The sequence below is a fragment of the Planococcus circulans genome, assembly GCF_020023385.1.
GTDB lineage: Bacteria > Bacillota > Bacilli > Bacillales_A > Planococcaceae > Planococcus.
In genome coordinates this window covers 111,964-909,933 of the sequence record NZ_JAIQCL010000001.1, presented here as the reverse complement: position 1 = coordinate 909,933, position 797,970 = coordinate 111,964, and the positions used below count along the sequence as shown (strand labels likewise).

Annotated in this window: 725 protein-coding genes, 1 tRNA gene, 1 other RNA gene, 2 riboswitches and 2 other annotated features (1 of these 731 only partly in view); of the genes, 587 read left to right on the top strand and 140 right to left on the bottom strand. The window is 45.8% G+C overall.

Annotated features, from left to right (window positions below; translation table 11 throughout):
• The first annotated feature begins 157 nt into the window (after positions 1-157).
• The 8 genes from atpD to K8U60_RS04230 all read left to right on the top strand — a co-directional run bounded on the left by atpD (position 158) and on the right by K8U60_RS04230 (position 7,056).
• A complete protein-coding gene (gene atpD / locus K8U60_RS04265; protein WP_223634832.1) occupies positions 158-1,573 on the top strand; it encodes a F0F1 ATP synthase subunit beta in 1,416 nt (471 codons plus the stop codon).
• A gap of 24 nt (positions 1,574-1,597) precedes the next feature.
• Positions 1,598-2,002, top strand: coding sequence for a F0F1 ATP synthase subunit epsilon (locus tag K8U60_RS04260; protein ID WP_223634829.1), 405 nt, complete (start codon positions 1,598-1,600; stop codon positions 2,000-2,002).
• Between the two features lie 559 nt (positions 2,003-2,561).
• The gene (locus K8U60_RS04255; RefSeq protein ID WP_223634826.1) at positions 2,562-2,795 is read left to right on the top strand and encodes a DUF1146 family protein; all 234 of its coding nucleotides are present in this window, start codon (positions 2,562-2,564) and stop codon (positions 2,793-2,795) included.
• A gap of 363 nt (positions 2,796-3,158) precedes the next feature.
• Positions 3,159-4,457, top strand: coding sequence for a UDP-N-acetylglucosamine 1-carboxyvinyltransferase (gene murA / locus K8U60_RS04250; RefSeq protein ID WP_223634899.1), 1,299 nt, complete (start codon positions 3,159-3,161; stop codon positions 4,455-4,457).
• Between the two features lie 230 nt (positions 4,458-4,687).
• Positions 4,688-5,722: a rod shape-determining protein gene (gene mreB / locus K8U60_RS04245; protein WP_223634823.1), complete on the top strand. Its 1,035-nt coding sequence runs from the start codon at positions 4,688-4,690 to the stop codon at positions 5,720-5,722.
• Between the two features lie 129 nt (positions 5,723-5,851).
• Positions 5,852-6,115, top strand: coding sequence for a DNA-directed RNA polymerase subunit beta (locus K8U60_RS04240; RefSeq protein ID WP_223634820.1), 264 nt, complete (start codon positions 5,852-5,854; stop codon positions 6,113-6,115).
• A 42-nt stretch (positions 6,116-6,157) separates the two neighbouring features.
• A complete protein-coding gene (gene fabZ / locus K8U60_RS04235; RefSeq protein WP_223634818.1) occupies positions 6,158-6,598 on the top strand; it encodes a 3-hydroxyacyl-ACP dehydratase FabZ in 441 nt (146 codons plus the stop codon).
• 68 nt (positions 6,599-6,666) lie between these two features.
• Positions 6,667-7,056 carry a hypothetical protein gene (locus K8U60_RS04230; protein WP_223634816.1) on the top strand — a complete coding sequence of 130 codons (390 nt, stop codon included), beginning with the start codon at positions 6,667-6,669 and terminating at the stop codon, positions 7,054-7,056.
• 128 nt (positions 7,057-7,184) lie between these two features.
• Here K8U60_RS04230 and K8U60_RS04225 read toward each other — a convergent pair whose 3' ends face one another.
• Positions 7,185-7,622 carry a YwpF-like family protein gene (locus K8U60_RS04225; RefSeq protein WP_223634814.1) on the bottom strand — a complete coding sequence of 146 codons (438 nt, stop codon included), beginning with the start codon at positions 7,620-7,622 and terminating at the stop codon, positions 7,185-7,187.
• Between the two features lie 293 nt (positions 7,623-7,915).
• Here K8U60_RS04225 and K8U60_RS04220 point away from each other — a divergent pair, with 293 nt between their 5' ends.
• Together K8U60_RS04220 and K8U60_RS04215 are read left to right on the top strand one after the other, a co-directional pair.
• Entirely contained in the window at positions 7,916-8,326 is a 411-nt protein-coding gene (locus tag K8U60_RS04220) for a single-stranded DNA-binding protein (protein ID WP_223634812.1), read from the top strand.
• A 28-nt stretch (positions 8,327-8,354) separates the two neighbouring features.
• A complete protein-coding gene (locus K8U60_RS04215; protein WP_169314366.1) occupies positions 8,355-8,498 on the top strand; it encodes a hypothetical protein in 144 nt (47 codons plus the stop codon).
• Positions 8,499-8,868: 370 nt separating this feature from the next.
• Here K8U60_RS04215 and K8U60_RS04210 read toward each other — a convergent pair whose 3' ends face one another.
• Together K8U60_RS04210 and K8U60_RS04205 are read right to left on the bottom strand one after the other, a co-directional pair.
• On the bottom strand, positions 8,869-11,592 hold the full coding sequence (locus K8U60_RS04210) for a DEAD/DEAH box helicase (protein WP_223634810.1): 2,724 nt from the start codon (positions 11,590-11,592) through the stop codon (positions 8,869-8,871).
• The gene (locus tag K8U60_RS04205; RefSeq protein WP_223634808.1) at positions 11,589-13,121 is read right to left on the bottom strand and encodes a hypothetical protein; all 1,533 of its coding nucleotides are present in this window, start codon (positions 13,119-13,121) and stop codon (positions 11,589-11,591) included. The genes K8U60_RS04210 and K8U60_RS04205 overlap by 4 nt, the downstream gene beginning before the upstream one ends.
• Before the next feature lie 198 nt (positions 13,122-13,319).
• On the opposite strand from K8U60_RS04205, the gene K8U60_RS04200 reads away from it, so the two are divergent.
• The 20 genes from K8U60_RS04200 (at position 13,320) to K8U60_RS04105 (ending at position 42,037) form a co-directional block, all read left to right on the top strand.
• On the top strand, positions 13,320-13,691 hold the full coding sequence (locus tag K8U60_RS04200) for a hypothetical protein (protein ID WP_223634805.1): 372 nt from the start codon (positions 13,320-13,322) through the stop codon (positions 13,689-13,691).
• A 601-nt stretch (positions 13,692-14,292) separates the two neighbouring features.
• Entirely contained in the window at positions 14,293-14,763 is a 471-nt protein-coding gene (locus K8U60_RS04195) for a transcriptional regulator (protein ID WP_223634802.1), read from the top strand.
• A 525-nt stretch (positions 14,764-15,288) separates the two neighbouring features.
• Complete coding sequence (locus tag K8U60_RS04190; RefSeq protein WP_223634799.1) at positions 15,289-16,113, top strand: M55 family metallopeptidase; 825 nt, start codon at positions 15,289-15,291, stop codon at positions 16,111-16,113.
• 80 nt (positions 16,114-16,193) lie between these two features.
• Positions 16,194-17,117 (top strand): S66 peptidase family protein, encoded by a 924-nt coding sequence (locus K8U60_RS04185; protein WP_223634796.1) that lies wholly within the window; start codon positions 16,194-16,196, stop codon positions 17,115-17,117.
• Between the two features lie 72 nt (positions 17,118-17,189).
• Positions 17,190-18,137 (top strand): C40 family peptidase, encoded by a 948-nt coding sequence (locus K8U60_RS04180; protein ID WP_317851901.1) that lies wholly within the window; start codon positions 17,190-17,192, stop codon positions 18,135-18,137.
• Positions 18,138-18,287: 150 nt separating this feature from the next.
• Positions 18,288-18,518 (top strand): DUF2187 family protein, encoded by a 231-nt coding sequence (locus K8U60_RS04175; protein WP_223634790.1) that lies wholly within the window; start codon positions 18,288-18,290, stop codon positions 18,516-18,518.
• A gap of 2,119 nt (positions 18,519-20,637) precedes the next feature.
• Positions 20,638-21,330, top strand: coding sequence for a hypothetical protein (locus K8U60_RS04170; RefSeq protein ID WP_223634787.1), 693 nt, complete (start codon positions 20,638-20,640; stop codon positions 21,328-21,330).
• Positions 21,323-22,621 (top strand): efflux RND transporter periplasmic adaptor subunit, encoded by a 1,299-nt coding sequence (locus K8U60_RS04165; RefSeq protein WP_223634784.1) that lies wholly within the window; start codon positions 21,323-21,325, stop codon positions 22,619-22,621. The genes K8U60_RS04170 and K8U60_RS04165 overlap by 8 nt, the downstream gene beginning before the upstream one ends.
• A 178-nt stretch (positions 22,622-22,799) precedes the next feature.
• Positions 22,800-23,069, top strand: coding sequence for a YhdT family protein (locus K8U60_RS04160; protein WP_223634782.1), 270 nt, complete (start codon positions 22,800-22,802; stop codon positions 23,067-23,069).
• Positions 23,066-24,517 carry a sodium/pantothenate symporter gene (panF, locus tag K8U60_RS04155; protein ID WP_223634779.1) on the top strand — a complete coding sequence of 484 codons (1,452 nt, stop codon included), beginning with the start codon at positions 23,066-23,068 and terminating at the stop codon, positions 24,515-24,517. The genes K8U60_RS04160 and panF overlap by 4 nt, the downstream gene beginning before the upstream one ends.
• A 335-nt stretch (positions 24,518-24,852) precedes the next feature.
• On the top strand, positions 24,853-25,767 hold the full coding sequence (locus K8U60_RS04150; RefSeq protein WP_223634777.1) for a DMT family transporter: 915 nt from the start codon (positions 24,853-24,855) through the stop codon (positions 25,765-25,767).
• Between the two features lie 142 nt (positions 25,768-25,909).
• Positions 25,910-27,523, top strand: a complete 1,614-nt coding sequence (locus tag K8U60_RS04145; RefSeq protein WP_223634775.1) for a M20/M25/M40 family metallo-hydrolase — start codon at positions 25,910-25,912, stop codon at positions 27,521-27,523.
• Positions 27,524-28,049: 526 nt separating this feature from the next.
• The gene (locus K8U60_RS04140; protein WP_223634773.1) at positions 28,050-29,006 is read left to right on the top strand and encodes a nuclease-related domain-containing protein; all 957 of its coding nucleotides are present in this window, start codon (positions 28,050-28,052) and stop codon (positions 29,004-29,006) included.
• A 944-nt stretch (positions 29,007-29,950) separates the two neighbouring features.
• Positions 29,951-31,039: an amidohydrolase gene (locus K8U60_RS04135; protein WP_223634771.1), complete on the top strand. Its 1,089-nt coding sequence runs from the start codon at positions 29,951-29,953 to the stop codon at positions 31,037-31,039.
• Positions 31,040-31,162: 123 nt separating this feature from the next.
• Entirely contained in the window at positions 31,163-32,200 is a 1,038-nt protein-coding gene (locus K8U60_RS04130; protein WP_223634768.1) for a CAP and S-layer homology domain-containing protein, read from the top strand.
• Between the two features lie 380 nt (positions 32,201-32,580).
• Positions 32,581-33,999: an alanine/glycine:cation symporter family protein gene (locus K8U60_RS04125; RefSeq protein ID WP_223634765.1), complete on the top strand. Its 1,419-nt coding sequence runs from the start codon at positions 32,581-32,583 to the stop codon at positions 33,997-33,999.
• A 309-nt stretch (positions 34,000-34,308) separates the two neighbouring features.
• Complete coding sequence (locus K8U60_RS04120; protein ID WP_223634762.1) at positions 34,309-36,486, top strand: 5'-nucleotidase C-terminal domain-containing protein; 2,178 nt, start codon at positions 34,309-34,311, stop codon at positions 36,484-36,486.
• Positions 36,487-36,879: 393 nt separating this feature from the next.
• Complete coding sequence (locus tag K8U60_RS04115) at positions 36,880-38,343, top strand: N-acetylmuramoyl-L-alanine amidase (protein WP_223634759.1); 1,464 nt, start codon at positions 36,880-36,882, stop codon at positions 38,341-38,343.
• A 350-nt stretch (positions 38,344-38,693) separates the two neighbouring features.
• A complete protein-coding gene (locus K8U60_RS04110) occupies positions 38,694-39,740 on the top strand; it encodes a C40 family peptidase (protein ID WP_223634757.1) in 1,047 nt (348 codons plus the stop codon).
• A 293-nt stretch (positions 39,741-40,033) separates the two neighbouring features.
• Complete coding sequence (locus K8U60_RS04105; protein WP_223634754.1) at positions 40,034-42,037, top strand: S-layer homology domain-containing protein; 2,004 nt, start codon at positions 40,034-40,036, stop codon at positions 42,035-42,037.
• A 1,487-nt stretch (positions 42,038-43,524) separates the two neighbouring features.
• On the opposite strand, the gene K8U60_RS04100 is transcribed toward K8U60_RS04105, so the two are convergent.
• The 4 genes from K8U60_RS04100 to csaB form a co-directional block, all read right to left on the bottom strand.
• Positions 43,525-45,096, bottom strand: a complete 1,572-nt coding sequence (locus K8U60_RS04100) for a hypothetical protein (RefSeq protein WP_223634751.1) — start codon at positions 45,094-45,096, stop codon at positions 43,525-43,527.
• Positions 45,097-45,100: 4 nt separating this feature from the next.
• The gene (murJ, locus tag K8U60_RS04095; protein ID WP_223634749.1) at positions 45,101-46,621 is read right to left on the bottom strand and encodes a murein biosynthesis integral membrane protein MurJ; all 1,521 of its coding nucleotides are present in this window, start codon (positions 46,619-46,621) and stop codon (positions 45,101-45,103) included.
• 70 nt (positions 46,622-46,691) lie between these two features.
• Positions 46,692-47,867 carry a glycosyltransferase family 4 protein gene (locus tag K8U60_RS04090; protein ID WP_223634746.1) on the bottom strand — a complete coding sequence of 392 codons (1,176 nt, stop codon included), beginning with the start codon at positions 47,865-47,867 and terminating at the stop codon, positions 46,692-46,694.
• Positions 47,868-47,890: 23 nt separating this feature from the next.
• Positions 47,891-49,000, bottom strand: coding sequence for a polysaccharide pyruvyl transferase CsaB (gene csaB / locus K8U60_RS04085; RefSeq protein ID WP_223634743.1), 1,110 nt, complete (start codon positions 48,998-49,000; stop codon positions 47,891-47,893).
• A gap of 133 nt (positions 49,001-49,133) precedes the next feature.
• Here csaB and K8U60_RS04080 point away from each other — a divergent pair, with 133 nt between their 5' ends.
• From K8U60_RS04080 to K8U60_RS04045, 8 genes are all read left to right on the top strand, one after another.
• The gene (locus K8U60_RS04080; protein ID WP_223634740.1) at positions 49,134-49,850 is read left to right on the top strand and encodes a WecB/TagA/CpsF family glycosyltransferase; all 717 of its coding nucleotides are present in this window, start codon (positions 49,134-49,136) and stop codon (positions 49,848-49,850) included.
• A 16-nt stretch (positions 49,851-49,866) separates the two neighbouring features.
• On the top strand, positions 49,867-51,138 hold the full coding sequence (locus tag K8U60_RS04075; RefSeq protein ID WP_223634737.1) for a nucleotide sugar dehydrogenase: 1,272 nt from the start codon (positions 49,867-49,869) through the stop codon (positions 51,136-51,138).
• A gap of 388 nt (positions 51,139-51,526) precedes the next feature.
• Complete coding sequence (gene galU / locus K8U60_RS04070) at positions 51,527-52,399, top strand: UTP--glucose-1-phosphate uridylyltransferase GalU (protein ID WP_223634735.1); 873 nt, start codon at positions 51,527-51,529, stop codon at positions 52,397-52,399.
• 22 nt (positions 52,400-52,421) lie between these two features.
• Positions 52,422-53,537 (top strand): glycosyltransferase family 4 protein, encoded by a 1,116-nt coding sequence (locus tag K8U60_RS04065; protein ID WP_223634733.1) that lies wholly within the window; start codon positions 52,422-52,424, stop codon positions 53,535-53,537.
• A 14-nt stretch (positions 53,538-53,551) separates the two neighbouring features.
• Complete coding sequence (locus K8U60_RS04060) at positions 53,552-54,952, top strand: O-antigen ligase family protein (protein ID WP_223634730.1); 1,401 nt, start codon at positions 53,552-53,554, stop codon at positions 54,950-54,952.
• Positions 54,953-55,701: 749 nt separating this feature from the next.
• On the top strand, positions 55,702-58,167 hold the full coding sequence (locus K8U60_RS04055) for an S-layer homology domain-containing protein (RefSeq protein WP_223634728.1): 2,466 nt from the start codon (positions 55,702-55,704) through the stop codon (positions 58,165-58,167).
• Between the two features lie 127 nt (positions 58,168-58,294).
• On the top strand, positions 58,295-59,569 hold the full coding sequence (locus K8U60_RS04050; RefSeq protein ID WP_223634726.1) for an S-layer homology domain-containing protein: 1,275 nt from the start codon (positions 58,295-58,297) through the stop codon (positions 59,567-59,569).
• Between the two features lie 284 nt (positions 59,570-59,853).
• Complete coding sequence (locus tag K8U60_RS04045) at positions 59,854-60,129, top strand: excalibur calcium-binding domain-containing protein (protein ID WP_223634725.1); 276 nt, start codon at positions 59,854-59,856, stop codon at positions 60,127-60,129.
• 185 nt (positions 60,130-60,314) lie between these two features.
• Here the strand turns inward: K8U60_RS04045 and K8U60_RS04040 are convergent, their stop codons facing one another.
• Entirely contained in the window at positions 60,315-62,177 is a 1,863-nt protein-coding gene (locus K8U60_RS04040) for an LTA synthase family protein (protein WP_223634724.1), read from the bottom strand.
• Between the two features lie 1,395 nt (positions 62,178-63,572).
• On the opposite strand from K8U60_RS04040, the gene K8U60_RS19095 reads away from it, so the two are divergent.
• The 4 genes from K8U60_RS19095 to K8U60_RS04015 all read left to right on the top strand — a co-directional run bounded on the left by K8U60_RS19095 (position 63,573) and on the right by K8U60_RS04015 (position 74,478).
• Positions 63,573-67,235: a S8 family serine peptidase gene (locus K8U60_RS19095; RefSeq protein ID WP_317851900.1), complete on the top strand. Its 3,663-nt coding sequence runs from the start codon at positions 63,573-63,575 to the stop codon at positions 67,233-67,235.
• A 271-nt stretch (positions 67,236-67,506) separates the two neighbouring features.
• On the top strand, positions 67,507-68,094 hold the full coding sequence (locus K8U60_RS04025; RefSeq protein ID WP_223634723.1) for a transposase: 588 nt from the start codon (positions 67,507-67,509) through the stop codon (positions 68,092-68,094).
• 121 nt (positions 68,095-68,215) lie between these two features.
• Positions 68,216-71,728 (top strand): DUF6359 domain-containing protein, encoded by a 3,513-nt coding sequence (locus K8U60_RS04020; RefSeq protein ID WP_317851899.1) that lies wholly within the window; start codon positions 68,216-68,218, stop codon positions 71,726-71,728.
• Positions 71,729-73,311: 1,583 nt separating this feature from the next.
• Positions 73,312-74,478: a S1C family serine protease gene (locus K8U60_RS04015; RefSeq protein ID WP_223634721.1), complete on the top strand. Its 1,167-nt coding sequence runs from the start codon at positions 73,312-73,314 to the stop codon at positions 74,476-74,478.
• Positions 74,479-76,056: 1,578 nt separating this feature from the next.
• Here K8U60_RS04015 and K8U60_RS04010 read toward each other — a convergent pair.
• Positions 76,057-76,797: a C40 family peptidase gene (locus tag K8U60_RS04010; RefSeq protein ID WP_223634719.1), complete on the bottom strand. Its 741-nt coding sequence runs from the start codon at positions 76,795-76,797 to the stop codon at positions 76,057-76,059.
• 527 nt (positions 76,798-77,324) lie between these two features.
• Between K8U60_RS04010 and K8U60_RS04005 the strand changes: the two genes are divergently transcribed.
• The 3 genes from K8U60_RS04005 to K8U60_RS03995 all read left to right on the top strand — a co-directional run bounded on the left by K8U60_RS04005 (position 77,325) and on the right by K8U60_RS03995 (position 80,546).
• On the top strand, positions 77,325-78,287 hold the full coding sequence (locus tag K8U60_RS04005) for a patatin-like phospholipase family protein (RefSeq protein WP_223634717.1): 963 nt from the start codon (positions 77,325-77,327) through the stop codon (positions 78,285-78,287).
• 268 nt (positions 78,288-78,555) lie between these two features.
• The gene (locus K8U60_RS04000) at positions 78,556-79,581 is read left to right on the top strand and encodes an acyltransferase (protein WP_223634715.1); all 1,026 of its coding nucleotides are present in this window, start codon (positions 78,556-78,558) and stop codon (positions 79,579-79,581) included.
• Between the two features lie 548 nt (positions 79,582-80,129).
• Entirely contained in the window at positions 80,130-80,546 is a 417-nt protein-coding gene (locus K8U60_RS03995; protein ID WP_223634711.1) for a hypothetical protein, read from the top strand.
• A 138-nt stretch (positions 80,547-80,684) separates the two neighbouring features.
• Here K8U60_RS03995 and K8U60_RS03990 read toward each other — a convergent pair whose 3' ends face one another.
• The gene (locus tag K8U60_RS03990) at positions 80,685-80,834 is read right to left on the bottom strand and encodes a hypothetical protein (RefSeq protein ID WP_223634708.1); all 150 of its coding nucleotides are present in this window, start codon (positions 80,832-80,834) and stop codon (positions 80,685-80,687) included.
• A gap of 1,519 nt (positions 80,835-82,353) precedes the next feature.
• On the opposite strand from K8U60_RS03990, the gene K8U60_RS03985 reads away from it, so the two are divergent.
• Together K8U60_RS03985 and K8U60_RS03980 are read left to right on the top strand one after the other, a co-directional pair.
• The gene (locus K8U60_RS03985; protein ID WP_223634705.1) at positions 82,354-84,264 is read left to right on the top strand and encodes a S8 family serine peptidase; all 1,911 of its coding nucleotides are present in this window, start codon (positions 82,354-82,356) and stop codon (positions 84,262-84,264) included.
• Positions 84,265-84,497: 233 nt separating this feature from the next.
• Entirely contained in the window at positions 84,498-88,304 is a 3,807-nt protein-coding gene (locus K8U60_RS03980) for a S8 family serine peptidase (protein WP_223634703.1), read from the top strand.
• A gap of 165 nt (positions 88,305-88,469) precedes the next feature.
• On the opposite strand, the gene K8U60_RS03975 is transcribed toward K8U60_RS03980, so the two are convergent.
• Positions 88,470-89,555 carry an S-layer homology domain-containing protein gene (locus tag K8U60_RS03975; protein ID WP_223634701.1) on the bottom strand — a complete coding sequence of 362 codons (1,086 nt, stop codon included), beginning with the start codon at positions 89,553-89,555 and terminating at the stop codon, positions 88,470-88,472.
• Between the two features lie 334 nt (positions 89,556-89,889).
• Positions 89,890-90,945, bottom strand: a complete 1,056-nt coding sequence (locus K8U60_RS03970) for an S-layer homology domain-containing protein (protein WP_223634699.1) — start codon at positions 90,943-90,945, stop codon at positions 89,890-89,892.
• A 430-nt stretch (positions 90,946-91,375) separates the two neighbouring features.
• Here K8U60_RS03970 and K8U60_RS03965 point away from each other — a divergent pair, with 430 nt between their 5' ends.
• Positions 91,376-93,736 (top strand): bifunctional 2',3'-cyclic-nucleotide 2'-phosphodiesterase/3'-nucleotidase, encoded by a 2,361-nt coding sequence (locus K8U60_RS03965; protein WP_223634697.1) that lies wholly within the window; start codon positions 91,376-91,378, stop codon positions 93,734-93,736.
• A gap of 1,665 nt (positions 93,737-95,401) precedes the next feature.
• On the opposite strand, the gene K8U60_RS03960 is transcribed toward K8U60_RS03965, so the two are convergent.
• Positions 95,402-96,445, bottom strand: coding sequence for a hypothetical protein (locus tag K8U60_RS03960; protein ID WP_223634695.1), 1,044 nt, complete (start codon positions 96,443-96,445; stop codon positions 95,402-95,404).
• Positions 96,446-96,456: 11 nt separating this feature from the next.
• Positions 96,457-97,899, bottom strand: a complete 1,443-nt coding sequence (locus K8U60_RS03955; protein ID WP_223634692.1) for an MBOAT family O-acyltransferase — start codon at positions 97,897-97,899, stop codon at positions 96,457-96,459.
• Positions 97,900-100,416: 2,517 nt separating this feature from the next.
• Here K8U60_RS03955 and K8U60_RS03950 point away from each other — a divergent pair.
• The 7 genes from K8U60_RS03950 (at position 100,417) to K8U60_RS03920 (ending at position 107,294) form a co-directional block, all read left to right on the top strand.
• The gene (locus K8U60_RS03950; RefSeq protein ID WP_223634689.1) at positions 100,417-101,358 is read left to right on the top strand and encodes a glycosyltransferase family 2 protein; all 942 of its coding nucleotides are present in this window, start codon (positions 100,417-100,419) and stop codon (positions 101,356-101,358) included.
• Positions 101,355-103,094: a DUF6020 family protein gene (locus tag K8U60_RS03945; protein WP_223634686.1), complete on the top strand. Its 1,740-nt coding sequence runs from the start codon at positions 101,355-101,357 to the stop codon at positions 103,092-103,094. Before K8U60_RS03950 ends, K8U60_RS03945 begins: the two co-directional genes overlap by 4 nt.
• On the top strand, positions 103,087-103,425 hold the full coding sequence (locus K8U60_RS03940; protein WP_223634683.1) for an EamA/RhaT family transporter: 339 nt from the start codon (positions 103,087-103,089) through the stop codon (positions 103,423-103,425). Before K8U60_RS03945 ends, K8U60_RS03940 begins: the two co-directional genes overlap by 8 nt.
• Positions 103,412-103,756, top strand: coding sequence for an EamA family transporter (locus K8U60_RS03935; RefSeq protein ID WP_223634680.1), 345 nt, complete (start codon positions 103,412-103,414; stop codon positions 103,754-103,756). Before K8U60_RS03940 ends, K8U60_RS03935 begins: the two co-directional genes overlap by 14 nt.
• A gap of 934 nt (positions 103,757-104,690) precedes the next feature.
• Positions 104,691-105,665: a GDP-mannose 4,6-dehydratase gene (locus K8U60_RS03930; RefSeq protein ID WP_223634678.1), complete on the top strand. Its 975-nt coding sequence runs from the start codon at positions 104,691-104,693 to the stop codon at positions 105,663-105,665.
• A gap of 28 nt (positions 105,666-105,693) precedes the next feature.
• Complete coding sequence (locus tag K8U60_RS03925) at positions 105,694-106,854, top strand: glycosyltransferase (protein ID WP_223634675.1); 1,161 nt, start codon at positions 105,694-105,696, stop codon at positions 106,852-106,854.
• Between the two features lie 200 nt (positions 106,855-107,054).
• Complete coding sequence (locus K8U60_RS03920; protein ID WP_223634673.1) at positions 107,055-107,294, top strand: hypothetical protein; 240 nt, start codon at positions 107,055-107,057, stop codon at positions 107,292-107,294.
• Between the two features lie 809 nt (positions 107,295-108,103).
• Here the strand turns inward: K8U60_RS03920 and tagU are convergent.
• Both tagU and K8U60_RS03910 read right to left on the bottom strand, forming a co-directional pair.
• Positions 108,104-109,027, bottom strand: a complete 924-nt coding sequence (gene tagU / locus K8U60_RS03915; protein WP_223634671.1) for a polyisoprenyl-teichoic acid--peptidoglycan teichoic acid transferase TagU — start codon at positions 109,025-109,027, stop codon at positions 108,104-108,106.
• 15 nt (positions 109,028-109,042) lie between these two features.
• Entirely contained in the window at positions 109,043-109,828 is a 786-nt protein-coding gene (locus K8U60_RS03910; RefSeq protein WP_223634669.1) for an SGNH/GDSL hydrolase family protein, read from the bottom strand.
• Positions 109,829-110,007: 179 nt separating this feature from the next.
• Here K8U60_RS03910 and K8U60_RS03905 point away from each other — a divergent pair, with 179 nt between their 5' ends.
• From K8U60_RS03905 to K8U60_RS03780, 26 genes are all read left to right on the top strand, one after another.
• On the top strand, positions 110,008-110,733 hold the full coding sequence (locus tag K8U60_RS03905; protein WP_223634667.1) for a YveK family protein: 726 nt from the start codon (positions 110,008-110,010) through the stop codon (positions 110,731-110,733).
• 4 nt (positions 110,734-110,737) lie between these two features.
• Positions 110,738-111,439: a CpsD/CapB family tyrosine-protein kinase gene (locus K8U60_RS03900; protein WP_223634665.1), complete on the top strand. Its 702-nt coding sequence runs from the start codon at positions 110,738-110,740 to the stop codon at positions 111,437-111,439.
• Positions 111,440-111,489: 50 nt separating this feature from the next.
• A complete protein-coding gene (locus K8U60_RS03895) occupies positions 111,490-112,257 on the top strand; it encodes a tyrosine-protein phosphatase (RefSeq protein WP_223634663.1) in 768 nt (255 codons plus the stop codon).
• 126 nt (positions 112,258-112,383) lie between these two features.
• Positions 112,384-114,219, top strand: a complete 1,836-nt coding sequence (locus K8U60_RS03890; protein WP_317851898.1) for a polysaccharide biosynthesis protein — start codon at positions 112,384-112,386, stop codon at positions 114,217-114,219.
• 218 nt (positions 114,220-114,437) lie between these two features.
• Positions 114,438-115,670: a lipopolysaccharide biosynthesis protein gene (locus tag K8U60_RS03885; protein WP_223634660.1), complete on the top strand. Its 1,233-nt coding sequence runs from the start codon at positions 114,438-114,440 to the stop codon at positions 115,668-115,670.
• Entirely contained in the window at positions 115,663-116,214 is a 552-nt protein-coding gene (locus tag K8U60_RS03880; RefSeq protein WP_223634657.1) for an acyltransferase, read from the top strand. Before K8U60_RS03885 ends, K8U60_RS03880 begins: the two co-directional genes overlap by 8 nt.
• Positions 116,215-116,432: 218 nt before the next feature.
• Positions 116,433-117,683 carry a hypothetical protein gene (locus tag K8U60_RS03875; protein ID WP_223634656.1) on the top strand — a complete coding sequence of 417 codons (1,251 nt, stop codon included), beginning with the start codon at positions 116,433-116,435 and terminating at the stop codon, positions 117,681-117,683.
• Positions 117,684-117,711: 28 nt separating this feature from the next.
• Positions 117,712-118,722: an NAD-dependent epimerase gene (locus K8U60_RS03870; protein WP_223634653.1), complete on the top strand. Its 1,011-nt coding sequence runs from the start codon at positions 117,712-117,714 to the stop codon at positions 118,720-118,722.
• Positions 118,722-120,002 carry a nucleotide sugar dehydrogenase gene (locus tag K8U60_RS03865; protein WP_223634650.1) on the top strand — a complete coding sequence of 427 codons (1,281 nt, stop codon included), beginning with the start codon at positions 118,722-118,724 and terminating at the stop codon, positions 120,000-120,002. The genes K8U60_RS03870 and K8U60_RS03865 overlap by 1 nt, the downstream gene beginning before the upstream one ends.
• Positions 119,990-121,159, top strand: a complete 1,170-nt coding sequence (locus K8U60_RS03860; protein ID WP_223634646.1) for a glycosyltransferase family 4 protein — start codon at positions 119,990-119,992, stop codon at positions 121,157-121,159. Before K8U60_RS03865 ends, K8U60_RS03860 begins: the two co-directional genes overlap by 13 nt.
• Positions 121,160-121,162: 3 nt before the next feature.
• Complete coding sequence (locus K8U60_RS03855) at positions 121,163-121,768, top strand: sugar transferase (RefSeq protein WP_223634644.1); 606 nt, start codon at positions 121,163-121,165, stop codon at positions 121,766-121,768.
• A gap of 1 nt (position 121,769) precedes the next feature.
• Positions 121,770-122,402, top strand: coding sequence for an acetyltransferase (locus tag K8U60_RS03850; protein WP_223634642.1), 633 nt, complete (start codon positions 121,770-121,772; stop codon positions 122,400-122,402).
• A 37-nt stretch (positions 122,403-122,439) separates the two neighbouring features.
• Positions 122,440-123,594: an aminotransferase class I/II-fold pyridoxal phosphate-dependent enzyme gene (locus tag K8U60_RS03845; RefSeq protein ID WP_223634640.1), complete on the top strand. Its 1,155-nt coding sequence runs from the start codon at positions 122,440-122,442 to the stop codon at positions 123,592-123,594.
• 176 nt (positions 123,595-123,770) lie between these two features.
• Positions 123,771-125,465 (top strand): S-layer homology domain-containing protein, encoded by a 1,695-nt coding sequence (locus K8U60_RS03840; RefSeq protein WP_223634638.1) that lies wholly within the window; start codon positions 123,771-123,773, stop codon positions 125,463-125,465.
• Between the two features lie 361 nt (positions 125,466-125,826).
• Positions 125,827-126,660, top strand: a complete 834-nt coding sequence (locus K8U60_RS03835) for a sugar phosphate isomerase/epimerase family protein (protein ID WP_223634637.1) — start codon at positions 125,827-125,829, stop codon at positions 126,658-126,660.
• Positions 126,653-127,552, top strand: coding sequence for a sugar phosphate isomerase/epimerase family protein (locus K8U60_RS03830; protein ID WP_223634635.1), 900 nt, complete (start codon positions 126,653-126,655; stop codon positions 127,550-127,552). Before K8U60_RS03835 ends, K8U60_RS03830 begins: the two co-directional genes overlap by 8 nt.
• 94 nt (positions 127,553-127,646) lie before the next feature.
• Positions 127,647-128,447, top strand: a complete 801-nt coding sequence (locus tag K8U60_RS03825) for an IclR family transcriptional regulator (protein WP_223634633.1) — start codon at positions 127,647-127,649, stop codon at positions 128,445-128,447.
• Positions 128,448-128,565: 118 nt separating this feature from the next.
• Positions 128,566-129,213 carry a bifunctional 4-hydroxy-2-oxoglutarate aldolase/2-dehydro-3-deoxy-phosphogluconate aldolase gene (locus K8U60_RS03820; protein WP_223634629.1) on the top strand — a complete coding sequence of 216 codons (648 nt, stop codon included), beginning with the start codon at positions 128,566-128,568 and terminating at the stop codon, positions 129,211-129,213.
• A gap of 16 nt (positions 129,214-129,229) precedes the next feature.
• Positions 129,230-130,252 carry a 2-dehydro-3-deoxygalactonokinase gene (locus K8U60_RS03815; RefSeq protein ID WP_223634626.1) on the top strand — a complete coding sequence of 341 codons (1,023 nt, stop codon included), beginning with the start codon at positions 129,230-129,232 and terminating at the stop codon, positions 130,250-130,252.
• Positions 130,253-130,270: 18 nt separating this feature from the next.
• Complete coding sequence (locus K8U60_RS03810; protein ID WP_223634622.1) at positions 130,271-131,254, top strand: Bug family tripartite tricarboxylate transporter substrate binding protein; 984 nt, start codon at positions 130,271-130,273, stop codon at positions 131,252-131,254.
• Positions 131,255-131,352: 98 nt separating this feature from the next.
• A complete protein-coding gene (locus K8U60_RS03805) occupies positions 131,353-131,796 on the top strand; it encodes a tripartite tricarboxylate transporter TctB family protein (protein WP_223634619.1) in 444 nt (147 codons plus the stop codon).
• Positions 131,797-131,811: 15 nt separating this feature from the next.
• Positions 131,812-133,302, top strand: coding sequence for a tripartite tricarboxylate transporter permease (locus K8U60_RS03800; RefSeq protein ID WP_223634616.1), 1,491 nt, complete (start codon positions 131,812-131,814; stop codon positions 133,300-133,302).
• A complete protein-coding gene (gene dgoD, locus K8U60_RS03795) occupies positions 133,303-134,451 on the top strand; it encodes a galactonate dehydratase (RefSeq protein WP_223634614.1) in 1,149 nt (382 codons plus the stop codon). It begins immediately after the preceding gene.
• Between the two features lie 11 nt (positions 134,452-134,462).
• Complete coding sequence (locus K8U60_RS03790) at positions 134,463-135,446, top strand: 2-hydroxyacid dehydrogenase (RefSeq protein ID WP_223634612.1); 984 nt, start codon at positions 134,463-134,465, stop codon at positions 135,444-135,446.
• A gap of 30 nt (positions 135,447-135,476) precedes the next feature.
• Positions 135,477-136,307 carry an aldo/keto reductase gene (locus tag K8U60_RS03785; protein WP_223634610.1) on the top strand — a complete coding sequence of 277 codons (831 nt, stop codon included), beginning with the start codon at positions 135,477-135,479 and terminating at the stop codon, positions 136,305-136,307.
• A 370-nt stretch (positions 136,308-136,677) separates the two neighbouring features.
• Complete coding sequence (locus K8U60_RS03780; protein ID WP_223634608.1) at positions 136,678-137,295, top strand: HAD family hydrolase; 618 nt, start codon at positions 136,678-136,680, stop codon at positions 137,293-137,295.
• A 910-nt stretch (positions 137,296-138,205) separates the two neighbouring features.
• On the opposite strand, the gene K8U60_RS03775 is transcribed toward K8U60_RS03780, so the two are convergent.
• Together K8U60_RS03775 and K8U60_RS03770 are read right to left on the bottom strand one after the other, a co-directional pair.
• Complete coding sequence (locus tag K8U60_RS03775; RefSeq protein ID WP_223634606.1) at positions 138,206-138,439, bottom strand: S-layer homology domain-containing protein; 234 nt, start codon at positions 138,437-138,439, stop codon at positions 138,206-138,208.
• 131 nt (positions 138,440-138,570) lie between these two features.
• On the bottom strand, positions 138,571-139,275 hold the full coding sequence (locus tag K8U60_RS03770; protein WP_223634604.1) for an S-layer homology domain-containing protein: 705 nt from the start codon (positions 139,273-139,275) through the stop codon (positions 138,571-138,573).
• 613 nt (positions 139,276-139,888) lie between these two features.
• On the opposite strand from K8U60_RS03770, the gene K8U60_RS03765 reads away from it, so the two are divergent.
• Positions 139,889-141,307 (top strand): alanine/glycine:cation symporter family protein, encoded by a 1,419-nt coding sequence (locus K8U60_RS03765; RefSeq protein ID WP_223634602.1) that lies wholly within the window; start codon positions 139,889-139,891, stop codon positions 141,305-141,307.
• Between the two features lie 217 nt (positions 141,308-141,524).
• On the opposite strand, the gene K8U60_RS03760 is transcribed toward K8U60_RS03765, so the two are convergent.
• A complete protein-coding gene (locus K8U60_RS03760) occupies positions 141,525-142,145 on the bottom strand; it encodes a hypothetical protein (RefSeq protein ID WP_223634599.1) in 621 nt (206 codons plus the stop codon).
• Positions 142,146-142,439: 294 nt separating this feature from the next.
• On the opposite strand from K8U60_RS03760, the gene galE (K8U60_RS03755) reads away from it, so the two are divergent.
• A complete protein-coding gene (gene galE / locus K8U60_RS03755; protein WP_223634596.1) occupies positions 142,440-143,438 on the top strand; it encodes a UDP-glucose 4-epimerase GalE in 999 nt (332 codons plus the stop codon).
• A 109-nt stretch (positions 143,439-143,547) separates the two neighbouring features.
• On the opposite strand, the gene K8U60_RS03750 is transcribed toward galE (K8U60_RS03755), so the two are convergent.
• The 4 genes from K8U60_RS03750 to K8U60_RS03740 all read right to left on the bottom strand — a co-directional run bounded on the left by K8U60_RS03750 (position 143,548) and on the right by K8U60_RS03740 (position 146,933).
• Complete coding sequence (locus K8U60_RS03750) at positions 143,548-144,420, bottom strand: CPBP family intramembrane glutamic endopeptidase (protein WP_223634593.1); 873 nt, start codon at positions 144,418-144,420, stop codon at positions 143,548-143,550.
• A gap of 183 nt (positions 144,421-144,603) precedes the next feature.
• On the bottom strand, positions 144,604-145,350 hold the full coding sequence (locus K8U60_RS03745; RefSeq protein WP_223634590.1) for a ketopantoate reductase family protein: 747 nt from the start codon (positions 145,348-145,350) through the stop codon (positions 144,604-144,606).
• A gap of 81 nt (positions 145,351-145,431) precedes the next feature.
• The gene (locus K8U60_RS19140) at positions 145,432-145,545 is read right to left on the bottom strand and encodes a 2-dehydropantoate 2-reductase N-terminal domain-containing protein (protein ID WP_411730342.1); all 114 of its coding nucleotides are present in this window, start codon (positions 145,543-145,545) and stop codon (positions 145,432-145,434) included.
• 296 nt (positions 145,546-145,841) lie between these two features.
• Positions 145,842-146,933, bottom strand: a complete 1,092-nt coding sequence (locus tag K8U60_RS03740; RefSeq protein WP_223634585.1) for an S-layer homology domain-containing protein — start codon at positions 146,931-146,933, stop codon at positions 145,842-145,844.
• Between the two features lie 315 nt (positions 146,934-147,248).
• Here K8U60_RS03740 and K8U60_RS03735 point away from each other — a divergent pair, with 315 nt between their 5' ends.
• The 3 genes from K8U60_RS03735 to K8U60_RS03725 all read left to right on the top strand — a co-directional run bounded on the left by K8U60_RS03735 (position 147,249) and on the right by K8U60_RS03725 (position 150,619).
• Positions 147,249-148,307, top strand: coding sequence for an LLM class flavin-dependent oxidoreductase (locus tag K8U60_RS03735; protein WP_223634582.1), 1,059 nt, complete (start codon positions 147,249-147,251; stop codon positions 148,305-148,307).
• Between the two features lie 12 nt (positions 148,308-148,319).
• Positions 148,320-148,886, top strand: a complete 567-nt coding sequence (locus K8U60_RS03730; protein ID WP_223634579.1) for an NADPH-dependent FMN reductase — start codon at positions 148,320-148,322, stop codon at positions 148,884-148,886.
• 140 nt (positions 148,887-149,026) lie between these two features.
• On the top strand, positions 149,027-150,619 hold the full coding sequence (locus K8U60_RS03725; protein WP_223634575.1) for an amidohydrolase: 1,593 nt from the start codon (positions 149,027-149,029) through the stop codon (positions 150,617-150,619).
• A 1,397-nt stretch (positions 150,620-152,016) separates the two neighbouring features.
• Here K8U60_RS03725 and K8U60_RS03720 read toward each other — a convergent pair.
• A complete protein-coding gene (locus K8U60_RS03720) occupies positions 152,017-153,390 on the bottom strand; it encodes an LA2681 family HEPN domain-containing protein (RefSeq protein ID WP_223634572.1) in 1,374 nt (457 codons plus the stop codon).
• 261 nt (positions 153,391-153,651) lie between these two features.
• Between K8U60_RS03720 and K8U60_RS03715 the strand changes: the two genes are divergently transcribed.
• From K8U60_RS03715 to K8U60_RS03700, 4 genes are all read left to right on the top strand, one after another.
• The gene (locus tag K8U60_RS03715; protein WP_223634569.1) at positions 153,652-154,713 is read left to right on the top strand and encodes an S-layer homology domain-containing protein; all 1,062 of its coding nucleotides are present in this window, start codon (positions 153,652-153,654) and stop codon (positions 154,711-154,713) included.
• A 254-nt stretch (positions 154,714-154,967) separates the two neighbouring features.
• Positions 154,968-155,606 (top strand): nitroreductase family protein, encoded by a 639-nt coding sequence (locus tag K8U60_RS03710; protein WP_223634566.1) that lies wholly within the window; start codon positions 154,968-154,970, stop codon positions 155,604-155,606.
• A gap of 111 nt (positions 155,607-155,717) precedes the next feature.
• Positions 155,718-156,146, top strand: coding sequence for a MarR family winged helix-turn-helix transcriptional regulator (locus tag K8U60_RS03705; protein ID WP_223634562.1), 429 nt, complete (start codon positions 155,718-155,720; stop codon positions 156,144-156,146).
• 36 nt (positions 156,147-156,182) lie between these two features.
• Complete coding sequence (locus tag K8U60_RS03700) at positions 156,183-156,479, top strand: putative quinol monooxygenase (protein WP_223634559.1); 297 nt, start codon at positions 156,183-156,185, stop codon at positions 156,477-156,479.
• Between the two features lie 214 nt (positions 156,480-156,693).
• Here K8U60_RS03700 and K8U60_RS03695 read toward each other — a convergent pair whose 3' ends face one another.
• Positions 156,694-157,443, bottom strand: a complete 750-nt coding sequence (locus K8U60_RS03695; RefSeq protein ID WP_223634557.1) for an SDR family NAD(P)-dependent oxidoreductase — start codon at positions 157,441-157,443, stop codon at positions 156,694-156,696.
• Between the two features lie 396 nt (positions 157,444-157,839).
• Here K8U60_RS03695 and K8U60_RS03690 point away from each other — a divergent pair, with 396 nt between their 5' ends.
• The 7 genes from K8U60_RS03690 (at position 157,840) to nagB (ending at position 165,325) form a co-directional block, all read left to right on the top strand.
• On the top strand, positions 157,840-158,541 hold the full coding sequence (locus K8U60_RS03690) for an N-acetylmannosamine-6-phosphate 2-epimerase (RefSeq protein WP_223634554.1): 702 nt from the start codon (positions 157,840-157,842) through the stop codon (positions 158,539-158,541).
• Entirely contained in the window at positions 158,538-159,404 is an 867-nt protein-coding gene (locus K8U60_RS03685) for an N-acetylneuraminate lyase (RefSeq protein ID WP_223634551.1), read from the top strand. Before K8U60_RS03690 ends, K8U60_RS03685 begins: the two co-directional genes overlap by 4 nt.
• 24 nt (positions 159,405-159,428) lie before the next feature.
• The gene (locus K8U60_RS03680; protein ID WP_223634548.1) at positions 159,429-160,937 is read left to right on the top strand and encodes a sodium:solute symporter family protein; all 1,509 of its coding nucleotides are present in this window, start codon (positions 159,429-159,431) and stop codon (positions 160,935-160,937) included.
• 21 nt (positions 160,938-160,958) lie between these two features.
• Positions 160,959-162,662 carry an FAD-binding protein gene (locus K8U60_RS03675; RefSeq protein ID WP_223634545.1) on the top strand — a complete coding sequence of 568 codons (1,704 nt, stop codon included), beginning with the start codon at positions 160,959-160,961 and terminating at the stop codon, positions 162,660-162,662.
• An 81-nt stretch (positions 162,663-162,743) separates the two neighbouring features.
• A complete protein-coding gene (locus tag K8U60_RS03670) occupies positions 162,744-163,640 on the top strand; it encodes an ROK family protein (protein WP_223634542.1) in 897 nt (298 codons plus the stop codon).
• A gap of 17 nt (positions 163,641-163,657) precedes the next feature.
• Positions 163,658-164,497, top strand: coding sequence for a MurR/RpiR family transcriptional regulator (locus K8U60_RS03665; RefSeq protein ID WP_223634538.1), 840 nt, complete (start codon positions 163,658-163,660; stop codon positions 164,495-164,497).
• Positions 164,498-164,542: 45 nt separating this feature from the next.
• Positions 164,543-165,325: a glucosamine-6-phosphate deaminase gene (gene nagB / locus K8U60_RS03660; RefSeq protein ID WP_223634535.1), complete on the top strand. Its 783-nt coding sequence runs from the start codon at positions 164,543-164,545 to the stop codon at positions 165,323-165,325.
• Between the two features lie 109 nt (positions 165,326-165,434).
• On the opposite strand, the gene K8U60_RS03655 is transcribed toward nagB, so the two are convergent.
• Positions 165,435-166,382 (bottom strand): LysR family transcriptional regulator, encoded by a 948-nt coding sequence (locus K8U60_RS03655; protein WP_223634532.1) that lies wholly within the window; start codon positions 166,380-166,382, stop codon positions 165,435-165,437.
• 136 nt (positions 166,383-166,518) lie between these two features.
• Here K8U60_RS03655 and K8U60_RS03650 point away from each other — a divergent pair, with 136 nt between their 5' ends.
• From K8U60_RS03650 to K8U60_RS03620, 7 genes are all read left to right on the top strand, one after another.
• The gene (locus tag K8U60_RS03650) at positions 166,519-168,081 is read left to right on the top strand and encodes an AMP-binding protein (protein ID WP_223634529.1); all 1,563 of its coding nucleotides are present in this window, start codon (positions 166,519-166,521) and stop codon (positions 168,079-168,081) included.
• 25 nt (positions 168,082-168,106) lie between these two features.
• Positions 168,107-168,922: an enoyl-CoA hydratase/isomerase family protein gene (locus tag K8U60_RS03645; RefSeq protein ID WP_223634527.1), complete on the top strand. Its 816-nt coding sequence runs from the start codon at positions 168,107-168,109 to the stop codon at positions 168,920-168,922.
• 24 nt (positions 168,923-168,946) lie between these two features.
• Entirely contained in the window at positions 168,947-170,008 is a 1,062-nt protein-coding gene (dctP, locus tag K8U60_RS03640; RefSeq protein WP_223634524.1) for a TRAP transporter substrate-binding protein DctP, read from the top strand.
• Positions 170,009-170,033: 25 nt separating this feature from the next.
• Complete coding sequence (locus tag K8U60_RS03635; RefSeq protein ID WP_223634522.1) at positions 170,034-170,519, top strand: TRAP transporter small permease; 486 nt, start codon at positions 170,034-170,036, stop codon at positions 170,517-170,519.
• 15 nt (positions 170,520-170,534) lie between these two features.
• A complete protein-coding gene (locus K8U60_RS03630; protein ID WP_223634520.1) occupies positions 170,535-171,842 on the top strand; it encodes a TRAP transporter large permease in 1,308 nt (435 codons plus the stop codon).
• Positions 171,843-171,872: 30 nt separating this feature from the next.
• Positions 171,873-172,541 (top strand): carboxymuconolactone decarboxylase family protein, encoded by a 669-nt coding sequence (locus tag K8U60_RS03625; protein ID WP_223634518.1) that lies wholly within the window; start codon positions 171,873-171,875, stop codon positions 172,539-172,541.
• 181 nt (positions 172,542-172,722) lie between these two features.
• The gene (locus K8U60_RS03620; protein ID WP_223634516.1) at positions 172,723-173,199 is read left to right on the top strand and encodes a VanZ family protein; all 477 of its coding nucleotides are present in this window, start codon (positions 172,723-172,725) and stop codon (positions 173,197-173,199) included.
• Positions 173,200-173,264: 65 nt separating this feature from the next.
• Here K8U60_RS03620 and K8U60_RS03615 read toward each other — a convergent pair whose 3' ends face one another.
• On the bottom strand, positions 173,265-174,314 hold the full coding sequence (locus K8U60_RS03615) for a 2,3-butanediol dehydrogenase (protein ID WP_223634514.1): 1,050 nt from the start codon (positions 174,312-174,314) through the stop codon (positions 173,265-173,267).
• Between the two features lie 352 nt (positions 174,315-174,666).
• Here K8U60_RS03615 and K8U60_RS03610 point away from each other — a divergent pair, with 352 nt between their 5' ends.
• Positions 174,667-175,176 carry a DUF6241 domain-containing protein gene (locus K8U60_RS03610; protein ID WP_223634512.1) on the top strand — a complete coding sequence of 170 codons (510 nt, stop codon included), beginning with the start codon at positions 174,667-174,669 and terminating at the stop codon, positions 175,174-175,176.
• A gap of 137 nt (positions 175,177-175,313) precedes the next feature.
• On the opposite strand, the gene K8U60_RS03605 is transcribed toward K8U60_RS03610, so the two are convergent.
• On the bottom strand, positions 175,314-175,715 hold the full coding sequence (locus tag K8U60_RS03605; protein ID WP_223634510.1) for a DUF2512 family protein: 402 nt from the start codon (positions 175,713-175,715) through the stop codon (positions 175,314-175,316).
• A 126-nt stretch (positions 175,716-175,841) separates the two neighbouring features.
• Positions 175,842-176,666, bottom strand: a complete 825-nt coding sequence (locus tag K8U60_RS03600) for an aldo/keto reductase (protein ID WP_223634507.1) — start codon at positions 176,664-176,666, stop codon at positions 175,842-175,844.
• Between the two features lie 129 nt (positions 176,667-176,795).
• Here K8U60_RS03600 and K8U60_RS03595 point away from each other — a divergent pair, with 129 nt between their 5' ends.
• The 10 genes from K8U60_RS03595 (at position 176,796) to K8U60_RS03550 (ending at position 187,087) form a co-directional block, all read left to right on the top strand.
• Positions 176,796-177,131 carry a hypothetical protein gene (locus K8U60_RS03595; protein WP_223634504.1) on the top strand — a complete coding sequence of 112 codons (336 nt, stop codon included), beginning with the start codon at positions 176,796-176,798 and terminating at the stop codon, positions 177,129-177,131.
• 436 nt (positions 177,132-177,567) lie between these two features.
• Positions 177,568-177,852: a hypothetical protein gene (locus K8U60_RS03590; protein ID WP_223634501.1), complete on the top strand. Its 285-nt coding sequence runs from the start codon at positions 177,568-177,570 to the stop codon at positions 177,850-177,852.
• Positions 177,853-177,995: 143 nt separating this feature from the next.
• Entirely contained in the window at positions 177,996-179,732 is a 1,737-nt protein-coding gene (locus tag K8U60_RS03585) for a DNA/RNA non-specific endonuclease (protein WP_223634498.1), read from the top strand.
• Complete coding sequence (locus K8U60_RS03580) at positions 179,729-180,529, top strand: ABC transporter ATP-binding protein (protein WP_223634495.1); 801 nt, start codon at positions 179,729-179,731, stop codon at positions 180,527-180,529. The genes K8U60_RS03585 and K8U60_RS03580 overlap by 4 nt, the downstream gene beginning before the upstream one ends.
• Before the next feature lie 422 nt (positions 180,530-180,951).
• A complete protein-coding gene (locus K8U60_RS03575; protein WP_223634492.1) occupies positions 180,952-181,131 on the top strand; it encodes a hypothetical protein in 180 nt (59 codons plus the stop codon).
• On the top strand, positions 181,128-182,546 hold the full coding sequence (locus tag K8U60_RS03570) for an amidase (RefSeq protein ID WP_223634489.1): 1,419 nt from the start codon (positions 181,128-181,130) through the stop codon (positions 182,544-182,546). Before K8U60_RS03575 ends, K8U60_RS03570 begins: the two co-directional genes overlap by 4 nt.
• Positions 182,547-182,878: 332 nt before the next feature.
• Positions 182,879-183,820, top strand: a complete 942-nt coding sequence (locus K8U60_RS03565) for an acetamidase/formamidase family protein (RefSeq protein ID WP_223634486.1) — start codon at positions 182,879-182,881, stop codon at positions 183,818-183,820.
• Positions 183,821-184,166: 346 nt separating this feature from the next.
• Positions 184,167-185,129 carry a hypothetical protein gene (locus tag K8U60_RS03560; RefSeq protein ID WP_223634483.1) on the top strand — a complete coding sequence of 321 codons (963 nt, stop codon included), beginning with the start codon at positions 184,167-184,169 and terminating at the stop codon, positions 185,127-185,129.
• A gap of 140 nt (positions 185,130-185,269) precedes the next feature.
• Complete coding sequence (locus K8U60_RS03555; RefSeq protein WP_223634893.1) at positions 185,270-185,653, top strand: VOC family protein; 384 nt, start codon at positions 185,270-185,272, stop codon at positions 185,651-185,653.
• Positions 185,654-186,112: 459 nt separating this feature from the next.
• The gene (locus tag K8U60_RS03550) at positions 186,113-187,087 is read left to right on the top strand and encodes a N(5)-(carboxyethyl)ornithine synthase (protein WP_223634480.1); all 975 of its coding nucleotides are present in this window, start codon (positions 186,113-186,115) and stop codon (positions 187,085-187,087) included.
• A gap of 66 nt (positions 187,088-187,153) precedes the next feature.
• Here K8U60_RS03550 and K8U60_RS03545 read toward each other — a convergent pair whose 3' ends face one another.
• A complete protein-coding gene (locus K8U60_RS03545) occupies positions 187,154-187,936 on the bottom strand; it encodes an SGNH/GDSL hydrolase family protein (protein WP_223634476.1) in 783 nt (260 codons plus the stop codon).
• Between the two features lie 194 nt (positions 187,937-188,130).
• Here K8U60_RS03545 and K8U60_RS03540 point away from each other — a divergent pair, with 194 nt between their 5' ends.
• Together K8U60_RS03540 and K8U60_RS03535 are read left to right on the top strand one after the other, a co-directional pair.
• Positions 188,131-188,505 carry a helix-turn-helix domain-containing protein gene (locus K8U60_RS03540; RefSeq protein WP_223634473.1) on the top strand — a complete coding sequence of 125 codons (375 nt, stop codon included), beginning with the start codon at positions 188,131-188,133 and terminating at the stop codon, positions 188,503-188,505.
• Positions 188,506-188,724: 219 nt separating this feature from the next.
• Complete coding sequence (locus K8U60_RS03535; protein ID WP_223634470.1) at positions 188,725-189,921, top strand: cation:proton antiporter; 1,197 nt, start codon at positions 188,725-188,727, stop codon at positions 189,919-189,921.
• Between the two features lie 45 nt (positions 189,922-189,966).
• Here the strand turns inward: K8U60_RS03535 and K8U60_RS03530 are convergent, their stop codons facing one another.
• Positions 189,967-192,351 carry an EAL domain-containing protein gene (locus K8U60_RS03530; protein ID WP_223634468.1) on the bottom strand — a complete coding sequence of 795 codons (2,385 nt, stop codon included), beginning with the start codon at positions 192,349-192,351 and terminating at the stop codon, positions 189,967-189,969.
• A 302-nt stretch (positions 192,352-192,653) separates the two neighbouring features.
• On the opposite strand from K8U60_RS03530, the gene galU (K8U60_RS03525) reads away from it, so the two are divergent.
• The 8 genes from galU (K8U60_RS03525) to K8U60_RS03490 all read left to right on the top strand — a co-directional run bounded on the left by galU (K8U60_RS03525) (position 192,654) and on the right by K8U60_RS03490 (position 201,196).
• Positions 192,654-193,538, top strand: coding sequence for a UTP--glucose-1-phosphate uridylyltransferase GalU (gene galU / locus K8U60_RS03525; protein WP_223634465.1), 885 nt, complete (start codon positions 192,654-192,656; stop codon positions 193,536-193,538).
• A gap of 260 nt (positions 193,539-193,798) precedes the next feature.
• Entirely contained in the window at positions 193,799-194,818 is a 1,020-nt protein-coding gene (locus tag K8U60_RS03520; RefSeq protein WP_223634463.1) for a GNAT family N-acetyltransferase, read from the top strand.
• 128 nt (positions 194,819-194,946) lie between these two features.
• On the top strand, positions 194,947-195,435 hold the full coding sequence (locus K8U60_RS03515) for a VanZ family protein (RefSeq protein ID WP_223634461.1): 489 nt from the start codon (positions 194,947-194,949) through the stop codon (positions 195,433-195,435).
• 179 nt (positions 195,436-195,614) lie between these two features.
• Positions 195,615-195,860 carry a hypothetical protein gene (locus tag K8U60_RS03510; protein ID WP_223634459.1) on the top strand — a complete coding sequence of 82 codons (246 nt, stop codon included), beginning with the start codon at positions 195,615-195,617 and terminating at the stop codon, positions 195,858-195,860.
• A 133-nt stretch (positions 195,861-195,993) separates the two neighbouring features.
• Entirely contained in the window at positions 195,994-197,118 is a 1,125-nt protein-coding gene (locus K8U60_RS03505; protein ID WP_223634457.1) for a right-handed parallel beta-helix repeat-containing protein, read from the top strand.
• Between the two features lie 290 nt (positions 197,119-197,408).
• A complete protein-coding gene (gene galE / locus K8U60_RS03500) occupies positions 197,409-198,374 on the top strand; it encodes a UDP-glucose 4-epimerase GalE (RefSeq protein ID WP_223634455.1) in 966 nt (321 codons plus the stop codon).
• 344 nt (positions 198,375-198,718) lie between these two features.
• On the top strand, positions 198,719-199,684 hold the full coding sequence (locus K8U60_RS03495; RefSeq protein WP_223634453.1) for a glycosyltransferase family 2 protein: 966 nt from the start codon (positions 198,719-198,721) through the stop codon (positions 199,682-199,684).
• 45 nt (positions 199,685-199,729) lie between these two features.
• Positions 199,730-201,196 carry a lipopolysaccharide biosynthesis protein gene (locus tag K8U60_RS03490; RefSeq protein WP_223634451.1) on the top strand — a complete coding sequence of 489 codons (1,467 nt, stop codon included), beginning with the start codon at positions 199,730-199,732 and terminating at the stop codon, positions 201,194-201,196.
• 15 nt (positions 201,197-201,211) lie between these two features.
• Here K8U60_RS03490 and K8U60_RS03485 read toward each other — a convergent pair whose 3' ends face one another.
• Positions 201,212-202,240, bottom strand: a complete 1,029-nt coding sequence (locus tag K8U60_RS03485) for a peptidoglycan bridge formation glycyltransferase FemA/FemB family protein (protein ID WP_223634448.1) — start codon at positions 202,238-202,240, stop codon at positions 201,212-201,214.
• 364 nt (positions 202,241-202,604) lie between these two features.
• Here K8U60_RS03485 and K8U60_RS03480 point away from each other — a divergent pair, with 364 nt between their 5' ends.
• From K8U60_RS03480 to K8U60_RS03380, 21 genes are all read left to right on the top strand, one after another.
• On the top strand, positions 202,605-203,729 hold the full coding sequence (locus tag K8U60_RS03480; RefSeq protein WP_223634445.1) for a right-handed parallel beta-helix repeat-containing protein: 1,125 nt from the start codon (positions 202,605-202,607) through the stop codon (positions 203,727-203,729).
• A gap of 198 nt (positions 203,730-203,927) precedes the next feature.
• Entirely contained in the window at positions 203,928-204,839 is a 912-nt protein-coding gene (locus K8U60_RS03475; RefSeq protein ID WP_223634442.1) for a glycosyltransferase family 2 protein, read from the top strand.
• 634 nt (positions 204,840-205,473) lie between these two features.
• Positions 205,474-206,952 carry a lipopolysaccharide biosynthesis protein gene (locus K8U60_RS03470; protein WP_223634439.1) on the top strand — a complete coding sequence of 493 codons (1,479 nt, stop codon included), beginning with the start codon at positions 205,474-205,476 and terminating at the stop codon, positions 206,950-206,952.
• Positions 206,953-206,990: 38 nt separating this feature from the next.
• The gene (locus K8U60_RS03465; RefSeq protein ID WP_223634436.1) at positions 206,991-208,142 is read left to right on the top strand and encodes a DegT/DnrJ/EryC1/StrS family aminotransferase; all 1,152 of its coding nucleotides are present in this window, start codon (positions 206,991-206,993) and stop codon (positions 208,140-208,142) included.
• Between the two features lie 17 nt (positions 208,143-208,159).
• Positions 208,160-209,050 (top strand): glucose-1-phosphate thymidylyltransferase RfbA, encoded by an 891-nt coding sequence (gene rfbA, locus K8U60_RS03460; RefSeq protein ID WP_223634891.1) that lies wholly within the window; start codon positions 208,160-208,162, stop codon positions 209,048-209,050.
• Positions 209,051-209,063: 13 nt separating this feature from the next.
• Positions 209,064-210,080: a dTDP-glucose 4,6-dehydratase gene (rfbB, locus tag K8U60_RS03455; protein ID WP_223634433.1), complete on the top strand. Its 1,017-nt coding sequence runs from the start codon at positions 209,064-209,066 to the stop codon at positions 210,078-210,080.
• Positions 210,081-210,125: 45 nt separating this feature from the next.
• A complete protein-coding gene (locus K8U60_RS03450; protein WP_223634430.1) occupies positions 210,126-212,243 on the top strand; it encodes a hypothetical protein in 2,118 nt (705 codons plus the stop codon).
• 21 nt (positions 212,244-212,264) lie between these two features.
• Positions 212,265-213,740 (top strand): MOP flippase family protein, encoded by a 1,476-nt coding sequence (locus tag K8U60_RS03445; protein ID WP_223634427.1) that lies wholly within the window; start codon positions 212,265-212,267, stop codon positions 213,738-213,740.
• A gap of 254 nt (positions 213,741-213,994) precedes the next feature.
• The gene (fcl, locus tag K8U60_RS03440) at positions 213,995-214,945 is read left to right on the top strand and encodes a GDP-L-fucose synthase (RefSeq protein ID WP_223634425.1); all 951 of its coding nucleotides are present in this window, start codon (positions 213,995-213,997) and stop codon (positions 214,943-214,945) included.
• 11 nt (positions 214,946-214,956) lie between these two features.
• Positions 214,957-216,021 carry a GDP-mannose 4,6-dehydratase gene (gene gmd, locus K8U60_RS03435; RefSeq protein WP_223634423.1) on the top strand — a complete coding sequence of 355 codons (1,065 nt, stop codon included), beginning with the start codon at positions 214,957-214,959 and terminating at the stop codon, positions 216,019-216,021.
• A gap of 39 nt (positions 216,022-216,060) precedes the next feature.
• On the top strand, positions 216,061-217,032 hold the full coding sequence (locus K8U60_RS03430; RefSeq protein WP_223634421.1) for a glycosyltransferase family 2 protein: 972 nt from the start codon (positions 216,061-216,063) through the stop codon (positions 217,030-217,032).
• 71 nt (positions 217,033-217,103) lie between these two features.
• The gene (locus K8U60_RS03425; protein WP_223634419.1) at positions 217,104-218,480 is read left to right on the top strand and encodes a hypothetical protein; all 1,377 of its coding nucleotides are present in this window, start codon (positions 217,104-217,106) and stop codon (positions 218,478-218,480) included.
• A gap of 79 nt (positions 218,481-218,559) precedes the next feature.
• Positions 218,560-219,669: a glycosyltransferase family 4 protein gene (locus tag K8U60_RS03420; RefSeq protein WP_223634417.1), complete on the top strand. Its 1,110-nt coding sequence runs from the start codon at positions 218,560-218,562 to the stop codon at positions 219,667-219,669.
• Positions 219,670-219,718: 49 nt separating this feature from the next.
• On the top strand, positions 219,719-221,011 hold the full coding sequence (locus tag K8U60_RS03415; RefSeq protein WP_223634415.1) for a glycosyltransferase family 4 protein: 1,293 nt from the start codon (positions 219,719-219,721) through the stop codon (positions 221,009-221,011).
• 444 nt (positions 221,012-221,455) lie between these two features.
• Positions 221,456-222,841: a sugar phosphate nucleotidyltransferase gene (locus K8U60_RS03410; RefSeq protein ID WP_223634413.1), complete on the top strand. Its 1,386-nt coding sequence runs from the start codon at positions 221,456-221,458 to the stop codon at positions 222,839-222,841.
• A 64-nt stretch (positions 222,842-222,905) separates the two neighbouring features.
• A complete protein-coding gene (gene manA / locus K8U60_RS03405; RefSeq protein WP_223634411.1) occupies positions 222,906-223,859 on the top strand; it encodes a mannose-6-phosphate isomerase, class I in 954 nt (317 codons plus the stop codon).
• A 271-nt stretch (positions 223,860-224,130) separates the two neighbouring features.
• Positions 224,131-225,021: a UTP--glucose-1-phosphate uridylyltransferase GalU gene (gene galU, locus K8U60_RS03400; protein ID WP_223634408.1), complete on the top strand. Its 891-nt coding sequence runs from the start codon at positions 224,131-224,133 to the stop codon at positions 225,019-225,021.
• 15 nt (positions 225,022-225,036) lie between these two features.
• The gene (locus K8U60_RS03395) at positions 225,037-226,362 is read left to right on the top strand and encodes a UDP-glucose dehydrogenase family protein (RefSeq protein ID WP_223634405.1); all 1,326 of its coding nucleotides are present in this window, start codon (positions 225,037-225,039) and stop codon (positions 226,360-226,362) included.
• Between the two features lie 19 nt (positions 226,363-226,381).
• Positions 226,382-227,095: a sugar transferase gene (locus tag K8U60_RS03390; protein ID WP_223634402.1), complete on the top strand. Its 714-nt coding sequence runs from the start codon at positions 226,382-226,384 to the stop codon at positions 227,093-227,095.
• Between the two features lie 276 nt (positions 227,096-227,371).
• Complete coding sequence (locus K8U60_RS03385) at positions 227,372-228,097, top strand: YveK family protein (RefSeq protein WP_223634399.1); 726 nt, start codon at positions 227,372-227,374, stop codon at positions 228,095-228,097.
• Between the two features lie 4 nt (positions 228,098-228,101).
• Positions 228,102-228,806 carry a CpsD/CapB family tyrosine-protein kinase gene (locus tag K8U60_RS03380; protein WP_223634396.1) on the top strand — a complete coding sequence of 235 codons (705 nt, stop codon included), beginning with the start codon at positions 228,102-228,104 and terminating at the stop codon, positions 228,804-228,806.
• A gap of 62 nt (positions 228,807-228,868) precedes the next feature.
• On the opposite strand, the gene K8U60_RS03375 is transcribed toward K8U60_RS03380, so the two are convergent.
• Both K8U60_RS03375 and K8U60_RS03370 read right to left on the bottom strand, forming a co-directional pair.
• Positions 228,869-229,315 carry a GDYXXLXY domain-containing protein gene (locus tag K8U60_RS03375; RefSeq protein WP_223634393.1) on the bottom strand — a complete coding sequence of 149 codons (447 nt, stop codon included), beginning with the start codon at positions 229,313-229,315 and terminating at the stop codon, positions 228,869-228,871.
• Positions 229,312-230,487, bottom strand: a complete 1,176-nt coding sequence (locus K8U60_RS03370; protein ID WP_223634391.1) for a DUF2157 domain-containing protein — start codon at positions 230,485-230,487, stop codon at positions 229,312-229,314. Before K8U60_RS03370 ends, K8U60_RS03375 begins: the two co-directional genes overlap by 4 nt.
• 211 nt (positions 230,488-230,698) lie before the next feature.
• Here K8U60_RS03370 and K8U60_RS03365 point away from each other — a divergent pair, with 211 nt between their 5' ends.
• Entirely contained in the window at positions 230,699-231,343 is a 645-nt protein-coding gene (locus K8U60_RS03365; RefSeq protein WP_223634388.1) for a flavin reductase family protein, read from the top strand.
• A 71-nt stretch (positions 231,344-231,414) separates the two neighbouring features.
• Positions 231,415-231,960, top strand: a complete 546-nt coding sequence (locus K8U60_RS03360) for a GNAT family N-acetyltransferase (protein WP_223634385.1) — start codon at positions 231,415-231,417, stop codon at positions 231,958-231,960.
• Between the two features lie 63 nt (positions 231,961-232,023).
• Here the strand turns inward: K8U60_RS03360 and K8U60_RS03355 are convergent, their stop codons facing one another.
• Positions 232,024-232,731, bottom strand: coding sequence for an MBL fold metallo-hydrolase (locus K8U60_RS03355; RefSeq protein ID WP_223634382.1), 708 nt, complete (start codon positions 232,729-232,731; stop codon positions 232,024-232,026).
• Between the two features lie 392 nt (positions 232,732-233,123).
• Here K8U60_RS03355 and K8U60_RS03350 point away from each other — a divergent pair, with 392 nt between their 5' ends.
• The 7 genes from K8U60_RS03350 to K8U60_RS03320 all read left to right on the top strand — a co-directional run bounded on the left by K8U60_RS03350 (position 233,124) and on the right by K8U60_RS03320 (position 240,588).
• Positions 233,124-233,399 (top strand): YciI family protein, encoded by a 276-nt coding sequence (locus tag K8U60_RS03350; RefSeq protein ID WP_223634379.1) that lies wholly within the window; start codon positions 233,124-233,126, stop codon positions 233,397-233,399.
• A gap of 32 nt (positions 233,400-233,431) precedes the next feature.
• Positions 233,432-233,977 (top strand): glycerol-3-phosphate responsive antiterminator, encoded by a 546-nt coding sequence (locus K8U60_RS03345; RefSeq protein WP_223634377.1) that lies wholly within the window; start codon positions 233,432-233,434, stop codon positions 233,975-233,977.
• A 182-nt stretch (positions 233,978-234,159) separates the two neighbouring features.
• A complete protein-coding gene (locus K8U60_RS03340; protein ID WP_223634375.1) occupies positions 234,160-234,993 on the top strand; it encodes an MIP/aquaporin family protein in 834 nt (277 codons plus the stop codon).
• Between the two features lie 18 nt (positions 234,994-235,011).
• Entirely contained in the window at positions 235,012-236,514 is a 1,503-nt protein-coding gene (gene glpK / locus K8U60_RS03335; RefSeq protein ID WP_223634373.1) for a glycerol kinase GlpK, read from the top strand.
• A gap of 256 nt (positions 236,515-236,770) precedes the next feature.
• Positions 236,771-238,453 (top strand): glycerol-3-phosphate dehydrogenase/oxidase, encoded by a 1,683-nt coding sequence (locus K8U60_RS03330; RefSeq protein ID WP_223634370.1) that lies wholly within the window; start codon positions 236,771-236,773, stop codon positions 238,451-238,453.
• Positions 238,454-238,588: 135 nt separating this feature from the next.
• Positions 238,589-239,731 carry a S8 family peptidase gene (locus tag K8U60_RS03325; protein WP_223634368.1) on the top strand — a complete coding sequence of 381 codons (1,143 nt, stop codon included), beginning with the start codon at positions 238,589-238,591 and terminating at the stop codon, positions 239,729-239,731.
• Between the two features lie 122 nt (positions 239,732-239,853).
• A complete protein-coding gene (locus K8U60_RS03320) occupies positions 239,854-240,588 on the top strand; it encodes a DUF998 domain-containing protein (RefSeq protein ID WP_223634366.1) in 735 nt (244 codons plus the stop codon).
• 41 nt (positions 240,589-240,629) lie between these two features.
• On the opposite strand, the gene K8U60_RS03315 is transcribed toward K8U60_RS03320, so the two are convergent.
• Complete coding sequence (locus tag K8U60_RS03315) at positions 240,630-241,067, bottom strand: GtrA family protein (protein ID WP_223634364.1); 438 nt, start codon at positions 241,065-241,067, stop codon at positions 240,630-240,632.
• Positions 241,068-241,343: 276 nt separating this feature from the next.
• Between K8U60_RS03315 and K8U60_RS03310 the strand changes: the two genes are divergently transcribed.
• On the top strand, positions 241,344-241,895 hold the full coding sequence (locus K8U60_RS03310) for a divergent PAP2 family protein (RefSeq protein WP_223634362.1): 552 nt from the start codon (positions 241,344-241,346) through the stop codon (positions 241,893-241,895).
• 217 nt (positions 241,896-242,112) lie between these two features.
• Here the strand turns inward: K8U60_RS03310 and nadA are convergent, their stop codons facing one another.
• The 3 genes from nadA to nadB are packed head-to-tail and all read right to left on the bottom strand — an operon-like array spanning position 242,113 to position 245,593.
• Positions 242,113-243,207 carry a quinolinate synthase NadA gene (nadA, locus tag K8U60_RS03305; RefSeq protein WP_223634360.1) on the bottom strand — a complete coding sequence of 365 codons (1,095 nt, stop codon included), beginning with the start codon at positions 243,205-243,207 and terminating at the stop codon, positions 242,113-242,115.
• Entirely contained in the window at positions 243,204-244,058 is an 855-nt protein-coding gene (gene nadC, locus K8U60_RS03300; RefSeq protein WP_223634358.1) for a carboxylating nicotinate-nucleotide diphosphorylase, read from the bottom strand. Before nadC ends, nadA begins: the two co-directional genes overlap by 4 nt.
• Complete coding sequence (nadB, locus tag K8U60_RS03295; protein WP_223634356.1) at positions 244,055-245,593, bottom strand: L-aspartate oxidase; 1,539 nt, start codon at positions 245,591-245,593, stop codon at positions 244,055-244,057. Before nadB ends, nadC begins: the two co-directional genes overlap by 4 nt.
• Positions 245,594-245,695: 102 nt before the next feature.
• Here nadB and K8U60_RS03290 point away from each other — a divergent pair, with 102 nt between their 5' ends.
• The gene (locus K8U60_RS03290) at positions 245,696-246,820 is read left to right on the top strand and encodes an IscS subfamily cysteine desulfurase (protein WP_223634889.1); all 1,125 of its coding nucleotides are present in this window, start codon (positions 245,696-245,698) and stop codon (positions 246,818-246,820) included.
• A 105-nt stretch (positions 246,821-246,925) separates the two neighbouring features.
• On the opposite strand, the gene K8U60_RS03285 is transcribed toward K8U60_RS03290, so the two are convergent.
• Entirely contained in the window at positions 246,926-247,822 is an 897-nt protein-coding gene (locus tag K8U60_RS03285) for an accessory Sec system S-layer assembly protein (RefSeq protein ID WP_223634354.1), read from the bottom strand.
• Entirely contained in the window at positions 247,819-250,185 is a 2,367-nt protein-coding gene (secA2, locus tag K8U60_RS03280) for an accessory Sec system translocase SecA2 (protein WP_223634352.1), read from the bottom strand. Before secA2 ends, K8U60_RS03285 begins: the two co-directional genes overlap by 4 nt.
• Before the next feature lie 320 nt (positions 250,186-250,505).
• Between secA2 and K8U60_RS03275 the strand changes: the two genes are divergently transcribed.
• Both K8U60_RS03275 and K8U60_RS03270 read left to right on the top strand, forming a co-directional pair.
• Complete coding sequence (locus K8U60_RS03275) at positions 250,506-250,913, top strand: hypothetical protein (RefSeq protein WP_223634350.1); 408 nt, start codon at positions 250,506-250,508, stop codon at positions 250,911-250,913.
• A gap of 357 nt (positions 250,914-251,270) precedes the next feature.
• The gene (locus K8U60_RS03270) at positions 251,271-252,707 is read left to right on the top strand and encodes a trypsin-like peptidase domain-containing protein (RefSeq protein WP_223634348.1); all 1,437 of its coding nucleotides are present in this window, start codon (positions 251,271-251,273) and stop codon (positions 252,705-252,707) included.
• Between the two features lie 55 nt (positions 252,708-252,762).
• On the opposite strand, the gene K8U60_RS03265 is transcribed toward K8U60_RS03270, so the two are convergent.
• Together K8U60_RS03265 and K8U60_RS03260 are read right to left on the bottom strand one after the other, a co-directional pair.
• A complete protein-coding gene (locus tag K8U60_RS03265) occupies positions 252,763-253,425 on the bottom strand; it encodes a class D sortase (protein ID WP_411730341.1) in 663 nt (220 codons plus the stop codon).
• 2 nt (positions 253,426-253,427) lie between these two features.
• Positions 253,428-254,606 (bottom strand): processed acidic surface protein, encoded by a 1,179-nt coding sequence (locus tag K8U60_RS03260; protein WP_223634342.1) that lies wholly within the window; start codon positions 254,604-254,606, stop codon positions 253,428-253,430.
• Between the two features lie 211 nt (positions 254,607-254,817).
• Between K8U60_RS03260 and K8U60_RS03255 the strand changes: the two genes are divergently transcribed.
• A complete protein-coding gene (locus tag K8U60_RS03255) occupies positions 254,818-255,375 on the top strand; it encodes a DUF4126 domain-containing protein (RefSeq protein WP_223634339.1) in 558 nt (185 codons plus the stop codon).
• A 71-nt stretch (positions 255,376-255,446) separates the two neighbouring features.
• On the opposite strand, the gene K8U60_RS03250 is transcribed toward K8U60_RS03255, so the two are convergent.
• Positions 255,447-256,640 (bottom strand): LysM peptidoglycan-binding domain-containing protein, encoded by a 1,194-nt coding sequence (locus tag K8U60_RS03250; RefSeq protein ID WP_223634336.1) that lies wholly within the window; start codon positions 256,638-256,640, stop codon positions 255,447-255,449.
• A gap of 284 nt (positions 256,641-256,924) precedes the next feature.
• Here K8U60_RS03250 and K8U60_RS03245 point away from each other — a divergent pair, with 284 nt between their 5' ends.
• Positions 256,925-257,800 (top strand): DUF1028 domain-containing protein, encoded by an 876-nt coding sequence (locus K8U60_RS03245; protein WP_223634334.1) that lies wholly within the window; start codon positions 256,925-256,927, stop codon positions 257,798-257,800.
• A 223-nt stretch (positions 257,801-258,023) separates the two neighbouring features.
• Here the strand turns inward: K8U60_RS03245 and K8U60_RS03240 are convergent, their stop codons facing one another.
• Both K8U60_RS03240 and K8U60_RS03235 read right to left on the bottom strand, forming a co-directional pair.
• Entirely contained in the window at positions 258,024-261,218 is a 3,195-nt protein-coding gene (locus tag K8U60_RS03240; protein WP_223634331.1) for an efflux RND transporter permease subunit, read from the bottom strand.
• 18 nt (positions 261,219-261,236) lie between these two features.
• A complete protein-coding gene (locus K8U60_RS03235) occupies positions 261,237-262,055 on the bottom strand; it encodes a TetR/AcrR family transcriptional regulator (protein WP_223634329.1) in 819 nt (272 codons plus the stop codon).
• Positions 262,056-262,332: 277 nt separating this feature from the next.
• On the opposite strand from K8U60_RS03235, the gene K8U60_RS03230 reads away from it, so the two are divergent.
• On the top strand, positions 262,333-262,854 hold the full coding sequence (locus tag K8U60_RS03230) for a GyrI-like domain-containing protein (RefSeq protein WP_223634328.1): 522 nt from the start codon (positions 262,333-262,335) through the stop codon (positions 262,852-262,854).
• A gap of 940 nt (positions 262,855-263,794) precedes the next feature.
• On the opposite strand, the gene K8U60_RS03225 is transcribed toward K8U60_RS03230, so the two are convergent.
• A complete protein-coding gene (locus K8U60_RS03225; protein WP_223634325.1) occupies positions 263,795-264,265 on the bottom strand; it encodes a competence protein ComK in 471 nt (156 codons plus the stop codon).
• A 239-nt stretch (positions 264,266-264,504) separates the two neighbouring features.
• Here K8U60_RS03225 and K8U60_RS03220 point away from each other — a divergent pair, with 239 nt between their 5' ends.
• Entirely contained in the window at positions 264,505-264,987 is a 483-nt protein-coding gene (locus K8U60_RS03220; RefSeq protein ID WP_223634322.1) for a sigma-70 family RNA polymerase sigma factor, read from the top strand.
• Between the two features lie 104 nt (positions 264,988-265,091).
• A complete protein-coding gene (locus tag K8U60_RS03215; protein WP_223634319.1) occupies positions 265,092-266,369 on the top strand; it encodes a sensor histidine kinase in 1,278 nt (425 codons plus the stop codon).
• Between the two features lie 28 nt (positions 266,370-266,397).
• Here K8U60_RS03215 and uvsE read toward each other — a convergent pair whose 3' ends face one another.
• Entirely contained in the window at positions 266,398-267,270 is an 873-nt protein-coding gene (uvsE, locus tag K8U60_RS03210) for a UV DNA damage repair endonuclease UvsE (protein WP_223634316.1), read from the bottom strand.
• 100 nt (positions 267,271-267,370) lie between these two features.
• Here uvsE and K8U60_RS03205 point away from each other — a divergent pair, with 100 nt between their 5' ends.
• Positions 267,371-267,856, top strand: coding sequence for an SRPBCC family protein (locus tag K8U60_RS03205; protein WP_223634313.1), 486 nt, complete (start codon positions 267,371-267,373; stop codon positions 267,854-267,856).
• 199 nt (positions 267,857-268,055) lie between these two features.
• Positions 268,056-268,919 (top strand): AraC family transcriptional regulator, encoded by an 864-nt coding sequence (locus K8U60_RS03200; RefSeq protein WP_223634310.1) that lies wholly within the window; start codon positions 268,056-268,058, stop codon positions 268,917-268,919.
• 71 nt (positions 268,920-268,990) lie between these two features.
• On the opposite strand, the gene K8U60_RS03195 is transcribed toward K8U60_RS03200, so the two are convergent.
• The gene (locus tag K8U60_RS03195) at positions 268,991-269,290 is read right to left on the bottom strand and encodes a hypothetical protein (protein WP_223634307.1); all 300 of its coding nucleotides are present in this window, start codon (positions 269,288-269,290) and stop codon (positions 268,991-268,993) included.
• 324 nt (positions 269,291-269,614) lie between these two features.
• Between K8U60_RS03195 and K8U60_RS03190 the strand changes: the two genes are divergently transcribed.
• The gene (locus K8U60_RS03190) at positions 269,615-270,583 is read left to right on the top strand and encodes an SMP-30/gluconolactonase/LRE family protein (protein WP_223634304.1); all 969 of its coding nucleotides are present in this window, start codon (positions 269,615-269,617) and stop codon (positions 270,581-270,583) included.
• Positions 270,584-270,722: 139 nt separating this feature from the next.
• Here K8U60_RS03190 and K8U60_RS03185 read toward each other — a convergent pair whose 3' ends face one another.
• The gene (locus K8U60_RS03185) at positions 270,723-271,499 is read right to left on the bottom strand and encodes an NRDE family protein (protein WP_223634301.1); all 777 of its coding nucleotides are present in this window, start codon (positions 271,497-271,499) and stop codon (positions 270,723-270,725) included.
• 317 nt (positions 271,500-271,816) lie between these two features.
• On the opposite strand from K8U60_RS03185, the gene K8U60_RS03180 reads away from it, so the two are divergent.
• The 17 genes from K8U60_RS03180 to ystJ all read left to right on the top strand — a co-directional run bounded on the left by K8U60_RS03180 (position 271,817) and on the right by ystJ (position 292,154).
• Positions 271,817-273,490 (top strand): sensor domain-containing protein, encoded by a 1,674-nt coding sequence (locus tag K8U60_RS03180; protein WP_223634292.1) that lies wholly within the window; start codon positions 271,817-271,819, stop codon positions 273,488-273,490.
• A 156-nt stretch (positions 273,491-273,646) separates the two neighbouring features.
• Positions 273,647-274,717 carry an alpha/beta fold hydrolase gene (locus tag K8U60_RS03175; RefSeq protein ID WP_223634283.1) on the top strand — a complete coding sequence of 357 codons (1,071 nt, stop codon included), beginning with the start codon at positions 273,647-273,649 and terminating at the stop codon, positions 274,715-274,717.
• Between the two features lie 496 nt (positions 274,718-275,213).
• Complete coding sequence (locus tag K8U60_RS03170; protein WP_223634280.1) at positions 275,214-278,360, top strand: ATP-binding protein; 3,147 nt, start codon at positions 275,214-275,216, stop codon at positions 278,358-278,360.
• Positions 278,361-278,374: 14 nt separating this feature from the next.
• A complete protein-coding gene (locus K8U60_RS03165; RefSeq protein ID WP_223634277.1) occupies positions 278,375-279,067 on the top strand; it encodes a response regulator transcription factor in 693 nt (230 codons plus the stop codon).
• A gap of 160 nt (positions 279,068-279,227) precedes the next feature.
• Positions 279,228-280,016: a YveK family protein gene (locus tag K8U60_RS03160; RefSeq protein ID WP_223634274.1), complete on the top strand. Its 789-nt coding sequence runs from the start codon at positions 279,228-279,230 to the stop codon at positions 280,014-280,016.
• A complete protein-coding gene (locus K8U60_RS03155; protein ID WP_317851897.1) occupies positions 279,958-280,653 on the top strand; it encodes a CpsD/CapB family tyrosine-protein kinase in 696 nt (231 codons plus the stop codon). Before K8U60_RS03160 ends, K8U60_RS03155 begins: the two co-directional genes overlap by 59 nt.
• A 33-nt stretch (positions 280,654-280,686) precedes the next feature.
• Positions 280,687-281,622, top strand: coding sequence for a polysaccharide biosynthesis protein (locus tag K8U60_RS03150; protein ID WP_223634268.1), 936 nt, complete (start codon positions 280,687-280,689; stop codon positions 281,620-281,622).
• A gap of 20 nt (positions 281,623-281,642) precedes the next feature.
• Positions 281,643-282,155, top strand: coding sequence for a sugar-transfer associated ATP-grasp domain-containing protein (locus tag K8U60_RS03145; protein WP_223634265.1), 513 nt, complete (start codon positions 281,643-281,645; stop codon positions 282,153-282,155).
• A 252-nt stretch (positions 282,156-282,407) separates the two neighbouring features.
• Complete coding sequence (locus tag K8U60_RS03140; protein WP_223634263.1) at positions 282,408-283,694, top strand: nucleotide sugar dehydrogenase; 1,287 nt, start codon at positions 282,408-282,410, stop codon at positions 283,692-283,694.
• Positions 283,695-283,923: 229 nt separating this feature from the next.
• Complete coding sequence (locus tag K8U60_RS03135; protein ID WP_223634261.1) at positions 283,924-284,253, top strand: hypothetical protein; 330 nt, start codon at positions 283,924-283,926, stop codon at positions 284,251-284,253.
• Positions 284,254-284,310: 57 nt separating this feature from the next.
• Positions 284,311-285,003 carry a hypothetical protein gene (locus tag K8U60_RS03130; RefSeq protein WP_223634259.1) on the top strand — a complete coding sequence of 231 codons (693 nt, stop codon included), beginning with the start codon at positions 284,311-284,313 and terminating at the stop codon, positions 285,001-285,003.
• Positions 285,004-285,119: 116 nt separating this feature from the next.
• On the top strand, positions 285,120-286,106 hold the full coding sequence (locus tag K8U60_RS03125; RefSeq protein WP_223634257.1) for a LacI family DNA-binding transcriptional regulator: 987 nt from the start codon (positions 285,120-285,122) through the stop codon (positions 286,104-286,106).
• Positions 286,107-286,196: 90 nt separating this feature from the next.
• Entirely contained in the window at positions 286,197-287,474 is a 1,278-nt protein-coding gene (gene hisD, locus K8U60_RS03120; protein ID WP_223634255.1) for a histidinol dehydrogenase, read from the top strand.
• A 125-nt stretch (positions 287,475-287,599) separates the two neighbouring features.
• The gene (locus K8U60_RS03115) at positions 287,600-288,916 is read left to right on the top strand and encodes a GntP family permease (RefSeq protein WP_223634252.1); all 1,317 of its coding nucleotides are present in this window, start codon (positions 287,600-287,602) and stop codon (positions 288,914-288,916) included.
• 79 nt (positions 288,917-288,995) lie between these two features.
• Positions 288,996-289,943, top strand: coding sequence for a 3-hydroxyacyl-CoA dehydrogenase family protein (locus K8U60_RS03110; protein ID WP_317851896.1), 948 nt, complete (start codon positions 288,996-288,998; stop codon positions 289,941-289,943).
• The gene (locus K8U60_RS03105) at positions 289,940-290,704 is read left to right on the top strand and encodes an SDR family NAD(P)-dependent oxidoreductase (RefSeq protein WP_223634249.1); all 765 of its coding nucleotides are present in this window, start codon (positions 289,940-289,942) and stop codon (positions 290,702-290,704) included. Before K8U60_RS03110 ends, K8U60_RS03105 begins: the two co-directional genes overlap by 4 nt.
• Before the next feature lie 211 nt (positions 290,705-290,915).
• A complete protein-coding gene (gene ystJ / locus K8U60_RS03100; protein WP_223634246.1) occupies positions 290,916-292,154 on the top strand; it encodes an NADP-dependent malic enzyme in 1,239 nt (412 codons plus the stop codon).
• A 222-nt stretch (positions 292,155-292,376) separates the two neighbouring features.
• Here the strand turns inward: ystJ and K8U60_RS03095 are convergent, their stop codons facing one another.
• The 6 genes from K8U60_RS03095 to K8U60_RS03070 all read right to left on the bottom strand — a co-directional run bounded on the left by K8U60_RS03095 (position 292,377) and on the right by K8U60_RS03070 (position 299,670).
• Complete coding sequence (locus tag K8U60_RS03095) at positions 292,377-293,120, bottom strand: ABC transporter ATP-binding protein (protein ID WP_223634243.1); 744 nt, start codon at positions 293,118-293,120, stop codon at positions 292,377-292,379.
• Position 293,121: 1 nt separating this feature from the next.
• Positions 293,122-294,753, bottom strand: a complete 1,632-nt coding sequence (locus K8U60_RS03090) for an ABC transporter permease (protein ID WP_223634240.1) — start codon at positions 294,751-294,753, stop codon at positions 293,122-293,124.
• A gap of 73 nt (positions 294,754-294,826) precedes the next feature.
• Positions 294,827-295,894 (bottom strand): Fe(3+) ABC transporter substrate-binding protein, encoded by a 1,068-nt coding sequence (locus K8U60_RS03085; RefSeq protein WP_223634238.1) that lies wholly within the window; start codon positions 295,892-295,894, stop codon positions 294,827-294,829.
• 344 nt (positions 295,895-296,238) lie between these two features.
• Positions 296,239-297,345 carry a 5-methyltetrahydropteroyltriglutamate--homocysteine S-methyltransferase gene (locus tag K8U60_RS03080; protein WP_223634236.1) on the bottom strand — a complete coding sequence of 369 codons (1,107 nt, stop codon included), beginning with the start codon at positions 297,343-297,345 and terminating at the stop codon, positions 296,239-296,241.
• A 35-nt stretch (positions 297,346-297,380) separates the two neighbouring features.
• Positions 297,381-298,553, bottom strand: a complete 1,173-nt coding sequence (gene metC / locus K8U60_RS03075) for a cystathionine beta-lyase (RefSeq protein ID WP_223634234.1) — start codon at positions 298,551-298,553, stop codon at positions 297,381-297,383.
• Positions 298,546-299,670 carry a methionine biosynthesis PLP-dependent protein gene (locus K8U60_RS03070; RefSeq protein ID WP_223634231.1) on the bottom strand — a complete coding sequence of 375 codons (1,125 nt, stop codon included), beginning with the start codon at positions 299,668-299,670 and terminating at the stop codon, positions 298,546-298,548. Before K8U60_RS03070 ends, metC begins: the two co-directional genes overlap by 8 nt.
• A 75-nt stretch (positions 299,671-299,745) precedes the next feature.
• A riboswitch (SAM riboswitch) is annotated at positions 299,746-299,849 on the bottom strand.
• Positions 299,850-300,101: 252 nt separating this feature from the next.
• On the opposite strand from K8U60_RS03070, the gene K8U60_RS03065 reads away from it, so the two are divergent.
• The 5 genes from K8U60_RS03065 (at position 300,102) to K8U60_RS03045 (ending at position 303,334) form a co-directional block, all read left to right on the top strand.
• Positions 300,102-300,407: an antibiotic biosynthesis monooxygenase family protein gene (locus K8U60_RS03065; protein WP_223634228.1), complete on the top strand. Its 306-nt coding sequence runs from the start codon at positions 300,102-300,104 to the stop codon at positions 300,405-300,407.
• Positions 300,404-300,757, top strand: a complete 354-nt coding sequence (locus tag K8U60_RS03060; protein WP_223634224.1) for a hypothetical protein — start codon at positions 300,404-300,406, stop codon at positions 300,755-300,757. The genes K8U60_RS03065 and K8U60_RS03060 overlap by 4 nt, the downstream gene beginning before the upstream one ends.
• Before the next feature lie 16 nt (positions 300,758-300,773).
• Positions 300,774-301,430, top strand: a complete 657-nt coding sequence (locus K8U60_RS03055) for a cobalamin B12-binding domain-containing protein (RefSeq protein ID WP_223634221.1) — start codon at positions 300,774-300,776, stop codon at positions 301,428-301,430.
• Positions 301,408-302,175 carry an STAS domain-containing protein gene (locus K8U60_RS03050; RefSeq protein ID WP_223634216.1) on the top strand — a complete coding sequence of 256 codons (768 nt, stop codon included), beginning with the start codon at positions 301,408-301,410 and terminating at the stop codon, positions 302,173-302,175. The genes K8U60_RS03055 and K8U60_RS03050 overlap by 23 nt, the downstream gene beginning before the upstream one ends.
• A 151-nt stretch (positions 302,176-302,326) precedes the next feature.
• A complete protein-coding gene (locus K8U60_RS03045; protein WP_223634213.1) occupies positions 302,327-303,334 on the top strand; it encodes an LLM class flavin-dependent oxidoreductase in 1,008 nt (335 codons plus the stop codon).
• A gap of 80 nt (positions 303,335-303,414) precedes the next feature.
• Here the strand turns inward: K8U60_RS03045 and K8U60_RS03040 are convergent, their stop codons facing one another.
• From K8U60_RS03040 to K8U60_RS03020, 5 genes are all read right to left on the bottom strand, one after another.
• Complete coding sequence (locus K8U60_RS03040) at positions 303,415-303,585, bottom strand: hypothetical protein (protein ID WP_223634211.1); 171 nt, start codon at positions 303,583-303,585, stop codon at positions 303,415-303,417.
• A 237-nt stretch (positions 303,586-303,822) separates the two neighbouring features.
• A complete protein-coding gene (locus K8U60_RS03035) occupies positions 303,823-304,665 on the bottom strand; it encodes a hypothetical protein (RefSeq protein WP_223634208.1) in 843 nt (280 codons plus the stop codon).
• 193 nt (positions 304,666-304,858) lie between these two features.
• Positions 304,859-305,581, bottom strand: coding sequence for an amino acid ABC transporter ATP-binding protein (locus K8U60_RS03030; protein WP_223634205.1), 723 nt, complete (start codon positions 305,579-305,581; stop codon positions 304,859-304,861).
• Positions 305,574-306,233 carry an amino acid ABC transporter permease gene (locus K8U60_RS03025; protein ID WP_223634203.1) on the bottom strand — a complete coding sequence of 220 codons (660 nt, stop codon included), beginning with the start codon at positions 306,231-306,233 and terminating at the stop codon, positions 305,574-305,576. The genes K8U60_RS03030 and K8U60_RS03025 overlap by 8 nt, the downstream gene beginning before the upstream one ends.
• 28 nt (positions 306,234-306,261) lie before the next feature.
• A complete protein-coding gene (locus tag K8U60_RS03020; RefSeq protein ID WP_223634200.1) occupies positions 306,262-307,038 on the bottom strand; it encodes an ABC transporter substrate-binding protein in 777 nt (258 codons plus the stop codon).
• A 199-nt stretch (positions 307,039-307,237) separates the two neighbouring features.
• Between K8U60_RS03020 and K8U60_RS03015 the strand changes: the two genes are divergently transcribed.
• Complete coding sequence (locus K8U60_RS03015) at positions 307,238-307,846, top strand: pyroglutamyl-peptidase I (protein ID WP_223634197.1); 609 nt, start codon at positions 307,238-307,240, stop codon at positions 307,844-307,846.
• A 415-nt stretch (positions 307,847-308,261) separates the two neighbouring features.
• On the opposite strand, the gene K8U60_RS03010 is transcribed toward K8U60_RS03015, so the two are convergent.
• The gene (locus K8U60_RS03010) at positions 308,262-308,921 is read right to left on the bottom strand and encodes an HAD family hydrolase (RefSeq protein WP_223634194.1); all 660 of its coding nucleotides are present in this window, start codon (positions 308,919-308,921) and stop codon (positions 308,262-308,264) included.
• A 154-nt stretch (positions 308,922-309,075) separates the two neighbouring features.
• Between K8U60_RS03010 and K8U60_RS03005 the strand changes: the two genes are divergently transcribed.
• The gene (locus K8U60_RS03005) at positions 309,076-309,369 is read left to right on the top strand and encodes a hypothetical protein (RefSeq protein WP_223634191.1); all 294 of its coding nucleotides are present in this window, start codon (positions 309,076-309,078) and stop codon (positions 309,367-309,369) included.
• A gap of 167 nt (positions 309,370-309,536) precedes the next feature.
• On the opposite strand, the gene K8U60_RS03000 is transcribed toward K8U60_RS03005, so the two are convergent.
• Positions 309,537-309,668, bottom strand: coding sequence for a YhfH family protein (locus K8U60_RS03000; RefSeq protein ID WP_223634188.1), 132 nt, complete (start codon positions 309,666-309,668; stop codon positions 309,537-309,539).
• 16 nt (positions 309,669-309,684) lie between these two features.
• Complete coding sequence (aceB, locus tag K8U60_RS02995; RefSeq protein ID WP_223634180.1) at positions 309,685-311,286, bottom strand: malate synthase A; 1,602 nt, start codon at positions 311,284-311,286, stop codon at positions 309,685-309,687.
• A gap of 211 nt (positions 311,287-311,497) precedes the next feature.
• Between aceB and K8U60_RS02990 the strand changes: the two genes are divergently transcribed.
• Positions 311,498-312,148 (top strand): LytTR family DNA-binding domain-containing protein, encoded by a 651-nt coding sequence (locus tag K8U60_RS02990; protein WP_223634177.1) that lies wholly within the window; start codon positions 311,498-311,500, stop codon positions 312,146-312,148.
• A gap of 54 nt (positions 312,149-312,202) precedes the next feature.
• Here the strand turns inward: K8U60_RS02990 and K8U60_RS02985 are convergent, their stop codons facing one another.
• Complete coding sequence (locus tag K8U60_RS02985; protein ID WP_223634173.1) at positions 312,203-313,567, bottom strand: FAD-binding oxidoreductase; 1,365 nt, start codon at positions 313,565-313,567, stop codon at positions 312,203-312,205.
• A gap of 101 nt (positions 313,568-313,668) precedes the next feature.
• On the opposite strand from K8U60_RS02985, the gene K8U60_RS02980 reads away from it, so the two are divergent.
• The 7 genes from K8U60_RS02980 to K8U60_RS02950 all read left to right on the top strand — a co-directional run bounded on the left by K8U60_RS02980 (position 313,669) and on the right by K8U60_RS02950 (position 320,253).
• Entirely contained in the window at positions 313,669-314,691 is a 1,023-nt protein-coding gene (locus tag K8U60_RS02980) for a TRAP transporter substrate-binding protein (RefSeq protein WP_223634171.1), read from the top strand.
• Between the two features lie 204 nt (positions 314,692-314,895).
• Positions 314,896-315,561 carry a GntR family transcriptional regulator gene (locus tag K8U60_RS02975; RefSeq protein ID WP_223634168.1) on the top strand — a complete coding sequence of 222 codons (666 nt, stop codon included), beginning with the start codon at positions 314,896-314,898 and terminating at the stop codon, positions 315,559-315,561.
• A complete protein-coding gene (locus K8U60_RS02970) occupies positions 315,558-316,586 on the top strand; it encodes a TRAP transporter substrate-binding protein (protein ID WP_223634165.1) in 1,029 nt (342 codons plus the stop codon). Before K8U60_RS02975 ends, K8U60_RS02970 begins: the two co-directional genes overlap by 4 nt.
• A 128-nt stretch (positions 316,587-316,714) precedes the next feature.
• Positions 316,715-317,209 (top strand): TRAP transporter small permease, encoded by a 495-nt coding sequence (locus tag K8U60_RS02965; RefSeq protein ID WP_223634163.1) that lies wholly within the window; start codon positions 316,715-316,717, stop codon positions 317,207-317,209.
• Positions 317,206-318,495: a TRAP transporter large permease gene (locus K8U60_RS02960; protein WP_223634161.1), complete on the top strand. Its 1,290-nt coding sequence runs from the start codon at positions 317,206-317,208 to the stop codon at positions 318,493-318,495. The genes K8U60_RS02965 and K8U60_RS02960 overlap by 4 nt, the downstream gene beginning before the upstream one ends.
• Before the next feature lie 33 nt (positions 318,496-318,528).
• On the top strand, positions 318,529-319,686 hold the full coding sequence (locus K8U60_RS02955) for an aminotransferase class I/II-fold pyridoxal phosphate-dependent enzyme (protein ID WP_223634159.1): 1,158 nt from the start codon (positions 318,529-318,531) through the stop codon (positions 319,684-319,686).
• A gap of 72 nt (positions 319,687-319,758) precedes the next feature.
• Complete coding sequence (locus K8U60_RS02950; protein ID WP_223634157.1) at positions 319,759-320,253, top strand: cupin domain-containing protein; 495 nt, start codon at positions 319,759-319,761, stop codon at positions 320,251-320,253.
• An 84-nt stretch (positions 320,254-320,337) separates the two neighbouring features.
• Here K8U60_RS02950 and ahlS read toward each other — a convergent pair whose 3' ends face one another.
• Together ahlS and K8U60_RS02940 are read right to left on the bottom strand one after the other, a co-directional pair.
• Positions 320,338-321,186, bottom strand: a complete 849-nt coding sequence (gene ahlS, locus K8U60_RS02945; RefSeq protein WP_223634155.1) for an AhlS family quorum-quenching N-acyl homoserine lactonase — start codon at positions 321,184-321,186, stop codon at positions 320,338-320,340.
• Positions 321,187-321,303: 117 nt separating this feature from the next.
• Positions 321,304-322,668, bottom strand: coding sequence for an aspartate kinase (locus tag K8U60_RS02940; RefSeq protein WP_223634153.1), 1,365 nt, complete (start codon positions 322,666-322,668; stop codon positions 321,304-321,306).
• A gap of 127 nt (positions 322,669-322,795) precedes the next feature.
• On the opposite strand from K8U60_RS02940, the gene K8U60_RS02935 reads away from it, so the two are divergent.
• The 3 genes from K8U60_RS02935 to thrB are packed head-to-tail and all read left to right on the top strand — an operon-like array spanning position 322,796 to position 326,048.
• On the top strand, positions 322,796-324,088 hold the full coding sequence (locus tag K8U60_RS02935) for a homoserine dehydrogenase (protein WP_223634150.1): 1,293 nt from the start codon (positions 322,796-322,798) through the stop codon (positions 324,086-324,088).
• Entirely contained in the window at positions 324,085-325,146 is a 1,062-nt protein-coding gene (gene thrC / locus K8U60_RS02930; protein ID WP_223634147.1) for a threonine synthase, read from the top strand. Before K8U60_RS02935 ends, thrC begins: the two co-directional genes overlap by 4 nt.
• Complete coding sequence (gene thrB, locus K8U60_RS02925) at positions 325,143-326,048, top strand: homoserine kinase (RefSeq protein ID WP_223634144.1); 906 nt, start codon at positions 325,143-325,145, stop codon at positions 326,046-326,048. Before thrC ends, thrB begins: the two co-directional genes overlap by 4 nt.
• A gap of 65 nt (positions 326,049-326,113) precedes the next feature.
• Here thrB and K8U60_RS02920 read toward each other — a convergent pair whose 3' ends face one another.
• Positions 326,114-327,538, bottom strand: a complete 1,425-nt coding sequence (locus K8U60_RS02920; RefSeq protein WP_223634141.1) for an NAD-dependent succinate-semialdehyde dehydrogenase — start codon at positions 327,536-327,538, stop codon at positions 326,114-326,116.
• A gap of 329 nt (positions 327,539-327,867) precedes the next feature.
• Here K8U60_RS02920 and K8U60_RS02915 point away from each other — a divergent pair, with 329 nt between their 5' ends.
• The 9 genes from K8U60_RS02915 (at position 327,868) to K8U60_RS02875 (ending at position 336,066) form a co-directional block, all read left to right on the top strand.
• Complete coding sequence (locus K8U60_RS02915; RefSeq protein ID WP_223634138.1) at positions 327,868-329,064, top strand: hypothetical protein; 1,197 nt, start codon at positions 327,868-327,870, stop codon at positions 329,062-329,064.
• Between the two features lie 18 nt (positions 329,065-329,082).
• Positions 329,083-330,261, top strand: a complete 1,179-nt coding sequence (locus K8U60_RS02910) for an amidohydrolase (protein WP_223634135.1) — start codon at positions 329,083-329,085, stop codon at positions 330,259-330,261.
• Between the two features lie 32 nt (positions 330,262-330,293).
• The gene (locus K8U60_RS02905) at positions 330,294-331,595 is read left to right on the top strand and encodes a M20 family metallo-hydrolase (protein WP_223634883.1); all 1,302 of its coding nucleotides are present in this window, start codon (positions 330,294-330,296) and stop codon (positions 331,593-331,595) included.
• A 252-nt stretch (positions 331,596-331,847) separates the two neighbouring features.
• Entirely contained in the window at positions 331,848-332,147 is a 300-nt protein-coding gene (locus K8U60_RS02900; RefSeq protein ID WP_223634132.1) for a replication/maintenance protein RepL, read from the top strand.
• Between the two features lie 397 nt (positions 332,148-332,544).
• The gene (locus K8U60_RS02895) at positions 332,545-333,213 is read left to right on the top strand and encodes a YveK family protein (RefSeq protein ID WP_223634130.1); all 669 of its coding nucleotides are present in this window, start codon (positions 332,545-332,547) and stop codon (positions 333,211-333,213) included.
• A gap of 28 nt (positions 333,214-333,241) precedes the next feature.
• Complete coding sequence (locus tag K8U60_RS02890) at positions 333,242-334,252, top strand: GNAT family N-acetyltransferase (RefSeq protein ID WP_223634126.1); 1,011 nt, start codon at positions 333,242-333,244, stop codon at positions 334,250-334,252.
• A 53-nt stretch (positions 334,253-334,305) separates the two neighbouring features.
• Entirely contained in the window at positions 334,306-334,782 is a 477-nt protein-coding gene (locus K8U60_RS02885; RefSeq protein ID WP_223634123.1) for a hypothetical protein, read from the top strand.
• A 28-nt stretch (positions 334,783-334,810) separates the two neighbouring features.
• Positions 334,811-335,134 (top strand): MGMT family protein, encoded by a 324-nt coding sequence (locus K8U60_RS02880; protein WP_223634120.1) that lies wholly within the window; start codon positions 334,811-334,813, stop codon positions 335,132-335,134.
• Positions 335,135-335,331: 197 nt separating this feature from the next.
• Positions 335,332-336,066, top strand: coding sequence for a gamma-glutamyl-gamma-aminobutyrate hydrolase family protein (locus K8U60_RS02875; protein WP_223634116.1), 735 nt, complete (start codon positions 335,332-335,334; stop codon positions 336,064-336,066).
• Positions 336,067-336,102: 36 nt separating this feature from the next.
• On the opposite strand, the gene K8U60_RS02870 is transcribed toward K8U60_RS02875, so the two are convergent.
• The 3 genes from K8U60_RS02870 to K8U60_RS02860 form a co-directional block, all read right to left on the bottom strand.
• Complete coding sequence (locus K8U60_RS02870) at positions 336,103-336,696, bottom strand: DUF3267 domain-containing protein (RefSeq protein ID WP_223634115.1); 594 nt, start codon at positions 336,694-336,696, stop codon at positions 336,103-336,105.
• Between the two features lie 84 nt (positions 336,697-336,780).
• Positions 336,781-337,113 (bottom strand): hypothetical protein, encoded by a 333-nt coding sequence (locus K8U60_RS02865; protein WP_223634113.1) that lies wholly within the window; start codon positions 337,111-337,113, stop codon positions 336,781-336,783.
• Between the two features lie 12 nt (positions 337,114-337,125).
• Positions 337,126-338,547 (bottom strand): helix-turn-helix domain-containing protein, encoded by a 1,422-nt coding sequence (locus K8U60_RS02860; protein WP_223634111.1) that lies wholly within the window; start codon positions 338,545-338,547, stop codon positions 337,126-337,128.
• Between the two features lie 367 nt (positions 338,548-338,914).
• Between K8U60_RS02860 and K8U60_RS02855 the strand changes: the two genes are divergently transcribed.
• Positions 338,915-339,508 (top strand): general stress protein, encoded by a 594-nt coding sequence (locus tag K8U60_RS02855; protein ID WP_223634108.1) that lies wholly within the window; start codon positions 338,915-338,917, stop codon positions 339,506-339,508.
• Between the two features lie 149 nt (positions 339,509-339,657).
• Positions 339,658-340,530, top strand: a complete 873-nt coding sequence (locus tag K8U60_RS02850; protein WP_223634105.1) for a YflT domain-containing protein — start codon at positions 339,658-339,660, stop codon at positions 340,528-340,530.
• Positions 340,531-340,566: 36 nt separating this feature from the next.
• Here the strand turns inward: K8U60_RS02850 and brnQ are convergent, their stop codons facing one another.
• The 3 genes from brnQ to K8U60_RS02835 all read right to left on the bottom strand — a co-directional run bounded on the left by brnQ (position 340,567) and on the right by K8U60_RS02835 (position 342,562).
• Entirely contained in the window at positions 340,567-341,892 is a 1,326-nt protein-coding gene (brnQ, locus tag K8U60_RS02845) for a branched-chain amino acid transport system II carrier protein (RefSeq protein ID WP_223634102.1), read from the bottom strand.
• Between the two features lie 118 nt (positions 341,893-342,010).
• Positions 342,011-342,196, bottom strand: a complete 186-nt coding sequence (locus K8U60_RS02840) for a CsbD family protein (protein ID WP_223634099.1) — start codon at positions 342,194-342,196, stop codon at positions 342,011-342,013.
• A 72-nt stretch (positions 342,197-342,268) separates the two neighbouring features.
• Positions 342,269-342,562, bottom strand: coding sequence for a hypothetical protein (locus K8U60_RS02835; protein WP_223634096.1), 294 nt, complete (start codon positions 342,560-342,562; stop codon positions 342,269-342,271).
• A 101-nt stretch (positions 342,563-342,663) separates the two neighbouring features.
• Between K8U60_RS02835 and K8U60_RS02830 the strand changes: the two genes are divergently transcribed.
• A complete protein-coding gene (locus K8U60_RS02830) occupies positions 342,664-343,626 on the top strand; it encodes an NAD-dependent epimerase/dehydratase family protein (protein ID WP_223634091.1) in 963 nt (320 codons plus the stop codon).
• Between the two features lie 206 nt (positions 343,627-343,832).
• Positions 343,833-344,909, top strand: a complete 1,077-nt coding sequence (locus K8U60_RS02825) for a glycosyltransferase family 4 protein (protein WP_223634087.1) — start codon at positions 343,833-343,835, stop codon at positions 344,907-344,909.
• 117 nt (positions 344,910-345,026) lie between these two features.
• Here K8U60_RS02825 and K8U60_RS02820 read toward each other — a convergent pair whose 3' ends face one another.
• The gene (locus K8U60_RS02820) at positions 345,027-346,076 is read right to left on the bottom strand and encodes an LCP family protein (RefSeq protein WP_223634070.1); all 1,050 of its coding nucleotides are present in this window, start codon (positions 346,074-346,076) and stop codon (positions 345,027-345,029) included.
• 164 nt (positions 346,077-346,240) lie between these two features.
• A complete protein-coding gene (locus K8U60_RS02815; RefSeq protein ID WP_223634067.1) occupies positions 346,241-346,876 on the bottom strand; it encodes a YigZ family protein in 636 nt (211 codons plus the stop codon).
• A 155-nt stretch (positions 346,877-347,031) separates the two neighbouring features.
• Here K8U60_RS02815 and K8U60_RS02810 point away from each other — a divergent pair, with 155 nt between their 5' ends.
• Both K8U60_RS02810 and K8U60_RS02805 read left to right on the top strand, forming a co-directional pair.
• Complete coding sequence (locus tag K8U60_RS02810; RefSeq protein ID WP_223634064.1) at positions 347,032-348,177, top strand: sensor histidine kinase; 1,146 nt, start codon at positions 347,032-347,034, stop codon at positions 348,175-348,177.
• Positions 348,178-348,204: 27 nt separating this feature from the next.
• Entirely contained in the window at positions 348,205-348,879 is a 675-nt protein-coding gene (locus K8U60_RS02805; RefSeq protein ID WP_223634061.1) for a response regulator transcription factor, read from the top strand.
• Positions 348,880-349,653: 774 nt separating this feature from the next.
• Here K8U60_RS02805 and K8U60_RS02800 read toward each other — a convergent pair.
• Entirely contained in the window at positions 349,654-350,262 is a 609-nt protein-coding gene (locus K8U60_RS02800) for a 3'-5' exonuclease (RefSeq protein WP_223634058.1), read from the bottom strand.
• Between the two features lie 131 nt (positions 350,263-350,393).
• Here K8U60_RS02800 and K8U60_RS02795 point away from each other — a divergent pair, with 131 nt between their 5' ends.
• From K8U60_RS02795 to K8U60_RS02775, 5 genes are all read left to right on the top strand, one after another.
• Positions 350,394-350,963, top strand: coding sequence for a DUF4440 domain-containing protein (locus K8U60_RS02795; protein WP_223634055.1), 570 nt, complete (start codon positions 350,394-350,396; stop codon positions 350,961-350,963).
• A 102-nt stretch (positions 350,964-351,065) separates the two neighbouring features.
• Positions 351,066-351,899: a DegV family protein gene (locus K8U60_RS02790; RefSeq protein ID WP_223634052.1), complete on the top strand. Its 834-nt coding sequence runs from the start codon at positions 351,066-351,068 to the stop codon at positions 351,897-351,899.
• Between the two features lie 39 nt (positions 351,900-351,938).
• Positions 351,939-353,267 (top strand): DEAD/DEAH box helicase, encoded by a 1,329-nt coding sequence (locus K8U60_RS02785; RefSeq protein WP_223634035.1) that lies wholly within the window; start codon positions 351,939-351,941, stop codon positions 353,265-353,267.
• Positions 353,264-353,920, top strand: a complete 657-nt coding sequence (locus tag K8U60_RS02780) for a ComF family protein (RefSeq protein ID WP_223634033.1) — start codon at positions 353,264-353,266, stop codon at positions 353,918-353,920. Before K8U60_RS02785 ends, K8U60_RS02780 begins: the two co-directional genes overlap by 4 nt.
• A gap of 41 nt (positions 353,921-353,961) precedes the next feature.
• Complete coding sequence (locus K8U60_RS02775; RefSeq protein ID WP_223634030.1) at positions 353,962-354,321, top strand: PilZ domain-containing protein; 360 nt, start codon at positions 353,962-353,964, stop codon at positions 354,319-354,321.
• Positions 354,322-354,831: 510 nt separating this feature from the next.
• On the opposite strand, the gene K8U60_RS02770 is transcribed toward K8U60_RS02775, so the two are convergent.
• Positions 354,832-355,539 carry an SDR family NAD(P)-dependent oxidoreductase gene (locus tag K8U60_RS02770; protein ID WP_223634027.1) on the bottom strand — a complete coding sequence of 236 codons (708 nt, stop codon included), beginning with the start codon at positions 355,537-355,539 and terminating at the stop codon, positions 354,832-354,834.
• A 126-nt stretch (positions 355,540-355,665) separates the two neighbouring features.
• Between K8U60_RS02770 and hpf the strand changes: the two genes are divergently transcribed.
• The 12 genes from hpf to K8U60_RS02710 all read left to right on the top strand — a co-directional run bounded on the left by hpf (position 355,666) and on the right by K8U60_RS02710 (position 368,557).
• On the top strand, positions 355,666-356,235 hold the full coding sequence (gene hpf / locus K8U60_RS02765; protein WP_298826876.1) for a ribosome hibernation-promoting factor, HPF/YfiA family: 570 nt from the start codon (positions 355,666-355,668) through the stop codon (positions 356,233-356,235).
• Between the two features lie 338 nt (positions 356,236-356,573).
• Positions 356,574-359,090 (top strand): preprotein translocase subunit SecA, encoded by a 2,517-nt coding sequence (gene secA, locus K8U60_RS02760; RefSeq protein WP_223634020.1) that lies wholly within the window; start codon positions 356,574-356,576, stop codon positions 359,088-359,090.
• A 64-nt stretch (positions 359,091-359,154) separates the two neighbouring features.
• Positions 359,155-360,256 (top strand): peptide chain release factor 2 gene (prfB, locus tag K8U60_RS02755; protein WP_223634879.1). Its coding sequence is split into 2 segments (ribosomal slippage): positions 359,155-359,226 and positions 359,228-360,256, totalling 1,101 coding nucleotides; the frame shifts between segments, so codons are not numbered across the junction.
• 291 nt (positions 360,257-360,547) lie between these two features.
• Positions 360,548-361,420, top strand: coding sequence for a YitT family protein (locus tag K8U60_RS02750; RefSeq protein WP_223634018.1), 873 nt, complete (start codon positions 360,548-360,550; stop codon positions 361,418-361,420).
• 49 nt (positions 361,421-361,469) lie between these two features.
• The gene (gene cccB, locus K8U60_RS02745; protein ID WP_223634009.1) at positions 361,470-361,820 is read left to right on the top strand and encodes a cytochrome c551; all 351 of its coding nucleotides are present in this window, start codon (positions 361,470-361,472) and stop codon (positions 361,818-361,820) included.
• A 269-nt stretch (positions 361,821-362,089) separates the two neighbouring features.
• Positions 362,090-362,776 (top strand): cell division ATP-binding protein FtsE, encoded by a 687-nt coding sequence (ftsE, locus tag K8U60_RS02740; RefSeq protein WP_223634007.1) that lies wholly within the window; start codon positions 362,090-362,092, stop codon positions 362,774-362,776.
• Positions 362,766-363,650: a permease-like cell division protein FtsX gene (gene ftsX, locus K8U60_RS02735; RefSeq protein ID WP_223634004.1), complete on the top strand. Its 885-nt coding sequence runs from the start codon at positions 362,766-362,768 to the stop codon at positions 363,648-363,650. The genes ftsE and ftsX overlap by 11 nt, the downstream gene beginning before the upstream one ends.
• Positions 363,651-363,767: 117 nt before the next feature.
• The gene (locus K8U60_RS02730) at positions 363,768-365,216 is read left to right on the top strand and encodes a murein hydrolase activator EnvC family protein (RefSeq protein ID WP_223634001.1); all 1,449 of its coding nucleotides are present in this window, start codon (positions 363,768-363,770) and stop codon (positions 365,214-365,216) included.
• Between the two features lie 132 nt (positions 365,217-365,348).
• A complete protein-coding gene (locus K8U60_RS02725) occupies positions 365,349-365,927 on the top strand; it encodes a peroxiredoxin family protein (RefSeq protein ID WP_223633998.1) in 579 nt (192 codons plus the stop codon).
• 11 nt (positions 365,928-365,938) lie between these two features.
• Positions 365,939-367,045, top strand: coding sequence for a trans-sulfuration enzyme family protein (locus K8U60_RS02720; RefSeq protein ID WP_223633995.1), 1,107 nt, complete (start codon positions 365,939-365,941; stop codon positions 367,043-367,045).
• Between the two features lie 90 nt (positions 367,046-367,135).
• Positions 367,136-368,287: a PDZ domain-containing protein gene (locus K8U60_RS02715; protein WP_223634877.1), complete on the top strand. Its 1,152-nt coding sequence runs from the start codon at positions 367,136-367,138 to the stop codon at positions 368,285-368,287.
• A gap of 12 nt (positions 368,288-368,299) precedes the next feature.
• Entirely contained in the window at positions 368,300-368,557 is a 258-nt protein-coding gene (locus K8U60_RS02710) for a CsbA family protein (RefSeq protein WP_223633991.1), read from the top strand.
• Positions 368,558-368,576: 19 nt separating this feature from the next.
• Here K8U60_RS02710 and K8U60_RS02705 read toward each other — a convergent pair whose 3' ends face one another.
• Together K8U60_RS02705 and K8U60_RS02700 are read right to left on the bottom strand one after the other, a co-directional pair.
• Positions 368,577-368,882 (bottom strand): AzlD domain-containing protein, encoded by a 306-nt coding sequence (locus K8U60_RS02705; RefSeq protein ID WP_223633988.1) that lies wholly within the window; start codon positions 368,880-368,882, stop codon positions 368,577-368,579.
• Positions 368,882-369,574: an AzlC family ABC transporter permease gene (locus K8U60_RS02700; RefSeq protein ID WP_223633985.1), complete on the bottom strand. Its 693-nt coding sequence runs from the start codon at positions 369,572-369,574 to the stop codon at positions 368,882-368,884. Before K8U60_RS02700 ends, K8U60_RS02705 begins: the two co-directional genes overlap by 1 nt.
• A gap of 138 nt (positions 369,575-369,712) precedes the next feature.
• Between K8U60_RS02700 and K8U60_RS02695 the strand changes: the two genes are divergently transcribed.
• The 7 genes from K8U60_RS02695 to K8U60_RS02665 all read left to right on the top strand — a co-directional run bounded on the left by K8U60_RS02695 (position 369,713) and on the right by K8U60_RS02665 (position 382,450).
• Positions 369,713-370,342, top strand: a complete 630-nt coding sequence (locus K8U60_RS02695; protein WP_223633982.1) for a TVP38/TMEM64 family protein — start codon at positions 369,713-369,715, stop codon at positions 370,340-370,342.
• A gap of 76 nt (positions 370,343-370,418) precedes the next feature.
• A complete protein-coding gene (gene addB, locus K8U60_RS02690) occupies positions 370,419-373,895 on the top strand; it encodes a helicase-exonuclease AddAB subunit AddB (RefSeq protein WP_223633979.1) in 3,477 nt (1,158 codons plus the stop codon).
• Positions 373,873-377,481, top strand: coding sequence for a helicase-exonuclease AddAB subunit AddA (gene addA / locus K8U60_RS02685; RefSeq protein ID WP_223633977.1), 3,609 nt, complete (start codon positions 373,873-373,875; stop codon positions 377,479-377,481). The genes addB and addA overlap by 23 nt, the downstream gene beginning before the upstream one ends.
• A 10-nt stretch (positions 377,482-377,491) precedes the next feature.
• Positions 377,492-378,670 carry a DUF418 domain-containing protein gene (locus K8U60_RS02680; protein ID WP_223633974.1) on the top strand — a complete coding sequence of 393 codons (1,179 nt, stop codon included), beginning with the start codon at positions 377,492-377,494 and terminating at the stop codon, positions 378,668-378,670.
• Positions 378,671-378,713: 43 nt separating this feature from the next.
• Positions 378,714-379,613, top strand: a complete 900-nt coding sequence (locus tag K8U60_RS02675; RefSeq protein WP_223633971.1) for a fumarylacetoacetate hydrolase family protein — start codon at positions 378,714-378,716, stop codon at positions 379,611-379,613.
• Positions 379,614-379,681: 68 nt separating this feature from the next.
• Complete coding sequence (locus K8U60_RS02670) at positions 379,682-380,053, top strand: YisL family protein (protein ID WP_223633969.1); 372 nt, start codon at positions 379,682-379,684, stop codon at positions 380,051-380,053.
• A 933-nt stretch (positions 380,054-380,986) separates the two neighbouring features.
• Positions 380,987-382,450, top strand: a complete 1,464-nt coding sequence (locus K8U60_RS02665) for an alpha-amylase family glycosyl hydrolase (RefSeq protein WP_223633967.1) — start codon at positions 380,987-380,989, stop codon at positions 382,448-382,450.
• 65 nt (positions 382,451-382,515) lie between these two features.
• Here K8U60_RS02665 and K8U60_RS02660 read toward each other — a convergent pair whose 3' ends face one another.
• From K8U60_RS02660 to K8U60_RS02650, 3 genes are read right to left on the bottom strand one after another with little or no spacing between them, the layout of a single operon-like run.
• On the bottom strand, positions 382,516-383,850 hold the full coding sequence (locus tag K8U60_RS02660) for a CoA-disulfide reductase (protein WP_223633964.1): 1,335 nt from the start codon (positions 383,848-383,850) through the stop codon (positions 382,516-382,518).
• A gap of 14 nt (positions 383,851-383,864) precedes the next feature.
• Positions 383,865-384,716 carry a DegV family protein gene (locus K8U60_RS02655; RefSeq protein WP_223633961.1) on the bottom strand — a complete coding sequence of 284 codons (852 nt, stop codon included), beginning with the start codon at positions 384,714-384,716 and terminating at the stop codon, positions 383,865-383,867.
• 19 nt (positions 384,717-384,735) lie between these two features.
• Positions 384,736-385,542: a Cof-type HAD-IIB family hydrolase gene (locus K8U60_RS02650; RefSeq protein ID WP_223633958.1), complete on the bottom strand. Its 807-nt coding sequence runs from the start codon at positions 385,540-385,542 to the stop codon at positions 384,736-384,738.
• A 219-nt stretch (positions 385,543-385,761) separates the two neighbouring features.
• On the opposite strand from K8U60_RS02650, the gene K8U60_RS02645 reads away from it, so the two are divergent.
• From K8U60_RS02645 to K8U60_RS02635, 3 genes are all read left to right on the top strand, one after another.
• Positions 385,762-386,529 carry a prolyl oligopeptidase family serine peptidase gene (locus K8U60_RS02645; protein WP_223633955.1) on the top strand — a complete coding sequence of 256 codons (768 nt, stop codon included), beginning with the start codon at positions 385,762-385,764 and terminating at the stop codon, positions 386,527-386,529.
• A gap of 67 nt (positions 386,530-386,596) precedes the next feature.
• A complete protein-coding gene (locus K8U60_RS02640) occupies positions 386,597-386,905 on the top strand; it encodes a metal-sulfur cluster assembly factor (protein WP_223633952.1) in 309 nt (102 codons plus the stop codon).
• A gap of 157 nt (positions 386,906-387,062) precedes the next feature.
• Positions 387,063-389,204: an ATP-dependent Clp protease ATP-binding subunit gene (locus tag K8U60_RS02635; protein WP_223633949.1), complete on the top strand. Its 2,142-nt coding sequence runs from the start codon at positions 387,063-387,065 to the stop codon at positions 389,202-389,204.
• A 32-nt stretch (positions 389,205-389,236) separates the two neighbouring features.
• Here K8U60_RS02635 and K8U60_RS02630 read toward each other — a convergent pair whose 3' ends face one another.
• Positions 389,237-389,422, bottom strand: a complete 186-nt coding sequence (locus tag K8U60_RS02630) for a YjzD family protein (protein ID WP_223633946.1) — start codon at positions 389,420-389,422, stop codon at positions 389,237-389,239.
• Positions 389,423-389,608: 186 nt separating this feature from the next.
• Here K8U60_RS02630 and K8U60_RS02625 point away from each other — a divergent pair, with 186 nt between their 5' ends.
• The 8 genes from K8U60_RS02625 to K8U60_RS02590 all read left to right on the top strand — a co-directional run bounded on the left by K8U60_RS02625 (position 389,609) and on the right by K8U60_RS02590 (position 400,139).
• On the top strand, positions 389,609-390,547 hold the full coding sequence (locus tag K8U60_RS02625; protein WP_223633944.1) for a beta-ketoacyl-ACP synthase III: 939 nt from the start codon (positions 389,609-389,611) through the stop codon (positions 390,545-390,547).
• Positions 390,548-390,574: 27 nt separating this feature from the next.
• Positions 390,575-391,810, top strand: a complete 1,236-nt coding sequence (fabF, locus tag K8U60_RS02620; protein WP_223633942.1) for a beta-ketoacyl-ACP synthase II — start codon at positions 390,575-390,577, stop codon at positions 391,808-391,810.
• 564 nt (positions 391,811-392,374) lie between these two features.
• On the top strand, positions 392,375-393,391 hold the full coding sequence (locus tag K8U60_RS02615; RefSeq protein ID WP_223633940.1) for an ABC transporter ATP-binding protein: 1,017 nt from the start codon (positions 392,375-392,377) through the stop codon (positions 393,389-393,391).
• Positions 393,378-394,313: an ABC transporter ATP-binding protein gene (locus K8U60_RS02610; protein WP_263298529.1), complete on the top strand. Its 936-nt coding sequence runs from the start codon at positions 393,378-393,380 to the stop codon at positions 394,311-394,313. Before K8U60_RS02615 ends, K8U60_RS02610 begins: the two co-directional genes overlap by 14 nt.
• A 5-nt stretch (positions 394,314-394,318) precedes the next feature.
• The gene (gene opp4B / locus K8U60_RS02605; protein WP_223633938.1) at positions 394,319-395,281 is read left to right on the top strand and encodes an oligopeptide ABC transporter permease; all 963 of its coding nucleotides are present in this window, start codon (positions 394,319-394,321) and stop codon (positions 395,279-395,281) included.
• A 25-nt stretch (positions 395,282-395,306) separates the two neighbouring features.
• Positions 395,307-396,218 (top strand): ABC transporter permease, encoded by a 912-nt coding sequence (locus K8U60_RS02600; protein ID WP_223633936.1) that lies wholly within the window; start codon positions 395,307-395,309, stop codon positions 396,216-396,218.
• A gap of 118 nt (positions 396,219-396,336) precedes the next feature.
• Complete coding sequence (gene opp4A / locus K8U60_RS02595) at positions 396,337-398,160, top strand: oligopeptide ABC transporter substrate-binding protein (RefSeq protein WP_223633934.1); 1,824 nt, start codon at positions 396,337-396,339, stop codon at positions 398,158-398,160.
• A gap of 248 nt (positions 398,161-398,408) precedes the next feature.
• Positions 398,409-400,139: a peptide ABC transporter substrate-binding protein gene (locus K8U60_RS02590; RefSeq protein WP_223633931.1), complete on the top strand. Its 1,731-nt coding sequence runs from the start codon at positions 398,409-398,411 to the stop codon at positions 400,137-400,139.
• A gap of 36 nt (positions 400,140-400,175) precedes the next feature.
• On the opposite strand, the gene trpS is transcribed toward K8U60_RS02590, so the two are convergent.
• Both trpS and K8U60_RS02580 read right to left on the bottom strand, forming a co-directional pair.
• Entirely contained in the window at positions 400,176-401,165 is a 990-nt protein-coding gene (gene trpS, locus K8U60_RS02585; RefSeq protein WP_223633929.1) for a tryptophan--tRNA ligase, read from the bottom strand.
• Positions 401,166-401,210: 45 nt separating this feature from the next.
• Positions 401,211-401,424, bottom strand: a binding site (T-box leader).
• A 43-nt stretch (positions 401,425-401,467) separates the two neighbouring features.
• Entirely contained in the window at positions 401,468-401,818 is a 351-nt protein-coding gene (locus K8U60_RS02580; RefSeq protein WP_223633926.1) for a DUF3899 domain-containing protein, read from the bottom strand.
• 234 nt (positions 401,819-402,052) lie between these two features.
• Between K8U60_RS02580 and K8U60_RS02575 the strand changes: the two genes are divergently transcribed.
• The 10 genes from K8U60_RS02575 to pepF all read left to right on the top strand — a co-directional run bounded on the left by K8U60_RS02575 (position 402,053) and on the right by pepF (position 414,190).
• Entirely contained in the window at positions 402,053-403,756 is a 1,704-nt protein-coding gene (locus tag K8U60_RS02575; protein WP_223633924.1) for a peptide ABC transporter substrate-binding protein, read from the top strand.
• A 186-nt stretch (positions 403,757-403,942) separates the two neighbouring features.
• Positions 403,943-404,878, top strand: a complete 936-nt coding sequence (gene opp3b / locus K8U60_RS02570; protein ID WP_223633922.1) for an oligopeptide ABC transporter permease — start codon at positions 403,943-403,945, stop codon at positions 404,876-404,878.
• Entirely contained in the window at positions 404,878-405,906 is a 1,029-nt protein-coding gene (opp3C, locus tag K8U60_RS02565; RefSeq protein ID WP_223633920.1) for an oligopeptide ABC transporter permease, read from the top strand. The genes opp3b and opp3C overlap by 1 nt, the downstream gene beginning before the upstream one ends.
• A 15-nt stretch (positions 405,907-405,921) precedes the next feature.
• Positions 405,922-406,977 carry an ABC transporter ATP-binding protein gene (locus K8U60_RS02560; RefSeq protein ID WP_223633918.1) on the top strand — a complete coding sequence of 352 codons (1,056 nt, stop codon included), beginning with the start codon at positions 405,922-405,924 and terminating at the stop codon, positions 406,975-406,977.
• A complete protein-coding gene (locus K8U60_RS02555; protein WP_223633916.1) occupies positions 406,977-407,915 on the top strand; it encodes an ABC transporter ATP-binding protein in 939 nt (312 codons plus the stop codon). Before K8U60_RS02560 ends, K8U60_RS02555 begins: the two co-directional genes overlap by 1 nt.
• 311 nt (positions 407,916-408,226) lie before the next feature.
• Positions 408,227-409,435: a putative glycoside hydrolase gene (locus K8U60_RS02550; RefSeq protein WP_223633914.1), complete on the top strand. Its 1,209-nt coding sequence runs from the start codon at positions 408,227-408,229 to the stop codon at positions 409,433-409,435.
• 425 nt (positions 409,436-409,860) lie between these two features.
• Positions 409,861-410,256, top strand: coding sequence for a transcriptional regulator SpxA (spxA, locus tag K8U60_RS02545; protein WP_006829729.1), 396 nt, complete (start codon positions 409,861-409,863; stop codon positions 410,254-410,256).
• A 245-nt stretch (positions 410,257-410,501) separates the two neighbouring features.
• On the top strand, positions 410,502-411,158 hold the full coding sequence (gene mecA, locus K8U60_RS02540; RefSeq protein WP_223633912.1) for an adaptor protein MecA: 657 nt from the start codon (positions 410,502-410,504) through the stop codon (positions 411,156-411,158).
• 71 nt (positions 411,159-411,229) lie between these two features.
• The gene (locus tag K8U60_RS02535) at positions 411,230-412,336 is read left to right on the top strand and encodes a competence protein CoiA (protein ID WP_223633909.1); all 1,107 of its coding nucleotides are present in this window, start codon (positions 411,230-411,232) and stop codon (positions 412,334-412,336) included.
• Between the two features lie 45 nt (positions 412,337-412,381).
• Entirely contained in the window at positions 412,382-414,190 is a 1,809-nt protein-coding gene (gene pepF, locus K8U60_RS02530) for an oligoendopeptidase F (RefSeq protein ID WP_223633906.1), read from the top strand.
• A gap of 596 nt (positions 414,191-414,786) precedes the next feature.
• Here the strand turns inward: pepF and K8U60_RS02525 are convergent.
• The 3 genes from K8U60_RS02525 to K8U60_RS02515 all read right to left on the bottom strand — a co-directional run bounded on the left by K8U60_RS02525 (position 414,787) and on the right by K8U60_RS02515 (position 416,672).
• Positions 414,787-415,584 (bottom strand): ClpXP adapter SpxH family protein, encoded by a 798-nt coding sequence (locus tag K8U60_RS02525; protein ID WP_223633903.1) that lies wholly within the window; start codon positions 415,582-415,584, stop codon positions 414,787-414,789.
• Positions 415,581-415,979: a globin domain-containing protein gene (locus K8U60_RS02520; RefSeq protein WP_223633900.1), complete on the bottom strand. Its 399-nt coding sequence runs from the start codon at positions 415,977-415,979 to the stop codon at positions 415,581-415,583. Before K8U60_RS02520 ends, K8U60_RS02525 begins: the two co-directional genes overlap by 4 nt.
• 102 nt (positions 415,980-416,081) lie before the next feature.
• A complete protein-coding gene (locus K8U60_RS02515) occupies positions 416,082-416,672 on the bottom strand; it encodes a CYTH domain-containing protein (RefSeq protein ID WP_223633897.1) in 591 nt (196 codons plus the stop codon).
• 111 nt (positions 416,673-416,783) lie between these two features.
• On the opposite strand from K8U60_RS02515, the gene K8U60_RS02510 reads away from it, so the two are divergent.
• The 4 genes from K8U60_RS02510 to K8U60_RS02495 are packed head-to-tail and all read left to right on the top strand — an operon-like array spanning position 416,784 to position 419,556.
• Positions 416,784-417,173, top strand: a complete 390-nt coding sequence (locus K8U60_RS02510) for a UPF0738 family protein (RefSeq protein WP_223633894.1) — start codon at positions 416,784-416,786, stop codon at positions 417,171-417,173.
• 21 nt (positions 417,174-417,194) lie between these two features.
• Positions 417,195-417,872 (top strand): GTP pyrophosphokinase, encoded by a 678-nt coding sequence (locus tag K8U60_RS02505; RefSeq protein ID WP_223633893.1) that lies wholly within the window; start codon positions 417,195-417,197, stop codon positions 417,870-417,872.
• Positions 417,869-418,675 carry an NAD kinase gene (locus K8U60_RS02500; protein WP_223633891.1) on the top strand — a complete coding sequence of 269 codons (807 nt, stop codon included), beginning with the start codon at positions 417,869-417,871 and terminating at the stop codon, positions 418,673-418,675. The genes K8U60_RS02505 and K8U60_RS02500 overlap by 4 nt, the downstream gene beginning before the upstream one ends.
• Before the next feature lie 5 nt (positions 418,676-418,680).
• A complete protein-coding gene (locus K8U60_RS02495) occupies positions 418,681-419,556 on the top strand; it encodes an RluA family pseudouridine synthase (RefSeq protein WP_223633888.1) in 876 nt (291 codons plus the stop codon).
• Here the strand turns inward: K8U60_RS02495 and prpE are convergent.
• Positions 419,553-420,290 (bottom strand): bis(5'-nucleosyl)-tetraphosphatase PrpE, encoded by a 738-nt coding sequence (gene prpE / locus K8U60_RS02490; RefSeq protein ID WP_223633885.1) that lies wholly within the window; start codon positions 420,288-420,290, stop codon positions 419,553-419,555. The two genes, K8U60_RS02495 and prpE, sit on opposite strands and share 4 nt — an antisense overlap.
• Positions 420,291-420,391: 101 nt before the next feature.
• On the opposite strand from prpE, the gene mgtE reads away from it, so the two are divergent.
• Entirely contained in the window at positions 420,392-421,762 is a 1,371-nt protein-coding gene (mgtE, locus tag K8U60_RS02485; RefSeq protein ID WP_223633882.1) for a magnesium transporter, read from the top strand.
• 79 nt (positions 421,763-421,841) lie between these two features.
• Complete coding sequence (gene fabI / locus K8U60_RS02480; protein ID WP_223633880.1) at positions 421,842-422,612, top strand: enoyl-ACP reductase FabI; 771 nt, start codon at positions 421,842-421,844, stop codon at positions 422,610-422,612.
• A 58-nt stretch (positions 422,613-422,670) separates the two neighbouring features.
• On the opposite strand, the gene K8U60_RS02475 is transcribed toward fabI, so the two are convergent.
• The 3 genes from K8U60_RS02475 to K8U60_RS02465 form a co-directional block, all read right to left on the bottom strand.
• On the bottom strand, positions 422,671-423,105 hold the full coding sequence (locus K8U60_RS02475; protein WP_223633877.1) for a GNAT family N-acetyltransferase: 435 nt from the start codon (positions 423,103-423,105) through the stop codon (positions 422,671-422,673).
• The gene (locus K8U60_RS02470) at positions 423,106-423,624 is read right to left on the bottom strand and encodes a YjcG family protein (protein ID WP_223633875.1); all 519 of its coding nucleotides are present in this window, start codon (positions 423,622-423,624) and stop codon (positions 423,106-423,108) included. It abuts the gene before it with no gap.
• A 72-nt stretch (positions 423,625-423,696) separates the two neighbouring features.
• Positions 423,697-424,419 (bottom strand): alpha/beta hydrolase, encoded by a 723-nt coding sequence (locus K8U60_RS02465; protein WP_223633873.1) that lies wholly within the window; start codon positions 424,417-424,419, stop codon positions 423,697-423,699.
• A 104-nt stretch (positions 424,420-424,523) separates the two neighbouring features.
• Between K8U60_RS02465 and K8U60_RS02460 the strand changes: the two genes are divergently transcribed.
• From K8U60_RS02460 to K8U60_RS02435, 6 genes are all read left to right on the top strand, one after another.
• Positions 424,524-425,108 (top strand): phosphatidylglycerophosphatase A family protein, encoded by a 585-nt coding sequence (locus K8U60_RS02460; RefSeq protein ID WP_223633871.1) that lies wholly within the window; start codon positions 424,524-424,526, stop codon positions 425,106-425,108.
• A 125-nt stretch (positions 425,109-425,233) separates the two neighbouring features.
• Positions 425,234-426,220 carry a TAXI family TRAP transporter solute-binding subunit gene (locus tag K8U60_RS02455; RefSeq protein ID WP_223633869.1) on the top strand — a complete coding sequence of 329 codons (987 nt, stop codon included), beginning with the start codon at positions 425,234-425,236 and terminating at the stop codon, positions 426,218-426,220.
• A gap of 78 nt (positions 426,221-426,298) precedes the next feature.
• Positions 426,299-426,823 (top strand): DUF1850 domain-containing protein, encoded by a 525-nt coding sequence (locus K8U60_RS02450; protein ID WP_223633866.1) that lies wholly within the window; start codon positions 426,299-426,301, stop codon positions 426,821-426,823.
• On the top strand, positions 426,813-428,846 hold the full coding sequence (locus K8U60_RS02445) for a TRAP transporter permease (RefSeq protein ID WP_223633864.1): 2,034 nt from the start codon (positions 426,813-426,815) through the stop codon (positions 428,844-428,846). The genes K8U60_RS02450 and K8U60_RS02445 overlap by 11 nt, the downstream gene beginning before the upstream one ends.
• A 501-nt stretch (positions 428,847-429,347) precedes the next feature.
• Positions 429,348-430,607: a Y-family DNA polymerase gene (locus K8U60_RS02440; RefSeq protein WP_223634872.1), complete on the top strand. Its 1,260-nt coding sequence runs from the start codon at positions 429,348-429,350 to the stop codon at positions 430,605-430,607.
• 13 nt (positions 430,608-430,620) lie between these two features.
• Entirely contained in the window at positions 430,621-430,983 is a 363-nt protein-coding gene (locus K8U60_RS02435; RefSeq protein ID WP_223633862.1) for a YolD-like family protein, read from the top strand.
• 264 nt (positions 430,984-431,247) lie between these two features.
• On the opposite strand, the gene K8U60_RS02430 is transcribed toward K8U60_RS02435, so the two are convergent.
• The 3 genes from K8U60_RS02430 to K8U60_RS02420 form a co-directional block, all read right to left on the bottom strand.
• Positions 431,248-431,320 (bottom strand) — tRNA-Val (locus tag K8U60_RS02430).
• A gap of 128 nt (positions 431,321-431,448) precedes the next feature.
• Positions 431,449-432,180 (bottom strand): thermonuclease family protein, encoded by a 732-nt coding sequence (locus tag K8U60_RS02425; RefSeq protein ID WP_223633859.1) that lies wholly within the window; start codon positions 432,178-432,180, stop codon positions 431,449-431,451.
• Between the two features lie 194 nt (positions 432,181-432,374).
• The gene (locus K8U60_RS02420) at positions 432,375-432,518 is read right to left on the bottom strand and encodes a hypothetical protein (protein WP_223633856.1); all 144 of its coding nucleotides are present in this window, start codon (positions 432,516-432,518) and stop codon (positions 432,375-432,377) included.
• 116 nt (positions 432,519-432,634) lie between these two features.
• On the opposite strand from K8U60_RS02420, the gene K8U60_RS02415 reads away from it, so the two are divergent.
• The 6 genes from K8U60_RS02415 to K8U60_RS02390 all read left to right on the top strand — a co-directional run bounded on the left by K8U60_RS02415 (position 432,635) and on the right by K8U60_RS02390 (position 439,240).
• Positions 432,635-433,558, top strand: a complete 924-nt coding sequence (locus K8U60_RS02415) for a Gfo/Idh/MocA family protein (protein WP_223633854.1) — start codon at positions 432,635-432,637, stop codon at positions 433,556-433,558.
• A 64-nt stretch (positions 433,559-433,622) separates the two neighbouring features.
• Entirely contained in the window at positions 433,623-435,011 is a 1,389-nt protein-coding gene (locus K8U60_RS02410) for an aldehyde dehydrogenase (protein ID WP_223633841.1), read from the top strand.
• Positions 435,012-435,731: 720 nt separating this feature from the next.
• Positions 435,732-436,430 carry a response regulator transcription factor gene (locus tag K8U60_RS02405; protein WP_223633839.1) on the top strand — a complete coding sequence of 233 codons (699 nt, stop codon included), beginning with the start codon at positions 435,732-435,734 and terminating at the stop codon, positions 436,428-436,430.
• Positions 436,414-437,781 carry a sensor histidine kinase gene (locus K8U60_RS02400; RefSeq protein WP_223633836.1) on the top strand — a complete coding sequence of 456 codons (1,368 nt, stop codon included), beginning with the start codon at positions 436,414-436,416 and terminating at the stop codon, positions 437,779-437,781. The genes K8U60_RS02405 and K8U60_RS02400 overlap by 17 nt, the downstream gene beginning before the upstream one ends.
• Positions 437,781-438,476: a PepSY domain-containing protein gene (locus K8U60_RS02395; RefSeq protein WP_223633833.1), complete on the top strand. Its 696-nt coding sequence runs from the start codon at positions 437,781-437,783 to the stop codon at positions 438,474-438,476. The genes K8U60_RS02400 and K8U60_RS02395 overlap by 1 nt, the downstream gene beginning before the upstream one ends.
• Positions 438,477-438,586: 110 nt before the next feature.
• The gene (locus K8U60_RS02390) at positions 438,587-439,240 is read left to right on the top strand and encodes a PepSY domain-containing protein (protein ID WP_223633830.1); all 654 of its coding nucleotides are present in this window, start codon (positions 438,587-438,589) and stop codon (positions 439,238-439,240) included.
• 74 nt (positions 439,241-439,314) lie between these two features.
• Here the strand turns inward: K8U60_RS02390 and K8U60_RS02385 are convergent, their stop codons facing one another.
• Entirely contained in the window at positions 439,315-440,886 is a 1,572-nt protein-coding gene (locus tag K8U60_RS02385; protein ID WP_223633826.1) for a PAS domain S-box protein, read from the bottom strand.
• A gap of 218 nt (positions 440,887-441,104) precedes the next feature.
• On the opposite strand from K8U60_RS02385, the gene K8U60_RS02380 reads away from it, so the two are divergent.
• From K8U60_RS02380 to K8U60_RS02335, 10 genes are all read left to right on the top strand, one after another.
• A complete protein-coding gene (locus tag K8U60_RS02380) occupies positions 441,105-442,157 on the top strand; it encodes a M42 family metallopeptidase (RefSeq protein ID WP_223633823.1) in 1,053 nt (350 codons plus the stop codon).
• 19 nt (positions 442,158-442,176) lie between these two features.
• Complete coding sequence (locus tag K8U60_RS02375; RefSeq protein ID WP_223633820.1) at positions 442,177-443,637, top strand: UDP-N-acetylmuramoyl-L-alanyl-D-glutamate--2,6-diaminopimelate ligase; 1,461 nt, start codon at positions 442,177-442,179, stop codon at positions 443,635-443,637.
• A gap of 622 nt (positions 443,638-444,259) precedes the next feature.
• Positions 444,260-445,828, top strand: coding sequence for a peptide chain release factor 3 (locus tag K8U60_RS02370; protein WP_223633819.1), 1,569 nt, complete (start codon positions 444,260-444,262; stop codon positions 445,826-445,828).
• Positions 445,829-445,964: 136 nt separating this feature from the next.
• On the top strand, positions 445,965-449,024 hold the full coding sequence (locus tag K8U60_RS02365) for an efflux RND transporter permease subunit (RefSeq protein WP_223633817.1): 3,060 nt from the start codon (positions 445,965-445,967) through the stop codon (positions 449,022-449,024).
• A 75-nt stretch (positions 449,025-449,099) separates the two neighbouring features.
• Positions 449,100-450,179: an SDR family oxidoreductase gene (locus K8U60_RS02360; RefSeq protein WP_223633815.1), complete on the top strand. Its 1,080-nt coding sequence runs from the start codon at positions 449,100-449,102 to the stop codon at positions 450,177-450,179.
• A 221-nt stretch (positions 450,180-450,400) separates the two neighbouring features.
• On the top strand, positions 450,401-451,198 hold the full coding sequence (locus K8U60_RS02355; RefSeq protein ID WP_223633814.1) for a TerC family protein: 798 nt from the start codon (positions 450,401-450,403) through the stop codon (positions 451,196-451,198).
• Between the two features lie 214 nt (positions 451,199-451,412).
• Complete coding sequence (sigI, locus tag K8U60_RS02350; protein ID WP_223633811.1) at positions 451,413-452,159, top strand: RNA polymerase sigma-I factor; 747 nt, start codon at positions 451,413-451,415, stop codon at positions 452,157-452,159.
• A complete protein-coding gene (locus K8U60_RS02345; protein ID WP_431466065.1) occupies positions 452,159-453,442 on the top strand; it encodes an anti-sigma-I factor RsgI family protein in 1,284 nt (427 codons plus the stop codon). The genes sigI and K8U60_RS02345 overlap by 1 nt, the downstream gene beginning before the upstream one ends.
• A 258-nt stretch (positions 453,443-453,700) precedes the next feature.
• Positions 453,701-455,050 (top strand): TrkH family potassium uptake protein, encoded by a 1,350-nt coding sequence (locus K8U60_RS02340; RefSeq protein ID WP_223633805.1) that lies wholly within the window; start codon positions 453,701-453,703, stop codon positions 455,048-455,050.
• 78 nt (positions 455,051-455,128) lie between these two features.
• Positions 455,129-455,572 carry a MarR family winged helix-turn-helix transcriptional regulator gene (locus tag K8U60_RS02335; RefSeq protein WP_223633802.1) on the top strand — a complete coding sequence of 148 codons (444 nt, stop codon included), beginning with the start codon at positions 455,129-455,131 and terminating at the stop codon, positions 455,570-455,572.
• Positions 455,573-455,637: 65 nt separating this feature from the next.
• On the opposite strand, the gene K8U60_RS02330 is transcribed toward K8U60_RS02335, so the two are convergent.
• Complete coding sequence (locus tag K8U60_RS02330; RefSeq protein ID WP_223633799.1) at positions 455,638-456,300, bottom strand: hypothetical protein; 663 nt, start codon at positions 456,298-456,300, stop codon at positions 455,638-455,640.
• 59 nt (positions 456,301-456,359) lie between these two features.
• Positions 456,360-456,974 (bottom strand): CPBP family intramembrane glutamic endopeptidase, encoded by a 615-nt coding sequence (locus K8U60_RS02325; RefSeq protein WP_223633796.1) that lies wholly within the window; start codon positions 456,972-456,974, stop codon positions 456,360-456,362.
• A 221-nt stretch (positions 456,975-457,195) separates the two neighbouring features.
• On the opposite strand from K8U60_RS02325, the gene K8U60_RS02320 reads away from it, so the two are divergent.
• The 5 genes from K8U60_RS02320 (at position 457,196) to K8U60_RS02300 (ending at position 462,027) form a co-directional block, all read left to right on the top strand.
• Positions 457,196-457,384: a hypothetical protein gene (locus tag K8U60_RS02320; RefSeq protein WP_223633793.1), complete on the top strand. Its 189-nt coding sequence runs from the start codon at positions 457,196-457,198 to the stop codon at positions 457,382-457,384.
• Between the two features lie 29 nt (positions 457,385-457,413).
• Complete coding sequence (locus tag K8U60_RS02315) at positions 457,414-458,349, top strand: AAA family ATPase (protein WP_223633791.1); 936 nt, start codon at positions 457,414-457,416, stop codon at positions 458,347-458,349.
• Positions 458,350-459,504: a DUF58 domain-containing protein gene (locus tag K8U60_RS02310; protein WP_223633786.1), complete on the top strand. Its 1,155-nt coding sequence runs from the start codon at positions 458,350-458,352 to the stop codon at positions 459,502-459,504.
• On the top strand, positions 459,501-460,724 hold the full coding sequence (locus K8U60_RS02305; protein WP_223633783.1) for a hypothetical protein: 1,224 nt from the start codon (positions 459,501-459,503) through the stop codon (positions 460,722-460,724). The genes K8U60_RS02310 and K8U60_RS02305 overlap by 4 nt, the downstream gene beginning before the upstream one ends.
• A 442-nt stretch (positions 460,725-461,166) precedes the next feature.
• The gene (locus K8U60_RS02300) at positions 461,167-462,027 is read left to right on the top strand and encodes an NAD(P)-dependent oxidoreductase (protein WP_223633781.1); all 861 of its coding nucleotides are present in this window, start codon (positions 461,167-461,169) and stop codon (positions 462,025-462,027) included.
• A gap of 43 nt (positions 462,028-462,070) precedes the next feature.
• Here K8U60_RS02300 and K8U60_RS02295 read toward each other — a convergent pair whose 3' ends face one another.
• Entirely contained in the window at positions 462,071-462,532 is a 462-nt protein-coding gene (locus tag K8U60_RS02295; protein WP_223633778.1) for a YkyB family protein, read from the bottom strand.
• 270 nt (positions 462,533-462,802) lie between these two features.
• Between K8U60_RS02295 and fadH the strand changes: the two genes are divergently transcribed.
• The 14 genes from fadH to K8U60_RS02225 all read left to right on the top strand — a co-directional run bounded on the left by fadH (position 462,803) and on the right by K8U60_RS02225 (position 480,609).
• Entirely contained in the window at positions 462,803-463,570 is a 768-nt protein-coding gene (fadH, locus tag K8U60_RS02290; RefSeq protein WP_223633774.1) for a 2,4-dienoyl-CoA reductase, read from the top strand.
• 102 nt (positions 463,571-463,672) lie between these two features.
• Positions 463,673-464,116 carry a cyclic-di-AMP-binding protein CbpB gene (cbpB, locus tag K8U60_RS02285; RefSeq protein WP_223633772.1) on the top strand — a complete coding sequence of 148 codons (444 nt, stop codon included), beginning with the start codon at positions 463,673-463,675 and terminating at the stop codon, positions 464,114-464,116.
• Positions 464,117-464,296: 180 nt separating this feature from the next.
• Entirely contained in the window at positions 464,297-465,775 is a 1,479-nt protein-coding gene (locus K8U60_RS02280; protein ID WP_223633769.1) for an MDR family MFS transporter, read from the top strand.
• Entirely contained in the window at positions 465,765-466,640 is an 876-nt protein-coding gene (locus K8U60_RS02275) for a LysR family transcriptional regulator (protein WP_223633766.1), read from the top strand. The genes K8U60_RS02280 and K8U60_RS02275 overlap by 11 nt, the downstream gene beginning before the upstream one ends.
• A 67-nt stretch (positions 466,641-466,707) precedes the next feature.
• Positions 466,708-467,421 (top strand): 2,3,4,5-tetrahydropyridine-2,6-dicarboxylate N-acetyltransferase, encoded by a 714-nt coding sequence (gene dapD / locus K8U60_RS02270; RefSeq protein ID WP_223633763.1) that lies wholly within the window; start codon positions 466,708-466,710, stop codon positions 467,419-467,421.
• Positions 467,422-467,433: 12 nt separating this feature from the next.
• Positions 467,434-468,549: an N-acetyldiaminopimelate deacetylase gene (locus K8U60_RS02265; protein ID WP_223633760.1), complete on the top strand. Its 1,116-nt coding sequence runs from the start codon at positions 467,434-467,436 to the stop codon at positions 468,547-468,549.
• Between the two features lie 136 nt (positions 468,550-468,685).
• The gene (locus K8U60_RS02260) at positions 468,686-471,043 is read left to right on the top strand and encodes a hypothetical protein (RefSeq protein ID WP_223633757.1); all 2,358 of its coding nucleotides are present in this window, start codon (positions 468,686-468,688) and stop codon (positions 471,041-471,043) included.
• Positions 471,040-471,975, top strand: coding sequence for an ABC transporter ATP-binding protein (locus K8U60_RS02255; protein WP_223633754.1), 936 nt, complete (start codon positions 471,040-471,042; stop codon positions 471,973-471,975). Before K8U60_RS02260 ends, K8U60_RS02255 begins: the two co-directional genes overlap by 4 nt.
• Positions 471,972-472,814, top strand: a complete 843-nt coding sequence (locus K8U60_RS02250) for an ABC transporter permease (RefSeq protein WP_223633751.1) — start codon at positions 471,972-471,974, stop codon at positions 472,812-472,814. The genes K8U60_RS02255 and K8U60_RS02250 overlap by 4 nt, the downstream gene beginning before the upstream one ends.
• Before the next feature lie 12 nt (positions 472,815-472,826).
• Complete coding sequence (locus K8U60_RS02245) at positions 472,827-474,446, top strand: hypothetical protein (RefSeq protein WP_223633747.1); 1,620 nt, start codon at positions 472,827-472,829, stop codon at positions 474,444-474,446.
• 14 nt (positions 474,447-474,460) lie between these two features.
• Positions 474,461-475,453 carry an AAA family ATPase gene (locus tag K8U60_RS02240; protein WP_223633736.1) on the top strand — a complete coding sequence of 331 codons (993 nt, stop codon included), beginning with the start codon at positions 474,461-474,463 and terminating at the stop codon, positions 475,451-475,453.
• The gene (locus K8U60_RS02235) at positions 475,450-476,310 is read left to right on the top strand and encodes a DUF58 domain-containing protein (RefSeq protein ID WP_223633733.1); all 861 of its coding nucleotides are present in this window, start codon (positions 475,450-475,452) and stop codon (positions 476,308-476,310) included. Before K8U60_RS02240 ends, K8U60_RS02235 begins: the two co-directional genes overlap by 4 nt.
• Before the next feature lie 11 nt (positions 476,311-476,321).
• Positions 476,322-478,055: a vWA domain-containing protein gene (locus tag K8U60_RS02230; protein ID WP_223633730.1), complete on the top strand. Its 1,734-nt coding sequence runs from the start codon at positions 476,322-476,324 to the stop codon at positions 478,053-478,055.
• Complete coding sequence (locus tag K8U60_RS02225; protein ID WP_223633727.1) at positions 478,036-480,609, top strand: VWA domain-containing protein; 2,574 nt, start codon at positions 478,036-478,038, stop codon at positions 480,607-480,609. Before K8U60_RS02230 ends, K8U60_RS02225 begins: the two co-directional genes overlap by 20 nt.
• Positions 480,610-480,701: 92 nt before the next feature.
• Here K8U60_RS02225 and K8U60_RS02220 read toward each other — a convergent pair whose 3' ends face one another.
• The 6 genes from K8U60_RS02220 to K8U60_RS02195 form a co-directional block, all read right to left on the bottom strand.
• Positions 480,702-481,892 carry an MFS transporter gene (locus K8U60_RS02220; protein ID WP_223633723.1) on the bottom strand — a complete coding sequence of 397 codons (1,191 nt, stop codon included), beginning with the start codon at positions 481,890-481,892 and terminating at the stop codon, positions 480,702-480,704.
• A gap of 106 nt (positions 481,893-481,998) precedes the next feature.
• Positions 481,999-483,075: an ABC transporter substrate-binding protein gene (locus tag K8U60_RS02215; protein WP_223633720.1), complete on the bottom strand. Its 1,077-nt coding sequence runs from the start codon at positions 483,073-483,075 to the stop codon at positions 481,999-482,001.
• On the bottom strand, positions 483,072-483,878 hold the full coding sequence (locus K8U60_RS02210; RefSeq protein WP_223633717.1) for an ABC transporter permease: 807 nt from the start codon (positions 483,876-483,878) through the stop codon (positions 483,072-483,074). The genes K8U60_RS02215 and K8U60_RS02210 overlap by 4 nt, the downstream gene beginning before the upstream one ends.
• On the bottom strand, positions 483,862-484,686 hold the full coding sequence (locus K8U60_RS02205) for an ABC transporter permease (protein ID WP_223633714.1): 825 nt from the start codon (positions 484,684-484,686) through the stop codon (positions 483,862-483,864). The genes K8U60_RS02210 and K8U60_RS02205 overlap by 17 nt, the downstream gene beginning before the upstream one ends.
• Positions 484,676-485,782 (bottom strand): ABC transporter ATP-binding protein, encoded by a 1,107-nt coding sequence (locus K8U60_RS02200; RefSeq protein WP_223633711.1) that lies wholly within the window; start codon positions 485,780-485,782, stop codon positions 484,676-484,678. Before K8U60_RS02200 ends, K8U60_RS02205 begins: the two co-directional genes overlap by 11 nt.
• A gap of 16 nt (positions 485,783-485,798) precedes the next feature.
• A complete protein-coding gene (locus K8U60_RS02195; protein WP_223633695.1) occupies positions 485,799-486,338 on the bottom strand; it encodes a helix-turn-helix domain-containing protein in 540 nt (179 codons plus the stop codon).
• Positions 486,339-486,717: 379 nt separating this feature from the next.
• Here K8U60_RS02195 and K8U60_RS02190 point away from each other — a divergent pair, with 379 nt between their 5' ends.
• Both K8U60_RS02190 and K8U60_RS02185 read left to right on the top strand, forming a co-directional pair.
• Positions 486,718-487,014 carry a hypothetical protein gene (locus tag K8U60_RS02190; protein WP_223633691.1) on the top strand — a complete coding sequence of 99 codons (297 nt, stop codon included), beginning with the start codon at positions 486,718-486,720 and terminating at the stop codon, positions 487,012-487,014.
• A gap of 98 nt (positions 487,015-487,112) precedes the next feature.
• A complete protein-coding gene (locus K8U60_RS02185) occupies positions 487,113-487,772 on the top strand; it encodes a potassium channel family protein (RefSeq protein WP_223633688.1) in 660 nt (219 codons plus the stop codon).
• Between the two features lie 277 nt (positions 487,773-488,049).
• On the opposite strand, the gene rnjA is transcribed toward K8U60_RS02185, so the two are convergent.
• Positions 488,050-489,717 (bottom strand): ribonuclease J1, encoded by a 1,668-nt coding sequence (gene rnjA, locus K8U60_RS02180; RefSeq protein ID WP_223633685.1) that lies wholly within the window; start codon positions 489,715-489,717, stop codon positions 488,050-488,052.
• Positions 489,718-489,719: 2 nt separating this feature from the next.
• Positions 489,720-489,932 carry a DNA-dependent RNA polymerase subunit epsilon gene (locus K8U60_RS02175; protein ID WP_223633682.1) on the bottom strand — a complete coding sequence of 71 codons (213 nt, stop codon included), beginning with the start codon at positions 489,930-489,932 and terminating at the stop codon, positions 489,720-489,722.
• Between the two features lie 285 nt (positions 489,933-490,217).
• Between K8U60_RS02175 and K8U60_RS02170 the strand changes: the two genes are divergently transcribed.
• Positions 490,218-490,988: a Cof-type HAD-IIB family hydrolase gene (locus tag K8U60_RS02170; protein ID WP_223633679.1), complete on the top strand. Its 771-nt coding sequence runs from the start codon at positions 490,218-490,220 to the stop codon at positions 490,986-490,988.
• Between the two features lie 566 nt (positions 490,989-491,554).
• Here the strand turns inward: K8U60_RS02170 and def (K8U60_RS02165) are convergent.
• Positions 491,555-492,121, bottom strand: coding sequence for a peptide deformylase (gene def / locus K8U60_RS02165; protein ID WP_223633676.1), 567 nt, complete (start codon positions 492,119-492,121; stop codon positions 491,555-491,557).
• 146 nt (positions 492,122-492,267) lie between these two features.
• On the opposite strand from def (K8U60_RS02165), the gene K8U60_RS02160 reads away from it, so the two are divergent.
• The 6 genes from K8U60_RS02160 (at position 492,268) to K8U60_RS02135 (ending at position 499,018) form a co-directional block, all read left to right on the top strand.
• The gene (locus K8U60_RS02160) at positions 492,268-492,912 is read left to right on the top strand and encodes a YkyA family protein (protein WP_223633673.1); all 645 of its coding nucleotides are present in this window, start codon (positions 492,268-492,270) and stop codon (positions 492,910-492,912) included.
• A 252-nt stretch (positions 492,913-493,164) separates the two neighbouring features.
• Positions 493,165-494,277: a pyruvate dehydrogenase (acetyl-transferring) E1 component subunit alpha gene (pdhA, locus tag K8U60_RS02155; protein ID WP_223633670.1), complete on the top strand. Its 1,113-nt coding sequence runs from the start codon at positions 493,165-493,167 to the stop codon at positions 494,275-494,277.
• Positions 494,278-494,280: 3 nt separating this feature from the next.
• Positions 494,281-495,258: an alpha-ketoacid dehydrogenase subunit beta gene (locus tag K8U60_RS02150; protein WP_223633667.1), complete on the top strand. Its 978-nt coding sequence runs from the start codon at positions 494,281-494,283 to the stop codon at positions 495,256-495,258.
• 28 nt (positions 495,259-495,286) lie between these two features.
• The gene (locus tag K8U60_RS02145) at positions 495,287-496,678 is read left to right on the top strand and encodes a dihydrolipoamide acetyltransferase family protein (RefSeq protein ID WP_223633664.1); all 1,392 of its coding nucleotides are present in this window, start codon (positions 495,287-495,289) and stop codon (positions 496,676-496,678) included.
• 5 nt (positions 496,679-496,683) lie between these two features.
• A complete protein-coding gene (gene lpdA / locus K8U60_RS02140; protein ID WP_223633662.1) occupies positions 496,684-498,093 on the top strand; it encodes a dihydrolipoyl dehydrogenase in 1,410 nt (469 codons plus the stop codon).
• Positions 498,094-498,181: 88 nt separating this feature from the next.
• Entirely contained in the window at positions 498,182-499,018 is an 837-nt protein-coding gene (locus K8U60_RS02135) for a polysaccharide deacetylase family protein (protein WP_223633658.1), read from the top strand.
• A 42-nt stretch (positions 499,019-499,060) separates the two neighbouring features.
• On the opposite strand, the gene K8U60_RS02130 is transcribed toward K8U60_RS02135, so the two are convergent.
• A complete protein-coding gene (locus K8U60_RS02130; protein ID WP_223633655.1) occupies positions 499,061-500,530 on the bottom strand; it encodes an aminotransferase class I/II-fold pyridoxal phosphate-dependent enzyme in 1,470 nt (489 codons plus the stop codon).
• 135 nt (positions 500,531-500,665) lie between these two features.
• On the opposite strand from K8U60_RS02130, the gene K8U60_RS02125 reads away from it, so the two are divergent.
• Entirely contained in the window at positions 500,666-501,631 is a 966-nt protein-coding gene (locus K8U60_RS02125; protein ID WP_223633652.1) for an NAD(P)H-dependent flavin oxidoreductase, read from the top strand.
• A 16-nt stretch (positions 501,632-501,647) separates the two neighbouring features.
• Positions 501,648-501,926 carry a UPF0223 family protein gene (locus K8U60_RS02120; RefSeq protein ID WP_223633649.1) on the top strand — a complete coding sequence of 93 codons (279 nt, stop codon included), beginning with the start codon at positions 501,648-501,650 and terminating at the stop codon, positions 501,924-501,926.
• 20 nt (positions 501,927-501,946) lie between these two features.
• Here K8U60_RS02120 and K8U60_RS02115 read toward each other — a convergent pair whose 3' ends face one another.
• The gene (locus K8U60_RS02115) at positions 501,947-502,588 is read right to left on the bottom strand and encodes a YktB family protein (RefSeq protein WP_223633631.1); all 642 of its coding nucleotides are present in this window, start codon (positions 502,586-502,588) and stop codon (positions 501,947-501,949) included.
• A 171-nt stretch (positions 502,589-502,759) separates the two neighbouring features.
• Here K8U60_RS02115 and K8U60_RS02110 point away from each other — a divergent pair, with 171 nt between their 5' ends.
• Together K8U60_RS02110 and K8U60_RS02105 are read left to right on the top strand one after the other, a co-directional pair.
• Positions 502,760-502,954: a hypothetical protein gene (locus K8U60_RS02110; protein ID WP_223633629.1), complete on the top strand. Its 195-nt coding sequence runs from the start codon at positions 502,760-502,762 to the stop codon at positions 502,952-502,954.
• Between the two features lie 86 nt (positions 502,955-503,040).
• On the top strand, positions 503,041-503,832 hold the full coding sequence (locus K8U60_RS02105) for an inositol monophosphatase family protein (RefSeq protein ID WP_223633626.1): 792 nt from the start codon (positions 503,041-503,043) through the stop codon (positions 503,830-503,832).
• A gap of 34 nt (positions 503,833-503,866) precedes the next feature.
• Here the strand turns inward: K8U60_RS02105 and K8U60_RS02100 are convergent, their stop codons facing one another.
• Positions 503,867-504,064, bottom strand: a complete 198-nt coding sequence (locus K8U60_RS02100; protein ID WP_223633623.1) for a YlaF family protein — start codon at positions 504,062-504,064, stop codon at positions 503,867-503,869.
• A gap of 111 nt (positions 504,065-504,175) precedes the next feature.
• Here K8U60_RS02100 and typA point away from each other — a divergent pair, with 111 nt between their 5' ends.
• Complete coding sequence (gene typA / locus K8U60_RS02095) at positions 504,176-506,023, top strand: translational GTPase TypA (RefSeq protein WP_223633619.1); 1,848 nt, start codon at positions 504,176-504,178, stop codon at positions 506,021-506,023.
• A 24-nt stretch (positions 506,024-506,047) separates the two neighbouring features.
• Positions 506,048-506,377 (top strand): YlaH-like family protein, encoded by a 330-nt coding sequence (locus tag K8U60_RS02090; RefSeq protein WP_223633616.1) that lies wholly within the window; start codon positions 506,048-506,050, stop codon positions 506,375-506,377.
• On the opposite strand, the gene K8U60_RS02085 is transcribed toward K8U60_RS02090, so the two are convergent.
• The 3 genes from K8U60_RS02085 to K8U60_RS02075 are packed head-to-tail and all read right to left on the bottom strand — an operon-like array spanning position 506,371 to position 507,542.
• A complete protein-coding gene (locus K8U60_RS02085; RefSeq protein WP_223633611.1) occupies positions 506,371-506,820 on the bottom strand; it encodes a hypothetical protein in 450 nt (149 codons plus the stop codon). The two genes, K8U60_RS02090 and K8U60_RS02085, sit on opposite strands and share 7 nt — an antisense overlap.
• On the bottom strand, positions 506,820-507,023 hold the full coding sequence (locus tag K8U60_RS02080; RefSeq protein ID WP_223633595.1) for a YlaI family protein: 204 nt from the start codon (positions 507,021-507,023) through the stop codon (positions 506,820-506,822). Before K8U60_RS02080 ends, K8U60_RS02085 begins: the two co-directional genes overlap by 1 nt.
• Positions 507,024-507,035: 12 nt before the next feature.
• Positions 507,036-507,542 carry a peptidyl-prolyl cis-trans isomerase gene (locus tag K8U60_RS02075; RefSeq protein ID WP_223633592.1) on the bottom strand — a complete coding sequence of 169 codons (507 nt, stop codon included), beginning with the start codon at positions 507,540-507,542 and terminating at the stop codon, positions 507,036-507,038.
• A 167-nt stretch (positions 507,543-507,709) separates the two neighbouring features.
• Here K8U60_RS02075 and K8U60_RS02070 point away from each other — a divergent pair, with 167 nt between their 5' ends.
• The 3 genes from K8U60_RS02070 (at position 507,710) to pyc (ending at position 512,687) form a co-directional block, all read left to right on the top strand.
• Positions 507,710-507,991 (top strand): Fpa/YlaN family protein, encoded by a 282-nt coding sequence (locus K8U60_RS02070; protein ID WP_058384833.1) that lies wholly within the window; start codon positions 507,710-507,712, stop codon positions 507,989-507,991.
• Positions 507,992-508,064: 73 nt separating this feature from the next.
• Positions 508,065-509,231 carry an FtsW/RodA/SpoVE family cell cycle protein gene (locus K8U60_RS02065; RefSeq protein ID WP_223633589.1) on the top strand — a complete coding sequence of 389 codons (1,167 nt, stop codon included), beginning with the start codon at positions 508,065-508,067 and terminating at the stop codon, positions 509,229-509,231.
• A 15-nt stretch (positions 509,232-509,246) separates the two neighbouring features.
• Positions 509,247-512,687 (top strand): pyruvate carboxylase, encoded by a 3,441-nt coding sequence (gene pyc / locus K8U60_RS02060; RefSeq protein ID WP_223633586.1) that lies wholly within the window; start codon positions 509,247-509,249, stop codon positions 512,685-512,687.
• A gap of 34 nt (positions 512,688-512,721) precedes the next feature.
• Here the strand turns inward: pyc and K8U60_RS02055 are convergent, their stop codons facing one another.
• Positions 512,722-513,639: a COX15/CtaA family protein gene (locus K8U60_RS02055; protein WP_317851895.1), complete on the bottom strand. Its 918-nt coding sequence runs from the start codon at positions 513,637-513,639 to the stop codon at positions 512,722-512,724.
• Positions 513,640-513,985: 346 nt separating this feature from the next.
• On the opposite strand from K8U60_RS02055, the gene cyoE reads away from it, so the two are divergent.
• The 7 genes from cyoE (at position 513,986) to K8U60_RS02020 (ending at position 520,553) form a co-directional block, all read left to right on the top strand.
• Positions 513,986-514,903: a heme o synthase gene (gene cyoE / locus K8U60_RS02050; protein ID WP_223633581.1), complete on the top strand. Its 918-nt coding sequence runs from the start codon at positions 513,986-513,988 to the stop codon at positions 514,901-514,903.
• A 49-nt stretch (positions 514,904-514,952) separates the two neighbouring features.
• Positions 514,953-516,035, top strand: coding sequence for a cytochrome c oxidase subunit II (gene coxB / locus K8U60_RS02045; RefSeq protein WP_223633579.1), 1,083 nt, complete (start codon positions 514,953-514,955; stop codon positions 516,033-516,035).
• Between the two features lie 30 nt (positions 516,036-516,065).
• Complete coding sequence (locus tag K8U60_RS02040) at positions 516,066-517,949, top strand: cytochrome c oxidase subunit I (RefSeq protein ID WP_223633576.1); 1,884 nt, start codon at positions 516,066-516,068, stop codon at positions 517,947-517,949.
• Positions 517,939-518,565 (top strand): cytochrome (ubi)quinol oxidase subunit III, encoded by a 627-nt coding sequence (locus K8U60_RS02035; protein ID WP_146556494.1) that lies wholly within the window; start codon positions 517,939-517,941, stop codon positions 518,563-518,565. Before K8U60_RS02040 ends, K8U60_RS02035 begins: the two co-directional genes overlap by 11 nt.
• Positions 518,565-518,897, top strand: a complete 333-nt coding sequence (gene ctaF, locus K8U60_RS02030) for a cytochrome c oxidase subunit IVB (RefSeq protein WP_223633573.1) — start codon at positions 518,565-518,567, stop codon at positions 518,895-518,897. Before K8U60_RS02035 ends, ctaF begins: the two co-directional genes overlap by 1 nt.
• Positions 518,898-519,142: 245 nt before the next feature.
• Positions 519,143-520,066, top strand: a complete 924-nt coding sequence (ctaG, locus tag K8U60_RS02025; protein WP_223633570.1) for a cytochrome c oxidase assembly factor CtaG — start codon at positions 519,143-519,145, stop codon at positions 520,064-520,066.
• A gap of 25 nt (positions 520,067-520,091) precedes the next feature.
• A complete protein-coding gene (locus K8U60_RS02020; protein ID WP_223633567.1) occupies positions 520,092-520,553 on the top strand; it encodes a DUF420 domain-containing protein in 462 nt (153 codons plus the stop codon).
• A gap of 28 nt (positions 520,554-520,581) precedes the next feature.
• Here the strand turns inward: K8U60_RS02020 and ytvI are convergent, their stop codons facing one another.
• Positions 520,582-521,637 carry a sporulation integral membrane protein YtvI gene (ytvI, locus tag K8U60_RS02015; protein ID WP_223633563.1) on the bottom strand — a complete coding sequence of 352 codons (1,056 nt, stop codon included), beginning with the start codon at positions 521,635-521,637 and terminating at the stop codon, positions 520,582-520,584.
• Positions 521,638-521,719: 82 nt separating this feature from the next.
• A complete protein-coding gene (locus K8U60_RS02010; RefSeq protein WP_223633560.1) occupies positions 521,720-522,085 on the bottom strand; it encodes a YugN family protein in 366 nt (121 codons plus the stop codon).
• A gap of 144 nt (positions 522,086-522,229) precedes the next feature.
• On the opposite strand from K8U60_RS02010, the gene K8U60_RS02005 reads away from it, so the two are divergent.
• The gene (locus K8U60_RS02005) at positions 522,230-523,294 is read left to right on the top strand and encodes a CAP domain-containing protein (protein WP_223633557.1); all 1,065 of its coding nucleotides are present in this window, start codon (positions 522,230-522,232) and stop codon (positions 523,292-523,294) included.
• Here K8U60_RS02005 and K8U60_RS02000 read toward each other — a convergent pair.
• Complete coding sequence (locus K8U60_RS02000; protein ID WP_223633554.1) at positions 523,275-523,784, bottom strand: PaaI family thioesterase; 510 nt, start codon at positions 523,782-523,784, stop codon at positions 523,275-523,277. The two genes, K8U60_RS02005 and K8U60_RS02000, sit on opposite strands and share 20 nt — an antisense overlap.
• A gap of 76 nt (positions 523,785-523,860) precedes the next feature.
• Here K8U60_RS02000 and K8U60_RS01995 point away from each other — a divergent pair, with 76 nt between their 5' ends.
• Complete coding sequence (locus K8U60_RS01995) at positions 523,861-524,307, top strand: YlbF/YmcA family competence regulator (RefSeq protein WP_223633552.1); 447 nt, start codon at positions 523,861-523,863, stop codon at positions 524,305-524,307.
• A gap of 62 nt (positions 524,308-524,369) precedes the next feature.
• On the opposite strand, the gene K8U60_RS01990 is transcribed toward K8U60_RS01995, so the two are convergent.
• The gene (locus K8U60_RS01990; RefSeq protein WP_223633532.1) at positions 524,370-525,281 is read right to left on the bottom strand and encodes a glycerophosphodiester phosphodiesterase; all 912 of its coding nucleotides are present in this window, start codon (positions 525,279-525,281) and stop codon (positions 524,370-524,372) included.
• Between the two features lie 249 nt (positions 525,282-525,530).
• Between K8U60_RS01990 and K8U60_RS01985 the strand changes: the two genes are divergently transcribed.
• Complete coding sequence (locus K8U60_RS01985) at positions 525,531-525,803, top strand: YlbG family protein (RefSeq protein ID WP_223633528.1); 273 nt, start codon at positions 525,531-525,533, stop codon at positions 525,801-525,803.
• Here the strand turns inward: K8U60_RS01985 and K8U60_RS01980 are convergent, their stop codons facing one another.
• Entirely contained in the window at positions 525,804-526,184 is a 381-nt protein-coding gene (locus K8U60_RS01980) for a DUF7147 family protein (RefSeq protein WP_223633525.1), read from the bottom strand. It lies immediately after the preceding gene.
• Positions 526,185-526,267: 83 nt separating this feature from the next.
• Between K8U60_RS01980 and rsmD the strand changes: the two genes are divergently transcribed.
• From rsmD to K8U60_RS01965, 3 genes are all read left to right on the top strand, one after another.
• Positions 526,268-526,843: a 16S rRNA (guanine(966)-N(2))-methyltransferase RsmD gene (gene rsmD / locus K8U60_RS01975; RefSeq protein WP_223633522.1), complete on the top strand. Its 576-nt coding sequence runs from the start codon at positions 526,268-526,270 to the stop codon at positions 526,841-526,843.
• Positions 526,836-527,315 (top strand): pantetheine-phosphate adenylyltransferase, encoded by a 480-nt coding sequence (gene coaD, locus K8U60_RS01970; protein ID WP_223633509.1) that lies wholly within the window; start codon positions 526,836-526,838, stop codon positions 527,313-527,315. The genes rsmD and coaD overlap by 8 nt, the downstream gene beginning before the upstream one ends.
• Before the next feature lie 75 nt (positions 527,316-527,390).
• Complete coding sequence (locus tag K8U60_RS01965; RefSeq protein WP_223633506.1) at positions 527,391-528,416, top strand: SepM family pheromone-processing serine protease; 1,026 nt, start codon at positions 527,391-527,393, stop codon at positions 528,414-528,416.
• Here K8U60_RS01965 and K8U60_RS01960 read toward each other — a convergent pair.
• Complete coding sequence (locus tag K8U60_RS01960) at positions 528,404-529,603, bottom strand: nucleotidyltransferase (RefSeq protein ID WP_223633503.1); 1,200 nt, start codon at positions 529,601-529,603, stop codon at positions 528,404-528,406. The genes K8U60_RS01965 and K8U60_RS01960 overlap by 13 nt on opposite strands.
• Positions 529,604-529,729: 126 nt before the next feature.
• On the opposite strand from K8U60_RS01960, the gene K8U60_RS01955 reads away from it, so the two are divergent.
• From K8U60_RS01955 to K8U60_RS01735, 45 genes are all read left to right on the top strand, one after another.
• On the top strand, positions 529,730-530,263 hold the full coding sequence (locus tag K8U60_RS01955) for a YceD family protein (protein ID WP_223633500.1): 534 nt from the start codon (positions 529,730-529,732) through the stop codon (positions 530,261-530,263).
• A 24-nt stretch (positions 530,264-530,287) separates the two neighbouring features.
• On the top strand, positions 530,288-530,464 hold the full coding sequence (gene rpmF / locus K8U60_RS01950) for a 50S ribosomal protein L32 (RefSeq protein WP_006828847.1): 177 nt from the start codon (positions 530,288-530,290) through the stop codon (positions 530,462-530,464).
• 121 nt (positions 530,465-530,585) lie between these two features.
• Positions 530,586-531,338, top strand: coding sequence for an enoyl-CoA hydratase/isomerase family protein (locus tag K8U60_RS01945; RefSeq protein ID WP_223633498.1), 753 nt, complete (start codon positions 530,586-530,588; stop codon positions 531,336-531,338).
• A 148-nt stretch (positions 531,339-531,486) separates the two neighbouring features.
• Entirely contained in the window at positions 531,487-532,836 is a 1,350-nt protein-coding gene (locus K8U60_RS01940) for an acetyl-CoA carboxylase biotin carboxylase subunit (RefSeq protein ID WP_223633495.1), read from the top strand.
• Positions 532,833-533,048: a biotin/lipoyl-containing protein gene (locus tag K8U60_RS01935; RefSeq protein ID WP_223633493.1), complete on the top strand. Its 216-nt coding sequence runs from the start codon at positions 532,833-532,835 to the stop codon at positions 533,046-533,048. Before K8U60_RS01940 ends, K8U60_RS01935 begins: the two co-directional genes overlap by 4 nt.
• A gap of 27 nt (positions 533,049-533,075) precedes the next feature.
• Positions 533,076-534,626, top strand: coding sequence for an acyl-CoA carboxylase subunit beta (locus tag K8U60_RS01930; protein WP_223633484.1), 1,551 nt, complete (start codon positions 533,076-533,078; stop codon positions 534,624-534,626).
• An 82-nt stretch (positions 534,627-534,708) separates the two neighbouring features.
• Positions 534,709-535,572, top strand: a complete 864-nt coding sequence (locus tag K8U60_RS19090) for a ketopantoate reductase family protein (RefSeq protein ID WP_223633481.1) — start codon at positions 534,709-534,711, stop codon at positions 535,570-535,572.
• Positions 535,569-535,946 carry a DUF3397 family protein gene (locus K8U60_RS01920; RefSeq protein WP_223633476.1) on the top strand — a complete coding sequence of 126 codons (378 nt, stop codon included), beginning with the start codon at positions 535,569-535,571 and terminating at the stop codon, positions 535,944-535,946. The genes K8U60_RS19090 and K8U60_RS01920 overlap by 4 nt, the downstream gene beginning before the upstream one ends.
• A gap of 78 nt (positions 535,947-536,024) precedes the next feature.
• Positions 536,025-537,644 carry a bacillithiol biosynthesis cysteine-adding enzyme BshC gene (gene bshC / locus K8U60_RS01915; protein ID WP_223633473.1) on the top strand — a complete coding sequence of 540 codons (1,620 nt, stop codon included), beginning with the start codon at positions 536,025-536,027 and terminating at the stop codon, positions 537,642-537,644.
• A 146-nt stretch (positions 537,645-537,790) separates the two neighbouring features.
• The gene (mraZ, locus tag K8U60_RS01910; protein ID WP_146556518.1) at positions 537,791-538,222 is read left to right on the top strand and encodes a division/cell wall cluster transcriptional repressor MraZ; all 432 of its coding nucleotides are present in this window, start codon (positions 537,791-537,793) and stop codon (positions 538,220-538,222) included.
• A 20-nt stretch (positions 538,223-538,242) separates the two neighbouring features.
• Complete coding sequence (rsmH, locus tag K8U60_RS01905) at positions 538,243-539,181, top strand: 16S rRNA (cytosine(1402)-N(4))-methyltransferase RsmH (RefSeq protein ID WP_223633471.1); 939 nt, start codon at positions 538,243-538,245, stop codon at positions 539,179-539,181.
• A 12-nt stretch (positions 539,182-539,193) separates the two neighbouring features.
• Positions 539,194-539,553: a cell division protein FtsL gene (gene ftsL / locus K8U60_RS01900; RefSeq protein WP_223633469.1), complete on the top strand. Its 360-nt coding sequence runs from the start codon at positions 539,194-539,196 to the stop codon at positions 539,551-539,553.
• Positions 539,550-541,898: a penicillin-binding protein gene (locus tag K8U60_RS01895; protein ID WP_223633458.1), complete on the top strand. Its 2,349-nt coding sequence runs from the start codon at positions 539,550-539,552 to the stop codon at positions 541,896-541,898. Before ftsL ends, K8U60_RS01895 begins: the two co-directional genes overlap by 4 nt.
• Positions 541,899-541,923: 25 nt before the next feature.
• Positions 541,924-542,892: a phospho-N-acetylmuramoyl-pentapeptide-transferase gene (gene mraY, locus K8U60_RS01890; RefSeq protein ID WP_223633454.1), complete on the top strand. Its 969-nt coding sequence runs from the start codon at positions 541,924-541,926 to the stop codon at positions 542,890-542,892.
• Positions 542,893-544,257 (top strand): UDP-N-acetylmuramoyl-L-alanine--D-glutamate ligase, encoded by a 1,365-nt coding sequence (murD, locus tag K8U60_RS01885; protein ID WP_223633451.1) that lies wholly within the window; start codon positions 542,893-542,895, stop codon positions 544,255-544,257. It abuts the gene before it with no gap.
• Positions 544,258-544,276: 19 nt separating this feature from the next.
• Entirely contained in the window at positions 544,277-545,062 is a 786-nt protein-coding gene (locus K8U60_RS01880; RefSeq protein ID WP_223633448.1) for a cell division protein FtsQ/DivIB, read from the top strand.
• Positions 545,040-545,765 (top strand): DUF881 domain-containing protein, encoded by a 726-nt coding sequence (locus K8U60_RS01875; protein WP_223633447.1) that lies wholly within the window; start codon positions 545,040-545,042, stop codon positions 545,763-545,765. Before K8U60_RS01880 ends, K8U60_RS01875 begins: the two co-directional genes overlap by 23 nt.
• A gap of 16 nt (positions 545,766-545,781) precedes the next feature.
• Positions 545,782-546,498 (top strand): DUF881 domain-containing protein, encoded by a 717-nt coding sequence (locus K8U60_RS01870; protein ID WP_223633445.1) that lies wholly within the window; start codon positions 545,782-545,784, stop codon positions 546,496-546,498.
• A gap of 2 nt (positions 546,499-546,500) precedes the next feature.
• Complete coding sequence (locus K8U60_RS01865; RefSeq protein ID WP_146556527.1) at positions 546,501-546,863, top strand: small basic family protein; 363 nt, start codon at positions 546,501-546,503, stop codon at positions 546,861-546,863.
• 102 nt (positions 546,864-546,965) lie between these two features.
• Positions 546,966-548,249 carry a cell division protein FtsA gene (gene ftsA / locus K8U60_RS01860; protein WP_223633443.1) on the top strand — a complete coding sequence of 428 codons (1,284 nt, stop codon included), beginning with the start codon at positions 546,966-546,968 and terminating at the stop codon, positions 548,247-548,249.
• A gap of 59 nt (positions 548,250-548,308) precedes the next feature.
• Positions 548,309-549,502, top strand: coding sequence for a cell division protein FtsZ (ftsZ, locus tag K8U60_RS01855; RefSeq protein ID WP_223633441.1), 1,194 nt, complete (start codon positions 548,309-548,311; stop codon positions 549,500-549,502).
• A 119-nt stretch (positions 549,503-549,621) separates the two neighbouring features.
• A complete protein-coding gene (locus tag K8U60_RS01850) occupies positions 549,622-550,293 on the top strand; it encodes a YggS family pyridoxal phosphate-dependent enzyme (protein WP_223634869.1) in 672 nt (223 codons plus the stop codon).
• Positions 550,290-550,769: a cell division protein SepF gene (locus K8U60_RS01845; protein ID WP_223633439.1), complete on the top strand. Its 480-nt coding sequence runs from the start codon at positions 550,290-550,292 to the stop codon at positions 550,767-550,769. Before K8U60_RS01850 ends, K8U60_RS01845 begins: the two co-directional genes overlap by 4 nt.
• A 20-nt stretch (positions 550,770-550,789) precedes the next feature.
• The gene (locus K8U60_RS01840; RefSeq protein WP_142826624.1) at positions 550,790-551,053 is read left to right on the top strand and encodes a YggT family protein; all 264 of its coding nucleotides are present in this window, start codon (positions 550,790-550,792) and stop codon (positions 551,051-551,053) included.
• 66 nt (positions 551,054-551,119) lie between these two features.
• Entirely contained in the window at positions 551,120-551,905 is a 786-nt protein-coding gene (locus tag K8U60_RS01835; RefSeq protein ID WP_223633437.1) for a YlmH family RNA-binding protein, read from the top strand.
• Between the two features lie 94 nt (positions 551,906-551,999).
• Positions 552,000-552,521, top strand: coding sequence for a DivIVA domain-containing protein (locus tag K8U60_RS01830; RefSeq protein WP_223633435.1), 522 nt, complete (start codon positions 552,000-552,002; stop codon positions 552,519-552,521).
• A gap of 37 nt (positions 552,522-552,558) precedes the next feature.
• Positions 552,559-552,773 (top strand) — a binding site (T-box leader).
• A gap of 42 nt (positions 552,774-552,815) precedes the next feature.
• Entirely contained in the window at positions 552,816-555,578 is a 2,763-nt protein-coding gene (gene ileS, locus K8U60_RS01825) for an isoleucine--tRNA ligase (protein ID WP_223633433.1), read from the top strand.
• Between the two features lie 127 nt (positions 555,579-555,705).
• Complete coding sequence (gene lspA / locus K8U60_RS01820; protein ID WP_223633431.1) at positions 555,706-556,182, top strand: signal peptidase II; 477 nt, start codon at positions 555,706-555,708, stop codon at positions 556,180-556,182.
• Positions 556,182-557,093, top strand: coding sequence for an RluA family pseudouridine synthase (locus tag K8U60_RS01815; RefSeq protein ID WP_223633429.1), 912 nt, complete (start codon positions 556,182-556,184; stop codon positions 557,091-557,093). Before lspA ends, K8U60_RS01815 begins: the two co-directional genes overlap by 1 nt.
• Positions 557,094-557,287: 194 nt before the next feature.
• A complete protein-coding gene (gene pyrR, locus K8U60_RS01810) occupies positions 557,288-557,824 on the top strand; it encodes a bifunctional pyr operon transcriptional regulator/uracil phosphoribosyltransferase PyrR (RefSeq protein WP_317851903.1) in 537 nt (178 codons plus the stop codon).
• Positions 557,825-557,851: 27 nt separating this feature from the next.
• Positions 557,852-559,138, top strand: a complete 1,287-nt coding sequence (locus K8U60_RS01805; RefSeq protein WP_223633419.1) for a solute carrier family 23 protein — start codon at positions 557,852-557,854, stop codon at positions 559,136-559,138.
• Between the two features lie 134 nt (positions 559,139-559,272).
• A complete protein-coding gene (locus tag K8U60_RS01800) occupies positions 559,273-560,142 on the top strand; it encodes an aspartate carbamoyltransferase catalytic subunit (protein WP_223633417.1) in 870 nt (289 codons plus the stop codon).
• A 1-nt stretch (position 560,143) separates the two neighbouring features.
• Entirely contained in the window at positions 560,144-561,421 is a 1,278-nt protein-coding gene (locus K8U60_RS01795; RefSeq protein WP_223633409.1) for a dihydroorotase, read from the top strand.
• A complete protein-coding gene (locus tag K8U60_RS01790) occupies positions 561,418-562,515 on the top strand; it encodes a carbamoyl phosphate synthase small subunit (protein WP_223633406.1) in 1,098 nt (365 codons plus the stop codon). Before K8U60_RS01795 ends, K8U60_RS01790 begins: the two co-directional genes overlap by 4 nt.
• Positions 562,508-565,696, top strand: a complete 3,189-nt coding sequence (carB, locus tag K8U60_RS01785) for a carbamoyl-phosphate synthase large subunit (protein ID WP_223633403.1) — start codon at positions 562,508-562,510, stop codon at positions 565,694-565,696. The genes K8U60_RS01790 and carB overlap by 8 nt, the downstream gene beginning before the upstream one ends.
• Positions 565,693-566,460, top strand: a complete 768-nt coding sequence (locus K8U60_RS01780) for a dihydroorotate dehydrogenase electron transfer subunit (RefSeq protein WP_223633394.1) — start codon at positions 565,693-565,695, stop codon at positions 566,458-566,460. Before carB ends, K8U60_RS01780 begins: the two co-directional genes overlap by 4 nt.
• The gene (locus K8U60_RS01775; RefSeq protein WP_223633391.1) at positions 566,457-567,371 is read left to right on the top strand and encodes a dihydroorotate dehydrogenase; all 915 of its coding nucleotides are present in this window, start codon (positions 566,457-566,459) and stop codon (positions 567,369-567,371) included. Before K8U60_RS01780 ends, K8U60_RS01775 begins: the two co-directional genes overlap by 4 nt.
• Complete coding sequence (pyrF, locus tag K8U60_RS01770) at positions 567,368-568,057, top strand: orotidine-5'-phosphate decarboxylase (RefSeq protein WP_223633388.1); 690 nt, start codon at positions 567,368-567,370, stop codon at positions 568,055-568,057. The genes K8U60_RS01775 and pyrF overlap by 4 nt, the downstream gene beginning before the upstream one ends.
• On the top strand, positions 568,054-568,677 hold the full coding sequence (pyrE, locus tag K8U60_RS01765; RefSeq protein ID WP_223633386.1) for an orotate phosphoribosyltransferase: 624 nt from the start codon (positions 568,054-568,056) through the stop codon (positions 568,675-568,677). Before pyrF ends, pyrE begins: the two co-directional genes overlap by 4 nt.
• A 164-nt stretch (positions 568,678-568,841) precedes the next feature.
• Complete coding sequence (locus K8U60_RS01760; protein WP_223633383.1) at positions 568,842-569,186, top strand: PadR family transcriptional regulator; 345 nt, start codon at positions 568,842-568,844, stop codon at positions 569,184-569,186.
• Positions 569,170-569,844, top strand: a complete 675-nt coding sequence (locus K8U60_RS01755; protein WP_223633380.1) for a DUF1129 family protein — start codon at positions 569,170-569,172, stop codon at positions 569,842-569,844. Before K8U60_RS01760 ends, K8U60_RS01755 begins: the two co-directional genes overlap by 17 nt.
• Positions 569,845-569,929: 85 nt before the next feature.
• Positions 569,930-571,270 (top strand): D-serine ammonia-lyase, encoded by a 1,341-nt coding sequence (locus K8U60_RS01750; protein WP_223634865.1) that lies wholly within the window; start codon positions 569,930-569,932, stop codon positions 571,268-571,270.
• Positions 571,271-571,567: a hypothetical protein gene (locus tag K8U60_RS01745; protein WP_223633377.1), complete on the top strand. Its 297-nt coding sequence runs from the start codon at positions 571,271-571,273 to the stop codon at positions 571,565-571,567.
• Positions 571,567-571,848: a TIGR04104 family putative zinc finger protein gene (locus K8U60_RS01740; protein ID WP_223633356.1), complete on the top strand. Its 282-nt coding sequence runs from the start codon at positions 571,567-571,569 to the stop codon at positions 571,846-571,848. The genes K8U60_RS01745 and K8U60_RS01740 overlap by 1 nt, the downstream gene beginning before the upstream one ends.
• A 98-nt stretch (positions 571,849-571,946) precedes the next feature.
• On the top strand, positions 571,947-572,357 hold the full coding sequence (locus tag K8U60_RS01735; RefSeq protein ID WP_223633354.1) for a VOC family protein: 411 nt from the start codon (positions 571,947-571,949) through the stop codon (positions 572,355-572,357).
• 45 nt (positions 572,358-572,402) lie between these two features.
• Here the strand turns inward: K8U60_RS01735 and K8U60_RS01730 are convergent, their stop codons facing one another.
• The 3 genes from K8U60_RS01730 to K8U60_RS01720 form a co-directional block, all read right to left on the bottom strand.
• Complete coding sequence (locus K8U60_RS01730; RefSeq protein ID WP_223634862.1) at positions 572,403-573,083, bottom strand: amino acid ABC transporter permease; 681 nt, start codon at positions 573,081-573,083, stop codon at positions 572,403-572,405.
• Between the two features lie 12 nt (positions 573,084-573,095).
• A complete protein-coding gene (locus K8U60_RS01725; RefSeq protein ID WP_223634860.1) occupies positions 573,096-573,917 on the bottom strand; it encodes a transporter substrate-binding domain-containing protein in 822 nt (273 codons plus the stop codon).
• A gap of 236 nt (positions 573,918-574,153) precedes the next feature.
• Complete coding sequence (locus K8U60_RS01720) at positions 574,154-575,818, bottom strand: Rqc2 family fibronectin-binding protein (RefSeq protein WP_223633351.1); 1,665 nt, start codon at positions 575,816-575,818, stop codon at positions 574,154-574,156.
• A 122-nt stretch (positions 575,819-575,940) separates the two neighbouring features.
• Here K8U60_RS01720 and K8U60_RS01715 point away from each other — a divergent pair, with 122 nt between their 5' ends.
• From K8U60_RS01715 to K8U60_RS01655, 13 genes are all read left to right on the top strand, one after another.
• Positions 575,941-576,210, top strand: a complete 270-nt coding sequence (locus K8U60_RS01715; RefSeq protein ID WP_223633350.1) for an extracellular matrix/biofilm biosynthesis regulator RemA family protein — start codon at positions 575,941-575,943, stop codon at positions 576,208-576,210.
• 1 nt (position 576,211) lies between these two features.
• On the top strand, positions 576,212-576,832 hold the full coding sequence (gene gmk, locus K8U60_RS01710; RefSeq protein ID WP_223633348.1) for a guanylate kinase: 621 nt from the start codon (positions 576,212-576,214) through the stop codon (positions 576,830-576,832).
• Complete coding sequence (rpoZ, locus tag K8U60_RS01705) at positions 576,832-577,056, top strand: DNA-directed RNA polymerase subunit omega (RefSeq protein ID WP_223633335.1); 225 nt, start codon at positions 576,832-576,834, stop codon at positions 577,054-577,056. The genes gmk and rpoZ overlap by 1 nt, the downstream gene beginning before the upstream one ends.
• Before the next feature lie 74 nt (positions 577,057-577,130).
• Complete coding sequence (gene coaBC / locus K8U60_RS01700) at positions 577,131-578,336, top strand: bifunctional phosphopantothenoylcysteine decarboxylase/phosphopantothenate--cysteine ligase CoaBC (RefSeq protein ID WP_223633332.1); 1,206 nt, start codon at positions 577,131-577,133, stop codon at positions 578,334-578,336.
• Positions 578,326-580,722 (top strand): primosomal protein N', encoded by a 2,397-nt coding sequence (priA, locus tag K8U60_RS01695; RefSeq protein ID WP_223633329.1) that lies wholly within the window; start codon positions 578,326-578,328, stop codon positions 580,720-580,722. The genes coaBC and priA overlap by 11 nt, the downstream gene beginning before the upstream one ends.
• A 19-nt stretch (positions 580,723-580,741) precedes the next feature.
• On the top strand, positions 580,742-581,251 hold the full coding sequence (gene def / locus K8U60_RS01690) for a peptide deformylase (RefSeq protein WP_223633325.1): 510 nt from the start codon (positions 580,742-580,744) through the stop codon (positions 581,249-581,251).
• Positions 581,248-582,180, top strand: coding sequence for a methionyl-tRNA formyltransferase (fmt, locus tag K8U60_RS01685; RefSeq protein WP_223633322.1), 933 nt, complete (start codon positions 581,248-581,250; stop codon positions 582,178-582,180). The genes def (K8U60_RS01690) and fmt overlap by 4 nt, the downstream gene beginning before the upstream one ends.
• Positions 582,177-583,529, top strand: coding sequence for a 16S rRNA (cytosine(967)-C(5))-methyltransferase RsmB (gene rsmB / locus K8U60_RS01680; RefSeq protein ID WP_223633320.1), 1,353 nt, complete (start codon positions 582,177-582,179; stop codon positions 583,527-583,529). Before fmt ends, rsmB begins: the two co-directional genes overlap by 4 nt.
• 33 nt (positions 583,530-583,562) lie before the next feature.
• Entirely contained in the window at positions 583,563-584,312 is a 750-nt protein-coding gene (locus K8U60_RS01675) for a Stp1/IreP family PP2C-type Ser/Thr phosphatase (RefSeq protein ID WP_223633318.1), read from the top strand.
• Positions 584,313-584,314: 2 nt separating this feature from the next.
• On the top strand, positions 584,315-586,288 hold the full coding sequence (pknB, locus tag K8U60_RS01670; RefSeq protein WP_223633315.1) for a Stk1 family PASTA domain-containing Ser/Thr kinase: 1,974 nt from the start codon (positions 584,315-584,317) through the stop codon (positions 586,286-586,288).
• 25 nt (positions 586,289-586,313) lie between these two features.
• The gene (gene rsgA, locus K8U60_RS01665; RefSeq protein ID WP_223633311.1) at positions 586,314-587,210 is read left to right on the top strand and encodes a ribosome small subunit-dependent GTPase A; all 897 of its coding nucleotides are present in this window, start codon (positions 586,314-586,316) and stop codon (positions 587,208-587,210) included.
• A complete protein-coding gene (rpe, locus tag K8U60_RS01660; RefSeq protein ID WP_223633308.1) occupies positions 587,203-587,868 on the top strand; it encodes a ribulose-phosphate 3-epimerase in 666 nt (221 codons plus the stop codon). The genes rsgA and rpe overlap by 8 nt, the downstream gene beginning before the upstream one ends.
• Positions 587,865-588,518 carry a thiamine diphosphokinase gene (locus K8U60_RS01655; protein ID WP_223633305.1) on the top strand — a complete coding sequence of 218 codons (654 nt, stop codon included), beginning with the start codon at positions 587,865-587,867 and terminating at the stop codon, positions 588,516-588,518. Before rpe ends, K8U60_RS01655 begins: the two co-directional genes overlap by 4 nt.
• A 142-nt stretch (positions 588,519-588,660) precedes the next feature.
• On the opposite strand, the gene rpmB is transcribed toward K8U60_RS01655, so the two are convergent.
• Positions 588,661-588,849 (bottom strand): 50S ribosomal protein L28, encoded by a 189-nt coding sequence (rpmB, locus tag K8U60_RS01650; protein WP_049693306.1) that lies wholly within the window; start codon positions 588,847-588,849, stop codon positions 588,661-588,663.
• A 220-nt stretch (positions 588,850-589,069) separates the two neighbouring features.
• On the opposite strand from rpmB, the gene K8U60_RS01645 reads away from it, so the two are divergent.
• From K8U60_RS01645 to K8U60_RS01255, 79 genes are all read left to right on the top strand, one after another.
• Complete coding sequence (locus K8U60_RS01645; protein ID WP_223633303.1) at positions 589,070-589,432, top strand: Asp23/Gls24 family envelope stress response protein; 363 nt, start codon at positions 589,070-589,072, stop codon at positions 589,430-589,432.
• A gap of 18 nt (positions 589,433-589,450) precedes the next feature.
• Complete coding sequence (locus K8U60_RS01640) at positions 589,451-591,103, top strand: DAK2 domain-containing protein (protein WP_223633301.1); 1,653 nt, start codon at positions 589,451-589,453, stop codon at positions 591,101-591,103.
• A gap of 134 nt (positions 591,104-591,237) precedes the next feature.
• Positions 591,238-591,900, top strand: coding sequence for an L-serine ammonia-lyase, iron-sulfur-dependent subunit beta (sdaAB, locus tag K8U60_RS01635; protein WP_223633299.1), 663 nt, complete (start codon positions 591,238-591,240; stop codon positions 591,898-591,900).
• 17 nt (positions 591,901-591,917) lie between these two features.
• Positions 591,918-592,817 (top strand): L-serine ammonia-lyase, iron-sulfur-dependent, subunit alpha, encoded by a 900-nt coding sequence (gene sdaAA, locus K8U60_RS01630; protein ID WP_223633297.1) that lies wholly within the window; start codon positions 591,918-591,920, stop codon positions 592,815-592,817.
• A complete protein-coding gene (gene recG, locus K8U60_RS01625; RefSeq protein WP_223633295.1) occupies positions 592,807-594,849 on the top strand; it encodes an ATP-dependent DNA helicase RecG in 2,043 nt (680 codons plus the stop codon). Before sdaAA ends, recG begins: the two co-directional genes overlap by 11 nt.
• A gap of 90 nt (positions 594,850-594,939) precedes the next feature.
• Positions 594,940-595,524, top strand: a complete 585-nt coding sequence (gene fapR, locus K8U60_RS01620) for a transcription factor FapR (RefSeq protein WP_223633293.1) — start codon at positions 594,940-594,942, stop codon at positions 595,522-595,524.
• Positions 595,521-596,519, top strand: coding sequence for a phosphate acyltransferase PlsX (gene plsX / locus K8U60_RS01615; RefSeq protein ID WP_223633292.1), 999 nt, complete (start codon positions 595,521-595,523; stop codon positions 596,517-596,519). The genes fapR and plsX overlap by 4 nt, the downstream gene beginning before the upstream one ends.
• Positions 596,509-597,447 (top strand): ACP S-malonyltransferase, encoded by a 939-nt coding sequence (gene fabD, locus K8U60_RS01610; protein WP_223633290.1) that lies wholly within the window; start codon positions 596,509-596,511, stop codon positions 597,445-597,447. The genes plsX and fabD overlap by 11 nt, the downstream gene beginning before the upstream one ends.
• Complete coding sequence (gene fabG / locus K8U60_RS01605) at positions 597,444-598,190, top strand: 3-oxoacyl-[acyl-carrier-protein] reductase (RefSeq protein WP_223633287.1); 747 nt, start codon at positions 597,444-597,446, stop codon at positions 598,188-598,190. Before fabD ends, fabG begins: the two co-directional genes overlap by 4 nt.
• 40 nt (positions 598,191-598,230) lie before the next feature.
• Positions 598,231-598,467: an acyl carrier protein gene (locus tag K8U60_RS01600; protein ID WP_223633286.1), complete on the top strand. Its 237-nt coding sequence runs from the start codon at positions 598,231-598,233 to the stop codon at positions 598,465-598,467.
• Positions 598,468-598,763: 296 nt separating this feature from the next.
• Positions 598,764-599,519, top strand: a complete 756-nt coding sequence (gene rnc / locus K8U60_RS01595) for a ribonuclease III (protein ID WP_298828523.1) — start codon at positions 598,764-598,766, stop codon at positions 599,517-599,519.
• A gap of 2 nt (positions 599,520-599,521) precedes the next feature.
• On the top strand, positions 599,522-603,070 hold the full coding sequence (smc, locus tag K8U60_RS01590) for a chromosome segregation protein SMC (RefSeq protein WP_223633283.1): 3,549 nt from the start codon (positions 599,522-599,524) through the stop codon (positions 603,068-603,070).
• Between the two features lie 15 nt (positions 603,071-603,085).
• Positions 603,086-604,102, top strand: coding sequence for a signal recognition particle-docking protein FtsY (gene ftsY / locus K8U60_RS01585; RefSeq protein WP_223633280.1), 1,017 nt, complete (start codon positions 603,086-603,088; stop codon positions 604,100-604,102).
• Between the two features lie 67 nt (positions 604,103-604,169).
• Entirely contained in the window at positions 604,170-604,493 is a 324-nt protein-coding gene (locus tag K8U60_RS01580) for a putative DNA-binding protein (RefSeq protein ID WP_006828274.1), read from the top strand.
• Between the two features lie 12 nt (positions 604,494-604,505).
• Positions 604,506-605,864 carry a signal recognition particle protein gene (gene ffh, locus K8U60_RS01575; protein ID WP_223633277.1) on the top strand — a complete coding sequence of 453 codons (1,359 nt, stop codon included), beginning with the start codon at positions 604,506-604,508 and terminating at the stop codon, positions 605,862-605,864.
• A 93-nt stretch (positions 605,865-605,957) separates the two neighbouring features.
• The gene (gene rpsP / locus K8U60_RS01570) at positions 605,958-606,230 is read left to right on the top strand and encodes a 30S ribosomal protein S16 (protein WP_191714046.1); all 273 of its coding nucleotides are present in this window, start codon (positions 605,958-605,960) and stop codon (positions 606,228-606,230) included.
• Positions 606,231-606,243: 13 nt separating this feature from the next.
• On the top strand, positions 606,244-606,477 hold the full coding sequence (locus K8U60_RS01565; protein WP_142826576.1) for a KH domain-containing protein: 234 nt from the start codon (positions 606,244-606,246) through the stop codon (positions 606,475-606,477).
• A 67-nt stretch (positions 606,478-606,544) separates the two neighbouring features.
• A complete protein-coding gene (rimM, locus tag K8U60_RS01560; RefSeq protein WP_223633274.1) occupies positions 606,545-607,060 on the top strand; it encodes a ribosome maturation factor RimM in 516 nt (171 codons plus the stop codon).
• On the top strand, positions 607,060-607,785 hold the full coding sequence (gene trmD, locus K8U60_RS01555; protein WP_223634853.1) for a tRNA (guanosine(37)-N1)-methyltransferase TrmD: 726 nt from the start codon (positions 607,060-607,062) through the stop codon (positions 607,783-607,785). The genes rimM and trmD overlap by 1 nt, the downstream gene beginning before the upstream one ends.
• A gap of 137 nt (positions 607,786-607,922) precedes the next feature.
• Entirely contained in the window at positions 607,923-608,267 is a 345-nt protein-coding gene (gene rplS, locus K8U60_RS01550) for a 50S ribosomal protein L19 (protein ID WP_223633270.1), read from the top strand.
• 99 nt (positions 608,268-608,366) lie between these two features.
• A complete protein-coding gene (gene lepB, locus K8U60_RS01545) occupies positions 608,367-608,927 on the top strand; it encodes a signal peptidase I (protein WP_223633267.1) in 561 nt (186 codons plus the stop codon).
• An 11-nt stretch (positions 608,928-608,938) separates the two neighbouring features.
• Positions 608,939-609,802, top strand: a complete 864-nt coding sequence (gene ylqF / locus K8U60_RS01540; protein ID WP_223633265.1) for a ribosome biogenesis GTPase YlqF — start codon at positions 608,939-608,941, stop codon at positions 609,800-609,802.
• Positions 609,803-609,936: 134 nt separating this feature from the next.
• The gene (locus tag K8U60_RS01535; protein ID WP_223633263.1) at positions 609,937-610,716 is read left to right on the top strand and encodes a ribonuclease HII; all 780 of its coding nucleotides are present in this window, start codon (positions 609,937-609,939) and stop codon (positions 610,714-610,716) included.
• Between the two features lie 111 nt (positions 610,717-610,827).
• A complete protein-coding gene (gene sucC, locus K8U60_RS01530; protein ID WP_223633260.1) occupies positions 610,828-611,988 on the top strand; it encodes an ADP-forming succinate--CoA ligase subunit beta in 1,161 nt (386 codons plus the stop codon).
• 18 nt (positions 611,989-612,006) lie between these two features.
• The gene (gene sucD, locus K8U60_RS01525; protein ID WP_223633257.1) at positions 612,007-612,909 is read left to right on the top strand and encodes a succinate--CoA ligase subunit alpha; all 903 of its coding nucleotides are present in this window, start codon (positions 612,007-612,009) and stop codon (positions 612,907-612,909) included.
• 525 nt (positions 612,910-613,434) lie between these two features.
• On the top strand, positions 613,435-614,331 hold the full coding sequence (gene dprA / locus K8U60_RS01520; RefSeq protein WP_223633254.1) for a DNA-processing protein DprA: 897 nt from the start codon (positions 613,435-613,437) through the stop codon (positions 614,329-614,331).
• A gap of 102 nt (positions 614,332-614,433) precedes the next feature.
• The gene (topA, locus tag K8U60_RS01515) at positions 614,434-616,503 is read left to right on the top strand and encodes a type I DNA topoisomerase (protein ID WP_223633250.1); all 2,070 of its coding nucleotides are present in this window, start codon (positions 614,434-614,436) and stop codon (positions 616,501-616,503) included.
• A gap of 20 nt (positions 616,504-616,523) precedes the next feature.
• A complete protein-coding gene (gene trmFO, locus K8U60_RS01510) occupies positions 616,524-617,834 on the top strand; it encodes an FADH(2)-oxidizing methylenetetrahydrofolate--tRNA-(uracil(54)-C(5))-methyltransferase TrmFO (RefSeq protein ID WP_223633247.1) in 1,311 nt (436 codons plus the stop codon).
• Between the two features lie 67 nt (positions 617,835-617,901).
• Positions 617,902-618,795, top strand: a complete 894-nt coding sequence (gene xerC / locus K8U60_RS01505; RefSeq protein ID WP_223633243.1) for a tyrosine recombinase XerC — start codon at positions 617,902-617,904, stop codon at positions 618,793-618,795.
• Positions 618,796-618,811: 16 nt separating this feature from the next.
• Positions 618,812-619,357, top strand: coding sequence for an ATP-dependent protease subunit HslV (hslV, locus tag K8U60_RS01500; protein WP_223633240.1), 546 nt, complete (start codon positions 618,812-618,814; stop codon positions 619,355-619,357).
• Positions 619,357-620,754 carry an HslU--HslV peptidase ATPase subunit gene (gene hslU, locus K8U60_RS01495; RefSeq protein WP_223633237.1) on the top strand — a complete coding sequence of 466 codons (1,398 nt, stop codon included), beginning with the start codon at positions 619,357-619,359 and terminating at the stop codon, positions 620,752-620,754. The genes hslV and hslU overlap by 1 nt, the downstream gene beginning before the upstream one ends.
• 86 nt (positions 620,755-620,840) lie before the next feature.
• Positions 620,841-621,620 (top strand): GTP-sensing pleiotropic transcriptional regulator CodY, encoded by a 780-nt coding sequence (gene codY / locus K8U60_RS01490; RefSeq protein ID WP_223633234.1) that lies wholly within the window; start codon positions 620,841-620,843, stop codon positions 621,618-621,620.
• A gap of 376 nt (positions 621,621-621,996) precedes the next feature.
• Complete coding sequence (rpsB, locus tag K8U60_RS01485; RefSeq protein WP_215099839.1) at positions 621,997-622,716, top strand: 30S ribosomal protein S2; 720 nt, start codon at positions 621,997-621,999, stop codon at positions 622,714-622,716.
• 91 nt (positions 622,717-622,807) lie between these two features.
• Positions 622,808-623,692 (top strand): translation elongation factor Ts, encoded by an 885-nt coding sequence (gene tsf / locus K8U60_RS01480; RefSeq protein WP_223633231.1) that lies wholly within the window; start codon positions 622,808-622,810, stop codon positions 623,690-623,692.
• 81 nt (positions 623,693-623,773) lie between these two features.
• Positions 623,774-624,499 (top strand): UMP kinase, encoded by a 726-nt coding sequence (gene pyrH, locus K8U60_RS01475; RefSeq protein ID WP_223633229.1) that lies wholly within the window; start codon positions 623,774-623,776, stop codon positions 624,497-624,499.
• Positions 624,499-625,056, top strand: a complete 558-nt coding sequence (gene frr / locus K8U60_RS01470) for a ribosome recycling factor (protein WP_223633227.1) — start codon at positions 624,499-624,501, stop codon at positions 625,054-625,056. The genes pyrH and frr overlap by 1 nt, the downstream gene beginning before the upstream one ends.
• Positions 625,057-625,208: 152 nt before the next feature.
• Complete coding sequence (locus K8U60_RS01465; RefSeq protein ID WP_223633225.1) at positions 625,209-626,000, top strand: isoprenyl transferase; 792 nt, start codon at positions 625,209-625,211, stop codon at positions 625,998-626,000.
• On the top strand, positions 625,997-626,788 hold the full coding sequence (locus K8U60_RS01460) for a phosphatidate cytidylyltransferase (protein ID WP_223633223.1): 792 nt from the start codon (positions 625,997-625,999) through the stop codon (positions 626,786-626,788). Before K8U60_RS01465 ends, K8U60_RS01460 begins: the two co-directional genes overlap by 4 nt.
• Positions 626,789-626,804: 16 nt before the next feature.
• Complete coding sequence (gene dxr, locus K8U60_RS01455) at positions 626,805-627,950, top strand: 1-deoxy-D-xylulose-5-phosphate reductoisomerase (protein ID WP_223633221.1); 1,146 nt, start codon at positions 626,805-626,807, stop codon at positions 627,948-627,950.
• A gap of 42 nt (positions 627,951-627,992) precedes the next feature.
• Positions 627,993-629,252, top strand: a complete 1,260-nt coding sequence (gene rseP, locus K8U60_RS01450; RefSeq protein ID WP_223633219.1) for an RIP metalloprotease RseP — start codon at positions 627,993-627,995, stop codon at positions 629,250-629,252.
• A gap of 100 nt (positions 629,253-629,352) precedes the next feature.
• Positions 629,353-631,056: a proline--tRNA ligase gene (locus tag K8U60_RS01445; RefSeq protein ID WP_223633217.1), complete on the top strand. Its 1,704-nt coding sequence runs from the start codon at positions 629,353-629,355 to the stop codon at positions 631,054-631,056.
• Between the two features lie 135 nt (positions 631,057-631,191).
• Positions 631,192-635,499: a PolC-type DNA polymerase III gene (locus tag K8U60_RS01440; RefSeq protein ID WP_223633215.1), complete on the top strand. Its 4,308-nt coding sequence runs from the start codon at positions 631,192-631,194 to the stop codon at positions 635,497-635,499.
• Between the two features lie 125 nt (positions 635,500-635,624).
• On the top strand, positions 635,625-636,110 hold the full coding sequence (gene rimP, locus K8U60_RS01435; protein WP_223633212.1) for a ribosome maturation factor RimP: 486 nt from the start codon (positions 635,625-635,627) through the stop codon (positions 636,108-636,110).
• A 20-nt stretch (positions 636,111-636,130) separates the two neighbouring features.
• Positions 636,131-637,258, top strand: a complete 1,128-nt coding sequence (nusA, locus tag K8U60_RS01430; protein WP_223633209.1) for a transcription termination factor NusA — start codon at positions 636,131-636,133, stop codon at positions 637,256-637,258.
• A 20-nt stretch (positions 637,259-637,278) separates the two neighbouring features.
• A complete protein-coding gene (gene rnpM, locus K8U60_RS01425) occupies positions 637,279-637,557 on the top strand; it encodes an RNase P modulator RnpM (protein WP_223633206.1) in 279 nt (92 codons plus the stop codon).
• Positions 637,557-637,901: a YlxQ family RNA-binding protein gene (locus K8U60_RS01420; protein WP_223633191.1), complete on the top strand. Its 345-nt coding sequence runs from the start codon at positions 637,557-637,559 to the stop codon at positions 637,899-637,901. The genes rnpM and K8U60_RS01420 overlap by 1 nt, the downstream gene beginning before the upstream one ends.
• Positions 637,879-640,230: a translation initiation factor IF-2 gene (gene infB / locus K8U60_RS01415; RefSeq protein WP_223633188.1), complete on the top strand. Its 2,352-nt coding sequence runs from the start codon at positions 637,879-637,881 to the stop codon at positions 640,228-640,230. The genes K8U60_RS01420 and infB overlap by 23 nt, the downstream gene beginning before the upstream one ends.
• Positions 640,227-640,505, top strand: coding sequence for a DUF503 domain-containing protein (locus K8U60_RS01410; protein WP_223633185.1), 279 nt, complete (start codon positions 640,227-640,229; stop codon positions 640,503-640,505). Before infB ends, K8U60_RS01410 begins: the two co-directional genes overlap by 4 nt.
• An 18-nt stretch (positions 640,506-640,523) precedes the next feature.
• Positions 640,524-640,874 carry a 30S ribosome-binding factor RbfA gene (gene rbfA, locus K8U60_RS01405; protein ID WP_215099824.1) on the top strand — a complete coding sequence of 117 codons (351 nt, stop codon included), beginning with the start codon at positions 640,524-640,526 and terminating at the stop codon, positions 640,872-640,874.
• A 65-nt stretch (positions 640,875-640,939) separates the two neighbouring features.
• On the top strand, positions 640,940-641,869 hold the full coding sequence (truB, locus tag K8U60_RS01400; RefSeq protein WP_317851894.1) for a tRNA pseudouridine(55) synthase TruB: 930 nt from the start codon (positions 640,940-640,942) through the stop codon (positions 641,867-641,869).
• Between the two features lies 1 nt (position 641,870).
• Positions 641,871-642,821, top strand: coding sequence for a riboflavin biosynthesis protein RibF (gene ribF, locus K8U60_RS01395; RefSeq protein ID WP_223633182.1), 951 nt, complete (start codon positions 641,871-641,873; stop codon positions 642,819-642,821).
• A 135-nt stretch (positions 642,822-642,956) separates the two neighbouring features.
• Positions 642,957-643,226: a 30S ribosomal protein S15 gene (gene rpsO / locus K8U60_RS01390; protein ID WP_142826542.1), complete on the top strand. Its 270-nt coding sequence runs from the start codon at positions 642,957-642,959 to the stop codon at positions 643,224-643,226.
• 149 nt (positions 643,227-643,375) lie between these two features.
• Complete coding sequence (gene pnp, locus K8U60_RS01385; RefSeq protein ID WP_223633178.1) at positions 643,376-645,493, top strand: polyribonucleotide nucleotidyltransferase; 2,118 nt, start codon at positions 643,376-643,378, stop codon at positions 645,491-645,493.
• A 60-nt stretch (positions 645,494-645,553) separates the two neighbouring features.
• Positions 645,554-646,780, top strand: coding sequence for a M16 family metallopeptidase (locus K8U60_RS01380; protein WP_223633175.1), 1,227 nt, complete (start codon positions 645,554-645,556; stop codon positions 646,778-646,780).
• Positions 646,781-647,334: 554 nt separating this feature from the next.
• Positions 647,335-648,372 (top strand): aspartate-semialdehyde dehydrogenase, encoded by a 1,038-nt coding sequence (locus K8U60_RS01375; RefSeq protein ID WP_223634849.1) that lies wholly within the window; start codon positions 647,335-647,337, stop codon positions 648,370-648,372.
• A 128-nt stretch (positions 648,373-648,500) separates the two neighbouring features.
• Entirely contained in the window at positions 648,501-650,168 is a 1,668-nt protein-coding gene (locus K8U60_RS01370) for a ribonuclease J (protein ID WP_223633158.1), read from the top strand.
• Between the two features lie 78 nt (positions 650,169-650,246).
• Entirely contained in the window at positions 650,247-652,577 is a 2,331-nt protein-coding gene (locus tag K8U60_RS01365; protein ID WP_223633156.1) for an FtsK/SpoIIIE family DNA translocase, read from the top strand.
• Between the two features lie 175 nt (positions 652,578-652,752).
• The gene (locus K8U60_RS01360; RefSeq protein WP_223633153.1) at positions 652,753-653,481 is read left to right on the top strand and encodes a GntR family transcriptional regulator; all 729 of its coding nucleotides are present in this window, start codon (positions 652,753-652,755) and stop codon (positions 653,479-653,481) included.
• A gap of 47 nt (positions 653,482-653,528) precedes the next feature.
• Positions 653,529-654,602, top strand: a complete 1,074-nt coding sequence (locus tag K8U60_RS01355; protein ID WP_223633150.1) for a BMP family lipoprotein — start codon at positions 653,529-653,531, stop codon at positions 654,600-654,602.
• Positions 654,603-654,766: 164 nt separating this feature from the next.
• The gene (locus tag K8U60_RS01350; protein WP_223633147.1) at positions 654,767-656,326 is read left to right on the top strand and encodes an ABC transporter ATP-binding protein; all 1,560 of its coding nucleotides are present in this window, start codon (positions 654,767-654,769) and stop codon (positions 656,324-656,326) included.
• Entirely contained in the window at positions 656,316-657,365 is a 1,050-nt protein-coding gene (locus tag K8U60_RS01345) for an ABC transporter permease (protein ID WP_223633144.1), read from the top strand. The genes K8U60_RS01350 and K8U60_RS01345 overlap by 11 nt, the downstream gene beginning before the upstream one ends.
• A gap of 1 nt (position 657,366) precedes the next feature.
• A complete protein-coding gene (locus tag K8U60_RS01340) occupies positions 657,367-658,326 on the top strand; it encodes an ABC transporter permease (RefSeq protein ID WP_223633141.1) in 960 nt (319 codons plus the stop codon).
• 1,125 nt (positions 658,327-659,451) lie between these two features.
• Entirely contained in the window at positions 659,452-660,726 is a 1,275-nt protein-coding gene (yfmF, locus tag K8U60_RS01335; protein ID WP_223633138.1) for an EF-P 5-aminopentanol modification-associated protein YfmF, read from the top strand.
• The gene (gene yfmH / locus K8U60_RS01330; protein ID WP_223633134.1) at positions 660,719-662,020 is read left to right on the top strand and encodes an EF-P 5-aminopentanol modification-associated protein YfmH; all 1,302 of its coding nucleotides are present in this window, start codon (positions 660,719-660,721) and stop codon (positions 662,018-662,020) included. The genes yfmF and yfmH overlap by 8 nt, the downstream gene beginning before the upstream one ends.
• On the top strand, positions 662,017-662,736 hold the full coding sequence (ymfI, locus tag K8U60_RS01325) for an elongation factor P 5-aminopentanone reductase (protein WP_223633131.1): 720 nt from the start codon (positions 662,017-662,019) through the stop codon (positions 662,734-662,736). The genes yfmH and ymfI overlap by 4 nt, the downstream gene beginning before the upstream one ends.
• A 117-nt stretch (positions 662,737-662,853) precedes the next feature.
• On the top strand, positions 662,854-663,654 hold the full coding sequence (locus tag K8U60_RS01320) for a YmfK family protein (protein ID WP_142826530.1): 801 nt from the start codon (positions 662,854-662,856) through the stop codon (positions 663,652-663,654).
• A 17-nt stretch (positions 663,655-663,671) separates the two neighbouring features.
• Positions 663,672-664,541, top strand: a complete 870-nt coding sequence (locus K8U60_RS01315) for a helix-turn-helix domain-containing protein (protein ID WP_223633128.1) — start codon at positions 663,672-663,674, stop codon at positions 664,539-664,541.
• A 49-nt stretch (positions 664,542-664,590) separates the two neighbouring features.
• On the top strand, positions 664,591-665,169 hold the full coding sequence (gene pgsA / locus K8U60_RS01310) for a CDP-diacylglycerol--glycerol-3-phosphate 3-phosphatidyltransferase (RefSeq protein WP_223633125.1): 579 nt from the start codon (positions 664,591-664,593) through the stop codon (positions 665,167-665,169).
• Between the two features lie 24 nt (positions 665,170-665,193).
• The gene (locus K8U60_RS01305) at positions 665,194-666,447 is read left to right on the top strand and encodes a competence/damage-inducible protein A (RefSeq protein ID WP_223633122.1); all 1,254 of its coding nucleotides are present in this window, start codon (positions 665,194-665,196) and stop codon (positions 666,445-666,447) included.
• 175 nt (positions 666,448-666,622) lie between these two features.
• Positions 666,623-667,684, top strand: a complete 1,062-nt coding sequence (gene recA / locus K8U60_RS01300; protein ID WP_223633119.1) for a recombinase RecA — start codon at positions 666,623-666,625, stop codon at positions 667,682-667,684.
• 417 nt (positions 667,685-668,101) lie between these two features.
• Positions 668,102-669,661: a ribonuclease Y gene (gene rny / locus K8U60_RS01295; RefSeq protein WP_223633105.1), complete on the top strand. Its 1,560-nt coding sequence runs from the start codon at positions 668,102-668,104 to the stop codon at positions 669,659-669,661.
• Positions 669,662-669,726: 65 nt separating this feature from the next.
• A complete protein-coding gene (locus tag K8U60_RS01290) occupies positions 669,727-670,524 on the top strand; it encodes a TIGR00282 family metallophosphoesterase (RefSeq protein ID WP_223633098.1) in 798 nt (265 codons plus the stop codon).
• A gap of 444 nt (positions 670,525-670,968) precedes the next feature.
• Entirely contained in the window at positions 670,969-671,397 is a 429-nt protein-coding gene (locus tag K8U60_RS01285; RefSeq protein WP_223633090.1) for a YlbF/YmcA family competence regulator, read from the top strand.
• A 292-nt stretch (positions 671,398-671,689) separates the two neighbouring features.
• Positions 671,690-674,215, top strand: coding sequence for a DNA mismatch repair protein MutS (mutS, locus tag K8U60_RS01280; RefSeq protein WP_223633088.1), 2,526 nt, complete (start codon positions 671,690-671,692; stop codon positions 674,213-674,215).
• Positions 674,216-674,219: 4 nt separating this feature from the next.
• Entirely contained in the window at positions 674,220-676,025 is a 1,806-nt protein-coding gene (gene mutL / locus K8U60_RS01275) for a DNA mismatch repair endonuclease MutL (protein WP_223633085.1), read from the top strand.
• 80 nt (positions 676,026-676,105) lie between these two features.
• Positions 676,106-677,026, top strand: coding sequence for an alpha/beta hydrolase (locus K8U60_RS01270; RefSeq protein WP_223633083.1), 921 nt, complete (start codon positions 676,106-676,108; stop codon positions 677,024-677,026).
• A complete protein-coding gene (miaA, locus tag K8U60_RS01265; protein ID WP_223633081.1) occupies positions 677,019-677,975 on the top strand; it encodes a tRNA (adenosine(37)-N6)-dimethylallyltransferase MiaA in 957 nt (318 codons plus the stop codon). The genes K8U60_RS01270 and miaA overlap by 8 nt, the downstream gene beginning before the upstream one ends.
• 10 nt (positions 677,976-677,985) lie before the next feature.
• Complete coding sequence (hfq, locus tag K8U60_RS01260) at positions 677,986-678,210, top strand: RNA chaperone Hfq (protein ID WP_146556690.1); 225 nt, start codon at positions 677,986-677,988, stop codon at positions 678,208-678,210.
• Between the two features lie 357 nt (positions 678,211-678,567).
• Positions 678,568-678,867 (top strand): rhodanese-like domain-containing protein, encoded by a 300-nt coding sequence (locus K8U60_RS01255; protein ID WP_223633079.1) that lies wholly within the window; start codon positions 678,568-678,570, stop codon positions 678,865-678,867.
• Between the two features lie 116 nt (positions 678,868-678,983).
• Here K8U60_RS01255 and K8U60_RS01250 read toward each other — a convergent pair whose 3' ends face one another.
• The gene (locus K8U60_RS01250) at positions 678,984-679,589 is read right to left on the bottom strand and encodes a trimeric intracellular cation channel family protein (RefSeq protein ID WP_223633069.1); all 606 of its coding nucleotides are present in this window, start codon (positions 679,587-679,589) and stop codon (positions 678,984-678,986) included.
• A gap of 109 nt (positions 679,590-679,698) precedes the next feature.
• Between K8U60_RS01250 and K8U60_RS01245 the strand changes: the two genes are divergently transcribed.
• The 9 genes from K8U60_RS01245 (at position 679,699) to K8U60_RS01210 (ending at position 686,284) form a co-directional block, all read left to right on the top strand.
• Positions 679,699-680,925: a methionine gamma-lyase family protein gene (locus tag K8U60_RS01245; protein WP_223633067.1), complete on the top strand. Its 1,227-nt coding sequence runs from the start codon at positions 679,699-679,701 to the stop codon at positions 680,923-680,925.
• Positions 680,926-681,052: 127 nt separating this feature from the next.
• Positions 681,053-681,439 (top strand): MerR family transcriptional regulator, encoded by a 387-nt coding sequence (locus K8U60_RS01240; protein ID WP_223633065.1) that lies wholly within the window; start codon positions 681,053-681,055, stop codon positions 681,437-681,439.
• Between the two features lie 41 nt (positions 681,440-681,480).
• The gene (gene glnA, locus K8U60_RS01235; RefSeq protein ID WP_223633063.1) at positions 681,481-682,815 is read left to right on the top strand and encodes a type I glutamate--ammonia ligase; all 1,335 of its coding nucleotides are present in this window, start codon (positions 681,481-681,483) and stop codon (positions 682,813-682,815) included.
• A gap of 304 nt (positions 682,816-683,119) precedes the next feature.
• Complete coding sequence (locus K8U60_RS18985; RefSeq protein ID WP_263298521.1) at positions 683,120-683,248, top strand: hypothetical protein; 129 nt, start codon at positions 683,120-683,122, stop codon at positions 683,246-683,248.
• A 182-nt stretch (positions 683,249-683,430) separates the two neighbouring features.
• Positions 683,431-684,126: a Na-translocating system protein MpsC family protein gene (locus tag K8U60_RS01230; protein ID WP_223633060.1), complete on the top strand. Its 696-nt coding sequence runs from the start codon at positions 683,431-683,433 to the stop codon at positions 684,124-684,126.
• A 297-nt stretch (positions 684,127-684,423) separates the two neighbouring features.
• Positions 684,424-684,612 (top strand): hypothetical protein, encoded by a 189-nt coding sequence (locus tag K8U60_RS01225; protein ID WP_223633058.1) that lies wholly within the window; start codon positions 684,424-684,426, stop codon positions 684,610-684,612.
• Positions 684,613-684,762: 150 nt separating this feature from the next.
• Positions 684,763-685,194, top strand: coding sequence for a hypothetical protein (locus K8U60_RS01220; RefSeq protein WP_223633052.1), 432 nt, complete (start codon positions 684,763-684,765; stop codon positions 685,192-685,194).
• A gap of 63 nt (positions 685,195-685,257) precedes the next feature.
• Positions 685,258-685,452, top strand: coding sequence for a hypothetical protein (locus K8U60_RS01215; RefSeq protein WP_223633050.1), 195 nt, complete (start codon positions 685,258-685,260; stop codon positions 685,450-685,452).
• Positions 685,453-685,549: 97 nt separating this feature from the next.
• A complete protein-coding gene (locus tag K8U60_RS01210; RefSeq protein WP_223633047.1) occupies positions 685,550-686,284 on the top strand; it encodes a class I SAM-dependent DNA methyltransferase in 735 nt (244 codons plus the stop codon).
• Positions 686,285-686,353: 69 nt separating this feature from the next.
• Here K8U60_RS01210 and lexA read toward each other — a convergent pair whose 3' ends face one another.
• Positions 686,354-686,974 carry a transcriptional repressor LexA gene (gene lexA / locus K8U60_RS01205; protein ID WP_223633044.1) on the bottom strand — a complete coding sequence of 207 codons (621 nt, stop codon included), beginning with the start codon at positions 686,972-686,974 and terminating at the stop codon, positions 686,354-686,356.
• A gap of 165 nt (positions 686,975-687,139) precedes the next feature.
• Between lexA and yneA the strand changes: the two genes are divergently transcribed.
• The 6 genes from yneA (at position 687,140) to K8U60_RS01175 (ending at position 691,331) form a co-directional block, all read left to right on the top strand.
• A complete protein-coding gene (yneA, locus tag K8U60_RS01200; protein WP_223633041.1) occupies positions 687,140-687,457 on the top strand; it encodes a cell division suppressor protein YneA in 318 nt (105 codons plus the stop codon).
• On the top strand, positions 687,454-688,107 hold the full coding sequence (locus tag K8U60_RS01195) for a YneB family resolvase-like protein (RefSeq protein WP_223633038.1): 654 nt from the start codon (positions 687,454-687,456) through the stop codon (positions 688,105-688,107). Before yneA ends, K8U60_RS01195 begins: the two co-directional genes overlap by 4 nt.
• A 58-nt stretch (positions 688,108-688,165) precedes the next feature.
• On the top strand, positions 688,166-688,399 hold the full coding sequence (locus K8U60_RS01190) for a DUF896 domain-containing protein (protein WP_223633034.1): 234 nt from the start codon (positions 688,166-688,168) through the stop codon (positions 688,397-688,399).
• Positions 688,400-688,487: 88 nt separating this feature from the next.
• On the top strand, positions 688,488-690,488 hold the full coding sequence (gene tkt, locus K8U60_RS01185; RefSeq protein ID WP_223633031.1) for a transketolase: 2,001 nt from the start codon (positions 688,488-688,490) through the stop codon (positions 690,486-690,488).
• Positions 690,489-690,676: 188 nt separating this feature from the next.
• Positions 690,677-690,919: a YneF family protein gene (locus tag K8U60_RS01180; protein WP_058384996.1), complete on the top strand. Its 243-nt coding sequence runs from the start codon at positions 690,677-690,679 to the stop codon at positions 690,917-690,919.
• Positions 690,920-691,049: 130 nt separating this feature from the next.
• A complete protein-coding gene (locus tag K8U60_RS01175; RefSeq protein ID WP_223633029.1) occupies positions 691,050-691,331 on the top strand; it encodes a hypothetical protein in 282 nt (93 codons plus the stop codon).
• A gap of 24 nt (positions 691,332-691,355) precedes the next feature.
• On the opposite strand, the gene K8U60_RS01170 is transcribed toward K8U60_RS01175, so the two are convergent.
• Both K8U60_RS01170 and K8U60_RS01165 read right to left on the bottom strand, forming a co-directional pair.
• On the bottom strand, positions 691,356-692,336 hold the full coding sequence (locus tag K8U60_RS01170) for an alpha/beta hydrolase (protein ID WP_223633026.1): 981 nt from the start codon (positions 692,334-692,336) through the stop codon (positions 691,356-691,358).
• Positions 692,337-692,348: 12 nt separating this feature from the next.
• Complete coding sequence (locus tag K8U60_RS01165; RefSeq protein ID WP_223633024.1) at positions 692,349-693,248, bottom strand: hydroxymethylglutaryl-CoA lyase; 900 nt, start codon at positions 693,246-693,248, stop codon at positions 692,349-692,351.
• Between the two features lie 81 nt (positions 693,249-693,329).
• Here K8U60_RS01165 and K8U60_RS01160 point away from each other — a divergent pair, with 81 nt between their 5' ends.
• Both K8U60_RS01160 and K8U60_RS01155 read left to right on the top strand, forming a co-directional pair.
• Positions 693,330-694,514 carry an acetyl-CoA C-acetyltransferase gene (locus K8U60_RS01160; RefSeq protein WP_223633022.1) on the top strand — a complete coding sequence of 395 codons (1,185 nt, stop codon included), beginning with the start codon at positions 693,330-693,332 and terminating at the stop codon, positions 694,512-694,514.
• Between the two features lie 13 nt (positions 694,515-694,527).
• Positions 694,528-694,737, top strand: coding sequence for a DUF3886 domain-containing protein (locus tag K8U60_RS01155; RefSeq protein ID WP_223633020.1), 210 nt, complete (start codon positions 694,528-694,530; stop codon positions 694,735-694,737).
• Positions 694,738-694,775: 38 nt separating this feature from the next.
• Here the strand turns inward: K8U60_RS01155 and K8U60_RS01150 are convergent, their stop codons facing one another.
• Both K8U60_RS01150 and K8U60_RS01145 read right to left on the bottom strand, forming a co-directional pair.
• Positions 694,776-695,984, bottom strand: a complete 1,209-nt coding sequence (locus K8U60_RS01150; protein ID WP_223633012.1) for an MFS transporter — start codon at positions 695,982-695,984, stop codon at positions 694,776-694,778.
• Between the two features lie 207 nt (positions 695,985-696,191).
• A complete protein-coding gene (locus K8U60_RS01145) occupies positions 696,192-698,600 on the bottom strand; it encodes an S-layer homology domain-containing protein (protein WP_223633010.1) in 2,409 nt (802 codons plus the stop codon).
• Between the two features lie 368 nt (positions 698,601-698,968).
• On the opposite strand from K8U60_RS01145, the gene K8U60_RS01140 reads away from it, so the two are divergent.
• Both K8U60_RS01140 and K8U60_RS01135 read left to right on the top strand, forming a co-directional pair.
• On the top strand, positions 698,969-700,006 hold the full coding sequence (locus tag K8U60_RS01140) for a zinc-binding alcohol dehydrogenase family protein (RefSeq protein ID WP_223633006.1): 1,038 nt from the start codon (positions 698,969-698,971) through the stop codon (positions 700,004-700,006).
• Positions 700,007-700,141: 135 nt separating this feature from the next.
• The gene (locus tag K8U60_RS01135) at positions 700,142-700,384 is read left to right on the top strand and encodes a hypothetical protein (RefSeq protein WP_223633003.1); all 243 of its coding nucleotides are present in this window, start codon (positions 700,142-700,144) and stop codon (positions 700,382-700,384) included.
• 85 nt (positions 700,385-700,469) lie between these two features.
• Here the strand turns inward: K8U60_RS01135 and K8U60_RS01130 are convergent, their stop codons facing one another.
• Positions 700,470-702,314 (bottom strand): tetratricopeptide repeat protein, encoded by a 1,845-nt coding sequence (locus tag K8U60_RS01130; RefSeq protein WP_223632999.1) that lies wholly within the window; start codon positions 702,312-702,314, stop codon positions 700,470-700,472.
• Complete coding sequence (locus tag K8U60_RS01125) at positions 702,311-702,736, bottom strand: hemerythrin domain-containing protein (RefSeq protein ID WP_223634847.1); 426 nt, start codon at positions 702,734-702,736, stop codon at positions 702,311-702,313. Before K8U60_RS01125 ends, K8U60_RS01130 begins: the two co-directional genes overlap by 4 nt.
• 463 nt (positions 702,737-703,199) lie before the next feature.
• Between K8U60_RS01125 and K8U60_RS01120 the strand changes: the two genes are divergently transcribed.
• The 11 genes from K8U60_RS01120 to K8U60_RS01070 all read left to right on the top strand — a co-directional run bounded on the left by K8U60_RS01120 (position 703,200) and on the right by K8U60_RS01070 (position 716,929).
• Positions 703,200-706,874: a nitrate reductase subunit alpha gene (locus K8U60_RS01120; protein WP_223632996.1), complete on the top strand. Its 3,675-nt coding sequence runs from the start codon at positions 703,200-703,202 to the stop codon at positions 706,872-706,874.
• Entirely contained in the window at positions 706,864-708,450 is a 1,587-nt protein-coding gene (gene narH, locus K8U60_RS01115; protein WP_223632994.1) for a nitrate reductase subunit beta, read from the top strand. The genes K8U60_RS01120 and narH overlap by 11 nt, the downstream gene beginning before the upstream one ends.
• Entirely contained in the window at positions 708,443-709,021 is a 579-nt protein-coding gene (gene narJ, locus K8U60_RS01110) for a nitrate reductase molybdenum cofactor assembly chaperone (RefSeq protein ID WP_223632993.1), read from the top strand. Before narH ends, narJ begins: the two co-directional genes overlap by 8 nt.
• A complete protein-coding gene (gene narI / locus K8U60_RS01105; RefSeq protein ID WP_223632991.1) occupies positions 709,005-709,694 on the top strand; it encodes a respiratory nitrate reductase subunit gamma in 690 nt (229 codons plus the stop codon). The genes narJ and narI overlap by 17 nt, the downstream gene beginning before the upstream one ends.
• 38 nt (positions 709,695-709,732) lie before the next feature.
• Positions 709,733-710,191 (top strand): GAF domain-containing protein, encoded by a 459-nt coding sequence (locus K8U60_RS01100; protein WP_223632989.1) that lies wholly within the window; start codon positions 709,733-709,735, stop codon positions 710,189-710,191.
• 32 nt (positions 710,192-710,223) lie between these two features.
• Entirely contained in the window at positions 710,224-711,258 is a 1,035-nt protein-coding gene (locus K8U60_RS01095; RefSeq protein WP_223634845.1) for a sensor histidine kinase, read from the top strand.
• Positions 711,255-711,902, top strand: a complete 648-nt coding sequence (locus K8U60_RS01090; protein WP_223632988.1) for a response regulator transcription factor — start codon at positions 711,255-711,257, stop codon at positions 711,900-711,902. Before K8U60_RS01095 ends, K8U60_RS01090 begins: the two co-directional genes overlap by 4 nt.
• Positions 711,903-711,927: 25 nt before the next feature.
• Positions 711,928-712,455, top strand: coding sequence for a hemerythrin domain-containing protein (locus K8U60_RS01085; RefSeq protein ID WP_191714193.1), 528 nt, complete (start codon positions 711,928-711,930; stop codon positions 712,453-712,455).
• A gap of 1,112 nt (positions 712,456-713,567) precedes the next feature.
• Positions 713,568-715,097: a nitrate/nitrite transporter gene (locus tag K8U60_RS01080; RefSeq protein ID WP_223632986.1), complete on the top strand. Its 1,530-nt coding sequence runs from the start codon at positions 713,568-713,570 to the stop codon at positions 715,095-715,097.
• Positions 715,098-715,157: 60 nt separating this feature from the next.
• Positions 715,158-716,171, top strand: coding sequence for a GTP 3',8-cyclase MoaA (gene moaA / locus K8U60_RS01075; protein WP_223632984.1), 1,014 nt, complete (start codon positions 715,158-715,160; stop codon positions 716,169-716,171).
• Between the two features lie 59 nt (positions 716,172-716,230).
• Positions 716,231-716,929, top strand: coding sequence for a Crp/Fnr family transcriptional regulator (locus K8U60_RS01070; RefSeq protein ID WP_223632977.1), 699 nt, complete (start codon positions 716,231-716,233; stop codon positions 716,927-716,929).
• Positions 716,930-716,994: 65 nt separating this feature from the next.
• Here K8U60_RS01070 and K8U60_RS01065 read toward each other — a convergent pair whose 3' ends face one another.
• Positions 716,995-717,897, bottom strand: coding sequence for an aldo/keto reductase (locus K8U60_RS01065; protein ID WP_223632973.1), 903 nt, complete (start codon positions 717,895-717,897; stop codon positions 716,995-716,997).
• 79 nt (positions 717,898-717,976) lie between these two features.
• On the opposite strand from K8U60_RS01065, the gene K8U60_RS01060 reads away from it, so the two are divergent.
• The 7 genes from K8U60_RS01060 to K8U60_RS01030 all read left to right on the top strand — a co-directional run bounded on the left by K8U60_RS01060 (position 717,977) and on the right by K8U60_RS01030 (position 724,726).
• A complete protein-coding gene (locus tag K8U60_RS01060) occupies positions 717,977-718,528 on the top strand; it encodes an NUDIX domain-containing protein (RefSeq protein ID WP_223632966.1) in 552 nt (183 codons plus the stop codon).
• 104 nt (positions 718,529-718,632) lie between these two features.
• Positions 718,633-719,094 carry a ferric iron uptake transcriptional regulator gene (gene fur, locus K8U60_RS01055; RefSeq protein WP_006829823.1) on the top strand — a complete coding sequence of 154 codons (462 nt, stop codon included), beginning with the start codon at positions 718,633-718,635 and terminating at the stop codon, positions 719,092-719,094.
• 113 nt (positions 719,095-719,207) lie between these two features.
• The gene (gene xerD, locus K8U60_RS01050) at positions 719,208-720,110 is read left to right on the top strand and encodes a site-specific tyrosine recombinase XerD (protein WP_223632963.1); all 903 of its coding nucleotides are present in this window, start codon (positions 719,208-719,210) and stop codon (positions 720,108-720,110) included.
• Positions 720,111-720,178: 68 nt separating this feature from the next.
• Positions 720,179-721,366 (top strand): phosphopentomutase, encoded by a 1,188-nt coding sequence (gene deoB / locus K8U60_RS01045; protein WP_223632960.1) that lies wholly within the window; start codon positions 720,179-720,181, stop codon positions 721,364-721,366.
• A gap of 123 nt (positions 721,367-721,489) precedes the next feature.
• Positions 721,490-722,794: a pyrimidine-nucleoside phosphorylase gene (locus K8U60_RS01040; protein WP_223632957.1), complete on the top strand. Its 1,305-nt coding sequence runs from the start codon at positions 721,490-721,492 to the stop codon at positions 722,792-722,794.
• 69 nt (positions 722,795-722,863) lie between these two features.
• On the top strand, positions 722,864-724,186 hold the full coding sequence (lysA, locus tag K8U60_RS01035) for a diaminopimelate decarboxylase (RefSeq protein ID WP_223632954.1): 1,323 nt from the start codon (positions 722,864-722,866) through the stop codon (positions 724,184-724,186).
• A gap of 180 nt (positions 724,187-724,366) precedes the next feature.
• Positions 724,367-724,726, top strand: coding sequence for a GNAT family N-acetyltransferase (locus K8U60_RS01030; protein ID WP_223632952.1), 360 nt, complete (start codon positions 724,367-724,369; stop codon positions 724,724-724,726).
• A 1-nt stretch (position 724,727) separates the two neighbouring features.
• Here the strand turns inward: K8U60_RS01030 and K8U60_RS01025 are convergent, their stop codons facing one another.
• Complete coding sequence (locus tag K8U60_RS01025; RefSeq protein WP_223632949.1) at positions 724,728-725,228, bottom strand: DUF309 domain-containing protein; 501 nt, start codon at positions 725,226-725,228, stop codon at positions 724,728-724,730.
• Positions 725,229-725,311: 83 nt separating this feature from the next.
• Here K8U60_RS01025 and K8U60_RS01020 point away from each other — a divergent pair, with 83 nt between their 5' ends.
• The 11 genes from K8U60_RS01020 (at position 725,312) to K8U60_RS00970 (ending at position 736,518) form a co-directional block, all read left to right on the top strand.
• Complete coding sequence (locus K8U60_RS01020) at positions 725,312-726,085, top strand: segregation/condensation protein A (protein WP_223632946.1); 774 nt, start codon at positions 725,312-725,314, stop codon at positions 726,083-726,085.
• Positions 726,063-726,653, top strand: coding sequence for an SMC-Scp complex subunit ScpB (scpB, locus tag K8U60_RS01015; RefSeq protein ID WP_223632944.1), 591 nt, complete (start codon positions 726,063-726,065; stop codon positions 726,651-726,653). The genes K8U60_RS01020 and scpB overlap by 23 nt, the downstream gene beginning before the upstream one ends.
• A 257-nt stretch (positions 726,654-726,910) precedes the next feature.
• Complete coding sequence (locus tag K8U60_RS01010) at positions 726,911-727,642, top strand: pseudouridine synthase (protein WP_223632941.1); 732 nt, start codon at positions 726,911-726,913, stop codon at positions 727,640-727,642.
• Positions 727,643-727,733: 91 nt separating this feature from the next.
• Positions 727,734-728,294 carry a thiol-disulfide oxidoreductase ResA gene (gene resA / locus K8U60_RS01005; RefSeq protein WP_223632938.1) on the top strand — a complete coding sequence of 187 codons (561 nt, stop codon included), beginning with the start codon at positions 727,734-727,736 and terminating at the stop codon, positions 728,292-728,294.
• A 13-nt stretch (positions 728,295-728,307) separates the two neighbouring features.
• Positions 728,308-729,966, top strand: coding sequence for a cytochrome c biogenesis protein ResB (locus tag K8U60_RS01000; RefSeq protein WP_223632935.1), 1,659 nt, complete (start codon positions 728,308-728,310; stop codon positions 729,964-729,966).
• Complete coding sequence (gene ccsB, locus K8U60_RS00995) at positions 729,963-731,147, top strand: c-type cytochrome biogenesis protein CcsB (RefSeq protein ID WP_223632919.1); 1,185 nt, start codon at positions 729,963-729,965, stop codon at positions 731,145-731,147. Before K8U60_RS01000 ends, ccsB begins: the two co-directional genes overlap by 4 nt.
• Before the next feature lie 160 nt (positions 731,148-731,307).
• The gene (locus tag K8U60_RS00990; protein WP_223632916.1) at positions 731,308-732,024 is read left to right on the top strand and encodes a response regulator transcription factor; all 717 of its coding nucleotides are present in this window, start codon (positions 731,308-731,310) and stop codon (positions 732,022-732,024) included.
• Entirely contained in the window at positions 732,017-733,798 is a 1,782-nt protein-coding gene (locus K8U60_RS00985; RefSeq protein ID WP_223632912.1) for an ATP-binding protein, read from the top strand. The genes K8U60_RS00990 and K8U60_RS00985 overlap by 8 nt, the downstream gene beginning before the upstream one ends.
• A gap of 46 nt (positions 733,799-733,844) precedes the next feature.
• Entirely contained in the window at positions 733,845-734,378 is a 534-nt protein-coding gene (sigX, locus tag K8U60_RS00980; protein ID WP_223632908.1) for an RNA polymerase sigma factor SigX, read from the top strand.
• Entirely contained in the window at positions 734,368-735,570 is a 1,203-nt protein-coding gene (locus tag K8U60_RS00975) for a hypothetical protein (protein ID WP_223632905.1), read from the top strand. Before sigX ends, K8U60_RS00975 begins: the two co-directional genes overlap by 11 nt.
• A gap of 73 nt (positions 735,571-735,643) precedes the next feature.
• Positions 735,644-735,776, top strand: a riboswitch (FMN riboswitch).
• A gap of 145 nt (positions 735,777-735,921) precedes the next feature.
• On the top strand, positions 735,922-736,518 hold the full coding sequence (locus tag K8U60_RS00970; RefSeq protein ID WP_223632902.1) for an ECF transporter S component: 597 nt from the start codon (positions 735,922-735,924) through the stop codon (positions 736,516-736,518).
• Positions 736,519-736,702: 184 nt separating this feature from the next.
• Here K8U60_RS00970 and K8U60_RS00965 read toward each other — a convergent pair whose 3' ends face one another.
• Positions 736,703-736,954, bottom strand: coding sequence for a ferredoxin (locus tag K8U60_RS00965; protein WP_142826477.1), 252 nt, complete (start codon positions 736,952-736,954; stop codon positions 736,703-736,705).
• 106 nt (positions 736,955-737,060) lie between these two features.
• Here K8U60_RS00965 and K8U60_RS00960 point away from each other — a divergent pair, with 106 nt between their 5' ends.
• The 36 genes from K8U60_RS00960 (at position 737,061) to K8U60_RS00785 (ending at position 767,849) form a co-directional block, all read left to right on the top strand.
• Entirely contained in the window at positions 737,061-738,086 is a 1,026-nt protein-coding gene (locus tag K8U60_RS00960; protein WP_223632899.1) for a YpbB family protein, read from the top strand.
• Positions 738,083-739,510: a RecQ family ATP-dependent DNA helicase gene (locus K8U60_RS00955; protein ID WP_223632896.1), complete on the top strand. Its 1,428-nt coding sequence runs from the start codon at positions 738,083-738,085 to the stop codon at positions 739,508-739,510. Before K8U60_RS00960 ends, K8U60_RS00955 begins: the two co-directional genes overlap by 4 nt.
• A gap of 79 nt (positions 739,511-739,589) precedes the next feature.
• Positions 739,590-740,372, top strand: a complete 783-nt coding sequence (locus tag K8U60_RS00950) for a LysM peptidoglycan-binding domain-containing protein (RefSeq protein WP_223632893.1) — start codon at positions 739,590-739,592, stop codon at positions 740,370-740,372.
• A 67-nt stretch (positions 740,373-740,439) separates the two neighbouring features.
• Positions 740,440-741,069, top strand: a complete 630-nt coding sequence (locus K8U60_RS00945) for a CBS domain-containing protein (protein WP_223632890.1) — start codon at positions 740,440-740,442, stop codon at positions 741,067-741,069.
• 68 nt (positions 741,070-741,137) lie between these two features.
• Entirely contained in the window at positions 741,138-741,899 is a 762-nt protein-coding gene (locus K8U60_RS00940; RefSeq protein ID WP_223632883.1) for a metallophosphoesterase, read from the top strand.
• 67 nt (positions 741,900-741,966) lie between these two features.
• Positions 741,967-742,935 (top strand): YpdA family putative bacillithiol disulfide reductase, encoded by a 969-nt coding sequence (locus K8U60_RS00935; protein ID WP_223632879.1) that lies wholly within the window; start codon positions 741,967-741,969, stop codon positions 742,933-742,935.
• 68 nt (positions 742,936-743,003) lie between these two features.
• Positions 743,004-743,972: an asparaginase gene (locus K8U60_RS00930; protein WP_223632876.1), complete on the top strand. Its 969-nt coding sequence runs from the start codon at positions 743,004-743,006 to the stop codon at positions 743,970-743,972.
• A gap of 87 nt (positions 743,973-744,059) precedes the next feature.
• Positions 744,060-744,755 carry a glutamic-type intramembrane protease PrsW gene (gene prsW / locus K8U60_RS00925; RefSeq protein WP_223632873.1) on the top strand — a complete coding sequence of 232 codons (696 nt, stop codon included), beginning with the start codon at positions 744,060-744,062 and terminating at the stop codon, positions 744,753-744,755.
• Between the two features lie 81 nt (positions 744,756-744,836).
• Complete coding sequence (gene cmk / locus K8U60_RS00920; protein WP_223632858.1) at positions 744,837-745,511, top strand: (d)CMP kinase; 675 nt, start codon at positions 744,837-744,839, stop codon at positions 745,509-745,511.
• A 1-nt stretch (position 745,512) separates the two neighbouring features.
• The gene (locus tag K8U60_RS00915; RefSeq protein WP_223632856.1) at positions 745,513-746,103 is read left to right on the top strand and encodes a lysophospholipid acyltransferase family protein; all 591 of its coding nucleotides are present in this window, start codon (positions 745,513-745,515) and stop codon (positions 746,101-746,103) included.
• Between the two features lie 68 nt (positions 746,104-746,171).
• Complete coding sequence (rpsA, locus tag K8U60_RS00910; RefSeq protein ID WP_223632854.1) at positions 746,172-747,317, top strand: 30S ribosomal protein S1; 1,146 nt, start codon at positions 746,172-746,174, stop codon at positions 747,315-747,317.
• A gap of 22 nt (positions 747,318-747,339) precedes the next feature.
• Positions 747,340-748,374, top strand: a complete 1,035-nt coding sequence (fni, locus tag K8U60_RS00905) for a type 2 isopentenyl-diphosphate Delta-isomerase (RefSeq protein WP_317851893.1) — start codon at positions 747,340-747,342, stop codon at positions 748,372-748,374.
• A gap of 93 nt (positions 748,375-748,467) precedes the next feature.
• On the top strand, positions 748,468-749,778 hold the full coding sequence (gene der / locus K8U60_RS00900) for a ribosome biogenesis GTPase Der (RefSeq protein WP_223632848.1): 1,311 nt from the start codon (positions 748,468-748,470) through the stop codon (positions 749,776-749,778).
• A gap of 21 nt (positions 749,779-749,799) precedes the next feature.
• Complete coding sequence (locus K8U60_RS00895) at positions 749,800-750,819, top strand: NAD(P)H-dependent glycerol-3-phosphate dehydrogenase (protein ID WP_223632845.1); 1,020 nt, start codon at positions 749,800-749,802, stop codon at positions 750,817-750,819.
• Positions 750,820-750,906: 87 nt separating this feature from the next.
• Positions 750,907-751,110 (top strand): DUF2768 domain-containing protein, encoded by a 204-nt coding sequence (locus tag K8U60_RS00890; RefSeq protein ID WP_223632841.1) that lies wholly within the window; start codon positions 750,907-750,909, stop codon positions 751,108-751,110.
• 10 nt (positions 751,111-751,120) lie between these two features.
• A complete protein-coding gene (locus K8U60_RS00885) occupies positions 751,121-751,831 on the top strand; it encodes a hypothetical protein (protein ID WP_223632838.1) in 711 nt (236 codons plus the stop codon).
• 172 nt (positions 751,832-752,003) lie between these two features.
• A complete protein-coding gene (locus K8U60_RS00880) occupies positions 752,004-752,276 on the top strand; it encodes an HU family DNA-binding protein (protein ID WP_006829858.1) in 273 nt (90 codons plus the stop codon).
• A 472-nt stretch (positions 752,277-752,748) separates the two neighbouring features.
• The gene (folE, locus tag K8U60_RS00875; RefSeq protein WP_223632835.1) at positions 752,749-753,333 is read left to right on the top strand and encodes a GTP cyclohydrolase I FolE; all 585 of its coding nucleotides are present in this window, start codon (positions 752,749-752,751) and stop codon (positions 753,331-753,333) included.
• Between the two features lie 21 nt (positions 753,334-753,354).
• Positions 753,355-753,576, top strand: a complete 222-nt coding sequence (gene mtrB / locus K8U60_RS00870; RefSeq protein ID WP_006829861.1) for a trp RNA-binding attenuation protein MtrB — start codon at positions 753,355-753,357, stop codon at positions 753,574-753,576.
• Positions 753,577-753,653: 77 nt separating this feature from the next.
• Positions 753,654-754,430: a heptaprenyl diphosphate synthase component 1 gene (locus tag K8U60_RS00865; protein ID WP_223632832.1), complete on the top strand. Its 777-nt coding sequence runs from the start codon at positions 753,654-753,656 to the stop codon at positions 754,428-754,430.
• 5 nt (positions 754,431-754,435) lie between these two features.
• Positions 754,436-755,134 (top strand): demethylmenaquinone methyltransferase, encoded by a 699-nt coding sequence (locus tag K8U60_RS00860; protein ID WP_223632829.1) that lies wholly within the window; start codon positions 754,436-754,438, stop codon positions 755,132-755,134.
• Between the two features lie 31 nt (positions 755,135-755,165).
• Entirely contained in the window at positions 755,166-756,131 is a 966-nt protein-coding gene (gene hepT / locus K8U60_RS00855; RefSeq protein WP_263298539.1) for a heptaprenyl diphosphate synthase component II, read from the top strand.
• Between the two features lie 85 nt (positions 756,132-756,216).
• Entirely contained in the window at positions 756,217-756,663 is a 447-nt protein-coding gene (ndk, locus tag K8U60_RS00850; RefSeq protein ID WP_223632824.1) for a nucleoside-diphosphate kinase, read from the top strand.
• Positions 756,664-756,888: 225 nt separating this feature from the next.
• Positions 756,889-758,061 (top strand): chorismate synthase, encoded by a 1,173-nt coding sequence (gene aroC / locus K8U60_RS00845; RefSeq protein WP_223632822.1) that lies wholly within the window; start codon positions 756,889-756,891, stop codon positions 758,059-758,061.
• A gap of 2 nt (positions 758,062-758,063) precedes the next feature.
• A complete protein-coding gene (gene aroB / locus K8U60_RS00840) occupies positions 758,064-759,137 on the top strand; it encodes a 3-dehydroquinate synthase (protein ID WP_223632820.1) in 1,074 nt (357 codons plus the stop codon).
• Positions 759,137-759,520, top strand: coding sequence for a chorismate mutase (gene aroH / locus K8U60_RS00835; RefSeq protein ID WP_223632817.1), 384 nt, complete (start codon positions 759,137-759,139; stop codon positions 759,518-759,520). Before aroB ends, aroH begins: the two co-directional genes overlap by 1 nt.
• The gene (locus K8U60_RS00830) at positions 759,517-760,605 is read left to right on the top strand and encodes a prephenate dehydrogenase (protein WP_223632814.1); all 1,089 of its coding nucleotides are present in this window, start codon (positions 759,517-759,519) and stop codon (positions 760,603-760,605) included. Before aroH ends, K8U60_RS00830 begins: the two co-directional genes overlap by 4 nt.
• Before the next feature lie 16 nt (positions 760,606-760,621).
• Entirely contained in the window at positions 760,622-761,905 is a 1,284-nt protein-coding gene (aroA, locus tag K8U60_RS00825) for a 3-phosphoshikimate 1-carboxyvinyltransferase (protein ID WP_223632811.1), read from the top strand.
• 86 nt (positions 761,906-761,991) lie between these two features.
• On the top strand, positions 761,992-763,245 hold the full coding sequence (locus tag K8U60_RS00820) for a tetratricopeptide repeat protein (RefSeq protein ID WP_223632808.1): 1,254 nt from the start codon (positions 761,992-761,994) through the stop codon (positions 763,243-763,245).
• A 14-nt stretch (positions 763,246-763,259) separates the two neighbouring features.
• Entirely contained in the window at positions 763,260-763,820 is a 561-nt protein-coding gene (locus K8U60_RS00815; protein WP_223632805.1) for a ReoY family proteolytic degradation factor, read from the top strand.
• A gap of 9 nt (positions 763,821-763,829) precedes the next feature.
• On the top strand, positions 763,830-764,282 hold the full coding sequence (locus K8U60_RS00810; protein ID WP_223632802.1) for a DUF2487 family protein: 453 nt from the start codon (positions 763,830-763,832) through the stop codon (positions 764,280-764,282).
• A gap of 140 nt (positions 764,283-764,422) precedes the next feature.
• Complete coding sequence (locus K8U60_RS00805) at positions 764,423-764,926, top strand: ubiquinol-cytochrome c reductase iron-sulfur subunit (protein WP_223632800.1); 504 nt, start codon at positions 764,423-764,425, stop codon at positions 764,924-764,926.
• Between the two features lie 21 nt (positions 764,927-764,947).
• Complete coding sequence (gene qcrB, locus K8U60_RS00800; protein WP_223632797.1) at positions 764,948-765,622, top strand: menaquinol-cytochrome c reductase cytochrome b subunit; 675 nt, start codon at positions 764,948-764,950, stop codon at positions 765,620-765,622.
• Positions 765,623-765,660: 38 nt separating this feature from the next.
• Positions 765,661-766,443, top strand: coding sequence for a menaquinol-cytochrome c reductase cytochrome b/c subunit (locus K8U60_RS00795; RefSeq protein ID WP_223632794.1), 783 nt, complete (start codon positions 765,661-765,663; stop codon positions 766,441-766,443).
• Positions 766,444-766,505: 62 nt separating this feature from the next.
• Complete coding sequence (lhaT, locus tag K8U60_RS00790; RefSeq protein WP_223632791.1) at positions 766,506-767,117, top strand: lipoprotein heptaprenylglyceryl N-acetyltransferase LhaT; 612 nt, start codon at positions 766,506-766,508, stop codon at positions 767,115-767,117.
• A 54-nt stretch (positions 767,118-767,171) separates the two neighbouring features.
• Entirely contained in the window at positions 767,172-767,849 is a 678-nt protein-coding gene (locus K8U60_RS00785; protein WP_223632788.1) for a zinc metallopeptidase, read from the top strand.
• A 41-nt stretch (positions 767,850-767,890) separates the two neighbouring features.
• Here the strand turns inward: K8U60_RS00785 and K8U60_RS00780 are convergent, their stop codons facing one another.
• Entirely contained in the window at positions 767,891-768,757 is an 867-nt protein-coding gene (locus tag K8U60_RS00780; protein WP_223632785.1) for a YitT family protein, read from the bottom strand.
• Positions 768,758-768,864: 107 nt separating this feature from the next.
• On the opposite strand from K8U60_RS00780, the gene K8U60_RS00775 reads away from it, so the two are divergent.
• The 16 genes from K8U60_RS00775 to K8U60_RS00700 all read left to right on the top strand — a co-directional run bounded on the left by K8U60_RS00775 (position 768,865) and on the right by K8U60_RS00700 (position 783,112).
• Entirely contained in the window at positions 768,865-769,203 is a 339-nt protein-coding gene (locus tag K8U60_RS00775; protein ID WP_223632783.1) for a nucleotide pyrophosphohydrolase, read from the top strand.
• Positions 769,200-770,000, top strand: coding sequence for a 4-hydroxy-tetrahydrodipicolinate reductase (gene dapB, locus K8U60_RS00770; RefSeq protein WP_223632779.1), 801 nt, complete (start codon positions 769,200-769,202; stop codon positions 769,998-770,000). Before K8U60_RS00775 ends, dapB begins: the two co-directional genes overlap by 4 nt.
• A 12-nt stretch (positions 770,001-770,012) precedes the next feature.
• Positions 770,013-770,417 carry a methylglyoxal synthase gene (gene mgsA, locus K8U60_RS00765; protein WP_223632776.1) on the top strand — a complete coding sequence of 135 codons (405 nt, stop codon included), beginning with the start codon at positions 770,013-770,015 and terminating at the stop codon, positions 770,415-770,417.
• 11 nt (positions 770,418-770,428) lie between these two features.
• A complete protein-coding gene (gene bshA / locus K8U60_RS00760) occupies positions 770,429-771,571 on the top strand; it encodes an N-acetyl-alpha-D-glucosaminyl L-malate synthase BshA (RefSeq protein ID WP_223632774.1) in 1,143 nt (380 codons plus the stop codon).
• Entirely contained in the window at positions 771,568-772,701 is a 1,134-nt protein-coding gene (locus K8U60_RS00755) for a CCA tRNA nucleotidyltransferase (protein WP_223632772.1), read from the top strand. Before bshA ends, K8U60_RS00755 begins: the two co-directional genes overlap by 4 nt.
• On the top strand, positions 772,679-773,662 hold the full coding sequence (locus K8U60_RS00750) for a biotin--[acetyl-CoA-carboxylase] ligase (RefSeq protein ID WP_223632770.1): 984 nt from the start codon (positions 772,679-772,681) through the stop codon (positions 773,660-773,662). Before K8U60_RS00755 ends, K8U60_RS00750 begins: the two co-directional genes overlap by 23 nt.
• Positions 773,663-774,021: 359 nt before the next feature.
• A complete protein-coding gene (gene panC / locus K8U60_RS00745) occupies positions 774,022-774,858 on the top strand; it encodes a pantoate--beta-alanine ligase (RefSeq protein WP_223632768.1) in 837 nt (278 codons plus the stop codon).
• 3 nt (positions 774,859-774,861) lie between these two features.
• Positions 774,862-775,245, top strand: coding sequence for an aspartate 1-decarboxylase (gene panD, locus K8U60_RS00740; protein WP_223632766.1), 384 nt, complete (start codon positions 774,862-774,864; stop codon positions 775,243-775,245).
• Between the two features lie 153 nt (positions 775,246-775,398).
• Positions 775,399-778,161: an ATP-dependent DNA helicase DinG gene (dinG, locus tag K8U60_RS00735; RefSeq protein ID WP_223632764.1), complete on the top strand. Its 2,763-nt coding sequence runs from the start codon at positions 775,399-775,401 to the stop codon at positions 778,159-778,161.
• A gap of 24 nt (positions 778,162-778,185) precedes the next feature.
• On the top strand, positions 778,186-778,356 hold the full coding sequence (locus tag K8U60_RS00730) for a YpmA family protein (protein ID WP_191714259.1): 171 nt from the start codon (positions 778,186-778,188) through the stop codon (positions 778,354-778,356).
• A gap of 8 nt (positions 778,357-778,364) precedes the next feature.
• A complete protein-coding gene (locus tag K8U60_RS00725; RefSeq protein WP_223632762.1) occupies positions 778,365-778,841 on the top strand; it encodes a cell wall elongation regulator TseB-like domain-containing protein in 477 nt (158 codons plus the stop codon).
• A gap of 15 nt (positions 778,842-778,856) precedes the next feature.
• On the top strand, positions 778,857-780,047 hold the full coding sequence (locus tag K8U60_RS00720) for a pyridoxal phosphate-dependent aminotransferase (RefSeq protein ID WP_263298520.1): 1,191 nt from the start codon (positions 778,857-778,859) through the stop codon (positions 780,045-780,047).
• Positions 780,048-780,078: 31 nt separating this feature from the next.
• Complete coding sequence (gene asnS, locus K8U60_RS00715; protein WP_223632759.1) at positions 780,079-781,374, top strand: asparagine--tRNA ligase; 1,296 nt, start codon at positions 780,079-780,081, stop codon at positions 781,372-781,374.
• A gap of 30 nt (positions 781,375-781,404) precedes the next feature.
• The gene (locus tag K8U60_RS00710) at positions 781,405-782,106 is read left to right on the top strand and encodes a DnaD domain-containing protein (RefSeq protein WP_223632756.1); all 702 of its coding nucleotides are present in this window, start codon (positions 781,405-781,407) and stop codon (positions 782,104-782,106) included.
• Positions 782,107-782,118: 12 nt separating this feature from the next.
• Positions 782,119-782,799: an endonuclease III gene (gene nth, locus K8U60_RS00705; RefSeq protein ID WP_223632754.1), complete on the top strand. Its 681-nt coding sequence runs from the start codon at positions 782,119-782,121 to the stop codon at positions 782,797-782,799.
• The gene (locus K8U60_RS00700; RefSeq protein ID WP_223632751.1) at positions 782,774-783,112 is read left to right on the top strand and encodes a YpoC family protein; all 339 of its coding nucleotides are present in this window, start codon (positions 782,774-782,776) and stop codon (positions 783,110-783,112) included. Before nth ends, K8U60_RS00700 begins: the two co-directional genes overlap by 26 nt.
• Before the next feature lie 47 nt (positions 783,113-783,159).
• Here K8U60_RS00700 and K8U60_RS00695 read toward each other — a convergent pair whose 3' ends face one another.
• On the bottom strand, positions 783,160-785,868 hold the full coding sequence (locus K8U60_RS00695; protein WP_223632748.1) for a penicillin-binding protein 1A: 2,709 nt from the start codon (positions 785,866-785,868) through the stop codon (positions 783,160-783,162).
• Positions 785,869-785,902: 34 nt separating this feature from the next.
• The gene (gene recU / locus K8U60_RS00690) at positions 785,903-786,514 is read right to left on the bottom strand and encodes a Holliday junction resolvase RecU (protein WP_223632745.1); all 612 of its coding nucleotides are present in this window, start codon (positions 786,512-786,514) and stop codon (positions 785,903-785,905) included.
• 356 nt (positions 786,515-786,870) lie between these two features.
• Between recU and K8U60_RS00685 the strand changes: the two genes are divergently transcribed.
• The 10 genes from K8U60_RS00685 to K8U60_RS00640 all read left to right on the top strand — a co-directional run.
• Positions 786,871-787,239, top strand: coding sequence for a YppE family protein (locus tag K8U60_RS00685; RefSeq protein ID WP_223632742.1), 369 nt, complete (start codon positions 786,871-786,873; stop codon positions 787,237-787,239).
• Complete coding sequence (locus K8U60_RS00680; protein ID WP_263298519.1) at positions 787,232-789,502, top strand: DEAD/DEAH box helicase; 2,271 nt, start codon at positions 787,232-787,234, stop codon at positions 789,500-789,502. The genes K8U60_RS00685 and K8U60_RS00680 overlap by 8 nt, the downstream gene beginning before the upstream one ends.
• A 6-nt stretch (positions 789,503-789,508) precedes the next feature.
• Positions 789,509-790,756, top strand: a complete 1,248-nt coding sequence (locus tag K8U60_RS00675; protein ID WP_223632739.1) for a ribonuclease H-like domain-containing protein — start codon at positions 789,509-789,511, stop codon at positions 790,754-790,756.
• Positions 790,757-790,820: 64 nt separating this feature from the next.
• Complete coding sequence (gene gpsB, locus K8U60_RS00670) at positions 790,821-791,114, top strand: cell division regulator GpsB (protein WP_223632736.1); 294 nt, start codon at positions 790,821-790,823, stop codon at positions 791,112-791,114.
• A gap of 48 nt (positions 791,115-791,162) precedes the next feature.
• An RNA gene (gene rnpB / locus K8U60_RS00665) (RNase P RNA component class B) lies at positions 791,163-791,542 on the top strand.
• A 559-nt stretch (positions 791,543-792,101) separates the two neighbouring features.
• The gene (locus tag K8U60_RS00660; RefSeq protein ID WP_223632733.1) at positions 792,102-793,235 is read left to right on the top strand and encodes a THUMP domain-containing class I SAM-dependent RNA methyltransferase; all 1,134 of its coding nucleotides are present in this window, start codon (positions 792,102-792,104) and stop codon (positions 793,233-793,235) included.
• A 53-nt stretch (positions 793,236-793,288) separates the two neighbouring features.
• Positions 793,289-795,196, top strand: a complete 1,908-nt coding sequence (locus K8U60_RS00655) for an ATP-dependent DNA helicase (RefSeq protein ID WP_223632730.1) — start codon at positions 793,289-793,291, stop codon at positions 795,194-795,196.
• Between the two features lie 53 nt (positions 795,197-795,249).
• Positions 795,250-796,755 (top strand): carboxypeptidase M32, encoded by a 1,506-nt coding sequence (locus tag K8U60_RS00650; protein WP_223632727.1) that lies wholly within the window; start codon positions 795,250-795,252, stop codon positions 796,753-796,755.
• Between the two features lie 93 nt (positions 796,756-796,848).
• Complete coding sequence (locus K8U60_RS00645; RefSeq protein WP_223632724.1) at positions 796,849-797,607, top strand: SDR family NAD(P)-dependent oxidoreductase; 759 nt, start codon at positions 796,849-796,851, stop codon at positions 797,605-797,607.
• Between the two features lie 97 nt (positions 797,608-797,704).
• Positions 797,705-797,970: the start of a dynamin family protein gene (locus tag K8U60_RS00640; protein ID WP_223632721.1), read on the top strand. Its footprint extends 3,316 nt past the window's final position; the window shows 266 of its 3,582 coding nt (coding positions 1-266); it begins with the start codon at positions 797,705-797,707; its stop codon lies off the right edge, out of view.

Genomic DNA, 797,970 nt, shown 5'->3' with positions numbered 1-797,970 from the left:
TGGCGTTCTTTGCCGCACAGCTGGGTCGACTTATGACCCGAAGAGCTGGGCTGCTGGAGTCTGGACAATAACGAAAAAACATTAAAGCGAAGACGGCCGATTAGGCCGTTGAGACTTGCAATAAAGTTTTAATAAAAGTAAGACAGGAGGGAACAGCATGAACACAGGACACGTTCTTCAAGTTATGGGACCGGTTGTAGATGTCAAGTTCGCTAACGGCCAACTTCCAGCTATCTACAATGCCCTAACTGTAAATATTGATCGTCCCGGACAAGCTCAAGTCGTTTTGACGCTTGAAGTGGCTCTTCACCTTGGTGACGATTCAGTCCGTACAATTGCGATGGAATCCACTGATGGATTGCAACGCGGATCGGTTGTAACCGATTTGGGCAGCGCTATTACTGTTCCAGTTGGAGAAGCAACATTGGGCCGCGTATTCAACGTACTTGGTGAAATTATCGATTTAGGGGAAGAGATTCCTGCTACAGAGCGCCGTGATCCGATTCACCGCTTAGCGCCTACATTCGAACACCTTTCCACAGAAGTAGAAATTCTTGAAACAGGTATCAAAGTTGTCGACTTGCTTGCCCCTTACATCAAAGGTGGTAAAATCGGTCTCTTCGGTGGTGCCGGTGTAGGTAAAACAGTTCTTATCCAGGAATTGATCAACAACATCGCTCAAGAGCACGGCGGTCTTTCTGTATTCGCCGGTGTTGGTGAGCGTACACGTGAAGGAAACGACTTATTCCACGAAATGAGCGATTCTGGCGTAATCAAGAAAACGGCAATGGTCTTCGGCCAAATGAACGAGCCGCCGGGCGCACGTATGCGTGTTGCTTTGTCTGCTTTGACAATGGCTGAATATTTCCGTGACGAACAAGGCGCGGATGTACTCCTATTCATCGATAATATCTATCGTTATACGCAAGCAGGTTCTGAGGTATCAGCGCTTCTTGGCCGCATGCCATCTGCCGTTGGTTACCAGCCGACACTTGCGACTGAAATGGGTCAATTACAGGAACGGATCACGACAACAAGCACAGGTTCAGTAACGTCTATTCAAGCGATCTACGTACCAGCCGATGACTATACGGATCCGGCTCCGGCTACAACTTTCGCTCACTTGGATGCGACAACAAACCTTGAGCGTAAACTTTCTGAGATGGGTATCTACCCAGCAGTAGATCCTTTGGCTTCAACTTCACGTGCATTGTCACCTGAAATCGTTGGCGCCGAACATTACAACATCTCACGTGAAGTTCAAGAAACGCTTCAACGCTACAAAGAATTACAAGATATCATTGCAATCCTTGGTATGGATGAGTTAAGCGACGAAGACAAGCTGACGGTTAACCGTGCACGCCGTGTCCAAAACTTCCTTTCTCAGAACTTCCACGTGGCTGAACAGTTCACTGGCCAAAAAGGCTCTTATGTTCCTGTTCAAGAAACGATCAAAGGATTTAGAGAAATTCTTGATGGAAAATATGACCACTTGCCAGAAGATGCTTTCCGTTTGGTCGGACGCATTGAAGATGTTATTGCAAAAGCAAAAGGCATGGGCGTAGAAGTCTAAAACCAGGGACCAGGAGGGAAAAAAATGAAGACCATTACAGTCAATATTGTCACTCCCGACGGCCCGGTATACGATTCAGAAGTATCTATGGTTATTGCAGTTACAGCAACAGGCGAAATGGGCGTCCTGCCCGGCCACATTCCGACAGTCGCTCCTCTTGGAATCGGTGCAGTCCGATTGAAGAAAGAGAACTCGACAGAATTGGTAGCTGTAAACGGCGGATTTCTTGAAATCCGCCCTGAAAAAGTGACAATTCTTGCACAATCGGCTGAACTCGCTACAGAAATTGATTTGGCGCGTGCTCAGGAATCCGCTAAACGTGCAGAAGCACTTTTACAGGCAAATAAAGATGAAATCGACTTTAAACGTGCAGAATTGGCGTTAAAGCGTGCAATGAATCGTATCAACGTTTATGAGGGTAACATTTAAAGAAAAGCGTAAGCGCCCGTGTAGATTCGACGGGCATAAGAAAAACCAGCCGTGTGGCTTACTTTGCCACGCAGCTGGGTTGGATTATGACCCACGAATCTGGGCGCTGATGCTGGACAATAAGAAAAGCGTAAGCGCCCGTGTAGAGTCGACGGGCATAAGAAAAACCAGCAGTCTGGCGTACTTTGCCACGCAGCTGGGTTGGCTTATGACCCAAGAATCTGGGCGCTGAAGCTGGACAATAAGAAAAGCGTAAGCGCCCGTGTAGATTCGACGGGCATAAGAAAAACCAGCAGTGTGGCGTACATTGCCACGCAGCTGGGTTGGCTTATGACCCAAGAATCTGGGCGCTGAAGCTGGACAATAAGAAAAGCGTACGCGCCCGTGTAGATTCGACGGGCATAAGAAAAACCAGCAGTATGGCGTACTTTGCCACGCAGCTGGGTTGGCTTATGACCTAAGAATCTGGGCGCTGAAGCTGGATAGTAACAAAAGAAAAAGCGGGCAGAAGGGCAAGTGACTTTTGCCCGCTTTTACTATTCTGGAAAGGATGGATAAGATGGAAACCATGATTGGCCAAACCGCTTTAATTTCAATCTTCAGCCATATTTTCTTTTCGGGCGTTGCTTTTTACGCAATGCGCGCCGTAATGTTTGAAAAGTGGATCCATAAGCATCATGTGCTGCAAGCGCAAATTCTCTATATTTTTATCAGCATAGCACTCGGGACCATGGTATCTACTTTTTTCCTAAATATTTCATCTTGGTCAAGGCAATTGCCTTATCTGTTTTAAAATTGCCGTTTTGCCATGGCTCTGAAACTCATGGCTATGGCAAAACGGCAAAAGTTTTATTACCCGGGAAATAATCTTGCGTATAAGGTTTAAGCACAAGACAGAGGGGAAAAGGTCTATTAAGACTGGTAATAAAACGTGACTTTTCTCCCTAACGGACATAAAATGGAAGTATCTTTCGAATAACTTAACGTAATGAATAATTTTGATTAAAATAACTGCGCAAAATGAGAGTAAAGTTGCTTGTTTTTTACTAAAGAAGCAGGTAATATGAGTAAGGTTTTGTTTCTAAATAATGACATTGGACTTTAAACGTATATGGGATACATATAGATGACTATTAAACACATGGAGGGCATATTAGTGGATCAAATTATTGTAAAAGGCGGCCAAAAATTAAAAGGGAAAGTACGTGTGGAGGGTGCTAAAAATGCAGTTCTTCCGGTATTAGCCGGAGCGTTATTGGCTTCAAAAGGCAAGAGCATCATCAAAGAAGTGCCAAATTTGGCGGATGTCTACACCATTCAGGAAGTTTTGAAAAGCTTGAATGTTTCTGTTGAATACTTCCCGGAAAAAAATGAAATGCTGATCGATTCTTCAGCAACATTATCAAGCGAAGCGCAGTTTGAATATGTGCGTAAAATGCGCGCCTCGATTCTGGTAATGGGACCAGTTCTTGCACGTAATGGATTTGCTCGTGTAGCTTTGCCGGGTGGATGCGCTATAGGCTCACGTCCAATCGATCAACACCTTAAAGGGTTTGAAGCGATGGGTGCGAAAATCACTTTTGGCAACGGTTTTGTTGAAGCAAAAACAACAGGACGTTTACGCGGGGCTAAAATCTATTTGGATTTCCCAAGTGTCGGCGCAACTGAAAACATTATGATGGCTGCCGCTTTGGCAGAAGGTACAACATTGATCGAAAACGCTGCAAAAGAGCCTGAAATCGTCGATGTTGCAAATTACATCAATGAAATGGGTGGCCGCGTAATCGGAGCCGGTACAGATACTATGCGTATCGAAGGTGTGGAAGAACTGCATGGTGCTGAGCATTACATCATTCCGGATCGTGTTGAAGCTGGAACGTTCATGGTCGCTGCTGCAATCACTGAAGGCGACGTCATCATCGAGAACGCTGTTCCTGAACATATGGCAGCTTTGATCTCGAAGATGGGTGAAATGGGTGTTGATATTCAGGAAACGCAAGAAGGGCTGCGCATCCGTGCAAGCCGACCACTTCGTTCAATCGATATCAAAACCATGCCTCATCCGGGATTCCCGACGGACATGCAATCTCAGATGATGTCCTTGATGCTGACTGCTACGGGCAACGGCATTTTAACGGAAACTGTCTTTGAAAATCGCTTCATGCATGTGGAAGAGTTCCGCCGTATGAATGCTTCGGTCAAAATCGAAGGCCGCTCTGTAATCATGGAAGGTCCTTCAGCTCTACAAGGAGCGGAAGTGGCAGCTACAGATTTAAGAGCTGCGGCTGCATTGATTCTGGCTGGACTCGCTGCAGACGGAATCACACGTGTTAACGAACTTTATCATTTAGATCGCGGATATGTAGATTTTCATTTGAAACTGGCAGCTCTAGGCGCTGATATTGAGCGTGTAAGTGTTGAACAGGCTGAAACGAAAGTTGAGCAATTGGTCTAATTCTTTCATAAGGGGCTTGCAGCGCTAAATCTTAGCGTTGCAGGCTCTTTTTATGAATTCAGGTGGATCAACGAATTTTTGTCATTGCGTTCCTCACTATGATAAAATATTCAATTAAGAGAGTCTTTTTTTTAGCGATATGTAGGAATGGTGAACAACTTCAATCAGGAGGGCTACTTTTCCTTCGGTTGCAGAAATGGGATAAATGGGTTAGAAGGAGTGCGGGCTTGATGTTTTCAAAGGATATCGGAATCGATCTTGGAACAGCGAATGTATTGATCTACGTTAAAGGCAAAGGAATCATCCTGAACGAGCCTTCCGTAGTGGCCATGGACCAAAAAACCAATGAAGTGCTGGCTGTCGGAAAAGACGCGCACAAAATGATGGGCAGAACGCCGAAGCATATTGTGGCGGTCCGTCCGTTGAAAGACGGCGTAATCCACGATTTTGATGTTACGGAAGCCATGCTCAAGCATTTCATTCACATCCTGAAATTGAAAGGTTTCATGACCAAGCCGCGCATCCTGATTTGCTGTCCCACGAATGTCACGAGCATTGAACAGAATGCAATCCGTGAAGTGGCGGAAAAAGCAGGCGGCAAGAAAGTTTATGTGGAAGTGGAACCGAAAGTTGCGGCAATCGGTGCCGGCCTGGATATCTATCAACCGAATGCCAGTATGGTTATCGATATCGGAGGCGGAACAACAGATGTCGCGGTTTTGTCTATGGGTGATATCGTTACAAGTGAAACAATTAAAATAGCGGGAGATCGATTTGACCAGCAGATAATGAAGTATGTCAAACAACACCACAAGCTGCTGATCGGTGAAAAAACTGCTGAAAAAATCAAGCAGGAGATCGGTACGGCAGTGAAGCACGCTGAAGAGAAAGTAATGGAAATCAGGGGCCGTGATATTTTGACCGGCTACCCGAAAACATTGATCATCACTTCAAAAGAGGTTGAGTCTGCGCTTAAGGAATCGGTGGAATCCATTGTTGAGGCTACCCGTCTGGTGCTGGAGAAAACACCGCCGGAACTGGCTTCGGATATCATTGAAAGCGGAGCAATCCTGACAGGCGGAGGCGCCTTGCTGGAAGGCCTCGATCAGCTGTTGGCAGAGAAATTGGGAATTCCGGTCTCCATCGCAGAAAATCCAATGGAATGCGTAGCGCTGGGCACAGGATTGATGCTAGAAGCAAAAGAAAATATCTTCCGCCAGAGTAAACAGAGCCAAATAGCAGGTGGCAAAAACAGAGTATTCTAGTATAATGACTAGAGTTTAGACAAAAGGGAAACTTCCCTCGGCAGAAGAGCGTCTTCACTGAGGGAAAGCAGGACGAATGGATTTGCCCGAAATTCGGGAATTCAGTAGATGGAAAGGTTGACGGAGTGAATGGCTGAGCTGAAAAAAAACTTTTCTCTTCGGAAAAAAGCTGAAAAAGATGAGGTAAAAACTGAAGAGCCGAAAAAGACATGGTGGGTCCAAATCCGCCTGTTTCCCATTTGGCTCCGCATCATCATTGTAATTGCCTTGGTTGCTCTGGCTGCTGTTCTAGGCGCAATGGTGGGCTTTGGCGTTGTCGGAGACGGCGAACCGGCCGATGCGTTGAAATGGGAAACTTGGCAGCACATATTTGATATTATGAGTGGAAAATAGGCTTTAGCGATTGCTGAAGAAAAATAGAAGGAGTTGAATCGATTGTTGACAACTGAACAAATTCAAGCGATTTTACCGCATCGATATCCATTTTTGATGGTGGATCGGATAGTAGAAATTGAAGCCGGAAAGAAAGCGGTCGGCTTAAAGAATGTATCTGCGAATGAAGAATTTTTTAACGGACATTTTCCAGGATACCCGGTGATGCCAGGTGTCTTGATTGTTGAAGCGCTGGCACAGGTTGGCGCGGCAGCTGTCCTGCAATTGGATGCCAATAAAGGCCGTCTGGCGTTCTTCACAGGCATTGATAACTGCCGCTTTAAACGGCAGGTTATACCAGGTGATCAATTGCGACTGGAAGTTGAGTTGACGAAACTGCGCGGTTCTATGGGCAAAGGCCATGCAATTGCCACCGTGGACGGAGAAATAGCATGCGAATGCGATATTCTCTTTGCGTTGGGACCTGTTTCTGAAGCTAAGTGAATAAGCTTTCTTGAGACAGCAAACCTTACCAGCAAAGGCTTCTCGTTTTAGAAATGGAGGTTACTTAGATGTATAAATCATTATCACCGAGTGTGAAAAGCAGTATAACAAAATCAATCTCAAAGAATTTCGAAAAATACATGGCGCAGATCGAGTGGAAAGAGGAGCGTTTTCAGTTAACGGATTTTATGGATACATGGAAAGCCTATATTGAAAATGAAGCAAAGTGGTACAAGCAAGTACCTGAAGAGGTAAAGGCTGCCCCTGAGTTCCATGAAAGCATTGCTGAAAAGATCAACCAGACAATCGATCGCATTTTAAAGGAACCTCCTTCAGAAGAGCAGGTAGCCCGTATAGAAATCACACAAGAAACTTTACATACCTCCTACGATTACGCTTGCAGAGCAGAAGCGGACTTTGTAGAACGCAAACTCAATTCGACAAAATCAAACTACTAAGCTGTCACTAAACCATCGCTGCATGCCGGTGGTTTTTTATCTGCACAAAAATCCGAGCAGATTTACTTCATAGAAAGTAAATCTGCTCGGATTTCTTATTTGTCTGCCTATAATTTAAAGCTGGACCGTTATGATTTTGCCTCATCTTTTCGCAGGCCTGGACGTGTGCGCATATCCGTTTCGAAGCGCTCAAGCAATTCTTGTCCTTCAAGTCCATCTTCAAGCAACTCCGACAGCAGCGTTTCTGCATATTTTCGGCGAGCCCGCTTCAAGGTGCCTTTCATAAGGACAGAAATATGATCCCCCATGACCTTTACTGCACACACCACTACTTCAAATGGGGCCGGTTCGTTTCCAGGATAGGAAATGACGACTTGGACCGCTATTGTTTCTTCAATGTTCTTTAAGTGTTCAAACGTTTCCTGGTGGGTCAAGTCGATCAGCATTTCCAGGATCCACGAGCGTTCAGTGTTCTCCTGGTTGATGATGATGCCATCATGTACCGGATAATCGGTCACTTGATCCTCTATTTCAATACCCAGTGACAGCATTTTGAATGTTTTCATGCAGCAATGCCTCCAATACACTAACTTTGTTTCAGTATAGCATATTGAAGATTTGGGTGGCGAACGGAAAAGGGCATGTAAAAAAATGTGAGCTATCCCAAAAGACATTTTTGATTTGGCAGATCCTTTAGCTGGAACTCAATCATTTCAACTAAACAATACGTAAAGAAATTCAGGGGATCTTCCAAAAATGAGATATGAAGGCGCAAAAACCCGCAAAAAATAATTTTTTCGTTTTTGCAAAGAATTCAATCTTCTTAGTATGCTTCAAGTAAGCGAAAGGAGGTGAGAAAATGAATCAAGTCGGAATTGTAGGACGTTTAACAAAAGATCCAGCCATGCGGGTCATGAATGAAGGGCGGATACATACTTCCTTCATCGTAGCGGTCTCCCGAAACTATAAAAATCAGAAAGGAGAAACGGAAACAGATTATGTCCTTTGTTCCACTTGGGGCAAGCCTGCCCACAATGTCTCGAAATACTGCGTCAAAGGATCACTGGTCGCTGTTACCGGCCGCCTGCAGTCACGCTCTTACGATAAAGAAGACGGGACGCGCATCTATGTGACGGAAGTACTTGGCGATCAGATCCGGTTCCTCGACAGAAGAAAACCACAAGAAGAAACCGCCCCTCAGCCGGAAGCATCGCAGTCAGATGAAGACTTCGATTTCCAACCACCAGGGACGGAGCAAGTAAATGCATAAGCAATTTTAAAAAAGGAGGCACTTAGCGATGCCGAAAGATGTACAGCTGCAACTGGAAGTGCATATGGAGCAATTGATCAAACTAACCGCTTTGCTCCATCAGCGATTGGCAGAGGCGGAGCGGGAACTAAGTGAACTGAAATCGATCTTCCGTTCCGTTCAAAAAGGGTGAATATTCACGTCTAAAAGGGGAATCCGGCCAGGTGGGGACCTGGCCGGATTATTTGAAATCAAATTAAGTTATATTAGTTGAACTAAAGAAATTACCTTTTCAATTCAAATTAGTGTGANAGGGGAATCCGGCCAGGTGGGGACCTGGCCGGATTATTTGAAATCAAATTAAGTTATATTAGTTGAACTAAAGAAATTACCTTTTCAATTCAAATTAGTGTGAAGAAACGAAGAAAGCGCTCCAGGCGGATGCTTTCCGCGGACGAAGCGCTGAGCCTCCTCGTCGCAAGCCCGTAGGAAAGCGGAGCTGGTTTGTGGAATATCCATAATTAAATCATTTCTGTTATGGCATATTTGTTCAACTTATATAGTTAAAGTGAATACGTGAACAATTCCTTCAAGTCATTATCCGATAGGTCGGTCATCCACTGACTGGATTGGATGAATTCTTCGGACATCGATTGCTTTTGCACCAGCAGGGCATCGATTTTCTCCTCGATCGTCCCGATCGTTACAAATTTATGGACATGGACAAATTGCGTCTGTCCGATGCGGTAGGCGCGGTCAGTCGCCTGGTTTTCGACAGCCGGATTCCACCATCTGTCCGCATGAAGAACGTGAGTTGCAGCGGTCAAATTAAGGCCGGTGCCACCTGCTTTCAAGGATAGGATGAAAATTGGGAATTTACCAGCCTGGAAAGAAGCCACAAGTGAATCACGCTGCTGTTTCGGCATGCTGCCGGTCAAGAATGGCACTTCATGGCCATACAGCTCATTTATGGCCTGTTGCAGCAAATGCCCCATTCCGATGTATTGCGTAAAGATCAAACATTGTTCCCCGCGTTCTGCAATTTCCCCGGCCAAGGTCACAATGCGCTCCAGTTTTTGAGAACGGGGCATGATTTCAGCAGCGCTCGTATACGGCTCTTTCAAGTACAGAGACGGATGATTACATAGCTGCTTCAATTTGCTCAGCATTTTCAATACCAGCCCTTTTTTCTCAAAACCTGTGAGCGTCTCCATTTTCTGCACCGTATCCTGTACCAACCCTTCGTAAAGAGCGGCCTGTTCGGGCGTCAGAGGACAATACTCCAACTGTTCCAGCTTTTCGGGCAGGTTCAATTGCAGGTCCGGATCTTTCTTCGTCCGGCGCAAAAGGAAAGGCTGAATCCGTTGACGCAATTTTTCCTTATGTTCTTCAGAATTGTCGCGTTCGATTGGAATCATGAAGTTTTCCTGGAACTGCTTGATGCGGTACAGGTAGCCTTTATTGATAAAGTCGAAGATCGACCACAACTCAGACAGGCGGTTTTCAATCGGTGTTCCCGTCAAGGCGATATGGTGGTCACCTTTGAACTTGCGGATCGTCCGCGATTGTTTGGTGTACATATTCTTGATGTTCTGTGCTTCATCCAGCGTAATGCTCGACCAATGCAGGCTCTGCATTTCTTCGCCGTCAGAAGACGCAATGCCGTAAGTCGACAACACGACATCCGGTTTTTCTTCCGCTAAAAAGGCATTGAATTCTTCGCCTTTCGGACGGATGCTGCCGTAATGGGTGACAACCTTCAAAGCAGGCGCAAAACGTTCCAATTCCTTCTGCCAGTTGCCGAGCACAGAAGTCGGACAGACAATCAGTGAGGGCTGATCCGGATTCTTTCCATGCACATGCAAGAGGTACGTAATCAGCTGAACGGTCTTTCCGAGCCCCATATCATCCGCTAAGCAAAGCCCAAAGCCTTCTTCGCGCATAAACACCAAATAATCGAAACCGATCTTCTGGTAAGGGCGCAGCTCCGTCAACAGGTTCTGCGGCAAGGCGGTTTCCGGCAGGTCGCGTTTGTCCAGCAGCTTATCCAGCAAGGTTTTCAGAGAACGGTTCAAATGGAATTCAACCAGCGGATCTTCTTCGTCCGCTGTCTCCTCCAACATGATTTCGGGAACGTTCTGGAACAGCATATCTTTGATTGTCCAGTCTGCATCTTCCGCTTCTTCAATCATTTTCCGCAATTGCATCAACAGGTTTGAATCGACACGCACCCATTCATTGCCGATGCGGATAAATTCTTTGTTTTCGGAAACGAGGCGTTGGAAATCCTGCATGCTCAATTCATGGCCATTCAGCGAAAACTGCCAGTCAAAATTGACGATCTGGTCAAGCCCGACAACCGATGCTTTCTTGATCGGTGAGTTGACGTTGGCTTTGACACGGATCTTCGACTCCTGGACGGCCTTCAACCATGAAGGAATCGACACTTCAACACCGAAGGCCTGGAGGATTTCTGCATCATTGCGGAGAAACTCGAGAATTTCTCCATCTGTCCACTCAGCGTGGTAAAAACGGTCTTCATCAAACCGCTCAACAGAAGGGCATAAACTCAACAGCAGCGCTTGGCGCTCTTTGATATCTTCGGTAAACGCGCGCCACTTCTCAGGCAAGGCCTTATCGATCGGTTCATCGGCACGGCGTTTGGAAGGCGACCAGTAGACACTGCCACGTTTCGAGCGCATTACGACTTTAAAAGACCAAAACTCATCCGCATCCGGTTCGCTCAGTTGTACGGCGACGACATAGTCATCTGCATCCGCCATTCCCTGCCACCCTGCTTTTTGGACAAAACCTTGAATATAAGGCAGCTGAGCAACCGATAAGCCTTTCTGGCGCAATTGATGATGGATCGTATCGCTGAGGAATGTCCGGATTTCCTGATCTCCGTACTTATCACTGATGACAATGTCTCCGTCTTCAACCGAAACATGGTCCCATAATATTGGATCGCTTAAAGAATCGGCGACTTTTCCAGCAAGTTTCAACCAGCCTTCATCTTCTGCACGCTGTCCGGCGAATGTCACGTAATGGTGAGGTTCGCTTTGAAATAGACGTACAAAATCAGCGGGAGTCAACACCAGGTCCAAACCATCTGTCTGAGCTGTCAAACCGAAAAAGCTGTCCTTGTCCAAAAAATACAAATACGGTTTCCAGATTTCCGGAGGAATCCGGTTGCCGGCTTCATTGGTAGCCTGAATACGGAAAAGCTCTCCACGATTAATGGTTAGATAGTAGAGGCGGCTTCCTTCAGTTTGGAATTGATTCATATCAGATTTCCTTTCTCGATCTCTTCCTGGAGTGCACGCAGGCGTTTATTCTGCGTACGGATTTCATTGATGTATGCAGTCCAGAACTCCATTTGACCGCTTTTCTTGCAGGCGGCCTTCATCTTTTTCCAGATACGGACCGCTTGTTTATAGCTCGGGCGATTGCGCTCTTCAAGGTGAGCCAGCGCATACCTGTGGAACAGCGGGAGTACATAATCTGGTGCTGCCGTCTGGACTTCCTTGAGTCCGCATTCCTCTGCAAAATACAAAGGCGAATTATGGAGATGATGCAATTCTGCCCATTGTTTGTATAATTGTTTTTCGACTAAGTAAGCAGAGTAGGCGGGCAGCCCGTAATGGCCGAATTGCTTGAACAGATCCTCCCAGTCGTACTCGCTCAATTCGATTTGTGAAAATAAGCGGCTGAGCGTACGTACGTATTGATGGCGATATTGTGTATAAAGCCCTTCAAAAAGGAAGGTCTTTACATGTGGTTTGATTGCCAGCAAAATAGTCGTCAATGCCTGCGGATGATTTTCCCCTTCGGCAAGAACCGCCAGTTCTACCCAATCATGCGTTTCGTTCGGTGATATTTTTTTGATATCCAAATCTTTCTTTAAAATGACAGCGAAAAACGCCTTCAATCGTTCATCCGGATTTTTCAATGCGGCCAGTTCTTCTTCACGAAGTCTGCTGGTGGTGAACAAATTGGTCCAAAACAGCTGGTAAAGTGAGAAACGCTGTGAAAACGAACTGTCCTTCACTTCCATAAATTCACGAATCAAGGTTTTCAAGTATTCAAAAAAAGCATCCGCTTCAAATGTTCGGTGTTGAACACGCAATTGAGCGAGCAAATCACGTAATTCATGCAGTTCATCGTCAAACCATGTTTTGAAGAATGAGTGATGGACTTCCTGAGTGCCGGCGATGAAGGTAGCCCACACTTCCGTCAAGGAAATAAAATGCGCATAGGCGCGGTACAGCACTTTCCACTCCCGCTCTAAAGGCACATAGGATAAGGCGTTTTTCAGACGTCCATCGTACATCTGTTCAAAATAGAAGTAATTCCGGGTGGTGTAATCTGGAATCGCATCACGCCAGATGCTGCGGATCAGCTTTGTCCATTGTTCAGGAGAGCGTTTTTCAGACAACAAAGCCAATTGTTTGCTTTCAGGCTCACGCCATGACGCTACCCATTCGGAAAGAGAACCGATTTTTTGATATAGCGCAAAAATGACCGCCAATCGGTGACGGCACATCGTCTCCTGCGGACAAGCGCATATTGCCGTGAGCTTATCGAAATTGAGAATGACTTTAACTGCATGTGCATCTTTGACAATTGCCTCGAGTAAAAGCCGTTCCTCATTGAACGACTGAATCTGTACGCCGTCATGGCGCACTAAAAAGACTGCTTTTCGAACCATTTCTTCATCCGAAGCACGCGTCGGTAGAAGTGATTTGTCGATAGCAGCCATATAATTGTGAATCGTATCTTCGAATCTTTTCGCCAGGGATTGAACCGTAGCCATATGCATCGCCCCAAAATAAAACTTTCCTTCTATTATACGTCTTTCTGACTGCTCCGTAAACGATGAAGAATACTTTGCTCTTCCATCTCCCGGAAAGCCGCTGGTTTATTTTTCGGTAGTCCTTGTTTTATGTAAAGTAAATGGTACTATAGTAGTAATAAAGTTCTAAATAATTTAATGGAGATAGGAGAATGATCGTTGCTCAATTCGTTTGTTTTGGAAATCCCCGACTTGCGTTCTGTGTTGCATCCAAAGGACGTTGTGGCTTGGGAAGTAATCTATGCGAAAGCTGAATTGGTATTTGGTAAGATCAGCTGGCAAATTTCGTCAGATGGTGATTGTTACAGTATCCAAAACCCGCGGCTGTTTCCGGATTACCTGGAACAGATACAGGTCGATTTCAAAATGAACCGAATCATTTTTTACAAACGGCAAATGTCAGATGAAGAGTTCCATAGCCTGGTGACTTATATTATGGATAAAGTTTCGATTTACATCAATCCGGATGAAATGCATTTCATGGTCAGTCCTCCGCGGCATCGCCACCAGCGGACACGCAGCAAGAAATAAGGAAGCTCTATATGAAAAGCCTGTACGCCAATCCGAGTTTTGGGATGGTGGACAGGCTTTTTCTGTTGGGGTAGTTTTAGAACGGTTTTATAAATCGCTTCGTCCTTTAGAGAGGATTAGGTTTGTGTGATTCTGTAAGTGGTTTAAGTGGCAGTATTCTTTACGGGTTCTGTAAATCGCTTCGGCGCTTTGGAGAGGACTCCCGCCATAAGCCGGGCACCGCTCCGCTTGCCAGTCTTATGGCTTCGTCCCCTCCGATGGAGCGCCGGCGCTTGGTGTATTTTAATACGCAGCCAGCATTTTTTGGGTGGGTGGTAAGGAAAGTAAGGTTCTGAAAACGCTTGGCAGCGGTGGTGCACGCGCCTTCGGTTGGGAATGGTGGCATATTTTTCTGGTTCTTCTAAAAAGGTTTGAAGAAGACGCAATAATTTTGTCTTGTATTTATTAAAAATTGCTAATATTATGTCAAATTTGTAACAAAATCGTAGCCTGATACGTCTATTGTATAAGACTGTTCTTATGCAATTCTATGTTCGAAAAGCGGTTTTTATGGTATGATATATGTAATCAGAATATTACAAAAAAGATGGGGGTGAGTCAGATGTTGCATGTGAAGCTCATGAAGCCGTTCTATACAAAGAAAGAAGGGCATTTGGTGAAGTTCGTGTTTGCTTATCAGTACTTCTCTATCATGAAAGACGACGAGCTGTTCCATTTCATTCCTGTGGAAGGCAAAGAGATCATCGTCAACCTCAACACATTCCAGGTTGAAAATCTCTCGGAAGTCTTCGTCTTCCAGAAAGGCAATCGCTTTATTCGCTTACCTCTATACCAATTGTTGCTCGTGTCGGATATTCACAGACATCTTCAAGCGATCCTGCAGGAAGAGCGAGCTGAATTGATCGAGGTCAACGAACAGTCGAGAAAAGAAGCGGCGGACGCCATCTATTTTCTGGAGCAGGAAAACTACAGCCGCATGATTGATGAAGCATTGAGTGCAGGAGACCGAGCGATGTTCGATGAATTATTGGCCCAACAGCGGGAATCACAACAACTACATGGAGGTTTGTAAAGTGAAATCAGCAGCCTATGGATAAAGAACGCCTTTCCGGATCATTAAGGGGAGGCGTTTTTGAATGGGATTAAATGGAACAGCAAAAGCTCTTTTCCGCTTGAAAGGGAAAAGAGCTTTTAGGTTTCTTCACTATTCATAAGTCACCCCTTACATCAAAGTGTAAAAATTGATAAACAACATGACTGCCGTCGAACCAGCCACACCGATTGCAAGATCTCCCCAGCCGAGCTCAAGTACTTTGTCAAAATTCATCATAATCCGCTCCTTTTCGATTGGGTTTTGTTGATGGAAGATCTTACAGGCAAGTTACCGTATTCGCTAACTTGTTTTTTAGTATAAATAAATGATTCTTAATAAACATCATACAAAATAACTAAAAATTCTAAAAATAAACTAAAAAATTGTTAAGTCGTCCCGACTTTGAAGCAGCAAGGGATCAGAGCTGGATTGAACTATGGAGCGGGTATTGGTACATTGAGTCATATGGACCGTAACGAAGACACAGAAGGGGGAGTATTCATTATGAAATTCTATTTATCGATGGATATGGAAGGTGTTACAGCTTTGCCGGATTATACATATGTGGATTCGAAAGAAAACAATTACGAGCGGGGACGCCGCCTGATGACGGCGGATGCCAATGCCATCGTCCGTGGCTCATTTGATGCGGGAGCCGAAGAATTTCTGATCAACGACAGCCATTCAAAAATGAATAACCTGATTGCAGAAGAGTTGCATGAAGAAGCGGACTTGATTACCGGAGGGGTAAAGGCATTTTCGATGGTTGAGGGCTTGGACAGCAGTTACACGGGTGCTTTTTTTGCCGGCTACCATGCACGGGCAGGCCAAAAGGGGGTTATGGCCCATTCCATGATTTTTGCGGTCCGGACCATGTGGATCAATGACGTGGAAGTAGGGGAACTTGGCTTTAATGCATATGTTTCCGGCTATCACGGGGTACCGGTTTTAATGGTCGCTGGAGACGATTGTGCATGCCGGGAAGCAGAAGCCTTGATCCCGAACATCACGACAGCGGCAGTCAAACAATCGCTGACGCGTTCAGCCGTTCGAACCCTGCATCCGAAAAAAGCGCAAAAGCTTTTGCGCGAACAAACCATCCGCGCCATTGAAAACCGGGCGAATGTCCAGCCGCTGGTGCCGCCCGAGACACCGCTGTTGAAAATCGAGTTCACGAATTACGGAGAAGCAGAACTTGCCGCTATGATGCCGGGTTGTGAGTTGGAGGAAGGCACGACCATCGTGCATTTCCAGGCGAAAGATATTCTGGAAGCTTACCGGGCCATGCTGGTGATGAGTGAACTTGCCATGCAGGCGAAGTTCTGCTGAATCGCGGGTTGATTAACTAAAGCGGATTTCAGGTTATAATGAAAAAAGCCTGAAATACAGAAAAAGAGGAGTAGATCATTTTGCGGAAATTGCCGAAACGACTGAAAAAAGGGGACACCGTTGGCATCATTGCGCCTTCGAGTCCGCCCAATCAAGAAAACCTGCAGAAAGCACTGCCGTTTCTGGAAGAACTGGGTTTAAAAATCAAGCTTGGCAAATCGGTTGATGCTGCCCATGGCTATTTAGCGGGAACAGATGAAGAACGTCTGGCCGATCTTCATGCCATGTTCGAAGACCCGGAAGTGTCCGGCATCATTTGCGCGGGCGGTGGATATGGTGCTGCGCGTTATGCAGATAAGATCGATTACGCCATGATCATGGAAAACCCGAAAGTGTTCTGGGGCTATTCAGACATCACCTTTTTACATACAGCGATCGGCGATTACGCCGAGATGGTGACATTCCACGGACCGATGCTGGCATCTGATGTCGGCAAGCCGGAATTCCATGAACGCAGCGGCCGCATGTTCGGCCAATTGTTCGAACCATTTGAGCTGCATTATACAGAAGAAGTCGCACCGCTCGAAACACTGGTCGGTGGAGTCGCACAGGGTGAACTGGTCGGCGGAAACCTGTCGCTGATCCGCAGTGCAATCGGCACCAAGTTCGACTTGGATGTCAAAGGCAAAATTTTATTGATTGAAGACATTGATGAAGAGCCATACGAAGTGGACGAAATGCTCAACCAATTGCGGATGGCGCGCAAATTCGATGAAGCGGCAGGCATTGTCGTCGGCGACTTCAAAAATGCCAGCCCGAAAAAACGCAAGCCGTCACTGACGTTGGACCAGGTATTCAACGATTACTTCAACGACTTGAAAATTCCAGTCGTCAAAGGCTTTAAAATCGGCCATTGCGAACCGCATTTCTCGGTACCGCTGGGGGCGCTTGCACGGCTGGATGGAGACGCGAAAACCTTGACCATCCTTCCAGGAGTCGAATAAAGAGAAACTTCAATCAGTGGGGGGGCATCCCACACTGCCTGTTAAAGCGGGATAATCCGAAAAAGAAATGGAGTGGAGAATTTGCTGCAGACAGAATCTACGGCGTGGGTATGTAGTGTGCCGGTCGCAACCGTTTGGACAGCGCCGGAAAAAGCGCGTCCCGTCGATGCGGAAGGCATTTCAGAAAATCCGAACATCAATAAATGGCTGCAGGAAATGAGCCGTGCGGACAATAAAGACCTGACGGACAGTGGGCGCATCCAGACGCAGCTTCTCTATGGCGAGCCTGTATTGGTCGAGGAAGTAGTGGATGGCTGGGCGAAAATCATCGCGCTTTGGCAGCCATGCCACAAAGATGAGCGGGGCTACCCGGGATGGGTGCCAAAGGATCAATTGAAGGAAGTCGAAGCCCTAACTGAGCTCGGATATGCCCGTGTAACGGCCAACAAAGCCCAGCTCTGGACAGAAGAATTCAAGCCTTTGAAAGCGGTATCCTTCAATACGTTATTGCCGGTCAAGGAACTTGGCGATTTCGTCCGCCTGCAAACACCGGATGGCGATGCGCTGGTCATGGCGGATGCTGTGGAAATAGTTGCCGCCTATAACCAAAGTCCGCAGGGGAGCGGCCTGGACATCGCCAAGCTGGGAGCAGGATTCTTAGACCTGCCTTATCTATGGGGCGGCATGTCGAGCTACGGTTATGATTGTTCGGGGTTCACTTATAATTTAATGAAAGCAAACGGCATCATCATTTCACGCGATGCCGTCGATCAAGCGATGGAAGGCAGCGAAATTGATCAGCATGACCAGAATTCCTGGCATATCGGTGATTTGCTGTTCTTTGCCTATGAAGAAGGAAAAGGCAATCTTCACCATGTGGGGGTCTATTATGGCAACGGCTTGATGCTGCATTCCCCGACTCCCGGAAAGTCAGTGGAAATCATTGAACTGGCCGGCACCAAACACGAAACGGAGTTATGCACCGTTCGCCGATTTGTGGAAACTGAAGAACAGGACTAAAGGGGATACTTCCTCTCTGTATTTTCCAAACAGCCCGCTATCAACAGCTTTGTGAATAAAATCATTTAGCTGGAGCGTTTGCTTAGAGATGAAATGGGCAGCGAAATGTGTTATAATAAACAGATAGTGTTTAAAAAGAGAGGCGTGGTAATGATGGCATTCCAACCCCATGAAAAAGAAGTATCAGAATTCGTAGCAGCGCGCTACATCGGTGAATGGATTTCCTTCACTCGCAACGGCGTCGATGTGAACGGCACCATCTTTAAAATTATGGACAACTCGGTAATTGTTGAGATTTCACCAGAAGACGCAAAAGAAATCGGTGCGCCATCCAACATGACCGTAATTTCACATAAGAAATACCGCATCGTCGAAGCATAATTCCATTAGAAAGAAGGCTGTCTGCCAAAGGTAGCCTTCTTTTTTTGTACTTTTTTATAAGAAGCTTCTTAGTTAGCGGGAGTATTTTTTACCGTGTTCTGCAAGCCGCTTCGGTGCTTTGGAAAGACGCGCTTTCGCTTAGTGAGTGGAGTAAATTGGAATGATTCTGTAAGCGGTTTGGTGAGCAGTAGTATTTTTTACTGTGTTCTGAAAGTCGCTTCGGCGCTTTGGAGAGGACTCCCGCCATAAGCCGGGCACCGCTTCGCTTGCCAGTCTTATGGCTCCGTCCCCTCCGGTGCCGCGCCTTAGCTGGGTGTGGGGCTTGTACGCAGCAGCCTGATTTTTTGTTTGGTGGTAGGGGGAGTGGGGTTCTGGAAACGCTCGGCAGCGGTGGTGCACGCGCCTTCGCTTGGATAGGGAGAGGAGCTTTTGGCTAGTGGTAGTAGTTTGAGCTGGGGTCTGCAAGCCGCTTCGGCGCGTTGGAGAGGACTCCCGCCATAAGCCGGGCACCGCTTCGCTTGCCAGTCCTATGGCTCCGTCCCCTCCGGTGCCGCGCCTTAGCTGGGTGTGGGGCTTGTACGCAGCAGCCTGATTTTTTGGTTGGTGGTAGGGGGAGTGGGGGTCTGGAAACGCTCGGCAGCGGTGGTGCACGCGCCTTCGCTTGGATAGGGAGAGGAGCTTTTGGCTAGTGGTAGTAGTTTGAGCTGGGGTCTGCAAGCCGCTTCGGCGCTTTGGAGAGGACTCCCGCCATAAGCCGGACAGCGCTCCGCTTGCCAGTCTTATGGCTCCGTCCCCTCCGGCGGCGCGCCTCAGCTGGGTGTTGTTTTGTAGGAAGCCAACGTTCTTTTTTTGTGGATGGTATATTGTGTAGGGTTCTGAAAACGCTCGGCAGCGGTCGTGCACGCGCCTTCGCTTGGCTAGGGAGAGGAGCGTTTGGCGAGTGGTAGTAGTTTGAGCTGGGGTCTGCAAGCCGCTTCGGCGCTTTGGAGAGGACTCCCGCCATAAGCCGGACAGCGCTCCGCTTGCCAGTCTTATGGCTCCGTCCCCTCCGGCGGCGCGCCTCAGCTGGGTGTTGTTTTGTAGGAAGCCAACTTTCTTTTTTTGTGGATGGTATATTTTGTAGGGTTCTGAAAACGCTCGGCAGCGGTAGTGCACGCGCCTTCGCTTGTAATGTTGATCGGAGACATATTCTACATGAAGTTTTCGAGTGGCTAGCTGAGAGTTTTGTACTTATACTGGAACAAGTGGCATTTTTATCTCATCCTTTTGGATCCATACATGAATTCCGTGAAAATGTACTGACAAATCATGTGTTGAGTGGGGGAATCCATCACTGGGTGTGAGCTAAGTCAGGATAGAGAGTGTCGCTTCCTATGATGGGCTGTTCGCCCCGCGAACAGCTTCCATTTAGGGGCTTGAACTTATTGGAATAGGTGGAATTCAGGTAAGGAAGGGAAATATGCAGATAAAGGAGCAACAGGTTCATGTATAGAGGGGAAGCGGTCATGTAGCCGTTCACAAAAATTAGGTAGAACCATAAAAAGTTTATGTAGAAGTATACAACCTCTCACTCACAACTACCCACAAACTTAAAACCAAAAGCGATCCGCTTCGCTCCTCCAACATGCCCGCTTTTTCTCACGCGAAAAGCATAAGGGCAAATCATTTCTTTCTCTCTTCAAATGAAGACAACAGAGATGCTTACCCCCTCACTTTCTATCAATTTGAAGAAACCTAGGAGAAAGAGCGGAAGGAGGCGACTCCTTGGGGAGCAGCGAAGTGCCGAAATCCACTCGGGCCATAGCCCGAGTTAGTTCGGCGCAAGCCCCCTGGAAAGCGTCCTTCTGGAGCGATTTCTTTACCCCTATATGAATGCTCCTACAATCGCTGCGCTAGCTTCGTCGCAAAGCCACTGTCCGAACTCCCTTCGGCCAATGTCTTGTCCGCCTGGAGCAAATTCTTCCACCTTCTCAATCTCTCCTCAACCATTCTTCTAAGCCTTTTGGCTCAAACCTTTTAAATATTGGAAAATGTGGCAGCTAATGCGTTCCAAAGGGGAAGGTTTTTTGGTAAAGTAAAGTGAAGCAGAACGTCAATTGCCTTGAAAGGACATACGCGCATGATATCAGACTTCAGATTCTGGCACTTCTTCCCAAGACAAGGGCAACTTATACATAATATCCAAAATACCGAAATGCGCAACGTCAATAAACGCATTGCCTGCATCATCGCCATCGGCTTGCTGGTCTTTGCCATCAGTGAAATCTGGGGCATGAACACCGATTCCCTGACGCCGCTATTAGCAGCGGGCATGTGGGACGCTTATACATTGGCACGTTGGACATCGCTTGTCGGAACACTGCTATGGGCAGGCTTCTATTTGGCTTTCCATCTTTATGGCGCCGCTTTTCTATTCAGCAAAATTCTCAGAATGCCATGGCGGGCAGCAATTATTATGCAGACCTATGTCACTGCATTGCTGGTCATCGAAAAGGGCTTGGTTTTCGCATTGTTTTCTGTGACCGGTTTTACGATGCCCGTATCAATCTTTTCGTTTGGACCGATTGCCGCGACATTCCTGGATAACCACTTCCTGATTTATTTCTTTAACCAACTGACTTTATTCACTTCGCTGATTATTGCGGTGCAGTACCGATTTATCCGCAGCTTTACGAAAATCAACCCGAAGCTGATTTTATTCGGCTTGATCATGCTCCATATCTTTGCTGCCCTGATTGTGGCATCGTTTGGCCTGATTCCAGTGGACGATATGCTGAGCGGGTTCATGGAAGGGGGCAATTCGGTTGAATAGATTCTTTTTTGTAGGCTTATCAGTTGCGGTCATCGCCTTTCTGACAGCCAACTCCCTTTTGATGTTCGGCGAAAAAAGCATCCTTTCGAAAAGCGTTTATGTCAGTGACTATGAACAGGCCTATACGCATACATACGAGACCCAGATGTTCAAAGAAGCATTGACGGCGCCGCAGGGAACCGTGAAAATCTATGTACAGGACCATGAAGCGCTTCAGCAATGGATGGTGGGTGAAGGCGACAGCGTTACAGCAGGATCCGAACTTGCTACATTGAACGAAGCGGAAACCGAAGAGCAGCGTGCGGTTTGGGAAACACAGAAAACCGCTTTGGAAGGGCAACGGACAGAAGTAAGAAGTTCACTTGCCACACTTCAGCAGGCGAGAGCTGCCCAAGGCGGACCGGTCTCACAGGACGCGACCGATAATTCCGAAATCACCAATGACGAGGATGAGACCATTCAGTTTGATGTCAATGTTTCGGTCGGTGTAGCAGTTCCTCAGGACGGTTCCTACGCCGCAGGCATTGCGCAGGCCGAACAACAGCTGGCTTCGATTGAATCGCAATTGGCAGTGCTCGAGGCGCAATTATCGCAAAGCCTGTCGAATCCATCGGTCATCAGCCCAGTGGATGGAACAGTCGCTAAGATCAACCGGGACACAGAACCGTTGAGCATCGAACTCTATTCAAATGAAAAAGTATTCCTCAGCTATGTGCTGGAGGATGAATGGCCGCTGGTTGAAGTGGCGGATCTGGTTAAAATTGAAGGTGAAGGCATAGACGGCATCGCGACTGGAACGGTCCAAAGTGTTTCCAAGATGCCGGCTGAAGAATCGAAATGGCTGGAAGCCTATCATCAGTTAGATCCGAAAGAACAGAACAACCCGCTCGCCTATTACGAAGTGCGGATTGTTGCGGATACGCCGATTGAAAATACCATGCCTTATGGCAGCAACGTCAATACATCCATTACCTTGGAAACCGCAGAAGACGCGGTAGCTCTTCCGACCACCTGGCTTTTCAACTATGACGGTACGGAAGGCAAAACCCATACCTTGAACATCAATGGCCGGCCGAAGACTCTGGCAGTGGCAACCAATTTTGAAGACGGTGCGAGAGCCGTGCTGTCTGAGGGCCCTGAAGCCGGAACGGTTGTCATCCATGAGGAAAAACTGGAGAACTTCGTTTCGCCTCCAAAGGTCTTCATGCCGTTCCCAAGCCACCAGCCTGATTTCGAATACGCCAAAAATACGTATTGGCGTGCCTACGTCGAATACCTGCTGGCTCGTTAACCATTCATTAGACCGACCCGGAAGCAACAGCTTTCGGGTTTTTGATTGTTCAAAAGAGCATGGGGGTTAATCTGCAGGGTGCAATAGTGTACGATGGATTGAGATAAAACTGCTCAGTGGAGATCTTGAACCACTGCTGACATGAAATGAAAATAGCGAGTGAACGGAGTGAACAGAAATGGAAGAAACAGATTGGCGATTTAAGATAGCACACCGGGAAGCACGGATCGGCGTGGGCTTGGCGCTGTTCAACTTTGTCTGGTGGTTTGGATTTGCATATGGCATGGGTTCACGGCCGGTAGAGGAATACAGCTATGTCTTCGGTTTGCCGGATTGGTTTTTCTATAGCTGCGTCGTCGGCTTTTTGGTGATTGCGGTGCTGGTGATCGTCATCGTGAAATTCTTCTTTGTAGAAGTCCCATTTGAGGAAGAGGAGGATTCCCAATGAATTACGCTGTATTAGTACCGATGATCGTCTTTTTGTTGATCATCTTCTTTATCGGCTATTGGGCAAGCCGTAAATTATCGGCGTCCTCCAATTTCATCAGCGATTATTTCCTGGGCGGCCGTGAACTCGGCGGATTTGTCCTGGCCATGACCATGGTGGCAACCTACGGCAGTGCGTCGAGTTTCTTGGGCGGACCCGGAACTGCCTATACGATGGGCTTCGGTTGGGTCTTGCTTGCGATGTCGCAAGTGGTCACCGGCTATTTCGTCCTGATGATCCTCGGCAAGAAATACGCCATCATGGCCCGCCGCTACAAAGCCGTCACCATGATCGATTTCCTGAAATCGCGCTATGACAGTACAGCCGTCGTGCTGTTGTCGGCACTCAGCATCATCATCTTCCTTTTCTCTGCCATGGCGGCGCAGTGGATCGGCGGCGCTCGCCTCGTGGAATCACTGACGGGCTTATCGTATAATTCGGCTTTATTTTTATTTGCCGCCAGTGTCCTTGTTTACGTCACCATCGGCGGGTTCCGTGCAGTTGCATTGACCGATGCCGTACAGGGTGCAGTTATGCTGATCGGAACATTGGTCCTGCTGATCGCGGTCATCATCGCAGGGGGAGGCATTCCGAACATCGTCAATGATCTCATCAATGAAAACCCGAATCTGGTCACGCCATACGGAGCAAGCGGTGATTTAAGTGCCGCTTACGTGTCGTCATTCTGGATCCTGGTCGGTGTCGGCGTCGTCGGCCTGCCGCAGATTGCCGTGCGGGCGATGTCCTACAAGAATTCACGTTCGATGCACAGAGCTTTGATCATCGGGACGATCGTCACCGGCTTCATCATGCTCAATATGCATTTGATCGGCGTTTTTGCACGTCCTGTACTTCCGGGAATTGAAATCGGCGACAAAGTCATCCCGCTCATTGCGCTGGAAACTTTGCCGCCGTGGGTAGCCGGCATCGTTCTCGCCGCTCCGATGGCTGCCATCATGTCGACCGTCGATTCCTTATTGCTGCTGGTCAGCTCGTCGATCGTCAAAGACGTCTACTTGAATTACATAAAACCGGACGCCACCATCAAAACCATCAAGCGCGTATCATTCGGTGTCACCGGAATCTTGGGAATCATTGTCTTTTTGCTCGCCTTGGATCCGCCCGACTTGCTGATCTTCCTGAACCTGTTCGCCTTTGGAGGCTTGGAAGCAGCTTTCATCTGGCCGATCGTTTTGGGTCTGTATTGGAAATGGGGCAATAAATACGGCGCAATCGCATCGATGGCGACCGGAATCCTCAGCTATATCGGGCTGCATTTCTACAACCTGGAAAACGGCAACCTGTTCGGCGTCCATACCGTGACGCTGCCGGTGCTCTTGTCGCTCGTCGCTTTCATTGCCTTTAGTTTGTTGATCGGCAGGAAGGCTTATAATTATAATGTACGTTGATGGAATAGGGGATTGAGGAGATTGCTTTGCCTAGCCTGTAGACACACCGGCGCTGGAGAACTCTCACAGCACAGAGATGGAACAAAACAGCGCAGGCGCCCAGGGGGCGAAGCGAAGTGCTGAGATCCACTCGGGCGACTAGCTCAGCGGGAGCCCCAGGCAAGCAAGCTGATTTGCGGAATATCGGTCATTAAAAATTATTAGTTCAACTCATATAGTTCAATTTAAGTAATTACAAAAAACCAACCACAAGTGAATTTTTGTCCGTTTACAGATGCCGGAAACAGGCGTAAAATGAATGCTTATATTCGGATAGCGAAAGAAGGTCTTTGCAATTGACTCAGTGGAAAATTTACGGCATCCTGACAGCAGTGATGATTGTCTGGGGCTTTAACTTAGCCTCTGTTAAATACATGGTGGCATTTGTGGATCCGGTGACCTTGACGGCATTCCGTATTTTATTGGCGGGATTGTCGGTGATCGGAATTCTGGCTGCCTTCAGAATGCTGCGTTGGCCGGCTAAAAGCGACTGGAAGTTCATCTTCCTCGGTTCGCTGCTCAATGTCGTTGCGCATCATTATTTCCTGTCGAACGGCCTGTCCTTGACCACCGGCTCAAATGCCGGATTGATCCTTGGTACAGGACCGATGTTGACGGCGGTATTGGTATCGCTCATTATGCGCAATTTCCCGTCCAAACTGCAATGGCTCGGGGTAGTGGTCGGCTTTGCAGGCGTCGCTGCTACAGTATTGGTGGGCAACGGTGCGGCCACGGGATTGAACGTCGGTGACATTTTCGTCTTCATCTCGATCCTTGCGCAGGTGCTGAGCTACATCGTCATCGCCAATGCCGCGCGCTCACTGGATCCGCGTCTATTGACGGGCTATATGTTCGTGGTGGGCGCAACCGTCCTATTCATCATTTCGCTCATTCAGGAGCCAGGGGAAATCCGGGCTTTCGCCACGGTACCCGTATCGTTCTGGATTGCTTTTCTGTTCTCGGCGATGCTGGGGACAGCGGTCGGCCATATGCTCTATAATTATTCGATCGGGCAGGCAGGACCGACAAAAGCTGCCATCTTCATGAACCTGAACACCTTATTTTCCCTTGTGGGTGCCAGCGTCATTTTGAATGAAAAGATCACACCCGGCCATATCTACGGCTTGGTGCTGATTGTCATCGGCGTGCTGTTCGGTTCTGGGGCTGCCGAAGATCTCTTGAAGAAACGAAAAAAACGGCTCTCGCATTGAACTGGTTTTATTGTTGGAAAAGCCGAAATTGCAATGCAGGGTGGCTGCTTTTCTTTTTTTGCGCCCTCTTTTTATTTACAGGGAAGTTCACTATAATAGAAGAAAGTTAGACAGCCAAGAACAATCAGAGGAGTGAAAAGCCATGGCCACATTATGGGGAACGCCAGAGAAATTAGAAGAGTTATTGTGTGAACTTGTCGGTTGGAAAAGCCTGACATTGACCGATGGAGAAGTGGAGTTTGCCTTTAAGCTGAAAGACAAACTGATGGAGCTTCCCTATTTCCAGGAACATCCGGAATATATCGGATTGGGTGAAGTGAATTGGGAGCGGCAAAATGTGACGGCTCTCTATAAACACCCGGAAGCGGTCGACACGATTGTCCTGCTCAGCCATTTCGACACGGTGCACACAGGAGAATACGGAGATCTGGAACCTTTGGCATGCAGTCCCTATAAATTGGCGGAGGCCTTCAAGCTGATCCGTGACGAATTCGACGCGGACACGTTAAGCGACCTCGATTCAGGCGAATACCTCTTCGGACGCGGAACGATGGATATGAAAGCTGGCCTTGCCCTGCATATGGCATTGATTGAAAAAGCCTCTATCGAAGAATGGCCGATCAATCTGCTGCTGATGACGGTGCCGGACGAGGAAGTCAACTCGGCAGGCATGCGCTATGGCGTAGCCAAGCTGCTCGACCTTGAGCGCGAACACGGGCTTGAATTCATCCTGTTCCTTAACGGCGAACCCGTATTTGCGATGAAACCTGGCGATAAGACTCACTATCTGTATACTGGCTCAATCGGGAAAATCATGCCATCGGCGTTGTTTTACGGCAAAGAGACTCATGTCGGCGAACCGTTGTCAGGCATCACATCAAGCTATATTTCGACCTATCTGACCCATCGGATGGAATGGAATCCAAGTTTCAAGGAAGTCGTCTATGGGGAGACGACACCGCTGCCGGTCACTCTGATGCAGCGTGATATGAAGTTGTCCTATTCGGCACAGACTCCGTACCGTACGTCGGCCATGTACAATGTCTTCATGATGGAACGCAACGCGGAAGAAGTCTTCGAGATTTTTGAAAACGTCGCGAAAGAGGCAGCTGCCCATTGCGAGCGCGATTACCGCGCCATGTGCGAACGCGAAAACATCGAACCGTTCGGCAGCATCAATGTCATGCGCTACGAAAAACTGATGGAATACGCGCTCAATAAATTCGGTCACGACTATATCACCGATTTGTTGCGCGACACGCTGATGCATCCCGAATGGGACGTCCGCGAAAAGTCCATGCATGTCACAGACATCCTGCTCATCAATTGCCAGGAACTGACTCCTGCCATGGTCCTGATGTACGCACCGCCTTATTATCCGCCCGTCAATTCATCAGAAAACGAGCTGATCAAATTATGCGTCGAACAAGTCACAACCAATGCCAAAGAAAAGTTCAACTTGGACATCGAACAAGTTCATTATTTCAACGGCATCTCTGATCTGAGCTACGTCAATTACACGGATCAAAACGGGGGCTGGATCACCTATGAAAACAACACGCCCGTCTATGGCGATCCCTACAGCATCCCGTTCGAAGCCATGAAACAATTGACCGCTCCTGTTTTGAACGTTGGACCCTACGGCAAAGACGCCCACAAACGCACCGAGCGTCTGCACATCAAAAACACATTCGAAGAAATGCCCATTCTCTTAGAAGAAATGATTCTATCCATACCCGTGAAAAGCCGCCATTGAGGCGGCTTTTTTTGGTTGGCGTTTAGGTCGAGAGGGTGAGCAGGATGCTTTAGTGGGGTCAGTTCAAGATCGAGAGTGTTTTGGGGTTGGACATCTGAGTGTTTTGGGGGAGAGATAGTTTAGGATCCGGTGGATTTAGGTAGAGGTGGTGAATATTCAGGTAGGAGTGAAGTTGGTTGATGTATGGAGAGGGAGAGTTCATGTAGAGGGCGGGAAATGTGAGATAGACGGCATTGATTCATATAGAAGCTTGAAAACTTGAGGTAGGAGCGTAGTTTAGTGATATATGGAGATGAAAGATTCTTGTAAAAGTTCGAATACGTAAGATAGAAAGAAACACTATATACAGAGAAGAAGAAATGTCAGGTAGAAAACTGAGACTTTCACGTAAAACTCGCAAATTATCGCATAAACTTATACTCAAAAATCATTTTTGAAAGCTATAGTAGGTTCAAAAATTAGATTTGGATATAAATGGTAACTCCCTATTTTATCTGTTAAACTAATGAGAAAAAGGAGAGATTTTATGATCATTAAACATCGCGAAAAGCCGAAAAAAATTGCGGGGTATGAAGCTTTATTAAAAAGGCTGCCGCCAACTCATCCAAAACGGATGGCTGTGAAAACTAGTTTAAATAATGCCAACGCGGGCTACGGAGGGGAAGAACGCTTGGATGAAGCGCTGGAATTTTTTGACCCGCCTTATCCTCACCTGATTATCCAGGATTTTTCATTGGGAGAGTCGTTTAAAGTTCAAGTGGATACGGTGGTGCTCACCCAGAGCTGTGTGTTTTTACTGGAAATAAAAAATATCGCGGGAAAGCTTCAATTCAAGCAAAATCCGAGTGCGCTGCATTCGATATTGACAAATGGAGAGATTAAAAGCTATAAGAGTCCCATCACGCAAATGAATGAAACTGCTATACGCATGAACAAATTTTTGAAAACCCTCGGTTGTCCACTGTCGGTGGCGACTATTATTGTCATCGCGCATCCTTCGCAAATTGTTGAAGACGCGCCGCCTAATGCTCTTATTTTAGCTTCGGGCGAGCTCAATTTTCACTTATCGAAAATGAAATTGCCGAAACCGATTATTTCTATAGAAGAACTTCATCAGCTTGGGCAAAGTTTAGTGGATATTCATCGGGAGTATCACCCTTTCCCTCTGGCTCCTAAATTTCAAATCGAACAGTCTGAAATCGAAGCTGGAGTCTTTTGTCCACGCTGCGTATTTGGAAAGATGGCAAGAACAAAGCGTATCTGGGAATGTGAAACGTGCCGACTGACCAGCCAAGATGCCCCTGTTGATGCGTTGCTGGACTGGTTCATGCTAATAAAACCTACAATCAATACAGCTGAATGCCTCGATTTTATTGGTCTAGAAAAACTCGATACAGCCAAGCGATTTCTGGTCCGAAACGGTTGCCAACCAATAGGCGGCAGGCGATACCGCGAATATACCCGTCCGTTGAAGGGAAAATAAACAAACTTTCACCGGAAATATAATAGAATTCTTGTAAAGTCATGTAGAGAACCGGATGCTTCATGTAGAGATTGCAATTGATCATGTAGCCGACAAAAAGCTTCACGTAAGAATCAGAAAGTCATGTAAAGAGTTAGATACTTCATGTAAAGACCTCGATTAATCATGTAGAAAACAAAAAGCTTCACGTAAGAATCAGAAAGTCATGTAGAGAGTTAGATACTTCATGTAGAGACCGCAATTGATCATGTAGAAAACAAAAATTTTCATGTAAGAATCAGAAAGTCATGTAAAGAGTCGAAAACTTCATGTAGAGATCGCAATTGGTCATGTAGAAAACAAAAAGCTTCATGTAAGAATCAGAAAGTCATGTAGAGAGTTAGATACTTCATGTAGAGACCGCAATTGATCATGTAGAAAACAAAAATTTTCATGTAAGAATCAGAAAGTCATGTAAAGAGTCGAAAACTTCATGTAGAGATCGCAATTGGTCATGTAGAAAACAAAAAGCTTCATGTAAGAATCAGAAAGTCATGTAGAGAGTTAGATACTTCATGTAGAGACCGCAATTGATCATGTAGAAAACAAAAATTTTCATGTAAGAATCAGAAAGTCATGTAAAGAGTCGAAAACTTCATGTAGAGATCGCAATTGGTCATGTAGAAAACAAAAAGCTTCATGTAAGAATCAGAAAGTCATGTAGAGAGTTAGATACTTCATGTAGAGATCGCAATTGATCATGTAGAAAACAAAAATCTTCACGTAGGAATCAAGAAGTCATGTATAGAGTCGAAAACTTCATGTAGGGACTTCATCTATTCATGTAGCCAAAAAATAACTTCATCTTGAAACCCCACACCCAAACTATTTCTTCACAAATCCCCCCATTCCTCGTGTACAATCAAACTATTAAAGTGAATTTCTCATACAAAGGAGACAATTGCATGGATATCGAACAGCAAATACGTGAATACTTCAATCATTTCCATACGCATCCTGAAGTCAGCTGGAAAGAGGTGGAGACCACCAAGAAACTGGCGGCGATCATGACTGAGCTGGGTGTAGGATACCATACGTTTCCGGATGTCACAGGGTTGATTGCGGAAATCGGCAACGGGCCGGAAGTGGTGGCGATTCGAGCGGATATTGACGCGCTTTGGCAGGAAGTGGACGGCAAACTCCAGGCCAATCATTCTTGCGGACACGATGCCAATATGGCGATGGTGCTTGGGGCACTTCTGCACTTGAAAGACGAAACCTTGACGAAGCGGGTCCGTTTTATTTTTCAGCCGGCGGAAGAACTCGGAAATGGTTCGCTGTCGATGATCGAGCGGGGTGCAATCGACGGGGTCTCACATTTATACGGCGTACATTTGCGGCCGATCGAGGAATTGCCGTTTGGCCAAGTGGCGCCTGCGCTTCATCATGGATCCGGCATCTTCTTGAGAGGGAAAATCACCGGTGTGGATGCACACGGCGCTCGACCACATCAAGGCAAGAATGCCATCGATGTCCTTGCAGCGATTCATCAATTTGTGAAATCGATTTATTTTTCACCGTTTGAATCGTACTCGGCGAAACTCACGCATATCCAGACGGGCGGCGACAGTTTGAACATCATTCCGGGAAGCGCTCATTTTGCCATGGATGTCCGCTCCCAATCGAATGGACTCATGAAAGAACTTCAGCAAAAAATCGCTGACGGTTTGGAGGCGATCGCTAAGCTGCACGATGTCGGGATTTCCTATGAGTGGACAGATTACACGCCAGCTGCGGAAGTTTCCGAAACAGCGATGCAGATTGCAGACGCTGCCATTCGGCAAACCTTGGGGGACGAAGCGACAGCTCCACCGGTCCATACGACAGGTGCGGACGATTTTCATTTCTACACCATCAAAAAGTCGGAACTGCATGCAGCCATGATCGGCATCGGAGCGGATCTCACACCTGGGCTCCACCATCCGGATATGCGCTTTAACCACGAAGCCCTTGCAATTGGCGCACGTGTTTTGGCAAATATAGTAAGGCAATAAACCGAAGTAAAACAAAAGTAGTAGTTTTTTTAAAATAAAGGATAGAAAAGGGGTGAAAAAGGGTATAGGTAAAAATATAGTGAAAAAATGTATTTGAGAGTTCTCGAATAGGGAGGAGGGCATATGAAAAAGCCGATTATTTCTGCACTTATCGTATTATTATTTTTATTTTCGACATCACCGGTTCAAGCCCATCATTTCCCGGACTTATCTAAATACCATTTTGCCTATTACTCGATCCATAACTTATCCAAGGCTGGAATTTTAAACGGTTACAGCAATGGCAAATTTGGTCCTAATGACAATGTAACGAGAGCGCAGGCAGCCTTGATCCTCGCGAAAACGCTGAAACTGGATTTGGATACCGCATTCAAGCCGAAGTTCACGGATGTTCCAACCAACCACTATGCTTATAAGGAAATTGCGGCCTTAACTGAGAAAGGTGTATTCGCGGACGTCAAAAAGTTCAATCCGGCGAGTCCTTTGCCAAGATCGCAGATGGCAAAAATCATCATCGAAGGTTTCGATATTGTCGTAGACAATAACCATGAAATCAATTTCAAGGATGTCCCTTCAACTTATTGGGCACATTCCTATATCGTGACGATGGCCGAAGTCAATATTACAAGAGGCGTGACGACCTCTACTTTTCAGCCGGAGACATTGGTGACGCGTGCTCAGCTGGCAGCATTTATCGAACGTTCCATGCAATTTGCAGAACGGGTAAAAACAAAAACTGTCACATATGACAGTGGCAGTAAAATCTATTCGGGAGTAACTTCAGTAGCCTATGACACCATCGCCTTAGTCAACGAAAAAAGACAGGCGGCAGGTGTAGGAAAAGTTCTGGAAGATCCTGAACTGTCGAAAATTGCACAGTTGAAGGCGGAAGATATGGCTCGAAATAATTATTTTGACCATACCTCACCTACGTATGGGCTTCCATGGGAAATGGCTGTCGATTTAGGTTATCCGACAAACCAGGTAGGGGAAAACCTAGCGAGCGGGTATATAACCGCGGACGAAACAGTTATGGCCTGGATGGAATCCCCAGGACATAAAGACAACCTATTGTTGAAATCGTATACGGTGATCGGCGTTGGTTATATGGAAGATTCAGATGGATTTCCTTATTGGGTGCATATGTACGCCATTCGATAACCAAAGAAATGCATGTTTCCAAAGAATTTCCCGGGAAATAACTTAAAATACTAACAATTCTACTATAGGCCAAACACATGCTATCATTAAGTTGAGCCGATATCCGAGACCCTCTTTTACTAGAGGGTCTCATTTTTATATGGCTTGAACGGCCAATAGAGGTTGCGCTTACCTAAGCGGAAAATCGACCGCCTGCAACTGCACGTTTAGACTGGGCAGGCAGGATACCGGATACATAGGCGCTTTTTACCTATGTTCTGCCTTTTCTCAGTGGAATATCCCGCTGAGCGAAGCTTTTCTTTATATCCATTGAAAAGAACGTTTCTTTCCAATGGATACAGGGTATTGTAGATAAGTTTACTAAAAAGGGGAGAAATTGAATGGATGCTTTTTTAGATGGGGTTACGTGGTTCGTCGATAACGTCAACACGTTGCTCTGGACATACATATTAATTGCACTTTTGATGGGCCTTGGCCTGTACTTTACTATTCGCACCAAATTCGTCCAAGTTCGCTTGTTCGGCGAAATGTTCCGCGTCATCACGGAGAAGAAGGACGGCGATAGCGGCGTATCCGCTTTCCAGGCATTCACGATCTCAACCGCATCACGTGTCGGAACCGGCAATATCACAGGTGTCGCATTAGCAATCGCCATCGGTGGTCCGGGAGCAGTCTTTTGGATGTGGATGGTGGCTATCATCGGCATGGCTACCGCTTTCATTGAAAGCACATTGGCGCAGGTCTATAAAGTCCGTGACGGCGAGCAATTCCGCGGCGGTCCGGCCTATTACATGGAAAAAGCGCTGGGCAACCGTAAACTTGGTATTGTCTTCGCGATTCTATTGACACTCGCGTTCGGCTTTATCTTCAATTCTGTCCAATCCAATACCATTGCGCAATCGTTCGAGGATGTTTTCAATATTCCTGATTGGTCGGTTGGTCTTGGGCTGGTACTATTAACAGCTGTCATCATATTCGGCGGTGTTAAACGCATCGCACGTGTTACGCAAGTCGTCGTACCGATTATGGCAACGATCTACATTTTTGTTGCATTGTATATCGTCATCATAAACTTTACGGAAATTCCTGCCGTTTTCACCCTGATCATCCAAAGTGCATTCGGTTTGGAAGAAGCGGTAGGCGGCGGTATTGGTGCCGCCATTATGCAAGGTGTCCGCCGGGGCTTGTTCTCCAACGAAGCGGGTATGGGTTCTGTACCGAACGCAGCAGCTTCTGCTAACGTTTCGCATCCTGCGAAGCAGGGGCTTGTGCAGAGTTTGGGCGTTTTCTTTGACACCATTGTCATCTGTTCGGCAACTGCTTTCATCATTATCTTGGCAGACCTGTATTCAAACGGCGAACAGGAAGGGATCCTGCTGACGCAGGCATCATTGAATGTTCACTTAGGCAGCTGGGCGCCTTATTTCCTGGCGATTGCCATCCTGTTCTTTGCGTTCAGTTCGATCATCGGTAACTACTACTACGGTGAAACGAACATCGAATTCATCAACGCCCACAGCGGTTGGCTGACTGCTTACCGTTTCGGCGTATTGGCGATGGTGATGTTCGGTGCATTGGCACAGGTTCAATTGGTCTGGAACATGGCCGATCTGTTCATGGGCTTCATGGCTGTACTCAACCTCGTAGTCATCGCCTTGCTCGGAAAAATCGCCTTCAAGGTGCTGGATGATTACACAGGCCAGCGCAAAGCCGGAAAGAATCCGGAGTTCTTTGCAAAAAATATCCCTGGCCTGAAGAACACTGAATGCTGGGGCGACGAAGAAAGCCGCCACGAATAAGGTATCCACCCCCTTTTGCTTAGCGGCAAAAGGGTTTTTTTATGTTCATTTCTTGAGTCGCACCAATTTCTAAAAAAAATGAAGACTCTCTTCTCCAGCAATCTTACTTCATCAGTTGGAGAAGAGGAGAATGAGTGGGTTTGAGCGTTATTTCCGCTGTTTAATGGGAAAGAAACAGATGAACTATTCAGCACAGAAATACATTGTAAGAATAATGCGTTTTTTGTGTAAATTGTATGGAAGGACCAGGTTTAATTTGGTAAAGTAAAGGAGCAATGAGAAACATAATCCTTAAGGAGGAAAGAGCACATGACAAATGTCCTGCAAAACAAGAAATTCATCGCTTCGGCAATCGCTGTAACTATGGTGGCTTCCGCAGTTTCAACCGTATCTGCTGATGCGGCGAAATTTGAAGATGTTTCCGACCGTTACGTGAAAGCGGTTAATTTTTTGGTTGAAAACGGCATTACGAATGGTATTTCTGAAACACATTACGGTACGGCTGACAATATTAAGAGACAGGATGCAGCTGTGATGATTGCCCGCGCAATAGGATTCAATTCAAGCCAGGATTTTAAAGATTCAGGATTCACTGATGTTCCGGCTTCCGCTAAATGGGCTGTAGATGCTTTGGTACAGGCTGGAATTGTCCACGGCAAGACGGAGAAACGTTTCGGTGCCACTGATTTACTGACACGGAATGAGCTTTCCAAACTTTTGGCAAGTGCGGCCAAATATGATATAGACGACAAAGTGACAAAAACACAGTTTACAGATGTGAATGCGAAATTCGCAAAATATGTAGACGCGTTGCTTAAAAATGGCATTACAGTCGGGAAGACGGAAAAACAATTTGGTGCTGAACAAAACCTGACACGTGGAGAAATGGCTTTATTCATTTTCCGTGCTAAAGACGATTTGAAGAATGAGTTGTTCTCGATGTCATTGATGCATACAAATGATACGCATGCGCGCCTGGATTCAGCTCCTAAAAGAGTGACGGCAGTAAAAGAGTTCCGTGAAAAAAATCCGGATGCTTTATTGCTGGATGCAGGTGATGTATTCTCGGGAACATTGTATTTCAACGAATTTACTGGAGAACCAGACGTGAAAATGATGAATTTGATGAAGTACGATGCGATGACCTTCGGAAATCACGAATTTGATCTGGGTTCTTCTGAAGAAGGGCATCAGGCGCTGAAAGAATTTGTCCAAGCGGCAGAATTCCCGTTTGTAGCTGCGAACGTTGATTTCTCAAACGATCCGCTATTTGACGGGTTGTTCCAGACGAAGATTCCGGCAGAGGCTGCCTCAGGCAATATCTACTCAGGAATCGTGAAGGAAATCGATGGCGAGAAAGTTGGGATTTTCGGACTCACAACGAAGGATACTGCAGACATTTCCAGTCCTGGAGAAATCACGTTTTCTGATTATATTGCAGAAGCGAAGCAAATGGTCGCTGAATTTGAAGGAATGGGAATCGATAAAGTCATAGCCCTTACCCATATCGGCTTTGATGATAATGCTGCAATCGATAACGATCAGGAATTGGCGAAAGCGGTTGAAGGCATCGACGTTATCGTGGGTGGCCACACGCATACAGAACTTTCTGATCCAGTTTTGGTAAATGAGTTTGACGCCCCGACCATCATTGTCCAAACAGGACAGTATGGCGATAACCTGGGAACATTGAATGTGGAATTCGATGATCAAGGGGAAGTCTACGCATACGCGGGTGAGCTGGTCGAAATTGATGCGCAAGCCGAAGATGCAGAAGCTGTAGAAATTCTGGAGCCTTATGCAACAAGAGTGAAGGAAATTGAAGAAGAAGAGACAACAGCTGTTGCTGTGGAGCCGCTTTTAAATCCGCGTACAGGTGATACAGGCAACACAACTGGAGTGAGTGTTCGCAAAAATGAAACCCCATTAGGCAATATCATCACAGATGGCATGCTTGCAAAAGCAAGAGACTATAGCCCGGAAACAGTGATGGCTTTCCAAAATGGCGGCGGAATCCGTTCAGCTATTGATGCGGGGCCAATCACAGTGGGAGAAATCATTGCTGTTTTGCCGTTTGGCAACACATTGGCGACTATGGACTTGACTGGTACTGAAATTAAACAGGCATTTGAAATCAGTGTCGGCCAATATCCAAACGAAAATGGCGGTTTCCTGCACGTCTCTGGAGCTGAAATTCAATTTGATGCTACAAAACCTGCAGGCTCGCGAATTGTATCCATTACATTTGTAGATGAAGCTGGAACTGAAACGCCTCTAGTAGAATCAGAGACATATAAAGTGGCAACAAATGCTTTTACCGCTAAAGGCGGAGACGGTTATGATGTTCTGGCTCAGGCATACGCTGAAGGCCGTGCCATTGATTTGGGAATTTCGGATTGGATCAATTTCCAGGAAGAACTGGAGCGGATCGGCCAAGTGACACCGGAAGTTGAAGGGCGCATCGTTGAAGTGAACACGCCTCAATAACTTCACAGCTTCATAAATTTAAAAAAAGCTCCGCCCTCTTTTGGGGGCGGAGCTTTTTTGCGTGGGTCTTTATGTGGAGAAAGAAATCTTGAGATCTTATAGAACATGCGCTTATTGCTGCACAGATGGGGTGTTTAGCAGGGGGCGGTTTTCCTTAAAATATAAGCGAAATACCTAGTTTTTACATTAATTTGTAAAGAAAAAATCCATGAAAAAATATTAACAAAATCCAAAACACTAACGTATAGTGAAGAAAAAACGGAAGACTTTAGACTCATTACTATAGAAAAATCTGATTCCAAATAATCACAAATAGGTTAAAAGTTACATAGAATTTACTGAAGGTATGGTTTAAAGTATGGATTAACAATAATATTTAGGGGGCAAATAAGTTTGAAAAAGTGGATAATATTACTATGTATAGCATTGATTTCTTCAGTGATAGTTCCTATGAGCCATGTGAATGCAAATACCAGTTTTAAGGATGTCGGTGCCAGTCACCGAGCCGCAGCGGAAATTGCTTATCTAGTGAACAAGAACATCATCAATGGGGTTACGTCCACCCAGTTTGTTCCTGATAGAGAAGTGACAAGAGGAGAAGCTGCTGCCATGCTGGGCAGATCATTGGGGTTGAATGGCGAAAAACGCGCAACTAGCTTCAAAGATGTTGCAGCTGGAAATATGGCTTCAGGCTATATAGTAGAACTTGTCAATAAGAAAGTCATCAGCGGATATGGAGACGGTACGTTCCGTCCTAACGCAAAACTAGATCGTGGCGAAATGGCCATTTTGATCAACCGTGCTTATAACTTAGGGGGTACGAATTCTTCAGACTCTGCTAAAATTCTGATGGATAAAGGCATTGCACAAGGGATGGCTGATGGAAGCTTCGGAGGCAATGTAACGATTATCCGTTCTGATTTCGCCGTATTCCTGGCTAGAACCATCAATGCTGATTTTCGTGTCAAAACCGGAGATACATCCATCTTTAAAACAACGCAATATGTAAGCGTAGGTTCAAGTACATTGAACATCCGCTCAAAACCGCAAGTCGTCAATTCGCCTTCTAACGTCATCGGCAAGCTTAGCCACGGCCAAATGGTCAGTGTTGCAAGCTACACGGGCAACTGGGCATACATTAAAGCCGGAAACTTGATCGGCTATGTCGATAAATCCTATTTGAAATCTGCAAAACCGGCGGCAGTACTGCCAGCTCCACCTCCAGCTGCCGGAAAAGATCTTACAATCATCATTGATCCAGGACATGGCGGAACAGATCCAGGAGCCAGTGGTTTTGGGTTCCTTGAAAAAAATGTCGCTTTAAATGTCAGTAATCACATGAAGTCTTATTTTGATAAGACGCCGATTCAAGTCGTAATGACGCGTACTGGAGACACTTATCCAAGCTTGACGCAACGTGCGGAATTTGCGAAAAAATATGGTGGTGACATATTTGTCAGTGTTCATACCAATGCGTTCAACAAATCGGCCAATGGCCAAGAGTCATTCTATTATGGTTCAACTTCTGCGACCAATCCTTATGTAACTCAATCAAAAGTGTTGTCCATCTATATGCAAGCACGTATGCAGGAAGCTTGGCCACTTGTTAATCGTGGAGTGAAACAAGGAAACCTGGCAGTTCTTCGCCAAAACACTGTACCTGCAACGCTTATTGAAATGGGCTTTATCGACAGCGATGTCGATATTAAGTACATCCGTTCTGATGCGCATCGCAAGAATATGGGAAGAGCCCTTTACCTGGCAAGCCTTGACTTCTACTATCATTACCATGGCCGCACTGATTTGGGCCAGTATTACAGCGTAGCTGATTCTTCACCAAGTAAACGACTGCATTAATCGTCCAGATCCATCCGTGCAGCTCGATCTTTCCTTGCCAAAAACTCCACTGCCCAATGTGGCGCGGTGGAGTTTTTGTTTTCAAAGCAAAATAAAACCTAAACTCGATAAATTTACTTCAAAAAATTTACTGCAAAATGATTAGTAAGACGGGGTTCTAAAAGACCTTATATATCCTCTTATTGGTATAAATAAACAAAAAAATGAAACTTGTTACATAAATGTAATGCAAATGTAACAATAACTGTTAGAATTGTCTGCTAAAATCAAAAATAGATTAAGAATACAAAAAAACATGATTCAGTGCCTGATCAGCATTTTGGGTCCAAAAAACAATAAGAGGTGACAAATTGAAGAATCGCATATTGCTCATAATGATGATGGTACTATTATTCTCAGTAATCAGTCCTTTTACAGCCACTGAAACTAAGGCAGCAGCACCAGACGACATTGCCAGTTATGCTCTTAAATTTAAAGGCACACCTTACAAATTTGGTGGAACCACTACAGCAGGATTTGATTGTTCAGGCTACATCCTACACGTATTCAAGAACTTCGATATTTCATTGCCAAGAACGTCAGCCGAACAATTTAATGTCGGGACCAGCGTTTCGAAAAGCAATCTTCAAAAAGGTGATTTAGTATTCTTTGCCGATACATATAAGCCAGGAATTTCCCATACAGGAATTTACTTGGGGGATGGCGATGTGATCTCAGCGGAAAGTAAAGGTGTGGCAATTTCAAACATCAACACCAATCCTTACTGGGGCCCGAAATACGCAGGAGCTAAACGGTTAAGTGGAGTTAAAAGTGTTACTGCACCAATTCAAGCCTCACTGCCTCCGGTCACAAATGGCAACTTCGTAGATGTGGCTTCATCACATCCAGCATATGAAGCGATTAAATCGTTGAATGTTTCAGGAATCATCAACGGTTTCGAAAAACAGGATTTCCGTCCAAACGAATCCATCACTCGCGGACAAGCGGCTGCAATGGTCAACCGCGTACTGGAGCTGCAACCATCAGGTGCTGTCAACTTCAGTGATGTATCCACATCACATCGATTCGCTAAAGACATAGCGGCGATGAATGAATCCGGTATTATTCTCGGATACACAAACGGTGCATACGGAGTAGACGATACTTTAACAAAAACACAATTAGCTGTCATTCTCGAGCGGGCATTTAAAATGTCTGAGTCGACTCAAGCGCAAGCTAAAACTTCATCTGTTAAATACCTGGATATTCCATCAACATTCTGGGCGCACAAACACATCGTTACGTTAAAGGCGATTGATCAGACAACAGTCTTCCAAACATCAAGATATTACGAAACGAAAAATGCAAATCGTTCAGAATTTGCAGCAGCTTTATACAGTTCAATGATGGTTAAATAAATATCAAGAAGAACAGGGCCTTCCGGTATCATATGGGAGGTCCTTTTTTGATGCAATACGTAGGTATAAAGTTATGGTTTGAAAGTCTATTTTTAAATGCGGTTACAAAGAATTAGGCACAAGGAGCGTATTTTAAAGTATTCCCATATTTACCTTCTTTAAAACATATTTTTACTATAAACTGTTTATAAAAGAGTATTTTATTGGTAACTAATGAACTTTTAGGCTGATAAAGAGAAGAAAGAATACCTATATTGCACAAGCCAATCAATCAGAACTTACAGGGGGCCCACATGAAGACAATCACTCGGTTAGCAGTTATCATTTTATTAATTTCCGGAATTTTCGGTTTTGCATCAACCAGCCAGGCGACCGATATCGTACCCGGCAGCGCGTTGGAAAAAGAAATGAAAGAAATGGTGGAAAGAGGGATTTTATCGGGTTACAAGGATGGCTCGTATAAACCGACAGCCAGTGTGACACGCGAGCAATTCGCTGCATTCATCAACCGTGCATTGAATTTGCCGGCGGGGATCCATCCGTTTAAGGACGTACCAAAAAACTCCAGCCTTTCAAATGAAATCGGTGCTGCCTACAGTGCCGGACTAATGGTCGGAGTTACAGAAAGTACATTCCGTCCGACTGCCAATATCACACGTGAGCAAATGGCCCAAACCTTGAAAAATGTGTTGGCGTACCAAGAGATGGAATTAGTGGAAGAGCGCATTGAATTTTCGGATGCTGATAACTTTGTTTCTTCTGGTGGAATTCGTGCCGTATTCAATATCGTCCACTACGGCATTACGGAAGGGATTCCGGATGGCAAAGGCGGATTGAAATACGGACCGAAAGACATCGCCAGCCGTGAACAGGCAGCAGCTTTCATCTATCGCTTCCTTCTGGCTCATGAAGAAGCCAGTGCACCACCGATTCTCCCGGATGTACCGAATGACGGATCAGCCTATTACCTAGGCTATGTCGACAATGGCGTACTGGTGAAACAGCAATACGGCCACAAGGAGTATCAGTTGGCTGCAGAATCATTCAAGAATGTTCCGACTGCCCAAGCGATCTTTAAAGGGGATGAAATTATCCGGATTAAGAGCGGACTCGCTTATGGAAATCGTGTCTCAGGAAGCGGCGTAAAAGAAGTAACGACCATCTATTATGATTCCCAGTTCACCAAACAAGCCACATACATCGAGCATGGCAGAGAGCTCCGCTATATCGATGCCAATGCGGAATTTGTCAAAGTACAAGTGGGCGGAACAATCGGCTTTGCCAAACACAGCGAAGTGGATTTTGTTCCTTCTGAATTGATCACGAGCCGTGATTATTACTTGAAAAATCAGTGGGGCACTTTAGAGCATCATCAATACAATTACGTCACCAAAACCCGTGCCAGCCATTCAATCGGGCCAGCACCGTCAGAAATGGCGACGGGAGTGAAATACTATAGTAAAGATGGCGTCCATTTTGCAAACGAAGCGGGAGTCACCCAGTTTGTCCATTACCCTTATTTCCAGTATCAATCGGTTCGGACCAAAACCAATTATACGGCTGCTCAACTGGATCAATTCGTCATGAACAGATTAAAAGGGGTGACCACCTCATCCGGAACATACAAAGATGCTGTAACGAGATCAAAACTGATCGGCAAAGGCAAATACTTCATCGAAATGCAGAACAAATATAATATCAATGCCCTGTTCATGTTAGCGGCAGCAATGCACGAAAGTGCTTATGGCATGAGCGCCAATGCACAAACCAAAAATAATCTTTTTGGAATCCGAGTCTTTGATGGATCGCCTCACGAAGGCACCGTCTATTCGCAGCCTGAAGGCAGCATTGATGCTTTCGCCCGTGAATACATGAACCGCAATTATGCGAATCCACTTGGCGGATACGCAAATGGCGCAAGTCCAGGCAACAAGACCACTGGGTTTAATGTCAGTTATGCATCAGATCCGACATGGGGCGCTAAAGTAGCCGGGCACATGTTCCGCGCTGACTTGGAGTTAGGCAAAAAAGACATCGGCCAGCATAAATTGGGAATCACCAATACCGCTTCCACCAATGTCAGAAACGCACCAAACGGCCCAACCGTGCTGTATCAATTCAAACGCTCGGAACTTGGCGTCAACAACGCCTTCGGTTACCCGGTCGTCATCTTAGGCTCTCAACAAGCAAGCGACGGCTACATCTGGTACCAGGTCATCTCCGACTTGAACCCGGACACTGACACCAATAAAGGCGTCGGATGGATCCGTTCAGATCTGGTTGATGAAATCAATTAATAACGAATAGCAAGAAAACAAAAGACGTTTCGGAGCTTATCCGAAACGTCTTTTTTTAGCTTGTTTAGATATAGAAGGGGGGAAGAAATCGCTTCAGAAGGACGCTTTCCTGCGGGCTTGCGCCGAACTAACTCGTGCTAAACGCCCGAGTGGATTTCGGCACTTCGCTGTCCCGCTGGAGTCGCCGTCTTCCGCGTTTTCTTCTAGACGTCTTCTTGTAGTAGGGAGTGTGAAGTGTTTGGAGTAGGTTTCTACAAGGAGGAGAGGGGTGAGAGTGGGCAATATTATTCTTATGCTTTCCATGTAAAAAAGTAGGCATCCTGGATGAGGGGAGCAGAATGTTCACTTTTTTGAACTATCCATTGTTGTTCGCTATCTATTAAGTACATAATAGATAGCGAACATAGCAGCAGGTGGAAGCTTGCCTGCTGTCTATCCTAGTAACTTTCAAATGTTGGATTCTTAGCTAAATAGTTAAGGCGGCTACCTAAACTTTTCACGCCCCTACCTGAACTTCTCATTCTCTATCTGCATTCACGAATTTCTCAAAGTGCACCCATCCGAATGGAAGCGGTTCGCAGGCGAACCGCCACTGAAAAGAATTTACACAAAGAAAAAAAAGGGCTCACGTAGAAACGTGAACCCTTCTGCTTATAACTTTGCTTACTTACATAGAAGCATTTCATAATTCAAGATTACAAAGCGAAGGCGCGTGCACCACCGCTGCCGAGCGTTTCCAGACCCCCACTCCACCTACCACCAACCAGAAAAGTAGGCTGCTGCGTATGAAAAAACACCCAGCGCCGGCGCGTCACAGGAGGGGACGGAGCGATAAGACTGGCAAGCGAAGCGCTAGCCTGGCTTATCGCGGGAGTCCTCTCCCAAGCGTCCGAAGCGACTCTAGAATCATTGGAAACTTTCATCAATCACCAAGTGAAGGCGCGTGCACCACCGCTGCTGAGCGTTTCCAGAACCTCACTCCACCTACCATCAAACAAAAAGCAGGTTGCTGCGTATGAAGAAAAACCAAGCGCCGGCGCGTCACAGGAGGGGACGGAGCCATAAGACTGGCAAGCGAAGCGATGCCCGGCTTATGGCGGGAGTCCTCTCCCAAGCGTCCGAAGCGATTGATAGAGTCCACTAAAAAACACCACTCACAGAATCATTCAGATCTATTCCATTCACCAAGCGAAGGCGCGTGCCCCACCGCTGCCGAGCGTTTCCGGAACCCCACTCCACCTACCACCAAACAAAAAGTAGGTTGCTTCGTATGAAGAAACACCCAGCGCCGGCGCGTCACAGGAGGGGACGGAGCCATAAGACTGGCAAGCAAAGCGCTGCCCGGCTTATGGCGGGAGTCCTCTCCAAAGCGTCCGAAGCGACTGATAGAACCCACAAAAAACATCAGCACTCTCAGAATCATTCACCACTGCTCCGCTCTCAAAGCGTCCGAAGCGACTTCTAGAACTACTATAAAACCACAAAACCTATTCCATCAAACTAGTAACCTTCTCAATCAGCTCAATATTTTCATTCTCCAAATACCCAAGCTTCGACTCGATCATTTCATCAAAATAAACATTCCGTTCCATGCCAAGCTCCTCCAGCAGCAACTGCGTCTCCAGCAGATCCAACAACGTCAGTTGAGGATAATCGTCACCGCTGAACGTTCCATCAGGGCGCGCCTGGTACCACAAGTCTCCAGTTTCCCGGATCCAGCCGCCTTCTTCCTGATTAAACTCTTCAATGCCCACAGTCACTTGCTCAGCTGCCTCCAGATACTCGGCATCGCCAGTATCGCCGTAAGCCTGAAGCAAAATCTTCAGCCCGCCCAGCTCATGGTTCAAAGAAGCGTGGGTCAGCGGCGTACCGTCATCTTCATCAAAATAATCAACGATCAAATAACCGTTAGCTGTTGGAAGGATTTGCTCCTCTTCTACCTGGCTCAACAAATAATCAGCATAGGTTTCCACAGCCAGCCCATCCTGCTCAATTTCGTCATCATAAAGCCGGGCAGTTTCATCCAGGTAAAAAGCGACATATTCGTTATAACGGGTATCGACATAAGGCGCAGTCACTTCATAAGCGTTTTTGAGCCAGGTGCTGGTGTATTCGGTAGGCCAACGGGAACCGTCAAACTCAGCCAGGTAATACAGCAGGTTGACGCGTGAATTCAAAATCATCGTTTCGTGAAAAGCGGAAGGGTCTTTCTCATTCCAGCGCATAGCCTCGTCATCTTCAAAACGGCCGATGGCACGGCCATACCCCATTTTCGTGCTGGGTTCGATGGAGAACGGCAATTTCGTGAAAGGACCATCCGTCGTCAACCAATTCAATTGGACGGTTTGATTGTGCAGGGAATGATCGATCCATTCCTCTTCCGATTCCGTTGACGAAAAAAGCGGGCTTTCCGAAATCATCGCCCATGATTCGGCAAGATGGACCGGCCGCAGCCAAAATTCTTTCACAATAGAGTTTTCTGTAACCTCCAGGTTAGTCACTTCCTTGGAAAGTTCCCGGAGGTGGCTGCTTGTGCCGTCTTCATAGGAAGCTTGCATTTTCTTTGAAAGATAGACATTGCTTTGAAGAAGCTCAAACTCAGCGCCTTTCAATGTACCGAACGGATTGACCGTGGCGTCGACGCCGAATACGTCATGGTATTCGTGTTCCACGACAGTCGGATTCCAGCTGGTGAATTCGTGGTCTTCTAGGCCAATCATGGTCACAGTAGCAGGGAAGAACAGCCAGCTGCTATTTTCCAATCGTTCGAAAAGGAATTTAGAACCATTGCCCAAAGTCCGTTCGGTTATTTCAATAAAACCGATGGTCAAACCGAATAATTCGATGTCTGCGCGGTAGCTGACGTCCTGGGTGTTTTCCAGGGCCCGTTCGGTTTGCTCAGGAGCAGTGACGGTCAATAATGCCGGCAATTCGATGAACACATCAAATTCGTCGCCTTGGTAGATCATATAGTCTTCTTTCATCAGGATAAAAGCGGTAAATAACAGCAGCGCGGCCAGCAAAAAGATGCCGACTCCCCAAATGGCTTTCTTTAACACATCATCACCCTTTCTTTTTGCGTTTGATCAATCCGATAAAGCGCCGGAATCCAGCTGGGTGCATAAATCGCAGCAATACACCGTAAACGATAACGCCAACTGGGACAAGGACGGCAAGTTGGACAAGTGCGGGCCATTCCGTAGCTGAAAAGGCCGTTTTCACTCCCCAAACCGCAAATCCCATCGCGGCAGCAGGAACGATGACGCGAACCGCCATCGATAAAAAACGTTTGAATTCCTGCATGCCCAAATCCTTGTACACCACGATCGTCGATAAGGTGAAATAGTAAACGGAGACGACGGATGCAGCAAAGGCCAAAGCCAAGTAGCCATAATCATCCACCAGGAACCAGTTCAACAGGAAGTTCAATGCGACGGTGGTGACAGAGATACGGAACACGACAGCGGTTTTTCCGCGCGCATACATCGATTTCGACAGCATTAGCTGCATGCCTTGGAAAATGATGATCGGCAAGTAGAACAGCAAGGCCATATAAGTATAGTCTGCATCTTGGGCCGTAAAGGCGCCGCCTTCATAGATAAAGGAAATGAGGGCGTCTCCGATCACCAGCAAGCCGACGGAAATCGGCACAAGCGTCACGAACGAAATTTCCATGCCCAAGAACAAGGTATCCTTAAATTTCGCTTGATCCGTTGCCTGTTCCGACATCAACGTGAAAATGATGGCGGCTAAAGTGGCTGCGTAAATCGCGTTGGGAATACTGATGATCAAGGAAGCGTTATTCAAATAAGTGACAGCGGCTTCGATGGTTCCCGAAGCGAAGGCTTTGTTGACGAATAAATTCACTTGCCCGACCACAGAGTTCAAGAGGGAAGGGATGATCAGGATGATGAAGGCTTTCCGGAAATCAGATTCCATCTTCAACGTCGGTTCCCATTTGTAATTAGATTTCACTAAATAATACAGCTGGATAATGGCACCGATAATGGTCCCGACCACAAACCCGTAGGCAAGTGCATAGATGCCCCAAATGTCACTGAACAGCAGGGCGAACACAGCGGACATGAACGTCGCGAGCAGTTTGGAAACAAGTGTCGGGACGAAAATGCGGCGTGATTGCAGATAGGATTCCAACAGCCCCGCAAGTGCGATAAAGGTCATGAAGATGAAGAAGACTTCAGTCATCTCGATGGCAATCAGTTCAGTTGCCGGCAGCATATTGCCGTAAATGAACGGCACAAGCCAGCCCGCAGTGGACCAGCCTACGACTGAAACACCGATAAACAGCAGCATCGTCCAATTTAAAAGGGCGTTGGCGTTGCCATCGGTGAGGTCCATCTTGTTCTGGCGCCGCTTGATGTAGAGCGGCAGGAAGACATTATTGAAGCCGGTGGCGATCATGGCCACCACTAAAGTGATAAAAGAAAAAGCCAGGAAATAAGCATCTGTTTCAGCAGAAGCCCCAAATTCACGGGCGACAATCGATTCGCGCAGCAAACCCGATAATTTCAATAAGAGGGCCAGACCCGTGGTCCAGATGGCTGCTTTTTTAAGACTGGACATGAATTCACTTCTTTCTCAACAAAAAGCGGCTGGCTCAAAATAGAGAGCCGGCCACTTTTTCTTTGGATACTCAGTTTTTTGTCAGCGCTTCTTGGTAAATCTTTTCGTATTTTTCGGCAGCTGCAAAATGGGAATACTGCTCGATGATTTTTGTGCGTGCTGCTTTGGCCAGCTTTGCGCCTTCTTCAGGGTTTGCCAATAAATAGATCATGGCATCTGACAGCTGTTCGACATTTTTCTCTTCAACTAAGAGGCCGTCTTTGTTGTGGTCGACGATTTCCTTCAGTCCGCCTACTGCACAGGCGATCAGCGGAATGCCTGATCCCATAGCTTCCAGAGCGGAAATGGATGTCGCTTCTTCAACGCCGGCAGAATAGATGGAAGGAACCAGTGCAATGTCGCTTAATGCGTAATACTGGATCATGTCCTTATGATCCACGGCTCCAAGCATAGTGACATTCTTGTCGATGCCCAGCTCTTTTGCTTTTGCCTTCATCTGATCCATCATTTCGCCGGTTCCCGCAAATACCAGCCGGGCATTCGGGTATTTCTCCAATACTGGAGGGAAGGAGAGGATCGGATAGATGACGCCGTTTTTCTTCGTCAATCGGCGGGGGATGAAGAAAATCAATTCATCCTGTGCGATGCCGTATTTATTGCGGAATTCTTCGCGGCGTTCAAGTTCCGGTTTGAAATCCTCCACATCGATGAAGTTTTTGATCATCGACGCTTCGACGCCGGCTTCGCGCTTGATGTATTCTTTGATGCGCGTATCGACGGTAATGACGGCGCGCGTTTTTTTGTACATGCTGTTTTCCACATCCAGCAGTTTCTGCGCATGCTTACTGCCTTCAGCTACGGAGCCTTTGGAAATGCCTTCGTAAGTCAAATAGCCGTGGGTCGTTGTGACCGTCGGCAAACCGACATTAAGTGAAGCGCGTGTCGCGAATACATCCTGGCCATTGATGATGTCGAAGGATTTGTATTTGTCGTCCTTCAAAATCTGTTCCAGGAATTCCTGGCGGCGATTCAAGGTCCAAACATAGCCGGCTCCAAGCGAAGCTTTATTTAATAAGAACGAAGGGCCGCGGGCTATAAAGTCACGGCGCCATTTCGGCACGTCGGAAAAAGAAAGGGTTTCGACTGTATGCCCTAAGTTTTCAAGGCCCGTCTTCAACGTCGTCATATGGGTAGAAAGTCCACCAAGATGGGGGTAATCGTAAGTTGTTGCCAATAGAATTTTCATTTTACAGTTCCTTCCTGAAAAGCTTATTTCACAAAATTTTCCTGCAACAATTCGATATTGCGCATCGCTTCAGCGTGAAGCTTCGCTACGTTCGGTTTCATAACCTGCTGCGCCTGTGCTTTGTTGTCCAATAGGTATAACGCGTTGGCCAATAGTTTAGTTTCATCGATCTCCCCTAAACGGAAAGAATAATCCCACATGCCCGAACGTTTCAGGAAGCTTTCCACTTTCTTGTCGTAGCTGAACCCGAGATGGGGCACATTTGACAAGGCCGAGAAAATCAGTGCGTGAAGGCGCAGGCCAACTGTCAATTCTGCATGGCGAATGAAATTCAAGAACTCATTCGGCGTGAAATCAGAACCCAGCAAATGGGTCTTGTCTGCGTGCTTCATCTTGGACATGACATCTTTTGAAGCAGGAACGTCATATTTACCTTCCATTGGAACGAAGACAGGGGTAACGCCGCGCTGTTCGATCAATTGATCCAGCAAATGGGCGGTTTTTTCAATATAATCCGGATGGCTGAACCACGGACGGACCGTAACGGCGACAATCTTCTCGTCTCCAGTCAACGGCAGGGATTGGTAAGCGCGATCTTCTTCGTCCGCTTTAAAAGCGAAGACGATGTCCGCGGTCACGACCGTTTCCGGACGGGTCACGCCGAGCTTCTTCAAGTAATCTTTCGAATACTGATCGCGTACGGTGATGAAATCTGCGCGGTTCGCAAACAGCTTCATGAGGATCTTGCCCCATGTCGATGTTACAGGGCCGATTCCTTGGGAAAAGAACATCACTTTTGTGCCGCACATTTTAGCCAGCATGACAATCAGTAAATAATAGGGAAGGGGACCAAATAAGAATTTCGTAGGGTATGTATCCTGCAGCAAGCCGCCGCCTCCGGAAATCATCAAATCCGCATCCCGCAAAGCTTTCACTTTTTCTTTGTTTTCACGTCTCCATGCCCGGTACACCGATTTGACACCATATTCTTTCGCTGTCTGGTCGGGCGATAAAGAAAATACAGTAATATCTGGGTCGGTCAATTCTGCTCTCAAATTATCAATAATCGCTTTCAGGATGGCTTCATCGCCTGTATTGCCCAATCCATAAAAGCCGGATAGTACTATTTTCACACTGTTTCCTCCTCAAACTAAAGCTCGCAAGCCTTGTCCTTGCTAAATTCTATCACTTGTTAAACAGCCTATGCAACTACTGTTAGAATCTGCTATACTAATAAAATTGAAAGCTAGTGAATAGAGGGTTCGAATGATGAAAGAAAGCTATTTAGGGGTGAATGTTTCACCTCTCTCATATGAAGGTATAATAGAAGATTTAAGAAAAAGAATTTCGAATGGCGATCAGTCCACCATCATAGCGGTGAATCCGGAAAAAGTCATCGCCGCTGAACGTGATCCGAAAGTCAAAGAGCTGATCAACTCATCAACGTACCAGATCGCTGACGGCATCGGAATCCTGCTCGCTGCAAAAATAAAAGGCGGCCAGATCACGTCACGCGTCACAGGTGTGGATATGATGGCGAAGCTTTTGGAGTTTGCCACAGATGAAGGACACCCTGTGTATTTCTACGGTGCAAAAGAAGAAGTCGTCACAAAAGCAATCAGCAGCATCGAGCAGACCCATCCGGAAATAATCATTGCAGGCTATACCAACGGCTATGAAAAAGATGAAGATGCTTTGATTGAACGCATCAACCGCAGTGGAACAAAAGTTATTTTTGTGGCACTCGGCAGCCCCAAGCAGGAATTGTGGATTCAACGCAACATGGGACGCCTCAAAAACGTCCAAGTATTCCAGGGGGTCGGCGGAAGCTTTGATGTCTTTTCAGGAACCGTCAAGCGGGCACCTGCACTTTTCCGCAAACTCGGAATCGAGTGGCTGTACCGGCTGATCTCCAGCCCATCCCGCATCAAACGGCAGATGAACTTGCCGATCTTTTTAATGAAAGTATTGCGATCACGCTAAAGGAGCTAATGTAAAAATGAAGAAGTCTATCTGTGTTGTCGGTCTGGGCTATATCGGTTTGCCGACAGCGGTTATGTTTGCCAATCACGGACATCAGGTCCATGGTGTGGATATCAATGAAAAAGCAGTTCAAATGATTGGAAATAAAGAACTTCATATAGAAGAGAACGGATTATTGGAACGTCTGGAAACAGCAATCGACAAAGGTGCAATGACAGTCGGCACCAAACCGGTGGCAGCGGATGTCTTCATCATTGCCGTTCCGTCTCCGATCAATCCGGATAAAACAGCGGAGCTTGAATATGTCCGCCAAGCGACAGCTTCCGTTGTTCCTTTTTTGAAAAAAGGAGATCTGGTTGTGCTCGAATCGACAGTTCCCCCAAAAACGGTCGAAAATGTCATGCTTCCGGAATTGATCCAATCCGGTCTGGAAATCGGAACGGAATTATTCGTTTCCCATTCACCTGAACGCGTCATTCCAGGCAAAGTTTTCGCGGAATTGGTTTCGAATGACCGCATTATCGGCGGCATTAACGAAGAATCAGCCCGCGTCACATCGGATCTGTATCGCTCGTTTGTAGAAGGTGCTATGCACGAAACCGACACGACGACTGCTGAACTTGTAAAAGTCATGGAAAACACATACAGAGATGTCAACATCGCGTTCGCCAATGAATTGGCGATGATTGCGCAAAACATCGGCGTGAACATTTGGGAAGCCATCAAATTGGCGAATTTCCACCCGCGCGTCAATATCCATACGCCAGGCCCGGGAGTCGGCGGACATTGCATCGCCGTCGATCCATGGTTCCTTGTTGAACTGGATCCCGAGAAATCAAAAATCATCCACCTGGCGCGCAAGACAAATGATGGCATGCCATCGTATACGGCTCAGCTGACTGCTAGTATCCTTGAAGCCAAAGGCATCACTAATTCGAAAATCGCCATTTTTGGCCTTGCCTTCAAGGGCAATATCGACGACATGCGCGAAAGCCCGTCACTGGAAGTGGTCGAGCAGTTCACTCACCGGAACTTTAACGTAACGGCGTACGACCCGCATATCAAAGTCAACAACATCGCCGAACAGACGCAAAATGCGGAAGAAGCTTTAAAAGACGCATCCGCTTTGGTCATTTTGACAGAACACCAAGTGTTCAAAGATCTCGATCCAACGACGTTGACATCAATGAAAAACAAAATTGTCGTCGATACCAAAAACTGTGTAGACCGCGCCAAATGGGAAGCAGCCGGTTTTGACGTATATGTACTTGGGGATTCGAAGAACTGAGATAGAGGGTGGAAGAAATCGCTCTAGGCGGACAAGACATTGGCCGAAGGGAGTTCGGACAGTGTCTTTGCGACGAAGCAGCGAAGCGATGCAGGAGCAGAGCTACTGCAAGATGCCCCTTTCGCAGGAGCCGCCGGTTTTCCGCCGCCTTCCGCTCATTCTTCTAAGAGTCATTCACATAGTAGTATATGCAAAGTATAGATTTTATAAAAACTTAAAAAAATTACGCCCGCTTCGATTTCAACAAATCACTTAGCGCCGGCGCGTCCACGGGCTGGGCGAAGCAAGAAGACAGGCGTCCTTTGCCTGGCTTTTTGCGGGAGCCTTGCCCTAAGCGTCCGAAGCGGTGGGTAAACTAAAAACTTCAACTAAACTAGGAGGCAAGCCTATGAAAAAGGTAAGGAAAGCGATTATTCCCGCTGCTGGATTAGGTACACGGTTTCTCCCTGCAACGAAAGCGATGCCAAAAGAAATGCTGCCGATTCTCGACAAGCCGACCATTCAATACATCGTGGAAGAAGCGGTCGCTTCCGGAATCGAAGACATCATCATCGTCACCGGGAAAGACAAACGTGCGATTGAAGATCATTTTGATTCTGCCCATTTGCTTGAATCCCGTCTTGCAGAATCCGAAAAGTTTGAGTTGTTGAATGCAGTTCAGTTATCGAGTAAAGTGGATATTCATTATATTCGCCAAAAATCTCCACTCGGTCTGGGCCATGCGGTATGGACGGCGCGGAAATTCATCGGCGATGAGCCGTTTGCTGTTTTGCTCGGCGACGATATCATTCAGTCGGAAGTGCCTGGCCTCGAGCAGTTGATGGGCCAATACGATAAAACACAATCATCCATCATCGGTGTCATGGAAGTGCCGGAAGAAGAAACCTATAGATATGGCATCATGGATCCATCTACAAAAGATGGCCGGCTTTATAAAGCCAATAAATTCGTTGAAAAGCCAAGAGCGGGGACAGCTCCCTCAAATTTGGCGATTATCGGCCGTTACATCTTCACGCCGGAAATCTTCGGGTTTTTGGATAATATGAAAGTCGGTGCCAATGGAGAAATCCAATTGACCGATGCCATTGAAGAGTTGAATGCTGTGCAAAGCGTTTACGGGTATGCTTTCGAAGGAAAACGTTACGATGTAGGCGAAAAGCGTGGATTTGTGGAGACAACTTTGGATTTTGCCTTGGCGCGTCCGGAGCTCCGTGAAGACTTGTTGGATTTTATGAGGTTAAAATTAGAAGAATACAAGTAAAGTTCGAAAGGAAGGCCTGTCTTTGAAAATTTTGCTCGTATCGAATATGTACCCTTCAGAGCAATTTCCAAGCTTCGGTGTTTTTGTGAAAAACACCGAAGCCATTTTAACAGCTGAAGGTTTCACTGTAGATAAAGCTGTCGTTCAGAAAACAGTCAGCAAGTCCAAAAAATTATCTGCTTATATGGGCCATTATGCCAATGTGGTCCGGAAAGGCATGACGGGCAAGTATGATGCCATCTATGTGCACTATGCTGCCCATAATGCGTTTCCACTCCTGCTCCTGAAAAAACTGAAGCCTTCTGTCCGGATTGTCACCAATGTCCATGGCAGTGACGTGGTTCCCGAAGTGGCATCCCAGGAAAAGTTCCAGCCCTATGTCAAAAAGCTATTGCAGCAATCCACTTTGATTATCACTCCTTCAAATTATTATAAACAGCTTGTCCATGAAAAATACGGCGTCACGACACCGATTGAAATCTTTCCTTCAGGTGGTGTGAACTCGTCTGTATTTTATCCGAATCCAGAGGAGCGGGAACTTCAGCTGGAACAATTAGGCTTGAATTCCGATATGCGCTATTTTGGGTATGTTGGACGGATGGACGTCGGCAAAGGGTGGGATCATCTATTAAAAGGCTTTTCCGCTTTTCTTGAACGAAATCCCGCCGAAAAAGACAAAACGCATTTAATCATGGTCGGCTCTGGAAAAGACGAAGCCGCATTTTTTAAAATGAAGTCCGATCTTGGACTCGATGACGTTGTCCATCACTTTCCATTAATGAAACATCAAGACTTAGCGGCCATCTACAACATCATTGAACTTTTCATATTCCCGACCACCCGAAAAGGCGAAAGCCTTGGATTGGTGGGTCTTGAAGCAATGGCTTGCGGAACACCGATTTTGGCGAGCCGCATCGGCGGCATCTTGGATTATGTCCAAGATGGCACCAATAGTTGGTTGTTTGAAGCCGGTGAATGGGAAGATTTGGTTAAGCAGTTGGAACTGTATAACCGATTAACAATGGAAGAAAAGCAACAAATCGCTGAAGCTGCCTATGAAACTGCACAAAATTATGATCAGGGAAAGATTCAATCGAAGCTTTCTGCTATATTTCATGAACTTGAGCTAATTAAATGAAAGAGGATTTTACTATGGACTCTAAAAAAATTCTAATACTTTTCATCGCCTTTATTGCGATTCAGCCGATCATTGATGTCTTGACGACGGCTTCCATCTTCATGGTGGAAACCAGTTTGACGGTGGGTGTCCTTTTACGGACAGCTTATATGGCATTGGCACTGGTATTTTTGCTATGGATGGCGAGAACCAGCAAAAACAGTCGGCTTTTCACTGTTTACTTGATCGGTTTGGCATTGCTGATCGGCATCAATATCGTCAGCAATCTGCAGATCAAAGATCCGTACTATCTGTTCCAGGAGCTTAAGTTCTTCAATAAGGCGATCTATTTCCATATTGTGTTGTTTGGTTTCCTGGTGGTTTATCGCCAGCTGAAAGACAAAAACTACAATATTGCCAGCCAAACAACAAAATACTTATGGATATCGGGTTTATTCATCGGAATTATCTTTATCATTGCCCAGTTGACGGGAACAAGCCTTTCCAATTACTCGCATACGAAAGTCGGTTTTACAGGATGGTTTTATGCCGGTAACGAAGTCGGGGCAATTATGGCGATCGTTTTGCCGATTATGGCTCTCTATGCCATTGAAAAAACCGATTCCTGGAAAAAATCCTGGTCATGGATTCCGTTCATCCTGCTGTCGATCGGCATGCTCGCACTTGGTACGAAGGTCGGCTATGGCGGAATCATCATCGTTTTATTATCGGTAGTATTCGGCAGTTTGATCATGCTGCTGATGAAGAAACGGTCAGCAACGATCAAAATCAATTTGCTGATTTCCACCTTCCTGACTGTCGTCTTGATTGCGATCACACCTGTAACTCCAGTATTCGGCAATATGTTTGCCCACATCGATTCGCTTGGCATCAACTTTGGGGATGCCGTCGAGCGTCCCGGAGATGAAGTATTAGTCGAAGGGGACGAAGGCTTCGAGGAGCAGCAGCAAGAAGAAGAAGATTCCGGAATCACAAGTGCGCAAGTGCAGAACCTGGTGTTCAGCTCTCGCGAAACCTATGCGCAGTTCATGAAAGAGGACTTCCAGAACTCGCCGATCCTTCAGCAATTATTCGGAATGGGCTTTGCGGGGAATTATGAAATTCCCGAACCCGGCAAGTCACCAACGATGATCGAAATGGACTTTCACGATTGGTTCTATTCGTTCGGATGGATCACTTTCATTTACATGATGATTCCATTTGTTTGGTTCACCGGTAAATTCCTGATTCACTTTGTCGTCAATATCAAAACCCATTTTACGTACTTCTATATTTTATATGGCGTTGCTTTCCTTTTAGGGATTGGAATTGCCTATACCGCAGGCCACGTCTTGACAGCTCCAGCCGTTTCCATCTATGTGGCAGCTATCCTCGCGATGCTGACGGTAAACGAAGATCTGCTCAAATCAAAATAAAATAGAATCCAGTAAATCTAGCCCCGAAAGACAGCGTTGCAATTCTGCTGCCTTTCGGGGTTTTTTTCTGTTTGGGAAGATTAAGGCCACGTAAATTCTAAAAAATGGGGAGAGTAATAATCAGTTGAATCGGCTATTACTGGAGAAGAAAATCTGGAGTACAGGAAGCAAATTCAGTGTTCAGAGATAGGGGACTAAAGACTAAGGGCGTTTTAAAAACTATTTATTTAAACAAATATAGAAAAAGTAGTATAAGTAAATTGACATGATTTTACTGGCTTAAAAGGCCAATATTTTTAGTTAAAAATATTAATAAAATAAAAAAATGATATTCTTGCTAATGGTTGAAGAAAATAAATTACTATAAAATGTAAAAAAACTTCATTTACTGTGAAATAGGATAAAAAAGGAAGTAAAATATAGGGATAATATACCATAAGTTGTTCGAAAAAATCAGAAATCGGTATTAAATGTAATTCTTCTGCATTATTTTTGTAAGTATTAGTAAATTTTTTGATATATTATTACATTAGTGGTTGATTTAACGTAATTCTTTGGTAAACTAAGTAAGAGTTTAGTTATCTGATAAAATCTTTCGTTCGACCTATAACAAGTGGGACTCTAGTATCGTTCATAAGACGTACTTAATCTACAGAAGGTGGAAACGATTAGGGAGAAGCGGGTAACTGAATTGAGTTATATGACTCAATATATTTATAGCACCACCAAACCAAGGAGGAATTATATTAATGGCTTACCAACCAAAAAATTACAAAAAATTTGTAGCAACTGCAGCAACGGCTACTTTAGTAGCATCAGCAATCGCTCCAGCGGCATTCGCAGACCAAGCTTCAACTTCAGCATTCACTGATGTGGGTGATCGTTATACAAACGCAGTTGATTACGTAGTAACTAACGGAATTGCAATCGGTATCAACGAAACACAATTCGGTGTAGGCGCTTCAATCACTCGTGGTGACGCAGCGATCATGATCGCTACTGCTGCTGGTTTAATGGACGAAACAGCTCCAGCTTCAGGTTTCTCTGACGTTCCTAAACGTGGTGCTATTGCAGTCAACTCTCTTAAAGAAGCAGGAATCATTAACGGCGTTTCAGATACTAAGTTCGGCTGGGATCAGTCAATCACTCGTGGCCAGGCAGCATTCATGCTTGCACAAGCGTATGAGTTAGAAGACGGCGACGTTTCTAAACTTAAATTCACTGATGTTGGGTCTAAGCACCGTTTCGCAACAGAAGTTGCATCATTAGTTGAAAACAAAATCACTGATGGAGAAACTCCAACTAAATTTGGAATCGAATCTTCTATCAAACGTGGAGATTTCGCAATCTTCCTTCATAGATTATATGAATTGACTCAAGTTAAAGATGAAGCAACTGTTTCATCTGTTACTGGCCTTAACACTAACCAGGTTCAAGTTAACTTCAACACAACTTTGAATGCTGATACAGATGTACTTAAAGATGCAACTGAAGTTGCTAACTACAAATTAGGCACAGCAACTCCAGCTAAAGCTGAATTGTCAGCTGACAAGCGCTCAGTCGTCTTGACTTTTGCTGCATCAGTTGAAGGAAAAGATCAAGTCCTTGTAGTTGAACCGATTGCTACTAATGCAAAAGATAAAGATGGCAACTGGGTAAACACTGAGAAGGCTTCTAAAGTATTTACTTATGCTGATACTGTTAAACCAGTAATCACTAACACTTCATACGACAACGGCAAAATCACACTTACTTTCTCTGAAGATCTAGGGACAGCTCCTACTGTAATCCGTGTAAACGGTGAGCCAGTTACTGCTTTCACAACTTCAGGCAACAAAGTAGTAATCGACAAATCATTGAACGCTAGCCAAACTGCTTCGCTTTACATTGCAGGAGCTACAGACAAATCTGCAGCTAAAAACGAAATGGTTATCTACAATGGTTCTGTAACTGCTCCATCAGCAGATATGGAAAAACCACGTGTGACTAGTGTACAAGTAGTCAACCAAAGTACTGCTAAAGTTACATTGAGCGAAGATATTGTTGAAGACAGCGTATCTGTTAAATTGCAACAGGGTGGAACGCAAACTACTGCTACTCTAGATCGCGATACTACTGACACAACTGGCAAAACTTACTTGTTGAATGTAGGGGAATTATTCCCAGCAGGTTCTACAGCAACTTCACAAACTTTCACTTTGTACGCTGAAGCTAAAGTTATGACAGATCTTGCTGGAAACAAAAACGAATTCTACAGCACTTCAGTAACGTTCGTTAAAGACGTAACTGCACCAACACTTTCTTCTACACGTGTTTCTGCTGGAAACGAGAAATTGGAATTCACTTTCAATGAAAAACTTGTAGTTGCAGGATCTGATAGCGAAATCACTATCCGTAACTCACAAGGCGTTAATTTCTCAGCAGTTGATGCAGAATCTATGTTGAAAACTGATGACGCTTCTACTTACTTAGTAGACTTCAAAGCAACTACAGCAGCATTGGATGCTGGAACGTACACAGTTACTTTCCCAGCTGGATTCTTCACTGATGCATACGGCAACAAATCTGCTGCAGTATCATCAACAATCACTGTTCCTGGAACTCCATCAGCAGTTGATAACGTGAAACCAACAGCTTCAGTAGTTACTACTAACACAAACGAATTCACTGTTTCATACAGCGAAGAAGTTGCTGCTAACGGAATCAGCCTTTCAAGCTACCGTCTAGACGGACAAGCTTTACCTGCTGGAACTGACATCTACTTCACAGATGCTGACAAAGATACAGTAGTTATCAAATTGCCTGCAGGATCAGTTAACATCGGTAATCAAACAACTGGTACTCCAGCTGTATTGACAGTATTGAACACGACTGACAAAGCAGGGAATGTAGTTGAAACATTCAACTCAGCAGTAACAATCAAAGATAATACTCCTGCTAAAATTACATCTGTACAAGTTGCCGGTAACGTTGTAGTAGTAACATTCAACGAAGCACTAACTCCGACTACAGTTGACGCTAACAACGTATTTAACGTAGATATTGCGGGTGGTACTGAAGTAGAAGAAGCAACGGCTGGTAATTTAGAAGCAGTCGCAGGAAACGCTAACCAAATTAAGTTCTCATTTGGTGAAGTTCCAAGTGGTGCAGTAAGTGCTACTGTTAAGTCTAATCAAACTGAATTGACTGACAAAAATGGCGTTTATGTAAAATAATTGAACTTCTCTTGAGTACCTTGTACTCATAAAATCAAAAGCGATGCCGGGATTGTTCCCGGTATCGCTTTTTTGATATTTGGTGCCTGGCACCCACACAATTCATTTTGTTTAAAGGAGTGACAACATGCACAAAAAGAAACGTAGTACGTCTCTTACTATCATCGCATTCCTTGCCATTGTCCTATTCTTATCAAGTGGCCAGCCCAGTCTGGCAGCGAATTTGACTGATGTGGATGAGAGCCACTGGGCTTATGGGGATGTCCAGTCGCTGATGGAGAAGAACGTTTTGAATGGCTATTCGAATGGAACGTTCAAGCCGGATGAATCCGTGACCCGTGCACAGGCGGCGAAAGTTATTTCGCTGGCAGCGGACATTAAGCCGGTGAAACCGGAGAAAGCGAGTTATCCGGATGTTGCGCCGGATTATTGGGCTTTCGAGTATATTGAAGCTTTGAAAAAAGCTGGCGTTATTCATGGGAAAGGGAATGGCATGTACGGTCCTAGTGAGGTGCTGACGCGCGGGCAAATGGCGAAGATCCTGGCGGAAAGTTTTGGCCTTGTTGGGCGCTCGACTAATTATTTCGAAGATGTAAAACCGGCAGATTGGATGTTCACCTATGTTTTAGCGCTGCGTGATAGTGGCATCACAGTGGGATATTCACAGGATAATACTTACCGGCCGGATGGGATTGTCACCAGAGCTCAAATGGCTGCATTTGCCAACCGGGCCATGGAGTGGAAGGGTGAACAGGTGCCTTCGGGTGAAATCATCGCGTTTGGCGACAGCAACACGTCGGGTTCGTATTTGCCGAAAGAGTTTTCAGCGTACCCGGACCATAACTGGCCGAAACTAGCAGGAATCACGAACGCAGGCGTCAGCGGCAATACCACAGCGAGCGCCTTGAAACGCTTTGAAACCGATGTGTTGGACCGGAACCCGTCTGCTGTAGTCATGATGTTCGGTTTGAACGATGCCTTGATCCGACCGGATACGAAGGAACCGCAAGTCAGCAAAGTCCAGTTTGAAGAGAATATTTCATATATGACCGCGCAGTTGAAGGCAAAGGATATCGAAGTCGTATGGATGACCAATTTGCCGGTCATCGAAAGCATTTATTACCAATCGCAAGCGGCACAAAATCCGGATATTCAAAAGCTGTATGCGGGTAAAGGCGGACTTCGGGCATGGGAAGACAGCTATAACGAAATTATCCGCAAAGTTGCGAAGCAGCAAAATGTCGGGCTGATCGATAATTATGCGAATGCTGTACAAAAAGCAGGAAGCGCGACAGATGCAGACCTAAAGAAGAGCGGTTTGATTGATCCCCTGCTCGGCTTCCATTGGACCCCGAGAGGTCATATGATGGTGGAGTATTCGGTAAGCCGGTATTTGGAATAGTGGGGGTGCCAGGCACCTGCGCAATTCTTATACAATTCATCAACATTAATTGCGCCCCGTACAGCTTCTTCAAAGAGCGCATGGTAGTAACTCTCTGTAAATTGGATTTCCTAATTAAAGGGAAAAGTATAGGATTTATTTTCCAAATATATAGGATTAAAAGAAAAACGCTGCTATAATATGGAAGCTACTAATAATTGGATGATGTGCAATTAGATGCCTGACTTATTAATAGCGTTAACATATTGTTGCAATAGGGAAAATTAATGAGGGGGGGACTCAAAGTGAAGAAACTTAGTTATGCACTATTGTCATTAATGGTGGCTCTTAGCTTTACGTTCAGTGCAGCACCATTACCGGCAGATGCTGCGGCAACTAAAGCGAAGACGTACGCTAACTGTAAAGAAATCAACAAAGTTTATGCAGGCGGTATTGCCCGCTCTTCAAAGGTAAAAAACAAAGGCGGGAAAACGAAGTACAAGCCATTTGTTTCTCAAGCATTGTATGATGCCAATAAAAAAAGTGACCGTGATAAAGATCTGATTGCTTGTGAACGATAAGTTCAATGTAATACCTTAACTGGAAAGGAAGCTTCGTCGAGAGAAATCTCTGCGGGGCTTTTTTGCCTGAAAAGCTGAAACGATATAGAAGGGAATTGTGTGGGTGCCAGGCACCCGCACAATTCCCACACAATTCAAAACCCCCATGAACCGGCGATCCGGTTCATGGGGGTTTGTGTTTTTGTTTACTTTTGTTTCCCGAACAACTTCTCCAGCGAATACTGTTCTCCGAAGAGCAGATCGTATTGGATCAGTTCGTATTCACGCTTAGTTGGTTCGACTTTGTCCGGTGTAACTTTGTAGAGTTCGCCGTTTGCATCGATTTTCACGTCGTTCGTGTAGCCAGGCATTTCGGCTTGAAAGTTTTCCAGCACGGAATGGTACAAAGGCTGTTCGATTCCTGCCAGGTCAAAGACGGTCGGTGCCAGGAACGAGGGGCTGATGGTTCCGAGATCCGGAACTTCAGTGCCGTAGTTATTCCAGATGGCCAGTGGCGTAGCATGCATTTTCAACTGATCCTCGAGGCTCCAGTTGATGTCTCCGGCTCCGCGTGGCACGTATTCAGCCTGCTTATAGAATTTATAATCGTTGCCGAGGCCCGGCAAATGGTCTCCAAAAAAGACGACGATGGTGGGTTCATCGGATGTTTCGTAGTAATCGATGAGGCTCTTGAACGCTGCGTCGGCATCCGCGATTCCCTGTGTGTAGGACCGCAACAATAAGTTGAAGACCGGATCCACTCCAGGCGGCGTTTGCGTTTCGACACTGAATTCAGGGTATTTATCAACATTATAGCTGGTATGGTTCTGCATGGTGATGGCATAGATGAACGTCGGATCTTCATTCGCTTCCGTCTGTTCGATGATCGTATCAGTCACCTGCTGGTCCGAAACATAGGGCCCTTTATAATCCGGATCGGTGAATCCGTCGATATCGATGAACTTTTCGAATCCGACATGCTGATAGACTTCTTCTCTGTTCCAGAACCATTTCGGATATGGGTGGATCGCAGTGGTCTGATATCCCTGATCCGCCAAATAATTAGGCATCGCCGGAATTTCATTTTTTATATACTGCTGGTACGGCACAGAACCGGGTGGCAGGAACATATTGGTGAAGCCGGTCAATGCCTCGAATTCCACATTGCTGGTGCCTCCGCCGAAAGTAGGTGCCAAAATCTGGCCGTTCTGCTGTTCTCTAACGGTCGGCATCGGGTCTTCGTTATACGATGTGCCTTCTACAGAAGTCGGATCCCAGAAAGATTCACTCATGATGAAGATGATATTCGGATCTTTTGGCGCAGTCGAGTTGGATTGCGGTTCGACTCTATTCAACCCATCAACGATATCCAGAATGTTTTCTTCATTATAGCCACTTGGCTGCAGCACAATGGCACTTTGCATGTTCAAGAGGAACGTCAGCAGGAAGCCGTTGGTTTTGTAATTACGGCTCTGGTCAAAAACTAAATTGGTGACTCCCGCATCTTCCAAAGTCGATTCCACATCCGGGATCGACCGGTAAAAGATAAAGATGCTCAAATACGCAGCACCCGCAATGACGAAGAACAGTCGCACCCATGGGTTCAAGCGGATCCAGCGCTTCGGCTTCTTGATGAATAAAAAAGCGGAAAAGGCAGAAAGGACCGCAATGATCAATCCGAAAATGACAATGACTTGCGTTAAATTGACGGTTTCATACAGGTTCGGCAATAAATTCAGCACATTATTATAAAGCATCAAATCCCAAGGATATAAAAATTCCCCTAAAAAGCTGAATTTATAAAAGCTGAAAACCGCCAATAGCACTACAATCGCGTTGGTGAGGATAAAACTGATAAAATAGCGGTTGAAAATCCCTAAAAAGACAATGAACAAACTCAAGGCAATCATGTAATTGAAGAAAAAAGCCTCTTTGTTTTCCCCGCGCCAGACAGCACGTTCCGAATAGCTTCCATTTAAATATGTTTCAATTCCATTTATAAGCAAAAAGAAGTAAAACATGGTGGCTAGCATAACCAAAACAGGTTTGTAGCTCCATTTGACTTTCATTAAAAATCACCTCAAAAAGATTTATCACATCAGGCGCATCGATCGCCAGAAAGAGACGGAAAATGTGGACTACCCTTAAGTATAGAGGAAGCATGAGATGCAAGCAAATGCAGATATTTGGAAATTAAACAGACGTCTTAAACTATAGGCACCTCTTCACGCCAAACCAGAGCACATGGACGTCCCTATTTCTACCTGAACTTTAGGAACGGCTACATGAACTAGTTAACCCTCTACATGCATTTCCTCCACTTCTGCTTCTAACCAAGTTCAAGCCTTTGATTGGAAGCTATTCGCGCCACGAACAGCTTGGCATAAGGAGCGATACTTTCTAACGAGGCATGGCTCACACCCAGCGTTGAAGCTTTTACCCACTGAGCACATAATTTCGTCTCACCTTTTCTCGGAATTCATGTAAGAACACAGAAACTTCATGTAGAAATGCAAGCCGGTCAGGTAGCATCCGAACTTTCTCCTGTAGAAACTTGAAAGGGTGAGGTAGAGACACCAGCTCTTCCTTTAGAACCCAAAAATCCACATGTAGCCACGTCACCACCCCAAGCGAAGGCGCGTGCACCATCGCTGCCGAGTGATTCCAGAACCACACGCTACCATCCACCACATCCAACAAGTTCGTTGCGTATTCCCCGACACCCAGCGGCAGGTGCGTCACCGGAGTGGACGGAGCGATAAGACTGGCAAGCGAAGCGCTGCCCGGCTTATCGTGGGAGTCCACTCCAGAGCACCAGAGCGATTTATAGATCCCCTTTAAAACTACTGCTTTAACTCTTTATTCTTAGCGACTTGAAGGATCCCAGCTAGGGAACACGTCCCTGCGTCGCCCACAAATTGGAGGACATTTGAGTCCGACACAGGGACGGGAAACGAGTGAGCCGCAAATTGAAAAACATTTGTGTCTCACCCCAGTAACCCGGATTATTTTCTTCTCTCTCAGCGAAGGCACATGCACCATCGCTGCCGAGTGATTCCAGAACTACACGCTAACTTCCTATCACATCCAACAAGTTCGTTGCATATCCCCCCAACACCCAAGCGCCGGCGCGTCCCCGGAGTGGGTGGAGCAATAAGACGGGCAGCGTACTCCAGCTGCCTGGCTTATTGTGGGAACCCACTCCAAAGCGTCCGAAGCGACTGATAGAACCATTTAAAAACTATTCCCGTAATCTCACACTCAGCGAAAACTCATCCAACTAAAACCTAAAAAAAGGAAAAAAGAAGAGCCCACCAAAACCCGAAATACCTAAATAATTCGAAGAAAACTAACAAATAAGATAGCTTTGGAACCATAGACTTTTGATAGCTGAACTGGAAAAATGAAGTTGACTCAATTATTTGATTATTTAGACAAGGATTTCAGAAAGAGGAGGAAAATACATGAAGAAAGTATTAGCAATACTCGCAATTTTACTATTAACCATCAGCAGTCTGGGTGGTTTCAACAGCCCAGAGGTACAGGCCGCGCCTGATCCAGAAGTGAAATTGGCGAAAACCCTGTTGAAGCCGGAATCGCCGAAAGAGAAAGTCCGTGTCATCATCGAGCTGTTGGAAGAGCCGACGATTGAAACGGCGAGCAAACAAGGCGTTCTCTATAAAGAATTGCCCGATAGCCAGAAAGAACGCATCGAAAAGGCAGCGATAGCCAAGCAGGAAACCGCTCAGACGGCGATTGCCGATATCGCGCCGAATATCGATTACCTGCAAACCTTTACAGCCGTCTTTAATGGCTTCTCAGCGGAAGTCGAGGCAGGACAGGTAGCGAAAATCGCTGAGTTGCCGAACGTCAAGGCAGTCTATGAAGCGACGGAATACAAACGTCCCGAAGTGGAACCGACGATGAAATATTCCAAAGAGCTGGTCCAGGCGCAGCAGGCTTGGAGTGACTACGGCTTTAAAGGGGAAGGCATGATTGTCGGCGTCATCGATACGGGCATCGACCCGGGCCACCAGGACATGGTGCTGACGAATAACACAACAGCTGCGCTGACGCAGGCAGAAGTCGAAGCGTTCGTCGCCGACAGCTCGATCGAAAAAGGCGAGTATTTTACGCCGAAAGTGCCATTCGGCTATAACTACATGGATGCCAATACGGAAATCCGGGACATCGCCCCAGGCGCGTCGATGCACGGCATGCACGTCGCAGGAACCGTCGGCGCCAATGGCAATGAAGAAAATGGCGGCATCAAAGGTGTTGCCCCCGAAACGCAGTTGCTGGCACTGAAAGTATTCGGCAACGATGCTTATTATGCGTCGACTTTCGGGGATATCTACATCAAGGCGATCGACGACTCCATTAAACTGGGGGCGGACGTCATCAATATGTCGCTCGGCGCAACAGCCGGGTTTGTGGATACGTCAAGTCCTGAACAGCAAGCCGTAGAACGTGCAACGAATAACGGTATTTTAGTCGCCATTTCAGCGGGGAATTCAGACTTGCGTGGTTCCGGTTTCCTGGCACCGTTTGCGGAAAACCAGGATTACGGTCTGATCGGTTCGCCTGGACTGGCAATTGATTCACTCGGTGTGGCCTCGTTTGAAAACAGCATGATCACCACGGACAGTTTCGTCTATCAGGTAAACGGCGCCCAGGCAGGACGCGCACTTTACCTGTTGGCGAATGATGTGGAGCCGGAAAGTCTGCCTGCCGATTCTTATGAAGTGGTGGAAGTCGGACTCGGACTGCCGGCGGATTTTGAAGGAAAAGATGTCAACGGCAAATTCGCTTTGATTGCACGCGGTGAGATTCCATTCACTGAAAAAGCCTTTGCGGCAGAAGCGGCGGGAGCGGCGGGTGTGATCATCTACAACAACACCACCGGACCGATCAATATGGAATCCGATCCGTTCATCACCATTCCGTTCCTGTCGACGCTTCAGGCGGACGGACTGGCGATGAAAGCGGCACTCGATGCAGGAAGCCAGGTGACGGTCGTCTTTGACGGAGAGAAGCTGGAGACGCCGAATCCGAATGCCGGCAAGATGAGCGACTTCACCTCTTGGGGACCGACGCCGAACCTGGACTTCAAGCCGGAAATCACGGCACCGGGCGGCAATATCTTCTCGACATTAAACGGCAATGACTATGGGTTGATGAGCGGAACGTCGATGGCGGCACCGCATGTGGCAGGCGGTACGGCTTTGGTGTTCCAGCGGATCGAAGAACTTGGCCTAGAGGGCCGGGATCGCGTGGAATTTGCGAAAAACCTGATGATGAACACGGCCAACCCGGTTGAATTGGTGGCGGGCCAATATGTTTCGCCGCGTCGACAAGGGGCAGGCCTGATGCAATTGCATGACGCGCTGTCGACAGATGTTATGCTGACGGATCAGAACAGCGGCGATGCCAAAGTAACCTTGAAGGAAATCGACAATTACCAGATGACCATGACGCTGACGGCTGAGAACTTCTCAGATGCGGCCGCGACCTACGCGGTGGGCGTCAACGTCCAAACCGACTACATCACCAAGGATCCGAACCGGAAGATCGACATCACTGATCCGAATCGCGCCGGATCCAATGTCGTGACGGATCTCGTCAACATCACCGCACCCGACACAGTGACAGTGCCGGCGAATGGGACGGCGGATATCCAAGTGACGATTGATGCTTCCACTTTGCAGGGACGTCCGGAATTTGCGGCATTCACCAACGGCTATTTCATTGACGGGTTTATTACCTTGACCGACAGCAATGAAGAAGTGACTGGCAACACGCCGCTTGCCGTGCCGTATTTCGGCTTTAACGGCGAATGGGACGATGCACCGATTTTTGATGATGTGGCATGGGATCCCGGCACGGTTTTCGCTTCGACATTCCTGACCGATGATTTCGGAATGATCATCAACGGCGGCAGCCACCAGCAAGGCTTTGTTCCGGAGCGCTTTGCCTTTTCACCGAATGGCGATGGTGCACGGGAATCGATTATTCCAGTGTTTTCGCTGCTGCGGAACGCCAAGCAGCTGGAAGTGAACGTGCTGGATGCAGCGGGCAAAAAATTGCGGACCTTACAGACCGCAGAAAATCTGGTGAAGAATTTCTCTACCCAGTTCTCCTATTATTACAATCCGCTGAATGAGTGGAACGGGGAAGTGCTCGGCAAAATGGTCGAAGACGGCCAGTACCAGATTCAGATGCGCGCGGTCATTGATTATCCCGATGCTGAGTGGCAGTCACTGACTATGCCGATTCTAGTCGATACGGTATCACCGACGGCAAACGCTGCCTTAAATGCGGAAACCCAGACCGTAACGGTGACGAATTTCGAAGATAACACAGGAGGCGGCGGTGCAGACCGCTGGGAAGTATTCCTCAACAATGTGGAGCTGACCGAGAATCAGGAGACTTTTGAAGACGAGTCGCTGGCGCCGAGCACCACCAGCTATGTCGTGCCTGTCGACATTAAAGACGGCGACGTGCTGAAAGCGGTATTCCACGATACGGCCGGCAATAAAACCGAAGTTCCGTTGACCGGTGCAGTAGAAGACACGGAAAAACCAGCTGTTTCCATCATCGCACCCGGGCTTTTTGAAGTATTGAGCACGAAGCGGGTGGATGTATTCGGTACGGTAGAAGACAAATCACGCATCGTCTCTGTAACGGTCAATGGCGAAAAAGCGGATCGCTTTGACGGCGTCTTCTTCCAGCATAGGCTGACATTGGAAGACGGGCGTAACGACATTTTCGCCAAAGCCATTGACGAAGCCGGCAATGAACTCGAAGTGCGCAGCCAAGTGCTGATCGACACCCAACCGGCTGTCCTTGAACTGCTGAATGTGCCGGAGACGGTGGAAGCCGGCCAGGATAGCGCCGAAGTGACGTTCAATGTCACAGACAATATGGACGCCATCAAAGTCTACCTGACCGACAGTGAAGTCTACAGCAACGACATGAGTGAGCCATACGGGGAAGGTAACTTCAACGAAGACATCACCATCACAGTCCCTGTCGGCAATCCAGGCGAAAACGAATTCACCTTGAAAGTCGTTGACGCTGCCGGACATATTACAGAAGAAAGCTTTGTCATCACAAAAGAACAGTAAAGCATGGTGAAAAGCCGGGAGCGGGCGCTCCCGGCTTTTTTTGTTGTGTGGGAATTGTGTGAGAATTGTTTGCGTGCCTGGCACCCAAACAATTCAAAAAAATATTTTGGAGCTGAATAGTCAAACTGTTCAATGACTTTCAAGATGAAAAACCATTTTTGAGCTTCTGCGCGCCGGCAAATGTAAGTTATTCACTTTTTGAGACAATTGACGGAACTCCACCTTCTTTCTACGATAGAAAGAAAGTTCTTAGAAGAAGAGAGTGAGCAGGATGGGGAGAAGCCGACGCATCTGGAATCCGGATGCCTATGAACATGTGGTGATGAGGGGAAATAACCGGCAGCCGATTTTTCAGGAGGAATCGGATATGGATGCTTTTATGAGGGTGTTGGCGTATGCCCATGAAAAATATCCATTCACGATTCTGGCTTATTGCTTGATGACCAATCATTATCATTTATTGATCCGGTCCCCTGAAGTGCCATTAGGGAAATTGATGGCCCTCATCAACAAGCGCTATAGTGATTACGCTAAAAAGAAATACCACTACAGTGGTTATTTCTACGAAAGCCGGTATTATGCCGGCAAAGCGATTACCCACAAAAGCATCCTCGCAGTCAGCCGCTATATCCACCGAAACCCGATCAACACCCTGAATCCGATGGTGGCGGAAATGAAAGAGTATCCGCACAGCTCTTACCATTTCTATGCAAATGCTTCCTGTTCGCCTTATGAATTTCTCGACTTGGGTTATATGCCAACAATCTTGCCAAGACCCTATTCCAAGTGTGTAGCGGGGTATCTGATGTACTGCGAAGAGCCGGATCATCCAGAAATCGAGTCCCTCGGAGTGAATTGAGCGAGAATTGTGCGGGTGCCAGGCACGAAACAAGAAAAAATTTGCATTATTTACGAAATTTTAATAAAACGCTTACAATTTTCTTGTATACTTATTTCGTAACTCATAATATTTTAGGGGAGTGGAGCTTTTGACGAGAAACACGTTCATGAAGATCTTATTGAGCTTAGTACTGGCCTTATCCGCGATGCTGCCATATTTGGCAACTCCGGCAAACGCCGCAGAACCGATTACGGTTGCTGATGCGATCGCGAACAACACAGGTACTGCCACTGTGAAAGGCTTTGTGGTGGGAACTGCCATAAGTGGTACCAACTACGACCAGGAAGCGCCATTTACATCGGCAACAAATTTGGGTCTTGCCGATTCTCCGGATGAAACCGATCCGGCGAAAATCCTTCCGGTGCAATTGCCGACAGGATCGATTCGCGCAGGCTTGAACTTGGTCGACAACCCGGCCAATTTTAAAGCGGAAGTTACCATTACGGGAACTTTAGGCGCTTATTTCTCAGTGCCTGGCCTACGCTCAGCGTCTGCTTACACCATCATTTCTGAAGGCGAAGCACCACCTGAGCCGACTGCTGTCGATACATTGGCAGAAGCACGCACAATGCCAGGTGAACTGATTCAGGTTGACGCAATCGTGACAACCGAAACAGGCTTCTGGGGCGGCAATGCATTCTACGTCCAGGATGAGACAGCCGGAATCTACGTCTACACATCGAGCGCAACTGTGGCGCCGGGCGATGCGGTCCGTTTGACGGGAACCGTTTCCGAATACAGCGGCGAACTGCAGCTGCAGCCCACTACCATAGAAATTCTTTCTTCCGGCAATGAGTTGCCGGCAGTGCAGACCGTTACGCCAGCCGGTGTCGCTGAAGACACGCAAAGCGAACGCATCGAACTGCAGAACGTTACCATCACAGGATTAAAATCCGTAAACGAGTACGGTACGTTCGAGTTTTCAGCAGTTGCTGAAAACGGCGAAGCGGTGACCATCCGCAACGATAACCGCAACGGACTGGCTTTTGAACAATTTACGCAACAATATAAAGAAGGCGATTTGATCCACGTCACTGGAATCGCTTCGAAATACAATGATACCTACCAGGTGAAGACGCTTGGTTTTGAAAGCTTTGACCTAGTCAACAAACCGGCAGTATACGCTGATGTTTTCCCAGGTGTCGTTTCTGAAGGCACTGAAATCACATTGGCTTCGGGCTGGGAAAATGCAACTATTTATTATACGCTTGACGGCTCAGCTCCAACTGCCGACAGCACCGAATACACAGCACCCATCGTTTTGACAAAAGACACAGCGATCAAGGCCATTGCGATTGCTGACGAAACGTCTGAGGTATTTACATTCGACTACACGGTCCTGAAAACCACAGACCTGAAAATCCGCGACATCCAAAGCGGAAACCATTACTCCGAGTATGACGGCGCAGTGGTGAATGAAATCACAGGCGTCATCACACATTTCTACAATGGAGCGAACTTTGTCATCCAAGATCCGAACGGAGACGATGACTGGACGACTTCAGAAGCAATTATGGTCAATAGAGCAAGCGCCAGCAGTTCTTTCCAAGTTGGCGATGTCGTCACAGTAGCCGGAACGGTTGAAGAACATTTCTATAAAGGCTATTCCGACATGAGAGATAACGACCTTCCGGTGACACGCATCCGCTCAACGGACGTGGTAAAGGACGGAACAGCTGAACTTCCTGAAGCTTTGATTATCGGTGAAGATGTCTACCCACCGACCCAGAACATCGACGATGATGGATTGACTCAATTCAATCCAGAAGAAGATGGCATTGACTTCTGGGAATCGCTTGAACTTATGCGTGTTGAGGTAGCTGACGCACAAATCGTCGGTCCGCAGGATTACGGCGAAGTGTTTGTCGTATCGAAAAAGGCCACCAACAACGAGTTCCACAAACAAGGCGGGATCTTGCTTGCGGAAGACGATTACAACCCTGAACGCATCACCGTTACCACAGGTGAAAACATCGTTGCCAAAGCAGGCGACACATTTGCAGAAAATCCAGTTGGCGTTCTGGGCTACGGCTTCGGCAACTACCAGATCTGGACGGAGGAAAGCGAGCTTCCAGCAATCGTGGATGGCGGCACCACTCCGGAAGAAACGTGGATTGAAAACAAAGAAGACGAACTGACCGTAGCGGCTTATAATGTAGAGAACTTCTCTGCAGATCCAAGCCACACATCTGATGCAAAAGCACAGCGCATCGCAGAGTCGTTCGTGAATGACCTGAACTCACCGGACGTCATCGTCATGGTGGAAGTACAGGACAGTGACGGCCCGATCGCATCAAACAACAGCGACGCAACGGCAAGTTACGAACGTTTGATCAATGATATCGAAACAGCAGGCGGCCCGACCTATGCCTGGACAGACATCGCACCTGAATACAACCAGGACGGCGGACAGCCAGGCGGGAATATCCGCGTCGGCTACCTGTACAATCCTGAACGCGTTACACTTTCTGAAGGAACAAAAGGCACGGCAACGGAAGACAACTCATGGGTGGACGGCGAACTTGCCTTGAACCCTGGACGCGTCCAGCCGATCCCGATGCCGAATACACGCAAACCGATCGCTGCACAATTCGAATTCCAAGGTGAGCAAGTCGTGGTCATCGGCGCCCATCTGAACTCAAAAGGCGGAGACCAGCCGTTATTCGGCCAGAACCAGCCGCCATTCCTTGGCTCTGTAGAAGAGCGCATCGAACTCGCAGCAGCCATCAACGGCTTTATCCAGGAAGGTCTGGAACAAGATCCGGACTTGAACGTCATCGTTGCAGGCGATATGAACGATTTTGAGTTCACACCGGCAATGGACGCATTGAAAGGCGATATTCTGACGAATAAAGTCGAAGATGTGCCGCTTGAAGATCGATTCTCTTATTACTACCAGGGCAACTCACAGGTCCTGGATCACCTATTGGTCACCAATAATTTGGCAGACCGCACTGAATTGGACATGGTCCACATCAACGCCATGTTCATGGAAGAGCACGGCCGCGCATCGGATCACGATCCATTGCTGGCACAGATTGCATTTGAAGAAGAAGCAGCACCAGTACCAGGTGAGCAACAGGCAGATCCTGATTTATCCGGAGACCAGGCAGTCATCACAGCCGGCGAACCAGATGAAAACGGTGAACTTGCCATCACGTTCTCAGAAGGCACGGTAGCTGAATTGCTGGAAAGCGGAAAAGACCTGCTGATCGATATGCCGACAGCGGACTTGACGCTATCAGCCGAAAACCTTCAGCAACTTGCAGCAGCGGCAGGCGAAGGATTTGTGTTGGAAGTGGCAGTTGACGACGCACCAGAAGTCGACAAACGCCCAACCTTGACCGATCAAATCGACCTGACCCTGACTGACGCAGCGGGCAACGAGCTGCCATTGAACTTCACCTCACCGGTCACACTGGCATTCGATACAACGAACGACATCAAAGTCCAGTTCGGTGCGCGTGAAGACGCCAAAGGCAAATGGAAAATCATCCAGGGCCAACTCGGCGACAATGTATTCACCCTCAGCATCAACGAACTGGGGAACTACACGGTCGTGACGAATAAAGGCCAAGCGAAGAAAAAATAATCTCTACAGAAGCAGCCAAACTCAAGTAATTGGGTTTGGCTGCTTTTTTTGTGTAGTGGTGATTTAGTCGGTTCTATAAATCGCTCTGGTGCTCTGGAGAAGACTCCCACGATAAGCCGGGCCACGCTTCGCTTGCCAGTCTTATCGCTCCGTCCACTCCGGTGGCGCACCTGCCGCTTGGGTGTTGGGGGAATATCTTTAGTAGAATTCTATAAGTCGCTTCGGACGCTTTGGAGTGGGTTCCCACAATAAGCCAGGCAGCTGGAGTGCGCTGCCCGTCTTATTGCTCCACCCACTCCTTGGACGCGCCTCAGCTGGGTGTTGGGGGATACTGAGCAAACTTATTTTGTGTGTGGGGAGGGAAGGGAGTGTGTGGTTCTGGAATCGCTCGGCAGTGGTGGGGCGCGCGCTTTCGCTCGGTCACGGCCAGCTTTAGTAGGGTTCTAAAAGTCGCTTCGGTCGCTAGAGAGTAGTGACGTAGTAGATTTTATTGGTTTTTACAGGTCGCTCTGGTGCTCTGGAGAGGACTCCCACGATAAGCCGGGCCGCGCGTCGCTTGCCAGTCTTATCGCTCCGTCCACTCCGGTGGCGCACCTACCGCTTGGGTGTTGGGGGATACGGAGCAAACTTGTTTTGTATGTGGGGCGGGAAGGGAGTGTGTGGTTCTGGAATCGCTCGGCAGTGGTGGTGCGCGCGCTTTCGCTCGGTCAAGGCCAGCTTTAGTAGGGTTCTAAAAGTCGCTTCGGTCGCTTGAGAGTAGTGACGTAGTAGATTTTATTGGTTTTTACAGGTCGCTCTGGTGCTCTGGAGAGGACTCCCACGATAAGCCGGGCCGCGCTTCGCTTGCCAGTCTTATCGCTCCGTCCACTCCGGTGGCGCACCTACCGCGTGGGTGTTGGGGGATACGGAGCACACTTGTGTTGTATGTGGGGCGGGACGGGAGTGTGTGGTTCTGGAATCGCTCGGCAGTGGTGGTGCGCGCGCCTTCGCTTGGAGTAGTAGCTAGTGGCGTGGCTATATGAGGGTTTTGGGCTCTATAGCAAAAGTCGGCGTCTCTATCTCACCATTTCAAGTTTCTACTATAGAAAGTAAGCATCCTATCTTATCTTCTAGCTTCTCTACATGAAGTTTATGTACTCTTACATGAATTACTTGGAAATATGAGGTGAAATAGTGTGTTCAATGAGTAATAGATCCATCGCTGGTTGTAAGGGGGGCGGGAATAGTTTCCGTTTGGTTCTGTAAGTCGCTTCGGACGCTTGGGAGTGGGTTCCCACAATAAGCCAGGCAGCTGGAGTGCGCTGCTAGTATTGCTCCACCCACTCCGGGGACGCGCCTCAGCTGGGTGTTGTGGAATACGTAGCAAACTTATTTTGTATGGGGAGGGAAGGGAGTGTGTGGTTCTGGAATCGCTCGGCAGCGGTGGTGCACGCGCCTTCGCTGGGAAGGGTTAAATTGTTTGGGAATTGTTTGGGTGCCTGGCACGCACACAATTTCTTTTTGCCGACAAGACCTTTTCGACACAAGTTGTTATAATGAACACAAATCAACTGCGAAGAAAAAAACAGGAGTGGGTGAAACAGATGAACAGACGTGACAACGATGGAAAGCAAAGCTTCTATAAAGGGATCATGCAGATGCTGCTTGTTATTGCCGTACTGCTTTTTGGAGTGGGTGCCTGCCAGTCCTCAGGTTCAGACGACCCGCCTGCAGAAGAGGAAATCGAGCCCGCTGCGGAAGACAACAAAACAGGTGCCGTGGAGGATGAACAAAGCCAGGCATCGATGATCGCCAACGCCAAAACCCATGTCTACACCCTGTATACCGACCTCGAGCAAGGTTCAGGCTTTCTGATCAACACTGAAGGCGACATCCTGACCAATGCCCACGTTGTGCTGGATGCGTCTTATATCACTGTTAAAAACAGCGACGGCCAGGAATTCAACGGCAACATCATCGGCATGTCCGAAACCCAGGATCTGGCCATCGTCCGTGTCGACGAGCTGGCCGGCAAAGAGCCCTTGGAAATTGAAATGGAGCCGGTGGACATCGGTACACCCGTTGTCGCCATCGGCAGCCCCAATGACGAAAGCAACACAGCGACCACCGGTGAAATCACCGCAACCGATCTCGACTTTCTGGACCAATATGAATACACGGGCCTCTACGAGATGACTGCAGAAATCACCCAGGGCTCCAGCGGCGGACCGCTGATCGCGGCCGACACCGGCAAAATCCTTGGCATCAACTCGATCATCCTTGAGGAAAAACAGGGTACCGGCTACACCATCCCGCTCTACTCCGTCTGGGATCAGCTGACCGAATGGGTCGAAAACCCGATTCTTCCTGAGGAAGAGGAAGTCGTGCTGCAGGATGTCAAAGATGCCTATTTTGCTGATGAACTGTTGGAAGACTTTATTGCCGCTTATTATGAATTGATTCCGTATTCGCTGAATGATGCCGAATCTTCCTACTACCTGTCCTATATCCTGCCAGACAGCGAAGCGGAACAGGAAGCGACAGAGCTGGTTGAGGAGTTTGGCGAATCGGGTCGTATTTATGATACCGTCCAGCCGACTATCACCAGCATTGATATCAATGAAGACAATGCCATCGTGGAGGCCGAAGCCGACTTCGCCTACCACGAAATAGAGAGCGGCGAATCGTCGACTGTGTCCCACGAAGGCGTCTATTCGGTGGTGATCGACGAGTACGGCGATTACCAGATCGAGGATATTGTGAATGAATAAAGAGTAGACTCAGATGTGAGTCTGCTTTTTTATGTGATGATTTTTCAGGGTTCTGTAAGCCGCTCCGGTGCTCTGGAATGGACTCCCGCGCTAAGCCAAGCAGCTGAAGTGCGCTGCTCGTCTTATCGCTCCGTCCACTCCTGGACGCACCTGCCGCTGGGTGTCGGAGAATACGGAGCAAACTTATTGATGTGTGGGGGTGGAAAGTTAGCATGTGGTTCTGGAATCACTCGGCAGCGGTGGTGCACGCGCCTTCGCTGAGTGTGAGATTACGGGAATAGTTTTTAAAAGGTTCTACAAGTCGCTTCGGACGCTTTGGAGTGGGTTCCCACAATAAGCCAGGCAGCTGGAGAACGCTGCCAGTCTTATTGCTCCACCCACTCCGGGGACGCGCCTCAGCTGGGTGTAGGAATGGGATCCTATCTTCTGGTTCTTGTTGAGAAGGTAGATGGAGAGTGGTTCTGAAATCACTCGGCAGCGGTGGTGCACGCGCCTTCGCTGAGTGTGAGATTACGGGAATAGTTTTTAAAAGGCTCTACAAGTCGCTTCGGACGCTTTGGAGTGGGTTCCCACAATAAGCCAGGCAGCTGGAGAACGCTGCCAGTCTTATTGCTCCACCCACTCCGGGGACGCGCCTCAGCTGGGTGTAGGAATGGGATCCTATCTTCTGGTTCTTGTTGAGAAGGTAGATGGAGAGTGGTTCTGAAATCACTCGGCAGCGGTGGTGCACGCGCCTTCGCTTTGAAAATCACCTTTTCAGGAGTTCTACAAGACCTATCGAGGTTTCTACCTCACCAGTATGCTTCTCTACATGAAATTTTCAACTCCTTACACAATTTTCACAAGAAAGATCATATCTTGTGTGTGAAGGAAGCCATATCAAAAAAGTCACTCCCTATTCCCGGCTGTACGCGACGCGAACAGCTTCCATCCAGTGGCTTGAACTTTGTAGAAAACGTGGAGTTGAGGTAAGTATGGAGATTGTTCAGATAAAGGAGCAAAAAGTTTAGGTATAGATATGAAAATTTCATGTAGCTGCTTCAATCATTCATGTAGAAGCCTTAAACATTCACCTAGGACTCAAGCCGACTCCCCAAGCTTCATTCCCACAACCAGCTACCATAAAACCTATACCCCAGTTCAAACCACAAAATGATGCAGAAACAAACGTTTCTGCGAAAGCCCTCTATAGTCAGTCCGTTGCTTATACTTTTCGCACTCCTCCGATAAAGAGTGACGCTAATTCCTTATCTCTCAAAAAATAGAAGAAAGAGCGGAAGGTGGCGAAGGGCAAAGATATGCTCCTGCATCGCTGCGCTAGCTTCGTCGCAAAGGTATTGACCGAACTACCTTCGGCCAATACCTTTCCTGGGGGAGCAGCGAAGCGACGAAGTGCCCAAATCCACTCGGGCGTTAAGCCCGAGTTAGTTCGGCGCGAGCCCCCCGGAAAGCGTCCACCTGGAGCGAATTCTTCCCCTCCAATCAAAGTCACTTCATAAATCCCCAAATTAAAAAGGGGACCGGCGAAGGCCTGCTATTAGCAGGTCTTCGGGTCACCCTTTGGAAATACCTATTTGATTAGAAGCGCTTGTAGCTATGGAATTTCTTGCCCCAGTATGGGTCATTCATGCTCTTGACTTCTGCTTTCGCTCCGCCAGAATGGATGAACTGGTTGTTGCCGATGTAAATCCCAACGTGTGAGATCCCAGCGCGGTACGTGTTAGCAAAGAATACCAAATCGCCTGGTTGCGGGCTGCTGACTGCATAAGTCTCAGCGTATTGTGAAAGTGTCGTGCGTGATACGTTTTTGCCTGCTTTTTTGTAAGCGTATTGAACAAATCCACTGCAATCGAATCCAGAAGGTGTCGTGCCGCCAAATTTGTAAGGGATGCCTTTAAGTGACAATGCTGCTGAAACGACTGATGAAGATGAAGTTGAAACGGAAGCTTTCTTGACAGTAGTGGAAGAAAGCAATGTGCTCAATACCCATCCTGATTTACCGTTGACTTTCACTTTGTACCAAGTCGATTTGCCGACTTTCTTTTGGTGAGTAGCTGTAGCGATTGACCCTTTTTTAGCGACTGTAACCACTTTGTATTTTGTTCCTGCATCTGCGCGAACATTTGTGTTGTATTTCATTTTGAATGTACCTGATTTAGCAGTTGCTTTGCTTGCGGCAACTTGCTCCACTGTAGATTCAGAAGTTTCATATGATGAAGTAGCGACATTTTGTGTAGTTGTTGCTGCTTGTACGTCCGTGGTTGAGTTAGCAAATAGCAATGATCCAGCTGCGAGTAAAGTAAAGACTAGTTTTTTCATGTTAGGTGGTTCCTCCAATAAGTTTTTTTATTATCCAAGAATATGAATTAATAATATTTTGCTCTGCCATTTACTATATAGAGAGAACAACGTAAAAACAACGTCAATTCAATTGCAGTTATATTACAGTTGTATAACAAAAAGAATTCGGCCTTCAAAACCCTTTGAGGGAAGGCTTTTGGAGGTCAATAAAATACGGAGAAAAGGTTTATTTCTTTAGAAAACGGGTTTCAAATCTTTAAAATAGTGTATTTGTTACAAATAATCTCCTAATAAATACAAAATTAAAAATCCTGCCAGCTGTATTTTAGCTATGCAAAGTGAAAAAATGACAAATTGATGATAGACTGCTTCTTGAAAAAATGTATAAGGTAAACACACTCATTTTTTTATTAAAAAAATAATATACTATCTAAATTATGTGAAAACTTTGATTGCAATAACATCTGTTCGTCCAATTTTGACAGAAAACCGTAAACTTCTTACAATTAAATAAATTAGAAAATTCTGAAATGAGGGGGAAGCCGATGAAAAAAATCCTTTCCATCGACGGTGGAGGTGTCCGCGGCATCATTCCGGCAATGGTGCTGGCAGAAATCGAAGAACAGACCGGAAAACCGATTGCGGAGCTGTTTGACTTGGTGGTTGGCGCGTCGACCGGAGGGATTTTGGCACTTGGACTGGTTGCGCCGGACAGGTTGGCTCCCACAAAGCCACGCTATTCAGCCGAGCAGTTTCTCGGATTTTATTTAGAGGAATCCCATGCCATTTTCGATAAATCACTGTTCTACAAAATCACCCGTGGCCTTTTCGCACGGCGCTACCATGCCCGTGCGCTTGAGAAGGCATTGAAGACATACTTTGGTCCGACCATGCTTTCTGAAGCCATAAAAGCTGTCGTTGTGCCCAGCTATGAAATCCATGGGCGCTTTACGGCTTTTTTCAAGAGCCGGGACGTAACCGAAAAGAAAATCGAAAGGGATGTATTGATGCGGGATGTCGCACGCGCCGGCTCAGCAGCACCGACGTATTTTGTGCCGAAAAAGATCAAAGCCTATCCGGACGCGACGTTTATCGACGGCGGCGTCTTCGCCAACAACCCAGCCATGTGCGCCTATGCGGAAGCAAAGGAAATCTTTCCGGATGACGAGGATTTGCTGATTGTTTCCCTTGGTACAGGGAATCCGCAGCTGACCATCGAATTCGGCGACTTCCGAAACTGGGGCCTGCTCGGTTGGGCGCGTCCGCTCTGGTATATCCTGATGGACGGCAGCTCCGACGTGGTGCATCACCAGCTGAATTACGTCCTGCCGGAAAGGGAAGAGGCGAAACGCTATTACCGTTTCCAAATCGAGTTGGAAGAACCAGGTACGGAGAAACTGGACGATGGCTCGGAAGAGAACCTCAACGCCTTGGTCGAGCTCGGCCAGGAGCTGCTCAATACGAACCGCGATGACATCCGCAAATTATGCCAGCAATTATTGGAATAAAACCTTTGTCATATAGATGTAATGAATTCGTAGTGGTTCAAATCGGTGGGACAGGCTAAAATGATAGAGGGATTTAAAGTAAGGATGTTTAAAAGCGGAGTGGGGGAAGAAATCGCTCCAGGTGGACAAGACATTGGCCGAAGAGAGTTCGGCCAATGTCTTTGCGACTCTTATACTTAGAACATCTGCCGCCTTCCGCTCTTTCTTCTATAACAATAATTATTCATCTTCAACAAAACATCATACATACATAGAAGGAGTTGCCCACATGGCCAGAAGATATGACTATATGGATTGGCTGCGGGTCTTGTCGATTTTCGTAGTCGTCGGCATTCATGTAGTTTCAAAAATCATCAACAGCACCACCACGGACGACTGGATCTGGCATTTCGCCAATGTTTTCGATGCCGGTCTGCGCTGGTGTGTGCCGATTTTCTTCATGCTCAGCGGCGCTTTGCTGCTGACGCGTGATAAAGAGGAAAGCGTCTGGCAATTTCTGCAGAAGCGGCTGTCGAAAGTCGTCATTCCGCTGATTTTCTGGAGCTTCGTCTACACGCTGTACAATATTTACGAGCTGGGCGAGTCGTATACCGCCTATGAAATCCTCGTACAGTTCCTGACTGACGACATCTATTACCACTTGTGGTTTCTCTACACCATCACCGGCCTCTACATCATGGCGCCTTTTCTGAAACTGCTGGTAGCTTACATGGACAAGAAAACCTTCCAGGCTTTTCTGTTGTTTTGGATCGTCTTTGCCAGCTTCCTGCCGTTTCTGCCGAAGTTCCTCGGCTTCGAAATTGCCTTGGATGCCGGATTGTTCCAACCGTATATCGGCTATTTCCTGCTCGGCGCCTATCTCGTGCTCTACCCGGTTCCGAAAAAATACCTGATGCCACTGGGCGTACTCGCTGTCATCAGCTATTTTGCGACGCTTTGGGGCACCTATTACTTGAACAACGGTTTGCCGGCGGGAGAGTTCGATGAGTTCTTCTACGAGCATTACCGCCCGAACAACTTGCTGATTACATTGTTCATCTTCATCGGATTCCAGCACATGGCGAACAAGATCAAGCCGAATGCCCTGATCACACGGATCAGCACCGCCACTTTTGGCATCTATGTCATCCATCCGCTCATCCAGATTTATTTGAATAAATTCTTCGGGCTCAACGAAACCACTTTTAACCCGATCCTCAGCGTTCCGCTCGTCTGGATTCTCATATTCACTCTCTCATTCGCCATCATCCTGGCCATGCAGAAGCTGCCGGTGATCAACCGATTGGTGCCATAGAAAATGGACAGTCTTCTTATAGAGAAGGCTGTTTTTATTTGGGTATACAGATCGCTCTAGTGCCGGGCAGCGCTGGTTTGAATTGTGCGAGAATTGTGCGGGTGCCTGGCACCCGAACAATTCCCGCACAATTTTGGGTTTCTATAAGTCACTCTGGTGCTCTGTGCTCTGGAATGGACTCCCGGGATAAGTCGAGCAGTGCTTTGCTGGGCGTACTTAGTTTGAGCGGTTTCTAAAAGTCGCTTCCGACGCTTTGGAGTGGGTTCCCACAATAAGCCAGGCAGCTGTAGTGCGCTGCCCGTCTTATTGCTTCACCCACTCCGGGGACGCGCCTCAGCTGGGTATTGGGGAATACACAGCAAGCCATGTTGGATGTGGTGGGGAAAGTGGGCGAGTGGTTCTGGAAACGCTCGGCGTGATGGTGCACACACCTTCGCTTGAATTGTTTGGGTGCCTGGCACCCAAACAATTATAATTACTAACAAAGTGGAAACTACTGGAAACGTATCTCTTTATTCAACGTCTAATGAAACAAAGGAGGGAATTTCTTGGAAAGCCGTTTTCTTACATTCATCATACTCATTCTCATGCTTTTAGTTGCTGGTTGTGATTCAAGTCAGAAGAAAACAGAACCTCAAAAATTTGAAGATCTTTATCCTGGAGAGCTTGCAGAAGTAACTCAGATTCAACTATTGAACGGCAGTGATGGATCTCGCGTAACTGTGACCGATCAGGAAGCCATCCACTCTTTTATTGAAAAGATAAAAGAGGCTACGTTTATTCCGGATGAAAATCAGGAGGAAAGGGAAGGTTACAGGTATGCCATAACCTTAATGGAAGAAGATGTGGAGCCTTTTACGTTTGGGGTGCGAAGTGTTGGAGATACTTACTATTACACGGAGCCAGATATCCTTCCATTTGTTGATGAACTCTTTCTGAAGTTTGACGAAGAACCGAGTGAGTAGAAAAAGAAATTGTGTGGGTGCCAGGCACCCACACAATTCTCGCACAATTAGTAGAGAAAGCACAAAAAGCCTTCCGTCGCGGAAGGCTTTTGCTGATTAAACTTCAAGATCGGCTTATTAGTGTAGATCTTTCGGAGCTTAAAAGTAATAAAAGTTGATGAACAGTACGAAGGCGATGATGGCCACTAATAAAACCGTCGAGGCCACAATCCATTTCTCGCTTTTTTTATTAATTCCATAAACGATGCCAGCAATTGCCACCAGTGCAAGAAGAATACTTAGAATCATGCCAAGCCCCCCTTAATATGTGTACAACTTTAAAATTAGTATACCATCGAAAGCCGGAACTTCTTTAGATTGGTAGAATAGTTTCAGAGAGTTCAATAACTCGCTTTGGTGCTCTGGAATGGACTCCCGCAATAAGCCAAGTAGCTGAAGTACGCTACTAGTCTTATCGCTCCGTCCACTCCTGGACGCATCTACCGCTGAATGTCAGTGAAGATGCAGCAAATTTGTGGTTCTGCACACGCTCTCGCTTGGAGTGAGGTTGCGGGAATATCTTTAATAGGATTCTATAAATCGCTTCGGACGCTTTGGAGCGGGTTCCCACAATAAGCCAGGCAGCTGGAGAACGCTGCCCGTCTTATTGCTCCACCCACTCCTGGACGCGCCTCAGCTGGATGTGGGAATGACATTCTATCTTCTGGTTCTTGTCGAGAAGATAGATGGAGAGGGGTTCTGCAATCGCTCGGCAGCGATGGTGCACGCGCCTTCACTTGGGGTGGGTAAAGTCTATAAATGGATTTGTGTTTCTAGAGGAAGAGTGGGGCATCTCTACCTAACAATTTTAAGTTTCTACTATAAGAAAGTGAGGATGCTATCTCACTTATTAACTTCTCTACATGAAAGATTTCCTTTCCTACACGAATTTCATGAGGGAAATTACATCCTGTGTGTGGACAATACCTGATCAGAAAATGTCACTCCCTATCCCCGGCTGTTCGCCACGCGAGCAGCTTCCATTCAGGGGCTTGAACTTTGTAAAAAACATCGAATTGAGGTAAGGATGAAGATTGTTCATGTAAAGGAGCAAAAATTTCAGTTATAGATATGAAAATTTCAAGTAGCCGCTCCAATCGTTCATGTAGAAGCCCCGAACATTCAGGTAGAACCCCAAGCAGCCACCAATAAAGAAATCTCAAGTTCACCACACAAAATGATGCAGAAACAAACGTTTCTGCGAAAGTCCCACACCTGTTCGTGATCAGCTCGATGCCTATGCTTTCCGCATTCCTCCGATAAAGAGTGACGCCTCACTCCTTATCTCCCAAAAAACTAGAAGAAAGAGCGGAAGGTGGCGACTCCTGGGGGAACCAGTGAAGTGCCGAAATCCACTCGGGCGCTAAGCCCGAGTTAGTTCGGCGCGAGCCCCCCGGAAAGCGTCCACCTGAAGCGACTTCTTCCCCCTAAATCCATTGCACTCTACTGTTCTCATCCTTGTCTTGCTTTTCAAACTCGCTGCGCTGTCCTGCTTAAGCTTTTGTCCAGCCTTCACTGTTATGGCCATCCCCCAGATATTAGTATAAATTACTCTTTTCTAGTATAAATTTAAGCGAAAGCCCTTTTCATCTCAACTGGAAGTGAGTACAATACAAGTAATCAAACAATGGACACAATTGGCTTTGACGCTTCTTTCTACATCTTATATACTGATATTGGTAATAGAACTTATATGTCTGTTAAATATTTCTTATATTTTTGGAAAATTCTACTAAAATAATTCGGAATAGCAAAGGGGTTTTTTTTATTGAAAATACTGTATAGCACGTTGAGCGCTTTACTTCTGGTTACGGGTCTGGGGCAATTAACGGCTTCAGCGGATGACAATCCGGAAAAACGGATGATTATCGTCTACGAGGAAGAGCAAAAGAGCTTTTCAATCGCTGAAAAGACCGAAGATTTCGGCGGCTCTGAGGTAGAGGCCTATGAGGAAGTATCGATTGTATCTGCGGAAATGACAGAAGCGGAAGCTGCGAAGCTTTTGGCCGATCCTTCCGTCAAAGCGATTGAAGAAGATATCGTCTTTTCTCTTAGTGCTCAATCGGAAGGCTGGGGAATTCCGCAGATCAAAGCAGCTGCGGCTTGGAATTCCGGATTTACAGGAAAAGGCGTGAAAGTCGCCGTCATCGATTCGGGGATCACCAGACATGAAGATTTGGTCATCGCCGGTGGCTATTCCGCTATCGATGGCATGACTTCCTATGCGGACGATCAAGGGCATGGAACGCATGTCGCCGGAATCATCGGTGCCAAAAATAACAGCATCGGCTTAAAAGGTGTGGCACACGAAGCGAGCCTGTACGCCGTCAAAGCATTTGACAGCAAAGGCGACGCCTATTTATCCGATTTGATTGAAAGCGTCAACTGGGCGATCACCAATAATATGGACATCATCAACTTGAGTGGCGGTTCGCCGGAAGATTCCACCGTCTTTAAGGAAGTTTTCGACAAAGCTTATGCCAGAGGAATATTGATCGTAGCAGCAGCCGGCAATGTCGGCACCAATACGGGGATAGGCGATAATGTCGAGTATCCGGCACGCTATCCATCCGTCATTGCGGTGGGTGCATTAGGGCAAAACTTGCTTCGCGCACCATTTTCATCGACAGGACCTGCGGTTGAAGTGGTGGCCCCTGGGCTGAACATCTACAGCACATTGCCAAGTAACCGCTACAGCCTGATGTCCGGTACCTCTATGGCGACGCCGTACGTCGCTGGGCAATTGGCTTTGATGAAGCAGGCGTACCCAAAATTGACGAACAAGGAATTGCGGGCCGTGATGGCACAGGAAGCGAAAGACTTGGGCAAAGCTGGCAGAGATCCCCTCTACGGCCATGGATTGATTCAGATTTCTTCCTATAAAGCACCGCGAATTTCTGAAGTGGGCAATCCACTTCTGACACTGGCTTTCGATAAAGCGTCGATCACCAGCGCAGTCGGCAAATCGGTTCAACTGGCTGTGACGGCGAGCTATACGAACGGCGAAGCCATCGATGCGGCCCAAACCGCACAATGGGTTTCATCAAATCCGGCAGTAGCCACCGTCTCTAAAGGAAAAGTGACGATGAAAGCAGTTGGGAGCACCACCGTCACTGCAACTTTAGGAAATAAAACCGCTTCATTGAAAATAACAGTTCCACAAACTGCGGATCTTTTCACAGATGTCTCTGCTGCCTATTTTCCTTCAGTCGAATACCTGGTGAAAAGAGGGGTCACCAATGGTGAAAGCTCCACACGGTTTGGCGTTCAAAACGACATCCTTCGTGTAGACGCCGCCATCTGGCTGGCAAAAGAACTCAATTTGGACCTGGCCGCTGCGCCAGCATCCGGATTCACCGATGTCCCGGCCCGTGCCGTGCCGTCAGTGAACGCATTAAAACATGCGGGCTATATCAGCGGCAAGACGAAAACGACCTTCGGGGCAACCCAAAAGCTGACGCGGGGCGAAATCGCCTTGATTCTGAAAAACGGTTATAAGCTTCAGCCGAACGGTGAGAAATTGCCGTTTACCGACGTATCCTCCCGCTACGAAGAAGCGGTCAATGCGCTGGCCGCCAATAAAATCACCAACGGCATCAGCGCTACACAATTCGGCGTCGTCAACAATGTAAAACGCGGCGAATTGGCCATCTTCATCTATCGACTGGCTTCGATGTAAAGCGCGGACTGTCTTCATTTTCATTTCCATAAAACTGCATACCCCTTTCGAAACCCGTCTGCCTCTGGCATGACGGGTTTTCTCATCGATTCAATATGTATCATTTTGTAATAAACGTAACATAAACGTAATATTATTTTGATTAGCGTTTGGTCGCTTAAGCCGTGAATTATGGTAAATTTAAACTGTCTTTTAGTTTGAAAATTCCATTATTTTGACGAGGGGGAGAAAGATTGGGGAAGATACGTTCAATTTTATTGATGGCATTGGTGTTTCTGGTAGCTTTTGGAACTGTTTCGGCAGGCTTGCCAGGCGTTTCAGCTGCGCCGAATAAAGCAGCTGGGGCTGGCCAGGAGCTGCAGCTGAAAAAGCCGGCAGTGAAGATTCCGGAAACGCTTGAAAATCCGAAAGATCCGAACAAACAAGTGCGGATCATCGTGGAACTCGCAAGCGAACCGGCAATCGAAAACGCGACACGCAAAGGCGTGCTCTACAAAAATCTGCCAGCGTCCCAGAAAGAAACCTTGGAAGCGGCAGTCAGTTCTGAACAAAATTCAGTTCAGTCATCCATCTCGAAACTGGCACCCGGCATTACATACCTAGAAAATTTCACGACGGTCTTCAATGGCTTCTCGGCTGAAGTGGAAGCCGGAAAAGTCAAAGACATCGCTTCTCAAAGCGGCGTCAAAGCTGTCTACGAATCAACCGAATACCAACGTCCGGAAATCAAACCGGAAATGAAATACTCCAAAGAACTTGTCCAGGCGCAACAAGTCTGGAACGATTACGACTATAAAGGCGAAGGGATGGTCGTCGGCGTCATCGATACCGGCATCGACCCGAGCCACAAAGACATGGTCTTGAGCGATGACGTTTCAGGTGACATCACCAAAGCCGATGTCGGCGCGCTATTGGGCGATGGCTCAGTGGAAAATGGCCAGTATTTCACGCCTAAAGTGCCGTTCGGCTACAATTACATGGACGGCAACAATGAAATCCTGGACCTCGGACCGGAAGCTTCGATGCATGGCATGCACGTAGCCGGCACAGTGGGAGCCAACGGCAATGAAGAAAACGGCGGTATCAAGGGCGTAGCTCCGGAAGCGCAATTGCTTGCGCTGAAAGTGTTCGGCAATGATCCGTTGTATCCATCGACTTACGGCGATATCTACATTAAAGCCATCGATGATTCCATCAAATTGGGGGCGGATGTCATCAATATGTCATTGGGCTCCGTTTCCGGATTTGTGGATTCCTCGAACCCTGAACAACAGGCGGTTGAACGCGCCACAAACAGTGGCATCCTGGTATCCATTTCAGCCGGAAACTCGGATATGCTGGGATCGGGTTATTTTTATCCCTATGCTGAAAACCAGGATTACGGCTTGACCGGCTCGCCAAGTGTTTCATTCGACTCGTTTGGTGTCGCATCTTTTGAAAACGACATGATCACGGCCATGAGCTTTGCGTACCAGGCGGACGGGGAAGAAGCCGGGCGCGCCATGTACCTATTGGCGAACGACAAAGATCCACGCGATTTGCCGGAAGCTTCCTATGAAGTGGCGGATGCGGGACTGGGTATGGCCGCTGACTTTGCAGGAAAAGATTTCACCGGTAAATTCGCACTGATTTCACGCGGTGGCAATCCGTTCGTGGAAAAAGCGATCAACGCACAAACTGCAGGAGCGACCGGTGTCATCATCTACAACAACACGTCAGGCACCATCAATATGGCGTCCAATCCATCCATCACGATTCCTTATATGTCAGCCCTTCAGGCGGACGGTGTGGCTATGAAAGCGTTGATCGACGCCGGCCAGAGGGTGACGGTTTTGTTTGACGGGGAATACCTGGAAACCCAAAGTCCGACAGCTGGACAGATGAGTGATTTCACTTCATGGGGACCAACGCCGAACCTGGATTTCAAACCGGAAATCACAGCACCGGGCGGCAATATCTTCTCGACATTGAACAACGATGAGTACGGCTTGATGAGCGGAACGTCGATGGCAGCACCGCATGTTTCAGGCGGTACGGCTTTGATTTTCCAACGCATCGAGGAATTGGGGCTCGACGGCAAGGAACGTGTTCAATTCGCCAAAAACCTAATGATGAATACAGCGAATCCCGTAGAATTGATCGCTGGGGAATTCGTTTCACCGCGCCGCCAGGGAGCAGGCTTGATGCAATTGCATGATGCCTTGTCGACTGACGTGACGGTGACTGAACAAGCGACAGGCGAAGGGAAAGTGGCATTAAAAGAAATCAAAGACAACAAATTCACGTTCACAGTGACGGCACAGAATTTCTCGGATGAGCCGGCAAATTATAACGTAGCTGTCAATGTCCAGACGGATAAAGCCTTAACGGCGAGCGGCGTCCAGGTGACGGCACCGAACATCGCAGGATCAAATGTCGTCACGGAACAAGTGGCGATTGATGTGCCGAAAACAGTGACGGTTCCGGCTAACGGCAGCCAGGACATTACCGTCGCAGTCGATGTGTCCGCACTGGAAAACGATGCGGCTTATCAAGCATTCACCAACGGCTTTTTCGTAGACGGCTTCCTGACCTTGACGGATGCCAACGAAGAAGTGACGGGCAATACGGAATTGGTCGTTCCATACTTCGGCTTTAACGGCGGATGGGATGATGCGAATATCTTCGATTACTTCGCATGGGATCCAGCCACGTATTACGGAATGACCTTCCTGGTGGATGAAAACGGCGAGACCATCACAGGCGGAACGCATCAGCCGGACTTTGTGCCGGAACGATTCGCGTTTTCCCCGAATGGCGATGGCCTGAAAGACCAGGTAATTCCAGTGTATTCATTGCTGCGAAATGCCAAGAACTTTGAAGTGAACGTGCTGGACGCAGCGGGCAACACCTTGCGGACCATCCGGACAGAAGACGAATTGGTGAAGAACTATTCAGCCGATGAGTCGTATAACTTCAATCCGGCCAATGGCTGGGATGGAAAAGTACTTGAAAAAGCCGTAGCGGACGGCGATTACCAAATTCAATTGCGCGCAGTGATCGATTATGAAAATGCGGAATGGCAGACAATTGAATTCCCAGTGAAAGTCGATACCGTAGCACCCGTTGCAGCAGCAAGCTTCAACGCAGCGGCCAAGCTGGTGGAAGTGGCAAGCTTCAACGACAACCCAGAAGGCTCTGGCCCGGATCGCTGGGAAGTCTTCCTGAATGACAAAGAACTGACGGAAAATGCGGCGACGCCTGCAGACGAGTCATTGGCACCGACAGTCACGAGCTTTGCGGTAACGGAAGAGCTGAAAGCAGGCGACAAACTGACAGCGGTATTCTACGATACGGCCGGCAACCAACAAGTGGTCGACCTATCGACGGCAACACCTGAAACCGTCAAACCGGTCATCTACATCGACAAGCCGGATGTCCTGTCGGTGCACAAAACCAAAGAAGTGGCCGTCGCTGGACGCGTGGAAGACGATTCGAAAATCATTTCCCTGACAGTCAACGGCGAGCCGGCAACTGAATTTGACGGCAAGACCTTCAGCCACAAGCTGACCTTAGCGGATGGCTCCCATTACGTCAAAGTCAAAGCCATCGACGAATTCGGCAACGAGATGGAAATTCGCCGCCAAGTGCTGGTCGACACCACTCCAGCGGTCATCACCTTGACAGACGTGCCGAAAACAATCGGCCTTGACCAGGACGAAGTGGAAATCACTTTCAACGTCAAAGACAATTTCGACGAAATCCGCGCGTATTACTTTGACAGCGAAATTTTCGCCCAAGACCTGACAGCCCCTTACCACCTGAAGAATTTCGACCAGGACATCACCACCACTGTGCCGGTGCCGGCCGATGGAGCAAACGAAATCAAGCTGAAAGTCATCGATTTGGGTGGCCACGTAACAGAGGCCGTCTTCACCATCACGAAGGCAGCTCCAACCAAGCCAGGAAAACCGGACAAGCCAGGCAAGGGCAAACCCGACAAGCCTGAGAAACCAGGAAAAGGCAAACCCGATAAGCCTGGTAAGCCTGTTAAACACTGAGTAGGAATGGAGTAAGAGCAGATCAAGAGCAGATCAAGAACAGATCAAGAACAGATCAAGAACAGATCTAGAGCGTGAGAATATCTCAATAGAAAAAGCCGGAAGCAGCTGCTTCCGGCTTTTTCTATTGAATTGTGTGGGAATTGTGCGGGTGCCAGGCACCGATTACTGTACTTTTATCAATTCTGACGAAATTTTACCATCGAGGCCGACGGTTTTAACCGTGCCGAACCCTTCGACCATATAATATTTATAGCCCGTATCGTGGTTAACGGAAGAATCATATGGAACTGTAACTTCGACTGCATTGGTAAAGGTTTTATAAGGTGTTTTGACAGTGACGTTGACTCCGGTAATTTTACTTACTGGTGCAAAAGGGTTGTCGATATTAAACACTTTTCCTTTTTTGATCGGATAAACCAATTCGGTTATATATTCAGAGAAAGGGAAGCCGATATTATACATATCGTAGGTTTCGTCTTCCGTATAGAAAATATCTTCTACGTCTTCATTATAGTTTTCCCAAAGGAAACCGAGTGGTTCGCCATTAAGGTGTGAATCGTCCGTATATCGCGCATTCAGTACTATACCGTCAGCTGAGCGGTAGGAATAAACCTTTGTTTTATCACGCAAATAAGAATTTTCCATGTGGGTATCGTTCTTGAATACAGGTTCCAATCCGCGGGCAAGGAATGCCGAGAACTGGCCGCGGGTCACGTTGGTTAACGGACGATAGGTTCTGTCGGGATAACCGGCGGTGATATTGTAGGAAACCAGTTGGTTAATCGGCTCGAATGCTTTCATATTCGCAGAGACATCCTTAAAGTCAGTGGCACCCCAAAGAGGCATCGTGAAAATATTCGACAGCAGGATTGCCATGTCTCCGCGGGTAATGGGTGCATCCGGACGGAAGGTCTTATCGGGATAACCATTCAAATAACCGGCTTCTTGTGCAGCAGCAATATAGCCGCTCGCTTTACTGGATTTACTGACGTCTTTAAAGCCAGTCGCTCTCTGCGTGCCATCCAAATCCTTCAATTGGCCGATCATGATTGCAGCTTCTGCGCGGGTGACGGTTTTGTCAGGACGGAACGTGCCATCCTCATATCCGGTAATGACTTTCTTGTCGACAAGATAATCGATCTCGTCATAGAAACGGTGGTTCTCAGGCAAGTCGGAAGCAGCCAAAGCAGGCGTGCCCATTAAACTGAACGCCAGTACAGCACTACTCAGAATCAGTGTCTTTTTCAAAGTTATCCATCCTCTCGGGTATCTGAAACTTTCTACATGTACAGTATACCCTAAGAGTTACAAAAATGGGATAATTACCAATATTATTTTTGGAATTGTGTGAGAATTGCGTGGGTGCCTGGCACCCACACAATTCTCATACTATTTATCCCGATTAAGTTAAGGCGCGTCACCGGAGTGGGTGGAGCAATAAGACGGGCAGCGCTCTCCAGCTGCCTGGCTTATTGTGGGAACCTACTCCAAAGCGTCCGAAGCGGCTTATAGAAACCTATTAAAGATTTTATTGCTCAAATTGTATAGGTACTAGAAATCCACCCAAAACCCACACAATTCCTCATTCCATCCCAATCAGTTGATTTACTGTATCCCCTTGAGGATTATCCACGCGGATTCGCGCATGCCCTTCCGCGTAATAATGCTTGTAGCCATTGACCGTGACTTCCACAACATCCTCAAATGTTCCGTAATCGGTGGTGACCGTTTGGCCGACAGCTGTGACCGTGAAGACTTGATTGTTTTCATCTGTGAAGGAATCACCCAGCCGCACCGGATACTGAAGATCCAGCACATAAATATCCTGCGGGATGAATTGAAGGCCAAACGTGCGATGCGTTTCAATTTCCCCGTACAAAGCTTCGCCGGTGCCAATGTCCGAAACGACGGACCACATGAACCCGTACTCGCGGCCGCTCCGGTCAGGCACATAAGCATAGCTGTGGCGTTCGATTCCTTCAGGCGTCTGGTAGATATAGGTTTTTGTCTTGTCTTTCATAAATGAAACCGGAATCGCTGCTTTATTCTTGAAAGCAGGCTCAAGCCCGCGCCCTAAAAATGCTGCAAACTGTCCGCGCGTCACGGATGCAGACGGACGGTAAGTATTGTCCGGATATCCGATGGTGATGTTGCCGGCCAAAATACGCGAAATGGCTTCATAAGCTCTCATATTTTGCGACACATCTGTGAAATCTACTTGTGCAGTGAGGCCAAGGCTGAAGAGGCGGTCGACGATGATGGCCATATCTCCGCGCGTAATCGCAGCATACGGACGGAAAGTGCCATCCGTAAAGCCGGAAACATAGCCGGCTTCTTCAGCCGAAGCAATATAGCCGCTTGCCCGCTGGTTGGCCGTTACATCCGGAAACTTCGTCTCGCGTTGAGTGCCATCCAAATCCTTCAGGCGGCCAATCATAATCGCCGCTTCGGCACGGGTGACAACAGCATCCGGCCGGACCGTGCCATCCGGATAGCCGGTGATCACATCACGCTCCATCAGATAATTGATCTCTTCATAAAACGAATGCTGCTCAGACAAATCAGGAGCGGCCAAAGCAGGTGGCACAATCAGCAGAAGTGCCAAAAAGAACATCGCGACTTTTCCCATTTTCTTCATAGCTCTCATCCTTTCTAAAACTTTTTTTCGTATCCTTACCTGCATTTTAACAGGGGAGGAAGCCGATAACCATAAATAATACTGATTATTCTGATTAATTGGAGGCATTTGGATGGGGAATGCTGGGATACTTTACGTCCGAGAAACCTAAAGAGAATTGTGTGCGTGCCAGGCACCCACACAATTCCCACACAATTTAACCGGATCAAGCGAAGGCGCGTACCCGGAGTGTGGAGCAATAAGACTGGCAGTGTTTAGCTGCCTGACTTCTTGTGGGAACCCACTCCAAAGCGTCCGAAGCGACTTAGAGAACCCTAAGAAAGCCGCAACTCCACTCTATTTTCTTTTTGTAAATATCTTTTAATATTTCGGTTGTCGTATATAATTTAGTTGTTAGACTATTTAGTCAAAAAGAAGAGGAGATGAAAAGATGGCGATCAGTAGAAAAATTTCCATGATTCTCGCAGCGGTTGTCCTTGTTCTCAGCGGATTGTTTACAGCCGTTCCAACACAGGCGGCAGCCGACGAAGTGACGAGAGGCGAGTTCATCAAGCATTTGGTGACGTCCCTGAAACTGGATTTAGGGGACGGCTCGACCATCAGCTTCAAGGACGTCGATAAGGAGCTGGCTCCATATGTTGAAGCGGCTTACAACCTGAAGTTGACGAGCGGAAAGTCCAAGACGGTCTTTGCGCCGGATGAAAAACTGTCACGTGAGCAGGCATTTTCAATCGCTTCACGCGCAGTCATGACGGACAAAGTCTATTCGACAGGCTTATTGAGAAATTTTAAAGATAACCGTTACTTAAGCAAAAGCCTGTTGAAGGACCTGGCCAAAGGAGTCGGCATCGGCCTGCTCAAAGGCTATGGTGACGGCACCGTAAAACCATCGAAGCCGGTTTCTCCAGGCGAGATGCGGGCGATTGTCCAGCGCTTGCTGAAAGAATATCAGCCGGTCGGCGGCAAGAATGTCACCTTGCGCATTCTGGGGACCTCCGACCTCCACACCAACTTCGTCAATTACGATTACTACCAGGACAAAGTATCGAACAGCCTGGGCTTAGCGAAAACAGGGGTGCTGATCGAACAGGCGCGCCAAGAAAACAGCAACTCGCTCCTATTCGATAACGGCGACCTGATTCAGGGAACGCCATTCGGCGGCTATAAAGCAACCGTCGATCCGATCGAAGAAGGCGAGCTGCATCCGGCCTATGCCGCACTTGATTCACTAAATTTCGATGCATCGACTTTAGGCAACCATGAATTCAACTTCGGCTTGGATTATTTGGACGAAGCGCTGGACGATGCACCGTTCCCAGTGCTGAACGCCAATGTCTACGACGCTGAAACAAATGAAAACCGCTACGAACCCTACACGATCATCGACAAGGAAGTGGTCGATGGCAAAGGCAAGAAGCACACGATCCAAGTAGGTGTCATCGGAGTCGTCGCTCCGCACATCATGAAATGGGACCGTGCGCATCTTGAAGGAAAAGTGACCGCCGAAGACGCAGTCGAATCGGTTGAGAAATTCCTTCCGGAAGTGGAAAAAGCGGGAGCGGACGTAGTCGTCGTCCTATCCCACTCAGGAATGGGTGACGAAACCCATGAAATCGGCGAAGAAGACATCACCTACCAGCTTTCTGAAGTGGAAGGCGTCGACGCCATCATCACCGGCCACAACCACGATGTCTTCCCGGGCTCTTACGGCGACTTGAAAAATGTCGACCAACAGCAGGGGACCATCAACGGCACACCCGTCGTTATGCCGGGCAATTTCGGCAGCCACTTAGGCATCATTGATTTGCAGCTATCGCAAAAAGGCAAGGAATGGAACGTTGAATCGGGCAAAGCGCAATTGCGTGAAATCGATGCCGAATCCGACGTCGTCGCACAGCAAGTCATTGACGCTGTCAAAGAAACACACGAAGCGACCATCGAATACGTACGCAGCCCAGTCGGTGAAACCACAGCACCGATCAACAGCTACTTCTCACTGGTTCAGGACGATCCATCTGTCCAGATCGTCAACAACGCACAAACCTGGTATGTCGAGCAGCAGGTAGCGGGTACAGCCAATGCCGACTTGCCGATCCTATCTGCAGCAGCACCGTTTAAAGCGGGCGGCCGTAATGGAGGAAACTATTACACAGACATCGCAACCGGTGAAATCGCCATCAAAAACGTCGCCGACCTTTACGTCTTCGACAACACGGTATTCGCCTTGAAACTGACAGGCAAAGACGTCAAGGAGTGGCTCGAGATGTCCGCAGGGCAATTCCAGCAAATCAACCCGACAGCGACAGGCGAACAGCCATTGATCAACAACGATTTCCGCACCTATAACTTTGACGTATTGGACGGCGTCACTTACGAAATCGACGTCACCGTCCCTGCCAAATACGACGCGGAAGGCGTGCTGGCGAATCCAGCTTCCAACCGCATCAAAAATCTTTCATACGAAGGTGCACCGGTAACCGATGCCCAGGAATTCCTGGTCGCAACGAATAACTACCGCGCAACCGGCAACTTCCCAGGCGTCACCGATGCCGTGGAAGTCATCGATTACGCTTATGAAAATCGCCAGGTCATCATCGACTACCTGCTGGAAATCGGAACCATCGACCCTTCAGCAGACGCCAACTGGAAATTCGCACCGATTGCGGGCGACCAGAACATCGTCTTTGAAACCTCGGCCAACGCACAAAGCCTGATCCCAGAAGGCAGCGGCATCACTTACGTAGCCCCAGCTGCCAACGATTTCGCCAAGTACCGAATCGTGATCGAATAACACAAAGAAAGCTTTCCGCTCGTTGCGGAAAGCTTTTTTTTATTAATTGTGCGGGTGCCTGGCACCCACACAATTTGGGCATGATTCCATAAGTCGCTTCAGCTTAGAGTGTTGCGGGAATACGCAACAAATTTCTTTTGTGTGGGAGGGAGAAGTAGGCGTGGAGTGAATTGTGTGAGAGTTGTGCGGGGGCCTGGCACCCACACAATTTGGGCATGACTCCATAAGTCGCTTCAGCTTAGAGTGGTGCGGGAATACGCAACAAATTTCATTGGTGTGGGAGGGAGAAGTCGGCGTGGAGTGAATTGTGTGAGAGTTGTGCGGGTGCCTGGCACCCACACAATTTGGACAGGGTTCCATAAATCGCTTCAGCGCTTAGGAGAGGGTTCCCGCAAGAAGCCGGGCAGCGCTCCGCTTGCCAGTCTTCTTGCTCCACCCCCTCCATTGACGCGCCTCAGCTTAGAGTATTGCTGGAATATGCAACAAACTACTTTTGTGAGAGGGAGATAGTGGGCATGGGGTTCTAAAATCGCTCGGCAGCGGTAATGCACGCGCCTTCGCTGGGCTTGGACAAGCCGTGACGGGTTCTACAGGTGTTTTTTCTCTCTAGATGAAGAGGTGACGTTTCTATCGCACCTTTTGATGTCTTTACCTGAACCGTTCTCCTTCTTACATGAATTTCATGAAAAAATCATATTTTCTATATGGGCAAAGCCCGGCAACAGAGCGGCATTCCCTATTCCCGGCTGTTCGCCACGCGAACAGCTTCCATTCAGGGGCTTGAACTCCATAAAACCAGTGAGATCCATGTAGAAATGGAGTAAGTTCAGGTAAGAAGTGGGATGCTTCAGGTAGCCACTCTACAGATTGAGATAGGAACCCTGAAGATGAAGGTACAGCCGCACAACGTTCATGTAAATCAATCAACGCGTCACTTACTCGATCCAGTTCACTTTCCATGATGCCGGCTTTTCGTAAACGAAAAGCAAACGTACAGGAAACATCCCTCACAGCCGCTCTCTTTGGTACAACAGGGAAATTGTTTGAGAATTGTTTGGGTGCCTGGCACCCAAACAATTCCCAAACAATTCACTCCACCCAAGCGAAGGCGCGTGCACCACCGCTGCCGAGCGACTCCAGAACCCCTCACTCACTTCCCACACCACACAACCCAGTAGACAGGTTGCGTATCCCCACAACACCAAGCTGAGGCGCGTCCACGGGCTGGGCGGAGCTATGAGACGAGGGTTCTTCTCGGCTCATGGCGTGAGCCATGCCCTAAGCGACCGAAGCGACTGATAGAATCCTACTAAAGCTAAATTATTGCCCAAGCGAAGGCGCGTGCACCACCGCTGCCGAGCGATTCCAAAACCACTCACTCACTAATCCCGCAACACCCAGTAGACAGGTTGCGTATCCCCCAACACCCAGCTGAGGCGCGTCCACGGGCTGGGCGGAGCGATAAGACGAGGGTTCTTCTCGGCTCATGGCGTGAGCCATGCCCTAAGCGACCGAAGCTGCTTATAGAACCCACATAATCTCACTCCACCCAAGCGAAGGCGCATGTACCACCGATGCCCGGCTTATCGCGGGAGTCCTCTCCAGAGCACCGGAGCGACTTAAAAAACCAAAAAAATTGTGTGGGTGCCAGGCACCCACACAATTTCACTCAAACTCCGCAGCCAAACCTCTGACCATCTCCAGATGCGCTTCGATATTCTCTTCCGTCACCAGCACACCAAAATCCTCCGGCACATCCGCATCCGCACCTTGCTCCATACGCTTGGAAATCAATGCGCCGATCTCCGGATAGAAATGGTGGCCATCATAATAATTCGTAATTTCGTTCGTCACACTATTCGGGTACATGAAATTCCACACACTGCCGTTGACCTCCACCAAATCGCGGAGCCACGTTTCGTATTCATCCAACAGGCCGGTCCCGACCAGCGACTTGAACAACTCCGTAGAAATCGGAGTCGTGTAGATGATCTTTTCCGCTTCCGGATGGCTGTCGCGAACCTTCTGCATGATTTCCTTATACTTGGGATAATAAACATAATTGTCGCCGTAGAACGTTTCTTCAAAACGCGTAATCTTAGCGGCAGTATCTTCTTTGATTTCTTCTTCCGACAGCCTCTTCGCAAACGCATCGCCGTTGCGGTTGTACAACCGGTCCGCAGTGACCTTGTCCGTTGCAGACAACTCCAGGTTATCGGCGGCATAGCCTAAGACATCGAAAGACAATAAGTTCTTGGCGCGGTAGAAAGGCGCCTGGACTTTCGTTTCATAGCCAGTGATGGCGCGGGCATTTTTTGCCTGTTCCTCACTGGATTTGAAGAAATCAACGCCGATCAACACCCGTTCGTAATCGGGATTCTGATCAAACGCATACAGCAGCATCGTGTAATATTCACGCATCGATAAATTGGCCACTGCGTAATTATAGACATCCCATTCCGTGAATCCCGCCGGCTGCACATAGGTGCTGCGGCTGCTGCCGAGCAGGAGGGTATCTGCATGGGTCGGGTGGTAAAGCTGCTGTGCCGTCTTTTGTTCGCGCTCATCGGCGACAATCTGCACATCGTTGAGTCCATGGGCGTGGCTGTAATGCCACAACGGATCCATCCAAAAATTAAAAGCGGCAACAGTTAAAGTCAATACAGCGAAAATCGCCATAACGGTAATGCTGAATTTTTTATCGTTCATGGGATCATCTCCTAGAAATTAAAGTACAGGAATTCACTGACTTGCTGCAGTTGCATGACACTATAGAAAAGCAGGACCGATACAAAAATCGCCGTGCGTGTATTGTTCTGTTTCTGCTCCATGATTTCAATGGAATTCTTCGCAAAGAACACTAATGCTAAACCGACTGCCATCGTCAAAGCGATTTCCCAGGACGACGTGGTGAATGGCAAGGTCAACAACCAGTTCTCATCTATAGAAGGGAAGAGCTGGATAAACCCGCTTGGCAAATAGAATCCGTTAAAACCGAACATCGCTTTCAGGACAATCACCGCATCCGACAGCGTCAACGCACGGAAGAACACCCAGGATAGGTGGACGAATAAAAACGTCAGCATCCAGGCCGAGACTTTATTCATACGATAGCCGGCGCGTTTCCACCAGCGGCAGATGACACTCGCAAAGCCATGCATCGCGCCCCAGATCAGGAACGTCCAACCGGCACCGTGCCAAACCCCGCTGATGAAGAAGATGATCAGGATATGGAGATAGGTGCGGACGGCGCCTTTTCGGTTGCCGCCGAGCGGAATGTAGATATAATTCGTCAGGAAATGGGATAACGTAATGTGCCAGCGTCTCCAGAAATCCTGGATATCGAGTGCCTTATAAGGCGAATTGAAATTGAGCGGCAGGCGGATATTGAACAGTAATGCCAGTCCAATCGCCATGTCTGAATAGCCGCTGAAATCGAAATACAATTGCAGCGTATAGGCCATCGTCGTAAACCAGCTGTCGACGAAAGTCAGCGACTCGACATTGCCATAGCCTTGATTGGCCCATTCTGCAAACGTATCCGCAATCGCCACTTTCTTGAACAGGCCGACCGCAAAAATCAGCAGTCCTTTGGAAATATTCTCATAGACGATGCGGTATGATTCCTTCGCCGAAAACTGCGACATCACTTGGCGGTGATGGACAATCGGCCCCGCGATCAATTGCGGGAAAAACGATACGAACAAACCGTAGTTCAGGAAATTGTATTCTTTCGTCTCCAATCGGTACGAATCCACCAAATACGCAATTTGCTGGAACGTGTAGAAACTGATCGCGAGTGGCAATAAAATATTCTTCAGGACCAGGTCTTCACCGAAAACCACATTGATGTTTTCAACAAAAAAGTCATAATACTTATAATAGCCGAGCAGCAGCACATTAAAGAGAATGCCGACAGTCAAAATGCCTTTTCGGAAAGCTCCTCCGCGGTTACGCCCCAGAAACACCCCGATGGCATAATTGAGCAGCATCGAAATCAAAATCAGCGGCAGATAGGCAGGGTTCCAATAGCCATAAAAAAACAAGGAAGCCACTAGCAACCAAGTTTTCGCAAACGGAATATGGATGCGCCCAAGAACGTAATAGAGAACCCAAACAATTGGCAGGAATAAAAAGATAAATTCAAAAGAATTGAAAATCATGTTCGGACACCTTCACTATACTAGTATTAATCGCTTGAAAAATCAGTTGCTTACAAAATCTCACCAAAAACATCCAACCAAATCAACAGGAAAGCGATCATCATTCCATATCAACCAAGTAAAGTTTCATAACCCATTTATTATAACTTGCGCCCCATAAGTTGTCATGAAAATTTTAGTGGTCTATAAGACTCAAAAAGCATTAATTTCCAAAGGGGAATGCAAAGAGTTTCTTCTATAATAGTGAATTGTGTGAGAGTTGTGCGGGTGCCTGGCACCCACACAATTTGGTCAGGGTTCATAAGTCGCTTCGGCGCTTAGGAGAGGGTTCCCGCAAGAAGCCGGGCAGCGCTCCGCTTGCCAGTCTTCTTGCTCCACCCACTCCATTGACGCGCTTCAGCTCAGAGTGTTGCTGGAATACGCGACAAATTTCTTTTGTGTGGGAGGGGGGAGTGAGCGTGGAGTGAATTGTGTGGGAGTTGTGCGGGTGCCTGGCACCTACACAATTTGGACAGAGTTCTATAAGTCGCTTCAGCGCTTAGGAGAGGGTTCCCGCAAGAAGCCGGGCAGCGCTCCGCTTGCCAGTCTTCTTGCTCCACCCCCTCCATTGACGCGCCTCAGCTTAACGTGTTGCTGGAATATGCAACAAATTTCTTTTGTGAGAGGGAGATAGTGAGCATGGAGTAAATTGTGTGGGAGTTGTGCGGGTGCCTGGCACCCACACAATTTGAGCAGGGTTCATAAGTCGCTTCAGCGCTTAGGAGAGGGTTCCCGCAAGAAGCCGGGCCGCGCTCCGCTTGCCAGTCTTCTTGCTCCACCCCCTCCATTGAAGCGCCTCAGCTAAACGTGTTGCTGGAATATGCAACAAATTTCTTTTGTGAGAGGGAGATAGTGAGCATGGAGTAAATTGTGTGGGAGTTGTGCGGGTGCCTGGCACCCACACAATTTGAGCAGGGTTCATAAGTCGCTTCAGCGCTTAGGAGAGGGTTCCCGCAAGAAGCCGGNCTTCTTGCTCCACCCACTCCATTGACGCGCTTCAGCTCAGAGTGTTGCTGGAATACGCGACAAATTTCTTTTGTGTGGGAGGGGGGAGTGAGCGTGGAGTGAATTGTGTGGGAGTTGTGCGGGTGCCTGGCACCTACACAATTTGGACAGAGTTCTATAAGTCGCTTCAGCGCTTAGGAGAGGGTTCCCGCAAGAAGCCGGGCAGCGCTCCGCTTGCCAGTCTTCTTGCTCCACCCCCTCCATTGACGCGCTTCAGCTTAGAGTGTTGCTGGAATATGCAACAAATTTCTTTTGTGAGAGGGAGAAGTAGGCGTGGAGTGAATTGTGTGAGAGTTGTGCGGGTGCCTGGCACCCACACAATTTGGACAGAATTCTAGAAGTCGCCTCGGCGCTTAGGAGAGGATTCCCACAAGAAGCCGGGCAGCGCTCCGCTTGCCAGTCTCCTTGCTCCACCCCCTCCATTGACGCGCCTCAGCTTAGCGTGTTGCGGGAATATGCAACAAACTATATTTTTGAGAGGAGGTAGTGGGGATGGGGTTCAAGAAACGCTCGGCAGCGATAATGCACGCGCCTTCGCTGGGCTTGGACAAGTAGTGACGGGTTCTACAGGTGGTTTTTCTCTCTCTAGATGAAGAGGTGACGTTTCTATCTCACCTTTTGATGTCTTTACCTGAACCGTTCTCCTTCTTACATGAATTTCATGAAAAAATCATATTTTCTATGTGGGCAAAGCCCGGCAACAGAGCGGCATTCCCTATTCCCGGCTGTTCGCCACGCGAACAGCTTCCATTCAAGGGCTTGAACTCCTTAGAACCAGTGAGATCCATGTAGAAATGGAGTAAGTTCAGGTAGCCGCTCTAAAGATTGAGATAGGAACCCCGAAGATGAAGGTACAGCCGTACAACATTCATGTAAATCATTCAACGCGTCACTACATCGATCCAGTTCACGTTCCATGATGCCGGCTTTTCGTAAACGAAAAGCAAAAGTACAGGAAGCATCCCTCACTACCACTCTCATGGGTACAACAGGGGAATTGTGTGGGTGCCAGGCACCCACACAATTCCCGAACAATTCCCTCCACCCAAGCGAAGGCGCGTGTACCATCGCTGCCGAGCGACTCCAGAACCGCTCACTATCTTCCGCCCACAAAAAGAAGTTCGCTAAGTATCCCCACAACACCCAGCTGAGGCGCGTCCACGGGCTAGGCGGAGCTATGAGACGAGTGTTCTTCTCGGCTCATGGCGTGAGCCATGCCCTAAGCGACCGAAGCGGCTTATAGAACCCGGATGAATTGTGTGCGTGCCAGGCACCCAAACAATTCCCGAACAATTCCCTCCACCCAAGCGAAGGCGCGTGCACCATCGCGGGAGTCCATTCCAGAGCACCAACGCGACTTATCGAACCCTCAAAAACTCTCACACACCCCCAACCCAAAACCAATTTCACTAAATCCTGTAATCATGATATGATAGTTTAGTTAATGCTTAAGAATAAAAGGAGAACATGTCTATGAAAATTGCGGTATTATTGCCTTGCTACAACGAAGAAATGACGATCGGCAAAGTGATCGACGACTTTAAACGAGAACTTCCAGAATCGACAATATACGTCTACGACAACAACTCGAAAGACAAAACCACCGAAGTGGCTTTGGCCCACGGTGCAGTCGTGCGCCAGGAACCGCGCCAAGGAAAAGGGAACGTCGTGCGTTCGATGTTCCGTGAAATCGATGCGGACGTCTACGTCATGGCCGACGGCGACGATACATACCCGGCGGAATTCGTCCATAACATCATCAAGCCCGTGATCGATGGGGAAGCCAATCTGGTCATCGGTGACCGCCTGTCCAACGGCACGTATTTCAATGAAAACAAACGGAAATTCCACGGGTTCGGCAACACCCTTGTCAAAAACCTGATCAACCGTCTGTACAAGAGCAACATCAACGACATCATGACCGGCTATCGCGCGTTTGACCGCTTGTTCGTCAAATCGCTTCCGGTCACAAGCCCGGGCTTTGAAATCGAAACCGAGATGAGCATCCATGCGCTGGACAATAAATTCCTCATCAAGGAAGTCGCCATCGATTACCGCGACCGCCCGGAAGGCAGCGAATCAAAACTCAACACCATCCAAGACGGCATCAAAGTGTTGCGCATGATCTTCACGCTTTTCAAAGACTACAAGCCTTTATTGTTTTTCTCATGCTGGGCAGTCCTGTTCTTTATCCTGGGTCTCGCTGCAGGAATTCCTGTCATCGTTGAATACATTCAAATCGACTTTGTAACGCGCATCCCATCCGCCATCCTGGCAGTCGGCTTAATGATGCTGTCCACTTTGGCATTTGCCTGCGGACTTATCCTCGACACAGTCGCCGGCACGCACCGGAAACAATTTGAACTTGAATTGATCCGCATCAGTGACCGGATAAAAGGTGATAAAACTCTATGAAAAAAACGTACCTACTGGGTGCTGCATATTTTGTTGCAGCACTTTTCCTTGCATTTACAGCCATTTTTTATTTCCAACCGATCCGAAACGCGCATCCGGTACTGATCGGTGCCGTGACGCTCGTGCTGTTCGGACTGCTTTTTTACAGCCGTTCGTTCGTCCAAACCGTCAAAAATTGGCCGCGCGGCAAAAAAATCAGCCTGGCTATTTTCATGCCGTTGTTCACCGTTCTCGCAGGGCTCAGTCTGCTCGGCAACCAGGAATACCTGGCCGATAACCATTGGCTGATCAAAGTCTCCGTGTATATCGGCTTATTCCTGACCATCGCACTGATCGTCATTTCCATCATCAAACTCCTGCTCAGCATCCGGATGCCGGAAGGCGAACAGAAAGTGTCGCCGCTCTACGTGCTGCTTTACATGCTGCCGATGCTCGGCGCTTCGCTTGTAATGTTCATCGCTTTCTATCCTGCCGCGATGACGCCGGATTCCCTGTCGCAATGGGAACAATCCGAAACCCGAGAGTTCACCAACTGGCATCCCGTGATGTTCACGTGGCTCATCATGTTCCTGAGACAAATCTGGGACAGCCCGGGCATCATCGCTTTATTCCAAATCTTCGCCTTAGCGTTGACGATGGGGTATATGGGCTACCTGATGAAACGTTTCAAGGTCAATTCGTGGATCATTTGGGCCGTGCTGCTTGCCGCCGCCATCGTTCCGGTCAATTCGATCATGTCGATCATCATCTGGAAAGACGTTCTCTACAGCGTTTCTTTATTATTTTTCTCATTATTGATCTTACTGCTCGTCAAAACAAAAGGACTGGAGACAAAGAAAGTTTCCTTCGTTCTGTTATTCCTTTTAGGGTCGTTCATGCTGGTATTCTTCCGGCACAACGGTTTCCCGGTATTCGTCATCACCATGATTGCGGCGCTCATCATGTACCGCCGCATGTGGAAGCAGCTGCTTCCGATGACGCTCGGCATCATCATCATCCATCAAATCATCACCGGTCCGGTGTATACGTCGCTCGACGTCGTGCCGTCCGATCCGCAGGAAGCACTCAGCATTCCGACCCAGCAGATCGCCAACATCGTCACCAAAGACGGCGACATGACCGAGGAGCAGCGGGAATACATCAACCGCCTGATGCCGCTCGAGCTGTGGCCGGAGAAATACAATCCGTCCAGCGTCGATCCGATCAAGTTTTCATGGGGCGAATATGACCGCTTTGTGATCTACGACGATCCGAAGCTCTACGCCAAGCATTGGGCGCAGCTGGTCATGCAAAATCCCGGCCTTGCCATCGAAGCCTTTCTCGATGAAACTTCCTTGGTCTGGCAGATGCGCCTGGAAGAAGACGGCCACATGAACCGTTTCGTCACCAACATCTACCATGGCAATGAATTCAAATTGCTCAATACCGTCATTTATCCAAAAGTCACGTACGGCGCCCAGCTTTATTTGAAAGTCGATACGGAAGCGGAGGAATTCCTCTGGCGTCCGGCTGTCTACCTGTTCCTGATCACACTGTTCATCTATGTCGCTTATCTGCGCAATAACTGGCGCATCTGGCTGATCCTTCTGCCGATCGCCTTGAACACGGCAGCGGTCATGGCTACGATGCCGGCCCAGGATTTCCGTTACTTGTTCAACACATCGCTGTTCATGTATGCGGCTTTCCTGATCAGCCTCATCAATTTCGGTCCAAAAGGTGGACATCTTCGTGAATAAGCCAGAAAAAACGGCACCCATCGGCATCCTGCTGATGATCCTTGCCGCCGTTTCGACGGCGACCGGCCAATTGCTGTGGAAAATGTCCGACGCCATCCTGGATTTGCACATGCTCGGCGGCTTCATGCTGTACGGTATGGGCGCAGTCCTGATGACCGCGGCTTTCCGTTTCGGCAAACTGTCCGTGCTGCATCCCTTGCTCAGCCTGGGCTACGTCATCGCCATCTTTTACGGAGCCTTGTTTCTGAATGAAGCCATCACGTTCAATATCTCGATCGGCACCTTGCTGATTTTGATCGGCGTCATCGTTATAGGGGGTGACAGCGATTAACATTCTCTTGATTTTATTGCTGGTCATCATGACCTGGGTAGGCGCATTCGGCGGCTACTTCCTGAAAAAAGCATCATCCTTCAATATCAACATGGAACGCAAAGCTTTCATGCTGCGCCTGCTGTTCGGGGTGTTCCTCTACGGCGTCAGCGCCATCCTGAACATCGTCGCGTTGAAGTTCCTGCCCTATACGGTCGTCTTCCCATTGACGGCGATCACGTATATCTGGACCATGCTCATATCGTATTTCCTATTAAAAGAACGCATCGGCACCCGCAAAGTCGTGGGCGTCCTGCTGATCGTCACCGGCGCATTTGTGCTGGTCGGCTAATAAGCAAAAGCTGCAGAAAGACTCGGATTGACGAGCTTTCTGCAGCTTTTTTTGAATTGTGCGGGTGCCTGGCACCGCACAACTTACAACTTATTCGGGTTCTAGAAGTCGCATTGGTGCTCTGGAATGGACTCCCGCGCTAAGCCGAGCAGCTGAAGTGCGCTCTACCAGTCTTACCGCTCCGTCCACTCCGGAACGCACCTGCCGCTGGGTGTCGGGGAATATAACAGCAAACTTACTGATGCGTGGTGTAGGAAGAAGGTGAGTGGTTCTGCAATCGCCTTCGCTTAGAGAGAAAAAATGATTCGGGTTGTCTAAGTGGAGCACGGTGAATTGAGGTAAGGATGGGGATTGTTCATGTAAAGGAGCAAAAGATTCAGCTATACCTATGAAGAGTTCAGGTAGCCGCTCTAAGCGTTCAGCTAAAAGTCTCAAATATTCAGTTAGAACTCCCGAAAGCGCAGCTGCTTTGCGGAGTATCGGTTCATATAAAATACTTCTTCAACTTCATGCAACCATGACTCGTTTCCTTCAAATACCCCACTTAATTTATCTCCACTATCCTCCATCTTACCCCCAGAAGAAACACATGCACAACGAACCACTCCTCAGGACCTAAAGAATCATACAAGCTTTCAGAAATAAACGTAAAAGAACAAAAAAATATAAAATATTTTCCATTTAACTATATACTCACTACTAGTTAGACAAAAAATATATCTAAAGACTGGTAAATATTAAGATTTATGATGCAAAATATCCAATAACATTGTATACTAATTAAATATTTAGAAAATAACGTCTTTTAACCTACATTTAACTTTAAGATTCTAATATAGAAGCAATAACTGGTACAAAAGACGTGTCGAGTAGGTAGATAAAACCACTCAGCTCGTCCCGGAATCACCTAATCGAGCAAGGGAGGCGGACAGCTATGAGCGCCAAAACTATATTGATCACCGGTGGCCACGGATTTATCGGTTCCAATATGATCCACTACTACTTAAATAAGTACCCGGATTATCAAATCGTTAATATCGATTATAACACCGAAGCCGCTAATCCGGGAAACATGCATTGCCCGAATCAGAAAAACCGCTATGCCTTTCACCGCGTCGATATCCGAAATGTCTATGCCATCAATCATTTGTTCGAGCATTACGACATCACCGATATCATCCATTTCGCAGCGGAAACGCGCAGCAGGGAAAACGTCGGAGAAATTCGACTCTACGAGCAGACCAATGTGCTTGGCACGATGAACCTGTTGTACGCCGCACAAAGTGCGTGGATGGACGCTGCGCATCAGCCGAAGCCAGCCTATAAAACCGCGCGTTTCCATCACATTTCCTTGATGGACTCGGGACATAACACGCTGTATACCCTGAGTAAAACCAACGCCGATGAGATGATCCAAAGCTTCCATGAAAAATACGGGTTGAACGTCGTTACGACCGCAAGTCCGGAAATCTTCGGGCCGATGCAGCAGGATGATGCACTCGTTCCTCTTTCAATCCAGCAAGCGCTGGACGGCAAGCTGGAAATCCTGGAAACGGATGGGAAAGAGCGGGACTGGCTGTTTGTCAGCGATTTATGCGAGGCAATCGACACCGTCTTCCATTTAGGCGACGCGGGGAAACGATACGAAACAGGCTCCATTGCACGCTTATCGGACAAGGCGATTGTCCAGCAGGTCAATGCCTTATCGAATGGAGATTTCCCGGGAAATAGCCTGGATACAGCAGGTGTCGGACAAACGGATGTGCCTATCCAATCCACAACAGCTTCCACCCATCAAAGCCAGATCCCAGGATTTGAACCAGCTATTCCGTTTCAAACCGGGTTGTCGATTACGCGTGACTGGTACACCGAAAAATACAAATATGCAGACTTGGCCAAAAAACAATAGTAGACATTCCATCAGATGAGGTGTTTTCATGATTACATTCAGCAGCGACAATTTCTTCAACTTTGAAAGACGGACACAGCCGATCCAATCGATTGCGCTCATCCATAAGAACATGAAAGTAGGGGGCGTGGAAATGCTGGTGGTCCGCATGGTCAAATGGCTCAGCGCCCGCGGCTATCATGTGACGCTTTTCCTGTTCAGCAGCGGGGGGCCTCTGCTGCGAGAGCTCGAGTCAGTCAAAGGCGTGACCATCGTCGTTGATGAAGATCCGAAAGATCCTTCAGTCAATCTTTGGCTACTTACCAAAATGCTGAGTATGCGCCTCGACAAACAATTCGACCTGGTTTATTCGTTTGGGCCGATGTCGTTCCTATTGTCATATCTATTGCCTGCGACAAAGCGGATGTCCGGCGTCTACCATCCGGAAAGCTACAAGCAGGAGCGCATGGGGGGAGTCGTCAAAACTTTGAAATTGATCGATCCGAACTTCTATAAAAAACTACTGTTTATGAATCCTTCCATTAAAAAAATGACAGAAGAAGCCATTGGTGCGCCATTGGACAATGCAATCTTTCCGATGCCGCTCGATTTTTGCGGTCCAACCAAAAGCTTATGCAACTTCAACTCGCGGCGCATCGTCTCTATAGGGCAACTGGCGCATTTCCGCACTTATAATTATTATATGGTCGACATCATGGAAAAGCTGATCAAGATCGATCCGGAATTTACCTATCACATCTACGGAACAGGGCAAGGCGAAGACGACCTGCGCAATAAAATCGCCGAATCTCCTGCACGCGACCATATTTTCATGCATGGGGCGTTCACCTATGCGGACAAAAAACGGGCTTTGCAGGATACGTTTTGTTTTGTCGGCATGGGGGTTCCGTTGATTGAAGCATCAGGCTGCGGCATTCCGGGCATTACAGCCAAGATCAACGATTGGGACGGAGTAACAGAAGGCTTTCTCCATCAATTGCCGCCATACGAAAGCGGCGATTCGTTCTCGAAAAACAGCGAGTTGTTCAGTGTCCAGGCGCAAATCGAGAAATTGCTGTCGAGTGAAAAAGAGTACCAGAAAATCTCCAAATGGGATCGCATCAAAGCGCGTGAATTTGAAAGCGATCACGTGATGGAGAACTTCATCAAAGAAGCGGAGACCAAGCGGTATACGTTCCGGTTGCATTGAGAAAGACATCGCAACCTTGAAGTCTGAGTTGACTGAAAGTTTAAACGATAAAAGTAAGTAGTTCAAATATCAAGAATTTACAAACGAAAACATGACATATAGACTAGTAATGAAGACCTGGAAGCCTTATAATGTAAATATAAGAAGAGAAAAGATGCGCAAGACCTATATAAACCAGTGGGAAGTGAGGTGAAGGGCTTATGACGAAGTATGACGCTTATAGAGAAGAAATAGAGCAGCGGCATAACAAAGCCTTGGTGGAAGTCATGAAGGACCTCTATATCAAGGACAATGTGGGCCCCTCTGTTGGTGCCAAACAGCTTGGCATGCCGAGACAGGCCTTTGTGTATTTTGTTCGTGAATACGATCTAAAGAAACTCAAGTTCGGCGATTCTAAAAAAAAAATGATGATTTTGCCGATGCGCCAGATGATCCAGTAAACTGAATCTTCAACTCTTGCCCGCTCCTGAACGACAGGAGCGGGCTTTTGTGTGGGAAAAAGCAGAGAGGTGGAAAGAAATCGCTACAGGTGGACGCTTTCGGGCCCGCAGGATGCGGGTCATGCAGCTGGCGCGACAGGACGTCGCGGTGCCAGCTGCCGGGGGTGAAGCAGGAGTCGCCACCTTCCGCTCCTTCTTTAGGTTTCTTCTCTTGATAAGAGGGGAGAAGGTTAGTGTCCTTGTTCTCTTTGAGGCATGGAGACAGTATGACATCGGGTTGATCAATCGATACTACGGGGGCTTTCGCAGAAACCGAAGTTTCTGCATCATTTCTGTGTTTTAAACTAGAGAGGAGGGTGATGCTCCTTATTGGTAGCTACTTGAAGAATCTTAGCTTGGGAGCACTTCCCTGTATCGGCTGCAAATTGAGGAGCATTTGAGTCCGGCACAGGGACGGAAACGGGTGAACGAGTCACTTGTCACCCTACCTAAGCGAAGGCGTGTGCACCATCACGCCGAGCGATTGCAGAATCACACGCTAACTTTCCACACTCAAAACCAGACAAGTTTGCTGCGAGTCTCACAAAACCAAGCAGCAGGTGCGTCCAGGAGTGGACGGAGCGATAAGACGAGTAGCGTACTTCAGCTACTTGGCTTAGCGCGGGAGTCCATTCCAGAGCACCGAAGCGACTTACAGAAACCCGCCAAAAGCTACCACCAAAGCGACTTATAGAAAATCTCAAAAAATTCTCTACCAAAAGAAAAAGAGCGCCACCCCGAAACGGGGTTGCACTCCTCACTCACCAAAATTACATATTCAAATGCTCTTTCAACGTCGACTGGATCTCCGCCAACTCGGCTTCGTCCATCATGTAATACCAGATGCCATTGATCGTCTCTCCGTAACCATCCTCCACCATTAGCTGATCAACCGTGCCGATCGCGTCGCGGTAGTTCGACTGCACATCCATCATCTCGTCAAACGTCATATTCGTGCGGACATTATCTCCGAGGGCAGTAAAGATGTCCTTATAGTTCAGTAAGCTATTCACAGACGCCCCTTTTTTCATGATGCCCTGGATCACTTGCTTCTGGCGATTCTGTCGGCCAAAGTCGCCTTCCGGATCCTGTTTGCGCATTCTCACATAAGCCAACGCTTCTTCGCCGTTCAACTCGAGCGTTCCTTCGGAAAACTCATCAAACGCCATCGTGTTATTCACTTCAACCCCATCAACTGCATCAACAATGTCCTTAAAGCCTTCCATATTCACTTGCATGACATAATCTATCGGAATGTCCAACAGGTTTTCTACAGTCGCCATCGACATTTCGATGCCGCCGAATGCATACGCGTGGTTGATCTTATCCATCGTGCCGCGTCCCACAATCTCCGTGTACGTGTCACGCGGGATCGACACCATCTTCGTCGATTGTTCCGCTGGATTAACCGTCATCACAACTACCGTATCCGAACGGCCGCGGTCGTCTTCCCGCTCATCGACACCCAGCAGCAAGACTGAAAACGGATCTTCCTGACTCAGGTCGACTGCCTGGTCCGTCGTGCGTTTTTCCGAGGCTTCGCGTTCAATCGGCTCGTGGATTTCTTCCAGTGTGTTCGTGAACGTGCTATATACCGTAAACAGGTAAATCCCGAGGCCGATGACGATCAGTCCAAGAATCCCCACGATCCACGGCCATTTTTTCTTCTTGTTTTTTTTGTCTCTTCTGCTCATCAAGCTTTGCCCCTTTTAGTTGGCGATAAAATACGCCTGTAATTCTTCTGCCCATACCTGTGCGCCTTTGTTGTTCGGTAATCCGTCTTCCGCCAAATATTCCTTCAGCAACTCATCATCTGTATCTGGCCACGCGGACCAGTGATCAATATAAGCATAACCGTTTGTCGACGCAAATTCATTCAATGCGGTCACTTGCGATAAATAATAGCCGGCGCCGTAAATCGGCTGCGGGGGATGGAGGACCACTAGCGCGTCTTCCTTCTCAGCAGTCAGTGCAGCGTCAAACTCTTTGATGTGCTCGCGTTCTTGTTCGATGGCGATGCGGTCGTTGTTCATCAACGTCATCGGCTCAAGCAGAACCACGTCATAGCCTGCCGAAAGATCGACATTCGCCAGGGATTCAGACGTTCCTTCTATAGAAACGATATCCGCCTCGATAAAGTTGCCATACGCTTCCGCTAAAGACGCTTCCAACTGCTCCGCGTAGCCGGGTACACCCGATGCCAACGCTGCAGAACCCGCAATCAGCAGTTTCACGCTTTCATCTTCGCTATTTCGCGCTTCAAAAATCGCCTGAACCTGTAGATCCATATTAGCGGTCAATCCTTCAATGTTCACAGAATCGTCATTTGTTTCGGCTTCCGTTTCTTCTTCTGCTTTATCAGCAGACTGGGCACGCGCTTCCTCCGGTTTATCCAATACATTTTCAAGTTTATCCTGCCAGGTCAAATAGCTGAATACTAATGCAACGACACACACAAATACAGCCAAAACGGCGCCAATTTTATACAATTTCATCGAATACTCCTTTCAAAAAAAATCCATACTTACAAATAAAGATAGCATAAATCATTCTAATAGCCTATAAAACATTTTAAATTTGGAAGTTCTTTCGACTCTTTCCTATGCTATACTATTTTAAGTTGTTTATAAAAGAGACTGGCAAGAATATGCTAATTAAAGGAGATACTTACTACATGGAAGAAACCATCAGCTTACAAGACCTGTTCAAAACCCTAAAAAAACGGGCCGGGTTAATAACACTCATGACGATACTAGCCATCACCATCGCAGGCGTTGTTTCTTTTCTAGTCCTGACCCCGATGTATGAGACATCGACACAGATCCTGGTCAACCAGGAACAGACAGAAGCCAGCCAATTGACGAACCAAAACATCCAAACCGATCTTCAATTGATCAATACATATTCAGTCATCATCAAAAGCCCGGCGATATTAGATGAAGTATCAAGCCAGTTAGGCCTTGATATGTCCGTCGAGCAGCTGAACGAAAAAATCACCGTCGCGACCGCTGAAAACTCGCAAGTGGTCAACGTTACGGTACAAGACGAAGACCCGGCAAAGGCAGTGGAAATCGCCAATAAAACCGCAGAAGTCTTTGAAGGCGAAATCATGGAATTGATGAATGTCGACAACGTGTCGATCTTGTCACCAGCTGTACTGAAAGAAAATCCATCACCGGTCGCACCGAACCCGATGTTGAATATGGCGATTGCCGCAGTAATCGGCTTGATGCTTGGCGTGGGAATCGCGTTCCTGCTTGAATACTTGGATACGTCCATTAAAACGCAACAGGATATAGAAGACATCTTAGGCATTCCGATGCTCGGCATCATTTCTCCTATTAAAGAAGAAGCCAAGTTGGATCAACCAACTGCATCATCTAGAAGAAGGGCGGTGTAACGCTATGGCAAGAAAGAAAAAAGTCCTGCAGGAAACTGCACGTAAACTCATCGCATTCACCACACCCCGCTCGTTCGTAGCGGAACAATTCCGTACCTTGCGCACCAACATCAACTTTTCATCACCGGATGCAGAAATCCGTACGCTTGTCGTCACGTCTGCAGCTCCGTCAGAAGGAAAGTCGACAACGTCGGCCAACCTGGCAGTCGTCTTCGCACAGGAAGGAAAGAAAGTCTTGCTGGTGGACGGCGATATGCGCAAACCGACGACGCATTACACATTCCGTATGGGGAACACGGTTGGATTGTCGAGTGTATTGACGCGCCAAAATTCCATCCAGGAAGTCATCCGCCCAACAGCGGTTGAACGCCTGGATTTGATGACATGCGGTCCGATTCCGCCGAACCCGGCAGAACTGCTCGCTTCCAAGTCAATGACAACATTGATCGAACAACTGAAAGAAATGTATGACCTGATCATCTTCGATGCACCGCCTGTTCTTTCCGTAACCGATGGACAGATTTTGGCGAACAAATGCGAAGGCACGATTCTGGTCGTCAGCTCGGGCAATACCGAAAAAGAAATGGCGCTGAAAGCCAAAGAAGCCATCGAGTCATCCAACAGCCGTCTGATTGGCGCGGTACTGAATAATTACGCTCTGGCAAAAGACAGCTATTATTATCAATATTACGGGAATGCAGAGTAAAAAGGATTTTCCTTTTTACTTTTTTTTAAGCGCACAAGGAGGAACATGAAATGATCGATACGCATGCTCATATCCTGCCCGGTCTAGATGACGGAGCGGAAACGATGGAACAGACAAAACGGATGTTGGAAAAAGCTGTTGACGAACAGCTGACCGGCATCATCGCCACACCACACGCCTTTCACCCGAACTTCCAAACAAACCTCGCAGCATTAAAAAAGCAATTGGAGCTGGTCAATAGCTATATCGCACAAGAACAGCTGCCGATTAAAATCTACAGCGGCCAGGAATGCCGCCTGAGCGAAAAGCTGCCGGAAAAGCTGCTGGCAAAAGAAGCGTTGACGATGGCAGGATCTCGTTATGTTCTGCTCGAGCTTCCGTCATCCGGCATACCAGCTTACACCGTACCGATCATCCAGCAATTGATCACCAATAATTACGTGCCGATCATCGCCCACGCTGAGCGCAACCAAGGCATCATCGAAAAGCCGGAACGTTTAAAGAAACTCTTACTCCACGGAGCAATGGCGCAAGTCACTGCGGGATCCGTTGCCGGAAGTTTCGGCAAAGCCATTCAGCGTACTGCCATGACCCTGATCGACGCCAACTTGATCCATGTCTATGGATCGGATGTCCACAGCCTGGACAAACGGCCATTCCTGTTCAATGAAGGCCTCGATTACCTGGAGAAAAAGAAGCAGCATGACATGGTCGATATTTTTCTGGAAAACAACGAACGCATCCTGTTGGATAATCATCTGCATGTGCTGGAACCTGATGACATTCAAAAAGGGAAATGGTGGAATATATTTGCTTAATAAATAATAAAAAAGTATTAATTTGTTTTAAAAATCCTATCATTTCCATTTCAACCTATGTTAGAGTTAGATAAGATTTTTACAAAGCTATGTATATAGTACTGGGTATTGAAAGGATTGACTGCTTTGTCGTTGAAAAACCGTGTGTCTTTATTACTGATTGTTGACTCATTAATTGTATTTTTCTCTATATTCGTTGGTTATTATGTGCTTTACCCTTATGAAGCTGTTCTTCAGAACCAATTCCTGATGGCGAGTGCGCTGACGATTTTCGTCGCCCACCATGCGTTGGCGATGTATTACGGCTTGTATCGCAAAGTTTGGGAGTACGCTTCGATCGGAGAACTGACTTCCATTTTCAAAGCGGTCAGCTGGTCCATCGTCGTGATTGGTCTAGTCCAATACATGTACAGAGGCGATGTGCTCTTCCGCGCTCTAGCGATTACGTGGATGCTGCATCTTATCTTAATCGGCGGATCGCGCTTGTCATGGCGGCTGTTCCGAGACAACAAGATGAAACCCAAAAGTTCAGAACTGAAACGAACTTTAGTAGTAGGTGCCGGGAAAGCAGGCAGCTTAGTGGCTCGCCAATTGCTGGCTAATCCCGAAAACGGCCTGTTGCCGGTATTATATGTCGATGACGATAAGAACAAACAAGGCCTTGATATTTACGGTGTCCGGGTCGTCCACGGCAACACGAAAGACGTTGCGGAAATCGCTAAGGATAATCTGATCGATACCATCATCATCGCCATTCCTTCACTCGGTAAGCAGGAAACCGCCGAACTGATCAAGACTTGTATGGACTCCGGAGTTCGGACACAGACGATTCCGCTCATTGAAGACATCATGACAGGGAAAGTGTCCGTGACGGATATCCAGGACGTGAAGATCGAAGACCTGTTGGGTCGTGATGAAGTGAAGCTCGATATGAACAAGATTGCGAACCAGTTGACCAGTAAAACGATTTTGGTAACAGGGGCAGGTGGTTCGATCGGCTCTGAAATTTCACGCCAAATTGCGCGTTTTGGTCCGAAGAAGCTCCTGCTTTTAGGCCACGGCGAAAATTCGATTTACTTGATCGACATGGAGCTTCGTCAAAAACTCTCACCTGATACAGAAATTATCCCGATTATCGCAGACGTCCAAGACCGCGAACGCATCTTGGAAATCATGAAGACCTATAAACCAGATGTTGTCTACCATGCAGCGGCGCATAAGCATGTACCGTTGATGGAAGGGAACCCGATGGAAGCGGTCAAGAACAATGTCTATGGTACGAAGAACGTTGCAGAAGCTGCGCATTTGAGCGGAGTAGGCAATTTCGTTATGGTCTCGACCGATAAAGCGGTGAACCCGCCGAACATCATGGGGGCGACGAAACGTTTTGCGGAAATGATCGTCCAAAACTTGGCGAAGCGCAGCGACACAAAATTCGCGGCTGTTCGCTTTGGTAACGTACTCGGTTCCCGGGGGTCGGTTATTCCACTGTTCAAGAAACAAATCGCGGCTGGTGGTCCGGTTACGGTGACTGATCCACGAATGACTCGTTATTTCATGACGATTCCAGAAGCATCACGTCTTGTTATTCAGGCAGGAACATTGGCTGAAGGTGGAGAAGTATTCGTTTTGGATATGGGAGAGCCTGTGAAGATTGTCGATTTGGCACAGAACCTGATCCGCTTGTCCGGTTATTCAGAAGGCGAGATTGGCATCAATTTTTCTGGAATTCGTCCTGGGGAGAAGTTGTTTGAAGAGTTATTGAATGATAATGAGATCCAAACCGAGCAGGTTTTTCCGAAGATTTATATCGGGAAGGCGAACCCGATTAGTGAGGGTGAGTTGATTTATCTTTTGGATAAGCTGCCTGATATGCGGGATGATGAGGTTAAGGATGTTTTGATAGAGTTAGCTAATCGAAAGAATGCAGTTATTTCAAATGTTAAAGTAGGGAATAAATAATTGCTTTGAAAGACAAATCATAATATATAAAGAAACTGGTTTAAAGACAAAAATTGTATGGAAGTTATTTTCTTGCTAAATGACAATTTTAGATTTTGATGAGAAAATATGAGGTTTCAAACTGCCAGCAAGGAAGTACCGAAAACGGCAAGCAAAGCTGTTAAGAGTGAAATGTCGTACTTAAATTGACAAACTGTCATATATAAAGAGGATAAATTATGAAAAAAAAATTCAGTACGTATTTAATTGGTAATATATTTTTCGGATTATCTCAATGGATTACAGTTATAATTTTAGCGAAAACAGTCTCGATTAGTGATGTAGGATTATATTCATTAGCTTTAGCTTATTCCGGTCCTATATTGATGTTATTTAGTTGGGGATTAAAGACGATATATATTACGAATGAAAATTCAAAAAGAGAAACATTTTTATTGAATAGATTAATAATGATATTTTGTTTCATGATATTAATAATGATTATTCTATTAATTAAAGAATTTAATCATTCAGAGTTTTATTTGATACTTACCATTGCTTTTATAAAAGGCGTAGAATCGCTACAAGAAATTTTATTTGCATTTCGTCAAAAAAAAATGGAACATCAGATTATTGGAAGAATAAAGATTTTCCAATCAATAGGTTCAATCTTAATAGTTAGTTTGTTGTTCATTAAAGTTTTCAACCCCCTTTTTATTTTTCTTTTAGTGCTAGTTTTTACAATTATATTAGCACTGAAAGAATTACTGAGTCTTGGTTTGATTAAACTAAAATTGTATAAAGGAATAAAAATTACTTCTATATTCTCACTTTCACTGGCTGGTATATCTTTGGGTATCACACTTGCAATTTCTTCTATGAATACTAACATACCCAGATTTTACTTAGAAATAACAAATGGTATTCAAGAGCTTGGCTTCTTTTCTTCTCTGATGTTTTTTTATTCTGCTGGAAACACGATTTTGTTTTCAATAAGCGGTTTTCTATTGCCTATAGTAGTTAAAAATATGAAGAATTTAAAATATATAAAAAAAATTTATTTGAAAATTAGTATAGTATTTTGGATTACAGCAATTTTCGGTTGGATTCTTTTATTGCTTTTTGGAGATGTAATTCTTAGCAAAGTTTATACTTCTGAATTCGTTTCTTATCACATGGAGTTTTTAATAATTATGGGAGGAGCTATATTAACTTATTATGTGATACTGATAGACGTTATATTTAGTGCTTGGAAGAAATTTAACAATCTTCTATATATTCAAATCGGCACTATTACCATCATTAGTATAGCAAGTTATGTTTTGATTCCTAATTTTAGTACATTAGGCGCTGCTATATCATTTTTGATAGGAATTGTTTTTCAGTTTGTAATTAAATGTTCATTTTTAATAAAGTTGATGAATTATGTTCAGTACAATAATTTAAAGAATAGTGGTGGAGAGAATGTTTAAAAAGTATAGAAAAGTAATTTTATTATTTAGTTATATATTTAAGCCTTTACCAAATTTTTTTTTAAAAATTTTGTGGGACTCCTCGGGAAATTATAGTGGGAATTTGAGTGTGGCACTACGATACTGCGTACTCAAGAATTTGGCCAAAGAATGTGGAGGTAATGTTTATATTGGAAAATATGTTACAATAAAAAATTTCGAAAAGTTAATAATAGGTGAAAATGTTAGTATTCATGATTTTTCATATATTGAAGCTAAAGGTGGTTTAACGATAGGGGATAACGTTTCAATCGCTCATAATTCAAGTATATTAACATCTTCTCACACGTGGGATAATACAGGACTTCCTATTAAATACAATGTAGTTACATCTTCTCCCGTTATAATACATGAAGATGTTTGGATTGGTTGTGGAGTTCGGATTTTAAATGGAGTCACTATAAATAGTCGATCAGTTGTAGCGGCAGGATCAATAGTAAATAAAAACATTGAAGCAAATTCGTTAGTTGCAGGAGTTCCAATAAAAAAAATAAAAGATATTTAATTTGTACTTGTCTTATGTCAAAAAAAAAAAACGTAGTTTAAATTCATAATAATTCTAATGCAATTTTGAGAATATTTATCCTTGAAATATTTGCTATATGAATTGTTTTTTATATAGGCTAAAAATTTTACTATAAAATTAAAAGGAGTTAATTAGATTGCGGAATATATTTAACTTATGATTAAAACTTTCCCTATTAGAAGGAGTGCTTTATTAAGATGTTATTGATTTTCATAGTAGTTATTTTTCAAGCGCTCATAACGTTTATCATTAAGAATTTTATTATTATTAATGATATATATAGTCTTTTATTAGTTGCGATACTTTTTTTTACAGTATCGGTTTATTTGCTAAAAAATTATTCGGGAAAGTGGATTTTTCTGATTTATATAGGATTTTGTTTGAGAATAGTTATTCTTTTAATAGATATTTATGTTCCATTTATACCTATATTTGGAAGTGGAGCTGACACTGAATATTTCCATACAGCTTCCTTAAAAATTGCTAATGGAGAAATGTCATTATCTGAAGGTAGAACTTTTTATGTGACTCTATTGTCGGGTTTCTATTATTTTTTTGGAGATCAACGCATTTTAGCTCAATTTCTAAATATTGTTCTTTGGATTTTCTCAGCTATTTATTTATTAAAAACCTTACGGATTTTTAACGTAAATGAAACGCTTATTTTTTGGTCATTAGTAATCTTTACTTTTGCTCCAAATTTAATGTTTATGACAAGTATTCTTTTGAGAGAATCAATAATTATATTTTTTCTTATGTTATCTTTGTATAATTTCTTTACATGGATGAATAAAAAGAACTTTTTGAGTTTCTTGTTTGCAATAATATTTATTTTATTTTCCATGCTTTTTCATGCTGGGATGATTGGTGTGTTATTGTCCTATTTAGTCATATTGATTTTCTTGCAATCTAAAAAGGGTATAAAAAATAAAAAACTCTATTTATTTTTCTTTATTATTATTTTTTTGTTTTTGTTATTAAATGATGATTTATTTTTATCAAAATTTCTTAGCCTTCAAGAGGATGGGGTAGAAAATTTAGACGTTACGAATAGCGGAGGATCGGCTTACTTACAAAGCTTTAATCATTTAAATGGTTGGCTTGTATTCCTCTTAACTCCTCTCAAGATGATATTTTTCCTTTTTTCTCCACTTCCCTTTAACTGGCGTGGCATGAGTGATTTAATAAGTTTTGGCTTTGATTCCGTCATATATATTTTCTTAGCAATAATGATATTAACTTATATAAAGAAAAGTTCCTTAGAAAAGAAAGTTAAAGTTTCACTAGTAATACTATTATTCATCAGTATATTTGTATTTTCATATGGAACAGGCAATGCAGGAACTGCTATGAGACATAGAACAAAGTTAATACCATTATTTATTGTTGCTTGGGCTATGCTTTCCCATAGAACATATTCTAAACGAAATAAGAAGACTTCTTTATAATTTAGTTTACATCCTTGGAGGGAAAAATATGAAAATACTAATAACTGGAGCCGCTGGCTTCATAGGGTCGACCCTAGCAAAAAAACTTTTAAAACAAAACTACTCCATTATAGGAATTGATAATCTAAATGATTATTATTCGGTCTCTCTAAAAGAAGCACGTTTAAGTTTATTAGAAAACTCGAACTTTATATTTCATAAAACAGATTTAGAAGACAGTAAAGAAATTGCTAGCATTTTTGAAAAAGAAAAACCTGATGTAGTAGTAAACTTAGCTGCTCAAGCTGGAGTTCGCTATAGCATCGAAAACCCACGTGCTTATATTGATTCTAATATTGTAGGCTTCATGAATATACTTGAAGCTAGTCGCCATAACGAGATTAAACACCTAATATATGCTTCATCAAGCTCAGTATACGGGGCAAATACTTCTTTGCCATTCTCAGTTCATGACAATATTGATCATCCACTTAGCCTATATGCAGCAACTAAGAAAGCCAATGAATTAATGGCTCATACATATAGTAGTCTATATGACATTCCAACAACTGGTTTAAGGTTCTTTACTGTATATGGTCCATGGGGACGTCCTGATATGGCCTTGTTTATGTTCACAAAAAATATCCTTGAAGGCAAGGCAATCAATGTCTTTAACAATGGCGAGATGATGAGAGACTTTACGTATGTTGATGATATTGTAGAAGCTATTACGCGTCTGGTCGAAAAACCAGCTCAGCCGAACCCTGAGTGGACGGGAGAAAATCCTGATCCAGGTACGAGTTATGCACCTTATAAAATCTATAACATTGGAAATAACAGCCCTGTCCGTTTAATGGACTTTATTGAAGCTATCGAAGAGAAAACTGGCAAGAAAGCGATTAAGAACTTTATGCCGCTCCAAGCAGGAGATGTTCCAGCTACTTATGCAAATGTAGAAGACCTCTACAGGGACATTGATTTTCAACCAGAAACAAATATTAAAGATGGCGTAGGAAAATTCGTTGACTGGTATGTCAGTTATTATGGAGTGAAATTATAATGAATAGAAAAATTGGCGTTGTAGGATTAGGGTACGTAGGGTTACCGGTAGCAGTAGCATTTGGACATGAACATCATATTATAGGATTTGATATCAATGCAAATCGGATTTCTAGTTTAATAGGTGGAACAGATTACACAAATGAAGTAACGGATGAAGAACTGAAAGAAGTAAACATCGACTTTACGTCGGATGCTTCAAAATTGAAAGATACAGATTTTATCATTGTGGCTGTACCAACGCCGATTAATGAACATAATCAACCAGATTTAACACCTCTTCTTAAAGCATCAGAAACTGTTGGTAAAAACTTAAGTAAAGGAACGATTGTGGTATTTGAATCTACAGTCTATCCTGGAGCAACTGAAGAAGACTGTGTACCAGTACTTGAAAAGTTTTCTGGATTGAAATGCGGTACGGACTTTTTTGTAGGTTATTCGCCAGAACGCATTAACCCAGGTGACAAAGAACATACGTTTACAACAATCACTAAGGTGGTTTCAGGCCAAACTCCTGAAGTGCTTGAAATAGTTGCTGATACATATTGCAGTGTCGTGAAAGCTGGAGTACACAAAGCGAGCTCAATTAAAGTTGCAGAAGCTGCAAAAGTTATTGAAAACACTCAGCGTGATGTAAACATTGCTTTAATGAATGAATTGGCATTAATCTTCGACCTTCTTGACATTGATACCGCTGAAGTATTGGCAGCTGCAGGAACTAAATGGAACTTCCTTAACTTTTCACCAGGTTTAGTGGGCGGGCATTGTATTGGGGTAGACCCTTACTATCTTACTCACAAAGCTCAAGCTGTTGGCTATCAACCAGATGTTATTTTAGCAGGTCGGAGAATAAATGATGATCTTGGGAAATACATCGCAAGAACTCTAGTGAAAAAATTAATTAAACAGGGTGTAGGAGTTCAAGGTGCAAAAGTTACCGTGTTAGGACTTACATTTAAAGAAAATGTTCCAGATCTGCGCAACTCAAAAGTTATTGATGTTATTCGCGAACTTCAGGAATATGATATTGATGTACAGGTGACGGATGCTGAAGCTGGTTCACAAGAAGCAGAGCGAGAGTATGGCGTAACATTAATTCCATATGATGAGCTGAAAAAAGCTGATGCCGTAGTTCTTGCTGTTCCTCATAGAGAATATGTGCAAAAAAGCTGGAGCACGATCCAATCTTTATTAAGAAATGAAAAAGGAATACTTGTCGATGTGAAAAGCATTTTACCACAAAATGAAAAACCTGAAGAGATTGAACTATGGAGATTGTAATCCCTAAAAAACCGAAAATTCTTCAAGTATGCGCTATAGATTTTACTGTTGATCGGCTATTGAAACCTCTTATTAAGGAAAGCATGAAGCAAGGATACGAAGTACATAATGCCTGTACAGATACGGGCCTATTTGCTGAATTAGAAAAAGATGGTCTTCATATGATAGATATCAGCATAGATCGAAAGATTTCTCCTCTCTCCAATTTAAAGACTATTCGAGCCTTCGTATCTTTAATGCGAAAAGAAAAATATGATATAGTCCATGTCCATACACCTGTAGCTGCTCTTCTAGCAAGAGTAGCTGCTAAAATGGCGGGACAAAAAAATGTAATCTATACTGCCCATGGATTTTATTTTCATGATGAAATGAGCCCATCAACGTATAAAGTTTTCTATTCTATTGAAAAATACGCTGCTAAATGGACAACGGACTGGCTTCTTCTGCAAAGTATTGAAGACTATGATTTAGCTGTTCAAGACAAGTTTATATCTTTAGATAAAACTCTTCATTTAAGTAACGGAGTAGATATTTGGAATCGGTTTAATGTCGGTAAATATAGTGATTTAGAAGATATGAGACCTAAGTTAGGTTTAATTAGTGAAGATGTAGTTTTTACTTTTATTGGTAGATTAGTAAGGGAAAAGGGCATATTCGAATTGCTTCAAGCTTTCAATATCTTGCACAAGGAATATCCAGAAGCAAAACTAGTCCTTATTGGTGGTTTGCTTGATAGTGAACGTGATCAGGAAAGTTATCAGGAATTGCAGGAATTGCTAAAATCTCCTGGAGTACATCATCTAGGATTTCGAAATGATATACCGGAGTTACTTATAACTAGCGATGTTTTTGTACTTCCATCACATCGTGAAGGACTTCCTAGATCAATCATTGAAGCAATGGGAATGAAGTTACCCATTATTGCTTCAAACATTAGAGGCTGCAGAGAAGAAGTTTTCCCAAATGAAAATGGGTTTTTATTTGAAAAAGAAAATGTTGACGAACTTTATGATTCAATGAAAAAGCTAGTTGCTGAACCCCAGCTTAGACATGAATTTTCATTAAAGAGTCGTGAAATAGTAGAAGAATCATTTGATGAACAAAAAGTGTTGGCCAAACAAATTAAATTGTTCAATAAACTAACTAAAGAAGTGTGAGTTATGAAAAGAATATTTGATATAGCAGTAAGCTTAATCGCATTAGTTTTGCTATCACCTGTTATCGCCATTACGGCTTTTCTGATTAAGGTGAAAATCGGAACACCAGTAATTTTTACTCAAGTACGGCCAGGATTGAACGGCAAACCTTTTAAAGTTTATAAATTTAGATCTATGACTGATGAAAAAGATAGTAATGGAGAACTGCTCCCTGATGACGTTCGCTTAACTTCGTTTGGTAAAATTATAAGGAAGTTAAGTTTAGATGAGCTTCCGCAGCTTTGGAATGTGCTTAAAGGGGATATGAGCTTCGTAGGGCCACGGCCTTTGTTAATGGAATACATGAATTTGTATAATCAAACACAGTTAAAACGTCATGATGTCAGGCCGGGTATTACTGGGTGGGCTCAGGTCAATGGTCGAAATACTATCAAATGGGAAAAAAAGTTTGAATTTGATGTGTGGTATGTAGAAAATCGGACGTTTTGGTTGGATATGAAAATATTAATCCTGACTGTTATGAAAGTCTTTAAATCAGAAGGTATTTCACAAGACGGACAGGCTACGATGACTAAATTCCAAGGAAATTCCAAATCCAGGAGGCCTTAAAATGAATATTATTTTAATAGGTGACAGTGGACATGGAAAAGTGATTACCGACATAGTTAAATCAAATGGCGATGATGTAGTTGCAAAATTGGATGATAAGTATAGTGAGATTTTTATTGAGGACGGATGTTTATACGGACCCCTCTCACACGTGAAGGAATTAATAGAAGAAAAGCGAGCTAAAGTTATCGTGTCAATTGGATCGAATCCCATCAGAAGAAAAGTTGTCGAGCGGTTGAACCTTTTAGATAAGCAGTATGCAACCTGTATCCATAAACAAACGATTATAAGTCCCAGTGCTAAAATTGGTCTGGGATCAGTTATTATGCCAGGAGCTATTGTAAATGCAGATGCACATATTGGAATCCACTCAATAGTAAATTCCAATTCAGTAATAGAACATGAATGTATTATTGAAGACTTTGCTCACCTCTCTCCCGGTTCTATTATGGCCGGAGGAGTTGAGCTTTGCGAGGGTGTTCATATAGGGGCAGGAGCAACAATAATACCATTGAAAAAAGTAGGACAGTGGAGTGTTATTGGTGCCGGTTCTGTTGTAATAGCTGATATAAAAGAATTTTCAACAGCGGTGGGTATTCCTGCTAAAGTGATTAAAACAAATGAAGTTAATTGAGAAATACTAACTAAATAACATAGGAGCGATTGCTATCATGACTGAAAGAATATTTCTTTCTTCTCCGCATATGAGTGGAAAAGAACAACATTATATCAATCAAGCCTTTGAGACAAATTGGATTGCCCCGTTGGGTCCGAACGTAGATGCTTTTGAACGTGAAATCGCTGACTATGTAAAAATGACAGATGCAGCAGCTACAAGTTCAGGTACTGCAGCCATTCACTTAGCTCTTGAATTATTGGGAGTTGGTAAAGAGGATGTAGTATTTTGCTCAAGTTTAACTTTTATTGCGAGTGCAAACCCTATTCTTTATTCTGGTGCCACTCCGGTGTTTATTGATTCAGAAGTGACAACCTGGAATATGTCTCCTGTTGCTTTAGAAAAAGCCTTAAAAGATGCAAAAGAAAAAGGGGAACTTCCAAGAGCCATTATTATTGTTAATCTATATGGACAAGTAGCCATGATGGACGAATTAGTGAAATTAAGTGAAGAGTATGGAGTACCGATTGTAGAAGATGCAGCAGAGTCTTTGGGAGCATTGTATAAAGGACAGCCAAGCGGATCATTTGGTAGGTTTGGTATCTTTTCTTTTAATGGAAACAAAATTATTACAACTTCTGGCGGGGGAATGTTGGTCTCAAATGATGCTCAAGCTCTAAAGAAAGCTAGATTTTTAGCTACTCAAGCAAGAGATCCAGCAATCCATTATCAACATAGCGTAGTCGGCTATAACTATCGGTTAAGCAATATCCTCGCAGGGGTAGGACGCGCGCAATTACAAGTTCTAGATGAACGTGTAAATACTCGTAGAGCTATTTTTAATCGATATGTTGAAGCTTTAGGTGAGATTGAGGGATTAAAATTTATGCCTGAACTAGAAGATACCTATGGCAACCGCTGGTTAACAACGTTCACACTAGATCCTAAAAAAGTGAAGGTAACACCCCATGAGTTGATTGAAGAACTTGGCAAAGAAAATATTGAAGCTCGTCCAGTTTGGAAACCATTACACCTACAACCTCTGTTTGAAGGATGTGAGTTTTATGCTCATGGAACAGATGATATAGTAAGTGAATGGTTATTTGAAACTGGAGTTTGTTTGCCTAGCGGGTCGAATATGACCATAGAACAACAAAATAAGGTTATAAAAAAAATAAAAAAAGTACTTATTTTAAAAATGGAGAATTAGTTATTAACTAATTCTCCATTTTTTTTTGTATTATTTGAACATAAAAACGTTTCAAACTGCCTTATTGAAAAGAAAATTTAAAACAGGTATAAAAAATCATTTTTTCCCATATTTAATATATTTACTTTTCACTCTCTTTTTATGTGATATAAGTAGGTAAAAAGAGGAGGGGTAAAATGAAATTTATCGAAAAAAACTTAACTGTTTGGGTAATAAGTTTCGCATTTCTTTCTTTTATATTTTTTTCTTATTCGGTAGCTGTATTTGCCGAAGAGAAAGTAAGCATTATTTCATTCGGAGCAAATAACGATGGGAAAACAAATCAGACGGGGTTTATTCAAGAAGCAATCAACTCTCAAAGTGAGCAAGGAGGAGGGAGAGTTTTTTTCCCTAAAGGAACATATCTAATAGATGCAGTTAAATCTATTGTATTGAAAGATAATATCACTTTAGAATTCGAAAAAGGTGCAGTTTTAAAAGCTTTACCAAATAGTGAAGAACATTATCAAATACTCAGAATCCATGACGTAAACAATGTGAATATAGTAGGCGCCGCTGAAATAGTAGGAGAAAGGCAAGAACATCAAGGTAAGGCGGGTGAATGGGGTTTTGGTATAAGTATTAAAGGGTCTAATAATATAGTTATTGAGAACGTTAAAGTTTCTAATTGTTGGGGTGATGGAATTTACATTGGAAGTACTGCGAACCAACGGTTTAATGAAAATATAAAAATAACGAATCCAGTATTAAACAATAATCGTAGACAAGGAATTTCCGTTATTTCAGCTATTAATCTATATATTTCAAATGCTGTAATAACAAATACAAACGGTACACCACCTCAAAGTGGTATAGATATAGAGCCAAATTCTTCAATTGAGCAAATAAAAAATATTAATATTTCTAATTTATCTACAGAGAACAATAACGGTTACGGCTTGATTGTATCTTTGAAACAATTAAAAGGAAGTGCTGAGCCTGTATCTATTTACGTTGATACAATAAAAAACGTTAAAGATCGATACGTTGTTGCTGGTATAGAAGGATTAAAGGGAGAAATAAATATTGGGGGATACTATTACTTAACAGATAAAGAGATTGTATCAAAGCCTAAAGTAAATGTAATAACAGCTACTTCTACTAATTTGATAGGAACAGCGCCCAGTGGATCTACTGTAGGTGTTAAATCAGGTAAGACCTTAGTAGCAACAGGTGTAACTAAAAGTACAGGAGAATTTACTGTAGTGATTCCAAAGCAAAAGGCTGGAACTGTTTTATCTGTCACTGCTACTGATAAAGCAGGGAATATAAGCAAAGAAACACAAGTAACAGTTAAAGCTGAAACGTTTTCAGATGTTCAAACTAGCCATTGGTTTTATGATGAAGTTCTCTATCTTTCCGAAAAAAAAATAGTGGCAGGATTTCTGAATGGCACTTTCCAGCCAAATAAAAAAACAACTCGTGCTGAAGCAGCAAAAATGCTAGCTATTGCATTAAATATTTCCTCATCAACTAAAAAGACTGAATATTCGGATATAAATAGTGATCATTGGGCGGAAAATGATATTGCTGCCGTGACAGAAGCTGGTTTGTTTAACGGGTATGCGAATGGATCCTTTAAACCAGACAAAAATATAACCCGTGCTGAAATGGCGCAAGTATTGGCATTAGCGTATAAGTTCGAAGCGAATAATACTCAAGTTTTTAAAGATGTACCCACTTCTCATTGGGCATCCAAACCAATTTCAGGACTGGTTCAAAATAAAATCACCTACGGTTACTCAGATAAAACTTTCCGTCCTGGTCAAGCTATTACTAGAGCAGAGTTTTCAGTTTTTCTAGCAAGAGCATTAAATAAAGACTTCCGATAGCCACAGCTTAGTTGAGTATTGAAAGATGAAAAAGCCACTTGTGTAGAGTTTCAAAGTAAGCGTCCAATAATGAGTACCTATTTACTTAGAAAAGAAAACGCCGCATCGAGAGCCTAACGGTTTCGAGGTGCGGCCTTGCTACGTTTATCGAGATTCTTAATAGATATAATTGCGTTACACAAAGTACTTGAAGTTACTACTCAGGGACAGGGATCTGCTCCATTTACACTCAATTTCCTAAGAAATTCTACGAGCTGAAATTGACAACGCTTTCTTTTTTGCTTACAATTGACGAAAGATTCATTTGATGAAACGATGTTCCTTATAAAGGAACATAGAAGTTTGCTAAGGAGGCAGGGATATGGATATTAAATATGGGTGTCACGGCTCGACCTGGGAATTGGATTACGATAAAGAATCAGATTATTTTCCACAGATTGCCGATACGGTAGAACGTACTGGCTTTCGAGGTGTAGACATACAAGTGTCTTTACTAGGAAGATTTAAAGAAGATCCACTGGCCTTGAAACGTGAATTAGACCAGCGCAATCTGCAGTTGGCTGCATTGACGATTCCGTTCAGTTGGCTGAATTCTGAAGAAACGGCAGAAGAAAAAGCATTTGCAGACTATTATATCGACTATGTAAAACATTTTCCAGATGCTTTATTGAATGTTGCGCCGAGAACTGGAAACCAGCGGGTAGATCTTGAAAACCGTCAGCACAACATTATCAAGTGTGCCAATCAATTGGCTGAAAGAGCGGCTGCTCAAGGTGTCCTTTGCTCATTCCATCCGAATTCACCAGCAGGATCCGTGTTCCGTCTTGAAGAAGACTATGAAGTTTTATTCAATGGCTTAGACTTCAATTATATAAGTTATACGCCTGATGCAGGGCACATCGCTTTTGGAGGAATGGATGTACTGAAGATTTTCAAGAAATATATGCCATACATTAAGCATGTTCATTTTAAAGATGCTTCCAACGACTATGAGTGGAAAAAGATGGGCACCGGCGATATTGACTTCCCAGAAATCATCCGATTGTTGATGAATTCAGGATACAACGGCTGGATTATGGTGGAAGAAGAAACAGAAGAATCCACTGCTAATCCAACACAAGCCATACTGGATATCAGTAAGTATGTAGACTCAAATTTAAAACCGATTAGTCAAGGAGGCCAAAAATTTGGCTAAACAATTGACCTTTCTACCAACTATCCTAATGCCGGAGATTTATCGCCCTTTCATCGAAAATGAAAGCTTTTTTGTATCGAAAATCGAGGGAATTGCAGAAGAAGGCTTTTATAAAGGCATCGAAATTGCCGGTATCCATGATAAAGCCAATCGACAAAAAATTAGCGAAATTACTTCTTCTGCTGGATTAATTGTGACTCAATGGATGACGGCTGTTATTACGGAAAAAGGGTTAGATCTATCAGCTGTAAACCAGAAATCAAGGCAGTATGCAGTTTCAGAAATCATTAAAAATATTGCACTGGCTAAAGAAACTGGAGCATCGACCATCGCATTAATTACAGGCCCAGATCCAGGAGAAGGCCAGCGTGAAAAAGCTGCAGAAAGTCTTGTCCAAAGTCTGAAGGAAATCTGTACTGAAGCAAGAGCATGCGGATTGGAAGTAATCGTGGAACCATTGGATCGCCATGTCCATAAAAAGATGTTTTTAGGACCAAGCGCTGAAACAGCCAGTATCCTATCAGAAGTCAAGGAATCTCATCCGAACATTGGGTTTGCTTTCGATACTGCCCATGCTGCTTTAAATGGAGAGCAGATGGAAGAGGCTTTGGAAATCGCTTCTTCCCTTATAAGCCAGCTGCATTTATCAAATGCCGTATTGGATAACCGCCATCCAATTTATGGAGATTATCATATTCCTTTAGGCGAGCCAGGGTTCCTAACCTATCCAAAGGCTGTAGGCATTGTGAAAAAAGCTGAATCGTTGGGGATATTTACGGGGAAATCGTTCCGGATATCAGTGGAAGTCCGGACAAATGAAAACGAAGATGCACATTATACGGAGCGAGTTGCTAAAGAGTTTTTAAAAAAATTATTGGCGGAAGAGATGTAAACCAGTTAATTGTATGAAACAGAGAGCATTTCCTATAGTATTTAAATAGAAACTCTTTAAAGGAGAACTTGCTTTATTGCTAGGAGGAAAAAATATGAAAAAAGAGGCCATTACCGTTCAATCGGTTGACCGAGCTTTGCACATCATAGAAATTTTGCAGCAAATTCCGCAAGGGTTGGGAGTTACGGAATTGTCGAATCGATTGGACGTATCAAAAAGTACAGCACACCGCCTGTTAATGTCGCTATATAATAAAGGATTTGTCCAGCAGGACATTCAAACTGAAAAATATATGCTCGGTTTAAAATTTATTGAAGTCGGTCAAGTAGTCTCAGATAATTTGGATATTAGAAAAATTGCTTCACCTTATTTGCATCGATTAACGGAAATTACAGGAGAGACTGCTCATTTAGCGATTATGGACAAGCATGAAATAGTCTATATTGACAAACTGGAAAGTAACGCGACAATCCGTATGTTTTCGAATGTTGGAAAAAGAGCGGCACTACATTGTACTGGAATCGGTAAATCCATATTTGCTTTCTTGCCAGATGAAAAAATTGAAGAGATCATCGCGGAAACAGGGCTTAAAAAATACACCGAAAAAACTCTGACGACGAAAGAAGCAATGTGGGAAAACATTCAACTTATTCGCAAAAGAGGGTATTCGATTGACGATGAAGAACATGAAAGTGGAATTAAATGTGCTGCAGCACCAATTTTTAACCATCACCATGAAGTTATTGCAGGAATTAGTGTAGCAGGACCTATTATGAGAGTAACTGAAGAAAAGCTAGAAATGATGGCGAAAGAGGTTCTGGAGGCCTCCAATGAACTTTCCAACTTATTGGGACGTAAAGAAAATTCAAAAAATTCATTGACAGCGCTTTCCTAATTAAATATACTTTAAAAAAGAGTGGTAAACAAAACGTCGTTCCTTATAAAGGAACGACTAAAAAATAACCACTAAAAGAAACGGCGTTCCTTAATAAGGAACTAAAAGGAGGGGTTAAATGCTTCATGTTATTGAACAAGTGAATAAGCATAAAATTGTTGCAATCATACGAACAGATTCCATCGATGAATTAGAACAAACGGTTGAAAGTTTATACAAAGGCGGTATCCGTATCGTTGAAATAACATTGAACACTCCTGGTGCCTTGGAGGGGATATCTTCTCTTCAAAATAAGTACCCGGACCTCATCATCGGGGCAGGAACGGTATTGGATCCGGAAAGTGCACGACAGTCAATATTGGCTGGAGCATCGTTCCTCTTGGCACCAACTTTAAAAGAAAGCACAATTACTATGGCTAATCGTTACAATACTTTTGTGGTGCCGGGTGTTTTGACACCTACTGAAGCTTTAGCAGCTTATGAATATGGTGCACGAATGATTAAAATTTTTCCAGCTAGGTCAGTTGGCTCTAAATACATCTCTGATCTTAAAGGACCGTTATCCCAAATCGATATTATGGCTGTAGGAGGCATTTCCCTAACTAACGCAGAGGAATTTTTGAAAGCAGGAAGTTCTGCTTTAGGAATCGGCAGCTCTTTGGTTGATAACAAATTGGTGAAACAAGGCGAGTTTGGAGAGATAGAAAAACGTGCTAGAGATTTTGTCGAATTAGTCAATCGATATAATTTATCTAAGAATTTATAAAAAAGTGGTGGATTGGATGAAGACGATTTTAATAGATTCAGGTACAACGAACTCTAGGCTCCGTCTGGTAAATGGAAACGAAAGCAAAGTAATCGATCAGTTGAAAATCAATGTGGGTGTTAGGAATACAGCAATAGACGGCCATAACGAACAGCTGAAGAAAAGTTTGAAACAAGCTCTAGAAGAGATTCTCGAAAAAAATTCATTGACTGCAAAAGACATCAGCTATCTAGTTGCTTCCGGAATGATTACTTCGGATTTGGGGGTGCATGAAGTTCCACATATTACAAGTCCTGCGGGATTCGGGGATTTTGCGCAAAATTCATTAGTCATTGAGCTTGAGGAATTTCTTCTTATTCCGTGTATTTTTGTTCCAGGGATGAAGAATAACACCTTGAACTTTAGCAATCCACTCGAATCGATTAATGAATTTGATGTGATGCGAGGGGAAGAGGTGGAAACGATTGGCTTGTTAAAGCAAATTGATGTTGAAGGAAATGGCATTATGGTTCTTCCAGGTTCTCATACGAAATATGTAGCAGTCGATGGACAAAAGAACTTGCAGGCTTGCCTTTCCACTTTAGGGGGGGAGATACTTCACGCTATACAAAAAGAGACTATCTTATCCAAATCTCTATCTCCAGAGCTTGTCGAAACAATTGATGTGGAAATGTTGGAAAAAGGTTATGAAGCTTCAAAGAAGCATGGCTTTACAAGAAGTTTTTATCATATTCGCTTATTGCAAATGTTTTCAGAGCTGGATGATAACCAAAGGGCAAATTATTTTGTAGGAGCGGTTATCTGTGACGATATTCAAGCATTGATGCAGACAACGGAACACAATCAGGTTGATTGGGTCATCGTTGGGGGATCGGATCCATTAAGAAAAGCATTTGTGCATTTATTAAAGTATCTAGGCAACGGCTGGCGGATTATTGAAGCCAGTGACCAACAAGTTGCAGCTTCCATGGTTTTTGGAGCACAGGAAGTTGCATCGATTTATCTGGCAGACAATCAGTTGAATGTAAGCGATTACTAAAAAACAGGGGGTTCTAGTATGAAAAAATTTCTATGGGCAGCTACATTATCAGCATTGGCATTAACACTTGGAGGTTGCGGAGAAGAAGGATCTGGTGCAAGTTCTGAAGGAGACTCCAATTTTCCGGAAAAATCGATTGAAATTATCGTTCCATCTGCTGCAGGCGGCGGAACAGACGCAACAGCGCGCGCTTTGGCAAATGAAGCAGAAGATGTTTTTGGACAATCTATCAGTGTCTCGAATAAGACAGGCGGAAGCGGGTCAGTCGGGATGTCCGAAGGAGCAAATGCTGAACCTGATGGTTATACAGTTTCGATGGTTTTCGTAGAGTTGACGATGTTCAAACATTTAGGCTTATCTCCTCTTACTTATGATCAGTTCAAGCCAGTTGGCATGATTAACTTTGACCCAGCTGCTTTGACAGTAGCGGCAGATGCTCCATACGATACACTCGAAGAATTCGTTGCATATGCCAAAGAGAATCCGGGCGAAGTCAGTGTCGGTAACTCAGGAACAGGATCGATCTGGCACATTGCAGCAGCAAGCCTTGAAAAAGCAGCAGACATTGAATTGAACCATGTTCCTCATGAAGGCGCTGCCCCTGCTGTTACAGCTTTAGTAGGCGGACATATCGATGCAGTTACAGTTAGTCCTGCAGAAGTTAAAACGCAGCTAGAGGCGGGAAATGTAAAAACCTTAGCTGTCATGTCTGATAACCGATCAGATATCATTCCGGATGTTCCAACTTTTGAAGAGGCTGGAGTGGAGAACAACCCTATCGGTACTTGGAGAGGATTGACTGTGCCGAAAGATACTCCGGATGAGGTTGTAGCAACTCTTGAAGAAGGTTTCATGGAAGCTGCGCAAGATGAAGATTTCCAGGGATTTATGGAAACGAACGGTTTAGGTGTTGAACTGAAAAGTTCTGAAGAATTTGAAGAATACATGAAACAAAATGAAGAAGACTTTGGTGAAATCATTGGGGAATTAGGAGTTAATTAAGAAATGACAGCAGGTACAATTCAAAAACAGTTAACCCAGATGAGTGTCATGAAAGGGGCTTGGCATTTGTCAGGCCTCTTCTTTAAGGAGTGAAATGCATGAAGAAACCAAATTATATTAGTGGATTAATCATAATTATTATTGCCGGATTTTTTTATTCGCAAACTTTTGACTTTCCCCAATTGGATAGTCAATTGATCGGCGCTGATTTTATGCCTCGCGTTTATTGCATTATGTTGATCCTTTTAGGATGTATTCTTCTCATTCAAACTTATCGTGATAAAGAAGAGGCTGATGAGCAAGAAAATACCATGAAATATTCAATAGGTGCTATGTTTTTCGTCATCTTGTATGTGATTGTGATTCCGTATATTGGTTTTTATATATCGACATTTTTGTTGGTATTGGGTTTATTACTGTTTTCTAAGGTTAAGAATAAGATTCTTCTTATTGCTATACCGGTGGGAACAAGTCTCTTCATCTATGTTTTCTTCCAGATTTTACTGAAAGTATCCATACCTATGGGTACGTTGTTTTCATGATTAGGGGTGAATAGTTTGGAATTATTATTAGAAGGCTTAACGGGAGTATTTCAAATAAGTGTATTGTTCATTCTCTTGATGGGTATTATCGCTGGCATTACGATTGGATCGCTTCCAGGCCTTACCGCTACAATGGGTGTCGCATTGATTTTGCCAGTTACTTTCGGAATGGAGCCTGTAACAGGGATTCTCCTGTTGATTGGTGTATATTTTGGTGCGGTTTATGGTGGTTCACTTACGGCAATCTTGATCAATACTCCAGGAACTCCGGCTTCAGCAGCAACTGCAATCGATGGATATGCGCTGTCAAAGAAAGGATTGGCGCATAAGGCTTTGACTGTTTCCACCATTTCTTCATCGATAGGCGGTATCTTTAGTGTTATTGTCTTAATCTTGATTGCACCTCAATTGGCTGTTTTTGCACTGAAATTCAGTGCGCCAGAAACATTTGCACTTGCGGTTTTCGGGATATCCATTATTTCCAGTATTGCAGGGAAGTCTATGGTAAAGGGTCTGATTGCCGGTTTTATTGGGTTATTGATAGCAACTGTCGGAATTGATCCGATTGGCGGTTTCCCGCGTTTCACGTTTGATAATACTAATCTTTCGAGTGGCATCAACTTAATTCCTGTAATGATCGGGTTATTCGCTGCATCAGAGGCTTTTCGTGCGATGGGAAATATCTTCTCTACAAGAAAGTTAACAATCGTTGTAGAGAAGGTGAAATTAAAGTGGATTGAATTCAAAATCCTTATTGGTACAATCCTACGGTCAGGTGCAATCGGTACCTTTATCGGAATGATTCCCGGGGCTGGCGGAGACATTGCCGCATTTGTAGCGTATAACGAAGCAAAACGTTTCTCGAAAAACAAGGAAGACTTTGGCAAAGGAGAAATGAAAGGCATCGCTGCTCCTGAAGCAGCAAATAACGGCGTCACTGGAGGAGCAATGATTCCTTTGTTGACATTGGGGATTCCTGGTGATGCTGTTACTGCGGTTCTCTTAGGGGCATTAATGGTACAGGGTATTCAACCTGGACCGATGCTTTTCGAGAATAACGGACCAATTGTTTACACCTTATTCGTCGGGATGCTTGTTGCTAACTTTATGATTTTGATTGTTGGACTGTTTGGGATTCGGCTTTTCACCAAAATCCTGTTGGTGCCGACTACCGTATTAACACCGATTATTCTAGTTTTTTGTGTTGTAGGATCTTATTCATTAGGAAACAATTATTTTGATGTACTTGTTATGTTGATTGCCGGAATTGTTGGCTATTTCTTAATGCGGTATGGCTTCCCGGCTTCTCCTATTATACTTGGCATTATCTTGGGACCATTGATGGAAAGTAATTTTAGACGAGCATTGGTGATGTCACAAGGAAATTTTGACATTTTCTTTACTCGGCCGATTACAGTAGTGCTATTAGTGTTGGCAGTTCTCACTCTGTTCTCACCACTTCTTACAAAAAAAGTGAAAAAACCGAAAGTAGAAGGTGACGTATAAATGAAAATTATCAGCTATGAGCTTTTTCAAGTTCCGCCGCGTTGGTTATTCTTAAAGATTGAGACAGACGAAGGGATTATTGGTTGGGGAGAACCTGTTATCGAAGGACGGGCTTCAACAGTAAAAGCGTGTGTTAACGAACTAATGGAATATTTGATCGGAAAAGACCCTCTAAGAATCGAAGATCATTGGAATATGCTGTACCGTTCTGGATTTTATCGCGGCGGCCCCATATTAATGAGTGCAATTGCCGGAATTGACCAAGCCTTATGGGATATTAAAGGAAAGTACTTCGATACACCTGTATACCAACTTTTAGGTGGAGCTTGCCGTGATTCCATCAAAGTCTATTCATGGATTGGTGGAGATCGGCCCGCTGAAGTAGGTATGGCTGCTAAAAAAGTAGTGGATGCTGGATTCACTGCTATCAAAATGAATGGTACAGAAGAACTTCAATACATTGATTCTTATGAAAAAATTGATCAGACTCTTGAACGAGTTGCAGCAGTACGAGAATCAGTAGGACCTTATATTGGCATTGGAATCGACTTCCATGGGCGTGTGCATAAACCAATGGCCAAAATTTTAGCAAAAGAGCTTGAGCAATTCCGTCCGATGTTTATCGAGGAACCGGTACTTGCAGAAAATAATGAGGCTTTAAAGGAAATTGCCAAACATACCACGATTCCGATCGCTACAGGTGAGCGGATGTTCTCACGCTGGGATTTCAAACAAATTCTTACAGAAGGTTATGTAGATATTATCCAGCCTGATGTATCGCATGCAGGCGGGATTACGGAATGTAAAAAGATAGCTACGATGGCAGAAGCCTTTGATGTTGCGCTTGCACCACATTGTCCGCTGGGCCCGATTGCATTGGCAGCTTGCCTACAAGTGGATGCCACCGCTCATAACGCTTTTATACAAGAACAAAGTTTGGGTATTCACTATAATCAAGGGAATGATCTCTTGGATTATATTAAAGACCCATCAGTTTTCGAATATACTGAGGGCTATGTAAAAATTCCACAAGGTCCAGGACTTGGAATTGAAATAAATGAAGATTATGTCAGACAACAAAGCAAGTTAGGACACAACTGGAAGAATCCGGTTTGGCGCCATAAAGATGGCAGTATTGCAGAGTGGTAGGAGGTAACAGAATGAAGCCGAAAGTATTTATAGCAAAACCGATCCCGAAAGAAGTTGAAGAATACATTGCGGAATCATGTGATTATAAGATTTGGGACAAAAAAGAACCGATTCCGCAAGATGTTCTTTATAAAGAAATAGCTGATGTCGACGGGTTGATGATTTCTAAATGGAAAGTATCAGAAGAGTTTTTGAACCAAGCACCCGAATTAAAAATTCTCAGCAATGTAGCTACTGGCTATGAGAACTTCGATTACGAACTTATGAAAGAAAGAAACGTACTAGGCACTAATACACCTTACGTTTTAGACGATAGTGTCGCAGATTTAGCCATGGGCTTAATCCTGATGGCAGCGAGAAAATTGGGCAGGCTGAATCAGTATGTCAAAGATGGCAGTTGGTCCCGATTGGATGATGAAGATTTCTTGGGTCAAGATGTGCATCACGCTACACTTGGTATTTTAGGAATGGGGAAAATTGGCGAAAAAATTGCGAAAAGAGCAGCTTTAGGTTTCGACATGAAAGTCCTTTACAATAATCGCTCAAGAAATATAGAAGCAGAAGAGAAGTATGGGGCTATCTATACTGAAATGGATGATTTGTTAAGAACAGCCGATTTTGTTTTAGTCATGCTTCCTTTAACTAAAGATACAGAAGGGTCAATCGGGGAAAGAGAATTCAATTTGATGAAACCGACTGCTTTCTTTTTCAATGGATCGAGAGGGAAAATTGTCAGAGAAGCCGAGTTGATCAAAGCGCTTCAAAATGGGACTATCAAAGGTGCTGGCCTTGATGTTTATGAAACTGAACCAGTCCACAAAGACAATCCGCTATTAAAAATGGATAATGTGGTGACGATGCCACATATGGGTTCTGCTACAGAAGAAACCAGATTTAAAATGGCTATGACTGCAGCAAAAAATTTAGTAGCAGGAGTAACAGGGCAAATACCGCCAAATTTAGTTAAAGAATTAAAGGATATGGTAGAAAAGTAAAGTAACGATCATACGGATGGAGGAAAAATGATGTATAGCAGCTTACAGGATACAGTTACTCTTAATAATGGTGTTAAAATGCCTGTCATGGGTCTAGGAGTATTTAAAGTAGAGGATGGAAATGTAGTAACTCAGGCGGTTAAAGACGCTATAAAAAATGGCTACCGGAGTATTGATACAGCTTCTTTTTATGATAATGAAGCAGGAGTAGGACTTGGAATCAAAGAATCAGGTATACCTCGAGAAGAGCTATTTGTCACAACGAAAGTATGGAACGGTGATCATGGCTATGAAAATACATTAAATGCGTTTGAAATAAGCCTGGAAAAACTAGGCTTGGAGTATCTGGATTTATATCTTATCCATTGGCCGGTTAGAGGAAAGTATACAGATACATGGAAAGCATTAGAAAAACTTTACCATGACGGGAAAGTGAGAGCGATTGGGGTCAGCAACTTTAATATTCATCATTTGGAGGATATCCTAAATGAAGGAAAAGTGAAACCCGTTATTAACCAAGTAGAGTATCATCCTCATTTGACGCAAGTAGAGTTGCGGGAATTTTGTGTTCGTGAAGGAATACAAATGGAAGCATGGTCACCATTAAAAAAAGGTGAATTATTAACCGATCCAGTTATTCAGAAACTTGCCGAAAAACATCAAAAAACACCAGCTCAAATTATTTTGCGATGGGATATACAAAACAATGTAATAACAATTCCAAAATCGATAAAAGAACACCGGATCGTTGAGAATGCTGATATCTTTGATTTTTCATTAACGGAAGAAGATATGCAAGAAATCAATGGATTGAATATTAATAGCCGGAGCGGCGCCGATCCTGAAACGTTTAATTTTTAAGTTTATTATTCAATGGAGAAGCTGTACCAGCCTAAAAATAAAAAGCGACTCATCGAATCAAATCGATTCGGCGAGCCGCTTTTTTGTTTCTGTAATTCTTCTCGAATCTAATCGCGAAGTCCAATACCTTTCTGTATAAAGGCCATGTTTCTTATAACCCTATCAGTCCATTTATACACTCAAGGTTTCCTCATGAAATTGCGTCTCTAGAATAATCGTTGAAGAGGTTTGAAGGTAAGAGAGACCGTTGGGATAGAAAAATAAGCAAGAAAATCAAAGGCATGGATGAAAGAGGAGCAGCTTTTAAATGCTCCTCTTTTCTATATATAATAGAAGGTAGCTAATTGGTTGGAAAGGATAAGGTGAATCCATGGATAGCATTATTTTTGATTTGGATGGAACGCTTTGGGATTCTACGGCTGTCGTCGGAGAAGCGTGGAATAGTGTATTAAAGTCGGAGAAAGTTCAGAAGGAATTAACGAAAGAAGACGTGAGAGGGGTCATGGGTCTCCAGCAAAAGGAAATCGGACAAACATTATTTCCGGACTTGTCAGGAGAAGAACAGCAAGCTTTGTTGAAGCAGTTTTCAAAAGTTGAATGCGAGTACTTAAGCATCCGGGGCGGTCAATTATATGAGGGGGTTGAAGAAGTATTAAAAGGATTGAATAAGAAATACAATTTGTACATCGTCAGTAACTGTCAGGAAGGGTATATCGAGAGTTTTTATGCCTATCATAAATTGAACAAATACTTCCTCGATTTCGAAAATCCTGGAAGAACCGGCCTTAGCAAAGGTGAGAACATAAAACTGATTATGGAAAGAAACGGTTTGGAACGTCCGATATATATCGGCGATACGGAAGGGGATCACAAAGCTGCGAAATTCGCAGAAATTCCTTTTGTGTATGCAGCTTATGGCTTTGGGGAAGTTAGTGGGTATGATTATTCGGTAGGCAGGTTTGAGGAACTGGTGAAGTTGTTTCGTTAAAAAAAGCGAAGAGCTGGCGTTTCTGAAAAAAAAAACAGTTGTTGTCCGATTCGAGGTATGGCTTTGGGATAGAGTAAGAAGTTTTCTTTAGTTAACTAAAAAAACGACGAAATAAACCGTTTTTTCAGGAGAGTGGTTTAGTTGAAATGCTCGTAACCGATGACGAAAAAATCTTGGTGGTGTGGAATTGGAGGGGGAAAGCATGGCCATCCCATTCGAAGCGCCAAGACTTGAATATGCAAGTTTAAATCTATACCCCCTTCCTCTTTTTGAAGAGAGGAAAGGGGTATAGATTTTTCTAATCATGCCACGAAATTTAACGCATTCTGAAACCACTCAAAATGCGCACAAAGTGAAGCAATGAGCTTAACATATTAATCCCTCCTCCTATATTGCATAGACTCAGATACTTTTTGGTAGTTTAATCACGTGTATGTACTAAATTGAAAAATTATGTATATCATTTAATTATTATTAATGATAAATAAGTATTAATACCATTATGCATTTTCTATTGGAAGAATCAATTACATCTTGTATAAAAGTGAAAACTTTTGCTTTTTGATATTTTGTAAGTTTATCCAAAGTAGATGCGGTTTTGGCATGTTTAGGAGAAGTGCTACATTAGTCATATCCTCACTTCTAAAGTTTTCAAGAAAACATCTGGCAGAGTCGACTTGGAATTTCGACGCTCCTTCATGGCAGTGCTTGCAATTTCCAGTATACGTATGGACTCCATTATCGCTCCTCTTTTTTTCAAATGGAAAAACGGGATGAAGAAAAGCCACACCCAAAGGTATGGCTCGCAGGGCTATTTAGAAGGGCAGTGTGCTATCCCGTGGAACGATCTCTTCACCACTGTCATCAATTGGTGCATCGTCACCTGGTTCCTTATGCGCCATATAGAAAGTCATGGCTTTTTCGACAACTGTGCTTTCGTTACAGCATCGTCCGAACGGAAGGATTTCGCTGTGAATTCCGTGATGATTTCGCGTTCTGTCAGGTACTTGATCGAGTCTTCGGCTTTATGCGTTGCGTATACATCTTTATATGTACCGGCGGCCGAGAAGCTGTATGCGTATATATTAACAAGCAAACCAGTTGCCGGAAATGCTTTCGTCTTCAGTGTACTCGTCTTCTTCAAAGATGTTACCTTCCTATTTGTAGGGGGAATTGGTCTATCTTTATTGTAATAAATTGTACTCTTTAGTCTAGCTTATAAAGGGGAATCCGCTATCACCTGACGAAGAGTATAGATTGTGTAGATGTGACTTATCAGTTGGGAAGACTTCCGTCCCATGGGACAATTTCTTCGTCTCGGTCGTCCATGATTGCGCCGTTATCAAGCATGGCTTCTGCAATATAGTCGGATACTTCGGCGCGAGTCATCTTGTGATTCGGTTTGAATTGCGTGCCTTGGTCTGTGATGACGCCAGCCGCGAACAAGTTCTTGACGGCTTGTTCGTACCATCCGTTGATCTTCACATCAGTGTATTTGAGTTTTACATTAGTGGCATTTTCCATCTGGAAAGCATCTGAGATCATTCGAGCAAGTTGTGCTTTGGTGACTGTATCGCCTGGACGGAACGATTTGTTCGGGAACCCATTGATGAGGCGGTTTTCATACATGCTTTGGATAGGCTTGCTGTACCAATGCTCGGTTTTGAGGTCAGTAAACTTAATCATAGGTCGTTTGTTTTTCGCAGGGTATTTGATGCCCAATGCGTCAGCGCCGCCAACGATAATGCGGGATGCTTCTGCGCGTGTTACAGGTGTTTCAGGTCTGAATGTGTTATCCGTGAATCCCGAAATGATGCCGTGCCGTGTCAGAAAGTTAATGTTCGGCTCTGATTTGTGTGTCTTTGGTACGTCTGGGTAGGCTTGTGATGCATCTGCGTTTCCTGCATTTCCTACTGTCAGGCTGACCAGCAATACAGCTGCCAGAAACCCTTTTATCATCAGCTTACTCGTCTTCTTCATAATTGATTCACTCCTATTCTATTTGCTATGTGGGTGATTATTTGTTCCTTTGTTCACTATGTAATGAATAAAATGGCGTACAGTCCCGTGTACTTTTATAAATATGATAGATAAGTCTTTTTTAGTATGAACATTAAATAGGTATAAAGCAATGTTTTAACTATAAATAATTCTTCCTTATCTTATAGTTAATTCAGTTCAAATGAAGAATCGCACATATGAAAATCTAATAAATTCAGGGAGGCATCGAAGAATGGAAAGAATAGCCGGTACCGCTTGAAAAGCTTGTTGAACTTATGGAATTGGCTACCATCTTCGAAACTCATACTGAGGATGGTGGGACCTTTCTTTGGCTCGACCGAGTATGAGGATTATGATTATGGGGAGCTCAGGTATACGGTTTCCCAGTTAAACAACAGATGAAGATAGAAACCTTCACTTTTCATAAAATAATTATCGTAATATTCTAAAATATTTATCCGGTGTGCGACCTCGGAAGCATTCCTCGGTAAGAATTTCTCCTATTTACTTTAATAAGTTTCTTAAATTCCGTTTGAAATTAATGGAACTAGGGAATTAATTGATATCTTGAGATAACATAGGAGGAACACAGGTGGAACGTTTTTTGCAGGGTGTTGCTGATTTTTCAGCTTGGTTATGGGGGATTCCGCTCATCACCATGCTGCTGGTATCGGGTCTTTATATGACCGTTAAACTTGGATTTTTTCAATTTCGTTATTTTGGCTATATTGTCGGACAGACGTTCGGCAGCGTATTTAAAAAACCGAAAGGCGAAGGGACCGTCACTCCGTTTCAGGCGCTGACGTCTGCTTTGTCTTCCACCATCGGAGCAGCGAACATTGTCGGTGTGCCGGCGGCGATTATGTTCGGTGGGCCGGGAGCGATTTTTTGGATGTGGGTCATTGCGCTGATCGGCATGGCGCTCAAATTCGCTGAAAGCGTACTTGCGGTTGAGTACCGCGAGAAAAATAGCAGGGGCGAGTTTGTCGGTGGTCCCATGTACTACATGACGAAAGGCTTGAACATGAAGTGGCTGGGCATTTGGTTTTCATTTGCCTTGATGATTGAGTTGATCCCAAGCATCATGGTCCAAGGGAATTCCATCGCGACGACCGTAGAAGCGACCTTCAACATTCCGTTGTTGTGGACGGGGATTGCGACCGCTTTCCTTGTCTCCATCGTTGTTTTCGGTGGCATCAAGCGAATTGGCAAGGTCACAGAAATTTTCGTTCCCTTTATGGCATTGATTTATGTCGGTGGCGCGATCGTGATTTTGTTGCTGAATGTCCGTGCCGTGCCCGAATTCTTTATGCTGATTTTCAGCAATGCCTTTTCGCCTGCTCCTGTGATGGGCGGTTTTGCCGGGGCAGCGATTGTGGAAGTGATCCGGTGGGGATTTGCCCGCGGTCTGTATTCAAACGAAGCTGGACTCGGTACAGCCCCGATTGCCCATGCAGCTGCCATGACAGATCATCCTGTTCGCCAGGGGTTCTGGGCAGTCATTGGCGTGGTCGTCGATACACTGATTGTCTGCACGGCAACAGCTTTTGTTATTTTGTCTTCGGGTGTTTGGACGGAAGATGGGGCCATGGAGAATTCCTCTGCTTTGACGAGCCTGGCATTTGAATCTTATTTCGGCCAATTTGGTGCAGTTCTCGTGACCATTTCATTGATTTTCTTTGTCCTCTCCACGATTTTGGTTGTTATTTTCTACGGCGCCAAGCAGGCTGAGTTCCTGTTTGGCACGAAAGCGTCTTACGGCATGCAAGTGGTGTATATCCTTGCGGTTGTTCTGGGCGCGGTCGGAGCAGCAGAAGTGATTTGGGGATTCCTCGATATCATGCTGGCAGCTATCCTCATTCCGAACGTCATCGCCATCTTGCTGTTGAGCAAAAAAGTAAAAGCTTTGACTACCGAGTTTTTCACGTCGGATCAGTATTACATAAAAGACCAAAAAGAGAAAAAACGAAACAAAGCGAAAAAAGCAGCGAGCGCGGGTTACGATTCGTAACATAAGTAAGCTTCGCGTCAAAAGCCTTGGATTCCCAGGAAGGGGAGTTCGGGGCTTTTTTGCTGGATTGCCCTTCGGAGAGAGGGGATGACTATCGTTAGGCTGCTAAGTTTGCAGAGAAAGCTGTTGTAATACGCATGTACAAAAGACCTGGCTGTGCAAGGGGCACCATCTGTTCGCATCGAGGATTATACGAAAGGCGCACCGGAAATTTTGATCATAAGGTTTGTCTTTTCCTTTCTAAACGGTTAGACATGGCGATGGTGACGGCAGCCAGCAGAAGGACTGTGGCATTTTGCCACGACAGGAGCGGGGCGGATAGGCTTGAAATCAGCAGCTCCAATGCGAACAGCAAGACCAGCAATAACCCGGTCGGCACATCAGCGCGTTTGGCAAGCAGCCGGATTGCCAGGATGCTCACCACAATCAGCAAGCTGTGAAGTGTGGCTTCCACCCAATTGTTTTCAAGGCTTTGCAGGAGGATTTGATACGACAGGAAAAACAGGAGCCAGGAAACAGGTGCTTGCCTCGTTAGGTCGGGATGCTTTTTCTGTGCCAAAACCAGATAACCGGTGACGAACGCGATACCGAGCAGATGTCCGTATAAACCGCCATTAAAATATAGAATGGATAAGGGCATATCGAGAAAATAGTCGAAATTAAAAAGAATGTAGCTGAACTTCCAGACGAGGATGTACAGCATCACGGCATTCCCGTACCATTCGCCGGGTTTATCTCCCAGTACAATTCGCATGATCAGGCTTGCCGCTAAGGCTCCCAACAGGACAGCAACCCATACAGCGGGCACGGTCAAGTGAAAGATCGGTACATAGCTCACAGTCGCATCTCCAATCGGTTTCTATTCATTAAGAAGGTCCCTCCAGTCGTCTCGGAAATCTAGTGCTTAACGTTTTCCATTATAGCTGAAGGTGCTATGTTTTATTGATACGAAGATCCATATTCTTAGTGTACAAAATAGCTAGTAAGCCGATCCGTTTCTTTAGGGGATTTGCATGGACTGGATTTACCGGTCTTTAGTAAGCTGAAAATTGGTTAAGTAACTGGGATGGAAAATGGTAAACTTTATGCATACTAAACAGAATTACTGAACCTGAGAAGGGGTGAAAATCTGATGGATATACTGGTAACAGGCGGAGCCGGCTATATCGGTTCTCATACTTCCATTGCTTTGCTTGAAGCCGGACATTCGGTGATTATTGCGGATAATTTCTGTAACAGCAAGCGTGAGACGGTTGAAAGCATTCGGCGGATTGCGGGCAAAGACGTGACTCTTTATGAGGTCGATGTAACGGATGCGCAAGCGGTTGAAGCGATTTTTATTCAGCATAAGATTGATGCCGTCATTCATTTTGCTGGGCTTAAGGCGGTGGGGGAATCCATCCAACGGCCACTCGACTATTATTACAACAATGTGGTCAGTACCCTGGTGCTTGTTCGCTCCTGCCTCCGCCACGATGTGAAAAAGTTCGTCTTCAGCTCATCGGCGACGGTGTATGGGGATCCCGATTCGGTGCCGTTTATGGAAACGATGGATCGGTTGGTGACGGCGAATCCATACGGAGAGACGAAAGCGATGAGTGAGCGGATTTTGACGGATGTTGCGAAAATCAATCCGAATTTCTCTGTCTCCCTCTTGAGGTACTTTAATCCGGTAGGCGCACACGAGAGCGGATGGATCGGTGAAGCTCCTACCGGGACGCCATCCAATCTCATGCCTTATATTACGCAAGTGGCAAAAGGGAAACTGAAGGAATTGAAAGTTTTCGGCAATGATTATTCGACTGCGGACGGTACAGGGGTGCGTGATTATATTCACGTGATGGACTTGGCTGATGGCCACATCGCGGCCTTGGAAAATCTCTCGGCAGGCGCTCATGTCTATAATTTGGGGACGGGCAAAGGGACGAGTGTGATGGAGTTGGTGAAAGCTTTTGAAGAAGCAAGTGGCATTGAGATCCCTTATGAGGTGATCGAACGGAGGCCGGGAGACATTGCGCTATGCTACGCAGATGTGTCGAAAGCCAAGCGGGAATTGGATTGGACGGCCACACGCGACGTTCTGGCGATGTGTCAGGATGCCTGGAGATTCGAAAAGAATTTTGAGGGGTGAGAGTGGGCGATTTACACTTGAGTATGGAAGAGGACAGTGGAAAAGCATCAGGCTCCTGGGTGAATGGAGCTGATGCTTTTTTGTTTTAGATCCGATTTCTTTTATTCCGTCAACCTGTTTGCGTACTCAAGGTTTCCTTGCCGTATTTCTTCACCAAATAATTGGCCACCAGCCATGCGCCAATTGCCACAGCGATCGGCGTCAGCATCGGCGCCGGTGAAGCAGCGAGCAAATAGGCAGATGCCGTATTGGCCCAGGCATGAAGGACAACGCACAGCCAGACGTTTCGGGTGCTGTTGTAAAGCCAGCCGATGACGTATGCCTGCGGAATGGTCAGCATGGTGAAACCGAAAAGCGTCAGCAGGATCACGAAAGTTCCTTGCGGAATATTCATGTACACAATTATGGGGTAATGCCAAATGCTCCACAACAGGCCGACGCGGAAACAGGCTTTTTCAGCTGTCATACGGGTTTGCAGCAGGGGCTGCAAATAGCCCCGCCACCCGAATTCCTCCACTCCGCTGGTCAGGCATTGAAACAAAAAGAAAACAGGGATAAACCACAAAGGAAGTGCCGGCCAAGTGAAAGTTGCGCTGAATCCTGTGGCAATCCACGTCACCAAGAGCGCGGCTGAAAACAGGACGATGGGGTAGAGAAAAATGAACAACGCCCAACGGCTGACTTTTGGTTGGTGGATCTTTTCTTTAGGTTGCCCAGTGATGTCTCCTGTATGGTTTTTCACCAGCATCGCGACAACAACTACCCCGAACAGCGGACCATAGGCGGCCGCGGTAAATAGGAGGAACACGAGCAATTGCTGCAGGTTTCCCGCACCTGTTGTCAACACGTCATAAAAGCCTTCATTGTACAAAATGTCCACACCCGTCAGTTGGGAATAAACAATAGTTCCAATCCAGAAACTCCAAGAAAACAGAATGGCGCCACTGTAATAAATGGTGGTTTTTTTCGTTACGCTGTCCATCTCCATCCCCTTCAGTCGATGAAGTCGTGCGGCTTAGCACTGCCCCTGGCGATTGTGTTGCTGTTGCTTTTTCATCCTCTTCACGAAGACAGCGGCTGCTGCGATTGCGATAGCGGGACCGATCACTCCTCCCCACCGAAGCGGAATTTCTTTCGCGCCGAAAGGCAAGGGTTCTTTTCGGCCTTAGTTATAAGGCGTCAGTTGGTCGATGGTCGGCGTCGACGTGTCACCAGATTGGATCATGGCATAGAATTCATCGGTCAAATGCTCGATTTCATCCACTGCCGTGTTTAGATGCCCCAGGACATTTTCAAATGTGGGAGTCCTGGCGAATTTGGAAAGCAGCCGTACAAAAACCGGTTCTGGAATCCGGTCGATGGCGCTAAGAGCTGGAGGTGTAATGCGTATGCCCGCATTTCGGGTTGCCTGCAGCGCTTCATGAAGTGCGCGCTTTATCAGCACGTGGGCGTCCCGTGTGGCGGCGAAATGTTGCTGATCAATGTTGCATGCGTAAACAGCCGGTGCCAGCGTTGGAACGAGCAGGGCTACATGTGTCTTCAGCCAATCGTCCATGTCTTTGCGGATTTCCGCCCGGTAGCCGCGCATCGAATTCAGCACTCCTGCCACGTCGTGGGTTCTGGCCGTTACAGGTCCATCCACTTCACCCATCGGCAGCGCCACCGGTTTCGTTTCTTCCACCGGCATCATGTACATGACTCGTCCTTTCTTGAAGCCGCCGGGAAGCGGAAAACCGGCCATCACCCGCTCTTTGCCGACGGCGTCGATGAATGCCTGCTGTCCTGCCGCGTTGTTCATCATGAATAGGTAGGTTGGAATCTTTTTGTTGGCCGCGAGTGCGGGCAAAATGTCAGCAACCCGATTTTTGCGCATCGGCACAATGGCCAAATCGTAGTAATCATCTTCTGACAAACGGTCGACAACGGGAAGGCGAGTAACCGTTTGTTTTCCAGTTTCCGTGTTTTCAATGACAACCCCATAGGTTTTCAGCTCCTACTGCCGTTCACCATGATCGAGCAGGAAAACAGAGTGGCCAGCTTCTGCAAGGCGTTCGGCAAACAAACTCCCAAATGGCCCTACCCCATAAATCAAAATTTTCTTCTTCATGATTCTCTCTCCTTTGACGTTGATGCTGAAGAAGCCAGGTAGTGCTTCCAACATTTAGGGGTGCGTTAGAAATCTGACACCTTTTATATCCGTCGGCTTCTTCAGAAAGATTGCAAGACAGGTTACCGAGCTCCTTGTTTGCTGAAGTCTGGTAGCGTTGTTGAGTATGTAGGGAAGAAGGGTGATCATGTGAAGCACGTTCTAATTTCGGGTGAAAACCGGCGCAACAAAAGAACACCCGGCTTTTAAGAGCCGGGTGTTCTGGAAAGGTTGGTATAGATAAGCGTATCCTTCATTTATTCCACATCAATCAATTCAAAAACCGTTCCATTGTCATTTACGGTTTTAACCTTGGCGAAGCCTTCGACAAAGTATTCTTTATAACCGAACTCCACCGTCACTTCGACGGCGTTGGTGAAGGTGCGGTAAGGCGTTTCCACCGTTACGCCAACAGCTGTGATGGTATGCGTGACGTCGCTTGGAGTGAGCGGCTGGCCCTCAGCGGATGGATAGATGCTGTGGGTGGTGCCGACTTTAATCGGATAAGCGAGCAGCGGCGGGTCGAATCGATCGACCACGGGATACGCATGGATCAGATTTTTTCTGGTTTCCACTTCTCCATAGATGTAAGTTTCATTGATCGCCGGCACATGGCGTGCCCAGCTAAAGCCGATCGGTTCATCAGCCGGACTTTTTGTATATTGGTAGGTATGCGTTTCGATGCCGTGCGTACCGGTGTTATACGTATAGGTTTTCGTCTTATCTTTCATGTACGAGTGGGGAATCCGTGCATCGTTCTTGAACTCGGGTTCGAGCCCGCGTGCCAGGAATGCGGAAAATTGTCCGCGCGTCACATGCGCGGTTGGCTGGAACGTATGATCTGAATAACCGATGGTGATGTTGACTGACAGGATTTCCGAAATCGCTTCATAAGCCTTCATGTTCGGCGACACATCCGTAAAGTCAGCGGTCACTGAGAATGGTGTCGGGAACACCTGGGCTAAAATGATCGCCATATCGCCGCGCGTAATCGGAGCGTCCGGACGGAAGGTGCCATCGGGATAGCCGTTGATGTAACCGGCTTCCTGAGCTTCCGCTATGAAGCCGCTCGCTTTTTGGCCTTTCTTCACATCTGAAAATGGGGTATCGCGCTGCGTGCCATCCAGATCCTCCATGTGTCCGATCATGATCGCCGCTTCTCCGCGTGTCACAATCGCATCCGGACGGACCGTGCCATCGGGATAGCCGTTCAAAATTTCTTGTTCCATTAAGTATGAAATTTCCTCATAAAAACCATGGCCTTTCGTTAAATCCGTTGCCGCCGCTGCAGGAGATCCCGCCACGCCGATAAGCAAAACCAATACAATGCCCATCATTAACTTTTTCAACCCATCACCCCTTCACGTAAATTGTCTTGTTTTTTCCTGATATACCCATTTATGTAATGTATAAAACTTCTGAGAATTGTGTGAGAATTGTGTGCGTGCCAGGCACCCACACAATTCTCACACAATTCATCTCGATCCCCAGAGATGCCTTTTTTGGGTTTTTATAGTATCTTTTTGTATACTATGCCACTTTAAAGTGCGTACTTATAATAGGGGAGATAGTTGCTTATACTGGGAGTAGAGACTTCAAAGCGTGGGGGTTTTTGTTCCCCGCTTCCCGCAACTGCGGGAGAAAAAGAAAGGTGGATTTACTTTATGGAAAAATATCGGATCAATCCAGACAATGGCATCGAGTTTGGCATCTATACACTAGGCGATCATCTTCCGAACCCTGCGACAGGCGAACGGATTTCGGTGCAGGAGCGGATTCATGACATCATCGATTACGCGGTGCTTGCAGAGCAGGCAGGTGTGGACTTTTTCAGTGTGGGCGAAAGCCATCAGGAATACTTTGCGACGCAAGCGCACGCCGTGGTGCTTTCGGCGATTGCGCAGGCGACGAAGAAGATTAAAATCGCCAGCTCTTCTACCATCATCAGCACATCCGATCCGGTTCGGGTCTATGAAAACTTCGCGACGCTTGATTTGATTTCTGATGGACGCGCGGAAATTGTGGCAGGGCGCGCTTCCCGTGTCGGACTTTTCGACTTGCTTGGGTACGATCTCCATAATTACGAAGAATTATTTGAAGAGAAGTTCGAGCTGCTGCGTCTGATCAATGACAACGAAATCGTTAATTGGAGCGGCGAATTCCGTGCGCCTCTGCGCAATGCGCAAGTCCTCCCGCGTCCGGTCAACGGCTCGATGCCGATTTGGCGGGCAGTGGGCGGTACGCCTGCGAGTGCGATGAAAGCGGGATACGCAGGTGTGCCAATGTTCATGGCTCACTTAGGTGGTGCCACTTCCCAGTTTAAACGGACGGTGGACAGTTACCGTGAAGCAGCGCGTGCAGGCGGACATGATCCTGCCCAGTTGCCGATCGCAACTGCAGGCTTTTTCTACGCAGCTGAGAATTCCCAACAGGCACTGAAAGAGCTATACCCTCATATCAATGAAGGCATGAAGCGCACCAATGGCGGCGGGTTTCCGAAGCAGCTTTTCGCGCAGGGCGTGGATCCGCACAACATCATGAACATCGGCAGCCCGCAACAGATCATCGAGAAAATCCTGCATCAGCATGAAGTGTTCGGGCATCAGCGTTATATCGCCCAAATCGATTTTGGCGGCATGCCGATGGACAATATCAAGAAAAACCTGGAGTTGATCGGTACGGAAATTTTGCCGGCGATCAAAAAATACACAGCTAAGAAATAAGGAGGAATTGGAATGAAGATTGTTGGTTTATCCGGTTCCCAAATCGGTTCAAAAACAAGAATCGCCATTGACGCAACGCTCAAGGTCATGGCCGAAAAATATCCGGAAGTGGAAACGACGTCGATCGATTTGGCTGATTACCAGATGGAGTTCAGCGACGGCCGCAATTACTTGGATTACACGGGCGACACGGGCTACGTGACGAAGACCCTCATGGAAGCGGACGCCATCGTCATCGGCACGCCGATTTTTCAGGCATCGATTCCGGCTGCCTTAAAGAATATCTTTGATCTGCTGCCGGTCAATGCGTTCCGCGACAAAGTCGTCAGTATGCTGGTGACGGCAGGGTCCGCCAAGCATTATTTAGTGGTGGACACGCAGTTGAAGCCGATCCTCGCGTATATGAAAGCGCAGATGGTCCAAACTTTTGTGTTTATTGAAGAAGTGGATTTCCATCAAAAGGAAATCATCAACCACGATGTGCTGTTCCGCCTGGAACGTCTGGCGGAAGACACGGTGGTGTTGACGGAAACTTTCACGAAGATCCGTGCAGAAAAAGAAGCGGAGTATGATTTTTAATAGAGTTGTGAGGAGTCGCTGCGGATGCAGGGGCTTCTTTTTTTGTGATTTTATTTTCTGCCTCGCGGTGTATTATTGCGGATAGACAAAGGGTATGGATAAGAAAAAGCGGCAAGCGGAGTGCAGGAAGGAGTGGGAGCATGGGGACGACCAAAGTATTCATGAATGGAAAGATCTTCACTTCGAATCCTGAGCAAGCTGCCGCATCGTCGATGGCCGTAAGGGACGGGCGCATTGAGTGGATCGGGGATGATGTGGAGGCTGTGTCAATAGAAGGGACTCGGATCGACTTGCTGGGCAGACGGGTGTTGCCAGGATTTATCGACGCGCATCTGCATCCGTTATTCCTCGCAAATATCGCGAGGCAAGTAGCATGCACCGCTCCGCGCGTCCATTCGATTGCTGGCATGATCGACGAATTGAAAAAGCGGCAGGAAGCGCAAACGCCAGGCGACTGGATCGAGGGCTGGGGCTACGATGAAGGAAAGCTCGAAGAACGGCGGACGCCGAACCGCAGCGACCTCGACCAGGTCAGCACGGATTCGCCGATTGTCGTGACCCGCACCTGCGGCCATACCGTCTCCGTCAACACCAAAGCGCTGGAACTTGCCGGGGTAGATAAAGAGACAGAAGATCCCGCGGGCGGCAAAATCGACCGGGACGCTGGGGGCGAACCAACAGGCATCTTGCGTGAAACCGCCCGTTTCCTGGTGCTGGACGTGTTGCCGAAACAGACCATGGATGAGCAGGCGCAACGGATTGCGGGCTTGACTGACGAGCTGTTCAGCTACGGCATTACCGGCATTACCGATCTGATGGCGCTGACGCGTCCGGTTGATTATGTGGAATTGTACAAGCTGGCCCGCCGGAAAGGGTTGAAGCAGCGGACCGCTCTTTATACGATTTGGTCGGATGCGAGAGCTGATGATGTCTTGACGAATGAAACGACGGACACCGCGCAGCCGGTCTTTATCAGCGGCATCAAATTGTTTGCGGACGGCAGCGTGTCCGGCAGAACAGCATGGGTCGATCCGGCATACAACGGGACAGACGATGAATATGGGATTTCGACGATGGAAACCGATGAACTTTTGGAAGCGGGGGAAGCCGCGAAGCAGCACGGCATCCAAATGGCCGTCCACGCAATGGGGGAGCAGGCAATTTCGCAGGTGGTTGACGCATTTCATGGGCAACAGGCGTGGCTAGAGGATGCGCCGTCCGTCCGCATCGAACACGCGGCGATGCCGACAGCGGATGCAATCCGGAAATCGGCGGATGCGAAGATCGCCTTCGTGCCGCAGCCGGTTTTCCTGTTCGCCGAAATCGAGAGCTATTTGCATAACCTCGGCGCCGAGCGTACCAAAACCACTTACCCGATTCAAAAGATGATCGGCGCGGGCATTCCGGTTGCCTTTTCATCCGATGCGCCGGTGAACGGCTGGACCGAACCGCTCAATCCGTTTGTCGGCATCCAGGCCGCCGTGACCCGGATCGCTTACGACGGCACCGATACCGGGCAGGACGAGCGCATCGGGGTCGAAAAAGCCATCGAGCTCTACACGAAAAGCGCGCAGGAACTTACGCGAATCAAAGATGTCGGGCAACTGAAACCCGGCTTCCATGCGGATTTTATTGTCATGGACGAAGATGTTTTGGAGATGGATGAGCTGGAGATCGGGAAGGCGCGTGTGCTGGAAACGTATATGGCAGGGGAGCGCGTGTATGGCCGGTAGATGAGCGCTTATCTTCTTGAGCGATTTGAAAATCTGGAGCAGAAGGGGAAATGGAGGGATGAAACGACTGGAATTGCTGGTGATATTGCTTGTGTTGATTGCTATCGGCTTGGTGATTTTCTGGCTGGTTGTTGGGGAAAGTGGGGTTGTGGGTTAGGAAGGGGGAGAGCTGGGTTGGCAGAGTGAACACACGGGTTAGCAGAGCGAACACCCAGATTAGGAAGAAGAAACTTGGTTAGCATAGCGAACACCGGGGGTGAAAAAGAAAACACCAGGGTTAGTGCAACGAACACCCGGGTTGAGAAGAAGAAACCGGGTTAGCAGGGCGAACACACGGGTTGAAAAGAATGTTTGTTATGAAGGAAGGAGAGCATTCAGGTAGAGAAGGTGTCGTTAGGTGGAAAAGGCGAATTTTCATGTAGAAGAGAAAAGTGTTCATGTAGAGAAGAAAAATATTCATGTGGAAGTAGGGAATATTCAGGTAGAGAAGGAATTTTCATGTAGAAGAGATGAAAGTTCATGTAGAGAAGAGGATTACTCATGTAGAAGATGAAGATATTCATGTAAGGAAGGTCTCGTCATGTAGAAAAGGCGAATTTTCATGTAGAAGAGATGATAGTTCATGTAGAGAAGAGGATTACTCAAGTAGAAGATGAAGATATTCATGTAAGGAAGGTCTCGTCATGTAGAAAAGGCGAATTTTCATGTAGAAGAGATGAATATTCATGTAGAGAAGAAGAATACTCATGTAGAAGATGAAGATATTCATGTAAAGAAGGTCTCGTCATGTAGAAAAGGCGAATTTTCATGTAGAAGAGATGAATATTCATGTAGAGAAGAAGAATACTCATGTAGAAGATGAAGAGATTCATGTAAAGAAGGTCTCGTCATGTAGAAAAGGCGAATTTTCATGTAGAAGAGATGAATATTCATGTAGAGAAGAAGAATACTCATGTAGAAGATGAAGAGATTCATGTAAAGAAGGTCTCGTCATGTAGAAAAGGCGAATTTTCAGGTAGAAGAGATGAGTATTCATGTAGAGAAGAGGATTACTCATGTAGAAGATGAAGATATTCATGTAAAGAAGGTCTCGTCATGTAGAAAAGGCGAATTTTCAGGTAGAAGAGATGAGTATTCATGTAGAGAAGAGGAATACTCATGTAGAAGATGAAGATATTCATGTAAAGAAGGTCTCGTCATGTAGAAAAGGCGAATTTTCATGTAGAAGAGATGAGTATTCATGTAGAGAAGAAGAATACTCATGTAGAAGACAAAAACTTTCAGATTGAAAATTAATGCGGCTATCATCATAGCCCTTTCACAGGAGTACGGTTAATAATCAACAAAAAAGCGTCCCCAGAATCAATAAGATTCCCGGAGACGCTTATTTAATTCCTCTATTTCTTCTCCAACCCAACCGCAAAGCCCAGATACATCAAGGCGTTGCGGGCTTTAAAGGCGGTGGTCATCGCCAGGCGTTCGAGCTCGATCTGTGTCATCTGATGTTTGCGGAGCTCGCCGGTTTGGGCGATTTCTTCCTGTTTGGTGATGACTTGGACAAAACTGCGCTCCATCTGGTCGCGCAGCAGCAGTGCACGGACGGTGGCGATGTTCTGTGTTTTGGATTGTTCGTAGCCGAAGAGTTCTTTGGAATGCCAGAACAGGGCTTTGAGTGCGCCGTTTTTGGTGTCGCGGATAAACGGCTTGAGCGGATTCGTCGGCTTTTCGTCCTCGAACCAGATGCGCTGCATGCCGGCACGCGGGTCTTTCATATCGAGCTGGTAGTAGTGGCTGACGAATTGGGCAACTTTTGGAAACAAGGAAAAGGACTGGCGGTAGACAGTCTTTAATTGCTCGTTGCGCTCAGGGCTTGGTTCTTTTTCGAGTGCTTCGAATAGGGTCCAGCGCAGCGCGGTGAATTCTGAAACCATGGATTCCATGAAGGTTTCGAGGAATACGCCGCGTTCTTTGTCATCCGCTTCTTTGTGGCGGTAGTTCAGTGTATCGATTCTCATGGTGCCGGAGGGATCGACTTCGTTGTTGTCGTTCAATAGGAGCCGGTGCTTGGCGCACCAGTCGCGGTATTCCCACTCGCGGCCTTCGAAAAAGTTTGGCTTGTAGTTTCCGGTAATGTCGACCGGCCCGATTTCCTCCAGCATTTTTACGGCCAGCTTCAGACGGTCTGCGTACAAGGCGCGGCCGTTGGTGTTGCTGATGTTTGCGGCGCCTTTGTCAAGCAGGTCGCGGGAAAGATGGAGTGCTTCGGCTTTTTCTTCCTTGCCGCGCAGGAACGTGGAATAGAACAACAATCCCCATCCGCGTTCAGCGTCTTTGCGCTCGTAGGACGGATCCTTTTCGCCTTCGGTCATCTGCTCCAGCACATCGAGCCCATCGATGGAGCGGCCGACGTAAATCAACGCTTCTGCGTAATTCAGGCAGATTTGATTCCATATCGTGGGCGGGACTTTCCCGCGGAATTGGGCGTGCAGGCTTTCGAACAGGAAGAGCTGGCGCTGCTTCATCGGGCTGTTCCATTCTTTTTGCAGCTGATGCTGGATGCCGAGTTGGCTGCTCTCGAGCAAAATGGCGAGCGGATAAGCGGCTTGGCCTTCCAGGCGTTTTTTTAAATGGCTGATGATCTCGGTGAGCTTTTCCGGCTCGATGCGGGTTTTCTGAAATTGCTGCAACAGGTGCTGTGCAGCCTGGTAAACTTCCTTCAATTCAAACTGCCCGTAATCGTCTGATTGGGCAATATCATGTAATGTCGACATGGGAACCCTCCTTGGATAGGTGCTTCTCTTATTATTGTATCGAAGAGCGGCGGATGGGTCACGCTTGTTGTCGGAATTTTATGGGATTGGGAGAGGTTTGTTCGGGATCTAGCTTGAAAAGGAATAAAAAAGGGAGATAACCTAAAGTTTTTTCTGCCTTTATTATTTTCAGAATTTTTAGTATTTTTAAGATGTATTCATAGAATTTTGCTGGTAAACTAAGCTCAACAAAGTAAATCATTACGCGAAGGAGTGAGGATTGTGAAGAAGCTGACGGGTGTGCTGGTCGTTGTGCTGTCTCTGTTTTTGGTGCTGCCTGTTGCCGCTGCTGCCCCGGATTTGCCGGAAAGTCATTCGTTTTATGAGGAAATCACCTATTTGATGGAGAAAGGCGTGATCACCGGTTATGCGGATGGCAAGGTTCGGCCGGACGCAGAAGTGACCCGCGCCCAGGCGGCTGTGATGATCGGACGTCTGCAGGGCTTGGATGGCACGAAAAAAGCGACACCATTCCGAGACGTGCCGGCGGGTCATTACGCGAGCGGCTATATCGCTGAAGTGGCGGAAGCGGGCTACTTTAAAGGCTACGGTAATGGAACTTTCCGACCGGAAGCGCCGATCATTCGCGGGGATATGGCATTGATTGTTGAACGGGTCTTCAATCTGGCCTTTACGTTCAACCAGTCGTTTACGGATGTGCCGAGAAATGCCTATTACGCGGAAGCCATCAGTAAAATTCTGGCGGCAAACATCACCATCGGGTATCCGGATAACACGTTCCGGCCCCAACAGGAGGTGACGCGCGGACAGTTTTCCGCTTTCCTGGCACGCGCGTTGGAGCCGAAATTCAAAAATGATGCAACCATTGCGCGTTCCTATCAGAAAGACAAGACCAAAACCTATACCTACCGCATGTCGGATGGCACGACAGCCGTCCACCGTTTCGTGGATGTGCCGGACCGGGACGGCTTGACCTTCGGCTTCATGTGGACCGCCGAAGTGGACAGCGACACTTACGAATACATGGAGTTTGAAAGCCATCAGCTCTTTGCGTTCGGCTACCCGTATTCGGAGTACGATGTCGCACTCGTCTATCCGGTGCGGGTCGGTAAAACCTTTGATACCGGGCTGGGCGACGAAACCATCATCCACACGATCACCGGTGTCAATAAAACTGTCAAGACTCCCTACAAGACATTCACCAATGCTACGGAAGTGACGGTGCAGGATGGCTTCAAGTATTACATGGCGGAAGGTTTCGCGACCATCAAATCCATTAGCGCGCAGGGACGGGTGGAGAGTGAATTGGTGCGTGTGGAGTAGGATGGTTTTAGTGGGTATTGTGGATTTGTGGTGAGTTTTTGAGAAAAGGTGCCTGGCACGCAGAAGAAACCAGCCAGCTTCTTGCCGAAGCTGGCTGTTTGGTTTGGGTAGAAAAACAGTGTCAGACACGCACAGGATTCTTAGAGTTGCATAATTCCTGAAATCGGTTTATATTAAATGAGGCATCAAACGTTGAGGGGTCAATTGAATGTTCCTCTTGATAAATAGAAGAAGAAAAAGGAGAAATTCCAGCTATGCAAACACTACAAAAGACAAATAATTTCAATGAAATCGTCAACGGACGCCGTTCGATTAAGCAATACGATCCGACAGTTAAAATCAGCCGGGAGGAGATGAGTGAAATCCTCGCTCAAGCTTCGAAAGCCCCATCCTCCATCAATATGCAGCCGTGGCGCTTTCTGGTGATCGACACCGTTGAAGGGAAAGAAAAGCTTGCGCCTCTTGCTTCGTTCAATCTGGAAAAAGTCATGAGCGCATCTGCGGTAATCGCTGTTTTTGGGGATCGCCAAAACTTTGACTACGCTGAGGAAATCTACGGCAAAGCAGTTGAACACGGCTATATGCCCGAAGAAGTGAAGGAATTCCAGTTGAATTACTTTAAACCTTTGTATGAAGGGATTTCAGATGAGCAAATGAAGGACATCGTCATGCTGGATTCTGGTCTTGTGGCTATGCAGCTGATGCTGGTGGCCCGTGCGTTTGGATACGACACGAATCCGATCGGCGGCTATGAGAAGGAAAAAATTGCTGAAGCTTTCGGCATGGAAAAAGACCGGTATATTCCGGTGATGCTCATTTCCATCGGCAAAGCGCTCAATGAAGGTTTCCAGTCGTATCGCCTTCCTGTCGATACGATTACGACTTGGAGCTGAGTGTAGGTCCAGAAGATTGAGTATTGGCCGGTTATGTATTATATTTGACTGGTCAATGAATAGTGGACAACGCTATCAATTGGCTGTAACGAGTAGGTAGGAGGTCAATTTATGTCGTGTTCATTTTCAAAGCAGGAACAAGTGCTGCAGCTGTTTAAAGGACTGACGAATCAAATTAGCCCAAAGTTCGAACGGTGTACAGGCATTAGTGCGTCGCGCTATGAACTGCTGTCCCAGCTTTATAATACAGACGAAATCAATCAGTCGACGCTTCAAAAAGCGGTGAATATCGACGGAGCGGCCATTACCCGCCACCTCAAGCAATTAGAGGCCAATGGCATGGTCACAAGGCGCAGAAATCCGGCTGATAACCGGGTCATCTTTGTCAGCCTGACTGAGGAAGGCCGTAAGCAGATCGTTGAATACCGAAAAGAAAACATGGGTTTTGTGAAACAGATGCTGCATGATTTCACACCGGAAGAGGTAGATTCCTTGTCCGACATGTTGACGCGTATGCAAACGAATATTAGTGAATACTGATAATCAAAATACAGGTAATAGGATGGGTGATGTTTTATGATGATTATTCACGCACACTTGCAGGTAAAACCAGATCAGCAACAGGCTTTTTTGGACGAATGCAAAATTCTTGTCCAAGCTTCAAGAGAAGAAGCGGGCAACATCAGCTACGATTTGATGAAATCCACTGAACAGGATGGCCACTTTACCATGGTGGAAGTTTGGAAGGATCCCGAAGCGATTGCCGCTCATAACACGAGTGAGCATTTCACTGCTTTTGGCCAAAAAGCGCCTGCTTTCATGGCTGCGCCTATGAAGCTCGACGTATTCAGCGGAGAGTCTGTTCAATTATAATTACTTTTTGTCGCCGCTCTGCTTTTCGCAGGACGGCGATTTTTTTGTCATTGAGGCGTGAAAGGATCAAAGTAGGCACGTTGCAATCGAATACGCACGTTCAGCAGAATTTATGCACGCTCAATAAAAGGTCGTCACCTATTCCAGAAAAACAGAAAACAGCCAGCTTCGGCAAGAAGCGGGCTGTTTCTTTTGACGAGTCAACTGATTCTGTTTAAACCGCACCCATGCCGCCATCGACCCGGTACTGGACACCGGTGATGAACGTACTTTCATCAGATGCCAGGAACAGCACGAGGTTCGAGATGTCTTCCGACTCGCCGTAACGGCCGAGCGGAATGCTTTTCGCCATCGTGGCTTGGTCCACTTCCAGGCCGGTCTCGAGAGAACGCATCATGCGCGTGTTGACAGGAGATGGGTGGATTGAATTAACGCGGATGTTATGTGGTGCGTTTTCAACCGCCGCAGCTTTCGTCAAGCCGACGACCGCATGTTTCGATGTGATATACGGCGATACGTTCGGCGATCCGCCAAGTCCTGCAACGGACGAGGTGTTGATGATGCTGCCGGATTTCTGTTTGATCATGACCGGCAGAACCTTTTGAAGACCCAGGAATACGCCGCGTACATTGACGGCGATGACCTTATCAAAGTCCTCCACTTTTTGTTCGGTGATCGGTGCCACTTTTCCTTCGATGCCGGCGTTATTGAAGAAGATATCGATTTTGCCGAATTGCTCTACGGTTTTGTCGACATACTTTTGCACATCTTCTTCCTTGGAAACATCGGCCTGAACCGTCAGGACATTGTCGCCCAACTCTTTCTTCGCATCAGCGAGTGCATCTTCGAACAAGTCGACCAGTACGACAGAAGCCCCTTCATCCAAGAAGCGCTTTGCTGTAACTTTGCCGATTCCTCCGGCTCCCCCAGTAATTACCGCTACTTTATCCTGCAATCTTTCCATAGACGATCTCTCCTTCTATTGACTGAATTGATAGAAAATTAAAACACTACACTATTCATTCTACTCCTCTTGTTTTTGGAATCAACAGAAAGGATTATAGAGCGGCAATCCATTGCCTGTTATTACTTATTTCATTTTATTTGCAGCAAACCAATCGCCGCATTTTGATGCTTTTAGTACTTCCATAATAAGGATTGGATATATGGTGCCTGGCACCCACACAATTCCTCACCTTATGATAACAAATAATCAAAAATTAAATTTATGTTGAAAGTTAGTTGTCAAAGTGATATAGTTCGATTAATAAAATATTTCGACAACGAACAGGGGGACAGCAGGTACAATCACGTGAACAATGAAAACATGTAGTGACCATAAAAGATAGGGAGTTTTCAAATGACGGTTTTAAAGCAGATCCAGCACAAATTAATCGTTTCCTGTCAGGCATTGGAAAGTGAGCCGCTTCATGATCCGTACATAATGGGGAAGATGGCTTTAGCGGCAAAGATGGGCGGTGCTGAAGGAATCCGTGCCAATACGGTGAAAGATATTCAGGCGATCAAGAAAGAAGTCGATTTGCCGATCATCGGCATCATCAAACAGGATTACCCGGGCAACAATGTCTACATCACTTCCACGATAAAGGAAATTGATGAACTGTATCAGGAAGGCGTGGACATCATCGCAATGGATGCAACCAAGCAGGAAAGACCGGATGGCCGAAGTTTCGAGGAATTCTTTTCCGAAGTGAAGCTGAAGTATCCCGACCAGTTGTTCATGGCAGATGTCTCGACCATCGAAGAAGCGCTCATGGCTGAGAAAGCCGGCGTGGATATTGCAGCACCGACACTTGCTGGTTATACACCTTATTCAATCGGGACCGTTCCGTTGGAATTGGTGAAACAAATGGCGGATCAACTGTCGATTCCGGTGATAGCGGAAGGGAATTTCGATACACCCGAGAAAGCACAATCGGCACTTCTCGCCGGGGCTCATTGTGTAGTTGTTGGAAGCGCTATCACACGTCCGCAGCTGATTACAGAAAAATTTGCAAAAGCGATAGAAGAAAAAACAGAAAAGGGACAGGTGATGAAATGAAGGGCTTATATACAGCATTGATGTGCTCATTTGATGAACAAGGAAACGTGAACGAAAAAGGATTACGGGAAATTGTCCGTTACAATATCGAAGTTTCGGAAGTGGACGGTCTATACGTCAACGGCAGTACCGGAGAAAACTTCCTCATTTCCACTGAACAGAAAAAGCAGATTTTCGAAATCGTCAAAGACGAAGTTGGGGACAAAGTGAAACTGATTGCGCAAGTCGGGTCCTTGAATATCGAAGAAGCATCGGATCTGGCTCATTTCGTTACGGACCTAGGGTATGACGCAATTTCGGCAGTGACGCCGTTCTACTATAAATTCGATTTCGAGGAAATCAAAGACTATTACAATACGATTCTGGAAGGCGTCGATACACAGCTCATCATTTATTCCATTCCGGCTTTAACGGGCGTCAACATGAACTTGGAACAGTTCGGGGAACTGTTTGAAAATGAAAAAATCATCGGCGTGAAATTCACTGCACCGGATTTCTTCCTGCTTGAGCGCTTGCGCCATGCATTCCCGGACAAGCTGATCTATTCCGGATTCGATGAAATGCTGCTGTCTGCAAGTGTCTTGAATGTGGATGGGGCGATCGGCAGCACATTCAATGTCAACGGCAAAAGAGCCAAACAGATTTTCACTCTGGCACAGAGCGGGAAAATCGATGAAGCTCGCGAAATCCAGAAAGTGACCAATGACCTGATTGAAGAGATCCTGAAGAATGGCCTTTACCAGACCATCAAGGAAATGCTCGAAACACAAGGGGTCAACGCTGGATTTGTCAGAAAGCCGATGAAACAGCTGACTGAAGAAAAAGCAGTCAAAGCACGCGAACTCGCTAAAAAATATCTGTAAGGACTAACGGGGGGAATGGGATAGATGAATGGAACATTTGCGGTTATCGATTATGTGATTTTGTTTGCGTATTTATTGTTTATCTTGTATGTCGGAATTGCCTTTGCCAAAAAGGAAATGAAAGGCAAGGAATTCTTTAAAGGGGACGGTTCGATTCCATGGTGGGTGACTTCGGTCAGTTTGTTCGCGACTTTGCTGAGCCCGATTTCGTTCTTATCGCTTGCCGGCAACTCCTATTCAGGGACGTGGGAACTGTGGTTTGCTCAACTGGGGCTGCTGATCGCAGTGCCTGTAGCCATTTACTTTTTCCTGCCGGTTTATCGCAAACTGGATTTGGACACAGCTTATGAATATTTGGAACGCCGATTCGATAAGCGGATGCGGATTTTGGGAAGCCTGCTCTTCATCGTCTACCAGATTGGGCGCATGTCGATCATCATGTATCTCCCTGCGATTGCATTAGCGACCGTAACCGGTATCAATGTAATTGTCATCATCCTGTTTATGGGTGTCATCGCCACCATCTATTCGGCTTTCGGTGGACTGAAATCCGTGCTTTGGACAGATTTCATCCAAGGCGTTGTCTTGATCGGCGGCGGTATATTCGCCTTGATCATTCTGTTGTTCTCCATTAACGGAGGGCTTGGGGAAGTCATCAATGTGGGGACAAGCAACGAGAAATTCTTTGGAAATGTAGCCTTATTTGATCCGAACCTGATCAATAACAGCATTTTAATCATCATTTTGGGGGCTGGCTTATCGACGACGTTTTCGTATATTTCCAGCCAGGATATGGTGCAGCGCTATTTGACGACGAAAGATTTGAAGGAAATGAACAAAATGACGTATTTGAACGGCGCTTTGTCGCTCGGTACAGCTACATTGTTCTTCCTGATCGGAACATCACTATACACCTTCTACTCGCAGCAAACCGCTGCGATGCCGACAGGGAAATCGGATTTGATCTTTGCGAATTTCATCGTCAGTGAGTTGCCTGTGGGTGTTTCTGGATTATTGATCGCCGGACTGTTCGCGGCTGGCCAATCGACGCTTTCAACAGGGCTCAATTCCGTAGCGACAAGCTGGACGCTCGATATCCAGCAGGTGTTGAGAAAAGACATGAGTGATGAAAAGAGTACGCGGATGGCCCGTATCGTATCGACGATCGTCGGCATCTTTTCGATTGCCTTCGCTATCATCCTTGCCTACTCCAGCGTCGGTTCTGCCTATTCATGGTTTAATGGCTTGATGGGCTTAGCGCTGGGAATCATCGGCGGTACCTTCACATTGGGTGTATTGACGAAGCGTGCAAACGCAAACGGGGCATTGTTCGGATTTATCGCTACAACTTTCCTGGCTATTTATATCTCATACTTCACGGACATTACTTTATGGGCGTATTCAATCATCAACTTGGTCGCTTCGATTGTCTTTGGCTACGGTTTCAGTTTGCTGTTCGCCAAGAAAGAAGAAAAAGACGACGAGGAAGGTGTCACATTCTTCGATTACAATAAAGTGCTAAAAGAAAAATAAGTTTTAGATTTAGGTGGGAGCATGGTGGAAATCTCTCGAAAGATCCAAACGGACGTATTAGTGGTGGGCAGCGGCCTGGCAGGGATTAAAGCTGCAAAAGAATTAGCTGACCACGGACATGAAGTCTTGATGGCGACAAAAATGAAGTTGGCTTCCGGGTCAAGTTTCTATCCGTTAAAAGCTTCGCTCGGCACACAAGTTACGAGCGGGGAGTCCGATAAAAAGGTCTTCTTGGCGGATATCGCAGCATCCAGCAGGGGAATGCACCGCCAGGACTTGGCGGAAGTCTATGTGGATGAAATTCCGGACCGCGTCGCAGAATACAGCGGCATCGGTGTCGTGTCCAAAAAGCTCGAAGGTTTACGGAAAGCTTGTTTTGCCGAACACCCCAGAGATATTTACTTGCTGAGTGATTGGGACCAGATCAGGGAAAACGTCTCCAGTATTTTCGGACGCTATGAGAACTTGACGGTGATGGAGCGGACAGTGGTCATTTCACTGATAAAAAAAGATCAGCGGATTGCCGGTGCGCTGATGCTGGATCAGCACAATCAAGTGGTGCTGGTGGAATGCAAAGCTGCCGTGCTCGCCACTGGCGGATTCGGCAGCATCTATAAGCACAACCTGAATCCGAATGATGTCGATGGGTCGGGCCACATCCTGGCTCTTGAAGCGGGAGCGAGTCTGGTCAATATGGAGTTCATCCAATTCATCCCAGGCATTACGTCTCCGCGCTACAAGACCTTATTCGGTGAACATACGTTGGCCTATTGCCAAGACATCGTGAAGGAGGATGGAGAGAGCCTGTTGGATGCAGCACTTCCGGAAGGGCTTTCGAAAAAAGAATGCCTGGATATCCGCAGTACGCATGGACCATTTACAGACTCGCTGGAATCCAAGTATGTGGATATTGCGATGATGAAGGAAATCATCTCGACGAAAAATGAAAAAGGCTTTGCATTAGTTTTCCACAAAGAACTATACGAAAACAAAGAAGAGTTTTATACCGTATACTTGAATTGGCTGAAAACAAAAGGAATCGATATGCTGAAGGATGAGGTCCGGATTGCTCCGTTTGCCCATGCCAGCAATGGCGGCGTCTATATCGATCCCCACGGGCGTTCCGGCGTTCCGGGATTGTACGTCATCGGTGAACTGTCCTGTAATATCGAAGGCGCCAATAGGCTGGGCGGCAATTCGACTGGCGCCTGCATGGTGTTCGGAAAGCGGGCGGCTGCAGATTGCGGAGCCTATTTAAAAGAAGCCAGTGTTTCTTTCGTCAGTGACGAGGAAGCCGAACTTCAGTTGAAAGCGGTCTTCGGCAACTCAGTCGGCAACGGCAATGGTTCGGACGAATCAGCTGAATCCGATAAGGAACAACTTCATCAGACCGTAGAGAAGATCAGGGAGCTCATGTGGTATGCAGGCAATGTCGTGCGTTCAGAAAAGCAAATGATGGATGCATTGGAACAGCTCCAATCGCTTCAGGCTGAATTGGCTATCAGCCGTTTGTTTGAACGGCAGGAAAACCGTAAAATGGTCATTAAAGCGAAAAACTTCATGAAGCTTTCCCGACTCCTGCTTCAAGTGATGCTCGAGCGAAAAGAAAGTCGTGGCGCGCATTACCGCGAGGATTATCCGACGGAAGATCCGGCATTCTCCAGACGCCTGTTTGTTTCAGAGACGTCTGATGGACTGCTGTCGCTAACATTCAGGGATGCGTGAATGAATAATACCTGTAATGAAAAGAGAAAAGCCTGATTGCGGTTTTTCTCTTTTTGTTCATTTAGAAAAGAGGGACGAAAAATGCAGCTTGGTGTCATTGATATTGGCGGAACGTTCATCAAATATGCAGTCGTCGACCAGGAAGGCCTGTTTCTGTCCCATGATTCAGTTCCGACAGATGCCCCCAGTGGCAGTAAGAAACTGATCGCCAAAATACTGGGTCTCTGCGACCAAATGATGGCGGATTTTGAAATCGGCGGCATCGCCATCAGCTCGGCCGGACAGATTGATGCGTTGCGGGGAGTAGTGGTCTTTGCGACAGATAATCTGCCGGGCTATACTGGAACAAGACTGGCCGAGCTGGTGTCCGGCCATACAGGTCTGCCGGTGAGGGTCGAAAATGATGTCAATTGCACGGCGCTCGGCGAATCCTGGAAAGGCGCCGCCCGTGGAGTGGAGAACTTCCTGTGTGTGACGATTGGAACCGGAGTAGGCGGCGCACTGTTTTTAAATGGAAAACTGTATACTGGTGCCGGATTTTCTGCCGGGGAAATCGGCCATCTGGTCCTTTACCCAGGCGGGAAAGCCTGTACATGCGGAAGCCGCGGCTGCTATGAGCAATATGCTTCGAGCTCGGCGCTTCAGCAGCTGATCTCAGAGGAATTCAGTGAGTGGATGGACGTAAAAGCGTTTTTCGAACGCGTGAAAGCGGAGGATTCGAAAGCACTTCTTCTGTTCGATGATTGGATTGACGACTTGACGACCGGCCTGCAATCACTCGTGCATCTGTTCAACCCCGAATTGATCGTCATCGGGGGCGGCATTTCCGCTCAAGGGGAATTTTTGCGGCAGGCAATTGAATCTTCCCTGAACAAGAAGATCATGCCGAACCACAAAAAACATCTGCAGATCAAAATGGCCGAGCATGACAATAAATCAAATTTACTGGGAGCGGCGAAGAACTTCTTCAGGAATTGAAAGGGGATGCTGATACGATGGAATCGAAAACAATTACAGGGCCGAAACCCTCCCTATTAATGGAGCAGCATAAGCATACCTTTACAAAATCCGAAAACAAAATATATGACTACATCCTGGCGCATCCGGATAAGGTTCTCTATCATTCATTGACAGAGCTGTCCGAATTGAGTGGAGTGGCGGAAGCGACGGTGCTGCGTTTTTTCCGGAAACTTGGATTCAAAGGTTTCCAGGATTTCAAGTTCCTGTTCGCTCAGGAAGTACCGCCTGCAAACCATTCCGTACAAGACGAGTCATTCGTTCATCGGATCCGCAACAGCATCGTGCAGGCCATTGAAGATTCATCGGAAGTCGTGGATATGGATACCTTGGAGAAATCCATCCAGGCGATCGATGCTGCACAGGACGTGGTGATCTTCGGCATCGGCTCTTCCGGAATTGCCGGACTCGACATGCAAAACCGCCTGATGCGGATCGGCAAGCACGTCAGCGCCATAACCGACTCGCATTTCCAAATTATGAGAGCCTCTTCGCTGACTGAAAAATCAGTGGTGATCGCCATCAGTTTGACGGGGAGCACGAAAGACATTGTCGATGCAGTCAAATTGGCGAAAGAAAAAAATGCGACAGTCATCGCCCTGACAAATTATGTGAAATCGCCATTGACCAGATACGCCGATTTTGTTTTGCTGTCATCTGCAAAAGAAAGTCCGTTAGACAGCGGCTCGCTGGTCTCGAAAATTGCCCAGTTGTATTTGATTGATTTGATATGTACTGGATTGACCATGAACAACGTTAAGGACGCAGAAAGTGTGAAAAGGGAAATTACCGAACATATTGCCGGCAAGCTGTATTAAAGCTGAAAAGCATTTACTGATTGGCTGCCGTTACGAGGTGAAAGTATGCAGATTCTGAAAGCGAAAAACTACGAAGAAATGAGCCGGATCGCCTGTAACTTGCTCGTGGAGCATATTCAACAGAACGAATCTCCGGTACTCGGACTGGCTACAGGCTCGACGCCTGAAGGGCTTTACAGGTGCTTGATTGAGGAATACAAGAAAGAGAAGGTTTCATTCCAAAACATGTCGACATTCAATTTGGATGAGTACGTCGGCCTGGGAGTAGAAGATGCCAACAGCTATCAATGGTATATGACCGACAAACTCTTTGCCCACATCGATGTGCCGACCAGACAAATCCACTTGCCGAACGGCAAATCACAAGAGGTGGAACAGGATTGCCTGGACTACGAAAGGCAGATCCAAGAAGCTGGCGGAATCGATATTCAAGTATTGGGACTCGGATTGAACGGCCATATCGGCTTCAATGAACCGGGAACACCGTTTTCGAGCAGAACCCACGCGGTTGAATTGGCCCAGTCCACGCGCCGCGCCAATGCCCGTTTCTTTTCGGGAATTGAAGAAGTGCCGACCCAGGCCATCAGCATGGGGATCGCCTCCATTATGGAAAGCAAAAAGATCCTGCTGCTGGTATCCGGAAAAGAAAAAGCGGAAGCTTTGTACCAGATGATGAACAGTGAGGTGTCGGAGAGCTTCCCAGCTTCGATTCTGCAGACACATCCGGATGTCACCGTCATCGCTGATGAATTGGCGTTGTCCAAAGTGCTTGAGTTTTATGGGGAAGATGGGGGCATTCCGGAGGTGGAAGAAGGCAAGGCTAGATAATTTCATATTCAGCAGTACGGAATTGAGCCTCAAATGGAAGACACGTCAACGTGCCGCCATTTGAGGCTTTTTTGTTTGAATAGAGAAAATACTGGACTTAAGTGCAGCATCAGACAAAAGAAATGTCTTCACCTGAAGGTTTAGCCTTAAGAGGAAAAGATTTTTTCATCGTTTGGACGAACATTTTCGTCAGTGGACTTTCAGTCGTATGGTTCCATGCGATGTATAGGTCCATTTGTCGTGTATTGCCTTTGATCTGGCGGTAGACGACGCCGCGTTTCGGATATTCCTGTTGGGCGGATTCAGTGACCAGAGTTACACCGATGCCGGCAGAAACGAGCGATAGAATATGAGTGACGCCTTCTGCTTCCTGATGGATGACAGGACTCATCTTTCCGGAAAGGCAAATGGAAATGATCGTATCATAGTAGCCCGGCTCCAGGCGTCGGGGTGCCATGATGAATGGTTCATCTTTCAGTTCTTTGATTGCGATGGGTCCGGGGACAGCCGCCAGTGGATGATTGGCAGGCAGAGCCACGACAAACGGTGAGCTGTAGATATGCTGGAAGCTGATTGCCGGGTCAGTGATCGGCGGGCAGATAAATCCGATATGGATATCGTTTTCCGTGAGCGCCCTCAACTGGTCGGTGCTGGACATTGGGTGCAGTGTAACTTTGATATCCGGATAGGCGGTCCGGTGCAGATGGACAAGCCGGATCAAGCTGACATTTAAAGCACCAGTAAATGCCAGCTTCAGTATACCCGCTTCACCGGCATGGATTTTCCGGGTGTCTTCCATGGTGGTTTTCACTTTTGCGAGGATCTCATACGTCTCCTTCAAAAAATGCTTTCCTGCTGGTGTCAGTTCAACGAAACGGCTGTGCCGGTTAAAAAGCTTGACCTCCAATTCTTTTTCAAGTTGGATGATTTGCTGGCTGAGTGGAGGCTGGCTGATATTCAAGCGTTCGGCGGCCTTGCCGAAATGAAGTTCTTCGGCCACCGCCACAAAATAATGCAGATGTCTGAGTTCTATGATGACCCCTCCAATGGCGATCAAGTCGTAAAACGTCTTAATCGACTTTTTATATATATTAGACGAAAAACGGGAACGTTGATAGTATTTTTTAAATAATTACATTTATTTAAATAGTCAATCAAGTACTGGTGATCATGGTTTTTAAGGAGGAAAAAGTATGGAAGCGACATCACTTGTCCTGAACGAATTAGCGAAAAGAAGTTTAGTGAACCATGCAGGAAAAACGGCCCTGCACGTGGATGGCGCGAGTTTTACCTATAAAGAGCTGCATCTGGCGGCCAACCGCACAGCGCAGGCTTTCAAGGGATATGGAGTGGGCCATCAGTCGCGTGTCGGCCTGTTGTTGCCGAATTGCTACGAGTATGTTGTCAGTGAAGCAGCAATTTATCTGGCAGGTGCCACAAAGATTGCCTTGAACAGCATGGTCAGCAAAAATGATGTAAATTACATTCTAGCGGATGCAGAAGTGGAATTGTTGATTGTGCACGAATTTTATCTGCCGGTGGTAGAGCAGTTGCGGAGCAGACTGCCGAAGCTGCATACAATCATAGTGGTTGGAACAAAAAACACCAAAAAAGAGCTGGTGTCCTGGGAAGATTTCCAGGCGGCAGGATCTGATGAAGAGCTGACGGTCAAAACAAGCTCTTCCGATTTCTCTTTTATTCTTTATACCGGCGGGACTACCGGCAAGCCGAAAGGTGTTGTCCATACGTATGAAACCACAAGCTTGACGTTCACTTCCATCATTATTGAAGCGAATATCCAAAGTGATGAAAAAATCCTCGTAACGACGCCTTTGCCGCATGCGGCCGGATTATACACGTGGGCGGGATTGATCAGAGGTGCGGAAATCTTCATTGAAGATAAGTTCGAGGTGGAGACTGTGCTCCGGCATATTGAAAAAAACCGCATCACTTATTTGAGCCTTGTACCGACCATCCTTTACCGGCTGCTCGATTCGCTCGAAGGCAGGCAGATTGATGTTTCCTCCATCCGGACCATCCAATACGGGACAGCGCCGATCACTGCCGAACGTCTGAAACAGGGTCTTGAAGTTTTCGGCCAGGTATTCCTGCAGATCTATGGGTTGACGGAGACACAAAGTGCGGCCACTTGGCTGAAGAAAGAGTTCCATAGTGCAGAAGCTGAATACAGCCATCTATTGAAAAGTTGCGGAAGATCCACGATTTTCTCACAAGTGAAAGTGGTGGATGAAACGGGAGAAGAAGTTGCCAGCGGCGATGAAGGCGAAGTGGTGGTGAAGGCATTTACGAATATGGCCGGATACCTGAATCAACCTGAGAAGACGGCGGAAACGCTGAAAGATGGCTGGCTCCATACGGGAGACGTCGGAAAGATGGACGAACAGGGTTTCCTGTATCTGCTCGACCGGGCGAAAGACATGATGATCAGCGGGGGCATGAACGTCTATTCTTCCGAAGTGGAGAATGTCATCCAGGAACATCCGGACGTAGCGCAAGCAGCCGTGATCGGTGTGCCGGACGCAGACTGGGGAGAAGCCGTGACGGCTTTCGTCACAGCCAAAAATGGAAGCTTGGACATTGATGAAGTGATGGCCATCTGCAAAGCCCAGCTTTCAAAATACAAAAGTCCGAAAACCATCCATCTTGTCGATGCATTGCCGCTGACGTCGTACGGAAAAATCGATAAGAAAAAACTGCGGGAACCTTATTGGGAACTGGCGGATCGACGCATATGACCGTTGAATGGAAGGAGTGGAGAGCATGAAAACTTACGAAACATTGAAGGTGGAAGACCGTTCACCGGTTCTCTATGTCACATTCAATCGACCGGAAAAAGCGAACGCGATGAACAGGCAAATGGATGAGGAATTGTCCGATTTGGTGTCAGCGGTCGGCAGTGACCGAAATTACCGTTTCATCGTTTTTACTGGGGCGGGAAAAGTTTTTTCAGCAGGTGCAGATATCAAAGAAGTAAAGAAGAACATTGAAGAAAATCCGACTGATCCTTCCTGGATCCGGAAAGATCAAATCAACCGCCAGGAGTTCTTACGGAAATTTGACGCGCTGGATCAAATCACGATTGCGGCGATCAACGGTCCGGCATTCGGTGCAGGGATGGCGCTTGCCATGGCTTGTGATTTCCGCGTGATGGCGGAAGAAGCGGCGCTGAGTTTGCCGGAAGTGGAGCGCGGCATGTTTTTCTCAGGAGGCGGAACACCTCGGCTCGTCAATTTGATCGGCGCTGCAAGAGCCAAGGAATTGATCATGCTGGGGGATGTGGTTTCTGCACAGGAAGCAAAGGAGATCGGCCTGATCACAAAAGCCGTTCCGGGTGATGGACTCGCTGACTCAGTGGAGGAAATGCTTTTGAAGCTGCAGCAAAAGCCGTTCGATCCGCTGCGCATCACCAAGAAAATCGTCAATGCTTCAGTGCCTAGGTTTGAGAACCTGCTTTATTATGAAGCAGAACTGCAGCAGCAGATGCTGCAGCACGGAGAGACGCTGGATCAGATCAATGACTTTGTCGGACAGCCGAAAAAGGACGGAATCCATCCGCGTTGTAGAAAAGCCTTTTAAAATAAGCGGGAAGGAGATGAATAGATGAAGTATGCGAAAAGAGTGAAGTTGGTTTTTGTCATCGCGCTTGTGTTCTTGCTGTCAGCGTGCGGAGTGGGGAGAGCAGCGAACCACAACGGCATCTACGAGCTGAGTTTCAATATCCAGGTGCCATCGACGCACCAATTCCATACCGAAGCCATTGAACCGTGGGCTGAGCTTGTAGAAGAAAAAACAGAAGGCAGAGTAAAAGTGAATATCTATAATAGCGGAGCTCTTGGCACCTTAAGTACCGCATACGATGACATCCAAGGCGCTGTTTATGATATCGGCTATGTCAGCCCGAGTCTCCATCCCGATACGGAACTGTTCCCCTTGTCGATCGGTGATTTGCCTTTCGGCTTATCGGATCCTTTCGACAGCACGGAAGTGTTGACGCCGTTTATAGAAAAATACATGGCAGATACACTTGAAGATGTCGTGCCGCTTGGCGTTTCCGCAACCGATTCGTATCAGCTGTACAGCAAAGAGCCGGTGGAAACGGTGGAAGACGTCAAGAATCAGAAAATCATCGCTTCCGGTTATCAGCGGGTGCAATTGCTCGGCTTGTGGGATGCGGTTCCAGTCACGCTGGGATTGGAAGAAATTTATACCTCGCTTGACCGCAATACCGTCAACCAGGCTACATACACTTCGATTGGAGCGGTGGGGCTGAAGCTGAACGAAGTGGCACCGTATATGACCAAAATTGATATGGGCAATACCACGCTATTCTTTTTGATGAATGAACGGACACTGGAAGGTCTTCCTGAAGATATTCAGACGCTTTTTGAAGAAGAATTGGCACCGGCGCTCGAAAAGCTGAACAGCGAACTGTACGGCGGTGCATCGGCTGAAGCCATTAGCGTCTATGGCGAAAGTGTAGCAGAAAAAGGCGGACGTGTGATCCAGCCGGATGAAGAAGTGCTGGCCGAGTTCAAGAAACCGGCAAAAGCAGTATGGGAAGACTGGGCGCATATGGCCGACGAAAAAGGTTTTGACGGCAACGAAATGCTCCAGTTCTATAAAGATTCTTTAGTGGAGGCTGGCCTGAGTGTGCCCTATTAACGATTAAGTGAAAGCGGGTGGGAGGATGAACTACGTGAAATCTCTGGTTTCATTTATAACCAATCTGGCAAAATGGATTTCGTTTTCGATGTTGATTGTGATGGTTCCGCTGGTCACGTATTTCTCGATTTCCCGAAGTCTGGGATATCCGGTCATTGGGGATATTGAAATCGTCCAATTCAGCATGGTCGTACTGATTATGGGGTCTTTAGCGTATACGGAAGCGGCCGGGGCTCACATTTCAATCGGTGTCATCGCCGATCGATTCCCGGAAAAAGTCCAATTGGCACTGGATTTTTTGGCTCAAGTATTGACGATTCTATTTTGCTTTATCGTCTGCTGGGCATTTATCGTGAAGATCAATTTCGACCAGACTTCCGATTTATTGAACCTGTCGTTCGTGCCTTTTAAAGTGTTTCTGGTGATTTGCTTTATCGGCTGGGCACTTGAAGCGGCGATGAAATTCATCCGGAATGTCGGAGATTACAACGCATCTAGTAAGAGCAAGTAGGAAGGGGGGAAGGCCATGTCGACAGAAACAGTTGGTGTATTAGTGGTAGCTGCGGTTTTCGTCTTGATGTTTTTGCGCGTACCGATCGCCATCGCAATGGTCATTCCCGCGAGTTTTGCGATTATTTTCCTGCGGGGTTGGGATACGTTAGCATCGGTGATCCACAGTGTGGTATGGACTCAAAGCTATCATTACACGTTGAGCACCATCCCGTTATTCGTGCTGATGGGACAATTGCTGTTCGCTTCTGGAGTGACCGATGATTTGTTCAAAACTTTCAAGAATTGGTTCGGTAATCTGAAAGGTGGACTCGGAATGGCGACGATTGGAGCTTCAGCGATGTTCGCGACAGCTTCCGGCTCCAGCGTGGCAACTACCGGAACCATGGGAGTCATTGCGACAAAAGAGATGCTGAAAGGCGGCTACAGCAAAAGCTTGGCGGGCGGTTCGATTGTCGCCGGTGGTGCCCTCGGCATTCTGATTCCGCCGAGTACAACGTTTATCGTCTACGGGATGCTTACGGAACAGTCTGTTGGAAAACTGTTGACGGCGGGCATCTTTCCCGGTATTTTGCTGACCTTGTTTTTCATGCTGACCATTTACATTTGCGTGTTGATCAAGCCTTCCATGATTACAGCTGCAGTTCCTGAATACGTCAGCTGGAAAGAGCGCTTTTCATCACTAAGTTCGAATATCTGGATTCTTCTGTTGTTCGTACTGGTGATGGGGGGCATTTACTTCGGCTATTTCACAGCTACGGAGTCGGCGGGAGTCGGTGCATTCGGTGCATTCCTGATCGGGGTCATCCGCCGCCGATTGAATCTGAAGAGTTTTACGGAAGCGTTGCTCGGTACATTGCGGACGACCGGTTTTTTGTTCGCCATCATTCTTGGTGCGTTCATCCTCAACTATATCCTTGTACTGACACGAGTTCCGAATTTGTTGGCAGAGTTCCTGCTGACAGCCGATTTATCCGCTACCATGATTTTTGTATTGATCATCTGCCTGTTCATCCTTCTTGGCGCAATTATGGATTCGTTGGCGATGATGGTGGTGACGATTCCGATTTTGATGCCGATCCTCGAAATCCTGAATTTCGACTTGATCTGGTTTGGCGTCATGATTGTCCTGGTCGTGGAAATCGCTTTGATTTCACCACCGATCGGCATGAACGTCTTTGTTCTGAAAGGGGTTACCAAGGATCTGGAAATCATCGATATCTTCAAAGGGGCGACGATATTCATCGTCCCGATTCTGGCAGTGGTGATCCTGTTATATATTTTCCCGGATATCGCCTTGTTCCTGCCAAATACAATGGATTAACAACTAACCAATAGAATGGAGAAGATTTTAATGAACTTGACTGGAAGCAAAAACTTATATGAAAAAAAGAATTTCGCCCGCCTGCCTGAATTCGGCAAACTGGCACCGGAAGCGTTTAAAGCTTTTGTACAATTTGACACAGCGGCCTTGCAGGAAAACGAGCTGTCTGCGAAACTGAAAGAATTGATTGCTGTGGCAGTCGCACATGTGACAGGTTGCCCTTACTGCATCGACCTCCATGTCAAAAACGCGAAAAACCTTCATATGTCCAAAGAAGAAATGGCGGAAACAATTTTGGTCGCGACAGCTTTAAAAGCGGGTTCTGCGATGGCACACGGCGTCAACGCGCTGAATGCCTATGATGAAAATCCGGATGAAGAACTGTATAAAGAAGTATACTTCAGCCGCTTAGCGGAATTCTCAAAATTGAACGGTGATGCGTTCAGTGCATTTGTCAATTTCGATACAGCTTCCCTGAAAGCGGGCTTATTGACTGTGAAAGAAAAAGAATTGATTGCTGTGGCAGTCGCCCATACAACCGGTTGTCCTTACTGCATTTCCCTGCACGTAAAAGGCGCTAAGAAACAAGGAGCAACGAAAGAAGAAGTGGCAGAATCCATTTTTGTCGCCACCGCATTGAAAGCCGGATCGGCATTGGCCCACGGTGTAAATGCATTAAATGCTTACGACGAAGAGTAACATCCTGGGCTGATGCATATGCTGGACCAGAAATCCCAATTGGAAGACACGTCAACGTGTCACTAGTTGGGATTTTTTATATGACGGGAAGTACGGGCTAGTCAAATAGAATCAGAAACCATATAATATAGAGAAATCAATTAGGCGCTTCATATAGAAGAAACCTGAAGGGACGAGTGTTTTGAAAGCTAAGTACATACCGGTGATCTTCTGGGCGCTGTGCATCCTGCTGGCCACCAACAACTATAATTTTCAGTCGCTGCTGTTCGCTCAGGAAATCGGCTTCCATATTCGCCTGTTCCCGAATCTGTCGGATTTGTTCATCACAAGCGATATCCATTTGGAAAGCGGGACCTATGTGTTCCAAAAAATCGGCCATGCCCTATCCTTCGGCATCCTGTTCCTGTTGTTGGCGAAGACCCTTGGGAACAACCGGAAAGCAATCGTTCTGGCCAGTTTGTTTGCCTTCTTCACGGAATTCCTGCAGCTGTTTTTCGAAAGAAGCGGAAGGTTGAGCGATGTCCTGATCGATGTCGGGGGCATTTACCTGGCTTACCGCTTGAGCGCCTATGTGAAATCACAGGGAGGCATAAGTCCGGCTTTCTGGAACACAGTACAGAAGATTGCCGGTGCATTTGCGGACGAAAAGCCGCGCTGACTGGCAGGAAATAAAATCACCGCCTCTTCGATGATTGAAGGGGCGGTGATTTTTTACAGTTTATTTTAGTTTGGACTGACCAATATCTTCGCCTGGCTCTTGTCAACTGTCAAAAGTTCCAAGCCGTCCTTGACTAGATCATTCAGCTTGATTTGCTTGGTGATGACTTTCTTGACGTCGAGCTTGCCTTCAGAAATGGCTTTGATGACAGGAGGGAAGTCGTTGGCATAGGCCAGCGTGAATTCGATTTTTGCTTCCTTGAACAACAAGGCGTTCGGATCGAAAGTCAGTTCCTGCGAAAAGCCGGCCACGACCAGCAGCGTCCCTTTCCTTTTCAATGCGGACAGGGCTGTTGAGAAGGTAGGTTGTGCACCTGCTGCTTCAAATGCTACTTGGACACCATTGCCGGTGATTGCCATGATTTTCCCGGCGGCGTCTTCATCTTTCGGATTGATGGTATAGGTGGCACCGAGCTCCTTGGCTTTATCCAGACGTTCCTGGGATATGTCGACGACAAAGGTTTCGGCAGCACCAGCCGCCTGTGCACAAAGCAGCAGCAACAGGCCGATTGGTCCAGCTCCGAAAATCGCCGTGGAATCACCGAACTTCAACCCGCTTTTCAGGACGGCATGGTAAGCGACTGCAGTCGGCTCCACCAACGCCCCTTCTTCAAGAGATACGTTATCCGGAAGTTTGTGGAAATACTTCGAGTCGGCAACGGCATACTCCGCAAACCCGCCATCTGAAGCCAGTCCCAAAAAGCCGACATTTGACACTTCACAAAGGTTGTAATCGCCTTTGCGGCAAAACTCACAGCTGCCGCAGTACAATACCGGCTCGATTGCGACCCGGTCGCCGACTGCAACATTCGTCACACCTTCTCCAATTTCTTCGACTGTGCCTGCAAATTCATGGCCGAGCACCAAAGGCACCTGGCGTCCTGAAATCGCATGTTTTTCATAGGCGATGCCCAATCCATGGTGATAGGCATGCAGGTCGCTTCCGCAAATTCCGGTCCACGCCACTTTTACTTTCACTTTCCCTTCGGTCACTTCCGCCACTTTGAAATCTTCGATCCGCACGTCTTTCTCTCCGTAAATGACTGCTGCTTTCATTTCCCGACACGTCCTTTCTGGATTTGCATTGCTTGTGTTCTGCCTCTCCAACTACCTGCTTTTTGTCCAAGTTGAATAGATGATCTTTAACTCCGCCGAGAGCAGAGTGTCAGGGAATTCAACTCACAAAATCATATAACTTAGGAGGGCATACGCTCTCATTGTATTTATAATTGAATATTCAGTCAAATAAAGTTTTTTTTATGTACTAAAGGATAGCGATCTCCACTGGGACTTGCTCCATCTGATGATTTCTGGATAGTGAAGAAATAGGTTGTATCACAGTCCCGATTTCTTCATAATTAGATAGGAATATAGTCATGAACCAATGAAATCGAGGAGTGGCAGGGAAATGAAAAAAAGGATAAAGGCGTCAGGAATTATTTTGGGAGTAGGAGCACTGCTCATGGCAGCGGGTTATTATTTCATCGTGCAGAATTCCTCAGGGGCAGGGGAAATCTCGGAAGTGGCCGATAAAATCGAGGAACGCGAAGGACAAGAAGTGGAGGCCGAAAAGCCTGAAACTGGAGAAGACGAAGCTGATATGAAGGAAGTCAGGCTGCAAATCAATCTGCATCAGATGACGCACCAGAAAATCATCGCTGACAAGAAGAAAGGCGCCATCGAGATGACGCCTGACAATATCGATGACCTCCTGACAATCGTCGAGGCCAACAAGGACCATTACGAGCACAGTGATTTTTACGAAACGACTTTAACCGCGTGGAAACAAAGCGACTTCTCCAATGCAGTCCATGTCCACAACACCATTTGGGATTGGCACGGGGGCACTGTCGGAAGAGCCACTGGCTTGATGACCGCTGAGCAGGAGCGGGCTTTTGTGGAAAAGCATTATAGGTGAGTAAGAGTTGTCAAAGTCTGCGGAAAACGATTTGCAGGCAGTGTGAAAAAGAGGTTGAATCCCATTGAAAATGATGGAATTCAACCTCTTTTGAGTGGAAATCTGCTATTTGGTGCCTGGCACCCACACAATTCAATTCACCCTCTAGCCGACTTGTAATTATTGTACTCTGGCACCACGGAGCGGTCCACATACAGATGGAAGAACCATTCACCGGCTGAAATGACCAATGCAGCAACCAGAGCCGGCGTCACCATTTCAAAATTCTGTCCCGTCAACAGCCAGCCGATCAGCCAAATGACCAGGAACGCCGTGACGAAATCAACAAAAGTCGCTACGGTATTGCGCGTCGACTGATTTTCCGGACTGCCGGCGTTCAGGAAAATCATGATGTCGCCCATCGCATAGGACAACGCCGTCAGCGCCAGGCTGATCAGCAACGTATCAACGAACGGAACATCGAACATCCACGTGAGAACAAGTAAAAGGACAATGGCCACCATCACAAATTTGATTGCAAGTGCAAGAAGATGTCTCAACGGCTTTCCCTCCTCCAATAAATTCTAGTTATCAAGAATTTACCCGTTTTCACAGGGAGTATGCCAAAATGTGAAAATAACAGAGAAAGCCGCCTCTTCGGTTGGAAGAGGCGGCTTCTGATTTTATTACCGTACATTCATTTCATTCGGATGGGCGCCTTTGCGGCGGTCCTTGTTGAGCTCGTCGATTTCATTCATCTCGGATTCCGTCAAATCGAAATCGAAAACATTGAAGTTCTCCTCGATGCGTGACGGCGTCACCGATTTCGGAATCACAATCGTACCGTTCTGCAGATGCCAGCGCAGCACAACCTGAGCCGGCGATTTGCCTTTGGCATCAGCGATTTTCTGGATGTTCTCATCCTTCAGCACATCGCCGCCTTGGTCAAGCGGACTCCAAGCTTCTAGGAATATGTCATGCTTGGCGCAGAATTCCTTCAATTCATTTTGTGCAAGGTAGGGATGGCATTCGACCTGGTTCAGGACCGGGGGAATGTCGCATTCCGCAAGCAAACGCTCCAAATGCTCGACTTCGAAATTGCAGACGCCGATCGCTTTGACGCGGCCGTCTTTATACAATTGCTCCAACGCTTTATAGGTATCGATATAATTATCGAATTCCGGAGTCGGCCAGTGGATCAGGTACAGATCGACGTAATCGAGGCCAAGGCGCTCGAGGCTTTCCTCAAAAGCGCGCAAGGTATTGCCATAGCCCTGGTCGCTGTTCCACACCTTGGTCGTGATGAACAGCTCTTCACGCGGCACGGAAGTTTCCTTCAGCGCTTTGCCGACACCTTTTTCGTTTTGGTAGATCATTGCGGTATCAATCGATTTATAGCCCGTCTCGAGCGCTTTCGCCACAGCAGCCGTCGCCTGATCGTCTTCAACCTGCCAGACACCAAAGCCCAGCTGCGGCATTTTTATTCCGTTGTTCAGTGTAATAAAATCCATTATGCATTTCTCCTTTTGTGTTGTTCTGTTTAGAGTAAATGTTTACCCAGTACTTCGCAACTCTAAGCATTTAGTTGAAGGAATCTGTGGAAGGCCGTCGAAATAGGGGTAAGAGAGGAGATGAAAGCCATGAGTATGCAAAAAATTGTCGAAGCGGATTTGGTGCGCGACGAGTACGGCAACTATTACAAAGTGGTCGGCACCCATATGGAAGAGGACAAGCTGACAGGCATCGAAGTGTCGAACCTGTATTTCGAAAAATCCTTCGAGTCCGGCGTCGATAGCCTCGACGACACATATAAGGACAAGCCGTTTGGCGTCTACATCCAGGATCAGGTGAATGCCTATATCGAAACCATCCAGGAAAACGAACGCCCAATCTACGGCATCCGCGACTTGATGGTCAACCGCATCAACGTATTCGCGGTCGACATCACCCAGCCGCATCCAAAGCGCAATTTATAATAGAAGTAATTAAAACCATCGCCAAGCTCTTATATGCTTGGCGATGGCTTTTTTGTGGATTGGAAAGTATTTATGGACGATTGGAAAGTATTCTGCCAAAAACAGAAAGTATTTATGCCTAATTAGAAAGTATCCGAGTCAAATCAGAAAGTATAACCATTTAATTGGAATAAATCATCGCAACCAACAACTATCTCATGGAGATACAAGCTAACATGCACAATATACAGTCCAACTGGCATCAAATACAGTCCAACCGAAGTATAATACTGTCCAAACTCCCAAAATACAAGCCGCAAACCAATACGGACGCCTCAAGAGCGGAAAGCGCAGGCTTGCGCTTTCCCATGGCTTCGCCATCCAGCGCTCTTCAGGGATGATTATTTCCACCGGCAGCGGGTAAAGTATAGCAACAACAGTTCAGGAGGGATCCATCATGAGTAGAGGCGATGAACACAAACGAAATCCAGAACATAGCGGGGACCACGATGAGTCGACGCTCGATAAAGTCGTCAAGAAGACAAGCGAGATGTTGAGCGGCAGCGATGAAGGCTGGGAATCTGCCGGCAAAGGCGACGTACGTGAAACTGCAGGTGACGACTTCCAGAACGCACCCGACGAAGGTGCAGGGGATGTCCCGACCGATGACAAAATCATCCGCGATCCAAAAACCGGCGAAGAGACATTTGTGAAGAATGACAATAAAAAATGGTCACGTTAAGCGGCACAACTCCCAGCCCATTCCATCACTTGGAATGGGTTTTCTGCGCGCAATTGTGATAAACTTTTTCTAAAGGAAATTAATAGAATATTAAATTTTTAATTGAAAAATATAGTTTATTTAGTGGAAGGGGATGGCCGGGCATGGTCAATCAATTGGAGCGGATTCAGCAGGAAGCATTAGCGCGGTATTTGGCATTCGAGGAGGAGCGCAGAGTGGCAAAACAGGCGGCGACTTCGAAGGAACGAATGATGACGCGGTCGAGCATCATCAATCACCATGACAACTTGGCGATGGAACGGATCATCAATCAAAGTGATCTGTTTCCGATTGCGCATCTGCAGGCGGGCCTCGATGTTAGCAAAGCCGTTTGCCGCATCGCAATCCGCAGCCGTTCAGGCCAGCTGCAGAGCTACGGCACCGGATTTCTGGTGGCGCCGAACCTGCTGCTGACGAATAATCATGTGCTGGAAACGCCGGAAGCGGCGATGTACGCGGTGGCGGAGTTCAATTACGAGGATGATGTCCAGTTCATGCCGCTTGATATCATCAGCTTCCGCCTGGATCCGGAAGCGCTTTTCATCACCGACGAGGCGCTGGACTTTACGCTTGTGGCGGTGGAAGAAAACAATCAGCACGACATTCCGTTGACCGATTTCGGCTATTTACCGCTGTTGCCGAAGCCCGGGAAAATCCTCGAAGGCGAATACGTGACCATCATCCAACATCCGAACGGTGGTCCGAAAGCAATCACCATCCGTGAAAATGAAGTTAAGTTCATCTCTTCCGATTTTGTCCAGTACGTCAGCGATACGGAACCGGGTTCGTCTGGCTCGCCAGTCTTCAATGACCAATGGGTGGTCGTCGCCCTGCATCATGCGGGCGTTCCGGACCCGAAAGACAATCGTCTTTGGATTGCCAATGAAGGCATCCGGATCAGTTCGATCATCCATCATCTCAGTGAAGCGCGCAGTAGTTTGGAAGACGACCGTTCACGTAAACTGCTGGATCAATTGCTGGCCGTCGTCATGCCGGGTTCAGTAGCCGAGCCGATGGAAGTGGGGATTCTGGAAGAGGATTGGTACGCCGATGCTTCCGGCTACGACCCTGCATTTCTGGGCGCCGGGTTCGAAGTGCCATTGCCGGTTCTGGGAACTGCCTTAATGGACGACGCTGCACAGACGAGCGACGGCAAAACCGTCCTGGATTATACCCATTTTTCGATTGCCATGAGCAAGTCGCGCCGGCTTGCGTTCTACACGGCGGTCAATATCGACGGCAATCAGCTGGTCGATGTCAAGCGCGGCAACGACCGCTGGTATTTTGATCCGCGGATTGACGAAGCCTGCCAGATCGGACCGGAATTTTATCAATCAAATGATATCGACCGCGGCCATTTGGTGCGCCGCCGCGATCCGAATTGGGGCATCGATGCGGTGAAGGCCAACGAGCATACTTTCCATTTCACTAATTGCTCGCCGCAGCATAAGAATTTCAACCAGAAAGCGTGGTTGGATCTGGAGGATTATGTATTGGACAATGCACGCGAATCCGGCTTGAAGATTTCGGTGTTCACAGGTCCGGTGTTCCGGGACGACGACACGAGTTACCGTGATGCGCAGATTCCGGACCAGTTCTGGAAAGTGGCGGTGATGGTGAAAGACGGAACTTCCCTGTCGGCTACTGCCTATCTGCAGACGCAGGAAGATTTGATTGGCGGGAATCTGGAATTCGTCTACGGGCAATTCGGGACGTATCAGGTGCCGATTTCACAGATTGAAAAACTGGCCGGCCTTGATTTCGGCAACCTTCGTGAGGCGGATCCGCTCGCAGAAGGACAAGTCGCGCGTGTCCAGCGAAAAGAGGATATCCGGCTATGAAGACGATTCTGGAACTGGAAGGAGTCACGCGGCGAAGAGACGACAAGTTGTTGTTGGAGGACGTCAATTGGCAGATCCGTAAAGGAGAGCACTGGGTGCTGTATGGCTTGAACGGTGCCGGCAAAACGTCGCTCCTGGATTTGATCAATGCGTATTTTTTCCCGACGGAAGGAAAAGTCACCGTGCTCGGCCTGGAGTTCGGCAAGACCTACCTGGCGGAAAAGCTGCGCAGCCAGATCGGCTTTGTGTCGGCGTCAGTCCAGCAGAAGTTGCCCACTTATGACAATGCCTATGAAGTGGTCCTGAGCGGAGCGTTCGCTTCACTCGGCCTGTATCAGGAAACGACCGAAGCGATCGACCGAAAAGGCGTCGAGATCCTTCGGGAACTGGGCTGCCTCGAGTACGCCAACCGGAATTACCATACCCTGTCGCAAGGCGAAAAGCAGCGCGTGCTGATCGGCCGTGCCTTGATGGCCGACCCGGAGCTGCTGATTCTGGATGAGCCGACGGCCGGACTCGATTTCATCGCCCGCGAAGAACTGCTCGAATCGATCGCCGCCATTGCCCAAAAGCCGGACGGTCCGACCATCATCTACGTCACCCATCATATAGAAGAAATCTTGCCGGAGTTCAATAAAACCCTGCTCTTGAAAGCGGGCCACGTCTTCGCTTCCGGCGACACAGGCGAGCTGATCACCAGCGAGCATCTTTCTAATTTCTTCGACATGCCGGTAAACGTCGTCTGGAGCAACGGGCGTCCGCTGCTGTCGAAGGTTCGGAAAACAGTAGATGGCTAAGTGCGGGGACCCAAGCGAAAACCGCTTCGGTCCGAAAGTACGCAGCGGAAAGCGCAGGCTTGCGCTTTCCCGGGCTTGGGCATTTAAGGGGTTTTCGGGCTCCGGACAGTAGTATGCTCCGGTTGGACAGTATTCAGGCTGAATGGACAGTATTTGCAGCCGGTTGGACTGTATATTGTCCAATTCGGCTTGTATATCCAATTAACTGGAAAAAAGTAGCGGCAATACGACAAAATGACGAGGCAACACGCCACATCTTCCCCTAAAACCCTGGCCGGCAAGACATCTTCTTGCCGGACAGGGTTTTATTCTGCTGAAAATCGCCTTTAAACTATCTGAACAGTCTGTCGATTGTGATAAACTGGCGGTAGACAACTCAGATTCTCACACCTTACCAAACTATTCGAATGGGAGGAATTGCGATGGCAGAGGGAATTCACAGGATTTTAAAGGCACGGGGGATTCAGGTGCCGGAGGCGCACCAGGAAATGCTGGCGCAGCAGATGCAGGCGGTGCAGCAATTGCGCGACACGGTGGACAATTCGCAGCTGAAGGATTTCGATATGGCGCTGACGCATGTGCCGGGAGGTGAGCGGCTATGAATGAAGAATTAGCGGCACAATCGATCGGGGAACTGGCGCCGAAGCTGCGCGACAAGCAGGTGTCACCCGTTGAACTGACTGAAGCGGTGTTGGCGAATGTCGATGCCTACAACAGCGACGTCAATGCATTTATTCGCGTGCAGAAAGAACAGGCGCTGGAATCGGCGAGGCAGGCGGAGCAGGAGATCCAAAGCGGCAATTACCGCGGCTTCCTGCACGGCATTCCGATGGCGCTGAAGGATATCTTGTATTTCAAAGATGAGCCGACGACGATGGGCTCGAAAATCCACGAAGGGTTTATTGCCGACTTTGACGCGACAGTCGTCTCGAAGCTGAAGCTGTCAGGCGTGACCTTCCACGGCAAGCTCAATATGCACGAGTATGCCTGGGGTGCGACGACCACCAATCCGCATTACGGCGCCTGTAAGAATCCGTGGGACCTGAGCAAGATTCCAGGCGGCTCGAGCGGCGGGTCGGGTGCGGCAGTGGCGGCGAACATGTCGATCGCTTCGCTCGGTACGGATACTGGGGGTTCGATCCGGATTCCGGCGTCGAGCTGCGGCATCATCGGCCTGAAGCCAACGCTTGGCCGTATCAGCAAATATGGCTGTTTTCCGCTGTCGTGGAGCCTCGACCATATCGGCCCGATGACGAAAACCGTTTTTGATGCAGCGCTGCTTTTGGAAGTGCTCGGCGGCTATGATCCGAAAGATCCGACTTCTGTCGACCGGCCGACGCAAAATTATTCCGGAGAGTTGAATGAAGACGTCAAAGGCCTAGTCATCGGCATCGAGGAAGGCTATTTCTTCAAGAATGTCGATAACCGTGTCAATGAAGCCGTGCAAAATGCGCTGCAACAACTGGAGAAGCTGGGTGCGCGAATTGAGCCGATCCGGATTCCGTCGCTTGCCATGGCCGAATTTGCGGAGCTCGTCACCATCACAACTGAAGCGAGCGCCGTCCACCACGATAATTTGGTGAAGCAGCCGGAGAAATTCGGAGAAGATGTCCGCTTTTTACTGGAGGTGGGCGAGTTGATGTCGGGCGTCGATTACGTGCAGGCTCAGCAGATCCGCCGTAAGCTGGATCTCGATTTTGCAGCGGCATTTGAAAAAGTGGACGTGCTCATTTCCCCGACCTTGCCGTTCCTGTCACCGCCGATCGGCGACAGCACCGTCGACATCAACGGCCAGGCCCTGAGCTTTTTGGACGAAGTCATCCGCTTTACCGGACCTGGAAATCTCACCGGCCTGCCCGCACTCAGCATCCCGTGCGGCGTCCGCGATGGATTGCCGGTCGGTCTGCAGATCATGGGTCCTGCGTTCCAGGAGGAAAAAGTCCTCAACGTCGCCTATGCGATCGAAAAGCTCGAACTGATGAAAGGCCAGAAGCCAAGTTTGAAAGTGCTTGGCTAGTACGACTCATTGCGCATGGAATACGATCCACTGCGCGCCAAATACGATCCATAAGGGCTGGAATGCGATTCACTACGAATAAAATGCGTTCCGCAGCACAAAAAATACGATTTTGAAGCGGAAAGCGCGGGTTTGTGCTTTCCTGGACTTGGGCGGCTAAGGGTTTATTTGTTTTGGAAAGCAATTTACTCCCAATAGAAAGTATTTAGGCTGGATCAGAAAGTAACTGCAGCAAAAGGGAAAGTATTTAACCGAATATAGAAAGTATATCCATCTAACTGGAAAAATAACGTTATTTCTACTCTAAAAACAAGAGAAAAAGGTGATGACAAGTGGCCAACACACATAAATTCCCCGAAGACCGCGTCCATTACACGTGGGACAAGAATCCGCAGCCGGTGCTGACGATCGACAGCGGGGACCAGGTGGATTTCTCCACCCGGGAAGTGGCGGATAATCAATTCACTAAGGATTCCACGACCGACGACATCGCCACGCTCGACTGGGGGAAAGTCTATCCGCTCGCAGGACCGGTGGAAATCCGGGGAGCGGACCCGGGCGACACGCTGGAAGTGGAAATTCTCGATTTGACGCCGGGAAGCTGGGGGTGGATGGCGATTTTGCCGGGACTGGGCTTGCTGCCCGAAGAGTTTCCGGATGCTTACTTGAGGACTTTCGATTTAAGTGACGGCGAATTTATCCATTTCAGCGACAACATCAAAGTGCCGATCACGCCGTTTCTTGGCACGATGGGTGTTGGTCCGTCTAACGCCGAAGGGCAGGCCATCATGCCGCCTGGAACGTTCGGCGGCAATATGGATACGCGGCAATTGACCGTCGGCACGAAGCTGTATTTGCCGGTGCAGGTGGCGGGTGCCATGTTCAGCTGTGGAGATGCCCATGCCGCACAAGGCGACGGCGAAGTTTGCGTGACCGCACTCGAATGCCCGATGCAGGCATCGTTGAGATTCCGCCTCCTCAAAGGCATGACGATTCCAGCGCCGCAGTTCCAGACAGCCGGCGCACTGACGCCGAAAGTCGACCATAAAGGCTTTTACGGAACGACCGGTGTCGGCCCTGACTTGATGGAAGCCGCCCGCGATTCCATCCGCGCGATGGTGGACCACATCTCCGGGAATTACGGGATCGAACCTAAAGATGCTTATCTGTTATGCAGCCTGTGCGTTGATCTCAAAATCTCCGAAATCGTCGATGCGGGCCAGTATATTGTGAGTGCAGTTTTGCCGCTTGCCGTGTTCCAGGAAGATGTTTAGATGAAGAGACGCTGCCGAATCGGGCGGCGTTTTTATTTTTGTCCACTCTTAATATAAATTATCTCAATTGTCTGTATTCTTTGTGGGTAGAATGATAAAATAGCATCAGGTTCGCAAGCAGTAAAAAACGCTACTGAATCAGAAAGCCTTTGGATGAAAGTTTGGCGTTCTAAGAAAGAGGATGAGTGTCCTATTTTCTCCGGAAATTTCACTGAACCGGCATTCCGCGGTTATTTTTCATTTTGCAGGGATAAATTGTTTTTTTATGACGAGGTGCGGTTGCCCCCATTTGAGGTGCGTTCACGCCCTCCCCACTTAAAATTTGATGGTTGAAAGGAGATCCGAGATGAAGGAAATCGGCGGATATTTTGGAATGGAAGAATTGGCTCATAAAGAATTTCACAGCGATTTGATCGCCCTCAATACGGGCAGAAATGCTTTGCTGTATCTGCTGAAGGCACGCCGCATAACGAAGTTGTACATTCCCTATTACTTGTGCGACTCAGTCAGCCAATTGCTGGAAAAGCATGGCTATGAATTCGAGTATTATCATGTGGATCAAGAGTTTCAGCCGATTCTCGATGTAAAGCTGAAGCCGGGGGAATATTTGTACATAGTTAATTTTTACGGACAAATCACAGAGGAAAAAACGCGTGCGCTGAAGCAGCATTATGGCCAGGTGATTCTGGATCATAGTCAGGCTTTTTTCCAGAAGCCGCTGCCTGGCATCGACACAATCTACTCTTGCCGCAAGTTTTTTGGTGTGCCGGATGGGGCGTATTTGGCGACCGATGCCATTTTGCACGAAGAACTCGAACAGGACCTATCCCAAGGGCGCATGAAGCATATACTCGGCCGTTACGAAAGGACGGGCAGTGAGCATTATACCGATTTTCAGGATAATGATGACGTCCTCGGGGAAACGCCTCTTCGGGCAATGTCCAAAGTGACGCACAATTTGATGGGCGCCATCGACTACGACCGGAGCTGCCGGATCCGGAATGAAAACTATGCCTATCTGGAAAACCAGCTGGATGGAGAGAATTCCCTGAAACTCGTCATGCCGGATGGCGCTTTCGCCTACCCGTTGCTGGTGGAAGACGGCATACCAATCAGAAACCGGCTGGCGGAGCATAAAATCTACATTCCGCTCTTATGGCCAAACGTCCTCGACGACTGTCCGGAAGACAGCATCGAATACCAGTACGCGGCGAATATCCTGCCTTTGCCCTGTGACCAGCGTTATGGGGTGGGGGATATGGCCTATTTGGTGGAAATGGTTAAAAAACAATTGAGTTATAACAGTTAGAGAGAAGAAGCGAAAAGGTTTCTTCTCTTTTTAATGTCAGCTGGAGCCGGACCATATCTCTTTATTCATTGGAATTTAAAGGATTTTGAAATCGTTGTGGCGAATGATTCCGGATAGAAAATAAAAAGGGAGTGTTTTCAATGGCAGAAGAAAACAAGATTCAGCCCGGTTCCATCATTTCCTCAGATCTGACTGTCCATCATGCAGAGGGGGTCCGCGATTTCTACAAAGCGGTCGTCGGCTGGCAGCACAGTGATTTTCCGATGGGCGAATATGCCGACTACATGATGAACACACCTGATGGCAACCCGGCAGCCGGCATTTGCCATCAGGCCGGAGTCAACGAAGGCTTACCGCCGCTGTGGATCGTCTATTTCGCCGTCGCCGATTTGAAGCAAAGCATCGAAATGTGCCAGGATCGCGGCGGCATCGTACACCGCCAACCGGACGGCGCCATCACGTCCGGCAGCTACGCCATCATCGAATACCCGGCAGGCGCTTTCTGCGGCTTGAGCCAAATCTGAGATAGATGGACAAAAGAAAAAACGGAAAGCGCAAGCCTGCGCTTTCCAATCTTTTGGGCATCCAACGATTTTCGGGCTTTACGGAGAGAGGCGCTGATCCAATCGAAATAAGCACTCCTGTCTTGAGTGGTTTTTCCTATAGCACCAGCATTCATCTCCAAGCCAGCAAATTTCGTTCATCAACAGCATTTTCAAGCTTGCAGAGCCCACAGGTTCATCATGGTCAAGAATCGATTCCCTGAATGTGAACGTTCATTATCTTTATTTAAATTTCGTATTACAAAGTACTTATAATTTTTCCGGTTTATGGTATGATGCAGAATAGATCAGCTATACGGAAACGATATGAATATATTAATTCACTCGACAATTTTTGAGGGTTGTCCGGTCGATTCTGTACGAAATGTCTATTATCAGCCGATCAGGATCTAACAACATTCATCAATTGGAGGTTTTATTATGTACACAATAGGATTTGTCATCAGTCATAAAAACAATGAAAAAAGAAGAGCGCTTCTGCCGAAGGATATGCCGAACATCAAGAACATCAAGCAGTTGTTCTTTGAAGTCGGCTATGGTGAGGCCCTTGGTTTTTCCGATGCCGAATATGAGGTTTCCGGCGCTCAATTCGTCTCGCGCGAAAGAGTATTGCAATGTGACGCCATTGTCGATGTAAAATTGGGCAATGCGGATTATTTCGATCAATTGGCGCCTGGAAAACTCTTGATTGGTTGGGCTCATGCAGTTCAGGATATCGCGTTCACAGACTCGGTGCTTGCAGGAGACCACACTGTGGTTGCCTGGGAGGAAATGTTTGAAGACGGCCGTTACATCTTCTACCGCAACCGTGAAGTTGCCGGGGAAGCGGCGATTCTGCAAGCTTATCAATATTGCGGCAAAATGCCATACGAAACGAAAGTGGCGGTTCTTGGAAATGGCCACACGACCAAAGGCGTATTGCGCATCCTTCACGGCTTAGGTGCTGATGTGGATGTCTATGGACGCAAGCTGGAATCGCTGTTCATCAAGAATATGGGCAATTATGACGTTCTCGTCAACTGCGTCATGTGGGACACGACACGCACCGACCGCATCATCTACAAAGAAGATTTGAAACGCCTGAAAAAAGGCGCGATGATCGTCGATGTCAGCTGCGACCCGAACATGGAGATCGAAACGTCCCGTCCGTCGACCATCGATGATCCCGTCTATACAGTGGATGGCATCATCCATTACACAGTGGACAACACGCCGGCGATGTTCCCGCACACGGTCACGAAAGTGCTGAGCGAAGGATTCTCGCCGATGGTCGATAATTTTGTCGAAGGCAATTGGACCGACCTGATCCGCGATTCTGTGGTCATTGAAAACGGGCACATCATCGATCACCACATCAAGGAATTCAGAGAAGCCAGAAACCTATTGGTGAAATAATCAACTAAAGAGCCTCCTCCGACGAAATCATTGATTTCACTGGGGGAGGCTCTTTTTAGTGGATGCTTACTGCTTAATCAGTTCCATCGCCAAATAGACTTTAAACTTATCGAACAGGTAAGCTTGCCCTTTTGTATTGGGGTGCATTTCGTTCTGCATCAAATGGGTCTGAGCGATGTTCTTGGCGTGGACATCTCCAGCCATCACTTCGTAGAAGTCGAAAAGATGAACATTATCTGCAGCTGCCAATTTGCGGGTTTCCTGAATATACTTCATCATTTCTCTATTTTTAATGTAGGAAAGTGTCGGATTCGGTGTCCGGATCAGCACCTCCGTTTCGCCGGAAGCGGTAATTTCTTCGACGATTCCTTGATAGTCTTTCGCATACTCCTCGACAGGAATCTTCCAGCCGCCAAGCGCGTCATTCAATCCGGCGGAAATCACCACCAAATCAGGGGAGTGGTTCAGGACGTCGCTGGCCACCCGGTCCTTCATATGAGAAATGGTATTGGCGTTCATGCCTGAATTGATGACCGTCACCTGGTCCGGGTACTTATTGTCGAACCAGTCACTCAGCAAGGACACGTGATTGGGATTGCCATCTGGCAACGAATCGGGGGACGTAACATAGTCGCCAAGAAAGACAATGGTTACCGGAGTGCCCGCTGCGAGTTTTTCAGAAAAGTTGGCAGGTGCAGGTTCATCGGCAGCTTCTGCCCGAGAGCTCTCGGTTCCAGGCAGCAAGGCCGTTTCTTCCGACAGTTCAATCGTTTCAAAGTTCTTTTCGCCCATGATGATAATCAGGATAAGTGCTACAAATAATATGTAGATCAGTTTCTTCAGCATCATACTACCTACCTTTCATTTTAAAAGTAATTACATTTTACCACAAAGAAAAGCTAATTTATCTAAAATTTCAGAATTTCAATGAGTATTCAGACTCAAATTTAAAATGGAGCTAGTTATCCGGTTTCACCGTGGTAACATAGGGGAATAATATAATGATTGTATAACGGCCAATGGAAATAGAGGGGGCGCCCGAAATGAAGAGAATAGGAGAGAAATTGAAGAGTCTGAGGGAAGAAAAACACTTGAGTGTAGATGAGTTGGCCTTGGAATTAGGCTTTGCGAAAACGGTGATTTGGGGGTACGAAAGCGGCAAAAAGCAAGTAAGCATTTCTCATTTGGAGTTGCTGGCCGATTATTATAAAGTATCTATAGACTTTTTGCTGGAGCGTGATCAGATCTCCAACAAACTCGATCTTCAGCAAGTTGCCGATTTGTCGTCCATCAATCTGGTGGTGGATGACCAGCTGGTAAACCAAGAGGAGTTGGCAGAATTGACATCCTATCTGCAGGTCAAACGCCGCCTGAAAGAAGAGGAAGAAGAACAGCTAAAGAAGCGGACCGCTAAATAAGAGCAGGCCCACCGGCACGTTTTCATTTCCAGCTGAACGGTGAACTGAATAAACGAGCAGCGGGCAGCCCAGTAAACCACTGGGCTGCCTGTTTTTTATGACGTTTCAGAAACGAAGCTCCATCTTGGCTGCTGGACCTAACACCCGAGCTCTGTTTAAAAGACCCTGTTTAAGGGAAATTCTTGACTTTATGGAAGTCAATTGTTGGAGGGGATCGGCATGTCGGCAGCAATCGTGACGATTTTGTTGTGCATCGGATATTTGGTATTCACGATTGATAAAAAGCAAGAGAATTTTCCTGTACCGGTCGTTCTTGTCCTGATCGGCATCGGGTTATCGTTCATTCCATCTTTTAATGATATTGAAGTGACGGAGACATTGATCTACGATGTCTTTCTGCCTGGCTTATTGTTTGTTTCTGCGTATCAGTTTTCGACGGATGCTTTGCGCAGGAATTCCGCCATCATTGGCTTGCTGAGTACGGTCGGGCTAGGACTGGCGGTTGTGCTTGTCGGACTGGCCGTCTATTGGATCGGCGGCTGGTTCTTTTCTGTTTCCCTGGCAGGGGCGCTGGTGATTGCGGCGATTTTGGCGCCGACCGATCCGGCTTCGGTCGTCTCGATTTTAAAGAAATCCTCACCTGACAAAAGCATTGCTGATATCGTTGATGGGGAATCCATGATCAATGACGGAACCAGCATCGTCCTGTTCACTGTTTTGGCAGGCATGTACCTTGATTCGCATTCACTTGATGTACTTTCCATTTTAGGGGAGTTCGTCTATGTCTCAGCAGGTGGCGTGATACTGGGGCTTGCGGTCGGATGGCTATTGAGCAAGGCTGTCCATATCACCCATCACCGGGATTACCAGGTCATGCTCAGCATCGTCCTGGCATACGGTGCCTTTCAGCTGGCTGAAAGCCTCGGCTTTTCGGGTGTTCTGGCGACCGTATCGGCGGGAGTTATGCTATCCTGGGAATTTTCCCATACCAATAAAGAAGACCATTACCGTGAGTCGCTGTCCGGATTCTGGAGCGTCGTTGAACCTTCGCTGCTGGCATTGCTGTTTTTGCTGATTGGCATTGAAGCAACGGAACATCTGGCATGGGGAAATTGGGGTCTGGCACTCGCCGTTTTATTCGCCAGCATCGCCATCCGGTTCCTCATTGTCGGAGGCACGTTCAAATTGGTGGCTAGAGGAAGGCAGTCTGAGGACGTATGGAAAAAGTCGCTGCTCATCGCCTGGTCCGGTATCCGCGGGTCGATGTCCGTGTTCCTGTTGCTGCAGCTGGGAGCGATGGCGAAGGAAGGAGCGGCTGATGAACTGATTTCGCTGAGCTTTTCCGTGGTCATCCTGTCACTCATCATTCAAAGTCTCGGAATCCATCCTTTGTCGAAACTGCTGGACAGCAACTAAAACAGCCCTTGCCTGGAAGTCATACTTCAGGCAAGGGCTGTTAGGCTATACTTTCAAGTATAGTTGTTCGATCATTTCAGGGAGCAGGGGCTTCTGGAAATAATACCCCTGAGCCTGGTTGCAATCTTTGGTTTTCAGGAATGCCAGCTGTTCGCTGGTTTCTACACCTTCAGCAATTACATTCAACTTCAGATTGTGGGCCATTTGAATGATGGTGTCGACCAGTGCTGCATCTTTCGGGTCGTTATGGATATTGCGCGTAAAATGCTGATCGATTTTCAGCGTATCAACAGGAAACAGTTTCAAGTAGCTCAGTGAAGAATAGCCAGTGCCGAAATCATCGATGGATAGATGGATGCCCATAGCCTTCAATTCCTGCATTTTTGAAATTGCGGATTTCGCACCTTGAATGATGCTTTCGGTCAATTCCAGCTCAAGAAATTCAGGAGCCAGACCTGCATCGTCCAATGCGGAAGTCACTACTGCTGCGATATTGCCGTGTGAAAATTGCTTGGCCGAAATGTTGACAGCGACCCGGAACGGATCCAATCCAGCGTCCTGCCAGTCTTTGTTCTGCTGACAGGCAGTCCGGAGAACAAATTCGCCGATATAAAGAATCATGCCATTCTCTTCTGCGATGGGAATGAATTCAGCAGGGGAGATCTGACCGAATGTGGGGTGATACCACCGGACCAGCGCTTCAACCCCAATGATTTTTTCGGTTTTGATATCGATCTGCGGCTGGTAATGAACCGTAAATTCACCAAGCTCCAAGCCTTTGCGAATGCTCATGGCGATTTTTGACTTCCTGGAAATCAAGTCGTTCATTTCGGAAGTGAAAAACTGGAAATTGTTTTTGCCTTCTTCTTTGACGCGGTACATAGCGATGTCGGCATTTTTTACCAGCGCTTCCGGGTCTTTGCCGTCTGCCGGGAAAAGACTCGCACCGATTGATGGGGTAGTGAAAACGGTTTCGTTATTCAATAGGAAAGGTTCGTTTAAGACTTTCAGTATTTTCTGTGCGGTAGCTTGCGCCTGTGTATAGTCAGCGTTTGGCAGCAGCACAATGAATTCATCGCCGCCAAGACGGGCTAAGGTATCCGCTTTGTGGAGGCAGGAATTGATGCGTTCCGCCACTTCCACCAACAGCTGATCGCCGGTTTGATGGCCATATGTATCATTGACCAGCTTGAACTGGTCAAGGTCCAGATAAAGGACTGTCAGAACAGCAGCGTTTTCTGATGCCTGAGCAATTGAAGATTCAAGCCGGTCGTTGAACAAGCGCCGGTTTGGAAGCCCTGTCAGCGAATCGAGGTAAACGAGGTTGCTGATTTTTTCTTCAGTTGCTTTGCGGTCAGTAATGTCACGGATGATGAGGCTGTAATATTCGCCTTTAGCCGTATGCCATGTTCCTGTCGATAGTTCAACGGGAAACGGATTTCCATTCTTTTTCAAGCCGGTCAGCTCAATGGTTTTGCCAACTGTGTCAATGTGTTCGTGTTGCCGTGCGTCTTGATGGGGCCTTGGGAAAATCAGGCGCACATCCTGTTGGATAATGTCATCTTTGGTATAGCCGAAAAGATGATGTGCGCCATTATTCCATTGCATGACAATCCCTTTGGCATCGGTGACCACGATTCCATCTTTAGCGGATTCGATGACCGACAGAAACTGGCGGCCGTATTCATCAGACAGGGATTTCACTTTCGTTTCGCTGCGGATGCTGAGGATGGCAATCATCAGCATCAGGACCATGCCGATGCCGACATTATAAGCGATATAATTATTGTTCATCGAATTGGCAGCCACTGGCATATGGTGGGCGGCAGGTTCAAAACGTGCAGCAGCCATGCCGATGTAATGCATACCGGCTACACCAGTAGCAATCAATGCCGCACTGACAATCTTTAACCCAAACAAACCATGGCGGTTCCGTGAATAAAACAGCAAGAACATGGCCAAAAGAGAAGAAGCTAAAGCGACAACCACGGATAAGATCCACAACAAGGAATCGTATTGGACAGTGGCCTGCAGCTGCATGGCCGCCATCCCGATATAATGCATGGCGATAATGCCTGTCGTAATGAGCACGGCACCAGCCAGAACTTCGGTTTTTAGGACCTGTGGCTTGCTGATGATGGCGAAAGCAATTCCGCTCGCAAATAAGGCAGGCAGTATCGAAGCGATGACAAGCGGGGTATTATAACTTACTTCCATAGATAAATGAGAAGCGAGCATCCCGATAAAATGCATCGACCAAATACCGAGCCCCATGATGAGGGCGCCGAGCATAATCCACTTGGCCCGTGCGATTCCGACTGTGGTAAACAGCATGCCGCTGATGTTTAAAGCAATGTAAGCCGAAATGAAAACCACTGCAATAGAAAGGAAGATTAAAGCGGGATCATAGGATAATGGTATGGCATTCATCTGGTTCACACTTCCTTTCGATAATCTATTGGAAATAGGGAATTATACATGATAATTAGAAAATATTTAATATAATTACGGACCAATGGTACATATATTTTAGCATCTTAATAGAAGTTTGTTTGTAATTTTAAATTTCTGATAATAAATCTGAATCCAGCCTCTTGTCCTACTATTTCATTGCTTACGTCCGGTAATTTTTGAATATGAAAGAGAAATTTTTTCAAATATTAGCTTTACCCTGGAAAAATGTTATTATTAAACAATACGTGATCAGAAAATATGAATGAGAAGGTGAAGGAATGCAAGTCAAAAAAGCAATCATTCCGGCTGCAGGACTTGGCACAAGGTTTCTACCTGCCACCAAAGCCATGCCAAAAGAAATGCTGCCGATTGTCGATAAGCCAACGATCCAATACATAGTAGAGGAAGCAATCGCTTCTGGAATTGAAGACATCATCATCGTCACCGGAAAAGGCAAACGTGCCATCGAAGATCATTTCGATCATGCCTTTGAACTCGAAGAAACCCTTATGAGAAAAGGGAAAATCGATATGCTGGATTCTGTCCTGGAAACCTCAAATGTGGAGATCCACTACATCCGCCAAAAAGAACCGCTGGGCCTTGGCCATGCGATTTGGTCGGCGCGCCGATTTATCGGCAACGAACCGTTCGCGGTCCTGCTCGGTGATGACATCGTGGAAAATGACGAACCATGCCTGGCTCAATTGATGAAGCAAAACGAGTTGACCGGCAAAAGTGTCATCGGTGTCCAGCAGGTACCTGAAGATGAAACCCATCGCTACGGCATCATCAATCCGGTTTCCATCGACGGCAAATTGATCAAAGTCGATAACTTTGTCGAAAAGCCGGAGGCGGGAACAGCGCCGTCAAATTACGCCATTATGGGCCGCTACATCCTGACGCCTGAAATTTTCGAGTTTTTGGGTCAACATCAGCTTGGTGCAGGTGGAGAAATCCAATTGACGGACGCCATCCAGATGCTCAACGAAGTCCAGTCCGTTTATGCCTATGAATTTGATGGACACCGCTTCGATGTCGGCGAAAAATATGGATTTATTGAAACGACCATTGAATTTGCGTTGAAGCGTCCTGAACTGAGAGATCAATTATTGGAGTTGTTCGAAAGAAAACTGCAGGAATCTTATACGAAAGAAAATAAATAATCGACTTTTAAAACCCGTATTCAGCTAAGCATTCTGCAGCTGAATACGGGTTTTTGCATAAAAAATTACAGAAGCTAGGTCTTTTAATAGATGTGATATAATCCAAATAATCTAAAAAATCTGTTTTTAGGGTGGATAATTCGTAGGAGTGTGATAAACTATCTAAATAAAGAATAGAAATTGTAAACAGATGGAAATTAGCGTGTAATAAGTCTACCTTTGCTTTCAGAAAAGCTTCGGTACAAGGAGGCCTCTTCAGAGTGGATGATATTTATTTTGAACAGAATTACGGGCGGTTGTATGAACAAATCGAACAAGGTACGTGCGAGGTATTTAAATTCGAACATCCCTTGGGGAAAGTAAGTCATTTGTTCATCAAGCGGCTTATTTCCGTGTGCATCAACGAAGAAACCTATTACGATATCAGCACGCCGTATGGGTATGGGGGACCTTGCATCACCGATTGTGAAGAAGTACATAAATGTCAGGTGGTTCAAGCTTTCAATGATGCTTTTAAAGAATTTTGCCATAAAGAGAACATTGTCTGCGAGTTTGTCCGGTTCCACCCTTTATTCACCAATGCCCAGGATTTCAGCAGCTGCTATGACTTGACGTTCCGTCGCCATACGACCGGTACCAATTTGAAGGATTACGACAACCCTGTGAAGTCCGAATTCTCCAAGTCGAAGCAAAAAAGCATCCGTAAAGCGTTGGAGGCCGGGGTAGAGTACCGTGTCACCGTAAACCCTCCCGATCTGGAGGAATTCAAGGAAATCTACTATTCGACCATGAAAAGAAAAAATGCAGCTACCGTGTATTATTTTAACGATGAATATTTCGAGAATCTTCTCAATTACTTTGGCGAACAGATCGTGCTGACGGAAGTGCTTTATGAAGGGAAGATCATTGCGATGGGGCTTAACTTGGTCTCGGGAAAAACCATCCATATCCATTTGTCGGGCACGCTGGAAGAGTACCACCATTTATCTGCAGCTTTCGTTATGCGTTATGCGCTGGTGATGTGGGGGAAAGAACAAGGCATGGAGCTGATCCACGAAGGTGGAGGTGTGACAGGGGAAGCCGATGATCCCTTGTACCTTTTTAAAAAGCAATTTGGCAAAAATACAGAATTCACCTTCCATGTCAGCTACAAAATCTGGAACCAGGAAATTTACGATCTGCTATGCAAAACTGTAGGGTCAAAAATGGAAGACGGCTCATTCCCGGCCTATCGCTCGAAAACTGCAGCCCGTGAACAGGTGGGCATCAACGTTCGCTGATTTAGATGGAAGAAAGTCTGCTGTTTTTTGGCAGGCTTTTTTTATTCGGCTAAAAGTCAGCTTCCGATTTCGGTGACGGATGCTATAATAGGGATAAACATCGATTTTAACAGTAAAGGATTTGTCATATGACACCCTATAAATGTACTTCCTGGATCGCGGCCATTTCCTGGATGGCCGTTATTTTTTATCTTTCCCATCAACCGGGTTCTGCTTCAAGCGATTTAAGTTCAGGCGTCGTAGCTGCATTGTTGAGTTTTATTGATCAAATGGCGCCGAATTTAGAGTTTGATAGTGAAAATTTCCATACTTTTGTTCGGAAAAATGCGCATTTTATCGCCTATTTCCTATTGAGCCTGTTAAGCCTGAACGCCTGGAGAAGCAGTGGTTTCTACGGGATGAAGCAATTGGTGCTGGGATTTGGCATGTGTGTCCTTTTCGCGGTGACAGATGAAATCCATCAATTGTTCATCGAAGGACGGAGCGGCGAAGTGAGAGATGTATTGATTGACAGTGCCGGTGCAGGCTTGGGTGCCGTGTTTTATGCCCTTGGCGATAAATTGTGGCGGCTGCAAAAGAAAAAGAGCAAGAACGAGCAGATTAAAACAGAAACCTGATAAACAATTCTACCAGTATTGAATCGATAGGCAGGTATGGTTTCAATTTTCTGGTACAAATGAATCTAGTAAATTCCAGAAATTTAGCGTAAGATGGTATAAATCGAAAGAATTATTGAAACGGTAAGGAGTAGAACGTAAATGACAGCAACCGGGTTACGCAAAAAGAGGTGGATTGTATGTGGACGTTGATTACCGGCGGCTTTCTGTTTGTGATGGCCGTTGTTTTCTCTTTGGGAAAAGCTAGTTCGAAGAGGGAAGATGCCACATACAATCATCGAGAAGAATTGCTGGCGCGCAGTAAAGGCAGTGACACTGAACCTGCCCTATCGGAAGAACCGGACTTAGAACCGATCGAACAGCCGGAAAACAATAAAGAAAATAATGCAGAACGCAATACACCGCATCCTTCAGAGCAACTCTGAGTGTGGTGTTTTTTAGTGCTTATTACCCTTTTAATGACAGCTTATTGAATTTTCAGATATCAAACTGTTATTTTCAGCCTATATTATGTATGATAGGTAATGAGAGCATTATGCACCAAAGGAGGTGATTGGCATGAAAGCAAAAACATTTGGATTTGTCCTGCTGGTGCTTTTGGGTATCGCCGGATTCAGTTATTTCTTTTTGATGATTGAAAAGTTTACGCAGAACGAAGAAGCGAAAAATGGGCAAGAAAGTTACAGTGCCAATCTGGATGAGGCAACAGACAAAACGGCGGAAATTCAGGCCGCTATTGACGAAACACCTGCTGGAGGAACGCTGGAAATCACTCCGGGCGTCTACAAACTCAGCAAAAACCCTGATCTTAAAGCCGTTACAGGATATGGTGACAGCTATTTTGCTTTGAAGATTTCAAAGCCGATTACGATTTTGATGGAAGAGGTTATTTTCCAGACGGATACGGATGATGATTATGGTGTGTTTTGGGTCAATGAAACAGAAGATGTCCATTTAAAAGGCGGCGTTCTGATGGGTGAGCGTTTGCCAAAAGACGGTTCATTAACTTCCCATATTGCCATTCTGTTTCTCTATACAAACAATAGCTCCATTGAAGACACTTACATGAAAAACTTTTCCCAGGGTGTCCATCTTAATCATTCGGATCATAATATTGTCAGGAAAGTAACTTCGGAGTTTAACTATGGGTCCGGGATTATCAGTTTTGATTCTGACCAAAACCTCATCGATTCCTGTGTGGTGCGAAATTCCGGTGACGGCCATTTATCTTTGTATGGAGGTGGCGAAGATAATCATGTGGTGAATTGCATGGTTACTGAAGACCGCCCGGGTTATACCGATCAGCAGGGAATCACGGTGGAAAGTGAAATTGGCAGTTTGATCGAAAAAAATACGGTCAGTGGATTCTACTACGGCATCGATGTCAAAAATGCTTCGGAATCGAATATTATCGAGTCAAATATCGTGTTCGACAATGAATACAATATCGCTGTACGCGGCGGCGACGGTGGTGAAAACCTTCAATTGCCGAGCTACGATACGCAAATTCTGAACAATATGGCCGTGGACCCGCGGGATAATTCCCACTATGGAATTTATGTCGGGGCAGGAGAAGGTCATGTCGTCATCGGCAATACCCTGAATACCGGCCACTTGGCCATTCCGGAAGAAGATATGGAAATTTACGAAGATCAAAATCATTACGTGCCTGAAGAAGACTGAACACGTTTCCTGCTGAAGCCGGCAACGGCTTCGCGGAAACGTGTTTTTAGTGTGAATTTTATGGCATCGGAAGCGTGAGGTGCGGAAAAGGGTGGTTGAGGTGCGGAAATCATCCTTCGAGGTGCGGACTTTCGGGTATGGGGTGCGGTTCATGCCGTTTGAAGTGCGGTTTTGGGCAAACGAGGTGCGGTCGACCTCTTTCTCAAAATAAACCCTCATGTAAATTTTCCGCTAATGGTACAATTGGTCATATTAGGATTTTCTAGAAGAAAAAAGGGGGAATAGGATTCATGGCAATTTTAGTTTGCGGCGGTGCGGGGTATATCGGCAGCCATACAGTGAAGGAATTGGTGGATACATACGAAGTAGTGGTGCTGGACAATTTGACGACAGGCTTTGAGCATCTGGTTGATGAACGGGCGACTTTCATCAAAGGGGATTTGGGCGACCGAGCGGTTCTGGATGAACTCTTCACGACACACAGCATTGACGCTGTGTTCCATTTTGCCGCCAATAGCCTGGTCGGCGAGTCAGTGGAAAATCCCTTAAAATATTACCGCAACAACGTCAACGCCACATTGGTACTGCTCGAGAAAATGGTTGAGCATGGCGTCAAACGCTTCATCTTTTCATCGACGGCCGCGACCTATGGCATTCCCGATACAGAGATGATCACGGAAGAAACGGCAACCAACCCGATCAATCCTTATGGGCGGTCGAAATTGATGGTCGAGCAGATTTTAGCAGATATCGCGCATGTCCATGATTTCCAGTATGTCGTGCTGCGTTATTTCAACGCTGCGGGTGCGCATGTGTCAGGCGAAATCGGTGAAAGCCATGACCCGGAATCCCATTTGATCCCCATCGTGCTGCAGCATCTTCTTGGACAGCGCGACAAAATTTCCGTATTCGGCACGGATTACGATACAGCTGACGGAACGTGTGTCCGGGATTATATCCACGTCACGGATTTGGCCCGGGCGCACATCCTTTCCTATGAAGGAATGGTTGCTGGAAAAGTTGCCAATGAAACCTATAACCTCGGCAATGGAGCAGGTTATTCAGTCAATGAAATCATCAGCTCCTGCCAGCAGATTTCAGGCAAACAGGCAAGCATCGAATATGCACCGCGGCGTGCCGGAGATCCGGCTACATTGATCGCATCATCCGATAAAATCAAAGCTGCATTAGGCTGGACACCCGCATATGATTTGAGGACCATCATTTCCAGTGCCTGGACATGGCATTCGAAATAATACTATCACCTAAATCTCCTTGAGCAGCTCGACAGCTCAAGGAGATTTTTTAATCCTGTCAAAAACAGCTTCCAGCAGAGAAGAGTGCTCCCTTTTTATTAGGGAATTATTGGGAATGTAAAAATACTATTAAATAATTGTAAAGTATATGTTATTTTCGAAATAATACGAATTAACTATATTTATCGATTTGTTATGTGTTAAGATGAAAAAAAGATGGTGATAGTGGGCATAAAGTATCGGTTATGATGCTATTCATCATTTTTTCCCTTTTGGTCATTTTGCCTTCCCCTTATTCGGCCTCAGTGATGTGTATTGCTTAAAACCTAAAGGAGTGAGAATTTATGACAACAAAACCGCTGGTCAGTATAGTTTGTACAAGCTACAATCACGGAGATTACCTTGCCGAAGCAATCGAAAGTTTCCTCATGCAAAAGACGGATTTTGACGTTGAAATCCTGATTTATGATGACGCCTCTACCGATCATGGCCCTCAAGTGATTAAATACTATGAAAACAAGTATCCCTCTTTGATCAAACCGATCTACCAAACCCAGAACCAATATTCAAAAGGAGTCCGTGTTGAATTATTCAACCACAACCGGGCAAAAGGAAAATACATTGCCGTCTGCGAAGGTGATGATTACTGGACAGATCCCTGCAAATTGCAGAAGCAGGTTGATTACATGGAAGAGCATCCGGCATGCAGCATGACTGTCCATGCAGCTGATCGTGTGTTGTCCGATAAGAAAAAAATCCTTTCCACTGTGCGGCCGGAACAGGGAAATGCCATTTTTTCCGTTGAACGCGTGATTGAAGGAGGCGGCGACCTGGTTGCCACGAATTCCATGGTCTATTCAAAAGAAAAAGTTTTGGAACTGGCTCCTTTCTACTTGAATGCAGTAGTAGGTGATTACCCGTTGGTCATTTTAGCCGCGCTTCATGGAACGGTGGATTATCTGGATGCCAATATGTCAGCTTACCGGGTGGGGGTCAAGGGATCCTGGACAGAACGTGAACTGGCTACCGCTATGAAACGGATCAATCATTATTATGATATGGAAAGAATGCTGGATGAGATCAATAAGTATACCCACTTCAACTACAACGACTCCCTCATGAAAGCAAAGCGGGGTTACCAGTTTTCCCTCCTATTGGAACAGGGAAATTTTAAGGCTGCAAAACGCGGCGAATTCCGGAAAATCTACCTGGATTTAGGTGCCAAAAAGCGCATGTTGCTGCAGTTGAAACGCTTTTTCCCCAATGTGGCAGACAGCGTCCGCAAAGCAAAATGGAAATTAATCCAGTAAATGCAGTTGCATAGGTGACGGGACTGGGGGATAGGAGATCATCAAATGGAACCACAACCTTCATTGAAAAAGAAGACGATCGGCGGTTTGGCATGGAGCTTCGGTGACCTGGTCGGCAATCAAGGCATCCAGTTCCTGATTCAGATCATTTTAGCGCGTATGCTGCTGCCCGAACATTTCGGACTGATTGGCATGATCCTGGTATTTATCGCGCTGTGCAATTCACTGGTCGACAGCGGCTTTACGCAGGCGTTGATCCGTGAACGCAATGCCAGCCAGGCGGATTATTCAACGGTCTTTTATTTTAATCTGCTTATTTCTGTGATGATTTATGGAATCCTTTATGCTGCAGCTCCCGTCATCAGCAGCTTTTTCGGCGAACCGCAGCTGGTCTCCCTGGTGCGGGTATTATCCATCGGGATTGTCATCAACTCATTAGCGATCATTCCGAAGGCGATGTTCGCGAAAGAAGTGAATTTCAAAGCCCAGGCAGCGATAAATTTGAGTGCCAGTATCATATCCGGAGTCATCGCGATTGGGCTGGCGATAGCAGGATACGGTGTTTGGAGTCTGGTGCTGCGTCAATTATCGTTGAACGCCATCCAGTCTTTGCTTTTTGTCTTCACGAAAAAATGGATTCCTTCCTTGGTTTTTAGTGTCGCTTCGTTCAAGCGGTTATTCGGTTTTGGCTGGAAGCTTCTTGTATCAGGGTTGATCGATACCTTTTACACGAATGTCTATTTTCTGATTATCGGCAGGCAGTATTCTGCTGCACAACTGGGTTTTTATACAAATGCTTCGCGTTTCAGTGAAATCGTTTCGCAAAATTTGGCAGCTACCATACTGCGGGTGACCTATCCGGTGCTGAGCAGCATACAGAATGAACACGAACGGTTAAAACAGTCTTATAAAAACATCACCAAACTTGCGGCTTTTCTCATTTTTCCGATGATGGTGGGAATGGCCGCTGTCGGGGAACCTCTTGTATTACTGGTGTTCGGTGAAAAATGGCTGCCGATGGTCCCTTATTTTCAATTGCTGTCCATTGCCGGGATGCTGTATCCGATATTGGCGCTCGATTTGAGCATTCTTCAGGTAAAAGGCCGATCCGACTTGTATCTGCAGTTGGAAATCATCAATAAAATCTCATTGACGATTCTACTGGCTCTGGCGGTTTGGCTGGAATTGGGCGTGATCGGATTGATTGCAGCCGCCATTTTGAACACCTATCTGGAATTCTTCGTCAATAGCCATTTCTCGAAACGGGAAGTGGCTTATCCGGCCACGGAAAAAGTGAAGGATCTGCTGCCGGTTTACCTGATGTCCTTTGTAATGGGGACTGTGGTGTGGGCGCTTGGTGCACTGTTGGAGACAGGCATACTGATCCAATTGCTGCTGCAGGTTGCTGCTGGAATCATGTTATACATCGCCGCTTGCTGGATTGCAAAGGTCGCCGAACTGAAGACGGTTTATGGGCTGCTCCTGCCCATTCTCAAAAAAATAAAACCATAAAAACGGTAAGCAGGATTATCTGCTTACCGTTTTTATTGCTGCTTCTTCAATTTGTTTTTGTGGCCACCGATAGGCCGGGAAGAGTTCGTTTTCCAGATTGGAATTTGTCGCATGGACCAATTGTTGATAAATTTTTTCGTTCCAAATTTTGTTGCCGACATAGTAATCAAATTCAGTATTTTTGCCGAATCTTTTTTTGAATTTGTACAGCGAGTCATCGGGGCCGGGATTGACTCCGCCGCCTGAATGGATAAATTCCACACCGTGTTCTTTTGCCCAGAGCACAATGGCGTAGGTCATGACATAAACGGGCGACAGGTGATTGAAGCCATCAATGGTTCCTGACAGGTGGGTATGGATGACGGGACCCGAGTGGAAATGGAGCTCTGCACCAATCACTTGGGAGTCGTAAATAGCCTCAACCAATATTAGCTGATCGCCTAAATTATCAAGCATCTTTTGGAAGTACGCGTCGTCGAAGAAATAGAAGTCTTCCGCGCCGACCCGTTCCATCGTTTTGAGATAGATTTCCTGAAACAGATCCAGGTCAGGTGGATCTATTGTGAGCCGATAAGTTACGCCGTCCTTTAACGCCTTCCGGATTCTCTTGCGGGTTGAACCGGAAAATTCCTCCTGTACTGGATCTTCGAATCCTTTCAGCGTGACGCCAGTCGTATGGCGCCTGAAGAGGACGTGGTAGCAGGACTTGAAATCCACGGCGTTGCCGGCTAGCGGATGGAAGCGGACAAATTCACTGACGATATTTTGCTCTTGGCAATAAGCATGAAAAGCCTGGCAGAAATAGGTCACCAGTTCATCCTTTCGCGTCTTGTCCTTCAGTTCAGTGATGACTGGGCCTCCATAGCCGTAAGGCGTGAGAAGGTCGAAATAAGGACCCCCCTCCAATTGGACAGGAATTGCTCGTTTGATGAATTGATGATAGACCGATCCTAGGGGATGTTCAAATTCGAAAACTTCACAGTTCCCTCCGTCAATCTCCTCGTATAGCTCGGCATAATCTTTTTTAAAAAATACATCCCTCAAAATAAAACCTCATTCCTTGTTATTTTTTAGGAGAATTTAACAATCTATTCTTTCTCCAATGTTCCGCCCTACAGCTTTCTTTTTCTTGTTTTAAATGACTAAATTTTCAATTAAATAAGCCGTTATAGTGAGTATAGCGAATATTATAGGTAAATGCGAGGGTAAATGTCGTTTTTATATACAGAAAAATGGAGATATCTTTAGGACATAGGATAGAATAACGGAGTATATGGGTAATATTTTTAAAAATATAGTATTCGGAAAAGTGTGCATTTAAAGAAAAGTTGCCTTATACTAGAAGTAATCAGTATTTAATTAGGCTATGGCCTTTCAATAAAGCGATTAGGTTGAAGGAGAGACATCGATGATCAACAAGAAAACCATTTACTTGCTTCTTTGCATACTGGGGATTTCTGGATTGGGGACTGTTTTTGTTATGGGTCAAAGTACGTTCTTTGCGGAAGAGAAGATTAATGCTAAAACACAATTTGGAGCAGAAGGTGATGGAGTGGCTGACGATACACAGGCAATTCAGCGGGCAATTGATGAAACGCCAATAGGTGGGAAGATGCACATTCCGCCAGGTATTTACAAATTGACCCAAAATCCTGATTTGAAGGCCAGTACTGGATATGGAGACAGTTATTTTGCCTTGAGAATTTCCAAGCCGATCACCATCATCATGGACCAGGCGATTTTGAAGACGGAATCGGCGGACGAATATGGCGTGTTTTGGATTACCGGCACAGCAGATGTCCATTTGAAAGGTGGATTTTTGATGGGGGATCAACTGCCTGAGAATGGATCGCTGATTTCTAATATTGCTATTTTACTTCAGGACAGCCAGGAAAGCTCAATTGAAAATATTTATACGAAAAACTTTTCCCAAGGCATTCACTTGCACCATTCCAACGATAATATCATCCGAAATGTGACGAGTGAATCGAATTATGGTTCCGGCATCATCAATTTTGCATCGGATTACAACACAATTGAATCCTGCGTCGTCAGAAACTCAGGGGATGGCCATCTTTCCTTATTCGGCGGCGGCAAACACAACCTGGTAAAAGGCTGCGTAGTGACTGAAAATCGCCCGGGCTACACAGATCAGCAAGGCATTACTGTGGAAAGTGAAAAAAACAGTACAGTTGAAGGGAATATGGTCAGCGGTTTTTATTATGGCATCGATGTTAAAAACGGGGCAGAGTCCAATGTCATCAAAGGCAATCTGGTCTACGACAATGAATACAATATAGCGGTTCGGCCAGGTGATGGAGGAAACAACCTGATGACGCCGAGCAATAATATCAGCATCCTCAATAACCTGGCGATCAATCCGAGGGAAAACTCGGAGCGGGGAATCTATATCAATGTGGGAGAAGGGCATGTCATACGGGGGAATACAGTGGAAGAAAACAACTTGATCCTGCGAGATGAAGAGTTGAAAGAAATGTATGGAAAAGAAAATTTTATAGCGAAAGATGAGTGAACGGATGTATTTTACAAAGATGTAAATTTGGTGTTAAGTTATCTGAATAATCCGTTTATAGTTTTTTTCTATGCTAAAATACGATGTGTATACAAGATTTGTTGGAATTCTGTTCAGCTGAACCTGACAGTGGAGGCTTGGCCCGAGTCATTATAGCTGATAACAAAACTTACTTAACTGTAGAGGGGTCTGTAATTTATGGCAAATGAGATAATGGTGAGTATTGAGTGCAACAGTTATAATCACGAGAATTTTATAGCGGAGGCATTGGACAGCATGTTGATGCAGAAAACGGATTTCGCCTATGAAATTTTAGTCCATGATGATGCATCCACTGACCGGACAGCTGAAATCATCAGAAGCTATGAACAAAAGTATCCGGATATCATCAAGCCGATCTACCAGACTGAGAACCAGTATTCGAAAGATGTCCCTTTTGAGTTGTTCAATGGTGCACGTGCATTAGGAAAGTATACGGCGGTTTGTGAAGGTGATGATTACTGGACCGACCCGGAAAAACTGCAGCGGCAAGTGGACTATATGGAGGCCCACCCCGAATGCAGCATGTGCGTCCATGCTGCCCAGAAGGTCTCAGCAGTGACTAAGAAAACCGTCGCTGCCATACGTCCGAGCCATAAAGACAAAATTTATTCCGTAGAAGAAGTGATTGAAGGTGGTGGGGAACTGTTTGCCACCAATTCGATCATGTATTCCCGTGAGAAAATTCCCGAAATGCCGGAATATTATTTGAATGCCCCGATTGGGGATTACCCACTGGTCATTTGCGGTGCGTTAAATGGGACGGTTTATTACATGGACCGGAATATGTCTGCCTATCGTGTGGAAGTCAAAGGTTCCTGGACGGATGTACAGCTCACCGACAATTCTGCTAAGCAAAAACACCTGCAGGAAGTCGCGGCATTACTCGATGAAATAAATGCATTCACGAATTTCAAATACGATAAAGCCATCAACCGCACCAAAAGGCGGGATCGCTTCTACATCCTGTTGAAGCAGCTGGAAATCAAAGAGACTTTGAAAAAAGGCTACCGGCAGTTCTATATGAAGCCGGAATTCTTCAAGCGGATCTTTAAACGAATCACCATCTGAACAAAATTTGTGACCACGACATAAAGAAAAGGTGGTTTCGGATAGCGGACAACAACGCTATCCGAAACCGCCTTTTTATCTGCCATTTTGACACAGTGGAATCTGGAAAGGATAGGTGCGTCCAAAATCGTTGGAAAAGTGTTGGGTGGGGTTAGCGTCTGGCATCTCAACCGAATAGAACAGGAGGTGGAATAAATTGGAAACCGCCTCTTTTTTTGCGTGGTTGTGAAACGGTCAAATTGACCTACGAACAGACAAACAATCTCCTCGATATGATATTTCCGGAAAATAGGAAGTATCTAACAGTAAAATGAAGAATCTTACTTAAGATTCCGGTTAACAACCTAGTGATTTTTCGATTTGATAAAAGAGAGTGGAATAATTTACATAATAAAAATAAAAAATAATCTAAATTATCTGTTATTTATGACTTATGGTATGTTAGAATGATATTTAAGAAATATAAATAAGCACAAAGTAGCGTATCCGAAATGGAGGTCAATAAATTAAAGGTGGATTATATGTCATTTGCCTATTTAATATGATTAAATAATGATAGAATTGAAATTTCAGAACATTGAGGTATTTGTTCTGCCCAATTTGCATTGGAGTTTTCTTTGATAGGAGCCGGCAGATGAAACAGGAAAAGTCATTGAAGAAAAAGACGGTCAGCGGTCTCCTGTGGAGCTTCGGGGATATGATAGGCAATCAGGGAATTCAATTCATTATCCAGATCATCTTGGCAAGGTTGTTGTTGCCTGAAGATTTCGGGATTATCGGAATGATCCTAGTGTTTGTCGCTCTTTCCAATTCATTAGTCGACAGTGGCTTCACCCAAGCGTTGATCCGAGATCAAAAAGCCAATCAAACTGATTATTCAACCGTTTTTTATTTTAACTTGGGCATTTCTATTTTAATTTATGGCGTGCTGTTCTTATCGGCGCCGTTGATCAGCAACTTTTTTGAGGAACAGCAATTGACGGCTCTTGTCAGGGTGTTGGGATTGGGCGTGATCATCAATGCATTCTCGATTATCCCAAGGGCGATGTTCACCAAGGAAGTGGATTTCAAAGTTCAGGCGAAAGTCAATATGGCGGCAAGTGTGTCGTCGGGGATTATTGCGGTGGCGATGGCGCTGCTGGGCTTTGGAGTCTGGAGTTTAGTCGTCCGTATGTTGGCATTGAACGGGGTTCAGGCGCTGTTGCTGATTTTTTATAGAAGGTGGCTGCCTTCCTTGGTTTTCAGTACGGCATCATTCAAGCGGTTGTTTGGATTCGGCTGGAAGCTGCTTGTTTCGGGATTAATCGATACCGCCTATGACAATATTTACTACTTGATCATCGGAAAGCAATATTCGGCGACCTCCCTGGGTTATTACACGAATGCCGCAAAATTCAGCGATGTGGCGACACAAACATTGACGGCGACGATCCAGCGGGTGACTTACCCGGTATTGAGTGGGATCCAGGACCAAGAAGAGCGGCTGAAGCAAAGCTTCAAGAAAGTCATCAAGCTTTCAGGGTTTCTGATTTTTCCAATCATGATCGGTGTAGCGGCAGTGGCGGAACCGTTGATTCTCCTGATCTTCGGTGAGAAATGGGCAACCATGATTCCTTATTTCCAGCTCCTGTGCATCGCCGGCATGCTGTATCCGATTCATGCACTGAATTTGAATGTTCTGCAAGTCAAAGGACGTTCAGATCTATTTCTCTATCTGGAGATCATTAAGACCATCATACCGACGATATTGATAGTGGTTGTCATCTGGATGGACTGGGGGATCACCATTTTAGTGGTCACGATTGTCCTTGATTCGTATATTTCCCTGTTCATCAATATTTACTTTTCAGGACGGGAGATTTCATACGGCGCAAAAGAACAAATCTGGGATCTGTTGCCGATTTATGCAATTTCAGTCGGGATGGGAGCGGTTGTTTATGGGGTTGGGAAGCTCTTGCCTTTTTCGGAACTGCTAACGCTCATTCTGCAGATCGGCTTGGGCGTCGTGCTTTACATTTTGATTAGCAAGCTGTTGAAAATAAAGGAATTTGATACAGTTTACGATTTGCTGGTACCGATGATAAAAAAGATAAAACCCGCTAAGACGGGATGAACGAAAGAAAATAGATTCATACCTCGGGAGGGAATGTAATGGCTAAAGCTTTTGAACAACCGATTTATGTCACGCGACCTTTATTGCCGGACATCACTGGTGTTACGGAACGCTTGAAACAAGTGTGGGACAGCAAGCAGCTGACGAACTTCGGTGCGCAACATGACGAATTGAGCCGCGAACTGAAGGAATACCTGGAGACCGACCATATCTCCATGTTTTCCAACGGAACGATGGCTTTGCTGCTGGGCTTGAAAGCATTAAAGCTGACAGGCGAAGTCATCACGACGCCATTTACATTTCCTGCCACTGTGCAGGCTTTAGATTGGAATAATTTGACTCCTGTATTTTGCGATATCGATCCAGCGACATACAATATCGATGCCGATAAAATCGAAGCATTGATTACCGAAAAAACAACTGCCATCCTGGGTGTCCATGTTTTCGGCAACCCATGTGATGTGGAAAAGATACAGGCGATCGCCGATAAGCATGGGCTGAAAGTGATTTATGATGGGGCGCATGCCTTTGGTTCTAAAATTGACGGTGTTCCGATCAGCAGCTTCGGTGATATGACGATGTTCAGCTTCCATGCCACGAAGCTGTTTAATACGATTGAAGGCGGGGCATTGGCCTACAGCGACCCAGCGCTTTGCGCACAACTGAAGCTGTTGAGGAACTTTGGAATCGCTAATGCGGAAGAAGTGGTGTTGTCCGGACTGAACGCCAAGATGAATGAAGTCCAGGCGGGTGTCGGGATCGAAGTGTTGAAGGTGATAGGGGAAGAACGCAGAAAGCGCCACGCGATCAAACGAGCCTACCAAGAAAATCTGGTGGACATTGACGGCGTCCGGGTTTTGACAACGCTGGAGGATGAATCCAGCAGTTATCAGTATTTTGTGATTGAAATAGAAGAAGCGGCGTTTGGCCATTCGAGAGACAACTTGCATAAGGTGCTTCAGCAATACAATGTCTTTGCAAGAAAGTATTTCTATCCTTTATGCAGCGATTTTGAATGGTACCGCGAATTGCCGTCAGCGCGGCCAGAAAACCTGCCACATGCAAAGCAGGCGGTCCAACAGGTGTTGGCGATGCCTTATTACGGAGACCTGCCGATTGAATCCGTCGAAGCCATCTGCGGAATCATCCGGGAACTGCATATCACCCAGAAAAGCCTATCTCAAATCTAAGAAATGAGGGATCTATGATGAAAGGAATTATATTAGCTGGCGGAACAGGGACGCGCCTTTACCCGTTGACCAAGTCGATTTCAAAGCAAATGCTGCCTGTATACGATAAACCGATGATCTACTATCCGCTGTCAGTCCTGATGCTTGCGGGAATCAAGGAAATCCTGATCATTTCTACGCCGCGGGACATCTCCGGATTTTTGAGCCTGCTCGGCAATGGCCAAAAGCTGGGCATTAAACTGGAATATGCCATCCAGGAAGAACCTAATGGATTGGCCGAAGCCTTTACGATCGGCGAAAGCTTTATTGGCGACTCACCTGTTGCGCTGGTGCTGGGCGATAATGTTTTTTATGGATCGGATTTCGGTAGTTGGCTGCAGGAATCGGCGGAGCTGACAAAAGGCAGCATCATTTTCGGCTGTCATGTTGCGGATCCGAGAGCTTATGGTGTTGTGGAAGTGGATGAAGAAATGAACATCCTTTCCATTGAAGAAAAGCCGGAGCAGCCGAAGTCGTCCTATGCGATTCCCGGTCTTTATTTCTTCGACAATCAAGTGGTTGAAATTGCTAAAGGCGTGACCCCTTCAAAGCGCGGAGAAAAAGAGATTACTTCCATTGTTGAGGAATACAGGAATAGAGGGGAATTGCAGGTCAATATCATGGGGCGTGGCTTGGCGTGGCTGGATACAGGGACGCATGAAGCTTTGCTGGAAGCCTCCAATTTCGTGGAAGCTATCCAAAAAAGACAAGGCCTGTATGTAGCCTGCCTTGAGGAAATCGCTTACCGGAGAGGTTATATCAGCCAAGCGCAGTTGATTGAATTGGCGCAGCCTTTGAAGAAAACGGATTATGGCCAGTATCTATTGGATATTGCTTCTGAAAAAACCTTATTACACTATAAATCATAAAAGGGGCGCCTCTATGGAAAAGCTACTCGTAACTGGCGGAGCAGGGTTTATTGGAGGGAATTTTGTCCAATACATGGCTGAAAAATATCCGCTTTACCATATCTACAATCTGGATCTGTTGACGTATGCTGGGGATCTGACAAAGCATCAGAAAATCGAAACCAATGAGAATTACAGCTTTGTCCATATCGATATTGCTGACCGCCTGGCGGTCAGTGAATTGTTTGAGCAGGTGGATTTCGATTATGTCGTTCATTTTGCAGCGGAAAGCCATGTCGACCGGTCGATTACGGATCCGGAGATTTTTATCCGGACCAATGTTCTGGGGACGCAAGTGTTGCTGGATGCAGCTAAAGGAGCGAACATCAAGAAATTTGTCCATGTCTCAACCGACGAAGTCTATGGCGAGCTGGATTTTGACCCGGCAAGCTTCTTTACGGAAGAAACGCCGCTGCAGCCGAACAGCCCATATAGCGCCAGCAAGGCCTCTTCCGATCTTTTGGTCAGGGCCTATTACGAAACTTACGGTCTGCCGGTCAATATCACGCGCTGCTCCAATAATTATGGACCCTACCATTTTCCGGAGAAGCTGATCCCCCTGACGATTTCGCGTGTCTTGAATGACCAGAAGGTGCCGGTTTACGGAGATGGCAAAAACGTCCGTGATTGGCTGCATGTCCTGGATCATTGTTCGGCGATCGATCTGGTGATGCACAGCGGCGAAATCGGTGCCGTCTACAATATCGGCGGCCATCACGAACGGACCAATCTCCAAGTAGTGCGCACCATTATTGAGGCTTTAGGCAAATCTGAAGACTTGATCGAGTTTGTTGCAGATCGCCTTGGCCATGACAAGCGGTACGCCATCGATCCGACAAAAATCGAAAGGCTTGGCTGGCGGCCGGTCTATGATTTTGAAACCGGCATCGCCCAGACAGTCGACTGGTTTTTGGAAAACAAGGAATGGTGGGAACAAATCATCAGCGGCGAATATCAGCAGTATTTTGACAGGCAATATGCGCGGAAATAAGAAAGTGCGCCCTGTCTTTTACACAAGTGGATAAGGGGGAATAGGATGATGGCAAATCAGCCGACAATCAGTGGATATATAAAAGGTTCATATCCTGGGAACCAAACAGTGAAAATATTGGAATACAATGCTGAAACCAGCAGTCTGAAAAAACAGTTGGCAGCTTTGGGTTATACAAATTTCCTTGGGATCTGTACAGAGGAGCCAAAAAGTGGCCGGGATGCTGATCTGTATTACGTAAATGAAAAGACATTGACCTATAAAAACAATGCAGAAGTGCTGATCATCAATAAAGCCGACTTTCTGGATTTGAAAAATGCTTTCCATTCTTCAGCGGATTTGATTCTGTTCATCCCGTCTAGAATCATTGATCGCGCCAGTTTCCTGCCGCTGTGGGCATATAAACTGGCCAGGAAGAAAAAATGGGCTTTCCATTTTGAAACGTTTTCCGACGTTTCCGGGAAAGCTCGGACTGGCATCGTCTTCAAACGGGATCACCAAAAAGAAAAGGCGGCGCGCCAATACCTGTCGCCCGAGCTTGGCCTCGAAAACTTTTTCGAGCTTCTCAACGAACGGAAACTCGATTATGTGATTCTGCGCTGGTTTGATGAACTGCCTTTCCTTGATCTGGACGAAGACGTGGATCTGTTGATTTCAGACGAACATATTGAAAAAGTGCGGGATTTATTGAATGAGAGGGTCGGCATCTTGCCGTTTGATATTTATAGCGTAGGCGGTCTGCCAGGCAGCAACTTTAAGAATATCGCCTATTATCCACCGTATATTGCTGAAACGATAGTGGACCGACGGGAATTGTGGAACAGCAAGTACTTTGTTCCGTCTAAACGCCATTATTTTCTTAGCCTGATGTACCACGCGGTTTACCACAAAGGTGAAAAATCCGGAATCCCGGCAAAAACAGGAGGCATCGTCAAAAAGATTCCGCAAGACCATGATTACCCCGGAGTCCTTCAACAGCTGGCTGATGAAACCGGTACTGCACTCGAAGAAATCAGCCTGGAATCCCTCCATCAGGTTCTGGAAGAGGAAGGATGGGCGCCTTCGACGGACACTATCCGGAAATTGATCGGCGTCAGCGGCAATTGGTTGGAATCCATCATCAAATCGAATGAACACAATTTCGAAAAAGACGGAGAATTGATGGTGTTTGTCGTTCGGGAATGGGCAGAGGAGCGTCAGCTGACTCCGAAAATCATCGACTGGTTCGAACGGAATGGCTTATGCCTTATCCAGGCGGTCCGGCTTGATGAGGAGCAGAAACGAAACGCCGCCCAAAGCATGCGGGGTGGGAATTGGGGTCAGGGTCCATGGCCGGTGAGTGGCGGAAAACCATCCACTTTGCTGGTCATGTATGATTATCACCCGAAACCGCTGAACGCAAAAATGAAGAAAAAATACCCGCATGTCTCGAATGAACATTATTTATTGAAAGAGCAACTGCGGTCAGAAATTAATTTCAGCTTGTCGAAAGAAGAACGGGCCAATCCGCTGCACAGTGCCGATGACGAAATCGAAGCTTTGGATTACATTTCCGCTGTCGCTCCAGATCTCCTGCAGGAAGTTCGAAGCATCGTCACTGAATGGGACAATGCTTACCGGACGCATGAAAAAGTCATTGCGGATGTATCCGAGAAAAAGCGGCGCGCCAAAGTTGAAGTCATTGAATACCAAGGGAAAAAAGCGGTGAAAAAAACCTATAAGGCAGGAAAGCAACGGTTTTTGGAACGTGAGAAGTTCGTTTACGGGGAGCTGAGCAAGGAATGCGAATTCATTCCCAAACTAATCGACAGCGGTGAAAATTACATCATTGTTCCTTACCTCAAGACCAATAAAGTGACGGAAAGTTGGCACATCAAAAAGCAGATTCTAAAACGGAAGCATAAACAGGAGATTTTCAGCATCAATGAATTCTTCTATAACAAAGGGTATGCGCTGATCGATTTCCATCCGGGGAATATCCTGCTGACATCTGAAGGACTGAAGGTCATTGATTTCGAGTTCCTTTATCAATACAAGGAGCGGCCGCCGAATGTCCGTGATTCGTTTGATTTGAACGGATTTCCGGAAGATTTTACAGAAGACAGGCCGTACGGAATATTTCCCAAGCAGCGACGGAATATGTGGAAAAAGATTCTATATTAAACGCGATTAGAGGAATGGCCTATGGCATCTTTGAAAAATCAAGCAGTGAGCAGTGTGAAACTCACTTCAATATCAATGCTCGTTACCAGCATCCTGCAGATCGGCCAATTGCTGATTTTGGGCAGGGTTCTGGGACCAGCAGTTTTTGGGCTGATCGCCATGGTACAGATCGTCATCCAGTTTTCGCAGCTGTTCCTGGAAATGGGCATCACGGACGCCATCATCCAAAAAGAGAAAATCACCAAACTTGAGCTCTCCAGCCTGTACTGGTTTTCTATTTTCGTCGGAGTGGTGTTGTTTCTTATTCTTTTGGGGGCTGCTCCTGTGATTGCGCTGTTGTTTGATGAAGCCAGTCTGACACCGATGATTCAAGTGGTCGGCATCAGCTTTCTGATCCTGCCGTTCGGGCTGCAGTTTCAGACACTCGCCACGAAAAAGTTGGAATTCGCCCAAATCACTAAAAATGAAATTCTGGCGACGACAATCGGTGTGCTGTTGACCATTTACCTGGCAGCCTTCACGGATCTCGGTGCCTGGTCGCTTGTATATGGACATATCGCCATGTCGCTGTTCAGAAGTGTTCCCTGGGTAATCGGCGGCTACCGGAATCCGGAAACCAGACCGCAGCTCGTTTTCTCATGGAGAGCCATTAAAGGCTTCGTATCATTTGGCATGTACCGGCTTGGCTCCACGAGCATCAATTATTTCACCACGAAAATTGATCAAGTGATCATTGGGATCACTTTGGGCTCTGTGGCGCTCGGCTATTACAGTATGGCTATGAATCTTATTATGCAGCCGGTCCAAAAACTGAATTCCATGATCAACCGGGTAGCTTTTCCGGTATTCTCGAAAATCCAGCTGGACAGTGCCAAATTGCGCAGAGCATATCTGCTGATCACCAACATGCTGACCAGCTTCAACGCACCGCTGCTCGCGGGAGTAATTGTACTGGCTCCGTATGCTGTGCCGCTTATGCTGGGGACGGATTGGTCGGAGAGCATCATCATCATCCAAATCCTCTGTCTCTATGGTTTGTTCAAGGCATTGGGGAATCCAAGCGGCAGCTTATTCATTGCTGTCGGGAAGGTGAGATGGAGCTTCTACTGGCAATTGGTTCAACTGGCTATCATTCCGGTCGTCGTTTTTCTGGCCAGTTTATCGGGGGAAATCGTCGTCGTAGCATTAGCGGTCGGACTCTTGAGGATGGTACTTTTCTATGTCAGCTATTTTGTACGGATCCGCCATATCATCGGAAACAGTTTAGGTGAATTGACGTTATCGATCGCCAAGCCGATGATCCACTCAGCGATCATGTTGGCTCCTTTGTATATCATCAATGCCCAGTTAACAGGGGTTGGACCAGTTGGAATCATTGTCATCGACACCAGTATCGGCATGTTAGTTTACGGGGTGCTGATGATTCTGAACCAACGGGAACTGGTAGCGGAAATGAAAGGTTTTTTTCAAAAAAGAACAGCAGTTAAAGAAGGATAAAGTGATGCAGAAAAGTTGGGTTTAAACGGGGGATACCTCAGAATCACATTAATTATCGAATAATCAAAATAATATGAAATATTTAGACTATTCTATGGTAGAATGGAAAAATAAAATCGGATAATAAGCATATAGTCTTGGGTACATTGACGATTTTTCGGTTTTATATTTATCTTATCTGTACATGGGCATGAAAAAGACACCAGCATCCATGGATTTATACATGGCAGACGCTGAAAAAAGGTGGGGTATTTATGAAGTTGGATTCAAAAATTTACGTTGCTGGCCATCGCGGGCTGGTAGGATCGGCAATTATGAGGAATTTACAGGAAAACGGTTATACGGACCTTGTATTTCGGACCAGTAAACAGCTTGACCTGACGATGCGGGATCAGGTGGATGCGTTTTTTGAACAAGAGCAGCCAGATTATGTGTTTCTGGCAGCTGCTAAAGTGGGGGGGATCGTGGCGAACAACGATTACCCGGCAGATTTCATCCGGGACAATTTGATGATTCAGACAAATGTCATTGACGCCGCTCACCAGTACAACGTCAAAAAATTGCTGTTCCTGGGGAGTACATGCATCTATCCAAAATTGGCGGCGCAGCCAATGAGAGAGGATTCCTTATTGACGGGCGAACTCGAGCCAACAAACGAAGCTTACGCAATTGCAAAAATTGCCGGCATTAAAATGTGCCAGGCCTATAACCGGCAGCATGGAACGAATTTCATTTCCATCATGCCGACCAATTTATATGGGCCACACGATAATTTCGATTTAAACAGTTCACATGTTCTGCCGGCATTGATCCGGAAATTCCATGAAGCTAAATTGAACAATGCGCCTACTGTGGAGGTTTGGGGTACTGGAACGCCGAAGCGTGAATTTCTGTACTCCGATGATTTGGCGGATGCCGCGATTTATTTGATGAACACATACAGTGGAAGTGATTTGGTCAATATTGGGATGGGCAGAGATATTTCCATCAAAGAGTTGGCTGAGAAAATCGGGAAAACGATTGGGTATGATGGGGAAATCGTCTTCAACACGTCAAAACCTGATGGAGCTCCCCGTAAATTGGTCGATGTCAGCCGTCTGAAAAGCCTCGGCTGGGAAGCGAAGATCCCATTGGATGACGGATTGAAAATGGCCTATACATGGTTTGTGGAACACATAGAGAACAATACATTGTTGACGAATTGAGGGGGAAGGTTATGAAGAAGGCATTGATTACTGGCGTTAACGGACAGGACGGTTCGTTTCTATCGGATTTCTTATTGGAAAAAGGCTACGAAGTGCACGGCATCATTCGCCGAAGTTCGAGCTTCAATACCGGGCGTATTGAGCATCTGTATATTGAGGAATTAAAGTCGAGCGAGAATTTCTATATCCATTATGGGGATATGACCGATACCTCTAATATCATCCGCTTGATCAGCGAAATCAAACCGGATGAAATCTATAATCTGGCGGCGATGTCCCATGTGAAGGTATCGTTCGAGACTCCTGAATATACAGCGGATGTGGATGGCATCGGAACTTTGCGCATTCTGGAAGCGGTCCGTATTCTGGGATTGGAGAAAAAGACGCGCATTTACCAGGCATCCACATCGGAACTTTATGGCAAAGTCCAGGAAGTTCCGCAAAGGGAGACAACGCCATTCTATCCGCGTTCGCCTTATGGCGTAGCAAAATTATACGGTTACTGGATTACGAAAAACTACCGTGAATCCTATGATATGTTTGCGGTCAACGGCATCCTGTTCAACCACGAATCAGAGCGCCGCGGAGAAACTTTCGTCACGCGTAAAATTACGATGGCGGTCGCACGAATCGCCAATGGCAAGCAGGATAAAATTCTCTTGGGGAATTTGGATGCCAAGCGGGATTGGGGATATGCCAAAGATTACGTGGAGTGCATGTGGCTGATTCTGCAGCATGAAACACCGGAGGATTTCGTCATTGCGACTGGGGAGATGCATACTGTCCGCGAATTTGCGACATTGGCTTTCAAACATGCCGGAATCGAAGTGGAATGGCAAGGTGAGGGGATTGACGAAAAAGGCATCAATGCGAAAACGGGGGAAGTCGTGGTGGAAGTGAATCCAGAATTTTTCCGCTTGGCAGAAGTCGAGCAATTATTAGGCGATCCTACAAAAGCGAAAAATCTGCTTGGATGGAATCCTACTTCCACTTCGTTTGAAGAACTTGTACAAATAATGGTTGCGCATGATTGTCATCTATTGAAAGAAGAAAAGAGCGCCATCACTGAGTATTAATCAAAGCGGGTTCCTTATTGGGTGGGGGGATAAAATCTTATGGTGACCTTAAATGATAAAGTCAGCGTTATTATTCCGACGTATAATCGATCGGAGTTGCTGAAAAAAGCAGTGGAAAGTCTGAAAAACCAAAGTCATCAAAACTTCGAAATCATCATCATCGATGACTTTTCGACAGATGATACGGCGACAGTCGTCAAAGAAATGGAAGATGATCGGATCATCTATCTCAAGCATGACATCAATAAAGGCGGTTCGGAAGCCAGAAATACCGGAATCAAACGGGCTACGGGGAATTTTATCGGCTTTTTGGATTCGGATGACCAATGGCTTCCGCAAAAGTTGGAAAAGCAGCTCGGGCGATTCGAAGAACAGCCCGACGTGGGAGTGGTCTATACGGGAGTGCAGGTGGTCAATGAAAACAATCAGCCTACCCGTAAAATCGTTCCTGAATACCGGGGCGACATACTGCCGAAACTGTTCGAGTCCAATTGCATCGACACGACATCATCCGTATTGGTGAGAAAAGAAGTGTTGGACCAGGTGCAAGGTTTTGATGCCGGGTTGCCAAGTTGCCAGGATTGGGATTTGTACATACGGCTGGCGCAAGTGACGAAATTCGATTTTGTCAAAGATAATATGGTGTTGTTTTATCACCATAGTGGGGAACGTATTACCACCAATAAAAAATCAGTGCTCAATGGACATCTGAGTATTTTTGAAAAGTACAAAGCCCTGGCGGTAAAGCAACAGAAATCGACTTTTCACCGTTTTGTTCTAACGATTTGGAAAGTCGTTTTCCGGACTGGGATTATCGGGCAAAACAAAGAAACGATTCGATTATCCAGAAAAGTGCTTACGGAAGGCTTTAGGGATGATCGGCTGTCAGTGAAGTTTGTGTTCTATTACCTATGCACTTTTTTGAATAGGAGGGCATTATTATACCTCTATACACAGTCCAAAAAAAATAACAGGAAATCCCACCTGTTATCTGTGACTACCCCATCCTGAAATTGGAAGTCGCCGGTTAGGCAAGCTTTTGCTTGTCGGGGGAAGGAAATTATAAATAAAGGAATGAGACGATGGAAAAGCATATTGAGGCCGATGATCGATTTGAAAAAGTCCTGTATATCATCGTCAATTTATTAACTGGGATTTCAGTAATCTATTATTTACTTCGGGCGGGCCAGATTTTCAATACCGAAGATCCATGGAACCTATTCATTTTAATTATTTTTTCCTTTAAATTCATTATGGACCTCTACATCTTTAAGGTGGGTTTTGCCGCTTTTTCACTGGTGCTGCTATTTTTGCCGGTCATCAGTATACTGGGCTTCGGTCCGATCGGAGAAGTTCAGCCCTTATTCAATGATCGCACGCACCTGATTGAAAAGCATTTCTATACCTTAGCATTCGGCGCATTGTTTTTCTATTACGTCTGGTCGACTTTGCTGTGGATGACCAATAAAACCTATCGAAATTATGATGCTAAAATTTTGGTTTTCTATTCAGGGACGGTTCAAAGTTTATTGGCCACTTGGTTTTTCAGTGCTTTAGCGATTGTCTCTTCCATTATCTATTTGCCGGATCTTCCGGGAAAATCCTATCATGACCTGTCCCCGAGCCTATTGCCTGGAAACGCTTGGAACTCGGTGGTCGTCATTTCTTATTTCTTCGTGCTGATGGGTGTCAAAAACAGTGCAATTCGAAAATTTGCGCTCTTGTTTGTACCTTTCTGGCTCCTGTCCCATTATGCCAGAGTTGATATTTTAGGTCTGCTGTTGATTTTGTATCTGCTTTTGACCGCTTCAAAAGGAGCAGGTGTCATCAAGTCGAAATTTTCGTTTAGAAATGTCGCATTGATTGCTGTTGGACTATTGCTATTTTCGTATTTAGGGTTGGTTCGGCATTCGGGGTTGGTCTTTAATGTAGAGGCAATTTTGGACTCCGTATCCATTCTCGTCAACTACCCCACAGTCCAGGATCTTGTCTATTCCACAGCTGCTGCGATGGAAGTGACGCACTCCTACGGCAATTACTACACGCTCATCGACTATATACCGCAGCTGATTCCATCTTTCTTTGGGATAGAGTCCCAAAGCCCGGAAGCGGCGCATCTCGTTGCATCGCTTATCCATACTAATTATGGATTGTTCGTCTATGGTGAATATTATTTGAACTTCGAAATCATCGGGCTGATAGTGGCTCCGTTTGTGACCTATGCGGTCCTATTTGTCCCTGCTTACTTGTTGAAGAAATTCTTCGGCAATTTGGGGATTGCCCTCGGTTATTATTGGATCGTTTTGACCATTGCCAGGGTGTTCTGGTACGGCTATATCTATTACATCAAGCCGTTGGTCATCATCATGCCGATTTTCATCATCCTCTATCTTGTCATTGCATCTTTTGAAAAAGAGTTAGTGGACAAGCCGGCATTGAAATCCACTGATCCCCATTGACGGGACAGTTCACATAAGTGCTTGCTCCTTGCCAGGAAAGTTCTTGGGCAAGACGTCAATTAATGAGAGGTGAGTCCGCGTGGCTGGAACAAAAAAAGGCAATTTGATTTTTGTCGGGCCTTTGCCTCCTCCTATATTAGGAGAAAGCATCGCTCTTCAATCCTTATATAAATCAGAGAAACTTCACCAGCGGTACAAGGTGAAGAAAATCAATTTGAGCCGAAAGGATTTTGAACATCCCGGTGCTCTTTCTTTCGATAAACTTTTTACGGATTCCTTTGCCATTCTTTACTCCGGATTCCTGTCGTTGGCTATGAAAAATCCGATTTTGTACATTTCCATCTCCCAGACAAAAATGGGGCTGTTGCGGGATTGCATGATGATTCAAGCCTGTAAAGTGCTGGGACGCGGCAAAGTGGTCACTCATTTGCATGGCAATAATCTTGGTGGAACCATTGACGCAACTTCTGGAATCGCGCAGAAATTCATCGTCAATGCCTTAAGGAAAATCGATGTCGGCATTGTGCTGGGCGGAAAACTAGCTCCCAATTACCGTGGTCATGTGAAACGCGTGGAAGTGGTATCCAATGGCATACCTGCAGATTTCATTCTCAAGAGTGAAGTAGGTCAAGGCAAGAAAAAAAGGGGGATTTCCCTTCTGTATTTGAGCAACTTGATGTTTGAAAAAGGCTACGTGGAGCTGATCAAAGCAACTACTGCGCTGATTCAGGAAGGGCACGATCTCCGTCTTGATCTGGTTGGTGGCATCCAAAATGAAAGTGAATTCCAGGAAGTGAAGCGTTACATTGCAGTGAATGAAGTGGATCAGCGCATCCAATACCATGGCCTTAAACAGGGAGAAGAGAAAAAACGTTTTTTCCTGGAATCGGATATGATGGCGCTGCCGACCAAATACAAGGTCGAAGGCCAACCGATGTCCATTATTGAAGGGATGGCCGCAGGTCTGCCGATTATTTCCTCTGACCGGGGAATTATCGCGGAGTTGATCAAAGACTGCGGTGTCGTCATCGATCCCACAGTGGAAGGCGTCAAAGAGGCCATTAAAAACTTGGTGATCGATGATGCCGAACGTATGCGCCTGGGAAGAATGAGTCGGGAAACGTTCGAAGAGTATTATACGGAGGATAAATATACTGATTCTTTGATAGCCATTTTCGACGAACTTTAAAAGGAAATGGCGCATTTTTCTGCGCCTTTTCCGGGAAAGGAAGGCTCATATGCTACGCAAAAAAAAGATTACGTTTGTCATAAACTACTTTTATCCAGATCTTGCGGCGACCAGCCAGTTAATGACTGAACTGACTGGGCGCCTTCAAAATGATTTCGATATTACAGTCATTGCAGCACAGCCGGGATATGCCGGTGAAAACTACAACGGCAAGAAGCTTTTTGAAGAAGGTTATTTGGAAAGCATCAAAGTGGTTCGGATCAAACTGCCTGAGGTGGATAAAAACTCCAAAGTCAGCCGGATTAAATACATCTCGTCTTATTTTATATTGGCGAATATCGCGTTGTTGAAAGAAAAAGGGACGGATGTCATTTTTACGATTTCCCAGCCGCCAGTATTGGGCGGATTGATCGGAACTATCGGCAAGCTACTGAAACGTTCACGGCATATCTACAGCGTCCATGACTTTAATCCTGAACAAGCGCAGGCTGTGGCATATACAAATAATCAGGCCGTCTTCAAGATCGCTAAAGCTGTCGACAAACTAAATTGCAGCTACGCCGACCAGGTATTGCTGGTTGGCGAAGACATGGCTGAAACTTTAAAGGGGCGTTATGTGGATAAAAAAGTGCCGAGCCACACCGTCATCAGCAATTGGACAGATGAGCATGCCATTGTTCCGCTTGAAAAAGATGAACCCGCCATCCGTGAATTTCTGGAAACTCATGGGCTTCAGGACAAGTTCATCGTTATGTATTCAGGAAATCTAGGGCTCTATTACGACTTGGAAAACTTGATTCAAGTGTCTAAGGAATTTGCTGACCAGCCTGACATTGTCTTCCTGTTTATTGGGGAAGGTGCGGTCAAGCAGCGGATCGAGGCATATGCAGAAGAAAACAATCTGGAGAACGTTATGTTCCTTCCGTATCAGCCAAAAGAATTTCTTAAGTATTCCTTGAATGCTGCGGATGTTCATTTGGTCGTCAACCAAAAAGGCATCAAAGGCGTTTCTGTGCCGAGTAAAATCTATGGTGTCATGGCGGCCGGCAAACCAGTTCTCGGTGTCCTCGAGCAGGGCAGTGAAGTACAGCGTTTGATTTTTGAGAGTGGAGCGGGAGTGGTCATCGAACCTCAAGATTATCGGGGCGTTGTCCATGCGATCAATTACTTGCGGACTTTGGATCCGGAGGAACTGAAAGCGATGGGTTTGAAAGGGCGTGCTTATCTCGAAGAGAATTTGACAAGAGATACCTCCATCAACAAATACCGAGATGTGCTGCAGTCGGTTGCCGGCAGCACGCCGCAGCTGGAGACAAGCTATCAGGCTGAGAGCCGCCCGTAAAGTAATTTCATAGAAAAACAGAACGCTTCCGTGGAATCAATTGATTCCATGGAAGCGTTTTTTTGTGCGCGAATTTTCTAGTAAACTTTCAAAAGAAAATAGGAGAAGCAACTCTAAAAGCGTCAGAAATGATTTGTCTTTAATTTCTGAAAAATAAGAATAATAAAATAACTAATAACCCTTGATTTAATCCTTTAAGGGATATAGAATAGGTAAATATATCTGATATTTCTAATTAATTAGAAAATAATATTGAATTATTAGGTATTTATATATATAATACGGTTATACCTTTCTCAATTAATATGAAAATATGATTACTTAATTTTTATAACAGATATAAATTACCTATATGATTTGTATGTATTTACTCTGTTTTTAAAAATGGTGAGCATAAGTAACTAATGTTCGATTAGAGCAGCAGATAGAGAAGGAGGGCTTACGATGAGATTAGTATTATTATCTGGTGGATCAGGGAAACGCCTATGGCCGCTTTCCAATGACGCACGATCAAAGCAATTTCTAAAAGTATTGAGTGATGAGGATGGCAATAAAGTTTCCATGGTTCAGCGAGTCTGGAAACAGATTGAAGAAACAGGGATGGCTGAGAATTCCATCATTGCCACCAGTGGTTCACAGGTGGATATGATTAAATCGCAATTGGGACAGGATGTGCATGTGGTCACTGAGCCGGAAAGGAGAGATACATTCCCGGCTATTGCACTGGCTGCAGTATATCTTTATTCTGTTCAGAAATGCGGATTGGATGAAGTGGTGGGCATGTTGCCGGTGGATCCTTACGTTGAGAACCGGTTTTTCGGACGTGTGCAGGATTTGGAGAATGCTTTGATTGACTCAGGAGCCGATTTGGCTTTGATGGGCGTTAAACCAACTTATCCTTCTGCGAAATATGGTTATATTATTCCAGACAATAAATCGGGTGATGCATATTTGACAGTTGATTATTTCAAAGAGAAGCCAACGGAACAGCAGGCGGAAGAATTGATTAATCAAAATGCTCTGTGGAATTGCGGGGTCTTTGCTTTCAGGTTGGGCTACATCATCGACCTCTTGAAGGAAAGAGGGATGCCGGTCGAATATTCCCAGTTGCTGAGAAACTACCATCGCATGCCTAAAAATAGCTTCGATTATGAAGTGGTCGAGCGCGCATCGCATATCATCTCCTTGCCATACGACGGATATTGGAAGGATTTAGGGACTTGGAATACACTGACAGAAGAAATGGCGGTTCAAGTAACTGGGAAAGGGATTATCGGTAAGGGTGTGGAAAATTCCCATATCGTCAATGAACTTGGTATTCCGATAACTTTGCTCGGTTTGGATAATGTGGTCGTGGCGGCGAGCCCGGATGGGATTTTGGTGACGGATAAGGATGCCAGCACGAAAGTGAAGGAGTATGTCGAAGGTTTCAATAGCCGACCGATGTACGAAGAGCGCAGATGGGGCTGGTACCGAGTGTTGGAATATACGCGATACGCAGAAGGAAATGAGGTTCTGATCAAACGCCTTGGTATAAATGCTGGTAAAAATCTCAGCTATCAGATGCATTACAAACGCAGTGAAGTTTGGACCATTGTCAAAGGGGAAGGGATCTTTGTTTTCAATGATCAATTGAGTCATGTCAGAACGGGTGACGTCATCCATATTCCGCTGGGAGCGAAGCACACCTTGAAAGCGACGACCAATATGGAAATCATCGAAGTTCAAACCGGCAGTGAGTTGATCGAAGAAGACATTTACCGCACTTCAAATGAATGGGATGAAATCGAAGCAATCTGCAAAGTCAGATTGAACGCTCGACACGGATAAGATGACGGAAAATAAGATGTGTCTGAAATAACAGATTGTCATTTCTAAGGTGGGAGGGAAGTTCATGTACAGGGAGCCCGTTTTTTTAAAGCCGGTTTTTCAAGAACGAATTTGGGGAGGAGGAAAACTTCAGGAATTATTTGATTACGATATTCCTTCTCAAACGACAGGGGAAGCGTGGGTCATCTCCGCGCATGAAAATGGACCGTCCATCGTCATGAATGGTGAACTGCGGGGGAAAAGCTTATTGGAGGTTTGGCGGAATTATCCTCAACTATTCGGTTCTGAATCAACCGACAGCGATTTTCCGTTGCTGGTGAAGATTCTGGATGCGAATGATCAGTTGTCAGTCCAAGTGCATCCGGATGACCGTTACGCTAAAGAGCTTGCGCACAAACCGTACGGCAAGACAGAGTGTTGGTATATTCTGGATTGTGAAGAAGACGCTGAAATCATTATCGGACACCAAGCGCAGTCGCGTGAAGAATTTCAGCAGCTGGTAAGCGAGGGGCAATGGCAAAAGTTGTTCCAAAGTATAAAAGTGAAAAAAGGTGATTTTGTTTATGTTCCGAGCGGGACACTGCATTCCATCGGAAAAGGCATTGTGATTTTGGAAACCCAGCAAAGCTCTGATATTACATTCCGGCTTTACGATTACGACCGTGTTGACCCAGAAGGCAGGAAACGTGAATTGCATTTGGAAGAGGCGATGACGGTTATGACCTGTCCACATCAGCAAGTCGCGCAGGATAATCTGAAGGAGCAGTTGAATAATCTGGAGTCAACCCGCTTGGTGGAAGGAGAGTACTTCACAGTCTACCACTGGATGCTCGGTGGAAAAGTGGAAGTGCCGTTAACGACTGGTTTCCTATTGGTCAGTGTCATTAATGGAACGGGGCAGATCGTGACGGAGGAAAGTGTGTCGTCTGTGAAAAAAGGGGATAATTTCATTGTTCCTGCGACAATCGGGAATTATTTTATTGATGGAGAATTAGAGATGATCGTTTCACATACGTAAGCAGGTTCTGAATTATCAGAATATTAAAATATATAAAAGTGGGGATTCAGTCTTTTTGGAGGAATTAAAGTAGTCATTTAAGACTATTTATTCCGTTAAATTCAAAAATTCTCAATAATTAAACTATATTTTGAGGACTATCGATGTTACAATGGGACAATATTTAACGAGTTAAGTACAAAAGAACCTTTTTTTTAATAAAAAACAGGTTTGAACCCATTAAAAGGATAGGAATCGATGACCCGAAAAAAATAAAAGGCGGGTGGATTAAATGGCAAAAAAAGTGACGAAGGCAATTATTCCGGCAGCTGGCCTGGGTACCCGATTTCTTCCAGTGACAAAAGCTATGCCGAAAGAAATGCTGCCAATTGTAGACAAACCGACCATTCAATACATTGTGGAAGAAGCGATTGCTTCAGGCATCGAAGATATCATCATTGTTACCGGTAAAGGAAAGCGGGCTATTGAAGATCATTTCGATAAGAATTTCGAGCTGGAGGACAACCTGTTCAAAAAGGGCAAGTTCGAACTTCTGGAAAAGGTACAGCATACCTCTAATGTGGAAATCCATTATATCCGCCAAAAAGAGCCGAAGGGTTTGGGACATGCAGTATGGAGCGCGCGCAAGTTTATCGGCAACGAACCATTTGCGGTGCTGTTGGGGGATGACATCGTAAAAGCTGAGAAACCTTGTTTAAAGCAATTGATTGACCAATACGACAAAATGCAATCATCCATAATAGGCGTTCAGCAGGTTCCCGATCATGAAACACATCGGTATGGAATCATTGACCCGAGTGCGGTTGATGGGCGCTGTTACCAGGTCAGCAATTTTGTAGAAAAGCCGAAACCCGGAACTGCTCCTTCGAATCTGGCGATTATGGGACGCTATATTCTGGATCCTGAAATTTTTGATTTCCTTGGTACTCAAAGTGCCGGAGCCGGTGGAGAAATCCAGTTGACGGATGCCATTCAAAAGCTTAATGAGATACAGAGTGTCTACGCCTACGATTTTGAAGGCAAACGCTATGATGTAGGAGAAATGCTTGGATTCTTGCGGACAACCATCGAATTCGCTTTGGACAGTCCTGAATTTGGCAAAGATGTAGAAAGCATTATAAAGGAACTGATGGCTGAAAAATCAGCTGCACAACTACTTTAATTTGGAGGCATCCGTATGAATATAGCAGTAATCGGAACTGGATATGTCGGGTTGGTAACGGGTGTGAGTTTGTCTGAAATTGGACATCAGGTAATCTGTATTGATGTCGATCAGGACAAAGTCACTAAAATGCAGCAGGGTCTCTCACCCATCTATGAGCCAGGATTAAGTGAATTGATGACAAAAAATATCCATGAACAGCGCTTAAGCTTCACTACCGTTCACCGGGAAGGGCTCCAGCGGGCAGATGTCATCTATATCGCTGTGGGGACGCCGGAAAATAAGGATGGATCTGCAGATCTATCCTATGTAGCCCAGGCAGCCAAAGACATTGCAAAAAATGTCGAGGGCAATGTCATTGTTGTCACAAAAAGCACGGTCCCCGTTGGTACAAATGACTTGATCAAAGAAATTATACAAACCCATTTAAAGCAGGGCCTGCAAGTTGAGGTCGTCTCGAATCCTGAATTCCTGAAAGAAGGCTCCGCAATCCATGATTCGTTTCATGGAGACCGGATTGTCATCGGTGCTGAAAGCGAACATGCCTTTCGTGTGATTGAACAGATCAACGAGCCATTCGGGATACCCATCTTTAAAACGGATATCAAAAGTGCTGAGATGATTAAGTATGCGTCCAATGCGTTTTTAGCGACTAAAATCAGCTTTATCAATGAAATTTCCAATATTTGCGAATTACTAGGTGCCAATATAGAGAATGTATCAACAGGCATGGGACTCGATCAACGAATCGGCAGCCAGTTTCTGAAAGCGGGAATCGGCTACGGTGGATCTTGTTTTCCAAAAGACACAAAAGCCTTGATACAAATTGCGGGGAATGTTAAATATGAGTTTGAATTGCTGAAAGGCGTGGTCAATGTCAATAAAAAACAGCAAGGGATATTGATCGGCAAATTGAACAGCTGTCTTCCTGATATTTCCGGTAAAAAAATTGCTGTGTTGGGCCTTGCTTTTAAACCGAATACAGATGATATGCGGGAATCCGCTTCTATACTGGTTACCGAAGAATTGATCAAGCAGGGAGCAGATGTTATTGCTTATGATCCGGTTGCGATGAACAATGCAAAATCCATGCTGAATCCACTGGTTCGTTATGCTGACTCTATTGATGAAGCGATAGAAGGAAGTGATGCTGCGTTGATCTTAACCGATTGGGATGAAATCAAGAATGTTGAGCTGACAGTGTTCAGTAAAATGGCGAAACCACTTGTTATTGACGGAAGAAATTGTTTCACGTTAGAAGCGATGGAAAACAATGGGGTCGAATATCATTCAATCGGCAGGCCTGCTGCAGCCAAATTGATTGAGGCAACGTCCATTTGATCAATAATAGGAATTTTAGATGAAAGTGGTGATTCAAATGTCAGTGTCCGCTCCTGAAAAAGAAAAGATGAATATCAATACAAGGTACAGCGAAATGGTGTTTGAAAGCGTAAAAACCAATACCAGCAATGGTTATTTGTATACGAAACGCTTTCTGGATATCGCCGGTTCGTTAGTGGGGCTGATTCTGTTAATTCCGCTGTTCCTGATTGTCGGCCTGATGATTAAAATGGAGGATCCTCAGGGTCCAGTATTCTTCAAGCAGAAACGAGTCGGCAAACATGGCAGATCCTTTGATATGTATAAGTTCCGATCCATGGTCTGCAATGCGGAAGATCTGAAAGCCTCTTTGCTGCAGCAGAATGAAGCATCAGGACCGGTGTTCAAAATCAAAAGCGACCCAAGGATTACAAAAATTGGGAAGTTCATCAGAAAAACAAGCATCGATGAATTGCCTCAATTGGTCAATGTGCTAAAGGGGGACATGAGCATAGTCGGACCAAGACCCGCTTTGCCTGACGAAGTGGCCCAGTACACGAATTATGAAAAGCAGCGAATCAGCGTAACTCCAGGATTAACTTGTTTTTGGCAAGTTAACGGAAGAAGCAATATCAGTTTTCAGGAATGGGTCGAGATGGATTTGGATTACATCCGCAATCGAAATACAATGATGGACATTAAACTGATATTCAAAACGATTCTGGTGCTGTTCGGTTCAAAAGACGCCTATTGAAGGAAAGTGAGAAATCGGTAAGATAGATCGGTTGTGACTTGATCATTCATTGGTTGATCCATGGGCATTCGGCACATGGAACTTATATATATTGATCGCCAATGACAGTGGGCTATAGGCTCAAAACATGGGACATCAATCACTCAAATTGATGTCCCATAGCTGAGTGGATAGAGAAATGTAAGCTAGATCAATCGCAGAAAATAATCAATTTCCGATTAGGTGCGGCCGCTTAAAGACGGTAATGCATATTTAATTGAAAGGAGGGATGGCGAAATGATAGAAACCATCAGCCTACGTGAAGTTTATCTTATTTTAAAAAATCGGATTCGCTTGATCCTGGCTATTACTATCGCATTCATGATCATCACGGCATTGATATCGTATTACCTGATTACGCCCATCTATCAAACATCTGCACAACTTCTGATCAGTCAGCAGCAGAATGAAGCGGGGCTGAACACGCAAAGTATAGAAACCGATTTGCAATTGGTCGGTACATACAGCGAAATCATAACGAGTCCGGTGATACTTGAACAAGTAATCAGCCGAATGGGCTTGGATATGTCTTATGAAGAGTTGCAGAATAAAGTGACCGTCGAATTTGCGGAAAGCTCACAGCTGCTCAATATCATAGCAGAGGATGTAGACCCTGCAGTAGCTGTTGAAATCGCAAACCAAACCGCGCAAATTTTCGAAGTGGAAATTATGGAATTGATGAACGTCGACAATGTTTCAATTTTGTCACCGGCTGTAGTTATGGAAAATCAAACACCGGTATCGCCAAATCCTCCACTGAATATTTTGCTGGGCGCAATTGTCGGTCTTCTGATCGGTGCAGCCATCGCAATGATTTTGCAGTATCTGGATACGACACTCAGAGGCGAAAAGGACATTCAGGATGTTTTGGGGATTCCTGTACTAGGTGCAATCTCACCAATGAACGAAGAAGAAGACATTCCGGCCAATGAGCCGATTGCCTTTAAACGCAGGGAGGCATAAGTGGATGGTTAAAAAGAAGAGTAAACCTGAAGTGAAAAACAGGAAATTGATCGCATTCACCAATCCAAGATCGCGTGTATCGGAACAGTTCAGAACTTTGCGGACGAATATCCACTTTTCTTCTCCTGATGGAGATATCCGGTCGCTGGCCATCACCTCCGCTTCTCACTCGGAAGGCAAGTCGACCACCGCTTCGAATTTAGCGATTGTGTTTGCCCAGGAAGGTAAACGTGTTCTGTTCATCGATGCGGATATGAGAAAACCCACGATGCATCATACGTTCAAAATTACTAATACACGTGGGTTATCCAATGTATTGGCCCGTCAAATTGCTTTGAAAGTGGCAATCCAATCCGCTGAAATTGAAAATCTCGATCTTTTGCCCTGCGGACCCATTCCGCCAAATCCGGCAGAACTGCTGAGCTCCCATAACATGGACATTCTTTTTGAGCAGGCGTTGGATGTTTATGATTTACTGATCTTTGATACGCCTCCGGTTTTATCTGTCGCCGATAGCGTGATTTTAGCAAACAAATGCGAAGGTACCATTCTAGTGGTAGATTCGGGCAGGACAGAAAAAGAGCACGCAATCAAAGCGAAAGAAGCGATTAACGCTTCCACTAAAGCCCGATTGCTTGGAGCGGTGATCAATAATGTCAACGTGCAAAAAGATGCGGCTTATGCACAGTATTATGGAGCGGAAGGCTAATAGAATTTGACAAGTGAATAAAAAAGTTCAATCAGCTTTCTGATTGAACTTTTTTTATGGCCTTACTCTGAGCGCTCCCGCAGATCGACTGGGCGAATGGTGCCCCAGCTGGAAACGTCGATAGTCACCTCAAGGTTGCGCGCTGATTCGAGGTCCGGTCCTAAGCCTTGTTCTACATAGAATTGCTCCAATTGGGGAGCCGTGACGCTGCCACCAAAAACAGATCCTTTAATAGCTCCGAAAAAGGGTTCAGTTTCAAGGCGGTCGATGACAGCATAGCCGTCAGTTGATTCCTTTAGAGTAAAGTAAACCGAATCATCATCTGTAACAGTTGTCGATATCAAGTCGGGATACTGCAGCATTACATACTCTCCATAAAATGGATCGAACGGGTCATAAGGTTCGGCCCTTAAGACATACTGCTCGCCGAACCAGGAGGCTGCGTAATAACTGATGAGTAAGATTACGACTACTGCTGTTTGGAGAATCGGGAAGAGCCAGGATTTCATGGTGTGGCACCTTCTTTCCTGCGATTGACCCACCAGGCTACCGCTGACAGAAGGAATAACAGCAAAGCACCGATGAGGAAGAAGACGGACATGTCGAGCCGTTCCCACGCGTAAATGATGTAGATGACGAATTGGACGATGATGAAATAGACAAAGCCCAATCCTAAGGGTTCATTTTGCCGCTGCGCAATGATCAAGTAAGCAAGGGCGGACAATTCAGCAGCCACTGCCAGACCGATGGCGGTTTCGTCAAAGAGCAGCAATCCGATGACGCCGGGAACGGCTACCCACATGAGGGAACGGAATTTGAAGAAGCTGAGAAGAAGCACGCCGATTCCGACAACTGCTAAAGCGATAGCTTCTCCTAATTGGCTTTCATCGATCAAGCCGATGAAGGTTTGTCCGCGAACCGCTAAGTACACCACAATCAGCATGCCGGCTGCAATCAGATAAAGCGGCCTGATCATTCGCTGTTTGGTTTCAGGAACTATAAGAAGGAGCAGGACGAGTGCGAACAACGTCCAAATCGGCCATAAGACGCTGTCGTAGTCGACCAATCCCCATAGCATGAATCCGGAAGCGAACAACAGGATCCAGCTAAAAACAACAGGTGCAAATTCTTTGCTGAAATAAAACCACGCTACTGCAACGGCGATAAAAAGGATCCATTCCAGCCATCCGATGTCGGGCATGAACGATAGCAGGACAAGAGCGCCGAAGAAAAATCCGATGACGGAATAGATCAGATGCCGCCAGTAAAAATAATGGGCGAGCGTTGCCAGAAACATCGCCCAAGGCAAAACGGAATTCGCCAGTGGGAAGTGGAACGTCTGGGCAGCCGTCAGCAGCGCAGCGCCGAACATCGCAAGACCGATGACCCTGAAAAGAAGGGGCGAGCCGAATACTTTCTTCTCAGAGAAATGGGCAATTGTGTAGAAAAGCCACATCAAAGCCAGCATCAGCAGTACTTTTGCCAAGTCCGGGATCGCCTGCCAATTCGCTGCAACAAAGCTGAAGATCGCCAAGGATAGAAAAACCAAACCGATCATCAAAAGCAGCGGCAGCTTTTTGGGGGCGGGCTGACGCTTCTCAAACGCCAAAATCCGTTCTGCAGTCTCTTTCTCCAACAATCCAGCCTGTTGCCATTGTTTCAGTTTGTGCTCCGTGTCCATAAGGTGTACCTCCTTTGCCTTTAACCAAATTATAGTCCCAGAACAGATGAAATGACAGGTGGGAAGTATCGGTAAAAAAATGTTTTATTGGGCAAAGTGAAGAGATGGATTTGTTGGATTCACCGGGAACTGATGGTGAGTAGAGCTGATTTAAAATCCACCAGAAGGGGAAAAGAAGGATAAGTGAGAAAGACGAAGGGATGGCTGTAAAATGATCATTGATCCGTTGAATATGACAGCAAAACAGAATTACAAACTCTTGATTGGCAGTGTCGTGCCTCGGCCGATCGCCTGGGTGTCCACCATGTCTTCCGATGGCATCGCAAATTTAGCTCCCTTCAGTTTTTTTACGGTTGTATCGCGGAATCCACCGATGCTGGCGTTCTCTGTTGGAGAAGGTGTAGAGGAGCGTACCGGTACTGTGAAGGATACGCTGCAGAATATCCGTGAAAATGGGGAATTTGTCATTAACATTGTGACAGCTCCGCTGGCCAATGAAATGGCCAAAAGCGGTGAACATTTATCCCGGGAAATTGATGAATTCGAATATGCAGGTTTAACGGCTGCCGAATCGATTGAAATTTCTGTGCCGCGTGTGCTGGAAGCGCCCGTCAATATGGAATGCCAATTGCACGACATCATCCAATTGGGAGACGACTACCTGGTGATCGGCAGACTGGTTAAATTCCATATTAAAGATGAGCTTTATCAAAATGGCCGCATCAATTTGGAAAAGCTGGCACCGATTGGCCGCCTGGCAGGAAATTACTCACCGGTTGAGACGATTTTTTCATTGCCGATTGAACATCTGGACGAAATCCTGAAAGTACCTGTGGATAAATCGGACAAACAATAGGCTTTTATTTATTCAGTGGAATAAGAGGAATGACTTTCCGATCTGTAACAAAATAAGGAAGGGGTGTTTTGATGGGCTTGGATATAGGGAAAATCAGCTTCCGGCGATTGCGGCGGGAACATTTGCCGCAACTTTATGAATGGATCACTAAAGAGCCGCCGACGACCCGGTTTTGGGGCTATGCGCAAGGGGGGACATACGGGCAATTTGTGCAGGAATTCACAGACAGCATCAAGGGCAAAGATCCGACAAAGCCCTATATCATCTATTATGAAGAAACACCAATCGGGTATATCCAGACCTACCAGTGGAGTGACTACCCCGGCTGCGAAAAATACGAAGAGCTGCAAAAAGCCGCTGGTCTGGATGTGCTGATCGGTGCCAAAACCTATCGCAATAAAGGCCTGGGTTCCAAAGTGCTCCAGAAATTCCTGAAAGAAGTCATCTTTGCGGATTCAAAAATCCAATTCTGTGTTACTGATCCGGACGTCCGGAATACAGTGGCCATCCGGGCTTATGAAAAAACCGGATTCCGCAAGACGCGGCAAGTCGACGAAGTGTTGGATGAGCCAAGACCCGTCATGCTGATGCGCGTTGGCCGCAAAGAGGTGAAATAGCAAAACCGTTTGCCGGGAAGACTCTTCTGGCAAACGGTTTTTTCGTGCATGATGAATGTAATTCTATTGAACATTTTTTTCGCTTTCAAAGACGGCAAAATCGATGGCATCCATCGGTTTATCAATCATTCCACCATGCCCGACCGCCAGCAGCTGTGGGTTCAGATTCCGGATTTTTCGGGCGCTTTCGAGGGCAATTCGCTTGTTCCAGGTGGCAAAAGCCGGAAAAGGAAACAGCACCTTGAATGTTCCGGACACGGCAATGCCGCCGCGTGTCTGAAAAGCATCACCGGCCAGCAGGAATTGGTTTCGTGTGTCCAGCAACGAAATGGAACCGGGGGTGTGGCCAGGCGTATTGACCACTTTTAGGGATCCGACCTGATCACCCTCCTCGAGCAACCGATCCGGCTGTGTTTCGATGTTCTTGGGAACCCCGCCTTTGATTGGCGAATCGGGTTCGCCGGGAAGCAAGCTGGCGTCGCCGGCCAAAAGCCGTGCATCACGTGAAGACATGCTGACGCTGGCGTCCGGCCATTCGCGTTTGACCGCATCCAGCGCACCGATATGGTCGCTATGTGCATGGGTGATGATGATTTGGGTCAACGGCTTTTTCATGACTTTGATCGTCAATAAAATCTGTTTCGCGTTAAAGCTTAAGGCAGCATCCACTAAAGTCAATTCGTTTCCTTCATCGATTACATAGCAATTCACAGGGAAAAAACGAGGCATGAACGTCAGTTGATAGACAGGTCCTTTTTTGGTCATCTGCACAGCCAATCAGCTCCTTATGGATGATGTATGGTAGTTTCAGTTTACCCTGTTTGCAAAGCTTGAAATCGGTGTTTTGGAAAAAAATGAGATGACATAGATTGGAGTTTATTTGTAGATTGAATGTATTTTTTGGCTTCGAAAGTATTTTTGTGAGATTGGACAGTATTTGTCACGTTTGGACTGTACCTAAGGAGGAATGGACTGTATATACAAAAAATGGGGAAGTGAGGCTGGAGAGACTGGGTATTTTCACAAAGTGGTTCTATAAAACGAAGTGAAACGTCACATTCATCTTAATAGGCCAATTGAATCTTCTTGGAAAAGTGTTTTTTATTGTCATGAAAAGACTTTTTCGGTTCAGCTCCTTATAATAAAGAAAAGGGGGCGTTGTCGTGAAATATTTTGCAGTATTATTGCCGATGAAAGACGCTGATAAAAGCCAAAAATTTCGGCCGCAGCATCTGGCATTTCTGGAGAACATGCGCAACAGTGGACAAGTGGCAGTCAACGGCAAGTTTGCGGATGGCTCCGGCGGGCTGGTCATTTATAAAGCTGAATCGTTCCAAGACTGCGAAGCATTGGTGAAGACGGATCCTTACGTGGCAGAAGGCGCAAGGGAATACGAAATCTTTGAGTGGGAAGCGGTTTGGGCGGATAATGTTACATAAAGCTTTGGGAAATTAGTTGAGGAGGAAACTCGGTGCATGAGTTAAAAGGCGTTTTGCCGGTTTTGCGCAATATGAAGGAATTTGAACGCTTGCTGGACAGCAACCACGAATACATCATCTTTTTGGAAATCCGCTTGGCACAGCTGAAACAATTGGTGCAGGCAGCAAAAAAAGCCAAGAAGAAAGTCATCCTGCATGTGGATTTGATTCAGGGACTGAAGACGGATGCCTATGGTTTTGAATATCTTGTAAGGGAAGTGAAACCGGACGGCATTGTTTCGACGCGCAGCAATGTCATCGCGTTGGCGAAGAAAAATAATCTGCTGACGATTCAGCGCTTATTCCTGCTGGATAGCCAGGCGCTTGAACACAATATTAAGCTGATCAATCAAGTAAAGCCGGACTATATTGAAATTTTGCCGGGAATCATCCCGTCGGTCATCAAGGAAGTGTTTGATAAAACAGGCATCCCAGTAATAGCAGGCGGGTTGATCCGCACAAAAGAAGACATCCAATTAGCCTACGATGGTGGGGCAAAAGCGATTTCGACATCGCAGCCTGAACTTTGGGAGTTATAAAACGTTGACAGCGTTTTCACAAACTGGTAACTTTGTATTTACAAGTTAAGAACTGTGTCGGAGAAATGGAGACCCACACTGAAATGAGCGCTTCTCAATAGAGAAGTGGCTCGGTTCAGCGTGGGTCTTTTTGTATTTTCCGGAAAATGGTTCTCGACCGAAAAACAAAGGGGTGCGAAAAAATGACGGAATTTTTAGCAGAACTGATCGGCACGATGATTTTGATTATTTTTGGTGCCGGCGTTGTAGCAGGAGTAGTATTAAAGGATTCGAAAGCTGAAAACGGCGGCTGGATCGTTGTTACCATTGCCTGGGGGTTAGCAGTCACAATGGGCGTTTATGCAGTAGGAAGTTTTTCGGGAGCACATCTAAATCCTGCAGTGACGCTTGGATTTGCCGCTGTCGGCGATTTTCCTTGGGCTAAAGTGCCGGTTTACATAGTAGCGCAAATTCTGGGCGCCATCATTGGAGGCGTAATCGTCTTCTTCAATTACTTGCCGCACTGGGAACGGACTAAGGAAGCGGAAACGAAGCTTGCCGTATTTGCGACCATTCCTGCAATCCGCCGGCCATTCTCCAATCTAGTTAGTGAAATCATCGGAACCGCTGTATTGGTCATGGGCCTCTTGTTTATCGGAGCCAATGAATTCACGGAAGGCCTGAATCCACTGATTGTCGGGGCGTTGATCGTTGCGATCGGGATGTCGCTTGGCGGCACAACCGGCTACGCCATCAATCCTGCGCGTGACCTCGGTCCCCGCATTGCGCACGCCTTGCTGCCAATTCCAGGCAAAGGCAAATCAGACTGGTCCTATGCTTGGGTACCGGTTGTGGGCCCAGTATTCGGTGGTGTTTACGGAGCTTTGTTCTATAAAGCAATGTTTACTGGCGCCTACGGACTGCCGTTTTGGATCATGAGTGTCGCCTTGTTCCTGGTTTTATTCGGTGCAGCAAGTGTAGAATTGAAAAAAGAGCGGACAACCGCTGATCAATTAGAAGAGAAAATCGTTTCATAACCATTGGAGGAGATTGTTTTGACGAAAGATTATATTTTATCCATAGACCAGGGCACAACCAGTTCACGTGCCGTATTACTGAACCATAAAGGTGAAATCTTCGAGACGGCTCAGCAGGAGTTTCAGCAGTTTTTCCCGAAACCGGGCTGGGTGGAGCATGATGCCAATGAAATTTGGACATCTGTCCTGGCATGTGTCGCAGAAGTGCTGCGCAAATCGGATATCGATCCAAGCCAGATCGCCGGCATCGGCATCACCAACCAACGTGAAACGACAGTTGTCTGGGACCGCCATACAGGTAAGCCAATCTACAAAGCCATCGTCTGGCAGTCACGCCAGACAGACGGCATCTGCAACGAGTTGAAAGAGCAGGGACTGAACGAATTGTTCCGCAAGAAAACAGGCTTGCTGATCGACGCTTATTTTTCTGGAACCAAAGTAAAATGGATTCTGGACAATGTCGAAGGCGCGCGCGAAAAAGCGGACAACGGCGATTTGATGTTCGGAACGATCGATTCGTGGCTGGTCTATAAACTGTCCGGCGGAAAAACGCACGTCACGGATTACAGCAACGCATCCCGCACCTTGATGTACAATATCTATGACCTTGAATGGGATCAGGAGCTATTGGACATCCTGACCGTGCCGAAAAGCATGCTGCCGGAAGTACGTCAGTCATCTGAAGTCTACGCCAACACCATCGATTATCATTTCTTCGGCCACGAAGTGCCGATTGCCGGCATGGCCGGGGATCAACAGGCCGCCCTTTTCGGCCAGGCGTGCTTTGAAAAAGGCATGGCGAAGAACACATACGGTACAGGCTGCTTCATGTTGATGAACACCGGTGAGGAAGGCGTTGTATCCGAGCACGGGTTATTGACGACGCTTGCTTGGGGCGTTGACGGAAAAGTCGAATATGCGCTTGAAGGCAGCATCTTCGTCGCCGGTTCAGCGATCCAGTGGCTGCGCGACGGATTGCAGATCATTGAAAGTGCACCGGAAAGTGAAGATTACGCGATGCAAGTCGAATCGACAGAAGGCGTCTATATGGTACCGGCCTTTGTGGGTCTTGGAACGCCTTATTGGGATACGGATGCACGAGGCGCTGTTTTTGGCCTGACACGCGGCACGACGAAAGCCCATTTCATCCGCGCAACGCTCGAAGCGCTCGCATACCAGACAAAAGACGTCGTTGATGTTATGATAGAAGATGCAGGGATCGAATTGAAGACCTTGCGCGTTGATGGCGGAGCGGTCGGCAATGATTTGCTGATGCAGTTCCAAAGCGACATTCTAGATGTTCCGGTGGAACGCCCGATGATCCAGGAAACGACAGCACTAGGCGCAGCTTATTTAGCCGGTCTCGCAGTCGGATTCTGGAAAGACAAAGAAGAGATCGCCCAACAATGGCAGATCGACAAGACCTTTACACGCGACATGCCGGCTGAAAAAAGCGAAGAGCTTTACGAAGGCTGGAAAAACGCGGTAACGGCAACACGATCATTCAAACCAACGAAATAACCTACAAGTTAATAATGAGAGATACACGGCCGGAGACTATGAGAGACCAAGCCAGTTTTGCAGAAGTAATTCTGCAGCTGTGCCTTGTTCTCTCTTTTTATATGTAGAAATAGCGACACAGGTTGATTCGAACTAGATTTAAAGAAGAAGAGTGTGAATTTCTATAGGACAGGGAAGTAAAGTAGAAGCGCTGTATGCTTCTATTACGTATTTACTCATTCTTTAACTCATACACAAAAAAGGAGCAGATCAATTTATGAAATTCTCAAGCTTGAACAGAAATGAACGTTATGAACAGATGAAACAGACGCAACTGGATGTATTGGTGATTGGCGGCGGCATCACAGGCGCCGGAATCGCGCTGGATGCAGCTGTGCGCGGCATGGATGCAGCGGTTGTGGAGATGCAGGATTTCGCGGCGGGTACAAGCAGCCGCTCTACTAAATTGGTTCATGGCGGTTTGCGCTACTTGAAGCAATTTGAAGTGAAGATGGTCGCGGAAGTCGGCAAAGAACGCGAAATCGTTTATGAAAATGGACCGCATGTCACGACTCCTGAGTGGATGTTATTGCCGTTCTACAAAGGCGGCACATTTGGACCACTCAGCACCAACGTCGGCCTGCGCGTCTATGACTTTTTGGCAGGCGTCAAAAAGGGCGAACGCCGCAAAATGCTGAGCAAGGAAGAAACCTTGCGACGCGAGCCGTTATTGAAGAAAAAAGGCATCAAAGGCGGCGGGTATTATGTAGAATACAAAACCGACGATGCACGTCTGACATTGGAAGTCATGAAAAAAGCTGTCGAAAAAGGTGCGATGGCAATGAACTACGCGAAAGTGAAAAGCTTCATCTATGACAACGGCAAAACTGTCGGCATTCAAGTGGAAGACCAGATCGATGGTACGATCCATGAATTGTTTGCAAAAAAAATCGTCAATGCGGCAGGGCCATGGGTCGATACCTTGCGCGACAAGGACCACTCGAAATTCGGGAAGACATTGCAGCTGACTAAAGGAATCCACCTGGTCTTTGATGGCCGCCGCTTCCCGCTGAAACAGGCAATCTATTTCGATATGCCGGATGGCCGCATGGCGTTTGCGATTCCGCGCCAGGGCAAAGTCTATGTGGGTACGACAGATACGGTCTACAAGCAGGACATTGCCCATCCGACGATGACGCTCGAGGACCGCACCTATGTCTTGAAGGCGATTGATTTCATGTTCCCGGAAGTGGCGATTACAGAAGCGGATATCGAATCCAGCTGGGCTGGATTGCGGCCGTTGATCCATGAAGAAGGCAAAGACCCATCCGAGATTTCACGGAAAGATGAAATCTTCGTATCGGATTCCGGATTGATTTCGATTGCAGGCGGAAAATTGACCGGCTACCGTAAAATGGGCGAAAGCATCATCAATTTGGTGGCAGAACAATTGCAGAAAGAAGAAGGAGCCAAGTATCCGAAGAGTTCGACCAAACGCCTGCCGATTTCCGGAGGCGAAGTGGGCGGTTCGAAAGGTTTTGAAACCTTTATGGCCGACCGCATCCATCAGGCAGCAAGTATGGGATTGACACATGACGCGATGCGTATGCTCGTCAACCGCTACGGGGCGAATGTCGATAAAGTTCTGCGCTTCTATACAACCGGACTGGAAGAAGCGGCACGCGCCGGACTTGATCCTTTAGTCTATGCGATGCTCCGTTATTCACTGGAATACGAAGCAGCCTTCAAGCCGATCGATTTCTTTATTCGCCGTACTGGTGCCTTGTACTTTGATATCCACTGGGTGCATGCACATAAAGAAGCGGTCATCACCTATCTGACTAGCCTGCTTGGCTGGACTGCTGAACAAACAGCGGAGTACCGTGCTGAATTGGAAGGCTTATTGTATGAAGCAGTCCATCCCGTTGAAGTTTCCTCCCAAAGCTTAAGTTTGAAATAAATCTGTCCCGTCCGTAATCATTTAGTTGATTGCGGACGTTTTTTTTTGAAATGGACTAGGAAAATAGTTCCTCCTGCATTATAATTGATAAAAAAATAATATTTTGATAAAAATAAAGAGAGTGGGAGCGTAATCATGAAAAAAATGAGGTGTCTATTTGTTATTTTACTAATGTTCACCGCATTTGCAGTCAACGGAAATGCTGCTTTTGCAAAAGCTGATCCACAGCAGGTGATTGTGAAGTTTAAAGAGGAGAACCAAACAGCTATTGGTGCAGCGGATACTTCTGCAGTCAGCCGAAAGGGGCAGACGGCTATGACGGCTTTGGAAGTACCGGCAGGCAAAACTGCTGAAGCTTTCATGGATGAGTTGAAAGAGCGGGGGAATGTTGAATTTGTTGAACCGGATTACCGGATCGAGTTGGCCTATACGCCGAATGACCCGGACTTTTCCGGCCTTCAGTACCATCATCAACGGATTGAAACGGCTCCTGCATGGGACCAGACCCGAGGGTCAGCCGACGTGGTTGTAGCAGTGATTGACGATGGGATGGATGTCGCACATCCTGAATTGGCAAAGCAGTTTATAGCGCCGTATGATGCGCTAACAAAACAGGCAGGAACCATTAGCCCAAGCCTCCATGGCACACATGTTGCAGGTTTGATTGCAGGTTCTGCTGACAACGGGATTTGGGGTACAGGTGTTGCCCCGCACACGAAGATTCTGCCGATAGATGTGTTCGACGATGAAGGGTACGCCTATACCTCCGATTTGATTCACGGGATTGAGCATGCAATGGCGGCAAATGTCGATATCATCAACATGAGTTTAGGATCCTATAATTACAGCAAGGCGATGGATCAAGCGATACAGAAAGCGCATAAGCAGGGCATCGTCATTGTGGCTGCCGCAGGAAATGATGGAACGCGCAATGCGCATTATCCATCTTCCTTGGCCAATGTTATTTCAGTAGGAGCTGTAACCAGCAATGACACCAGCTCCTTATTTTCAAATAAAGGCCCTACTATTGACGTTACAGCTCCTGGAACAGATGTCTATTCCTCGTTGCCTGGCAATCTTTTCGGTCCCTTGAGTGGAACTTCGATGGCAGCCCCTATTGTTTCGGGAGTAGCAGCATTAATAAAAGCGGATCAGCCGTCCCTTAGCAATAAAGAGATCGAAGACCGGATTTTTTCTTCGGCAGATGATCTAGGGAAAATCGGGCGGGACGATGTATATGGGAATGGGCGGGTCAACGCCAAAAAAGCGCTGGAATAATCTGAAGAAGAAATCAAGTAGCTGTGGACCTTCCTTACTATATGGCACCACAGCTTTTTCTTGTAGTAGTTTGAAACCATACTTCAGTAATGTAGAAGTTTATTCTTACAAAGGTTATAATAATGAAATATTCAGAAAAATTAAAGGCTGGTGAACATATGAAGCGGGCGCGGCAAAAAAGTTTCTGGCAGGTAGTGGCGTTAAGCGGCGCGGTCGGCGCGATCCTTTACATCACTCATGTCATTATGGGTGGCATCCTGTGGGATGGCTATAGCCATGTGCGGCAGACAATCAGTGAACTGACCGGCAACGGGGCACCGGATGCAGAAATGCTGAGGATCTTTACGCTGGGGTATGGCATTCTTGCTGTCCTGTTTTCAATAGCTGTTTATGTCCTTTTCCGCAAATACAAAATTGTTGGCATTGCCCGATTCGGCGCAATCCTGCTGATCATCATGAATACGGCTTCACTGATCGGCTATACGTTGTTTCCGTTGGAGCAGGGAGGAGCCGTGCTGACTTTCGGCAATTTTATGCATTTGGCAATTACAGCCATTGTGGTGATTGCAACAGTCGGTGCGTTGTTTGCCATCGGTTATGGTTTGTGGCTGACCAAAGATTTCAGGGGAATCGGTTTGATTACACTTATATGTGCGGTCATCATCGTGCTGGCAGGAGTGGCGACGCCGATTGTATTGAATAATGAGTTGCCTTATGCCGGATTAGTGGAGCGGATCACGATTTTCACCCTGCAGCTCTGGATGTTCGTGCTGTCTGTTTATCTCTATAGGCTGCCGAGGATCATAAATATGGATGTTAAGCGGGTCGGTCTCATGGAAGTCTATAAGGAACGCTGAAAAAGCCGGACCAGGGAAACCACTCCTGTCCAGCTTTTTTTTTATTGTTGTGCTTTTTCAGCGATTGGAGCATTGCGGTCTTTGAAAATGAATTTCTTGCTGAAGATGTAATTAGCGACCAGCACAATGACATTGGCCAGAATTTTAGAGACTGTGCCGTTGATGCTCAGTAATCCGACCAATACCATCATGGTGCCCAAATCCATGAAGAAGGACAGGACACGGAACCCAAAAAATGAACTCATTTCTGCAAAACGGTCGCGCCAATTGGTGGTGACGCTTTTGAAGACATAGCGTTTATTGACAAGGTAAGCGAAGACGACGGCGAACAGCCAGGCAATGGTTGTTGATATGCGGTAATCCAGATTGAACTGTACTTCGCAGATCCAATAGACCACAATATTGACGACAGTGGTCAAGCCGCCCATGATCAGGTACATGAGAATGCTGCGCCAGTCTTTTGTTAAAATCTTTTTCATGAAATTCCCCGTTCTTTTATATCCGATGACTATGAATAGAGTAGTTTGGGTATGCTGCTGGATACTTTGGAAACTGCTTAGAGTATCCAGTCGCTTCCGATTTACAGTTTACCGCACTTCAGTTGGCATCGAAAGTAAATTAGGGACGACTTTATGTATTTTACGAAAAATATTGCTATTTTTAGTTGATTTCACATATTCTCCAGCCATAATGGGTAAAGAAGTATATTGAACGGCAACTGGATAGTTGCCAAGCTGAAACTGGAGGATGAGCAGATGAGAAAAATGAACCGGGGAATGATTACCTCTTTAAGTGCAATCGGAGTGGCGCAAGCGTTAAAGATTGTCACGCATAAAACGGTGACAGGGGAGTGGGATTGGAAGCAGGCCTTTACGACGGGCGGCATGCCAAGTTCCCACTCAGCAGGTGTGTCGGCACTGGCTTCATACGTAGCGGCCAATAAAGGCGCGCGTCATACAGAAACAGCGTTGGCCATCGTATTCGGGGTCATCGTCATGTACGATGCACAGGGCATACGCCGCCATACGGGTGAAATCGCGCGGCTGGTCAATGATCTGGAAGACAGCTTTGTGAAGTTTTCCGGAGAATTTCCTAGCTTTGAATTTGTCCAACGCGAAAAGGAATTGAAGGAGTTGCTCGGCCATCAGCCAGTTGAAGTGGTTGCGGGTGCAGCTTTCGGCACCATCCTCGGATTGGTTTCAGCTGCGATTGAAAATCGCGTGCGTGAAATCGAAGAAAAAGAAGGACGCTCCAGAGCACAATTGCCATACGACGGCCGCAGCCGCCGATTGACACGAGCCCATTAAAAAACAGCCATCCCTTTCGCGGGATGGCTGTTTTTTTGTCTGGATTGTGCAGTGCGAAAAGCGCGACCGCCCCTCAAACGGCAAAGACCGCACCTCGCGCAGGCATAACCGCACCTCAAACGGCAAAGACCGCGCCTCGCACCACGATAACCGCACCTAAAGCGCCCAAGACCGCACCTCGCCAAATAAAAAAGGAAGGCGCGCAGCCTTCCTCCAATCACATCATCTTTTCCAACGCCAGTTTAGCTTCGATGGACGTTTGTGGGTCAACCTGGATGCGGTTGATGACGCGCCCTTCCAGCAACTCTTCCATCGCCCATGTCAAATGCGGCAAATCGATGCGGTTCATCGTCAGGCACGGGCACATATACGGATTGAGCGATACGATGTCGAGATCGGGATGATCGGCAATCAAGCGGTTCACCAGATTCATCTCGGTGCCGATTGCCCATTTCGTGCCGGCCTCAGCCGCTTCGATCATGTCGATGATGTACTTCGTCGAGCCGGCGAAATCCGATTGGCTGACCACTTCATAAGTGCATTCCGGATGGACTAGGATGCGGCGATCGGGTTCATTCATCCGAAGATTGTCGATATGCTTTGGCAGGAAATTCATATGGACGGAACAATGGCCTTTCCATAGAATGACACGCACATCTTCAACCGGACATTGCGCTTCGAGCTTTTGCTTGATCGGATCCCAAATGGCCATCTGCTCGAGCGGAATGCCGAGTTTGACCGCCGTGTTCCGGCCAAGATGCTGATCCGGCAAAAACAGCATGCGCTCTTTTTGCGTCAAGGCCCAGCGCACCATCGGCTCGGCATTGGAAGAGGTGACCGTTGCGCCGCCATTGCGTCCGACAAACGCTTTGATGGCCGCGGTGGAATTGACGTAAGTCAACGGGACGATGGTATCACCGAACAGTTCCTGCAACTGTGTCCAGGCGCGTTCGGTCTGGTCGATATTGGCCATATCCGCCATCGAGCAGCCGGCGCGCATGTCCGGGAGGATGACCGCCTGCTCTCTTTCTGTTAGGATATCCGCGGTTTCCGCCATGAAATGAACACCGCAGAAGATGATGTAATCGGCCTTTTGCTGCCCCGCGATCTGCGACAATTGGAGCGAGTCGCCGGTAACGTCAGCGTAGCGGATGACTTCGTCTTTCTGGTAATGGTGGCCGAGTATGTATAAGCGGTCGCCGAGTTCAGCGCGTGCGCGTTTCGCGCGTTCATGCAGCTCTTCAGTCGTCGCTTTCAAGTAGGATTCAGGCATTGCGTCCGTCTGCTGTAATTCATTCAGGAATAAAGTCATTGGTGAATTGCCTCCTTCTGTGAAATGGTCAGGTTCATACTGATGTCCAGGTTGTGCACGCTATGGGTCAAAGCGCCGATGGAAATCACATCGACCCCGGTATGGCGGTAAGCCGCCAGATTGTTCAAGTCGATGCCGCCGGAAGCTTCCGTACGGATCGGTTCCGGAACGAGCTGTATCCAGGCTTTCATGGTATCAGGTGTTTGATTGTCGAACATGATGACGTCCGGGCGTGCCGCAATTGCTTCCTGCAACTCTGCCAGGCTCTCGACTTCGACTTCGATCATGGTCATATGCCCCAGTGCGGCACGGACCTTTTGCACCGCCTGCGTGATGGAACCGGCGGCTGCGATATGATTGTCTTTCAGCATAACCGCATCGTACAGACCGTTCCGATGGTTGAATCCACCGCCGACACGAACTGCGTATTTCTCGAACATCCGCAACCCTGGCGTGGTCTTCCGGGTGTCGACGATGCGGGTATGTGTTGAACCCAGGGCTTCAACGCATTGAGCGGTCAAGGTCGCAATGGCGCTCATGCGCTGCACCAGATTCAACAGCACGCGTTCACCCGCAAGCAACGCCGCAACGGGCCCCTGAATCCGGACAATCGCTTCTCCGGACTCCGCGGAATCTCCATCTTTTTTCAAGGATTCCACTGTGATATTTGGATTGAGCAAGTGATAGCCCCATTTAAAACAATCAAGCCCAGCCACAACGCCGTCCTGTTTCAAGCGAACGACCGCTTCGCCTCGATCTTCTTCGGTGAATAACACAGAAGACACATCACGGTCTCCGATATCTTCCAGTAAAAAACTTTTGATGGCATCTTCCGCTTTTAAGCGATTCATGAAATCGCCTCCTTTTGCTGTAGTTGACGTTCTCCAATTTTTATTCCATTTACCGACAATCCTACCGTTTTTCCGGTCCAGTCCACGGATGGCTTTGGTACATCGTGGCGGTAATGTGCGCCGCGGCTTTCATTTCGGAACAGCGCAGCTTCAGCAATCAGGCTGCTGGCTGTATAACGGTGGATCATTTTGATTTGCTGTGCTGGATACTGCTGCAGCTCGAATCGCAATAACGGAAAATCTGCAGTGAAATTCTTTAATTCGCCTGCTTCTCGTAAAATGCCCACTTGCTGGGTCATGCGCAACTGCAGATCAGCGGGAAGGGAGAATTGCTTCGTCGGTTCCGCCAACTGGAAAGCCGTTTCTTTATGGCTAAAGCCGCAAGTCTGTATGTTGTCCGCCAGGCGTTTTGCGAATACCAGCCCTTCCAGCAAGGAATTGCTGGCGAGCCGGTTTGCGCCGTGTACACCGGTAGACGCGACTTCGCCGATGGCATAAAGACGGGAAATCGTTGTTTCTCCCCATTCGTTTGTCCTGACACCTCCCATATGAAAATGGGCGCCAGGCCGAACAGGTATGGGGTGGATCTCAGGATTTATCTGGTGGTTCATACAATTCCTATAGATAGAAGGGAATTTTACTTTAAATTGCTGAATGTGGCTGGCATTAAGAAATACCGGGCCAATCTGTTGCCAATGGCGCTCGGTGGCACGGGCGACAATATCCCGCGGCGCCAATTCCATAAGAGGATGGAGGCCTGCCATGATGCGCTGTCCGGCTGAATCGACGAGCCAGGCGCCTTCTCCGCGAACGGCCTCGGAAATCAACCCGCATGATTGGCCATTGAGCGTGAAAACGGTGGGATGGAACTGGACGAATTCCAAATCCTCCAGCACGGCACCTGCGTGAAAAGCGAGAGACAGTCCATCTCCCGTGGCGACAGTGGAATTGGAGGTCTGGCTGTAAAGCTGGCCGATGCCGCCGGTCGCCAGTACGGTATGCTGTGCCTGAATGACCGTGCGTTTGCCGAAGGCATCTTCTATGCAGACACCTGTACATTCACCGTCGTTCATCAACAGTTCCAGCACGGAGCTGTATGGAACGCGCTCGACCTGGTTTTCAGTCTGAACCAGTAAATGCTGCAGCAGCATTTTGCCGGTCTGGTCGCCGCCTGCATGAAGAATTCTTCTGGTGGAATGGGCGGCTTCCTGTCCCAGCAAGGGGAGGCCATCGGTATCGGCATCGAAAGGCAAGCCTTGGGACATCAGTTTTTCGATCAGGCGCTGGCCTTCCTGCACCATGATCTCGACCCTTTCTGCATCGGCATGGTTCGCGGAAGCGGAAAGCGTATCAGCTGCGTGGGACGCCGAATAATCACTGAGCCCGATGCTTGCGGCAATGCCTCCTTGGGCAAGAGCTGTATTGCTTGAAAATGGATTTTCTTTCGTGAGGACAGTGACAGAAAGGGAAGCTGGAAGCGAATGTGCAAGCATCAGGCCAGCAGCGCCTCCGCCAATGATACAAACATCAACCATAAGTTTACACTACCTTTACAAGTGTCTTGACACTATTAATGACATAAAGATAAAGTAATTACAAGATTTAAATCTTCTTTGTGAAGGAATTGATGATAATTGATGATTTATTTGGACAATGCAGCAACTGCTCCGATGCGCCAAACAGCAATCGATGCTTATGCAGAGACTGCCAAACAGGTTTTTGGAAATACCCAAAGTTTGCACGATGCGGGTTCGGCAGCTGACAATCTGCTGGAGGCATGCCGAAAAATGTGGGGAGGATTGCTGAATGTCCGGAGCGAGGGCGTGTATTTTACGGGCAATGCCTCCGAGGGCAACCAATTGGCGATCCGCTCGCTGCTGCGGGGAAGGGGCGAAGGCAAACGGGAAATCGTGACAACGGCACTCGAGCATGCTTCTGTTCTGACAGCTTTTCATGAACTGGAGAAGGAAGGATACCGGATCCGTTATGTGCCGGTCGGTGCGGAAGGTATCCTCGATTTCGAACAGTACCGGAAACTGATCACAGACCAAACGGCCTTAATCGTCATTCAGCTTGTCAATTCGGAAATGGGAGCCATCCAGCCGGTAGCAGACTGCGCTGCCTATGCAAAAGAAAAAGAGGTGCCGCTGCATTGTGATATTGTCCAGGCTGTAGGGAAAATTCCAGTGGATCTGGAGCAGCTGGGTGTCACTTCCGCTGTTTGTTCGGGCCATAAAATCGGCGGACCGAAAGGAGTGGGGATCGTTTGGGCGGATCCCGGCGTCCACTGGGAATCGGTTTATGAAGGAACGGTGCATCAAGAGGGATTCCGCGCAGGAACTGTGGATGTGCCGGGAATCACATCTGCGACGATTGCGGGGAAGGAAGCGGTAGCCGAGCAGCGGGAAGCGGCGTTGCATGCTGAAGAGCTGCAGCGTCATTTGATGGACAGGCTTCCGAAAGAAGTTTTATTGACCGGAAATCCAGCGAAGAAATCGCCTTTTATCCAAGGACTGCTCCTGCCGCATGTTGAAGGACAGTGGATGATGCTCGAATGCAATCGCCAGCAAATTGCGATTTCAACGGGAACCGCCTGCAAAATCGGCGCCGGGGAGGCGATGTCCGCTATGAGCGCCATTGGGATTGAACAGGATGCCGCGCGGAAATTCATCCGGATTTCATTTTCAACAAGCACTACTAAAGAGCATATTGATGCTTTTTTGCAGGTGCTCGGTACGTCAATGGCGAAAGCGGTGTTTTGATGAGTCTGCAGAAAAGCAGCACTTGATAACTAAAAAAAAGTGGGTCCTGTCGAATAAACAGGATCCACTTTCTTTAGGTAGAGAAGAATTATGAAAAACTCCCTCTTATTGCGGTATTCGGGCAGTCCATCGTGACAAATCAGGATCACTCACCTGCAGTGTTTCTTTCGGGAAAATAAATGTCCAAGGTTTTGTGGTATTGGCCTTCACTACAAGCGGAGCCAAGTTGAATGAACCTTTCACAATCGATGATCCGGTTGCATCCAAAATCTCCAGTGGCAATTTTTCCAATTCAATCTGTTTGGAATAGCCATTGCGGATAAAGACAGAAACCGCTAAATTGCCGTCTTCTGAAAATCTCGTCTGAAAGCCAGTGATGTTCAATTCTTGAGGCTTCAGTTCAGGCAATTTTTTCACAAGTTCGGCTAAGCCTGATTTTTGTTTGTCTGTCAATGCTTCTTCCCAAGATGCGTCTAAATCCACCGCATGGGGAACAAGGGATTGGACATTGAACGCCAGTGACCAACCAGCTGCAGGGATCTCGGAAACTTGAAGGGCGTCCTTCTTGAATTTAAAGATCCAAGGGCGGTTTGAAAGCGGCGGAATGGAACCTAATTCCGATAAATCGAATTCCTGTGAAGCAATGGTTTCTTTGTCGGCATCCTGTAAAACCAACTCCGCTTTTTCCATCGTGATCGGACGATCAAGGGAGGAACGGAAAAATGCCTGGACGTTCCAATCATCCGTGTACGGGTCCGCTTCAATGTCGATGCCTGCAAGAGATAATTGATTTGGCTGCAGAGGCGGCAAATCATTCGACAGGAATTTCAGTACGTATTCTTGTTCCTTGCTGATTTCCCAACTTTCGGAAATGGATAAAGCAGGTGTGACATCTTCTGCTTCTGAAGGATTCGTGTCAGAAACCTCGCCCAGTTCTGTAGAGGAGACGATTGAATCCTTTCCGGTTTTATCGGTTTTATTGAAAAAAGAAAAAATACTCAATTTTTCTGCTCCTTTTCACGACGATTCAAGTTCCGCAAAAATCCCAATACTTCCGACGCGATTGAATAGCGCAGGTTCTGGAAATTTGCAGCGAATAATTCAAGACCTTCTTTTTGATAGATTCTCATCGGATCTTCCTGCTGATAAGAGCGCAGTCCAATGCCTTCTTTGAGGTGAGCCATCGATTCCAGGTGCTTCACCCACATCGCATCAATTTGCGTTTGCATGACAAGCTGGATGGTTCTGAGGACTTTTTCATCGTCCTGGCTAGCCAGGATAAATGCTGAAATGCTTTCAAGATATGGTTCGACCGCAACATCGATGTCTTTCCGTTTATTGGCCTTTTCCGGCACAGAAATGGGCTCGCCCAGCAAATGCTGTAAGTCTTGTTTTATGGACACCAGATGGACCAGTTGAATATCATCGTCTTCCGGAAGTGTTTCAGAGATTACATAATCTGCGGCATCGCGAACCATGCCCTGCACCAATTCCAAATTCTCTTGGCCCGTCAACACACGGTTTCGCAGTCCATAGACGATTTTGCGCTGTTCGTTGATCACATCATCCAGCTTGAGGTTGTACTCCCGCATGGAGAAGTGGGAGCCTTCCACAATCCGTTGAGTACGATCCGTCAGTTCGTGGATTTCTTTATTGGTGATTTCTCCGAGTTTATCGGTTTTCATCTTTTTCTCGAACTTCTCGACATCTTCTTTTGCGAAGCGTTTAAACATATCATCTTCAAGAGAAAGGATGAATTGAGATGAACCTGGATCGCCTTGACGGCCGGAACGACCGCGCAATTGATTGTCGATTCTGCGGTTTTCATGTTTTTCGGTACCGATTACATGCAGCCCGCCAAGTTCTGCAACTCCGTCACCAAGGACGATGTCTGTTCCGCGGCCAGCCATATTGGTGGCCACTGTAATCTGGTTCAACTGTCCTGCCTGCGAAATCAGATGGACTTCCTGTTCCATGCTTTTCGCATTGAGCAGTTGGAAAACCAGGTTTTTCTCTTTCAGGTAAGCAGCCACAGCTTCGGATTGCAGAATGGAAGTTGTTCCAATAAGAACGGGCTGTCCGGTTTGATGGCGTTCAGCAGCTTCTTCCGCTACTATTTTGTATTTATGGTCCATCGTTTGGAATACCCGGTCCAGTAAATCGATGCGGGCTCTTGGGTGATTGGTCGGCACTTCTACTACGTCCATGCCATAGACCTCACGAAATTCCTTCTGTTGTGTTTTTGCGGTACCGGTCATCCCTGAGAGATGAGGATACATGCGGAAAAAATTCTGTATAGTGATTTGCGCCTGCGCCTTATTTTCTTCAGTGATTTCGACTTTTTCCTTCGCTTCGATGGCTTGATGCAAACCGTCTGATAAGGTTCTGCCTTCAAGCGTACGCCCTGTGAACATATCGACCAAGAGGATCTTATTATCTTTTACGATATAGTCAACATCCCGGATAAACATGACACGGGCACGAAGCGCCATAATGACGTAATGGTAAAGCGTCTGGTGTTCAAGCTCATACAGATTGTCGACACCAAAGGCTTTTTCCACTTTTTCGATGCCTTTATCGGTTAACGAAGTTGCTTTTGTTTCGTCATCGTATTCAAAATCCTCGTCTTCGATAAAGCGAAGCGCAAGCAACGAAGCGATATGATGAAGTTCGGCACTTGCTTTCATTTTGCCGGCGACGATGAGCGGTGTTTTTGCTTCATCAATCAATACACTGTCAACTTCATCGATGATTGCGTAATGATAAGGACGCTGTACCTTGTCCTGTAAGGTTGGCGCCATATTGTCGCGCAAGTAATCAAAGCCGAATTCTGTGCCGACCCCGTAGGTGATATCAGCTTGATAAGCTTCCTGCTTTTCGTCGCTGAGCATTTCCGGAAGATTTAATCCGACGGACAAACCCAGAAAGCGGTGGATCTGTCCGATCTGGTCATAATCCCGCTTCGCCAAATACTCGTTGACGGTAATGATGTGGACGCCTTTTCCTTCCAATGCTCTCGTATAAGCGGAAAGGGAAGATACCAGCGTCTTTCCTTCGCCTGTTGGCATCTCGGCGATATTGCCTTCGGCTAACACAAGTCCGCCGATCAGCTGAACATCGAAATGGCGCATATTCAGCACCCGTTTAGAAGCTTCGCGAACAACTGCAAAAGCATCCGGAATAATTTTGTCTATTTTGGTTCCTTTGTTTACTTGATCTTTGAAAATGGCAGTCATTTGCTGAAGTTCCTCATCGGACATGGCCTGGTACTTTGTTTCAAGTGCATTGATGGCTGCTACGATCCGATTGTACTTTTTCAACTGTCTTGTATTCGTTTTAGTTGATCGCTTAAATAACGTTACCATGAATAATAATCTCCTTTTTCTATGCCGCTGCTACTTGCTTATTTTATCAAACTTTCCCAGTAAACTCCACATTACTTTAGATTGGCAAGTCTTGTCTCCAGCTGGTTATCCGCTTCGGATAAGCGGTTGCATACACGATTCAGGTTAGGGCTCTGGATGATAATATTTTGATTATATAAGAACTTGGCGATTGAGGATAGTGTACGCTTTGTAAAGCCAGGATTAAGAAATTCTAAAGACTCCTGCAAAAGGGATTACGGCGTTCGGAAGATGGGATAAGCTGAATGCAAGGCCTAATCATTTTAAAGGAGGAAGATCATTTGAAAACTTCGCTTTTGAAAATGTCTGTTCCTGTTCTCGCCCTTGGATTTGTTTTGACGACGCAAGTGGATACACAAGCCTACATGGCACTGACAGCTCCGGCACCTGAAGAACAAAAGCCATCTTATCAACCGGGAGCGGGAGTTCTGGAAAGATTAGGCCCCTACGAGAAGCAATTAGCCGAACTGGAAGAGGATCTTCAAGTTCTGATTCAGGAACTGGATGGTGAAGAAACCATCAGCTTCGAACAGTACCAGCAGTATCAGTCCACATTGGACGGGCTGATTCAGGAACTGAACACGGTGTCGCAGGAAATAGAAGCAGAGTCGCCGGCCGTAGCCGATCACTTTAGGAATCTGTTGACGGTTCAGGAGAAAATGGTCGGAATTGATGTGGAACAGCAATAAAATGTAACAGAATGCAAAACTAGCAGGGGATGCCGAATAGGCATTCCCTGTTTTTATGCGCTTTTTGCACGGCAAGAAATTAAGTTTGGAGATTACCAAAATATAGAATTTAACTGCGTCAATTATAGTGAATAAAAAATAGAAATTTCACTGCCTAATTAATAAAATTTTACATTTGGAGGGTTTTATTGATTGTAAATCTGCTATCTATGATAAAATTACCTTCTGAATAGATAGATTTATTACAAATGCGAAGACTTCGTTACATCTTGCAACCCTGAGTAGTTGTTTGACGTTATAAGGTTTATAATGGAAGAAATTAATGGGATTTATGCTAGTCCATCAGGAGGTACAGCCATGACGTGTAATAAATGTGGAAAAGAAAATGAGGAAGGCGCAAAATTCTGTAAGGATTGCGGGCATTCGTTGATGCAAACAAGAAGCAAGAAAAAGAAAAAAAGGAATTTCATCTACGCCATCGTGCTGGTATTGACTTTGCTCGGAGTCGGAATCGGATCTGCTCAATTTATGGGAGAGGAAGCAGAGCCTGTAGAGCCGCCTGAAGAAGAACAGGCAGCTGAAAAAGAGCCCGAGCCAGAAACGCCTGAAGTGAAAGAAGAACCGGAAACAGAAGAAGGCCAAGTGGAAAAAGTTGAAGAACCTGAAGAAACGGTTCCAGCTGATGCACCAGTGGAAGGCACTGTAACCAAAGTGGAAAACGTCGTGCCGCCTTCCGAACAGCCGGAAAAAGTAGAGCCTAAGAAGAAAGAAAAAACAGCTATCATCAAGGAGTCGCAGCAAAAAGTTTACACCATATTGACTGAGGGCGGACAAGGGTCCGGTTTCCTGTTCTCTGATACGGGAATGGTGGTAACCAACGCCCATGCTGTAGCCGGATTTACAGATGTAGTCGTCCGCAACATCAACGGGCAGGATCACCCGGGGACAGTCGTCGGTATTTCCGATGAATCCGATATTGCATTGATCCATGTGGAAGCTTTTGAAGGCATCACACCATTGGAAGTTGAAATGGAAGCAACGGATGTAGGAACTGAAGTCATCGCGCTGGGCAGTCCGGCAGGTATGGAAAATACGGCAACAATCGGCTATTTGACAGGGATTGACCGGGACTTCTATCAGGAATTCACTTACGAAAATATTTACCAGATCGATGCAAAAATTGCTCCGGGCAGTAGTGGGGGACCATTGGTGGACGCAGCGACCGGTAAAGTCATCGGCATCAATTCGCTGGTGATTGAAGAAGGCGATTCAATCGGCTTTTCAATTCCGATGTATTCGATGTATGAGCAATTATCCCAATGGGTTACTGCTCCGATGTCAGCAGAAGAAGTTGCAGCTTTGTTCAAGGTTTATGACGACTTCAGCGGTTATGAAGATGAAGACTATGAGTACGACATCGACTTGGAAATGAAATTCGATGAAGCGAACTTAAGTGAGTTTATCGGCGATTTCCGATATTATTATGAAACATCGCTTGAAGAAGAAGATTTTTTCTATGTACAGAATCTGCTCGTTTATCAAAGCGAAATCTACAATGGGATTGCTGAATATATTGCAGATATTTCAGGCAAAAACATGGAATACAATTTCACGAAACTGGATATCATGGATATCGAAATCTATGAAGATTACGCTCTGGTCCATACAGAAGAAGCTTTTGACATGATGAACGAAGCGGGTATCTGGTCTGTGGAAGAACGCAGCAAAATGTACACGATCGTCATGGATGAATATGGCTTCTATTATGTTTCGGATATCGTCAATAAAGAATAGCCTACCAGAATGAATAGAGAAAAAAAGGAATTCCCGTTGAATGGGAATTCCTTTTTTACTTGCTCGAAATCAAATCAGCCACCAGTATATACCTGTCGGGAGCGTATCCCACGTAATCGAATGGATAGCAGGTAGACACGGTCAAGATGGCTTTTGGTTTTGGAACAATCACAGTGCGGTCATCTTCGTCGACAATCCGTACTTGCCGAACTTTATAAGTGAAGGTTCCTGCGTACGTTTTAACAATCAGGAGATCGCCTTTTCCGACTTTGCCGAGTTCACGGAATACCGTATCCCGATGTCCCGATAAAACGGAGTTGTCATTTTCTCCGGGCAATACGCTTTCAGCAAAATGGCCGACGCCTTTTTCCAGTTCATCTTCGTCGGTGCCATGGATAATCGGCAACGCAGCATCCAGTTTTGGAATGATCAGTTCTCCCATCAGCTCTCCGATTTCCGGAGTTTCCGGATATTCGGGATTGGGACCTGATCCGCTGCTTTCCTGTTCTTTAGGCTCTTCCGGAAGTTCGATTGGCTGTGTTGCAGGCTCGCTGCTGACCACCGTGGCTTCGGCATTCCCTGTTTTATAAAGCAGATAGCCTTTTACAAATGTCGCGGTGCTGGTGGTGCTGAACCATAAGCCGGACACAATAAGGACAAGGGGCAGAAAAAGAAGTAGCGGTTTTTTGCTTGTTCTTTTTTGTGATCTGTCAACCATCATTAAATTCCTTGGGCTCTATAGCGACGGAATAAACCAATGCCAGCTAAAATCAAAGCCAGTCCCAGCAATGAATTTACAGCGAAATCTGAAGCTGTTGCAGGAAGTTTTCCGCCTTTTATAGTTTGAGTGGCAGGTGCAACCGGTTTTTGTACCGCGGGTGGAGTTGCAATGGCATTTTCCACTGTGATTAAATCTTTTCCTGTTTCGTTGATCAACTCAGAACCGAACATATCGGCAGTCAGCAGAATATCCGCCAGGAATACATCTTTCAGGTTAAAGATTTCAATCAAAAGGTCAGCACCTTCAGTTGACTGCAGCGTGAGCAGCGTCGCTAAGGATACCGGTGCCTTCTGGCCGTCTTTACTGAAATATAGATCGGTTCTTATTTCGAACAAATCCGTCATGTCGCTGTAGATATCCAGAATTTCAGCCAATTGTTCTGCTGTCAGTTCATCAGCACTTTCAAAATTGTCGACCGCTACCATACGGTCGCTCAATTGCTCCAATTTGCTTTCAAAGTCTGGATCTTCGTAATCCAAGGTTTCCAGATGTGCGATCAGTTTTTCCACTTCTTCTTCCGTCAAGCCGAGTTCAGTGAAGAGAAATTCAGTATCGAATCCGTACTCGCCCATTTCGGAATAGTAGAGAAGCGAAGACTCCAAGTCTTCGATATACTCATAGTTTGCCAGTGAATCAGAATAATCCTGAAGATATTCTTCCAGCTCGGTTTCCGAAGTGAATCCGTATCTCTCCATCAGCTCCTGTAGATTTACCGCATTGATCGGAGTTCCTGTGTACTCTTCCAAATAAAATTCAACAAAGAATTTTACATCTTCTATGAAAATCAAATAAGTTCCCTCTAAAACATCTTGTCCGTATTCGAGATCTCCATATTCATAAAGCAGCTCGTTCAGTTCAGTGCGGGTCATCTCCAATTCACCGAGCAGTGCCTGAATGCCTGCTTCCGTTAAAGGAGTTCCCAATTCATCTGCAGATTCAAATTCCTCTAAAGACCAGTCTTTGCCGGTTAAATAGTCGAGGTAGTCTTGCTTTTTCCAATCGATGTCAGTCAAGTGACGGTCAAATTGTGCATCATCAGCTTTGATGGCAAACGCTGATAGCGGCATCGTACTGACCCCAACTGCTAATACTAATAAAAATAAGGCTAAACGCTTCATTTTCTTCCTCCTACGCGTAATAAATGGAATATCTAGAATATTATAGTCTTAGATAATAGGGAATAGAATGGGTATATATAACTATATGAAAGGAATGCCGTAAAGATAGCACTTCCACATAAAGGCGGTGATTTCGGAAAACGGTGAGCATGCCGGCAGAACTCTGGGTCGTGTATACTAGAAGAAAACAAGAATGATGGAGGTTGATGTAATGGAAACCATTCTTGCAATAGCCATCGGTCTGGCATTAAGCGCAACCGTGGGTTTTAGAATTTTTACACCTTTATTGATAACCGGGATATTTGTCCATGTGGACTGGCTGACGCTTTCAGAAGGATTCAGTTGGATCGGCAGCACGCCGGCGATCATTGCATTTGCTGTCGCCACCCTTTTTGAAGTCGCGGTCAATTATATTCCGGCTGTGGGTTCATTCATGAAGATGATTGCAACTCCAATTGCCGCTTTGGCAGGAATCCTGCTGACCGCTTCTTTTATCGGGGACATGAGCCCGTTTTTGGAATGGAGCATCGCCATCATCGGGGGTGGAGGGGTAGCCACTGCTTCCCATGCAACGATTACAGCGGTTAAAGGTGTCAGTGAAACAGCGATGATGAGTCCTGCTGTCTCTGCAGCAGAAGATGCGACGGCAACGTTTGTCCCCATTCTGATATTCATCGCACCGATCCTGGCGATTGTCTTCCTGCTAGCAATGGTATTGATGATCTATAAGTTATATCGCAGATTTCTATACAAACCGAAAGCTATATAAAAAGGAGTCGGAAATTTTCTTCCGGCTCCTTTTTGCTATCGGTTAAGGTGATGCTGTTTTTCAGCCTGCAGTTATCTCGGAATTACCAGCACTTGCCCCACACGAATTGAATTGACATTGGTGATTTTATTGGCCGCCGCAATTTTCGAGACGGTGGTATTGTAGGTGCGTGCAATGCTGTAAAGTGTGTCGCCAGCTTTGACCGTGTGTTTTACGGTCGTGGCAGGAGGTGCAGTGGTTTTGCCCGGAATCGTCAACACCTGTCCAACACGGATCAGGTTGTAATTGGTGATATTGTTGGCTTTAGCCAATGCCGCTACCGTGACATTGTATTTCTTCGCAATGCTGTAAAGTGTGTCGCCAGCTTTGACCGTGTATTTTACGGATGTAGCGGGAGGCGTAGTGGTTTTTCCTGGAATGGTCAACACCTGTCCGACACGGATCAGATTGTAATTGGTGATATTGTTGGCTTTAGCCAATGCCGACACCGTGACATTGTATTTCTTCGCAATGCTATAGAGTGTGTCTCCGGCCTTCACTGTATACTTGGTGCCGCTCACTGGAGCGGAAGACAGGTTCAATATTTCCGAGACGGTGACGAATTTATACCCTTGGGCTTTCAATTTGCTGATCATGCCCGGCAATGCACCAGGAGTTCCGGATGCTCCGGCTCCGGTGTGCATTAAAACGATGGATCCTGGCACGATATTGTTCATGACCTTATTGGTGATTTGGGTGGATGAAACACCTTTCCAGTCAACGGTGTCGATATTCCATTGAATGGTATGGGTATACCCGGCATCGCCCACTGCCTTAAGAACAGAGGCGTTGGATGCGCCGAATGGAGCTCTGAAAATTGGCTTGGTCGTTTTTCCGGTTATTCCTTTAATGGTCGTTTCCGTACTAGCAAGTTCACTTTTTATCTTAGCAGCGGAGAGTTTCGTAAAATCAGGATGCGAATAGGAGTGGTTTCCGAGCTGGTGGCCTTTGGCTGAAATGTTCTTGATCCAGGAAGGGTGATTTTTGGCACCGGATCCTGTAAGAAAGAACGTCGCTTTGACATTATTGGCAGACAGGACATCCAAGATTTTGTTGATGTTCGTGCCGTCTGAACCGTCATCAAAAGTGAGGGCGACCACTTTGCTGGCAGTGTTGCCTTTGGTGACATAGGTGGAGCTAGCTGCTTGTGACTGGCTGGAGAAAGACAATACGGTAAATAGGATCAGTAACATGGCTGCTGCGACTTTAATCCATTTAGAGAGCATCTTTTTCACCCCTTCATTTAGTGCGCTGAAGTATGTTCCAGCGTATGTATGAGGGACTCGATTAGAGATTAAACCAAGGGGTGGAGAGTGGGGTTTTACTCGATTTTTATAATCCTATTATACCATGTGTGTGTGTAAAAAGTATCATTTAAATCTGAAAAAATAGTTTATATGATTTCTGGGATTATTGGATTTGATTACATAACCAAGTTCGTTTAGTCACAAAGTTCAAGGATTTAACTATCTGTACGTTTTGATTAAACTAGAGAAAAGGGGGATGTTAAATGAAGAACAGCATACATGAAGATAAGTTAGTCGCGACATTTTCAATTGTCGCCGCCGATCCGGAAACAGGTGAAGTTGGAGTGGCGGTCCAATCGAAGTTTTTGGCAGTCGGGTCAGTCGTACCATGGGCGAAAGTGGATGTAGGAGCGGTTGCGACTCAGTCCTGGGCGAACACTGCTTTTGGGCCCGAAGGCTTGAAACTGTTGGAGAAAGGCTTGACGCCTGAGGAAGTGATCGACAAACTCGTCGCCGACGATCCCGGCAGAAGCTTGCGTCAGGTTGCTGTCATCAACTCGGATGGTGAAGCGAGTGCGTATACAGGACATGAATGCTACGACTGGGCAGGGCACAAAGTAGGGAAGCACCACTCCTGCCAAGGAAACATCCTCGTCAGCGAGAAAACCGTCAGCGAAATGAGCAGAGCTTTTGAAGAATCGGAGGGTCCGCTTGCCGAACGCATGCTGGCAGCTATAGCCGCAGCTCAACACGCAGGAGGGGATAGCCGAGGCAAGCAGTCGGCTGCTGTTTATGTGCTGCAAAAAGGCGCGGGGTATGGCGGCTATAATGATGTCAAAGTCGATTTGCGCGTTGATGACCATCCGGAGCCGATTGAAGAATTGCAGCGGCTGTACGAGCTGCATAAAATGTATGCTGCGCCATCAGAAGAAAAGCTGGCTATCGAAGGAGATGTGTTCGAAGCAGTCGTAGAGCAATTGGGTAAAATCGGTCTATTGGAGCCGGCTGCCCACAACAGCTATGATGCGAACGTGAAAGAAGCGTTAAAAACTTTTATGCTGCGCGAGAACTTCGATGATCATTGGTCGGAAGATGCCTTTATTGATGAAGCGGTACTTGAATATTTGAAAAAGCAATAATGGCAAAGGCCGGTTCAATTAGACCGGCCTATTTTTATGCGAGGTGCGGTTAAGAGGCGACGAGGTGCGGAGTTTAGCGTTTGGGGTGCGGTTATGGGGCGTCGAGGTGCGGAATTCACCATTTGAGGTGCGGTTACGGCCGAATAAGGTGCGGACAGCCCAAAAATACATAAAAAAACAGGCAGCTCACGAATGAGCTGCCTGAATTTCTTTCACAACAAATTTAGTTGACTTGTTTCTTGCGGAATTTTGACACGACTTCATAAACGATCGGTACGATGACCAAGGTCAATAAAGTAGAGCTGATCAATCCACCGATCACTGTGATGCCGAGGCCTTGGGAAATCAATCCGCCGCCTCCGCCTTCAACGCCGATGGCAAGCGGAATCAACGCACCGATTGTAGCCAAAGCGGTCATCAGGATCGGGCGCAGACGTGTAACGCCGCCTTCAAGAAGGGCTTCACGTGTCGTCAATCCCGCTTTCTCCATGTGGATGACCCGGTCAATCAAGACGATAGCATTGGTGACAACGATTCCGATCAGCATCAAGACGCCGATCAATGCGTTGACACTCAAGGCTTCTCCTGTGATCCATAAGGCTACCAGAACACCGATTACAGTGAATGGCAACGAGAACAGGATGGAGAACGGAGCGAGTGCGCCGCCGAAAGTGACAACCAGTACAAAGTAAACGATCGCTATGGCTGCAAGCATGGCCAGGCCAAGCTGTGTAAATGATTCATTGATCTGTTCAGTCACGCCGCCATGGTCAGTTGATACACCAGCCGGCAGGTCAAGTTCTGCAACCTGCTCATCGATATCAGTCGTGATTTCAGCAGCATTGTTGCCGAGGACGTCTGAAGTCAGGGAAGCATACATCTGCCCATCTCTGCGGTTGATGGTATCCGGCGATTTGCCTTCTTCCACTTCCATGACTTCACCAACGGTAACCGTCGTTCCAAGTGCGGTCGGGATTTCTACATCCGTTACATCATCAATCCCGGCATACTCGGTTTCTTCTGTTTCGATATAGACATTAAGCTCTTCGCCTTCATTCGTGACAGTGGTTAACACCGGTGCTTCACCGACTCCACTTAACGCCATGCCGATTTGAGCTGCGGTCAAGCCGCTTTCGCTCAAGCTTTCCTGACTGGCCACTAATGTGAATTGGTCATAAGCTTCAGTCAAACTGGATTCTGTATTTTCCAGGCCATCGTTATCTTCCATGAATGGCTGGATTTCATCGATTGCGGTTTGGATATCTTCCACGTTGTCTCCGTAGACGAACATTTCCAGGCCACTTGCTCCCATAGCAGCAAAGTCCAGGCTTGCCCATTCTCCAGATTCAGTGGAGTCGTTCAATTCTTCAATCAGTTTTTTGCTTTCGTCACTGAATGCTTCAAATTCATCATCATACTCAATATAGAATAACGCGGAATTATCTCCGCCTCCGCCCATTGCCGCCATCGGATTTCCTCCGCCAAGCGAATATTGGTATGAGGTAACGCCTTCGCGTCCGTCAATGGAAGATTCTGCATCAAGTGCAACGGCTTCAACATCTTCGCGTGTCTGACCAGGTTCCGGGCTGTAGGTAGCCATGACCATTTTCTGTTCTTCTTCAGGCAGGAAGCTGACACCGATCACCGGGATCAGGAACAAACTTGCCGCAAGGACTACGGAAGCTCCACCGAACGTAACGATTTTGTGGTTTAATGACCATTCCAAAATGCGTTTATAGCCGGCTGCCATTTTACCTGGCTTATGCTCTCTTTGTGTGGATTTAGGAGTGCCCAGATTCTGCAATTGCTTGCGGTACATCAAATGCGCCATCATTGGAACGATGGTAACAGCGACCAATAACGAAGCTGATAAGGCAAAGACGACTGCCAAAGCGAACGGCAGGAATAATTCACCGATTTGTCCGCTAACCAGTGCAAGCGGCAGGAATACCGCGATCGTGACAACCGTAGATGAAAAAATCGGCAGGAACATTTCACGTGTTGCTTCACGGATCAATTCTTTGCCGCGCAATTTCTCACCCGGTAAGGCCATACGGCGGTAAATGTTTTCAATAACGACGATTGAGTCATCGATTACGCGCCCGATGGCGACCGTTAACGCACCGAGTGTCATGATATTCAAGGTGATATCCATCTGGTTCAATAGAAAAATCGCCATCAATAACGACAAGGGGATGGAAATGATCGAAATCAATGTCGTTTTAAAGCTGCGCAGGAACATCAAAATGATGACGACAGCGAATAAAATACCGAACAGCGCTTTGCTGAGCATCGTTTCCACCGATTTCTCAATGGGTTCACCCTGGTCAAAAGTAGAGGCAACGGTCAAACCGTATTCTTCCTCGACATCTGCGACGATGTCTTTGACCTCATTAACCACTTCAACGGTATTGGCATCAGGCGATTTGACAATCGAGATTCCGATTGATTCTTCACCGTTTGTACGTGAAATTGATTCCGCTTCGCTGACTACTTCAATCTCCGCCAATTCGCTTAATGCGACGGTAGGAATGGCAGTAGGAACAGCAGCAGGTGCCTGAGCAGAAGGGGGCTGTGCGCCCGCAGCGGCATCAGGTGCAGCCGGAGCTTGAGCAACAGGATCCTCGGCACCCGCAGCAGCAGGTACTTCGCCTGGAGCAGCAGCTGCTGCTTGAGGGATCGCTGGAATCTGCAGGTTTTTCAAATCATCGACAGATGTGATATCGCCATCGATGACCAGGTTTTTAAGTTCTCCATCGAATTCCGTCAATCCCAGTGGGAAGGTCAGCTTCGAACCTTGGATCAATTGTTGGATCGTTTCTTCAGTCAAGCCATATTGTGCAAGAGCTTCCTGATCAAAGGCCATGGTGACTTTCTGCACGCGCTGGCCGGAAACCTGTGCATCGGACAAACCGGATACCCCTTCAAGGGCGGGCAGCACATTGTCTTCAACAGTGGCTGTCAACTCTTCAAGTGAACTACCCGAATTGCTGATGCTCAATGTCAGGATAGGAAAGGCATCCAAACTGAGGCGGGAAACCTGTGGCTCATTGGCTGCTTCGGGAATCGAAATTTGGGATAAAGCATCTTCCAATTCGCGGGTCGCTTCGTCCATATCGACATCAAAATCGTATTGGACTTGAATGGTGGAGGCATTTGCCATCGATGTGGATGTCATCAGCTCGACGCCGTTCATATTTTGAATGCGCTGTTCCATCGGAATGGTGACTTCTTCCATGATTTCGTCAGGTGCAGCACCCGGGTAGGTAGTGACGACAGTTACAGCAGGCAAAGTGATGCTTGGAATGGATTCCTGTTTCATCGTCAATCCTGCATATAGGCCGGCAACAACGACCATAATGGTCAAAATCCATATCGCAAATTTATTATTTAGGGAAAAATCAATGATTTTCTTCAAGTTCTTGGCTCCTTTAAGTTAAATAAAATTCTCCAGGTAAATGACTTCATTCTTAATGGTAGGATGTTGTTTCAGATAGACCAGCAAAGCTTCAATCAGAAAATCCTGCGGCTCTTCTTTACCGACTTGCTCTTTCAGCAAATCTAGTGAAGCCAGCAATTTTTCCGGATCTGCTTCAGAGGCTTTTATCTTTTCAGCAACTTGTTGAAAGCTTTCTTCCATCGTCGCGGCCGGAGAACGCGCCTCGGTCAATACTGGTTCCATCGTTTCTAATTTGTCGACTACTGCATCAATGGTAGCTGTGATGAAATTGACGAGTCTTGAAATCTGTACATGCTTTTTCTCGATCACCAGCGTAATGATGTACTGCTGCATCAATCCTTCAAGTACCGTCACCAAATCGGGCAGAAACGGTTCAATATCCGTTCCATAAGTATCCAACAAGATGGTTTTGTGCAGGGTGATGGTCGACTGCCGCAGTTCTCCGAACAAAGAACTCAACTTTTCGCTGTCACTGAGCGGTAAATCCTTGAATACCATCATGAAAAATTCCTGATTGGAGAGGGTCCGTTCAATCTCAATCTCAAGTTTCTTTTTGAAGACATCTTTGGAGTCGGAACCGGGGACCTGCTGGAAATTGGCAATTTCTGTCGAGATTTCATCATGATACTGCTTTAAAATTTCGACAAACATATTTTCCTTCGAATCGAAATGCTTATAGAAAGCACCTTTGGAAATACCGACGGCTTGCGCTACTTCCTGAACAGATGTTTGATGGAAGCCTTTCAAAGAAAACAAGTGCACAGCCTGCTTCATTATTTCAATTCTTTTGTCCATTAGAGCCCTCCTAAACCAATTGGTCACGTATAGTGACCGATCAGTCACTTGTTACAGATTATAGTTTAGCTTAGGCAAAGTCAATTTGAAGAGCTTCAGAATTTGTGTCAATTTCATGGCTGGCTTTCAACTCCATCGAATGTTGCAGCTGATAAAAGAAGAAGCCTTTAAGGATTGGAGCTTCCCGAAATTTCCAGAGACGATTTAAAGGAATGTCTCGGCGGGTATAGAATACTAGTTAGTAGTAGCTTGATTCGGATACAGAGGAGTGGGATGGATGGTGCAGAAATATATCAGTGAACCATTTGTTGAGGAACGGACAGAACAACCCTACGTCGGAATTCCGATTTTGGCGGGGCTGTCGGACTGGGAAGAAGTCAACGGGCTCGTGGGAGAGTTGTTTGACTGGCTGAAAGCGAAAGGGATTAAACCCGCAGGAGCTCCATTTTTCCGTTATTGGTGCATGGGCGATTCAGAAGGAAAGTACAAGATGGAAGTCGGGGTACCCGTGAAACGGATGGTGACAGGGGATCAACGTGTGATGGCAAGCTATATACCCGGCGGTTCCTATTTATCCGCTTTGCACAAAGGGCACCCCGACAACCTGGATAAATCCCTTGATGCACTGGAGCAATGGGCGGTACAGGAAGGTTTGGACATCGATAAACGGTGGGAAGGGGAAGATGAAATCTGGAACGGCCGTTTTGAATTTTATGTATCCGAGCCGGAGATAGAAGCTGATTTAAACAATTGGGCCATCGAAATCGCTTTTTTGTTGATGAGGGATGATGCTGCTTGAAAGAAAAGCGAAGGCAGCCATGTAGCTCCGACAAGCGCTGGAAGCCTTCCTGGTAATGGCGTTCTTTGCCATTGCTGGGAAGGGTGACGCGACTCGAGGGGCTGACTGCCGGAGTCTGGACTTAAAGAAAAGCGAAGGCAGCCATGTAGCTCCGACAAGCGCTGGAAGCCTTCCTGGTCATGGCGTTCTTTGCCATTGCTGGGAAGGGTGAAGCGACTCGAGGAGCTGACTGCCGGAGTCTGGACATAAAGAAAAGCGAAGGCAGCCATGTAGCTCCGACACGCGCTGGAAGCCTTCCTGGTAATGGCTTTTTTTGCCATTGCTGGGATGGGTTAAGCGACTCGAGGAGCTGACTGCCGGTGTCTGGACATACAGAAACGCGAAGGCAGCCATGTAGCTCCGACACGCGCTGGAAGCCTTCCTGGTAATGGCGGTCTTTGCCATTGCTGGGAAGGGTGAAGCGACTCGAGGGGCTGGCTGCCGGAGTCTGGACATAAAGAAAAGCGAAGGCAGCCGTTCAGCTCCGAAAGGAATAAGACGATCAGGCGAAGCAGCGTGTTTTCAGCCGCACAGCACGAAAAGTAGAAGTGCCTGTTTAGCTCTGACAGGCAAGAGAAGGCTCAAAGATAGTTTGAGCCTTCTCTTTGCGACGAAGCACAGAGTGCTGCAGGAGCAATAAGGTTTTAGGAAGCCGGGCGAAGTGGCGTTTTTTACCACACAGCTGGGTTGACTTATGAGACCCGAAGAGCTAGGCGCTGAACTAGACACCAGAGTGGCTTATAACCCGAGGAATTGGCCGTTGAAGCTAGGCAATAAGAAAAGCGCAGACAGCCATCTAGCCGCAACAAACACCCCCGCATAGTTAAAACACATAAAAAAGACACCTTTCTCTGCATTGGCCTTCAAGCCAGTGCAGAGAGAGGTGTCTTAACTTGTGGCGTCAGTACCTATTTCTTTCGCGGACGTCTGAGTAATAATACATCATTTCATACATTCGGCTTCGCTGTTTTTGCAGGATGCCAATAGAGACATTGACCTCTGTCGAAACATTGAATTCGTCAAACAGGATACGCGTCCTGTTTGGGGCTATTGCTTCCAGCCGGTAATGATGGTTGAAGATCCAGACGCAGTCAGGTTTATCAGGAGACTTGGTGGGATAGGCGGCCAATCCATCTTCCGAGATGAGAAGTGTTGTTTTTTGATGCTGCTTGAGATTATGCCGCGTGGCTTTCACTCGGCCTTCGTATGTCGACGCAAACATCATACATGCCTTATCGATTAAGGTTAGAACCGAGTCTTGGGAATACAAAACGCCATCCTTTGTTACAATTTTGGACTTTCGCTCCGTTTCAAAATAATTTTCAACAAACAACACCGAACGATCAATTAAATTCTCATGATACTTCTTCACTGTCACGAGCTCCCCTTTCTCAACACATGAAAATTCTACCATTCGCAAGTTTGTGAAGCAATCTATATTTCTGAAAATAGATACTGTTTTGACAATTAACTATGTCATACAAACTGTGCGTCAGCTTTGTATTCAGTTTTTATAACGACAAATGACCTATTGAGCAAGTGGATACAAGTCTCTTCTTATCTTAATCTGAACGTACCCGGGAATAAACGAACGTTCAGAAGGATACGATCATGAAAGACTTTGAAGAAGTGGCTGTAAAATATGCACCGATGATTTCTGCGGTTATCCGCAAGCTTCATATTTACCGTGATTACGATACCTTTCGTCAAATCGGCACTATCGCGCTATGGCAGGCGTGGGAGCGTTTTGAAGATGAAAAAGGAAATTTCACCCCTTTTGCGTACCGCAGTATCCAAGGAGCAATGCTTGATGAGTTGAAGCGCGAAACCAAAAGGAATGATCAGCTACCCCACAAAGGCACTGGGGCCCAGGAGGAAGACAGGGAAGAAATGGTGGATGGTCTGCCTGAGTGGCTGGAAGTGAGTAAATTGAATGGGCAGGAAAAACGGCTGTTGGAAGCACTGTATGTAAAAGGCTGCAGCCTTCCGGAACTGGCCATTATGGAAAATATTTCACTTGCAGGCATGAAGAAAAGACGTGAGCGGCTGTTGAAGAAGCTGAAAGATACGACTGTCCATCCGTTTAAGGAATAAGAAGTCAAACCAATTGCACGGAAGAGAATAGAGAAAAAGGTGGTAGTGAATAAATTCGGATTGTATAATGAATGACGCAGTGGAAAGAAATGAGGGTGACATCTATGGAAGCAATGATGACAGGCATGATCAATAATATCTTTTTCATCATATTTCCAATCATCGTCTATCAGATGCTGGCGACAGCGGGCCAACGAAATTTTTTCGTCAGCCATCGCGTTACAATGACTGTTCTTTTTTCGATTTCAATTATTTTATGTATGCTGTTTCCCTATCAATTTTTGACAGACCAATATATTTTCGACCTGCGTCAAGTACCCATGATCGTCGGAGCTCTCTACGGCGGTCCGATTGTTTCGGCCATGCTTTTTCTTGTATCCTCTATTGGCCGGATTTTTATCGGCGGGGATGGGATGTACATCGCGATCCTCAATCAATTTGTCATCGCTGCCGGGGTGCCATTTCTGCGGCCTTTGTATATGCGCATCAACCGGCTGGGGAAAATCGCGCTGGTATTTTGCATTTCGATAGTCTCGCTGTTGTTCAATATGTTTGCAGGTGCTTTCTTCTTTGGGGATCCCCTTCACGACATCATCGGAATTTGGGTGATGCTGATGATCAACCAGGGAACAATCATCGTTTTGACGGCTTTGCTGATCGAACATATGCAAAGACAGGAATATATGTATAACTCTCTGCTGAAGCATGAAAAAATGGAGACAGTCAGCCATTTTGCTGCAGCGGTCTCGCATGAACTGCGAAATCCCTTGCAGAGCATTAAAGGTTTTATTCAGCTGATGAAAGAATACGAATACAGCCGTGAAAAACAAGTGGAGTTTCATGACCTGATTTTAAGGGAAATCAATGCTGCAGAAGATTTGATCGATGATTATCTTGTCTATGCCAAGCCGACTTATGGGCAGCTTGAGCCAACTGCTGTCGCTCCTGAAGTTCGTCATGTCCTCAAAATCATGGCACCATATGCCACGGGAAAAGATGTGGAAGTGCATTTTGCTGAAATGGATGAAACGGTTGAAATCCTGGTTGATCGCCATAAGTTTCAGCAGGCATTGGTCAACATCATCCGGAATGGCATAGAAGCGATGCCAGATGGAGGGACACTTTCAATTTCAGTGAAGTCATCTCCTGCCAAAGTTTGGGTAGAAGTGACGGATAAAGGTGTCGGTATGACGAAAGAAGAAGTGCAGCGCTTAGGAGAACCTTATTTTTCAAATAAAATCAAAGGCACCGGACTTGGATTGATGGTCACTTACAGCATCGTCAGCCAAATGAATGGCCAAGTCCTGGTTGACTCGGAAAAAGGAAAAGGTACGGAATTCACCTTGGAATTCCCAAATCTTGCGAACTCAGAAAACAAATAAAACAGCAGTCTCCGCGGAGACTGCTGTTTTATTTACGCAATAATTGGCGTACAAAAGGAAGCACAGACTGCTCCTTCAGTTTGGCTTCGAACATGATGTCCGCATCCGTGTCGCCGAGTAGGAGCAATAATTCATTGAAGTCCGTTTCAGAAACAAGGTCATGATGGCGAAGATCTGTAAAACCTTCTTTGCCTGTACTGATATGGATTTTGGGTGTGCCGTAGCCTTCCCAGGTTTTCAGGATTTCTGCATAATCGACCGGTGTGCCGTCGTTATTGCAGTTGTGATGATGGATGTCAAAGCAGACAGGCACTCCGCATACAGCGTGGACGTCCAGAACATCTCTGACAGTAAAGGTCTTATCATCATTTTCCAATCGAAGCCGCTGGCGTATGGTTGGGGACAATGCCAGGTAAGCTTCCGCAAAACGCTGTTTGGCTGCTTCTTTATCACCATATGCGCCACCGGTATGGAGGATGATATCCGAGCCGCCTAGCAGCTGAATCAGTTTGTCGTGATATTCAAGGTCTTCAATCGATTTTCGTACCACTTCCGGTTTTGGTGAATTAAGTACAGTGTATTGGCCAGGATGTACAGATACCCTCATCTCATGTGTTTCGACAATTGAGCGGATTTCGTCTGTGATAGCCCGTACTTCTGGATCTTCCCACCAGATCCAGTCATTTATCGGATGGGTGGATAGTGGGACGATCGAGCTGGATGCACGGTAGAAATAAATATCGTTTTCCAGGTTCCAACGGAGGATTTCGAGTGTGGTCTCGAAATTCTTCATCGTCAATTCCTTTATCTTTCCAGTTCCTTCCGCTTCTGCCGTCGCTACACGCAAGGTTCTGAAGATCGTTTTCAATTCAGTGTTCATGCAGGCATAACCTAATCTCATGTTGCTTCAACTCCTCGCTCTTATTATACCCATCTCGAACGGATTGCATTCCTCCTGTTCGGGTATAAGTATAGTAATAATCCAATAAGGAGGAATTCCAATGATTGCAGAGGTCACCCGAACTCAACAAGGATATACAGCGGTATTTGATCGGAAACTGGCTCATGAACCGGAACAGGTTTGGCAGATGCTGACAGACAATCAGAAGATTCATCGGTGGTTTGCAGGATTGCAGATAGAGCAATCTGGCAAAGATGGCTACCTGACATTTGACATGGGGCATGGCAATTTCGAGAAAATGGCCATCACGGATTATGAGGAAAGAGAACGTTTGGGGTTTGAATGGGGCGAAGATCATGTCCTGTTCGAACTTACACCGGAAGAAGGCGGAACCCGGCTCAAGCTGGTGGAAACGATCCAGACACTCACCGACCATACGCCGAAAGATGTAGCGGGTTGGCATGTCTGCCTGGATGTCCTTCAAGCCCTTCTTGACAAAAAAGGAATTGAGCGGACATTGGAATGGGAACATTGGTATCCGGAATACAAGCGACTTTTTGAAAGCATGCGGGTTTCGTTTGAATAAGCTGCAATGTGGATTCTAAAATGTTTGCCTTTAATTCAACAAAAGTCAATTCATTGGTAAATTGTGAACGTTTGTACAGTGCTTAGATGCACTTACAAACGTTTTTTACTGTCTGGGGTTTTATGCTGTCTGCAGTCAGCACAAAAAGACAGGACGAGCAGCGCTTTGCTTGGTAAAATCAGCTAAAGGAGTGAGGGCTATGGGATGGGTGGAATCGCTGCAGCATGCCATTGATTACATGGAAGAGCATATGGAAGACGCGCTGACGATTGATCAAATTGCCGAACAGGCAAACGCTTCTGTTTTTCATTTTCAACGGACCTTTGCAATATTGACGGATTGTTCAGTTGCTGAATATTTGCGTAGAAGGAGGCTGACCTTGGCGGCGCAGGAGCTGTCGGCAACGAATCGGAAAATCATTGATATCGCCTACAAATATGGCTATGACACGCCCGAAGCTTTTTCAAAAGCGTTTCGGCGGCAGCATGGTGTCACGCCAAGTGAAGCCAGAAAAAACTTAGGGGAATTGCAAGCTTTTAACCGACTGGTGATCCAAGTAAATTTGAAAGGGGCAGATCCAATGAAGTATCGCATTGTAGAGAAGCAAAGTTTTCAAGCAATCGGGATAAAACGCCAGTTCTCTTTGACAGGTGGAGAGAATATGGCAGGGATTCCGAAAATGTGGAAGGAGCTGAATCAGCATGGCACGAGCAGCACAATCGCCAGTTTGAATGATGGGGAAATCAAGGGATTGTTGGGCATTTGTGCCGACTATCAGGACGGCCAAACCATGGATTATTGGATTGCTGCCGAAAGCACTCAAAGCGTGCCTGAAGGATTTTCTCAGTTGGAAGTACCGGCATCAACATGGGGGATCTTTGAAGTGCACGGTGCGATGCCGGATGCTATGCCAAAAGTGTGGAAGCAGATTTTTTCGGAGTGGTTTCCATCCAATCAGTATGAGAATGCCGGAACCGCTGAACTGGAGGTTTACCCGGAGGGAGATCCTTACCAGGAAGAGTACGTGTCCGAAATATGGATTCCACTAAAAAGTAAGCGGTAATTGCAGAGAAAAGGAGATGGAATGGCAGAAAACTCTGCCTTCCATCTCCTTTTTTATGTGTTTTTCAGTAGCTATTTGCTGTCCTTTTCAAAAAAACTTTCCAAAGCTGTATTGATTTTTCTCATCACTTCAATCTGTGTAGCGTCGGAATTTACCTTATGGATCCAAAGATAAGCCTCGGATTCTTTAGCTGGCAAATGTTCAAGAAGTAAAACTTCCCGACAAAAGTCTGGAGTGTTTTTTCCGGAAATCAGTTTTATTGTATACAAAGAGCTGGTTTTGATCACCTTATCTATCTGATACGTCTCCTCAAATTCCTCGAAGTCTGTAATCTGTATAAATTCGTTGTCTTTCTCTATTGATGGCGCCACTTAAAACACTCCTTTTACAAGATTGTTAATCCTCTATTTTGTAGATGATACAGGTTGGGGCTGTTTTCCTCAAACGCCATGTAATCCTTTAGTTTAGCAAATAAAAACTTAATAAAACAGATAAATAGTTACTGAGTATTTATTGTTCTCTACCAATTATTCTGGTTGTTTAAGGGGAAGCACCCCTGTATATTCTGTAAGAGCAGTTTCATATCTCGGCGACAGCAGCTGGATTCAGATGATTGATAAAACATGATCGCTTTATTGAAAAGACCATTTTAAGTGTGAAATGAATTTGTTCATTAACAAAAGGGGGACCTGGATATGAAGAAAAAAGGATTGGCAATCGCATTATTGATGGTTTTTCTGCTGGCAGCAGCGACGTTTGTGGGAGCCAAATCAACTTATGAAAAAGAGCCTGTGCCAAAAGGGGATCGGCATGACATTTCGGAAATCATCCCATCCAAAGCCAAATGGGAAAAGGTGGTCGCTGGAAAAGAAGGGTTCATGGAGGGCATCAACTTCGACCGTGAGGGCAATATATGGATGGTGAGCCCGATGTCAGGGGAACTTCTGAAAGTGGAAGATGGCGAGGTCAAGCATGTGAAAGAATATCCGGGTCCGGTAGGCGCGAAGTTTCATAAAGACGGCCGCCTTTTCATTACGGATATATCCGGAGTGATTCATGCGTATGATCCGGAAACAGGAGACAGTGAAATTGCAGTAAGCACTTATAAAGGCAAACCATTAAATGGATTGAATGACTTGATATTCGACGAAGAAGGCGGATTGTATTTCACGGAACCGATGGGCTCGAGTGCAACCAATCCCGTGGGACGCGTCTTCTATCTCCCGGCAGGCAGTACGGAGCCTGAACTGTTCGCAGAAAAGATCGCCTATCCGAATGGAGTTGCGATTTCCGCTGATGGACAACGTGTTTATATCTCAGAATTTGCGAAAAACAGCGTTCTGTCTGTTCCAGCTAAGAATGCACCACCCTCACCTGAAACACCGTTTGTCTTCGGATATTACGAAGGGGGCATCGGGCCCGATGGTTTGGCAGTCGATGAAAAAGGCAATTTGTACGTAGCCCATTTCCAGGCGGGTGAAATTGTTGTTCAGGATGCAAATGGATTCAGTTATGGAACTATTCGTCTGCCTGAAGATGCGGGTACTTTTACGACCAATCTGACATTCCACGACGGTTACCTGTATATCACCGAATCCTCGAAAAATGAAGTCTGGCGCATCCAAGTGAAAGAAGATGGAGTGCCGCTCTACGGACTGCAATAGCTGATTAATTGCAGATACTCAAATCCTTCTGCCGAAGTGAAGCTGCTGAACAAGTTCGAAACTCAAGCGTGTAGACATAAATAGTTTGGTGAAAAAGAAGAAGCTCGGCATTTCCTCAGGAAAATTGCCGGGCTTCTTCTTATTCTGCGGTATTCTCTTGCTCAATTTTGAATTCGAAAACATGGTCTTCTTTGAATTCACCTTTTTCGTAGTTTCTTTCGGCAAAGGTGAGGGTGCCGTCATGTGCAATCAGGACCACGGTTGCTGATCGTGTGCCATAATCCGGCGTTTTGATGAACATGGGAGACAACATACGCTCTAAATCCAATCCAACTCCAGTATCGGGCAGATGGGTATCGGGTGCTTGTTCAGCGTCCGCCAGTATCGTGAAGAGTATTTCGATATCGGGCTGGTCGGTCTGTGCCATATAGGAAGCAAGCCGCTCTTTTCCTTTTGTCACTTTTGGCCAGGGCGTATTCAGGAAATGGTTGCTCAGTCCATGGGTACCGGGTGGAATATCATAGGATTCGTCTTGGATATTATTGTAGTAAACCAGTTTCCTTGCATCCCCCATGATGATATTGAAGCCGGCATAGTGTGTCGGATCAATCGACTGCAAATAGTCTGCTGGAGAATCTGTACCTGCCAAAAAATCCTTGACGACTGCACCTCTGGATAACCGGCCTGCTTCCAGATTGGTGGGATCCCGAAAGTTTGTCAAAGCGGCAATCCGTCCGTGCTTAGTCACGCCCAACCAGGTGCCCATCCCCGTCAAGTCACGGCCAGCCAAAATATGGGGTTCATCATCCCAAAAATGAGCGGGCGCAGCAGGCCGTCCGTAGAATTCGTCCCGATTGGCAGCAACAACTAGTTTATATGTTGGGTGGTTCCGAAATTGAAGATTGATTAGGCACATGCGTTTTCCCCTTTTTGGTTTTATTATATACAATGAAGAGGTTAGTTGACAGAAAAAGGCATTGCTTTCTGACAATTAACAGGACCTTATTTCGCTTATAAAATGCAAGGCCCATTTCCGTTCCACTAAGCTTTCCATTCTTTCTATGGGTAGAGAGTAAGGTTGTCATCGGGCTATTGGTATATCGATTAAGATGAAGCCAGTAAATTTCTGATAATAGGTAGGTCAAAAGTTTCAATTGGAAGTATTTTCTGCTACACTATTAAAAGAGTTTTTCTCGGAACTGAGTCAGCAGCAAGTTAATAGGAGGAACAGCCATGACGAGTGAAGCAGGTTCATTATCTTTTGCACGCATATTAATGGAAGGCATTAAAGAGATGGTATTTGTTGTGAAAGTAAATGACAATGATTCTTTCGCTTATGAGTTTCTCAACAATGCAGTAATGGAGCGGACATTGCTTACTCCAGCCTCAATTGGAAAGACCATTGATGAAGTCCAGTCTGCAAAAAAAGCGGAGTTTTTGAAGGGGAAATATAGTGAAGTTCTCCGGGGAAGTTGCAGTATCAGCTATGAAGATTCATATTATTCTCGTGCAAATCGTTTGTTCTATTCGAAAAGCCTGTTGACACCTTTCTTTAATGATGAAGGTAAATGTACTCATATAGTAGGTCTTGTAACCGATGTCACTGAAGAGAAAACCGCTTTACTGCAAAGTGAAGGAATCCGTCAGCGGTTGGAGGAAAGCAGCGCTCGCTACCGTCCTTTATTCGACAGCAGTGCGGCTGCAATATTTACCTTAGATTCCGAAGGCTGCATTACGGGTGGAAATGCTACGGGACAGAAGCTCAGCGGGTTTTTCATGAGAGACCTGGCAGGAAAGAATTTTGTTGATTTCATTTTGCTGAAAGACCGGGAACAAGCTAGCGAGCATTTCTTATCGGCGGTCGCAGGTGAATTCAATGATCGCCGCCTTAAATTCACTTTTAAATCAGACACATTCATTGTCTGTTTAGTCAAATTCATTCCAATAAACCCGGAATCTAAAAAAACGGGCTTCTATATGATTATCAAAGATATGACGGAGCTGGACAGGGTGGCGAGCCTGTATCAGGAAGGAGCAGAGAATTTTCGGATCATCGCTGAAAATGTTCATGACGTCATCATATTGATGGACCGGGACAAAAATTATCTGTACGTCTCACCTTCAGTAGAAACTATTTACGGCTATAAAGCAGATGGAATTGTCGGACAGAAGCCGTTTTACAATGTGCATCCGGACGATGTCGATTTCCTCCAGCAGGCTTTCAACGAAGCGGCAGAAAACAGAACCCCCTACTTAATGCAGTTGCGGCTCCTCCATAAAAACAAGGGATGGGTTTGGTCGGAAATCAACGGTACTCCCGTTTTCGATGAAGAAGATCGATTTAACCATATGGTGATGGTGGCGCGGGATATCTCCATCCAAAAAGAGTATGAGAGCCAGCTCAAGCATTTCGCTTATTTCGATTCGTTGACAGAGTTGCCGAACCGCCGGAATTTCCAGGAGTATGCAAAGTCTCAGTTGGAACTCAATGAACGGTGTGGAAAGAGTTTAGCGGTTCTTATCCTCGATATAGATGATTTTAAGGAAATCAACGATCAATGGGGACACGAAACAGGAGATGCCGTCATCCAGGAATTCGGATTTCGGTTGAATAGCTGCATTCATGGACAGAATATGGCTGCGCGCTTGGGGGGAGATGAATTCGTCATCCTGTTGGCAGATATCGAAAGCAAAGAACAAGTGGCGGAAGTTGCTGATCACATTTACCGGGTGATGGAAAAGCCGATCGAGGTGCAGGGAGTATCGCTGAAGATCTCCATCAGTATGGGCATCGCTCTTGCGCCAGCTGAAAAAGTTTCGGTTTCTGTAATGATGAAACGTGCTGACATGGCCATGTATAAAGCAAAGAATAAGGAGAAAAATTCATTTCACGTGAGTCCGGCATGAGCAGAAATAGCTCATGCTTTTTATTTTTCAATATTCTGAAAACTGTCGTTTTTATAATAAACTTACGTTACAATGGAAATAGGTGGAAAAGGAATTAGACAAACCTTTATTCCGTTTTCATACTGAAAGTTTCATATTTTGAAGGAGGCGACAGTGATGATCGAGAATGCATTTTATTCGCAGGAAAACCATGGTCCGTTTCACTTGTATGAATTGGGGGATTTCAGTTTGGAGGAAGGCGGGGTGATTCCCCAATGTAAGTTGGCCTATGCCACGCATGGGCAGCTTAACGCGGAAAAAAACAATGCGATTTTAGTGCCGACCTGGTTTTCCGGAACCAGCAAGGATTACGAGAGTTACATAGGCGAAGGCAGAGCGCTGGATCCGAAATTGTATTTCATCATTGTTGTCAATCAGCTCGGCAATGGCTTATCGAGTTCACCCCATAATAGTCCATCGCCGATCGGGATGAGTAATTTTCCGCATGTGCGGATCGGAGATGATGTCCGGGCGCAGCATCAATTCATCACTGGGCATTTCGGCATCACGGAGCTGGCTTTAGTGGTGGGTGGCTCTATGGGCGCCCAGCAAACCTATGAATGGGCAGTCCGCTACCCCGACATGGTCAAACGTGCAGCACCTATTGCAGGAACTGCTAAAAACACTATCCATGATTTTATCTTCACTCAAACCTTGATGGATGCCATCACTTCAGATCCTGCTTGGAATGACGGAGAATACCAATCCAATACGGATGTGGCAGACGGCTTGAAACGACATGCGGATATTTGGGCTGTAATGGGATTTACCACTGAATTCTTCAATCAGGAAAAATGGGGATTGTTTGGTGTCGAAACGGTGGATGAGCTGATGGCAGGATTTTTGGAACCGTTCTTTCAGCTGATGGATCCGAATGCATTATTGGTGATGGGCTGGAAATGGCAGCGGGGAGATGTCAGTCGACATACAGATAATGATCTGGCAGCAGCCCTGGGTCGGATTAAAGCAAAGACTTTTGTAATGCCCATTGATCGTGATATGTTCTTTCCGCCGAGTGATTGTGAAAGAGAACAGCAATTGATTCCGAACAGCGAATTGAAAGTGATTACCAGTATTGCAGGCCATTTCGGGTTGTTTGGCGGCGAAGGTGAAGATTATCATGGCCAGGTCGACGGCTACTTGAAAGAGCTGTTGGCTGCAAGTGTAGTTGAAAGCGTTAACGAGTAGACAGCAACATAAATAAGCAGGGAAATTTCAGAACTCTTAGCTGATGGAAGCTAAGAGTTTTTATGATGTGATTTAATGGATTCTTATAAATTGGTAAAAATAGTGGGTAAAAGGTAGTGATTGAATTTTCAGATACAAAATAAGTTTTCTTTTTCTATGAAAAATGTTATGATTTCGTTAAATCATACATCCTACTAAAAATCCATAAATTGTATTTTTTATATAAACAAGTATACCTTTTTTCCTTTATGTTTTTAAGGGAATGCTTTGTACCATCAAGTTATTAAGTAATCCCGCAACCTAATCATAGGGAATTTAGTTTACTGATTATTCGAATAGTTGAGGTGAGAAAATGAAAGGATCCAATCGGAAAACTTCTATCTTTATTAGAATTTGCTGCATTCTTTGGATTTCTTTCTTTTTTCTTGCTATCGGAAAAATGACTGCAGAAACTGGCCGCGGTGGAGCCATAACTTTAACTGAAGAAGGTAAAGAGATGCCTCTGATCACGGATTTACAAATCCTGGAGGATAGACAAGGAACATTTGAAGTGAATGAGCTGCAGCAGCCTCCGCATAATTGGAAGTTCATTTCAAATGAAGAAGTAATTCCGAATGCTGGATTAAGCTCCGCTGCTTATTGGCTAAGCTTTACTGTTGAGGATCAGTCAGAAGGCAACGAATGGCTTCTTGAACTTGCCAATCCCTCCATTGATGAAGCGATTCTTTATTCCCCCGAAGATTCGGGAGGGTTTGACGTAGTTAAGTTGGGAACTACCGTTTCGAACTCAGAAAAAGCTCATCCCCATCATCATTTGGTCTTCGAACTGTTGCCGTTGGAGAATGCAGAAACGACATTTTTCATGAGAATTGAATCACAGGGAGCGATGCATCTTCCGATAACGATTTGGGAACATGAAGCCTTTGATGCGCAGAGTCGGCAGACAACTGCAATCATCGGTTTACTCGGCGGCTTGATCTTATTGTTATCAGCAGGCTGCATCAAGTGGTTTTTCAATTATCGCCAAAAAAACTTCCTGTATCTCTTTGTTCTGGCGCTATCGGTCTTTGTCGTTGCGTCAACATGGACTGGATTGAGTCTTGCGTATATTTGGCCGGAAATAGGAGGAATGATCCGACAAACTGTCTGGGTGTTTTTTGGAACAGCCGGCATCATGACCCTGTTCATCACGAAGAAGCTATTGCCATCTGCTTTGCTAAGCCACAGATTTATCGGATCGTTTGAAGCCTTGGCTGTCTTTGTCTTGCTGTCAATCGCAATTTCTTTTTTTTCTTATCCCATGGCTGGAGTGTTTTTGTGTATAGCCGTTTTCCTGTCGTTCAGCCTATCTTTGGGGATTTCCCTTTCGGCCTGGAGCAAAGGAGTTTCCTACGCAGCTCCTTATGCTTTTTCCCTGTTTCTATCCATCACTGCATTGGTCATTTCGTTTCTGACGGCTACGGCTATTTTGCCCTATGTAAAGCTGTTGCCATACGTACTTTATCTAGTCAGTGCAATTAGCCTGTTGTTTGCCTCAAAAGGGTTGCTGGCAAAAGAAAGAACGAATCTCGATAAGCATATTCATCAAGAACGTCAAGCGAATAAACGCCAATTGATGGAAATCGAAACCTTGAAAAATGCAAATAAGCGAAAAGATGAGTTATTGGCATTCACCACCAATGGCTTGCGCACGCCGCTTTACGGCATGATCGGCATTGCGGAATCACTTCAGGAATCCCCTGTGGGGAAAATATCACCTTTAGTCGCAAATCAATTGAAAGAACTGGTGGCAAGCGGAAAAAACATGGCGCATTTGGTCAATGATGTTATGGATTCTTCAAAAATGAAGCAGCCCCATCTGCAGCTGCATGTGGAAGTGACTGCGATTGACGTGTTATGCGACAAGGTTATCTCGCTGTGTCGGCCGCTTTTGCGGTCTGAGTCAGTTGAGCTCTATCATACCGTTCCTGCTTCGTTGCCTAAAGCAATGGCTGATCCTGAGCGTGTCCAGCAAATCCTTTATAATCTGATTGACAATTCCATCAACTATACTCATAAAGGAGAGATCACTGTCTCAGCCCGCGTTTTGGGAGAGCAGCTGGAAATATCAGTAAAGGACACCGGAACGGGCATCCAGGAGAAACGGATTCCTTCTTTATTTGAAGGGGATGATGCACAGGAAGAGCTGCACGAAAATAAAAGCACAGGGTTGAAAATTGCCAAAAATCTAGTGGAACTTCAAGGAGGAGTACTGAAGGCCAAGTCGTATATGGGAACCGGCTCAACTTTCAGCTTCACTTTGCCGATTCATAAAGATGAATTGGGATGGAAGTTTTCGGATGGCTTCGAATCGGGCATAAAGGAATTGACCGCATCCCAATTAGCTGATTCTATGCTGAAAGAAAGTACAACAAAAAGAAATCTTCACATTCTGGTCATCGATTCGGAAGAAATCAACCGTCTTGTCCTATTGCGCCAATTGCTGTCAGCCGGCTACCAGGCTGTTGGTGTGGAAGGTGGAAAAGCAGCGATGCAGCTGCTGGGGCATAAACCGGTGGATTTGATTGTGATGGATGGACATTTAGTGGATATGACAGGAGATGAATTATGCCGCCATATCCGCTTGGACTTCACCTTGACAGAACTGCCGATTCTCATGCTCTCGCATGTGGATGGGCTGCGTGAAAAAAAGGAAGCTTTTACTGCTGGGGCAAATGATTATCTGCTGAAGCCCTGCGACAAGGAAGAGTTTTTACTGCGCATCGAAACCCTGGCAAATATGCGGAGCCTGACACAGGAAATCACCAACTTGAATTATTTTCTTGAACGCAATGTCAAAGAACGGACGATGGCACTTGAAATCACCAATATGAATCTGTTGACTGTCAATGACGAAATTCAGGAGATCGAGAAGTCCAGAAATGAAATGCTGTCAGCGATTTCCCACGAGCTGGGCACCCCGATTACGTTGATCCATAGTTATATCCAAGCAGTGAAAGAAAGTTTAATCGAAGAGAATAATCCGCGCTATTTAGATATGATCCATAAAAAGCTACTGCTTTTGGAACGCCTGACAGAAGACCTTGTGGAGTTGACCAAATACAAATCAGGGAATATGATGCTGCGCTTTGAGGAAAGACAGTTGCGGGGATGGTTGGACCGTCTCGTAGAATCCATGGCATCTGATGTGACACAGAGTGGGCGGGCGTTCGAATTTCTCGGAACGGAAAATCGGGATGATATCCAACGAGCGCTTTTGGCTATTGACCTGGATCGTCTTGACCAGGTCATCTCGAATATCCTCTGGAACGCTGTCAAGCATACCTCTGCAGAGGAAGGCAGAATCACCTTATCTATTGAAATACTGGCCGGAAATAATGAAGATGCATCACTGAATGAAGAAATGGACGGAGAACTGGTGATACGGATTGGCGATAATGGTTGTGGCATCAATAAAGAAGCCTTGCCTTATATCTTCGATCGTTTCTATAAGATTGACAGTTCGACCGCCTATAAAGGAAGCGGCCTTGGACTAGCGATTGCCAAAGAAATTATTTTAGCCCATAAAGGACAGATTTGGGCAGACAGTACAGAAGGGAAAGGAAGCGTCTTTATCATTGTATTGCCGCTGACTTTCCATTAAGGGGTGGATGAAAAATGGATGCTACTGTATTGATAGTGGACGACGATGAAGGAATCCGTGAATTGATGCGCTTATTCCTGTTAAAGAAAGGCTACAGCGTGCTGCAGGCAGAAGATGGTTTTCATGCCCTTGAACTGCTGGAAAAGGAAAAGCCGGATCTGATCTTGCTGGATGTCGAAATGCCGGGTATGAACGGGTTGGAAGTATGTGAGAAAATCCGCATGAAGACGACTTTGCCGATTCTCTTTGTCAGTTATCGGAAAGAGCTGGTGTATAAGATTCAAGGGCTCGAAGCCGGAGGTGATGACTATATTACCAAGCCTTTCGATTTTAATGAATTGGAGGCCCGCATACGGGCCATACTTCGGAGAAATGGCTGGAAGAATGCCGAAGAAGACCAGCTGACAATCATCAAATACAAAGATCTTCACATTCATGTAGATGCTCGCGAACTGTACATTGCGGGAAAGCCGGTGAAGCTTTACCATAAAGAATTTCAATTATTGCTGCTGCTGGCGCAGACGCCGAATCGGGTTTGGACTGCTGAACAATTATACGATCAAGTATGGGGCTATTATTCCGAAGGGGATGTCCAGACAGTAAAAGTGCACATCAGTAATTTGCGGAGAAAGATCGAAAAGGACCCCGCTAACCCAAATTTCATCCAAACTGTACGAGGGTTTGGCTACAAATTCATATTGGAGTGAAAGGCATTCGGCTTCCATAGGCCGGATGCTTTTTTGTGTGGATATGTGATCAGGTCCGAAAAATTCTCTTTTGTTAGAATTTTAAGATTATTTAACTATTATTTAACCTTTGCTCCTTATTATTAAGCGTACAAAGGATAAATCTTAGGAGGATCTACTTATGGAAAGCACATTTAATCTCAACAAATTCCTGAAAGCGGTGCAAAAGAGAAAGGCATTGATCATTCTCGTCACACTGGCTTTCATTGTCTTTAGTGCTGTTGCGAGCTATACCGTCATGAAGCCGGTTTACCAGGCAACTACGCAAATCCTGATCAATCAAAACACGGAGGGCAGCCAGAATTTCGACAGTCTGGATATCGACACCAACCTTCAATTGATCGGAACGTATAATGTCATCATAAAAAGTCCGGCGATTTTGTCCAATGTGATAGAGGAATTGGAGCTGAATGATTCGGTTTCATCACTGACGGAACGGATTACAGTCAACAATATCGAAAGTTCACAGGTAGTCACCTTGTCCGTTGAAGATTCGTCGATGGAGCAGGCCGTGCTGATCGCCAATACGACAGCGAAGGTTTTTCAAACGGAAATCAAGCAAATGATGAAGGTGGACAATGTCAGTGTACTGGCTGCAGCGGAAGCGAATCCGAATGCCAAGCCCATTCGCCCCGACCCTGTATTCAACATGGCCATTGGAACCATTATTGGATTGGTCTTCGGGGTAGGCATCACGTTGATCCTGGAGCAATTGAATACGACCGTCCGTTCTGAAGAGGATATCGAAGAAATGGCAGGACTGCAGATTTTAGGAGTGGTCAGTCCGGTAGACAGCAATTTAAAAATGGAAAAACCATTAAATCTTAAAGACAGATTGGAGAAGGATGTCCATGCAGAAAACGAAAAAGACAAAAAGGTTAATGCCGCGAAAATTGGTGGCTCGTACTAATCCACAATCGATTGCGGCTGAACAATACCGGACCATCCGGACCAACATTAACTTTTCGACACCTGGGCTGGATTCGAAGATCATCCTATTCACATCTGCTTCTAAAGAGGAGGGAAAATCGACGACCGCTGCAAACATGGCGATCGTCTTTGCGGAAACCGGCAAAAAGGTATTGCTGATTGATGCGGATATGCGGCGGCCGACGTTGTATCGGACTTTCCAATTAGGGAATAATACCGGGCTTTCCAACTTATTACTCAGAAAAGGACAGCTCAAACATTCAGTGAAAGCTAGCGGCATTCAAAATTTGGACCTGCTGATGAGTGGACAGATTCCACCAAATCCAGCGGAATTGCTGGAGTCGGATGCGTTGGATGAATTGATGGAAGAGATGCGGGGATTGTATGATTACGTGCTTTTTGACTCGCCGCCAATTCTATCTGTAACGGACTCCAAAATTTTGGCAAATAAATGCGATGGCACGGTGCTGGTCGTCAATACCGGCAAATCTGAAAAGCAAAGTGTTGAAAAAGCGCGTGATTCCTTAGCGACTGCAAAAGCATTCATCCTGGGTGTCGTATTAAATAATTATCCACTGACTAAAGAAAATTATTATTATCACAATTATACGAACTAGTTCGGTCCATTCGACAGGAAAGGGAGAAAATGAATGAAGGTGCATAAACAGCGATTACTCGGAATTCTTCATCATTCTCTACCACCGTTTCTTGTCTTCTTTCGCCAAATCCGTCAATTCATACTGGTCGGGTTTGAAAATATTGAAGAAAAACTTGAAGATGCGGTCTTGCTGACAGCACCGCATTTAACAGGAAAAACTGTCATGGTGACCGGCGCCGGCGGACGGATCGGTTCAGAAATCAGCCGGCAACTGATCCAATATCAGCCTGACCGGATCCTGTTGCTTGGAGATGGACCGCGTTCCATCTATTTGGTGGAGCACCAGCTGCAGAAGCTGTTGGAAAGGAATACCGAAATTATCCCTATTATTCTAAACATGCAGGACAAGAAGCGGCTTTTTGAAGCAGTCCGGCGTCATCGGCCGGACATCATCTATCATACAGCTGGACATCAGCAAATTGATTTTACGGAAGAGAAATCTGCCGAGGCGCTGTATTCCGATGTTTATGGAACATATAATATTTCGGAAGCGGCTAACCGCTATCGCATCAGCACTTTTGTATTGGTTTCCTCAGAGCAGGCAGTAAAGCCCCGCAATCTTAGCGAAGCCGCCAAGCGGTTGACGGAAATAATTGTTGAAAGCATCGCAGTGACGAGTCTGACAGCGTACATGATCATCCGTTTGCCCGACAAGCTGGATCATCGGCAACATGGCGGAAAGCCTTATCACTTGTTTGAGCAGGACGCGCCAGTCATCCAGGCGGCACAAAATGTACTTCATGCTGGAAGAGAGCGGGAAGTGCTTGGAAGCAGCAATTTGATTCAGCAAACAGACAAAAACACCGGAAACGGGTTTTCCCCACAAGATCGGCTCAGTCAAATAGAGGTGGCACGCCTTTTAAAACAGTTGAAAACGATGCCGGAGGAAAAAGCGAAGGAACTGGTTATTTCGATTATAAAGAACTAAAGCGTGAAAGGGTGGAGCAAATGGACGCAGAAAAATATCACAGCGAGCTTTATTTTAAAGAAGATGTGGGCGAGTTCGGAAGGGATCTGCCATTTCAGAATGATGACATGATCGAACAGCATCCTTTCCTGAACAAAATCTATCCCTATGCCCTGAATACCATTCATTTGGTGACATATTGTGAAAACAATACGGTTTCATTGCTGTCAGGCAGTTTGGAAATTGGCACTGTTGAAAGTGCTTCTGGATTTGCAGACGAAATCGGAGGCATCTCATGCGGGGTGGATCATCAGGGGAACTTGAAATCACATGCCTATGACTTGAATACATTGGAAAAAAACGATAAGCATCCACAGACTCGTTTTGTGTTCGCAGGCAGCAGCATTCCCCATTTCGATCGACTCAAGTCCTTTGCCATCAACATGCACATCCACAATAACGTCGACGATGTGATTTCATGGAAACTGGCATTGAATTCAAAAGGCCAGCCCATTTTGATCACTTCACTGATGGAAAAAGAAAACCTGCTTTAACCGAACTTTTTTTAAAACATCTTGCCTAAATTCAGGATGCCCTGAAGCCGCTCTGCCAATTAAAGAATCCACCATGTGAGCCTAGGGAAGCTCGGTATTCCCGGATTTCTGCATAAACTAAACAAAATACAGCTGATTGTTGGATTCCATAAAAGAGAAAAGACAGCGGCCATTGCAGAGGATTGGAACAACCAGCTCAGACAATTCCACTGCTTGAGTCTGGGTAGTAGAAAAAGGGGGATATTCAGTGCTATGTTGCAAAACTTAAAAATAGCCGTAGTCGGTCTGGGCTATGTCGGATTGCCCGTTGCGGTTGCCTTCAACCAAAAATACCCTGTCATCGGCTACGATACAAGTATAGAGAGAGTTCAGGCCTTAACGATTGGCATGGATAAAACGAATGAAGTAAGCCGTGAGGAGTTCAGGAAATCGACCATCCTTTTTACGGCTGACCCAACGGATCTGAATGACGCAGGATTCATCATCATTGCTGTGCCGGCATCCATGGATGAAGAGAAGCTGCCGGAACTTTCTGCTTTGGAAGGGGCCTGCAGATGTGTGGGTGGACATATGAAAAAAGGGGCGGTAGTAGTCTTGGAATCGACTGTGGCACCGGGGATGACCGAGGAGATTTGTATTCCGCTGCTGGAGAAATATTCAGGCTTTGAAAGCGGGAAGGAATTTTTTGTTGGCTATTCCCCTGCCAGAATTTTACCGGGAGACAAAAAAAACCGCTTTACAAAAATAAAAAAAGTTGTGGCAGGGCAAAATGAAGAAGTGACGGATTTTCTGGAACTTGTATATGGAAGTGTCGTGACTGGCGGCATCCATAAAGCGCCGTCTATCCGTGTTGCTGAAACAGCAAAGCTGATCGAGAACATTCAGCGGGATGTCAATGTGGCGTTGATGAACGAATTGGCGCTGATTTGCGAGCGCTTAAAAATCGATACTCAAGAGGTTTTGGAGACAGCAGGAAGCAAACGGGATTTCGTGAAGGCGTTTCCGGATCTGGTCGGTGGACACGGGATTGAGGTGGCTTCATTTTATATGGCGAATAAAGCAAAAATGGTCGGCTATAACTCAGAAGTGATTTTATCGGGACGTAACATCAATGACGGGATGGGCAGATTCATTGCGCAGTCGCTGATCAAAAAAATGATTCAGGAGAATATCAGCATAGCGGACGGACGCGTCACAGTATTAGGGCTTTCTTCTAAAGAGGATATCCCCGACCTGCGAAATTCCAAGGTGATTGATATCGTAAAGGAGCTGAAGGAATACGGCATTGAAGTGCAGTTGGCCGATCCTTATGCATCAGAAGAGGATGCAGAACGTTATTACGAATCGAATATCTTAAGCGAGCACCAGTTGAAACCGGCACATGCCGTTATATTGGCCGTGCCGCATAAGCCCTATAAAGAAGGAGGCTGGCAGCAATTTGAGAGCTTATTGCTTGGACAGCAAGGGATTGTCTTCGATGTAAGGGGCATTCTCGACCGAAAGAAGAAACCGGAAAAAATCCGCTTATGGCGCTTATGACTTTATGGAAAAACGATATTCTCATGCACATCTGAACGGCCCACAGCAGATCGGATAAGAAAGACCCGGAATTGCTGGACTAAGGAACGCCAATCTAAAAGTCTCTTTGTGTTATTTCCAGACGAAGGAATATTTAGAAGAAAAGCAGCCCGCGCGATATTTTCGCGGGCTGTTTTTTTGAACAGGTGGAAGGGTATGGAACAGTATAGAACTAAAGGAGGGCGAAGTTATGGAGATTGTGGCGAAGAGGGATTTGCTCAAGGACCGTTACGGGAATTATTATATGGTGTCTTATGCTTCGAAAAAATCGTTGACGATTGTTAATGCCGCCATGTATCATGCGTTCAATCAAACACTCAATGAAGAGCTGGTGGCTAAAGTGAAGGCAAAGTATCCAAATGACATTGCCTGTGGAAAGTATTTTGCCGATTTGGTCCATGAGCAGGTAGAGCAAATGAACAGTCCCGACAATCCCGGTAAAATCTATGATATTGAAGATGTAAAAAAAGAGTATGATTTGCACATGAAGCCGCTTTATGATGATTCATTTCATTTGTAGCGGTATCTGGAAGCCGAACAGTCCACTACGCCACTTCTTTAAGAGGAGAGGATTCGTATGCCCAGACTACTAAGTTGCAGTTTAGCGTTGGTGCTGCTTTTGGGAGCGTGTGGCAATGAAGAGCCGGAAGTGCAGATTCCCCCAGGGTCGGATACCAACATAACGGCGGATGACCCGGAACGTGCAGAAGAAGCCGTAAGTGAGCCTGCTTCTGAAGAGGAGGCAGCGACTGTAGATCCGTATGATTATTTTATGCCGGACGGTTCGACAGCTTCTTTTCTCGGTGAAGGAAATGAGTACGCCAGTTTTACACTTCGGACAGTTTATCTGGAAGGCGAGCATGTGGCCGTTTATGAAGACAATGGCGGAACCGTAGCACTGAGAGTTTACAGGCTGAGCGAAGACGCAATCGAACTGGTGGAAGAACAAGTTGAGTTTTACGAAGACTACACAGCAACACGCGAAGAACTGGAGGCGCTCGAGCCCATCCGGACTTACCTGACCTTCCCATTGGAATCCGGAACGGTTATCGGAGAGCGGACAGTCGTCGAAACGGATGCGACAGTTGAAACCCCTTTTAAAAATTTTGAGCAAGTGGTTGTGCTCGAACGTGAAGGTGAGGAAGATTCACTCAGCAGATCTTATTTTGCCGAAGGTTATGGCGAGATAAAACGTGAATACCGGATGCAGGAGGAAGGCCAAGAGGAATTTGTCGTGACCTCCGTTTTGGAAGAGCTTGAAACAGAATGAAAAAGAGCGCCTGCCGAGGAATGGCAGGCTTTTTATCGATCAAAAAACAACGGATGTCAGATAGTCGGATTTAGTGTAAGCTAGAATTCAAGAATAGTGGAAAAGGGTTGAACCAAATGAAACCTCCGATTAATGCAAAAGACGTTGCAAAGCTGGCAGGCGTTTCGCAATCATCTGTCTCCAGAGTATACTTTGAAGGAGCCAAAGTTTCGGAAAGAACACGTAAAAAAGTTTTGGCTGCAGCTGAAGAGCTGGGCTATCGCCCGAATGAATTTGCCAGAAGCCTAATCACAAGCCGGACGAAAATCATCGGCCTGGTGATGAAAGGTGTGGAAAACCCATTTTATCCCCAAGTGTTGACGCAATTCACCGCTTCGTTTAAAAAGCATGGGTACAGTGTGCTGTTTGTCCATACCAATAACGATGAAATCCAAACAGAGGACGTCGAAACTTTATTGAATTATAACGTCGCAGGGGTGGTTATTACAGATGCCACGATGTCGTTGAAGGTAGCTGAGAGCTTCAAGGCGAACCATATTCCCTTGGTATTTTTTAATCGGAAATTAAACTTATCTGATTTCTATTCAGTATGCTGCAACAATTTGAATGCTGGACGTGTAATCGCTGAATACTTAATCGCGGAAGGTTCAACGGATATGGCGTATATTTCGGGAAATGAAAATACATCAACAAGTCTGGAACGTGAAAAAGGTTTCAGGGAAGTGTTGGAACAGCATAAGCTGAGTTATGCAAAATATTCTTCAGATTACACCTATGGAGGTGGATATGCCACAGCTCTTACCATAATCGAAAATGGCAGGCTGCCCACCGCTTTTTTCGTGGCGAATGATATTATGGCGTTGGGCGTTTTGGATGCATTGCGGAAAAAAAGGATTCAAGTGCCTAAGCAGGTCAAGGTCATTGGCTTCGACAATATTGATATGGCATCATGGCCAGCCTATGAACTGACGACATGGGAACAGCCGATTGAAAAGATGGTTGAAGAAACAGTTGCTTATTTATTAGCTGAAATAGCCGAATATACAGGCACCGCAAGGATCCTGGAAATAGAAGGTGCATTTATTGAACGGAAAACAACGTAATAGATGTTGACTTTCAAGAAATATTCACATACTATCTAAATAGTCTCACTTTTGCATACGTATTCATATTGAAAAATGGAGGAGTTAATTATGATGAAAGTCTTAAAAGCAGGTAAATCACAGGAAGAAGTAAGCGCTAACGATTCAAAGGTTTCGCAAATTGTTGCCGGAGCATTAAAGGATGTAGAAGAGCGTGGCGATCAAGCGGTACGCGAACTTTCCGAGAAGTTTGATAAATGGGTACCTGAATCTTTCCGTTTATCTACCGAACAGATAAATGAAATCGTTTCCAAAGTGCCGGATAGTGTCATTGAAGATATAAAATTTGCTCAAAAGAATATCCGCGAGTTTGCAGAAGCGCAATTAGCTTCTATGCATGATATTGAGGTCGAAAATATTCCTGGTGTCATTCTGGGCCATAAGAACATTCCAGTCAACAGTGTAGGCTGCTACATTCCAGGCGGACGCTATCCGATGGTTGCTTCAGCGCACATGAGCGTTTTGACCGCTAAAGTCGCAGGGGTTAAACGTGTAATCGCTTGCACGCCTCCAATCAATGGCGAAATTCCAAATGCGACGATTGCAGCGATGTCACTTGCCGGAGCGGATGAAATCTATTTGCTGGGCGGAATTCAGGCAATGGCAGCCATGGCGATTGGAACTGAAACCATCGAATCGGTTGATATGATCGTCGGACCGGGTAATGCGTTTGTTGCTGAGGCAAAACGTCAGCTGTATGGACGCGTCGGAATTGATTTGTTTGCAGGACCTACCGAAACTTTAGTCGTAGCAGATCACACAGCTGATGCCGAGATGGTGGCAACGGACCTATTGGGTCAAGGGGAGCATGGACCGACTTCGCCTGGTGCTTTAATTACCACATCAGAAGAACTGGCAAATGAAACGGTGAAGGAAATCGAACGTCAATTAAAGACTTTGCCAACTGCAGATGTTGCAAGTGTTTCCTGGGAAGATTATGGGCAAATCCTTTTAGTTGATTCAATAGAGGAAGCAAGGATTGAAGCGGATCGCTTAGCTTTTGAACACGTTGAGATTCTGACGGAAAACCCGGATTACTTCCTGGAAAATATGACGAATTACGGTTGTTTGTTCCTTGGACCGGAAACGAATGTTGCATACGGTGATAAGGTGATTGGGACCAACCACACTTTGCCGACAAAAGGCGCAGCTCGTTATACCGGGGGATTATGGGTCGGAAAATTCATTAAGACAGTCACCTATCAGAAAGTGACACCAGAAGCGAGTGCATATATCGGTGAATATGCGGCACGTTTGTGTCAGCTTGAAAACTTCGCAGGACATGCAGAACAAGCACTCCTCAGAGTCAGAAGATATGGCAATAAATAAACTGCATATAGTGGATTAAAGGGTTGATCGTCCATTCTTCTAAGAATCAGATACAAAGAAAGATAGTTTTTATTGAATATATTAAGTTCAACTTATTTAACTTGAAGGGTATGGGGGTAGTATAAATGCTTGGCATGATTGGAATGTTTGGCGGGTTGCTTCTATTGATATATTTGACGATGCGCGGAATGAACTTGCTCATCGCAGCACCTTTGACTGCTTTGTTTGTAGCTGTACTAAATGGACTACCTTTGTTTCCCCAGCTTGCTGAAGAAGGGGCCGCCAACTTTTTAACAAATTACATGACTGGATTTACAGGGTTCATCGCCTCCTGGTATTTGATGTTCCTGACAGGGGCTATTTTCGGTAAAGTGATGGAAGACAGCGGTGCAGCTGATAGTGTTTCGAAATGGATTGTCAGCAAAATCGGTATGAAACGAGCAGCTTTGGCAGTAGTAATTGCTTGTGCAGTTTTGACTTATGGCGGAGTTAGCTTATTCGTCGTAGCGTTCTCTGTTTATCCAATGGCTCTTAGCCTTTTCAAACAGGCGGACTTGCCGCGGCGCTTTATTCCAGCGGCACTGGCTTTCGGATCGACGACTTTTACGATGACCTCTGCTGGATCACCGGAAATCCAGAACTGGATTCCGATTGAATTTTTAGGGACATCCCCTTATGCAGGATGGCAAGTCAGTTTAATTGTAGCGATTTTTATGATGGTTTTCGGTTATTGGTGGTTGAAGAAGATGATTGGTAAAGCAGTAGCAAAAGGTGAGCATTTTGTTTCTAGAAAAACAGATCCTTCTGCAGAAAGCCGAAAAGAATTGCCGAATCCTCTTTTGAGTATGATTCCGCTTTTAGTCGTATTGATTATCTCGTATATATTCCATGATTCCCTTGGTACTTCGGCTTTAATTATTGCGTTGAGCGGTGGTATTTTAAGCACCTATCTCATCAATCGAAAATACTTCGAAAATCTTAGCAAAGCTTTTAGTGACGGCGCTATGGGAGCGGTTATTGCTATCGCCAATACGGCGGCTGTAGTTGGTTTTGGTGGAGTTGTCAGAGTGACACCTTCTTTTGAAGCGGCAGTTGATGTGATGACAGGAATCCCTGGAAGCCCGTTGATCGGCGGAGCATTGGCAGTAGCGGTCATTGCTGGACTGACAGGATCGTCTTCAGGTGGTCAAGCAATTGCATTGCCGTTGCTGGCACCTCATTACTTGGATATGGGCGTCGATCCCGAAGCCTTGCATCGAACAGTTTCTATTTCTTCTGGTTCATTGGATTCATTGCCGCAAGGCGGCTATGTAGTCACAACCATTCGTTCGATTGCTGGAGAGACGCATCGTGATGCTTATCCGGCATTCGGTGCATTATCAGTTGTCGTACCATTGCTTGGTGCTGTCCTGGCAGTAGTGTTATTCTCACTTGGATTATAAGATGAAACCGCCCAACAAACGATGCATGATAAAGTTTGTTGGGCAGTTTTTTTATCAAGTAAAAGATGGAGAGGTGCAGATGATGGAGAAAGTTTCAATCCTTGGCGCAGGAACGATGGGCCATTCAATTGCCTTGTCAGCGGCATGGGCCGGCCAAATCGTAAAAGTTTTCGGAATCAATGAGCAAGATCTTAAAAATGCTGATAGAGGACTAAGTAATAAACTCAAAGTAATGACAGACAACGAATTAATCACAGTTGAGCAGGCTGAAGAAATTAAAAAAGGCATTGTCTTGACCACTTCTCTTGAAGAAGCAATTTCTAACTCCACTTTCATTATCGAAGTCATACCTGAGATTTTAGATCTGAAAAAAGATTTGTATAATCGATTGGAAAAGATAATTGGAGATGAAGTGATCATTGCCAGCAATACTTCCGGTTTCAAACCGAGTTTATTGGCTGAAGATCTGAGACATCCTGAGCGTTTTGTGGTGACTCATTTTTGGAATCCAGGACACCTTATTCCATTGGTAGAAGTGGTAAAAGGTCAGTATACGAATGAAAAAACCATTCAACGGGCAATGGAACTTTTACAAGTTATGAATAAGAAACCGATATTGCTCAATAAGGAAATTCCAGGATTCATCGGTAATCGTCTGCAATATGCTTTATTCCGAGAGGCACAGGCATTATTGGATGCTGGAGCCGCTTCAAAAGAAGATATCGATGCGGCAGTTACCTACAGTATCGGACGCAGGTTACCTGTTACAGGACCACTTATGACGGCGGATATGGGAGGACTGGATGTCTTCTCGGCAATTTCCAATTATTTGTTCGAGGATTTGGCGACAGACCAACGCTCAGGTGAAACTTTGTCAAAGCTGGTTGAAGAAAACAAGTTGGGCGATAAAAGTGGAGAAGGGTTTTATTCCTGGAATCCTGATACTTCAGTAAGGTTGAACGAAGAGCGGGAACAGATATTAATTCACTTTTTAAAAAATGATTTGAAAGTGGGGAAATCTGAATGAGCGACTATTTCTCCGAATTGAAAAACAAAACAGTCATTGTTACTGGAGGCAGTAGGGGAATTGGAAAAGACATCGCACTGACTTTCGCCAAGTTGGAAGCCAATGTAGTAATTTCCGGAAGAAATCAAACTGTTCTGGAGTCAGCACTGACCGAGCTGCAAAAGCACAATCCAAAATGCATAGCTGTTTCCGGAGATTTAAGCGATATTGTGGAAATCCGTAAACTGATTGACACAGCAGCGTCCGAATTTGGAACCGTCGATGTGCTGATTAATAATGCAGGGGTCAATATTGCAAAGCCAGCAATGGAAGTGACAGAAGAGGATTGGGACACGGTGCTGGACTTGAACTTAAAGACGGCATTCTTTGCTAGTCAGGCGGCGGGGAGGTACATGCTCGAACAACAGAGCGGGCGCATCATTAACATTGCTTCCCAAATGGCATTTGTCGGTTACATTAAAAGGGCTGCCTATTGTTCGAGCAAAGGCGGCCTTGTGCAGTTGACGAAAGCTTTGGCTGTAGAATGGGCGAGTCATGGGATTCGAGTTAATGCAGTGGCGCCGACTTTTATCGAGACTGAGCTGACTGCAAGTATGTTTGAAGATAAGGAGTTCAAAAAAGATGTCGACAATCGAATCTTGCTAGATGGTTTATCACAGCCTGAAGACATCTCTGGTGCGGTTTTGTATTTGGCTTCGAATTTGGCTAATTTTGTAACAGGTGAAACGATTAAGGTTGATGGAGGCTGGACAGCTATATAAAGATGGTTAAAAAGCAATTGGAACGATTCTGTTTTTGAGGGGATTCACAAGAGCCAGAAATTTATAGTCAGAATAAGAAAATGAACCTTGTAATGAACCTTTAACGCTTTATCCGCCTAAAGTCTGAAATTTCCCGAATTGAGCGAAAACTCTTTCAATTATTCGAATACCCTTTATAATGAACAATTATAAACAAAGGGAGATGAGGCAAATGTCTAAGCTGAAAAACGACTCGTTGCAATTGCATCGGACGCATCAAGGGAAATTGGAGATTCGGTCGAAAGTGGCAGTAGAAAACGAAAGGGACTTGAGCCTCGCTTATTCTCCAGGAGTTGCTGAACCTTGCAGGGAGATCGCTGCAGATCCAGCGAAAGTCCACGACTATACGATGAAGAGCAATATGGTTGCTGTAGTTACAGACGGTACAGCTGTCCTGGGACTTGGCAATATAGGGCCGCTGGCAGCATTGCCGGTTATGGAAGGAAAGGCTATATTGTTCAAGGAATTTGCTGGAGTGGATGCATTCCCGATTTGCCTGGATACGACAGATGCTGAAACCATCATCCAAACGGTGAAATTGCTTGAACCGGGTTTCGGCGGCGTCAACCTTGAAGACATTTCAGCCCCTACTTGTTTCATTGTGGAAGAGCGCCTGAAAAAAGAGATGGGCATCCCCGTGTTTCATGATGATCAACATGGCACCGCCATCGTTACATTGGCTGGCCTGATCAATGCATTGAAATTGGTGGGCAAGGACGTGCAGGAAACCAAAATCGTTGTAAACGGTGCAGGAGCTGCGGGGATTGCCATTGTTAAATTACTGAGTAAATTCGGCTTCGGCCATCTGATCATGTGTGATACGAAAGGTGCCATTTACAAAGGGCGCAAAAATGGCATGAATCCATATAAAGAAGAAGTGGCTGAAATGAGCAATTACGACCGCAAGGAAGGCTTATTGGCAGATGTCATCCACGGAGCGGATGTCTTTATCGGCGTTTCGGCAGAAGGTGCTTTGACTGAAGAGATGGTCAGAACCATGAACAGCGATGCCATCATCTTTGCAATGGCCAATCCGAATCCTGAAATTCTTCCGCATTTGGCGAAGCGGGCGGGAGCCAGAGTCGTGGGCACAGGACGCTCCGACTTCCCGAACCAGGTCAACAATGTATTGGCTTTCCCAGGTCTCTTTAGAGGTGCCTTGGATGTCCTGGCTACAGATATCAACGACGCGATGAAAATCGCTGCTGTCGAAGCGATAGCGGGTTTATTGGAGACAGATGAGCTGCATGAAGATTATGTCATCCCGAAACCATTTGATTTGCGTGTAGCTTCTGCAGTTGCGGCTGCAGTTGCTAGAGCAGCAATAGAGACAGGTGTTGCCCGTAAAACGATTGAAACGGATGATCTGAAGCAAAAAACGGCAAGCTTATCGGCAGCTGGAGAAAACTAAACCATACTTATATTAATAGAAGAAACCCATTCGCTGTTATCAGGCGGCTGGGTTTTTTTGCATGGATTTTGGCTGAACGACTGCAAATTTTTTTGAACGCCCACAAATCTGCCTGAATGCCCACAAATCCATTTAAACGACTATAAATGCTTCGAAATTGAAACGAATAGGAATAAAAAATAGCCAACACACCGCTGCTTACAGAGCGGGCGTTGGCTTTTTTCAGGTATACAAGAGTTCTTTATCTTCTGATACTGATGGAATACTTTGTTTTTCATTTCGATAAACATCAAGCAAATCACATGGGCGACCGATAAAGTTGGTTCGGCCATTTCTGATTTTGACAATCCGATCTGCGAGGATATGGGCATCCTTTTCATCATGCGTGACAAAAATGGAAGTGATGTTAGCTTTTTTCAGAATATCCCGCAACTCTTTGCGTATTTTCTCCTGCAGCTCTGCATCCAGATTGCTGAATGGTTCATCGAGTAAGAGAAGGTAAGGGTTTGGAGCAAGTGCTCTCGCTATCGCTACACGCTGCTGCTGGCCACCGCTCAATTGATGGGGATAGCGCTTTGCATAGCCCTGCAGTTCTACGAGCTCCAAGACTTCCTGGAGGCGCTTCTGCTTTGCAGCTTTTTTCAGGCGGAAAAGACCAAACAAGATATTGTCAGCAACCGTCAAATGAGGAAACAGCGCATAGTCCTGAAACACCATGCCGATTCCACGCTTTTCAGGCTGTACAAAATTGCGGTCATCAACAAGAACCTGATCTTGAATCGCGATTTTTCCATTAGATGGTTTTTCAAGCCCGGCCAACAAACGCAAAACCGTGCTTTTCCCACTTCCGCTTCTTCCGAGAATCGAGATCACTTCTCCTTTTTCAATCTGCAATGAGAAATTATCGAGTGCAGGAACTCTTGTATTCGGATAGGAAAAGCTTAGGTTTTCAATCGATACAAACATGTCAATCCATCTCCTTTTCCAAAAACTTATAAAAGATGACGATGGCTAAAGCACTGATGCCAACAATCAATAAAGAAGCTTGGGAAGCTTCCATGATTTTTTCATCACTTGCATACTGAAAAGCTTTTGTAGAAAGTGTATCAAAATTAAACGGCCTTAAAATCAAGGTTAACGGAATTTCTTTCAGCACATCGATAAAAACTAAGATGAAGCCACTGATAATCGCGCCTTTCATTAAGGGCATATCCACTTTGAAAAAAGTTCTCGTCAGCCCGGCACCAAGGAGGCGGGAAGCATCCTGAAAATCCGTTCCGATTTTATCATAGCCAGTCTCGATCGAACTAAAGCCGATCGCGAAAAAGCGGATGATGTAAGCAGTGATAAGCAACAGGATACTGACGCTGAGGACGAGTGTTGTATTCATGCCGGCCATTCGATAAAGCGGGGCCAGAAACTCATCCAATGCGACAAAGGCGGTTACGACAGCCACTGCAATGACTGCTCCGGGAATAGAGTAGCCAAGAACTGTCAGTTTCGGCAGCAGTTTAGCCAATCGTCCCTGAACAAGGCGGGCGAAATTGCCGACGATCAATGCGAAAATGATAATGGCTGCGGCGCTGAATCCTGCCACAAAGATGGAGTTTCTCATATAAGCCATGAAATCATCAAGTGGAATGGTTCCAAAAGTCAAAATCGTCCAATCGATCAGCTGGGCAACAGGTATGAAAAATCCTAAGCCCAGTATGGCGAAACCATAGCCAGCTGCTGCAAATGCCTTCCAGCCTGTCAGTTGGATAAGCGGAAGGGGGCGAACTTTAGTGGAAGAATAACTGTACTGCCGTCTGCCTCTCAGTATTTTTTCAATAAGTAGGATCACTATGACAAAACCCATCAAGGAAGCTGCGAGCTTAATGGATGTTTCGAGGTCGCCCAAGCCGAACCATGTTTGAAAGATTGCTGTTGTAAAGGTCTGAATGCCGTAGTATTTCACCACTCCATAATCATTCAGCACTTCAAGGACAACCAAACTGGCGCCCGCAATGATGGAAATCCGGGAAATCGGAACAACGACCTGGAAAAACGTTCGCCATGCCCCTTTTCCGAGCAACCGGGTACTCTCAATTAAAGAAGCGGATTGCTGCGACAGAAAAACTTGAGAAATGGTATAAACATATGGAAAGAGAAAAATCGTATAGATGAAAATTGCACCTGGCAGGTTCATGATGTCGAAGTGCGCCGGATTCAATGCCATGCCAAAATGCTCGCGAAGCGTTGTCTGGATCACGCCAGTATAATTGACGATGCCATGGTATGTATAAGCACCGATAAAAGGTGGAATGGAAAGTGGCAAGATCAATGCCCATTTCAAAAATCGACGGAATGGGAACTGGTATTGGGCAATCAGCCACGCCAGGCTCAGGCCGATGATAATCGTCGATACAGCAGTAGCAACAACCAAAATCACAGAATTTTTGACGAAGGACCATAGGACGAACTCTTTCATATGCTCCCAGTTTTCATTGGAGGGTGTGAGCAGGCCCGTTACAATCGTTAAGTTCGGCAAAAACAAGGCAGCGATAATAGCGATGGCTGCAACCGTCCAAACATTTACATTTGCTAATCTTCTTTGCATGTTCCTCTACACCCTTCCAATCGCAAGAAATCCCTTGCTGCTAAACACACACAGCAAGGGGACAGCATAACGATTATTTCCAGCCTACTTCATTAAAAATCAAAATCGATTTTGCATTGTTTTCTCCCAAAACAGATAATGGGATGTCCTGCTCCTCGAACTCGCCCCATGATTTCAGCAGTTCAGAAGGCTCAACTTGTGGATTTACCGGATACTCATAATTGGCTTCTGCAAACGTTCCTTGTGCTTCTGGAGCAGATAGGAACTCAAGCAGTTTAATGGCATTTTCTTTGTTCTTGGAAGCCTTGACAACTCCTGCGCCACTGACATTTACGTGGGTTCCAGTCGTTTCCTGGTTCGGGAAGAATAAGCCGAGGCTTTCTGCAACTTCCACTTCAGCCGGATCTTCAGAATTCAGCATCTGTCCGAAGTAGTAGCTATTCATAATGGCGACATCGCCGACTCCTGCAGCAATCGCTTTGGCTTGATCACGGTCTCCGCCTTCAGGGTCACGGGCGAAATTCTCCACCAGTCCTGCAGCCCATTCTTTTGCCTGCTCTTCACCATCCAGCTCGATGAATGAAGCCAATAATGACTGGTTGTAGACATTTTCGGAGCTACGGATCAATACACGGCCCTTCCAAGCATCTTCTGTCAATGCTTCGTATGTTGAAAGCTCTTCGGGTTTCACTGTGTTTTTATCATAGACAATTACGCGTGCGCGTTTAGTTAAGCCGTACCACATTTGATCAGTGTCACGGAAGTTTTCTGGAATCTGCTCGTTTAGAAGGTCACTCGACACTGCCTGAAGCAATCCATCGTCTTTTGCACGGAATAGGCGTCCAGCATCTGCAGTTAAGAATAAATCTGCTTCAGTGCCATCGCCTTCGCGTTTGATACGCTCAAGCAATTCATCTGCTTCCCCCTTGATGAGGTTTACTTTAATGCCAGTTTCTTCTTCGAATTTCTTATACAGTTCATCGTCAACATCATAATGTCTTGCAGTGTATAAGTTAACCTCAGTGCTTTCAGGCGCTTCCTCGGTAGCATCAGTTGTTGCCGGTTCGGATGCATCGCCGTTTCCGCATGCCGTTAACACAAGAAGCAAGAAAGCTAGTACAAGGTAAAAAAGTTTGTTCATAGATGTCTCTCCCTTTGTTATGTAATTGAGAAGTTAAATGAAAATCATTCTCAGTACCAATTATAGAGGGCTAATTGAGAATGTCAATCATTCTTCGTGAAGTATATTAAAAAATTTGCTTTTTTGATCAATTTCCATACAGATAATAGGTTTATATAACTAATATTGTAAATTCTTAATAGCCATTTAAAAAAGAAGTAAATCAAAGTAAAAACATTTTCGCTTCTGTGGATTTTGCCTGAACGGCACCAAATATCTCTGAACGACCACAAACGCTCAGCTGATGAATCTGAAGTCAGAACAAAGCTCTTTGCCGGGTCGGCAAAGAGCTTTGTCATCTCCATTCATCCGAAAATCTCTTTAGAAACGTCCACAATATACTTTAATTTATCCCATTGCTGCTGTTCTGTCAGTTCGTTGCCGTGATGAGTAGAAGCAAAGCCGCATTGCGGGCTGATGCATAATTGCTCAAGCGGCACAAATTCGGCAGCTTCCGCGACGCGTGCTTTGATGGATTCCTTGTCTTCCAGTTCTCCGTTCTTCGAGGTGAAGACGCCCAAGACGACTTTTGCGCCGCCTGCTGGAATATGTTCCAGCGGTTTGAATGAGCCGGAACGGTCATCGTCATATTCAAGGAAGAACCCGTCCACTTTTTCTTTTGCGAAGATCGTTGGTGCGATTAAGGCGTAGCTGCCTTCGAAAGCCCATTTCGACTTATAGTTTCCACGGCATAGATGAGTTGTCACTGTCAGATCCTCTGGCTTTCCTTCAAGTGCGCCATTGGTTACGCGAAGTGCCAAATCAATTAAATAGTCGCGGTCGTAATCGCCTTCGCTGAATGGAATCTCCGGTGAAGAAAGGCCGGCGATATAAACGTCGTCGATCTGCAGGTAACGGACGCCTGCCTGATAGAATGCCTGAATCGCATCGCGATACACATGGATGATGGCTTGTGCGTATTCTTCAATGTCCGGATAAATTGAATTATCGCGGATGCCGGCGTTGAAAAATTGGTTGGGGCTTGGAATCGTTAACTTCGGAACTGCTCTGCCATCAACGATGTCTTTGAGTTCAAGGAAATCCCTGATGAACGGATGGCTGTCATCAAAGGAGATTTCACCGGTGTTCCGGACATCATAACGCTCTGTTTCTTCGCCGGCAAATTGATAACCGGATTCTGGCACATAACCTTCAAAGCCATTGATATGCTCCATGAAATCCAAATGCCACCACGATCGTCTAAATTCACCGTCTGTGACCGCTTTTAAGCCGACCTCGATTTGTTTCTCGACGATATGTTTGATTTCCTTCGTTTCGATTTCCCGAAGTTCCTCTGCTGAAATTGCTCCAGCTTTGTAATCTTCTCTTGCTTTATGTAAGGAAGCCGGCCGAAGCAGGCTTCCGACGTGATCTGCCTTGAATGGTGCTGTGACCGTTTGAGTCGTTGTCATATGATTTTTCCTTCTTTCTCTCTAAGGATTTTTATCTAGTTAGCGATGCTCAAGCCGTTGCGGCGGGCTACTTGAGCCAGTGCCTGTGTAAGATCCTGCACGAGATCATCGGGATGTTCAAGGCCGACCGAATAACGGAGCAAGCCATCCGTGATGCCGCGTTTCTCACGTTCTTCAACAGGCATAGAGCCATGGGACATGGTTGCCGGATACGACAAGATCGACTCGACAGCGCCCAGGCTGACTGCAAATACCGGAATCCGCAGGTGTTCCACAAAGACGCGGGCTGATTTTTTATCTTTTAGACGGAAAGACAGGACAGCACCTGCACTTTTTGCCTGGCGTTCGTGGATCGGGTTGCCGGGATGGAATGAAAATCCTGGGTAATAGACTTCTTCGATCAATGGGTGGTTGTGCAAGTACTCAGCAATGGTACGAGCCGACTCGGATGACTGGCCAAGGCGGGCACCTAGAGTTTTGATGCCCTGGATCAGCAGGTAGGAATCCTGTGCCCCTAACACCGAACCAAACGTGTTTTGAATAAAGCCGAGGCGGTTTCCGAGCTCTTCATCTTTTGTGACGGCAAGCCCCGCGACGACATCGCTATGTCCTGACAGGAATTTCGTCGCGCTATGAAGAACGATATCTGCGCCAAGAGCCAATGGGTTCTGATAAAGCGGCGTCATGAATGTATTATCGACGAAAGTTAGGCAACCATTGGCTTTTGCCAGTTTTGCTGCAATCTCGATATCTGTGATGTTCATTGTCGGATTCGAAGGTGTTTCCAAGTAGACCACTTTGGTGTTCGGCTGGATCGCATTGGCCATTTCATTCAGGTCAGTCATGTTGACGAACGTATACTCGATATTGAATTTATCCAAAACCTCCGTGATGAAACGGTACGTACCTCCGTAGACATCTTCTGACACCAGGACATGATCGCCTGAAGACAGGAGCATGAAAGCGGAAGAGATGGCGGCCATTCCTGAAGAAAAAGCGAAGCCGCGCTTGCCGCCTTCAAGATTTGCGATGGTTTCTTCCAATGCCAGACGCGTCGGATTTCCGGAACGGCTGTAATCGAAGGGACCGAATGAATCTAAACTTTTCTGGTGGAATGTTGAGGACAAATAAATCGGTACATTTACAGCACCCGTCAATGGATCAACTCCGGTAGAGTGAATAAACTTGGTTTCTATGCGATCAGTCATATTCAACAACCTCCTTCTTCAATTTCGAAAATGCCTGTGTCAGATCAGCGATTAAATCTTCAGCGAGTTCAACGCCGACCGAAAATCGTAATAGCCGGTTGCAAACGCCGCGTTTAGTGCGTTCTTCAAAAGGAATATCTGCATGGGTCTGGGTGGCGGGATAGGTGATGAAGCTTTCAACTCCACCTAAACTCTCAGCAAAGGTGATGAGTTTGATATTTTCCAGGAAAGGCCCGACCCATTCCTCTTCCTGTAGACGGAACGACAACATGCCGCCTTTTCCGGGATACAGCACATCTGAAATCTCTGCTTGCTGCGACAGGAATTCCGCGATGGCTTTTGCATTTGCTTCATGCTGTCTCATGCGCAACGGCAAGGTTTTTAATCCGCGTACCAACAGCCAGGAGTCGAAGGGGGACAACACTGCCCCCACTGAGTTGTGGAAGAATGACAGCCGCTCGCAGATGCTTTCACCTTTTGCGGCAACCAATCCGGCAAGCACATCATTATGGCCGCCGATATACTTAGTGGCGCTATGGATGACAATATCCGCTCCCAGCTCGATTGGCTGCTGGAAGAAGGGTGTCAGAAATGTATTGTCGACAATCAATAGAAGATTATGCTTTTTCGCTAACGCTGCATAGGCGATCAGATCAATTTCCTGCATAAGCGGATTAGTCGGCGTTTCAATGAAGAGCGCCCGTGTATTCAACGTTATTTTTTCTTCTGTATCCTGTACATCTTTAAATTCAGCATATTTTGGATGAATATTATAGGCGGAGGCGAAATGGTCCAGCAGGCGATAAGTTCCGCCATAAATGTCTTCCGGCACCAATATCTCATCTCCCGGACGGAACAGCGACAAAATCAGTTGGATGGCAGCCATTCCAGAGCTACAGGCAAATGCGGCATCTGCGCCTTCCAGTTCAGCAAAACCTTCTTCAAGAACAGAGCGTGTCGGGTTTTTTGTTCGGGTGTAATCGTAGCCGGTCGATTGTCCAAGTCCCTGATGCTCATAAGCCGTTGATAAGTAGATGGGCGGATTTACCGCTCCTGTAGCAGCGTCGCTGCGATTGCCTATTTGAACCAATAAAGTTTCCAAGCTGTGTTTTGTCATTCCACTCATCCTCTCAACAATAAAACAGGGGCTTTTCTTCAAAAAAGAAGAAAGCCCCTGACTGGAAATGCATTCTTCTCATCTGTTAGGCGTAGCCTATTGGAATTAGCACCGTGTCTTCATCAGACTGGTTGCTGAGACTTCACAGGGCCAAATCCCTCCGTCTCTCTAGATAAGAAATATCTTATGAAGTTTATGTTGTTTCTGGTTCGATGTTTCTAATCATAAATCATTAAGCAATAGAAAGCAAGGATGAAATTTTAAATAGTTGAAATAAAAAGATAATAGATGGGAGACGCAGTACTGATGGTTGCTGAGATGACTTCGCTGAACCCTTCGGCTGTAGCTGTAAAGAACCGCGCTATTCTTTTAATTCGCTTTCCGAAGTGATATACTGATTGAATGAAATTTGTATGCAAAGGGGAAAGCGAATGTATATTGTCACCTCAACAGTGGTTGTTCCACCTGAAAAAACGCAGGAAGTCATTGGGATATACCAAAAGCGTTCACGCCGTGTGGATTTGGCGGAGGGCTTTCATTTATTCAGACTCATCCAAAACACCAAGAAGAAAAACGAATTGACCGTCCATATGGAGTGGCACACGAAAGCTGCCTACATGGCATGGGTGAAGAGCCAGGAATTCAAGGAAATCCATGATTTGGAAAAGAACTACCCAGATCAGGAACTGGCGAAAATCATTCCCACCGTACGGCAGTACGAAGTGGTAGCCGAATGAATAAAGACATCAAAAATAAAATTGCTTCCGAGACAGCTGAAAGTATATATAAAGCATATCCCACGCTGTGGGACCGTTTTGGCGATCGGGGCTTTGAACATACGGAAAAAGATAATCACCACCACCTGGATCACCTAGAGACAGCTTTCTCCTTGAACGATGAAAAGGTCTTCATCGATTACACAATCTGGCTGGAAACGGTCCTGACAAGCAGAAATGTAGAAACCGCATTGATTATCGATAATTTTGAGCGCTTACTGGAGATTCTTCCGGGGAATATAGATAAGGATGAAGAGATCTTTATGACGGGATGTTTAACGAATGCCATTGCGGTGTTGAGGCCTTCATAAAGTTAAGGAGGGTGACATGAACAGTAAATCAAAAGAACTGGCCGATCTATTCCTGGCTGGCGATGAAAAGCAGGCCTTGCAATTAGTCCAAACATATTTGGAGAACCATACTAAAGATGAGCTTTACCAATTGGTTCTGACGCCTGCCATGTATTGGATCGGAGAACTATGGGAAAAAAATATCATTACTGTGGCGGACGAACATTTAGCAACTGCCATCTGCGATTTTGTTGTGTCGGTAACGGAAGTTCGTCGGCCAGCTTTAAATTCGCATAAAAAGAAAGTGATGGTTCTGGGGCCGGAAGGCGAAGACCATTATATCGGGTTGAAGATGGTGTCTTCCTTATTTAAGGAAAACGGGTGGGAGGTCCAATACTTGGGACCGAATTTACCGCTCGATGCCGCAATCGACTCTGCAAACCGCTGGCAACCTGAAGTTATCGCATTATCAGCAGCACTCGCGTATCGACTGCCTATTTTAAAGGAATATGCTGTAGCTTTCAGAGCTCTTGATTTTAAGCCGACTATCATCTTAGGAGGACGGGCTGTTTCACTGGCAAATTGGCCAGCTTCCGAACCTGAAGGGACAATCATCGTAAAAGAATTGGATCAATTGAAAAAATGGATCCAGACTGGAAAGGAACCTGACAATGACTTCAGTATCTCGATTTGATGAATGGCCGCTGCCCGCTTTTAAATTGAACAGCAAACTGTCAATTGTGGAATGTTCTGAAGAAGCCAGGAAGTTATTTGGCGACTGTTCCGCGTTCCTCGATTTGCTTGATGAGGGCAGCAAGGATAAGGCACGCAACTTCCTTTCCAGCAATCAGTCTGCTGAACCGCTTGAATTGAATTTTGTTTCTGCGGACAAGAAATTATTTCTGGGGGATGTCTACAGCAAATGGGCCAGCGATTTCTGCTTGAACCTTGTGCTGGTGCCGAAGGACAATCGGCTCCTTGAAATAGCCGGCCAGTTGCTGAGTCTTCGTACACGGCTGCAGGAAACTAATTATGATCTGCTTCTTGAAAAGGAGCGGACCGAAGAACTGCTGCTGCAGGTACGGCAGCTATCCGCTCCTTGCATCAACCTTGGAAAGAAGCATGTGCTGATTCCGCTGTTCGGTGATCTGGACCCCCGCAAAATTGAAGTGATCCGTTTCCATATATTGAACCAGATTTATGAAACAGATGCTGAAACAGTCATCATGGATTTCACTGCCATGGACAAGCTTGAGCAGGAGGGCGTCGATTATTTGAAATCTCTGATGCAGACTTTCCAGATCATGGGTATCCATGGGATCGTAACAGGAATAAAACCACAGCACGCCCAACAGCTTCACCATTTGAAGACAGGACTCGACCTGCATTTTGTCTCTTCTCTGCAGACGGTTTTGGCTTCACGGAAGCTTCTTCAATAGAACCAGTTAGAAGCCGAAGCGGATTGCTTCGGCTTTTTTTGTGGCTAGGTTAGCATCTGCTAGTGGCGCTTGCGCTTTTCGTTGATGAGCAGAAAAAAGGACGGTTCAGTTAAATATCGATACAATGGAAAGGATAGGAGTGGAAGTAAACATGGCAATTAAGAAATTTGAAAATATACCATTGGCTGTGCTGGATTTGGCACCGATCAATGAAGGTTCAGAAACAGCGCAGGCGTTTAAAAACAGTGTGGAATTGGCTCAGCACGTTGAAAAATTAGGGTTCAACCGTTACTGGTTGGCTGAACACCACAATATGCCGGGCATCGGCAGTTCAGCAACATCGGTCCTTATCGGACATATTGCTGGGGCAACGGAATCGATCCGTGTGGGTTCCGGCGGCATCATGCTGCCGAATCATGCCCCACTTGTCATTGCGGAGCAATTTGGGACGCTTGAAACCATCTATCCGGGACGCATCGATTTAGGATTAGGCCGTGCGCCAGGCAGTGATCAGGCGACCGCCTATGCACTCCGCCGTAACTTGCAGAGCAGTGGAGATGATTTCCCTCAGCAGGTGGCCGAGCTGGAAAACTACTTCTCAGAAAATCCGGTAGGGCGTGTCCGGGCTTATCCCGGAACCAACTTGAAGATTCCACTTTGGCTGCTGGGATCAAGTGGGTTCAGTGCACAGCTTGCGGCACTCAAAGGTCTGCCGTTTTCATTCGCCAGCCATTTTGCGCCGGATTATATGATGCAGGCGCTTCAGCTGTATCATCAGAACTTTAAACCATCTCCGGCTTTGGCGGCGCCTTACGCGATGCTGGGCGTCAATATCATTGTGTCAGAAACACAGGAGCGGGCTGAATGGCTTGCGACTTCTTCTCAGCAGCAGATGTTTTCGTTGATGAGAGGGGAGCCGACGACATTCCAGGCACCGATCGATAACCTGGAAGAAGTTTGGACGGATCGTGAAATTGCGATTTTCCGTGACAAATTGGATTCTGAATCCATGATTGTCGGAACACCGGATGTCGTTAAACAAAAACTGAAAAACTTTATCCAAAAAACAAGGGCCAACGAAGTCATCGTCAACTCGCCGATTTTCCATCAGGAAGATCGCCTGCGGTCGTACGATTACGTGGCTGAAATGATGGACTAAAGAAAACCCCCGTTCTCAGAGCGGGGGTTTTCTTGCATAAAAAAATCACCTCTCCCATGAGGAGCGGTGATCATCCGGCATCAATGAAGATCTTTCGCCTTGTCTTCTTCACGCTGCCGTTCTTTTGGAACCTCGTCTTCTTCATAGGCTGCATAATCAGGTGCACCTTCGCCAATCATATTCAGAACCGCATTGAAATCGTCGTCTAAACGAAGTTCAGCTTCTCGTGGATCGAGTACTTTGCGTTCCATTATGACCAACCTCCTTCTATTTATACTAAGCAGCCATATGGCAATAAAGACGGAATCTATCTTACTTACAGTATACAGATTATTCTGTTAAAAGAAAAGGGAAGGTGCTCGGAATTCTGATGGCCATTTGCATGAATCATGCCCTTAGCTTAAAGTGTTCGGTTGGAGTGAAATGTCCATTCTTTTGCCTGCATGCAAAAACCGTTGGAGCACCAGCTCCAACGGTTTTTTTCAGTCTCATTGCTGAGTGACTTCTGCATTCAACATCATGGATTCAAAGAACGGGGAAGGCGAGGTTTCATTCCATTCAAGGGAAGTGAGATCTGCCGTTCGCTTATCAATATAGCCATATGCAAGTTCGGTTCGTGGGTCGTCCGTCAATTCTAGCTTGACGTACGGCCCTTCCGGCGTCAGCCAGTTTAATTGGGACAGCCGGTTTTCAAGTGAAAATCCGATCCACTCATCTTCAGTTTCTTCTGTTTCAAATAAAGGTTCCTGTGCGGCCATAAGCCATGTCTGGCTCGAGTGTTTAGGAGGCAGCCACAGGTTTTTCGACAATACGCCTTCTTCTGCTGCAAATTCCGAAATTTCATGGCGCAGTTCCCGTACCCATTCACCGTTGCCGAGTTGCAGGCTGCGGGATACATAGACATTGCCGATCAGAATTTCGCTGTTTTCCGTTGTGAAGACTCCATAAGGATTGGTGGTAGGATCTGAACCGTAAATTGCTTCATCAAGTCTGACGGCCGGTTCTGGATTCCAGGACTTAAAGTCGGCGTCTTCCAGATTGTTGACGTTCATCGAAAATGTATAAGGGATCCAGCCGGTATTTTTGATTTCTTCAAAAATGATGGACGTGCCGTTTTGGAGCGACCGATCAACCAATGTATAGGTTCCAACGTCGAGTCCAAGAAAGGTCATATTATAAACCTGTGTATGGTCCGCACCACTCTCACTGACTTCAGGTTCGCTGAGTGTAATGAAAGTCGGTTTTTCAACAGTTAACGACACATTGTTTTCTGAGTAAAGTTCAACTTCATTTTTTAAGAACATGACGGCTGTAAAGACGATCAGCGACATGAAAAATATGACTCCGAGTAAAATTATGATTTTTCTAAACACATTGTCCACCTCTGTTTTCTGCATGTATGCCAAATTTGATTATAACATGGCAGGATAGGGAGCAGACTGTCCATATTTGAGCATCAAATGAACAAATCCAAGTGTGGAGAAATGCCTATCCATAAAAAACAGGCATCCCTTAGGACACCTGCTACAAGACTTTATCCAGAAAATCTTTGGCGCGTTCGGTTTTCGGATTGCTGAAGAACTCGGCTGGCTGGCCTTCTTCGACCAGTACACCGTGGTCCAGGAACAGGACACGGTCTGCGACTTCACGGGCAAAGCCCATTTCATGCGTCACCACAACCATCGTCATGCCGGATTTCGCCAAATCTTTCATGACATCCAATACTTCTTTGACCATTTCGGGGTCGAGTGCCGATGTCGGTTCATCAAACAGCATGAGTTCCGGTTCCATCGCCAAGGCGCGCGCAATTGCGACGCGCTGTTTCTGGCCGCCGGACAGGCTGTTCGGATAAGCTTCTTCTTTTTCGGACAGTCCAACGCGTTCCAGCAGGATCCGGGCTTTTGTTTCCGCCACCGCTTTTTTGACGCCTTTCGCTTTCATCGGTGCATACGTCAGGTTTTCAAGTACCGTCAAATGTGGGAATAAATGAAAATGCTGAAACACCATGCCGATTTGCTGGCGGATTTTATGGATATTGTTTTTTGAAGCCGTCAAGCTCTTGCCGTTGATTTCGATTGTGCCGGAAGTCGGGGTTTCCAGCAGATTCAAGCAGCGCAGGAAAGTCGACTTTCCTGAACCGGAAGGGCCGATGATCGATACCACTTCACCTTTCGTGACGGCAGTAGAGATGTCACTGAGTACTTCATTGGTGCCAAATTTCTTATACAAGTTTTTTACATCAATCACTTTGTTTCAGCCTCCGTTCGAAAACTCTGCCGATCATCGTTAAGCCCATTACCATGCACCAATAAATAAGACCGACAAATAACAGGGGTTCGAAGTTGCGGAACAAGTCCGAGCCAACGACTTGCGCGCGTCTCATCAAATCGAGATAACCGATGGTTGAGACGATGGCGGATTCTTTTGTTAAGGTGATGAACTCATTCATCAAAGCTGGCAGGATATTTTTCAGAGCCTGAGGCAAAATGATGTCTTTCATCATGGAACGGTAAGGGACACCAAGAGCTTGCGCCGCTTCCATCTGCCCTTTATCGACTGCCTGGATGCCGGCACGGATAATTTCCGAAATATAAGCGGATGAATTCAGTCCAAAAGCCAAGATGGCGGATAGAAATGCCGAGATATCATATCCAGTCAGCTGAGGAGTGGAATAGTAGATGATCATCAATTGGAGGATCAGCGGTGTTCCACGGAAGATGGACGTATAAGCGCCGGCAAACCATCGCAACGGTTTGATGCTGCCTATTTTAAACAGAGCCAGCAGAGTTCCAAGAATGGCTCCGAGAATGATCGCAAAAAATACAAATTTTAAAGTAGCCCATATCCCTTCCAGCATGAAAGGGATATAAGGAATGATTTGTGAGAAATCCAGGTTCATCTATTACATCTCTTTTCTAAAGGTAATTTTACTCTTCGTCAGTCAGCCATTCTTCCTTCAACGCATCCAACTCGCCGTTTTCTTCCATTTCGGCAAGTACGCCGTTAATGTCTTCGACAAGGTCACTGCCTTTCGGGAAAGCGACAGCCATGCCTGGTGAAGAAGTGGTAGGATCATCGAATGCGCCAAGATCCTGTGCTTCGATATAGCCCATAGCAACTTGCTTGTCCATGTATGCAGCATCGATGCGACCAGAAAGGATTTCCTGGATCAATGCACCAGAATCGTCCAGTGCTTTCAATTCAAAATCGATGCCTTCATCTGCAATAATGCTTTTCGCGCCTTCCTCTTGGATCGTCCCAAGCTGGACGCCGACGGATTTGCCTTCCAGTGATTCAAGTGTAGTAAGCTCTGAGCCTTTAGCTGTCAGGAACATTTCGCCAGAATGGTTGTATTCTGTGGAGAAATCAACATTTTCTCTACGGGAGTCAGTTGCGGACATACCGGCAATGACCATATCGACTCGGTCATTCTGCAAAGCGCCGACCAAGCCGTCAAATTTCATGTCCGTAATTTCAAGTTCATAGCCGAGTTCATCTGCAATGTGATTGGCCAGGTCAATGTCGAATCCGACAATCTCGCCTTCTGGATTACGTGATTCAAATGGAGGGAATTCTGCGGATGTGCCCATTTTCAACACTTCTTTTTCTTCTGAAGATCCTTCACTCGCGCTGTCACTGCCGCAAGCTCCTAATAATAATGCAGATGATGCGAATAAAGCGATGAATGGTTTTTTCTTAATCATGTATGTTTCCCCCTAATTTATGTATGTTTATTCATTAGAATGAATTTTAACACAGTGATAAGACTTTGAGAAGTTTTTTTCATAATAAGGAAAAAGTTTATATTTTCAGATAGTTCATCCTATGCTTCAGCCGCTTTGGGCATGGATGATAGGAAACAGCAAAAGAGTTGTTTATAATGGAGCAGTAAGGAGTGATGGGATGAAGAAATTATTATTGACGGGCTTTGAACCATTTTTGGATTATACAGTCAATCCGACGATGAAAATAGTCGAAGAGCTGGATGGTGCTGTAATCGGCAACTACCATATTGTCGGGCGGATTATGGCGGTGGACTTCAATTCCTCGGGAGCAGCATTGCTTGGTTTTATTGAGGAAGAGAATCCCGATGCAATAATTTCTCTTGGACTTGCAGCAGGGCGCTATAAGATTACGCCAGAGCGTATTGCGATCAACGTCAAGGACGGGGCAGTCGATAACGAAGGCAATAAACCAGTCGACGAACCGATTTGCGAAGAAGGGGAGCCGGCATACCTGTCTACGCTGCCCATCCGGAAAATGGTCGAGAGCCTGCTTGCAAATGGTCTGCCTGCGACGATTTCCAATACGGCGGGTGCATATCTATGCAATAACGTGATGTATGAAGGCCTGCATTACGCTCATATGGATAAACCCGGACTGCCTTCAGGTTTTATCCATATCCCGGCATCACATGAGCTGGCAATCCAGCATGGACGAATTCCGAGCTGGTCCCATGAAGATTTGGTGAAAGGCGTTCAAATCTGTATTGAAGCTTTAGACGAGGAATGAAAAAAGCGAATCGCATAGGCGATTCGCTTTTTCAGGCTGTCGAGAAACTTCTAACAAGCCGTGGTTTTCCGAAGCTTACCGCTCGCTTTCCGCGGGCTCGCATCCAAGCCTCCTCGTTCGCTTTGCTCTCTGCGGGGTCTCGGCCGTCTCGCTTTCCCGCAGGAGTCGAGCGGACGCTTCTCCTAACCACTTCATGAACGCTTTCTTCTTTGAATGTAGCGGAAGGCGGCGAAGGGCAAAGATGTGCTCCTGCATCGCTACGCTAGCTTCGTCGCAAACGAGCCAGGCAAAGCCCGACTCGCTTCCAACGCGAGCTGGAGCCACTGGACTGAGCAGAGTGGCAGAAGCGGCAGAAGCCGTGCCCCTGGAACGCGTCCGCCTAGAGCGAAATGTAGTAAGAAGACTTTTTAACATACTAAATGATTTCCCAGTTGCGCTGTGCGGCGACGGTCCGCAGCCGAGGTTCAGGCTGCACGGTTACCGGATGTCCGACGAGTTCGAGTACAGGCAAGTCCGAGTGGCTGTCACCGTAGGCATAGCTGTTGGCCCAGTCGATGTCCTGGCCTTCTAAGGCTTCTTTGATTTTGATTGTTTTCAAAGGACCTTGAATATGGGAGACGGGCGTCCGGTGATCCAGAATATTGTTTTTATAGAGGATCTCCGTCCCGATAATGGTCTTGATCGGCAATTGTTTCGTGACCGCGTGAAGCAGCGGGGTGAAAGCGCCGGATACGAGCATGACGTAATCGTTGTTGGCTACGTGGTTTTTTAGGCGCTCGACGACATTCGGGTTCATATCGCCGTGCATCCGATCCGCAATCTCACCGAAGTACTGTTCAAGCTCACGTTGTGTGAACGTCTCCAGCGCAGACAGGTAAGCCTGAACAGAGCGTTCGCGCATCTTTCGCTCCGGATAGATTTTCAGCTTGTGGCCGATATAGGGCGGCATGATAGCCCGGTAAAATTGGCGGTAGCGTTTACTGTGCTCGGGATGGTTCTTCAAATGATCCATCATCAGCTGGAAAGTTTCCTTCGAATACAAAGTTCCATCAAAATCAAATATGGCTACACGCAAGGCGATCAACTCCGGTTTCTGAATTTTTTTCTGCTGTTTCCATCATAGCGGAAATTAAGGCCTTCTTCCAGCGAATGGCAAATGCAGGTTTATGGATTTTCCTCTGCAGGGTATAGAAGCAGAAGTGAATGATTAAGTTACTGGAGGTTTTAGAATGGAAAAGCAGCGCATCACAGTGGGCTACGTCGAATTGACACAGGAAGAGTCGGACCGGCTATTCGAAGAAGTAAAGAAAGACAAAGATATTGAAAACTATAAAGAGCTTCAGGGATTGATGGATGATTACGATTCCGTGATTATTGAACCCGAAGCACGTCCGCTCGACGAAATCCTCGATGGAGACGAAGCAACCGATGAGCCCGAACAAGGCGGCACGCGTTATATCGAGGTTTTCAATAAACTCGAAGAGGATACCCGTTACCGTTTCAAATCATCCAATCAGGAATAAATTCAGCCGCCCAAGTTGTGACTCGGGCGGTTTTGTTATGGATCAATATCCTGATGGGGAATTTTTTGATCATTTGTCTGCACTCGATCATTAATTCCCTGAAATATTAAGCATTTCTCCGATCAATAAAAAAGGACAACCCATAACGGGTCATCCTCTCTTCAATTCTATTCTTCTGTGTTTCCGATGCAGCGTTCGCATTCATAGATGATTGACTCGCGTTGCTCTTTGATTTCGCATCCGCATTCCCGGCATTCCTTTTTTGAACGAGTTTCGTAAGTTTGTGTGTTTTTCATCATGATCTCCTCCAATAGGTTAGTTTAGTATTTCGTACCCAGGCAGTGTCAGGAATTCAGCAAAATCACTTTGCAAGGTAAGGTTTGTAAACAACTCGCGGGCTTCCGCGTAATTTCCGGATGAGTATCTTTCTTCGCCAACCGCTTGTTGGATCTTGGCGGCTTCTTCTTCGATGACTTCATGGAATAACGAAATATCGATTTTTCGGCCATCATCCAAAATTCCTTTCGGATGGCGAATCCATTGCCACACTTGAGAGCGTGAAATTTCAGCAGTCGCAGCGTCTTCCATCAGGTTATTGATGGGAGCGGCACCGTTGCCTGACAACCAGGAAGCGATGTATTGGATGCCTACTGAAATATTAGAGCGAAGGCCGTCTTCGGTGATCGTACCCGTTGGAACTTCAACCAATTGCTCAGCAGTTACCTGGACATCTTCCCGTTTCTTATCGATTTGGTTAGGAGTCGGCATATGTTCGTCAAATTGTTCCATAGCGATCGCAACCATTCCAGGATGTGCAACCCAAGTGCCGTCGTGGCCGTCAACCGCTTCCCGGCGTTTGTCTTCCGCAACTTTTTGGAACGCTGCAGCGTTGGCTTCGTCGTTTCCTTTTACCGGAATCTGAGCAGCCATGCCGCCGAGTGCTGGTGCATTGCGCTTATGGCAGGTCTTGATGCACAGCTGTGTGTAGGCTCGCATGAATGGAACGGTCATCGTCACCTGTGAGCGATCCGGGAAAATGTATTCCGGCAGGTTGCGCATTCGTTTGATGACACTGAAAATATAATCCCAGCGACCGCAATTGAGGCCGGCAGAATGATCACGCAATTCGTAAAGGATTTCATCCATTTCAAATGCAGCCAGGATGGTTTCGATCAACACTGTTGCACGAATCGTACCTTGTGGAATTTCCAGTTCATCTTGTGCAAAGATGAAAACATCGTTCCAAAGGCGTGCTTCCAAATGGCTTTCCAGTTTAGGGAGGTAGAAATAGGGACCAGTTCCACGGGCAATCAATTCCTTCGCGTTATGGAAGAAGTATAATCCGAAGTCGACGAGACTTCCGGAAATTGGCTGTCCGTTAATGTGGATATTCTTTTCCATCAGGTGCCATCCGCGTGGGCGAACCATGAGGACAGCAGTCTTTTCATTCAACGCATATTTTTTGCCGGTTTCTGGAGCTTCAAAGTCAATTTGGCGGCGAACTGCATCACGTAAGTTCACCTGACCGTCAATGACGTTGAACCAATTGGGTGCAGTGGCATCTTCCAGGTCTGCCATAAACATTTTAGCTCCCGAATTCAAGGCATTGATCAACATTTTTCGGTTGGTCGGGCCCGTAATTTCCACGCGTCTGTCTTTCATGTCCTCCGGAAGAGGTGCGATGGTCCAGTTATTTTTTCGGATATGCTTCGTCTCAGGCAGGAAGTCGAGTTTCTTTCCTCCATCGATTTCCTTTTGGCGTGCTTGGCGCTTTTCCAGAAGTTTGACTCGGCGCTGATCGAAATTATTATGCAATTTTTCAATGAAGTCCAAGGCTTCAGGAGTTAAAATAGTCTCCATTCCCGGTACTTCTTCACCTTTTATAGTCACAGTCGATTTTGTCAACAAACAAATCATCCCTTTCTGAGAAAAAAGTTTCAAGCAACTGTATTAATACAGTTTGTTTTGATGTATATTAATATATAACAGAAAATTCTAACTGTCTTGCAAACAGGACGAAAAGGAGTATTCAGCGACAAAGACAGTTATTTGGCGATAAAGCTCAAAGGGAGAGTTATCCGCCGCTGATCTGTATAGGAGAACAACACATTTGGAAGGGGAGTCGGGGATGGAGAACAGTATGTTGGAGCAGATGGGGTTTATCATTGGGGATTGGATTCCGAAAGAAGCATCGATTGCGATCGCGGTTGAAGGCAGCTACACCTACTATAAAGCGGGGGTGCACGACCTGCAGATTCAGGAAGGCCAACCGGTGCTTCCTGGCAGTATCGCAGCGCGTGCTAAAAAGGAAGGGCAGCGGATCGAAATGTTCGTCGAGGAGTCGATTTTGGGCACAGCCTATTATGGTATCGGTTATCCCATCAGGCTTGGTGATAAAGAAGGGGTGTTGGTGATCATCTTGCCGCCCGATTATCTGGTCCGCAAGAAACAGCCGATCCGGTTTCTGACAGGCAAAATCGATGAAGCATGGCGGCCGGTTCCGGTGGATATGGTTTCCCATATTGAAAGTAGCCAAAAGAAAACCTGGTTTTATACGGATAACGAAACCTACTGCTCCATCCATACGCTGAAAAATTTGAAGCATCAATTGCCCGACAGCTTCCTGCCGGTCCATCGTTCCTATATCGTAAATATCAATTATATAGAAGAGATCTCCCGGGACATTGCATCGAATTATCAACTGACGCTTAGGGACGGCTCGATTTTGCCGGTCAGCCAAAACTATACGGCGAGTGTCAGGGAGCGGCTTGGATTTTAAAATTTTTATCAGATACATAAAAGCCAGCTGAGGTTTCTACTCCTCAGCTGGCTTTTATTTGAATATTTTTCCTGGGTTCAACAGGTTATCTGGATCCAGCATGCGCTTCATGTTTTTCATAACGGCTATCGCCGCGCCATGTTCGGCATCCTGATATTTCATTTTGCCGAGGCCGACCCCGTGTTCACCTGTGCACGTGCCTTCCAGTTCAATGGCGCGGTAGGCGAGTTTTTCGTTGATCTTTTCTGCAGCTAGTTTTTGAACGGGATCTTTGGCATCGTAAGAAATTGTCGTATGGAAATTGCCGTCTCCGATATGTCCTAAAGCGCCGCCTTCGAGTCCGCTTTCTGCAATAAGCTCAAGCGCGAAATCAATCAGTTCGGGAAGTTTTGAAATCGGTACGCAGACATCGCCACCGGTGATCGTCATCCCGGCTTGGTGCCTGAAAGCGTAAGCCATTTCATGGCGGGCTTTCCAAATCAACGCCCGCTCTTCTGAATCGGCCGCAACACGCCAGTTTTCAGCATTCATATCGTGAAGCAGCTCCTGTGCCAAAGCGGCTTCTTCCTCGACTGCATTCTTCATGCCGGCAAATTCAAAAAAGAGGGAATGTTTTTCCGGCAATCCATAATTTCCGTAGGCATTCACTTTTCCGATGCTGTAGGCGTCCACAAATTCCATGCGCTGTACGGGAATGCCGCTCAGAAGGATCATATGGGCTGCTTCTGCACATTCGTGAGGCGTTTCAAAGGTGCAGCTAGCAGCGATCGTATGTTCCGGAATCCCGTGAAGCTTTAAGGTGATTTCCGTAATAAGGCCGAGCGTTCCTTCAGACCCGGTGAACAAACCAGTTAAATGATAGCCAGAAGAAGATTTCTTCGCCTTTGTTCCAGTATGTAGCAGCGTGCCGTCTGCCAACACCACTTCTAAATCAACGATTTGATCGCGCATGACGCCATAGCGGACAGCGGTGGTTCCGCTGGCATTATTGGCGACCATTCCGCCGATGGAGGCATCTGCACCGGGATCGACTGGAAATTGCAGGCCATGCCGGTTGATGATGCTGTTCAACTGCAGGCGCGTGATGCCCGGCTGAACGGTGACCAATAAATCTTCCGGTGAAAATTTCACCACCTGATTCATCCGTTCGAAGTTGAGGGAGATTCCCCCCATTACAGGTATCGCTTGGCCTTCCAGTCCAGAACCGATGCCGAATGGCGTGATGGGGATGGCGGACCCACGTGCAATTTCCATAATGGCCACTACGTCTTCTGTCGATTCCGGGAAACAGACCATTTGAGGCTCTACAGGTGTATGTTCGGATTCATCGTGGCTATGTCTGTATAATTCACTGACGCTGGTTGAATATTGATCTGCTTTTAAGGTGTTTTGCAATTGGATAATCCAGTGATTTGTCATGTAGATAGAACTCCTTTATCTAAAAATACGAACTGATATCTGCAGGTTTAGCCTAAATTCGAATGCGGGTAAAGAAGTTAAAACGCTAACAGGGGGGAGCTATGAAAAAACCAATTGTTTTTGCATTGATTCTACTGATTCTGCTGGCAGCCTGCGGACGGCCCGATGATCAATCCACTTCGACGGAGCAAGGGGAAGGGGAAGAAACGTACACCATCCGAATGGCTTATCTGGTGCCTGAAGAGCATTCCGCCCACATCCAATCCTTGAAGTTCAAAGAAAAACTGGAAGAGGAGTCTGGCGGACGGCTGATCGTTGAGCTGTATCCAAATGGCCAATTATACGGATCGGACCGTGAAGCGATTGAAGCTGTGCAGCTGGGGAACTTGGAAATGACCATTCCAGCAGTGGCTCCACTGGCATCATTCAATGACAAGTTTCTGGTTTTCGATTTACCGTTTCTGTTTAATGACTATGAAGCAGCTTATCGTGCGTTGGACGGTGAACTGGGACAGGAATTATTGGACAGTTTGGAAGACAGCGATTTAAAAGGTCTGGTATTCGGCGAAAACGGATTTCGGCACGTATCCAATAACGAACAGCCGATTGAAACGCCTGCAGATATGGAAGGGCTGAAATTGCGTACTTTAGAAAATCCGCTGCATACGGATACGTTTAAGGCATTCGGCGCAAATGCCTCACCATTTGCTTTCGGCGAGTTGTATACAGCCCTGCAACAGGGAACTTACGATGCCATGGAATGCCCGATCTCCCTGTACTACACAAACAAATTTTACGAAGTCCAGGATTATTTGACCTTGACCGGCCATGTCTATGCAGCTGCAATCGTTCTGGCCAATAATGATTTCTACGACAGTCTGCCGTCAGATCTTCAGGAATTGGTCTTGGAAGCTTCCGAGGAATTCCGGGATGAACAGCGTATACTTGCGCAGCAGCAGGATGTGGAATTTCTCGAGCAGCTGAAAGTTGAAGGCATGCAGGTAAACGACCTGACAGCCGAACAGCGCAACGCATTCCGCCAGGCTGCGCAGTCTGTTTATGATAAATACGAAAGCCAAATCGGAAAAGATCTGATCGACCGTGCATTAGCGGCAAATGAATAAGAAAGGATTTAAACCAGGAATCAGTTCCTGGTTTTTTGTCAGTTTCGTCTCTTTATTCTCCACAAACGTAATCAGCTTATAGCAAAAATAACGCATGAAGTTGTTAGAAAATTGTAATTCTTACTATACAAACGAATCTGTCTATTCTATACTTTCTGTATACAGTATACACTGTATGAACTAAATATGTAGAGGGGAGGAATTATGGAGAAAATTATAAAACAAGCCACGCTGGCAGATCAGGCATATGAGTATATCAAGAAGATGATCATTACTGGAAAACTGAAACCGGGACAGGAATTGCCTGAAGAAAAACTGGCTCTGGAGCTGGGAATCAGTCGGACGCCATTGCGGGAAGCAATGAAAAGACTGGCTGTTGATGCGCTTATCGAGTTGAGGAAGCCAAGGCCGGCAATAGTGGCGGCCTTTACTTTCCAGGATGTAAAAGAAATTATGGAGCTTCGCAGACTGTTGGAAATCTACGGACTTGAAAATTTGTCGAAAGCAGATCAACAGCCTGTCATGCAGGTAATGAAAAAAAACATCAAACGCCAGTTTCAGGCAGTGAAGACGCAAAATGTCGTAGAATTTATGGATCTGGACCAGGAATTCCATTCTTTCTTATACCAGAACCATGGCAATAATCGCTTGAAAGAAATGATCAAAGGCATCAATAGCGGCGGCAGCAGAGCATTTTTGCTGTTATCTGATACGGCAGCCGACAGTGCAAAAAAAGCGTATGGTGAACATCTATCCATTATTCAGGCAATTGAAGAAGGAGATATGGGCAAAGCCAAGCAGCAGCTGGCAATCCATTTGGACAATATCGAAAATCGGCTGCTGAAATACATTACACAGGAGGAACTATGAAAAAACTACTCGGACTACTTTTTATCACATTAATTTTCCTATCAGCCTGCGGAAGACCGGACAGCGGAACAACGACAACTGAAGAAGGGGAAACGGGTGAAGATACTTATACAATCCGTCTTGCCCACCTGGTGCCTGAGGAACAATCTTCACATATCGCAGCAGTGGCCTTTAAGGAAAAACTGGAAGCGGAGTCAGACGGCCGCCTAACGGTTGAACTGTATCCGAATGGCCAATTGTACGGATCAGACCGGGAAGCGATTGAAGCAGTTCAACTGGGCAATGTTGAAATGACGATTCCAGCTGTAGCAGCAATGGCTTCATTCAACGAAAAATTCCAAGTGTTTGATCTGCCTTTCCTATTCAATAACAACGAAGCTGCTTATCGTGCGTTGGATGGCGATCTCGGTCAGGAACTGATGGCGGATCTTGAAAACAACGGCATGAAAGGCCTGGTCTTCGGCGAAAATGGATTCCGCCATGTCTCCAATAACAGAGGGCCGATTGAAACCCCGGAAGATATGGAGGGACTCAAAATGCGGACATTGGAAAGCCCGTTGCATACAGATACGTTCAATGCTTTTGGAGCAAACGCTTCTCCGTTCGCATTTGGGGAACTTTACACAGCACTCCAACAAGGCACGTACGATGCAATGGATTGCCCGATTTCCCTTTATTACACAAACAAGTTCTATGAAGTACAGGATTACCTGACATTGACAGGCCATGTATACGCAGCTACTGCATTATTGGTGAACGATGATTTCTATAACGGCCTCCCGGAAGATCTTCAGGAACTGATGATGGAAGCTGCTGAAGAATTCCGGACGGAACAGCGCGAGTTGGCTCAGCAGCAAGATGGAGAATTCCTGGATCAGCTGGAAGCGGAAGGCATGCAAATCAACGACTTGACGGATGAGCAGCGCAACCAATTCCGTGAAGCGGCTGAATCTGTTTATACGAAATACGAAGACCAGATTGGCAGAGATGTCATCGATCAAGCGTTGGCGGCAAATGAAGAATAAATGAAAATGACAGTTGAAGAATCAAGGAAGAAATTCCTTGATTTTTCATTTTCAGCTGATTTGGCAATCAGTGAAAGAGAAAAATAGTCGAGTGGACAAACTTTCTCTTTAGGAAAGGAAGTGCATCAATGATCAAGAAATTCGAAAAGGCGGAAGAAGCATTTTTAGTGCTGACTTTAGTGGTGATGGTGGCGTTGATCTTCGGACAGGTCGTTGGCCGCTATGTTTTTTCCAATGCACCCAGCTGGACAGAAGAGATGGCTCGCTATATACATATTTTCCAAGTGTGGATAGGAGCGAGTTATGCCGTAAAACTGCGGGAGCATATACGAGTGGAAGCTTTTATCACCCGGTTTAAAGGGTTGCCGAGAAAAGTACTGGAAACCATCACTTTGGCAATTTGGTTTGGGATGGCGCTGTTTTTGGCGTATTTTGGAACAGACCTTGTTTTGAGCAGTATAGCCAATGGACAGGTCACTCCTGCAATGCAGCTGCCGATGTGGATTCCGTTTTTAGCAATCCCACTTGGCGGCATTGGGATGTGCATCAGACTTATCCAGCAATTGTTCAAAATCTGGAAAGGCGACTACGAGATGCATAAGGAGGGGGACCTTCCGGCATGACGATAGCTCTATTATTCGGAACTTTATTTATCTGTCTATTGATTGGTGTACCGATTGCAATCGCTTTGGGTGTCTCTGCCTTGACTGCGATCTATTTCGGTACGACCTTGCCACTGAGCATCATCACGCAAAAAGCATTCACTTCATTGGATTCATTTCCATTGCTGGCGATTCCATTTTTCATGCTTGCAGGAATTCTCATGGGCAAAGGGGGCGTTTCCAAGCGCTTGCTGGCGTTCGCTTCCGCATTAGTCGGTTGGATGACCGGCGGCTTGAGCATGGTGACCATCGTGGCTTGTATGTTTTTTGCCGCGATTTCAGGTTCAGGCCCGGCGACAGTTGCCGCGATCGGGGGCTTTATGATTCCGGCAATGATTGCGCGCAATTATGATGGTGGATTTGCATCTGCTGTTTCGGCTTCTGCGGGATCCATCGGCGTGATCATTCCGCCGAGCATACCCTTTGTCCTGTATGGTGTCATCGGAGGGGTCTCTGTCGGCAGCATGTTCCTGGCAGGCATCATACCTGGATTGATCATTGGATCCGGCCTGTTGCTCACAGCATATATCATCTCTAAAATACGCGGCTACAAACCGGAGCCTGGAGAAGCAACATCCATTGTATTTAAAGATGTCTTGAAAACCTTCTGGGATGCGAAATGGGCATTGCTGATTCCGGTTATTATCCTCGGTGGGATATACGGAGGCATCTTTTCGCCTACTGAAGCAGCTGTAGTAGCGGTAGTGTATGCTATAATTATCGGCAAATTCGTTTATAAGGAATTGTCCTGGAAAGGACTTTATGAAAGCTTCAGGGAAGCAATCGTCATCAACGCCACCACGATGATCATCATCGGTTTATCGGTGTCATTTGCGTACTTTATGACCATCGAACAGATTCCTGGAGAAATCTCCGATTACTTGACGGCCTTGTCGACCAACCCATTGGTGATTTTGCTGGCCATCAACCTACTGTTGCTGGTGGTGGGAATGTTCATCGATACCATTTCGGCATTGGTCGTCCTCACGCCGATTCTTCTGCCGATTGTGGTGACTGTGGGTGTGGATCCGGTTCATTTCGGTGTCATCCTGGTAGCCAACCTGGCAATCGGCTTCGTGACACCACCGCTCGGTGTCAATCTGTTTGTGGCTTCAAGTGTGGGCGGAGTACGCTTTGAGCGCATCGCCTATGCCGTTTTGCCTTTCCTGTTGTCGATGATCGTTTGTTTGTTGATCATCACATTCATTCCGGCCTTGTCTTTATGGCTGCCGGGACTTTATGAATAACGAAGATTTATAAATAGAGAAAGGTTGTCACTCATGAGCATTTCAATCAACAGCCGGATTGAGTCGATTCAAATTTCAGGCATCCGCCAGTTTTCAAATCAGTTGATCGATCATCCGGAAGCTATTAACCTTACAATCGGCCAGCCTGATTTCCCAACACCAGAGGCTGTCAAACAAGCCGGTATCGAAGCAATCAGAAACGATCAAACCAGCTATACACATAATGCGGGCTCACTTGAACTGCGGGCGGAAATCGCCTCTTTTTTCAGGGATTCATATGAATTGGACTTCGACCATAAAACCGAAATCATCGTCACCAATGGGGCAAGCGAAGGACTGGATTCCCTTTTCCGGGCAATTTTGGAGGAAGGCGATGAAGTCATCCTGCCTGCGCCGGCTTACCCGGGGTATGAACCCATCATAAAGCTATGCGGAGGAAAAGTTGTTTATCTGGACACGTCGGATACGGGCTTCCAACCGGATCCGCAGCGTCTGGAAAACTTGATCACCGAGCGCACCAAAGCGGTCTTGATGAACTTCCCTTCGAATCCGACAGGTGCCACGATGGAGTCTGTCCAGCTTGAAAAGGTAGCTGCTGTGCTGGAGAAGCATGAAGTTTTCATTGTAACGGATGAAATTTACAGTGAAAATTCGTATGGCGAAAAGCATTCTACTTTTGCCCGTTTTGAAAAGTTGAAAAATCGGACATTTTTGGTCCATGGGCTGTCGAAGTCACATTCGATGACCGGCTGGAGAATCGGCTTTGTGCTGGGTCCGGAAATGTATATGAAGCATGTCTTGAAAGTCCATCAGTACAACGCCATCTGCGCTTCTGTCCCAAGCCAATTCGCTGCACTTGAAGCGGTGAAGAACCAGCGCCATATTCCTGCCGAAATGAATAAAGAATATATTCAGCGCCGGGATTTTGTCTACGGCCGTTTGACAGCGATGGGCATTGATGTGGTTTTGCCGAAAGGTGCCTTTTATATCTTTCCGTCCATCGAGAAATTCGGCATGACTTCTTTTGAATTCGCTACGCGTTTATTGAAAGAAGGGGGAGTGGCTGCAGTGCCTGGCTCTGCATTCACGAAGTATGGGGAAGGCTTTGTGCGCATTTCTTATGCCTATAGCATGAATGTGCTCGAAGAAGGCATGGACCGCTTGGAGAAATTCATCAATACGCTGGAGTAATTACACACTGGATAGATGATTAATCTGCCCTCAACCGGGTAAAGTTCCTTAAACGAAAAGGAGCTGAACAGCATGGAAAATCCACGATTTTATCGATTTGAAGACGATGGGGCAATTCCGAATAACCCGTCGCTTGAAGTGATTGTGTATCCGGCTGCTTTCCAAGAAGATCCGGAGGGGATTGAAAAGGTCTTTAACAGCCATGAGTGGACAAACAGCTGGACCGGCGGTGTTTTCGAGTATCACCATTACCACAGCAATACACACGAAGTATTGGGAGTGCGCAGCGGTTCTGCAACGTTGCAGATCGGCGGCGAGCAAGGCGAGGCCTTAAAGGTGGCAGCAGGGGACGTATTGCTGCTCCCGGCAGGAACGGGGCATAAAAAGCTGGAAGCCAGTGATGACTTCGAGATAGTGGGTGCCTACCCTGGCGGTGTCGCCTATAACATGAAGACCGGCGAGCCAGGCGAACGGCCTTATGTGCTGGAAGATATCCAAAACACACCATTGCCGAAAATGGATCCTGTCTATGGCAATCAGGGACCTGTTATTGAGAAATGGACGTAAAACAGATAAAAGCCCTTTGCCAGTCCCTGGCGAAGGGCTTTTGAGTTTTGGCGATTCGCGCATCAAAACTCTATTGTGCTTGAATTACTCATAGTAGCCTTCAGTCGATTTGCGGAATGTCTTGAACTGATTGGCATCATGGCCGAACCAAACGTCTGAATTGGTTTCTTTCGAGATTCTGCGGATTTTTTCAACGGCAGAAGTATAGCCGACGGAATCATAAAGAATGCCAGGCGGTTTGATCGGAGGGCCATAGCTTTCTGCTGTGTAAATGGCATCGGAAGCAAGGATGATTCCACCTGTTTCAGGAAGCTCGATTTGCAGCCCCAGCATTCCCCAAGCATGGCCGCTTCCGAAATTCAGGATTTTGATGCCTTCGGCAAGCTGCAAGCCATCTTCAGTCCGTTTGACGGTTTGCCATTGGAGGTTGTTCTTGATCCAGGCATCAATGTCCCCCCAGATGTAGGCGCCTTCCTTCATATTCCGGGCGTATGTCTGCAGTGCACCGTTCAGTTCATCTTCGTGGACGATGATGGTCGCATTAGTGAACAGCTCGAGACAGCCTGCATGATCCAAATGCAGATGGGAAGCAACCACATATTTGATATCTTCTGGACGAACGTTCAATTCCTCCAGACGATGATGCAAATAACACTCCTCCGGCATGTCTATCGGAAACAGGGATTGTGTCACTTTCCCCCAGCGGCCTTCCGCACCCATTGAATTTGGATTGCAGGCCGTGTCGAACAGGATCTTGCCCTCGGGATGGTCGATCAATACCGTATAGACCGGAAAGGTCACCATCTCACTTGGTGGATTTGGATTCTGTACACTCGCCGGGTTGTGCATTGAAATCATGTAGTTCTTATCCATGCTTAATGTGCCATTATCCATTACATACAGCTTTGGATTCGGCTTGATAATACCCGTCATCAATTTTCCCCCTCTCAGAATAATTCCATAATATCACAATTTTCAGAAAATAACACCAACTGCACAAAAAAACTCCTGAGCGTTTGAGCTCAAGAGTTAAAAGATGGGGTTTGTTGATTAATGAACCATGGCGGGCTCAAAGAATTCCTTGTATAATTCATTCAATATCCTTTGTTCATCTTCCTTCAGGATGCCGAAGACTAAGCTGACCTCAGAAGATCCCTGGTTGATCATTTCGATATTGACGCCGGTTCTGGCAAATGCATTTGCTGCGCGGGCAGTAAGGCCTTTTGTATTATTCATGCCTTCTCCAACCAAAACAATCATGGAAAAATCGCTGCGGATATGGACGTCGTCGGCTTGGAGCTCCGACTTTACACGGTCCACAATGCGCTGTTCCTTTTCAGTGGACAGCTGATGGCTGCGCAAAATGACAGACAGGTTATCGATGCCGGATGGGATATGTTCATAAGAAATTTCTTCATCTTCCAGTATTTGAAGCAGTCTGCGTCCGAAACCGATTTCGCGGTTCATCAAGTATTTACTGACGTACAATGTCGAGAAGCCGCTATCTGCTGAGATTCCTGTTACCGGACGCAGCGAATGATCGCGCTCTGCAACGATCATTGTACCGGGTGCTGCTGGATTATTGGTGTTGCGGATGCATAGCGGAACAGCCGCTTTGAAGACCGGCATAAGTGCTTCGTCATGCAAAACAGCAAATCCGGCATACGAAAGCTCGCGCATTTCCCGGTAAGTCATCTGTTCGATTTCGACTGGGTTGTCGACGACACGCGGATTGGCCGCAAATACACAGTCGACATCGGTGAAGTTTTCGTATAGCTCCGCTTTAATTGCAGCTGCCAGAATGGAGCCGGTGATGTCTGAGCCGCCGCGCTCGAAAGTCCGAAGGACGCCTTCTTTTGTATAGCCGAAAAAGCCGGGGAAGACGGTGATGGTTTCTTTATTGCGCAGATCTGCCAAACGTTCATAAGCTTCTGGAAGAGCTTGGGCACGCTCCGGCAATCCATTTACAAATAACCCGGCATCAAACGGGTTGACGTATTCTGCAGGAAGACCGATGGAGGTCAGGTAAGCGGCAATCAATTTTGCAGAGTTGTCTTCACCGCTCGCTTTAATCGAGTCCGCAAAAAGAGGGGGAGAACTTTTATCTGCTTGAAGGCGATTCAAGAGGTCAGTTTCGATGACTTCAATGATATCATTGCCCAACCCTAATCCATCAGCGATTTCCGAATATCTTCCCACGACCTTGGCAAGAGCGGCATCAGTCGATTCTTCACGAAGTGCTGCTGCTGACAATTGGATGAGCAAATCAGTGACTTTTACGTCACCATCGTATCTTTTTCCTGGAGCAGAAACGACGACAATCCTGCGCGAAGGCTCTGCTCTAACGATTTCTGCCACTTTTTTTATCTGTTGTGCACTAGCTACTGAGGTACCGCCAAATTTGCTAACTTTCATCCAATCAAGTCCCATCTTTTTTAATAGTCTGTAAAAGGGTTGTTTTAAGTAAGATATAATACTATAATGTCCCTATGACAAAAACAGCTGTTTTTTCACAGTGTACACACCATGGGAGGAATCGTCAATGAAAAATGAAATTTCAATCGGATTATTAGGCCTTGGAACAGTGGGCAGCGGAGTTGCTAAAATCATCCAGCAGCATCAGCAGGATTTGCATCATAAATTAGGTGCCCAGGTTTCAATCCGGAAAGTACTGGTCAGAAATGCCAACAAGGACCGGCTTTCCAGTTTAGATCCGAGTGTTTTCACGACGGATATAGAAGAAATATTGAATGATTCTTCTCTCGATATCATCGTTGAGGTGATGGGCGGCATAGACGGTGCGAAATCAGCCATCGAAAAAGCGCTCAAATCCGGCAAGCAGGTCGTTACCGCCAATAAAGACGTGATGGCGGAATATGGCCATGATCTATTGAAACTTGCGGATGCCGAAAAATGTGATCTTTTCTATGAAGCAAGTGTCGCCGGCGGAGTGCCGATCATCCGCACATTGGAAGATGGTCTGGCATCAGACCGAATCTCCAGTTTGATGGGAATCGTCAATGGTACAACCAACTTCATCATGACAAAAATGAAACAAGAGAATATGACTTATGATGACGCATTGGCTGAAGCGACTGCACTTGGCTATGCTGAGGCAGACCCGTCATCCGATGTCGATGGCATCGATGCAGCACGGAAAATGGTCATCTTGTCTTCTCTGGCATTTTCGACAGAAGTCCACTTGGATGACGTTCTGGTCAGAGGCATGAAGGAAATTCGCGATGGCGATTTGGAGCTTGCGAATAAGTTCGGTTATACCATGAAAATGGTCGGTTCTTCAACTAAAGACGATGACGGAATCGAAGTTTCGGTAGAACCGATTTTCCTGGCAAACTCACATCCGCTGGCTTCTGTTAACAATGAATTCAACGCCGTCTACATATACGGTGATGCTGTAGGAGAAACGATGCTGTATGGTCCGGGAGCAGGATCTTTGCCGACGGCCACTTCAGTGGTCTCCGACATTATCGCAGCCTGCCGTAACCTGCAGCTTGGCGTCAATGGAAAACGTGCACATGCCGCACAACACGAACGTGTCATGAAACCGGAATCGAAACGGTTTGCAAAATACTGCCACCGCTTGTTGGTAAATGATGAAGTCGGTGTTTTATCAAAAATGACTTCCATCTACAGCAAACACGGAGCAAGCATCCAATCGGTCATGCAATCGCCGGCACAGGATGATGGAAAAGCCGAATTGGTATTACTGACGCATCAGATTTCCCGACAGCAGCATTTGGATGTATTAAGTGAATTAGAAGGAACGGCGAGCGTCATCAGCCATTACCGCATAGAAGGAGAGGAAACAGCATGAGATGGCAAGGATTGATCGAAGAACATAAAGAGTGGCTTCCAGTTACAGAAAACACCCCTTCCCTGACGTTGCAGGAAGGCAATACGCCTTTGGTGCATTTGGAGAAACTGTCAAAAGAATGGGGAATTGACCTCTATGTAAAACTGGAAGGTGCGAATCCGACCGGTTCTTTTAAAGACCGAGGAATGGTAATGGCTGTCGCCAAGGCCAAAGAAGAAGGAAAGACCGTATTGATTTGTGCTTCAACCGGCAATACCTCCGCTTCAGCAGCAGCTTATGGTGCAAGAGCGGGTATGCGAACCATCGTTGTCATTCCGGAAGGGCGCATCGCACTTGGGAAATTGGCGCAAGCCAAAATGTACGGAGCGGAAATTCTTGAAATCAAAGGGAACTTTGACGAAGCGCTGCAGATGGTGCGTGAAGTTGGTCAGGAAGCTGGCATCGCGCTAGTGAATTCCGTCAACCCTTACCGCCTTGAAGGCCAGAAAACCATCGCATTTGAAGTGATCGACCAATTGGGCCAAGTACCGGATATCTTCGCTTTGCCGGTCGGCAATGCCGGAAACATTTCGGCATCCTGGAAAGGCTTTACCGAATATGCTGAACGTACAGGCGAAAAACGGCCAACTCTTTTGGGTGTACAGGCAGCTGGAGCAGCACCGATTGTCAACAATAAAGTTGTGGAAAATCCGGAAACGGTGGCAACAGCCATCCGCATCGGCAACCCGGCAAGCTGGCAGTTGGCTCTTAATGCCTTAGACCAGTCAAACGGCACGATTCTAGCGGCAACAGATGAAGAAATCCTGGAAGCATACCAGCTACTGGCTTCAACTGAAGGGGTATTCGCTGAACCTGCATCATGCGCTTCTATCGCGGGCATCAAAAAACAGGTAGAGAATGGCATGTTGCCGAAAGGTTCGAAAGTGGTTGCTGTCCTGACAGGCAATGGATTGAAAGATCCTGAAACAGCGATTTCGGTTAATCAGCATAAAGCACTTCTTGTTCCGGAAGACATGGAACGTTTTTGGGAGGATCTTAAAAAAGGAGTGAAGATATGAGTTGGAAAGAATTTTCGGTGACCGTTCCTGCTTCAACGGCCAATCTGGGTCCTGGATTTGATTCGATCGGCTTGGCGTTGGACCTTCATATGTTCGTCCATGTTTTGCCGGCTGAAGAATGGCTGGTCGAATACAAAGATCAAGGCTACCAGCAGATTGCAAATGGCATCGACAATTTGATCGTTGCCACTGCGCAGGCAGTTGCGGATAAATACGGCCAACCACTACCGACCGCTAAATTGGTCGTGGAGACAGAGATTCCGTTGAGCAGAGGGCTTGGAAGCAGTGCATCTGCAATTGCTGCAGGAATTGAAATTGCGGATCGTTTAATCGGATTAAAACTGCCGATGAAAGAGAAATTGAGAATCGGAACGGAAATGGAAGGCCATCCGGACAATATTTCGGCATCACTTCTTGGCGGTTTGACCATTTCCTATTTCGATGAAGATAATCTTGAAGTCGTCCATGTTCCGGAAGTGGAAATCGGCGTGGTGATCTTGGTTCCTCCTACAGAATTTCTGACTGCAGAATCACGGAATCTGCTTCCGGAAGCCTTAGCCCACAAAACAGCTATACGCGGCAGCGCTGCCGGAAATGTTGTGTCAGCTGCTTTAGCAAGAGGCGACTGGCGGACTGCAGGCCGGATGATGCAGAAAGATGTTTTTCATGAACCCTACCGGAAAGACAGATTTCCTGATTTTAATGCGATTCAACAAAGTTGCCTCGAGCTTGATGTCTTTGGTTCGGCTATCAGCGGCGCAGGCCCATCTTTGTTCATCGCGGTAGAAAAAGGCAGGGAAAAAGAGGTAGCCGCCCAATTGGCGGAGAAGTTCCCACTTTATGAATGCATGGTTACAAGGCCCTCTTCCAATGGGGTTAAAATTGGCGAAACAGTTGTATGAACAAGAAAAAGCGATCCGGATTTTCCGGATCGCTTTTTTTATTGTTTTAATGTGCAATCTGTATTTTAAAGCTTTATCGAAATGTATTTGGTTTCCAGGAATGCTTCTAAGCCTTCCTGTCCGCCTTCGCGGCCTACACCACTTTCTTTCATACCGCCGAATGGAGCTTGGGCTGTTGAAGGGGCTCCATCATTCCAGCCGACAATTCCGTAGTCCAGGTTTTCGGATAGGTAAGTGCCGCGGGACATGCTTTCGGTGAAGAAGTAGGCTGCTAAACCAAAACGCGTGTCATTTGCCAGTTTGACCGCTTCTTCATCTGTTTCAAAAGACATGATGGGAGCTACAGGGCCGAATGTTTCCTCGTTCATAACCAACATGTCTGAAGTGGCATCGACCAGTACTGTCGGGTTAAAGAAGTATGCATTGTTTTCTGAGCGGCCATCACCGCCAACCAAAACTTTGGCGCCTTTTTCAACAGCGTCATTGACGTGCTTCTCGACCTTTTCATAGCCGTCTTTATCAACCAATGGCCCAATCTGGACACCTTCATCCAGTCCATTGCCGACTTTCAGGTTGCCGGCAGCCTGTTGGAGTTTCTGAGAAAACTCCTCAACGATGCTTCGCTGGACGTAAATCCGGTTGCCGCAGACACAGGTTTGCCCGGCGTTTCGGAACTTCGATGCCATAACGCCTTCAACCGCCAGGTCCATATCGGCATCCTCCAAAACGATGATCGGTGCGTGGCCTCCGAGTTCAAGAGATAAATTCAACATAGTTTCAGAAGCCTGCTTCATCAATTCCTTGCCTATTTCAGTAGAGCCTGTAAACGTCAGTTTGCGGACGTCCGGATGGCTGGTGAAAACTTTTCCGATCTTGCTGGCACTGCCGGTCACTAGGTTGATGACACCTTTAGGAAATCCTGCCTCAATGGCAAGCTCGTACATTTTGACTGCAGTCAACGGCGTCATTTTTGCCGGTTTGGCTACAAATGTGCATCCCGCAGCAAGGGCAGGAGCCATTTTTCTGGCCATCATGGCTGCCGGGAAGTTCCAAGGTGTAATGGAGACCACAACGCCAACAGGCTGTTTGTTGACCTGAATCCGTTTGCCTTCTTTACTGGCCGGAATTGTGCGCCCATATACACGCTTTCCTTCTTCGGCAAACCAGGAGACGAATGAAGCCGAATATTCGATTTCGCCAATGGCTTCAGCCAAAGGTTTCCCCATCTCCTTCGTCAGGATTTCCCCGATCTCCTCTTTATGCTCAAGCAATAGATCATGCCATTTCATCAGAAGTTCAGCACGGTGATAGGCCGTTGTCTTCGCCCATTCCGGGAAAGCAGCAGCCGCTGCTTCGATTGCTTCAGTAGCTTCCTGTTCACCACCGTTGGGCACTGAACCTACGACTTCACCTGTTGCGGGGTTCGTCACGTCTATTTTTCCGTCACCTGTATTGGTCCACTCGCCGTTAATATAATGTCTACCTTCCATTTGTTCGAATCCTCCTTTTGATTTTCGCTTATCCTAATAAATACCTCTAATGGATGATAGGTAAACGTTGAGAATCAATTGGAGGGTCGGCAGTTCGTAAAATGGACATATTTCAGAAAGTATAGATTGATATGCAATATATAGGCTTTGGAATCGTTTTCATAAAATATGAATCATTATTCAATTTAATATTATTTCGAAATAGTCGTTTTATTCTATTTATTAGCCTCCGATAGTGTGCTACTATTGCATCATTAAAAAAATACTCTTTGTAAAGCTTTGATTTCAATAGCTTATTAGTAATCAGGAAAAAAAGGGAGGACATGGAAATGGCTCAAATGCTGGCGTTAACGATTTTGATTTTTGTATTGTTTATTGGCGAAGCGGTTTCAACCCGCACCAAAGCGTGGATTCCTTCGATATTTATCAGTGGAGTCCTGTTCCTGCTGGGATACTGGACGTTCTTTCCTCCTGAGATTGTGGCGATTGCAGGTATTCCACCTGCAGTAGCAGTAATGCTCATTTATCTATTGATCACCAACATGGGAACACTTTTGTCGCTGGAAGAATTAAAAAATCAATGGAGAACCATCCTGATTGCCATATCCGGTATTTTAGGAATTATCGCTGCCTTATTCAGCATCGGAATCCTGCTGTTCGACTTTGAAACAGTCGTGGTTGCGATTCCGCCGTTGGTTGGCGGACTGGTTTCTGCGCTGATCATGTCGGAAGGGGCAACTGCTGCGGGGCTCCCGACTCTGGCTGTTTTTGCGATTGTCATATATGTGGTCCAAGGATTTGCAGGTTACCCGCTGACTTCGATCATGCTGAAAAAAGAAGGCCAAAATCTGTTGGCCAAATACAGAAATAATGAATTGACTGCAAAGCAATTGCCTGGTGAACAAAAAGGGACGACGGGTAAGACCGTAAAAGAGCCGCGCATGTTTGCCAACATGCCGGATAAATACAACACCGACTTCTTCAAATTTTTCCGTCTGGCATTGGTCGGTTACCTTGCGTATCTGACATCTGTCCTTGCAGCACCGGTAGTGGAAATCAGCCCGTTTGTCCTATGTCTACTGTTCGGTGTCATCGGGCGCAGCATCGGTTTCCTGGAACGCCACCCGTTGCAAAAAGCAAACGGATTCGGGTTTGCGATCATGGGGCTGCTGCTTTATATTTTCGACGGCTTGAAAAATGCCACTCCGAGCATGATGCTGGAAATCCTATACCCGCTTATCGGCTGTATCGTTATTGGTGTTGCAGGGATGTATATCTTTTCATTCATCATCGGCAAACTGCTTAAAGTCAGCAAGGAAATGGCATTTGCGGTTTCCCTGACAGCTCTGTACGGTTTCCCGGCCGATTATATCATCACCGTGGAAGTCATCAATTCATTGACGAAAGACGAGGAAGAACGTGAAGTGCTGACCAGCCATATGCTGCCGCCGATGCTGGTCGCAGGGTTCATCACCGTTACGATTGTTTCGGTTATATTGGCAGGCATATTTGTCGGCTTCCTATAGAATTGGAGGAAATTCACCATGATTAACCAAACCATAAAAAATGCCATCAAAGATAACAACGAAGAAATGATTCAGATCCGCCGCCAGCTCCACAGCGAGCCGGAACTGTCATGGGAGGAGTTTCAAACTTCCCAATTTGTCTATGATTACTTAACAGAACTTGGCATTGAAGCGCGTAAGACAGAACCGACTGGCGTAATCGGAGAGCTGAAAGGCGGAAAAGAAGGCAAGACCGTCGCATTGCGAGCTGACATGGATGCTTTGTCTGTGGAAGAGTTGAATGTGGATCTGCCTTACAAGTCAAAAGAACTTGGGAAAATGCACGCATGTGGTCATGATGCGCATACATCCATGCTCTTGGCAGCTGCTAAAGCTTTGGCAAGTGTAAAAGCGGAGATTCCAGGAAATGTCCGGTTTATTTTTCAACCGGCAGAAGAAGTGGCGACTGGTGCGAAAGCAATGGTCGAACAAGGGGCAGTAGCAGGTGTTGACGATGTGTTCGGTATCCATATCTGGTCTCAAAGCCCATCGAACACTGTTGCCTGCAACCCAGGCGCTTCATTTGCTTCAGCAGATATTTTCAAAGTGCATTTCAAAGGGCAAGGCGGGCATGGAGCGATTCCACAAGCCTGTATCGATGCAGCCATTATCGCTTCTTCTTTTGTCATGAATTTGCAGTCTGTCGTATCGCGTACCATCGACCCCCAGCAAGCAGCGGTCGTGACTGTCGGAAAGATGGTCGTAGGAACCCGCTTTAATATCATTGCAGAAAATGCTGAGATTGAAGGCACGGTAAGATGTTTTGACCCGGCGACCCGTGACCATATCGAAAATCAGCTTCAAGTCTATGCTGACAACACGGCTGCCATTTACGGAGGTTCTGCTGAAGTCGAGTATATAAGAGGGACACAGGCGGTCATCAACGGAGCAGAAAGTGCACAGTTGGTTCAGCAAGTGGCCAGTGAAGCATTCGGTGAAAATTCCATATATGATGAAAAACCGACAATGGGCGGAGAAGACTTTTCGTTTTATCTGGATGAAGTTCCCGGTAGCTTTGCATTGGTGGGTAGTGGAAATCCTGATAAAGATACACAATGGGCACATCATCATGGCAAATTCAATATTGATGAAGATGCAATGGCAACAGGCGCAGAACTCTATGCACAATATGCCTGGTCATTTTTAACCAAGCAATGAAGTTGCGAAGCACAATAAAAAAGGAGGAAATCATACCCGTGAAAAATGATAATCCTTTATACGAAGAGTTAATGAAAGACTATGATACTACGCTCGACCATTCAGGAATCAATGGAGAGCGAATTGCAAAACGGCTTTATGAATTGTCCCAAATCGGATTCGTACAGATTGGAGGCGTAAAAAGACCAGGATTTTCGGATGAAGAAAAAGCGGCAAAAGAGCTTGTGAAAAAATGGATGGCTGAAGCGGGATTGTTGGTGAAGGAAGACGGAGCCGGCAATATCATGGCAAGGCTGGAAGGCAAATCTAACGGAGCGGCGATTGCATCCGGCTCCCATGTGGACAGTGTTCCAAATGGAGGGAATTTTGACGGTCCTCTGGGTGTTCTGTCTGCTTTGGAAGTTGCAGCATCATGGAAAGAAACGGGCTATATTCCTGAAAAGCCTTATGAAGTCATCGTCTTCTCGGATGAAGAAGGATCCCGCTTTAATAGCGGATTAACGGGCAGTCAGGCAATGACAGGTGCAATCACTGAGCTGGAGATGGCTCAGCTCAGGGACTATAACGGGGAAACCCTGGAACAGGTACTGGCGCATTATGGCAGTTCCTTGGATGCTTTTAAAACGGCTAAACGGGATTTAAGTGAATTGGAACTATTTGTGGAAGTTCATATTGAACAAGGCAAAAAGTTGGAAAAGGCAGATCAGCCGGTGGGGATTGTAAATGGAATTGCAGGTCCCGCTTGGCTCGAAGTGGAATTTGTCGGAGAAGCGGGACACGCAGGGAACACGCCTATGATTGGAAGAAAAGACTCATTGGTAACAGCAGCGGAATTCCTGCAATCGATCCCTGAATTTCCAAAAACGGTCAGTGATACTGCAGTAGCGACGGTCGGGAAATTAGACGTTTTTCCTAATGGGGCGAATGTCATCCCTGAAAAAGTGAAACTGCTTGTCGATATTCGGGATATAAATGAAGAACCGAGAGACCGCCTCATCGATCAGTTGATCGAGCAGGCAGAAAAAATTGCGGCAAAAAACAATATTCAGGTGAACAGTAAGTTGAATACACGCATCCAACCAGTACCGATTGTTGAAGACCTCCAAAAGCGTTTGGCGGTTTCCCTGGAAAAGTTCGGAATTTCTCCGACCTATATTCCAAGTGGAGCGGGACACGATGCTATGAATTTGGGCCGTTTTATTCCGGTGGCTATGCTCTTTGTCAGAAGCAAGGATGGCATTAGCCATAATCCGAAAGAATGGTCATCTCTGAATGACTGCGTCACCGGCATCCATGTACTCAAGGATTTTGTTGAAGACGCGATGAATCGATAAAATAGGATTGTGCGTTGCATTTAAACGAAACAGGAAAAGAAATACTCTTTTCCTGTTTTTTGCTGCCTTCAAAAGATTTTAAAGTAGGTTCTATGCTTAATTTTTATTCGAAAGTTAAATCCTTATAATGGATAATTAAAATTAAATTTGGAATTATCAGTATTAATTGAAATAGAGTGACTATTTTTAAAGAGAAAGGGTATAGGAAGAATAAGTACCTATCAAAGGGCTGCAATTTTTGGAGGTGGTTAGATGAAAGTAATGGAAAATCGAGTGCCTAATAGAACCAGAAATTTTTCGGAGGAAAAGATTTTAAACGAATGCCGTGAATATTTTTCATCCGAAACTGAAAAAACAGCAGAAATTGGTGAAAGGTTTATACGCTATTTTTTAAAGAACGCGTCTTCAGAAGGTGTGCTTTTCAAAACCATCAAAGAAATTACAACAGACATTACTATTTCACATCAAACTTTAACGAAAGTCTTAAAAACGCTCGAATCGAAGCAAATCATTTACCGGAGAAACGGCATTATCGGTTTGTGGAAAGATTAACGGCGAAAAGCATCTCTCAATTTATTGAGAGATGCTTTTTTTATTGGTTAAAAATAAAGAACGCATGGAAAAGATTGTTCAATAAGTTTCGAGTAGAAAGACTCTTTCCATTGTAGATTAAAAGCTCCAACTACTTATTTGTTATGAGAAGAACAAGTCTTAAGAATCAGTATTCCCACTCGCGTATTAGGGTGAAAATACCCAAACATAAGGATATAAATATAAAATAATTTAACTAGATAGTCTAAGTGCTTATATTTTTTCTGAATAATTTAAAAAATATCCTTAAAAGTGTAGATTGAACCAATAATTTATGATATAAATGAACTATAATAATCTGAATTTTTAGAAATAATTACAAAAAAACCGTCTGTTTTAAGCGAAGGAGGAGAGTTTTGTGAAGAATAAGCAAGTTATTTTGTCCTTATTGATGAACTTGAAAAAACAAATTCGCTTCACAATTGGACTCACCCTTCTTTTGATGCTGGCAGTATGGGCTGTTTTTGTTTTTATTATCGAACCTGAACACCAAGTATCCAGCCAATTGCTTATCCAAGAATCAGTACCAGCGATCCCACACCTGGCTGCAGAAAAAAACCAGGTAGACTTTCAAACTTTAGAAGCATATGCAGCCTTTGTCGAAAGTCCAGAAGTACTGGAGCGGGTACGGGGAAACCTCGGATTAAAAATGTCCATCTCCCAACTTCGGGAGCGAGTGGAGGTAAGTTTTTCCGGTCATTCACCGGTTTTAACAATCCTTGTTTCTTCTGGCAGTACCCAACAGGCAATTGAAATTGCTGATGCATTGGCATTCACTTTTCAGAATGCGGTAAAGAATTCATTAAAAGCGGACAATGTCACAATTATTTCGTTGGCATCTTCACAGGATGGAAGTATAAATCCAAGTGGAAACGACCTGCTGTCTGCTCTGGTGATAGCAGCGGTTTGTGGATTAGTTTTCAGCATTTTTTCAGCATTTGGCATCGCGGCATTAAAAACAGCTGCCAATGCAAAAAAAAGAAAGATACGAAAAAAAGAGAATCAGTTGCAGACAGTGTTTAAGTGATTTTCTAGGTGAAGCAGGGGTGGAAAGCATGTACGAGCTAATATCAATACAAGAACATAGTCGTTGGCAACGGATTCTTGATATTTTGAAAATATCGGATATTTACTATACGAGCCAATATTTTCTGGGGGCTTTGAAATTAGATCCGGGAGAAGCTTTGCTTTTCTATTACAAGGATGAAGATGGCGAGGTTGCCTATCCTTTCATCAAAAGGCGTATAAGCGATGAAAACACCCCTTATTTTGACGTTACGACTCCCTTCGGTTATGGAGGTCCTATAGTAAAAGCAGGGAAAAATCATTCCAAACTGGCCGCCAACTTTCGGAAAGCTTTTGTTGAGTATTGTCAGAGTGAAAAGATTATTGCTGAATATATACGTTTTCATCCTCTCAAAGAGAATGCCCAGTTTTTCAAAGATCACCTGAAACTCTCTCCATTGTATGAAACTTTTACAATCAAACTGAAAGATTATTTCATTTCCAACACAAAAAAACAGTCGCCCACTGGACAAGCTGATAAGGATTTGGATTTAGTGGTCAAAAAACTTGGAACGGTTCGGCATATGTTTGAATTCTTGGTGTTGTATTATTCAGCAGCAAGAAGAAGGGAAGAGGCAGACAGCTATTATTTTTTCACCAATGATTATTTTGAGACATTGATCAGTTCCATGGGTCCTAATCTCCATTTATTTGGTGCTTACCACGAAAACAAATTGGTTTCAGCATGCTATGTTCTTGCTATGGGAGATACGATCTATTACCATCTCGAGGGAAGTTTGTCCGAAGTGGAAAGTGAAAATACGCTCAGAACCCTTCTACTGAAAATTGCTGAGTGGGGAGAAGAAAATTATTATACTTTCTTCCATTTAGGTGGAGACTTTCAAGGGGAAGCAAATAAAGATACTCAGATAAAAAGAGGAATCGCTAATTGTGAACCTGCTGTTTTTTCTATCGGTCAGCAAATTCATGACTTGCAGGCCTATCACAATATGGGGTCTTTTGAAGACGAAGATATCATACGAAGATATAGAAATATTTGATGGTACAGAATGGAAGAGCATAAAAATCGCGATTATTCCGGGGAGGTATACTAATGAGATACATGCAGTATAAAGGTGTGGTAGAAAGAGAATACAAAAAATCATTGAGAAAAATCATGTATGAAATTTGTGTAGTAGAAGGGTTGAATGCTTCCCTGGGAGCAAAAAAGCTGGGAGTTGCAAAAGAGATTTTTGTTTTTTGGAGAAGTTTCTATCGTTTGGATAAGAACCAGCAATTGTTTGACCAAGCAGTCGATAATATGGAACAAATGAAATTCCTTTATTTAAATGAAGCGAAAGGCATTGATTTATCTCGCCCGTTGCAGCATCAAAATGAACAATCACTTCAAGGTCTTGAAGAATTGATTGTCCATATGATAGAGTATTATAAATGCAAACACGCTGAAAGTGGTGGTCTTGCAATAGATGCAGGAAAGTTGCCATTATATGAATTTGCACAGGAACTTCTTGAGGAGTATAAAACCGGCAGCTTACTAGCCGAAGTGGAAAACCTGAAGAAAAAAGCGTAATTGAAAATTTTCAGAATGGATGGAATGGATGCAGACTTTTACTGAAAGAGCATTGACAATTATAAAGCAGATTCCTCCCGGCAGAATTATGACTTACGGACAAGTTGCTGCAGCTGCTGGAAGTCCCCGGGCAGCCAGGCAAGTGACAAGGATCCTTCACAGCATGAGTGCCAAGTACAACTTGCCTTGGCACCGAATCGTAAACGTTCAAGGCCGTATTGCCCTTATAGATGAAGAATCCCGATCTTTCCAAAGAGAGTCGTTGCAGGCCGAAGGTGTGAAAGTGGATGCGAATGATCAGATTGATTTAAATCGTTTTCGCTTCGATCCAGAGAAGGATGGACAGTGTTGAAAAACCCTTAGCAAGGGTTTTTTTTATTGGTTATAAAGTAGTGGGAATTGTAACTGCCTGCACAATAAGAAGAAGTGAGAACTTCTCAGGGAAAGAATGCAAAGAAAATATTTTGCAGGTTAAATGTTTACTGGTTTGGAGCTCTAGGGTATACAAAACAATGGACAAACTGATTAAGTGGAAAAGAGGAAATAAACATGACAGTAAAAGATAAGCCGGTAATTGGCATAACAGCACGCGTGGAAGAAGATCAGACATACTCGCTGGATCCTGTATATGGCAGAGCGATTTTGCAGGCTGGCGGTTTACCATTAATTGTACCTATCGTAGATAAAGAAGATATCCCCTTGTTATGTGAGCGTTTGGATGGGCTGATTGTCACTGGGGGAGGAGATATAAATCCTACCCTATACGGCGAAGAGCCACATCTGCGCCTGGGAGCAGTATATCCTGGCAGTGATGAATATGAAAAAGAATTGATTTTGAAGTTTCTTGATTTAGATAAGCCTTTCATTGGAATGTGCAGGGGTTTGCAGATGTTCAATATTTCATTGGGCGGCACTAACTATCAGGATTTAGAGTCCCAGTTTGAAGGGGATTTACATCAGCATAAGCAAATGGCAATGCGGACTCACCGTACCCACTCAGTAACTTTAGAAGATGAAAGCTTATTATATGACATCATGCAGGAGAAAAAGTTCAATGTAAACTCCTTCCACCATCAGGGAGTTAAAGATGTTTCAGAACAATTGACAGTAGCAGCTTATGCGGCAGACGGATTGGTAGAAGCACTGGAAAGTAAAAACCACCAATTTGCGATGGGAATTCAATGGCATCCGGAAGAATTTGCCCTTCAAGGGGATGAGGCATCGATGAATATCTTCAAGCGTTTTGTCGATGAGTGTTTAGTGGATAAAAAACAAAATCAATAAAGTCAAAACCACAATTGATAGAAAAAGATCCAGGGATTAGTTATTCCCTGGATCTTTTTCGTTTTCTGACGGGACAAACAGCGTTGTTTCTTTGCCATTGTCCTGAAACAAAGTATGTGCAGACGAATTGAAAGCAATAGAGGCTTGTACATAGTCGCCTCCCGACCCAGCAAAATTTACGATCATTACTATAAAAATACTGAGAAAGAAGCGCTCAGGAATGACTAACAACAGGATAATAAGCAATGTTCCCCATAATAGTACAGGAGCTAATGCGATGACAATAAAATTGCTCCGGTTAAAGACTGCTTCGCTCCCGACGGAAAGAAATGGGAAGCGAATTCGAAAGGAAGGTCGACTCCCCGAAAAGATCTTTATGAAAAGAGCGTGAGTAAGTTCATGAAAGGCCATATAAATCAAAACCAGCAAAACAGTGACTAGAAACGATAGAAAAAGGTTCAAGTCCGTTGACAAAGGCAAGCCAGTCCACAAAGCTAAACTGATCAAGACGCCGGTGATGAATACGAAAGAGAATTGAATTATCCCATTCAGGTGCTTGTCCTTAGCTAAGTTAAACGTACGTTTAGCTTCGTAGCCTGTAGGCAAGGTGCCTGTAACTTGTCTATCCATAGAAATCCCTCCATCCATAAGGTCAGGAAAGTAAAAAAATTGCCGCTTTAAAATATAAGCGGCAACCCAGTATGATTAAATGTATCAAGCTTGTTGGTTTTTAACAGACCAAGGTTCAGGCACACGGGCCTGGGCAGCAACTTCTGTTCCAACTGACCAAGGTTCAGGAACGCGGGCCTGGGCAGCAACTTCTGTTCCGACCGACCAAGGCTCAGGAACGCGGGCCTGGGCAGCAACTTCTGTTCCAACTGACCAAGGTTCAGGTACACGGGCCTGGGCAGCAACTTCTGTTCCGACCGACCAAGGCTCAGGCACACGGGCCTGAGCAGCAGTTTCAGTGCTTGTTGAATTATTAGTAAAAGGCAAAGTACTTAATACAAGAACTGAAAAGAATAATATAGTCATTCCTTTTTTCATTACTTCCACTCCCTAAAATAGAATTGTTATATTCTTATATGCTTTTCTTGCTTTGTTCATAATTTCTGCAGATTCTTTGTATTTCTTTTGTTTGTAAAAGACATCGCCCAAGTGCCCTAAAAAATATCCCATCTCAAAGTAATTTTCAGTAGCTTCAAGGCTTGGGGTTAGTCGATTTAAAACATAATCTTCAAATTCTTTGAAGTTATCATTTACTAGATGATCCAAACAAATGAATTCAATATAAGCTTCCTTAAAGGCTTGGTTTGTTGGCGAATCAAGACTTATTTTTTTATTCTCTACTATATCGAGTCCTTTTTTTAGCCAATCCTTTGCTGCTTCCTGATTTCCGAGTTCATAATTACATTTTACTAAAACACAATAACTTATTAGAATATCGGCAGGGTATTCTGGATGGATATAGTCTAATGAACTTTCGGTATGTGTAATTGCCTGCTCATAATTTTGAAACAAGAAGTACGCATAACCGATATTATATTCTGTCGTGAAACGCAGAATATCAATTTCCAGCTTGTTTCCTATCGTCAAAGCATTTTTATAATGTTCCATTGACATTCTGAAATTGCCGAAATGCTGGTGCGTAATCGCGATATTTAAGTGGCATTCGACAATGCGTTTAGGTATAAATTCCTGTTGGTAAATTTTTAGCGCCATTTCCGAATACTTGTACGCCATTTCTGTTTCTCTGCATTTAGTGCTGGAAATTCCAATTGAATAATAAAGATCTCCGAGTTCAGAAGCAGAAATCGTATTAGGGGCAATTTTTTCTGCAACAAGATAGGTCTTTAATGCTTTTTCGAAATCATTCAGGATGTAGTTGTAGTTGCCGTTGTATTTATGGAACAGGTAAAACTGTTCCTGGTTCATAAATTCCCTGAATCGATCCACTTCTTTAATTTTTTCTTCAGCACTATCCAAATCTCCGGTAATGATGAAGTACCTGATTTGTTGAATGGAGTATTCCAGTTCCACATCTTCATCAGCATGCAGTAAAGGGTGACCTTGTATGTCTGCATACTGCTCCATAATTTTAGCTTTGTTTTGAGGATGTAATAATGAGTTTTTGAAATTCTTTACGAGTACTTTTCCAATCGGATTATCTTTGGGAGCTAATGGTATAGCCAATTTTTTGCATAATGCTTCCAAGTCTTTCAACGCCGGATCTTTACTGCCGTTTTCTATTTTTTTCAGTTCCCGGGGAGACAGTATGCCAGAGGCTATATCTTCCAAGCTGATTCTCTTTTTTAAACGATGGTATTTTAAACGCATTCCCGTGTCCATTACTGCTCTCCTTTCCTTTTGCAAGGGCAGTACTTCTGTCATCCATGTAGGAGAGTTGTTTTCCGCCTTTGTCGGATCTTCCGAAAAGTAAGAAGAAAATAGATCGCCAAGTACGATAATTGCCGCCTCCATATCCTTTTTTTTACTTTGTGTTCATATCTTTAATCCATGATATCATCAATTTTCAAAATAAACTGCTTTTTTATTTTAGAAATATGGAAAAAGAGAAAAAAGGTAAAATATGCTTACTCCGGTAATTGTTGAATAAAATTTTTTTTGAAATAGACTTATCTATAGGTATATTGTATTGGAAAAGATTGGTTGACAACCAATCCTGCGCCTCAATCTAAAAAATGTGTGGATCAGCAGCCTTTCAGTAGTGGAATCACAAGTGCTGGATAAGAGATTTTCCCATTCAATTGACAGAGAAGGTTATGGTTAGTCCTGTGATGGGTAAAGATACAATAAGATATTTTATCAAATCTATGGAGGTTTTTGTATGAGTTCGCACAAAAAAGTCTTGGCGGTAGTATTTTCAGACACTGATTTATTGAAGAAGATTGAGGATCTAAAGAGTTCAGGTTATAAGGAACAGGATCTTCATATAATGGCAAAAGATACTGACCACTTTAAGGATTACGAAGTCGATAAAAAAGAAGTTGATACATTTGCTGATAAATTCAAAGGATTCATTTCTGGAGAAAGTGGTATACGGGAAGGGGTTAAATCCTTGAACCTTTCGGAGACAGAAACAGAACGTTATACAGCTGATCTTGCAAAAGGTGGCATTCTGCTTTACAAAGACGAAGAGAATGAAACAATCCTTGATGAAATTTCCAGCAATGAAGTAAGGGCAGAGCAAGAAGAACCGAATGATCGAGAAAGAAGGCAGTTCATCAATTCAGTTGATAATAACTTTGATGAGCAGGAAGACCGTTTTGCTCGTGGTGAAACATTTATGCAGGAGCCTACTATAGTGCAGGATGAAAAGCATAATTCGTTTACCACACAGAAAAAGCCTGATGTTGAAAAAGTACGTGGCGGTTCGAGTGAAGCTGAAAAGCATACCCAAAGCGACAAAAAGTATAAGTAAAACTTTGCTGAACGTTCAGCAAAGTTTTTTTGACTTGAGGATAATATAGGCAGTTGGAGAGTGGGGACTTGTCTTTGCTCACTGTAGGTTTTAGCGATCCATAGGAGAGGGTAAACAAAAGTAACACAGTACACAGGAGGTTTTGTAAAATGAGATCAGGAAATCGTGAATTTGAAATTGTCTACAGTAAATCAGAAATGGAAACAGCCATCCAGTCTTTAAAAGCAAAAGGTTATCGTGAAGAGGATATCCATGTAATGGCTAATGATAAGAGAATGGTGGAAACTGCTGGAAATTCAGGTGTTCATGCAGATCAGGCCAATTCCTTTTCGAATCGCTTTAAATCATTTCTGGGAGGGAAAGATGTCGTCAGAAAAGAGCTGGATCGATTTAATTTGAATAAAGACAGAACAGATGACTATGAACGCGAAATTGAAAAAGGGGCTGTACTTCTATATACAGACGGAGATGCAGCATCACCCGAAGATGAACATTTTTCTTCTTTAGATGATTCAAATGCTCCAATGGATATGGAAGGTAGCACAGGACAAACAGCGGGTAACAAAGTTATTCATCGCAACGACGTTAACCACGGAAACTCTGATGAGATATATGCGCGCGAAGTTTCCAGAGAAGATCAGCATGCACGTGCAGGTAAGAATGACCGCTTGCAAGATTCGCGCCTGAAAGGTGATGAAATTCATCCGACAGATGGGTTGAAGAAAGATGAAGGCAGTGTACGCGAGAAGGAATTGGACCATGAACCAGGCCTTCAAACAAAAGAAGGCGAAGATAATCTATTGCGTGAAGATGGAGTAAACCGCCGCCAGGATGAACCTTCGCCCGGAGTAGACCCGAATTTGGGTCCTGCACCGTTTGGACGCGATTCAGAAGAAGAGCATCTATTGAATGATGAGCGGAAGGATAAGAGTGATAAGGGTAGAAACCCTCGCGATCATTATGACGAAAGAGATAGACAGAACAAAGAGGATACGCCACCGCCAACGCAGAGATTATTTTAAATGCAAAGGAGCCATTCCCGATAGGGGAAGGCTCCTTTAGTTGTTCTTATGGGTCCATCGCGCAACTGCTATTCCGATTGCCGTTCCGACAACAGCCGGAAGGACCCAGCCAATTCCCTGTTCAAAAAACAGCAGGTGGCTTAAAATCGAATCGATCTGTTCAAAGGCTATGCCGGCTGAACGGAGGGCGTCGAAAATACTGACGATTGCAGTTACTGAGAGGGCAATTATATAGACGAACGGTTTTCGGTAGAAAACTCGATCAAAAAATGACAGTATGACTAGAACAATTGCCACAGGATAGATTGCCAACAATACAGGGAGTGATATGGCGATTAACTGGGTTAAGCCTACATTTGCAATTATTGCGGAAAAGAATGCAAAAAACAGGACATAAGTGATATAAGAAAATTTGGGAAAAATCTTATAAAAGAATTGTGCAGTGGCCGATACCAATCCAATAGAAGTAGTCAAACAAGCAAAGCTTATTGCAGCAGATAGGATAATGCCTCCAATTTCTCCATATAGAATACGTGAAGCCATCGCAATGATGATGCCTCCGTTATCCTGCAGGCCGATAGCTTCTACACTTGTAGCTCCAATGTGGCTTAACGATAAATATACTGCAGATAAACCGATGGCAGCAATAAACCCGGCATAAGCGGTCGCTTTTAGAATGGTTCTTGTATCCGAAACACCTTTGCTTCGGACGGACTGAATAATGACAATCCCGAAGACCAAAGCGGCGATAGCATCCATCGTAAGGTAACCCTGCAGAAAGCTTTCAAAGAATGCTTCTGTATCATAATTTCCAACAGGTGAATTGATAGAACCCATCGGCGTCAAAAAACTTTTTATAGCCAGTGATCCAATGACCAGTATTAGCAAAGGCGTCAAAACTTTACCGATCCTATCGACTAATTTCGTGGGATTCATCGCAAACAAAACTGTGATGGTAAAGAAGATTAAAGTAAAGATAGATAAAGACCAGAAAGATTCAGCGAAGTCAGTTGGCAGAAAAGGTGCTGTTCCGATTTCAAAAGCAACTGTAGCGGTACGCGGAATCCCAAAGAAAGGACCGATCGCTAAGTAAACAATCATTGTAAACACAATGCCGAATACAGGGTGAACACGCCCGGCTATGGACTGAAGGTCACCGCCTGCTTTTGCGATTGCCAGAATGCCCAATAACGGAAGGCCGACTCCTGTCAGCAAAAATCCGGTTATGGCGATTGCTAATTGGTCGCCGGCAAGCTGCCCTAAATAGGGGGGGAAGATGATATTTCCAGCACCAAGAAACAAAGCAAAAAGCATCAGTCCCAAGGTGAGGATATCCATTTTTGTAAGCGCCTTCTTTTGCATGACAAGCTCCTTCATAAATAACATTTGCGCACGAATGTTTATTATAACCGAATTCTTTAATTTTTGAAAACATTATAAATGCAAGAAAAAAAGCCCGGTTCGGAAACCGGACTTTTGATTAGTTATTATTTTTGTTTTTGAAGTCGCCGATCTTATCTTGGATATTCCCTTTGGCTTTATCCATTTTGCCTTCATTCTGCTTTTTAGGATCATCAGAGGCATTACCGATTTGATCTTTGAGCTCGCCCTTGCCTTTGTTCACAGCACCTTTTAACTTATCTGAGAAGCCTTTATTGTCGCTCATGAATTATTCCTCCTCCAAAATTTAGCTTACTACTATAATAACCTTCATAGGCAGATGCTAAACATCAAGAAGTCAATTCCTCGTGGCAGGGAGGTTTAATAAGGTTTTTTTAGCGGTATCTTTAATAGTAATACATAAATCTTCTTCGCTTAATCTTTTTAATGTCTGATGAGGCGTATGACGGTTTTGGGCAACGGCCAATCGTACTTCAGTATGCTGATCCATCGACAAATCAACAAGCAATCCTTCGCAGTTGATGATTTTCGCGAGTTCTGCACGGGATCCGTAATCCATCTTCAAAACAGCAGCTTCATCCCAAGGCGTCCAGTCCGTCTTCAATGAATAGCGTCGAAGAGAGTTATCCATTTAAGTAACACTCCTAAAAAGTTAAAATTCAATCTATTTTATTTAATATATCATATATAAGTTATTTAAGTAATCAAAACTACTTATAAAGGAGCAGGTAAATGAAAGTTTTAGTACTTGGAGGCACATCTTTCGTAGGAAGACATATGGTAGAGGAACTAGTGGCTAAAGGACATGAGGTGGTTTTGTTCAATCGGGGGAAAAGTAATCCTGGACTCTTTCCGAAGCTAAAGAGAATTAGAGGGGACAGAAGAAAAGACGCTGCAAAACTAAGAGATGGCAAATGGGACGCTGTATTGGATACATCTGCTTACACACCAGCAGATTTGCAGCCAATCATGGAAAATATCAGAACTGATCATTACACATTCATTTCTACGATTTCTGTATATAATGACTTCACATCAGGGCCAGTTAAAGAAAGTTCTTCTGTATTTCGAGAAAATGTCAAAGGTGACCGGGTTACAAGTGATACCTATGGTCCTTTCAAGGTGATGTGTGAACAGCTGATTAAAAAAGAGACTGGAGACAAGGCATTGATCATCCGCCCAGGCATCGTGATTGGACCTTTTGACCCCACAGACCGGTTTACTTACTGGGCAATGAAATTAAATGATGAAAATACTGTTTTAATTCCAGGAAGTAAAGAAAGGAAGGTCCAATGGATCGATGCCAGAGATTTAGCCCGATTCACAGTCATGCAATTGGAGGCAAAGGTGACGGGGGTGTTCAATGTAGTGGCTGATCCAGTTTCTATGGAAGAGTTTGTTGAACAAATATCCGATAGAGAATGTAAAACTATTTGGGCAGATGATCAGTATTTAATAGAGGAAGGGGTGGAAGCTTTTGAACTGCCGTTTTGGATTCCCTATTCAGAAGAATTTCCAGATGGTTTTATTTTGGCGGATAATGAAAAAGCGAAAAGTGCAGGTTTGACCTTTCGTACGCTGAAACAATCTGCAAAAGAAACACTTGAATGGATTGAAAAACAAGGGGATTTTCGATTGACAGCAGGGATAAGCACAACAAGAGAGCAAGAATTATTGAAGAAACTTGGAGAGTAAGAAATCAGTGGTTTCACTATTTTGACTGTTCTTGGGGCGAATATAGTTTTAATAAATAAAAATTTGTGCTTGTTGAAACTTTATCCGAATGAAGTCGTCCAATTTATAAGAGCCTTAAGTACAGGCAAATTTTTCTTTATTTCTAATTTAGTCATGCTATAATACAAATGGATATGTATGTATCAATGTTTTTAAGGAGGAAAGATATGCTATACCTTACAATGGTTTTGGCATTTATCGCTTCGATTGTGCTGACTCCGATTGTCAAACGCATCGCCTTTCGGGTAGGCGCAGTTGACCGTCCGAATTATCGAAAAGTTCATGCGAGAATTATGCCGCGATTAGGCGGATTGGCCATTTTCGGTTCATTTTTAATTGCATATTTTATATTGAAACCCCAAGATCCGATTTCCAATGCTATAGAAGCTTCATTTATTTCTATTGAAACGGCTATTATTATAGGAGCCTTATTGATCATCATTACCGGTGTCTTGGATGATATATACGAAATCAGTGCGAAAGCTAAATTAATCGGACAATTGGTTGCCGCAGGAATTGTAGTGGTCGGCGGTGGACTTGAAATTTCCTTCATCAATCTGCCATTTGGCGGAGTACTGGATTTTGGTTACTTGAGTATTCCACTGACGATCCTTTGGATTGTTGGTATTACAAACGCAATTAATTTAATTGATGGCCTCGATGGATTGGCCGCTGGTGTTTCTACGGTTGCTTTATTGACTTTAGCGGCTATGGCATTCATTATGGGCGATATCTTTGTCATGTCAACAGCTGCTCTATTGGCAGCAAGCACTTCAGGGTTTTTGGTCTACAACTTTCATCCCGCAAAAATCTTTATGGGGGATACGGGTGCATTGTTTCTCGGATTTATGATTTCGGTGCTGGCATTAATGGGCTTCAAAAACGTAACGGTGGTTGCGTTAATTATTCCAATCATCATGTTGGGTGTTCCGATTTCGGATACATTTTTCGCCATTGTTCGTCGAGTACGTGAGAAAAAATCTATTTCGGAAGCCGATAAATCCCATTTGCATCACTGTTTATTGAATATAGGATTCTCTCATAGACAAACTGTCTTGATCATTTATGGAATTGCAGCCTTATTCGGGCTTGCAGCACTGTTATTTTCCCAAGCGACCTTATGGGGAGGGATTTTGCTCATCAGCGTGATGCTGGTAGCAATTGAACTTTTCGTGGAAGTCGTCGGATTGGCAGGAAAGAATTACCGTCCGCTTTTAAATTTGGTGAGGCTGATCGGCAAATGAAGAAACTGAACTTGAAGCTTAAATGCTTTGGGTTCAGTTTTTTTGTGAAGGAATAAGATGGTCTTATTTCGAAGTTTTACCCACGCACGTAACAAACCACAAAAAAAACACCACATTTTATTGTGGTGTTTTTTCATCTTCCGTTTGATATTCCGCTAATTCCTGTTCAATTCCGCTATTCGTTAAATTCGATGTGTCCGGCTTTAAACCTAAGTGGCTTTTCAGAACATCTTGTACTTCCATCAGCGATTCTTCTTCAAGCTGCCAATAGTAAATCCCAGTGGTCATATCATCGTAGCCATCCAGTGTAATGGTTTCTACATCTGGTTTTCCATTTTTCGCATATTCGAAAAATGCTTGCATGTCCTTGAAACTCATGCTCGTTTTCATATTGTCTCCCACCGCTTCAATGACATCCCCATATTTCGTAATTGATCCGGCTGACAAGGTCCGGTTCATAATGGATTCCAAAATCATCTGTTGGCGTTTGCCCCGCTCAATATCATTGTCGTAATGACGAGTTCTCGCAAGTGCGAGTGCTTCACTGCCATTTAAAAATTGAATGCCTTCTTTCAATTCGATGGCATTTTTTGAATCGTTTTCATCCTGCTCGGTCAAATCATAAGGGACTTCAACTTTGATGCCACCGAGAGCATCGATCGTATCAATAAAAGCATCGAAATTCATGCGCAGATAATAATCCACCGGTACTTCCAATAATTCTTCGACACTTTCAATGGTCGAGCTTGGCCCATTATAAGAGTAGGCGTGCGTAATTTTATCTTTGTATCCTGCATCAGGAATATAGGTGTAGGTGTCACGAGGAATACTGACCAATTTAATGGACTTGTCTTCGTTGTTCAAAGTGGCTAAAATCAGTGCATCCGAACGGATATTGTCATCGCTTTGATCTCGCACTTCGCTGTCATCCACCCCTATAAACAAAATAGAAATGTTATCAGTAAGCGGTTCGACTTTTTCGTCGCGTAAATCAGATAGGCCAAGTCCGTCATCAAAGGCCCCATCTGCTGCAAACTCAGCCTTCTTCACCAAATAAATACCATAGGCAGATACACAAATAAGTAATGAGACGGCTAAAGTGGCGATTATCTTGATAATTGTCCTTTTCTTATCTGCTTTGGTTTTCCGATAAACTTTTCGGTTCATGTTTAGTTTCTCCTCTATAAGGAATGGGCTAACCGAGTATCTATTTCGGACAATCCAATCTTTTATTTAAATTAGATATGTTAAAATTTGGAATTAAGTATATTTTCATTTTCCTGTGCTGTTGATATTATACAGTGATTTTGGAAATGCGTAAATAAAAAGAATTACAGTGCCTTAAACTCCAAAAATTCACTGGTGACTATACTGGTCTTTGCTTGGCCGTTTGTCAATTCATTTATCCAGTTGATAAATTCTTCTTCTTTTTCAACTGGAACATGAATATAGAGATCCACGCCTTCTGTGTATTCGAGATGATCCAGCGGATATGGAGATTGACGGATTTCGTTTTCCAGTTTTCCAAGCCAGGTATAGTCTATCGAAGTTTTCATCACATGATGGAGTTTTCTTTCGACTATACCGGCAGCAGCAAGCGACGCAGATACAGCTTTCCCATATGCCCGTATCAAGCCGCCGCTGCCCAGCTTGATTCCGCCATAATAGCGAGTGACGACAACGACTGTATCTTTCAAGCCTTGTTTCTTAAGGACCTCCAGCATAGGAAACCCGGCAGTTCCACTTGGTTCCCCGTCGTCATTGGCTTTTTGCACAGAGTCGTGTTCTCCGATAAGGTAGGCAGAACAATTATGTGTAGCTGACCGATGAAGGGATTTAATGGAATCGATAAATTCGATAGCTTGCTGTTCGGTTTCTGCTCGAGCGGCATGTCCGATGAACCTGGATTTTTGGATAAGTATTTCTGCACTGGCAGAATCGCCTACAGTTGTGTAATTTTCTCGCAATTTGACTCCCCCTGTTGTAAAATGAAATCAGATAATTTGTAACGTATATTTAATATGGTCTTGCGTATATAGTGATATACTTAATACAACCGACAAGGTATAAAGAAGCAAGGAATATACCTGGATACAGTCAGTATAGCTAAGGCGGTTTTGAAATGGCAAAGAAAATCGGTGGAAAATCACCTGATTCTATTTTTAATGCAATGCTGGAAGGAATGGAACAGGCAAAACAAGATATTTTCGTCATTAGCGAAGAAAGTCGCCAAAGTTATGAAGAAATGAAAGATGAGCTGGAAGATGTCCGAGTGAATATTTCACGTGTCATTGAAGCCGGAGATCTTTTGGAAGAGAAGACGCGCGCTGCTAGGAGGCGTTTAGCTGAAGTATCTCAGTTTTTCAATTCTTTTACTGAAAGTCAGGTTCGCCAAGTATATGAGCAGGCAAATGACCTTCAAGTACAATTATCCCTAAATCGTAACGAGGAAAAAAAGTATCGGCAAAAGCGGGACAAACTGCAGCGCAGGCTTCAAATTTTACTTCAGACGATAGAACGGGCTGAAAGCCTAGTCAATCAGATCAATGTCGCCAGCAGTTACTTGAATTCAGATTTAGAGAATGTGGATGAGGCTATCGGCAAGAATAAGTCAAGTCAGGATTATAGCCTGCGCATCATTGAAGCACAAGAGGAAGAAAGAAAACGCCTCTCGAGGGAAATCCATGATGGACCGGCTCAAATGATGGCGAACGTCTTGCTCCGTTCAGATTTGATTGAAAGGACTTACCGTGAAAAAGGCCCTGAGTTGGCTTTCCAGGAAATCACTTCATTAAAGGATATGGTTAGGCAGGCATTGACTGAAGTGAGAAGAATCATTTACGATTTACGGCCAATGGCGCTTGATGATCTTGGTTTGGTGCCGACTTTAAAGAAATACATCGACACCATTCAAGAGTACAACAAGGGAATCAAATTGGAATTCCAGTCAAATGGAAAAGAAGGTCGGTTACCCAATAAATACGAAACTGCTATTTTCCGCCTTATCCAAGAAGGAATTTCAAACGCAATCCGCCATGGAAAGTCGACTAAAATTACAGTTGAGATGGAATGGTTGAAAGACCAGGTGAAAATCATGGTAACTGATAACGGAACTGGTTTTGATCAAGGGATCGTGAAAAACCAGTCATTCGGATTAGCCGGGATGAGAGAAAGAATTGAATTGGTCGAAGGTGACTTTTTCATTAATTCCTCACCTGGGAACGGTACAATCTTAATGTTTCATATACCTTTTAAAAAGGGTATGTAAGATAGGGTATTCGAGGAGGACGACATAATGACAAAAATAATTATTATTGATGATCACCAATTATTTCGTGAAGGTGTAAAAAGAATTCTGGATTTTGAAAGTTCGTTTGAAGTCGTTGCTGAAGGTGGAGATGGCAGCGAAGTCGTTAAATTATATGAAGAAAATCAGCCGGATGTGGTATTGATGGATATCAATATGCCGCAAAAAAATGGTGTAGAAGCAACAGGTGAATTGATTGAGAAATTCCCTGATGCAAAAGTCATTATGCTGTCTATTCACGATGATGAATCTTATGTAACGCATGCATTGAAGACAGGTGCTTTAGGTTATATGCTTAAAGAAATGGATGCAGATGCGATTATTCAGGCTATTAAAGTAGTAGCAAAAGGCGGATCTTATTTACATCCGAAAGTAACCCGTAATTTGGTGATGGAATTCCGTCGCTTGAGCGAACGTGAAAACAAGGGCTCTTTCCACCAAACGGAAATTCGTCGTCCATACCATCTTTTGACAAAACGGGAAAGTGAAGTCCTTCAATTATTGACAGATGGCCAAAGCAATCGAGTCATTGGAGAAACTTTATTCATCTCGGAAAAAACAGTTAAAAACCATGTATCGAGCATCTTACAAAAAATGCAGGTAAATGACCGGACACAAGCAGTTGTGACCGCGATTAAAAATGGCTGGGTTGAAGTAAGATAATACGAATAGCGAAGACGGTGTATCTGCTGGTTGGCAGATGCACCGTCTTTTTTGTTTAGTAAGGAATTAATTGTTTTGCTTTTGGGCGCTTCCGCTTTTCTGATTGTCTAGCTCCAACGGCCAACTCCTCGGGTCATAAGCCACTCTAATGTCAGTTGCAAGCACCTAGCTCTTCGGCTCATAAGTCATCCCTGCTGTGTGACAGAGAACGCCACTCTGCTAGTCTGCCTTATGTCTGTCAGAGCTGAACAGGCACTTTTCACTTTTTGTGCTATGCGGCAAGTACGCCGCTTCGCCAGAGCGTCTTATGCCTGTCGGAGGTCCGCAGGATGCGGATCATGTAAGCGTTGCGACAGGAAGTCGCGCTTTTAGCTTACTTTCCTTTAAATGGCTGCTTCCGCTTTTCATTTTCCAGACTCCGGCAGCCAGCTCCTCGAGTCGCTTCAGCCTTACCCGCAATGGCAAAGAACGCCATGACCGGTAAGGCTTCCAGCGCTTGGCGGAGCTAAGCGGCTGCTTCCGCTTTTCATTTTCCAGACTCCGGCAGCCAGCTCCTCGAGTCGCTTCAGCCTTATCCGCAATGGCAAAGAACGCCATGACCGGTAAGGCTTCCAGCGCTTGTCGGAGCTAAGCGGCTGCTTCCGCTTTTCTTTGTCCAGCTGCAGCGCCCAGAACCTCGGGGTCTTAAGTCAATTTGCCTGTGCGGCTGAAGGAACGCCGCTTCGGCAAATCGCCTTAAGCCTGTCGGTTCTAGATGGGCGCTTCCGCTTTTCATTAAAGCCGGTCATAACAATATTGGTAGATGGCTGCTGTTGCCAGGCAATCGCCTAATGCGTCGTGGGCGTCGTGCTCGAGTTTTAAAAAGGCTGTTAATGTGGTCAGTTTGTGGTTGGGTGTTTGGGTAATGGCTTTTCTCGCCAGTTTGACTGTATCGATTACCGTGTATTCAGGAATTGGCGTGATTTCTTCCAATGCATATAAGAACCCCATATCAAAAGGTGCATTATGAGCGATGATCGGCAATTCGCCGATAAACGCAATCAATTCATGGGCAACTTCTTCGATGGTTGGTGCGTTTTCCACATCTTTATTGGTGATGCCAGTAATTCGGGTGATGGTGCTGGAAATGAAGCATTCCGGATTGACCATGAGATACATGGTTTCCTTACGTTCATGATCAATGAATTTGACGGCGCCGATTTGGATGATTTTATCGTTTCCTGCACGCAGGCCGGTGGTTTCAAAATCCAGGACTACGTAATTCTCGACTTTTTTCATGCTCGATTTATACTTCTTGGGGCGAGCAGGCTGTTTACGGCTCCATTGAGGGCGCGTTTCTTTCATTTTTTGTTCCAGTATCTGTCTCGCATCTCTTTTCTCCATGCGATCCCTCCTTTTTTATACCTATTAGTGTACCGTAAAACTGAAAAAAATTCCGTTTTGATAGATGACACAGTTTCTTCATTGTATTCACCAACTGCCTATGGCAAAATGAAGCGCAGGAGGAATGCATGATGAAAAAAATGATTATTGCGGCAGGGCTTATTTTGACACTGGCTGCCTGTTCAGATTCCGAAGAGCCTTCAGTCAATGAAAACACGGTCGAAGATGGCAATGCAGCTAATGAGAATAATGCAGTCGACCACGGCATTGATGAAGACAAGGAAGAAAAAGTCGGTTTTACAGTGGATGATGAAGGAAATGTTATAGAAGCGGAAGTGCCTGAAGAGCAGGCCAATGAATTATTGGCAGCTTACGATGAGTATATTGCAGCATTTAATGCGGAAGATATTGACCGTTATATGAACATCATCGCACAGGATCCGGATGGTTTTGATCGCGAGGAAGATAAAGCGGCATTAGCACAAGCTTTCGAAGCTTACGACAGTCAATATGAAACAAGTGATGAAACGATTGTAAAATACGAAGAAGACCGCGCGGAAGTTTTTGCGACACTCAATGTAAAGATGAAGGACGCGAACTCGGATGATGCGATTGAACAATCTGGCCGGCAGGTCGTTGTATTCGAAAAAGAGAATGATGGATGGAAAGTAACAAGCGTTCACTTTATCGGTAATCAATAAAAGGTTTCCCGCTATGTGCGGGAAATTTTTTTATTATGTCCTTTCCATTCATGTCTTTTCTATGTCTTTTTTTGGTAAACTAGCAGAGGAGGCTGATTAAACATGAAAACGGCAATTGTAACAGACAGTACATCTTATTTACCTGAAGAAACACGCAAAGCCTTGAATATTCATATGATTTCGCTGGAAGTGACATTTGGAAACCAGTCTTTTAAAGAAGCGGAAATGACTGAAAAAGAATTTTATCGTAAAGCTAAAGAGGAATTCCCGAAAACTTCGCAGCCCCCACTTGGAGAATTCACCACACTTTATGACAAGCTTTCAGCCGATTACAAGGAAATCGTCTCCATCCATTTGTCCAGTGGCATCAGTGGGACTTACGCAGGTTCGAAGCAGGCGGCTGAAATGGTCGATGGCGTGAAAGTCTATTCTTTTGATACAGAGCTTACCTGTGCTTTGCAAGGGTTTTACGCAGTTAAAGCTGCGGAAATGGCTGAAGAGGGAGCGGATGCTCAAACGATTTTGGCTGAATTGGATGAAATGAAAACCTCTTTGCGCGCCTATTTTATGGTAGAAGACCTGAAGCATCTGCAGCGTGGAGGAAGATTGTCCAGTGCTCAGGCCTTGGTCGGAGGAATGCTACAAATCAAACCGATTTTGCATTTTCAGGAAAAAGTCATTATTCCTTTTGAAAAAATTCGGACACGAAAAAAAGCGATGAATCGAATTGTTGATTTATTGAAAGAAGACAGTAAAGATGGCCAGAAGCGGCAGGCGACAGTTATTCATGCAAACCGTCCTGAAGAAGCTAAGCAATGGCGAGCAGAACTGGAAGTTGCATGTCCGGAAGTGGATTTTGAAATTTCTTATTTTGGACCGGTTATTGGAACACATTTAGGAGAAGGAGCGATGGGTCTTGGTTGGGTGAAAAAATAAACCTGCTGAGGCTTTTTCTCTATCGAAAGGTGGTTGCAGATGAGGCAGTTAGAAGAATTTTTAACAGGCAGAACATGGCTGCGAAATTTCATTCCATTTCCAAAGGAGCTCGTGGACAAAGCCATATCCACCGGAGCCATCACTGTCAGTCAAGGTATCCTCGACGGAAGGCAATGTGCCAGATGCCTGGAAAAATCCACACAAAAAATCATTCCTTTTTTCTGTGCCAGGTGCAATGGAATCTGTTATTATTGCCGCCACTGCATAAAAATGGGGCGCATCAGTTCCTGTACGGAATTGATCACCTGGGCGCTCCCTTCAACCATCTCTCCTCAAAGCCATTCATTTCATTGGAATGGTAACCTTACCCCGTTGCAGAAAAAAGCTTCACTGGAAGTTCAAAATAGCCTCTTACAAAAAAACGATCACCTTGTATACGCGGTGTGTGGAGCTGGAAAAACCGAGCTGTTGTTTCCGCCCATCTTTGATGCATTGAAAAAAGGGCAGCGTGTTTGCATCGCTGCTCCCAGAACGGACGTAGTATTGGAGCTTTCTCCACGATTGCGCTCCGTTTTTCCGAACACGATCATCCATAGCCTATATGGGGATTCTCCAGAAGAAACCGGTTTTGCCCAATTGGTCATTGCCACTACTCACCAATTGTACCGATTCAAAGATGCCTTTGATGTCATGATTGTCGATGAGGCGGACGCTTTTCCCTTCTCTTATGATCCAGCGCTGAAGAAGGCGGTTATAAATGCCAAGAAAAAGGAGGCGCCCATCATTTATGTGTCAGCGACTCCTTCAGCTCAATTAGTAAAGCAAGTGTCCAATACTTCAAAGATATTTCAGCGATTTCATGGCCACCCATTGCCTGTTCCTGAATTCCGATCCTTATGGGGCTACGAAAAAGATTTTGCCAAAGGCAGGATTCCGCCGAAATTAATGGCGTGGGTAGATGACAAAATAGCGAAAGAGCAGCCGTTCCTATTGTTCTTTCCGACGATTGAACTGATTGAACAGGCGATTGTCTTACTCCAGAAAAAACATCCAAGCATCGAAGCGGTCCACTCCAAAGACGAAGACAGAAAAGAGAAAGTCATGAAATTGCGTCAAAGGCAAATTCCCGGCGTAGTGACTTCGACGATTTTGGAGCGCGGAATCACAATTGCGAATGTGCAAGTTGCGGTAGTCGGCGCAGATCAACCTATTTTTGACGCTGCGGCATTGATTCAAATATCAGGGCGAACGGGAAGATCTAAAGATCATCCTGACGGAGAAATCGTATTTTTTCACAATGGCATTGTCCGGCAGATGGATAAAGCGAAAAAGTTGATCGTTTCTTATAATGAGGGGGCTGGAATTTGAATTGCTATTTATGTGATCGGATGATGTTACCCCACGTAAGCTGGCGAAGCATTTTTTTCAATGAATTGGAAGAGGTGATTTGTCTGCGCTGTCGTGCCGGCTTCGAAAGAACCGCAGCAGGATGCCCAATCTGCAGTGCCCCAGGAGAAGGGAAATGCCTCAATTGCAGTCAGTGGGAAACTACAGAGTATGCTGGGGTAATTGATTCTGGAAAGAGCTTATACCGCTATAATCACGCGATGAAAGAATTTCTTCATCAATATAAATTTTTGAAAGACGTGGTGTTGTCGGAAGTTTTCGCTTCGGTTCTAAAAGAAGAATGCAGCAAACAGAATTCGGTGATTGTTCCGATTCCGATGAATGATGTCAAATTGAAAGAACGGACTTTCCCTCAAGTTGATCGGCTGCTTGATGCAGCTTCTATCCCATATACACATTGCCTCGGGAAAAATGAAGTCGGTCTTGGTGAAAAATCGAAGTCCGAAAGAATGGCCCTGCAAGACGTCTTTTGGTGGAATGGGCAAGCTGTACCTGAAAAAATCTTACTGTTCGATGATTTATATACCACAGGAAGTACGATGCGCCTGGCTGCTAAAGTTCTGAAAGAAAAGGGTGCGAAAGAAATTAAGATTCTTACCCTTATCCGTGCATAGCCAGGTGGTTTATACTGGAGGGACAAATAGGAGGGACAGCCATGTTCTATAAACGGTCAGAAAGTTTTCGTTACACTTTTGGTACGCCGCCAGAGATATGTATGCAATTGATGGACCCACTCGGCAATCAAGCGGTGTCTCCGAAAAAATATTGTCTACTGCTTGATATTTCGCCTAAAGGAGCAAAACTGTTTTCCGAAAAAGAGTTAAAGCCGGGAGAAGAAAACGTCAATCTGCAGTTTGTCCTGAATCATGAAACGATCACCGCAGGTGCGACGATCGTCTGGAAACAGCAGTATGAGGAAGGCTGGATTTACGGTGCTGATTTTGAGCGCAATTCAATTAAGGAAATGTTGATTTTAAATGAAATCAGAGAATTGAAAGAAATCGAAATGAATTAAAAAACCGGCCAAGGCCGGTTTTTTGTGTTCTAAGAAGTAATGGATGTTAGTTTTTTAGTTTTGTTTGATGGGGTCTGGGGATTGTGGTTTTCAGTGTCCAGGCTCCGGCAGAGCTACACGGCTGCCTCCGCTTTTCCTGGTGTCCAGCTGCAGCGCCCAGAACCTCGGGGTCTTAAGTCAATTTGCCTGTGCGGCACAAAACGCCGCTTCGGCAAATCGCCTTAAGCCTGTCGGAGGTCCGCAGGATGCGGATCATGTAAGCGTTGCGACAGGAAGTCGCGTTCTTAGGTTAGCTTCAGCTGTTGGCTGCCTCCGCTTTTCCTGGTGTCCAGCTGCAGCGCCCAGATCCTCGGGGTCTTAAGTCACTTTGCCTGTGCGGCACAAAACGCCGCGTCGGCAAATCGCCTTAAGCCTGTCGGAGGTCCGCAGGATGCGGATCATGTAAGCGTTGCGACAGGAAGTCGCGTTCTTAGGTTAGCTTCAGCTGTTGGCTGCCTCCGCTTTTCTATTCTAGTGTTCATAAATCATTTTCCGTGTCATGCCGCCGTCGATGTTCAGGCATTCTCCTGTGATGAATGAGTTTTGTGGGTTGCTGAGGAACAGGCAGGCCCGCGCTATGTCGGCAGGTTCACCGACGCGGCCGCTCCAATGCTGCTGATGATCGACGTCACGTAGTTCTGTTGTGTCCCCAGTATGGATCCAGCCAGGAGCGATGGAGTTGACGCGAATTCCTTTTTCGCTGAAAGTGGCAGCAAGTGAATGGGTTAACGCAAAAATACCGCCTTTTGATGCCGAATAAGTTTCAGTATTGGGCTCCGACATGAATGCGCGTGTCGAGGTCATGTTGATGATGGAGCGGATATCGTCTGTCATATAGCGTGCAGCTTCCCGGCTGCAGATGAACACGCTTTTCAGGTTGGTATCCAGGACATGGTCCCATTCCTGTTCATCCACATCCCAGATGGATTTGAAGGTGGAAATTCCCGCATTATTGATCAAGGCATGGACAGCACCGTAATCTTCATTGATTTTCTTGAATACGGTTATAACCTCATTAAAATTGCCGACGTCGCATTTCCGATATTCTACCCCTTCCAGTGCGACGGGTTGGACATCCAATCCGATGACGCGTGCATTTTCTGCAGCAAAATGTGTTGCGATGCTCTTGCCGATGCCTTGGGATGCACCTGTAACAATAACTGTTTTATTAGTGAACATAAACTTCATCTCCTTGTCATAATGTTTACCTGTAATCAATACTGTTAAAACTTTTTTGGTTTTAAGAAGGAAAGACAAGGGAAGATGTAGAAGTGTACAGGTAGCACAATAGAAGGAGGAGTTAACATGTTGCAATTTAACATCAGAGGCGAAAATATTGAGGTAACTCCCGCAATACGTGACCACATTGAAAAGAAAGTCGAAAAGATTGAACGCTATTTCACAGACGGTGCTAATGCTACCGCAATGGTTAACTTAAAATCATATAATCACAGCCAAACAAAAGTGGAAGTTACAATACCAATGAAAAACCTGACCTTACGTGCTGAAGAACGGCATGATGATATGTACGCTGCAATAGATTTGATCGTTAGCAAGCTGGAGCGTCAAATTCGCAAGTATAAAACAAAAGTAAATCGTAAATTCCGTGAGCGTGACGGTATGGGACTTGCATTTGCAACTGCCGAGAACGATACTCGCAACCAAAACGAAGCTGAAGAAGAGGACGAGGATTTCACAATCGTCCGTACTAAGCAGTTTGACTTGAAACCGATGGATGAAGAAGAAGCGGTTTTGCAGATGAATATGCTTGGACACAATTTCTTCGTCTTCACTGACGCAGAATCCAATGAAACAAATATCGTCTATAAACGTAAAGATGGAAGCTACGGCTTGATCGAAACTTCTGCACAATAAAAATTGAATAGCCTTAAACTATACTGTGTTGAACAGTAAAGCCTCTCCAAGCGAGAGGCTTTTTTGTTTGCTGTAAATTATTGAAATCCTGATTGCTCAGTGTTCAAAGCGGGCAATCCTGTTTCTTCCATCACGGCAAAAGAATAGCTGACGTCATTATTTGCACGCTTTTGGGCGCAGTGTTAAAATGAATAGTGAGATTTTTTTTTGAATCGACTGAAGATGATTTGGATAACTATGCCCATTAAGCAAAATGTTTAATAGGACACTATAAAAGCTAAAGCGATCATCCGGTGTGTTAGATGCCGGCGGACACTTGCGCAGGGAGCGGTATAATTATGCTAGGAGTATTAAATAAAGTATTTGATCCGAATAAACGGGATTTGAAACGATTGGAAAAAGTAGCGGATCGTGTAGAGGCGTTGGCTTCAGATTTTGCAGCTTTGTCTGATGAAGCATTGCAAGCGAAAACAGAAGAATTTATAGGTCGCCATGCCAAAGGCGAAGCACTGAATGACTTGCTGCCTGAAGCTTTCGCAACTATTCGGGAAGCATCAAAGCGCGTGCTTGGACTTTACCCATTCCGTGTCCAGATTATGGGCGCTGTTTCCTTGCACGAAGGGAATATTTCAGAGATGAAGACAGGTGAAGGTAAGACTTTGACTTCCACACTGTCTGTTTACTTGAATGCTATCAGTAAAAAAGGGGTTCACGTGGTAACGGTCAACGAATACTTGGCCAGCCGTGATGCTTTGGAGATGGGCCAGCTTTATGAATGGCTTGGATTGTCTGTCGGCTTGAATTTAAACTCGTTGACCAAAGACGAAAAACGGGCAGCTTACCAGGCGGATGTCACTTATAGCACCAATAACGAACTGGGCTTTGACTACCTGCGGGACAATATGGTGCTCTACAAAGAAGACATGGTCCAGCGCCCATTAAATTACGCAGTAATCGATGAAGTCGATTCCATCTTGATCGATGAAGCGCGGACGCCTTTGATCATTTCTGGGCAGGCAGCTAAAGCGGCTCAATTGTATCAGCAGTCGAATGCTTTTGCGCGCCTATTGAGAAAAGATACAGATTATACGTACGATGAAACAACCAAAGGTGTCGTTCTGACGGAAGAAGGCATCGAGAAAGTCGAGAAAGCATTTGGCATCGATAACCTTTTCGATATCAGCCATGTTCGCTTGAACCACACAATCAATCAATCATTGAAGGCATACGTTACGATGCACAAAGATGTGGATTATGTGGTACAGGAAGGGGAAGTGGTCATTGTCGATCAGTTTACAGGCCGTCTGATGAAGGGGCGCCGGTATTCGGATGGTCTTCACCAGGCAATCGAAGCTAAAGAAGGCCTGGAAATCCAAAATGAATCGATGACAATGGCTACAATCACTTTCCAGAACTATTTCCGTATGTATGACAAGTTGTCTGGTATGACCGGTACAGCTAAGACTGAGGAAGAAGAATTCCGCAATATCTACAATATGTATGTCATTGTAATTCCGACGAATAAACCGATCATCCGTGAAGACCATGTTGATTTGATTTATTCCACAACTGCCGGTAAATACAAAGCAGTAGGAGATGACATTGCAGAGCGCAATGCCAAAGGCCAGCCGGTGCTGGTAGGTACTGTAGCGATCGAGACATCTGAAATCATTTCGGAGTATTTGACGAAAAAAGGCATCAAGCATTCCGTATTGAACGCGAAGAATCACGCGCATGAAGCGGAAATCATTTTAAATGCCGGCCAAAAAGGTTCTGTGACCATTGCCACCAATATGGCCGGACGAGGCACGGATATCAAGCTTGGTGAGGGTGTCATCGAAGCCGGCGGTCTGGCGGTCATTGGTACAGAGCGCCATGAATCCCGCCGCATTGACAATCAGCTGCGCGGACGTTCAGGCCGCCAGGGAGATCCGGGTGTCACTCAATTCTATCTGTCTCTTGAAGACGATTTGATGCGCCGATTCGGATCGGATGCCATGCGCAATATGATGGGCAAACTGGGAATGGATGATTCCCAGCCATTGCAATCGAAGATGGTGACGCGTTCTGTAGAATCAGCGCAAAAACGAGTGGAAGGCAATAACTTCGATGCTCGGAAACGTCTGCTTCAATACGACGATGTTCTTCGCCAACAGCGTGAAATCATCTATAAAGAACGTATGGAAGTTCTCGAAACTGAAAATATGCGTGCATTGGTTGAAAATATGATCAACAGTTCAATTGAGCGGATGGTCTACACGCATACTGTAGAGGAAAAGCAGGATGACTGGCACCTGAAAACACTGTCAGAACTAATTTCAGCAAACCTTCTTCCTGAAAACACAGTGACCGAAGCAGATCTTCAAGAGAAATCCCGGGAAGAGCTCATTGACTTCATTAAAGCCGCTGTTACTAAGCATTACGATGAAAAAGAGATTGAAATGACGCCTGACCGGATGCGCGAATTCGAAAAAGTCGTTCTTCTCCGTTCGATTGATACCAAGTGGATTGATCACATCGATGCGATGGATCAACTGCGCCAGGGGATCCATTTGCGTGCCTATGGACAAAACGATCCACTTCGTGAATACCAAAGCGAAGGCTTTGCAATGTTCGAGGCGATGGTAGAAGCCATTGAAGAAGATGTCGCGAAATATTCGATGAAGGCTGAAATACGCAACAACCTTGAACGTGAGGAAGTGGCGAAAGGCCAGGCAGTCAATCCGAAAGAAGACGGACCAGCTCCGAAAAAGAAAAAGGTTCCTGTCCGCAAAGATATGGAAGTCGGCCGCAATGATCTTTGCCCATGCGGCAGCGGCAAGAAATACAAAAATTGTCACGGAACAGCTTCATAAGAGCGTGTGAAAATACCGAAGAGCTTATGCTCTTCGGTGTTATTTTGAGGAGGAACATATAATGATGGAATTAGCAGACATTCGTAACCAGCTCGACAAATCAGCCAGTAAGCTGGCGGACTTTAGGGGGTCTCTTTGACTTAGAAAACAAAGAAGCCCGCATTCAGGAATTAGATGAAATGATGTTGGATCCAGCTTTTTGGAATGATCAGGATTCAGCACAAACGGTCATTACGGAATTAAATGGATTAAAGGAAATTGTGAATACTTATTACGGTTTCGTGGAAACGCAGGAAAGTATGGAAATGTCCTTGGAACTGTTAAGAGAAGAAGATGATGAGGATCTGCATGAAGACGTCGATAATGAAATGAAGGAATTCAATTCCAAGCTGGCGGATTATGAATTAACGATGCTGCTCAGCGAACCTTATGATAAGAACAATGCCATCTTGGAATTACATCCAGGTGCTGGTGGTACAGAATCACAGGACTGGTGTTCCATGTTATTGCGCATGTATACACGATGGGCGGAAAAGCGCGGCTTCAAGGTGGAGACGCTGGACTACCAGGCTGGCGATGAGGCTGGAGTCAAATCGGTTACGCTTGGAATTCGCGGCCATAATGCCTACGGGTACCTGAAAGCTGAAAAAGGGGTTCACCGCTTAGTCCGCATTTCGCCTTTCGATTCATCAGGGCGCCGTCATACTTCATTTGTTTCCTGCGAAGTGATGCCGGAATTCACAGGTGAGATTGAAATTGATATCCGCACTGAAGATTTAAAAATCGATACGTACCGGGCAAGTGGTGCGGGTGGACAGCATATCAACACTACGGATTCCGCTGTCCGTATCACGCACCTTCCAACAGGGGCTGTGGTGACGTGCCAGCAGGAACGTTCACAAATCAAGAACCGTGAAAAAGCGATGCAAATGTTGAAAGCGAAATTATATGCTTTAAAAATCGAAGAAGAAGAAGCACGCCTTCTTGAAATTCGTGGAGAACAAAAGGAAATTGGCTGGGGAAGCCAGATCCGTTCTTATGTATTCCATCCATATTCAATGGTTAAAGATCACCGAACCAATTATGAAACCGGTAATTTAGGCGTGGTCATGGACGGGGACATTGATGGATTTATCAACTCTCTCTTGCGTTCGAAAATGGATTAACAAAAATATGCAGAAAGTCCGAAAGCCTACCCGCTTTCGGGCTTTTTTTGCTGTCGAAAACTTTTTGATAAACAGTGGTTTTCCTGTGCTTACTGCTCAATTTCCGGCTCAACTCCTTCCTAGTAGGGTTCAGGCATCTCGTCTATTACATAGCGCCAATTTAAATTGTCAACACCTCATGCTGCTAAGGCAGAATTTTGCTTTACCTGGATGAAGTTCACAAAGCTTAGCGCCTTTGGTATACTCTGACAGGGTTTAACCGAACAGAAGAGAGAAGAGGAAGAAGAACAGATGACTAAAAAAAATCGACGTATCCGCAAAGATCCACATCCATTGCTGACCTTGTTCCTGGATTACGCTAGTGTAATCGTTGGATCAGCGATTGTGGCAATTTCCTTTAATGTGTTTTTATTGCCGAATGAAGTGGCTTCGGGAGGCGTAAGCGGCATCAGTACCATTTTGAAAGGATTATTCGAATGGAAGCCGGCTTTCGTTCAATGGGCTTTCAATATTCCATTGTTTATTGCAGGATTGATCTTACTGGGTAAGAATTTTGGGATTAAAACGGCTGTAGGGACAGTATTTTTGCCTTTTGTCGTATTTTTGACGGAATCGTGGGAGCCTTGGACCCAAGATCCTTTACTTGGCGCTTTATTCGGCGGGATTATGGTTGGGCTTGGGCTGGGCATCGTCTTCCGTGGGAAAGCATCTACAGGCGGAACAGACCTGGCTGCCCAAATCATCACGAAGTATACGGGCTTGACTCTTGGCACGAGTGTCGCAATGATTGACGGCTTTATCGTTTTGGCAGCAGCGCTGGTCTTCGATATTGAAAAAGGGCTATACGCTTTGATCGGATTATATGTTACGACGAAAACCATCGACTTGGTCCAAGTGGGATTCGGCCAATCGAAGCTGGTCTATATCATCACCAACAAGCAGATGGAAATCCGGGACGCCATTTACGAAGAAGTTGATCGCGGCGTGACGGAACTGACTGCGACCGGGGGCTATTCAGGGACGGAAAAGCCATTATTGATGGTGGTTATTCCTCAAACAGAATTTACGAGACTAAAACAACTGGTCAAATATATCGACCCTAGCGCTTTTGTAATCGTTTCAGATGCTTCTGAAGTTCTCGGCGAGGGTTTTAAAAGGCCATAACTTTGGTATACTCTAATATGTAGAAGAATTCATAAGAGGAGGTCACCAAATGAAAAAGCAATTGATGGCGATGCTGTTCGGTACGGCACTCATACTTGGCGCATGTGGCGGTGAAGAAACGACGGAACCTGTAGAAACTCCTGTAGAAGCGCCTGCAGATGGCGGAGGAGAAACAACGGCCGTTGATGCCGAGCAAGTGGTTCAACAAAATTGCATTTCCTGTCATGGTGAAAATCTGGAGGGTCAAGGAAACTTCCCGTCCTTGAATGACGTGGGATCCCGTTTATCACAAGAAGAGATCCTTTCTGTCATCGAAAATGGAAAAGGTGCAATGCCGGCTAATATCATTGAAGGCGATGAAGCGGTAGCGGTTGCAGAATACTTAGCGAACATGGAATAAACCTGCCGAACAGCAGGTTTATTTTTTTATGCTAAAATATAAGCGTTTTTAATACTTTTTTACACTTATAGAGGTATAATATGGGATTTTTTTAATAGATTACTATCTATAAAATTAAATTTTCTTATAGTTCAGATTATTCAATTTGAATTCCAAATGATACAGAAATGTAATAAAAATATATGTTTAAGGTGTTATAATAAGTTTGCTGCAAAATTCCAAGGAAATAATGTTGGCGTATGCCAATTAATATTAGGTGGGTAATAAAAATGATTCAAATGAAGAACGTCTACAAAAAGTATCCGAATGGAATTGTCGCCTTAAACGGTCTCAATGTTGAAATTGAGCAAGGGGAATTCGTATATATCGTAGGCCCGAGTGGTGCAGGTAAATCGACATTCATCAAAATGATGTATCGTGAAGAGCGTCCATCCTCAGGACAGATGTTCGTTGACGATATTGACATAGCAACATTAAAGAACCGGAAAGTCCCGATGCTGCGCCGCCAGATTGGCGTCGTATTTCAGGATTTTAAATTGCTGACGAAACTGAATGTCTATGAAAATGTAGCATTTGCGTTGGAAGTAATTGAAGAAAAGCCCGCGGCCATCAAAAAACGGGTCATGGAAGTGTTGGATCTGGTCGGGTTGAAACATAAAGCTAAAATGTTTCCGACGGAATTGTCCGGAGGCGAACAGCAACGTGTGTCCATCGCGCGATCTATCGTCAATATGCCGAAAGTGATGATTGCAGATGAGCCGACAGGAAATCTGGATCCTGAAACAGCCTGGGATATCATGAACCTGTTCGAACGCATCAACAAAGCAGGTACGACGATTATTATGGCAACACACAATCAGCAAATCGTGAATACACGGCGACATCGTGTAATTGCAATAGAGGGCGGCTTAATTGTCCGTGATGTAGCTGGAGGTGACTACGGTTATGAAGGCTAGAACGATGATGCGCCATTTCAAGGAAAGTTTCAAAAGCATTGGCCGCAACAGCTGGATGACTTTCGCGTCTGTAAGCGCAGTGACGGTAACGCTATTGTTGGTCGGTGTATTTGTTCTTATTATGATGAACCTGAACAAAGTGGCCGACGATCTCGAAAATGATGTTGAAATTAAAGTATTTGTTTCCTTAGATGCTACAGAAGAGACCATAGAGGATCTGGAATCTCAGATTGTCAAAATGCCTGGTGTAGAATCTACTGATTTTTCGACAAAAGAAGAAGAACTGACCGACTTGGTCCTTGATTTCGGGGATGAGTTGAGTTTATTCGAACAAAGCAATCCATTGTTCGATGTTTTTTATGTAAAAGCACTTGATCCACAGCAAACTGAAGCAGTAGCAACCGAGATTGCGGCTTTAGAAAGTATAGAGGACGTCAAATACGGTGAAGGCAAGATAGAGAAGCTCTTTAACTTTTTGAATGCCGGACGGAACGTCGGACTGATTTTAATCCTGGCGCTGTTGTTCACTGCTATGTTCCTTATTTCAAATACGATTCGAATCACGATTGTCGCAAGACGCCGTGAAATCGAAATCATGAAATTAGTAGGTGCTACAAACTGGTTCGTGCGTATTCCGTTCATTTTGGAAGGCATGTGGCTTGGAATCTTAGGCTCACTCATTCCGATTGGCCTGGTAGCATTGCTTTACAAAAAAATAACTGAATTTGCACAACCCCGTTTAAGTGGTGAACTCTTCCAGCTATTGGAGTTCACCCCATTCATCTACCAGGTAAGTGCCTTGATCTTATTGATGGGCGTATTTATCGGTATCTGGGGAAGCTTTATGTCAATCAGAAAATTTTTGCGTGTGTAATTATAGATATAAGAACGGTCTGCAGGTATTATAAAGAGACTCCAGACCGTTTGAATGGTATAGCTTAAACTAGAGATAGATAGAAAAAGAGCGTAAAGCCGAAAGGGGATCACAAACTTGAACTCAAAGTCGAAATGGTTGTTGACTGGTGTTTCATCCGTATTATCGCTTACCTTGTTGATTCCAACAGCAAACGCTGATACTTTAAGTGAATTGCAGCAAGAGCAGCAAAAAATAGAACAAAAAGAAAATGAATTGAATTCTGGAATCAGTGAAAAATCCACTGAAATGAATCAAAACCAATCCACACTGGAAAGCATCATGGCTAAAATCCAGGAGCTGGAGAACCAAATGCAGGAAACCCAGTCAAAAATCAATGGAGTTCAAGGTGAAATTGATCAGACAATTGTTGAAATCGATGACCTGAGAAAATCCATTGAAGAACTGGAAAGAAAAATTGCTGAACGGACAGAGTTGCTTCAAGAACGTGCACGTGCCATCCAATTGAGCGGCGGCTCTGTGGATTACATAGACGTATTGCTGGGTGCAAACAGCTTTGTTGATTTCATTGACCGTTTTTCGGCAGTGAACACCTTGATTGATGCAGATCGCGAAATCATGAACGAACAAGCTGAAGATAAAAAGCTTTTAGGTGAACAAAAAGCACAAGTTGAGACAAAGCTTGCAGAGCAGGAACAACGCCGTGCAGAACTTGTTGACCTCAAGAAATCATTAGACGGGCAGAAAGCTGAACAAGCTGGCCATGTGAAAGACCTGAAAGCTGAACAGGAGCGTTTAGCAAAAGAAAAGACCACACTTGTCCAGCAACGCGAAGAAGCGATTGACGTAAGTGCGGAACTTGAAACAAAAATTGCCAACGAACAAGCGCGGCTTGCGGAATTGGCAAGAAAAGCTGAAGAAGAGCGCTTGCGTAAGTTAGCTGCAGAACGCGCCGCAGCAGAAAAAGCCGCAGCAGAAAAAGCGGCAGCTGAACGAGCAGCGGCAGAACGAGCGGCAGCTGAACGCGCCGCTGAAGACAAGGCAAAGGCAGCTTCGCAAAAAGCGGCCAGCAAGCCTGAAGCACCAAGTGCTCCTGTTGCCGCTGCGCCGGCACCAGCATACAGCGCGCCAGCACCGGCAGTTTCTGTGAATGCAAGTTCTGGTTTTATCCGTCCGGCAGCCGGACGTTTTACTTCTAAATTCGGCTGGCGCGATATCGGTTCTGGTCCGGAGTTTCACCAGGGCGTAGATATTGCCAACAGCAAAGGCACCACGATCGTGGCAGCTGCAAACGGATTTGTATCCTACGCCGGTTCAATGGGCGGCTACGGCAACGTAGTCATCATCACCCATTCGATAAATGGCCAAACGCATGCAACTGTGTACGCTCATCTGAATTCGATTGGCGTGTCAGTTGGACAGCAGGTTTCACAAGGACAAAACATAGGTGGAATGGGGAATACCGGAAGATCATTCGGCGATCACCTGCATTTCGAAATCCATGTTGGACCTTGGAACGGCGGACGCACAAATGCCGTGAATCCAGCCAGCTATGTTTCATTATAAGTTTAGGACAGCCGGCATCTAATGTCGGCTGTTTTTTTAAATCCCTGTTATTCTGTCACATTTTTTAGCAATCTTAGTGGAACAAACTGTCCAATTTATCGTATGATGAAAGTTGAATGGAGTGAATAACAGATGCCTAAAAAGATAATCGGCTTATTGGTGCTTGCTGTTATGGTGGCGCTCGTCATCATCGGTGCTGTTCAGAATAATATGGCGGAATCCGAAGCACTGGATAACATGGCTCTTGGCAGCGATGTGGATTTTTTGCCGACAGATGAAGGGTTGGCTATAGGAGAAAAAGCTCCGGATTTTCAGTTGACTACCTTGGATGGCGAAAAAGTTAAGCTTTCGGATTATCAAGGAAAAAAAGTAATGCTGAATTTCTGGGCAACCTGGTGTCCTCCGTGCCGAGCGGAAATGCCGCATATGCAAAGTTATTATGACGAACAGGCTGAAGATGAAAATGTTGTAATCCTGGCAGTCAATTTAACGACTAAAGATAAAGGCCTTGGGAAAATTGAGGAGTTTGTTGAAGAATTCGGATTGGAATTTCCGATTCCGATGGATGAAAATGGCGATGTAGGTTCGACTTATCAAGCGGCATCCATCCCGACCTCTTATATGATCGATACGAATGGGCACATCCAAAATAAAGTGGTAGGCCCCATGGACGAACCCATGATGGAAAAACTAATTGCAGAATTGGAATAGGAGATGGACTAATGGCGTCAATTGAAACGAAATCAGTGCACACAGCGACGATGAAGGAACGGACGATCCAATCGAAAGTTATGCCGCTTTACCAGACTTCCGCATTTTCTTTTTCTTCTTTGGAAGAACTTGAAGGCTATTATGAAGGAAATGGCACCTACCTGTATTCACGCACAGCCAATCCGAATACCGATGCACTTGGACAAACTGTAGCTGATTTGGAGCTTGCACCGAAAGGCGTTTCGGCATCTTCAGGAACATCGGCGATTCTTGCCGGAATCCTGTCGGTTGTTAAAACAGGCGATCATGTTCTTGCCGCGCAGGATGTGTATGGTGGAACATTTCATCTATTGAAGGAAGAACTTGTCCTCATGGGAATCCAAGTTCATTTTGCCGATTTCTCGAATATCAGCAAAATCGAGCAAATCCTGATTGATACTCCCGAAATCAAGTTGATATTCAGTGAATCGATCACCAATCCGTTTTTGCGTCTGGAAGATATCGAAGTTCTTTGCCGGTTGAAGCAGCATTACGATGTCCGGGTCATGATCGACAACACCTTCGCTACACCTTATACAATGACACCTTATTCGCTTGGCGCGGATTTAGTTGCTCACAGTGCGACCAAGTACCTTGGAGGCCACAGCGACGTCACTGCCGGTGTTTTGGTAGGGGACGCGGAGCTGATCGGCATTGCAGAGAAACGTGTCGTGAATTTGGGGTTGAATTTAAGTCCTTTCGAAGCTTGGCTGACAATCCGCGGCATTAAGACGCTGGCTCTTCGAATGAAGACACAAACAGAAAATGCGCAGGCGATCGCTGCATTTCTGGAAGACAAGGCACGTGTCTGGTATCCAGGCGTAGGGGCGATCGTATCTTTCGAATTGCCGGAAACAGTTGATGTGTCGAAGTTCTTTTCCTCACTTGGCTGGATAAAAATTGTACCGACTCTGGCAGGCGTGGAAACCACAGTTTCGTATCCATACGGAACTTCCCACAGAGCGCTGTCAGCGGAAGAAAAAGAACGAATCGGCGTAACTCGCCGAGTAATCCGGCTGTCTGCTGGAATTGAAGGAACTGAAGATATTTTGGAGCAATTGGGCTCAGCGTTCATTTAACTGAAAAAGAAATGCAGAAAGCCGGTTTTCTTTGTTACAATGAGAGATAGCGTCAATTGCCGGTGATAGGATGGTGTAAGTATAGTGATAATGGATTTAATGTTAGCGATTGGTAGATTTTTTGTAAATCCGGTTTTATACATAGCATTGCTTGCTGCAGTGCTGTTGGGATATTATCGAGTAAAGAAGGAACGAAGAATATTCAGGATTCGGATTGTTTATGGCTTGACCGAATTCAAACGGCTGTTGAAAGATGGCTGGTTGTACGCCCTTGTCTTTTCTGTGCTTTTTGCCGGAATCGGATTGGTTGTACCGATGGATTGGCTGATTGCTTTGAGCATCGTCTCCATTCTTTTGATGGCTACGACTTTTTATCAGGCAGGGTCATTTGTCTACTTGGCTGCAGCAGCAGTGGGCCTCAGTTGGTTAGTTAATGCCAATGGCTGGTCATTGAATTTTGGCTTATTTGAATTCGAAGGTACGGCCTTTGCTTATGAATGGCTTGTTCCTGTCGCACTTATTGCAGGGGCGCTGGTCTTCGCAGAAGGAAAAATGATCAACAAAGCAGCGGCAGACGCTGCTTCACCCCGTTTGCATAAATCGGGACGCGGCCTTAAAGCCGCAGCTTATCTATCGAAACGTTTATGGCTATTGCCGATTCTATTGGTAGTGCCAGGTACGGTGATTGATTCGTATGCACCCTACTGGCCTCAGTTGCCGATTGGTGAAACCAGCTTTTCGCTGATTCTTTTCCCATTCGTCTTCGGATTCCTGGGACGTTCGCAGCGGACATTGCCGGTATATCTTTATCCGTTGGTCGGTAAAGCCGTTTCCACTTTAGGGATCGGCATCATTGTTGTCGGATTGGCCGCGTTATTATGGCAGCCGCTGGCAGCTGTTGCACTCGCAGCTGGAGTGATCGGACGCATCGCCATCACAATCCATTTCGCATTGAAGGAACGCAGCGGCAATTATGCTGTAACACCGCAGTCCCAAGGCGTTATGATTGTCGATGTTTTGCCGGGGTCTCCTGCCGATAAGATGGGCTTGCTGCGCGGCGAAGTGATCCGCAAAGTAAATGGCATCGCCATTTCAAATGAATCGGAGCTGTATGAAGCGATTCAGGTCAACGCCGCCCACTGCCGCTTGGAAGTTTTGGACCATAACCTGGAAGTGCGTTTGCGCCAACATGTTATTTTCCGTCATGACCATCATCGCCTTGGATTATTAGTGGTCAATTAAGGAGCTAACTAAATGGAATCAATGATAACGAAATTTTTCCTGTCTCTTTTGGTGCCGGGACTGCTCGTCATTTTGTTTACGAGAGTCACCTTCAACCACATTGTTGCATTGATTTTGACTGTGGCACTTATGGCGGCAGCAGTTTATGCGGGTTATACCCATACATGGCTGCTGTTCATCGCCAATGCAGCATCTCTTACTGTCGGATTCTGGTATTCCACTAATATGTTCAATCGCAGAAAAAAAGCCGAAGCTCATGAAAATGAGTAACGGCTTTTTTTGTGCAATTTTATATGAATATGCTGTAAATTGCCAGCACTGCGATGGAACCAAGGACGACAATCATAACATTCGCACCTGTAAAGGCGATTCCGAATGCAGCAATGGCACCGATGATCCCAAACCAAATATTTTCCTGGATAAAAAAGATAGCAGGGAAAATCAACGCACCTAACACGGCATATGGGATATTGCGTAAAATGTTTTGAACCGATTCAGGCAGTTCCCTGCCTTCCAGAAAAGTCAGCGGAATGGCGCGGGGAATATAAGTCACAACCGCCATGCCAAGTACCATCCACCAATACCATGCCTCCATTATTCTTTCACCTCTTTCCGGGAAACCCATTCAATGAAAATGGCAGATGCCAAAGTCGAGACCATGATGGCCCAGCCTGTGGACAGCCATTCTGTAAAATAGAAGAAGGAATTGACCAAGCCTGCAATAAGGGCCAAGCTGATTACTTTGCGATTACCGCGCATCGAAGGCACCAATAATCCGACGAACATAGCGTAAAGGGCAATCGACATGGAAGCTTGTAGGAATTGTGGCAAATTGGCGCCGATCAGGTGGCCGATTGCAGTGAAGATGATCCAGCTTCCATAAGCGATGAGGATGACTCCGGCAGCAAAAGCGGTACTTAATTTATTGCCTTTTTGTGTGGCCAATACAGAAAATGATTCATCTGTGATGCCAAAAGCATAGAGAGCTTTTTTCCATCGGTCATCTGGCTGCATCTTTTCATTGAGCGCAGCCGTCATTAGAAAATGCCGAATGTTGACGATAAAGGTATTCAGAACGATCACAGCTGGGGCTACCCCAGCTGTGATGAGAGAAAGGGAAATATATTGTGCAGCTCCTGCAAAAACAAATATGCTCATCGCTGTTGCTTCCCATAGCGACAGGCCGGTTGTCTTGGCCAATAGACCAAATGTCAATGCTATTGGAAAATAGCCGATTGCTATACTGGTTCCAGCCTTTATCCCAGCAGCAAACTCACGTCTATCCATTTTTCTCGCTCCTTATGTATAAGTATTTCCTTTTCCAAACTCATTGAAAGAGTGTAAAGTAATTATAATAGCATATCATAAAAGCTTTTAATTTATTATCAGCATTTTAAAAATTTGGTACTTAAAAGGAATGAGCTTATGTCGGATTTTTTTTCCATGGAGAATATTGTTGAATTGACACAATCCTACCGGGCTTTTGGTCCGGTAATCGGCTTCATTTTACCTTTCATTGAAGCGTTCCTGCCGTTTTTGCCCTTGTTTGTCTTTGTATTCGCCAATGCAACAGCTTATGGATTATGGTTTGGTTTCCTATTGTCGTGGGGAGGTTCTGTTGTAGGTGCTTATGCAGTGTTCCTATTGATCCGCAAATACGGAAGGGCACGTTTCATGAACTTTATGACGAGGCATGAAAAAGTGCAAAAACTCATTCATTGGGTGGAGCGGAACGGGTTTGGACCGCTGTTCCTGTTGTTGTGCCTTCCCTTTACGCCGTCTGCTCTGGTTAACCTCGTAGCTGGCCTATCAAACATCCGCAGATATTATTATCTGCTGACGGTCATGGCCGGGAAATTTGTCATGGTCTTCACGATTTCATTTGTCGGTTATGACCTGCGTGCTCTTTTTACCCAGCCGGTTCGGACTGCCGTTGTCATCCTTGTCATTATTCTATTGTATATAATCGGTAAAATTCTTGAAAAACGATTAAATAAAAAAGTGGAAGCTGAATATCGTCTGGCAAATGAAGAGCGTAAAAAGCAGAAGCAATAAATGGTTTTGGTGTTGGCAAACATCTTGGGATAGTCGTATAATTAGAACAAACGTTCTTATTTGAGGGAGTGATCATGTGTCTTTACGCATTGTATATGGTAGGGCGGGAGCAGGGAAAACCCGGTTTGTCCAAGATGAAATAGTGGAGGAATTAAAACGGCAGGCGGATGGGGATCCTATTTTTCTTATCGTGCCGGATCAGATGTCGTTTTCTACCGAATATCGCCTTTCTGCTGCATATGGCATGAATGGCATGATTCGGGCGCAGGCAGTCACCTTTAAACGGCTTGCCTGGCGCGTGCTGCAGGAAGTGGGGGGGATCAGCAGGAAAGAAGTGGATACCTTCGGTTACCGGATGCTGATACGCAGTCTGTTGGAAGAACATCGGGAAGAATTCCAATTGTTCCGCAGAGCTGCCGGCAAAAGGGGATTTACCGACCAAATAGAACAATTGGTGAAGGAATTTGCCCGCTATTGTGTGGATTGCGGAGAATTCAGTTCAATCCGCTCTTCATTAACTGAAGTGGGAGCGCCGAAAACGCTGTTGGATAAAGCGGAAGATCTGGAATTGATCCTGACGGAGATTGAAAACCGTTTAGGAAAAGTGTTCGTAGATTCCGAAGGCCACCTGGCTTTGCTGAGCGAAAAAATACCATATTCGGAACTGATCAAATCATCCACGATCTATATCGATGGTTTTGTAACGTTTACGGCAAGAGAATATGAAATTCTATTTGAATTGATGAAACACGCCAAATCTGTGACCATTGCCTTACCGATGGATAAAGAGACGGATCCGAACGACGAGCAGGCACTGTTCTATCAGTCTGCCAATACCGCCCGCCGATTAAGCGAACAGGCTGCAAAAGAGGGTGTCGAGATTGATGATTCTGTGCATCTTTTTGTACCGCGCAGATTTTCTCATCCTGAACTGGAGCACATCGAACGGCATTTTGATGATTATCCGACCAGAAAGATTCAAGGCCAGGGCCGTGTATCCCTTGTTGAAGCATCGAACAGGAGAGCAGAAATGCACGCAGTGGCAAGGAGGATCAGAGACCAAGCCAGAAAAGGCTTTCGGTACAATGAAATGGCCATTCTGTACAGACAGCCTGAAATCTATGATGAACTGATCAACACTATTTTTCCACAGTATGAAATCCCTTATTTCATCAGCCAGAAAAAGTCGATGCTGCATCACCCGTTGATTGAATTCAGCCGTTCGGTCCTTGAAGCGACCGTCTCCAATTATTCTTATGAATCCATTTTCCGGGCGGTTAAAACAGATTTGTTCTTTCCGCAGGGACCGGCTACAAAATGGCGGGAACGAAGCGATCTGCTGGAGAACTTTGTCATTGCCAATGGCATTTACGGGGAACGTTGGTTTGAAGAGAAGCGCTGGTTCTATAAGAAATACCGGGGTCTGGAATTTCATACATCCATCCAAACGGATGAAGAACTGGCGGCTCAAATGGAGCTTCATGCGGTCCGCGATCTAATCAGAGAGCCTTTAGCGCAGTTAAAGGAACAGCTGAAGCTCAGCAAAACAGGTAGGGATATCGCAGAAGCTCTCTTTCTGTTTATAGAAAAGATGGACGTTTATGCGAAAATCCAGGATTTGAAAGAACGGGAAGAAAGCGAGCATCGTTTACTGGCAGCTACTGAACACGAACAGGCATGGAATCAGTGGATCGGAGTGCTGGATCAGTTTGTCTTGATGTTCGGAGATAAGGAAATCGACTTGGCGACAGCAGTCAAAATCCTTGACGAAGGGTTTGAAACGCTTGAATTTTCACGGATTCCGCCTTCTCTTGATCAGGTCACGGTCTCTAAAATCGATTTGGCGCGTCTGATGGATATCAAGTCGGTGTTTGTCATCGGCGCCAATGACGGCGTATTGCCGAAGCGCATCGAGCAGGAAGGGCTTTTGACTGATACGGACCGCGAGTGGTTTGCTCAGGTCGGATTTGAGCTGGCGCCTACTTCGAAAATGCGTCTGATGGATGAGACTTATATGGTTTACCGTGCCTTTACGTCGGCGTCCGATCTGTTGACGGTCTCGTACCCGATTGCAGATGAAGAAGGAAAAGCTTTGCTGCCTTCCCTCTATATCCAGAAGTTGAAGGATATGCTGTCGATTGACACCGTTCCGGCAGTCATCGATCCCGAAGAGCTTTTGGATGTTTCTCCAATGGCTTATATTTCACACCCGAGGGCAAGTCTGGCTTATTTGACTTCACAGATCCGTGGCGGAAAATTGTCAGCTGAATGGCGTGCTGTCTTGAACTATTATGAGGAAGATCCGTTGTGGTCTTCGGTCATAAAACGAATTTTAGCGCCGATCAAACCGAATATAGCGGATCCACTGCGAGAAGACATCGCCGAACCTTTATATGGTACGCCGATCTCGTCCAGCGTATCTCGGGTTGAAACCTATTACGGCTGTCCGTTTGCGCATTATGCAGCATATGGGCTGCGCCTTGAAGAACGCAGCCATTACAAACTGGCTGCTCCCGCTATGGGGGATCTTTTCCATGCGGCAATTAAGTGGATCTCGGACGAAGTCCTAAGGCTTGGGGTCTCCTGGTCATCGCTGACCCGGACACAATGCCAAAACTTAGCGAAAGAAGCGATTGAGCAGCTATCGCCTTATTTCGTCAACCATATCCTGATCAGTTCCCATCGCTATCGCTATATCCAGCATAAATTGGAAGGCATCATCCGGCAGACAGCATTTATGCTCAGCAAGCATGCCAAAGTATCTGGATTTGTGCCGGTTGCGCTGGAGGTTGGATTCGGTCCGCAAGAAACGATTCCACCCCTCGATATTCCTTTGAAAAACGGACGCAAAATGAATGTCCGGGGCCGGATCGACCGTATCGATTCGACTGAAATCCATGGCAAACCGTATTTACGTGTCGTCGATTACAAATCGTCCAAACAAGGGCTCGACCTCAGCAATGTCTATCATGGCCTGTCTTTGCAAACTTTCACATATCTCGATGTGGCACTGACACATTCCGAAAGATGGCTTGGAGATGAAGCAGAACCCGCTGGTGTATTGTATTTCCATATGCATAATCCGATGTTGAAATTGACGAAGCTCATGACAACAGAAGAACTCGAAGAAGAAATGGCCAAATCTTTTAAAATGAACGGTTTGGTCGTCGAAGATCCGGAAGTGATTCAGGCGATGGATGATGGGATTGACGGCTATTCCAATGTCATACCCGTAAGGCTCAATAAAAGCGGTGAAGTGTCCGCTTCCCAGTCGAAAACAGTTGCTAAAGAGGATATGCATGCCATCCGCCAATATGTCCGCAGTAAGCATCAACAGGCCGGTAATGGCATATTGGATGGCAACACGAGCATCACCCCTTATAAGGTCAAAGAAGACACGCCATGCCAATTCTGTTCCTATCGCTCTGTCTGCCAGTTCGACCCAGCGGACCCAACACAGACTTATCGGAAATTACCGGCATTATCGCCGGACAAAGCAGTAGAGTTGATCAGAAAGGAGACCGCTGAAGATGATACCGATAAAACCGACTGATGCCACATGGACGGAAGAACAATGGCTGGCAATTTGGGCAACAGGACAGGACATGCTTGTTTCAGCAGCAGCCGGTTCAGGAAAAACGGCTGTCCTGATCAATCGGATGATTGAAAAGGTGCTGGCCGAGGAAGATCCCATTTCAGTGGACGAACTTTTGGTCGTTACTTTCACCAATGCCTCAGCTGCTGAAATGCGCCACCGCATGTCGAATGCATTAGAAAAAGCTGTTGCAGAAAACCCTGATTCAACCCATTTGCGTAAGCAATTGCGGCTAATCAATAAAGCACAAATTTCCACATTGCATTCATTTTGCCTGCAGGTGGTGAAACAATATGCCTATTTGCTTGAAATTGATCCAGGGTTCCGGATTGCAGGAGAGACAGAAGCGGCTTTGCTGCGGGATGATGTCCTGGAAGCTGTTCTTGAAACGGCTTATGAGGGGGAAGGGGCTGAGGCAGTATATAGGTTGGCGGACAGTTTTACTTCCGACCGCAGCGACCAGGCGATGGAGGTACTGCTTAGCAAGCTCTATGATTATTCGCGTGTCCATCCTGATCCTGTAGACTGGCTGCAGCAAGTACCTGCATTATACGAGGTGCCGAAATCAGCCAGCATCGATGAATTGCCGTTTACCGGTGACTTGAAACTAACGATACGTCATGCATTAGAAGAAGCGCTGCAGCTGACGCAGGAGGGACTGCAATTGGCTTTACAGCCGGATGGCCCCGCTCTCCTGGAAAATACCTTCAAGACAGACACAGAAGTGATCCAATCGGCTCTTTCTGCTTTAGAGACTTCTTGGGACAGCCTTTATGCTTTTTCAAAGTCCTTCAAATTCGAAAAAGCGGCCAGTATCAAGAAAGATTCTTGTGACCCTGCAGTTGCAGACGAAGCGAAAGCGATGCGCAATGAAGTGAAGAAAATCGTCAACGGCCTGTTCGATGCCTATTTTACGAGGTCGCCTAAACGCCTACTCGACGAAATGCGTGAAATGGCGCCTTTGATGAAAACCTTAGTGGAACTGACGCAGCTTTTTGCGGATCAATACAAAGCCCTCAAGATCGACCGGGCACTGGTTGATTTCTCTGACTTGGAGCATTATGCACTTGAAATCTTATCGGATGATGGCAAACCATCGGCCATTGCAAAAGAATACCAGGATCGTTTCAAGGAAGTGCTGGTGGATGAATACCAGGACACCAATCTGCTGCAGGAAACCATTTTGAATTTAGTGAAGTCAGGAGCTGAACAAGACGGCAATCTGTTTATGGTGGGCGACGTCAAACAATCGATCTACCGATTCAGGCTCGCTGAACCGATGCTATTCCTGGGGAAATATTCCCGTTTTCGCCACGATGCAAAAGATGCTGGGCTGCGCATCGATTTGAATGCGAATTTCAGGAGCCGTAAGGAAATATTGGATGGCACCAATTATATATTCTCGCAGATCATGGGAGAGCGGGTCGGGGAAATCGACTATGACGAAGCAGCGGCGCTAAAAGCGAAAGCACCTTATCCCGAGCAGCAGGTACCGATTGAACTGGCTCTGATCCATGAACCGGAAACAGAAGAGGAAGTTATGGATGAGGACCTGGTGAAATCGCAGTGGGAAGCGCGTTATATCGCAAAAAAAATCAAAGAGATGATGGACCAGGAAATGGTCGTCAATGACCCCTGGACCCAGCAGCAACGAAAACTTGAATACCGGGATATCGTTGTTTTGATGCGCTCCATGACTTGGTCTGGAGACTTTGTGGACGAATTTAAAATGGCGGGGATTCCTTTATACGCTGAATTGACAGGCGGCTACTTTGACGCACTCGAAGTAATGATCATGCTCAATACACTGCGCGTCATCGACAATCCATATCAGGACATTCCGCTTGCTTCTGTTTTGCGAGCACCGTTCATCGGCTTGAAAGAGAATGAGTTGGCCGAGATCCGCTTAGCTGCGCCTCAGGCTTCGTTTTATGAAGCGCTGAAAACCTTCATGCGCGCCGGTACAGGAATTGATCGTGGCACAGCGGTGAAGCTTCAACGCTTTATCATTCAGCTGGAAGGGTGGCGCAACCAGGCCCGCAGAGGCTCTTTGGCGGAATTGATCTGGCAGGTTTACCTGGATACGAACTATTACGAGATGGCAGGCGCCATGACCAATGGCAAGCAGCGCCAGGCCAATTTGCGTGCGTTGCATGACCGGGCGTTGGAATATGAGAAAACCTCTTTCCGCGGGCTGTTCCGCTTTTTGCGCTTCATTGATCGCATGCGCGAACGTGGGGATGATTTGGGTACAGCGAAATCGCTCAGCGAAAAAGAAAATGTCGTTCGGCTCATGACAGTCCACAAGTCGAAGGGACTTGAGTTTCCAGTAGTATTCTTTGCCGGTACAGGCCGGTCTTTCAATGAAATGGATTTCAGAAAATCCTACCTGTTCGATCAGGATTATGGATTGGCTGTTAAGGCGGTCAATCCCGATACGCGGATTGAATATACATCCTTGCCGTTCCTTGCGGTCAGAGAAATGAAGCAGCTGCAGATGAAAGCGGAAGAAATGCGGGTTTTGTATGTAGCGATGACACGGGCAAAAGAGCGTCTGTATTTGACGGCTTCCGTTAAGGAAATCGATAAGCTTTTTGAAAAATGGAAAGTCGGTACACAAGATGTCCGGCTGCCCGATTTCATGCGGTCACGTGCAAAAGGTTATTTGGACTGGATTGGCCCCGCTCTTGCCAGACATCCGGATGCTGCTGAACAATTGAATGTCAATGGCAATGTTCTTGATCATTCCTCCCGCTTCCATATTGAAATTATTGAGTCCCAGTCATTGCTCCCAGGAGTTGTGAATTTGGAAGAGCTGCTGGAAGGCGATGATTCCAATGAAAATTATCAGCAGCTGGTCAATGATCGCTTCAACTATCAATATCCGCACCAAAAAGCGGTTGAGAAACGTTCTAAGCAGTCTGTGACGGAAATGAAACGGCTGCAGATGCTGCAGCGTCTGGATGAGCCAGAATCCTTTATCCAAACGGCAAAGCCCGAAAGAACAGTGTTGTTGCACCGTCCTGATTTCATGATGGACAAACGTTTGTCAGCGGCCGATGTCGGTACTGCTGTCCATGCGGTCATGCAGCACATTCCATTGGATCGCACAATGGATGCCGCTGAAATAAAAGAGTTCATCGAAACGCTGGTCGGGATGGAGATCCTTTCGCCCGACGAGGGAAAAGCGGTGAAGATCGAAGAACTGGAAAGATTTTATGAAAGCGATACTGCTGCACGTCTTCGTTCGGCGAAAAACATCAAACGGGAAGTTCCTTTTACTTACGCAAAAGCGGATGAGGACGGAGACCATCAGATTATCCAGGGAATCGTCGATTGCCTCTTTGAAGAACAGGACGGTTGGGTTCTGCTGGATTACAAGACCGATCGGATATCGCACATAAGCGATGTCAATACGGAGATGGCCGAGCGATATGGCGTTCAGTTGACCGTCTATCAGGAAGCGGTTGAATCGATCCTCAGAATCCCGATCAAGGAGCGTCTGCTGTATTTGTTTGCAGCAAGCCAAGAAGTGACTATTTAGGAGGATTATTTTGAACTTACAACCCGTTTCACTAAATGAACGAGTAAAAGCGATTGATTTGATGAGAGGTTTTTCGCTTTTTGGCATATTGATCATCAATATGCTGACTTTCCATTCCCCATTTTTGTATATCGATCCATACAAATGGTTCAATGGAACGTTGAATGAAGGAATATACCGGTTTATCGATATATTCATACAGGCAAGCTTCTACCCCTTATTTGCCATGTTATTTGGCTATGGGTTGGCGATGCAATACATGCGTGCAGAAGCCAGCAAGCGCCCCTTTATGCCCTTAGCCGTCAAACGCCTGGTGATCTTGTTGGTGTTCGGTATCCTTCATGCCTTTTTGATCTGGTATGGAGATATTCTGATCACCTATGCCATCATGGGATTCCTTCTGATCTTCATGATTCGGCTGCCTTCAGGTTGGTTGATGGGTTTTGCGGCCATCATCTATACGATTCCACATCTCCTGCTGCTCGGCATCATGTTTATAGCGGCTGCAGCGGATCCGAATATTTATGTGGGGTACATGGAAATTGAAAGCTCGATTCAAGCTTACCAATCGGGAAGCTTTGCAGAAATCTTCAGCCAGCGATTGGCTGATTGGACTTATAGCAATAACTTGGCCAATTACATCATCTTGATCGCGACAATTCTGCCATTTCTGATGGTCGGAGCGGCGGCGGCAAAATGGCGGCTGATTGAACGGACCCAGGAAAAGCGCAAGCTGTGGTGGGCCCTGGCCATTGGCCCCTTGCTGATCGGTTTATTGTTGAAATCCGCCCCGATCCTATTTGAGCCAAATTACGCGTTTGTCTATTTGCAGGATATTTTTGGAGGCCCGCTTCTTGCTGTCAGCTATGCAGCGATCATCGCACTGCTCGCACAAAAAACAATCGTGCAGAAGTTATTTTCTCCGGTCGCCAAAGTAGGGCAGATGTCTCTGACGACATATATTACACAATCCATTTTAGCGACGACGATCTATTATTCTTACGGCTTCGGTCTATATGGACAGGTTGACTTGTTGACTGGAACATTGATCGCCATCGGTATTTTCGTGGTTCAGCTGATTTTCGCAGAACTTTGGTTCGAAAAATTCACCCGGGGACCGCTTGAAATGGTTTGGAGAAAATGGACATACGGAAATAATTTCAAAAAAACTAACAATTCAAAACGCTGAATGTGTATAATGAATTCAATCAAAGAAAAGGAGTGTTTGACGAATGAAGCTGTTATCATTTCGCTACGAAGGAAAAGAAGGATTTGGACCGAAAGTTAAGAAGGAAGAAGCTGTATGGGATCTGATTGCCATTCAACAGCAGTTGCAGGTCTTACCCGAGTTTCCTGAGAAATTGGTGGAAGGAATTCCGCAAGGCATGGAATTTGTTGAACAAATTCGTAAATTGACGGAAGCTGCTGTCCAATCTGACCGCTCTAAAGAATTCAAACACTCTTTTTCAGAAATTGAATGGTTAGCTCCCATTTCAAGAACACCCAAAAATATTATCTGCATCGGAAAGAATTATGCAGACCATGCAAAAGAAATGGGCAGTGAAGCTCCTGTAGATCTAGTGGTATTCACGAAGTCGCCTACCTGCATTTCTGCAGATGGTGAGACCGTTTCTGTCCATGCTGATTTAACCGATTCCTATGATTACGAAGGGGAACTTGCTGTTATCATTGGAAAAGCAGGCCATAAGATCCCGAAACAAATGGCTTATGACTATGTTTTCGGTTATACGATCGCTAATGATTTGACTGCCCGCGATATACAGGACAAGCATCAACAGTATTTTCTTGGGAAAAGCTTCCCGGGTTCATGTCCTTTAGGACCATACCTCGTCACCAAAGACGAAATTCCACAGTCGCAGAATTTGTCGATCGTCACAAAAGTGAATGATGAAGTTCGCCAGAATGGCAATACAGAAAACATGATCCGCCGTGTGGACGAACTTGTAGCGGAAGTCTCGAAGTATGTGGCATTGGAGCCCGGTGATGTTCTGCTGACCGGAACTCCAGCTGGAGTCGGTAAAGGCTTCAATCCGCCGAAATTCCTGAAGGCGGGAGACACCGTCAAAGTCTCAATCGAATCGATCGGAACGCTCGTCACACATTTGTCATAAGATCTGAGCCCTTTTACTCGTCCGGTTTGTGATAAACTGGAAAGGACTTTATTAGAAGAGGTGAGATTTTGGACATTTTTACACAAACTACACATTTGCACATCACTACATGGGTCGTAGCCGTCATTTTATTCCTAGTTGCAGCATTCATGCAGCGTGACAGCAAAGGCCGCAAGATTCTACACATGGTCTTGAGATTGTTCTACATTTTGATCATCATCACTGGCCTTACTTTATTCATCGAATGGTCTTCATCAGATCCGATGGTATACGGCATCAAATTCCTATTGGGTATATTGACGATCGGAATGATGGAAATGGTTTTGGTCCGTTCGAAAAAACAAAAACCGGTTACGATGTTCTGGGCATTGTTTGCATTGTTCTTATTTGCCACGATGTTTGTCGGATTCATGTTGCCGATCGGTTTGGATTTCTTTTAATGAAAGCAGGGCAGATGCATCCAGCATCTGTCTTTTTTCGTGGTTTGGGAAAGTTTGATTTATGGCTTTTCATTTTGTGTACACGCTGATGGCTGCTTCTGCTTCTGCTTCTGCTTCTGCTTTTCTTGATTGTCCAGACTCCAGCAGCCAGCCCCTCGAGTCGCTTCAGCCTTACCAGAAAAGGCAAAGAGCGCCATTACCGGCAAGGCTTCCCGCGCGTGTCGGGGCTAAACGGCTGCTTCGGCTTTTCTTTTTGTGTACACGCTGATGGCTGCTTCTGCTTCTGCTTCAGCTTTGCTTGATTGTCCAGACTCCAGCAGCCAGCCCCTCGAGTCGCTTCAGCCTTACCAGAAATGGCAAAGAGCGCCATTACCGGCAAGGCTTCCAGCGCTTGTCGGGGCTAAACGGCTGCTTCGGCTTTTCTTATTGTCCAGACTCCAGCGCCCAGCTCTTCGGGTCATAAGCCAGCCCGGCTATGCGGCTGAAAACATGCCACTTCGCCGGTCTGTCTTATGCCCGTCAGAGCTCCACGGGCGCTTCCGCTTTTCTAAGTGTCCAGCTACAGCGATCAGCCCCTCGGGGTCATAAGTCACGTCGACTGTGCGGCAAACATACGCCGCTTCGTCAACACGCCTTATGCCTGTCGGGTCTTAACGATCGCTTCCGCTTTTCTAAGTGTCCAGCTACAGCGATCAGCCCCTCGGGGTCATAAGTCACGTCGACTGTGCGGCAAACATACGCCGCTTCGTCAACACGCCTTATGCCTGTCGGGTCTTAACGATCGCTTCCGCTTTTCTTTAGGTTTTCACAGTTTAGACGAAACTCCGGGAAGTCGTTGTCGATTCGCCAACTTAACATGGCGGCGGTAGCCTGAGTTTGATAAAATTAACCGGGTGGAACGCAATAACAACCTCATTGAAGGAGGATTTTAGATTGAAGGCAAAATGGATTTCAAGCATGTTAGCAAGTGTGTTGATAGTGACAATGGTTAATCCAGTATCTGCTCAGGAAGAGCTCGAACTTAAAGACGAACTCATCTATGATACGCTGGTTGATCGTTATTTCAACAAAAAGATCGACAATGATTATGAAGTAAATGCCTTAGACCCAGCCGTTTTTAACGGAGGCGATTTTGATGGGATGGCAAGCGAAATTCTATTCGTAAAAGAAATGGGCTTTACTGCTCTTTCAATAGGACCTGTGTTTTCGACAGCTACATACGATGGAAAAAGAGTATTGGACTATACGGAGTTTGAACGCCATTTTGGAACCGAAGAGGAGTTCAACGAATTGGTGGCTGAGATCCATGACCAGGATATGAAAGTGATAGTGGATATCCCTACGCAGCAGGTGAGTGAAAACCATGTGTGGGCAGCTCAGAATCCAGAATGGTTCACAAAAAATGAAGACGACAGCCTAGCGCTGGATACTGCAAATCCGGAAGTTCAGGAAGCTCTGATTTCCACATTCACGGATTTCAGTGACACCTATCAGGTTGATGGTTTCCGGCTGCAGAATTCAGATCAATTGGATCCTGCATTTATCAGTGGTTTTTCTGAAGCCATTAAAGACGTTCGGGACAGCTACATCTTAAGCGATCAGGAAATGGAAGAGGCGCCTGGATTGGATGCAGTGGTTCTTCCGGGTGTAGAAGAAACGCTGCGTGATGCCTATAAGAATTTTGACCAGGACTTAACAGGCGTTTCTGCTTTAATGGGCGAGAGCGAAGGAAAACTGATTCAGGTCGACTCCATATTCGGTTCGCGGTTTACAGCGGATATTGTGGACGTTAACGGATTTCCGCCAACCCGCTGGACGTTGTTATTGACTCAATTATTGACGATGCCCGGTATTCCAGTCATTCAGTATGGTTCGGAATCAGCGATGAATGGAACGGAATTGCCTGAATCGCATCAAATTCTGGATATGGCGGTAGACAAAGAATTGGTTGACCATATCACGGATTTGACTTCATTGCGCAATTCATCTGAAGCTTTGCGGACAGGGGAATTGGAAGTCCTGCATGATGAAGATGGCTGGCTTGTCTACAAGCGTTCAAATGACGAAGAAACATGGGTCATCGCGATCAATGACTCTTCTTCGACAAAGAACATCAACTTGTCTGCTGAAGCCATTGGGGATGGAAAGGAATTACGTGGTCTATTTGAAAGCGATATTATCCGCCAGGAAGACAATGGGGATTATCGGGTGACGCAGGACCGTGAAATAGCGGAAGTGTTCCATGTGACTGAAGAAACAAAGCTCAACTCAGCTTATATTGCGACCCTTGCTATCATGTATGTCGTCTTCATGCTGTTCCTTTGGATTGTTTGGCGCAAAGGCAAACAACGAAAAGCAGATGCAGCAAAACAAAGAGCCAATGAAAAAACTGTCTAATCGTTTGGACAATAAAACAGGAAGAGAAAGCAATATGCTTTTCTCTTCCTGTTTTTAATTTGGCATCATTTATTGATAGCCTTATAGCCAATCATATTGATTGGATCTTTTGGTGAAGAGTAAGGAGGAGCATAACAAAGCTCTAGTGCCTGTAAGTCGTCGATGGTCAAGCCGCCGTAAATGGCTGTAACAATAACATCGATTCGCTTATCGACGCCTTTGCCACCGATGCACTGCGCTCCCAGGATCTTTCGGGTCTGTGGATTGTAATGGACCTTTAAGGTGATTTTGGAATGCTCAGGGTAATAGCCGGCATTCGAGTTGCCTGTATGGGTTACTGAAGCGGATGGCAGGTTCTTGTCTTTGATCGCCTGCTCGTTTAACCCCGTCATGGCAGCGGTCAACGAGAAGATTTTCAATACTGAAGTGCCAAGCAACCCTTTTTTCGCTATTTTGTCCCCGGTCAGGTGCCGTGCTGTGATAAATGCCTGGCGATGCGCTGGAGAAGCAAGAGGAACTCTCTTCGGATCTCCCGTCACCATATCAAAATTCTCTGAAGCATCACCGATTGCGTAAATCGAAGGGTCGTTTGTCTGCATATATTCATTGGTTCGGATGCCGCCGGTTTCCCCGATGTCCAGTCCGGCTTTGATGGCAAGCTTGGTGTTGGGCTTCAAGCCAATGCTCATGATAATGAAATCGGCCTGCAGTTCAATGCCGTTCGTCAACGTGATGTTTTTGCCTTCGGACTTTTCAATCGCAGTTCCAGTAAGCAACTTAACGCCTTGGAGTGCCAATTCTTTCTCGATGATCAGGGAAATATCGAGATCTAATATAGACATGATGGCAGGGGATTTATGCACCAGCGTAACATCTAAACCGAGGTTTTTCAGATTTTCCGCCATTTCAAGACCAATAAAACCGCCACCTGAAACCACGCAGGTTTTCGGTTGTTGAGTTTTGATGAATTGGTCTATTCGCTGCATATCTTCATAATTGCGCAAAGTGAAAACCGTTGAAGTATCCAATCCTTCGACTTCAGGAACGATGGCAGAACCCCCTGGAGCAAGGATTAAGGCGTCGTAGGGTTCGCTGAATTGTTCATCGGTTTCCATATTGTGAACCAGCACTGTTTTAGCTTGTCTATCGATTTCCATTACTTCATGGCGCAATTTAACGTCGACATCGCGCTTTTTCTTAAATTGCTCAGGGTCCGTCATGATGATCGAACGTTCGTCTTCAATTACATTGCCGATGACGTACGGTGTTCCACATGCCGCATACGACATCGTAGAATCGCGGTCGAACACAGTGATGCGTGCCTCGGAGTCGTAGAATCGGATTTGGCCAGCGGCTGTTGCGCCGCCGCCCACTGCGCCTACGATGACTATTTTCTTCACAGTCTGATCAGCTCCTAGTTGATTTTATTGAAGAAGAATAATGCTAAAGTTCCAGGTCCAGTATGTGCTGCGATAACAGAACCGATCATATGGACTTCAATCTTCTGCGGATGGAAGTTCTCCTCGATTTCCTGTTTCAGGACATTGGCGAACTCTTCGTCATCGCCATGGCTGATGGCAACTGTTTGCTGATCTAATTGGGTGCCGCGTTCTTTCATCAATTCGATCATCCGCTTGATGACTTTCTTGCGTCCGCGGAGTTTTTCAATCGGCACCAATTTGCCATCCTCCACATGAAGCAATGGTTTAATGTTCAATAAGCCGCCCACAAACGCACTGCCTTTGGAGATGCGTCCGCCTTTGGCCATATAATCCAGGTCTTCAACGGTAAAGAGGCTTTCCAGGTGGTCGGCCATAAAACGGGTTTTCTCAATGATTTTTTCCAATGGCTGTCCTGTGGCTCGCATGGCTGCAGCTTCTTTTACGATTAATCCGTAGCCCAACGAAGCGGCTTTCGAATCCAGTATCGTCAATTTCAGGTCGGGGTATTCTTCGCGTACTTGATCCGCTACCATCACAGCTGTACTGTAAGTGCCGGAAAGTTCAGAAGAGAAAGCGATGTAATAGCCCTCATCGCCGTCCTTTGCCAGCTTCTCAAAAGAAGACAGCATTTCCTCAGGTGAAACCTGGGATGTTTTTGGATGGTTGCCTGCACGGATTGTATCAAATACTTTAATGGATTGAATGCCGCGTATATCTTCATAGTCCTGGTCTCCGATATGGACACGGAGCGGAAACAAAACGACGTCTTCTTTTTCAAAAAAGTCTTTTGGCAGATCTGATGCGCTGTCAGCGAATAGTCTCATAGTGAATTCCCCTTTTGATTTATAGTTTCAATCGGTCGATCAGCAGTTCGGCAATGCCGTCGTCATTATTAGTTAAGGTAATTTCATTGGCAATATTTTTTAAAGGATCGATGGCATTGCCCATAGCCACCCCGACTCCGGCAAAGTCGATCATTTCGAGATCATTGTCCTCATCTCCGAACGCAATGATGTTTTCCCGTGAAATTCCAAGGGATTTGGAGACGCGGTCCAACCCGACAGCTTTGCTCATGCCGCTTTTAACGATTTCGATGACATGCCAAGGAGCTCCCCAGCGGCGATGGTCGATCACTTCAGCATGAACCGAAGACAGATGGTCGTGAATTTCCTGGACCCGTTCATAAGGCGCATGGATTAAAATGGACGTTGGATCTGTCTTCAAGTAATTGCGCAAGTCGCCTGTGGTGATAGTAGGATCGCCGAATCGGAAAATATCCATCAGCTTTTCATCATGATGATGAACATAGACATCGTCTAATACTTCAGCAACAATATTATGGAAATCATAATCATGCATCGATTCCACCACTTCGTGGACGACATCCAATCCGATTGGGGTATGGTGCATCCCCCAATGTTGATTTTGGGGATGGTGGACAAATGCTCCGTTAAAGTTAACGATAGGTGTTGTCAAGCCCAATTCCCTGTAATAAGTTTCACTGGAACGATATGGCCGGCCAGTCGCGATCATTACCTGGTGCCCTGCTTCAAGTGCTTTATTTAAAGTCAGTTTCGTTTTAGGTGAAATAACTTTTTGGTCTGTTAATAATGTTCCATCCAAATCAAGAACAATCAAATGTTGCTTCATAAATAGCCGACTCCTTTCTATATATTACTAGTGTAGCGATAATACAAGGGTTTCGTCAAAAAATCTTGAGGAATTCAAAATACTTTAGTCCTGTTTTAATGGTCATATGAAGATAAATAACCGACTTTTGATTGAATTTTCTGTTACCTATTAAGTGTACTGGTGTTTGCTGGATACTGTGAAGATTGATAGGATTATTAATAAAGGAAGTGATTTTACATGAAAGTCAAAAGGCAAGTATGGGGGCATATCCCGTTGCTTCATATAACTCCGGAGCAGGAAGTGGAGACGGCGCTGCCGACGGTTGTTTTTTTTCATGGCCACATGAGTGCCAAAGAGCATAATTTGCATTATGCGTACCAATTGGCTGAAAAAGGGCTTCGGGTGATTTTGCCGGATGCACATCTCCACGGGGAACGAAGCGAGGGATTGGATGATGTTCAAATCAGCTTGCGGTTTTGGGAAATCGTACTGACCTCAATTGAAGAATTGGCCTTTCTGCATAAAGAAATACATAAGCAAGGTCTGGCGGTGGGAGAACCGGGAGTAGGCGGCACGTCTATGGGGGGCATCACAACCATGGGCGCGTTGACAGTTTATCCTTGGATCAAAGCTGCTGCGATTATGATGGGGGCAGGAAATTATGTGGAACTGGCTCAAGCGCAGATGGCTCAATATGAATCGAGAGGCTTTCAATTGCCGATAAGCGCAGAAGAACGTGAAAAGATGCTTTCGACATTAGCTGTTTTTGACAGCAGCCATCACATGGAGAATTTCAATGGCCGCCCGATTTATTTCTGGCACGGCGAGCAGGATGTCACGGTACCGTTTGAACCGACGCATCGGCTCTTTAAAGAGTTGAAGAAACAATATGAAGCTGTGCCAGAGAACATCGTCTTCAAACGGGAGAGAGAAGCGGGCCACGCCGTGAGCCGCAACGGCATGCTGGAAGCAACAGAATGGCTTGCCCACCATCTGGTACAATAAGCGTGTAGATTTCATTTTCGCAGAAAGTTTGTTAAGATGGTACTAATAGTAAAGGGAGGGATTCTGAATGGATCAAGATATGAAAGACAGCATGATGGGTGCCTTAGAAACAGTTATCGACCCTGAATTGGGCGTTGATATTGTCAATCTGGGCCTTGTATACGATGTAATGGTGACAGAAGACGGATTTGCAGTTGTGACAATGACTTTAACATCAATGGGATGTCCAATGGGACCTCAAATTGTGGAAATGGTCAAAAATGCTTTGTATGAATTGCCTGAAGTGGAAGAAGTCGATGTTAAAATCGTCTGGACACCAGTGTGGGGCAAAGATCATATGTCTCGTTACGCAAAAATGGCGCTTGGCGTCAGATAATCGAATCAGCAAGAGCCTTTCCAGGATATTTCTGGGAAGGCTTTTTTCTTTTAATAAAAGCAGTAAAATCAGGTCTATAATAATTGCTAATTCCAGAAAAAATGATTATAATTTAATTAGTCAAAGATAGTCAAACTAATTGGAAGGTGTGGTTTTTATGGTTCAATTCCCAAATAGCACAGAGCAAAAATCCCCGTTGGAACAGTTTGGCCGCAATATGGTGGAACAAGCACAATCAGGGAAGATGGATCCGGTCATCGGCCGGGACCAGGAAATTCGGAATGTTATCCGGATCCTATCACGGAAAACGAAAAACAACCCGGTATTGATCGGGGAGCCGGGCGTCGGAAAAACGGCGATTGTCGAAGGATTGGCGCAGCGCATCGTCCGCAACGACGTGCCGGAAGGGTTGAAGAACAGGACCATTTACGAACTCGATATGAGTGCGTTGATTGCAGGGGCCAAGTACCGAGGAGAATTTGAAGAACGCTTGAAAGGCGTTTTAAAGCAAGTTAAAGACAGTGAAGGCCAGATCATCCTGTTCATTGATGAAATCCATACCATCGTTGGAGCAGGTAAAACTGAAGGCGCGATGGACGCGGGAAATATGCTGAAGCCGATGCTCGCACGGGGGGAATTGTACTGTATCGGAGCGACCACATTGGACGAGTACCGCATGCATATCGAAAAAGACCCTGCCTTGGAGCGCCGCTTCCAACAGGTGATGGTCCGGGAGCCTTCAGTAGAAGATACGGTGTCCATTTTACGCGGTTTGAAGGAACGCTTTGAATTGCACCATGCTGTCCGTATCCATGACCGGGCGATTGTAGCTGCTGCTGCCATGTCGGACCGCTATATAACTGAGCGCTTTTTGCCGGATAAAGCCATCGATTTGATTGATGAGGCTTGCGCGATGATCCGTACGGAAATCGATTCGATGCCACAGGAGCTCGATGAAGTGACACGACGTCTCATGCAGCTAGAAATCGAAGAACAGGCTTTGATGAAAGAAAAAGATGCTGCAAGCAAAACACGGCTGGAAACTTTACGCGAAGAAATCAAAGAGCTGAGGGATTCTTCCGCTGACATGAAGAAGCAATGGACGGAAGAAAAAGAATCCTTGAAAAAAATTCAGGAAAAGCGCGAACAACTGGATCAATACCGCCGCCAGTTGGAAGATGCGGAAAACCGCTATGATCTGAATGCCGCAGCTGTCCTGCAGCACGGCAAGATTCCTGAGTTGGAAAAAGAATTAGTGGCACTCGAAGCTAATCTTGAAAAAGACGGCACAGAACGTTTGTTGCGTGAAGAAGTAACTGAAGAAGAAATTGCTGGAATTGTGGCGAGATGGACCGGTATTCCAGTCACGAAACTGGTGGAAGGTGAGCGGGAGAAACTATTGCGCTTAGGCGAAACCTTGAAGGAGCGGGTAATCGGCCAGGATCAAGCAGTCGAACTGGTCACTGAAGCGGTGTGGAGAGCACGTGCGGGCATCAAGGATGAGCGGAAGCCGATTGGTTCATTCATTTTCCTCGGACCGACAGGCGTCGGTAAAACAGAATTGGCCAAGTCATTGGCAGCCAACCTGTTTGATTCGGAAGACCACTTCATCCGGATTGACATGTCTGAGTACATGGAAAAACATAGTGTATCCCGTTTGGTTGGTGCGCCTCCCGGATATATCGGCTACGAAGAAGGCGGCCAGCTGACAGAAGCGGTGCGCCGCAATCCGTATTCGGTTGTCTTACTTGATGAAATTGAAAAAGCGCATCCGGATGTCGCCAATATCCTGCTGCAGATACTGGATGATGGGCGAATTACCGACAGCCAGGGACGCTTAGTCAACTTCTCGAATACAGTAGTAATCATGACGTCAAATATTGGATCTGCCTATATCAGCGATACCAGCAATGAACACGATATCGAAGACATTGTCATGAGTGAATTGCGCAGACACTTCAAACCTGAGCTGTTGAACCGCATCGATGATATCGTCATTTTCCATGCGCTCAATAATACACATTTCTACGGCATTGCCAAGAAAATGATAGCTGAACTGGCGGCGCGCATCAGCCAGCAGCAAATCAAGTTAACTGTAGATGATTCAGTCATCAACTATATTGTAGAAGCAGGAACCGACCCAGTGTTCGGGGCCCGTCCATTAAAACGGTTTATCCAGCGCAATATCGAAACGAATATTGCCCGTGAATTGATCAAAGGTGGGATTGTCGCCAATACGGAACTGGAACTGACCATGGATGACAACAAGCAGATCATCATCAACAAAAAAGAAGCGTAAACCGAGGTTCCGGTTTACGCTTCTTTTTTTTATTAATGCTTTTCAGGAGCAGGTTCGTTAGGAATAACTGCTGCCATAACGAAAATCAGGATTGAAACTCCGACTGAAATGTAAACGCCGATCATGAAGTCGAAAGGCACGTTTTGTACTGCACTTACCACATAGTTGACCAATGAAATCAAAAAGAATGACCATAAGAACGTTCCAATATATTGCATCTAGTTTCACCTCTACATAGAATATCTAGATTAATCATAGCATAAGGCGTAACAGACAGAAAGAAAGATTCCAGAGAAAGAATATTTTTTGTCGGAAATATGTCAGTTAGTTGAAATAAGCGTGTAGATGACGTATTATTAACACCAGGTACTAATATATGATGATAATCGAAATGAGGGATATAAATGAATGCTGGAATAATCGGTATGGGCAGATGTTTGCCTGAAGATAAATTGACGAACTTTCAATTAGAGCAGCGCATGGATACAAGTGACGAATGGATTCGTACGATGACGGGCATTGAAGAACGCCGAATTGCAAAAGACGATCAGGATACTTCTGACATGGCACGCGAAGCTGCGCAAAAAGCGATTGAAGATGCTGGTATTGATCCGGCTGAAATCGGTTTGATCTTAGTGGCAACTGTGACACCGGACCAGCCTTTCCCATCAATGGCTTGTGTGATTCAGCAGGAGATCGGTGCTGTCAATGCTGCCGCCATGGATATATCAGCTGCATGTGCAGGATTCATGTATGGAGTCATTACCGCAAAACAATTCATCGATTCCGATGTTTATAAATATGTGCTCGTTGTTGGCGTTGAGAAATTGTCGAAGATCACCAACTGGGAAGACCGTAATACAGCTGTCCTTTTTGGAGATGGGGCAGGAGCTGCAGTAATCGGAAAAGTTTCAGAGGGCAGAGGGATTCTATCTTTTGAACTCGGAGCCGATGGTACTGGAGGCAAACACCTTTTTCAGGACGAAGAAGACCATTTACAGATGAACGGCAGAGAAGTGTTCAAGTTCGCTGTACGCCAAATGGGCGAATCAGCAATAAACGTAATCGAAAAAGCGGGCTTACAAAAAGAAGATGTCGATTTTCTGATTCCGCATCAAGCGAATATCCGCATTATGGAGGCTTCCAGGGAACGTCTGGGTCTGCCGCTTGAAAAGATGTCGAAAACAATTCATAAATATGGCAACACTTCAGCAGCAACAATTCCGATTTCTCTTGTCGAAGACATCGAAGAAGGCCGCGTAAAAGATGATGATGTCATCGTCATGGTCGGTTTCGGAGGTGGCTTGACTTGGGGCGCAATTGCTATGAAGTGGGGCAAATAATCAGGTATGCGAAAGGAAGAAGATAGAATGGAAAATCGCCGTGTAGTTATTACAGGAATGGGTGCTGTAACGCCATTGGGAAATAATATTGAAACGACATGGGAAGCTGTAAAGAGCGGCAAGTCCGGTGTTGGTCCTTTAACCAGGCTGGATGCAGATTTGTATTCAGCGAAAATCGCAGCAGAAGTGAATGATTTTTCGATAGAAGATTATATTGAAAAGAAAGATGCCCGGAAAATGGACCGTTTCACGCATTATGCGTTGGCTGCTTCCATCATGGCAATGAAAGATGCGGCTCTTGAATTGGACGATAAGACGGCTTTGCGGACAGGGGTATGGATTGGATCAGGTATCGGCGGCATGGAGACCATTGAAAATCAGATGAACGTACTGAATACAAGAGGTGTCCGACGCATCAGCCCATTCTTGATTCCGATGATTATTCCGGACATGGCATCAGGCCAGGTATCAATCTACTTTGGCGCCAAAGCCATCAACTCCTGTTCGGTAACTGCCTGTGCTTCAGGGACAAACTCGATTGGTGACGCTTTTAAAGTTATTCAGCGCGGAGATGCAGATGTTATGATCTCTGGCGGAGCGGAAGCGCCGATCACGCAATTGTCCGTGGCTGGATTTACAGCGAACACAGCATTGACGACAAATCCGGATGCAGCTACAGCGTCCCGCCCGTTCGATAAAAACCGTGATGGCTTCGTCATCGGTGAAGGAGCAGGAATCGTCATCCTTGAAGAATATGAACATGCAAAAGCACGAGGTGCTAAAATATATGCGGAAGTTGTCGGTTATGGTTCTACTGGCGACGCCCATCACATTACAGCCCCTGCTGAAGGCGGGGAAGGCGCGGCTCGCGCAATGGCGCAAGCCCTGGCGGATGCAGGTGTTGAAACGACGGAAATTGGTTACATCAATGCCCATGGAACAAGCACACCGTATAATGATTTATACGAAACAATGGCTGTTAAAACGGTATTCGGCGAACATGCCTATAAATTAGGCATGAGTTCGACGAAATCCATGACAGGCCATTTGCTTGGCGCTGCTGGCGGAGTTGAAGCGATTTTCACAGCTTTGGCGCTGCAGGAAGGAATTATGCCTCCAACGACTAATTACGAAACGCCTGATGAAGAATGTGATTTGGATTATGTTCCAAACGAAGCGCGTAAAGCAGATCTCAATTTTGCGATGAGCAATTCACTGGGATTTGGTGGACATAACGCTTCACTCGTATTCAAGAAAGTTTAAACTAGCCTGAACAAAAATGGCAATTCGCAGATTACTGCGGATTGCCATTTTTTTATGCTCTGCCTATATAAATACAGAAAATAAGCACATTACTTCAAAAAAATTGAAAAAATTTTCCGATTACTTTAAACATTATGGTATTGTAAAAGACAGATGTAATAATATTTAACTATTTAGGGCGCAGATTCAATTTATGTGAACACTAAGCACTACCTTTGCACAATGAAAACCTTTTTTTCTGGAGTATTGTTCAGCTAGTTGTGCTAAGCGCTAAGGTTAGAATGGGAAGCCGGCCAGCTCAAGTAATATTTCAAATAAGACGATTATTCACAAAATTAAAAATAATATTGTCTTTGTAATCTTATTGTAATAAAATTAATATTAGAAGTTACTGTCCAATTAACCTATCGGATTGCCAGCAATTCTTTAGGGGAAGAACCAAGCGTCGATCTTTGCAATGTTTTTTTTGGTGTAATAAATCTGAATGTTGAAAACTTTACCAGTGAAGAGATCAGCTGCAACCAGAAGTAACGATAGAACAGCTTCATTTAGAGGAGGATAAATGTGAATGATGTTTTGCTGAATATCAAAAATTTAAAAACATCTTTTAGAATCAAGGACGATTATTACGCTGCGGTCGACGATGTTTCATTAACAGTTAGAAAAAATGAAGTGTTGGCAATTGTAGGCGAATCAGGTTCCGGAAAAAGTGCATTTGCATTTTCGATTATGGGACTTCATACAAGAGCAAAAATTGAAGGAGAGATAGATTATAAAGGCATCAACCTTGCAAAGGCAAATGCCAATCAAATGAAAAAATTGCGCGGCAATGAAATGGGGATGATTTTTCAGGATGCCCTTTCAGCGCTTAATCCTTTGATGGTCGTGGGTGCACAGATTGATGAAGCGATTTTACTGCACAATCCTAAAAGCTCCAAGAGCCTGCGGAAAAAACAAGTTATCAATTTATTGAACCAAGTGGGTATTCCACGTCCTGAGAAAACGTATGACCAGTATCCCCATGAACTATCGGGAGGAATGCGCCAGCGCATTGTCATCGCCATGGCGATTTCAAACCAGCCAGAGCTGCTGATTGCCGACGAACCGACAACGGCTCTGGATGTGACCATCCAATCGCAGATTCTCGATTTGATCAAAGAACTGAAAGAAACCATTCATGCCGGCATCATCCTGATCACCCATGATTTAGGGGTAGTGGCGGAAATGGCCGATAGAGTGGCCGTTATGTATGCAGGGCAGATTGTAGAAATCGCTGATGTTTATACCTTAATGGAAAATCCCCAGCATCCGTATACACGTTCCCTCCTGAACTCCATCCCGACATTAAATGAAGTAAAAGAAGAGCTTCACGTTATACAGGGGGTAGTGCCATCACTTCAGAACTTGCCGAGAACCGGATGCCGGTTCGCTGCAAGAATTCCTTGGATCGAAGAATCTGCGCATGAAGCTTCACCGGAACTCCATGAAATCAGTCCAGGGCATTATGTGCGGTGCACATGCTATAAGGACTTTTACTTCCCAGAACAAGCCGAGGAGGAGCGCAATTATGTCGCTAATTGAAGTTGAAAACCTGAAAGTCCACTTTCCCGTTCGTGGAGGTATCTTCCAGACAGTCAAAGACCATGTTCGTGCAGTAGATGGCGTCTCGTTTTCGATTGAACAGGGCCAGACTTATGGACTTGTAGGAGAATCAGGGTCAGGGAAAACGACGACAGGCCGTGCGATTATTGGATTAAATGATATAACTTCAGGAAAAGTACTGTTTGAAGGCAAGGATTTGTCGACCATAAACAAAAAAGAATATATAGATGTCCGAAAAGATATACAGATGATCTTCCAGGATCCATTTTCCTCACTGAACCCGAAAAAGCGAGTAGCGGACATTGTGGCAGAACCGCTTCGCAATTACGAAAATCTGTCTGCTAAAGAAGAGCGGATCCGTGTTCAGGAGCTAATGGAATTGGTCGGGCTGAGCCCTGAAGCCATTTATAAATATCCACACGAATTTTCCGGAGGCCAGCGTCAGCGCATCGGGATTGCCCGGGCAATTGCGCTGAACCCGAAATTGATTATCGCGGATGAGCCTGTTTCTGCACTGGATGTTTCCGTGCAGGCTCAAGTTTTGAATTTCATGCGTGAAATTCAAAAAGAATTGAACTTAACGTATTTATTCATCAGCCATGATTTGGGCATCATCCGTCACATGTGCGATCATATCGGCATTATGTATAAAGGCCGTTATGTTGAACATGGTACATCCGAAGAAATTTTCACGAATCCACAGCATATTTACACGAAACGGCTGATTGCGGCAATTCCGGACAGCAATCCACGCAATCGGGAGATGCATTACGAAAACCGTAAGTTAGTGAAAGCCGAATATGACAAGCTGGAAAAAGACTTTTTTGATGAAGAAGGTTTGCCTTTCTCGTTAAAATCAATTTCAGCTACCCATCAAGTAGCGTTGCCTGAGAGAGGTTGAATGGTATGTGGAAATTAATTGTACGCAGAACACTTATAACGATTCCGCAAATTATTATTTTGAGTATTTTGGTATTCATATTAGCCCAGGCAATGCCTGGAGATGCCTTGACTGGTTTGATCGACCCGAATATCGACCCGGCGACGATCGAAGCGATGCGCGAACGCCTTGGGTTGAACAACCCATGGTATGTACAGTATTTCGATTGGATCAAAGGAGTGATTCAAGGTGATTTCGGACAGTCATTCCGCTTCAAGATGCCGGTTTCCGAGTTGATAGGAGACCGTATGATCAATACTTTGTGGTTATCATTAGCAACATTGATTTTGACATACTTGATCGCGATTCCACTGGGCATCATCAGCGGCCGCTTCAACGATACGTGGTTGGATCGTATGATCACAGGATATACGTATATCGGATTTGCAGCTCCATTATTCATTTTCGCTTTGGTTATGCTGTTCATTTTCGGATTCCAGCTGGGCTGGTTCCCGACAAGCGGAAGTGTAGCTCCAGGTACCGAACCTGGAACTTTCGCCTATTTCATAAGCAAGCTGAATCATTTATTATTGCCGGCACTTTCCATGGCATTGATCACGACCGTTTCTACAGTCCAATATTTGAGAAGTGAGATCATTGATACAAAACAAAAGGATTTTATCGTAACTGCCCGCGCTAAAGGTTCTTCTGAATCGCGTGTCTACAATCGCCACGTCTTGCGGAATTCCCTGCTTCCGATTGCAGCGTTCTTCGGCTATGAAATAACAGGATTGATTGGCGGAACTATTTTCATTGAAAATATTTTTGGCTATCCAGGAATGGGTGAATTGTTCCTTTCTTCCATCAGTCTGCGTGATTACAGCGTCATGACGGCGCTCGTCCTGTTATTCGGCTTAGCAGCAATCATCGGAGCATTATTATCCGATATCATCTTAAGTTTAGTTGATCCTCGTATCCGGATTAAATAATAAATGACAATGTAGAGGTGTAAATATGAGAATTGATAAAGACAGCGGGACACAAATTCCGGATATGGATCTCGGTAAAAGCCCATCCGGATTTAGTATATTACTAAGAGAGCTGATACGGGACAAAGTAGCATTCGGCTCTCTTCTGTTCCTATTCTTGATCATTGCGGGTGTTTTCGGCACTTCGATCATCATGGATCAATCTGAGATCATAAAAGTTGATCTTTTTGCCCTATATGAGCCGCCTTCTGCTACTTATTGGCTGGGCACTGATTATGGGGGAAGAGATATCTTCGGCCAACTGATCATTGGAACACGCAATTCATTAGCCATCGGTTTTTTGGTCACGCTGTTGACGGGAATCATCGGTATTTTGGTCGGACTGATTTCGGGATATTACGGTGGTACGGTGGATAATATCTTTATGCGCTTTGTTGACTTTTTTATGGTTTTGCCGATTTTAATGATCGTTATCGCATTCGTAACAGCTGTACCTGGATACAGCATCCTATCTTTCTCGTTGATCATGACAGCATTTCTATGGATGGGTATTGCACGATTGATCCGTTCCAAGGCGCTGCAGGAAAAAGAATTGGATTATGTCAAAGCGTCCAAGACTTTGGGGACGTCCGATTTTAAGATCATGTTTTTCCAGGTACTGCCAAATCTTAGTTCGATCATCATTGTGACGATGACGTTGAATTTGGCAGGCAATATCGGAATCGAATCCGGGCTGTCCTTCTTAGGATTCGGCTTCCCCGAATCGACTCCGAGTTTAGGGACCTTGATCAGTTATGCAAGAAACCCTCAAACACTGGAATTGCGATGGTGGATCTGGTTACCTGCATCAATCCTGATTTTTGTTTTGATGCTTAGTATAAATAATGTCGGGCAAGCTTTAAAACGCGCTACCGATGCCCGACAGCGCAGAGGGTAACAAAAAAGCAGGGGAAAAGGGGGAGTAGGGTTCTCGGTACCGGAAAGAAACAACTCTATTCAAGCACAACAGTAGTCCGGAAGAGCTTTATTCAAGAGAAAAGAGGAGGAAACAGAGAATGGCGAAAAACAAATGGACCAAATATTTAACCTTACCGATGTTGTCTTTTGTTTTGGTCTTGGCAGCATGTACTGGTGACGACACGTCTACAGAAGAAGGCGGCGGAGAAACAGATACTGACGGCGGACAGGAACTTGAAAATGGCGGCATGTATTCGATTGAAGATTTCAGCAATGTGAAAACGAATGAAGGCGAAGCCATTGATGGAGGAACCGTAACATTCGGTTTAGTATCGGACACGGTTTTTGAAGGGACATTAAACTGGAACTTCTATTCGGGTGCACCGGATGCAGAAATTTTGAATTGGTTTGATGAAGGGTTATTAACTTGGGACGAAAACTATGTGTACACAAATGATGGAGCAGCAACATATGAAGTTTCAGAAGATGGCCGTACGTTCACATTCACAATTGGTGATAATGTCAATTGGCATGATGGCGAACCGGTAACTGCGGAAGACTGGTTGTTTGCGCACGAAGTAATCGGCGATCCTGATTATGACGGCCCTCGTTACAACTCTGATTTCACAAACATTGAAGGAATGGAAGAGTATAACAGCGGAGCAGCTGATACGATTTCAGGTATTGAAGTCGTCGACGAAAAAACCTTGTCGATTACGTATATCGAGTCTACTCCTTCTTTATTGACAGGAAGCATCTGGTCTTACCCATTGGCTAAGCACATCTTCGGAGACATGGCAGTTGCCGATATTTCGTCTTCACCTGAAGTGCGTGAAAACCCAATCGGCTTTGGACCATTCAAAGTGGAAAGCATCGTACCTGGAGAGTCTGTCACGCTGACTAAAAACGAAGACTACTGGCGCGGTGAACCAAACCTTGATGGCGTAACCGTTAAAGTAATCAGCAGCTCAACAGTTGTACAGGAATTGGAAACCGGAGGCGTTGACTTGATCAGCGATTTCCCTGTAGATCAATTCCCGGATAATGCTGAGATGTCAAACGTTGAATATCTAGGAGCGATTGATCGCGCCTACACGTATATCGGCTTTAAACTTGGAACATGGGATGCAGAAAACAATCGTGTGGATTATAATCCCGAAGCGAAAATGGGCGATGTAGAACTTCGCCAGGCCATGTGGCATGCAGTCGATAACGCTGCAGTCGGTGAACGTTTCTATAATGGGTTGCGTTGGAATGCGACAACATTGATTCCGCCATCCCACCCTGAATTCCATGACGATACGAATGAAGGCAGAACGTACGATCCGGAAGTAGCGAATCAGCTTTTGGATGATGCTGGATACGTAGACACTGATGATGACGGTATCCGTGAAGACCCGGAAGGCAATCCGTTGGAAATCAACTTTATCTCGATGACTGGCGGCGACACAGCGGAACCTTTGGCGCAATACTATGTGCAATCTTGGGAAGCTGTCGGCTTGAAAGTCAACCTTGAAATGCTTGAATTCAACTCATTCTACGACCGTGTCGGTAACGGCGGAGAAGACGATCCGAATGTCGATGTTTATCAGGCAGCTTGGGGAGTCGGTATTGACGTAGATCCTTCAGGGCTATACGGCGCTGATGCACTGTACAACTTCGCACGCTGGGAAAATGAAGAAAATACACGTCTTCTTGAAGCAGGACGTTCAGAAGAAGCATTTGACCTTGCCTACCGCCAGGATATCTACAACGAATGGCAGCAATTGATGGTAGATGAGGTGCCGGTATTCCCTACGTTATACCGAGCAGTACTGAGCCCGGTCAACGACCGCGTATTGAATTACGCAATCGGTGACGGCACTGGCGTCTACTTGTCAGACCTTGCTGTAAACCAAGAATCACCAGTTACTGCAGAATAATAAAAGAAAAAGCAACCCTCGGGTTGTTTTTTTTTATGGATGAACGAATCCATGTGAACTTGGCAATCCATGTCCATTTATGCAAATTCACTCCTCTGTATAAACTGCTATCCTGATAAAATTATAAGATTTTATTTTAATAAAAATTTGATTTATTTATCTGAATTATCAAATAAATGATAGAAATTTAACGGAATCAGCGTATAATGAAGTCATACATAGAGACTTAAAGCAAAGGAGGAGAAGAAGTGAAGATCACCAAAGTTTTTGTGTTTCTGGTATTGATTTTGCTGGCAATTGTCATTGTATCTGGTTGCAGCGAACAAGACATGGCCACAGAGACGAATGCACTACAGAGCGGCGGTGAAGAAACAAAAGAAAAGGAGAGTGGAGACGGAGAAAATCATTCCAAGAAGGATGACGAACAAATTCTTAACCTAATGGAGATGGGGCCACTGACATTGATGGATTCGGCACTTGCTCAGGACGTGGGTACGTTTAATGTACTGAACAACGTTAATGAAGGGCTTTTCCGGCTGGACGAAGACAACCAGGCGATTCCGGCGCTTGCTGCGGCAGAGCCGGAGGTCAGTGAAGATGGATTGACTTACACATTCACGTTACGGAAGGCTAATTGGTCGGATGGGACACCAATTACCTCAGCTGATTTCGTCTATTCTTGGCAACGCGCCATAGACCCGGCCACCGAGTCGCCTTATGGACCTTATATGATGGCGGGAACTATCGCAAATGCTGAAGCTATTGCTGCAGGTGAGATGGATCCTACGGAGTTAGGCGTGGTAGCACCAGATGACAGCACATTGACCGTTACACTCGAGCGCCCCATCCCATATTTTCTTTCCCTGATGGCGTTCGGAACTTTCTATCCTCAAAATGAAGCCTTTGTGACAGGGGCTGGAGATGCTTATGCCACAAACGCAGATCAGGTCCTTTACAATGGGCCATTCAAATTGACAGAATGGGATGGCAGTGAGGGATCAAGCTGGACGATGGAAAAAAATGAAGAATATTGGGATGCGGAAACAGTTGTGCTTGAAACGATCAACGTAGATGTTGTAACAGATCCAGCGGCTGCTGTTGACTTATACACTTCCGGTGAAAAAGACATTGCATTTCTTGCAGGTGAAGCCGCCGAGCAGTATGCGGATGATCCAGAAGTGATGGAAGGGCAGAGTCCAAATGTATTTTACATGAAATTCAACCAGCTGCGTGACGGGAAAAGAACAGCTCTCGCAAATGAAGACATTCGCAGAGCTCTGGCACAAGCCTTCGATAAAGCGGACATCGTTGGGAAAGTCTTAGCAGATGGTTCATTGCCGGCAAACTATCTAGTGCCATCGGAATTCGCTGTCAATGAAAACGGCGAAGATTTTCGTTCGATAAACGGAGAAATGCTTGAGTTTGATGCTGAAGCAGCAGCTGAATTATGGAGCCAGGGATTACAAGCAGAAGGGTTGGATGAACTCACGCTGGAACTTTTGGGAGAGGATCATGACGTTGCTATTCAACTGAATGAAGAGTTGAAAGTTCATTTGGAAGAAAATCTGGAAGGGCTGACTGTTGAACTGAAAACAGTTCCGTTTGAAGAACTCCTGGCGCTTGAAGACGCACAGAATTACGATCTTTTGCATACAGGATGGGGACCGGATTATTTGGATCCGATGACATTCCTGGATCTATTTGTGACGGATTCTCCACTCAACTTGATGTCCTATTCAAATGAAGAGTATGATGCGTTGATCGAATCTGCTAAAGGGGAGCTGGCACAAGATCCGGTTGCCCGGTGGGAAGCTATGGCCGAAGCTGAAAGAATCCTGCTTGAAGAAGATGTGGCCATTGCCCCTATCTTCCAGATGGGGACTATGTCCTTGAAGAAACCTTACGTGAAAAATATCGTGAAACATCCATTTGGAAGTGATTATAGTCTTAAATGGACCTATATTTCTGGAAAAGAGTAAATATAAAGGGCTGCAATCAGAGCAGCCCTTTTTTGTTTATTTTCTTTTACGTCCAAGACCCATGGCGTTTTCCATTTTCTTTAAGGTTTTGTTGGCCAGGTGATTGGCTTTTTCAGCTCCGGCATCAAGGATTTTGTCTAATTCCTCAGAGTTTAGAAGCGCAGCATAGCGTTCCTGGATCGGTGCCAAATGTTCGGTGACAGCTTTGGCAACGGAAGCTTTGAAATCACCGTAGCCGGAGCCTTCGTATTTGGCGACCAGGCTGTCGATGCTTTCACCGGTCAAGGCCGCTTCGATGGTCAACAGGTTTGCGACACCAGGCTTGTTGACCGGATCGTAGCTGACCACTCCTTCAGAATCGGTTACAGCACTCTTGATTTTCTTTTCGATCGTTTTCAGGTCATCCAATAACGTGATGATCGCCTTCTTATTGGTATCAGATTTACTCATTTTTTTCGATGGGTCCTGAAGCGACATGATGCGCGCGCCATTTTTAGGGACGCGGATGTCAGGAATCGTAAAGATATCGTTGTATTTCCGGTTGAATCTTTCTGCCAGATCGCGTGTCAGTTCGATATGCTGTTTCTGGTCGTCTCCAACAGGTACGATGTCCGTCTGATATAAAAGAATATCGGCTGCCATCAATGGGGGATAAGTCAGCAATCCAGCAAGAACAGATGCGTTTTTAGCAGATTTGTCTTTGTACTGGGTCATCCGCTCAAGTTCGCCGATGGTCGAAACGCATTGCAGCATCCATCCAGCCTGGGCGTGCGCCGGAACTTCCGATTGGATGAACAGGGTGACTTTCTCGGGATCGATTCCGACAGCCAGATAAAGGGCTGCTAAAGCACGGATGTTTTTCCGGAGCTCCAAACGGTCTTGCGGCATCGTGATTGCATGTTGGTCAACGATGCAGAAGATGCAGTCATACTCATCCTGCAGGTCCGTAAATTGCTTGAACGCTCCTATGTAATTTCCGAGTGTTACCGTACCGGTAGGCTGAACGCCTGAAAAGATTTTCTTCATCAATATTCCTCCTCAAAGTAAAAAACACAGCACACATCCCTTAAAAAAAGGGACGAATGATGTGTTTTCCGCGGTACCACCCTAGTTGCCGTCGCCGGCCACTCTTCTTCATAACGTGAAGAACACGGAACCGGCTACTTGTTCGTTCACCGCTTCAGCTCAAAAGTCCATTCAATGCAGCACTTCATCTGTTTCCACCACCCACAGACTCTCTTTTATAGAAGGAACTGCATTTACTCTTCTTTTTCATCGCTCATAATATGTCCTATTATTATAATACAGAAGCGTTTCGGGAAGCAATACTAGAGGTTATAAATCACCAGACAAATCCCCATGATCAGCAAAGTGACAGCTCCTGTAATGAGCAGGAGCGAGCTGGAAAAACCTAAAGCTTCAGAAGGCGGCCGCATTTCTTCATCTTCTAGTGTGGACTTTATTTTAAATGCTTTTCTCATACTGATGGTGAATATATCAAACACACCTGTCCGCACTACAAAAACCCATAATCCGAAAAATAACAAGATCCCGCCGTAAACAAATGAATTATTAATATAAGACAGCAGGGACAGGTCATCTGTCCGAAAAAATATTGTGATAAAGATCAAAACTTGGATAATCCCTAAAGATAAAACGATTTTCTTCAAACTTCGCACCTCGATTCTTATCAATTGTAGAAGAAGTTAAAAAAAAAATCAAAAAAATCTTCATTTATCTTAGACGCCGAAAACGCTTACAAATCCAATATTCTTGCGGATTCGTGTAATGTGAATGTAACGCAATTGTTACAAGAGTGTAAAAATTTCCAAAAAAAGAACTGTACAAGAAAAAAATATTATGTATAATTAGCCTTGTACCAATTTTTCAGAAAATTCGAGGGGGTCAATTTAGTGAGAAACAGCAAGATTTTTTGGCTATTAAGCCTAGTTCTAGTACTAAGTGCTTTTCTAGCGGCATGTGGCGGCGGAGACGATACTGACACAAGTACTGAAACTACAGACGGCACGGAAGGTACAGAACCAGCTGGGGATTTAGACTCAGAGCAAGTCCTTAACTTGATGGAAAGCGCTGAAATTCCAACTATGGATATTTCATTAGCTGAGGATGCAGTCGCATTCAACATTTTCAATAATGTTAATGAAGGCCTATTCCGCTTAAATCAAGAAAACATCGCTGAACCTGCACTCGCTGAAGGCGAGCCTGAAGTCAGCGAAGATGGTTTGACTTACACGTTCAAATTGCGCGACTCTAACTGGTCAGATGGTACACCGGTTACTGCCAATGATTTCGTATACTCTTGGCAACGTTCAATTGATCCTGCTACAGGTTCTCCATACGGAGCTTACATGATGGCTGGTTCGATTGTTAATGCTACTGAAATTGCTGCAGGAGACATGGAACCGACTGAACTTGGAGTTACTGCTGTAGACGACAACACTCTTGAAGTGCAACTGGAACGTCCAGTACCTTACTTCATGTCATTAATGTCTTTCCCAACTTTCTACCCACAGAACGAAGCTTTCGTAACTGAAAAAGGCGACGCTTATGCTTCTAACTCTGAAAACTTGATTTTCAACGGACCATTCACACTTACTGACTGGGACGGAACTGGCTTGACTTGGAAAATGCAAAAAAATCCTGAATACTGGGATGCTGAAACTGTTCAACTTGAAACAATCAACGTTGATGTTGTAAAAGAACCTGCTACTGCAGTTAACCTTTACAACTCTGGAGAAAAAGACCGCGCTGGTTTGAGCGGAGAATTTGCAATGCAATACGCAAATGATGAAAACCTGGTTACTGAATTGGAACCAACTGTTTTCTACTTCAAACTTAACCAAGAGCGTAACGGCGAAGAAAATGCTCTTAAAAACGTTAATATCCGCCAGGCAATTGCAAAAGGTTTCAACAAGCAAGATCTAGTGGACGTAGTTTTAGCGAACGGATCATTGCCTGCTAACTTCTTAGTACCTACTGAATTTGCTTTCGATGAAAGCAATGCAGACTTCCGTGAAGTTAATGGAGATTTGATTGAGTTCAACGCTGAAGAAGCTGCAGAACTTTTCGCAACTGGTATGGAAGAATTGGGAGTGGAAGAAGTTACTCTTGAAATCCTAGGTGGAGACACTGAAACTGCTAAAAACATGGATGCTTACCTTAAAGAACAACTTGAAACAAATCTTGAAGGCTTGACCATCAACCTTAAAGCAGTACCTTTTGGAGTTCGTTTAGAACTTGATGAAGCTCAGGACTACGACATCCAAACTGCTGGATGGGGACCGGATTATCAGGATCCTATGACGTTCATCGACTTGTTCGTTACTGGATCTGCACAAAACAAAATGTCTTACTCTAACCCTGAGTATGATGCTTTAGTTGAATCAGCTAAAGGCGAATTGGCAACAGATCCTGCTGCACGTTGGGAAGCAATGGCACAGGCTGAAAAAATCCTTCTTGAAGATGACGCTGCAATCGCGCCGATTTACCAGCGTGGAGCAATGGCACTTCAACAGCCTTACGTTAATGGCATTATCAAACACCCATTCGGTGGAGATTTCAGCTACAAGTGGGCATACATTTCGGGTAAAGAATAAGATAAACCCGCTACTGTGAAAACAAAATAGAAAGAGAGTATATCGCATTTTTAGGTCGATATACTCTCTTTTCTAATGTAAAGGAATTAACCGAAAATTGACCATTTTCTGCTAACTTTTGAATGTTGCAAGTCCGCATCCTTATGCTAAGGGCTTGTCAAATAGAATTAATTTTGGAGGTGCACTATGGCGAAATATATTGGCAAGCGTTTAATCTATATGGTGATCACTTTAGCGCTGATCGCTACTTTCACTTTTTTCCTTATGAAAGTTTTACCAGGATCCCCCGTCGCTTCCGCAGATAAATTGTCTCCAGAACAAAGGGCAGTCGTAGAAGCTAGATATGGATTGAATGACCCTCTTCCGGTTCAGTATTTCAATTACATGTTTGGTCTAGTGCAAGGTGACCTAGGAATTTCGATTAACCAATTCAAAGGAGCGGAAGTTACGGATGTTATTTTAAGTCGAATGGGTCCTTCTGCTCAAATTGGTTTTCAAGGTATGGTTTTAGGAACAGTATTGGGAATCCTCTTAGGAATGATTGCCGCCCTAAGGCAGAATACCTGGGTTGATTACACCAGTACATTCGTAGCGATTGTCGGAATATCGATTCCTTCCTTCGTTTTCGCTTCATTGCTGCAATATTGGTTCGGTTTGAAATGGGACTTGTTCCCGGTGGCATTATGGAAGGACGGCTTCATGTCCAGTGTGTTGCCATCCGTCGCGTTGGCAATGTTCCCACTTGCTACAGCAGCACGGTTTATCCGTACTGAAATGATTGAAGTCTTGGGTTCAGACTATATTACGTTAGCGAAAGCTAAAGGCGCAAGCGGATCTGAAATCGCATTCAAGCATGCATTCCGCAATGCGTTGATTCCATTGGTTACGGTTCTCGGGCCGATGGCTGTATCCATTCTTACAGGATCTCTTGTAGTGGAGCAGATTTTCGCAATTCCAGGCATCGGGGAACAGTTCGTTAAATCGATTATCGTCAGTGATTTCTCCATCATCATGGGAACTACTATCTTCTTCTCAGTGTTCTTGATCTTGATCATCCTGTTGGTGGATATTCTATATGGTGTTATTGATCCTCGTATCCGTCTTTCAGGAGGTAAAAGTTAATGACTCAAAAAATCGATAAAATTCCCGAACTGCCGAAAGGCTCGTTTGAGCGCATCACATTGGATGCCCATCAGGCGGAACGCATCACCAAGCCGAGCGTCAGCTTCTGGCAGGATGCGTGGTACCGTATCCGCAAAAACAAAGGTGCTTTGTTCAGCCTGATCTTATTTGGCTTAATCGTTATCATGGCATTTTTAGGGCCTATCATCAGTCCTTATGAGCCGAATGCACAAACAATCACTCATGCGAACCTGCCGCCGAAAATTCCGGTCATCGAAAATCTCGGGATTCTTGATGGTGTCGGAACTTTAGGCGGACAGGAAGTCGACTTATATGAAATGAAGAATGTTGAAGTCAATTATTGGTTCGGAACAGACGGCCTTGGCCGTGACATGTTCTCGCGTGTCTGGAAAGGAACTCAAGTGTCCTTGTTCATCGCCTTTGTGGCAGCCGCAATTGATATGCTGATCGGCGTTATCTATGGAGGAATCTCCGGCTATTTTGGCGGCCGCGTCGATGACTTTATGCAGCGGATCGTTGAAATTTTGACAGGTATTCCTAACCTGGTTGTGGTTATCCTATTTATCCTTATCATGGATCCGGGGATACTCGCCATCATTATCGCTTTGACCATCACCGGATGGACGGGAATGTCCCGGGTCGTCCGTGGTCAGGTCCTTAAATATAAGAGCCAGGAGTTTGTGTTGGCTGCCCGCACATTAGGTGCCAGTGACAGCCGCATCATTTGGAAACATTTAATGCCGAACGTTTTAGGTGTAATCATCATCAATACGATGTTCACTATTCCGAGTGCAATTTTCTTTGAAGCTTTCTTAAGCTTTATCGGACTGGGGCTTCAGGCGCCGGATGCTTCGCTTGGAACATTGATTAACGATGGTTATGCGTTGATTCAATTTTCACCACATATTTTAGCATTCCCGGCGATTCTTTTAAGTTTAATCATGATTGCATTCAACTTGATCGGTGATGGACTTCGTGATGCCCTCGATCCGAAGATGAAAGATTAAGGAGGAACGTTGATAATGGAGAAAATCTTACAAGTAAAAGACCTTGAGCTTTCTTTTAACACCCAAGCCGGGGAAGTTAAAGCGATACGAGGGGTTAACTTTGATCTATATAAAGGCGAAACTTTAGCGATCGTTGGAGAGTCGGGTTCAGGCAAATCTGTTACGACAAAATCCATCATGCGTTTGTTGCCTGAAAGTTCAGCTGAATTCAAAAACGGCGAAATCCTTTTTGGCGGCCGTGATCTGACGAAGTTGAGCGACAAGGAAATGCAGAAAATCCGTGGAAAAGAAATCTCGATGATTTTCCAAGATCCGATGACTTCCTTGAATCCAACAATGCCGATTGGCCGTCAATTAACAGAACCTTTGTTAAAGCACCAGAAAATCAGCAAAAATGAAGCGAAAAAAGTAGCGATCGATTTGCTGCGGCTGGTCGGTATGCCGAAACCGGAATTGCGTATGAAACAATATCCACACCAATTCTCAGGCGGTCAGCGCCAGCGTATCGTTATTGCTATCTCACTTGCCTGCAATCCGAAAATCTTGATTGCAGATGAGCCGACGACTGCACTTGATGTTACCATTCAAGCACAAATTCTGGAATTGATGAAAGACTTACAGAAGAAAATTGATACATCCATTATCTTCATCACACATGATCTAGGTGTCGTTGCAAACGTAGCAGATCGTGTAGCGGTGATGTACGGTGGGAAAATCGTTGAAATCGGCACGGTTGATGAAATCTTCTACAACCCACAGCATCCTTATACGTGGGGCTTGTTGAGTTCGATGCCGTCATTGGATACGGAAGATGCGAAATTGTATGCGATTCCTGGAACTCCTCCTGATTTATTGGACCCGCCGAAGGGGGATGCTTTTGCGCTTCGAAGTGAATATGCACTAAGCATTGATATGGAGCAAAATCCTCCATTCTTTAAAGTCAGTGATACTCATTCGGCTGCTACATGGTTACTGCATCCGGATGCGCCACAGGTGGAACCGCCTGTAACTGTCATTGAACGAATGAAGAAATTCCCGGGAAGCAGATATTATGAAGGGGGCGCGGTGTAATGGCTGAAAAATTACTGGAAATCAAAAACCTTAAACAGTATTTCAATATCGGTAAAGCAAACGAAGTCCGCGCGGTGGATGATATCAGCTTTGACATCTACAAAGGTGAAACTCTCGGATTGGTTGGCGAGTCCGGCTGTGGTAAATCCACAACCGGCCGCTCCATCATCCGTTTATACGATGCAACTGATGGTGATGTTTACTATGAAGGTGAAAATGTCCACGGCAAAAAGTCCAAGCAGGATTTGAAGAAATTCAACCGCAAAATGCAGATGATTTTCCAGGATCCATATGCTTCATTGAACCAGCGCATGAAAGTAATGGATATTATTGCTGAAGGCATCGATATCCATGGCTTGGCAAAAAACCAGACAGAACGCAAAAAGATGGTTTATGATCTGCTGGAGACAGTCGGCTTGAACAAAGAGCACGCCAACCGCTATCCGCATGAGTTCTCAGGTGGTCAGCGCCAGCGTCTTGGAATCGCCCGTGCTTTGGCTGTAGATCCGGATTTCATCATCGCTGATGAGCCGATCTCTGCATTGGACGTTTCCATCCAGGCGCAGGTCGTCAATTTACTGAAAGAACTGCAAGAGGAAAAAGGATTGACTTTCTTGTTCATCGCCCATGACCTGTCGATGGTTAAATACATCTCAGACCGCATTGGTGTTATGTATTTCGGAAAGTTAGTGGAATTGGCTCCTGCTGAAGAATTGTACAATAACCCATTGCATCCTTATACGCAATCCTTATTGTCGGCAATTCCGCTGCCGGATCCGAACTATGAGCGTAACCGGGTCCGTAAATCTTACGACCCTGCCGTTCATGATTATAATAAAGCTGATGATGTTCGGATGAGAGAAATCAGTCCAGGGCATTTCGTACAATGCTCAGAACGTGAATTCGAATCCATTAAAGCGTCATCTTTGACCAAATGATAAAAGAACGATGTCCTTACGGGCATCGTTCTTTTTTTAGCTTGAATAAGGTCTCGGTCGCAAGTCGAATTCTATTTATCCTCGCTTGTTGAATGACAGTCAAAACTATTTCGCACCCTTATGATTTTCTTATTTCAATTAGTCAGATAAATGATAGAATGGAAGAACAATGAATGATGAAAATCACCGTCAAGGAGCTTCTCGAACCACTTTGAGGGTTAACAATCAAATCGGGCTTTTACGGTCAGTAATCCTTCTTCTAGTCGGAGGAGTAGTTTGGCTGTTAAAGCAGGATAAAGGGGTGCAGTGGAATGGTGAAATCGTGGAAATTGGCAGCGATTTGTGCAGTGAGCTTTAGTTTGATGAGTGCTGAAAATGGTTATGCAGCCGAAGGGGACAAGGCACCGGATTTTACACCGCGGACTTATCATACAGTTGAACTTGACTCGAAAGTGCTGGCGTCTTCGCAACTATATAAATTCGACTCTGGTCTGGACTTCAACTATCCGGATGCTGTTCGGGGGATTTTTGTGACAGCGCATTCTGCCGGAGGAGAACGGTTCGATTCGTTGATCAACCTTATTGATCAAACAGAACTGAATGCGATGGTCATCGATATAAAAGAAGATGTTGGCCACCTGACATACATACCTGAAGAAGGATCGGCCTTGGCAGAGCTTAATATAGGCCAACCTTTCATAAAGGATCCAAGAGCAATGTTGGAAAAATTAGAAGAAGAAGAGATCTATCCAATCGCCCGTGTGGTGGTTTTTAAAGATACTGTATTGGCGGAACAAAATCCGGAGTTGACGTTTATGGACGGAGACCAGGTATGGAAAAACAATGGTGGAGATGCATTTGTCAATCCATTTTTGCAAGAGGTATGGGATCATAATGTTCAAGTTGCCATCGAAGCAGCGAAGCTAGGGTTCAAGGAAATCCAATTTGACTACGTCCGCTTCCCAGAAGGGTTCGAACACCGTGCGGATGATTTAAGCTACTCGCTTGGCGACTATGCAGAATCAGATGCTGATCCTGTGCAGAGAAGAGTGGAAGCGGTGACTGATTTTGTGGCATATGCTAGAGAACAATTAGAGCCCTATGGAGTGGAAGTCTCTGTCGACATTTTCGGCTATGCTGCCACTTTGCCGGAAGCACCGGGCATTGGCCAGAACTTTTCCAAGATCTCTGAAAATGTAGATGTTATTTCATCCATGATCTATCCAAGCCACTGGACTTCTTATTTTGGAATTGCCAAACCGGATTTGGAACCCTATAATCTGGTAGCTGAGTATGCGAAGGTGGAAAATCAGGTCTTGGCCGCTTTAGACAATCCGCCAGTTTCACGGCCGTGGCTCCAGGATTTCACAGCCAGTTACCTGGGGGCAGGCAATTACAAGCGGTATGGAAAAGCAGAAGTGGAAGCACAGATCAAAGCTTTGAATGACCAGGGGATAGAGGAGTTTCTTCTATGGAACGCCGGCAATTCTTATACAGAGGGCGTAGACTATACACCTTGATTGCTTCTCAAAGAATGCGCTTTAGAGAAGGCTTGGGGATATCCGGAAATCGATGTAGCCATTGAAAATAATTCATCTGTTTATATTGTTGTTCTTAATGAAACTATTTTGATTCTGAAACGTAGTATATAAGTGTACTAACTATTTTCAAAAAGAAGAAGTAACTGAGAATAATTAATTTTAGTTTGGAAGTTTACGACAGATGATAAAGGGGTAAATTTAGAATGTATAGCTATAAAAGTATAAAGAATATATAGCTAATATGTGACAAAAAGCTCGTTTTCTAAATTTTTTATTGAGATACACTATTAAATTGATCCCATACATTGTATAATGAATGTAGAGCCTCTAAACTATAATGATTCTAATTTGAGAAAAGTACTACACGAAGTTTTCATGAATCCGAAAGGAAGTGCTCCACTATGATGGTTACATTATTTACTTCTCCAAGCTGCACATCTTGCAGAAAAGCAAAAGCTTGGCTTGAGGAACACGAAATTCCATATACAGAACGCAATATTTTCTCTGAACCATTGACAATCAGCGAAATTAAAGAAATCTTACGTATGACTGAAGACGGCACAGATGAAATCATCTCTACCCGTTCTAAAATATTCCAAAAATTGAATGTAGATGTTGAAAGTTTACCGCTTCAGCGTTTATATGAGCTAATCCAGGAGCATCCAGGATTACTGCGCCGTCCGATTATTATGGACGAAAAACGCCTGCAGGTGGGCTACAACGAAGATGAAATCCGCCGCTTCCTACCACGTAAAGTTAGAGCATATCAATTGCTTGAAGCTCAGCGAATGGTCAACTAACAATAAGTACACTAGCTGTCCGGTCTTTATGGTATTTCATAAGAGATCCTGGGGCAGCTTTTCTTTATCTTAAATTAGTTGCATAAATCAGTTAAGTGAATTAAACTCTATGTACTTGTAACTTGTCTTAGGGGATAGGCATAAACTTTTTCTTTATCTATGAAAGAAGTTATACTTGTTTAAAGTAATACAGCACGGCTCTGAGGAATGTTCTCTTAGTCCAAACCGTAAAGGAGAGGTGTAAAATGGAAATAGAACGTATCAACGACAACACAGTTAAATTTTACATTTCCTATCTCGACGTTGAAGAGCGAGGGTTTAGCCGTGACGAAATCTGGTTTAACAGAGATAAGAGCGAAGAGCTTTTTTGGGAAATGATGGATGAAGTCAACGAAGAAGCCGATTTCGTAATGGAAGGTCCACTTTGGATCCAAGTCCAGGCGATGGATAAAGGTCTTGAAGTAACCGTAACACGTGCTCAATTAACTAAAGATGGGCAAAAGCTTGATTTGCCTGATGATATAGAAGAACGCCGCAAAATGTTTGCAAGTGAAGATGCGGTTACGCCGGAGTTTGATGAATTCGAACCGGTCTTTGATGAACCTGACGTTAAGAAACTTGAATATACATTTGTCTTCTCGGAAGTGGAGGAACTGTTGCCGATTGCGCGCCGCTTAATGTACGTGCCAATTGAATCAGCTGTCTACCATTTCGAGAACAAGTATTACCTCTACACAAGTTTTGATGAGATTCTTCATTCAGAAGAAGACATCAAAAACAATGTCAGCATCATCACTGAATATTTGCGTATGTCACCTGTCACTGTTCACCGTCTTGAAGAATACGGCAACCGTATTTTCAAAGAAGACGCGCTCTCAAATGTCTTGCATTATTTTGGATGAGATCTCCTTTACGGGAGGTCTTTTTTTTATTGCCAAAACTTCTTTCCTTCCATAGAATGGAAGAAAGGAGAGTGAACAATATATTAGTGGCCAAAACGAAGCAACAGGAATTGTTTTATTTAACCGGAAGGTATGCACGAAAAGAACTTCGGGAAATTCGTTCGCGCGAGCAGTTTTTCTGCCCTTCCTGCCAAGCTCCGCTGCTTTTGAAAATCGGAGAAATCAACATCCCTCATTTCGCACATAAAAGTCTTACAGACTGCGACCATTTCAGCGAACCTGAATCCTCTTTACATCTACACGGAAAACTTCATCTTTATCATTTCTTCCAACAATTAGACCTCAATGTTGAATTAGAGAAACATCTATCAGCGATCCGGCAACGCGCAGACCTTTTGGTCGACGGGCACTATGCGATTGAGTTTCAATGCAGCACCATTCCAGCCACACAGCTTAACCAGCGTTCTGAAGGCTATCGGCTGCTTGGTATGCAGCCAATCTGGATAAAGGGCTTAAAACAGCCTTGCCGTGAAGAAATTGGGATTGTGCCTTTAAAATCCTTTGAAATTGCGATGCGGCAACAGAGCGGTCCGATGTCCTTTATCCTTTTGTTCCATCCGCCCGGAAACCGGTTTTATTATCATTCGAATTTGTTTTATATCAGCCCGAATCGTTGGGTGGGGAAAACCAAATCGATTCAGTCAGCCCGGCAGGTTTTTCCATTCGCGATTCCAAAACGTTTGACCAAAGAAGAATTCAGGAGCGTAATGGGAATTTTTCAGAATGTAAAGCGCCAGTATATCCGCAATCAGCTGTACACAGAAAATCGGATCAAAAACAAGTTTTGCCGCTTGTGCTATGAACTGCGGATAGATGTGGCGGATGTGCCTGATTTGTTTGGAATTCCGATGTTGGGCGCTGAATGTATGAAGTCTCCAGCGGTAGTGTGGCAATTGCAGACTGTCGCTGCTTGGGAGAACGGCATCTCCATGGAAGCGCTGGTCGCTTCCGGAAGAGTGCCCCTAATGAATCCAGATGTAACAGGCCAGGCATCATCGCTCATGACAGAGTATCTGGGCCTATATTTGTCGTTCAACAATCTGGATTCGACCGATTCGAAGCTTTTGGACAGCGCTTATGATATCTATTGCAAAAACTTGAGAAAATTGAGAAAATAAGGTGTAGTTCGTTTCCCGAAAGAACGGGACAGAGGAGGAAGCTAAATGGTTAACAAAGTATTGACGAGAGAAGAAGTTCCAACAGAATTGACTTGGAGATTAGAAGATATATTTGAAACCGATGAGCTTTGGGAAAAAGAGTTCGTTGAAGTCGCTGCTTTAGGAGATAAAGCGGAATCGTATCAAGGGAAATTGCAAGAAAGTGCTGAAGCTCTTTATGAGGTACTGGTGTATAAAGATGAGTTGACGGAGCGCATGAGACGTCTATATACGTATTCGCATATGCGTTACGATCAGGACACCACCAATTCAAAATACCAGGCTATGGACAGCCGGATTAAGTCATTATTTGCGAAAGTATCAGCTGGCTTGTCATTTCTGACGCCTGAAATTCTAGCTTTGGAGGAATCCGTGCTGAATGACTGGATAGCCGATCATAAAGGCTTGAGCTTATACAAACAGGCGCTCGAGGAATTGAATTCACTGCGTCCGCATGTTTTGCCTGCAGAGCAGGAATCGCTGCTTGCTCAAATGTCAGAAGTGAGCAGAGCCTCTTCAGAGACATTCGGAATGCTGAACAATGCAGATCTTGAATTTCCGGAAATAGAAGATGAATCAGGGGAAAAAGTGCAGATTACGCATGGCAACTATATCCGGTTCCTTGAAAGCAAAGATCGCCGCGTACGCGAAGATGCATTTAAAGCAGTTTATGCAACCTACGGCAAATTCCGCAATACGTTTGCTTCTACTTTATCAGGCAATATTAAACGCGATAACGTCGAAGCGCGTATCCGGAAATTTGATTCTGCCCGCCAGGCGGCTTTAGCTGATGACCATATTCCGGAAGCAGTGTACGATAACCTGGTGGAGACCGTCAACAATAACCTCCACCTATTGCACCGTTATGCAGCACTGCGCAAAGAAGTCCTGGGAATCGACAAGGTTCACATGTGGGATTTGCATACCCCTCTAGTCAAAGAAGTGAAAATGGAGATTCCATATGAAAAAGCCACTGGCATCATGCTCAAAGGGCTTGGAGCACTTGGAGAGGAATATGTAGGCATCGTCAAAGAGGGCATCGACAATCGCTGGGTGGACGTGAAAGAGAACAAAGGAAAACGCAGTGGAGCTTACTCTTCGGGGGCGTACGGAACCAATCCGTATATCCTGATGAACTGGCAGGACAATGTAGACAACCTGTTTACGCTGGCGCACGAATTCGGCCACAGTGTCCATAGTTACTATTCACGCGCAAACCAGCCATACGTCTATGGAGATTACTCGATTTTCGTAGCGGAAGTCGCTTCGACGACCAATGAAGCCTTGCTGAACGAATACATGGTGAAGTCCACAGAAGACGACCAGGAGCGCATTTACTTGTTGAATCATTGGCTTGATGGATTCCGCGGAACGGTATTCCGCCAGACCATGTTTGCTGAATTCGAACACCTGATGCACAAAATGGATCAGGACGGGGAAGCGTTGACAGCCGATCGCTTAACTGAAGTCTATTACGAATTGAACCAAAAATACTTTGGGCCGGACGTGGCGGTCGATGAAGAAATCGGTTTAGAGTGGGCACGGATTCCACATTTCTACTATAATTATTACGTCTTCCAATACGCCACAGGATTTAGTGCAGCTACAGCGTTGAGCAAAGGGATCCTTGAAGAAGGTCAGCCCGCTGTTGATCGTTATATCAATGAATTCCTGAAAGCGGGAAGCTCGGACTATCCGATCGAAGTGCTGAAAAAAGCAGGGGTCGACATGACGCAGTCAGAAGCTGTTGAAGAAGCCTGTAAAGTATTCGAACAAAAGTTAAACGAACTTGAAAAGCTATTGTTGAATAAATAAAATGGAGGCAGAAGCTGATTTTATAGATCAGCTTCTGTTATTTAGTTATTTTGAAATAATTAAATGGAAAATGGAGATAGCAATAATAAGCTTAATTATGACGAATTTGTGAAAGTCCTTGTGAATTATTGCATTAACTATTATCCCGTGATAAGATTACGTTGTGAAATAAATCACATACAAACATACACCCCTTTGTTTGAGCGTGAACATTTCTCCCATCCCCTTTGTGTAATATAGAAAGGCGCCTTCCGGACGTGGAAGGCGCCTTTCGCTTTGGGAAGAGAAAAGCGGAAGTGCCCGTTTAGAACCGACAGGCTTAAGGCAGTTTGCCGAAGCGGCGTTTTGTGCCGCACAGGCAAATTGACTTAAGACCCCGAGGTTCTGGGCGCTGTAGCTGGACAAAGAAAAGCGTAAGCACCCATGTTGTTGCGAGGATATGAACAAGAAGATTATTCCAATTAAATGGATATACTTTCTGGTTCTTTCTAAATACTTTCTAATTCAAGCCAAATACTTTCCGCTAAAAGTGAAATACTATCCAAAGCTAAATCCAAGCCAAAAAAATAACCTGTCTCCCACAAAGGGGAGGCAGGTTATTTTACTTTCCATAAAGTTTCTTTCGGCATACAGATGCGTTCCAACTTTTGTTGAAGAACTTGTTTCTTCAGCTCGCATTCTGCAGTCTGTTCGGAAATATTGTATATAGAAGCAATTTCTTTGGTTGCCATGGTCGAAAATTTTGTGAAGAGATCATCTAAAGGCGGTGGGGTTTGCCGATTCAGGCTTTCTTCCCCCATCATTTCCTGTAAAATTGTTTGGTACACATCGTATGAATAAAGTCCGGATATTTTGACGCCTTCATCTTCAATACATTCGTTGAAGAATACAATGCTGGGTACTTCAGTGATTTCCATCTCACGAGTAATCTGTAAATCGCATTGAAAAGCTTTTGCGGTATGTACAGAATGGAAATCCGTTTTGAATTCTTCCTGATCCAGCTCTGCTTCCTCCGCAATTTCCAGCAAGACACTGTAAGAAGAGACGTCCTTTGACTGAAGGAATAGATGCTCCTGTAATTTGTGCAGGAAGCGGTTTCCAGATCGTTTTCCCTGAAGTTCTGCAGCTTTGATGGCAACAGAAGGCAACACAGGGTGAGTTAAGTTATCGGTATCGATATTAGCTGAAAGCGTTGCTTTGTTTAAGTTGAATAATTGTGTGCTCAACACGATGCGCATGGAAAAATAATGGCCGTATTCAATCTGTAGCTTCCGGATGACAGCCTGAAGCTCCCAACATTCCGGGTTCAAAGGATCTACAAAAACATACAGTTCCATTGGTTTGAAAGAATTCGCAGGCTCACGAATTTCTTGAGCCAGGTCCAGGTTGCTCACTCCAACTCCTCCTCACTGTCAGACGCATTGATCATATGATGTGCAGTTAAAACAAGCCGATTGTATAAAGTCTCACGGAATTTTCCGCTCAACCCCACTTCGTCCATTGCTTCACTCATACACTCAAGCCAAGCCTGAGCTCTAGCAGGTGTAATGGCGAATGGGTTATGTCTTGCCTTTAATCTCGGATGTCCATGTTCTTCTGAATAAATATTCGGTCCACCTAAATATTGGGTTAGGAATTGTTTTTGTTTACGGGCGGTTTCTGAAAGATCATTTGGGAAAATAGGCTGCAGCTTTGGATGTGCCGCTACGCGAGCATAAAATGCATCGACTAACTGTGATAATCTCTCCGCACCAATCTCTTCGTACGGAATAATCGGTTTTCCAGTCATCATCGTGTCTCCTTTGCTTTAGCTGTAAATTCATTCTAACAACGCAGCTTGAATATCTCAACCAAATCGATTGTGAAGTTTACAAAATTTAGGCTTCCAAAACTATTGGCCAGCAGTACGTGGAGTAGCTGAATCCATGAAGCGCGCAATTTTCTTTCGTGCTGGACGTACGGGAATCCCTTGCTGCTGCAGGAAATTCAAGAAATCTTCATGGCCGGTTTCCGCGTCTGCCACTTCGAATTCCAACTCGAAATCTTCATGGCCATTGTATTCGGAATGGTCGATCACCAAAAGGCCACCGAGATATTCGAATTCCACACGGTGTGTGGTCAAGGTTCCGATCGGCTTCAATGCAGTCAGCGGTATTTCAAGTTCTCGAAGGGCTAAAGATACTTCGGTTGCTTCGAAGGTTTCCAGTTCAAGCATCCGGCGCGCTTGTTCTTTGGTCAATTTATCGGTGATTTCATAATGTCCGACTGGAGCAGGAACTTTTAAGGTGCATTCAAAGCGGCCGCTTTTATTGCGGATCCGCAAGGCACTGAGCTGCTCTTTCAGCCGGAAATTAGCGGTATCGAAATAATGGTTATGCTGGGTGATGGGGCCGTCATGAAGAGCGGCGAAATCTTCCAGCAAACGTTTATACTCTTCTTTGGTCAACATGTTCTTAAATTCGATTTCGAGTTCTTTTGTCATAGTGAACACCTCTCTGTTAACTTCATTATCGGATAGTTTAGTGCAAACTGCAACGAATGGCAGAGCTGTGTTAAAATATCATTATCAAGAAGCCAGAAAGGAAGTATTGATTTGCATAAATTAGTGGCAGTAAACAGAACTGAAATCAATGACGATAAAATTGAATTCTTCATCGAAGAAACTGAACCGGCCGAAGCAATTGAAGCATCTGGCCAAATGTTGACGGATTCCGACAATCAGGCGTTTGTCTATTTGTTGGATACGGGTACAGAATATATATATGTTCAATTTGATATACATACATGGCCAGCGATGACCAAGGCGCTGCAGCTGAAAAAAGTTCCGCTTCTTACGTGGGGCAAGCAAGTCATGCCCTTGGCAGATTTCCACGAAGAGCTATGGATGCTGGTGGAAAATATAGAAGGCAACGACAATTACGGGGAAGCTTTCCGTACCGCTGTAGAACAAGCATTTCATGAGGCACTTGCTTCACGATCTTGAAAGAAGTGAGGAGGACCGGAAATGGGTCAATGGAATCGATTTTTAGCACCATATAAACAGGCAGTGGATGAATTGAAGGTTAAATTTAAAGGGATGCGAAGCCAGTTTGAGAATGGAAATACAAATTCACCGATCGAGTTCGTGACCGGGCGCGTCAAACCTTTAGCGAGCATCTACGACAAAACCCTGGAAAAAGGCATTCCGTTTGAGCCTTCCGAAGAGCTTGCCCATCAATTGCAGGACATTGCCGGAATTCGAATGATGTGCCAGTTTGTCGGGGATATTGAAACCGTAGTCGGCCTGTTGCGGCAGCGCAAAGACTTGCGGATTGTGGAAGAAAAAGATTACATCTCCCAGGAAAAACAGAGCGGCTATCGCTCTTACCACGTGATTGTGGAATATCCGGTCCAAACCATCAATGGTGAGCAGTTGATTTTGGCGGAAATCCAGATTCGTACACTGGCTATGAATTTCTGGGCATCGATTGAGCATTCCTTGAATTACAAATATAAAGGTGTTTTTCCGGAAGAGATTAAGAATCGGTTACAGCGTGCAGCGGAAGCCGCATTCCAATTGGATGAGGAAATGTCCCAGATTCGGGATGAAATTCAGGAAGCACAAGCTTATTTCACCGAATTCAAGGAATCACCCGGAACACATTTCCGAGCCGATAGAGAGGGAGGTCGATCAGAAAGATGAAATTTTATATTATATCGAGAAGCGACAAATTATCCAACAAGTTGATGGCCACTGCCAGGGACTACCTGGAGGATTTCGGAATGGAGTGGAATGAGGAGTCTCCGGATGTCGTCCTGTCGATTGGCGGAGACGGCACCTTGCTTCATGCGTTCCATAAATACAGCGAAAAACTCGCGGATGTCGCCTTTGTCGGGATACATACAGGCCATCTTGGCTTTTATGCCGATTGGAAGCCGATTGAAATTGAAAAGCTGGTTTTATCGATTGCCAAAAAAGAATTTGAAGTAATCGAATACCCCTTGCTGGAAGTCAGTATCCATTACCAGAACCTCGATGAACCAGCTGTTTATCTGGCGTTGAACGAATCGACAGTGAAGTCTCCGGATGTCACATTGGTCATGGATGTCTTTTTGAACGAAAGTCATTTTGAACGCTTTAGAGGAGACGGCCTGTGCATGTCCACTCCTTCGGGGAGCACAGCCTACAATAAGGCGCTTGGCGGTGCCATCATCCACCCGTCACTTCAAGCGATGCAATTGACGGAGATGGCTTCCATCAATAACCGGGTTTTCCGTACAGTTGGATCACCGCTGGTTCTGCCTGGCCATCACCGTTGTGCATTACGCCCGGTGAAAGCACCTGACTTCATGGTCACGGTCGATCATCTGCAGCTGCTCCATAAAGATGTGAAATCAATCGAATACAAAGTAGCCAGCGAAAAAGTTCGATTTGCAAGATTCCGCTCATTCCCATTCTGGCAGCGTGTCCATGATTCCTTTATCGACAGCGAGCTTTCAGATTGAACGCCATGAAACCTTTTCAACTGACGTATACTGCTGAAGCCCAGAGCCTGCTCCGTGAAGCATTGGGGCAGTGGGGCATCTCCAAACGAACACTCGCTTCCGTAAAGTACGGAGGCGGACAGATTTTAGTGAATGGTGCAGAAGTAACGGTCAGGCATGCCTTGGAAAAAGGTGATGCTGTGACCGTTATTTTTCCGAATGAAGAACATGGAAAAGGGCTTGTTGCAGAAGACGGGAAACTGGACATCGTCTACGAGGATGATGCACTGCTGATTGTTGAAAAACCGCCGCTGCAAAATACGATCCCCTCCCGTGAACATCCTTTCGGCAGTCTGGCCAATATCGTTGCCAAGCATTTCAATGACCATGGCATTCCGTCGACTCTGCATATCGCGACTCGGCTGGACCGGGATACATCCGGCCTTGTATGTATCGCAAAAAACCGCCATATCCATCATATAATCTCCATGCAGCAGCAGGAGAAAAAGATGAAACGGCGGTATGAAGCGCTGGTGCATGGACAAATAGACAAAGACGAATTTACCATAACTGCACCCATCGGGCGTAAGAATCAGAGCATCATTGAACGGGAAGTCCGCAACGATGGCCAATTTGCAGAAACAGAAGTCCGTGTGCTCCGGCGACTGGAAGGCTATTCGCATATCAACCTGCAATTGAATACCGGCAGAACCCATCAGATCCGTGTCCATTTAGCCCATATCGGCCATCCCTTGGTAGGGGACGATTTGTATGGCGGCAAGAGGGATCTATTGGAACGTCAGGCGCTCCATTGTACGGAATTGGAATTGTTCCACCCGGTTTCAGGAGACAAACTGTTCTTCAGTTCTTCATTGAATAAAGACATGCAGTCGCTGGTTTAACTGTAGATGTGAAAGCGGTCGGGTTGATACGGCTGCTGGGAAGGGACAGAAACGATTTCTTTTTCAGGAAAGCGGAAAGCCGTCAAGGAACCGCCGAACACGCAGCCGGTATCGATGTTGACGGTGCGGTTGACGAAATAAGGTTCGGCTGTCGGTGTATGGCCATACACCACCCATTTTTGGCCTCTATAGGATTTGGCCCAATCCCGCCGGACAGGACGGCCATCAGCATGGAATCTTCCGGTGATGTCGCCATATAGGACAAATACCGCGATGCCTTTGCTGAGCGGTTTGCCGATCATTTCGGCTTTCAAGCCGGCATGGGCGACAATCAGGTCATTTTCAAGCTGTTGATAATGCGGCAGCTGTTCATAGAAATGGATATAGCGTTTTCGGAATTGCTGCCTTTCCGGTTTCGGCAGCTGCTGCCATTCATCTACAGTCACCTCCAAGCCATGTGTCAGCTGGACATCGTTCCCTTTAAAGTAACGGAAAAGTTTATTGCAATGATTTCCAGGGGAATAGTAGAGGATGCCTGCGTCCTGCAATGCAAACAATAATCTCAGGACATTGAGGGACTCAGGGCCACGGTCCATGGCATCGCCGACAAAAGCGAGTTTCCGGTTTTCCGGATGGATGAACACATCGCCTTGCTTTTCGTAGCCTAAACGGGCAATGAGCTGCAGCAGCTCCTGATAGCAGCCGTGAATATCCCCGATAATATCGTATTTCATTTTACACACCTCTTTGTTTTGGAGTTTACTATACATAAGCATGGTGTAGCGTATAGACTACTATAGCAAGCAGAGAGAATCTTCGAAAGGAGGGAGTATACATGATGGAAGAAAAAGTAGTACGTGATGAAGAATTGAATGATGCATTGTTTACTGAATTGCTTATACGCGGAGATGTAAAAGAATTCCGCGATGAGTTTTTATCGCACCATCCATACGACCAGGCAAGTTTTTATGAAAAGGCGGATTCGGAGACCAGGCAATTGCTTTATCAGTATCTCTCTCCTAAAGAGATGGCGGATATTTTTGAAGCTATTGAATTGGATGATGATGACTACGAAGATCTCTTCCAAGAGATGGACGCGCGTTACGCCTCCGATCTATTATCCTATATGTATACGGATGACGCGGTCGATGTCTTAAACGAACTGAATAAAGAACAAGTCGCCAGTTACTTGACGATCATGGACAAAGAGTCGGCGCAGCAAATCAAGGACTTGCTGCATTACGAAGAATATACTGCCGGTTCCATTATGACCACGGAATTTGTAGCGATACCGAAAAATTCAACGGTCCGATCTGCGATGAATATTCTTCGCAATGCCGCTCCGAATGCGGAAACCATTTACTATGTTTTTGTCATCGATGACGATAAAAAACTGTCTGGCATCGTGACCTTGCGTGACTTGATCCTTGCAGAAGAAGACACGCTGATCAAATCGATTATGAATGACCGTGTTGTCAGCGTCTCTGTCAGTGAAGATCAGGAAGAAGTGGCACGGATGATCAAGGATTACGATTTCCTGGCCTTGCCGGTTGTCGATTTCCAACATCATCTGCTCGGCATCATCACGGTCGATGACATCATTGACGTGCTGGAAGAAGAAGCATCGGACGATTATTCCAAACTGGCAGCCGTTTCTGATATGGATACGTTCGACAAAGGATCGTTCACCGCAGCAAAAAAACGTTTGCCGTGGTTGATCCTGTTGACCTTCCTTGGCATGCTGACCGCCAATTTGATGGGAATGTTCGAAGCGACGTTGGATCAGGTGGCCTTGCTTGCTGTCTTTATTCCGCTGATTGCCGGAATGGCTGGAAACAGCGGTACCCAGGCTTTGGCTGTAGCAGTTCGAGGAATCGCAACAGGCGATATCGAAGAGCAAAGCAAAATGAAGCTGTTGTTCCGGGAAGCCGGGACAGGACTGATTACCGGTATTGTCTGCGGTGTTGTCGTCGTTGGTCTGGTTTACTTCTGGAAAGGCGAGTTGCTGATCGGTGTATTGGTCGGAACGGCTGTTTCAAGTTCTATTTTTGTAGCGACATTGGCCGGTTCGTTCATCCCATTATTGATTCATCGGATGAAAATCGACCCTGCTGTTGCTTCAGGTCCTTTTATCACCACTTTAAACGATATCATTTCGATTTTGATTTATTTAGGCTTAGCAACTACGTTCCTGAGCAGCCTCTAGAAAAGTGCGAATTGCACTTTTCTTTTTTGTGAGGTATTATTAGTACCAGGTAATAATAACAGACGCAGGAGGAATGGACATGTCAATATCATTAAAAGGAAAGACTTTCGTCATTATGGGAGTAGCCAACAAGCGGAGCATTGCTTGGGGAATCGCACGTTCTTTGGATCAATCTGGTGCAAACCTGATTTTTACGTATGCAGGTGAACGTTTTGAAAAATCTGTTCGCGATTTGGTGGCGACATTGGATGGCAACCACGAGTTGATCCTGCCATGCGACGTGACAAATGATGAGGCTGTCGCTGAATGCTTCACGGCCATTAAAGAACAGGTAGGTACGATTCACGGACTGGCGCATTGCATCGCTTTTGCGAAGAACGAGGAATTGGCCGGCGATTTTTCAGATACATCAAGAGACGGGTTCCTATTGGCACAAAATATCAGCGCCTATTCATTGACCAATATCGCGAAAAATGCAAAGCCATTGATGACAGAAGGCGGCAGCATTGTAGCGTTGACGTATATCGGCGGCGAGCGCGTAATGCCGAATTACAATGTCATGGGTGTAGCAAAAGCTTCTCTCGAAATGTCGGTCCGTTACTTGGCGGCAGATCTTGGAAGACTCGGCATCCGGGTCAATGCGATTTCATCGGGTCCGATACGTACCCTATCATCAAAAGGGGTCAGCGATTTCAACTCAATCCTGCATGAAATCGAAGAAAAAGCACCATTACGCCGCAATACCACTCCTGAAGAAGTGGGCGATACAGCTGCTTTCCTGTTCAGCGACATGTCGCGCGGTATTACAGGCGAAACCATTCATGTAGACAGCGGATACCACATCCTTTAAAAACACCAAAAAGCAGATCAGCCGATTTATCGGTTGATCTGCTTTTTGATTTAGACTATTATCCGGCAACGACTTTCTCCATCGATTTGTGGGGAATACCGGCGTCCATGAATTCATCGGATGTGATTTCATAGCCGAGCTTTTCATAGAAGGCAAGTGCATGGGTCTGGGCATTCAATTTCAGTCTGAATAGCCCATGTGCCCGTGCATATTCTTCCATCTCGTTCATCATCATGACACCGATCTGTTGTCCGCGGTATTCGGAAAGTACGCATACGCGCTCAACTTTGCCAAGTCCGGATTCCACTTCCCGGATGCGTCCGGCAGCAATTGGCTGCGCAAGCTGGTAACCGACGAAATGGATTGCACTGTCATCGTATTCATCCATTTCGATGTGGATCGGAACTTGTTGTTCCTCCACAAAAACTTTTCTGCGGACATCGAAAGCCTGTTCTTTTTCTAATTGGTTTTCAGCAATTTTTACTTTCAGCACTTACTGATCATCTCCAGTTAATCGGAATGTCTCGTACACGGTCCATGAACCATCTTCCAATTGATAGAGCAGGTGTATACGGTCAATAATTTCTTCATGTTCAATGCCGACCATTTTTAGTTGGCCATAAACATCGGCGTGTTCTGTATCGGACAACTTCTGCCCAATGGTGATATGGGGGACGAAAGAATGTTTCGGCATACCGCCGAAGAAATCTGAATGCAGGTCTTCGTGTAAGTCAGTAATTTCAGCATTCGGTTCCACTTTGAAGTACAGGGTATTGGTAACCGGAGAAAACGTGCTGACACGCGTAGCGTGCAATTTGAACGGTTTTTGTCGCTTGGCGATATTCTGCATTTCTGCTGCTACATCTTTTATTTTAGATGCATCCGCCTCAAATGGATCTTTCAATGTCATATGAGGGGTAATCAGTTCATAATGCGGATCATAACGTTTCCGGTACGAATTGGCGAGATCCTGCAATTTTTTTGAAGGAAAAGCTGCAACTCCATATTTCATCCTAACGACCTCCTTGTCTGTAATAACCATTTCTATCTTAGTGCCAATTATGCCCTGGAGCACCACCAGCCTCTACATGCCGAAGTTCTGAATCAATGCACGCCGCAAATCGGGCTGCCAATGTCTCCAAGTGTGGTCTCCTTCAAATTCTTCATAAAAGATCGAAAACCCTTTATTTTTCATTAAATTATTTAATTTCCGGTTTGGTCCGACAAAATCCTCGGTTCCGCCGTTGCTTAGTTTGACAGCTGTTTCTTCCTTTCCGATGACATGATAAACGGTAAAGGAATTGGCCGATTTAAATGCTTCCACTGCTGTGAGCATTTCATCTCCCACTTTAGGTGATTGCAGGATGACGCGGCCGAAAATGTTAGGATATTTTAAAGCAGCCATTAAAGACACGGTCGCTGCAAGCGAATCCCCGATTAATGCACGGCCCATGCCTACTTGATAGGTCGGGTATTTTTCGTCCAGGAAGGGAACCAGTTCGTGCGCCAAAAAACGCAGATAGGCACCATGCTGTTCGCCGGTCGGTTCGTATTTTTTGTTCCGGTCAGCTACGCTCTTGTAAGGAACACCGATCACGATGATGTTTTCAATTTCCTGATTTTCCAATAGCTCATCCACCACCCGTGGAATTCGTCCTAATTGAAAATAGTCTTTGCCGTCAGAAGCGATGACCAGCGTATATTTATATAAGGGCGAGAAATTGGAAGGAAGATAGACAAGCAATTGCATGTCTTCTTGAAGTTCCTTGCTGTAGATGGATAAATCTTCTACCTTTCCAGTAGTCATTGATAGGCCTCCTCTAGAGTTTTGTAAGAAAATTGTACCATAATGAATCGACAAGGTATAATGGGAAAAGAACACCAATTATATAGAGGGAAGGGGTTTTTGATATGGATGGCGGAAGATTTCGAGTACACTCAGACGACGTGACAAAAGCAACGCACGAAGCACTGGAGCGCAGAGGAGTCACCAATGAAGACATAGCCAAAATTGTTTTGGATATGCAGCTGCCTTTCAATGAGGGGCTGAAGATTGAACATTGCATGGAATCGGTTGAAAGTGTTTTGCGTAAACGCGAAATGCAGCACGCCCTTCTGGTAGGGATTGAATTGGATGAATTGGCAGAGCAAGGGAAATTATCCCGCCCGCTCCAGCAGATCGTGGGATCGGATGAAGGGCTCTTCGGTGTCGATGAAATGATTGGGCTGGGAGCAGTTTTAACATACGGCAGCATCGCCGTGACCACATTTGGCCACTTGGACAAAAACAAAACAGGTATTATCCATAACCTGGATACAAAATACGGTGGCCAGGTCCACACATTCCTCGATGATTTAGTAGCAAGCGTCGCAGCGTGTGCATCTGCCCGCATTGCCCACCGGACACGTGATCTTGAAGAGCAGGGCAGAACATTTGAAGATCTGGCTCCGGAAGACACAGCTCCTGAAACCCATGTAGAAGGTGCTGAAACCTGATTATTTTTCTGAATGTTCCCGTTGTAAGCGGTTGTATTTACTGAAATGCATTGAAACTAGTAAGAAAGACATGCTATTATGAAGTTGGAACACGGAATACTATTATTGAAAAGGGAGGTCACTTTATGTTGAAAAAGAAATTTGGTTTATTTGCTGCAGTAACTCTTGCAGGATCTGTATTTTTGGCAGGTTGCGGAGATGATGCAGCTACTACAGAACCCGAAGGAGAAGGCGAAGGCGGGGCTTCTGATCCTGAATTCCTCAGCATCCTGACAGGCGGAACGACAGGTACTTATTATCCACTTGGCGGCGCTATGGCGACGATCATTGAAAACGAAACAGGTTTGGATACCACGGCTGAAGTTTCACAGGCTTCTGCTGCGAACATGACGGCACTTGCCGATGGCGCTGCACAGATCGCATTCGTGCAAACGGATACAGCTTTCTATGCTGCTGAAGGATCGAACATGTTCGAAGGCGAAGTGATCGATACCGTTTCTGCAATCGGTGCACTTTATCCGGAGACGATTCAATTGGTTACGACTGCGAATTCCGGTATTGCTTCTTTTGATGACTTGGCAGGCAAAAGCATCTCTGTTGGTGCCCCTGGATCCGGGACTTATATTAACGCTGAACAATTATTGGAAATCCATGGTATGACAATGGAAGATATCGATGCACAGAACCTTGACTTCGGTGAGTCGCAGGAAAGTCTGCAATCAGGCCAGATTGACGCGGCATTCATCACTGCAGGAACTCCGACTGGCGCAGTCGAAAGCCTTGGAGCTACTTCAGACGTTGTCATTGTCCCTGTAGAGCAGGATAAAGCTGACGAACTGATCGAGAAATATCCATATTATGCCCATGACGTTGTACCATCCGGCATCTACGGCTTGACTGAGGAAGTTCCAACTGTCTCTGTTCTCGCGATGCTAGTGGTTCAGAACGACCTTTCGGAAGATCTTGTCTACGACATCACGAAAGCGATCTACGAAAACACAGATCAAATCCAGCATGCAAAAGCTGAATTTATCAAAGCTGAAACAGCTCTTGATGGAATCGGAATCGACATCCACCCAGGAGCTCAGAAGTATTTCGACGAAGTAAACTAATTGAATGAGCGATTAACTGACGGTAAAGCGTGAGCTCTGCCGTCAGTTCTTTGTTTTGAAGATGGAGGAGAATGGTCTATGCAGTTTCTCCGGATGCAGAAATTTCTTCTTTTACTGATTGCCCTCATCTTAATCGGCTCCTTAATCGCATTCTTCCCTTTCCATAAGCATTATGTATTTATCGATAATCAGACTGAAGAAACAGCGGCTTATCTACCGGTGGAAAGTCCGTATTTCCAAATCAGGTATACGCATTCAATCCATCTGTCGGAAGTCATCGAGAGCTACAAAGTAATGGAAAATAATGAGCTGATGATGACAGAGCTTGAATACGAAGATTTTAATATTGGCATGCCTTCAAATGCAGGAGAAGGAGAGACCTTTGTCGAAAAAGACGGTAAATACTTCATCAAGAATATGACGAAGAAAATTCCTGAATTCCGGCTGTTTGTAGGGGATGTTGATGCAGGACTGTCATTTGGCACTAAAGGGCGTCAAATGGATTTGAAAAAAACGCTTGAAAGAGGTAAGTCGTATACTTTTCGGGTAGAGCGCTTATCCCTATTTCAACTAAGAAAAGGAGTGAGATTTGATGAGCGATAAGTTGCCTCCAGAAGAACGCGAACAGCAAAAGCTTCCACCAGAGGATGAATCCTACATCTCAGAAGAAAAACAGAAAGAAATCCTACAAAGATATGATCCCGAATCCAATACACGGGATTTAAGCGGAATCATTAAACATGTGGTCTTTTTCGGATTATTGGCATTTGCTCTATTCCAGCTTTATACGGCAATTTTTGGTCAATACACCGCCTATATTCAGCGCTCGATTCACTTAGGATTTGCTTTATCCCTGATCTATCTATTGTTTCCTGCCAGAAAACGTAAAGGAAACCGCCTTAAAGTTGCCTGGTACGATTATATCCTGGCCTTGTTGTCGATCGGCGTAGCTGCCTATTGGCCGATCATGTATGACGATTTGGTGTTCCGTCTGGGGCGGGTCACTGAATTGGACTTGATCGTCGGTATTTTAGCGATCTTGCTGACACTTGAAGCGACAAGGCGTGCAGTGGGAATGCCGATTACGGTCATTGCCAGTTTGTTTTTGGCCTATTCCTTTTTCGGTCCTTATTTCCCAGGATTCCTGCGTCATAGAGGACAAGATCTGGACTCAGTCGTTCAGTTGATGTTCTATACCACCGATGGAATATTGGGAACACCGATCGGCGTATCGGCGACTTTCATTTTCACCTTCCTGTTATTCGGTTCCTTCCTGGTGAAAACGGGAGTCGGACAGTACTTTAACGACTTGGCTGTATCCCTGGCCGGAAATTTAACGGGTGGACCGGCCAAGGTAGCGATTTTCTCAAGTGCCCTGCAGGGAACCATTTCCGGAAGTTCTGTTGCCAATGTTGTTACATCGGGTTCTTATACGATTCCGATGATGAAAAAATTAGGCTATAAAAAAGAATTTGCCGGCGGGGTGGAAGCAGCAGCTTCCACCGGCGGTCAGCTGATGCCCCCGATTATGGGGGCAGCAGCCTTCCTGATGGTGGAATTTATCGGGGGAGTGACTTACTGGGAAATTGCCAAAGCAGCTGCAATACCGGCTCTTTTATATTTCACAGGCGTTTGGATCATGACCCATTTCGAAGCCAAGCGAATCGGCTTAAAGGGCCTTTCACCGGAAGAAATGCCGGACCGCAAGGAAGTCTTGAAAAAGATTTACCTGCTCCTGCCGATTGTTGCAATCATCTTCTTCCTATTGATTGGTATTCCGACTATGCAAGCAGCGCTTTACGGGATTCTGCTGACGATTTTTGTCAGTGCCTTCAATAAAGAAACGCGCTTGAATTTCAAAGACATCATCTTAGCGTTGGTTGACGGTGCTCGGACTGCTCTGGCTGTTGCAGCAGCAACAGCGGCAGCAGGGATCATCGTCGGGGTCGTTGTAAAGACCGGCCTTGGTTTAAGTTTGGCGAATGGGCTGGTTTCCGCTTCAGGCGGAAATATCCTGCTGACGCTATTCTTCACGATGCTGGCAGCGATTGTCCTGGGTATGGGATCACCGACAACCGCCAACTATGTCATTACCTCAACGATAGCGGCACCAGCCATCATCACTTTGTTGATGATAGATGAGCCGGTTGGAGCAGCGGTGCCGCTTGTGGTCGCTTTATCTGCCCATTTATTCGTATTTTACTTCGGAATCATCGCCGATATCACCCCTCCGGTTGCTTTAGCAGCATTTGCGGCTTCAGGAATCTCGGGTGGTGAGCCGATACGGACCGGTTTCACCGCGGCTAAACTGGCGATAGCAGCGTTCATCATTCCGTATATGTTCGTTTTGTCACCAGCCCTTCTAATGATCGATACGACCTGGCCGGAACTGATCTGGGTATTGATCACGGCTCTGACAGGTATGATCGCTATCGGAGCGGGACTGATCGGTTATTGGTACCGGAAGCTAAACTGGATCGAGCGTATCCTGACATTTGCAACCGGACTTGCTTTGATTTATCCGGAAGGCCTATCTGATACAATCGGTGCTGTCGCATTTGTGATTCTGTTCGGAATCCAATGGCTGGCACGCGATAAAAAACCTGCTAAAACAGCAGAAGCATAATTGAACACAAAACCGGCCGGGCATTAGCCCGGCCGGTTTTGTGTTTTTTTATCATATAAAAAATATAAAAAAAACGAAAAAAGCCATCACCCGAAGGCGATGACTTTTTCAAAGCAAACTTTGTTCCTAAAGCTTGCAGTGGGTTTGGCACCCAATGATTCCTTCAGGGCGCGAACAGTTGCTGTCCTGTTTTCCGTTGCGCTGATAAGAACGATGGATGTCAAATCTCTTACTTGGACTATCATAATACGCGGTCAGCCAAATGTAAAGTTGTTAGAAAATTCGTTGATTCAGGCGGCAATTCTTCTGTCTAAGCTGAAGGCCAACCATCCCGGGTTGACTGAAATGAAAACAGCAGAAAAGTCTTGGAAAAGCGGCTTCTGTTCCCCTTCGAATTAAATAAAACAAAGACCGGAATTTTTATTTTCGCAAAAAGGATTGCTGTTGTCATAGTGGTGGTATAGAATAAGAACATACGTTCCCTTTAGGGAGGTGGCGATGATGAAAGGACATGAACTGCCGGAACGCTCTATATTCTGCATCGACATGCGCGGATTTTATGCCAGTGTTTCTGCGGTCGAGCTGGGGTTGGATCCACTGGAAGTGTGTATTGCGATTGTCGGGAATCAGGAGCGGAAGGGGAGTGTGGTTTTAGCTGCTTCACCGATGATGAAGCAGCGTTTTGGTGTGAAAACCGGCACGCGGCTTTTTGAAATCCCCAACCATCCGGACATCTTGCTGATTGAACCGAAAATGAAGCTGTATTTGGAGAAGTCCATGGCCATCACTGAGTTATTGGGAACTTATGTGCCAAAAGAGTCGATTCATATCTATAGCGTGGACGAAAGTTTCATTGAACTTACAGGCACTGAAAAGTTATGGGGATCGCCTGAAGTCACCATGCGCCGCATTCAACAGGAGTTGCTGGATCACTTCAAACTGCCTTCCTCGGTCGGTGGAGGGCCCAATATGCTGCTGGCGAAGCTGGCTTTGGATCTGGAAGCGAAAGAAACGGGTTTTGCCTATTGGACATATGCTGATGTAGCAGCGAAGTTATGGCCTGTTGCGCCTCTGCGGAGAATGTGGGGCATCGGATCACGAACGGAAAAGACCCTGAACAGCATGGGCATCTTTTGTGTGGGGGATCTGGCGAGTGCGGATGTCTCTCTGTTGGAAGAGCGGTTCGGGATTCTGGGCAATCAGCTGCATCAGCACGCGAATGGCATCGATTTATCGGATCTGGGATCTCCCTTGATAGAGGGGCAGGTCAGTTATGGAAAAGGACAGATTCTATATCGGGATTACATAGAAGAAAAAGACATCATGATAATCCTTCTGGAAATGTGCGAAGACGTAGCGATGCGGACGCGCCAAGCCCGCCGTGCAGGGAGGACGATACATTTAGGCATCGCATACAGCAAAACTGCCTTCGGTGGGGGCTTTTCCCGCTCGCGCTCTATTGAAGAAGCGACAAATGACACCTTGAAGATTTATCAGGTCTGCCAGGCGATTTTCAGAGAACATTTCCAGCACAAACCCGTCCGACAGATTTCACTGTCCATCAGCAACCTGGAAGAAGAATCATCCATGCAGTTAAGCCTTTTTGATGAACGGAAGTTCGAAAACAGAAGTCTTGGAACAGCCATGGACAGCATCCGGAAAAAGTACGGCTATTCGGCGATTTACCGGGGCATATCGGGTACCCAGGCAGGCACAGCCATAGCGCGGACGAAACTGATTGGCGGACACAATAAAGAATAAGGGGAGTGGTCCGATGAAGCGCAATAAATATTTAAAGACCGTAGGCGACATCAAAGACCGTGGAAAGATCAAATGGACAGCTTTAATGCTGCCGGAACATGTCGAAATGATCCGGGAGTGGTACGAAAAAGACGAAAAGGTACCCAAACCCGACCTGAACGAATACGACTTGCAGCTGCTCCAGGAGGAGATGGACATTGCACTGAAACGCCAATGCGAAGTCCTTATCCACAGCTGGAAGGACGGCGTGATCCATGAGCATAGGGGGATGATTGAAGGCATCGATGCAAGAAGCCGTATGTTGATTTACGGAGATCAAGCTGAAAAGCACAGGCTGCCGATGGATGAAGTGGTTTCGATTGTGACGGTTGAATGAAAGTAGGAATCGCTTCTTAGAGAAATTTAAAAAAGGGATGATGAAATGAAGCAGTTAAATTTGTATTTCTTTGGCGAAGAGAGCATAAGCTTTCAAGATGGATTCTATTTCTATGGTGGTATTTTACTGATTGTCCTATTATTGTTTTTAATTTGAGGATGGGTCCGCTGTTTTTTTCGGCTCGCTGTCCGCAGATTGAAAAATATGGAGCACAAAAAAACCGCGCAGCCAATGAGGCTGCGCGGTTTTTCAATTTAACACATATGATTCCTACTGGGCTCGAACCAGCGACCTCTACCCTGTCAAGGTAGCGCTCTCCCAGCTGAGCTAAGGAATCTCAATTTCCAGGACAAATATAAGTATATCTTGTCCACGGAAAAAGTCAATAGTTTTTGGAGAAGAAAAATACGATCTGCATTTCATCAGGCATCCAGGCGGAAAAAAGCTAGATGAAGAGCCTTTGTCCTACTGGCCAACACCCCGGAAACCGGCATCTTGTGCTTCTTGTTCAGTGCAGAACCATTCTTCCGGATTGGTTTGCTCGTAGGAGGAATCGCTCGGCATATGATAGATTTTATTGCCGCTGCGGTTGATGTTCCCTTTGATCGCGCAATCGCCTTGAGTCGGCTCTTCAGTGGCAGGGCTGTTATTTCCGGTTGAATCTTGTCCGAAGACATCTGAGTTGAAGCCCCGGTCAGTGGAATAGTTTTCGTATTGCCAAATGCCTGCTTCCTTGTCTCTCGCAATTTGTTCCGCTTGCTCGAAGTCATCGAGGTAGCGGGTATTTGGCGGGAACACATAGGCGACTCTGGCAAGTCCGGATTCAATCAGCTGTTCCTGTACACTTTCGCCATCCACATAAATATAGGCCAGCAAGCGGTCGTAGTCGTCAAAGCGGTCGCCGACGTCGAATTCGATCGATACATCGCCCGATTCAATCAGCCGTTTGTTTTCTTCAGTGGCTTCTTTGCCGAGAGGCTGTTCGCCCAGGCGTGGATGATTGGTTTCCGGTGTATCCATCAACAGATAGCGGACGGTCACTTCTTCACCCTCATAGATGATTTTGATGGTGTCGCCATCAATGACCTGTGTCACTTCCACATCGATCTGGTCGGTCGTGCCAGCGGTGTCCGTCGTCTCCAACATGCCGCAGCCTGAGAGGAAGAATAGAGTCAGTAATATAAGTTTCAATTTCATAAGGATCCCTGCTTTCGTTTCCTCATCATTATATGGAATAGTGAGCTTTGTGGCAATCAGACAGCTGGTTATGCATCTCTGTGCGGAAGCGGTCTTCCTAAAAAACGGCATAGTAAAACGCCTCTCTCAATTCCAAATTGAAGAAGGCGTTTTTATGTATGGCAGCGGCAATGGTCGTTTATAGACTTCAGCAATTAAAGTGCTGGCTCCGTTTGCTGCGCAGCTTCGTCGTAATATAAGATGGACTCTTCGGTAAGGCTTTCAAGCTTTTCTTTATTGACCCCGACTTCCAGTTCTCCTGTGAAAATAGGTTCCCACCAATTCAATTGTTTATTCATCATATTTCCTCCTCAGACGGTAGTGGTATTGTTTGACTATTCTATACCCCCAAAGGTTACACTAATAAACAAACAGCGTAAAAAAAGCCGGAAGGCCTTAAAAGGAGAGATTCTAAATGATTTCAATGGGCATCATTGGAGCGGGAATTGTTGGCGAACGGATCATTAAACAGATTCAGCAGGAAGGCTATATAGAGATCAGAGCAGTATACGATCAACAGACGGAACGGCTCACACAAATCAGCGAAACCTACGGAATTCCGATGGCGAAATCAGTGGAGGAAGTTCTCCATTCGGATATCAACTGGGTCTATATTGCGACACCGCCAGCTTTTCATGCCGAAATCGCCGAACTTGCAGCCAGTGCTGGGATCAATATCTTATGTGAAAAACCATTGGCGCAGAATGTGGAAGGCGGCGAAATGATGGCAGCTGCTGCGCAGGATAATCGCATCCAAACGGCTATGCATTTTCCGTTGATGTATAAACCGGCAGTCCGCGAAATGGCTAAGCGCGTCAAGAGCGGCCACATCGGAAAAATAGTCCGGATCGAACTGCAGACCTTTTTCCCCGATTGGCCAAGATTGTGGCAGCAGAATCCTTGGATCGGGTCGAGAAGTCAGGGAGGCTTTGTCCGTGAAGTCTTTCCCCATTATTTTCAATTGATGAACCGGCTTTTCGGTGACTTATCATTTACCTCCCATCACATCAGCTATCCGGAAGAAGTTGAAAAATGTGAAACCGGATTGATCGCCCATGGGCTTACCCGCGACCAGATTCCTTTTCTGGTGACAGGCATCAGCGGCATCGGACAAAAAGAGTTGCTGCAGTTCAAGGTTTACGGTGAGCGAGGAGTTCTGACGCTAGAGAACTGGTCAGATCTTTATGAATCGGCAAAAGGCGAAGATCGCCAATTGATCAATGAATTCGATGATGTCCCTTCGCTTTTTGAGGAAATGAACAATCAATCGACCCTTTTGGTCAATTTTGAAGAAGGACTGGTCGTCCAACGCTATATTGATCATTTATTGACTGAATAAGTGTTCATTTTTTGAATCTCCTGCCTTAATTGGTATAATGAAGAAACTTGAAGGAGGTTGGAAAATGAATTTTACAGCAACTGACGTGGAACAGATGATTGAAGAACAACGCAATTATTTTTATACAGGTGCCACTAAATCAACAGAGTTTCGGGTTGAGCAATTGCATCGGTTAAAAAAGGTGATCCAATCCCGTAAAACTGAAGTGATTGATGCCTTGAAGAAAGACTTGGGCAAAAGTGAATTTGAAGCCTATGCCACGGAAGTGGGATTTGTGCTCGACAGCATCGGCAGCATGGCGAAAAACCTGGAAGACTGGATGAAGCCGGAGCCAGTCAAGACACCGATTCATCTTCAGCCGGCGAAAAGCTTTGTCATCCGTGAACCGTATGGCTCTGTTTTAATCATCGGGCCTTTCAATTACCCCTTCCAATTGGTGATGGAGCCTTTGATCGGTGCCATCATCGGCGGGAATTGTGCAGTCGTCAAACCTTCTGAAGCGACGCCTCACGTAGCAAAAGTCATCCGTACTATCATTGAAGAAGCGTTTCCTTCCTACTATATTCGTGTAGTTGAAGGCGAGCGTGAAGAAGTGACGGCCTTGATCCACGCTTCATTCGATTATATTTTCTTCACGGGCAGCGTCAATGTCGGGAAAGTCATCATGAAAGCGGCATCGGAACGGTTAACACCGATTACCTTGGAGCTCGGCGGCAAAAGCCCGGCAATTGTGGACCAGACTGCAAATCTTGATCTGGCAGCGAAACGGATTGCTTGGGGAAAACTGATGAACACCGGGCAAACCTGTGTGGCACCGGATTATATTTGTGTGCATGAATCGGTTAAAAACGAATTCCTAAAAAAATTAACGAAAACGATACAGAACTTTTATGGCAAAGATGCACAAAAGAGCAAAGATTACGGACGCATCGTCAACACGCAGCATTTTGACCGATTAGCGGAAATCGTGCAGAAGGAAGCCAATCATGTCATCTACGGCGGCAAAATGGACCGCGATGACCTGTACATCGAGCCAGTGCTTCTGGACAACATCACTTGGGACAGCCCTTCGATGGAAGATGAGATTTTCGGGCCGATTTTGCCGATCATCACCTACAACGATTTACCGTTGCTGCTGCGCCAGATCCGCAAATTGCCGAAGCCTCTATCGGCTTACCTGTTCTCGGAAAATGACCGAGCAATCCGGTTCTTCCTGGATCAATTGCCGTTTGGCGGCGGCTGCATCAACGACACGGTTTCCCATGTGGGCAGTTCGTATCTGCCGTTTGGCGGAATCGGCACGTCAGGCATCAATTCCTATCATGGGAAATCCAGCTTTGAAACCTTTACGCATGCCAAATCGATTCTGAAAAAATCAACCAAATTTTCAACGAACCTGGTCTTTCCGCCTTATAAAAACAAAGCGAAATGGATCAAAACGGTATTGAGATAAGCGGCCTCCGGGTCGCTTTTTTTCGTTGTCGGATTGCTGGGCTCTTAGGTTGGCTTGCGCTTTTCTTTATTGTCCAGACTCCAGCGCCCAGCTCTTCGGGTCATAAGCCAGCCCAGCTGTGCGGCTGAAAACATGCCACTTTGCTGTTCTATCTTATGCCCGTCAGAGCTATACGGGCGCTTGCGCTTTTCTATTGTCCGGACTCCAGCGCCCAGCTCTTCGGGTCATAAGCCAGCCCAGCTGTGCGGCTGAAAACATGCCACTTTGCTGTTCTATCTTATGCCCGTCAGAGCTATACGGGCGCTTGCGCTTTTCTATTGTCCGGACTCCAGCGCCCAGCTCTTCGGGTCATAAGCCCACCCAGCGCCGTGGCAGAGAACGCCACTTTGCTGGTCTGTCTTATGCCCGTCAGAGCTATACGGGCGCTTGCGCTTTTCTATTGTCCGGACTCCAGCGCCCAGCTCTTCGGGTCATAAGCCCACCCAGCGCCGTGGCAGAGAACGCCCCTTTGCTGGTCTGTCTTATGCCCGTCAGAGCTATACGGGCGCTTGCGCTTTTCTTTATTGTCCAGACTTCAGCAGCCGCCCCTCGAGTCGCTTCAGTCTTACCGACAATGGCAAAGAGCGCCATTACCGGTAAGACTTCCAGCGCTTGTCGGGGCTAAACGGCTGCCTACGCTTTTCTTAAATCTGCTATGATAAATACTAAGAGGTGATGGCAATGGCGGAACGCATTTTAATTGTGGAAGATGAAAAAAGCATTGCACGTGTACTGGAATTGGAATTGAAGTTTGAAGGATACGAAATAGGCGTCGCGCATACAGGATCTGAAGGATTGATCCAATTCCGGGAACAGGATTGGGATTTGGTCCTGCTTGATTTGATGCTGCCGGAAATCCACGGGCTGGATGTTTTGAAACGCATCCGTTCTTCTGATGGGTCAATTCCGGTTATTTTACTAACTGCCAAAAACGATGTGAAAGATAAAGTGGCCGGCTTGGATTTGGGAGCTAACGATTATGTCACCAAACCATTTGAAATCGAAGAGTTGTTGGCACGGATCCGCGCTTGCCTGCGCTTGTCGAACGGCAACGGCAATTCGACGCTGCACCGATTCCATGAGTTGGAGATGAACGAAAGTACCCGGGACGTCAAAAGAGGCGGACGTGTAATCGAATTGACGCCACGGGAATTTGACCTGCTGCTGTATTTGATCAAAAATCCACAGCAGGTACTCAGCCGGGAACAAGTGCTGAATGCGGTGTGGGGCTATGATTATTACGGAGATACCAATGTGATCGATGTCTATATCCGCTATTTGCGGAAGAAAGTGGACGCCGGTGAAAACTCGACCTACATCCAGACCGTCCGTGGAGTCGGATATGTATTGAAGGAGCAAGGCCATGAAACTGAAAAATAAAATCCATATCTCTTCCGCTTTGTTGATGCTGGTCATTTTGCTGGTACTGGCTTTTGTCATTTATTTTTCATTCAGCCAATTGACATATTCAACGGAAGTGGAGCAGCTGCAGGCAGAAACAAATGCCTTAGTGGCGGATCTCAATGAAACTGCTGGAGATCCAGGAATTGTGCTGCGGGCCTATATGCCGGTCAACGGACTTGTGAAGGTGACGGTTCCAGAAGGCGAACAGCCTTCTCCCATCCAATCTCCGTCAGTGACTGTCCAGCTTCCTGCAGAATTGGAGGGCCAGTCCGGAACGGTGAATGTGGAAGGTGAGCGTTTTGCCTACAGCAAAGCACCCATCATCTGGACAGACGGCCAAGTGGCGGAATTGACAGTTGCGCAATCTTTACGGGAAACGACGAATAATTTGAATACGCTGCGCCTGGTATTGGTGGTGGGAACTTTACTGGCGATGATTCCTGTCATCATTTCCAGCATTGTGCTGGGGAAAATTGTGACACAGCCCATCACAAATCTTACAAAGACTATGACGCGCATCCAGCGAAACGGCCAATTTGAAAAATTGCCCGTGGAAGGGAAGTCTCAGGATGAGCTGGCGCAGATGGGCCATACCTTCAACGAAATGATGGGCTTGTTGGAAGAGAATTATTCCAAGCAGGAGGAGTTTGTTTCAAATGCTTCCCATGAACTGAAGACGCCGCTGACGGTCATCGGCAGTTATGCCAAATTGCTCGAGCGGCAAGGGATGCAGGATGAGAAAATTGCAGAGGAAAGCATCTCTGCCATTCGCGCAGAAACCGATCGGATGAAAGCGTTGATCGAGCAGTTGCTGCACATTGCCCGCCGGAGTGAGTCGCAAGTTGAATGGACAAAAGTGAACGCCGTAGATTTATTGGAGCAGACTGTGACAGCGATGAACACATCTTACAATCGTGAATTCAAGCTGATCACCACGGAACAGTCACTGCCGATCACGACCGATACGGCAAAGTTCAAACAGTTGCTGTATATTCTCCTGGATAACGCCCGGAAATACAGTTCGGACAAGATCGAAGTAGTGGCGAGGAAAAATGGCGACACCGTCATCCAGATTCGCGATACGGGAATCGGCATTCCAAAAGAAGCAGTGCCGTATGTCTTTGAACGCTTTTACCGGGTCGATAAAGCAAGAAGCCGGGAAACAGGTGGTTTTGGCTTGGGCTTGTCTTTGGCGAAGCAATTGGCTGATTCGCTGAACGTCAAAATCGAGCTGGAAAGCATCGAACAGCTGGGGACCACAGTATCCATCATTTTCTCAGAGAATTTTAATGTTGGGGATGTACACTCAAAGCAGGAGGGATTGTGATGCGAAAATGGATGGTTATGGCGTCAGCGACAATCTTGCTAGGAGCAGTAGTCTTGGTGTTTCTGTTGTTCCCGAATTCTTCAGAGGAGATAACGATGGATCAGGCCAATGAAACGGTGATCAGCCTCTACGGAGGAAAAGTGGAACAAACCACGGAATCCGGTAAAGTCTACAGCGTGGAATTTCAGCGGGCGGATGGACGTTACTTGGCATTGGTCAACCGACAGAACGGTCAAGTCGAAAATATGGAATTGATTGAAAAAACGGCAGCGGCCAAAGAACTGACTGAACAGCAAGCGAAGGACCTTGCTTTGGAAAAAGCTGAAGGGACAGTCGACAGCATCAGTTACGACGAAGGACGCAATGAGTATGACGTCAAGGTCAAGGGAGAAACACAGATGTCGACGGTTGTCTTATCTGCAGCAACTGGGGAAGTATGGAAGATTAGCCAGGAGCCGATTGAAGCGGAATCTCCAGCGGAGGAACCGGAACCTGATCGAATCATTACGCGGGATGAAGCAGTCCGGCTGGCTAAAAACACCTTGGACGGAGAACTTCAGGAAGCGGAGTTTGTACAGACGGAAGACGGCGGCTACTACTTGGTGGAAATTGAAAACGATCAGACCGAGCAAGAAGCGACTGTTCAGATCCATGCAATACGCGGTGATACGATGTCGGTCGAGTGGGATGATTGACACTGAGAACAGTTTCATGGATTTCTCATCAAATTCTCATAAAGCCTTAATCTTCTCCTCAGAAGAGAAGGTTATTGTAAGAGTAACAACAAATGAGGAGGAGAAATTACATGAAGAAATTAATTTACATTCCAGTTGCAGCAGGGGTTTTAGCGTTTGGGGGCATTGTCTTGGCCAACACCGAAGCGCCTGCAGCCAATCCAGCATCTACATCAGGAACGGTGACCAATGAAGTGCAGACATCCTCAGCAACTGAAAAAATGCTCAGTTTTGAGGAAGTCTCAGCGAAAGCCTTGGAGTTGGCAGATGGTCGCATCACCGATATTGAATTGGACAAAGATGACAGAAGACCCCATTACGAAGTCGATATCGATTTTGATGGCTACGAATATGATTTTGAATTCGATGCCTACACAGGCGAAGTACTGAAGCAAAAACGTGAAAAAGACAGAGATGACGATTCTAAACAAATGAAAGAAGCAGCTTCATCGGCAGGTACATCATCCGCTGCAAGCAATTCCACTAGCCAAACGGCATCATCGAGCGAGGAATTGATCGGTTCTGAAAAAGCAGTCGAGGCAGCTTTAGCAGTAGTGAGCGGAACAGTTGAAAGTCTCGAACTCGAAAAAGATGATGGCGTTTCGTATTACGAAATCGATATTAAAGATGGCCGTACGGAGCATGATGTCGAGGTCAATGCAAAAGATGGTTCCATATTGAAAGTCGATTCGGATACTGATGACGATGATGATGACTGGGATTAATCAAAACCTATACACTAACTAAAACACAAAAAAACAGCAGGAGAAAAATCCGTGGATTTTTCTCCTGCTGTTTTTCAGTTATTGAGCGGCAACAGAATTTTGGCGGCTGTTCCTACGCCCAATGTACTCGATATAAGGAGGTCGCCTTGATGTTCTTGGACGATTTTCTGGGAAATGAGCAATCCCAGCCCTGTGCCGGTTGCTTTCGTCGTATAAAAAGGTTGGAAAACCTCTCCTAAATCTGCTGCTGAGATGCCATTTCCCGAATCATTGAAGGTGATGGACAACATGGATTCGTCTTCGGCTTTCATCAAAATCCGAATTTCTCCAGGTTCATCCATCGACTCAATCGCATTCTTCAGTAAATTGATGAAAACTTGCTTCAAGTGATGCTCTTCCCCGTTGACCTGAAAATCTTCATCCCAATCTTTTTTCACTGTGATGCCATGCAGATTAAGTTCTGGACCGAACAGCAGCAAAATATCATCCAATGCATTTTGGATACTGAACTTCTTCAATGCTGAAGCTTGAGGTTTTGCCAAAATCAGAAATTCACTGATGATCAGGTTGATCCGGTCCATCTCGGATTGGATCAATGCTGTATACTCCGGAAACAGATGCTTGGGATCATGGTGCATCATTTGGACGAAACCGGAAATGACGGTCATCGGATTTCTGATTTCGTGTGCAACGCCTGCAGCAATTTCGCCGGCGAGCTTCAGTTTTTCCGATTGAAGAATCAGTTTTTCCGACTCTTTCTGATAGCTGATATCCCGTGAGATGATGGACGTGGCTATCACTTTTTGAGAATGGTCAAAAATGGGTGATAAGGTGACCTGTGCATGGAAACGGCTGCCATCTTTTCGGACATCTACGGTTTCAAGCAGGGAATAACTTTCCCCTTGTTGAACGTCCAATGTTCGTTTCTCGGCGGCCTCTCTCATATCCTCCGGATAAAGCGGCAAGATTTTTCCGATGCATTCTTCGGAAGTCCACCCATAAAGATCCTCGAAAGCCGGATTGACGGCGATGATTTTATTGTTTGAATCGAACACCGCAATGGCATCTTTCGCAGTTTCAAAAAATAATTGTAGATAACCTTCCTTCGACATCAAGGCCTTTTCCATCGACGCATTTTTAATTTCTAACTGCTTCCAGTAATGGCTGAAATAAATACTGTGTAAAAGTGTAATCGATAATACAGCAACGAAAAAAACAACAATAGAGAGTTGGATATAAGGCAATGGGGCTCTCGCTGCAAACCGGTCAAATACGGTCAATAGAAGCGCAAATTCAATAGAAGTGACAACAGCCAGTATGACGATTGGTTTCGTATCATTGTATAGGGCAGAAGCAATAATGGGTATTACAAAAAAAACAAGCGTTACAGAGGACAAAGATTCGAAATTTAAAATGAAAACATACAAATTCATAGCAAAAAGAACCATGAATTGAAGAGCACGTTCCTGTATTTTTACAGAAAATAACCCCAGCAGCACCAGATAGGAAAAGATGCCGAACAACGGCGATATAATTGCAGAATTCATCTCGATCCACTGATTGAGCAGAAAATGCAGGATGCTTGAAAATCCGTACAAATGGATGAATAATTGATTTCTTTTGCGGTTGGTTTCATTTCTTTCCATTGGACACCTCAAGTTCATGCTTTTATGTGGTTCATTGCGTATACTTGCTTGTCGAATTTCATTAAGCAATTCTATTTTTCACTAGAACCAACCTAGAAATGGCTGATGCCAGAGGCTGGGGTGAATTCTTTGAGTCAACTTATACTATAATACTATAAGACAGGACTGTCCGAACATCTTTCATTTTGATATGATTATAAGATCGAGGAGTGATAGAAATGACTTACCAATGGAATCAAAACGAAACCATCGAATTATTGAAAGAACTAGTGGAAATTCCAAGCCCTTCAGGATACACCATGGATGTCATGTCAAAAATCCGCACAGTGTTGACACAGTGGGGCGTTGATCACAAGACCACCCATAAAGGTGCGGTGATTGCGACGATCGAAGGGGAAAATCAGCAGCAGCATCGGCTTCTGACTGCTCATGTTGATACACTCGGCGCGATGGTGAAGGAAATCAAACCAAGCGGCCGCTTAAAGCTGTCATTGGTCGGAGGCTTTAAATTTAATGCCATCGAAGGGGAAAACTGCCTCATACATAAAGCGGATGGCTCGACGGTCTCCGGAACCATTCTTTTGCATCAGACCACCGTCCATGTCTACAAAGATGCAGGATCCGCTGAACGCAGTGCAGACAATATGGAAGTTCGCCTGGACGAGAAAGCTTTTTCGCAGGAACAGGTAAGAAGCCTCGGCATTGAAGTAGGCGATTTTGTGTCGTTCCAGCCAAGATTTGAAGCGACCCAATCCGGATACATTAAATCCCGCCATTTGGATGATAAGGCAAGCACGGCGTTGCTCCTTCAATTGGTGAAGCATTTGAAAGAGACTGGAGAACAGCTGCCGAATACGACCCACTTTTATATATCCAATAATGAAGAAATCGGCTATGGCGGCAATTCAAGCATACCTCCGGAAACACAGGAATACATTGCGGTCGACATGGGCGCTATTGGAGACGGACAGGAATCGGATGAATATACCGTTTCCATTTGTGCGAAAGATTCAAGCGGCCCTTATCATTACGGATTGACCCGCCATCTGATTTCCCTGGCGAAAGACCAGGGGATCGACTACAAAGTCGACATCTATCCCTATTATGGATCGGATGCTTCAGCTGCGATCAGCGCCGGCCATGATGTTAAACATGCCTTGTTTGGTCCGGGCATTGAAGCGTCACATTCGTATGAACGTACCCATACAGATTCATTAAAAGCGGCGGCAGCCTTGCTTCATGCATACGTGCTGTCTCCATTGGTTTCATAAGAGTTAGGAGAGGATCTACATGAACAGCAAAGATTTACTTGCGGCAATTCCATATAAGCAGATTAAAGGAGCTTTGCCCGAAACGGTTGAACACCTGACAATAGATTCCCGTGACATTAAAGCCGGCTCAATTTTTGTATGCATCGCCGGCTATACAGTGGATGGCCATGATTTTGCACAAGGTGCTGCGGATCAAGGGGCAGCGGTGATCATAGCTGAAAGGCCATTGACCATTGATAATGCGACAGTCGTCCTTGTAGACAGCACTTCGCGGACTTTGGGTCTATTAGCTGCTAAGTTTTACGACTATCCTTCCAAGCTTCTTCACATGATCGGTGTCACCGGCACCAACGGCAAAACCAGTGTGGCGGGCATCCTGCATTCAATGCTGATGAATCTTGGCGAGAAATCGGCGTTGACGGGCACGATTGGCTTCAACCTGAATGGCCAACTGCATCCATCGGCCAATACGACAAACGATGTATTGACGACACAGCAGATGATTGCACGTGCACGCGATGAAGATTGTTCGCATATGACGATGGAAGTTTCGTCGCATGGCTTGGTCCTCGGCCGTCTTGCAGGAGTGGAATTCGACACGGCAATTTTCACCAATCTTACGCATGACCATCTGGATTTCCATGGCACTATGGAAGAATATGGCCATGCCAAAGCTTTATTGTTTTCGCAGCTGGGGCAGGATCTTGCCAACCGGAAACAGGCCATTTTAAACGCGGATGATTCCTGGTCCAACGAAATTGCGAAAATGACGCCTCACCCCGTTTACACATACGGCATTCGCAACGACGCTCAATTCCAAGCGAAGGAAATCGAACTGACACATGAAGGTACGTCCTTCACTCTTGAATGTTCGGAAGGGAAGTTCCCGGTAAGCATGAAGTTGCTTGGCGAATTCAATGTTTCCAATGCATTGGCGGCAATTGCCGCATTATATGCGGAAGGCTACAAACTGCATGAAATCCTGAAGGCTTTATCGGAGATTTCCCCTGTCGAAGGCCGTATGCAGAAAGTGGAAATCGAGGCGCCTATCTCGGTTTTCATCGACTATGCGCATACACCGGATGCAATTGAAAAAGCGATTGATGCTGTCCAGGATTTCAAAACGAATAAAATCATTTTCCTGGTAGGAACAGGCGGCAACCGCGATAAAACAAAACGCCCTATCATGGCTGAAAAAGCATCCGTCGCAGATTATGTCGTATTGACGACAGATGATCCACGCGATGAAGCTTACGACAGTATTTTAGGTGATTTGGAAACCGGCATGACCCACAGTAATTTCGCCTGCATCGGCGACCGCGAAGAAGCGGTCAAGCATGCTGTGCAACAGGCAGAAACGGGCGACATCATTATTCTTGCCGGAAAAGGGCATGAAGATTACCAGATTATCGGCAATACCAAATACCCGCACAGCGACAAAGAAATCGCGATACAGGAAGCATTGAAAAAGTTTCAGTGAAAAAGTCTAACCAAAATAATTAGCGGTGCATAACCCCAACCAGGCTGGCCACTTCGCTTTCCGTGGGCTCAGCTTCAGCCTCCTCGTCACTGGAAAAACCCATGCTCCTGCATCGCTGCGCTAGCTTCGTCGCAAAGGCATTGGCCTTACAAGTTTCGGCCAATGCCTTTCCTGCGGGGTCTTCAGCTTTCGTCGCTGCGCTGCTCCCACAGGAGTCTCGTGGCCAGCCTGGTCGGGAATGTGTTGATTCGATCAAAGACAGAAGCCTGCTAGTCAGTTACAGGATAAAAATAGTAACAACAAATCGGAGAGATCTTTCACTCAAGGATCCGAAGTGCAAGGCGGCGAAGGGCAAAGATATGCTCCTGCATCGCTGCGCTAGCTTCGTCGCAAACGAGTCAGGCACAGCCCGAGCCCGTGGAAAGCGTCCGCCTGGAGCGCAGGATCCGGTGTAAACATGATGAGATGAGTATTTATTCTTCTAATGATCTAAATACTCTTTTGTCTATAAGCTTAAAAAGAAGCCTCCAGTGGCTTCTTTTTTCTGCAGGCGTTAAAATTCCTTGTTTTTTTCAGTCCCCTTCTCTAATATGAAGAGAGTAGATTAAAGGAGCGTATAAACATGTCAGACCAATTAAAGAATGAAATTCAAAATAGAAGAACCTTCGCCATCATATCCCACCCGGATGCCGGGAAAACGACCTTAACGGAAAAGCTGTTATTATTCGGTGGAGCTATCCGTGATGCCGGAACTGTCAAAGGGAAGAAAAGCGGCAAGTTCGCTACATCCGACTGGATGGAAATCGAGAAGCAACGGGGAATTTCTGTAACTTCTTCCGTCATGCAATTTGATTATGCCGGGCACCGCGTCAATATTCTCGACACTCCCGGACACCAGGATTTCAGTGAAGATACCTACCGAACCTTGATGGCCGTCGACAGTGCTGTCATGATCATCGATGTTGCCAAAGGAATTGAAGCGCAGACCGTCAAGCTTTTCAAAGTCTGTAAGATGCGCGGCATTCCGATTTTCACCTTCATCAACAAAATGGATCGCCAAGGAAAAGAGCCTTTGGAATTGATGGAAGAATTGGAAGAAGTATTAGGAATTCAATCCTATGCAATGAACTGGCCGATTGGCATGGGGAAAGAATTTCTCGGCATTTACGACCGTTTCAACAAACGCATTGAGCCATTCCGTTCTAAAGAAGGACGTTTCCTGGAGTTGAATGAAGAAGGGAAATTACTGAATGACCACGAAATGACCAAATCGTCCTATTATACACAAGCGATGGAAGACATCGATCTATTGAACGAAGCCGGCAACGATTTTTCAATCGACCGGGTGAAAAAAGGCGAATTGACGCCGGTGTTCTTCGGCAGTGCTTTAGGCAATTTCGGTGTTGAAACCTTCTTGGAAACTTACCTGCAATTTGCACCTTCGCCGCAGCCGCGCGATACACAGGAAAAAGAGGAAATCGATCCGGTCGAGATGCCGTTTTCAGGGTTTATTTTCAAAATCCAAGCCAATATGAACCCCGCTCACCGCGACCGCATCGCTTTTGTACGGATTGTTTCCGGCAAATTCGAGCGGGGCATGAACGTGACGTTGGCGCGTACCGGCAAAAACATTAAATTGTCACAAACCACCCAGTTCCTGGCGGATGACCGCGAAATGGTCAATGAAGCCGTAGCTGGAGATATCATCGGTCTCCATGATGTGGGGAATTACCAAATTGGTGACACCATCACCAGCGGAAAGAAATTCCAATTTGAAAAACTTCCTCAGTTCACTCCAGAACTTTTCATGAAAGTGACCGCTAAAAACGTCATGAAACAAAAGCACTTCCATAAAGGAATTCTTCAGCTTGTACAGGAAGGCGCGATCCAATACTACAAAACGCTTCACCTGGAAGAAGTCATCCTTGGTGCAGTCGGGCAGTTGCAATTCGAAGTGTTCGAACACCGGATGAAAAATGAATACAATGTAGATGTGCGAATGGAGCCGGTCGGTTCTAAAATTGCACGCTGGATTGAAAATGAAGAAGATGTCAAAGAATCGATGTCAAGTGGACGTTCCATGCTTGTACGGGACCGTTTCGATAATTATGTCTTTTTATTCGAAAACGAGTTTGCGACACGCTGGTTCCAGGACAAAAATCCGGGCATTCGATTGTACAGCCTACTATAAAAATAAGAACCTGCTTCGGCAGGTTTTTTTATTTTTTTGAAAAAAGTGGCAAAAAGGTGAACATCATCTATATGATTTGCGGTTGCAAGTGATTTTTCTTATGATAGAGAAACACGGATAAGAGAGGGTTGGACAAATGAAAATAAGCGATTTTTCGATAAAAAGGCCTGTTTTTACGCTGGTTATTATGTTCCTGATCATCATTTTGGGAGCGGTCTCATTCAGCCGTATTCCGATTACACTGATACCTGAACTTAATCCGCCGATTGGTGTAGTAGTGACCAACTACCCTGGGGCCAGTCCCACAGAAGTAAGTGAGAAAGTAACAAAGCCCCTGGAAGCGAATTTGGCGACCTTGCCGGGGATTGAGTCGATTCAATCGAACAGCCAGGAAGGTTCAAATTTTATCCTGCTGGAATTTGATTGGTCGACGGATATCGACGATGTCCAATCAGACATTATGCAGCGGATCGACCAAACACCGATACCTGATGATTCAAACGATCCACGCTTTCTGAAGTTCGACCCTTCTCAATTCCCGATTCTTCAGTTGTCTCTGCGGTCAAGTGACCCGGATGCTGATGTGCGTGTGGTTGCGGAAGAATTGGAAACGGAGCTTCGCCAGACAGATGGCGTGGCCAGCGTGAATATTTCCGGTTCTTTAATAGAAGAAATCCAAATCGAATTGGACCAGGCAGAACTTGAGGAACGCGGCCTCCAACAATCGGACGTGGTCCAGCTGATCCAGGCAAATAACATTTCATTGCCGGGGGAACCGATTGAAACCGAAGATGGCCGGAACTTGACTACCCGAATTATCAGTACCTTGACAAGTGTTGAGGAGATACGGGAACTCGTTCTTACGATTGACCCCATAGAAGGCGATAATGTAACAATCGCTGATGTCGCCGAAGTCAACGTCAGCGAACGTCAAAGCAATAGTGAAACAAGAACCAATGAAGAGCCGGCTGTCCTGCTGTCGGCATTGCAGGAATCTCGGGCAAATACAGCTGAAGTTTCAGATGCTTTCCAGGAAAGGCTGGATGAGTTGCTGAGCGAAGAACGTTTTGAAGGAGTTGAAGCGGATATCCTGTTTGACCAGGGCGATTACGTCAAATTGGCAATCGGCAATATCGGTCAAACCCTGATTCTGGGTGGGATTTTTGCGATGCTCGTCTTGTTCTTTTTCCTGCGCGGCATCAAGAGTCCGATCATTATCGGGGTGGCCATTCCTTACTCGGTCATTGTGACTTTTGTGTTGATGTTCTTTGCTGACTTTGCTTTGAATATTTTAACTTTGGGTGCACTCGCTCTCGGTATCGGGATGCTAGTGGATAACGCGATTGTGGTCATCGAGAATATCGAGCGCCATTTGGCAATGGGTAAAAACTCGAAGAAAGCCGCTTCCGAAGGCGCGAAGGAAGTTTCGGGTGCAATCATTGCATCCACCCTCACCACTGTCGCTGTTTTTATACCGGTTATCTTCATATCCGGCTTGATCGGAGAAATTTTCTTTGAATTTGCTTTAACGATTTCATTCAGCCTTTTTGCCTCTTTAGCGGTGGCTTTGACCGTCATTCCGATGATGGCTTCAAGAATGCTTGGAAAACCAAGCGACAAGCCAAAAGTGCAGAAAGATGCGTCAAAAAGCGTCAAAGCATTCGAAGGATCCGTTATTTGGGCATTGCGCCACAGAATCATCGTCTTGTTTACGGCACTTGTTTTGCTGGTAGTCGGCGCTTTTGGCGTGATGCAAGTCGGTACAGAATTTATACCGGCGACAGACGAAGGTTTCGTCAGTGTTTCTGTAGAGCTTGAAGAGGGCTCTTCGAGAACAGCAACAGACGAGGTGGTCAATCAGATTGAAGATGAATTGAAACTGGAAGAAGATGTAGATGTTTACGTCAGCTTGATCGGTTCGACTCAGCAGGGACAGGCGCAAGGTTCCTCAGAATCAAATACTGCTGAAATCTATGTGAAACTTGTGGACCTGGGCGAACGGGATCGTTCCATTTTCGAATTTGTGGATGAAGTCCAGCCGCGGGTACTGGAGAAAGTTGGAGAGCAGGCTTTGGTCAGCTTCAACTTGCAGACAGCAGCCGGTTCTTCGCCAAATACCCTATCCTTTACAGTGACGGATACCGATCGGCAACGGCTGGATAACGCGGTCGCTGATATTGAAGGGGTTTTAACAGACCTTCCAGAAGTGACAGAACTGACGAATGACCGTCAAGAAACGATCGATGAGATCCAGATGACCATCAATCGTGATGCGGCCACCGAGTATGGCTTGCCGCCGGTTCAAATAGCTCAGACTGTCAATAATATCACTCGGGGCGTATTGGCTACACAGGTATTGACGGAGAATGATGAAGTCCTCAGTGTTTACGTCGCTTATGAAGAAGGCGAAAGAAACAGTCTTGAAAAGCTGCGCGAATTATCGCTACGGACGCCTGCAGGGGAATTCGTTGAGCTTCAGGAGCTTGCAGATATCGAAGTTGCACAAGGGCCTGTCAGCATTCAACGAGTGGACCAGGCAGACAGTGTCTCCTTTACCCTGCAGCATCAATCGAGCATCACTTTGGGCGACATGTCTGATGAGGTGGATACAGCAATTGCAGAATTGGACTTGGATGAAAATACGATGATTTCGTTTGGCGGAGACCGGGAATTGTTGGATAACTCCATAAACGATATGATGCTTGCGGTTGTGCTTGCTATCGTCTTGGTTTACATCGTTATGGCCGCACAATTCGAATCCTTCAAATATCCATTGGTCATCATGTTCACTGTACCGTTGATGGCGATTGGTGTAGCAATTGCCTTGTTTGTCACACAGACGCCGGTCAGCATCACCGCAGTTATCGGCCTGCTGGTTCTGGTGGGTATTGTCGTCAACAACGGGATTGTGCTGGTTGATTACATCAATCAGCGGAAACAAGCGGGAATGGGTTCCTACGACGCCATTATTACTTCCGTCCACGATCGCCGCCGTCCAATCTTAATGACGGCATTGACGACTATTTTAGGCTTGCTTCCTCTGGCGATTGGAATTGGGGAAGGGACTGAAATCAACCAGCCGATGGGGATTACTGTAATCGGTGGACTTATCAGTTCAACCTTGCTGTCCCTTTACATTGTACCGATTGTCTATAGCCTATTTGATAAACAAACAAGAAGAATGAATAAAAAGTAAGCCTTCGGGTTTACTTTTTCTTTTTGCTGAAAATTATTGGAAAATTTAGTATGATTGTAAAAAGGAGATGTATCTATGAGAGAAGTGGTATTTACAGGATTTCCAGGATTCATTGCCAGTCAATTGATTCAAAAGCATGCCGAGAACAACGAAGCGATTTCGGCCATCATCCTTTCGTCGGAACGGCCGAAAGCAGAAAAGGAAGCTGAGCGCATCCAAAAAGAAACCAATTGCCGGGCCATTAAACTGATTGAAGGTGATATCACCAAAAGCGGCCTTGGACTTGCACATGCCGACAAAGAATATTTAGAAAAGAAAGAAGTGACATTTTGGCATCTTGCGGCAATTTATGACCTAGCAGTTCCAAGAGATCTTGCGTGGAAAGTCAATGTGGGGGGAACCCGCTACGTGAATGACTTTGTCGCGGCATTGCCTGTTATGGAACGTTACGTCTATTTCAGTACCGCTTATGTAGCAGGCAATCGGGAAGGAACTATTTATGAAAATGACTTGAAGCGTCCACAAGCTTTCAAAAACTTTTATGAGGAAACAAAGTTCGAAGCGGAATTACTGGTGAATGAAATGAAAAAAAAAGTGCCGGTTACGATTATCCGTCCCGGTATTGTCCGAGGCCATTCAGTGACAGGGAAAACCATCAAATTTGATGGGCCTTATTTTTTCCTGAATTTGATTGATCGCGTCAAGTTCCTGCCAATCATTCCATTTGTCGGACGTTCAAAATCCTATATTAATGTAGTACCGATCGATTATATTTTGAATGCCTCCATCTATCTCAGCAAGTTGGAAGCAGCAGAAGGGCAAACTATCCATCTGACAGATCCGAACCCTCATCCGGTGGAAGAAGTTTACCGCGGAATGGTCCACCTGATGACCGGGAAAAATCCAAAAGGGCGATTGCCGCACAACTTGGCGAAAGTGTCTTTGTCGGTTGCTGCAATAAGAAAAAGGTTGGGGGTGGAGGTTGAAACTTTGGATTATTTGACTTGGTCCGCGAATTTTGACACACAGAATGCCAAACGCCTTCTGAATGGCAGTGGCATTCACTGTGCCGATTTTCTTGAAACCATGCCGGCAATGGTGGATTTTTACAATCTGCACAAAAATGACAAGAAATTTCAAATCACCATTCATTAAAACTTTGCCTTGCATAAAAAAGATGCTATACTGACATTACAACTCAATACACTTTGACTTTCAGTCAAGGGGGAGTAGCTATAGGGAAACCTATTTCACAGTCGTCAATACATGGTTAGTAGCCATCGGTTGTGATAGCAAACGAATTTTGCTTAGCGAGACCTTTGCCTTTATTTAGGCGGAGGTCTTTTTTGGTGGCAAAAATAGGAGGAGAAAGCGGAATGGAAGCAATTTTATTGGAGTATGCCTGGGTCCTATTGGTATTAGTTGGACTTGAAGGGCTACTGGCTGCAGATAATGCAGTGGTAATGGCAGTAATGGTTAAGCATTTACCGAAAGAGCAACAGAAGAAAGCATTGTTTTATGGATTGGTAGGAGCTTTCGTCTTCCGCTTTGCAGCATTATTCATGATTACACTGTTAGTTAATATTTGGCAGATCCAAGCACTTGGAGCAGCTTATCTATTGTTTATTTCAATCAAGAGCATATATGATCAGCGCAAAGGGGATACAGACGAGATTCTTGAAGGCGTGGATGCAAAACCTGAGAAAAAAGGTTCAAGTTTTTGGATGACCGTATTGAAAGTGGAGTTGGCCGATATTGCATTTGCCATCGACTCAATGCTGGCAGCGGTTGCGTTGGCAGTAACCTTGCCGCATTTGACTGTCTTCAATATGGAAGATATAGGCGGCATTAACTCAGGCCAGTTTATGGTCATGCTTGCCGGTGGATTGATCGGAGTAATCATCATGCGATTTGCAGCACATAAATTTGTGCAATTGCTTGAAAAATACCCACAGCTCGAAACAGCAGCTTTTGTTATTGTTGGATGGGTCGGCGTGAAATTATTGGTCATGACTTTATCCCACGAAAATGTCGGGATTCTGCCACACGATTTCCCACACTCAACACCATGGACATTAATCTTCTGGACAGTACTCCTTGGCATCGTTGTAGTTGGAGGAATTCTCGGAGTCAAACAGAATAAAGAACAGGTTAAGGAGCAGGAAGTTAAATAAGAGCGTGTTCCTGTAAGGAAAAACTAAAAAAGGTGCATTGAATCCAATTCAATGTACCTTTTTTCTATAGACTTTTAAGAAGTCGAATCGGCTACCCACAAAAGAACCATTTTAAAAGCGAATAATGGTAAGAACAGAAAAACCTGCCTCTTTTCAATTGAATCCTTCAAAGTTACAATCAAGTAGGCAATGACTTTGAGAAGAGGTGAGTGGTGTGCTTTTAACTTCATTGGGTGGGCGATTTGGACGTATCGAAAAATCCAATGCTGAAATATTGGTAATACAAGCTCAGGACGGTGATGAGCAGGCTTTGCATGACTTGCTTTTTTCCTATTCACCCTTTATGAAAAAGACGGCATCACAAGTATGCAAACGATTTATCGACGATCATGATGATGAATACAGTGTGGCGCTTTCTGCTTTTAACGAAGCTGTGCAAAAGTTTGACCATACCAATAATGCTTCATTTCTGACATTTGCCCACATGGTCATCCGTAGGCGTGTCATTGATTTTATACGCAAGGAAAGCCGCCGGGACGAATTCAGCCATGATTTCATGCCGGCAGCAGAGCCGGAAACGCATAATGGCATAGCAGATTATGCCGCTTCCGAAGCATACGACACCAATCAGCAGAACCAGAAAAGACGGGAGGAAATCGCTTTATACGAAGAGATTCTCCGGGAATTCGGCTTGTCCTTTCAGGAACTGGTTAAAGTGTCGCCAGCTCATCAGGATGCACGCATCACTTCCATCCAGATTGCCCAATTGGTAGCTGAAACCGATGAATATAACCAATACTTATTGGAAAAGAGAAAATTGCCGATCAAGGAGATTGAAAAGTTGGTTAAGGTTTCACGAAAAACGATTGAACGCAATCGAAAGTACATAATCGCTATGGCGTTGCTGCAGATGAGCGATTTGCATTTTTTAAAAGATTATTTGAAGGGGCGGTTAAACTGATGCGGAGACAATCGGGAATATGCATAGAACTGAATCAGGACCGCTCCATTTTTCTGATGGCAAATGGCCGGTTCATCAAAGGGACGCCTGCAGGGAATCCGTCAATAGGAGAAGAAGCTTCTTTTTATCCATACGAAAAAAAACCGGCAGTTCGCTGGCAGCCGATTATGGCACCTGTAATCGCGGCAGTGGCTGCTTTGGTTCTGTTTATGTCTGGTTTGGTATCACCTGCTGAAGAAGCTTTCGGCTATGTACAGGTTCAAATCAACCCCGGTGTTGAACTGGGGATCAATGACCAGTATGAAGTGGTATCGATTCGTGAATTGAACAGTGACGGACACGAGTTGATTCATCAACTGGATGATTGGAAAAATGACTCCCTGTTAGATGTGCTGAGCCGCGTTTTTGAAATAGCGGTGACAGACCAGACAGAACAAATTACGATTACGGCAGTTGAAGAAGATGACAGTGACTTTGACAAGGCTATCAAGAAAGTTGTTCTTGCGGTTTCTTCAGATGCGAAAAATAAGCAAATGGCAATTCAGATGAAGGAAGCCACAAAGGCGCAATGGCGTCAATCAAGAGAAGATCACGTCCCTGTTGGACAAATGATCAAAAAAACCGAAACCTTGAAAATCCAGCAGCAGCCTGATGTGCGGAAATCGGGGGAAGAGGCCGAGGCCGTAACGGTGCCAAAAGAAAACAAAGCGGTCAATGAGCAAAAACCGCCAACCAATAATAACGGAAAGAATCATGAGAAAGAAACAAAGAATACCAAGCCGGCAGATAAAAACAAGACAATTCCTCCAAGAGGTGAGAAGAAACCAGCTCCGCCTGCAGCAGAAAAGAAACAAAACAATCCATCACCAAAAACAGAGCAGCAAAAAACACAGAAGCCAAACAGGAAAGCTGAAGAGCCTGCAGCCAAAACCGAAAAAGCTCCTCCTGTAAAAACGGAGGAAAAGAACAATTCAAACAAGCCTGCTCCAAAAGAAAAACCTGCTGAGAAAAAAGAAAAGAACCCAGCAGAACACAAAGAAAAGAATCCGTCAGAGAACAAAGCTCGCCCAAACAATGAAGCGCCAGGACAGCAAAAGAAGAAGGATACCCCAGCAGCCAGCAATAATTCCATTCATAAAACCGAACCTCGACCTTCAATGGATCAAGAGAAGAAAGACAGCCAGGCTCCCGATCACAGCAGTAAAGATGAAAAACAAGATCAGAAGCAAAGTGGGAACTCTTCGAAGCCACAAAATGAACAAGGAAATAAAGAGAAAGAGTAGAAGTGAATCTTCTGCTCTTTTCCTTTTTACCTATTCATAGAAGAAAGGGATTTTCTTTTTTACCGCTCAGATGGACGAAACTACACAGAAATTGAGCAAAGTGATAGGAGGTCCATCAAGTACATATCCCTGCTCTATCGGCTTATAGCAATTGAAGCCCATTTGTTCTTCTTAAATAGATTTTCGATTTCTCTTTCTTTTTGTCTATTCTTTTCATAGAATGGGGAGAGAGTAAACGCTGAAGGGAATCAATGTCTTATGAATAAATCATTTCAAAAAGTACGGAATCTGACACCTGCCCAGGCAATAGTTTCGTATTATTTTGTGGCAATTGCAGTTTCCTTCTTATTATTGAGGTTACCGAATGTCCATAAACCAGGGATGACCATCCCCTTAATCGACAGCCTCTTTACGGCAGTCAGTGCTGTGAGTGTAACAGGTTTAACTGTCATCAATGTTGTCGAAACCTACACGGTATTTGGCATTGTCGTTCTAATGGTGATTTTGCAGCTGGGCGGCATTGGCATCATGTCCATCGGAACGTTTTTTTGGCTCCTTGTCGGGAAGCGAATTGGCTTGCGTGAACGCCAACTGATCATGGTTGACCATAACCAATCGAGCATGGCGGGTGTGGTCAAGCTGATCCGTGAAATCGTCAAGATCCTGCTGCTGATCGAAGCAGTGGGGGCTCTTATTCTGACGATTTATTTCACGCAGTTTTTTCCGACGTTCCAGGAAGCTTTGCTCCATGGCGTGTTTGGATCAGTAACTGCGACAACGAACGGCGGATTTGATATTACAGGAGAATCATTGATGCCTTATTTCAATGATTATTTCGTGCAAATCATCAATATGATCCTCATCATTTTAGGAGCGATCGGTTTCCCGGTACTGATTGAAGTAAAAGAGTTTCTGTCAAACAAACAAAAGTATTTCCGATTCTCTTTATTTACCAAAATCACCACAAGCATATTCGCTATTTTGCTGGCGGTCGGAACAGTCGGCATCCTATTGCTGGAATCCTTCCGTGCCTTTAAAGGGATGAGCTGGCACGAATCTGCATTCGCGGCAATTTTCCATTCGGTTTCTTCCCGTTCCGGTGGATTGGTGACAGTGGATATCACACAATTCAGTGATGCAACAAATGTCTTCATGAGTGCGTTGATGTTCATCGGTGCTTCTCCAAGTTCGGCAGGAGGAGGAATTCGGACAACGACTTTTGCAATCGCCATCCTCTTTTTGATTAATTTTGCGCGCGGGAAAAACACCATTCAAATTTTTAAGCGGGAAATTGAATTGATTGATGTTTTCCGATCATTTGCTGTCATTTTTCTGGCATTTTTCATGGTACTCGTCGCAACCATCGCCTTGCTCATCACTGAGCCCCAAGCGACAATCGTAGAAGTTATTTTTGAAATCACTTCTGCTTTCGGAACTTGTGGAATGTCGCTGGGGATAACAGGTGATTTGTCGTCTACCGGAAAGGTCATCATCATGGCCTTAATGTTTGTGGGGCGTGTAGGGTTGATCTCATTCCTTTTCACAATTGGCGGGAAAACAGACCCGACCAAATTCCATTACCCGAAAGAGCGCGTAATCATCGGTTAAATCCTGGAAGATGTTATTTTGATGGAAAAAGACTATAATTAGTGTAATGCAGCTTAAACAGTGGAAAGAGTGAATCGGATGAATGAAGATATTAAACAATCGCTGAAATTATTTATCGTGTTGTCGCGTGCGCATAAAGCAATTACCGAACAAACCAATCAGTTTTTTCAAGCAAGTGGAGTAAATCCTACTGAATTTGCTGTTTTGGAGCTTTTATACCATAAAGGCAAGCAGCCGCTCCAAAAAATAGGGGGCAAAATCCTGTTGGCGAGCGGCTCCATCACGTATGTCATCGATAAGCTTGAAAAACGCGGTTATATCACACGCGTCAATTGTCCGAATGACCGCCGCGTGACCTATGCGGAAATATCGGAACAGGGAAAAGAATTCATGGCTCAGATTTTTCCGGAGCACGAAAAGAAATTGCATGAATTAACAGAAGCACTGTCAAGTGAAGAAAAAGAACAAGCCATTGAATTGATGAAGAAATTGGGCTTGTCGATTAAAGACCTATCCTATTGAACAAAGCAAAAAGGCCATCCGAACATCGGATGGCCTTTTTCTATAAGCTATAATCACTTGGTTTTTTATTGTTCCAAGGATTCGATGGTTTTTCCCATGGCGATAAAATCTTCAGTAGCATTGACCGTGCTGTCATCAAAAATAGTCAGGCGCACGATCAGGTTCTCTTTTTCATAGACGATGCCGGTTACGGTGCCTTCAGCACTTGGTACTTTATAGGCTGCAGATTGGGTGAAATCTGATCCATCGAAATCCGTAACTTCCACAGGCTGTTCGTCGGGATTAACCGCCTGAAGGGTTTGTCGCATGTTTTCTTCGGCCGAAGCAAAATCAGTTTCTTCAGGAGTGAATGTCTCGATCCGCATGAAGACAGCTGAATTGTCGGATACATACAATGCATCTTTGCCCGGTTCTTCGGCAGATAGCTCGTAGCCATCAAGAACGGTTAATTCATAGTTTTGCTCTTCGCTCTGGGTCAGGCTACCGGCAAGTTCAGATTCAGGTTCTTCAGTCTCTTCACCTGCAGCGGTTTCTTCTTCGGTATCTTCAGTGTCTTCCACGGCCTCTTCAGCGAAAACACTGTCATCCGTTTCTTCTTCCACTACTTCTTCGGCAGCTTCTTCAGGAGCTGTTCCTGTGTTTTCCTCTGCAGTATCTGGAGATCCGCAGGCAGCAAACAACATACCAATCGTCAGAATGGATGAACCTAAAAATAAATGCTTCTTCATAAAAAAATTCCTCCTATCGGTTTGTCTAGTAGACGTTTCGGAAGGAGGAATGTTTCATCTTAAACAGGTAATGGCAAAACCAGGAACAGCAGGACGATCATGACCAAGTGAGCGACGATGATGACCGGCAGACTTCTTTTCCATTCGTAGAGCAGTCCCAGAATCAGGCCAGCTGCTATTCCAGCACCTACTCCGGGCCAAAACCCGCCTAATGCCAATGCAGAACCGAACAGTACAGAACTGATCAGCACTGCCACTGGAGTGGAGACATACTGTTTCAGTTTCTGTTGAACCAGCCCACGCCAAAAAACTTCTTCACCGGGAACGATGATGAACATCAATAAGAGGTAATGCCAAATCGAGACAGGTGCAAAAGCAGTTAGAAAGCTTTCGACAGATCCCGTGATATTTAAGGGAACCAGTTGCAGCAATTGAAATCCAACCGCAATGAGTCCATAAAGAAGTGTTCCGTAGCCTAAGCCATAGATCAATGTTTTCCAAGTGACGAGCTCATCGAATATTTTAACGAATACTATAGCGAGAGACATTAAAATCAGCATTGCAAAGGTGTACATATACCAAAAGATGGCGGTATTTTCAAAGGCCAAATTATACAAAAAGAAAGCCAGGGGCAGCATCAAAATCAAGGGATGCTGTTTTAAAAAGTTGATCATGTAAATCCTCCTAAAAATAAAAGCCGAAGCCCCGCTTCAGTAACGGCATTAAGGGCATAGATGTCCGCCTTGTTATCTTGCTGTATACTATTGCCTAGTACAGATTCTCGGAATCTGTCTGAAGGTGGCTCCTCATAATGCTTGCCGAATGGGATATTTATCATTCGTTTAGTATTATAACAGAAGGAGTTATTAAAACTAAGGCAAAAGGAGAACAATTCATGACTGACTACAACCAGCAACTCGAAGATTTAAAAAATGGGGAAATCGAATCCATTACCATCGAGAAAGAAGATTTCCTGGATTTCCGGACAGTGTTGATCGCGCGTGAGGATTTCAAGCATTTCAGAGGAACCGCCTATCACCACGGCATCACTGTCTATACGTACACAGAAGAACCGTCTAAATAATAGTGGATCACAAAAGCGGAGGGGATAAGGTGGAGAAGTTAACACAAGTCAAAACACAGTTAAATGAATTGGTGGTCGGCAGGGGAAAAGAGATTGACTTCATGCTGATCGCTTTGATTCAAGGGGGGCATGTCTTGCTTGAAAGTGTGCCGGGTTCAGGCAAGACATGGATGGCTAAGGCGTTTGCTGGTTCATTTTCCGGCCAGTTTCAGCGAATTCAATTCACACCGGATGTGTTGCCGTCAGACGTGACAGGAATCCGGTTTTTTAATCCCAAAACCCAGGAATTCGAATTGCGGCCGGGGCCGGTACAAACCAATTTGCTGCTGGCTGACGAAATCAACCGTGCGACCCCACGGACGCAGTCAAGCCTGCTGGAATCCATGGAAGAGAAACAGGCGACCATCGACGGAGAGACCGTTCAATTGCCGGATCCGTTCATTGTCATCGCTACACAAAACCCCGTGGAATCCCAGCAGGGAACATTTCCTCTGCCCGCTGCCCAATTGGACCGTTTTCTGTTCCGCTTGGAAATCGGTTATCCGGAGTATGAAGAAGAACTAGCCATCATCCGCAACTTCCGGGATAATGTTTCGCACAAAAAAGAAATTCTTCCTGTCGCATCAGCAGAAGACGTCAGAACGTGGCATAGTGAGGCTGGAAGAATAGCGGTGCACGAAGACATCGAAACTTATATTTTAGCGCTTGTGCGGGCAACTCGTGAACATCCAGCCATTGAACTCGGATTGAGTTCCCGTGCAGCCCTGGCCCTTGTACACGCAGCTCAAGGGAGGGCATTCATTGAAGGGCGCAATTTTGTGACGCCGGATGATGTCAAATACATACTTGAACCTGTTGCAGTCCATCGTCTGATGCTCACGGCCGAAGGAATGCTTGTCCATGAACCTTCAACTATCTTACAGGAAATCTCGAAATCAGTGGCTTCACCAGTAGAGGCAGTATAGATGGTGTGGATACGCCATGATCACGATACGAAAAACATGAAATGGGTAATGGGGCTTTTAATGGTCCTGTTCTTTATCGCTATGGCATTTCTGCAATTTACAGCTGCTGCTGCAATCGTTTTTGTCCTGGCAGTAATCAGTCTGCAGATGCTTTACTTTAAGCATGTCGGCAAGAAGCTGGCTTTTCAAAACGATCGAATACGCAGGCGCGTACTTCACGGAGGAGATTCTTCCTGGCAGTTGGTTTTTAAAAATGACGGAATGCCGATTTGGGGCGGTCAACTGAAAATATGGTTTCACAACGCCGTAGAACCCAAAGGCACAAAAATTACGAGCTATGGAGATCTGGTGGAGATGGATTTGCCTTTTACCATCGGCAGAAATCAGACGGTTGAAATTGAAGTGCCCATCACGGGAGAAAGAAGAGGCGTATCACGCATCAAGAAAATGGAAGTGTTGATTCCTCATCCATTTGGAGAAGGCAGCATAACGTTAGAATACCAGCCGACGATTCTGCACGAACAGCTGGTATTTCCGAAACTTCGGAAATCCCCTTTTCGATATGCTCCGTCCCGCCACAAACCGGGTCAATTCAATTTACAGCATTCCTTATTCGATGATGCGTTTCAGCCGATCGGTACACGTGATTATGTATCGACTGATCAATTCAATCAAATTCATTGGAAAGCCAGTGTCAGAATGCAAAACTACCAGACAAAGATATTTTCCCGGGTGGCCAACGAGTCGATGCTTTTTGCACTGAACATCTCCACGCTTTACGGAACTATCCACAATATGGAGGAGCGGATTGAAGAATTGGCATCTTATATTGAGAACTGCTTCACTACGGGAGTGCCTTACGCAATTGCGGTAAACATCCGCTCAGCTGGGAAGATGCCTTATTTGTATTTAGCGGCAGGCCAGGGGCAAAAACAACGGCAACAAGCTCTGGAGCTGTTGTCGGTCATATCGAAAAACAGTTCAACGCTTCCTTACCGTACGATGCTTGGCCATTTGGACATGCACACAGAACTGCCGTATACGACCTATTTATTGACCGATGAACCGCAGGAAGCAACGCGCTTCATCACAATATGGAGCAGCCGAACGGAATTGACAGTCGTGCGGAACAGAAAGGAACGTGATCCGGCATGACGGGACGTTTGCTACCGGCCATTCATTTTATGTTTGAGGCATTCATCGTTTCGCTGGTTCTGGTGTTTGTTTCAACGAATGCAGCTTTACCGGTGCTGTGGAACTGGCTGTTGGCATCAGTGGCGATCTCGTGTATCGCCTATTTCCTGTTTTCAAAATCCATCTATCGGCTATCTTGGATGATTGGAATTTGCCTTGTTGCTGCTGGAGGTATGTGGGGAGCAGGTGTACCACTGTGGCTGGCTGCAATTTTAGGGATGCTGGCTATTTACCTGATGCATGCACGTTATTCAACCAATGCTGATGAATTTAACGATGACCATCATTTCCTGATGAAGTTTGTACTGGTTTTCAGTATCTGCTGGGTTCTTCTCTTGGTGAATCCAGACCAGCAGACAAGCCGGTTGCTGTTCACACTTGTGCCTGCAGCGGTGCTGTTCTACGTGGCAGCCCAATTGTTGTCCCGTTATTTCCAGTCAGCGGCAGATGGCGCACGATTCAGCCAAGCAGCCGGAGCCTTTGGTATTGTAGCCGGAGCCTCTGCCATAGCGGCAATCAGCACCCTCTTTTTCGCGGATGAAGTTCGAAAGTTTGTGGGAGTGGTACTCGGTGGCGCTATCCAGCTCCTGTTTTGGCCGCTCGCGCTTTTGCTGGAGCAGGTTAGTGAATTTTTGTCGGGATTATCGACAGAAGAAGAGGTGCAGGAAACCATAGACAAGATCGGACCTGACGAAGAGTCGGTTCGTGAAGATGCTGCTGTGGGTGAGGCGATTTCAGCGGATTTTCCGGTTGAGATCCTGTTGGGCTTTGTAGTTCTGGCTTGCGCGATTGCACTGGTAATATGGATGAGGAAGATAAGGCCGGATTCCCGAATACCGGATCAAGAGGCTAAAGCCTCGATTAAAAGATACAGTCATACATCTGCTGAACAGCCTGTCGAAACGCCGGATCCTACTTATGGACAAAGCCTGGAACTGCATCAGGTCAGAGAAGTTTTTCGAGGGCTTGAGCAGATGGCAAAGGGCCATGGCAAGGAACGGCAGAAGTATGAAACGGTTCGGGAGTGGGTGGCGCGCATGCAATGGGAGGTGCCGGAGTCTTTCTACAAGACCTATGATCAGGTCCGGTATGGCGATAAGCGATTGCCGGATACTCAGGCAACGCAATTCATCGATGAAATCGAAAAAATAAAAGGGAAATATTTAAAAGAAAATGTTTAAAGTGTTTACAGGAAGGGCATAGTATACTTGAACACAGCAACATTCTCATTTCCCCCTTTTGTGGTCGGTCCGTTTTACGGGTCGGCTTCTTTTTTTTGTTTTGGAAGAGCTGGGCGCTTACGCTTTTCTGTATTTAGACTCCAGCAGCCAGCCCCTCGAGTCGCTTCAGCCTTACCAGCAATGGCTGAAGAACGCCATTACCGGAAAGGCGTCCAGCGCTAGTCGGGGCTAAACAGCAGCTTACGCTTTTCTGTATTTAGACTCCAGCAGCCAGCCCCTCGAGTCGCTTCAGCCTTACCAGCAATGGCTGAAGAACGCCATTACCGGAAAGGCTTCCAGCGCTAGTCGGGGCTAAACAGCTGCTTACGCTTTTCTGTTTTAAAAGTGAATATCCCAAAGATTTTTGCTAAACTGAAGATAAATACAAAAGGAGGAAATACATATGAAGCTCGGATTTATTGGAACGGGAGTCATGGGCAATAGCCTGGTCAAACATTTACTGGACCACGAGCATGAAGTCTCCATTTACACGCGGACGGCTAAAAAAGCAGAGAATTTGGTTGAAGCAGGGGCTATACTGGTGGATTCGCCTAAACAAGTAGCTGAAAATTGCGAAGTCATTTTTACGATGGTCGGCTATCCGTCTGATGTTGAAGAAGTGTATTTCGGTGACAAAGGCATCCTTCAACATGCGAAATCAGGTTCTGTACTGGTGGACATGACCACTTCCAAGCCGCAACTGGCACAAAGAATTTTTGAAGCTGCTGCTGAAAAAGGGCTTCATGCACTGGATGCACCTGTGTCCGGAGGGGATATCGGGGCCAGAAACGGCGTTTTGTCCATTATGGTCGGAGGAGAAAAAGATATTTTTAAACAAATTTCCCCCATCCTGAATCTCTTCGGTGAAAATATTGTTTTTCAAGGTCCGGCAGGCTCGGGACAGCATACCAAAATGTGCAATCAGATCACCATCGCCAGTAATATGGTCGGTGTCTGTGAATCGCTGATCTACGCAAAAAAAGCTGGGCTCGATCCAGAGCGGGTTCTGCGCTCCATTTCCACAGGGGCAGCGGGTTCATGGTCACTCTCTAATTTGGCGCCAAAGATGATCAATGAAGATTTTCGTCCCGGCTTTTACATCAAGCATTTCATCAAAGATATGAAAATCGCAGCCGAAGAAGCCGAGAGTTGGGGGTTAGAACTTCCGGGTCTTAAGTTGTCGTTGAAAATGTATGAACAATTAGCGGCTCAAGGTTACGAAGACAAAGGGACGCAAAGCTTGATCCGGCAATACGAGGCATAAGAAAAGCCGGAAACCTGTACAGGTTTCCGGCTGAAGATCAACGTCAATCGAAATAGGATTTTTTAGGCGAATAAAACCGGTCAACTTGCCGAGGTTGATAAGATTTAGTGAAATTGGAAGCTGCTGCTTCTTTTTTCTGTGGTTCCAATCCAGTCAGAGTGCGCAAAATTTCTTTTGCCACTTTCAAGTTCATGCGGCTTGGAGGATTGCGGTACGTATCATCCAGATGGCCTAAATGGTCCAGTGACGAGAAATCTTCTTTTTTCGGGAGCATATGAAAATAGTAATTGCCGCATTTTACGAGGACTGAAGATTGTTGTTGACTTTTCTGAGGGTTTTTACTGAAGTGCAGACCGATTTTTTGTGCACGCTCCTGCTCGATCATCATATTTAAGGCTTGTTTCTTCAAAGCATACAAATAGTGGTTGTCGGGAGCGGTTTTTGCATGCCGGTTAACCGTGAAAATGGCTTGCGCGATATCTGAATCTGATTTTGAAGCTGGCATGAACTCATTCCTTTCATACGAATAGTGGTTAGTTCGACTTTATCATATCAAAATTTGCAGGGACTGTATACCGATGTGGCATATGCGATAGAAGGGGAAATCAGCGGTTTTGTAGAACTCTACTAGGTAAGGTGAACAAAAGGAAATACCTTTTAGACACCGCTTCATCTGGCTATGGACGGTCGGGCTTTAAGAAGCAGTCTTTCGAAATTCTGGCAGATGGAGAATTAGGATTTAAAAGTTATAGTCTAACTCAAAGGGGATGTTTGTATGTTCACGGATCAAACGATTATTGTTACAGGTGGCTCAAGTGGAATGGGGCTACATATGGCGAAAAAATTCGCTTCTGAAGGGGCCAATGTCGTCATAACGGGACGCGATATGGAAAAATTGAACGAAGCTGTGAAAGCGATTACAGGAGAGCGTGGTTCGGTAGAAGTGTTCCAAATGGATGTACGGGAACCTGAACATGCCAAAGCGATGGTGAAGTTCGCCCATGATAAATTCGGCAGGGTGGACGGACTGGTCAACAATGCGGCCGGAAACTTTATCGTCCATGCGGAAAAATTGTCACCCAATGGCTGGAAATCAGTCATTGATATTGTTTTGAATGGAACCTTCTTCTGTTCCCATGCCGTCGGCAATTATTGGATTGAAAATGGCACAAAGGGCAATATCCTGAATATGCTTGCCACGTATGCCTGGAATGCTGGAGCTGGTGTTGCGCACTCCGCAGCAGCAAAAGCGGGGGTCATGTCATTGACGCGGACGCTCGCTGTCGAATGGGGAACGCAGTTCGGCATCCGGGTCAACGGCATAGCGCCAGGCCCGATCGAGCGGACGGGTGGAGCCGATAAACTGTGGGAATCCGAGAAGGCGGCGAAACGGACGTTGGAATCGATTCCGCTGGGCAGACTCGGCAAACCAGAGGAAGTAGCGGAACTTGCAGCCTTCATCATGTCGGAAAAAGCCTCATACATGAACGGAGAAATCGTTACTTTGGACGGCGGCCAATGGCTGAATAAATTCCCTTTTTAAGACAATTTTCACAGCAATAAAATAGTTTCAGGAATCTTGATGTGTTATGATGAAATCTGAATGGTGGCATCTAATACAGGCGATGCAAAAGGAGTAGAGTACATGATTTCATTACCAAGCAGAGATTTTCTTGATACACCAATCGAAGACTATATCATTTCTTCCGAAAAAGTTGCACATGTTCAGATGGGCAACAGTGCTGAACATGCATTGCTTGTACTGACGAAAACGGGCTATTCAGCAATCCCGGTGTTGGATTCGAAATACCGCTTTTGCGGCTTGATCAATGCACAACGGATTACTGATGCAATTCTAGGGATGGATCATATAGAATACGAGCGGCTTTCTGATATCCGCGTGGAAGATATCATGGAAAAAGATCTGCCCCTGATCCACATCAACGAACGTTTTCAAAAAGCACTTGATATGGTCATCAATCAAAACTTTCTTTGCGTCATAGACGATGAAGAAATGTTTATGGGCATTTTGACGCGTCGTGTGGTGTTGAAGCAGTTGAAAAAACAAATTTATCAGTTGAAAAGATAATTGCAGCAATAGTGGAGAAGGCCTCGTTTTGGGGCCTTCTTTATGCTTTGGAGCTTAGGGCATTTCTGTTCTTCAATTAGACGGATTCCAGCGTTCAACGCAATAAGCCCATTCTGGCTGTGGCTCCAATCTGCAAGGACGTTTTCGCTTTCTATTGTCAGTTGAAAAGAGGTTTAGTGAATGGATAAAACAAAAAGGCCGCTGGTATTGATTTCTGTCATGTTGGCGATGTTCGTCAGTGCAGTCGAAGCCACAATCGTGTCGACTGCCATGCCAAGCATCGCTTCTGAGCTGGGCGGGTTTTCAAAATATAGTTGGGTATTCTCGGCTTATTTGTTGATGAGCACGGTGACGGTCTTATTATACGGGAAATTATCTGATCTATTTGGCCGTAAACGCATCTTTGCTGTCGGCATGCTGCTGTTTCTGTTCGGTTCGTTATTATGCGGCTTTGCCAACTCGATAGACGAATTGATATTCTACCGGTTTATTCAGGGAATGGGTGCTGGCGCAGTCATGCCGATTGCGACAACGATTGTCGGCGACATCTATTCCAGAGAAGAACGGGCGAAGATCCAAGGCTATCTATCAAGTGTCTGGGGAATTTCAGCTGTCACTGGGCCTGCAATCGGCGGGGTTCTGGTGGTGACCGTAGGATGGGAATATGTCTTCTGGCTGAACCTGCCGCTTGGCATCGTTTCGTTGCTTGGCGTCTTGCTGTTCTTGAAAGAGCCGGTAAATACAAAAAAACCGGTGATCGATTATAAAGGAGCTGCCTTATTGACGGCTGCTTTATCGACTATGCTGTATCTATTGGTGGAAGGAGGCGTATCGTTTGACTGGCTTTCCAGGCCATCCGTGATATTGCTTGCTGCCAGCCTGCTGTTTTTTGTGTTGTTCATTCGAGCAGAGAAGAAAGCCATCGATCCGATGATGCCTTTTGAAATTTGGCGAAATAAAACCATTCTTTATGCCAATCTGGTTTCTCTGGCAACCGGCGTCATTTTGATCAGCATCTCCAGCTATTTGCCCACTTATGTGACAGGCGTGATGGAACAGCCTGCAGCTATTGCAGGCTTTACGTTGACGGCCATGTCGATTGGTTGGCCTCTGGCTGCTTTTTTCTCCGGCAGGCTTCTGCTGAGCATCGGTTACTTCAAAACCTCTTTGGCTGGTGGATCTTTTCTGATAATAGGTAGCTTGTTGTTTGTTTTGATGCAGCCTGGTTTCGGTCCTTTATGGGCAGCTATGTCGAGCTTTTTTATCGGCGTTGGAATGGGCTTGACCAGCACGGCTTTTATCGTCACTATCCAAGCGTCTGTTTCCTATGAGCTGCGCGGATCGGCCACTGCTTCAAATATGTTCATGCGGAATCTGGGCAGTACGATTGGTGTCGCCTTGCTTGGCAGTATCCTGAACAGTTCGTTGCTTCGGTATTTCGCAGACAATGGCAGGAACTACTCCTTAAGCTCCATCAATGACTTATTGAGCATGGACAGCCGCGCGGGAATTTCAGCTGACGCGCTGGGCTTCCTGCAGCAGGCATTGGCTGGAGCACTTCAGAATGTATACCTGGTAACTGCATTTTTCGCGCTTCTCAGCTTTATTCTGATCCTTGGGCTGCGCGGACAAAAAGGAGTGAAGAGCAGTGTCAAATGAAGAACTGATCATTAAAGTACTGGCCGAAGAGGGGAATATGAGAAAAGCGGCAGAGCGTCTGTTTTTATCGCAGCCTGCTCTATCCCAGCGCCTTCAGACCATTGAAAAGGATTGGGGGCAGCAATTGTTTATCCGTTCGCAAAAAGGGCTGTCTCCGACACCTGCAGGGGAATTGGTCATTCAATATGCCAATGAAACGATTCTGCGAAAAGAAGAAGTGTTCGAAGTATTGCATACCTTGACTTCCAAAGTGCATGGCACTTTGAAGATTGCATGTGCGACGATTGTCGGCCAAAACTGGCTGCCAAAAGTGCTGAAGGATTTTGTGACGCTTTATCCGGAAGCGAAAATTCAACTGATCACTGGCTGGAGCTCGGAAATTGTCCGCTCGCTTTACGATGGCGAAGCCCATATCGGAATTGTGCGCGGCCATACCGACTGGAAAGGGCCAAAAATCCATCTATTCAAAGATACTTTGTATTTGGTGGACAAAGAAATACGGTCACTTGAAGAGCTTCTTCAGACAGAGCGTCCATTTATCCAGTTTAAAAGTGACTCGACTTATTACGAGGAAATTCAGCAATGGTGGCAAAAGCATTTTGCCTCCAATCCCAAACGGCAGATCACAGTGGATCAGATCGAAACCTGCAAACAGATGGCCGTCAATGGCATCGGCTATGCCATCCTTCCATCGATTACACTGACCGGTACAGAAGATGTCCACATGATGCCCTTGACGAACAACGAGGAAGAGCTTGAATTGACACGTGATACGTGGCTGATCGGCTACGAATCAGCCTTCCAGCTTCGTCAAGTAGAGGCATTTGTCGATATAGTCAAAAAACATGCCGCTTTATTAAGGTGAAGCGGATGAATTTTTATGCGATATCAGATATACTAACAGCATCACCTAATAGAAAGAGGTTTTATTGATGAAACAGATGGATGCAAACGAAATAATCTCGTACATACAAAATGCGAAAAAAGCTACACCGGTAAAAGCATACATAAAAGGGCAAGGCGTTGCTGATTTGGATTACGGCACGGATTCAAAAGTATTCGGTGAAGGCAGTTCAGTAACTGTTTTCGGTGAATGGACAGATATCCAAAAAGCATTGGAAGCCAATGCTTCTGTCATTGAAGATTCAGTGGTGGAAAATGACCGCAGAAATTCAGCGATTCCATTATTGGATATGAAGAACATCAACAGCCGGATCGAACCGGGTGCATTTATCCGTGAAAACGTTGAAATCGGCAATAACTGCATCATCATGATGGGTGCTGTCATCAACATCGGCTCTGTAATCGGAGACGGGACAATGATCGACATGGGCGTCATCATGGGCGGCCGTGCAACTGTCGGCAAAAACTGCCACATCGGAGCAGGCGCTGTACTCGCGGGCGTTATCGAGCCGGCATCAGCCACACCTGTCATCGTTGAAGATGATGTGATGATCGGGGCTAATGCAGTAGTGCTAGAAGGCGTTCGCATCGGCAAAGGAGCAGTAGTCGCTGCAGGAGCAATCGTTATTGAAGACGTTCCTGAAAACTCAGTAGTGGGCGGAACACCCGCGCGTGTACTGAAATTGATGGATGCGAAAACACGTGCAAAAACAGAAATCAAACAAGAACTAAGACAGCTGTAATCGGTGAACCCAATGGAATTAGTGAAAATCAGAAGAGATCTGCATCAGATTCCGGAAATTGGTTTTCAGGAAGTCAAAACACAGGCCTATCTATTGGAAGCCATTTCCCGGTTGCCTCAAGAGCGGCTGGAAGTGGTGGAATGGCGTACCGGCATCGCGGTTAAAGTGCGGGGCAGCCATCCCAAGAAACGGATTGGCTGGCGTACGGACATCGATGCTCTGCCGATCACAGAAGAGACTGGATTTGAATTCAAATCGATTCATCCTGGCTATATGCATGCCTGTGGACATGATGTCCATATGACTGTGGCACTCGGTTTGCTGGAAAAGCTGATTGACAAGCCCATCAAGGATGATGTCGTGATTTTGTTTCAGCCTGCAGAAGAAGGTCCAGGAGGAGCATTGCCATTTCGTGAATGGCTGAAAAATGACAAACCGGATTTTCTTCCGGACGTGATTTGTGCGCTGCATATTGCGCCTGAGCTGCCGGTCGGTACAGTCGGCACCCGGCCTGGTTTGCTGTTTGCCAATACGTCAGAGCTGTTTATCGATCTCCATGGAAAAGGCGGGCATGCAGCATACCCTCATTTGACGGAAGACATGGCTGTTGCAGCTGCCTCTCTGCTGATTCAGCTGCAGACCATTGTCAGCCGTAATGTCAACCCGATGGACTCTGCAGTACTGACAGTCGGCAAGATGAGTGCCGGAACGGTTCAGAATATCATTGCTGAACATGCGCGGTTGGAAGGGACGATCCGTACCTTGAACAGTGAATCCATGATTCATATGAAGCAGCGGATCGAAGCCATCTGCCGTGCAGTCGAGGAAGCCAACAACTGCAAGATCAGCATCGATTATGGTTCGAGCTATCTGGAAGTCAATAATGATGAGGAGTTGGCGGAAAAGTTTCTTCACTATGCCAGCAGTTCTGAAGTTATTGAAGCCATCCGCAGCGAGGCTGCCATGACAGGTGAAGATTTCGGTTATTTCACCGAGCAGCTGCCGGGACTGATGTTCTGGGCAGGCGTTTCATCCCCATACGGATTGCATCATGCAAAACTGGATCCGGATGAAAAAATCCTGAGCCTTATGCCGGACTTTATCCACGGATTCTTTTCTGAATTATAGGAACGGACAGCTCATGCTGTCTGTTCTTTTTTTTTTGCAAAAATAAAAAACTCAAAATTGGATTTTCTTGTGAGAAGATGGAACTATTTAACTTTCCCAGCGTACTAATAAAGAGACGAGTAAAAGGGGGATCACCATGCATAAACGCTTGCTGGCATTTTTTGCTTTTGCATTGCTTATCAGTTTGTTCAGTATGCCGCAAGTATCTTTGGCGGCGCCGCAAATCACCGTGGATTCCAGTGCCGGTTTTCAAAACAAGGTGAAGTATGAAAAAGGGCTGCCGCTGCAATTTACGGTAACCAATCAGGGTTCAGCGTTCTCGGGTGATCTGGTGCTCAGCTATTCAGAGACCTATAGTCTGGGAGCGGGTTTAGCGATGCCGATCGAGCTTGCTGAAGGCGAGACCAAGACGCTGCAGATCGCTTCTTCAGGTTTGTCGGATATGTATTATACCGGCGGACCCAATGACCAGAGCATCTTCCTATTCGAGGGAGGCTGGGAAGAAGGGGAATCCATCGCTTTTAAAGGATCAAAAACGATACAGCCTTCCTATTACACGCCAATGACCCTGTTTGTCGCCAGCTTGACGGATAACCAGGATCGGCTGTTGCCACTGAAGCAGATCGCTGTTCCGGCAAGTGAAGGGGTGGAAGTGTTTCACCTCAATCAATTGAAGGGTTTCACCTTGCCGACAGAAGCGCAGGCTTGGGACATGATTGATTACCTGGTCATCGACGAATTTGCCTATAGTGATTTACCGGAGCCGACGCAGCAGGCAGTGCTGCAATGGGTTCAGCAAGGCGGCCATGTTATCACTGGTTCATCAGGGAATATGGAAGCCGAACTGGGGAATTTGAGCGAATACCTGCCCTTGGAATTGGCTGAACCGTATGAAGTGTCTGTACCTGGACTTGAAAAATCAGTTCCAGCTTATCAGGCAACTGCAAAAGAAGATGCAGAAACCAGGCTGAAAAGCGGAAATCAGGTACTGGCCGCTACGCAGCCAGTCGGTTCAGGAAGCTTGACGCAATTGAGTTTTTCTCTTGGAGACGAAAATGTTTCCGGACAAAAAGGCTATAGCCAGATGCTGTCCAAATTTTTCCCGGCTCAAATGGCTTATAACCATTCAATGGGCGGCCAATCGGTTCTCGATTACATGGCCTATGAAGTGGGGGAAGTCAATGAGTTGTTCGAGAGTTTTGAAGTCTCGAAGCCTTTCATCCTTGCCATTATCTTTCTTTATATCCTGTTGATTGTTCCGGTTCTTTATATCGTTCTGAAGAAAAAGGATAAGCGGGAATATGCCTGGTTCATCATCCCGGCAGTCGCTTTGCTGACCTCGGTCGGATTATTCGCTTTTGGTGCAAAAGACCGGATCGGCAATCCGCAAATTCAGCAGACCGGTTTTTTTGAAGTGGATGCAGACCAGGGATTGAAGGGGTATTACGTCAATTCATTGCTGTCGAATCGGGGTGGGAATTATCAATTTTCGGCGCCTTCTTCCACAACCATGACATACCGCATGGCCAATGAATTTTCAGGGGGGCAGCCTTACCTTTCCGCAATGATGGAAAAAGGGGCCGCAAGCAATCAAATGACTTTGCGTGACATGCGCTATTGGTCAGTCGAATCGATCATGGGTCAGACATATATTGAAGACAGCGGAAACTTCAGCATCGATTTGGAAGTGGCTGAAGAAAAAATCACAGGCACCATCCGGAACAACTTTCCGTTTGCAGTCGAAGATGTTTCAATTTGGTCAGGGACACGCCTGTTGGATATGGGAAGTTTGAATCCGGGAGAAGAATTAACGGTTGATGAAAAGGTGCAGGCAGATATTCTGTCGCCTGCCGCCCCAATCGGCCAGTCCTACGGTTACCAGCCGATTTCCGATTTGGAAGCATTGGATAAAGCACGCCGTCAAACACTGCTTTCCACGTCCTATGACCAAATTTCACAAAGTGGCAAAACTCCTTATGTGATTGCCTATACGAAAGATGCCATCGTCCCGATCACCCTTGAAAATCAACGGGCTTCGGTAAAATCCGTCCATTTGATCGCACAGAGCTTTAAACCGGAATTGTCGTTGAGTGGGGACATCTCTTTGAATGCTGATGCTTTTACTATGGACTTAGCCGGAGCCAGCAGCGGTGCTTATTTTGATAATGTGTCGAACGACCCTTATCTGTATTATATGGAAATAGGGGAATATGACATGACCTATACGCTGCCGGAAGATATTGAACTGAAGAAAGCTTCCTGGAATGAATTGTCGGTTGCGACGACAGGCCAAACCCTGGCAGTCAGCATTTTGAACCTGGATAGTGGAGAGTATGAAGAAATCACCCAGTCTAACCAAAAGTTCACCGATCATGCAAAAAATTACCTAAGTCCTGAAGGGACGATCAAGCTGAAGCTGAAAATGTCCGAGAGTTCAGGAAATCCGGAAGTCATAGTGCCGAAAGTCAAAGTGAAAGGAGTGATTGCCCCATGATTGAGACAATCGGATTAACCAAGAAGTACGGTTCTTTTTATGCACTTCAGGATTTGAACCTGATTGTGGAAGACAGTACTGTTTTCGGCTTTGTCGGTGCGAATGGCGCAGGGAAATCAACGACTTTTTCGATTTTGGCTACACTTCTCCAACCGACAGCAGGGGATGCCTTCATAAATGGAATGAGTGTCACTAAGAATCCGCAGGAGGTACGCAGGCAAATCGGCTATATGCCGGATTTCTTCGGTGTTTATGATCAATTGAAGACAGATGAATATTTGGATTTTTATGGCGCAAGTTATGGCATCAAGCCAAAAGAGCGGGGTGTACTGATTCCGAAACTCTTGGAATTGGTCAATCTGGAGCACAAGCGTTATGACTATGTCGATCTGCTGTCGCGTGGGATGAAGCAACGTCTATGTTTAGCGCGTGCCTTGATCCATGATCCGAAAATCCTCATTTTGGATGAACCGGCATCCGGACTTGACCCGCGTGCCCGCGTAGAGATGCGGGATATCCTGAGAGAGTTGAAGACGATGGGCAAAACCATTTTGATATCTTCACACATTCTTCCGGAGCTGGCTGAAATGTGCGACAGCATCGGCGTCATCGATAATGGAAAGTTGATCGCCCAAGGTTCCGTCCATGATATTCAAGCTCAGCTGCAAAGTGAAAAAGTGCTCCGTATCAAAGTGGTGGGGGATACGCGTTCTGTCATTCCATTTTTTGAAATGGATCCTTTCGTCTCCCAGATTGAAGAACAGCAAGATAAAAACACCATTCAGTTTTTCTATCGGGGAACCGAAGAAGATCAGCTGCGCTTGCTGCAGCAGGCAATAGCTCAAAAACTGCCGATCCTGTCCTTTTCAGAAGAAGAGACGGATTTGGAAGATGTCTTTATGGCAATCACCAAAGGGGTGGAAATCGGATGAAAACCCTAGTTACTAACCCCGTGCTGATTAAAGAGCTAAAACTGCGCTTCCGCAACATGAAAAGTTTTACAGGTATTCTTTTCTACTTGATTGCGATGAGTGTATTCGTTTTTGGTTTCATCTTTCTGGCCACTTCTTTGACTGGGAATGGATTTTTCCGTCCCGATGAGAGTTTTATGCTGTTCAGCATCATGACCTATATTCAATTAGGATTGATCCTATTCATCACTCCGGCACTGACGGCAGGGACCATCAGTTCTGAACGTGAAAAACAGACCTTGAATATTTTATTGACAACTTCTCAGACCTCTTTCCAGATCATTTTTGGAAAAATGACGTCATCGATTGCTTTTCTGTTATTGATGATTGTTTCGGGTCTGCCTATTTACAGTCTGGTATTCTTATATGGCGGGGTTTCCCCGAGCCAATTGTTTTTCATCTTCCTTTTTTACCTGCTGACCTTGCTGGCAATTGCCAGCATCGGAGTCATGCTGTCGACCTTGATCAGAAAAACCATCGTCGCCATCATTGCCACTTATGGAGCGATGATTTTCATTGCAGGCGTCACTGCATTTTTCCTCTTGATCTCGGTTCAGATATCGCAAATGGGCACTGCTGCTCCGTCGATGTCGCCGATCGCACATTTTTGGGCGACCATCAATCCGCCGGCCGTTATGCTGACCTTGCTGCAGCCGCCGATGGAGGAACAGCTGCAAAGCCTGACATTGGTCCCGATACCCTTATGGATCGGATACACCATCTTCTATATTATCCTGTCAGCGGCCTGCATTTTACTGGCAGTCAAACGGCTGCGCGTCAATATGAATAAATACAAATAAGGAGGGATTTCCATGGACAATCGTGATATTAACAGGTATGTCAGAAAAACAGGGCGCCTGTTGAAATTGCTTCATTTCAGCCGCAGTTTTCAGTTCGCTTTGGTTGCAGGATTGGTTTCAGCCACGGCTTTATTATTGATATCGCGCTTGTTCATGCTTCCTTATTATGAATTTTATGCATATGCTGCAGGATTTGCGGCTATAATATCCTGGCTTTTATTGTCCATCAAAGACTTGCCGACCACCGAACAGGCGGTGCAGGAGCTGGACCGCTTTACGCCCCATAATCAGCTTTTGGCAGTATGGAGGCTGGAAGAAAAGAACACTCTGACAGAGGAATTGACCAGTAAAACCGCACAAATCATTCCGTACAGCTACCGGCTGTTCCGGAAAGAACGAAAAGCATGGCTGCGGCCTAAGTGGCTCTTTGGCACGGTGATCAGCGGCACCCTGATGCTTGTGCTTTTGGTGTTCCCAAGCAATTTACAGAATCAGGCGAATGATGCCGAAAGAGAGATGGAATTGGTGGAAGACATCAAAAAAGAAGTCGATGAAATGGAAAAGCGGGCAGAAACGGAAGAAGCCAAAAAAGAATTGACTGCCTTAAAAGAAACGATTGAAGAAAAGGAAGATCCGGAAGCGGTTTTGAAGGACATCGTAAAAAAACAAAAAGAACTGGATTTAAAAAAACGGCAACTGGCTGAAAAAAACAACCCAGATGCCGAAACAACCTCGAAAGACCTTGAGAAAGCTTCTGACCAACTGGCCGAACAAGCTGGGAAAACGCAAACGGCTTTAAGCAATATGGGGAAACCTGTGCCATTTCCGCTGCAGCAGACCATTGCCAACCGTGAACAATCCAGCCAGGAAAATCCGAGTGGATCTGCTGATGGTGAATCTTCGGATTCAGAAGGTGAGGCAGACAGTTCCGGTGCCGGTGGACAAACATCAAGCGAAACAGATGCAGAAGAAGCTGGAAGTTCAGAGGATGGTTCAGGGAATAGCCAAAGCCAGGGCCAAGGACAGAGTCAGGGTCAAGGCCAAGGCAAAGGACAGAGTCAAGGTCAAGGTCAAGGCCAAGGACAGGGTCAAGGACAAGGTCAAGGTCAAGGCCAAGGACAGGGTCAAGGACAGGGTCAAGGACAAGGTCAAGGTCAAGGCCAAGGACAGGGTCAAGGACAGGGTCAAGGACAAGGTCAAGGTCAAGGCCAAGGACAGGGTCAAGGACAGGGTCAAGGACAAGGTCAAGGTCAAGGCCAAGGACAGGGTCAAGGACAGGGTCAAGGACAAGGTCAAGGTCAAGGCCAAGGACAGGGTCAAGGACAAGGTCAAGGTCAAGGACAAGGTGGAGGAGCCGGCAAAGGGCAGGGAAGCCGAGAGCTGTTGACCACCCCGTCCCGAATCGGTGGTGAAGGTGAAACGGCAGTCGACAGTGGAGAAATTGGTGAAGGCCAAGCAGCTGGAGAGCAGCGTGGGCCAGTTTCCGCAACTAAAGGAACCGTGCAGCCCTATGCCGATTTGGTAGGTGACTATTCGGATTCTTATTTCTCAAGTGCCGATCGCCTGCAATTGCCGTCCGACCTGCAGACGATTGTAGAGCGATACTTTACGGATATTGAAACCGACAAATAGAAAAGAGGGGTTTTATGACATATACTACCGATCAATTTACAGAAATGAGCCAATTGCTTCAGGAAGTCAAAGAGGAAATTGGACGCTTTATCGTAGGACAGGAAAATGCGGTCGAGTTTTCCTTGTACGCTATTTTGGCGGATGGCCATGCGCTGCTTGAAGGGCTTCCCGGGCTCGGTAAGACGATGCTGATCCGCACCATTTCGGATGTGCTCGATTTGTCGTTTTCAAGAATCCAGTTTACGCCTGACTTGATGCCATCGGATATTACAGGAACCAGCTTGATCGAACGTGATGCGGAAGGGCGCCAGCAATTTACATTCCGGGAAGGGCCGATCTTCCATCAAATGGTGCTTGCCGATGAAATCAACCGAGCGACGCCTAAAACCCAAAGTGCATTGCTTGAAGCGATGGGAGAAAAAACAGTGACCATCCTTGGGGATACAAAAGAGATGGCAAAGCCTTTTTTCGTTTTAGCGACACAGAATCCGATAGAAATGGAAGGGACCTATCCTTTGCCGGAAGCGCAGATGGACCGTTTTCTATGCAAAATCATGGTTTCCTATCCAAGCCGCAGTGAACTTGCCGAAATCAGCCGCCGGACGACGGGGACAGGCATCATCAACCTCAACAAAAAAATGAATACAGTTAGCCTGATCGATGCGCAGCAGATGGCCAAAGAAGTCCTGATGGCAGAAGATATTCTACTGGTGGCTGTCGACATCATCCAAAATACTCATCCAACATATTCGGAACATGAAGCCATCCGACAGTTTGTACAGTACGGCAGCGGACCACGCGGGTTGCAGAGTCTGATCCGCCTTGCTAAGGCAAGGGCGTTGATGGAAGGGCGCTATCATGTATCCATCGGCGATTTGAAGCACGTCGCCAAACCGGTATTGCGGCATCGCCTGCTATTGAATTACGAAGCGGAAGCAATCGGTAAGGAAGCGGACGAACTGATAGACTTGGTGCTCAGCACAGCCGGAAAAGGCGTTTTGAAATGACCTTGTTGCACTTGCCCGCTGATTGGGGATCACGTCTCAGCCGTTACGCCATTGGAACAAAAGCGAAAATCAGGGGCCATCACAAAGGATCGCACCGGTCGATGCGTTTTGGCAGTTCCTTGGATTTTTCCGATTTCCGTGAATATCATCCAGGAGATGATGTTCGCCATATCGACTGGAATGTCTACGCCAGAACGGAGCGCGTCTATATCAAACGCTTTCTGGATGAACAGGAAATGCGCATCCATATCCTGATCGACAGCTCGAAATCGATGGACAACAAGTGGCTGTTCGCTAAACAGCTGGCATTTTCGCTTGGGTTGATGGTCTTGGGAAGCGATGACCGCTTAACGGTTTCAGGCGGACAAAAAGAAACCATCCCTTTTCGCAAAAAAGGGAAATCAGCCAGAAAGCTGTTCGAACATTTTATGTCTTCGGTGCCGGATCCGCAAAACCTGTCGTTTGCAAAGCAAGCAAGCTTTCATGCTGCAAAAGATTCTACGGTGCTGTTCATCGTTTCGGATGGCTTGGAACCGCTGGAGGACTGGCATGTATTCTTCCGGCAGGCACCCGCCTATGCACATGATATCCGCTTTATCCACATCAGTACAGAAGAAGAGCGGTCGCCGTCTTACAAAGGGGATCTTCGTTTTATCGATGATGAAACGCGGGAAGTGTTGAACGTCACAGTTACGGAAGAGGTGCTTCTTGCTTATCAAAAGCAAAGTGAGCTTCACACAAAAGGGTTGGAATCGCTTTGCCGAACTTATGGAATCGCTTATTTGCCCGTACATGTGGAAGATGGAATCGAACAGGTGCTGTTTCATCAGATGGCGCGCAAAAATTGGATTAAATGAGGGGGAGCGGCATGGGAGCATCGAATTGGGGAATGATCTGGACAGCAATTATGCCGCTGGCCGTGATCCTCTATTATTTCTTCAGAAAAAAGTACAAAGATCAGCGGGTCTCGTCGACGCTGTTTTGGCAGGAACGGATGAAAGAACTGCAGGCTTCACCGTATTTGAAAAAACTGCAGCATCATTTATTGTTCTATCTGCAATTGGCGGCGCTAGTGCTTTGCGTATTGGGCTTGCTTGGCCCATTCAGCGAGTCGGAAACGCTTGCGGGCAATGATTTTATTTTTGTAGTAGATACCTCAGCAACGATGCTGGCCGGTTCCCCTTCTCATTTTGAAGGGCACCGTCAGGAAATGAAGGATCTTGCAGCGCAAGCTGGGGGCAAACCGGTGACGATCGTCACAACCGGAAACAGTCCGGAAGTGCTCCTCCGCAATGAGCAGGACCTTGAGTTGATCGAAAGAGCAATCGATGAATTAGCGGTAAGCTATGAAAGGGCTGAAATGGAGCAGACGATTTTGTTTGCGGATACTCTCGCGGTCAGCGACTCGACGGTCATCCACATTTTCACCGATGCCTTGGATCGTGCTGTGTTGGCCAGTAAAACCGGCCAAAGCTACCAGGTCCATGGTTTTACTGAAACGCTGCGCAATGTGTCGATTCGGCAGTTCGGCCTGTCAGAAACAGCAGACGGCGTCCGGGGGATTGTCCAACTGGTCAATAACAGCGAAGAAACGATGCCGGCCACTGTGCGTTTGTCAGCGGGAAGTGCGGAGAAAATGGTGGAAGTGGAACTGGCACCTTCTGAAGAGCTGCTTGTCCCTTTCGAAGATTTGCCGAATGACAAGCTATGGCAAGCAACTGTAGAAGTGCAGGATGACTACGCTGCCGACAATACGATGGCCAGTTATTTAGCTCCCCCGGCCAACTCCATATTGGTTGACTCGGCCCTGCATGAATTGGTCGCCAGCGGCTTCCGTTCGCTCGAATTGGATGTTCTTTTGGCAGAAACAGGACAATTGCAGCCGGATTCGAAGTTGCCGATCGTCACGAATCAAAGTGAATTGCTGGAAGGAACTGCACCGGTCTTATTAATTGGCCGCAATGATGAAACGCCATTCGACGTATCGGGACAAATTGAAATGCAGGAGCATCCGCTCTTCACGTATGCTTCTTTGGAGGAAATCTATGTTTCGCAGCTGTATCCGCCTTTTGAGGGGTATGAGACCATCGCTTCGATTGATGGCCATCCTTTTATTCAACTATCTCCAAAAGGAGACATCGCCGTGTTGACGGATATTCAATTGACTGACTGGCCTCTTTTCCCTTCATTTCCCCTATTTCTATGGAGTGCGATGGACAGCCTATCGGGTGACGCGGAATTTCTCGGGTTTTTCCAACCGAATGAACATCGATCCGTGTCTTTGGCTTCTGAGAGCGGTGAATGGGAGATTTTCAAAGATGGCTCTTACAGCCATTCGTATATAGAAGGAAGCGGTCCATTTATCGCACCTTCAGAGCCAGGAATCTATGAAGTGATTGGTGAAGATGAGACCATGTTCGTAGTTGTCCAGTTGCCAGGGGAAGAGAAGGTGCTTTCAGCGGGCACTAGCTATAAAATGGGGCAAGCGGAAGCTGCTCAGGATACCGTCCGTTTTTCGTTTGTCCCAATTATCATTGGGTTGATCCTGCTGCTGGTTGCTGTGGAATGGGAGGTGTACCGCCGTGGAATTGCGACTCGATGAACCGCTCTGGCTGTTATTGCTTATTCCTGCAGTCATCTATTTTGGCTGGTTCGGTATCAGGAATTTTTCAGTGAGCTCCAAAATTGCAAAAATCGTCTATATCCTGCGAGTCACTGTCGTCGCTTTATTGATTTTCGCACTAGCGGCGCCTTCACTGTTCCTTCCTGTAAAAGAAGAACAGGTCATTTTCTTGCTGGACCGTTCTGCCTCTCTTGAAGGAATGGAAACAGAGATGGCGACTGCAGTGGAAAATGCCTTAAACGCTAAAAAAGATCATCAATCGGTTGCTGTCTATACCTTTGCCGAAGATTTTCAAAGCCTGCTTCCGATGACGGCAGATCCGGAAACTCTGCCTCAGGAACTGACAATCGGCCAAAATGGCCACACCAACATCGCCCGCGCACTGGAACTGGCTTCAAACAGTGGAGATACCGACCTTGCAACACGGCTGGTGATTCTCACCGATGGCAATGAAACTCACTCCTCAGCAATTGAAAGTTTGAACCGGCTCAAGTCCGACCGGCTGCAAGTGGATGTCTGGCCAATCGAGCAAACGATGGAAAATGACATGGCCATCAGCCGTTTCGAAACGCCATCACGCGCATTTTTAGGTGAAACTCAAGCCTTTACTGTAACGGTCGATTCAGATACAGAGGCACAAGCAAGGCTGATTTTCTCAGTCAATGATTTGGATTTGGATACGAAAGAGATCGAATTGGCAGAAGGGCAGAATATCTTCACTTATTCATATCCTGCCAACTTGGAAGGCCTTTTGAAGTACGAAGTGCGTTTGGAATCGGCAGAAGATGCATTTCTCGAAAACAATACATTGGTCAGTATCACAGAAGTTTCCGGAAATCCGGAAGTTCTGGTGATCAACGGGGGAGAACCGAGTCCGATACCTGCTCTATTGGATACCGGCAACTTACGGGTTACTGAGCTGTCCGCGGCCCAATTGCCGAGCAGCCTGTCTTCGATCCTTCGCTACGATTCGATTATTTTTGACAATGTCTCCGGTACATCGGTTGGAGAGCAGCAGATGAACATCATCGAACAGGCCGTCCAGCAATTCGGTGTCGGCTTTATGATGGTCGGCGGCGATCAAAGCTTCGGTCTGGGCGGTTATTTTAAGACGCCGATTGAACGGCTATTGCCTGTCGAAATGGAAGTCAAAGGCAAGCATGAATTGCCTTCACTCGGTTTGATGATCGTCATGGACCGTTCGGGCAGCATGATGGGCATGAAGATGGAACTGGCAAAAGAAGCGGCTGCACGTTCCGTTGAACTGCTGCGTCCGGACGATACCTTGGGTGTCATCGCTTTTGACGATCAGCCATGGGAAATTTTGGCGACTGCCAAAATCGCGGATCCGCAGGAAGCTGTCGATAAGATTCTGGGGATTACTCCAGGAGGCGGCACCGAAATCTATCGGTCTCTGCAGCAGGCTTACATGGAACTTGAAGACTTGGAGCTGCAGCGTAAGCATATCATTCTGTTGACGGACGGCCAGTCTGCCACATCCAATGATTACGATGCATTGATTGAAAATGGCAAGGAAAATAATATCACGTTATCGACGGTGTCGATTGGCCAGGATGCTGACCGGAATCTGCTGGAGCAATTGGCAGGTACCGGCAGCGGCCGTTTTTACGATGTGACCGATGCCACCACGATTCCGGCCATCTTGTCTCGTGAAACCATTATGATGTCGCGGACTTATATAGTCGATGAACCGTTCTATCCCGTTGTCTATGACAGCAAATGGCACAATTTGTTTACAGAAGACGTTCCGCAGCTCAATGCCTATATTGCCACGACAGCAAAACGCACAACATCAGTTGCGCTGGAAAGCGAGGAGGGAGACCCCGTACTCGCCAGCTGGAATTATGGCCTTGGCAAAACGGTCGCCTATACATCAGGGAGCGGTGCCTGGAGCGGTGACTTCCAAAATTGGCCACGATGGCCTGACTTTTGGAACCGCAATGTAGCGGAACTATTGCCGAGCTTTGAGGAAATCCCTTATTCAGTGGTGCGTAAAGAACAAGGAGTTTATACGGTCGAAGATCCTACACAAAGCTCAGCGATTTTGACGGTCGCGGCCGTTGACGAGCAAGGCAATGAAATTCCGCTGCAAACAGAACCGGTTGCCCCTGGAAAAGTGGATGTGAAAATGGATGCGCAGCCAGGTCTGGTGTTCTTCAGCGTGACCAATGAAAACGGAGCAGCCTATAAAATGGGACTGACGATCCCGTATGGCGACGAATACCAAACTGCAGAAGCGAACATGCCGTTGATGACGGCGCTCGCTGAACGGACAGGTGGACAGGTACTGACTGCTATGGATGATGCTTTCCGTGATATCCCCTTTACCAGCGGCACCATTCGTCCGATTCAGTTGTATCTGCTGTTTGCCGCGATGTTTCTATTCTTCGTGGACATCACGCTTCGGCGTTTTGGACTTCCAAAACCTGTGCTAAAAAGAAAAGCCGCAACAGAAGAGGAATCTTCTCCAGCGGCAATCGACCAATTGATAAAAGCGAAAAAGAGGAACTGACTCTTTTTCGCTTTTATTTTGCATTTTATTATAAAGGGATGTTGTAAAGTAAGGCTGTCCTAGGCGCAGGAGCGATGTAAAGAAGTTGGCTGTCAGCTCCTGCTGGTAGCCAACAGCTGCTGTTTCCTCATCGACCAGGTATTGGCGATGAAGAAGCAGGTGATCAGGATAGCGGTTCCTAAAATATAAGGATAACTCATATTGATATCGAACAGGATACCCGCGAGTGCTGGTCCAATCATATTGCCCAAGCTCATATAGGCATTGTTCATGCCAGCTGCAAATCCCTGTTCATCACCCGCCAACTTCGAGATCAAGGTATTGATGGCTGGGCGGAGCAGGGAAGCGGCAGTGAAAAATACTGCCGCCACCAAGAGGATGGCCCAGAAAGAACTGACAAACAGAATGCCAATCATGGCCCCTGCAGACACCAGCAGGTTGACCAGAATCACCTTCATCTCGCCAAAGCGCTTGAAGAGCTTGTCGATAACGAACGTTTGGACAACTACGCCAACAAATCCGCCGACAGTGATCAAGATAGCGATTTCCTTCGGAGTAAAGCCGAATTTCTTGTCCGCATATAAGGCGATGGTTGATTGGAAGTTGGCTAAACCGAAAGCGAAAATGAACATGACCAGCAACATGACAAAGTAAGGTGTATAGGTGGAACGCTTCAGTTGTTGCAGCAGGTTCTCGGATTTTGCATCGGCAGCCTGAATTTTAGGCGCTACGTTTGGCAGCACCACGAAGGAAATGAAGGCTGCAATCAGCGCAACAGCAGTAGCGATATAAAACGGAAACTGAATGCTGACTTCCGCCAGAAATCCCCCGATGCCGGGTCCGATCATGAAACCGAGAGACATAGAGGCACCCAGAAGCCCCATGCCTTTTCCGCGTTCATCATATGTCGTGATATCCGCAACAAATGCCATCATCGGAGGAATCAGGAATGCTGCGCCGAGTCCACTGAAGAAGCGGGCAAGGTACAGCATCCATAAATGCGTAGCCAATCCGAAGGCCAGTTGGGATAGTCCGAAGACAATCAATCCGAAGATGATGAGTTTCTTGCGGCCATATTTATCGGAAAGTTGGCCGGATAATGGGGAGAACAGGAATTGAGCCAAGGCAAAAGTCGCGATCAATGTGCCAAGCGCCTGTCCTGCAACCCCGAATGTATCTAAATAGGCAGGCATTATCGGAATGATCAAACCGATGCCGCTCATAGCGATGAACATATTGAACATCAGTACATAGAGTGCAAATTTATTTGAACGTACGGCCATAGAGGGACCTTCTTTCGTCATTATTTCGTAAGGCTAAACTTTAGTCTATAGAATCTACATACTATACCCCAATTTCCATAAAAAAAACAGGCAAAAGTTCTGCCTGTCAGTTTTCCATATCCATTTTAAACTCCAAAAATAGTTCATTATAAGTTCCAAGCATTTCAAGTCCCAGATTTTCATAAACTTCCAGGCGTTCCCGAAGTTCTTTCGGTGGATAAAAGCGTTCATCTTCTGTCACTTCCGGATCCATCAGGGCAATCGCTTCTTCGTTCGGTGTGGAATATCCGACATAGTCTGCGTTTTGGGCAGCCACTTCGGGGTCCAACATAAAGTTGATGAAGGCATGGGCACCTTCTACGTTGCCGGCTGTTTTTGGAATGATCATGTTATCAAACCATAAATTCGAGCCTTCTTCCGGAACTGAGTAATCGATGTCTTCATTGATCCACATCATATCTGCCGCTTGTCCAGACCAGGTTACGGCCACTGCGGCTTCCTCACGGCGCATCATCTCGACAATTTCGTCGCCGATGATGGCTTTGACGTTGGGACCCATCGTTTTCAATTTATCGGTGGCTTCACGCAATTCACCAAGGTCAGTCGAATTCAATGAATAACCGAGGCTGTTCAGCCCCATACCAATGACTTCACGCGCACTGTCGACCAGGATGACTTCCTGCTCAAGTGACGGATTCCATAAGTCGTCCCAGCTTTCAAATGTCTGGCCCTCCAGCAAGGTCGGGTTGAATGCAATGCCGACCGTACCCCAGAAATAAGGAATCGAATATTCATTGCCCGGATCGAAAGGGAGATCGAGAAAATACGGATCGATGTTCTCAAGATTCGGGATAAGCTCGTGGTCAATCGGATGCAGCAAGTCGTTTTCCTTCATTTTTTCGATGGCGTATTCTGATGGCATGGCCACATCGTAGGTTGTGCCGCCCTGCTCGATTTTGGTCATCATCGACTCATTGGAATCGAATGTTTCATAGACTACGGAGATATTGGTCTCTTCTTCGAATTGGTCGATCAGTTCGGGATCGATATATTCGCCCCAGTTATAGACGGAAATGCTGCCTCCGCCCACTGTCGCCGAACTCCTTTCCAAGGCATTGACGGCATATAAAAGAATAGCCGATACAATAAGGATTGCACTGGCGGCTCTGATGATTTCCTTCATACTTTGGCGCCTCCTGTTCCAGGGGATTGTCCAGCCCGTTGAGTAAAGAAGTAATAGCCAAGGACCAGGCCAAGTGTTACCACGAATATTAAGGCGGAAAGGGCGTTGATGGTCAAGGTGATTCCAGCCCGTGCCATTGAGTAGATTTCAATTGATAAAGTCGAGAATCCATTGCCGGTAACAAAGAATGTCACGGCGAAATCATCCAGCGAATAGGTGAGGGCAAGAAAGAATCCAGCGAAAATACCGGGCTTGATATATGGAATGATAACGCGTGTCAAAATATCCCGTTTCGATGCCCCCAGGTCGGTTGCTGCATCGATCAGCGAACCGCTCATTTCCTGCAGCTTCGGCAGGACCATGATCACCACGATTGGAATACTGAATGCAATGTGGGAAATCAGTACAGATGCAAAGCCGAGCTTGACGCCGATCATGGTGAACAAGATCAGGAATGATGCCCCGATGATGACGTCCGGACTGACAATCAGAATCGTGTTCAAGGACAGAACGGCATTGCGCGTTTTACGGTTCCGCAAAAAGACGATGCCAATTGCACCAAGAACGCCGATTGCTGTTGAAATGAGAGAAGACAGCAATGCAATGATCACCGTATTCATCAAAATAATCAGCAGCCGGGTGTCATTAAAAACGGCGCCGTAATGTTCCAATGTAAACCCTTCGAAACTCGACATGGTGCCGCCGCTGTTGAATGAATAAAAGATCAGGTAGAAAATTGGCGTATAGAGAATGGCAAAGACGAGTATCAAATAGATTTTTGCGGGCTTACTTAGTTTTGCCATTATATAAGCCTCCTTTTTCTTTCTGGCCTGTCAGCATCATGATGATGATCATGAATAGGATAAGGAACACGGCGATAGTGGAACCCATCCCCCAGTTCTGTGTCACTAAAAACTGCTGCTCGATTGCTGTACCAAGTGTAATGACCTTGTTTCCGGCAATCAGACGGGTGATGACAAAGAGTGACAGGGCAGGGATGAAAACAGCTTGGACGCCAGATTTAACACCGTTGATGGCCAAAGGAAAAATGATGCGTCTGAAGGTGGTGAAAGACGAAGCACCCAGATCGCGTGATGCGTCGATCAACGCGGGATTGATTTTATCCAGCGAATTGAAAATCGGCAGCACCATAAACGGAATGAAAATATAAACTGAAACAAAGATAAAGCTGAAATCGGTGAACAAGATCTGCAAGGGACCGGCACCGAGCGCCTGAAGAAGCTTGTTGGCCGGCCCGTATAACCCGAAGATCCCGATAAAGGCATAGGCTTTCAACAGTAAATTGATCCATGATGGTATGATGATCAGCAATAACCATAGCTGCTTATGCTTTGTCTTGGTCAGCCAGTAGGCTGTCGGATAGGCAATCAGAATGGTGATCAATGTAATCAGGAAGGCATACCAGAAAGAACTCAAAGTCATCCGTAAGTAGACGGAGGAAAAGAAGTTCTGATAATTTTCCAGGGTGAAAGCTCCGGTCAAATCCAAAAATGAAAAATAGAAAATCAACGCAATCGGTGCGATGACGAACAAAGCGATCCAAATATAATAAGGGGCGAGGTATAACGGGCGTGATGGGCTATCTTTCATTGACTGCCGCTCCGTAGGACTCCAGTCTTGCATCAAACGCTTCTTCCGACTCGTTCAAACGCATGACATGAATTGCTTCTGCTGAGAAGTCCAAACCGATCTGTGAACCGACCTCTACTTTTTTTGTGGAGTGCACCAGCCATTCATTGCCGACTTCGTCGATGGTAGAGATTTCAAAATGGACCCCTCTGAACAATTGGGTATCGACGGTAACGGCCATTTTGCCGACGCCGTTTGCGGTGATTTCCAGGTCTTCAGGCCGGATGACGATTTCTACCTGTTCATTAGGATTCAGCCCTGCATCCACGCATTCAAAATCCTTGTTCGCGAAACGAACCTGGTAATCGGCAATCATCTCACCGCTGACGATATTCGACTCTCCGATAAAATCAGCGACAAAGCGATTGATCGGTTCGTCATAAATGTCCATCGGCGTGCCGCTTTGCTGGATTTGGCCAGCATTCATGACAAAAATTTCATCAGACATGGCCAGTGCTTCTTCCTGGTCATGCGTAACAAAAACAAAAGTTTTCCCAAGGCGCTGCTGAAGTTCACGCAGTTCATACTGCATCTCTGTCCGCAGTTTCAAGTCCAAAGCAGATAAAGGCTCATCGAGCAAGATAACTTCCGGATCATTGACGATAGCCCGGGCAATGGCGACGCGCTGGCGTTGGCCACCGGACATTTCTGCAATCTCACGTTTTTCATAACCTTGCAGATTGACGAAAGCTAAAGATTCCCGCACTCGGCGCTCAACTTCAGAGCCTTTGACTTTCTTGATGCGCAAGCCGAACGCGATGTTTTCAAATACATTCAAATGAGGAAACAAGGCATAATCCTGAAATACGGTGTTGACTTGGCGTTGATTGGCCGGCACGGTGTTCATTTTTTTACCTTCAATATAAATATTGCCCTTGCTCGGTGTAGCAAAACCGGCAATCAGACGTAGAATGGTTGTTTTACCGCAGCCTGACGGGCCAAGCAATGTGTAGAATTTTCCTTTTTCAAGTTCAAAGCTGACATTGTCCAAGACATTGCCGGCACCTTCGTATGTCTGAGTGACATTTTCGAAGCGTATAATAGATGTTTCGGTCATAACGATCCCTCCTGAATTATAAATAAGATTGTGTGGCGACGATGATCACTTCGGATATTCCATCAAAATCGTTGATCAGCTGATGGTGATTGGAAGCTTCAAAGTAAATGGAATCGCCGGCAGCGGCAGTGTATTGATGATCTCCGATTCTGAGCAGGACCTGTCCTTCCAGAACGTAGATGAAGGTTTCAGCAGAAGACGGTTCAAACTTTTTAAAGTGGCCATTTGCCTGAAAGGTCAAAAAGACAGGTTCCATTTCCTTCTCATTCGATGTGGGGATGAGCCATTCCACTTCATATCCCGCTTCTTCATCGATATGTGCCGTATGGTCAGCGGTGGAATATACGACTTTAACATCGTGTTCATCAGCGAAAAACTCTTTAGGGGTAGTTCCCAAAACTTCGAGTAAGCTGAAAAATGTTTCAATAGAAGGGGAATTCATATTCCGCTCCAGCTGAGAAATAAAACCTTTGCTCAGGTCTGTCCGTTTTCCGAGCTCTTCCTGAGTCAAACCATTCATTAATCGGAGGCGTTTGATTTTTGTTCCGATGTCCATCAGAATTCTCCTCGCTTCATCGTTAAGTAATACTTGCAGAAAGTTTAGTTAAAATATACTTTTAGTTTACTAATAGCATATATTCATTATACGAGACGACTGATATTTTTCAAGTTAAAAATTATTTTCAATAAGGGATTGTTATCTATTGCAATTTACCGGCAGTATTTACTATCATAGAGAAAGTGTGAAATTAATAATGTTGTTCCTAACCGGTATCTAACTGATAAAAACCTAAAAATGAACGATTATAAAAAATGAAACCATAACAATGGAAACCATGGCCTTTATGCGTACATAAAGGAAGGGAAGCAGGTATGCTGCTGACTTGAGCAAGTCCAATCTTTCCAGCTCGACCAAAACTCTAGGAGTGATCAATGTGAACGGCAAAATGAATTTCTTTCTTGACCCCAAAAATCGGGTCATTCAAAAACCATCAATTATGAATTATAAACAGGACCAGCAAGGTTTGTACCTTGTGGCAGACAAGCGCTTCATCAACTGGATGGATGTCCATACGTATTGTCATAGCTGCTTGTCGGCACTTACTTTTGACGATGAATTTGACGCAAGTTATTGCGCCAGCTGCAATGAATGGCGGGAAGAACCCTGTACAGACATCAGCTGTGAATATTGTGAAAACCGGCCGAAACGCCCATTGGATCCCCGCCGATAAGCGGGGTTTTTTTCTTGCAGCAGTTCTTTATGGATAAGATTTTTAGTTCGAGCCATATATGGTAAAATAAAGCCACTTGAACTAGTTGGAGGATGGATATGAAAAAGGAATTTGTAGTCATTGGACTGGGCCGTTTTGGCGGCAGCATTGTACGTGAATTGATTGAACAAGATGCGGACGTAATGGCGATCGACAAAGATTCGGAACGGGTGGATGAATTCTCTGCGATTGCGACTCAGGCCGTTGTTGCAGATACGACAGATGAAGCCGTATTAAAATCGCTGGGCATCCGGAATTTCGAGCATGTGATTGTGGCAATCGGTGAAAATATTCAAGCCAGTATTCTAACGACTCTGATGCTGAAGGAAATCGGCGTGAAGAAAATTACGGTAAAAGCGCAAAACGATTACCATGCTAAAGTATTGAACAAAATTGGTGCAGACAAAGTGGTCCATCCGGAACGTGATATGGGCATCCGGATTGCCCATAACATCCTCTCCAATAATGTACTGGATTACTTGGAGCTATCCGATGAACATTCCATCATGGAAATCAAAGCAAACCATAAGCTCGCTGGCTATACCTTGATTGGCCTAGATATTCGTGCCCGTTATGGCATCAACATCGTAGCCATCAAAAGGGGAGAAGACATCATCGTTTCCCCGCAGGCCGATATGGAAATCGAACAGGAAGATATCCTGATCATCATCGGATCTGATGCGGACATCAACCGTTTTGAGAAGAAGATGATGAACTAATAAAAGATTGGCAGAGCCTTATCATAAGTAAACAAAAAAGAAGCATTGGATTTTACTCCAATGCTTCTTTTTTGTTAGATTTAATGCGAGTGCCAATAAGATCTATCGGGCGCTTGCGCTTGTCGAGGCTTAACGGCTGCTTGCGCTTTTCTATGTCCAGCTCCAGCAGCCAGCCTCTCGAGTCGCTTCAACCATACCAGCAATGGCAAAGAACGCCATTACCGGTAAGGCTTCCAGCGCTTGTCGAGGCTTAACGGCTGCTTGCGCTTTTCTACTACTAAACTTCCATAATCACCGGCAAAATCATTGGGCGGCGTTTTGTTTTTTCGTAAAGGTACGGCCCAAGAACGTCAGAAATGTCGTTTTTCAATTCTGCCCATTCCGTGTTTTTGCTGTGTATTTTTTTGTTCAGATGACGGTTCAGCATTTGCTGAGCCTCATAGATCATGGTGCCTGACTCGCGCATATAGACAAATCCGCGTGAAATGATATCAGGTCCGGAAACCATTTTGTTCTTTTGCATATCGACGCTTACGACGACGATGACCAAGCCTTCTTCCGAAAGCACGCGACGGTCACGCAGAACGATGTTGCCGATGTCGCCGATTCCGCTGCCGTCGATGTAAACATCGCCGGATGGAACGCGTCCAGCTACAGAAGCTTCATCCTGCCCTAAAGCAAGAACTTCACCATTTTCCATGATGAATGTGTTTTCAAGTGGAACGTCACATTCAACAGCCAAGCCCGCATGCGTTTTTAACATCCGGTATTCACCGTGTATCGGCATGAAGTATTTCGGTTTGATCAAACGAAGCATCAATTTGTTTTCAGGTTCTGAACCGTGGCCTGATGTATGGATATTGTTAAGTGATCCGTGAATTACATCTGCTCCGGCGCGAAACAATAAATTGATTGTTCGATTGACGCTGCTCGTATTGCCCGGAATCGGAGAAGACGAGAAGACGACCGTATCGTTCGGCTGAATTTGAATTTGGCGATGTGTTCCGTTGGCGATTCTCGAAAGAGCGGCCATCGGTTCACCTTGTGAACCGGTGCAGAGGATCAATACTTCGTTTGCCGGCAAACGATTTAAAGTTTGCGTATCCACAAAAGCATCTTCCGGAGCATTGATGTAACCAAGCTCGCGGCCGATCGTCATCGCGTTGTCCATGCTGCGTCCGAAGACGGCGATTTTACGGCCTTGTGCGACCGCTTCATCGGTTACCTGCTGGAGACGGTAGATATTCGACGCGAAAGTAGCGAAAATCAAACGGCCATCAATTTTTCTCATGATTTCCTTGATGGAGTCGCCGACTTTTCGTTCAGACATCGTGAAGTCTGGAACTTCTGCGTTGGTGCTGTCTGACAGCAGGCAAAGTACGCCTTCACTGCCGATTTGCGCCATCTTCAATAGATTGGCAGGCTCACCCACTGGGGTGAAATCGAATTTAAAGTCACCAGTATGGACGATATTCCCGGGCGGAGTTTTCACTACGACACCGAAAGCATCAGGGATACTGTGGGTTGTGCTGAAAAAGCTGACGGCTGTCTTGCGAAACTTGATGATATCATCTTCACCGATTTCCGTCATTTTCGTTTGACGCAATAAACCATGCTCTTCCAATTTTTTGCGCAATAGGCCAAGAGCCAGTTTGCCGCCGTATACTGGAATATTGATTTTTTTTAGCAAGTAGGGAATGCCGCCGATATGGTCTTCATGGCCATGTGTAATGAAGAGGCCTTTGATCTTGTCGACATTTTTTACTAAGTATGTGTAATCCGGAATAACGTAATCGATTCCGAGCAAATCGTCTTCCGGGAATTTAATGCCTGCATCAATCAGGATAATTTCATCCTGGAATTGGACACCATACGTATTTTTGCCGATTTCACCCAGTCCGCCTAGGGCGAAAACAGCTGTTTGGTCGTTCTTGACAAACTTCATAATTATTCTACGCTCTCGACTTCGTAATTTTGGGCAGCCTGTTCATACTCGAGATGATTGCCTTCAAGTAATTGAACAAGTTCAATATTGTAGTTGCGGTCTTTTAAGTGGTGTCGGACTTCTCGCTCGGATGCTGCTTCAACATAAAGGCTTTGGGTGTTTTCTCGAACTGGTACTTCAAAACGGTTTTCTTGGTAGTATACTTTAAAAATCATTGTTTGCTCTCCTTTTTCCACGCTCAGATAAATGCACTTCCTTTATATTATCATGTCATTAGACTAAAATAAAGAATAGCCCTCCTTATTTATAAAGAAGGGCTAAAACGTTTATGCGATTTTCTTTTTGTTCATGATGCCATTGAGCTGTCTGAGAAGTTTTCTTTTCAAACGTTTCAGCATGGCCAACCACTCCTTATAGCGAGTATACTTTGTTTTCTGACAATTGTAAAGAAACCGGGCTTTGGCGCGGCTACTCAATTTAACAAGAATGGAGACTAAAACATGTCTAAATTATTATTGCTGGATATTGATGGAACTTTATTGGATTCACACAAAAAATTGCCGGCTTCTGCAAAAGAAGCATTGGAACAGGCGCGTTTAAATGGCCACGAGTTGGCGATTGCAACGGGACGTGGCCCTTTTATGATCACTCGGATACTGGAGGAACTGAACATAGATACTTACATTACATTCAATGGTCAGTATATCTCTCACAAAGGGCAAGCCATCCATAAACAGGCGATCAATTCGAATATGCTCAATGAGATTTTCGAATATGCGGAGCAGCGTGATCATCCGATCGTGTTCATGAATGAAAATAAGATGGTATCGTCCATTGACTTTCATCCGGATATCGACGAAAGCATCAAAACGCTAAAAATGCCGCATCCGGAAGTGGAAAAGGATTTTTATCTGAAAAATGATATATACCAAGCGCTGCTATTTTGTGAAAAAGAAGAACAACAGCAATATCATGAAGCATTTGAGCAAGTGGACTTTGTCCGCTGGCATCGCGTATCCTGTGATATCACGCCCAAAGGCGGAACAAAGGCTAGCGGAATCGAGCACTTGATCAAAGCGACGGGACACTCTATAGAAGATACGATTGCATTCGGCGACGGTCTGAACGATCTGCAGATGATGGATATTGCCGGATACAGCGTGGCAATGGAAAATGGACACGAAGAAACAAAAAAACGTGCAACCTACGTCACGGATCACGTCGACAACAACGGACTCGCCAAAGCCTTCAAGCACCTGAAATTGATTTGATAAAGAAAAGCAGAAGCGCCCGTGTAGGTCCGACGGGCATAAGACAGACCGGCAGTGTGGCGTACTTTGCCACGCAGTTGGGTTGGCTTATGCCCCTAGGACCTGGGCGCTGGAGTCTGGACAATGAGAAAAGCGGAAGCAGCTGTCCAGCACTGCCGGGCATAAGACAGACCAGCGGAGTGGCGCTCTTTGCCACTTAGCTGGGTTGGCTTATGACCCAACGAGCTAGCTGCTGGAGTCTGGACAATGAGAAAAGCGGAAGCAGCTGTCCAGCTCTGCCGGGCATAAGACAGACCAGCGGAGTGGCGCTCTTTGCCACATAGCTGGGTTGGCTTATGACCCAAAGAGCTAGCTGCTGGAGTCTGGACAATGAGAAAAGCGGAAGCAGCTGTCCAGCTCTGCCGGGCATAAGTCAGACCAGCGGAGTGGCGCTCTTTGCCACTTAGCTGGGTTGGCTTATGACCCAACGAGCTAGCTGCTGGAGTCTGGACAATGAGAAAAGCGGAAGCGCCCATTAACTGTGGAACTTAAGGCTCGCTGAAATAAATGAAAAAAAGAGGCTCGGCTTACTCAGCCGAGTCTCTTTCGATTGCGATAGCATTTTCAATTTTGGCGAAAGGGTTTTTGGAATCGATGTGATCGAAGAACATGACCCCATTCAAGTGATCAAGTTCATGTTGGAAGGCAATCGCTGGAAGGCCTTTTAAGCGCATCTTGATTTCTTCGCCATCCAAATTGAATGCCTTGATGGTGATTCGGGCATATCTTGGTACATAACCTGGAATTGCACGGTCTACTGATAAGCAGCCTTCTCCAGCTGCTAAATAAGCTTTTTCTACTGAATGGCTGACGATTTTAGGATTCACTGCGATCAGGCTGAGATTTTCTCCAGAAGTTTCATCGAAATGCAAGGCGAATATCCGTTTCGCTTCATTTATTTGAGGCGCAGCAATTCCCACACCGGGGCGCAAATCGTATTTTTCAGCCAATTCATCATCTTGGCTGTTCACTACGTATTCCATAAGGTCTTCACCCAATTTTCGATCTGCTTCAGAAAGTGGAAACTTCACTTCCTCAGCGCGTTTTCTGAGTGTAGGATGACCCTCACGTATTATGTCTTTCATTCGTATCAAGTGATTTCATCCTTTCAAATGGCTTGCTATACAATTTAGTATAACGTAAATCAGTGGTTTTGAAAAAAGAAAAAGCTATTGGGTGGAGTTGTATTTTAATCCTCTGCATACTATAGTTAATTCATGGTAATTAAGGGGTGAATCAGATGAAGAAATTGGGGATGGCGGTTAGTTTATCTGTTTTTCTATTGTTGTCTGCCTGTTCAGGTTCGGGCATCAGGGAAGATTTGGATGGCGTTCTGAATGATACTTTCGATGCTGAAGAAGAATATCGTGCAGTGCAGGATGATCTCGAGGAGCGGGAAAAAAAGGAACAGCAATTGTTTGAAGAAATCATGGCTCTGACTCAAGAAGAACAGGAGCAGGTGGCAGAGCAGGCTCAGGAAGCACTTGATTCTGCAGATGAACGCTTGGAGTTTTTACAGACTGAAAAAGAGTCGATGGAATCGGCTGAAGAGAGTTTTACTGAAATCGACCAAGTAATCGAAGAAGCAGAAGAGGAATCTGTAAAAACGGATCTGGAAGCGCTGAAAGCAAAAATGCAGGAACGCTTTGCTGCCCATGATGAGTTTACAACAGCCTATGAAGAGTTGGTCGCTCGCCAAAAAGAACTGTATGAACTATTGAAGGATGAAGAAAGCAAATTGCAAATGCTTCAGGAGAAAGCTGCAGAAGTGAATGAGCAAAACGAGCAGGTCCAGTTGGCTGTTACAGCGTTCAATGAGTTAACACAACAGGTGAATGACTTGAAGGACGAAACAATGGAAAAATTAAATGAAAGCGAGGAATAAGCGGCCTTTACGGTCGCTTTTTCTGTGCTATAAAAGATGGGCAGAAACGCTGCTGTATTATAATACAGGTCCTAAAATTAACTGATACAGTTTCGGATATTCGAATTATCTTATTATTACTATTGTCCGAAAATGTTAGGTTCTCTATGATTGACCGAGTTATTTTTGTAACGTATACTGATAAAGAATGTGCAATTGTATCATAAACAATGGGTAATTATTTTAATACAGATAAAAAGGAGAGTTGCTTTTATGGCTGCGAAAAAATCACAGCAGTTCGATCCAGTGGAAACGCTTAATGCAATCGAAGAAAAGTTTGAAATGGTTCAGATTTTGAACGAAGAAGGCAAAATCGTCAATGAAGAGGCAGACCCGAAACTATCGGATGAAGATCTTCAGGAATTGATGACTCGTATGGTGTATACGCGAATCCTTGATCAGCGTTCTATTTCATTAAATCGTCAGGGACGCCTTGGATTCTATGCTCCGACAGCAGGACAGGAAGCTTCTCAATTGGCCTCTCATTTTGCTTTGTCGAAAGAAGATTTCATTTTGCCGGGTTATCGTGATGTACCGCAATTGATCTGGCATGGATGGCCGCTTCACCAGGCATTTCTTTTCTCCCGTGGGCATTTCATGGGGAATCAAATGGCTGAAGGCTTGAATGTTCTGCCGCCGCAAATCATCATCGGCGCTCAGTTCATCCAGGCTACGGGCGTTGCGCTGGGTATGCAGAAGCGCAAAAAAGAAGCTGTTGCAGTAACTTACACAGGAGAAGGCGGTTCTTCACAGGGCGATTTCTACGAAGGAATCAATTTTGCCGGAGCTTTCCGTGCACCGGCTATCTTTATTGTCCAAAACAATCAATACGCAATCTCGACTCCGCGCGATGCTCAGACAGCCGCTAAAACAATTGCTCAAAAAGCTGTAGCTGCTGGGATCCCGGGTGTCTTTGTCGATGGCATGGATCCATTGGCTGTTTACGCGGTGACGCGCGACGCACGCGAACGCGCAATCAAAGGAGAAGGTCCGACGCTGATTGAAACTTTCTGTTATCGTTATGGACCGCATACGATGGCTGGGGATGACCCGACACGCTATCGTACATCGGATATCGACAGCGAATGGGAAAAGAAAGATCCGCTTGTCCGTTTCCGTAAATACCTGGAAGCGAAAGGCATCTGGGATGAAGCGAAAGAAACTGAAGTAATGGATAGAGCTAAAGAAGAAATCAAAGCGGCAATCAAAAAAGCAGATGGCGCTCCGAAGCAAAAAGTTACAGATTTGCTTGGATTCATGTATGAAGAGCTGCCGTTCAACGTGCAAGAGCAGATGGATATCTATAAAGCAAAGGAGTCGAAGTAAGCCATGGCACAATTAACAATGATCCAAGCGATTACCGACGCTCTGAAAACAGAGATGAAGAACGATGAAAATGTTCTTGTTTTCGGTGAAGATGTAGGAAATAACGGTGGGGTATTCCGTGCAACGGAAGGTTTGCAGAAAGAATTCGGAGAAGATCGTGTCTTCGATACACCTTTGGCGGAATCTGGAATTGGCGGCCTTGCAATTGGTCTTGCTTTGCAGGGATTCAGACCTGTTCCGGAAATCCAGTTTTTCGGTTTTGTTTTTGAAGTGATGGATTCGATCAGCGGCCAAATGGCACGCATGCGTTTCCGCAGCGGCGGGAGCCTGAATTCGCCAGTGACAATTCGTTCGCCGTTCGGCGGCGGTGTCCACACACCAGAAATGCATGCTGATTCATTGGAAGGATTAATGGCGGCTCAGCCAGGGCTAAAAGTAGTCATTCCGTCTACACCGTACGATGCAAAAGGTTTGTTGATTTCAGCAATCCGCGACAACGATCCGGTCATTTTCCTTGAGCATATGAAGCTATACCGTTCTTTCCGCCAGGAAGTGCCAGAAGAAGAATATACGATTCCTCTCGGTAAAGCGGATGTGAAACGTGAAGGCAAAGATTTAACGATTATCGCTTACGGCGCAATGGTGCAGGAAAGTATCAAAGCGGCAGAAGCACTTGAAAAAGAAAACTACTCGGTTGAAGTGGTTGACCTTCGCACCATCCAGCCGCTTGATATTGAAACAATCATCGCTTCTGTAGAAAAAACTGGACGCGCTATGGTCGTTCAGGAAGCTCAAAAACAAGCTGGAATCGCAGCGAGTGTCGTGGCTGAAATCACAGACCGTGCAATTTTGAGCCTGGATGCACCGGTTCTTCGCGTAACCGCGCCGGATTCCATATTCCCATTCTCACAAGCAGAGCAAGTTTGGCTTCCGAATGCGAATGATATAGTAGAGACAGCTAAAAAAGTACTTACGTTTTAAAATAGACAGAAACGGAAGGGTGAAATATATGGCTTTTGAATTTCGTTTGCCTGATATCGGAGAAGGTATCCATGAAGGTGAAATCGTAAAATGGTTCGTAAAAGCAGGAGATACAATCGAAGAAGACGATATTCTTGTTGAAGTGCAAAATGACAAGGCGGTCGTTGAAATTCCATCACCGGTTTCAGGAACAGTTGAAGAAGTATTGGTGGAGGAAGGGACAGTTGCTGTAGTAGGCGATGTTTTGATCCGTATTGATGCACCTGATGCTGATGGTGGAGAAGATGAAGAGCAAGGCGATAAAAAAGAAGCCGCTCCTGAAGTGAAGGAAGAAACGGAAGAGCAGGTTCAATCAGGTACAGCCGAATCCGGGCAAGATGTCGAAAAAGCTCCGGCCGAAGATGGCAAGCCTGAAGAGAAGACTGGCGCTGGAGCTCAGCCGCAAGCGGATGCTAAAGAAGAATCTGATCCAAATGCGCGCGTCATTTCTATGCCGTCTGTCCGCAAGTTTGCGCGCGACAACGATGTGGATATCAAACAAGTTTCAGGATCCGGCAATAATGGCCGCATTCTAAAAGAAGATGTGGAAGCCTTCATGAAAGGTGACCAAAAAGCGGCAACACCTGCAGCTTCTGAGGAAGCACCACAGGAAGCGGCAGAAGAAAGCACTGAAAAAGCTGCAGCGGCACCAAAAGCTGCGGCAGCTCCTGAAGGGGAATTCCCTGAAACCCGTGAGAAAATGTCCGGTATCCGCAAGGCGATCGCTAAAGCAATGGTCCATTCAAAACATACCGCTCCTCACGTAACTTTGATGGACGAAGTGGATGTCACTGAATTGGTGGCACACCGCAAAAAGTTCAAGGACATTGCTGCAGAAAAAGAAATCAAACTCACTTATTTGCCATATGTGGTGAAAGCGCTGGTCAGCACATTGCGTGAATTCCCAGCCTTGAACACATCATTTGATGATGAAACAAGCGAAGTTATCCAGAAGCATTACTTCAATATCGGTATTGCAGCCGACACAGAAAAAGGCTTGATGGTACCTGTCATCAAAAACGCAGACCGTAAATCCGTATTCGCCATTTCCGATGAAATCAACGGGTTGGCAACAAAAGCGCGTGATGGTAAATTATCTGCTGCTGAAATGAAAGGCGCTTCATGCTCGATTACGAATATCGGTTCTGCCGGTGGGCAATGGTTCACGCCGGTTATCAACCATCCGGAAGTGGCAATTCTTGGAATTGGTCGGATTGCAGAAAAGCCTGTAATTAAAAATGGTGAAATTGTAGCGGCACCTGTGTTAGCATTATCATTGAGCTTCGATCACAGAATGATCGATGGAGCAACAGCACAACACGCGTTAAATCACATTAAACGTTTATTAAGTCAACCTGAATTACTATTAATGGAGGCGTAAAACTTATGGTAGTAGGAGATTTTCCGATCGAAACAGACACGCTTGTAATCGGCTCAGGCCCTGGCGGTTATGTTGCAGCTATTCGCGCAGCACAAACTGGCCAAAAAGTAACAATCGTTGAAAAGGAATATATCGGCGGCGTTTGCTTGAATGTCGGTTGTATCCCTTCAAAAGCGATGATTTCTGTTGGGCACCGTTTTGAGGAAGCTCAACATTCAGAAGATATGGGGATCGTTGCCAAAGAAGTTTCACTCAACTTTGAAAAAGCACAGGCATTTAAAGATGGCGTCGTGAAGAAATTGACTGGCGGTGTTGAATCTCTTCTTAAAGGCAATAAAGTCGAAATCCTTCGTGGAGAAGCCTATTTCGTTGATGAAAATACAGTTCGTGTGATGGATGACAATTCAGCGCAGACGTATAAATTCAAAAATGCAATTATCGCTACTGGGTCTCGTCCTGTTGAAATCCCGACGTTTAAATTTACAAAACGCGTGATTAATTCAACTGGAGCTTTGGCACTTACTGAGCTTCCTAAAAAACTTGTCGTTATCGGCGGCGGTTATATCGGTACAGAGCTTGGTACTGCATTTGCAAACATGGGTTCTGAAGTAACGATTCTTGAAGGCGCTCCTGATATCTTAGCTGGATTCGAAAAACAGATGACAGCAATCGTTAAAAAAGGATTGAAGAAAAAAGGCGTAGAAGTCATCACTAAAGCATCGGCTAAGGGTGTAGAGGAAACTGATTCAGGCGTTAAAGTTACTTATGAAGCAGGCGGGGAAGAAAAAACGCTTGAAGCTGATTATGTTCTTGTAACGGTTGGCCGTCGTCCGAATACAGACGAAATGGGTCTTGAAGAAGTGAACGTTAAAATGACGGACCGTGGTTTGATTGAAGTCGATAAGCAATGCCGCACGAACATCCCGAATATCTATGCAATCGGTGATGTAGTGGCAGGACTTCAGTTGGCTCATAAAGCTTCATATGAAGGCAAAATTGCTGCAGAAGCAATTGCAGGCGAGAAGTCTGAAGTTGATTATATGGCTATTCCGGCTGTCTGCTTTACAGATCCGGAACTTGCAAGCGTAGGTTTGTCTGAAGAACAGGCAAAAGAAGAAGGATTCGAAGCTGCGGCTGCGAAATTCCCATTCGCTGCAAACGGCCGTGCTCTTTCATTAAACGCAACTGAAGGATTCGTGAAACTGGTTTCACGCAAATCTGACGGCTTGCTGTTAGGAGCACAGATCGTTGGAGCCGGCGCATCAGACATGATCGCTGAGCTTGGCCTTGCAATCGAAGCTGGAATGACAGTGGAAGATATCGCAATGACCATCCATGCGCATCCGACACTTGCTGAAATTACAATGGAAGCTGCAGAAGTAGCTCTTGGAACACCGATTCATATCGTTAAATAACTGATAGGAAGCCGCTTATGCGGCTTCTTTTTTTTTGGAAAAAATGAGCTAGCCATGGTAAGATTTGTTTAGAAATGGGGTGGTCGTATTGATACATAAACGATGGATGATACTTGCAGCTACGCTGATTTTACTGGCTGCGTGCAACGGAGAAAACGACAAACCATCAGTTGAAGAGAAAGAACCCGTTGTAGATCAAACAGCAATTGAAGAAAAAGCTGAAGAAAGTGAAAAAGCAGCTGAACCGAAGGAGGAAAAAAAAGAACAAGAGACTCAAGAAGTGGCAGTGGCCGAACCGCAATACCGCGTCAATACTGCTAATTGGTCCGTGCAGCCAATAGCAGATGCTGCAGAAAAAGTCGTACTGGTGACAATTGATGATGCACCGGACAAACACGCTATGGAGATGGCGGAAACCTTGAAAAACCAAGATATCCCAGCGATCTTTTTCGTCAATGGGCATTTTTTGGACACGGATGAAGAAAAGCAGCAATTGAAGCAGCTTCATGAAATGGGTTTTGCAATCGGCAATCATACCAACAGCCATCCGAACTTAAAGGATCTTACTGAACAACAGCAAAAGGAAGAAATTCTGCAATTGAATGAAACGATCGAAGGGATCATCGGTGAAAAGCCGAAATTCTTCCGGGCACCACATGGAGCGAATACGGATTTCAGCAAACAGCTTGTTCAGGAGCAGAAAATGGTCCTCATGAATTGGACATATGGCTATGATTGGGAACAGCAGTACCGGGATGCCCAATCCTTAACAGACATCATGGTCAATACCGAGTACTTAAACAACGGCGCCAATCTTTTAATGCATGACCGCGAATGGACGTCAGAAGCCCTTCCAGGCATCATTCAGGGCTTGAAGGATAAAGGCTATGGCTTTGTAGATCCGGCAGCAATAGAAGGCATTTAAAAAAGATCCAAGAGCATCGGCTCTTGGATCTTTTTGTGGTTCTTACCTGATCGCCTGCTGCTCCTTGATGACGCGCAGCATCTGCAATGTATCGTCTTCCGGCCCCTGGACAGGCAAACCGGCAGCGACGTTCATGTGGATGTAATTGATGTTTTCTTCGGTAATGATTTCCCCAGGAATGAAAATAGGGATGCCCGGCGGATAGACCATGATGAATTCAGCTGAAATGCGGCCGACAGCATCATTGATTGAAATGACTTCGGTAGTCGCGTAGAAAGCGTCTCGTGGTGTCATAGCAAGCCGTGGAATATCCGGCAGCAGAACGACAGGTTCGATGACAGCGGCCTCACTGTCGAATGCTTCGCTCATGCGCTGAAGAGCATTTAACAGCAGATTCAATTCCTTGCGGGTGTCGCCGATTGTCACCAGGCAAAGAATATTATACAAATCGGAAAGTTCGATTTCGATATTGGCGTTTTCCCTCAGCCATTCCTCAGCTTGATGCCCGGTGATGCCCAGGTTTTTAACGCTGATCAACAGCTTCGTCGGATCCATGTCGAAAGTGGCTGACGAATTCAATACCTCTTTGCCGACGCAGTGCAGATGTGGAATCTTATTGATGCGTTTGCGGGCGTCCTGAGCCAGGCGGATGGCCTGGTCGATCAGGTCAAAGCCATGAATCGCCAATTGGCGGCGAGCAGTGTCAAGGGATGCCAGAATCGGATATGAAGTCGAAGTTGTCGTCAGCATCGATAGCGTGGACTGGACGCGTTTAGGTGAGACCAGGCCTTCCCGTACGTTGAGTACTGAACTTTGTGTCATGGATCCACCAAGCTTGTGGACAGAAGTTGCTGCCATATCCGCTCCTGCCGCCATCGCGGAAATTGGGAGGGATTTATGGAAATGGATGTGGACGCCGTGTGCTTCATCGACCAAAACAGGTACATTGCGTGAATGGGCGATATCGACAATCCGCTTCAAATCAGCGGCTACGCCGAAATAAGTAGGATTAATGACCAGCACCGCTTTGGCATCAGGGTATTCGTTCATCGCCTTTTCTACAGCTTCTGCAGAAATGCCGTGGGAGATTCCGAGTTCCGGATCAACTTCCGGATGGATGAAAATCGGAATGGCGCCGGCAAAGACTATGGCCGACATAATGGATTTATGAACATTTCGCGGCACGAGTATCTTGTCGTTGGGACCGACCACACTCAAAATCATGGTCATGATGGCACCGCTTGTACCCTGTACCGAAAAGAATGTATGATCCGCGCCGAATGCTTTGGCAGCCAGTTCCTGCGCGTCTTTAATGGCACCTTTTGGAGAATGTAAATCGTCCAGCGGGGCGATATTAATCAAATCAATGGATAAAATATTATCGCCGACAAATTCCCTGAATGCAGGATCGACGCCTTGGCCCTTTTTGTGGCCAGGAATATGGAATTGGATCGGGTGCCGGTTTCGATGCTTCAAAAGCGCATCAAATAACGGAGTTTCTAATTGAGACAATGATTAGCCCACCTCACTTAATAAAATGAAAACAAAAAGAATTATAGCATGATGCCATGGCCTATAGTAAAAAATAAAAGGATTTTCTGTGGTGGAAGCGAATACATGACATACAGAGAGAAAAGGAGTGAGTTCATGGAATTCAAAACGAGGGTGACTGAGCTATTGAACATCCGCTATCCCATTATTCAGGGAGGCTTGGCATATTTAGCTTATGCAGAATTGGCGGCAGCTGTTTCAAACGCAGGTGGGCTGGGACAAATTACGGCGATGAGCCTTTCTACGCCTGAAGAGCTGCGGAAAGAAATTCAAAAAGTAAGAGAATTGACGGACAAGCCTTTTGGTGTTAATTTTGCGATTGGCGATCATGGCCGTGCATTTTCGCATATGCTAGATGTGGCGATCGAAGAAAAGGTGCCGGTCGTCTCGATGACAGGCGGAAATCCGACCCCGATATTCGAGCAGCTAAAAGGAACGGATATCAAAAAACTGGTCCTTGTGGCTGCCAGGAGACAGGCTGAAAAAGCGGAAAGCCTCGGGGCGGATGCTGTGATGGTCGTGGGGCACGAAGGCGGCGGACATTTAGGGCGTGACGACATCGGTACGATGGTGCTGATTCCGCAGGTAGTCGACGCTGTGAACATTCCGGTCATCGCTTCGGGCGGGATCGGAGACGGACGCGGTTGGATGGCGGCTCTTGCCCTCGGTGCTGAAGGCATTGAGATGGGGACGCGCTTTATCGCCACCAAAGAATGTGTCCATGCTTCAGAAGCTTATAAAGAGCAGCTGATCAACAGTTCTGAAAACGATACAGTCATCATCAAGCGAAGCATCGGCGCACCTGCTAGGACATTGCGGAGCAGCTGGACGGATAAAATTCTCGAGATTGAAAGCAAGACGCCGACCTATGAAGCCTTGAAAGAATACATCAGCGGTGAAGCCAATAAGCGATTCATCTATAATGGAGAAAAGGATCAGGGCTTCGGCTGGGCCGGACAAGTGACGGGATTGATCAAAGACGTGCCGACAGTCCAGGAACTGATTGAGGAAATGGTCCGACAGGCTGAAGAAATCCGGAAAAAATGGTCAGCCACTGAATGAAAAGAGGGGTGAAAAGATGGATTATTCCTATCCATTTTCAATTGAATGGACAACAGAAGAAATCATTGATGTCGTCAGTTTTTTCGAAGGCATCGAACGGGCATATGAAAAAGGCATCAGCAGACAGGACCTCTTGACGCGTTACCGGAAGTTTAAGCAAGTGGTACCTGCAATTTCAGAAGAAAAAACCTATTTCCGCGAATTCGAAGAAGAAAGCGGCTATGCATGTTTCCCAGCCATAAAAGAAATGAAGGCAGGAACCGGCGACGAAATCATCAAGGTGAATAAGATCTAGCAGAAAAAGAACCTGCAGCCTCAGCGGCTGACAGGTTCTTTTATTGGTTGGAGCAAAGTATGGTAAACAGGAAGAAGGGCCTCGAAAGTTTCTTCAGCAAATCGGAGAAACTGTTCTTTCGTTAAAGAAGCAGCCTGTTCTCTACACAAATGCCGCCCGATAACAAATTCTCCTTTTTTGACATCACGCAGGCGGATCAATAATTTTTCGATGCCTTCTTCCCCTAATTCGATTAAGGAATCGGCCTGGGGTTTCATATGGTCCCCGGAAGCGGCAAAGTCTCCTGATAAGAGGTCCAATACTTCGGAGTGCAGAAGGTTTTCAGCCATTGTGGATTTATTGGGCGCTTCGTAAATTACAGCCAAAATAACGAATACATGGCTTTCCCACATGCCAATCTGAAAATGGGGAACTGCTTTATAGCCTCTTTTGTAAGGAGCAAAAGCCACCCAGCTATCATTGGGGGGATTGACCGTCCTCCTCATATGCTTTGCTACATGAGGGAAAAACTCATCTCCGGTTTTTCCAGAGAAGAAAGATGAGAACTCAGTCCCTAGTTCCTGGAACTTCGGACGGACATATTCCGTGAGTGCTGACATCCTGGCATCGAGGCCAGGAGTGTTGAAAACTTCGAAATCCTGGTCATTCCAATAAGGCTTCAAGTAAATATCCTCCTTTAATTTAGGTAATCAGGTTTCATTTTAACGAAGTTTGGGAAAAAAGAATATAAATACGTTTCTGCCAATGGATTTCATTAAAGAAAAGTGGTATTATAATACTTGTAACACGATTAGTCAGAATTTTCGGAGTATGATGAGAAAGGGGTGCTCATTATGAAACAGATGATTCAGATAATCCGCAAAGCGGATGTAGAGAAAGAATATGTACATGTGCTGAAATTAGAACTTGATTATGAACTTGCTTCATTATTTGATGCGATGCAGCAGAAAGACGATCATCAAATCTCAAAAAGCAAGCAGCGGCTTCAAGAGATTCACGTAGAACTGGAGGCCCTTCATGCGCTCTAATACGTCTATACATTAAAGGCATCTGCTGAAGTAAGACAGCAGATGCCTTTTTCGTTATACTGTAACAAATGAGGAGGGATACATACATGGATTTACATGCTATGGATTTATACATAAAATCACTGATCAAAGAAGCGGGGCATCGGATCCGCAATTCGTTTTTGACTGATATCACCATCGAATCAAAATCAAACGCCAACGATTTGGTGACGAATATCGACAAGGAAATCGAGCAATTTTTTATTGGACGTATCCGCAGGGACTTTCCGGGACATCGGATCTTCGGAGAAGAAGGGTTCGGCGACGATATCCAAAGTTCGGAAGGGGCCATCTGGCTGCTCGATCCGATTGACGGCACGATGAATTTTGTTCATCAGAAACGCAATTTCGCTATTTCACTTGGCATATATGAAGACGGAATCGGCAAACTTGGCTATATCTATGACGTTGTTAATGATGATTTATATCACGGGATAAAGGATGGAGGCGCTTATTACAATGATGAGCAGCTGAGACCTCTGATGGAAACGGTGATAACTGAATCGATCGTCGCTATGAATGCGACGTGGGCAGTGCCGAACCGCTATCTGGACCATGAAGCAACCATCCAATTGATCCGCGACGTACGGGGCATGCGTTCTTACGGATCTGCTGCACTGGAGCTTGCCTATTTAGCAAGCGGACGTGTCGATGCCTATATTTCCATGAGATTGTCACCATGGGATATTGCGGGTGGCATGGTCATTGCGCAGGAAGTTGGTGCGGTCACTACGAACTTCAAAGGCGACCCGGCGAACTTATTGAAACAGGATACGTTTATCGCCGCTAATCCGGCTATTCACCAGGAGCTGTTGAAAAAATATATCAAAATCAAGTAAAAAAAGATGCGGATTTCCGCATCTTTTTTTATACTTATAGTAATCCGGCTTCCCGCATTTCTTTTTTCTTTTTGAAGCCCATGCCCATGACCAGACCCAATAGCAAGATTGCTGCGAATATGCCCAAGACACTGCGCAGGCCAATAGCCAAACCGATTCCGACCATCGCCACAATTGCTGCCAAGGAATACAGTACAAAAATCCATTTTATGTTTTTAACTAAGCTTATCACGCGATTTTCCTCCTGTAGCTTATTGCCTGAAATAAAATCTTAGGGTTTTACACCTATATGTGCTATACTAGCACAGTTATAGGCATGAAAAAAGAATATTGGAGTGAAAATATGACTAACTTACGTAACGACTTAAGAAACATTGCAATTATTGCCCACGTTGACCATGGTAAAACAACTTTGGTGGACCAACTTCTACAACAATCCGGAACTTTCCGTTCAAATGAACACGTTGATGAACGTGCTATGGACTCGAATGATATTGAAAGAGAACGCGGAATTACAATTCTTGCGAAAAATACTGCGATCCAGTATAAAGACGCTAAAATCAACATTCTGGATACTCCTGGACACGCTGATTTCGGCGGAGAAGTTGAACGTATCATGAAAATGGTAGATGGTGTCCTTTTAGTAGTCGACGCTTATGAAGGCTGTATGCCACAGACACGTTTTGTTTTGAAAAAAGCTCTTGAGCAGAACTTGAAACCAATCGTTGTCGTCAACAAAATTGACCGCGACTTCGCACGTCCTGAAGAAGTGGTTGATGAAGTTATCGAATTGTTCATCGAGCTTGAAGCAAATGACGACCAATTGGAATTCCCGGTTATCTTTGCATCAGGTATGAATGGTACAGCAAGCCTTTCTGCTGATCCTGCAGACCAGGAAGAAAATATGCAGGTCATTTATGATGCCATTTTGGAACACGTCCCAGCGCCCATCGATAACAGAGATGAGCCACTTCAGTTCCAGGTTGCTCTACTTGACTACAATGACTATGTTGGACGTATCGGTATCGGCCGTGTATTCCGCGGGACGATCGAAGTCGGACAGTCTGTAGCATTGATGAAACTTGATGGAGCAGTGAAAAACTTCCGAGTTACTAAAATCCATGGTTTCATGGGACTTAAACGCGTTGAAATCCAAAAAGCTGAAGCTGGCGATCTGATTGCTGTTTCAGGTATGGAGGATATCAACGTAGGTGAAACGGTCTGTCCTGCAGATCATCAGGAAGCATTACCGATCCTGCGCATCGATGAGCCGACCTTGCAAATGACTTTCCTTGTCAACAACAGCCCATTTGCAGGTAAAGAAGGGAAATATATTACGTCAAGAAAAATTCAGGAACGCTTGGATGCCCAACTGGAAACCGATGTTTCCTTGCGTGTGGATCCAACTGATTCACCTGATGCTTGGGTAGTTTCTGGACGCGGAGAACTGCATTTATCGATCTTGATCGAAAATATGCGCCGTGAAGGATTTGAAATTCAAGTTTCAAAACCTGAAGTTATTGTCCGTATGGTTGACGGAGTTCGCTGCGAGCCAGTAGAACGCGTTCAAGTAGACGTGCCTGAAGAATACACAGGAGCAATCATCGAATCCTTGGGTGAGCGTAAAGGCGAAATGTTGGATATGATCAATAACGGAAGCGGACAAGTCCGTCTTGTGTTTAACGTACCAGCACGTGGCTTGATCGGTTACACAACTGAATTCCTGACACAGACACGTGGCTACGGAATCATCAACCATACATTCGACAGCTACCAGCCAGTTGCTTCTGGCCGTGTCGGTGGACGCCGTCAAGGTGTATTGGTATCTATGGAGCGCGGTAAAGTTTCGACTTACGGCTTGATGGGCATCGAAGATCGTGGAACTGCATTTGTTGAAGTCGGTGCTGAAATCTACGAAGGCATGATCGTCGGAGAACATAACCGCGATAGCGACCTAACCGTAAATATCGTCAAAATAAAAGCTGCAACCAACATTCGTTCAGCTAACAAAGACCAGACAACAACAATGAAAAAAGCACGTTTGATGAGTCTTGAAGAAGCGCTTGAATACTTGAATGATGATGAGTATTGCGAAATCACTCCACAAACCATTCGTTTGCGCAAAAAAATTCTTGATAAAAACGAACGTGAGCGTATGGCTAAGAAAAAGAAAGTCGCCATCGAAGAATAAGTGAATGGGAAGGATGTATAGCCCGTGGACGATCAAGCTTTTGTCTATGACAATATGTATCCGGTAGCCCGAGTTCTATACCAGAGTCTGCCGAGTTTTGAAATGGCGGGATACGCATTATTTGCGGTGATTTTCCTGCTCTCGGCATTCGTCTATAAATTAGGGTTTGCTAAGAAGTTATCTATTGGAAAAAATGCAATGATCGGCCTATTCCTGGCTGTCGGTGGTTTAGGGCTCACATTTCTTGCCTTTTTCCTGCCGATAGTGGAAGGGCTCATTATTGCGGCGCTTATACTGATTCTTTACAAAATCCGCCTATGGCGCGAAAAACGCGAAAACGCTGTATCTCATTGAGATACAGCGTTTTTGCGTTCAAAAGTTTTGTAGAGGATCGGCAACAGCAAAGCATATGTGAGATGGGCGAACATCCAATAAAGGAACGCCCCCAAATCAGTGGGAGCCGGCACGTCAGCTTCGACGGCTAGCCAGGATAATAGAAAATAGAGAAACGGGAAAGGGATGGACAAAAGAAGACTGATAATCACCAATTGGCCAAACGAATAGTTGCGTCTTTTTGCCAGATAGACAAAGACCACACCGATGAACAGCGAAATGCTCATGTGAAAAATGAATTCAGTTATCTCTGACCATTGCACATCGCCGATCAACGGAATAAAATCTACGTTCAGTAGAAGGGTATAGACTTGTTCGCCAGTGACGGATTGAATCCATTTCAGTAGAAGACCTAAAATCAACCCGCTCCAAAATCCAATCCAGATGCCTTTTAACAGCTTCATCAGAAGTCATCCTCAATGCTGCGGGAACTGCGGTAAAAGTGGAAAGAACCGGTAGCCAGGCGCTCCTTGGTCCTTTCGGTGATCCGGTCATGGCATTCATTGCACATATGGGTATGGATGGGCCTGTTGCGCAGACGCTTAGCCTGCAAGGTATCATCCACTAATTCCTCAATCTTGTCGCAGATTACGCATTGTACACGCATGGTGAATCACTCCTATTCGAATCGGATGGCTTGGATATCGGTAATGGGATTTTCCTGGTTGGAGCCATCCGGAAGAAGAACATGGACAGGACCGTCTTCTTTCAGGGGCTGGCCTTTTTCACTGAACTTGAAGATTAATTGTTCAGCATGCTCAATTGGAAACTCGAATTCTCCGTGCAAAGTTTCGAAAATCACACGTTTTGTATGTTCGTAAGGTTCCGCATTCAGTAGAAATGGCTTAAACACGATACCGAATGTGCCTGTCAGCATTTCCTTTTTTTCTTTGCTCTTGTAGGTTTTTTCTGAGTTTAAAGTTGGGGGTACGGTGTTGCCTTCCATAATTTCCCGGGACCAGTGTTCGCCCATTCCACGTTTATATTCTTCGAGTTCGTCTTTTTCGATTCGCTCTTCCTGGAAATACGTCTCTAAATTCAATTTCCGGTCATCAAAAATCCACACTGTCGGATCCAGTATCAGCTTAAATTTCACTTCACCTTTAAAAGGTACGATAAATTCCATGGGTAAACCCTCCATTTAAATAATCACTCTTCTAACAGTATACCTTTTTGTGTCAAGTTCCCAAAGGGATTCATCTCTTTCATATAGAGGCTTGCATTTTCCTTGCTTAAAAGATACACTTTAAACAGGAAAATAGAGAAGAAAACTCATAAAATGGGGGAGTCCTCATGGAACATACAGAAGAACAAACATACCATCTAAAGGCTTTAGAACTCCTCAAAGCTGATGCAGAAAAAATCGAGCAGTTAATCAAGGTGCAAATGGATCATTTGACGTTGCCATCTTGTCCTTTATATGAAGAGGTGCTTGACACCCAAATGTTCGGTCTTTCACGCGAAATCGATTTTGCGGTTAAGCTGGGACTCATCGAACGTGAGGCTGGAAAAAATTTAATGGATACGCTAGAAAAGAAACTTTCAATTCTTCACGAAGCGTATACAAATAAATGATCTAAAACTCAAACGAATTTTGTTTGAGTTTTTTTACTAATTCAACATCCATCAAATTAAAAGAGGTATAAAAATGAAATCTTACATCAAGAAGTACGCAAAGTTTTTCGATTATCCTTTACTTATCACTTATTTGGCCTTAACGATATTCGGTTTGATCATGATTTACAGTTCAAGCATGGCCTGGTCGGTCAATTATTATGGCTCAGAGCCAGACCGTTTCTACATACAGCAATTGATAAATCTGGCAATCGCCTTCCCGGTCTTCGCGATTGCTGCTGTTTTTCCGTATAAGCATTTTAAGAAACGCTGGATGATGGTGACCATCTTGACGGTTGTCTTTTCCGGATTGATAGCTGTCCATTTTATCGGTTTCGCAGCCGGCGGCGCCAAAAGCTGGATCAGCCTTGGGTTTGCCAATATACAACCTTCTGAAGTAGCGAAAGTCGGCATCATTTTATACTTGGCCGGAGTCTTTTCAAATAAATACAATAACGGCACCATCAATAAATTAAACGAATCGATTATACCGCCGGTCATTATTTTGACTCTGGTTCTGTTTTCCGTTTTTCTTGAACCGGATCTTGGTTCCATGTTGATCATCGGGGCTGTCGGCTTGTCTGTCATGTCAGCGAGCGGCGTCCGCTTAAAACCGTTTATTCGGCTTGCGGGCATCTTTATTGCAGCAGCATCAGTCTTCATCGTTCCGCTCATGATCTTTGCCGGCGACAGTATCTTTACAGAAAAACGGCTGGGCCGTTTGGATGCTTTCTTTAACCCATTCTCGGATGAGCTGGGTTTTGGTTTTCAGATAGTCAATGGTTACCTGGCAATCGGTTCTGGCGGGTTGAGCGGATTAGGGCTCGGACAGTCCATCCAAAAGTTGGGCTATCTGCCTGAACCCCATACCGATTTCATCATGTCGGTCATTGCTGAGGAGCTGGGCGTGTTGGGTGTCGTATTTGTTTTAGGCGGTTTAGGGTTTATTGTTCTGCGTGGACTTTGGATTGCCATGACGACGCATGATCCGTTGGCCAGAATGCTTGCAGCAGGTGTTGCGAGCATGATCGGAATCCAATCTTTTGTGAATTTGGGTGGCTTGACAGGACTTATTCCATTGACTGGCGTAACACTTCCTTTTATAAGCTATGGCGGAACGTCCGTAATTTTGTTATCTTTAGCTATGGGAGTATTGATGAATGTTTCCATGTTCAACAAATACGAAAAAACCAAAAAGTAAAGGGTGTGCTGCGGTGTGAAGGAGATCAACAAAATCTTGGTGGCCAACCGCGGAGAAATCGCTATACGGATTTTCCGCGCTTGTACAGAACTGAAAATTCAAACAGTTGCGATCTATTCTCAGGAAGACAGTGGTTCATATCACCGCTATAAAGCGGACGAATCCTATTTGGTTGGCAAAGGAAAAAAACCGATCGATGCTTATTTGGATATTGAAGACATTATCCGCATCGCAAAGGATTCCAATGTAGATGCCATCCATCCCGGCTATGGTTTCTTATCAGAAAATGTCCATTTTGCAAGACGCTGTGAGGAAGAAGGAATTGTCTTTATCGGTCCGACTTCACAGCATTTGGATATGTTTGGGGACAAAGTAAAAGCGCGTACGCAAGCAATAGCTGCAGGCATTCCCGTTATTCCGGGTACAGATGGCCCTGTACAGTCGTTGGAGGAAGTTGAAGAATTCAGCAAAACAGCAGGTTTTCCCTTGATGATCAAAGCCTCGCTAGGTGGCGGCGGTCGCGGAATGCGGATCGTTAAATCTCATGAAGAGTTGGCGTCTGCCTATGAACGTGCGAAATCTGAAGCAAAAGCAGCTTTCGGTTCAGATGAAATGTATGTTGAAAAATTTGTTGATAAGCCAAAACACATTGAAGTCCAAATTTTGGGTGATTCAGATGGCAACGTCATCCATTTGTACGAAAGAGATTGTTCGATTCAGCGCCGTCATCAAAAAGTCGTGGAAATCGCACCTTCAAATTCAATCAGTGAGGAATTGCGCAACGAAATTTGTGATGCTGCAGTCAAATTAATGAGAAACATCAACTACATAAACGCGGGAACTGTAGAGTTTCTTGTAGCTAATGATGAATTCTACTTTATTGAAGTAAATCCACGTATCCAAGTGGAACATACGATTACCGAGATGATTACTGGCATCGACATTGTCCATGCGCAGATCCATATTGCGAGAGGGCATATGATCCATAGTGAAGAAGTGGGGATTCCTCAGCAGAGTGATATACCGTTATTCGGCTTTGCGATCCAATCCCGTGTGACGACTGAAGATCCGTTGAATGATTTCATGCCAGATGCAGGAAAATTGATGGTATACCGCTCAGGCGGCGGCTTCGGTGTCCGTCTGGATGCAGGTAATGGTTTCCAGGGAGCGGTCATTTCACCCTATTATGATTCACTTTTGGTGAAAGTCTCCACTTGGGCAGTGACGTTCAAAGAAGCGGCGGCTAAAATGGACCGGAACTTGCAGGAATTCCGGATTCGTGGCATTAAAACAAATATTCCTTTCCTGGAAAATGTGGTAAAACACCAGAATTTCATAAAAGGTGATTTTGATACCAGCTTTATCGACAGTACACCCGAATTGTTCATCTTCCCGGTTCGCAAAGATCGTGGTACGAAGCTATTGAGCTATATTGGAAACGTCACTGTAAATGGTTTCCCGGGTATCGAAAAGAAAAACAAGCCGATCTATGGCGCTCCGAGAAAACCGGAAGTCGATTTATCGGCACCGGCACCAAGCGGTACTAAACAAATCTTTGATCTCCAGGGAGCAGAAGGGTTGACCAAATGGATTCACGAGCAGGAAGATGTCTTGTTGACAGACACGACATTCCGGGATGCCCACCAATCATTATTGGCTACACGCGTCCGTTCGCATGACCTGTTTGGAATTGCCAAAGAAACTGCACGTTTGCAGAGCGATCTGTTTTCATTGGAAATGTGGGGAGGCGCAACTTTTGATGTGTCTTACAGATTCCTGAAAGAAGATCCATGGGAGCGTCTGATCAAACTTCGCCAGGAAATTCCGAACGTATTGTTCCAAATGCTGTTCCGTGGTGCAAATGCTGTCGGCTATAAAAATTATCCCGATAATGTCATCCGTGAATTTGTCCGGAAATCAGGCGATGCGGGAATCGATGTATTCCGTATTTTCGATAGCTTGAACTGGATCAAAGGAATGGAAGTGGCGATTGATGAAGTCCGTCAATCCGGTAAAATCGCAGAAGCGGCGATTTGCTATACTGGGGATATCCTTGACCCGAGCCGTGACAAGTATACGGTTCAATATTACAAAGATATGGCAAAAGAACTGGAAGCGGCAGGCGCTCATATTCTGGCCATCAAAGATATGGCTGGTCTTTTAAAACCGGAAGCGGCGTATCGTTTAGTGTCCGAATTAAAGGATACGGTTTCACTGCCAATCCACCTTCATACACATGATACAAGCGGCAACGGCATCTATCTTTACTCGAAAGCCATTGAAGCAGGTGTGGATATCGTTGATACGGCTCTTGGATCGATGGCAGGTTTGACTTCCCAGCCAAGCTCCAACTCACTTTACTACGCAACAAGTGGAAGCGGCCGTGAAGTTCGAGCGGATGTTAAAGGGCTAGAAAAAATGTCCCATTATTGGGAAGACGTCCGCAAATACTATGTTGACTTTGAAAGCGGCATGAACAGCCCGCATTCTGAGGTTTATGAACATGAAATGCCGGGCGGCCAGTACAGCAATCTTCAACAGCAGTCAAAAGCAGTAGGTCTCGGTCTGCGCTGGGAAGAAGTTAAAACGATGTATTCGCGCGTCAACCTGTTATTCGGTGATGTCGTAAAAGTGACACCTTCTTCAAAAGTAGTCGGGGATATGGCATTATTCATGGTTCAAAATGAACTGGATGAAGAAACGGTCATTTCCCGCGGGAAAACGATCGACTTTCCTGAATCCGTTATTGAATTCTTTGAAGGTTATATCGGTCAGCCGCATGGTGGATTCCCGGAAGAACTGCAGAAAGTCATCTTGAAAGAGCGTGAGCCAATCACAGTTCGTCCTGGTGAACTGTTAGAACCTGCAGATTTCGATGAAATCAAGAAAACTTTGTATGATAAATTGGAACGACCGATCACAAGCCATGAAGTTTTGGCTTACGCACTTTATCCAAAAGTGTTCGAAGAATATACAGCAACCAATGTCCAATTCGGTAATGTATCCGTTCTTGACACGTTGACGTTCTTATACGGAATGAGATTAGGCGAAGAAATCGAAGTGGAGATCGAAAAAGGGAAAACCTTGATGATTAAGATGGTATCAATTGGCGAACCGCAAAAAGACGGAACGCGCATCATCTACTTTGAATTGAACGGCCAGCCACGTGAAGTCAGCATTCAGGACATGACGGTGGAAACGGATAGCACGGCCAAACCGAAGGCAAATCCGACAAACGAAAGCCATATTGCAGCGACAATGCCGGGCACTGTATTAAAAGTGTTGACGGAAAAAGGCGCTAAAGTGAAACGCGGCGATCATTTGCTGGTGACAGAAGCCATGAAGATGGAAACGACTGTCCAAGCTCCGTTCGATGGAACGATCCAAGATATCCATGTAGTTGCCAACGATGGTATTTCTACAGGAGATCTCCTGATTGAAATGGAGAAAAAATAAAAAAATGGCTGGCGCATTTGCGCCAGCCATTTTTTTATGAAGATTTTTTGATTCGGCTGCGTGAGACAAGGAGTACCATGTAGCACAGTAGACCAAAAAGCATGGAGATCAAGAGAGAGTGAAGAAGTGCCACAACTAAATTCAACTTGGTCAGGACAACCAGCATACCGGTTGTCGCTTGAAGAAGCACAATGATGAAAGCGATTGTCCATCCCCAATAGATGACGCGCTGATCCTTGTATTGCTTGATTGCATGCCAGGCGATATAGCCCAGCCAAATGACAATCAGTCCGGCGGCAGCACGATGTCCCATCTGGACCCATTCATACATATTGCCCGGCAATGCAAAATCATCATTCCGGCAAAGCGGCCAATCCGAACAAATGAGGCTTGACTCCGTATGGCGAACCAATGCGCCGGTATAAACCACGATATAGGAATACAAAGTGACGGCTATCGTATGAAAGCGGAGTTTTTTGCCGATCTGCAAACGATCTGCATCAAACTTCCGGTCCACTTCGAAAATCAGCAGCGTCAAAAGCAGGATGGAAGCGAACGACAGCAGGGAAATTCCGAAGTGAAGTGCTAAGATGAAATCACCTTGTCCCCAAAGAACCTGTGCTGCTCCAATCAATGCCTGTAGAACCAGAAAGAAAACGGCCATGATTGCCAAGAATTTTGTTTCCCGGACATGTCCGAATTTTCGCCAGGCCCAAACTGCCAGTATGACGATCAATATGCCGACGACCCCTGTTACAAGGCGGTGGGAAAATTCAATCAGAACTTCAGGTGTGATATTATCCGGAATCAATTTGCCATTGCAATCTGGCCAATTTCGCCCACATCCCATACCGCTGTCGGTCTTGGTGACAAGAGCACCACCCAGAAGAATGAATAACATACCTATAGTAGCCGCAACGGCAAACCATTTTATATATCTATTTTGCTGCAAAATACCACCTACTTTTTCTATAGAAAACTTTTCAACGTCCATCTACCTGCATACTCGATAATAGCGAATGTTTCTTCAAAATACAACGAGAAATCAACAATAGAGGAAACTTTCAAGATTTGGACATAATAAATGGAGCTTCACAAACTGTTCAAAAACTATTATTTTTCTATCTTAAAATAGTGTGACCGTTAAGGTATGATAGGAGATGGATATTTGTGAGACCAATTGCGTGGAAATCATCTCTTTTATCAGGAAATTTCAGTTATATGTAGAAAAACAACTGGAATTTAGATATAGTTATGGTTAGCGGAATATGCTTACAACTTTGAAAGGAGGGACTTATATGTCAAACGGCCGGGCAATGTCTGCAGAGACACACGAAGCGCCGGAAGCGACGACATTCCTGAAAGACTTTTTGGCACTTATTAAAATTGGGATTGTAAATTCCAATTTGATCACGGTCTTCACAGGATTGTGGCTCGCATTCCAGTTTTCCGACAGGCATTTTCTGAACGAGCTGGATATCCTTGTCTATACCATCGTCGGATCAGCACTGATCATTGCGGGTTCTGCAGCTATGAACAACTATATCGATACGGATATAGACCCGTTAATGGAAAGTAAGAAAGCACGTCCGACAGTGACAGGAAGATTCAAGCCATCAGCTGTATTGGCACTAGCTGTTTCTTTCATCGTTATAGGCGAATTGTTTTTGTTTTCCGCTTCTGTATCAGCTGGTCTATTCGGGATTGCCGGAGTTTTAGCTTATGTCGTCTTATATTCCATGTGGTCTAAAAGACGTCATGTCAGCAATACGATCGTGGGGAGCATCTCTGGTGCGATACCGCCGCTGATCGGTTGGGCTGCTGTTGAACCGACACTCGGCACAGGAGCTTGGGCATTATTCCTGATCATGTTCATTTGGCAGCCACCGCATTTCTATGCTTTGGCTATGAAACGGACGGAAGAGTATCGAGCAGCGGGTATTCCGATGCTACCGGTAATCAAAGGTTTTCACCGAACCAAAAAATCGATGCTTGCATGGGTTGTAATGCTTTTCCCTCTGCCATTCCTATTAATGGAACTTGGGACAGGCTTCATCATCTTAGCGACACTTTTGAACATCGGTTGGCTAGTCTTAGCCATTCGTGGATTTAAAGTGGCTGATGACCTGAAATGGGCGAAGACGATGTTCATCTATTCATTGAACTATATGACTATTTTATTTGTGTCAATGATCATTTTCGCTGTCTTTATCTAATGACCATTTCTAAAGAGAAACTATTTAAATGAGAGGGGTATGAAAAGCTATGATGAAAGGAATTAAAAAATGGCGGCTTTTCGCATTAATGACCACATTGCTGGTTTTTCTTGCGGGATGCGGACGTGAAGAGATTTCAACCTTAATACCGGCAGGCAAAGTTGCTCAAGATCAATTTAATCTGTTGATTTTATCATCAGTCGTTATGCTGTTTGTCATTATTGTTGTATCGATTATCTTCGTTTTAGCAATCGTTAAGTTCCGCCGTTCTAAAATGGGGGAAGACATGATCCCCGAGCAGGTTGAAGGAAGCGCGAGATTAGAGTTTTTGTGGACAGCTGTTCCGATTGTCCTTCTTTTGATTCTTGCTGTTCCAACCGTCTATTCAACATTCGATTTGGCTGACGTTTCGACAATGGACGTTCAGACAGAAGATGGCAATTCATCTCATTTGACAGTCAATGTAACCGGAAAACTTTACTGGTGGGAATTTGAATACCCTGAACAAGGAATCGTAACTGCACAGGAATTGGTTGTACCAACTGATGAACGCGTTTACTTTAACTTGATTTCTGCGGATATCAAGCACTCATTCTGGATTCCATCTATTGGCGGTAAATTGGATGTAAACCCGGAAAACGTCAACACTTTCTACCTGGAATTCGATCAGGAATCTTCAGAGCTTGAAGATGGCGTTTTCTATGGTAAATGTGCTGAGCTTTGCGGACCTTCTCATGCGTTGATGGATTTCAAAGTGAAATCTGTGGATCGCGAAGAGTTTGACCAATGGGTTACAGCAATGCAGGAAGAACCGACTCCTGCTGAAGATGCGGTAGCTCAGGAAGGCCAAGAGCTATTCGAACAAAGCTGTATCGCTTGCCACGCCACTTCTGGCGTTGGAGGCACTGGTGGAGTTGGTCCCAACTTGGCAACATTCGGCGACCGCAACCGGATTGCCGGATATTTGGAGCATGATGAAGAAAATCTTAAAAACTGGATTGCAGATCCACAGGAATACAAGCCAGGCAACTTAATGCCTGATCCTGAATCATTGAACGACGGTGAACCATTCACTGAACAACAGCTCGATTCTCTTGCAGCCTATCTAATGGGCCTAACAGTTGAAGAGTAGAAATAAAGCTTAAAAAGGGAGGTATACAGTGTGAGTTCTATTGCTCAAAAAAAGGGCTTCGGCGCTACAATTTGGGACTTCATGACAACGGTCGACCATAAGAAAATCGCGATCCTTTATCTGATCTCTGGTGGTTTCTTCTTCCTTGTCGGTGGTCTTGAAGCGATGTTGATCCGTGTCCAGTTGGCTACAGCAGGAAATGATTTCCTAAGTGCCGGAACATATAATGAAATTATAACAATGCACGGTACTACCATGATATTCTTGGCAGCGATGCCGATTTTACTGGCTTTCATGAACGCCATCATGCCTTTGCAGATCGGCGCGCGTGATGTAGCCTTCCCATTCTTGAATTCACTTGGATTCTGGTTATTCTTCTTTGGTGGTATTTTCCTGAATCTTTCTTGGTTCATGGGCGGCGCACCGGATGCCGGTTGGACGAACTACGCTTCGTTGGCACTGGCATCTGAAGGACACGGAATCGACTTCTATTCACTGGGGTTGACGATATCCGGTTTTGGTACGTTGATCGCAGGGATTAACTTCCTGGTTACGATCATCAACATGCGTGCACCAGGCATGACGTATATGAGAATGCCATTGTTCACTTGGACAACTTTCGTTGCTTCCGCTTTGATCCTATTGGCATTCCCGCCACTTACAGTCGGACTTTTCTTCATGGTCTTTGACCGTATGTTCGGAGCAAGCTTCTTTGCAGTCGAAATGGGTGGTAACACGATCATCTGGGAGCATTTGTTCTGGATCTTCGGTCACCCTGAAGTTTATATTCTGATTTTGCCGGCTTTCGGTATCTTCTCCGAAATCTTTGCAATCTTCTCCCGTAAACGCCTTTTCGGATACACTGCACTTGTTTTTGCAACAATTCTTATCGGTTTCTACGGATTCATGGTTTGGGCTCACCACATGTTCACAGTCGGCTTAGGGCCAACAGCTAATGCTGTATTCGCTCTTGCGACAATGATCATTGCTGTCCCAACAGGAATCAAAATTTTCAACTGGTTGTTAACGATCTGGGGAGGGAATATTTCCTTCACAACTCCAATGATCTACGCTGTAGCTTTCATTCCGTCATTCGTTGCGGGTGGGGTTACAGGGGTAATGCAGGCGATTGCTCCTTTGGATTATCAATTGCATGATTCCTACTTTATCGTAGCTCACTTTCACTATGTAATCGTTGGTGGTGTTGTACTGGCAATTCTGGCAGGTACACATTTATACTGGCCGAAAATGTTCGGAACGATGCTTAGTGAAAAACTTGGTAAATGGACGTTCTGGTTCTTCTTCATCGGATTCCATTTAACTTTCTTCATCCAGCATTTCCTTGGCTTGATGGGTATGCCTCGCCGTGTTTACACGTTCGGAGCTGACCAAGGCTGGGATCTATTCAACGCAATCAGTTCAGCAGGTGCTGTATTGATGGCAATCGGCGTTATCATTCTTCTGGTAAACGTTGTCATGACTTCTATCAAAAATGAGCGTGTCGGCAACGATCCATGGGGCGACGGCCGTACATTGGAATGGGCAATTGCTTCTCCACCGCCATTCTATAACTTTGCTCAAACTCCATTAGTTCGTGGTCTTGATACATTCTGGATCGAAAAAATGGATGGCAACAAAAAAGGCATGATTTACGCTGAACCTCTTGGCGATATCCATATGCCGAATGGTTCCATCATTCCATTCGTAATTTCGCTTGGAATGTTCATTGCTTCATTCGGAGCACTGTACTTCCTCGATGGCGACAAGCCTTGGGCGTTGGCCGTCTTGATCATCGGATTAGTCATCACTTTCGGTTCGATGTTAGTGCGTTCATTGAAAGATGATTTAGGATTCCATATTACGAAAGCAGAATTACTTGAAGATGCGAAGGGAGGCAACACCGATGGACATTAATCAAAGATATACTCCTCAATCATGGCCGGAACATCCTGAGACGGCTACGATGGAAGGGAAAAATAAGTTTATTGGTTTCTGGTTGCTTCTTGCTGCGGAGACAGTAACATTTGCTTCGCTTTTCGCAACTTACCTTGCATTAAAAGATAAAGGACCGAGCGGCATGGAGTTTTCTGCCGCTGGACTTTTTGAACTGCCGCTGGTTTTTGCAATGACGATGATTCTTTTGACATCTTCATTGACAAGCGTTTACGCAATGTACCATATGAAAAACCATAATTTTAAAGCGATGCAAGCATGGCTAGGAATTACAGTCCTGCTTGGTGCAACTTTCCTAGGATTGGAGATTTATGAGTTTAATCATTATGTCCATTTAGGATTCGGTTATACAAACAGTGCTTTTAGTTCTGCGTTTTACACTTTAGTCGGAACGCACGGGGCTCACGTACTATTCGGCCTTAGCTGGTTTATCGCATTGATGCTTCGAAACGCTAAACGCGGTTTGAACATGTACAATGCACCAAAATTCTATCTTGCTTCGTTATACTGGCATTTTATTGACGTCGTATGGGTATTCATCTTTACTGTCGTCTATTTGATGGGAGTGATCGGATAATGGCACACGATACACATATTCATGTTAGATCGCAGGCAGAATTCGAATACGCGAAGAAAAAGAGAGCAGAAGAAATGCGCGGCCATTTAGCAACTTTTGCGATTATGATCTTTTTGACATTAGTTGCCTTTACGATGGTGGCTGCCGGATTCTCCGCTTACCTGATTGTTCCAATCATTCTTTTGTTGGCGGGCATTCAAGTTATTCTTCAACTTTACTATTTCATGCACATGAGCGGTAAAGGACACGGTATGGTTGCGTTCTTTATGTTCTGTGGCATGTTTGTAGCTTTCATCACAGTTCTTGCATTAGTGACAATTGTTTGGTGGTAGGCACATTCTAAAAGCCCTTACCTTTCGAGGTAAGGGCTTTTTCTATGGATAAGGATATACCCGCAACACGAAGAGGGAAATGCCTTAGGCTGTATTCTGAAGTGGATTTCATCTCTGGTGGAGAAGGGAAGGAAAAGCTTGCCGTCTGGCACTTTCATATTTCATATTGTTCATAGTTCGTTCATTGATATAGTTTGCAAGCCACTATATAATGAGGGTACTTGAAGAAAAGGAGGTCCCATTACATGCCGATCAGTATCTTCGGGTTTCAAGCTTTATGGAGTCCCGTTTACTTAGCAGTCCTCGTTTTGGTGACGATTCTATATTTTTTGGCTACTACAAAGTGGCGTGGAAAGTTTAAAGGAAATCAGCCGCTGACATTAAGAGAAGCTGCACTTTTTGTATCAGGCATTGTCCTGCTTTATATCATCAAAGGTTCACCTGTGGATTTATATGGGCATATCCTATTTACAATGCATATGGTCCAGATGGCGCTGTTGTTGCTGCTGATTCCACCGTTACTGATAATGGGTATCCCGACTTATATCTGGAGAGCATTTATCGATCTTCCAGTAGTTAAGCCTATATTCAACTTTTTGACTAAGCCGATGCTGGCATTGATCTTGTTTGGAATGGTCTTTTCGTTTTATCACATTCCAATGGTCTTTGATTTTGTCAAACAAGATGTATGGATTCATGGGGCAGTAAATATCGTCTTATTCACTTCGGCAATATTCTATTGGTGGCCAGTAGTCAATAATTTGGAAGGCATGCATAAATTTCATGGATTGAGTAAACTGGCGTACTTATTTGGATTGAGTGTTTTGATGACCCCTGCATGTGCATTGATCATCTTCAGCGGCACTCCTTTTTACGCGACATATACCGATGGTGAAGCATGGCTGCAGGCAATGGCATTGTGTGTGCCTGCCGGAACGCTTTCGCAATTGAATCTGTCGGGTCCTGAGTTATTCTCCACTATGTCAGCGATTGAAGATCAACGTACAGGTGGAATTACAATGAAAGTTCTTCAGGAGCTTGTTTTCACAGTATTTCTATGGCTGGTATTCTACGAATGGCTGCGTAATGAAACAGACAATGCTGACGAAATTACGGCTAAAGTATTGCAGGACCGTAAAGACATGGCCTATCACAGACATAATGCTTAACGCATCACAAAGGAGAATAATGTAAATGAATTTGCCGCTATTGCCGACTATCAGTACTTTTTTTATCGTATTAAGCGCAATTTTGGTGGCGATCGGCTGGAACCTGATCCGTCGCCGCAAAATTGAAGCTCATAAGAAAGTGATGGTGGGAGCTGGTGCTGCAGCACTGACTTTCTTCATCATTTATATGTCCCGCACTATTTTCGTCGGAAACACTGCTTTTGGTGGACCTGATGATCTAAAAATCTTCTATACGGTATTCTTGATCTTCCATATCACTTTGGCTACAACAGGCGGTGTTATGGGCTTGATCACGATATACTGGGGTTGGAAAAACCAATTGGCCAAACACCGTAAAATCGGACCGATTACAAGTGTGGTCTGGTTTTCAACTGCCATAACAGGCGTGATGGTCTATTTGCTGCTCTATGTGTTTTACGAAGGCGGCCATACAACTTCTGTATTTAAAGCCATTTTAGGCGGATAAAAAAAGGAACCCTCACGGGGTTCCTTTTTTATACTTTAAAATCAATTTTTATCATACCGGCTTCACGTGCTGATGTGAAGAGGATGACGATCAATGGGCCGATAAAGAATCCGAGAAAGCCGATCAGCTGCAGCCCGATGAACATAGCGATCAAGGTCGCTAGAGGCGATAGGCCGATCTGGGTCCCCATGACTTTCGGTTCCACTGTCCGCCGGATAATCAACAGGACAAGCGCCAGAATAGCCAGTTGGGTTCCTTGGACAATATCGCCTGTAATGAATTCATATACAAACCATGGTGTCAGAACGATAATCGATCCTAAAATTGGTATGAAATCAATAATCCATATCACCAGTGACATAACGAAGGCATATTCAGGGGTGATAAAGGCCAGTGAAACGAGCGAAACGATGAAGATGATGCAGCTTACCAGAAATTGTGCTTTCAGGAAACCAAAAATCACTTTGTTTAAACGTGCAAACATGAAACGGACTTTTTCGGCTGTTGAATCCTTTAAGCGCTTGAACAGCATGATTTTTAAATCAGGCAAATCCAGCATGAACAAAAACAGCGCGATCAAAAAGACGATGAAACTGACAAGAAAAGATGGGATGCCTGTCAAAAGATTGGAGACCGTATCGTAGTTGACGATCGTCAGCACCCAATTGCGTATGCCTTCCATAAATCCTGCTAATTCAGTTTCAAATGAAGAAACCACTTCGACCGGCATATCTTCTGTAGAACGGAAAAAGAACCGTTGAAACTCATCCCACATGGCCGACAAAGAATTGATGTATTCGGGGACCATTTTCGAAAACTGGATAATCTGTCCGATTAACTGGGTGACAATCCAGTAAAGCAACCCAGACACAACCAGCAGGAACAGGATGAATACTGAGATGACTGCCGATTTCCTGTGCCATTTGAACCTTTTATGTATAAAATTAACAAGTGGTTCTAAAAAAATAGCAGTGATCAAAGCGATGATCAATGGAATGGAAACGGGCAGTATGTATATCGAAATCAATATCAAGACCGCTATCACGACAGCGATCGTTACAGTTCTTTTCGTCAACCACTTCACTTGTTGAATCCTCCTTAGGAAGTTGAAATATTCATGGATCGGGTTTAAAAAACCGCAGTTCAATTACTGAACTGCGGGATTTTTATACGCTGATCTCGAAAGTCTGGATATCCTTTTTGATGGAGTCCAATAAGCCGATACACGTTTTAACCAAATGCTCCGGGAATTCTTCATCTTCACCATATTCAACACCATGCGGATAATAATGTTTGCCGAGTACTGGCTTCAAGACGCGCATAGTGGCATCGTTTGAATCAACATCTCCGTCTGTAGCATAAGCGAATACGCGCAAGTAGTAAGTACCTTCGCGAATGATGAATTTGCGGTCATAAGTGACACGCTCGTAATCCCATTGGCCTTCTTTAGTCAAGCCATGTTTGTTCATGATGCTTTCAAGTAATGCGACATCTACGTGAATGTTTTCAAGTCCTGTATTTTCAAAATACATAGGATCTCTCCTCCTCTATAACAAAAAAGACTACATGCTCCTTTAATAATAGATCATAATTTAAGTTGTTGCAATGGCTAGATTGTGTCAGTGTAGAGGCGACTGGTATAATAATGGAGATACAATAGCAAAGGGGCTGTTCGATTGAAAGACTTGCTTCGCATTATGATTTTTCTATCGATCGTTCTGATTGGATTATTTTATTTGGATCCTTCAATAAATGAAAATGATGTCTTGGAAGCGCCGCGGACCACCGATCCTTTGCCAAGCGAAGAAATTACGGATGAATCATTGGATATTGCCCGTCCTGCCACGGGAATTTCAAGCTATATAGGCAAAGCCAGCGAGCGATGGATTGAACAATTCGGAGAACCAGGAAGGATTGAACCTTCTGCCTTTGGATACGATTGGTGGGTCTATAACGACAGCTATGCCCACTTTACGATGGTGGGAGTAAAGGATGACAAAATCGTGCAGGTGTACACAGCAGGGACTGCGGTAGATGCCACTCCCTATAAAATAGGGCAATCACTGGATGAATTGTACCGTTTCACCATTCTCGAAAATGAAGTCACTGTCAAATATGGCGACAATTCGTATACATTCAATGTCACTGCTGAAGATATGGATAAACGCATCCTCGTTAAATTTGAGGGAGTCTATGCGCAATTGTATATTGATTCCATCGATAGGGCATTAGAAGCTGTCCGCTTTATGGATGCGGAAACCTTAGTGCGGCATCAGCCGTATGATATGATGTTCTCTGGTGAATTATTGCCGATCCAGACGCCATCTTCTACTATGCAGCAATCAATCGACGATGCTAACGCCAGACAGATTGTCGACTTAGTAAATGTTTATCGCCTGCATCATCAAACAAAGCCTTTGATCGCCGATCCTTTAGCAAACATGGTGGCAGAAACGAACAGTGAAGATATGGCCAAACAAAATTTCTCTTCCGAAGAACTGGAATTCAAAGATTTGCATGCCCGGCTGGAAGAAGGAAATATCGATTTTGAACAGGCTGCCGTCAATACAGCGGCCCGCTATTTTGACGCAGCAGAGACTGTACACGGCTGGACTAATTCAGATGTCCACCGTAAGACGCTGCTGAGTAATCAATACAATCAGACCGGTGTCGGGGTATTCGGAAAATACTATACACAGATCTTTCTAGAAACAAAGCCTGTTATTGCTCAGAAGCAATAACAGGCTTTGTTTTTTTAGGAACGATGAAAAAAGAACCGGTGGCAGTTGCTATGTGCTTTCCGTCTTCTTGATAGATATTTCCTTCCAGCACCATGGTGTGCCTGCCGCTGCGGATGATGCGCGCTTCCGCGTTGATCGTTTCGTCGTCTGCGACAGTCAGGTAATGGATGGTAAGATTGGTAGTGACAGCTCCGAATCCGGTTGGACATTTGCTGTTTGCAAGAGTGCCCATCGCTGTATCAAGGAGAACTGCAAGAATGCCGCCGTGGGGGATGTCGACATTGTTGTGGATGAACGGCGTATTCGGAATCGAAACAACCGAAGATTGTTCATCTGTAACACGTGTCATGTTCAGGCCGGCGCTTAAATAAGTGGCGAATTCGCCTTGTTGTTTTTTCTCAAAATTCGTCAGGTAATCTGTCAGGATCTTAAGGTCTTCAGTACTGGAGTTCTCCATAATGCGTGTAAATTGATCGGTTAAAGGGTTCATGCTGACAATCCTCTCAAGTCTATAGTGAAATTCAAAAATATCTGCTATGATTAAAAGCGTAAAGGAGGAAAATGCTATGATTATGACCTATGAATGGGCTGAAATAACTGACTTTGCAGATGAGTTAAGCCAAATGATCCTACAATCAGAGCAGGCTGACCTTTACCGGGCGGCTTATGACTCTGTCTATAACGATAAAAATCTCGCGGCTGAAATCCAAGCCTTCGCCAGATTAAAAGAACAATACGAAGAAGTACAGCGTTTTGGTAAATACCATCCGGAATATTCACGGGTGATGAAACAGATTCGCGTGGATAAACGCCGATTGGACCTGAATGAAAAAGTGGCCAATCTGCGTTTGGCTGAAAACGAGCTGCAGGATCTGATGGACCAAGTGAGCTTCATTATTGGAAGATCTGTATCGGAAGCAGTAAAAATTCCATCCACCAATCCATTTTTCTCATCGGAATCTTCCTGTGGGGGAAGCTGTGGTACTGGCGGCGGCTGTTCTTGTTCAGCTTAACCGTTTAAAATCAAACATTTCCATAAAAAAAGAGCAGCGCCCCGCGTTGCTCTTTTTTATGGCTACTCTTCTTCCATTTCTGAAATGACAGCTACAGCCAAATCAGGGCGATCGGTTATGATGCCTTTTGCACCTGCTCCGATTAAAGCGCGCATGGCTTCCGGTTCATCGATAATCCAATAATGGACCGGAATGTTCAAATTCTCAAGGAACGAGATAAAGCGGGGAGAATCCAAACGGAACACGGATGATTTAACGGGAATCTGAAAAACATCTGCGCGCGGCTGATAGAGATGGCCGAACTGGCTATTGTAGGATGTATAAGCTTTTCTGACCTCGTTTTCACCTGCTCCAATCGCTACCCGGTTTTGAGCATATAGATTGAAGCGGTCGATCTGTTCATCATAAAAAGAAGTTACTGCTACGCGGTCTTGTACACCCAGTGAATCAATTAAGCGCCACAGCTTTGAAGGCACTAAGCTTCCTTCGTATGTTTCAGGATCGTCTTTGATGTCGATGTTGATATACATCTGAGGAAATTTTTCAATCAGTTCACGCAGCAGTACCACTTTTTCGTTTTTGCCACGGTAGGAATGCTGACCGTCCGGATCGATGAAGTGGTAGCCGAGATCGAACGCCTTTAACTGATCAAGCGACATATCAGCTACTCTTCCCGCTCCGTCAGTTGTCCGATCAATGAATTCATCGTGAAAAACCAGGATCTCTTCATCGTTCGTCATCCGGATATCGATTTCAAAGCCGTGGACTCCAAGTTCAGCTGAACGGTTAAAGGCAGCCAATGTATTTTCAGGTGCCAGTTTGGCACCGCCACGATGTGCAAGAACAATCGGGCGTTCATAATTCAAGACTTCTTTAACAGGACGCTGCTGTGGATTTGCCAACGCTTTGGAACCTGCCCAAGCGGCAGCTCCGACAGCAGCGGCGGCAAAACCGATTTTTGTCTTTTTTCCCATACTCTGTTTGACCTCCCTGGAATTCTGTAATAAAAACAGTATAGCGAATTGTACGCTGTACTGACAGTTTTTCCTATTTAATGATCAGTGGCTTTTATAAGTGAGAAAAGCTGCCGGCGTTCTCAGCCTGTATCCTGCTTTTCTTCAGCAGCGGAGTAAGTTTTCCGCGTGGATAGGAGTTTCACTGTATTCGGTTGCGGCTTTTTTCTTTCCTATGGTATTCTAGAAACTAAGAAAAGAGGGATACTTATGCATGATCGCCAAGGCCTCATCGTCTATGTGCATCATTTAAAACAAGCTAAATCGCTGCGGAAGTTCGGGCACGTCCATTATATTTCCCGTAAATTGAAATATGTAGTCCTCTATATGGATCAGGATGCCATCGAAACGACCAAAACGAAGTTAAATAAATTACCTTATGTAAAACAGGTACTTGAATCCTACCGTCCATTCCTGAAAACTGAATATGAAAACGCCAAGCCTGATAAAGCTAAGGAATACGATTATAAAATCGGCCTTTGATTATTGCATTGGCGGAATATAATGATTTAGCCTTAATACTGAAATCAAGTGGCTATGGTAGAATTTCCGGTCCGCATACACGGTGGAGTGCTTGACCTCCATCTTGATGGGAGTAAATCCGATTTTGGCAACGGCTTGTTCAAAAATATCCAAACGCTTGGAATCGACTGGGATTCCTTCCCGGCACATATAGATGGGCATAAAGTTGCCTTCTGCAGCCGGTTTGAACGCAGCTGCCACCGACAAGACATCCTGGCCTTGTGGATTTTTGGAAATAAATACAAAGCCATGCATAAAGCGTTGTTGATTGCTTGTGATGAGTTCACGGAGCTCATAGATATCTCCGTACCCTTCTCCGAGTTCAATAAAACGTTGAATCATCGTTTCACGTCCTTTCCAGTCTTCATTTTACCATTATGCATGTAAATTGCATCAAGAAAATCATTTAAGTTAGAGGCGATAGTATGCGTGTTGTAGCAGGTTCAGTTAAAGGGATTCCATTGAAGGCGGTGCCTGGCAATTCGACCAGACCGACGACAGACAAAGTGAAGGAATCCATCTTCAATATGATCGGTCCATTTTTTGATGGCGGAGTTGCCTTGGATCTGTTTGCAGGAAGCGGCGGACTGGGCATTGAAGCTCTAAGCCGCGGCATTGACCAGGTCATTTTCACCGATAAGGATAAACGGGCTGTAGAAACGATTCAAGCAAATCTTGAAAAGACGCGCCTCGTTGACCAAGCGGAGGTCTACCGGGCAGATGCAGAACGTGCCGTAAAGGCAATAAAGAAAAATGGGGTACAAGCGAGATTGGTTTTTCTGGATCCTCCCTATCATATGAAAAAATCTTACGATCTGATGGATAAAGCGGGAGAATTGGAAATTGTCACGAAAGATGCGATTATAGTTTGTGAACATGATCGGGAAGTGAAGCTTCCGGATCGCACCAGGTATTTTGAGCGCTACAAGAAAGAGCTTTATGGAAGCACCATTATTTCAATTTATCGTTATCAAGGGGAAGAGGGAGAACGTATTGACTAAAATTGCTGTAGTTCCAGGGAGTTTTGACCCGATCACAATGGGGCATCTGGATATTATTAAACGGGCGTCCACTATTTTCGATGAAGTCAAAGTGGTCGTGATGAATAATTCTTCAAAAAACCCATTATTCGACGTCAATGAGCGAATGGATTTGATTTCGCAGGTGACGGAATCCATCCCGAATGTCAAAGTGGATTCGTTTTCAGGCTTGCTGATTGATTATTCAGTCGAAGTTCAAGCAAACGCTATCATTCGCGGCCTGCGTGCGGTAAGTGATTTTGAATATGAAATGCAGATCACATCGATGAACAGATTCCTAAATGAAGATATCGAAACTTTATTCATGGTATCCAACAACCAATATTCGTTTCTTAGCTCGAGCATCGTCAAAGAAGTGGCGAAATACAAAGGCAGCATTACGGGCCTGGTTCCTGAAGCAGTCGAAAAAGCCCTTCATTCAAAATTTCAATAAGTCACGAATTTCGTGGCTTTTTCTTATGTAAAACGTAAGTACCTTAAGATTTCAGCCGATGAAAGGAAGAACTGCATGAAAAATAAACGATTAGTTATTTTCGTCATTGTGATGGCGCTTGTAGTCTTTCTGTCCACTTATCAATTAGATGCCTATATCACGAGACCAGGCGGAGCCTATGAGCTGTCTCCGCTGGTTGAAGTGGTCGGCGGTGATGAAGACGATGAGGGCAGCCTCAGCCTGATGACGGTTTCCATGCTTACAGCGACTCCTGCTCTATATGTCTGGGCAAAAATCCAGGATGGCTATAAGGTCATGCCGCCGGAACAGGTCAGAAGCCCTCATGAAAGCGATGAAGAATACAATGTGCGCCAGCTGAAGCTGATGTCCGATTCCCAGGTGAATGCTTTGCAGATTGCGTTTGAGCAGGCGGAATTGCCTTACGAAATCAGCAATAACGGCGTTTTCGTTCTGAATGTACTCACCGGAGGGGCAGCAGATGGCATCTTGGCACCTGGTGACCGCGTTCTGGAAGTGGATGGCAATAATTTTACTGAAATGCAGGAATTCATCGATTACTTGAGTGACAAAGAAGCTGGGGAGACAGTGGAGGTGCTTTACGAGCGCAAGGATCGCGAAATCAGTACCGACATCGAATTGGCTCTTTTGCCTACGGATCCTGAGCGGGTCGGCCTGGGGATATCCTTTGTGGAAGACAAGAGCATTGAAACGACACCTGAAGTGGAAATCGATTCCGACACGATAGGCGGTCCATCAGCCGGTCTGATGTTCACGCTCGAAATCCTTAATCAGTTAGTGGACGAAGATATTACGAAAGGTTATCACGTCGCTGGCACCGGTACCATGGAAAGTGATGGTTCTGTCGGAAGAATAGGAGGCATCGACCAAAAAATCATGGCCGCCGATTCCGCGGACATCGACATCTTCTTTGCACCGAATGCCCCGGTAGAGGGAGGGGGAGACAGCAATTATACAATAGCTGTTGAAACCGCAGAAAAAATCGGGACATCGATGGAGATCGTTCCCGTCGACACCATTGAAGATGCACTTGCTTTTCTGGAAGAGCTTCAGCCCCGGTAAATCGGAGGGGTTGTAAATTCTTTTTTCAAATCAGCAGATCCCATTCCCTGCAAATACATGGCAGTGGCATGAATATCAAGTTTCCCCATCTCATCATGCAGCTCGGCTGCACGGCTGACCAAGGGAAGCTTGATGTTTTTTTTTGTTTCGTTTAAATAGCTTCTGCCTGCAGCTGACATCCCCAGAAGCCTGATGTAGCCCGGAGATTCAAATGAACGCAGCAGCTGCCAGGTAAAGCCTGTATAAATATGCGTCAGCATCCGTTGAATCCGCGTCCGTGTAAAACGCTTGGATTTGACGAGTGAAATGAAGGATTCAAAGTCATTCGCTGTTTTCGCTGACTGATAGATCAAGTTTTCGATGCCTTCGGTTATTTCGGCGAAATGTTTTAGGTTATCGGGACCTTCCCGCAAAACCGTAAAACGCAGCAGAGGATAAAACTGCTCCCAACTGCCGAAGGTGCCATATTCCTGTTCCATGTTCTTTAGTGACTGGATTGAACTTTCCGGCATATAGGATGACAGCTCATCGACTGACTCACCCTTAAAGAAAGCTTCGCGTATTCCGGTAGCACTGGCAATCGGCAGTCCTGCTCTGATCGGGTCATGGTAATTAGCGCCGATGCGCTGAATCGTCAGCGGCTTCATCGAAGACCCCAACTTTTGAGCGGCCTCCAAATAATGAAACCCTAAAATATTATTCGGTTGTGTCAGATCGGCAAACCCTGCCCCGCTGCCGGTCAGGGAAAGATAGGCATTGTTGAGGGCTTTTGGATAGCTGATGCCGGTTTGGACAGCCTCGTGGATGAGGTGCTGGTATTCAGCACTGCGCTCAGTCAGTAGTTGTCGGGATTTCAGGAAAGGGGCAATTGACCCCTGCTCACTGCCGAAACAAAAAGAGGAACAGCCGATTGCGTCAAGCAGCGCAATGCCTCCTTTGGCGAAATCGGAGGCCTGCGCCGTGGCATATACGTATGGCAGTTCAATCACCAGATCGATTCCTGCATCCAGCGCCATTTGTGTCCGCGTCCACTTATCTGCAAACGCCGGTTCCCCGCGCTGCAGAAACTGTCCGCTCATGACCGCTACGACAAGGTCTGCACCCGATTCTGCGCGCGCTTGCTGCGCATGATGCAGATGGCCATTATGGAAAGGGTTGTATTCAACAATAACTCCTACAGCTTTCAATCTGCTCACCTCTTTGGTAGAATTAACTTTAGTATACCGATGTTTGAAATAGAGTGACAAGATTTTTTCTTGACATCTTTTTCTGTGCATTATATAATCAACTTTGTTGTCTTGAGGTGATTACTTATGAAAATAGCGATTCAACAGCTTCAAAAGCATCGCAGAGACGGACTGCCAATTGACCAAATTGTTCATTTGGATGCAGTGAAATCACGGAATAGCGATATTCGGGAAATTTCACCTGTACATGTCACTGGACATTGCACGATTGGTTCGCAACAATTAACGTGCCAACTCCATCTCGAAGGTATGCTCACGCTGCCTTGTGCCAGAACTTGGGAGGATGTTGAGTTTCCGATTAACGTCGACTCGATTGAAGTCTTTGATTGGTCTGAAGAGGCCGGAGAAGACAAGCTTAGTGATGTTCACGCAGTAGAGACGGAGATCATTGATCTTCAGCCGATACTGGAAGAACTAGTTTTGCTGCAGATACCGATACAGGTGTTTAAGGAAGACGCTGATCAGACTGTCATCAAAGGCGGGAATGATTGGTCGTATTCAACAGACGAAGAGTATGAGGCCGAGAAAGAAGCGGCACCACCAAAACCGGATCCAAGACTTGCTGATTTAGCAAAGTATTTTGATCAGTCAGATGAATAGAATTAGTGTAAGGAGGTGTCACCAATGGCTGTACCAGCTAGAAGAACGTCCAAAACCGCTAAAAGAAAGCGCCGTACACATTTTAAATTGTCAGTGCCGGGCATGGTAATTTGCCCAAGCTGTGGCGAAAGTAAATTGGCTCACCACGTCTGCAAAGCATGTGGATCATACAAAGGGAAAGAAGTAGTAGCAAGCAAATAAAACAGTATTTGCTGCTGAAAGGCTATTGAGAGGCCATGGCTCTCGATAGCCTTTTTCTCTATACATAAGCAAGTGGCGACGGTATCGCCAGCAGGAAAAATGGCAGAAGAGAGGGATTCTATTGTCTTATACGATCAACCTTAAGGATGGCATCATGACGTTCACCATCGACCGACCGCATATCCGCAACGCCATCAATGAGGAAGTGACAGCAGGGCTTGAGGAACTGGCGGTAAAAGCGCAGCAGCCCTCGGTTCAGACAGTCATCATCACAGCATCCGGCAAACAGGCTTTTTGTTCAGGCGGCGATCTTTCGGTGTTTCATGCCTTGCGAACAGAAGAACAGTCCTATGGCATGCTGAAACGCATGAGCAATGTGCTGTATTCGATCAAAACGCTGCCTGTACCGGTTGTTGCGGTGGTTAATGGCGCAGCTGTCGGTGGCGGCTGTGAAATCGCTACAGCGTGCGATTACAGGCTTGTATGGGATCATGCGAAATGCGGCTTCATTCAAGGCACCCTCGCCATTACCAGCGGATGGGGCGGCGGCACTTACCTGATGGAAACTTTGCAGCATGATAAAGCGTTGAAAATGCTCAGTGAAGCCAGAGTCTATACCGCAGCTGAATTGCGGGAAATCGGCTGGGCATCATCGGTCATTCAGGAAGACCGGGACATCGACTCCTTTTTCAGCTCCATGAAAAAAGTCCATCCGGATGTCCATCGTGCCTATAAGGAAATGGCCATCCGTAAATGGCGCAAGACCGACCTGCAGGAGCGCGTCGAACAGGAAGTCAGAAGATGCGCCGTTCTATGGGAGAGAGACGCCCATCACGAAGCAGTCGACAACTTCCTCAATAAAACGAAGAAATAAAATCCCTTTTAGAAGGGATTTCTTTTTTGTTTTAATGGAATTCTGCAGTTCATTCTACTTTGAAAGAAATATTTCAACGAATAGTTGAAATCGCTTACAAAATTCGTATATGCTATAGAAGGGAGAAAACATAGGGGGTATTTCAAATATGAAGAAAATCCTGATTGCGAATCGAGGAGAGATCGCGCGCCGAATCATTCGGACATGCGACCGCCTCGGAATCGAAACGGTCGCCATCCACTCCGAGGCAGATGGGGATCTGCCTTACGTCAGTGAAGCGACTGAAGCTGTATTGATCGGTCCGAATCCGGTCGTACAGTCTTACCTGCAAATTGAAAAAATTATTGAAGAAGCCAAAAAACACGGTGCGGATGCGATCCATCCCGGATATGGCCTGTTATCGGAAAATGCGGATTTTGCACGCAAAGTGGCGGAAGCCGGAATGGTTTTTATCGGACCATCAAGTGACATCATTGAAAAAATGGGTGATAAAATCGAGTCCCGAAGAACCATGATCCAGGCTGGGGTGCCAGTGGTTCCCGGTACTGAAGAAGGTGTGTCGACGCTGGAAGAAGCACTTCTGGAAGCCGAAAAGATCGGTTATCCACTTATGCTGAAAGCCAGTGCAGGCGGTGGGGGAATCGGTATGGTCCGTTGTGAAAGTGAGCAAGCGCTCACTCAGCAGTTTGTCTCGGTCAAAAATCGGGCCAAAGCCTATTTTGGTGATGATGTCGTTTATCTTGAGAAATTTATCGCAGATGCCCGCCACATTGAAGTCCAGATTTTCGGTGATCATCACGGCAATCTCGTCCATTTGTATGAACGGAATTGTTCGGTTCAGCGGCGCAACCAGAAAGTGATTGAAGAATCACCTTCGCCGCACCTGCCGCAGGATGTGCGTGAGCGCCTTTGCGAAGCCGCACTTAAGGCTGGCAGAGCGGTTGATTATACGAATGCTGGAACGGTGGAATTTATCGTCGATCCGAAAAACGAATTTTATTTCCTGGAAATGAATACGCGTTTGCAGGTGGAGCATCCTGTCACCGAAGAAGTGACTGGACTTGACCTGGTCGAATGGCAGCTTACTGTAGCTGATGGAGGCAAACTGCCTTCTCAAGACAGTATCGGAACCAAAGGCCATGCAATCGAATACCGTGTATACGCAGAAGATCCAAAAACGTTTTTCCCTTCTCCAGGGAAACTCGAAAAGCTTCAATGGGGAGAGGGCGCGCGTATTGAAACTGGTTACGAAGAAGGCAACCGAGTGACGCCTTTCTATGACCCGATGATTTCTAAGATCATCATTCACGGAACGGACCGAGTTGACGCATTGGCCAAATCACAGACTTTTTTCAATCATGTTACAATTAATGGTGTAAAAACCAATATTCCGTTATTTAAGGAATTTATTAGGTCAGAAGAATTTATTTCTGGTGATTATGCGACAGCAGTATTGCCGCAATGGATGGAAAAAACAAAGGAGGAACACACATTATGAAAGAATTGAAAGCGTCTATGGCAGGAACAGTATTGAATGTATTGGCAGCAGAAGGGGAAGCAGTATCTGCGGGACAGGCTGTTCTGACAATCGAATCAATGAAGATGGAAATTCCGATTGAAGCTGAATTTGGCGGCAAAGTGGAAAAAATCCATGTGGAAGTTGGCGGTTTCGTCAACGAAGGCGACCTACTGTTAACTGTCGGCGAATAAACGATCTCAAGCAAAGGGGACAGTGAAATGACAAAAACGACTGAAACAACGGGCTACAATGAACGTTTGGAACAAAAGCTGGCGAAGATTTTTGCTGGGGGGCAGCAAAAATATCACGAAAAAATGAAAGAAAGCAATAAATTATTTGTCCGTGACCGGCTGAAATTATTATTTGACGATGAACATTATGCGGAAGATGGACGCTTTGCCAATGTAGAGGCAGAAGATCTGCCCGCTGATGGCGTTGTTACAGCCATTGGCAAAGTCAACGGGGAAACTGTTTGTGTAATGGCCAATGATTCTACGGTCAAAGCGGGATCGTGGGGTTCACGTACCGTTGAAAAGATCATCCGCATTCAGGAAACCGCTGAAAAAATGCAGGTGCCGATGCTGTACCTGGTGGATTCTGCCGGAGCCCGAATTACGGATCAGCTGGATATGTTCCCGAATCGGCGCGGAGCAGGGAAAATATTCCACAACCAGGTAAGAATGTCTGGGATGGTGCCGCAAGTTTGCCTATTGTTCGGTCCATCCGCTGCAGGCGGCGCTTATATTCCTGCTTTCTGTGACATCGTCATCATGGTTGATGGCAATGCCTCAATGTATCTTGGATCGCCGCGTATGGCGGAAAAGGTCATCGGTGAAAAAGTGACGCTTGAAGAGATGGGCGGAGCCCGCATGCATTGCACCGTCAGCGGTGTTGGTGACGTGCTGGTTGCGACAGAAGAAGAAGCCATTTCTGAAGCGCGCCGCTATCTGCAGAATTTCCCGGCCAACTTTGCCATCAAGCCTGAAAAGATAGAGGCAAAAGCGGCGAAGGCTGGACGGTCACTGGAAGCAATCATTCCTGAAAACCAGAATGCGCCTTTTGATATGTATGAACTGATCGATCAGTTGGTCGACGAAGGCAGCTTCTTTGATATTAAAAAGCTGTTCGCTGGAGAATTGATTACAGGAATTGCCCGCATCGACGGTCAAGTGGTCGGCATTCTTGCCAACCAGCCGAAAGTCAAAGGCGGAGTTTTGTTCGGTGATTCAGCTGATAAAGGAGCGAAATTCATCAATCTTTGCGACGCTTTCTCAATTCCGCTGCTGTTCCTTGCTGATGTACCAGGCTTTATGATCGGCACAAAAGTTGAACGTGCGGGCATTATCCGCCATGGTGCGAAGTTTATCGCAGCCATGAGTTCAGCGACAGTGCCGAAAATCTCTGTTATTGTCCGCAAGGCTTATGGAGCCGGCCTCTATGCAATGGCGGGCCCGGCGTTTGAACCGGATGTCTGCATTGCTTTGCCGACAGCGCAAATCGCGGTGATGGGTCCTGAAGCAGCAGTCAATGCTGTTTACTCCAATAAAATCGAAGCAATTGAAGACCCGAAAGAACGTCTTCAGTATGTTCAGCAAAAGCATCAGGAATACAAAGAAGAAATCGATATTTACCGTCTGGCATCCGAATTGATCATTGATGAAATTGTGGCTCCTCATCAATTGCGTTCAGTGCTTTCCCAGCGTCTATCTTTTTATGAAACAAAAGATTTGCCGTTGCCATATCGAAAACATCCGATTTATCCTGTATAATAAAGATTATTATTGGAAGTCTGCCTAATATGGGCAGGCTTCTTTTTTAAGAAAAAATTGTGGCACTGTAAGGAGTGATTCCGTGAAATATGCAATTATCGGAGCTGGAGCGAGTGGACTGCTGCCAGCCTATCTATTGAAAAAAGCTGGCCATGATGTACAAGTGATCGCACAGCATGAAGAACAAGCCGCATTGATCAACAAGCAGGGAATCATACATGGGGAAAACCGCCAGCCAGTCGAAGCCTATACGGATGTGGAGCAGATTGATCCCGATGCTGTTATTATTCTGACGGTGAATTACGAAGACCTGCAGCCAATTTTAAGGCTCTTGAAGATCCGCTGCGCAAGCAATAGGATCATTTTCCTTCAGCAAGGCATGTTGTTTTTGGAAAAAGCAAGGACTCTATCGCATCGCCATATTGCAGCCGCCATACTGGAAACAGATTGCGTCAAGCTAAGTGATGTTGAAATCAGTTTCAACAAAGCAGCGCGGCTCACATTCGGATTAGTGAAAGGACATGCAGAAGAATTCCTGCCGGTTCTTGAAACTTCTGCCTGGCAGAGCGAGTGGGTGGATACTATTGAAGAATCGCTTTTTGAACAGTTGTTGTACAACAGCCTGATCGATCCGCTGACGGCAATCATGAAGATATGCAACGGCGAACTGATCACCAATCCGCACGCCTATGAATTATTCAGGAACCTATACAGTGAAATTTATTTGGCTTTCCCTGAAATTGAGTGGCTGCAGCCGATTGAAAAAGTGGCAACGTTATGCGCCGCTGAACCTGAAAGAGTTTCTGCCATGCTGGCTGATCGACTCGCGGGCGATGCGATGGAAGTTGAAGGCCTGATGCTTTATGTGTTGAACCGTTCAAAGCTTGAATTGCCTTTGTTTAAAGCTTTTTATCACCTTCTGAAAACTGTTGAGGTAGGAAAATGACGATATTACATACAATTGGAACCGTCTTCCTTTACGTCCCTTTTCTGCTGTTTGCTTTTATCTATTTCATCTCATTGAAAAGAAAAAAACGGAAAGCGCTTGGTGTTGCATCGGATGTCACCACCTTTTTATTGTTCTTTTCCGTACCGGCTTCCGTTGAGTTCCTGTGGGGCTATTCCATTACGGCATCTATTTATTTTGTTGCCCTTGTCCTGGCAATTGTTCTGTTGGTCATCGAATGGAGAACAGCCAAAGAAATTGAAATCATCCCGTTTTTCCGGAAATTATGGAGAACCTACTTTTTGCTGTTAGCCTCCGTTTATGCTCTTGTGTGGCTGGTCGGCCTTGTGATTGTTATCATAAAATCATTTTAGCAGGCGTATTTTTTTTCTTTGAGTGATGCGTTTGATATAGTAGATTTTAAATGTAAAGGGAAAAGGGGACTTTTTTTCATGAAGGTAGAGGAACAATACGTAGAACCAGTAAGTAAATTGATGAGTGATTATGTGAATGGGAGACCGGCAATCCGCTCTTATTTTTCGTATGATCCGCAGATGCAGTCATTTGATGAACGCTTGAAGAAGCTTCAAGGGCATTCTGTCGACCGCGGAAAATTGGCAGGCATTATACGTAGGTATATGGAACGTAATGGGTTGTCGGAAGCGGCACAACAAAATTTAAAAGATTTTGAAGAAGGCGCGCAGGTGGTCGTCACCGGCCAGCAGGCGGGTCTTTTAACAGGTCCCCTATATACGGTACATAAAGCCATTTCAGTAGTTGTTCTGGCAAAACAAGCTTCAGAGCAGCTGAACACCAGAGTAGTGCCGGTTTTTTGGATTGCCGGTGAAGACCATGACTTAGCTGAAATCAGTCACCTTTACCGAGAGATCAATGGGCGGGTCGACAAATTGAATATTCCCCATGCTGAATATGGCAAACATTCGGCTTCTACCGCAGAGCTCAATAAACCTAAAATCGCTCTTTTCCTGGAAGAGTATTTCCGCAGCCTGCCGGAAACCGAACATTCCAGAGAAATCCACCAACTGGCTTTTGGCCTCCTGGAACAATCCGTATCCTTTACTGATTTCTTCGCTGCGCTGCTCCATTATTTTTTCCAGGATGAAGGGCTGCTGTATATTGATGCAGCAGATAAAGAATTCCGCAAATATGAAGCTCCTTATTTCATGGAGCTGATTGAACGCTCAGGAGAAATTGCACGAACAGTAACTGCTGCCGAACAGGCACTTATCCAGGATGGGTACAGTGCAGTGATCGGTGCGGAAGAAAATGCCGCCAACCTGTTTATTACAGTGAAAGGCGAGCGTTTATTGCTGGAACGTGAAAACGAGGAGTTTATCGCAAACAATGGTGCGATCCGCTATACAAAACAGCAGCTTCTAGACGTTGCCCAACAGAATCCGGAACTCTTGAGCAATAATGTGGTGACACGCCCATTGATGCAGGAGATGGTGTTCCCTGTACTGGCATTTGTCGGCGGTCCCGGAGAAATCGCCTACTGGGCTGCATTAAAAGATGCTTTCAAGTTAATGGGCATGGAGTTGCCGGTCATCATGCCAAGGCTGAGCCTGACTTTGGTGAACCGCAAAACCCAAAGTCTACTGGAACAATATAAATTGGATTTCACGGCCGTAGTCAATGAACGCAGAATTCCAGTGATGAGAAACGAATTGATGGAATCGATTCGCGAACAGGAAGCTGAAGCATTGATCGAGGGGCTGCAAGAGCAGGTAGAAGAAGCCTATGAGAAGATTAATCAGCAGTTTTCTTCCATCAGTAAAGGCTTGACACCGATTGTCGAAAAGAATCTTCAGCTGCATATTAAACAATTCACTTTTCTGAAGAACAAGCTGCAGGATGAAGTGATGCTTCAAAACAGTATTGAGTTTAGCCATCTTTCTTCGATTGAAAATGAACTGCTGCCAAACGGCGGATTTCAGGAACGGATTTACAGTCCATTCATCTATATGAACCAGTACGGAACAGAGCTGGTGAAAGACCTTTTGGCTCTTCCGCTGAATTATGACAAAAATCATAAAATTATTTATTTTTAACCCGAAAAGTCTGCATATGCAGGCTTTTTTTATGTCAAAATAACTTGTTGAGATAATTTCTTGCAACAAACGTGAAATATTTCAAAAACAAGTGGTGGCGAGTGGGGGATTGTGGTACATTTATTACAATAAGTGGGGTGAAGGGCATGTTCATGGGCGAATATCAACATAGCGTTGATGCAAAGGGACGGTTAATCATACCGGCTAAGTTTCGTGAACTGCTGGGTGACAATTTTGTCATCACTCGGGGCCTGGATCAATGCTTATTTGGCTACACGATGGACGAATGGCAGAAAATTGAAGAAAAGCTGAAAGAGCTGCCGGTCACTAAAAAAGACGCTCGTGCTTTTACACGCTTCTTTTTTTCAGGTGCTACGGAAGTGGAACTTGATAAGCAGGGACGCGTCAATATACCGACGACATTAATTTCTTACGCAAAACTTGAAAAAGAATGCATCATTTTAGGTGTGTCCAACCGTTTTGAAATATGGGCAAAAGATTCATGGGAAAGCTATTTTGCAGCATCCGAAGATTCCTTCAATGAAATCGCGGAAAATTTAACTGATTTTGACTTTTAAAAGTGAACGGGGGGAATGGATTGTTCAATCACACCACGGTTTTACTGCATGAAACTGTCGATGGTCTGAACATTCGCCCTGACGGCATATATGTAGATTGTACGCTGGGCGGAGCAGGACACAGCGAATATCTGGTTCAGCAATTATCTGACGAAGGTCATTTATATTGTTTCGACCAAGACGCAACAGCATTGGCTCATGCAAAAGAAAAACTACAAGATTACTTACATAGAATTACGTTTATCCATGCCAACTTCAAGTTTTTAAAAGAGGAACTGGAAATGCGTGGAGTGCAGAAAGTCGATGGCATTTTATATGACCTCGGCGTTTCTTCTCCACAATTGGATACTCCTGAAAGGGGCTTCAGTTATCATAATGATGCCCCTCTGGATATGCGGATGGACCAAAGCGCTGAGTTGAGCGCGTATCATGTAGTAAATGAATGGTCTTTCGAAGACTTGGTGAGAATATTTTACCGCTACGGCGAAGAAAAATTCTCGAAACAAATCGTACGCAAAATTGAAGCTGCAAGAGAAAAGCATCCTATTGAAACAACCGGCCAACTGGTCGAATGCATTAAAGACGGTATTCCTGCTTTTGCCCGCCGAAAAGGCGGCCATCCTGCAAAACGTGTGTTCCAAGCCATCCGCATCGCAGTAAACGATGAGCTTGGAGCCGCTGAGACTTCACTGCAGGACGCAATCGGCCTACTGGCTATCGGCGGAAGAATTAGTGTCATCACCTTCCATTCACTTGAAGACCGGCTCTGCAAAGCAATTTTTAAAGAAGCATCCTCGCTTCCTGAATTACCGCCGAATTTACCGGTGATTCCAGAAGGGATGGAGCCGATCCTGAAATTGATCACAAGAAAACCAATCCTGCCTACTGAAGAAGAGCTGGCACATAATAATCGGTCAAGGTCCGCTAAGCTGCGGATTGCAGAAAAAATAAACGAGTAAGGACGTGTTCAGATGGCGTTGAATGCAAGAACTGAAACCTACATCCAACAGCCGGCCGTTCCTCAAAACCCGAGTCGGCAACCGGCAAGAAAGAAAAGCTTAATCACAAAAGGCGAGAAAATACTGTACGTGACTTTTGTAGCAGTCTGTATCCTGTGCGCATTGCTGGTTCTACAGAATCAATCGACGATTCAGGCATCTACTCAGGAAATTCAAACAATTGAACAATCAGTCAATGAAAAAACGAAGCAAAATACAGATTTGTCGGTACAGGTAAGTGAACTATCTTCATACGAGCGCATTTGGTCGAAAGCAAAAGAACTTGGCCTTAAATTAAATGAGCAAAATGTAAAGGTAGTGCCTGGACAATGAAAAAAAAGTTTCGATTTCAAGGGGGAGCCTTTCTGCTGTTTTTGTTATTTGCAGGGCTCTTTTTCCTTTTATTGACTAGAATTGTGACAATACAAGCTACGGGAGAAGTGGAAGGCCAGGAACTTGCTGCCAAAGCAGCGGCGAAGTACAGCCAGGAAGAGGTGCTTACTGCTGAGCGTGGACGCATCATCGACCGCAACGGAGAAGTGATTGCTGAGGATACTCTGACTTATAAAGTGGTTGCAGTGGTTGATGAATCAGCCACCCAAAAGGCCAGTGATCCGCGTCATGTCGTAGATATCGAAGAAACTGCCGGGAAACTGGCGGGCTATTTAGATGTTTCGGAAGAAAGTATCCTGAAAACGTTGAAATCCGGTAAGGAAAAAGACCGCTATCAGGTGGAATTCGGTGCGGCAGGCCGTGAGATCAGCCATACACAGATGCTTGAAATGAAAGAAGCCGAAATTCCGGGTTTACTATTTGTCCGGGATTTAAAACGATTATACCCGAACGGCGTTTTTGCTTCTCACCTGATTGGCTATGCCATGAAAGAAGAACTGAAAGATGGTGAAACAAAAACGACTGGAAGAATGGGTCTGGAATCCATACACAATGATATTTTGACAGGAAAGAACGGTAAAATAGAATTCGATACCGATAAATGGGGATTCCTGCTGCCGAATAGTGAATCTGCGGTAACTCCAGCTGTCGATGGTTCTGACGTTCAGCTGACTTTGGATAAAACATTGCAGAACTTCCTGGAAGACGCAATGAGCGGTGTCCAGGAAGAATACGATCCCACACGGATGATCGCTGTAATTGCTGATCCTAAAACCGGTGAAATACTGGCGATGTCCCAGCGCCCGACGTTTAATCCGAATACGCGGGAAGGGCTGTCCGATAACTGGCTGAACGAAAGCATCGAATTGACGATTGAACCTGGATCTCCGATGAAGATGTTTACGTTGGCGGCAGCAATCGAAGAAGGCAGTTGGGATCCGAATGCTACCTATAATTCAGGAACCTATACGCTGCTGGACAGCACGATCGGTGACCATAACAGCGGACGCGGCTGGGGAACCATCTCGTATCTGGAAGGTTTTCAACGCTCTTCTAACGTCTCGATGGCGTACTTATTAGAACGGCTCGGGGCAGACACTTTCATGACTTATGTGGATGCTTTTGGATTCGGCGAGCAGACAGGAATTGATTTGCCGAAAGAAGCAAAAGGCGCAATCCTCAATCAATATCCGATTAATAAATTGACCACGGCGTATGGACAGGGATCGACTGTAACTCCTATTCAAATGATCCAGGCTGCCACTGCAATTGCAAATGGCGGTGTGATGATGAAGCCCTATGTTATCGATCAGATCAAGAATTCAGATACGGGTAAAGTCACTGTCAAAAGTGAACCAGAAGAAGCAGGGCAGCCTATTTCAGCTGAAACTGCTGAAAAAGTAAAAGAAGTCCTGGCTTCAACTGTCACGTCCGAGGTTGGGTCAGCGCAAGGTTTTGCGCTTCAGGATTACACAATAGCCGGGAAGACTGGAACTGCCCAAGTTCCGAAAGAAGGCGGCGGTTACTTAGCAGGCAGAAATAATTATTTGTTCTCCTTCCTGGGCATGGCTCCTGCCGATGATCCGGAATTGCTCATCTACATTGGTGTCCAGCAGCCTAATCTGCCAGCTGATGAATATGGTTCGGTGCCGGTTGCGAAAATCTTTACTTCCGTCATGGAAAACAGTTTGAAGTACTTGAACATAGAGCCGGAAAACATGGCTGAAGCGACAACAAGGCCAGTTGATGATTATACAGGGAAATCAGCCGCTGAAGCTTCTGAAGCGTTGAATGGCTTAGGGCTCGAAGCTGTCGTTTCCGGAGATACAGATAAAGTCATCTCCCAATACCCGGCGGCTGGCGATACCGTACTTGAAGGCGGACTGGTCATCCTGAAGACGGAGGGGAACACTACCTTGCCTGATTTTACAGGATGGTCTAAGCGGGAACTCCTTGCGTATCAATCCTTGAGTGGCTTAGCGTTGGAAATTGCTGGTCAGGGATATGTTTTGACGCAAAGCATTGCAGAAGGTGAAGTTATAACGGATAATGAGCCAGTAGTAATCGAACTCCATCCACCTGAGATCTATTACCCTGCACGGGCGAAAGCCGAAGCAGCTGAAGAGGGTGCAGAAGAAGATCAGGATGCGTTGGAAGAATCCGATTCTCAAAATAATGAAGAAGCAACAGAAGCAGAAACATCAGCAGAAGAACCAACAGAAACACCAACAGAAGAAACAACAGAAGAAACAACAGAAACACCGACAGAAGAAACAACCGAGTAATCTCGTGTTTAAAGGAGCTCTCTAAATGAACGTATATATAGTAATGGGTCTTGGAATTGCTTTGCTCTTAACAGTTGGATTGATGCCGATTTTTATTCCGTTGTTGAAACGGATGAAATTCGGCCAAAGCATCCGCGAAGAAGGGCCTGAATCACATATGAAGAAAACGGGCACTCCCACTATGGGCGGGTTGGTTTTCTTAATCTCCATCATCATCACAGTCCTGCTAGTTGCCTGGGTTGCTGGTCTATTGACCGCTAAAGTACTTATTCTATTGCTGGTGCTTTTCGGATATGGAATGATCGGCTTTTTGGATGACTTCATCAAAGTTGTATTAAAGCGGAATCTGGGATTGACTTCCTTACAGAAATTGATCGCGCAGATCGTCATAGCGGTCATATCGTTCGTTGTGTTGAGCGGCATCGATTTTGAAACGGGACTCAGCATCCCTTTTACAGCTATTTCAATTGAGTTATCATGGCTGTATGTGTTCTTTATTGTCTTTTGGCTGGTTGGATTTTCTAATGCAGTCAATTTAACGGATGGCCTCGACGGCCTGGTGGCCGGTACTGCTTCTATTGCGTTTGCTGCATTTGGAGTATTGGCAATCCATCAGGATGAAATCGGTATTGCGATTTTCACTTTTTCCGTAACAGGCGGTTTGCTTGGGTTTTTGATCTTCAATAAATACCCTGCAAAAGTCTTTATGGGTGATACAGGTTCACTGGCTCTAGGTGGCGCACTCGCAATGGTTTCCATCTTGTTGAAGCAGGAATTGCTGCTGTTGCTGATTGGACTTGTTTTCGTCATTGAAACAGCGTCAGTCATTTTGCAGGTTGGCAGTTTTAAATTGCGCCAAAAACGAATTTTTAAAATGAGCCCAATTCACCATCATTTCGAATTGAGCGGCTGGTCAGAGTGGAAAGTAGTCATTGTATTCTGGACAGTCGGTCTAATCAGTGCGGCAATCGCAGTCTTTTTGGAGGTAATGTAAATGAAAGAGGTGCCACAATTATATCAAAAGAAAATCCTGGTTCTCGGATTGGCAAAAAGCGGTTTTACAGCCGCCCGCATTCTTCATAAGCTTGGTGCATTTGTAACTGTCAATGACTCCAAGCCATTTGAAGCGAATCCGGAAGCGCAGGAATTATTAAATATGGGCGTTACCGTCATTTGCGGTAGACATCCCGAAGATTTACTTGAGGAAGGTTTTGAACTGGTTGTCAAAAACCCAGGAATTCCCTATACTAATATATTGATTGAATCAGCTATCGAAAAAAATATTCCGGTATGGACTGAAATTGAATTGGCTTATTTAATCAGTGAAGCTCCATTTATCGGCATCACCGGTTCTAACGGCAAAACAACAACGACTACTCTACTGTTCCATATGCTCAATCAGGATAATAAGAATCCGCTGATTGCCGGAAACATCGGGACTGTAGCGAGCGGCGTGGCAGAAAAAGCGAAAGCGAAAAATGTCATCGTCACTGAACTGTCTTCGTTCCAGCTGAAGGGCACTGTCGCTTTCCGGCCAGAAATCGCGATCATCACGAACTTATACGAAGCACATTTGGATTACCATGGAACGATCGAGGATTACCGTGCTTCCAAAATGAAGCTTACAGAAAATCAAACAGCTCAGGATTATTTCATCTACAATGCTGATCAGCCATTATTGGTTGAACATGCGAAAAGCTGCAAAGCGCAGCTGGTGCCTTTCACATTGAAAGGACGTACCGCCACCAGTATCAGTGCAGATGCTGAATTTGTATACTGGCAAGGCGAAAAATTGATTGAACGTTCAAGAATCATGTTGGGCGGACAGCACAATCTGGAGAATATTCTAGCCGCAACGGCAGCGACTTTGCTTTGTGGGGGAACCAAAGAAACCATTATCCGTGTGCTGACTTCATTTACAGGCGTGAAGCACCGTTCCCAATTTATTGTGGAATGGCAAGGACGTAAATTTTACAACGACTCAAAAGCCACCAACGCACTGGCAACGAAAAGTGCTTTGGAAGCTTTTCCCGAAAAAATCATCTTATTGGCAGGCGGATTAGAACGTAATCATTCTCTGGAAGAAATCCGGCCATTTATGGACCGCGTCAAAGTTCTGGTCACGTTTGGTGAAACTGCACAACGCTTTAAAGCATTTGCAGAGGACTGTGGCGTATCGGTAATTATTCAGGCGGGCAAGATGGACGATGCAGTGGAGAAAGCGATCAAGCAGTCCGAGAACGGAGATACGATCCTATTATCCCCTGCCTGCGCAAGCTGGGACCAATACGATAGTTTCGAAATTCGGGGAGATGCTTTCATATCCGCAGTCCAGCAGATGACGGAAGCGAATGAATAAAAGATAAGGGGCAGCAATTATGGACAAAGTGATTGACATCGAAGAACGCATCCCGACGCTCCGCGAGCGCCGGAAAAAAAGAACCAATCGCAAGTTCGTGACGCTGCTGTTCATTTTTCTCACTTTGCTTGCCGTACTTTTATACAGCCAGTCGAAGTACAGTGAAATCCAGACCATCACTATCGACGGCGCTGTTCTTTTCGACCAGGAAAGCTACCAGGCAGCGAGTGGGTTGAACATCGGGGATTCGATGTGGTCCTTTGATGCGGGAACTGTTGCGCAGCAATTGGAAAAGCTGGAATGGATAGAAGAAGCATCAGTCAATAAAAATTGGTTGACCGGTGTTGAAATCAATTTGAAGGAATACGTTCAGATGGGCTATCTGGACCGCGGCAACAGCTACCAGATTGTCCTGTCGAATAACCTGGCTCTGGATCAGCCCGTCGCTGATGTGGACGGTCCGATTTACATGAATTTTGAAAATGAAGAGAAGCGGAAGAAACTGATTGATCAATTAATTGGAATTAATCCTGAAGTTCTTCAGTTGGTTTCTCAAGTTATTTTGGATCCTGACCAGGAAGACGCGGATTATGTGACTCTATACATGAATGATGGAAATGAAGTGCATGGAATTTTAAGTACGTTAGCAGAAAAGATGAATTATTACCCGTCCGTCATCGCCCAGTTGGAAGACGGCCAGCAAGGTGTAATTGATATGGAAGTGGGAATCTTCTTCCGCTCTTATGCGGATGTTTATGGCTTTGCGAAGGAAGGTGCCGAAGATGAAGACCCCGAAGAAGAATAATCGTAAGAGTTTCAGTAAATCGATTGTCTTCTCTCTGGTATTTCTGGTGCTGGGATTTATCATGGCTTATTCCTATAGTTTATCGAATGCGACGAAAGAGACAGAGGGATTTACCGGCGGCGCATTTTTCGAACAGGAAGACCGCTATCGGAAAGAATTGATCGACCAGCAGGAAGGCAATAAAGGTCTGCGAAATGAGTTGCAGGAGAAGCAGGGCGAGGTTCAGGAATACGAAAAATCATTTGCTGACGGAGAAAACCGCTACACTGAATATGCGGCGGAAGCTGAAGAACTGCGAAGATACCTCGGGCTGGTTCCTGTAGAAGGGAGCGGCCTGAAAGTCACTTTGCAAGACGGCGATTACAATCCGAACTCGGTCAACCCGAATGATTATATTGTTCATGAAAGCCATGTTTTCCAAGTGATCAACGAATTATATATTTCAGGCGCCCAGGCCATTTCGATCAACGGCCAGCGGATCCATGGAAATTCATATATTGTCTGTACAGGACCGGTCATAACCGTAGATGGCGTCCAATATCCGGCTCCTTTTGTCATTGAAGCTATCGGCGAGCCGGAGGTATTGACCTCTTCAATTGAGTTGACCGGTGGGATTATGGATCAATTATTGAATGATAATATCATCGTCACTTTAGATGAGGGGCAAATCATTGAAATGCCTGCTTTGCTGACAGAATCATGAGTGAGGGGGGGATTGCATGAAGAAAAGGATTCTTACCCGATTTACGGTGATTATGTTTGTCATAGGCTTGATGACGGCTATTCAATATAACACGATCAATGAACCCGATATCCGGGATACACGGGATGTTTGGGAGATTAGGCAGGAACTGGCGAGGGAAAAGCAGCTTCATTCTCAATTGTTGTCGGAAATCGAGTCACTTGACGATACATTGAACAAATACAAAGCAACTGCAGATGCCAGCCCCGAACAAGCCTTGCGTGAAACCGCCGGCGAGCTGAGAAGTGCAGCAGGTTTGACGGAGACGGCAGGGCCTGGAATTGAAGTTTTTGTCGAACCTTCGATGGAAGCGGTTGCGATGGGACTTGAGATTGAAGGGATTTCACCGGATCTGCTTATTCGTTTGGTCAACGAAATCAATCGTTATAATGGCTTGTATGTTTCCATTGACGGTAAACGAATCATCAATACAACCGCGATACGGGATATCAATGGCCAAACGACCGTCAATACAAAACCGGTGGATACACCACCATTTTCCATAAAAATCATCTCTGAGTCGATGGAAGACTCAGAAAAGCTGTATAATCATTTATTAGCGTCCCGTATTCTGGATGACTTTTACATCGATAACTTGACGTTAACGGTTTCAGAGCCAAAAGATGATCTGATCATCGAAGCATACGACGGCACGATAGACACCAATTATTTACAGGCATCAGAGGGGGAATAGCGATGTGGCTGTCCATTTTAGGTTTAATACTCGGAATATCGCTAGGGCTTCTCACAGATATTCAAATTCCGCCGGAATATGCCAATTACCTGTCGATAGCCGTATTGGCATCACTCGATACCCTTTTCGGAGGGATTCGGGCTCATTTGCAGCAAGTCTATGACGATAAAGTATTTGTCTCCGGCTTTTTCTTCAACATCGCGTTGGCGGCCGGCCTTGCTTTTCTTGGTGTCCATTTAGGAGTAGATTTATACTTGGCTGCAATTTTCGCATTCGGTGTACGGCTATTCCAGAACATTGCCGTCATTCGACGCATCATTTTGGCGAAATGGGCTGAAAAGAAAGAAGTTAGAGAGACTATTTGAACAATTGAAGGAAATTTTTCTAAGTTTTGCGATTTTCTTAGACAAGGTGCATGATATACAATAGAATATAAGTACAGCAGTTTAATAAGGAGGTGCCACGAATTGAGTCAATCAGAATTATACGTTAGTCTAGATATCGGTTCGTCATCCGTTAAAGTTTTAATCGGGGAAATGGCCAACAAGTCGCTGAATGTAATCGGCGTCGGAAATGTAAAATCTAATGGGATTAAAAAAGGTGCGATTGTTGACATAGATGCAACGGTGCAGTCCATTAAAAAAGCAGTCGATCAAGCAGAGCGCATGATCGGTAAATCCATCCATGAAGTTGTGCTTGGAATTCCAGCGAACAAAGCAGTGCTGCAGCCTGTTAAAGGAATCGTAGCAGTGAACAGTGAAAACCGGGAAATTACCGATGACGATTTGGATCGTGTATTGGAAGCGGCTCAAGTCATGTCGATTCCACCGGAACGGGAATTGGTCAATATCATTCCTGAACAGTACGTGGTCGATCATTTAGGCGAAATCAAAGATCCACGGGGCATGATTGGTATCCGTCTCGAAATGGATGGTACAATGGTGACAACTTCAAAAACGATTCTGCATAACGTACTCCGCTGTGTGGAGAGAGCAGGGCTTGAAATACGTGATATTTACGTCCAGCCACTTGCTGCAGGAAGTTACGCATTAACTGAAGACGAGAAAAATCATGGCACGGCGTGTATCGATATCGGTGGAGGTTCTACTTCTATTGCCATCTTCCAAGACGGCCACTTGACCGCTTCTTCCGTAATTCCGGTTGGAGGCGACCACGTTACAAAAGATTTGTCCATCATTTTAAAGACACCGACAGATCAAGCTGAAAAAATCAAACTTGAACATGGCCATGCATTTTTTGAGGATGCTTCAGAAGATGAAGTCTTTGAAGTTCCTGTCATTGGTTCGGATTCAACAGAACAATATAACCAAAAATACATATCTGAAATAATCGGAGTTCGCCTGGAAGAACTCTTCGAACTGATTTTAGATGAGTTTTACCGTTTAGGTGTCCAAGACCTTCCAGGAGGAGTCGTTTTAACCGGTGGTATGGCTAAATTGGATGGACTTCCTGAACTTGCACGGAATATCCTGCAGACGCGTGTTCGTCTATTCACACCAGAATTTATCGGCGTCCGGGAACCTCAGTACACGACGGCAGTTGGCCTGATTCAATATGCATACATGGAAGATGTCTTCTATGGCCGTGTTGGAAATGGTGCAGCTGTATCAGGAAATGCGAAAATTGAGCATCAGGAAATACAGCAACCTAAGAAGCAAAAGCAGCCAAAACAAAATTCTGAAGGTGTCGTAACTAAAGCCAAGAAGATGTTTGATCGATTCTTTGAATAAAATCAACATTGTATCTAGCTTGCAACTATAAAAGCTGAGCAATTTTAGGAGGAAAAAGAATGTTGGAATTTGATACAAATATTGACGCACTGGCCGTAATTAAAGTTATCGGTGTAGGCGGCGGCGGAAATAATGCTGTTAACCGCATGATCGAACATGGAGTCCAAGGGGTAGAATTTATTGCAGTAAATACGGATGCACAGGCTTTGAACCTGTCCAAAGCAGAAGTGCGCCTTCAAATCGGTGGGAAATTGACACGTGGACTTGGTGCCGGTGCTAACCCTGACGTAGGGAAAAAAGCAGCTGAAGAAAGCAAAGAACAAATCGAGGAAGCTCTTCGTGGAGCGGATATGGTTTTCGTTACAGCAGGAATGGGCGGCGGTACAGGAACTGGTGCAGCACCGGTTATTGCTGGAATCGCTAAAGAGCTTGGTGCTTTGACTGTAGGCGTAGTTACGCGTCCATTTACATTTGAAGGCCGCAAACGTTCAACTCAGGCAATCGGCGGTATTTCTACGATGAAAGAATCAGTGGATACATTGATCGTCATTCCGAATGATCGTTTACTTGAAATCGTCGACAAAAATACACCGATGCTTGAAGCATTCCGTGAAGCGGATAATGTTCTTCGCCAAGGTGTTTCCGGTATTTCCGATTTGATCGCCGTTCCTGGATTGATCAATCTGGATTTTGCCGATGTAAAAACAATCATGTCGAATAAAGGTTCTGCATTAATGGGAATCGGAGTTTCTTCAGGAGAAAATCGCGCTTCAGAAGCTGCTAAAAAAGCTGTATCAAGCCCATTGCTTGAAGTTTCAGTTGATGGAGCAAAAGGTGTCCTGATGAATATTACAGGTGGTTCAAACCTAAGCCTTTATGAAGTTCAGGAAGCAGCTGATATCGTAGCTTCAGCTTCAGATGAAGAAGTGAATATGATTTTCGGTTCAGTCATCAATGATAACCTCAAAGATGAAATCATCGTTACGGTAATTGCTACTGGCTTCAATGAGGAGCAGCTTCAACCAAGAACGCCTAGAGGATCTGGATTGAATTCAAGCCGTGTGCAGTCGATTCAACAACAGGCTCCAGCGCCTTCAATCCGTGATGCACGCCGTGAAGACCAACGCCGCGACGAGCAGCGCCGTGAAGAACAGCCGCCTTACTACAACCAGGAACCACAAAGACAAGAAAAAAATAACGACGATGCATTGGACATCCCGACGTTTTTACGTAATCGTCAAAAGAGACGTTAATCCGAACAGCTGCCGGTTGGGCAGCTGTTTTTTTTAGGATAGGGCTTAATTGATAAATCAGCCAAAACTTGATACAATATATTGGACTTCTATAGAAAAGTTGTGAATGCATGAAACCCATTAAACCCATTAAACCGGTATTTGAAGAGATCACCGAGCAGTTGAATGCTGTGAAGGATAACATACAAGTGATTGCTGTCACCAAACAAGTTGGTGTAGAACGTACGAAAGAAGCGATCCAAGCTGGAATCCGCCACTTGGGGGAGAACCGTCCGGAAGGATTGGCGCAGAAACTTGAAGCGATTGACGAAGATGTGTCCTGGCATTATATCGGTAATCTGCAAACCAGAAAAGTAAAAGACGTCATCAATGAAATTGATTATTTACATTCCTTGGACCGTTTAAGTCTGGCGAAGGAAATTCAGAAACGGGCAAACCGGCAAGTGAACTGTTTTGTGCAGGTGAATGTTTCCGGCGAAGAGTCTAAAAGCGGGATTGCACCTGATGAAACAATGGAGTTCATCAAATCGCTGGAAGCTTATGATAAAATCCAGGTAGTCGGATTGATGACGATGGCACCGAATACAGAAGATGAACGCATTATTCGTGAAGCGTTCAAAGGATTAAAATTACTCCAACTCCAAGTATCAGAGAAACACTGGACCCATGCACCATGTACAGAATGCTCCATGGGCATGTCCAATGATTACTTAATCGCTGCTCAGGAAGGGGCAAGTTTTGTTCGGATTGGAACAGCGTTAGTCGGGTCGGAAAGTGAGGCAAAGCCATGAGCATGAAAAACAAATTCAAAAATTTCTTTTATTTAGATGAATACGAAGAAGAACGCGTACAGGAGCAGCCTGTACCACAACAAAAACCAGCACCGCGGTATGAAAAGCCGGCTGCAATGCAAGAGCCGAAAAAAACACCGAAAGAACGGCGCCAGAAAGTGGAGGAGACCATTGTGCCTAATTTAGTCAGTTTGCAAAGTGCGGCAAAATCTTCAAAAGTCAGCTTGGCAGAGCCTAGAGTCTACGCGGAAGCGCAGGATATCGCAGAAAGTCTGAAAAGCAAACAGGCTGTAGTTGTTAACCTGCAGCGCATCGAAAAAGATCAGGGACTTCGGATCATCGACTTTTTAAGTGGAACAGTTTACGCCCTTGGCGGAGATATTCAACGTATTGGAACTGACATCTTCCTATGCGTACCAGACACTGTTGAAGTGGATGGCGCCATTTCAGATTATTACTACGATGATCAACAATAAGAGGGGTGCCATAAAATAATATGATAGTTCTTGTGAATCTATTACTTTCGGCCATTAATATTTATTTTTATATCTTGATAGTCAGTGTCTTCATGAGCTGGGTGCCGAGTATCAAAGAATCGAGCTTCGGACAAATGATCTCCAAAATTACAGATCCGTATCTGGATATCTTCAGACGTTTTATTCCGCCGATCGGCATGATTGATATTTCACCGATTGTTGCAATCTTCACATTAAGCTTAGCAAGCCAAGGTATCGTTGTATTGGCTGGTTATCTCATTTAACTCAAAACCTCACGTGATGTGAGGTTTTTTTCTTGAAGAACTGATCACACATGAAGGAGCATTTGTATGGAAGAGATATTTCAGCATTTCAGAAAAGAAGAGCAGCAATTTATCGAACAAGTATCAGGGTGGCTTCGGGAAGTGGAAGACCGCTATTCACCGAAGCTGACGGATTTCCTCGATCCGCGCCAGCGTTTTATTGTGGAAGCAGTGGTGGGCTCTAGTGAAGTGAAGATGATGTCTTCAGGACTATTCAAAGATGCGGAAAGACAGCGGGTATTATTGTATCCGTCTTACTTTGAACCGGAAGAGGAAGATTTCAACATGACCGTTTTCGAATTGAAATACCCATCAAAGTTTGTCAATCTGCGCCATCCGGACATCCTGGGCTCTTTGATGTCCCTTGGACTGGACCGCAGCAAGTTCGGGGACATCCGCATCGACAATGAGCGTGTCCAACTGGCTGTCATGAATGAAATCAGCCCTTATCTGCAAAGTAATTTTGTCAGCGCTGCAAAAGTGAAAGTTCAATTGAATGAAGTGGCAGATGCGGAACACTTGATCGAGACCAGCGAGGAATGGATAGAAGAGTCGTACACGGTCAGCTCGATGAGACTGGATACAGTGATGAGCTCGGTATATAATATTTGCCGTCAAAAAGCATCCGCATTGATTCATGGAGGCAAAGTGAAAGTTAACTGGACCCTTCAGGAGCAGCCATCGTTTGAGCTGCACGAATCGGATATGATTTCTTCACGGGGCTATGGCCGTGTACGATTGATCATGATTGAAGGACGGACCAAAAAGGACAAAGTTCGCCTGCAGATAGGCCGCCTGGAAGCGAAAAAGTAGGCGGCTTGTAAAAAATACGAAATAATACTGAAATTTCGAGCCATGAACTGTATAATAGGAAGATAAGATGACAAGTTAAGGAGAGGTTTACTCAATGCCATTATCCCCGTTAGATATACATAACAAAGAATTCAGCCGAGCATTCCGAGGATATCAGGAAGATGAAGTAAATGAATTCCTGGAACAGATCATGAGAGATTATGAAATTCTACTGAAAGACAAGGCAGCGCTTGAAGAACGCCTAAAAACAACTGATGAGCGTGTTGGCCATTTCAATACAATTGAATCGACCTTGCAGAAATCGATTTTTGTGGCTCAGGAAGCTTCAGAAGAAGTTCGCCGCAACTCACAGAAAGAGGCGGAGTTGATCATCAAGGAAGCTGAGAAAAATGCTGATCGCATCGTCAATGAATCATTGACAAAAGCACGCCGCATCGCAACAGAAATCGAAGAGTTGAAGAAGCAGTCACGCATCTTTAAAAACCGCTTTAAAATGCTTGTCGAAGCCCAGTTGGATTTAATCGAAACAGATGATTGGGAGACGCTTTTGGAATACGATATCGATACACAGAATCTAGAGAAGATCGAGAAGGACAAAGAAGAGTCGAACTCTTGACTCTGAGACTTTCTGCTTCTATAATTACGACATACAAAAAAACGCGCTGACAGAGACAGTATGCTATGCAGGACGGTAAAGCGAACCAGGAACAGTGGAAGCCTGGCACGGACGCATAGACGAAAATCACTCTTGAGCAGAATTGGTGAACGACAGTATCCAATTCCGTCTACGCCACGTTACGGTGATCGAGTGGCAGCTATCTGGCTGCAACAAGGGTGGTACCGCGAGTCTAAGCTTCTCGTCCCTTTCCAGGGATGGGGGCTTTTTATTATGCCTACAGGAGGAATGGAAATGGAATACAAAGATACATTATTGATGCCGAAAACAGATTTTCCGATGCGCGGCAATTTGCCGAACCGGGAACCGGAAATGCAACAGAAATGGGAAGAGATGGATATCTATAAGAAAGTGCTGGATCGTACAGCAGGACGTCCTTTCTTCGTTCTTCATGACGGACCTCCGTATGCGAACGGTGATCTGCATATGGGCCATGCACTAAACAAAGTATTAAAAGATATGATCGTCCGCTCTCGTTCTATGATGGGCTTCCATGCGCCATACGTTCCGGGCTGGGATACACACGGATTGCCGATTGAACAGGCCTTGACGAACAAAGGCGTAAACCGCAAAGAAATGTCACTGGCGGAATTCCGTAAATTATGTGAAGAATATGCCTATCAGCAAATCGATAGCCAGCGTTCGCAATTCAAACGCATCGGTGTCCGCGGCGATTGGGAAAATCCTTACGTGACGTTGAAACCGGCATATGAAGCACGCCAAATTGAAGTGTTCGGCAAAATGGCCAATAAAGGCTATATCTACAAAGGGTTAAAGCCGGTTTACTGGTCCCCATCAAGTGAATCTTCACTTGCAGAAGCTGAAATCGAATACCATGATAAAAAATCTCCTTCGATCTATGTGTCTTTCCCTGTCACTGACGGCAAAGGCGTTTTAGCAGAAGGAACGAAATTGGTAATCTGGACAACTACACCTTGGACAATCCCTGCGAACCTAGGAATTTCTGTACATGAAAAATTGGATTATGCGGAAGTTTCCGTAAACGGCTCGCTGTATATCATTGCACAGGAATTATTGAAAGAAGTTGCCGAGCAATTGGGCTGGACAGATTTCGAAGTCGTCCGCGTATTAAAAGGTGCTGAAATGGAACATATCCTTGCGAAGCATCCATTATATGACCGGACGTCTCTAGTCATGCTCGGCGACCATGTAACGACTGATTCCGGTACAGGCTGTGTCCATACGGCACCCGGCCATGGTGAAGATGACTTCCTGATCGGCAAGAAATACGGTTTGGATGTTCTTTGTCCAGTGGATGAGCGCGGAGTCATGACAGACGAAGCACCTGGATTCGAAGGCGAATTCTATGACAAAGCCAATAAATCCATCACGGAAGCGTTGGATAATGCCGGCGCTCTTGAAAACCTTTCGTTTATCACACACTCGTATCCGCATGACTGGCGGACGAAAAAGCCGGTCATCTACCGTGCAACGGCTCAATGGTTTGTATCGATCGATGCTTTCCGCGACCAGATCCTGAAAGCCATCAAAGAAACTTCGTTTACACCGGCATGGGGCGAAACACGCCTGTTCAATATGCTGCGTGACCGGGGAGATTGGAATATCTCACGTCAGCGCGTATGGGGCGTTCCGATTCCAGTATTCTACGCTGAAAATGGCGATCCGGTCATCACTGAAGAAACGATTGCGCACATTGCAGACTTGTTCCGTGAAAACGGTTCGAATATCTGGTTTGAACGTCCGGCAGCAGAATTATTGCCTCCAGGATTCACCCATCCGAGCAGCCCGAATGGCCTGTTCACAAAAGAGATGGATATCATGGATGTTTGGTTCGATTCAGGATCATCTCACCAAGGCGTACTTGTGGAACGCGAAGATTTGCAGTACCCGGCAGACCTTTACTTGGAAGGATCTGACCAATACCGCGGCTGGTTCAACTCTTCGTTGACGACAAGTGTCGCAATCAATGGCATCGCACCTTATAAAGGGATCTTGAGCCACGGCTTTACGCTCGACGGCAATGGCCGCAAGATGAGTAAATCATTAGGCAATGTGATTGTGCCTTCGAAAGTGATGAACCAAATGGGAGCGGATATTCTCCGCCTATGGGTTTCTTCAGTGGATTACACGGCGGATGTGCGCGTTTCTGACGAAAACTTCAAGCAGGTTTCAGAAGTTTACCGTAAAATCCGCAACACGCTGAAATTCATTCATGGCAATTTGTCAGATTTCAATGAACAAGAGCATCGCGTCGCATTTGAAGATATGCGCGAAATGGACCAGTATATGGCGATGAAATTGCAGAAGATGGTGGAAACAGTACGCAAGGCGTATGAAACCTACGAATTCTCTAGCATCTATCATGCTTTGAACAATTATTGTGCCAATGATTTAAGCTCCTTCTATCTGGACGTGGCGAAAGATGTCGTTTATATCGAAAGCGCAGATCATCCGCATCGCCGTGCCATGCAGACAGTCATGTTCGATTCCTTGATGGCCATCCTTAAGCTGTCTGCACCGATCATTCCGCATACAGCTGACGAATTGTGGTCATACTTAAGCTTTGTCGAAGAAGAAAGTGTTCAGTTGACTGACTTCCCAGAAGCGGTTTCGAACCCGGCGTTTGAAGGTCTTGATGAGAAATGGAGCCGTTTCATGGATGTCCGTGACGATGTCCTGAAGGCATTGGAAGAAGCGCGTGCAGCTAAAACCATCGGGAAATCACTGGAAGCTAAAGTGACTGTATACGGCAATGAAGAGCTGGCGAGACTGCTCGCTTCAACTGATGAGAACCTGGCTCAATTGTTTATCGTATCAAAATACGAATACGGCGGTACACAAGATCTGGCTCCTGACTATGCGGTGAAGCTGAACGAAGTTTCAGTGACAGTTGAAAAAGCTGAAGGCGAAAAATGTGAGCGCTGCTGGACGATTTCCGAAGAAATTGGCCAAAGTGAAGCACATCCAGCATTATGCCCTCGCTGTGCAAGCGTGATAGAAACACAATACGCTTAATTTAAAGCTGAAAATGTTAAAACATAGAAAAGGTCTGGGGAATCGGGTAGCCGGTTTTTCAGACCTTTACTTTTTTTGCTGACATTGTGTTAAAATAGATTGACTGCTGAATTGACGGAGGATACGGATGTTTATTTATTATGGAATTGCGTTATTGATAATCGCATTAGACCAATGGACTAAATGGCTGGTTCTTAAAAATATGGAAATTGGTGAAAGGATTTCGGTCATCGACCCTTACATCGGATGGCTTTCACACCGCAACCGTGGTGCTGCCTGGGGAATGCTGGAGGGACAGATGTGGCTGTTTGCTATCATCACCGTGGCTGTCATCATCGGAATTCTTTATTATTTTCATAAACATGCGAAAGGGCAGCCTTTGTTCCAACTGAGTTTAATGGTTCTTTTAGGCGGAGCGGTCGGCAATTTCATCGACCGGATGCTGCGCGGAGAAGTCGTCGATTTTGTCGATGTGCTGATTCCAGTGATCAATTATGATTTCCCGATATTTAATGTTGCAGATGCCGCTTTGACGATCGGTGTCGTATTGATGATTATCTATATTATTTATGACGAAAAACAACAAAAGAAAAAGGTGTCTTAATGGAAGATTTAACGATTGAAATTACAGAAGAAATGACCGGCGAACGAGTAGATAAAGCCGTGTCATCAATAGATGAAGACTGGTCGCGTTCACAGATCGCCAACTGGGTCAAAGAAGGCGCAGTGAAAGTCAATGGCATTACCGTAAAGCCGAATTATAAAGTCCGCTTGCAGGATATCATCGTTGTTACGCCTCCAGAACTTGTAGAGTTGGATGTCGTGCCGGAAGATTTGAATTTGGAGATTGTCTATGAAGACGAAGATGTCCTTGTAGTCAACAAACCGAAAGGGATGGTTGTACATCCAGCTCCAGGACATGCCAAAGGGACATTGGTGAACGGCTTGATGCATCATTGCAAGGATCTTTCCGGGATCAATGGTGTGGTACGCCCTGGCATCGTCCACCGAATCGATAAAGATACATCCGGCTTATTGATGGTCGCGAAGAATGACGCTTCACACACATCATTGGTCGATCAATTGGTGAAAAAGACCGTAACCCGTAAATACGTAGCACTTGTACACGGCCATATTCCTCACGATAAAGGAACGATTCAGGCGCCGATTGCACGCGATCCAAAAGAACGCCAGAACATGGCAATCGTCGACAAAGGAAAGCACGCAGTGACGCATTTCCGTGTATTGGAACGATTTGGGAACTTCACGCTGGTGGAATGCCGCCTGGAAACAGGAAGAACCCATCAAATCCGTGTCCACATGAAGTATATCGGCTATCCGCTTGTCGGCGATCCGAAATACGGACCGAAAAAAACGATGGACGTCGGTGGACAGGCTTTGCATGCGGAAGTGATTGGATTTATTCATCCGAAAACGAACGAATACATGGAGTATTCTGTAGAGCCGCCGGCTGAATTTGCAGAACTTCTGGAATCTCTTCGCGACAAGGATTGACAAACCCGGTTACCTTTCTTTATACTTGAAAAAACGAATCGAATAATGAACACCTTTAATAACAGTCCAGAGAGGCTGAGAAGGTATTTACGCAAGCCGGAAGTCTGTCTTCCGTGCTGGAATTTTCTGCGCATCTATCCTCTTGCCTCTCGGGCAAGAGGTTTTTTATTTGCAAAAAAGGAGCGGATCTCATGGTGGAAAAAGCGGATATTCTGGATGAACAGGCAATTAGCAGAGCCATTACACGGATTGCACACGAAATCATCGAACGCAACAAAGGCGTCGATGAATGCATACTGGTCGGCATCAAGACACGGGGAGCTTTTATCGCAAAACGCCTGGCGGAAAAAATAGAGAAGATCGAAGGGCGCCCGATTATGAAAGGCGAACTGGACATCACCCTTTACCGGGATGATTTAAGCATCAAAACGAAAAACCAGGAGCCGCTGGTCCAGCAAGTGGACATCGAACACAGCATACTCGATAAAAAAGTCATCCTGGTGGATGATGTGCTTTATACAGGGCGGACAGTAAGGGCAGCGATGGACGCGGTCATGGATCTAGGCAGGCCGTCACAGATTCAGCTGGCAGTGTTGATTGACCGGGGCCATCGGGAGTTGCCGATCCGAGCGGATTTTGTCGGAAAAAACATTCCGACTTCAAGCGATGAACGGATTGTTGTACAAATGGTCGAAAGCGACCAGGTAGACCGGGTAGCCATCCACGAATAGAGAGATAGAGACAGGGGAGAACGGAAATTGAGCGAAGCCATTTTAGATGTACATGATAAACCGAAAACCGGGCAATGGATTTCATTAAGCCTGCAGCATATGTTCGCGATGTTTGGAGCGACGATCTTAGTGCCGCAGCTGGTGGGCTTGAGCCCGGCGATTGCATTATTGACAAGCGGAATCGCCACCATCATCTTCATCATCATCACCCAATTTAAAGTACCAGCGTATTTGGGATCTTCTTTCGCCTTTATCGTACCGATTACCATCGCCACTGAAACCGGCGGCATCGGATCGGCGATGATCGGCGCGATGTTCGTCTCAGCGGTCTACGCCATCGTCGCGCTGATCATCTGGAAAACAGGTTACAGGTGGCTCATGAAGCTGCTTCCACCGATTGTGGTGGGGCCTGTCATCATCGTCATCGGACTTGCTTTATCCGGGACAGCAGTGGATATGGCCATGAACGTTCCGACCGCGAATGGTTCTGAATACAGCCTGATGCACTTCTCAGCAGCCATCGTCACGCTGCTGACAGCGATCATCTGCAACATCTATTTCAAGAACATCATCTCATTGATGCCCATCCTGATCGGTATTATCGTGGGCTATGCATACTCAGCAGCCATCGGCATCATCGACTTTACAGCAATCGGCGAAGCAAGCTGGTTCGCTGTACCGGAGTTTCTGATTCCAGGAGTGGATTATTCCTTCCAGGTTACCCCAACTCTGCTGTTCGTCATGGTTCCCATCGCCATCGTCACAATTTCTGAACATATCGGACATCAGCTGGTACTCGGCAAAATCGTAGATCGAAATTACATAAAAGATCCGGGCTTGCATCGCTCGATCCTGGGTGATGGCATCGGAACTTTCATTTCTTCACTGGTCGGCGGTCCGCCAAAGACCACATATGGTGAAAACATCGGTGTTCTGGCCATTACGAAAGTATTCTCAGTCTATGTCATCCTTGGAGCGGCAGTGTTCGCCATCGCTTTTTCCTTCTTTGGAAAATTGATGGCAGTCATCGAGACGATTCCAACGGCGGTCCTTGGTGGGATTTCCATCCTGCTGTTCGGGATCATCGCTTCTTCCGGACTGCGCATGCTGGTGGACAATAACATCAACTTCGGCAATAACCGCAACTTGGTGATCTCGTCAGTTATCCTGGTCATCGGAATCGGCGGAGCCAAGCTGGAGTTCAGCGAATCCTTCTCTATAGAAGGAATGGCGCTGGCCGCGATTGTCGGAGTGGTGTTGAACCTGGTGTTGCCGGGACTCAATAAAGATGAATTAGACGACGGAACTGAATAATCACCTTTTAATGAATGTCCAGAGAGGCATGGAAAGGGTTGAAGAATGGGGGAGTACGCTACCCTTTTTTCCTCACACCTTCCTGCCTCTGGGAAGGTGTTTTTTTGTCTGAGGGATGAAAGGATGAGATGATTTTGCCGAACTTACTATCCATGAACAATTTGGAAAATAATACGATCATGAGCTTATTGGAGCGGGCTGGAGAATTTCAGCGCGGGGAAAAAACACTAATCGATGGTACAGTCGTCAATCTGTTCTTCGAACCGAGCACGCGGACCAAAATGAGTTTTGAGATGGCCGAACACAAAATGGGGCTGGCTGTACTGCCATTTGAAACCGCCTTTTCCAGCATCCTGAAAGGCGAGACGCTGTACGACACGGTCAAAACGATGGAAGCCATCGGCGTGAACGCCGTCATCATCCGCCACGAAGAAGAGGAATATTACCAGCAGCTTGAAGGGTGTAATGTAGCGGTCATCAACGGTGGAGATGGATCGGGACAGCATCCGACACAATCCTTGCTGGATCTGATGACAATCTATCAGGAGTTCGGCCAGATCGAAGGCATACACGTCACGATCGTCGGGGATATCGCGCACAGCCGAGTAGCGAAATCAAATGCAGCTGCGCTCCAGCAATTGGGTGCGGAAGTGACATTTATCTGTCCAGCGGAATGGAGCGGAGAGTACGAATCTTCGGAACACCTGGATGACTTTATCGAAAAGACGGATGTGGTGATGATGCTCCGGGTCCAGCATGAACGGCATGCGGTATCGGCCCTGTTTTCGAAAGACAATTACCATGAGCAGTACGGCTTGACGATTGAGCGGGAGAAAAGGATGAAAGACGGGGCCATCATCATGCACCCGGCGCCGATCAATCGCGGTGTGGAAATTGCAGACTGCCTGGTTGAATGTGAGCGCTCACGAATTTTCAAACAAATGGCTAACGGAGTTTTTGTCCGGATGGCAGTACTTGAATACGCATTGAAAGGGAGAGATTGAATTGAATTTATTCATTAAAAACGTAAACATGCTGCAAAACGGAGAACTTGCTCCAACCAATATCCGCATTTCAGACGGCAAGATCGCCGAAATCGGGAAAGACCTGAAAGTGAACAGCGAAACGGAAATCGACGGCAAAGGCCGGATGATCGCACCAGGATTTGTGGATGTCCACGTCCATTTGCGTGAACCGGGCGGCGAGCAGAAAGAAACGATCGAAAGCGGGACAAAGTCAGCAGCAAAAGGCGGCTTCACCACGATTTGTGCCATGCCGAACACGCGCCCTGTGCCCGATACGAAAGAAAATCTGCAGCTGGTCAACGGATTGATCGAAAAAAATGCGCTTATCCGGGTTTTGCCGTACGCTTCCATCACCATCCGGGAAGCAGGGAAAGAACGCACAAACTTGCAGGAGTTGAAAGAAAATGGAGCTTTCGCTTTCACCGATGACGGTGTCGGCATCCAAGAGGCAGGCATGATGTACGAAACGATGCAGGACGCAGCGAAAATCGACATGCCGGTCGTTGCCCATTGCGAAGACAACAGCCTGATCTACGACGGTGTCATGCACGACGGCAAGCGCAGTAAAGAACTTGGGTTGAAAGGGATTCCTTCGATTGCAGAATCGGTGCATATCGCACGCGACATCCTGCTTGCGGAAGCAGCAGGCGCACATTACCATGTCTGCCACGTCAGTACGAAAGAATCGGTCCGTGTGATCCGCGATGCAAAACGTGCGGGAGTTCACGTTACGGCTGAAGTGACGCCGCACCATCTGCTGTTGACAGAAGACGATATTCCAGCGGATGACGCAAACTACAAGATGAACCCACCGCTCCGCGCCAAGGAAGACTGGCAAGCACTGCATGAAGGCTTGCTGGACGGCACGCTGGACTTTATTGCAACGGACCATGCTCCTCACACAGCGGCAGAGAAAACCAACGGCATGAACGGATCGATGTTCGGGATTGTCGGATTTGAAACAGCCTTTCCGCTTCTTTACAGCAAATTTGTTGAAACCGGTACATGGAGTCTGCAGCAATTGATCGACTGGCTGACCATCAAACCGAGCGAAACCTTCAACTTGCCGTATGGCTTAGTGGAACCTGGCCAAACAGCTGATCTGGTCCTGTTGGATCTGGAAAAAGAGCAGGCCATCCAGGCAGACTCATTTTTATCTAAAGGCAAAAACACACCATTCGACGGCTGGAATTGCACAGGATGGCCGGTAATGACCATTTTTGGTGGAGAAATCGTATGGCAGGAGGAGACAAATTGATGAAACGTTATTTGATCTTAGAAGACGGGACAGTATTTGAAGGAACAGCATTCGGAGGCGAAGGGGCTTCAGTAGGGGAAATCGTTTTTAATACCAGTATGACCGGCTACCAGGAAATTTTGTCAGATCCTTCTTATTGTGGGCAGATTGTCACGATGACTTATCCGCTGATCGGCAATTACGGCATCAACAGCGATGATTTCGAATCGATCGAACCGGCAGTTAAAGGAATGGTCGTGCGTGAAATCGCCGAGTTCCCATCCAATTTTAGAAATAATGCTACGCTCGATGAACTCTTCAAAATCAAGGGCATTCCTGGAATCTCAGGTATCGATACGCGGAAATTAACGCGCCTGATCCGCTCAAAAGGTGCCATCAAAGGCGTTTTGACTGCAGCAGGAGAGGACGTACAAGTCGAAGAAGTCGTCAACACGCTGCAGGCGACAGTATTGCCAAGAAATCAGGTGGCGCAGGTTTCAACAGCACGCCCTTATCCTAGCCCAGGACGCGGCAAACGGGTGGTACTGATCGATTATGGCATGAAGCACGGCATCCTGCGTGAGCTCAACAACCGGGACTGCGATGTGATCGTTGTACCATATAACACCTCTTCTAAAGAAATACTGGCGTGGGGACCGGACGGCGTCATGCTGTCAAACGGCCCTGGAGATCCAAAAGATGTGGAAGAATGTGTGGAAGTGGTTCGCGAGTTGCTTGGAGAAGTTCCGATTTTCGGTATCTGCCTTGGCCACCAATTATTCGCAAGAGCCTGCGGAGCAGATACTTTCAAGCTGAAGTTCGGCCACCGGGGCGGCAACCACCCGGTCCGTGATCTAAGCACGGGAAGAATTGAAATCACTTCCCAGAACCATGGCTATGCGGTGGATGAAGAAACATTGCAGGGCACACGTCTGAAAGTGACGCACAGTGCATTGAACGATGGAACGAACGAAGGGCTGGCGCATTTGGATTATGCAGCTTTCACCGTTCAATACCATCCGGAATCCTCACCGGGCCCGGAAGACTCGAACTACTTATTCGACCGCTTTATTGAAGTTATGAACGCAACTCGAAAGGAGCAACAACATGCCTAAAAGACAAGATATTCAAAGTATACTCGTAATCGGATCCGGACCTATCGTCATCGGGCAAGCAGCAGAGTTCGACTATGCAGGCACACAAGCCTGCTTGGCATTGAAGGAAGAAGGCTACCGTGTCATCCTCATCAACTCGAATCCGGCGACCATCATGACGGACACCGAAATTGCAGATAAAGTCTATATTGAACCGATTACGCTTGAATTCGTCAGCCGCATCCTCCGCAAAGAGCGTCCGGATGCATTGCTGCCGACACTGGGCGGCCAGACAGGGCTGAACATGGCGATTGAACTCGACGAATCGGGCATTTTGGACGAATTGAATATCGAAATCTTAGGGACGAAGCTCGAAGCGATCCACAAAGCAGAAGACCGTGACTTGTTCAGAACTTTGATGAACGAACTCGGGGAACCGGTTCCGGATTCAGATATTATCCACAACATGACAGAAGCGGAGAATTTCATCGCACGCGTCGGGTATCCGGTCATCGTCCGCCCGGCCTTCACCTTAGGCGGCACCGGCGGCGGTATCTGCCACAATTACGAAGAATTGAAGGAAATCGTCGCCAGTGGCCTGAAATACAGCCCGGTCACACAATGCCTGCTGGAAAAATCAATTGCCGGTTTCAAGGAAATCGAGTACGAAGTGATGCGCGATAAGAACGATACGGCGATTGTCGTCTGTAACATGGAAAATATTGATCCGGTCGGCATTCATACGGGTGATTCGATTGTCGTGGCGCCAAGCCAGACCTTGTCGGACCGTGAATACCAGATGCTGCGCAATGTGTCGTTGAAAATCATCCGCGCGTTGAAAATTGAAGGCGGCTGCAACGTACAGCTGGCACTCGACCCATTCAGCTTCAACTACTACATCATTGAAGTGAATCCGCGTGTCAGCCGATCCTCTGCACTGGCTTCCAAAGCGACGGGCTACCCGATCGCCAAACTGGCTGCAAAAATTGCAGTCGGCCTGACATTGGATGAAATGATGAACCCGGTCACCGGCCGGACCTACGCGGCATTCGAACCGGCACTGGACTATGTCGTAACAAAGATTCCGCGCTGGCCGTTCGATAAATTCGAAGCAGCAAAACGCAATTTGGGAACACAGATGAAAGCGACGGGCGAAGTGATGGCCATGGGCCGCACGTTCGAGGAATCGATCCTGAAAGCGGTGCGTTCACTGGAAACGGGCCAATTCCACCTGGAGCTGAAAAACGCTGATGCCATGAGCGATGAATGGATACAGAAACGAATCTGCCGCGCAGGAGATGAGCGTCTGTTCTTTATCGGGGAAGCGCTGCGCCGCGGTGTGACGATTGAAACCATCAACGAATGGAGCCAAATCGATTTATTCTTCCTGAAAAAATTCGAAAACATCGTCAAATATGAAGAAGTATTGAAAAATGCAGCTTTCGATTACGATACAGCCAAACGCGCGAAACGTCTGGGCTTTGCAGACCGGACGATCGCGAAATTGTGGAATACGACCGAGCAGGAAGTTTACAACTGGCGCAAGGAAAACAAATTAATGCCGGTCTATAAGATGGTTGATACGTGCGCTGCAGAGTTTGAATCCGAAACTCCTTATTTCTACGGCACGTATGAAGATGAAAACGAATCAGTGAAAACAGACAAAGAATCGGTCATCGTACTTGGCTCGGGCCCGATCCGCATCGGCCAAGGAGTGGAATTCGACTACGCAACCGTGCATTCGGTCTGGGCAATCAAAGAAGCAGGATACGAAGCGATCATCGTCAACAACAATCCGGAAACCGTCTCAACGGATTTCTCGATATCAGACAAGTTGTATTTCGAGCCTTTGACAATCGAAGATGTCATGCACATTGTCGACCTGGAGCAGCCAAAAGGCGTCGTCGTCCAATTCGGTGGACAGACAGCTATCAACCTGGCTGAGAAATTGGAACAGAACGGCGTCAAAATTCTGGGGACTTCCCTGGAAGATACGGACCGGGCTGAAAACCGCAACAAATTCGAAGCGGCACTGCACGAGATCGGCATTCCACAACCCTTAGGGAAAACGGCTGTCAACGCAGAAGAAGCGATCATCATCGCAGCTGATATCGGCTATCCGGTATTGGTCCGCCCTTCTTACGTACTCGGTGGGCGCGCAATGGAAATCGTCTACAATGAAGATGATCTGAAACATTATATGGAACATGCAGTAGAAGCGAGTCCGGAGCATCCGGTGCTAGTCGACCGCTACCTGACAGGCATTGAAATCGAAGTGGATGCCATTTCGGACGGGGAAAATGTGCTGATTCCGGGCATCATGGAGCATATAGAGCGCGCAGGCGTCCATTCGGGGGATTCGATTGCGGTCTATCCGACGCAGAACATTTCGACCGAATTATTGGATACGCTGGTCGATTACACGACGCGCCTGGCAAAAGGGCTGAACATCATCGGTTTGCTGAATATCCAGTACGTCATTTCCAAAGGTGAAGTTTACGTGATTGAAGTTAATCCGCGCTCAAGCCGGACCGTGCCATTCATGAGCAAAATCACATCTATCCCGATGGCCAATATCGCAACAAAAGCGATTTTGGGCCAAAGCATCGTCGAGCAGGGCTTTACACCAGGCCTTGCACCAATTTCAAAAGGCGTCTTCGTCAAAGTGCCGGTCTTCTCATTCGCGAAGCTTCGCCGTGTCGACATCACGCTCGGGCCGGAAATGAAATCCACCGGAGAAGTCATGGGCAAAGACACTACGCTTGAAAAGGCTTTGTATAAAGGCCTCGCAGCAGCTGGTATGGAAGTCAAAGATCACGGTACTGTGCTGTTGACGGTAGCGGATAAAGATAAAGAAGAAGCAGTTGGTTTAGCGAAACGCTTTAAAGCGATCGGCTATCAGATCATGGCGACCGGCGGAACAGCCAAAGCCTTCGAAGAAGCAGGCATTGTCGTTGCACCGGTCGGCAAAATCGGTTCGGAAGGCAAAACCCTGCTGGATGTCATCCAAAACGGCGATACGCAACTCGTCATCAATACCTTGACGAGAGGCAAGCAGCCGCAGCGGGACGGTTTCCGCATTCGCCGCGAATCTGTCGAAAACGGCATTCCTTGCCTGACTTCACTGGATACGGCAGAAGCGATGCTGCGCGTCATCGAATCAATGACCTTCTCAGCGGAGGAAATGGGGGCTGGCGTATGATTAAACAAGAACGCATGCAAGTCATCAAACAGCAGGAAATCGCCAAGCAGATCTTTGAACTGACGGTACAAGGCGGACTGGCCGATGAAATGTCGGAGCCGGGGCAATTTGTCCATATCCGTGTGGCAGACAGCTTTGAGCCGTTGCTGCGCCGTCCAATCTCCGTAGCATCCATTGACTTGGAAGCTTCTCAATTCACGATGATCTACCGGGCAGAAGGCCGGGGAACAGGGCTGCTTTCAGAAAAGAAGCCAGGCGACACGCTGGATGTTCTTGGGCCGCTCGGCCATGGCTTTCCGGTTGAAGAGGCACAGAAAAAAGCCTATTTGATCGGTGGAGGGATCGGTGTGCCGCCGCTGTATGAACTTGCAAAGCAATTGAACGCACGCGGCATTGAAACCGTCCATATCTTAGGATTTGAAAGCAAGCAGGCGGTCTTTTATGAAGAGAAGTTCCGGGCACTCGGCGACACGCACATCGCCACAGTCGACGGTTCCCATGGCACGCAGGGCTTCGTAACGCATATCCTCAACGAACTGCCGAGTGATTTCGATACGTATTACAGCTGTGGACCGACGGCGATGCTTGAAGCGGTGCAATGGGCTTATCCACAGAAAAAAGGCTTTCTGTCCTATGAACAGCGGATGGGCTGCGGCATCGGGGCATGCTTTGCATGTGTCTGCCGGACAACGAAAAGCGAAACGGATTACATCAAGGTATGTTCAGATGGACCGGTATTTCCAGCAGGAGTGGTGATTTCATGACAGACTTAACAGTTAAACTTCCAGGACTCAAGTTAAAGAATCCAATCATGCCGGCATCCGGCTGCTTCGGTTTCGGCAAAGAATATGCGCAGCTGTACGACCTGTCGCAGCTCGGCGCCATCATGATCAAAGCGACGACGGTTGAAACGCGGCTCGGCAACCCGACGCCGCGCGTAGCAGAAACGGCATCCGGTATGTTGAACGCCATCGGCCTGCAGAACCCAGGCCTTGAAAAAGTGGCGGGGCAGGAATTGCCTTGGCTCGAGAAATACGACGTGCCGATCATCGCCAATGTGGCGGGCACAACGACCGAAGATTATGTGGAAGTTGCGAAAGCCATTTCGCAGGCTCCGAATGTCCATGCACTGGAAATCAACATTTCCTGTCCGAACGTTAAGCTCGGGGGCATCACCTTCGGAACAGATCCCGACGTTGCCCGCGAGTTGACACGGGCGGTGAAGGAAGTTTCGTCAGTGCCTGTCTATATCAAATTGTCGCCGAATGTCACGGACATCGTTTCAATCGCCAAGGCGGTCGAGGAAGGCGGAGCGGACGGCATCACCATGATCAATACACTGCTTGGCATGCGGATGGCCACCAAAACCGGACGCCCGGTCATCGCCAACATTACAGGCGGCCTGTCGGGTCCCGCCATCAAGCCGGTAGCCTTGCGGATGGTCTACGAAGTCAGCCAGCACACCAAATTGCCGATCATCGGCATGGGCGGCGTCACCAATGTAGACGATGTCATCGACTTCCTGTCGGCAGGCGCCAGCGCCGTGGCAGTCGGAACAGCCAATTTCGTCAATCCTTTTGTCTGTCCCGAAATCATCGGCCAACTGCCGGAACGCTTGCATGAACTTGGATTTGATTCAGTTGAAGAACTTGTCGGAAGGAGCCATCGTCTGTGAATAAACCCATTATCGCATTGGATTTTGCATCAAAGGAACAAGTAGAGGAATTTCTGGGACAGTTTTCTGAGCCGCTTTTCGTGAAGGTGGGCATGGAGCTTTATTTCCAGGAAGGGCCGGAACTGGTCCGTTCCATTAAGTCGCAGGGACATGAAATTTTTCTGGATCTGAAACTGCACGATATCCCGAATACGGTCGAATCCGCTATGCGCGGCTTGTCCAAACTGGGTGTGGATATGGTCAACGTCCATGCTGCAGGAGGGCTGGAAATGATGAAAGCGGCTAAACGCGGGTTAGCGGGCAGCGATACGAAACTCATCGCTGTAACGCAATTAACTTCAACGGGCGAAGACGAAATGCATGAAGATCAGCTCGTTTATGTCAGCCTTGAAGAATCGGTGCTGCATTACGCGAAGCGGGCCATGCAGGCAGGTTTGGACGGCGTGGTCTGTTCAGTGCTTGAAGCTGAGGCTATAACGAAAGTCTGCGGATCGGACTTCCTATGTGTTACGCCCGGCATACGTCCAGCAGAAGTTTCAGCTGATGATCAGAAACGGGTGGCAACGCCTGCAGAAGCTCGTGTAAAAGGCGCCAGCCATATTGTCGTAGGACGAGCCATTACGAAGTCTGCAACCCCATCAGAGAGCTATGACCAGATTTCAGCAGAATGGAGTGGACAATCTTGAAAAATGAAATTGCGAACCATTTATTATCCATCGGAGCGGTGGAGCTGCGCCCGCAGGATCCATTTACTTGGGCTTCCGGTGTCAAATCGCCGATCTACTGCGATAATCGCCTGACGATGTCTTATCCGGCTGTACGTAGAGATATTGCCGCTGGATTAGCGGAAACAATCAAAGAATCCTATCCTGAATGCCAGGTGGTTGCTGGAACGGCGACAGCAGGTATTCCTCATGCTGCATGGGTCAGCGATCTGCTTGAATTGCCGATGGTCTATGTCCGTTCCAAAGCGAAAGAGCATGGCCAGACGAATATGATCGAAGGCAAAGTTGAGCCGGGCAAAAAAGTGGTGGTCGTGGAAGACCTGATCTCTAAAGGCGGCTCGGTGCTGCAAGCGGCACAGGCACTCGAAGCAGCAGGCTTTGAAGTGCTGGGCATTGTAGCGATCTTCACCTATGATTTGCCGCAGTCGATTAATGCGATTGCGGAAGCAGGGTACACTTTCCATACACTGACGGATTTTCCGGCACTTGTTGAACAGGCACTAAGTACAGGCGCGATCCGTGAAGAAGATATGCCGATGCTCGCTGATTGGCATGAAAAATTAAAAACAGGAACTTTGTAAGCCGGCCACTTGGTCGGTTTTTTATTTTGAAGTCTTGTATTCTCTGTAACTATTGACAGAAGAGGTGGAGTCGAATACAATAAAATTAACTAATTGGTTATACAAGGTAGTTATTTTTTTAGATAGCTATCTTGTATCACCAAGTACCATGAGGAGGAATAGGCATGGCTCTCAGAAGCCAATTGCTGAAAGGGGTTTTGGATGCTTGCGTTATGGCGGTAGTGGAAGAGCAGCCAGTCTATGGCTATGAACTGTCGCAGAAACTGCAGGGGATCGGTCTGCCGGACATCAGTGACGGCACTATTTACCCGGTGTTGCTGAGACTGCAGAAAAACGGCTTTATCCGCGGGGAAATGAGGCCTTCTGCATCAGGGCCAAACCGAAAATATTATTTTTTAACCGATGAGGGAAAGGCGGAGCTGGATCAAATTTCTGCTGAATGGCTGGAAATTGCCAAACCGGTCAGCCAATTACTGAAAAGGGGTGGAGAAGATGAGGAAAACAGCTGAATTGATCGAGGAGAACAATGAGAAAAGAGGATTGCTGAACCATGACAATGAAAAAGTATACGAAGATATACTTTTGTATTTAAGGACCGATCTTCGAATCGATGAACATGCTGGAGAAGAGATACTTATGGACCTCTTGGACCATTTGGTGGAGGCGCAGGAAGATGGCAAGTCAGCAAAAGAGTTGTTTGGGGAGTCTCCTCAGAAATACGCAGATGAACTGATTGAAAATTTGCCGAGCCAAAACCGACGAAATGTTTTATGGTTCAGCGCTTCACAGATCATCGGTTTAACGGGCTGGTTTGCGGCCACCTTTGGAGTCATTAGCCTGATTGTCTCGTTTTTTCGGCCGGTGGATAACAGCATTGCGCTCGGCAACTTGCTGCTCATGCTGCTGTCGGTGATACTGGTGGCAGTCATCGGCGTTATGGTCATTTTTAAAATTGTCCGTTCATCTGTATTTCAAAAGGATAAAAAGAAATGGCAAGCTTATGTGAAAGCTGGGTTATATGGTGCCGGAGCTTTTGCCTGTGTTGCTTTGATAGCTTGGCTGTTCGATGATTTCGGCCCAGTCGTCAAATTGGAATGGTGGATTTTCCTTCTCACCGGTTTGGTTTTTCTGGCAGTAAGCAAACTAATGTATAAGCGGACAGAATAGGATCTTCTAAAGAGAAACTGAAATTTTTATGCTCGTCCTGTATGATGAAATTAACAGCACGAATGACAGAGAGGGGATTTGGATGATGAGTATGGCACAACAGAAATTAAACAGCTTGATCGAAAAATATCCATTGTTGAAGAACATCATTAATTTGAATCCGGTAGTCTGGCTGAATCCGAATCTTCGAAAGATGGCTGACATGTCCGGCCTGCCAGTCGGTCTGGAAGATATGGAGCATGCAGAACAGCTATGGCAGCGGTTTGCACCTTATCTGGCAGCTGAATTTCCGGATACGGCCTCAGAAAAAGGCATTGTCGAATCGCCGCTGCGCGAAATTCCTAACATGAAAGAGCAGCTCAGCGCCAACTATGGCAGAAATCTGCCGGGCAGGCTTTTTTTGAAATGCGACAACGAATTGCCGATTGCAGGATCCATTAAAGCTCGCGGCGGCGTCTATGAAGTGCTGCATCATGCGGAAAAGTTGGCTATGGAAGCGAACTTACTGACAAAAGAGCAGTCTTACGAACAATTTTCATCCGTACGGTTTAAAGAATTTTTCAGCGGTTACTCTATTGGTGTTGGGTCCACGGGAAATCTGGGCCTCAGTATCGGCACCATCAGCGCCAAGCTTGGGTTTCAAGTATCCGTTTATATGTCCGCGGACGCCAAGCAATGGAAAAAAGATCTGTTGCGTGATAAAGGGGCGGAAGTGGTCGAATTCGAAGGGGATTTCAGCGAAGCCATTTTGGCAGGGCGCAAAGAAACACTCGCCAAGCCGGATGCTTATTTCGTGGACGATGAAAAGTCTAAGCACTTGTTTCTAGGCTATAGTGTTGCTGCGTTCCGCCTCAAACAGCAATTGGAGAATGCAAATATCCAAGTGGATGCCAATCATCCGCTCTTTGTCTACCTGCCGTGCGGAGTGGGCGGAGCTCCCGGAGGCATTGCGTTCGGTCTACGGCAGGTCTTTGGTGACGCAGTCCATTGCTTTTTCGTGGAGCCGACCCATTCGCCTGCAGTGCTGATCGGTTTGATGACCGGCGAAAAAGACAAGGTCAGCGTCCAGGATTTCGGCATCGACAATGTCACGGAAGGGGATGGACTGGCGGTCGGCAGGCCTTCGAGCTTCGCCTCGGGCATCAGCGAAAAAACCGTCAGCGGCATCTACACTGTGGAGGATCAGGAGCTGTTTAAATTATTGGCGCTGCTGGCGGACAGTGAAGGCATCTTCGTTGAGCCATCTGCTACTGCGGGATTGCTGGGTCCGTTGAAAATACAGGCGACAGATTACGCCGAAACGAATCAAATCCGCATGTCGGCCGTTAATCACGTCGTCTGGTCAACCGGTGGTGCTTTAGTGCCGAAAGAAGAAATGGATGGATTTTATCAACGCGGAAAAACTTATTTGAGAGGTGCTGAGTAAATGGATTTGTCATGGATCATGATTATACTTGGAGCCGTTCTGGTATTTGGCTACATCGTTTATAATGCTACGGAACAGCGGATAAAAGCATTGGAAACCAGAATCAAGCATGTGGAGAAACTTCTCCAAGACGCTACGCAAGGCCAAAAAATAGCAGAGCCTAATCTCAATGAAGAACTTCGGGAACTTCTGCAAAAAGGGAAAATGGTCGAAGCCGTCAAACGTACGAGACAAGAATTCGGTTGGTCTTTGCTGGAAGCAAAACAATATGTGGATGAATTGAAGACCGGCAACTGATGCAGCGATGTGTAGATTGCCAAACGCCTTTTACCTGGAAGCAAATCAACAAATCAGTATGGCTTGCCTACAAACCCATCACCTGTCCCAATTGCGGTATGCTTCATAAAGTCCAGTTTTTATCGCGCATTCTCGCTTCAATCATGATGGTGGGACCACTTTTTGTATTAAACTTTATTGCTCCTTTTGCAGGCACGTGGAGCTTCATCATCAGTGTGCTGCTTGTCTTGCCTGCAGTTTTATTGTTGCTGCCGTCGATAATGCGGTACCGGCTTGCCTGAAAGATCCTCATTGTGGGGATCTTTTTTATTTTGCAGGATATTTGAATCTGGTGGCGAATAATGGTAATAACAAAATCAAAGGAAAGGAGGGAGAAAACATGAGTGTCCAATCCAGCCACATTTTCGTCAATTTGCCGGTGAAGAATCTGGAGCGGTCCAAAGCTTTTTTTGAAGAAATTGGATTTGGTTTTGATGAACAGATGACAGATGAAAAAGGCGCATGCATGATTATCGGACCTTCGATTTACGGGATGCTGCTGACCGAAGAATTTTTCAAGAGTTTCTCAAAAAGAGAAATTGCCGATACCGCAAGCAGCGCGGAAGTGATCACGGCCATTTCGGCAAGCAGCAAAGAAGAAGTGGATCGACTGGTTGACGCTGCGTTCAAAGCAGGTGCTCAACAAGCAAGTGAGAAAATGGATGATGAATTTATGTACCTCAAGAGTTTCAAGGATTTGGACGGCCATATGTGGGAGGTTATTTATATGGCAGAAGAAGCAACGGGATGAACACAAAAAGGCATCCAGGAGATTTTGTCCCGGATGCCTTTTTCTTTATAGATAATCAGCGTAACGTTTTTCAAGATAGTTCTGCAGAATGGTCATCACAGAACAGATGGCCCAGTAGATCAATGCCACCAGGATCAGCATAGTCAACAGATCATATTCACGGGCACCGACAATCCGTGCCTTTTGGAAAATCTCCGGAACGGTGATCATGGCAGCCAAAGAAGAGGCTTTGATCAGGTCCAGGTAGACATTCGATAAAGGAGGCACTGCAATCCGCACAGATTGCGGAAGGATGATGCGGCGCATGGTTTGCCAATAGGTCAATCCCAGCGCAGTTGAAGATTCCCATTGGCCTTTATCCACCGATGCCAGCGAAGAACGGAACACTTCGGCAATATAAGCTGCACTATTGATGGTGAAGCCGATCAAAGCCGCCTGCACAGCTGTAAATTCAATGCCGATAACCGGCAAGGCGAAATACAGCAAGAACAGGATGACCAGTATTGGAACACCACGCATAAAGGAAATATACAGGCGTGCGGGAAATTGCAGAATCTGCAACCGGGAAGTGCGGGCAAGGGAAAGGAAAAAGCCGATGATGATCCCGATGATCATACTGACCATCGATATCAGCAAAGTATAACCAATGCCTTCCAATACGTACGGCAGAGATTCGATAGCTAAGGCAGGGTCAAAAAGCAATCCCCATTCAATGTCATTCATCAGACAACCTCCTGCTTAATTTTCTTCAATATCCGGTTTGACCGAGACATCTGCACCGCCGAAAAATTCTTCTGAGATTTCTGTGATGGTGCCGTCTGCAAGCATTTCTTCCAAGGCTTTATTGACATTTTCAGCAAGCTCGGTGTTGTCTTTGTTCATGACAAGGCCGACCTCGGACGGTGCATATTTGATATCCGGATGAATGGTGATATTCAGCTCAGGAAAAGCTGCAACGCCGAATGTCGATAAATAATAGTCATTCAAGATGACATCCGTGCGGCCGATTGACACATCGCGCAAGTACACTTCATTCGTGGCATTGTCATAGGTCACTTCCTCAGCGCCGTAATCGCGTGCAATTTCCATATAGATCGATGTAGAAGCTCCGGCCGCTTTCTTGCCTTCTAATTCTTCAAGGCTGGCAATGCCGGATAAATCGTCTTTTCGAACAACCGCGGTGCCGTAAGAATGCTTGATCGGCGTTGAAAAGATGAACTCTTCTGCACGATCTTCAGTGATTTCAATATCATTGGCGGCCATATCGATCTGGCCGGTATTGACACTTGTCAGCATTTCGTCAAATCCAAGCTCCGTAAAATCGATATCAAGCTCCAGGCGTTCGCCGAGCTCCCGTACCACTTCAACTTCGAAGCCTGTCAATTCATCGGAATCGGCGTCACGGAAAGAAGTGGCGAGCAAGGTTCCGGAAGTGGCGACAGTCATTGATCCCTGCTCCTGGATTTCATCCCAAGCAGTTTTCGTTTCCTCAGGTGCGCTTTCTTCGCTGCCGCATCCTGCGAGCAGCAAGGTTGCAACGGCACCAGTGGCCAAAAGCATCTTGTGTTTTGTAGCATATGTATACACGTGTAAAGCCCCCTTATAGTTAAGTCCTTTAAGAACATAGCATTTACCACTGGGGAGAGCAATGGGTTGAGCCTAACTTATGAGAAAACTCTTTTAGTTTTTAATATAATTATTATGTAAACAAATAAATCTTTTATGTTAAGAGCGCAAAAAGGCTGTCGCCAAAAGTCATTTTTCATGACCTTTTGGGACAGCCCTTTTAGCTACCGCTATTTCTTCAATTTAATCACAAGTTCTTCGTCCGGTGTGACAAATACCGTTTTCTGTTCGAAATAAATGACAAATCCAGGTTTCGAGCCGTTCGGTTTTTTGACCTGGCGCACTTCCGTGTAGTCGACAGGAACGGAAGACGACTCACGCGCTTTACTGAAGTAAGCGGCGATGGTAGCGGCTTCCAGAATCGTCGTCTCATCCGGGTTGCTGTCGTGGATGATGACGTGTGAACCGGGAATATCTTTGGTGTGCAGCCATGTATCGGATTTAGAAGCTACCTTGAACGTCACATAATCGTTTTGCTTGTTGTTTTTGCCGACAGAAATCGGTGTGCCCGTAGAAGACACATAAGGTTCGACAGAAGGTTTTGTCGGCTTTTTCTTTTTCTTCGACTTTTGGGCTTTCATAAAACCTTGCTCAGCGAGCTCTTCACGGATTTCTTCAATATCAGAAATGCCGGCTTGCTGGACCTGCGACATCAAGGTCTCGAAATACTCGATGTCTTCTGTGGTCTTGTCGATCTGTTCCTGGGTTTTGACTACTGCTGTTTTCGCTTTCTGATAGCGCGAATAATAGCGCTGCGAGTTGTCGATCGGTGTTTTCCGTGGATCCAAAGTGATGGTCACTTTTTCATCGTTGTAGTAATTGTCGACTTCAATTTCCTTCATGCCTTTAGTGATGCGGTGAAGATTGGCCATGATCAATTCGCCGTTTAATTGAAGCGTGTCGCGTTTTTCTGCCTGATCTTGTTCTTTCTTCAATTTCTTCAACTTCAGTTTCAGTTTGGAAATTTCATTTTGCAGCCATCTTTCCAGATCACCGGCCTGCTGTTTGACGCGATCGCGTTCCGCCTTGGCATAATACATCCGGTCGAGCAATTCGCCGAGTGATGGAAATTCCAGCCCGCTCTCGCCGATATGGGTCAGGGGAGTGGCAGAGAAGAAGCTTTTGCCGTCATGCTCCACATAATGGCCTGTCGGTTGGGCTTTAAGGAAATCCGCCAGAAAGGCGTTGGCAGTTTCGGATTTGTTATCCGAAGTTTCCAGGCGAAAGGCAAGTTCCCGTGCATTCAATGGAGAAAAGCCGGAAAATTGGCCGACGATTTCTTTCGGATCGGTGCCGGCTAATTCATCGACCCCACTAAACGGGTCTTTTTTCTCCTGGGACGGTGGGAAGACATACGGCTGCCCAGGCAGAATGGTGCGAAATGAATTGACGCTCGGCGGCAAATGCTTCAGGCTGTCGAGAATCATCGTCCGTTCTGCGTCGATCAGGATGACATTCGAATGCCGTCCCATCATCTCGACATGCAGTTCGCGTTCGATGTCATCGCCGATTTCGTTTTTTGCTTTGATCTTCAACATGATCAGACGGTCCATCCCGTATTGGGAAATCTCTGTGATGACGCCGCCTTCGATATGCTTGCGAAGCAACATGCAAAACATGGGTGGTTCTGACGGGTTGACGTTTGCTGCGGCCGTCAAATGAATCCGTGAATAAGACGGGTGGATCGAAATCAACAATTTATGGTTTTTTCCTTGGGCACGTATATGTAGAAGCAGTTCAAGCTGATTGGGCTGATGAACTTTTGAAATCCTGCCGGTGACCAGCTGTTGCAGTTCGCTAGTCATCGATTTTGTGAATAATCCATCAAATGCCATTAAATATCCCTCTTTCAAATCGTTTTGTTCCATCTTATCATTTTCTCGGTGTATTATGATATAATAAGACAGTTAGTTAGAAAACGAAGAATAATGATCAGCTGTGAACGGTGGTGAGGAGTTTGGCGAAAAACGTGAAGTTTATTTCACTTGGCGGAGGCAACGCAGTTTCGGTCAGCCGGATTGTGGCAGTCATTACACCAGATTCTGCACCGGCAAAGCGGCTAATTCAGGAATCGCGCAGCAGAGGATTGCTGGTTGATGCGACCAGCGGGAAAAAAACCAGGTCGATTTTTATTATGGACAGTGACCATGTGGTGATTTCTGCGGTATCTGCAGAGACAGCGCTCTTGCGTTTAGAAGAAAATGATGATGAGGCAAATGAGGGATAAAATGAGAAACCAACGTGGACTGCTGATCGTCCTATCAGGGCCTTCGGGTGTTGGCAAAGGCACGGTACGAAAAGAGCTGTTCTCACAGCCGGATACAAATTACGAATACTCCATCTCGATGACGACAAGAGCGCCACGGGAAGGGGAAGTTGATGAAGTCGATTACTTTTTCAAGACACGGACTGAGTTTGAAGAATTGATCGAACAGGATCAACTGCTTGAATACGCGGAATTCGTCGGGAATTATTACGGTACACCGCTTGAGTATGTCAACAAGATGCGGGATGCGGGCCGTGATGTATTTCTGGAAATCGAAGTGCAGGGGGCAGCTCAAGTCCGTTCGAAAGTTCCTGATGGCTTGTTCATCTTTTTAGCGCCGCCGAGTTTATCGGAGCTGGAAGAACGGCTGGTGGGCCGCGGCACGGAATCGGATGAAGTCATCGCATCCCGGCTGTTGGCTGCCCGCCAGGAATTGGAAATGATGAATTTATACGATTATGTTGTAGAAAACGATGAAGTTGAAAATGCCTGTGACCGAATCAATGCCATCATCATTGCAGAACATTGCAAGCGTGAACGTGTTGAAAAACGATATTTTGATATGCTAAAGGAGAATGTCTGATGTTATACCCATCCGTTGATAAACTGAAAAGCCGAATTGATTCAAAATACTCGCTGGTGGCGCTTGCTTCTAAACGCGCGCGCCAACTGCACGAACACGGTGATGAAAAACTGGACTCATATACTTCAACAAAATCGGTCGGAAAAGCACTGGAAGAAGTGGCTGCCGGCGTGTTAACGCAGGAAAAACAAGATGAATTTGCAGTATACGAAGACGAAATTTAACCATTAATCGCAACAGACGACTCCCAGAGCAAACTTGTTCTTTGGGAGTTTGTTGTTTAGAAAGGGTGTTTGGATTGTTGGAGAATCGTAAAATCCTATTGTGTGTCAGTGGAGGAATTGCTGTCTATAAGGCTGTTGCACTTGTCAGCAAGTTGTCGCAGGCCGGCGCTTCCGTAAAAGTGATCATGACCCGTTCGGCGCAGCAATTTGTGCAGCCGTTGACGTTTCAGGTCATGTCCAGAAACGATGTCTACACAGATACATTTGATGAAAAGGATTCTTCTGTCATCGCACATATCGATCTCGCGGATTGGGCAGACCTGATCATCGTAGCTCCGGGGACCGCCAATGTCATCGGCAAATTAGCAAACGGCATCGGTGATGATATGGTCACAACAACGTTACTGGCAGCAACAGCCCCTATTTGGATTGCTCCGGCGATGAATGTCCATATGTATGACCATCCTGCGGTGAAGCGCAATATCCAGCAGCTTCATGAAGACGGGATCCGCTTTATCGAGCCATCCGAAGGCTTTTTGGCCTGTGGATATGTCGGCAAAGGCCGCTTGGAAGAACCGGAAAAAATTACGGAGCTGGTCAAAGGGTTTTTTACGCGTGAACATAAATTGGCAGGCAAAAAAGTGATTGTGACGGCAGGACCGACACGCGAGCGAATCGATCCAGTCCGGTTCCTGACGAATTTCTCAAGCGGCAAAATGGGTTATGCCATGGCCGGTGCAGCAGCGGAAATGGGTGCAGAAACCATTTTGATCAGCGGACCGGTTTCATTGCCGGTACCGAGCGGCGTCACCCGGATACTGGTGGAAAGTGCAGAAGACATGCTTCAGGCAGTCGAAGCCCAATTTGATACGGCAAGTTACGTCATTAAAACTGCGGCAGTAGCCGATTACAGGCCCATAACGGTTGCCGAGCAGAAAATGAAGAAACAGGAAGGCGGTTCGACCATCGTTCTCGAACGGACAGTCGACATTCTTCAGCATCTTGGCCAACACAAGAAAAATCAGGTGTTGATCGGTTTTGCGGCTGAAACCAACGACGTCGGACAATACGCCAAAGATAAATTGGAACGGAAAAACGCAGATTACATCATCGCCAATGATGTAACAGAAGCACAGGCAGGATTTGAATCGGATACAAACCGGGTGACGGTCTACGGCAAAAACGGCTTTGAACAAGCTTTTGAACTGATGTCCAAACAACAACTGGCGCGCGAATTGCTTGAAATGATCACGGATAAGGAAGAGCCGCATGATAGCTGAAGTCATTGTGGACGTCGCCGCACATCCGATTGACCGCCCTTTTGATTATGCCATTCCGAAAGAAGTGGAAGTGCTGGCAGAGCCGGGAATGCGTGTAAAAGTGCCGTTTGGCAACCGCAAAGTGCTTGGGTTCATCACCAAGATCAAGCCGTTCTCAGAGTTTGATCCGAAACGCCTGAAACCGATCCATGAACTGATGGACGTTGTGCCAGTATTAAATGAAGAGTTATTGAAAATGGCACAATGGATGAAAGAACAGACCGTGTGCTTTGAAATTGACGCGCTGCAGGTCATGGTGCCGGCAGCATTGCGTGCAAAATACGAAAAACGCTTTGTGCTGAACGCACCGCTTGAAGAGATCGCTGCTCCCTTGCGTCCATATTTTGAAAAACGGTCCTTTATCCGGTTGCAGGATGCAGTGGATGTCTATGGCTTGTTGAAGCAGGAAATGGAAAAAGGCACGATTCTTGCTGATACGGATATCCAGCAGCAGACCGCTGTGAAAAAAGTCCGGATGATCCATATCGCTGACAGCACCGAACAGCTGGAAGCCATTGAAATTCGAGCCAACGCCAAGCAGCAGCTCAAGCTGATGGAATTTTTCCTGAAAAATGCAGGCCGTTCGATCGAATCTTCGCAACTTCAGAAAGAAGCAGCCGTGTCATTGCCGACGATCTACAGTTTAGTGGAAAAAGGAGCGGCACAGATTTCCAATATGGAATCCTACCGGGATCCGCAATTGCAGACAGTGATTGAGCAAAAGTCCTCACTCCAACTGACAGGAGCGCAGCAAATTGCTTTTGATTCGATTGAAAACGCGCTGAATACACCGAAAACGTTCCTATTGCATGGCATCACAGGGAGCGGGAAAACGGAAATCTACCTGCAGACGATCGATCAGGTGCTGAAGCAGGGCAAAGAAGCGATCATGCTGGTGCCGGAAATTTCATTGACGCCCCAAATGACGATTCGCTTTAAAGAGCGTTTTGGCGATCAGGTCGCGGTTCTCCACAGCGGATTGTCGGCTGGCGAAAAATACGATGAATGGCGAAAAATCCAACGCGCAGAAGTGAAAGTTGTTGTCGGGGCCCGTTCAGCCATTTTTGCGCCGTTTCAGAACCTGGGTTTGATCATCCTCGATGAAGAGCATGAATCGAGCTATAAGCAGGACGATTCTCCTCGCTATCACGCCCGCGACATGGCCATTTGGCGCAGTGAGCACCATAATTGCCCGGTTATTCTGGGCAGCGCGACACCTTCGCTGGAGTCATATGCACGTGCACAAAAAGGCGTCTATGAATTGTTGGTGCTGGAAAAACGGGCAAAAAATCAACCTTTGCCAGAGGTCCATATTGTCGATATGCGGGAAGAGCTGCGCACCGGCAACCGGTCCATGTTTTCGCTGCAATTGGCGGACGCTATCCGAGACCGTTTGGAGAAAAAGCAGCAAACCGTGCTGTTCCTCAATAAACGGGGCTATTCGTCGTTTGTGCTATGCCGTGATTGCGGAACTGTCATGCAATGTCCGAACTGTGATATTTCCCTGACGTACCACCGGTCGAGCGAAACCATGAAATGCCATTATTGCGGCTATGATGAACGCGTACCGAAAACCTGTCCGGAATGTGAAAGTGAGCATATCCGGTTTTTCGGAACCGGTACACAGAAGGTCGAGGAAGAGCTGGCAAAAGTGGTGCCGGAAGCACGGGTTCTTCGGATGGATGTCGACACGACCCGCAATAAAGGGGCCCATGAGAAAATCCTTTCCGCTTTCGGCGATGGCAAAGCAGATATCCTGCTGGGCACTCAAATGATCGCAAAAGGACTGGATTTTCCGAACATCACTTTAGTTGGCGTGCTGTCGGCAGATACGACCCTGCATTTGCCCGATTTCCGCGCGGCGGAAAAAACCTATCAGCTGCTGACACAGGTCAGCGGCCGTGCCGGAAGGGATATTCTTCCCGGCACAGTTTTTGTCCAGTCGTACACACCGGAACATTACGCCATTACGTTGGCAAAAGACCAATTGTATGAACCTTTCTATGAACAGGAAATGGCCATGCGCAGAGCAAGCGGCTACCCGCCGTATTATTACGTGGTCAACATCCAGTTTACCCATGAAGATTTGATGACAGTAGCGGAATATGCGGATCAAACGGTCCGGTACCTGAAGAACCAGTTGTCTCCAAACACCTTGATCATCGGGCCTTCGGCCTCGCTGATTGCCCGTGTCAACAATAGATATCGCTATCAATGTTTGATAAAATACAAAAAAGAACCGAAACTGACCGATACGATGCAGCAATTGATTAAAATCCATCGGACGGAATGGCTGAAAAAAGGAGCCACGCTGTCGATCGATATGAATCCGACATCGGTCATGTAACAGAAAAGAGGAAATGAATATGTCAATTCGAATGGTAGTAAAGCACCCTAACGAAGTATTAGAGACGAAATGTCAGCCTGTCACGACTTTTGATAAGAACTTAGCGGTTCTTTTGGACGATATGCATGAAACGATGATTGAATCGGATGGCGTCGGCATTGCCGCACCTCAAGTGGGGGTGGCAGTCCGTGCCGCTATCGTGGATTTCCGTGAAGGCCAGGAGCCGATTGAAATGATCAATCCGGAATTGGTGCTGTTTGAAGGAGCGGAAACGGATATTGAAGGCTGCTTGAGCTTCCCTGGAATATTCGGCGAAGTAGAACGCTATGACCACATCAAAATCAAAGCGCAGGAGCGCGACGGTTCTTGGTACGAGCTGGAAGCGGAAGGCTACGAAGCCCGCGCGATCCAGCATGAAATGGATCATTTGGATGGCATCCTGTTCACCAGCAAAATCACTAAATACGTCACGCAGGAAGAATTAGATGAAATGATCCGCCAGCAGGAAGAAGAGGAGGAACAGGTTTGACCAAAATCATATTCATGGGAACACCTGCCTTTTCGGCACCGATTCTGCGTATGCTGGTCGAGGAAGGCTACGAAGTCGTTTCAGTCGTAACGCAGCCGGACCGGCCTGTCGGACGCAAAAAAGTGATGACGGCGACACCGGTGAAAGAAGAGGCGATGCGTCTCGGATTGCCGGTGTACCAGCCGGAAAAACTGAAAAATCCGGAAGAGCTTCAGCACGTCCTCGATCTGGATGCGGATTTGATTGTCACAGCAGCTTTTGGACAGATTTTGCCGAGCGAGTTGCTGGAAGCGCCCAAACTGGGTGCGATCAATGTCCACGCATCGCTGCTTCCGGCATACCGCGGAGGCGCACCGATCCATCAGGCCATCATGGATGGCCGAAAAGAAACCGGCGTCACCATCATGTATATGGTGGACCGTCTGGATGCGGGAGACATCATAACGCAGGTAACCGTGCCGATCGAAGAGCAGGATCACACCGGCAGCATGTTCGATAAATTGAGCGTTGCGGGGCGTGATCTCCTGAAGGAAACCTTGCCATCGATTATTGCGGGTACGAATAAACGCATTCCCCAGGACGAACAGAAAGTTACCTACGCGCGGAATATTTCACGTGAGCAGGAGCGCATCGACTGGTCGAAATCAGCCGCAGCCATTTACAATCAGGTTCGCGGCCTCCATCCGTGGCCGGTCGCCTATACGACTTTCAACGGCGACAATATGAAGATCTGGTGGACGGAAAAAGATTCGTCAACTGCAAGCGGCCAAGCAGGCCAAGTGGTCGGACTGACTGATGATGCTATATTGGTACAGACCGGCGAAGGCGTTTTGGCCATCACTGAACTGCAGCCATCCGGCAAAAAACGCATGACAGCAAAAGAGTATTTAAAAGGACCTAAAATCCAGGCAGGAGATCTATTCGAATGAAAAACAAAAAACTTCAAGGGAATGTCCGCGACGCCGCATTCTCGATTCTGTGGGCAGTTGAAAACAAACAGGCCTACAGCAACCTATTGCTGCACCAAACTATCGAAAGCTATGGCATTGCCGCAAAAAACAGAGGCTTGCTGACGGAAATCACCTACGGCACGCTGCAGCATCAAATGACACTGGATTACTACCTGGAACCGTATTTGAAAGGGAAAATCGAGCCATGGGTTAAAACCTTGTTGAGATTGTCCCTGTATCAAATCGTCTATCTTGACCGGATTCCGGCACATGCAGTCGTCCATGAAGCGGTGGAAATCGCTAAACGCCGTGGGCATGGCGGCGTCGCTTCTGTCGTCAACGGCGTGCTGCGTTCAGTTCAGCGCAACGGCGTCCGTTCGTTCAATACAATCAGCGACCCATATGAAAAAATTTCCATTGAAACGAGCCATCCGATTTGGATGATCAAACGCTGGGCAGAGCAGTTCGGTCTGGAAAAAACACGTGAAATGGCGTTGGAAAACAACAAGACACCTTCGCAGACCGTGCGGGTCAATACGGCACGGGCAACTGTTGAAGAAGTGATTGAAATGCTCGAGTCCGAAGAGTTGGAAGCGGTGCCGAGTAAATTGATTCCGGAATGTCTGATCGTCACAAATGGACAGCCTGCACGGACGGCGACATTCGAAAAAGGCTTTATCACGATACAGGATGAAAGCTCGATGCTGCCGGCATACGCACTGCAGGTCCAACCCGACATGACGGTGCTTGACATGTGTGCAGCACCGGGAGGGAAAACCACCCATATCGCTGAAAAGATGAACAATAGCGGAACGCTTTATGCGCTTGACCTGCATCAGCATAAAGTGAAACTGATTGATGAAACGGCCGAGCGTTTGGGCCATACGGTCATCGAAACTGTAGTGGGCGACGGCAAACAAAGCGTCGAGCGCTTCGGTGAAGAGAAATTCGACCGCATTCTTGTGGATGCACCTTGCAGTGGATTGGGTGTCATCAAGCGGAAACCCGATATCAAATATACGAAAAAAGAAGAGGATTTTGCGCGTTTGCAGGAAATCCAAATTGAATTGCTGGACCAGGCAGCCCGGTTATTGAAAGAAGATGGCATCCTTGTCTACAGTACCTGCACAGTGGATGCAGTCGAAAACAGAGGCACGGCTGAACGGTTCTTGAAAGAGCATCCTGAAATGGAAAAAATTCAGGCGGCATTGCCGGCAGCTATGGGCATCAAACATACAGGATTTGTCCAAGTATTCCCCCAGGATTATGGAAGCGACGGCTTTTTCATTGCGGCTTTCAAAAAGACCCAAAAGACAGCAACTGCTTAAAGCAGGAAAAGATTAGAATCGGGGTGTCATGAATTGTTTCAGTATGTGGTTGAAAGTGATACAGGCAAAATTCGTGAAGTGAACGAAGACAGCGTAGCCGTACTAAAACGTCCGAACGGACTCATCCTCGCTATAGTGGCCGATGGGATGGGTGGACACAAAGCTGGAGATGTCGCCAGCAAAATGACTGTCGACCAACTGAGCAATTATTTTTTGGAGGACGGGGAAGAGGCATTTTCAACGCGCGATCACAAGAAAAAATGGCTTTCCGACCGTGTACAGATGATTAACCGATCGGTGTATGACCACTCGATGGAGAATCTGGAATGCAAAGGTATGGGAACCACGCTGATTGCTGCATTGATTGAGGGCAATGAAGGCATTTTATGCCATATCGGCGACAGCCGTGCCTACCTCATCAATGAATCGATCGAACAGATTACGCGGGACCATTCCTATGTCAATGTGTTGGTGGACAGCGGGGAAATCAGCCAGGAAGAAGCCGAAGAACATCCGAAGAAAAACTGGATCGTCCGGGCGCTTGGCACTGAAGCCGAGATTGAAAGGGAAATGATCGATTTCTCCTTTGGCAAAGCTGCGTACCTCTTGATTTGTTCAGATGGCTTAAGCAATAAGATTTCGAAAGAAGAACTTGCCTCCATCGTCCGATCTGCAGTTCCTTTGTCCCAAAAAGGGCAGGAGCTGGTAACCTTGGCCAATGATCTTGGAGGAGAAGATAATATTTCATTGATTCTTCTGTCCTCTGTGGATGAGGAGGTATAAACATGCTGATCGGCAAAAGCATCAATGGCCGCTATAAGATCAAGGAGTTGATCGGCGGCGGCGGAATGTCCAATGTGTATTTGGCACATGATATGATTTTGGATCGGGACATCGCCATCAAAATACTCCGTTATGATTTTTCTAATGAAGAAGAGCTGCGGAGGCGTTTCCAAAGAGAGGCCCTGTCCACCACCAGCTTGGCGCATCCGAACATCGTCAATATTTTTGATGTGGGCGAAGACGGTTCAGTGCATTACTTGGTGATGGAATATGTTCCAGGAAAAACCTTGAAGGATTACATAATCGACCATTCACCGGTTTCCCCTGAACGGGCAGTCGAGATTATGAAGCAATTGGCATCGGCATTGGCACATGCCCACCATAACCAGATTGTCCACCGGGACATCAAGCCGCAGAACATTCTGATGGATGCGGAAGGCAATGTGAAAATTTCCGATTTTGGTATTGCGATGGCTTTAAGTGCAACATCCTATACCCAGACAAATTCTGTGCTGGGAACTGTCCATTATTTATCGCCAGAGCAGGCGCGAGGCGGTACCGCCAATAAAAAATCCGATATCTATTCACTCGGAATCGTCATGTACGAATTGATTACAGGGAAGCTGCCGTTTTCAGGCGAGTCGGCTGTGTCGATTGCCTTGAAGCATCTTCAGACGGAAACCCCTTCTTTGCGGGACACGGTCCCCGACCTGCCGCAAAGCCTTGAAAATGTCGTCTTGAAAGCGACTGCAAAAAATATACAGCATCGTTATCAGTCCGCAGATGAAATGGAAGAAGATCTGGCTACCGTTTTATTGCCGGAACGGCTAAATGAACCAAAATTCACAATCCCTGTCGACCAGGATGAAACGCGGGCGATGCCGGCAATCAAAGATCCAGCGGCTTATACCAGTGTGGCAGATACAAAAACGATGCCGTTGCCGCTGAATGAAGTGAAAAAAGAACAGGCAACCCCTGCGAAAAAGAAGAAAAAGAAATGGCCTTGGATTTTAGGTGTTTTGGCTTTTCTGCTGATTGTCGGATTGGTTCTGGCCATCGCTTTTCCTGGCCTGTTCGAACCGAGGCAAGTCGCTGTACCGGATGTTTCAGAGATGGAGCATAACGAGGCGGTGGAAGAATTGCAGGCAGCCGGCTTTGTAGCCGGAGTGGAGACCGAGGAATATTCGGAAGAAATAGAAGCAAACCACATTATCCGGACGATTCCGGAAGCTGGGAAAATGCGGGATCGTGAAACAGAAGTGCAATTGTTTGTCAGCATGGGGAAAGAAAGAGCGGAAATGGCCGATTTTGTCGGTGATACGCTAGAAGAGGCTACCGAAGCTTTGAAAGATGAAAATTTCGCATCAGTGGAACCTGTAGAAGAGTTTTCTGACGAGCCCGTGGGGACTATTTTAAACCAGGAACCGGCAGCTGGAGAAGAAGTGATCATCAGTGAAACGGATGTGGAATTTATCGTCAGCAAAGGGAAAGACTTGCGCAATGTGGAGGATTTAGCCGGGTTCACAGAAGAAAACCTGAATGAATATGCCCGTTCTTCCGGCTTTAATATCCGCATTGTCTCAGAACAGGCATCGGATGAAGTCGAAGCCGGACGAGTCATGTCCCAGACCCCTGCTGCAGGCGAACAACTGGAAGCCCGCAGCACCATTGAAGTGGTCTTGTCCTCCGGCAAGGCAGAACAGCCGATGAAAACCTATATCCATACAGTGGAGATTCCTTATGAACCGGCTGAACCTGCGGCAGAAGGGGAAGAGCCTGTGGAGCAAACCGTCCAGATTTATATTCAGGACAATACCCAGACCATGGTGGAGCCGTTTGAGGAGTTTACAATAACTGAAGATCAGTCTCATCGCATTGAATTGCAAATAGCCGAAGGTGAAAGTGCCTCTTATCGGATAGTCCGAGATTCGACCGTGATACTCGAAGAGACTTTTGAATACTCGAACGTCGAATAAAAACAGCAGCGAAAGGAATGAAAAGATGCCGAAAGGTCAAATCAGAAAAGCATTGAGCGGATTTTATTATGTATTGGATGAAGATGGCGAACGTTACATTCAATGCCGTGGGCGCGGAGTTTTCCGCAATCGCCAAATCACGCCTTTGGTCGGGGATTACGTCGATTATAAAGCCGATAATGACTTGGAAGGAACAATCCTGCACGTCTATGAACGGAAAAATGAGTTGGTGCGTCCGCCAATTACGAATGTTGATCAGGCAATCCTGGTGTTTTCAGCCAAGCAACCTGATTTTCATCCCTTATTATTGGACCGCTTTTTAACAGCTATCGAATCCAATTCGATTCAACCCATCATTTGTCTGACAAAAATGGATCTCTTGGAAGAGTCGGAGAAAGAAAAAATTCAACACTATATAAAAGATTATGAGAAGATCGGCTACGAAGTGATTCCGACTTTCATTGATGATCCAGCTTTAAAAGACCGTCTGATGCCAGTTCTTGAAGGCAAAATCAGTGTGTTGGCAGGCCAATCCGGAGTCGGCAAGTCGACTTTGCTGAATACCATCTTGCCGTCATTGGAGCTGAAGACGGACGATATCTCCAAAGCGTTGAACCGAGGTAAGCATACGACGCGGCATGTGGAACTGATTGCCGTGAACGATGGCTTATTGGCCGACACGCCAGGCTTCAGTTCGTTTGACTTTGAAACGATGGAGCGGGAAGAACTGTCCGCATGTTTTCCGGAATTCGCTTCACGTTCCAATGCCTGCAAATTCCGTGAATGCCTGCATATGAACGAACCGAAATGCGCCATCAAAGCTGCCGTTGAGGCAAAGGAAATCCCGAATTACCGTTACAAGCATTACCTGAAATTTCTAGAAGAAATCATGAGCCGAAAGCCGAGGTATTCAAATGATTAAAATTGCACCGTCTATTCTAGCAGCAGATTTTGCGAAACTTGGAGAAGAAGTTTTAGAAGTGGAAAAAGCAGGAGCGGATTGGATCCATGTCGATGTCATGGACGGCCATTTCGTACCGAATATTTCATTCGGGCCGATTGTTTTAAATGCGATCCGGCCATTAACCAAATTGCCGATGGATGTCCATCTGATGATTCAAAACCCGGATCAATACATTGAGGAGTTTGCAAAAGCCGGCGCTGACTTCATCACTGTCCATGTAGAGGCCTGCCCTCATTTGCATCGGACCATCCAATTGATCCGGTCGTTTGGTGTCAAGCCGGGTGTCGTCTTGAACCCCCATACGCCGATTGAAACGATTCAGCATGTTCTTAAAGATATCGACTTGGTCCTGTTCATGACCGTTAATCCAGGCTTTGGCGGACAGAAATTCATCCATTCGGTTGTACCGAAAGTCAAACAACTGTCTGACATCATCAAAGAGAAAGGTCTGTCCATCGAAATTGAAATTGACGGCGGCATCAATGAAGAAACTATCATACCGTGTGCAGAAGCGGGAGCGACTGTCTTTGTAGCAGGTTCAGCCATCTACAGTAAAAAAGACCGGACACAAGCGCTACAGGCAATCAGGAAAGCAGGAGAAGAGGCGATTTCGTGAACGTCATTCTAATCGCAGGAGGTCCGGCAGGTGAACTGCCGGATTTCTCTTTTTTTCCGGAAGCCCTCTATATCGGAATCGATTCCGGGACGCTCGTCCTGTTGGAAAAAGGGATTCATCCAACGGCAGCGGTTGGTGATTTCGACTCGGTGACAGCTGAAGATTATGAGAAGATACTGGCGATCTTTCCTGAAATGGCACGCTCCCCCTCAGAAAAAGAACAATCCGATACAGAGCTGGGGCTTGAGGTGGCGATGTCGCATCAGCCGGAACAGGTCATACTGGCCGGAGTGACAGGCGGGCGGCTGGACCATTACATGAGCGCCTTGCATATCGTGTATCAGTACCAGCAGAAATATCCCGACACCCGTTTTCTCCTGTTGAATAACCAGAACCGCATCCGTTTCCTGAGTCCAGGCACGCATGCCGTTGAAAAGGATCCGCATTACCGCTACGTATCCTTTTATCCTTTTGCTGAAGAAATAAAAGGGTTGACCTTGACTGGATTTAAATACCCTGTCACGAATGAAGCCATTCCTTTCGGCACGACACGCTTTGTCAGCAATGAACTGCTGGGAAGTGGAAGTGTGGCCATCCAGAGCGGCCAATGCCTCATGATGGAAAGTTCAGACGCTCAAAAGCTTCCTTAAAGTAAATAGAAACAGGCAACGAGAAGATAATTCTTTTCGTTGCCTGTTTCTATTTTAGTTGAATCAACATGTGCATGTTCTTCTTTAGGCAACGAAAAAATGCCGGGCTGATTAGATCAGCACCGGCATTATCGATGAGCGATTAAACGCGCTCAACTTTTCCTGATTTCATTGCTCTTGCAGAAACCCATACACGTTTCGGCTTGCCGTCTACAAGGATGCGAACTTTTTGAAGGTTTGCTCCCCATGTACGTTTTGTCGAATTCATTGCGTGCGAACGGGCATTTCCCGCACGAGCTTTACGTCCACTAATTGCACATACTTTAGGCATGTAAGTCCCTCCTCACAAGTGAAGCTGAAAATTATAATAGAATTCCAGTTCGTTTTTCGTTTCACATACTTTAATAATTTACCACAGACATATTGGGTTTGCAACTATATTTGGGGGTGTTTAAAGAAAAAAACCTTTACACCCTCAAACGGCGGCTTTTCTTCTATAAAGGTTTAAGGTAGAATGAAAAGAGTGAAATAGGACTCAAGGAGGAATTTCAATGTCGATTGAATTAAAGAACGAATATGGTCAAATCGATATTTCCAATGATGTAATTGCTCAAATAGCAGGCGGTGCCGCAATTGAATGCTACGGGATTGTAGGCATGGCGACGAAACATCAAATACGCGACGGCCTGACGGATATCCTTCGCAAAGAAAACTTCGCTAAAGGAGTTCTTGTGCGCCAAGAAGGCGAAGATTTGGTGGTAGACATGTATGTCATCATCAGCTATGGCACGAAAATTTCCGAAGTGGCTTATCAAGTCCAGTCCAAAGTAAAATATACGATTAACAAAACATTGGGTATGTCAGTTAAAGCAGTAAACATTTTTGTCCAGGGAGTTCGTGTAACGAACCCGTAGGAGGAGGAAGAAACGGTTATGAAGTCATTAAACGGAGTGAAGTTCGCGGAAATGGTACAGATGGGATCCCATCATCTTTTTCAAAATGCGGATTATGTAGATGCACTAAATGTTTTTCCGGTCCCTGATGGTGATACGGGAACAAATATGAATTTATCAATGACTTCTGGAGCGAAAGAAACAACCGCTCAAGCAGAAGAGCATATCGGCAAGACAGCAAGCGCTCTTTCCAAAGGGCTGTTGATGGGAGCACGCGGAAATTCGGGCGTTATTCTTTCACAGCTATTTAGAGGCTTCGGCAAATACATCGCGTCAGAGCCGGAATTGACAGCGCTTAAGTTTGCAGAAGCTCTTCAGCATGGTGTCGAAACAGCTTATAAAGCAGTCATGAAGCCGGTTGAAGGTACAATTTTGACAGTCGCAAAAGATGCGGCTGCCAAAGGCATGGAAGCGTCAAAAACGGAAGAGGATATCATCGTTTGGTTTGAAGCTGTCGTTACAGAAGCAAAAGCTTCTTTGGAGCGGACGCCAGACCTCTTGCCTGTCCTAAAAGAAGTGGGCGTCGTCGACAGTGGTGGGCAAGGCCTTGTCTATGTTTATGAAGGCTTTCTGGCTTCATTGAAAGGTGAAGAGCTTCCAGAGAAACACGCACATAATTCAATGACGGATCTGGTCAGCGCAGAACACCACAAGAACATCGCCAGTTTTATGGATACGGCCGATATTGAATTCGGTTATTGCACGGAGTTTATGGTGAAGTTCGAAGATGGCAAAAAAGAGTTTAACGAAGCTTTATTCCGTTCTGATTTGAGTGAGTATGGGGATTCGTTGCTGGTCATCGCGGATGACGAGATTGCGAAGATCCATATCCATTCGGAAGAACCAGGAAAAGTGCTTACATATGGCCAGGACTACGGAAGCTTGATCAGCATGAAAATAGAAAATATGCGCCAGCAGCATATCGATATTGTCGGCGAAGACTTCCAAAAAAATGCGCCAAAACAAGAAGCCGTTCACCCTTATGCCGTCGTGACGGTTGCAATGGGCGAAGGAATCGCTGAATTGCTTCGCAGCATCGGCGCATCGTATGTCATCGAAGGCGGACAGACCATGAACCCTTCGACGGAAGATATCGTCAATGCGGTCAAGTCGATTGGTGCGGAACGTGTACTGATCTTGCCGAACAATAAAAACATCATCATGGCTGCAGAACAGGCGGCTGAACTTTTGGATATCGAAGCGGCTGTTGTGCCGACAAAAGATGTGCCCCAAGGCATGTCAGCATTGCTGGCCTTTAATCCTGGCGCATCCGTGGAGGACAATCAAGCTGCCATGGCGAGTGCTTCAAAACACGTGAAGTCAGGTTCAGTGACATTTGCGGTCCGTGATACATCAATCGACGGAGTCGGCATCAAAAAAGATGACTTCATGGGCATTTCCGAAGGCAAGATCGTAGTCTCTGACCGCAGCCTGGAACGGGTAACAGAAGAACTGGCTAAAAAACTGGTGGACAGTGAAGCCGAAATCGTGACGATCCTGTTTGGAGAAGACGTTACAGAGGCGGATGCTGAAAAACTGGGTGAATTCATCGAATCGCTCAACAGCGAAGTTGAAGTCGAAATCCATAACGGCAAGCAGCCTTTGTATCCGTTTATACTCGCTGTAGAATAGTTTTTATGCTCAAATGAATAGTCTGAAATTAAAGTTGAGGCGCATACGAATGTATGCGCTTTTTTATTTTTGTTTAATATGCCGAAATCATGTAAACTATTGGTATACGTAACCGAAAGTGAGGGGTTTGAGCCATGAAGTTCAAATCTGTTTTTGATATAATCGGTCCAGTCATGATCGGACCATCTTCTTCGCATACTGCGGGAGCAGCCCGCATCGGAAGAGTAGCGAGGGATTTATTTGGTAGACAGCCGGAATGGGCAAGAGTACATCTTTATGGTTCATTCGCGGAGACTTATAAAGGGCATAGCACGGATGTCGCCATCATTGGAGGCTTATTAGATTACGATACCTTTGATGAGCGCATCAAAACCTCGTTTGAGGAAGCGCAAAAAGCAGGTATGTCCTATGAATTCATTCCTGAAACGGGACATGTCGACCATCCGAACACAGCGCGCATCGTCATTGGGGACCAAGAATCCGAGATGTCGATGATGGGCATTTCAATTGGCGGCGGAAAAATCGAAATTACAGAGTTGAATGGTTTCCCGCTTCGTTTATCGGGTAATCACCCGGCCATTCTTGTTGTTCATGAAGACCGTTCAGGCTGCATCGCGAATGTCGCGAACTGCCTATACAAATATGACATCAATATCGGGCATATGGAAGTGTCCCGTAAAGAAAAAGGGCATATGGCGCTGATGGTCATCGAAGTGGACCAAAACGTGGATAAAGAAGTGATGGATGAATTGACGGAACTTCCGAATATCACGCAGGTGACAAGAATCGCCGATTAAATTGGAGGGTTATAACAATGGAAGCTTTATTCCGTAATGTTAGAGAATTGGTTGAACGGGCTGAAAAAGAGCAGAAGCTGATTTCAGAAATCATGATAGAGCAGGAAATGCTCATGACGGACCGTTCGCGTGAAGATATCATGATTCAGATGGACCGGAATTTGACGGTCATGGAAGAGGCTGTGGAAAAAGGGCTGAAAGGTGTACATTCAGTTTCCGGTCTGACAGGCGGCGATGCCGTGCTGTTGCAGGCTTATCGTGAAAAAGGCAATACACTGTCCGGAGATCTGTTGATTGACGCAGTCAGCAAAGCGGTGGCGACCAATGAAGTCAACGCAGCAATGGGCACCATCTGTGCGACACCGACAGCAGGATCTGCGGGAGTTGTGCCAGGCACATTATTTGCTGTACAGAATAAATTGAACCCGACAAGAGAGCAAATGATCCGTTATCTATTCACGGCAGGAGCTTTCGGATTCGTTGTGGCAAATAACGCATCGATTTCAGGAGCTGCCGGCGGTTGCCAGGCAGAAGTGGGTTCTGCTGCAGGAATGGCGTCAGCAGCTATTATTGAGATGGCCGGCGGCACACCGCAGCAAAGTTCGGAAGCATTTGCAATTACGATGAAAAATATGCTTGGCCTGGTCTGCGATCCAGTGGCGGGATTAGTGGAAGTGCCATGTGTGAAGCGCAATGCGATGGGAGCAGCCAATGCAGTAGTGGCTGCGGATATGGCGTTAGCCGGTGTCACCAGCCGCATCCCGTGTGATGAAGTCATCGGTGCGATGTTTGAAATCGGCCAATCCATGCCGAGTGCGTTAAGGGAAACCGCAAAAGGCGGACTTGCCGCAACTCCTACCGGAAAATGGCTCGAGTCCAAAATTTTCGGGGGAGCAGTTGTCGGAAGTGGGCAGTAGAGATTCTGTCGCCACATTAAAAGGGGTAGGCAAGCAAGCCGCAGAAACCTTGCAGGAAATGAAAATCGAAACCATCCATGACTTGATCATGACATTTCCGTATCGCCATGAAGACTTTCAACTGAAAGATTTGGCGGACACGCCTCATAATGAACGCGTTACCGTGGAGGGAAGGGTTGAAAGCGAGCCTTCCGTCCTTTTTTTAGGCAAGAAAAAATCCCGAACTCAAGTTCGCGTATTGGTAGGCCGCCATCTGATCAAAGCGATCTTCTTCAACCAGCCCTATGTAAAAGCCAAATTGCATTTGGGTGAAATCATCACCTTAACCGGAAAATGGGACCGCGGCCGTCAGGTGATTACCGTATCGAGCCATTCCATCGGTCCGCGGACCGATGGAGCGGATTTTGAACCCGTCTACAGCCTGAAAGGCAGCATCCATCAAAAAACCTTCCGCAAACTGATGCGGCAGGCACTTGATCTGGCGAAAGAAGATATGGAAGACTGCCTGCCGAACAGTTTTGTTGAAGCCTATCAACTGGCTCCGATTCAAGATGCCTTGGAATGGGTTCACTTTCCACCAGACGGCGAAGCGGTCAAACAAGCACGCCGGCGTTTTGTCTACGAAGAATTGTTGGTGTTTCAGTTGAAGATGCAGGCGCTGCGCAAAAAGAACCGTGAGGAAGAAGGCGGCTCTTTCATCGACTATGACCTGGATCGCTTGAAGGCTTTCATTGAAGATCTGCCTTTCGATTTGACGGCGGCGCAAAAACGGGTGGTCAATGAAATCTGTAAAGACATGAAAGAGCCGTTCCGCATGAACCGTTTGCTGCAAGGGGATGTGGGTTCCGGTAAAACGGTGGTTGCGGCAATTGCGTTATATGCAGCCCATACCGCGGGACTTCAGGGCGCCTTAATGGCGCCGACTGAAATACTGGCTGAACAGCATGCCAATACATTGGAGCAGTGGTTCCGGCCGTTTTCCTTGAATATCGCGCTGTTGACCGGTTCGGTCAAAGGCAAAAAGCGACAATTGATCCTCCAGCAGTTGGCTGCTGGAGAAATTGATCTGTTGATCGGCACCCATGCGTTGATCCAGCCCGAAGTGCAGTTCCATAAACTGGGGCTCGTCATTACGGACGAGCAGCATCGTTTTGGGGTGGATCAGCGGCGTGTGCTGAAAGACAAGGGCTATAATCCCGACGTGCTGTTTATGACGGCGACACCGATTCCACGGACCTTGGCGATTTCTGCTTTCGGAGAAATGGACGTGTCGGTCATCGACGAGATGCCGGTTGGCCGAAAAGAAATTGAAACCTACTGGATGAAAAAAGACATGTTCGGCAAAATTGTCGGCCGGATGGAAAAAGAGTTGTCGGCTGGACGGCAAGCTTACGTCATTTGTCCGCTGATTGAAGAATCGGATAAACTCGATTATCAGAACGCCGTGGACCTATACCAGCAGCTGGCGATGTATTTCAAGGATCGGTTTAGTGTCGGTTTGATGCATGGCCGCCTGCATTCAGATGAAAAAGAACAGACGATGCGTGAGTTCACAGAAGGCAAAATCGATGTATTGGTGTCAACGACGGTTGTAGAGGTCGGCGTCAACGTGCCGAATGCTTCGTTTATGCTGATCTATGATGCTGAGCGTTTTGGCTTGTCCCAGTTGCATCAGTTGCGGGGGCGTGTCGGACGGGGCAGCGAACAGTCCTATTGTGTCCTGCTGGCGGATCCGAAAACAGAAATTGGAAAAGAGCGGATGACCACCATGACCGAAACCAATGACGGTTTCGTGCTGGCGGAGAAAGATCTGCAGCTGAGAGGCCCGGGTGACTTTTTCGGCCGTAAGCAAAGTGGGATCCCGGAATTTAAAATGGCTGATTTGGTCCATGATTACCGGGCGCTTGAAACAGCCAGGAAAGACGCTGAAAAATTGATCGGCAGCGAAGAATTCTGGCATGCTGAAGACATGCGTTGTCTGCGGCAGCAAATAGAGCAATCAGGTGTATTGTCCGGTGGCAGATTGGATTAAGGATGCAGGGACCATGATTTTCCTTGCATTCTTTTTTTGTTATTTATATACTGATGTTAGTACCAAGTGCTAATAGCGGGCGGTGACATAGTGAGAAGACCTAAAAAACAACGGCAACAGGCGTTGAAAGACTCTATAAAAGATAATCCATTTGTGACGGATGAAGAACTGTCAGTGGAATTTGATGTCAGTGTTCAGACGATCCGCTTAGATCGGATGGAGCTTGCCATTCCGGAATTGCGGGAACGCATCAAACACGTAGCCGTGAAGACATTTGAAAATGAAGTAAAATCTTTGCCGATCGATGAAGTGATCGGAGAGATTATCGATATTGAACTGGATAACAAAGCGATTTCAATTTTCGATGTAAAACCGGAGCATGTTTTTCAGCGCAATCAGATTGCCAGAGGCCATCATTTATTTGCACAAGCCAATTCTTTGGCAGTAGCGGTGATGAATGAGGAGCTAGCACTTACCGTGAAATCGGAGCTGCAGTTTCTGCGTCCGGTAACAGCAGGACAGCGTGTTGTTGCAAAAGCGGAAGTGATCGAGAGCCAGCCTGAAAAAAACAGGGCGTTTGTGAAAGTGGTATCTTCTGTCGAACAACAGACGGTTTTTATCGGCACATTTGAAATGTATCGAATGACTGAGCAAAGTGAAGGTGACGAAAAATGAAAATTGCTGTAGATGCAATGGGTGGAGACAACGCCCCAAAAGAAATTATCGCAGGGGTCTATAAAGCGTTGGATGAGTTTTCAGATATCGAAATCCAACTTTTTGGCCATCAGGAGAAGATGCAGGAATTCCTGAAGGAACATGAACGCCTGACAATCGTCCATTGTGAAGAAGTGATTGAATCAGAAGATGATCCTGTCCGTTCAGTGAAACGGAAAAAAGACGCTTCCATGGTTCGTATGGCACAGTCGGTAAAAGATGGCCAAGCAGATGCCTGTGTTTCTGCAGGCAACACAGGAGCGCTTATGTCAGCAGGTCTGTTCATCGTAGGCCGCATTGAAGGCGTGGACCGGCCGGCACTTGCTCCAACATTGCCGACCATCGACGGAACAGGATTCGTCATGCTGGATATGGGCGCCAATGCAGAAGCACGGCCGGAACATCTCGTGCAATATGCCGTCATGGGAAGCATCTATGCTGAGAAAGTCCGCGGCATACAAAATCCGACAGTCGGTTTACTGAATATCGGAACAGAAGAGAAAAAAGGCAATGATTTGACGAAAGCTGCTTTTCCTTTATTGAAAGAAGCGCCGGTTAATTTTATCGGCAACGTGGAATCGCGTGATTTGCTCAACGGTGTGGCTGATGTGGTGGTCACTGACGGCTTTACCGGAAATATGGTGTTGAAGACGATTGAGGGCACGGCAATGAATGTCTTCGCAATGATCAAAGGCGTCTTTATGAGCTCGGCCAAAACCAAAGTGGCAGCTTTTTTGGTCAAAGATGATATGAAAGGCCTCAAAGGCATGCTGGATTACAGCGAATATGGCGGCGCAGGACTATTCGGCTTGAAGGCGCCTGTTATTAAAGCACATGGTTCGTCAAATGCTACGGCCTTATATAATGCCATACGCCAAACACGCACAATGGTGGAGTTCGATGTAACGGGCACAATCTACAGTACGTTGAAAAAGGAGACATTACATGAAGACTAAAATTGCATTTATATATCCCGGACAAGGATCGCAGACAGTCGGAATGGGCGAAAGCTTTTTGGCGGATGATACGAGCCGCAATTTTTTCGAAAGTGCAGATCAGGCGCTTGATCTTAAATTGTCCAAGCTGATGCTTGAAGGGCCACAGGAAGAATTGACACTGACATATCATGCCCAACCGGCTTTGTTGACCGTCAGTTCAATGATTACGGAACGGCTGATCCGCGCGGGCATCAGACCCGATTATACAGCTGGACACAGCCTTGGTGAGTACAGCGCATTAGTGACTTCAAATGTGATGGAATTTCCGATGGCGGTCAATATTGTACATAAACGCGGTTTGTTCATGAATACCGCTTTTCCGGCTGGAGAAGGAACGATGGCAGCCATTTTGGGAATGGAAAGTGATGAGCTGGAGAAAGTGACGAACGAAGTGACGAACACGACGGGTGTCGTTCAGTTGGCCAATCTAAACTGTCCGGGGCAAATCGTCATTTCCGGAACAAAAGCCGGCGTGGAGCAAGCCTGTCTGGTTGCCAAAGAGCGCGGTGCTAAACGGGCAATTCCACTTGATGTCAGCGGACCATTCCATTCTGAATTGATGCGTTCAGCGTCTCAGGATTTAGCGAAAGAATTAAGTAATTCGTTTCTGTTGGATGCGAAAGTGCCGGTGGTCTCGAATGTCACCGCAAAAGCGGAAACCAACGCCACTCAAATCCAGGATCTTCTTGTTCGACAATTGTATTCACCGGTACTGTGGGAACAGTCTGTCCGTGAAATGATCGATCTTGGTGTCACGGTATTCATTGAAATCGGTCCGGGGAAAGTATTGAGCGGCCTGGTGAAAAAAATTGATCGCTCAGTGAAAACTTTGCCGGTCTATGATTTGGAGTCATTCGAAAAAGCGGTAGAGGAGTTGGCGAAATGAGTAAACTGGCAGGGAAAACAGCCATCATTACAGGAGCATCACGCGGAATCGGAGCGGAAATCGCCCGTAAATTTGCAGCTGACGGCGCCAAAGTGGTCGTCAATTACAGCGGCAGCCAGGAAAAAGCAGAGGCAGTTGTTGCCGAAATTCAAGCAAATGGCGGAGAAGCGATTGCGGTCAAAGCCAATGTCTCGGACTCGGAATCGGTCAAAGCGATGGTCGATGAAACAATGAAGGCTTTCGGATCAGTAGATATTTTGGTGAATAACGCCGGAATCACCCGTGATAATCTCATGATGCGGATGAAAGACGATGAATGGGACGATGTCATCAATACCAACTTAAAAGGCGTTTTTGTCTGTACAAAAGCAGTAACGCGCCAAATGATGAAACAACGCGCAGGACGGATCATCAACATCGCATCCATCGTAGGCGTCATGGGCAATGCAGGGCAGGCAAACTACGTCGCGTCTAAAGCCGGGGTCATCGGTTTGACCAAGACCACAGCACGCGAATTGGCGACTCGGGGCATTACGGCAAATGCTGTAGCGCCTGGATTCATTACAACGGATATGACGGACCAGTTGACTGAAGAAGTCCAAAAAGCTATGCTGGGTCAAATTCCATTGGGTCGTTTCGGAGCTCCTGAAGATGTTGCAAAAGCAGCGCTCTTCCTGGCTTCTGACGATGCGTCCTATATGACCGGCCAAACACTCCATCTGGATGGCGGCATGGTCATGTAAGAAAGTTTTTTGTATACTGATTTGAGGGGAGGTGACGACATTGTCAACAGTATTAGAGAGAGTAACTAAAGTAATCGTGGATCGTCTAGGTGTAGAAGAGAGCGAAGTGAAACTTGAAGCTTCATTTACCGGTGACCTAGGTGCAGATTCATTGGACGTAGTGGAATTGGTTATGGAACTTGAAGATGAATTCGATATGGAAATTTCTGACGAAGACGCTGAGAACATGGCTACAGTAGGCGACGCAGTAACGTATATCGAGAAGAAGCAAGCATAAGCAAAGAAAAGCCGAAGCGATCGTTAAGACCCGACAGGCATAAGGCGCGTCGACGAAGCGGCGTGTTTTTGCCGCATAGTCGACGTGACTTATGACCCCGAGGGTCTGATCGCTGAAGCTGGACACCAAAAAAAGCAGAAACGATCAATAGATCCTTCTGCCGCACGCAAATACTTAAACAACCATTGACGCACAATTGCTGTTATACTAAGCAGTTGTGCGTCAATTCTCTTTTTGCACAATAGCTGAAAAAAAGGTAAAATTGACGGAAGTACACAAAGGAAGGCAGATAAAAAATGGCAATGAATAAAAAAGCAAATCACCAGAAACCCGGCGTCATAAAAGAAAGCGCCAAAGCGGCATTTGAACAATTGCAAAAAGAGTTGAATGTTTCATTCAACAAGCCTGCATTGTTGTATCAAGCTTTCACGCATTCATCTTATGTGAATGAGCATCGAAGAAAACAATTCACCGACAATGAGCGTTTGGAATTTCTGGGGGATGCGGTATTGGAATTATCCGTTTCGCATTACCTGTATATGAAATATCCAGACATGAGCGAAGGGGAATTGACGAAGCTGCGTGCAGCGATCGTGTGTGAACCTTCACTGGTTTTATTTGCCAACGAACTTGGTTTCGGCAAATACATCCTTCTGGGCAAAGGGGAAGAGTTGACTGGCGGCAGAACACGTCCAGCGTTGCTGGCTGATGTTTTTGAGTCGTATATCGGCGCACTTTACCTAGACCAAGGATTGGAACCTGTTGTCGCATTTTTGGAAATGGTTTTGTTCCCAAAAGTGGAAATCGGTGCTTTTTCGCATGTGATGGATTATAAGAGCCAATTGCAGGAATTGGTTCAGCAGAAAAATACAGGAGTATTGAATTATGAAATCATTGATGAAATCGGACCTGCCCATAGCCGTGTATTTGTGACGCGTGTTTCTCTTGCAGAGCAGGAACTCGGAGTCGGCAATGGCCGGTCGAAAAAAGAGGCGGAACAGCAGGCAGCGCAGCTGGCGATCCGTAAATTGCAGGAAGCGGCGGAGGAGTAACAATGTTTTTGAAAAGATTGGAAGTCATGGGGTTCAAATCATTTGCTGATCGAATCGGCATTGATTTTGTGCCCGGAGTCACAGCCGTCGTCGGACCAAATGGCAGCGGCAAGAGCAATGTCACCGATGCCATCCGTTGGGTGCTCGGAGAACAATCAGCAAAGTCACTGCGCGGCGCTAAAATGGAAGATGTTATTTTTGCCGGCAGCGATTCCCGCAAACCGTTGAACTTTGCGGAAGTTACGTTAATTTTAGACAATACAGATGGCCGCGTCCCTCTCGATTACAGCGAAGTCAGCGTAACGAGAAGGGTTTTTCGCAGTGGAGAAAGTGCCTATCTGCTGAATAAGCAAAATTGCCGGCTGAAGGACATTACGGATCTGTTCATGGATTCCGGGCTTGGCAAAGAAGCCTTTTCCATCATTTCGCAGGGACGCGTGGATGAAATCCTGAATTCAAAAGCCGAGGAGCGCCGATCGATTTTCGAAGAAGCGGCAGGTGTTCTGAAATATAAGCAGCGCAAGAAAAAAGCTGAAGTGAAATTAAATGAAACGGATGAAAACCTTAACCGCGTGCTTGATATCCTGCATGAATTGGATGGCCGTATGGAGCCGCTGCAGATTCAAGCTTCCACGGCAAGGGATTTTCTGGATATGAACGAGCAGCTGAAAGATACCGATATCGCCTTATTGGCTTATGATGCGGGCAATCTGGAGCAGGAGCTGGAGCAGTTGACGCGTGACGCTGCAGGCCATTCAGGAAAAGAGCAGCAATTATCAGCGGAAATCAATACAAAAGAACGGACAGTCACCAAAACACGCCAGTCTCTGTCGAATTTGGACAGTAAAATCGATCAGGCTCAAAATTCCCTTGTTGAAGCCAGTGCAGAGACAGAGAAATGGCAGGGCCGTAAGTTGCTGATGTCGGAGAAAAAAAACAATGCCTATCGCCAGGCACAGCAGCTGCAGGATAATCTTGCTACAGAAAAACTGGAGAACGATTTCCTCAAGAAAAAACACAGCGAACAGCTGGCTTTGCTGGAAGAGCGTAAAGCAGAGCAGCAAACGGTTCGGACAGCTATCAAGGTGCTTGAAGAACAGCTGAACCGGACTCCGGCGGATATCGACAATGAAATCGAAAATTGCAAGTCGGTTTACATCGACTTGATGAATGAACAGGCCACCGTCAAAAATGAATTGAAAAATATCGGTTTGCAGGCACAGCAATTGTCTGAATCAACAGGACGCATTGCATCGCAGCGGACAGACTTTACAGCTGAATTATCAAAGCTGAAGAAAGAAAAAGCCCAAGCGGAAACGAATGTCCAGGAAATCCGGACACTGCTAGAAGACAAGCGCCAACAGTATAAAGACAATGAAGCTTCTTACCAAGTGCAGAAGCAGGCGTTTGACCAGAAGCAATCCATGCTGTTCCAGGCATATCAGTCACAAAAGCAATTAGGCGCACGGATTGAAACGCTGCAGGAACTGGAGGCTGATTTTTCCGGTTTTTTCCAGGGTGTCCGTGAAGTATTGGTTGCACGGGAAAAAGGTCATTTAACAGGAATAAGAGGAGCCGTCGCTGAAATTGCCAAGGTGGAAAAAAATTACGCCAAAGCGATTGAAACGGCTTTAGGCGCTTCGAGCCAGCACATCATCACCGAAAATGAACAGCATGCCCGGGAAGCGATTGATTTCCTGCGTAAAAAAAGAGCCGGCCGCTCGACTTTCCTGCCGATGACTGTCATGAAGGCCAGAAAGATTCCGGAGCATACATTGGCCACTGTGAGTCAGCACCCTTCCTACATCAATATGGCATTTGAACTGGTCGAGTACGATCCGCAATACGGAATGATCATTGAAAATCTCTTGGGCAATGTCATTATCGCTGAAGACTTGAAAGGCGCAACGGCCATCGCCAAGGCGACTGGCAACCGGTTCCGCGTCGTCACACTCGAAGGCGATATCGTCAACGCGGGTGGATCAATGACCGGGGGTGCCAATAAAACCCAAGCTTCATTCTTTTCACGAAAAGCTGAGCTTGATCAATTGCTGGTACAGGCTGAAGAGTTGAAAGAGACGATCCTGAATGCGGAGAAAACAATCCAGAAAGAACAAGCCGACGTTAAAGCGGTGGAAGAGTCCATTCAGATTCTTCGGACCGAAGGCGAAAAATACCGGGACATGGAAGCGGAAAATGCCATTATTCTGCGTGAAATCGAAGCGGTGCTAAAGACCACTTCCGAGCGTTTCCAACTTTTTGAAGCCGAACAGAAAAACAAAGAATATGATTTGACAGAGATAACCAAACGCAAGGAAACGGCTTCTGTGCGGCTTGAAAATATTGTCGGGGAACTGAACGCCATAACGGTGAAAATCGACGAATTGACTTTATTCAAGCAGCAGAACGAATCGGCACGCGATCAGGTTCTGGAGAAATTAGCTGAGCAGAAATCGCTCCATGCCGTGACGAAAGAACGCGTCCTGCAGTTGACCAACAGTGAAGCTGAACTTTTTGAACGCCTGGAAAAAAGCAGCCGTAAGCTGCAGGAGCATCAAAAAGAGCTGCAGTGGATTCAATCGGAAGAAGCGGCGAAAGTCTATTCTGACGAAGAAATCCTTCAGGAAATCGAATCCTGGTCTGCCAAAAAAATGCAGATCCAGCAAACCATCAACCAAACGAAAGAACAGCGGGCAGAGCAGCAGGATAGTTTGAACGGTTTGGAAGAGGATCTGAAAGAACAACAGCGCATCTACAAAGGATATGTAGAAGCGATCCGGATCTGTGAAGTGAAATCGACCCGACTGGACGTCCAGATCCACAGTTTCATTCTCCAGCTCGAAACCAATTACCAGTTGACGCTCGAACAGGCGAAGCAGTTTGAGATGATGGACGAAGAGGCAGCTGTCCGCAGAAAAGTGAAGCTGTTGAAGCAGTCCATAGAAGAGTTGGGACCTGTCCATATCGGAGCCATCGAGGAATTCGACCATGTCTCCGATCGCCATGCCTTTTTGACCGAGCAGCGCAATGATCTGAACGAAGCAAAAGACACTTTGCGTACTTTGATCCGGGAGATGGACGGGGAAATGACCAGTCGCTTCGACGATACCTTCCATGCTATCCGGATACAATTCCAACGTGTCTTTAAAGAGCTGTTCGGTGGGGGCTCTGCCGACCTGGTATTGACCGATCCCAAGGATATGCTGTTGACAGGTGTTGAAATCATCGCCCAGCCGCCTGGCAAGAAGCTGCAGAACTTAAGTTTGCTGTCAGGCGGAGAGCGCGCATTGACTGCCATCGCCCTGTTGTTTGCGATTTTGAATGTGCGTCCTGTGCCGTTCTGTGTGCTCGATGAAGTAGAGGCAGCGCTTGATGAATCAAATGTCGTGCGTTACAGTCAATACCTGAAGAAATTCAGTGAAGATACGCAATTCATCGTCATTACACACCGCAAAGGAACGATGGAAGGGGCAGACGTCCTGTACGGCATTACGATGCAGGAATCCGGGATTTCGAAATTGGTGTCTGTTAAACTTGAAGAGAAAATTTAAAAGAGGAGTGGTCACGTGAGTTTCTTTAAAAAATTAAAAGATAAATTTGCCGGAAACACCGAGGCTGAAGAATCAACTGAAAAATACAAAGAAGGGTTAGCCAAAACCCGTACCGGCTTTACATCGAAGATCAATGATCTGGTAGCAAAATACCGCAAAGTCGATGAAGACTTTTTCGAGGAATTGGAAGAGATCCTGTTGCAGGCAGATGTCGGTTTCGAAACGGTCATCGAATTGATGGATGAATTGCGTTTTGAAGTGCAACGAAAAAATGTACGGGACACGTCCAATGTCCAATCCGTCATTTCTGAAAAACTGGTGGATATTTATGAGGCTGGCGAAGCGGAAACCAATGAAATCAATTTTGTTGATGGACTGACAGTGATTTTGATGGTCGGTGTCAACGGTGTCGGCAAAACGACGACTATCGGTAAAATGGCTCATCGATTCAAGAGTGAAGGCAAAACCGTCATGCTTGCTGCTGGTGATACATTCCGGGCCGGAGCCATTGAGCAATTGGATGTCTGGGGCCAGCGTGTAGGCGTCGATGTCATCAAGCAAAGCGAAGGGTCAGACCCTGCGGCAGTCATGTATGACGCTGTCCGTTCGGCCAAATCCCGTGGAGTGGATGTGCTGATCTGCGATACAGCAGGGCGTCTGCAGAACAAAGTCAACCTGATGAATGAACTGCAGAAAGTGCACCGTGTCATTTCACGTGAAATACCAGGAGCGCCTCACGAGGTCCTGTTGGCTCTTGATGCCACGACCGGCCAAAATGCGATGATTCAGGCACAGATGTTCAAGGAAGTGACAGACGTTACAGGCATCGTCCTGACGAAACTGGACGGAACGGCAAAAGGCGGCATCGTACTGGCCATCCGCAATAAGTTGAAGATTCCGGTGAAATATGTCGGGCTTGGCGAAAAGCTGGATGACCTCCAGCCGTTCGATGCACAAAAATATGTCTATGGTTTATTTGCTGAAGGATTGGATAAAGAGCAGCAACTGGAAGATGCTGAAGCAGACAAGTAAAATTACTTGACAGCTATTCGGATTTTCAGTATTCTAAGCAGTAGTATGAATGGGGTGAGCGTCAATGATGGGACTGGAAAAAACAACCCGCATGAATTATTTGTTTGATTTCTATCAGGAGCTACTGACACCTAAACAGCGGAGCTATATGATGCTGTATTATTTAGATGACCATTCACTGGGTGAAATTGCTGAAGAATACAACATCACCCGTCAGGCCGTCTATGACAATATTCGGCGGACGGAAGCGATGCTGGAAGAATATGAGCGCAAATTGCAGTTGTTTGAGAAATTTCAAAAACGGCAGCAATTGGTTTCGTCATTTGAAAAACAGCCATTCACAGAAGAGCGCGTCCAGCAATTTCTGGGCGAACTGAAGGAATGGGACTAGGAGGCGGAAAGAATGGCATTTGAAGGATTATCCGAACGCCTGCAAGGCACCATGACAAAGATCAAAGGTAAAGGAAAAGTCAACGAAGCAGACGTTAAGGAAATGATGCGTGAAGTTCGTTTTGCCTTAATCGAAGCGGATGTCAACTTGAAAGTCGTTAAGGAATTCGTCAAGAAAGTCAGTGAACGGGCAATTGGCCAGGACGTCATGGATAGCCTGACGCCAGGCCAGCAGGTCGTTAAAATCGTAAAAGATGAACTGACCGAATTGATGGGCGGCGAAGAGCGGAAAATCGAGTTTTCCTCAAAACAGCCGACTGTCATCATGATGGTCGGTCTGCAGGGGGCCGGTAAAACGACCACTACAGGGAAACTTGCCAACCTGCTGCGCAGAAAACACAATCGCAAGCCGTTATTGGTGGCGGCCGATGTCTATCGTCCGGCAGCAATCCAGCAGCTTGAGACGATCGGCAAACAACTGTCCTTGCCGGTTTTCTCCAAAGGGACAGAACTGTCTCCTGTGGAAATTGCCCGTCAGGCGATTGAACACGCAAAAACAGAGCATTTGGATACGGTCATCATCGATACTGCAGGCCGTCTGCATGTTGATGAGGCATTGATGCAGGAATTGAAGGATATCCGTGCCCTTAAAGAGCCGGATGAGATTTTCCTGGTAGTTGATTCCATGACCGGACAGGATGCTGTCAATGTGGCACAGAGCTTTGATGAAGCCATCGGAATTTCGGGTGTCGTTCTGACGAAACTGGATGGTGATACTCGAGGCGGTGCGGCGCTGTCAATCCGCTCTGTCACCCAAAAACCGATTAAATTTGTCGGGATGGGCGAAAAAATGGACGCGCTTGAAGCTTTCCATCCGGAACGCATGGCTTCACGCATCCTTGGCATGGGGGATATGCTGTCGCTGATTGAAAAAGCGCAGTCGAGCGTCGATGAAGAAAAAGCGAAAGAGTTGGAAGAGAAGTTCAGAACTTCCACGTTTACTTTTGATGATTTCCTGGAACAGATGTCGCAGGTCAAACAAATGGGGCCATTGGATGAAATTTTGAAAATGCTCCCTGGCGCCAATAAAATCAAGGGGCTCGAAAACGCTAAAGTGGATGAAGGCCAGATGGATCGTGTGGAAGCCATTATCTACTCGATGACGAAAAAAGAGAAAACGACACCCGAAATCATCAATGCAAACCGCAAAAAACGGATTGCCAAAGGTTCAGGAACATCGATTCAAGATGTCAACCGACTCTTGAAACAGTTCGAGGATATGAAGAAAATGATGAAACAAATGTCTGGCATGAACACGAAAAAAGGCAAAAAGAAAATGGGAATGTCAGGCCTGGACTCACTTTTCAAGTAAAATTTTAAGGTGTTAAGAAAAAATACTTTACAAACTATTTAAAGCTTGCTAATATAATATCTTGTGTGAAACTATTCGGAGGTGCTTTAAGAAATGGCAGTAAAAATTCGCTTGAAACGTATGGGAGCTAAGAAATCTCCTTTTTACCGTATTGTAGTAGCTGACTCACGTGCTCCACGTGACGGCCGTCAAATCCAGACAGTAGGTACTTACAACCCGCTGACAGTTCCAGCTGAAGTTAAGATCGACGAAGAACTAGTGTTGAAATGGCTTCATGATGGTGCAAAACCATCTGATACTGTACGCAACTTGTTTTCTCAAAAAGGCATTATGGAGAAATTCCATAACGAAAAATTAAGCAAGTAAGGGAGATTTTCTTATGAAGCAGCTGATTGAGACCATTGTGAAACCGTTAGTTGATTATCCGGAAGAAGTTCGTGTCGAAACCGACGAAAACGCAAGCCGAATTGTCTACAAGCTTTCTGTGCATCCTGAGGATACAGGGAAAGTCATCGGAAAGCAGGGACGTGTGGCGAAAGCTGTCCGTTCAATTGTGTACTCAGCAGCAGGTGGTTATCATAAGAAGAAAACTTACCTCGATATTGTGGATTAAGGAAAAAGAAGGAGCCCAGGTTCCTTCTTTTTTTTTCAGAAAAATAGCACCGGAAGGATGTTTGCTTGTGCAATGGTTTAATGTAGGAAAAATTGTCAATACCCATGGAATTCGTGGAGAAGTGCGCGTTTTGTCCCGTACCGATTTTCCGGAAGAACGTTTTGCGGTTGGTTCAAAACTTGGACTTTTTACACCGGATGCAAAAAAGCCGATCATGGTGAAGATCGCCAGCCACCGCCAGCATAAGAACTTCGAATTGGTGACTTTTGAAGGCTATCCGAATATCAATGACGTGGAGCCGTTCAAAGAGTCCTATCTGAAGATTGCTGAACATGATTTAACCGAACTCGAAGACAATGCATTCTACCATCACGAAATTTTAGGGTGTACGGTTTTCACGACAGAAGGACAGGAACTCGGAACCATCAGTGAAATTTTGGAAACGGGCGCCAATGATGTCTGGGAAGTCACGCCGAAAACTGGGAAGAAGCATTATATTCCATATATCGAAGACATCGTCAAAGAAATTGACATAGATGAAAAGAAAGTGACCATCGAAGTCATGGAAGGTTTGTTGTCTTGATGAATATAAATGTCCTATCGCTGTTTCCCCCCATGTTTGAAGGGGTCTTCCAGCACTCGATCATGAAAAAAGCACAGGAAAAAGGTGCAGTCAGCCTGAATGTCGTGGACATTCGAGAGTTTGCCGATAATAAGCGCCAAGTAGATGATTACCCTTTCGGCGGCGGCGCCGGTATGGTGCTAAAGCCTGAACCTATTTTTAATGCTGTTGAAAGCCTGGTGCAAGAAAGCAAGCCGCGCGTCATCCTGATGTGTCCGCAAGGCGAACGCTTTACCCAGCAAAAAGCGGAAGAGCTGGCAGCTGAACAGGAATTGGTGTTTATCTGCGGCCATTATGAAGGCTACGATGAACGAATCCGGGAACATTTGGTCACGGACGAAATTTCCATTGGCGATTTTGTGCTGACCGGTGGAGAGCTTGCAGCCATGACTGTCATCGACAGTGTCGTCAGACTGCTTCCGGGGGTGCTGGGAAACGCTGACTCGCCAGTTCGCGACTCATTCTCTACAGGCATGCTGGAACACCCTCAATACACGCGTCCGGCTGAATTCAGAGGCTGGAAGGTGCCGGACGTGCTGACTTCCGGCAATCATGGCAAAGTCGATCAATGGCGCGAAGAACAAACCTTGAAACGGACGCTTGAGCGCCGCCCGGATCTGCTCGACAAAATCGAATTGAGCGACAAGCAAAAGAAAATCATCGCTGAACTGAAAAAACAAAAATAGATCGCAGACTGCTCTTGCGCAAGCAATTGTTTAGTGGTATTATGGACACTGTACTTTTATGTGAAGTACAGGATCACGATGTTCCGCTGCAACAGTTCATTTGGGTGTAAGAGCATCTGTAGAAGGAGAGAAAAATAATGCAAAACATTATTACAGAAATCACTAAAGAACAGCTTCGTACGGATCTTCCAACGTTCCGTCCTGGAGATACTGTCCGCGTCCACGTTAAAGTTGTCGAGGGTACACGCGAACGTATTCAGGTATACGAAGGAGTAGTCATCAGCCGTCGCGGAGGCGGGATCAGTGAATCATTCACTGTTCGCAAAATCTCTTACGGTGTTGGTGTTGAGCGTACATTCCCTGTACACACACCAAAAATTGCACAGCTTGAAGTTACCCGTCGTGGTAAAGTACGCCGTGCGAAATTGTATTACTTGCGTGACCTACGCGGTAAAGCAGCTCGTATCAAAGAAATTCGATAAGATCGCATTAATGAGAGAGGGCGCTTGCGCCCTCTTTCTTTTTGCTAAAAAGCTTATTTCCTTGTACAATTAAAGCAGTAAGTATAGGGAGGAACACGCATGGAGACTGAAGTGAAGAAGAAGAATGAAATGTGGGAATGGTCCAAAGCTCTATTGATCGCCTTCGGTTTAGCAGCAATTATCCGTTTCTTTTTATTCACGCCGATTGTCGTAGATGGAGAGTCGATGATGCCGACTTTGGAGCATGGGGACCGCATGATCGTCAACAAGATCGGTTATTCAGTCGGCGAACCTGACCGTTTCGACATCATCGTTTTTCATGCGCCGGAGCAAAAAGATTATATCAAGCGGATCATCGGCTTGCCGGGAGATCATGTAGCCTATGAAGACGATCAGTTATATATAAATGGAGAAGCAGTGGAAGAACCTTATCTGGATATCTATAAGCAAGGAATCACCGGTACTCTGACTGAAGACTTTGTTTTGGAGGATGTTACCGGAGGAGAAAGCATCATACCGGAAGGTTCTGTTTTTGTCATGGGCGATAATCGACGCGCAAGCAAAGACAGCCGCCATATCGGATTGGTCCCGACTGATGATGTCATCGGTGACACAAGTTTCGTTTTCTGGCCGTTGCCTGAAGCGGGAATTGTAAAATAAGGAGTGGTTTTATGACGATACAATGGTTTCCTGGACACATGGCGAAAGCACGGAGACAAGTTACTGAAAAGCTGAAATTGGTGGATATTATTTTTGAACTTGTTGACGCCAGGTTACCTTTATCTTCACGAAATCCGATGATCGATCAAGTGATTCAGCAAAAACCGCGTCTCATTATTTTAAACAAAATGGACATGGCCGATGAAGTTGAAACGAAAAAGTGGATTCGATATTTTGAAGATCAAGGTACCCGTGCAGTAGCGATCAATTCCCTTGAAGGCAGAGGGCTGCAATTGGTGACAAAAGCATCAAAAGAAATACTGACAGAAAAATGGGATCGCATGATCGCCAAAGGCATCAAGCCCCGTGCCATCCGTGCTATGATTGTCGGAATTCCGAACGTCGGGAAATCGACGCTCATCAACCGCTTATCGAAAAAGAGCCTGGCTAAGACCGGGAATATGCCGGGTGTCACGAAAGCGCAGCAATGGATCAAAGTCGGCAAGGAAATTGAATTATTGGATACGCCGGGTATTTTATGGCCGAAGTTTGAAGACCCGGAAACGGGCTTGAAATTAGCCGTTACGGGAGCAATCAAAGACTCGGTCATCCAAATGCAGGAGTTGGCCATCTATTCGTTGAAGTTCCTGGAAGAACGTTATCCGGACCGCATGATGGAAAGATACGGCATCGATCACGTCGATGAAGAAATCGTCGTCACCTTTGACCATATCGGTAAAAAACGCGGCTGTTATGATCAGCATGGCGATGTCGACTATGAAACAACGGCCGAAGTGATTGTCCGGGATATCCGGAATCAGCATTTGGGCAAAGTGACGTTCGATTACAGAGATGAAATGATAGAAGAAGAGTGAGGATTCGCTCCATTCGATAAAAAGCTGCTCCTCGATATTTTGAGGAGCAGCTTTTTTGGGCTGGAGGAAACGAAGCCAATACAGAAAATAAGCTATAGAGTTAAGGCAAATCATCGAAGGAAGAAGTTGAAGAGATGCAAACAACGAATGAAATAAAAGATAAGCTGAACGGACTGGTGGAATGGCAGCCGTGGATGGAAGAGCTGAAAAGCGATTCACGTAAAAGCGTCCAGACTTTATTGGCTTCCTGGCAGCGGAAACAAGTGCTGCGGGAAAAGCTGATGGAACATCACAGTTCAAAGCTGCTGTTTGATGCAGCATTCAGGACAGTGGAAACCGATCTTGTGGCTGGCATCGACGAGGCGGGAAGAGGGCCGCTCGCTGGTCCGGTCGTAACGGCGGCTGTCATCTTGCCCGAGGATTGCTCGAGCCTTATCGGTTTGGACGATTCCAAGCAATTGAGCAAAGCCAAACGCGACCAGTTTGCGGAAATCATCAAAAGGATCGCCATCAGCTATTCAGTCCATATACAGCCTCCGGAAGAAATTGACCGTGTGAATATCTATCAGGCCACAAAAGGGTCCATGGCTGCAGCTGCTTTAGCGCTATCCCCTGCACCTGATATCGTACTGGCTGACGCAATGATGCTGAATCTGCCGATGCCGTGTGAATCCATCATCAAAGGCGATGCCCAGAGCTTGAGCATTGCGGCCGCTTCAATTTTGGCGAAGACAGGAAGGGATGCCATCATGGAAGAGTATGCTGCCCAGTATCCGCAATACGGCTTCGAAAAACACGCCGGATATGGAACAAAAGAGCATGTTTCCGCGCTTGAAAAGCATGGTCCGTGTAGAATCCATCGGAAGACGTTCGAACCTGTCAAATCTCTCTTAACGAAAAGTTCTCTGTTCTAAGCAAAGGAATTTAATCGGCTCAGCTAACTTCGGTGGACATTCTGTGACAACTTTAATACAATGGTAAAGGTAATAAAATTACGATAGAGATGTTTGATTGGAGGATGACAGATGAATATCCATGAATATCAAGGAAAAGAACTCCTCAGACAATACGGCGTAGCAGTTTCTTACGGCACCGTTGCTTTTTCTCCGGAAGAAGCAGTGAAGGCAGCTAAAGAACTGAGCACGGATGTTGTCGTGGTGAAAGCACAAATCCACGCAGGTGGACGAGGCAAAGCCGGCGGTGTAAAAATCGCTAAAAACCTGGATGAAGTCCGTACATATGCTAAAGAACTGCTAGGTAAGGTTCTTGTGACTCACCAGACAGGTCCAGAAGGCAAAGAGATCAAGCGCTTGTTGATCGAAGAAGGATCTGACATTAAAAAGGAATACTATGTCGGATTGGTACTCGACCGCCAAACTTCACGTGTCACTCTTATGGGCTCTGAAGAAGGTGGAGTCGATATTGAGGAAGTTTCTGAGAACACTCCTGAGAAAATCTTCAAAGAAGTGATCGATCCAGTGATCGGTTTGACTGGTTTCCAGGCACGCCGTATGGCTTTCAACATGAACATTCCGCCAAAGCTTGTCAACAAAGCGGCAAAATTCATGCTTGGCCTATACACTGTATTTATCGAAAAAGATGCTTCAATCGTTGAAATCAACCCATTGGTTGAAACGGGCGACGGCAATATCTTAGCGCTTGACGCGAAGTTTGATTTCGATGAAAACGCTCTTTACCGCCACAAAGACATTGTGGAACTTCGTGATTTCGACGAAGAGGATTCAAAAGAAATTGAAGCTTCCAAGTATGACTTGAGCTATATTTCTTTGGATGGGAACATCGGCTGTATGGTTAACGGCGCCGGACTTGCTATGGCAACGATGGATACGATCAACTACTACGGCGGAACACCCGCTAACTTCCTTGACGTTGGGGGCGGTGCGACCGCTGAAAAAGTAACGGAAGCTTTCAAAATCATTCTTTCTGATAAGAATGTAAAAGGAATCTTCGTTAACATTTTCGGCGGTATCATGAAGTGTGACATCATTGCGGAAGGCGTAATCCAGGCTGCGAAAGAAGTAAGCCTTGACGTGCCGCTTGTAGTCCGTCTTGAAGGAACCAATGTAGAAATCGGTAAAAAACTGCTTAATGAATCAGGTCTTAATATTGTGGCTGCCGGTACGATGGCAGACGGCGCTAAACAGATCGTAGAACTCGTAGGCTAAAGAAGGGCAGGGACAAAAATGAGTGTATACATTAACAAAGACACAAAAGTGCTTGTACAGGGAATTACAGGGTCAACTGCCCTTTTCCACACAAAGCAAATGCTTGAATACGGAACGAAAATCGTTGCGGGTGTAACACCAGGTAAAGGCGGAACTGAAGCTGAAGGCGTACCTGTCTTCAACACTGTAGAAGATGCAGTGAAAGCTACAGGAGCTAATGTATCTGTAATTTACGTACCGGCACCTTTCGCAGCTGACGCAATTCTTGAAGCTGTTGAAGCTGATCTTGACATGGCAATCTGCATCACTGAACACATCCCAGTACTCGATATGGTGAAAGTGAAGCGTTACATGGAAGGCAAGAAAACGCGTCTAGTTGGACCGAACTGCCCGGGCGTAATCACTCCGGACGAATGTAAAATCGGCATTATGCCTGGATATATCCACAAAAAAGGACATGTCGGCGTTGTTTCACGTTCAGGTACATTGACATATGAAGCGACTCACCAATTGTCTGAAGAAGGAATCGGCCAGTCGACAGCTGTCGGCATCGGCGGAGATCCAGTAAACGGCACTAACTTTATCGACGTATTGAAGGAATTCAATGAAGACGAAGATACTTACGCAGTCGTAATGATCGGTGAAATCGGCGGAACAGCTGAAGAAGAAGCTGCTGAGTGGGTTAAAGCGAACATGACGAAACCTGTAGTAGGATTTATCGGTGGCCAAACGGCACCAGAAGGAAAACGTATGGGCCATGCCGGTGCGATCATTTCCGGTGGTAAAGGTACAGCTGCTGATAAAATCAAAGCAATGAATGAAGCAGGCATCGAAGTTGCAGATACTCCGTCTGTTATCGGAGAAACGTTGATCAAAGTCATCAGAGAAAAAGGGTTATACGACAAGTGTAAAACCCATTAATACAAAAAGCTCGAAATGCTGGAAAGACAGCGTTTCGAGCTTTTTTTTCTTCACCAACGGTCACTGTATAACCGCCTGCCGAATGAACAGTAACTTATAGAGTCCACTCATAAGAAAAATATCGAGGTAAACTTTTCCTGTTTTTCGGTTTTGCCGTAAATATCAATTGCTAATCATACGTAACGAGATCGACGTGGTTTCATTTGGTGAAAAAAGATCGATTGCAATTTATTATTCATCAAGCGGAAACGCAATCATAGCCGATTTATCAAGCACTTTCGTATGATAATTCAATAGGCTTGTTCGGATAGAAACGGCAAGACTTAAACAGTCTTTTAAACGCATTCCGCAGCATCAACCTTTTTTTATATAGAAGAAACTCTAGGTTTTTTGGATAAAAAATGGAAGCCGAATATTCTGGAATTCTTCAGGTTTACGGCGGACGAAAAACCGATTAAACTGGAGTTTAGGCGCATGACAGTCTGATGCGCTTTCATTTAGCCCAAATAGAAGAGGAGGAAGGAAATGAACAAAGAATTTACGGAGCGTTTATTGGCACTGCATTATGTGTACCCGAAAAGTTTGCAGAAATTATTGCCGCTGTTGGCAGAGGATCCAGACTTATCTAAGCTGGAACGGAAATCCCCGTATGAACTGATGATGCTCTTGAATATCAAACGGGATCAGGCGGAGAAACTGAAAGCTTCTTACCGACATACCTTAACATTCCCCTTAAGTGAAACCTACGCCAAGCATAAGATACTCCCCATATCTTATCAGCATCCCCTATATCCTGGAAGCCTGCTGGAATTGATCGACCCACCCGCTGTCCTGTACGCCAAAGGTGACGCCGCTTTGTTGGCAGAACCCCAAAAAATAGCCGTGATCGGTTCGCGTAAAGCCTCCGCTTATTCAGAAAAAGCCATGCAGAAAATCATTCCGCCGCTTCTTGAAAAGGGCTTTATCATCGTCAGTGGACTGGCGATTGGAGCAGACGCCATGGCACATCAAAAAACGATTGATTTAGGCGGGCGTACAATCGCCGTCACGGGCAGTGGTTTTCTCCATCCGTACCCAAAAGAAAACGCAGAACTAAACAATATAATAGAAGAAAATCATCTGGTTTTAACTGAGTATCCGCCCTATATGAAGCCCCTAAAATGGAATTTTCCAATGAGGAACCGCATCATCAGCGGATTATCGAGAGGAATTGTGGTTACGGAAGCTCTAGTGAAAAGCGGCACCTTGAGCACAATTGAACATGCGCTGGATCATGGAAAAGATATTTTTGCAGTTCCAGGCGATATTTCATCGCTTTTATCTGAAGGACCGCATAAATTGATTTCAGAAGGCGCAAAACCGGTCTGGAACGGCTGGCAAGTGCTAGAAGAATACCAACATATGACAGCTGAAAAACAATGAAAAAAATGAAAAGCCTTGCATTAAGCTAAAATCTGTTATACATTTTGCAACAGGTAATTCTTTTAAGCAGTTTTGAGAAACCTCTATGAGGAGGAAATAGTTATGGCGGATTTTTTAGTGATTGTTGAGTCGCCTGCAAAGGCTAAGACAATCGAACGGTATTTGGGTAAGAAATATAAAGTCCGTGCTTCACTTGGACATTTACGCGATCTTCCCCGGAGTCAAATGGGTGTAGACGTAGAAAACAATTATGAACCTCGTTATATTACAATAAGAGGCAAAGGCCCGATATTACAAGACCTTAAAAAAGAAGCGAAAAAAGCGAAAAAAGTCTTTCTCGCAGCTGACCCTGACAGAGAAGGGGAAGCGATTGCATGGCATTTGGCTACGGCTCTCGGTATTGATCAATCCTCTGACTGCAGGGTAGTCTTCAACGAAATCACCAAGGATGCCATAAAAGAATCGTTCAAGCATCCGCGTAAGATCGACATGGATTTAGTCGATGCTCAGCAAGCGCGCCGTATTTTGGATCGTCTCGTCGGCTACAGCATCAGCCCTTTGCTTTGGAAAAAAGTGAAAAAAGGCCTTTCAGCTGGGCGTGTACAATCCGTAGCCCTTCGATTGGTCATTGATCGGGAAAACGAAATCAAAAATTTTGAACCGGAAGAGTACTGGTCCATTACCGGGGAATTCGAAAAGGCTAAGAAGAAATTCGAAGCGCAATTCTATGGCAACACAAAAGAAAAAATGAAATTGAATAACGAAGCCGATGTCAAAGCTGTCATGGCTTCGATGAAAGGCAAAGACTTCACCGTAAATCGGGTAGTGAAAAAAGAGAGAAAAAGAAATCCATCCCCTTCTTTTACAACTTCTTCACTGCAGCAGGAAGCAGCCCGCAAATTAAATTTCCGAGCCAAAAAGACAATGATGCTCGCGCAGCAATTGTATGAAGGCATATCCGTAGGGAAAGAAGGCATCACCGGATTAATCACCTATATGCGAACGGATTCCACAAGAATCTCTGACACAGCGAAAAAAGATACAATTGACTTTATCGTCGAAAACTATGGGGAACAATACGTTACACAGAAAGTTGCTGCGAAACAGTCAGCAAAATCGCAGGATGCCCACGAAGCCGTGCGGCCGACTAGTGTAATGCGGACACCTGAATCGATGAAGAGTATTCTTTCGCGGGATCTATACCGTCTGTATAAATTGATTTGGGACCGGTTTGTAGCGAGCCAGATGTCACCGGCAGTTCTCGATACCGTCATGGCGGAATTACAAAACGGCGAAGCGGTATTCCGTGCAAACGGTTCACAGGTCAAGTTTCCTGGTTTTATGAAGCTATACATTGAGGGTACTGACGATCAAAAAGAAGAAAAAGATAATATTCTGCCGGAGATGGCTGAAGGTGATATCGTGAAAGCGATTGAAGTCACGCCAAATCAGCATTTTACGCAGCCGCCTCCGCGTTTTACAGAGGCCCGTTTGGTACGGACACTTGAAGAGCTTGGAATAGGACGTCCGTCAACCTATGCACCGACACTGGACACCATTCAGAAACGTGGGTATGTCACATTGGATGCGAAACGTTTCATTCCCACTGAGTTGGGTGAAATTGTCCATCAGCTGGTGCTTGAGTTTTTCCCGGATATCCTTAACATCGAGTTTACCGCCAAGATGGAGCACGACTTGGATACGGTCGAAGAAGGCGAAATCGCTTGGCGTTCCATTATTGATGCCTTTTATCTTGAATTTGAGAAAAACGTCGAAGTGGCGGAAGAGGAAATGGAGAAAGTTCAGATCAAGGATGAGCCTGTAGGTGAAGACTGTGAATTATGCGGTTCGCCAATGGTCTACAAATTGGGGCGCTATGGCAAGTTCATGGCCTGCAGCAATTTCCCGGAATGCCGCAATACCAAAGCCATCGTCAAACATATCGGCGTTAAATGCCCGACGTGTAAAGAAGGCGAGATTGTAGAAAGAAAGAGCAAGAAGCGCCGCATATTCTACGGTTGCGAACGCTATCCCGAATGTGAATTCGTATCATGGGATAAACCGATCGAACGTCCTTGTCCGAAATGCAATGAGTTACTGGTAGAGAAAAAAGTGAAAAAAGGTGTGCAGATCAATTGCACAAGCTGTGATTACAAAGAAGAAGTTCAATAATAATATAGAGGTGTTTGAAAATGACAAAGTATGTAAACGTAATTGGAGCCGGGTTAGCCGGAAGTGAAGCAGCATGGCAAATCGCAAAACGGGGAGTTAACGTCCGTTTATACGAAATGCGTCCTGTAAAACAGACAGCTGCTCACCATACTGATAAATTTGCAGAGTTAGTCTGCAGCAACTCGCTTCGAGCCAATTCCTTGACCAATGCAGTAGGGGTCATCAAAGAGGAAATGCGCAAATTGGATTCGGTCATCATCGATTCAGCTGACCGTGCATCTGTGCCGGCTGGTGGAGCACTTGCAGTGGACCGCCACGAGTTCGCTGGGGCAGTGACCGAGAAAGTAAAAAACCATCCATTGGTGGAAGTGATCAATGAAGAAGTGACTGAAATTCCGGAAGGCATTACGATTATTGCAACCGGTCCGTTGACATCGCCGGCTCTTGCTGAGAAGGTCCGCCAATTGACAGGTGAAGAATATCTGTATTTTTATGACGCGGCAGCGCCGATTGTCGAAAAAGACAGCATCGATATGGACAAAGTCTATTTGAAATCCCGTTACGACAAAGGGGAGGCTGCTTACCTTAACTGTCCAATGACGGAAGACGAGTTTATACGGTTCCATACGGCACTTGTCGAAGCAGAAGTTGTGCCTCTGAAGGAATTTGAAAAAGAAATCTATTTCGAAGGCTGCATGCCAGTTGAAGTCATGGCTGCCAGAGGAGAGAAAACACTGACTTTCGGGCCGATGAAGCCAGTAGGGCTGGAAGATCCGAAAACAGGCAAAATTCCTTACGCCGTCGTTCAGCTTCGCCAGGATGATGCTGCGGGAACCCTTTATAATATTGTCGGGTTTCAGACGCACTTAAAATGGGGACCTCAAAAAGAAGTCCTTAAATTGATCCCGGGCTTAGAGAACGTAGAAATCGTACGGTATGGTGTCATGCACCGCAACACGTTCATCAACTCACCGCGTGTGCTGAAGCCGACCTACCAGTTGAAGGCTGACGAGAATATTTTCTTTGCCGGCCAGATGACAGGTGTCGAAGGTTATGTCGAATCTGCGGGCAGCGGATTGCTTGCAGGCATCAATGCAGCGAAATTGGCATTGGGTGAAGAACTGCTGGTATTCCCTGCTGAAACAGCTTTGGGCAGCATGGCACGGTACATTACAGAAGCTGACAGCAAGAATTTCCAGCCGATGAATGTCAACTTCGGCTTGTTCCCGGATCTTGGTGAGCGCATCCGTTCGAAACAGGAGCGTGCAGAAAGACACGCAGATCGTGCATTGACATCTATTCAAAACTATATGAATACAGTGACAGTTTAATTGATAAAAGCCTCTAAATGTTGGTATAATTTAGAGGCTTTTGTATTTGGTGAAAGGTGGAGCATATATGGAAAAAGAGAAGATGCTTGAATCTTTTATGACCTACATTCAATTGGAGAAAAATTATTCCGAACACACCGTCCACCATTATGAACACGATCTGCTGGATTTTTTTCTGTTTTTGAATGCTGAAGGTGTACCTGATATTAGAGAAGTCGAGTATATACATGCACGAAATTACGTCACAAAGCTATATGACGCCAAATTATCAAGAACCACAGTGTCCAGAAAAATCTCGGCAATCCGCTCGTTTTTCCGATACGGTAATCGCGAATTTGAGTTGAATGAGGCTGCATTCAGGTCTTTATACCATCCAAAAAAAGAAGAGAGGCTGCCTCAATTTTTCTATGAAGAAGAGTTGGCTCAGCTTTTTAAGTCCGTTCAGGGTGAAGATAAATTGTCGATCCGAAATACAGCGCTACTGGAACTATTGTATGCGACGGGTATGCGCGTCAGTGAATGCGTCTCCATTCGACTAGGAGATCTGGATCAGACCATGCAGATTGTCAAAGTCATGGGGAAAGGCAGAAAAGAGCGTTACATCCCTTATGGTCAGTTTGCGCAGGACGCTCTGGAACATTACATGGAGGATGCGCGTCCTAAACTGATGAAGAACCAAAAGCACGACTACTTGTTTGTGAACAGCCGTGGGGAGGTTGTAACTGATCGAGGGGTTCGCCATATCTTAAGCGAATGCATGAAGAAAGCCTCTGTCAATTCTTCTATCTATCCGCATATGATCCGTCATACATTTGCAACTCACCTGATCAATAACGGAGCTGATATCCGGACTGTGCAGGAACTGCTTGGGCATTCCCATTTAAGTTCTACTCAGGTTTATACGCATGTTACCAAAGAACATTTACGGAACACCTATTTAAATTCACACCCGAGAGCTTAGAAAGGGGAATTTCATTATGCAAGAATTTCATGCAACCACGATATTTGCGGTTCAACATAACGGGAAATGCGCGATGTCAGGTGATGGCCAAGTAACGTTCGGCAATGCGGTCGTCATGAAGCATACAGCGAGAAAAGTGCGGAAATTATATAACGGACAGGTCTTGACCGGATTTGCAGGATCAGTAGCAGATGCGTTTACCTTGTTCGAGATGTTCGAAGGAAAGCTGACCGAGTATAATGGCAATCTTCAACGAGCTGCAGTTGAATTGGCAAAGCAATGGCGTGGAGACAAGATGCTGCGCCAATTGGAAGCCATGCTCATCATCATGAACAAAGATGAGTTGCTGCTGGTATCCGGCACTGGAGAAGTGATTGAGCCGGATGATGGCATTCTCGCCATCGGTTCAGGCGGAAACTATGCGCTGGCGGCAGGGCGTGCCTTGAAGAAATATGCAGGAGATAATTTGACGGCAGCACAAATCGCACAATCCGCTTTGGAGACAGCAGCGGACATTTGTGTCTATACAAATCATCAAATCATAGTGGAGGAATTGTCCTAATGAAAAATCAAACTGATTTAACGCCAAGACAAATTACTGACCACCTGGACCGGTATATCGTCGGCCAAAAAGATGCGAAGCGTTCGATCGCCATCGCATTGCGCAACCGTTACCGGAGAAGCCGGTTGGATGAAGAGATGCGAGGCGAAGTAATCCCTAAAAATATCCTGATGATCGGTCCGACAGGTGTCGGGAAAACGGAAATCGCCCGTCGAATCGCTAAATTGACAGGTGCACCTTTTATCAAGGTGGAAGCGACGAAGTTTACAGAAGTCGGTTACGTTGGACGGGATGTTGAGTCCATGGTGCGCGATCTGGTCGAAGCAGCTGTGCGAATCGTTAAAGAAGAAAAGTTTGAAGCAGTCCAGTTTCAGGCAGAGGCGGCAGCCAACGAGCGGATCGTAAAATTGCTGGCTCCATCGTTGCGTAAAAAACAGACCAATCAGAATCCGCTGGAAATGCTGTTCGGCCAAAAGCTTGAGCAAGAAGAAGAGGAACCAACTGCAGAAGTGGAAGTGCGCGTCAAAAGAAGAGAAATCGCCGCTGATTTAAAAGCAGGCAAGCTGGAAGACGAGTGGGTAACAGTTGAAGTGGTTGAGAATTCGCTTTCCATGTTTGATGCCCTGCAAGGGTCGGGAATGGAACAGATGGGTGCGAACATGCAGGATGCTTTTTCTTCGCTTATGCCGAAGAAAAAGAAAAAACGGCGTTTGCAAGTAAAAGAAGCTCGCCGGATTTTGACAACTGAAGAAGCGGCTAAATTAGTGGACGATGAAGAAGTGGCGTCGGAAGCAATCGAACGTGCTGAACAGCACGGCATCATCTTCATCGATGAAATGGACAAAATCGCCAGTAAGAACAGTTCTTCGTCCGCTGATGTTTCCCGGGAAGGGGTACAGCGCGATATTCTGCCGATTGTGGAAGGGTCGACAGTCTCTACAAAATACGGTGCAGTCCAAACGGATTACATGCTGTTTGTTGCTGCAGGTGCTTTTCATATGTCGAAACCTTCCGATTTGATTCCGGAACTGCAGGGGCGCTTCCCGATTCGAGTGGAATTACAGAAGCTTGAAGTCGGAGATTTTGTCAAAATATTGACGGAACCAAAACATTCTTTAATAAATCAATATAAAGCCCTTCTCGAAACAGAGGGAGTTGTGGTACACTTCAATGATGCCTCAATAATCAGACTTGCAGAAATTGCATATGAAGTGAATCAAGACACAGATAATATCGGCGCACGCAGATTGCATACAATACTGGAGCGTTTGTTGGAAGATTTGTCTTTTGAAGCTTCCGAGATTTCTCCGGCACAAATTGACATAACCCCCCAATATGTGAATGAGAAACTTGAAAATGTGGCAAAGAATAAGGACTTGTCACAATTTATTCTGTAAAACAAGGCGAATTAGTTTCATTAAAGAGTAAAAACCTTTAGAATATTGAATAAACATGGTACGAATTATGTAGGAGGTTCATTTAAATGAATTTATTAGGAAAAACAAGACGAATTAACTCTATGCTGGAAGCAGCAGGCGGCAAAAAAGTAAACTTTAAAGACATGGCTGAGACTTTGAGCGAAGTAATTGAATGCAACGCTTTCGTAGTAAGCCGCAAAGGTAAAGTGTTGGGCTATGCAATCAACCAACAGATTGAGAACGAACGCATGAAAGGGATGCTTGAAGAGCGTCAATTCCCGCTTGAGTATACTCAGAAGCTTTCGAACATCAAGGAAACGACTGAAAACTTGGACGTTAACAGCGAACACACCATCTTCCCTGTGGAAGAGCGTGAACTGTTTAAAAACGGACTGACAACAATCGTACCGATCAACGGCGGCGGCGAGCGTTTAGGAACACTTCTTCTTGGACGTGTAGACGCAGAATTCCACGACGACGATTTAATTCTTGGTGAATACGGCGCTACAGTAGTAGGGATGGAAATCCTTCGCGAAAAAGGCGACCGCATCGAAGAAGAAGCGCGCAGCAAAGCTGTTGTGCAAATGGCGATTTCTTCACTTTCATACAGTGAACTTGAAGCTATCGAACATATTTTCGAAGAACTTGACGGCAACGAAGGTTTGCTGGTCGCTTCTAAAATTGCTGATCGTGTTGGCATTACGCGTTCGGTTATCGTTAACGCACTTCGCAAGCTTGAAAGTGCAGGCGTTATCGAATCACGCTCTCTAGGAATGAAAGGGACATACATCAAAGTATTGAACACGAAATTCCTAGCAGAACTTGAACAATTGAAAATGAACTAAATTGAACTTCGAAAAGGGCTGCCCCAAAAGGTCATGTAAATGACTTTTAGGGGGCAGCCCTTTTTCGTAGCCAAAAAAAGAAGGAGATCCATTGCGGCGGATACTTCTCCAGGCTACTGGTAAACTCTTTCTGCTTTGTGTGAAGCACAGGTTCCGCCGCTTAGCGCCGCTATTTTTGGAGCAGCTGGAATTTTAGTGTAGCTGCTTTAAATATAATGAGAGAAACATGTTGCAGACTAAAGGTGAAGCGTGGTATAATTTCAAATGGTGTTAAATACACACGCATTTCGATTTGAGTCGTAGGTGCCCAACTGGGTAACGGTTCAGAGAAGAAAAATGCGGAGGGAAAAAATAACCTATCAGGAGGAAACAAATCATGGCAGTAATCTCAATGAAACAATTGTTAGAAGCTGGTGTACATTTTGGTCACCAAACTCGCCGCTGGAACCCGAAAATGAAAAAATATATCTTCGTGGAACGTAACGGCATCTACATCATCGATCTTCAGAAAACAGTCCGCAAATTGGAGGAAGCTTATAGCTTCATGAAACAAGTGGGCGAAGAAGGCGGCAAAGTACTTTTTGTTGGTACGAAAAAACAAGCTCAGGACGCGATCAAAGAAGAAGCAGAACGTTCTGGCAACTACTACATCAACCAACGTTGGTTGGGTGGAACACTTACTAACTTCGGTACAATCCAAAAACGTGTGAACCGTTTGAAACAAATCGAGCGCATGGAAGAAGATGGAACTTTCGAAGTTCTACCGAAAAAAGAAGTTGTTCAGTTGAAAAAACAACACGAACGCCTTGTTAAGTTCCTTGGCGGTATCCGTGACATGAGTTCACTACCGGACGTAATGTTCGTAGTTGATCCTCGTAAAGAACGCATTGCAGTTGCAGAAGCAATGAAATTGAACATTCCAATCGTTGGTATCGTTGATACGAACTGTGATCCGGATGAAATCGATTATGTTATTCCTGCAAACGACGATGCAATCCGCGCAGTTAAATTGTTGACTGGTAAAATGGCGGACGCTTTGCTTGAGTCAAAACCGGAAGAAGAAGAAGAAGAAACTCAAGCTGAATCTGCTGAGTAATTCGCAATTTACACAGGTGATAAGCGGCCAACCCCTCTTATCACCTTTTTTTGAGAAAATGGCTACACTATCTTAAAGGAGGAATTTAATCATGGCAGTTACAGCTCAAATGGTAAAGGAATTGCGTGCAAAAACAGGCGCAGGTATGATGGATTGCAAAAAAGCATTAGTGGAAACAGATGGAGATATGGAAGCGGCTCTAGACTTCCTACGTGAAAAAGGTCTTTCAAGCGCTTCTAAAAAAGCGGATCGTATTGCTGCTGAAGGGACAACTTCAATTCTTGTGAAAGAAAACGAAGCAGTCATCTTCGAAGTAAACGCAGAAACAGACTTTGTTGCGAAAAACGAAGGTTTCCAGACTTTGGTAAAAGAATTAGGCGAGCACTTGATCTCAACTAAGCCGGCTACAGTTGAAGAAGCTAATGCTTCAACAATGTCTAACGGTTTGACAGTTGCAGACCATATTTCAAACGCAATCGCTAAAATTGGTGAAAAAATCACATTGCGCCGTTTTGAAGTGCGCACAAAAACAGATGCTGACGCTTTTGGTCCTTACCTTCACATGGGCGGACGTATTTCAGTACTTGTTGTTCTTGAAAACTCTACGGATTCAGATGCTGCCCGCGACATCGCAATGCACATCGCTGCATTGAACCCTAAATATGTATCGCGCGACGAAGTTTCTGCTGACGAAGTAGAGCACGAGCGTAAAATCTTGACTGAGCAAGCTTTAAACGAAGGCAAACCGGAAAAAATCGTTGCTAAAATGGTTGAAGGCCGCCTTGGTAAATATTTCGAAGACATCTGCTTGCTTGACCAGGCGTTCGTTAAGAATTCAGATCAAAAAGTTCGTGATTTTGCAGCTTCTACAGGTGGATCTGTTAAAGAATTCATCCGTTACGAAGTTGGAGAAGGCATCGAAAAGCGTGAAGATAACTTTGCTGACGAAGTAATGAGCCAAGTTAACAAAAAATAAGAACGTTTATCATATGATTTATCTTGGGGAACACGAGTATGTGTTCCCTATTTTTCAATAATTATGTAATGGAGGGTACCGATGAGTGTTCAGCAATATAAACGCATTGTATTAAAACTAAGTGGTGAAGCAATGGCAGGAGGACAAGGTTTCGGATTGTCCCCAGAAATCATCAAATCAGTAGCAAGCCAAGTAAAAGAAGTGGTGGAACTTGGAGTGGAAGTTGCAGTGGTTGTAGGCGGAGGCAATATCTGGAGAGGCAAAGTCGGTTCTGAAATGGGAATGGACCGTGCAACAGCTGACTATATGGGCATGCTGGCAACAGTTATGAACTCATTGGCTTTGCAGGATTCTTTGGAAAAGCAAGACGTTGAAACCCGCGTTCTTTCGTCCATAGAAATGCGCCAAGTTGCTGAACCTTATATCCGCAGAAGAGCTATCCGTCATCTAGAAAAGAAGCGGGTTGTCATTTTTGCAGCAGGTACAGGGAACCCTTACTTCTCAACTGATACAACAGCGGCATTGCGCGCGGCTGAAATTGAAGCCGATGTCATTTTAATGGCGAAAAACAATGTTGATGGCGTTTATTCAGCTGATCCGAAAACGGATTCCACTGCTGTAAAATACGAAGAACTTTCTTATTTCGAAGTGATTCAACAAGGCTTGCAGGTGATGGATTCGACAGCTTCTACACTTTGTATGGACAATGACATCCCACTCGTAGTATTCTCAATTATGGAAAATGGAAATATAAAACGAGCTGTACTCGGAGAAAAAATCGGGACAGTAGTGAGGAGAACATTATAATGCCAAAATCAGTGATGAATGACACTAAATCTAAAATGACCAATGCAATTCAAGCTTTTTCACGTGATTTATCTTCAATCCGTGCTGGCCGTGCAACTCCTTCAATTTTGGATAAGTTGACGATCGATTATTACGGTTCTCCAACACCGGTCAACCAAGTTGCAGGCATTTCCATTCCTGAAGCGCGTTTGATCATGATTCAGCCATACGATAAATCGGTTCTTGGTGATATCGAAAAAGCGATCCTTAAGTCTGACTTGGGCTTGAGCCCGTCAAATGACGGTTCGGTGATCCGCTTGGCAGTTCCTGCATTGACAGAAGAACGCCGCAAAGATCTTGTGAAGCAAGTGAAGAAAGAAGCGGAAGAAGCGAAAGTGGTCATCCGCAACATCCGTCGGGATGCTAATGACGAGTTCAAGAAGCTGGAGAAGAAAAGTGAAATCACGGAAGATGACTTGCGTGGCTATACAGACGACACCCAGAAGTTGACAGATGACAACATTGCAAAAATCGATGAAATGGCTAAAAGTAAAGAAAAAGAGATTATGGAAGTTTAAATCGAACTTCATTTCATGTCTGGCGTCCTGTTAAGCAGGACGCTTTTTCATGCCAAAAATAAACGCTGTATCTTGAAAGAAGCGCACAATGCTGTTTTTTTTGATATGATAAGCAATAGACATGCCGATTTGTAATAGGTGGAGGATTAACTATGTTTAATAAACTATTAAAACGAAATACTGATTTGGTCTTGGAAAACGTAGATCGCTCAGTTTTGATTTCGAACGAAGAAGTTCCGGCTCATATTGCAATCATCATGGACGGCAATGGCCGCTGGGCAAAAAAACGTTCGCTTCCAAGAGTTGCTGGACACCATGAAGGAATGAAGACCGTCCGGAAGGTGACAAAGCTCGCCAATGAACTTGGGGTCAGTGTCCTGACTTTATATGCATTTTCCACAGAAAACTGGAAACGTCCAAAAATCGAAGTGGATTTTTTGATGCGCTTGCCGGAAGAATTTTTAACGACCTTCCTGCCGGAACTGATTGAAGAAAATGTGCGCGTGGAAATGATGGGATACCATCAAAATTTGCCTATGCATACACTTAAAGCCATTAAGAAAGCGAAAGAAGCAACTAAGGACAATACTGGCCTTGTCCTGAACTTCGCTTTGAATTATGGGAGCCGTGCAGAAATTGTAGATGCGGTCAAAGATATTGCCACTCAAGTTGCTGCGGGAACTCTGGACATTTGTGATATTAACGAAGACCTTATTTCGGGTGGGCTTATGACAAAAGGCTTGCCGGAACCGGATTTACTGATTCGTACGAGTGGTGAGGTTCGATTGAGCAATTTTATGCTTTGGCAATTGGCATACACGGAGTTTTGGTTCACGGAAACTTTATGGCCCGATTTTAATGAAGATTCCTTACTGGAAGCGATTGAAAATTATCAGAAACGAAATCGCCGGTATGGAGGGTTGAAAGGAGACGAAGTGAAATGAAACAACGGATTATAACAGGTGTCATTGCTGCAGCTCTATTTATTCCTTTCGTTATTTATGGAGGTCTTCCATTTATTCTGTTGGTTTATTTACTGGGAACGGTAGCATTGCAGGAACTCTTGAAAATGAAGGGCCGGAGTTTGTGGAGCATCCCCGGCCTTATTTCCCTATTGGCGCTTTATGCCTTCATGATGCCCAATCAATGGGCTGTTCAGATTTTTGAATGGACAGGATATGAAAAAGTCGAATTCGCATTTCTAGCCGTCATTCTTCTATTGATACATACAGTCATCGTAAAAAACAGCTTCACTTTTGATGATGCAGCCTTCGCTGTTTTAGGTACTTTATATGTCGGTATCGGTTTCTTTTATTTTATCGAAACGCGTGAAGCCAGCCTCAGCTTTCTGATTTTTGCTTTACTGGTGGTTTGGTTCACTGATTCAGGTGCTTATTTCACAGGCCGCAAAATTGGCAAACGGAAATTATGGCCGGAAATTTCACCCAACAAAACAATAGAAGGTTTTGTCGGTGGCATCATCTGGGCGATTGGGATTGCACTTATCTTCAATTACTTCATTCCATTAAACCACTCGATCTTCCTGATCATCATCGTCACCATCATCGCATCTGTCTTCGGACAAATGGGTGACTTGGTGGAATCTGCTTTAAAGCGGCATTTCAACGTGAAAGATTCTGGCTCGATCTTACCGGGGCACGGTGGAATACTGGATCGTTTTGACAGTATTCTATTCGTCATGCCTTTGCTTCATTTTTTACATTTTATCTAAGAGAGGAAATTGCTGAATGGTTAAGAAAATCATCCTGCTGGGTGCAACCGGTTCAATCGGTGTGCAGACAGCTGATATTATCCGCGAACATCCGCAAGAATTTTCATTGATCGGATTTTCTGCCGGAAAAAATATGGACATCACCCGTAAATTGATCGCTGAATTTACTCCTGAAATTGTATGTGTCCAGCAATCTGAAGATGCCAAAACACTGAAAGCTGAATATCCGGCTGTCTCTTTTGTGGCAGGAGCTGAAGGACTGATTGAAATTGCTGTCTATGACGCCGATATTTTGGTCAATGCTGTACTTGGAAGTGTTGGTCTTGAGCCGACACTGGAAGCGATTAAACTTGGCCGTACCATAGCAATCGCCAATAAAGAAACACTCGTGACGGCGGGACATTTGGTGATGGACAGTGCAAAACAGTACGGCGCAGCGATTCTTCCTGTCGACAGCGAACACTCGGCGTTGTTCCAGGCGTTGAATGGTGAAAAGAAAGACCAGGCAAGCCGATTGATCTTAACGGCTTCCGGCGGCAGCTTCCGTGACTTGACGCGTGAACAGCTGAAAAATGTCACCGTACAGGATGCATTGAATCATCCGAACTGGTCGATGGGATCGAAAATCACGATAGATTCCGCAACCATGGTCAATAAAGGCCTTGAAGTGATTGAAGCACATATATTATTTGATTTCGCATATGCGGACATTGATGTAGTGCTTCACCGTGAAAGCATTATCCACTCGATGGTCGAATTCCAGGACACCAGCGTGATGGCACAGCTTGGGACGCCCGATATGCGGGTGCCGATTCAATATGCCTTGTCCTATCCGGACCGGCTTCCCCGTCAGCACGCGAACCGTTTGAACTTGGCTGAAATCGGAAAATTGAATTTCCAGGAAATGGACTATACACGTTTCCGTGCATTGCAGCTGGCATTCGATGCGGGTGTTGCAGGCGGAACCATGACTACTGTCCTGAATGCGGCAAACGAACAGGCGGTCGCCTTATTCCTTAATGAAGAAATAAAGTTCCTGCAGATCGAAGAACTGATCGAGCGGGCAATGGATCAGCATGATGTTCTGGCCAACCCCGATCTTGAAACGATTCTGCATGTAGATGCTGAAACAAGAAAATCTATAAAAAACATGCTAAAATAACTAAAGATCAAAACCGAATAAGTTTATAAGGATGGGTTCGAAATGGAGACAGTTATCTCGTTTATAATAATTTTCGGTGCTTTAGTTTTTTTCCATGAATTTGGCCATTTCCTTTTCGCAAAACGTGCCGGCATTCTGGTACGTGAATTTGCAATTGGGATGGGCCCGAAAATTTTGGGCATCACTAAAGGAGAAACGCTATACACGTTGCGTTTGTTGCCGATTGGTGGATATGTACGTATGGCCGGGGAAGATATGGATACCATCCAACTTCAGGCAGGCCATCGCATAGGTGTTTTATTGAATAAAGAAGGCCAGGCAAAAAAGATCATCATGAACCAGAAGCACGTTTATCCGGAAATCCTTTTTCTTGAAGTAGAAGAAGCGGATCTGGAAAAAGAGCTGTGGATCAAAGGGTATGATGAAGATGAAAAGCTGGTGCGCATTGACGTTGCGCGCGATGCTGTGGTTGAGGAAAATGGGAGAGAAACCATTTTGGCTCCTTATGACCGGCAGTTTGATTCGAAAACAGTCGGAAAGCGGTTCATGACCATTTTTGCTGGACCCTTATTCAACTTTATCCTCGCATTCCTGATATTCACTGCACTCGGCATGATGCAAGGGATTCCTACCTTCGAGCCAGTAATTACTGAAGTGACGGAGGAAAGTCCGGCAGCTGAAGCGGGTATGCAGAATGGAGACCTGGTGACCGAAATTGAAGGGAATTCGATCGGCACGTGGGATGAACTGGTGGAGTCGGTTCAGAACAATGCCGGTAATCCTCTTGAATTCGAAGTTGAACGTAATGGAGAAGCATTGAACTTTACGATCACTCCTGAAATATCTGAACAGTCACCTGACCAAATTGGCGTCATCGGCGTACTGTATCAAAGCCCGGTAGAAAAAGATTTTCTCGGATCCTTTGTCTATGGCGCTGAGCAGACCGTTTTTTGGTTCAAGGAAATCTTCCGTCTGCTTGGAATGCTGGTGACCGGCCAATTCACGATTGATGCTTTATCCGGTCCAGTTGGGATCTATAAGACGACTGAAGAAGTCGCCAAATACGGATTCTTCACCTTGATGAGCTGGGCAGGCATGCTCAGCATCAACTTAGGGATCATGAACCTGCTTCCGCTTCCTGCATTGGACGGCGGACGCCTGATGTTCTTCATTCTTGAAGCGGTACGCGGAAAACCGGTTGACCGGCAAAAAGAAGGGATGGTCCATTTTGTAGGGATCATGCTGCTCATGCTGCTGATGATCGTCGTCACTTGGAACGATATTCAAAAGTATTTCTTTTAAATAGTCGATTAAGCAATACCGGACAGGCAGTTATTACTGCCTGTCCTGAACTTTTAATCCATCAATAAAAATCCTATAGTCAGTTGAGGTGTATTTTGGAATGAAACAAACAGCAACTTTTATCCCTACTTTACGTGAAACTCCAGCAGATGCAGAAGTCAGATCGCATCAACTCTTATTGCGCGCAGGCTTTATCCGCCAAAATACCAGCGGCATCTACTCATTCCTGCCACTCGGCAAACGCGTACTTCAAAAAGTGGAAACCGTCATCCGTGAAGAAATGGAAGCCGCCAACAGTGTGGAAATCTTCATGCCCGCACTCCAGCAGGCCGAACTATGGCAGGAATCGGGGCGCTGGTATTCGTACGGCGATGAACTGATGCGTTTGAAGGACCGCAATGACCGTGAATTCGCTCTGGGAGCGACTCATGAAGAAGTTATCACGAGCTTGCTTCGCGATGAAATCAAATCGTATAAAAAGCTTCCTTTGAATCTTTTTCAGATCCAGTCGAAGTTCAGAGACGAAAAGCGTCCGCGCTTCGGATTATTGCGTGGCCGTGAATTCCTGATGAAAGATGCTTATTCATTCCATGCGACACCTGAAAGCCTGGATGAAACCTATGATGTCATGATGCAGGCATACACCAATATCTTTACACGTCTTGGCTTGAACTTCCGTGCGGTAATCGCGGATTCCGGTGCCATCGGCGGTAAAGACAATCATGAATTCATGGTGCTGTCTGAAATTGGAGAAGATACGATTGCCTATTCCGACATTTCCTCTTATGCAGCCAACATTGAAATGGCGGCTGTCAATGTAGCTTATCCCGCCTCAGATGAAACGCCGGAAGAAATGGAGAAAGTGGCGACGCCAGATAAGAACACCATTGCAGATGTAGCTGAGTTTTTAGATACAACTGCTGAAAAATGCATCAAGACATTGGTCTTCAAAGCAGACGATGAATTGGTCATCGTGTTAGCAAGAGGAGATCATGAGGTCAATGACGTTAAAGTCAAACATGCGACGGGCGCGAAAGTCATCGACATGGCGACTCCGGAAGAGGTTCAGCAATTATTGTCCTGCGATATCGGTTCTCTAGGTCCGATCAACCTTCCTTCAGATATCCGGCTGTTTGCGGACCATGCAGTTGAAAACATGGTCAATGCTGTAGTCGGCGCCAATGAAAGTGGCTATCATTATAAAAACGTCACACCGGGCAAAGACTTTCCAGTCGAAGCTTACCACGACCTTCGTTTTATCCAGGAAGGCGATGCTTCTCCTGATGGCCAGGGCACGATTCAATTTGCCAAAGGAATTGAAGTCGGCCATATCTTTAAATTGGGAACCACCTACAGCATTCCGTTGAAGGGCACTTTCCTGAATGACCAAGGCAAAGCGATGCCTTATATCATGGGTTGCTATGGCATCGGTGTGTCACGTGTGCTCGCTGCAGTCGCGGAACAATTCCAGGACGACAACGGCTTTACATGGCCGGATATTGTTGCTCCTTACGAGGTTCATCTGGTGCCTGTCAACGTCAAGGACGATGTGCAACGTGAGCTTGGTGAAGAGCTTTATGCCTTGCTGAAATCAAATCGCTACGAAGTGCTGCTCGATGACCGCAAGGAACGGGCAGGCGTGAAATTCACGGATGCAGATCTGATCGGGTTGCCGATCCGCATTACGATCGGCAAAAAAGCGGCTGAAGGAATACTGGAAGTCAAAATACGGCGGACAGGTGAAACATTCGAGTGGACGCGTGAAGAATTACTCGATCAATTACAGCAGTTCTTTAAAAAATAACAGCAAAATCTGATATGATGAAAGGAAAGTACAATATGTACTTTCCTTTCTTTTTCTGCTCGTTTCTATAGCTATAAGCGTCAGGTATGACAAGCACTTGCGCTTTTTTAAATTACTACCACGAAGGGGATAATTATGACAAACCAGCAAGACTCCAAGATGCGATTCAAATTGCTGCTTCAGCATCTCGACTTAGCGGACGATGTACATATGCCCTTTTTCGAAGAGGCTGAACTGACACGGATGACCGTCCATAAAAAAGAACGGTCGTGGAAATTTCTTGTGAAACTGAAGAATATCCTGCCGATCGATTTGTACCTATTATTAAAAGAACGACTTTATAGCACGTTTTCACCCATCGCTTCAATTCAATTGAACATTGAGGCGGCGCAGGAAACCGTACAGGAAGACCTTGTATTATCTTATTGGAGATACGCTGTCGAAGAACTGGCGGACATGGCGCCCCCGTTGCGTGAGCGATTATTGTCACAGGCGCCTGTCTGGAATGGCAATAAGCTGTTATTGAAATGCAACCATGAACACGAAATGATGGCGCTGAAGTCAAAATACAGCGAAAAATTAGCGGGAGTATATCATCAGTTCGGCTTCCCGCATGTTGCCATCGATTTCCAGCTGTCAGACGAAAACCAGGAAGCGGCCCATGAAGCGTTCATGGCGGAACGCCTGCGTGAAGAAGCGGAAATGGCAAATAAAGCATTGTCCGATATGAAGAAACGAGAGACAAACCGCAAAGAGAACGGTACTCCATCCGGTCCATTCCAAATGGGTACAGCCATCAAGCCGGATGAAAATATTGTTGAGATCAAATCCATTGTCGATGAAGAACGCAGAGTGACCATTGAAGGCTATGTATTTGATGCCGAAGTAAGAGAGCTTCGGAGCGGCCGTTCCTTGTTGACAGTAAAAATCACAGACTATACCGATTCGATTCTCGTGAAGATGTTCTCGCGTGACAAGGAAGATGCCGAATTGATGGCCAATGCCAAAAAAGGCATGTGGCTGAAAGCGCGCGGCTCGATCCAAACTGACACCTTTGTCCGTGACTTGGTGATGATGGCGCAGGATATGGTTGAAATCAATCCCGTACTTCGACGGGACACGGCAGAAGAAAAACGCGTCGAATTGCATCTGCATACGCCGATGAGCCAAATGGATGCAGTTTCATCTGTTGAGTCACTGGTCAGCCAAGCGGCCAAATGGGGACATCCAGCCATCGCCATTACGGATCATGCCGGTGTACAATCCTTTCCGGATGCCTATGCAGCCAGCAAAAAGCATGGCATCAAAGCGATTTTTGGGTTGGAAGCGAATTTAGTCGATGACGGAGTGCCGATTGCTTATGAGGAGCGCCATGCTTTATTGGAAGAGGAAACTTTTGTGGTTTTTGACTTGGAGACGACAGGCCTATCTGCCGTTTACGATACGATCATCGAGCTTGCTGCAGTGAAGATCAAAGGCGGACAGATCATCGATAAGTTTGAGAGCTTTGCCAACCCGCACCATGAGCTGTCGTCAACGACGATCGATTTGACGGGCATCACGGATGACATGGTCAAGAATGCACCCGAAGTGGAAGACGTAATCCGCAAATACCACGAGTGGGCAGGAGATCATATAATGGTCGCCCATAACGCTTCATTCGATATGGGCTTCCTGTATGTCTGCTATAAGAAATTCGGCATTGATAAGAAGCATGCCACGATCGATACATTAGAACTGGCGCGCATGCTTCATCCGGAACTGAAAAATCACCGATTGAATACATTGGCCAAGAAGTTCGGGATCGAACTGACCCAGCATCACCGGGCGATCTACGATACCGAAGCAACTTCGTATCTATTGACGCATCTATTAAAAGAAGCTGATCAAAAAGGCATTCTCTACCACGATCAGCTCAATGATTATGTCGGAAGCGGCGACGCTTATAAACGGTCCCGGCCGACGCACTGCACGCTGTTGGCGCAAAATGATGAAGGCTTGAAAAACCTCTTCAAATTGGTGTCGGCTTCTCACATCGATTATTTCTACCGGGTACCCCGAATTCCGCGTTCGTTGCTGCAAAGGCATCGGAAAGGGCTGCTGGTCGGCTCGGGCTGCGATAAAGGCGAAGTTTTTGAAGCAGTGATGCAAAAGTCAATGGAAGAAGTCGAAAAGATGGCTCAATTCTATGATTATATGGAAGTTCATCCGAAAGAGGTCTACTCACATCTGATTGAACGGGAAATGATCCGTGATGAATGGAATTTAGAGGACATCATCCGTAAACTGGTGAAAGTCAGCCGTAAATTGGAAATTCCTTTGGTTGCCACAGGAAACGTCCATTACCTGGACGAAACGGATGCCATCTTCCGGCAGGTGCTGATCGGTTCCCAAGGCGGAGCTAATCCACTGAACCGCCAGAAACTGCCGAAAGTACATTTCAGGACGACCAATGAAATGCTGGACGCCTTTGACTTTCTTGGGGCTGAAACAGCGCACGAACTGGTGGTTGAGAATTCGGTTAAAATTTCCGAAATGATCGATGTCGTCAAGCCGATTAAAGATGAATTGTATACACCAAAAATTGAAGGCGCCGATGAAGAAGTCCGCGAATTGAGCTATAATATGGCAGCCCAGATTTATGGTGCTCCATTGCCTGAAATCGTGGAAGCCCGTATCGAGAAAGAATTGAAATCCATCATCGGGCACGGATTTGCGGTTATCTATCTGATTTCGCACAAACTCGTGAAGAAATCACTGGACGATGGTTACTTGGTAGGGTCCCGTGGGTCGGTTGGCTCCTCGCTGGTTGCGACATTGACTGAAATCACTGAAGTCAATCCGTTGCCTCCGCATTACATTTGCAGTAAATGCAAGAAATCGGAGTTCTTTGATGACGGTTCAGTCAGTTCGGGATTCGATTTGAAAGATAAGAATTGTCCGGATTGTGATATTCCATATCAAAAAGAAGGCCAAGATATTCCGTTTGAAACGTTTTTAGGATTTAAAGGAGATAAAGTTCCCGATATCGATTTGAACTTCAGTGGTGAATATCAGGCAGTAGCCCATAATTACACGAAGGAATTATTCGGGGAAGATAATGTTTTCCGCGCAGGTACGATCGGTACAGTAGCGGAAAAAACAGCTTATGGCTATGTCCGGGGCTATGCCAACGACCGCGAGATGACCTTGCGGGGCGCAGAAATCGACCGCCTTGTGCAAGGCTGTTCGGGAGTCAAGCGCAGTACTGGACAGCATCCTGGGGGGATTATCGTTGTCCCAGATTACATGGACATCTATGATTTCACGCCGATTCAATTCCCGGCAGATGCCCAGGATTCGGAATGGAAGACGACGCATTTTGATTTCCATTCCATCCACGATAACTTATTGAAGCTGGATATTCTCGGACATGATGATCCGACGGTGATCCGCATGCTTCAGGATCTGTCCGGCATCGATCCGAAGACCATCCCTACAGATGATCCGGAAGTGATGAAAATCTTCGCCGGTCCAGAATCGCTTGGTGTGACCAAAGAGCAGATCGGCTGTAAAACAGGCACGCTTGGAATTCCGGAATTCGGTACGCGCTTTGTGCGCCAGATGTTGGAGGAGACGAAACCGAACACCTTCTCTGAGCTGGTCCAGATTTCCGGACTGTCCCACGGTACGGATGTGTGGTTGAGCAATGCGCAGGAACTGATCCAAAACGGGACCTGCCAATTGTCGGATGTAATCGGGTGCCGGGATGATATCATGGTCTACCTGATTTATCAGGGACTTGAATCTTCATTGGCATTTAAGATTATGGAGTCTGTCCGTAAAGGTAAAGGGTTGACACCGGAATTTGAAGAAGCCATGAAAAAAGAAGGCGTGCCGAACTGGTACATCGAATCCTGCAAGAAAATCAAGTATATGTTCCCGAAAGCCCACGCCGCAGCCTATGTCTTGATGGCTGTGCGGATCGCTTACTTTAAAGTGCATTTTCCGGTTCTTTATTATGCAGCGTACTTTACAGTTCGTGCAGAGGATTTTGATGTGAATGCCATGGCGAAAGGATCACACTCGATCCGTGCTGTAATTGATGACATCAACTCTAAAGGTTTGGAAGCATCAACAAAAGAGAAGAACCTATTGACGGTTATGGAATTGACGCTTGAAATGGTGGAACGCGGCTATACTTTCCAGAAGGTGGATCTGTATAAATCATCTGCAGATCAATTCATCATCGACGGAAAAAGCTTGATTCCACCGTTCAATGCCATTCCAGGACTAGGAACCAATGCCGCGAAATCGATTGTTGCCGCCCGCGAGCATGGGGAATTCCTCTCTAAGGAAGATCTGCAGCAGCGTGGCCGGGTTTCGAAAACAATCATCGAATATATGGATGATCACGGTTGCCTGGAAGGGATGCCTGACGCTAACCAGCTGTCCCTGTTCTAGCCAGTTGCACCACGGCGCCGTTTGTGGTATTATTGTAGTAACATTTACTGATAGCTCTGTCGCAGAAGAGTGGGTTCTCCCGCTCTTTTCTGTTTGTTATGGCATAAAATTGGCGGGAGGCATGTATGAGCAAAATTACAGAACAAATCGAGAAGATAGCACAGCCCATCACCAGTGAATTATCACTGGAACTAGTAGATGTGGAATTCCTGAAAGAGGGCCGCAACTGGTTTTTACGGGTATATGTAGACAATCCTGAAGCACCTATTGATATTGATCAATGCGCTTTGGTAAGTGAAAAGTTAAGTGAAATCCTGGATCAATTAGATCCGATTGAACAAAACTATTTCCTGGAAGTTTCTTCCCCAGGGGCAGAACGTCCATTGAAGAAGGAAAAAGATTTCGAAAAGGCTATGGGTAAGTTTATTTACATCAAGACCTATGAACCGGTTGAAGATGCAAAAGAGTTTGAAGGTTATCTAAAGTCCTATGACGATGAACAAGTGGAAATTGAAATTAAGATCAAAACACGCAGAAAAATAATTACTATTGCAAAAGAAAAAATAGCAGTGATTCGTTTAGCCATTGATTTTTCTGTTAAACCTGATTGAAGAACCTGGGAGTGAATAATATGAGCAGTGAGTTATTGGATGCTTTTGAAGTATTGGAGAAACAAAAAGGGATTTCGCGTGAAGTCCTGATTGAAGCGATTGAAGCAGCTTTGGTAACTGCATACAAACGGAATTTTAACCAAGCACAGAATGTCCGTGTAGATTTGAACTTGAATACGGGGACAATGCTGGTTTATTCCCGTAAAGATGTTGTCGAGGAAGTTGAAGATGAACGCCTTCATATTTCGTTGGAAGACGCCAAAGTCATCAATCCGGCCTACGAGCTTGGAGATGTCGTGGAAGAAGAAGTGACGCCCCGCAATTTCGGACGCATTGCTGCTCAGACGGCAAAACAAGTCGTTACACAGCGTGTCCGTGAAGCTGAACGCGGCTTGATCTTCGAAGAGTTCGTAGATCGTGCTGACGACATCGTCAACGGCATTGTTGAGCGTATGGACGCACGCAATCTGTATGTTGGACTGGGTAAAGTTGAAGCTGTGTTGCCACAGACAGAGCAAATGCCAAACGAACATTATAAGCCGCATGACCGCATCAAAGTGTATATCACGAAAGTGGAGCGTACGACACGCGGACCGCAAGTATTCGTTTCGCGCACACATCCAGGATTGCTTCGCCGTCTGTTTGAAAATGAAGTGCCTGAAATCTACGATGGCATCGTTGAGATCAAATCAATTGCACGCGAAGCCGGAGACCGTTCAAAAATCTCTGTTTTCGCGCACCGTGATGATATCGATCCCGTCGGCTCATGTGTTGGATCCAAGGGTGGACGTGTTCAGACAATCGTCAACGAATTAAGCGGAGAAAAAATCGATATTGTGGAATGGTCAGAAGAGCCGGTTGTCTTTGTAGCAAACGCGCTTAGCCCGTCCAAAGTATTGGATGTACAAGTAAACGAAGAAGCAAAATCGACTACTGTAGTCGTTCCTGATTATCAATTATCTCTTGCAATCGGCAAACGTGGACAAAATGCCCGTTTGGCAGCGAAATTAACTGGCTGGAAAATCGATATCAAGAGTGAAACCGATGCTCGTGAACTTGGGATTTACCCAAACCCGAACGCTGATATCGAATTAGTGGAATCCGGTGAAGAACTGGACGACTTTGATTTTTACGAAGAAAAAGAATAATGTAGAAAAGGTGATGTCCGTTGGCTCTGCAAAAGAAGATTCCATTAAGGAAGTGTGTAGCTACAGGCGAGATGCATCCTAAAAAAGAATTGATCCGCGTTGTCCGTTCAAAAGAAGGCGAAGTATCCGTCGATTTGACGGGCAAGAAATCAGGACGCGGCGCATACCTTTCGAAATCGGAAGATGCCATCGCGGCTGCCCGTAAAAAGAAAGTGCTCGACAAGCAATTGGAAGTCAAAATTCCAGACGAAATCTATGATGAGTTAATTCGCGTCGTTCTCAGAGAGCAGTTGAAATAATGACCAAACAGAAAATTCTTCAATTACTTGGATTGGCCACACGTGCAAGAATGACCATTTCAGGTGAAGAAATGACCGTGAATGAAGTTCGAAAAGGCAAAGCGAAATTAGTGATACTTTCTGAAGACGCTTCAGAAAACACCAGTAAGAAACTGCAGGACAAATGCAAGTCGTATGGAGTGGATCTCCATGTTTTTGGATCCCGTTTCGAGTTGGGACATGCGATAGGCAAAGAAGAGCGGGTAGTTATTGCAATCACAGATAAAGGATTTGCAAAGAAAATAACCAGCTTATATGAAGAAATTAATCGGGGGCGAGCAGATGACCAAAATTCGAGTACATGAATATGCTAAGAAGGTAGACAAGCCAAGTAAAGAAATTATCAATGAGTTGTCTAAACATAATATTACCGTGCAAAACCATATGGCTACATTAGAAGATAATGCTGTATCGAAATTAGACAGCATCTACAAAAATGCATCAGCTGGGCAGCGCCCGCAAGCGCCATCGCGTCCACCAAGCCAAGGGCAATCCCGCCCACAAAGCAGCCAGTCGCGTCCATCAGGACAGGGACAATCCCGTCCGCAAGGCAGCCAGTCGCGTCCATCAGGACAAGGGCAGTCACGTCCGCAAGGCGGCCAGTCGCGTCCATCAGGACAAAGCCAATCCCGTCCAGCTGCAGCGCCTAGTCAAGGACAGTCCCGTTCACAAGGGAATGGCCAACGACCAACTGCACCGGCAAAATCAGGATCGAATTTTACACCGAAGGCAGCTAAACCGACAGCAGGACCTGGCCAGCGTTCTTCAGGACGTCCAGGCGGCGGAAACCGTAGCGGCTTCCAAAACCGCAACCGCAAAGGAAAGCAGCAGCAACCGGTAAATCCATTGCCGCCAATGCCTAAAAAAGAAAAAGAACTGCCGGCTAAAATCACTTTCAGTGAGTCATTGACAGTAGCTGAGCTTGCAAAAAAATTAGGGCGCGAGCCTTCTGAAATCATCAAAAAATTGTTCATGCTTGGTGTAATGGCTACCATTAACCAAGAGTTGGATAAAGATGCAATTGAATTGATTTGTGCCGAGTATGAAGTTGAAGTGGAAGAAGAGATCTTAGTGGATAAAACGGATCTTGAAGTTTACTTTGAACCTGAAGACGAGAGCCTAAATCAAGAGCGTCCCCCGGTAGTTACCATCATGGGGCACGTTGACCATGGTAAAACAACTTTGCTTGATTCGATCCGCCACACGAAAGTGACTGCTGGAGAAGCAGGCGGAATCACACAGCATATCGGTGCTTATCAGGTTGTTGACGACAACGGCAAGAAAATCACGTTCCTTGATACTCCTGGCCACGCCGCGTTTACGACGATGCGTGCACGTGGAGCAAAAGTGACTGACCTTGCAATTATCGTTGTTGCAGCAGATGACGGTGTTATGCCACAGACAGTTGAAGCAATCAACCATGCCAAAGCGGCAGAAGTTCCGATCATCATCGCAGTCAACAAAATGGATAAGCCAAGTGCAAACCCTGACCGCGTTATGCAAGAATTGACTGAGCACGGACTAGTAGCTGAAGCTTGGGGCGGCGATACGATTTTCGTTCCGATTTCTGCTCTGACTGGAGACGGCATCGATTCATTGCTTGAAATGATCCTTCTGGTATCCGAAGTTGGTGAGTTGAAAGCTAATCCCGCGCGCCGTGCAATCGGTACAGTTATCGAAGCAGAGCTTGATAAAGGCCGTGGTTCAGTAGCTACTCTACTTGTCCAGGATGGTACGTTGAAAGTCGGAGATCCGATTGTTGTCGGAAATACATTTGGCCGTGTTCGTGCCATGGTTTCTGATATTGGACGCCGCGTCAAAGAAGCGGGACCATCAACACCAGTGGAAATTACCGGTCTGAACGATGTACCGCAAGCAGGAGACCGCTTTGTTGTCTTTGAAGATGAGAAAACAGCTCGCCAGGTTGGGGAAACGCGTGCAACTTCAGCGCTTCAAGTTCAGCGTTCTGAAAAAACACGGGTAACTCTTGATAACTTGTTTGATCAATTGAAACAAGGCGAAATGAAGGAATTGAACTTGATCGTCAAAGCTGACGTTCAAGGAGCCGTTGAAGCAATGGCTGCATCTCTTCTTAAAATCGATGTGGAAGGCGTCAACGTGAAAATTATCCACACAGGCGCTGGAGCCATTACGGAATCCGATATTTCATTGGCAGCTGCATCCAATGCCATCGTCATCGGTTTCAACGTCCGTCCTGATGCAAACGCGAAACGCGCTGCTGAGGCAGAAGGCGTGGACATCCGTCTGCACCGCATCATCTATAAAGTGATCGAAGAAATTGAATTCGCGATGAAAGGCTTGCTTGATCCTGAATTTGAAGAAAAAATTATCGGTCAAGCTGAAGTCCGCAGCACATTCAAAGTTTCTAAAGTTGGTACAATTGCCGGAAGCTATGTAACTGAAGGCAAGATCACGAGAGAAAGTGGCGTCCGCGTCATCCGTGAAGGCATTGTTGTATTCGAAGGTGAAATTGATACGTTGAAACGCTTTAAAGACGATGCCAAAGAAGTAGCTAAAGGCTACGAATGCGGTATCACCATCAAAAAATTCAATGATGTCAAAGAAATGGATATTATCGAAGCGTACGTTATGGAAGAAATCGAACGCAAATGATCCTGTACATGGAATGCGAATTCTTCATTCCAACGGCACATTCGTTAAAAGATAAGCGGGCAGTCGTGAAAAGCATGCTGACCCGCAGCAAACAGAAATTCAATGTTTCCGCAGCAGAGATTGACCACCAGAATGTTTGGCAGCGGACCCGCATCGCCTTTGTCCTCGTTTCTTCATCCAAAGAAATGGCAGATAAGGAAATGGCGCAGGTTCTCTACTATTTGGAAAGCAATCCTGCTTGGGAATGCTTGGAGATTGAAAAAGAATATTTGTAAGAACGAGGTGGATTAGCAATGACAATGCGCGCGAATCGTGTAGCTGAGCAGATGAAAAAAGAGCTTAGCGATATCATCAGCCGAAAACTGAAAGATCCACGTATCGGATTTGTCACTGTAACAGATGTTGAAGTTACAGGAGATCTCCAACAGGCAACTGTATATATCAGCGTTTTAGGCGAAGACTATGCAAAAGAGCAGACATTGCTTGGGTTGACGAAGTCAAAAGGATTTATCCGTTCTGAAATTGGGCAGCGGATCCGTCTTCGTAAAACTCCTGAATTGTCTTTTGAAATCGATTCGTCGGTTGCGTACGGCAATCGGATCGATACCTTATTGCGTGATATCCAAGAACCAAAAGAAGATTAAAAAGAGCCTGCTGTCTATTTTAGATAGCGGGCTTTTTTTTGCATCAAGCAAAGGAGCTGAGGCATATGGCATTGAATGGAATTCTGCCTTTATGGAAAGAAAAAGGAATGACGTCTCATGATTGCGTCTTCAAACTGAGAAAAATTCTTCAGACAAAAAAAGTTGGACATACGGGAACGTTGGATCCCGAAGTGGATGGGGTACTGCCGATCTGCATCGGCAACACGACGAAAGTAGCGGAGTACATCACCGACCAAGGGAAAACCTATGAAGCTGAAGTGACAATCGGCTATTCGACTGAAACGGAAGATGCGACGGGCGAGACTGTGGATACGGATGCGTCTGAAAAGCTTATTACACGTGACCAAGTGGCTGAGGTGCTGCTGGGGTTGACAGGCAACATCAAACAAATTCCACCGATGTATTCTGCAGTTAAAGTGAACGGTAAAAAGCTTTATGAATATGCACGACAGGGAATTGCTGTTGAGCGGCCCGAACGTACAGTTCGCATCGACTCCATTGAATTATTGGATGATGATCAGCAATGGGCAGGACAGGAGATCAAATTCAATATCCGTATCCGCTGCGGCAAAGGAACTTATATCCGGACACTGGCAGTGCAGATCGGTCAAGCCCTGGGGTATCCTGCGCATATGTCGAGGCTGACACGGACAGAATCCGGGAAATTCAGCCAAAAAGATTGCGTAACACTTGCCGAAGTGGCCGAACTTGCTCAAAATGGAGATATCGGTGACATTTTGAAACCGCTCAGCTATGGCTTAAGTGCATTTCCATTTATGGAAATCGAGCCTAAACAGATTTTTGCTGTGAAAAATGGTCAGGTTTTGGCGCGTCATGCCATCCTCGATCAAATGGGATTTGTGGTTTTAACGGTTCAGGGAAACCCTGTAGCGCTCTATAAAGACCATCCTGAAAAAGCGGACAAGATGAAACCTGAAAAAATGTTCGGTTTTCCGACAGCTGACGAGGTGTAACATGAAAATTATCCATTTAAGTTATCCGATTCACGTGAAACCCAATTTCGAAACTGGCCCTTTGTCATTGGCGCTCGGTTTTTTTGATGGGGTACATAAAGGACACCAGAGCGTTATTGGGGCAGCGATCGAACAAGCCAAACAAAAAGGCGTCAAGTCAGCGGTCATGACCTTCGATCCGCATCCTTCCCTGGTGCTCGGCGGCAGAAAAGAAGAAGTCTTTTATATTACGCCGATGCAGCAAAAGATGGAAATCCTGGAGGATATGGGTGTCGATTATTGCTTTATCGTCCGTTTCACTTCTGAATTCGCCAAACTGACGCCTGAAGAGTTCATCAAGTTTTTCATTATAGGCCTCAATGTGGTGCATGTCACAGCTGGATTTGATTTTTCGTTCGGCAGTAAAGGCAAAGGCGATATGGCATTGATGAAACAGTTTGGAGAAGGCCAATATGGCGTCAGCGTGGTTGATAAGCTGGAAGACGGCAATGAAAAAATCAGTTCGACGCGCATCCGTGAATTGTTGAAGAACGGTGCAGTTGAAGAGGTCTGCCATCTCCTGGGACGTCCATTCCGCGTATTAGGCACTGTTGTAAATGGCGATAAGCGAGGGCGTACGATCGGTTTTCCGACAGCCAATGTCGAACCTGAGCTGGGTGCGGTCGTTCCCAGCCGCGGCGTCTACGCGGTGAAAATCCAAGTGCAGGGACAATACTATAATGGTGTCTGCAACATCGGCTACAAGCCGACCTTCAATAATCCGGATGTGAAAAAACAAGTCATTGAAGTTCATATCCTCGATTTTGATAAATCAATCTACGGAGAAATGGTGGAAGTTGAATGGCATGAGCGAATTCGGGATGAGCAGAAGTTTTCGGGCATCGATGAGCTGAAGGCTCAGATTCAGCGGGACAAAGAAACTGCTGAGCAATTTTTCGCAGGCATTAATTAGACGGTGCAGTTGATTTTAAAAAATCCTTATGCTATTATTTATGAGTACTGAATGTACTAACCGTTGCTTGGCAAATCGAATCACCAACGTTTGCTCGGTAATTGGGGATATCAGAAATTAGGAGGTGGAAACAGTATGGCAATCACACAAGAGCGTAAAAATGAATTGATCAATGAATACAAAGTGCATGACACAGATACTGGGTCTGCAGAAATTCAAATCGCCATTCTTACAGAAGACATCAACAATTTGAATGAGCACTTACGTACTCACAAAAAAGATCATCACTCACGTCGTGGTCTATTCAAAATGGTTGGACGCCGTCGTAACTTGCTGAAATACTTACGTGAAAACGAAGTAGCTCGCTACCGCGAGTTAATCGCAAGACTTGGCCTACGCCGTTAATAGCAAACAGTAAAAGCGGGATTCGTCCCGCTTTTTCTTTATGGATAAAACTTTAATCTATCGCATCGCATACCGGATGCTTTTTTGATACACTACTATTGGATACATATAGTATATAGAAACAAGGTAAGAGAGAGGAGCTCGATATTATGGGGCAAGCAAAAAAAGTCTACACACTTGATTGGGCAGGCCGTGAATTACAGGTTGAGGTCGGCCAATTGGCAAAACAAGCAAACGGAGCAGCATTGATCCGTTATGGCGATACAGCAGTTCTTTCAACTGCAACCGCTTCAAAAACTCCAAAACCATTGGATTTCTTCCCACTGACTGTAAACTACGAAGAGCGTCTATATGCAGTAGGTAAAATCCCAGGCGGTTTCATCAAACGTGAAGGACGCCCTTCTGAAAAAGCGACCTTGACAAGCCGTTTGATCGACCGTCCAATCCGTCCATTATTTCCGGATGGCTTCCGTAATGAAGTTCAGGTCATTTCAATGGTCATGTCAGTAGATCAGGATTGCCCGTCAGAAATGGCTGCAATGTTCGGTTCTTCTCTAGCCTTGATGATTTCTGATATTCCTTTCGGCGGACCGATCGCTGGAGTGATCGTCGGCTTGATCGACGGACAATACATCATCAATCCGACAAATGATCAGCTTGAAAAAAGCTCGATCAACTTGACGGTTGCCGGAACAAAAGATGCCATCAATATGGTGGAAGCAGGAGCGAAGGAAGTTTCTGAGGAAATCATTTTAGAAGCGATCATGTTCGGCCACGAAGAAATCAAGAAATTGATCGCTTTCCAAGAACAGATTGCTGCGGAAGTCGGTAAAGACAAAACCGATATCCAGCTATATGAATTGGATGCCGACCTGACAAGCTCACTTAAAGAAGCGGTAGAAGCTGAATTGAATGCAGCTGTCCAAATCAATGAAAAACAAGCACGCAACGAAGCCATTGATGAAGTTAAGGCTCGTGCTATGGCTTCATATGAAGAATCGGACGATGCAGTGAAAAAACAGGCTGGCCAGATTCTTGATAAAATGGTCAAAGATGAAGTCCGTCGTTTGATCACTGACGAAAAAATCCGTCCGGATGGCCGTGGACCTTCTGAAATCCGTCCATTGTCTTCTGAAGTCGGCATTTTAAACCGTACGCACGGTTCCGGTTTGTTCACGCGTGGTCAAACACAGGCAATGAGCATTTGTACGCTTGGCGCTTTAGGCGATGTTCAAATCATCGACGGCCTTGGCATCGAAGATACAAAACGCTTTATGCACCATTACAACTTCCCGTTGTTCTCTGTAGGTGAAACTGGATTCCTTCGTGGACCTGGACGCCGTGAAATCGGTCACGGAGCACTTGGTGAACGCGCATTGGAAGCTGTCATTCCAAATGAAAAAGATTTCCCATACACCATCCGCCTTGTTGCGGAAGTATTAGAATCAAACGGTTCAACTTCTCAGGCGAGCATTTGTGCTTCAACGCTTGCAATGATGGATGCCGGCGTCCCATTGACAGCTCCGGTTGCAGGCATTGCGATGGGCCTAGTGAAAAAAGGCGATAACTATACCGTACTGTCTGATATCCAAGGCATGGAAGATCACCTGGGCGATATGGACTTTAAAGTGGCTGGTACTGCTAAAGGCATTACAGCTCTGCAAATGGACATCAAGATCGATGGCCTTTCACGTGAAATCCTGGAAGAGGCGTTGACACAAGCTCAAATCGGCCGTATCCACATCCTTGAATCGATGCTGGCAACGATTGCTGAACCGAGAACAACTCTTTCTGCCTATGCACCGAAAATCATCATGGTGAAGATCAACCCGGACAAGATCCGTGACGTGATCGGACCTGGCGGTAAAGTGATCAACAAAATCATCGATGAAACAGGCGTTAAGATTGATACAGAACAAGACGGCACCATCTTTATTTCATCTGTCGATGAAGAGATGAACGCTAAAGCGAAAGCAATGATCGAAAACATCGTACGTGAAGCAAAAGTCGGCGAATACTACGAAGGCAAAGTGAAGCGCATCGAGAAATTCGGGGCATTTGTTGAATTGTTCCCTGGCAAAGACGGACTTCTCCATATATCTGAAATCCAAGAAGAACGGACGAAAGAAGTGGAAGATGTTTTGAAGATGGACCAGGTTGTCGAAGTCAAAGTAATTGAAATTGACCGTCAAGGACGTGTAAACTTGTCACGTAAGGTTGTTTTAAAAGAACAAAAAGAAGCCAAAGAAAAACAAAATCAAGAATAACCAACCATTGAAAATTGCCGACTTTGTCGGCAATTTTTTACTATAAGGAGGAACATGCACATGGTGACCACACAGACTTGCAAAAATGGATTGCGCATCGTTTCCGAACACATTCCCCATTTTCATTCCGTTGCGGTAGGGGTCTTTGTCAATAATGGCTCCCGGGATGAATTGCCGGAAGAAAACGGCATCACCCATTTTATCGAACATATGCTGTTCAAAGGGACGGATTCACGGACTGCCAAAGAAATCGCCCGGGAATTCGACCGCATCGGCGGCGATATCAATGCATATACATCAAAAGAATACACCTGCTACTATGCAAAGGTTCTGGATCATCATGCAGAGCATGCAGTAGCAGTGTTGGCTGATATGCTCTTCAATTCGCAGATGGATCCTGTGGAATTCGATAAAGAACGCCAAGTTATCCTGGAGGAAATCAGCATGACAGAAGATATGCCAGATGATGATGTGCATGAACAGCTCTGGCGCGTCATGTATCCGCAAAATTCAATCGGCGCCCCGATACTAGGGACCGCTGAAACCCTTGCGAGCTTTACGCCCGAGAAGATCCGTGAATACATGAATCAGCATTACACACCGGCAAACACGGTTGTGTCGGTGGCTGGCAATATCACACCGGCGCTCTTGGAAGAAATAGAAGCGTTATTCGGTCATTTTGAGAAAAAAGAGAGCCCTAAAAAATATCAACTGCCTGTCTTTACGGCGGGCTACTCATTGAAGAACAAAGAGACTGAACAAGGCCACTTATGCCTTGGATTTCCAGGCCTGTCTTTGAATGATCCGGATATTTACAATGTTACTGTTTTGAACAATATTATCGGTGGGTCCATGTCTTCGAGGCTGTTCCAGGAAATCCGGGAACAACGTGGATTGGCCTATTCGGTTTTCTCTTATCATTCGGCGTATTCCGATCACGGAACGCTGGCGATATACGGGGGAACTTCAGATGAGCAGATGGCTGAAATGCAGCAGGTGATCATGAGCTTGCTGAAGGAATTGAAGAATGGCGGCATCACTGAAGAAGAAATCACCGATTCCAAAGAGCAATTGAAGGGCAGTTTGATGCTTGGGCTTGAGAGTACCAGTGCACGGATGAGCCGCAACGGCAGACACGAGTTGCTGCTCGGCAAGCACCAGACTTATGACGAAGTGCTGACGCAGATCGATCAGGTGTCACTTGAAAAAGTAGTCGCGTTATTGGAGATTCTGGTAGAGTCGCCAGCAGTATCCATCATCCGTCCGAAAGAAGCTTCCCTAGTTTAGGGAAGCTTCAGACTGTAAACAAAGTCTGAGCAAAATGTATAGCGGTGCATAATCCCCAACCGGTCCGGTCACTTCGCGTTCCGTGGGCTCAGCTTCAGCCACCTCGTCACTGCGTTCCTGCGGGGTCTTCAGCTTTCGCTGTCCCACAGGAGTCTTCGTGGCCAGCCCGCTTGGAAGCGTGTTGCTTCAATCAAAGAGAGAAGCTTGCTAGTCAATATCAGGAAATGTCGTCTCTACAAATCTGGTAGATCCTTCACTCAAGGATCCGAAGCGCAAGGCGGCGACTCCTGCGGGAGCAGCGAAGCGACGAAGTGCCGAAATCCACTCGGGCGCCAGTCCGAGTTAGTTCGGCGCGAGTCCGCGGAAAGCGTCCGCCTGAAGCGCAGGATCCGGTATAAACATAATGAAATGTGTATTCTTTCTTTAAATGACATCAATATTCTTTTGTCTACAAGCTCAAGCTTCCCTAGTTTAGGGAAGCTTTTTTGTGATTTCGTTCCTTTAATTGACTAAATTATGTTACAATAATTCAAATCATCATAGAAGGAGCGAATATTGTGAAAACATTCAACGTAGCGATTATGGGAGCAACAGGGGCAGTCGGCCAACAAATGATGGAGCAGTTGGAGAAGCGGAATTTCCCCGTAAAAGAAATCGTCTTTTTATCTTCAAGCCGCTCTGCCGGTAAAGAAATTGAATTCAACGGCAAGACATACACTGTCCAAGAAGCGAAGCCGGAGTCTTTTGAAGGCATCGACATCGCCTTGTTCAGTGCAGGTGGCAGCGTTTCAGAAAAATTCGCGCCTGAAGCCGTTAAACGGGGTGCAGTCGTCATCGATAATACCAGTGCCTTCCGCATGGACAAAGAAGTGCCATTGGTTGTACCTGAAGTGAACAAAAGTGATCTTGGCCTCCACAAAGGAATCATCGCCAACCCGAATTGTTCGACCATCCAGATGGTCTGCGCCTTGCAGCCGCTAAAAGAGCAATTCGGTTTAACGAAAGTCGTGGTCTCCACTTATCAGGCCGTTTCAGGAGCAGGCATTGATGCCATCAATGAGCTAAAAGAACAGGCGGGCAACTTTGACCATGCAAAATCAGCCGAGGCGAAGATGCTGCCCGTCAAATCCGCTGAACGCCATTACCCGATTGCGTTCAACGTCATTCCGCAAATCGATCAATTCACTGACAATGGCTATACATTCGAGGAAATGAAGATGATCAATGAAACCAAAAAAATCATGCACGATGATTCTTTGGCAGTAGCAGCCACCTGTGTACGCCTTCCAGTGGTCACAGGGCATTCGGAGTCGGTCTACGTGGAACTCGCAGGGACTGCGACTGTCGAACAGGTGAAAAAGGCGATGGTGGATGCACCAGGCGTTGAACTGATGGATGATCCGTCAAATCAGGTTTATCCAATGCCTTTAATGACAGCGGGTCTGGATGAGGTATTTGTCGGGCGTATTCGTCAGGATCTGGACAATCCGAACGGCTTCCACCTATGGGTGGTTTCGGATAACCTGGTTAAAGGCGCGGCGTTGAATTCGGTTCAGATTGCAGAAGCTTTGATTGAAGAAAACATCATTTAATCCCTTACAGCAATCGTAGAAATGAACCGGCCATTGCGCCGGTTTATTTTTTTCTTTGGACTGTTTCCGGTGATTCCCGTATAATGAATTCTATGGATGTGTACGGGTGAATTTTAGGAGGAAATAAATTGAGTAAAATTAAAAATGAAGTAATAAGAGTAATACCATTAGGCGGCGTCGGCGAAATCGGCAAAGCTATGTATGTAGTAGAAATCGATGAAGATCTGTTTGTTGTAGACAGCGGATTGATGTTCCCGGAAGATGAGATGCTGGGCGTCGATATCGTCATTCCGGATATGACCTTCCTGGAAGAAAACAAAGACCGCGTCAAAGGAATCTTTTTGACGCACGGACACGAAGATGCGATCGGTTCAATCGCTTATTTATTGAAAAAGATCCAGGCTCCGGTTTACGGATCGAAATTGACGATTGCGTTAGCCAAAGAGCATATTAAAGAACAAGGTTCTTTGAAGCATGTCAAATTCTTTGAAGTAACCAATAAGAGCCGCATGAACTTCGATAAGACCCATGTGACGTTCTTCCATACAACACACAGTATTCCTGACGCACTTGGGATCGTCTTCCACACATCAGAAGGCGCTATCGTGCATACAGGAGAATTTAAGTTCGATCAATCAGCTAAAGGAAGCTATAAACCTGATATCGCGAAAATGGCGAAATTAGGGGAAGATGGCGTCCTGATGCTGTTGTCTGACTCCACTGAAGCTGAACGTCCTGGCTATACGACATCTGAAATTGTGGTTGCTGACCACATTCTGTCAGCATTCATTGCTGCAGAAGGCCGTGTATTAGTATCCCTGTATTCATCAAACTTTATTCGTATCCAACAGGTATTTGATATTGCAACAGCGACAGGCAAAAAAGTCGCTGTAGCCGGTAGAAGCTTGGAGAGCAGCTACGAAGTCGGCTTGCGCCTTGGCTACTTGACTGTTCACGAGGATACCGTCATTTCGCTGAAAGATTTGGAAAACTACCGCGATGACGAAGTGGTCATCATTGTTACGGGTAACCAAGGGGAACCGCTTGAGGCACTCGACAAAATGGTCCGCAAGCAGCATAAAGATGTTAAAATCAAAGAAACCGACACCGTATTGATTACATTCACACCATCACCCGGTATGGAAGTTCCAATGTTCCAAACGATGAACAAACTGGCAAAAGCAGGAGCGAACGTTTTGACTTCAAGCAAAAAAGTCCACGTTTCGGGCCACGGCAGCCAGGAAGACTTGAAAATGATGCTGAACATGATGAAACCAAAGTATTTCATCCCAATTCAAGGCGAATACAAAATGCTGATTGCCCACTCTAAGTTGGCTCAACAAGTCGGCTTGCACAAGTCTGAAATCTTTATTGCTGATAAAGGTGATATCGTAGAATACAAAGGCGGCAAGGTCCGGATGAGCGGACGTGTAACAGCCGGCAACGTCCTGATTGATGGAATTGGCATCGGGGATGTAGGAAATATCGTCTTGCGTGACCGTAAATTATTGTCACAGGATGGAATTTTCATCGTCGTTGTTACGCTCAACCGTAAAGAGAAGAAAATCGCTTCCGGTCCTGAAATGATTTCGCGCGGGTTTGTATACGTCCGTGAATCAGAAGAATTGATGGATGAATCCACGAGACTTGTCCGCAAGGTCGTTGAAAAATATGTAACCAGAGACGCATTCGAATGGAACAACATCAAACAGGAAATTCGCGATACATTGAATTCCTACCTGTTCCAACAGACAAAGCGCCGTCCAATGATTATCCCGATTATTATGGAATACTAAGAAAAATGCAAAAGGATTTCCATACCGAGTTATTCGGAGGGAATCCTTTTTCGATTATGGAAGAAATGAGGGATAGCTATGACCAGGGCTCGTACAACTACGAAGGCAAAACCCAAAGCGAGAACAAAAGCAAAAACAAAACCAAAAAATAAGAAAAGGCAACCGATGCCGATGCTCGCATATGAAGTGATCGGCTTGGTATTATTGGGAATATCCGTATTGATGGTGTTCCAACTGGGTGTCATTGGCAAGATGTTCTACAATATAGCGGAATTTACAGCGGGCTATATGGCCTTTCTGATTCCCTTGACACTCATCTGCGTAGCCATCTTCGTGATGGTCAAGCGGGCTTGGCCGAAACCAAGGGCGAAAGTGGCAATCGGCTCGAGCTTTGTATTGATTGGGATCTTATTGATCTGTCATTTAATTTGGGCAGCAGGTTCCATTTTGCCGATCACTTCGTCCAATGTCATTTCTGAGACGATTCGCCATACGCAGATGACCGGTACGATCTGGAGCACGTATTTGGCTACGGGAGGCGGCATCATTGGTGCCTTTCTGTATTCGTTATTGCATGTTTTGTTCGATACGGCCGGTACGTGGGTCGTCGCAATCATCCTGCTGTCCATTGGCGCGATTATCTTGACTGGAAAAGCGGCAGCACCTTTTATTGCTGAAAAAATACCAAGTGCACGTCCGGCAATCGACTCGCTTAGGAGCCGCTTTCAACGGGAGCAGCCGAAAAAGTTGCGCGCTCCCCGCAAGAAGTCGGAACCTGAGCAAGTGCTGGAAATTAATGAGTCATTGGCTTATGAACAGGAAGATGAAGAAGAAGATTTACTGTACCGGCCGAAGCAGGAAGAGCCGATTATTTCTGCGTTTACTGAAAACGTCAAACCGAAGCAGGCAGAAGCCAAACCGGAACCTGTCGCTGAAGCTGAAACGGGAGAAATCCAATTGATGTCGACTGCAGAAGAGCTGGAGAATGAAGAATACCAATTGCCTCCGCTCAGCCTATTGACGCTGCCGCCGCATCACGACCAAAGCGGAGAGTATTCAGGCATACAGAAAAATGCCAAAAAGCTTGAAAAAACCTTCCAAAGCTTTGGAGTTCGAGCAAAAGTGACGCAGGTCCATTTAGGCCCAGCTGTCACCAAATATGAAGTCCTGCCGGATACCGGTGTCAAAGTGAGTAAAATTGTCAGCCTGCACGACGACTTGGCACTGGCATTGGCAGCACGTGATATTCGCATTGAAGCACCGATTCCAGGGAAGTCAGCAATCGGCATCGAAGTTCCCAACACGGAAGTTTCCATCGTCAGTTTGCGTGAAGTACTGGAATCAGAAGAAAACAACCGGCCGGATGCCAAGCTGCTATTTGCTCTGGGCAGAGATGTGACTGGCCAGGCAGTGATGACAGAACTGAACAAAATGCCGCATTTGCTGGTTGCCGGTTCGACAGGCAGCGGGAAATCGGTTTGCATCAACGGCATCATCACCAGCATCATCATGCGCGCCAAACCGCATGAAGTGAAAATGATGATGATCGACCCGAAAATGGTCGAACTGAATGTCTATAACGGCATTCCGCATCTACTGGCGCCGGTTGTAACCGATCCGCGCAAAGCGGCACAGGCTTTGAAGAAGATCGTTTCGGAAATGGAAAGAAGATATGAGTTGTTTTCACATACCGGAACGCGCAATATCGAAGGCTATAACGAGTACGTGCGCGTCTTCAATGAAGAAAATGAAGACAAGCACCCTAAACTGCCATTTATCGTCGTGATCGTCGATGAATTGGCTGATTTGATGATGGTCGCTTCCAACGAAGTCGAAGATGCCATTACACGCTTGGCACAGATGGCCCGTGCAGCTGGAATCCATTTGATCATCGCTACACAGCGTCCAAGTGTCAACGTCATTACAGGCGTCATCAAAGCCAATATCCCATCCCGTATCTCCTTTGCCGTATCGTCATCCATCGATTCACGGACAATCCTGGATATGGGCGGTGCTGAGAAATTACTGGGCCGCGGGGATATGTTGTTCCTCGGAGCTGGCCAATCGAAACCGGTTCGTGTCCAAGGGGCATTCCTTTCCGACTCAGAGGTCGAAAAAATTGTCGATTTTGTAATCGAACAGCAGAAAGCGCAATACCAGGAAGACATGATTCCTAGCGAAATTGATGAAACCAAAATTGATGAAGAGACAGATGAAATTTATGATGAAGCTGTGCAATTGGTTACAGAAATGCAGACGGCATCCGTTTCAATGCTGCAGCGCCGCTTCCGTGTGGGCTATTCGCGGGCTGCCCGGATTATAGACCAAATGGAGCAGCGTGGAGTGGTTGGACCTTATGAAGGCAGTAAGCCACGGACTGTCTTAGTTCCAAAGCAGGAAGATTATTGAGTAATTGGGGTTTTTTTGTGACAAAATGATTAGTATTTTAGATTATTAAGAAACGAAAATTCGCTAAATTCGACAAATTGCTATTTATTTCATTTCTGATAAGTGGTATAGTAATTTTGATTAGTAGGAATGTTTTACATCAGATGTCTGATCTCTGTCATGGGTGGTGAATCGTATGACAATTAAATCGGATCATCGTGCTTTGTATCTTCAAGTGATCGATCGGATGAAACAGGATATTGCTGCGGGCGTCTACAAAGAAAAAGAGAAGTTGCCGTCCGAATTCGAATTATCGAAAACACTGGGAGTCAGCCGTGCGACTTTACGAGAAGCGCTTCGGTTGTTGGAAGAAGATAATATCATCGTCAGACGCCACGGAGTCGGGACATTCGTCAACTCAAAACCATTGTTTTCTTCAGGAATTGAACAATTGACGAGCGTTTCCGACATGATCCGCCAGGCAGGAATGGAACCCGGTGCCATCTATTTGAGCACGTCGGAGAGCCTTTCGTCTGAAGAAGATATAAAACGCTTTCATTGCACTGCCGATGATACTGTCATTACTATTGAACGCGTCCGCACGGCAAACGGAGAGCCTGTCGTCTACTGTATCGACAAGGTGCCTTCAGATTATTTGCCTGCAGATTTTTTAGGGCGCAAGGAGAGTTCCATTTTTACAGCGATTGAAGAATCAGGGGATATTCATATTGCCTATGCGGTGACATTTATCGATCCGACCGGCTATCATGAAGATGCTTCGCCAATCCTGGAATGTGAACCGGAAACAGCATTACTGGTATTAAAACAGCTCCATTACGATGAAGACGATCGATTGGTGCTTTATTCAAAGAATTATTTCAGAGCTGATAAATTCAGCTTTCATGTGGTTCGCAAACGCGTGTAAAACATCAAATTCCTGCTAATATCAAAAAAACCTTGGGGGTTATTACATTGACAAAACGTAAATTTGGTCTAGGTTTATCATTGATTCTTGCTGCTGGTACTATGCTTGCTGCATGCGGAAGCGAAGAAGATACGTCAACTGGCGAAACTGGCGGGGGAGAAAGCACAGAAGAAGCTTCTGATTTCTCTGTTGCAATGGTTACAGATGTCGGCGGTGTGGATGATAAATCCTTCAACCAATCTGCTTGGGAAGGAATCCAGCAATTTGGTGAAGAAAATGGCCTTGAAAAAGGCGATGGCGGCTTTGATTACCTTCAATCTGCGTCAGATGCGGATTACAACACGAACCTGAACAACTTGATTCGCCGTGATTTTGATGTTGTTTTCGGTATCGGATTCCTGATGGAAGGTGCTGTAGCTGAAATCGCTGAACAGCAGCCTGAAGCTCAAATCGCGATCATTGATGCTGTAGTAGATGCTCCAAACGTTGCAAGTGTCCTGTTTAAAGAGCAGGAAGGCGCATTCCTTGCGGGTGTAGCAGCAGCCCTAATGACAGAAACAAATAAAATCGGATTTGTCGGCGGAATGGAAATTCCGGTAATCGAGCGTTTTGAAGCAGGATTCCTTGAAGGGGTTGCGACTGTTGATGATTCAATTGAAGTCGATGTTCAATACACAGGGGCTTTTGATAAAGCGGAATTAGGTAAAACAACTGCAAACCGTATGTACTCTGCTGGAGCGGATATCATTTTCCACGCTGCAGGCGGTACTGGAAACGGAGTATTCACTGAAGCAAAAGAACGTAAAGAAGCAGATCCGGAAGCAAACATCTGGGTTATCGGTGTCGATGCTGACCAATACGATGAAGGCCAAACTGGCGATGCCAATGTTACCTTGACTTCGGTATTGAAGCGCGTCGATACAGCTGTAATCAATATTTCTGAACAGGCAATGGCAGGCGAATTCCCAGGCGGCGAAACCATCACTTACGGTTTATCTGACGATGGTGTAGGCCTTGCAGATTCACGTGGAGCAATCCCTGAAGATAAGATGGCGCAAATCGAAGAATACAAGCAACAAGTTATCGATGGCGACATCACTGTTCCTGAAACAGTAGAGTAAAAGCAAGTCTAATACGGTCATCATAAGGACCGGTTTAACCGGTCTTTATGATTTTTTTTTGCCTATTGGCTGAAAATTAATAGACGAAAGGCTTTTGGCAACAGAAGTCTTTCTTGTATTAATTAATTTTCAAGAAGTCAGCAGTTCTTAGGGGAGTGACAATAGTGGAGTATGTAATCGAAATGCTGAATATCCGTAAAGAGTTCGGTACATTTGTCGCCAACGACAATATTACACTGCAACTGCAAAAGGGAGAAATTCATGCATTATTAGGGGAAAATGGCGCAGGGAAATCGACATTGATGAACGTCTTATTCGGTTTGTACCAGCCAGAAGGCGGAGAAATCCGGGTTCGTGGCAAGAAAGTCGATATTGCCAATCCGAATGTTGCCAATGATCTTGGAATCGGGATGGTTCACCAGCATTTCATGTTGGTCGAAAACTTTTCGGTCACTGAAAACATCATTTTGGGCAGTGAACCAACAAAGTACGGTATCACCAATAAAAAGGATGCTGCAAAAAAAGTTCAGGCGCTGTCTGAGCAGTATGGATTGAATGTTGATCCTTATGCCATCATTGAAGACATTTCAGTGGGGATGCAGCAGCGTGTCGAAATATTGAAGACTTTGTACCGTGGAGCTGAAATCTTGATTTTTGACGAGCCGACGGCTTCATTGACCCCTCAGGAAATCACAGAGTTGATTCAAATCATGAAGCGGTTGATTGCAGAAGGCAAGTCCATTATTTTGATTACGCATAAGTTAAAGGAAATCATGGATGTTTCTGACCGGGTGACGGTCATCCGTAAAGGCCAGGGAATCGGCACGGTCATCACAGCGGAAACCAATCCGAACGACCTTGCGTCATTGATGGTCGGCCGCCAGGTGGAATTCACTACGGTTAAAGGACAGGCATTCCCTGGTGAAGAGATCTTGGATATTAAAGATCTGGTGGTCCAGGATTACCGCGGTATCGAGAAAGTGAAAAGGTTGAATTTGAACGTCCGTAAAGGTGAAATTGTCGGAATTGCAGGAATTGATGGCAACGGACAATCCGAATTGATCGAGGCGATAACCGGCCTCCGTAAGGTGAAGAGCGGCACAATTTTTATAAATGGGAAAGACGTCACCAATATGAAACCTCGGAAAGTGACGGAAGCTGGAGTTGGCCATATTCCACAGGATCGCCATAAACATGGCCTGGTATTGGATTTTCCGGTTGGTCATAATATTTCCCTTCAAACGTATTACACAAAACCAATTTCCAAATCTGGCATTATCGATTACAACAAAATAAACGAAAAAGCATTACAGATCATCAAAGATTTTGATGTTCGGACGCAAGGCCCAGGAGAATTGGCTCGTTCACTATCGGGGGGCAATCAGCAAAAAGCCATCATCGGCAGAGAAGTTGACCGGGATCCAGATCTGTTGATTGCGGCATTGCCGACAAGAGGCTTGGATGTCGGAGCCATCGAGTTCATCCACAGCCGTTTGATTGAACAGCGCGACAACGGAAAGGCCGTCCTGCTGATTTCTTTTGAACTGGACGAAGTCATGAACGTTTCAGACCGCATTGCGGTTATCCATGATGGTGAAATTGTGGATATCGTGACACCGGAAACCACCAGCGAACAGCAATTGGGCTTGCTGATGGCGGGTCACACAGACAACAAAAAAACACAGGATTTGACAAAGAAGGGTGAGGATCAGCATGTCGAATAGAGCGACAAATCTTCTGGTCCCCATCATTTCCGTTATTTTAGGGCTATTGGTCGGTGCAGTCATCATGCTGGTCAGTGGATATAGTCCAGTGGAAGGCTATGCTGCTCTTTGGAACGGGATTTTTGGAGACATGTATACGATTGGCGAAACGATTCGCCAAATCACCCCTTATTTATTAGCTGGTCTAGCGGTTGCTTTTGCGTTCCGTTCAGGTCTTTTCAATATCGGGGTGGAAGGGCAATTGATTGTCGGCTGGTTTGCTGCGGCGTATGTCGGAGTAGCTGTCGAATTGCCGAAAATCATCCACTTGCCTTTAGCCATTATCGCAGCAGCGGTAGCGGGAGCTTTGTGGGGCTTTGTACCAGGCCTTTTGAAAGCGAAATTCCATGTTCATGAAGTAATTGTCACCATCATGATGAACTATATCGCTTTGCATGTAACGAATGCGTTGATCCGGACCGTTTCTGACGGCGGAGACCGCACAGAAAGCATTTTTGCAAGTGCTTCCCTGCGCTCAGAGTTCTTGGAGAACTTGACGGAATTTTCGCGTCTGCATTTTGGAATCATCATTGCTTTGGTCATGGTCGGTGTTATGTGGTTCATCCTGGAGAAAACAACGCTTGGATTTGAGCTGAAAGCTGTTGGCTTCAACCAGAACGCCTCGCAATATGCAGGCATGAACGTCAATAAAAACATCATTCTCGCCATGGTCATTTCAGGTGCGTTCGCCGGATTGGGTGGCGCGATGGAAGCGCTTGGAACGTTTGAATACGTTTCTTCCAAAGGCGGATTCACCGGAATTGGGTTTGACGGGATCGCGGTTGCCTTGCTTGGCATGAATACGCCGCTGGGTGTCATCTTCGGTGCTACTTTGTTCGGTTCCTTGAAATATGGAGCTTTGAACATGCCGAACGCTGCGGGTATTCCAATCGAGATTGTTGAAATCGTTATAGCAGTTATTATCTTTTTTGTAGCTTCAGGCTACATCATTCGCTTGCTGCTGCTCCGTGCTTCAGCTAAGAAGAAGGAGGCGAAGTAATATGAGTTTCCTTGACGTCCTATACTTCATCATTCCTTCAGCCATATTCTATGCTGCACCCCTTATTTTGGTAGCCATCGGCGGCGTGTTCTCGGAAAGATCGGGAGTCGTCAACATCGGCCTTGAAGGGCTGATGGTCATCGGTGCATTTGTCGGAATTTTGTTCAACTTATTGTATGCCGATACTTTCGGCGCAGCCACTCCTTGGATATCATTGATCGCGGCTATGGTTGCGGCATTGCTGTTATCTTTACTGCATGCTGTTGCATCCATTTCATTCCGTGCAGATCAGGTGGTATCCGGTGTTGCCATCAACTTATTGGCGATTGCGCTATCTTTATACCTGGTGAAAAGAATTTTTGACAAAGGGCAGACAGATTTTATCACCGAGCGCTTTTCGCGCTACAATGTTCCGTTCCTTTCGGACATACCGGTTATCGGTCCTTTATTTTTCACCTCTGTTTACAACACATCGTTCTTCGCGATTGCCATTGCCTTTGTAGCATGGTTCATCATCTACAAAACGCCGTTCGGCTTGCGCCTGCGTGCTGTAGGTGAGCACCCGATGGCTGCAGATACGATGGGGATCAACGTAACGAGAATGCGTTATATCGCAGTTATGATTTCCGGGGCGTTAGCGGGAATCGGCGGTGCGATCTATGCACAGACCATCACCAATGATTTTGGGCATGCCACAATCAACGGCCAGGGCTTCATGGCGCTGGCAGCAATGATTTTTGGTAAGTGGCATCCGCTTGGCGCCATGGGAGCCGCCTTATTCTTCGGATTTGCACAATCCTTGAGTATCGTCGGATCATCCATCCCTTATATCCAAGAGATTCCGAACGTTTTCCTATTGATTTTGCCTTACGTTTTGACGATCTTTGCACTCGCCGGATTTATTGGACGTGCAAATGCACCGCTGGCAAACGGAAAACCATATATCAAAGGACAACGATAAGCTATTTGAAAGAGCCGTCATTGCGACGGCTCTTTTTGTTTGCATAAGGGAGTGGGGGCATTCGCTTTTCTGTTGTCCAGCTGCAGCGAACAGCCCCTCGGGGTCATAAGTTTCTCTGGCAATGCGGCTGAAGAAATGCCGCACAGCCAGAGTGTCTTATGCCTGTCGGGGCTAGACGATCGCTTTCGCTTTTCTGTTGTCCAGCTGCAGCGAACAGCCCCTCGGGGTCATAAGTTTCTCTGGCAATGCGGCTGAAGAAATGCCGCACAGCCAGAGTGTCTTATGCCTGTCGGGGCTAGACGATCGCTTTCGCTTTTCTGTTGTCCAGCTGCAGCGAACAGCCCCTCGGGGTCATAAGTTTCTCTGGCAATGCGGCTGAAGAAATGCCGCACAGCCAGAGTGTCTTATGCCTGTCGGGGCTAGACGATCGCTTTCGCTTTTCTGTTGTCCAGCTGCAGCGAACAGCCCCTCGGGGTCATAAGTTTCTCTGGCAATGCGGCTGAAGAAATGCCGCACAGCCAGAGTGTCTTATGCCTGTCGGGGCTAGACGATCGCTTTCGCTTTTCTGTTGTCCAGCTGCAGCGAACAGCCCCTCGGGGTCATAAGTTTCTCTGGCAATGCGGCTGAAGAAATGCCGCACAGCCAGAGTGTCTTATGCCTGTCGGGGCTAGACGATCGCTTTCGCTTTTCTGTTGTCCAGCTGCAGCGGCCAGCTCCTCGGGTCATAAGCCTCCCTGGCTGCGTGGCAAAGAACGCCACTTCGCCAGTGCGTCTTATGCCTTTCGGAGCTTAACAGGCCGCTTTCGCTTTTCTATTGTCCAGCTCCGGTGCCCAGTCCCTCGAGGTCGCTTCGGACTTTCCGCCAATGGCAAAAAAACGCCATTACCGGAAAGCCCTCCAGCGCTTGTCGGGACTAAAACGGGCACCTGCGCTTTTCTTTATGTCCAGCTCCAGCGGCCAGATTCTAGGGTCATAACCCCCCCTGGCTATGTGGCAAAATGCGCCACTTCGCCAATGCATCTTATACCCGTCAAATCTAAACGGGCCGCTCTCGCTTTTCTTTATTTGCAATTAACGGAAAAAGTTCGGTATAGTTAGTACATGAACGACGAGAGGGGATTCCAAATGTTTGAAACAATCAACATCGCCAAAGGTGTTAATGTACATGTTAATGAAACGACACAGTTTAAAACGATAAATTTTTCAATTAAATTCAAAGATAGACTGACCAAAGAAAAAGCGTCAGCACGCTCGATTCTGGCAAACGTACTGCAGCATAGCAATGAGGTATATCCTTCGCATACTGCGCTCCGTATGGTACTGGATGACCTGTATGGAACGTCTCTATACATAGATTCTTCAAAACGGGGCAATGAACATGTGGTGACATTGAATGTTGAAACGGTGAATGATCAGTATCTTTCGGAAAAAGGCGTTCTTGAAAAAGTGCTGAATTTGATGTATATCGTCCTGTTCAAACCTAATTTTGAACATGGTTTATTTAAAGAGTCTATATTTGTGCGGGAAAAAAATGCCATTGTGCAGCGTATCGAATCGGTTTTTGATGAGAAAACACGTTATGCCCAGCAGCGTATGATGGAATTGGCCTTGCCCAACCATCCGGCTTCCATTACATCAAACGGCACAATTGAAGATGTAGAAAACGTCACCAATGAACAATTGGTTGCGGAATACAAAGAAATGCTGACACAAAATGAAATTGAAATCTATGCAGTGGGCGATGTAAAGCCAGAGATGATCGCTTCACATATCCGCGATTTCTTCCACTTCAAAGATCGGGAAAAGGCAATTGCCGCGCCTCCACTGGAATTGGTTAAACCTGCGCAATCACATGTCCTTGAATACGAAGACATGAAGCAAGGCAAGCTGCATATGGCATTCTTTACACCGATTACATTCCGCGACGAAAAATTCCCGGTCATGCAGTTGATGAATGGGGTTTTTGGCGGTTACGCACATTCGAAGCTGTTTGTGAACATCCGTGAAAAAGAAAGCATGGCCTACTATGTGTCCAGTTCTTTTGCTTCGCAATTCGGTTTGATGTTTGTATTGGCTGGCATCGATTCGAAATTGGAAGAAAAAGCTGTGGCCTTGATTTTGGAACAATTGGAAGAAGTCAAAAAAGGGAATATTTCCGATATCGAACTTGACCAGACAAAAGCGTTATTGACGAATCAACTAAAAGAAGCTTTGGATTCAGCTCGCGGCCAGATCGATATCTATGACCAGTACATGGAATTGACTGATTCATTTGAACCCGAATTCATGATCAACAGATGGAAAAATGTGACGAAACAAGACATTGCGGCTGTAGCTCAGAAGCTGTCTTTGGAAATGACGTATTTCCTATCAGGCAAGGAGGACGAAAAAGATGCATAAAGTTGAATTTGACCAATTGGAAGAAACGCTTTTTCATGAAAAGCTGGACAATGGCCTGAACGTATACATTTTGCCGAAAAAAGGATTTTCTAAAACGTTTGCGACCTTCACGACCAAATACGGTTCGATCGATAACCATTTTGTGCCTCAAGGCGAAACCGAACCAATTAAAGTACCGGATGGCATCGCCCATTTTTTAGAGCATAAAATGTTTGAAAAAGAAGAAGGGGATGTTTTCCAGGAGTTCAGCAAACAGGGAGCTTCTGCAAACGCCTTTACTTCGTTTACGCGGACGGCCTATTTATTCTCAGCAACTGGTGAAATCGATAAAAACGTTAAAACCTTATTGGATTTTGTCCAAAGCCCTTATTTCACGGAAAAGACCGTCGAGAAGGAAAAAGGCATCATTGCGCAGGAAATCACCATGTATGACGACCAGCCGGATTGGCGTCTGTATTTCGGCATCATTGAAAATCTCTATGAAAACCATCCAGTGAAAATCGATATTGCGGGAACGGTAGAGTCGATCCAGGACATTACAGCAGAACACTTATATACGTGCTACAACACCTTCTACCATCCGTCCAACATGGTTTTATTCATCGTCGGCAACGTCGATCCGGACCAAATGATGAAATTGGTGAAGGAAGACCAGGCACAGAAAACATTTGAGGAACCGACAGAAATCAAGCGCATTTACCCTGATGAGCCCAAGGAAGTAGCAATCAAGGAACGCGTGCTGGAAATGAGTGTCCAGAAGCCTAAAGTGTTCTACGGTGTAAAACCGGAGAAATTGGATCTGATCGGACCGGATATGCTGAAGCATGAATTGGCTGCTCAATTGGCTTATGAATTACTGTTCGGCCGGACATCTGACTTTTATCACCACGCCTATGAAAACGATTGGATCGACGAATCCTATTCGTTTGACTATTCACTGGAAAGTGGTTTTGGTTACGCTTTGATCGGCTCTGATACCCACAAACCGGAAATCCTGATAAAGGAAATCAAACACACACTGCAAAATGCGATTGAAAAATGGCCTTTTGGACAGGAAGACCTTGACCGGGTCCGCCGCAAGAAAATCGGCTTTTTCCTGAGAGCGTTGAATTCTCCGGAATATATCGCCAACCAGTTTACTCATTATGCGTTTAATGAAATGAATTTGTTTGATGTTGTACCTGTTTTGGAAAGTCTGGAAGTGGCCGATCTGCAAAATGCATTTGCATTAGTGAGCCACGAATCCCAACAATCCGTCTTTACCATCATGCCTCCGGCAAAGGATGCACAGTGAAACGGTTTGCTGTCCTGTTAGGGGCTTCGGGAGAGATTGGCGAAAGCATCGCATTGCAGTTGGCGGAGAGCGGCTGGTCCCTCTACCTCCACTGGAACACCAATCCGGCAGAGGCGCTTGCGCAGCAATTGGCGAAACAATACCCTGCGCAGGAATTCATCTCTGTGCAGGCTGATTTTACCGATGAAGCAGGAGCGCAGCGGCTTGCTGAAAATGTTTACGATGCAAGTTGCATCGTCGTTGCCAGTGGCCAATCGCTGCTGAAGATGCTGATTGACACAACAGAGCAGGAGATGGAAGCGTTGTGGCGCGTGCATGTGAAAAATCCGATTTCAGCAATCCGGTCAATATCCCCATTTTTTCATCGTCATCAGAAGTCTTATGTTGTCTTTATTTCTTCTATATGGGGCGAGACCGGGGCTTCCATGGAGACCATGTATTCGGCTGTCAAAGGTGCCCAGTTGGCGTTTGCCAAAGCCTATGCCAAGGAGATGGCACCGTCAGGAACGCGTGTAAACGCCATAGCACCTGGATTTATACGGACAAAGATGAATGCTTCCTTTTCTGCAGAAGAGCTGCAGGAAATCGAAGAGGAAATTCCATTAGGACTGGGAACTCCTCAAGATATAGCTGATGCTGTCGATTTTCTGGTCGGTGGAAAAGCGGACTATATGACAGGCCAAACACTGCGTATCAATGGTGGATGGCTGATGTAAGGGGATTTTAGAGCTTTTCCTCTATCTATATGCCCCTTTTCCAACAGCGGCAAATCAGCTATCATATTAACTAGAGATTCCTATAGGGAACCCTTATGGAGAAAGGTCGGATAGTGTATGAAAGAATGGTATTTCGAATACGAAATTCAAGTCAACCGTCCGGGCCTGCTTGGCGATATCGCTTCTCTGCTGGGAATGCTGCGGGTGAACATCGTGACCATCAATGGCGTGGACCAGGGCCGACGCGGAATGCTGCTGCGGGCAGAACACGATGTCCAGCTGGAGCGTTTTGAACAGATCCTTTCAACAATTGAAACGATTGCCGTGACGAAGTTCCGTGAACCGAAGCTGCGCGATATACTGGCAGTTCGGCATGGCCGGTATATTCAGCGGGATGCTGACGATCGCAAAACCTTCCGCTTTGTGCGGGACGAATTGGGTCTGCTTGTTGATTTTATGGCAGAAATCTTTAAGCAGGAAGGCCATAAACTTGTTGGATTAAGAGGCATGCCACGTGTCGGCAAAACCGAATCGATTGTAGCGGCAAGCGTCAGTGCCAATAAAAAATGGATTTTCCTGTCCTCAACGATGATCAAGCAGACTGTCCGCAACCAGTTGATGGGAGACGAACACAATGCCAACAACATCTTCATCCTGGATGGCATCGTTACACGCCGCTCGGCAGATGAACGGCATATGCAATTGGTGCGGGAGATGATGCGCATGCCAACGATCAAAGTTGTGGAGCATCCCGATAAGTTTGTAGAGCAATCTGAGTACAGTATTGATGATTTTGATTATATTATTGAATTACGCCACCATCCGGAAGAGAAAATCACCTATGAAGTGCTCGAAAAAAATACTTTCATGGATGAAAAATCACAAGGGGATATGTTTGGAGACGGATTCAACTTCTAAGTAGGCAGGTGATCGTTTTGAGTGAGTTGGGTGCTCGGCTGAAACAGGCCAGAATCGCCAAAGGATATAGTTTGGAAGATTTACAGGACTTGACTAAGATACAGAAGCGGTATTTGGCTGGTATAGAAGATGGCAACCACAGCATGATGCCCGGAGCGTTCTATGTGCGCGCTTTTATCAAGCAGTACGCTGCAGCGGTTGGGCTGAATGGCGAGGAATTACTGGATCAGTACAAAACTGAAATGCCGGCTAACGAACCTGCTGCTCAAAAACAAATGCCGAGTACTCTAACTTCCAGAAGCCGGTCGGTAAGTAGAACTGCTCCGAATGAAGCGTATGCCGAATTTATCCCTAAAGTTCTGGTCGCCTTGTTTATTGTGCTGATTCTTGCTGTCGCCTGGTATTTTTACAGTGCCTCGACAAACATCGATACGGCAAATACTCCGGTGGAGGAAGAAGATGGCGTTCCGTATGAAGAACCTGTTGTTTCTGTGCCGGAACCCAGGGAAGAAGAAGCTGCAGAAGAACCGGTGGAGGAGCCTGCAGAAGAACCTGCAGAACCAGAAGCCGTTCTGTCTGTAGAAGAGACGCAAGGAGAAACAACGACTTTTTCATGGCAGGGCCCCGCAGAGCGTCAGCTTGAAATAGCTGCGAGCGGTCCATCCTGGATTGCGGCCACAGACGAGAACCAAAACGAGCTGACTTCTGAAGCGCGTGTTATGCAAGCCGAAGAAACTGAAACAATTGATTTATCGGAAGTGGAAACCGTTCGTTTGCGCATCGGTGACTATTCGAATATTGCACTGACGTTGAATGGTGAACCGATCGAGTATACACAACAGCTTCAACCCCAAAATATCGTTATTCAATTTACGGACGCCGAATAGCCATCTTTGGATGGCTATTTTTCTTGAAAGTTTGAAAGGAGAAACAATAATGAACATACCAAATCAGATCACCATTTCGAGGATTTTATTGATACCAGTATTTATGGTGATCATGCTAGCCGGCTTTGACTGGGGGACAATGAGGCTTTTCGGAGCTGATATGCCTGTCACCCATTTTGTCGGAGGACTTATTTTTATCTTTGCTTCCTTGACGGATTGGGTCGATGGTTACTATGCCCGCAAATACAATCTGGTTACAACATTCGGGAAATTTTTAGATCCATTGGCTGATAAGCTCTTGGTTTCAGCTGCATTAATTATTTTAGTGGAGCTTGGCTTTGCAGCATCATGGATCGTCATCATCATCATCAGCCGTGAATTTGCGGTTACCGGCTTGCGTTTAGTGCTTGCAGGCGAAGGGGAAGTCGTTGCTGCCGGAGGCCTTGGCAAAATCAAGACCACTGCACAAATTTTAGCGATTGCTGCATTGTTGCTGCATAATACTATTTTCACTCTTGTTGGATTGCCGTTCGGCGAAATTATGCTCTACATTGCCTTAATCTTTACAGTTTGGTCTGGATGGGATTATTTCTATGCCAATCGCCGCGCATTAATGGCTTCAAAATAGGCTTTTACAAAGGGGATTGAACAAATGAACGCAGAAATCATTGCGGTAGGTTCGGAACTATTATTAGGACAGATCACAAATACGAATGCCCGTTTTCTATCCAATCACTTGGCAGAGCTTGGCATCAATGTTTACTACCATACTGTGGTGGGAGACAATGCCGACCGACTGGAGGGTGCGATAACGATTGCGGAAAGCCGTGCTGACTTGATCCTGTTCACTGGAGGGCTAGGGCCGACAAAAGACGATTTGACGAAAGAATCCATTGCTCGCCATCTGGATACGACACTTGAAAGTAACCAGGAAGCACTGGATTCGATTGTCGCTTTTTTTGAGCGCGCAGGACGTCCGATGACTGAAAACAATAAAAAACAGGCACTAGTGCTGAAAAACAGTGATGTCCTCGTCAACCATAATGGAATGGCCCCGGGTATGATGTATAAAAAAGATGAACGTGTCTACATACTGCTGCCCGGTCCGCCAAAAGAAATGGAGCCGATGTTCCAATTTGAGGCGAAACCGAAACTGGCACATTTATTGAATAAAGCGGATGTCATCCTTTCGCACGTTTTGCGTTTTTACGGTATTGGCGAAGCGGAGCTTGAAGACCGGCTGCACCATATTCTCGACAAGCAGACCAATCCAACCATCGCCCCTTTGGCTGCTGATGGCGAAGTGACGCTGCGCATTACAGCTAAAACCAATACGACAGAAGAAGCTTGGCAATTGATCAATGGCGCCAAAGACGAAATTTTGGGTTTAGTAGGCGATTATCTTTATGGCTATGACAATGATTCCTTGGCTTCCAAAACGATTGAGCTGTTAAAAGAACAAGGCAAAACGATTTCAGCAGCGGAAAGTTTGACAGCTGGCCTGTTTCAGTCTGAACTGGCTTCTGTTCCAGGAGCAAGCGCCGTTCTGGCAGGTGGTGTCATTACCTATAACGAGGAAATGAAGGTTCATCAGCTTGGCCTGTCTTCTGAGTTACTGGCGGAGTATGGAGTGGTCAGTGAACAAACAGCACTGGCGATGGCAGAAGCTGTGAAGGATAAGTTCAAAACTGATATCAGCGTTTCATTGACAGGTGCAGCAGGTCCCGATGCTCATGGCGATCAGCCGGCAGGGACTGTATGGATCGGAATTGCTGCGGATGAAGGATCTCAATCTTATCGTCTCCAGTTGTCAGGAATGCGCAATACCAATCGTTTGCGTGCCGTCAAATTGGCGTTGCATTACGTGATCCGGACTTTAACTGATGAAGATGCACGCAAAATTTAATTTTGCGTGTTTTTTCATACCCAAAAATGGGGAATGCCATTAATAGGGCGTTTAAAAATTCGTTTTGAAAAAACAAAAGCGAATAAACGTTCGCTTTTTTCTTGTATATTTCTCAATAAGCTAGTATACTAGAAACAGGTAGAAAATTAGGTTTTCATTTAGAGGAGGATTTCTTTTGAGCGATCGTAAAGCAGCATTAGACATGGCGTTAAAACAAATAGAAAAGCAATTCGGTAAAGGTTCTGTCATGAAATTGGGGGAAAAAACCGACCGTAATATATCATCTGTTTCCAGTGGTTCATTGGCATTGGATACAGCGCTAGGAATAGGCGGATATCCGCGTGGGCGCGTAATCGAGATATACGGTCCTGAAAGTTCGGGTAAAACAACTGTCTCTCTTCATGCGATTGCAGAAGTTCAGGCAACTGGTGGGACAGCCGCATTTATCGACGCAGAGCATGCGTTGGATCCAGTATACGCAAAAAATTTGGGTGTTAATATCGATGAATTGCTTTTGTCTCAGCCAGATACAGGTGAGCAGGCATTGGAAATCGCTGAAGCGCTTGTCCGAAGCGGAGCAGTTGATATTGTGGTTGTCGACTCTGTTGCAGCATTGGTGCCAAAAGCGGAAATTGAAGGCGAAATGGGCGATTCACATATGGGATTGCAGGCACGTTTGATGTCGCAAGCTTTGCGTAAATTGTCAGGTGTCATCAATAAATCAAACACGATTGTCATATTCATCAACCAGATCCGTGAAAAGATCGGTGTTATGTTCGGTAACCCAGAGACAACTCCCGGTGGCCGTGCGTTGAAATTCTATTCATCTGTACGCTTGGAAGTGCGCCGTGCCGAAGCATTGAAATCCGGTACTGATATCATTGGTAACCGAACAAAAATTAAAGTGGTTAAAAATAAAGTAGCACCACCGTTCCGTACAGCTGAAGTTGATATTATGTACGGAAAAGGGATTTCTCGTGAAGGTGAAATCGTCGATATCGGTTCTGAACTGGAAATCATTCAAAAGAGTGGTTCATGGTATTCGTACAATGAAGAACGAATCGGTCAAGGCCGTGAAAATGTGAAGCAATTCCTCTTAAACAATCCGGAAGTCCGCAATGAGATTTCAGGAAAAATCCGTGAGTCTTATGGGATGGCAGCTGCATCTTATACAATTGCAGGCAGCAAGGAAGAGCCTGAAGAATTCAATCTTTTGATTGACGAAGACGATAAATAAGGTTCCTCATCATAAGTAAGGAAAAGTCGCTAAGCAGAAGCTTTGCGGCTTTTCTGTGGTGATTCTGGTTTAAGGGATGGGGAAGTTCGGGGGGAAACCGATTAGACTACTGGCCAATTCCTCGGCTCATAAGCCACTCTGGCTGTACGGCTGAAAAAACGCCGCTTCGCCAGATCGTCTTATGCCTGTCGGAGGTCCACAGGATGTGGATCAGGTAACCGTTGCGACAGGAAGTCGCGTACTTAGGTTAGCTTCCATACATGGCCGCTTCTGCTTTTCCTGGGTTGACACGACATAAGTCCATCTATACAATTAAAATTGTATAATTTACTAATTTTAAACTAGTTGCAGTGAAAGAAAGTTTTCATTATTCATCTTTTGAAATGAAAAAAATTAATAGCAAGAGGAGGTGTCCGAATGGGTATTAATGAGTTCATCTTCGCTTTGCTTGGTGTCATCGTCGGTGTAGTTGTTGGTTATTTTGCAGTGAAAAAAGCAAACGACTCCAATATTGCAGGCGCTAAAAATTCTGCGGAGCAAATAGTCGAAGATGCAAAACGAGAAGCTGAAGCGCTGAAAAAAGAAGCCTTATTGGAAGCGAAAGACGAAAATCATAAATTGCGTACTGAAACAGAATCTGAAATTCGGGAACGCCGATCTGAATTACAAAGACAAGAGAATCGGTTGTTGCAGAGAGAAGAAAATTTAGATCGCAAGGATGATGCATTAAACAAAAGAGAAGCGGGTCTGGAACGTAAAGACGAAGCACTCGCAGAAAAACAACAGCATATTGAACAGATGGAGAGCAAAGCTGAGGAGTTAGTCCGCCAGCAACAGTCCGAAATGGAACGCATTTCATCTCTGACACGGGAAGAAGCCAAATCGATCATCTTGCAGGATGTTGAAAAAGAACTTTCAACTGACATTGCTGTAATGATGAAAGAATCGGAAGCCCGCGCCAAAGAAGAATCGGACAAAAAAGCGAAAAACATTTTGTCATTGGCTATGCAGCGTTTTGCAGCAGACCATGTCGCGGAAACTACCGTATCGGTAGTCAATCTGCCAAACGACGAAATGAAAGGCCGTATCATCGGGCGTGAAGGACGTAATATCCGAACGCTTGAAACCTTAACAGGTATTGATTTAATCATCGATGATACACCGGAAGCAGTCATTCTGTCAGGATTCGATCCAATCCGCCGTGAAACAGCACGATTGGCTCTGGAAAAACTGGTATCAGATGGCCGTATCCACCCTGCACGCATTGAAGAAATGGTCGAGAAGTCAAGACGCGAAGTGGATGAACAAATTCGTGAAATTGGTGAACAAACCACATTTGACGTAGGTGTACATAACCTGCATCCTGACTTGATCAAAATTCTTGGACGCCTTCGCTACCGTACGAGCTATGGACAAAATGTACTGAAGCATTCTGTGGAAGTTGCATTCCTGTCAGGCTTGATGGCAGCAGAACTTGGGGAAGATGTTACGCTTGCTCGACGTGCCGGACTCTTGCATGATATCGGTAAAGCGATTGATCATGAAGTGGAAGGAAGCCACGTAGAAATCGGCGTAGAGCTTGGGACCAAGTACAAGGAACATCCGGTTGTCATTAACAGTATTGCTTCCCACCATGGAGATACGGAAGCGACATCGATCATTTCGGTCATTGTTGCAGCAGCAGATGCATTGTCTGCCGCCCGGCCTGGTGCAAGAAGTGAAACGCTGGAAAATTATATCCGCCGCTTAGAAAAACTTGAAGAAATTTCCGAATCGTATGAAGGCGTTGAGAAATCATTCGCTATTCAAGCGGGGCGCGAAATCCGTATCATGGTTCGCCCTGAACAAATCGATGATATGACGGCACACCGTCTGGCTCGGGATATCCGGAAACGGATTGAAGAGGAACTGGATTATCCGGGTCATATCAAAGTTACGGTTATCAGAGAAACCAGAGCAGTTGAATACGCAAAATAATAAGGGTGAGGCTTCGATGAATGTCTATTCAAAGAAGCCTTTTTCTTATGGAAAAAGGTGAGTTTGTGAAAATTTTATTTATTGGAGATATTGTAGGATCAATCGGAAGAGATGCATTGGAATCGTATTTGCCTAGATTGAAAAGAAAGTATTCGCCCGACGTCATCATTGCAAATGGCGAAAACGCAGCAGCAGGACGCGGCATCACCAAAGCCATTTATCAGGATCTACTGTTTATGGGTGTGGATATGGTGACAATGGGTAACCATACATGGGACCAGAAAGAGATTTTTGACTTCATCGATGAAGTGGATTATTTGATCCGACCTGCCAACTTTTCGGATGAAGCACCAGGGCGAGGCATGGCGACGGTGACAAAAAACGGCCAGACTTTGTCTGTGATCAATCTGCATGGCCGCGTATTCCTGCCGCCGCATGAAGACCCATTCCAAAAAGCGGATGAACTAATCGCGGAAGCCAAAGCGATTTCTCCATTGGTGTTCGTGGACTTCCATGCAGAAGCGACCAGTGAAAAAATTGCGATGGGCTGGCATTTAGACGGCCGCGCGTCAGTCGTTGTCGGTACCCATACACATGTTCAGACAGCCGATGCACGCATTTTGCCGAATGGTACAGCCTATATCTCGGATGTTGGAATGACCGGGCCGTATGATGAAATATTAGGTATGAATAAAGAAGCGGTGCTCTACCGTTTCAAAACGAATATGCCAACGCGATTCGAAGTGCCGAAACGCGGCCGTTCAGTGGTCAGCGGATTTTTTACCGAAGTCGATGACCAAACAGGCAAAGCGAAAGCTTTTGAACGGGTTTACATCAATGAGGATTATCCGTTCCAAGGCTAAATCTCCAGCTTCTTGACGAAACTCCGACAATTGGAACAGACACCTTGTAGAACATACCTGAATTTCAGTATAATAAGGTATCGATTGAAAGTTTTTTCACGAATAGAGAACATTGATTTCACTCGACTGGCCCAGCTTTGTTTTTCGCAGAAAAATTCGGGAAAGTTAAAGAATCTTTTCAAAATGTTTATGCGCTGTCTTGTTTTTCATCAACTTGACACAAATATCGGCGATTCATTAATTAGCGTCCTTGTACAAGGCGGAAATCTTGTCGACCCGATCCATTTACCTGTACAATCAGATAGAGTGGCAAGCTTGAAAAGCATGGCTTGTAAATAGCTGCGTGTGTATTACATCGAGCAGTCAGAATTACTAAAACTAAAAAATGGTCGTTGAACGGTGAACTTATAGAAGTCGTATCAGACCAGAAATGGGTGTCTAAAAATGACGTATACAAAACAGGAAATCGTCGCCAAAGCGCGCGAAGTAGCAGATATGATTGCAGCAACAGAAGAAGTGGATTTCTTTAAGCGTGCGGAAGCACAAATCAATGAAAACCAACAGATCCGTGAAAAAATCGCCAGCTTGAAGAGTCTGCAGAAACAAGCAGTCAACTTCCAGGCATACGGCAAAGAACGCGCATTGAATTTGATTGAAGGCAAAATTGCCAAAATCGAAGAAGAAATCGACGCAGTCCCGATCGTCCAGGAATTCAAGCAATCCCAAAGCGACGTCAATTCGTTATTGCAGATGGTTTCAACGGCTATCGCAAACCAAGTGACAAACAACATCATCACGGAAACTGGCGGCGACTTGCTGCGCGGCGAAACGGGATCAAAAGTCCGCAACGACACACCGGGAAGCTGCGATTAAGAGAAAAGCGGAAACGGCCGCTCAGCTCCGACAGGCATAAGACAGACCAGCAGTGTGGCGCACTTTGCCACGCAGCTGCATTGCCAGAGGGACTTATGACCCCGAGGGGCTGATCGCTGGAGCTGGACAAAAGAAAAGCGAAAACAACCATGAGTGTTCAATAAAAGCACCAACCCAAAATTTTCCCTTCAGCTTGAAACTGAAAGAGCCAAAGCTCTTTCAGTTTTTTCTTTTCAGCCCTGATTTTTGATATAATGGAGAAACGACGAATCGATTTGAAAGAGGTTTTAAAATGGCACCGACACCGATGATGCAACAATATTTTCAAGTGAAGTCCGAATACCTGGACGCGTTTTTATTTTTCCGTATGGGCGATTTTTATGAGTTGTTTTACGACGATGCCATCAACGCATCGCAAATTTTGGAAATTACACTGACGAGCCGTGGGGGAACTGGCGATGACCGTATTCCAATGTGCGGTGTTCCCCATCATGCAGCGAAGAATTACATCGATCAATTAATATTGAAAGGCCATAAAGTGGCCATCTGCGAACAAGTGGAAGATCCGAAAACGGCCAAAGGAGTCGTCAAGCGTGAAGTGGTGCGCCTCGTTACACCAGGCACACATACAGAAGGAAAGAGTGTCGATTCCAAATCAAATGTATTTTTAGCAGCTGCCGATGAGCTGGCAGATGGATTTGGCTTATCCTACGTAGACATCAGCACAGGTGAAGCGACAGCCACATACATAATGGGGACGGAAAAAGCCTTGCTGCAGGAATTACAGTCCTTAAACATCCGTGAGTTGGTGGTTTCAGAGCAATTGTTTTTATTGCTGACCGAAGAAGAACAGGACTTGGTGTTATCCATCGAAACGATGGAAGACGCTTATCCGCTGGCTCCAGCACAGGTAGCCGCTTGTCCGGCAGATCTGCAGATGAGCTGCCACCGATTGCTGACGTATATCTCCCGCACCCAAAAGCAATCACTCGACCATATCCAAACCTTTGCCTACAAAGAAAACAATCAATTATTGAGCATCGATTTCCATTCGAAGCGCAATCTGGAATTGCTGCAGTCGATTCGCGGCGGGGAGACGAAAGGAACGCTGTTGTGGCTGTTGGATGAAACTGTAACAGCGATGGGCAGCCGCAAACTTAAGCAATGGCTGCATCAGCCTTTGGCCAACAAGCGGATGATCGAAGAACGCCAGCAGATGGTAGCGGCTTTGATCGACCAGTATTTCGTGCGTGTAGAGCTCCAGGGGCTATTGAAGGAAGTCTATGACCTGGAACGTCTGTCGGGCCGTATCGCCTTTGGCAGCGCAAGTGGACGCGATTTAGCGCAACTCCGGAGTTCGCTTGAGAAAGTGCCGACGCTGATCGAAGAGCTGTCCAATTCGGGCAATCCGGCATTGATGGAATTCAGCGAAAAGCTGGACCGCTGTATAGAAGTCTGCGAGTTATTGCAGGCCATCAGTGAAAATCCGCCCCTGTCTTCAAAAGAAGGCGGCGTTATCCGCGACGGTTTCAACCAGCAACTGGATGAATACCGGGATGCTTCACGCAACGGCAAAAACTGGATTGCGGAGCTTGAGCAGAAAGAACGCAAACTGACAGGCGTCAAATCCCTGAAAATTGGCTACAATCGCATTTTCGGCTATTATATTGAAATGTCCAAAGCCAATATGCACTTGGCGGATCTGGAGCGCTATGACCGCAAACAGACCTTGGCCAACGCGGAGCGTTATACAACGCCTGAACTGAAAGAAAAAGAAGCATTGATTTTGACGGCTGAAGAAGAGAGCCTATCCCTTGAATACGATTTGTTCGTGGCCATCAGAGATGAAGTCAAACAGTATATTTCACGTATTCAGCGGTTGGCTTCTTCGCTCAGCGGACTGGATGTCTTTTTGAGTTTCGCCAATGTTGCTGAGAAATATCGTTTTGTGAAACCTGAGTTCAATGATGCCAATGAAATTTCCATTATTGAAGGGCGTCATCCAGTCGTTGAAAAAATGCTCAATAAGCAGCATTACGTACCGAATGACTGCGTTCTAGCGGAAGGCCAAAACATGCTGCTGATTACAGGGCCGAACATGTCGGGTAAGAGTACGTATATGCGGCAGGTGGCGTTGACGATTGTGTTGGCGCAGATCGGCAGTTATGTGCCGGCTGAATCGGCAAATCTTCCGATTGTCGACCAGATCTTCACTCGAATCGGAGCGGCTGATGATCTTGTTTCAGGGCAAAGTACGTTTATGGTCGAAATGCTTGAGTCGCAATACGCCATTACCCATGCTACCAAAAACAGCTTATTGCTGTTTGATGAAATTGGACGAGGCACATCGACCTATGACGGCATGGCGCTTGCCCAGTCGATGATTGAATACATCCATAGAGAAATCGGCGCCAATACCTTGTTTTCTACGCATTATCATGAATTGACGGCGCTGGAAGCTTCGCTTGATAAACTGCATAATGTCCATGTGGCGGCAATGGAGCAATCGGGCAAAGTGGTCTTTTTGCACAAAGTGAAAAAAGGCCCAGCTGATAAAAGTTACGGCATTCACGTCGCCGAGCTGGCGAACTTGCCGGAACCGATTCTGGCACGTGCCCGTGAATTGCTAAAAACTTTTGAAGAAGATAAAAAACAACAGCCAAAAACCATTGAGCAATTATCATTTTTTGATGATGCAGATACTGAAAAAGATGAAATCCTGCAGACAATCAAAGACGTTCAAGTATCCGAGATGACACCGCTTCAAGCTCTGCAGATGCTTAACGACCTGCAGCAAAAGTTAAACGATAAGGAGTGAGACTATGGGCATCATTCAATTGATGGACGAACCTCTATCCAATAAAATAGCCGCTGGTGAAGTGGTGGAACGGCCGACCTCAGTCGTCAAAGAGTTGGTGGAAAACGCCATCGATGCTGGAAGCACGGCAATTGAAGTGCTGCTCATCGAAGCGGGGCTGACCTCCATCCAAATCATCGATAATGGTGCCGGCATGGACGCAGATGATGCTTTGCTGTCATTTTCCCGCCACGCCACCAGTAAAATAGCCAATGAACATGATCTCTTCCGTATTCGGACGCTTGGATTCCGCGGGGAGGCACTGGCCAGTATCGCTTCGGTCTCAAAAGTGACCTTGCATACATCAGATGGTGTGAGTGGAACCTTTGTACAGATGGAAGGTGGCCGCCTGACTGAGCACCGGGCCGGTTCTCTTAGAAAAGGGACGGATATCAAAATCGATCAATTGTTTTTCAATACACCTGCACGCTTGAAATACATGAAAACGCTGCAGACGGAACTTGGCCATACAATCGATCTCCTCAATCGTTTTGCACTGAGCTATCCTGGAATCGCGTTCAAGCTGACGCACGATGGCAGAACGATTCTGCAGACTTCCGGCAGCGGAGAAATCAAACGTGTGCTGGCTGATATATATGGAGTGGCAATTGCCAAGAAGATGATCCCATTTGAAGGGCAGTCGCATGACTATAAGGTTTCAGGTTATGCTTCATTGCCTGAAATCACGCGCGCCAATAAAAACTATATATCCTTGTTCGTCAACGGAAGATGGGTCAAGCACTACGCTATCGCCAATACGGTCCATAGAGCTTACCATACCTTTTTGCCGCTCGAGCGGCAGCCGATTGTTGTCTTGAATATCGAAGGCGATCCTTATTTGACGGATGTCAATGTCCATCCTGCCAAACAGCAGATCCGCTTAAGCAAAGAAAAAGAATTGATGGAATTGATATATGAAACCATTCGCCGGACCATCAGTACGGTAGTTCGTGCTCCCGTGATCGACAAGCCGAAACCGGTCAAAAAAGCACCTACCAAGCAATTGGATCTATGGAAAAGTTCGTTTACAGTCCAAGAGCCGAAGCAGCCACTGCCTGACAATGCAGCTGAGGAATGGCATGAGCTCCCGGTTGAAAAGGAACGGGAAGCGATCAAGCTTGATCCCGTGCCGATTGAAGAGAAACTGCCGCCGCTGGATGAGCCTGAAGAAGATGACAGTCCGCAATTCCCGGAACTGGAAGTGGTGGGCCAAATCCATGGCACTTATATTGTGGCGCAGAGCAGTGACGGATTTTACCTGATTGATCAGCACGCAGCACAGGAACGCATCAAATACGAATACTTCCGCGAAAAAGTAGGGGAGATCGACAGCGATGAAAGACAGTCCCTGCTTTTGCCGCTGACTTTCCACTACAGTCGGGACGAAGCCTTAAGATTAAAAGATCATCTGGATGTCCTGTCCGATAGCGGTGTATTCCTCGAAGAGTTTGGCGAGACTTCATTTATTGTCCGGGAATACCCGACCTGGTTCCCGAAAGGCTTCGAACAGGAAGTCATCGAAGATTTGATTGAACAGGTCCTGACTGAACGGAAAGTGGATGTCAAGAAGCTACGTGAAGATGCGGCGATCATGATGAGTTGCAAGCGGTCGATCAAAGCCAATCACTTTCTTCAGAAACACGATATGGAACGCCTGCTTGCGGATTTGAAAAGAGCGGAACAGCCGTTCACTTGTCCGCATGGTCGTCCCGTCATCATCCATTTCAGAACCTATGATGTTGAAAAAATGTTTAAACGTGTGATGAATTAAACTTTCCAAGGCTTACCCGAAAGAGTTTTGGGTATGGATATAGCATAGGTGAAACGACACGTTAAGGAGGGGTGTGGAGAATGCAGATGAGCAAAGATTATATACGCGTCTCCGATGGGCAGGAACTCTATGTTATGCGTTATGAACCACCAAGCCCGATTGGACATGTTCATATCATTCATGGAATGGCAGAACACATCGGACGCTATACGGAATTCGCGGAGTATCTGGCTTCCCGCGGATTCATCGTCTCTGCGCATGACCAGCGTGGCCATGGAAAAACAGCAGAACGCAACGGTGTAAAAGGCTATTTTGCGGATGAGGATGGATTTGAACGTGTGGTGGAGGATGCCCATGCAGTCATTACGGAAGTGCAAATGTCGACCGGCAATCTGCCGCTGATCTTATTTGGCCACAGCATGGGTTCGTTTGTGACTCGCCGTTATATGCAGTTGCACAGCGAAGACATCAGTCGCGTGGTTTTGTCCGGAACTGGCGGAGATCCCGGTACTGCCGGGAAAATCGGGTTGGCGGTGGCGCTGGCTTCAGCGAAATCACAGGGCAAGCAGCAGCCGAGTAAAGCACTTGGCAAGATGACTTTCGGCAACTACAATAAACCGTTTAAAGAAGAAGGTTCCTCCTATGCATGGTTGACCCGGGACAAAGAAGCAGTTGCAAAGTATGAAGCTGATCCTTGGTGCGGCTTTGAATCGACCAATCAGTTTTATATCGATTTGTTCTCAGGTCTTGCTGTCATCAATAAACCTTCAGAAATCGCCAAAATACGGAAAGACTTGCCGGTCCTGTTGATCAGTGGAGCAAAGGATCCGGTTGGTGATAACGGCAAAGGCGTTTTCAGCTCAGCGAAGCAATTTGTTGAAGCGGGAATGGTCAATGTTAAAGTTTACCTCTCAGAACAGGGCAGGCATGAATTGCTGAATGAACTTGATCGCCACGCACACTTTGAAATCATTGGTGATTGGATGTGCGGAAATGATTGACGTAGTGGCCATTGTTGGTCCGACAGCATCCGGAAAAACCGCTTTGAGCCTCGAGTTGGCCAAACAGATGGACGGCGAAATCATCAATGGGGACTCCATGCAGATTTACCGGGATATGACGATCGGGACAGCAAAGATTTTACCGGAAGAAATGGCGGGAATTCCTCACCATCTCTTGGATATTAAAGAACCGGATGAAAGCTTTTCGGTAGCTGAATACCAAAAGCTGGTACGGGAGAAAATTGCGGAAATACGTTCGCGGGGCAAACTGCCGATCATTGTCGGCGGCACGGGAATGTATGTGCAGGCGGTGTTGTTCGATTATCGCTTCTCCGAAGAAGCGGTCGACCAAAAGCTGCGCGACAGCCTGAATAAGGAATTGGAACAATTCGGTCCTGAAAAGATGCACCAGAAATTGCTGGAACTGGATCCGCAATCAACGATACACCCTAATAATGCGCGCCGCGTTGTGCGGGCAATTGAAAACCTGATGAGCGGCCAGGAAAAAAGCGACCGTGAACTGACGTTGTCGCCAATGTACAATGAAGTCATCATCGGGTTGGATATTCCAAGAGATATCCTGTATGAACGCATCAATCAGCGTGTAGACAGCATGATGGAACGCGGCTTGATTGAAGAAGTCGAAGCTTTACGGCAAAGAGGCATCCGGGAAGCGCAGTCGATTCAGGCCATCGGCTATAAGGAAATTTATGACTATCTCGATGGACGTACAAGCATTGAAGATGCGATCATCAAGCTTAAGCAGAACTCGCGTAAATATGCCAAACGGCAGTTTACCTATTTTAAGAACAAATTGCCGATTTTCTGGATTGATGCCTTGAAGGATCCCGAAAAGAATCTCCAGGAAATAACCGCTTTCATGCAGGAAAATGACAGAAACTGTCGAATTGATAGACTTACGGCAAATCAATCACAAGTAGAGAAATAGGGGGATTCACATGAAACCGATCAATATTCAGGATGTCTATCTAAACCAGCTTCGTAAAAATAATATTTATGTTACAGTATTTTTACTCAACGGCTTTCAATTAAAAGGAACCATTAAATCTTATGATAATTTTACGGTATTGGTCGAAACAGAAGGCAAGCAGCAATTAATCTACAAACATGCCATTTCAACATTTTCTCCTGCAAAAGCTGTAGCGATTGAGCACGAAGAGTAGAATGGATTCCGGACTGCAGTTGCAGTCCGGCTTTTTTGTTATGTTTTATGGTTGCTTTTGTTGTCAGTCTACACGGCTGCTTGCGTTTTTCTCGGTGTCCAGACTCCAGCGCCCAGCTCTTTAAGTCATAAGCCAGCCCAGCTGTGCGGCTGAAAATAAGCCGCTTCGCCAGACCGTCTAAACCTTATTGCTCCTGCAGCACTTTGTGCTTCGTCGCAAAGAGGTGGCTCAAACTACCTTTGAGCCACCTCTTGCCTGTCGGAGCTGAACGGCTGCTTACGCTTTTCAGGTTGACAGCTAGCTTTCAGGGGTATAGCATTTTCAGGTGAATAGGATTTTAATTCAGGAGGCGTATCCATGAAAACCATTACAGCAGATGAATTGCAAGAACGAGTAGAGGCTGGAGAAGAATTGAACATCATTGATGTTCGTGAGGACGACGAAGTAGCTGCAGGAATGATTCCTGGAGCCAAACATATCCCTCTCGGTGAAATTGCAGACCGCACAGGGGAACTGGATGCAGGAACAGAATATTATATGGTTTGCCGTGCAGGCCGCCGCAGCGAAATGGCTTGTGGTATTTTAGAGTCAAACGATATCAATACGATTAATGTTGAAGGCGGAATGACTGCCTGGAATGGCGAAACAATCGCATAAAAGATCATAAAAACAGACCGTTCGGCATATGCCAAGCGGTCTATTTTTATGATTGATAACATATATTGTTTCAACTCTTCATGGGAGTTCAGACATTCGAGCTGGCCGGAAATAGGCTACGAAATCTGGATTTTGCGTGCCGGCAATCGCCATTTGAAGGTATAGGACAGGATTCGCAGGATAGTGATCAGGACAAACAAAGAATAAAGCATCAAATCGGAATTGGCTAGATTAAAGCTGATGAACAGTCCCGCCAATGCTGCCCATACAGCATAAATTTCCGATTTCAGAACAAGAGGTTTTCTTCCAGCCAATAAATCACGGATAATTCCTCCGCCAGACCCTGTTAGTACAGCTGCCACTACCACAGCGAAGAGCGGCAATTCAAGTTCAACCGCATAGATGGCTCCTTGAACGGCAAAGGCTGATAATCCTATGGCATCAAAAAAATGTCCCCAGCGATTCCAATGGCCAAGCAATTTATGGGGAAATAAGAAAACAACCGTAATCGAGATAAGGGCAAGTTGTAACATGAATTCCTGTTCCCATAGAGCCGATACGGGTACTCCAATCAATAAATTCCGGATGGCGCCTCCACCAAAGGCGGTGACTACGCCAAGAAGGTAAACGCCGAAGATATCGTATTCTTCTTCCATCGCGATAATTGCACCGGATACTGCAAAAGCAATCGTACCGATGGCGCTCAGTACTTCCCAAGCCATAAGCCTTATTCCTCCTTAACATACAACTCTATGAATTGTAGCAGAATTTGACGCTATTTCAAGTCATGCCGCATAATAGAAAGAGAAATTGAAGAGAATGGAGAATTACATGCTTACAACGATAAAAACGATAGAAGAAACGATTCAGGCCCAGCTGCAGCTGGCCGATGAAACGGCTTACGTAAATCAAAAAAAAGTGTTGGAGGCTTTCCACAGCCAACGCGTCAGCGATCATCATTTCAATCCATCAACTGGATATGGCTATGACGATGAAGGACGGGATACGCTTGAACGGGTATATGCGGATGTTTTTAAAGCAGAAGCCGCTCTTGTCCGTCCGCAGATCATCTCGGGGACCCACGCCATTACGATCTCATTGTTCGGTGTGCTGCGTCCTGGAGATGAGTTGCTTTATCTAACAGGAAAACCCTACGATACACTGGACTCCATCGTATCCGGCGGTGAAAAGGATACAGGTTCGCTGAAGGACTTCGGCATCAGCTATCAGCACGTGGAACTGGACACGGATAATAACATCGACTGGTCAGCCGCAGAAAAAGCGATCAGCAGCCAGACGAAAGTGATTGCGATTCAGCGTTCCAGAGGTTATGATACACGTCCTTCCTTTACGATAGGAGAAATCGGTGAAATGGTGTTGAATATTCGCCGCCTCAAACCTGAAGCCATCATTTTTGTCGATAATTGTTATGGTGAGTTTGTGGAACAGCAAGAGCCAATTGAAGTTGGGGTGGATTTGATTGCCGGTTCCCTTATCAAAAATCCGGGTGGCGGCCTGGCGAAAATTGGAGGCTATATCGCTGGCAGAAAAGATTTAATCGAAAAATGCGGTTATCGAATGACTTCACCGGGTATAGGAGCAGAGGCAGGTGCGTCATTGAATGCATTGCCAGATATGTACCAGGGCTTTTTCATGGCTCCCCATATCGTCTCTCAAGCATTAAAAGGGGCAATCTTTACGTCAGCCTTATTGGAGCGGGCTGGGATGAAAACGACACCCCACTGGAGCGATAAGCGGACAGACTTGATCCAATCCGTATCATTCCAAACAGCTGATCAGATGATTGCTTTTTGCCAAACCATCCAGGCGAGCTCGCCGGTCAATGCCCAATTCAAACCGGAAGCGGCCTATATGCCAGGTTATGAAGACGATGTCATCATGGCAGCAGGTACATTTGTCCAAGGGTCCAGCATAGAGCTGACAGCGGACGGGCCGATCCGGCCTCCTTATACAGCTTTTGTTCAGGGCGGACTCACATATGAGCATGTAAAAATTGCGGTGCTGAATTCAGTTGATTCTCTAAAAAAACTCAAATGAATCTAATTTAATTTCCGTATCATTTTTACGGAAATTTTTTATGTCAGAAAACATAACATTCATTTGACAAATAATCTGACATGATATATGCTGTAAGAGTAGTAATTATTTGAAATGGGTGAATCTTATGACGAACCGGGTAAGACGGACGATGCCGCTTTTGCCGATCAGCATCGTAATGCAGCTGACGGAATTGACAGCGCGACAAATCCGTTATTATGAAGAGCATGATTTAATCAGCCCTGCCCGAACAGAAGGCAATAAGCGTATGTTTTCGTTGAACGACGTCGATACCCTGCTTGAAATTAAGGATTATCTGGATCAAGGGCTCAATATCGCAGGCATCAAGAAAATATACGATTTGAGAGAGACACCTGAAAACGAAAAGGCAGAGCCAAAAAATTTGAGCGATGCCGAGCTGCGCAGGTTATTGCATGAAGAGTTAAAACATCAGGCAAGACCTTTGGAAAGAGGCGGCTTCAGACAAAGTGATTTATCCCGTTTCTTTAATTGAAATGGGCTTACATACAACATTCATAGGAGAGTGAAGAGAACATGGGCAAGTATTCAAAAGAAGACATTCAACGATTAGTAAAAGAAGAGGACGTTAATTTTATACGTCTGCAATTTACCGACATTCTTGGGGTCATCAAAAACGTTGAAATACCGACATCCCAATTGGACAAAGCACTCGATAATAAAATGATGTTTGATGGATCTTCTATCGATGGATTTGTACGCATCGAAGAATCTGATATGTATTTATACCCTGACCTGGACACTTGGGTAGTATTCCCTTGGATCACTGGTAAAGGAAAAGTAGCACGCTTGATCTGTGATATATACAGCCCGGACGGCACGCCATTCCCTGGAGATCCACGGACGAACTTGAAGCGTGTACTGAAGGAAATGGAAGAGCTTGGATTCACACATTTCAACCTTGGACCTGAACCTGAATTCTTCTTGTTCAAGCTTGATGAAAGAGGCGAACCGTCTTTAGAATTGAATGACCACGGCGGCTATTTTGACTTGGCACCGATGGACCTAGGTGAAAACTGCCGACGCGATATTGTACTTGAACTCGAGGAGATGGGCTTTGAAATTGAAGCATCCCACCACGAAGTAGCGCCAGGACAGCACGAAATCGATTTTAAATATGAAGATGCCATCACATCATGTGACGAAATCCAAACTTTTAAACTGGTCGTTAAGACCATTGCACGTAAACACGGCCTTCACGCAACATTCATGCCGAAGCCATTATTCGGTGTTAATGGTTCAGGGATGCACATGAACCTTTCACTGTTCGACGGAGACCGAAACACATTCCTTGATGAAGACGGCGAAATGAAATTGAGCGAGACAGCTTACCAATTCATAGCTGGCATCATCGAGCACGCACAAGGCTTTACAGCGGTAACAAATCCGCTTGTGAACTCATACAAACGTCTGGTACCTGGTTATGAAGCACCTTGTTACATTGCTTGGTCGGGCCAAAACCGCAGCCCATTAATCCGTATTCCAGCATCGCGCGGCTTGTCAACACGTGTAGAAGTGCGTTCAGTTGATCCTGCAGCAAACCCATACTTAGCGATGGCTGTTCTTTTAAGTGCTGGCCTTGATGGGATCCGCAGAAAATTGACTCCGCCAAAAGCGGTAGACCGCAATATCTATGCAATGAACAAAAAAGAGCGCGAAGCAGTCGGCATCAAAGATTTGCCCGGAACTTTGTACTCGGCTCTTCAGGAATTACAGAATGATGAAGTTATGACTAAAGCATTGGGCGAACATATCTTAAACAACTTCGTCGAAGCGAAAGAAATTGAGTGGGACATGTTCCGCACAAGCGTCCACCCTTGGGAGCGCGAGCAATACCTGAAAATGTATTAAAAGTACTGGATGAAACCGTTGGAGCTTTAAAGCTCCAACGGTTTTTTTGTTTTCGTCGAAAGATTCGGAGCAGAAAATGTCCATATGATTACCCAAACTGATCGTTATATGTCTCAATGGAATGGCCTTTTGAAATTGAAGGCGATTAAAGAAATGATTGAAATTGAAATAAGAAAGAAACTTATTGTTAGGTTAACTCGACTAATGGTAAATAACTCAACACCAGGTGTTTTCTAAAAAAGTTTGGTCAAAATTTATTCTAATACTCGAGCATATTGCTGATACGTAAAGAGGAGGAGAAATCATGTTCATGATTTTAAATGCAGCTGTTATTTCACTCTGGATCACCTCGCTTGTCGCTTTCGGAAATGGCTACATCCGCTACAATAAGAAGGAACGGGCTTATGAGAAAAGCCAAAGAGCTGATTCCTGATCAGCAGAAGGGTATAGTGGATTCTGAGTATTATGGTAAAGTACACAAGCTTCTGACACTACGTATCAAGAGATTAGCACTAATATTAGCGAAGTAAGCGCGATTAATAGTAGTCACTGCCAAACTCCTGTATGGTTGATAGAATGGAAAGAATTCTATCTTCCATTCAGAGGGGTATTAAAATGGTAAAAGAGCAGGAAAAGACGATTGAAGCTATTATCAGCAGGTTTTCGTCAACGATTTTGCGTTCTCATTTCGGCAAGGGTCCAAAGTCGGTTTACGTCAATATCGTTCACCCCTTTATTTGTATACAAATAAGAGAGTTTTTATCACCAATGGAAAAAATTCTTCTCAGTAAAAATGAAGGCACCAAGGTTCTCGAACTGAGAGATTTATTAATGGAAGAAATAGAGCAAGAATTTAAAATAAACTTTTGGAAAGAAGCAAACCTGGATATTAAAGAGCTTTATGCCGATTGGAATTTAGATCAAAAATCCGGTATGATTCTAGCGGTCCTTAAAGAGGGGGACATTAAGAAGAAGCCGTGGCCAAGCGAAGTGGATGAGAAAACACTTCTTGAAGAAATCATTAAAATAAGTGAAATCGGACAAAAAGAGCCTGGTTCAACTGAGCTCTTCTGGTTGGGTGAAAGAACCCTGTTAATAAGGCGAATAGAGATATTCACTCTTCTTGAGAAGGAACTTATTAATCTGGGGTTTTCAGAAACGCTGAAACTTGCAAAACGGCCATTGGAATATAAACTTTTTAAACAATCCACATTAGAGAAAATATTGAAAAGGCCGATAGATGATATTTATGTCGACTGGAACTTTAATGAAGATAAAGGATATGCAGTATTGGCCTTACAAAAGAAATAATAAGGATTTTGAGCATCTCTTCGGAGGTGCTTTTGTTTTGGAAAAACGAATTTTCACAATAAGGCTGTCCTCATTTAGTGATCGACAAGTATGACTAGCTGAAAAATAATAGGTCTACAGCAATGTCGGGGAAAAAAGGCATGATAATAATCAACCTAACAGAATAATAATGGAATCAAAAAATGGTTTACAGGCTGTATTTTAAGGTTATAATTAATTGCAGCCAAAAAATTTAATAACTCATACTGAATTTTCCTTCGGATGAACTGAAGGAAGATTTTGTGGGAGGGGATTAAATTGAGGAAAATTCAAGGACTTTCAAATTTAGTAGACTATTTGGAATCAGTAAATTATCCACTGGCTGCAGAGCAGATTACAGATTTAATGTCGAAAAGAAAGATTCCGCATCGCAAAGCATATCAGGATATTGTGATCTTTAACTTGGAGCACATAGACTGGTGGATTGCTGAGCAGCAGAAACGATGATTTTGTAAGGAATATGCTTAATTGAAAGAAAAGAGCCTTGGGTTTAGTTCTGAAAAGAATTAAAACTGAGGTTTTCTTTTTTTATGGTAACTTTATACACTTTTTTCCGTCTACTGTTATAATAATCTAAAAGCGAAGGAGAATTCGGCTATGCGCTTTCTAATGACAATTATTATCTTTTTAATCTTTTTCTCATTTGCTGGGATCGGTGTCTATGTTGTAGGTCCGGATTTTTCGGCGGATCGCCTGGTTGCTGAAGCGACTGAAGAACTGCGGAATAGTGGCCAAATGGAAAAAATAGTGGAGTATGTAGAAAATGACCCTCAAATGCTTGAGTACATAGAAGAGGCACAAGTTGCTGAACAAAAAAGCGAGACTTTACCGTTCCAGACAACTGGAGATGCCGCAGGGACAGTGATTAAAAAGGTAGGGATAACAGACTTGGCTAAAATGAAGTCTGGTGTTGAAGATGGCTCGATGTCTGCTGATGAAGTGATCCAAAAACTTGAAGAAGATTTAAATGAAGAAGAACTGCTTGCTCTTAAAGTCATTGTTTATAAGGAATTATACAAACAGCAATAATATTATATGTATGATAGACTGTTTCACGAAGACAAAGTAAATAGCTAGAAGGAGGCCATTGTTATGAAGTCGTTTCAAGTAGAATTTAATTTTGATGAGGGAAATACATTTATTCATAACGTCCAGGCAGTAGATAAAGAGTCGGCATTGAGCAAAATCCCTTCCAATGGTACTTATGAAATTTCTGATACGGAAACGGGTAATATTTATCGCATCACCATCAATTTGGTTAAATATATAAAAGTCAGTGAATTATAGAAGATTTCTTCTCTATGAGCTGCGCGGAAGGTGCTGCTTATGCAGCATCTTTTTTTGAGCTAAAACGTAACTGTAAATCGAATTATGGAGGGATACAATGAAATACGAAGGGGCAAGTGCATACGAAGAAAAAGATTTTTTAGAAAGTTTCCTGCAAAGAAGAAATCGGCTTGAAAGTCCTAACAACAGCATTGAAAAGCCGGTCATCTATGAACTGCTGGGAGCATTCCAAAATAAGCGGGTACTGGATCTGGGGTGCGGAGATGCCTTGTTCGGAAAAGAGCTGCTGGAGTCTGGAGCTCTGCACTATCATGGAGTGGAAGGATCGGAACAAATGTGCAGATTGGCATCAGCAAACTTAAAAGGTTTAGAGGCTCAGATTACAAGATCTAAGATGGAAGCATTCAATTTTCCGGAAAGTCAATATGATCTTGTCGTTTCACGCTTAGTGATGCATTATTTGTCCGAAGTGGACCAAGTATTTCAAAACATCTATAAGTCGTTGAAAGACAACGGGAGATTTGTGTTTAGTGTTCAGCATCCGCTGACGACTTCTTCTTTTGAAAGCAAAAAATCTGGTGAAAGAAGAGGCAGTTGGATTGTAGATGAATATTTCGAAGAAGGGGAGCGGCAGGAACCGTGGATCGATAAAATAGTGGTGAAACATCATCGAACCATCGAAAGTTATTTCTCGGCACTGACACGGGCGGGGTTTACAGTTACTGGTCTGCAGGAAGGGAAGCCGAAACCTCAGTACTTCGAAGATGAACAGGAGTACATTAGAAGAAAAAGAATTCCTGTAATTTTAGCGTTCAGTTGCATGAAACGGTAAATCGGAAGTCAAGTTTACATAATAAAAATACAAACAAAAACCACCGGGGAATTTCCCGGTGGTTTTTGTTTAATGGATTTGGCGATAAACTCCTACGACTTTACCCAGAATCGAAACTTGATCCACGATGATTGGATCCATCGATGAATTCTCCGGCTGTAGGCGGAAGTAACTCTCTTCGCGGAAGAAACGTTTAACTGTTGCTTCGTCTTCCGCAGTCATCGCGACAACAATATCTCCGTTATTAGCAGTTTGCTGCTGCTTCACAATGACATAATCACCATTTAAAATTCCAGCTTCAATCATACTTTCACCCATGATTTCCAACATGAAGATGTGATCATCTTCTGTGCCATAGCTTTGGGGAAGAGGGAAGTATTCTTCTACATTTTCAATTGCCGTAATCGGGATACCGGCAGTTACCTTACCGATTAACGGGACGTGTAATACAGGACTTTTATCAATAAGCGCTTCATCAGTGCTGATAACTTCAATTGCTCTTGGTTTTGTTGGATCGCGGCGGATCAGGCCTTTGCTTTCAAGACGAGCTAGATGGCCGTGTACGGTCGAACTGGATGCAAGACCGACTGCCTCCCCGATTTCACGCACGGATGGCGGGTAGCCTTTCAAGCGGACTTCTTCTTTTATAAACGACAATATGTCTTCTTGGCGTTTGGATACTTTTTTCAACAGTTTCACCTCATTTGAGTAATACTACTTGATTTCTACCAATAGTATACCAACTCGGGCTGTGAAATGCAAACATAGGTTCGAATTTTATTCTTGACAAAAACACCTGTTCGCATTAATATGAGAACATACATTCCGAACACTCATTCCCAGGAGGCGATTTATTTGACGATCATCCGACAAAATTCTTACTTAATCTTGTTTTTTGCTTTAATTATGGTGTTTACTTTTTATGCGATCCTGTCCCATAATACAAACAGTGCACAAATGAGCCAAGTTGAAATAGAAGAAGGCGACACACTCTGGACATTAGCTGAATCGTTCAGTGGCACAACCCCCCATCATGAATGGATAGAAGAGATTATGAAAGAGAATAACCTTTCAACTTCTAAAATCATCGCCGGGCAATCCCTCAAGATTCCCAGTGATCATTTAAGATTTGCTCCTGATGAGACCAGTAAATTTGCAGGTGATGCTGAATGAAAAAAAACGCATTAATTTATTGCCGTGTCAGCACGACCAAAGATACACAGGAATCTTCCTTAGAGAGACAGGAAGAAGAACTGATGAAGTTTGCGTTTGAACAATCCTATAAAGTAGATGGTGTTTTTACCGATCAGCACAGCGGCTACGAGATGGATCGCGATGGCCTGTTGGAAATGCTGAACAGCATTAAGACTGATAAAGTCGATGCTGTGTTCATACAGGATGAAACACGCCTAGGCCGGGGCCATGCGCGCATCGCGCTATTGCATGTGATGAAAAAGTACGGAGTAGATGTTTATACGTTATCAGATCGTGGTCCGATTTCATTAAACGACATGGATGACATGGTACTTGAAATTCTAGCGATTGTAGAAGAATATCAGCGCAAAATACATAATGCCAAAATCAAGCGTGGCATGAAACGCGCTGTAGAAAACGGTTATAAACCAGAGAAGAATCTGAAAGGGAAAGGCAATCCCGACGGGCGGGAACGTCTCGATCTCCCTATTGATCAGATTGTAAGCTTGAAGACCAATGGCCTGACTTTCAGTGAAATCGCTGTTACGTTGCAGGGATTCGGTTATCAGGCGAGCAAAGCGACGGTCCATCGCCGTTATAAAGAGTATGAAAAGCTGATGGAAGACTAAACCATTGCAGAAACCTGACTTTTTTTGTACCATATGAAAAGAAGAAAGGTGGATGTCTATGTTATCACCAGACAAATTAAGTCGTATAAACCAATTATCACGCCAATCGAAAACGACAGGCTTGTCAAAGGAAGAAGCTAAAGAACAATCTTCATTACGTGAGGAATATCTACAGACTTTCCGTAAGACAATGCGTGGCACAATCGAAAATGTAAAAGTGATAGACCCGGAAGGAAATGATGTAACTCCTGAAAAGGTCAAAAATATTCGAGAGAATAAGTATTTGAATTAAATACTTATTCTCTTTTTTATTGTATTCTTTACTATTGTTGACTAAACTAGAAAGGGATTAAATTTTTTGTTTGAGAGAGGATGTTACTATGTCAACCCACGCAGATCAACTTGCAGTGACAACAATTCGTACACTTTCCATCGATGCAATCGAAAAAGCAAATTCTGGCCATCCAGGATTGCCAATGGGCGCAGCTCCAATGGCGTATACATTGTGGACAAAACACATGAACCATAACCCGAAAAACCCGGACTGGTTTAACCGTGACCGTTTTGTGTTATCGGCAGGACATGGTTCCATGCTTCTATACAGCCTTCTTCACTTGAGCGGCTATGGTTTGGAAATGGATGAAATCAAAAATTTCCGCCAATGGGATTCGAAAACACCAGGACATCCTGAATACGGCCACACTACAGGCGTTGAAGCAACGACCGGACCACTCGGCCAAGGAATTGGCATGGCAGTTGGTATGGCGATGGCTGAACGTCACTTAGCAGCTACTTATAATAAAGATGAGATGAACATAGTAGATCACAACACATTCGCTTTGTGCGGTGATGGAGATTTGATGGAAGGCGTGGCGGGAGAAGCCATTTCCCTTGCCGGCCACCTAAAATTAAATAAATTGGTTGTATTGTATGATAGCAACGACATTTCATTGGACGGGCCACTTGGCAAAAGTTTCTCTGAAAACGTTCAAAAGCGTTTTGAATCATATGGATGGAATTACTTGCGCGTAGATGATGGCAATGTATTGGACGACTTGTCCGCAAAAATTGCACAAGCCAAGGAATCTTCAGACAAGCCGACATTGATTGAAGTTAAAACCGTTATCGGTTACGGAGCTCCAAATAAATCCGGTAAAGCGGATGCGCACGGCGCGCCTCTGGGCGAAGATGAAATGAAATTGGTGAAAGAATATTACGAATGGACATTCGATCAGGATTTCCACGTGCCGGAAGAAGTTTATGAAACTTTTGAACAGGCAACTGAAGAGCTTGGAGCAAAAGCAGAGTCTGAATGGAACGAATTATATTCGCAATATGAATCTGCGCATCCGGAATTAGCAGAACAGTTGCAGATGGCAATCCGTGGCGATCTTCCTGAAAACTTTGATGCCGAGTTCCCAACCTATGAATTTGGTAAAAAACAGGCAACTCGCTCTTCTTCTGGAGACATGATCAATGCCATCGCTAAAACGGTTCCTTCCTTCTTCGGCGGCAGTGCTGACCTTGCTGGTTCAAACAAAACAAACATCAAGGGCGCTGGCGACTTTGACGCTGAACATCCTGAAGGCCGCAATATCTGGTTCGGTGTTCGTGAATTTGCAATGGGTGCTGCGTTAAACGGTATGGCTCTTCACGGCGGACTTCATGTCTTCGGTGGAACGTTCTTCGTCTTCAGTGACTATGTGCGTCCTGCGATCCGTTTGGCTGCATTGATGGGGCTTCCTGTCACTTACGTCTTCACGCATGACAGTGTAGCAGTAGGGGAAGATGGTCCGACTCATGAACCGGTTGAACATTTGGCTTCTCTTCGCGCTATGCCGAACTTAAGCGTGGTTCGTCCTGCAGATGCCAATGAAACAAAAGCGGCATGGCGTTTGGCGTTGACAGCTAAAACGACACCTACTTTATTGGTACTTTCACGTCAGGACTTGCCAATTTTGGAAAACAGTGCAGAACTTGCTGAGGCAGGCGTCGAAAAGGGTGCATATGTCGTTTCTCCTGTTGAAAATCCTCAGGCGATTTTGCTGGCGACCGGCTCTGAAGTAAGCTTGGCTGTAGCTGCACAAAAACAATTGGCTGAAGATGGAATTGAAGTATCCGTTGTCTCGATGCCATCTTGGGATCGTTTTGAAAAACAGGACAAGGAATACAAGCAATCCGTTATTCCGAAAACTGTCAAGAAACGTTTGGCTATCGAAGTCGGTACTTCATTCGGCTGGGATCGCTACACAGGCGACGAAGGTGACATCTTGGCAATCGACCGTTTCGGTGCAAGTGCACCAGGCGACCGCATTATGGAAGAGTTCGGTTTCACAGTCGATAATGTAGCAAACAAAGTGAAAAATTTGATCAACGAATAACATAATGGAAGATGGGGGCATCCACTGCTCCCATTTTTTCTTTGGATTCAATAGTGAAAGAAGGAAGAACCTTATAATGCGGGAAGTTTCTCTTTATTATTTTCCTGCTTATGGTCACAATTCTTTTTTTATAGTATAATCCATTGTGGTGCACTACTTATTTACGCAACACGAAGGAGGTAACAAGAATGGATACATGGATCTGGATCGTAATCGTTATCGTGGCTTTACTCGCAGGTGTTGCACTTGGATTCTTTATCGCACGTCGATATATGATGAAATATTTGCAAGATAACCCACCAATCAATGAAGAAATGCTGCGAATCATGATGATGCAAATGGGACAAAAACCGTCTCAGAAGAAAATCAATCAAATGATGTCTCAGATGAATAAAGCCTCAACTAAACCTGGCAAACCAGCTAAAAAATAAAAAGTACTCTTCGGAGTGCTTTTTTTATTTTGTTTTTATTCCACAGTTAAAATTTCTCATAACGGGTATTATGCCAATAAGCTTTAGTTTCTTGGGTGCAGTGTACCTAAATAATAAAGGGGGTTTCTATATGGCTGAAAATGAAGAGTTGATGTTTTATTTGCCGGTCATTGAAGAAGATGAGAAAGAAGAAGGGAAGTTTCATCTTGAAAGCGCCAATTTTAAAAAAGCTTTTCCTATTTCATTGGATAAGATACAAGAGCTAGTGAAAGATATGACTGATTACAATTTGGATACGATCGAGCTTCATGTTACCGGAATTGTGAAAAGCGGACCGATTACAGAGCTGTTCATCGGGGCTGAAGGCCAAGCAGGGATGAAGCTGGTACTCAACAAAAAGAAGAATCCATAAGAAAAAGCACTCCGCGGAGTGCTTTTATTTAATCTGTGATGGAACAGCATCTGCTGAAATTCGGTGCGTTTCCTGCTGCTTAGGTGTCAGCAGTCCATACTTCGCCAGGAATTCAGCAACGGTCTCTTCGTATTCTTCGGGATTCCGGTTGAAAGACTGGGCATGGGCGCCTTCGTCAAAAAGCTTCAGTTCTTTAGGGCCTTGTTTTAATGCATAAAGTTCCTCACTCATTTTCGGCAGGACAAAATCATCATTGACACTATGGATAAAAAGAACAGGCTTTTGAATGTTCTGCACGGTTTCTCTCGGCGATACTGTAGAAATGGAATAACCATCCCGCATTTTCATGAAAATGCTGGCAAGCCGCAGCGCCAAAGTGGTGCGCAAGGGCGTCGTCGTTTTCATGACATGGAGAATCTGTTCATAAATATCAGAATAGGCACAATCGGAGATGTAGAAATCCGCTTTGTCTTCCATACCTGCGTATAATAGGGTAGTTGCAGCTCCCATGGATTCACCATGAATGCCGTAAAACAGATCCGCTCCAACATGCAGCTTTAAAGCTTGGACCACCGCTTTCAGATCCATCTTTTCAAAATGGCCGAAACTGGTTGTTTTCCCGCCTGAATCGCCGTGGCGCCGATGATCGTAAACGACGGAGTTAAATCCCATCCGTTCAAACATACGGGCGTATTTAAAGGAATTGACTTTGGTTTCCGTGACGCCATGGCAGATGATGACATAGCGGTTGGTATCATGGGGTTCAAGGAAAATGGCTTTGATCGGATACCCATTTTCAGATTCGATCCATTGCTCGCTTTTTGGAACATTGGCATACCATACTTCGTCATAGCGTTTTGCGGTGGTTTCCCTTTCGAGAATCAGCTGTTCGTCCTTTTTCTTTACATACATCAGCCGATTGCTGGCAATAAATCCCGCAACGGTGGCCAAAGCTGTAAGGACACTGGAAATGATGGCTGAAGTCCAAATCAATCTTTTCTTCATGGCGAAAGCTCCTTATGTCTGGGTTTTGTATAACGTGTACATCCCAGTGGTTACGGGATTCGTCACATGCGGTTCGATTTTTTCGATCGCCTGGCAGAGAATATCCAAATCGATTCCTGTCTGAACATCCATACGGTGGAGCATATTGACGACATCCTCTGTAGCGACATTGCCGGTTGCCCCCGGTGCAAACGGACAGCCCCCTAACCCACCTGCAGAAGCATCAAAACGGGTAACACCCGCCTGCAGCGCTGCAGAGATATTGGCCAATGCCATTCTGCGCGTGTCATGAAAATGGGCGGTCATCAAGATATCCGGAAATGCTTCCACTAGTTTAGCGAATAATTCATAGCTTTCCTTCGGGTTTGCCATGCCGATTGTATCGGCGACACTCAATTCATCCACTCCCCATTCTACAAACTGGCGGCAAAGTGCCAACGTTGCTTCCGGAGAAACAGCGCCTTCAAACGGGCAGTAGAATGCAGTTGAAATACAGGCACGAACAAAAATATCCTGCTTTTTCAGGTTGATGATCAGCGGCTTTAACGCCTCCATGCTTTCCTCTGTGGTCTTATTGATATTTTTCTTATTGAAAGTATTGGATACCCCGACAAAGACGGCAAGCGATTGCGCGCCCGATTCAAGAGCGGCATTGATTCCGCGTTCGTTTGGCGTGAGAACGAACTGGCGTCCGACTTTTTCTGTCTGGGCGACTATCTCTTTAGCATCTGCCATTTGAGGTACCCATTTTGGCGACACAAAGGACGTTAATTCCATTTCCTGAATTCCGGCTTGCTGCAGAGCAGCTATAAATTGAAGCTTATCTTCGGTTTTTACAAGTTTCCCTTCGTTTTGCAGGCCGTCCCGCGGACCAACCTCGATAATTGTTGCATTTTTTGGTAAACTGAACATAGTATCCCCCCTGCTTTCTATTGTAGCGAGGGAAGGGATAAAAGAGCAACTACCAGACAATCAAACAAAGGGGAAATGTATATGTCACAGGAAATCGTTATTGTAAGCGCTGTCCGAACAGCGGTAGGGTCGTTTCAGGGGTCTCTTAAAGATGTACCCGCAACCCAATTAGGGGCGATCGTCATCAAAGAGGCGATTGAACGTGCAGGAGTCAAACCGGACCAAGTCTCTGAAGTCATCATGGGGAATGTACTTCAGGCAGGCCTTGGACAAAATCCGGCACGTCAGGCATCGATTCATGCAGGACTTCCAGAAACCGTTCCTTCGATGACCATCAATAAAGTTTGTGGGTCCGGACTGAAATCCATCCAATTGGCGTATCAGGCGATTTACGCTGGAGATGCAGACATCGTTGTTGCAGGCGGAATGGAAAACATGAGCCGAGCACCATATTTAATGGAGAATGCCCGGAGCGGATTCCGCATGGGAGATCAAAAAGTGGTCGACAGCATGCTGGTAGACGGATTGACCTGTGCATTCAACGATTACCATATGGGAGTTACAGCGGAAAATCTATGCGATCGCTACGATATTTCACGTGAAGAACAGGATAAGTTTGCGGCACGTTCGCAAGCCCGTGCCACAGCAGCCGTTGAATCAGGCAGATTTGATGATGAAATTGTGCCGGTTGAAATTCCACAGCGCAAAGGAGACCCAGTCATCTTCAAAGCAGATGAGTATGTTAAGAGTGATTCGAATGAAGAACGTTTAGGGAAGTTGCGTCCAGCTTTCAAAAAAGATGGCAGTGTGACAGCAGGGAATGCTTCAGGCATTAATGACGGAGCAGCGGCAGTCGTTGTCATGTCCAAAGCGAAAGCAGATGAACTCGGGCTGACACCGCTTGCAACAGTCGTGGCAAACGGCAATGCAGGTGTGGATCCGGCTGTCATGGGCATCGGTCCCGTACAAGCCGTCAAGAATGCCTTGAAGAAAGCAGAGATGTCACTCGAAGACATCGAATTGATTGAAGCGAACGAAGCGTTTGCAGCTCAATCGATTGCGGTTGACCGTGAATTAAAGTTCAATCACGATATTTTGAATGTAAACGGCGGAGCCATTGCAATCGGTCATCCAATCGGTGCAAGCGGTACACGTATTTTCGTCACGTTATTGCATGAAATGATCAAACGGGATGCCAAGACGGGTCTTGCAACCCTATGTATCGGCGGCGGCCAGGGAATTGCGACTGTCATCAAACGTCCCTAAGGAGAGAGAACCCATGGCTAAAAGAAAAGAAGAATCCAGCAGTATGCTATCTGAAGACATTTTGGCAAAATTGAAAGAAACAAAAAAAGAATTGCTGAAAGAAGAACAGAAGCAGGAAGAAGAAAAAGAAGCGCAGCGTTTATTCGAACGCAAAGAACGTGAGAAAAACCTGTCTTTTGCTGAATTATTGGAACGGCACGGAGACAAAGGCAATAAGTTTTGAACTGAAGAGATAAACAGAGAAACAGCCAATCCTGAACATTAAGGGATTGGCTGTTTCTTTTTGGAAGCATCAGTATAATATCTTGATTTTAAAACCAGCGATAGAGCAAATATAATGAACGCCAGTCCGGCAGACCCGGTAAGGGCGGTTTGTTCTCCGAACCGGTTGATGACGTAGGTATAGACGATGGGGGCAATCGCCGACAGCAGGAATCCAGGAATCAGGAGCTTGCCGACATATGTCCCATACGTATCATGGTCGAACAAAACCAGCGGCAAGCTTCCTCGGGTAATGGTCATCAGACCATTGCCTGCTCCAAAGAGGAAAGCGAACAGCAAAGCCGCTGTAAGAAATTCACCGCTGAAGAGGCCGGTGATAAAGCCAATGGGCAACAATGCAGATGCCAAAATTGTTAACGAAACAGGATGCAGGCGTGCACCGAACAACACCTCACAGACTCGTGCCAGGGACTGTCCGATTCCTCTGAGAGTCGAAATCCAAACCGAAAGGGCAGCGGTCAGCCCAAGCCCCGCAAGAAGGGTGATCATATGGGTGGACATGCCTGAATTCAAGAAATTCAACAAAGTGAAAATCAGCGCATAAAGACTGCCGGCGATCCATTTTTCCCGTGCTGTTGTGGCAGCAGGAGATAAGGGTGGCATAGCTGCATCTGCGGTATGTCTTACTTCGCTGAATCGTCCTTTGGGAAGCGAGAGGTGGAGCGGAAGCGTCAACAGCGCAAGAGTGGCATAGATGATAAGTGCTGGACGCCATCCGAACGTTTCAGTCAAAAAGAATCCAATTGGCCAAAAAATGGTGGAAGCCAAACCGCCTAAAAGAGTAATCTGTGAAATGGGGCGTTTTGCATGAGCGCCACCAATGCGTGCCAAGGCAGCAAATGCCGCGTCATATAAACTCAGACGCATGGCGAACCCCAGCACCATCCAGGAGGCATAATAGGTGCCAAGGGAATGGGACAAAGCAATACCTCCACAGCCTAAGGCAAGCAAGATAGAACCGATGGACATGACAATGCTCCCGCCATAGCGATCGATTAATCGGCCAGTCAGCGGAGAGGCGATTGCCATGATCACCAATGAAGCTGAAAATCCACCGTAGACAATGGCGTCAGTCCAGCCGAGGTCTTCGGCAATCCGCGCACCGAAAGCTGCTATCAGGTAATAGGAAATCCCCCAGCACACCAATTGCGATATACCGAGAGAAATGACCGTACGGCGGGTGATCATCACAGATTCCCCCTTAATGGTTAAACATAGAAATTCCTGCTGTATGGTTTTAACTTGATAAAACCATACTATACCAAAATCACAGAAAATTTTATCTGAAATAAAAAAATAGCCCCTAACTCACTGCTCCTGGAAGTAAGAGCAAGTGTGTCAGGGGCTATCCTTTTTTAAAGACTTGAAAGATTCAACTGCTATTCTTTCGGTCTTTTACTCCAAGTGGTTAGACTTATAGAGGAAAATTGCAAATTCCCCACGTTTTAAAGAACTACCTGTTCCGAATTGTGTATCTGTTTTCCCTTTGGTTATGCCATATTCCAAGAGAGCTGCGACCGATTCTTCGTATCTTTCGGATACATCAGTAAAAGGTACATCGTGGTGAGTCGCTTGTAAATCGTAGGCATTGGCCAACATGATTGCCACTTCGCCTCGTGTAATCTCTGCTTCGGATCCGAATTTTGTAGTGGTTTTACCATTAATGATAGAAGCTGCCTTGAGGGCGTTTACGTATTTCACGGCTCTTTCGGGAACATCTGTGAACCCTGCACTCTTCACGTTTTCAGTATCGAGCTCTAGTGCTTTAGCCAGCATGACAGCTGCATCGACCCGTTTAATGGTCTGATCCGTTCCAAATTTTGTCGGTGTCAATCCTTTTGTAATCCCTCTTGATAGAAGGTAGTTCACTGATGTGAAGTATCGATCAGAAACATCTGTAAATACGATTGGATCTGGATTAGGTGACGGGTCTGGATCCGGTGTTGGTGATGGTTCAGGCTTCGGATCTGGACTAGGTGTCGGATTCGGGTCAGGTTTTGGGTCTGGACTAGGTGTTGGGTCTGGATCCGGTGTTGGTGCAGGTTCTGTCGATCCAGTAGTAAATTGATAGACGGGAGATTTTTCACTTTCGCCCGCAGTATTGGTCATATTCATATACCAGTGATATTTAGTGTTTTTGCTGAGGCCTTTCCATTCGGCCGAAGCGGTTTCTCCTGATTTAAGGTCCTTGTCCTGGCCGATCAATTGGTCGGTAAAGATATTGACAGCCATATAATCCGTTTCGATCTGTCTAGGGTTTACTTTCGCTTGTACATCCGCTAAATCAAAGTTTGCTGTAAAGCTTTCTTTAGCCTGTTCGAATTGATCAAAGTCATAGTCATTAAGGAATGGAGAATACGAAACAAAGTCCAATGTTTCATCTGTTGGATCGAATGTCAGCATCTTCAAATACCCTTGTCCGCGTTCAGGAGCTGTATTGCCTTGGTGGTTTGCCAATACTTCCAGTACTTCACGTTCTGAACCGTCTTCATTAGTAACTTGCTTCACACGATAGTTCGCGCCGTGATGGTGCCCGCTGAGTACCATCTTGACGTTTTCGTTAGGCATAACGATTTCTCTATTAACAACTCGTGCTTCAGCTGTCACGTATTGTGCCAATGAGTTGATATTTTCATGCATCCCGACAATAGCGTTGCGGTCTGAATGCTGCTTTAGAACTTTATTCGCCCATGCTACGGTTTCAGCAGATCCATCTCTTCCATATCCGAGGTAAAGGAAGATGAAGTCGTGATCGCCGAATGAAAATAGGTCATAATGGTTTTGATTTTCATCATTCATCGCTTCGCCGAACCAAGGCTTGTCTTCAAAGCGGTCGACTCCTGCATATCTTTTGAAAATGCTATAGTCATAGGTTTTATTGAGCGGGTCAATAGCGACATCATGATTTCCGGCCAGCACGCCATATGGGATATTGGCTTCATCCATGCGGTCCAGATTCTTCTCTGCAACTTTCCATTGTGACTCATCGAGTACTTCATTGACAAGATCACCTGTATGCATCGCATATTCATAACTGCCTTTTTTGAATTCATCGATCATCCAATCGGTCATGGAGGTCCAAACTTCCGGATAATCTTGCGCATAATACTGGGTATCGGTAAACCATACCATAGAGAAATCCTGACCTTTGGAGTCTGTCAATGTCCCTGAGTCATGGACCATTGCTTGAACTTTACCATCTTTGACGAATCGTTCTTTGTCAATTTCAGCTTTGAGGACAATTTCCTCACCTTTAGCATTTCCTTGCTTCTGGCTCAAAGCTACCCAATTTCCTGCTTTATAGTCCCAAGCAGATAAATTGGCCAATCCGCTTGCCAGGGTTTTGCCTTCCCAATAGAGTTCAATGGCATTGCCTGCTGCTAAATCCTGGGAAACATCAACTACAAAGCGCTGGGAAGGGAAGCCGTTGCTGCTTTTCGTTACTGCGGTCTTGCCATCGTCAGCTGCTATAGCAGCTATCTGGTCTTTTGTTAATGGAGTGGTATTCGTTTGAATCGGGACAGAAATTGGGTTATCGGAAGAATCATTTACGAAGCCAGAGATATTATTACTGGCGGCAAAATCGTATGTAAATCCTTTTTTAAAATCAACCGTCTTGATTCCTGCTCCAGTGGAGTCTTTGACGACTGCTTCCAATAGGGGATTTAAATTGACATCTTTGGCATAGTTAGCCGGCTTCACATTAGACGGTTCTTCCAAGCTGGTTGCTGCCAGCGGAGCCAATGAAACTGTGGATAATGTTAGAGCAAGTACGGCTGTCGTGGTAAAAATTTTCTTGATCATTTTTCGTCCTCCTTTGATGGATGTTGCATGTGATATATGAAAATTCTCAGGTTACCCTGAAAAGTGAGCATAATATCCTATGAAGGTAGGGATAAATATTCCCTCTGAATATAAATGCTGAACCTATTTATCCATAATAACAAAAATAAAATAAAAAACAACTTAATTTTCCATATATTTAGAATATTTAATATTTGTAATAAGGACATTCAGCTCATAACCGACTAGGCTAGGGTTTTATGATTATAAAGTTATCTCATTTTTTATTAAAAAGGAGAAACAGAGGTTTTGTGACTATGTAGTTCCACGGTTACAATAAGTAAAGATTCAATTATTATCATTAATTAACTTGAAAGAGGCGAAGTGAATTGAACCAAGAGAAGATGACGGCACTAGGTTTCTACAAACCCGGCTTGAAAACGGAAGCGCCTGATTTCGAAGGAGTTGAAATCGAACGTCCAAAAGCAGCAGGCAAGAACCTCTTAGTGGAAGTACGGGCAATATCGGTGAACCCAACAGATTTACGGACCCGTGACGGCAAGGATGAAGACGACCAGTCATTGACGATTGTCGGACGTGACGCAGCTGGAGTGGTCGTAGAAGTGGGAGAAGACTGCAGCTTGTTCGAGGTGGGAGACGAAGTTTTCTATGCGGGCACGAGCAACGTTCCAGGAAGCCTCAGTGAGGTCCATCTCGTCGATGAGCGGATTGTCGGGAAGAAGCCGAAGAGCATCGGCTTTCCGGAAGCAGCAGCATTGCCGTTGACAGGCATCACTGCTTGCGAAGCACTTTTTGATCGACTTGGCGTAGCTAAAGAAGCAGCCGATAACAAAGACAAGGTGATTCTGATCATTGGAGCAGCTGGAGGAGTAGGTTCCATTGCAACACAAATTGCAAAACTTGCTGGACTCAAGGTTGTTGGTACAGCTTCCCGTACAGAATCCCAGGAATGGGCACTCGATCATGGGGCCGATCATATCATCAATCATCATGAAGAATTCAAACCGCAATTAGAAGCATTAGGAATTCAAGGAGTACATTATATTTTTTGTTTGACAAACGTGGATGATCACATGGAAAACATGGCAGAAATCATCTTGCCACAAGGTAAGATCTGTTCAATTCTGCCAGCTTTTAAGCCGCTCCATCTTGCATTGTTCTCCAAATCTGTAACGTTCGCTTATGAACTTATGTACACACGTTCGGTCTTCCAGACAGAAGATATGGTTGCGCAGCATCATATTTTGACGCAATTGGCAGACTGGGTGGAAGAAGGGAAAGTCCGCTCGACCATGACCCAGCATTTGTCACCTCTTTCACCGGCGACTTTAAAAGAAGCTTACGAAAACTTACTGACCGGCCGGACAATCGGAAAAATCGTAGTGGAAGGGCCAATTCGTCCATAAAGCCTTTGTCAAGTTTCTCCTGTTTTGAATAATCAGAAAAATGGTGGTATGGTAAATATGTTTAGATCCATATTTTCACCCGATGGAAATTACTAATGTCATCTGATTGGCAAGTCATTAAAAGGAGGAATTTCTATGGCTGATGAAAAAAAACCGGAAGAGATTTATACAAGCAGGGCTGAAAGGGAACGGATCGGCCGTGAAACGAATGCAGGTTTTGCACGTGTGGAACGTGCGGAAAGAGAAGACAGTTCCACCGATATTCCGACAGGACCCATCGGCAGAAAATTAACTGAAGATGAAATCCGCCAAAGGGTTGGCCAAGGGAATTTTGATTCCGCAAAAGACGACAATCAAACAAATTCAATCAATAGCTGAAAAAAATGAAGAGGCTGCACCTTCTATTACAGAAGGTGCAGCCTCTTTTTGAATTTGTTCAGTTGTCTATTGCTCCGAATCCAACTTATCGATTCTCGAGAGTCGGTGCCAAAAACGTCCAGATCAGCCCTGCTTCTTCAGGAGAGCGGGGAGTGATGACAGCCGATTTTGGATAAAGAAAAGCGGCAATCCGTTGTTCAACATATTTTTTTACATATGGATTTTGATCGATGGCTTCTATATACCTCGTTTGAGCAATTTGTGAAAGTTTACCTTTCTGCCGCTCCATAGACCATCTGAACCAAGCATAGAATGCATTATCGCTGAGTTCTTCCTCGTAATGGCTGATGAGGCTTTCGGCTTCTTCAAGGCGCCCCAGGGAAATTAACGCTGAAACCGCTAAATAGCGTACGCCCTGGTGATCGCCGGGGTTCAAGCGCAGTACTTCATAATAAATAGGGAAAGCCTCTTCGAAACGGGCTTGCTCCCAATAGAAATTTCCAAGCAAAAACAGGGATCGCAAATATGGACGGTTTGGCACATACAGCCAAGCTACATCCATTTCTGGTTCAAAGCGTCTTTTTCCGCTGGAGATCGCCTTTTGAAGCAATTGTTCTTTTAATGAAGAATCTGTTGCCATTTCAGCTGCCAGTAAGAAAGCATCTGTATTTTGGGGGTCCAGCTCCTGTATCTGTTCCAGCTGGGTGGTCCGGTCCGTATTTGTATAGGCACTATAGGCAAGGAGCTGAGCTTTCTCAACTTTGGTTTTCGGTTCATAGGATTTGCTGTGGTAGTACTCCATTTGGCGTTTCAATTCATTTTCACTTGTAATGGTCGCATTTTTCAAATGCATATACAATTGCCAATTCTGCAGTTCGTTGCCTTTGGGATCTGTTCCGACTTCAAAAGCATAAACGGCTTCTTTCTCTGGGTCTTCCTTGCTTTTGGCGGTGTGATAAAAAGAACCGAGATCATTTTTGAAAAGAGCCAGCCCTTCTGTATCCACGCCAAAATGCTGCGCTGTTTCGTCGATCTTCCAGTCTAGCTTCACCAATTGGTGATCGATGGCAAACTGTACTGCACCAGCGACCGCTTCTTTGGGAATCAACGCCAAGGGTTCTGCGTAATGAAAGAAGGCTTCAATCAATTCATCACTTTTCAAATCATGGGCAATAAGGAAATTCTCCAATTCTTCCACAGTTTCAAGAACGGCAGAAGAGACTTGCTCGGTGCTCAGAAGGCCGCTGCTCAGGATTTGGTAAACGGCCAACATGTTCCGGTTGTAAAATTCATGTGCGCTTGCCGTTTCGGATGACTGATACATCTCCTGGAGCTTTTGGATACTTTCATGGTTTACTTCAACCGAGACCGTCAAACTGTTAAGAACCATCATGAAATTGTCTCCGTTGCGGATATCAGGCAAATAGAAGCCGGTCGCAATATTCCCTGCTTCAACTGGGAAAGATTCATTGACTTCAATTTCCGTGACCTTTTCAGACAGCAAATCGCGGACTTGGGCACGGTAATTGGAGACAGAAAGAATTTCACCTGCCATAAACAGCGGGTCAAGCCAAGAACTGAGAATCTGGCTGATTTGTGTTCTTTCTTCTTTAGCGATCTTTTCTTCGATAAAAGCATTCCATACATCGACGCGTTCAGAAAAGAAGAAGAGATCGCCGATAATGCCATTCGATTTATCCTCACCGTAAAGTGGAACGAGAAGGTTTTCGACTTTATCTTTCCATTTCACCAATTCTTTCTGTTGGGATGGACGTGGATGGTTTTCAAAAAAATCCCGAAGCGTGCCTTGCAGTACTTTGTTTTGTTCTTCAATCATCAGCTTGGAGGATTCGTCCGCTCCACAGCACTTTTTGTATTTTTTGCCGCTTTCACAATGGCAAAGCTCGTTTCTTCCAATTGCTTTTATCATATTGAAGGCTCCTGAAGCAGCAGCCGTTCTTCTTCGCGGCTATGGATGGCGTTTACAACCAGCAGCGCATGAAATTGCTTCATAACTTCATAACTGACGCCTTCTTCCACAAGCAATTTTTTGATGTCAGCCGCAATGATGCGCAAGATGTCATGATCACGTGTCAAATCGGCTACTGTTTCCTTGAGTTCAGGTTTCTGATCGATCATTTCCTGGTAAAATCCTTCTTCTTCCGCATCGGCATGGCTGATGATCCGCGTTTCCCAATACTCCAGCAAATGATCTGCAGCCTGGCGGGCGACTTCGTATTCTTTAGCTCTCAATAGGTCTTCGACTTCTTCGGTTTTGGTTAACGCTCCAGATAAGGCGCCTTCGTGAATCGCATGATGGGCATGCAGCTGGCGCAAAGATGGTCCTGACATAGTCATTCATTCCCCTCATTTTTTTTTCAGTATAACATGCCAAAAACCCTTGATTTTCCTGCTAGGGCATTTCCTTTGGCGAAAGAGGGAACTCCCTTATCCAATGAGAAACAGGGAGTTCGGAAGCGGAGAAAATAGATGAAAATCGGCGTTTTCTAATCGATTTTTCATTGGGGGAAACTTGTGAGCGGCTGAAATTGACTGCCTTAAGACATCCCAGAGTAAAAAAACTATAGTTTTTTTGGACAGCTTATCTGAAACCCTCAAAAAATAATGGAATGAACAAGTTTTGGAGTAAACAGGAGTTTTACAGTTTTCAGTCAACAAGGGAATTCCAGTGTTTCTATAGGACATTCCCTAATGGGAACTTTTATGGGGGACTAACATAATAAGGCTATACGAATGAATTTGTAATTGATTCCCTTCAATCGTTTTCATTCATGAGAAGGAGTGGGTATACGCGATGAAGAAAAGATTTGGATTGAATTTCTTTAAACCAGTCGAGAGCTATTCGGGCAGTTGGTCCATCCTGGAGGAAAAAAGCCGGGATTGGGAAAACATGTACCGCCAAAGATGGTCGCACGATAAAGTAGTCCGCACCACACACGGAGTAAACTGTACAGGATCATGCAGCTGGAAAGTATTCGTGAAGAACGGGATCATCACGTGGGAAAATCAGCAGATCGATTACCCGTCCTGTGGACCTGATATGCCGGAATTTGAACCACGCGGCTGTCCAAGGGGCGCAACATTCTCTTGGTATGAATACAGCCCGTTGCGCGTGAAATACCCTTATATGCGCGGTAAGCTTTGGCGGCTCTGGAAAGCGGCGCGTACCAGCCATCCGAATCCAGTGGATGCTTGGGCAAGTATAGTGGAAGATCCTGAGAAAGCGATGTTCTATAAATCGGCCCGCGGAAAAGGCGGACACATTCGTGTCAATTGGGAAGATGCACTGGAACTGATTGCAGCCCAATTGATCTACACCATCCGGAAATACGGACCGGACCGCGTGGCTGGCTTCACGCCGATTCCGGCAATGTCGATGGTCAGCTACGCTTCAGGAGCACGTTTCATTTCACTTCTCGGCGGGCAGATGCTGAGCTTTTACGACTGGTACGCCGATCTTCCTCCTGCTTCTCCACAGATTTGGGGCGAGCAGACGGATGTACCCGAATCGTCGGATTGGTATAACGCTGGGTATTTGATGATGTGGGGCTCAAACGTACCAATGACCCGTACACCGGATGCACATTTCATGACAGAAGTTCGCTATAAAGGGACAAAAGTAGTGTCTGTAGCTCCTGACTACGCAGAAAACGTGAAGTTTGCCGATAATTGGCTGGCTCCTCATCCTGGAACAGATGCTGCATTGGCTCAGGCCATGACGCACGTCATTCTAGATGAGTTCTACCAAAAACGAAAAGAACCGATGTTCATCAATTATGCGAAACAATTTACGGATATGCCATTTATGATTCTTTTGGATCCGCATGAAGATACATTAAAAGGCGGCCGATTCCTTCGCGCCAGCGATTTAGGCGACACTTCAGAACATGCAGAATGGAAGCCGGTCATTTTTGACGAGGCAGCAGATAAATTGATGGTGCCGAATGGCACAATGGGGCAGCGTTGGGAAGAGGATAAAAAATGGAACCTGATTCTTGAAAATGAAGATGGCTCCAAAGTGGACCCGGCAATGAGTGTTGTTGGCCACCAGGAAGAATGGAAAGAAATCGTCTTCCCGTATTTCGATAATCAGGGGAATGGCGTCTTTAAACGTGTGATTCCCGCAAGAAAAGTCATACTGGCAGATGGTACAGAACGCTACGCCGCAACTGTTTATGACCTGATGATGAGCCAATACGGAATTATCCGTACGGAAAGTGAATATAATGCAAAAGGCTACGACGATGAAACCTCATTCTATACCCCTGCATGGCAGGAAAAAGTGACATCCGTCAAAGCATCGGTCGTTACGCAGATTGCACGTGAATTTGCACAAAACTCGATTGATACGGGCGGACGCTCAATGATTATCATGGGTGCCGGCATCAACCATTGGTTCAACAGCGATACAATTTACCGCGCAATTTTGAACCTGGTTATCCTGACAGCTTCCCAAGGCGTCAACGGTGGTGGATGGGCACATTATGTCGGACAGGAAAAATGCCGTCCGATTGAAGGATGGTCGACTGTCGCTTTCGCGAAAGATTGGCAAGGGCCTGCAAGACTGCAGAATGCAACTTCTTTCTTCTATTTTGCAACTGAACAATGGCGGTACGAGGAAAGCGGCACAGATGCACTGAAATCGCCTCTGGCAGAGGATGTCGCTTATCAGCACCCGGCTGACTATAATGTGCTGGCAGCGCGATTAGGTTGGCTTCCCTCTTATCCACAATTCAATAAAAACAGTTTATTGTTTGCAGAAGAAGCTGCAGAAAAAGGCGGAAAGACCAATAAAGAAATTATCGATCATGCAGTGGAAGAGGTTATTTCCCGTAAAACGAAATTTGCGGTGGAAGATCCAGGTGCACCTGAAAACTTTCCAAGAACACTGTTCATCTGGCGCTCCAACTTGATCTCAAGTTCTGCTAAAGGCCAGGAATATTTCATGAAGCATCTACTAGGCGCATCGGATGGTTTGTTGGCTGAACCGAATGTCGATGAAAAACCGGAAGAAATCGTTTGGCGGGAAGATGTCGAAGGCAAGCTGGACCTTATGGTTGCACTTGATTTCCGGATGACTTCAACTCCGCTGTACGCGGATATCGTCTTACCGGCAGCCACTTGGTATGAAAAGACCGACCTGTCTTCAACTGATATGCATCCTTTTGTGCATCCATTCAATCCGGCGGTCAACCCGCTTTGGGAATCGCGCTCGGATTGGGATATTTACGCTAAATTGGCTGAAAGATTCTCAGAGATGGCAAAAACGCATTTGCCTGGCGTCTATAAAGATGTGGTCATCACCCCTCTTGCACATGATACAAAAAGTGAAATTTCACAGCCTATGGGTGTCGTTAAGGATTGGACAAAAGGAGAAATTGAAGCGATTCCAGGCAAAACAATGCCGAACTTCAGTATCGTGGAGCGGGATTACACCAAAATACACGACAAATATATTACCTTGGGACCGAATTTGGCAGTCGGCAAAACTGGAGCGCATGGCGTCAGTTTCTCTGTAGCGGAAGAGTATGAGGAATTGAAGCACATCAACGGGACGTTCTTTGACGAAACCATCAAAAACGGCTTGCCGAAAATCCAGACGGCCCGACAAGTGGCGGATGCCATGCTGAATCTATCGTCTGCGACGAACGGACGCGTTTCACAAAAAGCGTATATTGAAGCAGAAAAAGATACAGGAGTCGAGTTGAAGGACATATCTGCGGATCGCGCAGCCGAAAAAATCACTTTCCAAAGCATCACCGTCCAGCCGCGTGAAGTCATTCCGACACCGGTGTTCAGCGGATCCAATAAAATGGGTCGCCGATATTCTCCGTTCACGACGAATATTGAACGTTTAGTACCGTTCCGTACATTGACAGGCAGACAGCATTTCTATATTGACCATGAAATTTTCCAGCAGTTCGGTGAAGCCTTGCCGATCTATAAACCGACATTGCCGCCGATGGTGTTCGGCAAGAATGATAAGAAGATCAAAGGTGGCGTTGACTCGCTGGTGCTTCGTTATTTGACGCCTCACGGCAAATGGAATATCCACTCAACCTATCAGGATAACCAGCATATGCTGACCTTGTTCCGTGGTGGTCCGACAGTTTGGATCAATAACGAAGACGCAAAAGCACATGATATCGATGATAATGCATGGCTTGAAGTCTATAACCGAAACGGCGTCGTTACGGCGCGTGCAGTCGTCAGCCACCGTATGCCAAGAGGCACGATGTTCATGTACCACGCCCAGGACAAACACATCCAGGTACCGGGTTCTGAAATTACGGATACACGAGGCGGCAGCCATAATGCGCCAACCCGTATCCACCTGAAACCGACCCAAATGGTTGGTGGATATGCTCAACTCAGCTATGGCTTCAACTACTACGGGCCAATCGGCAATCAGCGTGATGAATACGTAGCAGTCCGCAAAATGAAGGAGGTTGACTGGCTTGAAGATTAAAGCGCAAGTAGCAATGGTGATGAACCTGGATAAATGTATCGGATGCCATACGTGCAGTGTCACGTGCAAGACCACTTGGACCAACCGTAAAGGCGCAGAATATATGTGGTTCAACAATGTAGAAACTAAACCGGGGATCGGGTATCCGAAGCGCTGGGAAGATCAGGAGCTTTATAAAGGCGGCTGGCAGCTCCGCAAGGGGAAGTTAGAACTGAAGTCAGGAAATAAATTATCGAAAGTCGCCTTGGGGAAAATCTTTTACAACCCGGATATGCCGGAAATGAAGGATTATTACGAGCCTTGGACATATAATTATGAACATTTGACCAATGCCGGTGAATTGGAGCATTCACCAGTTGCTCGTGCTCATTCAGCCATCACTGGCAAAAAAATGGACCTTGAATGGGGCCCGAACTGGGAAGATGATCTGGCGGGAGCACATATTACGGGACCGCTGGATCCCAATATCCAAAAAATCGAAGAAGAAATCAAATTCAATTTCGATAAGGCATTCATGGTTTATTTGCCGAGGCTTTGCGAACACTGCCTGAACCCAAGCTGTGTAGCCTCATGTCCTTCTGGTGCGATTTACAAACGTGAAGAAGACGGCATCGTCCTGGTCGACCAGGAAGCTTGCCGGGGCTGGCGCTATTGCATGACAGGCTGTCCTTACAAGAAAGTTTACTTTAACTGGCAGACCAATAAAGCAGAGAAATGCACATTCTGCTTCCCGCGGATCGAAGCGGGGCTGCCGACGGTTTGTTCGGAAACCTGCACAGGCCGCATCCGTTATTTAGGAGTTCTTCTATATGATGCAGACCGTGTACTGGAAGTGGCTTCCACTCCAGATGAGAAAGATCTATACAAAGCACAATGTGACTTATTCATCGACCCGTTTGACCCTGAAATGATTGCTTTGGCACGAAAAGACGGCATTTCGGAGGACTGGATAGAAGCGGCGCAGAATTCGCCCGTTTATAAGCTGGCGATTGAGCATCAACTCGCTTTCCCACTCCATCCGGAATACCGCACCTTGCCGATGGTCTGGTACGTGCCGCCGCTCAGCCCGATCATGAATTATTTCGAAGGCAAAGATTCCATTAAAAATCCGGATATGATTTTCCCGGCGATCGAAGAAATGCGGACGCCGATCCAGTATTTGGCGAATATGCTGACTGCCGGTGATACGGAAACAGTTAAGAAATCACTGCAGCGCATGGCGATGATGCGTTCATATATGCGCGCCAAAACAACCGGCAAGGAATTTGACGAAAGCCGCCTGGAACGGATTGGCATGACAGCCCATCAGACCGAGAAAATGTACCGGCTATTGGCAATCGCCAAATATGAAGACCGTTTTGTCATTCCAAGTACGCATAGAGAAGGGCGGGTCAATCCGTACCGTGCGCAAGGAATGGAAGGCTTCGATACAGAAGGAATGGGAGGATGGGGAACCGATTCCGGTGGATCCTGCGACAGTTGCGGTCCTGCAACGCCAAGCCCAACTGGGACAGCTACGAAAACAGGAAAAGAAATTTATGAAGAAAACTTCTACGGGGGTATATGGCGTGATTAATTTAGAGAAACTATATCATTATAAACTCTCATTCGGTTTTTATGCCCATCACCTGACCTATCCGCAAAAACTGGATTTTCATCCATCACTGATTGAAGAATCATTTGATGAGGATCATCCGGCACATGAATATGTTCAGCGATACTGGGAACTGATGCATAAATTGAGTTTGGATCAAATACAGGAAATGTATACGGACATTTTTGATTTTGACAAAGACAGCACCTTGTTTATGACTTATTTCAAGTTTGAGGATGCCAAAGAACGGGGTCAGATGCTTGCCAAGCTGAAGGTCTCGTATGAAATGTTCGGACTCGAAATGCCGGATACGGAATTGTCCGATTTCCTGCCGCTCATCTGCGAGTTTCTATACGCAGCTGAGTGGCTGGGAGATCCCCGGGCGCCCCAGAGTTTCCAGATGCTGATTGCCGTTCTGGAGGATGGAACTTATCATCTGCTGAAATCGCTTGAGAAAAAAGACAGTCCATATTTCCATCTTGTCAAAGGTTTGCGCGAAACGTTCAAGGCCTGTATTGAGCAGGAGGTGCCTGTCGATGGAAACGCTCGATAGATTAATTTGGGTTGTCTTTCCTTATCTGTGCATGGCGATCTTCATTTTTGGCCATATCTATAGATACCGCGTTGATAAATTTCATTGGACTGCAAAATCCAGTGAATTTATAGAAAAAAAGCAGTTGATGATAGGGAGCCTATTGTTCCATCTGGGCATTATTCCGGTGATTTTCGGCCATATCGGCGGCTTGGCCATCCCGATTGCCTGGATGAATGCAGTAGGAGTCAATGATCATTTGTACCATATCGGAGCTATTTACATCGGAGGCATTTTTGGTTTCATGACTTTGATCGGTATGATTATCCTTACCTTCCGGCGTTTTTCCATCTCAAGCGTCCGAAGATTGAGTTCTTTTTCTGATTTGGCAGTTAATGCTCTTCTTCTATTTATTGTTTTCGTCGGGATGTATGCCACATTGGTCACGAATGTGGTGCAGCCGGATTTTGATTATCGGATGACTGTCTCCATATGGTTCCGTGATCTCTTTCTTTTTAAAGCTAACCCAGCAATCATGGCAGAAGTGCCTTTATCTTTTAAAATCCATGTTTTGACCGGTTTCGCGATATTCGCCTTTTGGCCATTTTCTCGTCTCGTACATGTTTGGAGTGTACCGTTGAATTATGTAGGCAGAAGTTATATCCTGTACAGGAGACATAAACCAACAAATTAAAGAGAAGCTTTCTTTTTAGTTTGATAGGAGACAAAAGCATGGATTATACAAAAGAATACCAATTGCAGATTGAGAAAATCCGGGAAGCTCTTGGTTGTGATATTATTGCGCTTGCTTTGGTCGAACCGGCGGAAAACTTGCATGTATTAAAATGGCAATACATTTCAGGCAACATAAGTGAACGCATAAAAAAAGTAGTGCTGCAATCAGGCAAAGGAATTGCGGGGGGCGTTTTTAAGAATGGCAAACCTATACTGGTGGCAGACGTAGAAAAATTTGCAGCAAAGGAAGATTTATTCAACTATCCTATCTTAAAACTTGAAAACCTAAAGAGTATTGGCGCTGCTCCATTATGGCATAGCGGAAGAGTGGTAGGGGTGCTGTTGGGCGGCTTCAGGGAACCCCATTTGATGACACCGGAAAGATTGCAGATGCTGATCAGCATGTCTAAATCCGATATAGGAACGCTGGACGGGAAGGAATTGATGTGGAATTGATTTCGGGGGGGAAAGATCAGTTAATTGACCTCATGCTGAAGATGTACGAAAACAGCACAGAAGCGATTTTCTTTTTTACAAGCGAAGGCAGTACCATTTCAATGAACCCGGCAGCCGAAAATATAATGGATGACCATGTACTGGAACAGCTGAAAAAAGGAGCCGAAAACGCCTTGTGCAATGTCTGCCGTGGGTATACCAGCGAAAGCGATCTGACAACCTGCAAAGACTGTTATTTCACAAGCTCCAATCATGAGGACTTCACCTCTTTTCAGGTTTTTCTGGAAACAGTCGGAAAAGGCATTGTTCCGTACGCAGCAACCTTCCATGTCATCGATGCGGAAAAAGGCACGAGGGTCTTTATCTTAAGGGATTTGTCGATGCAATTTGAAACACAAAACAAACTGCAGCAAAACAAAATGATGAAAAATGTCATTAAAGCCCAAGAAAATGAACGTAAACGGATTTCAAGAGAGCTGCATGACAGCGTTGCGCAGGAACTTTTAAGTGCGGTCGTGGATTTACGGGCACTCAAATATATGACAAATGATACAGAAGTCTTGAAGAAAACCAGCGAAAGTACGGCAACATTGATCCGGTTGATGGACGATATCCGAAATCTGTCTGTAGAACTGCGTCCCTCAGCACTTGATGACTTTGGACTGGAGGCGGCTTTCCGGTCCCACTTTAAACGGGTGGAGGAAAGTTTCGGCTTAACTATTGATTTTAAGTCGACGGTCAAACAGACCCGTTATGAAAATGAAGTCGAAACCGTATTGTATCGGATCTGCCAGGAAGCTGTTTTGAATGCGATAAAATATGCGCAAGTTGAAACTATCCAAGTTCATCTGTTCGAAGAAGGGGATAGCCTGCAGTTGAATGTAAAAGACGAAGGTGCCGGTTTTATTGTTGGAGACCATCCGATGGGCACGGGGCTTGGCCTATATGGTATGAACGAACGAGCTGAATTGGTATTGGGGAATGTTACCATCGATTCTGAAATCGGTAAAGGAACAACTGTGCATTTGCGTGTGCCTTTAGACGAAAAGCGGGAGGTGGCGAAGTGAAGATAATCATAGCGGATGACCACGCGATTGTACGCAGCGGGTTTTCGATGATCCTCAATTTTCAGGAGGATATGGAAGTGATCGCCATGGCAGCTGACGGAATTGAAGCTTACCAAATGGTAGCCAAGCATCAGCCGGATGTGCTGCTGCTGGATTTGAGCATGCCGCCTGGCGAGAGCGGATTAGTGGCGACGGGGAAGATCAAGGAAGATTTTCCTGATACCAAGATACTTGTGCTGACGATGCATGATGACGAAGAGTATTTGTTCCATGTATTAAAGAATGGCGCTTCAGGTTATATGCTGAAAAGTGCGCCGGACGAAGAATTGCTTCAGGCTATTCGCGTCATCTATAGTGGCGGAACTTATATTCACCCCAAAATGGCTACTTCATTGGTCCGCGAATTAGTCAACAAAGACCATAAAGCAAAAGAATCGGATCCTTTTGAATTATTGTCCAAACGGGAGATTGAAGTTCTGCCATTGGTTGCAAAAGGCTACGGCAATAAGGAAATTGCCCAAAAGCTCTTTATTTCTGTGAAAACGGTCGAAGCGCATAAAGCAAAAATTATGGAAAAGCTCCAGTTGAAGAGCAGACCTGAATTAGTGGAATACGTATTGAAGAAAAAACTATTGAATTTTTGACGAAAAGCTGGGAGTTGGTCTTTTGATGACAGAAAAATCGGAGCTTCGTTTTAAGGAACCCGGTATGAGGCTATTGGAAAATGAACATGCTTATTTAACGTTTTTAATGAATGAATGGCATGCGCTGGTCCTATCTTTTGAAGATGAAGGGCTTAGTCTGGAAGCTGGCCGTGAAAACATGAAGATTTTACGCCAAAAACTTTTTGAGTTTATTGAGCCTTTTAAAAATCATACCGACAAAGAAGAAGAATTCTTTTTTCCGGCATTAGGAAATTATATCGGATTCGAGCAGGGCCCGCTCGTCGGTATTCAAGACGAGCATCAGGAAATCGATGCGTATATCGGTCATTTCTTTCACCATACCCGTGACAATATCGACTTATTGACATTGGAACAGATGAAGACAGTTGCTCAGGATGCGGCAGAGGCATTTGAAGTCTTGACGGTCCATTTCATGAAAGAGGAAACCGTATTGTTCCCGATGGCTGAAAAAGCCATGAAAGCAGCTGATCAGGATGAATTATACAAAAAACTGAATACCCTTATCACCTGAAAGATTGAGGGGCTGTCCTAAAAATCATGGAAAATGATTTTGGGACAGCCTTTTTTATTGGTCAAGAGCTGGTCGGGACTACAAGGGCGCTTCCGCTTTTCTTGATTGTCCAGACTTCAGCGCCCAGATTCTAGGGACATAAGCCACTCTGGCTGTGTGGCTGAAAAAACGCCACTTCGCCAGCTCGTCCTATGCCCGTCGAATCTATACGGGCGCTTGCGCTTTTCGTATTTGTGTAGACTCCAGCGCCCAGATTCTAGGGACATAAGCCACTCTGGCTGTGTGGCTGAAAAAACGCCACTTCGCCAGCTCGTCCTATGCCCGTCGAATCTATACGGGCGCTTGCGCTTTTCTTATTTGTCTAGACTCCAGCGCCCAGTCCCTCGAGTCGCTTCGGCAATACCGACAATGGCAAAGAACGCCATTACCGGTATTGCCTCCAGCGCTGGTCGGGACTATACGGGCGCTTGCACTTTTCATATTTGTCTAGACTCCAGCGCCCAGATTCTAGGGACATAAGCCACTCTGGCTGTGTGGCTGAAAAAACGCCACTTCGCCAGCTCGTCCTATGCCCGTCGAATCTATACGGGCGCTTGCGCGTTTCTTATTTGTCTAGACTCCAGCGCCCAGTCCCTCGAGTCGCTTCGGCAATACCGACAATGGCAAAGAACGCCATTACCGGTATTGCCTCCAGCGCTGGTCGGGACTATACGGGCGCTTGCACTTTTCTTATTTGTCTAGACTCCAGCGCCCAGTCCCTCGAGTCGCTTCGGCAATACCGACAATGGCAAAGAACGCCATTACCGGTATTGCCTCCAGCGCTGGTCGGGACTATACGGGCGCTTGCACTTTTCATATTTGTCTAGACTCCAGCGCCCAGATTCTAGGGACATAAGCCACTCTGGCTGTGTGGCTGAAAAAACGCCACTTCGCCAAATCGTCTTATGCCCGTCGAATCTATACGGGCGCTTGCGCTTTTCTAAATTTAAGGGTTTCCCCTCCCAGTAGAAGGGCTCTCCCTTATTAAAATGCAGATACTCTCGGGATACAATGAAGGCAGGGAATCAATATGAAAAAATCGTAAAGAAAATTCAGTGGAAAAGGTGATTTTGATGATTAAGAAACTGCAATTGCCCCTTCAAACAATGAATCTCGTGGTCGGTTTTATGGTGTGGGTGATTATATCTTCCCTGATTCCATTTATCAGCGAAGATATAGCCATAGCTCCGGAAAGACTGGCTATCGTTACCGCTGTGCCTGTTGTGCTGGGTTCCATTCTGCGGATTCCACTTGGCTATTACGCCAATGTCTTTGGAGCGCGAATTATTTTTCTAGTAAGTTTTATCCTGCTTTTGTTTCCGGTCTTTTACTTAAGTGAAGCCTCCAGTTTTACAGACCTCATCATCAGTGGATTATTCCTGGGGATCGGGGGAGCAGTCTTTTCAGTAGGGGTAACCTCGCTTCCCAAATACTATACGAAAGAGAAACACGGACTCGTCAACGGAATTTATGGTGCCGGTAACATCGGTACAGCCGTCACTACATTTTCTGCTCCACTGATTGCCACACAGATTGGCTGGTCAAACACTGTCAAGATCTACCTGATCCTGTTGCTGATTTTTGCAGCATTGAATTTCTTCTTTGGTGACCGCCATGAACCGAAAGTGAAAACCCCTATTATTGAGCAGATTAAGGGTGTTTATAAAAATGAAAAACTTTGGTTCTTTTCCTTGTTCTATTTCATCACCTTCGGCTCTTTTGTAGCATTTACGATTTATCTGCCCAACTTCCTTGTCAGCAATTTCGGACTGGAAAAAGTGGATGCTGGCATGCGGACTGCCGGATTTATCGCACTTGCGACTTTTCTTCGGCCGATAGGCGGATGGCTTGCCGATAAACTGCAGCCTTTGTTGCTGTTGATGGGGACGTTCTTCATCTATACCATCGCCGCGATCGTGTTGGCTTTTTCTCCAACAATCGGAATTTACACAGTCGGTACGCTGGCTATTGCAGTAAGTGCGGGTATTGGCAACGGCGTCATCTTTAAACTAGTGCCGTTTTACTTCAATAAGCAGGCCGGTATTGCAAACGGAATCGTATCCATGATGGGTGGCCTCGGCGGATTTTTCCCACCGATCATGCTGTCGATTATCTTTTCAGTCACGGGTCAATATTCAATCGGATTCATGCTCCTCTCCCAAGTTGCACTGGCGAGTCTCGTGCTGGTTGTCTGGATGTACTACCAGGATCGTCTGCAGCTGGCAGCCGAAGTTTTCAAGTCAACCGGACAGGGCATTTTAGTGACAGACATTACGGGGAAAATAAAAACGGTGAATCCGGCATTTACTAAATTGACTGGCTTTGAAGAAGCGGATGTCATCGGCCAAAACCCAAGCATCATGAAATCCGACAGACAGCCAAAAGACTTCTACAAAGAAATGTGGCAGGAAATTGAGCAGAAGGGAATGTGGCAAGGGGAAATTTGGAACCGGCGCAAAAATGGTGAGGAGTACCTTCAATGGTTGAATATCAGTGCAGTAAAGGATGACACAGGTGAGGTCGTCCGTTACGTTGGTACATTCACTGATATCACTTCTGAATACAAGAAAAAAACCGGCATCATTCCAGTGATGACTACATGAACAAGAGACCAAAAAAACTCTTTTGTACGAATGAAGTGTTTAAGAAAGGTGGATAAGAAGATGATGGAACCATTGACCGATCAGCTGGGACGTCCAATGAGGGATTTGCGCATTTCTGTTACAGACCGCTGCAACTTCCGGTGTTCTTACTGCATGCCAAAAGAGGTGTTCGGTGACGACTATGCATTTTTGCCTAAACAGGAATTGCTGACTTTTGAGGAAATCCAAAGACTCACCAGATTATTTGTGTCGATGGGGGTTAAAAAAATACGATTAACGGGCGGAGAACCTTTATTGCGCAGGGGATTGCCGGAATTAATCAAAATGATCTTTTCAGTTGAAGGAGTAGAAGATGTCGGATTGACCACTAATGGCATGCTGCTTAAACGACATGGCCAGTCTCTGTACGATGCGGGACTCAGAAGGCTGAACGTTAGCCTTGACGCGCTGGATCCGGAATTATTCGGAAGCTTGAATGGTCGAGGGGTCAGCTCAGAAAATATTTTGGAACAGATAGACTACGCAAAAGCTCTTGGATTTGAAATCAAAGTGAATATGGTTGTCCAAAAAAATGTCAATGATGCGGAAATCCTTCCTATGGCTGCCTATTTCAAAGAACGGGGAATCACATTGCGTTTTATTGAGTTTATGGATGTCGGAAATGACAATAATTGGAGCTTTGAAAAAGTCGTAACCAAGAAGGAAATCCTCCGGAAGCTCGAATCGGTTTATCCATTAACGGCTGTCGACGAAGATTATTTTGGGGAAGTGGCCAAACGGTACCGTTATGAAGGCAGTGAAGCCCAAGTTGGTTTCATCACATCTGTTTCAGAATCGTTCTGTTCATCGTGTACAAGGTCCAGGTTATCGTCCGATGGAAAATTCTATACCTGTCTTTTTGCTACGGAAGGATTCGATATACGCAAACTTCTTCGGGATGATTGGGATGATCTACAGCTTCTCAATGCAATCGGTGCAGTTTGGAGTGGGAGAAGAGATCGGTATTCCGATGAACGGACTGAAGAAAGTGCCAAAAGCCGAAAGAAAATCGGCATGTCTTATATAGGAGGTTGATCTTTCGGGTATAGGTAAGGGAGAAATCGAACTATATGGATCAATACAGGAGGGAAAGTATGGAGAGCAATGGGTTAAAACAACCATCTTCGCGACATGAACATCTATGTGTATCCATCGTTCCAATTTTTAACCATCTTGAACCAGCCGAACTGGAAGAAGTCGCTGCTACAACCAAAGGACGAAAGTTGTCAAAAGGTGAAATTCTCTACAGGTCAGGTGAAAAATCCAATTCCTTGTACATTATCCATAAAGGGAAATTGAAAGTATACCGTTTGACTGAAAATGGCAAGGAGCAGGTGATCCGGATTCTGCAGCCAGGTGATTTTACAGGTGAACTGGCTCTTTTTACAGACAATGTCCACGATTCTTATGCAGAAGCGATGGAAGCTGCGGAACTGTGCACGATCAGCAGTAGAGACATAAACGACTTGTTTCTAAAATATCCGCAAATATCTTTGAAGATCATCAAGGAATTCTCGCTGAGACTGGATCAGACAGAACATCAAATGACCAGTTTTACGACAGAAGACACAGAGACGAGAGTCGCCTTGTATTTGATCCAGCAAGCTGAATCTAGCCAAAGCAAAGAGATCCGATTGCCGATGTCGCGAAAAGATCTTGCTTCTTATCTCGGAACTACGCCGGAAACGATCAGCCGGAAATTGGCCAAGTTTGAAGATGAAGGATGGATCCAGCAATACGATCAACGGGCCATCCGAATCGTGGATATGGAAAACTTGTCGCTATATAAATAGAAAGCCAGCAGCCAGCCGTATTTTATTGACGGGATTGCTGCTGGTTTTTTATTGTTAAGATTAGGTTATTCCCGATGATCCTGATAAATATCCTGGCGAGTCAGTGCTTTAGCCTCTTTAATTTGCTCGGGTGAAACCGGCGTATCGTATGCTTTGATGGTCGCTTTGAGCTGATCGGCTGAACTGGCTCCAGCGACGACTGAGCTGACCGTGTCGTGCTGCAATACGCTCTGTAATGCCAAGGCATGCAAATTGTCGTGGACTGCCGATAATTTATGGAGAGTGGTTTTCAATTCCTCCGCCCCATACCCCAGATAGCCGTCCATTTTTCCTGCCCGCTGAAGCCCTTCGCCGGTCAATAGGCCTTTCGCAAGCGACCCGCGTGTAACAACGGATTTTCCAGCTTGTCCGATGCGGTCGAGAAGTTCTTCCGGCCGGCGGTCCAGTAGGCTGTATTGCATCATGATGGAAGAAATATCACTTTTTTCGAGAAAGCGTTTGATGACGTTCGGCCGGATGGAGGAAATGCCATACGCACGAATCAGCCCTTCTTCTTTTAATTCTTCAAAAGCCTCAATGGTTTCTTCGGTCTCATCGGTAATCATGCCGCCATGCAATTGGTACAGATCGATATAGTCTGTCTGGAGCCGTTTTAAGCTCGCATGGATCTGTTCTTTGATATACGCTTTCGACGGATTCCATTTGACCTCATCTGATTGAGTGCTCCACTCATTGCCGACTTTGGTAGCTAAGACGATGTCTTTCCGGTGGTCTTTTAATGCTTTTCCGACAACTTCCTCGTTAATCCCTTTGTTATACAAATCAGCAGTATCAAAATAGTTGATGCCCTGTGCAATTGCTTCATCAACAATGATGCCCGCCTCTTTTGCATCTGTTGGCAGGGACATGCAGCCCAAACCGATTTCACTGACTTCAATCTCACTGGTACCTAAAAAGTTTTTCTTCATCTCTGCACCTCATTTAGTCTGTCCTACCTTATATGGTATACTTTTCCTCAGAGAAACCACAAATGAAAAGAGGATTCCCATGAAAAAATTTGAAGAAAAGACCATCCATTCCAATCGTTTATACGAAGGGAAAATCATTAATTTAAAAGTTGATGATGTATCGCTTCCTAATGGCCATACATCGAAACGTGAATTGATCGAGCATCCAGGAGCGGTTGCCATTATTGCCATTACCCCTGAAAATAAAATCATATTGGTGGAACAGTACCGAAAAGCGTTGGAACGTTCCCTTGTGGAAATTCCTGCAGGGAAGCTGGAACCCGGAGAAGCTCCGGAATATACTGCAATGCGTGAGTTGGAAGAAGAAACAGGGTATACAGCAGAGAAGCTTGTTAAAATACAAACTTTCGCCACATCTCCCGGATTTGCTGACGAAGTTGTCCATTTGTTTGCGGCGGAAGGATTAAGCAAAGCGACAAATGGTGCAGTACTTGATGACGATGAATTCGTGGAATTGATGGAAGTGACCCTTGAAGAAGCGGAACAAATGGTTGTAGATGAAAGAATATATGATGCAAAAACTGCATTTGCCGTGCTATGGGCAAAGCAACGAATCTCAATTGAGAATTGAAACTATTATTACTTTGTAACGATTATCATTAAAGAGCGGAGAGTATTGTTGTAATTGAGAACTCCCTTTTGATATAATAAAGGCAGTTTGAGGGAGGGCGTCGCATGGAAACCAGGATTGATCGGATCAAAAAGCAATTACACGCTGCGAGTTACAAATTGACGCCACAGCGTGAAGCGACAGTTCGAGTTTTGTTAGACCATGAGGAAGACCATCTAAGTGCGGAAGACGTCTATCTGTTAGTGAAAGACATTGCACCGGAAATCGGATTGGCAACGGTGTACCGAACGTTAGAGCTTTTAACAGAATTGAAAATTGTCGACAAAATAAATTTCGGTGATGGTGTGTCGCGCTACGATTTGCGTCAGGAAGGCGCAGCACATTTCCATCATCACCTTGTGTGTTTGGAATGTGGAGCAGTGGATGAAATTCAGGAAGACCTTCTGGAAGATGTGGAGAACATAGTAGAGAAACGTTGGAATTTCCAAATTAAAGACCACCGTCTTACTTTCCATGGCATCTGCTGGCGCTGCAACGACAGCAGTTCCCAAAATCCATCAGAATAACTGATGCCAAAAGGACGGCCCCCATACAGGCCGTCCTTTTTTTATGGGAAAATAGAAATGGTTATATGATTGGAACGGATAGCTCAAATGTGAAATGTAAAGGAGGCAGACGCATGAATTTTGGCAAAGATGCACTCGACGATTACGTGCATTTTCTGCGTGTTGAAAGACAGCTTGCGGATAATACACTGTCGTCATACGAACGGGATCTGAAAGCCTATTTGCAGTATTTAAAAGAAGTGGAACAATTGGAGTCCCTAAGCAAAGTCGAGCGCGTACATATATTGAATCATTTGCGCCATCTGAAGGAATCGACGAAAACTCCAAGGACCGTAGCCCGCCACATTTCATCGATCCGTTCATTTCATCAATTCCTGATTCGTGAACGGATCGTCGAAACGGATCCCACTGTTCATTTAGAGATGCCTCAAATGGACAAGAAGCTTCCGAATATCCTGTCTATTGAAGAAGTGGATGCTCTTATACAGGCACCAGCCACCAATAAAGCGAACGGTTTACGAGATCAGGCTATGCTGGAATTATTGTATGCCAGCGGAATGCGGATCAGTGAATGCATCAATCTGGATGTAGAAGACGTCCATTTAACGATGGGGTTTGTCCGCTGCACCGGTAAAGGTGGAAAAGAACGAATCATTCCTTTAGGAAAATCGGCGCTAAAATCCTGCCAAACCTATTTGGAACAAGGACGATTGGACCTAATGAAAAGCGGAGAAAAAACGGATGCCATGTTCATCAATCAGCGCGGCAAACGGCTGACCCGCCAAGGGTTTTGGAAACTGCTGAAGCAGCACGCCCAAAAAGCGGGCATCCAAAAGGAATTGACGCCGCATACGCTGCGCCATTCCTTCGCCACACACCTTTTGGAAAATGGAGCGGATATCCGCGCAGTTCAGGAAATGCTGGGCCACGCAGACATCTCCACCACGCAAATTTATACACATGTCAGCAAAACACGCTTAAAAGATGTTTATTCTCAATTTCATCCTCGCGCCTAAAAGAGGTCTGACTTCCGACAAGGGAACGGAATGTGGTAAAATAAAAATGAAAATAAGGAGGAAGACTTATGACAATCAAACCATTTAAACGCGTTCACTTAGTCGTATTGGATTCAGTGGGCATCGGTGAAGCACCTGACGCTGAAGCCTTTGGAGATACAGGATCAGACACACTTGGCCACATTGCAGAAGCGGTGGGCGGATTGAATATGCCGAATATGGAGAAACTCGGTCTTGCCAACATCGTTCCGGTGAAAGGGCTTGCAGCATCTGATGCACCCACAGCCTATTACGGAAAATTGCAGGAAGCTTCTGTCGGAAAAGATACCATGACTGGCCATTGGGAAATTATGGGCTTGAATATCGACACACCTTTCAAGGTCTATCCAGACGGATTTCCGGAAGAGTTGATCCGACAGCTGGAAGAAAAGACAGGCCGCAAAGTTCTCGGAAACAAGCCGGCGAGCGGCACTGAAATTCTGGATGAGCTTGGCCAGCAGCATATGGAAACGGGCGCAATCATCGTCTATACATCTGCTGACCCAGTCTTGCAGATTGCGGCTCACGAGGAAATCATTCCACTTGATGAGCTCTACCGCATTTGTGAAATCGCCCGCGAATTGACATTGGAACCGGAATACCTGGTAGGCCGCGTCATTGCGCGTCCGTTCCTTGGACAACCCGGGGCTTTTAAACGGACATCGAACCGACATGACTATGCTTTGGCGCCATTCGAACGCACGGTAATGAATGAATTGAAAGATGGCGGCAAAGACGTGATCGCCATCGGCAAAATTGATGATATTTACAATGGAGCAGGCGTCACGAAAGCCTTGCGTACAAAAGACAATATGGATGGCATGGATAAATTGGTTCAAGTCGTGGGAGAAGAATTTCACGGATTGAGTTTTCTGAACCTGGTGGACTTTGATGCGCTTTACGGACATCGCAGAGATCCGAAAGGATACGGAGATGCACTGGAAGCATTTGATGTCCGATTGCCTGAAGTACTGGAAAAAATGCAAGAAGACGACCTGTTGATTCTTACAGCGGATCACGGCAATGACCCGACGTTCCCTGGTACGGATCATACGCGTGAATATGTTCCGCTTCTCGCTTATTCTCCGCGCTTCAAAGGCGGCGAACAGCTGGAAACCGGAAAGACGTTTTCCGACATCGGTGCTACCATCGCTGAAAACTTCTCCGTGGCAATGCCTAAATTCGGCAAGAGCTTTTTGTCACGTTTAAACGGGTAATATTATAAATTGAATTAATTAGTTAGAATGAATACTATTCCGTTGCGGAATATCAACAACAATTAATCCAATAAGCTTTTGGTTCGACTATTCGAAAACAAAACTAAGAAGGCGGTAGAATTCATGAGAATGGTAGATTTGATTGAAAAGAAAAGAGACGGCAATGAGCTGTCGACCGAAGAAATCAAGTTCGTCATCACTGGCTATACAAATGGCGATATCGAAGATTATCAGATGAGTGCATTTCTGATGGCTGTCTATTTTCAAAACATGACAGAACGCGAGCGCGCAGACCTGACGTTGGCAATGGCTGAATCAGGAGACCAAATCGACTTGTCGGCGATCGAAGGCATAAAAGTAGATAAGCATTCCACGGGCGGAGTCGGCGATACGACTACACTTGTTCTTGGTCCTTTAGTGGCGGCTTGCGGCGTTCCAGTTGCAAAAATGAGTGGGCGCGGCCTTGGCCACACCGGCGGAACGATTGACAAATTAGAAGCGATTGACGGCTTTCATGTGGAGCTTTCAACAGAAGATTTCATCAAGCAAGTAAACGACCATAAATTGGCGGTTATCGGCCAAAGCGGAAATTTGACTCCTGCCGATAAAAAACTGTATGCATTGCGTGATGTAACAGGTACTGTCAATAGCATCCCATTGATCGCAAGCTCGATCATGAGCAAAAAAATCGCAGCTGGGGCAGACGCAATCGTCCTCGACGTTAAGACAGGCGAAGGCGCATTTATGAAAACCCCTGAAGATGCCAAGGAACTGGCACATGCTATGGTGGGGATCGGCAATGCTACGGGCAGAAAAACAATGGCCATCATTTCTGATATGAGCCAGCCGCTTGGATTTGCCATCGGCAATGCATTGGAAGTCAAAGAAGCGATTGAAACACTGCAGGGCAAAGGACCGGAAGATCTGACGGAATTGTGCATGGTGCTCGGCAGCCAGATGGTCGTTGTGGGAGGAAAAGCGGAAACGCTGGAGGAAGCCCGGACCATGTTGGAAAAAGTGATTGAAAATGGAAAGGCTTTGGAAATCTTCAAGCAATTCATTGCAGATCAAGGTGGAAATCCGGCAGTAGTGGACGATGTCACATTATTGCCACAAGCTGAATTTGTTACAGAAGTCCCTTCTAAAGAAGAAGGCTATGTTTCATTTATGGAAGCTGACGAAATTGGTACAGCCGCAATGGTGCTCGGAGCAGGCAGAGCAACGAAAGAATCCGAAATCGATTTAGCTGTCGGAATTGTTCTTCATAAGAAAGTTGGAGACTTCGTCAAAGCTGGAGAGTCGATCGCTACGATCTATTCCAACACAGAAGAAGTCGCAGAATGTTCTAAAATGATATATAATAGTATCGAATATACTAGTGAACCGGTTGAAAAAATCAAACTGATCTCAGCTTTGATAACCGATTGACAAAAAATCTTGCTGGGTAGTCGCTCAGCAAGATTTTTCACATACATACATTATCAGGAGGGGCTTTTATTGCATTTATACGGCACACAATCAATCAACAAGCAGGGCCATTTGACGATAGGCGGAACGGATTCGCTGGATTTGGCGAAAACTTACGGCACACCGCTTTACGTTTACGATATCCAGTTATTCCGAGATCGTGCCAGAGCGTTTCAGCAAACTTTTGAAGAAGCAGGCATCGGTTACCAGGTTGCTTATGCGAGTAAAGCATTTTCAACGATTGCCATCTACCAGGTAGCGGCGGAAGAGAACCTATCTCTGGACGTAGTTTCCGCTGGGGAATTGTATACAGCCGTTAAAGCTGGGTTCCCGGTCGAAAAGATCCATTTCCACGGCAATAACAAAAGCCTGGAAGAGTTGCAAATGGCGTTTGAAGTGGGAATCGGCTGCATCGTGGTCGATAATTTCCACGAAATCGACTTATTGAAGAAACTTTCTGAACAGTCCAAACGACCAATGAATATCCTGTTGCGTGTGACACCTGGAATTGAAGCCCATACACATGACTACATCACGACCGGGCAGGAAGATTCGAAATTCGGTTTTGATTTGAAGAACGGCCAAGCGGACAACGCATTCCAGCAAACATATGATCATGAATATTTGAAGCTGATGGGTCTTCATTGCCACATCGGTTCTCAGATTTTTGATACAGGTGCATTCCAGCTGGCTGCAGAAAAACTGCTGCAGAAAATGGCCGGCTGGAAAGAGGATTTCGGTTATACGTGTCCGGTATTGAACTTGGGCGGAGGCTTTGGAATTCGTTATACAGAAGATGACAAGCCGCTTGAACCTGCTGTCTATGTAAGGCAGATGATTGAAACTGTCAAACAGACATCTGAAGCCGCGGGTTATCCGATTCCGGAAATTTGGATCGAGCCGGGCCGTTCATTGATCGGCGATGCCGGAACGACGCTTTACACCATCGGCTCGATGAAGGAAGTGCCCGGGACACGTAAATATGCGGCGGTTGACGGAGGTATGTCGGATAATATCCGTCCTGCTCTGTACGGAGCAAAATACAGTTCATTGATAGCCAACAAGGCAAATGCTGCATTGACCGAACAATACACCATTGCAGGAAAATGCTGTGAATCAGGAGACAAACTGATCGAGAAAGCCGAGCTTCCTGTGGTTGAATCAGGAGACATTTTAAGTGTTTTCTGTACAGGCGCCTACGGCTATTCAATGGCCAGCAACTACAATCGCATCGCACGTCCAGCAGTTGTTTTCGTGGAAAACGGTGTACACCAGCTGGTTGTAAAACGTGAAACAAATGATGATCTGATTAAACAGGATCTAAGTTACTCCCAAAAGGCTGTCCAGAAATGAAAAAAGGGAACCTGGTCTTGTTGCTTTTTATCCTCGCGATGGCCATCGCATGGGGAATCGTCTACTGGGTCTTTTTTGCAGAAAATGTCATTAGCGGCTAAAGAATGCTCTCTTGAGTTATCCGGAGATCTATAGTAGTATGATAAAAGCCGCTTTTAGACGAAAATGAGGGATTTAATTATGCTATTCAGATATAAAAAATCATTCGAGAAAATCGCTATGGGGCTGATGTCGTTCATGCCGAAAGAGCGAGAGTTGAAAAAACTGCAGCAAACCATGCATATCTATGAAGAAAATCCGGATTGGCAATTATTCCTTTGGAAAAAAGGGGATGATTTTGTCGGGTTATTAGGTGTGGAAGTTGGCGAGGAATCCTATACGATCCATCATTTGTCAGTAAATCCTTCGCATCGCGGAGACGGAATCGGCCATGAAATGGTGGACAAGATCCAGGATATCATGCAAGATCGGAAAATGCTGGCAACGGAAGAAACCGAAGCATTTCTAAAAAAATGCCCAGTAAAAAAAGGCGACCTTTAATTTAAAGGTTCCGCCTTTTTTTTTGTTCACGTAAGCTGATGATGGAAGTACGGTCACGTAGCCTATGCTTATGCATAAGGAAATATGGATCCTGCTGCGTTAGAGGATGTTCAGAGTAATAGGCTTCCACAGCCTGTTTCAGCTCTTCGGAAATGATCGGAATTTGCTGGTCGAAAAAAGGTTTGCGTTCTGTGACAGCTTCAATCGACTCCGTTAAGATCCCGATCAGCTTTTCATGATCAAATCCTTCCACCCAAACGCCACCTGAAGCCAATTTGACCTTTGCGCGGATAAACGATCGCAATGCTCCCGGATAATTGCTTCTTCGCCAATGGTACATGCCGACTGCCAACTGGATCCAGCCGGTAAGTGGATGCATCTTGTCTTTGGGGGCGATGGACTTCCAGTATTCTTCGCCAACTTCGTGGCATTCGAAAAAATCTTTTTCTTGATTAAAATTGATGATGTATTGAATAAACAGCGGATGTTGAAGTGGATGCATTTTGATCCCCTTTCTACTATAATAAAGGTTAATTGCCCATTAATCGGGAACAATGAGTATTTTAACAGTCAGGTGGTAAAATCATGTCTTATGAAGTAAAAGTAGAGGCGTTTGAAGGTCCTCTAGATTTATTATTGCATTTAATCCACCGTTTGGAAATTGATATTTACGATATTCCTGTTTCACAGATTACTTCACAGTATATGGAACACATACGTGCGATGCAAGTCCTGGAATTAAATGAAGCCAGTGAGTACCTTGTCATGGCAGCCACTTTGCTTGCGATAAAAAGCAAAACGCTGCTGCCGGTCCATGAAGGGGAACTGGATGAAGTAGAATATGAATTTGATGAACAGGATCCCCGTGAAGAATTGGTCTCGCGGCTTGTCGAGTACCGCAAATTCAAGGAGGCTTCCGAGAAGTTGAAAGAGTTGGAAAGCAAACGCTCTTTCATTTATACGAAAGCCCCAATGGATTTATCGGAAATACAAGCAGCCATTCCGTACGATCAGGTCGATCTCGAAGTGAATGCGTACGACATGCTCGGGGCATTTCAGAAGATGCTCCGCCGAAAGCAATTAAAAGCGCCATTATCTGCGCGAATCGCAAGACAGGAAATTTCCATCAAACATCAAATGACTTCAATCGTCGACCAGTTGAAGTTATCAAAAGGACGTACGTCATTCAGTAATCTGTTTCCATCTGATGACAAAACCGTTTTAGTGGTATCATTTTTGTCCATTTTGGAATTGATGAAGCGGCAAGTAGTTGCGGTTGAGCAGGAAACCAATTTCACGGACTTGATGGTGGAACTGAGAAAGGACAAGTGGGAATATGAAGACGAATCTTTCGAGTAAAATAGAGGCTTTGCTGTTTGTGGCAGGAGACGATGGCCTGACGATGAAACAGCTCCAGTTTTTGACGGAAGCGGAGATTGAAGAATTACAAGCAGGAATCGTGGAGTTGGAGACACGTTACGCTGAATCTGTCAGCGGCATCTGTCTCAAAGAACTGGCAGGAGTTTTTCAACTGGTGACGAAACAGGAAGTGGCTGAAACGATTCAAAAATTGGTGGAAAATCCCACTGTTCAAGCATTGTCTCAAGCCTCCTTGGAGGTCTTGGCAATCATTGCCTACAAGCAGCCGATCACGCGGGTGGAAGTTGAAGATCTGCGCGGAGTTAAAAGTGAAAAAGCATTGCACACCCTTGCAGCAAAAGGGTTGGTGCAGGAAGCCGGACGGGTTGAAGGGACAGGCCGCGCCATTTTATATGGCACAACCAACGAATTTTTGAATTATTTCGGGTTGAAGAACTTGGATGAACTGCCTCCGCTGCCTGAGGAAGCGATGAATGATCTGGATGAAGACGCAGATCTTTTTATGACCAATTTTCAGCAAACCTTTAAAGAAGAAGTGAAAGTATAGAGATTCTCTGAAGGCTGAGCCATTGACAGTCTTCTTTTCTTTTGAGCTTAGCGCTTCCGCTTTTTAGCGAAATGTGACATAATTCCGAGAGGAACGAACGGCATATCGAGTTATTGTAAACCATTTGCAGTACTTGGCAGAGATGTCCGGAAATGTGCAATTGCACACTCTGGTTTCTTCTGCTGCAGTGTTTATCCCAGTAGGGTGAACGAGCACGTAGGCTTTTCGAAAAAAATACTAATGAGGTGAACTTATTTATGGAAAGATTACAGAAAGTACTTGCACATGCAGGAGTGGCGTCACGACGTAAGTCGGAACAATTGATCTTGGACGGCAAAGTAAGAGTCAACGGAAAAACGATCAAAGAATTGGGAGTAAAAGTTTCAAGCACGGATAAGATTGAAGTGGAAGGCGTTCAGCTTGAAAAAGAGCAGAAAGTCTATTATTTATTGTATAAGCCACGCGGTGTCATTTCTGCTGTTTCTGATGATAAAAACCGGAAAGTTGTTACGGACTTTTTTGGTGACATCGAAAAACGGATTTATCCAGTCGGGCGTCTGGATTATGATACATCCGGCTTGCTGATTATGACAAATGACGGCGAATTCGCCAATATGCTAACCCATCCAAAATTTGAAATTGACAAAACTTATGTAGCCCGCTTAAAAGGGATCCCGGAAAGAGACGATTTAAAAAAATTGGAACGTGGCATCAAACTCGAGGATGGCATGACAGCTCCTGCAAGAGTGAAGCTTTTGTCTGGAGATAAAAAGACGGGCAAAGCGATTGTGCAAATCACTATTCATGAAGGCAGAAACCGCCAAGTCCGCAGAATGTTCGAAGCGATCGGTTACCCGGTTCAGAAATTGAGCCGTGAACAATTCGCTTTCCTGACATTGCATGGCTTGAACGCAGGTGAATCGCGCGAGCTTTCTGCGCACGAAGTCAAACTTTTGCGTGTTTTGGCTGAAACGGGCAAGCGCGTCTAACGTTCACAAACACTTCAAAACTCCAGACTTGTGACTGTTTAAACTTTGTTATAATTAAGTTTGCATAATATCCCTCGAAGGAGGAACAAGTATGGGTGAACAGGTCAAACAAAAAAAGAACAGCAAGAAGCAAAAGAGAGCTGTGATGAGAACAGCCATCCTGGCGATACTGGTAGCTGCAATTGGCTACACCATCTACAACAGTGCAACGGCCAAGGATGTCAGCTTGCTTGAAGTCGGTGACAAAGCGCCTGATTTTGCCTTAGTGGATCTTGAAGGCAATGACCATAAATTATCGGATTATGAAGGCCAAGGAGTCTTTTTGAATTTCTGGGGTACTTGGTGTAAACCTTGTGCAAAAGAAATGCCAGCCATGGATCGGCAATATGAAGCTTTCTCAAATGATGGCGTTCAAGTGCTCGCAGTAAACATTGCTCAATCAGATTTTGAAGTCCAATCTTTCGCTGATCAATACGGTTTGTCTTTTCCAGTAGTGATTGATAAAACAAAAAGTGTGATGACGGCCTATAACATCAGGCCATTGCCAACCACAGTGCTTGTTAATCCGGAAGGGAATATCGAGCGCATCATTACAGGTGAAATGACTGAAGAGGATATTGAAGGGTTTATGGAAGAAATCAAACCTGAATAAGGAGATTTTTTGGATGGAAAATTTACAATGTCAATGTGGTCATGTAAATCCGCCCGGCACGAAGCTCTGTGAATCGTGCGGGCGGTCTTTGACTGAAAAAGATCAAAACAGCAAGTTGGTGGATATGCGCTACGAAGGAACAGCCAGACGTTCCCAAACCTATAACAAATCCATCATCGACAAAATCTGGAACTTTTTTTCAAGTGTAAAAGTAGGCGTCAGCATTATTGTCGTTCTATTGGTAGCTGCAGCCATCGGTACGATCTTGCCACAGCAGGCATTTGTACCTGCGACTACAGAAACTGCGATTCAGGAATATTATGCAGATACTTATGGCAGTATTGGCCGCGTCTATCATTTTCTTGGTTTTCATGACCTGTACAGCTCCTATTGGTTTATCGCGTTAGTTGGGATGTTGGCAATTTCGTTGGTGATTGCCAGCTTAGACCGTTTCGTCCCTCTTTATAAATCGTTGAAAAATCAACGGGTACTGCGCCACCCAAGCTTTATGGACAAACAGCGCATTTATGCTGAAGGCCCTGGAGCGGAAGATACGCTGCAAAAAGCAGAGACGAAATTGAAGGAATTGAAATACAATGTCCGCACGGATAAAAATGGGCTTTTAGCCGAAAAAGGTCGTTTTTCCCGATGGGGTCCCTATGTCAATCACATCGGCCTGATTATTTTCTTGTTTGGCGTCATGCTGCGTATGATTCCCGGCTTCTATATAGACGAAAGCCTGTGGCTGCGTGAAGGTGAAACCAGAGCCATTCCTGAAGTGCCTGGCTACTATCTGGAAAGCAAGAACTTCGAACTGGAAAATTACTCAGGTGAAGGCGAAGAAGAAGTGTTCGGCGAAGCGCTGGATCGTGTCGGCACGGTCGCGAAAAATTACCAGACCGATGTTGTGTTGTATCAGAAACCGGAAGATGCGTTGCCGGGTGCTGATGACAGCCAAGAAGTCGTAAAAGAATTTCCAATCCGAGTCAACCAACCGTTGAAATTTGATGGCTACGCCATTTACCAGATGGATTATCGTTTGGATGAGCTGAAAGCGATGACCTTCGCTTTGACCAATAAAGAAACGGAAGAATCGCTGGGTGAACTGACCATCGATTTGATAGATCCAGAAGATATCTATGAGCTTGAAAGTGGTTCAACTGTTGAATTACTGGGCTATTACCCGGACTTTTCAGGGTTTGAAGACGGAGAACCACAAACCGCAACCCCGTTGCCGAACAATCCTGGATTCCTGGTGGAACTGACTACTCCTGAAACACCTGAAGGAGAAACGAGCTTTATTACGATTCAAAACACGGTGGAACCTTTAGGTGAAAATGACTATAAACTAGCTTTCCAGAGTGTAGAAACACGGGATGTTTCAGGTCTGACAGTTCGAAAAGACAGCACGCTGCCGATTCTCGGACTTGGCGGTTTAATCTTTATGATCGGTGTAGCGCAAGGGATGTATTTTAACCATCGCCGTTTCTGGATTCAGCAGAAGGCTGATGGCACGATCTTGCTCGCTGGACATACCAATAAGAATTGGTTCGGTTTGAAGAAAGATCTTGATCAAGTTGTTGAACATGCGTCACTGCCCGCTTACACAGACCAGCAGGATGAAATCGACAAAGCAGAGAAAGCGGAAAAGGAAGGTGAAGCATTGTCATGAATTTAGCCGATTTAAGCTCAAATTTATTATACGTTGCCTTTATTGCCTATTTAATTGCGACATTTGTTTTCGGAGGAGCAGTAAAAGGCAATAAAGAAGGAACGTTCAAATCAGAAAAACGGTGGGGCAGAGTTGCCATCACCATCACTGTAATTGGTTTCATCGCCAATCTTGGTTATTTCTTTACTAGATGGGGTGCAACCGGACATGCACCACTTAGCAATATGTTCGAATTTACCACGGCTTTCGGCATGACATTGGTCGGCGGATTCATTATTTTGTATATTCTATACAAAACGCCGGTTCTTGGCATGATCGTATTACCTGTCGCATTATTGATCATCGCATTTGCAAGTATGTTCCCGAGCGAAGTCAGCCCACTGATTCCAGCATTGCAAACAAACTGGTTGGCGATCCATGTCAGTACAGTAGTTATTGCAGAAGGAATTCTTGCCATCAGTGCTGCTGCCGGTCTGATCTACCTATTGAAAGTAGTGGACCTTACCAAAAGATCCAAACAGCGTTTCTGGCTGGAAGCCATCATGTACTCGCTGGTACTGGTTCTTGGCTTTGTAGTAGTGAGCACGTTCTTCTCGGCAACAGGTTATGAAGCAGAGTTTACTTATGTGGACAAAGAAGGTGCAGATGCTGCCATCACCTACTCGATGCCCCCAATATTCGGCATGAATGAATATGTGGCTTTGACAGAAGATGCGATGACACCTCTTATCGAGACACCTGCACTTGTGCATGCCGGAAAGCTCACGACCGTGCTTTGGTCTGTGATTGTCGGAACGGTTCTTTATTGGTTGATTCGCCTGGTTTTCAGAAAACGCATTGCGGCTCTCTTAAAACCATTCGTCAAAAATGTAAATCTGCAATTGATGGATGAAATTGGCTATCGCGCCATTATTATCGGTTTCCCGGTCTTCACATTGGGTGCATTGATTTTTGCCATGATTTGGGCACAAATCGCCTGGTCCCGTTTCTGGGGCTGGGACCCGAAAGAAGTATGGGCTTTGATCACCTGGTTATTCTATGCAGCTTACCTTCATTTGCGTTTGGGCAAAGGCTGGCAAGGTGAGAAATCCGCATGGCTGGCTGTTATCGGCTTTGTGATCATCATGTTCAATCTGGTGGCAGTTAATTTAATCATTGCCGGATTGCATTCTTACGCGTAAAGCAGGATGAATAAATGGGCCTTTTCCGGAAACGGAAAAGGCTTTTTATTTAGTGCAGGTGTTTCAGCATCTGGATTTAGCGGGCGCTTGCGCTTTTCTTTATTTTTGACATAGTTATCGGTACAATGATACATAACAGAAGAAAGTTGGAGGGGTTAGCATGTCTGAAGAGATTACGGTATTGGTAGTGGACGATGAGGAACGGATTCGGCGATTGCTGAAGATGTATCTGGAACGTGAGGGTTATTTGGTGGAAGAAGCTGAGAATGGTGTCCAGGCACTCGAAATGGCGACGGAAAAAGATTACCATTGCATTTTGCTCGATCTGATGATGCCTGAAAAAGATGGCATTGAAGTTGCTACGGAATTGCGTGAAACGAAAATGACACCGATCATCATGCTTACCGCAAAAGGCGAAGAAGCCAACCGTGTGGAAGGCTTTGAATCCGGAGCGGATGATTATATTGTCAAACCCTTCAGTCCAAGAGAAGTGGTGTTGCGTGTCAAAGCGATATTACGGCGTTCATCCGCCTATTCGCCCATCTCTAATTCAACAGTCTCAAAAGACTTGGTTGTCTTTCCCCATCTGACGATAGACCATGACGCGCACCGGGTCACTGCTGATGGCGTAGAAGTGAATTTAACACCAAAAGAATACGAATTACTATACTTTTTAGCAAAAGCACCCGATAAGGTATTTGACCGGGAGCATTTGCTGAAAGAAGTTTGGCATTACGACTTCTTCGGCGATCTGCGGACTGTCGATACACATGTCAAGCGCTTACGTGAAAAATTGAACCGCGTGTCGGAGTCTGCAGCGAAGATGATCGTCACCGTTTGGGGCGTAGGCTATAAGTTTGAGGTAGGAAATGAATAGAATATGGAATAGTGTCGTCGGGAAGCTCTGGATTACGATCCTGCTTCTCGTTTCCTTTGTCCTTTTTATAGTGACAGTTCTGCTTTTGGAGTTTCTTGGAAACTACCACAGCGAAACAGTGGAAGAAGCGTTGAACAGCGAAGCGAATATGATTGCGAATATTTTCAACGACCACGAAGAAGTGTCCGGTGCGCTGGGGATCATTGAAGATGTCATCGGACCAGAAACCAATGCGGTTATCGCTGAAGAGCCATATGACAGCAGTTATTATATTCATGATGGCTTAAATGGCGCGGAAACGCGTGAAAAGATATTGAATGAACCTACTTTTCAAAAGGTATTTGAAACTAGTGAAACAGTGATGAAGGAAATGCTTCTGCCTTCACTGACGGAACAGAACCGTCTGGAGTCCTACATTGTCCTGGCAAGTCCATTGCAGACTGGAGAAGAGCAGCATGGGGTCGTATTTATCTATCAATCATTGGAAGTGATGGACCGCACTGCAGAACGGACCACTAATATTGTTTTTCTGTCGGCATTCATCGCTCTTTTGCTGACGACGTTTTTTGCGTTCTTTTTGTCTTCCCGAATTACGTCGCCTCTCCGGAAAATGCGGGAAGGTGCATTTGAATTGGCGAAAGGCAATTTTGACACTAAAGTGAGAGCTACTTCAAGCGACGAAATCGGTCAATTGGCTACGGCATTCAATCAAATGGGCCGTCAACTAAAGCATCACGTTGAAGTGATCAATCAGGAAAAAGAACAATTATCCAGTATTTTGACATCGATGGCTGATGCAGTCATTACTTTTAATCAGGATAAAACCATCTTATTGAGTAATCCGCCAGCAGAGAAATTATTGCAGCAATGGGTCTTTAAAAAGGGCGCAACTGAAGCTCAGCCACTGCCGCCGGAAATGCTTCATATGCTCGATCATGTACTCGGCTTTGAAGAGGAGATCGAGGAGGAGCTGGAGATTGAAGGTGCTTATTACGCCATTAATTTCAGCCCCTTATACAGTGGTGAAACCATACGGGGCGCTGTTGCCGTTTTGCATAATATGACGGAGCAGCACCGTTTGGAAAAACTGAGAGAAGATTTTATTGCCAATGTATCCCATGAGTTACGGACTCCGATAGCCATGCTTCAGGGTTATAGTGAAGCGATTCTTGACGATGTCGGGGCTACAGAGGAAGAAAGACGTGAAATGACCAAAATCATTTATGAAGAATCACAGCGGATGGGGCGTTTAGTCACCGATCTATTGAATTTGGCACGAATGGAATCCGGTCATATGAGGCTTTACAAAGAAATTGTCCAATTGAATGGGGCAATTGAGCGCATGACACTTAAATTCTCGCAAATTGCTAAGGAGAACGGAGTCCAGCTATTGTTCGAAACGACAATCGACGATTGGTCAGCCATTGAAATCGATCAAGATCGAATTGAACAGGTTATGACCAATCTGATAGATAATGCGATCCGCCATACACCCGAAGGAGGGCAAGTGGTGGTTCGTGTCGAACAACAACAGGAGTATGCGAAAATATCCATTAATGATAATGGAGTAGGAATTTCAGAAAAAGATCTGGAGTTCGTCTTTGAACGTTTTTATAAAGCGAATAAGGCCAGAACACTCGGCAAAGGCGGAACTGGACTTGGGCTGGCAATTGCCAGTAATATCATCCAGGCGCATGAAGGCAAAATCTATGCAGAGAGTAAAATGGGACAGGGAACTTCATTTGTCTTTTTACTTCCTTTGAAGAATATGTAACTTTCTATAGACAGAGACGACTAATCCTAAGAACGGGGGGAGCATATTGAATGACTCCGTTTTCCATCGGCTGTATGAACAATATCACCAGGACGTTTTTCAATTCTTGATTTATCTGGTGAAAAACAGGCATCTTTCAGAAGATTTGATGCACGAAGTGTACATCCGTGTTTTTCGGGCATATGACCGTTTTGAAGGGAAAAGCTCTGAGAAAACATGGCTTTTTTCGATTGCCAAAAACGTAGCGATTGATCATTTCCGAAAAACAGCAGTACGTAAAAAACACTCGATGGAGTTTTTTGATTGGGAAACACAGCAATTGGTTTCGTCTGACCGAATTCCTGAAGAAGTATCCTTATTGAACGAAGATAAAATCCTTCTGTACAAGGCATTGGATACCTGTACGGGAGACCAGAAAATGGTTATCATCATGCGGTTCTTCCAAGATTTGTCGATAGCAGAGACTGCTGATGTTCTGGGGTGGACTGAAGGGAAAGTAAAGACCACACAGCACCGCGCAATCAAATCCTTGCGCGAAAAATTAATAGCCAGGGAAGGGGGAGAAGAAAATGCCGAATAGCAAATGGACCGATGAGACTATCGAAGATTTGTTAAAGGATTTCCCCACTATAAAAGATGACCGGACAAAAGAAGAAGTTTATAATCGGCTGCTCCAAAAAGAGAAGGTCCAAAAAAGGCCGAAAAGATGGCTTCCATTATTGGTAGCGGCATTGGCGTTTATCACCATTGGCATAATGGTGGCTTCCATCATCAGCCAAAACGGAATAGATACCGCTCAAAATCCAGAAAGTTCAAGTGGCGAATCAGAGGAGTCTACGGCTGTAACTGAGGAAAATGGACAAGAAGGGGCTGCTGATATGGCTGCTGATGAAGAATCCGGAACAGAAGAACCGGGTCCATTTTCAACTTCACAGGTTGAAGTTCCGTTACGGACAGCAGCTTATGAAGAGTCGATCGGTGAACAGGTACTCATGACACTTGGAATGACAGAAAATGCGTTCGTAATACCGGTCTCTTTCTTGATTCCAAGTGACCAGGTTGATGCAGCATTTGAAGGCATCGCCCCCTCCTCCCTTGATTTGTATAAGGAATACGCCGATGATATTGATGAAACACAACTAGGATTCGACGAATATCATCCTTATGTCGGAACGTTGGAAAAAACAGCTTCTGGCATCCGTCATATGTTGCCTCAGGACCATCAATATGACTTGGCATCTGCCAGTATCGGTGTCTATTTCAATACACTTTCAGAGACATTTACAGACGTACCTGAAATAGAAACGGTCAATGAGGATGGATCACCCGCGGAGTTTTCTGAAATCGGACAAGTGGAGCCACTCGTTCCAGACCAAAACAATATTGCCTATTATTCATTTTCAGCTGTAAATGGCCAGATTTACCTGGTGCCTGGCTATGATATGCCGTTTGAAGAAGTGAGTGAAGCACTGAAAGCACTTGCAGACAGCCCGAACGATTTCTATCAGCCAACCGTTCCGGCAGACCTGGAGTTTCAGGTGGCAGAGACGGCAGACTTGGTAGAGATTGAGTTTGAAGGTGCAGTCGACCTGATTTCGATGGACCAGTTGGAAGCTGTCCGGATGATCGAAAGCCTAGTTATGACGGCTGATGCTTTTGATAAAGAAGTGAAAGTGAACGGCTTGAAACCGGAAATCTGGAATGGATTTGACTTTAGCCAACCATTGCCGATTCCAGTGGCACCAAACCTGCTGGACTGGCCGGTGCAGTAAAAAGAGGCGTTGTAAACAAATCTGTTTACAACGCCTCTTTTTTATACTAAGATTAGGCCATAACAAAATATCGATTCATCTTCGGGGCAGGGTGCAATTCCCTACCGGCGGTAATTGAACTCTGTTCATAAGCCCGCGAGCCGTAAAACGCAGGATTTGGTGAGACTCCAAAGCCGACAGTATAGTCTGGATGGGAGAAGGTGAAGGTGCGGACGTTTGTCGTTTACATGTAGACGGAACGCTTATTAAGTGTGCCTTTTCTCCCTTAAGTGCTTGTTGCTTAAGGGTTTTTATATGTAAATGCTGGGTCCAAGCCTTTCTTCTGGTGAATCACGACAAGGAGAGAGGAATATGAAGAACAAGAAGTTACAAACGATGATCGTCATTGGAATGTTGAGCAGTATTTCCTTTATTTTGATGCTTTTCAACTTTCCGCTACCCGCTTTACCTGCTTTTTTGAAAGTGGATTTCAGTGATGTGCCTGCGTTGATTGCAGCCGTTACAATGGGCCCGGTAGCAGGGATATTAGTCGCATTCTTTAAAAACGCATTGGATTGGTTATTTGCAGGAAGTCCAACAGGCGTTCCGGTTGGGCACATGGCGAATTTTGTGACAAGTCTGCTGTTCATTTTGCCGGTTTATTTTATTTATCACAAAGTAGCAACCAAAAAAGGCATGGCTTTCGGATTGGCAGTTGGTACATTATCCATGGCGATCGGTATGAGTATTTTAAATTACCTGGTCTTTCTGCCGATGTACACGTATTTCCTCAACATGCCAGCTGAAACAGGCAGTGTGTTGTTCGGAACCATCGTTTTGGGGATTTTACCGTTTAACTTAATCAAAGGCCTGCTCTTGACTGCCGTCGTCCTGCTGATGTTCAGCAGCATGCACACGTGGATCGAAAAGCAGCGTTCCTATTATTTATCTATAGATAGAAAAGCGTAAGCGCCCGTGTAGCTCTGCCGGGCATAAAGCAACCCAGCAGGATGGCGCTCTTTGCCATTCAGCTGGGTTGACTCATGACCCAAAGAGCTGGGCGCTGAAGCTGGACAAACAAAAATACTTTACTTTAAAATCAAAAAAGAAGGCGTTCGGGAGGTTAACCTCCCGAACGCCTTTTCTAGTTGAATCAGTCTTCGTATTTTAAAGGGTCGCCTTCGAAAGATGAATCTGCAACTTTGATGGAATCTGTTGGACATCCTTCAAATGCATCTTCCATGTCTTCCTCGAGTTCGTCTGGAACTTGTTCTGTTCCCATGTTATTATCTAAAATAACAAAAGCGATTCCTTCGTCATCGTAATCATAAATATCAGGTGCAGCAGCACCACAAGCACCACAAGCGATACAAGTATCCTTGTCGACAATGGTATACTTAGCCATATTGTTTTCCTCTCCTTTATCTCCGAACAAGTTCAGTTATGCTATCGTATTTATTCTAAAGGTGTTTGAGGAGTTTTTCAACCCAAAACCGCTAGGGGGCGCAAGCTTGTTATTTACCGAACTCATTTTGGCCATTATGAAGGCCGTTAATCGGCAGCGGACCATCTCTTCTCCTTATCATTTGATAAAAGGAAAGAAGTCTGGGCAAACGATACAGGATATCGGCTATTTCGGTCTTTATCCTTATTTCGGTGTGCTGCCAAAACTAGATAAGAAAGCCTATGACGGAGCGGTTCAGAGCTTGTTTTTACAAGGTTATTTATTGGCCAATGATCAAGTGGTCGATCTGTCCGAAAAAGCGTTGGACTTGGATATTGAAGCTTCGCCATTGAACGGTTGGAAATACAGGGGCAATGAAAATCTTTTCTTTAGCCGCTTGTCACTAATTGTTCAAACTTTCTCCCATTTCAGCCAACAGGCAAATGTCTTTGATCCAATTGTCAGCAACGAAGAAATACAAAGCTGGGTAAAAATCTATCTAAACCGGATCCGCTTTCGTGATTTGACAGTGGCTCAACGCTTTAAAGAAGAACTTGTAATTACATTAACCGATACGGCTGTATCTGAAACACATAAAATGATCGTCATGGAGCGTTTATCCGGACTCGGATTGAGCGGCATGACGTGGCAGCAAATTGCAGCTTCCAAAAACCTGTCCGTCATGGATGTCCAATTGATGGCTGTAGAAACACTGCATGGTTGGATGGCGGTGATTGAACGTTCCAAGCCACCGCTCTTGACCGGACTTATGGAAGGCATCATTCAGCAGTCTTCGTTAACCGAGTCTGCACAACGCACAGAAAAACTGTTTGAGAGGGGCTTTTCTTTGGAACAGATCGCTTCTCTTCGCCAATTGAAATCCAGTACCATCGAAGACCATTTCGTGGAGTTGGCAATGAATGATCCATATTTCAATTATGCACCGTTCGTAGATGCTGCCTTATTTGAGGCGATCATTGCCGAAAGCCGACGTCAGAAAACAAAAAGATTGCGTGAAATCAAAGAACATTTACCGGAGGCGAGCTATTTTCAAATACGTCTGGCTCTGGCGATTAGGGAGGAACAAGGATGACTCTGGATGACTTATTATATTCCACCTATGGTTTCTCTTCATTCCGGCCAGGTCAGCGGGAAATCATTGAGCGGGTATTGGCCGGCGATGATGTCATCGCCTTGTTGCCGACTGGAATGGGGAAATCAATCTGTTACCAGCTGCCTGCAAAACTTTTGCCGGGCAGTGTCTTGATCGTATCTCCATTGCTGTCACTGATGCAAGATCAAGTCGCCCAACTGAAAAAAATGGGTGAGAAATCAGTTGTCGCCATCAACTCATTTTTAAAGCCGGAAGATAAAGAGAAAATCTGGAACAGCCTGAGCTCTTATAAGTTTATTTTCATATCACCGGAGATGCTGGTTCAGCCTTTTGTTAAAAGACAGCTGCAACAGCTCCGGATTTCCTTGCTGGTAGCCGATGAGGCCCATTGCATCTCACAATGGGGTTTTGACTTCAGACCGGATTACCTGCGAATTTCAGAAATCCTGCCCACTTTGAAATTCCCCCAAGTATTGGCATTGACTGCGACAGCTACGGAAAAAGTTACGGAAGAAATAAAGAAATACCTTGAATTGAAACAACCTTATATTTACTGCCATCCCATGGACAGGAAAAATATTGTCTACGATATAAAAAAGTTTGAAGATGGCCGTGAAAAGCTGGATTTTCTGAAGGGTTTTATTCGGAAATTCAATGGTCCCGGAATTATTTATGCAGGCACTAGAAAAAAGTCCCAAGAACTGTCGATGCTTTTAACAGAACAAGGTATTTCCTCTGCTTTTTATCACGGAGGAATGGAGCATCAGGATCGGATTTTTGTCCAACAGCAATTCCAGAACGGTGAACTGCAATGGATCTGCTCTACGAATGCTTTCGGGATGGGGGTCCATATCCCGAATATTCGCCATGTCATCCATTTTCAATTGCCGACTTCCATAGAAGGATATGTCCAGGAAGTGGGAAGAGCCGGAAGAGATGGCCAACCAGCTTTGGCTACGCTGCTTTATGCGCAAGGTGATGAAGCATTGCTTGAAAGCCTGGTCATGGACGATTTGCCGAATCAGCATGAAATCGAAGCGGTATACCGCGAGGGCAGTGCGGCGACGTACTTACTCGATCAGGGGATTGTCCGGGAAACTGCATTTCGCGTACTCTCTTATTGGATCACCAAATTGCCTTTGGAAGGCGTCATCAGGCAAATGGAACTCCTGAGAAGCGGAAAGAGGCAGCAAGCTGCGAAAATTCGTGAGTTTCTATTCCATGAAGACTGCCTGCGCAGCTATATTATCGAATGCTTTGATCAGGAGCTCTTAGACAAACCGATTAATTGTTGTGTGAATGATGGAATTGATTACACTGCCTTTGAAGCTTATTCAGATTCAAAAGAAAAGCAAATACCCCTTGAATGGCAAGACCGTTTACGTGTAATATTACCTATATAAGAATCTCATTAACTAACATTTACAAATGAGCCTTTTTTCGTCATAATAGATATATTAGTACAGATAGGGGTAGTCACGTATGGGGAATAATAGTTATCATGAGTCGATTGAGAAGAATCGACAGGAAATATCGGTGGACAAAAATTCGGCATTGTCGAGAGCAGCTCAACGGCAGGCACAAAAGCCTAAGGCCAAAAAAAGCAAAAGCCTCTTGATGCCTGCATTATTTTTTATCTTTATATTAATTCCGGTTTCTTTGCTGATTTATGTGGCTTTCTTATTCGAACCCGACGATACACTGACAGCTAAACCCGCAGAAAATGAAGTAAGCTTTGAGATGAATACCCAACCGTCGGCTGCTTCTATCGCTGCTGCAGATGAAGAGAAAGAGAAAGCTGAAGAAGAGCAAGCTAAAAAAGACAAGGCTGCTGCAGAAAAAGAAGCAGCAGCTGCAAAAGCGGCTGAAAAAGAAGAGGCTGATGCTACCGCAAAAGCAGAAGAAAAGGCCAAAGAGGAAGCTGCCGCGAAAGCCGATGCTGAAGCGAAGGCGAAAGCTGCAGAAGCGGAAGCTCAGGCAAACGCTGAAGCCAAAGCGAAAGCCGATGCTGAAGCGAAAGCCGTAGCAGAAGCCCAGGCAAAGAAAGAAGCAGAGGCGAAAGCAAAAGCTGAAGCTGATAAAGAAGAGGAAGCTCCTAGTGCAAACGGTAAAACCTATGTTGTTCAATCCAGCGAAACCTTGTATCGAATCGCTGTCAATAATTACGGAGCAGCAGGAGCGGCTGCAGCAGTGGAAAAAATCAAACAGGCTAATGGGTTGAGTTCGAACAGCATCAGCCCTGGCCAAACCTTGATTTTACCTTAAGCAGTCGGTTGATTAAAAGCAGCCGGATAGGGAATAATGAGTAGAGAATAGAGAGTGAGGCGAGCAGATGTTTGTTAAAAGTGCAATGGTTAAACGAGAAAAATGCCATACAGTAAAGTTAAATGACTCCGTACAAGTAGGTTTCGATCTATTGGAAAAGTATTCAATCGATGCTTTGCCGGTAGTTGAAGGAACAGAGTACAAAGGGATTTTCACTTGGTATCATGCATACCGTGCCTTTTTCTATTCTGGAAAAACGAAAGAAGAGTTCAATAGCACAACTAAAGTTAGCGACGTAATCGTCAACGAAGATGTTTATCTGAATATCAATGATGTGTATGAAAAAGCGCTGGTTGAATTGAATGATTTCCCAATTATTGCAGTAGTTGAAGACCAGCAATTTTTAGGGATCGTGACCCGTTTCGACATCGTCAACCAATTGCAAAGTGCTTTTGGGATGAACAAACCAGGTTACCGCATTACATTTACATCGGTGGAATCGGAAGGCCGGATTGGCCGACTTGGAGAAATCATTGAAAAATACAAGGAATCTGTCATTTCCCTCGTCACTTTTGATGAAACCAATAAAATGGTACGTCGCATTGTCTTGAAGATTAAAAAGAAGGATAATGTCAATCGTTTTGTGAAAGAACTGGAAAAATCCGGTTTCCGTGTATTGGACATCGCAGAAGATTAATAGCAGAATAAGAAGAAAAAACATAAGCCGCGCTTATGTTTTTTCTTCTTTTTGGAAGGAAGCCCGACATGAAATATTTGATTCGTATAGTTCTGGCAGCTTTGGCGCTGCTTCTTTTTATGGTCCGAAATGCTTTTTCGGAAAAACTTGTGAAAAAAACAGTTGAATTGCGTGCCGTCAAACCTTTTGAGCCGTTTAAACTCCTTTTTATCGCCGACGTCCATCGCAGAGTCATTCAATCCGACATAATCGATTTCCCGATAGATATCATCATAATCGGTGGCGACTTGGTGGAGAAAGGTGTTCCACTGGAGCGGGTTGCTGAAAACATAAAAACCTTGACAGCCCGTGCTCCCGTTTACTTTGTTTGGGGCAATAACGACCGGGAAGTCGACGAAACTTCGCTCAGAAAAATTTTCGATCATTATGGAGTGAATGTACTGGATGACCGATCGATGACACTGTTCGGCAACGACCGGTTGAAGCTGGTTGGATTTGACCATTTTGCCTATAAACCTGAGGGGTTGGAAAATGCTTTCAAAGAGATTAGTGATCAGGACACGGTCCTGTTTGTTTCGCATACACCTTTTGATTTCTGGAAAATCAAAGGGGAATATTCAGCGGATCTGCTGCTTGCCGGCCATACCCACGGTGGGCAAATACGTATCGGACCATTTGGTTTGTTCAGGATTGGTTCTATGAAGATGAAGAAGGACCGGGTTGAGTTAATCAGCAACGGCTTCGGAACGACGACTTTGCATCTGCGGCTAGGTGCACAAGCGGAATATCATCTATTGACTGTTAAGCCTAAAGTAGAGATGTCCGAATAAAAGTTTGTCACAAACCAGCTGCATCCATTATGCTTAGAAAAGGATTAAATACAGGAGATGTTCAGATATGGAATATGTAGATGCCCTAATTATCGGAGGCGGGCCGTGCGGCTTATCGGCCGCCATTGAATTGAAAAAAAACGGCCTTCAGCCGCTAGTCATCGAAAAAGGCAATATCGTCAATGCCATTTTCAATTACCCAACCCATCAAACCTTTTTTAGTACAAGTGAAAAATTATCGATTGGGGATGTGCCATTCATCATCGAAGGAAGTAAACCCAAACGCAATCAGGCGCTGGTCTATTACCGGGAAGTCGTTAAGCGGAGCGGTATCAAAGTGCGTTCGTTTGAGACGGTGGAACAGGTGGAAAAAGACGGCTTGTTTACCGTGGCCACTTCAAAAGGCCAATACCAGGCAAAGTATGTAATTGCTGCCACCGGCTATTATGATCAGCCCAATGAACTTGAAGTGGAAGGTGCAGATCTTCCTAAAGTGATGCATTACTTTAAGGAGGGCCATCCATATTTTGATCAGGATGTTTTGATTATCGGAGGGAAAAACTCCGCTGTTGATGCAGCCCTTGCTTTGCACAAGGCTGGAAGCCGAGTAACGGTTTCCTATCATGGCACCAGCTACTCGAAAAGCATTAAGCCCTGGATTCTGCCGGAATTTGATGGTTTGGTACGAAAAGGGGAAATTACGATGCTGTTCGACTCGATGGTCGACAAAATTACGGACAGCAGTGTGGAGTTGACCGTCAATGATCAAAAAGAAACGATTCCCAATCAATTCGTTTTTGCGATGATCGGCTATCATCCCGATCATCAATTCCTAAGATCGATGGGCATTTCCATCGATCCGGTTTCCGGGCGCCCAAGCTTCGATGAAAACTCGATGGAGACCGATGTGGAAAATCTGTACATTGCTGGAGTCATCGCGGCAGGCAATAATGCCAATGAAATCTTTATTGAAAATGGACGCTTTCATGGACAGCAAATTGCGGAAGCTATTGCAAAAAAAGAAAGCACAGCTTGATTGTGCTTTCTTTTTTATGGTCCTGAAAATTATGGGCGAATAACTGGAACAAGAAAGGAAGTTGGAGTATGAAGAAAAAAGTATCATTGATTACCACAGGGGGGACAATTGCCAGCAGGGAGATTTCTAACGGGCTTTTAAAATCCGGTGCGATTTCAGGAAAAGAATTAGCTGAGCTATGCCAGCTGCCGGAAGAAATTGAAGTTAAAGTAATCGACGTATTCCAGTTGCCGAGCATGCATATCGGCTTCGATGAGATGTTGACAGTAAGAGAAGCAGTCCTTAAAGAACTGCAGGATCCCGAAGTTGAAGGGGTCGTTGTGACACATGGCACGGATACTTTAGAGGAAACCTCTTATTTTTTGGATTTGACAATTGACGATGAACGGACTGTGGTCATCACAGGCTCACAGCGTTCTCCTGAGGAAGTTGGAACCGACGTCTACTCCAACCTCCGCAACTCCATTTATGTGGCGGTGGACCACAGTCTAAGAGGGATAGGAGCTGTTGTCGTATTCAATGAGCGGATATACAGTGCCAAATATGTTAAGAAAGTCCATTCCAGCAATCTGCAGGGCTTTGATTCGTTTGGGCATGGTTATCTTGGCATCATTGACAACGATACAGTGAGGGTCTATCAGAAGCCGGTGATGCATGAAGTTCACGAGGTCCATGGACCATTGCCGCGGGTGGATATCATCAAATGCCACTCAGGTCAGGATGGCTATTTAATCGATATGCTGGTTGCCGGGCCTTCTGAAGGCATTGTTCTGGAAGCGGCCGGCAGAGGGCAAGTGTCTCCTCATATGGTGGAGGCGATCGACCATGCAGTCAGGCAGGGGATTCCGGTGGTTTTGACGACTGGCGCTGAAGAAGGAAATGCCTATCCGGCATACAGCTATCCAGGAAGCGCGCATGACCTGCTGACGCGCGGCGTTATTTTGGGAAGTGACTACGACAGCAAAAAAGCACGCATTAAGCTTGCGGTATTATTGTCAGCTAAAAGCGAGGTACAGGCAGATGTTTTTAACCGATAACCAATTGGGAAAAACTATCCAGTCAAGGTGAAAATGATGTTGCAAAACATGGTACACTAAATGTAATCCAAACAAAGGGGTACGCGTATGATCATCTTACTAACTGTAGCAATAGCCCCAAGTCTAGCGCTTTTCAGTTATTTGTATTTGCGCGATCAATTTGCAAGTGAACCGTCGAAGCTGCTGTTTCAAAGTTTTTTATATGGAGCTGTTCTGACGTTCCCGATACTTTTTGTCCAATACGTATTTAATGCTGAAGGCGTCTTTACCAATGATTTTACCCAGAATATCCTGTTTTCCAGTGTAATTGAAGAGTTTTTCAAATGGCTGGTTTTATTGATTGCGGTCTATCGCCACGTCGATTTTGAAGATCCCTATGATGGAATTCTCTATGGAGCCAGTGTTTCTTTGGGATTCGCAACAGTCGAAAACATTTTATACTTGCTGGAGTTCGGGCTTCAGACCGCTTTTATGCGGGCATTTCTCCCGGTATCGAGTCATGCATTGTTCGGTGTTGTCATGGGCTATTATTTCGGCAAGGCGAAGTTCACCAGAAGCAGCAAACGCTGGCGTTGGATCGGTTGGGCGTTTATAAGTTCTGTGATTCTTCATTTGGCTTATAACACCAGCCTGTACGTTTATGACAACATCATGTATGGAGCCATTCCGTTCATGCTGTTCCTCTGGTGGTTCGGCCTCCGAAAAGTCAAACAGGCCCACCAACTTTCCCTGACGCATTACCATGACCATAATTCGTCAGCGCAATCAGGCGAGCTAAAATGAATTTCCAAAGAAAAAGTCTTATACATGAAGACTTTTTTTTTATGTTAAAATATGATGAATACATAGGATGAGGTGACTATTTTGACGAAACCGATACAAATAGCGATTGATGGGCCAGCTGCTGCAGGCAAAAGCACAATAGCGAAAATTGTGGCAGAGAAATTAGGCTATGTTTACATCGATACCGGTGCTATGTACCGTGCTATTACATTAAAAGCTCTTACAGAAGGAATCAATATGGCCAGTAACGAAGAGGCCGGCAAATTATTATCGAAAACAGAAATCGACCTGCAGCCGACAGAAGATGGCCAATTGGTATTCCTAGATAAAAAAGATGTAACAGAAGCGATCCGTTCCCAGCACGTAACGAAAGCTGTTTCTGAAATGGCTGCCCATGAACTGGTCCGCCTGCGGATGGTTGAACTGCAACAGCAATTGGCTGAAGGGCGGGGAGTGGTCATGGATGGCCGGGATATCGGGACCCATGTTCTACCGGAAGCAGCATTGAAAGTGTTCATGTCGGCATCTGTCGAGGAACGTGCAAGAAGAAGGTTCGAGGAAAACAAGAAAAGGGACATTTTGACGCCCCTTGAAGATCTGCAAGCTGAAATTGCCAAAAGGGATAAAATGGACAGTGAACGCGAAGTGGCACCGCTGCGCCAGGCGGCAGACGCAATCTATCTCGATACAACCGCTCTGACGATTGATCAGGCGGCGCAGGAAATATTGAAACTGGCTGAAGAGAGGTTGGGGTAAAGTGAATTTATATGCAGTTGGCAAAGGCCTGGTAAAAACCGTATTAAGTCCTTTCTATCGTTTTGAAGTGATCGGAGCTGAGAATTTCCCAAAAGAAGGCGGTATTCTCCTATGTTCCAACCATATCCATGCGCTCGACCCGCCCGTTGTCGGAATGACGGCTCCAAGAACTGTGCATTTCATGGCAAAAGAAGAACTCTTCAAGGCTCCTATTCTGGGGCCGATTCTTCCGAAGGTGAACGCTTTCCCGGTCAAACGGGGGATGAGTGATCGTGAAGCTCTCCGTACAGCGCTGAAGATTTTGAAAAGCGGTGAAGTTGTAGGGCTATTTCCTGAAGGCACCCGTTCAACGGATGGCGTATTGAAAAAAGGGCTGAGCGGCGCTGGATTTTTCGCGCTCCGCGGCAATGCAGACGTAATGCCCTGTGCGATTATCGGGCCTTATAAAGCATTCCGCAAGGTCAGAGTCGTATACGGAGAACCGATCCGGATGGACCCGTTCCGCGAGCGGAAAGCTTCAGTTGATGAAGTGACCGAAGCCATTATGGGCAGTATACAGAAGATTTTGGATGAGTATGCCGACAATAAGTGATAATTTTTGTTTTTATTAGAGAATTCGAATAAAATAGAAGGTGGATAGTTTGTGAAGGAGGGCTACTTATGTCAGAGGAAACGAACATGATGGAAAACCGTGACTTCCAAACAGGAGATCGCGTAAAAGGGATAGTGGCAAAAATAGAAGAAAAAGCAGTAACCGTAACAATTGAGGGGGCGCCTTTTGACGGCATCATACCTATTAGTGAGTTATCAAGCCTTCATATCGAAAAGGCATCGGATTCCGTTGAAGTCGGTGACGAACTGAATCTGATCATAACGAAAGTGGAAGATGAGAATTTTGTTTTATCCAAACGCAAAGTCGATGCCGAACAGGCATGGGATGAATTGGAGAAAAAATTCGAATCGGGCGAGATTATAGAAGCTGAAGTAAAAGACGTCGTAAAAGGCGGTCTGGTAGTTGACCTGGGCGTGCGCGGATTTGTTCCCGCTTCCTTAGTGGAAGATTACTTTGTTGAGTCTTTTGAGGATTATAAAGGAAAGACATTGACCTTTAAAATCGTCGAAATGGAAAAAGAAAATAACCGTCTGATCCTTTCCCATCGGGCAGTCATCGAGAAGGAAAAAGAGTCGCAGAAAGAACAGGTGATGGAACAGATCCATGCCGGAGATGAGCTGAAAGGGAAGGTGCAGCGCATTGCTTCTTTTGGTGCATTTGTCGATATAGGCGGAGTAGACGGCTTGGTCCATATCTCCCAATTGTCGCATGAACATGTGGAAAAAGTTTCTGACGTAGTGACGGAAGGCCAGGAAGTTACAGTTAAAGTGCTTTCAGTCGACCGTGATTCGGAGCGCATTTCACTGTCCATCAAGGATACTCTTCCTGGGCCGTGGGATTCCATTGACGAAAAAGCGCCAAAAGGTTCAGTCCATACCGGTACGGTCAAACGCCTTGTCAGCTATGGAGCATTTGTGGAAGTTCTGCCTGGAGTTGAAGGGCTGGTCCACATTTCTCAAATTGCACACAAGCATATCGCAACACCGAACGAAGTGTTGACGGAAGGCGAAGAAGTTCAAGTTAAAGTGCTGGAAGTCAATAAAGCTGATAAACGCCTGTCGCTCAGCATCAAGGAACTGCAGGAAAAAGAAAGCGAACAGGATTTCTCAAATTATGATATGCCTGAAGAGTCTACTGGTTTCTCCATCAGTGATGTAATCGGCGATAAATTAAAAGGATTTAAGTCCGAATAACATGTCGAGAGCCGAACGGAAAATGGATCATATACAATACGCTTTATCGACAGGGCAGACCAGAAAAAACATGTTCGATGATATCCGGTTCGTTCATCAGGCTTTGCCTGATTCGGCGGTCGCCGATATTAGTATAAAACCAATAACAGGTGATTTGAACTTGAAATCACCTGTTTTTATTAATGCCATGACGGGCGGCGGGGGCAGGGACACCGAGCAATTGAACGGTCTTTTAGCCCGGGTTGCCAGAGAGACGGGAGTTGCGATGGCGGTTGGGTCGCAGATGGCGGCACTCAAAGACAGCAGCGAACGGCAGTCCTATGCAATTGTCAGAAAGCAAAACCCCGAAGGCATCCTGTTCGCAAACCTTGGCAGCGAAGCAACTGTGCAACAGGCAGCGGAAGCGGTTGAAATGATCGAAGCAAACGCATTGCAGATTCATTTGAATGTTGTGCAGGAGTTGACCATGCCTGAAGGAGATCGTGATTTCCGGGGAGCGTTGGAACGCATACAGGCAATTGCTGAGCATCTTTCCGTCCCTGTGATCATCAAAGAGACGGGCTTTGGCATATCGCGCGAAGCTGCAGAAAAATTGAAGGATACCGGTATATCGGCAATTGATGTCAGTGGCTTTGGCGGAACGAATTTTGCGCTCATCGAAAATGAGCGGCGACGAAGAAAGCTTGCCTATTTTGAAGACTGGGGCATTCCGACAGCTGCAGCGATTGTGGAAGTGAAGAGCGTCTTTAAAAAAACGGTCCTTGCTTCCGGCGGCATACAGGATGCACAGGACATGATCAAAGCTTTTCTACTGGGAGCAGATGCAGTGGGTCTCGCAGGTTCTTTTCTGAAGATCGCCATACAAGATGGCGAAACTCAGCTCATCCATGATATAGAAGCGTTGTATGAAGATTTGGCGATGATAATGACGGCCCTTGGAGCAGAAAACCTGACAGAGTTGCAGAAATGTCCGGCAGTCATTACCGGGGAATTGGCACAGTATCTCGGTGCCAGAGGCTTTAGTCCGGCATCTTATGCAAACCCAGAGAAAAACTGAATATTGCACATTTTAAGGGGATGGACATTTAACAGATGCCATCGCCTTTTTCGTGTATAATAGGCATATCAGAAGTGGAAGGATGAATTTATTATGTCTAAACCGGTAGTAGCAATAGTAGGCCGGCCGAACGTTGGTAAGTCCACGATATTCAATCGCGTGGTAGGAGAACGGGTTTCCATAGTGGAAGATATTCCAGGAGTGACGCGTGACCGTATTTACAGCTCGGCAGATTGGCTGACACATGAATTTAACATTATAGACACAGGAGGCATCGATCTTCGTGACGAGCCATTCCTTGAACAGATCCGCCAGCAGGCAGAAATCGCCATGGACGAAGCGGATGTCATCATTTTCCTTGTCAACGGACGCGATGGTGTTACTGCACAGGACGAACAAGTAGCCAAAATTTTATACCGTACAAAAAAACCGGTCATTTTGGCCGTCAATAAAATCGATAATCCTGATATGCGCCACATGATCTATGATTTCTACACACTTGGAATGGGCGAACCCTTTCCGCTTTCAGGATCACACGGATTGGGGTTAGGGGATCTTTTGGACGAAGTAGCCAAAAACTTCCCGACAGACGATGAAGAAGAGTATCCGGATGACGTCATCAAATTCTCATTGATCGGCCGTCCGAATGTCGGCAAATCATCTCTTGTGAACTCATTCCTGGGTGAAGAACGCGTTATCGTCAGCGAAGTCGCAGGAACCACGCGCGACGCTGTTGATACTCAATATGAATACAATGACCAGCCATACGTTATTATCGATACGGCTGGAATGCGCAAAAAAGGGAAAGTTTATGAGACGACTGAGAAATACAGCGTATTGCGTGCTTTGCGTGCCATTGAACGCTCGGACGTTGTTTTAGTGGTCTTGAACGCAGAAGAAGGCATTCAGGAACAGGATAAAAAAATTGCCGGATATGCACACGAAGCCGGTAAAGCGATCATCATTATCGTCAACAAATGGGATGCCATCGAAAAAGATGAGAAAACCATGAATGTCATGACACGCAAAATTCGTGAGCATTTCCTATTCCTGGATTATGCACCGATCATGTTTGTCTCCGCAATCAGCGGCAAGCGTGTCCACAATATCTTGGAGATCGTCAACAAAGTAAATGACAACCATTCAAGACGTATCCAGTCGAGTATCTTGAACGAAGTAATTGAAGACGCAGTTGCCATGAATCCGGCACCTACGGATAAAGGCCGTCGTCTGCGTGTTTATTATGCAACTCAAGTGGCCATCAAGCCGCCGACATTCGTCGTCTTTGTCAATGAACCGGATCTGATGCATTTCAGCTATGAACGCTTCCTGCAGAACCGGATCCGCGAAAGCTTCGATTTTGAAGGAACTCCTCTTCGTCTGATAACGAGAGCGCGTACTTAAGGTAAAAGGTGGTTTTAGCTTATGGAAAAAGTTTCTGTTTTTGGAGCAGGAAGCTGGGGGACCGCATTGAGTTATGTATTGGCTCAAAACGGCCATGATTTATTGCTATGGACACATCGCCAGGAACAGGCTGATGAGATCAACCAGCATACAAACAAACGGTATTTAAAAGATACGCAATTGCCGGAGAGCCTGAAGGCGACGAGCGATTTGGCTGCAGCTGTCGAGCACGCGGATATTTTTGTCCTCGCTGTTCCGACGAAAGCCATCCGGGAAGTCTGCCAGGATATCAAAAGGAATCTGGATCGTAAGATTCTATTCGTTCACGTTTCCAAAGGAATTGAACCGGATTCACTAAAGCGGATCAGTGAAATGATCCGTGAGGAAATACCGGAACAATGGATTGAAGATGTGGTTGTATTGTCGGGTCCAAGTCATGCGGAAGAAGTGGTTCAGGAGCATCCGACTACTGTTACAGCGGCTTGCGAGAACACCGCAGCAGCTAATCGGATCCAGGATCTGTTCATGAACCATTATTTCCGTGTCTATACGAATACGGACGTCATTGGCGTTGAAATCGGCGGTGCTTTGAAGAACATCATTGCCTTGGCAGTGGGAATCACTGACGGTTTAGGTTTCGGCGATAATGCGAAAGCGGCCATCATGACACGCGGACTGGCTGAAATCGCACGGCTTGGCGTAAAAATGGGGGCAACCCCTTTAACGTTCTCCGGATTGACCGGAGTGGGTGACTTAATCGTGACCTGTACGAGTGTGCATTCGCGTAATTGGCGGGCAGGAAATATGCTCGGCAAAGGCAAGTCCCTCGACGAAGTGCTGGAAGAAATGGGCATGGTCGTCGAAGGGATCCGCACCACAAAAGCGGCTTATCAATTGTCTAAAGCATATGATGTGCCGATGCCGATCACTGCGGCGCTTTATGCAGTTCTTTTTGACAACGTGTCGACTGACGATGCGGTTGGAAAATTGATGGGACGCATGAAGAAGAACGAAATGGAAGATTTGATCAACTTGCTTTAATTGTCACAAAAGAAGAGGATGCTACAAGCTGACTCTTCTTTTTTTATGCTATACTATTGACTGAAACACTATGAAAGGCGGGCAATTATGAGTGCTTTAGATAAAATGTGGGTATCATTTGCTGGGATTGCTTTTTTGATGATTTCAATGGGCTTTATCTATTTAAGCAGATACAAACTGAAAAACGGCATCCTTAAATTTATTTTCGCGCTAGTTGCATACATCTTGCTGATTCTTGGATTCTTTATCATGATATTCACAGTATTCAGCGGCCCTACCGGCGGCGCATGAGGTGAGAAAAATGAAAAAAACATCAATGCTCATTCTGCTTCTGCTGATTTCTGCATTTTTGACAGCCTGCGGATATCCTCAAAGCGAAAGAGCTGAAAATCAGATTCCATATGAGGATCAACTGATTACAGTTCAAAATGCAGTAAATCAATACAGAGGAGCGACAGGTGGTTTGCTGCCGATCAAGACCCGGGAAATGGATGTTGATCAATACATCAAATACCCTGTCGATTTCTCGAAAATCGTTCCTGATTATACAGCAGAAGTACCAACAAACGCATTTGAAACCGGCGGTATTTTTCAGTACGTACTTATGGATGTTGAAGAAAATCCAACAGTGAAGTTGGTCGATCTACAGGCCGCGGAAGCGATCAGATCCGTCAATGTACGGAAAAGTGCCAACGGTGGACAAGCTCCGATTTCCGATATCCTTGCAGATAATGTCTATAAGTTCAACCACGAAGCGATGGGTTTTTCTGAGGAACCGACAGCCGTGAGCCCTTACAGCGGTCGTAATTTGCCGATGGTGATCACTGGCAGTGGGGATGTTTACATTGATTATTCGATGGATCTTTATTCTGCCCTTCAGGAATATGAAGGGGAGCTGGAACCAGGCCAGGATATCCGTTTTATCCTTTATGAGGACCATCCAGTGGTACCCGCTTATTCACTTCCTTACACAATAAACGAAGAAAATGAGCCGGTATTTTTAAACGAGTGAAAACATTGATTTGACGCGTTTTTGATAGAAATGACCGCTTTTTAGAAAGTTTTGTTAGTATTTGGTGGTTTTATTGAAAAAGCGGGCTGTTTGTTGTTGCTATGCGATTTTCGATGTGATACTCTTTTTACAGGATTGATGATTGCATCCCCTTTGAGAGGAGGTGAATAGCATGAACAAAACAGAATTAGTGAACTCTGTTGCTGAAGCAGCTGAACTTTCTCGTAAAGACGCTGCCAAAGCAGTTGACGCTGCATTTGAGACGATTCAAGACGCTCTAACTAAAGGTGAAAAAGTTCAGTTGATCGGATTCGGTAACTTTGAAGTACGCGAACGCGCGGCCCGCAAAGGACGTAACCCACAGACTGGCGCTGAAATCGAGATCGCTGCAAGCAAAGTTCCTGCATTTAAGCCAGGTAAAGCGCTTAAAGACGCAGTGAAGTAAGCTTTAGCCTCTGTACATAGGATGACTTTTGCGAGACACAATCTTGCAAAAGTCATTCTTTTTTTGAGTCAACAGTTTTGCGAAACACCTGTGCGTATGCTACGATTCATGTGAGAAAAGCGGAGACGATCGAGCAAAACTCGACGGGCATAAGACGGGCCGCCGAAGTGGCGCACTTTGCCACACAGGCGGAACGGCTTATGACCCCGAGGGTTTGATCGCCGAAGCTCGACAATGAGAAAAGCGGAGGGAGCCGGTTGGATCCGACAGGCATAAGACAGACCAGCAGAGTGGCGTACTTTGCCGCGCAGCTGGGTTGACTTATGACCCCGAGGGTCTGGCTCCTGAAGCTAGAAAATGAGAAAAGCAAAAGCAATCCAGGAAAAACACAAACCACAGTTAAAAACATATCCGCCGGTAGCCATCCTGCTGCCATCCAAATAACGATTCGTCTTCAACAGGAGGAAACAGAATGATAGATGTGAAAGCACAGAAGGTAGACCTTGATAAAATAGAACAAGCTGTCTCGATGATTTTAGAGGCGGTTGGGGAAGACGTAAACCGAGAAGGATTAAAGGATACGCCTAAAAGGGTAGCTAAGATGTATGCGGAAGTATTTTCTGGATTAAAGGAAGATCCGAAAGAATATTTCAAAACCGTTTTTCATGAAGGTCATGAAGAACTGGTGCTCGTCAAAGATATTCCTTTCTACTCGATGTGCGAACATCACCTCGTTCCGTTTTTCGGAAAAGCGCATATCGCCTATATACCTCGCGATGGGGTTGTGACTGGGTTAAGCAAATTGGCCCGTGCGGTAGAGACAGTTGCAAAACGTCCACAGCTTCAGGAACGCATCACTTCGACGATTGCGGATTCATTGATGGAAACATTAAACCCGCATGGCGTTTACGTCATGATTGAAGCCGAGCATATGTGCATGACCATGAGAGGCATCAAGAAGCCGGGCTCGAAGACAGTGACAGCCGTTTCCCGTGGGATACTGGAAACCGATGACATCAAACGTTCGGAAGTCATCACTTATATCAATATGGACTAATACGGAAAAGCAGGTGTGAAAATGGCTCAGACAGAATACATTATTATCCGCGCCCAGGAAGATGGCGTGAATGTCATCGGATTGACGCGCGGCAACGACACAAAATTTCACCATACTGAAAAATTGGATAAAGGCGAAGTGATGATTGCCCAGTTTACGGAGCACACTTCAGCTATGAAAATCCGCGGTAAAGCGGAAATTCATTCTGCCCATGGTATCGTTGAAAGCGAAGCTAAAAAATAAACGATATTGGATGAAGGCAAGGCTTTGCCTGTGATATACTATTGTAGTATGGCTAAATCATGAATGGAGCAAGCAGTATGAAGGGACATCAAATACAATCGAAAATTATTTCCATGGAAATCGAGGTCTTGAATGCTGTACGCCAGCGGACACTCGACCAGTTTACAGATGGTCCATCCGTCAGAGAATCCCGTTTGTTTTTTTTGTTATTGCCTTTTTTTGACGGGAAAACTTGGTCTGCAGATGTCGAGTCCTCTGCAAAAACGGTTTCCATTGTCTATGCCGCTTTGCATGCCCATGATCAAATCAGAGAAGATTCACCTATCATCAAAGAGCAGCAATTGACCGTGCTTGCTGGTGATCTGTACAGCGGAATCTATTATCAGGTGCTGGTGAATGCCAAGAATATTGCCATGGTCCAGCACCTGGCGTCCGCCATTATTCAAGTGAGTGAAAAGAAAACTTCGTTCTTTGAAGACGAAATCAGGCCGATAGAAGAAATAGAAGAAGCGATTACTATTATTGAAACTGAACTTTTAATGTCATTTTATACATTCTATGGCTATACCGAATACGCTCCAATCGCTGAACAGGCATTGCTGTATATACGCTACACAGATGAGCTGAAGCGGTTGCAATCCAAAAATTACACCCTTTTCCTTCGTGAACTGAACGCAAATCTTGTTCATGAAATTTATACCGAACATTGGTTGCTGGAAAAGCTGGATAGCCTGCATGGACAGATATTGGCGTCCATCGCTGATTGTTCACTGGATTATGAACTGGCACAATTTTTGCTCCATCAAATAACCCCGCACCAGCATAGAGCTGAGCAGCTGACCCGAGAAGGATGACTGATATGCCTAAAACAAAAGAACAAAGAGTCCACGAAGTATTTGAAAAGATTTCAGAGAACTATGACCAGATGAATTCAGTCATCAGTTTTCAGCAGCATAACAAATGGCGTGAAGATACCATGTATAAAATGCAGGTTCCCAAAGGTGCTGCAGCTATCGATGTTTGCTGTGGAACTGCTGATTGGACCATTGCGCTTGGAAAAGCTGTCGGTGAAACCGGTCAGGTCGTCGGCCTGGACTTTAGCCAGAACATGCTGAATGTCGGACATGAGAAAACCAAAGAGATGCCTCAAATCAAATTGATACAGGGAAATGCCATGTCACTGCCATATCCCGATAATTCATTTGATTTTGCGACAATCGGTTTTGGCCTTCGTAATGTTCCGGATTACCGCCAAGTCCTTTCTGAGATGCACCGTGTACTGAAGCCGGGTGGAATGATTGCCTGTCTGGAAACGTCACAGCCTGAGAACATTCTCTTCAAACCATTTTTCAGAGTGTATTTCCGTTTCATCATGCCAGTCTTCGGCAAGCTTTTCGCTAAAAGCTATAAAGAGTATTCATGGTTGCAGGAATCGGCAAAAACTTTCCCGGGCATGAAACAGCTGGCGAAACTGTTCACGGAAGTCGGATTTGAAAAAGTGAAGTACAAACCGTATACAGGAGGCGCCGCAGCCCTCCACCTAGGAATAAAAAAGTAAATTAGCGGGAGAAGGATTTTAAGTGGAAAAGATGAAGTTGAAATTGCTCTATTCCGACCTTAGACCGGAACTGGAAATGATCGAGAAGGAATTGGAACAGGCAGTGGATTCCAAATCTCTCCTTTTAAATGATGCGTCTCTTCATTTATTGCAGGCCGGAGGGAAAAGAATCCGACCTGTTTTTGTTTTGCTTGCAGGAAAATTCGGAGATTATGATATTGATGTCATGAAACGCGTAGCCGTGCCGCTCGAACTGATCCACATGGCTTCATTGGTCCATGATGACGTCATCGACGACTCGGAGATCCGGAGAGGCCAACCGACTGTCAAGGCGCAGTGGAACAACAGTGTAGCGATGTATACCGGAGATTTTATTTTGGCCCGTGCATTGGAACGGATAACTGAAATTGAATCTCCGCGTGTCCATGAGATTCTTTCGAAGACTTTGATTGAGGTTTGCCGTGGTGAAATTATTCAGATCAAAGACAAATACAAATTGGATCAAAATTTGCGGGATTATTTCCGCCGCATCAAACGGAAGACGGCTTTGTTGATTTCTTCGAGCTGTGAGTTGGGCGCGCTTGTTTCTGGAACTGATGAAAAAACTGCAGCGCATCTTCGCCGTTTCGGCTATTTTATCGGGATGTCCTTTCAGATTATCGATGATATTCTCGATTTCACCTCAACTGATGAAGAATTGGGAAAACCGGCGGGCAGCGATTTTATCCAAGGAAATATCACTTTGCCTATTTTGTGTGCGCGAAAGGATCCCGAAATCTATGCCATGTTGAAAGAAAATTTGAATAAGGAATTATCCACTGAAGAACGGTTGCGGATTGTCGAGACAATCCGTAAGAGTTCTGCTATCGAGGAAGCAAAAGCGATGAGCGAACGGTATTTGGAAAAAGCTTTGCGTGAACTTACATTCCTGCCGAAAGGGCGAGCGGTGAAAACAATGCGAAAAATTGCATTCTTTATCGGAAAACGGAATTTTTAAGTTGCCGGTTGACAAATGACTCGACAATGATAGTATTTTTTAAGGTGGGCAATAAGCCTGAGCTTTTAATAGAGGAGTGTTTACAATGGAAAAAACATTTTTAATGGTTAAACCAGACGGCGTTCAACGTAACGTAATCGGAGAAATCGTCGCACGTTTCGAGAAAAAAGGATATCATTTAGCAGGTGCTAAATTGATGCAGATCCCTACTGAATTGGCAGAAGAACATTACGGCGAGCACAAAGAACGTCCATTCTTCGGCGAATTGGTTGAATTCATCACTTCAGGTCCTATATTCGCAATGGTTTGGGAAGGCGAAAACGTTATTTTGACTGCACGTCAAATGATGGGCGCTACAAACCCTAAAGATGCAGCTCCAGGAACGATCCGCGGCGACTTCGCAGTTACTGTCGGCAAAAACATGATCCACGGTTCGGATTCTGCTGAAAGCGCAGAACGCGAAATCGGCTTGTTCTTCAAAGAAGAAGAATTGGTTTCATACGAAAAAACAATGAACAGCTGGGTTAACTAATCCACTCTGATGAAAAGCAGCTCAGCTGCTTTTTTTTATATTTGCTGTTAGAGCCGTCCGGTTTTCGGGCGGCTCTATTTCATTTTGGAAATGAACAATTATTGAAGGTAAAAATTCTCAATTGATTGAAGTTTCACTTTATCTGATTTTCATATAGAATTGAAGAAATGCCTTATGGTATAGTGATACATAAATACTTTAGCACGTTGAAGGGAGAAAGCGTAAATGCGTTATTTAACAGCAGGAGAATCACACGGTCCGCAATTGACTGCCATCATAGAGGGATTGCCGGCGCAATTGCCTTTGACGGCAGAAATGATCAATAAAGAGTTGAAAAGACGCCAAGGCGGACATGGACGCGGAAGACGGATGCAAATCGAGAAAGATACGGTTGAAATTGTTTCCGGCGTTCGGCATGGCAAAACATTGGGCTCTCCTGTAGCTTTAGTCGTTGCGAATGACGATTGGAAACATTGGACTTCCATTATGGGCATTGAACCTATCGAAGAAACAGAAGAAGTGAAACGCCAAATATCGCGCCCACGTCCCGGACATGCGGATTTGAACGGTGGCATGAAGTATGGGCACCGGGATCTGAGAAACGTCCTGGAGCGGTCGTCAGCGCGTGAAACGACGGTCCGTGTAGCAGTTGGGGCAGTAGCCAAGCAGTTGCTTGCAGAACTGGGCATCAATATCGTCTCTCATGTAACCGAAATCGGCGGCATTAAGGTGAACCCGGAAAGTTACCTTGGGAAGTCGGCTGATGAAATCCGTGATATCGTTGAAAATGATGCAGTATATTGTGCAGATCCTTCCGTTACCAAACAAATGACGGATTTAATTGACCAAACCAAGAAGAATGGCGATTCCATCGGAGGAACAGTGGAAGTGATCGTAGAAGGCATGCCGGCAGGGATCGGAAGCTATGTCCATTATGACCGGAAGCTGGATGCCAAACTGGCAGCAGCGATTATGAGCATCAATGCCTTTAAAGGCGTGGAATTTGGTTTAGGATTTGAAATGGCCAGAAAACCCGGTAGTGAAGTGCATGATGAAATCCTATGGGATGAAGAACATGGCTATACGCGCAAAACCAATAATCTGGGCGGATTCGAAGGCGGCATGACAACTGGAATGCCGATTATTGTCAGAGGGGTCATGAAACCGATCCCGACCTTATATAAGCCGTTAAACAGTGTGGACATCGAAACAAAAGAACCATTCCAGGCAAGCATTGAGCGATCTGACAGCTGCGCGGTTCCGGCAGCATCCATTGTTGCCGAGCATGTAGTGGCCTGGGAAGTTGCAAACGCATTGCTGGATCAATTTGATGCGGATCAAATGCCGCGTTTGGTCGACAACCTGAAAAATTATATGAATTACACGAAGGAGTTTTAAGCATGAAGCAATTGCGGGTCGAAGCTGATCAACCATATACAGTTCACATCGGTTCTGGGGTGTTCGATTTGTTTGCTGATGCATATCGTCCTTTGCTCGATGCGGCAGACCGTATTGTCGTCATAGCGGATGAACGGGTTGCAGAGCTTCACTTGCAGTATTTAATGGGTTTTCTGGCAGACTGGGATATCCGTGTCATGACGATCCCTGCTGGAGAAAACGCGAAATCTGTGGAGACCTTCATGGCCTGCCATAGCTTTCTGTTATCCGAAAACTGTTCAAGAAATTCATTGCTGTTGGCATTTGGAGGAGGAGCGACAGGAGATGTGGCTGGATTTGTCGCTTCAACGTTTATGCGCGGCATTCCGTTCATTCAGCTTCCGACGACGATTTTAGCCCATGACAGTGCGGTTGGGGGAAAAACAGCCATCAATCACGAGTTGGGTAAGAACATGATCGGCACGTTTTATCAGCCGAAAGCGGTTTTGTATGACAGCAAGCTGCTCACTACATTGCCACCGGGAGAAATTCGTTCTGGAATGGCTGAAGTGATCAAGCATGCTTTCATATCCAATGAAGAGTGGCTGGCAGAACTCTTGGCCATCCGTGATTTCGCGGATATTTCCCAAGAGGATCTGAATCGGCATTTGGAAAAAGGCATTGCAGTAAAAGCTGCCATCGTCGAAGAAGATGAATTTGAAGGCGGCGTCCGCAAATACTTGAATTTCGGCCATACTTTGGCCCACGCTTTAGAGGGGCATCTTGGTTACGGCAAAATTACGCATGGAGAAGCGGTGGTGTTGGGCATGGCCTACGCATTGTTGCTTTCAGGACACGAAAAATTGAATGAATTTATCCGATGGTCCAATGCAAATGGCTATCCGCTTCATTTATTGCGGGAAATTCAATTTGAAGCCTTATTGCCGTATATGAAAAAAGATAAGAAGTCCTCGAAAGGCGCGTTGAATTTTGTGCTGCTGGAGCAGACGGGCAAGCCTTTTGTAGAAAAAGTGGAAGAACAGCACGCCAGTAAAGCATATGGAAAATTAGTTTTACAGATAGGAGAAGTGATTTGATGATACGTGGAGTAAGAGGTGCAATCACGGTTTCTGCAGATCAGCCGGAAGAAGTCCTGAAAGAAACAAGACGGCTGGTTTTGGAGATGGCCAAAGAAAACAAAATCGAACCGGATCAGGTTGCTTCTGTCATCATTTCGACAACGACTGATATTTCTTCGGCTTTTCCTGCAAAGGCTGTCCGAACAATTGACGAGTGGAATTATGTACCGGTCATGTGCACGCATGAAATGGACGTTCCCGGCAGCATGCCTTTGTGTATACGAGTCATGATGCATGTCAATACAGAGCTTAGCCAACAGGAAATCCAGCATATTTATTTAAATGAAGCGACGAAACTACGCCCGGATCTGACGGCTAAAAGCCAGGTGAGTTCGACGTGACAACTCATATTTTAATCATTGGATTGGGCTTGATTGGCGGATCGCTGGCAAAAGCGCTTCAGCGCAATAGCGATGTTCATGTCGCGGGCTACGATGCTGATGCATTAACTGCAAGAAAAGCTTTTAAGATGGGCATAATACATAGTTCGCCTCCATCGCTTGAACAAGCAGCTTCTGAAGCGGATATCATCATTTTTGCTACGCCTGTTGGTGCCACAATTAAACTGATGGAACAAAGCAGATACTGGAATTTAAAAGATAATGTCATTTTAACGGATACAGGCAGCACAAAAATACAAATAATGGAAGCTTCGAAAAGTCTGGATCATATTTTTATTGGCGGTCATCCGATGGCTGGTTCCCATAAAAGCGGTGTAGAGGCTGCAAAAGACGTCTTATTTGAAAATGCTTTCTATATTTTAACGCCTGGTGATAAAACGGATGAAAAGAGTCTCCAGTTCCTAAAGAAATTATTGGCGGTGACAAAAGCGAAAATCGAAGTGCTGCCAGCTGAAGAACACGATCATATGACAGCGATCGTCAGTCATTTTCCGCACTTGATCGCTGCTTCGCTGGTCCATCAATTGGATCAGGAGGAGAAATTCCCTTTTGCCCGGCAGTTGGCAGCAGGCGGTTTCCGGGATACGACACGTATTGCTTCATCGAATCCGGAAATGTGGCGTGACATCACCACCCAGAACAATGCGATGATCGTCCAGCAATTAAGCAATTGGATGGAGCAGATGGATCAATTGAAAGATATGCTCGTGAAAAACGACCCTGAACCGATTGAGCGATTCTTTTCGCATGCCAAAACAGTACGCGACAAACTGCCGATAGCCGGACATGGAGCGATGTTCTCCGTATTTGATCTTTATATTGACATCCCCGATGTTCCCGGCAGTATATCGGAATTGACGGGCTATCTGGCAGAAGAACAGATCAGCATCGTCAATCTTCGGATTCTGGAAACGCGTGAGGATGTGTTCGGTATTCTCGTCATCAGTTTCCAAACTGCTGAAGACCGTGCCCGTGCACAGAAATGCATTTCGGCACGGACAGTCTATGATTCGTATATTTCCTGAAAGGACGGATAAGCCCATGGCAATATCGTTAACGTATAAAAAACCTTCCCTGACCGGCAGCATCAAAGTGCCAGGGGACAAATCCATCTCCCACCGTGCCATCATGTTCGGTTCGATGGCCACCGGGAAAACTACAGTTGAAGGCTTCCTGATGGGAGACGATTGTTTAAGCACCATCTCCTGCTTCAAAAAATTAGGCGTCGAAATTGATATTGCAGATGACCTGGTTACCATCCAAAGCGACGGGGAAGATTCCTGGAAAGAGCCTTCCGAGGTTCTGGACACAGGAAATTCAGGTACCACCACACGCCTGATGCTTGGTTTATTGGCGGGAACATCCTTCCATTCGATTCTGGCAGGCGATGAATCGATCGCCAAACGTCCAATGAAGCGAATCATCAATCCGCTACGTTTAATGGGAGCCGACATCCGTGGACGGATGGATGGCCAATACACGCCTTTAGCAGTTCAAGGAACCCAGTTGAAGGCAATTGACTATACCTTGCCAGTTGCCAGTGCTCAAGTGAAATCCGCGATTCTCTTGGCAGCACTGAAAGCGGTTGGCAAGACAGTCATCCACGAACCGATTGCGTCACGCGACCATACGGAAATCATGCTGGAACATTTTGGGGCTACAATTACGCGTGAAGATCACCAGATCAAGCTCGAAGGCGGCCAGAAGCTGACAGCAGCCCATGTAAAGGTGCCAGGTGACATATCATCAGCTGCGTTCATGATCGGAGCGGCTTTGATTACAGAAGACAGTAAAGTGACTTTGGAGAATGTCGGCATCAATCCGACTCGGACAGGCATTTTGGATGTGATTGAACAAATGGGCGCTTCTTTTGATTTGAAGGAAAACGATGCACAGGGAGAACGTTCGGCGGATCTGACCGTTTATTCCAGCAACTTGAAAGGGATTGAAATCGGCGGTGACTTGATTCCGCGGCTGATTGATGAAATTCCTTTGATCGCCCTTATTGCGACGCAGGCAGAAGGAACGACCGTGATTAAAGACGCTGAAGAGCTGCGGGTCAAGGAAACCGACCGAATTGCAGCCGTCGTCAAGGAATTGACGAAAATGGGCGCGGACATCGAAGCGACGGAAGATGGCATGATCATCCATGGACCAACAGCCTTGACCGGTGCTGAAATGACCTCTTACGGCGATCACCGCCTGGGCATGATGGCGGCAATCGGCGCTTTGGCGGCTTCTGGTGAAGTTGTGATTGATGATGCGGAATGTATCTCAATTTCCTATCCGAACTTCTTTGAACAATTGAATTTACTGACAAATTGACTCTCCTCTTGGAGAGTTTTTTTATTATGATAAAGCGGTTCTTTCGTGTAGGATGAGAGTAAGAACGTGAAGGAATAGGTGATAATATGGCTAATATTGAAGAGATACAAAAAGCGGTGGAACAAGGGGATCCCGATCTCCTGAACACCTTACTGGATAAGTATTTGCTGCAGGGAGATCCTGATGAGCAATACGGTCTATCTGAATGGCTTGCAGAAATCGGCTTTGTGGAAGAAGCCATTAAGGTGCTGGAGCATCTGCAGTACATTTTTCCTGAAGAAGCACAGTTGATCATTGACCGGGCCAACCTGTTGATTGATGCCGATCGTGAAGACGATGCATTGAATGCCCTCATGGAAGTTCCGAAAGATGACGAGCTGTATGCTCAGGCACTCGTTACGCTGGCAGATCTGTTTCAGTTGCAGGGATTGCTTGAAGCAGCTGAGAATCGCTTGAACGAAGCGATAGAACTGATGCCGGATGAGCCGCTGCTGCAGCAGGCAAAAGCGGAATTGCTGCTGGATTCCGGACGCTATCTCGAATCGGCGAAAATTTATCAGGAATTGGAAGCGCAAAATATCGCAATTGAAGGCGTAAACTTTTCTGAGCGGCTGGCTGAAGTATACAGTGCAGGAGCTGCCTACGAAGAAGCCTTGCCGCATTATGAAAAAGCGTTGGAGGATCAGACGACGCCGGATGTTCTGTTCGGTGCAGCATTTGCCGCCTTCCAGACACGCCAATATGAAATGGCCGTCCGCCGTCTTGACGAATTGATCGACATCGATCCGGATTACTTTTCAGCTTATTTATTGAAGGCGCAAAGCCTGAATATGACAGAAGATTACCCGGCAGCCTATCAGGCCATAAGTGAAGGCATAGCCAGGGACGAATTCGACAAGGAATTGTATCTATTCGCTGGCAAGCTGGCCATGAAACTAGGCAAGGCAGAGGAAGGTGTTGGACATCTGCGCCAGGCAATTGCGTTGGATCCGGAGTATATGGAGGCCATCTACACGCTGGTGTCGTATTTCCATGCTGAAGAGTCGGGTGAAGATGTGCTCGAGCTTGCAGAGATGGTGATCGAAAGCGGCGACGATTGGGCGGGACTTTATCCCATGATCGCTGAAGCCTATGAACGTGCTGAAAATTACGGGCAGGCAATTGTTTATTACGATAAGGCTTATCCATCCTTTAAAGAGGATGCAGGCTTTCTGAAAAAGTATGCCTTATTCCTGATAGAAGAAGGAAAAAGAGAGGCCGCTCTCGAAATTATTAAAGAGCTGCAGGTATTGGAACCCGATAATCCAGAATGGTTCGACTGGCAGCAGTCGTTTGAATGAAAGGAGGAAATTTCATGACCGCTTCAGTATCGATTGGTGAAAAAAAGCAATTCGTCCGTTGGTTTCTGCAATCTTACAAGATGAAAAGACGTGAATGCATTTGGATTCTTAATTATATGTTGAGCAACGAAGAGCTGCTTGAAAAAACCCATTTTGTTGAAGAAGCGCATTATTGTCCACGTGCAATGGTCATGTCCTCTACTGAATCGAAAGAAATTCCGTTTCGCTTCTATAAAGGGAATCTGATGACAGCGGATGCGGAAAAGTCGTTTCATGATCTGCGGTTGAATCCTGATGATGATTTGTACGTTCAATTGAATTTCCCGAATATACCTCCACCAGCGCTGTATTTATCCGTGCTGGAAGAAAATCCGTATGTACCTAAAAACGCTTCGATCAATGAACAGGATCGCCTGATAGCGGAGAAGATTCTCGAAGAGAGTATGTCGATTTTTCAGGAAGAAACCATTCACAAACAAATTGATGAGGCACTGGATGCCAATGATCGTGACCGTTTCTTCGAACTGTCAGCGATGTTGCAGGCATTCAAAACCTTGAAAAAAGATGGAGAGTGAAAAAGTGTTATGCATTTTATCGGAAAAGAAATGGATCAATATTTAAGCCAACAAGACTATGTGGATACGGCTGTAGTGCCGCTCTTGCAATTGGATTTAAGTGCTGCAGGCATGAAGTCCAGTGCAGGCGCTTCTGAATACCTGCAAACCTTAACGGCATTATTGGAAAAGCAATTTAAAGGGCGGATCCTTTTGTTTCCGCCCGTTTCTTATGCCAAAATAGCGAATCGGCAGCGAATTGCGGATGAGCTATCGGAAGAAATGCAGCATACCAAGTTCAAACACGTCTTTTATCTGACCACGGATTCGGATTGGCGGACGATCGACAGCCTGAAAAATGTTTTGTGGCTGCCTGCGATTCCGATTGAAGATATGGACCAATCCTTCAAGAAATCGGTCATGGAAGACCAGTTGAGACAGGTATTGCCGCTATTTACGAAAGAATGGTCACATCATTCATGAAATGTTCACAAACTGTGTGAATACGCTGAATGCGATATTGACCTAAAGATTTGATTGATATATCATTAGGTTGTCCTAGTAATTATATTTGAATGAGTATGTCCATTGGACTGACCTTGAATGTTAGAGGGGGGAAAAGGATGAGTAATAATCGTGTATCACGACGTCAATTTTTAGGCTACACTTTAACTGGTGTAGGCGGTTTTATGGCAGCAGGAATGTTGATGCCAATGGTTCGTTTCGCGGTAGACCCGATACTTCAGCAACATGAAGGCGGAGATTTCGTTTTAACTGATCAAGCTGCAGCTGATATTACTGAAGAGCCAGTACGTGTCGACTTTGCTTTCGAACAAACGGATGCATGGTACGTATCTGAAGTAACGAATTCAGCTTGGGTGTATAAAGAAGGCGATAAGTTAATCGCGCTTTCACCTGTCTGCAAACATTTAGGATGTACAGTGAACTGGGCGGGAGATCCAGAAAACCCGACACAATTCTTCTGTCCATGCCACGCAGGCCGTTATGAGAAAAACGGACAGAACATCGCAGGAACACCACCGCTTGGGCCACTGGATGAGTACGAAGTACAAGAACAGGATGGCTTTGTAGCGATCGGTGCAGTAAGACAAAACACACTAGTTTAATAGTTAGGGGGTACGACACCAGTGCTAAACAAGTTATATGATTGGGTTGATGAGCGATTAGACATCACGCCTATCTGGCGTGATATTGCTGACCATGAAGTACCTGAGCACGTAAACCCCGCACACCACTTTTCAGCATTTGTATATTGTTTTGGAGGACTAACATTTTTCATTACAGTAATTCAAATCTTATCCGGTATGTTCTTAACCATGTATTATGTACCAGATATTGAAAATGCTTGGCAGTCGGTTTACTATCTTCAGAACGAAGTCGCTTTTGGAGAAATTGTGCGTGGGATGCACCACTGGGGAGCTTCTCTTGTAGTAGTTATGATATTCCTTCATACACTGCGGGTATTCTTTACAGGTTCTTATAAGAAACCTCGTGAGTTGAACTGGGTCGTGGGCGTTATGCTATTTGGCGTAATCCTTGGATTGAGTTTCACAGGTTACTTGCTTCCATGGGATATGAAAGCTCTATTTGCAACAAAAGTTGGGATTGAAATTGCAGCATCTGTACCGGTTATCGGACAATCAATCAAGATTCTATTGGCTGGGGATTCAACAATCCTTGGTGCACAGACTTTGACACGATTCTTCGCTATCCACGTCTTCTTCTTGCCTGCGGCTTTGCTTGGGTTGCTAGCTGCTCACTTTATCATGATCAGAAGACAGGGTATTTCAGGACCGCTATAATTCATTCTGCAACAAGGATTTATTAAGGAGGGAACACTATGCATCGCGGAAAAGGGATGAAATTTGTAGGGGATTCGCGTGTTCCGAGTATGGAATTCCGTAAGCCGAATGTTCCTAAAGATTACTCCGAATACCCTGGTAAAACAGAAGCTTTCTGGCCGAACTTCCTTTTGAAAGAATGGATGATCGGTGCAGTCTTCTTGATCGGTTATTTGCTTTTGACCGTCGCTCATCCGTCGCCTCTTGAAGGTCAGGCAGATCCGACCGATACAGCTTATATTCCTTTGCCAGACTGGTATTTCTTGTTCTTATATCAATTACTGAAATACGAATTCGCTTCCGGACCATTCAACGTGGTTGGTGCCATCATCGTTCCAGGACTTGCTTTTGGAGCTTTAATGCTGGCTCCATTCTTGGATCGCGGACCGGAAAGACGTCCTTCTAAACGTCCATTGCCAACAGGCTTCATGCTTCTTGGTATCGCTTCTATCATCTTCCTTACATGGGAGTCAGTAGCCAACCATGACTGGGAAGCTGCTGAAGCGCAAGGGCAGATTACAGAGGAAGTTGAAATTGATACAGCTGACCCAGGATATGAAATATATTCTGGAGCAGCGTGCATCAGTTGCCATGGCGACAATCTGGAAGGGGCTGTTGGGCCAACACTTGTTGGAACTGGCTTGTCTCCTGAAGAAATCGCTGACATCGCTGTCAATGGTATTGAAGAAGGCGGAGCACAAACGATGCCACCTTCATGGGACGGAACAGATGAAGATCTGCAAGTCCTGGCTGAATTTATTTCAGGCCTTGAAGCTGAATAATAAAAAAGAAAAAAAGAGCCGGGAAACCGGCTCTTTTTTTCTACCCTGAAAGGAAGAAATTGATGCTATCCTTTGCAATTAAGATATCTGCCTGGCTGATGTACCGACCGTTTTTGATCCTGCTTTTCTTCATTAATTTAGGTGGTACGATATACGGATACATATGGTATGGCTGGCAACTGAAAATCACTGAGCCAATTTTTCTGATTTTTGTACCTGACAGTCCGACAGCGAGCCTGTTCTTTACGATAGTGCTGGGGCTGTGGATAGTTGGCAAGCGGAGCAGACTGTTTGAAGCGTTGGCCTTTGTCACATTGATCAAGTATGGCTTATGGGCAGTTGTCATGAACTTGCTGACATTGTGGGAAACGGGTTCAATCGGCTGGATCGGCTGGATGCTGGTCGCTTCCCATTTTGCAATGGCCCTCCAAGCGGTCCTGTATATCGAACATTATCGCTTTGGCTGGTTCGCTGTTGCGTTGACCGCCATTTGGACCTTGCATAATGATGTCATCGATTATGTCTTTGGCCAAATGCCTATTTACAGTACCTTGAGTGAGTACAGCAGCCAAATCGGCTACTTCACTTTCTGGTTATCAATAGCTTGTGTCGGCTTTGCCTTTTATGTGGCTTATTTGAATAAATCACAATCCGTTTCAGTTGACCAATATTGACTATCCCAAGTAAAATAGGGGTATCAAGCAGAAAGAAAGAGGTGTCGGTTACACATGGGTGGATATATCCTATATTTTATCCTTTTACTGATCATCCCGATTTGGGCTCAATTTAAATTAAAAAGAACATATGGTAAATACTCGAAAATCCGTTCTACTTCTGGCCATACTGGAGCACAGGTGGCACGTACGATTCTGGATGCCAATAATCTTCAGGATATTAAAGTTGTGGAAAGCCGCGGTATGCTAAGTGACCATTATAATCCATTGACGAAAACTGTTGCTCTCAGCAGCCATAATTATCATGAAGCTTCCGTCGCTGGAACTGCAGTTGCGGCTCACGAAGTCGGACATGCCATCCAGGATGCAGAAGACTATTCGTTCTTGCGCCTACGTCATCGTATGGTGCCGATCGTTAACATCTCATCGAATATGTCATGGGTCTTCATCATGATCGGTTTCTTCTCCGCTTGGAGCGGAGCGCTATTGATCGGGATCATCCTATTGGCAGCAGGTGTGGTTTTCCAATTGGTGACCTTGCCGGTAGAATTCAACGCCTCCAACCGGGCGATGGACCAGTTATTGTCGCATAATATCATCCGCAATGACGAAGAACGCCATGCGAAAAAAGTGTTGAGCGCCGCTGCGATGACCTATGTTGCAGCTACTGCAGTTGCAGTTCTTGAACTTGCCCGATTGATCTTAATCTATACAAGTATGAACCGCTCATAAAAAAAACGGCCCATAAAAATGGGCCGTTTTTTCTATGTCCATCAGCCGATCGGCTGCTTTTCTTCATCGAGGGTAAAGCCTTCGCCCATCACGTCATGAACTTCCATCAAGGATACAAAAGCGTGGGGATCGACGGAGTTGATGATGTTCTTCAGCCGCACAATTTCATTTCTGGCCACGACGCAGTACAGGACTTCACGTTCTTCTTTGGTGAAATGGCCATAGCCGCGCAGAATTGTGATGCCCCGGTCCATTTCTACTGAAATCCGGGTGGCGATCTCTTCCTGTGAGTTTGAGATGATCAATGCACCACGTCCAGCGTAGGCACCCTCCTGTACAAAGTCAATGACGCGGGCACCGACAAAAACCGCAACCAATGTGTACATCATGGAGCGATGGTCAAGGAATGTCAGCCACGACAGCATAATAACGCCGGCATCAAATAGGAACATTGTTTTTCCCATGCTCCAGCCGATATATTTCTGCGTCAGGCGTGCGATAATATCAACACCGCCTGTTGTTCCGCCAAAACGGAAAATAATTCCGAGCCCCACTCCCACAAACACACCTGCAAACAGTGCCGCCAGGAATAAATCATCCTGCAAGTTGATTTGGATTTCGTAGATCAGGAAAATTTTCAGAAACACCGAAACGGCTACTGTTCCGATAATGGTATACAGAAAAACTTTTCTGCCGAGAAGCTTCCAGCCGATAAAAAACAGAGGAATATTCAAAAGCAGGTTCATCAATGCCGGGTCCCAATTGAATATGAAATATAAAATCAATGTAATTCCGGCAAAACCGCCTTCCCCCAATTCGTTTTGGATATTAAAGTGGACAAACCCAAAACTGTAGATGGCGGCGCCGAGAAGGATGAAAAAGATGTTTTTTATTTTTAATTCGTTCAATTTAAATAAACCCCTTTCGTGCAAATCAACTTCTGTATTATCGTATAAATAATGTATTTTGACAACATCATCAGTTTTCTTTACGATTGACTGAGGAGTGTGATGAAATGAACGGAGACAAAACCATGAAACAGCTGCAGCAGGACGTTGACAAGTACATTGGACAATATAAAGAAGGCTATTTTCAACCGATGGAAATGATGGCTCGGATGACAGAGGAGTTAGGTGAACTTTCCAGAGAAGTCATGCATGAATATGGACCGAAAAAGAAAAAGAGTACAGAAGAGGTAAATAGCATCGAAGAGGAAATGGGAGATGTTCTGTTCGTCTTGATTTGTATGGCAAACTCGATGGACATCGACCTGGCACAAGCACATGACCGGGTAATGGAGAAATTCGCCAGCCGAGACAAAAACCGTTGGACTAGAAAGGATGAAGACAAATGACGATTCGCGTGGCAATTGCAGGAGCAAGAGGGAAAATGGGCAAAGAAGCCGTACATACAGTAATGGACAATCCGGAAATGGAGCTGGTATCTGTTCTGGATTATAAAGATGTCGGAAAGACATTGGCAGACACGAATTTATTTCCTTCTTCTTATACCGTTCCGGTCTTTACAGACCTTAAAGAGCTTTACTCAGAAACCGAACCGGATGTGCTGGTCGATTTGACCACTCCTGAATTTGTATACGAGCATACGAAACAGGCTCTGGAATTGAACATCCGTCCGGTTGTTGGAACGACGGGCTTTTCAGATGAGCAGCTTGAGGAATTGACGGCATTATCAAGAGACTCGAAAATCGGCTGCATCATCGCCCCGAACTTTGCGGTTGGCGCGGTTTTGATGATGAAGTTTGCAGAGCAGGCAGCCAAGTACTTGCCGGATATCGAGATTATTGAAATGCATCATGACCAAAAACTGGATGCCCCTTCCGGAACGGCGATGAAGACGGCCCACTTGATTTCGAAGGAACGTCCAATTCATGAGCAAGGGCATGTCCGCGAAAAAGAGACGATTGCCGGCGCACGGGGTGCCAAATATGATGGTATGCGGATCCATAGTGTCCGATTGCCTGGATTAGTCGCCCATCAACAGGTTCTACTCGGAGGGGATGGACAGCTGTTGACGCTTCGCCACGATTCGTTTAATCGAGGATCGTTTATGTCAGGCGTCGTGTTATCCATTAAAACGGTTATGGAAAAAGAAGAACTGATTTATGGCTTGGAACACATAATCGTTTAAGGGGGAAAAAATATGAAAATCGCTTTAATAGCCCATGATCGCAAAAAAGACGACTTAATCCAATTTGTTACCGCGTATCAGCCGATACTCGCTCAGCATACGCTTTACGCTACCGGTACAACTGGACAACGGGTAATTGACGGAACCGGTCTGCCCGTCATCCGTTTCCAATCCGGCCCTCTTGGAGGAGATCAGCAGATAGGGGCGATGATTGCCCAGAATGAAATGGATATGGTCATCTTCTTCCGAGATCCTTTGACTGCCCAACCGCATGAGCCGGACGTGACTGCATTGATCCGTCTATGTGATGTCTACGGTATTCCGTTGGCAACCAATATGGGGACCGCTGAAGTGCTTCTGAAGGGGTTGGAGGAAGGGTTTGTCGACTGGCGCCTGCTAGGAGAACGAAGAGGATAGGAGAGAATATTGTGCGAAAAATGAAAATCGGCATCACCTGCTACCCGACAGTTGGGGGATCGGGTGTCATTGCCACGGAATTGGGAAAAATGCTGGCGGAAAAAGGGCATGAAGTGCATTTCATCACCTCCAGCACCCCTTTCCGCCTGAATAAAACATATGCAAATATCTATAGCCATCAAGTGGAAGTGAATACCTATTCGGTCTTCCAATATGCGCCGTATGATATCGCATTGGCGACAAAAATTGCAGAAGTGATCAAGAATGAGGAGTTGGACTTGATGCATGTCCATTATGCGATTCCCCATGCGGTTTGTGCCATTCTCGGACGGGATATGGCTGGCTCCAATATCGGGATTGTGACGACTCTGCACGGGACGGACATCACTGTATTGGGTTCTGATTCTTCATTGAAAGAATCGATCCGTTACGGCATCGAAAAGTCGGATATTGTCACGGCCGTTTCAGATTCATTGAGGGATCAGACCTATGATCTGATCAACCCCGATAAAACAATCGAAACTGTCTATAATTTCGTTGATGAAAGGGAATACTTTCCTCAGGATTCCTCGAAACTAAAAAGTGAATTGGGCATTGATGCAGATGAAAAAGTGATGATCCATGTTTCGAACTTCCGCAATGTCAAGCGCGTACAAGATGTTGTCGAGACCTTTTCACAGGTTCGCCGTCAGTTGGCCTGCAAACTCCTGTTAGTAGGAGATGGACCTGAAATGGGTAGGATCATCCAACAGGTGCGTGAACTCGGACTGGATGATGATGTATTGTTTCTTGGGAAACGGGAAGGCCTCGCCGAATTCTATAATATCAGCGACATCAAACTCCTGCTTTCTGAAAAAGAAGCATTCGGTCTGGTTCTGCTGGAAGCTATGGCGTGCGGTGTGCCGGTGATTGGCTCCAATATCGGCGGAATGCCCGAGATTATCGAGCCAGGCATAAACGGCTACCTTGTCGAATTGGGAGATACGCAGAAAGCAGCTGATTATGCAGTCCGGATGTTGAGTGATGAATCGCAACTGGAGAAACTACGGCAAGGTGCTCTTAAAACGGTATCCGAGCGTTTCCATTCCTCCAAAATTCTGGAGCAATACGAAGCTTTATATGAACAATTGCTGCCAAAGGATGAAGAACAATGAAGACGGCGATCAAAGTCATTGGCGTTTTACAAAAAGCCGGATTCGACGCCTATATGGTCGGTGGGGCCGTCCGGGATTTTCTGCTCGGAAAAACGCCCCACGATATTGATGTTGCTTCCTCGGCTTCACCACAAGAGGTGAAATCGCTCTTCAAACGGACAGTCGATACGGGAATCGAGCACGGCACTGTGCTGGTGCTGATCGAGGGAGAAGGCATCGAAGTGACGACATTCCGGACCGAAGGCGACTATTCCGATAACCGCAGACCGGATTCAGTTGAATTTGTCCAATCCCTTGATGAAGATTTGAAACGCCGTGATTTCACCATCAATGCAATGGCGATGACGGAAAACCTCGACATCATTGATCCATTTGGTGGAAGAGATGATCTCGACAACCGGCTTATCCGGGCAGTAGGCGATCCGGATGCACGTTTTCAGGAAGATGCCCTGCGTATGCTGAGAGCGGTGCGTTTTTCAGGACAACTGGATTTTGTTATCGACAAGGAGACGTTGGATTCGATCCAGCGCCATGCTGAATTGATCAAAGAGATTGCCGTCGAGCGTCTGAAATCGGAAATCGATAAAATTCTCGTCAATTCGTTCACCGAAAAAAGTATGGCTTATCTTTCGGATACACGGCTGACGGATTACCTGCCCGCCGGCAATCTGTTCAAAGTGGATTGGAGCCTTTACCAAACCAATGGCAAAGCGGTTTTTGGCTGGATTTATCTCTTGCATAAAAGCAATCATTCATTTACAGAAATACGGGATTATCGCTTCTCGAATGATGACAAACGGCTCATTCAAAAAAGCCTGGAAGTGGCCCGTTTGGAACTTTGGGATCAATGGACATTTTATCAGTATTCAACCGAGCAATTGGAGATGGCTGCGCGGATAACCGGAAAAAGGCTAGATCCTACAGAAGCTAAAGAGCAATTGCCCATCCAAACAAAATCCGATCTCGCAGCGAGCGGCAGGGAGCTGATGGAGTGGAGCGGAAGCAAATCAGGCCCCTGGCTGAAAGAATGGATTGAAAAACTGGAAAAGCTCGTTGTTTATGGAGAATTAAAGAATGACAAAGAACTCATAAAGGACTGGTTTGTAAATGAATATCACCGTCACGCATAAATTAGCGAAGCGATTGATCGAGTCGAACGGTGAAGCCGTGTCGGGGCAGCAACTGGCAGACGAGTTCGGCATTTCCAGAACAGCAATCTGGAAACACATCAAAGACCTTGAAGAAAAGGGCTATATGATTGAATCGGTTAAGAAAAAGGGCTACCGCATCCTTTCTATGCCGGATACACTGGAACCGCTTGCCATTCACACAGGATTGAAGACCAAACGGATCGGCCAAAAAATTGAATACATCGAAAGCTGTCCGTCCACTCAAATCATCGCCCATCAGCTGGCGCAAGAAGGCGCGCCAGACGGCACGATGGTACTTACGGAAGCCCAAACAGCCGGTCGGGGAAGGTTGGCCCGCAAATGGGATTCAGCAGCAGGGAAAGGTGTCTGGATGAGCATTATCCTGCGTCCGGATGTAGTACCCCAAAAAGCCCCTCAATTTACACTTGTCACGGCAGTTGCAGTAGTCAGAGCCATCGAAGAAGTGACCAAGCTGCAGCCGAAAATCAAATGGCCGAATGACATTTTGATGAACGGTAAAAAATGCACAGGCATCCTGACTGAACTTCAATCGGATGTGGATGGCATTCAGGCATTGATCATCGGCATCGGATTGAACATCAATCAGGAAAAAGAGGATTTTGACCCAGAAGTGCAGGATATCGCCACTTCTCTGAAGATGGAAAGCGGAGAGTTCGTCAGCCGCCAAAAATTGGTCCAGTCCCTATTATATTATCTGGAAATCTATACGCAGATGTATATTGAAGAAGGCTTCGGGATGCTGAAAGTCATGTGGGAAAGCTACTCGACCACCATCGGCCACCCGGTTCGCGCGCGGATGACCAACCAGACGCTCGAAGGCATCGCAGAAGGCATCACCGATGACGGTGTCCTCCAGTTGCGGACAGCGGACGGCAAACTTCACGGCATCTATTCAGCGGATATCGAAATGGCCGATTAAAGGTGCTGGATTCATTCTAAATTACGGTGATGAGCTATTCAGCAAACCAGCTCCGCTTTCGGGCCCGCAGGATGTGGGTCGTCCGGCTGGAACGCTTTCTTCAACCTAAGATTCACATATTCCACCAAGCATGGAATATGTTTTTTTCTGGATTTCTGGTATAGTATTTTTAACGGGCAGTATCGCTTGCGAACTGCACCGAACAACCGCACTACACCCAAAATTCATCGTAAATAGTTCTGCCTTGATCACTTACACGACAGGGACGGAGGAAACCAAACGCACATTTACTGTCCTTCTGTCTTTTTTTCGGCGGAAGGGCTTTTTATATGGTTTTCTTCTCGAGAGGAGAGAAAAAATTGTTGATTTTACAGACGGTGGATGAGCTCAAAAACTGGGTTCGGGAAACCAAAAGAGCAGGCAATACGATTGGGCTTGTCCCGACTATGGGCTTTTTGCATGAAGGGCATCTGTCCCTAGTGAAAAAAGCCAAAGACGAAAATGATAAAGTGGTGATGAGTATTTTCGTGAACCCGGCTCAGTTCGGACCAAACGAGGATTTCGACCGCTACCCGAGAAATCTGGAGCGCGACCAGCAGCTGGCAGAAGGCGCGGGAACCGACGCCATTTTTGCGCCAAGCGTGAATGAAATGTATCCGCGCGAAAGCCAAATCAACATTACAGCCGGTACACAGGCGGAAGTACTTTGTGGAGCAAAAAGACCCGGACATTTTGACGGCGTACTGAAAGTGGTCACGAAGCTGTTTCATTTAACGGAAGCGGACTTGGCGTACTTTGGCCAGAAGGATGCGCAGCAATTGGCGATCATTGAATCGCTGGTGAAGGATTTTGATTTTCCGATGGCGATTCGGAGAGGCCAGACGGTCCGGGAAGAAGACGGACTGGCGAAAAGCTCCCGCAATGTTTATTTGAGTGATGCAGAACGAAACGAAGCACCTCACTTGAAAAAAGCATTGGAAATGGGCAAGAACTTATTTCTGCAGGGACAGGATCCGATTGAACCCATGACTGCCTACTTGACTGAATATACTTCCGGAAAGATCGATTACATCGAATTGCTCGATTACCCGACATTGACGGCAGACATCCAAAACGATGCGATTCTGGCACTGGCTGTCCAATTTGAGAAAGCGCGATTGATTGATAATATCATTTTTAACCCAAAGGAGAACTGATCTATGCTTAGAATGATGCTCAATTCAAAAATCCACCGTGCGACGGTGACAGAAGCCGATTTAAATTATGTGGGAAGCATTACCATCGATCAGGACTTGCTGGATGCTGTCGGTATGCTGGCAAACGAAAAAGTCCATATCGTCAACAACAATAACGGTGCACGTTTCGAAACCTATATCATTGCCGGAGAACGCGGCAGCGGTGTCATTTGCGTAAATGGAGCGGCAGCGCGTCTTGTGCAGCGCGGAGATATCGTCATCATCCTGTCGTATGCGTATGTTATGAACGAAAATGCACGCGATCATAAACCGACAGTCGCCATCATGGATGCCGATAACCAAGTCAAGGAAATCATCCATTACGAACCCGAAGCGACAATCATGTAAACCATGCAGCCCCGAAAATTTTCGGAGGCTGTTTTTCTTTTGTATGCAAGGTATGCAAGGCAGGAAAGAATTTTGAATTTTCATCTTGAAAGCGGAAAACTGCAGGATATGTTACAATTTTTCTAGGCAATCACCTAAGAAAGAGGGGCTAAGATGAACACGCAAAAGTATGTCGTTGTCGATATTGAAACAACGGGCCATTCCCCTGCAAAAGGTGACCGGATTATTCAACTGGCAATGGTAACGATAGAAAATGAGGTAATTACCGATACATATACGAAATTCATCAATCCGGGACGAACCATCCCATTGTTTATCCAGGATCTGACGAATATTGCAGACGCAGATGTGGCAGATGCCCATGCTTTTGAATATTACGCAGAAACTGTGTACGAAAAGATGCAAGATGCTATTTTTGTTGCACATAATACAAATTTCGACTTGCCTTTCCTGCAGGCAGAGCTAAAACGCAGCGGTTTGCCGAACTGGCAAGGCATCACGATGGACACGGTCGAATTGGTACGGCTGATGTACCCGACAGCATTCAGCTTTAAATTGCAGGACATCACATCGGAGCTGGGAATTCCGTTGGAAAGCGCCCATCGTGCGGACGATGATGCCATGGCTACGGCCCTGTTGTTTTTGCGCGCCAAAAATGACTTGGAATCATTGCCTTACGATACATTGGCCTTTCTGCATAAGCGGTCTTTCCAGTTGAAATCGGATCTGTCCCGCCTGTTCTTTGAGCTGACACAGAAAAAAAGAAATGCGCAGGCTGATCGTTTCGACCGGTTCCAGGGAATCCCTTTAAAGCCGAGAACCTCATTTGCGGCAAATGCGGATATGCAGGAATCACTTCCTCGGGATTGGCGTCAGGGACTTGAAACCGTTTTTCCAAATTTCGAAAAGCGGCCGAGCCAATACAATATGATGGCATCGATCGAGGATGCTCTGGCACATAAAAAAGAGCTGGTCATCGAAGCCTCGACAGGCATGGGCAAGACAATTGCCTATTTGCTTCCGGCGGTCAATTATTCCCTTAAAACCGGCAAACAGGTTTTGATCAGCACCTATACGACGCATTTGCAGGACCAGCTGGTGCTGAAGGAAGGACGGATGGTCGAGGCCTTTATCGGTTCCCCTGTGCGGATTTCGCTGATCAAAGGCCTGTCGCATTATATCGACCTTGCCCGCTTTGTGGAATTGCTGCAAGGCGATGATGAATCCTATGACGAAACCTTCACGATCATGCAAGTGCTGGTTTGGCTGACGTCCACAGAAACCGGTGATTTAAATGAAATCAATTCGTCGAGCGGTGGCCAGTTTGTACTGGATAAGATTCGCCGTTCGCATATCCGCAAGCTGTCGAAGCAGGAAAAAAAGGCGGATTTCTATGAATTTGCGCTGAAACAGGCACAGTATGCCCATATCATCGTGACCAATCATGCTTTTTTGCTGAACCAGCATTTAAGCAAAAAAACGATACTGTCCAATGTCGATGCGTATATCTGGGATGAAGCGCATCAGGTTGTGCAGGCAGCAGTTTCTCAGCATGAAAAAACCTTTGTTTATACGCAATGGAAATATATTTTCGGCCAGCTTGGCAGCTTGGACGATCAGCAGTTATTTGCAGCGCTCTTTGAGACAGCTGGACGAACCGGTTTTTCGAATGTTCCCGAATTGCTTAAGCTGGAGTCTCTGTTCCAAAAGTTCACTTCGCTTTTCGACGAAGTTTCAAGCCTGATGGCAGTTGAGTTTGCGACGAAGTTTGCCGCGAGCCGCCATAAGAAGAATGCATCGCTCTTAAGCGAGCTGTCACTTGAAGATAGCCGATTTCTGGAAATGTTGCGTTATTTGAATGAATGGATTGATCTGTCGCAGCTCGTTTTGCAAAAAGCGGAGCGTTTGACGGAAAAAACCATCCAGGACCAGCTGACGATAGCAGACTGGCGTTATTGGACAGAGGAAATGATGGTTAAGGCAGTCGAGTTCAGTGAAATTTTTGTTTTTCCGCTGACAGACGAAGTCAGCTGGATTGAAGGTGACTTGAGAAGTCTGCCGACCAGTTTATCGTTATACAAGCGGCCGTTTGCTGTAGCATCTCTGGTGGACAAAGTAGTCGCTTCAGCGCGTGAAGACAAAGCCATCATCTGGCTGTCCGGAACGATGACTGTTCCTGCCAATGACCGCTTTATCGTCAACCAAATCGGTATTCCACAGCATGTACCCATCCTGAAGTTCGAGCCGCCCAAGGATTTTTATCAAGGAGCGCATGTATATATAGTGGAAGACATGCCGGACATCCAGCAGGTTTCCCAGCATGAATACATCGAATCGGTTGCGGATGCGGTGATTCAGACTGTTATAGTGACAGAAGGCCGCTGTTTTGTGTTATTTACGTCACAGGATATGCTCCGAAAAACCGTTGATTTGATTCAGGATACAGGTTTGCTCGATGATTACATGCTGTTTGCGCAAGGCATTTCATCGGGCAGCCGCATGAAATTATTGAAATCATTCCAGCGTTTCCAGAAATCCGTGCTGTTTGGCACCAATAGTTTCTGGGAAGGCGTCGATGTGCCGGGGGATGCGCTTCGTGCCGTAGTGGTGGTGCGTTTGCCGTTCACTTCACCGGATGAGCCGATCTTCAAGGCGCGCTCTGAAATCATCACACGCGAAGGCATCAATCCATTTCTGCATTATGCATTACCGGAAGCAGTGCTCAGGCTAAGGCAGGGATTCGGCAGGCTGATTCGTTCGAAAAACGATAAGGGACTGTTCATCGTGCTGGACCGCAGAATCGAGACGAAATCGTATGGGCATGAATTTATAAGTGCTTTGCCGAAAGTCAAAGTATCCAAAGTGTCTTTAGAAAAGATGGTAACGGATATTGAAGCTTGGTATAATAAGCAATGAACTAACGAAAGGAAGGGCACATATATGGAATCGAAAATTGAAGTGATCTCCACAGTGGAACTTACGTATCAATCAGATTTATATAAAGTGGTGGACGCCTTGAACCGCACCTTGAAAGACAAAAATTTAATGTTCGGGCTGGCGCTCGATAAGGAAGATTCTGAAAAAGCGATTTTTACAATTTATAAAACATAGGTGATGAAATGAGACAATGGATCACATTCATACTTGGTTTTTTATCTTTTTTGGCAGTAGCCATCATCATCCTGGTATTGTTTCTTGGCAATAAGCCTTATTTGGAAACGGAAGGACAGGCAATTGACCGTGCAAAAAGCGAGCAGTTGATCGAAGAGGTGGAACGGGCGTATGTCTATACCAATTCTTCTGCTTCCGTAACCGTGCTTGGAACAAACAGCAAAGGTGAATTGACCGCTGTTTTTGTGCCGGAAGGTGAAGGCAAGATCCAGACGACGCTATTGGATGACAAAATCACTGCTCAACAGGCACGTGAACTTGCCCTTGCAGAGATGGATGTCAAGAAAATCCTGCATACCAAACTCGGTATGGAAAGCGATGGGCCGGTATGGGAAATTGCTTTTTTGAATGAAGAGGACAGCTTAAATTACGTCTATTTAACAGCTGATGATGGAACTTGGTGGAAACGCATATTGAATTTGTGAAAGGGCGGAAAAAATTTGATCAACTTAGCGAATCGTGTACAAACTCTAACACCCTCAACAACTTTGGCAATCACTGCAAAAGCAAATGAATTGAAAGCTCAAGGAGTCGATGTCATCGGTTTGGGAGCCGGGGAACCGGATTACAATACTCCGGCAAATATTCTGGAAGCCGCTTATCAGTCGATGAAAGACGGCAAGACGAAATACACGCCAGCAGGCGGACTGCCCGCTTTGAAAGAAGCCATCATCAATAAGTTGCAGCGGGACCAGCAATTGAGCTACCAACCGAAAGAAGTCATGGTCGGCATCGGGGCAAAACATGTCCTTTACACTTTATTCCAGGTATTGCTGAATGAAGGCGATGAAGTGATCATTCCGATTCCTTATTGGGTCAGCTATCCGGAGCAAGTGAAATTGGCACAGGGCGTTCCGGTATACATAGAAGCGACAGCCAGCCAGGAATACAAGATCTCTCCGCAGCAATTGAGAGAAGCTGTGACTGACCGGACGAAAGCTGTCATCCTCAATACACCGAGCAATCCGACTGGCATGATCTATTCCAAAGAGGAATTGGAAGCATTGGCCGAAGTTTGCCGGGAATTTGATATCCTGATCGTTTCGGATGAAATCTATGAAAAACTAATCTATGGGGATGTTGAGCACACTTCCATCGCAACTCTTTCGGAAGATGCAAAAAACCGCACGATTTTGATCAATGGGGTTTCAAAATCCCATTCGATGACAGGATGGCGCATTGGTTATGCAGCTGGTGATGCTACATTGATCAAAGCTATGACTGATTTGGCGAGCCATTCCACATCAAATCCGACAACTACTTCTCAATATGCAGCAATTGAAGCCTACAATGGATCACAGGACACCGTGGAAGAAATGCGTCAGGCGTTTGAAAGACGTTTGACTGCTATTTTTCCGAAACTGCAGGACATTCCGGGTTTCAACGTAATTCGTCCTCAGGGCGCGTTTTACTTATTGCCGGATGTTTCGGAAGCGGCCGCGAAAACCGGATATGCTTCCGTTGACGATTTTGTAACAGCTCTATTGACTGAAGCGAACGTTGCGGTTATTCCAGGTTCAGGATTTGGAGCGCATTCGACGATCCGCCTATCCTATGCAACCTCGCTTGAAACGTTGACGGAAGCTGTAGAGCGGATCCATCAATTTGTTACATCTAAATGGAAAGACTAAGACCACATTATTTTTTGGAGGCTATCGCTGGATGAAAAAAATCACCATTGCCGAAATGGCTAAATATAACGGACAAACAGTAAAACTAGGAGCTTGGATCGCCAATAAGCGTTCAAGCGGAAAAATTGCATTCCTGCAGCTGCGCGACGGTTCAGGATTCGTACAGGGTGTTGTCGTAAAGGCGGAAGTGGGCGATGAAATTTTCGCGGTTGCTAAAGCCTTGACACAGGAAACGTCCTTATATGTAATTGGGGAAGTAAAAGAAGATGAGCGGTCTGCATTCGGCTACGAGCTGGCAGTAACAGGCATCGAAGTGATCCACGAAGCGAAGGATTTCCCGATTACGCCAAAAGAACATGGAACGGAATTCCTGATGGACAACCGCCATTTGTGGCTGCGTTCACGCAGACAGCATGCCATCATGAAAATCCGCAACGAAATTATCCGTGCGACTTATGAATTTTTCAATGAAAATGGCTTTGTGAAAGTGGATCCCCCAATTTTGACGGGTTCATCTCCAGAAGGAACATCTGAATTGTTCGCAACAAAATATTTTGACGAAGACGCGTATTTGTCGCAGTCAGGCCAGCTTTATATGGAAGCTGCTGCAATGGCGCTTGGAAAAGTATTCTCGTTCGGACCTACTTTCCGTGCCGAGAAATCCAAAACACGCCGCCACTTGATCGAATTCTGGATGATTGAGCCTGAAATGGCCTTTATGGAACATGCCGAAAGCCTGGAAGTACAGGAGCAATATGTTTCCCATATCGTCCAGTCTGTTTTGAACAACTGCAAATTGGAATTGGAACGTCTGGAAAGAGACGTATCGAAACTTGAAAAAATAAAAGCACCATTCCCGCGCGTATCCTATGATGATGCCATCAAATGGCTGAATGAAAACGGCTTTGATGACATCAAATGGGGCGAAGACTTTGGCGCGCCGCATGAAACGGCCCTGGCGGAAAGCTATGATATGCCGATTTTCATCACCAATTATCCGATCGGCATCAAGCCGTTCTATATGCAGCCGCATCCAGAACGCGATGATGTCGTATTATGTGCAGATATGATTGCACCGGAAGGCTACGGGGAAATCATCGGCGGATCTGAACGGATCCATGATTATGAGTTGATGAAGCAACGCATCCAAGAACACGGGTTGGATGAAGAAGCTTATGCCTGGTATTTGGATCTAAGCAAATTCGGAGCTGTTCCACATTCAGGGTTCGGCTTGGGCCTTGAACGCACAGTGGCTTGGATCAGCGGCGTGGAGCATGTCAGAGAATCAATTCCGTTCCCACGACTATTGAACCGCTTATACCCATAAAAAAATAATGAATGGAAAGGTGGTTGGGATATGAAACAACCTAATCGGCTGCAAACGTGGATTGAGCAGGGGAATGTTAACATTTCCCAGCTTTTTTTTCAGTTTTATAAAGAACTGAAGATCACAGACGAAGAAGCCATGCTGCTCATGCATATACAGGCATTTCAACAAACCGGGAACCAGTTTCCGACGCCTGATGAAATCGGTGCACGCATGATGACTTCGCAAAAAAGCGTAACGACGATGCTGCAGAAATTAATGCAGCAAGGATATTTGGCAATTGAACAAACGACTGAAAACGATGTATTGACAGAAATCATTTCTTTGCAGCCTTTATGGGATCGAGTGCTGGACTGTATTTACAAAGAACAGCATGAAGTGAAAGAAAACACCCAAAAAGAACTGGAAGGGGAGATCTTCCAATTGTTCGAGCAGGAGTTCGGGCGTTTCCTGTCTCCGATGGAAATCGAAACCATTTCGATGTGGATGGACCAGGATGGCCATACGCCGGAAGTGATCCGGATGGCATTGAAAGAAGCGGTCATTTCCCAAAAAATCAGTCTCCGTTATGTAGACCGGATTCTATTCGAATGGAAAAAGAAGAACATTAAAACCTCTACACAGGTTACTAAACACGCGAGCTCTTTCAGAGAGAAAAATATACGGATTCAGCCGACAGAGAACGTTGCGAAAAAAGTTCAGTTTTATAATTGGCTGGAAGACCGCAATTAGAAGGTGAAGTAGATGATGTCCAAAAAAGAATGGCTTGCTTGTCTTGATGAGATGGACCGGATGTTCCCGGATGCCCATTGTGAATTGGTCCACCGCAATCCGTTTGATTTGCTGATTGCGACGCTCTTGTCCGCTCAATGCACGGACAAGCTGGTGAACCGGGTAACGGCTGACTTATTCCAAAAATACCATACACCTGAGGATTATGTATCGGTATCCTTGGAAGAGCTGCAGCAGGATATCCGCTCCATCGGCCTGTTCCGCAATAAGGCTAAGAACATCCAGGCGCTGAGCCGGATGTTGATCGATGAATACGGCAGCATCGTACCAGCTGATCGGGATCTTCTGATGACGTTGCCGGGAGTGGGGCGCAAAACGGCAAATGTAGTTGTTTCAGTGGCTTTTGGAATTCCCGCTTTGGCAGTGGACACTCATGTCGAACGGGTCGCCAAACGTCTGGGGTTGAACCGCTGGAAAGACAATCCGCTTCAAGTGGAAGAAACGATCATGAAAAAAACACCCGCTGATGACTGGTCCAAAACGCATCACCAAATCATCTTTTTTGGCCGCTATCACTGTAAATCACAGAATCCGGGCTGCCATATCTGTCCGCTGTTCGATCGTTGTCGTGAAGGGCAGAAGCGTGAGAAAAAAGGACTTGTTAAACGTGAAATCGTCACAGAAATTAACTAAAGATCAGCTAGAACCTTTTTTTCAGGAATGGAATCAGCTATCAACAGAATTAGCCGATCTCCATCACCAGCGAAACAGGGGAGCAAAAGATGCCATGCAAGCCGGCCTTAAGGTATATAATTCTTTGTTGGCCCATTGCCGTGAAGCTTTGCAGGATGAGAGATTCGAACCCTTGAATGGCTCAGAACGTTTATCATTTATCCAGGCATCTCCGGGCACTTACGCTGCATACCGCCAGATGGACGAGCTGTTTTCAGAATTGAAGAAGACACTTGCAAGAAAGCGGATCGAACTCAGCCGTTTAAAAGAATAGAGCAAAAAAAACCCCGAATGCCAAGGCACTCGGGGTTTTTCGTTGTGTTAGTTATTTTCTTCACTGTCGGCTTCGCCGTCTTGGGAATCATTATTGCCATTCCCGTTTTCATTGCCATTTCCATTTCCATTCCCGTTACCATTGCCATTATCAGCATTATTGTTCCCGCTGCTGTTAACAGAAGGCGTTTCGCCTTCCTCTTCTTCAGTCGGGTCTTCCGGTACATCAATTGGCTCATCTTCGGCTGGCTCTTCTTCTACGGGTTCTTCTTCGGCTGGTTCTTCTTCAGCCGGTTCTTCTTCAACCGGCTCTTCTTCGACCGGCTCTTCTTCAACTGGCTCTTCTTCAGCCGGTTCTTCTTCAACTGGCTCTTCTTCCGGTTCTTCAGGAGCAGCAGCAATTTCTACAACAGTCGAAGCAGGATCGCTTCGTTGGGTGCTGTTGACAGCCACAACACGGAAGGTATAGCTTTTACCTTCTTCTAGGCCATTGAAGGTATAGGACTGGCTTGATGAAGTGTTGAGTACGGTACGTGATCCATCAACCTCGACCGATACTTCAAAGGATACATCGTCGTCGCCGTGATTCCAGGATAACTGCGCTGCATCACCTTCCACATTTGCACGCAACCCGCTTGGAGCATCCAGGTCTTCAACGATATAGCGTTGCGAAACTGAATTCGGTTCTGTGCCGCGGGCGAATAATTCAGAGCTGCGCATGCTGTAGGGTGTAAAAGCACTGGCCAATTTTAATGGATCAGAGCCTACTTCTACCACTTGCTCAGTTACTGATTCTGGCTGTTCAAAACGGGCTGTCTCTGGAGAAGAAATCTCTGACATTACACTTTTGAACAATCGTTGAGATAACAGCCGTTCATCTGATGCTGTATCCATCGGTGTCTTCCGGCTAGGATAGCCACTCCAGACAGAAATGGAATAATCTGTTGTGTAACCCGCAAACCAAATATCCGGTGCGGAGCTGCTATCCAGTCCAAGATCTGTTATTTCATCAGTCGAATAGTTGGTTGTACCAGTTTTACCAGCCACATCAAGACCGTTGATGGCGGCTTCTTTGCCTGTAGATCCTGCAAGATTCGTATCCACTACATCTCTCAGGATATCCGTGACCATATATGCGGTGCTGTCTTTCATCGCCTGCACTGGTTCCGGTTCGACAACTTGTTCGGTCGAACCATCACGGAAAACAATTTTCTTGATCGTATGCGGTTCAATGAATTCGCCTTTGTTTCCAAGGGCTGCAAAAGCACCTGCCATTTCGACAGTTGAAAACTCGGCGGATCCCAAGGCTGTCGATTCAAAGATACCTTCCATGTCGAGTCCGACATTCTTCATGAATTCACCGGCATTTTCAGAACCGACTTCCTTCAAGGTTTTAATGGCTGGGATATTACGTGAGCGGTAAAGTGCTTCACGGATCGTCATTGTTCCAAGGAACTGTCCATCTACATTCCGGACATCCTGGCCACCATCATCGTAAGAATAAGGCTCATCTACAATCGTCTGGCCGGTTGACCATCCAAGGTATTCGATAGCCGGACCATAATCCAGCAGGGGCTTAATGATCGATCCTACCTGGCGGCTTTTTGCGGTAGCATAATTATGACGCACATCGCCGGTGTATTCGCGTGCGGCCCCAACTGCGCTGATTCCGCCTGTTTTCGTATCGACGACAGTAATGGCCGATTGGACATTTTCATCGAAGAACAAATCGGAAGCCATCGCTTCATTGACTTTTGTCTGGACATAAGGCTCCAGCGTCGTGTAGATCGTCAAGCCTTCATCAAGCGAATAATCGCCTTCTAATGATTCAAGCTCATTTTCAACCATCTCCATGAACGCTGTGTGTTCGCTGCTGGCCGTCTGAGGCTGGCGTTCGCCTTCAGGAACCAATGAATCGGCAACGGGTGCTGCCTGTGCCTGTTCTTTTTCTTCCGTACTGATTTTCTCGTGCTGTTCCATCAGGCTCAAAACGACATTTCGCCGTTCTTCTGCACGTTCAGGGTTAGTGAACGGATTATACCCATTGGGACTTTGCGGCATACCTGCAAGCAAAGCCGATTCAGCGAGAGTCAGCTCACTCAGTGGCTTGCCGTAAAAATATTCTGAAGCAGTTCCGAAACCATAGATATTTCCGGACATCAGAATCTTATTGAAATACATCTCGAAAATTTCCTCTTTTTCGTATTCACGTTCCAGCTTAAATGCAAGGTAAGCTTCCTGTGCTTTTCGTTTTAAGGTCTTGTCGTTTGTTAAAAACGAATTCTTGATCACCTGCTGGGTGATGGTGCTGGCTCCCTGTGAGCCGAAGCCGCCGGTGATGTTTGCAATGACAGCACCACCTAAGCGGATGACATCGATTCCGGAGTGTTCATAGAAGCGATTATCTTCCGTCGCTAAAATGGCATTTTCGATCGATTCGGGAATATTTTCATAATCGACATACTCCCGATTTTCGGCGGTGATATAAGGGATTTCGGTTTCACCGTCTGCTGCATAGAAAGTCGGACTGATCGGATCACGCAATAATTCTTCATCAAGGTCTGGCGCGCTGCTTGCATAGTACGCAAACAGGGAGGCTCCGAAGACGAAAACGGCTATACCGATGGCGACAATTGCCAGCAGGATGCGTTTCATCCATGTCACTGCAGGGGATTTCTTTTTCTTTTTGTTATTGGTCTTCTTTTGGCGTTCGATTGCTTTGCGGCGCTCTTCACGCGAAATTTGTTTATCGCTCAAAATCGGTTCCTCACTTTCATATATATGATGGTGCTTAAAGCTTAGTCAAAAGAGGCAAATAATCGATGCGTGGGAATGCTCCAGGTGTTATCTCAAATGAAGTTTCTTCAATTTCCTGCAAAGTAACCGATTTTCTTCCGCCAGTCATCATCCGGTTCCAAAAAACCTCGAGTTCTCCAAACGGCATGATGAAATACCGCTGCCAGGAAGAGAATCGAATGATCATAAACGCCGTACCATTCTGCTTGACGACCTGGGACATGTGATGAATCTGGTGATCATGAATATTCTTCAATGGGAAGGATGTCTTGTTTTCCGTTTCCTTTGCTTCAAAGTCGATATACCGGCCGTTCCACACGCCGTTGTAATCTGTCGTGGAAGGAGCCTGGAAATACGCTTCCCGGATGACGGCTGCACTTCTGGAAGGGTACTCCACTCTGACGATCTGAAGGGGCACCGGTTTTTTATGGATGACGGCCAATCCCAGCTGAAGATAATAATCATTGGTTTCATTCAATTCGTCTTCTAATGTCTTGCCGCGGTTGCTGAAGGAGAAATCCTTCTTCTTTTTTGCGGCAGTTTTTTCTTTGGCAGGTTGAACTTTTGACGGAATGAATTTTTTCCCGTTCGGGTAATTGATTGCCATTGTGATACACCTCGCTAACTCTATCATATCACAAGCTTTTAGACGACTGATATGATGAAAAGTTTCAACTGATTAAGTTGAGGTTGAGACCGTTGCCTATGGCTGTTCCGTGATTCTTTTTCACATACCCTTGAAGCTGTTTCCGGTATCGCCGTGCGGAGAGGATCGCTGAGAGGCAAAGGCAGCTAAACAAATCAACTCGATACTCTGAAGTTCAACTTTATAGTCCACCCTATTTATATCTTCTAATAATAGCGGATTTCTTCCCACGTTCCAACAGGAAAGAATGTCTGTTCGATAAAAGTCGTGTCGCTTTAGTGAATATGATAAACTAATGGCAATGGAGGGGTTGCAAAATGACAGTTAGAGAACTCTCTTCTGCATTATACGACGAATGCGGAAAATGCTTGGACCGCTTTTATGAAATGCGCGAAAAAGACGCGGTTCCTGATTTTTACGAGGATGTTAAACCATATGCCGATTACTGGCATGGAAAAATAAATGAATGGCAAAAAGAATCATTGCTGTATATCCAGCAAGAGCGCCCTAAGTATGTCCACAAGCCGACAATTGATACAGCGGCGGAAGGCATGACACAATTTTTTGTTCAGAGTTTTTATAAGGAGACAAGCAAGAAACGCTTTATCCAGACAATTCAGGCGGCCCAATACACGCTCCAGACATTCATCTTGGCCATCGATGAAAAGAGTGCTCAGAATGATTAAGCGAAAAAACCTGCCTGAGTTGATGGATGAATGGAAAACAGAACCGGATATGATGGAGCGGATCGTGCATTGGCATACCAGACAAGAAAAACCTGCCCAATACGCTGACTTTCCACCGGAAATGCACGACAGCCTAAAAGCGGCTCTCCGCAAAAAAGGCATAGAGCAGTTGTATACCCATCAGCGTGAAGCGTTCGATTTGGCGACTTCCGGTAATTCGTTCACCGCCGTAACACCGACAGCGTCAGGAAAGTCCTATTGCTATCATCTGCCGGTCCTGCACAAGATTCTAAACGATCCGGGTGCACGGGCTCTGTACTTGTTCCCGACAAAAGCATTGGCGCAAGACCAGAAAAGTGATCTCCATGACTTGATCGAGAAGACCGAAGAGTCGATTCTATCTTATACCTATGACGGAGACACGTCACCGGCGATTCGGACCAAGGTACGTAAAGCAGGACAGATTGTGATGACCAATCCGGACATGCTGCATTCCGCCATCCTGCCGCATCATACAAAATGGGTCTCTCTTTTCGAGAACCTTCATTATATAGTCATCGATGAACTGCATACGTACAAAGGCATATTCGGCACACATGTGGCGCATGTTATCCGCAGACTCAAAAGGATCTGTGAATTTTACGGCAGCAATCCGGTCTTTATCTGTACATCCGCGACCATCGCCAATCCAAAAGAGCTGGCGGAAAACCTGACCAACAGCATCCACAAGCTGATTGACCAAAACGGGGCACCTTCAGGCAAGAAACATATCGTCTTCTACAATCCACCGATTATCCATCCGACTTTCGGTGTCCGCAGAAGCGCGATATTGGAAGTCCGCGACCTGGCCACCCATTTGATCAAAAATGGCATTCAGACCATCGTCTTTGCCAAGAGCCGGGTCCGTGTCGAGATGCTGGTAACGTATCTTCAGGCGATCACCAAAATGAAGCTGCAGGACGACTCGATTAAAGGCTACCGGGGGGGCTATCTGCCGACGGAGCGCCGAGCCATCGAAAAAGGCTTGCGTGACGGTTCGATCCAATGCGTGGTATCCACCAATGCACTGGAGCTTGGCGTCGACATCGGACAGCTTCAGGCCTGCATCATGACGGGCTATCCCGGCAATATCGCCAGCGCCTGGCAGCAGGCAGGACGGGCTGGACGGCGGCAGGATGAATCGCTGGTGATCTATGTAGCCCAGTCGACAGCACTTGATCAATACATCATCAACCATCCGGAATATTTGCTGGACCAGTCTCCGGAAGAAGCACGCATCCACCCGGAGAACATCATCATCCTGATGGACCATTTGAAATGTGCTTCGTTTGAATTGCCATTTCGCATTGACGATCAATACGGGGAGTTCGAAGTCCAGGAACTGCTCGAGTACCTGCAGGAAGAAGGGGTGCTCGTCCGGACATCGGATCGCTGGCATTGGATGAGCGATCGTTTCCCGGCGCATGACATCTCCCTGCGGTCAGCTTCGCAGGAAAATGTCGTCATCATCGACCAGTCTATACCTGCAGACACACGTGTGATCGGTGAAATGGACCGTTTCAGCGCCATGACATTATTGCATGAAGAAGCGATTTACCTGCATCAGGGCACACAATTTCAAGTGGAGATCCTGGACTGGGAAGAAAAGAAAGCTTACGTCAGGGAAGTCGACGTCGATTATTTCACGGATGCCAATCTGGCAGTGGAACTGAAAGTGATGAGTGAAGACAAAGACAAGAAGATGAACGGCTCGGAAGTTTTTTACGGGGATATCGCGGTACTCGCGATGCCGACGATTTTCAAAAAAATCCGTTTTGATTCACATGACAATATCGGTTCCGGACCGATTTCACTGCCGGCGGAAGAGTTGCATACGTCGTCGACGTGGCTGAGCTTCACGAAGCCGGAAGATTTTTCGGAAGCGGAATTGTCGGATACCATGACCGGAGCTGCCTATGCGATCGAGTCGTTCATCCCGATATTCGTTCAATGCGACCGGCGGGATGTCCATGTCGTACCGCAGGTGAAATCGCCGCACAATGATATGCCATCCTTTTTCATCCACGACTCCTATCCGGGGGGCATCGGTATCAGCGAGCGGATCTACGATTTGTGGCGGCCATTGCTCGATAAAGCGCAGCAGCATGTCTCGGAATGCCCTTGCCTGGACGGATGCCCGTCCTGCATCGGTGCACAAGATGCTGCCGTCAGCATGAAGAGCCATGTCATCCGGTTGCTGGATGAGCTTCGCAAAGAGAGGTGAAGAGGGATGTCGTTTGAAAATAAGCTTCTCCAGATGAAAGGCATGTTGAAGAAAAAGCCTGCCCAGAAGCAGCAGCCCAAAGCGGCAGAGCGGCCGCTTCACGAAGATAAATGGAATAGGATCGGTTTGGAGCTTGTCGAGAATAAATTCGGATTTGTCTTTCGGAAGAAAATCATCTATCCGCTCGATACCCTTCATGGATCCGTTACCTTGAATGAACTGGATCCCGTACTGAAGGCCTGGGAAAATACGGATTTTGACCACCCTTTCAAACTGAAGGAAGAGGATCCGCTCGTCTTTTTCGATACGGAGACGACAGGGCTCAGCGGAACGGGTGCTTATATCTTTTTGATCGGCCTATTGGTCAAGCGCAGTGATCATTTCGAGATGATGCAATACATCATGCCGGACCCTTCGCATGAAGCGGCGTTTCTATATGAGACCGGTCTATGGAAAACGGATGATCCCATCATCTTTTCCTATAACGGCAAAAGCTTCGATTGGCCCCAGCTGATGTCCCGCTGGACCATGCATCGACACATTCTTCCGAAATTGCCGGTGCCGCGCCAAATCGATTTGTTCCATGGCACCAAACGGATCTGGAAAAATGAATTGGCCCGGATGAAGCTGAGCACCATCGAAGAGGAGAAGCTCGGTTTTATGCGGCAGGGGGATGTGCCGGGCTACCTGATTCCCGCCATCTACCTCGATGCAGTGAAGAGCGGTTTTCCGGATGGCCTGGCAAAAGTTCTGTACCACAATGAACTGGATATCCTGTCACTGGTGTCATTGTATGTATTGTCATCCAATTTACTGATGGAGGATATGGAATCGGAAACGAGCGGTGCCTACACCAATATCGGCAAATGGTATGCCGACTTGAAGCAGTTCGACCAAAGTGCGGCTTATCTCGAACATGTTACGGTCGAAAGAGGAGCCTCTTCTGCATTAGCGCGTTATTTGTTGGCCATTCAGAAAAAAAGAGGTGGCCAGCCGGAGGAAGCCGTTAAATTGTTCAAGGAAGCTGCCCCTCACTTGCGCGGCAGCATCGAAGTGGAAGCATGGATCCATGCAGCCAAATTGTACGAGCATCAACTGCGTGATTTGGATCAGGCAGTCATCATGGCCGGCTTTGCAAAAGAAGCAAGCGAGCATACGAAAGTGCGCCAGTCGCTCATTGAAGACATCCGTAAAAGATTGGCGCGCCTGGAAGAGAAAAAGCGAAAAAAACGCCCGGAACTTGAAGAGAACTAAACACGAAAAATCCACCTTATGCTATACTTAGCATAAGGTAGTTTTTTATGGAAGGACGATTGGAATGGAAAATAAATTCACATCTAAAGATATACTTGAAAAAGATTTTAAAACAGCGATGCGCGGTTACAATCAGGATGAAGTGGACCATTTCCTGGACGAAATCATCCAGGATTACGAAGCTTTCTCGAAGCGGATCGAACAACTTCAAAATGAAAACAAACGCTTGCGTATGGAATTGGAAGATACACCAAGAAAACAGGCGACACCGGCTCCCGGCACAACCAATTTCGATATTTTGCGCCGCCTATCCCATTTAGAGAACCATGTTTTCGGAAACAAACTGGACAACAACTAAAACGATTGTTTTATTGCATCAAATGACGTATACTTATAAAGCCATTTGAAATTCTGGCAATCGCTCCGGCTTTTTAGCTGGAGAGGAAAGTCCATGCTCGCACGGTTCTGAGATGACCGTAGTGATCGCGCCCAGTGAAACAATAAGCTGGGGCAGCTAGCAATAGCTGACGGCGGGTAGAACGCCTAAGTCTTCGGATATGGCCGAAATACCCTGAAGGTGCCACAGTGACGGAGCTGTATAAGAAATTATACAGGTGGAACGAGGTAAACCCCGTGAGCGAGAAACCCAAATTATGGTAGGGGCACTTTTCTGAGGGAAATGAACCGATGAAGAGGCAGACGCAAGTTTGCAGATAGATGGTTGCTGTCCACTAGTACAAGGTGCAAACCGTTTGAGTACGTGGAAACAAAACATGGCTTATAGAATTTCACATGGTCTTAAAATGCTTATCAAAGGCTCCCCTTTTGGGGGAGCTTTTCTTCATATTAAAAGACGGAATGTTTAAAAGCATAGATTTTGAAGAAATCGTTTCAGGCGGACGCTTTCCGCGGGCGAAGCGTTGAGCCTCCTCGTCGCAAGCTCCTGCGGGGTCTCATCACTCCGCTTTCCCGCAGGAGTCGCCGCCTTCCACTCTTTCTTCTAAGAGATATCCAGAGAATACAAACTTAAATGTTTTGCGGAATAACCTACAAGATTTATAAAATTTGCTTCCTTATTTTTCTGATTTAAAAAGATATGGAGCACACCAACGGAGACTCCCGCGGTATAGCGAAGTGCCGAAATCCACTCGGACAGCAAGTCCGAGTTAGTTCGGCGCAAGCCCGCAGGAAAGCGGAGTTGGTTTGCGGAATATCAACAGCAGAAAAGGAGTTAATATTAAAAAGAGATTAACCTATACACTGAAAATATATAGGTAGGTCAATTGACCACCAATAAAACAAACACTGAAATCTGAAATAGTGAACAACTGGAGAGGGAGTCGTTATGACAACATTTAAATTGCTCGCAACCGCCGCGATGGGCCTTGAGTCCATTGTAGCCAACGAAGTAAAAGAATTAGGGTACGAAACGGAAACTGAGAACGGCAAAGTATTTTTTGAAGGAAATGAACGCGATATCGCCAAAACAAATCTATGGCTGCGGACAGCTGACCGCGTCAAGATCATTGCTGGTGAATTCAATGCATATACCTTTGATGAACTGTTCGAACGCACAAAAGAAATCGAGTGGGAAAAGTTCCTGCCGGTGGATGCTGAATTCCCGGTACAAGGGAAATCGGTTAAATCGACTTTGCACAGTGTGCCCAACTGTCAGTCCATTGTTAAAAAAGCGATTGTTGAGCGTTTGAAAAAAGCGTATCACCGCAATTCCTTTTTGGATGAAACCGGACCGCGCTTTAAAATAGAAGTATCGATTTTAAAAGACAAGGTCCAACTATCCATCGATACGAGTGGAGCCGGCCTTCATAAACGCGGCTACCGCCTGGATCAGGGTGAAGCACCATTAAAAGAAACCTTGGCTGCGGCCTTGGTGAAATTATCACGTTGGACTCCCGACCGTCCATTCGTGGATCCGTTCTGTGGTTCCGGAACCATCGCCATCGAGGCGGCAATGATCGGACAAAACCTGGCGCCTGGCTATAACCGTGATTTCGACAGCGAAGAGTGGCCATGGATCGGTCAGGAAATTTGGGATGAAGTCCGCGAAGAAGCGGAAGAGTTGGCGAACTATGACCAACCGCTTAACATTCTGGGGACAGATATCGATCATCGCATGCTGAAGATTGCGGAAGAAAATGCCCGGGAAGCCGGTTTTGCTGACTTGATCCAATTCGAGCAGCGCCAAGTAAAAGATTTCACCACGACAGAAGAAAACGGCGTTGTCGTCGGCAACCCGCCTTACGGAGAGCGTCTTGGTGAAATTGAAGTCATCGAAGAAATGATTGCTGACATGGGCCGCGTATTTGCGCAGCATCCGACATGGTCAGTCTACATGCTGTCCTCCATGGGGCGTTTCGAAACCCTTTATGGTCAGCCAGCTACAAAAAAACGTAAATTATTCAACGGGTTTATCCGTACAGATCTTTTCCAGTTCTGGGGAGAACGTTCTAAAAAATAAATGAGACGAGACGGAAGGGCAGCAGCTCTTCCGTTTCTCTGTGAGGAGAGTTTATGAGACAGCCACTACCATTCCCTTTAACGAAGGACAAAACTTTCTTTGAATCACTCAATGACTGGATCGGCGATATCTTCTACGACGAATTGCCTGAAAAAGGCTATGATCTTCGCGATGAACAAGTGTTCATGTCTTTCCAAATCGAACAGGCATTGAAAGAAAAAGCAGTGTTGTTTGCAGAAGCAGGCGTAGGGACAGGGAAAACCATGGCCTACCTGCTTCCGGCCATCGCCTATGCCCGCTATACCGGGAAACCGGCACTTATATCGTGTGCAGATGAAACCCTGATCGAGCAATTGGTGAAAAAGGGCGGGGATGTTGACCGCCTGAATGAGCTGTTTGACTTGAACCTGGATGTCCGATTGGCGAAATCGCGCGACCAGTATTTATGTCTCCAGCGCCTGGAAGGTGCAAAAAAACGCAGCGATGCTGATTTTCTGGACGATATCGAATACAGCCTGCCGGAATTCGTCAACAAAACCTATTCCATGCAAAACACTTATCCATACGGTGAACGCTCAAGTTATCCGGAAGTCACGGATGAAGAATGGCAGCAAGTCAACTACCACCCGATCCAGAACTGCAATGCTTGTGAACTGCGCAATAAATGCGGACAGACCATCCACCGCAACCATTACCGCCAGGCGACGGATCTGGTCATTTGCTCGCATGACTTCCTAATGGAGCATATTTGGACAAAAGAAACACGCAAACGTGAAGGGCAGACACCTTTGCTTCCTGAATTCTCCCAAATCGTACTGGATGAAGGCCATCTGCTGGAATTTTCCGCACAGCGTGCATTGACTTATGAAGTACAGGAAAGCACGCTTCAAGATGTAACGGAAAGCATTCTTTCCGATGGCATGCGCGAAAAAACCTTGAACATGATTGAGCAGGCAATCGATCTGCACAACGAATTTTTCCGTCTGCTGCGCATCCATACCGTCGAAAGCATCGAAGACCGAAAAGCGATCACCAAAGCGCCGGAATTGGTCAAAGTCGGCAAAATGCTGATTCGCCACATCGATTTGATGATGGAGGAATTTGTCTTTGAAGGCGAGCTGTTCACCATTCCGGAATACGAACTGCGTCTGGCGGAAGAGTATTTTGAGCAATACACCTTCTCGATGCGTTTGTTTGTCGAAGAAGGCGATGCTGTAACGTGGCTGGAAATAAAAGACGAAATCGAGACGCTGGTCATCATGCCGCGCCTTGTAACGGATATATTGGATGAAAAACTATTTGACGGAAAAATTCCGATCATTTTTTCTTCCGCTACCTTATCGATCCAAAAAGATTTCACTTACCTATCGGATAGTCTTGGAATCGACAAATACCAATCGTTTTCTGTACCATCTCCATTCGACTATGAAGATGTTATGAAAATCTTCAAGCATCCGCTTGAACAAGAGCAGAAATTCGAACGTGTCTATGACCTGTTCAGTACAGGTGATCAGTCGCTGGTGTTGTTCACTTCGAAGATGGAAATGGATAACTTCAAGAAATCCCTGCCTTTGGACCATCAATACACCATTGAATTCGAAGGGGACCGTGAGCTGTCGACGGTCGTCAAGGAGTTCCAGGAAGGCAAGTTCCAGATTCTATGTTCCTATCATCTATGGGAAGGTTTGGATCTGCCCGGTGAAGCATTGACGAAAGTCATCATCGTTGATCTGCCATTCCCACCGAAAGATCCTGTTTTTGATGCCAAGCGCAAATTCAGCAATAATCCGCTGGAAGAAATCGATTTGCCTTTCATGCAGCTTCGCATCCAGCAGGGAATTGGACGTCTGATCCGGACCTCGAAGGATTATGGAGAAATCCATTTGCTGCTAAATGAAGACGAGTTGCGTGTGGAACATCTATGGGAAACAATCCTGCCGGTACCTGCTGAAAACTTTTAAGCTGCTGGTTTCCTTGTGATACAATAGTCTCATCAACCATTGGAGGGATTTTTGTGTCACTCGAAAAACAGTTTACCGATCATTTCAGCAAGATTAAGGGTTATGAAGAAGCAATCGCGTTATTGTACTGGGATTTACGGACAGGTGCTCCCAAAAAAGGAGTGGAACTTCGCTCTGAAAGCATCGGTACCTTATCTGCGGAAGTATTCAATCTATCGACATCGGATGAATTCGGCGAATTGCTGTCTTCTTTGGAAGCGGATCAGGCAACGCTGGATCCTTTTATCCGCCGTTCTGTAGAAGAAGCCCGCAAAGAATACGATTTGAGCAAAAAGGTCCCTCCTGCAGAATACAAAGAATTCATCATTTTGAAATCGAAAGCGGAATCGGTATGGGAAACCGCTAAAGAAGCTTCGGACTTTTCGTTGTTCCTTCCTTATCTGGAGGATTTGGTCAGCAGTACGAAAAAAATGGTCGGCTATTGGGGTGAAAAAAATGGCAGTCCCTATAATACCTTGCTCGATCAGTACGAACCGGGGATGACTACTGAAGTTCTGGATGAGGTATTCGGCAAGCTGCGCGAACGCATCGTGCCATTGGTTCAAAAAATTGCCGCTTCACCAAACAAGCCGGAAACGGCATTTCTCTATGACCATTTTCCGAAACAGGCACAGCAGGACTTCAGCCGGCAGATGCTGGAGCAGCTGGGCTATGATTTCGAAGCAGGCAGACTGGATGAAACGGTTCACCCGTTCATGATATCGATTAACCGGCAGGATATCCGCGTAACGACCAAATACGACGAAGGCGATTTCCGCAACGCCGTCTTCGGCACAATCCATGAAGGCGGACATGCCATGTACGAACAGAATTTGGGTGAAGCATTAGCTGGGTTGCCGATTGAGACGGGTGCATCTATGGGGATCCATGAATCCCAGTCCTTGTTCTGCGAAAACTTTATCGGCCGCAATGAACATTTCTGGCAGAAAAACTTCGGCCTTTTGAAGGAATATGCTCCCAAGCAATTTGCTGAAGTCGAACTAGCGGATTATGTGCGGGCAATCAATGAATCCAAACCGTCCTTGATTCGAATTGAAGCGGATGAACTGTCGTATGCATTGCATATTATGGTCCGTTATGAACTTGAAAAAGGGTTATTTGATGGAGATTTACAGGTCAGTGATTTGCCACAGTTATGGAACGACAAATACGAAGAGTATTTGGGCGTCCGGCCTTCCAATGACGCGGAAGGCGTGCTGCAGGATGTCCATTGGGCAGGCGCGAGCTTCGGTTATTTCCCATCGTATGCACTGGGTTATATGTATGCGGCGCAGCTCAAGAATGCGATGCTGAAGGATTTGCCGAATTTCGATGAGCTATTGGCGGAGCGGGACATCACGCCGATTCGTGAGTGGTTGAGCAAAAATATCCATCATCATGGGGCGTTTAAAAAACCATTGGAAATTCTTAAGGAAGTCACGGGAGAAGGACTAAACCCGGATCACTTGGCTGAGTATCTGGAAGAGAAATATTCGAAGATCTATCAACTGGATAATTGACCAAAGAACCGCCGTGAATTTTCACGGCGGTTTTCTTATTTTTAGGACAAACAACGAATTGTTTGATTATAATAGGAGCGGAGGCGATAAACGATGTTGAAATCATTCAGTTTGAAAGGCAAGACGGCGATTGTGACAGGCGCAGGGAAAGGAATCGGCAAAGCGATCGCCATGGCGCTTGCAGAAGCGGGAGCCAATGTCATGCTGGTAGCGCGGACTGAAGCCGATCTAAAGCAAACCCAGAAAGAAATCGGCAATGACCGCACATCCTATGTGCTTGCGGACATTACAAAGCGCAGCGACATTCTGGCTGCAATCGAAAGAACGATGCAGCGATTCGGAGCGCTTGATATTCTCGTCAATAATGCCGGAATGAATATCCGCTCCTCTTTGTCGGAGGCAACGGACGCGGAATGGCATCAGATTATGGACACTAACGCACAAAGTGTCTTCATGTTTTCACAGGAAGCCGTCAAAAAGATGGGCAGCGGCAGTTCCATCATCAATATCAGTTCAGTCGGAGGCGACCGTGCGTTGAAGACCGGTGTGGTTTATGCGGCATCCAAAGCTGCAATCATCCAGATGACCAAAGTCATGGCGATGGAATGGGGCCCGAAGAATATCCGTGTCAATGCGATTGGACCGTGGTATTTTAAAACACCTTTAACGGAAAAGATCTTAAGCGATCCGGAGTATTTGGATTCGATCTTGGCAGTGACACCGATGAAACGGGTCGGGGAGTTGCCGGAAGTGGCATCACCGGTCGTGTTTCTGGCTTCGGATGCAGCAAGTTACATTACGGGGCAGACGCTTTTCGTCGATGGCGGCATGTCCATCCATGGATTTTCATAAGAAAGTGGACATCCTTCCTGATTTCAGGAAGGATGTTTTTCGTTCTGACGTAAAAATGATATGATAGAGAGCAGTAAGCGGAGAAGGAGATTTCTAAATGACAGTTCTGGATCATAAAAAAGAATTACTTGAAACGGCACATCTCTACAAGATCTTCAGAGACAACGAAGATACGGAGCGTGAAGCGAAAGCCCATTTATTTGCGAAGAAAATCTTGAAGAATAATTTCATCATCGGCTTTGCCGGCCATTTTTCATCCGGTAAGTCATCCATGATCAACGCGCTGACAGGTGAGACTTTATTGCCATCCAGCCCGATTCCGACGAGTGCCAATATCGTTAATGTCCAGAAAGCGGATAAGGA

Excerpts from the sequence above, each read along its gene's own strand:
- yfmH (WP_223633134.1), top strand. The coding sequence starts at position 660,719 with ATGCATAAAGTTGAATTTGACCAATTGGAAGAAACGCTTTTTCATGAA.
- K8U60_RS04255 (WP_223634826.1), top strand. The coding sequence starts at position 2,562 with ATGGAAACCATGATTGGCCAAACCGCTTTAATTTCAATCTTCAGCCAT.
- K8U60_RS03695 (WP_223634557.1), bottom strand. The coding sequence starts at position 157,443 with ATGGAAAGATTGCAGGATAAAGTAGCGGTAATTACTGGGGGAGCCGGA.
- K8U60_RS00970 (WP_223632902.1), top strand. The coding sequence starts at position 735,922 with ATGAAGAACAAGAAGTTACAAACGATGATCGTCATTGGAATGTTGAGC.
- K8U60_RS03725 (WP_223634575.1), top strand. The coding sequence starts at position 149,027 with ATGGGGACGACCAAAGTATTCATGAATGGAAAGATCTTCACTTCGAAT.
- ndk (WP_223632824.1), top strand. The coding sequence starts at position 756,217 with ATGGAAAAAACATTTTTAATGGTTAAACCAGACGGCGTTCAACGTAAC.
- K8U60_RS03035 (WP_223634208.1), bottom strand. The coding sequence starts at position 304,665 with ATGTCGCTGATCGTCTTTACAGCCGTCATGTTCTTAAAAAATGAAGTT.
- K8U60_RS02915 (WP_223634138.1), top strand. The coding sequence starts at position 327,868 with ATGGCTCAAATGCTGGCGTTAACGATTTTGATTTTTGTATTGTTTATT.
- K8U60_RS02200 (WP_223633711.1), bottom strand. The coding sequence starts at position 485,782 with ATGACCGAAACATCTATTATACGCTTCGAAAATGTCACTCAGACATAC.
- sucC (WP_223633260.1), top strand. The coding sequence starts at position 610,828 with ATGAATATCCATGAATATCAAGGAAAAGAACTCCTCAGACAATACGGC.
- K8U60_RS03175 (WP_223634283.1), top strand. The coding sequence starts at position 273,647 with ATGATCGAGAATGCATTTTATTCGCAGGAAAACCATGGTCCGTTTCAC.
- sdaAA (WP_223633297.1), top strand. The coding sequence starts at position 591,918 with ATGGAAGCTTTATTCCGTAATGTTAGAGAATTGGTTGAACGGGCTGAA.
- K8U60_RS04080 (WP_223634740.1), top strand. The coding sequence starts at position 49,134 with ATGATGAAAGAAAGCTATTTAGGGGTGAATGTTTCACCTCTCTCATAT.
- K8U60_RS03155 (WP_317851897.1), top strand. The coding sequence starts at position 279,958 with ATGCAGAAAACGAAAAAGACAAAAAGGTTAATGCCGCGAAAATTGGTG.
- K8U60_RS00725 (WP_223632762.1), top strand. The coding sequence starts at position 778,365 with ATGAGACAATGGATCACATTCATACTTGGTTTTTTATCTTTTTTGGCA.
- K8U60_RS00935 (WP_223632879.1), top strand. The coding sequence starts at position 741,967 with ATGGAATATGTAGATGCCCTAATTATCGGAGGCGGGCCGTGCGGCTTA.
- K8U60_RS04240 (WP_223634820.1), top strand. The coding sequence starts at position 5,852 with ATGGCTGAGCTGAAAAAAAACTTTTCTCTTCGGAAAAAAGCTGAAAAA.
- K8U60_RS02205 (WP_223633714.1), bottom strand. The coding sequence starts at position 484,686 with ATGAAAGATAGCCCATCACGCCCGTTATACCTCGCCCCTTATTATATT.
- rbfA (WP_215099824.1), top strand. The coding sequence starts at position 640,524 with ATGACAATGCGCGCGAATCGTGTAGCTGAGCAGATGAAAAAAGAGCTT.
- K8U60_RS03200 (WP_223634310.1), top strand. The coding sequence starts at position 268,056 with ATGGGATGGGTGGAATCGCTGCAGCATGCCATTGATTACATGGAAGAG.
- K8U60_RS00955 (WP_223632896.1), top strand. The coding sequence starts at position 738,083 with ATGACTCTGGATGACTTATTATATTCCACCTATGGTTTCTCTTCATTC.
- K8U60_RS02600 (WP_223633936.1), top strand. The coding sequence starts at position 395,307 with ATGAGAATTGATAAAGACAGCGGGACACAAATTCCGGATATGGATCTC.
- K8U60_RS02495 (WP_223633888.1), top strand. The coding sequence starts at position 418,681 with ATGAAACCTTTTCAACTGACGTATACTGCTGAAGCCCAGAGCCTGCTC.
- K8U60_RS02555 (WP_223633916.1), top strand. The coding sequence starts at position 406,977 with ATGGCTGAAAAATTACTGGAAATCAAAAACCTTAAACAGTATTTCAAT.
- K8U60_RS02650 (WP_223633958.1), bottom strand. The coding sequence starts at position 385,542 with ATGAAGCAACATTTGATTGTTCTTGATTTGGATGGAACATTATTAACA.
- K8U60_RS04000 (WP_223634715.1), top strand. The coding sequence starts at position 78,556 with ATGGCCAGAAGATATGACTATATGGATTGGCTGCGGGTCTTGTCGATT.
- codY (WP_223633234.1), top strand. The coding sequence starts at position 620,841 with ATGAATTTATTAGGAAAAACAAGACGAATTAACTCTATGCTGGAAGCA.
- fadH (WP_223633774.1), top strand. The coding sequence starts at position 462,803 with ATGTTCACGGATCAAACGATTATTGTTACAGGTGGCTCAAGTGGAATG.
- K8U60_RS02785 (WP_223634035.1), top strand. The coding sequence starts at position 351,939 with ATGAGGCAGTTAGAAGAATTTTTAACAGGCAGAACATGGCTGCGAAAT.
- ftsE (WP_223634007.1), top strand. The coding sequence starts at position 362,090 with ATGATTCAAATGAAGAACGTCTACAAAAAGTATCCGAATGGAATTGTC.
- cyoE (WP_223633581.1), top strand. The coding sequence starts at position 513,986 with ATGTCAAACGGCCGGGCAATGTCTGCAGAGACACACGAAGCGCCGGAA.
- opp4B (WP_223633938.1), top strand. The coding sequence starts at position 394,319 with ATGTGGAAATTAATTGTACGCAGAACACTTATAACGATTCCGCAAATT.
- K8U60_RS01740 (WP_223633356.1), top strand. The coding sequence starts at position 571,567 with ATGCAGCGATGTGTAGATTGCCAAACGCCTTTTACCTGGAAGCAAATC.
- K8U60_RS03570 (WP_223634489.1), top strand. The coding sequence starts at position 181,128 with ATGAATGAAGAATTAGCGGCACAATCGATCGGGGAACTGGCGCCGAAG.
- fabG (WP_223633287.1), top strand. The coding sequence starts at position 597,444 with ATGAGTAAACTGGCAGGGAAAACAGCCATCATTACAGGAGCATCACGC.
- K8U60_RS02170 (WP_223633679.1), top strand. The coding sequence starts at position 490,218 with ATGTCTAAATTATTATTGCTGGATATTGATGGAACTTTATTGGATTCA.
- K8U60_RS02230 (WP_223633730.1), top strand. The coding sequence starts at position 476,322 with ATGGGAGCATCGAATTGGGGAATGATCTGGACAGCAATTATGCCGCTG.
- K8U60_RS03895 (WP_223634663.1), top strand. The coding sequence starts at position 111,490 with ATGATCGATACGCATGCTCATATCCTGCCCGGTCTAGATGACGGAGCG.
- K8U60_RS01745 (WP_223633377.1), top strand. The coding sequence starts at position 571,271 with ATGGATTTGTCATGGATCATGATTATACTTGGAGCCGTTCTGGTATTT.
- addA (WP_223633977.1), top strand. The coding sequence starts at position 373,873 with ATGATACCGATAAAACCGACTGATGCCACATGGACGGAAGAACAATGG.
- K8U60_RS02210 (WP_223633717.1), bottom strand. The coding sequence starts at position 483,878 with ATGGCAAAACTAAGTAAGCCCGCAAAAATCTATTTGATACTCGTCTTT.
- K8U60_RS04230 (WP_223634816.1), top strand. The coding sequence starts at position 6,667 with ATGTATAAATCATTATCACCGAGTGTGAAAAGCAGTATAACAAAATCA.
- K8U60_RS02910 (WP_223634135.1), top strand. The coding sequence starts at position 329,083 with ATGATTAACCAAACCATAAAAAATGCCATCAAAGATAACAACGAAGAA.
- mutL (WP_223633085.1), top strand. The coding sequence starts at position 674,220 with ATGGGCATCATTCAATTGATGGACGAACCTCTATCCAATAAAATAGCC.
- K8U60_RS02630 (WP_223633946.1), bottom strand. The coding sequence starts at position 389,422 with ATGCAATATATTGGAACGTTCTTATGGTCATTCTTTTTGATTTCATTG.
- K8U60_RS01195 (WP_223633038.1), top strand. The coding sequence starts at position 687,454 with ATGAAAAAAAACGCATTAATTTATTGCCGTGTCAGCACGACCAAAGAT.
- K8U60_RS02865 (WP_223634113.1), bottom strand. The coding sequence starts at position 337,113 with ATGAAAAAAGGAATGACTATATTATTCTTTTCAGTTCTTGTATTAAGT.
- K8U60_RS02295 (WP_223633778.1), bottom strand. The coding sequence starts at position 462,532 with ATGCCAGCTTCAAAATCAGATTCAGATATCGCGCAAGCCATTTTCACG.
- ctaF (WP_223633573.1), top strand. The coding sequence starts at position 518,565 with ATGGCACACGATACACATATTCATGTTAGATCGCAGGCAGAATTCGAA.
- K8U60_RS03430 (WP_223634421.1), top strand. The coding sequence starts at position 216,061 with ATGGTGACCTTAAATGATAAAGTCAGCGTTATTATTCCGACGTATAAT.
- K8U60_RS01755 (WP_223633380.1), top strand. The coding sequence starts at position 569,170 with ATGAGGAAAACAGCTGAATTGATCGAGGAGAACAATGAGAAAAGAGGA.
- ystJ (WP_223634246.1), top strand. The coding sequence starts at position 290,916 with ATGTCTAAGCTGAAAAACGACTCGTTGCAATTGCATCGGACGCATCAA.
- mreB (WP_223634823.1), top strand. The coding sequence starts at position 4,688 with ATGTTTTCAAAGGATATCGGAATCGATCTTGGAACAGCGAATGTATTG.
- K8U60_RS01380 (WP_223633175.1), top strand. The coding sequence starts at position 645,554 with ATGGTGACCACACAGACTTGCAAAAATGGATTGCGCATCGTTTCCGAA.
- K8U60_RS03810 (WP_223634622.1), top strand. The coding sequence starts at position 130,271 with ATGAAAAAATTTCTATGGGCAGCTACATTATCAGCATTGGCATTAACA.
- K8U60_RS03625 (WP_223634518.1), top strand. The coding sequence starts at position 171,873 with ATGAACTTGACTGGAAGCAAAAACTTATATGAAAAAAAGAATTTCGCC.
- K8U60_RS00895 (WP_223632845.1), top strand. The coding sequence starts at position 749,800 with ATGGAAAAAGTTTCTGTTTTTGGAGCAGGAAGCTGGGGGACCGCATTG.
- rfbA (WP_223634891.1), top strand. The coding sequence starts at position 208,160 with ATGAAAGGAATTATATTAGCTGGCGGAACAGGGACGCGCCTTTACCCG.
- K8U60_RS04210 (WP_223634810.1), bottom strand. The coding sequence starts at position 11,592 with ATGAATCAATTCCAAACTGAAGGAAGCCGCCTCTACTATCTAACCATT.
- K8U60_RS03825 (WP_223634633.1), top strand. The coding sequence starts at position 127,647 with ATGAAAAAAGAGGCCATTACCGTTCAATCGGTTGACCGAGCTTTGCAC.
- fabF (WP_223633942.1), top strand. The coding sequence starts at position 390,575 with ATGGAAAATCGCCGTGTAGTTATTACAGGAATGGGTGCTGTAACGCCA.
- frr (WP_223633227.1), top strand. The coding sequence starts at position 624,499 with ATGCCAAAATCAGTGATGAATGACACTAAATCTAAAATGACCAATGCA.
- K8U60_RS00940 (WP_223632883.1), top strand. The coding sequence starts at position 741,138 with ATGAAATATTTGATTCGTATAGTTCTGGCAGCTTTGGCGCTGCTTCTT.
- K8U60_RS02445 (WP_223633864.1), top strand. The coding sequence starts at position 426,813 with ATGAGCGATAAGTTGCCTCCAGAAGAACGCGAACAGCAAAAGCTTCCA.
- K8U60_RS04145 (WP_223634775.1), top strand. The coding sequence starts at position 25,910 with ATGGCCACATTATGGGGAACGCCAGAGAAATTAGAAGAGTTATTGTGT.
- K8U60_RS03005 (WP_223634191.1), top strand. The coding sequence starts at position 309,076 with ATGGAAAAGCAGCGCATCACAGTGGGCTACGTCGAATTGACACAGGAA.
- K8U60_RS01985 (WP_223633528.1), top strand. The coding sequence starts at position 525,531 with ATGCATGATCGCCAAGGCCTCATCGTCTATGTGCATCATTTAAAACAA.
- K8U60_RS01865 (WP_146556527.1), top strand. The coding sequence starts at position 546,501 with ATGTGGCTGTCCATTTTAGGTTTAATACTCGGAATATCGCTAGGGCTT.
- K8U60_RS03000 (WP_223634188.1), bottom strand. The coding sequence starts at position 309,668 with ATGATGAAAAACACACAAACTTACGAAACTCGTTCAAAAAAGGAATGC.
- K8U60_RS02380 (WP_223633823.1), top strand. The coding sequence starts at position 441,105 with ATGACTTACCAATGGAATCAAAACGAAACCATCGAATTATTGAAAGAA.
- K8U60_RS01250 (WP_223633069.1), bottom strand. The coding sequence starts at position 679,589 with ATGGCTTGGGAAGTACTGAGCGCCATCGGTACGATTGCTTTTGCAGTA.
- K8U60_RS01445 (WP_223633217.1), top strand. The coding sequence starts at position 629,353 with ATGAAACAAACAGCAACTTTTATCCCTACTTTACGTGAAACTCCAGCA.
- K8U60_RS03020 (WP_223634200.1), bottom strand. The coding sequence starts at position 307,038 with ATGATTAAGAAAAAACCATTCATCGCTTTATTCGCATCATCTGCATTA.
- K8U60_RS02470 (WP_223633875.1), bottom strand. The coding sequence starts at position 423,624 with ATGAAATATGGAGTTGCAGCTTTTCCTTCAAAAAAATTGCAGGATCTC.
- K8U60_RS01320 (WP_142826530.1), top strand. The coding sequence starts at position 662,854 with ATGAAAGAATGGTATTTCGAATACGAAATTCAAGTCAACCGTCCGGGC.
- K8U60_RS01365 (WP_223633156.1), top strand. The coding sequence starts at position 650,247 with ATGACCAGGGCTCGTACAACTACGAAGGCAAAACCCAAAGCGAGAACA.
- K8U60_RS01440 (WP_223633215.1), top strand. The coding sequence starts at position 631,192 with ATGACAAACCAGCAAGACTCCAAGATGCGATTCAAATTGCTGCTTCAG.
- K8U60_RS00885 (WP_223632838.1), top strand. The coding sequence starts at position 751,121 with ATGAAAAAAACATCAATGCTCATTCTGCTTCTGCTGATTTCTGCATTT.
- K8U60_RS01180 (WP_058384996.1), top strand. The coding sequence starts at position 690,677 with ATGGATACATGGATCTGGATCGTAATCGTTATCGTGGCTTTACTCGCA.
- K8U60_RS03945 (WP_223634686.1), top strand. The coding sequence starts at position 101,355 with ATGAAAAAAACGTACCTACTGGGTGCTGCATATTTTGTTGCAGCACTT.
- panF (WP_223634779.1), top strand. The coding sequence starts at position 23,066 with ATGAATTACGCTGTATTAGTACCGATGATCGTCTTTTTGTTGATCATC.
- uvsE (WP_223634316.1), bottom strand. The coding sequence starts at position 267,270 with ATGAGATTAGGTTATGCCTGCATGAACACTGAATTGAAAACGATCTTC.
- K8U60_RS03060 (WP_223634224.1), top strand. The coding sequence starts at position 300,404 with ATGAATAAAGACATCAAAAATAAAATTGCTTCCGAGACAGCTGAAAGT.
- K8U60_RS02770 (WP_223634027.1), bottom strand. The coding sequence starts at position 355,539 with ATGTTCACTAATAAAACAGTTATTGTTACAGGTGCATCCCAAGGCATC.
- mgsA (WP_223632776.1), top strand. The coding sequence starts at position 770,013 with ATGAAAATCGCTTTAATAGCCCATGATCGCAAAAAAGACGACTTAATC.
- thrB (WP_223634144.1), top strand. The coding sequence starts at position 325,143 with ATGAGTTGGAAAGAATTTTCGGTGACCGTTCCTGCTTCAACGGCCAAT.
- rpsO (WP_142826542.1), top strand. The coding sequence starts at position 642,957 with ATGGCAATCACACAAGAGCGTAAAAATGAATTGATCAATGAATACAAA.
- K8U60_RS03235 (WP_223634329.1), bottom strand. The coding sequence starts at position 262,055 with ATGGACAAAAGAATTGAAATAATGAAGCAGGCTGTGCACTTGTTTTCT.
- infB (WP_223633188.1), top strand. The coding sequence starts at position 637,879 with ATGACCAAAATTCGAGTACATGAATATGCTAAGAAGGTAGACAAGCCA.
- K8U60_RS03065 (WP_223634228.1), top strand. The coding sequence starts at position 300,102 with ATGTATATTGTCACCTCAACAGTGGTTGTTCCACCTGAAAAAACGCAG.
- rimP (WP_223633212.1), top strand. The coding sequence starts at position 635,625 with ATGAGCAAAATTACAGAACAAATCGAGAAGATAGCACAGCCCATCACC.
- K8U60_RS02840 (WP_223634099.1), bottom strand. The coding sequence starts at position 342,196 with ATGAGCGACAATAAAGGCTTCTCAGATAAGTTAAAAGGTGCTGTGAAC.
- K8U60_RS04175 (WP_223634790.1), top strand. The coding sequence starts at position 18,288 with ATGATGGCATTCCAACCCCATGAAAAAGAAGTATCAGAATTCGTAGCA.
- der (WP_223632848.1), top strand. The coding sequence starts at position 748,468 with ATGTCTAAACCGGTAGTAGCAATAGTAGGCCGGCCGAACGTTGGTAAG.
- K8U60_RS02250 (WP_223633751.1), top strand. The coding sequence starts at position 471,972 with ATGAAAACCCTAGTTACTAACCCCGTGCTGATTAAAGAGCTAAAACTG.
- rsmD (WP_223633522.1), top strand. The coding sequence starts at position 526,268 with ATGCGTGTTGTAGCAGGTTCAGTTAAAGGGATTCCATTGAAGGCGGTG.
- ctaG (WP_223633570.1), top strand. The coding sequence starts at position 519,143 with ATGCCGATCAGTATCTTCGGGTTTCAAGCTTTATGGAGTCCCGTTTAC.
- K8U60_RS03545 (WP_223634476.1), bottom strand. The coding sequence starts at position 187,936 with ATGATGCTGAAGAAACTGATCTACATATTATTTGTAGCACTTATCCTG.
- aroC (WP_223632822.1), top strand. The coding sequence starts at position 756,889 with ATGCGTTATTTAACAGCAGGAGAATCACACGGTCCGCAATTGACTGCC.
- K8U60_RS03815 (WP_223634626.1), top strand. The coding sequence starts at position 129,230 with ATGAAGACGATTTTAATAGATTCAGGTACAACGAACTCTAGGCTCCGT.
- K8U60_RS02515 (WP_223633897.1), bottom strand. The coding sequence starts at position 416,672 with ATGACAAAAGAACTCGAAATCGAATTTAAGAACATGTTGACCAAAGAA.
- resA (WP_223632938.1), top strand. The coding sequence starts at position 727,734 with ATGGGTGAACAGGTCAAACAAAAAAAGAACAGCAAGAAGCAAAAGAGA.
- K8U60_RS03845 (WP_223634640.1), top strand. The coding sequence starts at position 122,440 with ATGACTGAAAGAATATTTCTTTCTTCTCCGCATATGAGTGGAAAAGAA.
- K8U60_RS00755 (WP_223632772.1), top strand. The coding sequence starts at position 771,568 with ATGAAGACGGCGATCAAAGTCATTGGCGTTTTACAAAAAGCCGGATTC.
- narI (WP_223632991.1), top strand. The coding sequence starts at position 709,005 with ATGGAAACGCTCGATAGATTAATTTGGGTTGTCTTTCCTTATCTGTGC.
- K8U60_RS02885 (WP_223634123.1), top strand. The coding sequence starts at position 334,306 with ATGAGATACATGCAGTATAAAGGTGTGGTAGAAAGAGAATACAAAAAA.
- K8U60_RS00655 (WP_223632730.1), top strand. The coding sequence starts at position 793,289 with ATGAGACAGCCACTACCATTCCCTTTAACGAAGGACAAAACTTTCTTT.
- K8U60_RS02450 (WP_223633866.1), top strand. The coding sequence starts at position 426,299 with ATGCAGTTTCTCCGGATGCAGAAATTTCTTCTTTTACTGATTGCCCTC.
- K8U60_RS01965 (WP_223633506.1), top strand. The coding sequence starts at position 527,391 with ATGAAAAATAAACGATTAGTTATTTTCGTCATTGTGATGGCGCTTGTA.
- rpoZ (WP_223633335.1), top strand. The coding sequence starts at position 576,832 with ATGTTATACCCATCCGTTGATAAACTGAAAAGCCGAATTGATTCAAAA.
- prpE (WP_223633885.1), bottom strand. The coding sequence starts at position 420,290 with ATGAAATACGATATTATCGGGGATATTCACGGCTGCTATCAGGAGCTG.
- K8U60_RS02810 (WP_223634064.1), top strand. The coding sequence starts at position 347,032 with ATGGCAAAGAAAATCGGTGGAAAATCACCTGATTCTATTTTTAATGCA.
- K8U60_RS03470 (WP_223634439.1), top strand. The coding sequence starts at position 205,474 with ATGAAACAGGAAAAGTCATTGAAGAAAAAGACGGTCAGCGGTCTCCTG.
- K8U60_RS02365 (WP_223633817.1), top strand. The coding sequence starts at position 445,965 with ATGAAAATAAGCGATTTTTCGATAAAAAGGCCTGTTTTTACGCTGGTT.
- K8U60_RS02260 (WP_223633757.1), top strand. The coding sequence starts at position 468,686 with ATGCATAAACGCTTGCTGGCATTTTTTGCTTTTGCATTGCTTATCAGT.
- K8U60_RS01150 (WP_223633012.1), bottom strand. The coding sequence starts at position 695,984 with ATGATCACCCGCCGTACGGTCATTTCTCTCGGTATATCGCAATTGGTG.
- pknB (WP_223633315.1), top strand. The coding sequence starts at position 584,315 with ATGCTGATCGGCAAAAGCATCAATGGCCGCTATAAGATCAAGGAGTTG.
- K8U60_RS03070 (WP_223634231.1), bottom strand. The coding sequence starts at position 299,670 with ATGACAAAACACAGCTTGGAAACTTTATTGGTTCAAATAGGCAATCGC.
- K8U60_RS02085 (WP_223633611.1), bottom strand. The coding sequence starts at position 506,820 with ATGAAGCTGTTAAAAGGCATCTGGATTGGATTTTGGAGCGGGTTGATT.
- K8U60_RS03255 (WP_223634339.1), top strand. The coding sequence starts at position 254,818 with ATGGAAACCATTCTTGCAATAGCCATCGGTCTGGCATTAAGCGCAACC.
- dgoD (WP_223634614.1), top strand. The coding sequence starts at position 133,303 with ATGAAAATTATCAGCTATGAGCTTTTTCAAGTTCCGCCGCGTTGGTTA.
- rpe (WP_223633308.1), top strand. The coding sequence starts at position 587,203 with ATGATTAAAATTGCACCGTCTATTCTAGCAGCAGATTTTGCGAAACTT.
- K8U60_RS02175 (WP_223633682.1), bottom strand. The coding sequence starts at position 489,932 with ATGATTTTTAAAGTATACTACCAAGAAAACCGTTTTGAAGTACCAGTT.
- K8U60_RS01815 (WP_223633429.1), top strand. The coding sequence starts at position 556,182 with ATGGAAGATTTAACGATTGAAATTACAGAAGAAATGACCGGCGAACGA.
- K8U60_RS01025 (WP_223632949.1), bottom strand. The coding sequence starts at position 725,228 with ATGCATCCACTTCAACATCCGCTGTTTATTCAATACATCATCAATTTT.
- K8U60_RS03575 (WP_223634492.1), top strand. The coding sequence starts at position 180,952 with ATGGCAGAGGGAATTCACAGGATTTTAAAGGCACGGGGGATTCAGGTG.
- K8U60_RS03380 (WP_223634396.1), top strand. The coding sequence starts at position 228,102 with ATGGTTAAAAAGAAGAGTAAACCTGAAGTGAAAAACAGGAAATTGATC.
- K8U60_RS02890 (WP_223634126.1), top strand. The coding sequence starts at position 333,242 with ATGTACGAGCTAATATCAATACAAGAACATAGTCGTTGGCAACGGATT.
- K8U60_RS02860 (WP_223634111.1), bottom strand. The coding sequence starts at position 338,547 with ATGGAGGCGGCAATTATCGTACTTGGCGATCTATTTTCTTCTTACTTT.
- K8U60_RS01750 (WP_223634865.1), top strand. The coding sequence starts at position 569,930 with ATGAGTATGGCACAACAGAAATTAAACAGCTTGATCGAAAAATATCCA.
- K8U60_RS02160 (WP_223633673.1), top strand. The coding sequence starts at position 492,268 with ATGAAGAAATTGGGGATGGCGGTTAGTTTATCTGTTTTTCTATTGTTG.
- K8U60_RS00750 (WP_223632770.1), top strand. The coding sequence starts at position 772,679 with ATGAATATCACCGTCACGCATAAATTAGCGAAGCGATTGATCGAGTCG.
- K8U60_RS03510 (WP_223634459.1), top strand. The coding sequence starts at position 195,615 with ATGTGGACGTTGATTACCGGCGGCTTTCTGTTTGTGATGGCCGTTGTT.
- K8U60_RS03130 (WP_223634259.1), top strand. The coding sequence starts at position 284,311 with ATGCCCAGACTACTAAGTTGCAGTTTAGCGTTGGTGCTGCTTTTGGGA.
- K8U60_RS01895 (WP_223633458.1), top strand. The coding sequence starts at position 539,550 with ATGAAAAAAAAGTTTCGATTTCAAGGGGGAGCCTTTCTGCTGTTTTTG.
- K8U60_RS02625 (WP_223633944.1), top strand. The coding sequence starts at position 389,609 with ATGAATGCTGGAATAATCGGTATGGGCAGATGTTTGCCTGAAGATAAA.
- galU (WP_223634465.1), top strand. The coding sequence starts at position 192,654 with ATGCAAGTCAAAAAAGCAATCATTCCGGCTGCAGGACTTGGCACAAGG.
- K8U60_RS03615 (WP_223634514.1), bottom strand. The coding sequence starts at position 174,314 with ATGAAAGCAGCAGTCATTTACGGAGAGAAAGACGTGCGGATCGAAGAT.
- galE (WP_223634596.1), top strand. The coding sequence starts at position 142,440 with ATGGATATACTGGTAACAGGCGGAGCCGGCTATATCGGTTCTCATACT.
- K8U60_RS03385 (WP_223634399.1), top strand. The coding sequence starts at position 227,372 with ATGATAGAAACCATCAGCCTACGTGAAGTTTATCTTATTTTAAAAAAT.
- K8U60_RS02955 (WP_223634159.1), top strand. The coding sequence starts at position 318,529 with ATGAGCATTTCAATCAACAGCCGGATTGAGTCGATTCAAATTTCAGGC.
- K8U60_RS01170 (WP_223633026.1), bottom strand. The coding sequence starts at position 692,336 with ATGAAGAAAAGATTGATTTGGACTTCAGCCATCATTTCCAGTGTCCTT.
- K8U60_RS02455 (WP_223633869.1), top strand. The coding sequence starts at position 425,234 with ATGTTGAAAAAGAAATTTGGTTTATTTGCTGCAGTAACTCTTGCAGGA.
- K8U60_RS19095 (WP_317851900.1), top strand. The coding sequence starts at position 63,573 with ATGAAGAAAGTATTAGCAATACTCGCAATTTTACTATTAACCATCAGC.
- K8U60_RS03055 (WP_223634221.1), top strand. The coding sequence starts at position 300,774 with ATGAACAGTAAATCAAAAGAACTGGCCGATCTATTCCTGGCTGGCGAT.
- nagB (WP_223634535.1), top strand. The coding sequence starts at position 164,543 with ATGCAGATTCTGAAAGCGAAAAACTACGAAGAAATGAGCCGGATCGCC.
- K8U60_RS04040 (WP_223634724.1), bottom strand. The coding sequence starts at position 62,177 with ATGAAAGTCAAATGGAGCTACAAACCTGTTTTGGTTATGCTAGCCACC.
- K8U60_RS03645 (WP_223634527.1), top strand. The coding sequence starts at position 168,107 with ATGAAAACTTACGAAACATTGAAGGTGGAAGACCGTTCACCGGTTCTC.
- K8U60_RS02360 (WP_223633815.1), top strand. The coding sequence starts at position 449,100 with ATGAGAGAAGTGGTATTTACAGGATTTCCAGGATTCATTGCCAGTCAA.
- tagU (WP_223634671.1), bottom strand. The coding sequence starts at position 109,027 with ATGAGCAGAAGAGACAAAAAAAACAAGAAGAAAAAATGGCCGTGGATC.
- fni (WP_317851893.1), top strand. The coding sequence starts at position 747,340 with ATGGATCATATACAATACGCTTTATCGACAGGGCAGACCAGAAAAAAC.
- K8U60_RS03315 (WP_223634364.1), bottom strand. The coding sequence starts at position 241,067 with ATGAAAAAGATTTTAACAAAAGACTGGCGCAGCATTCTCATGTACCTG.
- K8U60_RS01995 (WP_223633552.1), top strand. The coding sequence starts at position 523,861 with ATGATTATGACCTATGAATGGGCTGAAATAACTGACTTTGCAGATGAG.
- ftsX (WP_223634004.1), top strand. The coding sequence starts at position 362,766 with ATGAAGGCTAGAACGATGATGCGCCATTTCAAGGAAAGTTTCAAAAGC.
- K8U60_RS03650 (WP_223634529.1), top strand. The coding sequence starts at position 166,519 with ATGGAAGCGACATCACTTGTCCTGAACGAATTAGCGAAAAGAAGTTTA.
- K8U60_RS01100 (WP_223632989.1), top strand. The coding sequence starts at position 709,733 with ATGGATTATACAAAAGAATACCAATTGCAGATTGAGAAAATCCGGGAA.
- hfq (WP_146556690.1), top strand. The coding sequence starts at position 677,986 with ATGAAACCGATCAATATTCAGGATGTCTATCTAAACCAGCTTCGTAAA.
- K8U60_RS03600 (WP_223634507.1), bottom strand. The coding sequence starts at position 176,666 with ATGGATTTTATTACACTGAACAACGGAATAAAAATGCCGCAGCTGGGC.
- plsX (WP_223633292.1), top strand. The coding sequence starts at position 595,521 with ATGAAAATTGCTGTAGATGCAATGGGTGGAGACAACGCCCCAAAAGAA.
- deoB (WP_223632960.1), top strand. The coding sequence starts at position 720,179 with ATGACAATCAAACCATTTAAACGCGTTCACTTAGTCGTATTGGATTCA.
- K8U60_RS02655 (WP_223633961.1), bottom strand. The coding sequence starts at position 384,716 with ATGAGACTATTCGCTGACAGCGCATCAGATCTGCCAAAAGACTTTTTT.
- K8U60_RS02835 (WP_223634096.1), bottom strand. The coding sequence starts at position 342,562 with ATGGATAACTCTCTTCGACGCTATTCATTGAAGACGGACTGGACGCCT.
- K8U60_RS03145 (WP_223634265.1), top strand. The coding sequence starts at position 281,643 with ATGGACGCAGAAAAATATCACAGCGAGCTTTATTTTAAAGAAGATGTG.
- K8U60_RS03015 (WP_223634197.1), top strand. The coding sequence starts at position 307,238 with ATGAAGAAATTATTATTGACGGGCTTTGAACCATTTTTGGATTATACA.
- K8U60_RS02750 (WP_223634018.1), top strand. The coding sequence starts at position 360,548 with ATGACTAAAAAAAATCGACGTATCCGCAAAGATCCACATCCATTGCTG.
- opp3C (WP_223633920.1), top strand. The coding sequence starts at position 404,878 with ATGACTCAAAAAATCGATAAAATTCCCGAACTGCCGAAAGGCTCGTTT.
- hslU (WP_223633237.1), top strand. The coding sequence starts at position 619,357 with ATGAAAAATCAAACTGATTTAACGCCAAGACAAATTACTGACCACCTG.
- ffh (WP_223633277.1), top strand. The coding sequence starts at position 604,506 with ATGGCATTTGAAGGATTATCCGAACGCCTGCAAGGCACCATGACAAAG.
- K8U60_RS03220 (WP_223634322.1), top strand. The coding sequence starts at position 264,505 with ATGAAAGACTTTGAAGAAGTGGCTGTAAAATATGCACCGATGATTTCT.
- metC (WP_223634234.1), bottom strand. The coding sequence starts at position 298,553 with ATGACTGATCGCATAGAAACCAAGTTTATTCACTCTACCGGAGTTGAT.
- K8U60_RS02220 (WP_223633723.1), bottom strand. The coding sequence starts at position 481,892 with ATGGCCGTACGTTCAAATAAATTTGCACTCTATGTACTGATGTTCAAT.
- K8U60_RS01955 (WP_223633500.1), top strand. The coding sequence starts at position 529,730 with ATGAAAATAGCGATTCAACAGCTTCAAAAGCATCGCAGAGACGGACTG.
- gmk (WP_223633348.1), top strand. The coding sequence starts at position 576,212 with ATGAGAAACCAACGTGGACTGCTGATCGTCCTATCAGGGCCTTCGGGT.
- K8U60_RS02830 (WP_223634091.1), top strand. The coding sequence starts at position 342,664 with ATGAAAGTTTTAGTACTTGGAGGCACATCTTTCGTAGGAAGACATATG.
- K8U60_RS01220 (WP_223633052.1), top strand. The coding sequence starts at position 684,763 with ATGCGCTTTCTAATGACAATTATTATCTTTTTAATCTTTTTCTCATTT.
- K8U60_RS01420 (WP_223633191.1), top strand. The coding sequence starts at position 637,557 with ATGACCAAACAGAAAATTCTTCAATTACTTGGATTGGCCACACGTGCA.
- K8U60_RS03115 (WP_223634252.1), top strand. The coding sequence starts at position 287,600 with ATGCTTGGCATGATTGGAATGTTTGGCGGGTTGCTTCTATTGATATAT.
- K8U60_RS03770 (WP_223634604.1), bottom strand. The coding sequence starts at position 139,275 with ATGAAGAAGACGAGTAAGCTGATGATAAAAGGGTTTCTGGCAGCTGTA.
- K8U60_RS03730 (WP_223634579.1), top strand. The coding sequence starts at position 148,320 with ATGAAGATTGTTGGTTTATCCGGTTCCCAAATCGGTTCAAAAACAAGA.
- K8U60_RS02390 (WP_223633830.1), top strand. The coding sequence starts at position 438,587 with ATGAAGAAATTAATTTACATTCCAGTTGCAGCAGGGGTTTTAGCGTTT.
- K8U60_RS03685 (WP_223634551.1), top strand. The coding sequence starts at position 158,538 with ATGAAGGGCTTATATACAGCATTGATGTGCTCATTTGATGAACAAGGA.
- K8U60_RS00890 (WP_223632841.1), top strand. The coding sequence starts at position 750,907 with ATGAGTGCTTTAGATAAAATGTGGGTATCATTTGCTGGGATTGCTTTT.
- K8U60_RS03580 (WP_223634495.1), top strand. The coding sequence starts at position 179,729 with ATGAAGACGATTCTGGAACTGGAAGGAGTCACGCGGCGAAGAGACGAC.
- galE (WP_223634455.1), top strand. The coding sequence starts at position 197,409 with ATGGCAATTTTAGTTTGCGGCGGTGCGGGGTATATCGGCAGCCATACA.
- K8U60_RS02185 (WP_223633688.1), top strand. The coding sequence starts at position 487,113 with ATGAAAAAGGAATTTGTAGTCATTGGACTGGGCCGTTTTGGCGGCAGC.
- pnp (WP_223633178.1), top strand. The coding sequence starts at position 643,376 with ATGGGGCAAGCAAAAAAAGTCTACACACTTGATTGGGCAGGCCGTGAA.
- K8U60_RS01285 (WP_223633090.1), top strand. The coding sequence starts at position 670,969 with ATGACGTATACAAAACAGGAAATCGTCGCCAAAGCGCGCGAAGTAGCA.
- K8U60_RS01010 (WP_223632941.1), top strand. The coding sequence starts at position 726,911 with ATGGAAAGATTACAGAAAGTACTTGCACATGCAGGAGTGGCGTCACGA.
- K8U60_RS01725 (WP_223634860.1), bottom strand. The coding sequence starts at position 573,917 with ATGCTTTTGGCCACTGGTGCCGTTGCAACCTTGCTGCTCGCAGGATGC.
- K8U60_RS01020 (WP_223632946.1), top strand. The coding sequence starts at position 725,312 with ATGTCTTATGAAGTAAAAGTAGAGGCGTTTGAAGGTCCTCTAGATTTA.
- K8U60_RS02800 (WP_223634058.1), bottom strand. The coding sequence starts at position 350,262 with ATGGAGAAAAGAGATGCGAGACAGATACTGGAACAAAAAATGAAAGAA.
- K8U60_RS01000 (WP_223632935.1), top strand. The coding sequence starts at position 728,308 with ATGGAAAATTTACAATGTCAATGTGGTCATGTAAATCCGCCCGGCACG.
- K8U60_RS02550 (WP_223633914.1), top strand. The coding sequence starts at position 408,227 with ATGGTGAAATCGTGGAAATTGGCAGCGATTTGTGCAGTGAGCTTTAGT.
- K8U60_RS01990 (WP_223633532.1), bottom strand. The coding sequence starts at position 525,281 with ATGGGAAAAAAGACAAAAATCGGTTTTGCCGCCGCTGCTGTCGGAGCT.
- K8U60_RS01080 (WP_223632986.1), top strand. The coding sequence starts at position 713,568 with ATGATTAAGAAACTGCAATTGCCCCTTCAAACAATGAATCTCGTGGTC.
- lhaT (WP_223632791.1), top strand. The coding sequence starts at position 766,506 with ATGCTATCCTTTGCAATTAAGATATCTGCCTGGCTGATGTACCGACCG.
- K8U60_RS02560 (WP_223633918.1), top strand. The coding sequence starts at position 405,922 with ATGGAGAAAATCTTACAAGTAAAAGACCTTGAGCTTTCTTTTAACACC.
- K8U60_RS03665 (WP_223634538.1), top strand. The coding sequence starts at position 163,658 with ATGGAATCGAAAACAATTACAGGGCCGAAACCCTCCCTATTAATGGAG.
- K8U60_RS01155 (WP_223633020.1), top strand. The coding sequence starts at position 694,528 with ATGGCTAAAAGAAAAGAAGAATCCAGCAGTATGCTATCTGAAGACATT.
- K8U60_RS03245 (WP_223634334.1), top strand. The coding sequence starts at position 256,925 with ATGAAGAACAGCATACATGAAGATAAGTTAGTCGCGACATTTTCAATT.
- rplS (WP_223633270.1), top strand. The coding sequence starts at position 607,923 with ATGCAAAACATTATTACAGAAATCACTAAAGAACAGCTTCGTACGGAT.
- topA (WP_223633250.1), top strand. The coding sequence starts at position 614,434 with ATGGCGGATTTTTTAGTGATTGTTGAGTCGCCTGCAAAGGCTAAGACA.
- K8U60_RS04125 (WP_223634765.1), top strand. The coding sequence starts at position 32,581 with ATGGATGCTTTTTTAGATGGGGTTACGTGGTTCGTCGATAACGTCAAC.
- K8U60_RS18985 (WP_263298521.1), top strand. The coding sequence starts at position 683,120 with ATGTTCATGATTTTAAATGCAGCTGTTATTTCACTCTGGATCACCTCG.
- K8U60_RS03590 (WP_223634501.1), top strand. The coding sequence starts at position 177,568 with ATGAGTAGAGGCGATGAACACAAACGAAATCCAGAACATAGCGGGGAC.
- ylqF (WP_223633265.1), top strand. The coding sequence starts at position 608,939 with ATGACGATACAATGGTTTCCTGGACACATGGCGAAAGCACGGAGACAA.
- K8U60_RS02775 (WP_223634030.1), top strand. The coding sequence starts at position 353,962 with ATGTTCTATAAACGGTCAGAAAGTTTTCGTTACACTTTTGGTACGCCG.
- K8U60_RS03690 (WP_223634554.1), top strand. The coding sequence starts at position 157,840 with ATGACGGTTTTAAAGCAGATCCAGCACAAATTAATCGTTTCCTGTCAG.
- K8U60_RS02110 (WP_223633629.1), top strand. The coding sequence starts at position 502,760 with ATGAAACAGATGATTCAGATAATCCGCAAAGCGGATGTAGAGAAAGAA.
- K8U60_RS03290 (WP_223634889.1), top strand. The coding sequence starts at position 245,696 with ATGATTTATTTGGACAATGCAGCAACTGCTCCGATGCGCCAAACAGCA.
- K8U60_RS03360 (WP_223634385.1), top strand. The coding sequence starts at position 231,415 with ATGGGCTTGGATATAGGGAAAATCAGCTTCCGGCGATTGCGGCGGGAA.
- K8U60_RS00985 (WP_223632912.1), top strand. The coding sequence starts at position 732,017 with ATGAATAGAATATGGAATAGTGTCGTCGGGAAGCTCTGGATTACGATC.
- K8U60_RS02950 (WP_223634157.1), top strand. The coding sequence starts at position 319,759 with ATGGAAAATCCACGATTTTATCGATTTGAAGACGATGGGGCAATTCCG.
- K8U60_RS03310 (WP_223634362.1), top strand. The coding sequence starts at position 241,344 with ATGAGAAAAATGAACCGGGGAATGATTACCTCTTTAAGTGCAATCGGA.
- K8U60_RS03930 (WP_223634678.1), top strand. The coding sequence starts at position 104,691 with ATGAGCGCCAAAACTATATTGATCACCGGTGGCCACGGATTTATCGGT.
- K8U60_RS02300 (WP_223633781.1), top strand. The coding sequence starts at position 461,167 with ATGAAGCTCGGATTTATTGGAACGGGAGTCATGGGCAATAGCCTGGTC.
- K8U60_RS02120 (WP_223633649.1), top strand. The coding sequence starts at position 501,648 with ATGGATTATTCCTATCCATTTTCAATTGAATGGACAACAGAAGAAATC.
- K8U60_RS03790 (WP_223634612.1), top strand. The coding sequence starts at position 134,463 with ATGAAGCCGAAAGTATTTATAGCAAAACCGATCCCGAAAGAAGTTGAA.
- K8U60_RS03330 (WP_223634370.1), top strand. The coding sequence starts at position 236,771 with ATGAAATTCTCAAGCTTGAACAGAAATGAACGTTATGAACAGATGAAA.
- fur (WP_006829823.1), top strand. The coding sequence starts at position 718,633 with ATGGAAACCAGGATTGATCGGATCAAAAAGCAATTACACGCTGCGAGT.
- K8U60_RS02440 (WP_223634872.1), top strand. The coding sequence starts at position 429,348 with ATGAAAGGACATGAACTGCCGGAACGCTCTATATTCTGCATCGACATG.
- K8U60_RS02075 (WP_223633592.1), bottom strand. The coding sequence starts at position 507,542 with ATGGAATTTATCGTACCTTTTAAAGGTGAAGTGAAATTTAAGCTGATA.
- def (WP_223633325.1), top strand. The coding sequence starts at position 580,742 with ATGTCAATTCGAATGGTAGTAAAGCACCCTAACGAAGTATTAGAGACG.
- tkt (WP_223633031.1), top strand. The coding sequence starts at position 688,488 with ATGTCAACCCACGCAGATCAACTTGCAGTGACAACAATTCGTACACTT.
- K8U60_RS00815 (WP_223632805.1), top strand. The coding sequence starts at position 763,260 with ATGACCGCTTCAGTATCGATTGGTGAAAAAAAGCAATTCGTCCGTTGG.
- K8U60_RS02645 (WP_223633955.1), top strand. The coding sequence starts at position 385,762 with ATGAAAGTCAAAAGGCAAGTATGGGGGCATATCCCGTTGCTTCATATA.
- K8U60_RS00675 (WP_223632739.1), top strand. The coding sequence starts at position 789,509 with ATGTCGTTTGAAAATAAGCTTCTCCAGATGAAAGGCATGTTGAAGAAA.
- prsW (WP_223632873.1), top strand. The coding sequence starts at position 744,060 with ATGATCATCTTACTAACTGTAGCAATAGCCCCAAGTCTAGCGCTTTTC.
- K8U60_RS02405 (WP_223633839.1), top strand. The coding sequence starts at position 435,732 with ATGGCGGAACGCATTTTAATTGTGGAAGATGAAAAAAGCATTGCACGT.
- K8U60_RS02370 (WP_223633819.1), top strand. The coding sequence starts at position 444,260 with ATGTCAGACCAATTAAAGAATGAAATTCAAAATAGAAGAACCTTCGCC.
- K8U60_RS03990 (WP_223634708.1), bottom strand. The coding sequence starts at position 80,834 with ATGATTCTAAGTATTCTTCTTGCACTGGTGGCAATTGCTGGCATCGTT.
- K8U60_RS02395 (WP_223633833.1), top strand. The coding sequence starts at position 437,781 with ATGCGAAAATGGATGGTTATGGCGTCAGCGACAATCTTGCTAGGAGCA.
- K8U60_RS02420 (WP_223633856.1), bottom strand. The coding sequence starts at position 432,518 with ATGAATAAACAATTGAATTGGTGGGAACCTATTTTCACAGGAGAACTG.
- K8U60_RS02505 (WP_223633893.1), top strand. The coding sequence starts at position 417,195 with ATGGGTCAATGGAATCGATTTTTAGCACCATATAAACAGGCAGTGGAT.
- aroA (WP_223632811.1), top strand. The coding sequence starts at position 760,622 with ATGGCAATATCGTTAACGTATAAAAAACCTTCCCTGACCGGCAGCATC.
- trmD (WP_223634853.1), top strand. The coding sequence starts at position 607,060 with ATGAATATAAATGTCCTATCGCTGTTTCCCCCCATGTTTGAAGGGGTC.
- K8U60_RS03860 (WP_223634646.1), top strand. The coding sequence starts at position 119,990 with ATGGAGATTGTAATCCCTAAAAAACCGAAAATTCTTCAAGTATGCGCT.
- K8U60_RS02065 (WP_223633589.1), top strand. The coding sequence starts at position 508,065 with ATGAAATCTTACATCAAGAAGTACGCAAAGTTTTTCGATTATCCTTTA.
- K8U60_RS02400 (WP_223633836.1), top strand. The coding sequence starts at position 436,414 with ATGAAACTGAAAAATAAAATCCATATCTCTTCCGCTTTGTTGATGCTG.
- mutS (WP_223633088.1), top strand. The coding sequence starts at position 671,690 with ATGGCACCGACACCGATGATGCAACAATATTTTCAAGTGAAGTCCGAA.
- aceB (WP_223634180.1), bottom strand. The coding sequence starts at position 311,286 with ATGATTTGTTTGTTGACAAAATCGACTGTGACTATAAAAGGTGAAGAA.
- K8U60_RS04220 (WP_223634812.1), top strand. The coding sequence starts at position 7,916 with ATGAATCAAGTCGGAATTGTAGGACGTTTAACAAAAGATCCAGCCATG.
- K8U60_RS02145 (WP_223633664.1), top strand. The coding sequence starts at position 495,287 with ATGGCTTTTGAATTTCGTTTGCCTGATATCGGAGAAGGTATCCATGAA.
- nusA (WP_223633209.1), top strand. The coding sequence starts at position 636,131 with ATGAGCAGTGAGTTATTGGATGCTTTTGAAGTATTGGAGAAACAAAAA.
- K8U60_RS03540 (WP_223634473.1), top strand. The coding sequence starts at position 188,131 with ATGAAGAGAATAGGAGAGAAATTGAAGAGTCTGAGGGAAGAAAAACAC.
- K8U60_RS03265 (WP_411730341.1), bottom strand. The coding sequence starts at position 253,425 with ATGGTTGACAGATCACAAAAAAGAACAAGCAAAAAACCGCTACTTCTT.
- gmd (WP_223634423.1), top strand. The coding sequence starts at position 214,957 with ATGAAGAAGGCATTGATTACTGGCGTTAACGGACAGGACGGTTCGTTT.
- K8U60_RS01210 (WP_223633047.1), top strand. The coding sequence starts at position 685,550 with ATGAAATACGAAGGGGCAAGTGCATACGAAGAAAAAGATTTTTTAGAA.
- coxB (WP_223633579.1), top strand. The coding sequence starts at position 514,953 with ATGATGAAAGGAATTAAAAAATGGCGGCTTTTCGCATTAATGACCACA.
- K8U60_RS03835 (WP_223634637.1), top strand. The coding sequence starts at position 125,827 with ATGGATATTAAATATGGGTGTCACGGCTCGACCTGGGAATTGGATTAC.
- K8U60_RS03165 (WP_223634277.1), top strand. The coding sequence starts at position 278,375 with ATGGATGCTACTGTATTGATAGTGGACGACGATGAAGGAATCCGTGAA.
- K8U60_RS01060 (WP_223632966.1), top strand. The coding sequence starts at position 717,977 with ATGAAAAAATTTGAAGAAAAGACCATCCATTCCAATCGTTTATACGAA.
- K8U60_RS03410 (WP_223634413.1), top strand. The coding sequence starts at position 221,456 with ATGAGATTAGTATTATTATCTGGTGGATCAGGGAAACGCCTATGGCCG.
- K8U60_RS04225 (WP_223634814.1), bottom strand. The coding sequence starts at position 7,622 with ATGAAAACATTCAAAATGCTGTCACTGGGTATTGAAATAGAGGATCAA.
- K8U60_RS02435 (WP_223633862.1), top strand. The coding sequence starts at position 430,621 with ATGAAGCGCAATAAATATTTAAAGACCGTAGGCGACATCAAAGACCGT.
- K8U60_RS04130 (WP_223634768.1), top strand. The coding sequence starts at position 31,163 with ATGAAAAAGCCGATTATTTCTGCACTTATCGTATTATTATTTTTATTT.
- manA (WP_223634411.1), top strand. The coding sequence starts at position 222,906 with ATGTACAGGGAGCCCGTTTTTTTAAAGCCGGTTTTTCAAGAACGAATT.
- K8U60_RS03855 (WP_223634644.1), top strand. The coding sequence starts at position 121,163 with ATGAAAAGAATATTTGATATAGCAGTAAGCTTAATCGCATTAGTTTTG.
- K8U60_RS00880 (WP_006829858.1), top strand. The coding sequence starts at position 752,004 with ATGAACAAAACAGAATTAGTGAACTCTGTTGCTGAAGCAGCTGAACTT.
- mtrB (WP_006829861.1), top strand. The coding sequence starts at position 753,355 with ATGGCTCAGACAGAATACATTATTATCCGCGCCCAGGAAGATGGCGTG.
- K8U60_RS03535 (WP_223634470.1), top strand. The coding sequence starts at position 188,725 with ATGTCGGCAGCAATCGTGACGATTTTGTTGTGCATCGGATATTTGGTA.
- K8U60_RS01640 (WP_223633301.1), top strand. The coding sequence starts at position 589,451 with ATGAAGTCATTAAACGGAGTGAAGTTCGCGGAAATGGTACAGATGGGA.
- K8U60_RS03880 (WP_223634657.1), top strand. The coding sequence starts at position 115,663 with ATGTTTAAAAAGTATAGAAAAGTAATTTTATTATTTAGTTATATATTT.
- dapD (WP_223633763.1), top strand. The coding sequence starts at position 466,708 with ATGAAACAGATGGATGCAAACGAAATAATCTCGTACATACAAAATGCG.
- K8U60_RS03040 (WP_223634211.1), bottom strand. The coding sequence starts at position 303,585 with ATGGAACGCAAAGTACTCGATCCACGAGAAGCTGAACTTCGTTTAGAC.
- K8U60_RS03560 (WP_223634483.1), top strand. The coding sequence starts at position 184,167 with ATGAAGGAAATCGGCGGATATTTTGGAATGGAAGAATTGGCTCATAAA.
- K8U60_RS02500 (WP_223633891.1), top strand. The coding sequence starts at position 417,869 with ATGAAATTTTATATTATATCGAGAAGCGACAAATTATCCAACAAGTTG.
- K8U60_RS03465 (WP_223634436.1), top strand. The coding sequence starts at position 206,991 with ATGGCTAAAGCTTTTGAACAACCGATTTATGTCACGCGACCTTTATTG.
- K8U60_RS04140 (WP_223634773.1), top strand. The coding sequence starts at position 28,050 with ATGATCATTAAACATCGCGAAAAGCCGAAAAAAATTGCGGGGTATGAA.
- K8U60_RS04050 (WP_223634726.1), top strand. The coding sequence starts at position 58,295 with ATGCACAAAAAGAAACGTAGTACGTCTCTTACTATCATCGCATTCCTT.
- K8U60_RS03110 (WP_317851896.1), top strand. The coding sequence starts at position 288,996 with ATGATGGAGAAAGTTTCAATCCTTGGCGCAGGAACGATGGGCCATTCA.
- dprA (WP_223633254.1), top strand. The coding sequence starts at position 613,435 with ATGAACAAAGAATTTACGGAGCGTTTATTGGCACTGCATTATGTGTAC.
- nadB (WP_223634356.1), bottom strand. The coding sequence starts at position 245,593 with ATGGTTGATGTTTGTATCATTGGCGGAGGCGCTGCTGGCCTGATGCTT.
- secA2 (WP_223634352.1), bottom strand. The coding sequence starts at position 250,185 with ATGGTAACGTTATTTAAGCGATCAACTAAAACGAATACAAGACAGTTG.
- K8U60_RS04075 (WP_223634737.1), top strand. The coding sequence starts at position 49,867 with ATGAAGAAGTCTATCTGTGTTGTCGGTCTGGGCTATATCGGTTTGCCG.
- K8U60_RS01215 (WP_223633050.1), top strand. The coding sequence starts at position 685,258 with ATGAAGTCGTTTCAAGTAGAATTTAATTTTGATGAGGGAAATACATTT.
- mgtE (WP_223633882.1), top strand. The coding sequence starts at position 420,392 with ATGATGGAAGAAAAAGTAGTACGTGATGAAGAATTGAATGATGCATTG.
- K8U60_RS00685 (WP_223632742.1), top strand. The coding sequence starts at position 786,871 with ATGACAGTTAGAGAACTCTCTTCTGCATTATACGACGAATGCGGAAAA.
- moaA (WP_223632984.1), top strand. The coding sequence starts at position 715,158 with ATGATGGAACCATTGACCGATCAGCTGGGACGTCCAATGAGGGATTTG.
- K8U60_RS02425 (WP_223633859.1), bottom strand. The coding sequence starts at position 432,180 with ATGAAATTGAAACTTATATTACTGACTCTATTCTTCCTCTCAGGCTGC.
- K8U60_RS02900 (WP_223634132.1), top strand. The coding sequence starts at position 331,848 with ATGAAAGTAATGGAAAATCGAGTGCCTAATAGAACCAGAAATTTTTCG.
- dapB (WP_223632779.1), top strand. The coding sequence starts at position 769,200 with ATGACGATTCGCGTGGCAATTGCAGGAGCAAGAGGGAAAATGGGCAAA.
- K8U60_RS01190 (WP_223633034.1), top strand. The coding sequence starts at position 688,166 with ATGTTATCACCAGACAAATTAAGTCGTATAAACCAATTATCACGCCAA.
- mraY (WP_223633454.1), top strand. The coding sequence starts at position 541,924 with ATGAACGTATATATAGTAATGGGTCTTGGAATTGCTTTGCTCTTAACA.
- K8U60_RS02070 (WP_058384833.1), top strand. The coding sequence starts at position 507,710 with ATGGAACATACAGAAGAACAAACATACCATCTAAAGGCTTTAGAACTC.
- lspA (WP_223633431.1), top strand. The coding sequence starts at position 555,706 with ATGTTTATTTATTATGGAATTGCGTTATTGATAATCGCATTAGACCAA.
- K8U60_RS01535 (WP_223633263.1), top strand. The coding sequence starts at position 609,937 with ATGCAAACAACGAATGAAATAAAAGATAAGCTGAACGGACTGGTGGAA.
- K8U60_RS03950 (WP_223634689.1), top strand. The coding sequence starts at position 100,417 with ATGAAAATTGCGGTATTATTGCCTTGCTACAACGAAGAAATGACGATC.
- K8U60_RS03910 (WP_223634669.1), bottom strand. The coding sequence starts at position 109,828 with ATGAAATTGTATAAAATTGGCGCCGTTTTGGCTGTATTTGTGTGTGTC.
- K8U60_RS04055 (WP_223634728.1), top strand. The coding sequence starts at position 55,702 with ATGGCTTACCAACCAAAAAATTACAAAAAATTTGTAGCAACTGCAGCA.
- panD (WP_223632766.1), top strand. The coding sequence starts at position 774,862 with ATGCTTAGAATGATGCTCAATTCAAAAATCCACCGTGCGACGGTGACA.
- K8U60_RS01130 (WP_223632999.1), bottom strand. The coding sequence starts at position 702,314 with ATGATAAAAGCAATTGGAAGAAACGAGCTTTGCCATTGTGAAAGCGGC.
- K8U60_RS03965 (WP_223634697.1), top strand. The coding sequence starts at position 91,376 with ATGGCGATCAGTAGAAAAATTTCCATGATTCTCGCAGCGGTTGTCCTT.
- K8U60_RS02305 (WP_223633783.1), top strand. The coding sequence starts at position 459,501 with ATGACGGGACGTTTGCTACCGGCCATTCATTTTATGTTTGAGGCATTC.
- K8U60_RS01270 (WP_223633083.1), top strand. The coding sequence starts at position 676,106 with ATGCAGATGAGCAAAGATTATATACGCGTCTCCGATGGGCAGGAACTC.
- K8U60_RS00860 (WP_223632829.1), top strand. The coding sequence starts at position 754,436 with ATGCCTAAAACAAAAGAACAAAGAGTCCACGAAGTATTTGAAAAGATT.
- dinG (WP_223632764.1), top strand. The coding sequence starts at position 775,399 with ATGAACACGCAAAAGTATGTCGTTGTCGATATTGAAACAACGGGCCAT.
- glnA (WP_223633063.1), top strand. The coding sequence starts at position 681,481 with ATGGGCAAGTATTCAAAAGAAGACATTCAACGATTAGTAAAAGAAGAG.
- K8U60_RS01720 (WP_223633351.1), bottom strand. The coding sequence starts at position 575,818 with ATGGCATTTGATGGATTATTCACAAAATCGATGACTAGCGAACTGCAA.
- K8U60_RS02985 (WP_223634173.1), bottom strand. The coding sequence starts at position 313,567 with ATGACAAATCACTGGATTATCCAATTGCAAAACACCTTAAAAGCAGAT.
- rsmB (WP_223633320.1), top strand. The coding sequence starts at position 582,177 with ATGAAAAACAAAAAACTTCAAGGGAATGTCCGCGACGCCGCATTCTCG.
- typA (WP_223633619.1), top strand. The coding sequence starts at position 504,176 with ATGACTAACTTACGTAACGACTTAAGAAACATTGCAATTATTGCCCAC.
- K8U60_RS02415 (WP_223633854.1), top strand. The coding sequence starts at position 432,635 with ATGATTTCAATGGGCATCATTGGAGCGGGAATTGTTGGCGAACGGATC.
- K8U60_RS00660 (WP_223632733.1), top strand. The coding sequence starts at position 792,102 with ATGACAACATTTAAATTGCTCGCAACCGCCGCGATGGGCCTTGAGTCC.
- K8U60_RS00805 (WP_223632800.1), top strand. The coding sequence starts at position 764,423 with ATGAGTAATAATCGTGTATCACGACGTCAATTTTTAGGCTACACTTTA.
- rsgA (WP_223633311.1), top strand. The coding sequence starts at position 586,314 with ATGCCGAAAGGTCAAATCAGAAAAGCATTGAGCGGATTTTATTATGTA.
- K8U60_RS01930 (WP_223633484.1), top strand. The coding sequence starts at position 533,076 with ATGACAAAAACGACTGAAACAACGGGCTACAATGAACGTTTGGAACAA.
- K8U60_RS01880 (WP_223633448.1), top strand. The coding sequence starts at position 544,277 with ATGGACAAAGTGATTGACATCGAAGAACGCATCCCGACGCTCCGCGAG.
- K8U60_RS03445 (WP_223634427.1), top strand. The coding sequence starts at position 212,265 with ATGGCATCTTTGAAAAATCAAGCAGTGAGCAGTGTGAAACTCACTTCA.
- K8U60_RS03180 (WP_223634292.1), top strand. The coding sequence starts at position 271,817 with ATGACGAGTGAAGCAGGTTCATTATCTTTTGCACGCATATTAATGGAA.
- K8U60_RS01840 (WP_142826624.1), top strand. The coding sequence starts at position 550,790 with ATGATAGTTCTTGTGAATCTATTACTTTCGGCCATTAATATTTATTTT.
- K8U60_RS01940 (WP_223633495.1), top strand. The coding sequence starts at position 531,487 with ATGAAGAAAATCCTGATTGCGAATCGAGGAGAGATCGCGCGCCGAATC.
- K8U60_RS01845 (WP_223633439.1), top strand. The coding sequence starts at position 550,290 with ATGAGCATGAAAAACAAATTCAAAAATTTCTTTTATTTAGATGAATAC.
- xerD (WP_223632963.1), top strand. The coding sequence starts at position 719,208 with ATGAATTTTGGCAAAGATGCACTCGACGATTACGTGCATTTTCTGCGT.
- K8U60_RS00945 (WP_223632890.1), top strand. The coding sequence starts at position 740,440 with ATGTTTGTTAAAAGTGCAATGGTTAAACGAGAAAAATGCCATACAGTA.
- fabD (WP_223633290.1), top strand. The coding sequence starts at position 596,509 with ATGAAGACTAAAATTGCATTTATATATCCCGGACAAGGATCGCAGACA.
- K8U60_RS03780 (WP_223634608.1), top strand. The coding sequence starts at position 136,678 with ATGGATAGCATTATTTTTGATTTGGATGGAACGCTTTGGGATTCTACG.
- K8U60_RS03805 (WP_223634619.1), top strand. The coding sequence starts at position 131,353 with ATGAAGAAACCAAATTATATTAGTGGATTAATCATAATTATTATTGCC.
- K8U60_RS02000 (WP_223633554.1), bottom strand. The coding sequence starts at position 523,784 with ATGAACCCTTTAACCGATCAATTTACACGCATTATGGAGAACTCCAGT.
- K8U60_RS01780 (WP_223633394.1), top strand. The coding sequence starts at position 565,693 with ATGATTAAACAAGAACGCATGCAAGTCATCAAACAGCAGGAAATCGCC.
- K8U60_RS02880 (WP_223634120.1), top strand. The coding sequence starts at position 334,811 with ATGCAGACTTTTACTGAAAGAGCATTGACAATTATAAAGCAGATTCCT.
- K8U60_RS02520 (WP_223633900.1), bottom strand. The coding sequence starts at position 415,979 with ATGACTGGAAAACCGATTATTCCGTACGAAGAGATTGGTGCGGAGAGA.
- K8U60_RS03215 (WP_223634319.1), top strand. The coding sequence starts at position 265,092 with ATGGAAGCAATGATGACAGGCATGATCAATAATATCTTTTTCATCATA.
- K8U60_RS01065 (WP_223632973.1), bottom strand. The coding sequence starts at position 717,897 with ATGAAGAAAAACTTTTTAGGTACCAGTGAGATTGAAGTCAGTGAAATC.
- K8U60_RS03025 (WP_223634203.1), bottom strand. The coding sequence starts at position 306,233 with ATGAACCTGGATTTCTCACAAATCATTCCTTATATCCCTTTCATGCTG.
- rpmF (WP_006828847.1), top strand. The coding sequence starts at position 530,288 with ATGGCTGTACCAGCTAGAAGAACGTCCAAAACCGCTAAAAGAAAGCGC.
- K8U60_RS03395 (WP_223634405.1), top strand. The coding sequence starts at position 225,037 with ATGAATATAGCAGTAATCGGAACTGGATATGTCGGGTTGGTAACGGGT.
- K8U60_RS01645 (WP_223633303.1), top strand. The coding sequence starts at position 589,070 with ATGTCGATTGAATTAAAGAACGAATATGGTCAAATCGATATTTCCAAT.
- K8U60_RS02035 (WP_146556494.1), top strand. The coding sequence starts at position 517,939 with ATGGACATTAATCAAAGATATACTCCTCAATCATGGCCGGAACATCCT.
- K8U60_RS02720 (WP_223633995.1), top strand. The coding sequence starts at position 365,939 with ATGGCGTCAATTGAAACGAAATCAGTGCACACAGCGACGATGAAGGAA.
- K8U60_RS01125 (WP_223634847.1), bottom strand. The coding sequence starts at position 702,736 with ATGTCAGGACCATCTTTGCGCCAGCTGCATGCCCATCATGCGATTCAC.
- ahlS (WP_223634155.1), bottom strand. The coding sequence starts at position 321,186 with ATGACGGGTATTATCAAGCCGAATCCAAAGCTGTATGTAATGGATAAT.
- murJ (WP_223634749.1), bottom strand. The coding sequence starts at position 46,621 with ATGTCCAGTCTTAAAAAAGCAGCCATCTGGACCACGGGTCTGGCCCTC.
- K8U60_RS03885 (WP_223634660.1), top strand. The coding sequence starts at position 114,438 with ATGAAAAAAAAATTCAGTACGTATTTAATTGGTAATATATTTTTCGGA.
- rfbB (WP_223634433.1), top strand. The coding sequence starts at position 209,064 with ATGGAAAAGCTACTCGTAACTGGCGGAGCAGGGTTTATTGGAGGGAAT.
- K8U60_RS03270 (WP_223634348.1), top strand. The coding sequence starts at position 251,271 with ATGACGTGTAATAAATGTGGAAAAGAAAATGAGGAAGGCGCAAAATTC.
- K8U60_RS04015 (WP_223634721.1), top strand. The coding sequence starts at position 73,312 with ATGAACAGACGTGACAACGATGGAAAGCAAAGCTTCTATAAAGGGATC.
- K8U60_RS02970 (WP_223634165.1), top strand. The coding sequence starts at position 315,558 with ATGAAAAAACTACTCGGACTACTTTTTATCACATTAATTTTCCTATCA.
- K8U60_RS00645 (WP_223632724.1), top strand. The coding sequence starts at position 796,849 with ATGTTGAAATCATTCAGTTTGAAAGGCAAGACGGCGATTGTGACAGGC.
- K8U60_RS03125 (WP_223634257.1), top strand. The coding sequence starts at position 285,120 with ATGAAACCTCCGATTAATGCAAAAGACGTTGCAAAGCTGGCAGGCGTT.
- K8U60_RS02125 (WP_223633652.1), top strand. The coding sequence starts at position 500,666 with ATGGAATTCAAAACGAGGGTGACTGAGCTATTGAACATCCGCTATCCC.
- K8U60_RS02875 (WP_223634116.1), top strand. The coding sequence starts at position 335,332 with ATGACAGTAAAAGATAAGCCGGTAATTGGCATAACAGCACGCGTGGAA.
- yfmF (WP_223633138.1), top strand. The coding sequence starts at position 659,452 with ATGTTTGAAACAATCAACATCGCCAAAGGTGTTAATGTACATGTTAAT.
- K8U60_RS02385 (WP_223633826.1), bottom strand. The coding sequence starts at position 440,886 with ATGGAAAGAAATGAAACCAACCGCAAAAGAAATCAATTATTCATCCAT.
- K8U60_RS03610 (WP_223634512.1), top strand. The coding sequence starts at position 174,667 with ATGAAAAAAAGGATAAAGGCGTCAGGAATTATTTTGGGAGTAGGAGCA.
- pdhA (WP_223633670.1), top strand. The coding sequence starts at position 493,165 with ATGGCTGCGAAAAAATCACAGCAGTTCGATCCAGTGGAAACGCTTAAT.
- K8U60_RS03675 (WP_223634545.1), top strand. The coding sequence starts at position 160,959 with ATGGTGGAAATCTCTCGAAAGATCCAAACGGACGTATTAGTGGTGGGC.
- K8U60_RS03630 (WP_223634520.1), top strand. The coding sequence starts at position 170,535 with ATGTCGACAGAAACAGTTGGTGTATTAGTGGTAGCTGCGGTTTTCGTC.
- K8U60_RS01240 (WP_223633065.1), top strand. The coding sequence starts at position 681,053 with ATGACGAACCGGGTAAGACGGACGATGCCGCTTTTGCCGATCAGCATC.
- K8U60_RS01305 (WP_223633122.1), top strand. The coding sequence starts at position 665,194 with ATGAACGCAGAAATCATTGCGGTAGGTTCGGAACTATTATTAGGACAG.
- hepT (WP_263298539.1), top strand. The coding sequence starts at position 755,166 with ATGAAGTTGAAATTGCTCTATTCCGACCTTAGACCGGAACTGGAAATG.
- K8U60_RS03900 (WP_223634665.1), top strand. The coding sequence starts at position 110,738 with ATGGCAAGAAAGAAAAAAGTCCTGCAGGAAACTGCACGTAAACTCATC.
- K8U60_RS01230 (WP_223633060.1), top strand. The coding sequence starts at position 683,431 with ATGGTAAAAGAGCAGGAAAAGACGATTGAAGCTATTATCAGCAGGTTT.
- gpsB (WP_223632736.1), top strand. The coding sequence starts at position 790,821 with ATGGAAAATAAATTCACATCTAAAGATATACTTGAAAAAGATTTTAAA.
- K8U60_RS04090 (WP_223634746.1), bottom strand. The coding sequence starts at position 47,867 with ATGAAAATTCTATTGGCAACAACTTACGATTACCCCCATCTTGGTGGA.
- galU (WP_223634408.1), top strand. The coding sequence starts at position 224,131 with ATGGCAAAAAAAGTGACGAAGGCAATTATTCCGGCAGCTGGCCTGGGT.
- K8U60_RS02080 (WP_223633595.1), bottom strand. The coding sequence starts at position 507,023 with ATGCGTGTACAATGCGTAATCTGCGACAAGATTGAGGAATTAGTGGAT.
- K8U60_RS01835 (WP_223633437.1), top strand. The coding sequence starts at position 551,120 with ATGGAAGAGATATTTCAGCATTTCAGAAAAGAAGAGCAGCAATTTATC.
- K8U60_RS01255 (WP_223633079.1), top strand. The coding sequence starts at position 678,568 with ATGAAAACCATTACAGCAGATGAATTGCAAGAACGAGTAGAGGCTGGA.
- K8U60_RS03595 (WP_223634504.1), top strand. The coding sequence starts at position 176,796 with ATGAGTATGCAAAAAATTGTCGAAGCGGATTTGGTGCGCGACGAGTAC.
- dctP (WP_223634524.1), top strand. The coding sequence starts at position 168,947 with ATGAAGTATGCGAAAAGAGTGAAGTTGGTTTTTGTCATCGCGCTTGTG.
- K8U60_RS01735 (WP_223633354.1), top strand. The coding sequence starts at position 571,947 with ATGAGTGTCCAATCCAGCCACATTTTCGTCAATTTGCCGGTGAAGAAT.
- K8U60_RS01465 (WP_223633225.1), top strand. The coding sequence starts at position 625,209 with ATGTTTAATAAACTATTAAAACGAAATACTGATTTGGTCTTGGAAAAC.
- rnc (WP_298828523.1), top strand. The coding sequence starts at position 598,764 with ATGGCAATGAATAAAAAAGCAAATCACCAGAAACCCGGCGTCATAAAA.
- K8U60_RS02935 (WP_223634150.1), top strand. The coding sequence starts at position 322,796 with ATGAAAAATGAAATTTCAATCGGATTATTAGGCCTTGGAACAGTGGGC.
- K8U60_RS02850 (WP_223634105.1), top strand. The coding sequence starts at position 339,658 with ATGAGATCAGGAAATCGTGAATTTGAAATTGTCTACAGTAAATCAGAA.
- atpD (WP_223634832.1), top strand. The coding sequence starts at position 158 with ATGAACACAGGACACGTTCTTCAAGTTATGGGACCGGTTGTAGATGTC.
- K8U60_RS03785 (WP_223634610.1), top strand. The coding sequence starts at position 135,477 with ATGTATAGCAGCTTACAGGATACAGTTACTCTTAATAATGGTGTTAAA.
- K8U60_RS01040 (WP_223632957.1), top strand. The coding sequence starts at position 721,490 with ATGAGAATGGTAGATTTGATTGAAAAGAAAAGAGACGGCAATGAGCTG.
- K8U60_RS03160 (WP_223634274.1), top strand. The coding sequence starts at position 279,228 with ATGGAAAGCACATTTAATCTCAACAAATTCCTGAAAGCGGTGCAAAAG.
- K8U60_RS00990 (WP_223632916.1), top strand. The coding sequence starts at position 731,308 with ATGTCTGAAGAGATTACGGTATTGGTAGTGGACGATGAGGAACGGATT.
- K8U60_RS03925 (WP_223634675.1), top strand. The coding sequence starts at position 105,694 with ATGATTACATTCAGCAGCGACAATTTCTTCAACTTTGAAAGACGGACA.
- K8U60_RS03840 (WP_223634638.1), top strand. The coding sequence starts at position 123,771 with ATGAAATTTATCGAAAAAAACTTAACTGTTTGGGTAATAAGTTTCGCA.
- K8U60_RS02710 (WP_223633991.1), top strand. The coding sequence starts at position 368,300 with ATGGAATCAATGATAACGAAATTTTTCCTGTCTCTTTTGGTGCCGGGA.
- K8U60_RS01145 (WP_223633010.1), bottom strand. The coding sequence starts at position 698,600 with ATGATCAAGAAAATTTTTACCACGACAGCCGTACTTGCTCTAACATTA.
- K8U60_RS00865 (WP_223632832.1), top strand. The coding sequence starts at position 753,654 with ATGAAGGGACATCAAATACAATCGAAAATTATTTCCATGGAAATCGAG.
- K8U60_RS01175 (WP_223633029.1), top strand. The coding sequence starts at position 691,050 with ATGGCTGAAAATGAAGAGTTGATGTTTTATTTGCCGGTCATTGAAGAA.
- K8U60_RS01460 (WP_223633223.1), top strand. The coding sequence starts at position 625,997 with ATGAAACAACGGATTATAACAGGTGTCATTGCTGCAGCTCTATTTATT.
- K8U60_RS00730 (WP_191714259.1), top strand. The coding sequence starts at position 778,186 with ATGGAATCGAAAATTGAAGTGATCTCCACAGTGGAACTTACGTATCAA.
- K8U60_RS02870 (WP_223634115.1), bottom strand. The coding sequence starts at position 336,696 with ATGGATAGACAAGTTACAGGCACCTTGCCTACAGGCTACGAAGCTAAA.
- K8U60_RS02990 (WP_223634177.1), top strand. The coding sequence starts at position 311,498 with ATGGAGAACAGTATGTTGGAGCAGATGGGGTTTATCATTGGGGATTGG.
- K8U60_RS02700 (WP_223633985.1), bottom strand. The coding sequence starts at position 369,574 with ATGGATAGACGTGAGTTTGCTGCTGGGATAAAGGCTGGAACCAGTATA.
- K8U60_RS04190 (WP_223634799.1), top strand. The coding sequence starts at position 15,289 with ATGAAATTCTATTTATCGATGGATATGGAAGGTGTTACAGCTTTGCCG.
- K8U60_RS02790 (WP_223634052.1), top strand. The coding sequence starts at position 351,066 with ATGAAAACGGCAATTGTAACAGACAGTACATCTTATTTACCTGAAGAA.
- K8U60_RS02240 (WP_223633736.1), top strand. The coding sequence starts at position 474,461 with ATGACATATACTACCGATCAATTTACAGAAATGAGCCAATTGCTTCAG.
- K8U60_RS00965 (WP_142826477.1), bottom strand. The coding sequence starts at position 736,954 with ATGGCTAAGTATACCATTGTCGACAAGGATACTTGTATCGCTTGTGGT.
- galU (WP_223634735.1), top strand. The coding sequence starts at position 51,527 with ATGAAAAAGGTAAGGAAAGCGATTATTCCCGCTGCTGGATTAGGTACA.
- K8U60_RS03105 (WP_223634249.1), top strand. The coding sequence starts at position 289,940 with ATGAGCGACTATTTCTCCGAATTGAAAAACAAAACAGTCATTGTTACT.
- sucD (WP_223633257.1), top strand. The coding sequence starts at position 612,007 with ATGAGTGTATACATTAACAAAGACACAAAAGTGCTTGTACAGGGAATT.
- K8U60_RS03970 (WP_223634699.1), bottom strand. The coding sequence starts at position 90,945 with ATGAAGAAAATGGGAAAAGTCGCGATGTTCTTTTTGGCACTTCTGCTG.
- K8U60_RS02235 (WP_223633733.1), top strand. The coding sequence starts at position 475,450 with ATGACCTTGTTGCACTTGCCCGCTGATTGGGGATCACGTCTCAGCCGT.
- K8U60_RS00950 (WP_223632893.1), top strand. The coding sequence starts at position 739,590 with ATGGGGAATAATAGTTATCATGAGTCGATTGAGAAGAATCGACAGGAA.
- K8U60_RS03480 (WP_223634445.1), top strand. The coding sequence starts at position 202,605 with ATGATCAACAAGAAAACCATTTACTTGCTTCTTTGCATACTGGGGATT.
- rseP (WP_223633219.1), top strand. The coding sequence starts at position 627,993 with ATGGAGACAGTTATCTCGTTTATAATAATTTTCGGTGCTTTAGTTTTT.
- K8U60_RS01920 (WP_223633476.1), top strand. The coding sequence starts at position 535,569 with ATGACGATATTACATACAATTGGAACCGTCTTCCTTTACGTCCCTTTT.
- hslV (WP_223633240.1), top strand. The coding sequence starts at position 618,812 with ATGCAAGAATTTCATGCAACCACGATATTTGCGGTTCAACATAACGGG.
- K8U60_RS03705 (WP_223634562.1), top strand. The coding sequence starts at position 155,718 with ATGTCGTGTTCATTTTCAAAGCAGGAACAAGTGCTGCAGCTGTTTAAA.
- opp3b (WP_223633922.1), top strand. The coding sequence starts at position 403,943 with ATGGCGAAATATATTGGCAAGCGTTTAATCTATATGGTGATCACTTTA.
- K8U60_RS01760 (WP_223633383.1), top strand. The coding sequence starts at position 568,842 with ATGGCTCTCAGAAGCCAATTGCTGAAAGGGGTTTTGGATGCTTGCGTT.
- mecA (WP_223633912.1), top strand. The coding sequence starts at position 410,502 with ATGGAAATAGAACGTATCAACGACAACACAGTTAAATTTTACATTTCC.
- nadC (WP_223634358.1), bottom strand. The coding sequence starts at position 244,058 with ATGAATCGCTTAAAAGCGGAAGATGCCATCAAAAGTTTTTTACTGGAA.
- K8U60_RS03955 (WP_223634692.1), bottom strand. The coding sequence starts at position 97,899 with ATGATTTTCAATTCTTTTGAATTTATCTTTTTATTCCTGCCAATTGTT.
- K8U60_RS03450 (WP_223634430.1), top strand. The coding sequence starts at position 210,126 with ATGATGGCAAATCAGCCGACAATCAGTGGATATATAAAAGGTTCATAT.
- K8U60_RS03550 (WP_223634480.1), top strand. The coding sequence starts at position 186,113 with ATGTACACAATAGGATTTGTCATCAGTCATAAAAACAATGAAAAAAGA.
- K8U60_RS01245 (WP_223633067.1), top strand. The coding sequence starts at position 679,699 with ATGCTTACAACGATAAAAACGATAGAAGAAACGATTCAGGCCCAGCTG.
- K8U60_RS01030 (WP_223632952.1), top strand. The coding sequence starts at position 724,367 with ATGCTATTCAGATATAAAAAATCATTCGAGAAAATCGCTATGGGGCTG.
- lpdA (WP_223633662.1), top strand. The coding sequence starts at position 496,684 with ATGGTAGTAGGAGATTTTCCGATCGAAACAGACACGCTTGTAATCGGC.
- K8U60_RS03530 (WP_223634468.1), bottom strand. The coding sequence starts at position 192,351 with ATGAATGCCATACCATTATCCTATGATCCCGCTTTAATCTTCCTTTCT.
- K8U60_RS02105 (WP_223633626.1), top strand. The coding sequence starts at position 503,041 with ATGGATTTACATGCTATGGATTTATACATAAAATCACTGATCAAAGAA.
- K8U60_RS03905 (WP_223634667.1), top strand. The coding sequence starts at position 110,008 with ATGGAAGAAACCATCAGCTTACAAGACCTGTTCAAAACCCTAAAAAAA.
- K8U60_RS00810 (WP_223632802.1), top strand. The coding sequence starts at position 763,830 with ATGCATTTTATCGGAAAAGAAATGGATCAATATTTAAGCCAACAAGAC.
- K8U60_RS02150 (WP_223633667.1), top strand. The coding sequence starts at position 494,281 with ATGGCACAATTAACAATGATCCAAGCGATTACCGACGCTCTGAAAACA.
- K8U60_RS02375 (WP_223633820.1), top strand. The coding sequence starts at position 442,177 with ATGAACAGCAAAGATTTACTTGCGGCAATTCCATATAAGCAGATTAAA.
- K8U60_RS04005 (WP_223634717.1), top strand. The coding sequence starts at position 77,325 with ATGAAAAAAATCCTTTCCATCGACGGTGGAGGTGTCCGCGGCATCATT.
- K8U60_RS02215 (WP_223633720.1), bottom strand. The coding sequence starts at position 483,075 with ATGAAGGAAATCATCAGAGCCGCCAGTGCAATCCTTATTGTATCGGCT.
- K8U60_RS02310 (WP_223633786.1), top strand. The coding sequence starts at position 458,350 with ATGGTGTGGATACGCCATGATCACGATACGAAAAACATGAAATGGGTA.
- K8U60_RS03205 (WP_223634313.1), top strand. The coding sequence starts at position 267,371 with ATGATTGCAGAGGTCACCCGAACTCAACAAGGATATACAGCGGTATTT.
- fabI (WP_223633880.1), top strand. The coding sequence starts at position 421,842 with ATGTCAATATCATTAAAAGGAAAGACTTTCGTCATTATGGGAGTAGCC.
- K8U60_RS03085 (WP_223634238.1), bottom strand. The coding sequence starts at position 295,894 with ATGAACAAACTTTTTTACCTTGTACTAGCTTTCTTGCTTCTTGTGTTA.
- nth (WP_223632754.1), top strand. The coding sequence starts at position 782,119 with ATGATGTCCAAAAAAGAATGGCTTGCTTGTCTTGATGAGATGGACCGG.
- K8U60_RS03750 (WP_223634593.1), bottom strand. The coding sequence starts at position 144,420 with ATGGACAGCGTAACGAAAAAAACCACCATTTATTACAGTGGCGCCATT.
- K8U60_RS01340 (WP_223633141.1), top strand. The coding sequence starts at position 657,367 with ATGAGTTTCCTTGACGTCCTATACTTCATCATTCCTTCAGCCATATTC.
- K8U60_RS02855 (WP_223634108.1), top strand. The coding sequence starts at position 338,915 with ATGAGTTCGCACAAAAAAGTCTTGGCGGTAGTATTTTCAGACACTGAT.
- K8U60_RS03150 (WP_223634268.1), top strand. The coding sequence starts at position 280,687 with ATGAAGGTGCATAAACAGCGATTACTCGGAATTCTTCATCATTCTCTA.
- K8U60_RS04170 (WP_223634787.1), top strand. The coding sequence starts at position 20,638 with ATGATATCAGACTTCAGATTCTGGCACTTCTTCCCAAGACAAGGGCAA.
- K8U60_RS02965 (WP_223634163.1), top strand. The coding sequence starts at position 316,715 with ATGATCAAGAAATTCGAAAAGGCGGAAGAAGCATTTTTAGTGCTGACT.
- K8U60_RS02020 (WP_223633567.1), top strand. The coding sequence starts at position 520,092 with ATGAATTTGCCGCTATTGCCGACTATCAGTACTTTTTTTATCGTATTA.
- K8U60_RS04195 (WP_223634802.1), top strand. The coding sequence starts at position 14,293 with ATGTTGCATGTGAAGCTCATGAAGCCGTTCTATACAAAGAAAGAAGGG.
- K8U60_RS01165 (WP_223633024.1), bottom strand. The coding sequence starts at position 693,248 with ATGTTCAGTTTACCAAAAAATGCAACAATTATCGAGGTTGGTCCGCGG.
- K8U60_RS00710 (WP_223632756.1), top strand. The coding sequence starts at position 781,405 with ATGAAACAACCTAATCGGCTGCAAACGTGGATTGAGCAGGGGAATGTT.
- K8U60_RS04105 (WP_223634754.1), top strand. The coding sequence starts at position 40,034 with ATGAAGACAATCACTCGGTTAGCAGTTATCATTTTATTAATTTCCGGA.
- K8U60_RS04025 (WP_223634723.1), top strand. The coding sequence starts at position 67,507 with ATGGGGAGAAGCCGACGCATCTGGAATCCGGATGCCTATGAACATGTG.
- K8U60_RS02635 (WP_223633949.1), top strand. The coding sequence starts at position 387,063 with ATGGTTCAATTCCCAAATAGCACAGAGCAAAAATCCCCGTTGGAACAG.
- K8U60_RS03370 (WP_223634391.1), bottom strand. The coding sequence starts at position 230,487 with ATGGACACGGAGCACAAACTGAAACAATGGCAACAGGCTGGATTGTTG.
- K8U60_RS01935 (WP_223633493.1), top strand. The coding sequence starts at position 532,833 with ATGAAAGAATTGAAAGCGTCTATGGCAGGAACAGTATTGAATGTATTG.
- K8U60_RS01120 (WP_223632996.1), top strand. The coding sequence starts at position 703,200 with ATGAAGAAAAGATTTGGATTGAATTTCTTTAAACCAGTCGAGAGCTAT.
- K8U60_RS03365 (WP_223634388.1), top strand. The coding sequence starts at position 230,699 with ATGATCATTGATCCGTTGAATATGACAGCAAAACAGAATTACAAACTC.
- K8U60_RS02980 (WP_223634171.1), top strand. The coding sequence starts at position 313,669 with ATGAAAAAACCAATTGTTTTTGCATTGATTCTACTGATTCTGCTGGCA.
- K8U60_RS03720 (WP_223634572.1), bottom strand. The coding sequence starts at position 153,390 with ATGTCGACATTACATGATATTGCCCAATCAGACGATTACGGGCAGTTT.
- K8U60_RS02920 (WP_223634141.1), bottom strand. The coding sequence starts at position 327,538 with ATGGAAGGTAGACATTATATTAACGGCGAGTGGACCAATACAGGTGAC.
- K8U60_RS01565 (WP_142826576.1), top strand. The coding sequence starts at position 606,244 with ATGAAGCAGCTGATTGAGACCATTGTGAAACCGTTAGTTGATTATCCG.
- K8U60_RS01875 (WP_223633447.1), top strand. The coding sequence starts at position 545,040 with ATGAAGACCCCGAAGAAGAATAATCGTAAGAGTTTCAGTAAATCGATT.
- K8U60_RS02340 (WP_223633805.1), top strand. The coding sequence starts at position 453,701 with ATGAATAAATCATTTCAAAAAGTACGGAATCTGACACCTGCCCAGGCA.
- murD (WP_223633451.1), top strand. The coding sequence starts at position 542,893 with ATGAAAGAGGTGCCACAATTATATCAAAAGAAAATCCTGGTTCTCGGA.
- K8U60_RS02820 (WP_223634070.1), bottom strand. The coding sequence starts at position 346,076 with ATGAACCGAAAAGTTTATCGGAAAACCAAAGCAGATAAGAAAAGGACA.
- dxr (WP_223633221.1), top strand. The coding sequence starts at position 626,805 with ATGGTTAAGAAAATCATCCTGCTGGGTGCAACCGGTTCAATCGGTGTG.
- K8U60_RS02320 (WP_223633793.1), top strand. The coding sequence starts at position 457,196 with ATGACTGACTACAACCAGCAACTCGAAGATTTAAAAAATGGGGAAATC.
- K8U60_RS02695 (WP_223633982.1), top strand. The coding sequence starts at position 369,713 with ATGTCGGATTTTTTTTCCATGGAGAATATTGTTGAATTGACACAATCC.
- K8U60_RS03170 (WP_223634280.1), top strand. The coding sequence starts at position 275,214 with ATGCCTCTGATCACGGATTTACAAATCCTGGAGGATAGACAAGGAACA.
- K8U60_RS19140 (WP_411730342.1), bottom strand. The coding sequence starts at position 145,545 with ATGAAGAAGAAAATTTTGATTTATGGGGTAGGGCCATTTGGGAGTTTG.
- brnQ (WP_223634102.1), bottom strand. The coding sequence starts at position 341,892 with ATGCAAAAGAAGGCGCTTACAAAAATGGATATCCTCACCTTGGGACTG.
- folE (WP_223632835.1), top strand. The coding sequence starts at position 752,749 with ATGATAGATGTGAAAGCACAGAAGGTAGACCTTGATAAAATAGAACAA.
- K8U60_RS03475 (WP_223634442.1), top strand. The coding sequence starts at position 203,928 with ATGGCAAATGAGATAATGGTGAGTATTGAGTGCAACAGTTATAATCAC.
- K8U60_RS02940 (WP_223634153.1), bottom strand. The coding sequence starts at position 322,668 with ATGAAAGTTAGCAAATTTGGCGGTACCTCAGTAGCTAGTGCACAACAG.
- K8U60_RS03670 (WP_223634542.1), top strand. The coding sequence starts at position 162,744 with ATGCAGCTTGGTGTCATTGATATTGGCGGAACGTTCATCAAATATGCA.
- aroH (WP_223632817.1), top strand. The coding sequence starts at position 759,137 with ATGATACGTGGAGTAAGAGGTGCAATCACGGTTTCTGCAGATCAGCCG.
- rpmB (WP_049693306.1), bottom strand. The coding sequence starts at position 588,849 with ATGCCTAAAGTATGTGCAATTAGTGGACGTAAAGCTCGTGCGGGAAAT.
- hisD (WP_223634255.1), top strand. The coding sequence starts at position 286,197 with ATGATGAAAGTCTTAAAAGCAGGTAAATCACAGGAAGAAGTAAGCGCT.
- K8U60_RS00775 (WP_223632783.1), top strand. The coding sequence starts at position 768,865 with ATGAACGGAGACAAAACCATGAAACAGCTGCAGCAGGACGTTGACAAG.
- K8U60_RS02255 (WP_223633754.1), top strand. The coding sequence starts at position 471,040 with ATGATTGAGACAATCGGATTAACCAAGAAGTACGGTTCTTTTTATGCA.
- K8U60_RS01980 (WP_223633525.1), bottom strand. The coding sequence starts at position 526,184 with ATGATTCAACGTTTTATTGAACTCGGAGAAGGGTACGGAGATATCTAT.
- K8U60_RS02705 (WP_223633988.1), bottom strand. The coding sequence starts at position 368,882 with ATGGAGGCATGGTATTGGTGGATGGTACTTGGCATGGCGGTTGTGACT.
- asnS (WP_223632759.1), top strand. The coding sequence starts at position 780,079 with ATGAAAAAAATCACCATTGCCGAAATGGCTAAATATAACGGACAAACA.
- K8U60_RS04060 (WP_223634730.1), top strand. The coding sequence starts at position 53,552 with ATGGACTCTAAAAAAATTCTAATACTTTTCATCGCCTTTATTGCGATT.
- K8U60_RS03045 (WP_223634213.1), top strand. The coding sequence starts at position 302,327 with ATGGCAATTAAGAAATTTGAAAATATACCATTGGCTGTGCTGGATTTG.
- K8U60_RS03340 (WP_223634375.1), top strand. The coding sequence starts at position 234,160 with ATGACGGAATTTTTAGCAGAACTGATCGGCACGATGATTTTGATTATT.
- K8U60_RS03635 (WP_223634522.1), top strand. The coding sequence starts at position 170,034 with ATGAACTACGTGAAATCTCTGGTTTCATTTATAACCAATCTGGCAAAA.
- cccB (WP_223634009.1), top strand. The coding sequence starts at position 361,470 with ATGAAAAAGCAATTGATGGCGATGCTGTTCGGTACGGCACTCATACTT.
- K8U60_RS03875 (WP_223634656.1), top strand. The coding sequence starts at position 116,433 with ATGTTATTGATTTTCATAGTAGTTATTTTTCAAGCGCTCATAACGTTT.
- K8U60_RS04135 (WP_223634771.1), top strand. The coding sequence starts at position 29,951 with ATGGATATCGAACAGCAAATACGTGAATACTTCAATCATTTCCATACG.
- K8U60_RS00785 (WP_223632788.1), top strand. The coding sequence starts at position 767,172 with ATGGGTGGATATATCCTATATTTTATCCTTTTACTGATCATCCCGATT.
- K8U60_RS02410 (WP_223633841.1), top strand. The coding sequence starts at position 433,623 with ATGAATTTTACAGCAACTGACGTGGAACAGATGATTGAAGAACAACGC.
- K8U60_RS02335 (WP_223633802.1), top strand. The coding sequence starts at position 455,129 with ATGAATGAAGATATTAAACAATCGCTGAAATTATTTATCGTGTTGTCG.
- K8U60_RS04120 (WP_223634762.1), top strand. The coding sequence starts at position 34,309 with ATGACAAATGTCCTGCAAAACAAGAAATTCATCGCTTCGGCAATCGCT.
- hpf (WP_298826876.1), top strand. The coding sequence starts at position 355,666 with ATGTTGCAATTTAACATCAGAGGCGAAAATATTGAGGTAACTCCCGCA.
- K8U60_RS01360 (WP_223633153.1), top strand. The coding sequence starts at position 652,753 with ATGACAATTAAATCGGATCATCGTGCTTTGTATCTTCAAGTGATCGAT.
- rpsA (WP_223632854.1), top strand. The coding sequence starts at position 746,172 with ATGTCAGAGGAAACGAACATGATGGAAAACCGTGACTTCCAAACAGGA.
- K8U60_RS03920 (WP_223634673.1), top strand. The coding sequence starts at position 107,055 with ATGACGAAGTATGACGCTTATAGAGAAGAAATAGAGCAGCGGCATAAC.
- K8U60_RS03140 (WP_223634263.1), top strand. The coding sequence starts at position 282,408 with ATGTTGCAAAACTTAAAAATAGCCGTAGTCGGTCTGGGCTATGTCGGA.
- ccsB (WP_223632919.1), top strand. The coding sequence starts at position 729,963 with ATGAATTTAGCCGATTTAAGCTCAAATTTATTATACGTTGCCTTTATT.
- K8U60_RS02725 (WP_223633998.1), top strand. The coding sequence starts at position 365,349 with ATGCCTAAAAAGATAATCGGCTTATTGGTGCTTGCTGTTATGGTGGCG.
- K8U60_RS03250 (WP_223634336.1), bottom strand. The coding sequence starts at position 256,640 with ATGCTCTCTAAATGGATTAAAGTCGCAGCAGCCATGTTACTGATCCTA.
- K8U60_RS02280 (WP_223633769.1), top strand. The coding sequence starts at position 464,297 with ATGGATAAAACAAAAAGGCCGCTGGTATTGATTTCTGTCATGTTGGCG.
- tsf (WP_223633231.1), top strand. The coding sequence starts at position 622,808 with ATGGCAGTTACAGCTCAAATGGTAAAGGAATTGCGTGCAAAAACAGGC.
- K8U60_RS03375 (WP_223634393.1), bottom strand. The coding sequence starts at position 229,315 with ATGAAATCCTGGCTCTTCCCGATTCTCCAAACAGCAGTAGTCGTAATC.
- K8U60_RS01135 (WP_223633003.1), top strand. The coding sequence starts at position 700,142 with ATGGCTGATGAAAAAAAACCGGAAGAGATTTATACAAGCAGGGCTGAA.
- K8U60_RS03050 (WP_223634216.1), top strand. The coding sequence starts at position 301,408 with ATGACTTCAGTATCTCGATTTGATGAATGGCCGCTGCCCGCTTTTAAA.
- K8U60_RS03820 (WP_223634629.1), top strand. The coding sequence starts at position 128,566 with ATGCTTCATGTTATTGAACAAGTGAATAAGCATAAAATTGTTGCAATC.
- K8U60_RS02795 (WP_223634055.1), top strand. The coding sequence starts at position 350,394 with ATGAAAAAAATGATTATTGCGGCAGGGCTTATTTTGACACTGGCTGCC.
- K8U60_RS03870 (WP_223634653.1), top strand. The coding sequence starts at position 117,712 with ATGAAAATACTAATAACTGGAGCCGCTGGCTTCATAGGGTCGACCCTA.
- K8U60_RS02825 (WP_223634087.1), top strand. The coding sequence starts at position 343,833 with ATGCTATACCTTACAATGGTTTTGGCATTTATCGCTTCGATTGTGCTG.
- K8U60_RS03415 (WP_223634415.1), top strand. The coding sequence starts at position 219,719 with ATGCTACGCAAAAAAAAGATTACGTTTGTCATAAACTACTTTTATCCA.
- pyrH (WP_223633229.1), top strand. The coding sequence starts at position 623,774 with ATGAGTGTTCAGCAATATAAACGCATTGTATTAAAACTAAGTGGTGAA.
- K8U60_RS03185 (WP_223634301.1), bottom strand. The coding sequence starts at position 271,499 with ATGTGCCTAATCAATCTTCAATTTCGGAACCACCCAACATATAAACTA.
- ileS (WP_223633433.1), top strand. The coding sequence starts at position 552,816 with ATGGAATACAAAGATACATTATTGATGCCGAAAACAGATTTTCCGATG.
- K8U60_RS02325 (WP_223633796.1), bottom strand. The coding sequence starts at position 456,974 with ATGATCAACTTTTTAAAACAGCATCCCTTGATTTTGATGCTGCCCCTG.
- fcl (WP_223634425.1), top strand. The coding sequence starts at position 213,995 with ATGAAGTTGGATTCAAAAATTTACGTTGCTGGCCATCGCGGGCTGGTA.
- K8U60_RS04205 (WP_223634808.1), bottom strand. The coding sequence starts at position 13,121 with ATGGCTACGGTTCAATCCCTGGCGAAAAGATTCGAAGATACGATTCAC.
- K8U60_RS03680 (WP_223634548.1), top strand. The coding sequence starts at position 159,429 with ATGAATGGAACATTTGCGGTTATCGATTATGTGATTTTGTTTGCGTAT.
- K8U60_RS03960 (WP_223634695.1), bottom strand. The coding sequence starts at position 96,445 with ATGAACGATAAAAAATTCAGCATTACCGTTATGGCGATTTTCGCTGTA.
- K8U60_RS03390 (WP_223634402.1), top strand. The coding sequence starts at position 226,382 with ATGAAAGTGGTGATTCAAATGTCAGTGTCCGCTCCTGAAAAAGAAAAG.
- rpsB (WP_215099839.1), top strand. The coding sequence starts at position 621,997 with ATGGCAGTAATCTCAATGAAACAATTGTTAGAAGCTGGTGTACATTTT.
- K8U60_RS02715 (WP_223634877.1), top strand. The coding sequence starts at position 367,136 with ATGGATTTAATGTTAGCGATTGGTAGATTTTTTGTAAATCCGGTTTTA.
- ribF (WP_223633182.1), top strand. The coding sequence starts at position 641,871 with ATGAAAATTATCCATTTAAGTTATCCGATTCACGTGAAACCCAATTTC.
- K8U60_RS01775 (WP_223633391.1), top strand. The coding sequence starts at position 566,457 with ATGACAGACTTAACAGTTAAACTTCCAGGACTCAAGTTAAAGAATCCA.
- K8U60_RS02355 (WP_223633814.1), top strand. The coding sequence starts at position 450,401 with ATGGAAGCAATTTTATTGGAGTATGCCTGGGTCCTATTGGTATTAGTT.
- lepB (WP_223633267.1), top strand. The coding sequence starts at position 608,367 with ATGGAGACTGAAGTGAAGAAGAAGAATGAAATGTGGGAATGGTCCAAA.
- cbpB (WP_223633772.1), top strand. The coding sequence starts at position 463,673 with ATGATTTCATTACCAAGCAGAGATTTTCTTGATACACCAATCGAAGAC.
- K8U60_RS01830 (WP_223633435.1), top strand. The coding sequence starts at position 552,000 with ATGCCATTATCCCCGTTAGATATACATAACAAAGAATTCAGCCGAGCA.
- K8U60_RS03080 (WP_223634236.1), bottom strand. The coding sequence starts at position 297,345 with ATGACAACGACTCAAACGGTCACAGCACCATTCAAGGCAGATCACGTC.
- spxA (WP_006829729.1), top strand. The coding sequence starts at position 409,861 with ATGGTTACATTATTTACTTCTCCAAGCTGCACATCTTGCAGAAAAGCA.
- pepF (WP_223633906.1), top strand. The coding sequence starts at position 412,382 with ATGGTTAACAAAGTATTGACGAGAGAAGAAGTTCCAACAGAATTGACT.
- K8U60_RS03850 (WP_223634642.1), top strand. The coding sequence starts at position 121,770 with ATGAATATTATTTTAATAGGTGACAGTGGACATGGAAAAGTGATTACC.
- rpsP (WP_191714046.1), top strand. The coding sequence starts at position 605,958 with ATGGCAGTAAAAATTCGCTTGAAACGTATGGGAGCTAAGAAATCTCCT.
- mraZ (WP_146556518.1), top strand. The coding sequence starts at position 537,791 with ATGTTCATGGGCGAATATCAACATAGCGTTGATGCAAAGGGACGGTTA.
- K8U60_RS02465 (WP_223633873.1), bottom strand. The coding sequence starts at position 424,419 with ATGACTACTGGAAAGGTAGAAGATTTATCCATCTACAGCAAGGAACTT.
- K8U60_RS03505 (WP_223634457.1), top strand. The coding sequence starts at position 195,994 with ATGAAAGCAAAAACATTTGGATTTGTCCTGCTGGTGCTTTTGGGTATC.
- K8U60_RS03490 (WP_223634451.1), top strand. The coding sequence starts at position 199,730 with ATGGAACCACAACCTTCATTGAAAAAGAAGACGATCGGCGGTTTGGCA.
- K8U60_RS02975 (WP_223634168.1), top strand. The coding sequence starts at position 314,896 with ATGGAGAAAATTATAAAACAAGCCACGCTGGCAGATCAGGCATATGAG.
- truB (WP_317851894.1), top strand. The coding sequence starts at position 640,940 with ATGGCATTGAATGGAATTCTGCCTTTATGGAAAGAAAAAGGAATGACG.
- K8U60_RS03320 (WP_223634366.1), top strand. The coding sequence starts at position 239,854 with ATGAAATATTCAGAAAAATTAAAGGCTGGTGAACATATGAAGCGGGCG.
- nadA (WP_223634360.1), bottom strand. The coding sequence starts at position 243,207 with ATGACTTTATTCCTGAATGAATTACAGCAGACGGACGCAATGCCTGAA.
- K8U60_RS02610 (WP_263298529.1), top strand. The coding sequence starts at position 393,378 with ATGTCGCTAATTGAAGTTGAAAACCTGAAAGTCCACTTTCCCGTTCGT.
- opp4A (WP_223633934.1), top strand. The coding sequence starts at position 396,337 with ATGGCGAAAAACAAATGGACCAAATATTTAACCTTACCGATGTTGTCT.
- K8U60_RS02245 (WP_223633747.1), top strand. The coding sequence starts at position 472,827 with ATGGACAATCGTGATATTAACAGGTATGTCAGAAAAACAGGGCGCCTG.
- K8U60_RS00975 (WP_223632905.1), top strand. The coding sequence starts at position 734,368 with ATGCCGAATAGCAAATGGACCGATGAGACTATCGAAGATTTGTTAAAG.
- K8U60_RS02460 (WP_223633871.1), top strand. The coding sequence starts at position 424,524 with ATGGATGGCGGAAGATTTCGAGTACACTCAGACGACGTGACAAAAGCA.
- pgsA (WP_223633125.1), top strand. The coding sequence starts at position 664,591 with ATGAACATACCAAATCAGATCACCATTTCGAGGATTTTATTGATACCA.
- K8U60_RS00820 (WP_223632808.1), top strand. The coding sequence starts at position 761,992 with ATGGCTAATATTGAAGAGATACAAAAAGCGGTGGAACAAGGGGATCCC.
- secA (WP_223634020.1), top strand. The coding sequence starts at position 356,574 with ATGCTAGGAGTATTAAATAAAGTATTTGATCCGAATAAACGGGATTTG.
- K8U60_RS03585 (WP_223634498.1), top strand. The coding sequence starts at position 177,996 with ATGGTCAATCAATTGGAGCGGATTCAGCAGGAAGCATTAGCGCGGTAT.
- sdaAB (WP_223633299.1), top strand. The coding sequence starts at position 591,238 with ATGAAGTTCAAATCTGTTTTTGATATAATCGGTCCAGTCATGATCGGA.
- K8U60_RS01580 (WP_006828274.1), top strand. The coding sequence starts at position 604,170 with ATGGGACTGGAAAAAACAACCCGCATGAATTATTTGTTTGATTTCTAT.
- K8U60_RS01345 (WP_223633144.1), top strand. The coding sequence starts at position 656,316 with ATGTCGAATAGAGCGACAAATCTTCTGGTCCCCATCATTTCCGTTATT.
- K8U60_RS01095 (WP_223634845.1), top strand. The coding sequence starts at position 710,224 with ATGCTGAAGATGTACGAAAACAGCACAGAAGCGATTTTCTTTTTTACA.
- ftsZ (WP_223633441.1), top strand. The coding sequence starts at position 548,309 with ATGTTGGAATTTGATACAAATATTGACGCACTGGCCGTAATTAAAGTT.
- K8U60_RS00680 (WP_263298519.1), top strand. The coding sequence starts at position 787,232 with ATGATTAAGCGAAAAAACCTGCCTGAGTTGATGGATGAATGGAAAACA.
- K8U60_RS02675 (WP_223633971.1), top strand. The coding sequence starts at position 378,714 with ATGAAGCTGTTATCATTTCGCTACGAAGGAAAAGAAGGATTTGGACCG.
- K8U60_RS04010 (WP_223634719.1), bottom strand. The coding sequence starts at position 76,797 with ATGAAAAAACTAGTCTTTACTTTACTCGCAGCTGGATCATTGCTATTT.
- K8U60_RS01070 (WP_223632977.1), top strand. The coding sequence starts at position 716,231 with ATGGAGAGCAATGGGTTAAAACAACCATCTTCGCGACATGAACATCTA.
- K8U60_RS03135 (WP_223634261.1), top strand. The coding sequence starts at position 283,924 with ATGGAGATTGTGGCGAAGAGGGATTTGCTCAAGGACCGTTACGGGAAT.
- K8U60_RS03190 (WP_223634304.1), top strand. The coding sequence starts at position 269,615 with ATGAAGAAAAAAGGATTGGCAATCGCATTATTGATGGTTTTTCTGCTG.
- K8U60_RS04260 (WP_223634829.1), top strand. The coding sequence starts at position 1,598 with ATGAAGACCATTACAGTCAATATTGTCACTCCCGACGGCCCGGTATAC.
- K8U60_RS01160 (WP_223633022.1), top strand. The coding sequence starts at position 693,330 with ATGTCACAGGAAATCGTTATTGTAAGCGCTGTCCGAACAGCGGTAGGG.
- K8U60_RS02195 (WP_223633695.1), bottom strand. The coding sequence starts at position 486,338 with ATGGACATCGGAACAAAAATCAAACGCCTCCGATTAATGAATGGTTTG.
- K8U60_RS02330 (WP_223633799.1), bottom strand. The coding sequence starts at position 456,300 with ATGAAGAAGCATTTATTTTTAGGTTCATCCATTCTGACGATTGGTATG.
- K8U60_RS02640 (WP_223633952.1), top strand. The coding sequence starts at position 386,597 with ATGGATCAAGATATGAAAGACAGCATGATGGGTGCCTTAGAAACAGTT.
- K8U60_RS04160 (WP_223634782.1), top strand. The coding sequence starts at position 22,800 with ATGGAAGAAACAGATTGGCGATTTAAGATAGCACACCGGGAAGCACGG.
- K8U60_RS03495 (WP_223634453.1), top strand. The coding sequence starts at position 198,719 with ATGACAACAAAACCGCTGGTCAGTATAGTTTGTACAAGCTACAATCAC.
- K8U60_RS03325 (WP_223634368.1), top strand. The coding sequence starts at position 238,589 with ATGAAAAAAATGAGGTGTCTATTTGTTATTTTACTAATGTTCACCGCA.
- bshC (WP_223633473.1), top strand. The coding sequence starts at position 536,025 with ATGAAGGTAGAGGAACAATACGTAGAACCAGTAAGTAAATTGATGAGT.
- ftsL (WP_223633469.1), top strand. The coding sequence starts at position 539,194 with ATGGCGTTGAATGCAAGAACTGAAACCTACATCCAACAGCCGGCCGTT.
- miaA (WP_223633081.1), top strand. The coding sequence starts at position 677,019 with ATGATTGACGTAGTGGCCATTGTTGGTCCGACAGCATCCGGAAAAACC.
- carB (WP_223633403.1), top strand. The coding sequence starts at position 562,508 with ATGCCTAAAAGACAAGATATTCAAAGTATACTCGTAATCGGATCCGGA.
- K8U60_RS01085 (WP_191714193.1), top strand. The coding sequence starts at position 711,928 with ATGACAGAAAAATCGGAGCTTCGTTTTAAGGAACCCGGTATGAGGCTA.
- thrC (WP_223634147.1), top strand. The coding sequence starts at position 324,085 with ATGAGATGGCAAGGATTGATCGAAGAACATAAAGAGTGGCTTCCAGTT.
- K8U60_RS03425 (WP_223634419.1), top strand. The coding sequence starts at position 217,104 with ATGGAAAAGCATATTGAGGCCGATGATCGATTTGAAAAAGTCCTGTAT.
- aroB (WP_223632820.1), top strand. The coding sequence starts at position 758,064 with ATGAAGCAATTGCGGGTCGAAGCTGATCAACCATATACAGTTCACATC.
- K8U60_RS02265 (WP_223633760.1), top strand. The coding sequence starts at position 467,434 with ATGGAATTAGTGAAAATCAGAAGAGATCTGCATCAGATTCCGGAAATT.
- K8U60_RS03230 (WP_223634328.1), top strand. The coding sequence starts at position 262,333 with ATGGTGCAGAAATATATCAGTGAACCATTTGTTGAGGAACGGACAGAA.
- K8U60_RS02960 (WP_223634161.1), top strand. The coding sequence starts at position 317,206 with ATGACGATAGCTCTATTATTCGGAACTTTATTTATCTGTCTATTGATT.
- K8U60_RS03700 (WP_223634559.1), top strand. The coding sequence starts at position 156,183 with ATGATGATTATTCACGCACACTTGCAGGTAAAACCAGATCAGCAACAG.
- K8U60_RS03865 (WP_223634650.1), top strand. The coding sequence starts at position 118,722 with ATGAATAGAAAAATTGGCGTTGTAGGATTAGGGTACGTAGGGTTACCG.
- recU (WP_223632745.1), bottom strand. The coding sequence starts at position 786,514 with ATGGCAATCAATTACCCGAACGGGAAAAAATTCATTCCGTCAAAAGTT.
- smc (WP_223633283.1), top strand. The coding sequence starts at position 599,522 with ATGTTTTTGAAAAGATTGGAAGTCATGGGGTTCAAATCATTTGCTGAT.
- K8U60_RS02345 (WP_431466065.1), top strand. The coding sequence starts at position 452,159 with ATGCGGAGACAATCGGGAATATGCATAGAACTGAATCAGGACCGCTCC.
- K8U60_RS03515 (WP_223634461.1), top strand. The coding sequence starts at position 194,947 with ATGACACCCTATAAATGTACTTCCTGGATCGCGGCCATTTCCTGGATG.
- priA (WP_223633329.1), top strand. The coding sequence starts at position 578,326 with ATGATAGCTGAAGTCATTGTGGACGTCGCCGCACATCCGATTGACCGC.
- trmFO (WP_223633247.1), top strand. The coding sequence starts at position 616,524 with ATGACAAAGTATGTAAACGTAATTGGAGCCGGGTTAGCCGGAAGTGAA.
- K8U60_RS00930 (WP_223632876.1), top strand. The coding sequence starts at position 743,004 with ATGAAGAAAAAAGTATCATTGATTACCACAGGGGGGACAATTGCCAGC.
- K8U60_RS03710 (WP_223634566.1), top strand. The coding sequence starts at position 154,968 with ATGCAAACACTACAAAAGACAAATAATTTCAATGAAATCGTCAACGGA.
- K8U60_RS01870 (WP_223633445.1), top strand. The coding sequence starts at position 545,782 with ATGAAGAAAAGGATTCTTACCCGATTTACGGTGATTATGTTTGTCATA.
- K8U60_RS03090 (WP_223634240.1), bottom strand. The coding sequence starts at position 294,753 with ATGCAAAGAAGATTAGCAAATGTAAATGTTTGGACGGTTGCAGCCATC.
- K8U60_RS02010 (WP_223633560.1), bottom strand. The coding sequence starts at position 522,085 with ATGTATTTTGAAAATACAGGACTTGAAAACATTCACGTAGATGTCGCA.
- K8U60_RS03260 (WP_223634342.1), bottom strand. The coding sequence starts at position 254,606 with ATGAAGCGTTTAGCCTTATTTTTATTAGTATTAGCAGTTGGGGTCAGT.
- K8U60_RS03555 (WP_223634893.1), top strand. The coding sequence starts at position 185,270 with ATGGCAGAAGAAAACAAGATTCAGCCCGGTTCCATCATTTCCTCAGAT.
- scpB (WP_223632944.1), top strand. The coding sequence starts at position 726,063 with ATGAAGACGAATCTTTCGAGTAAAATAGAGGCTTTGCTGTTTGTGGCA.
- K8U60_RS03735 (WP_223634582.1), top strand. The coding sequence starts at position 147,249 with ATGGAAAAATATCGGATCAATCCAGACAATGGCATCGAGTTTGGCATC.
- K8U60_RS03095 (WP_223634243.1), bottom strand. The coding sequence starts at position 293,120 with ATGTTTGTATCGATTGAAAACCTAAGCTTTTCCTATCCGAATACAAGA.
- K8U60_RS04215 (WP_169314366.1), top strand. The coding sequence starts at position 8,355 with ATGCCGAAAGATGTACAGCTGCAACTGGAAGTGCATATGGAGCAATTG.
- trpS (WP_223633929.1), bottom strand. The coding sequence starts at position 401,165 with ATGAAGAAAATCTTTTCAGGCGTTCAGCCTACCGGTACGGTAACACTC.
- K8U60_RS01410 (WP_223633185.1), top strand. The coding sequence starts at position 640,227 with ATGATCCTGTACATGGAATGCGAATTCTTCATTCCAACGGCACATTCG.
- K8U60_RS02805 (WP_223634061.1), top strand. The coding sequence starts at position 348,205 with ATGACAAAAATAATTATTATTGATGATCACCAATTATTTCGTGAAGGT.
- K8U60_RS00795 (WP_223632794.1), top strand. The coding sequence starts at position 765,661 with ATGCATCGCGGAAAAGGGATGAAATTTGTAGGGGATTCGCGTGTTCCG.
- rny (WP_223633105.1), top strand. The coding sequence starts at position 668,102 with ATGGGTATTAATGAGTTCATCTTCGCTTTGCTTGGTGTCATCGTCGGT.
- xerC (WP_223633243.1), top strand. The coding sequence starts at position 617,902 with ATGGAAAAAGAGAAGATGCTTGAATCTTTTATGACCTACATTCAATTG.
- rnjA (WP_223633685.1), bottom strand. The coding sequence starts at position 489,717 with ATGAAGTTTGTCAAGAACGACCAAACAGCTGTTTTCGCCCTAGGCGGA.